Origin of the sequence: Mycobacterium shigaense (assembly GCF_002356315.1) — a bacterium.
Taxonomy (GTDB): domain Bacteria; phylum Actinomycetota; class Actinomycetes; order Mycobacteriales; family Mycobacteriaceae; genus Mycobacterium; species Mycobacterium shigaense.
The window spans coordinates 4251035-5158403 of record NZ_AP018164.1; the positions used below are offsets into that span (position 1 = coordinate 4251035).

Below are 907369 nucleotides of genomic sequence, written 5' to 3' on the forward strand. Positions count from 1 at the left end.
GGGAATCGGGGTTCCGGCGCTCGCCGGGCGTATCCGCGTACGCTTTCGATCGCCCGGTGGAACGGGATTTTACCGAGCCGCATTACGAAAAACATTGATCAATTGCGGCTTTCGCGACATCGCGAAACGACCCGTCCACGAACGAGGGCTTCTCACTGCACTCGGCGGTCGCGCGCACGTCGTGAAGGCCACCGACACACGCCGGGAGCCGGCATCTCGTTGTCCATTAAACCCGTTCGCGTATAGGCAATTTAGAGATCGAGTTATTGGCGCCAAATCGCAGACAATCTAACGGCTATATATTCCAACATTTTTGGCTCCGATGCCACGTCAATCGAGCTGATGTAACACACCTGAAACGGACATAAACGACAGCTGGGATAAAGAACCTCGGACGGGCTCAGATTTGAGAACCCTATGAACCCGGTGACAGCTCGGTGTGCCCTCTGCAAGAATGTAGGAAGATGACAGCAATGGGTTACGCAGGCAGCGAGCGGCCGCGTCAGGCAATTCTGGGGCAGCTGCCCCGAATAAACCGCGCCGACGGCTCACCGATCCGAGTTTTGCTGGTCGACGACGAGCCCGCTCTCACCAACTTGGTGAAGATGGCGCTGCACTACGAGGGCTGGGTTGTCGAGGTCGCACACAACGGGCGCGAGGCGATCGCCAAATTCGACAGCGTCAACCCCGACGTGTTGGTGCTCGACATCATGCTCCCCGACGTCGACGGCCTGCGCATTCTGCACCGCATCCGCGAGTCGGACGCCTATACGCCCACGCTGTTCCTGACCGCCCGGGATTCGGTCATGGACCGCGTCACCGGGCTCACCGCGGGCGCCGATGACTACATGACCAAGCCATTCAGCCTCGAAGAACTGGTCGCCAGGCTGCGCGGATTGTTGCGCCGCTCCAGCCAACTGACCCCGCCGGCCGCCGAGGCTCTCAAGGTCGGCGACCTGCGCGTCGACACCGCCAGCCGCGAGGTCAGTCGCGGCGGAGCCCTAATCGCGTTGTCCGCGACCGAATTCGAACTGCTTCGCTTCTTGATGCGCAATCCCAGGCGGGCGCTGAGCCGCACCGAAATCCTGGATCGGGTGTGGAACTACGATTTCGCCGGGCGCACCAGCATCGTCGATCTCTACATCTCCTACCTGAGGAAGAAGATCGACTCCGGCCGGGAACCGATGATCCACACGGTCCGCGGTATCGGATACATGCTGCGACCGCCGGAATGACCGGCGAGCGCAACATCCCGCGGGGGTTCCCCCGGTCGTTGCGCGGCCAACTGCTGGTGGGCGTATTGGCCGTCGTCACAGTGGTTTTGGTGGCGGTCGGTATCGTCTCGGTGCTCAGCCTGCGCGGCTACGTCAACACCATGAACGACGCCGAGGTCGCGAAATCCTTAGACGCGTTCAGCAATGCCTACGCCAGATACCGCAGTGGCGACCAGAATTCGGCGCGCGATGGCAATCCGCCGGTGGCGCAGGCCTTGTTGGGCTTCACCGAACAAACGCCGGGCAACCTCATCGCCGTCCTGCACGACGGCGATGTCATCGGTTCGGCGGTGTTCTCCGAGGACGAGGTCCGCCCCGCCCCACCCGATGTCGTGCGGGCCATCCAGGCACAGACCTGGATTGACAGCCCACCGCACAGCGAGAAGCTGGGCAGCCTCGGCTCCTACCGAGTCGACTGCCTGATCGAAGGACGCGAAACCCTGGTCGTCGCGGTGCCGCTGAGCCTCGCCGACCGGATCATCGCGCGCAATAATCTCACCACCACAGCGCTTGTCGCGGCCGCGTTGGTGGTCACCGCCGGGCTCACCGTCTGGGTCGTCGGCTACACCCTTCGCCCCCTGCGTCGGGTGGCAGCCACTGCCGCGGAGGTCGCCGCGATGCCGCTCGCCGGTGACGAGCACCGAATCGGCGTGCGGGTACCGCCGCAGGACACCGATCCGAACAACGAGGTCGGAATCGTCGGTCACACGCTGAATCGGTTGCTGGACAACGTCGATAGCGCACTGGCCCATCGGGTCGACTCCGACCTGCGCATGCGGCAATTCCTCACCGATGCCAGCCACGAGCTGCGAACCCCGCTGGCGGCGATTCAGGGCTACGCCGAACTGACTCGGCAGGACAGTTCGGCGCTGCCGCCGACTACCGAGTACGCGTTGGCTCGCATCGAATCCGAGGCCCGCCGCATGGCCCTGCTCGTCGACGAGCTGCTGCTGCTTTCGCGCCTGGGCGAAGGCGAAGATCTGCAGAACGAAGATGTCGACGTGGCGGATCTGGTCACCAATGCGGTGAACGACGTGGCGGTCGCGGCGCCGTCCCACCGGTGGGTCAAAGACCTGCCCGACGAACCGGTGTGGGTGCGCGGGGATCACGCCCGGCTACACCAGCTGGTCAGCAATCTGCTCAACAACGCCCAGTTGCACACGCCGCCCGGTGTCACGGTGACCACGACCATCAGCTGCCACGCCCGCGGTCCGCAGGGCCCCTACGCAGAACTCACCGTTGCCGACGACGGGCCCGGCATCGACACCCAGCTGCTCCCCCGGTTGTTCGAACGGTTCGTCCGCGCGGACACCTCGCGCACCAACGGTTCGGGGATCGGACTCGGCCTGGCCATCGTGAGCTCAATCGTCAAGGCCCACCACGGGTGGGTGACGGCCGAATCCGTGCCCGGCCGAACGGTATTCCGGGTACGGCTGCCGTTACTCGACGGCGTGGACGGCGCCGGCTCGACGAGTTGAACGCCGAATATCGACAGCCGGTTCCACGACGCCGGGTGCTGCCCCCGCGCTGCGGTTTTCGCACCGCTATGGCCGTCGAAAGGGCCGCCGGGGCCGGCACTCACGCAAGGTGCCGGCATTGTCGAACACACAGGCGTTAAAGACTCGTAAAGGTGCACCGCGACGCCGTTAGGAAAGTGTCAACCAATGGCCCTTGCGGGGCCGTTCCCATTAATTTCAAGCTGACCTTGCCTCCGAAGACTGCATTGTGGCTGACTTCGATGAGGGCTTTTCGTATGCGCGCGCGGAACGGAGACAAGATGGGCGTGTTGATATTCGTCCTGCTGACGGTGGCGGTGTTCGCCGTGCTCGGCCTGTTGCAGAGGTTGGTCGAGCGGCTGTGAGTTACGAAAACATCGTCGGCTTGGCGCTTTCCGTCATCCTTGCGCTGTTCCTCGGCTGCGCCCTGCTGTTCCCGGAAAGGTTCTAGTGAGCACAACTACTACGGGAATCATCTTCCTGGTCGTCCTGATCGCGGCCCTGGTGGTCGTCCATGTGCCGTTGGGCGACTACATGTATCGCGTCTACGCGTCGGACAAGGACTCGTACGTCGAACGCGTGATCTACCGGCTGATCGGTGTCGATTCACGCTCGGAGCAGACCTGGCCCGCATACGCCCGAAGCGTGCTGGCGTTCTCATCGATCAGCATCCTCTTTGTGTTCTTCTTCCAACTCGTGCAGGGCAAGTTGCCGTTACACCTGCACGATCCAGCCACGAAAATAACGCCGGGACTGGCGTGGAACACCGCGGTCAGCTTCGTCACGAACACCAACTGGCAGGCCTATTCCGGAGAATCGACGCAGGGCCACCTGGTGCAGATGGCCGGGTTGGCGGTGCAGAACTTCGTCTCGGCCGCCGTCGGCATCGCCGTAGCGATCGCACTGGTGCGGGGGTTCGCCCGCACGCGCACCGGCGATCTGGGGAACTTCTGGGTCGACCTGGTGCGCGGCACCCTGCGCATCTTGCTGCCGATTGCGGCGATCGCAGCGATCGTGCTGATCGCCGGCGGGGAAATTCAGAACTTCCATCTGAACGATCAGGTCGTCAACACCCTGGGCGGCGCCCAGCAGACGATCACCGGCGGTCCGGTCGCCAGCCAGGAAGCCATCAAGGAACTCGGCACCAACGGCGGCGGGTTCTACAACGCGAACTCCGCGCACCCGTTCGAGAACCCCACGGCCTGGACGAACTGGTTCGAGATCTTCCTGCTCCTGGTGATCAGCTTCTCGCTGCCCCGCACCTTCGGCCGCATGGTGGGCAGCACGAAGCAGGGCTTCGCGATCGCGTCGGTCATGGCGTCGCTGTACGCGGTCAGCGTGACGTTCATGATGTGGTTTCAGTTGCAGCACCACGGCACGGTGCCGACCTCGATCGGTGCGGCGGCCGAAGGCGTGGAACAGCGGTTCGGCATCGCCGACTCGGCGGTGTTCGCGAGCTCGACGACGCTGACCTCCACGGGTGCCGTGGACTCGTTCCACGACTCCTACACCAGCCTCGGCGGCATGATCACGTTGTTCGACATGCAGCTCGGTGAGGTCGCCCCCGGCGGCACCGGCTCCGGCCTGTACGGCATGCTCATCCTCGCGGTGATCACCGTCTTCATCGCCGGCCTGATGGTCGGACGCACCCCGGAATATCTGGGCAAGAAGATCAACCCTCGCGAAATCAAGCTCGCCGCAAGCTATTTCCTGGTCACACCGCTGATCGTGTTGACCGGCACGGCGATTGCGATGGCGCTGCCGGGTGAGCGCGCCGGCATGGCCAACACCGGGCCGCACGGGCTGTCGGAGGTGTTGTACGCATTCACCTCAGCGGCGAACAACAACGGGTCGGCGTTCGCCGGGCTCAGCGTCAACACCGACTGGTGGAACACCGCCCTGGGGCTGGCCATGGTCTTCGGCAGGTTCCTGCCGATCGTGCTGGTGCTCGCGCTGGCCGGCTCACTGGCCAAGCAGGGGATGACACCGGCATCGGCGGGCACGTTGCCCACCCACCGGCCGCAATTTGTCGGCATGGTCGCCGGCGTGACCCTGATCCTGGTCGCCCTCACCTTCCTGCCCATGCTGGCGCTCGGACCTCTTGCTGAAGGAATCCACTGATGACCGCGACCGCAATCGACTCGGCTGCCGAGACGCAGCCTGCCGCACCCGCGGACAAGAAACGGGTGCAGGGTGGCCTGCTCGACCCGAAGATGCTGTGGCGTTCGACACCGGACGCGCTGCGCAAACTCGATCCGCGCACCCTCTGGCGCAACCCGGTGATGTTCATCGTCGAAATCGGCGCCGCCTGGAGCACCGTGCTCGCGATCACCAACGAAACGTGGTTCGCATGGCTGACCGTGATCTGGCTGTGGCTTACCGTCGTCTTCGCGAATCTCGCCGAGGCCGTGGCCGAGGGCCGCGGCAAGGCCCAGGCTGAGACGCTGCGGCGGGCCAAGAGTCAGACCATGGCCCGCCGCCTCAAGGACTGGCGGTCCGGCCGGCCGGCGGTCGAGGAGGAGGAGGTCGCGGCACCGCTGCTGCAACAGGGCGACATCGTGGTGGTCGAGGCCGGGCAGGTGATACCGGGTGACGGCGACGTGGTGGAAGGCATTGCGTCGGTGGATGAATCGGCGATCACCGGAGAGTCGGCACCGGTGATCCGGGAGTCCGGCGGCGACCGGTCGGCAGTCACCGGCGGCACCACCGTGCTCAGCGACCGGATCGTCGTGCAGATCACCCAGAAGCCCGGGGAAAGCTTCATCGACCGGATGATCGCGCTCGTGGAGGGCGCCAATCGGCAGAAGACGCCCAACGAGATCGCGCTGAACATCCTGCTGGCCGCGTTGACGATCATCTTCGTCTTCGCCGTCGCCACCCTGCAGCCGCTGGCGATCTACTCGAAAACGAACAACCCCGGCGTCCCAAACACCCAGGCGCTCGACATGAATGGTGTCACCGGAATCGTCATGGTGTCACTGCTGGTGTGCCTGATCCCGACGACGATCGGCGCGCTGCTGTCGGCCATCGGCATCGCCGGCATGGACCGCCTGGTGCAACGCAACGTGCTCGCTATGTCGGGCCGCGCGGTCGAAGCCGCGGGCGACGTGAACACCCTGCTGCTGGACAAGACGGGCACCATCACCCTGGGCAACCGGCAGGCCTCCGCCTTCGTCCCACTCGACGGAATCACCGATGAGCAACTGGCCGATGCCGCACAGTTGTCCAGCCTCGCCGACGAAACACCTGAGGGACGCTCGATTGTCGTCTACGCCAAGGAACATTTCGGGCTACGCGCCCGCACGCCCGGCGAACTCGCGCATGCGCAATGGGTGGCCTTCTCTGCCACCACGCGAATGTCGGGCGTCGACCTGGGCGGGCACCAGTTGCGCAAAGGCGCGGCCAGCTCGGTCGCGGAATGGGTACGCGCCCAGGGCGGTGACGTTCCCCACCAGCTCGGTGAGATCGTCGACGGCATCTCCGCCGGCGGCGGCACCCCCCTGGTCGTCGGGGAAAGCCGCGACGGTACAGCGGCGGTGGTTGGGGTCATCCACCTGAAGGACGTCGTCAAGCAAGGCATGCGGGACCGCTTCGACGAGATGCGCAAGATGGGTATTCGGACCGTGATGATCACCGGCGATAACCCGTTGACCGCCAAGGCGATTGCCGACGAGGCTGGTGTGGACGACTTCCTCGCCGAGGCCACGCCCGAGGACAAGCTCGCGCTGATCAAGCGCGAGCAGGAAGGCGGCAAGCTCGTCGCCATGACCGGCGACGGCACCAACGACGCGCCCGCCCTGGCGCAGGCCGACGTGGGCGTGGCCATGAACACCGGCACGTCGGCGGCCAAAGAGGCCGGCAACATGGTCGACCTGGACTCCGACCCCACGAAGCTGATCGAGATCGTCGAGATCGGTAAGCAGCTGCTGATCACGCGTGGAGCGCTGACGACGTTCTCGATCGCCAACGACATCGCGAAGTACTTCGCGATCATCCCGGCCATGTTCGTCGCACTGTTTCCCGGGCTGGACATGATCAACATCATGCGGCTGCACAGCCCGCAGTCGGCGATCCTGTCCGCGGTGATCTTCAATGCGGTCGTCATCGTGGCGCTGATCCCGCTCTCGCTGCGCGGCGTGCGCTACACGCCGAGCAGCGCCTCGAAGTTGTTGAGCCGCAACCTCTACATCTATGGGCTCGGCGGCATCATCGCCCCGTTCATCGGGATCAAGCTGATCGACCTGGTTATCCAATTCGTCCCCGGGATGTCCTGACATGAAATTCGCGAATTTCTTCCGCGTGCACTGGGCCGCCTTCCGCGCGCTGTTGGTGCTCACCGTGATCACCGGCCTTGCCTACCCGCTGTTCATCTGGCTGGTCGCACAGCTACCGGGACTGCACGACAAGGCCGAAGGATCGATTCTCACCGCCAACGGCAAACCGGTCGGCAGCAAACTGATCGGCCAGCTGTTCACCGACTCCGCCGGCAACCCACTGCCGCAGTACTTCCAGAGCCGGCCCTCGGCGGCGGGCAACGGGTACGACCCGACGTCGTCGGGCGCAAGCAACCTCGGGCCGGAAAGCATCGTCGACACACCGGCCGACCCGGCGCTCCTGACGGCCGGAAAGTCCGCCTCCGATGCCGGCTTCAAGCCGAGCCTGCTGACGCAGGTGTGCACCCGCAGCGCCGCCGTGGGCCAGCTGGAGGGGGTGGACGGTTCGCGCCCGTTCTGCACGGGTGGCGGTGTGGCCGCGGTACTTTCGGTGATCGGTCCCCGCGACGCGCGCGGAAACGTCGTCCACCCGACCAAGGTGGTCAGCGTCAACGAGCCCTGCCAGTCGATCCAGATGCCGTTCCTCGCCACCTATGAGGGTGTCCGGGTCGAGTGCGCCCGGTACGGCGAGGACTCCTCGATCGGCCAGATCGTGCCCATCCGCGGGGCGGCGCCCGCCAACCCCGTCGTGCCCGCCGACGCGGTCACCGCCAGCGGCAGCGGCCTCGACCCGGACATCTCGCCGGCCTACGCCGACCTCCAAATCGCCCGGGTGGCCAAGGCGCGCCACGTGAGCCCCGATCAGATACGGGCAGTCGTCGCGCGGTATCGCAGCGGCCGGGATCTTGGGTTTCTCGGCGAGCCCACGGTCAACGTGCTGCAGCTCAACCTGCAACTCAACCGGCAATATCCGGCATCGAGCTAAAGCCCTAGGGGGATGATGGTTGACGTGAGTGTCTCCGACCACCGTCCCAAGCGTGGGGAACTCCGCATCTACCTCGGCGCGGCGCCGGGTGTCGGCAAAACGTACGCGATGCTGGGCGAAGCGCACCGGCGCCTGGAACGCGGCACCGACCTGGTGGCCGCCGTGGTCGAGACGCACGGCCGCCTGAAGACCGCCGAGATGATCGAAGGCATCGAGATCATCCCGCCCCGATACATCGAATATCGCGGTGGCCGCTTCCCGGAACTCGACGTGCCCGCCGTGCTGGCGCGGCATCCGCAGGTGGTCCTGGTCGACGAACTCGCGCACACCAACACTCCGGGCAGCAAAAACGAAAAGCGATGGCAGGACGTCGAAGAGCTGCTCGACGCCGGCATCACGGTGATCTCCACCGTCAACGTCCAGCACCTGGAGAGCCTGAACGACGTCGTCGCCCAGATCACCGGAATCGAGCAGAAGGAGACGATCCCAGATTCGATCGTGCGCGAAGCGGCTCAGGTCGAACTCATCGATATCACCCCGGAGGCGCTGCGCCGCAGGCTTTCTCACGGTAACGTCTACGCGCCGGAGCGGATCGATGCCGCGCTGTCCAATTACTTTCGTCGCGGAAACCTCACGGCTCTCCGGGAATTGGCACTATTGTGGCTGGCCGACCAGGTGGATACCGCGCTGGCAAAGTACCGTGCCGAGAACAAGATCACCGAGATATGGGAGGCGCGCGAGCGAGTGGTCGTAGCCGTCACGGGCGGCCCGGAATCGGAGACGTTGGTGCGGCGCGCATCGCGGATCGCGTCGAAGTCCAGCGCCGAGCTGATGGTCGTGCACGTCATACGCGGCGACGGGCTGGCCGGGCTCTCCGAACGCAGGATGGCCAAGATTCGCGAGCTGGCCATTAGCCTCGACGCCTCGGTGCACACCGTTGTCGGCGACGACGTGCCTACGGCGCTACTGGACTTCGCCCGCGAGATGAATGCCACCCAACTCGTGATCGGCACCTCGCGGCGTTCCCGGTGGGCGCGAATCTTCGAGGAGGGTATCGGCTCGACCATCGTGCAGCGGTCCGGCAAGATCGACGTGCACATCGTCACCCACGAGGAATCCAAGCGCGGCTTCCACATCGGGTCGCTCGCCTCGCGCGAGCGGCGGGTCACGTCGTGGCTGGCTGCCTTCATTGTGCCGTCGGTGATTTGCGCGGTGACGGTCAAGCTGCTGGACCGGTACCTGGACACCGGCGGCGAGAGCGCACTGTTCTTCGTGGGAGTGCTGCTGGTCGGATTGTTCGGAGGCATTGCGCCGGCCGCACTTTCGGCCGTGCTGTCGGGGCTGCTGCTGAACTACTACCTGATCGCCCCGCGACACAGCTTTACCATCGCCGAACCCAACAGTGCCATCACCGAACTGGTGTTGCTGCTGGTCGCGGTCGCCGTGGCGGTGCTGGTCGACTTCGCCGCCAAACGGACCCGGGAAGCCCGGCGCGCCTCCCAGGAAGCCGAGCTGCTGACGCTGTTCGCCGGATCGGTGCTGCGCGGTGCAGACCTCGAAACGCTGCTGGAACGGGTCCGCGAGACCTACTCGCAGCGCGCTGTCAGCATGCTGCGAGAACAATCCGACGACCATGACAAGAACGGATACATCGTCGCCAGCGTGGGCAGGGATCCGTGCGTGACCGTTGATTCCGCCGACACCGCAATCGAAGTCGGTGACGACGAATTCTGGATGCTGATGGCCGGCAAGAAGCTCTCCGCGCGTGACCGCCGCGTGCTGACCGCGGTGGCCAAGCAGGCCGCGGGCCTGATCAGGCAGCGCGAACTCGTCGACGAGGCCAGCCGGACGGAGGCGATCGTACGGGCCGATGAACTGCGCAGATCGCTGCTGGCGGCGGTCAGTCACGACCTGCGCACGCCGCTGGCGGCGGCCAAGGTCGCGGTATCCAGCCTGCGCGCCGAAGACGTCGCCTTCTCCGCCGAGGACACCGCTGATTTGCTGGCCACCATCGAGGAATCCATCGACCAGCTGACCGCCCTGGTCGGGAACCTGCTCGATTCCTCGCGGCTGGCGGCCGGCGCGGTCCGCCCGGATCTGCGCCGGGTGTACTTGGAGGAAACGGTGCAACGCGCACTGGTGAGCATCGGCAAGGGCGCCACCGGCTTCTACCGCTCAGCGATCGACCGCGTCAAGGTCGACGTCGGCGACGCCGTCGTGATGGCCGACGGCGGGCTGCTCGAGCGGGTGCTCGCCAACCTGATCGACAACGCCCTGCGGTATGCGCCCAACTCCATGGTTCGGGTCAACGCCGGGCAAGTCGGCGATCGCGTGCTGATCAACGTGATCGACGAGGGTCCCGGAATCCCGCACGGCGCCGAGGATGAGATATTCGAGCCCTTCCAGCGGCTGGGCGATCACGACAACACCACCGGGGTGGGGCTGGGCATGTCGGTGGCCCGCGGCTTCGTCGAGGCCATGGGTGGCACGATCGCGGCCAGTGACACCCCGGGTGGAGGGCTGACCATCGTGGTGGATCTGGCCGCGCCGCAACAGGATACGAAATGACGCGCCAATGACTCGCGTCCTGGTGATCGACGACGAGCCGCACATCCTGCGCGCGTTACGCATCAACCTGTCCGTGCGCGGCTACGAGGTCGTCACCGCGTCGACCGGTGCCGGCGCGCTGCGCGCCGCCGCCGAGCACAAGCCCGACGTGGTGATTCTCGATCTCGGCCTGCCCGACATCTCCGGCATCGAGGTCCTGGGCGGGCTGCGCGGCTGGCTCTCGGCGCCGGTCATCGTGTTGTCGGCGCGCTCCGATTCGTCCGACAAGGTCGAGGCGTTGGACGCCGGCGCCGACGACTATGTCACGAAACCCTTTGGGATGGACGAGTTTCTGGCCCGGCTGCGCGCCGCGGTGCGGCGCAACGCCGCCGCATCGGAAACCGACCAGCCGATCGTCGAAACCGACGCGTTCACCGTCGACCTGGCCGCCAAGAAGGTGACCAAGGACGGCGCGGAGATCCACCTGACTCCCACCGAGTGGGGCATGCTCGAGGTGCTGGTCCGCAATCGCGGCAAGCTGGTTGGCCGCGAGGAACTCCTCAAAGAGGTGTGGGGGCCGGCATACGCCACCGAAACACATTATCTGCGCGTGTATCTGGCGCAGCTGCGGCGCAAGCTCGAAGATGATCCGTCGCACCCCAAGCACCTGCTGACCGAATCAGGCATGGGCTACCGCTTCGAGGCGTGAACCGCGCGGCGGGGCCGCTCTGCGAGGGCAAAAGTGTGTCGCGTCTGCCGGCCGCCCGCGGAGTGGATGTGACTACCCGGCGAGGGACAGCACGATGCCGTCCAGGATGTCGTGCTCGCTGACGGTCAGTTCGTCGATGCCCGCGCGGGCGCGCAGCTCGCGCGCCAGCTCCTCGACCACGATCGCGCCGCCACCGATCACGTCGACCCGGCCCTCATGCATCGGTGGCAGCGCGGCCCGCTGCGCGCGGGTCATGCCGATCAACTGCTCGCACACCGCCAGCAGGTCGTTGTCGGCCACCCGCGAAAGATGAAGGGCCGCAGCATCATAGGTGGTCATGCGGTGTGCCAGCGCGGACAGCGTCGTCATCGTGCCCGCCAACCCCACCCAGGTCCGGGCCTGGTCGACGGGCACGGCCGCCAGCGCGGCGTCGAGGCGCTCGCGCACCACCTCACGGGCCGCGGCGATTTCCGCGGCGGTCGGCGGATCCGAGTGCAGGCAGCGCTCGGTCAGCCGGACGCAGCCGATGTCCGCCGAATAGGCGGCCACCACCCCGTCGCCGGTCGGGCCGCCGCCGAGCACGATCTCGGTCGACCCCCCGCCTAAATCGACGACGACGAAAGGACCTCTGGCCCTATCTAATTCGCCTACCGCTCCGCGGAACGACAGCGTGGCCTCCTCGTCGCCGGTGATCACCTCGGCAACCGCGCCGGGGACCGCCGCGCCCAGCACCTCGGCCGTCATCGCGAAAAAGAAATCGCGATTGGCGGCGTCGCGGGTCGCCGAGGTGGCCACCATCCGCAGCCGCTCGACGCCGTGCGCCTTCAGCAAGACGGCGTAGTCGGACAACGCGACCCGGGTCCGGGCGATCGCATCGAGCGCGAACTCGCCGGTGGCATCGACGCCCTGCCCCAGCCGCACGATTCGCATCTCGCGGTGGACGTCGCGCAGCTGCCCGTCCCGTACGTCGGCGATCAGCAACCGAATCGAGTTGGTACCACAGTCAATTGCGGCCAGCCGGCTCACCAGCGTCCGGCTTCCAGGATCGGCGCCATCGCCGGCTCGGCGGCCAGCAGTGCCAGCGCCTCGTCGCCGAACGGATTCACCCCGGGCCCCTTGGCCAGCGAATGCGCGATCAGCACGTGCAGGCACTTGACCCGATCCGGCATGCCGCCGCCGGAGAACGTGGTCCCCAGCGGCTCGATCGCGTCCCGCTCGGCCAGGTACGACTCGTGCGCCTGCCGATAGGCCGCGGCCACCTTCGCGTCCTGCTGCAGCCGCTCGGTCATGTCGCGCATCAGTCCCGTCGTCTCGAGCCTGCTCGCGGCCGCGGTCAAGGCCGGATGCGTCAGGTAGTACAGCGTCGGAAAGGGCGTGCCGTCAGGAAGTTTCGGCGCGGTCTTGATCACGCCGGGTTCCCCGTTGGGGCACCGGTATGCGATCTCGAGCACGCCCCGCGGCTCCCGTCCCAGCTGGCGCTCCACCGCGTCCAGGTCGGCACGATCAACCACCGGGACCGGTGGGATTCAGTGCGGGCGACGGCGGCTGGTCGGCGGGCGCGGGTGCCGGTGGCGCCGGCGGCAGGTGCGGCGCGTCGGCGATGGTGTGCCACAGCGAGGTGTACCACGGATTGTTGCTGGCCGGCTTCGGCGTCTCGCCGCCCGGCTGCGCCGACCCCGGCGCCCCCGGCGGAAGCTGAACCTGGAACGGAATGTCGCCGGGTTTGACGAATCCCAAGCGCTCGCGGGCCTGTGCCGCGATGTAGGCGGGGTCGGCGAGCTTGACCTTCTTCTGTTCGAGATCGGCGATCTGGCGGCGCAGCGCGGCCTCGGTCGCATCGAGCTGAGCCATCTCGGTACGCTGCGCGAAGTACGTGCGCACCGGCCCGGCGATGGTCAACGTCAGCACGCAGATCACCGCGGCCAGCACCGCCGCGCGCCGCGCGGTGAAGCCCAGCCGTTGGTCGGCCCGCTGCTCCGCGGACTCGGCGATCTGCCGTTTAATGGGTTCGACGACATGCTCGGCCACCGACCGCGTCGTGCTACGGCCGGCATTCGTCGCGGTCTGCACCGGCCTGGAGCTCTTGGCAGGTCGGCCACGCCGACCGGAATCGCCGGCCTTCCCCGGACGCGATGCCGGGGAGCGGCGCTTCGGGTCCGGCTTGCCGGGCAAGCTATTTGGCCTCCGGCGAGTAGCGCGGGAACGCCAGGTCACCGGCGTAGCGGGCCGCGTCGCCGAGCGCCTCCTCGATCCGCAGCAGCTGGTTGTATTTCGCGACGCGCTCGCTGCGGGCCGGCGCGCCGGTCTTGATCTGCCCGCTGCCGACGGCGACCGCCAGGTCGGCGATCGTGGTGTCTTCGGTCTCACCGCTGCGGTGGCTCATCATCGTGCGGTACCCGCTGTGGTGGGCCAGCGCGACGGCGTCGAGCGTCTCGGTGAGCGTGCCGATTTGGTTCACCTTGACCAGCAGCGCGTTGCCGGCGCCGCGTTCGATGCCGTCCTCCAGACGCTCCGGATTGGTGACGAACAGGTCGTCACCGACGATCTGGACGCGATCACCGATGGCCGACGTCAGCGCCACCCACCCGTCCCAGTCGTCCTCGGACAGCGGGTCCTCGATGGAAACCAGCGGGTAGGTGTCGAGCAGCCCGGCGTAGAACTCGGACATCTGCTCGGCGCTGCGGGTCTCCTTCTCGAAGCTGTAACCCGTTCCCTCGGTGAAGAATTCGGTCGCAGCCACATCGAGCGCCAGGGCCACATCCGTGCCCGTCTTGAAGCCCGTCGCCTCGATCGCCGACAGGATCAGATCCAGCGCCGCCTTGGTGCCCGCGACGTCGGGCGCGAACCCGCCCTCGTCGCCCAGCCCGGTGCTCAGCCCTTGCTTCTTGAGCACCGACTTCAGCGAGTGGTAGACCTCGGCGCCCCAGCGCAGCGCCTCCCGGAAGCTCGGCGCACCGATCGGCGCGACCATGAACTCCTGGACGTCCACCCCGGTGTCGGCATGGGCGCCGCCGTTGAGGATGTTCATCATCGGCACCGGCAGGATGTGCGCGTTGGGCCCGCCGAGGTAGCGGAACAGCGGCAGCTCCGCCGAATCGGCGGCGGCCTTGGCCACGGCCAGCGAGACGCCGAGGATGGCGTTTGCGCCGAGCCGGGACTTGTCCGGGGTGCCGTCGAGATCCACCAGCGCCTGATCGACCAGCCGCTGGTCGTCGGCATTGAGGCCGATCACGGCCGGGCCGATCTCGTCGAGCACCGCCTCCACGGCCTTCTGCACGCCCTTGCCGCCGTAGCGCGCCCCACCGTCGCGCAGCTCGACGGCCTCGTGCTCCCCGGTCGAGGCGCCCGACGGCACCGCCGCGCGGGCAAACGTTGCGTCGCTCAGGGCGATCTCGACCTCAACGGTCGGGTTGCCGCGGGAATCGAGTATCTCGCGGGCCCCGACCTGCTCGATAATCGGCACTAGGTTCTCTCCTTGACTCGTCGCTGGTGACAGCCCCGACCGCAATCAGCGTAAGGCTGGTTCAGCGATTCATCCTGCTACAGCGGGCGACCCGCCGCATAGGCGGTCGCCCAGTCCCGGACCGCCCGCGCGTAAACGCCGGAGTTGTTGTAGGCGCGCAGCGCGGTGATCCAACCGCGGGGTGTCGCGAGATCCTTTCCGCGCCAGCACAAGTACCCGGCCGCGGCGAGCGCGGCATCGTCGATGTTGTCCGGACTGACGTGGCCGTCGTTGTGCGCGTCGACACCGTAGAGCCGCCACGTCTCCGGAATGAACTGCATCGGTCCCATCGCACGCGTCACGACGGGTTCGCCATCGGAGTCGTCGGCCGCGGTGTCGACGATGCGCAAATTGCCGCTGGTGCCGTCCAGGCGAACACCCCGGATGGGCGGGCTCACATCCCCGTTGGGCGCCAGCGTCGCGCCCCGGTAGGTGCCGTGGTGGCTTTCGACCTGACCGATGCCGGCCAGCGTGGTCCAGGCGATATGGCACTTCGGGTTCTCGACTTCGGCGACGCGGGCGGCATAGGCGTAGGCCTCGAGGGCGATCACCGGGATTTCCAGGACCGCGGAGCGCTGTAGGGCCCAGTCCCGCAACTGGTCCGCGGGCCGCCCGCTGGCGTGCGTGTTGACCGCGGGCACCGGGTCCCCCGCGGGGGGCGGCACGCCGTCGGGAATGAACAGGCTGAGTTGCCAGGTGCAGCTGGAGGCCATCAGCATCGCGGTCGCGCCGATCACGGCGGCCGCGCGCAACCAGCGCCTCGGCGACACCACGCTCCCCTTCATGTCCCCTGAACCAACCGTCACCATGTCCATCGTCCCATGAGTTTTCGGACTCTCCGGTCCCTTCCCGGCCCGAGGCAGCATTTCGTGGCACAGCTTGAATTCACCGTGAATTAGCTAACCGCGACCTTGGCTAGCAAAGCCCGAACCACGCCGAAACTTGAATACCCGATATCACCGACCACATCGTCGCGCGGCGGGCGCCGCGAAGAGCAAATAATCAACCCGGTCGCTGGTCGGCGGCCTCGGGCTCGTCGCCCGGTCGCTGGTCGGCGGCCTCGAGCTCGAAGTGCGGAGCCTCGGGCTCGTCGCCCGGTCGCTGGTCGGCGGCCTCGAGCTCGAAGTGCGGAGCCTTTTCGGCCTCTTCGGCCTCTTCGGTTACGGGTTGCCCGGATGGCCAGTGCCCCCGCCATTCATCCTCGGTGATCTCGCCCAGCGGGGCGACGTCGAATTCTTCCGGCACGCCGTAGCCGCGGCGGCTGGCGGCGATCGACTTCTCGACCCAGTGGAACGTGTCGACGAACTCGAGAGTCGCGGTGCGCAGCGCGCCTTCCGCATCGATGTCCGCGCGCACCGAGATCGCGGTGATCTCGGGCGGGATCAGGTCGGCGGGCAGCCCGGCCTTGGCGGCCCGTTCGATCACCTTCTGCGCCAAGGCCAACGCCGGCTGGCCGGTGTGCACGTCGTCCATCACCGACTTTCGCGATTTCTCGGCGGCCTTGCGCTCTTCCCACTGAGCCAACTGGTCCTCGAGCGAAATCGACTCGCCGGCAAGAACTCCCGGCACGCGATTGCCGAGCTTTCGCATCAGCGTGTCGGCAACCTCGTCTATGCCGAAGGGAAACTGCGGTGCGTCTTCGGCGATGCGGGCGTGAAAGAGCACCTGCAGCAGTACATCGCCGAGCTCCTCGCGCAGCTGATCGGCGTTGCCGCTGCGCACCGCGTCCAGCAGTTCATAGGTCTCCTCGAGCAGGAATCTGCGCAGCGAGTCGTGAGTTTGTTCGCTTTCCCACGGGCCGGCAGTGCGCAGCTTGTCCATCATCGCGACGGCGTCGACCAGTCGTTCGCCGCGCGGCGTCTCAGGCGCCGAGATCAACCGGGCCCCGGCTGCCAGCCGCGCGATCACGGCGGGATGGTCAGGATCCGACGACAGCAGCACCGGCGCCGCCGGGCGCTCGGGGTCGCCGGTGTCGACCGGCCGCGCCAACGGCAACGACCACGGCACCGCGACGGGCATCTCCTCGGTGTACTGCACCTCGCCAAGGAGGTGCTCGATGGCCTCGACGGGCACTAGCGAAGGACGGCGGGGATCGAACAAGACGACAATCACGTGCGCCGTTCCTCCTCATCACTTCGTTCTGCATCGTCACCGGCGCAGATCATCGCGCCCGTCGCTCCTCCCTCGTCCCTGCAGGTGACGAACTCGTTATACCAAGTTCTTGCTGTGGTTTCCCTTGCAGCGCCGTCACCAGATTCGCCACCATCTGGACCAGCTCGAAGTCACGCAGGCGGGGCGCGCCGACACCGCCGGCCCGCGGGATGGGCACCTGCACCGTGGACGTGGTCGCGCGATAGTTCGCGGCCGGATACATCCGCTTGAGCCGCACCTGCGCGGAGTCCGGCAGGGCGATCGGCGCCAGCCGCACGGTGGACGCCGAGGGCGCCGACACCTCGGTGATGCCGGCGTCACGGCACAGCAGCCGCAGCCGCGCCACCGCCACCAGCCGCTGCGCGGGTTCGGGCAGCGTCCCGTAGCGGTCGGTGAGCTCCTCGACCACGGCCTCGACGGCGGCATCGTCGGCCGCGGCCGCCAGCCGCCGGTACGCCTCTAGCCGCAGCCGGTCACTGGCGATGTAGTCCGGCGGCAGATGGGCGTCCACCGGCAGGTCGATGCGCACATCCTTAGGCTCCTCGGGGGTGGTCACCGTCTTACCATCGGCGGCCGCCCGATATGCCTCGACGGCCTCGCCCACCAAGCGCACGTACAGGTCGAAACCCACCCCGGCGACGTGGCCGGACTGTTCGACACCCAGCACGTTGCCGGCGCCGCGGATCTCGAGGTCCTTCATGGCCACCGCCATGCCGGCGCCCAGCTCGTTGTTCTGGGCGATGGTCGCCAACCGGTCGTAGGCCGTCTCGGTCAACGGCGTGTTCGGCGGGTAGAGGAAGTAGGCGTAACCGCGCTCGCGGCTGCGCCCGACCCTTCCCCGCAGCTGGTGCAGCTGCGAGAGCCCGAAGGTGTCGGCACGCTCGACGATCAGGGTGTTGGCGTTGGAGATGTCCAGCCCGGTCTCGACGATCGTGGTGCACACCAGGATGTCGTACTCGCGGTTCCAGAACCCCTGCACGGTGCGTTCCAGCCGTTCCTCGGGCATCTGCCCATGCGCCACGACGACGCGGGCCTCCGGCACCAGCTCCCGGATCCGGGCCGCCGCCCGGTCGATCGAGCTGACCCGGTTGTGCACGTAGAAGGCCTGGCCGTCGCGCAGCAGCTCGCGCCGCAGTGCGGCGGCGATCTGCTTGTCGTCGTGCGGCCCGACGTAGGTCAGCACGGGGTAGCGCTCCTCGGGCGGCGTCAGGATCGTGGACATCTCGCGGATGCCGGCCAGGCTCATCTCCAGCGTGCGCGGGATGGGCGTCGCGCTCATCGTCAGCACGTCGACGTGGGTGCGCAGCGACTTGATGTGCTCCTTGTGCTCGACGCCGAACCGCTGCTCCTCGTCGACGACGACCAGGCCGAGGTCCTTCCACCGCACGCCCGTCTGCAGCAGCCGGTGCGTGCCGATCACGACGTCGACCGAACCGTCGGCCAGGCCGTCGATCACGGCGCGCGACTCAGCCGGGTCGGTGAACCGAGACAGGCCCTTGACGGCGACCGGAAATCCGGTCATCCGGTCGGTGAAGGTCTGCAGATGCTGGTCGGCCAGCAGCGTGGTGGGCACCAGCACCGCGACCTGCTTACCATCCTGGACGGCCTTGAACGCCGCGCGCACCGCGATCTCGGTCTTGCCGTAGCCGACGTCGCCGCAGATCACCCGGTCCATCGGGATCGGCTTTTCCATGTCCGACTTGACCTCGGTGATCGCGGTCAGCTGGTCGACGGTCTCGGTGTAGCCGAACGCGTCCTCCATCTCGGCCTGCCACGGCGTGTCCGGGGCGAACGCGTGGCCGGGACTAGCCTGCCGTTTGGCGTACAGCGCCACCAACTCGCCGGCGATCTCGCGGACCGCGCGGCGGGCCTTCGTCTTGGTGTTGGTCCAGTCGCTGCCTCCCAACTTGCTCAGCGCGGGGGCCTGGCCGCCGACATACCGGGACAGTTGGTCCAGCGAATCCATGGGGACGTACAGCTTGTCGGTGTTTTGGCCGCCGCTGCCCCTTTTTGCCGACGAGTATTCGAGCACCAGATACTCGCGCCGGGCGCCGCCTACGGTTCGTTCCGTCATCTCCACGAATCGCCCGATGCCGTGCTGATCGTGCACCACCAGGTCGCCGGCGGTCAACGCCAGCGGGTCGACGGTGTTGCGCCGCTTGGCCGCGAGCCGCTTGCCCTCCGGGGAGGTCGCCCGGTTGCCGGTCAGGTCGGTCTCGGTGATGACCACCAGGTTGGCGCCCGGTATGACGACGCCGTCGTGCAGCGGTCCCTTGAGCACCCCGACTATCCCTTTTTGCAACCGCCCTTGGCCTGCCGCGCCGGACTCCAGCATGGCGGCCGGGGTGTCGGACTCGGCCAGGCGCTCGACCACGCGGTGGGCCGTGCCGGCTCCGGGCGCGACGATCGCGGCGTGCCCGCCGGTGGCGACGTGGGCGCGCAGCATGGCGAAGATGCCGTCGATGTCGTGCTGGTGCCCGCGGGCCGACGGCGCCGCGCGCACTTCCAGCTCGAAGGCCGACTCATCGGACAGCTGACTCAGGGTCCACCAGGGATGGCCGGCGGCGGTGGCCGCGGCCTGCACGTCGTCGAGTTCCGCGAAACCCGACCCGCTGAGCTGCTCGACGTCGACCGGAGCTTCAGCGCCCATCGCCGCGACCGACCACGACGCCTCGAGGAACTCGCGACCCGTCTTGATCAGGTCGGCGGCCCGGGTGCGGATCTTCTCCGGGTCACACAGCAGCACCGGCGTGCCGTCGGCCAGCTGATCGGTCAGCAGCGCCTGGTCGCCCGGCCGCAGCACCGGGAGCAGCGCCTCCATGCCGTCGACCGGGATGCCCTCGGCCAGCTTGGCCAGCATGTCGGAGACGCTGCCGGTGATAGCGGGCTCCCCCGCCCGATGCCGCACGGCCAACTCGGCCGCCCGCGCCCGCACGTCCTCGGTCAGCAGCAGCTCGCGGCAGGCCACCGCGACCAGCGTGTCGACCTCGATCTCGGGGATGGACCGCTGATCGGCGACGGAGAACATCCGCATCTCGCTGACCTCGTCGCCCCAGAACTCGATGCGGACCGGGTGCTCGGCGGTCGGCGGGAAGACGTCGAGAATGCCGCCGCGCACGGCGAATTCGCCGCGCCGCCCGACCATGTCGACACGGGTGTAGGCCAGCTCGACCAGCCGCGCGACGACGACCTCGAAGTCGACCTCGGCGCCGACGCTCAGCGTCACCGGCTCCAGCAGGCCGAGCCGCGGCGTCATCGGCTGCAGCAGCGAGCGTGCGGCGGTGACCACGAGCCGCAGCGGCGGGCCCAGCCGCGCGTCGTCGGGGTGAGCCAGCCGGCGCAACACCATCAGGCGGGTGCCGACGGTGTCCACCCCCGGCGACAGGCGTTCGTGCGGCAGCGTCTCCCACGACGGGAAGGCCGCGACCGCATCCCCGAAGACACCGCGCAGCTCGGCGCTCAGATCGTCGGCCTCCCGGCCGGTCGCGGTGACGACCAGCAACGGGCCCTGCCCCACCAAGGCGCTGGCGACGAACAGGCGGGCGCTGGCCGGGCCGACCAGGTGCAGCTCCGCGGGCCGGGCGGCCGCCGTCGCGGTGAGTTTCTGGAAGGTCGGCGCCGTCAGCGCCAAGTCGACGAGCCCCGCGATCGGGGTTTGTGGAAGAGCTGGCCCCGGTGCGGTCATGATGCCACCCATTCTAGGTGCGCCCAAGGGCGTCAATATTGACCGCGGGCCCGTCAAAGTGTCGTAAGGATCACGTCATTCGCCGCCGGCAGGGTGCACCGTGAAGCCATGACATTGCTTGACCTGCTCCCGTCCATGGGCCGGGTGACGACCGGGCGGCTGGATCCCGCGATCTGGCCTGTCACTACGCAATCCGACGAGGAGGGGCGCCTGTACGTCGGCGGCGTGGCGCTGACGGACATCGCCGACGAGTTCCATACCCCCACCTATGTCGTCGACGAAACCGACTTCCGGCGGCGCGCCCGTCGCTACCGCAAGACGTTGCGCGGCGTCGAGGTGGTCTATGCCGGAAAGTCGCTGCTGACGACGGCGGTGGCGCGCTGGGCGAGCGAGGAGGGACTGGGCATCGACGTCTGCTCGTCCGGTGAGCTGGCCGTCGCCCTGGCCGGCGGCGTGCGGCCCGCGCGCATCGTCATGCACGGCAACGCGAAGTCGCCCGAGGAGCTGCGTGAGGCGCTGCGGGTCGGAGTCGGGCGCGTCGTCGTGGATTCCTGCATCGAGATCGCCTACCTCGCGGGCCTGGCGCGGCAGCGCCAGGCGGTGTTGATCCGGGTGACACCCGACATCGACATTCACGGGCACCGCGCGATCACCACCGGAATCAGCGACCAGAAATTCGGCCTCACGCTGCACGGCGACCGCGCCGAAGTCGCGGTCCAGCGGGTGCTGGCGCATCCGATCCTGGACCTGGTCGGGCTGCACTGTCATATCGGCTCGCAGGTCACCGACGCCGCCCTGTACGGCGAGGCCATCCGCCGGATAATCGCGGCCATGGCCGACATCCGGGCCCGGCACGGCGTGATCCTGACCGAGCTAAACCTCGGCGGCGGCCACGCGATCCCCTACGTTCCCGGCGATCGTGAGCTGGACCTCGACGAGCTGGCCCGGGTCATCGAGGATGCGCTGGACGAGGCCTGCGCGGCCGAGCACTTCCCGCGGCCGGCGATTGTGATCGAACCGGGCCGCGCGATCAGCGGCCGGGCCGGCGTCACGCTGTATCGGGTGTGCTCTATCAAGGCGCAACCGGGTGGCCGGACCTTCGTCGCGGTAGACGGCGGCATGAGCGACAACCCGCGGGTGTCGCTGTATGGCGCGCAATACAGCGTCGCGCTGGCGAACCGGCACCCGCTGGGCCTCAAACAGCGCGTCACGATCGCCGGCCGGCACTGCGAGGCGGGCGACGAGATCGCCCGCGACATCGAGCTGCCCGCCGACCTGCATCCCGGCGACCTGCTGGCCGTCGCGTGCACCGGCGCCTACCACCACAGCATGGCGTCGAACTACAACATGGTCTGCCGGCCGCCGGTGGTGGCGGTCCGGCATTGCCGGGCCCGCGAGCTGGTCCGCCGCGAAACCATCGCCGACGTGCTGGCTCGCGACCGCGGTTAGTTGGCCGCGCCCGGGCACATTTGTCGCCGAGCGTAAGCCCACTGCGAAACCGCCTGCCGAATATCGCAGTGCGCTTACGCTCGCTGTCGCGGGAGCCCGCGCTATTCGTCCTGCAACCGCGGATCTGCTTCCAGGTGGGTCAGGCCGTTCCACATCAGGTTGACCAGGTGGGCGGCGACCACCTCTTTCTTCGGCTCCCGGGTGTCCAGCCACCACTGCGCCGTCATCGACACCGAACCCACCAGCGCCTGCGCGTACAGCGGCGCCAGGTCCGGGTCCAGGCCGCGGCGGGCGAAATCGCCGGCCAGGATGGAGGCGACCTGGTTGACGGCGTCATTGAGCAGGCTGGAATAGGTGCCGGAGCTGATCGAGGCCGGCGAGTCGCGGATCATGATCCGGAAGCCGTCGGTGCGCTCTTCGACGTAGGTGAGCAGCGCCAGGGCGACCCGCTCAACGCGCACCCGGGATCGGTTGTTGGTCAGCGACGAGGTGATCCCGTCCAGCAGCGCCGACATCTCGCGGTCGACGACCACGGCGTACAGGCCCTCCTTGCCGCCGAAATGCTCGTAGACGACGGGCTTGGACACGTTGGCCCGCTGAGCGATCTCCTCGATGGAGGTGCCGTCGTAGCCACGTTCGGCGAACAGCGAGCGCGCGATGCCGATCAGCTGGTGCCGGCGCTCGCTGCCCGTCATCCGCGCGCGCGGTGGGCGCACCTCTTTCTCCGGGGCTGCCACGCATTCAGCGTATCGGTTTGAGCAGGTGAAGTTGCCCGACATTCCCTGGCCCGCCAGCCGCGTTCCTGACCGTCTAAAGTCTTGTTGGCGCGGTCGGTGATCCGCCGCAACCCGCCGGGTAGGCAGTCCGTCGTGGTGTAATCGGCAGCACCTCTGATTTTGGTTCAGATAGTTCAGGTTCGAGTCCTGGCGACGGAGCTTTCAGGTTTTTGCCCCTACCCCACGTGAAATGACACTCTTGACCACGTGCCGGCGCGTCTGCCGCCCGCCTAATCTGGGACATGGCAAGAGGAGAGTTGATGTCGTCTCGTGGTGACACCGCGGTCCTGGTTCTCGCTGCCGGGCCCGGCACCCGGATGCGGTCGGACACCCCGAAGGTCCTGCACACCATCGCCGGGCGCAGCATGTTGGCCCACTCGCTGCACGCGGTCAACAAGGTGGCCCCGCAGCAGCTGATCGTCGTGCTCGGCCACGCCCACGAGCAGATCACGCCGGTCATCGGCCAGCTCGTCGACGACCTCGGTCGCCCGATCGTGGTGGCGCTGCAGGACCGGCCGCGCGGCACCGGCCACGCGACACTGTGCGGCCTGGGCGCGCTGCCGGACGACTACGCCGGCACCGTCATCGTCACCTCGGGCGACACCCCGCTGCTGGACTCCGACACCCTGGCCGACCTGCTCGCGACGCACACCGCCGCGGCGGCGGCCGCGACGGTGCTGACCACCACGCTCGACGATCCGGCCGGCTACGGCCGCATCGTGCGGTCCGCGGACGGCCCCCAGCAAGGCCAGGTGCTGGCGATCGTCGAGCACGCCGACGCGACGCCCGAGCAGCGCGGGATCCGCGAGGTCAACGCCGGCGTCTACGCATTCGACGTCGCCGCCCTGCGCTCGGCGCTGAGCCAGCTGAGTTCGAACAACGCCCAGCAGGAGCTGTACCTCACCGACGTCGTCGGCATCCTGCGCGGCGACAGCCTGGCCGTGCACGCCCGCCACGTCCACGACAGCGCGCTGGTGGCCGGGGTGAACAACCGCGTCCAGCTGGCTCAGGTCGGCGCCGAGCTCAACCGCCGCATCGTCGCCGCCCACCAGCTGGCCGGGGTCACCGTGATCGATCCGGCCAGCACCTGGATCGACGTCGAGGTGACGATCGGCCGCGACACCGTCATCCACCCGGGCACCCAGCTGCTCGGCCGCACCCGGATCGGCGGGCACTGCGTGGTCGGCCCGGACAGCACCCTGACCGACGTAGTCGTCAGCGACCGCGCGTCCGTGGTCCGCACGCACGGCGAGGCCTCCTCGATCGGCAGCGGCGCCACGGTCGGCCCGTACACCTACCTGAGGCCCGGAACCGAGCTGGGCGCCGACGGCAAGCTCGGCACGTTCGTCGAAGTCAAGAACTCCACCATCGGCACCGGCACCAAGGTGCCGCACCTGACCTACGTCGGCGACGCCGACATCGGCGAGCACAGCAACATCGGCGCGTCCAGCGTGTTCGTCAACTACGACGGCGTCACCAAGCGCCGCACCACCATCGGCTCGCACGTGCGCACCGGGTCGGACACGATGTTCGTCGCGCCGGTCACGGTCGGCGACGGCGCCTACACGGGTGCGGGCACCGTGCTGCGCGACGACGTGCCGCCGGGCGCGTTGGCGGTATCGGCGGGCCCGCAACGCAATATCGAGGACTGGGTGCAGCGCAAGCGGCCGGGCAGCGCCGCGGCCGAGGCGGCCGAAAAGGCCGCCGAGCGGGCCACCCAGCAGGCCCCGACGGCGCGATCCGAATAGACACCGTGAGTTCGCTGTCTGGAAACCCGCCGATACTTCCGTACCATTCGCTACGTACGATGGGCATCTCAATTTTCATTCTCGACCCCGATACGGCGAGGGCAGCACGGTGAGCCACGACTGGTCCGACAATCGAAAAAATCTGATGCTGTTCTCTGGGCGGGCACACCCCGAGCTAGCCGAACAGGTAGCCAAAGAGCTCGACGTGCACGTCACCGCGCAGACGGCGCGGGAATTCGCCAACGGCGAGATCTTCGTACGGTTCCACGAATCGGTGCGCGGCTGCGACGCCTTCGTCCTGCAGTCGGCCCCGATGCCGGTGAACAACTGGCTGATGGAACAGCTGATCATGATCGACGCGCTGAAGCGGGGTAGCGCCAAGCGGATCACGGCGGTGATGCCGTTCTACCCGTATGCCCGTCAGGACAAGAAGCATCGCGGCCGCGAGCCCATCTCGGCGCGCCTGGTCGCCGACCTGCTCAAGACCGCGGGCGCCGACCGGATCGTGACCGTCGACCTGCACACCGATCAGATCCAGGGCTTCTTCGACGGCCCCGTCGACCACATGCGCGGACAGACCCTGCTGACCACCTATATCAAGGACAACTATCCGGACGGCAACATGGTCGTGGTCTCCCCCGACTCGGGCCGCGTGCGCATCGCCGAGAAGTGGGCCGACTCGCTGGGCGGTGTTCCGCTGGCCTTCATCCACAAGACCCGCGACCCGAAGGTGCCCAACCAGGTGGTGTCCAACCGCGTCGTCGGCGAGGTCGAGGGCCGCACCTGCGTGCTGATCGACGACATGATCGACACCGGTGGCACCATCGCCGGCGCGGTGAACCTACTGCGCGAGGATGGCGCCAGGGACGTGATCATCGCCGCGACCCACGGCGTGCTGTCCGACCCGGCCGCCGAGCGGCTGGCCGCATGCGGCGCCCGCGAGGTGATCGTCACCAACACGCTGCCGATCGGCGACGAGAAGCGCTTCCCCCAACTCACGGTGTTGTCAATCGCGCCGCTACTGGCCAGCACCATTCGTGCGGTTTTCGAAAACGGCTCAGTCACCGGGCTTTTCGACGGGGACGCGTAGATGGTTTCTGGTTCCGGTGACGTCGTCATCTACCACAACCCCAAGTGCAGTACCTCCCGCAAGACGCTGGAGTTGTTGCGGGACAACGGTTTAGAACCGACCGTGGTGCAATACCTGAAGACGCCGCCGTCGCGTGACGAGCTGGTGATCATGGTCCGCGACGCGGGCATCGACGTGCGGACCGCGGTGCGCAAGCGTGAGGCGCTGTACACCGAGCTCGATCTCGCCGACGCCAGCGATGACGCGCTCCTTGACGCGATGGCCGAGCATCCCATCCTGATCGAGCGTCCGTTCGTCGTTACGCCCAAGGGCACCCGCCTGGCCCGGCCGATCGACGCGGTCCGCGAGATTCTGTGAGACCCGTCGCGACCGCCGTCGCGACGGCCGCGCTGCTGGCGTCGATGGTAGCCTGCGGGCCCAAAGCTCCTGACTACACCTCGGTTTGGACGACGAGTTCGTCGCCCACGACGACAACGGACAAACCCGTCCCGCTGTCGCAGTATCTGGACAGCATCGGCGTGACCGGAAAGCAGGTGGCACCGGGCGATCTGCCCGATCTGACGGTGTCCATACCGACCCCGCCTGGCTGGGCGCCGTTCACCGATCCCCACGTCGCACCGCAGACGGTGATACTGGCCAAGGACAAGAAGTACCCGACCGCGCGCCTGGTGGTGTTCGCGCTCAACGGAGACTTCGACCCGGCGCAGGTCATCAAGCGCGGCAACGACGATGCCCAATTGTTCGGGAACTTCAAGCAATTGGACGCCTCGCTGGCGCCCTACAACGGGTTTCCGTCATCGATGATCCAGGGCAGCTACGACAGCGATGAGGGCACGCGGTTGCACAGCTGGAACCGGATCGTGCTGCCCACCGGGTCGCCGCCCGGCAAGCAGCGCTACTTCGTGCAGCTGACCATCACCAGCCTGGCCAGCCAGGCGGCCGCGCAGGCGAGCGATGTGGACATGATCATCCGCGGGTTCGTCGTCGCCGCAAAGTAACTGATGCGGCCCCGCGATTCGGATGTCGTCCGGCTGAGACCGGTCCATACCTGAGCACGACCTCCCCGCAGGAGTGCAAGGCGCGGTAGTGAACGACCTACAGGTCCAGTGAGTGCCGCACGCATGCCTGGTGGACTTCGCGGATGCCGGGGGCGTGACCTACGCATTGGTCCCCGTTCCGGAAGACAACCTCGAGGTCGTCTGGCGGGCCAGATAGCTTGTGACGCCGGCAGCCGCGTGCCGGGCCCGTGCGTGTGCCACTGGAGTTCGACCCCGGGTAGTGGAGCACACTGGGGCCATGACTGACTGGACCGCCGCGCAGCTGCCGTCGTTCGCCGGGCGCACCGTGATCATCACCGGCGCCAACAGCGGGCTGGGCGAGATCACGGCCCGCGAGCTCGCGGCCACGGGCGCCACCATCATCATGGCCGTCCGCAACACCCAGAAGGGCCACCTGGCCGCGCGGAACATGCGCGGCCAGGTCGAGGTGCGCGAGCTCGACCTGCAGAACCTGTCGTCGGTCCGCGAATTCGCCGATGGGGTCGACAGGGCGGACATCCTGATCAACAACGCCGGCGTCATGGGCGTGACCTACGCGGAGACGATCGACGGCTTCGAGAGCCAGATCGGCACCAACCACCTCGGGCATTTCGTGCTGACCAATCTGCTGCTGCCCAAGCTCGCCGACCGCGTGGTGACCGTGTCGTCGATGGCGCATTGGGCCGGCCGCATCAGCCTTGATGACCTCAACTGGAAGAAACGGCGATACCGGCCGTGGCTGGCCTACGCCCAGTCCAAGCTGGCCAACCTGCTGTTCACCAGCGAACTGCAGCGCCGCCTGCAGGCGGCGGGGTCGCCGCTGCGCGCGGTCGCGGCCCACCCCGGCTACTCACACACCAACCTGCAGGGGGCCACCGGCCGGCAGCTCAGCGACACGCTGATGTCGGCCGCCACCAGCGTGTTCGCGACCAATGCCGACTTCGGCGCCCGGCAAACCCTGTACGCGGCCTCCCGGGACATCCCGGGCGACACCTTCGTCGGCCCGCGCTTCGGGAGCTTCGGCCGTACCCAGGCCGTCGGCCGCAGCAAGGCGGCCCACGACGCGGCCACCGCGACCGCGCTCTGGCAGCTCTCCGAGCAGCTCACCAAGACCACATTTCCGCTCTAGCGTCACGTCCGCAGCACCGGCTCCCGCTCGGGAGACCCGGCTGGCAACGCCGACGTGCACCAAACGCGCGATTTCCGCTGCGCAGCTCCGATGCGCTAACCTGGCCGGGCGTCACGGCGAGGGTGGCCGGCGGATCAGCCGACACCGTTATCGACGGAGACCGACACATTGTCGCGATCCTGGCCGTGCCACGAACTACCAGCACAGGAGCGACACGATGGCCAAGCCGGCAGTCAATCAACTCAAGGTCGGGGTGCGAACCGAGACCGGTAAAGGCGCGTCCCGGCGCGCCCGCCGCGAGGGCAAGGTTCCGGCCGTCCTCTACGGTCACGGCGCCGACCCCCAGCACCTGGAATTGCCGGCACACGACTACGCGGCCGTGTTGCGGCACTCCGGCACCAACGCCGTGCTGACGCTGGACATCGCCGGCAAGGAGCAGCTGGCCCTGACCAAGGCACTCGACATTCACCCGATCCGCCGCACCATCCAGCATGCCGACCTGGTGATCGTGCGTCGCGGCGAGAAAGTCGTCGTCGAGGTCAACGTCGTGGTCGAGGGCGAGGCCGGACCCGACACCCTGGTCACCCAGGACGCCTCCACGATCGAGATCGAGGCCGAGGCGCTGTCGATCCCGGAGCACCTGACCTTGTCCGTCGAGGGCGCCGAGCCGGGAACCCAGTTCACCGCCGGCCAGATCCCGCTGCCCGCGGGCGTCAACCTGATCTCCGACCCCGAGTTGCTGGTGGTCAACGTGGTGAACGCCCCGACCGCGCAGGACCTCGAGGAAGAGGGCGCCGGCACCGAGGGCGAGGCACCGGAGGCGGAAACGGCCGGCGAAGAGGGCGGCGAAGCCGAAGCCGCCGCGTCCGAGTAGACGGCTCGCGACGTGGCCGAACCCCTTTTGGTGGTCGGCCTGGGCAACCCCGGAGACAACTACGCCCGCACCCGGCACAATGTCGGGTTCATGGTGGCCGATCTGCTTGCCGGCCGGCTGGGTTCAAAATTCAAGGCGCACAAGCGTTCCGGTGCCGAGATCGCCAGCGGCAGGCTGGCCGGACATTCGGTGGTGTTGGCCAAGCCGCGCTGCTACATGAACGAGTCCGGCCGCCAGATCGGGCCGCTGGCCAAGTTCTACTCCGTCGCACCCGCCGACGTGATCGTCATCCATGACGACCTCGACCTCGAGTTCGGTCGCGTCCGGCTCAAGATCGGCGGCGGCGAAGGCGGCCACAACGGTCTGCGCTCGGTGGCAGCCGCGTTGAGCACCAAGGACTTTCAGCGGGTGCGCATCGGGATCGGCCGGCCGCCGGGACGTAAAGACCCCGCGGCCTTCGTGCTGGAGAACTTCAGCGCCGCCGAGCGCGCGGAAATCCCGACGATCTGCGAACAGGCCGCCGACGCCACCGAATTGCTCATCGAGCTGGGCTTAGAACCCGCGCAGAACCGGGTCCACACCTGGTAGGCGCTTGCGGTAGGTCGACGGCGTCTCGCCGCAGAACTGGGTGAACGCTCGGGTGAACGCGCTCAGGCTGTCGAAGCCGACCGCGGTGGCGGCCTGCTGCACCGATTGGCCGGGGGCGGCCAGCAGGGCCATCGCCCGCAGCATGCGCGCATGCAGAAGATAGGTGCGCCAAGATATTCCGATTGCCTCGTCGAACTGGCGACGCAACGTGCGCTCCGACACCGCGACGGCGCGACTGACCTCCGCTGCGGTCACCGACGCCAGGTGTGCCTTGGTGTAGGTCATCGCGGCGGACACGATCGGATTGGTCGACGTCGGCAGGCTCAGCGGCGCCTCGTGATCTAGAGCTTCGACAACCAGGTGGCCGAGCGTTTGGAAGAAACCATCGGAGACCGGGTCACTTTCGGCCCGGCCGATCGGCCAGCGCAGCGCGTAGATCATCATCTGGCGGATCAGCGGCGACACGGCCAGGATGCGCGCCCGGCTGTCCTGAATATCGACGTCCGGAAGCAGCGCGGGATCGAACATCACGGCGACGCTGCGCACGGCGGGCGTCATCGTGGCCTGATGTTCCAGCCCGACCGGGATCCAGGCGGCCTGCTGCGGCGGCAGCAAGTAGTGGGCGGCGGCGGTCTCGACCTCGACCACGCCGCCGAGCGCGTACTGGATCTGGTGCAGATCGTGCGAGTGCCAGCCTGTAACAAGGCGCGCCAGCCGATCTCCCTCGTAGAGATAGCTGCCGCCGCGCGCCCGCCCACCGCGACGCAGTTCGACCCGGCCGATGTTGCCCACGCTGGCCGATCCAGACAAATTTCTGGCCGAAGATGCGGAGACGGTCACGAGTGTCCAGGGTACAAGTTGAAGCATGGATACCGACGACCTGATCCTGGTGAGCATCGACGACCACGTCGTGGAGCCGCCGGACATGTTCCTGCGCCACGTACCCGCCAGATACAAGGACGAGGCGCCGATCGTCGTCACCGACGCGCACGGCGTCGACCAGTGGATGTATCAGGGCAGGCCGCAGGGCGTCAGCGGCCTCAACGCGGTGGTGTCCTGGCCGGCCGAGGAGTGGGGCCGCGACCCCGCCGGCTTCGCCGAGATGCGCCCGGGCGTCTACGACGTCCACGAACGCGTCCGCGACATGAACCGCAACGGCATCCTGGCGTCGATGTGCTTCCCGACATTCACCGGCTTTTCGGCCCGCCACCTCAACATGACGCGCGAGGACGTCACCCTGGTGATGGTGTCGGCCTACAACGACTGGCACATCGACGAGTGGGCCGGCAGCTACCCGGATCGGTTCATCCCGATCGCGATCCTGCCGACCTGGACCCCCGAGGGAATGTGCGCGGAGATCCGCCGCGTCGCCGCCAAGGGCTGTCGCGCGGTCACCATGCCCGAACTGCCCCACCTCGAAGGCCTGCCCAGTTACCACGACGACGATTACTGGGGCCCCGTCTTCCGGACGCTGTCCGAACAGAACGTGGTGATGTGCCTGCACATCGGCACCGGGTTCGGGGCGATCAGCATGGCTCCCGACGCGCCGATCGACAACCTGATCATCCTGGCCACCCAGGTCTCGGCGATGTGCGCGCAAGACCTGCTGTGGGGCCCGGCGATGCGCAACTACCCCGACCTGAAGTTCGCCTTCTCCGAGGGTGGCATCGGCTGGATCCCGTTCTACCTCGATCGCAGCGACCGCCACTACACCAACCAGAAGTGGCTGCGCCGTGACTTCGGCTCTCAACTACCGTCCGACGTGTTCCGCGAGCACTCGCTGGCCTGCTACGTCACCGACAAGACCTCGCTCAAACTGCGGCACGAGATCGGCATCGACATCATCGCCTGGGAATGCGACTACCCGCACTCCGACTGCTTCTGGCCCGACGCCCCCGAGCAGGTGCTGGCCGAGCTGAACGCGGCGGGCGCCGACGACGCGGATATCGACAAGATCACCTGGCGCAACGCCTGCAACTTCTTCACCTGGGATCCGTTCGCCCGCATCCCGCGCGAGCAGGCGAACGTCAAGGCGCTGCGGGCCAAGGGAGCCGACGTCGACGTGTCGATCCGCCCCCGCAAGGAGTGGGCGCGGCGCTACGAACAGAAGCAGCTGGCTACTACGTAACCAGGGTGACGGAGTTCGCCCGGCGCAGCTTGCCCGACGGTGTCTTCGGGATGGTTCCCGGGCCGAGCACGACGACGTTGCGCGGACGGACATCGACCTCGCTGACGACCTCGTGTGCCACCTGGTGCTCGATGCGGCGCACCTCGGCGGGATCCTCGAAGGCGTTCGACTCGACGGCGACGGCGAAGGTCTCCCGCGAGTGCCCCGCGTCGAGCCGGACGGCGACGGCGCAGCCGGGCCGCACGCCCTTGACGCGGCCGGCGGCCCGCTCGATGTCGGTCGGGTAGATGTTGCGGCCGGCCATGATGATGACGTCCTTGACCCGGCCGCACACCACGATGTGGCCCTCCTCGGTCAGGTAGCCGAGGTCGCCGGTGTCGTACCAGCCGTGCTCGTCCTGGGCCGGCAGGAAGCCACCCATCGTGAGGTAGCCCGGCGTCAGCGACTCGCCGCGCAGCTCGATCACACCGACGGCCCGCGGCGGCAGCACGGTGCCGTCGTCGTCGATGATGCGGGCCTCCAGGTCCTTGAGCAGCGGGCCGAGCGTGGCCAGCCGGCGGGTGTTGCCCTTGTTGGCCGGCACGGCCCGGCGCAGCGCGGCCAGCAGATCGGCGTCGACCTCGTCGACGACCAAACCGGCGTTGCACTCCGAAAAGGACACGGCCAGCGTGGTTTCCGCCATGCCGTAGGCCGGCAGGATCGCCGAGGGCCGCAGGCCGAACGGCTTGCCCGCGTCCAGCAGATCCTCGACGTCGGCGGGTTCGACGGGCTCGGCGCCCGACAGCGCGAAGCGCAGCGTGGACAGGTCGAAGTCACCGGGCTTGGCCTGGCGGCGCAACCGCTTGGCCAGCAGCGCATAGGCGAAGTTGGGCGCCGCGGTCATCGTGCCCCGGTACTTGTCGATGAGCTTGGCCCACAGCAGGGTGTCCCGCAGGAAGTCCATCGGCGTGACCTTGACCAGCTCGGCGCCGAAGTACATCGGGATGGTCAGGAAGCCGACCATGCCCATGTCGTGGAAGCAGGGCAGCCAGCTGACCATGACGTCTTTGTTGATGTCGTACTCGGCGCCGATGAACATGGCCTCGGCGTTGGAGTGGATGTTGCGGTGCGTGATCTGGACGGCCTTGGGCGAACCGGTCGAGCCGGACGTCAGCTGCATCAGCGCCAGGTCGTCCTCGCCGACCTCGATGGGGTCGATCGGATCCGCCGCCAACAGGTCGGCGACGGTGAGGACCTTGATGTTCTTTTCCTCGAGGACCGGGATGGCCGCCAGGAAGGGCTCGGACACGATGACGGACTTGGCCTCGATCATGCCGATGACGGTCATCGTGTCCTCGGCCCACACGGCAAGGTCGGTGCGCGGCGTGGGCTGGTGCAGCATCGTCAGGCTGGCGCCGCGCATCCACAGGCCCTGCGCCGTCGGGGCGATCTCGACCGGGAAGCCGGCCAGCACGCCGACGGCGTCGCCGAGGCCGATGCCCGCGGCGGCCAACCCGCCGGCGATGCGGCGCGCGCGCTCATGGACCTCGCCCCAGGTGTGGCGGACGGGCTCGTGGGGTTCACCTGTCACCATGCCCGTCGTCGCGGTGCGGGCGTTGTGGAACATCTTGTCGGTAAACCTGCTCACCAAACCCTCCTCGGTTCCGGCGGTTGCCCCAAGGCTAGAAAACTCATGTTCCGCCCGCTGGGCGGCGGTGTGTAGCAGGCGCGCGAGCACAGTTGGGGAGCGATTAGGTCTCGAAACAAAGCCCGCCGGGCGACGGGGCCCCCACAGACTGGCCGTCCGCCGGGACGCCGGGCGGACGACATATCCCCATGCTGCTCAACACCGATAGTCACCGCGAGATATCTTAAGCTCCTCTTAAGTGACTGCCAAACTCTTGCGCGTGTTGAGTCCGACGTCACACTCCGTTCAGGACCCGATCATGCCGGGGTCATGGGCGCCGGGACGACGCGGGCGCCGGGCACCGGACCCGTGGCGACGCGCACCGTGCGGCAGACATCCGCGCCGGACAGCTGGGTGCCGACGTCGAGCGCCGACGCCTCCGTCGGACACAGGAAGGCACACGTCGGGCCGGAGCCGGACACCACGCCCGCCAGCGCGCCGGCGTCCACACCCGCGCGCAGGGTACGCCGCAGCGCCGGGTCCAGGCTCAGCGCGGCGGCCTGCAATTCGTTGCCCAGCAGCGGCGCCAGCTGCTCCGGGTCGCCCGCGGCGAGGGCGGCCAGCACCGGCCCGGGCTCGGCCAGCCGGGGCGGATCTCCGGCGTCCCGGAGCCGGTCCAGCTCGGCGAACACCGACGGCGTCAGCAGACCACTGTCGGCGAACGCCAACACCCAGTGAAAGGTGTTGCGGGACAACACGGTTGCCAGCTCCTCGCCGCGGCCGGTGCCCAGCGCGGTGCCGCCGTGCAACGCGAACGGCACGTCGCTGCCCAGCTGAGCGGCAAGTGCACGCAGATCGCGGCGGGGCAGGTTGAGCTCCCACAGCGAGTTCATCGCCACCAGCACCGCCGCCGCGTCGGCGCTGCCGCCCGCCATCCCGCCGGCCACCGGAATCGACTTGTCGATCATGATCGACACGTCCGGCGCCCGGCCCACGTGCTCGGCGAACAACTCGGCGGCTTTCCAGGCGAGGTTGCGCTCGTCGGTCGGCAGCTGGTCGGCGCCCTCGCCGACCAGCTCGAGCGACAGCACGTCGGCGTTGCGCACCGTCACCTCGTCGAGCAGCGAAACGGCGTGGAAAACCGTGGTCAGCTCGTGATAGCCGTCCTCACGGCGATCGCCGACGGCCAGATAGAGGTTGACCTTCCCGGGGACCCGGACCGTGACCGACCCGGTGGGCACCCATTGCGCAGCCGTGTTGCCCTCAGTCGCAGACACCGCAGCAGACTATCGCTGCGCGGCGCGCACGACACGCACCGCCGCCGTCCTCAGTTCGCGGAGGCCGCGGTGGCGCTGGAGCCCGGCCCGGTCGGGGCGCCGCTGCCGCCCTGCTCCCGGCAGCGCTGCAGCAGGCGCACGAAATCGTCGATCGACAGCGTCTCGCCCCGGCGGGCCGGATCGATGCTGGCGGCCAGCAACCGGCTCGCCGACTCGTTGCCCGAACCCGCCCACTGCAGGAAGGCGTTGCGAGAAGTCTTGCGGCGCTGGGCAAATGCGATGTCGATCAGTTCGAAGACCTGTCGGCGGAACACTTCGTCGGTCGGCCACGGTGATGTCGCGTACCGGTCGATGCGGACCAGACCGGAATAGACGCGCGGAATCGGCCAGAACACCGTCGGTGACACCGTGCCGCACCGGCGCACCCGCCCGAAGAAGCGCACCTTGACGCTGGGCACGCCGTACTCCTTGCCGCCCGGCTCGGCGGCCAGCCGCTCGGCGACCTCGGCCTGCACCATCACGGTCACGACCCGAATGGACGGGAATTCCGCCAGCAGGTGCAGCAGCGCCGGGACGGCGACGTTGTAGGGCAGGTTGGCGACCACGGCGGTGGGCTCGGCGGGAACATCGGGGCGTCTCAGCGTCACGACGTCGTGCTCGCACACCGTCAGCCGGTGGGCAGCGCCGGGAGCATGCTCGGCGACGGTCTGCGGCAGCCGCGCGGCCAGCACCGGATCGATTTCGACGGCGGTGACGGTGGCGCCGCGGTCGAGCAGCGCCAGCGTCAGCGACCCGAGACCGGGACCAACCTCGAGAACGTGATCGCAGCGGCCGACCCCGGAGGCAGCCACCACCCGTCGCACCGTGTTCGCGTCGTGAACGAAGTTCTGGCCGAGCGATTTTCGGGGCCGCAAATCAAGTTCTTTGGCCAGCCGCCTGATCTCGGTGCGCCCGAGGAGCCGGACGGTCAGCGCGCACCAGCTCTTCCGCTGCACACTGGCCACGCTCCCCAACCCTGACGCTCCCGGGTCACCTCGGCGACGGTGATCTGCTCCTCGCGGCTGGCAAGGTCGGCGCGCGGAGCGAACCGCAGCCCGCCGTTACGCTCCCACGTGCCCTGATCGAACTGCACGCCGCCGTAGTAGCCGTTACCGGTGTTGATCGCCCAGTTCCCGCCGGCCTCGCAGCCCGCGATGGCGTCCCAGATCGATCCGTCGGTGACCGGGGGCACCTCGGTGCCGGGTTTGGTGCCCACCCGGACCACCGATTCGCGGGCCGGCGTGATCACGACGTTGGCGACGGGCAGGCGGCCCGTCTCGACGCCGTTGACCAGCGCGACCGCGTAGGTCACGTCCTGGGTGCCCGGGGCACCGGCGTCCTCGACGACTTGGCGGCTCATGTTCATGTCGGGATCCTCGACCCGGCGGGCGTTGGGCGGCAGCGGAACTCGTTCGGTGACTCGCTCGATGCGGTTACGCGTCACCTGGATCTGCATGCCGTCGACGATGGGCGAGGTCGCGCTGGGCACCACCGTGTCACTTTCCTGCAGCGGCACGCCCGCGGCGTTCAGCAGCCCGGCGACATTGGGCGCCGGCAGGTGCACGGTGCGCACCGCGCCGCCGTCGTTGATCTGGACCGTCTTGGCGCTCACGACCGGCAGCGCCATGCCGGCCAGCGGCACTCGGCTGCCGCGCGAGGCCGCCGCGGGGGCGGTGTCGGTCATCGCGAGCTGGGCCAGCGCCTCGTCCACGGTCGAGGCCGTCGTCCACACCTGCTTGGTGTCCTGGCCGTCGAGCGAGATCTGCAGCGGCCGGCTGCGGCGCAGCACGATCTTGTCGGCATCGTGGACCTGCACGTCGCCCGCGGGGTACAAGTCGTCACGGCCGTCGACGACGTAGCCGTTCTCCTGGACGATGTCGATGACCCGGGACTTCATAGTGGTCACACGCATCGCGATGCCGTCGACGGTCAGCGTGACGCTCTTGGACACCGAGACGGCGAAGCCGCCGGCGAAAGCGAGTACCACAAGCAGCCCGGATACCACGAGCCGCAACATTGGTGATGGGGTCTGGTGCAGCTTGTTCAGTACAGTCAATTCCCGTTTACTCCGCGCTCAGTAACCACTTCAACGACCCGTTCAGCAGCAATGCAATAAACCAACGATTCGATCACAAGACGGTAACGAACCGGTCAAGCGTGGGCAACTCCGGCACGGAGGTGTCGCACAAATCACGCGGTCGCCGCGGCCAGTCCGTACACGCGCCGCGCGTTTCCGGCGGTGATTTCTGCGAGTTCCGCGGCCGGACGACCGACGAGTTCCGCGATCGCCCGCACAGTATAGGGAAGGCAGTACGGCTCGTTGGGCGCGCCGCGGTAAGGATGCGGTGTCAAAAAGGGCGCGTCGGTCTCCACCAGCAGCTGCCCGGGCGGGATCAACGGCACCGCCTCGCGTAGTGCGTGGGCGTTGCGAAAGCTCACCGTCCCGGACAGGCTGAGCAACCAGCCGGCGTCCACGCAGGCGCGCGCCATCGCGCTGTCCGACGAGAAGCAGTGGAAGATCACGACGTCGGGGGCACCCTCGGCGCGCAGCACGTCGAGCACCTCGGCGTCGGCCTCGCGGTTGTGGATCATCAGCGGCTTGCCGCTGCGCTTGGCCAGCTCGATGTGCCACGCGAAGGCCTCGCGCTGCACGCCGGGGGCGGCGCAGCCGTCCAGCTGCCCGGGCCAGTACAGGTCCATCCCGGTCTCACCGACGGCCACCACGCGGGGATGGCCGACCAGCCGTTCGATCTCCGCCCGAGCCGCGTCGTCGAGGGCGTCCGTGCGCGTGGGGTGCAGGGCCACCGCGGCGTACACGCGCGAGTCCCAGTCGGCGGCCCGGGTCACCCAGCGCGCCGAGTCCAGGTCGTCGGCGATGGTGACGACCGCGCCCACTCCGACCGCCGCCGCGCGGTCCAGGATCGCCGTCACGCCGTCGGCGTCCTTGGCGCCGCAAGCGTCGAGGTGTGTGTGGGCATCGATCAGGGGCGCCAACGGCTCCGGGGTGGGCGGGGCTTCTCGTTTACCGGGTCGGCTGGAGCTCACGCGCACACAATAGGGTGAATCCCGATGAGGCCCTACTACGTCACCACCGCGATCACGTACCCCAACGCCGCGCCACACCTCGGGCACGCGTACGAGTACATCGCCACCGACGCCATCGCCCGCTTCAAGCGGCTCGACGGTTTCGACGTGCGATTCCTGACGGGAACCGACGAGCACGGCCTCAAGATGGCTCAGGCCGCCGAGGCCGAGGGGCTGCCCACCGCCGAACTGGCGCGGCGCAATTCCGACGTGTTCCAACGGTTGCAGGAGAAGCTGAACATCTCCTTCGACCGGTTCATCCGCACTACCGACGCCGACCACCACGAGGCGTCCAAGGAAATCTGGCGACGCATGGAGGCCGCCGGCGACATCTACCTCGATTCGTATTCGGGGTGGTACTCCGTGCGCGACGAGCGGTTCTTCGTCGAAGCCGAGACGGCGCTCGTCGACGGCGCCCGCGTCGCCGTCGAAACCGGGACGCCGGTGACCTGGACCGAGGAGCAGACGTATTTCTTCCGGCTGTCGGCCTACGCCGACAAGTTGCTGGCGCACTACGACGCCAACCCCGGGTTCATCGCCCCCGAGGTGCGGCGCAACGAGGTGGTCAGCTTCGTCTCCGGCGGCCTGCGCGACCTGTCCATCTCGCGCACGTCGTTCGACTGGGGCGTGCCGGTGCCCGGGCATCCCGATCACGTCATGTATGTCTGGGTGGACGCGCTGACCAACTACCTGACCGGGGTCGGCTACCCCGACACCGAGTCGGAGTCGTTCCGCCGCTACTGGCCCGCCGATCTGCACATGATCGGCAAGGACATCATCCGGTTCCACACCGTGTACTGGCCGGCGTTTTTGATGTCGGCCGGAATCGACCTTCCACGAAGGGTTTTCGCGCACGGCTTCCTGCTCAACCGCGGCGAGAAGATGAGCAAGTCGGTGGGCAACATCGTCGCGCCCGAGGCTCTGGTCGACACCTACGGCCTGGATCAGGTGCGTTACTTCCTGCTGCGCGAGGTGCCGTTCGGGCAGGACGGCAGCTACAACGACGACGCGATCGTCAACCGGATCAACACCGACCTGGCCAACGAGTTGGGAAACCTGGCGCAGCGGTCGTTGTCGATGATCGCCAAGAACCTCGACGGCGTGGTGCCCGAACCCGGCGAGTTCACCGCCGCAGACACCGAGCTATTGCAGACGGCCGACGCCTTGCTGCCGCGGGTGCGCGCGAGCTTCGACGACCAGGCGATGCATCTTGCGCTGGAAGTAATCTGGCTGATGCTGGGCGAGGCCAACCGGTACTTTTCGGCACAGCAGCCGTGGGTGCTGCGCAAGAGCGACGCCGAGGCGGACCAGGTGCGGTTCCGCACCGTCCTCTACGTCACCTGCGAGGCCGTGCGCATCGCGGCGCTGCTGGTCCAACCGGTGATGCCCGAATCGGCCGCCAAGCTGCTCGGCTTGCTCGGCCAGACCGAGGGGCAACGGGATTTCGCCGCGATCGGCGCCCGGCTGACCCCGGGGACGGTGCTGCCGCCGCCGTCCGGGGTGTTCCCCCGCTACCAACCTGCCCCGGAGGGCGCGTGAGCATACGCGCGAATGACCGGTGGTCGTTCGGTGGTGTGCAGGAGATGTGTCCGGCATAAGCCTCTGCCATAGGACATAATCGGCTCGTGGAAAGACGACGCAGTCGGCAACAGAGCCAGGCGCCGATGACGACCTTGAAACAGCTTCCGGCGCTGGTCGTGCTGGAGCGCATCCCGGTGCCGGTGTTGGCGATCGGGCATGACGGTAGCATCCTTTTCACCAACACCGCGTTCGCCGAAATGGTGGGCTACGAGCCGGACGAGGTGCTGGCGCTGCGATTCGAGGAGCTCTTCCATCACCAGACCGAGGTCACGGATTCGCTGCTGTCGGTCGTCCACGCCCTGGCTAACATGGTCGTCGAGTTGGCGCACAAGGACGGCTCGGTGGTGCGGGCGCTGATGAGCCGCTCCGCGGTGATGCGGGCCGATGACCAGTTCGCGCTCGCCGCCTTCCAGGATCTGACCGAGGACCTCTGGGAAGAAGAGCGCTAGCTAGTTCTAGTCCCTGCGCCGCAGTCGCAGTAGGCGCCGGCTGCGGAACAGGATCACTCCCCCGCCGACGACGGCCACGGCAAGCCACGCGGCACCGAACCACCAGAGCCAGCCGTTGTCCGAGTGCGTTCCCGCCGCGGCGGCCTGCGGACCACCCAGCACCGGCGCGTGGTCGACGGTGACCGGGTCTTGTCCGGGCGCGGCCACCACGGCGACCCCCCTGAGCCGCGGCCAGTGCTTGTTGTCACTGTTAAGCCACCGCAGCAGCTCGTCGAGCTGGATGGATGCACCGTTGGAGGTCGCAACCAGCAGCGACCGGCCCTTGTTGAAAACCGTTTGGAGAGAGGCGAAATGCATCGCCGGATCCAGGTTGAGCTTGGTGGGCTTCCCCCCGGAGGTGACGGCGTTGATCGTGATCGGCCCGGTGGACCCGGCGGACACCGGGAGCACCACGTCGCCGTGATTCCAACCGTCCGCGGAGATCAGGATCGCCGGATTCGACGAGTCGATCGCCTGCTGCACGGTCGTCACGGTGGTGTCGATCGGGATCGGGCTGATGCGCTGCAGTCCCACCATGATCTGGATGGCGCGCCACGTGTCGCCGAACGAGTGTGGCTCGATGCCCACCTGCACCTTGGGCATCAGCGCCTGCGGCACCGATTGCATGCCGTCCGGCACCGGGGGCGCCGCGGGGCTGCTCTCAATCGTGGTGTCGCCGTTGATCTTCAGCGTGAGCATCTGGTTACCGGGTCCCGCGGTGTAGAAGTCGCCGCAGTGTCCGAGGTTCGCCGCGACGTCGAGCATCACGTCCACGTTGGTGTAGCGCTGCAGCAACCGATCCGGGACGTCGACCCAGCGGTCGATGTTGCCCTGGCCGTCGGTCGGCCAGTGGTCGATGGTCTCCTCGCCGATCAACACCTCGAGCTGGCCACCGACGTTGGGTGGCGTCGGGGTGTAAGACCCCTGCAGATGCACGCGCACCGCATGGATGGACCGGCCGAACCGGGTCTGGTCCACACCGATTGAGACCCGCGGTTGCAGCGACGTGGCGTTGGCGAACGGCAGCCCCAGGTCACGGATCGGGGCGGTGCCGCCCGGGAAGTGCACAGTGGGCTTCAGCGACTCCGCCGAAGCCTTGGGCGCAAGGGCCAACTCCGACAGGTCGCTGAACAACACGGCGATGTCGGTCTCGTCGGATCGATTGAGGGGCCCCGAAATCAACAGCCAGGGTGCGCTCGGCGAACCTTGCAGGATGAGCCCGCTGTCCGGCCCCTCCTTGATGACGATCTGACGTTCCAGCGGCCCCGACGGTGTGGGCGGCGACGCCTGCCCCTCGGGCAGCGGCACTACCGCTATCTCAGGAACCTGCCTGCCGTAGTGCTCGGCGGCGGAAGTGGCCAGCTGAATCGCCGTGTCGGACTCCGCCGACGACGGTGCGGGCGGCACGAAGATCGTCAGCTTCCTCAGCACGCGCGGCATGAAGTGGGCCACCGTGGTCGGCGCCTGCTCCACGCCGGTGTAGGTGACCGTGCCGTTGATCAGGCGCAGCGGGCTCCACGGGTACAGACACATGCCCTCTTGCGGCGCGAGGTAGGCACGCAGCGTCACCGTCAGCCAGTTGTCGGTCACTTCCGCCCCGGCCAGCGGGATGACGATGGGTGCCTGGTCGGTCGTGGGCAGGTTCAGCCTCGCGAGGGTGCGCTGGTCCTGGCTGACGGTCAGTGTCCCCGAGCGCAGGTTGATCGGCAGTTCGACGGTCGCGTTGACGGCGCTCGGCACCAGCCCGTGCAGGACGGGCACGGTCAATTGCTGTGAGCTCGTCAGGCCCCAGAACTCCAGGTTGGGGCTCGCCCCGATATCGGGCAACGACAAGGTCGTCGAGTCGGTGGTGGTACCGGGATCGGAAGGCGCGGCCGATGTCGGCGGCGCGCTCAGCGTCACGAAGGCGACCACAGCAGCCAGCGCAATAACTCTGCTCACATACTTCCGGTACATCACCGCATCAGTATGCATTCTTTCGGTACGTGACTGGAAATGCGCCCCGCGGGCGTCCGGGCGCGGCGCCAGTGGCACGGTTATCCGCTCTCCGGCGGCGGCGGGGGGGCGGTGCGCGCGACGTCCGGGCGGGTATGGCGCATCGCCTCGCGAGCGAGGAATTGGCGCAGATACGACAGCGAGTCCTCCGCGGCGATGCCCGGCAGCAACAGCTCCCAGAGCTGGCTCAACCGCCTCGTCAGGTCCGCGATGGACTCTCTGTTGACGTCACGCCGGGAGATCGTGTTGGTCAGCAGCCGCGCCCCGAACATGGTCCCGACGATCGACCGGCTTACCAGTTCGGGGTCCACATCGTTGCGTAGGTCGCCCTCGGCGCTCGCCCTCTTGGCCTCGGCGGTCATCTCCACCACCCAGCTCGTGTAGAAGCGCGACGACGAATCGTTGAAGCCGCCCAACGCGCCGGCCAGTTGCTCGGCCGCAGCCGCCACCCGGTCCGTCGTCAGGACGTTGAGCACCGCAAACGTGCCATGGATCATGTTCTCGAAGGCCGGCGACGCCGATCCGCACACGTTGCGAAAGGCAACCAGCAGGGTTTCCCTGCCCTCGTCGATGATCGCCGACGCCAGCGGTTCCTTGGCGTCGAAGTGGTGGTACAGGGCCCCTTTGGTCATGCCCGTGCGCTCCACGATCGCGTTCCAGCCAGCCGCCGCGTATCCCACCTCACCGAAGACGTCGATGGCGGCATCGAGGATCTTTCGCCGGGTTACCTCGGACCGAACCTGGCGAGCCATCGCCCTTGTACCTCCCCGTCGGCGCCGACCCCGCTTTCGACGTCTCCATACTTACTGGTCAGGACGACGAGCGTAACAACACTTTGCCCTGCCGGGTCAATCCGACGCCGAGGGTGTCGACGCGGAGCCGATCGCTCGCGCCGTGCGCCGGCGGATGAATTGGCGGAAATAATCGGCCCGGTCGGGCTGCAGGATTCCGCTCAGGAGCAGGACCCAGCTGGTCTCCAGATCGCGCAGAAACCGCTCCGGGCTGTTGAGGTCGCTGGTCTGCCGCAGGCCCATGTACACCGACACGACAAGGCGTCCGACGTCCTGCGGCGAGCAGTCTTCGGTCACATCACCCTCGGCGATGGCCTCCTGCACGGCCGTGGCGAGGACGTCGATCCAGCCACCCAGCAGCTTTTCGTGCAGGGCTTCCACCCGCCCGACCGCTTCGACCAGGTGCATTCCCGCCCTGGTCAGGTCCTCGTTGAGGTCCATGACGGCGACCACGAAGGCCGAATCGATCAAGGTTTCCAAGCCGGACAGCCTTCGCGCCCGCAGGTCCTGGAAGGCGGCGTTGCTCATGGCAATCTGTTCGTCGATGATCGCCATGGCCAGCGCGTGCTTTGAGCGGAAGTGGAAGTACATCGCGCCCTTGGTGAGTTCGGCCTGGGCAAGGATGTCGTCCAGGCCGACGTCGTGGTAGGCGCGACGAGCAAACTGCTGGGCCGCGGCAAACAGGATATGCCTGCGCGTGGTATCCGCTCGTCCGCCGGTCGGGGGATTTTTCATCGGGTCTTGAAGGCCCTTTTCCCTAGCTTTGGGTGGTGGCGACAAGGCATCGCTTCTTCTGCATTCGCCGTGCTCACAGCCGGCGGCAGCGGGCCGGATGCGCCCGGCCTGGGCTGCGGTTCCCAGCGCACCAGTGCATCCACTGAGACTACTGCGTCGACGCCCTTCTGACGTGTAACGGGTGTCGACTTGTGGTATCGGCGCAGCTAGATCGGGACCCTCCGGGGCGAGCGGGGGTCGCTTTGCAACCCGACTCAGGAAAATACTTTTTGGTAGGCATTTCTGCGCGGCTCCATACAAAAGGTATGTATGATAGGCGAATGCAAGAATTGGAGTATCGTGCGCCTGCCGCCGCCGCACGAGCGGGGGACTGGCGCTGATGGATTTCGGTGCGCTCCCTCCAGAGATCAACTCCACCAGGATGTACGCGGGCCCGGGCCCGGGGTCGCTGATGGCGGCCGCGGTGGCCTGGAGCGACCTGGCCGCCGAGCTGCAAACCGTCGCCGCCTCCTACCGTTCCACCATCGCGGGTCTGGTGGCCGGGCGCTGGCTGGGCCCCACATCCCTGACCATGGCCAGCGCCTTCGGTCCGTACGCGGCGTGGATGACGGGGCTCGCCGGCCGGGCCGCCGAGACTGCCGGCCAAGCCCAGCTCGCCGTCGAGATCTACGAGGCGGCCTTCGTGGCGACCGTGCCGCCGTCGGCGGTCTTCGCCAACCGCACGCTGCTGGCGAACCTGGTTGCCACCAACTTTCTCGGCCAGAACTCCGTGGCGATCGCGGCCTGCGAGGCCGAATACGCCGAGATGTGGGCGCAGGACGCCGCGGCGATGTACGCCTACGCCGCCGGATCCGCCGAGGCCACCCAGATGACCGGCTACACCGACGCGCCGCAGGTCGCCAACCCAAACGGCGCCGCGGAGCAGGTCGACGCCGTCGCGAAGTCCACCGGTGTCTCGGGCATCCAGAAGGCGGCGCTGCAAAACATCACCCAGCAGGTCCCCAGCACGCTGCTGAACATGTCGAACGGGGGCAGCACCACCGTCGCGTCGGCCGCCGCGTCCACCACCGACTCGACGACCTCGAGCTTGGTCAGCAGCCTGGCGTCGAGTGTGCCCAGTTCCATTCCCAGCTACCTGATGGCGGCGGGCACCCCGCTGTACGGCATGTCCTCCATCCTCGGCATGGCCCAGACCGGGCAGGGCCTTATGAGCGCCGCGGCCAACGCAGCCAACGGCGCCGCCTCGGCCGCGGGTTCGGCCGCGTCGGGGGCGGTATCGGGCGCCGGTGCGCTCGGACGGATCGGGACGGGCATTTTCGGCAGCCTCGGCAGCGCGGCCTCGCTGGGCCCGATCTCGGTGCCGGCGGGCTGGACCAGCGTGATCCCGGCCGCCAACGCGGCCGCTGCCGCACTGCCGCACGCCACCCTGGCGAGCGCGACGATGCCGCCGAGCATGATGGGCGGCCTGCCGATGACCGGCTCGACCACCCGGCCGCTGTCCACCCCCCGGTACGGAATCGTCCCGACCGTCATGTCCCGCCCGCTCGCCGCCGGATACGTCTAAGGCCGCACATGACCGGAACACGGCTGGCCGCCCGAATCCAGGTGCCTCAGGTCGGGCACCTGCTGCACGGTGTGCAGTCGGTGCGCACCCTCCTCGTCATTTCCGCGGCCGGTATGTGGCCCGCCCAGCCCGGCACCTGCTCGACGGCCGGGGTCCAGAATCCCTGTTCTGCAAGGAGTCGCCAGTGAAATACACGGCCACCAAGATCGCCGGGGTGACGATCATCGACCTCGAGCCGCAGCGCGATCACCGCGGCTTTACCGCACGGTCCTTCTGCGCCCGCGAATTCGCGGACCACGGACTGATTTTCGACGTCACCCAGACGACCAACATCTTCAGCTACACCCGGGGCACCGTGCGCGGCCTGCACCGTCAGATACCTCCTTACGCCGAGGCCAAGCTCGTGCGCTGCACCCGCGGCGCCATCGCCGCGGTGACGGTGGACGTCCGCCCCGAATCCCAGACCTTCGGCGACCACCTGATGGTCGAGCTCAACCCCGACAACCACCGGGCGCTGTTCCTGCCGCCGTACGTCGCACACGGCTTCCAGACCCTGACCGACGAAACCGAGGTCTGCTACCAGATCAGCGGTCAGTACATGCCGGCGTTCGAGCAGGGATTCCGCTGGAACGACCCGGAATTCGGGATCGTGTGGCCACTGCCGGTCACCGTCATGTCCGAGGAGGATGCGGGGCTGCCTTCCCAGACGCCCGAGCTCGCCGCGGTCGAGAGTGCGGCGTCATGATGACCGGCGTCGCGTCAGTGCGGATCGAGCGGGTCCATGGCCGGCGATGACGCGAACCCGCGCCAGGAGACCGGCCGATGAGCGCACCGACATGTCCAGCGCCGTCGGGGCATTCGTCGCGCCCTGAGCGGCGACCACACCAGCAGAAGCCGGCCGACGTGATCCTCTTCCCCCACGAAGAAGGCAATGGTTCGCCGATAGCCGCGCCGGTGCCCACACCCGGTGGCGCAGTTCGGCGTTGGCAGTACCAATACTCGCAGCGGCTGCGCCTGAGCGACACGGTGATCGTCGTCGCATCGGTGCTGCTGGCTCAGTACGTCCGCTTCGGCGAAATCGCGAACACGTCGGGCTACTCCGACCCGGTGATGACGCTGTTCTCCTGCCTGTTCGCGGCGCTGTGGTTGTCCGCCCTGGCCGTATTCCAAACGCGCTCAACGCGAATCATCGGGTCGGGCATCGACGAATACCGCCGCATCGGCAGCGCGACGTTTTGGACCTTCGGGATCATCGCGATGGGAACGCTACTCGCCAAGGTCGACCTGGCCCGCGGTTACCTGGCGATCGCCCTGCCCGTCGGCACGCTCGGACTGATCGGGAGCCGCCACCTGTGGCGGCAGCACATCGCCCGCAAACGCGGCCGTGGTGATTGCCAGACAAAGGTTTTGGCCATCGGGGACCATGAGGCGGTTTCCCACCTCGCGCACGAGCTGGCCCGCGCTCCGATGGCCGGCTGCGTCGTGGTCGGCGTCTGCATTCCCGGCTACGGGCCGCCTCGCGGCAACGTCCTGAAGATCGGCGGCCGCGAAGTCCCGATCCTTGGTGACGAAACCTACGTCTCCGCCGGGATCGGCAGCTGCGGTGCGGACACCGTGGCCGTGGCGCAGACGGATCACTTTGGGATGCACGGTCTTCGCGAGCTGATGTGGCAGCTGGAAAAGATGGACGTCGACCTGGTGGTCTCTCCCGGGGTGATGGACATGACACAGGCCCGGTTGACGCTGCGCCTGACCGCCGGCCTGCCCCTGCTGCACGTCGAGAAACCGCAATACGAAGGGACGCAACGCTTCCAGAAGCATCTCTTCGACTTCTGCTTCTCGCTGGCGGCCCTGATCGCGACATCGCCGATCCTCATCGTGTCCGCCCTGGCGGTGAAGCTGACCAGCAGGGGCCCGGTCTTCTACCCGTCCGAGCGAATCGGCATCGACGGAAAACCGTTCACAATGCTCAAGTTCCGCACGATGACCGACGGTGCCGACAGGCAGCTCGACAACCTGTTGGCGATGAACGAATGCGTCGGCGGGATGCTGTTCAAGATGCGCGAAGACCCCCGCGTCACCGCCGTCGGCAAGATACTTCGCAGATTCAGCATCGACGAGCTGCCGCAGTTCGTCAACGTGCTCAAGGGCGACATGAGCGTCGTCGGGCCGCGGCCGCCGCTGCGGCGGGAGGTCGACAACTACGAGGTCGACGTCAAGCGGCGCCTGCTGGTGAAGCCGGGCGTCAGCGGGCTCTGGCAAGTCAGCGGTCGCTCGGACCTGTCCTGGGACGAGTCGGTCCGATTGGATCTGTCCTATGTCGACAACTGGTCGATGGCGGGAGATCTCGTGATCATTGCCAAGACGGTGAAAGCGGTTTTGACGAGCCACGGCGCATACTAGTTCCCGTGAGCCATGACTGAGCCGACGGCACCCGGTGCCGTGGTGCCCTCGGTGCCGCTTTCCCGGATGGCTCATGCCTTCTCGATCCAGTTGATCTGCCGGGCCGCCGGCATGCTGGCATCGGTGTTCTCGGTGGCGATGAGCGCGCGATATCTCGGCCCGGGGCCCTACGGCCAGCTCACCATGGCGGTGGCGTTCATCGGCATGTGGAGCAGCTTCGCCGACCTCGGTGTTGCGACCGTGATCGTGCGCCGCGTGACCTCCGGCCGCGGCGATCTCGAACGGTTGGTGCGCGTCAACAGCGGTATGGCCCTGATCTACTGCGTCCCGCTCGCGGCACTGGCCGCCGGGTCCGGGTTGCTCGTCTATCACGACTTCGACGTCCGGGTGATGCTCGTGGTGCTGTCCGGCGGCCTGCTGCTGCAGACCATGATTACGCGCTTCGAGCCGGTGTTCTTGACCACCGTCCGTTTCTCCGCGGTCGCCATCTCCGACGTCACCGCCCGGGTGGCCACCCTGGGCATGGTCGCCTGCCTGGTGTCGGCGCACGCGGGCGTCATCTGGTTCGCGGTAGCCCAGCTCATCCCGCCCGCGGTCCAGCTGCTGATCCAGGGCGCCGCGGCGATGCGGCACATCTCGGTGCGGCCGGTCTTCGCGCTGCGCGAGTCCGCCGATCTGTTGCGGGAAACCCTGCCGCTCATCGGATTCCTCGTGGTGGGCATCCTGTACACGCGCGCCGACGGGGTGATCCTGTCCCTGCTCAGCACGCACTCCGAGGTCGGCGTCTACGGGTTGGCCCTGACGATCGCGTTCAACACCATCGTGGTGTCGCTGGTCTTCCTCAAGGCGACGCTGTCGACGGGCACCGAGCTCTACGCGCGAGACGTCGCCGCGTTCGCCGCCTTCCTGCGCCGCAGTGTGGAACTGATGTATTTCGCGGCGGTGCCGGTCGCGGTGATCGGTGTGCTACTGGCGGGCCCACTGATCGCGCTCTTCGGCGACCGGGCCTTCGTCGCCCGCGGGACGCCGACCCTGGCCCTGTTGTTCGTTGCCGCCGCCCTGCGCTTCGTCGGCGGGACCCTGGGCCAGGGCCTGGTCGCCAGCCATCACCAACAGGTGTTGCTGTGGTTGACGGTCGCCACCCTGGTCGTCAACGTCGGGCTCAACGTCGCCCTCGCGGGCCGGTTGGGCGCCGTCGGACCCGGCATCGCGCTGGTGTGCACGGAATTTTTCAACATGCTGTTCAGCAGCTGGTGGCTGCACCGCCGGTGCGGATACCGTACGCCGGTGGTGTTCTTGCTGCGGGTGCTGATCCCGACGGGCGCGAGTGTCGCAGCGACACTGCTGCTCTGGGGTCAGCACGTCGTCTTGATTCTGCTGGCCGCCGCCGTGGCCTACCTGGCCACCAGCGCGGCGGTCGGCCCGCTCAAGTGGTCCTCGTTGGCGTCGTTGCGACGCAGCCAGCTGGCGTGATCGGCGAAGCCGCGTGAATTCTCCTCGGGTGCTTTGGCTTTCGCCGTGGACGCGGCCGGCCGTGCGGGTGCAGTCCGAAGCGCTGATACGCCACGGCGCCGACGTACTGCTGGTGACCTCCGACCGCCACCCCGAGTCGGACGCGGCGCGTGACTACGAATTGGTGCTCGAGCCGCGGTTTCTCACCGCTTCGACCTGGCCCCCGACGCTCCAGGCGTTTCGCCGGGTACGCCAGTTCCGCCCGGACGTCGTGATCGTCGAACAGGTCCGCGACCCGCGCTGGATGGCGCTCGCCGGACGGAAGCCGCGCATTCAGGTCATCCACGACGACGCGCCGCACGACCCAGCCGAAGCGCTGCCCTCGTTCGAACTGGCGGTGCTCGACCGGTGGGGCGCCCGCTCGGCGGCCACCATTGCCTATTGCGACTATGTCGCCAACGCCGTGGCGGCGCGCCGGGACGTGGCCGGCACGCCGGTGCATGTCGTCCCGCTCGCCAGCGACCTGGATCTGAATCGCGTCCCACCGTTCGTGGCCGCCGAAGGGCGCCACGACTTCGTGATGTTCGGCCGGCTCAACCCGTACAAGAACGCCGAGGTGGTGCTCGAGGCGTGGCGTCGACACGTCGCCGGCGGCGGCTGGCGCGGCGACAACCTGATCCTGATCGGCGACGGGACGCTGGACCCCGCGAGCCTGCCCGAGCACACGCAATGGCGTCGCGGCGGATACCGCTATTCCGATGTCGTCGCGACGCTGGCCGCAGCCAAAGGCTCGATCGCCCACTATCGTCGGGCAACTCAAAGCGGCGTGCAGGTGCTGTCCATGCACCTCGGTGTCATGCCGATCATCTCGACCGAGGGCGGGCCGCCCCAATACCAGCCGCCGGACTGCCCGCCGATCGGCGTCGACGACGTGGCCGGCCTGGCCGCCGCCTTCGACATGCTGGCCGATCCGGCCGCGGCGGCCAGTCAGGGGGCCACCGCGTCGCGCCACTACGAGCTGCACTGCGCCGTCGACCTTGTCGCGGAACGCTTCCTGGACGTCATCGCCGAGGTGCTGGCTCGTCGACGCTGACGACCACGCGTGAAAGGACATATGCATGGGCAACTATCTGGTCACCGGCGGGTGCGGCTTCATCGGCTCGGCCGTTGTCAACTCGTTGCTCGACCGCGGCGAGAACGTCTTTGTCTTCGACGACCTTTCGCTCGGCACAGATCGATGGCGAAACGCCGACCGCAAACCGACGTTGCTGGCCCGGGACATCCTCGACGCCGATGCCTGCGATCAGGTCTTCCGCGATGTCAAGCCGCAGACCGTCATTCACCTGGCGGCGCAGCATTTCGTGCCGTGGTGCCAGGAGCACATCTACGAGGCGTACACCCTGAACGTCACCGGCACTCTCAACATCCTGGAGTATTCGCGGCGTTACGGGGTGCAGGACGTGTTTTTCGCGTCCACCGGTGACGTCTACCCGCCGAACTTCGTGCCCAACAAGGAAGTTGATCCGACCGGGCCCGTATACGTGTATGGCCACACCAAGTTCCTGGCCGAACAGATGTGCATGCGCTACTTCGAGTCGCAGGACTGCTTTCGTACGTTGCTGATCGGCCGGTTGTTCAACGCCGCGGGTCCGCGGGAAACCAATCCGCATCTGCTGGCCGAGGTCACCCGCCAGATCGCACAGGAGGGCAAGCGCGAGGTCGAGGTTGGCAACCTCTGGCCGCTGCGCGACTACGTCGACGTCGACTCCATGGGCTCGGTCATCATCGACGCCGTGTCGAAAGTGGAAGGGCTGGAAATACTCAACATCGGGTCCGGCACAGCGGTCGAGGTTCGCGAGGCACTGAACATCCTCGCGTCGGTGCTGCCGTTTCAGGTCGACTTCACGTCCGTGCCCGAGCGTCAACGTCCCAACGACCGGCCGTTCCTGTGCCCGGACACCCAACGGCTGCGCCGCACGATCGGTCGCGCGGCCGACCCGTTCAACGAAGACACGGCTCGCAAGATCTTCGCCGAGTACCCCGCCATCAAGCTCTAAACGACGATGGTGCAAGCGGATTCGGCGCGCCCGCTGCGGGTTGCCCTGGTGAGCGACTACCCCACCGACGGGGATATGGGTCCCGACAACGGGGTGCAGTCGGTGACCCACAACCTGGCCCAGGCGCTCGCAGTCCGTCCGGACATCGAGTGCCACGTCATCGCCGCAATGAACCACGCGACGACGACCTACCGGCAGGTCGGGGCCCTGCAGGTGCACTACGTCAAGCGCCTCAACCTGCCGCGGCTGATCACCCTACGCGCCCACGACGTGCCGCGACTCATCTCGGTAATCCGTTCGATCAACCCCGATGTCGTGCACGGGCAGGGCCAGGATCGCCACGCACTCGGCGCGCTGGGCAGCGGCTTCCCCACCGTCATCACGCCGCACGGCGTGCTCTTCATCGAAAGCCTTCTGCTGCAGAAGAATCGGTTCGACATCGTCGGGGCCGCCAAGAAGCGCGGCGTGATCAACATGGAACGGGAGGTGTTTCGGCGCTCCCACGACATGATCATCATCTCGCGTTACCTGCCCCGAACCTACGGGCCGATGCTGACCGCGCGCACCCACTTCATCGAAAACCCGATCAACGAGGAATACTTCCGGATTCCCCGCGCACCCGAACCGGGACGGATGCTGTTCATCGGATCCGTCGTGCCGCGCAAGTGCGTGCACGACCTCGTCCGCGCGATCGGCCAGGTCCTCAACACGCGCGCCGCTGCCGACGAACCGTGGCAGGCGAGCGCGCAGTTCCGCATCGCCGGCCCCCTCGTGGACCCGGCCAGCGAACTCGAGATCCACAGGGCGATCGACGAATACGGCTTACGGGAGCAGGTGCACATTCTCGGGCCCATCAGCCACGAACAGTTGTTGGACGAGTATGCGCGCGCACAGGTCCTGCTGATGGGCTCGCGCGAGGAGACCACGCCCCAGGTGATCGCGCAGGCCATGGCGTGCGGCCTGCCGGTGATCGCCTCTCGGGTCGGCGGCATTCCGGACATGGTCTCCGACGGCCGCACGGCGCTGCTGTTCGACCACGGCGACCTGACGACGTGCGCCGCGCATATCCGGCGGATGCTCGGCGACGACGTCCTTCGCGCGCGCATCGAGGATGCCGTGCGCGAGCAGGCCCAGCGACGATTCAACCCCGATTCGGTTGCCGAGCAGACGATCTCGGTGTACCGCGACGTTATCGCGCGGAGTCGAGAGCCTTGAAATACTCGATCGTGAGCGCGGCCCCTCGATCGAACGACACCACCGGTCGCCACCCGAGCCTGGACCCGGCGAGGGTGATGTCCGGCTTGCGCTTCCTCGGGTCGTCCTCCGGCAGCGGGTTGAACACGACGGGAGATGGCGACCCGGTCATATCCTTGATCATGCGTGCGGTCTCCAGTACGGTCAGCTCTGCCAGGCCACCGAGATTGACGGGACCGGTGAACGAGGAATCGCTTTTCGCCATCTTCACCAGCCCGTCGATCAAATCCTCGACATAGCAGAAGGTTCGGGTCTGGCTGCCGTCCCCGAAAACGGTGATCGGCTGGCCGCGCAGCGCCTGCACGATGAACTGCGAGACGATCCGTCCGTCGTCGGGGTCCATTCGGGGACCGTACGTGTTGAAGATGCGGACGACCTTGATGCGGGCGCCGAAGGCGCGTGCATACTCGAGCATCAGCGTCTCGGCGACCCGCTTGCCCTCGTCGTAGCAGGCCCGCGGGCCGAAGCAGTTGACGTTGCCCCAGTAGCCCTCGTCCTGCGGATGGATGGTGGGGTCGCCGTAGATCTCGCTGGTGGAGGCCTGCAGCACGACGGCGTTCTTCGCGAGCGCCAGCTCGAGCAGATGCCTGGTGCCGAGGTAGTTGGTGTCGAGGGTGAACACGGGATCGCGCTGGAAGGCGAAAGGCGAACCGGGACAGGCCAAGTTGAAGATGAAGTCGAGCGGGCCCGGCACCTCCGCCGCCTCGAGCGGCAGCGTCACGTCGTGGTCGAAGAAGCTGAAGCCCGGATCCCGCACCAGGTGGGCGAGGTTTTCGCGCCGGCCGGTGTAGAAGTTGTCGACGCCGATCACCTCGACGCGATCACGGCGCAGCCGATCGCACAGGTGGGACCCGAGGAAGCCGGCGGCGCCGGCAACGAGGGCTCTCAATTACGTGTTCTCCTTAGTGTCGGCCCATGCCGTAGTAGTCAAACCCCTCGTTCCGCAAGCGCTTTGGATCATAGATGTTGCGGCCGTCGAAGACGACGTGGCCGCGCATCGCCGATTTGACACGTTGCCAGGACGGCCGGTGGAACTGCTTCCACTCGGTGATCAGCACTAGCGCGTCGGCGCCCTCGATGGCCTCGTACATGTTCGGCGCGTATTCGATCGCATCCCCCAGTGCCTCCTTGGCTCGCACGCTGGCCTCCGGGTCGAACGCCCGCACCGTAGCACCGAGGTCGAGCAGCCGCCGCACAATGACCAGGGAGGCGGCCTCGCGCATGTCGTCGGTCTGCGGCTTGAAGCTGAGCCCCCACACCCCGATCCGCAGGCCCGTCAGGTCGCCCGCGGGCTGCCCGTCCCCGAAATGGGCGACGATCTTGGCGACCAGGGTCGCCTTCTGCTCGGTGTTAACCTGGTCGACGGCGCGCAGCAGGCGCATGTCAGCCCCCAGACCGGCGGCGGTATGTATCAGGGCCTGAACGTCTTTCGGCAGGCAGGAACCGCCGTACCCCACACCGGGAAACAGGAATTCGTAGCCGATACGCCGGTCGGCCCCGATGGCTTCCCGCACCGCCCCGATATCCGCCCCGGCCTTCTCACACAGGTTGGAGATCTCGTTGATGAACGAAATCTTCGTCGCAAGAAAGCAGTTGGCCGCGTACTTGGCCATCTCGGCGCTCTTGACGTCCATGACGATCAGCGGATGGAAGGTACGCAGATACGGCTCGTACAACTCCCGCATGATGTCCACCGCGCGCTTGGAATCGCTGCCGACTATCACGCGGTCCGGCTTCATGAAGTCGGTGACCGCGGTGCCTTCCTTGAGGAACTCGGGATTGGACACGACGTCGAACTCGTGCGAGGTCTTGCCGCGGATGATCTCGCGCACTTGGCCGGCGGTGCCGACGGGGACGGTCGACTTGTCGACGATCACCTTGTAGCGGTCCAGGTGCGTCCCGATATCGCTCGCCGCGGCGTGCACGTAGGACAGGTCGGCCTCACCACCGTCGCTCATCGGTGTGGCGACGGCGATGAAGATCACGTCGCCGTGTTCGATACCCCGCCGGAGGTCGGTCGTGAAGTCGATGGACCCGTTTTCCCGGTTCCTGGCGATCAATTCGGCCAGGCCGGGTTCGTAAATCGGAACCCCGCCAGCCAGCAGCTCGTCCACTTTCGCTCGGTCGATATCGACGCAAACGACGTCATTGCCGCTATCCGCCAGGCAGGCGCCCGTGACGAGGCCGACGTAACCACAGCCGATTACCGAAATCTTCAAGACGACACCCTCGCTTCCCGACGATCGCCCAATAGTCTCGCAAGCGAGCGGTCCGCGCGCGCATTTTCAGCCAGCTTCGTAACCGGTCGCATTACGTTATTTCCGCGACCCTGCGGGTGCGATATCGTTCCGCATCGGCAGCTGTCCGGCGAGCACGTGAGACATCCGGAAAACGGGAAACTTTGGCTGAATGGGATTTTGACGACGATCCAGGTCCGATAGGGTGTTGGGCGTGCCTGAAGCGGATGCCGAGCGCGATCGGACGCCATTTGCGCCGACCCAAGGGCGACAAAAGCTGGGTCACCGCATCGGTGCCACGATAAAGACGAAATTGCGGCTATCACTGATGAAGGCCGGCCGCCGGGTAACGTCTAATCGGCTGGCCAATCTGCGCTCGGTTCTCAGCTACCTCGAGATCGGCCATTGGCTGGCACACGACTTTTCGTATCTGACGGTGGACGTCGTTCCCGACGATTTCGCGGTGTTCGACCTGGCGCGGTCGAAGGTCACCGGCCAACGGCCCCTGTACCTCGAATTCGGCGTGTTCGAAGGCCGTTCGATGCGCTGGTGGTCGCAGCACCTCCCGCACCCCGACGGCAGGCTGATCGGCTTCGACAGCTTCGAAGGCCTGCCACAGGACTGGCGGCCCGGCCACGCGGCGGGTCACTTCGACGTCGGCGGCCAACCACCGAAAATCGACGACCCCCGCGTCTCGTTCGTCGTCGGCTGGTTCGACGAGAGCCTGCAGACCTTCGAGGTCCCCGAGCACGACCAGCTGATCATCAACGTTGACTGCGACGTGTACTCCAGTGCCGCCACGGTGCTGAGTTGGGCCGAGCCGCATCTCAAAGCGGGCACGCTGATTTACTTCGACGAGTTTCCCGACCGCGATCACGAGATGCGCGCCTTCCAGGAACTCATGAGCCGTTCGCCACGGGAGTTTCGGCCGCTGGCCACCGCACGCGGTCACCACTGGCTGTTCGAAGTCGTCAAGTGACGCCGGTCTGGTTTCCGGCGGGTCACAATGCAAAGGGCGGCAGGTCATTTCAATTGACCGGGCGTCGATGACCGGGCGTCGATCAGCCGATCGGCAAGCCGCACGCCCAGGGCGATACCGAGCAGCGTGGGGTTGGCCTGACTCGACGTCGGCAGCACAGAGGTGCTGGCGACATACAGGCCGCGCACGCCGTGCACCTGAAGCTGCGGGTCCACGACGCCGCCGTCCGCGGTCGCGGACATGCGAGTGGTCCCGGCCTGATGAAAGCCGGCATAACCCTGCATGAAACCGTGGACCGAACCTATGACATCGCCGGCGAGCCATTCCACGTACCCGGCACCGTGGCGGCGGAGGTGTTCGTCGATGAGATCGATGGCCGTGCGCACACTCTCGTAGTCGGCGTCCGAAAAGTACATGTGGGTGCGTAGCTTTCGCATCCCGAGGCTATCGCGCTCTTCGGTCAGCTCGACCCGGCTCTCCCAGTGCGGAAGGTGCTCGCCGTGATAGTGCAGTAGATAGCGATTGCCCGACCCCTTCACGAAAAAGCCCGGCGCCTTGCGGCCCTTGCGCAAAAACCGGGCATAGGAGAACCGGACCGCGAAGCGGATCGATCCGAACAGGTCCCGGACGATGTTGCGCAGATGCGCGGCGATCCGCGGCGGGCCCGCGGTCTTGGTGTGAGCCTCGCGAATGGCCGCCGCGAGCAGGAAACGTCCCAGCGGAGAGATCAAGGTCAGGTAGACGCCCGACAGGATCCCGCTCCCGTGCGCGGGATCGCTGATCGGCGGATTCACCATCCAGACAGCCGCATTCGGCATCTCCAGGTCGCGTTGCAACTGCGGACTGAACGTGAAGCGGCGGCGGATATAGACGCCCTCGCGGTCACGCTCGTGTTCGTAGATGACGTCGTCGGTGGTGAAGTGCACGCGTGCAACCCGGCCCTCGACGTGGGACATGTACCAGTGCCCCAGGTGGCCGCCGGCGTTGCCCAGCCCGTCGCGATGATGGCGATCCGAGGCGAGCAGCAGCCGGGTCGCCTCCAACCCGCCGGTCGCCAGAACGTAGTCCGTCGCGACGATGCTGCCCTGCCGCCCCTCGAGCGTCTTCACGATGAGGTGGTCCACGGCATCACCGGCTTCGGTGGTCACGACCTCGGTGCAGGTGAGGCCAATCCACACGGTCAGCCGCGGGGTGTTGCGCAGCGCGTCCCGGTACTCGCGCCCGAAACGCGTTGGCAGGGACCAACGTTCCAGATCTGTGGTGCGCACCTGCTCATCGGGCAGCCCCGCGACCATGTCCCGCTGCGCCACCTCCGGGACGTCCCGCGCGTTGAATACCGCGTGGCCGCAACCCGCCCAATCGCAGGCCCGCTGCAGATAGGGCTCGACATCCTCGTACCGGATCGGCCAGGGTGACTGCGCGCTGATGGGCCGGTCCTCGAAATCGATGGCGTCGAATTTGACACAACGGCCGCCCCACAGCGCCGAGGTCCCGCCCACCTGCCGACGGACCATCAGCTCACTGCGCGAATGAAAGTAGTCGTCCTGCCGCGAATCGAACGACGCCAGGTCCTGCGCGCCGCGATCCGCACGCTCCAAACCGCTTTCGATGAGCGCCACTTCCACGCCCGCCTCCGCGAGCTGCAACGCGATGGCGATGCCGATCGGGCCGGCCCCGACAACCACGACATCGGTCCGGATCGTCGTGTTCGGGGCGAACTGCGCCGGCCGGCGAATCACGGGGGGCCCCGTCGGAACTGCTCGACGAGGGCGAGAAACCTGGTGCGGGTCTCCTCGTCCGGCGGCGCGGAGACGGCGCCCGCCGCGTCGGCGACACGGCGCGGGTCGGTGCTGCTGTACAGAATCGCGCGACAGCCCGTCCCGGTGGCCGAAGACGCCAGGATCAGCCTCGGCAGCATGCCGGGTGCCAGCGGGTCGGCCTGCAGTGTGTCGCACCAGTGTCCGGCCAGCCGCGCATCCGCGCGCAACGCGGCGCACAGGGTGGTGTACGACCGGTTGAATACGCCGAATCCGAGATCGGCCGGGCGCGGCGGAGGATCTAGCAGGTCGCCGCGAACCTGGCTCACGCCCCGGGGTGCGAACGCGGCGGCGAAATCGACCTCGAGCCCTTCGTCCTGGGACACGCCCCAGGCACGAATCTTGCCCTGCCGGCGGGCCCGCTCGAAGAACTCGCCGAGTTCCTCGGTTGCGACGATGTCCGCGGGCCTCGGGCCGTGGACGAACAGGATGTCGACGTAGTCGACACCCAGCGCCGCGAGGCTCTCGTCCAGGCTGCGTGCCGCGCGGGCCGCGTCGTACAACCGCGTGGTCTGGTCCGGTTCCTGGCGCCGCTTGACGGCGCGCCGCAACGCCGGCGTCTTGCGCAGCACCGCGCGCGCCGGAGCCTGGAAGCGGCCGAGCCGCCGGGCCGCGCCCCCGACCTCGATGCCGAACTTGGTGGCCACTGTCACCGAGTCGCGATTCACGGTGCGCAAGAACGCCCCCAGTTCGGCCTCGGCCATCCCGAGCCCGTACATCCGCGCGGTGTCGAAGTGGGTGATGCCGTGGTCGACCGCGCTGCCCAGCACGGCCATCCGCTCCCTGCGGAACGGCGACTGCATCAAACCCCCGCACCCGAAACCGACGGCGCTGATCTGCACCCCCGGCTCCCGAAGCTCAATTCGTTCCAACACCGAGGCTCTCGTAGATCCTGCGCAGCTCTGCGCCGATGACTTCCGGGCTGCGGGTCGCCGCGATGTGCGCCTGCCCCTTCAGACCGTCCCGCTCGGCCAGTTCCGGGTCGCGCAGGTAGCGGGCGATTGCCGCCGCCAGGGCCGGCGGATCATCAACGGGGACAAGCATTTTCGGGTCGGGCACGATGCCCGGCGTGCCGGAGACGGGGGTTGCCACGACCGGTCGCGCGCCGGCGAGGGCCTCGGTCACGATCAGCGGCATCGCCTCGGCGCGGGAGGGCAGAACGACCACCCGGGCGGTGCGAATCAATCCGGGGATGGCGTCCGGGTGCACCGCGGGCTCCACCGAGAAGCGCTCTAGCGGTGGCGGGGTGTAGTCGTCGATCGGGCCGACAACCCGGCACTCCCCTTCGATGCCCTCGTCCAGCAGCAGTTGCCAAGCCGCGGCAAGGGTGTCGACACCCTTACGCAGGCCGATGGTGCCGGCGAACAGCGCGACGGGTGGCGTCCTGCCGGCCGCGGGCGCATCCCAGTCGATCGGGGCCGGGTTCACCGAGATGGTGCTGGGCACACCAGGCGCCAACTGCCCAACGCTGGCCCGCGCCTCGTCCGAGAAGACGATCAGGTGGTCCGCGCGGCGCAGCGTGGCTCCGATGAAGCGGCGGTGCTGCAGGACTTCCCTGGCGACGTCGGCGCCCTGCAGGGTCGCAACGATCCGCAGGCCCCGCGCCTTGGCCAGTCGAATCAGCGTGCCCTCACGCAGCCACGCTCCGCCATCCGAGATGTGGAAGTGCACGATAGTCGTGCGCGGTACCCGGGCAAGCGCGGCCCCCGCGCGCGCGGTCAGAACGAAATTCTTCGCGTGATGCCGCCCGTCCCAGGTGGACAGGACGCGGATCTCGTCCGCGCCCATCTTGTGGTCGCGGATCACCCGGATCACGGTCTGCGTCCCGCCGAAGCTGTACACGTCGGGCCCGACGTGTACAACGCTGATCATCGGCGTCCCCAGAACGGATTTACCACGGCGTCAAGGTACATCGGCAGACTCCCGGATGGTGGGATTATCAATGGGAAGCGGACGCGCCGACCAACGTCGGCCCGGCACCGACCTCGACCGGGTCCGCGTCCCGGGCGGTCTCGCGCAGGCCCGCGAACGCCATGGTCGATCCGAGGGCCAAGCCGAGCGCCAGGGAGTCCGACGGCATTTCCGGCAGCGGCCACACGGCGGATATCGCCAGCAGGCCCATGCTGACCGCCGCGCTGATCTTCGCCGCCGGCGTGCGCCGGCGCAGCGCCCGGATCAGCGGCACGAGGGCGAACACGGCGAACGCAGCCATGCCGACCGCCCCGCCTTTGGCCACCCACCACAGATAGAAATTGTGGGAGTAGGCCGGGTAGAACGTCGTGGCGAACTCGTCGGTCCCGTTCGGCGCCTGGTACTTATAGCCCAGGCCGTGGCCGAATACTGGCGCCTTGGCGATCGTGGCGTTCAACAGTGCGTCTTCCCGCAGCCTTTCCAGCGCCGATTCGTCCACGGCGAGCGCCTTGGACGACACCCCGCCGAGCACCCGCTGGTTGAATGCGCTGAATTGATCGGCAAGCCATATCCCGGCCGCAGAATTCTTGAGCAGGAACAACGAACCCGGAATCGTCACTGCCACGAGCACGCCGCTGACCACACCGACGACGGCGGTGTGGCGCAGCGTCTTCCAGCTCGGGCTGGCGAGCAGGGCGACGGCGGCGGCCACGCCCATCGAGATCAGCGTGTTGCGGGAGAAGGACAGCAGCGAAATGACCAGCGCGGGCGGGCCCAGCGTCAGAAACAACGAGGACCTGTGCACACCGACGATCGCGGCGGCCACCAGTGCGCTCAGCACGGCGGTCGCCGGCGTCTGGGTGAGCAGGATGATGCGCAGGGCGTGGTCGGCGCCGGAAACCCCGGTGAGGCTCTCGGCCCGGCCGGCCAGCCGGATGGCGTGCAACGAGCTCACGATAGCCATCCCCGCGGAAAACCACAGAATCGCGATCGTGACGTAGATCGTCCATCGGATGTGTCCGCCGTAGACGATGACCAGTCCGAGGATGAAGCCGACGGGGATCTCGAGCAGCGTGATCGATTCACGCAGCACGACCAATGCCTCACTGCCGGTCTCGAATCCGGCCGCGGTCGAGACCGCCACCACGAAGGCGAACATCGCGGGCAACAGATAGTCGACGAACCGAAGGCGGACCTTCGGCAACAGGTAGCAGATCGCCAGGATCGCCGCCACGAGGTAGGCGTAGATCACCGCCGGGCCGATGACCTTGCCGACGTGCAGGCCTTGGGGCAGCGCCGCGAAGGCGCCGATCAGCGCGACGGCGATCATCAGCTCCGGTTTGACCCAGTAGACGACCAGGCAGAACGTCGCGGCGATCAGCAGCGTTCCTTCGGTGGTCAGACGCACCGACAGCACGCCGTACACGAAGCAAACGAACATGAACGCCGACAGCAGAGCCGCGTTGACCGCCAGGCGGTGGCGACTCTGCAAGTAAGGGATCACGCCGGCCCGCTGACCTTTGCCCGGTACGCCTTGGCCGCCGCCCGGCTGTGAATGGCGGGCCGCGCCTCGGTCAGGACGGTGCCGACGATATGGGCGCCGGCCGCGCGCAGCGTGGTCAACGCGTCGTTGAGTTCGTCGATGGTGGTCCGACCGGCCCGCACCACCAGCAGCGTGGCTTGCACGGCGCCGGCCAACAGGGCGGCGTCGGCGGTCGCCAGCACGGGCGGGCCGTCGACGACGACCCTGGCGAACCGCGACGACAAGTCCACCAGGACGTTGTCGATCACTTCGGGCGCGAACACGCTGACCGACGACGTCTCCCGGCGGGCCGACCGGGACGCGAGGATGAACAGCCGAGCTATCGGCGACGGCTTCACGACCTCGGCGGCGCTGCGCGGGTAGGCCAGCGCGCTGGCCAGGCCCTCGCCCGACTCGACGTTCAGCAAACCGGCGATGACGGGCCGGCGGGTGTCGCCCTCGATGACCAGGACGTCCTCGCCGAGTTCGGCGAACGCCCGCGCCAGGTTCAGCACGGTAGTCGTGGTCCCTTCGCCGCCGAACGGCGCCACCACCAGCACCCGGCGGCCCTCGGGGCCCATCGCCCGGCGCAGCCGGGCGCGCAGGTCGCGGACCGCGTCGTCGAAGATGACGTCGGTGCCGAACCGTGCCACGCCGCCCCGCTTGCCGGGCAACTCACCCAACGTCGGCACGCCCGAAAGCTGTTCAAGCTTCTCGCGGCTGCGCACGGTGCGATCGGTGGTCTCGCGCACCAGCGCCACCGACACGGCGAGCAGCAGACCGGCGACGAGCCCCATCGCCATGTTGCGCACCGGCGCCGGGCTGTAAGCATGCTCGGGCACCCGCGGCGGCTCGATCACCCGGGCCCGCGCCACCGGCACCGGTTTGCCGTTGAACTGTTGCACGCCGGGCACTTCGGTCTGGCCCGGCGGCAGGGGCGGCGTCGTTTCGGTCTCCGTCGGGGGCGCGCCGGGCGCCGTCGTTCCCGGCGGCCCCGGCCGGGAGCTCATCGCCAGTGTCGGGACGATCGCGACGAACTGGTCAGCCATCGCTCCCGCCAGCGCTGCGGCCCGGCGCGGCTCGGTGTCTTTGACGGTGATCGTGAACAGCATCGACTTCGCGGTGTATTTCACCGCGGTGTTGGCCACCAGGTCGTCGACGGTGAGCGGGACCTGAAGCTGGCTGATCGCTTTCTCCGCCACGGTCCGTCCGCCGGCGATCTGGGCGTAGGAGGACAACCGCTCCTGCGCGGTGAGCGTGCCGTTGTACAGCTCGGTCAGGTCGGTGGCGCCGGAGAACGAGATGAGGACGGTGGCCGAGGACTGGTAGTGCTTGGTCTGCAGGGCGGTAATGGCTGCGGCGCCGATCGTGCACATCAGTAGCGCGGTCATCGCCAGCTTCCAGTGCGCGAGCAGAATCCGGACAAAGGTACGGAAATCCATCGCTTACCAACCCTCCTGGAGGCTGCAGCCGCCAATAGCATCCACAAGGTCTCCTTAGCGGGCGCAGCACAAACTCATTGCACATTATGCAGCATCCCCAAGCAGCGTCATGCAGCGTCATCCGAACGTCAATGGTGCCGCCCGGCGAGCGACCCGAGTCCGCGCCGCGCCGCTGCGCTGGCTGGCATTCTCAGGGCGCGGGAGACAGCAACACCTCGCGGGGGATGTCGAGCGTCGCGATCGGATAACCCCCGGAAGCGTCGCGTCCGTCGCGGGCCAAGTGCATCGGCGGGTAGTCCACCACGTGCGACGCGCCCGGCTTGTGCTGCTGCCACTCCACCGCGGCCTGCAGCGTGTAGTGCCCCGGCGCCAACCCCGTCATGTCGACCGACACGGATTCGCTGGCCGACACCGGCACCGCCTGGTCGCGCGAACCGCTGGGATCGTCATGGACCAGGGCCTTGAGATTGACGGTCGCCGGCATCGTCTTGACCACCGCCCCCGAAAAATCCACCAACCTATAGACGGGGACCCATTTCTCGGTCGCGGCCGCCGAGCCGTAGTTGGTCCAGACCGCCGAAATAGTGGCCACCTTGTCCTTCAGGGTTTGCGATCCCGCCCGCGACTCGACCGAATACCGGTAGCCCGCGGCGACGTTGGACTGCGCCCAGATCTGGTAGAGCGCCGGGTCCATCGGGACGGGCGAATTCGTGTCCTCGAAGTCGCAATTCGACGTCATCGACACGTGGTACTTGACGACGTCGTGCAGGCCCTTTTCGTAGTAGGCCCGTCGATCGGCCCCCTTGGGCAACATGCACCACTCGGTGAGCACCGGCGCGGTGGCCAGCCGGTCCTTCAGCTGGGCGACGACCGGATCCTTGGTCAGCACGTAGTGCGAACCCTCCAGCTCGGCCCAGCCGGGCATCGGCGCAATCACGCCGATGCAGTCCGAGCGGATACCCACCGGCGCGGCCGACTTCTTGGTGGTGTCGTCGGAAAGCATCTGCCGCACGATTTCCGGGTTCAGGGTCGTCGTGATCAGCTGCGTGCGGGGAAAGGCGTTGACGTTCGCCGCGACTAGCTGCCGGATGGAATCGATCGTGATGCTCTGATCGCGAAACTGGCTGTAGTACCCCAGTTTCGCCATGCTTTCGTCCGGGGAAGGCCCGGCCGCGTTCAGGTTGTCCCGCAGATAGGCGATGTGGTTCTCGCTGAAGTCCCCGTAGCCGGAGAACTCGAAGACGCTGAGCCGCTCGTCGCCGTCATAGCGGCGGCCGAGCGCGGCGAGCAACTCCCCGAAACGACTGAGGTACATCGGGTCGTTCCAGTTCGGTACCACCTGAGTCACGCCGGGAGTCCACCAGTACCGTTCCGGCCCCTGGTAGCTGGTGGTCGCCGGCCGCACCCAGTCGGGCACCCCGATGTTCGTGTTGTTCGGGAAGACGGTGTCGCAGCACGAGCTGTAGGCCGTCACGCGAAGGGTCATGCGCATGTTGCGCGCGGCCAGTTTGTTCAGCGCCTCATCGATCAGGCTGAAGTCGAACTTGCGATCGTCGGGCGTATCGGGCGGCAGCGTGCTGGGGTCGACGGGCTGCAACTGCCGCCAGGACAGTCGCAAGCTGGCGTCGTACGAGGCGGGCCATGGCGGGTACCGATGCTGCGCGGGATTGACCTGAGGGAACAGCGGGAGCAACAGGTCCTCGTATTGGCCGCGCAGCGGATTGGGCACTTCCTGCAGGGTCAGGGGGATGGCCGGACTGACGATCGCGATCAGAGGTTCGGAAGTGCCGTGCGCGCCGCAGCCGGTAACGAGGAACGTCGCGCACAGCGCGACGGCCAGCATTTTCTTCTTAATTGTCTGCACCCTGATTTCTCGTCAGACCGCGCCCGCCGACAGTGTCGGGCGGTCGGCTAGGAACGGCAACGGCATCCAGCGCGCGGCGAGCAGCGCCTCCATTGCGTTGCCCGGGACGGGTTTGGACAACAAGAACCCTTGCGCCCGGTGGCACCCGTGCTGCATCAAAGTCTGTGCGGCGGCCGGCGTCTCGACGCCTTCGGCGACCAGTTGCAGACCGAACGCCTCGGCCAGGCCGATGATGGCCCGAACGATCGCCAAGTCGCCGGCGTTGGTGCCCAGGTCACGAACGAACCCGGCGTCGATCTTCAGGATGTCCACCGGCAGCGACTTCAAATGCGACAACACCGCGTAGCCACTACCGAAGTCGTCGATGGCGATCTGGACGCCGACCTCTTTGAGCTCGTGCAGCGTTTTCCGGGTGGTTTGGATATCGTTCACCACCGCCCGCTCGGTGATCTCCAGGCATAGCGACGAGCCCTCCAGACCGAACTCCTCGATGGTGTCGGCGACGCTGCGCACGAAGCCGCGCGTGATCAGCTGCACCGGCGACACGTTGATCCGCAGCACGGCGCCCTGCCCGACACCGTTGACGCGCCACCGGCCGAATTCCGCGCAGGCGCTGCGCATCACCCACTGGCCCAGCTCGCCGGCCAGATTGGTCGATTCGGCGATCCCGATGAACGAATCGGGCAGCAGCAGCCCCCAGACCGGATGGCGCCAGCGCACCAGCGCCTCGGCGGCGACGATCGCCCCGGTCCACAGATCGACCTCGGGCAGGTAGTGCAGCAGCAGCGCTTCGCTGTCGATATCGCCCTGCAGATGCAATTCGATGTCGTTGCGGAACGCGCTCTTGAGCGACATGTCGTCGGTGGACACCGCGACCTGGTTGCCGCCGGCGCGCTTGGCCGTCAAGACGGCCTCGTCCGCCCGGCGCAGCAGGTCGGTGCTGTTGTCGCGCCCCGGCGTGCCGGTGGCCAGGCCGATGCTGACACTGCGGGTGATCATGTGCCCGCCGATGGCCAGCCGCTCGCGCAGCATCGCCCCCAGCCGGCGGGCGAACGCCTCCGCCGTCGCCGCCGACATAGGCTGGTTGGGCACCACGACGAACTCGTCGCCGCCCAGGCGGGCGATCATGCTCTGGCCGGCGCAGGCCCGGATGCGCTGGGCGAAGACGCGGATGAACCAGTCGCCGGCGGTGTGCCCGAGGTAGTCGTTGATCGGCTTGAGCCGGTCCAGGTCGAGGAACAGCACGGCCACCGGACCCGGGCTCGACGGGGCGAGCCGCTCGGACAGGTGCGCAATCAGCGCCCGACGGTTGCACAGGCCGGTCAGGTCGTCGTGCTCGGCGAGGTACCGGAGCTTTTCCTCGGCCGCGATCCGGGCCCGCAGCTGCGCCATCAGGGCGGCGACGACCTCGAGCGTGTTGATCTCGTCCGGTCTCCACTTGCGACCGCCGAACTTGACAAAGCCCAGCACGCCGGTGCTCTCGCCCAGCGACACCAGCGGTGCCGCGGCCACCGACGGCGCGAGGTGCTGCTTGGCGGCGCCGGGCCAGCGCCACCACGGGCGGCCGGGCTGATCCGGCCCGACCACCACCGGTTTCCGGCTCTGTTCACACTGGGTGAGCACCGGGTCGGCGCTGGTGAAGTGGACAACGCCCAAGGGGTCCGGATCGGGGACGTCGGTGCGCGGCGGCCATTCGGCGACCAACACCCACGCCCGGATGTCGTTGTCGTGGCGGCGTAGGAAACCGGCGTCCGCACCGAACGTCTCAACGAGCTCCGCAAGTACCTTTTCGCTCACCTGGGTGGCCGTGGACGCCGTGGCCTCCATCAGCTGAGTCGCGACGGAGGTGACGACCAAGTCCAGGCTGCGTGGCATGGCGTCCTCCGATATTGGCACGTGTCCCATCGGGGCATCAGCGCCGAACTAGCCCGCGGGGACGGTTTCACAGCGACGCTTTTCGACCGCGCGCCGCTGCGCACCGAAAGCCCCGCTAGTTACGCGTTATTCGACAGAGTGTATTCGGACCCCGGCAGGTCAGGGATGTATTTGTCGAGAAACCCGCGGGTCGGTGTGTCATTGGCGGTCGGCCGTCGCCGGGCCGTCGCGCGGGATGTCAAGCGTCGCAATCGGGTACAACCCCGACGCGTCGCGGCCGTCGCGGGCCAGCGCCATCGGCGGATAGTTCACGACATGCGAGGCGTCCGGCTTGTGTTGTTGCCAATCCACGAACGCGCGCAGGGTGTAATGCCCCGGCGCCAATCCGGTCAGGTCGACGTGAGCGGACTCGGTGCAGGTTGCCGCGACCGGCTCCTCGCGCGACGGGCTGGAGTCGTCGTGGGTCAGCGTGTCGAGTTTGCACGTCGCCGGCACGGTGCGGATCGCGGTCCCCGAGAAGTCCACCAGCTTGTAGCCGGCGACCCATTTCTCCGTCGCGGCGGCCGAGCCGTAGTTGGTCCACGCCACCGAGATCGACGCCACCTTGCCCTGGATGGATTGCGATCCCGGCTGCGCCTCGACCGAATACCGATAGCCCGCGGTCGCGTTGACTTGGCCCCACAGCGCATAGGCCCGACGGTCCATCGCCGACGTTGCATCCCGGTCCGGAAAGTTGGTGCTCGACGTCATCGAGACGTGATACCTGATGACGTCGTGCAGCCCCTTCTCGTAATACGAGCGCGGGTCGGCGCCATCGGGCAACCGGCACCATTGGCTGATCACCAGCGCCGAGGTCATCCGCTGCTTGATCGCGTTGACGACCGCGTCGTTGGTCTGCACGTATCGGGAATCGTTGGATTCCGCCCACGCGGGCAACGGCGACTGGGCGCCAAGGCAATCCGAGCGGATTCCCACCGGCGCCGAGAGCTTCTTCGTGACGTCGTCGGCGAGCAACTCGCGCACGATTTCCGGATTCTGCGGCGTCACCACCAACTGCGTGCGGGGAAACGCGTCGACGTTCGCCGCCACCAGCCGGCGAATGGATCCGGCGGTGATGCTCTGATCACCGAACTGGCGGTAGCCCGAGAACTCGAAAACGCCCAGCCGCTCGTCGCCGTCGTAGCGCCGGCCCAGCGCAGCCAGTAGCTTCCCGAACGCCTCCAGGTATCTGGGGTCGTTCCAGTTCGGCACCACCTGCGTCACCCCGCTGTTCGCGGGCCCGGGATAGGCGGTGGCCGCCGAGCGCATCCAATCGGGGATGCCGATGTTCGTGTTGTTCACAGCGCCGGTGTCGCAGCAGGAGTTGTAGGCGTAGACCCGCAGGATAAGCCGCATGTTGCGGCTGGCCAGCTTCGTCAGCGCATCGTCGATCGCGCTGAAGTCGAACTTGCGGCCGTCGGGAGCGTCGGGCGGCAGCGTGCCCGGATCGACGGGCTGCAACTGCCGCCACGAGACGGCGACGCTGGCGTCGTAGGAGGCGGGCCACGGCGGGTACGCCTGCTGGGCGGGATTCCCCTGCGGGAACAGCGGGACCAGCAGATCCTCGTATTGGCCCCGCAGCGGGTTGGCGATCTCCTGGGCGGTCGGCGACATGGCCGGGCTGACCATCGCGTTCAGCGGTCCGGGGTCGTGGTGGTCGGCGCAGCCAACGACGGACAACGCCGTGCAGGCGGCAGTGAGCAGCGCGAACTGTTTGGGTGTTCCGACCATCGTGACCAACCTAGATCCCGTCGAGCGGGGACGCCGTGCGGGCTCCGTGCACGCCATGCGACCGCGACCGCATCGATTACGCTGGTGGCTCTACAAATCACGCAGAGGACCACGAGATGCCCGTCGCGGGATCGGCCAAGCGCTGGCTCGCGCCTGCGGTCAAGGTCATTGCGCCGCGCCGGTTCTGGCAGCGGAAGTATCGCATGCTGCACGAGCTCGGGCAGTCCCGCCCGGACCTGCAACTGGCGGTGTCGATGTGCGATCCGGACCGGGTTTCGGTGGACATCGGCGCGGACGTCGGCCAGTTCACGATCGCGATGTTGTCGGCGTCGCGATCGGTGATCGCCTTCGAACCGCGGCCAGCCCAGGCCCGGAAGTTGGCCACGATGTTCGGCGCGGTCGGCGCCGCGGTCCGGATCGAACCGGTGGCACTGTCGGACAAGCCGGGGGTGACGGCCATGCGGGTCGTCGAGTCCGAGCCGGGCCGCAGCACCATCGACACCGGTAACGCCCTTTCCGACGTCAGCGGCGGGGACGTGCAGACTATCGACGTCCCGGTCAAGCGCCTCGACGATCTGGGGCTCGACGACATCGGCCTGATCAAGATCGACGTCGAGGGCCACGAACTGGCCGTGCTGCACGGCGCGGTGGACACCATCGCGCGCAACCGCCCGGCGATTCTGGTGGAGGCCGAGGAACGCCATCACCCCGGCGCGGTCGGCGAGCTCGCTCGGCTGCTGGCCGAGCTCGGCTACGCCGGCTACTTCGATCTCGACGACGAGCGGCGGCCCATCGCGGAATTCGACCCGGCTCAGCACCAGGACCCGGCCAACGCCGGCCGCCGCGAGGACGACTGGGTCGCCCGGGGCGTCTACGTCAACAACTTCGCGTTCTTTCCGCACGGCGACTGAGCCAACGGCGGATTGCGTGAGCCGGCTCACATTTCGGCGGTGAACTGTCACGCTGGGACGAGCTGCGGTGTCTCCAGGTCACGAATCCCGTGAGAAGAGGAGACAGCAATGACCGACCCAACCGACCCAAGAACCCACGTCGTGATCGTCGGCGGCGGGTACGCCGGAACCCTGGCCGCCAATCGTCTGCGCCGGCGGCCGGACGTGGACATCACGCTGGTGAACGCGCGTCCGGTGTTCGTCGAGCGCATCCGCCTGCATCAGTTGGTCGCCGACACCGGCGCGGCGACGGCCGACTACGACACGCTGCTGGGTGACGGGATCCGGCTGATCGTCGACACCGCCGCGGCCATCGAGGCCGCCGACCGCCGGGTGCTGCTGGCCTCGGGCGCCGTCCTGGACTACGACTATCTGATCTATGCCGTAGGCAGCACGGGCGCGACACCCGCGACACCCGGTGCCGGCGAATTCGCGCATTCGATCTGCGACCTGGAAAGCGCGCAGCGGCTGCGCCACGCGCTGGCCGACCTGCCGCTGAACGCACCGATCACCGTGGTCGGCGGCGGACTGACGGGCATCGAAACGGCGTCCGAGCTGGCCGAGCAGGGCCGCCCGGTGACGCTGGTGTGCGGCGGCACGCTCGGCACGACGCTGAGCAGGCGCGGCCGGCGGTCGGTGGCCAAACAACTGCGCCAACTCGAGGTCGACATCCTGGTATCGGCCACGGTGAGCGAGGTCCGCTGGGACGGCGTGATCCTCGGCGACGGCGCGGTGCTGCCCAGCGCGGCGACGGTGTGGACGGCCGGATTCACCGTGCCGGACCTGGCCGCCCGCAGCGGCCTGCGCACCGACGCCACGGGCCGGCTGCTCACCGACGAGACGTTGACCAGTGTCGACCACGACCGCATTGTCGCCGCCGGTGATGCGGCCGCGCCGTCGGGCCGGCCGCTGCGGATGAGCTGCCAGGCCGCCGAGCCGTTGGGGGCCCAGGCCGCCAACACCGTGCTCGCCCGGATCGCCGGAGACACTCCCGCGGCGCTCAGCCAGGCGTTCGTCGGGCAGTGCATCAGCCTGGGCCGCAGGCACGGCACCGTGCAGTTCGCGCGCACCGACGACACCCCGGTGAACCTGGCCCTGGGCGGCCGGACCACCGCAGCCATCAAGGAAGCGATCTGCAAGGGCACGCTGTCGGCCATCCGGCGCGAGGCCGCCAAGCCCGGCTCGTATTTCTGGCTCAAGGGCGGCAACCGCCTGCAGCAACTGGCGGTTGCTCAGCAAACCGCACTACGTTGAAAGGCGAACACGCCGAACGGTTTACGTTGCTGCGGCCCCTGCTGTTCACCATCGCCTACGAGATTCTCGGCTCGGCGACCGACGCCGACGATGTGTTGCAGGACAGCTATCTGCGTTGGGCGGCCGTCGAGTTGGCGGCGGTCAACGACACCAAGTCCTATCTGGCCCAGCTCGTCACCCGCCAATCGCTCAACGCGTTGCGGGCCGGGGCGCGGCGGCGCGAGGAATATGTGGGGCCGTGGCTGCCCGAGCCGTTGCTGCTCGACGACCAGGATCCGTCGGCGGATGTTGTTCTCGCGGAGTCGGTTTCGATGGCCATGCTGGTGTTGCTGGAGACGCTGAGTCCCGACGAGCGGGCGGTGTTCGTGCTGCACGAGGTGTTCGGGTTCGACTACGGCGAGATCGCCGAGGCGGTGGGCAGGACGGCGCCGACCGTGCGGCAGGTGGCGCACCGGGCCCGCGAGCACGTGCGGGCGCGGCGCAAGCGGTTCGACGCGAAAGACCCGCGGCGTAACGCGGAGATCACCGCGCAGTTCCTGGCCACCGCGGCCAGCGGCGACGTGCACGCGCTGATGGCGATGCTCGCGCCCGAAGCGACCTGGACGGCCGACAGCGGCGGCAAGGTCTCCGCGGCCCGGCGGCCGGTGGTCGGCGCTGAGCGGGTCGCCCGGGCGATCGCCGGGCTGATGCGCCGGGCCGCGGCCGAGGCCACGCTGCGCGTGGAGATGGTGACCTGCAACAGTGCCCCGGCGGTGTTGCTGTATCTCGGCGACCACCTCGAGGGCGTGATCACGCTGGAGATCGCCGGCGAGAAGATCACCAACTTCTACGTGATGCGCAACCCGGACAAGCTGGCGGCCCTGGCCACCGCCCGCGATATCAGCCGGGGCTGACCGACGAGGTGCGAAGGCTGACCGTTCTGTCAAGCTAGGGCGGTGCGAATCGAACGGCTCGGCCACCTGGGCGAGGCACCCCGGGTGCTGCGCGCCGTGGGTGACGCCACCGGCCGGCTCGACCTGCCGGCGCCGGCCGCGCTGACCGGCGACTGGTTCGATTCGCTGGCGGTGATCGCACCGAGCGTGGCGGCGCGGCCGGTGGCGGCGGCCGACGCGTTCGCGGTCGAATTGGGCGGGGCGGCGACCGACCGCGGCGGGGTGGGCGGCGGCTGGGTCGGCTACCTGTCCTACCCCGATGCCGCCGCCGACGGGCGCGGGCCCCGGATCCCCGAGGCCGCGGGCGGCTGGACCGACTGCGTGCTGCGCCGCGACCGCGCCGGGCAGTGGTGGTACGAAAGCCTTTCGGGTGCGCCGATGCCGGGCTGGCTGTCGGCCGCGCTGGCCGCGGCGCCGGCGCCGACACGCGGCTGCCAGATCGACTGGGACGCGGCCGATCGCGACGCCCACCGCCACGGTGTGCTGGCCTGCCTGGACGCGATCGGTGCCGGCGAGGTCTACCAGGCGTGCGTGTGCACGCAGTTCAGCGGGACGGTCACCGGGGATCCGCTGGACTTCTTCATCGACGGCGTCGCGCGGACCTCGCCGGCGCGGGCGGCCTATGTCGCCGGCCGGTGGGGCGCGGTGGCGTCGCTGTCTCCGGAGCTGTTCCTGCGGCGCCGCGGCGCGGTCGTCACGTCGAGCCCGATCAAGGGCACCTTGCCGCTGGACGCCTGGCCCGCCGCGCTGCGGGCGTCGCCGAAAGAAGTGGCCGAGAACATCATGATCGTCGACCTGGTCCGCAACGACCTGGGGCGGGTGGCGGTCACCGGCACCGTCACCGTCCCCGAGCTCCTGATGGTGCGGCGCGCCCCGGGGGTGTGGCACCTGGTGTCGACGGTCTCGGCGCAGGTGCGACCGGAGCTGCCGACGTCGGCGCTGCTGGACGCCGCGTTCCCGCCCGCCTCGGTCACAGGTACGCCCAAACACCGTGCACGTCAATTGATTTCGCAGTGGGAACAAGCGCGCCGCGGAATATATTGCGGCACGGTCGGTTTCGCGTCGCCGGTGGCCGGATGCGAACTCAATGTCGCGATCCGCACCGTCGAGTTCGACGGGCAGGGACACGCGGTGCTCGGCGTGGGCGGCGGGATCACCGCCGATTCCGATCCCGACGCCGAGTGGGCGGAGTGCCTGCACAAGGCGGCTCCGGTGATCGGGATCCCGGTTCAGCCGCGCCGGGACCGCAGCACCGCGTCGTAGAGCTGGCGCGACCGCACGGGCGGATGCGCCGCGGCCACCTCGCCGCAGGCGTCCTTGACGCGCAACCCCTCGGCGACCAGGCCCTCGACTTCGGCGACCAGCGACGGCAGGTCGGCGCGCGGGGTCGCGCCGCCCAGCACGACGGTGACCTCGCCGAGCACGCCGCCGGCCGCCCACGCCGCGAGCTCGGCGAGCGATCCGCGCACCACCTCCTCGTGCACCTTCGTCAGCTCCCGGCAGACCGCCGCCGGGCGCTCGCCGCCGAGCTCCTCGACGGCGTCGCGCAGGCATGCCGCCAGCCGCCGCGGCGATTCGAAGAACACGCAGGTGCGTCGCTCGTCGGCCAGGGTAGCCAGCCAGGTTCGGCGGGCCGCGCCCTTGCGCGGGGCGAACCCGTCGAAGCAGAACCGCTCCGACGGCAGACCCGACACCGCCAGCGCGGTGGTCACCGCCGACGGCCCGGGCAGGCACTGCACCGGCAGGCCCGCGTCGACGCACGCCCCGACCAACCGGTAGCCCGGGTCGCTGATCAGCGGCATACCGGCGTCGCTGACCACCAACACCGTCGCCCCCGCCCTGATCTCGTCGACCAGCCCGGGCACCCGGGCGGCCTCCACCTGGTCGAACATGCTGACCACCCGGCCGGAAATCGCCACACCCAGCGCCGTGGCCAGCGTCCGGACCCGCCGGGTGTCCTCCGCGGCCACCACGTCGGCGTCGCGCAGCGCGTTGATCAGCCGCGGCGAAGCATCCGACGGCTGGCCCAACGGGGTCGCACCGAGCAACAGGCGCCCATCGGTCATCTGCGCCACTCCTCTTGGTTGCTGCGCTTCGCATCGTCGGCGGCGCGGGTCATGGCGGACAGCCTACGATCGACACCAATGTCTGCCCCGCCCAGCGAAACGTCGATCGCCGCCCCGGAGCGGGTCGTCCCCATCGTCAGCCCCGGCCCGCTGCTCCCGATCGCCGATTTCGGGCCCACCGATCGGCTGCGCGGCTGGGTGGTCACCGGCATCGTCGCCCTGCTCGCGACGATCACCCGGTTCATCAACCTGGGCACCCCGACCGACGCCGGCACTCCGATCTTCGACGAGAAGCACTACGCGCCCCAGGCCTGGCAGGTGCTGAACAACCACGGCGTCGAGGACAACCCCGGGTTCGGCCTAGTGGTGCACCCGCCGGTCGGCAAGCAGCTCATCGCGATCGGCGAGGCGCTGCTCGGCTACAACGGGGTGGGCTGGCGGTTCACCGGCGCGCTGCTCGGCGTGGTCATGGTGGTGCTGGTAATGCGGACCGTGCGCCGGATCAGCCGCTCGACGCTGGTCGGGGCCATCGCCGGCGTACTGCTCATCTGCGACGGCGTCAGCTTCGTCGCGGCGCGCACTGCGCTGCTCGACGGTCTGCTGACGTTCTTCGTCGTCGCGGCGTTCGGCGCGCTGATCGTCGACCGCGACGACGTCCGCCGACGCATGCACGTCGCGCTGCTGGAGGGCCGCAGCGCCGAGACGGTGTGGGGGCCGCGGCTCGGCGTGCGCTGGTGGCGGTTCGGGGCCGGCGTGCTGCTCGGATTGGCTTGCGGGACAAAGTGGTCCGGCCTGTACTTCGTGGTGTTCTTCGGCCTGATGTCGTTGGCGTTCGACATCGCCGCGCGGCGGCAGTACCAGGTGCCGCGGCCCTGGGTCGGGACGTGGCGACGCGACCTGCTGCCCACCGCGTACGCGCTGGGCGTCCTTCCGGTCGCGGTGTACCTGGCCAGCTACGCGCCGTGGTTCGCCTCCGAGACCGCGATCGGCCGCCACGAGGTCGGCGTGACGATCGGCCCGCACAGCGATTGGCCGTTTCCCGATGCGGTCCGCTCGCTGTGGCATTACAGCGCCAAGGCACTGGAATTCCATGCGGGACTGACCAATGCGGCCGGCAACTACCACCCGTGGGAATCCAAACCGTGGAGCTGGCCGATGTCGTTGCGGCCGGTGCTCTACGCCATCGACCAGCAGAACGTCGGCGGGTGCGGCGCGCAATCGTGCGTCAAGGCCGAGATGCTGGTCGGCACGCCGGCCATGTGGTGGCTGGCCGTGCCGGTCCTGCTCTACGCCCTGTGGCGGTCGGTCGTTCGGCGGGACTGGCGCTACGCCGTTGCCCTGGTCGGTTACTGCGCCGGGTGGCTGCCCTGGTTCGCCGACATCGACCGGCAGATGTACTTCTTCTACGCGGCGACGATGGCGCCATTCCTGGTGATGGCCATCGCGCTGATCTGTGGCGACATCCTCTATCGCCAAGTAGGCACCCAGAGCCGGGAACGCCGGACGCTGGGACTCATCGTGGTGAGCTGTTACGCCGCCTTGGTGGTGACGAACTTCGCGTGGCTGTTCCCGGTGCTCACCGGCCTGCCCATCTCGCAGCAGACGTGGAACATGGAGATCTGGCTGCCCAGCTGGCGCTAGTTTCTTTGCGCGAGAGTGCAACCAGCGACGGCCTTACTCGGGAAACGTGTTGCCAGTTGCACTTTCGCGGCGCTTTACAGCGCGTCGCGGGCGACCGGGCAGGACATGCACCGGGGCCCGCCGCGGCCGGTGCCCAACTCCGAGCCGGCGATCGTCAGCACCTCGATGCCCGCCTCCTGCAGGCGCGTGTTGGTCTGCGCGTTGCGTTCGTAGGCGACGACGACGCCGGGCGCCAGCGCCAGCGTGTTGTTGCCGTCGTCCCACTGTTCACGTTCGGCGATGACGGGATCCAATCCGGTGTCGATGTGGCGCAGCTTGTCGATCCCCGTTGCCTTGGCGGCGGCTTCCAAAAACGGCGTTTCTTCGCCGATGGACACGCCGTCGGGCGAGCGCTGGATGGTGAAGGCCGTGAGCTTTTCGACGATGTTGGCGTACATCACCACCGTGTCGGTGTCCACCATCGTGCACACCGTGTCCAGGTGCATCTGCGCGCGGCGCTGGGCGATCGGGACGGCCAGCACGGTATGCGCCAGATCGTCGTCGAACAGGCTGCGCGCCAACGCTTCCGCCCCGGCCGGGGTGGTCCGTTCGCCGACGCCTACCGCGACCACACCCGGGGCGAGCAGCAGCACGTCGCCGCCCTCGACGGGGGCGGTGCGCGATTCGTAGGCGCGGCGCACCCCGGTGAACCGCGGGTGGTGCGCGTAGATCAGGTCGGTCAGCGACGCCTCGCGCATGCGCGCCCGCAGCGCCAGCGACGGGATCACCACCCGCGGCCCGATCCAGATCGACGAGTCGCGGGTGAACACAAGATTCGGCAGCGGGTCGATGACGAAGTCCCCGCCGTGGTGCATCCGCAGCACCAGCGACACCGCGGTCCGGGTGTCGGCGGGCAGCTCGTTGAACGTCATGCCGGCCATCAGGATGTGGGCCAGCTTCGCGGGGTCCAGGCCGCGCAAGTAGGCGGACAGCTCCTGGGCCAGCGGCACGCCGAGCCGGCGGGCGTCGACGGCCGCGGCGACCCCCTGCATCCGGGCGGCTCCGCTGTGCTGCAGCGCCTCGGTCAGCAGGTCGGACAGCAGCAGCACTTCCACCCCGCGCGAGCGCAGCAGCTCGGCGAACTGGTCGTGCTCCTCCTGCGCGCGCGCGACCCACGGCAGCCCGTCGAAGAGCAGCTGGTCGTTGTTGCGCGGATTGAGTCGCCGCAGTTCGGCACCGGGCCGGTGCAGGATCGCGACCCGAAGCGCTCCTACCTCGGAATTGGTGCTCAGCTCGATACCACCCACGCCTAAACGGTAGCCGCGCCGACGGTGAGCGTCGCGTCGCGGCCGAGGCGCGCTGGTCGCCCGGCGAGTCCCGATTCTTCGAACGAATGTGCGATAGACTGCGCGGCGTGGGGACCCGGATATCAGGGGTACAGGGCTCGCTGTTCGAACACACCGAGCGCAGGCAGCTCGGCGACGGCGCATTCATCGAGATCCGCGCCGGCTGGCTGGCCGGCGATCCGACGATCGAGGACGACCTGCTCGAGGCGCTGCTGACGACCGTGCCGTGGCGCAACGAACGCCGCCAGATGTATGACCGGGTGGTCGACGTGCCGCGGTTGGTGAGCTTCCACGACCTCGCGGTCGAAGACCCGCCGCACCCCGCGCTGGGCCGGCTGCGGCGGCGGCTCAACGACATCTATGCCGGCGAGCTCGGCGAGCCCTTCACCACCGTCGGGTTGTGCTGCTACCGCGACGGCTCCGACAGCGTGGCCTGGCACGGCGACACCATCGGCCGCAGCAGTGCGGAGGACACCATGGTGGCGATCGTCAGCCTGGGCGCCACCCGCACCTTCGCGATGCGCCGGCGCGACCCGAATCGCCGGGGTCCGTCGTTGCGCCTGCCGCAGGCGCACGGCGATCTGCTCGTGATGGGCGGGTCGTGCCAGCGCACCTGGGAGCACGCGGTCCCCAAGACGGCGTTTCGCAGGGGCCCGCGCGTGAGCATTCAGTTCCGGCCGCGCGACGTGCGCTAGCCGCGGATCGCGGCGACCGCCTTGACGAGCAGGTCGCGGGCACGGTCGGTGTCGACCTTGGCGGGCGGTTGGTTGGGCACGACGAGCGGGTTGGCGATGACGATCACCTGATAGTCGCCGAATTGTGCCGAATAGTCGTACAGCTGACCGGTGAGCGGGCCGCCCGCGGCCGCCGTCTGCAACACGCGGTGTACGCCCAGCGTCTGTGCGCCGTCCACGTGCGGCGCGTCTACCACCTCGAAGCCGCCCCGTATCCCCGCCCCGGAGAACCGCACCTTCGTGCAGTCCTTCCCCGGGTCGTTGACCGGCAGCGGCTTGGAGGTCTCCAGCGCGATCACGACATAGCGGACACCGTTGCCCTCCGCGGACACCGCCGTCATGTTGCCCTGCAAGTCCGGCGGCATGTCCGGCCCCGCCGCCACCTTCGCGCAGTTGGGCGGATCGAAGGCCAGCCCGTCGGGCAGCTTGCGGGAGGCCAGCAGCTTGGGATCGATCGCCCGTTCGCTGATGTCGGCGACCTTGTAGTCGGGCCCGAAGCTGGATTTCACTGCGACGATCTTGGTGATGTCGGCGTTGGTCGAGGCGGTCTGGGTGCCCGACGAACAGCCGGCGAGTATGCCCGCCGACGCGACAGCGAGCGCCACCTTCAACACCGGGGCTAATCTACCCAACCCGGACGGTTCAGCCGCGCAACGTGGACACCGTTTTGACGAGCAGATCGGCCGCGAATTGCGGGGGCAGGGCCGGCTGCGCGGAGCCGGGGTCGGTGGTCAGCGTGGTAAATGCGTAATAGTTGCCCAGGTATGCCACGAAAGTATAGGTGCGCGAATCAATTTCGGTTCCGGACTCGACCGAGGATTTCACGTCGGTGACCATGCCGACGGTGTCGGCGCCGTCGACGTGCGGGGGGTCGGTGAGGTGCACGGTAATCGTGGTGCGCTCGGCCGTCGTGCTCCACTGGCCGCACGCGGCGACGATGTTGCGGTCGAGGTCGACGGGCCCGGACAACGAGACGACGATCGCGTCGATGACGCCGCCCGAACCCGAGCCGGACACGCCCTGTGCGGATTGGTCACGATCGTTGCCCGGGTCGGCGAGCGCGGCGCACTGCTGCGGTGTGACCGATGCATCGGCGTCGCGGCTCCAGATCATCCGGGGCGACGCCCCGTTCGGGACGCCGGTCGTGATTTCGTAGTCGGGCGGCATGTCGCGCACGACTCGCTTGATGTTGGCGGGGTTGACGACGGTGGCATGCACCGACGTCGTCGGCCGCGGCGGCACGTGCGCCGGCGCGTGACCGCACGCGGTGGCCAACACCGCCAGCAGTGCGCCAATCCAGCACGGGCGCCTGCGGAGTCGTATCACGAGTCGCCGGGTCAGCCGAGGGCCTCGACGACCTGGCGGGCCACGCGTGTGATCTCGTCGGCCAGCTCGCGCTTGATGCCCAGGTCGCGCCGCCGCGGTACGTCGATCACCGTCGTGATCACCCCGACGTCTTCGCGCTCCCACACCGCGCCGTAGTGATCCAGGATGGCGCGCATCGGGACGTTGTCGGAAAGCATTCGCGCGGAGAACTTTTCGATGCCGTTGACCTCGGCAGCGATGGCCAGCGCGCCAATCAAGAAGCTCCCGACCCCCCGGCCCTGGTAGGCGTCGGCAACCGTGAACGCGATTTCGGCGACGGTCGGGTCGGTCTCGTCGCGGACGAAGCGGGCGTCGGCCATCGGGTCGATGCCGTCGGTCATCACCCAGACGAAGTGGTCGACGTAGTCGACCTCGGACAGGTACTGCATCAGCGCGGGGCTGGGCAGGCGCGCCGTCATGAAGCGCCGGTACAGCGTCTCACTGGAGAAAAGGATGTGGCCGTGCACCGCCCGCTGGTCGTCGCCGGGCAGGACCGGGCGCAACAACAGCAGCGTCCCGTCACGCACCCGCACCGGGATGGGCGTGGTGAATGCGGCGAGGCGCTGACGCACCGTGCGCACCAGGCGCGGCATCACCCCGGGGATGTGCACCAGCAGCGTAAACGCGTCGTTGTCGCCGACCCAACCGGTCAGCGGTCCGGCGGTGGTGACGGTGGCGATCCGTGGAACGTCGCGCAGCAGTGCGATCTCGCCGATGATCTCCCCGGCGAGCGCCTGCCCGACGGACACGACGCCGTCGGCGTCGGCATGTTGGATCTCGGCGGTGCCTGACGAGATCAGCAGGAACGACACGGCCCGCTCACCTTGCCGCATCAACACCTGGCCGGGAGCGGCGCGCAGCGGCTGGAGGCGGGTTGCCAACGGCAGCAAGTCCTCGATGGGGCATCCCTTGAAGATGTCCATCGCGGCGAGTTCTTCCGCCCGCCCCGCGATCAACTCGGCCAACCCGCCGCCCTGTGCTCGTCCCATCCGCGACGGGCGCGCGGCCCATCTCGCGGTCGGTCCGACTCAGGTTATGGCGTTTGACGACGGCGCAGCAACAATGTCGCAGGTTCCGTGGAAATATCGGGGCCGATCCGGTGAGAATCCAAGGCATGCGGCCAACCAGGATCCGGGTGGGTGATCTCTGTTTCGATGCGGTGACCGAGGGCGAGGTCGTCGAGGGCGTGCGCAAGGCCTGGGCGGCCGGCGAAGGCGGATCGATCATCCCAGTTAACGTCGACGTGGCCCTGGCGGCGAGCCGCGACATCGCGCTGGCCGATCTGGTGTCCCGGGGGTCGTTTGTGGTGGCCGACGGGATGCCCCTGGTGTGGGCGGCGCGGCTCAGGGGCGAGGCGCTGCCGGAGCGGGTCGCCGGCTCGTCGCTGATCTTGCCGTTGAGCGCGGCGGCCGCCGCCGACGGCAAGTCGGTCTACATCCTCGGCGGCGCCGCCGGGATACCGGATCGCGCGGCCGCGGCCCTGGCCGCACAGTTCGCCACGCTGCGGGTCGCGGGCACCCTGTCACCGGAGTTCGGGTTCGACGACACGCGGGGCGGGACGCGGCAGGCGGTCGCAGCCGTCGCCGCAGCGGCGCCCGATCTGGTCTTCGTCGGCTTGGGCTTTCCCCGCCAGGAGCGGCTCATCGAACTGCTGCGCCGGGAGCTGCCCGGCGCCTGGTGCCTGGCGTGTGGCGGCGGCATCGCGATGACCGCCGGAGCGGTGCGCCGGGCGCCCGGACTGATGCAACGGCTCGGATTAGAATGGCTGCACCGGCTGCTGCTCGAGCCGCGGCGGCTGGCTGGCCGCTACCTGCGCGACGATCTCCCGTTTGCGCTCGCCCTGGTGATTCGCTCAGTCGTGCAACGGTTTACGCGACGCTAGGCACGATCAGCCGCACGGCCGCCGCCAAGTCGGCGGCCACGATGTCCGCGTCGGGTGCCCCCGCGCCACCGGGTCCGAGCAGGATGGTCGCGGCACCGGCCGCTCGGCCCGCCTGCACGTCGGCCCGGCTGTCGCCGATCATGACCGACTCGGACAGTTCCAGGCCGTGGTCTTGGGCCGCGCGTAACAGCATGCCGGCCATGGGTTTCCGGCAGTCGCAGCTGCCCGCCGCATGCGGGCAGTGGTAAGCCGCGTCGAGCCAGGCGCCTTCGGCGGCCAATAATTCCTCGAGCCGCTTCTGCACTGCGGCAAAGCGCGCCGGATCGGCCGACGGTGTCGACAGCCAGCGCTGGTTGGTCACCAGGATCGTGCGCACGCCGGCCGCATTGAGGGCGGCCATCGCCTTGGCCGCGCCGGGTAACAGCACCAATTCCTCAGGCGTTCGGATGTATTCGCCCTCGGGGGCTTTGACGTTGATCGTCCCGTCCCGGTCCAAAAAGACCGTGCGGATGGTGGTCAGGTCCATCCTCAGGAGGGGCGCGCGAACAGGGCAGCCTCGACCATCTCACAGATGGTGTGGCCCAGGTGCAGGCATGCCTCCTGAATCCGTCCGGTGTCCTCGCTGGGCACCCGGATGCAGATCTCGGCCACCTCGGCGACCTTGCCGCCGCCGGCGCCGGTGAGCGTCACGGTCGTCATCCCCGCCTGGCCCGCGGCCTCGAGCGCGCGAACGACATTGGGTGAATTACCCGACGTGGTGAGGCCGACCACGACGTCTCCCGGGCGCCCGGCGGCGAGCACCTGGCGGGCGAACACCTCGTCGTAGGAGTAGTCGTTGCCGATCGCGGTTATTGCCGCGGTGGCGTCGGGCAGGCTGATCGCGGACAGCCCCGGGCGGTCAAAAGCGAAGCGGCCCATCAGTTCGGCGGCCAGATGCCCCGCATCCTGTGCGGACCCACCGTTGCCGAAGAAGATCACCTTCCCGTCGGCGCGCAGCGCGCGGATCATCACGCGCGCCACTGCCACGGTCTGCTCGGCGAAGTCGCCCGACTGCATCTGTTGCTTGACGGCGATCGTGTCGGCCAGCCTGGCCTGGACCGTATCCACGCTCGGCGCGACGACGTCCGAGCGGCTCATGCCTGCCATGTGGTCAATCCCTTGCTCTCGAAAGCGAATTCGGTGATCGCGGCACCGGCGCCCTCGAGGGCTTCGATGAGGCGATGCTTCTTGGTGAAGTCGCAGAACAGCAGGATGTAGCCACCACCGCCGGCGCCGGTGATCTTGCCGCCGAGCGCGCCGGTGCGCAGGGCCAGGTCGTAGAGCTCGTCGATGCGCTCGTTGGTGATGTAGGGCGACATGCGCTTCTTCTGGGTCCACGCCTCGCCGAGCAGGGCGCCGAAATCGTTCAGCTTGCCCGTCAGCAGCGCGGCCTTCATGGCCACCGCCAGCTCCTTCTGCGCCCGCAGCCCGGCCAGCGTGTCGTCGGCACCCGTTGTCGCGCGGCGGGTTTGGTCCTCGATCACGCGCGCGGAGTCCCGCGTGATGCCCGTGTAGCACAGCAGCAGGCTGAGCTCGAGCTCGAAGGCGATCTCGTCGCGGATACGCAGCGGATTGACGATCACCCGGTCGGTGAACTCGATGAAATTGAACCCGCCGAACGTCGCCGCGTACATGTCCTGCAGGCCGCCGGCGATGCCGAGGTCCTCGCGTTCGATGGCGCACGCCAGCCGCGCCGTCTCGTACTCCCCCATCGGCGCGCGGTAGTGCTCGGCGAGCAGGCCGGTGAGCGCCACCATCATCGTCGACGAGGAACCCAGCCCGGAGCCGGGCGGCGCGCTCGACCGCAGCACCAGGTCGTAGCCGTCCGTACCCTCCCGGCCGAACCGCCGCACGGCGGCCTTGATCAGGTCGAGACTGCCGTCGTACAGAATCTCGCTGTCGAGCGTCATCTCGTGGGTGGTCTTGAAGTCCACCGACTCGATGCTCACCCGGCGATCGGTCCGCGGGGTCAGCGATCCATAGGCGTAGCGGTCGATGGTCGCCGACAGGACGCAGCCGCCTTCGAGTTCCGGGAAGGGCGCGACGTCGGTGCCGCCTCCCGCGAATGAGATCCGCAGCGGTGCGCGTGCGCGGATTCGGGGCCTGACCATGGGGGCCAACACTAACAGGCTCACCAGCAGTTTTGTCGGTTTTCGGCCGACTCGACAGAGCTTACGCGTACTGGTTTGCCGGGGCGGGAACGGGCGTGACGGTGACGGCCCGCAGCGTCGGGATCGACGGCGTATGGGGTTGCCGCTCGGCGGGAGTCACGATGCCCTCCACCCGCAGCCAGGTGTTGTCGGTGAACTTGAACGGACTGTGGCCGGCGGTGTCGCGCAGGTGGATGCGGGCCAGTTGGGCGTCGGCGGCACAACAGATGATGACGATGCGGCCGAGATCCATGCCGCCGGGCTCGTTGAGCGCGAACCCGGTGACGGTGATCGTCCGGTTGTTCAGCGATCCCGCGCTGTCGTTGGCCGCGCGCATCAGCACCTCGGGCAGCGAAACTTCGGGGACCGGTCCGGGCGGCAGCGGTGGAAACGCTTCGCGCAGAATGTCATTGGAAACATTGCTCACCGATCCGGTGGCGGCTTGGGGCCGCAGCGCCGGTGGCGTGACGAAGATCAGCACGACGATGGGCACCACCAGTAACCACACGATGCCGCCGCGGTGGCGGTGTCCGTCGTCGCGGTGTGCGTCTGGTTTCCGCGGGCCGCCGCGGCGGATGTCCCCGATGATCGACACCAGCGCAAGGCTGACCAGCAGCACGGCGGTCAGCGCCAGCCAGGGCAACAGCGACGGCTTGACGTAGCGGGTGAACGCGCCGGTGATCGCAATCAGCCCGACGCTCAGGCCGGTCAGCAACAGCAGCGTGTTCTCGGTCTCGCGGCTCACCGCGGGCCACCCAGCAACAGCACGCCGACCCCGCTCGCCGCCGCGACGGCGACGACGAATGTGGCCGGGGCGAACCGCGCCGCGAACCCCCGCCCGAACATCCCGGACTGCATGGCCAGCAGCTTCACGTCGACGGCCGGGCCCACCACCATGAACACCAGCCGCGGGACGAGCGGGACCATCGTCAGGCTGGAGGCCACGAATGCGTCGGCCTCCGAGCACACCGCCAGCACCACCGCCAACGTCGCCATCACGAGGACGCCGACGATCAGGTGCGCGCCGACGTGTTCGAACACCTTGGGCGGCACCAGCACGTGCAATGCGGCGGCCGCGGCGGCGCCGACGACCAAATACGCTGCCGCCTGCAGAAAGTCGTGCCTGGCGACCTCGCAGAACACCGCCGCCTTCGATCGCTCGCCGGGGCCGTGCGAGTCGTGCGGCGGCAGCCGGCGCGTGATCCATTCGGGGCGACCCCACCGCGACCACAGCCAGCCCATCACCACCGCGGTCAGCAGCGAAGCGCCCACCCGGGCGATGACCATCTTCGGCTGAGCGGGGAAGGCGACGGCCGTCGCGACCACCACGACCGGGTTGATCGCGGGAGCGGCCAGCATGAACGTCAACGCCGCCGCGCCCACCGCGCCGCCGTCGCCGAACAACCGCCGCGCCACCGGCACCGAGCCGCACTCGCAGCCAGGCAGCGCCGCACCCGCGACGCCCGCGGCCAGCACCGCCGCCGGGGCGCGCCGCGGCAGCCAACGCACCAGCCGCTCGGGCGGCACGAACACCGCGATCAGGCCACTGACCACCACGCCGAGTCCCAGAAAGGGCAGCGCCTGGACGAACACGCCGCAGAACACGGTCCCGGCGGTGGCCAGCGTGTCGTTGCGGGTCACCACGCCGCGCAACCAGGTCCCGGCCAGCGCAAACGTCACCAAACCGACGACCAGGATCTCCATCGATCCCACGCGCAGCCCGCGCGCGGCGGCGCCGTCGTTTGCAGTCACCCGGCCATTGTGCCCGCCGCGGCTGGGTGCACTCGGCTAGGCGCGCTTGCGGATTGCGCCGGACAACTCGGTGAGCCGTCGTGTTTCATCGGCGGTGAGCGCGACGTTCATCGCCCCCGCGGCCTCGGCGGCGTGGTGCGGCTTGGATGCGCCCGGGATCGCGATGACCGTATCGCCGTAGTTCGTGATCAGCCAGGCCAGTGCCACCTGCCCGACCGTCGCCTGGTGCGCGGCGGCGATCTCGCGCATCGCGTCGATCAGCGGTGTGGTGCGGTCGAGATTGTTGGCGGTGAAGCCGTGCACCGTTCGGCGCAGCCGAGGCATGGCCGCGACGAGATCGCGGTTGTCGTGGAACTTGCCGGTCAGCATCCCGCTGCGCAGCGGCGAGTAGGCGATCAGGCTGATGCCCAGGCCCCGGGCCGTGTCCAGGATGCCGTTGAACTCCACTGTTCTGTTCAGCAGGTTGATCTGAACCTGGTTGGACACCAACGGGATTCCGTGCTGGGCCAGTAATGCATGGGCGGAGGCCATCTGCTTCGCCGTGAAATTGCTGACGCCGACCGAACGAATCTTGCCGGCTTGCGCCAGCTGTGCCATCGCCTCGAGTTGCTTCGGCACCGGCGAAAGGCCGCCGAAACCGAAGTGGATCTGATGCAGATCGATGGGAAACGGTTCCAGCGCCGCGATCCGGTCGCCGATGGTGCGCCCGACGCTGGCCGCCGTTCGCCCGATCGGACGCCACTTGGTGGCCACCACCGCCTGCCCGGGCGCGACGCCGGCGTGGACCAGTCCGGACGCCAGGCGTCGCTCCGATTCGCCGCGCCCGTACAGCTCGGCGGTGTCGAACAGCGTGATGCCGCCGTCCAGCGCGGTCTTGACGATGACGTCGGCTTCCTGCTGCGACATCGGCGAGAAGAATCCGGACAGGATTCCCGACGCCGAAAACTGCATGCAGCCCAGGCCGATGGGCGAGACGTGGATGCCGGTGCGCCCGAGCTCACGGGTACTCATTAAGCGATGACATTACAACGCCCGAGTCGGGTCATGACCCTTTGGGAAACTCGGTAACAAAGTCGCAGGAATGGCATCGAATGCGTGAATTTCGTCGCGGTCGTCCCAAGTAGAAGCCTTGACCGTACCCGACACCGAGGCCGGCCAGCGTCTGTAACTGGCTGACTGTCTCCACGGCTTCGGCCACTGTGTTGGCGTGCAGCTCGGTCGCCAGCGTGTTCAGCGCGGAGACAAGTGCGCGTTTGGCAGGATCGCCGTCGATGCCGATGGTCAACTCTCCGTCGATCTTGATGATGTCTGGACGTAGCCGCAGCAGTTGGGTGAAGCTGGCATAGCCTGCTCCGGCATCGTCGACTGCCAGGCCTATGCCGCGATCTCGCAACCATGTCAGACCCGCGGCGAGGTCATCGGGGAAAGGCTCATGCTCGGTGATTTCGACGATCATCGCCCGGTCCTGGGTTATCAGCAATTCATGAATCGCGGGGTCCAGCGCGGCGCTCGGACTGAGGTTGACCGCGACGGGACCCTCACTCGGGATTCGGCGAGCAGCACTGAGAATGGTGCACAACGCCAAATGTTCTAACTCGAGACCCCGGCCCAGGTGCCGGGCGGCGCTGAACCACTGCGTTGGGGTCAATTCGGACGGAGGAAAACGCGTCAACCCTTCGTACGCGACCGTCCCACCACTTTCCAGGTGCACGATGGGCTGGAAGACGGCGCTGACGGCTTCCGGCTGCGCCAGCAGTGCGTCCAGTCGATCGTTCAGCCCTTTGGCCTTTACTGCTTCGGGCAACATCACCGAGGTAGCGAAGTGTGCCGTGATGGCGTGCTGCCCCGACTCGTCGCCGCCGGCGATGACGTAGGTCAACGCAGAAACGAACTCTCCGATCTCGAGCATCAGGTCGACATCGGTGATATCGAATGCATTGGGGGCCCTGGCAACCATCAGCAGGGAGCCGATCGGGTCCTCGTTGTGCATCAGCGGAATGAGCACCCACGACCGAGTGTCCCAGTGCCGATTCGCGGCACGGACAGCCGAGGACAGTCGCGGGTCTGTCTGCGCGTCATCGATCAGCTTCGGTCGCTTCTCCCGTGCAGCGAGGCCCTGCAAGCTGCTGAGCTGCGGCACCTGGAAACCCGGCGCAGCCGCAAGCACACCGTACCCAGCAACCGTCACGTACGTCTTGTCGGAGGCATGAAGTAACGTAACCGCCGCTCCATCGGCGTTGGGCATTAGCGTACAGGTCTGCTCAGCAATGCGGCTCATCAACGAGACTGGATCCGTCAGCGCAGTAAGCGCCTGAACCAACCTCTCCACTTCGCCCGCCTCAAGCACGACAATCTGGGAAATTCTCAATGCAGGATACGCTACGCCGGTGACTACTAACGCGCGGGTTAGCAGCATTTCTCATTACCCTCTGAGAAGCTGCATCGTAATAGCGCCAGGGCCTTCTGAAAATACTCGCCAATCCGGCGTGAGGGCCTCCATATATCCGGCTCAACGCCGCCTGTTTCGATTCGTAAGTGCGAAGGCTACGGAAGCCATTTGTTGAGTCATCAAATGGGCTCGCGATTCGTGCGACGATCTCACGGCTGGATATAGGCGACCATTTCGTCGGGGCGGTCGAGCTCTGCTGAGAAAGACGCTTCATCATGGTCTCCGAGCTGTGTTGCCGGCAAGTACCCGCCTGCGGCGGCGGGTGCGACCGACGCAGGACCCTAGCTGGTGGCGGGTTGCACACGGTCGTCGAAATCCGTACTGCGAGAAAGGGCGTCCCATCTCCGAATATCTTCATCGACGGCAGCCCTGGCCTCGCCGATCAGCCGGAGGGCATCCGAACCCAGCACCAGATGCCCTGGCGGATCGGCCATGTCGATGATCTCCAGCACAACGTCATCATCGATCGCTTGCTAAAGAATCGCCCGAATGCTGTTGTGGTGCACATCTAGAACAGAGCGTTCTCGATCTTCGGCCACCACACCCCGAGGACGGAAAATATCCAATGTCGAGCGTTCTGGTTTCCGACGTAAGTGGACATCATTGGCGGTCGCGAGCATCTCATCGCGCCATTTCGTCAGCATCGCCGCACGGGCACGGGGGCGATCGCCGCAGTCACGCAACCACTTTCGGCCGCCCTGCCCAGCCTCCCAATCCAGAACCTTCTGCTCGTGACCCCCTACACGTCGCTGTTGCGCACTTGTACTTGTATTTGACGACGAAGGGGGCAGGCTCCAACGGAGCCAATGATGAGCCGAACAGATCCGGTGCCGAAGCCTTCGCGATTTTCGCGTGCTCCGGACTTGCTCCACCGCTGCCCGTCCTTCTAAAACTGACGGACATCGTTGACAGTCCGGGTCTCTGAGCACTAGGAGACCTGCATGAGCGAACCGCTACTGCCACGCGAGGTCCGTCGCCGATTGGCGATTATCCGCCACGCCGAAGAAGTGACCGGCAACGTGGCTATGACGTGCCGCTATTACGGGATCAGCCGGCCGGTCTACTACCGATGGCTAAGGCGCTACCAGGAGCAGAGCATTGACGGGCTGCGTGATCTCTCGCGACGACCGCATCACAGCCCCAACGCCACCCATGTCGATGTCGTCGGCAAGATCCTCTACCTGAGGCAGAATTACCATTTCGGACCCGCCAAGATCGCGATGTATTTCAAGCGATACCACGACGTGGAGGTGTCCCAATCCGGCGTCTGGCGCATCCTCAAGAGCCTCGACCTCAATCGCCTACCGGCCTCCCAGCGCTACAAACGACTCGACAAACGATGGACACGCTACGAAAAGCAGCTGCCCGGACATCAAGTCCAAATCGACGTCAAATTCGTTGAGCCACTGAAGAACGCCGCCCCGCCCGCCGTCGGCCGGCGCACCAAGCACTACCAGTTCACCGCAATCGACGACTGCACCCGACTACGCGTGCTGCGCATCTACCTACGTTGCGATCAGAAAACCGCAATCCAGTTCGTCGACTACATGCTCGAGCGACTGCCCTTCCCGGTGCAGATCATCCAGACAGACAACGGCGCCGAATTCCAATCAGCCTTCCACTACCACGTCCTCAACAAAGGCGTCGGCCACCGTTACATCAAGCCGCGAACCCCGCGCCTGAACGGCAAAGTGGAGCGATCCCACCGCATCGATGCTGAAGAGTTCTACGCCCTCCTGGACGGCGTCGTCGTTGACGACGCCACACCCTACGAACGACTACGCCAGAAAACCCAGACCCCGGCCGTAACCGATGAACGTCAGTCACAAACTAAGTGGAGCTAAGGGGAATCGAACCCCTGACCTACTCGATGCGAACGAGTCGCGCTACCAACTGCGCCATAGCCCCTGATCGCTAGCAGGCTACCAGTTCCGGCGCCGGACCATTACGCGCTACTGGCCCACGGCCCGCGGCAGTTCCCTGGACCAGCCGAAGTGCTGCTGCGGCATCGCGTAGTCCAGGTGCTCGAAGATGGGGTCCTCGTCGTCGATCTCCAGGACCACCGCGCCGGGGCGCCGCAGGCGCGACGGCACCACGTCGTACTGGCGGTCGCGCGCGTTCTCCACGCCGAGCCGCGCGCGTGCCATCCGCTGCGCCCGGCGGCGGCGAATCTTTTCCTCGATCCGCGTCTGCCGGCGCAGGTAACCGAGGTAGATGAGGGTCACGAAAGTGGCGCCGCCGCAGGCCCACCAGGCGCTCGGGCTGATCTCGAAGGCGGCGGTCGCCGTCCCGACCAAAATGACGGCCAGCACCATCAGCACGCGCTTACGCGCGGCGTACTTCTTGGCATCGATGGCGGCGGCGTGCGTGGTGTCGAAGCGTCGCCTCCGGGACCGAGCCGCGACGAAGGCATTCGTGTTGACGTCGTCGTCCTGCTCGGCCTCGGGCTCCAGACCGGACGAGTCCTCGACGTACTCGTAGCGGTCGGCCAGGTCGGCCAGGTCGGCGTCCTCGTCGGCGCCGTCGTGCTCGTCCTCGGCGGCCTCGTCGACTTCGTCCATCACCGGCTCGGGCACCACGCCGCTGACCCCGGCCGGCAGGGCCGCGGAATCCTCGACGACGTCCACGTCGAGGTAGTCGGGCTCGGTCGTTTCTGCCACGGCAATCCGCATCACCACCGCGTGCGCGGGCTGCTCTACGGTGTCGGGCTCGTGGTCAACGTCGTCTTCAGAGTCGTCCTGGGCTTCGTCCAGCTCATCGTCGGCTGAGTCTTCCTCGGGCCGCCAGTCCGGATCGCTGCGATGGCCCGAGGCCGGCCCGGTGCGCTTGAGCAGGCGCGCATTGGCGCCTCCGTTGAGCACTCGGCTGGCCAGGGCGACATCGCTGGTGCGCCGGACCGCGTCGCGTTTGCTGATCAGCATCGGCACCAGCACGAACAGCCAGAGCACCACGAGCGAGATCCACAACAATGACTGCGGGATGCTGGGCATGATGACCTGCTCCTTCTGGCCTGGATCCCTGCGAGGCCGATGGTTGACCTGCGTGGCCGGGACCTGTGACCAGCGCAATTACACACCTGTAATTTGCCTCAATCAAGCATCACACGCCACATATGTCACGTTAGCCACATATTTATTGCGATTTCCCCACGGCGGCGGGTTGGAGCAGGCGGTTACCCGTCAGACCCAGCTGGCGTGCCCGGTCCGCACCAGCGTCGATGCGACCGACCCGTACACCTCCTCGACGGTGATGGCCATCAGCAGGTGGTCGCGCCACGCCCGGTCGACCTCGAGGTAGCGGCGCAGCAGGCCCTCCTCGCGAAACCCGACCTTGCCCAATACCGCACGGCTAGCGGCGTTTTCCGGGCGCACGGTCGCCTCCACCCGATGCAGGCGCACCGGCCCGAAGCAGTGGTCGAGCCCGAGCGCCAACGCGCCGGTCGCCACGCCGCCGCCGGTCGCCGAGCTGGGCACCCAGTAGCCGATCCACGCCGAGCGCAGCGCCCCGTGGGTGACGTTGCCGATGGTCAACTGCCCGCAATAGCACCCGTCGAGTTCGATCACGTAGGGCAGCATGCGGCCGCTGCGCGCCTCGGCCCGCAACCCCGAACACAACGCCGGCCAGGCCGCCGGCGTGTGCCGCACCGTCCAGTCGCCCTCGGAGCTGGGCTCCCACGGCTCGAGGTGCGCGCGGTCGGCCAACCGGGTGCGGCTCCACTGCGCGCCGTCACGCATCCGCACGGGCCGCAGCCGGATCACTCCCGCCGAAACCCGCAGCGGCCCAACACTCATGGGCCAGCCGGGATGCCGGGCGCTGGTGCGCAGGAAATTCACCGGAGTGCGCAGCCGTGTCGCTCAGCCGCGCTGAGCCAGGAAGGCGACGTCGACGATCTCACCGGTACGAATCTGCTCCGCCCCGGTGGGAACCACAACCAGGCAATTGGCCTCGGCAAGGGTCGCCAGCAGATGCGACGACGCCCCGGGTGCCCCGCCGAGCGCCTGCACCAGGTACTCGCCGGTGTCCTGATCACGCATCAGCTGGCCGCGCAGGTAGCCCTTGCGCCCGGCCACCGACGTGATGGGCGAGAGCGTGCGGGCCTGCACGATGCGCCGCAGCGGCTGGCGCTTGCCCAGCGACAGCCGGATCAGCGGCCGGACCATCACCTCGAAGACCACCAGCGCGCTGACCGGATTCGAGGGCAGCAGGAAGGTCGGCACGCCGTCGCGCCCCAGCTGCCCGAAGCCCTGGACCGATCCGGGATGCATCGCGACCCGGACCACTTCCAGCTCGCCGAGCCCGGAGAGCACGCCGCGGACCGCCTCGGCGGCCGCGCCCCCGACGCCGCCGGCGATCACCAGGACCTCGGCACGGTTGATCTGCCCTTCGACGATCTCGCCCAGCTCTTGCGGGTTGTTGGACACGATGCCGATACGGTTGACTTCCGCTCCGGCGTCACGGGCCGCCGCGGCCAGCGCGTAGGAGTTGACGTCGTAGACCTGCCCGTTGCCGGGGGTGCGCGAAATGTCCACCAGTTCACCGCCGATGACCATGATCGACACGCGGGGCCGCGGATGCACCAACACCCGTTCCCGGCCGACCGCCGCAAGCAGGCCCACCTGCGCGGCACCGATGATCGTGCCCGCCCGCACCGCGACGTCGCCCGGCTGCACGTCGTCCCCGGCGCGCCGCACGTAGGCGCCCGACGGCGCCCCGCGCAGGATCCGCACCTTGGACGTGCCGCCGTCGGTCCACTTCAGCGGCAACACCGCGTCGGCCAGCGTGGGCAACGGGGCCCCGGTCTGCACCCGTGCGGCCTGCCGGGGCTGCAGCCGGCTGGGCGTGCGCGCACCGGCCTCGATCGTTCCCATCACCGGCAGGACTAGCCCGTCCGGGGCATCCTCGTCGACAATCGGCTCTCCGGCCTCGTCGTAGACGGGCTCGCCGCTGACCTCGCCGACACCCAGCACGTCGACACTGCGCACGGCGTAACCATCGATCGCCGCCTGGTCGAACCCGGGCAGCGGCCGTTCGGTCACGACTTCTTCGGCGCACATCAAGCCTTGCGCCTCGGCTATGGCCACCCTGATCGGCCGCGGCGCTACCGCGGCGGCCGTTATCCGGGCTTGTTGCTCCTCCACCGAACGCACAACCGCGCCTTCCTGCCTCGAACACTCGCCGCGCGGAGCCCGGCTACTGCTCGGTCAGGCCCAATCGCGCCACCAACCATCGCCGCAAATCCGGGCCATAGTCGTCACGATCCAATGCAAAGTCAACCGCAGCCTTGAGGTAGCCGCCGGGATTTCCCAAGTCGTGTCGAGATCCGTGATGCACGACGACATGCACCGGGTGGCCCTCGTCGATCAGCAGCGCGATCGCGTCGGTCAGCTGAACCTCACCGCCGGCGCCGCGCTCGATGCGCCGCAGCGCGTCGAAGACGGCTCGGTCGAGCACGTAGCGGCCCGCCGCAGCATAGATCGACGGCGCGTCTTCAGCCTTCGGCTTTTCGACCATGCCCTTGACCTTCAGCACGTCGGAGTCGCCGCCGGGAACCGGGTCGACGTCGAAAACGCCGTAGGCGCTGATCTCTTCGGGCGCGACCTCGATGGCGCACAGCACCGTGCCGCCGTGCTCGGCGCGCACCTTCGCCATCGTCTCGAGCACGCCCGTCGGCAGCACCAGGTCGTCGGGCAGCAGCACCATGACGGCGTCCTCGTCGGGCGTCAGGGTGGACTCCACGCAACCGATGGCGTGGCCCAGCCCGAGCGGCTCGGCCTGCACCACCGACTCGACCTTGATCAGGGCCGGGGCGCGGCGCACCTTGGCCAGCATGGCGTGCTTGCCGCGGGCTTCGAGCGTGCCCTCCAGCACCAGGTCCTGGACGAAGTGGGCGACGACGCCGTCCTTGCCCTCGGAGGTGATGATCACCAGGCGCTCGGCACCAGCCGCAGCGGCCTCCGCGGCGACCAGCTCGATACCGGGCGTGTCGACGACGGGCAGCAGCTCCTTGGGCACGGTCTTGGTCGCTGGCAGGAAACGGGTGCCCAGACCGGCCGCAGGCACGATCGCCGTGTAGGGGATCGGTATGTCTTCTGGTCGTGACATCGTTCACACCATATCGCTCATAGGGTTTGCCGACGGTGTATGGCAGGCCGAATACCCATGCTGTCATCGTTGACGCATGGCAATCGCGACCAAGGCCGCGTTGCGGGAACAGCTGCTCGCCGCCCGCAGCGGCGTTGCCGACGCGGTCCGGGCCGCCGAGGCCCGCATGCTCGGCGACCACTTGGAGCGCGCCGTGAGCAGCGGCAGCACCGTGTGCGCCTACGTACCGGTGGGCAGCGAGCCCGGGTCCATCGAAATCCTGGACCTGTTGCTGCGCCGCGCCGGACGCGTGCTGCTGCCGGTTGCGCGCACCACGCCGGACGACGTCCCGATGCGGCTGCGCTGGAGCCCGTACCGGCCGGGCGAGCTCGTCCGCGGCCGGTATGGCCTGCTCGAGCCGCCCGAACCCTGGCTGCCGGAGTCCGCGCTGGTCGAAGCCGAGTTGGTCGTGGTGCCGGCGCTCGCGGTCGACCGCCGCGGGGTGCGGCTGGGCCGCGGCGGCGGCTTCTACGACCGCTCGCTGGACGGCAGAAGCCCGTCCGCGCGCCTGGTCGCGATGGTGCGCGACGACGAGCTGGTCGACGAGCTGCCCGCTGACCCGCACGATGTGCCGATGACGCACGTGCTGACCCCGCGGCGTGGGATGATCGCCCTGCCGCCGGGGGAATGAGACCGCTTCCCCGCTCGTTTTAGCACTCGGGCACGGTAGAGTGCTAACAAGACTTATCTCACGGAGGTTTTTCGTGCCGACCTACAGCTACGCGTGCACTGAATGCGACAACCGCTTCGATGTCGTGCAGTCCTTCACCGACGACGCCCTGACCACCTGCGAGAAGTGCTCGGGCCGGTTGCGCAAGCTCTTCAATTCCGTCGGCGTCGTGTTCAAGGGCAGCGGCTTCTACCGCACCGACAGCCGCGAGTCGGGCAAGAAATCCAGTGCCACCAACGGCTCCGCCAGCAAGGATTCGGGCTCCAGCGAGAAGTCGGGCTCCGGCGAGAGTTCGAGTTCGAGCGACAAGTCCGCGTCGAGCGAGAAGTCGAGCAGCAGCTCCACCGCGTCCGCCGCGGCCACCTCGAGCTAGCGGGTTATCCACACCCACATCCCTGACCGCCGTCCCCGGCGGCGTTCGCCGCCTACCGTAGCGCCGTGCGTGAACCATCACTGAATCCGACGCTACTCAACCGGGCATCGACACTGCTGCGCCCGGATTGGACCCGCACCGTGTTGGCCCGCCGCGTAGCCGCGGGAGCGCTGGTGCTGCTGGCCGCGGGCGCAGTGCTGCGGTCGAATCCCGACGGAGATCGCGCCGACGTCGTGGTGGCCACGCGCGACCTCACCCCTGGCGCCGCCCTGTCCCCGGACGATGTGCATCTCGAAAAGCGTTTGACGGCAACACTTCCCGACGGATCTCGGGACGACCTGGCCGCCGTTGTCGGCTCAACGCTCACTGGCCCGGCGCGTCGCGGCGAGGTGTTGACCGATGTGCGGCTGCTGAACAGCCGGTTGGCCGACGCCGCGATCGGATCGAAGGCGGGGCCCGGCGCGCGGATCGTGCCGCTGCACCTGGTCGACGGTGCGCTGATCGACCTGGTCCGGGTCGGCGACGTCGTCGACGTGCTGGCCGCGCCGAACACCGAGGCGGATCCCGGCAAGGCACCCGTCGGCAAGGTGGTGGCGACCGACGCCGTCATTGTCCTCGTGTCGGCCAAGCAAAAAGTGCAGGCCGCCGACGGTGACCGCGTAGTCTTGGTTGCGCTGTCGGCTCGCGTGGCGAACACGGTGGCGGGCTCGGTGTTGGGTCAGCGAGTATCCCTCACCCTGCACTGAGTTCCCGGCCGCTGTTCTCGACGAGGGATGCAGCAAACTCTCGCCGACCCAGAAAGGACATTCGGATGCTCAAGGGATTCAAAGAGTTTCTTTCCCGCGGCAATATCGTCGATCTGTCCGTCGCGGTGGTCATCGGTACCGCCTTCACCGCGTTGGTCACCAAATTCACCGACAGCATCATCACTCCGCTGATCAATCGGATCGGCGTCAACGAGAAGTCCGATGTCGGGATCTTGAAGATCGGCATCGGCGGCGGCCAGACGATCGACCTGAACATCCTGGTGTCGGCGGCCGTCAACTTCATCCTCGTCGCGGCGGTGGTGTACTTCCTGGTCGTGCTGCCCTACAGCAGGCTGCGCAAGCAGGGTGAGGTCGAGCAGGCCGACGACGCTCAGGTCGTCCTGCTCACCGAGATCCGTGACCTACTGGCGCAAACCAACGGTGAAACCCCCGGCCGGCACGGCGTGGTGGCCACCACGCCCCCGCCGGCGCACGGGCCGCGCGCGGACGCGTAACGACCCGTCGGATCAGATCTCGAGGCTGGACAACTGCCCGATGATTTGCGCCGCAAGCGGATTCAGCGTCGCCATGCCGTCGCGCACCGCGTAGCGGGAACCGGCGAGGTTGACCACCAGCGTGCTGCCGGACACCCCGGCCAGCCCGCGGGACAACCCGGCGTCGACGATCCCCGCGGATAGCCCGGAGGCGCGAATGGCCTCGGCGATGCCGAGAATCTCGCGATCCAGGATTTCGACGGTCGCCTCCGGCGTGACATCACGCGGCGTGACGCCGGTACCGCCGACCGACACCACCAGGTCCACGCCACCGATCACCGCCGTGTTCAGCGCGTTGCGGATCTCGACCTCGTCGGCGGAGACCGCCACCACACCGTCGACGACGAACCCCGCCTCGGTGAGCAGCTCGGTGACCAACGGGCCGCTGTGGTCCTCGTCCCCGTGCGCGGTGCGGTCGTCGACCACCACGACTAGAGCCCGGCCGACGACTAGTTCCACACCCGTTTCCATGGGTGCAACCGTATATCCGAGTTCTGACAGTGGCTCGTTGAGAGCCTCGTTGAGAGGTTCGTTGACTCTCATCACTGATCCGCCTTACCCAGGGTGACCTGCACGGTGCGGCTGCCGCCCCCGGGATCGACGTAGGTCAACGACACCTTGTCGCCGGGAGCCTTGGACCGCACGGCGGCCACCAACGCGTCGGCGCTGTTGATCGGGCGGTCGTCGACCTTGGTGACGACGACGTTTTTGGGCACGCCGGCGCCCGCGGCCGCGCCGCCCTGGATGACGTCGACGACCTTGGCCCCCGGGGTGCTCTTGTCACTGGTGACCTGCACGCCCAGCGAGGCGTGCGACGCCTTGCCGCTGCTGATCAGTTCGTCGGCGATGCGCTTGGCCTGGTCGACCGGAATCGCGAAACCCAAACCGATGGAACCGCTCTGGGCGTCGGGCGAGTCCGCGCCCAACGTGGCGATCGCCGAGTTGATGCCCACCAGCTGCCCGCTCATGTTGACCAGCGCGCCCCCGGAGTTACCCGGGTTGATCGCGGCGTCGGTCTGAATCGCGTCCAGCACCGTGTTCTGGTTGCCCGACTCACCCGTGGTGGACACCGGCCGGTTCAGTGCGCTGATGATGCCGGTGGTCACCGTGCCGGACAAGCCCAGCGGCGATCCGATCGCCACCACCGGCTGGCCGACCTTGAGGTCCGACGAGGAGCCCAGGGAGATGGGGTTCAGGCCGTTGACGCCCTGCACCTTGATCACCGCGATGTCGCTGGTGGGGTCGGCGCCGACCACGGTGAAGGGCGCGGTCCGGCCGTCGGAGAAGGTCACCGTCGTTTTCGGTGCCGGGCCGCCGGGGCCGCCCTGCCCACCCGGTCCGCCCGGAGCACCGCCGGGGCCACCCGGCGGCGGAGCTTTCTGCGGGGCGGCGGCGGCGATGACGTGGTTGTTGGTCAGAATCAGCCCGTCTGCCGACAGCACGACCCCGGAGCCCTCTTCGGAGGCGCGGCCGATGTCGGTCTCCAGCATGACGACGCTGGGCACCACCTTGGACGCGACCTGCTCGACGCTGCCCGGGGGCATGTTGGCCGCCGGGACGCTGGGAGCGGCGCCGATCACCCGGCCACCGCTGCCGCTGCCGACGTGCGTACCCAGCTCGACTACCGTGGCCGCAGCGCCGCCGATACCGGCCGAAACCACCGCGATCGCTACCGCGCCCGCCACCAATAATCCTGCGCGAGAACGCTTTTCGGGTGCGGGCGGAGGGAAGAGCGGGACGGGGCCGCTGCCGCCGGGAATCGGGCCCGCGCCGGTAGCGCCGGGGATCGGACCCGCGCCGGTGCCCCCGGCGACGGGGCCGGTGGCGCCGAACGGCTCGTAGGGCCGCCGGTACTGATTCGCCCGCGCCGACTGCGTCGGTTGCTGGGATGGCTGATAGCGCCAGTCGAATGGCTGGTTGTATGGCTGTTGGCCCTGCGAGTAGGCGGGCGGCGCAGGCTGGTTAGGCGCACTGCGGTATCCCGGCTGCTGCGGCGGTGGCGAATACCTCGGGTCATTCGTCATGTCGCTAAGTCGCTCTTCCTCTACTTCGGTACTTCACATGGTGTCGGCTCGACTCGGCTCGAACCAACAGTAACTGCAACTACCTTGCGCGCGCGGACTGAGAGTCCACTGAGATAACGTTCGCCGATTCCCGAGAGTTCGCCGCGTTGCCGGTCGTGGGTACGACGGCGGTCTTGTCTTCGTCGGTCGCCGGGTAGGCGGGAGCCGGAATCAGCCGGCCGGGGAGCAACACATAGATCGACGTTCCGGGGGGCTGACCGCCCGAAACGGTGTCTTCGACGCGAAGCAGCCCGCCGTGCTTGAGCACGACCTGCTTGACGATCGCCAACCCCAGGCCCGATCCGGGCAGGGCCCGCGCGGTAGTGGAGCGGTAAAACCGCTCGAACACCAGCCCGCGCTCGTGCGGCGGAATGCCAGGTCCCTGGTCCGAGACCACCAGCTCGGCGTGCGACGGGTCGAGCTGCCGCAGCCTGACCCCGACGTGGCCGCCCGGCGGGCTCCACTTGGCCGCGTTGTCCATCAGGTTGAGGACCGCGCGGGACAACCCGGCCGCATCGCCGTAGACCTGCCACCCGATCACGTCCAGATCAAAATGAATGTCGTTGCGCCGCCGCCTGACTCGCTCCAACGTCCGGTCGATCACCTCGGACATGTCGACCTGCTCGTGCACCACCGTGCCGGCGTCGTCGCGGCTGAGGTCGACCAGATCACCCACCAGAGTGGACAATTCCTCGATCTGCGCCAGCACGTCGGCGCGCAGGCCCACCATCTCCTGCTCGGGCAGCCGCGGCGCCCCCGGTTCCATCGACGCCATCAACAGTTCGACGTTGGTCCGCAACGAGGTCAGCGGGGTGCGCAGTTCGTGCCCGGCGTCGGTGACCAGCCGCGCCTGCCGTTCCCGGGATTCGGCCAGCGCCCGCAGCATCAGATTGAAAGCCTCAGTGAGCCTTGCTAATTCGTCACTACCGAACACCGGAATGGGCCGCAGGTCATCGGTGCGCGCAACCCGTTCGGCCGCTTCGGTCAACCGCGCGACGGGTCGCAGCCCGGCGCGGGTGACCATGCCGCCGGCCACCGCGGCGACGGCAACGCCGATGCCGCCGACGAACAGCAGCACCCAGCGCAGTTTGGTCATCACCGCTTCGGTCGGCTTCAGACTCTTGGAGATCAAAAGTGAGCTGCCGTTGGGCAGATGGATGGCAAGGATGCGTTGATCCCCGGCGGTGCGCCGCGACATGAACAGATCGCCGTGGATGACCGCCTTCTCGGGCGGACCGACCGGCAATGTCTGACCGTGCTGTTGGGCGGTGTAGATCGAGTGCCCCGGATTCACCAGCATCGCGTTGACGTCGGAATACGCGGTGCCCTCGATGGCCTTGCCGGGGTCGGCGGCCAGCGAGCCGCTGGCGATCAGCAGCTGCGCCCGGCTCTGCAGTTGGTTGTCGATGTCGCTGTACAGCGCGGCGGAAATCACCGCGTAGACGGCGAACGCCATCAGCACCACGACCATGGCCACCATCGACATCGCCAGCAGCATCACCCGCCACCGCAGCGACAACGAGCTCGGGGCTCGCAGCGGTGCGCGCCGGCGTCGTTGGAACCGGATCATCAAGGAGGCGTCTCCCGCAAGACGTATCCGACGCCGCGCACGGTGTGGATCAGCCGCGGCTCGCCGTCGGCCTCGGTCTTGCGCCGCAAGTATCCGACGTACACCTCGAGCGCGTTGCCGGAGGTGGGAAAGTCGAAGCCCCACACCTCTTCGAGGATGCGGCTGCGCGTGAGCACCCGCCGCGGGTTGGCGATCAGCATCTCGAGCAACGAGAATTCGGTGCGGGTCAAGCTGATTCGGCGTTCGCCGCGGGTGACCTCACGGGTCACCGGGTCCAGCGTCAGGTCGGAGAACTTCATCGCGACCGATTCGGCGTCGTCGTCGGGCTTGGTGCGCCGCAGCAGGGCCCGCATCCGGGCCAGCAGCTCTTCGAGGGCGAACGGCTTCGGCAGGTAGTCGTCGGCGCCGGCGTCCAGGCCGGCGACCCGCTCGGAGACCGAATCGCGCGCCGTCAGCACCAGGATCGGCAGGTCGTCGCCGGTGCTGCGGAGCTGACGACACACCTCGAGTCCGTCCAGCCGCGGCATCATCACATCCAGGACGAGCGCGTCGGGCCGATCGCTGGCCACCTTTTCGAGCGCCTCGACCCCGTCGTGGGCCAGCTCGACTGAATAGCCATTGAACGAAAGCGACCGGCGGAGCGACTCGCGCACCGCGCGATCGTCGTCGACGACAAGTATTCGCACGGCCACTAGTTTCGTCCTAGGGCCTGAGAGCGGCCTGAGAGGCGCGCCGGTGGTGCAGCGATCTGGTCATATCCGTCAACAGCAGGGGGGTCGACGCGGTGCGGGTGCCCGCCGGAACCGACCCACCGCCACCGCGATGCAAAGCGGCCCCAAGGGGCTCGCGCCGTTAGCGCTTGTCCAGATCGATCAGCCCCAGCCGAGCCGCCTTGAGTAGCCGCCGGGGCACTTTGTGCTTCTGGCCTGCCACGTTCACGCCGACGAGCTCGGTCTTGGTGGCCTTCCACTGCGCACGGCGGCTTCGGGTGTTCGAGCGCGACATCCTGCGCTTGGGTGTGGCCATGGTCGGGCCTAACTCCTTGGTGTGGGGCTTCGGTGGTGGTCGCTCTGTACCAAACGGCGACGATTGCCCTTAAGAATAGTCGCTGGCCTGCCGCCGACCAAAACGGCCTGCGCGGCTATGCCAGCGGCGCCGGGGCGGGCATTCTTGACGTGACACCGGCGGTACCCGCTAACCTACCGGGTGGTTGGTTGGTCGAGCACCGGTAATTCCCGAATGGAGGGCGTCGATGGCCTCTGCCTCTGGGCGGTCCGGTGCTGTCCGGATCGCGAATTGCTCGGGTTTCTACGGCGACCGGCTGTCGGCGATGCGCGAGATGCTCACCGGCGGCGAGGTGGACTACCTCACCGGCGATTACCTGGCCGAGCTCACCATGCTCATCCTGGGCCGGGACAAGATGAAGCATCCCGAGCGCGGCTACGCCAAGACCTTTTTGACTCAGCTCGAGGACTGCCTGGGCGAGGCCCGCGACCGTGGGGTGCGCATCGTCGCTAACGCCGGGGGCCTCAACCCAGCCGGGCTGGCCGCCGCGATCCGCGCGCTGACCGAGCGGCTGGGTATCCACGCTGGCATCGCTCACGTGGAGGGCGACGACCTGCAGCCCCGCGCGGCGGAGCTCGGGCTGGGCGCGCCGCTGACGGCCAACGCCTACCTGGGCGCCTGGGGCATCGTCGACTGCCTGAACGCCGGGGCCGACGTCGTCGTCACCGGGCGGGTCACCGACGCGTCGGTGATCGTCGGGGCGGCAGCCGCGCACTTCGGCTGGGGCCGCACCGACTACGACGAGCTCGCCGGGGCGGTGGTCGCCGGTCACGTCATCGAATGCGGCGTGCAGGCCACCGGCGGCAACTATGCGTTCTTCACGGAAGTGCCCGACCTGTCCTACGCGGGCTTCCCGCTGGCCGAGGTGTACGCCGACGGCTCGTCGGTGATCACCAAACACCCCGGCACCGGCGGGCTAGTCAGTGTCGACACCGTCACCGCGCAGCTGCTCTACGAGATCACCGGCGCCCGCTACGCCAACCCGGACGTCACGGCGCGGATGGACACCATCGAGCTGTCGCCCGACGGCCCGGACCGGGTGCGCATCGGTGGAGTGGTCGGCGAACCGCCGCCGCCCACGCTGAAGGTGTCGCTCAACAGCATCGGCGGCTTCCGCAATGCGATGACGTTCGTGCTGACCGGCCTGGATATCGAGGCCAAGGCCGAGCTGGTGCGCCGCCAACTCGAAGCGGGACTCACCGTCAAGCCTGCCGAGCTGGAATGGACACTGGCCCGCACCGATCATGCCGACGCCGACACCGAGGAAGGGGCAAGCGCACTGCTGCGCTGCGTGGTCCGCGACCCCGATCCGGCCAACGTCGGTCGCCAATTCTCCTCGGCTGCAGTCGAATTGGCGTTGGCCAGTTATCCGGGCTTTCATGTGACGGCCCCGCCAGGCGAGGGTCAGGTCTACGGCGTGTTCACCGCGGGCTACGTCGACGCCACCACGGTGCGGCACGTCGCCGTGCACGTCGACGGCACCCGGGTCGACATCGCTTGCGCCACCGATACATTGGCGTTGCAGCCCGCCACCGACCCGTCGTTGCCGCAACCGCTGCCAGACGGGCCGACCCGGCGTGCACCACTGGGCTCCATCGCCGGCGCCCGCAGCGGCGACAAGGGCGGGTCGGCCAACATCGGGGTGTGGGTCCGCACCGAGGACCAATGGCGTTGGCTGGCCAACACAGTGACCGTCGACCTGCTCAAGGAGCTGCTGCCGGAGGCGGCGGAGCTGGAAGTCACCCGCCACGTGCTGCCCAATCTGCGCGCGGTGAACTTCGTCATCGAGGGCATCCTCGGCCAGGGCGTCGCCTACCAAGCGCGGTTCGATCCCCAGGCGAAGGGGTTGGGCGAGTGGCTGCGCAGCCGGTACGTCGACATCCCGGAAAGCCTGTTATGAGTATCTGGACCACCCCCGAGCGCGATCAGCTGCGAAAGACGGTGCGCTCGTTCACCGAACGCGAGATCCTGCCCCACGCCGCCGAGTGGGAACGCAGCGGCACCCTGCCGCGCGAGCTGCACCGGCGCGCCGGGGCGGCCGGACTGCTGGGCGCGGGCCTGCCCGAAGCAGCCGGGGGCGGCGGCGGGGACGGCGCCGACTCGGTCATCATCTGCGAGGAGTTCCACCAGGCCGGCGCCCCGGGCGGCGTCTTCGCGTCGCTGTTCACCTGCGGCATCGCGGTGCCCCACATGATCGGCTCCGGCGATCAGCGGCTGATCGAGAAGTTCGTTCGGCCGACGCTGGCCGGCGAGCTGATCGGATCGCTGGCCATCACCGAGCCCGGCGGCGGCTCGGATGTCGGGCATCTGCGGACGTCCGCGGTGCGGGACGGCGACCAGTACGTGCTCAACGGCGCCAAGACCTACATCACCTCCGGGGTGCGCGCCGACTACGTCGTGACCGCCGCACGCACGGGCGGCCCTGGCGCCGCTGGAGTTTCGCTGATCGTCGTCGAGAAGGGCACGCCGGGCTTCGAGGTCAGCCGCAAGCTCGACAAGATGGGCTGGCGCTCCTCGGACACCGCCGAGTTGTCCTACACCGACGTGCGGGTGCCGGCGGCAAACCTGATCGGCGCCGAGAACAGCGGCTTCTTCCAGATCGCTCAGGCATTCGTCTCGGAACGCATCGGCCTTGCCGCGCAGGCATATTCGAGCGCACAACGCTGTCTGGACATCACCGCCCAGTGGTGCCGCGACCGGGATACCTTCGGCCGCCCGCTGATCTCGCGCCAGTCGGTGCAGAACACACTGTCCGAGATGGCCCGCCGCATCGACGTGGCCCGCGTCTATTCGCGGCACGTGGTCGAGCGCCAGATCGCCGGCGAGACCAACCTGATCGCCGAGGTGTGCTTCGCCAAGAACACCGCGGTGGAAGCCGGCGAATGGGTTGCTAACCAGGCCGTTCAGCTGTTCGGCGGCCTGGGTTACATGTCCGAATCCGAAGTCGAACGCCAATACCGGGACATGAGGATCCTCGGCATCGGCGGCGGAACCACCGAAATCCTCACCGCGCTGGCCGCCAAGACCCTGGGGTATCAATCATGATTTCACCGCCTACTTTTCATCGTTCCGTCACCCGCACGCCGGAGCTACCCCATCGTCGGCGGTGGCTGTGACCGTGTTGAAGTCCACGCTCGACCCGCACGCCGCCACCTACCTCGACGCGGCTGAGGCGACGACGACCAAGCTCGAGGAGATCGGCGCCGAGTTCGCCAACGCTTTGGCGGGCGGCGGCCCCAAATACGTTGAGCGCCACCACGCCCGCGGCAAGCTCACCGCCCGCGAGCGCATCGAGCTGCTGGTCGACCAGGACTCCCCGTTCTTGGAGCTGAGCCCGCTGGCCGCGTGGGGCAGCGCCTTCACGGTGGGTGCCAGCACGGTCGCCGGTATCGGTGTGGTCGAAGGCGTGGAATGCCTGATCGTCGCCAACGACCCCACGGTCAAGGGCGGCACGAGCAATCCGTGGACGCTGAAGAAGATCCTGCGGGCCAACCAGATCGCCTTCGAGAACCGGCTTCCGGTGATCTCGCTGGTGGAATCCGGCGGCGCCGATCTGCCCACCCAGAAGGAGATCTTCGTCCCCGGCGGCCGGATGTTCCGCGACCTGACCCGGCTTTCGGCCGCGGGTATTCCGACGATCGCGCTGGTGTTCGGCAACTCCACGGCCGGCGGCGCCTACATCCCCGGCATGTCCGACCACGTAGTGATGATCAAGGAGCGGTCCAAGGTGTTTCTGGCCGGTCCCCCGCTGGTCAAGATGGCCACCGGCGAGGAGTCCGACGACGAATCGCTGGGCGGCGCCGAAATGCATTCCCGCATATCGGGCTTGGGTGACTACTTCGCACTCGACGAGCACGACGCCATCCGGATCGGGCGGCGCATCGTCGCCCGCCTCAACTGGGTCAAGCGGGGCCCCGCGCCGGGCCCGGTCGTCGAACCGGCCTTCGATCCCAACGAGCTCATCGGCATCGTCCCGGCGGACCTGCGCATCCCGTTCGATCCGCGTGAGGTGATCGCGCGCATCGTCGACGGCTCCGAATTCGACGAATTCAAGCCGATGTATGGCTCTTCACTGGTCACCGGCTGGGCCCGGCTGCACGGCTACCCGTTGGGCATCCTGGCCAACCACCGCGGCGTGCTGTTCAGCGAGGAATCCCAGAAAGCCACTCAATTCATCCAGCTGGCCAACCGCTACGACACCCCACTGTTGTTCCTGCACAACACCACCGGATACATGGTGGGCAAGGACTACGAGGAGGGCGGCATGATCAAGCACGGATCGATGATGATCAACGCCGTCTCCAACTCCACCGTTCCGCACATCTCGCTGCTCATCGGCGCGTCCTACGGCGCGGGCCACTACGGCATGTGCGGACGGGCCTACGACCCCCGGTTCCTGTTCGCCTGGCCCAGCGCGAAATCCGCGGTGATGGGCGGCGCACAGCTGGCCGGGGTGCTGTCCATCGTGAGCCGCGCAGCGGCCGAGGCTCGCGGCCAGCAGATCGACGAGGACGCCGACGCCGCGATGCGGGCCGCCGTCGAGGGCCAGATCGAGGCCGAGTCGCTGCCGCTGGTGTTGTCCGGGATGCTCTACGACGACGGGGTCATCGACCCGCGCGACACCCGCACCGTGTTGGGAATATGTCTGTCTGCCATCGCGAATGGCCCGATCAAGGGGACGTCGAACTTCGGCGTCTTCCGGATGTGAGCCCCATGGTTACTCGAGTGCTGGTCGCCAACCGCGGCGAGATCGCCCGGCGCGTGTTCGCCACCTGTCGCCGGCTCGGCCTGGGTACCGTCGCCGTCTACACCGACCCGGATGCCGCGGCGCCCCACGTCGCCGAGGCCGATGCGCGGGTCCGCCTGCCGAACACCAACGACTACCTGAACGCCGAGGCCCTCATCGCGGCGGCCCGCGCTGCCGGCGCCGACGCGGTGCACCCGGGCTATGGATTCCTCTCGGAGAACGCCGAATTCGCCGCCGCGGTGCAGGATGCGGGCCTGATCTGGGTGGGCCCACCCATCGACGCGGTGCGGGCGATGGGTTCCAAGATCGAATCCAAAAAGCTGATGTCGGCCGCCGGCGTACCGGTCCTCGAGGAGCTCGACCCCGAGACGGTCACCCAGGCTCAGCTGCCGGTACTGGTCAAGGCCTCTGCAGGGGGTGGCGGTCGCGGAATGCGGGTGGTACACGAATTATCTTCTCTACCAGATGAAGTGGCCGCGGCGCGCCGCGAGGCGCAGTCCGCGTTCGGCGATCCGACGGTGTTCTGCGAGCGCTACCTGCCGACCGGGCATCACATCGAAGTGCAGGTGCTCGCCGACTCCCACGGCACCGTCTGGGCGGTCGGGGAGCGGGAATGTTCGATCCAGCGCCGCCATCAGAAGATCATCGAAGAGGCACCGGCCCCGCTGGTCGAACGAACACCGGGCATGCGGGCCAAGCTGTTCGACGCGGCCCGCCTGGCCGCGGGCGCCATCGGCTACGCCGGCGCGGGCACGGTGGAGTTCCTCGCCGACCCAGATTCTCAAGACGGCGAGTTCTACTTTCTCGAGATGAACACCCGGCTGCAGGTCGAGCATCCCGTCACCGAGGAGACCACCGGCTTGGACTTGGTTGAACTCCAGCTCGCCGTCGCCGACGGCGAGCGCCTCGATCCCGAACCGCCCGGCGCCCAAGGGTATTCGATCGAGGCGCGGCTCTACGCCGAAGACCCCGCGCGCGGCTGGCAGCCGCAGGCCGGCCAGGTGCACACCATCGAGGTGCCGGGCGTCCGCGCGCGGTTCGACTCGCTGGGTCAACGGACCGGCATCAGGCTGGATTCCGGCATCGTCGACGGCTCGGTGGTGTCAATCCACTACGACCCGATGCTCGCCAAGGTCATCTCCTACGCGCCCACGCGGCGGCAGGCGGCGCTGGTGCTGGCCGACGCGCTGGCCCGCGCCCGGCTACACGGACTGCGCACCAACCGCGAGCTGTTGGTGAACGTGCTGCGGCACCCGGCTTTCCTCGACGGCGCCACCGATACCGCCTTCTTCGACACCCACGATCTGGCGGTGCTGTCCGCTCCGCTGGCCGGTGCCACGACGATTCGCACCTCGGCCGTGGCGGCCGCGCTGGCCGACGCCGCGCACAACCGCGCGACCGCCACGGTGCTGGGCGCAACGCCCAGTGGTTGGCGAAACCTTGCCTCGGGCTATCAGGTGAAGACCTACTCCGATGACGACGGCACCGAACACCGTATCGAGTACCGTTTCACCAGAACAGGTTTGGAGTTCGCCGGGGGCGAGACCGCGCAACTGGTCACGTCGTCGCCGGACCATGTGGTGCTGGCCGACGGCAATGGGGTCGCCACCAGCTTCTCGGTCGCCCGCTACGGTCAAGACATCTACGTCGATTCCGCGCGCGGGCCCGTACACCTCACCGCCCTGCCCCGGTTCCCCGAGCCGGGTTCGGCCGTGGAAAAGGGCTCCCTCGTCGCACCCATGCCAGGCAACGTCATCCGGCTCGGAGCCGCGGTAGGCGACACGGTCACCGCCGGACAGCCGCTGATCTGGCTGGAGGCAATGAAGATGGAACACACTCTCACCGCGCCGGCCGACGGGGTGCTCGCCGAGCTCAACGTCGCCACCGGCCAGCAAGTCGAAGTCGGCGCCGTCCTGGCGCGCGTGGACGCGCCAGAAAACAAAGGAGATTCGTAAATGACCGATACCAGCTTCATCGAAAGCGAGGAGCGCCAGGCGCTGCGCAAGTCGGTGTCCGCGTGGGCGTCCAACTACGGCAGCGAGTACTACCTGCGGAAGGCCCGGGCGCAGCAGCACACCGACGAATTGTGGTCGGAGGCAGGCAAGCTCGGCTTCCTGGGGGTGAACCTTCCCGAGGAATACGGCGGTGGCGGAGCCGGCATGTACGAGCTGTCCCTGGTGATGGAGGAGATGGCCGCCGCAGGCAGCGCGCTGCTGCTGATGGTGGTGTCGCCCGCGATCAACGGCACCATCATCAGCAAGTTCGGCACCGAGGAGCAGAAGAAACGCTGGATTCCCGGCATCGCCGACGGCACCTTGACGATGGCCTTCGCGATCACCGAGCCCGACGCCGGCTCCAACTCGCACAAGATCACCACCACGGCACGCCGCGACGGCAGCGACTGGATCCTCAAGGGCCAGAAGGTTTATATCTCCGGCATCGACCAGGCCCAAGCCGTGCTGGTGGTGGCCCGCAGCGAAGAGGCCAAGACCGGCAAGCTGCGCCCGGCCCTGTTCGTGGTGCCCACCGATGCACCCGGATTCACCTATACGCCAATCGAAATGGAGCTGATCAGCCCGGAGCGGCAGTTCCAGGTCTTTCTGGACGACGTCCGGCTGCCGGCCGATGCGCTGGTCGGATCCGAGGACGCCGCGATCGCGCAGCTGTTCGCGGGCCTAAATCCCGAGCGGATCATGGGTGCGGCCAGCTCCGTCGGGATGGGACGGTTCGCGCTGGGCAAGGCCGCCGACTACGTCAAGACCCGCCAGGTATGGGGCACACCGATCGGCTCGCACCAGGGCCTGTCACATCCGTTGGCGCAGTGCCACATCGAGGTCCAGCTCGCCAAGCTGATGATGCAGAAGGCCGCCACGCTGTACGACGCCGGCGACGACGGGGGCGCGGCCGAGGCCGCCAACATGGCGAAATACGCTGCAGCCGAAGCGGCTACCCGCTCGGTCGACCAGGCCGTGCAGTCGCTGGGCGGCAACGGGCTGACCAAGGAGTACGGCGTCGCCGCCATGCTCGCCTCGGCCCGGCTCGGGCGGATCGCCCCCGTCAGCCGCGAGATGGTGCTGAACTTCGTCGCGCAGACATCCCTTGGCCTGCCCCGAAGCTACTGAGGACGTACCGATGGACACCGTCGTCGAATATTCGGTCGACGGGCACGTTGCCCGGCTCACCCTGAACTCGCCGCATAACCGCAACGCGCTGTCGACCGCTCTGGTCGATCAACTGCAGCGGGGACTCCGCGACGCCGCCGCGGACCCGCGGGTGCGGGTGATCGTGCTGGGCCACACCGGCGGCACCTTCTGCGCCGGCGCGGACCTCAGCGAGGCCGGTGGGGGCAGCGCCCGTGGCGAGCGCGGCGCGGCCGGCCAAGGCGGGTCACCACCATCGCCATCCGACGCGGCCGCCGCGCGGGCCCGGGAAATGGCCGCGCTGATGCGGGCCATCGTCGCCTCGCCGCTGCCGGTGATCGGTGCCATCGACGGACATGTGCGCGCCGGCGGGTTCGGGTTGGTCGGCGCCTGCGACATCGTGGTGGCCGGCCCGCGCAGCACCTTCGCGCTGACCGAGGCCCGCATCGGCGTCGCCCCGGCGATCATCTCGCTGACGCTGCTGCCGAAGCTGTCGGCGCGCGCCGCGGCGCGTTACTACCTGACCGGGGAGACGTTCGATGCGGCCCGGGCCGCCGAGATCGGGCTGGTCAGCCTCGCCGCCGACGACGTGGACGCGGCGGTGGCGAAGCTGGTGGCCGACGTGGGCAAGGGTTCGCCGCAGGGCCTGGCCGCGTCCAAGGCGCTGACCACCGCGGGCGTCCTGGCGGGCTTCGACCGCGACGCCGCGCGGCTCGCCGCCGAGTCGGCTCGGCTGTTCGTGTCCGACGAGGCCCGCGAGGGCATGCTGGCATTCCTGCAGAAACGCCCGCCGAGCTGGGCGAATTCGCCAGATGTCTAACAATGCGGCGAGAGGGCTCGCTTCCGAGGTTGCAGTTTAGCCAACCCTATTGCAGCAACCCCGCTACGTCGTACTCTCGTGGGTGATGAGCAACTCGGCCCACAACGACGCGAGGCAAACACGCGGCGATTCGTCGCGCGCGGCCGACACCGATCGCATACAGATCGCGCAGCTGCTGGCCTACGCGGCCGAGCAGGGCCGGTTGCAGCTCAACGACTACGAAGACCGCCTGACCAGGGCGTATGCCGCCACGACCTACGAGGAGCTGGAGGACCTGCGGGCCGACCTGCCGGGTTCGGCGGTGAGCCCCCGCCGGGGCGGCAAGCCCAATCCGGCGCCCTCGACGCTGCTGCTGGCACTGATGAGCGGATTCGAGCGGCGCGGCCGATGGAACATCCCGAAGAAGCTCACCACGTTCACCTTCTGGGGCAGCGGGGTGCTGGATCTGCGCTACGCCGACTTCACCTCGACCGAGGTCGACATCCACGCGGTGTCGATCATGAGCGCGCAGACCATTTTGCTGCCGCCCGAAGTCAACGTCGAAATCCGGGGGCACGGCGTGATGGGCAATTTCGACAACAACATCGTCAGCGACGGCACCCCCGGAGCGCCGACCGTGAAGATCCGCGGCTTCTCCCTGTGGGGCGGAGTGGGCATCAAACGCAAGGCCCGCAGACCACGCTCATAGCGCCGAACCGGCTGGTCATGCCACCTAGGTGACTGGCCGATGCGTTGCGTTTCATGCCATACTCGCGACGGGGTGGCGGATCTACGAAAGCAAGGCAGTCATGGCCGAGGAATTGCGGGCGAATCCCGACGTGCTCAGCCACGTGGGGAATGAGCTCGCCAATCATGGGGAGACATTGCTGGCGCTCCAACAGTCGTGCCACGGTGCGGCCGAGGGCGCGCAATCGGGATGGGTCGGTTCATCGGCGGGCGCGCTGTCGGGATTGCTCGATCGGTGGGCGACGGCCAGCACCACGCACATGGGTCGCTTCGGCGACCATTCCTGCGGCATGCACTTCGCCGCCGTCGAGTTCACCGAGATGGAGCGGCGCAACAGCACGGCAGTGGGCAAGGTAGGTGAAGCTGCCAACGGTGCGACTCAGCTATGACGTTGACTCTGGCTGACATCGAACACTGGGATCCGGGGGCGATCAGGGCGGTCTTCGACGCCGCGATCAAGCGCTCGCACGGGACCCGCACCGCGTCGGCGTCGCTGACCGAGACGATGCGACTGCTGGATTTCGGCGGGGATGCCGCCGAGGCCGCGCACGCGTCGACCAACAAGACCACCCAACTTCTGGACACCCACGCCGACGCCTGCGACGCCGTCGCGAAGGCCGCCGAAAAATCGGCCGACGAGGTCGCGGCGATCCGCCAACGGCTGCAGGCCATCAAAGACGATGCGCGCACGCATCACCTGAACCTCAACGAGACGACCGGGGTCGCCCTGCCACCCTCGGATCTGGCGTCCTACTCCGAGGCCGATCAGCGGGCCATCATCGACGCCGCCGTCCGGCTGAACGCAAACATCAAGGCGCTCTTGGCCGATGCCGAGGTCGCCGACGAGGATTTGGCGGCGGCGATTCGCGGCGCCGACGGCGACCTGTCCCCCGACCAGGTCAACACCCAGCTCGGTCACCAGCCCCCGAACATGCCGCAGGTGCCACCGCAGGGCACCGACCCCGATCAGGTCAAGAAGTGGTGGCATTCACTCACCCCGGGGCAGCAGGACGGGGCCAAGGAGTGGTTCCCCGATTCGGTGCGCAACCTCGACGGCGTCCCGGTCGATGTCCGCGACGAGCTGAACAGGCCGGTGCTGCAAAGCGAATTGAACAGGCTCAAGCAGGGCTGGTTGGACGCAAACGGGGTGTGGCACACCGATCCCGAGAAGCTGGCCGACCTGCAGGCGCTCCAAGACACCCTCAACGCCCACCCCAACACCAGCCTGATCGAGCTGGACACCACCAGCAATCTGCGAAAAGTGTTGGCGGCGGTCGGGATTGGCGATGTAGACAACGCCGATCGGGTCGGTGTCACCGTGGGCGGCCTCAACACGCGCGTCAGCTCCAGCCTCGACGCCATGGTCCGCGAAGGCGAAACCCAACGCGCCAAGGCCAGCGAGTTGCGGCTGAAGGCCGGGGTGGCGAATCCGGACGCGGTGGCCTCGATTGCCTGGCTGGGCTACGACGCGCCGGACAACCCGGTCGACGTCGCGATGGACGGGCTCGCCCAAAAAGGCGCCGGACCGCTGAACAGCTTCTACAAGGGGCTGGCGGCCACCACAAATGTGTCCGAGCAACACATCACGGCGTTCGGCCACTCGTACGGTTCGCTGGTCACCAGCCTCGCGCTGCAACAGGGGGCGCCGGTCAGCGACGTCGTGCTGTACGGTTCGCCGGGCACCGAGCTCAGCAACATCTCGCAGCTGCACGTCGCGCCCGGGCACGCCTTCTACGAGGTCGGCCTCAATGATGGTGTGTCAGATGCCATCCCGGAATTCGGCGCCTTCGGACCTCCCCCGCAGGACGTGCCGGGTTTCACCGAGCTGTCGACGCAGACCGGTTGGGCGCCGGGCAGCATCGCGGGCGACGGCCAATTGCACGAACGCGCCTACGGGCACTCCGAATACGCGCGCGACGGCAGCAACGGCGAGCTTCGGATGAGCGGTTACAACCTGGCCGCGGTCCTGGCCGGACTACCCGAAGACGCCGTCAAACCGCCGCCGCCGCTGATCCCGCCGGGTCAGGGGCCGATCGTCATTCCGGGGCCATAACCATGCGGTGCAAAGGTTTTCGTTGGTTTGCAGCCGCCTTGGTCATCGCCATGGCGGCGTCGGGATGCGCCAAACCCACTACGTTCGATCCACACGCCAATCCGGGCCGCGCCGAGCTGGATCGGCTGCAGAAGATGGTCAACGATCGGTCCGACCTGGAAATCGTCGAGCAACAACTGACTGGCCTGGATGCGACGATCCGGGCCACTATCGCCAAATACTCACCGGCGACGACGTTTACGACGACGCCGATGAGCAACGCCACCAACGGCTGCAACGACCCGTTCAACCGGTCCATCGGACGCCAGGTGGGAAGCGATCGCTTCGAGGGCCGGCCGGCGCCGTCTCCCGGACAGTGGCTGCAGATCACCAGCGAGCTGGCGCCGGTGTTCTCGGCGGCGGGCTTCCACTCGAACGGCATGGTGGTGGGACAACCGCCACCGCCGTTGGGCGGCGACGATGACTCCCAGATCCGCGACGACGGCGCTCTGATCCATCTGGGCACGAATCCTCTTGTCCTGTACGACTACAACACCGGCTGCCATTTGCCGGCGGCCTGGCGCACCGCGCCCCCACCGCTGGACATGCGGCCGTCCAACGACCCGGATATCCACTACCCGTACCTCTACGGGCCGCCGGGCGGCCGAAACGTCGACGCTCAATGAGGCGTCAGTGCAATATCGCGTCGGCGGTGACGTAGACGAACCCGAGGGCCAGCAAACCGGCGAACGGCCAGCCGAACACGACCTTGCCCCGAGAGCTGGTGCGGAACATCGCGATCAGGGTCAGCACCAGCACTGCACCGACGCCGGCCCACACGACGATCATCGCGGGCCACACGTGGTAGCTCGCGTCGCACGCCGCGTCATGACAGCCGTCGGTGGCCATCCCGAAGAACAGAGACAGCCAGATCTCCAGCAGCCCGACGACGACCAGCCCGAGGTAGAGGAGGTAGCCGAGGACGTTCCACGCACCCGTCCCCCTGGATGTCGCCGCCATGCACTCTCCCCCAACTAGCGTCGGCGTCGGGACCGCAGATAGTCGCCCACCACGGCCGCGCCCAGCCCGTCGAGATCGGGCACCACGACACGACCCTCGACACGGCGCGCGACCTGGTCGATGAACCGGGCCAGGCCCGGGTCGCTGCCCAGCCGGAAGATGGTGATCTGCGCTCCCAGCCGCGCCATGTCGTCGAACCCGCGCACGGTGTGCGCGATGGTCCGCGGGTGCGGCGGGTAGTCGAAGAACACGGCCGAGCCGTCGCCGTCGAAATCCTCCAGATGCGCAGTCGGCTCACCGTCGGTCACCACCAGAACAACCGGTTGGGCGTTGGGATGCCGACGCAGGTGGCGCCCGGCCAGCGCCAGCGCGTGGTGCAGGTTGGTGCCCTGCTCGTAGACCCCCTCCAGTCCCGTCAGCTCGGCGGCCGTCACCGTTCGCGCGTAGCGGCCAAAGGCGATGATTTGCAAGGCATCCGACCGGAACCGGGTGCACACCAGATGGTTGAGTGCGAGCGCCGTTTGTTTCATCGGCAGCCAGCGGTTCTCCATCACCATCGAAAACGAGGTGTCCACCAACAGCGCCACGGCCGCCTGAGTGCGCGTCTCGGTCTCGGAAACCTCCACGTCGTCGACGGTGATCCGCACCCCATCGTCCCGGCCGTCCAGCGTCGCGGTTCCCGCCTGACGCAGCACGGCATTGGTCAAGGTGCGGGAGATGTTCCACGGCTCGGTGTCCCCGAACTGCCACGGCCGCGTCGCGCCGGTCAGCTCGCCGGCGGCTCCCGCGCGGCGCAGCTCACGGTCCCCGCGCCGACTGGAAAGTTGTTGCGCCACATCGCGTAGCGCCGTCTCACCCAGCCGGCGCATGGCCTTGGGCGAGAGCCGCCACTGGCCGTCGGAACCCCGGTCCAGGAAACCCTGGTTGACCAGAGCCCGCTCCAGTTCGGCCAGCATGCGCGCGTCCACGGCGGCCTCGTCGCCGAGCTGGCGGGCCAGGGCGTCGAGATCGACGTCGTCCATAGTCGCGCCCGGATAGCTTTGCGAGAGTTGGTCGGCTAGCTGCTCGAGTTCGGCGATGTCGGACAGCGCCTGGGTGCCCTCGCCGATCCCGAACGGGTTGTCGCCGGAGAACTGCTCGGACCCCATCCAATCCTCACCCGGCCGGGCGGCCTGCAGGTTAGCATCGAGGCGGTTCAACGCGTTCATCAGCGATGGAGAACCAAAAGCCTGCTGCGCCAGGGCATCCAGCTCGGCCCGCTGGTCCGGGCTGAGGCTGTTGCGGAACCGCTGGGCGGCGGCGGCGCGCTTGGCCAGTGAGTCCATCAGCTCGTCGACGTTGCGCGGGTTCTCCGGGAAGAATTCGCCGTGCTTGGCCATGAAGTCGTCGAAGTCTTGCTGGGTGTCCTCGCCGCGGTTGTGCTTGTCGAGCAGCTCGTTGAGGTCGTCCAGCATGTCGTTGACCCGCTGGCGGTCCTCGTCCGTGGCTCCAGCCAGCGCCTCCTTCATGCCGGCGAAGCGCTGGTCGAGCATCTCGCGGCCCAGCAGATCCTTGATCTGCTCGTACTTTTCGCGGGCGTCGCCGCTGCGCCAGTTGTATTCGGACAGCTCCTGGACCGCCTTGGCCGGCGACGACGGCAGCGCATCGAGCTGCAGTTCGCCGAAGCGGGCATCGTCGTCGAGCGCGCGTGCCAGTTCCTTGCGCTCGGCCAGCACCGCCTCGTCGAGGAGCTTCTTGATCTCCTGCAGCGTGCCGTCTAAGTTGTTACGGCGCAATAACTCTCGCCTTTTCTTGTTCGCTTCGGCAGCCAGCCGGTCGGCGCCCGGCATGTTCTTGGTGCCCCGCCGCAGCAGCTCGGATAGGGCGCGGCGCGGCGACGTGCCAGCCATGACGTCCTGTCCGATCTGTTCGAGCGCCTCACGCAGGTCCACTGGCGGCGCCAGCGGGTCGGGCCCGCCGGTATACGCCGAGTACCGCGAGGAGTGCCCCTGCGAAAAAGGCTTAGCCATAGACGGTTTGGCCCTCCCCGGATACCTTGTCGACGCGCTTGGCCAGATACAGCGCCTCCAGCGCCAGCTCCAGCGCGGCGGCCCGCTCTCCCTCGGATTCGGCGCCGAGCTTGGCGGCGATCTGCTCGACGACCGGCAGCCCGGGAACCGCGGCCAGCACGTCCTTGGCCGACACCCACTCGCCCGTCGTCACCGCCGCGCCGCCCTCGACCGCGGCCACCAACGAACCGACGTCGAGGCCGCCGAGTACCCGGGATGCGGTATCGGCCGTCGCGCGGCGCAACAGGTGCTCGAGGACGGCCTGTTCGCGGCCTTCCTCCCCGGATTCGAACTCCAGCTTGCCGCGCAACACGTCGATCACCGTGCCCAGGTCCACAATTCGGGCCACGGGGTCGGTCTCGCCGAGCACCGCGCCGCGATGCCGGGCGGAGGCGGCCACGGTCTCGGCCGCCGCGATCGCGAACCGCGCCGAGACCCCGGAGCGCTGGTCGACCGAGTTGGACTCGCGCAGGTACCGGGCGAACCGGGCGATCACCTGCATCAGGTAATCGGGCACCTGCGCGGTCAGGTGCGCCTCCTGGGTGATGACGCCGACCTCAGCGTCGAGCTCCAGCGGGTAGTGGGTGCGAATCTCCGCGCCGAACCGGTCCTTGAGCGGGGTGATGATGCGACCACGATTGGTGTAGTCCTCGGGGTTGGCGCTGGCGACCACCAGGACGTCCAGCGGCAACCGCAGCGTGTAGCCGCGCACCTGGATGTCGCGCTCCTCCATCACGTTGAGCATGGACACCTGGATGCGCTCGGCGAGGTCGGGCAGCTCGTTGACGGCGACGATGCCGCGGTGGGCCCGCGGGATCAGCCCGTAGGCGATGGTCTCCGGGTCCCCCAGGCTGCGGCCCTCGGCCACCTTGATCGGGTCGATGTCACCGACCAGGTCCGCGACACTGGTGTCGGGCGTGGCCAGCTTCTCGGTGTAGCGCTCGCTGCGGTGGCGCCACTCGACGGGCAGGTCGTCTTGCTGTTGCGCGGCCCGCCGGATCGATTCCGGCGTGATCGGCGAGTAGGGGTGCTCACCGAGCTCGGCGCCCGCGATTACGGGCGTCCACTCGTCGAGCAACCCGGTCAACGCGCGCAGCAACCGGGTTTTGCCCTGGCCGCGTTCGCCGAGCAGGACGAAGTCATGCCCGGCGATGAGCGCGCGCTCCAGCTGCGGCAACACGGTGTCGTCGAATCCCAGGATGCCCGGCCAAACCGCTGCGTTATCCCGTCCATCGGACAAAGCGGTCAGCAGATTTTCGCGGATTTCCTGCTTGACTCCACGTTCACGGTGACCCGCGGCACGAAGTTCGCCAACGGTACGGGGCAGGTTGCTCGGAGATGGCACCACTCCACGCTACGCGTTACGCCGAAACCTCACCCGCGCAACGGTCAATGAGCGAAGTGACGGGCCCCGGTGAGGTACACGGTGACGCCGGCGCTGGCCGCGGCCGCGGTCACCTCGTCATCACGCACCGAGCCCCCGGGGTGCACGATCGCCTTGACTCCGGCGGCGGTCAGCGTCTCGAGCCCGTCCGGGAACGGGAAGAACGCATCGGAGGCCGCCACCGCGCCCCGCACCCGGTCACCGCCGCGCGCATTCCCTCTTTCAACGGCCAGGCGCGCGGCGTCGACGCGGTTGACCTGGCCCATCCCGACGCCGATGGTGGCGCCGCCGCCCGCGATCACGATGGCGTTCGACTTGACCGCTCGGCAGGTGCGCCAGGCGAAGACCAAATCACTCAAGGTTTCGGGGTCGGCCGGCGTCCCGGTCGCCAGCGTCCAGTTCGCCGGGTTGTCGCCGTGCGCGTCGAGCTGGTCGCGCTGCTGGATCAGCAGTCCGCCGCTGACCGGCCGCAGCTCGTTGCCGCCGGCCAGTGGCTCGGACGCCACCAGCACCCGGATGTTCTTCTTGCGCGTCAGCGCCTCGAGGGCGTCCGGCGCATACGCCGGCGCCACAATCACCTCGGTGAAGATGGTGCTCACGTATTCGGCCATCTCCAGGCTGACCTCGGTGTTGGTGGCGATGACCCCGCCGAAGGCGCTAAGCGGATCGCACTCGTGTGCCTTGCGATGCGCGTCCGCGACCGACACCGACGAGATCGCGATGCCACACGGGTTGGCGTGCTTGATGATCGCCACGCAGATCTCTTCGTGGTCGAAGGCCGCCCGCCAGGCCGCGTCGGCGTCGGTGAAGTTGTTGTAGGACATCTCTTTTCCGTGCAGCTGCTCGGCCTGCGCCAAACCCGGCCACGCGCCCGGGTCGGTGTACAGCGCGGCCTGCTGGTGGGGATTCTCGCCGTAACGCAGCGTCGCCGAGCGTCGCCAGCTGAGGCCGAACCACCGCGGGAACACCGTCGGCGGGTGCTCGGGCGCCAGTGTCGTCTCCATCCAGCTCGCCACGGCGATGTCGTAGTCGGCGGTGTGCTGAAAAGCCAGCGCCGCCAGCTTCTTGCGTTCGGAGAGGGTGAAGCCGCCGCCGCGCACCGCGGCGAGCACGCCGTCGTATCCGAGCGGGTCGGTCACCACCGCGACGCTGGGATGGTTTTTCGCCGCGGCGCGAACCATCGACGGCCCGCCGATGTCGATCTGCTCGACGCACTCGTCGATACTGGCGCCGGACTCCACGGTCTGGCTGAACGGATACAAGTTGACGACGACCAGCTCGAAGGCGGCGATGCCGAGCTGCCCGAGCGCGCTGGCGTGCTCGGGCTTGCGCAGATCGGCGAGCAGGCCGGCATGCACGCGCGGGTGCAGCGTCTTGACCCGCCCGTCGAGCACCTCGGGAAAGCCGGTCAGCTCCTCCACCGGTGTCACCGAAATCCCTTTGTCGGCAATGGTCTTCGCCGTCGACCCGGTCGAGACGATTTCGACGCCCGCCGCGCTCAGCCCCTGGGCGAGTTCGATGAGCCCGGTCTTGTCGTAGACGCTAATCAGCGCGCGGCGAATCGCCCTTCTTGACTCCTCGCTCATGCTCGGCTCATCCTATGGTCGCCTTTCGTCCGGTCCAGGTCACGCCGCGGGTGGCGATCCCGGCTACCACATCCACCAGCAGCCGCCGTTCGACGACCTTGATGCGTTCGTGCAGTGTCTGTTCGTCGTCGCCGTCGAGCACCGCGATGGGCTCTTGGGCCAATATCGGCCCGGTGTCCATTCCGGCGTCGACCAGGTGCACCGTGCAGCCGGTGACCTTCACACCGTAATCCAACGCCTCGGGCACGGCATGCGCACCCGCGAATGCCGGCAGCAGCGCCGGGTGGGTATTGAGGGTACGTCCGCAGAAACGTGAAAGAAATTGCGGCCCAAGAATTTTCATGAACCCTGCCGATACGATCAAATCGGGCGAGTGCGCGGCGGTGGCCGCGGTGATGGCGGCGTCCCAGGCGTCGCGGCTGGGATGATCACCGAGCCGGACGGTGAACGTCGGCAGCGCCGCAGCCGCGGCGACCTCGTTGGCCCGGCAATCGCGATCGGTGCCGACCGCGACCACGCGGGCCGGGTAGTCGTCGACGGCGGCGGCCAGCAGTGAGCTCAGCAGCGACCCGGTGCCCGATGCCAGCACCACCAGCCGCGCCGGTGCACTCGGGGGCACGCGCAGCGGTTCGACCACAGCGCGAGCCTACTAACGACACGGCACGCCCGACGACAAGGCTGGCCGCTAACCCTCGGGATGGCGCCCGCCCGGGCCGGGCTCCGGCTCCGGGGGCGTCGTCAAGGACGCGGCGGATTGGTCCTCGTCGCCGGGCACCGCATCGTCCTCGGCGGGGACATCCGGCTCGATGAGGTCCTCGGGATCGGCGAGATCGTACGGCTCGGGCACCTTTTCGGGGTCGGCAATGAGCTCGGACTCGGCGAAGAGCTCCGGCTCGGTGAAGAAGTCCGCCGGCTGCTCCGCCGACATCTCGGCCACGGGCGCGGGTTTGGGCCTGGGCCGCCGGGGGCCTCCGAGTTTGATGGGCCGGATTCCGCCTGTCATCACCACCGTGATCCAGCCGATGACGGCGAACCAGAAGAAGACGCCGACGAGCAACGCGCCCTGGTCCACTCCGACATCGCCGAAGTTGCCGAGCCGCCCGCCGGCGCCGTACCCGAGCAGCGACATTGCCAGGGCCCCGATGGCCGACGCGGCCAGCAGCTTGCCCATCGCCGGAAGCAGGGGCAGCGGACGCCGAGCGCACTGCTGCCCGACCGCGACACCGGACGCGGCGCCGACGATGAGCAGCGCCACCCAGACGGGGCCCAGCGGCGGGGCGGGCACCGCGGCCAGGATCGGCAGCGACGGGATGTCCCCGCCGAACACCGTGAACGAGCTGAAGGTCGCGAAGCCCAGATGCGCGCTGGACCCCACCGCGACCGCCGACGTGCCCACGATGACGTTGGGCGCATACAGGATGGACAGCACCGAGAGGCTGAACTGGCCGAAGATCGATTCGGTGATGCCGTAGAGGTCTTGCATCGTCGACCAGTGCACGACCAGCGATGCCGCGGTGACCAGCCCGGAGAGCCCGACCAGCGCCAGCACGCCCGCGGTCGCGGCGCGCAGGGAATCGCCGAGCCAGTTCGGCAGGGGTGAGGCCAGCAGCGTCCGCCGGCCCACCGTGGACCACACGCCGATCGCCGCCCCGACGGCGTGCACCACCAGCACGCTGGCGAATGCGCGCAGAGCGCCGGGCGTCTCCAGCTCGGTGAGCACCGAGGACGCGTCGTGAATCACGGCCAGCGCGATCGCGGCCAACAGCAGCGGGCCGCCCAGGGCCGAGGCGACAACCCATCGGATCACCAGCCACGACGAATGCAGCGAGGTGGCACGCGCCGTGCTGCGCGCGGTCCCCCACACCATCAACAGCACCGGCAGCAGGGGCAGCACGCCCAATTCGTGGCCACCGATCGAGATCGGCACCCGATGGACGGCGAGCCAGATGCTGGCGATGGCGCCCAATGCGCCGGTCATGTCGCTGTTGGCGATCAGCAGCTGCAGCAGTGTGACGGCGGCGACGATGACCAGCGCCATCACGGATGGTCCGAACGCAACCCTGACCAGGTCACGCGCCTGGCGGGCGCCCGCCGCGCGGTTGTCGTCCACCCGAGTCACTCTGGGCGCACCTGCCCGACTAGGCGCGAGAACCCACGGTTAGGACGGAGCCGGCCCGGGCGGGGACTGCTGCTCTCCGGTCTGGTTCGAGTAGCTGGCCGTCGCCGAGCCGCCCTCGGATCCGCTGCCCTCGACCGAGGGCGGCGGGCTGAAGCTGGGGAAGCCGGTCGGCGGGGTGGACGGTCCCTGCTGGCCCCCCGAGTGCGGCCCGGCGGGCTGGGCGCCGAAACCGCCGGTCGTCGGAATCGCGCTCTGCGTCGGACCCTGGTTCGAGTAGCCGCCGTACTGCGACCCGTACCCGGACGCCTGCGGGCCGCCGTGTTGCTGCTGCGGACCGGGCTGACCGTAGTAGCCCGGCTGGCCCCCGTACTGCTGGCCGTATTGGCCGTACTGGCCGTACTGCGCGTAGGGGTCGTACTTGGGTCGCGGGGTCGGGGCGGTGATCACGCCCGCGTCGAGCAGGAGCACGACGACCGCGGCGACGGCCTGCAGCACGCTGGCCGCGACCAGGGGCCAGATCGCCCAGCCCAGCGCGAAACCGGCCGGGGTGTTGATGATCTCCGAGATCGCCAGCAGCGCGCCCAGGACGGCGACGGCCGCGACGATCCCGGCGTAGTTCTTCGCCTTGGGCAGCAGGCTCAGCCCGGCGAGTAGCGCGGCCAGCACGGCGACCAGGACCGCGGTGCCTGCATCGCCGGCGCGTCCACCCGACGCCGCACCCAGGTCGGCGCCCAGGGTGAATGTCGGACCGAAGTTCAGCAGGTACACCGCCAGGCCCAGCACCACGACCGCGATGTTCAGGTACACCGGTAGCTTGCTCGGACCGTCGTCGGTCTTGGCGAACGACGGCGTGGCGCCGGGGTAGGACCCGCCGGGCTGCGTTGGCGGATATCCGGGACTACCGGGCGAGTAGGTCATGACTCCTCCTGTTGCTTCCAGCGTCTTCAAGTCCTCATCGGGTGCCACGCCACCTGCTTGCAGTGCCACGCTGGGCGCCCGGGCGCCCGTTCATCGAGGCCGAGCCCTGCCCGCGCTTGCATACGACGCGATTGCTCAACCACGCTAGCGCACGTTTGACCGGCCGTGCCGGAGCGACCGGCGGCGCCCTGCGGCCCGCGCCGCTCGGCGGGTTGGATATCAGCTGGCGACACCGGCTTGCCGCGCGCAGGTAGAACACGTTCTAATTCAGTCCATGGATTACGGGCTTGTGCTTTTCACCAGTGACCGCGGCATCTCCCCGGCAGCAGCGGCCAAGCTTGCCGACGAGCACGGCTTCACTACCTTCTACGTGCCGGAACACACTCATATCCCTGTCAAGCGCGAGGCGGCTCACCCGACGACGGGCGACGAAACGCTGCCCGACGACCGCTACATGCGGACGCTAGACCCGTGGGTGAGTCTGGGCGCGGCATGCGCGGTCACGTCGCGGGTGCGGCTGTCCACCGCGGTGGCGCTGCCGGTCGAGCACGACCCGATCACGCTGGCGAAAAGCATCGCAACCCTGGACCACTTATCGGGCGGCCGGGTCAGCCTCGGCGTCGGGTTCGGCTGGAACACCGACGAACTCGCCGACCACGGTGTGCCGGCCGGGCGGCGCCGCACCTGCCTGCGCGAGTACCTCGAGGCCATGCGGGCGCTGTGGACACAGGAGGAAGCCTCCTACGACGGCGAGTTCGTCAACTTCGGCCCCAGCTGGGCCTGGCCCAAGCCGGTGCAGCCGCACATCCCGGTGCTGGTGGGTGCGGCCGGCAACGAAAAGAACTTCAAGTGGATCGCCCGCAGCGCCGACGGCTGGATCACCACGCCGCGCGACTTCAACATCGACGAGCCGGTGAAGCTGCTGCAGGACATCTGGGCGGCCGCCGGGCGTGACGGCGCCCCGCAAATCGTGGCCCTGGACTTCAAACCGGTGCCCGAGAAGCTGGCGCACTGGTCCGAGCTCGGGGTGACCGAGGTGCTGTTCGGCCTGCCGGACAAACCCGAAGACGAGGTCGCCGCCTACGTAGCGAGGCTGGCCGGCAAGCTCGCCGCGCTGGTCTGACGCCGCGAGCCCGACCGGGGCGCTATCCCAGGGATGCCCGGTTGCCGTTCTCGGTCGACCACACGAAGATCTCCGCACCGAGCGGATCGCCGTCGGACATCAATGCGACGAGATCGTCGTCGTCGGTGGTGGCCATGAATCGCGCGTTGTCCGCGGTGAGCCGTCCGACGATGATGCCGGTGCGGGTAGGCCAGTCGCAACGCACGGAATACGTCTCGATGCGCGCCGCCCCGCCGGGCGTCTTCGTCACCTCGACCTTCGGCAGCGCGTTGACCTGCTTATTCAACTCCGCGCAGTTGTCGGTGCGCCAGTCCACCGGCGTGGTCGAGTAGATACCGACCGAATACTTGCTCATGATCCCGCCGTTGGCGCCCACGAGGCCGAACTGCCCTGGCCTGTCGCGCATTTGGGTGACCGTCTCGGCGATGCCGTGCAGCGAGTAGCTGTTGCCGGGGCCGCCGAAGTACGGCAGTCCGCCGGTCAGGGTCAGGCCGCGCGGGTCGTCGCCCTCGATGCCCAGGGCCTCGCAGATAACGAACACCGGGAACGGAAAGCAGCTGTACAGGTCGAAGGTTGCGATGTCGTCGACACCGATTCCGGCCACTCGCAACGCTTCTCGGGCCGCATGGACCGCCGCCGGGCTGGCGCCGAGGTCGCCGCGATCGAGCATCGCCTGCTCCACCATGTCCGAGTGGCCATGTAGGAACACCCACTTATCCTCGGGCACACCGAATTTGGTCGCCGCCTCGACTGACATCAGCACCGCCGCCGCGCCCTGGTTGACCTGATCGCGGGCGACGAGCAGGCGCGGATACGGGTCACAGATCATCCGGTTGTCGTCGGTGACGGTGATGATCTCGTCGACCGACCGTTCGACCGGTGACGACGAAAACGGGTTTTTGGCAGCCACTTTCGACATGGGGGCGAACAGTTCGGCCATCTCTCGCCGATAGTCGGCCACGCTGCGCCCAAGGCGGGCGCGCCGCGCGTTCTCCAAAAGCCCGTACTGCACGGGCGCCCCGGTCAAACCGTGCTGAATCGTGTATTCGTCGATGTAGCTGAAGATCTGGTGGCCGCGATCCTCCAGTTGCCCCTCGACGTGTTCGGTGAAGTCGGGCTTGTCATCACGGTTGGCGAAGTAGCGAGCCGTCGACCCCGGCTCCGAACCCATGATCAGCACAACGTCGGCGTCGCCCGCCACGATCGTGTTGCCCGCCTCGGTGACCAGTTTCTGCGGCCCCTGCCCGCCGACGGGCTCCAGGACCACGCGGGCCGGGTCGCCGCCTAGCCGGTTCAGCACCGACCGCGGATAGTTGTTCGACTTGCCGAGCGCCGCCGGCATCGGGCCGGAGATCTCGAATTGACGCAGCCCGAAGACGGTGTCGACGGCCCCGGCAACACCGTGGGCGCCGATGTCGGCCAGAGCCGCTCGCGCGGCCTCCGTCGCGAGGTCGACCGCCGACATGCCCCGGTAGTCGGGGTCGTCGAAGCGCTCGGTGAACTGGCCGACGCCGACGAGCACCGGGGTGCGCGGATGCACCGGCATGACAAACCTCCTGGCAACTGTTAGTTCGTCAGGCTAACCGATGGCTGGGATCGAAACGAAACCGCGGCCAGCTCGCGAACTCTTGGTGAATCGCGATCTGACCGCGGTCTCGGCAGAGAGCTAGAGGCTCTGCAGGATCTCCCGCGCGAGCGCCGCCGTCTCCGACGGGGTCTTGCCGACCTTGACGCCCGCGGCCTCCAGCGCTTCTTTCTTGGCCGCCGCGGTGCCCGACGAGCCGGATACGATGGCACCGGCGTGGCCCATCGTCTTGCCTTCCGGCGCAGTGAATCCCGCGACATAGCCGACGACCGGCTTGGAGACATTGGCCTTGATGTAGTCGGCCGCACGCTCCTCGGCGTCGCCGCCGATCTCACCGATCATCACGATGATCTTGGTCTCGGGGTCCTTCTCGAAGGCCTCGATGGCGTCGATGTGGGTGGTGCCGATCACCGGGTCACCGCCGATGCCGATCGATGTCGAGAAGCCGAAATCGCGCAGCTCGTACATCATCTGGTAGGTCAGGGTGCCCGACTTGGACACCAGCCCGACGGGACCGGAGCCGCTGATGTTCGCGGGCGTGATGCCGGCCAGCGCGACACCCGGGGTGATGATGCCGGGGCAGTTCGGCCCGATGATCCGCGTCTTCTGCCCTTTGTCGACGTTGTAAGCCCACGCATATGCGCTGTCCTGCACCGGAATTCCCTCGGTGATGACCACCAGCAGCGGGATCTCGGCGTCGATGGCCTCGATGATCGCGTCCTTGGCGAATTTCGGCGGCACGAAGACGACCGACACGTTGGCGTCGGTCTCCTTGATCGCCTCGGCAACGGTGCCGAAGACGGGAAGTTCGACGTCCTTGCCTTGCGCATCCACATGCGACACAGTGGTTCCCGCCTTGCGGGCGTTCACCCCGCCGACCACCGGAGTGCCGGCCTTGAGCATCAGCGCGGTGTGCTTGGTGCCCTCACCGCCGGTGATGCCCTGGACGATGACCTTGGAGTCCTGGTTCAGGAAAATCGACATTGATTGGCTCCCTTACTTGTTCGCCAGCTCGGCGGCTTTGTCGGCGCCGGCGTCCATGGTCTCGGCCTGGATCACCAGCGGGTGGTTGGCTTTGGCGAGGATGGCGCGACCCTCGTCGACGTTGTTGCCGTCCAGGCGCACCACAAGCGGCTTGTTGGCCCCGTCGCCGAGCATGTTCAGCGCGGTCACGATTCCGTTGGCGACGGCGTCGCAGGAGGTGATGCCGCCGAACACGTTGACGAACACGCTCTTGACCTGCGTGTCGTTCAGGATGACGTCCAGGCCCGCGGCCATCACCTCGGCCGACGCACCGCCGCCGATGTCGAGGAAGTTGGCCGGCTTGACCCCGCCGTGCTTCTCGCCCGCGTAGGCGACTACGTCGAGCGTGGACATCACCAGGCCCGCGCCGTTGCCGATGATGCCGACCGAGCCGTCCAGTTTGACGTAGTTGAGGTCGTGCTCCTTGGCCTTGAGCTCTAGCGGGTCGGTGGCGTCGCGGTCCTCGAACTCGGCGTGGCCGGGCTGCCGGAAGTCGGCGTTGGCGTCGAGGGTGACCTTGCCGTCCAGCGCCAGGATCTGACCTGGGTCGTCCTCACCGCGGGAGGGAGTGCGCACCAACGGGTTCACCTCCACCAGGGTGGCGTCCTCGGCGACGAATAGCTCCCACAGCTTCTGAATGGTGTTCGCCGCGGCGTCGAGCACCTCGGCAGGCAGGTGGCCCTGCTCGGCGATGGAACGCGCCGTCGCCAGGTCGACGCCCTTGACAGCGTTCACCGGAACTTTGGCCAGCCGCTCGGGCTTGGTGGCGGCGACCTCTTCGATCTCCATGCCGCCCTCGACCGAGCACATCGCCAGGTAGGTGCGGTTGGCGCGATCGAGCAGGAAGGAGATGTAGTACTCCTCGGCGATGTCGCTGGCCTCGGCGACCAACAGCTTCTTGACGATGTGACCCTTGATGTCCAGGCCGAGGATGTTCTTGGCGTGCTCGTACGCGTCGTCGGGGGTGGCGGCGTATTTCACGCCGCCGGCCTTGCCGCGGCCGCCGACCTTGACCTGCGCCTTGACCATCACCGGCGCGCCGACCTCGGTCGCGATCTCCTTGGCGCCCTCGGGCGTGTCCGTCACCCGGCCGGGGGTGGTGGGCACGTTGTGCTTGACGAACAATTCTTTGGCTTGATACTCGAAAAGGTCCATGAACTCACTGTCTTCGTCGGCTTGCAAGTAGGCCTATCGGCGGGCGGCACCGGATCCGGCAACACGCACGGTTGGACTTTATCCACACAAGGTTTCGGCGCCACCGTCGCATCCGGTTGTTGTGGCACACTTCACGACGACGCCGCGGGGTGGCGGGCGTGATCCAGTTCACAAAAGTGTTTGAATCGCGTCCCGAGGTTGCCAGCCCGAAGCGTTTCCCGTTAACGTCCAAGGGTCCAGATAACGTTATGGTCACGATACGAGGACAAATCAGCTTGTCGCAGCACCGTCTTGGTCGTTCACCTGTCCTAGCCGGGACACATCGCGCGCAGCGCGAGCGGCGGGTCACAGTGCACCCCAACGACATCACCGAGATTCTGCCGCTCGACGGGTTCGACCTCGATGATCTGGACTTCGCCGACGACGGTATCGACCACGACGACCTCGACTTCAGCAACGACTCCAATTTCGACAACGCCGCGCAGGTACTGCTGGCTCCGGAACTCGACGACCTGGACGAGATCGACAACCTGGCCCCGTTGCGGCTCGCTGCCCCCGCCGCCCATCACGACGTGCTGGCCCGGGCGATCGTCGAGCTCGACACCGACCCGCTGTCCGGTGACCGCCACGTCGCCGACGTCGTCGGTGTGCCGCGCCGCGGCGGACAGCACCGCAAGCAACCGACCAGTGCCGCCCGCGGGCGCGTCCTGATCTCGGCGATGGCCGCCGGTGCGGCCGCCGCGGCCGCGCACACCGCGACCAGCCAGGCCGAGACGACGCAGACGACCGCGACGGTGCTGACGGCGAACGCGTCGTCGCTCACCGGCTCCGCGGGCGGCGACACCACCCGCGGTGCCCAGGTGATTGCGGTGCAGCCCGCGGCCAACGTCGCCGTGCACAACGAGGAACTCGCCAGGGGCCTGGCGTTCGCCAACGACCGCGCCCAGCGCGAGGCGCGGCTGCAGCAGCCGCTGTACGTCATGCCCACGCGCGGGATCTTCACCTCGAACTTCGGCTACCGCTGGGGCGTGCTGCACGCCGGCATCGACCTCGCCAATTCGATCGGCACGCCGATCCTCGCCGTGTCCGACGGCGTGGTCATCGACGCCGGACCGATGGCCGGCTACGGAATGTGGGTCAAGCTGCGGCACGCCGACGGCACGGTCACGCTGTACGGCCACATCAACACGGCCCTGGTCAGCGTCGGTCAGCGGGTGATGGCAGGCGACCAGATCGCGACCATGGGCAACCGCGGCAACTCCACCGGCCCGCACTTGCACTTCGAGGTGCTGCAGGGCGGCACCGAACGCATCGACCCCGTGCCGTGGCTGGCCAAACGAGGAATTAACGTCGGCAATTACGCTGGTTGAGGTGACCGCGCCGAACGACCCCCGACCTGCTGCTGAGCCGCCCTCCGAATCACGGACACGAATCATTCGCCGTGCGCCGACCGGACCGATCCCCACCATCCCGACGTCGCCGACCACGCAGATTCCGCGCCAGACGCCGCCCGGGGAGGCCACGCGCGCGGCACCTTCGATCAGCATTCCCGCGCCCACCGACGAACCCCCGTCGACGACGGCGGTCGCCGCCTGCGCGGTCAGCATCATCAGCGGTTGGGCCACGTCGGTGGTCGCCACCGACCTGATCGCCGGCTGGTGGCGAACCGATCGCCTGTTCTGCATCGCGGTCGCGTTTCTCGCCCTGGTGTTCGCGTCAACCACCATCTCGGGGGTCATCATGCTTCTGCAGCGGCGCCCGTTGGGGCGCTACCTCATCGCGGCCGGCGCGGTCGTCGCGGTGCTCACCTACGGTGGCGTGTTCATCGCGGGCGCGCATGTCGCGTGGATCGTGTACACGCTGTGGGTGCTGCCGGTCGCCAGCGTGGTGCTGGCATTCTTCCCGCAGATCAAAACCCTGATCGGCGGCGGCGGCCGCTAGAGCTTGCTCAGCGGAGCGTGGTTGTGCATCAGCTTGACCCGCCCCGAACTGCCGAAGTCGATCAACGACATCGCCGATTCGCCGACACCGGAGACTTCCTCGACCCGGCCCAGCCCGTACTTGTCGTGCGTCACCCGATCGCCGGGTTGCAAAACCACCAGCGGCCGTTTGCCCACCCCGGAGCGGGTCGGCGCGACGCGCGGCGTGCCGAACCGCCCGGCGCCGCTGACCGGCGCACTGAACGACGGCGCGGGCGCGGTGCGCCGCCAGTCGATAAGTTCCTGCGGAATCTCTTGCAGGAAGCGCGATTCCGGGTTGAGCATCGGTTGCCCCCAGGATGACCGCACGATCGCCCTGGTCAGGTAGAGCCGCTGGCGGGCCCGGGTGATGCCGACATAGGCCAGCCGCCGCTCCTCGGACAGCTCGGTGGGATCGTCGAGGGCCCGCATGTGCGGGAACATCCCGTCCTCCCAGCCGGTGACGAACACCACCGGGAACTCCAGCCCCTTGGCGGTGTGCAAGGTCATCAGCGTGACCACACCGGCGGTGTTGTCGGGAATCTCGTCGGTGTCGGCCACCAGCGACACGCGCTCCAGAAAGGCCGCCAGCACACCGGTATCCGGCACATCCTCGTCGAGACCGTCTTCCGACGCCTCGCCCAACGCGGCAGCGTTGGCCTGATCGATGCTGAATTCGTGTGCGAAGCTGACGAGTTCGTTGAGGTTGTCCAGTCGGGCCAGTTCCTGCGGATCGGTGGAGGCCTCTAGTTCCGCACGGTAGCCGGTGCGCTCGAGCACCGACTCGACCAGATCGTCGAGGTCGTCGTCGAGGCGGCCGCGCAGCTCGTCGAGCAGCGCGACGAATCCCGAAATCGCTTTCTCCGCGCGGGTATTCAGCATCGGCACCTTGCCTTCGGCAGCGGCGACGAGCGCGTCGGCAAAGCTGGCGCCGGTGTTCTCGGCGTACACCGCGACGCAGGCCTCGGCCCGATCGCCGATACCCCGGCGCGGCGTGTTGAGGATGCGCCGCATGCTGACCGCGTCACCGGGGTTGTCCAGCACGCGCAGGTAGGCGACGATGTCGCGGATCTCCTTGCGCTCGTAAAAGCGAACCCCCCCAACGACTTTGTACGGTATGCCGGCGCGGATGAAGACCTCCTCCAACGACCGCGACGAGTTGTTGGTGCGGTAGAACACGGCCACGTCGTTGTAGGTGATCTCGCCTTGCTCGGCGAGCGCGTCGATCTCCTGGGCGACGAACCTGGCCTCGTCGTGCTCGTTGTCGGCGACGTAGCCAACGATCAACTCGCCCTCGCCGGCGTCGGTCCACAGGCGCTTCTCGCGGCGGCCGGAGTTGCGGGCGATCACCGAGTTGGCCGCCGACAGAATGTTCTGCGTAGACCGGTAATTCTGTTCCAGCAGAATCGTTGTCGCGTCCGGGTAGTCGCGTTCGAAGTCCTCGATATTGCGGATGGTGGCGCCGCGGAAGGCGTAGATCGACTGGTCGGCATCGCCGACCACACACAGTTCGGCCGGCGGCACGGCATCGGCCGACGGGCCAGAATTCTCGGCGGAACCGGGCTGATTCGGCGGTCCCAGCTTGGCGTCGCCTCCGACCAGTTCGCGAACCAGCACGTACTGGGCGTGGTTGGTGTCCTGATACTCGTCGACCAAGACGTGCCGGAACCGCCGCCGGTAGTACTGGGCGATCTGCGGGAAGCCCTGCAACACCGCCACGGTTTCGCCGATGAGGTCGTCGAAGTCCAGCGCGTTGGCCGCCCGCAACCGCCGCTGGTATTCGGCGTACACGCTTGCCACCGTGTGGGCCAGATCGTCGGATTCGTCGGACAGATTGGCCAGGGCCTGATCGGGGTCGACCAATTCGTTTTTCAGGTTGGAGATGGCGTTGGCCAGCAGGCGCGGCGAGTAGCGCTTGATATCCAGTCCCATGTCGCGGCCGATCATCTGCAGCAGGCGGCGCGAATCGTCGGCGTCATAGATCGAGAAATTGGAATTGAGGCCTTTGATCAGCGAAGCCTGGTTGCGCAGAATGCGCACACAGGTGGAGTGAAACGTCGACACCCACATCGCGCGGGCGCGATTGCCGACCAGCCGCACCACCCGTTCGCGCATTTCGGCGGCGGCCTTGTTGGTGAAGGTGATGGCCAGAATCTGGCCCACCCCCACGCCGCGCGCGGCAATCAGATAGGCGATGCGCCGGGTCAAGACCGCGGTCTTGCCCGAGCCGGCCCCGGCCACGATCAGCAGCGGCGGTCCTTCGTGCACCACCGCCTGGCGCTGCTGCGGGTTCAGTCCGTCGAGCAGCTGCTCGGCCTCGGACGCGGGCTTGGCATCGGTTGCGTGCACAGTCATGTCCGTCCAAATTTACCGCCGACCACCGACGTGGGGCGCCCAGGCCGCGCCGCGCGGTTCGGCGCCGCCTTTTCAAACCACGCACCCACCGGGGACTATTGAAAGGTGAGGTCAGCACGCCCGCATACCGTTTTTGCGCCAACACGGCCATTAATGGCACACTCGATCGGTGCTCAGCCTGCAGCCCGGTCGGCAGTCCCCGGACCACGAGTGGTCCGGGGAATGGATAATCCGATTTTCCTATGGGTATCCCCTAGCGGTGCCCGTGGTCTGACTGCTCGCGCAGAGCCCCGTGGTCCGCTTCCGGATTCGGGGCTCGTCTCTTTTTGTGAGGCTCGATAACGGATGAGACCAGAACCCCCACATGATGAGAACGCGGAGTCAGCGGAAATGAACATCGAAATGATCGATACCGAACAACCAGCGAACATCGACAACCTGCGCAAAGAAATCGATCGGCTGGACGCCGAGATCCTTGCCGCGGTGAAACGGCGTGCGGAAGTGTCCCAGGCGATCGGCAAAGCCCGAATGGCCACCGGCGGCACCCGGTTGGTGCACAGCCGGGAGATGCAGGTCATCGAGCGCTACAGCGAGCTCGGCCCCGAGGGCAAGGACCTGGCCATGCTGTTGTTGCGATTGGGCAGGGGCCGGCTCGGCCATTAAATCTCCGCGCCATCAGAAGGTTTTCGCCGGCGAATAGCGTGCTGTTGGGTGCGTTTCACCCCGCGCGCCAGCGCTGGCTGGTTCCCGCGGAACCGCACTAGGGTCGAACCATGACCCGCGTCGGCGACGATGCAGTGGGGCACCCCCGGCCGCGCAGCGGCGAGGAGGACCAAGCGATGAGGAGGAGCCGCGCCAATGACCGCAGTGCACACCATCCCCGACATCACCGCGACCCCGGCGTGGGACGCCCTGCGCAAGCATCACGAGCAGATCGGTGCCGTCCACCTTCGCCAGTTCTTCGACGACGACCCGGATCGCGGGCGCGAACTGACCCTCGAGGTCGGCGATCTCTACATCGACTACAGCAAGCACCGCGTCACGCGCGAGACGCTGCGCCTGCTGATCGAGCTGGCGCGGGCGGCCCACCTCGAAGAGCGCCGCGACCAGATGTTCTCCGGCGCGCACATCAACACCTCCGAGGACCGCGCCGTGCTGCACACCGCGCTGCGCCTGCCCCGCGACGCCGAGTTGACCGTCGACGGCCAAAACGTCGTGGCCGATGTGCACCAGGTGCTGGACGCGATGGGCGACTTCACCGACCGGCTCCGCAACGGCGAATGGACCGGTGCCACCGGCGAACGCATCAAGACCGTCGTCAACATCGGCATCGGCGGTTCGGACCTGGGACCGGCGATGGTCTACCAGGCGCTGCGCCACTACGCCGATGCGGGCATCTCGGCGCGCTTCGTCTCCAACGTCGACCCCGCCGACCTGGTCGCCAAGCTGGCCGGCTTAGACCCTGCTTCAACACTTTTCATCGTCGCCTCGAAGACGTTCTCCACCCTGGAGACGCTGACGAACGCGACCGCGGCCCGCCGCTGGCTGACCGAGGCGCTCGGCGACGCCGCAGTGTCCAAGCACTTCGTCGCGGTCTCGACCAACAAGCGCCTGGTCGACGAGTTCGGCATCAACACCGACAACATGTTCGGCTTCTGGGACTGGGTCGGCGGCCGCTACTCGGTCGACTCGGCGATCGGCCTGTCGGTGATGGCGGTCATCGGCCGGGAGGCCTTCGCAGACTTCCTGTCCGGGTTCCACCTCGTCGACGAACACTTCAAGACCGCCCCGCTGGAGGCCAATGCGCCGGCCCTGCTCGGCTTGATCGGGCTGTGGTACTCCAACTTCCTGAACGCCCAATCCCGGGTCGTACTCCCGTATTCCAACGACCTGGCCCGCTTCGCGGCGTACCTGCAGCAGCTGACCATGGAATCCAACGGCAAGTCGACGCACGCCGACGGCACACCCGTCACCACCGACACCGGTGAAATCTATTGGGGCGAACCGGGAACCAACGGTCAACACGCCTTCTACCAGTTGATCCATCAGGGCACTCGGCTGATACCGGCCGACTTCATCGGCTTCAGCCAGCCCACCGACGACCTGCCGACCGCCGACGGCACCGGCAGCATGCACGACTTGCTGATGAGCAACTTCTTCGCCCAGACCCAGGTGCTGGCCTTCGGGAAGACGGCGGAAGAAATCGCCGCCGAGGGCACCCCGGCGGACGTGGTGCCGCACAAGGTGATGCCCGGCAACCGCCCCTCGACGTCGATCCTGGCCAACCGGCTCACCCCGTCGGTGGTCGGCCAGCTGATCGCGCTCTACGAACATCAGGTCTTCACCGAGGGCGTCATCTGGGGCATCGACTCGTTCGACCAGTGGGGCGTGGAGCTGGGCAAGACGCAGGCCAAGGCGCTGCTCCCGGTGATCACCGGCGACGAGTCCCCGCCGGCGCAGTCCGACAGCTCGACCGATGCGCTGGTGCGTCGCTATCGCACCGGGCGCGGACGGGTGAGTTGAGTTAGCTGCGCAGCGCCAATCCGGACCCGAGCCCGCGGACGAAGGCGCGCAGGCGTTCCTGCGTCGCGGTCTGCGGATTGCTGAGATGCAGCTGCAGTAGCTCGCGGCCGGCGGCGTGCAGGACCCGGGCCGTGTATTCCGGCTCGTGCAGCTCGGGATCGTGACGCAGCAGTTCACGGACGAAGAAGGCCAGCACGACAGCCTGGGATTGGGCGAGCCGGGCATACAACTCCGGCGGGGCGCCCTGGGGCGGGAACAGGAACAGCCGCCAGGTCGCCGGATGGGCGTCGACGGCGGCCAACACGCCGTCGAACGCGACCGCGAGGGTCTGGTCGGCGGCTTCGTTGGATCGGGCATCCAAGCCGGAGATCGCGTCGGCGAACTGCGCGCCGGCCCGCGCCGCCTCCCGGTCGATCAGCGCGACGAACAGGCCCGCCGGGTCGCCGAACAGCTGATAGATCAGGGAGCGGTTGATGCCCGCCTGCCGCGCGATGCGGTTCGGGGTGGCCGCGTGGAAACCCTCGGCGTCGACGATCGCGTGCGTGACGTCCAGGATCTGCTCACGCCGCCCCTCGGCGGTCATGCGCCGCCTGTGGCTGTCCACCGTGGTCACGCTTGACAGCATAACTAACAGCTTGTGAGTATTACTCACGAAGCGTCAGTTAGCCGGAGGTTGTGATGGTCGCGTACTACCCCGAACTCGCGCAGCGCGTCCGAAGCCAGCGCGATTTGCAGCCCGACCTCTACGGGGACTTCGACTTCGACCAGCGACCGGATCGCCTGGCCACCGAGCCCAACGTCGAGACCGCCCTGCCTCCCTGGGCCGGCGACCGCGCCCCGATCCTGGCGGACGACCGGGTGATGGAATTGATCAGCACGGCCACCCTGCTCGGCGACGTTGTCGCGGATCCCTATGCGGCCCTGATGAATACGCACAGCCTCACCCAGCTGATCGACATGCTCAAGACGGCTTGTCGCAAGGGCATCGACGCGGTGCCCGACGCGCCTCCCGAACTCGCCTCCTTCATCGCCGCCATGGAGGACACCCCGGAATGGATCGACTTCGACCTGGTGCGCGAGGGCGCTCGACAGGAGCGCATTCCCGCGGCGCTGCTGGCCCCCTTCATCACCCGTGGGGCGTTCATCGCCACGTTCACCAACAGCTACGCCGCGCTGCCGATGGCCCTGACCGGCGCACTCTCGGGCAAGCGGGCCGCCCGGCGGGTCAACGAGACGGCCAGCTTCTTCGCCGTCACCACGCTGCCGGGCGCGCTGGACCGCTACGGCCCCGGGTTCGAGGCCGCCGCGATGGTCCGGCTGATGCACTCGATGGTCCGCTACAACGCCCTGAAGAAATCCGGTAAATGGGACACAGCCATCTACGGCATGCCGGTGCCGCAGGTCGACCAGATGCCTGCCGGGATGATCGGTCAGTACCTGTTGGCCCGCAAGGCTCGTCAGGAGGGCCGGACGCAGTTCACCGCCGAAGAGCGCGCAGTCGTCGAATTCGCCCGCTACCGCTGCTTTCTGCTGGGCCTGCCCGAGGAACTGTTGCCCGCCGAACCCGCCGACATCATTCACGTCATGCACGCGCGGTCGGCGTTGCTGCGCCACGGCTTCGACAGCATCTGCCAGGAGCTAGTGCGCGGCACGATGGCGGCCTATCTGCGCCCCGGCACCTCGCTGTTCGAGCGCTGCGCCGACGCGGTCGAGAAGAGCTTCAGCAAGTTCACCTTCGTGCGCACCTTCTGCGGCGGCAACGGCGACGTCGCCGAGGCCATGGGCGTCTCACTCGGGCCGACGGATCTGGTGCGCATCGCCCTGACCGCACCGCTCATCCTCGGACGGTTCGACGTCGTGAGCCGCGCCAGCCGCATCCCCGTGCTGCAAGACATTACCGACGCCTACGTCATCAGGCTGCTCAAGGTCCGCCTGGCAACTTATGGCAAACCCGAATTCACCACGGATGCAAGGCATTACACGCCAGTCCCGCACTGAGGTCCGCGAGCAGGCTGGTGTTCGGACCGGAAAGGTCGCCCGGCCTGCGCAGCTCCGCGATTTGCCACCGAGACGTCAGGCTCGCGGCCTTGGATTGCCCCCGGGTAGCAGAGTGCTGCGGGCTACCACCAAGCGGCCGGCTTCGACAGCCATCGAGTAAATACGTTGGCCAACGTCCAGGAGACCTGTCGCAAGATAAGTCCGGAAACGCCTACTAAAAAGCTCATTTCACGGGACACCCCTGCTGTACGGGGCCCCCGGTGCTGGATGTGATCCATTACCATATGGACCGCGCTCGCCGTGTTAATCGAGAGATTCTCGAACTTTCGGAGTTCGTCGCGCCAGATGTGGTCAGCCTGGTAAACGACATCGAAAGCGAAGGCTATTTTCGGGCATTCGAGTTTGTCCACCCGCTGATCAAGGCAAACCAACTCAATAACTCCGACATATCGTTTCTGGCTCGACACATCTTCGACTATCTATTGCTCGCTGACCGACTGGGACACCTACCGCCGCGACTTCCTGCCCCCGCCGTCACCGCGACCCGCCACTTGATCGCAGGGACAACGCGCGACAGCGACGAAGTTCCGCTACGAATCTTCTCGACACCTGAGGACGAGGTAAACAGCCAGGATGCCTAACGGGCGGCGCCGAGTCGACTCGTGACCGGTTTCTCGGACGGCGACTGTGTACCTGACGCCGCGGAGCCGTCGCCCGGTTCACCCACGGCGCGCGTCAGGCGAAGGGTTTGGTCAGCGACGGCGGCAGCACCCGCATCAGCTGCACCAGCGGAGCCCACGGCCACCGCGGCACCACGGCCCGGCCAGGCTCACGCTCGATGGCACCGACCAGCGCCTTGACGCCAGTTTCGTTGTCCACCATCAGCATTGTGCTCGCCGACTTCGCAGTCATCTCAGACTCGATGTAGCCCGGCTCGATCACCGTGATCTTGATCGGGCCCTTGACGTACTCGGCGCGCAACGACTCGCCGAGCGACGTCAACCCCGCCTTGCTCGCGCAGTAGGCGGCCTTGACGCCGGGGACCCCGGTGTTGCCGAGCACCGACGAGATCAGCACCAGGTGCCCGGCTCCGCTCTTGTGGAACATCTCCAACGCGGTCTCGATCTGCACCAGCGCAGACACCAGGTTGGTCTCGATGGTCGCCTTGTTGGCCCACAGCTTGCCGGAGCCCAGCTTGGCGCCCTTGCCGATGCCGGCGTTGACGATGACGCGGTCGATGCCGCCGAGTGCGTCGCCAAGCTCGGCGAACACCTTTTGCACCTGCTCGTGGTCGTTCACGTCCAGCGCGGCGACCGCGACCTTTACATCCGGATACCGTTGCGCCAGTTCGGCTTTCAACTCGTCGAGCCGGTCGGTCCGCCGGGCACACAGCGCCAGGTCGCGTCCCTTGGCGGCGAACTCCCGCGCCATCCCGGCCCCCAGGCCTGAGCTTGCGCCGGTGATGAGGATCTGCTGGCGAGTCATCCGGGCAGCATATCGACAGGTCTCAAGTCTCGTCCGGTCGGCCGGGACATCTGCCCCACGCGGAGTAGACGGGGGAGCTAACGCACCGACTCGACGTTCGACCGACTATTTGAGCAGCCGGGACATGCGCCGGTCGGCGAGTGTCTTGCCGCCCGTCTGACAGGTCGGGCAGTACTGAAATGACTTGTCCGCGAACGAGACTTCCCGGACGGTGTCCCCGCACACCGGGCACGGCAACCCCGTGCGGGCGTGCACCCGCAGCCCGGAGCGCTTCTCGCCTTTCAGCGTCGCGGCGCCCTGGCCGACCGACCGGTTCACCGCATCGGTCAGCACGGACATCATCGCCTCGTGCAGCGTGGTGAGCTGGTCGCTGGTCAGCTTCCCGGCCGTCGCGAACGGCGAAAGCCGGGCGACGTGCAGGATCTCGTCGCTGTAGGCGTTGCCGATGCCCGCGATCACCTTCTGGTCGGTGATGACGTTCTTGATCCGGCCGCTGTTGCCCGCCAGCACCGCGGCGAGGTCGTCGACGGTCACATCGAGCGCATCCGGGCCGAGCGCGGCGATGCCCGGCACCTTGTCCGGGTCGTCGACCAGCCACACCGCCAGCCGCTTCTGCGTCCCGGCCTCGGTCAGGTCAAAGCCCGGCGCGCTGCCCGGAGTCCCCAGGTGCACGCGCAGCGCGATGGGCCCCTTACCCGGCCGCAGCGGGGCCGCGGCCAGCTTGTCCGACCAGCGCAACCAGCCGGCGCGCGACAGGTGGGCAATCAGCAGCCACTGCCCGGCCTGCAGTCCCAGATACTTGCCCCACCGGTTGGCACCCGAAACGGTCAGGCCGCTCAGCGCGCTGATCGGCGGGTCGAACGTTTTGAGCACCGACAGGGCGGCGACGTCGACGCGGCCGATCGGCAAACCGAGGGCGCGGCGTCGCAGATGATCGACCAGTGCTTCGATCTCGGGTAGTTCGGGCACTCGTCCAGTCTGCCGATGAGCTCAGACAGCCCGCAATAAATAGGTATCCATGATCCAGCCGTGCCGGGCGCGGGCCTGCGACCGCAGCGCGGCGATGCGCTCACCCACCCCGCCGACGGTGCCGGCCACCAGCAACTCGTCCGCAGTCCCCAGGTAGGCGCCCCACCAGATCCGGGTGTCCGGGGGGCAGGCCGCGAACGAGCAGTCGGCGTCGAGCATCACCACCGCCGAACCGGACAAGCCGTGGGAGCGCAGCTGCCGGCCGGTGGTGATCAGCACGGGTTCGCCGACGTCGTTGAGCGGGATGCGGTGTCGCGCCGTCAACGCCTGGATCGCGGTGATGCCCGGGATGACGTCGAAGGTGAAGTCGACCTCGGCCGCAACCGCGTCGAGGATCCGCAGCGTGCTGTCGTACAGCGACGGATCGCCCCAGGCCAGAAAGGCCCCCACGCCGTCGGGACCCAGATCGGCAGCGATCGCGGTGGCCCAGATCCGGGTGCGCGCGGCATGCCAGTCGGCGACCGCATCGCGGTAGTCACCAGCGGGCGACCGTTTCGGGTCGGGAAGTTCGACGAACCGGTAGCCGGGCTCGCGGATGAACCGCGCGCAGATTTGCCGCCGCAATTCCACCAGGTCGCTCTTCTGTTCTCCTTTGTCCATCGCGAAGAACACCTGGGTGGCGTTGAGTGCCTCGATGGCCTGGACCGTCACGTAATCGGGGTCGCCCGCGCCGATCCCGATGACGTGAATGTGCCGACTCACCGCTGCCTCCTGCTCCCTGTTGCCCATCAGATTGCCGAATCGTCGCCCCGAACCTCTAGTCGGGACCATAAGTACCCAGTACCATGGGTACCGTCTGAAGCACCCCACCGAAGGGAAGCCAGCAATGACTACTGCGGTGAAGCCGGGCGGGCCGAGCCGGGAGGAATTCTCCGACCGGCTGCTCAAGGGCTCGGTGAAGAAGTCCTACGAGCCCATCGTGGACATCGACTGGGACGCCCCACTGGACCCGGATAAGTTCTATCTGCCGCCGCGGCTGGTCTCGCTGTACGGCACCGCGATGTGGGACGAGATGACCCGCGAGCAACAAATCGAGCTCTCGCGACAGGAACTGGTCAACACCTTGTCGGCCGGCATCTGGTTCGAGAACATGCTCAACCAGTCGCTGCTGCGGACCATCCTGCACGAGGATCCCACCAGCTCGTCGACGCATTACAAGCTGACGGAGCTGGGCGACGAAACCCGGCACATGGTGATGTTCGGCAAGGCCATCGAGCGCATCGGCGCCAAGCCCGTCCAGCCACGCCGGCTGCACCGCTACATCATCAATGCGCTTCCCCTGGCGTTCCAGCGCGGCTCGATGCTGTGGGTGGCGGCCCTGATCGGCGAGGAGATCTTCGACTCGCTGCAGCGGCAGATGATGGACGATGCGGAGTTGCAGCCAATCATCCAGCGGCTCATGCGGATTCACGTCACCGAAGAGGCACGCCACATCCAGTTCGCGCGCGACGGGGCGCGCAAACGGGTCGCCGAAATGCCCCGCGTCAACCGTTGGTTCATGGCCAACATCAACGGGCTGGGCGGCTACTTCTTCCGCTATCTGTTCAGCAATCCGATTCCGTACGCGCGAACGGGTCTGGATCCGAAGCGGGCGCGGGCGACTGCACGCAACAGCCCCCATCGCTACGAGATGCAAAAGGCCGGATTCGCCCCGCTCGCAGCGTTTTTGAGCGAGGTGGGTTTGCTCGGCCCGATCGCCCGCCGCGGTTGGAAGCGCTCCAAGTTTCTGTGACGCAGACATCGATCTGCCCGCGCGACGTCGTCGTCATCGGCGCGGGCAGCGCGGCCCAGTCCGCGTTGGCCGAGTTGCGGGCGGCGGAAATCACCGACGTCCTAGCGGTCGACGGCGCGTCGCACGCGGTATTCGACGACGACACCCTCCGCTGGGAGGTGCAGACCGGCACCGAGACCGTCCGGGCCCGCGTGGTCATCGACGCATCCGGAGCCCTGCTGGTGCCGTGGATACCCGAGTTCGCCGGGCGCGGCGAATTCCGGGGAGCGTCGTTCCCCGCGGCCCATTGGGACCCCGGTTTCGATCCGGCCGGCAAGCACGTCGCGGTCATCGGCACGGACTCGACCGCGGGCCACTACCTCGAGCAGTTGACCGCTTCGGCTGCCTCCGTCACCGTCTTCGCGCATGCACCGCGCCGGCTCATCACCGAACTGCACTTGCCGACAACGCGCGTCAAGCGCTGGCTGGCCCGCCACACCCGGCGAAACCAGCCCGACCAGGCACCCGCACGGGTGCGATCGGCGATCACCGCGATCACCGCCTCGGGCGTGCGCACCGCCGACGGCGCCGAGCACCGCGCCGACGCCATCATCTACGGGACCGGATTCACCGTCCCGGATGAGATCGCCGGCGCGGCTCTGGTCGGCACCGCGGGAGTGACGATCGGGGAGGCCTGGGACGACGGCGTCGAGCCGTTCCTCGGAGTCGCCGCGCACGGCTTCCCGAACTACTTCTGGGTCACCGGACCCGACCGCGCCGCCCAGGCTCGTTATGTCGCCCGCTGTGTCGGGCTGCTGAATGCCAGCGGCGCCACCCGCATCGAGGTGCGGCGCAGCAGTCAGCAGGTGTTCAACGAGCGCGCTCACCTCACTCCGGCCCCGCCATTCCGGGTGGACTCGGCCTTCGAGTTCTCGCCTGCCGTCACCGCGGGTAGGCAAACCTACGATGGCGAGGCGACGCTGACGATCGCCGGCACAGTGCACCCGGTACGCGTCCGGCTCAGTGGCCGCCTGGACCCGATCGACGGCCGTTACCACTGGCAGGGAATGGCTTTTAGCTCACCAGCCCATCCGTTGCCGGGTGAGGTGCTCCAGCAGGCGCGCACGGCCACGCTGACAGTGGGTGAGCGCACGGCGCCCGCGCGCATCGTCGAGCAAACGCCGTGGGGTACCCACTCGATCGCCGGGGTGGGGGCCCCGCCCTACGCAATGAGCGAACACTGAGCCAAACGACGCACTGCGCGGCTTATCCTGCAAAGGGCGTGACACCCGTTAAATGGGGTAGTCTCACTAGGCTGATTTCAATCAATATTGGAAGTGGCCACACGTGTGAGGAGATCGTCGCGTGCTGGCGCACACGACACGATAGATGAGAACAGCATGGTCGGGGTGGCAGCGGTCACGCAGGCGCAATGTCGGAGCGGGTACCGCGCGCCCTCGGCGGCCCCTGGTCGATGGCGTGACAACGCACTGTGCGATTCCTTGCGGAATCGTGACGTACCGCCGCGTTTCGACCACGTTAGGATGCGGGATGCCCCACCACGGCACAGAGGACACAGGTAGCCACCTACCAGCGGGTCGAGCGCCGCGAGCAGCGAGGATAGATGCCAGAACGGAAAGGACCGCCTGCGGTGAGTGCGCTAGCTGAGTCGCCGGGCTCACTAGCCGTCGAAACCCGGACCGATGAGTCGGTCGCGATCCTGACCGTCGGGGGTGTGCTCGACGCCAGCAATTCCGCGGCGCTGCGCGACAGCATCCGTAGAGCCGCCCTCGATCAGCCGTCCGCCGTCATCATCGACGTCACCGGGCTGCGGGTGCCCGCGCAATCCGCGTTGTCCGCCTTCATCAGCGCCTACTTTCAGCTCGGCATTCAGGCCACCGCGCCGATCGTGCTGGTGTGCGGTCAGCGCGCCACCCGCGACGCCCTAACCCGTGCCGAAGTCACCCGCTTCATGCCGGTCTATGCGACCGAGAAAAGCGCGCGCAAGGCGCTCGAGAAGCTCAGCCGTCGCACCCTGCAGCGCGCCGACGCGCAACTGCCCGCAAACCTGACCAGTCTGCGCGAGTCGCGCCGACTGGTGCGCGAGTGGCTCACCGAGTGGTCGCGGCCCACCTTCATTCCGGTCGCACTGGTGGTGGTCAACGTCTTCGTCGAGAACGTGCTGGAGCACACGGGAAGCATCCCGGCGATGCGGATCGAGACCGACGGCGCGACCGCGACCATCGCGGTGTCCGACGAGAGCACCGCCCCGGCCCAGCAGCTCCCGTCGCCGGCGCAGGGCATCGACGTCTCCGGCCTGGCGATCGTCGACGCGCTGTCCCGCGCGTGGGGCAGCACTCCCACCTCGTCGGGCAAGACGGTGTGGGCGGTCATCGGCCCCGAGAACCAGCTCTAGTCCCCACCGCGCTCCCGCTCTGCGGGACCCCGCCGTGAGGCAAACTAGAACACGTTCTAGTGTCGGGTAACGGTCCTCCCAAGGAAGGCAGATGACGTGCGGTTCACCTACGCAGAGGCAATGACGGACTTCCGTTTCTACGTCCCGCTGGCCAAGGCGGCCGAGGCCGCCGGCTACCACGCCATGACGATTGCCGACAGCATCGCCTACCCCTTCGAATCCGACTCGAAGTACCCGTACACGCCCGACGGCAACCGGGAGTTCCTGGACGGCAAGCAGTTCATCGAAACCTTCGTGCTGACATCGGCATTGGGCGCGGTCACGACGAAGCTGCACTTCAACTTCTTTGTCCTGAAACTGCCCATCCGGCCGCCGGCCCTGGTGGCCAAGCAGATCGGCTCGCTGGCCGCGTTGACCGACAACCGGGTCGGTTTCGGTGTCGGCACCAGCCCGTGGCCCGAGGACTACGAGCTGCTGGGCGTCCCGTTCGCCAAGCGCGGCAAGCGGATGGACGAATGTATCGAGATCATCCAGGGCCTGACCAGTGGTGAGTACTTCGAATTCCACGGCGAGTTCTACGACATCCCCAAGACCAAAATGACGCCCGCGCCCACCAAGCCGATCCCGATCCTGATCGGCGGCCACGCCGACGCGGCACTCAAGCGCGCCGCTCGACTGGACGGCTGGATGCACGGCGGCGGCGATCCGGAGGAACTCGACCGACTGATCGCGAAACTCAAGCAGTACCGCGAAGAGGCGGGCAAGACCGGACCGTTCGAGATCCACGTCATCTCGGTTGACGGTTTCACCGTGGACGGCGTAAAGCGACTCGAGGACAAGGGCGTCACCGACGTCATCGTCGGCTTCCGCATCCCCTACATCATGGGCACCGACACCGAGCCGCTGGACGACAAGATCCGCAACCTGGAGGTGTTCGCCGAGAACGTGATCGCGAAGGTTTAGCGCGGGTCGCCGCATGGCCGAAGCTGGGTGCTGCGGACCGCGGCCATCGGGTGCAGCGCGTCACAGCGGATCCCATTGCGGCGCACGCTTTTCCATGTGCGCCTTGGCGGCTTCGACCGGGTTGTTTGTGAAGCCGCTCAGGATCTGGGTGCGATTCTCGATCTCGATGGCGTGCCGCAGACTGGGCGCGTCCAGCGCCGCGTTCAGACCAATCTTGGTCTGCCACACGCCGTATGCGTTGTTCTCGGCGATCTCGCGGGCTTTGCGCAGCGCGGCGGGCAGCAACTGGTCGGCCGGCACCACCTCGTGCACCAGCTTGATGCGGTGAGCCTCCTCGGCATCGATGATGCGACCGGTCAACATCAGTTCGCGTGCCACTCCGGCGCCGACGATCTTGGGCAGCAGGTAGCTGGTGCCCATGTCCATCGACGAAAAGCCGGCTTTGATGAAGGCCGAACCGAACCGGACGTGCTCGGAGGCGACCCGGATGTCACTGACCAGCGTGAACGCCAGCCCGCCGCCGACGGCGACGCCATTCACGGCGGCGATCACCGGGATGTCGAGCTCGTAGATGCGGGTGAACAGGTTGGCCAGCCGGACCTGGGCATCGTAGTTGACCTTGAAGGCCGGGGTCGACGGGCTTGCGGGCTCGGTCCAGGCTTCGCCGGTGCCGCTCAGGTCGGCGCCGGCGCAGAATCCGCGCCCGGCCCCGGTCAGGATCGCGACCCGGAAGGCACCCGTGCCGAGGGCGGCGGCGGCATTCTCCATGCCGTCGATCAGCGACCCGTCGATGGCGTTCAGGCGTTGTGGCCGGTTCAGGGTGATACAAGCGATGTTGTCTTCGAGGGTTTCCAGTTCCACTGCAGGCATACTCCGAACCGTAGGCGACGTGAATTTGCCGACGGGGCATACCGTGGATTCGACTCGAGACGAAGGAGAAAGCATGGCACGAAGCGAGGGCGACACCTGGGATGCGGCCAGCAGCGTGGGAGCGACCGCCACGATGGTCGCCGCGGCACGCGCCGCCGCCACCCGGCGTCCGCAGCCGGTCATCAGCGACCCGTTCGCCGAGCCGCTGGTGCGCGCGGTCGGGATCGACGTGTTCAACCGGCTCGCCGCCGGTGAACTCGACTTCGACGCCGAGGACGACGGGGCGGGCTTCCCACGGATGACCGACACGTTCGCCGCCCGCGCCCGGTTTTACGACGACTACTTCGCGCAAGCCACCGCCGCGGGCGTGCGGCAGGTGGTCATCGTCGCCTCGGGACTGGACAGCCGCGCCTACCGGCTGTCCTGGCCGGCGGGCACGACGGTCTACGAGATCGACCAGCCGGAGGTGATCGAGTTCAAGACGTCGACGCTGTCGAAACTCGGGGCGACGCCCACGGCCGAATACCGCCCCGTGGGCATCGACCTCCGCGAGGACTGGCCCGCCGCGCTCACCGCGGCCGGGTTCAACGCCGCGGCGCCGACGGCATGGTTGGCCGAGGGGGTGCTGATCGGGTGGCTGCCGCCGGAGGCCGAAGTCCGACTGCTGGACAACGTGATTGGGCTCAGCACCGCTGGCAGCCAGTTCGCCGCCGACTATGGATCGGTCGCCGGAACGACGCCCGCCGCGCAGGAGCAGGCCGCGCGGCTGGCCGAGCTGTGGCGCCGGCACGGGCTGGACTTGGACGTCGCTAATCTGGCCTACCCCGGTGAGCACACCGACGTCGCGGCGCACCTGCAGGACCGCGGCTGGGACGTCATCAGGTTCCGTCTCGCCGACCTCTTCGTCGCGGCGGGCCTGCCGGAATTGCAGGCGGCCGCGCAGCAGCAGATCCCGGCGGCCACCATCGGCTTCGCCACCGCGGTGCTGAAGTAACTGTGATCAGCCGTCAGCTGCGTTTGGCCAACCAGTCGGCCTGCATCACCAGCAGCGCCAGGACTTCCAGCTGCGGGGTGTCGGGGTCGAGTTCGCGGTAACGCTGGTAGACGTTGACGACGACGCGTTCGGCGTCCAGCCAGCCGGCGTACTCGCCGAGGTCGATGGTGTCGGCGGCCTCGGCCCAGGACAGGCCCTTGCGGTAGGCGGCCTCGGTCTGCTCGGCGACGTGCGCGAGATAACCACGGACGGCACGGATTCCGTCCGGATCGGTGACCGGGCCGTGGCCGGGCACGACGATCGGCGCGTCCAGCGCGATCATCGCGTCGCAGGCCGCGACCCAGTTGGCGATCGGGCCCGCCCACACGATCGGCGTGCAGCCGATGAAGAGCAGGTCGCCGCCGAACAACACCCCGGCATCGGGCACGTGCACGACGGAGTCCGCGGCGGTGTGGGCCGGACCCAGGTTGAAGAACTCGACGCGCCGGCCACCGACGTCGATCGTGAGGTCGCGGTCGAAGGTGTGGTCGGCGTTGCGCACATCGATTCCGCTGAAATCGAAGGGCCCGAACCGTTCTCGCGCGTACGGCGTCGCGACAGGGCCGAGGTCGCCGGTCTGCGTCATGGCCAGCAGCTCGGGCGGCATGCCGTGCGCGATCTCCTCGGCGGTGTCCTTGGCCGCGATGATCCGCACCGAGGCATCGAGCAGCTGGTTGCCGTGCGTGTGGTCGCCGTTGGAGTGGGTGATCAGCGCATCGGTGATGGGCGCGGTTGAGGTGAACGGCCGCATGGCGCTGAGCATTTCGCGGGTCAGCGCCAGGTCGAACAACGTGTCGACGAGCAGCGAGGCGCCGTCTCCGGACACCAGCCCGGCGTTGCTCCAGCCGTAGCCACCGTCGGGCAGCGTCCACGCCCACACCTTGTCGGCGACCTCGTGCAGCCCGCGGGTGTAGGGGACTCGGGCCGCGGCCCGGTTAACGCGCCCCGGCACGGGCGCCTTCGCCGGGTTGGGCCGGGCGGGCAACGGATGCGGCGGCCCGCTGGCGCGTACGGTCTGGCGCGTCTCCCCGAGGCCCTGCACCCGTAGCGTGACGACGTCACCGTCGTGCAGCCAGCCCGGGAAGGATTCCAGGTCGGTCAGGCTGAGGTGTTCGACGAGCGTGCAGGTGGGCACCGTGCCCGAGCCGACGACGTCGCCGGGGCGCAACGTCACCCCGCGCGAGGCGTAGGAGATTACTTCGCCGAAGCTCCAGTCCATCTGGTCGGTTGAGCCCGAACCGATTTCGGTGTCGTTGACCAGGGCGCTCACCGGCAGGCTCAGCGTCCCGGGACGTGCTGGGTGCCGGTAGGGTTCCAGTTCGTCGGGCGTCACCAGGTAAGGCCCCAAGGTGACGCCGCTGTCCTTGCCCTTGGCCTGCCCGATCCCCAGTTGGCTCTCCAGCTGCTGCAGGTCGCGCGCGGACCAGTCGTTGAAGATCATGTAGCCGACGATGGCCCGCTCGGCCTCGTCGACGGTCAGGTCCTTTCCGCCGGTCCCGATGACCGCGGCGATCTCCAATTCGAAGTCCTGCCAAGCACTTCCGGGTGCGATGGGGGCGTCGTCGTACGGTCCGAGAACCGTTGCCGGGCAGGCGAAGTAGAAAGCGGGGATGCGATACCAGGTGTCGGCGAGCTCGCGACCGCCGCCCAGGGCCGCCTGACAGTTGCGCATGTGGTCCAGGAAGCACAGGAAGTCGCGGATCGACGGCGGGTTCGGGATGGGCGCCATCAAAGTCACGTCGCCCACCGGCACGGTGGCGGCGGATCGCAGCGCCTCCTCGCCGGCCTGCCGCAGACCGTCGGCGCCGCGACCGACCAGGTCCAGCAGCGTCACACCCGGTGCCACAGCGTGGATCTCGTCGCCGGAAAGCACACCGGTCCGTGGCCCGTCGGCATCGCGGTAGGTCACCCATCTCATTCGCGTACCACCTCACTTGGTTTCTTGTCCGGCCTCAGCCCGCGCCAACTCGATTGGCGCAGCCGGTTATCCGGGGTCCATTCGCTGTAGCGCACCTCGCCGACGAGAACCGGCTCGACATAGGTCACGCCGCGGGCCTCGATCCTGGGAAGCGGCGGATCGAACGGCGACTGGTCGGTGTGCAGCGGCGCCATCGTCTTCTTCAGGTGGGCCAGGTCGCGCTCGGTGAAGCCGGTTCCGACCCGACCGGCGAATTGCAGGCCGCCGACGCCGGGGATACCCATGAGCAGGGAGCCGATCCCGCTGGTGCGGCCGCCCTCCCCAGCCTTCCAGCCGCCGATGACGATTTCCTGGGTGCTCCAGTGCTTGTCCTTGAGCCAGGACGCCGATCGCCGGCCCGGCTGGTAGGTGGAATCGCGCCGCTTGGCGACCACGCCTTCCCAGCCTCGCACGCTGGAGTAGTCCAGCGCCTGCGCCCCATCGCCGGGCAGCAGGTCGGGGACGATCAATTTAGCGCTGCTGGCCAGGGTTTCGAGCAGCTTGCGCCGGTCTTGATACTTGGCCCGAAGCAATGACCGGCCGTCCAGGTAAAGCAGATCGAATGCCCAGTACTCGACGCGGGTGGCGCGGTTGCGGTTCTGCATCGCGTTGAAGCTGGGCACCCCGGCTGCGTTGAGCGCGACAACCTCGCCATCGAGCACCATGTGATGGTCGGTGAGATCGTCTGCGATCGAGCCCAATTGGGGATAATCACGCGTGACGTCGCGCCCGCTGCGCGACCGCAGCCGCACGGTGCCGCGATCGGCGTCGACCAGCATCCGGTAGCCGTCTCACTTGCCCTCGAATGCCCACTGGCTTGCCTTGAGTCGCATCACCGAACCTTCCGACGCCAGCATGGGATACAGCTCGTCGAACCGGAAAACCTTCTGGTCCTTCATCCGGTGCGCCAGCCACTGGTCGCCGTTGGTTTGAATCAGCGCGTAACGCCCTGAGATTCGGCTACCGTGCAGGTTGACGATGACTTCACCTTTTTCGGCGGAGTCATTGAACTTCTCGGCCTCGTAGGTGCCGGCGTCCCAGATGACCACCCTGCCTGCACCGTACTCACCTTTCGGGATGTTGCCCTCGAAGCTGCCGTATTCCAGCGGGTGGTCCTCGGTGTGCACCGCGAGATGGTTTACCGAGGTGGTCCCGGGCAGATTCTTCGGGACCGCCCACGACACCAGCACGCCGTCGCGTTCCAGCCGGAAGTCGTAGTGCAGCCGGCGGGCATGGTGTTCCTGGATTACGAAGGTATTGCCATGGCCGGCAGCGGGTTTCGCTGGCTTTGTTGAAGGTACCGGCTCGGGCGTCTTCGAAGCGTCGCGCATGCTGCGGTACTTGGTCAGCCGATCCGGGACGGCCGTTTGATCATTCAAGGCGTCCAGCGGCGCCAGTAGATCGCCGTCGCGCGCCACCCGGGCCAGCACCTCGTCGTAGCGCAGCTGAGTCAAGCCGGGGTCGTCGAGCTCCTCCCAGGTGCGCGGGGCCGCGACCGTGGGGTATTCGCGGCCCCGCAACGAGTACGGTGCGATGGTGGTCTTCGAGCCGTTGTTCTGGCTCCAGTCCAGGAAGATCTTGCCGTCCCGCAGACTCTTCGTCATGGTCGACGTGACCAGCTTGGGCATGGTCTTTTCCAGTTGCTGGGCAACACGTTTGGCCAGCACCGAGGCACCGCGGCTGCTCACCGGCTCGTCCAGCGGCGTGTAAAGATGCAGCCCTTTGCTTCCGCTGGTGAGCGGGAAGGTGGCCAGCCCGATGTCGGCGATCAGGTCGCGCACGGCGCGGGCCACCGTGGCCAGTTGCGCCATCGTCACGCCCTCCCCGGGGTCCAGGTCGAACACCAATCGAGTGGCCGGACCGGGCTTGAGTTCTTCGGCGTTGCTTCGCGTCCACTCGGCAACGAATCGCCATTGCGGTACGTGCACTTCCAGCGCCGCCTGTTGCGCGATCCACGCCAACCCGTCGACGCTGTCGATGATCGGATATGTCGTCGTCCCGGAGCGGCGGTGGGCAACACTGGCCCGCGGCAACCAGTCCGGAGCCGATGAGGCCAGCTGCTTTTCGAAAAACGACGGCTGCTCAACGCCATTCGGCCAACGCTTACGGGTGGCCGGACGTCCGGCGATGTGCGGCAGCATCGCCTCCGCAATACTGGTGTAGTAGTCGAAGACGTCGGACTTAGTGGTGCCGGTTACAGGGTAAAGCACCTTCTCGGGGTTCGTCAGCCTCACCCGGGGCGCCATGGATGTCAACCTACGCGTCTGGATCCACCAAATCGCTCTGACCACGCAATAACCGGTCGTGCCTTCGAATTGTTGTGTGACATGACCCACGGAAGGCATTAGACCGGCACTGACCGGGGCACAGGAACACAATGTTTGACGCAATCCCATCCCCGTGGCGTCCAAAAAACAGCGTCCCCCTGACCGACGCGACACTGGGCCTGCATTCGCAGCGAGTCGATGTGCCCACCTACGACAGATCCGCGCTGCGGCGCGGCGTGGTGCACATCGGTGCGGGCAACTTTCACCGCGCACATCAGGCCGTCTACTTCGACGACCTGGCCCGTTCGGGCATCTCCGATCGCTGGGGTGTCACCGGCGTGAGTCTGCACTCCCCGGACGTCAGGGACCTGCTGTCGGCACAAGACGGGCTGTACACCGTGGTGCAGCGTGGCCAGGACCGTCAAACCGCGCGCGTGGTCGGCTCGATCGGCTCCGTGCATTACGCACCCAACGATGGCGCGGCGGTCCGCGCGGCCCTGACGGATCCCCACACCCGCATCGTCAGCCTGACCATCACCTGCAACGGATACTTTCTCAATCCCGTCACCGACGAATTCGACGCCGACCATCCCGACGTGCGTGCCGACCTCGTCGCGTCCAACGGCTACGCCACCGCGTGGGGATACCTGGCCGAAGCCCTCGACTACCGCCGCCGCGCCGGCATCGCGCCGTTCACGGTGCTCTCCTGCGACAACGTTTCCGGCGACACCCAGCCGGCGAGAAGGGCCCTGGTGTCGTTCGCCGCGTGCAAGGCCCCCGGGCTGGCCCGCTGGATCGACACCCATGTCGCGTTCCCGTCGACCATGGTCGACCGCATCACCCCGCAGACCTCGAAGTCGGAGCGCGAGTTCGTCGAGCAGACGTTCGGCGTCGCCGACAAATGGCCGGTCGTGACCGAGCCGTATCGCCAATGGGTGATCGAGGATTCGTTCAGCAACGGGCGGCCACCGCTGGACATCGTCGGTGCCGAGTTCGTCACCGATGTGAGCGACCACAAGCTGATCAAGACCCGGCTGCTCAACGGAACGCATATCGCGCTGGCGTGCCTAGCCATCCCGGCCGGTTTCCAGCGCACCGACGAGGCCATGCGGGACAGCGTCATCTTCGACTACGTCGAGCGACTGCTGCGCGACGAGATTCAGCCGCTGCTGCCCGCCGTCCCCGGAATGAACACCCCCGAGTACCGGCGCAGCCTGCTCGACCGGCTCAGCAACCCCCGAATGAGCGATCAGTTGCCGCGGCTGGCGCGACGGGGAACCAGCAAGATCGCGTCGTTCGTGCTGCCCTCCCTGCAGGAGGCGATCGCGCAGGACAGACCGCACACGCTGCTTATGCTGGCCGTCGCCGGCTGGGCCCGGTACATGCGCGGCCACGACCTGCGGGGGCGAAGGCTTCGACTTGAAGACTCGCAGGCCATCCCGGTGGCTCGGTTGGCCAACATGGCAACCAGCAACCCCGATCCGTTGCTCGGCCACGAGATGTTCGCCGAGGTGCGCGGGGTGCCCGGTTTCGCCCAGCGCCTGGGCGAGATGATTGCCAGCATCGACGGGCGCGGCGTGCTGCCCACGCTGCGTGCCGCGATGCGCAACGACGAGCGAGAGTTGGTGGCGCGATGAATTCCCCCCTACATTTCGTGCACCCGTTCGACCCGGCGCCGATCACCACCCTGCTCTGCGACGCCGACGACAACCTGTTCGCCTCCGAGCGGCCCGCGTTCGAGGCGTCGACCGAGGTGATCAATCGGCTGCTGGCCCGGTTCGGCGTGACCGCTCCGCTCAGCCCCGAGGAATTACGCAAGCGGGCGGTCGGGAAAAACTTCCGCACCACGGCGCTTGACCTGTCGGTGCAGTGCGAAGTGCTGCTGGACGAGACGCTGGCGCGGGGTCGGCCCGGCGCGGTGGTCGCCTCGGCCGGCGATCTGGCGAGCGGCAACGCGTTGTCCGCCGGCGAACTCGAGCAGTGGGTACGCGAAGAGCGCGAACGGGTGACCGCTCATCTAGGCGTCACGCTGACACCCGACCCGCTGGTGCTCGAACCGCTGCGGGACCTCGCACCGCATTATGCGCTGGCGGCCGTCAGCTCCAGCGCCACCAAGCGGCTGCGTGCCTGCTTCGCGGCCACCGGCCTGGACGCGCTGCTGCCGGAGGAGGTGACCTTCAGTGCGGAGGATTCGCTGCCCGAGCCGACGAGCAAACCCGACCCGGCGGTGTACCTGCATGCCGGGCAAGTACTCGGCGTCGCGGCAGAACAGGGATTGGCCATCGAAGACTCCGTGGCCGGGGTGACCTCCGCGGTCGCGGCCGGTTACGCCACCGTCGGCAATCTGATGTTCGTGCTCCCTAACGAACGGGATTGCCGCCGTGCAGAATTGATTGAGGCCGGCGCCGTCGCGATCACCGACTCGTGGCGCGCACTCGCCGACGTCTTGCTTTCGTCGGCCGTGCCGACCGGAGGTTCCCGGGCCCGGTAGCGACCCGGGCCGTGACCCGAGGAGGAGGTGGCCAATGACGGCCAACGCGATCACTTTGAACAATGCGTCGCTCTCCACATTGCCCATCGAGGCGCCGACATACGACCGCCGCAGCGTCCGCGTCGGCATCGCGCACATCGGTGCCGGCCACTTCCATCGGGCGCACCAGGCGGCGTACCTGAATCTGCTCCTGCAGCAGGGCCTGGCCCACGAGTGGGGCATCTGCGGGGTGGGCGTGATGCCCGCCGACTGGACCATGCGCGACGTCCTCAACGATCAGGACGGGCTCTACACGCTGATCCTGGAAAACCCCGACGGCACCCGGGACGCACAGGTGATCGGCTCGATCGTCGATTACCGTTACGCGCCCGACGATCCCGAGTCGGCGCTACAGGTGCTGGCCGCGCCGTCGACCCGGATCATTTCGCTGACCATCACCGAGGGCGGCTATCGCGATCCCGAGGGGCCGGCGTTCGCGTTGATTACCCAGGCCCTCGCGCGGCGGTGCGATCGGGGGATCCCCGCGCCGACGATCGTCTCCTGCGACAACATCGAGAACAACGGTGAGGTCGCCAGGCGCACCGTGCTGGCAAGCGCCGAACGCATCGATCCGCAGTTGGCCGAGTGGGTGGCCGAGCACGCCCGGTTCCCCAGCTCGATGGTCGACCGCATCACTCCGGCAACGACTTTGGAGATGGCCGCGGAGGTGCGGCGTGACTTCGGCGTCAACGACCGGTGGCCAGTGGTCGCCGAGCCGTTCAGCGCCTGGGTCATCGAAGACGATTTCGCCGACGGCCGGCCGCCGCTGGAGAAGGCGGGCGCGCTGCTGGTCGACGACGTCCGCCCGTACGAGCTGATGAAGCTGCGGATGCTGAACGCGGGGCACCAGTGCCTGGCCTACTTCGCCCATCTCTGCGGCTTCGAGTTCGTCCACGAGGCGGCACAGGATCCGTTGTTCGCCAAGTTCTTGCTCTCCTACTTCGACACCGAGGCGGTCCCGACCCTGCCGTCGGTGCCGGGCATCGACCTGCACAAGTATGGCCGCACGCTGGTCGAGCGGTTCGCCAACCCGGCCGTGCGCGATACCGTCGCGCGGCTCTGCGCCTATTCGTCGGACCGCATCCCGAAATGGCTGTTTCCGGTCATCTGCGACAACCTGGCCGGCGGCGGGCCGGTGCAGTTGGCGGCCGCGGCGGTGGCCAGCTGGGCTCGCTACGCCGAGGGCGTCGACGAATGGGGCGAGCCGTACGAGGTGCTGGATCAGCTGGCGGACTCGCTGGTGCCGATCGCCCGGTCGCACCACGAGAGCCCCACCGCGTTCATCGAGGTCACTGCGGTGTTCTGCGATCTGGCCCACCAGCCCCGTTTCGTCGACGCGTACCGCTGGGCGCTGGATTCGTTGCACAGCAAGGGCGCTCGCGCGACCCTGGCGGCCTTGGTGCAATGAGCCGCGGGCTGGTGATCGGCGAGTCGCTGATCGACGTCGTCGACGGCGACGAACATGTCGGCGGCAGTCCGCTCAACATCGCGGCGGGACTGGCCCGGCTCGACCGCGAGATCGATTTCCTGACCTACATCGGGGACGACGAGGCCGGCCGGCGCATCGTGCAGTACGTGAAAAGCGCCGGGGCACAGCTCGTCCCGGGCAGCATCGCGGCTGAGCGGACGCCGACCGCGGCGGCAACGATCGCCGAGGACGGGTCGGCCAGCTACACCTTCGACCTGGACTGGCGGCTGTCCGGCACACCGGAAGTGGCGCCGCCGCTGTTCGTGCACACCGGGTCCATCGCCGCGGTGCGCGAGCCGGGATGCCTGGCCGTCGCGGCGCTGCTGGATGCCTACCGGACGTCGGCCACGGTCACGCTCGACCCCAATGTGCGCCCGTCGCTGATTGCCGACCGGGATGTGGCCCTCGCCCGCATCGAGCACCTCGTGGAGCGCAGCGACATCGTCAAGGTCAGCGACGAGGACCTGCGCTGGATCGACCCCGAACACGAGCCGGAACACACGGCGCGCACCTGGCTGGCCCTGGGCCCGGCGATCGTCGCGGTGACGATGGGCGATCGGGGTTCGCTGGCGTTCTGCGCGGCCGGCGAGGTGCGGGTGGCCGCCAGGCAGGTCCGGGTGGTAGACACCGTCGGTGCCGGTGACGCCTTCATGGTCGGACTGCTCGACGCCCTGTGGGAGATGAACCTGCTGGGCCGCGACCGGCGGGCCGCCCTCGCCCGGACCGAGCCCGAAGCGCTTACCGTCGCCCTCGAGGCGGCGAGCCTGGCCTCGGCGCTGACCGTGGCCAAAGCCGGTGCCGATCTGCCCGATCGAGCGGCCCTGCGGGCCCAATCAGCTTTAGCCCCTGGCACTTTCACGTCGTCTTGCGGCGACGCAACGTGACATCGACGGTAGTTGACGGCAGTTGACGGCGTGCGTCGGCAGGCACCGGGAGGTATGGGCAAGTTCCGTGGCGAAACTCGCCGTCGCCGCGACGCTGCAGGAGAGCTGTCGCGCCACGCGCCCGTGGGCCGGACAATCCCAGGTCGTGGCCTTGCCGAGCTGTTTTTGGTGCCCGTGGTGCGGGCATACTGATCCCATGCGCTCCATCTGGAAGGGTTCGATCGCTTTCGGGCTCGTCAACGTCCCGGTCAAGGTGTACAGCGCTACCGAAGACCACGACATCAAGTTCCATCAGGTGCACGCCAAGGACAACGGTCGCATCCGGTACCAGCGCGTGTGCGAACTCGACGGCGAGGTCGTCGAATACCGCGACATCGCCCGCGCCTTCGAGTCCGACGACGGGCAGATGGTGGTGATCACCGACGACGACATCGCCACCTTGCCCGAGGAGCGCTCCCGCGAAATCGAAGTGCTCGAGTTCGTTCCCGCCACCGAGGTCGACCCGATGCTGTTCGATCGCAGCTACTTCCTGGAGCCCGACTCCAAGTCGTCGAAATCGTATGTGCTGCTGGCTAAGACGCTCGCCGAGACCGACCGGATGGCGATCGTTCATTTCACACTGCGAAATAAAACCCGACTGGCGGCGTTGCGGGTAAAGGACTTTGGCAAGCGCGACGTGATGGTGATTCACACCTTGTTGTGGCCCGACGAGATTCGCGACCCCGACTTCCCGGTGCTGGATAAGGAAGTCGAGATCAAACCCGCCGAGCTCAAGATGGCCGGCCAGGTGGTCGAGTCGATGGCGGAGGACTTCAAGCCGGACCGTTATCATGATGACTACCAGGAGCAGCTGCATGAGCTGGTCCAAGCCAAACTCGAAGGCGGCGAAGCGTTTACGGCCGAGCAGAAGCCGAAGGAACTCGACGAGACCGAGGATGTCTCCGATCTGCTCGCCAAGCTAGAGGCCAGCGTGAAGGCCCGCTCCGGCGGCGGCAAAGCACCGACGAAGAGGGCGGCCGCGAAAAAGGCACCCGCCAAGAACACCCCCGCGAAGCAGACTTCCGCGAATTCCGGCGCCAAGAAAACCCCGGCGAAGAAATCGCCGGCCAAAGCCGCGTCGAAATCCTAACCGCTCACGCCCGCAGGTACCGGCGCGACCTGGTGGGCCGTCTGATCACGAGCCGGATCGCCCCGACGGACAGATAGATCACGGCCACCATGATGATCAAGGTCAGCGCCGCGCCCCACACCCGCTGGAAGCCGGCGTGCTGCGGGTTGGTGAGTTCGGTGTAGATCAGCAGCGGCAGCGACGCCATATTGCCGTGCAACATGTCCAGGTTGATGGAGCGGGTGTATCCGACCAGCACCAGGACGGGCGCGGTTTCGCCGATGACGCGGGCCACCGACAGCAGCACCCCGGCAGCAATCCCCGGCGCCGCCATCGGCATGACGATGCGCATGATGGTCTTCGATTTGGAGACGCCCAATGCGTAACTGGCTTCCCGCAATTCGTCGGGCACCAGCCTGAGCATCTCCTCGGCGGAGCGCACCACCACCGGCAACATCAGCAAGACCAACGCCAGCGACACCGCAAAGCCGCACTGCTGGAATCCCAGGGTGGCGATCCACAGGCTGAAAACGAACAGCGCGGCCACTATCGAGGGCACCCCGGCAAGCACGTCAACCATGAAGGTGGTCACCCGCGCCAGTCGACCGGAACCGTATTCGGCGAGGTAAATGGCGGTCATCAGGCCCAGCGGCACCGCCATGATCGCGGCGGCACCGGCCTGGCTCAGCGTGCCGTAGAGGGCGTGGTACACGCCGCCCGCGAACTCCTCGGGCAGGACGCCGCGCAGCGAGTGGGTCCACCACCCCGACCGGGTCACGCCGTACCAGCCCCGGGCGATCACGACCGACAGCACCCACACCAGCGGCACCAGCGCGATGACGAACGCCCCGAAGAAGAAGGCCGTGGCGACGGTGTTCGTGATCCGCCGCCGGATTGCGACGGGCTCGAATACTGCCACCTTGACCGGCTTTTCCAGCGTGTCGAGAGTCATCCGTTGACCTTCCCGCCGGCGACGGACCGAGCGGCCACGTTGACGATGAACGTCAACACGAACAGCGCAAGCCCCGCGGCGATGTAAGCCCCAGTCGGCAGTGCCTCGCTGAATTCGGATGCGGCAGAAGCGATTTTGGAAGCGAACGTGTAGCCACCGTCGAACAGCGACCAGTTCCCGGGGTGGGCCGACGCGCGCAGGATGATGAGCACCGCCACGGTTTCTCCCAGGGCGCGACCCAATCCCAGCATCGATGCCGCGATGACCCCGCTGCGACCGAACGGCAGCACGGTCATCCGCACCACCTCCCACTTGGTGGCGCCCAGCGCCAGCGCCGCCTCGATCTGCATGCGCGGGGTCTGCCGGAACACTTCGCGCGACACCGAGGTGATGATCGGCAGGATCATCGCCGACAGCACGACACTGGCGGTGAAGATGGTGCCCCCGCCGACCAGGGAAACGTCGCCCTGCTTGAACAGAAACAACCAGCCCAGGTTGCGATTCAGGAACTCCGCGACCGGCTTCAGAGTGGGGGCCAGCACGAAGATGCCCCACAGCCCGAAGACGATCGACGGCACCGCGGCCAGCAGGTCGACCATCGCACCGAACGGGCGGGACAGCCGAGCCGGCGCGTACTGAGTGAGGAACACCGCGATCCCGATCGCGATCGGGACGGCCAACACCAGCGCGGACAACGAACTGAGCACCGTCACCATGAACAGGTCACGGATGCCGAACGCCAAGTGCAGCGGATCGGTCGTGTCGAACTGGGCACTGGTGAAGAAGTTCACCCTGTCCGCGCTCAGGGACGGAACCGCACGGACCACCAGGAACAGCGCGATCAGCACCACCGCGACGACGACCGACAAACCGGCGGCCGACGCGACGGCGTGGAATACCCGGTCAGGCCGCCCCAGAGCGCGGACGTGCGCCGTCTTGAGGGTCTGAACTCGCGCAGCCTCATCCACCGGTGCGGCCGCTGAACTACGTGTCATGACTTCCTGGGCTTAGCTGATGGCGTTGACCGCCGCCGACAACCTGGTCTTGAACGAGTCTGGGATAGGAATATATCCGTTGTCCGCCAATCCGTTCTGACCGGCACCGATGGTGCTCTGCAGGAACGCCTTCACGGCCGTACCAACTTGGCCGTCAGGATATTTCGAGCACACCACCTCGTAAGTTGCCAGCACGATCGGATAAGAGCCGGGCTGCGACGGCTTGTAGAACGAGACCGTGTCGAGCACCAGGTCGTTGCCCTCTCCCTTGATCGCGGCCCCGGCGATCGTCTTGCCGACCGAGTCGCTGCTGATCGCGACCGCATCCTGGCCCGCCGACGTGACGATCTTGGCCATGTTCAGATGCTGCGCCTGGGCGAACGACCACTCGTTGTAGGTGATCGAACCGTCGGTCGCCTTGACGGCCGCCGAGGTGCCGTCGTTGCCCTTCGCACCCTCACCGACGCCGCCCTTGAAGGTCTTCCCGGCGCCCTTGCCCCACAGGTTGTCGGAGGCGGAGTCGAGGTATTTCTGGAAGTTGTCCGTGGTGCCGGATTCGTCGCTGCGGAAGACGACGTGCACCGGCTCGCTCGGCAGATTCGTGCCGGGGTTCAGCGCCTGGATCGCCGGATCGTTCCACGTCGTGATGCCGCCGTTGAAGATCTTGGCCAGCGTGGCACCGTCCAGATTCAACGACGTCACCGTGTTGATGTTGTAGGTGACCGCGATCGGCCCGAACACCGTCGGCAGGTTCCACGCCGGGGCGCCGCCGCAGCGCTGCTGGGCGGCCGAGGCCTCATCTTGACTCAGCGGAGAATCCGAGCCACCGAAATCCGTTTGTTTGCCGTTGAATTCGCGAATGCCCGCGCCCGAGCCGTTGGGTGTGTAGTTCAACGTCTGGTCAGGGCAGGCCTGCTCGAAAGCCTTGACGAAGCGCGTCATCGCGTTCGCCTGCGCTGTCGACCCGCTGGCCTTCAGCGTCTTCTTCCCCCCACAGGCAACCTTGCCGGATGGGGCAGCCGTCGATGCACTTCCGCCGCTGGCGTTGTTGTTGTCGCTACCGCACCCCGACAGCAGAAACGCTCCCGCGGCCACCACACCGACCAACCCGCCAAACCGGTTGACTCTCAATTCGCTTCCTCACGTCGTTGAATGACCGCTGGGGCCCGTGGCCGCGGTCTGCAACCCCAACCGTCGTATCCGAGCCCGCGCAGCGGCAGTAGGAATGGGTAAACGTTCGGCAAATTTGTGCCGACTGCCGTCAACCGACGAGGTGGCGCCCCCCTATCGGATTCACACCCGAAGCCGAATTCGGAATATACCCAATCGGGAGCGTTCCACGCTGGCCAGCACCGATGGCGTTTGGCACACCGCCCTTGCCATACCGGAGCCGTGTGCCAAACTAGAACCTGTTTCAGAAATGCCGCCAACGGAGAACGGTGGGGCTGCTACCGTTTCGGCCGACAGCTCAACGAAGAGAGGCCGCAATGATCCTTGACAGGTTCCGTCTCGACGACAAAGTCGCCGTTATCACCGGTGCGGGCCGCGGCCTCGGCGCGGCCATCGCGGTGGCGTTCGCCGAAGCGGGTGCCGACGTGCTCATCGCCTCTCGCACGGAATCTGAACTAGAGGCCGTCGCCGAACAGGTCCGAGCGGCGAGCCGCAAGGCCCACATCGTCGTCGCGGACCTGGCCCACCCGGAGGCCACCGCGGAGCTGGCGGGGCGGGCCGTCGAGGCGTTCGGCAAGCTCGACATCGTCGTCAACAACGTCGGCGGGACCATGCCCAACACGCTGCTGACCACATCGACCAAGGACCTCAAGGACGCATTCACCTTCAACGTCGTGACCGCGCACGCGCTCACCATCGCGGCGGTGCCGCTGATACTCGAGCACTCCGGCGGCGGCAGCATCATCAACATCACCTCCACGATGGGCCGGCTGGCCGGGCGCGGTTTTGCCGCCTACGCGACCGCCAAGGCCGCGTTGGCCCACTACACCCGGTCGGCGGCGCTGGACCTGTGCCCGCGCATCCGCGTCAACGCCATCGCGCCCGGGTCGATCCTGACCTCGGCGCTGGACGTGGTGGCCTCCAATGACGAACTGCGCCAGCCTATGGAGAAGGTCACTCCTCTACGTCGACTCGGCGATCCCATCGATATCGCCGCCGCCGCAGTGTATTTGGCATCCCCGGCCGGCGACTTCCTCACCGGCAAGACACTCGAGGTCGACGGCGGGCTGACCTTCCCCAACCTCGACATCCCTGTCCCGGACCTGTGATCCCCCACGCCTAAGGAGCCAGCCATGCCCATCCCCGTCGTCCAACTGGGCACCGGCAACGTCGGCGTCCACGCGCTGCGGGCGCTCATCACCAACCCGGAGTTCGAGCTTCGCGGCGTCTGGGTGTCGTCGGACGCCAAGGCCGGTAAGGACGCGGCAGAGCTTGCCGGACTTGCGGATTCGACGGGCGTGCTCGCCAGTACCGATCTGGACGCCGTGCTCACCACCGGACCGCAGTGTGCGGTGTACAACGCACTGGCCGACAATCGGCTGCCCGAGGCCCTGGAAGACTACCGTCGCGTGCTGGCGGCTGGCATCAATGTCGTGGGCAGCGGTCCGGTCTTCCTGCAGTACCCATGGCAAGTCATTCCGGACGAGCTAATCAAGCCGATCGAAGATGCTGCGCAAGAAGGTAATTCGAGCGTGTATGTCAACGGTATCGATCCGGGCTTCGCCAACGACCTGCTGCCGCTGGCGCTGGCCGGTACGTGTCAGAGCATCCAGCAGATCCGCTGCATGGAGATCGTCGACTACGCCACCTATGACAGCGCCGCGGTGATGTTCGACGTCATGGGATTCGGTAAGCCGATCGACGAACTACCGATGCTGCTCCAGCCAGGCGTGCTCAGCCTGGCATGGGGATCGGTGATCCGGCAGATGGCGGCGGGCCTGGGCATCGAGCTCGACGACGTCGCCCAGACCTACGTTCGCGTGCCCGCGCCCGAGGATTTCGAGATCGCCTCGGGGCACATCGCCAAGGGCACCGCGGCAGCGCTGCGATTCGAGGTGTTCGGATTGGTCAACGGCGATCCCGTTGTCGTCCTAGAGCACGTCACCCGGTTGCGCGACGACCTGTGCCCGGATTGGCCGCAGCCCGCCCAGGAGGGCGGCTCCTACCGCATCGAGATCAAGGGTGAGCCGTCCTACGCCATGGATGTCTGCCTGGGCAGCCCGAACGGCGATCACAACCACGCCGGACTGGTCGCCACCGCGATGCGGGTGGTCAACGCGATCCCCGCGGTCGTGGCCGCCGCCCCCGGCATTGTGACAACGCTGGATCTGCCGCTGATCCCGGGCCGGGGACTCTACGTCCCCGGGTGATCGGCGGCACGGCACACAAATCTCACCCGGTAGCATCGGCGCCGCGTAGCCGCAGCCGAAGCGCCGGCACGGAGCAGCCCGGAGTTCTCTGCCACGCATAGTATCGGTTACCCTAACTTTTTTATTCGGCAGTTCGGATTGAGGTCGGCACGTTGGCGCAGGGCACCGAGGCCTCGCTCAAGGCGAGCTGGTACCTGCTCGGGCCCGCGTTCGTGGCGGCGATCGCCTACGTCGATCCCGGAAACGTCGCGGCCAACGTCAGTGCCGGCGCGCAGTACGGCTACCTGCTGCTGTGGGTCATCGTGGTGGCCAACATGCTGGCGGGACTGGTGCAGTACCTCTCGGCCAAGCTCGGGCTGGTGACCGGCCGATCGCTGCCATCGGCGGTCGGCAAGCAGATGAATCGTCGGCTGCGGCTTGCCTTTTGGGTGCAGGCCGAATTGGTCGCCGTCGCGACCGATGCCGCCGAAGTCATCGGCGGCGCCATTGCCCTGCACATCTTGTTCGGCCTGCCGCTGCTGCTCGGCGGGGTCATCACCGGCGTCGTGTCGCTACTCCTGCTGGCGATCCAGGACCGGCGCGGCCAGATCATCTTCGAGCGCGTCATCACCGGCCTGCTCGCTGTCATCGCCGTCGGCTTCGCGGCGAGCTTCTTCGTCGCAACGCCGCCGCCCGACGCCGTGCTCGGCGGCCTGGTACCGCGCTTCCAGGGCACCGAGAGCGTGCTGCTGGCCGCCGCCATCCTGGGCGCCACGGTGATGCCGCATGCGGTGTACATGCATTCCGGCCTGGTCCTCGACCGGCACGGACATCCCGAGGAGGGACGCCGCCGGCGCCGACTGCTCCGCGTCACGCGGGTGGACGTCGTGCTGGCGATGGCCGTGGCCGGCACGGTGAACGCCGCGATGCTGCTGATCGCCGCGATCAACTTGCAGAACCGCGACGTGGCCGCGTCGATCGAGGGCGCCTACACCGCCATTCACGCCACGCTAGGTTCGACGATCGCGGTGCTATTCGCGATCGGATTGCTCGCGTCGGGCCTGGCGTCGTCGTCGGTGGGCGCCTACGCCGGCGCCATGATCATGCAGGGGCTGCTGCACCGGCGGGTCCCGATGGTGGTGCGCCGGCTGATCACGCTGTGTCCGGCGCTGGCGATCGTGGCCCTCGGCTTCGACCCCACCCGGGCGTTGGTGCTCTCGCAGGTGGTGTTGTCGTTCGGAATCCCGTTCGCGGTGCTGCCGCTGGTGATGCTCACCAGCAACCGCAAGCTGATGGGCAACGACACCAACCACCCCGCCGTCACGGCTCTCGGCTGGGCCGTCGCGCTGCTGGTGAGCGTGCTCAACGTCGTGCTGATCTATCTCACCGTGAAAGGGATGTAGCCCTGCGGCGGGTCTGCGGTTGCCTCGATACCAAAATCGCATAGTCTGACTAAATGTTTATTCGCCGGAGAGTAGGCCGCTGAATGCGGACTCGCCGGCATCCCTACTTCGCATACGGGTCGAACCTGTGCGTCCAGCAGATGGCGCTCCGTTGTCCGGACGCCGCAGACCCCCGGCCGGCGATCCTGTCCGATCACGATTGGCTGATCAACGAACGCGGCGTCGCAACCGTCGAGCCCCAGGCCGGCAACGAGGTGCACGGTGTCGTCTGGCAAGTGTCCGACCACGATCTGGCCACTCTGGACAGCGCCGAGGGCGTACCGGTGCGCTACCGGCGTGCCCGGCTGACCGTGCGCACCGAGGACGGGCCGGCGCCGGCCTGGGTCTACATCGACCACCGGGTGACGCCGGGCCCGCCCCGGCCCGGCTACCTGCCGAAGATCATCAACGGCGCCATCCACCACGGGCTTCCGCATCGCTGGGTCGAGTACCTGCGCCGCTGGGATCCCGCGAACTGGCCGCGCCCCGCGGCGGCGCGCACGGCGTCAACACCTGCGCCACAATCGTTTTCGGAGCTGCTGGCCGAACCTGGAGTGGTCGAGGCCAGCAGGCTGCGCTCGCGTTTCGGCTTTCTCGCGATTCACGGCGGCGGCCTGGAACAGCTGACTGACGTGATCGCCGAGCGCGCCGCGGAGGCCGCAGGCGCGTCGGTGTATACCGTGCGCCATCCAGATCGCTATCCGCATCATCTGTCGTCAATGCTGTTCAGCCCCAACGAGTCCGAACGGCTCGCCACCTTCCTCGACCACGTCGACGTGGCCGTTTCGCTACACGGTTACGGTCGCATCGGGCGCAGCACACAGCTGCTGGCTGGCGGGCGCAACCGCGTGCTTGCCGACCACCTGGCCCGGCACATTCGGGTGAACGGCTATCAGGTCGTCACCGACCTCGCCGAAATTCCCCGCGAGTTGCGGGGGCTACATCCGGACAACCCCGTCAACCTGGTGCGTAACGGGGGGACACAGCTGGAGCTGCCGGTTCGCGTCAGGGGCCTTAGCCCGCGCAGCCCGTTGCCGGGCGCTGACGGCTTGTCGCCGGTCACCACTGCCCTGGTTGAGGGCCTGGCGGCGGCTCGTGCCTGGTAAGTGTTCTTGAGACTATTGATTGGAGGACATTGGTGACCAAGGATTTTCGCTTCGGTGTGAGCATGCGCTGGGTCAAATCGCGCGAGGCGTTCGTCGAGAAGGTGCAACGGGCCGAGGATCTCGGATTCGACATTCTTTGTGTGCCAGACCATCTCGGTGCGGCGTCGCCGACCGCCGCGCTGACCGCCGCGGCGATGGTCACCACCAGGCTCAAGCTGAGCATCTACGTGCTCAACGCCGCCTTCTACAAGCCGGCGCTGCTCAGCCGCGACCTCGGCGACCTCGATAAGCTCAGTGCGGGCCGCCTCGAGATCGGGCTCGGAACCGGTTACGTCAAGGAGGAATTCGACGCCGCCGAGCTGCCCTACCCCAGCGCCGGCGCCCGAGTGGACAACCTCAAGCACATGACGACCTACCTGGCGGAGCATCACCCGAAGACGCCGATCCTGATCGCCGGCAACGGCGATCGCGTGCTGACCATCGCCGCGCAGCATGCGCACATCATCGGGCTGACCGGGTCGAGAGTGAAGGAGGACGCCGACGACCCGCTGACCGAACGCGTCGAGTTCGTCCGCAAAGCGGCCGGCGACCGGTTCGGCTCGCTGGAGCTGAACCTGGCGATCACCGCGATGCCGGCCGAAGGCGAGACGCTGCCCGACCTGAAGATGACCCGCCAGTACGCACCGGGCCTGTCCGACGAAGAGCTGCTGGAGCAGACGTCGGTACTCAGCGGAACCCCGAGCCAGATGGCCGACCGGCTGAGGTTCTACCGCGAAAAGTACGGCGTCAGGTCCGTCACGGTGCAGGACAACCACCTCGCGAATTTCGCGAAGGTGATCGCCGAGCTGAACTGACCGCTCGACGCCCGTGACCTGAGGCCGGGGCATTTCCCGGTAAGCTCAGCGCGTCCGCCCTCGTAGCTCAGGGGATAGAGCACGGCTCTCCTAAAGCCGGTGTCGCAGGTTCGAATCCTGCCGGGGGCACATTATCATCCCAGCTCAGAGCCCATTCTTCGGACGGCTAGACAACGTCGTGCATTCTTCGTGCATTTTTGCTGGCGCTGAAGTATGGGCAGGATGTGCGCACGGCGATACGCCCGGGCATCGGCGCGAGCGCCAGAAACTACCGCGGGTTCGGCTGCTGCTGCGGCTGCGGCGCTCTCCGGTCCTCCGGGGGCCGTAGCCGCGCCGTGGCGATCCGTGGCCGCTGCGGCGGGTACTGCTTGGTCTGCCCGCCCGAGCGGAGCACTGATTCGTCCCTCTGCACCGGCCCTGGACTGTTCGTGATGGTGATGGGAGCTATCTCGGTCATAGCTGCTCTCCTGGGTTTAGTGCTGGATCGTAGTAGTGCTTGCGTTTTATCCACTTGAAGCCCTCGTGGGGGCTGATCGACGCTAGGGGCTGCGGCATAGGCGGCTTGCTAGGGAGGGAACGCGCCTACCTCGGCTCCTGCATGGTGAGACACTAATTACCCCGGACCCGCGCATGTAGAAGGGTACCCGAATGACCGAACGCAAACGGCTCACTGACGCTGAATACGCCGCCCTCGCAGACGATTACGAGCGCAACCCGATTACCCCTAACGAAGTTCTCGGCGTCTGGATAAACCCCTCCGCGCTAGCGCGGCCCCAGTCGTCAGGCGGCGAAGACTGAGCGCAGCCCTGATTCGACCTCATCGTGCTTCAAGCGACTTACCGCCCGGAATCAGATTCGCCGGGCCTGCGATCTTCACGTTCCGTAAGCTCACCTAGCTCGGCTGCACGAGCCTCAGTGAGTCGCTCACCCTCGTAATAGATTTCACGCTCGTCGAGGTCAGCATCCTCAATCGTGGCGTCGTCACCGATGACGTAGTCGGCCGGATTCTTGTTGTTGCTCATCGCCCAGGATCAGCCCTGACTCTCCCCAGATCCAATGCCGTGGCCCGCGAGCCAGAGCCCGTAGTCGGTGTCGAACCACTCGATTGAACCGGGGCGCGCATCGGTCTCGGGGTAAGGATTCTGATCTTCGCTTTCCCCGCGGTGAGCGGCTTCGCGGCCAAGGCAGAAAGCAAAGTCACCGGGATCGTCGTCGAAGTCCTCATCGTCGAAATCATCGCCGTCGTCATCGTCGTCCTCATCGATGAAGACGATGTTGTGACCTGCCAGGCTCTTTGGGAGTTTCCGCCGCGGGTGGTCGGGTTGATCGGGTGTCACCAAATGACCACTTCGGCGTTGTCGCCGCCGTAGCAACGCGTTGAGACCTTCGTCGACCCATCACTGAAATAGGCCGTACATCTGCCCACGCAAGTCATGTCGTAGCTCCTTCGGATCGAACGGGGTTATAAGTTGCCCCCGTGGTAGACGTTAGGCGGTTGGGCTGGGACGGCAATCTTGTCTGGGCAGTAGACGCGGGAGGCAGCGACTTTCACCTGGTAGAGCTGTCTGGGCATGACACCCTGGCCGAATAGGGCTGGCCCCGAGGGCAATACCGCACCGCCACCGCAGAATTCGTGGGCGTAGGCGATCAAGGTGTCGTCTTGGCCACCGATGCCATTTGAATGCACCAAGTTGAGGAACTGTTGATCTGGCGTGTCGGCGTGCGCAGCCGGTGCGACCGAGCCAATCGCGGCCGCTGCTGCGATGAGCGATTTAAGGCGGAGTCTGATCCTTTCGTCATCCTCCGTACTGCGGGCAGTAGACAGCTACCGCCGAATTCACAACTGTCGCTGCGTTGCCGACAGTCAACGTATGGTTGGACGCCACTATGTCGGCCTCAATGGCGCCTTTGGTTCGGCCATCGGCGAGTGATGCGCAGATTTCGTGGGCGCCGTGCAGCGCCAGGCCGACATCGCTGATCGCGACGCCGCCTGCGTTCAGGGCTGCGAGGTACCGCTGGTCAAGTTCGGCTCCTGACGGAGGGGCTGGCATAGGGAGCACGTTCACCGTGGGGTTTTTAATGATCCCCGGCGGGTCGGAACACTGCACCGCAAGGAATCCGGGATTGTCGAGGCGGCGCGTCGCCGCCGCTTTCGCCGCGTCGGAATCAGGTCCCGAGCCGCTGGACCACCTCGTGGGATCGGCCCGGTCGAGGGCGTAGGCGACACAGCCGTGGAACATGCCTGCGTTGATCAGCAGACAGTCGTCATTGCCGGAGGACTGTCTGCAGTGGTTCAAGGCGATTTGGTTGGCTTGTTCCTGGGTGCCGGAAATTCCGAACCCCCCAGCCCCGTTGTGTGCCTGCGGGGAGAGGGCCATTGCGACGAACTCGTCGTCATTTGGGTCTTTCGCTGTCGGTGGTGCGGATGTTGCTGGAATGGGTGGAAGCGCGGCAGCAGATGGTGCGATATTCGGGGCTGCGAGTGGCGTTGTCGCGGGTGCCGAGGCCAAGCTAAATACGTACTGCAGCATCGGCTCAGTAGATGCCGGTCCATCAGACGGCGCGATGGTGAGACTCGTCGGCCGAATTCGGTAGACGGTCCCGTCCGCCGGGTTCGTGATGTCGAAGCCTTGCGAGGAGCGCACCGCGTTTGGGAGTTCGATGCTCGCGCCGTCGCTGAGTCGGACGCCGCGATAGTAGAAGTTTCCGGGCTGGATCTCGCAGACGACCACCACGGAGTGTGTGGTGCGCGCCATGACAGCTGGCCGGTTTCCCGGCTCGCAGCGGGCACCGGGGTAAGCGATCCAACCACGGTCATCAGTTCCTGGCGGTTGGGATGCCCCCGCGGGCGTCGGAGTGGTTGTGACAATTGTCGGAATGGCGTGATTTTCGCGCTGCGCGATGTTGTCGCGGTGCTGGCGCCAGATAAGGAGGGTAGAAGCCGCCGCCGCCGTACACACCATGACGACCGCGGCGGCGATGGCGGCAGTCCTGCGCCACGATGGTGGCTCGAAATCGGTGCCGTCGTCGAGCGACCACGCATACTCCTGAGCTGCCTGCGTCACAGGCGGCACGAGCTCGGTCTCGTCGCTCGGGCCTTTGCCAGCGGTGGTGGGTGCGCTCTCGTCGTCGGAAGTCACGCGACAGCCATTTACTGCGGCGGCGGTGGCGGTGGCGGGGGGACGGCCCCACCACATCCACCGACAGGTGCTGGCGCCGGGACCGCTCCGCCGGGCACAACACACTGAAGGCCCGGCGAGACAAGCCCGTACGGGTGGCCGATCATCGGCGCGCCGTACTGAATCGCATGCCAGTAGGAGCCATCGGGGAAGGGGACACCATCGCAGTACGCGAGGGATATCTGTGATCCCATGCCGCCGCCGGGGCAGTAGCCGGCCTGCATGTTGGGCATATGCGGATCAGGTGCAGGGTCTGCGTGAGCCGGAGTGGCCATAAACATGGACGCCGCGGTGAGGCATGCGGCGGTGATTGCGTTGCGCATGGTCGAATCCTTTCGGGTGGTGGCCCCCGGCGACGCACGTATTTTGCGTCGGGCGTCCGACAAGCGGGCCAAAATCGACAAGAATTAAGTTTGGAATGGAGTGAGGGGGACTTTGGCGATTCCGTTTCCCGCTCTCAGTCCAGGTCTTCTCTGGTGATCTCTACGGCCTCGGCGATGCCGTTCTCGACCCGCTGCTGCCACGCCACCCGGCGCCCGGACGGCGCAGACGGATCAGGCATCGTTACGAAAAACGTGTCGGCAGCCGGGATCTGGTGCAATTGCGGGTCGCCTGTGAACGTCTTAACTTCACCTCGGACCTTGACGGTGATTCTGCGTCGAGCAGCGGTCGCTCCCTCGATATTCGGGTCGACGTCGGTCATGGTGATCTCCTTCAATCTCGTTGGGTTGGTGGGTGCTTCGTGCTCACTGCAATGTCATCAGGCGGCGGAACCGTCAACCAGAAAGCGCGCACCACAACTAGAGGGGGTGCCTACACCACCTAGAGAGGCCGGCATTGCACCGTTCGTGCCTCCCGCCTGTGTTTTTAGGTGTTTGCCTAAAAACCCGGACCTGCCGGATTCATCGAATGACGCGGAGCGAGGGCCTCCCGGCCAGCAAAGGTGCCGGAACGGCCTCGCCACTGAGATCGATGACATCGATGACGGCGCGCAGCAGAGGCGCTGACCATTCCTCCATCGGGTGCTCGTCTAGGCGATCAAGCAGCCGCCAGCGCAGCGCCTCGACATCCCCGCCGCCCATCAGCGGACAACCCGGAGTTCGGGACGGTCGGTGACTTCGGTACCGTCAAGGCCGTTTTCGACTACGTGGTCACCCACGGCGATCATCGCGGACAGCAGAGTGGGTGACCACGACCGGACGGGGTGCGCCTCCACGCGGCGCAGCAATTCCGACCGGAGACGCACGGTCTCCCGCTCACGAATCTGCGCTGGCGTCATGCAACACCGCCGCAACGGTCCACCTCGGCGGCCGCATCAAGCAACGCCGCTGCCAGCTCCCGCGCCTGCCCGGCAGTCATCGGGCCGTCCAGCGTCGTCTGGTTGCAGAAGTACAAGGCGACCCCGGCGTGGCCGGAGTGCCCATCCGCATACTGCGTGCCGATGCATTCCACCTCAAAGAACGAGTTCCACGGATCGTCGTCGGGGGAATCGATCAAGCGTTTCGGACCGCCAAAGCAGCGGGTTGCGCCATCCCATTCATCGACCCAGCGTGCCGGGGCACATCAGGGGCGGAGTCTGTCGGTGTCGCGGAGTTCATGGCTGTTTTAGACCCTTTCGCGAGAGGTTATTTGGATCTCGTATTTATAGCATAGCTATAACCCATCGGCAACGAAGTCCTCGAAGATTCTTCTAGCGGCGCTATACTTCGTGGACCATGGACCACCTAGCCCTGATCAGACGCGCCATCAAGCGCCGCGAGCGGCATCGCGCGGACGACGACGCCGAAATACGGCGTCTCGTCTGCGAAGGATTCGAGCAGGGCATTCCTGGCCGGGAACTCGCCGAGGCCGCGGGGGTATCAGTGCCCCGGATTTATCAGATCCGTGACGGCCGCCGCTGAGCATCCGTCAGATATCTTTTGGGGCGTCATCGGCTCATACCCCCGGGGCTGTCGTGACCGGCGATTTGCGGTCGACGTTTATTCGCTCAATATGACAGAGAATTGGGCCGAATCTGCGAGAACCAAACAGGAACCGTTCTGCCGAAAACGGTTGCGATGCAAGCAACGCGGGAACTACCGGGAATAGGTTAGAAACCACAACCCCTAAAGCCGGTGTCGCAGGTTCGAATCCTGCCGGGGGCACATTATCATTGTATGACCTCGGTTGATGCTTGACATTTTGTCTTCGGGTGATGCCTGACAGTGTTTCGGCTGATGGTTGACAGTGTTTCGGCTGATCCTTGACACGGCCGGCGTCGTGTCCGCAGCTACGTTTCCTCTGCAGTTACGGCACCCTGACTGCACACACACCGTCCGCGAGACCGGCCGCGGACGGCAAGCGCGGATCCCTAGCCGATGGCTGACGAAATCGCTTGACCGTCAGCGTAGTCCATCGGCGGCCCGCCGCCCTGACCAGCACAGCCGCCCGCCACGGTGATGGCCAGTACCCTGCCGCCCCGAATGGTCCCGATGATCACCACCGGGTCATTGACGGTGAAATACGTTGTAGCAGGAACAGAGTGACCACCAGCGTGGGTGATGAATGTGGTGCTCGGGGTGGTGAGATAGGTCTGGGTGTATCCGTTGGCGCTGCGCGCGGTCACAGACCCGTCGCCGACAGCGATCACGGCGCCTTCCTGACTCACCGGTTGGGAGGCGGGCATCGGCTCCTGGCTCGCCGCCACCGTGCGCTTGGTGGGCTGAACTCCATAGGTCACCAGCGCGATCAACGCGGCCGCGCACAACCCTGACCGGCACAGCAGATCGCAGGCGCCCGTCACGCCGGACATCCGGCGCCCCTCAACGCAATCGGTCGACGGTTCCCACATGCGGTGTTTGGCGCTCATGAGTGCCCCCCAAGTGGCTTCGCGCCAAGCGGCCTCGGCGCTCACCAGTCAAGTTGTTGGGGGAAAGTTACCCGCAGTGCAACGCGCGTAAACGGGCACCCTCTGATCGCTCAGCAGTGCGGTGCCCAGCACCTCTGGGTCGGGCAATGTGTGTGATGCGCCAGGCCCACCATGGTGCCGACGTCCCCGACGCTGACGCCCCTCGGGTCCAGATTCGCGTGGACATCCGGGGCAATCTGGTCATACGTCCAGCCCCACCCGAGGTCGTCGCAGATGAGTTGCGCCATCCCGATCACGGCGGCGTCTTAGCTCCGGTGGCCAGTTCAGTCCGGCGGCACGCAACTGAGCCAGGTATCCGTCATTGACGGGATCGGCCGCCGCGATCCCCGTGCCGCCAACCAGAGCGAGACCGGCCAGCGCGGGCGTGATCAGCCAGGCTGCCCAACGACGTGCGGCCATCTCGCTCTTGAGACCAGACATGAGCATTCCGTTTCTGCCAGCCCCCGTGGCAAAAACCTACGTCGACAAGCCTGACCTCGGCAATGGTGTTCGCGCACCATTCATTTGGCAAAGGCGCGGCTACGGCAGCACCGTGTGCATCAGCATCACGTCGTACGCCGACCACAGCGAGAGATTGAAGTACAAGTCCCGTCCCGACGACCACGGGTGGATCATCGGCGCGTAGATGCCCCCGGGCATCTGGAACGACGAGACCAGCGGCTGCTCAGGGCTCCACGGCCCCTCCGGCGACGGCGCGGTCCGGGCGACCACGTCGTTGGAGCCACCGTCGGTGTAGAGCACCAGGTACTGCTTGAGGTAGTTGTTGTACTGGGCCGACATCTCCCCCACCGGACCCGGGAAGACCGGTGTCGCCGCCCCGGGGTTGTTCGGGACCCAATGCCCGCCGTTGTCGCCGTTCCAGTACTGATATTTCGTCAGGTCCGGCAAGGCGTTCGGGGGGACCCGCGACAGGAACGCCGCACCGCTACGACCCGACGGTGTCCCGAAGTTGTAGAGGTACCCGTCGTTCCCCTTCATGAACGCACCCATTTGGAAGTTTTCGTTGCCCGGGGTGAAGCCCATGCCCGGGACGGCGTCGCCCGACGCGGTGCGCATGCTGCCGGGGAAGATTCCCCAGCTCTGCCCGTTGTCGTTGGACCGCGCGATCGCCGAGTAGTTCGTCGTCCACTCGCCGTCGCGACCCCACTGGCGAATGGACATGTAGTTCATGTACTGGGTTCGGCCGATCGAAATAGCCGCGGTGGGAATGATTCCCGTCTCGTGCCCGGCCTTGTGAATGGAGTTCACCACCTGCTTGGACAGACCGTTGTTCCAGACCGGTGAGCCCGAGTAGTTGTTATTCGGCATGCCGTCCGCGATATGGATTCCGCTGTTCAGATCGTGATCGTTGCTGCGGAACAGAACGTTGTAGCGCCACTCCTGGCCGCGGACCTTGCAGTAGCCGAAGGTGTCACCGAACGCCATGAGTGTCTGGCGGTTGGCCGGATCGCCGTTGTCCCAGGCGATTCCGAGGTCCGTCCCGGAGATCCCGAAACGCTGCAGGGTTTTGTTCGGGCCATTCGGGCCAGTCACCCAGTCGACGAGCGACGTCGGTGCTCCCGCGATGGAAGCGGGCGGCGGGCCCGCCGGCGGAGGCGGCTGCGGCGCGGGCTGCGGGGGCACGGGTGCGGCGTTGGGATGCATCGGCGTGGCATTCGGAACCTGCGGGACGCCCGGCGCGGGCGGGCTTGGCTGCGGCGGCACCACGCCCGCTTGGGGAACCATCGGCGCGGCGTACCGCTGGCCCGGTGTGGTCGGCTTGAGCAACGACGAGATCAGCGGGCCCAGCTTGGGCAGCGGCGCCGAGTCATTGGCACGAGAGGGCCTGCGGCCCGTAGGAGGTTGGACCACCGGCTGCGGGGCGGGTATCGCCTGCCGCGGGGGCGGTTCCACGTTTGCTTCTGGCGCGCCGCAGGGTGTGGCGGATGCGTCGGGCGCCGGGCCTAGTGCTACGACGCAAGCGACGGCGGCCATCGTCGCCACCGATAGCGAAGCGCCTCGAAAAATCGCCGGCAAAGTCACACCTTTCCAAGGGGCAAGACGTCATTGACGTTTGCGGTGGGCTCATGTGACGATAGTGATTACTGAGGCTGCTGTGACCCCCGATCTGCCAATAGGTATGTATCCGTAACCGTGTCGCAACCGGCGTTTCGGGCCACCGGCCAGCTGGTCTGCTATTAGCCTCCGTCCGGTCTAGGGAGTCTCGTCCCACCTTCCGTACCACATCTTCGCGGCCGCCGCCGCCGTCGTCCGGCGTTCGCTGCTGCGATCTTGTCCATGCAGGTAATGGTGCTATCATCCGGACAGCGATCCGTATTCCGGTCCACATTTGAACCGCATTACGGATCGCGTATCGGGAATCACGCACACCTTTAAGGACCTGAGATGACAAACCTCCGACGATTCACCCTGTTAGCCATCAGCGGTATCGGCATCGCGACGGCACTGTGGGCCGGTTCCACCCCGACGACCGTACTGAGGGCGGATTCCACTACTACGTCGCCCACGCCGCCGACCACGCTCACCCCGATCGCACCGCCGTCATCCGCGCCGCCGGCCCCGTCCGCCCCGCCGGCTCCGCCGCTCCCGTAGCGGGCGACGCGGCGCCCGGGTGTCCGCACACCCTGCGCCAGCTCGTCGGGCCGGGTACGCTGCCATCCGCCAGCGTCAAGGCTGCGAGGTGGGCAGTGCGCCAAGGAGGGCGACCGATGAGTGCGGGCAATGGCGTGCAGCCCAACGATTCCGGGACCAGTTACCTGCGCCGTGTGGTCGCCGCGTCCATGGCCGGCACCGTCGTCGAATGGTACGAATTCTTCCTCTACGGCACCGCGGCCACGCTGGTGTTCGGCAAGGTCTTCTTCGCAAAAGGCGGCAACGACCTCGACGCCATCCTCGCCGCCTTCGTGACCTACGCCGTCGGCTTTGCGGCCCGCCCGGTCGGCGGCATCGTGTTCGGCCAGCTCGGCGATCGATACGGCCGCAAGAAGTTGTTGCAGCTCAGCCTGCTGCTGGTGGGTGCCTCCACCTTCCTGATGGGCTGCCTGCCGACCTTCGCACAGATCGGCTACTGGGCCCCCGCACTGCTGGTGACGCTCCGGTTCATCCAGGGTTTCGCGGTCGGGGGCGAATGGGGCGGCGCCGTGCTGCTCGTCGCCGAGCACAGCCCCGACCGCAGCCGCGGCTTCTGGGCGAGCTGGCTGCAGGCCGGGGTGCCCGCCGGGAACATGCTGGCCACCGCGGTGCTACTGATTCTCACAACGACCCTGTCGGATGCGGCGTTTCTGAGCTGGGGTTGGCGCGTGGGCTTTTGGCTGTCCGCGATCGTCGTGCTGATCGGCTATTACATCCGCACCAAGGTCACCGACGCGCCGATCTTCCTCGAGGTGCAGCGACAAGCGCAGTATTCCAAAAGTGCTCGTGCCGGTGTGCTGGAAGTGTTAAAACGTTATCCGCGTGGGGTTTTCACCGCCATGGGACTACGGGTGGGCGAGAACATCATGTATTACCTGGTGGTCACCTTCTCCATCACATACCTGAAGGTGCACGTCCATGCCAACACCAGGGCCATATTATGGTGGTTACTGGTAGCTCACGCCGTGCATTTCGTCGTCATTCCCCTCTTCGGCCATCTGAGCGACCGATTCGGCAGGCGCCCAGTCTATTTCGTCGGCGCCGTCGCTACGGGCCTATGGGGATTTTTCGCCTTCCCGATGATGGACAGCGGACGCAACGCGATCATTCTGTCCGCGATCGTCATCGGACTGGTGTTTCACGGCCTGATGTATGCGGTTCAGCCCGCGACCCTGGCAGAGATGTTTCCCACCCGGATGCGGTACTCGGGGGTTTCGCTGGGGTACCAGGTCACCTCGATCGCGGCCGGGTCGCTGGCACCCATCATCGCCGTTCGACTGCTCGAGACGTACAAATCCGCGGTGCCCATCGCCTGGTATCTTGCCGGCGCCGCGGCGGTCAGCGCCGTGGCCGCGCTGGCCGCCCGCGAGACCAAGGGCATCGACCTGGCTGACATCGACCTCGCCGACTCGGCCCCGCCGGGGTCCGGATCGACCGCACGCGTCCAGGAAGCCGTATAGAGCTCAGACCGGGCGGCGCAGCGACCCCGAAGCAAATCGTCATGTTTGTGTCGCGCTGGGGATGGTAATGCCCCAACAGGGTGGGCGCGTCGGCCGGCCTACGCGCCCATCTAGGTCCCGTCGGTTCAGCCCGAGAGCCGACGGGTCCGCCATTTCTGGGGTCGTCCAGGAGTAGCGTGCGCTTATGGCTGACCCCACAAGCGTCTGGATTCTGGGCGGCTACCAGAGTGACTTTGCCCGCAACCTCGCCAGGGAGAACCGCGACTTCGCCGCGTTGACCGGCGAAGTGGTGGACGCGACCCTCGCCTCGGCGCGGGTCGATGCCGCCGACATCGGGGTCGTGCACGTCGCCAATGCCTTCGGTGAAATGTTTGCCGGGCAGGGCCACCTCGGGGCCATGCCGGCCACCGTGTGCGACGGCCTGTGGGACACCCCGGCTTCCCGGCACGAAGCCGCGTGCGCCTCCGGCAGCGTGGCCGCGCTGTCGGCGATAGCCGACCTGCGCTCCGGCGCGTACGCCGCCGCGCTGGTGGTGGGGATCGAGCTGGAGAAGACCGTGCCGGGCGACGTGGCCGCGCAGCATCTCGGTGCGGCCGCGTGGACCGGACACGAGGGAGCCGACGCGCGCTACGTGTGGCCGTCGATGTTCAGCGAAGTCGCCGACGAGTACGACCGGCGCTACGGGCTGGACGACGAGCACCTGCGTGCCATAGCACAACTGAACTTCGCCAACGCGCGTCGCAACCCGAACGCGCAGACGCGGGGTTGGACGGTGCCCGACCCGATCACCGACGACGACACCACCAACCCGGTCACCGAGGGCAGGTTGCGCCGGTTCGACTGCAGCCAAATGACCGATGGCGGTGCGGGATTGGTGCTCGTCAACGCCGATTACCTGCGGGACCACCCGACAGCGCGCCCGATCGGGCGCATCGACGGCTGGGGACATCGCACCGTCGGTCTGGGCCTGCGCCAGAAACTGGACCGGGCGGCCGACGGCCCGTACGTGCTTCCACACGTGCGGGCCGCCGTCCTCGATGCGCTGCGCCGCGCGCGGCTGACCCTCGACGACGTCGACGGATTCGAGGTGCACGACTGCTTCACCCCTAGCGAATACTTGGCCATCGACCACCTGGGGTTGACCGGTCCCGGCGAATCGTGGAAGGCCATCGAGAACGGCGAAATAGAAATCGGCGGCCGGCTCCCGATCAATCCGAGCGGAGGATTGATCGGCGGCGGGCATCCAGTCGGGGCGTCCGGCGTGCGCATGCTGTTCGATGCGGCCAAGCAGGTCAGCGACGCGGCCGGCGACTACCAGGTCGAAAACGCAACGGCGTTCGGCACCTTGAACTTTGGCGGCAGCACAGCCACCACGGTCAGTTTCCTCGTCAGCGCAGTCGAAGGGGCGTAACCATGGATGTCGAGATCGTCGGCAAATTTCTGTCCACCCTGCCCGAGGACGACGACCACCCCTATCGCACCGGCCCGTGGCGACCCCAAACCACCGAATGGGACGCCGATGACCTGACCGCCGTCGAGGGCGAGATCCCGCGCGATCTGGACGGCGTCTACCTGCGCAACACCGAAAACCCGCTGCATCCCGCGTTCAAGACCTACCATCCGTTCGACGGTGACGGCATGGTGCACGTGGTGGGTTTCCGGGACGGAAAGGCGTTCTACCGCAACCGTTTTATTCGCACCGACGGCTTCATCGCCGAGAACGACGCGGGCGAACCGCTGTGGCCGGGCCTGGCCGAGCCGGTGCAACTGGCCAAGCGCGAAGATGGCTGGGGCGCCCGCACCCGGATGAAGGACGCCTCGAGCACCGACGTCATCGTGCACCGCGGTATCGCCTTGACCAGCTTCTACCAGTGTGGGGATCTTTATCGGGTGGACCCGTATTCGGCCGAGACACTCGGCAAGGAGACCTGGAACGAGCGTTTCCCGGTCGATTGGGGCGTGTCCGCACACCCGAAGGTGGATACCAGAACCGGCGAGCTGTTGTTCTTCAACTACAGCAAGCAGGATCCCTTCATGCATTACGGCGTCGTCGACCAGCACAACGATCTGGTCCATTACGTTGACATCCCGCTGCCGGGACCACGGCTCCCCCACGACATGGCGTTCACCGAAAACTACGCGATACTCAACGATTTCCCGCTGTTCTGGGATCCGCGACTGCTCGAGCACGACGTACACCTGCCGCGTTTCTACCCGGACATTCCGTCCCGCTTCGCGGTGATCCCGCGCCGCGGCTCGCCCGACGACATTCGATGGTTCGAGGCGGACCCGACCTTCGTGCTGCACTTCACCAACGCCTATGAGGACGGCGACGAGATCGTGCTCGACGGGTTCTTCGAAGGCGATCCGCAGCCGCTCGACGCCGGGGGAACCAAGTGGGACAAGCTTTTTCGTTTTCTGGCCCTCGACCGACTGCAAACCAGGCTGCACCGCTGGCGCTTGAACCTGGTCACCGGCGCCGTCATCGAAGAACGCCTGTCTGACTCCATCACCGAGTTCGGCACCATCAACCCCGATTACGCGGCCGGGAGCTATCGCTATGCCTATGCCGCCACCGGCAAGCCCGGTTGGTTCCTGTTCGACGGGCTGGTCAAACATGACCTGCACAGCGGAGGCCAGGAGGCGATCTCGTTCGGCGACGGGGTCTACGGCAGCGAGACCGCGATGGCGCCGCGCGTCGGGAGCACCGGCGAGGACGACGGCTACCTGGTGACGCTGACCACCGACATGAACGCCGACGCCTCATACTGCGTGATCCTCGACGCGGCCCGGTTGTCGGACGGTCCGGTATGCAAACTCCAACTGCCGGAACGCGTCTCGAGCGGTACCCATTCGACGTGGGCGCCGGGAGCGCAGTTGCGGCGCTGGGCGAGCGCTGATTCCGCGCCGAGCGCCGTCGCGCTATGACCGGAAAGCCGCGCCGCACCACGCACTGGCCCGCCGAGCTGGCGTCAATCGGGGCGATCCGCTTCGCCCGTCGCTCGGCGAACTTCGTGGAAACGGTGCGGTTCTACCGCGAGCTTGTCGGGCTGCCGCTGTATGAGACCTTCGCCGGCAGCTACGGCAGCAACGGCGCGATCTTCGGTCTGCCCAGCTCGCCCCTGACGATGGAAGTCGTGGAGGCCGTCGACGCCGTCGCGGTCGACCACCACGAGCAACTGTGCCTGTACTTCCCGGACAAACCGGCGCAGCAGGCCGCCGTCGCGCGCCTGGACCGGGCGGGGCACCGGCCCGCCGAGCAGCATCCGTACTGGGCGGCCACGGGTGCGGTCACCTACCGCGACCCCGACGGTCGGGAAGTCGTCTTCGCGCCCTTCGTGTTCGGCGTCAACGAACCCACCGGCGGCTCGACGTCGGGCGAGCACGAGTTCCCGTCCGGCTGAGCCTCACCGACGACGGCGACCCGCGGCGACCGCCGCGATCACCGACGCGATCGAACACACCACCGCGCCCAGGGCGGCCACGCCGCCGACATACAGGCCGTACTGGGCCGACACCGGCGGGTTGACGTTGAGCTTGTAGTACCACACCACCAGCGCGACGATAAGCAACGAAATAGCAAGGGATGCAACCGAAGCCGTCTTCACCGACAGGCCGCGAGCCACCATCGCGCCGACCACCAGCAGTGTCGAGGACAACAGCACGATGAGTTGGCCCGCACCGAACCCCGGCGGGAGCTCCAGATTGCCGTGCCGTCCGCCGATGGCGTTGGCCCAGCCGCCGCCACCCACCGCCGTCGTCAGCCACGGCATCCAGGTGCTGCCCGCGAGGATGAGGGCGAACAACGCCACCAGCCATCCGGTGCGCAGGCGGCGGATCATGCTAGCGAGGTTAACCGGGCGCCCGACGGCGCGCCGCGTGCCACGCTAGGCAGCCGATCAGCGCCGCGCGCCGCGGTCGCCATTCATGCCGGGATCGGGAGAGGTGAACACCGTCACGAACTGCTCCAGTGACTGATTGATGTCGCCCTTCAGCGCGGCCGCGACGATCATGCCGATCGGCCCGAACAGCGCCGGGCCGCCGAGGTGCACGTCGAAGCTGACCACAGAGCCGTCTTCCTTCTGCTTGACCTTGGCCATCAGCTTGACCTTGACCCCGCCCACACCGTCGCCGTTGAGCGTCATCGCCTCCGGCGGCTTGTAGTGCACGATCGTCCACTTGATCCGGTTGAGCATGCCCTTGACCTCGACGATCGATTCGATCACCGTGCCCTTCTCCAGCACGTCGGGCAATTTGCTGCGCCACACGCGGTGGATGCTCAGCCAGTCCTTGTAGCGGGACAGGTCAGAGGCATGCTGCCACGCCTGGTGGGGCGGCAGCGGTACGTCGATGGATCCGGAGAGTTTGGCCATGCGCTCAGTTGTGGTCGTCGTCCTTGGCCGCCGCCTCGGCGGCTTTCTTGGCTTGTTCCTGCACCTGGTGAATGGTGTCGGAGTACTTGCCCTGCGTCTTGTCGTCGACGAACTCGCCCGCCTTGTCGATCGCCGTCCCCACCTTGTCGGCATTCTGCGCCAGCAAGTCCTTCGCTTTGTCCAGCAATCCCATGCGTCGTCCTTCCCCTGGGCTCCCGAGCCGCTTTCGCTGGTAAACCTTAACTGCCGACAGCCCCAAGCGGTCCTGCAGGTAGCACCGCTGTGCCGGTCTGCAACGCAGCGGGCCGACATTCGTTTCGCGCTTCGTCGGCCAGATTCGCTTCAGTTCGCCTCCGGGGTCGGCTGCCGCCACCACCGGGGCGGCACGCCGAGCATTCTGGCCCGGATCCACCAGGTGGCCTCGACCGCCGCGGCGGCCAGTACCCCGATCGCCATCGCGGTGGACGTCTCCTCCTGGTTCGACGGATCGAGCAAGAATTTCTGCTGCGCCCAGGGGATGCTGAAGATCGCCACATAGGCCAGACCGCAGGCCGCCACCAGCGCCACCCGCCACCACTGGTAGGGACGGGCCGCCACCGCAAGCACCCAGACGGCGGCGACCAGCAGGGTGATCAGCGCCGCAGTCGACGCCTGGTCCTGCTGTTGGATGGTGGCGTGGCGGCCGTGGTAGGCCACCAGGTAGGAGGCGAAAGTCGCTGCGCCAACGATGGTCCCGGACGGCAGCGCGGCGGTCAGCACCCGCCGGACGAAGCGGGGATGGGCGCGCTCGTTATTGGGCGCCAGCGACAGGATGAACGATGGGATGCCGATAGTGAACCACGCCGCGATGGTGACGTGGATCGGCTGGAACGGATACAACAACGCGTCCGCCCCCAGGAATTTGGACGCCAGGCACTCGATGCCCACGAAGAAGGCGAGCAGCACCGAGTACACGGTCTTGGTCAAGAACAGATTGGCGACGCGCTCGATGTTGCCGATCACCCGGCGGCCCTCGCCGACGACATAGGGAAGCGTGGCGAACCTATTGTCCAGCAACACAATCTGTGCCACCGCACGCGATGCCGGGCTGCCCGCACCCATCGCGACACCGATGTCGGCATCTTTGAGAGCCAGCACGTCGTTGACGCCGTCCCCGGTCATCGCCACCGTGTGTCCGCGCGACTGCAGGGCATGCACGATGGCGCGCTTCTGGTCGGGCCGCACCCGACCGAAGGTGGCGTGGGTGTCCAGTGCGTCGGCCAGTTCGGTGGGGTCGGTGGGCAGTTGGCGGGCATCCATCGCCTCGCCGTACAGACCGAGCTTGGCCGCGACCGCGCCGACCGACACCGCGTTGTCGCCGGAGATCACCTTGACCGAGACCTGTTGGGCGCCGAAGTATTCGATGGTGTCTCGGGCATCGGGTCGCACCCGTTGCTCGAGCACCACCAGCGCGACCGGCGCGACGCGACCCGGTGCGCCGGGGTCGTCGACGGCGACGTCGGAGGCGCCCAGCATCAGCACCCGCAGTCCCTGCGCCCCGATCCGTTCGGCCCGCGCCGCCGCGTCCGTGGCCGGGTCGAGGAGCACGTCCGGAGCGCCGATCACCCAGTTGCCGTGACCGCGGTAGGACACCCCGCTCCACTTGGTCGCCGACTTGAAAGGTGCAGTCGCCGTGGCAATCCAGTCCGGCGGTTGGCCATAAGCCTCAGCGATCGCGCGCATGCTGGCATTAGGCCGGGCGTCGGCCGCGGCCAGTGCGCCTAGCACATCGGCGACGGACTCCGGCTCTCGGCCACCGAGTTCGTCGACCTTAGCCACGCGCATGCCGCTTTCGGTGAGCGTGCCGGTCTTGTCGGCGCACACCACGTCGACCCGCGCCAGCCCCTCGATTGCCGGCAATTCCTTTACCAGGCAGCGCCGTTGGCCGAGCCTGATGACGCCCACCGCGAACGCCAACGACGTCATCAGCACCAGCCCTTCAGGCACCATCGGCACCAGCGCGCCGACCATGCGAAGCACCGCCGGCCGCCAACCTGTGTGTGTGGTGAATAGCTGCGTGTAGATCGTCAGCAGCCCGGCCGGTATCAGCAGGTAGGTCACGATCTGCAGAATCCGGTTGATGCCGTTGCGCAATTCGGAATTCACCAGCGTGAACTTGCTGGCCTCCTCGGTCAGCCTGGCGGCGTAAGACCGCGGACCGACCTCGGTGGCGCGGTAGGCGCCGCTGCCGGCGACGACGAAGCTGCCCGACATCACCGCGTCTCCGGTCCGTTTGTCGACCGGGTCCGCCTCGCCGGTCAGCAGGGATTCGTCGACCTCCAGGTTGTCCTGCTCCACGATCACCCCGTCGACGACGATCTGGTCGCCTGGGCCGAGCTCGATGATGTCGTCGAGCACGACCTCGGTGGCCGGCAGCGCCCGAGTCCCGGATTCGCGGCGCACCACGGGCTTTGCCTGCCCGATGATGTTCAGCTTGTCCAGCGTTTGTTTGGCCCGGATCTCCTGGATCATGCCGATGCAGCTGTTGGCGACGATGAGCAGTCCGAACAGCCCGTTGATCACCGACCCGGTGGCGAGCACGATCAGCAGCAGCACACCCAGGATCGCGTTGATCCGGGTGAACACGTTGGCCCGAACGATGTCCGCGACGCTGCGGGCGGCGCGTTGCGGCACGGCGTTGCTCTTACCCTGGGCTACCCGTTCTGCCACCGCGGCATCGGTGAGCCCGGCGTTCATCGGGTGAACGTCCCCAGCTTGTCGGAGTCGTAGTACTCGAGGTTGAGCGTGTTCGGCGCGAAGACGGCCTTGGAAATCGTTCCGGGCGGAGCGTTTTCGTCAGTTATCGAGAAGGTGAAGGTGTCCGCATCCCAGTGCGTCAGGGTGAACAGCTGATTCTTCGGCCCCAGCGCGAGCCGAAGCTGACCGTTGTCTTGCGTCACCACCGCCGGCCCCCAGTAATCACTGGCGTATACGCCCAAGTATTCGGTCAGCGGCCGGGGCAGCGCGGGGTTGGCGGGAGCCTGCTTGCCGACGAGCGAGCCCTCCGGGTTGTTCATCCAGCCGAGCGCATGGTTGTACAGGCTCGGCCAGTTCTCCCGGATCTGGCCGTACTGAACCAGATCCATGAACTGGGCGGTCAACGCCTCCGGAATGCCGTAGGGCGCACCGTTGGTCAGCGCGATGATGCCGACGTCTGCCGACGGCATCACGACGAAGTTGGTCGCCGCGCCCGACGAGAAACCGCCCGAGTGGCTGTATACGGTCCGCCCGGACGAACTCACCGAAGAGTTGAACCCGTAGCCGTAGAAGCCCGCCCGCGCCTTGGGAGACGCCGCGGGCACCGAGACGGTCTGTGGCGTGAGCGCGGATGACAACGCCTCCGGCGCGACGAGGCGTTGCCCGTCGTAGGTTCCGTTGCCCATCAGCAGCGTCAGCCAGCGCGCCATGTCGTTGACCGATGAGCTCACCCCGCCGGCGGGCGTCTGCGCGTCGGGATCGCGCTGAAAGCGTGGCTCCCATTTGTCGCCAACCTTGACGTGCAGGACGGCACGGTTGGGCCGGGCCAGAAAATCGGCGTACTTCGAACTCGTCGACGACATCCCCAGCGGGCGGTACAGCACCTCGTCGGACAGATCCTCCCAGGACTTACCCGCCGCGGTGGCCACGGCCTCGGCCGCGGCGGTCAATCCGAAATTGGTGTAGGCGTAGCTGCTCCGGAAGGGTGCCAACGGCAGATACTTCAGCCGTTCCAGCACTTGGCGGCGGTCGTAACCCAGGTCCTCGAGTTTGTCGCCGGCGTGATCCGGCAGCCCGGAGCGATGGGAGTACAGGTCGGCGACGGTCACGTGGCCGGTGACGTAGGGATCCGACAGCGCAAACCACGGCAATTTGGTGGTTAGCGTTGTGTCCCAGGCGACCACGTTGTCGGTGACTTCGCGCGCGACGACTGTGGCGCCCACCGACTTCGACACCGAAGCCAGCTGGAACACGGTGTTGGCGTCGACCGTGTTGTCCCGGCCGCTGCCCTTACTCTCGTCCTTGACGCCGAAGCCCTTGGCGTACAACGTCTTTCCACCGCGCACCACGGCTACGGCCACGCCCGGGACGCCGGTGCTTCTCATCAGGTCGCCGACCAGGCCGTCGAGCTTGGCGACCGCGTCATCGATGCGGCCGGGCGGGACGTCCAGACCCGACACCTCGTTGGGCGGGGCGTCGGACAAGGCGGACGCCGGACTCGACGCCGGTTTGCCGGCCCCGCATCCGGTCAGCGCCAGCAACACCGTCAAGCCAGCGGTCGCCGCCGTACGCCTCGTCATGCCCGCAGACTCTACGGCGGCCGGTCAGAGCCGCCACCACGGGTTGAATCGTGGCGGCGTGCAGGGATCGATCCGCTCACCGGGCGCCGGTACGGCCACGGTGACTTCGGCGTCGTCGGCGGACGCGAGCAGCCGCTCGACGGGCTCGGCCCACGGGTGCGGCGCCAACCGGAAGGTGGCCCAGTGCACGGGCATCAGCAATCCCGAGCCCGACGCCGTCAGGTCGAGATGAGCCTGCACCGCGTCCTCGGGATTCATGTGGATGTCGGGCCAGGCCCGGTGGTAGGCGCCGATGGGCAGCAGCGTCACGTCGAAGGGACCGTGGTCGGCGCCGATCTGCGCGAAGCTCTTGGTGTAGCCGGTGTCGCCGCCGAAATACACCCGGCGGGTGGGGCCGACGATGCCCCAGGACGCCCACAGCGTGGTGTTGCGGTCCAGGAAGCGCCCCGAAAAGTGCCGCGCCGGAAGGCAAATCAGGCTGAGCTCGCCCACGTTGCCGCTCTCGTGCCAGTCGAGTTCGACGATGCGGTGCTCGGGGATGCCCCACGAGCGCAGGTGTGCGCCCACACCCAGCGGCACGAAGAACGGGGCGCGCTGAGTGCGGGCCAGCGCGAGAACGGTGTCGATGTCGAGGTGGTCGTAGTGGTCGTGGCTGATCACCACGGCGTCGACGGCAGGCAGCGCGTCAAGCTCCATCGGCGGCGGATGCAGCCGCTCCGGCCCGACCACGTCCGACGGCGAGCACCGGTCGCTCCACACGGGGTCGGTGAGCACCAGGTAGCCGTCGACCTCGAGCAGCGCCGTGGAGTGTCCGAGCCAGGTGACCGCCAGCCGACTGATGTCGCCGTCGAACTTCCCCGGCGAGCCCAACGGGATGGGCGCACCCGGCCGGGTTTTCCCGCGTGCCCCCACGAACTCCCGGGCGATCATCGCCAGCTGCTGGCGGTCCGGATTGGCCGTCGAGGCCGGATCGAGGTTGACGAAGACGCCGTCGCGGTAGTTCGGGGAGCACTCGGTCACCGACCGCACCGCGCTCGGATCGGCACCGAGCGCCTCGGGTGTGCCGTGCAGCGCGCGCAACAGCCACCCCCCGGCGGCAAGCGTCACGCTGCCCGCGGTCACTCGCAGCGCTGTGCGCAGCATGGCGATCAGGCCCCCTGGAACCTCGGCGGCCGCTTCTCGACCCGCGCGACCTGCGCTTCGATGACGTCCTGGCTACCCCAGGCCCTATCGAAGAGTTCCTTGTGCACCGGCCAGGCCTCCTCGATGGAGCCGTCGTCATTGAGCACCCGCTTGGCGTGCTGAATCGCCAGCGGCGCCAGCTCCGCGATCTCGGCGGCCCACGCCTGCGCATCGTCCAGTGTCCCAAGGCGATTGGCCATCCCGGTCTGCAGCGCAATGTCTGCACTCAGCTTCTCGGCGGCCAGCAGCATCGCCCGGGCCCGCCCGTGCCCGACCAGTGAGGACAGCCGGCGAATGCTCCAGTTATCAAGAGCCAGGCCGTATTTGGAGGTCGGGAACTGGAAAAACGCGTCCGGCGCCACGACCCGCAGATCGCATTGCATGGCCAGCTGCAGGCCCGCGCCGATCGCGGGCCCGTTGATGGCGCCGATCACCGGAATGGGCGCGGCGTCCAGCACCTTGTGCAGCTCGATCAGCCGGTCGGGGTAGTCGGCCGCGAAAGCATCGCCGGACAAGTCCGCGCCGGCGCAGAACACCGTGCCCTGGCCGGTCAGCACGATCACGCGGGTGGATCCGTCGCCGGCCTTCGACACGGCTTCCCGCAGCTCGTCGACCAGTTGTGAGTTCAAGGCGTTGCGGCGCTCGGGGCGCTGCAATTCGATGGTCATAACGGCTTCGACCTGGGTGACACCGATCATGGGCGCCAGCCTATATAGCCTCGAGTCGTGAGTGGCATCACGACCGACCAACTCCGGGCCGCGGTGCTCGACGAGGGCTCTTTCGTCAGCTGGGACAGCGCGCCGCTGGCGGTCGCGGCTGACGAGGCCTACGCACGAGAGCTGGCCGACGCCCGCGCGGCCAGCGGCCGCGACGAAGCGGTGCTGACCGGTGAGGGACGCCTGTTCGGGCGCCGGGTGGCGGTCGTGGTGTGCGAGTTCCGCTTCCTGGGCGGCTCGATCGGGGTGGCGGCCGCCGAACGGATCACCGCGACCGTGCAGCGCGCCACCGCCGAGCGGCTGCCCCTGCTGGCTTCGCCGAGTTCCGGCGGCACCCGCATGCAAGAGGGCACTGTCGCGTTCCTGCAGATGGTCAAAATCGCCGCGGCCGTCCGGCTGCACAAGGAGGCGCACCTGCCCTACCTCGTCTACCTGCGCAACCCGACCACGGGCGGGGTGTTCGCCTCATGGGGCTCACTGGGCCATGTCACGGTCGCCGAACCCGGCGCGCTGATCGGGTTTCTCGGGCCGCGGGTGTACGAACTGCTCTACGGCGAACCGTTTCCGCCGGGCGTGCAGACCGCGGAGAACCTGCAGCGGTACGGGGTGATCGATGGCGTCGTCCCGCTCGACGAGCTGCGCCGGACGGCCGATCGTGCGCTGCGGGTCATCGCCGATGCCGCCGAGCCGCTGCCCGCGCCGCAGCGACCCGAACCGATTCCCGATGTTCCCGCCTGGGATTCGGTGGTGGCGTCGCGGCGGCCGGACCGGCCTGGCGTCGGGCATCTGCTGCGGCACGGGGCCACCGACCGGGTATTGCTGTCCGGCACCGGACACGGCGAGGCGGCGACGACCCTGCTGGCACTGGCCCGATTCGCCGGCCAGCCGGCGGTGGTGTTAGGTCAGCAGCGGCTGACCGGCGGCCTCGTCGGGCCCGCGTCGCTGCGGGAGGCCCGCCGCGGCATGGCGCTGGCCGCCGAGCTGCGGCTGCCGCTGGTGCTGGTCATCGACACCGCCGGCCCCGCGCTGTCGGCCGAAGCCGAGCAGGGCGGGCTGGCCGGCCAGATCGCCCAGTGCCTGGCCGAGCTGGTGACGCTGGATACCCCGACGGTGTCGGTGTTGCTCGGCCAGGGCAGCGGCGGCCCGGCGCTGGCGATGGTGCCCGCCGACCGGGTGCTGGCCGCGCTGCACGGCTGGCTGGCGCCGCTGCCGCCCGAGGGCGCCAGCGCTATCGTGTTCCGTGACACCGATCACGCCCCCGAACTGGCTGCGGCCCAAGGCATTCGGTCGGCCGACCTGCTGCGGTCCGGGGTTGTCGACGCCATCGTCGGGGAGCATCCCGACGCCGCCGACGAGCCCGTCGAATTCTCCCAGCGCCTGGCGGGGGCCATTGCCGCGGAAGTCCATGCGCTGCGGCAGATTCCCGACGCCGAGCGCCGCGCGGCGCGGTTGCAGCGCTACCGCCGCATCGGATTGCCCTGAGCCGCTTGGGTTATCCGGGCGGCGTCTGGTGCATCACAGGTCAACCATCCCGCGCAGGGCCGGGTGTTCGGCAGGCCGGTGCCGCAACCAGTCGAGCCCCTGCGCCGGGCTGTTCTCGGCGATCGTGGGATCTGTCATCGCGTCAGCCGCACGATGTGGTCCGCGATCTCGGCGGCACTATCTTCAGGAAAGAAATGCCGACCGGGCACTGGCGTGGGTCGGTCGACTCCGGCGAAACGCGCGGCGATCAAGCCGTATTTGCCGATTTTGAGAAGGGGATCGTCGACACCCCAGAGCACCTGAACCGGGTACGGGGCATTGGACAAGGCCTGAGCGTAGAAATCGGTCTTGACCCGAGTGGTCTCGAATCCGCGCATGATCTTCCGAAACGCCTGCGCGCCATCCGATCCGAGAAGCAACGACTGATGGACCGCGATCTCGTCATCGGTGATGCGCGTCTGCGGCGACAGACCAGTCAGGCGCATCAGCTTGCGGAACACCGGTCCACGGCCGGCATTGAGCCATACCCAATCGAGCACCGGCCAGGCGAATGGCCGCATCGGCCACGGCTTACGAAACGTGTGGACCTCGACCATCGTGTTGAGGATCGTGAGGGAGGCGACTCGTTCCGGCACCCGGGCGGCGACCTCCAAACCCACCGGCCCTCCGATATCGTGGACTACGAGATGGAATCTCTGGATATCCAACGCGTCGAGGGTCTTTCGCAGATGTTTGCCTAGTCCGGTCCACGAGTAGTCGAGATCGACCGGACGCGCGGACAATCCGAGGCCGGGGAAGTCCGGTGCGACGCCGCGCAGGCCGCGGGCCGACAACTCGGGCAGCAATTTACGCCATAGGTAACTCGATACGGGAACGCCGTGGACACAGACCACGGGAACTTCCCCGGCACCTTCGTCGCGAACGAACGTCCGGACGCCGTCGACATCGACGAAGTGACCCGCGCTGCGGTGTGCTTCGAGAAGTGCTTCGAACTCGCTGGCCACAGCTGTCCTTTCGCCCGTTCGCGCTCCGGGTCTATCTTGGACCGATCAATTCAAGATAACAGCATCGGTGTTAGCATGAAACCCCGTCAGCAGAATTTCCGAAGGACCCATGGCCGACATCAAGCATTTCGACGTCGACGCTGCGCTCGACGCCATTGTTTCGCAATTTTGGCGAAACGGCTTGGCCGCGACTGGGATTCAAGACATCGTTACAGCGACCGGCCTCAATCGATCGAGCCTTTACGGCGCCTTTGGAAACAAGCAGAGCATGTACGTGCATGCACTACGTCGCTACATCGACACCTGGGCCGAACCCGTGCATCGGCATCTCACTGAAAGCGGGCGTGGGGTGCCGGCGATCATCGATCTGTTTGACGCCCTGATTCAACTGCGGTGCAGCGGAACCTTCGCCGGCTGGGGATGCATGATCACAAACGCGCACGCCGGCATCGAAAGCGCTGAGCCCGAGATCCGGTCGCTGCTGAACCGGCACCACGAGCAGCTGCGGGGCGCCCTCGGCGCGGCCCTGCACGCAGGGCTTGACGAGGGGCAACTGTCCGGCGTCACCGACGTCGATGCGGCCGCCGGTGTGCTGGCCGCTTTGGTTTACGCAATCAATCTGCGGTCTCGTTCGGGCACCGACGCGCCAGCGCTGCGACGCGCGGTGGCCAGCACTTTCGCCTCGCACGGATATGCAGTCGGCGAGATACCCGACCAAGCCGCAACCGCATGACGACCCGGTGCCCGACCCAAGCTGCGAATGTCCGCGCGCGGCAGCAAAATTCGAAGATGGCACTGCCAATAGCCATCGCTGGTCGCGGCAAAGCCTCGATAGGATAACCATTTAGCCACCACAGGACTCCCCTATGACGCGTCTTCGGCCACGATCAGGCAAAATGGGCGGCATGGACATTGGTGCCGGCTCACCTCGCGTCTTGGTCGTCGACGACGACTCCGACGTGCTTGCCTCGCTGGAACGCGGCCTACGGCTGTCCGGCTTCGAGGTCTCGACCGCTGTCGACGGAGCCGAGGCGTTGCGCAGCGCCACCGAGACCCGGCCCGACGCAATCGTGCTCGATATCAACATGCCGGTGCTGGACGGCGTCAGCGTCGTCACCGCGCTGCGCGCCATGGACAACGACGTGCCGGTCTGCGTGCTGTCCGCCCGGAGTTCGGTCGACGACCGCGTGGCCGGCCTGGAAGCCGGCGCCGACGACTACCTGGTCAAACCCTTCGTGCTGGCCGAACTCGTCGCCCGGGTCAAGGCGCTGCTGCGTCGCCGCGGTGCCACCGCGACCTCGTCTTCGGAGACGATCACCGTCGGCCCGCTGGAAGTCGACATTCCCGGTCGGCGTGCTCGCGTCAACGGCGTCGACGTCGACCTGACCAAGCGCGAGTTCGACCTGCTGGCCGTGCTGGCCGAGCACAAGACCGCGGTGCTGTCCCGCGCGCAGCTGCTCGAGCTGGTGTGGGGTTACGACTTCGCCGCCGACACCAACGTCGTCGACGTCTTCATCGGATACCTGCGCCGCAAGTTGGAAGCCAACGGCGGTCCCAGGCTGCTGCACACCGTTCGCGGAGTCGGGTTCGTACTGCGAATGCAGTAGCCCGCCATGAAATTCCTGTCGCGGATTCTCGCCCGTACGCCCTCGCTGCGAACCCGGGTGGTGCTCGCGACAGCCCTCGGCGCCGCGATCCCGGTGCTCATCGTGGGCGCGGTCGTGTGGGTCGGCATCACCAACGACCGCAAGGAGCGGCTGGACCGCCGCCTCGACGAGGCCGCCGGCTTCGCGATCCCGTTCCTGCCGCGCGGCCTGGACGAGATCCCCAACTCACCGAACGACCGCGACGCCATCCTGACGATCCGGCGCGGCAACCTGGTGAAGTCGAACTCCGACGTCACGCTGCCCAAGCTCGCGGTCGACTACGGCGACACCTACGTCGACGGCGTGCGCTATCGGGTGCGAACGGTGGAGATCCCTGGCCCCGAGCCGACCTCGCTCGCCGTGGGGGCGACGTACGACGCCACTAAGGCCGAGACCAATAATTTGCACCGCCGGGTATTGCTGATCTGCGGATTCGCCATCTTCGCGTCGACGGTGTTCGCGTGGCTGCTCGCGTCGTTCGCGATACGCCCCTTCAAACAGCTCGCCCAGCAGACCCGGTCGATCGATGCGGGCGACGAGACGCCGCGGGTGGAGGTGCACGGCGCCACCGAGGCCGTGGAGATCGCCGAGGCCATGCGCGGCATGCTGCAGCGCATCTGGGACGAGCAGAACCGGACCAAGGAAGCGCTCGCCTCGGCCCGCGACTTCGCCGCCGTCTCCTCCCATGAGCTGCGCACCCCGCTGACCGCGATGCGCACCAACCTCGAGGTGCTCTCCACCCTGGATCTCCCCGATGAGCAGCGCAAAGAGGTGCTGGGCGACGTCATCCGAACCCAGTCCCGGATCGAGGCGACGCTCTCCGCGCTCGAGCGGCTGGCCCAGGGCGAGCTGTCGACGTTCGAGGATCACGTGCCGGTCGACATCACCGAACTGCTCGACCGCGCCGCACACGACGCCACCCGGGTCTACCCCGACGTCGACGTCTCCCTGGTTCCGTCGCCGACCTGCATCATCGTCGGGTTGCCGGCGGGGCTGCGCCTGGCCGTCGACAACGCGATCGCCAACGCCGTCAAGCACGGCGGCGCCACCCGGGTCCAGCTGTCGGCGAACAGCTCGCGCGCCGGCGTGGAAATCGCCGTCGACGACGACGGCACCGGTGTGCCCGAAACCGAACGCCAGGTCGTTTTCGATCGGTTCTCCCGCGGCTCGACCGCCTCGCATTCGGGTTCGGGACTGGGACTGGCGCTGGTGGCGCAGCAGGCCCACCTGCACGGCGGGACGGCCTCGCTACACGACAGCCCGCTGGGCGGCGCCCGCTTGCTGCTGCGCCTGCCCGCCCCGAGCTGACGCGGTCAGTACCTGGGCCGCTGCCGCCACGGCGTGAAATGCGCTCGCGCGGCGGATTCCTCGTCGATGAACCAGACCTGGGCGACGGTCGCGTCGTAAACGGGGTCGTCGGGCGTGTAGCAGAGCTTGGTATCCATGCGGCCCTTGACCATCCACCCGGGCGGGCCGCTGCCATCCGTCCCGGGGTTCGCCGAGCCCGGCCCGTAGGGCGCGACCGGCGAGACCCTAATCCGGATCGTCGAGAATTCTTGTCCGGCAGGGATTTTCGTCGTCAGTGGGTCGGTGGCGACCTTGGTGGTCGGTGGGTCGGCGACGATCCTGGTCGTCGACGGCTCCGGCGTCGCCGCTGCCGATCCCGGCGGTCGGCGGCGGCCGGGGCGAACCAGCAACGCGAGCGTCAGTACGAAGCCCATTGCGAACGACAGGCCGAACAACCACCAGTGCGGGTGATTCATCGTTGCCCGCGCACCTTGCCCAGGGCGGCGGCGATCAGCCAGGCGGCCGCCGAGCCGGTCACGAAAGCCAGCAGGTACCACAGCCACTGGATCACGAAATCCATGGCAAGCTCCTAGCCGACCCCGGGACCCGAGGCGGCAGGAGGCGAAGCCGGCCCGCCAACGGCAAGCCCGTCAATCACATTCAGATGCGACCAGGTGTGCCTGACGTCGCGCTCGATGGTGTTCTTCTGGTCCTGCGAGACGGCCGTCCCGGTCAGGGTGATGGTGTCTGCGCCGACCGCGAAATCGAAGTCGGTGATCGACGCGCTGTCCTTGAAAAGCGATCCGGCGTGCGAGAAATCGAGCGCGTCGACAGCGGGATGGAGCTTGATCTGATCGATGATGTCGATGCCCGCGGGCAGCGCCCCCCGCAGCGTCTTAAGCAGGATCGCCTTGGCGGAATCGTCGGGGACCTCCCCGGTCAACGTCATGTCGTTGCGCTGCGCACAATCGACATGGGCGCCAGGTTGAGCTTCGGTGCGCCCCGCTTGCCCGGGGGCCCCACCGTCGCCAGCGCGCCAGCGGACGCGTTGCCCGACCGGCCGGGCGCCAAGGCCGCGTGTCCGATCACGGCGATCAACAACGGAATGACCAGCAGGCCGATCAGCCAGACAAGACCGGGCCGGCGCTGACCGGATCGCGCCCGTGAACCCACCGGTGTCCCCTCGCCAAATCATTGCCGCGGCTCGTCGGACCCGCCTGCGACATGCAGCCTACCGAGTGAGCACTCGCAGGACGGCCCGCGTCCGGCACACTGGAGCGATGGCCGATGGCAGCAATCCAGGCGACACCGAAACCCTGGCACAGATCCGCGACCTGGTCGCCGAGGAGAAAGCCCTGCGGGCGCAGCTGCAGCGGCACGACATCAGCGAATCCGAGGAACACGACCGCCTGCGCTGCGTCGAGATCGAACTCGATCAATGCTGGGACCTGCTGCGGCAGCGTCGCGCGCTGCGCGAAACCGGCGGTGACCCCGGTGCGGCCTCGGTGCGTCCGCCTGGCCAGGTCGAGGGCTACCTCGGGTAGAAGACCGCCACCGCCATGGCCGTAGACGGCGCACGGGATTTCGATGTCGTCGTGGTCGGCGGCGGCCACAACGGTTTGGTCGCGGCCGGCTACCTGGCCCGGGCGGGCCTTCGGGTGCAGGTGCTCGAGCGGCTCGGGCACGTCGGCGGGGCCGCGGTCTCGGCACACGCCTTCGACGGCGTCGGAGTGCGGCTGTCGCGGTATTCCTACCTGGTCAGTCTGCTGCCGCCGCGGATCGTCGCCGACCTGGGTGCCGAAGTGCGATTGGCCCGGCGGCGGTTCTCGTCGTACACCCCGCAACCGGCGACATGCGGGCGCAGTGGGTTGCTGGTCGGGTCGCGGGATTCGTTCGCTCGGATCGGGGCCGCCGACGACGAGCCCGCCTTCGACGCGTTCTACCGGCGCTGCCAACTCGTCACCGAACGGCTGTGGCCGACATTGCTCGAACCGCTGCGCACCCGGGAACACGCCCGGCACCACGTGCTCGCGGCGGGCGACCCCGAGGCCGCGTCCGCCTGGCGGGCGATGATCGACGAGCCGATCGGGCACGCCATCTCCGCCGCGGTGCGCGACGACCTGGTCCGCGGGGTGATCGCCACTGACGCGCTGATCGGCACCTTCGCCCAGCTCGACGACGCGTCACTGCGGCAGAACATCTGCTTTCTCTATCACCTGGTCGGCGGGGACTGGGATGTTCCGATCGGCGGGATGGGCGCGGTGACCGCAGCGCTGGCCGCCGCGGCCGGCCGGTACGGTACCGAAATCATCACCGGCGCAGAGGTTTACGCGGTCGATCCGGACGGGCGGGTGGACTATCGGTGCGACGACGACGAGCGCGTGAGCCGGGGCCGGTTCGTGCTGGCGGGCGTGACCCCGGCGGCGCTGGCCGAACTGCTCGGCGAGCAGCCGGCGGCGGTGGCCCCCGGGGCGCAGGTCAAGGTGAACATGGTGCTGCGGCGGCTGCCGCGGTTGCGCGACGACCGGGTGACTCCCGAGCAGGCGTTCGCCGGGACGTTTCACGTCAATGAAGGCTGGAGCCAACTGGATTCGGCGTATTTTCAAGCGGCGGCCGGGCGGCTTCCCGACCCGCTGCCGTGTGAGGCCTACTGCCATTCGCTGGCCGATCCCAGCATCCTGTCGGCCGAGCTGCGCGACGCGGGGGTGCAGACGATGACGGTGTTCGGGTTGCACACCCCGCACTCGCTGGTCGAGGGAACCGACCCCGACGTCGTCCGCGACCGGCTGACGGAGTCGGTACTGGAGTCACTGAATTCCGTTCTGGCCGAACCGGTTCAAGACGTATTGCTGCCCGACGCAAGCGGCCGGCCGTGTGTCGAGACCACGACGACGCTGGACCTACAACGCGCCCTCGGCATGACCGCGGGCAACATCTTCCACGGCGCGCTGTCCTGGCCGTTCGTCGAGGACGGCGCCGCGCTGGACACACCGGCCAGGCAATGGGGTGTGGACACCGCGCACGAACGAATCATGGTGTGCGGCTCGGGCGCTCGCCGCGGCGGCGCCGTGTCGGGCATCGGAGGCCACAACGCCGCGATGGCAGTGCTGGCCTCGCTGGGCTAGCGCCCGTCGATGCCCACGTAGTCGCGCTCGGTGTAACCGGTGTAGATCTGACGCGGACGGCCGATCTTGCTGTCGCTGTCGTCGTGCATCTCACGCCAGTGCGCGATCCAGCCGGGCAGCCGGCCCAACGCGAACAACACGGTGAACATCCGGGTCGGGAAGCCCAGCGCCCGGTAGATCAGGCCGGTGTAGAAGTCGACGTTCGGGTAGAGCTTGCGCTCGATGAAGTAGTCGTCGGTCAGCGCCGCCTCTTCGAGTTCCTTGGCGATGTCCAGCAGGTCGTCGTCGCCGCCGAGCTTGGCCAGGATCTTGTCGGCCTGTTCCTTGACGATGCGGGCGCGCGGGTCGTAGTTCTTGTAGACGCGGTGGCCGAACCCCATCAACTTGACGCCGGCCTCGCGGTTCTTCACCTTGCGGACGAACTCGCTGACGTCGTCGTCGCTCGCGCGGATCTGCTCGAGCATCTCGAGCACCGCCTGGTTGGCGCCGCCGTGCAGCGGGCCCCACAGCGCGTTGATACCGCCGGAGATCGAGGTGAACAGGTTTGCTTGCGACGACCCCACCAGCCGCACCGTCGACGTCGAACAGTTCTGCTCGTGGTCGGCGTGCAGAATCAGCAGCATGTCCAGCGCCCGTACCACCTCGGGGTCGGGGTCATAAGGCTCGGCGGGCAGTCCGAACGTCATCCGCAGGAAGTTCTCCACCAGCGACAGCGAGTTGTCGGGGTACAGGAACGGCTGACCGATCGACTTCTTGTAAGCGTAGGCGGCGATGGTGGGCAGCTTTGCCAGCAGCCGGATCGTCGACAGCTCGACCTGCTCGCTGTCGGCCGGGTCCAGCGAGTCCGGGTAGTACGCCGAGAGCGCGTTGACCGTGCTGGACAGCACCGGCATCGGGTGGGCATTGCGCGGGAAACCGTCGAAGAACCGCTTGAGGTCCTCGTGCAGCATCGTGTGCAGCTGGATCCGCTTGGTGAAGTCGGCCAGCTGTTCGGTGCTGGGCAGCTCGCCGTAGATCAGCAGGTAGCTGACCTCGATGAACGTTGACTTCTCGGCGAGCTGGTCGATCGGTATGCCGCGGTACCGCAGGATGCCGGCGTCGCCGTCGATGTAGGTGATGGAGCTCTTGCACGCGGCCGTGTTGACGAAGCCATTGTCGAACGTGGTGAGGCCCGTCTTGGCCAACAGGGAGCCCAGCGCAACGCCGTCGTTTCCTTCGGTGGCGCGCACGATGTTCAGGTCGATATCGCCACCCGGGTACTCGAGTTTGGCGGTGTCGTCGGTGTCGGCCACGAGAACCCCTTTGCGCTCTGGCTGATATGGCTGGCCCGCACGAAGTGCGTACTGCTGAAGGTAGTCGTTATTGCGACAGCGCGCCCGCCCGGGGGCCGGGTCCGCAGTGAGTGTGTCCGCGGTTATGGCGGGCATCACACTCTATGGCCAGTCGTCTTCGGTTCGTCATTCGCGCTACCTGCCCTTCAAGGCGCCCGCGTCAATGGCTTTACTCGATCTTGAACAGGCATTGAATTGCCCCACCGACGATTGCTGACATGAGTAGTGTTCCATCGGTGGAACTGGGGGTTTTGGGGCCTCTAGAGGTTCGCCAGGACGGTGCGACCGTTGCTATCCCGGGCGCGAAACCGCGCGCCATCCTCACGATGCTCGGACTACGCAACGGCTCGGTCGTGTCGGCCGACACCCTGATTGCTTTGCTCTGGGGCGACGATCCGCCGCGCACCGCCGCCAAGGCCCTGCAGACCCACATCTCCTCACTGCGCCGCGCCCTGGGCGGTCCCACTCAAGGCGTGGTGGTGACGCAGGGCTCGGGCTGGGCCCTCGAAGGCCCCGAGGTCGATGCGACGCGCTACAAACTGGCGGCCAAGGCGGGCCGCGACGCCGCTGCCGCGGGCGACACCAGCCAAGCGGTGGCCCGCTTCGAGGAGGCGCTCGCGCTGTGGCGCGGGATCCCCGAATTGCCCGAGGGTCGCCGGGGAACGTCGGAAAAGACGCGATGGATCGAGGGCTATGCCGCGTTGGTGGAGGACCGCGCCGACGCGCTGCTCGCCACCGGCCGGGCCGCCGAGCTCATCGGCGAACTCGAGGGCGCGGTGGGCGACGCCCCGCTACGCGAGCGGCGCTGGGCCCAGCTGATGCTCGCCCTTTACCGCGCCGGGCGGCAGGGCGAGGCCCTCGGCGCGTTTCAGCGGGCGCGGGCGTTGCTCGCCGAAGAACTGGGCGTCGATCCCGGCCCGGATCTGCGCCGGCTCGAGGCCGCGATCGTGGCTCAGGATGCCAAGCTGGAAACCCCGGCGGCGCAACATGTTCCGGCCGTGACTCGCGCCGTGACCTTCTTGCTCACCGACATCGAGGGGTCGACGGCGGCGTGGGAGGCAGACGCCGGCGCCATGGCGGTTGCGCTGGCACGCCACGACGAACTCGTCGAACAGGTCGTCACGTCACGCGGCGGACGGCTGATCAAGACGCGCGGTGAGGGCGATGCCACGTTTTCGGTCTTCGACCGTCCGTCGGCGGCGGCCATCGCGGCCATCGACCTGCAGGAAGCGATTTCCGGCGAGCCGTGGGCGCTGCGCGAGCCGATGCGTGTCCGGGTCGCCCTGCACACCGGGGAGGTCGAGTTCCGCGACGGCGACTACTTCGGACGCGCGGTCAACCGCGCGGCTCGATTGCGGTCGCTGGCGTCGGGAGGGCAGATCCTGTGCTCGGGTGCGACGGCCGAACTTGTCATGGACTCCCTGCCCGATGACGTGGTCCTCGCCGATTTGGGGACGCGTGAGTTGCGCAACCTGGCGCGCCCGGAGCGCGTTTTCGAGCTTCGGCTGCAAGACGCCGTCGACATTCCCCTGCCGGGTGCAACCGAGGCGCCGTTGGAGCGCCCGGCCCTGCCGGCAGTGCTGGCCGGTCCCGGGCCGTTCGTCGGGCGGGTGCGGGAGCTGGCCCAACTGTTTTCCGCCTGGCAGACCGCGCTCGCCGGTGCGACGAACGCGGCGCTGATCGCGGGCGAGCCGGGTGTCGGCAAGACGCGGTTGGCCGGCGAATGGTCCCAACAGGCGTACGACCAGGGCGCGCTGGTGATTTACGGGCGTTGCGACGAGGACCTCGGAGCCCCGTATCAGCCATTCGCCGAGGCGCTGCGTTCGTTGGTGCCGTGCCTCGGCGCCGGCAAGCTACGCGGGCTGCGCGGCATTGAGGCTCTCCTGACTTTGGTGCCGGGCCTGACCGATGTCCTGCCGGATCTGCCCGCACCCACCCGCGCCGATCCCGACACCGAGCGTTACGCGCTGTTCGACGCGGTCGTCGCGGTGTTGGGAGTCGCCTCCCGCAGCGCACCGGTCGTGTTGATCCTCGACGACCTGCATTGGGCGGCCAAGCCGACCCTGCTGCTGCTGCGGCATCTGCTGCGCTTTGGCGACCAGGCCCGCGTCCAGATCCTCGGCACCTACCGCAGCACCGACCTCGACCGCTCCCACCCCCTGGCCGCAATGCTCGCCGACCTGCACCGTGACGGCACCGCCAGCCGCATCCAGCTCAGCGGCCTGAACGAGGACGACGTCAGCACCTACCTCGCCGAGGCCGGCTACCAGGACGAAGAGCTGGCCCGAGCACTCGCGTCGGTCACCGGTGGCAATCCCTTCTTCCTGATTGAGGCGCTGCGCCACGTCGACGAGAGCGGCGGGCAATGGGATCCGAGCACCTTGCCGCAAGGGGTTCGCGAAGCGGTGAGCCGCCGCCTGTCGCGGCTGCCGGCCGAGACCAACAAGGCCCTCGCGGCGGCCGCGGTCGTCGGCGCCCGGTTCGCCTTGGACCTGGTCGAGCATGTGGTCGGCGAGGATCTCGTCGATGCGTTCGACGAGGCATGCAAGGCGGGCATCGTCATCGAAGAGCCCGGCGGCCGGTATCGGTTCAACCACGCCCTGGTCCGTCAATCGCTGCTCGCCGAGCTGCCGTCGGTGCGGCGCATGCGGTTGCACCAGCGCATCGCCGCGACGCTGGAAGAGCAACCCGGCGCCCAAGACGAGCAGGACGAGCTGCTCGCCGAACTGGCGCACCATTACTTCGAATGCGCGTGGGCGGGAAACGCGGCCAAGGCCGTCGAGTACTGCCGCCGCGCTGCCGACCAGGCGATGGCCCGGCTGGCCTACGAAGGTGCCGCCGATCTGTACGACCGGGCCCTGCACGCGCTCGATGAGATTGACGAGGAGCTGCCCGACCGCGACGAGCAGGTAGCCGCGCTTTTAATCGCCCGCTGCGAGGCCCTGCTGGCCGCCGGGGATGTTTCGTCGGCGGCGGGTGCCGTGTCGCAATTGCAGGACGCGACGGGGGGTTCCGAACGCCTGGCTGCATGGGCAGCGTGTTTCGACGCCCAGCTGTCGATGCTGATCCATCCCGACCGGCTCGATGAGGCCGAGGTCGCGGTGAGCGCGGCCGCCGCGAAATTGGCTGAACTGGGCGACACGGCTGGAGAAGCCAAGGCGCACACCGTCCGTGCCGGCTGCCTGGCCCGCCTCGGCAGAATCGGCGACTGCGAAATCGCTTTGGACAATGCGCTGACCGCGGCGCGGCGTGCGCGCGAACACCGCCGGGTCAACGCGGTGTTGGCGAATGCGCCGCTCGCGGCGCTGTGGGGACCCAACCCGGTTCCGCGCGCGGGCGGGCGCTGCCTTGATGTGGTGCGACTGCTGCGCATCACGACTGACTCGCCGGCTGTCGAAGCGACGTCGACACGATGCCAGGCCGTGCTAGAGGCGTTCCGCGGACGTGGCGCCGCCGCCCGGCGGATGGTCGACTCGGCCCGGCGCACGGTCACCGAACTCGGCCTGCGCCATGCCCTTTTCGAGGTCGAGCAGTTCGCCGGGATCGTCGAGCTGGTAGTGGATGATCCGGCCGCGGCCGAGCCGCATCTTCGGCTGGCGTACAACGGGTTTCGTCGCATGGGTCTGGACGCCGATACCGCCGAGACCGCCGCGTTGTTAGGCCGCACTTGTCTTGCGCTCGGCCGCGAAGGCGAGGCCGACGAATTATGCACGGAGAGTGAACGTCTCGCCGGGAATGCGCTGAAGCCGTCGATCGCCTGGCGCAATCTTCGGGCGCTGCTGCTGTCGCGCAGCGATGCTCACGCCGAGGCGCGCCGAGTCGCCGAGGCTGCCGTCAATCGCGCCGAGCGTACCGACGCTCTGGTGGATCACGGCGACGCATGTCTCTGTCTGACAACCGTTTTGGCCGCCGCCGGCGACGCCGAGGCGTCCCGAGTCGCCGCCCAAAGAGCGGTCGCGCTGTACGAGCAAAAAGGCGCGGCGGCACTTGCCGAGAGGGCGAGCCGGATCGTCGGCTCCGCCGACGTGCGCCAACGCGCCCACCTCGAAGCCGAGCCCGTCGAACCGACCAACTCGTGCGCGCAAGCAGGCAGCCGGCTGGTCGATGCGGTCAATCGCGAGGCCTGGGACGAGGTGCCGCGGATCATCGCCGCATCGGTCTCCGTCGAAAGTCGCCGGAGAATCGTGGGCTTTCCACGGGTGGACGTGCCGGCGAATCAGTGGCCTGAGGACATGAAGATTTATCTAGAGACGGGCTTGGTGCGCTACCACCAAACGGCTATCGCCGTGCGTGGTGACCATTTCGCGCTCGTCCGGCTGCAGCTAGGCACTGCGGATCTGAGTTCTGGTGCGCCGCAAGACGAAGAGCTCCAGGTAGCTGCCCTCGACGATGAGGGTCGCGTCGCGCTGCAAGTGAAGTTCGACGTCGAAGACCTCGACGCCGCGATCGCCGAACTCGACGCGCGGTACGCCGCCACAATGCTCACGGAGCCGGACAACGCGTGCGCGCGATTGATCCGACGCCTGTCGACTGCCGTTCACGAAGGGGAATGGGACGAGCTCGAGGAGATCGGCGGACCCCATCACGTCGAAAGTCGACGAAAGGTCGTCGGCTTCACGCGGACCGATCTTGCCACCGTCGACCTGAAACGCATGGTCGAAAACGGCGGACTGCGATTCCACATGACAATCATCGCCGTGCGCGGCGAGCGCTTGGCACTCAGTCGAACAGAAATTGGCACGGACGACCGCAGCCCCGGCGCGCCGTACGACGAGATGCTTCAACTGATCGGCCTCGGCGAAGACGGTCAAATTGCCCTCGAGGTGTTTTTCGATGTCGAAGATATCGAGGCCGCGACCGCCGAACTCGACGCGTTGCACGCCCAGTTTGAGCAAGAGCGCCCTCAATCGCTCGAGAACGCCGCGAGTCGCGCCGATGCTCGGTTCAACATGCTCTTCGCGGAAAGACGCTGGGATGAGTTCGGCGAGCTGCTCACCGACGATATCCGGGTCGTGGACCGACGGCGTGGACTGAGCCGGGAAGGTAACGACCGCGCCACCGAGCTTGCGGAGTTGCAGACGATCGCCGATCTCGGCACCTGGAACATGACGTCAGACGTCCTCGCGATTCGCGCAGAGCGTCTCGCCCTCGTTCGTACGCTTTACTCGGGCTCAAGCAAACGACCCGAAGCATGTCCCACCGAGGTACTCCGCATCGTGGAAATCGACGCCAACGCGCGGATCGTGGCGTACGTCGCGTTCGACCTCGACGACTTCGACGCAGCGATTGCCGAGCTCGACACCCGCTACCTCGCCGGCGAAGCCGCCGACTGCGCACACACGTGGTCACTCATCACGGCAGCCTACTCCGCAATCAACAGGCATGAACTAGCCGAATTGACGCCGGACTGGGTCAACATCGACCACCGCCGCGGAGCATCATTCGCGAAAGGCGACATGGTCGCCTACCTCCATGAGATTTTCGACGATACGCCGGACATGACTGTCTACGTCGAAGCAGTGCACCGCCTGAACAACCGCGGGGCCGCCATTACAGAAAGGGCGCGTGGTACATCGCAACAGGGTTTCCGAGCCGAATGGCGAGAAATCGCGATTGCCATGTTCGACGGCGATCTGCTGAGTCGTTACGAGATGTTTGACGAGGCCGACCTTGAGGCCGCGCTCGCGAAGTTCGACCAACTCAGCCGCCCGGCGCGGCGACTGGAAAACGCGGCAACCCGGGTATACAAGCACTTCCGGTCGTTCTTCGATGCCCGCGACTGGGAGGCGATGGCCCAGATCTACGCAGAGGACCATCTCCATGACGATCGCCGTCGGATAACGGGCGGGGGGATCAGGCGCGGCCGGAATGCCTCTGTCGAAAACATGCGAGTGGTAGCTGATCTCGTTGACAAAATGGCGGTTGAGGTCATTGCGATCCGTGGAGAGCGCCTCGCGCTCGTTCGGGTCCGCTATTGGGGCACCGACAAGCAGCCGCAGGCGTTCCTGCTCGAGATGCTCTGCATCGTCGAGACCAATCGTGACGACCGCGGTTCGGCGTTCGTTGCATTCGACCCCGACGAATTCGGGGCCGCCATCGCCGAACTCGACGCGCGCTACCTCGCCGGCGAAGCCGCTGACTACGCGCATACGTGGTCGGCAATCATGCAGGTTCAAGCCGCATACAACCGAGGCGAAATTCCCCCGATGACCGACGACTGCGTGAACGTTGATCATCGGCGCAGTAGAGCGTTCAACCCCGGCGACGTGGTTCCTTTTCTCCGCGCAACCTGGGACGTCGCAACGGGTGTCAAGGGGTATATCGAGGCCGTACACCAGCTGGACAATCTTGGAGTGGTCGTCACAGAGGTGGTGACCGGTACTTCAAATGACGGCTTCGACTTCGAGTTGCGCGAAGTCGCCATCTTTCTATTCGAAGGCCAACTGGGCTGCCGGTTCGAACTCTTCGACGAGGAAGACATCGACGTCGCGCTCGCAAAATTTGAGCAACTCACCCGCCCGGCGCCGCGGCGGGAAAACGCGGCAAGCCAACTGGCCGAAAGGCGAGATTACGACGACGGACGATCTCGTTGACATTGACCACCGACGGATTGCGATCGCCTCGGGCGACCTGACGCATGCCTCAGTGCCGGGCTCGCCGAGGCCACACCTACCAGCACCTACATGGAGACCGTTCATCGGTTGACTATTTCTGGGGCCGTCATCACCCACGCGTCCACCACGACCTCAGACGACTTCGACGCCGAATGGCCCATACCGATGTCCTCACGGTCGCAGGAGATCTGCTCAGCGAGGTGTTTGGCGAGGGCGGACTTCGACGCCGCGCTGGCGAGGTTCGACCAACCCACCAGCGGGTAAGAACGGGTCGTGATGCCCAATTCCTTCGACGAGTTACGCGGCCGCATGGCTCGAACCCACAGACGACGGCTTGAGAAGTCCATCGGGCAGAGTCTGACCCCTAGCGGCATACCCGCGATGCAGCGCTTCACCGCCGACTGGAGCGCCGAGAACGCCTGACTACGGCTGCAGACGTTCGACGTCGCCGCCGACCACCCGAATCCGGTTGTGCACGCGGTTTTCCCGGCCCTGCCAAAACTCCACTACCTCGGCGGCGATGAGGTAGCCGCCCCAGCCCGGCGGCACCGGGACGCTCTCGAAATCGGCAAAGCGCGCGGTCACCTCGGTCAGCTGCTCGAGCAGCGCCTTGCGCGACGCGACGGGCTGCGATTGGCGCGACGCCCAGGCGCCCAGTTGCGAACCGCGCGGCCGTTTGGCCCAGTAATCGGCGGTGACCTGCGGATCCACCTTGGTGACCGGGCCGCGGATGTGGACCTGCCGGCCCAGCTGGAACCAGGGAAACGTCGCCGACGCGTACGGGTTCTCGGCCAACTCGAGGCCCTTGGCGGACTCATAGTTGGTGAAAAAGGAGATTCCGCTCTCATCGGCGCCCTTGCATAACACCGACCGGCTCGCCGGCCGGCCGGCGGCGACAGTTGCCAGCACCATGGCGTTGGGCTCGGCCAGACCGAACCGTTCGGCGTCGTCGATCCACTTACGGAACAGGGCAAGCCAGCCATCGGCCAGCCAGTCCGCGTCGAGGTCGGGGCTGCCGTCACGCTCGACGGACCCGTACTCAGTGCGCATCCGCTGCAGGTGGGCAGCGTCTGTATTCGGGTCTGATCCTGCCATCGCGCCAACGCTACCGGCCGTTGCTACCAGCCGGTAGCAATGCCCCAGACCCGGGGTGCAAGAATTTTCGTATGAGTGTGGTCCCGGAAAATTTCGTCCCCGGCCTCGAGGGTGTAGTGGCCTTCACCACCGAGATCGCCGAGCCCGACAAAGACGGCGGCGCGCTGCGCTACCGCGGTGTCGATATCCAAGACCTGGTGGATCAGCAGGTCACCTTCGGTGACGTCTGGGCCCTGCTGGTCGACGGCAAGTTCGGCCACGGGCTGCCACCCGCCGAGCCGTTCCCCCTGCCGATCCACACCGGCGACGTTCGCGTCGACGTGCAGGCGGGCCTGGCGATGCTGGCGCCCATCTGGGGATACAAGCCGCTGCTCGACACCGACGAAGCCACCGCCCGCGACCAGCTGGCCCGCGCGTCGGTCATGGCCCTGTCCTACGTGGCGCAGTCCGCACGCGGCATATACCAGCCGGCCGTTCCGCAACGCGTCATCGACGAATGCCAGACGGTCACAGCACGTTTCATGACTCGCTGGCAAGGCGAGCCCGACCCGCGGCACGTCGAGGCCATCGATGCGTACTGGGTGTCGGCCGCCGAGCACGGCATGAACGCCTCGACCTTCACCGCGCGGGTGATCGCCTCCACCGGCGCGGACGTGGCCGCATCGCTGTCCGGGGCGATCGGCGCGATGAGCGGACCGCTGCACGGCGGCGCCCCCGCCCGCGTGTTGCCGATGCTCGAGGAGGTCGAACGCACCGGCGACGCGCGTGGTCTGGTCAAGAAGATCCTGGACAGCGGCGACAAGCTGATGGGCTTCGGCCATCGCGTCTACCGCGCCGAGGACCCGCGGGCCCGAGTACTGCGCGCGACCTCGGAGCGGCTGGGGGCGCCCCGCCACGATGTCGCGGTCGCCCTGGAGCAGGCGGCCCTCGCCGAACTGCGCGAGCGCCGGCCGGACCGGGCGATCGAGACCAATGTCGAGTTCTGGGCCGCGGTCATCCTCGACTTCGCCCAGGTGCCCGCCCACATGATGCCGGCGATGTTCACCTGCGGGCGCACCGCCGGCTGGTGTGCCCACATCCTCGAGCAGAAGCGGCTCGGCAAGCTGGTGCGCCCGTCGGCCATCTACGTGGGGCCGGGGCCCCGCAGCCCGGAATCCGTCGAAGGCTGGGACCGGGTTCTCACTCACGCTTAACCTTTTTGTCGGTGCCCGGGGATTGAATGGTTTCCGCCGCGATGAGTTTGCGTCGCGGATGCAGTCAATAACCGTGAGCCAGTCTTCGCCGGCTGGCCGCGGACACCGACAGCAAGGAGACCATCATGGCCATCAACATCGAACCTGCCGTTTCTCCCCACCTCGTGGTTGACGACGCCGCCGCGGCGATCGACTTCTACGTCAAGGCTTTTGGAGCCGAGGAGATCGGCCGGGTGCCGCGCCCGGACGGCAAACTGGTGCACGCCGCGGTGCGCATCAACGGCGCCACGGTGATGCTCAACGATGACTTTCCGGAGGTCTGCGGCGGCAAGTCCATGACACCCACCTCGCTGGGCGGCACACCGGTGACGATCCACCTGACCGTCGCCGACGTCGACGCCAAGTTCCAGCAGGCGTTGGACGCGGGCGCGACCGTGGTCGTTCCACTGGAAGATCAGTTCTGGGGCGACCGCTACGGCGTGGTCGAGGACCCGTTCGGCCACCGCTGGTCGCTGGGCGAGCCCGTGCGCGAGGTCAGCCCGCAGGAGATCCAGGCGGCAATGTCGGGCGGCTAGCCGAGCAGGCGCGCCAGCAGCCGGCGTCGCGGCGCCGGCTGCGCGGTCGCGGCGGCCGCGAGCATGTCGGCGACGTCGGTGAACTTGTTGCGCGGGCGTCCGTCGTTGCTGCCGCGCGCGATCTCCGCGGCGTCGATGGCCGCCCAGCCCGCCGAATCCACGACGTCGGGCTGGCGGGCGTGCACCAATTCGTCCAGCGCCTCGCGCTGGCCAATCGGGTCGGTCAGCTTGCCGGCATTGAAATCGGCCACCAGGGCGTGCACCGTCTGCAACGAGCAGGACTTGTTGGTGCCGATGAACCCGGTGGGACCGCGCTTGATCCACCCGGCGACGTAGGCGCCGGGAACCGGCCGGCCCGAGGCGGGATCGATGACGCGGCCGTTTTCGTTCGGCACCAGGGCGGCCGACTCGTCGAACGGAAGGTCGCGGATCTGCTTGCCGCGGTAGCCGATCGACGTCAACACCAAACCAGCGTCGATCCGGCACATGTCCTCGGTGCCGGTGAGTTGGAATTCCACTCCGGTGACGCGCTGCTCACCGAGCACTCGTCGCGGAGTGCGTTGATAGGCCAGCCGGATGCGTGGGCGGTCGATACCCGGCCCGGAACTGTCGCCGAGTTCGCGCAGAATCTGCAGTTTGGTTCTGGTCGACGGGTCGAGCTCGGCCGAGAGGTCGGCTTCGACGAGCTTGAAATCCCCGGGATCGAGCACCACCGCGGATGTCTCGGTGAGCCCGATCAATTCGGGCAGGGTGAACGCGGAGTGGGCGGGCCCGCGCCGCGCGGCGATCACCACTTCGCGGATCGCCGAACGGCGCAACACTGCGAGTGCGTGGTCCGCGATGTCGGTGCGAGCCAGTGCGTCGGGATCGGCGGTGAGCACCCGCGCGACATCCAGGGCGACGTTGCCGTTGCCGATGATCACCGCGCGCTCGTGGCCGAGATCGACTGGGAGATCGCTGAAGTCGGGGTGGCCGTTGATCCACGCGACCAACTCGGTGGCGGTTCCGGTGCCGGGCAGACCCATGCCGTCGATGTCCAGCCTGCGGTCGTCGTGGGCACCGACCGCGTAGAGCACCGCGTGATGGTGAGCCAACAGATCGGCGTGGCTGACATCCTTGCCGACCTCGACGTTGAGATAGAAGCGAAAGTGACGATGGCGAATGACCCGGTCGAAGAACCGGGTCACCCTCTTGGTTTTCTGGTGGTCGGGTGCCACGCCCGCGCGCACCAATCCATAAGGTGTGGGCAGCTTTTCGAAAACGTTAACCCGTACTCCATGCTGGGTGAGTAGTTCGTCGGCGGCATACATCGCCGCCGGACCCGACCCAACGATGGCTACGGTCAGCGGCCGGCGGCGGACATGCACCTCGGCGGCCGGGAGCACGGGCGCCAGTTTCGACGTCGGCGGAAGCTTCTCGTGCGCCGGTCGCTCGGGATAGAACGAGGCGTTGATTTCGACGAACGGCAGCTGCTTGGGGTCCAGGCGGCTATCTGGCGCGATCGCGCCGACGGGGCAGGCGCTGACGCATGCGCCGCAGTCCACGCAGGCGACCGGATCGATGTAGAGCATTTCCGTCGTCGCGAAGCCCGGCTCGTCCGGCGAGGGGTGGATGCAGTTCACCGGGCAGGCGAAAACGCAGGACCCGTCGTTACAGCACGACTGGGTAATAACGTGCGGCATAAAAGAACTCGCGTGAACCTAGGCGGCCGGCACGGCGGCCAGGTGCTGGCGCTGCGGCTCGCTGCGGTAGCGCGACGGCTTGCCGTTGATCTTGCAGATCCGCCACATCAGCCGAGCCGACCGGTTGTCCATCAGCCCGGTGTCGTAGGCCAGCATCCGCACATCACCGAACATGTCGCTGAGCCACTTGCGCGACTCCGGAGAGCGGAAGAATAGCTCTTTCTTGACCGAGCGCGGGATGTCGAACTCCTGCCAGAACTGCTTGGGCGGCACCACAATTGCCCGACACAGCATCTTCATGGTGAGCGGCAGGTACAGGGCGGTCCAGAACCGTTGCCTCCTGGTCAGCTCCGGCAACCGACGGCGCAGGAACTCATGGGCGAACGAGATGTGCCGCGCTTCCTCGGCGACGTGAATCGCCATCACTCGCTCCATGATGGGGTGCAACGACTTGCCTTCGCGCAGAACGTTTTTCTGCGTGTGGTCGATCGGCTCCTCGCCGGCGAGCACTCCGATGAAGAACGCCACCGGGAGTGGCCCGGCCACCAGGGGAACCAGCGGCGAGAGCCACTTGAGCCGCCGCGGCATGCCCGGGACGTCCGCGCCGATGCGGTTGACCATTTCCTGGAACATCATGGTGTGGTTGCACTCTTCGACCGATTCGTGCAGGCAATACCGGTATTCCGGGGATCCGTTCGGCACCCAGAACGTGTAGTTCATCAGGCCGCGGATCAGGATCGACTCGAAATGCAGACCGACCTTGGCCACATTCGCCTGCCGCCACATGCCGATGTTGATCTTGCGTTCGTCGGACTGGGCCTGATACCAGGGATGACGGCCCAGCGGGTCGGTCTGCGGCAGGATCCACCGGGGATCGTTGTCGGTGACGGCGAACTCCGGTGACTCCCAGTCGATGTCGGTGTAGGGGTTGAAGTTTCGCCGCACCGACCCCTCGGACAGTGTGGCGAGCATGTTCACGTACTCGGCGTCGTCGCGCACCTCCATATTGCGCCGCCACCGGCGTACCAATCGCGTCCTGGCCATAATCCAAGCCTCCCCAACGAGGTTTACATCTGGACGTGCTGTGTCTAGACGGTACCGCAGGTACCGGGAATTATCCAGGACCGCAATTGCGCTGTGGGCTGACCAGTGGTCAGGTCTTCGGTGTGCCCCGCATCACACCGAACGAAACCCCGCGGGCGAGGCAACCAGGCGTTATGGCGCGCGGCCGGCACCGCAAGACGGACCGCGGCGTCGGCGCCTCAGGAGCGCTCACTACCCTGATGGGCATGGCTGACCAGCTCCAGATTCCCGCTGACCTCAAACCCCGCGACGGCCGCTTCGGGTGCGGTCCGTCCAAGGTTCGACCCGAGCAATTGCAGGCGCTGACCACCACGGCCGCCGCTCTGTTCGGCACCTCGCACCGCCAGGCGCCGGTCAAGAACTTGGTGGGCCGAGTGCGCAAGGGCGTCGCGGAGCTTTTCTCCGTGCCGGACGGCTACGAGGTCATCCTCGGCAACGGCGGCGCGACGGCATTCTGGGATGCGGCCGCGTTCGGCCTGATCGACAGGCGTTCGCTACACCTGTCGTTCGGCGAGTTCAGCTCGAAGTTCGCGTCCTGCGTCGCCAAGAACCCCTTCGTCGGGGATCCGATCATCATCAAGGCCGACGCCGGGACGGCCCCCGAACCCCAGTCCGACCCGTCGGTCGACGCGGTCGGCTGGGCGCACAACGAGACGTCGACCGGGGTCGCGGTGCCGGTGTCCCGCCCGGCCGGCGACGCGCTCGTTCTCATCGACGCGACCTCCGGCGCCGGTGGCCTGCCCGTCGACATCCGCGACACCGATGCCTACTACTTCTCGCCCCAGAAGAACTTCGCCAGCGACGGCGGCCTTTGGCTGGCCATTCTGAGCCCCGCGGCGCTGGCCCGGGTCGAGGCCATAGCCGCCTCCGGGCGCTGGGTCCCCGACTTCCTGTCGCTGCCGATCGCGGTCGAGAACAGCCTGAAGGACCAGACGTACAACACGCCCGCGATCGGCACACTGGCGCTGATGGCCGAGCAGATCGACTGGTTGTTGAGCAACGGCGGCCTGGACTGGGCGGTCAAGCGCACGGCCGATTCTTCGCAGCGGCTGTACTCCTGGGCCGAAGAGCGGGCCTACACGACGCCGTTTGTCACCGACCCCGCGCTGCGCTCGCAGGTGGTGGGCACGATCGACTTCGTCGACGACGTCGACGCCGCGGCGGTCGCCAAGGTGCTGCGGGCCAACGGCATCGTCGACACCGAGCCGTACCGCAAACTCGGCCGCAACCAGTTGCGCATCGCGATGTTCCCGGCGGTCGAACCCGACGACGTCAGCGCGTTGACGCAGTGCGTCGACTGGGTCGTCGAACGGCTGTAGTTCGGCGACGACGCGGCCCGCAACGGGCGGCCGAGAAGCCAGACAAATTCACTGCCGTCGCGCCGCCATCCGCGCGCACGCCGCCCAGCGTGTCAGCACAGGTAATGGGCATGCGCTGGACTAAAGTGCGGACAGTGCCGGGTCGTCGCTGACCTGCACAAAGCCTGCGAGGAGAGGCCATGCGGGAACTCAAAATTGTTGGGCTCGACGCTGACAGCAAATACGTCATCTGCGAGGGTGATGAACCCGCGGAACAGTTCAAGCTGGCGGCCGACGACCGACTGCGCGGCCTGCTGCGGGGCGAGCCCGCCCCGCCCGAGCAGCCGCATCTCGACATCGAAGTCACCAACATGCTGAGCCCCAAAGAGATTCAGGCAAAGATCCGCGCCGGCGCGTCGGTCGAGCAGGTCGCCACCTCGTCGGGCTCCGACATCGCGCGGGTCCGCCGGTTCGCCCACCCGGTGTTGCTGGAGCGCTTCCGCGCCGCCGAGCTGGCAACCGCCGCGCACCCCCAGCTGGCCGACGGCCCCGCGGTGATGACGCTGCTGGAAACGGTAAGTGCGGCCATGGTAGCCCGCGGTCTGCGCACCGACGGCCTGAGCTGGGACGCCTGGCGCACCGAGGACGGCCGCTGGACCGTCCAGCTGGCCTGGAAGGTCGGCCGGTCCGACAACCTGGCACACTTCTGCTTCACTCCCGGCGCCCACGGCGGCATCGTCACCGCGATCGACGACGGTGCCAGCGAGCTCATCGACCCGAGCTTCGAACGACCGCTGCGGCCGGTCGCGCGGGTGGCCCACGTCGACTTCGACGAAGCCCCCAAGCCGGCGTCGCCGGTCGTTCCCTCGTCGGCCGCTGCCAAACCGGAGGATCCGGAGCCCCGCGAGCAGCCCGTGCACAGCCGGCGCGGCAAGCCGGTCATCCCCGCCTGGGAGGATGTGCTGCTGGGAGTCCGCTCGGGCGGGCAGCGCTGAGCGCTGGCCCGCGGCGCTACAGCGCCAGGGCCAGCAACGCCAGCCACGCGCCCGCCACACCGACTCCGGCACCGAGCACGAACCAGCGCAGCACCGGCGTGCGCCGCCATCCCCACAGCGTCGGCGCCAGTCCCCCGGCGGCGACGGCGTTGAGCCCGACGGCCAGCAGCGGATGCACCTGGATCAGTCCCAGGCTGAGCACGACGATCGCCGCCCCAACGACGGCGGCCACGAATCCGGCGACGGTCAGGCCCGTCGCCCACGGCGCGGCCGGGCGGCTCGGGCCGAGTCTGCCGCTCATGAGCCGAGCCTAGCCCGCTCGTAGAACGCCAGAGCGGCCGCTGTCGCGACGTTCAACGAGTCGGTCCCGCGCGACATCGGGATGCGTACCCGCAGGTCGCTCAGCCGCAGGGTGGCCGCTGTCAGGCCGGGTCCCTCGGCGCCGACCAACACGGCGATGCGGTGGTCACCGACGGCCGCCATCGCCTCCGGCAACGCGTGCGCGTCGCCCCGCGGGGTCATCGCCAACAATCGAAATCCGTGCTCCCTCAACATCTCCAGATCACCGGGCCAATCGCGGGCCCGCGCGAACGGCACCAACAGCGCGTGGCCCATCGACACTCGGACGGCGCGGCGGTAGAGCGGATCGGCGCATCCGCTGCCGAACACCACTCCGTCGACGCCGAGCCCCGCCGCATTGCGAAAGATCGATCCCAGATTCTCGTGGTCGTTGACGCCCTCGAGCACGGCCAGCGTCCGGGCACCATCGAGGAGCGCCGCGACGCCGGTGTCGGGCACCCGCCGCGCCGCGGCCAGCACGCCGCGGTTGAGGTGGAAGCCGACGACTCGAGCCATCACATCGGCGGAGGTTCGATAGAACGGCGCCTGGTGGCCGGCCAGGTCGTTCCTGAGCTCGTCGAGCCGACGCTCGGTACCGAGCAGGGCGTGCGGGCTGAACCGGGACGCCAGCATGCGCTGCACGACCAGCACGCCTTCGGCGATCACCAACCCCTTGCCGGTCGGCAGGTCGGGGCGACGGTCGATGCTGTTGAGGTCGCGGAAATCGTCGAGCCGCGGATCGTCGGGATCGGTGACGTCCTGAATGTCGAGGGCGTCGCTCACGGGCTTTCGTCGACCAGGGCCAGCATCAAGTCGGCGGCCTCGCGCAGGACGGCACGCTTGTCGGCGTCCAGCGTCGCGAGCCGTTCGGCCAACCACTCCTGGCGGGCGCGCCGGGCCGCTTTGACCAATTCGGCGCCCGACTCCGACACCGACACCAACACCTGGCGGCCGTCCACGGGATGCGGGGCGCGATCCACCAGGCCCTCGTCGGCCAGCGACGCGATCACCCGGGTCATCGACGGGGGTCGCACGCGTTCGCGAATCGCCAGCGCACCCGGCGTCATCGGGCCCTCGTTGGACAGCGTCGCCAACGCCGACAGCTGCGAAAGCGACACGGGCGACGAAGGATTGCGGAAGCGTAATTGGCGGGACAGCCGCATGACGGCCAACGACAAATCGCTCGCCAGCCGCGCATCGCTGTCAGGCATGGCGCGAGGTTACATCGGAACCCGCGAAATCGACATCAGAAACGGCGAAGCGCGGACGTCGAACCAGCCGGCTCGGGTGCCGGGTTAGATTGGTCGCGATGAGCGCCGAACCTGGCCACGGCCCCGAGCCGCCGCCCCTGCCGCCGGCGCTGCTACGCCCGTGGCCGTTCATCGTGAGCGGAGCGTTGGGCTGGTTGGCCGTCGCGGTCGCCGCCTTTCTCGTACCGGCGTTGGAGAGTTGGCGTCCCGTGGCCCTGGCCGGGCTGGGCACCGGAGTCATCGGCACCGGCATCTTCTTGTTGCAGCTCGCCCAGGCTCGCCGTGGTGTCCGCGGCGCTCAGTCCGGCCTCGAGACGTTCATCAACCGCGAATAGCATTCATCAACCTCAACGTCGGAGGAGCCATGGTAGCGCCGCTACTACAAGCGCAGGTCGATATCGATGCGCCACCCGCGAAGGTCTGGGCGCTGATTTCGGATTTGCGGCGGATGCCGCAGTGGAGCCCGCAGTGTCGCTGGATGCGATCCTTCGGCCCGCTGCGCCCAGGCACCCGTACCCTGAACCTCAACCGCCGCAATCGACTTTTCTGGACCACCACGTCGACGGTCGTCGAAGTCGTCCCCGAGCAGAAACTGGCGTTCCGCGTCAACACCAACAACACGATCTGGAGCTATGAGCTGGAGCCCCGGAGCCACGGCACCCGGGTGATAGAGAGCCGGCACGCCGAGAACGGCGTCAGCGCCGTATCCAGCCTGTCCATCAACGCGCTGATGGGTGGCACCTCGAAATTCGAGCGCGAACTGGTCGACGGCATGACCGTATCGCTGGCGAACATCAAAGCCGCCGCCGAAAAGAGCTAGTCGGGCGGATCCGTTGGCGGTTCAGTTGATTCGGCTGACGGCTCCGCCGATTCGGCGACGGGTTCCGCCGCTTCCGCCGATTCGGCGACGGGTTCCGCCGCTTCCGCCGAGGCCTCCGGCCCCGGGGACGTCTCAGCCGGGGGTTCCGGTGCTTCGGCGGTAGCCTCGGGTGTCGCGGCCGGAGTCTCCACGATGTCGAGGACGCCGTCGTCGTACGGGTGGTACGCCGGTGAGCCGCTGCCCGCGGGAGCGGGGGTGTCGGAGTGGGCGCCGCAGCCGTACTGCTTGTCGACGACGTGCCCGTCGGCGGACATCTCGTTGCCGCACACGCCGAACAAGGCGCCCAGCGATCCCGACAGCGGCAGGAAGAACCCGCAGTCGCGGCACACGCGCTTGGTGGACCGCGCCATCGTCGAACTCGGACCGTAGTCACCCGTGTGCCAACGCTCGGCGGCCTCGGCCCGGCCCCAGGCGCCCATCACCCAGCGCCGACCCAGGCCGATCTCGCCGGCCGTCTCGTCGACCTGCGGGTCGCCGCTGGAGGTGTATCCGGGAACCAGCCGCGGGTCGTCGGCCGCCGGGGCCAGCAAATCTCCGGGACTCAGGTCGCCCGGCCGGACCCGTTGCTCCCAGGGCACCCACTGCGGCGCCAGCAGCGCCGTCGGCCCCGGAACCAGCACTACCTCGCTGATCGTGGCGTGATCGGCGCCAGGGTAGGCCGCCACCACGACCGCCCACTGCCAGCCCTGATAGCCCGGCAGATGGGCCAGGAATCGGTGCGTGGCGGCGTCCGGATCCTCGTAGCTGACGCCCAAGTAGTCGCCGACGGCGTCCGCGCCGCTGAACTCCTCGACGGCGGCCCTGGCCGCGTCAACGGCGCCCGTGAGCACCGCCGCCAACCCTTCCGGCCACTCGGCCACGGTTGCCACGGCGGATTCGTCGTCGGGTCCGGTCACACTTTTCCCTTCCTGCATTGCGTCTCCAATACTAGGTTGGCGAGCCACGCCCTGTTGCCCCACGCCATACGACAGAATTGATTCGTGTCTGGACGGCGGCGTAATGATCCGGGCCGTGTGGCCCGCAACCCGGACCGCCGGACCCGTGGCGGGTCGGGCAACCAGCATCCCGGCATGGCCAATTACCCCGCCGACGGCGAGGACCATCGGCGCTCGCGCCGCCCGCCTGCGCCGCCCAGCGCCAACCGGTACCTCCCCCCGCTCGGGGGCCGGCAGAAACCGCCGGAACGCGACGAGCCGCCGCCGCGTCGCCCGCCGTCCGGCGAACGGATCACCGTCACCCGCGCCGCCGCGCTGCGCAGCCGCGAGATGGGCTCGCGGATGTACTGGATGGTCCAGCGGGCCGCGACCGCCGACGGCGCCGACAAGTCCGGCCTCACCGCGCTGACATGGCCCGTGGTCGCGAACTCCGCGGTCGACTCGGCGATGGCCGTCGCATTGGCGAACACGTTGTTCTTCGCTGCGGCCAGCGGCGAGAGCAAGTCCAAGGTTGCGCTGTACTTGCTGATCACCATCGCGCCGTTCGCGGTGATCGCGCCGCTCATCGGGCCCGCGCTGGATCGCCTGCAGCACGGCCGTCGAGTAGCGCTGGCCTTGTCGTTCGGGTTGCGCACCGCGCTGGCGGTGTTGCTGATCATGAACTACGACGGCGCCAGCGGCAGTTTCCCGTCGTGGGTGCTCTATCCGTGCGCGCTGGCGATGATGGTGTTCTCGAAGTCGTTCAGCGTGCTGCGCAGCGCGGTGACACCGCGCGTCATGCCGCCGACCATCGACCTGGTGCGAGTCAATGCCCGACTGACCATGTTCGGTCTGCTCGGCGGCACCATCGTCGGCGGTGCAATCGCGGGCGGTGTCGAGTTCGCCGGCACCCACCTGTTCAAGCTGCCCGGCGCGTTGTTCGTGGTCGTGGCGGCGACGGTGGCCGGCGCGCTGCTGTCGATGCGGATTCCGCGCTGGGTCGAGGTGACCGCCGGTGAAGTCCCGGCCACGCTGAGCTATCGCCAGGACAGCGAGCCGCTGCACCGAAGTTGGCACAGCGAAGTCAAGAGGGTCGGCGGGACATTGCGACAACCGTTGGGCCGCAACATCATCACCTCGCTGTGGGGAAACTGCACCATCAAGGTGATGGTCGGCTTCCTGTTCCTGTATCCGGCTTTCGTCGCCAAGGCGCATCGCGCCGACGGCTGGGCCCAGCTCGCGATGCTGGGCATCATCGGCGCCGCGGCCGGGATCGGGAACTTCGTCGGCAACTTCACCAGCGCGCGGCTCAAACTCGGCAGGCCCTCGGTCCTCGTGGTGCGCTGCACAGTGGCGGTGTGCGCGGTCGCGTTGGCGGCGTCGGTGGCGGGCACCCTGGCGGCGGCCGCGATCGCCACCCTGATCACGTCGGGGGCCAGCGCGATCGCGAAGGCCTCGCTGGACGCGTCGCTGCAGGACGACCTGCCCGAGGAATCGCGGGCGTCGGCGTTCGGGCGTTCGGAGTCGACGCTGCAGCTGGCCTGGGTACTGGGCGGTGCCGTGGGCGTGTTGGTGTACACCGAGCTGTGGGTCGGTTTCACCGCGATCACTTCCGTCCTGATTCTCGGGTTGGCGCAGACCATCGTGAGTTTCCGTGGTAACTCGCTGATTCCGGGCCTGGGCGGTAACCGGCCGGTGATGGTCGAACAGGAAGGGGCCCGCCGCGACGCCGGGCGGCCCACAGCGGTGCCGAAGTGAGGCGCAGCACCGCGGTACTGCTCGCCGTCGTCGTAGCGGTGCTCGCGGCCGGAGTCGGGGTCGGCACGTGGTTGCTGGTGCGCCCGCGCGCTCCGCAGCAGGTGCAGATCAGCGCCTATTCGCACGGCCACCTGACCCGGGTCGGGCCCTACCTCTACTGCAATGTGCTCAACCTCGACGATTGCCAGCAGCCACAGGCCCAGGGCGAGCTGCCGGTGAAGGAGAAATACCCGGTGCAACTCTCGGTGCCCGAAGCGATTTCGCGTGCGCCGTGGCGGCTCCTGCAGGTGTACGAGGACCCCGCCAATACCGCCACCACCATGTTCCGTCCCGGCACCCGGCTCGCGGTCACCATTCCGTGCGTCGATCCACAGCGTGGTCGGCTGACTGGAATCGTGGTGCAGCTGCTGACGCTGGTGGTCGACCCCTCGGGCGAACTCCGCGAGGCCCCACACGCGGAATGGTCTGTGCGCCTTACTTATTAGCTTTCGTCGCCGAAGGTCGACTTGTCGGAGCGACGCTCGGCGTTAGACAAGAGGTGGCACCTGCTCGCCGTCCACCGGCGGCCCCGGCGGCGTGCCATCACCGAAAGGATTGCCGCCCAATGCTTCCCGACCATGTGGAGCGAGCCAGCCCTCCAGCTCAGGGCCTTTGGGCACGATGCGGGTCGGGTTGATGTCGGCGTGCACGATGTAGTAGTGCTGCTTGATCTGCACGAAATCGACGGTGTCGCCGAAACCAGGCGTCTGGAACAGATCACGGGCGTAGGCCCACAACACCGGCAGCTCGCTCAACTTGGTTCGATTGCATTTGAAATGGCCGTGATACACGGGGTCGAAGCGCGCCAGCGTCGTGAACAGCCGAACGTCGGCCTCGGTGATGTTGTCGCCCAACAGGTATCGCTGATTGGCTAGGCGATCGCCGACCCAGTCCAGCGCGGTGAACAGCCGGTCGTAGGCGGCCTCGTAGGCCTCCTGGGAACCGGCAAAGCCACACCGGTACACGCCGTTGTTGATCTCGGTGTAGACCCGCTTGTTCACCTCGTCGATCTCGGGACGTAGCTCCTCAGGGTAGAGCAGCGGCGCACCCTCGCGGTGGTAGGCGGTCCATTCCGTCGACAAGTCGAGGGTCATTTGCGCGAAGTCGTTGGTGACCACCGCCCCGGTCGGGACGTCGACGATCGCGGGCACGGTGATGCCCTTGGGGTAGTCGGCGAAGCGTTTGAAGTAGGCGTCCTGCAGCCGGGGAATCTTCAAAACCGGATCGACGCCGCCGGAATCGAGGTCGAACGTCCAGCTGCGCTCGTCATGCGTCGGGCCGCAAAACCCAATGGAGAGAACGTCTTCCAGGCCCAACAAGCGCCGGACGATGATCGCGCGGTTGGCCCATGGGCAAGCCCTGGCGACGATGAGCCGGTACCGGCCGGGCTCTACCGGGTAGCCGTCGCGACCGTCTGCGGTGATGCGGGTGCTGATGTAGTTGGCGTCGCGGGTAAATTCGCCCGCCGAGGCAACGTAGGTGGCCATGGCCTCGATTCTGCCCTCACGCGGGCAGCCCGAGGGACGCGGCCGCCATGAGGAAGCGCCAGGCCGATGACGCGGTCCGCCGGGTCAGGCGTCGAGCTCCCGGGCCACCGCCTTGACGACCTCGGAAACCCGACGGGCCACTTTGCGGTCGGGATAGCGGCCCTTGCGCAGCTCGGGTTGCACCGCGCTCTCCAGCAGCGTGATCATGTCCTCGACCATGCCGTGCAGCTCGTCGGGGCTGTGCTTGTGCTCGACCGGTGTCTCGCGGCGCGTCTTGGCGAGGGTGGGCGGCGGATCGATCAGCTTGAGGCTTAGTGCCTGCGGACCGCGCCGCCCGGAAGCCAAGCCGAATTCCACCTTCTGCCCCGTCTTGAGCCCCTCGACGCCCTCGGGCAACGCGGACGAGCGGACATAGACGTCTTCGCCGTCCTCCTGTGACAGGAAGCCAAACCCCTTGTCGGCGTCGTACCACTTAACCTTGCCGGTCGGCACTGGTCTCACCTGCTTGTCTGACGGATACCAAGGATGGGCAACACAAGACGCGTCCCGACTGTGCAGGACGCGATGCGGATTCAGATCCTACTCGGGTCATTGGCCGCCGAGCACCCCCGGTTTCCGGGTTACTCGCTAGGCTGGCAATACCACTGGAGGAGAAATGCGCCTGATCCTGAACATAATCTGGCTCCTATTCGGCGGCCTCTGGATGGCCCTCGGATACGCGGCCGCGGCGCTGCTCAGTTTTCTGCTCATCGTCACGATCCCGTTCGGCTTCGCGGCGCTGCGCATCGCGTCGTACGCGTTGTGGCCGTTCGGCCGGACCGTCATCGACAAACCGACGGCGGGCACCGGCGCCCTCATCGGAAACGTCCTGTGGATTCTCCTGTTCGGGATCTGGCTCGCGCTCGGACATCTCATGAGCGCGGCGGCAATGGCGATCACCATCGTCGGCATTCCGCTGGCGTTGGCGCACCTCAAATTGATTCCGGTATCGCTCATGCCGCTGGGCAAGCAAATCGTTCCGGTCGGGTCGGCGCCGCGACTGGCACGGGCGGCCGCATGACGCTGACCGCCCTCGGTGTTCCGACGATGCCCGGCCGGGGCTCGGCGCCCGACGCCGCGGACGCGCCCGCCGAGGGCCCGCTGCTGGACAGTTTCGGCAGGGCCGCCACCGATCTGCGCGTCTCGCTGACCGATCGGTGCAACCTGCGCTGCAGTTACTGCATGCCGGCCGACGGCCTGGACTGGCTGCCCGGCGAACAGCTCCTGCGGCCCGACGAGCTGGTCAGGCTGCTGCACATCGCGGTGGCCCGGCTGGGCGTCACCAGCGTGCGCTTTACCGGCGGTGAGCCGCTGCTGGCCCACCACCTCGAGGAGGTGGTGGCCGCCGCGGCCGCGCTACACCCACGCCCCGAGATCTCGCTGACCACCAACGGCGTGGGGTTGGCCCGCCGGGCAACCGCTTTGGCCGACGCCGGCCTCGACCGCGTCAACGTTTCGCTCGACAGCGTGAATCGCGCCCACTTCGCCGCGATCACCCGCCGGGACCGGCTCGCCGACGTCGTGGCCGGCCTGGCCGCCGCGAAACGGGCCGGCCTGACACCGGTCAAAGTCAACGCCGTGCTCGACCCGGGCACCGGCCGCGACGACGTCGTCGCGCTGTTGCGGTTCTGCCTCGAGCACGGCTACCAGTTGCGGGTCATCGAGCAGATGCCGCTGGACGCGGGGCATCTGTGGCAGCGTGACGCCGCGCTCAGTGCCGATGACGTCCTGACGGCCTTACGACCGCACTTCCGCCTGCGGCCCGACCCCGCCCCGCGCGGCTCGGCGCCCGCCGAGCTGTGGCTGGTCGACGCGGCCACGGACACACCAGCCGGAAAGTTCGGTCTGGTGGCGTCGGTGTCGCACGCCTTCTGTTCGACCTGCGACCGCACCCGGCTGACCGCCGACGGCCAGATTCGCAGCTGCCTGTTCTCCGCGGAAGAGACCGACCTGCGCGCCCTGCTCCGCGGCGGCGCCTCTGACGGCGCGATCGAGACTGCGTGGCGCGCCGCGATGTGGGGCAAGCCGGCCGGCCACGGCATCAACGACCCCAGCTTCATCCAGCCGGCCCGGCCGATGAGCGCGATCGGTGGCTGAACATTCCGTCCACCCCGACGGCATCCCGGTGACGATCCGCTACTTCGCCGCCGCGCGCGCGGCCGCCGGAGCCGAATCGGAGACGGTGATCCTGCGCCCCGGCACCACGGTGGCCGAGTTGGTTGACCGGCTCGCCGTTGCGGGTACCCGACTTGCAACCGTGTTGAGCCGATGCTCTTACCTCTGCGACGGTGTCGCGGTGCGCGACGAGACCGAAGTGTTGCGGTCGGGTAACACGATCGATGTGTTACCGCCCTTCGCCGGCGGTTGATTTTGTGAGATGGGTCACGTAACGGATTGATAACGGCGCGGACACGGCGCGATCTCGGACTGCATGACCTGCGCAACTTCAGGCGCTCCTGCGGCTTTCAAAAGTGTCCGTGGGGGAAACGCCGAGTTTCGTAGAAAGTGACGCGGTCCACAGAACCCGCTACCGTCTCGGGAGGCTCGCCAAGCTAACCGAGTGGCGTTCCTCCCCGGCCCGTCGCGCCGAGCTCCATCCAATGGGCGGGGGACACCGAACGTGGATGGAGGCGGGGGACCCACCGGTCCACCGTGATCGGACCGGAGTCGCGTGCGACTCCTTGGGGTGAAGCCGACGTCGGCTCAGTGCGGAGCGACGTCGGCCGGGAGGCCTCTCCCCCCGAACCCGACAGCTGACCTCGCAGGCGCGTTGAAGAGAGGAAACCTTTCGGCGCGTATGAGCGGACGTCACCGTAAGCCCACGACATCCAACATCAGCGTCGCCAAGATCGCCTTTATCGGGGCGGTTCTTGGTGGCGGCAGCATTGCGATGGCTGCCCAGGCAGCCGCGGCCACCGATAGCGAATGGGATCAGGTAGCCCGTTGCGAGTCCGGCGGCAACTGGGGAATCAACACCGGCAACGGCTATTACGGCGGCGTGCAGTTCAACGCCGGCACGTGGGCCTCGCACGGCGGCGGCGAGTACGCCCCGTCGGCGCATCTGGCCACCAAAGAACAACAGATTGCCGTCGCAGAGCGGGTTCTCGCGACCCAGGGTCGCGGCGCCTGGCCGGTGTGCGGTGGTGCGCTGTCGGGCCCGACCCCGCGCGAGGTACTTCCCGCGCCCGCTGGTCTGGATGTGCCCGGCCTCAACGGCGACCCAGCCCCGTTGGCGCCGCCCCCCGCGGAGGCGCCTCCCCCGCCGCCGGCTGACCCGCCAGCGCCGGTACAGCTGGCCTCCTTCGATCAGCCCGCGGAGCTCCCGCCGGCGGCCCCGGCCGACGCACCGCCGCCGGCGGACGCAGTGCCGCCGGCACCGCCGATCGATCTGCCTCCCGCGGACGTTCCGCCGCCCGCGCCCGACGCACCGCCGACCCCCGCACCTGATGCGCCGCTGCCCGCGACCAAGGTCGGCTACACGCAGAACGTGTTGGACGCGATACGCGGTCAGAACATCAACGGCAACGACGCGCTGGACGCGTTGGCGCTGTCGGCTCCCGTCAGCTGACGCGCTGACCCCGGCCGGGTTCGGCGCTAGGCCGATCCCACCCACTCCTCGGTGCCGTCGTCGAAGAACTGGTGTTTCCAGACGGGCAGCCGGTCCTTGATGGTGTCGACCAGCTGCGCACAGGTGGCGAAGGCGGACTGTCGATGGTCGGCGGCAACCGCGGCCACCAGCGCGGCCTCACCAATGTGCAGCGTGCCGATCCGGTGACTGGCCGCCACGGCGCGCACGCCGCAGGACGCGGCGGCGACTTCACCGACCACCTCGGCAAGGACGTCCGCCGCCGCGGGGTGCGCGGAATACTCCAGCCGCACCACCCGCCGTCCGCCGTCGTGGTCGCGAATCATCCCCACGAATCCGACGATGGCACCAGCCGATTGGTGTCCCACCAATTCCTCATGCTCGGCCAGATCGATCGGCTGCTCGGTCACCGCGGCGCGGACGACGAGCGTCATCGCTCGTGATCTTTACCAGCAAGTTGGTCGAGGGCGTGATCGAGCACATCGGCGAGCACCCCGAGCCCGTCGCGGACGCCGCCGGGTGAGCCGGGCAGGTTGACGATCAGCGTCCGGCCGGCCACCCCGCACACACCGCGCGACAGCACCGACGTCGGCACCTTGGGCAAACCGGACTGACGAATCGCGTCGGCGAGACCGGGAATCAGGTAATCGACCACCGCGACGGTCTGGTCCGCGGTGGTGTCGGTGGGTGAGATACCGGTTCCGCCGGAGGTGACGATGAGGTCGACCTCGTCGTCGAGCGCGTCGCTCAGCGCCTCCCCGACCGGATTCCCGTCGGCAACGACCTTCGGCTCGTTGATTGAAAACCCTTGTTGCTCAAGCCATTCGGCTATGATTGGACCACATTCGTCGGTGTATACACCGTCCGACGCGCGGGTCGAGGCGATTATGATTCGTGCGGATCTAGCGCTCATCACCGTGCCCAATGTCCGGTTTTGCCGCCCTCCTTGCGGAGCACGCGGATGTCATCGATACGCGCGGCCGGGTCAACCGCCTTGATCATGTCGTAGAGCGTAAGGCCGGCCACGCTGACGGCGGTCAGCGCCTCCATCTCCACCCCCGTGCGATCCGTGCTGCGCACCGTCGCCACGATCTCGATATCCGTGTCGCCGATCGTGAAATCGACGTCGACCCCGGTGAGCGCGAGCTGATGGCACAACGGGATCAGCTCGCTGGTCCGTTTGGCCGCCAGGATGCCGGCCACCCGTGCCGTGGCCAGAGCGTCGCCCTTGGGTAGCCCGCCGCTCGAGATCAACGCGACGACTTCGGGCGAAGTCCGCAGCGCACCCGCGGCGACGGCGGTCCGTTTGGTCGCGCCCTTCTCGGTGACGTCGACCATGTGGGCGGCACCGCGCTCGTCCAGGTGCGACAAGGTGCCCGGGCGGGGCGCGCCCGGCTCCCACGTCGTGGGAGAGCTGGATGCCCTGGGCCGAGCCATCCCGGCGCTACCGATTGACGACGGTGACCGGGTGCAGGTACGGCAGGTCGTCGGTGGGTAGCGGGAACACCAGGTCGCCGAACGGAGACAAGGCGCCCGTCCGATCGCTTACGAGTTCGCTCACCGCGTGGTCATCGGGGTCCGTCGCCGGCCAGCCATTGTCGACGTACCTGGTTTTGCCCTCGTTGCTGTCAGCCACGCTATCCATTCTGACAGGTCACGCCCACGCACGTGGCGCGAGTTCGGTTGCGCAACCCGTCCGGCCAGGTCGGTGTGGCGGTCTCGCCGCCGACTCGGGGACCGCCGGCTGCTTTACGCTGGTCAGCGATGACCGACAACACCCCGGATATCCCGCTGGGGTCCTGGCTTGCCGACTTGCCCGACGAGCGGCTGATCCGACTGCTGGAACTCCGGCCGGACCTTGCCCAGCCCCCGCCCGGCAACATCGCCGCGCTGGCCGCGCGCGCCCAGGCCCGGCAGTCGGTAAAGGCTGCCACCGACGAACTCGACTTCTTGCGGCTGGCGGTGCTCGACGCGCTGCTGGTCCTGCAGGCCGACACCGCGCCGGTGCCGACCACGAAACTGCTGGCCCTCATCGACGACCGCGCCCCGCAGTCCGATGTCCTCGACGCGCTGGATGACCTTGGACAACGGGCGCTGGTGTGGGGCGGGGTCGCCGCCCGGGTGGCCCCCGACGCCGGCACCGCGTTGCCGTGGCATCCGGGGCAGGTCACGATCGAGGACTCGTCGCGCACCGGTGCACAGATCGCCGAACTGATCGACGGCCTCGCCCAGCCGCAGCGCGGCGTGCTGGACAAGCTGCTCGAGGGGTCCCCCGTGGGACGTACCCGCGACGCTGCCCCGGGCGCGCCGGCCGACCGGCCAGTCCCTCATCTGTTGGCCCTCGGGCTGCTGAGACGCCTCGACGCCGAGACGGTCATCCTGCCCCGCCACGTCAGCCAGGTGCTGCGCGGCGAACGGCCCGGCCCGATGACGCTGACGGCGCCCGATCCGATCGTGTCGACTACCACGCCCAAGGATGCCGATGCGGCCGCCGCCGGGGCCGTCATCGACCTGTTGCGCGAGGTCGACGTGCTCCTCGAAATCCTGGGCGCCGCACCGGTTCCCGAACTTCGCAGTGGCGGCATGGGGGTCCGCGAAGTCAAGCGGCTCGCCAAGGCGATCGGCCTGGACGAGCCGCGGCTGGGCCTGGTCCTCGAGGTCACGGCCGCGGCCGGGCTGATCGCGAGCGGGATACCGGACCCCGAGCCCGACAGCGGCCCCAATACCGATGGCCCCTACTGGGCGCCGACGGTGGCCGCCGACCGGTTCACCACGCTGTCGGCCGCGGAGCGCTGGCTCCTGCTCGCCACCACCTGGCTCGACTTGCCCGGCCGCCCCTCCCTCATCGGCAGCCGCGGTCCGGACGGCAAACCTTATGGTGCGCTGTCGGATTCGCTGTACTCGACGGCCGCCCCCCTGGATCGGCGGCTGCTGATGGGCATGCTCGCCGAGTTGCCACCAGGGGCCGGCGTCGACGCCACCACGGCGTCGGCGGCGCTGATCTGGCGTCGTCCACGCTGGGCCAGGCGGCTGCAACCCGAACCCCTTGCCGATCTGCTCGCCGAAGGCCACGCACTGGGCCTGATCGGCCGCGGGGCGATCAGCACCGCGGGCCGGGCGGTGCTGGACGACACCGGCGACCCGTCGGCGGCCGTCGACGCGATGAGCCGGGCGCTGCCCAAACCGATCGACCACTTCCTGATGCAGGCGGACCTGACGGTCGTGGTACCGGGGCCGCTGCAGCGCGAGCTCGCCGAGGAGCTGGCTACGGTTGCCACCGTCGAATCGGCCGGCGCGGCCATGGTGTATCGCATCAGTGAACAGTCCATCCGGCACGCGCTCGACATCGGCAAGACTCGCGACTGGATGCACGCATTCTTCGTCAACCACTCTAAAACGCCAGTGCCGCAAGGTCTTACATATCTCATCGACGACGTGGCGCGCCGGCATGGCCAGCTTCGGATCGGCGTTGCCGCATCGTTCGTGCGCTGCGAAGACCCGGCCCTGCTGGCCCAGGCCGTCGCGGCCGCCGAGGATCTGCAGCTGCGCGCGCTGGCGCCTACCGTGGCCGTGTCCCCCGCGCCCATTGCCGATGTGCTCGGCGCGCTGCGCAGCGCAGGCTTCGCGCCGGCGGCCGAGGATGCCTCCGGCGCCATCGTCGATGTCCGGCCGCTTGGCGCGCGGGTAGCCACACCGCAGCAGCGTCGCCCTTACCGGCCCACGCCGCGACCCAGCAGCGACACCCTCAACGCGGTCGTCTCGGTGCTGCGGAAGGTGACCGCGGCCCCGTTCGGCAACAACCGCGTCGACCCCGCCGTCACGATGTCGCTGCTGCAGCGGGCCGCCAGGGATCAAGAGACGCTGCTGATCGGCTATCTGGACCCCGCCGGAGTGGCCACCCAGCGGATGGTGTCGCCGATCACCATCAAAGGGGGGCAGCTGGTGGCCTTCGATTCGGCCTCCGCCCGGCTGCGCGACTTTGCCATCCACCGCATCACGTCGGTGGTGTCGGCCCACGAACGATAATGGATGGTTATGTGCGCCGATGACGATGCAGTGCGCGGGGACGAGGAAAGGAGTGGCGCTAGATGTCTGACGGACCGTTGATTGTGCAATCCGACAAAACGGTGCTGCTCGAGGTGGACCACGAACTGGCGGGCGCGGCGCGTTCCGCCATCGCACCGTTCGCCGAGCTGGAACGCGCACCTGAACACGTGCACACCTACCGCATCACGCCGCTGGCGCTGTGGAATGCGCGCGCGGCCGGCCACGACGCCGAGCAGGTCGTCGACGCGCTGGTCAGCTTCTCCCGCTACGCGGTGCCGCAACCGCTGCTGGTCGACATCGTCGACACGATGGCCCGCTACGGCCGGCTGCAACTGGTCAAAAGCCCGGCGCACGGCCTGACCCTGGTGAGCCTTGATCGTGCGGTGCTCGAGGAGGTGCTGCGCAACAAGAAGATCGCACCGATGCTAGGCGCCCGGATCGACGACGACACCGTTATCGTGCACGGCAGTGAGCGCGGCCGGGTCAAGCAGATGCTACTCAAGATCGGTTGGCCCGCAGAGGATCTCGCCGGTTACGTCGACGGCGAGGCGCATCCGATCAGCCTGGAGCCCAACGGTTGGGAGCTCCGCGATTACCAGCGGCTGGCCACCGACTCGTTCTGGGCCGGTGGCTCCGGGGTGGTGGTGCTTCCGTGTGGTGCCGGCAAGACGTTGGTAGGCGCGGCCGCGATGGCGAAAGCCAGTGCGACGACGCTGATCTTGGTCACCAACATCGTCGCCGCCCGGCAATGGAAACGCGAACTCATCGCGCGCACCTCGCTGACCGAAGAGGAGATCGGCGAATACTCCGGTGAACGCAAGGAGATTCGACCCGTCACCATCTCGACCTACCAGATGATCACCCGCCGCAGTAAGGGCGAATACACGCATCTGGAACTCTTCGACAGCCGCGACTGGGGGCTGATCGTCTACGACGAGGTGCACCTGCTGCCGGCGCCGGTGTTCCGGATGACCGCCGACTTGCAGTCCAAGCGGCGGCTCGGCCTGACCGCTACGCTGATCCGCGAAGACGGCCGCGAGGGAGACGTGTTCTCGCTGATCGGCCCGAAGCGATACGACGCGCCGTGGAAGGACATCGAGGCGCAGGGCTGGATCGCCCCGGCGGAGTGCGTCGAAGTTCGGGTCACAATGACCGACAACGAGCGGATGATCTACGCCACCTCCGAACCCGAAGAGCGCTACAAGCTGTGCTCGACGGTGCACACCAAAATCGCTGTGGTCAAGTCGATTCTGGCCAAGCATCCCGACGAGCAGACCCTGGTGATCGGCGCCTATCTCGACCAGCTCGACGAGCTCGGCGCCGAGCTGAATGCTCCGGTGATCCAGGGCTCTACCAAGACCAAGGAACGAGAGGCATTGTTCGACGCCTTCCGCACCGGCGAGATAACGACGCTGGTGGTGTCCAAGGTCGCCAACTTCTCCATCGACTTGCCGGAAGCCTCAGTGGCGGTTCAGGTTTCGGGTACCTTCGGCTCGCGTCAGGAGGAGGCGCAACGGCTCGGCCGATTGCTGCGGCCCAAGGCCGACGGCGGTGGCGCCGTCTTCTATTCCGTGGTGGCCCGCGACAGCCTGGACGCCGAATACGCCGCGCACCGGCAACGCTTTCTGGCCGAACAGGGCTATGGCTACGTCATCCGCGACGCCGACGACCTCCTGGGACCGGCGATCTAGGGAGCGAAGCGATACTTCGGCGCCGGCTACGTTTGCGACCCCGGCAAATCTGTATTACAGTTTGACAGATGCAGGATCAGCCGGCCGCCATACCAGTGCCCATTCTGCGGACGACGTCGGCGACTGCGGTACGAGACGAGCTGGTCACGCTGATTCGGTCGGGGCACTTCGCGGTGGGAAATCGGCTGCCGGGGGAGATCGCCTTGGCTCGGTCGTTCGGCGTGTCTCGTCCGGTGCTCCGCGAAGCCCTCGGCGGGCTGCGTGCGGCAGGAATGATCGAGAGCCGTTCTGGGGCAGGGACATTCGTTACCAGTGCGACCGGCACCGACGCAGGGTTGTCCCTACTTGGTAGGACAACCTCAACCGAGTTCTTTGAGGTGCGATCGATGCTGGAAGTCCCAGGCGCCGGCCTGGCGGCAGAGCGCAGGAGCACTATGCAGCTAGATCAGCTGCTCGAATTAGCGGCAACCAACAACGAGGACGCCGACATCGTGACGTGGGTGCGCAACGACCTCCGATTTCACACAGCGATCGCCGAGATGACCGGGAATTCACTGCACGTGCGATTGATCAGTCAGCTTCGCGAGCTTCAGTTCGAGCAGACAGTCAAGACAGCCAGACGGCTGGGCGGGCTGGGCGCGCCTATCGCTGAGCACGGGGCGATCGTTGACGCGATCGCCGCGGCGGACGCCGAAGGGGCCAAGACGGCAATGGCCGCACATTTACGCGCGATCCAAGAACGCGCTCAAATCGCCCAAGCATACGGAGAACCATGATGTCTGCGCTGCCCACCCACGGCCGCTTCGAGTACTCGGCAATAGTTGATCGGCCGGACTTCTGCTGGCCGGACGGCAAACGCCTGGCCGTATATGTGGCCGTTAATGTAGAACACTTCTCGTACAACCAGGATGGGTTAGGTTTGTCTTACTCGCCCGGACTCGATCACCCCAATACCTACAACTGGGCGTGGCGGGAGTACGGGAACAGAGTAGGCGGCTTCCGAATCGCAGATCTTCTCGACCAGTATGGAATTGCACCGGCCGTGCTCCTGAACACCGACGCCTACGAGCATGCTCCAGCACTAATGGACCGATTCCGCGGACAAGGGGCCGAATTTGTTGCGCATGGCCGCACGAACTCAATCCATCCAAACGGGCTAGATGAAGATGCCGAAAGAGCCATCATCGATGAAACCTATGCAAAGATCACACATTACGAGGAGCGCCCACCCCAAGGGTGGATGAGTCCCGGCGCCAATCCGAGCGCAATCACCGAGGATCTCTTGGCCGAGCGTGGGTTTCGATACACGTTGGATTGGCCGATGGACGACCAACCAGTTTGGCTCAACACCCGTACCGGCCCACTTCTCAGCGTTCCTTACCCTCACGAAGTCAACGACGTACCGATGGTCGTCCTGCATCATGGCAGCGCGGACAGATTTGCCGATATGGTCGTCGCATCATTCGACGAGATGCGGCAACAATCCTTGAAACAGCCTCTTGTACTTGGCATCTCGATACATACTTTCATCGTCGGCCAGCCGTTCCGATTGCACTACTTCCGACGGGCATTGGAACATATACAGCGCCAACGAGAATCCGTGTGGTTCACCACACCCGGCGGAATCGCCGATTACTACCGCACCCACGTCTGTCCGCCTCCGGATGCGGCGCGTTGATGAGTGACTACGACGCATCAGGATCCGCCAGCATCCGCCCGATCCTGCAAGAGCATGGTGTGATCGTCGATGACTCTGAAGCTGCCCGAATTAGCTCGACAATCCGATCCGTTCGCTCAACCGTGAATTCGATGATCAAAGACGAAACAGCCCTGCTGGAGATCGGGCAGTTCCGGCAACTTCTCAGACGTGAGGCGAGTGCATGAGCCGACAACCATTGACTGCCGTCGAAATCAGCGCCGGCCTGCGCTCCCGAACCCTAAACGCCACCGAGGTGGTCGAGTCTGCGATAGAAGCCAGCCAGCTAGCACAGCTGTCGACGAACTGTTTCGTTAGCCTCGACGAGCGAGGAGCGCGTCAAGTGGCAGCGCGGATAGATCACGTCATGAAAACGCCTACCCCGCAACCATTACCGCTAGCCGGCGTCCCCTATGCGTATAAGGACATGTTCACGCGTAACGGACAACCAGCCGGGCTAGGAGTGAGCCGTTCATCGCTACGAACCGCAGACGATGACACACCATGCCTCGACCAGCTCGATAGTGCAGGCGCAATCACGCTGGGCCGGCTCAACCTCGACCCCTACGGTTACTTGGCGACGGGCCTCAACACCCACCACGGCCACGTGCGCAATCCTTTCGACCCACTTCGCATTGCCGGTGGATCATCGAGCGGGTCGGCCGCAGTCGTCGCAAGCGGTGCGGTACCCATCGCGATCGGAAGCGACACCGGGGGGTCAGTCAGAATTCCCGCCGCTCTGTGTGGCGTGGTCGGTTTCAAACCCACATTTGGGCGCATATCGCGGCGGGGTGCAATCTCGTTGTCTCAGTCCCAAGACACCATCGGCATCATCACTCGGACGGTGCAGGATGTAGCCCTCGCGCTAGCGGTGATGGCCGATCACGATCCGGCAGACCCGGCATCCATCAAATGCCGACCAATCCAGCCGCTGGGACAAATAGATACCAACCTGCACAACACGAGAATCGGCATCGACTCTGCCTACCTGCGTGATAAGTCAAGCCCAGACATAGTCACCAACATCGAAGCGTCCTGGGAGCTCTTGGAAACCATGGGTGCACAACTCGTCGAAGTGGATCTAAGCCCGCTTCGAGACTATGACCGAGCCGGATCACTACTGACCTGGTGTGAAGCAGCAGCGGTACACGGGGACCATTTCGGTAATGCCGCCAACGACTATCCCGCGGCAGTACGATCGCGGCTGCATCACGCGTTCGTCACCAGCAGCGCGGATCACGTGCGGGCCTTGTGCGCCCAGGGTGCTTCGCTTGCACGGTTCCTCGACACAGTCTTTGACGAATGTGATGTCCTCGCAACCAATACGACCTCGGACACCGCTCCTACCATCGCCGCCGCGACCGAAGATGCCGCGCAGACGACGGCACGTCTGCTGCGCACTACACGCCCGTTTAGTTTCCTCGGCCTCCCGGCCATCACTGTCCCAGCGGGCACCGATGCCGATGGCTTGCCCGTAGGGCTTCAACTTGCCGGAAGACCATTTGCCGACCAAACAGTCCTCACCGTGGCAGCCGCCTTCCAAAAGTGTGCGACCTCAATTTTTCCCACCCCCGCCCCTGTACTAGAAAGCACCCAATGACTCCCTCCGTCACCACCCCGAATCCCATCCGCGTCGGAATCGTAGGGCTCGGACCTGTCGGCAGCGTCGTGGCTCGAGCTCTCGACAAAGGCATCCCCGGCTACCGTCTATCCGCGATCAGCGCCCGGCGCACCAACCTCGCTGAAGACTTCTCCCGAACGCTTACCTCAGCAGTCCCCGTCGTGGATGCCGACCAGATCGAACCCTGCTCTGACCTCGTGATCGAATGCGCGCCGGCACCCCTGTTCACCACGATCGCCACACCAACTATCGAGGCAGGAAAACATCTTGTCGTCCTGAGTTCTAGTGCACTGCTCGAACATTGGAACCTGGTTGAGCGCGCTCACCAAACCGAGGCCGTTATCAGCGTGCCCTCTGGAGCGATCGCGGGATTGGACGCAGTCCAGGCGGCAGCTCGTGGCACCATCTTCGAAATCACGATGACCACGCGCAAACCGATCGCAAGCTTGATCGGCGCCCCCTACCTGCGCGGTCGCGACGACGAGCTGCGCTCATTGCGTGAACCGGTGCTGCTTTTCGAGGGAAACGCTCGCCAAGCGGCCACCGGCTTCCCGGCCAATCTCAATGTCGCCGTGGCGCTTTCCCTCGCCGGGATCGGACCGGACAAGACCACCTTGCGCGTGTGGGCCGACCCTACAGTTGACCGCAATACCCATATCGTGGACATGCGCTCGGATTCCGCTGATCTACACATCCGCATTGCAAACATCCCCACCGAGAACCCCAAAACAGGCCGGATCACCGCGCAAAGCGTGGTAGCCCACCTCGCTAAAACAGCGGCCACGCTGCGCCTGGCAACCTAGTCCTCCGATTATTGAAGGCATATTATGGATTTCGGAATAACCGATAAGGTCGCCCTTGTCACCGGTGCCGGAGGCGGACTCGGCGGAGCCATCGCATTGGCGCTGGCGCGTGAAGGTGTCCGCGTACTCGGCGCCGACCGCAACGCTGAATCTCTTACCGCAGTTTCGGAGTCGATAAGCGATGAGAAGCTTGACTTCACTCCGATAGTCGTTGACTTCACTGACGCTACAAGCTTGTCCGAGATGCTCGCTGACCTGCCGCATCGGTACGGCGATGTAGACATTCTGGTCAACAACACCGGCGGTCCTCCGCCGATAGCGGCCACCGAGATCGCCAGCACCGACTGGAACACCTGGTTCAATGCTCTGATCATCCCGGTCGTTACCACCACCGCCTCCGTACTACCTGCGATGCGGCGCCGCCGGTGGGGCCGCATCATCACCAGCACATCGTCAGGAATCACGTGCCCAATTCCCAACCTCGCACTATCGAACTCCTTGCGCGCATCCCTGGCAGCGTGGTCAAAGACTCTTGCCGCAGAGATTGGTCGCGACGGCGTCACCAGCAATATTGTTGTCCCGGGTCGTATCGCTACTGGCCGAATCACCGCGCTTGACGAAGCCAAAGCAGCCCGTGACGGCACCACGGTCGAACACGTCGCCGCGGCAAGTACCGCCGCCATTCCCCTCGGTCGTTATGGGAATCCCGCCGAATATGGTGCCGTCGTGGCCTTTTTGGCCAGCGTTCGCGCCTCTTACATCACAGGATCCATCATCCGCGTCGACGGTGGACTCATTCCCAGTATCTGACCGACCATTCCCGAATCATGGAAGGACCTACTCATCGATGAACACCACCGCTGAACAACGCGAAACCATCCGAACACGGTTCTTGGCAATCGATACGTCGAACGTGGGTGATGTCCTCGACGAATTCGGTTACCACGACCAAGGTCTCGACCCCGCGCTAGGCGCGCTAGCCGGAGACTCTCTTGCCGGATGGGCATTCACCATTTCCGGTGCGATGTTGCCCTACACAGGCGATGGCGACCCCACCAAAATGGCGGCATGCGCCGACATATCCCCGGGTGACATCTCCGTATGGTCGGGAGCAGGCGTTGGTATCTGCTACTTCGGAGAACTCATTGCCCTCGGCATGGCAGAACGCGGTGCTGTCGGAGCAATCGTCGACGGAGGCGTACGTGATCTCAAATGGCTACGCAAACACGACTTTCCCGTGTTTGGTCGCTACCGATCGCCCATTCAATCCATCCGACGATGGAAAGTCACCCACTACAACCAACCCGTCTACCTGCCCGGGGCAACCACCCATCACGTCACCGTGAACCCTGGTGACTTCATTCACGCTGACGCCGACGGCGCCTTAGTCATCCCGGCAGAGCTGATCGACCGCGTACTTGTGCGCGCCGAGGAGCTCACCAGAACCGAAGTGCTTGTGCGGCAAGCAATCTCCGAAGGCTCCTCTCTGCAGGAGTGCCTCGCCAGATTCGGACATGTTTGATGCATCGCGAGTCCGGCCTTAAAGCATTGTGGCGTCTCATAATCGGTCACCCCGACTAACCAGCATCGGTAGGAGTTGCCCCAAAGCGGCGTACTGCCGATCGCAACAATGGCGATCGCCCACGCCTCGGCCCACCTCGCTCACGTAGTACCAGTCACATCGCCAGCAGACCGTCAGCGCCCGACGGTCAGAACCTCAAACGGATTACAACCATGATCCCCTCAAAACCGGCAATCCTCCTCCTACACGGGCTCACCGGAAACCCCGGGATATTCGGTGAGCTGCCCGAACACCTATCGCGGCTCGGCTACCTTTGCTCAACACCAACACTGCCCGGTCACGGCACGGTCCTTGACGATATGTACGGCACCACGTGGGACGACTGGCTCGCTAAAGCTCAAAGTGCTGCATCAGAGGCGCTTGACAGATCAAAATCTCTGGTTGTGATCGGCCTCTCGCTGGGCGCCACTCTCGCTCTAACACTTGCCACGCCGTTGCAAGAACACATCCTCGGCCTCGTACTGATCAACCCACTCATTTGCCCCGCACCAGATTTAAAACAGCAGCTTCGAGAGGCGGCTGCCGAGGGCGAGACGCTGCTTGCGCCTTTCGGCGGAGATATCAAGGATCCCCACGTTTCTGCCACGGACTACGGTGCCGTTCCCATTGAGTCCTTCCTCTCAGCGCTCGACGCTGTCGACGAAGTTCAGCCCTCACTATCCGCGATCAAGATCCCCACTCTCATCCTGGCAAGCCGCAACGACGACGTTCTCGACGCGACTGCTGCAGCAGAACATCTTTCCGCAACGATGCCGGACACGTCGGCCGTCCTTCTCGACAAAGGAGGGCATCTCGCGCCGATCGACTATGACAAGGACGAAGTAGCCTCTGCCATAAGCACTTTTATTCGCGGACTGATATAGCAGCGCATAGCCGTCTGTTGTTGCGGCTTTCAAGGACAGCAGTCCGGCCTCCTAGTCCGAATCCTGCTTGCTGCCGACTAGTCCAGTGAACGAACCGCAGAATTCAATTGCCGTCGCTGCGAGTTCGCAGCCAAATTTCGTAACTGTATAGACCTTCGCACAAGACGTGTTCCGATGGGACAGCTGGAATTGAGAAGCGTTCTTGTAAAAGTAGATTCACAATGAGAGTATGAAAGATGTTATCTTGCAACACAATTCATAAGCAGCATTAATCGGCAGGGGCAAAGGGGTCTGCTGCACGAATAGGTGACACCTGAGATGGCTTGCCCAGCGTGGGCAGGCTGGGAGGATGTCACCATGGCACGGCCCTATCCCCGCGAGTTCCGCGACGACGTGGTGCGCGTGGCCCGCAACCGCGACGACGGTGTGACGCTTGAGCAGATCGCCGCCGATTTCGGGGTGCATCCGATCACGTTGTCGAAGTGGCTGCGCCAGGCCGATGTGGACGATGGCTCCAAGCCCGGCAGGACCACCACCGATTCGGTAGAGCTACGAGAGGCGCGTCGGCGGATCAAGCTGCTCGAGCAGGAGAACGAGGTACTACGCCGGGCCGCGGCGTATCTGTCGCAGTCCAACCTGCCGGGAAAAGGCTCTACCCGCTCGTGAAAGAGCTCGCCGCCAACGGGATTCCCGTGGCGGTGACGTGCCGGGTCCTCAAGCTCGCCCGCCAGCCCTATTACCGCTGGCTGGCTGATCCGGTCACCGACGCCGAATACGTTGCGGCGCATCGGGCCAACGCCTTATTCGACGCCCACCACGATGACCCGGAGTTCGGCTACCGTTTCCTGGTCGAAGAGGCCCGAGATGCCGGCCAACCGATGGCCGAGCGCACCGCGTGGCGGATCTGCGCCGACAACGGCTGGTGGAGTGCGTTCGGCAAGCGCAGGCGGGGCAAGAACGGAAAGGTCGGGCCGCCAGTACACGATGATCTGGTCGGCCGAGACTTCACCGCTGAGGCACCAAATCAATTGTGGCTGGCGGATATTACTGAACATCGCACCGCCGAAGGCAAACTCTACCTGTGTGCGATCAAGGACGTGTTCTCCAACCGCATTGTCGGCTACAGCATCGACTCGCGAATGAAATCACGACTGGCCACCCAAGCCCTGGCCAGCGCCATAGCCCGTCGCGGTGACGTCGCCGGCTGCGTGGTCCACAGCGACCGCGGCAGTCAATTTCGCAGCCGACGATTCGTCCACGCCCTGGGCCGCTGCGACATGGTCGGTTCCATGGGCCGCGTCGGCGCGGCCGGCGACAACGCCGCCATGGAGAGCTTCTTCAGCCTGTTGCAGAAGAACGTTTTGGACCGCCGCCGCTGGGACACCCGAGAACAGCTCCGCATCGCCATCGTCACCTGGATCGAACGCACCTACCACCGGCGACGGCGACAACTCGCTCTCGGCCGGTTGACCCCCGTCGAGTTCGAAGCAATCATGACCACACCGGCCAATCAGGCCGCGTGACCGAAACTGTCACCTATCGGTGCAGCAGACCCAAGGGCATTGGTACCAATGATGTTATGAATAACGCTCCCACACAGCGTTTCGTCCACGCCGCCGACGCGCCCGACAACACGCGCATCAACATCGGCAATTTCTAGCAGGCGGTGCGAATCGGTCACATTGTTTGCATCGGGGGCACCCTCTCCACCAATCAGCACGAGCAACGTGTCGTCGACGAGAGCCCCGAAGCGGCAATCCGACAAGCTTTCCGCAACCTTGAGGCGATTTGCCTCGAGGCTGGTGCCAGCCTCAAGGACATCGTCATGCTCACTGCCATGCTGACAGACTTGAGCGACCTCCGAACCCTCAACGCGGTACAAGCCGAGTTCTTCGCGGCGACGTTTCCGGCGTGGTCGACGTACCAGGTAGCAGCGCTCCTGCACGGCCGCATTGAACTCGTCGCCGTTGCCTACATCGGCTCCTGTCTGGACAACTAACGACCCAAATCGACACCGATGATTTCGAGAACCGCTGAACAGCAGGATTATTCGATCTCTTCGCTGAACACCGGCGGGACTCCCCGGCCGAGCAGGGCTACGGCTACATCATCCGCGACGCGGATGACCTTCTGGGCACGGCGATTTAGAGCGACAGGATCGTCGCCGACGCGGTGCCGGGAGCACCGTACACTTGCGCCAGGCCGACCCGCGGGTTGCCGGGCACCTGACGCTCGCCCGCCTCGCCGCGCAGCTGACGCACCAGCTCGTGCATCTGCCGCAACCCCGAGGCGCCGATCGGCTCGCCGTTGGCGATCAGCCCGCCGTCGGTGTTCACCGGCATCGAGCCGTGAATCTCGGTGGCGCCGTCGGCCAGCAGCTTCTCCTGCTCACCGTCGGCGCACAGACCCGTCTCGGCCATGTGGATGACCTCGTTGCCGGCGTCGGTGTCCTGCAGCTGGGCAATATCGACGTCCTCGGGCCCGATGCCCGCGGCTTCGTAGGCCGCCTTGGATGCGTACACCGTCGGCGAGACGTCTTCATCTACCGGGGCGAACGTGGCATGCACCTCATACGCGCCGAAGGTCCGGGTGCGAATCTCGCAGGCGCGCACATACACCGGTTTGTCGGTGTACTTGTGCGCGATGTCGGCACGACACATGATGACGGCCGCGGCACCCTCGTCGGGTGCGCAGAACATGTACTGGGTCAGCGGGTAGTTGAGCACGGTGGAGTTGAGGATCTCTTCGACCGAGATCTCCTTGCGCCGGAAGGCATTCGGGTTCAGTGCGCCATTGCGAAAATTCTTGTTGGCCACCCGCGCCAGCGTCTCCTGGGAGATGTTGTGGTCGTGCAGGTACTTGTTGGCCTTCATCCCGAAGAACTTGGTGGTGACGAACTGCCCGTTCTGCGCGTACCACTGCGGCAGCGCCAGCTTGGCGGGGTCGTCGGTGAACGCCCCGCGGGGATGCTTGTCCAGGCCGATCGCGATGCCAATGTCGTACTTGCCCAACCGGATCGTGTCGGCCGTCTGCGCAATGGCGCTGGCCGCGGTCGCGCAGGCGTTGAAGACGTTGGTGAAGGTGATGCCCGTCAGTCCGACCAGGCGGGTCACCGCATCCGGGTTGGACACTTCGTGGCTGCCGCCGAAGCCGAACTGGATGTCTTTCCACTGCACACCGGCATCGGTCAACGCCGCGTCAATGGCCTCGGCGCCCATCTCCATCGCGGTCTTATCGAACCGGCCGAAGGGATGCAGGCCCGCGCCGATGATGGCAACGTCGTTCGTCATCTCAGGCTCCTCTATCGGATGGATGGTGGCGACCCGCTTCACCCGGCATCGCCGTGCTCGCGATCGCCGCTAGACCGGCCGGAAAGCGAAGGTGATGATCTCGTTGCCGTCCGCGTCGGTGGTGAACGGCACCATGGTGAGCTCGACCTTTTGGCCGAACTGCAGCTTGGCCGGGTCGTTCTCGGTCAACCGGCCCTCGACGCGGACCACATCACCGAGCTGTACCAGTCCCACGCCGAACGGGACGAAGTCCTTGCCGGTGGGGCCAGCGTAGGGGGCCCCGGGTGGGAAACCCTGGGTGGTCCACGCGACCAGCGTTCCGCGGCGCGGCAGCGTCACGTCGCTCATCTTCGCGTCGCTGCAGCGCGGGCAGCGCTGCTGCACCGGGAAGACCGTGGCGTTGCAGTCGCCGCATCGGCTGCCGATGAGCTGCGGGTCGGCGGCGGGCCAGGTCGAGATCTCGGGAGCGAGTGCCTTCTGCATCGAGGGGGTCCTCCGTCGGCCGGTCACAGAACAGAACTCACTGAACCGCATAACAGACTTCCGAAAAGTGGAAACCGCATTCTCATTCCGCGCTTGGGGCATCTCGGGGCGAATGCGGCGCAGCTTCCCTTCAGCCGGAGCCAAACCCTTCAGCCCGTCGCCCAGCCGTCCTACGGTCACCACGGACAACACCGGTGTCGACCCCTTCGCGTCCGCCCGTCCAACCCGAGGTCGTTGAGAGCAATGGTGAACAGTTCCCCCGAGGTCGTCGCGGGGTCCGCGCCGACGCCCGAGGCCGGCAACCTTTGGAAGCAGCACCAATGGAGCATCATCCGGATTTTGTCGCCGGTGGTCCTGCTGGTGGCGTGGCAGGTTCTCAGCGCAACCGGTCTCATACCGCAGGACGTGTTGCCGGCACCGCAGTTGATCTTCGACGCCGGGCTACAACTACTGCGCGACGGCAAGCTCGGCGAGGCCCTGGAGGTATCGGGGGTGCGTGTGCTCGAAGGCCTGTTGTTGGGCGGGCTGGTCGGGGTCGCTTTGGGGATCGCCGTCGGATTGTCCCGCTGGATCGAGGCCACGGCCGACCCGCCCTTGCAAATGGTGCGCGCGCTGCCTCACCTCGGGCTGATTCCGTTGTTCATCTTGTGGTTCGGAATCGGTGAGCTGCCAAAGGTTTTGCTCGTTGCGCTTGGCGTCAGCTTCCCGTTGTACCTGAATACCTTCTCGGCGATCCGGCAGGTCGACCCGAAGTTATTGGAAACCGCTGATGTGCTTGGGTTTTCGCTGTGGCAGCGGCTGCGTATCATTATACTGCCCAGCGCGGCGCCCCAGGTGCTGGTCGGTCTGCGCCAGTCGCTGGCGATCGCGTGGCTGACGCTGATCGTCGCCGAGCAGATTAACGCCGACAAGGGAATTGGGTTTCTGATCAACAACGCGCGTGACTTCCTGCGTATCGACATCATCATCTTCTGCTTGGTTGTCTATGCGCTGCTGGGCATTACGACCGACGCCATCGTCCGAGCACTCGAACATCGAGCCTTGAGGTATCGCGCATGACCGTCACAGACGATCGGCAGACCGCCGTCGTCGGCAACCTGAGCCACGTCGACAAGTGGTACCGCAACCGAAAGGTTCTCGACGACATCTCGCTGGAGATCCGCACTCGCGAGATCGTCGCGCTGGTCGGTCGCAGCGGCGGGGGTAAATCGACCGTCCTGCGCGTGCTGGCGGGGCTGGCGCCCGACCATGGCGGTATCCGCGAGGTCGCCGGCGCACCCGCGGTCGCCTTTCAGGAGCCGCGGCTGTTTCCGTGGCGTGACGTGCTCACCAACGTTCGGTACGGCCTCAACCGCGCGCAGTTGTCCAGCAAGGCGGCATTGGACCGTTCCACGGAGGCGCTGGCCGAGATCGGCCTCGCCGACCATGCCGGGGCGTGGCCGCTGACGCTGTCCGGCGGTCAGGCGCAGCGGGTGTCGTTGGCGCGCGCGCTGGTCGCCGAACCGCAGCTGTTGCTGCTCGACGAACCGTTCGGGGCGCTCGACGCGCTGACCCGACTGTCGATGCGTGCGCTGCTGCTCCAGCTGTGGCGCCGGCACGGGTTCGGGGTACTGCTGGTCACGCACGACGTCGAAGAGGCCACCGCGCTCGCCGACCGGGTGCTGGTGCTCGAGGCCGGCCGGATCGCCCATACCGTTGCGATCGAGAACCCGCGTCCCGCCGCCGGCGAGCACATCGCCGAGCACGAGCATTACCGCGAAGAACTGTTGCTCAAGTTGGGCGTTCGAGTTTGACCGCGATGTTGCGGATCACCCTTCGGGTCGTCGTGGTGGTGCTCGCAGCGACCGCATCCGGCTGCGTGTCCCGATCGGTGGGGCCGCAGTTGATAGCGGTGCCGGCACCCATCCCGTCGGCCGAACTCTCCGATGTCACCCTGCAGGTCGGTGACCAAAAGGGCGGAACCGAGGCGCTGCTGCGCGCCGCCAATGCCCTTGACGGCCTGCCTTACCGAATTGTCTTCTCCACCTTCACCTCTGGGCCCCCGCAGATCGAGGCTCTGACCGCCGACAAGATCGATTTCGCGATTACCGGCAACACACCGCCGGTGTTCGGTGCGGCGGCCAACTCGAAAATCAGGGTGGTCGCGGCGTGGGACGGCGCGACTGCGGGCGAGCAGATCCTGGTGCGCGCCGATTCGTCGATCGCCTCGGCTCGCGATTTGCGGGGCAAGACGATCCTGGTGGCCAAGGGCAGCGCCGCGCATGCCAATGTGCTCGAACACCTCGCCGACGCCGGGCTGAAGCCGAAAGACGTCAAGCTGGTCTTCCTGCAGCCCGCCGACGCGTTCTCGGCGTTCGCCAACGGGCAAGGCGACGCGTGGGTCATCTGGGAGCCCTACACGTCACAGGCCACCACCAAACTGAAGGTGCGCAGTATCGCGACCGCCGAGAATGGCTACTGGTTCGGCAGCGCGTCCATCAATGCGTTGACCGATGCGAAACGCAACTCGGCGTTGGCCGATCTGCTGGTGCGCTACGAGCGGGCGGCGCAATGGGCGCGGGAGAACCCGTCGGAATGGGCCAAGAGATACGCCAAGGCGGTGGGCCTGGACCTCAAGGTTGCCGAACTCGCCCAGAGCCACGTGCTGCGGCTACCCATCCCCCTCGACGACAAGGTGGTCGCTGCAGAGCAGCGGCTCGCCGATTTGTTCGCCGCCGCCGACCAGATCCCGGAGGCGCCTGACTTCGCCAAGTGGGTCGACCGTAGGTTCAACAACGTGCTCGCGGTGAGCAGCACGAAATGACGACGCGAGGAGACGGTTATGGCAGTCACGGTGCTACTCGAACTGAAATTCAAGCCCGACGCGGTGTCCGCGGCGCAAGACCTGATGCGCCAGACGCTGAAAACCACCCGGGCGTTCGAGGGGAATCTGCAAACGGACGTGTGGGTCGACGAGGACGACGAAGCGCACTGGATCATCTACGAGGTGTGGGACACGGTCGAGCACGACGAGGCCTACCGCGCGTTTCGGGCCGGCGAGGGCAAGGTGACCGAACTGCCGCCGCTGCTGGCCGCGCCGCCGGCGAAAACGCGCTACCGCACCAGCGACGTCTAGCTCAGGGCGGGAATCACTTCCCGTTCGAATAGTTCGATGCCGGACCGGTCGTAGGCCGCCTCGGGGAAGTAGCAGATCGCGTAATCGCAACCCAGGTCGCGGACCTTCGCGATGCGCTCGATGACCTGTTCCGGCGTGCCCGTGGCCCCCTCGGAACCGCCGGAGAGCATCGCGTCGGCCGCCGCCTCGGGGACGTAGCGGACCATCCGCTCACGGATCCTGCGCTGCCGGTCTTTGACCTCGGCGTCGGAGGTTCCGATGATCGCGCTGAAGTTGGCCGAGCGCACGATGGCGTCGAAGTCGGTTCCCACCTCGCGGCAGTGCTCGGCCAGCACCTGCGACTTGTGCTTGAAAGCCTCGAGTTCTGGGGTGAAGTTCGTGTACTGCGCGTACTGCGCGGCGATGCGCAACGTCACCTTCTCGCCGCCGCCGGCGATCCAGAACGGAATACCGCCGTCCTGCAACGGCTTCGGTTCGACGATCGCGCCGTCGACCTGATAGTGCTTGCCGTCCAAGCTGACCTTGCCGTCGCGCCAGGCGTCCTGCATGATCTGCACGCCCTCTTCCAGCCGGGCCAGCCGCACGCCCGCCGATGGGAAACCGTACCCGTAGGCACGCCATTCGTGTTCGTACCAGCCACCGCCGATCCCCATCTGGATGCGGCCACCGGAGATGATGTCCGCGGTGGCGGCGACCTTGGCGAGGTAGACGGGATTGCGGTAACTCATCGCCGTGCACATCTGGCCGAGCTTGATCCGCGACGTGGTCGCCGCGTACGCCGCCATCAGCGACCACGCCTCGTGCGTGGCCTCGCCTGTCGGCATCGGCACGGTGTGGAAGTGGTCATAGACCCACAGCGAATCCCACGCGCCGTTGTCGGCATAGGTGGCCAGGTCTCGCATCACCGCCCAGTGCTTTTCGGGTTCGATGTCCACCAGATCCATCCGCCAGCCCTGCGGAATGAAGAGACCAAAGCGCATAGCTACGGACTTTAGACCGCACCGCCCGCCGCGGATATACGGATAAGCTCACAGCGCATCGCTAAGATGCACCCAGCCCATTCCTGGTGGCGAGACCGTCAATGGGAGGCATGACCAACACCCCCTCCCCCCTCTCGCACGACGCCCCTATTGCCGACGCCCGCCGTCGGCAGATCCGCGCGATACAACTGCTGTTCGCCGGGGCCGCGGCCGCGGCGACGCTGGCCCTCTTCGGCGCCGCCCAGCCGGGCGGCAGCACCGCGTCCCTCGCCGCGGGCTCACCCCACGTAAGCACCATCGGCGGCGGGACCGGCGGTGGCGTCCGCGCCGTCAACGACGACGACGTCTTCAACCCGAGCTCCGGCGACATCTTCACGCAGAACGCCCAGGACCAGAGCACCGCGAGCGGCGCCGGTACGTAATCCCTGCCACGCAGGGTGATTGGTTTTCGCTAGCCCCCTACCGGCCACGGGCGGTCACGCATCAGTGCCGCCCGTGGCTTCATACCTCAACACCGGGGTACTTCGGTTTCCGCTACCGGCATCGCGAGGACTGATGCTAAGTTAGGGTGACCTAACTTAGCGGAGGTCGACATGCGGATCCTCATCTCGGGTGCGAGCATCTCGGGCCCGGTGCTGGCGTATTGGCTGACCCGCCGCGGATTCGCCGTCACGGTCATCGAGCGAGCGCCGGAACTTCGCAAAACCGGCGGCCATGCCGTCGACCTGTTTCGGCCCGCCATGGAGATCTCGGAAAAGATGGGCGTGCTCAGCCGCATCGAGGCGCTCGCGACCGGAACGACCGAGCTGCGGTTGCATCGCGACGGGATTCACCGGCCCGCCCGGATAGATCTGACCAAGGTGTATGGCGCGTCATCGGACCGCCACGTCGAGATCATGCGCGACGATCTCAGCGAGGTCTACTACGACGCGGGCCGCGACCACGTCGAGTACGTGTTCGGGGACTCGATCACGGCTATCTCGCCGGACGGCGACGTGACGTTCGAGCACGCCGCGCAGCGCAGCTTCGACGTCGTGATCGGCGCCGACGGTCTGCACTCCAACGTTCGCCGACTGGTATTCGGCAAGGACGCCGGACGCACCCGGTTCCTCGGCGGCTACTTGGCGGTCGAGTCGGTGCCGAAATCTCTCGCGCGCGAAGGACAGATGGACGTGCACCTGGCGGCCGGCCGCCTGGCCGGCATCTACACCGCGCAACACCTCGATGACGCACGCGCACTGTTCATGTTCCGCCGCCGCGAAGAACTGCAATACGACCACCGGGATGTCTTGCGGCAGAAGGACCTGTTGCGCGCGAGCTTCGCCGGGATGGATCCGGAGGTGGACGGTTGGCTCGAGGAGCTGGACCGTGCGCCGACGTTTTACTTCGACTCGATCATCCAGCTGGAGCTGGACACCTGGTCGCGCGGGCGGGTCGCGTTGGTCGGCGACGCCGGGTATTGCCCGGGACCGGCAGTTGGCGGCAGCACCAGCATCGCGGTGCTGGGTGCCTACATCCTTGCCGGTGAATTGGCCGAAGCCAAGAGCGATTACGCGCACGCGTTCGCGACTTACGAACAGCAGATGGCCGATGCCGTGCGCCGCAGCAGAGCCTTCGCGCGGGCCGCGGCGAAAACCATCGTGCCGGGCTCACGGGCCGGAGTGTGGGCGTTGACCCGCGCCGCGCAACTGATCACGGCGCTCCCGGCCGGCGTCACCAGGGCGATCGCCAAGCTCAACACAAACGGTGCCCGGCTGTACGACTCGATGCAGTACCACCAGTACGCCGAAATCGACGTTTGACAGAATGGCCGGTAGGGACCCCCGGACGAATCAGACGACGCCGCAGCGGAATTGGACGAGCTCGGGTTCAAGGCCCGGTGGATTCCGGATGTCGGCGGGCCGGTGCTCGACCCGGTGGGCACCTGCTCGCCGCGACCAACCGCACGGTGATCGCCACGGGCATCCTCAACCTCTGGATGCACGCGCCCGGTGATGTCGCCGAAAGTATGCCACGCTGACCGCCGAGCACGGTGACCGATTCCGCTGGGGATCGGCGTCAGCCACGCGCCGCTGATCGATGCCGGCGAGCCAGGGCGCTACCGCAAACCGCGCTGTAGCGATTTAGGCATACCGTTGGGGCATGGCCTCCAAGCACACACTCTTTCGGATTTTCTACCGCATCGGCTTCACCCCGTGGGACGGTCATCCGATCGCAAGACGGCTGCAGGATTTGGTCGAGGGGACCAATGGCACGCCCGCGCTAACGGTCGGGTCGGCCCTCGATCTCGGCTGCGGCACCGGGGACTCGTCGATTTACCTTGCGCAACACGGCTGGAAGGTCACCGGTGTTGACTTCGTAGCCCAAGCTCTCGACAGGGCCCGCGCCAAAGCCGCCGACCTGCCGGTCGACTTCGTCGGGGCCGACGTCACCCGACTGAGTCAGGCCGGCATCGGCACCGGTTTCGGCCTGATCGTCGACAACGGCTGCCTGCACAATATGAGCGACGGCGATCGGGATGCCTACGTTCGCGAGGTCAGCGCGGTGGCCGCGCCCGACGCGCGCCTGTTCATCGTCGCGTTCCGCCCCGGCGGCAGGTTCGGCGTCCGGGGCGTCGAGCCCGCCGAGATGGAGACACGCTTCGCATCCGGCTGGACGCTGCTGTCGGCCGGCGACGAGGCGGACCTCGACGAAGCGCGGCGCAGACGGGGAGGCGCGCGAGAGGAGACCGCGGCGCGGTACTACCTATATCAGCGGCGCCATTAGAAGCGGCTACGTCAAGCTCATACCGCGCGCGCCTCTCGCCGCACGTTGAGCATCGTCAAGGGTCCACTCAGCACCGGGATGAGCGCGCCGACCCTGGTCCGCGACGCCAGGTCGCGGCCGAGCAGCGCGGTGACGGCTACCGCAAGGTAGATCGCGCCGTGCACCGGCCCCAGGACGCTAGTGATGCGGTGATCGTGCACCGTTGCGAGATTTCCGAAAAGGACCACGACGCTGAGGAGTTCGAGCGCCGAGAGGACGGCGAGCGTCCGCAGTAACGGCGTCATGCGTAGCGCGATCCAGGCCGTACGACCATCAACACCACCACGGCCGCCCACAGCAGATTGAAGATTCCGGTCATCATGCGCAGGCCGCCCAACGCCCCGGCGTCCGGGTGCGCCAGCACATCGCGTTGTCGCGGCGAGATCTGAAGGGCCAGCAGGCCACCCGCGAACGCGGTGAGCACCATCGCAACGATGATCCAGACCTCGGTCGCCCGACCCTGGACGACGGCGAGCATGAGACCGACGATGGGAACCACGAGCGCCAGCGTTCCGTAGACGCGGGTGATGCGGTGCAGCAGCCGGGCGGTCCCCATGTCCGGCTCCGCCAGTTGACCGCCCGCCGGCCCGTTCGGCGCCGGCGCGTATCGGGGAAACAGGCTGGTAGCCACGGCAACCGGGCCCACAAATAAGATGCCGGCCAGGACGTGGACGGAGAGCAATAGCGGCTTCACACCTTCAGCTTAACTGAAGGTTGCCTGTCCCGATATAACCCGGTCCACGTATCCGCGCAATGCGTCGGTGAGGTCGGGATGCTGGGCGGTGAATTCCGCGTCAAGCCGCGCCACGACCTCGGCCGCTCGGGCCAGGAGCGACTCACCCTCGGCCGTCACCGACAGCTGCGACGCGGATCCCGCATGCGCAGTCCTGTCATCGACAAGTCCCGCATCGACGAATGCGGCCACCGCGGTGTGTGCGCTTTGCACCGTGATACGCGACCGCCTCGCCAGCTCACTGAACGAGATGCCCGGAGTTACCCGGATATGCCCCAGCAGCCCGTACTTCCGGGTCGTCAAACCGAGCGGTTTGAGAGCCTCGGCAAAGGCCGCATCCCAGACCCGGCCAATCGTAAGCAGCGCGACGGTCGGGCTGAACGGAGGCGGCTGCGGCATGGAGGCAGGCTACCGCCGCCGCGTCCGGTAGCGTGAACAGACGCAGAATCGCGCGGGAGGGGCTCGCATGATGCGATTCTGCGGCTGCTCGCGAATTACCAACTAGCCCAGCGACTTCGGCGGCAGGAAGCGGTCGCCGTACTTGGCGGCCAGTTCCTTGGCCCGGGCCACGAAGGCCTCCTTGCCCGTACCGCCGGCACCGGAGTAGCCGACGATAAACTGCGCGCTACCGCCGGTGTAGGGCGGGTACCCGATGCCCATGATCGAGCCGATGTTCGCGTCGGCCGTCGACGTTAGCACGCCCTCGTCAAGGCACTTCTGGGTCTCCAGCGCCTCGGCGAACAGCATCCGATCGATCATGTCCTGCAACGGAATTTCCGCGCTGCCCGACTTGAACGTCTCTCGCAAGCCCGGCCACAGCCGGGTGCGCTTGCCATCCTCGTACTCGTAGAAGCCGGCGCCCTTCAACCGCGACGGGCGGCCGAGCTCGATCATCTTCTCAACGACGGCCTCCGCGGGGTGCGGCTCGTAGCTGCCGCCGGCGTCCTCGACGCCCTTGCGGGTGGCGGTGGCGATCTTGTGCATCAGCTCCAGGTTGAGCTCGTCGGACAGCTGTAGCGGCGGCGCCGGGTAACCGGCCTGCGAACCGGCGTGCTCGATACTCGCGGGCTCAACGCCCTCACCGAGCATCGCCAGCGCCTCGTTCACGAACGTGCCGATGACGCGGCTGGTGAAGAAGCCGCGGCTGTCGTTGACGACGATCGGGGTCTTGCCGATGGCCAGCGTGTAGTCGAAAACGCGGGCCAGCGCCTCATCGGAAGTCTTTTCACCCCTGATGATTTCGACAAGCGGCATCTTGTCGACCGGCGAGAAGAAGTGGATCCCGATGAAGTCCTCCTGGCGCTTCACGCCGGTCGCCAGACCGGTGATCGGCAGCGTCGAGGTGTTCGACCCGAGCAGCGCGTTGGGCTCGACGATGTCCTCGATCTCCTGAAACACCTTGTGCTTGAGGTCCTGGTTCTCGAAGACCGCCTCGATCACGAAGTCGACGCCCTTGAAGGCCTCCGGGTCGGCGGCCGGCGTGATGCGGTCCAGCAGCGCCTTGCTCTTCTCCTCGGTGGTCTTGCCCCGCTGAAGTGCCTTGGCCTCAAGCTTTTCCGAGTAGCCCTTGCCCTTTTCTGCGGCCTCGAGGCTGACGTCCTTGAGCACCACGTCGAAGCCGGCCTTCGCCGACACGTAGGCGATGCCGGCGCCCATCATGCCCGCACCCAGCACACCGATCTTGTTGATCTTGACCGGTTCGATGCCGTCGGGCCGCGAGCCTCCGCCGTTGATGTGCTGCAGGTCGAAGAAGAACGCCTGGATCATGTTCTTGGCGACCTGGCCGGTGACCAGCTGGGTGAAGTAGCGGCTCTCGATGCGGCTGGCCGTGTCGAAGTCGACCTGCGCGCCTTCGACGGCCGCGTCCAGGATGGCCCGCGGCGCCGGCATCGGCGCACCCTTGAGCTGCTTTTTCAGCAGCGCCGGGAACGACGGCAGGATGCCGGCCAGCGCGGGGCTGGACGGGGTGCCGCCGGGCATCTTGTAACCCTTTTTGTCCCAAGGCTGTTCGTGCGAGTCGGGGTTGGACTTGATCCACGCCTTGGCGGCGGGGACGAGTTCCCCGATCGAGCCGACGAGCTCGTCGACCAGGCCGATCTCCTTGGCCTTGGCGGGCTTGAAGCGGGTGCCCTGCGACAGGATGTTCATGAAGGCGTTCTGGATGCCGAACATCCGCACGGTGCGGGTCACGCCGCCGCCGCCGGGCAGCAGGCCCAGCGTGACCTCGGGCAGCCCGAGCTGGCTTCCCTTCACGTCGGCCGCAATGCGGTGGTGGCAGGCCAGCGCGATCTCCAGACCGCCGCCCAGCGCGGCGCCGTTGATGGCCGCCACGACCGGCTTGCCCAGCGTCTCCAGGGCGCGCAGGTCACGCTTGACCGATTCGACGGTGTCGAATGCCTCGCCGGCGTTCTCCGGGCCCAGGTTGATCATTGCCTTGAGGTCACCGCCGGCGAAGAAGGTCTTCTTCGCGCTGGTGATGACGACACCGGTGATCGAATCCTTCTCCGCGGCAAGGCGTTCGACCGCGTTGTGCATCGAGGAGCTGTAGTGCTCGTTCATCACGTTCGCCGACCCGGTCGGGTCGTCCAACGTCAGGGTGACGATGCCGTCTGCATCCTTGTCCCACTGAATGGTGTTCTCTGGCATGGTCTTAAACCCTCTCGATGATGGTCGCGACACCCATGCCGCCACCGATACACAGCGTGATCAGGGCGCGGCGCGCGTTGCGGCGCTCGAGTTCGTCGACCATGGTTCCGGTGATCATGGCGCCGGTGGCGCCCAGCGGGTGGCCCATCGCGATGGCGCCACCGTTGACGTTGAGCTTCTCGTCGGGAATGTTGAGGTCCTTCTGGAACTTCAGCACCACCGACGCGAACGCCTCGTTCAGCTCGAACAGGTCGATGTCGTCGACCGTCAGGCCAGCGCGGTCCAGCACCTTGCGCGTGGCCGGAGTCGGGCCCGTGAGCATGATGACAGGGTCCGCGCCGCTGGTCGCGGTCGCGACGATGCGGGCGCGCGGCGTCAGGCCCTGCGACTTGCCCGCGGCCTCCGAACCGACCAGCACCAGGGCGGCGCCGTCGACGATTCCCGAGCTGTTGCCGCCGGTGTGGACGTGGTTGATCTTCTCGACGTAGTGGTACTTCTGCAGCGCCACGTCGTCGAAGCCGCCCATCTCGCCGATCCCGTCGAACGCGGTCTTCAGCTTCGCGAGGCCCTCCAGCGTGGTGTCGGGGCGCATGTGCTCGTCGTGGTCAAGGATCACCAGGCCGTTCTGATCGCGCACCGGCACGACCGACTTGGCGAAGTAGCCACCCGACCACGCCTCGGCCGCCTTCTGCTGGCTGCGCAGCGCGTAGGCGTCGACGTCATCGCGGGAGAAGCCCTCGATGGTCGCGATCAGGTCGGCGCCGATGCCCTGCGGGACGAAGCCGAGCCGATAGTTGGTCTCGGGGTCGGTCGCCCACGCGCCGCCGTCGGAACCCATCGGAACGCGGCTCATCGACTCGACACCGCCGGCCAGCACCAGGTCGTCCCAACCGGAGCGCACCTTCTGCGCCGCGGTGTTGACGGCCTCCAGGCCGGAGGCGCAGAAACGGTTCAGTTGCACGCCGCCGGTGGTCTCCGGCAGGCCCGCCACCAGAGCAGCGGTCCGGGCGATATCGCCGCCCTGGTCGCCGACCGGAGACACCACGCCCAGGATCAGGTCGCTGATCAGGTTCTCGTCGAGGTCGGGGTTGCGCCGGCGCAGCTCGTCGACCAGGCCAACCACCAGGTTGACCGGCTTGACCTCGTTGAGCGAACCGTTGCGCTGCTTGCCGCGTGGTGTGCGGATGGCCTCATAAATGAAGGCTTCTTCGGACATGTCGATTTCCTGTTCACAAAATGGGTTTCGGATCCGTGTACCAGCACCCTAACAGGGGGTCCCGGCCAACCTGTTGGTTGGGCAGGTCGGCGCAGCTCAGGCGGCCGATCGTGACACTGCAGTCACGGTCGGCCTCGAGCGTGACGGTGCAGTCACGCTCGAGGCCGGAAGTTAAGCTCTACGGCCATGACGGTCTCGCGACTGCGGCCCTATGCGACCACGGTGTTCGCCGAGATGTCGGCATTAGCGGCCCGGATCGGCGCGGTGAACCTCGGCCAGGGGTTCCCCGACGAGGACGGGCCCCCGGCAATGCTCAAGGTCGCGCAAGACGCCATCGCCGATGGCGTCAATCAGTACCCGCCCGGGATCGGCATCGCCCCGCTGCGCCAGGCCGTCGCGGCCCAGCGGAAGCGGTATTACGGGGTCGAGTACGACCCCGACACCGAGGTGCTGGTGACGGTCGGCGCCACCGAGGCGATCGCGGCCGCGGTGATCGGGTTGGTCGAGCCCGGCTCGGAGGTGCTGCTGATCGAGCCGTTCTACGACTCCTACTCCCCGGTCGTCGCGATGGCCGGGTCGCGCCGGGCCGCCGTGCCGCTGGTGGCGGATGGGCGTGGTTTCGCGCTGGATACCGACGCGCTGCGACGCGCGGTGACGCCCGCGACGCGGGCCCTGATCGTCAACTCCCCGCACAACCCGACCGGTGCGGTGCTGAGTGCCACCGAGCTGGCGGCCATCGCGGAGATCGCGATCGACGCCGACCTGTTGGTGATCACCGATGAGGTGTACGAACACCTCGTCTTCGACGGCCACCGGCACCTGCCCCTGGCTGGGTTCGACGGCATGGCCGAGCGCACCATCACCATTTCCAGTGCGGCGAAGATGTTCAACTGCACCGGCTGGAAGATCGGATGGGCTTGCGGCCCGGCACAACTCATCACCGGAGTGCGCGCCGCCAAGCAGTATCTGAGTTACGTCGGCGGGGCGCCGTTCCAGCCCGCGGTCGCCCTCGCGCTGGACACCGAGGACGGCTGGGTGGCCGAGCTGCGAGATTCATTGCAGGCCAGGCGCGATCGGCTGGCTGCGGGCCTGACCGACATCGGCTTCGCGGTGCACGAGAGCAGGGGCAGCTACTTTCTGTGCGCCGACCCGCGGCCCCTCGGGTACGACGACAGCACCGAGTTCTGCGCGGCCATCCCCGAGAAGGTCGGCGTCGCCGCCATCCCCATGTCCGCTTTCTGCGATCCGCTAGCCCCACATGCCGATATGTGGAATCACTTGGTGCGCTTCACTTTCTGCAAGCGTGACGACACCCTGGACGAGGCGATCCGGCGACTGTCCGCCCTCAAAGGCGGGGCGGCGTAGGACCCTCGTCCCCCATCACGCGCGTCCGCAGGCCTTCCAGCGCAGCGGAGAGGATTTTGTTGCCCGCCGAGCGCACCCAGAATCCGGGCAGCGGCACCCTGAGTTCTACCGTGAGGCTGAATCGCACCCGGGTCTTGTCGTCGCCCTCCCGCTCCAGGTTGTATTCGCCGTGCTGGGCGTGTTGTTGGGCCGTCTTCTGCGCATCCCAGACCATCCAGTCGGGGCCCCAGTGGTATTCGACTACTTCGGTGTCGGCGATGCCGCTCACCCGGATCGTCATTCGCACGTGATGTGGCAGACCGTCGGGGTATCGGTCGACGACCTCGACCCGCTTGTGCAGCGGAGACCAGGAGGGCACCGCGTCCATGTCGGCGAGCGCCCCCATGATCACTTCGGGGGGCGCCCCAATGACGATCTCAGACGATGCGCGTATGGCCATCGACTACCAAATTAGCGCTTGCGCCGACGCGACGAACCGAAAAACGGTGATTACGTTGCCCTGTCCGAATCGCCGCGAGCCGCGACGAGGGCGCGCAGCCCGTTCATCGACTTGTCGAGAACATTCTCGGCCGCCCGCCGGACGACGAAACTGGGAATCGGCCCCGCCGGTTCCACGGTGATGTCGAACCGCACGCGGGTCTTGTCCACGCCGGCGGGTTTGAGGTTGTACTCAACATGTTGGCCGTGCTGCTGGGCGGTACCTTTGGCGTCGTATACGACCCAGTCGGGACCCCAGTGATATTCCACGATCTCTTTGTCGACGAGCCCGAAGATCTTGATGGTGGCCTTCACGTGGTGCGGGCGGCCGTCGGGATAGCGGTCGAGTACTTCGACCTTTTTATGCAGGGGCGACCAGCTTTCCAGCACGCTGACATCCTCGAGCGCCCCCATGACCACGTCTAGCGGGGCGTCAACGACGAATTCGCGTGAAGCCTTGACAGCCACTGAGTTCAACCTAGCAACGGCATCCGGTCTGCGGAGCGTGTTGGGTTAATTTTTCTGGCTACCAGCCGATTTCGCTGATCGCTGTGGTGGCGGCCGGTGGGGGTCCGACGGGCCCGGGCGGTGTCCGGGAAAAGCGCGGCGCGGGGGCGGCCTGCTCGACGCCGTGAGCGGTGATCACCGTCGAGCGGGCGTTCAGATGGTCGCTTTCGGCGGCCTCGCTCCAGGTCAGCACCGGGGTGACGCACGCGTCGGTGCCGGCGAAAACCCTCGTCCATTCGTCACGGGTCCGGCTGGCGAAGCGCCGCACGAAGATGTCGTACATCTGTCGATACGAACCGATGTCCAGCTGACCGGGTACCTCATCGGGTGACAGGCTGAGCCCGCGCAACAACGCCGCGAAGAACTGCGGCTCGATGGCGCCGACGGCCATGTACTTGCCGTCGGCGGTCTCATAGCACCGATAGAACGGGGCACCGCCGTCGAGCATGAAGGATTCCCGCTTCTCGCGCAGGGTGCCAATCCCCTTCATGGTCCATATCATTTGGCACAGCACGCTCACCCCGTCGACCATCGCCGCGTCCACGACCTGTCCCTTGCCCGACCTCTCCCGCTCGTAGAGCGCGGCGACGATGCCCAGCAGCGCCAGCATCGACCCCCCGCCGAAATCGGCGACCAGATTCAGCGGCGGCAGCGGCGGTCGGTCGGCATAGCCGAGCGCCCCCAATGCGCCTGTCTGTGACAGGTAGTTGATGTCGTGGCCGGCCGTCGAGGACAGCGGACCGTCTTGTCCCCATCCGGTGATGCGCGCGAAGATCAGCCGCGGGTTGACCGCCGCGCAGTCGTCGGGCCCGATGCCGAGCCGCTCGCAGGTGCCGGGCCGGAAGCAGTCGAGCAACACGTCGGCCTTGGCTGCAAGCCCCAGCAATTCCGCGGGCGCAGACTTGACGTCGAGATCGACGATGCGCTTGCCGCGGTGCAATAAGTCGCGGTCTTCGGCTGGCATCGGCACGCCCGTCCGGTGGCGACCCGCTTCGCCCGACTTCCCCGCGCTCGCGGTCGCCACGCCCCCGGGGCGGCGCACCCGCACGACGTCGGCCCCGAGGTCGGAAAGCACCATTCCCGCGTGCGGTCCTGGACCGATGCCACCGAGCTCGATGACCCTGATGCCGGCCAGGGGTCCGGTCACGGCGTTCTACTTACCCTTCTTCAGCTGCAGCACCCGCTTGCGCAGGCCCTCGGTCCCGGTGTCGATCGTTCCCCTAATGGCGCGCTTCAAGACGAAGCCGGGCAGCGGCACCACGGGGTCGACGCTGAGCTGGAATTTGACCAGGGTGGCATCACCGTCGGGTACCAACGTGTACGACGCGTCCTGGGAACGCTGTTGGCCGGAGCTGATCAGCGTCCAGCTGACCTCGTTGTCACCCCAGCTGTACTCGATCACTTGCTCGTCGGTGATTCCGGCGGCTTTGACTTTCATCTTGACCTTGGTGGGTCGCCCAATGGCGTCCCTGTCGAGGATCTCAGCGCTCTGGTGCGCCGAGGACCATTCGGTCACGGATTCGAGATCGGCGATCACGGCGAGGATCTCTTCCGGGCTGGCTTCGATGACAATGTCGCGGGCTTCTTTGATCGCCATGGCCGCACCATAGCGAAACGACGTCGCACCGGCGGCGAATTCGACCGAGCGTACCGTCGTGCTTGTGACTGATCCCGCTACAGACCTCGACGACGCTGCCTACACCGTCGGTGACTACTTGTTGGACCGCCTCGCCGAACTCGGCGTCTCCGAGATCTTCGGCGTCCCCGGCGACTACAACCTGGCATTTCTCGACCACATCGTCGCCCATCGCGCCATTCGCTGGGTCGGCTGCGCCAACGAACTCAACGCCGGATACGCTGCCGACGGTTACGGGCGCTTGCGCGGAATGTCGGCTCTGGTAACCACATTCGGTGTGGGTGAGCTCTCGGCGGCCAATGCGATCGCGGGGGGATATGCCGAGCACGTGCCCGTCGTGCACATCGTCGGCGGCCCCTCCAAGGACGCCCAAGGCACCCGACGGGCGCTGCACCACTCCCTTGGCGACGGCGACTTCGAGCACTTTTTCCGCATCAGCCGCGAAATCACCTGTGCACAAGCAAATCTCATGCCCGCGACGGCGCGCCGAGAGATCGACCGGGTGCTGTCGGAGGTGCGCGAGCAGAAGCGACCCGGATATCTGCTGCTGTCCACCGACGTCGCGCGCTTTCCCACCGAGCCCCCGGAAGCTCCGTTGCCGCGCTACACCGGCGGGACCAGTCCCCGCGCCCTGTCGATGTTCGTCGATGCGGCCACCCAGCTCATCGCCGATAGCCAGCTGACCGTGCTGGCCGACCTGCTGGTCCACCGGCTGCAGGCGGTCAAAGAGCTCGAGGCGCTGCTGGCCGCCGACGTGGTGCCGTACGCGACGTTGATGTGGGGCAAGAGCCTGCTCGACGAGAGCTCGCCCAATTATCTGGGGATCTACGCGGGCGCGGCCAGCGCCCCGCAGGTGCGTTCCGCGGTGGAAGACGCGCCAGTGCTGGTCACCGCCGGGGTGGTCTTCACCGATATGGTCAGCGGCTTCTTCAGCCAGCGAATCGACACCGCCCGCACCATCGACATCGCGCAATACCAGAGCAGCGTGGGCGGCCACGTGTTCGCTCCGCTGGAAATGGGCGCGGCCCTCGACGCGCTGGCCGAGATCCTCACCCGACGCAAGATCACGTCACCGCCGGTGCCGGCCTCGCCCACGCCGACGCGCCCGGCCAGCAGCGCAACGCCCGAGCGCAACCGGCCCCTGACCCAACAGATGCTGTGGGACCGACTGTGTGACGCGCTCACCCCGGGGAACGTGGTGCTCGCCGATCAAGGCACGTCCTTCTACGGAATGGCCGACCACCGGCTGCCGCAAGGAGTCACCTTCATCGGTCAACCTCTCTGGGGCTCAATCGGTTACACGCTGCCCGCGGCCGTCGGCGCCGGCGTGGCACACCGCGACCGCCGGACGGTGTTGCTCATCGGTGACGGCGCGGCGCAACTGACCATCCAGGAGCTCGGCACCTTCTCCCGCGAGGGGCTGTCGCCCGTGATCGTGGTGGTCAACAACGACGGCTACACCGTCGAACGCGCGATCCACGGCCCGCAAGCGCCGTACAACGACATCGTCGGCTGGAGCTGGACCGACATTCCCCACGCGATCGGCGTCGCCGATCACCTGGCGTTCCGAGCCGAGAACTACGGCGAACTCGACGACGCGCTCACCGCCGCCGCCCAGCAGCAAGACCGCATGGTCTTCGTCGAAGCGGTGCTGCCGCGGCTCGAAATACCCCCGCTGCTAGGCAAACTCGTCCAGCCCTTGGCACCGAAGGAGACGGCGCCCTAGCCGGGACGCGCTGCACAACCGGGGTCCGATGAGCGCAGTATCGACTGAACGGTGCGGCGGCGGCGCCCGCAGTCAGCGCCCGCTTCCGCAGGCTTGGGCGACGCCCTTGGTCGTCGACGCCCCGGCCGCGACACACTCGGACACGGTTCGGCTGGTGATCCCGTTACACAGACACACGAACACCGAGTAGTCCGCTCACTCACTCCTCGATGCGCATGGTGTCGTGCAGCTGGCCGACGAACAGCGGCGGGTAGGCGCCGGCCCCCGCCCGAGACATCCATTGGGCCGCGGCATCGGGGTGCTCGATCCACTCGCGCGCGCTGCGTTCGTCGGCGAACTCCTGCAGGATCAGCACCTCGTGGTCATCGTCGAAAGCCTGGAAAATCCACGTCTTTCGGATGCCTGCCGCGGTGAACCTGTCCACCGCCGAGCCGACCTCGGCGATCAGGATCGCCACGTTGTCGACCGATGCGATGGCGGCGACCACGACGCCGGGCGCCGACGGATCCGACTGCGGCGCTGAGACGAACCTGTTGATGATCTCCCCGGCGAAAACCGCCGGGATGTCCTCGATACCGGCCTCGTCGAACCAGTCGAAGAAGACGCGTGAGCGGAGCAGCTCCACGATCGGCTCGCGGCTGTGGACCCCGATCATCACCAGCACGCGGCCGTAGTCGTGGTTCGAGGTGTAGACCAGGACGTGGTGCGCTCCGATTTCGGAGAGCGCTGCCTTGTTGCGCTCGAGGAAGGGCCACACCCGCGTCGGATCGGGGACCCGGTAGTCCGACGCGATCACCATCGAATGGATGTCGTTCGCCCCCGCGCTGTCAGTCATGGCGCCCTAGACGGGAGTGAACTCCGAAATGAGCCATTTCCCATCGACTTTCGTCAACCTGACCAGAACGCTGCTGTTCTGGAACGCCGGCTCCGGCCGATCTTTGCTCTGCGTGCTTTCGTTGACGAAAAGGAGCACGTCTGCGAAATCGGGATGAAGCTCCGAGAGCGCGGACCGAAGGACTATCGCGTTTTGCTTGACCGACTTCTGTTTGGCGGCTGGCGCGACGATCTGATCGGTGAACTGCGAGTAGTACTTCAGGAAGTTGCCGGTCAAGCGAGATTTCGCGGAGGCGACGTCGCGATCGATGGTTTCAGGCGAATACGACAGGATCGCCACGGCTCCGTCGCTGGCGGCCGAGAGCACCGTCTTTGCGGCCGCGGCGTCGGTGTCGCGATCCGGCAGGTACACGAAATAGAACAGGCCGCCGAGCAACCCCAGGGACGCCACGACCAGCAATGCCAGCACGCCGGCCAGGATCTTGCCGGGTGGCCGCCGTTTCAGGGCGGCGACGAAGCGCTTGCGCCGACCGGGCGTGGCAGCGGGTTCCGCTGTGCCCTCGGCCTTTTCGGCGCCAAGGGTCTCCTCGACCGCTGCCGTCTCCTGGACCGATGCTTTATCCGCGGTCACGGCACAAATTCCAATTTGGATATCTTCAGCTGGCCGCGGTCACGGGTGACGGTCAAGACGAACCGGTAGTTACGCGGCTCCTGCTTGGCGCCGGCGGCATTGGTGACCTCTTGTGTGGAAGCAACCAGCACCACCGCCGAATCGGCCGTCAATGTGTCCCAGTCCACCGCGGCGGCCTGGACCGAACCCTGCGAGATCACCTTCATCTGCTCCACCGTCTTGACATAGTCGTCAGCGGTCTTGGTGAAGTCGTCTTTGAACGAGCCGGTGGAGTTCTCGAGGATGCGCTGGACCCCCTCTTTGGCCTCGTTGAAGTTCAGTGAGGTCAGCGTCACGACACCCTGCTTCGCCGCGGCGATAAACTCGGCGGCGCGCTGACGCTGACGCTCCGCATCGCGATGCTCCTTGATCATGTAGAGGCTGGCCGCCAGCGCGGCGACCGTCACGAGGACGGCCAGGCTCGCCGCGAGCGTGGACCATCTCGGCCGGCGCAGGCGGCGCCAACGTCGTGCCGGCTTCTCGTCAACGGCGGCCACAGTCTCGGCGGGGGTCTGAACCGCAACCTCTTGAGCTTCGTCGCTTTGCGGCTCGTCGGCGCCCCGGGTTTCTTCCGACTCCGTCGCGGCGGTGTCGGGCTCCTCGACATCCACCACGTCCGCTGCGTCGTGCGCTGCCGTGGGCGACTCTTCTTCCCCGTCGACTTCTTCTTTTTTGGCTTCGGCGACCTGGGCCTGGCGCCTCAGCTGAATGGCGCGAGCACGCGCACGGGCGGCGGCAGCGAGCGCCTCGGCCTCCGCGGCCTCCGCTTCCGTCTGGTCGGCCAGCGCCCGAATATCGTCGGCAGTGCTTGGGATTTCGGCGTCGGTCATAGCGGCCGGTTTCGCGTCAGCGGCATTCGGGAGAGCGCCACCACTCACCGCTCACCAGCCCGAGAACGAGGCTGCTCGTGACTCAATGCCAAACTCCTCTACCGCTTGCCTCATCGGCAAGTTCGCTTCCAGCCGCGGGGCTGGCGACGCCGTTGGGCCACCCTACTCGGCAAACGCAATACCGCGCGAGCATCCGGGCCGATTCTCAGCTGCCCACCGACCAGGAGAACCACGCTATCACTCCGTACCGCCGGTACCGCAGACCTCGGCGCATCGCGCCGCGAGAAATGCGGCGCGAGCTGTGGACATGGGGTTCTCGCAACGAACATATGGGGCGGCTAACACAGCAAATCCTTGACCACCTTGCCCGTGGCGTTGAGTGGAAGGGCGTCGAGGAACTGCACTGAGCGAGGCACCTTGAAGCCCGCCATGCGGCCTCGGCACCAGTCGATCAACGCGCGGTCATCGAGATCGCCGATGCGAACGACAAAGGCCTTGCCCACCTGCCCCAGCCGTTCGTCCGGGACACCGATCACCGCCACCTGCGCGACCGCCGGGTGCTCCATCAAGAAGCCCTCGATCTCGGCCGGATACGCGTTGAACCCGCCCACGATAAACATGTCCTTCTTGCGCCCGACGATGCGCAGCCGCCTTCGTGGTGATCGCGAGCCTGGTGCAGCCGGGCGCCCCGGGTCACCACCATCGGCCCCGTCGGTGAAGGTCCCCAGGTCTCCTGTATGCAGCCAGCCGTCACGGTCGATCGCTTGCGCGGTGGCCTCGGGGTCGTCCAAATACCCCTTCATGACGCCGTAGCCGCGGACCAGCACCTCGCCATCGTCGGCGATGCGCACCTCGACCCCCTCGCACGGCACGCCCGCGGTGGTGGCCACCTCCTCGACCGAATCACCGGGCAGCGACAACGTGACGTTGCCGGCTTCGGAGAGCCCGTAACCGGTCATCAAGGTCTCGAACGGCAATTCGTCATGGATGCGGCGCACCAGTTCGACGGGAATGTCGGCGGCACCCGTCACGCCCGCCCGTAGCGTCGACAGCTTGGCCTTGTCCCCGACCGACAGCAACGAATGGTACAGCATGGGAGGCCCGGGAAGCATCGTGATACGTTCGCTTTCAATGAGATCCACGACCGTTTCGACGTCGAACACGGCGACGGGCAGCATGGTCGCTCCACGCAGGAAGGACGCGACCAGTCCCGCCTTCAGCCCGAACGTGTGGAAGTACGGGTTGATCTGCAAGTAGCGGTCGCCCTCTTGCAGATCCGCGAGTGTGGCCCATTCCTCGTACATGCGCAGCGTTTGCTGATGATGCATCATCGCGCCCTTCGGGCGACCGGTGGTGCCCGACGTGAAGATAATGTCCGACGTGTCGGTGCCGTCCACCGCGCGCTCGGATGGCGAACCGCTGGAAAGGAATTCGGACTTCAGATCGATGACCGGTATACCGGCGGGGGCGGTGTAGTCCTGGTCCAGAAAGCCCTTCTGTACCAGGACGGCCTTCGCTCCGCTGCGGGCGATGACGTCGCCCGCTTCTTCGGTCTTGAACCGGGTGTTCACCGGCACCAGCACGCCGCCCGCGGTGAGCAACCCGAAGGCGGCGATGATCCACTCGGCGGAATTCGGTGCCCAGATGGCGACCCGCTCGCCCCTGGCAATCCCGAGGTTCACGAAAGCCCCCGCCGCACAACGTATTCGTTCGACGACTTGCACGAAGGTCAAGCGCAGCGGACCGTCGACAACTGCTTCCGCGTCGCCGAACCGGTCCGCCGCGCTCAAGACCATCTCGGGGATGGTCTGCCATGCCGGAATTGGCCGGTCTGTCACACCGTGACGAGTCGACCGAGGTTGCCGCCCATGATCTTTGCCTGGTCGTCGGTGGACAGGTGCGATAGTGCGTTGACGTAGAACGTCGGCTCCGCCAGCCCCTCCGGGTGCGGCCAGTCCGAGCCGTACAGGACTTGGTCCACACCGACAAGGTTGATCAGATCGTCGATGCCGTCCTCGAAGAACGGGCTGACGTGGATCCGGTTCTTGACCGTCTCGACCGGGTCGCTCGGGAAGACCTCCGGGGCCTTCCGGAAGACTTCGGCCAGACCGTCCAGCAGCGGGGTCATCCACTTCGAGCCGGCCTCGACGATCGCCACCTTCAGCTTCGGGTGGCGATAGAGCGCACCGTGGATTACCCACGAGCCCACCGCATCCTGGATCGGCCGCCACTCGTTGAGGATGCCCATCGCATTGGTTTGGAACGGCAGCATTTCCTGCTCGGCGCCATCCCACTCCGAGGTGTAGCGCGAGTAGCCGCTGTCGCTGGAGTGCATGCCGACCAGTACGTCGTGCTCGACGACCCGCTCCCAGAACGGGTCGAACTCGGGCAGCGCGAATGACCGCGGACCACGGAATCCGGGGACCGGTGCCGGACGGATCAGGATGCAGCGGGCACCGCGCTTGACCGCCCACTCCAGTTCCTCGATCGCCTTCTCGACGATCGGGAGGGTGATGACCGGGGTGGTGAAGATGCGGTTCTGATAGTTGAAGCCCCAGACTTCGTCGAGCCACTCATTCAGCGCGTGGACCAAGACGTGGATGGCGAGCGGGTCGTCGCGCAGCCGCTCCTCGAGCAGGCTGGCCAGCGTCGGGAACATCAGGGTGCGGTCCAGACCCAGCTCGTTCATCTTCTCCAGGCGCGGACCGGGCTCGAAGAACGCCGGGATCGCGCGCATCGGCTCACCGAACAGCTCGCGCTTGGTCTTCCCGTCCGGGTTGCCGTATTTGAAGTACTCCTCCCAGGCGCCCGGCCGGGCGACGACCTCGAAGGTCGGGTTGGGAATGTAGTTGCTGATGTGGCCGCGGATGGCAATCTTGGTTCGCCCGTTGACCTGCACGTACTGGACGTAATCCTTGTATGCCCTGGGCAGGAACTTGGTCAGTGCCTCCGGCGGCTCGTAGAGGTGGTTGTCCGCGTCAAAGATAGGAAACGGGACGTCTTCCCGGTGCGACAACTGGCCCATGAGATCCTCCTTCGCGCTTTATGAGAATACTATTCTCTTGGCGACCATCACCGCAACACGCCCCCGGCGCCAAGCGGAGTGCCCTGGTCAGCAGTTGGCAATGATCTTGAAGGTCGCCGACGCCGCCTCGTTCGGCTTGTCGGTGTTGAATCCGTTCGCGGTGCCGGTGATGGTGAATTTGTTCCCGCTGAAGCTCATGTTGGCGTCACCGCCGTCGTTTTTCGAGTACATGCCGGTGAACCCGCCCAGGTTCTGGATCCGGACGGACATCGTGGTGAGCGGCTCTTGCCGCTCGTCGATGGCGACCGTGGCTTTGGCGAAATCACCGCCGATCGCGATCGTCCGGTACCACTCCTGTTGCCAACATTTCACGACATGGTTACCGGTGTCGGTGCCGTTGATCGTCACCTGCGCCGTGCTGGCAAGCTGGGACTGCGGTTTCGCCGTGCAGGCACCGAGGCCGGCCACAACAAGCGCCGCGATCGCGGCTATGATTCGGTTCTGCACTGGACCGCCTCCATCTCGGTGACGAAAGTCTTGGGCCTGCAGCGATGATGCTATTCTCCGCGCGAGAGAATGCCAATATCGGTGCTCGTTCAGGGAGGCTAGGCGCATGTTGGACATGGAGTTCGACGACGGGCTGGCGGTCCTGACGATCGACCGCCCGCACGCGCGCAACGCCATCTCGCTCGAGACCATGGGACACCTGGAAAACGCGCTCGACGCGTCGGCCGACGCGCGCGCCCTGGTGATCACCGGTTCCGGTGACCGCGCGTTCGTCTCGGGCGGCGACCTCAAGGAACTCAGCGCGCTGCGGACCATCGAGGATGCCGAGGCGATGGCGAGGCGGATGCGCAACATCTGCGATCGGCTCGCGTCCTTCCCGGTTCCGGTGATCGCCGCCATGAACGGCCACGCCTTCGGCGGCGGCGCCGAGTTCGCGGTGGCTGCCGACATCCGGGTGGCGGCCGACGACATCAAGATCGCCTTCAATCAGGTCGAGCTGGAGATCATGCCGGCCTGGGGTGGCGCCGAACGGCTCGCCGCCCTGGTCGGCAAGGGCAGGGCGCTGCTGTTGGCCGGCACCGGAACTCCCGTCGAGGTTGCCGAAGCCCAACGAATTGGGTTGGTCGATGTGGTGCTGCCGCGGGCATCGTTCGACGAAGGATGGCGATCGATCGCGACCAAACTCGCCCGGCATCCGGCAAACGAGATAAAGCGAATAATCCGCGGAGTTTCTGCTGACGAAGCGATAGCATCCTTTGCACGGCTGTGGGTTGCGGAGGCACATTGGCAGGCCGCCGATCGGGTGATGAACCGCACCACCAAACCGCGTCCGGCCGCCGGAGGAGCGATATGAGCGCAGGCGCAAAGACGGTGCTGGCCGCGGGCGCAGCATCGCTACTGGCCGGAGCGGGACTAATGACGGGCACCTCTCCCGCGCACGCCGACCCCGTGTGGCACCAGGTCGTGTACGTCGTCTCGGCCAAGGTCCCGACCTACGTCGACATCTTCTATCAGGATCAGGATCCGACGCTGTTCTCCGACTACAGCCACAACCCGTACTCGTTCTCCCCGCAGGTGCACGCCGACATCACCCCGGACAAGCCGTGGGTTCAACCGGTAAACCTGCTCAACCCGGATCAGTGGGCGATGGTCACGGCCACAACCGGTCGGGCACCGGAGACACCCGGCGGCATTCAGTGCAACCTCTCGGTGGACGGCAAGGTCGTGGTGTCCAAGCTCGGCCCCAAAGGCGCGCTCTGCTCGCTGCGCACCTGGTGAACCACCCAGGTCGACGGCACGCCCTCGATCGGCTGCGGTTCGCCTTCCAGGCGACGCAGTTGATCCTCGACTAATTGCACGGTTTCCGCGTGACCGGCGGAGATCCCGACCGCCTGTTCGAGCACCAGAAATCGCGACAGGCTTGACATGAGCACGGTGACCACCACCGGGGGCATCTCTTCTCGAGCCACCCCGTATCGCAACAGGGCAGCCGTGACTGCTTCCTGCTCATGCTTGCGGAAACGCTCTGCGTAATAAGCGATTTCGGCTCGCATCTCTTTGCGGTGGTTGGCCAGCGCCATGAATTCCATCGAAATGCGGGTGAACGCGGGATCGGTGCCGAATCGCCACAGTGCCCACAGCGGCTGCGGGGACTTCATCAGCCGCGCGTGCACCGCGAGTGCTTCCTCGCCGCGGCGACGGAAGACCTCGAGGAACAGCTCCTCCATGGTGCGGAAGTAATAGTGCACCAGTTGCGGTTTCAGGCCCGCCTTGTTCGCGAGGCGGCGTGAGGTGACGGCGGCGTAGCCCTCTTCGAGCATCAGCTTCTCGGCCGCGTCGAGCAGCAGGACACGGTTTTTCGCGTCTGGCGCCCCGATCCTGCGGGCCGAAGTCATTGCTTGCTCCGTACTCTCGGCATATCCGTTCCGACCACACGGATCGTAGCGCGGCCCGGCCGAGCGGCCTTGACCACGCCATTACCGCCATGCTAAGCAGTTGCTCAGCAGATTTTCGAAATCGGGTCGGCGTCATGCCGCCGCACATCACCGATCACCGCAGCCCAGGGAGACGCACATCCGATGAGCGACTACGAGTCGATCGACTTTTTGACCGATCCGTCTTTGATCCCCGACCCGCACCCCTACTTCGACTATTTGCGCAGTCAGAACCCGGTATTGCGGCTGCCTCATCACGGAGTCGTCGCGGTTACCGGTTACGCGGAGGCCACCGAGATCTACAAGGACCCGGAGACGTTCTCCAACATCGTCGCGCTCGGTGGCCCGTTCCCGCCGCTGCCGTTCACGCCCGAGGGCGGCGACATCCGGTCCCTGATCGGCGAGCACCGCAGCTACTTTCCGATGTACGAGCACATGGTCACGATGGACCCCCCGGACCATACGAAGGCCCGCTCGGTGCTGGCTAAACTGCTGACCCCGAGCCGACTGAAGCAGAACGAGGAGTTCATGTGGAGCCTGGCTGACCGTCAGCTCGACGAGTTCCTGCACCACGGCGAGTGCGAATTCATCGCCGAATACTCCAAGCCGTTCGCCACGTTGGTGATCGCAGACCTGCTCGGCGTCCCGGAGGACGACCACAAGGAGTTCCGCAAGGTTCTGGGCGCCGATCGCCCGGAGACGCGCGTCGGTGCCCTGGACCACGAGTCGGTGGGCATCAACCCGCTGGAGTGGCTCGACGACAAGTTCTGCCACTACATCGAGGATCGCCGCCGCGAACCGCGTGGCGACGTGCTGACCTACCTCGCGGAAGCGAAGTATCCGGACGGATCGACGCCGCCGGTGATCGAGGTGGTGCGCTCGGCGACGTTCCTTTTCGCCGCCGGCCAGGAAACGACGGCCAAGTTGTTGAGCGCCGCGCTGCAAGCGCTGGGCGACCGGCCGGACGTCCAGGAGCAAGTTCGCGCGGATCGCAGCCTGATTCCCGGATTCATCGAGGAGTCACTGCGCATGGAGAGCCCGGTGAAGAGCGACTCACGACTGGTCGTCAAGGACGCCAACATCGGTGGCGTCGATCTGCCGGCGGGCACGGTGGTGATGATCCTCCCGGGTGCGGCCAATCGCGACCCGCGCCGGTTCGAGAACCCGCATGAATTTGACGTGCGCCGCAAGAACGTTCGTGAGCACATGGCCTTCGCCCGTGGCGTGCACTCCTGCCCGGGCGGCCCGCTCGCGCGGGTGGAGGGGCGGGTCTCGATCGAGCGCATCCTCGACCGGATGCCACGCATCGAGATCAACGAAGCCCACCACGGGCCGGCCGCCGACCGTCGGTATACCTACGAGCCCACGTACATCCTGCGGGGCCTGAGCGAACTACACCTGACGTTCGCGACCGCGGATGCGGTCGCACCTGTGGCGTAACGCTTCTCGGTCACGAGCACTACCGCACCTGCAGGCCAACGAAGTAGCAACCGAGCAGGGCGACGCCAATCAGCACCACCCACGCGTCGGTGAGGCGGCACAGCAGGACCGGGGCGCTGCGCACCTCCATGAATTCCCGAAAGATGATGCGCACCTTGACAAGTGCGATTACGACGACGCCTGAAGTTACCGCCGCGCTGGATTTCAGCGATCCGTCGACGGAGTGGTCTATCCAAAGATAGCCCAGCGTCAGCGTCGCCAGGATCAACCAGACGTACAGCAGCCTCTTGTTGAATCTCACCGCTCACCGCACCACGTAGAGCAACGCAAAGATCAGCACCCAGAGGAAATCGACGGTATGCCAATACGTTGCGCCGGTCTCGATGACTTCCTGAGAGTTCTGAGATTTTGGTGCCGGCCTGCGGAGTTGATAGAGGATGACACCGAGGACCACAAACCCGATCAGCAGGTGAACGAAGTGGATCCCGGTGAGGAAGTAGTAGTACATGAAGAAGTCGTTGCCGTCCAATCCGTTTCCGGCGCGCACCAACCGGACCCACTCAAACACCTTGAAGAACAGGAACAGTACGGCGAACGCGGCGGTGATCAAGACATCGTGCAGGGCCGCGCGGTAGGCACCGGCGCGGGCGGACTGGACGCATCGCGCCACCGACCACGAGCTCAACAGCAAGACGAGGGTGTTGAGGACTCCGACGCGCAGGTCGAGTTGGACCTGCGCGTGCAGGAAAGACTCGGGATTGCGCCCGCGGGAGAACAGGTAGAAGCCGAAATACGCTGTGAATACCAGGGTCTCGAACAACACGAAGACCCACATGTCGGGTTGGCCCGGCACCGCCCTGACGCGTGGGCCCTTCTCTGCGACGTGGGTCACTGGGCGATCTTCTTCTTGCGCGGCAGGTCGGGCAGCGGCCCGGTGCCGAAGTCTTCGCGGCGGATCATGGCGAACAGCATGACGATGAAAGTGACTTGATAGATGCCGAATACGACCATGTCCAGCCACCAGGCGATCTCGCCATCCCACGCGAACACCCCGCGGCGGAAAATCCAGCAGGGCGCCACGACCACTTCGGTCAGCGCATTGCACAGGTTGAGATAGCCGAACCACTTGGGGAACACGCGATTCTTGTCCAGCAGGATCGCGGCCATCCAGATCAACGAGCCGATCAGGAACACCCCCATGGTTCCGTCGAACGACAGAAAAGCGAAATCGTAAAGCCAACCGATCGATTCGGGGTCGCGGTCCGGCCGCAACGTGCCGACGATCAGCGCGATGTTGAGCAGCAACATCCCTGGAACCGCGCTGAGCGAATAGATGACCAGATACGAGTAGGCGAACACGCGGCTGACCGACATCCGCCGCATCGAATACGCGATGAGGGCATTGTTGACCGCGATCATGCCGCTGATGGCAAAGATGACACCGAAGCCGACGGGTATGCCGAGGTGACGTTCGGAGAACCAGTGCACCTGTGTCGCGAGGTCCCAGGTGGGCTCCGGCGGCGGCTGCACTTGCGCGACGATGAAGAACATCGGGAAGAACAAGCTGTAGAAGACCATGAGCGTCCCCCACGCCAACCACAGCTCTCGCTTGGGTCCGCGCGTCAGGTGCCAACCGATTCGACGGTGCAGTGGTCCCGCGGGCGGGGTGGCTGGGCGGGTCGGCGTCGTGACGACCGCACTCATGCGGTGACCAGTTCGCCTGGGCGCCGGTGGTTCTCGGCACGCTCACGGTAGACGGCTTGTCCCAACACAACGCCCATCACGACGATCCAGACCGCGATGGCGACGTTCTTCACCCAGAACGACAGGAAGCCGTCCCAGGCCAGCGGGCCGGTCAAGGTCACGCCGACGAACGCGGCGGGCACCAGCGCGGCCGCCACAACAAGGTTGAAGTAGCCCACCCAACGGTTGAATACCGGCCTTGGCTGATCGTCGAAAAAGACTGCCAGCGCCAGGATTACACACTGCCCGATCAGAAACTGCACCACAATGGTGAAGGTGACCCAACCGAGGTCGTTGAGCAGTTGAGTCAATCCCGCGCTGCGCTCCGGGCGAAAGGCGGCAAGCAGCCAGCAGACGTTCGCCACCAGGAACAGCGTCGGACCGCCCGCCGCGCAGCCCAGCATCGCGTAGGAGAAGATCGGCGTCCGGTGTGCCATGCGGCGGATCTGAAGGACGATCAGCGCGAGGATCGGGACCAGGCACACGCCGAACCAATTGAATACGATCATGCTGGAACGGATCTGGGGAATATGCGCGGGATCCCGATAGAACGCCGCAACCTGGTCGGCCGACATCGTCGGCGACATCGGCGGGTTGAAGCCGGGGAATAGCAAGAAGCAGGCGCCCCAGAGGATCAGGGCTGCGGGCAGCGTCCACAACAGGATCAGTTCGCCGTCGGTTCGTCTGCGCACACCGCCCGGCCCTGCATCGCGATCGACACGGTCGGACATCTTTGCTCCTTCGCTGCGCCGGGCTGGCTACACGGTTAGTCGCGAAGCTAGCCGTTCGGCTAGCTTCGGTCAATAGGCGTCGTCTACGCTCTTCGTGTGGGAACAGCACGCAAGGGCGTCAACGGTTGGGAGTTGGGCAACGTCCAGCACAGCGCCGCCAGGACGCGCGTGCTCGATGCCGCGCTGGACCTGTTCGCCGAGCACGGAGTCAGCGGCACGTCGCTGCAGATGATCGCGGACGCGGTCGGAATCACGAAAGCAGCTGTCTACCACCAATTCCGGACCAAAGATCAGATTGTGATCGCGGTGACCGAGCGCGAACTGGGCCGCCTCGGCCCAGCGCTCGTCGAGGCCGAGGCGCACGGCAACGGACCGCAAGCCCGCGATGCGTTGTTGGTGCGGACGGTCGAGATGGCGGTTCGGGACCGCCGGCTGGTACGCACGCTGCAATACGATCCCGTCGTCATTCGACTGCTGGCCGAGCATGAACCGTTCCAACGTTTCATGGATCGCCTCTATCGCGTGCTGCTGGGCGATGCTGGTCTCGACGGCCGCATCGAGGCGGCCATGTTCTCCGGTGCGATCAGCACCGCCGTCATGCATCCGTTGGTCGCCGACATCGATGACGAGGTCCTGCTCGACCGGCTGATCGACTTGAGCCGGCGCCTGCTGCGCCTGCATCAGGAATCGGCCAACTAGGCGGGATTCGTCGCGTGCTCAGGTACCGTTCTCCCATGAGCACATTCGGGCGCTTCACTGCCGCAGCGCTGATGGTCGGCACCGGATTCGGATTGGCGAGTGTGGGCACCGCAACCAACGCTCGCGCCGACGATCCCCCGTGGCCGTTCGTGGGGTATTACTGGTGCCCGCCCAATCCGTGGGACCCGGCCTGGGGGCCCAATTGGGACCCGAACACCTGCCACGACGCGCACCATCGGCCCGTGGACGGCACGATCCACAGCAACGATTACTGGGGACCCAGCCCGTTCCAGGACTGGCCGGAGATTCCGAACACCCGGCCGTAGGCCGGACGCGGCTCAGGTGTCGCCGCGCTCCCAAACCTGTACGCCGTCATGCGCATTGCAGACGAGGAACAGCCCGTCCGGAGCCTGGGCGACGTAGTACGTCGGGTAATCGACACACGACGAACCCTCGTCCTTGACGCCGACCATCGGGGGCGACCTAAACCACCGGGGCTCATACCTTCTCGGCGATCCACAGAACATCAGTCGCCCCGGCTGCGTGGCGAACGAGACGTTGTAGTCCGCGGTTCCGAATACGTAGTAGGTGCTGTTGTCACAAGGTGCGCCGAGCACGCGATGCGGGATGATTCCCGGTGTGCAGAAGGAGTCGTCGCAGCTGGGCGGTCCGGCGGCAGCAGGCGCCGCGGCGAACAAGCCGAGGCCCAGCATTACTGCCACCGACGCCACAATGAATCGCACGAGAATACTTTGCCACGCTGGAAACGAAATTGGGAGCGGAATTCTGCCTTTCTGAGAAGAGCCGCGCGGGGTGCCGCTACCGAAGGCGCTGTGGCCCCCTCTGCCAGTGATAATGTGGCTCTCCGATGGTGCGGACGAGGAGGTGATCCATGCCGCCACGCGAGCTCCCAGCTGAGACGCTCGACGTCGATAACCATGGGGCAGGGCGCGACTCGGGCCCGGCGTCCGCTTCGGCCGCCGACGAGGGTGAGCTCGCCCGGGCGGAGGCCCGGGCCGAGGCTGCGCGCGCCCGCGCAACACAGCTGCGCCAACTGGCCGAGGCGGCGTCCGGCGATCACGGTGACGCACGAGCGGACGACACAGCAGACGCGGAAGCCGTAGCGGCGGGATCGGCCGTCGAATCAGCGCCCAAGCAGCGGAGGCGAAGGCTGTCCCGTCCGGGCGGCAAGGCCGCGATCGTCTTAGCCGCGATCGGCTGTGTCGTCGCCTCCCTGGCCGCCAGCGCCGGTTTGCTGTGGCATCACCGGGAGGTGCTGCAGCAGAGGCAACGCACCGCGGCATTCGCCGCAGAGGCACGCCACGCGATCCAGACGATGCTGTCGATCAACGCTGACACGGCGCGGGCCGACGTGCAACGTTTCGTTGACGAGACAACCGGTGAATTCAAGGCCGGGATATTGCTGTCTGCCGAGGATTTCGTGAAGGCGGTCGAGGAATCGAAGGCCAGCACCAAGGGCACGGTTCAGGCCGTCGCCGTGCAAACCATGACCAACGAGTCGGCGAGCGTCCTGGTCGCCGCCAAAAGCGAGCTCACCAAGCCCGGTCCCGCTAAGCCCGAATCGAAGAACCTGCGGGTCGTCGTCGACGTGCGGCGAGACGGCGGCCAGCTCAAAGTCTCCAGAGTCGAGTTCGTTCCGTGATCGCTGAGGATGAGGTGGCGCAGCAGCCGGCACCCCGGCCCGCCAGCCGCGTCAAACGCGCAGGACGCTTGTTGCGCCGAGGCGTGACGCACTGGCGACCGATTCTGCTGACGCTACTGCTGATAGCCACGACAGGATTTGCTGCCGGTTATTCCTACGTCGTGTTCCGGCCGGATCTGCAAACCGACGCCACCGCGCGACATCAGGTCATCGCGGCGGCCAGCGACGGGGCGGTGGCGCTGCTGTCCTATTCACCCGAGACCCTCACCCAGGATTTCGACAACGCCAAATCCCGGATCGCCGATAGCTATCTGCCCTACTACCAACGGTTCGCCGAGAAAGTGGTGGGCATTTCGGCACTGCGCGGCCAAGTCACGACAAGAGCCTGGATTGTCAAAGCGGCCGTATCGGAAATGCGCCCGAATTCCGCCGTCGTCCTCGCATTCGTGAGGCTGAAGACCATGAGCAAGGACAAACCCGATCCGGTGGTGACGTCGAGCAGCCTCAAGGTGGCGCTCACGAGGGTTAATGATTCATGGCTTATCGAGAATTTCGAGACGATGGGCGCGAGTACGGGTGCGGGTGCGCCTTGATCGAAACCATTCCGTAATGGGCCGCGACGGTGTTAGTCTGTGAATTCGAGTTCGCTTGAGAATGGCGGCATTTAGCACGCCGAGGAGCACGAGATGCGTTCCATGAACGTGGCGGTGAGCGCAACACTGGCGGCCGCCGGTATAGCGGGGGCCGTGAGTCTGGCGCCGGCGGCGCGGGCGTACAACCCCGCCATCAACGGCACGTATACCGCGACCGTGGTCGGGCAATGGGCGAGATCTCGGCAGGTGTATCACCAGGAAGCGAACGTGCGCAGCACCTGGAAGATCAACACGTCGTGCACCAGTGCCTACGATTGCACCGGCACGGTCGTCAGCGATCAGGGTTGGAGCGCGCCGGTGCGGATGTTCGACGGCCTCACCTGGTACCTCAGACGCGACATCCCGAACTGGGAGACCTGCGACGACGGCACCTCTTACACCGCGACGGACTACATCATGTTCCACCCCGCGGACCCGGTAACGGGGGTAAACGTGTTGGGATCACCCGTTTTTCGCGGAGACGAACGCACCATCGGCCCGTCCGGGGCGTGCGGCACCAACCTCCCGCTGGATATCGAGCAGCCGCTGCGGCTCGACCAGATCAGCTGACATTCACTTCCCAGCACCAAAAGCGTCGGGGCTCAGATGGCGAACATGTCCTTCCACGTCTTGGGCGCCTTCTTCGTGACAAGGTCCGACTGACGGAAGACGTGACCGTCGGGGGTGACGTAGGTCCCGGTGCGCGGGTCGTATTGGGCGATGGCCACCGACGGTCCAGGCCGGGACGCGTTGCCCCCGAACGCACTCGGGGTAATTGACTGCCCAACCGGCGCGCTGCCCGGCGGACCCGCTGGTAGTGGCAACGGGGCATCGGCCGGCTGTGGCGTGTCAGCCACTGGAGCCGCGGGCGGCGGCGAGTCGGCCGGTGGCGCCGCGGGCTGCGGGGCAAAGGGGAACATTGCCGGCGGGACCGACGGTGTGTTGCCCCGCGGCAACTCGGCCGGCGAGGACGGAACGTCAAGCGGCGCAATCGGAGAGACTTCGCCCATCGTCTGCGCGGGGAGCGCGGGTCCAACCGGTACCGCCGGCGGAGGCGGCGCTCCCGGTCCGCGCGGGACCGCTCCCGGCGGCATCGGCGTTCCCTCCACCGGGCCGAAGATCCTCTCCCGGTTCCAGTTCATCCGGTCGTCCGGCGGGATGCCCTGCGCAATGAGGTTCGGGTCCAGCGGGTAGGTACCGAAGATGTGCTGGCGCATGGCGAGCGGCTCGAATGGCTTGTCGCTCTCGCAGATCTCGACGGTCGGCGCGCGCTTTCCGGGCCGCTCCTGGCATGGGTAATTACGTGCACCGCGCACCCCGATGGGCGAGTCCTGCGGCAGTTTGCAGTACAGCCCGTCGGGTGTGTCGACGGTTCGAGTGTCGGCCGGCGAACGCCATTGACTCGGCGGCAGGAAGCCCACGGTGCACGCCGGCGGGTCGCTGATGTCGAGATTGAATGCGCCGGTGGGTAATCCGGCGATCGTCTTGGTGGGGAGGAAAGACTGGATCGCCGCGGTGAAGGGCGGCAACAACACCAGTACCTGTTCGAGGGATGCGTGGTACGCCACGCCGATCTGACCAATGGTGGCGAGGTTGCCGAGCAGCACCGGCAGCGTCGGTTTGATCTGATTCAGCAGTTGCGACGCTTCGTCGAACGCCGCGGGCCCTTTCCGCAGCAAGTTGCGGAACTGCGGATCGTCTTTGGCGGTTTCGCCGGTAATACCGTCGAGACTGCGTGCCCACGTTCGGATCGAGTCGGCGGTCTGGGCTTGCGCATTCAGGAAGGGTCCGGTGTCCTCGGTCAGGGTTTGCGTGCGGTCGGAGATGCCGTTGAAATCGTGGGAGAGTTGCGCCGAGGAGTCGAAGAACGACTGGAAATCGTAACCAGCACCGTTGAATCCCTTGTACGTCTCATCGAGCAGCGTGCTGAGCTTGTCTTTCGGAATGCTCTTGATCAAGGCGTTACTCTGATCGAGGACGGGACCGATCGGCTGCGGAAGCGTTGCCTGATTCACCGAGATCACGGACCCGTCGTGCAGGTACGGCGCCGAGTCGGTTTTCGGTCGCAGGTCTACGTAGTACTCACCCACCGCAGAGATGCTGAGTACCTCGGCCTTGAGGTCCGCCGGGATGTTGGGTGAAGTATCAAGACGCATAACGGCTTTCGCGCCGGTAGGAGTCAGCGCTATGTCGGTAACCCTGCCGATCTGCACGCCGCGGTAGGTCACGTTGGAGAACCGGTAGAGGCCCCCCGTGGCAGGCAGCTCGAGCGTGACCGTCATCTTGCCGATGCCCAGCAACGTCGGCACCTGCATATACCACACGACCATGACGATCAGGCCGATGACTCCCACGAGCGAGAAGATCGCCAATTGGACACGGACAAAGCGGGTCAGCATCAGTGCCCTCCTACATCCGTCGCAGTCGGGCCGGCGGCACCCTGATCGGGCGGCGGTCCCGGCAGCGGGGCGGCTTGCGGAGGCCCCGGCAGGTACTGCGCCGGCAGCGGCCCGGGCAGATTCTGCGCGGCCGGAGGCGGACCGGGCAGCGGGGGTGCATCCGCCGACTGCCCATTGAGCAGCGCTGTCAGCGGGACCGGTGGGGCTCCCACGGGCGCCTCATTGGGCGGCGGCATCCCAGGCTGCCAAGGTCGGGGATCCGGCCCACGCAGCGGCTCTCCGACCGGGCCAGGGCCGGTGAGCGCTCCGGGCGCCCCGGGCGGGGCGCCGTACCTGAATTGCAGGTAGGGCGGGTCGCCGGGCTTCGGAGGTATCTCTGCACCCAGCCGTCCCCAGTGGGTGCCCAGCAGGATGCTCTTACGCAGGCCGGCGTTGGTCAGGTCGATGACGAAGTATCCGTTGACGTAGTCGCCGCGGATGAACCGATCGATGAAGCCCTGGGTGAACGGGAACGTGGGCGCGTAGGCAAGCGCGGCATCGAGATCCGGGCCGATGTCGGCCAGCGCACCGATCGCCGGCGCCACGTTTTGCAGGTTCTTGACCAAGTCATCCCCGGCGTCGTTGACCAGCCTAGTAGCGGTGTCACTGAACGTCCCCAGCTTGTGCAGCGCTTCGGTGATGCGCGGCCGCTCCTTGGTGAGCACCTCCAGTGCCGGCGGAATCTTGTGCAGCGCTTGTGTTATCACGTCGCGCTGAGCGGCAAAAGTTCCGCTGAGCCGGTTCAGGGCCTGGATGGACGCCACCAGATTGTCGCGCTGCTGATCGAGCGTGCCGATAAATCTATCGAGGTGGCTGAGTAGCTCGCGCAGTTCGCCGGCGTGCCCGGACAGGGCCCCGTTGAAGTTGTGGATGATGTCGCCGAATTGGCCCAGCCCACCGGCGTTGAGGATCACCGACAGGGAGGAGAGCGTCTGCTCGGTCGACGGATACGTTGACGTGCGGCTCAGTGGGATGGTGGCGCCAGGCTGCAGACGCCCCTTTCCGGGTTCCCCGAGCGGGGGTTCCAGCTCGAGGTGCATGGATCCCAGCAGGCTGGTCTGACCGACACGGGCGACCACGTTCGCCGGTACCGAAGTCCCGGGATTGAGGGAGATATCCAGGTTCGCGTGCCAATTCTGCACGGTCATCTTGCTGATGCTGCCTACGATGACATCGTCGATCATTACCGGCGAATTCGCTTCCAGCTGGCCAACATTAGCGATCTCGACGTGATAGACGTTGGCACCCGAGCCACGTCCGGTCGCGCCGGGCAACGGCAGCGAGTTCAAGCCGCTGAAGGAACATCCGGTCAAGGTCAACATCAGGCAGCCGCCGATGCCGAGCATCCGACGAATCGCGACACACGCGCTCATGGTTGCTGACCTCCGCCGGGGAGCAGCATGTCCTGAACGTTCTCCGGAGCCGGAGCCGAAGGCGGAGTTACCGGCACGCTGGGCGGCGGCGGCTCGGGCATCGCAGCTCCCGGAATCCGGCCCAGTGGCACGGATCCCGGCGGGCCTACCGGGTCACCCGGCAGCCCGGTGTACGCGGAGATCGAGGGCGGCAACTCGGGTGCAACCGGCTTGGGCCCTTCCCCGCCCGGCTTCAGCCGATCTTCGGTGTAGATCACGTTTTTCGGGTCGAAGGCCGGGGCCAAGAAGGGGTTGATCGGAATCGGGATGAAATTGAAGTTGAAGTAGAACAACGGGTTGAACACCTTCAACGCCGGGCTCAGATACAAGCCACACAACTTACCGCTCTCCACCGAGGTGGCGTTCTCCAGCGCCCCGACTTGCGTGCAAAGGGCGTAGGTGGGATTGGTGAAGTTCTGGAATCCCACCCCACCGCGGATGTTCCCTACGTCGGGGTCGTAGTCGTTGTAAGCGTTGGCGATCGCGTTGGGAGCAACGTGCAGAACGTTTTTCAGGGCCATCTTGTTGTCGACGAGGATCTGGGTCACGTCGGCCAACTTCTGCAGCTGCTCGGAAGTGGCATCCCGACTGCCCTCGATGAAACGCTGCACTTCACCGACCGCACCCGACAGATCCGTCAGAGCCGCGTCCAGGTCGGACTTGTTGTCGTCGAGCACACTGGTGAGGGTCGCCAATCGGTTGTCGAACTGCACGATCTGAGTGTTGCTGTCCCGCAGAGCCGAGATGAACGTCTGCAAATTCTTGACGATGTCGACGAGGCTGCCGCTGCCGTTGGCAAAGATTCGCGTCACCGCCGACAGTTGAGAAAGTGTCTGCCTGAGCCTTTCACCGTTGTCGCCACCCAGCGCGTCGGCGGCGCTGTCGATGAAGCGGGCCACCGATGGGGTTGACACTTTGCTGCTGGGTCCCAATTCGGTTGCCAAACGCATCAACTGGGTCTTTACCTGGTCCCATTCCACCGGTACCGCCGTCCGGTCAATCGGTATCACCGCGCCGTCGCGCATGGTGGGACCGCTGGACCGATACGGCGGGGTGAGCTGCACATAGCGCGCGGCCACCAGGTTCTGGGCCACGATCACCGCCTTGGCATCGGCCGGGATGGACACGCCATGATCGACGTGCATCACCAACTTGGCGCGGGTGCCCTCCGGCTGAATCGAGTCAATGGTGCCGACCTTCAACCCGGACACCCGCACATCGTCACCCGGATAGATCGCGGTAGCGGTCGGGAAGTAGGCGGTGATCGTCGTCGTGTGGAAGAAGGTGTTGCGCACGGCGATTCCCGCGCCGACGATCAGCAGGAAGGCCAACACAATCGCCAGCCCGACCTTGAGCGTGCTACGCGGAATCGCCTGAAGCCGGTTCACCGTGACCCTCCCGGGATCATATTGAAGGGGAAGGGGAAGAACGCCCGCGGGCCGGCATTGTCCGGCGGTGAGCCCGGCCGCCCGTAGGCACGGAAGCCGAAGCTGTAGTCGAACAACCACTGGAAGAACTGCATGAAGAAGATGTTTGGAATGAGCGGGTTGTAGTAGAACCCGCTCGATACGGTTTCACCGGACGTGATGGAGAACTTCGCCAGTCCCGGAAGCGCTTTGGCGATGTTGTCCCGGTTCTTTTGCAGCACCGCCAGCACCTTGTTTACCTTTTCGAGGGAGGGTGCCAGCTTCGATTCGTTGTCGTGCACCAAGCCGGTCAGCTGCTTGGACACGACCGACGTGCTTTCCAGGAGGCGCACGATCGCCTGCCGGCGCGCGACCAGCGTCGACACCAGGTCGTTGGCGTTGAGGATCAGCGTGTTGAGCTGATCGCTGCGCTGCGACAAGACGCCGGTCACATCGGCGGCGCCCTTGAGCAACTCGCTCAGTGACTTGTTGCGCGAATTCAGGGTTTGGGACAGGCGCGCCACCCCGTCGAACGTGGGACCCAATTGCGGCGCAATCTCATTCAGCGTCGACGACAACGTGTCGAGAGACTGGTTCAGCGCACCGGTGTCGGTCCCCTCGATATCACTCGAGAGATTCTCCACGGCCTCGGACAGCGAATAGGGCGACGAGGTACGCGACACCGGGATAACGCTCATCGGACGTAAGGTGTTGTTGCCCGCCGATTCCAGGGTGAGTATTCGTTGCCCCAGCAGCGAACCCGTCCTGATGTGTGCGGTGCTGGCGGACCCGAGCTGTACGTTGCCCTTGACGGTGAACGTCACCACGACATCGCCACGGTCCAACGACATTCCCGATACGGTGCCGACCTTGATGCCCGAAACCGTGACCTCGTTGCCGGTCGCGAGACCGCCGGCATCGGCAAACACCGCCTGATAGCGCACCGTGGTGGCCCGCTGCAGCAGTTGATCAGGATTCAGTCCAACCGCGATGATCAGGATGATGAGGACGGCGCCGATGAATCCCGATTTGATCAGCTGAGCGCCACGGTACCTATTCATCGGGGTCCTTTGGCTCCGCGCACCGTCCGGTGGTCTGGTGCGCGATACCCACCTGCACCGTGCGGTACTGCAAATCAGACACCCAAAGCTCCAGCCCGCACAGGTAATACGGGAACCAGGCTCCGTAGGAGCCCAGCCGCTGCAGTTTCTTGTAGTTGTGCGGCAGCTTCTGCAAAGAGATGTCGATGAGGTCGGGGTCCTTCGCCAGCAACGGCGCCATGCGATCCAACTGGTCGACAGTGTTGGCCAACGGCTTGCGGGCGCGGCTGAGCAGGCTCGCGAGCGAGGCGGTGCCATTGTCGAGGGAGGTGATGGCGGTGCCGATCGTGTCGCGGTCGTTGGACAAGCCGCTGATCAGTTTCTCCAATCGATCGATGGCGTCGGAGAATTTACCGCTCTCTTTGTCCACGGTGCCCACGACGATGTTGAGGTTGTCGATGAGCTCCTGCACCGTTTGGCCGTTGTCGGCGATCGCGTTGGAAAACGAGGTCGTCTTCGCGAAGAGCGAATTCAGTGTTCCGCCCTCGCCCTGGAATACCTGAATCAGCGCGGCACTGAGTTCGTTGACGTCGTGCGGATTCAGGCCCTGCGTAACGGGTTTGAGTCCGCCGAGCAACAAGTCGAGGTCGAGCGCGGGGGCGGTGCGTTCGAGCGGGATCTCCGAACCCGCGGGCAGCACCTTGGTGGATCCGGGGCCGTCGACGAGTTCGAGGTAGCGGTCCCCGACGAGGTTCAGGTAGCGGATCATGGCCCGGGTGCCGGTGGTGAGTACCACGCTGCGGTCGGCGTCGAATTTCACCAGCACCTTCTTGTCCGGACGCAACGAGATGCTCTTGACCGTGCCCACACGAACGCCGGCGACCCGGACGGTCTGTCCCTCCTTGAGCCGCGAAACATCGTTGAACAGCGCCGAATACCCGGTGGTCGAGCCGGTCGTGTACTGACCGAAGATGAAGAACAAGGACACCGTCAGCAGCGTCATCACCAGGCCGAAGGTCCCGAATTTGATGATCATCCCGCGCGAGCCCGTCATCCGGGTTGTCCGATCTGCGTGACGTTGCGGGGCGGCCCGTCGATCGGACCGTACAGCAGCTGCTTGAGCGCGTCGGAGTTCCACATCAGCTGCGGGTTGCCGTATTCCTGCGGGTTGGCACCGACGTCGGCAATCACGAACTCCGGCGCCTTGCGGTACGGCACGTCGGGAAGGTTCTCGCAGTGCGGGCCGCCGGTCGCCGCGACCTTGGGTAGGTTGCTGGGGTAGCGGTAGCGCTCGGTGCCGAAGCCGAGGAAGACCTGTGCGTAGATCATCGGTTCGGTGTTGTTCGGGACGTGCAGGTTCTCCAGTGACCCGGCGAGGCCGCACCACAGCACCTTGTGGTATTCGTTCAGCAGGTTGGTGGTGGGCACCAGCTTGTGCAGGACGTCGCCCAGCACTTCGCGATTGGTGCCGATCACGTCGTTGCCCGTATTGGCCAGGCCAATTGAGCTGAGCAGGAACGTGTCCAGGTTCTGTTGCTCCTCGACGAGGGTCTTGCTGATGGTGATCGTGTTGTCGATCGTCGACAGCAAATGTGGCGCCGAGTCGGCGTAGGCGTTGCTCACGACCGGCAGCGCCTCGAGGTCGTGGCTCAGCGCGGGCAGGCTCGGTTCCTGTTTGGCCAGAAAAGCATTGAAGTCGGAGATCGTCTGGCCGATCTTGTGGCCCCGGCCGTTCACCGCGGAGGCGATCGCGCCGAGCGTCTCGTTGAGCTTGGCCGGATCGATCGATGACAACAGGTTCTGCAATTGCTGGAAGACCGTGTTGATTTCGACGGTGACGTCCTTGTTCTGCAGCACCGCACCGGGCTGCAGATGTTTTGGCGACGGGTCGGCTGGCGGTATCAGGTCGACGAATTTGGCACCGAACACCGACGTCGATGCGATGTCGACGAGGACGTTGGCCGGGATGAGAGGCATTTGGGACGGCTGCATTTCGAGGTTCAGGACCGCTTGGCCGTTGGGCCGCACATCAATCGAGCCCACCCTGCCGACCTCGACGCCGCGCATCTTCACTTTGGCATCCGGATTCATCACCAAACCGGCGCGGGGTGAAACGACAGTCACCGGCACGGTTTTCGTGAAATTTCCCTGGAACAGGGCCAGCGCCACGGCGACGATGATGCCGACGATGACGATGGTCGCCAATCCGGCCAGCGGACGCGCATACGATTGCGCCCCGAAGTGGCGGCCGGGTGATGCCGCGACCGGTCTAGCCGAGCTATCCGCTTCAGAGCGGTCGATGGGACCGGGCCCGAAGTTGCGCGTCACTTTCCTTTCACCACCCTTCTCTAGCCGGAGAGGTTGAAGTTGCCGTTGGAACCGTAGATAGCCAGCGAGACCAGCAGGATCACCGACACCACCACGATCAGCGACGTCCGCACCGCGTTACCCGTCGCGACGCCTACACCGGCCGGTCCGCCCGAGGCGAAATAGCCGTAGAACGTATGGATCAACAAGATCGTCAGCGCCATCGCGACGGCCTGCAGGAACGACCAGAACAAATCAATGGGGTTCAAGAACGTCGTGAAGTAGTGGTTGTACAAACCACCGGACTGGCCGAACAGGACCGTCGTGATGAACTGGCTGGCCATAAAGGACAGCACCACCGCGATGCTGTACAACGGCGTAATCGCCAGCATGCCGGCCACGATCCTGGTGCTGACCAGATACGAAATCGGGCGGATCGCCATGGATTCCAGCGCATCGATTTCTTCGTTGATCCGCATCGCGCCCAGCTGCGCCGTCACCCCGGCGCCGAAGGTCGCGGCCAAGCCAATTCCCGCAACGATCGGCGCGGCGATTCGCACATTGATGAAGGCGGCCAGAAACCCGGTCAACGCCTCGATGCCGATATTGCCCAGCGAGCTGTATCCCTGCACGGCGAGCGTGCCACCGGCGGCCAGCGTCATGAACCCGACGATGGCCAGCGTCCCACCGATCATCGCCAGCGTGCCCGCGCCCATGCTGATTTCGGCAACCAGACGAATGATTTCCCGCCGGTAATGCGTCACGGCGAAAGGGATTCCGGCAAGCGCCTTGCCGTAGAACAGCGTGTGATCGCCGATTCGGCTCAGGGTGCCGACCGGCTTGGAAATCTGCCGCGATAGCCGCGGGTAAACGGCTCTTAGCTGTGCCACGGCGGGTCCTTGCACCTCCCTCGAGCTACTGCTTGGACGAAAATCGGATGCCAATGGCGGTGACGACCACATTGACGACCAGTAGAGACATGAACGCGAACACCACGGTCTCGTTGACCGCGTTGCCAACCGCCTTAGCGCCGCCACCGGACACCGTCAGGCCGCGATAGCACGCGACCAGCCCGGCGATCAGTCCGAAAAGCGCTGCCTTCACACACGAAATGACCACCTCGGGCACACCGGTCAGCAGGGTGATGCCTGCGGCGAATGCACCGGGGTTCACGTCCTGGACGAACACCGAGAAGACGTAACCGCCCACGATGCCGATGATCACCACCAGGCTGTTCAGCAGCAGCGCCACCAGGCCCGCAGCCAGCATGCGCGGCGTCACGAGACGCTGAATCGGGTTGATACCCAACACTTCCATCGCGTCGATTTCTTCGCGGATCGTCCGCGAACCCAGGTCCGCGCACATCGCCGTCGCACCGGAACCGGCCACGATCAAGACCGTCACCAACGGCCCGACCTGGGTGACCGCGCCGAACGCCGCTCCCGCGCCCGACAGGTCGGCAGCACCCAGCTCCCGGAGCAGGATGTTGAGGGTGAAGCTGACCAAGACGGTGAAGGGGATCGCCACCAACAGCGTCGGCACGATCGCGACCCGCGCCACGAACCACGACTGCTCCAGGAATTCGCGGCCCTGAAACGGCCGGCGAAACAGGAACTTCACCGCGTCGGCCGACATGGCGAACAAACCGCCAACCGCCTCCATCGGTTTGGAGCCACGCCCGAACGAGATGCCGGGCGACCAGCGGTCAGCCCCCTCACTCGCCATGGGCTTCCGATCCTCTCACCGTTACGAGACTGGCAGTCTTGTTCTGGCGTACCGGCCGCGGTAAATTCGGTTGAGCACAAACGTCGAAATGTCCACCGAGCAGCCGCATCCCGCCATCGGTCGCCGGTGGGACAGCCGCTACCAACCTCACGCCAATCCTCCGATCCGTCGCGTGAGAAAGCGTCGGGCAATTGTGACTCATGCCACGTCCATGCGGGGCGAAAAACGCATAACCGTTATTGAACGCGGAAACATATCAGGGCGGTCCCGTTCTCAGGTGACGGCGCCGGCCGTCTTGAGTTCGATGATGCGATCCCAATCCAAGCCCAGTTCCAGCAGGATCTCGTCGGTCTGCTCGGCGAATCCTGGTGCGGGTCCGGTATGCGGCGGCGCCACGTCGAATTGGACCGGATTGGAGACGAGTTCGAGTTCGCCTGCCCGCACTACGTATTCGTTGGCCCTGATCTGCGCGTCGTCGGCCGCCTGCAACGTGTCCTGCACTGGCGCCCACGGGCCGGCCAACGTGGCAAAGCGATCGCTCCACTCGGCTAGCGTGCGGGTCGCGATCACCTTGGTCAAGATCTCCACCGCTGCCGATGTGTTGGCGGTGATCTGCTCGATGGTCGCGAAGCGCGGGTCGTCGGCAAACTCCGGGAGGTCGACGTGCCGGCAAACGTCCGCCCAGAACTTGGTCGGCTGCATCATCACGAAGGAGATGTACCGGCCATCCGACGTCGTGTACAGCCCAACCAACGGGTTGTTGGGCGCACCATGCACACCCGGCGGGGGGGCCTCGAGCCGTTGGTTCAGGTGCTTGGTCAACGCGACGGTGTGGCCCATCGACCACAGTCCGCTGCCCAGCAGCGACACGTCGACGACGGATGGCTCGCCGGTGCGCTCGCGCTTGAGCAACGCCGCCGCGATGCCTCCGGCGAGGTTGGTTCCCGAGATGGTGTCGCCGTAGGCCGGTCCGGGCGGCGCGATCATGCCCGGCATTCCCATCGGGGTGATGGTGGCCGCGGTGCCCGCCCGGCACCAGAAGGCGGTCATGTCGTAGCCGCCCTTGGTTGCTTCTTCACCACGCGGCCCCAGCGCGCTGCCGCGCGCGTAGATGATCGACGGGTTCACCGTGCGGATGTCGTCCACGTCGATGCCGAACTTTTGCCGGGCGCCGGGCAGGAAGCTGGTAAGGAATACATCGGACCGGCGGGTCAAGTCGTAGAGCACCTCCTTGCCCTCGGGCACCGACATGTCCAGGCCGATGCTGCGCTTGCCGCGGTTGGCGTGCTCGATGTTGGGGTTGGGGTCGCCCTCGACGCGCAGCATGCCGGTCTGCCGCAGCCCACGCTGCGGGTCTCCGGTCACCGCGTGCTCGACCTTGATCACGTCGGCACCCCATTCGCGCAACACGGCGCCAGCCGACGGGACGAACCCGTACATGGCGACCTCCAGCACGCGAATGCCTTCCATTGGCCTCATGCGTCACCTCCTACGACTGTGACGGCGAAGGTCTTCCGTGTCGGGAAGTCGGACGCGGTATCCGAGGTGATCGACACCGTGTCCAGCGCTGGCATAATTTCTCCCTGGAGTGTGATGTCGATCACAACTGACACGCCGGGGTGGCGGCAGTCACGAAAATTTCATTCTCTTCACGGGCGAATCTTACATTCGTCCATCGAGAATTCAAGAAAGTCTCAGGATGACGGCGTGCTGATGGTCGGCTGTGCAACTGCTCAGATTCCTCTTCTTATTGCAGCTCGTGGCAGGCCAGATGGGGTTTTGCGGCAATGTTGCACGCCGCTTCGCCGTGAGAGTAGGGTTCTCATAATTGCAAGGGAGATTCTTTGTGACAGAGACGGCCACAATTGCCGCAGGGACTTGGACATGAAGACCGCAGTGGTCACCGGCGGTGGCTCGGGCATCGGCCTGGCCGTGGCGAACCGGCTGCGCGCCGACGGTCTGGACGTTGCCACGATTGACCTGCGCCCCTCAGACGGGCCCGCCACCGACCTCTCCTTCACCGCGGACGTCACCGACCGGCCGCAAGTGGACACCGCGCTCTCGGCGATCCGCTCCCAACTGGGCCCGGTGAGCGTCCTGGTCAATGCCGCGGGATTGGACGGGTTCAAGCGCTTCGCCAACATCAGCTTCGAAGATTGGCTGCGAGTCATCGACGTCAATCTGCATGGCGTCTTTCACACGACTCAGGCGGTGCTGCCCGACATGGTCGAGGCCGGGTGGGGACGGATCGTCAACATCTCGTCATCGAGCACGCATTCCGGCGCTCCCTATATGTCGCACTACGTCGCGGCCAAGTCGGCGGTGAACGGGCTCACCAAGTCGTTGGCTCTCGAATACGGGCCCAGTGGGATCACCGTCAACGCCGTCCCGCCCGGCTTCATCGACACCCCGATGCTGCGCAGCGCCGAGCAACGGGGTGTCCTCGGCGACATCGACGAGACCATCGCCCGCACGCCGGTGCGCCGGATCGGCAAGCCCGAAGACATCGCGGCCGCGTGCGCGTTCCTGGTGTCCGAAGAGGCCGGCTACATCACCGGCCAGATCTTGGGCGTTAACGGCGGCCGGAACACCTGAGCGACGCCGCCGCCGGAATTACCGTGACGAAGCCACACCGCAGCCCCAGAAGGAGACGTCGTGAAGGTCTGGGTTGATCCAGAACGCTGTCAGGGGCACACCCTGTGCGCGATGATCGCGCCGGATTCGTTCCAACTCAGCGACATTGACGGCAGCTCGTCGGCGGTCAACGAGGTGGTTCCCGCCGACCAGGAAGACCAGGTTCGCGAGGCGGCGCATTCCTGCCCGGAGCAGGCGATCAAGATCACCGACGGAACGTGAAGGGAGACAACACGTTGAGTGTCGACGACGGCGTGAGCGACAGCGACCACAAGCCGCTGTACCACTTCGACCGGAATGCCCCGGAGTATCGGTCGAAGTTCGAGCAGATCACCGAGGAGATGCACGCCAGGTGCCCGATGGCGTGGACGGAGACCTACGGCGGGCATTGGGTCGCGGCCGGCAGTAACGAGGTGTTCGAGCTCGCCCGCTGCCCCGCCGTCTCCAACGACCACGACATCAACAACGAACGCCGCGGCTACAAGGGCATCTCCATCCCGACGGCCAGCCGCGTCGCGGCGGTGCGCGGCGGCATCCTCGAGATGGACGAGCCCGACCATCGCATCTACCGAAACGTGCTGAATCCGTATCTTTCGCCCGCTGCGGTCAGGCGCTGGGAGCCGTTCATCCACGACATCACGCGCGCCTGCCTTGACGAGAAGATCGAAGGCGGCAGTATCGACTTCGTCGACGACCTGGCGAACGTGGTGCCCGCCGTGCTGACGCTGGCGATGCTCGGCATTCCCCTGAAGAAGTGGGCCCTCTACAGCGAACCCGTGCACGCGGCCGTCTACACCCCCGAACACTCCCCCGACATCGAGCGGGTCACCGCGATGCACCGCGAGATGGGGCTCGACATGGTCAACAACATGCTCGAGGTCCGCGAGAATCCGCGGCCGGGAATCATCAACGGCCTGTTGCAGATGCGCATCGACGGCGAGCCGGCGCCGGACCTGGAAATTCTCGGAAACCTCGGCCTGGTCATCGGTGGCGGCTTCGACACCACCACGGCACTGACCGCCCACGCACTGGAATGGCTCTCGGAGCATCCCGACGAGCGCGAGCGGCTGTCCAAGGAACGTGACAGCCTGCTCGACCCGGCGACCGAGGAGTTCCTGCGCTACTTCACCCCCGCGCCCGGCGACGGCCGCACCTTCTCCGACGATGTCGAGCTAGACGGCCACCACTTCAAAGAGGGTGAGCGGCTCTGGATCTCGTGGGCGATGGCCAATCGCGATCCCGCGCTGTTCGCCGAGCCGGACACGGTCGTGCTCGACCGTAAAGGCAACCGGCACTTCAGCTTCGGTCTCGGCTTACACCGATGCAAGGGATCCAATGTGGCGCGCACCGTGTTCAAGTCCATGGTGACGGCGGTCCTCGACCGGATGCCGGACTACCGTTGCGATCTTGAAGGCACAGTCCACTACGAGACCATCGGCGTCATCCAGGGCATGCGCAACCTGCCGGCCACCTTTACCCCCGGAACCAAGATCGGCGCCGGCCTCGACGAAACGCTCGAGAAGTTGCAACGCATCTGTGATGAGCAACAACTCGCCCTGCCGGTCACCGAGCGCACCGAAGTCGCGGTCATCGACTGACTTTCGCCGTCGAACGTCGGATCGTCGTGGCTCCCGTGACAACCCCACGTTCGCGAAGGGACGGGTCTAGCCGCGCGGTAGGCCAAGCACGCGCTGGGCGATGATGTTGCGCTGAATTTCCGATGTGCCGCCGGCGATAGTGCCGGAAAAGCTTCGGGCATAACGCTCGAACCAGCTGGCGAAATAGTGGTCGAGGTTCATGTGCGCGTACGGCCCCGTCTGCCCCGGGTGGGTGAGCCCGTCGGCCCCGGCGGCGGTGAACGCCAGATCCATTCCGCGCAACTCCGCTTCCGAGCCGAGCAGCTTCAGTACCGAGATTGCGGCCACGTCGTCCTCGCCGCGAGCGGCGCGGGCCAGCGCCGCCGAGCCCAGCAGACGCAGCGCCTGTTGGTCCATGATCGTCGAGGCATACGCGTCGCGCTCGACCTCGGTGCCGGGACGGAAGTCGGCGATCATGTTCTCGAGGCGGTCGGCGAAGCCCAGCCACATCATGGTGCGTTCGTGGCCCAGCGAGCCGTTGGCCACCGACCAGCCCTGGTTGAGTTCGCCGACCAGATTCTCCACGGGCACCCGCACATCGGTGAAAAACACCTCGTTGAAGTCCAAGTCGTCGATCGAGCACACCGACGCAAATGGCCGGCGCACGACGCCCGGGGTGTCGGTGTGGATCACCAAGACGCTGATTCCCTTGTGTTTGGGCGCATCTGGATCCGTCCGCACGAAGGTCAGCAGGACATCCGCGTCGTGCGCGCCGGAGGTCCACACCTTCTGCCCATTGACCACGAAGTGGTCCCCGTCGAACACCGCGCGGGTGCGCAGCGACGCCAGGTCGGAACCGGCGCTGGGCTCGCTCATCCCCAGCGACGCGGTGATCTCGGCGCGCAGGATGGGCACCGCCCAGCGTTTCTTCTGCTCATCGCTACCGAACGACAATAGCGATGCCCCAACGATATTCACACCCTGCGGGTTGAAGCTGTGATAGATCCGACGGCGGCTGAGCTCCTGCAGGTAGACGAACTGCTGCAACACCGTCGCGTTGCGCCCACCGAACTCCGGAGGCTGGCTGGGCAGCAGCCAGCCGTTGTCGAACAGCAGGCGCTGCCAGCGGCGGGCCCAGTCCGGCATGTGCGAAACCGACTTTGGGCGCTGAAGGGTTTCGCTTGCGGGAGGCAGATTTTCGTCGAGGAATGCGGCGAACTCCGCCCGGAACGCCTCGACGTCGGCATCAAAAGTCAGCTGCACGGTATTCCTCTGCGATCCGCGCGCGATGCTCTGCCGCACCACCTAACAGGAGTTCACCCGCCTTGGCCCGCTTGAGCGCGAATTGCAGGTCGTTCTCCCACGTGAAGCCCATCGCGCCGTGCAGCTGCAGGCCATGCTTGAACACCAGCGATTGGCATTCTCCCGCAGACGCTTTGGCCATCGCGGCCGCCAGCCGGCGGCGGGGATCGTCGGCGGCAATCGTCAGCGCGGCGAAGTAGGCGAGCGCGCGGGCACGCTCCACCGCGACGTGCATGTCGGCGGCCTTGTGCTGGACGGCCTGGAACGAGCCGATTGCCACGCCGAATTGCTGGCGGCTTTTCACGTGCTCCAGCACGAGATCGAGGATGCGCTGGCAGGCGCCGACCATCGAGATCGCCATACCCGTCAGGGCCACGTGGTGCGCCCGCTCGGCGTCGACCGTCACCCGCTCGGTGTCGGGCACCCGCACCTCAGCGAAGGACAAGTCGGCAACGTGCAGCACCGGGTCGAACACCGACGAGCGCCGGGCCGACACCTGGCTGGAGGCGACAAGAAACACTCCGGCATCGGTCACCACCGCCAACCGGTCCGCGCGATCGCCGTCCAGCACGTGGCGCGCGGTGCCGTCGCGCACCCAACCGTCGGCATCGCGGTGCGCAACCACGCCATGGTGGACCGCGGTGCCCGACTCGTGCGGATCGAAGTGGTCGGCGGCCAACGGCGCGAACTGACTCATCGTCGCCAGAAACGGCGTGGGATCGGTTGCGCGGCCTAGCTCTTCGAGCACGATCGCCAGCTCCACCGCGCTCTCCGGATCGCTCAGCTCGGTCCAGCCCTGGTCTACATACGACTTCCACAGCGGGCTCGGATCGACACCCTCTTCGGCCACGCTGCGCACCAACGAGGCGGGGCACTGCTTCGCGACGGCGTCACGCACCGTGCTCTGCCACAGTCGCTGATCAGCATCGAACTCCAACAGCATCGGGGCCGCCTCCTGTCGTCAACGCCATGGTGAGAATATCATTCTCACTCCCGGAAGTAGTAATCTCGGTTTCCGCGTATGACGTATCGATCGGCCATCGCCCGGCCTCATGATCAGGGCGCGGTTTGCCTGCGCCCGGTGCCGCTCTGTCAGCGGCGGCGTCGGGGTATCTCGACGAAGTCAGGCCCCTCGGCGTGCGGGTCGAGGTGGCCGAGACGATCGGCCGGCTTTGGGAGGCCGCAGCGCGCGACCAGGGCGCGGACTCGGACTTCAGGACGGTGATCAGACCTTTCGAGAATGCCGCCGGCGTCACTGTGGGCCAGGCGAATTCACCGTCGTCGGCCTAAAAGACCGCGTACCACATCGCGACGTATTGGCACAGGGCCGCGACCGCGGTGCAGGCGTGGAACAGTTCGTGGTAGCCGAATGTCTGCGGCCACGGGTCGGGCCGGCGCAGGCCGTAGACCACCGCACCGATGCTGTACAACGCTCCACCGACCGCCAACAGCACCGTCGCGGCCACCCCGGCGTTGTGCAGGATCAGCGGGGTGTACCAGATCGCCACCCAACCCAGCAGCAGGTAGAGCGCAACCCCGAGCCACCGCGGTGCCGACGGCCAAAACAGCGTCAGCAAGATTCCGGCCACCGCACCACCCCACACGATCGACAGCACCACGTGTCCCGTCGTGCGCGGCATGTCAAGCCTGGCGAACGGTGTATAACTGCCGGCGATGAACACGAAGATCATCGAGTGGTCCAGCCGCCGCATCCACTTTCGGGCGATCGGCGACTCCCAGTGGACGCGGTGGTAGATGGCGCTCACACCGAACATCGCCACTATCGCCAGGGTGTAGGTCAAAGTCGAGTGGCCGGCCCGCTTCGACGCAAGCGACCACGACACCACCACCAGGGCCGAACCCGCGAAGAAAGCTGCGATCGCGCAGTAGAAGTGGATCCAACCTCGCAACCGCGGCCGGGTCAGGATGTTCGCGGGTTCCTCGGCACGCGGGGCCTCGCGCACCGTGTCGGTCCGAGAGACCGTTTTGGATTGTTTGCTCATTATCCCCTCCCTCGCCACTGTGTTGCTGCCAGGCCTATCCCCCGAGGCGAGCTGCTCTTCAGATTGTCCCGCCGCACCTTGGCTGACGGCTGTGCCGCAGCTATGAATCGGCTTTGCCGCACGCCGATGTGCTGGGCAAATCACCGAATGTCGTTGTGTGGAAGCAACTTCGCGGCTGCCGCGGCTCAGCCTCCACGTCGATCACGGTGGGCCAATCCGGCTGCGGAGAGATCTCGACGACGTCCTCGTCCGGCTGACCAAAGCCGCTGACCAGCAACGCATGACAGTTGTCGGCGCCGTCCCGATGACGCGCGTAGACGTAGTTGCCCGAGATGCGCCGGTCGATGTGGGCGGGCGCCACATACAGCGCCGCGTTCTCCAGCCAGCCCAGCGCGGAGTCGCCGAGAAGGACCGGCATCTCACCGGGCAGGCCGGCGAGCACCCGGCGCAGCTGCTCAACATCCATCGGCTAGCCAACCCCTTTCGTACCTAACGATTCACAACGACCTGGGAGAGCCAGGCTAGGAAAGAATCGCTGAGAATCCACTGAGAAGGTCTGTGAGCTGCCTTGTTCTCAGGCGATGTCAAGCCGCGATCGTCGCGTTGCTGGCGCTTTCGCTGGCCGGCGCGATATTGGTCGCAATCCTCTACCGATCACTGCTGGACGCTGTCGATGATGCCACCGAGGCCCGAGTGCGCAGCATCGTCGAAGAACTCCACTCCGAACCTCCCGGAAGGCTCGACAGCGCCCTGCTGGCCACGGACCAACACGTGGTTGCGGTACAAGTAATCGCACCCGATGGCAAGGTGATCAGCCGGTCCGGGCTCGCCTCGAACAATGCGTTGATCCCCGTTGCGCAGTTCGACGGCAACTTGCGCCGCGGCATTCCCGACGACGAAGTGCCCACTGACAATATGCGGATCAGCGGTCAACGGGTCGGCACTCCGACCGGCCAGTACACGGTGCTGGTCGGCGGGGGCAGCGAGGCGGTCGAGGCGACCGCACGAACCGTCGCACTGCTCTTCGCTTGCGGCGCACCGCTAATAATCGCGGTAGCAGCAGCCGCAAGCTACTGGCTGGTCCGCCGATCGTTGCAATCCGTCGACGCAATCCGCAGCAGGGTTGCCGACATCTCGGCTTCGGACTTGGCCGAACGGGTTCCCGTCCCGACCAGCCGAGACGAGATTTCGGCCCTGGCGGTCACCATGAACGAAATGCTGGCGCGTATCGAAGCCAGCCACCGCATGCAAAAGCGCTTCGTCAGCGACGCGTCTCATGAACTGCGCGGCCCGCTGGCCACCATCATCTCGGGACTGGAAGTCGCTGAGGCCCATCCGGAACTACTCGACGCGGAGCTGGCGGTCGGCACCCTACTTCCCGAGGCGCATCGGATGCGCGCGTTGATCGAGGACCTGCTCCTGCTGGCCCGCGCCTATGAACAACGCCTGGTGTTGCGCAACGAGCCGATCCTGCTCGGCGATCTCGCCGAGGTCGAGGCCACTCGCGCGCAGCGTGAGACCGGATGCGAGATCTACACCGACATCTCTTCGGCACGCCTGATCGGTGACCCGTCCGCGATGGGACGGGTAATCCGTAACCTCGTGGAAAATGCTGTCCGCCATGCGAAATCCCGTATCGACGTCCGGGTGAGCAGCCGAGGCGGCGCTGCGGTGCTCACCGTCAGCGACGACGGCCCGGGCATCGCCCCGGCCGATCGAGGCCGGGTGTTCGAACGGTTCGTGCGACTGGACGAAGCTCGCGCCCGCAGCGGCGGCGGCACCGGCCTGGGCTTGGCGATCGTCGCCGAGGTCGTGGCCGCGCACGGTGGCAGGGTTACGATCGACGACCGGCCCGGCGGTGGAACCGCGATGACCGTAACGCTGCCGCAGCCGGCGAATCGCAAGGCCAGTGGAGCGAGCTGAGCAACGTATCCAGCGCACGGGTTTCGGCTGCCGGGTCAGGATGGGCCGCCCGCAGGGCGGTCAGCGCGGGGTTGGTTTGCCGGTCAAGGACGGTCCGGGCTTTTCCGTCCATCGAGCGTAGGCTGGGTTCGGCTTCTTCCCAAGCGATTTCGAGATCTTCGATGCGGTCGCGGGTGCAGCTTTGAACGTCTCCCTGCACCTCGGCCAGCATGCCTTTGGCGATGGCCCGGAACTTCGCGATATCGACGGTCGGAAAGGGGTGCAACGGCATCGCTAAGATGGGCTTTCACTCAGCCGCTCAAGCGGTAGCCGACTCCGCGAAGGGTCTCAATGGTGTTGGTGTCAAAGGGAATATCGATCTTACGACGCAGGTAACCCATGTATACCTCGACGACGTTGTCGGGACCCTGATGGTGGGCATTCCCAAACGTTTTGCAAGATCTCGGCTTTCGTCACGACAACGTCCTTTTTGCGCATCAGGAACTCCAACAACCCGTACTCACGGGGGGTCAGCGAGATCGGAGCGGAGCCACGTTGCACCGTGTGTCGCGCGGGATCAAGCGACAGCGTTCCCGCCGTCATCACGACGGGCCGCTCCGGAGCGCCGCGCCGCACCAGGGCGCGCAGGCGGGCCACCAGCACCCGGAACGAAAACGGTTTCGTCAGATAGTCATCCGCGCCGAGATCGAACGCATCGGTCTCGTCATACTCACCATCCTTCGCGGTGAGCATCAGCACAGGTGTCCAAACATCTCGCGCCCGCATGCGGCGCAGCACCTCATATCCGCTGTGCCCCGGCAACATGATGTCGAGAATCACCACGTCGAAGCTGTTCTCGATCGCCTCGTGCAAGCCTTCGATGCCCGTGCCGACGGGCACCACGACAAAACCCTCGGCCTTCAGCCCCATGGACAACGTCGCCGACAGGCGCGCCTCGTCCTCGACCAGCAAGACCCTCATATCGGTACGCTACGTCGCACGCCGGGCGCGCGAAAGGCAGGACGGGGTCATGCGTTTGGCTCCACCGCGTCGCCGACGGACTGCCGATCGGGGTCGACGTGTCCCGGATGGCGTTCAGGGCGTTGCGGCAAGGCGATGAGCAGCACGACGATCACCGCGGCCAGGGCGGCCGAGGCCAGCGGGCGACTCAGGGCCAGGCCGCCGTCGGCGACGGGCTTGTCCAGGAAGTCGCCCACCGTCGCGCCGAGCGGCCGGGTCAGGATGAATGCCACCCAAAACAGGGCGACACGGGAGATGCCGGTCCAGTAGTACAGCGCCACGACAGCCAGCAGTGCCGCGCCGAACACCAGCGCGCCGCGCTCGTAGCCAAATCCCCTCGTGTCGGCGAGCCAATCGCCCAGCGCGGTGCCGAGCGTCTGGGAGAACGTGATGGTTGCCCAGTAGAACGCCTCCACCCTGGGCGTCAAGACCGTGCTGACCGAGACCGATCCCTGTGACCATCGCCAAAGCCCCAGGGTCACCAACAGACAGGCCAGCAAGAGCAGCGATCCGCCCGTGTAGCCGATGCCGAGCGACCGGTCGGCGAAATCGGCCAGTACCGTGCCGAACGTCGTCGAGGCGACAATCGTCGCCCAGTACAGAACCGCGTGGAAACGCTTGGCGAAGATCTGCGCGGCAACCAGCGTCACCAACGTGAAGCCGAAGATCGCCACTCCGGCGGCGTAACCCCAATCGAGGGTCATCGTGACGGTATCGCCGCCGGTCTCGCCGAGCGTCGTGGCGAACACCTTGATCACCCAGAAGCCGAGGGTGACGGCCGGCACCTTGGTCAGCGCCCGTTTCGTCGCGTCGTGCATCGGGGTGACCCTCCGGTCGTGTTCGCATGGACAGGCGACCACATGCTGACGTAGCCGCGCTGAGAAATCGCTGAGACCGGCCTTTCGGTGACAGTTTCCGAAGAACTGTAAAGCCGACCCGCGCTGGGTGTCCAAGCCGCCAGGCCATTCGAAGCAACCTCGCCGCGGCAGCTGTCTGTCCCCAAAGAACCCGGAGAATGATATTATCCGGATTGAGAACGACAATTGCTTCGCCAATGGTAATACCGGCCCCCAACAGGGAAGATAGCTAACCGAGATGCTTACCGGAAACCCACCGAACGACGGCCGAAAAGAATGTTAGATTATCTATATTATGATCAGGTTTGGCTCACCTTGGCTACCGGAACCGTAGGGTGGCCGTCGTGATCCAGCACGTTGACGGGACACGCACGCCGCTGATCGACGCGAGCGTGCACATCTTCTTCCCGTCGAGCAAAGCTTTGCGGAAAGTGTTGCGCGAGCCGTTCAAGAGCCGCGGCTTCCCGGATTACGAGATGGACTGGTACGGCGCTCCCGGCGGGGAGTACGCGCCCAACACCGAGGGCCCCGACGGCCAGTATCCCGGCTCGGATCCGGGATACGTTGCCCACGAACTGTTCACGAAGCGGGGAGTCGACGTCGCGGTCCTGCACCCGATGGGGCGGGGCATCATGCCGGACCGGCACCTGGGCAGCGCCCTGCACGCCGCGCACAACGAGATGCTGGTGTCGGACTGGCTGGAGTCCGCCGAATTCGGCGACAAGTTCCGCGGGACCATCCGGGTGAATCCCGATGACATCCCCGGTGCGTTGCGCGAGATCGAGAAATGGGGCTCGCACCCTCGCGTGGTGCAGATCGGCGTGCCGCTGCAATCCCGCGAGCTTTTCGGCAAGCCACAGTTCTGGCCGATCTGGGAGGCCGCGGTCGACGCGGGCCTACCGGTCGCGGTGCACATCGAAGTGGGCAACGGGATCATGTTCCCGCCCACTCCGTCGGGTAACACTCGCACCTACGAGCAGTACGTCAGCTTCATGGCGCTGAACTACATCTACCACCTGATGAACATGATCGCCGAGGGCGTGTTCGAGCGATTCGCCAGCCTGAAATTCGTCTGGGCCGACGGCGCGGCGGACCTGGTGACACCGTTCATCTGGCGGATGGACACGTTCGGCCGGCCGCACCTCGAGCAGACGCCATGGGCGCCGCGCATCCCCAGCGATTACCTGCCCGGGCACGTCTATTTCGTCCAGGGCAGCCTCGACGGACCCGGCGACGTCGAATTCGCCGGCGAATGGTTCGGCTTCACCGGCAAGGAAGACATGGTGATGTTCGGATCCAGCTACCCGCATTGGCAATTCGGTGACGCCACGAAGTTGCCCAGGGCACTGTCCGCCGAACAGCGCGACAAGTTGTGCTGGCGCAACGCAGCGCAGCTGTACGGCATAGACATTCCCGCCGGGGTGGGCGCACAGTAGGAGACAAGACGTGACACTGAGGAGCTTCAGATGACGTTGACCCATTCGCAGGAGCGGGTTCCCGCCACAGAGCGCATAGCCGTCCGGTGCGTCGACTCGGATGTCCACCCGGCGCCCAAGCGCGGCGAGCTGGTCCCGTACATCCCCGAGCCCTGGCGCAGCAAGTACTTCCTCAACCGCCACGTGGGTGAGCTGATCTACTACGACGCCCCCGATTACGCCCACTCCTACGCGATGCGCGTGGACACCTTCCCCGCCAACGGCGAGTTCCCCTGCAGCGACCCAGATCTCGCGTTCCGCCAGCTGATCATGGAGGCCGGCTCCGACATCGCGATCCTGGAGCCGGCCGCCTACCCGGCGCGCCTGCCCGAGGCGCAGCACGCGATGTCGTACGCGCTGAACGACTGGCAGGCCAATCACTGGCTGGACAGCCATAACAACTGGCACGAGCGTTGGCGTGGTTCGATTTGCCTCGCCATCGAACAGCCGGAAGAGGCCGTGCACGAGATCGAGCGCTGGGCCGGGCATCCCTTCATGGCGCAGATCCTGATCAAGGCAGAGCCGAAGCCGTCCTGGGGCCATCCCAAGTACGACCCGATCTGGGCGGCGGCCACCAAGCACGACATCACCGTCAGCTGCCACCTGTCGCGCAGCCAGTACGACGAGCTACCGATCCCGCCGGTGGGATTCCCCAGCTATAACCACGACTTCATGGTCACCTACTCGCTGCTGGCCGCCAATCAGGTGATGAGCCTGATCTTCGACGGCGTCTTCGACCGCTTCCCGACGCTGCGCATCGTTTTCGTCGAACACGCCTTCACCTGGATCCTGCCGCTGATGTGGCGCATGGACGCCATCTACGAAGCGCGCAAGTCTTACGTCGACATCAAGCGCAAGCCGTCGGAGTACGTCAAGGACCACATCAAGTTCACCACCCAGCCGCTGGACTACCCCGAAGACAAGACCGAGCTGACCCGCGCCCTGGAATGGATGGAATGCGAAAAGATCCTGCTGTTCTCCTCCGACTACCCGCACTGGACGTTCGACGATCCGCGCTGGTTGGTCAAGCACCTCCCCAAGTACGCCAGGGACGCGGTGATGTACAAGAACGGCATCGCGACCTATCACCTGCCCGAGACCGTTCCGGTTCTCGAGGGCCAAGTCCGGGTGCTCTGAGTTGACGGAAGAAACCAAACGGCCCGAGCCCCGACTCGCCCAGGGCCGCGAGCATGTCGTCGCCACGGTGGACGAAATCCCGCCGGGCAAGCACAAGCTGGTACCGATCGGGCGCCACGGCGTGGGTGTGTACAACGTCAACGGCTCCTTCTATGCCATCGCGAATTACTGTCCCCACCAAGGGGGACCGCTGTGCTCGGGACGGGCCCGGGGACGCACGATCGTCGATGAGACCGCTCCGGGTGACTCGGTCATGGTGCGCGACCTGGAATACATCTATTGCCCTTGGCACCAATGGGGTTTCGAGTTGGCCACCGGAACCACCGCGGTCAAGCCCGAATGGAGCATCCGCACCTATCCGGTGCGCGTCGTCGGCAACGACGTGCTGGTCCAGGCCTAGATATAGGAGAGTCGCGTGCCTTCAATCGAGATCAACGGGGGAAACGTTGTCTACGAAATCCTGGGTGGATCAGGTGATCTCATTGCGCTGACCCCGGGCGGACGGTTCAGCAAAGAGATCGAGGGCCTGCGTCCGCTGGCCGACGCCCTGGCCGCGGGCGGCTACCGGGTCCTGTTGTGGGACCGGCCCAACTGCGGCGCCTCCGACGTCCAGTTCTACGGCCCGAGTGAGTCGCACATGCGGGCCGAGACGCTGCACAAGCTGGTGACAGGCCTCGGTTTCGAGCGCTGCATCCTGGCCGGGGGTTCCGGCGGCGCAAGGGATTCCATGCTGACCACGATGCTCTACCCGGAGATGGTCACCAAACTCGTCGTGTGGAACATCGTCGGCGGCATCTACGGCACCTTCGTGCTCGGCTCCTTCTACATCATCCCCAGCATCCTCGCGGTGCGCGGCACCGGCATGGACGGCGTGGTGAAGGTGCAGGAGTGGCGCGACCGCATCGAGGAGAACCCGAACAACAAGCAGCGCTTCCTCGACTTCGACTCCGACGAGTTCCTCAAGGTGATGCTGCGCTGGCTCAACGCGTTCGTCTCCAAGCCCGGGCAGACCATCCCGGGTGTCGAGGACGAGATGTTCGACCGAATCAAGCTGCCCACGTTGATCATTCGCGGCGGCGAGAACGACATGGATCACCCCAAGCGGACCTCGCTCGAGGTCAGTTGCTTGATCAAGGGATCGAAGCTCATCGACCCGCCGTGGCCTGAGGATGCCTGGGAGCGCGCCTCCGAGGACCGCGCGGCCGGCCGGGTCAAGCATTTCAACATGTTCGACACCTGGGTGCAAGCGGCGCCCGCGATCCTCGAATTCCTGGACTCGTGATGGAGCTACACGGCGCGAATGTGAACCTCGCAGTTGAGCGACGCCTCCAGCGCCGTGCGTATCCGGCTTTCCGGAATGCGGTCGAGGTCGGACTCCCGCAGTGTCACGTGAACGATGTCGAAGCCTTCGTTACCGGGGGTGCGCTGGATATCACCGGCGAGGCCGAATGCGGACAGCACGCCGTGCGCGTCGTCGTCGGTTCCCCGGCTGACAAACGTGATAACGCCCGGAACCGGCGTGCCGTTGAACACTTTGGCGCACAATCCGATTGCAGCGTCCTTGGCCGTGTCGTCGTCTGCGGCCGCAATCAGCACTTCGACTTCGCGACGGCTCACCGGCATGGACGCAAGGTCGTTCTCGACCACGCCGGCGCCGCCGGCGGCCGCGAGCTCGAGGAGCGCCGCCATGCCGTCGCGTAGTTGCGCGGACGTCAGCACCCCGTCCGGGTCGACGTTGACACGCACCACCGCAGTTCGCATGGGCGCAAGCCTAACCAAGACGATGGCAGGCCAGCTTTGAACACCACACAGTCCACCCCCATCATCACCGGAACCGTGCCCGGGTGCACACCGCGGCTGCTGACGGCGCAGTCCGGCCGGGAAGATCTGGCTTCCTACCGGCAAAGTGGCGGCTACGTCCCGCTCGCCGACCCCGACGCATTGCTGAGCGAAGTGGAAGCGGGCGGCCTAGTCGGTCGGGGTGGCGCCGCCTTTCCGCTCGCGGTGAAGCTGCGAACCGTGCGCGACAACGGGCGACTGACGGCCGAGACTGGTGGCACCGTCGTCGTCGCGAACGGCGAAGAGGGAGAACCGGCTTCGGTCAAGGACCGCTGGTTGTTGCGCAACCGCCCGCACTTGATTCTGGACGGTCTGCGGCTGGCCGCAGCGATCGTCGGCGCCGACCGGGCCTACGTCTACGTGTCCGACTCGGAATCGGCCCACAGCGCCGAAACCGCACTCGGCGAACTTAATTCGGAAAACCTGGGCGTCCAGGTCGAGCTGCTGTCGGTGCAGCCGGGGTATGTCGCCGGCGAGGAGACGGCCGCGGTTCGCATGATCAACGAGGGTTTGGCCAAGCCTACGGACAAGCCCCCGCGGCCGTTCGAGGCGGGCGTCGACGACCGGCCCACCCTGGTCAGCAACGTCGAGACGTTGGCCAATCTGCCTTATCTGCAGTGTTACGGCGGGGCAGCGTTTCGTTCCGCGGGCACGTCGCTGTCCACGGGCACGTTCCTCGCCACCATCACCGGCGCGGGCCGGGCGCCGGTGCTATACGAGCTCCCCCACGGCTTGCGGTTCACCGAACTGCTTGCCCTGCACGGGATTTTGCCCGACCAGGTCCGCGGCGCGCTGATGGGCGGTTACTTTGCCGGACTGCTCAACCGCCGCGTGCTGGAATCCAGCCTGGATCACGAGACGATGCGGCGCCTGGGCAGCGGCCTGGGCTGCGGCGCAATATCGGTGATCACCGACGACTGCCCGGTCGCTGTCGCGGCATCGGTGCTGGCCTACTTCGACCGCGAGAATGCCGGGCAATGCGGGTCGTGCTTCAACGGGACCGCGGCGATGGCCGCCGCCGCCGAGGCGTTGCGCGACGGCGGCGCGACGAAAGAAGATGTCGACCGATTGCGCCGCTGGTCGGTGCTGCTGCGCGGACGCGGCGCCTGCGCGACACTGGACGCCGCCACCAACGTGGCAGCCAGCCTGCTCGATCAGTTCCCGGGCGAAGTCGCCGCGCATCTCGACAGCAGTTGCCAGGACTGCGCTCGCGGCGCATACCGTGCCAACCGGCCATACGAGGCGGAAGCTGTGAGGAGAGCATGAAAATCCGCTTGGATCGCACCGTGTGCGACGGCTTCGGTGTCTGCGCCAAATACGCGCCCGGGTACTTCTCGCTCGACGACTGGGGCTATGCGTCTCTCATCGCAGACGGCACGGTGGCCGAGGCCGATCGCGACGCGGTCATGCGCGCACTGATGGACTGCCCGGTGCACGCCATCACCGAGATCGGCGAACACAAAGCCAGCGTCTCTCAGCTGCCACTTGCCGACACAGACGATCCGGCGGAACACCTCAAAACCGAAGAGAACGAAGCGGAATGGGGTTTCACGCGCTGACCTGTGTTTTGGCGCTGCTAGAGGCATTGACTCACGCCAACCACGGCCGGGATGTTCCCTATGGGAGGCCAGTAGGTCGTGCCTGCTAGAAGTGATAACGTAATTCTCCGATTCGCATAACGGGCCTACCATGCGGGCCGCGCGACTCCCGGAGGTGACGTGTCAGCAGCACCGGGCCGCCCATTGCCCCTGGTCACGCAGGAGAACGAGTTTTTCTGGACCTCGGGTGCCGACGGCAGGCTGCGACTGCAGGAATGTCAATCCTGCGCGTCCCTGATTCATCCGCCCGCGCCGGTATGCCGCTACTGCCGCTCCCGTGACGTCGGTGTTCGGGCGGTCTCCGGCCGGGCGACGGTCGCCGGGTTCACCATCAACGAGCGGTTCAGCCTGCCCGGCCTGGCGGCGCCCTACGTGATCGCACAGGTGGCCATTGCCGAGGACCCCCGCGTGCGACTGACCACCAACATCGTCGACTGCGACCCTGAAGCGCTGGAGCTCGGCCAGCAGGTCGAGGTCGCCTTCAAGCAGGTCGAGGACGTGTGGTTTCCGCTGTTTCGGCCCGTCCCGGATGCCGAGCCCGGTGAGCTGCCGGTCGACGAGATCGCGCCGGAGCGGTTCGGCGAATACGTGCGACCGATGCTGACGGCCGAGAAATTCGAAGACAAGGTCGCGCTGACCGGGATCGGCATGTCACCGATCGGTCGCCGGCTGATGGCACACCCGCTGTCGCTGACCGTCCAGGCGTGCGAGGCGGCCATCGCCGACGCCGGCCTGACGTACGCGGACATCGACGGCCTGTCGACCTACCCCGGCCCGCTCAACATCGCGGGCATGGGCGAAGGCGGGGTCACCGCGCTGGAGGCCGCGCTGGGCATCCGGCCGGCGTGGCACAACGGCACCATGGAGACCTTCGGCCCCGGCGGCTCGGTGATCGCCGCGATGCTGGCGATCGCCTGCGGGCTGGCGCGGCACGTGTTGTGCTTCCGCACGGTGTGGGAGGCCACCCACGGCGAGCTGATGAAGCAGGGCAAGATAGCCCCGTCAATGGGCCGGATGTCGGGCTGGCAGATGCCGTTCGGCGCGACGTCGGCGGCACACACCCTGGCGATGAACGCGCAGCGCCACTTCCACCGCTACGGCACCACCAGGGAAACACTGGGCTGGATTGCGTTGAACCAGCGCGCCAACGCCGAACTCAACCCGACGGCCATCTACCGCACCCCGATGACGATGGACGACTATCTCAACGCGCGGCCCATCACCACGCCATTCGGGTTGTACGACTGTGACGTGCCGTGCGACGGGGCGATCGCCGTCATCGTCTCCGCCGTCGACGCCGCCCGCGATATGCCGAAACCGCCAGTCTTCGTGGAGGCCGTCGGAACGCAGATCGTCGAGCGACTCGATTGGGACCAAAGCACGTTGACGCACGAGCCACAGGTCCTGGGTCAGGCGGCACATGTGTGGACGCGAACCTCGCTGCGGCCCAGCGACGTCGATGTTGCCGAGTTGTACGACGGGTTTTCCTTCAACTGCCTGTGCTGGATCGAGGCGCTGGGTTTCTGCGGGATCGGCGAGGCCAAGGACTTCCTGGACGGCGGCAAGAACATCGCGCGCGACGGACAATTACCGCTCAACACCCACGGCGGCCAACTCTCGCACGGCCGCACCCACGGCATGGGACTGCTGCACGAGGCGGTAACACAGCTGCGCGGCGAGGCCGGTGACCGCCAGGTCGCAGGCGCCCGTGTCGGTGTGGTCAGCAGCGGCGGCCTGACGCCCAGCGGCGTGCTCCTGTTGCGGGCCCTTCAATGAACAAGCGTGAGCAAGCATGAGCAGCCCGGCGCCCCGTCCTCGCCTGGTGATCGTCGACGAGGTACCGATGTCCGCGTTGGTCGCCGAAGCCGACGATCCCAAGGCCGTGATCGTGGCCATCCACGGCGGCGGCACTACCGCAATGTATTTCGACTGCCCGGGCCATCCGTCATATTCCCTGGCACGCACGGGCGCAGCGGCCGGATTCACCGTGGTGGCCCTGGATCGGCCCGGCTACGGCAGCTCGGCGCCGTATCCCGAGGCGATGGCCTCCGGCGAGCAACGCGTCAACCTGGCTTACGGGGCGATCGACCGCATCCTCGACGAACGTCCGCGCGGCGCCGGCGTATTCGTGTGGGGTCACTCCGGCGGCTGCGAACTGACGATGCGGATGGCTGTCGATAGGCGCGGCTCAGAACTGCTCGGCATCGAGCTGGCCGGCACCGGCCGGCACTACCACCCCGCGGCGAAACAGATACTGAAAACGGCTACCCGTGAACGCCGCCCGTCGGGCATGCGGGATCTGCTGTGGAGCCCGGCGGAGCTGTATCCGCCCGAGGTTCTCGGCGGCGTAACGGTTTCCCCGTCCGCGCCGGCCTACGAGGACCAGATGGTGTCCGACTGGGCGCGACAGACGTTCCCGGAGCTGGCACCCGCGGTGAGCATCCCTGTGCACTTCAGCATCGCCGAGCACGAAAAGGTTTGGCAGGCCGACGATGCGGCGGTAGCCGAAATCACCGCCCTGTTCTCCGCGGCGCCACGGTTCGTCGTGCATCGACAATCCGACGCCGGGCACAACATCAGCCTCGGTCACACCGCCCCGGACTATCACGCGAAAGTTCTTGCTTTCGTGCAGGAATGCACAGACGGGCCTGGGGCGGACGCCGAAGCCGATTTGGAGGCTGGTTGATGCGGGTCGGGTTCATCGGACTGGGCAGTCAGGGCGGGCCCATGGCCAGGCGGATCATCGAGGGCGGCTTCACGACGGCGCTGTGGGCACGCCGGCCGGCATCGCTCGAGCCGTTCGCCGACACCGCGGCCAAGATCGTCGAATCACCGGCCGAACTCGCCGCATCCAGCGATCTGATCTGCCTGTGTGTCGTCGGCGAGGCCGACATCGAGGAGGTCCTCAACGGTGAGCAGGGGCTGCTGGCGGGGCTGACGCCGGGCAGTGTGATCGCGGTGCACAGCACGGTGCATCCCAACACCTGCAAATCGCTCGCGAAAAGGCTTACCGGCAAGGATGTTTCAATCATCGACGCGCCGGTGAGCGGCGGCGGCCCCGCGGCCGCCGAAGGCCGCCTGATGGTCATGGTGGGCGGCGACGCCGACGTCGTCGAGCACTGCCGGCCCGTGTTCGACACCTACGCCGACCCGGTAGTCCATCTCGGCGAGCTGGGTTCGGGGCAGACCACCAAGTTGATCAACAACCTGCTCTTCACCGCAAATCTGGGCACCGCAGTCACCGCCCTGTCCCTGGCGAAGTCCCTGGGCGTCTCCCCAGAACGGCTCACCGAGGTCGTCTCCCGTAGTAGCGGAAACAGCTTCGCGCTCAAGGTCGTTGGTGGCGAAGCGAGCCTGGACCGGCTGGCAGGGCTGGCCGGAACACTGCTGCAGAAGGACGTCCGCCTGGTCGTCGACCTGGCCGAGCACGCCGCCGCCAGCGCGGGCGCGGTGCTCGACGCGGCCGATGCCGCACTGGCCCTGATGGATCACCCGAGGTGAGGGTCGGATTCATCGGCGCGGGACGGATGGGCCGCCCGATGGTGGCCCGCCTCGTCGCCGGGGGACACGACGTCACCGCCCTGGGCCGCACCGTCGGCCAGCGGCGCGACCTCGAGCGGCTGGGCGTCCACGCGGTCGGTGAACTCGCCGATGCGGTCGCCCGCGCCGACGTCGTGACTCTCTGTGTGTTCACCGACGAACAGGTGCGGGAGATCTGCCTGGAGAGCGCCCTGCTGACGGTCATGCCAGCCGGCTCCACGCTGGTGGTTCACACGACCACCACCCCGACCACCATCGAGGCCATCTCGGCCCGTGCCGGTCGTGTCGCCGTCATCGACGCCCCGGTCAGCGGCGGCCCGCACGACGTCGCGAGGGGCACGCTCACCCTGTTCGTCGGTGGCTCCGGCGACGCCGTGGGACGGCTGCTGCCGCTGTTGAGCTGCTATGCCGATCCGATCCTGCAGGTGGGGCCGAGCGGCGCCGGGCAGAAGGTGAAGCTGGTCAACAACGCGTTGTTCGCCGGTCAGCTCGGGCTGCTCGCGGAATCCGTCCGGCTGGGCGAGCAACTGGGTGTCCCGCAAGAGACCGTGCTCGCCGCCCTGGCGCACGGCAGCGCCGCCAGCCGGGCACTGGATATCGTCGCCGCGCGGGGTTCCGTCGCTTCGTTTATCGAGGTAGCAGGTGAATTCGTGGGTAAGGACGTCGCCGTCGTCCGGGAGATCACCGAAAAGCTCGGCGGCGATCTCGGCGTGCTCGGCGATGTCATCGAAGTAGTCGGCGGCGGCGGCGGAAAGTTCTGACATGACGCCATTTCGGTCCTTTTCGGTTGGCCAGGAAAGCGCTACCGTTAGCGTTACAGTCAGGCATTCGATCGTAACGGTTCCAGCCCGCCCCAACCCTCGCCGCTGAGGAGGATGTCAGTGACCAAGCCGAAGGTCGTCTTCGATCCGTACTCCGAGGAGTACTACAACAACCCCTTCGACATCTATCGACGAATGCGCGAGGACGCCCCGCTGTATTACGACGAGAAAGAGGACTTCTACGCGCTGACGCGCCATGAGGACGTGGCGGCGGCCTTCAAGGACTTCGAGACGTATTCGTCGGCGCGCGGTTGTGACCTGGCGATGGTGCGCAGGGGCGTCTCCCCCGAGCAGCGCTCGATCATCTTCATGGACCCGCCGGATCACCGGCACATGCGCAGCCTGCTCAACAAGGCGTTCACCCCGCGCGCCGTGCAATCCCAGCGGGAAACGATCATCGAGGTCATCGACAAGTACCTGGGCGCCATCGACTCCGACCGGTTCGACGTCGTGCAGGACTTCTCCGGGCCGTTCCCGGTGGAGGTCATCACCCGGATGGCCGGGGTCCCAGAGGAATACCGCCAGCAGGTGCGCCACTGGATCGACACCAGCCTGCACCACGAGCCCGGGCAGATCGAGGTTAGCGAGGCCGGCATGCAGGCCAACATCGAGACCGCGATGTACTACTTCGGCCTCGTCCAGGAGCGGCGCGCCAACCCGCAGGACGACATGATCAGCCGGCTGATCGCGGCCGAGATCCCCGGCGAGAATGGCGAGCTGCGCAAGCTCGACGACATCGAGATCTGCGGTTTCGCAACGCTTCTGGGTGGCGCGGGCGCCGAGACCGTCACCAAGCTGATGGGCAACGCGGCGGTGATCTTCGCCCGTCACCCAGACCAGTGGCAGAAGCTGCGGGAGGACCGGGACAAGATCCCGGGGGCCGTCGAAGAGCTACTACGCTACGAGGGCCCCGTGCAGTACAACGTCCGCTACACGTTGAAGGAGGCGCACGTCAGCGGCGGCGTGATTCCGCCCTTCAAGCCGGTGTTCCTCTGCGGAGCCGCGGCCAACCGCGACCCGGAGGCCTTCACCGACGCCGACACGTTCGACATCGAGCGCGACCAGACCGAGGCGCAGCACCTCGGCCTGGGGTACGGAATTCACAGCTGCCTCGGCGCGGCGCTGGCCCGGCTGGAAAGCAGGATCGCGCTGGAGCGGCTGCTGGACTTCATGCCGCGCTACGAGGTGGATTGGGCCGGCTGCAAGCGGGTGAACATGCAAAACGTGGCGGGCTGGAAGAACGTACCCGTCCGGGTTCTTCGGTGAAGGGGTCGCGATGACGAGGAAGATCGAGGTCGACTGGGACCTCTGCGAGAGCAACGGCGTCTGCATGGGCATCAACCCCGACATCTTCGAGCTCGGCGATGACGACATGCTCACCGTGCATCAGGAAGAGGTCACCCCGGAAAACGAGGCGGACGTGCGCGAGGCCGTCCGGCAGTGCCCGAGGCAGGCGATCGCGATCGTGGGAGAGTAGCGCTTTAGAATCCGGAGAGGATGACCGCGTTGCAGTCGGCGGCCGCCTGGCGCAGTTTCGCCGCCTTCTGGTAGCCCTCGGATTCGTACCACGCCCGCGCGGCGTCGACCGATTCGAATTCCAGCACGACGGTCTGGTCGCCGTGCCACGTGCCTTCGATGACCTTCGGCGCGGTGTCCACCGCGAGAATGGTGGCTCCGCTCATCGCCGAACCGGCGGCCCGGGCGTAAGCCTTCATGCCCTCCGGATCCTTGATTGCCTCGGTGAGGATGACGTAGCCTTTTGGCCCGTTAGCCACTCGAATCTCCTTGCCTCGATGAGGATCTGATCAGTTCTCGGCTTCGGCCTCGGCGATGGCCTGCTCTGGGCAGCACTGGATGGCTTCCCGGGTGGCCGCCTCGAATTCCGTTGGGACATCGGAATCTATCGACACCGCGTAGCCGTCGCCGGTGAGGCTGAACACGTCCGGGCACAACGTGAGGCACATCCCGTGGCCGCGACAGCGTTGGTCGTCCACCCACACCCTCATGCCAGCGTGAATTCCAAGTGCAATTCGGTCAGCCCGCGCAGGATGTACGTCGGAACATATTGGTAGCGCCGGTCATTCGCGGGGCCGTGAACGTCCTCGTTGATCCTGATGTCGGTGGTGCGGTCCAACAGGCGCTCGATCGCCACCCGGGTTTCGGCTCGCGCCAGCGGCGCGCCGGGACAACTGTGGATGCCCCGACCGAACGAGATGTGCTGGCGGGCGTTCTTGCGGGCCGGGTCGAACGTGGCGGGATCTTCGAACCGGCGCGGATCACGGTTGGCGGCGGCCTGCACGATCATCACGGTGGTGCCGGCGGGCAGGTCCACGCCACCGACGTTGACGGGCCGCCGGTTGATCCGGAAATCGCCCTTGACCGGGCTCTCGTGGCGCAGCGACTCCTCGATGAAGTTGGGCAGCAGGCTGCGGTCCTTGCGCAGCTGCGCCTGGATGTCTGGGCGCTCCCCCAAGATCTGCAGCGCGGCGCCGAGCAGTCGCACGGTGGTCTCCTGGCCGGCGGAGAAGACGTTGGCGGCAACGCGCGCGACGTCTTCGACCTCCGGTGTCGAGCCGTCCGGGAAGGTGGCGGTGGCCAGGCCGGTCAGCACGTCGTCGCGACGGCTCTGACGGCGGGCGCGAACGTAGTCGGAAAACAGGCCGTAGAGGAATTCCAGCGGGCTATGCGACAGAGACCCCTTGGTGCCGCCGACGCCGCCGCCCGCATGCTCGGCGATGCCCCTGACGAACTTGTCGCGATCCTCCATTGGCACGCCCAGCAGATCGGCGATGACCAACAGCGTGAAGGGGCCGGAGAAGCCCTTGATCCATTCGCCGTGCCCGGGCGCCAAGAATTCGTCGAGCGCCTGATCGGCAAGTGCCCACATGGCGTCCTCGTTCTCCTTGAGGCGCTTGGGGGTGATCAGCCGCATCATCAAAGAGCGGTGATTGGTGTGGGTCGGCGGGTCCAGGGTGGGCAGCTGGTCGCTGAACGGCAGCTCATTGCGGTGTTGTTCGATCAGCTCGGTAATGTCACTGTTTCCCAGGCCCTCGAGGCTCACTGGGAAGCCCGGGAACGGTCCGGTCACCGAGATGCACGACGACCAGGTTTCGGTGTCGTTCAGCACGGCACAGGCCTCGTCCCAGCCCGTCACCATCGTGACCCCGTGATGGTCTTCCCGGGCCACCGGGCACTGCTCCCGCAACGACTCGTAGTACGGGTACGGGTCGGCGATGAGCTCGGTGCCCCGGAAGAAGTCCATGTTGGAGAAGTCGTTCGCCATCATGCTCCGTTCGAATCTCAGCAGTGAGAATGAGCCTCTCAGAGATGAGTATTACATTTCCACACGGCGTGAGCGGCGTCAACGACAGCCGCCCCGTCGTGGTTCGTCAGAACAACTAACTGGCGGGAACCAGGTCCGCGGCGACGGACGGCCACGCGAGCAGTCCGCTGCGGAAGGTCTCGATAAGACCGATCGATCCGATCGGTGCGCTGCCGTCGGTAGACGCGGCGGCCAGCGCCCGGCCCTTGAAGACCTGCGCGGCCGAGCTCAGCCGGTGTTGCACAAGGCCGACGCTGTCGTCGAGCTCGGCCGGCCAGGTCTCGCCCCACAGCGTGACCTCGGTGGCACCTTGATCGAGCGCGCGCAAAACGCCTCGGCGCACTTGCGAATCACAGTCGAACAAGTCCGCCGCGGCGGCCAGAGCCTGTGGACGCGGACGGATGTCGACCGACGCCAGGGCGAGTTCCAGCCCCAGGGCCTTGACGCCGAGGATCTGCAGCGGCCGCTCGTCGGCGTCGTCGCCGGGGTCGCTGAGCAGCACGGTGACATCCCAACCGGCCATCGCGCGGTCGAAGAGCCAGCCCCCGGCGCAGCGCACCACGTCGGCGACGCTCGAAGCGACGACGTCGAGCCGGTACCTCATGTCGTGGTCTGGGGCTGGCTGGTCGGCGCGAAGTCCCGCGCCAGTGTCTCGGCGTACTGCTTGAACACCTCGGTCAGCGGTATCGAAGGATCGAGTAACCATAGGGTTTCCATTCCATGTATGAAGGCGAGAATTTCCACCGCCTTGACCGCGGGGTCTATGTCGGCGCGATAAGCGCCGTCGGTCTGGCCGCGCCGGATGGCGGCGGCGACGATCTCGGTCGCGGCCTGCTGCCGGGCCAGCATGCGATCGTGCAACGGCGCGTCGGGAAGGATGCTCTCGACCAGCAGCACGGTGAATGTGCTCAGCAGCTCGGGAGCCCGGTTGAAGCGTTCGGCGACCTGCGAGATCTGGCTCAGTAGATCGCCGCCGCGGTCGGCGTGCGCCTCGTCGTCGAGATCGCGCGCGTCAAGCACCGCGTGCAGCAGCTGTTCCTTGGACTCGAAGTGATGCAGGAGCCCCGCAGGGGTGACGCCGGCTTCCCCGGCGATCTGGGCCAGCGTCGTCGCCCGCCAGCCGTTGCGTGCCAGGAGGCGCTGCGCCACCTCGAGGATCCGCTGCTTGCGGTCCTCACCTTTGGCGAGAAGCGTGTCGTAACGCCGTGCGTCGGGCACCGGACTCCTTTGACCGATTGACGGGCCGAAACAACCTAGTGAACACACAGTAGGTTAGTTTCTCGCCTGTGACAAGGGTCACCGGCGACTTGTCGGTGCGGCTCAGGCCAGGCCAGTACGGCGGTCCGCTAGGTAAGGAGCTCGACCAGCGTGGCGTTGGCCGTGCCGCCGCCTTCGCACATGGTCTGCAGCCCGTACCGGATGCCGTTGTCGCGCATGTGGTTCACCAACCGGGTCATCAGCACCGCCCCGGAGGCGCCCAGCGGGTGCCCCAGCGCGATCGCGCCGCCGAGTGGATTGACCCGTCGCGGGTCGGCACCGGTCTCGGCGAGCCAGGCCATCGGGACCGGCGCGAAGGCCTCGTTCACCTCGAACGCGCCGACTTCGGACAGCGCGACGCCGGCCTTGGTGAGCACCTTTTCCGTCGCCGGAATGGGTCCGGTGAGCATGAGCACCGGGTCGGCTCCGGTGACAGCGCCGGCGCGATAACGCACGAGCGGCGTCAGCCCGAGTTGCACCGCCATTTCCGACGTGGTCACCAGCAGCGCGGCCGCGCCGTCGGAGATCTGCGAGGAGTTGCCCGCATGGATCACGCCATCGTCGACGAACGCCGGCTTGAGCGATGCCAGTTTCTCGACGCTGGTCCCCCGTCGCACTCCCTCGTCGACGTTGACGACGGTGCCGTCCTCGACGAACACGGGGACGATCTGGTCGGTGAATGCGCCGGCGTCCAGCGCGGCGGCGGCGCGCTCGTGCGACTGCGCGGAATACTCGTCGACCTGGGTACGCGAGAAGCCCCACTTCTTGGCGATCATCTCCGCCGAGATGCCCTGATTGAAGGAGAAGTCGTCGTAGCGGCCAAGCACTTTGGGGCCGTACGGCATCCCGGATGCCCTGGCCGAGCCCAGCGGAACGCGGCTCATGACCTCCACGCCGCCGGCCACGACGACATCCTGCTGAGCCGACATCACCGCCTGCACCGCAAAGTCGAGAGCCTGCTGGCTGGAACCGCAGGCTCGATTGACCGTCGTGCCCGGAATGGCCTCGGGCCAGCCGGCGGCCAGGACGGCATAGCGCCCGATGTTGCTCGACTGGTCGCCCACCTGGGACACGCACCCCCAGACCACGTCATCGACGATCTCCGGTCCGACTCCGGCGCGCTCCAGCAGTTCGTTGAGCACGACCGCGGACAGGTCGGCGGCATGCATGCCGGACAGCCCGCCGTTTCGCTTCCCGACCGCCGTGCGCACCGCTTCGACGATGACTGTCTCGCGCATATCCCTACTCCGATCGCTCCTCGTCAGATCTTGACAGCGCCCAGCTGCCAGTAAACTACAGACCGCGCTTCGAAAAGATCTGCGAGAAAGTCGATTCCGGCGTCGCAACGACAAGGTCGCAACCCAGGGCCAGGTTCCATCCGGCACCGACCGCAACGCCGCTGACTTTGGCGACCGTAGGGATCGGGAGTTCGTGCAGGGCCAGCGCGACGTCGGTCAGCCGCTGCAGCTTGTGTTTCGGGTGAACATCGTCGGGAACCGAGATGTCGGCGCCGGAACAGAAGCTCCCGCCGGCACCGGTGATCACCAGCGCGCGCACGGCGCGGTCACGACCGGCCTCGTCGAGAGCGTGGCGCAGCGCCACCCATAGCTCCGGGTTGATGGCGTTTTTGCGACGCGGACGATTGAGCGTCAACGTACGCACCCCGCCGCTGTCCTCCGACAGCAGGACAAGGTCGTCTCGTCCTGCCAAGGCGCTCAATAGCTCCTCGGCAATTTCAGCACGTTGGACCCCAGGAAATTGAGAATCATCTCCTGGCTGACCGGTGCGATTTTCATCAGCCGGGCCTCACGGAAGTAGCGGGTGATGTGGTACTCCTCCGCGTAACCCATGCCGCCGTGAGTTTGCATCGCCCGGTCGGCGGCCGCGAAGCCGGCGTCAGCGCACAGGTACTTTGCCGTATTCGCTTCGCGCCCACAAGGTTTGCCGTTGTCATACAGCCATGTCGCCTTGCGCAACATCAGTTCGGCGGCGTCGAGGCGCGCCAGCGAGTCCGCGAGCGGGAACTGCAGTCCCTGGTTCATGCCGATGGGCCGGCCGAAGACCTCGCGCTCGTTGCCGTATTTCACCGCCTTGTCCAGCGCCACCCGGCCGATGCCCAGTGCCTCGGCCGCGATCAGCATGCGTTCAGGGTTGAGGCCATCCAGGATGTACTGAAATCCCTTGCCCTCCTCCCCGACTCGGTCCTCAAGCGGAACCTCGAGGTTGTCGATGAACAACTCGTTGGAGCTCACGGCGTTGCGGCCCATCTTGCGGATGGGACGGATGTCGATACGGCTGCGATCGAGGTCGGTGAGAAACAGCGTCATGCCGTCGGTCTTCTTCGTGACTTCGTCGTAGCTCTGGGTCCGTGTCAGCAACAGGATCTTGGAGGATTCCATCGCCTTGGAGATCCACACCTTGCGGCCATTGACCACGTAGCGGTCCCCGTCGCGCTTGGCGAACGTCGTGATGCGGGAAGTATCAAGTCCGGCACCGGGTTCGGTTACGCCGAAGCAGACGTGCACTTCACCCGTCGCCACCGAGGGCAGCGTACGCGCCTTCAGGTCGTCGGAGCCGTGCACGACCACCGGCTGCATCCCGAAGATGGACAGGTGGATCGAGCTGGCCGCGTTCATCGCGCCGCCGGACTTGGCGACCTCCTCGAGCAGGATGGTGGCTTCGGTGATACCGAGACCATGGCCGCCGTATTCGGTCGGGATCGTCATTCCCAGCCAGCCGCCGTCGGCTATCGCCTGGTAGAATTCGGAAGGGAATTCGTGCGCCTGGTCTTTTTCCATCCAGTACTGGTCGTCGAACTTGCCCGCCAGCTCCGCGACCGACCTGCGGATCACCTGCTGGTCATCGGTCAGCTCGAAATTCATTCCATCGCCGGGCACGGCGCCTCCTTATCAGCGCGAGCAGTCGCAGAATCGCACGATCGTCACCCTAACAATGCGATTCTGCGTCTGCTTGCCGGGCCCTGCCTAATTGGCGGGTCAATCCTTGTTGCCGGAAAGGGCTTTGGCGTTGGCCGCGAAGTCCGCAAAGGACGAGCCGCCCCGGCTGTCCTTTGCGTGGCCCTGCGCCTTGATAGACACGTCGTGCCCGTCGGCGGCCTCGCGCAGCGCACCGACCGTAGCCTGTTCGCGTGAAATGTGGGTGAACGGGTCGAACGAGTACCAGCGCATCGCGTTCTGGTAGGTCATCTTGTTGATCTCGTCGTCGGGGACGTTGTTGAGGGACAACACATCCCACAGCTCCTCGGGCGCGCCCGGCCACATTGAGTCGCTGTGCGGGTAGTCGGCCTCCCAGCAGATGTTGTCGATGCCGATCATGTTGCGCAGCGCTACGCCGACCTTGTCGCTGATGAAGCAGGTCAGGAAGTGGTCGCGGAAGACCTCACTGGGCAGCTTGCCCTTGAAGTCCTGGTGCGTCCAGGCGGAGTGCATCTCGTAGGTCCGGTCGGCGCGTTCCAAAAAGTAGGGGATCCAGCCGGTTCCGCCCTCGGAGAGCGCGACCTTGAGGTCCGGGAACTCCTTGATGGGACGCGACCACAACAGGTCCGCGGCGGCCTGCACGATGTTCATCGGCTGCAGCGTGATCATCACGTCCATCGGGGCGTCCGGCGCGGTGATGGCCAACCGCCCCGAGGAGCCAATGTGCACGTTCATCACGGTGTCGTTCTCCACCAACGCCTTCCACAGCGGATTCCAGTACTCGTCGTGGAAGCTGGGATAGCCCATTGCGGCCGGGTTTTCGGTGAAGGTCAGCGCGTGCACGCCCTTCTTCGACACCCGGCGCACCTCGGCGGCGCACGCCTCGGCATCCCAGATCACCGGGATCGCCATCGGAATGAATCGCGCGGGGTAGGCGCCACACCATTCGTCGATGTGCCAGTCGTTGTAAGCCTGCACCAGCGCGATCGAGAAGTCGTGGTCGTCGGTGGCGAACAGCCGCCCGGCAAACCCCGGGAACGACGGAAAGCAGATGGAGGCCAGGATGCCGCCGGCGTTCATGTCCTTGATCCGCTCGTCCACGTCGTAGCAACCCCGCCGGATCTCGTCGAGCCCCGTCGGCTCGATGCCGTACTCCTCCTTCGGCCGGCCGGCGACGGCGTTGAGTGCGACGTTGGGAATGACGGTGTCACGGAACTTCCACATGTCCGAGCCGTCGGCGTTGTGCACCAGGCGCGGCGCATCGTCTTGGTACTTCTTCGGCAGATGGTTCTTGAACATGTCCGGCGGTTCGACTGTGTGATCGTCGACGCTGATCAGCATCATGTCTTCTTTGTTCATGACGTTCCCTCTCCATCGAGTCCACTGAGCAGTCTGCCCCCATAACGTCGGCTTGCCAACGTCGGCCGTCTACCGTTGAAAACTATCTTCTCGTAATGCGAGAATCAACATCCCCATCGCTTCGGGAAGCGTTCCGGGTCGCCCCTCGCCGCCACGGATAACCTCCTCACGTGCGACGACGACGCGGCCGGGAGCGCGAGCGCCGCAGTCGCATCAAACTTCGAAACAAAAATTTGGTGCTCAACGCCGATTGGGCCGCACCGGGAGCTGCCTGCGACCGGCCACCCGCCGCACGAAGGCCGCTCATGCCGGGTCCGGGCCCCGGTGCCATTGACCGGAGGAGCGAATCGTGCAAGTCTGTTGGTTGTAAATGAGAATACAATTCTCATTCGCCGAGAGGAATACCTCAATGCGCTTGTCGCCGCTGCCCGCCGACCAGTGGGACGAGGCCACCCAGCAGGCGCTTTCGGCGATGCGAGACGCGGCCACCAACAACGCACTTTCCACCCTCGCCCGCCACCCGGCGCTGGCCAAGGCGTTCCTCCGGTTCAACGTCCACCTGCTGATGTCGTCCACGCTGCCGCCGCGCATCCGCGAGCTGGCGATCCTGCGGGTGGCGCATCGCCGGGAAAGCGCCTACGAATGGTCGCACCACGTCAGAATGGCCAAGGCCGAGGGAATCACCGACGAGCAGATCGCGGCGCTCCAGCGTGGCGAGGCGCTCGACGAATTCGACCGCGCGGTGACCACCGCCGTCGACGAACTCGACGAAAAGTCGCAGCTGTCAGACCAGACCTGGTCGGCACTCGGCGAGCGCCTGAGCGATCAGCAGCGGATGGACTTTGTCTTCACCGTCGGCTGTTACACCACGCTGGCCATGGCCTTCAACACTTTTGGCATTCAGCTCGAGCACGACTAGACGCATCAGAGAGGTTGAACTCGTGGCTCACTTCCCCAAGCCAGCTGCCGGCAGCTGGACAGAGAACTACCCCGACTTGGGCACCGATCCGGTTGATTACACCGACTCGATCGACCCCGCGTTCTTCGAGGCCGAGCGTGAGGCGGTCTTCAAGAGGACCTGGCTCAACGTCGGCCGGGTCGAGCGATTACCCAAGACCGGCAGCTACTTCACTCGAGAACTACCCTCGGCCGGCAATGGCACCTCGGTCATCCTCACCAAGACCAAGGACGGGATCGTCAAGGCGTATCACAACGTCTGCCGGCACCGCGGAAACAAGTTGGTGTGGAACGACTTTCCCAACGAGGAAACCTCAGGCACCTGCCGGCAGTTCACCTGCAAGTACCACGCCTGGCGCTACAGCCTCGACGGCGACCTGACCTTCGTCCAACAGGAAGACGAGTTCTTCAATCTCGACAAAAGCAACTTCGGCCTGGCCCCGGTCCGTTGCGAGGTCTGGGAAGGCTTCATCTTCATCAACTTCGACGACAACGCCGCGCCACTCATCGACTACCTCGGGCCGCTCGCCAAGAGCATCGAGGGCTACCCCTTCGGCGAGATGACCGAGACTTACTCCTATCGGGCCGAGGTCGGCAGCAACTGGAAGTTGTTCATCGACGCGTTCGTCGAGTTCTACCACGCGCCGATCCTGCACCAGGGGCAGTACACCAAGGAAGAAGCCGCCAAGATCCAGAAGTACGGCTACGAGGCGCTGCACTACGAAGTGGCCGGCCCGCACAGCCTGCAGTCGACCTGGGGTGGCCAGGCACCGCCAGCGGACATGAGCATGGTCAAGCCGCTGGACCAGGTGTTGCGCAGCGGGCTGTTCGGCCCATGGGACAAGCCGGAAATCATCCAGAACCTGGAACTGCCGCCGGGCGTCAACGTGAAGCGGGTGCCGCAGTGGGGCATCGACTCGTGGCTGTTCTACCCGAACTTCATGCTGCTGATCTGGGAGCCGGGCTGGTACCTGACCTACCACTACTGGCCGACCGCGGTGGACAAGCACATCTTCGAGTCGACGCTGTACTTCGTGCCGCCGCGCAACGCGCGGGAACGGCTGGCCCAGGAGTTAGCCGCGGTGACATTCAAGGAGTACGCGCTGCAGGACGCGAACACCCTGGAAGCGACCCAGACCATGATCGGCACCCGGGCGGTCAAGGAGTTCCTGCTGTGCGACCAGGAAGTCCTGATCCGCCATCTGCACCACACGACCGGCAACTACGTCAAGGAGTACCAGCGCAATGGCAAAGTTACCGTCTGAATTCGCCGAATTGGAGCCGTTTGTGGAGTGGGACCTGGCCACCGAGCCCGAGCGCTACGCCAAGCGGCTGGCTTCGACGATGCCCGAGATGCAGGCGTTCTACGACGTCGCGTTTCCGAAGCTGAACGACGTGATCGCGTACTGCGACAAGTTTCCGCTGGACGACCTGCCCGACGACGCGAAGAGCCTGATGCACATGATGCAATCGTTGGTGATGGTGTCGTTCCCGATCGAGGCATGGAAGCAGCCCCGCGTCCCCGACAGCGGAGCGGCGTGGGTCGAAGTGATCAGCGAACCGGTGATCTAGCCGGTGCCAACGCTCAAGGCCGCCGGGCTGCTCGACGTCGACGCCGGTGAGATCCTTCGCCCCGGCATCCTGAAGGTCGAAGCCGACCGGATCGCCGGCGTGGGGGGCTCGGGCCCGGAAGACGCGGTCATCGACCTGGGCGAGGCGATCCTGCTGCCCGGCCTGATGGACATGGAGGTCAACCTCCTGATGGGCGGCCGCGGCGAGACGCCGGGACTGTCTCAGGTGCAGGACGACCCGCCGACTCGGGTGCTGCGTGCGGTCGGCAACGCACGGCGCACACTGCGCGCCGGGTTCACCACCGTGCGCAACCTGGGCCTGTTCGTCAAGACCGGCGGCTACCTGCTCGACGTTGCCCTGGCCAAAGCCATCGACGCGGGATGGATCGAGGGCCCCCGCATCGTCCCGGCGGGTCACGCCATCACGCCCACCGGGGGACACCTCGACCCGACGATGTTCGCGGCCTTCATGCCGGGCGCGCTTGAGCTCACGGTCGAAGAGGGCATCGCCAACGGCGTCGACGAGATCCGCAAGGCCGTGCGTTACCAGATCAAACACGGGGCCCAGCTGATCAAGGTGTGCGTGTCCGGCGGCGTTATGTCACTAACCGGTGAGGCCGGCGCACAACACTATTCGGACGAGGAGCTGCGGGCGATCGTCGACGAGGCGCACCGGCGCGGGCTGCGCGTCGCCGCGCACACCCACGGCGCAGAAGCGGTCAAGCATGCGGTCGCGTGCGGTATCGACTGCATCGAGCACGGCTTCCTGATGGACGACGAGGCCATCCAGATGCTGGTCGACAACGATCGGTTCCTGGTGACCACCCGCGGGCTCGCCCAAGCGATGGACGTATCTCGCGCTCCAAAGGAGTTGCAGGACAAGGCAGCCGAGATGTTTCCCAAAGCCGAAACCTCGATCAAGGCCGCCTACGAGGCCGGGGTGAAGATCGCGGTTGGCACCGACGCGCCCGCGATACCGCACGGCCGCAACGCCGACGAGCTGGTCACCCTGGTCGAGTGGGGGATGCCGCCGCTGGCGGTGTTGCGAGCGGCCACCGTCGTTGCCGCCGATCTGATCAACTCGACGGACCGGGGCCGGCTGGCGCCGGGCCAGCTCGCCGATATCATCGCGGTACCGGGAAACCCGTTGGACGACATCACCGTTACCCGTAACGTCAGCTTTGTCATGAAAGGCGGCAAGGTCTATGTCAACGCCCGATCAGTCTGAGAGCGGCCCATCCAGAACGGACGATCTGGTCGAGATCCAGCAGCTGCTCGCCCGCTACGCGGTCACCATCACCCAAGAGGACATCGAGGGACTCATCGGCGTGTTCACCCCCGACGGGACCTACAGCGCCTTCGGTTCCACCTACCGGCTGGACCGGTTCCCCGAGCTGGTAGCCGCGGCGCCAAAGGGGTTGTTCCTCACCGGAACTGCCTTGATCGGCGACCTCGAAGGCGACTCCGCGAGCGGCACCCAGCCGTTGTGCTTCATCGACGGGTCGACCCACGACATGCGGATCGGCTACTACCGCGACACCTACTCGCGGACCGCGGACGGCTGGCGGCTGAAGACCCGAGCCATGACGTTCATTCGCCGCAACGGCGTGCACGACTCCGGGCGCCCGCACGCGATCGGTCGCCCCGCACCGTGAACGTCGAGGAGTTCCGGACCGATCTGCGCGCGTGGCTCGATGAACACGACCTGACCCCCGGACCCGACGACTCGCTGCAGTCGCACATGCGGCAATTCCTCCGGGTGAGCCGCGCGCTCTACGACGCCGATTGGATGCGGTACGGCTGGCCCGTCGAGGTCGGTGGCCTGGGCGGACCCGCCCTGCTGCGCGCGATCGTCGGCGAAGAGGTGGTCGGCCGCCGCCTGGCCGAGCCCGGCCCGTATTCGATGCTCGAGGTGCTCGCTCCCACGATGATCGACTACGCGCCGACCGAACTCGCCGCCGAGATGGTGCCGCGATTGCTGCGCGGCGAAGAGCAGTGGTGCCAAGGCTTTTCCGAGCCCGGGTCCGGCAGCGACCTGGCGTCGTTGACCACCCGCGCGGTGCGGGACGGCGACAACTGGATCGTCAACGGGCAGAAGGTGTGGACCAGCTTCGCGCAGTTCTCCACCCGTTGCATCCTGCTCACCCGCACCGGGCCCGGCCAACCAAACCATGAGGGCATCACCGCGTTCTTCGTCGACCTGGACACTCCCGGCATCACCATCCGGCCGCTGCGCACGATGCACGGCGTCGACGAGTTCTGCGAGGTGTACTACGACGACGTGGTGGTCCCGTCGAGCCGCATGCTCGGCAAGCCCGGCGACGGCTGGAAACTCGCGATGGACCTGCTGCCCTTCGAGCGCTCCACCTGCTTCTGGCAGCGCATCGCCTACCTGTACTCGCGATTCGATGAGCTCATCGCCGAGGTGTCCGGCGGCAGCAGACATGGAGGCTACGACGAATATGATTTGGGTGCAGCGTATCTCGCGTTGCACACGCTACGTTGCCGGTCCCGCGCCACCCAGTACCGGCTGCGCGACGGAGCACGGCTGGGCCCCGACACCTCGATCGACAAGGTGCTGCTGGCCTCCGCCGAACAGCGCCTCTACGACACCGTGCGCGACCTGATGCCAGGAGACCTCGAGCTCGACGAGACACCGTGGCGTTCGGAGTACCTGTATTCGCGCGCATCGACCATCTACGGCGGGACCGCCGAGATTCAGCGCAACATCATCGCCCGCTGGCTGCTCGACCTCGGGAAGGAGTGATCGTGGACCCGGGCTCGGACTCCGAAGAGCTGCAGCTGCTGGCGGAGTCGATACGCACCGCGATGACCGCGGCTTCCGGCGCCAAGCTCGACGCCGCCTTGACCAAGCTCGGCTGGCACGACATGCTGAGCGAAATCCCCCAGTTGGCACTCCCTCTGGTGTTTCGACTGCTCGGTGAAACGGGCGCGCACGCGCCGGTGCTCAACGACGTGGTTTTGCGCGCGGCAGGGAAGGCGCCGGGCGGTGTCACCCCGCTTCCGTTCGCGGGGGACTCCTGGGTGCAGTGGAAGCGGGAAGACATTCCGAGTTCGGCAATCGACGGTGAGTTACCTATACACCCTGTCGCAGAAGGCGATTCACTCACGCAAGCCGGGCTGGCAGCCGGGCGGCGGGCGGTGGGCTGGTGGCTCGTCGGCAGCAGCCGGGCGATGCTCACGCTGGCGCGCCAACACGCTCTGGATCGCGTCCAATTCGGCCGTCACATCAGTTCTTTCCAAGCGATTCGGCATCGGCTGGCCGAGACACTGGTTGCCATCGAGGGCGCCGAGGCGACCCTCGTGACCGCCGCCGAGGTGTCCGAGGACCCCGGCGGCCTCGCCAGCCTACTGGCGAAGGCGGCCGCCGGCCAGGCGGCGTTGACCACCGCGAAGCACTGCCAGCAGGTGCTCGGCGGCATCGGCTTCACCGCCGAACACATGCTGCATCGTCACGTCAAGCGGGCCCTGGTGCTGGACAGCTTGCTCGGCAGCGCGCGAGAACTAACCCTCGAAGCGGGTAAAGTGCTGCGGGCCAAGGGATCCGCGCCCCGGCTGGCGCAGCTCTAGCTCAACGATTGCCGAATCCGATATGGCTTCGGATCAGGGGCAGGTCCGCGGTGGTGGCAAAGCCGAGGGGGCGGCGCAGACGGCGGACACGGCGTTGAGGACCTGCATTCCGGTGGCCACGCTGGCCGAGCGGACGTGTTCTTCCATGCTTGCGGCGCGGGTTAAACTGGCCAGGGCGAAGAAGTGCGTGCGCATCGACGGGTCGCCTTCGATGGTCAGCGTCCAGCCGTCCCTGGGTCTCGGCCAATGCTTTGGGTATTCGCCACCGACCGTCCACAGCGTTTCGATCTCGATGAGAGGCTGGCCGGCACGCCGTCCGGACCAGATCCATCGTTGCCCCGCGGTGGTTCCGGCGCTCGAAGATCTGATGATCGGCCTCGGCCGCGACCGCGTCCACCGAGACGGCGACCTCGTCGATGTCCGCGTTGAGCGCATCGGCGAGGAACCACACCTGCTCGGCGAAGATTCCGCTGTTGAACTCCAGAAATTCGGTGCCGGTGCGGCTGATCGATTCGACCGGTTGCCCAAAAGCCATGTTGTCGAACGTGATCGACGTGCTCTCATACACCGACCAGTCGGCGCGCTCCTGCACCGTGATCTTGTCGATGGTCCGGCTCATCCCCGACAACGCCAAAGGCAAGACACCGGAAAGGTTTCCGGGATTCAAGCCGCTGCCGTGCACGGTGGTGCCGCCGGCCTGGCAAGCCCGCATGAGACGGTCGCGATCGGCCGGCGCGATGCGCCGCGGATGGAACAGGAAGGCCGTCGTCACGGCGTTCTTGCCGCTGGCGAGGATGGCGCACACGTCGTCGATGCTGGTGTTGCGGGGCGTGTAGAGCACGCAATCGGCATCCAGCGCCAGGATCGCGTCCGAATCGCTGGGCGCCGTCACGCCGATGGGGGCACCGACCGACCAGTGCGCCGATGTCGGCGCCGTCCTTTGCCGACGAGTAGACGCGGGCGCCGACGATCTCGAGGTCGGGCCGGTGGTCGATGATCGTCGTGACCATTTCTCGGCCCACCGTGCCGATGCCCCACGGAATGACCCGGATCATTGCGGCGTCGTCGTTCGCACAGCACACTCCAGCTGGTTAGCGGCTAGGTTGGCACCCAGCAACCTACACCTAGGATCAGCAGGCATGAGCCGTCCCGACGCACCGAAGAACCAGATCGGCGTAGCCTCGTTGATCCTGGGCGCGGCCTCATTGCTGACCTGCTGGTTGATGATCGGTGTGCCGCTGGGTGTCGCGGCCGTGGTTACCGGCGACATCGGCCGCGGGCGCGCCAACCGGGGCGAGGCGACCAACGGCCGGGTCGCGGTCGCCGGCATCCTGTTGGGGATCGTGGCGATCGCCGCCGGGCTGGCCGCGGTCGGTTACTACGCCTGGGTGGACTCCAAGGACCCGGGCTGGTTTCAACGATGCGTGGACGATCCCGCGACGAATAACTGCTAGTTGCGCGGCAGGCCGAGTATGCGTGCGGCGATGATATTGCGCTGGATCTCCGACGTGCCGCCGGCAATGGTGGCCGCGAAGGTACGCACGTAGCGGTCGAACCAACCGCCGTAGTGGCTGTCCAGATTCAGGGGAGCGAACGGGGCGGTGACCGCGCGCAGCACAAGCCCTTCGGGCCCTTGGGCGTTCAGGGCGTCTTCGCAGGCGCGCTGCATGGCTTCCGAGCCGAGCAGTTTGAGCACCGACTGTGCGGGCACGTCTTCCTCCCCGCGGGCGGCCTTGGCCAACGAGGCCGACCCCAGCAAGCGCATCGCATAACGATCCATCACCAGCGTGGCGTACCGGTCGCGCTGCAGCGGTCCGGATGGGCGCGACTCGACGCACAGCGCCTGCAACATGTCGGCGTAATCCAGCCACAGCATGGCGCGTTCGTGGCCGAGGGATCCGGTCGCCACGCGCCATCCCTCGTTGAGGTCGCCGATCAGGTTCTCGGCGGGTACCCGCGCGTCGGTGAAGAAAACCTCGTTGAAGTCGACGTCTTCGTTGTCGGACACCGACGCGAACGGACGCCGCACCACGCCCGGGGTGTCGGTGGGAATGATTAAGGCGCTGATGCCCTTGTGTTTTGCCGCCGCCGGGTCGGTGCGCACGAACGTCAGCAACACATCGGCGTCATGAGCGCCCGACGTCCACACCTTCTGCCCGTTGACCACGAAGTGGTCACCGTCCAGCACCGCCCGCGTCTTCAGGGAGGCCAGATCCGACCCGGCGCCGGGTTCGCTCATGCCCAGCGATGCGGTGATCTCGGCGCGCAGGATCGGGATGGCCCAACGCTGCTTTTGCTCTGGCGTCCCAAACGACAGCACCGAGGCAGCGATGATGCCCACGCCCTGCGGATTGAAGCTTTGATAGACCCGCCGCCGCGACAGCTCTTCCATGTACACGTATTGCTGCAGCAGGGTGGCGTTGCGGCCGCCGAACTCCGGTGGATTTCCGGGCAGGAGCCAGCCGTTGTCGAAGAGCAATCGCTGCCAGCGGCGCGCCCACCCAGGTACGTCGGAACTCGATTTCGGTCGCTTCAGCACCTCTCCCGAGCCGAAGAGCTGCGGCAGATGGCTGTCCAGAAAAGCCACGAACTCGGCGCGGAATGCCTCGACGTCGGCATCAAAGGTCAGCTGCACAGCACTCCCCGGGTTCCTTGGCCGCCGGCGGTTCAGGCTTTCCACCCAGGCCGTGGTTCACTCTTGCGATGGGCCTTCCATACACACGTGTAAGAGAATAGTATTCTCGCAGTACGAAAGTTACAATCTCCGACACTACGGCCGCGAGGGGGTCGAGCGCACCGATGGCACGGCGTTCTCCGGTAGAGTCCAACCATGTTCTCCCGTCGCGGCAGTCGTCCGAGTCGGCCGTGACCAGCGCAAGCGAAGAGCCGGCCTGGAAGCAACGCGCCGTCGAACGGTCCATCAAGACCGCGAAACTGCGCGCCGCGCAACGCGTTCAGCGTTTCCTGGACGCCGCGCAGGCGATCATCATCGAAAAGGGCAGCACGGACTTCACCGTGCAAGAGGTAGTGGATCGCTCCCGCCAGTCGCTGCGCAGCTTCTACCTGCAATTCGACGGCAAGCACGAGCTGCTGCTGGCGCTCTTCGAGGACGCGCTGAGCCGGTCGGCCGACCAGATCCGTGCCGCCACCGAAAGCCACTCCGATCCGCTCGAGCGGCTCAAGGTGGCCGTCGAGTTGCTCTACGAGTCGTCCCGCCCGGATCCCACCGCTAAGCGGCCCCTGTTCACCGACTTTGCCCCGCGCCTGCTGGTCACGCACCCTGTCGAGGTTAAGGTCGCACACGCGCCGCTGCTGGCGTTGCTGACTGAGCTCATGGAGGCAGCGAGTGACGCCGGCAAGTTGCGGCCCGACCTCAATCCCCGCCGCATCGCGGCCATGACGATGCAGACAGTGATGTTCATCGCCCAGTCCAGCGGCGGCTCCGATGACGCGACCGTTCACCCCATCGACGCCGACGAGGTCTGGGACTTCTGCTCACGCGGATTCGCCCGCTAGCGCACCCCCGAGTCGCAACACCGCACTGACCAAATAGCGCACCCGAGTTGCGTTCTGAGAATCAAATTCTCTAATATCTAGAACCATAAATAGCCAAAATGATTCTGCCGTTGACACCTATTGGCGACTGACGACAGAGTTCACGATGCGGCACGATTCGCGGTCCCGGCAGATTGCGGCGGGCGCAATTCCTGGCCCTCCCCGACTGCCACCGTTCGGGGCTGGGAATCGATGCTGGCCCGGCTCCGCTGAGTGCCGAAGAGATTCAAGTCAGGAGTTGAGGTAGCCATGGCTGGACGTGTTGAAGGCAAGGTCGCTTTCGTCACCGGTGCGGCGCGCGGTCAGGGCCGTGCCCACGCGGTGCGGTTGGCCCAGGAGGGCGCCGACATCATCGCAGTCGACATCTGCAAGAAGATCGACACCGTGGATCTGATCGCCGCCTCCACGCCGGAGGATCTGGCCGAGACCGCGGACCTGGTGAAGGGACACGACCGTCGGATCTACACCGCCGAGGTCGATGTCCGCGACTACGACGCGCTCAAGTCCGCCGTCGACACCGGCGTCGAGCAGCTCGGCAAGCTCGACATCATCGTCGCCAACGCGGGCATCGGCAACGGTGGACAGACACTGGACAAGACCAGCGAAGCCGACTGGACCGCCATGATCGACATCAACCTGGCCGGTGTGTGGAAGACCGTGAAAGCCGGTGTGCCGCATATCCTCGCGGGCGGCAACGGCGGCTCGATCATCCTCACCAGCTCGGTCGGCGGCCTCAAGGCCTACCCGCACACCGGTCACTACGTTGCCGCCAAGCACGGCGTGGTCGGCTTGATGCGCACCTTTGCCGTCGAGCTCGGCGCGCAGAACGTCCGCGTCAACTCCGTGCACCCGACCAACGTCAACACCCCGCTGTTCATGAACGAGGGCACGATGAAGCTGTTCCGGCCCGATCTGGAGAACCCGGGCCCCGATGACATGAAGGTCGTCGGCCAGCTGATGCACACCCTGCCGATCGGCTGGGTCGAGCCCGAGGACATCGCCAACGCGGTGCTTTTCCTGGCATCCGACGAGGCGCGGTACATCACCGGCGTCACGCTGCCCATCGACGGCGGCAGCTGCCTGAAGTAGCCGTCAGAAGGGACTGCTGTTGTCCTGCCACTCAGACTCTTTGGGCCGCGGCCCGTAGCGGCGGGCGTAGTCCTCGTGCATCCGGGCATTTTTCTGGCGGTTGATCGCGTCGACCAGCTTCGGGTCCAGCCCGTGAACGGCCAACCGATGCCGACGCCAAACCTTGTTCAGCGCAAAGTTAATCACCAACGCCCACGCGTATAGCGGCACGGTCATCTCGGTGTGCACGTAGAGCGAGGCCGGCAGCAACCAGAACGGGGCCAGGACCAGCAAAGGCGGTATCGCCCAGCGGAGCATGTGCCGGCGGATGGCCCCCTCGCCGGCCAGATCGCGCGCGACCCAGCTGCGCATCGAGTCGGGCAGGCGCCGGCCGTAGGCATAGCCAAAGCGCTGCCAGAGGTTGGGATTCGCGTCGGTCATGATGGCTCCTTGAGTGATGTCAGGATTGTAGAGCGCCGGCTGCCACGGCGGCAGCGTTGATCCGGGTGAGCACGCGATGCAGGTTCTCCAGTTCGGCCAACTCGACGCCCAGCCCGGCCACCACAGCGGGCGGAATCGCAAGTGCGCGCTTACGCAACGCAATCCCGCGTTCGGTCAGCGTGACATCGGTTGCACGCTCGTCGACGGCATTCTTGGCGCGCGTGATCAGACCCAACGCCTCCAGGCGCTTGAGCATCGGCGAGACCGTGGCCGAATCCAGCTGCAAAGTCACGGCGATCTGTTTGACCGACAGCGGCGATTGGTCCGCGCCCGGCGTCTTACGGTGATACCACAGCGTGAGCATCACCAGATACTGCGGATGCGTCAGGCCGAGCGGCTCCAACAGCGGTCGATACACCGCCAAGACCGCGCGGTTTGTGGTGGCCAGCGCGAAGCACACCTGGTGCTCGAGGGCGAGCGGATCGACCTCGCGCGCAGACGGCTTGGCCACACACACATAGTGCCCTAATAGTTAGTGCCCTACCTACATGATGCCCCTCACACCGTGGCCGCCGGGAGTAATACGCTCGGAATCCATGGACGGATTCGAGGGTCGCGGGGCGGTCATCACGGGTGGAGCGAGCGGCATCGGGTTGGCCACCGCCGCCGAATTCGCCCGCCGCGGCGCCCGCCTGGTGCTGGCCGACGTCGACAAGTCAGCGCTGGAGCAGGCCGTCGCACACTTGACCGCCCAGGGATTCGACGCGCATGGCGTGGAGTGCGACGTCCGGCACGTCGAGCAGATGGTTCACCTCGCGGACGAGTCGGTCCGCCTGCTGGGTCAGGTTGATGTCGTGTTCAGCAACGCCGGCATCGTGGTCGGGGGCCCGCTCGTGGCGATGACCCACGAGGACTGGCGCTGGGTGATCGACATCGATTTGTGGGGCTCTATTCACGCCGTCGAGGCGTTCGTCCCAAGGCTCATCGAGCAGGGCACCGGCGGGCATATCGCGTTCACCGCGTCCTTTGCCGGGCTGGTGCCCAACGCCGGGCTCGGTGCGTATGGCGTTGCCAAGTACGGCGTCGTCGGGCTCGCCGAGACGCTGGCCCGCGAGGTCAAGGACCAGGGCATCGGCGTCTCGGTGCTCTGCCCGATGGTCATCGAAACCAAACTGGTCGCCAACTCCGAACGCATCCGGGGCGCCGATGACGGGCTCGCGTCAGCCCCCGATCTGATAAGCGGGTTCGGGCAACTGCCGCCCACGCAGGACGACACCGTCACGGTCGACGGCGTCGCGCGGCTCACCGCGGACGCGATTCTGGCGAACCGGTTGTACGTGCTGCCGCACGGGGCCGCCCGGACGTCGATCCAGCGCAGGTTCGAGCGCATTGACCGCACGTTCGACGATCAGATCGCCGAGGGGTGGTCGCACTAACCGGGTGTCGCGCTCAGGTCGCCGGGTACATCGTCGGGGCCCGGCCGATGATGCCATCGGATTCCAGGACGGCGATCTCGGTTGCCGTCAGGCCCAACTCGGCCAGCAGCTCGTGGTTGTGTTGCCCGAGCAGCGGCGCGGGCCGCGTGTGAATCGCTCCCGGCTCGGCCGAAAACCTCAGCGGCACGGTGCTGAGCCTGGCCGGGCCGTTGACCGGATGATCGACGATTTCGAAGAAGCCGCGGAAGGTCAACTGCTCCAATTCCGTTTGACGATGCGGCTGCATGACCTTGGCGACGGGCACATCCGCATCCCAGAGCACGGCAACGATGTCGTCGCCGCTGCGGTCTGCACACCAGGCGGCTAGCTGCTCGTCGATGAGATCGTGGTTCTCACGCCGGCCCGCCATCCCGGTCAGCGCGGGATCGGTTGCCCAGGAAGGCTTTCCGACCACCCTGCACAGGCTCTTCCACTGTTCGTCGGTCTGCACTGCGACGGCAACCCAGTTGTCGGGTCTGCCGAACTCGTCGAAGCCCGCGCAGCGGTAGAGATTCTGCGGCGCCGCCGTGGGCCCGCGGTTGCCCGCACGATCCAGCAGCGCACCGTAGGCCGAGTACTCGATGACCTGCTCCGCCGCGATGTTCAGTGTCGCGTCGATCATCGCCGCTTCGACGAACACTCCCTCGCCAGTGCGGCGGCGGTGCTCAAGCGCCAGCAGCAGAGCATTGAGCGCATGCAAACCCGCGTTGGGGTCGCCGATCGAATACGGCTCGTACGGGGTGCGGTCCGGGTAGCCGGTCATCCAGCTCACACCGGCCGCGGACTCGATGGCATAGGCGAAGGCCGGATTGTCGCGCCACGGCCCATCCAGGCCGAAGCCGGGCATCCGCAGCATGATGGCGTCCGGTTTGATCGCTTGGACCGCAGCGAAATCCAGGCCGATCTGGTCCAGCACCCGGGGCGTGAAGTTCTCCGCGATCACGTCGCAGGTTGCGATGAGCCGGTGTAACAGTTCCCGGCCCAGCGGCTGCTGCAGGTCCAGCGTCAGCCCCTTCTTGTTGGTGTTCAGCGCCGCGAAGATCGGCGAGCGCTCCCACCATTGCGTCTCGGTGATCGGCACGCCGGCGATCAGCCGCGTCCCGTCGGGCCGGCGCGCGGATTCCACATGAATGACCTCGGCACCGAGCAATGCCAGAAAATGGGTGGCGCACGGGCCGGCCCAGAATGCCGTCATGTCGAGCACCCGAAGTCCACTCAGGGGCAACGGGTTTGGCAACGCCCTGGGTGCGGGCCGGGGAATCAGATCCGCGGCCCGGTAGGCCGCGGTGTGTGCGCCCAGCCGCGGCGCGGGCTGCGGTTCGCGAAGCCGCGCGGGCCGCATCCGATAGGGAAGCCCCGGCTGGTCGAAACGGCCGCCCGGTGCGCGCACAAACGAGCTGCGCTCGACGAAGTGGTCCATGGATGTCACGTTGGCGCCGTTGCCAACTGGAGCGTTGGGAATTCGGAATGCCGATGCGAGTTCACGTATGTCGTCGACGGTGTTGCTTTCGACCCAGGCATAGATTTCGTCCGCGTGCAGGGTTGCCTGCTCGGTGATCGTCAGCGGCGAATCCTCGTCGATCCACTCCGGATGACCGACCATCGCGCAGAGGTCGAACCACTGCTGGGCGGTCCCGCAACCGACATCCACCAGGCCGTCCTTGGCCCGAGCCACACCCGGCACGGTGACGCGTCGCATGTCTCGCCATGGCCGCCCGAGCATCTCGAAGTAGGTGACGGGGTAATAGGTCAGGCCGAGGATCTGCGTTTCCAGCATCGACAGGTCTAGGAGTTGCCCTGCACCGGACGCGATTTGGCTGTGCCGTGCCGTTAGCATCGCGACACTCGCGTACACCCCGGCCAAATACTCTCCGGCCTGGCCGCCGACGAACACCGGCGCGCGGTCCTGCTGACCACGCCCGAGCCCGACAATTCCCCCCGACCATGCCTGCAACGTGAATTCCGTTGCGGCACGGTCGCGCCAGGGGCCCTCGAGCCCGAACGGTGTGATCGCGGTGACGACGAGATGCGGATAGCACCGCAGAATATCGCGGGGCGCCAAGCCCGGGTGGTCGGCCAAGGCCGAACCGGAAGACCACACCGCCGCGTCGGCCGACGCCAGCAACCGGTCGACCAGGTCGACGTCGTCGGGGTTGCCGGGATCGGCGACCACACTGCGTTTGGAACTCGCCAGGAAGCTGAACAGGGCGCCGTCACTGCCGGGTTCCAGCGCCGCACCGGAGGCCGACCAGGATCGCAGTGAATCGCCTTCGGGGGGCTCGACTTTGACGACGTCCGCGCCGCCATCGGCCAGGAGCTTGGTGCAGTAAGCACCCGCGATCCCGGTGGACAGGTCGACCACCGTGTAGCCGGCCAGGGGCGGCTCAGCCGAGGCTTGTGCCACTAGCTTTTTCTCTTCCCCTCGGCGCCCTTCTTGGATCGCCGTCGGCTTCGGCATACGACCGTCAGGCATGCCAGAACGGGCTCGAGGTCAGCATTTCGGGACCGTCCGCGGTGATCAGCACCGCCTCTCGCCCGAATACCGCGCCGACACCCTGTTCCCAGACATAGCCCGTCACGGCGAGCACCATGCCGGGCTTCAGCTGTTCCTCCGCCGCGGTCACGGGTAAGTGCTTCGACACGACGGGGGGGTCGAAGCCCATGCCGAGCCCGCGGGCCACCGGCATCGGTGGTGCCGGCTCACCCGCAGCCTCGTAGGCGGCCAGCAATTCCGTGGCCCCGAAACCCGGCTGGCACGAGGAAATCAGCTTGGCCCACAGGAGTTCCCAGCGCTGATACAGCGCCGGGGCGCCGCCGGGCGCCTGCCCCTTGCCGGCGGGCCAGGTCCGTCCTACCTCACCGATGTAGCCACCGGCCAGCACGCCGGCCGAGAAGGCCACCAGGTCGCCCTCCTGAATCCGGCCGTCACCGCTGGCGCGCCGCCACGGATGCTCGCGCGACGTCACCCACGCGACATCCTGGTTCGACGGGGTGCTCACGCCGCCGGCCGCCGAGGCCTCCAACAACACGCCGGCCAGGGCTTGCTCGCTGACCCCGGCTCGCAATTCGGACACCGCGGCGGCGAGCGACGATTCGGCCACCGCGATCGACTCTCGCAACGCGGCGACTTCCTCGGGCGTCTTGATGCGCCGGGCCGCACGCATCGCGAGCTCGCCGTCGACCAGCTCGGCGTTGGGAAACGCGGTCGGCAGCAGCTGCGCGAATACAGGTGACAGCGCGTCGGTTCCGACGCGGCGGGCGGTGGCGGCGCCGTCGATGCGGCCCAATGCCGCAATGGTGTTCGCCGGATTCCACGAGATGCCGTAAAGGTTCTCGTGCGGGATGTCCTCGGGAACACCCTCGTCCCAGGTGCTAAGCAGATGCACGGCGCCGGTCGCACGAACCAGCACGCAGGTCGGGCCGAACGGACGGGTGCCCGCGACCCACACTTGCGGCGTGCCCGTGACGTAACGGACGTTGGCCTGCCGACCCAGGACCAGCACATCGAGATCGTGCGCCGCCATCTGTTCCAGCGCTCGCTGCCTGCGCCCCAAGCGCAGGGTGCGCTCGTCGGGCAGAACCTCAGTTGCCATAAGGTTTATAGGGATAGTCGGTCAATCGGATCGAGCCCTCCTCGGTAATCACCAGGACCTCTTCGCTGCGGTAGCCGCCGGTGCCGTCCTCCCACACCACCGGCTCCAGCACCAGCACCATCCCGGACTGAAGAACAAATTTCTCGTCGAATTCCTGCCCGAGATCTGTTCCGATCATCGGCATCTCGGCCGCGTTCACGCCGATTCCGTGCCCCAGGTAGAAGTGGGGCAACCACGGCTTGGCACCGCCGTTGGTCTGGGTCGCTGCCCTGCCCAGATCCGCGGCGGTGGCGCCAGCCTTGGCGGCATTCAGGACGGCGGTCATGATCTCGAACCACTTGTCGAACTGCGCCTGCTGGCGCGGCGACGGGTCCCGGCCCACCAGCCAGGTGCGCCCGAAGTCGGAGCAGTAACCGTGATAGGTGATGCTGACATCGGTCCACAACACGTCACCTTCGACGAGCTCACGCTCGGTGCTCAGCAACGGCAGCGCCAGGTCGCCGTGCGTGGTCCACACGCCCTCAGCCTTGCTCGGTGGCATCACCTGCCAGATCGGCTCGAGCATGCTCGCCGTGGCGCCCAGTTCGAAGGCCTGGCGCAAGAAGCTTGCCGACAAATCGATCTGACGGATCCCGGGCGCCAGGCGCTTCTGGACTTCGACCATTGCCTCGTCGGTGATCCGGATGGCCTCGCGGATACAGGACAATTCATCCTGCGTCTTGACCGCCTTGGCCGCACTGACGATCGCGGCGGCATCGACCGTGGTTCCGTTGGGGAACAACACCTTTCGGGCACGGGACATGGCGCCCGTAAGCTCGTCCACGGCCACCACCGCTGCAGCCGGAATCAGATCGTCCAGTGCCCGCGCGAAATCGCTTACACCCTCGTCGAATTCGAGATATACCGGCCCGTGCAGGTGGTCGGCGGGCAGGTCCGTCTCCTGCGCCGCGCCTTCCCGGAACGGCAGGAACAGGTGCGGCCAGGCGTCGCCGGCGAGCACCACGGCCACCGGACGCTCGACGTAGGACAGTCCGGCGTCGCCCAGCGGCCAACTCGCGCCGGTCGCATAGACCACCGCGTTGTTGCCCAGCAGGATCATCGCGTCGACTCCGCGGTCTGCCATCGCCGACCGCAGCCGAGCGCCGGTCTCGCGCCGCAGCCGGGCCAGGTCCGGTGTTTCGGGAATCACCAGTCCGCTGCCGATGCCCACTTGCGCGAGGGTTGTCACTGCAGGCCCAAGAATTTCGTCACGTTGTCGCTGACGATCGCCTTCGCCTTGTGTGGCCCGACTGCGTCGACGACGGCTTTCAGCGACTTCTCCGAGTACCCGTAGGTGCTTTCGTTGTGCGGGTAGTCGCTGGACCACATGACCTTGTCGACCCCGATCTCGTCGATCAGTCGTAGGCCGAGCGGATCGACCATGAACGACGCGCTCATGTGGGTGTCCCAGTAGTAGCGCGGTTCGTGCTCGAGGGCCCGGTTGAACATGTGCTGATACGACCCCATCAAATGATCGGCATCCTGCAAAGCCCAAGGAAGCCAAGCGATCCCGCCTTCGAACCAGCCGATTCGCAGGCCGGGATGGTGATCGAGAATTCCGGTGAACAGGTACTTGGCGAATTGCTCGCGGAAGCCGTCGATGTTGATCATCATGCCGACCACCACGCTGTTGAACTCGCACGGGGTTTTCGGCGGGGTTTCGCCGATGTGATGCGTGATCGGAAGCCCGGCGGCCTCGATCTCGTCCCAGACCGGCCTCATCGCGGTGCTGCCGTAGTCGATGATGTTGCCGTCGTCATCCTTGCCCGGGTTGAGCGGCAACAGGAACGTCTTGATTCCCAACGATTTCAGCTCGGCCAGCGTCGTGCGGGCCCCCTGCGGATCCCACCAGTTGATCAGGCCGGCGCCGTAGAGGTGACCGCCTGCCCGCTCCTGCAGCTCGGCGATGTATTCGTTGTAGATGCGAAAAGCCAGCTCCCGCAGTTGCTTGTCGGGGTAGTGGAAGAGCGCCAGGATCGCGTTGGGGAAGACCAGTTCCTTCTCAACACCGTCCTCACGCAGCTCTTGGATGCGGGCCTCGATGTTGGTGCTCGCCGCCCCGGGTAGGTCGTCGTATTGCATCAGCACCGCGCTGAAGTCGCCCGGCAGGAACGACTGGCCCTTGCGCCCGACTTGGTAGGCGCCGTCCTCGTACCAGATCCGCGGCGCCTTGTCCTTCAATTCATCCGGGAAGCGCTCGTAGAAGATGTCGTCGGCTAGCGAGATGTGGTTGTCCGCGGAGAAGACCACGGTCCCCGCGGGCAGGCCCACATCGCTGTCCGCGGCGTGGCCGCGGCGATTCTTCGGGGCGCCGTAGCCGCCCGGCGGGTAGAGCGAAGCGGTGGTTGTCGACGTTGACATTGTTGACCCTCCATTCGGACCGGGATATGCGGATTGATCTCGGGCTGCTCAATCCATTTCGACTACCAGGTGACCGGCAATTCGTAGACGCCGTAGGCGAGCCGGTCGTGTTTGAACGGAACGTCCTCGACCGGCACGGCCAGAGCCATCGTCGGGATGCGGCGGAACAACGTCTGGAAGACGATCTGCAACTCGGCGCGCGCGAGCTGCTGGCCCACGCACTGATGCCGGCCGTAGCCGAACGCGACATTGCGGTCGGCCCCCGACCGGTGCAGGTAGAGCCGATCAGGCTCGGTGAAGGCGCCCGCATCCCAGTTCGCCGGTGCCAGGTCGATGATGATGCCCTCGTTCGCGCGGATGGTCTCTCCGGCGATGTGAATGTCCTCCAAGGCAACTCGGCGCTGACCGTTCTGGATGATGCTGAGGTAGCGCAGCAACTCCTCGACCGCATTGGCCAGAATCTTGGGATCTTCGGCCTCGCGGATGACGGCTTCCTGGTCCGGATTCAGCAGCAGTGCGAGGACGCCGAGCCCGATCATGTTCGCGGTCGTTTCGTGCCCGGCGATCAGCAGTCCGGTGCCCAGTTGCGCGGCTTCTTTCACGCTGAGCTCGCCGGACTTGACGCGTTCGGCGAGATCGGAAACCGCGTCTTCGGCCGGGTTTTCCATCTTGGCTTCGACGAGCTGAGCCAGGTACTTGTGCAGGCTCATCGCGCCCTTCATCGTGTCCTCGGCGGCGGCGTAGCGCGCGAGGCCGACGTTGGCGTGGTGCTGGAACATCTCGGCGTCCTCGTAGGGAACCCCGAGCAACTGGCTGATCACCAGGGAAGGGACCGGAAGTGCAATGGAGGCAACGATATCCGCGGGCTGGGGTCCCGCCAGCATCCTGTCGATGTGGTCGTCGGTAAGCTGCTGAATCGTGGGCCGCAGGTTTTCCACCCGGCGGAAGGTGAACGGCTTGGACAGCATTCGCCGGAACCGGGTGTGCTCCTCTCCGTCGGAGGTGAACACCGATCGGGGGCGCTTGTGCACGGTGGACAGCATGCCTTCGTTCCAGTGCGGGAAGCCGCCCACCCGGTCGTCGACGCTGACCCGCGAATCCGAAAAGAGTTCGCGCACTTGCTCGTAGCCGGTGATAAGCCACGGTGTGCTGCCGTCCCAGATCCGGACCCGGGACAACGGCCGCTCGGCGGCCAAAGCCATCACGTCGGGAGGTGGTGCGAACGGGCAGCGGGCGTCCCTGGCCATCGGGTATTCCGGAATCTCGGCCTCGGTCGCGGTGTCCGCGAGTGTCTCCGACATAGTCACTCCTCGATGTGGATGGCCTGGGCCGGGCACGCCGCGACGGCCTGGCGGGCGCCTTCGCTCTGCTCCGGTGCTGGGCGGTCGTTGAGCAGGACGACGACACCGTCCTCGTCGCGCTGGTCGAAGAGCTCGGGCGCGTTCATCACGCAATTGCCCGCCGATGCGCAACTGGCCTGGTCGACTGTCACTTTCATTGACACGCTCTTCACTCGTGCGGCGTTACGGGTGCCAGCCAAAGACCCACGATCGCATCGATCAAGCTGAAAGCGGCGGCCCGCCAAGAGGGTTGGGCCATCGAGGTTCCCGCGGCGAGCGCTCGCTCACGGTCAGCGCAGGTGTGCATCAGCAAGTTGCGGGCCATGATGTTGCGCTCGAAATGCACATCGACCGGCAGGTTGGGCAGGCAGCGGTTGATGCCGTCGACAACCTGAACGAGCGACGGCGAGCTGAGCGCGCCCTTGACGACGATGTTGTAGTAGGCCGGATCGGTCATGGCCTGCGCGGCGAATCGCGCGTACCAGGTGGGGTTGCCCAGGTCAGCCAGGTGGTCGGTGAGTGGGCGCACCAGGCAGGCCACCCAGGCTCGCAATTCGCCCTGTTCGCCCGAGGCCAGCAGGTCGGCCACCATCCGCTCGCGCAACTCTTCGACGGGTCCGCGGTGCTTTTCCTCGATGGCGCGCACCAGGTCGGCCTTGGTACCGAAGTGGTAGCCCACCGCGGCATTGTTGCCTTGCCCGGCGGCCTCGCTGACCTGCCGGTTGGACACCGCGAACATGCCGTGCTCGGCATACAGCCGCTCGGCCGCCACCAGGATCGCTTCTTGGGTGGAGCTGGCTCGCTCGGTCCGAACCGTCCTGGCCGTCGTCATTGGGCTAGTGAACCTCGTCCGATCCTATTAAGTCAAGCGCTTGATTTAATACTGTCCGGCCTGTCGCTCGGTCTCGAGCGTGACGCTGCAGTCACGGTCGGGGCCGAGGGTGACCGCATCGTCACGCTCGCGCGCTCAGGCCTCGCGCTTCCGGGGGGCGGACCACCTTGCCGGTCGAGGTCCCGCCGTCCACGGGGAGCACGGTGCCGGTGACGTAGAGCGACCGGTCGCCCGCGAAATACAGCGCCGCCTGCGCGACGTCGTCGGGCGTGCCCTCCCGCTTCAGCGGACGGTCGTCGCGCATGCCCTGGCGGATCCGCGCCTCGAAGCGCTCCAACTCCGCCGGATCCACGTCGACCGCCGACGACGCCAGGATCGGGGTTGGTATGCTGCCCGGCGCGATCGCGTTAACCCGAATATCGTAGTGCGCCAGTTCAATTGCCGCTGACTTGGTGAACTGGATGACGGCTGCCTTTGAGGCGCGGTAGATCATCACCCCGCCGCCGGCCTGAATCCCGCCGATCGAAGACAGGTTGATGATCGACCCGTCGCCGTGTTCGGCCATGTGGCGCGCGGCATCCCGGGTGCCGGCCATCACGCCAAGGAGGTTGACCGCCATGATCCGGTGGAAGTCGGCCAGGTCGTCGTCGAGCAACCGGCGCAGGGGGCTCGAGACTCCGGCGTTGTTCACCATCACGTGCAGGTCGCCGAATTTCTCGACGGTGGTGGTCACCAACGAGCCGACCTGCTCGGGATCCGAGACGTCGGTGCGCACGAACCAGGCCTCGGCGCCGAGCGCGGCGGCCAGTTCGGCTCCCTTGTCGGCCTCGACGTCGGCGATGACGACCCGGGCCCCTTCGCCCACAAACCGTTCCACGATGCCGCGCCCGATGCCCGAGGCTCCGCCCGTGACGATGGCGACCCTGCCATTCAGTTCGTTGACCACGCGACGAGTTAATCGGTGCCGCGGGCGTTAAGTCAAGCAGTTGATTTAAGTGCCTCGCATAGCAAGCCGCGGGGGTTCCGGCCGACCGGCAAAGCCGCCATGCTGGGCTGCGGCGAATCATCTCCGAACTGGTAGGGGGCACTCATGAAGGTTCTGGTCGTCGGAGGCAGCGGGCTCATCGGGAAGCAGGTCGTCGCTCAACTCAGGGAGTTGGGGCACGAGGCGGTGCCCGCCTCCCCGAGCACGGGCGTCAACACCGTCATCGGCGAAGGCGTTGCCGAGGCCGTTGCCGGTGTCCACACGGTGGTGGACGTGTCGAACTCGCCGTCCTGGGCCGACGACGACGTGCTGAACTTCTTCACCACCTCGACTCGCAATCTTCTCGAGGCGGGGCGGGCCGTTGGGGTGCAGCACCACGTCGCGCTGTCGATAGTGGGGGCCGACCGGGCGACCGAAAGTGGCTACCTGCGCGCCAAAGTCGCCCAGGAGAAGGTGATCGTAGAATACGGCTCGCCGTACACCATCGTCCGGGCCACTCAGTTCTTCGAATTCGTTGACGGCATTGCCGATTCGCTGACCGACGGCGACGAGGTTCACGCGCCGAGTGCGGCCTTTCAGCCGATCGCCGCAGCAGATGTCGCCACCGCCGTCACCCGGGCGGCGACCGGCGATCCGGTCAACGGGGTGATCAACATCGCGGGACCCGACAAACATGGCATGGACGACTTCATCCGGGCCCGGTTCGCGACGACCGGCGATACGCGGGAGGTGGTGACCGATCCCGAGGCGCGCTATTACGGTGCGAAGCTCGACGACCGCAGCATCGTTCCGGTCGACGGCGAGGCGGTGGACATCTACCCCACCAGCTTCGGCGACTGGATCACAGCGCACTAGCCGGACGACCGGTGGCCGCGTTCGACGGTTGTGCCTTGGCGGGCCGCCGAGCACGGTATAACTCCCTGGGGACGAATTGACCGACGACAAGGAGCGATCAATGCCGGTGCCACCCACCCGCGGGGTCCCCTTCGACACGGCACAGCTGACCCGCCGCGGCTTCATCGCCGCGGGCATCGCCGGCGGCTTGACGCTGGCGAGCTGCAGTAGCTCCAAGCCGTCGGTGCCCACTCCCGCCGCGCAGATGAACGCGGCAATCGCCGCGGCCGAGGCGGCCCGCCCGCACAGCGGGCGCACGGTGACCGCCAGTCTGACCCCGCAGGTCACGGAGGTCGACCTGGGCGGCCCCATCGCCCGCACGCTGGCGTTCGGCAACACGATCCCCGGGCCGGTGATCCGGGCCAACGTCGGTGACGAACTCGTCATCGCGGTGTCGAACAAGCTCGATCATCCGGCGTCGGTGCACTGGCACGGCATCGCATTGCGCAATGACATGGACGGCGCGGAGCCGGCCACCCCGGACATCGGTGCCGGGCAAGACTTCACCTACAAGTTCTCCGCCCCTAATCCCGGAACCTATTGGGCCCATCCGCATACCGGGCTCGACGCTGACACTGGCCTTTACCTGCCGGTCATCATCGACGATCCGACCGAGGGCAATTACGACGCCGAATGGATTGTCGTCCTAGACGATTGGACCGACGGCATCGGGAAGTCCCCGCAACAGCTCTACGAGGAGCTGGTCAGCCCGAACAAGTCGGGCATTCCTACGCCGGCCGCGACGCCGACGACATCCCCGAGCAGCCCGACGACCTCGGCCACGTCCACCACGCCGACTTCGACGACGTCCACGACGTCGACAAGCCCGACCAGCGGCAGTAGTTCGGCGGCGACCCCGACGCCGCCCGAGACCGGGCGCGTGGGCACCAGCGACCTCCTCGGCGGCGACGCCGGCGACATCGCCTACCCCTACTACTTGATCAATGGCCGAATTCCGGCCGCGCCCACCACCTTCAACGCCAAGCCCGGCCAGCGAATCCGGATCCGCTTCATCAACACCGGGTCGGACACCGCGTTTCGGGTGGCGCTGGCCGGCCATTCGATGACAGTCACGCACACCGACGGTTTCCCGGTGGTCCCCCAGCAGGTCGACGCCCTGCTCATCGGCATGGCCGAACGCTACGACGTCACGGTGACCGCGGCCGACGGCGTCTTCCCGCTGGTCGCCTTGGCCGAGGGGAAGAACGCGCTGGCACGGGCTCTGCTAGCGACCGGAAAGGGCAGCGCTCCCGACCCGCAATTTCAACCGCCCGAACTCACCAGACGCGTCGGCACCATCGAAATGTTCACTGCCACAACACCAGTCAATCTCGGCCGCCCCGAGCCCAACCTGGATCTACCGGTCGTCCTGGGCGGCAACATGCAGCAATACAATTGGATGATCAACGGCGAGCCCTACAGCAAGACCAATCCGCTGCAGGTGCGCCAGGGGCAGCGCCCCACCATCACGTTCGACAACACCACGATGATGTATCACCCAATTCATCTGCACGGGCACACGTTTCAATTGATCAAGTCCGACGGCACGCCCGGCGCCCGCAAGGACACCGTGATCGTGCTGCCCAAGCAGAGGCTGATCGCAGTCTTGGTCGCCGACAATCCCGGGCAGTGGCCGATGCACTGCCACAACACCTACCACCAAGTCGCGGGAATGATGACCCGGCTGGACTACGTCTTCTGAGACACCGTCGCCAGAAAGTCCAGCAGCAACTCGTTGACTGACGACGCCTGCTCGATCTGCGGGCAGTGCCCGGCCTTGTCGATCACCGTCGAGCGAGCACCGTCGATCTGCTTGGCGATCTCGGCGGCCCAGCCCGACGGAAGCAGCTTGTCCTGTCCCCCTTCGACGACGAGCGTCGGCACACCGATGCGTTCGTACGCGCGGGTACTCGACGGCGTCGCGGAGGGCTTGGCGCCGGGCCGGCGGAACCGGGCGGCGGCCACGGCTTCCCACGCCCCGGGCGCAGTACTGGACTCGTAACGGCGCCCCACGTAATCGTCGTCGGCGGCGAAGCCGGCGTCGTAGAACAACGCCGCGACGATGCGCCGCATCGCCGGCAGCGACGCGTCGTAGTTCTGCAGCGCTTCGAAATACTCGTTCTGCTGGATTTTTCCGCCCCCGCAGATGATGCCCAGGCTGCGGATCGGCAGCACTGGCGTCTCCGACGTGGCATCGCTGAGCAGGTTGATGGCGCCCATCGAGTTGCCGATGAAATGCGCGGAGCTGACGCCGACTGCCTCGCAGAAGCTCGCCACGTGGCGAATCCGCATACCGCGACCGTCGACGAAATCGATGACCTTCGCGGACTGCCCGAAACCCAGCTGGTCGGGCGCCAGCACCCGGTACCGGGCGGCCAGCGCATCGATGTTGCGTTCCCAGCCGAGCTCGGCGCTGCCGCCGAACTCACCGCCGTGCAGCAGCACGACCGGTTCTCCGTCGCCGGCCTCGAGGTAGCTGGTCGTCAGGCCGTCGACCAGCGTCGTCTTGCGCTGCGTCATTTGATCGCGATCGGGTTGACCGGGGAACCGACGGCCCCAACGACTCTCAGGGGCGGCGCGACAAGCTGGAACTCGTAGACGCCGTCGGCGGCACAGTCGTCCGCGAGCCTCTTGAGGTCCCAGTACTCGCCGAACATCATTCCCATGTCGCGCAAGCACAGTAGGTGCAGGGGAAACGTGACCCCGGCGATCCCGGACACCAGATCCTCGACCTGAAGATTGTCCGCCGCCACGGCGGCGATCTCGTGGTCGTGCAGCCATGAGGCGCACCGCCAGTCCAGGCCGGAATAGCCCTCAGTCTTGTTGCCGGTCATGAGAAACCTTGTCCACCAACCGGTTCGAATCAGCAGGATGTCGCCCCGACCGATCGTGACCCGCTGAGCGCGCACCACGTCGTCCAGTTCCTCCGGGGTGATCGGGTTGCCCGCTTCGACGAACACGTCGGCGCCCCGGTGCCGAACCAGGTCCAGCAGCACACCGCGCGAGGTGATGCCCTTACCGTCGACCTTGTCGATGCCACACCGGTAGGCGCCCATGCTGGTCACCGAATTCGCCGGGAAGCCATTGTAGAGCTGGTCTTCGTAGTAGACGTGCGACAGCGCGTCCCACTGACTGGCTGCCTGCAGCGGCATGATGATGAGGTCGTCGTTGAACCGGAACGGATTGTCGGCCGTCATGTAACCGCTGAGCTGCTTGGCCAGCGGATTGCTCGCCCAGTCCGGCCCGTACCGGGCGAGCGTGTTGGCGTCGCCGCCGTCAACGGTCATGACGTGGATCGGGTTGTGCCGAAACTCGAAGGCGCCCTGCGGTCCTGACGCCCCGAATTCCACGCCGAGCGGAAACACCCTGCCGTGCTTGACCAGACTCGCGGCCTCGGTGACCTTTTCGGCGGTGATGAAGTTCAGCGTGCCCAGCTCGTCGTCGTCTCCCCATCGCCCCCAGTTGGAGACGTCACGCGCGGCCCGCCGGAAATCAGTCATGTCGGCCATGGGCTCGTCCTTCCTCGAGTTCACGGGCGATCGCGGCACCCACGTTTCCGCCGTCGACCCAGAGGATCTGCCCCGTGATGTAGCTGGCTGCACGACTATTCAAGAAGAGCAACACGGCGGCCTGCTCGGCGGGTTCGGAAACCCGGCCCAGCGGCTTGGGAATGTCGTCGAGAAAGGCCTGCCCATAGGCGGTCCGCAGCTGATCGAGGATCGGGGTTTCGGTGACCCCGGGTCCGGAGCAGTTGATGCGGATTCCCCTGGTGCCCAAAGTGATAGCGCTGCGCATGGTGTAGAAGATGATCGCTTCCTTGGACAGCTGATACCCGTTGCCCAACTCTTCGGGATGGGCGTGACACCAGTCGATGCCCTCGTGCATCGTCGTGGTGTCCAGCAGCGGCGCCACCACTTCGGCATGCTCCCGGTAGCCGGCAGCCGCGAGCGAGGACACGCTCACGATGGATGATCCCACGACCATTTTCGGAGCCAGCGCCTCGGTGAGATGACGCAGGCCCAGAAAGTTGATCGTGGCGACCAGCGTCGGGTTGCCGATCCCGGATGAGACGCCGGCGACGTTGAAGAGCGCACCGACGGGGCCGTCGATGGACGCTACGGCGCCGTCGATCGACTCCGGGTCGGCGAGGTCGACCTCATGAAACTCGTTGACCGGAAACGACGGCCGCCGCTTGTCCAGCCCGATGACCTGCGCCCCGAGTTCGGCGAGCTGGCGCACCACGTGTTCGCCGATGCCCGACGCGCACCCGGTGACCACGGCACGGCACCCGTCGTATCGCCACAGCTCGTCGACGTCTCCCACGGCTCAGTCCCCTCCCGGGATCACTTGCCGCGCTCCTCCTTTGCGCGCCTCGCCGCCTGGACACGGCCCTCGTTGATCTCCGCCATTGCCTCGGGGATCTCGCTGGCGGTGAACTTGTCACGACCGGTCGGCAGGCCACCGAAGGCGTAGGTTTCGTCGAACAGCGGGGCGGTGGACTTCGCCCGGCGCGCCTCCACCTTCTCGATGACCGGCTCCAGGCGCTTGGCCTTCTCGGCCACCGCCTTCTGGTCGCGTTCGATGAACTCGGGCAGCACCTCTTTGCCCATCAGCTCGATGGATTCCATGGTGCCCTCGTGGCTGCGTGGGTTGAGCAGCAGGATGATCTCGTCGACGCCGCTCGCTTCGTAGCCGCGCAGGAATTCGCGCACGGTGTCCGGGGAGCCGATTGCGCCGCGGCCCGGGCCGTAGGCCAGCGTCGGATCCTTCTCGACCTCTTCGAGGTAGCGCTGCCACACTCCGGTTCGGCCGGGGACATGCATCCCGGTCAGGTAGTAGTGCATGATGCCGAATGAGAAGAATCCGCCGCCCTGCCCGAGGCGTTTCAGCGCCTCCTCCTCGGTCTTGGCGACCATCATCGACAGGTCCCCACCGATGGCCAGGATGTTCGGGTTCATCTGCGGCGTGATCGGCACGCCGTTCGCCTCGAGCTCCTGGTAGTAGCCATTGACCCGCTCGGTCAGCGGCCCCGGCCCAGTGTAGGCGAAACTCAGTGCACCGATGCACTTTTGGGCGGCCATCTGCACGCTGGCCGGCCGCGTGCAGGCGACCCAGACCGGCGGATGCGGCTTCTGCAGCGGCTTGGGGATGACGTTGCGCGGCGGCATCTGGATCTGCTCGCCCTTGAAGCCCGTGAACGGCTCCTCGATCATGCAGCGGATCGCCACCTCGAGGGACTCCTCCCACTGCGCGCGCTTGTCGGCGGGATCGACGTCGAATCCGCCGAGTTCACCGACAGACGATCCCTCCCCGGTGCCGAACTCGACACGGCCATTGGAGAGCAGGTCGATGGTGGCGACGCGTTCGGCCACCCGCGCGGGGTGATTGACCGCGGGCAGCAGGTGCATGATGCCGAAGCCCAATCGGATGTTCTTGGTGCGCTGGCTCGCGGCGGCCAGGAAGATCTCCGGGGCGGTGGAGTGACAGTACTCCTCGAGGAAATGATGCTCGGTCAGCCAGACGGTCGAGAACCCGGCCTTGTCGGCGGCTTCCACCTCGTCCAAGCAGTCCTGCAACATGACGTGTTCGTCATCCGGCGCCCAGGGACGCGGCAGGGCGAACTCGTAGAACAGTGATACTTTCATTGCTACCTCCTAGGAGAATTTGTCGGCTGGGTGGCTCGTTGTCTGGCAATGTGTTTGGCGGCGACAAAGCCGAAGGTCATGGCCGGGCCGATGGTCGCCCCCGCCCCTGCATAGCTGCGGCCCATCACCGCAGCGGAGGCGTTGCCCACCGCGTACAGTCCCGGTACCGCCGTGCCGTCCGGCCGAAGCACCCGGGCGTGTTCGTCGGTAACGAGGCCCCCCGACGTGCCCAGGTCGCCGAGCACGATCCGGAATGCGTAGTACGGCGGGTTGCCCAACGGATACAGGTTCGGGTTCGGCAGGGTCGGATCGCCGTAGTAATTGTCATAGACGCTGTCGCCCCGGTTGAAATCATCGTCGTGACCCTTGCTCGCCAGTTCGTTGAAGCGATCCGCTGTTTCGCGAAGCTGGTGCGCGGGCACGCCGATCTTGGTCGCCATCTCGTCCCAATTCATCGCCGATTTGACCACACCCGACTCCAGCCAGGCCTTCGGCACTTTGCGACCGGTGGGCACGGGTGCCCCCGGAATTTTGGGGATCGGCAGATGCCCGCCGACCACGTAGCGATTCCACGAACGGTGATCGGTGATCAGCCAGCACGGGATGTGGGTGACCCCGGACTTCTGGCCGTCGATCATGGCGTGGCCGACATCCATGTACGGGGCCGCCTCGTTGATGAAGCGCTTGCCCTCGCCGTTGACAATGAATTGTGCCGGCATCATGCGCTCGTTAAGCATGAATTGCATTCGGCCGTCCGGCCATTGGATCGCCGGGAACCACCATGCCTCGTCGAGCAGGTCGGTAGCGGCGCCGACCTTTTGGCCCGCCCGGATCCCGTCGCCCATGGAAGCGGGGTTGCCGAAGCTCCAGTCCTGATCCACGACGGGCAGGTGCTCCTTGCGCCAGGCCAGGTCGTGGTCGAAGCCGCCAGTGGCCAGGATGACGCCGGCGCGCGCGGCGATCCGCTGTTCGGCGCCGTGTCGCTCGACCACTGCTCCGGTCACCGATCCGTCGCCGTCGGTGAGCAATTCGGTCATCGGCGAGTCGAGCCACAGCGGTATGTTGCGCTCGCGCAGTGCCAAGCGCAGCCGCGCGACGAGCGACTGCCCAATCGCGGCCATCCGCTCGTTGAACACTCTGGCCCGGACCATGCGCGTTACCAGCTTCAGCAGGACGCCCTTGCCGGCCCACGACTGCCTGATTCGGTAGAACTGGCGTAACTCTTTGGGCCCCAGCCAGATTCCCCGGGGCGCGAGCGCCAGCGGTTGCAGCAGCCGCTGCTCGTCGTCGCCCAGCTTGCGCAGGTCGATGGGCGGCACGTTGATCGTGCTGCCGAGTCCGGAGCCGCCGGGCAGCTCCGGGTAGTAGTCGGCGTAGCCCGGTTTCCAGACGAATTCGAGCCAAGTCGACTGTCCTTCGAGGAATTCGAGCATCTTGGGCGCCGCCTCGACGTACTGGCGGATGCGCGCCTCGCTCACCAGGCCGTCGGTGATGTTGAGCAGGTATTCGACGACACCTTCGGGGTCCGGGCTGTAGCCCTCCAGGCGCTGCGACGGCGCCCCGGGCACCCAGATGCCCCCACCGGACAGCGCGGTGGATCCGCCGTAGTGCGACGACTTCTCGATCACCACGACGTCCAGTCCCGACGCGGCGGCGGTCAGCGCGGCCGCCATTCCCCCGCCGCCGGAGCCGACGACCAGCACGTCGACCAGCTGATCGTGGCCGTCGATGTTCGCGGCGGTCATGTCGACGTCGCCGTTCTGATGGCGAAGCCGGCGATGAGCTCGGCGGCCTCCCGGTAATAGCGCAGCACCGTCTGGTAGGCCCCTGCCGTCCGCAGCGCCGCGAAAGCGGCTACCCACGTTCGGATTTCGTGCGCGGAGCTGCCGCCCTCGTACCGGATGAACGAGTTCGACCACCGGTCGAACTCGTCGAGCCGTCCCGCGTCGACCGTTTCGAGGAAGCGGTGGTCCCACGCCGGGTTGAGCGGCTGTAGGTCACTTTCACCGCCGGCGAAGCTTCGAGCCGCCTCCATCACGGCGCTCTGCCGAGCCTGCCTCTGCTGGGGCGTCATGGGGCGGCCGTGCACGATCCGGTCCAGGGCGCCCGGCGGCGCGGTCGCCAGGGTCGGCACCGGAGGACTGTGCGACAAGCCGCCGGATCCCAACACCAGCACCCGCTTATCGAGGGTGGCCAGATAGGTGCCGACCGCGGTACCCAATGCCCGGACCCGGCGCATGGGCCCCAACGGCGCGGCGACCGCATTGATGAAGACGGGTATCACCGACCGCGCGGTCGCCTCCCCGAACAACTTCTCCAGCGGCTGAACGGTGCCGTGGTCCACGTCCATGCTGGCCGACACCGCGACGTCGACGCCCGCGTCGAGGACCGCCTCGGCACACTGTTCCGCGAGATCCGACGGGACATCCAGCGGCCCGGAATACGTACCGTAATCCCCAACCCCGTTGGCGTTCAGACCGATACAGAACGGCGGCATCGCCTTGTAGAAGAACCCGTTGTAGTGGTCCGGGGAGAAGATGACGACGAGTTCGGGGGCGTAGTCGCAGACGAAGTCACGCGCCTGGGCGATGGCGCCCTCGATGTCGTCAAGCAGGTCCCGCGACGGCCCCGGAAGATTCAGGAGCGGGCTGTGGGACATACAGCACAGAGCCATTGCCACTGTCGACATCACCCCCTCCCGGCTTGAGAGCCAGCGCATCGATCAGCGACGCGCTCAGGTCGGGTGCGAGCTGAGCAATACAGGCACCCGCGATGCAGCGATCGGGACGCAGGAACACCACCGATTCCTGGTGGACGTCGAACCAGCCTTTCAATCCGCCGACACGATCACCGACGACGACGATGTCCGGATCGTCATGCGCGGCCCAGTGCAGCTGGGTCGACGGACGCAGCGCAACGAAGCGCGCCCCCAATGCTTTCCAGTTCGCGAAGGCCTCGTCGCCGAGTATCTTGCGCGGGTTGTTGTTCCAGCACAACACCGCGAACCATGGGCCCAGCACGTCGTCGAGCAGGACGTCCTGTCGTGTCCGGGTGTCGACCTTCGGCTGGATGAACAGGGTGCCCACCGGCGAATCGGCGTTGCGCGGCTCGGCGTGCACGACGGCCCCCTGCTCGTAGCGGGGCATCGGCTTGAACCGCATCTCGAGCACATACCGCTTGAGCGACGGCACAATTGACGCCGAGCGCACCAAGAGGTCGCGCGCCGAGGCGACCCGACGATTGGTCGGTGAGATGACACGACCCACCATCGTGGACAGGTCGATCATCGCCCGGGCGTGCTTGCGGCGCTCCACATCGTAGGTGGCCAGCAACGCCTCGTCGGCCAAGCCGCGCACCACCGCGGCAAGCTTCCAGCCGAGATTGGCGGCGTCCCGGATTCCGCTGTTGTAGCCCTGCCCCTGCCAGACCGGCATCAGGTGCGCCGCGTCGCCGGCCAGCAGCAGCCGGCCGCGCCGGAATGCGCCGGCGATCCGGGAGTGGTGAGTGTAGACGCGGCGCCGGATCACGTCGACCCGGTCGGGGTGCGGCACCATGCGCGCCAGCATCCGGGTCAGGAAGGCGGGGTCCTCGGCCTGCTCGTCGGATTCGTCGGCGTGAATCATGAACTCGAAGCGGCGAATCCCGTGCGCAATCGAGATCGAGGCGTACGGGCGTTCGGGGTCGGCGCCCACCTCGCTGTTCGGGTGGCCCAGCGGGTCGTTGGCAATGTCGACAACCAGCCAGCGTGTCGAGGATGTGGTGCCGTCGAAGGAGACACCCATCGTCCGGCGGGTCATGCTGCGACCACCGTCGCAGCCCACCACGTAGCGCGCCCGGACCGTGGCGTCCTCGCCGTCACCGGCGAGGGTGACGGCGACCGCGTCGGCCGCTTCCGCACAGGCCGTCATGGGGCTGGCCCACCGCACCTCGACGTGGCCGAATCTGCGCAAACCGGACAGCAATTCGGCGTCGACGAGCGGCTGGACGAATCCGTTGCGCTTGGGCCAGCCGAATCGCGCGTCGGGAGGGGCCATTTCGGCCAGAATGCGGCGCTTGCCGTCGACGAAGCGCAGGATCTGGTTGGGCACGGTGTGCGGTAGCACGCGCTCGACCAGGCCGATCGACTGGAAGGTGCGCAGCGACTCGTCGTCGAGGCCCACCCCTCGGGGGTAGTCGATCAACGTGTCCCGTTCCTCGACCACCAACGTGCGGACACCCTGCAGCCCGAGGGTATTGGCCAGGGTCAAGCCGACCGGCCCCGCGCCGACGATGACGACATCGACGTCGACCCGGTGGGCCAGATCCCCGTCGCTGCCCATCAACGCCCTAGCAGGAAATCGAGATGCAGGCGGTTGAAGTTCTTGGCGTCCTCGTACTGCGGCCAATGTCCGCAGCCCGGCATCACCTCGAACCTCGCGTTGGGAATCATCGACGCCATCCGGCGCCCCTCGGTGGCATCGGCGGTGGGATCGTCACTGGTCCACAGCACCAACGTCGGCGCGACGATCGAGCCGTATTCGGCCGGGCCTAAAATGTTGCGGGCCCGGATCTCGGGATCCTGCAACGCCATGATGTCGCTCATCGCGGAGACGAAACCCGGTTGGCGATATACCCGTTGGCGGCTGGCGACCAGGTCGTCGTAGCCCTTGGACTTGTCGGCCATCAACCATTTGATCCGCGCCTGAACCGTTTCCCAGGTCGGGTCCTCGGCCGCCGCCATCGACAGCGTGATGATCCGCTGCATCACGACGGGATCGGCCTGGGACCCGCCCGCCGTGTTAAGCACAAGGCGCTCAACCACATCCGGGTGATCGACCGCGGTGCGGGCGGCCACCCAGCCGCCGAGTGATTCGCCGCTGAGGTAGGCGCGGTTGACCCCGATGGTCCGTAACACTGCCATCAAGTGCTCGACATAGTGGCCGACCTCGAGCGGGTGGCCCGGCTTGTCGGTGTACCCGTGGCCCAGCATGTCGATCGACCAGGTCCAGAAGTGCTCGGCGTGCGCCGCCAAATTGCGGACGTAGGCCTCGGCGTGGCCGCCCGACCCGTGCAGCAGCACCAGCACCGGATTGCCGGGATCGCCGGCTCGCAGGTAGCGGGTCCTGAGGCCGCCGGCGCTGAGATAGCCCTGCTCAAAGGCGATGCCCTGAAGATCGCTCCAGATGCTCTCGAACTCGGCCACGGTTCCTCTCTGCCTGCCTCTGGTGGAAATCCTGTTCTCGCTCTAGACTAACGTGATGTGCGAATATCGCACATAAATGTGCGGTATATAAAGAGCTTTGCTCTCGCGTGGAGGTATGTCAAGGCTGTGACGGGTTCGGGCACCGGCTCGCAGACGCTGGCCAGGGGTATCACCGCGTTACAAATGGTGGCGGATTCCCCGGTCGGGCTCACCGTCCAACTGCTCGCCGAACAGATCGGGGTGCACCGCACGATCGCCTATCGGCTGCTGTCGACGCTGTCCGAATTCGGGTTGGTGGCCAAGGGCGAGGACGGGCGGTACCGGCCGGCGGCCGGTTTGGCCGTGCTCGGTGCCTCGTTCGATCGCAATGTGCGTCAACTGAGTCTGCCCACGCTGCGAGCGTTGGCAGACGAGCTGGGCACCACGGTGTCCTTGCTCGTCGCCGAGGGCGATCAACAGGTGGCGGTCGCGGTGATCGTGCCGAGTCATGTCGCCTACCAACTGTCGTTCCATGAGGGCAGCCGCTATGCGCTGGACCGCGGCGCCGCCGGAATCGCGTTGCTGGCGAGCATGCCGCCGCGCGCGAGCGAGCGCGGCCTGGTCACGCGTGCTCGCGAGCGCGGGTGGGTCACGACATACGGCGAGATCGAACCGAATACGTACGGGCTGGCTGTCCCGGTGCATCGCCCGGCGCCCTCCCCGCCGACCTGTATCAACCTCATCTCCCATCGAGAAGACGTCGTGATGCGCGGAAAGGACGCGGTGATAACTGCCGCAAAGCAGTTGTCCGAACTACTGAGCTGAAGGGATAGCCTTCCATGCCTTGGGATTCCGAAGTCGACGTCGTCGTGCTGGGCAGTGGCGGGGCCGGACTGACCGCCGCGCTGTCGGCGGTGACCGCCGGCGCCTCGGTCGAGGTGTACGAGAAGGCCCCGACGGTCGGCGGCACTACCGCGGTGTCCGGTGGAGTGGTGTGGATACCCGCCCATACCCGTTCTCCTGACCGCGAATTGACGGAGGACGATGCGCTGCGGTACCTACGCGCGCAGTCCCTCGGTCAGATGGACGACGCCTTGGTCGAGACGTTCGTGCGGACCGGCCCGGCGATGCTCGAATTCGTGGAGGCACACAGCGGCCTGCGGTTCGACGTTGCCACCGGGTTCCCGGATTACCGGCCGGAGCTGCCGGGCGGACAGCCGACCGGGGGTCGCTCGCTGAGGGCGGGTCCGTTCGACCTGAACCAGATCGGCGAGTGGGGCAAACGCATCACGTCGTTTCCCGCCGATTGGTCCAACGTCGGTATCGATGCCGAGACGAGGGCGCGCCTGCACGTGCTGGTCGAAGAGGGCAGCGATTTGTGCGTCGCTGGCACCGCATTGATCGCGGGTCTGCTCAAGGGATTACTCGACACCGGGGTCACACCGCACACCAACGCGCGTGCCGAGGAACTCGTCGCCGAGGACGGACAAATCACTGGCGTCCGGATCACGTTGAGCGACAAGCACATCAATGTTCGGGCACGCCGCGGCGTCATCCTGGGAGTGGGCGGCTTCGAGTGGGATGCGGGGCTGGTACAAGCGTTCTTGCGGGGCCCTATGCATGGTGCGGTATCACCGCCGAACAACACCGGCGACGGCCTTCGCATGGCGATGGCCCACGGTGCGGACCTGGCCAACATGGGCGAGGCGTGGTGGGTTCCGATCGTGCAGATCCCTGGCGACACCATCGAAGGCAACCAACGCAGCCGCAGCGTGCGACTGGAGCGCACGCGTCCGCGCAGCATCATCGTCAACCAGGCCGGGCACCGATTCGTCAACGAAGCCTGCGACTACAACTCGATGGCCGGCGCATTCCACTACCTGGATCCTCGCGGCGGATACGTCAACGACCGCGGCTGGATGGTCTTCGATTCAGTTCACCTGCAGCGCTATGGATTTCTGGGCATAGCGCCGGGAGAACCGGTTCCGGACTGGTTCTGCGAATCCGCTGATCTCGCCGAGCTGGGCGCCAAGACGGGTATCGACGCCGCGGGCCTGACCTGCACGATCGAAGAGTGGAACCGCCACGTCGCTCGGGATGCGGATCCCGACTTCGGCCGCGGTTCCAGTGCGTACGACGGCTACTGGGGCGACGACACCGCCACGACGGCCGCCGGAAAGACCTTGGGGCCCATCGACACCGCACCGTATTACGCGGTACCGGTGAGCATCGGCGCGATGGGCACCAAGGGCGGACCGCGCACCGATCACGACGGCCGGGTGCAGCATGTCAGCGGTGAGCCGATCCCGGGCCTTTTCGCCGCGGGTAACACGATGGCCGGCGCGACTGGACGCGCCTACGGCGGCGCCGGCGGGACCCTGGGCCCGGCAATGGTTTTCGGGTACCGCGCGGGTTATGCGGCCGCGGCCGGCAAGTCCGTCGACCTCAAGTAGGGCGCTCGGTCTTCAACGGGATCTCCACGCAGATGTGGGAGCCGACCGGCGCATCGAGGAACAGAAACATCCCGCCGGCGGCTTCCACCCGGGTCCGATGCGATTCCAGTCCGATGTGGCCCTCGCCCAGACGACGGGCCATGGTCTCGCTGTCGAATCCCACCCCGTCGTCGGTCACGTTCAGAACACATTTACGGTCAGTGATCCCGAGCGTGACCGATGCGTGCTGGGCCTTGGAGTGGTGCACGATGTTGGACAGCAGTTCGCGCACCACGCCGAAGACGATCCGGTCGATCTCGTTGCGCATCGCATAGTCGATGTCGGTGAAGACTTCGATGCCCGAACGACGCTGCGTGTAAGAGGCCAATTCCTGTACCGCGGCGCCCAATCCGGCCTGCTCCAGCACGGCGGGATGCAATTCGAAAGTGGCCTGCCGCAAGTTCTGTGAGGCGGTCTGCAGGCCGGCGAGTGCGCGCGCGACGCGTTCATCGCCGGGGAACGCGGCCTTGAGCTCGACGACCTCCTGCCGCACCGCCAGCACATCCTGCAGCGGTCCGTCGTGGATGGATTCCGAAATGCGGCGCTGCAGCGCGTCTGACGCGGTCATCGTCTGGGCAAGCAGTTCCTCCCGCAGGGCGCTCAGGCCGGCGATCGCCCGCGTGTGCCGCTCCTCGATGCGCACCGCCATGTAGGCCGTGCCGCACAGACAGGCGTAGAGCGCGAACCGGAACAGGCATTCGGAAAGCCCGAATTCGTCCTGCATCAACGGATCTTCCAGCACCGCGATCAGGAAGCCGACCATCGAGCAGGCCAACACCACCGCCGCCCGTCGTGACGAGACGTCCAGTCCGATGAAGATGGGCAGCATCATCATGATCAGCAACGGGTCGATGGCGTCGGTGGACAGCACCTGGAAGACCGTCAACGTCACCACGTCGATGACGGTGAAGGCAAAGGGCTCCAGTCGGCCGATCCCGACCAAGCGCCCCCTGCCGAGCCAATCGAACGGCGAAAACGCCCGTGCCAAAGCGCAGAGCGCGACCACCGCGTACAGGGTGATCAAGTCGATTTGCTCGGGCCATTCAGATCGACGGGTTCCGATGATCATCGCGGCGACCATGAGCCCCACCACGCCGACGCGAATCACGGACGCGATTCGATACGAGCGGAGCTGATGCCCCCGGCGCGCTCGCTGCAGTTCCGCGTCGCCAATCTCCGTCACCCGATCACCGTACTCACCGGTAGCGGCTATCCCGCGGCAACCTGGGGAAAAGCGATTCAGCAAGTCGCCAACTCCCGACTTCAAGTTAGCCCTGGACCGCTAAGCTGTCCGCCATGGCTGGCGCAGCAACGCCCGAGAACGTGCGCGTGGTTGTCGGCGACGATCACCCGCTTTTCCGCGAAGGCGTGGTGCGTGCGCTGTCGTCGAGCGGCTCGGTGACGGTCGTCGGCGAGGCGGACGACGGCGCCGCGGCCCTGGAGTTGATCAAGGAGCACCGGCCCGACGTCGCACTGCTCGACTTCCGGATGCCCGTCATGGACGGCGCCGCAGTCGCGGCGGCGGTGCGCAGCCAGGAGTTGCCGACCCGAGTGCTGATGCTTTCGGCGCACGACGAGTCGGCCATCGTGTATCAGGCGCTGCAGGCGGGCGCGGCCGGCTTCCTGCTGAAGGACTCCACCCGCGCCGAAATCGTCAAGGCGGTGCTCGATGTCGCGCAGGGCCATGACGTCGTCGCGCCCGCGCTGGTCGGCGGTCTGACCGCCGAGATCCGCCAGCGCGCAGCACCAAGCGCCCCCGTGCTCAGTGCACGGGAGCGCGAGGTGCTCAATCTGATAGCGCGCGGTCAAAGCATCCCTGCGATTGCCAGCGAGTTATTCGTTGCGCCGTCGACGGTGAAGACCCATGTCCAGCGGCTGTACGAAAAGCTCGGGGTCAGCGATCGCGCGGCGGCCGTTGCCGAGGCAATGCGCCAGGGCCTGCTCAACTAGCGGCCGGCCAGGCCTCGGGCTGGCGCACCGACTCCGGTGCCTGACCGACCAGCGTGGCCTTGGCGAAGGCCTCGGCCTCGGCCACCAGGTAGCGCGCGCGGCGCTCCACTTCGTAGAGGTGGCTGCCACTGACGCCGGCGTCGATCAACTGCTGCCGGGCGAAGACCAAGGGATCGACCTTGTCGACGTCGTTGGTGCGGTTGGTGATGGTCCGGATGAGAGTGGGGCCTTGGTCGGCGCTGGCACGCTGCAACGCTTCGGCGACCACGTCCCGCACCGCTTCGACGTCGTTGCCGTCGATCGACAGGACGGGCATCCCGATGCGCTCGTGCAGGACTCTGTCCGTCCACGTGATACGCGCCAGGCGGGTGTTCTCGACGACGAACACCACCGGGAGCCGCCACAGGACGGCCGCGTTGACGACTTCGGCGAAGTCGGCGGAGTCCACCTCGTGCTCGCCGATGACGCAGACCGTCACCCGGCCTTCCTCGTGCAGCCAGTTCGCGTAAGCCTGGCCCACGGCGCGCAGCGCCGACCGCTGCAAAGCGCTTGCGGAGAACCACAATTCACCGCTGCCCTTGGCCTCGCGCGGAGTCTCTTCGAAACCGCAATCCAGATCGGCGCCGATCATCTCGGCGATGCTGGGGCCGAGGGGAAGGCCAAGGGCGATCTCGTTGGCCTGCACGATGTGGGGAATGGTGGTGGTGAGGGCATCGCCGGATCGCATCGCGGCGGTGGTGCCGATAGCCACGGCCTCCTGGCCGAACGCGGCCTGCACCGGGTCTTCGATCAGACCGTCGATGCGCAGGTCCTGCAACGCCATGTCGACCAGTCGTAAGACCCACATACGCCGATACAGCTCCAACTGGTCGCTCATGACTTCCGCCGACCGCTCAGTTGTGCAAGTCATCTGACCGCTCCTCACTTCTCGCTTCTCGCCGATCGTGTCCGCTATGGACACCACCAAAAGGTATGACGAATTAGCTGGACACAACTCCGCCGATCGGCCCGCAAAAGTGATGAATGTCGGTGTCCCCCGATCGGGGGACAACCGGGGCCGCCGATTTACCGGTGTTTTGATCAATCCCGCTGTTCAGCGGGGGATGAGAGCAGACGTTCGGCGGCCATATAGGGGCTGTCTCTGCCGTCCACCACCGCCTCAGCCAACCTGTCGAGGTCGGGTCGGGTCCGCAGCGTCGTTTGCGCGATCGACAAGATCTGCGCCCGCGCGCGGGCCAGCCGGCGGGTGCGGCTGTCGATGCGGTGGTGGTCGTCGATGGCGGCCAGCAGGTCCGCCACGCCCTCCCCGCGGGCAGCGATCAGGCTGACGATGGGGGCCGCCGTTTCGGCCCGCAGGTCCCGCACCGTCTGTTCAGCCCCGTCGCGATCGGCCTTGTTCACCGCGACGATGTCGGCGACCTCCAGCACGCCCGCCTTGGCGGCCTGCACGGCGTCGCCGGCTCCGGGGTTGAGGATGACGACGGTCGGATCGGCGACTGCGGCGATCTCGACCTCGGACTGCCCCACGCCGACGGTTTCCAGCAGGACAATGTTGTAACCGATGGCACCTAGCAGGCTGATGGCCGCGGGCACCGCGGCGGCCAGACCGCCGAGATGTCCCCGGCTCGCCACCGAGCGGATCAGCACGTCGGAATCGTTGATGTGGGCGGCCATCCGAATCCGGTCGCCCAGCAGTGCGCCACCGCTGAATGGTGACGACGGATCCACGGCGAGCACGGCCACCCGGTTGCCTTGCTCCCGGTAGGCGCCGACGAGCACCGCGATCGTCGTCGACTTGCCCGCGCCCGGGGGTCCGGTGATGCCGACGACCCGGGCGGGGGCGGCCTCGATGCCGGCCAACACCTCGTCGCGCCGCTCGCCCTCGACGAGACTGAGCAGCCGGCCCGCCGCACGCTGAGATCCGTCGCGCGCCGCCGCGATCAGGTCCGCGATGCTGCTGGACACTACGGGGCCGGGACTTCGGGCACAGGTCTTCTCCAGTTCGGCGTGCTGCGGCACCTGAGAGCGAACCACACAAGAGAACACTATTCTCTCAAGCCGAGAGTACGAGTCGCAAGGAAGTGGCCCGGCTCTGAACGGCGAGAAGGCGCAGATTCGCGTATAACGGCACCCAATTGTGTGCTCACCGATCGGTCAGGAGGCACGGCTAACCATGGCTCAGCTGGAGGGGACCATCGCGGTCCCGGGCGGAAATGTCTGGTTCAAGCGGGTCGGCGGCGGCCCGGGTCGTCCCCTACTTGCGGTGCATGGCGGTCCGGGATTGCCGCACAACTACATTCGTTCGCTGGAGCGGCTGGCCGACGAGCGCGAGGTGATCTTTTGGGATCAGCTGGGTTGCGGTAACTCCGAACGCCCGTCGAACCCGGCGCTGTGGACGATGCGGCGCTCGGTGGCCGAAATGGATTCGGTGGTAAGGGAACTGGGGCTGAACCGCTTTCATATCTTCGGCAACTCATGGGGCGGGATGCTCGCACAACAGTATGTGCTCGACACGGCGGCCGAAGCGTCGAGCTTGATCATCTCCAACAGCATCGCCTCGATACCGGAGTTCTCGAAGATTGTGGCGCGCTTGAAGTCTGAGCTGGACACGGCGACCCAATCGGCCATCGACCGCCACGAGGCCGCGGGCACCACGTACTCCGCCGAATATCAGGCCGCGATCCGCACCTGGAACGAGACCTACCTTTGCCGGGTGCGCCCGTGGCCGGCGGAGCTCGAGGACGCATTCAGGCGCATGGGGCCGGAGATCTTCGAAACGATGTTCGGGCCGAGCGACTTTCACATCGTCGGTACGATCAGCGACTGGGACGTCTTCGACCGGTTGGGCGATATCGCGGTGCCGACTCTGGTCGTTGCGGGCAGGTTCGACGAATGCACACCCGAACACATGTGGGACATGCACCAGCGCATCGCCGGTTCACGGTTCGAGTTGTTCGAGTCAAGCGCGCACATGCCCTTCATCGAGGAGCCACAGCGCTTCGACGACGTGGTCCGCGATTTTTTGCGCGCCCACGACGACGTCAGCGCTGGCAGGCGGCCAGGGTGACGGACGCCACAGCAATACCGCTGTGTGAAACGATTGCCACGCCGACTCCACCGGGTACGAGTCACGTGTTCGTTCGTCAACTCACGAAGGGGGTTGCACTATGAGTGACCGCGACAATGGACTCGTGGAAGGCATCAAGGGCGTCATCGAGGACGCGATCGGCAAGACCAAGGAAATCGCCGGCATTCTGTTCAACCACGAGGGTCTCCGCAAGGAAGGCCGTGCCCAGCAGGACAAGGCCAAGGCGCAGCGCGACGTGGCCAAGAAAGAGGCCCAGGCCGAGGCGGCGCGTGGCGCCGAGAAGACGGCCGAGGCTCGCGAAAAGGCCGCTGCGAAGAGCTAATTCATGCAGGGCGAGAGCTGAGCCGCGCGACCGCGGCTCAGTTCTTGGCTGAATTGAACTTGGCGACGTTGGCCCGGAAGTCCTCGGTCAAAAACGACTGGCTCTCGGCCGACAGGGCGTAATCCAGGCTGGCCAACACCGCCCGCTCGAGGTGAATGTTGAGCACCCGTTTGGTGCTCTCGACGGCTTGCTGCGGGAGCTTCATGATCTTTTCGGCCGCGGCGATCGCCTCTGCCACGGGATCGGCCGCCACGTGATTGGCCAGGCCGAGTTCCACGGCGCGCTGTGCCTTGATGCGGGTTCCGGTCAGCGCGTACTCCTTGGCCAGCAGCAGGCTGATGTGCAGCGGCCAGGTCAGCGGGCCGCCGTCGGCGGCCACCAGGCCGACCTGCACGTGCGGGTCGGCAAGGTAGGCGTCCTCGGCGATGTAGACGAGGCCGCTGAGTGCTACCAGGCTGCAACCGAGCCCGACGGCGGGGCCGTTGACCGCCGCCACCACGGGAATCCGGCACCGCGCCATGCCCAGGACGATCTCACGCCCGTCGCGAATGGTCTTGGCGCGCAGCTCCGCGTCGTTCGAGAGCTCCTCGAGATAGCCGAAATCGCCGCCCGCCGAGAATGCCCGGCCGGCGCCGGTGAGCACCGCCGCGCGGGCGGTGGGATCGTCGGTCAACCGCTGCCATATCCGCGCCAGCCCCGAATGCAGGTCGTCGTTGACCGAGTTGAGCGAGTCCGGCCGATTCAGCGTGATGACGCGCAGTCCGCCCTCGGCTCGGACGTGGATTTCGTCAGGCATGTCGTACACGTCAGACTCCTTTGATGGTCGTGACCCGCTGCACCGGGGCCTCGCCCGCGTTGGCGATCACTCCTACAATCCCAAGATTCGTGCAGCGATGATGTTTTTCTGGATCTGCGAGGTGCCGCCCATGACGCTTTGCGCGCGGCTGTACAGGTAAGCGCTGAACATTTCCGGATCGCGGGTCCCGGTGACCGCCAATGCGGCGTGCCCGACGGATTGCTCGACCCAGGTCATCAGCAGCTTGTCCAGCGACCCTTCCGAGCCGTGTGACACCCCGTCCAACTGCTCGGACAGCCGCCGCCGCACGTGGTGTGTCAGCATGTCCGACTGCACCGCGGCCCAGGCCAGCTCCTCAGGAACCGGGCCTTTGCGATCGTTCCAGTTCGACAGAAGTTCTCGAACCAGCTTGCCGTATCGGGCGGCATAGCCGAGCGTGGATGGCTCGCGTTCGTGCCCGACGACGGTCATCGCCACCGCCCAGCCGTCACCGGGGGCACCGACCATCCGGTCGGCCGGTACCGTGGCACCGTCGAAGAACACCTGGCCGAATTCGTTGGTCACCCCATTGATCATCTGCAGCGGGTGTTGTTGCACGCCAGGCTGTTTCATGTCCAGAATGAACGCCGAAAGACCGCGGTGACGCTTGGCCTCGGGGTCGGTGCGCGCCAGCAACAGGCACCGGTCGGCAACGTCGGAGTGGCTCGTCCAGATCTTGTGCCCGTTCACCACATAGCTGTCGCCTTCGAGGCGCGCGGTGGTGGTCAGCGACGCCAGATCCGAGCCGGCGCCCGGTTCGGAGAAGCCCTGGCACCAGCGCTCGGTTCCGTCGATGATGCCGGGCAGGAAGCGCCTCCGGAGCTCGTCGTTGCCGTGCTGACCGATGCCGTAGACCAGATAGCCGACGCTGGGGCGCGGCGGGGCGCCGGCGCGCACCAGCTCCTCGTCGACGATGACGTCGTAGACCGGAGCCAGCTCTTTTCCACCCCACTCGCGCGGCCAGGACAGTCCGAAGAAACCGTTCTTGTACAGGGCGCGGTGCCAGTCCACCATGCGCAGCCAATACTCGTCGCCAGATCCGGAAAATTCCTTGGCATGCACCGAAAGCCAGCCGCGCAGCCGCTTCCGGAAGGCCGCCCCGTCGGGGGAGTCACGAAAGTCCAAGATCGATCTCCTTCAACGCGACCGGCCACAACTCGGTCGATGTCAGGGCCCTGCGCAGATACACGTGCGCTACGCAGTCCCAAGTGTTGCCGATGCCGCCGTGCACCTGAATTGCCTTCTCGCACACGGTCCGGGCGGCACGCGCGCAGTAGACCTTGGCGATTTGGGCGGCGCGGATCGCCTCGGTGACGGGCAACTCATCGACCGCCCACGCGGCGTGCCGCAGCACACTGATCGAACCCTCGATCAGCGCGAGGCTCTCGGCCAGCAGGTGTGCGACGGCCTGATACGAACCGATCGACTTGCCGTACTGCTCGCGGATCTTCGCGTAGTCGCAGGCTACGGCGTGCGCACCGCGGGCGACCCCGACCAGGTCCGCCGTGGTGGCCACCAGCGCGAGCGCATGCCATTGGGCCGCAACATCTTCCGACAACTCGCCGAGATCGGTAGGCGATCCCGCGACTTGCGCCTCGACACGGGTCAGATCGGCGCCGCCGCCAACCGCGCCCAGGCCCACGGTCACGACCTTGGTTCCGGAAAGCAGCAGGGCCCGCTGATAGCCGCGGGCGTCGATCGCGCGGTCACCGACCGCGATGGTCGCCCCCTGCGCGTCCGCACCGATCCGGCGGGCCAAGTCGTCGGCCAGGACGGGGCCCAGAAATGGCGCGTCGAGAAGCCGGCGCCCGAATTCCTCGGCGACGATTGCCACTTCGACACCCGACGCCTGGTCGGAACGCAGCGACCGCCAGCCCGTCGCGTCGATCTGCCTGTCCAGGCGGCTGATTCGGCCGGCGTCATCCAAATCCTGGACGACTGCGGGGCCAAGGTCGTCGCCCAGCTTGGCGGCCGCGTCCCGTAATTGCTGTTGTTCAGCTGTTAGTCGTACATCCATAGCGCTCCTTCAAGACTCGCCGCAGCACCTTGCCCGAAGGCAGGCGCGGAATTTCGGGCAAGAACACGATCCGGCTCAGCTGCTTGTAGGACGCCAGCCTCTCGTCGACGCGAGCGGTGAGGTCGGCGGCGACCGCCTCCTCGTCCTGGGGAGAGCAGGTGGCGACCGCGGCGACGACCGCTTCGCCGTTGATCCCGTCCGGAACCCCGAACACCGCACAGTCTTTCACGGCCGGGTGGCCGTGCAGCACCGTCTCGATCTCGGCCGGGGCGACCTGGAAGCCGCGCACTTTGATCATTTCCTTCAGGCGGTCGGTGATCCGTAGCCAGCCGTCGGTGTCCAGCCAGCCGACATCACCGGTCCGGTACCAGTCGTCGCGGACCACCTCGGCGGTCGCCGCGGGCGGCAGGTACCCAGCCATCAACGACTTGGACCGCGCCTGGATCTCGCCGACCTCCCCCGGGCCGGCGGGTTCACCACTGAGCAGCGAAACCACCCGCAGGTCCACGCCCGGTACCGCGCGCCCGACCGAGTCGAGCCGGGGAGCGTCGAGTGGATTGCACGTGACGACGGGCAATTCCGTTGTGCCGTAAGCGGGAACCCACCCGGCTCCGGTTCGCTTGGTCACGGTTTCGGCGACGCTGGCGCTCACCGGTGTGGCGCCCCACATGATGTACCGCAGCGAGGACAGGTCATAGGACTCCAGGTCGGGGTGCGAGGCCATGGCCAGCGCGATGGGAGCGACGGCCATTTCGATTGTGATCCGGTCAGTTTCGATGTGATGCAGCATTCGGTCGATGTCGAACCGGGGATGCAGCCGCATCCACGCACCGGTCCGTAACACCGTGAGGATATTGAGCAGGCCCAGGATGTGCGACGGCGGCGTCACGACCTGGATGCGGTCGCGCCGAGTGAGTCGTAGCGCGTCGCGCCAGTGTCGCACGGCCTCGTCCAGCGCGGCGTGCGTGTGCCGCACGGCCTTAGGCAGGCCGGTGGTGCCGGAACTGAACACCAGCACCGCGTCGGCTCGGGGCGGCAGCAACCTCGCCGCGGGCTGCGCGGCGGTGATCGGCTCGTCCAGGTGCAGCATCGGCATCAAGCCAGCCAGGACGGGGTGGTCGCCGACGGCGTGCGACGGTTGGGTGAGGCCCAGCGCATGGTCGACCTCGTCACGTTTCCAGGCTGGACTGATCAGGACTACCGTGGCGCCCAGCCGCCAGATCCCCAGCAGGGCGGCGACGAACTCGGGTCGGTTGGATGCCATGACGGCGACCCGCTGATCTGCGGCGAGGCCGGACTTGGCCAGCGTCGCGGCCAGGCCGTCGGCCAGCGCGTCGAGCTGCGGCAGACTGAACTGCCGTTCCTCGAACGCGAGCACGGCCGGCTCGGTCACGTCCTGTCCTTCCCTGGCAGGCTCGGCTGACCCGACATCCGCGCAGTCTTGAGAAGATCCTATCGATTAGTGAGAATAATATTCTCTAGAGTGAAGAATGCAAGTACGTACAGTGACCCCGTGGGACAGGCAACATTCCCGGATGCGGCCACTACCGCGACTACCGAGGAGACCGCACGGGTGGCAGATCCCACGACCGGCGCCCTGAACGAAGCCAAGGCAGGCAAGGTGACCATCTACCTGGAGCGCAAGAAGGTGGAGGTGCCGCTAGTTCCCGGCGAGACGCTGTTGGAAACCGCGCGCCGGGCCGGCTTGGACCCGCCATTCAACTGCGAGGCCGGCAACTGCGGCACCTGCATGGCCCACCTCGAAGAGGGCCACGCGAACATGCGAATCAACGATGCTCTGGACGACGACGAGGTGGCCGACGGCTACATTCTGACGTGCCAGGGTGTACCGGATACGGGTTCGATCACGGTGCGCTACGAATAGTCACAGAGAGGTGGCGGCAATGGCCAAGGGCATCATTCTGGTCGAGAGTTATCCCAGTTCACCCGAGCGCGAGCAGGAGTACAACACCTGGTATGACGAGGTCCACCTGAGCGAGCTCGTCGCGCTCGACGGCTTCGTCTCCGCACGACGGCTGCGCCCGGTGGACGGCATCGGCCCCTACGTCGCGATTTACGAGATCGAGGGCGACGACCTGAAGGCCGTCCTGGACAACATGATCGCCAGCGCCGGCCAGCTCACCATGTCCGACGCATTGCAGTTGAATCCGGCGCCCATCCCGCGGCTACTCGAGACCACCATCGAGGCCTGACCAGTGCGGTTCTACTCGGGCAGGTCGGGCGGCGGGCGGTACTCCGGTCGGTAATCGGAGATCTGAATCGGGCTGCCGACCAGGCGGAAATTACCTGCGGTGACAACCATTTCCGGGGTTGCGTCCAGCGCCTCGGGCAGTGTCCGCACCGCCGCCGCCGGGACTCCGAGCGGGCGCAGCCGGCGTTCCCACGACGCCGCGGTGTCGGTCGCCAGCATCGCGGTGACCACGGCGAGCACCTCGTCGCGGCGGGACACCCGCTCCGCCATGGTCTCGAAGCCGCCGATACCCGCCTCGTCGGCGAACGATTTCCAGAAGCCGTCGTGCGTGATGAACAGCGCCAGATATCCATCGGAAGTCGGAAATAGCTGCGCCGGAACGTAATACGAGTGAGCACCGTACGGCCGCCGTTGCGGCACGACACCATTGTTCAGGTACGCCGACGCGTGATAGTTCAGCTGCGAGAGCATGACGTCGCGCAGCGACACATCCACCTGACCGCCCGTGCCGGAGATGATCTTGGCCAAAAGACCCAGCGCCGCCGACAATCCGGTGGAGTTGTCGGCCGACGAGTACCCGGGCAACGTCGGCGGGCCGGCCGGATCGCCGGTCAACGCGGCAATGCCGTAACCGGCCTGCACGACATAGTCGAAGGCTGGATGGTCACCGCCATGCAGACCGAAGCCGGTGATCGCCACGCAGACGATGCGTTCGTTGTGTTGGCGCAACTGCTCGTAGGTCAGCCCCAGCCGGCGGATGGCCGACGGCTTCAGGTTGACCAGCAACGCCTGCGAGTCTGCCACCAGCTCGGCCAACCGCCGTTGCCCCGCATCGGAATTCAGGTCGAGGCAGATGCTGGACTTGTTGCGGTTGAGGCTGGCGAAGTAGCTTGGCCCGACGCTGCGGGAGATCTCGCCACCGCGCGGCTCGATCTTGATGACCTCGGCGCCGAGGTCGGCGAGCAGCATCGTGGCGTACGGACCGGCCAGCATCGTGCCGACTTCGAGGATCCGTATGCCCGCCAGCGGCCCGGCGTTGACGCCAGTCACCGCAATTCCGTGGCGAGCGAGGCGATCATCTCCCGGGTTTGGCGTTTGGATGCGACCAGCTCGTCGCGGTCGTCGCCGATGGGCAGTAGCCGCACCGACAAATCGGTGACGCCGGCGTCGGCGAACGAACGCATCCGCGTCAGGATCGTCTCCTCGTCGCCGGCCGCGCACAGATCGCCGACATCGCGGGCGTCTCCGCGGTCGAGCAGGCGCTGGTAGTTGGGCGACACCTCCGCCTCGCCCAGGATGCGGTTGGCCCGCTCCTTGGCCTCATCGATTCGCGAAGGCGCACAAAGGCACACCGGAATGCCCGCGACGATCCGCGGGGCGGGGCGCCCGGCGCCCGCGGCCGCCTTGGTGATCTTCGGGGCGATGTGATCGCCGATCGCGCGCTCGTCGGCCATCCACAACACGGTGCCGTCGGCGAGTTCGCCGGCGATCTGCAACATCACCGGGCCCAGCGCGGCCACCAGCACCGGCATCGGGGTGTCGGCGCCGATCGCCGTCGGGTTGTGCACCGTGAACGAATCGTTTTCGACGTCAACCGGTCCCGGCCCGGCGATGGCGGCATCGAGCACCTGCAGGTAGTCGCGGGTGTAGGCGGCCGGCTTCTCGTATGGCAGACCGAGCATGTCCCGGATGATCCAGTGGTGTGACGGGCCAACGCCCAGCGCCAGTCGTCCGGCCGCCACCGCGTGCGTCGAGAGCGCTTGGCGGGCAAGCGCAATCGGGTGCTGGGTCTGCAGCGGCACCACCGCGGTGCCCAGCTCGATGCGCGAGCTGTGCACGGCCATCAGCGACACCATGGTCAGGCAGTCGAAGTCGTTGGGCACCTGCGGCATCCATGCAGTGTACAGGCCCGCCGATTCGGCCCACTCGATATCGGAGACGAGCTTGGCCACCTTGCGGGCCATATCGCCGCGCTCGGCGCCGATCATTACTCCGACGCGCACGGTTCCTCCAAGGCGGCTTCCTTCGGTTCACTTTCCGCCGTCCCGGTCAGCGTGCGAATCTCACGCACCAGCGTCTCCAGCGGTGTGCCCGTCGGGAATACGGCCGCGGCACCGGCGGACAGCAGTTTGGGTACGTCGACGTGCGGGATGGTCCCGCCCACAACGACGGCGATGTCGGCCGCATCGGCGGCCCGCAGCGCTTCGATGGTGCGCATGGTCAGCGCCAGGTGGGCCCCGGACAAGATGCTCAGGCCGACGACGGCGACGTCCTCCTGGACCGCGATGGACGCGATGTCTTCGATGCGCTGCCGGATGCCGGTGTAAATGACCTCGAAGCCGGCGTCACGCAGAGTACGGGCAACGATCTTGGCGCCGCGGTCGTGCCCGTCGAGTCCGGGCTTGGCCACGAGAATACGAGCGGTCATCAGAACACCACCGGTTGCTGGAACTCGCCCCACACCGCTTTGAGCGCGGAGACCGTTTCGCCGACCGTGCAGTACGCATTGGCACAGTCGATCAGCTTGTGCATCAGATTATCGGATCCCTCGGCCGACTGCGACAGCGCCGCAAGTGCGGATCTGACTGCGGCCGAATCCCTTTCGGACTTCACCTGGGACAGCCGCTTGAGCTGCAGGTCGCGGCCCTCGGCGTCGAGCTCATAGGTGACGACATCATGTTCGGGCTCGTCGGTCACGAATCGGTTGACCCCGACGACCGGGCGGGTGCCGGCTTCGACGTCCTGATGCATCTTGAAGGCCTCGTCGGCGATCAGACCCTGCAGGTACCCGTCCTCGATGGCGTGGGCCATACCGCCGTGCAGATCGAGGTCGGACATGATCTCGATGATGCGTTCCTCGGTGGCATCGGTCAACGCCTCGACGAAGTAGGAGCCACCCAGCGGGTCGGCAATGCTGGCCACCCCGGTCTCGTGCGCCAGAATCTGCTGGGTGCGCAACGCCAGCGTGGTGCTTTCCTCCGTGGGCAGGGCGAACGGCTCGTCCCAGGCGGCGGTGAACATAGACTGGACACCGCCCAGCACCGCGGCCATCGCCTCGTAAGCCACCCGGACGATGTTGTTGTGGGCCTGCGGCGCGTACAGCGACGCCCCGCCACACACGCAGCCGAAGCGGAACATCGCCGCCTTGTCTGTCGTCGCGCCGTAGCGCTCCTTCACGATGGTCGCCCAACGCCGCCGTCCCGCGCGGTATTTGGCGATCTCCTCGAAGAAATCGCCGTGGGTGTAGAAGAAGAACGAGATCTGCGGCGCGAACTGGTCGATGGTCATGCGGCCGCGCTCCACCACGGTGTCGCAGTAGGTGACGCCGTCGGCCAGGGTGAATGCCATCTCCTGCACCGCGTTGGCCCCGGCGTCGCGAAAATGGGCCCCCGCCACCGAGATGGCGTTGAATCTCGGGACCTCGGCCGCACAGAACTCGATGGTGTCGGCGATCAGCCGCAGCGACGGCTCCGGCGGCCAGATCCAGGTGCCGCGCGACGCGTACTCCTTGAGGATGTCGTTCTGGATGGTCCCGGTGAGCTTGGCCCGCGGTATCCCCTTTTTCTCGGCCGCGGCCACATAGAACGCCAGCAGGATCGCCGCCGTGCCGTTGATCGTCATGCTGGTGCTCAGCTTGTCCAGCGGAATGCCGTCGAACAAAATCTCGAAGTCGGCCAACGTGTCGACCGCGACGCCGACGCGGCCGACTTCCTCGCCGAACTCGGGGTCGTCGGAGTCGTAACCGCACTGGGTGGGTAGGTCGAGGGCGACCGAGAGCCCCGTCCCACCCTGCTGCAGCAGGTAGCGGTAGCGACGGTTGGATTCCTCGGCGGTGCCGAAGCCGGAGTACTGCCGGAAGGTCCAAAGCTTGCCGCGATAGCCGGACGCGAAGTTGCCGCGGGTGAAGGGAAACTCCCCCGGCGGTGCGGGTTCCGCGCGTACGTCCCCCGGCCCGTATACAGGCTGCAGCGGGATACCAGACGGAGTGTGGGCCGTATTTTCCATTACTGAATAACGTACTTGCAAAAAAAGAGAATGCCAATACCATGCGGCTGACCTGGCCACGGAGACGAATGGTTGGCAAAGATCTCGCCGCTCGCGGCGGCCGAGTCCGGTGCCAACGTGGTGCTCTTGGCCAAGACCGCCACCCGCATCCCGGCCTGCCCGGAAGGCGCCCAATCCGGTTCTGTTCCTGCATTGAGCGCTAAGCTGCTCGGGCGCGGGGCCTGCGAATTCAAGTCCCGTAACGGAGGTCGAGATGCCCGTGTCCAGGCCATCAGCAGCCGATATCGGAGCGGCCGCCTGGCATTTCGGCTTTCACCTCGATCCCGACGAGCGGTCCGGCTACCTGGCATCGGTTGAGCACACGCTGAGGTCCTACGACGTGGTCGACGAGCTCTACGACCGGCTCGCGCGTCCGGAAGTTCCCGAACGCGCCTATCGGTTCCCGGAGCCGGCCGACAACCCGTTGGGCGCCTGGTACGTCACCACCGCGATCTCATCCGGCTCCGAGGGCCCCTTGTCGGGCCGCCGCGTGGCGATCAAGGACAACATCGCGGTCGCTGGCGTTCCGATGATGAACGGCTCGCGTGCGGTCGAAGGGTTCGTCCCCGGCCGCGACGCGACGGTCGTCGAGCGGCTTCTTGCCGCCGGGGCCACCGTCGCCGGCAAAAGCGTCTGCGAGGACATGTGCTGCTCGGGCTCCAGCTTCACCTCCGCGTCCGGCCCGGTGCGCAATCCGTGGGACACCGATCGCGAGGCGGGCGGATCGTCCAGTGGTAGCGCGGTGTTGGTGGCCGCCGGCGAGGTCGAGCTGGCCCTCGGCGGCGACCAGGGCGGATCGATCCGGATCCCCGCGTCGCTGTGCGGCATCGTCGGGCACAAGCCGACCCACGGGCTGGTCCCGTACACCGGCGCGTTCCCCATCGAGCGGACGATCGACCACCTCGGCCCCATGACGCGCACGGTCGCCGACGCCGCGCTGCTGCTCACGGTCCTCGCCGGTCCCGACGGCCGAGACCCGCGCCAGCCCGGGGAGATCGCTCCGGTCGACTACCGGGCCGCCCTCACCGGCGACGTGGCCGGGCTTCGCGTCGGCCTGCTCACCGAGGGCTTCGGCCAGCAGGGTTCGCTGCCCGCAGCCGACGAGCTCGTCCGCTCGGCCGCACATCGGTTCGCCGAAATCGGCTGCGCTGTGGGGGAAATCAGCGTGCCCTGGCATCACGACGCGCTGCACGTCTTCACCGTCATTATCACCGACGGGGCGGCCCACCAAATGCTGGACGGCAACGGATACGGACTCGGCGCCGAGGGACTTTACGACCCGGAACTCATGGCGCACTTCGCAAGCCGGCGGAACGCCCGGCCCGATCAATTCGCCAGCACCGTCAAGGCATCGGCGCTGTGTGGAAATTACGGCCTGCGCGCGCTCGGCGGCGCCTCCTATGCCAAGGCGCGCAATCTGCTGCCGCAGGTGCGCGCGGCCTACGACGCCGCGCTGACCCAATACGACGTGTTGGCGATGCCCACCGTGCCGGGCCCGGCCGGCGTTCTCCCGCAGGGCAGCCCGCAAGACCTCGCGCTGCTCGGGCCGGCCCTCGGCAAAGCGCGCAACACCGCCCCGATGGACATCACGGGTCATCCGGCCATCTCGGTGCCGGCCGGCCTGGTCGACGGCCTGCCCGTCGGAATGATGTTGGTGGGCAAGCGGTTCGACGATGCGACCGTGCTCAGGCTTGCCGACGCCTTCGAATCGCTCTGCGGCGGTTTTGCGCGGCCCGGTTAGCTCAAGCGCGACAGATGATTTCGCCATGCGGCAGCGCAATCCAGCCGTCCGGAGCGGCGGCCCATCGCAGCCACGCCGCGGAAATTTCCTCGAGCTGCGCGGCGGTAGCCAGCCCCAGCCGCACCATGTCGCCGGCGACGGTGGAGTGCAGAATTCGATCGGCCCACATGCCACCCCACCAGTCGCGGTCCGCGGGTGTTGCGTAGCACCAGAGGCTGCCGGTCGGCGTGACGTCGTCGAACCCTGCCGCCAGGGCCCAGGAAAGCAGCCGCCGGCCCGCGTCGGGCTCACCGCCGTTGGCGCGAGCGGCCTGCCGGTAGCTGTCGCGCCAAAAATCCAACGCCGGAAGCTCGGGGAACCAGACGAAACCCGCGTAGTCGGCGTCGCGCACCGCGACAATGCCACCCGGTCGGCACACCCGCCGCATCTCCCGCAACGCCTGTACCGGGTCGGCAACGTGCTGCAGCACCTGGTGGGCGTGGACGACATCGAAGGTGGCGTCGGGGAATTGGAGCCGGTGCACATCGGCGGTCGCGAAGGAAACGTTGGTCGCACCGCGCCGCGCGGCCTCGGCGCGGGCGACGTCGATGACGTCGACGACTTGGTCGACGGCCGTCACCGGGCCGGGCGCGACCCTGGCGGCGAGGTCCGCGGTGATCGTTCCCGGGCCGCATCCGATGTCGAGCATCGACAGCCCCGGATGCAGATGAGACAGCAGATAGGCCGCGGAGTCTTCCGCGGTGCGCTGTTGGTGGCTGCGCAGCACCGACTCGTGATGCCCATGGGTGTACTTGACTGAAGGCTCGCTCATCAGCCAAGTCTACCGCGTGCGCCATATTATGAAACAGCCATCCCACAATATGAGAACTAGTCGACAGGAACGCTGAGAATCGGTCGATCGACGCCGGCGCCGGGTCCGTCGAAATGCCACCATTCCCCCGAGTACACGGTTAATCCGCCGTAGTTCATCGCACCGCGCAGCCGAGCCCGGTTCGCCTGCGCGTCGGGGCTGACGCCTTGCGTGGCGAATGCCGTTGCGCGCGGAGAGAAATCGTCGAAATCGGTGCCCATATCGGCCAGGCACAGACCGTTCACCTGCCGTTCCGGTGGGCATTGCTGTTGCACCGCAGTGAATGTCACGTCGACCGACCGCCCGGACTCATGACTGTGCGCATACTGGCCCGGGCGTGCCACCCAGGCCGGGTTCGGGACGACGTCGAACATCCTCACCTGAATGTCGTGGGGGCGATAACAGTCCCAGAACACCAGAACGTGACCCTGCGGACGCAGCGCTGTTGCGGCCGTGGCGAGGCCCGATGCCATGGATTGATGCACCAGGCATCGCGCGTCGGACGGATACAACTGGGTATGGGTGAAGTTGTTCGTCGTCGCATAGCGCAGGTCGATGATCGCGTCGGGTACCACTGTTCGGACGTCGACGAATCCGGCCGCGCGGGCCGCGTCGCCGACCGGTGGGACGTCGGGGCCTGCCTGCGCGGTCGCGCTCGGCCCGGCCAGGCCGAGCGCCAGCGCGAGAATAAGGAATCGTCTGTTCGGGTGCATCGGCCCATTGTCGCCGCACTTGCCCGCGTTTGAGAACCGCGCCGATCAGCGGCCTCGCACCCCGCTGTCGACGACCTTGACTCGCTTGTGCGGATAGCGGCGTTCTGCATGGGCTTTGGCCGCCGAGTCCGGCAGCACGTACAGCGTTTCCTTCTTGTCCTGCAACGGTTTTAGCACCAGATCCATGAACCACTTGCGGTCCTCGAGGTACGGCTCGATCACGTCCTCGCCGGCAGGACACACCGCCAGGCAGTAGGCTGCCTTGTAGTTGGGCTTGAATGACAGGCTCTGCCACATCGACGCGTTCTCGGAATCGGTCACGCGCGAACGGAAGTCGGCCGCATCGGCGCTGTCGGCGACCGTCTGCACCCAATCGGTGAACCCGCCCATGAACTCGCGGTAGTTGTGCACCGAACACGCCTGCCAGTCGAATTCACCGTTCTTGCCGATCGCACCAACCGGGCAGGCCGCTACGCAGAGCTTGCATTCCAGGCACGGGCTGTAGTCCAGCGGCTGCCCATAGCTGCTGATCGGCGCGTCGACCAGGATGGTGCCGAGCAGGATGAAATTTCCGAACTTCGGGTGAATCACGTTGCGGTGTATGCCCATTACGCCCAGGCCGGCGGCGACGGCAACGGGCTTGTGCGCCACAACCCAGATGCGCCCGGGGAAGTTGTCCATCTCCATCGGGAAGGTCGCCGAAGGGTTCAGCACCCGGTGGCCGGCGTCCTGCAGCTGGCGCACGATGCGGTGGGCCGCCTCGTTGAGCACCTCGCCGCTGCGGTGGAACTCCTGGTTGGCGACGCTGCGCGCGGTCGAGCGCACATTGTCGCGGTTCATCTTCACCACCAGCGAGATGTAGCTCTTGGCCCCGGGCAGCGCAGCCTGGACGTGCTCGACCTCGGAGGCCAGGTCGGCGTTGTCGACACTGGCGAACGCGACGTCGTCGGCGCCGGCGGCCAGGCATAGGTCGCGCAGCCAGGCGGCATCGAGCACCCCCGGTTTGCGCGAGACACGCGACCGCACCTTGCGCACCGTAGGGTGTTCGGCCAGTCGTGCAGGCAGCTTGTCAACCATGCTGGATATAGTACACAATACTCAGACCCCCGGTTGCACTTCCGCGCCGCGTGAGCTGGACTGAACAACCCGGCGACGTGTGATTTGCCTAACTGCGCGACGGTTTAGAGCCGAAATCGTTCCCTAAATTTGCTACGTTCTCAGCGGCATCGCTGAGAGAAATCTGCGTAGGGAAATCAATGCGAAAATCCACCGCGCTATTGTTCGTCGGCGCGATTATCCTTGCGGCAGCGGTATTCTGGGACGCGACCGGTGTGGCTGAAAGGGAATCCAGCGTGGGGGCGGAGCTGGTTCCGCTGACGCCGAAGTTTCGGGCATGCGCGTTCACCTTTGTGTCAAATGGGGCGACGAACGGCAAAGGCAGCGGCTAGACCCCCGTCAGCCGGGCGGCGCCCAACAAGGTCGTCGCGCAAATGCAGTTGATCGCCGCCGGCGTGACATCAGTCGACGGCGGGACTTGGAAGAATGCGGTCGACCGACTCGGGCAGCCACCAGTTCCATTGGCCGAGGAGGCGCATCAGCGCAGGGACCAGGACGAGGCGTACGAGTGCGGCGTCGATGGCGATCGCGACCGCTAATCCGAAGCCCAGTTCCTTCATCTCGAGAACATCACTGGCGATGAAGCTGGCGAACACGCACACCATGATGGTTGCGGCGGCGGTGATCGGTCGTGCCGTGTGAGCGATCCCGAGGGTAACTGCTTGAGTGTTGTCGCCGCTGCGCAGCCATTCTTCGCGCACCCGGCGTATCAGAAACACCTGATAGTCCATGGACAGGCCGAATACGACAGCGAAGATCGTCACCGGCATATAGACCTGCAGGTAGCCGACACTGGTGAAGTTCAGCATCCAGGACCACCATCCCCATTGGAAGACGGCGACGGTGAGGCCGACAGCGGCCGCAGTCGTCAACAGGTTCATCACCACGGCCTTGAGGGCCAGTGCGATGCTGCGAAACACAATGAGCAGGAACACAAATGAGGCGCCCAGTACCAAGGCCAGCACGGCAGGTGTGTCCGCACGGGTGACGTGGCCCAGGTCTATGAACTTCGCGGTAGCCCCGCCTACCAGAATCTGGACCTCACCGCCGCGGCTCAGCGCATCGGCCTCGCCGCGGATGCGCTCAACAAGCGCAGTCGTGGCGGGCGAATCGATTGGCGCCTCGGGCACCGCGGTGATCAACAGGTAGCCTCCGGACCGATCCACGTCGACGCCGGCGGCGCCCGGGTCGGCTCGCAGTGCACTGATCAGTTGGGTCGTTTTTTGCAGACCGGGCTCGTCGATAGGCTGGTTGGCCGGTCCGCTGGCGAAGATCTGGACTGGCGCGATGGCCCCCGGCCCGAACGACCGCGACAGCGCAGCACTGGCCTGCCCGGAGGGCGTGTCACGCAGTGCGGCCATGCCCAGATCCAGACCATGGCGAAGCCCGCCTAGCGGCCAGGCGGCCAGAAGCAACACCACAAGCGCGACCGTGCCCGCTGCGACAGGGTGTTTCATGACCCCCCGGGCCCACCGCACCCAGCCGCTGTCGTGGGCGAGATCGTCGATGCGAGCATCGGCGGGCTGCCATCGGTCGGGGAGGCTAGCTCGGTTGACCCGCGGGCCCAGTGCGGCCAACAGCGCCGGCAGCACGGTCAGCGCACTGAGCAGGGTGCAGGCCACCGCTGACCCGATGGCGATGGCGAGCTCACGATAAATAGGGGCGCCGATGACAAACAGTGAACACATCGAAACGGCAACCACCGTGCCGGCGATCACGATGGTGCGCCCCGATGTGGCCACGGCCGTGCCCACCGCCTGTTCGGTCGCCTCGCGCGGTGATACACCCCTGCGTAGCTGGACCGCCAATTGTTCGCGAAACCGCGTGACAACGAACAGCGAGTAGTCGATGGCGATGCCGGTACCGATCATCGTCACGCTCGACATGATGAACGAATCGAAAGAGACCGCCAGCGCAGCAACCGCGAGCACCCCGAACGTGATCAGCAGCGACGTGAGCGTGACCACGAGGGGCACAACGGCGGCCACGACCGCGCCGAGCGCGACGACCAAGACGATGAGTGCAAGCAGCACGCCCAGCAGCTCACCGCGCATCGCACCACGTTCCTCGACACTGATCTCGTCGTTGAAAATCGGCGACAGTCCCGTCACCTGCGCCTGCACCGGGCCGTTGCCAGCGGCGCCGGCCACCGTGCTTTGTAGTCGCGCGGCCGTAGCGGCTCGCTGCGCCGGGTCACCCGTGAGGCCTACCAAGGCGTAGCCGACCCGGCCGTCAGACGAAATCTGTTGTGCTGCAGCTGCATCGAATGGGCCGGTGACACCCGACACACCCGCGCAGCTACCTGCTGCGGTCACCACCCGATCGACGACGTCGCGCATTGCCGCCAGGTTGTGGCGTGGCGCCTGGAAGACAATGACATCTTGCTCGGCGCCGTGCGCGGGGAAGTGCTGCCCGATCAACGCGCCCACCCGGGCCGAGGCGCTGCCATCGGCCTCCCAGTCCAGCCCCGTCAGCTGCGCCCGCAGGGAGGGATAGGCGGCCGCCCCGGCAATCGCGGCAAGCAGTCCTGCCAACAGGACAATGCGTCGTCCGCGCGCCACCAGGACCGCCCATCGAAACAAGACAGACGGTGTTGAGTCAACTGGCAAACTCACTGCGCTGCGCCGTTCTCGAGGTCGACCGAGCTCATCGTCAGGCGGCAAACAACCCGTGCTGTTTCATTTCAGTGATGCTCGCCGAAAATGCTTGCGCTATATCGGCGATGTCCTGCTCACTGTGAGCCGCATTGAGCAGGATGGTGTGCAGTTCCGGCAGGTATACACCCTGCCGGCGCATGTAGTACGCGAGGGCGATGCTGGCTTTGACATTGGATCCGGATAGCTTGTCGCGCACAAGTTTTCCCTTAGCGTAGTCGAATCCGATTGAAAAGATCGAATGTTCCGCCTTGACGTCGCAGGGAATATCGAGCTTTGCCGCCGCCGTTTTCATCGCGTCTTTGAGGGCTCGGGTGTGCTCGTCGAGTTGGACGTAGATGCCCGGGTTCTCCAGAAGTTCCTGCAGCACCGCCAGACCGGCGGCGGCGGTGACCGAATTGCCGCTCAGGGTTCCACCGACGAACGCGCGGGTATCGACATCGAGGAACGGGTCGCCGCTCGTCGCGGCGATCTCGACGATTTCGCGCTTTCCCACCACGGCGCCGCAGGCCAGGCCGCCCCCGATGATTTTGCCCAGGCAAGTGAGGTCAGGCCGTACGTCGACGATGTGTTGCACCCCGCCGTAACAGACCCGAAAGCCGGTGACGACTTCATCGAAGATGAGCACTACCCCGGACCGGTCGCAGACCTTTCGCAGTTCGGTCAGGAAGTCCGGGTCGTAGGCGACCAGGGCGGACGGCATCGGTTCGACGATGACGGCGGCGACATCGTGTGCGGTTTGGGCCAGTCGGGTCAGCGAGGCGGAATCACCGTATTGCAGGACGACGGTGTCATCGACAACGAGTTGTTGGGCCCCTGCGGAATTCGCCACCGGGGCGGGTTCCGTGTGGCTGCCGCTGTAGCGGAACCAGGAGCTGACGAGGCCCAGGTCGGAAAAACCGTGGTAGTGGCCTTCGAATTTGGTGATACGCTGCCGGCCGGTGTAGGCGCGCGCGATGCGGATGGCCATCTGGACGGCCTCGGTGCCGGAGTTGGAAAAGATCACGCGGGTGTCGGCACCAAACGCCGAACCGATCGTCTCGGCGAGCTCGATCTCAGCGCGGTTGCCCAGTGAGTTCACCGCACCGGCCGCGGCCGCATCGGCGATGGCGCTGACGACGCGCTTCGGCGCGTATCCCAGGATGTGCGGTCCGTATCCCGACGACAAGTCGATGTACGTGTTGCCGTCGATGTCGGTAATGCGGGCCCCTTCAGCGCGTTCCACGATGAGCGGATAGGCGCTGGGCAATGCGAAGCGATCCAAGTGTGTCGGCGCCAACAGCGCGCGACCGGGATCGTCTTTGATCCGCATCGACTTCTTGACGCGGTTGCCGATTTCGATGTCGAAGTGCTCGCGTAATTCCTCGCTCATGTAAGGCGAGAAGCGGTCGGTGAATCGGCGCCCGTTCTTCCAGATATCGATCTCAGGGTCAAGTCGGCTGATGAATCCCTCACCGGTCAGAAAGCCGAGCGCCAGCAACGAAAAGACTGTGGTGACGCGTGCACCATAGCTGCGCAGCAGCCGGGTGCCGTCGTCGAAGAAGCCGACGGTAGACCAGCTGGTGGTCTCGGATTCGAAGTGATGCCGCAGGATGTCGGCCAACTGGCCTTCGTACTCTGCGCGAGCGGACCCAAGGCGGCCTGGATCGGCAACGAACGCCCGGGTGAACCGATCCACTGCCAAATCCCACTGTTTGCGGATGCACGCGTAGAAGAAAGAGCCGAGGTTCCATTTGTCGTCCTCGCTCAAGACACCGATGAGTCCGAAGTCGAGAACAATGATCGCGCCGTCGTCGCTGAACATCACGTTTCCCGGGTGCGGATCGACATGGAAGTATCCGTGCAGGAAAGCCATCGTGTAGAACACGTCCTGCATGCGTCGGGCCAGATCCGCTCGTCCAGTACCGATTTCAGCGAACCGTTCACCGGAGAGCGCCTCGACGAACTCCATGACGAGCACCCGGGGACGGCATAGGTCGTGGTGTGCCTGCGGTACGCGCAACAGGGGATGCGCACGGAAATTGTCGGCCACCGTCTGCTGGCGCTGGGCTTCACCCAACATGTCGCACTGGTCGGTAAGCGCCGGGCGTAACTCAGCGAAGTGCGCTGGTCCGTCCAGGGCCCGGAGTGGCGGTATCAGGCGGTAGCCGACGGCAAGAAGCAGTGAGACCACCGCGCAGCTTGCATTGATCCGTTCGGCTACGCCGGCTTTGACGACCTTGACGGCGACGAGGCGACCATCTCGGCGCAGCGCCCGGTGCACCTGGGCGACTGAGCCCACCGCGATTGGTTGCGGATCGAACGAGGCGAAGACCTGATCGACGGGTTTTCCGTAGGCCTTGCGCAGTGTCCGGGCGAGCTGGGCGCCAGACATCGGCGGCAGCCCGGAGAAGAATGACCGGAATTCGGCGCTGGCCTCACGGGTAAGCAGCCCCGTCTGCGTGCCGAGGATCTGCCCCGCCTTGATATAGAGCGGTCCCATTCGCAGCAGGAAGCGCCGCAGGAGCACCGCTCGCCGGACATCGCTGCGGCGACTGCGGGGTTTACCGAGGTATTCCAGTGCGAGCACAGACGTCCACAAGAGCAGCCGCGCGGCTTCGGCGAGGCTGTATGCAAGACGCGTAATCCGGGCTGAGGTGGCTGCGGTGTGTGCTGTCATCGTGAGTCCGCGGACGGGACGGGAGACCGGCGCCGGTAGAGGCTGGTGGCCGCCACCGGGCCCGCCCCCGCGGCCAGGAAAAGCAGATCGCGCGATGGCACGCCGTCCGCCGCAACCGGCGAATAGGCAGCGATCAACGCCGCGGAATGGGGATCGCGACCGGTCCCGGCCGGCGCCGCGTGAACGTCCGCGACGTCGAGTTCCTCGGCGACGCGCTGTGCAAATCCCGGGAATGGCTGAGCGATCACCAAGCCGAAGCCGTCTGGCGATGCCTGCTCGCGGATCAGACACGTTCGTGCCAGGGTGACGCTCAGCTTCACCAACTCGTCCTCGTCGAGGCGGGCGTGGTTGAACGAGATCGTCTCCCGGCCGTGTCGACCCATCGCGGCCAGGTCGACGTAGCCGTGCGGAACGGGTTGGGCGTTCCCGGCGCCCGACCAGATGCGGCCGAAGCCAATGGGCGCGCTGGTGTATCGGAGCAGCGCGGCGGCGCCGACCTGCGCGTAGGGGAATTGGCGGGTGGTGCCGACAGCCGGGTGTCCGTCTCCTCCGACAACGAGGCAGCGCCCCTGCTTCCCGGGCAGCAGCGCGGCCACCGTCTGCACGGCGGTGAGAAATCCGCAGGGTCCGTTCAGCAGGTCAAATGACAACACCGGCGGACGGCCCGAGGCATAGCGCAGCCCCAGGCCCAGACGGCGTTGGATGATGGCGGCCAGTGCGGGCTCGACGATATTGCGCTCGCGGTATACGCCAACATTAATGAGCGTGCACACGTCGTCGGATTGCCCCAAACATGCACGCCCGGCAGCCACGAGCCGGTCAATACCGCCGTCGTCCTCGGTGCTCTTCCCCGAGATGTGAGCATTCTCGATTACTACGCCCATCGTCACACGCCTACTTCCGTCAACGTTGCAGAAATAGCTCCCATGACGATCCCCGATGCCGAGGGGACGATGAGAACTTTTGATCCTCGCGGAAGTGAACCGCGACGTAGGTGCTCGTGCAGAACGACAAAATGAGAGGTCGATGCCGTATTTCCGAAGGACTCAAGAGTTGTCAAACTCACCGGCTGCGGTACCGCAAATTCACGCGCCATCAGGCCGTTGATGAAATCCAGCGCAGGTCCGCCAAACTGATGATGCACGATGAAGTCGAAGCCCTCAGCCTCGAATGTGGATCCCCGCTGGGCCAATACATCACGAAGTCGTGAAATCGCGTGCAGATAGCGGTCTTCGTTCTGCATTGCGCGATTGTCCGAGTACATGGCGATACCCTGACTCTTATCGCTGGGCATTCCTATGCAAAGCTCGGCACCGTCGGCCCAGGTCAGCATGTCGACGAAGTGAATACCATCGTCCGCGGTGCCCGCGTCGTCCAGAAGAACGGCCGCGCCGGCATCACCGACCGTGAGGGACGCAAATTGCGGATCGTAGCTGGTCGATATCTCGGAGATGGCGGTCTCTGCAATTGGTGTTATCTGCTCGCCGCTCACGACCAGCCCTCGGCGCACCGCACCGGTGGCGATCATGCGATCGAGTATGAGCAATCCCGTGGTCATTCCCGCGCAGGCGTTGGCGACATCAAAATGCGTCGCCTGCTCGGCTTCGATTGCATTGCGAATGAAGAGCGATAGGCCCGGTTCGAAGCAAAATTTGGTGCCGGCCGTGGTGCGAGTTATCGAGGTCGAAATGACAACGTCGAGGTCGTCGGCGCTGTAACGCGAATTGCTCAAACAACGCTTTGCCGCTGAAATCGCCATGCTGGCCGAGTCTTCGAATAGTGTCTCCGAGCGTGCGTGGACCCGCCGCTCGCGAATACCGGTAATCCGTTCCACATCGAAGCGAAATTCCGGTTGAATACGATCCACCAGCGAGCTGGTTCTCACCGCTTCGGCGGGAAGGTGTACCCCAATTGCCTCGATACGAGACTGTGTCATTTAACTTCCACTAAAAAGCGACGCCGCAGCACCACTGCGCTGCGCACGACTGACTAATCGGCAACCGTCTCTCTAGAGCAGAGACGCGCGAAGGCTCGATCTACGGAAGATCACCCAATTGTTCGGCCCTATGCGGCCAGGCGGTGCGCGCACGAGAACAGAGATGTACTACAACACATGTGAGTCCTCGGTGACATTTAGCGCTCCCAGTGCAGCGTGGCCAGCCCCCTGGCGAGATCATAGATGCGCCTTTGCCGTCCCGCTGCCCGTATCCGGGCAATAGTGAGCTGCATCACAATCGCCAGATGGCGGCTTAGTTGCGTGCGCCGCAAATGGACGCCACCCGATAGCGGCGACTCTCTTCTTTAGAGAACCATGCCGGTGCGGCGAACCACTCGCCGCAGGCAACGAGTCGCGCAAAGCGGCGAGCCGGCCCGGGTCCCCACCACCGACGGCTCGACTCGTCGCACCACCGTGTCGAATTCGCATAGGCAACATGTGAGCACCCGCCAAATCGGATCGCCGGTGGCCCGCCGTTTCGGCCTCCCGCCCTGAACCGGTCTGACTACGGACTGGGGCGTTCTCTTGTTGTCCTACAGTCGCCTTGGCGTCGAGTCCGGGAACCTCAGATATGACAGATTGGGCCGCGCATGCCGCATATCGCGAACGGCGCCGGGGCGACCGTGTGAGTTGGATTTCAACATATAGCGCCATGTGATCTGTATAACTGTCAGCCCTTTTCGATCTGATCCATGACGCACATTTGGTAGTTTCGCCACGAAATTTGTGGCCGAATCCTGCGTCAGGAAACGAATGCGAAGAATTTTCGCGCTGTTCCTTGTTCACGCCAACATGCTTGTGATGGCGGCGTTGTCGGGCGGGACGGGCGCTGCAGCTGCTGATGCCAGCTCCACCGGCTCGCGTGTCCCGTTGACGCCAAAGTATCGGGCATGCGACTTCACCTGGGCCACAAATGTGCCGACAAATGGCACCGGCACGGGCTCGACCGTCATCAGCAAGGCGGAGCCCAACAAGGTCACCGCGCAGGTGCAAGTACTCGCCGCGGAACCCCGGACACACTACGACGTCAGATTGATCCAGTCGCCCCGGCCCTCAGTAGGCTGCGCGGCCGGCGATGCCGGAGTCACCGCCGCGGGTATCGATACCGACGGCAGTGGTGCAGGCTCGGTGACGCTGGAAGGCACTATCTCTGCCAATACGACGGGCGTGTGGGTGTTCGTCGACCGCCCATCGCCGCACTCGCAGAGGCCGATTGACTTCTATACCTCGGAAATCATCGCGCCGATCTAGCCGAAATCCCGATTGGGACAATGATTCCGGGTGGCTTCTGAGCCGTGGTTGCGCGCTGAAGTCATGCATGCATAGCAAACGTGGTGGCCAGGGGCGGGATCGAACCGCCGACCTTCCGCTTTTCAGGCGGACGCTCGTACCGACTGAGCTACCTGGCCGGAAGGCAGCGTGTGCCTCGCCGTGTTGGCGACCCTGACGGGACTCGAACCCGCGACCTCCGCCGTGACAGGGCGGCGCGCTAACCAACTGCGCCACAGGGCCTTGCTCTACCACTCTGCTCCGCGCGTAGCGCGATGCGTACCCCCAACGGGATTCGAACCCGTGCTACCGCCGTGAAAGGGCGGCGTCCTAGGCCACTAGACGATGGGGGCCAAAGTCCAACTACCGTTGGGAGCCACGCCAGCTTAGGTCACCGCAGGCCTAATCCTCAAACGAGGGGCGGTCGGGGTGCGTTTCTCACCCAGTATCCTGGATCACCGCGGCCCCTATAGCTCAGTTGGTAGAGCTACGGACTTTTAATCCGCAGGTCCTAGGTTCGAGTCCTAGTGGGGGCACCAAAGCAATGTATTACCTCGGGCGACGCCGGCCCGGTCGCACTACTCGACACGGGTTTAGCGGCAAGACAGCTTGGCTATGCTTCGCGGGGTGACTGTCGATGCGCCGGAGCCGTCGGCCCCCATAGCCCTGGTGACGATGGAGATTCGCCACCCGGCAACGGATTCTCTCGACGAGGCATCGCACACCGAACTCAAGCACCGCCTCGCCGATCACCTGCCGATCGAACGCCAGGCCCAAGAGGCCGCGTGGGGTCCCGGCGGCAGCCCGTCGCCCACGGCCGAACGCTTCGTCCGGTTCGTCAACCGGGATAACACGATTGCCGCCTCGATTAGGACCCAGGCGGTCATCGTCGAAACGACCGCATACACCAGTTTCGAGGCCCTGGCGGACGCGGCGATGCACGTCGTGGACGCCCGAGCCGAGATTTCCTCGATCGTCGGGGTGGAACGCATCGGCCTGCGCTACGTCCTGGAAATCCGGGTGCCCACGGGCGAGGACGGTCGCATCGAGTGGGCCAACTGGATCGCCGAGCCGCTGCTCGGGCCGCATCGCATCGCGCCCGGCGGTTTGAGCCTGACGGAGTGGCAGGGCGCCGCGGTCTTCCGCGAGGCGCAGCCGGGCAAGTCGTTGATCGTGCGGTACGGGCCGGGACTCGGTCAGGCACTTGATCCCAACTACCACTTGCGCCGCACCCTGCCGGTCGACCCCGGACCGTTCTTCCTCGTCGACATCGACAGCTTTTGGACGCCGTCCGCGTCCATTCCCGAGTTCGATCGGGACTCCGCCCGCGCGACTTTTCACAATCTCTACGAGCCGGCGCGCACCGCCTTCGACGAGTTGCTCACCGGCCGCGCGAGGGACGAATTGCTGCGCTCTTAGCGGGGGGCGCGTCCCTGACCATGCCGATGCGCTTTCAGCCCGAAGACGCCGCGTCGGAGGTCTACCGGCTTGGAACGAGCGCAATGGCGCGGAGCGCAAGTCGACGGCGATTCCGGCCGGGTGACGTTTGGACTATTATCTGCGTATGCACGCAGATAATGCCGATGGCCGACTGCCCGACGACCAGGTCAGTCTGGTTGTTGAAGTCTTCCGGATGCTGGCAGACGCCACCCGCGTGCAGGTGTTGTGGTCGCTGGCACGCCGCGAGATGTCGGTCAACGAACTTGCAGAGCACGTGGGCAAGCCAGCACCGTCGGTTTCCCAACATCTGGCGAAGCTGCGGATGGCGCGCCTGGTACGCACCCGCCGGGACGGAACCACCATCTTCTACAGCCTGGAGAACGACCACGTCCGCCAGCTCGTCATCGACGCTGTCTTCAATGCCGAGCACGCTGGCCCGGGGGTGCCCGGGCATCACCGCGACGAGGGTGGTTTGAAGGCAGTCGCCGCATCATCCTCGGCCCGGCGGACGAGCAGGCCGAGTCACACGTGAAATAACTACGCTGACAATGTATTCGGATTGGAGTTGATCATGACAGAGCCACACACTCACGCTGGGCCACACGCGCACGAACACCAGCATGGCGAGGTCGCGCACGCTCACGCTCACACTAGGCACGATCACGACCACCTCACGCACGAGCACGCCCACACCCACCAAGACGGAACCGAGCACGTCCATCAGCACGTGCACGAATCCGGCCTCGAGGAAGCGCACGATCACTCCCACAGTTAGCAAACCCGCCTTCGCGGCGGCCACCGCGCGATCAGACCTCGGGGCAGTAGTGCATCGGGTTGTCGCGCTCGTCGAGGGGCGGCAGGTTCCGCGCGGGGGTGTGCACCAGCGGCGCATCGGCCGGGATGCGTCCGGCGACGCGGTCCAGGCCGGCCCTCGCCCGCGGATGCTTGCGGAATCGGGTTGGCACACAAGCGAATACGAGTCGTACGGCGTCGCCGAACCGACGGTGCAGCCATTCGTCGCGCCGCGACCACTGGTAGCCCATCAGGTCACGCACCGGCTGGTCGTAGAGACCGACGGTGAACCAGACGAAGAAGGGGGCCAGCAGCCTGCGCTGCGCCGCCCACATCCAATCCGGCAGCCACCGCGCGTAGGGCGGTTTGGGCAGTTCGGTCAGATCGAGGACAGCGCGTGCGGCCCAATTGTCTTCTAATACGTTGCGGCACATTTGGTCCCAGTAGACCTGAAAGTCCTCCCAGGAGGCCGGCACCGGCCGCATGCTCATGCCGTACATGCGATACCAATCGATGTGCTCGTCGAACAGCTGGCGCTTCTGCGCCTCGGTCAGGCCGCCGCAAAAGCGTTCCGCGACGATAATGGTGCCGACAAAAAAGGTGGCGTGCGCCCAATAGAAGACGTCGGGGTTCAGTGCGTGGTAGCGGCGGCCTTGTTCGTCTACCCCCTTGATGTCCACGTGATAGTCACGCACCTCAGCGCCGGTGGTGGGGGCGCGGTCCCCGTCGAACACGACACCGCCGATCGGATACAACGAGCGCAGCAGGCGCGGCCAGCGCTCCCGGAAGAAGGTCGAGTGGTCGGCGACGGCGGCACCCAGTTGCGGGTGCATGTTCTGCATGGAGCCCGCCCACGGGCCCTGCAACATGCCGCGCCAGTCCCCGAAGTAACGCCACGTCAGCGACTCCGGCCCGAGCGGTTTCGGCGGGGCGTCGTAGCCCAGCGGCGACACCGGACAACCGCTGGCGAGTTCCTCGGCCCCGGCCGCACCCGCCGCCTGCGCGGTGGTAGCTGCGTCGCTACTGGCTCCGGCGCTGGTCAGCGGGCAGACTGCGGACGTATGTTGGGTCACGGTCGTACCCCCCGGTCGATACGCTGATTCTGACTACGTGCGTTGTCATTTCCAAGCTTAGGAGCGATGTGCCGTCCGGTCAACGACGGGGCCGTTGGTCCGGTGTCCCGCTGGAGAGTCGCTACGCCCTGCGCCGCGACAATCTGATCGCCGCGGGTGTACAGCTGCTGGGCGCCGAGAAGGGGCCCGCGTTGACCGTCCGTGCCGTCTGCCGCAAGGCCGCGCTGACCGAACGCTACTTCTACGAGAGCTTCTCCGATCGTGACGAATTCGTGCGCGCGGTCTACGACCACGTCTGCACGCGCGCGATGGAAACGCTGACGTCGGCCGACACCCCCCGCGAAGCCGTCGAGCAGTTCGTCGAGCTGATGGTCGACGACCCCGTGCGCGGCCGCGTGCTGCTGCTCGCGCCGGCGGTCGAGCCGGTCCTGACGCAGTCGGGCGCGGCGTGGATGCCGACCTTCATCGACCTGCTGCAGCGCAAGCTGTCCCGGATCGGCGATCCCGTGCTGCAGAAGATGATCGCCACCAGCCTGGTCGGCGGCTTGTCCAGTTTGTTCACCGCGTATCTGAACCGGCAGCTCGGGGCGACCCGCACGCAGTTCATCGATTACTGCGTCAACATGCTGTTCACCACGGCCGCGCCGTATGTGCCGGCCACCGAGGCCGAGTCCGATTAGTTATCGCGCCGTGCCGGGTGGAAACTTGCTGCTACTGGGGTACACAGATATATTGACTGCTACCAATAGACACAGATAACTGGGGGTTGTCATGTCCGGCACGCTGACCGACCTACAGCTGCTGCACGACCTTGAACCGGTGGTGGAGAAGTACCTCAACCGACACCTGAGTATGCACAAGCCCTGGAACCCGCACGACTACATTCCGTGGTCCGACGGCAAGAACTTCTACGCGCTCGGCGGCCAGGACTGGGATCCCGAGCAGAGCAAACTCTCCGATCTCGCCCAGGTGGCGATGGTCCAGAACCTGATGACCGAGGACAATCTGCCCTCCTATCACCGCGAGATCGCGATGAACTTCGGCCTGGACGGCGCGTGGGGTACCTGGGTCAACCGGTGGACCGCCGAGGAGAACCGGCACGGCATCGCGCTGCGCGACTACCTGGTGGTGACCCGCGCGGTCGACCCGGTCGAGCTGGAGAAGCTGCGTATCGAGGTGGTCAACCGCGGCTTCAGCCCGGGCCAGAACCACCAGGTGCGGGCCGACCTGTTCGCCGAGAGCCTGTTCGATTCCGTCATCTACGTGACGTTCCAGGAGCTGGCGACCCGGATCTCGCACCGCAATACGGGCAAGGCGTGCAACGAAGCCGTCGCTGATCAGTTGCTGGGCAAGATCTCGGCCGACGAGAACCTGCACATGATCTTCTACCGCGACGTGAGCGAGGCCGGGTTCGAGATCTCACCCGACCAGGCGATGAGGTCGCTGCACAAGGTGCTGCGCAACTTCCAGATGCCCGGTTACCAAGTGCCGGACTTCCGGCGCAAGGCCGTCTTCATCGCCGTCGGCGGCGTGTACGACCCTCGCATCCACCTCGACGACGTGGTCATGCCGGTGCTGAAGAAATGGCGCATCTTTGAGCGCGAGGACTTCACCGGCGAGGCCGCCGCGATGCGCGACGACCTCGCGCTGCTGATCGAGGAACTCGAGCAGGCCTGCGACAAGTTCGAGGTCTCCAAGCAGCGCCAGCTCGACCGCGAGGCCCGCACCGGCAAGAAGGTCACCGCCGTCGAACTCCACCGAACCGCCGGCACGCTGACCATGAGCGGGCGGTAACCCGGCGGTGCGCATCGGACCCATCGCGCTCGCCAGCCCGGTGGTGCTGGCACCGATGGCCGGCGTGACCAACGTCGCGTTCCGGACCCTGTGTCGCGAACTGGAACAGTCGAAGGTCGGCACGGTCAGCGGGCTCTACGTCTGCGAGATGGTGACGGCGCGCGCACTCGTCGAGCGCCACCCCGTCACCATGCACATGACGACGTTCTCCCCGCAGGAGACGCCGCGCTCGCTGCAGCTCTACACCATCGACCCGGCCACCACGTACGCGGCCGCCAGGATGATCGCGGACGAGGGCCTGGCCGACCACATCGACATGAACTTCGGTTGCCCGGTGCCCAAGGTCACCAAGCGCGGCGGTGGCGCGGCGCTGCCGTTCAAGCGGCGGCTTTTCGGCCAGATCGTCGCCGCGGCCGTGCGCGGCACTGGCGGCACCGACATTCCGGTGACCGTCAAATTCCGCGTCGGTATCGACGACGACCACCACACCCACCTCGACGCCGGCCGCATCGCCGAATCCGAAGGCGCGGCGGCGGTCGCCCTGCACGCCAGGACCGCGGCCCAGCGCTACTCCGGCACCGCCGATTGGGAACAGATCGCGCGGCTCAAACAGCAGGTGCGAACCATTCCCGTACTCGGCAACGGCGACATCTATGAGGCCAACGACGCGCTGACCATGATGGCCACCACCGGCTGCGACGGCGTCGTCATTGGCCGGGGCTGCCTGGGCCGGCCGTGGCTGTTCGCCGAGCTGTCGGCCGCCTTCACCGGAAGCCCGCCGCCGGACCCGCCGAACCTCGGCGAGGTCGCCGACATCATCCGCCGGCACGGCGAGCTGCTTGCCGCGCATTTCGGCGAGGACAAAGGCATGCGCGATATTCGTAAGCATGTCGCGTGGTACCTGCACGGCTTTCCCGCCGGCTCGGAGCTGCGCCGGGCCCTGGCGCTGGTCAAGACGCTCGGCGAACTCGACTGCCTGTTGCGCGAACTGGACGGCAGCATCCCGTTCCCGGACGCGGCGACCGGTCCGCGCGGCCGGCAGGGTTCGCCCGCGCGGGTGGCGCTCCCGGACGGCTGGCTGACCGACCCCGACGACTGCACGGTTCCGGCCGGAGCCGACGTCATGCACTCGGGCGGCTGAGCCCCACTTCGAAATCGCGTCCACGCCGATTAGTCAGTACGATGTGGACCTTGCTGGATTGCGCTCAGGTGGCGGTTCGGTCTATCCCGCTGCACGAGGGCTACTGACAACGCGCACACCCAGGGAGCGCGGGTCGCACCACCTGCTAGCGGCAGCGCCGCCGCGACGCGATGCCGAGACAACCGACGTCCGCAATTGAGCTTCGGAGGCGTAGGACATGAGGGAGCGCGACACTGACGCCACTTCCGGCCGTCAGCGCGCGTCGCGCACCGCTTCGGACCCCCTGACCGCGTCGACGCAGAGCGCGGCGCCGTGGGAGCGGTTTGAACCAGCCTTCGACGACAACCTGCACCGGTGGCAGCCGGAGCCGCCTGCCCAGACGTACCCGGAAGACCCGGAACCGCCCGCCGCCGAGCCCGTCGGGCATCCGGCACGCGACACCGAACGGGCGGGGTCTCATGCCAGCGGCGGACTCAGCGTCGCCGATCTGATCGCCAAGGTCGGCGCGCAAACCGGTGCGCAACGCACGCATCATCATCTGGATCGGGACCCCGAGCCCGCCCCGCCCCCACCCCTCGAACTGCAAGACGCCCAGGTCATCGAGACCCCCGCGTACTCGCTGGAAGTCTTCTCGGAGCTGCCCGTCCTGGAGACCACCAACTACCCGGGCGTCGACGAGCCCGAACCGGATCAAGACACCGACCCGAAAGCCGGTTCGCGACTTGAGAAGTCGCGGCGAATCCGCATGAAGCAACCCCTGCCGGACGCGGCGACGGACCGCAGGTCTTGCCGGCGGCCGGTGCTGCTGGCCGGTCGCTCGCTGGCAGCGGCAACCGCGGTGCTGGCCCTGGTATTCACCGGCGGCGCTTGGCAGTGGAGTTCGTCAAAGAACGCACGGCTCAACGTCATCAGCGCGCTGGATCCAAACTCGAGCGACATCCGCGACCCCAACGGGCAGTACGGAGACGAAGACTTCTTGATCGTCGGCGTCGACTCGCGCGCCGGGGACAACGCCAACATGGGTGCCGGCGATACCGACGACGCCGACGGTGCGCGGTCGGACACCGTGATGCTGGTGAACATCCCGGCGAACCGCAAACGGGTGGTCGCCGTGTCCTTCCCGCGCGACCTGGCGATCACCCCCATGCAATGCGAAGCGTGGAACCCAACCACCGGGAAGTACGGACCCCCCTACGACGAGAAGACGAAGACGTGGGGTTCCAAGATGGTCTACACCGAGACCAAATTGAACTCGGCGTACGCCTTTGGCGGTCCGAAATGCCTGGTGAAGGAAATCCAGAAGCTCTCCGGATTGAGCATCAACCGCTTCGTCGCCGTCGATTTCTCCGGCTTCGCGAAGGTGGTCGACGCGCTCGGCGGCGTCGAGGTGTGCAGCAGGACGCCGCTGCACGACTACGAGCTCGGTACGGTCCTGTCCCGTTCGGGTCGCCAGGTCGTCGACGGAACGACGGCGCTGAACTACGTCCGGGCCCGGCAGGTGTCCACGGAGAACAACGGTGACTACGGCCGCATCAAACGCCAGCAGTTGTTCCTGTCGTCGCTGCTGCGTTCGCTCATCTCCGATGACACCCTGACCGACCTCGGCAAGCTCAACAACGTCGTCAACATCATCGCCGGCAACACCTACGTCGACAACGTCAAGACCAAGGATCTGGTCGAGCTCGGCCGGTCGCTGCAAGGCACGGCGGCCGGGCACTTCACCTTTGTGACCGTGCCGACCGGCGTGACCGACCAGAACGGCGACGAGCCGCCGCGGACGTCCGACATGCGCGCCCTGTTCGACGCCATTATCAACGACGATCCGCTGCCGATGGAAAACGACCACAACGCGCAGGCCTTGGACACTCCCCGATCCGGCACGCCCACCACCAAGAAGTCAGCACCGCCCAGCGCCGCTCCCGAGGCTCAGCACCAGCAGGTGACCACCGCGTCACCCGAGGACATCACCGTGCGCGTCTCCAACGCGACCAGCCAGAGCGGTCTTGCCACGACGGTGACCGGTCAGCTCAAGCAGAACGGCTTCAACGTGATGTCCCCGGATGACTACTCCAGTCAGGTGAATGCCACCACGGTGCTCTTCTCAGCCGGCAACGAGCAGGCGGCCGCGACGGTGGCCTCGACGTTCGCCAGTCCGAAACTCGAACGCGTCTCGGGTTACGGGCAAGTCGTCCAGGTCGTACTGGGCCCCGACTTCAAATCGGTCAGCGCTCCCCCGCCCACCGGCTCGTCGGTCAACGTCCAGATAGACCGCAACCCGGGCAACGCGTCGCCCAAACTGCCCGAGGACCTGACGGTGACCAACGCGGCCGATACCACCTGCGAATAAGCATGTTTCATTCCAGTCGGCCACACTTTTCCCGCACCGAGAAGTAGGCTGGCGGCATGCGGACCGCCTACCATGAGCAGCTCGCGGATCTGTCCGAGAAGCTTGGCGAGATGTGCGGGTTAGCCGGTGTTGCGATGGAACGCGCCACCCAAGCACTGCTGCAGGCCGACCTTGTGCTGGCCGAGCAGGTGATCTCCGGTCACGCGGAGATCGCCGCCTTGAGCACCCGCGCCGAGGAGAGTGCGTTCGTACTGCTGGCCTTGCAGGCGCCGGTCGCCGGTGACCTGCGGTCCATCGTGAGCGCCATCCAGATGGTCGCCGACATCGACCGGATGGGTGCACTGGCCCTGCATGTCGCCAAGATCGCCCGGCGCCGTCACCCGCAGCACGCGCTGCCCGAGGAAGTCAACGGATATTTCGCCGAGATGGGTAGAGTGGCAGTCGAATTGGGCAACAGCGCGCAAGAGGTGTTGCTGTCCCGCGACCCCGAGAAGGCCGCGCGGATCCGCGAAGAAGACGACGCCATGGACGACCTGCATCGGCACCTGTTCTCAGTGCTGATGGACCGGGAATGGCGGCATGGCGTGGCGGCGGCGGTCGACGTCACGCTGTTGGGGAGGTTCTACGAGCGCTTCGCCGACCACGCCGTCGAAGTGGCGCGGCGCGTCATCTTCCAGGCGACCGGCAGGTTTCCCGAGGACGAGGCATCACAGCCCTCCTATTGAGCGACGTCGGCCACTAGCCGAAGCGGCCCGAGATGTAGTCCTCGGTGGCCTTCTCGGCGGGGTTGGAGAAGATCTTCTCGGTGTCATCGATCTCGACGAGCCGGCCGGGCTTGCCCGCCGCTTCCAGGTTGAAGAACGCGGTGTAATCGCTGACCCGGGCGGCCTGCTGCATGTTGTGGGTGACGATGACGATCGTGTAATCCTGCTTCAACTCGCCGATCAGTTCCTCGATCGCCATCGTCGAAATCGGGTCCAGCGCCGAGCACGGCTCGTCCATCAGCAACACGTCGGGCTGCACGGCGATCGCCCGCGCGATGCACAACCGCTGCTGCTGCCCGCCCGACAAACCACCGCCGGGCTTGGTCAGACGGTCCTTGACCTCGTCCCACAGGTTCGCCCCGCGCAGTGAGTATTCGACGGTATCGTCGAGCAGTTTGCGGTTTCGCACACCCTGCAGCTTCAGGCCGGCCACCACGTTATCGCGAATGGACATGGCGGGGAACGGGTTCGGCCGCTGAAACACCATGCCGATGGCGCGACGCACGCCGACGGGATCGACGCCGGGACCGTAGATGTTCTCGTCGTCGAGCAGCACGGTGCCATCGACCCGGGCGCCCGCAATGACCTCGTGCATCCGGTTCAAGGTGCGCAACACCGTCGTCTTACCGCACCCGGACGCGCCGATGAACGCGGTGACGCTGCGGGGCAGAATCGACAGAGTCACATCGGCGACGGCGTGAAACGGTCCGTAGTAGATGTTGACGTCTTTCATGTCTAAGCGCTTGGCCACTGGTATTCCTTGCCTATGGACTCTTCGGGGCAAAAAACATCGAGACCACCCTGGCCCCGATATTGATGACGGCAATGATCGCTATCAGTGTGAGCGCTGCGCCCCATAATCGCTCGGTGGGAACCGGATTGACGCCGGCACCGGCCGACGTCTGGTCGTACATCATTCCCGGCAGCGTCCCCATGAACCCGCGGAAAATATTCAGATTGATCGCCTGGGAATAGCCGACCAGGATCAGCAGCGGCGCCGTCTCGCCCAGCACCCTGGCCACCGCCAACAGGATCCCCGTGACTATGCCCGACAATCCGGTCGGAATCACCACTCTGGCAATGGTTTTCCACTTCGGCACGCCCAGGGCGTAGCTGGCTTCGCGCAGATCCGCCGGAACGATCCGCAACATCTCTTCGGTGGCCCGCACGATGACCGGCAGCATCAGCAACACCAGCGCCAGCGACGCGGCAAGCTGCGAACGGGGAAAGCCGAGGGTCGCCACGAACAGTGCGTAGATGAACAGCGCCGCCACGATCGCAGGCACACCACTGAGGATGTCCACCATGAACGACGTCAGCCTGGCCAGCGGGCTTCCGCCGCCGTACTCGACCAGGTACACCGCGATCAGCAGGCCGATCGGCACGGAGATCGCGGCGCACACCACGCCCTGCAGCAGCGTGCCGAGGATCGCGTGGTAGGCACCACCGCCGCTCACGAAGGCCGTCATCCCCGCTTGCGAATGCGTCCACCACGCCGAGGTCGCGATCGCCCGGAAGCCCCTGACGGCGACCGAGCACAACACCCAGAGCAACGGCGCCAAGGCGATCAGCAGCGACAGCGAAACAAGGACCGTCGCAACATTATTCGCCACGCGTCGACGCGGGCTGAGCGTGGACAGCTTCCTGGCCTTGAGTGGCCGGTCGAAGATAGTGGTCATCGAGCGCCTCGCGGTGTTCGGGCCACGGCCGCCCGGGCCACGGCGTCGGCCGCAAACGTCAGGGCGAAGAGCACCAGGCCCGCGGCTATGTACGCGCCGGCCTTGTATTCGTTGTTGAATTCCCATGCAGCAGAGGCGATCTTGGTCGCAAAGGTCGAACCACCGTCGAATAGTGACCAGCCGAACGGTGTTTGGGTGCCACGAAGGATGAGCAGCAAGGCCACTGTCTCGCCCAGCGCACGTCCCAGACCGAGCACCGCACCGCTGAAGTAGCCCGACCGCCCGAACGGCAGCACCGTGGTCTTGACCACCTCCCAGCGAGTCGCGCCGAGTGCGAGCGCGGCCTCGATCTCGTCGTGGGGGGTCTTGACGAACACTTCGCGGGCGACCGCGGCGATGATCGGCAGGATCATCACCGCCAAAACGACTCCGCCGGTGAAGATTGTGCCGCCGCCGGCCACCGACGCGTTGCCGGTGGCGAACAGAAAGCACCAGCCCATCCAGTGGTTCAGCCAGACCGCCACGGGTCGCAATTGCGGTGCCAGCACATGCAGGCCCCAGATCCCGTAGATGATCGAGGGCACGGCGGCCAGCAGGTCGACGGTGTATGCCAACGGCGCGGCGAGCCGGCGCGGCGCGTACTGGGTGAGAAAGATGGCGACGCCCAACGCAACGGGCATCGCCAGGATCAAGGCGAACAGGGATACGCACACCGTCACCTGCAACAGGTCGGAGATCCCGAAGTGCATCGACGACGGGTCGGTGGTGATCCACTTACCGCCGTAGGTGAAGAAGTTCTCCCGGTTGTGCCGCAACGCCGGAATCGCGCGAATCAGCAGGAATCCGCCGATCGCGACGACGAGCACGACGATCAGGGCACCCGAGGCCTCGGCCATCCGGCGGACGATCCCGTCGCCCCAGTGGGACCCCGCATCGTCCCATGACGTGCTGCGCGTCACCGCCGACTCGGCGGATGGCGCGGAGACGACCGCGCCCGATCCTGAGTGGGCTGGGTTTGGCGTTGTCACTGTGATCCCGTCACGGCTGGTTCTGCTATTGCTCCTGGAACCCGAGGGTCTACTGCATCGCGTTGATGGCGGTGATCAGTCGCCCTTTGACCTTATCCGGCAATGGCACGTAGCCGTCCGATGAGAGACCGCTCTGCCCGTTGTTGGCGGCCAGCGTCAGAAACGACTTGATGGCCTGGGCGGTCTGCAGGTCGTAGCCCTTCGAGCAGACGATCTCGTAAGTGGCCAGCATCAACGGGTAAATCCCGGGCTGCTGTGCGGCGTGCATCGAGTTCATGTCCAGCACCAAGTCGTTGCCGCTGACCACGAAAGCGGCCAAGTCGACCGCCTTGGCGGCGGTCTCGTTGGTCAGCGGTACCACTCCGTTGCCGGTGTCGAGCTGGGCGTACGGAATGCCCGCCTGGTCGGCCAGGCCCTTCTCGACATAGCCGATGGCGCCGCGAACGGACCGCACGGCCTGGACGACGCCCGCCGACTTCGCCGCGCCTTCGCCGACGCCACCCTGAAATTCGGTCCCGACGCCTTTGGTCCAGCTCTCCGGCGCCGCGACCGTCAGGAACTTCTGCACGTTGTCGGTGGTGCCCGACGAGTCGACCCGGTAGATCGGCATGACCGCGGTGTCGGGCAGGGCCAGGCCCGGGTTGAGCGCCACCAGAATCGGATCGTTCCACGACGCGATCCGGCCGGTGAAGATCTTGGCCAGGGCGTTACCGCTGAGTGTGAGCGTCCGCAGACCCGGCAGGTTGTAGACCAACGCGATCGACCCGAACACCAGCGGCAGGTCCCAGGCAGGCTGCCCATTGCAGCGTCTGGCGGCCGGCCCGATCTGATCCGCGGTCAGCGGCGAATCCGATCCGGCGAAGTCGACATGACCGGCGATGAATTGCTCGCGGCCGGCGCCCGACCCGGTCGGGTTGTACGAAAGCGCTTTCCCCGGGCAGTACTGGGCCCACACGTGGCTGAACAGGGCCATGGCGTTCTGCTGGGCGGTGGACCCTTCCGACGACAAATGGTTTTTGCCGGTGCAGGCCACCGTGCCGGCCGCCCCCGACATGATTGCCGCCGAGGCGCCGTGCCGATTGTCGTCGCTACCGCAGGCGGTTAGCCCGCCGCTGACGAGCACCGTCGCCGACACCCCCGCCGCGAGCGTCCTGCCCACCCTGCCGAGCTTCACCTATCTCGCTTTCTGACGAATCCTCGACCACTGTGGCCGCCGCCGACCATCGCCCGTGCGGCGTTGCCGAGTCACCGCGAAACTATGCGTTGATCGCGGCCGACAAGAGTGCCTAGCCGGTGAATGTGCGGTGAATAATCGGGACTCGCGTGCACTGCTGCCTGCGTCTTCTCCTCAACCGGTGGGCGCGGCCGCAGCATAGGCGGTGTCGACGCTGTAGGTCGCGAAGCCGAGTCGCTGGTAGGTGCGGACCGCGGCGACGTTGTCCGACTCCACGTACAGCAGCACCCTCGGTTCGGCGCCGCCTGCTGTCGTGTCGGCCAGCCGCCGGGCCAACGATTCGACACCGACGGCCGTCAACGCTTTGCCCAGGCCACGGCCCTGCATCGACGGATCGACGCCGACGACGTAGACCTCGCCGAGAGCCGGCTGATCGAGGTGCACCTTGGTCCAATGGAAGCCCAGCAGTTTGCCGGGCTGGTCGCTGGCCGCGTCGCCGAACGCCAGGAACAGCCCCGCCGGGTCGAACCACGGTTCGCTGCGCCGCTCGGCCAGGTCGGCCTCGGTCCACCCGCCCTGCTCGGGGTGACCGACGAATGCGGCGTTGTTGACCCGCAACAGTTCGGCGTCGTCGTCGGTGCCCGCGTAGGTCCGGATCAGCACTCCGGGCCCGGGGTTGCCGGCGTCGGGCACATCGCGCAGCGACCGTCGCATCTGGACGAGCTCACGTACCGTGACCAGGCCCAGTGCGGACGCCGTCGCCTGAGCCGGCGGCAAGGTGCCATGCGCCCAGAATCGGTTGCGCCCGGACGTCCTGGCCAGCGCCGCGCGCGCCATCGCCGCCCCGACCCCGCGCCGTCGCGCATGCGGATGCACCACGAGCTCAGCCATCCCCGCCTCCTCGTCACGCGGCCGGGTGAGATTGAGGTAGCCGAGCACGGCATTGTCGGCGGAGGTAACCAGCAGATGATCGGTGCGTTCGTGACCGAGCTCTCGCAGCACCTGTTCGCCGACGGGTGCTACCCCATCGAATTCGGTTGCGGCCGTAATGAGTTCGCGCACTGCCCGCTGTTCGTCGGCGCCCAGCGCGCCGCGCCAGTCGGGCGAGGTCACTGAGTGTGCAACGGGTCGACCAAGGGGTCTTGCAGGCTCTCTGAGTCGGACTCGGCATCGTCGTTGTCCGACGCGGGGATCGGTGCCCGTCCGCGCGCAGGCCGGACGGCTTTGTAACCGACATTGCGCACCGTGCCGATCAACGCTTCGTACTCCGGGCCGAGCTTCGCCCGCAGCCGCCGTACGTGCACATCGACCGTGCGCGTTCCGCCGAAGAAGTCATACCCCCACACCTCGTGCAGCAGTTGGGCCCGGGTGAAGACCCGGCCGGCGTGCTGGGCGAGATACTTCAGCAGCTCGAATTCCTTGTAGGTGAGGTCAAGCGGGCGACCCCGCAGCCGCGCCGTGTAGGTGCCCTCGTCGATCACCAGCTCGCCGAGGCTGACCTTGCCCGCGCTCTCCTGGTCGGCCAGGCCGCCGCGGCGGCCGACGACCAGCCGGATCCTGGCGTCGATCTCCGCGGGCCCGGTGCTGGGCAGCAGGATTTCGTCCAATCCCCAGTCGGCGCTGATCGCCACCAGCCCGCCCTCGCTGACGATCGCGACGACCGGGACGGACCGGCCCGCCGTGCTCAGCAGGCGGCACAACCCGCGAGCCGACGACAGGTCGGTGCGCGCGTCAACCAGGACTGCGTCGGCGGTTCCGGCCTCCAGCAACGAGGCGGGCTCGGCCGGCGCCGTACGCACGGTGTGCGGAAGCAGCGACAACGATGGCAGGACCGGGTCGGGATGCAGCTCCGAGGTCAGCAGTAACAGCTCCAACAAGCCCCTCCAACTCGTGGGGACAGGCACTCCCATTTCGTCAGGAAATATGGCGTTAGTGGCCAGGTCATCTAACGATAACGTGCGACCTGGTGTTTGGCCTGGCGATAAGCCGCTTCCGCGCGGAGTGTGACGAAGCGCTCCCGCAGCGTCTGCGGCGTGGCCAGCCCGCCTCCGGCCACGCGGGTGGACAGACAGGCCACAATATGCGGATGCGCAAAGTGCTGATCAGCATGATCGCAGCGGTTGCCACCGTCGCGGTGATCGTCATCGGCGCCGTCGGCGTCGACTACGGAGCCAGCATTTACGCCGAATACCGGCTGTCGTCCACCGTGCGCAAGGTGGCGGATCTGGGGTCGGACCCCTTCGTGGCCATCGTTGCCTTCCCCTTCCTTCCGCAGGCGATGCGCGGCCACTACAACCAGGTAGAGATCAAGGCCAACGCCGTCGACCACACGATGGTGGGCAAGGCAACCCTGGAAGCCACGATGTACTCCGTCGACCTTACGTATGCATCCTGGCTGATCAGGCCCGACGCCAGGCTGCCGGTGGGCAAGCTGGAGAGCCGCATCATCATCGACTCGACGCACCTGGCTCGGTATATAGGGATCACCGACCTGATGGTCGAGGCCCCGGCCAAGGAGACGAACACCGCCACCGGCGGCGTGACCGCGTCGGGCATCTCCGACAGCCACGGCCTGGTGTTCAGCGGCACGCCGCACGTGGCCGGTTTCGACCGCCGGGTCAGCATCTCGGTGGACCTTTCCATCGCACCAGAGGACCCGGAGACGCTGGTGTTCACCCCGACCGGTGTCCTCACCGGGCCCGACACAGCCAACCAAACCGTCCCGGATGACAAGCGCGACGCGGTGCTGCACGCGTTCAGCGCCCGGCTGCCCAATCAGCGGCTGCCGTTCGGGCTGGCGCCGCACACCGTGGGCGCGCGCGGGTCGGACGTCATCATCGAAGGCATCGCGACGGGAGTAACTATCACCCTCGAGGAGTTCAAACAGTCATGACACGCGCCGGCGACGATACAAATAGATCCGATGAAGTGGGGGCACCTCCCGCTTGCGGGGGAGAGTGGCGCACATGACTACTGTGCTCGTCGCGATCGTGGCGGCGTTTGCGCTGGCGGCCGCCGTCGGCTGGTTGCTGACCAGGCGGTCGGGAAGCGTGCGAGAGGTTGCCGCGGAGGCCGGGGACAGCGCCGGCGCGGATGCCACCGACTTGGGCTTGTCGACCTCCGGGCCGACCATCGTGCATTTCAGCGCACCGTGGTGCGGACCCTGCGACCGGGTGCGCCGGGTGGTCGATCAGGTCTGCGGAGACATGGGCGCGGTGGCCCATGTCGAGATCGACATCGACGCCAATCCGGCCGCCGCCCGACGCTTTTCGGTGCTGTCACTGCCTACGACGCTGATCTTCGATGTCGACGGACGGCAGCGCTACCGGGCATCGGGCATTCCCAAGGCGGTCGATCTACGGTCGGCGCTCGAGCCTCTATTGGCCTGACCACCGTGTGTTTGGGTAAGCTAGCCAGCGTGTCAACCCGCCTGGAGCCCACGCTCACCACGCGACGCGCAGTCGATCTGTGCCGTATCGCGGGCGGTTGTTGTCGCTGTTGTTGTATCTGCTGAGTCGCCGCGCCACTTTCGCGTAGCACTCCGAGCAGCCCGGCCCCCTGACCGTGGCATGCCCCTCCAGCAGTTTGTTCAGCGCATTCAAGGAGTAATTCGTGTCAACCAGTAACCCCACCGCCGCCATCGATCGGGTGGACGTCCGCGGCCCCCGGTTCGCCGCCTGGGTGACCACCGCAGTGCTGCTGATCGCGCTGATCGTCTCGGCGGTGAGCCCGGCGGCGGCCGCGATAATCCTGGCCGTGCAGGCCGTGATCTTCGCGATCGGCGCCTTGGGCGGCCCGCGCCGCCACCCCTATGGCAAAATCTTTGCGAGCCTGGTCGCGCCCCGGCTGGGACCGGTCACAGAACGCGAACCCGTACCACCGTTGAAGTTCGCCCAGCTGGTCGGATTCATCTTTGCGGTCGCCGCCACCGCCGGATTTGCCCTTCAAGTACCCTTGCTGGGCGTCATTGCCGCCGCGTTCGCACTGGTAGCAGCATTTTTGAATGCGGCTTTCGGGATCTGCCTGGGCTGCCAGCTCTACCCGCTGGTCGCCCGCTTCCGCCACGTCCCGGCTTAACGCACCACCTCACAAGCAATCGAAAGGATCTCCCATGGCACGCTCCGACGTCCTGGTCTCAGCTGACTGGGCCGAGAGCAATCTTGACGCCGCGAACGTCGTCTTCGTCGAAGTCGACGAGGACACCAGCGCCTACGACGACGGACACATCGCCGGTGCCGTGCGGCTGGACTGGCGCACCGATTTGCAAGACCCGATCAAGCGCGACTTCGTCGACGCCCAGCAGTTCTCCAAACTGCTCAGCGAGCGCGGCATCGCCAACGACGACACCGTGATCCTCTACGGCGGCAACAACAACTGGTTCGCCGCCTACGCCTACTGGTACTTCAAGCTGTACGGACACCAGAGCGTCAAGCTACTCGACGGTGGCCGCAAGAAATGGGAACTCGACGGGCGCCCGTTGTCCAAGGACGCCGTCAGCCGGCCCCCGACTTCGTATTCCGCTGCCCCGCCAGACAATTCGATCCGCGCGTTCCGGGACGAGGTCATTGCGGCCATCAACACCAAGAACCTTGTGGACGTCCGCTCGCCCGACGAATTCTCGGGCAAGATTCTGGCGCCCGCGCATCTGCCGCAGGAGCAAAGCCAGCGGCCCGGGCACATTCCGGGAGCGATAAACGTGCCGTGGAGCAAGGCCGCCAATGACGACGGCACCTTCAGATCCGACGAAGAACTGGCCAAGTTGTACACCGACGCCGGCTTGGATGGCACCAAGGAAACTATTGCCTACTGTCGGATCGGGGAACGTTCTTCGCACACCTGGTTTGTGCTGCGGGAATTACTCGGGCACCGGAGTGTCAAGAACTACGACGGCAGTTGGACGGAATACGGCTCCCTGGTGGGCGCCCCGATCGAGTTGGGAAGCTGATATGTGCTCTGCACCGAAGCAAGGACTGACGTTGCCCGCCAGCGTCGACCTCGAAAAGGAGACGGTGGTTACGGGCCGCGTCGTGGACCACGATGGACAAGCCGTCGGGGGTGCCTTCGTCCGGCTGCTGGATTCGTCCGGTGAGTTCACGGCCGAGGTCGTCGCGTCGGCCACCGGCGAGTTCCGCTTCTTCGCCGCGCCCGGATCCTGGACCCTGCGGGCCTTGTCCAAGGCTGGAAACGGCGACGCCGTGGTGAGCCCGTCGGGTGCGGGCATCCACGAGGTGGACATTAAGATCGGCTGACGTGTGCGCCAGACCGGGATGTCCCGGAGTGCGCTCCGCGCAAGCCGAATAGACTTGTCGGCGTGGTGCTCTTCTTCGAGATCATGCTGGTCGTGTCCGTCGTGATCATCTCGTGGTTTGCGCTGTACACGCTGTACCGGCTCATCACCGACGAGTCGTGAGTTCCGAGGACAGCGCTGACACACCGGCCGGGCCCGCGGGCGCTGGCGACCGCGCCGTGGCCGCCGCTGCAGAGCGCGCCAAGGTGACGGCGGCGCGCAACATCCCGGGTTTCGACGACCTGCCGCTGCCCGCCGACACCGCGAACCTGCGCGAGGGCGCCGACCTGAACGATGCGCTGCTCGCGTTACTGCCCCTGGTGGGGGTGTGGCGCGGCGAAGGCGAAGGCCGCGGACCGGACGGCGACTACCGGTTCGGCCAGCAGATCGTGGTCTCCCACGACGGCGGCGACTACCTGAATTGGGAAGCCCGCTCCTGGAATCTCGACGAGACGGGCGGCTATCGGGAGCCCGGCCTGCGTGAGACAGGCTTTTGGCGATTCGTCCGCGATCCCGACGACCCGACCGAGTCCCAGGCGATCGAGCTGTTGCTGGCCCACTCCTCCGGGTACATCGAATTGTTCTACGGACGTCCGCGTAACCAATCCTCGTGGGAGCTGGTCACCGATGCCCTGGCCCGCAGCCGCTCAGGCGTGCTGGTCGGGGGTGCCAAACGCCTGTACGGCATCGTCGAGGGCGGCGACCTCGCCTACGTCGAGGAGCGGGTGGACGCCGACGGCGGATTGGTGCCGCATTTGTCGGCGCGGCTGTCCCGATTCGTCGGATAGCGACGCGCGCGTTTCGCCGGCCGCTAACCCGCGACGCGCACCGCTCATGCTTTGCCTTCGGCCGACCTTTCGCGTGTACTGTTCGACGTCCGAGCAGCCGGTATTCCAGAAAGGGAGGTCGGCGGATGCGTGAAAAGAAGCCGCCCCCGCCCGCATTGCGCTGGGCCGTGACCGCGGCCGGCCTGTTGCTCATCGCTTATCTCGCCGTCATCGCGCTGCGCCCCTCGATCCTGGACGCGCTGCCGCCGGCGGTGCGCTGGTTCGGCAAGCCGGGATCCATGCCAACGCTGATGATCGTGGTGGTCGTCCTGGTATGGGCGTCGGTGCTGACCTTCCGATCGGGCAACAGCCGGCGGTTGGTCGGTGTTTCGTTCAGCCTGATCGCAGCTCTCGTCCCCATGACGGCGGTGCTGGGACTCAGCGCGTATTGGGGGTGCCACGACGCGAACCACCCCGCGTTTTTCACGCCGATGATGGCGACGGCCAGCTTGGTCAAAGGCGGCACGGGCGATTTCTCCGTCGGCGGGCGAACCTGCCCGAACCCCACACCGGTCGGCCTGGAACTGGCGCGGATCGCGGCGCTGTCGGCGATATTCACCGGGCTGGGCGGTGTCGTCGTCGGCGCCTTCCGGTCCCAAGTCGACCGGCTGCGTGCCAACATCGCCGAGTCCGTCACCGCCATCGTCGGGGTCGACGCCGACACCGAGTCGATGGTCAGCGGGGTGGCACGGACGTTGGAACGGCGCAGCACGCTGGTCCTGCTCACCGGCGCCAGCGACGACCGTGCGCAACGGGCTCGCCGACAGGGCGCGCGGGTGGTCTTGGTGGACTTGAACACCCCCGAGACCCTGGTGTCACTTCGCTTGTGGCGCCGCCTTTCTCGGCTCTACCTGATGGCGCCAGACCCGGCAGTCAACCTGTTGTGGCTGGACCTGATCAGCAAACGGCTCGCCGAGGTCGCCCACAAGCAGCGGCTACCCCTCATCGTGCGGATGGACGACCCGTGGCTGGCCCAAGCGTGGCGGGCCCAGCAATTCGGCGGATCGGACACCCGATGGGCGGCCGACGTGGTCGGGAAATACGAGGTGACCGCCCGTAGGCTCCTCGACAGCATCCTCACGACGAGCCGAACGAATCGGGTATTCGTATGCGGCACTTCGCAATTGACCTTGGCCTTGTGCGCGGATCTGACCCAGCGCGCCCTGGAACGCGACTTCTACACCCCGCCCGACGCGGTGCCACTGCCCGCGCTCACGTTGGTCGAAAGGGACGCCGAAGACTACCTGCGGGATCACGAGTTCCACCGCCAGCAGGCCGGATTCATGTCGGAGGGCCCGAACATCGACGCGGTAGCCGAGGCGCCGACGATCCCGACCTTGCTTAAGCTGGTCGCCGACGCCGACCCGTCGACGAGCGCGGTGATATTCGTCGACGCCCACGCCGCGACACCCGCCGCCCGGCTGGCCGCCCGCTTTCCCGAGATGCCCATCTACGCCTCGGATCTCAACACCAGCCTCGACGACGACTCGATCCAGGTCGTCGGCCGAATGCAGTCCTACTCGCTGGTGCTCGACACCCGCGAAGGTCAGGTCCAGGACGCGTGGGAGCGCGCGGCGCGGCTTATCCACGAGCGCTACGTCTCCACCATCGACCCGAGTTGGACACGGGGGCCCGCATCGGTGCCGTGGGCCGACCTCAGCGAGTTCTACCGCGGATCCAACCGGCGCCAGGTGCGCAACGCCCTATGGATGGTCGAGCAGATCGCGGGTCACACGTGGAATACCTGGGGCAGGCCGCCCAAACAACTGTCCGGCAGCGAGATGTCGAGACTGACGCCCCTGGAACAGCTCGCGCTGATGGGATTCGACGAGCACTCCTCGATGAGCATGGCCCGAGCCGAGCACGAGGACTGGTGCCGCTACTACCGGCGCAACGGCTGGAAACACGGTACGCCCCGCGACGATTCGCGCAAGATCCACGACAAGCTGGTCGACTGGTCCGTGGTGGAAAGCGACCCGGAGCTGCTCAACGCCGCGGTCCGCAGCCTCGCCGCCACCCTATGGAGCTTGCGCCAGCTGGGGTTTCGGTCGCGGCCGATCTGGCAGTCGTTCACCAGGATCGGCACGGTGGCCGCCGAGCAACGCAGCGCCCCGTGGACCTGGACGTCGGATTCCGGGCACACCATGCGCGCCGACGCCGGCGACTGGGCGGTGACCGAGGACGGCAAAACCTGGTCCGTCCGCGACGACATCTTTCGCGACACCTACGAGCCCGCGGGCGCGGGGGTCTGGCAGCGAAAGGGACGCGTACAAGCTCGCCCGGCTTACCCGGGCGAAACCGTCTCCACGCTCGAGGGGGAGGCGACCGCAGCCGAGGGCGACTGGATCGTGCGCGGAACCACCGGCGAGCAATGGCCGGTTCCCGGTGACGAATTCGCGCGCCGCTATGCCGAACTACAGTCGGCCGCAGAAGCCGACGTGCACGACGGCGACGCCCGGTGAGCGTTGGCGTCCGACCGAACCCGGCAACAACCAAAATTTGCGCATCCCCGGGTGCCCCGACACTGATACGGTATCGACGCATGTGCAAAAAGGGGCTCGCGCCTGCAGGCTTTCGCCACGTCCGTTCACTCTGCGTCCAGCTTTAGGAGACTGTGATGGCGCTGTTCATCAGCTACTCGAGCCAAGACAGGACGACGGTCGACGCACTGACGACCGCCCTGCGCCGCGGCCAGCAGCAGGTGTGGTTCGACCAGGAACTCGGCGGCGGCGACTCCTGGTGGAACAAGATTTTGGAGCAGATCCGCGCTTGTGACGTCTTCATCGTCGCGCTGTCGAACAACTGGCTGCAGTCCAAGCCCAGCCAGTCCGAGTTGCGCTACGCCAAGGCGCTGAACCGGCCGATCCTGCCCGTGCGGATCGGTGACGTCGATAGCATGCGGGTGAATCCCCTTGCCGCGTTGCAGATCATCGATTACCGCGAACCCAGCATCGACGCCGGCATCCAGTTGGTCACCGCGGTGCATCAGCTCCGTAGCAAGCCCGCGCCGCTGCCGGACCCGCTGCCCGAAGAGCCGCCGGTGCCGTTCGGCTACATCACCCGGCTGGGCAACCAGATGGCCGAAAAGGAACTCAGCCCCCAGCAGCAGCTGCAGCTGTTGGTCGAGTTACGGTCCGGCCTCGACGAGGACGGCGACGACCCCAGCGCCCGCGGCGACATCGCCCAGCTGCTGCGGATGCTGCGGCTGCGGCACGACGTCACCTACCGCACCCGAAGCGAGATCGACAACGTCCTCGCCGAGATCGAGGCCAAGGACAATCCGTCCGGCGCAGCCGCAGCAGCAGGCGCCAAGACGCAAGCGACGACGACGCCCGCGGCCACCGCTACCGCCACCGCCACGACCGAGACCACCGCTCCTGCCGCACCCGCCGCCGGTGCGGTCACCGGCGGCGGGTCCAACAAGCGGCTGATCCTCATCGGCGGCGCGGCATTGGCCGTCATCGCGGTGATCGCGATCGTCGTCGTGCTGACCACGCAGGGTGGCAAGACCAAGCCGGCCCCGAAGGCCACTCCCAATTCGACTTCGGCCGTGAATTCGGCGCCGGGCGCGGTTGCCCAGACCCCGCCGGACTCCGCCACCTCGGCCAAGCTGGACTCTTATCTGCTCACGCCGGCCGATGTCGGCGCCGTGGTGGGCGACCCCAATCTCGTCGTCTCGGAGAAGACCTCGGTGCTGCGTAACTCCCGGGGAACGCTATCCAACCCGGATTGCAAGGGAGCATACGAACCCCTCGAAGAGTCGGTCTACAGCGGGGCGGCCGGCTTCACGGCGGCGAGCGGTCAGGCCGTGCGCACGCCCGGCGAAAAGCAGACCCACCGGGTCTTCGAGTCCGTTGCGGCATTCTCGTCACCCGACGCGGCCGAGGCATTCGTGCGGGCGTCGGCGGACAAGTGGAAAGCATGCACCGGGCAATCGGTCACGGTGACATTCAACGGCAAGACGTCGGGATGGACGTTCGGTGAGGTGACCGGCACCGTGCCGAAGATCTTCCAGCAGCGGACGCAGGCAGACGGCGCGCGGTTTTGTCATCACGCGCTGCACGCGACGAACAACATCGTCGTCGATCTCCTGCTGTGCGGCCCGGACGCCGAAACTGGCCAGGCCGGCAAGATCGCCGAGCAGATTGCAAAGAAAGTGGACGACTAACCCCCCATACATGGAACGACCCCCGAGCCAATCTCCCAGTTGGACAGACCGGGAAGCTCGGGGGCCGGGTGGCTACGGGGAATTCGCCAGCGCGCGTTGATCGCTAGCTCTTCCGAGCCAATGCAGCTAGCGCGTAGCCACCTCACATGTCCATGAAGCTAGCAATTTCGCGGACCACCTCCCTTCCTGTGTACGGCCGACCGTACCCGCCAATGCGCGAGCCGACAACAGAATTCAGCGCCTAGCGATCGCTGACGATCGCGGCATCGATCAGTTCGGTGAATTCGGTGGCGATCGGAGATCGGGACAGTCGACAGCCGTCGAGCGTGTGCACGCGGGCGGCCAACGTCATGCTAGAGACCAGCCAAATCCCTTGGGCAGCATGCAAATCCGGCACCCGTAGCGCCCGGTAGTCACAGTCGTAACCCTTGGCCCGGGCCACTTCGAACAAGGCCTGCTGCGTCGTGCCGCGCAGGATCGGATACCACGGCGGCGGTGTCAAAAGACACAGGTTGCCGGCGCCGGCTTCGTCATCCGTGGCGATCACCACCGTCGAGCGCGGCCCCTCCAAGATCAGGCCGTCCGAGCTGACGAAGATGACGTCACCGGCGCCCTGGCGGGCGGCGTGGCGCAGGGCGGCCATGTTGACCGCGTACGACAGCGTTTTGGCGCCGGCCAGCAGCCACGGCATCGCATCGGCGCCCTTGGCGGGCAGCCCGCGGTCCAGGGTCACCGCGGCCAGCCCGTCGCGCCGCACCGCGGCGACCCGTTCGGGGACGGGGTTGACCGTCACGTAGGCGGTCGGCGCCGAACCGCCTTCGCGGCCCCGGCTGTAGACCAGGCGCAGCGCGCCCTCGTCCGCGGTGCCCGCGGCCCACTCCCCCGCGGCCAGGGCGATCGCGCGCCGCCACGCTGCAAGGTCGGGTTCGGGGAGGTCCATCAGCTTGGCCGACTGGCCCAGGCGCTGCAGATGCGGCCCGACCAGGCAGGCGGCGCCGTCGCGGACCAGCAGCGTCTCGAAGGCGCCGTCGCCGCGCACCGCGGCGAGGTCGTCGGCGTGCAGCAGCGGGGTATTCGGCGGCTGAATCTCGCCGTCGAGCGTGACGATCACACTCCGCGGGCCGGCCATGGAGACAGAGCCTAGCCGGGGCGATCCGTAGAGTTGAGATGTGGCTACCGCAGTACCCGCACCCGATTCGGGACCCGACGCCGGCGCGATCTGGCACTACGGCGATCCGCTGGGCGAGCAGCGGGCGGCCCAGACCGATTCGGTGTTCGTGGACCGCTCACACCGCGCGGTGCTCACGCTGACCGGAAGGGACCGGCAGAGTTGGCTGCACAGCATCTCCAGCCAACACGTCAGCGACCTGGTCGACGGTGCCAGCACACAGAACCTGAGCCTCGACGGACAGGGCCGGGTGGAGGATCACTGGATTCAGACCGAGCTGGGCGGGCTGACCTACCTCGACACCGAGCCGTGGCGCGGTGAGCCGCTGCTGAGCTATCTGAGCAAGATGGTGTTCTGGTCCGACGTCACGCCGGCCGCCGCAGACATGGCGGTGTGGTCGCTGCTGGGCCCGCGGCTGAACGATCGAGCGGTGCTCGACGCGCTCGGCCTGGACGCGCTGCCCGACGAGTCGTTCGCGGTCCCGCCACCGGGAGGCGGCTTTGTGCGCCGCATGCCCGGCTTCCCGCCCGGGCACATCGAATTGGACCTCGTCGTACCGCGCGGCGAGTCGGCCGACTGGCAGCGGCGGTTGACGCAGGCGGGGGTGCGGCCAGCCGGGGTGTGGGCCTACGAGGCCCACCGGGTCGCGGCGGTGCGCCCCCGGCTCGGAGTAGACACCGACGAACGCACCATCCCGCACGAGGTGGGCTGGATCGGCGGTCCTGGCGTCGGCGCCGTCCACCTCGACAAGGGTTGCTACCGGGGCCAAGAAACCGTCGCCCGGGTGCACAACCTCGGCAAGCCGCCCCGGATGCTGGTGCTGTTGCACCTCGACGGTTCCGTGGACCGCCCCGAAACGGGCGATGCGGTGCGCGCCGGCGGGCGCGCCGTCGGGCGCCTCGGAACCGTCGCCGAGCACGTCGATCTCGGGCCGGTGGCCCTGGCACTGCTGAAGCGCGGGCTGCCCGCCGACACCGAATTGACGACGGGCGCCGAGGACGCGGTGTCGGCCGCGATCGACGCCGACACGTTGCCGGGGACCGACGAGATCGGCGCCGGCCGGCTCGCCGTTGAACGGTTGCGCGGCGGTACGAGATAATCGCAAGGGAGTCCGCCACAGCGGGCAGGGGCCTCCGACGTGTATCGGCAAGGCACGGTAAACTGTCCGAAGGACAATAACGACACCAAGAGATCGGAGCCGCCTACTCGTTAGGCCGCTCCGTTATTGCGCGAGGGGGTTCCCCCATGGGCCGCGGCCGGGCTAAGGCAAAGCAGACCAAGGTTGCTCGAGAACTCAAATACAGCTCACCGCAGACCGACTTCCAGTCGCTGCAACGCGAGCTGTCGGGGACCGGTGCCGGCGATTCCGACGAGCTGGACAACAACGGTGCCGACGACTCGTGGGGGGACGAGGACGAATGGCGCCGCCGCTAGGCTTTTTGTTCAGGTCGTGCCGGCCCTCATCGCGCCGGCCCGGGATCGGGCCCGACTAGCCCGACTCACTCAAAACCTGGGATGCCGCCCGACGAGCTTTGCTCGCGGGCGTTCTTTTCCGCCCTTGCACACGGTTCCCAATACCCAACAGTCGAGATGCCGGGCCGTCAATATTGCCAGGGCCCGGTCGGTGTCCTCGGGCGCGACGATGGCAACCATCCCGACGCCCATGTTGAACGTCTTTTCCATCTCTTCGCGTTCGACCCGGCCCCGCTGCGCGATCATGGCGAACACGGGTGCCGGCGTCCAGGTGCCGCGGTCGACCTCGGCGACCAGCCCGTGCGGGATTACGCGTTGCAGGTTGCCCGCCAGTCCGCCGCCCGTCACGTGGCAGAACGTGCGGACGTGGGTCTCGGCGGCCAGGGCCAGGCAGTCCTTGGCATAGATCAGGGTGGGCTCCAGCAGTTCCTCACCCAGCGTGCGACCGAACTCCTCGACGTGACCCGACAGGTTCATCCGGTCGATCTCCAGCAGCACCGTGCGCGCCAGCGAGTACCCGTTGGAATGCAGCCCGGACGAGCCCAGCGCGATGATCACGTCACCGGGTTTGACGCGGTCGGGCCCCAGCACGTCGTCGGCCTCGACCACGCCGACCCCGGTCGCCGAGATGTCGTAGTGGTCGGGCTCCATCAGCCCGGGATGTTCGGCGGTCTCGCCGCCGAGTAGCGCGCAGCCCGCCCGCACACAGCCCTCGGCGATGCCGCTGACGATGGCGCTGAGCCGTTCCGGCACGGTCCGGCCGACGGCGATGTAGTCCTGCAGGAACAGCGGCTCGGCGCCACACACCACGAGGTCGTCAACCACCATGGCGACCAGGTCCAGGCCGACGGTGTCGTGCTTGTCCATCGCTTGGGCGACAGCCAGTTTGGTGCCTACACCGTCGGTCGACGCCGCCAGCAGTGGCTCGCGGTAACCGCCGCGCAAAGCGAACAGCCCGGCGAAGCCGCCCAGGCCGCCGCGCACCTCAGGTCGGGTGGCCCTGCTGGCCAGCGGTTTGAACAAGTCGACGGCACGCTCACCGGCTTCAATGTCCACCCCGGCCGACGCGTAGGTGACGCCCTCGCTGCCCGGGTCTCGTCCGTCGCTCTTTCCGGGATCCGTCATCGCGATAAAGGCTACCGGTCGATCACGGCCGGTAGCAGCCGACTTCGAAGTACTAAGGCCGAATTTCCGTCAGCCCACCGACGGGAACCTCGTCGGGGGCCAGATCGCCCATGCCCGCACCGCGTGCGGCATTGGTCAGCATGTGCTCGATGACGTTCTTGCCCAGCACCGTCTCGTTGGGCAGCTCGATCGGGTAGTTGCCGTCGAAGCAGGCGGTGCAAAGGCGCGACGCCGGCTGCTCGGAAGCCGCGACCATGCCACGCAGCGAGATGTAGCCCAGCGTGTCGGCGCCGATGGCGTGCCGGACGGCCTCGAGCATCTCCTCTTCGTCCTCGACGGCGTTGGCGATCAGCTCGGCCGGCGACGGAAAGTCGATGCCGTAGAAGCAGGGCCACTTCACCGGCGGTGACGCAATGCGCACGTGCACCTCAACGGCGCCGGCCTCGCGCAGCATCCGCAGCAGCGCGCGTTGGGTGTTGCCCCGCACGATCGAGTCGTCGACGACGATGAGCCGCTTGCCGCGGATCACCTCTTTGAGCGGGTTGAGCTTCAGCCGGATGCCCAGCTGCCGGATGGTCTGCGACGGCTGGATGAACGTGCGCCCGACGTAGGCGTTCTTCATCAGGCCCTGGCCGTAGGGCACACCGGACTCCTGGGCGTATCCGACCGCGGCCGGTGTGCCCGATTCGGGCACACCGATGACCAGGTCGGCGTCCACGGGGCATTCGCGAGCCAGCCGGCGACCGATGTCCACCCGGGCGGCGTGCACGGACCGGCCACCGATCGTGCTGTCCGGCCGCGCCAGGTAGACGTACTCGAACACGCAACCCTTCGGTGTGGGGTTGGCAAACCGCGTGGAGCGCACCCCGTCCGCGTCGATCGCCAGCAGTTCGCCCGGCTCGATGTCCCGGACGAACGAGGCACCGACGATGTCGAGTGCGGCCGTCTCGGACGCCACCACCCAGCCACGGTCCAACCGGCCCAGCGACAAGGGGCGCACCCCGTGCGGGTCGCGGCAGGCATACAGCGTGTTCTCGTCCATGAAGGTCAGGCAGAAGGCGCCGCGCACCGTCGGCAACAATTCCAGCGCCGCCTGTTCCAGGGTGGCATCGGCCGCGCCGTGCGCGAGGAGCGCGCCCAAGATGTCGGAGTCCGTCGTCGCCGGGGCCGGGGCGCGCTTGGCGATCAGTCCGGCGTCGCGTGCCCGAGAGGCAAGCTCGGCGGCGTTCACCAGGTTCCCGTTGTGCCCTAACGCAACTCCGGTGCCGGCGGCGGTGTTACGGAACACCGGCTGGGCGTTCTCCCAGGTGGTGTCGCCCGTGGTGGAGTAACGGCAATGCCCAATGGCGACGTGGCCCTGCATCGCCGCCAGGGTCTGCTCGTCGAACACCTGACTGACCAGGCCGAGGTCCTTGAAGACCAGCACCTGGGAGCCATCGGCGACGGCGATGCCGGCGGCTTCCTGGCCGCGGTGCTGCAACGCGTACAAGCCGTAGTAGGTGAGTTTGGCGACGTCCTCGCCCGGGGCCCATACCCCGAATACGCCGCATTCTTCACGGGGTGCGCTGAAATCCTGTTCGGGCTCTTGGACGGTCACAGTGGGCGGCTCCCTAGCGAGGGGTAGTGACGCCTCGGAGTTTACGGGCACGTAAGCGCGACGGACCAATCTGTTGGGCGTGTTGACTCCCGAAATTTTCGGCGTGTCACCCTAAACCTGCAGTTCAGAATTATATTTCGCCGACATCGAACAACGGCAGCCAGTGGTCAATTTCACCCGCTCGCGAGCCCGACAGCGTTAGCAAACCGTTCGTCTTGGCGTCGGCCGGCGTCAACATCCCGGTGGCGAGCAGCAACCAGGTCCGCGGATCGGTCTCGACGACATTGGGTGGTGTGCCGCGGGTGTGCCGCGGCCCGGCGATGCATTGCACCGCCGCGAAGGGCGGAATGCGGACCTCGACGCCGGCGCCGGGCGCCAGCGCGGCCAGGGTGCGCGCGGTGAGCCGAACGGCGGTCGCCAGGGCGGTCCGGTCCGGGGCCGGGCGGGATTCGTCGCGCAACCAGTCCACGACGGCCAGGACGACCTGCCGGGTCTTGGCCGGATCGGCTCTCTCGCGGGCGGCCATACCCTAGGGTCTCAGAATCATGAGGCCTCCCCGCAACGACCACTGCGCTGCGCGGAGGCCTGCAGACCGCGCCGCGGTCGCGGCGCGCCGGCTCCTGGCTTCCGCAATGACCGGGGCCATGCTGTTGGTGGCCGGCTGCGGCGACTCCGGCGACTATTCAGAGGGCGACACCTCGGATGCTCACTGCCGCACCGTGGCCGCCGATCCGGGGTGGTACGGCGACAATCGCGACCGCATCAACGCGATGATCGGCAAGCTGGGCAGCTGCGGGAAACTGGGGTCGACGGCCGACGGCGCGCCCCTGGCACTGTTCGACTTCGACAACACCGTCGTGAGGAACGCCATCAGCGACATGACCCTGTTCTGGATGATGCGCAACTCCAAGGTGCGTCAACCGGCCAGCGGGGATTGGAGCACCACCAACCCTTATCTGACGCCGCCGGCGGCGGCGGCCTTGGCGGCCGCATGCGGCGGGCTCGCGGCTCCAGGTCAGCCGTTGCCCACCGGATCCGACACCGGCTGCGCCGACGAGCTGATGTCGGTGTATGCCAACCGCCAAACACGTTCGGGCACAACGGCGTTCACTGGCTATAACCACCGCCGTATCGACCCCGGCGCCGTCTTGGCGGCGCAACTACTGGCCGGCTGGACCGACGCCGAGGTGACCGGCTTCGTCGAAGCGGCCCGCAAGGAGAGCCTCGACGCAGCCGAAGGCGCCGAGCAACAGATCGGCAGTGTCCGCCGCGCCGCGTGGGTGCGCTACTACGCACAGATGCGAGACCTCATCGCCACGATGCAGGACAACGGATTCGATGTACGGATCATCTCCGCGTCCCCGGAGCCGGTGCTGCGGGTCTGGGCGGCCGAGCTGGGTATCTCCGAGGATCGCGCGATGGGCACTCGCACCGAACACGACGGTGACGTCCTGACGGCGCGTCTGGCTCAGTGCGGCGGAGAGCCCTCCGTGCCGTACAACGAGGGCAAGCGTTGCCGGGTCAACGAGCAGGTATTCGGCATCCAGGGTCCGGCGTCGTTCGATCAACTGCCCGAGAAACTCCGGCAGGTGTTCGCGGCCGGCGACTCCGACGGCGATGTCACGTTCATTTCAGATGCGACCGCGCTGCGCCTGGTGATCAACCGCAACCAGATCGAGGTCATGTGCCGCGCCTACGCGGATCTCGACGGGCGCTGGCTGGTCAATCCGATGTTCATCAAGCCGCTGGGCATCAGCCCGCCGTACCCGTGTGCGACACAGGGATTCGACCAGCCCAACGGCGACCAAGTACCGCTGGCGCGACCGGACGGCGGCGTCGTGCCCGACCAGCTCGACCGCGTGCACTCCTAGCCGAAAACACCTGCTCTACAGGGAAATTCAGCTCACAGCCGGAACATTTCGCGAGACATCGCGGCATCCTCGACGAATTCCTCGCGCCGGTGGTAGTGGGGTCGGGTGGGCGTTCGTCTGGGCCGAGATGTTGCGACCGCGGCCCAGACGGTCACGACGGTGTTGGCGATGACGCGCGCGATACGTCTCCCGCCGGTGGGGGGCGCCGATGGGATCGCCGGAATTCGTCCGGGGATGGCCCATTCCGGGATCGAGGGCACACCGACGCCGGCCGTCAGGTCAGCCATCGGAGGATCCCGCGAACACGGCCCGCCGGCCGGCTAGGCGTTGCTGCGCATACTCGCGCCCTTTGTCGACGTCGCGAAGCACAGTGGCAGCGATGTCGGCGAGCCGAACGGCCCGTCCGCCCGCACCCCAATTGCCTTCGGGGATCTCGTTGCCGATAACCCAGATCCGCAGGGGGTCTTGGTCGTAACGCCCTGCCTCAGCCGCCAGGATTGCGTCGGTGATGGCGGCGAAGGCGCTGGCAGCCCGCACGTCATCGAGCTGCCCTTGCGGAACCGAGGCGATCACCTTGTAGTGCGGGGCCGACGGTACGTCGCCGGCGTGCAGCATGGCCGCCGGCCGATGCAGCCAGACCTTGGCCAGCGACCGCGCGACGGGGTCGGACGGATCGGCTCCCTCGTGTTCGATCAGGATCTCGGCGAGCCGCCGCAGCAATTGGCGTTCCGCCTCGGCGGGCAACGCCTGTTCGGGGATGTAGACGTCGAGCATGGGCATCGGGCTGTGCCTTCCCGGTCAGGGGCGGGCCTGGCGCATCCACCCTGGGTTGCCTAACACAACGCAGGCTAGCTGGAGCTGGGTTGCAATGTCAAACCCTGATAGGCTGATCGTTATGTCCGAGCTGCGCGATCGCTACATCGCCGATAACTGCTCGATCAAGCGCGCGCTCGATGTCGTGGGCGAGAAGTGGACCCTGCTGGTGATGCGGGAGGCGTTTTACGGCGCACGCCGTTTCGATCAGTTCCAAGCGCGCATCGGATGCGCACGCAACATCCTCAGCGAACGTCTGACGAAGCTGACCGAGGCCGGCATACTCGAGCGAGTGCCCTACCGCGAGCCCGGACAACGGGAGCGGCACGAATACCGGCTCAGCACAAAGGGATTGGATCTCATCACGGTGGTCATCGCCCTGATGCAATGGGGGAACCGCTGGGAGGCTGGCCCGGAGGGCCCACCCGTCGAGGTGTTACACCGCGACTGCGGCCACCCGGTCGAAGCCATCGTGCGGTGCGCGCACGACGACACCATCCTGGGCGCACAGGAACTGCGACCCGTACCGGGACCCGGCGCTCACCGGGCACCGGACGCCTAGACGCCGGAACCCCCTCAGCCGAAGAGCCGGGGCAACACCGCTTCGGACATCGCACGCAATTCGGCCAGTGGCACGGTGAACAACCCCTGGAATTCCACCGCGTCGGAGTCGCGATCGGCGACCCCGATGCGCACGGCGGGTAGCCCGCGCGCTTCGCACATCGAGCGGAACCGGCTCTCCTCAGTGCGCGGCACCGCCACCAGCACCCGGCCGGCGGACTCGGAGAACAGCGCCACGAACGGATCGGCACCGTCGGGAAGCACGATGCGACAACCACTTTCACCCGCCAACGCCGCTTCCACGATGGCCTGGGCCAGCCCGCCCTCGGACAGGTCGTGAGCCGCGGACACCAACCCGTCGCGGGACGCCGAGCTCAACACCTCGGCCAACAGCTTCTCGCGCGCCAAGTCGACGATCGGCGGCAAACCGCCCAAGTGGTCGGCGGTCACCTGCGCCCAGACGGAACCATCGAACTCGTCGCGGGTGTCGCCCAGCAAGATCAGGGTCTCCCCCGGCTCGCTGCCTAGGGCAGTAGGAAGACGTCGGCTCACATCATCCAAGACGCCGAGGACGCCGACCACCGGTGTCGGCAGGATCGCCGTGGATCCGGTTTGGTTGTAGAAGCTGACGTTGCCGCCGGTGACCGGAATCCCCAGGGCCACGCAGCCATCGGCCAGGCCTCGGACCGCCTGGGAGAATTGCCACATCACGCCGGGGTCTTCCGGCGAGCCGAAATTCAGGCAGTTGGTCACCGCGACCGGGGTGGCCCCGGTGACGGCGACATTGCGGTACGCCTCGGCCAGCGCCAGCTGGGCGCCAGCGTAGGGATCCAGCAGCGTGTAGCGTCCCGAGGCGTCGGTCGACAGGGCGATGCCGCGGCCGGTGGACTCGTCGATGCGCAGCACACCGCCGTCGGCGTGCTCGGCGAGCACGGTGTTGCCCCGCACGTAGCGGTCGTACTGCTCGGTGATGAACGCGCGGCTGCACAGGTGCGGACTGCCAAGTAGCGCAAGCAGAGTCGCGCGCAGCTGTTCACCGGTGGCCGGGCGAGGCAAGCCGGCCGAGGTGTCGGCGTTCAAGGCGTCCTGGGTGTCGGGACGCGCCAGCGGCCGCTGGTAGACCGGGCCCTGGTGAGCCACCGTGCGGGGCGGTACGTCGACCACCGTCTCGCCATGCCAGGTGATGCGCAGCCGATCGCCGTCGGTGACCTCGCCGATCACCGTCGCCAACACCTCCCACTTGCGGCACACGGCCAGGAACGCCTCGACGTTCTCGGGCGCGACGACGGCGCACATGCGCTCCTGCGATTCGCTGGACAGGATCTCGGCGGGCGTCATGTTGGCGGCGCGCTGCGGAACGGTCTCCAGCTCGACCCGCATGCCGCCGTCGCCGGCCGAGGCGAGTTCTGATGTCGCACAGGATAATCCGGCGCCACCCAGATCCTGGATGCCGATCACCAGACCCGCCGCGTACAGCTCGAGGCAGCACTCGATTAGCACCTTCTCGGCGAAGGGGTCGCCCACTTGCACCGAGGGCAGTTTCTTTCTGTTCTTGTTGCCGCTGCCCCCGCCCTCGTCGCCGCCAAAAGTTTCCGACGCCAGCACTGACACGCCGCCGATGCCGTCGAGGCCGGTGCGCGCACCGAACAGGATGATCTTGTTGCCGGTACCCGAGGCGAATGCCAGGTGCAGGTCCTCCTTGCGCAACACCCCAACGCACAGCGCGTTCACCAAGGGGTTGCCCGCATACGAGGCGTCGAAGATGGTCTCGCCGCCGATGTTGGGCAGGCCCAGCGAGTTGCCGTAGCCGCCGATGCCCCGGACGACGCCGTCGAGCACGCGCCGGGTGTCGGGCGCGTCGGCTGCGCCGAACCGCAGCTGATCCATCACCGCGACCGGTCGCGCACCCATGGCCATGATGTCGCGCACGATGCCGCCCACTCCGGTAGCCGCGCCCTGGTACGGCTCTACGTAGGACGGGTGGTTGTGCGATTCCACCTTGAAGGTCACGGCCCAGCCGTCGCCGATATCGACGACGCCGGCGTTCTCGCCGATACCGGCCAGCATGCGGGCGCGCATCTCGTCGGTCGTGGTCTCGCCGAAGTAGCGCAGATGCACCTTGGACGACTTGTACGAGCAGTGCTCGCTCCACATCACCGAGTACATCGCCAGCTCGGTGTCAGTGGGTCGGCGGCCCAGGATCTCTCGAATTCGCTGGTACTCGTCCTCTTTGAGACCCAGCTCACGAAACGGTTGCGGCTGATCGGGGGTGGCGGCCGCGTGTTCGACGGTGTCGGCCACGTGGGTGCGGGCGCCGGTTCCGGAGACAGTCACGCACACAGTGTAAAGAGCTACCCGCCGCGCAGCAGGCGGGCGCTTTCGGCGTCGGCCGGATGGAACAATGCGACCGCCAATTCGGCGAGCGTGACGTCGAGCGGAGTCCCGAAGGTCGTCAACGTCGTGAACATCGACAGGCGTCGTCCGCCGTCCGCGTCGAGCACGAACGGAACGAGCAGCGACGACCCGCTCTACCTCGACGAGCGCTGAGCCGGCTAGGCGATCTCGGCCAGCGCCGAGGCGGCGTCGAGGTCGGCGTAGGCGAACGAATACCGTTGTGCCAGTGCGACAGAGACGTCGGTGCGTTGCCACTCACCGGCGCTGGCCGTCACCAACCACAGCGTCAACCCGTGTGCCACCGACGCCCGGTAACGCAGCCAGATCTCGTCGGCCCCGGGCAGCTCGTCGGCCGGCAGCCCCAGCGAGTCGCGGTACTCCGCAAGGAGGTCACGCTCGCTGGAGCGCCGGTCCTCGACGGTCAGTGCGCCCTGCAGGAATTAGCCGAGATCCAGCGACCAGTTGCCGCGCCGCGGCACCTGCCAGTCCAGGAAGCCGACCTCACCGCTGGGCAGCAGATCCTCCATCACCAGAACGAAGTCGTAGTCGGCCTCGTCGATCAGGGCGGTGTAGACGGCCGGGTGTTCCAGCGGCAGCTCCACCCCTCAGGTGAACAGCCGCGGTTCGTGGAACATGCCGCTGGTCAACCGGATCAGGGCCTTGTGCGCGGGGTCGGCGGCTTTGACGAAGACCGTCGCCGGGCCCGCGCCACCGGAATAGGTGACCCCCAACCGGGCGCGTCGGTTGGTGCCGTCGTCGCGAAGCTCAACGCCTACCGTCTCGACCTGCACGCCGGGGAAATCCGCGGCCAGCGCCGCCGACATCCATTCCGGGGTGATGTCATCCCAGGTTTTGGGCACCGTCAACGAGGTAGCGCTCAACGATGAGCCCCATCCCAGAATCGACACGTATCGTTTCCTAACGATAGTCACCATGACGTTAGCCCACTCCGACGCCGCACCGCCAGGGCCAACCGAACGGGTGGGGCGGCCGCGTGACGCCCGGTTGCATCACGCAATCCTCGACGCCACCCGGGAACTTCTCACCGCCGGCAGCTACGCCGACCTGTCGATGGAAAGCGTCGCGGCCCACGCGGGGGTGGGGAAAAAGACGCTCTACCGGCGCTGGCCCTCGAAGGCGCCGATGGTCGCCGAGGCGGTGCTGGAGGCGTACGGCGGATCGGGGTCGTTTCCGGTCGCCCAGACCGGCGACATCCGCGCGGACCTGCGCTCTTGGCTGAACGAGCACGCCGAGTTTCTGGCCGAGCCGGCCAACGCCGCGTTGGTGCGGGCTCTAGTCGCGGCGGCCGTCGCCCGGCCGGGCGACGGCGAGGATCTCTATGAGCAGTTGAGCGCGCCGCAGCTGGCCGGGTTGACGACCAGACTCCGCCGGGCGGTCGAGGACAGAGAGCTCCGTGCCGGCGCGGACGTCGATGCCGTCGCGCACGCGTTGGTCGGCGCCCTGCTCTTCCACGCGCTCACCAGTAGCGGTGCAGGCCCCGGACTCAACGGACTTGTCGACGCGCTGCTCGACGGGGTGACGGGTTACTGAGGAAGCACGCAGAACACATTGCCCTCGGGGTCGGCCAGCACCACCCAGCGGAAATCATCGCCGAAGCTGTGCCGCCCCACCTCGACGGCCCCGGCCGCTGTCAGCCGCGACACTTCGTCCTCCACGTCGGACGTACCGAAATCGAGGTGCACGCGGTTTTTCCCGGGAGTGGGATCTGGCACCTTCTGGAATCCGAGCTGGAGCCCTTCCGACAAGGTAACCACCATGAATTCACCCGCGAGCAAGTCATGCGTCGTGCCGTCGAAATGCTCGGCCCACCACCCGGCTAACGTCGCGGGGTCACTGCAGTCGATCGTGATCATCTCCACGTTGAGCGCCATACCGCCGACCCTATGCCGCGGGCGAGAAAAACGCTTGCAGTGCAGCGGAATAGGCGACCACATCGTTAGCACCCATCAGTTCCCGCGCAGAATGCATCGCCAGCTGCGCGGCGCCGACGTCGACGGTGGGAATGCCGGTCCGGGCCGAGGCCAGCGGGCCGATCGTCGACCCGCACGGCAGGTCGGCGCGATGCTCGTAGCGCTGCAGCCCGACTCCGGCCTGCTCGCATGCCAACGCGAACGCCGCCGCCGTACGACTGTCGGTGGCGTAGCGCAAGTTGGGATGCACCTTGAGCACCGGCCCGGCGTTGACGGCGATCGGATGCCCCGGCTCATGCCGCTCGGGATAGTTGGGATGGGTGGCGTGCGCCATGTCGGCCGAGGCGAGCAGCGAGACCGGCAGTCGCCGCAAGTAGTCCTCCCGGCTGCCGCCGCCGGCCAGCACGATGCGCTCCAGCACGGTGCTCAGCAGGTTCGACTGCGCCCCGTGATCCGACGACGAGCCAACCTCCTCGTGATCGAAAAGCACTACGACGGGCACGAAATCGCGTGGCTGGGTGGCCAGCAACGCCTCGATGCCCGCATAGCAACTGGCCTGGTTGTCCAACCGCGGGGCACTCACCAGGCTGGTGTCGGCGCCGATCACCGACGACGGTGTCAGATCGTGCGTCATGAGGTCGGCGGCCAGTACGTGGGCCGGCGCCACCCCGGCCCGCTCGGCGACGTAGCCGACGAAGGAGCGCGGTCGGTCGCCTGGTGCGGCCGAGCCCCACACCGCGTTGACATGCCGCTGCGGATCCAGCGTCAGCGATTTGCGGTCCTCGGCCAGGTGAATGGCCAGCTGCGGCACCCGCAGGATCGGGTCATCGATCCGGACGAGCCGATGGTCGACCCCGCCGCCTCGATCATTCGAGCGCACCGACAACCTGCCGCTGATGCCCAGGTCGCGGTCCAGCCAGGAGTTCAGCCAGGCTCCCCCGTAGGGCTCCAGCGCGACCACCTGCCACCTCCCGACCACCCGGTCGGGATGCTGTTTGACGCGCAGATTAGGGCTGTCGGTGTGTGCCCCGACAATCCGGAACTGGCCGCCGGATTCGGCGTTGTTCCAGGCGACCAGCGAGCCGGCGCGCACGGTGAAGTAGCGGCCCGGTTGACCGGGCCACGGTTCGGCTTCGCGAAGCTCGGCGTATCCCGAGGCGAGCAGTCGGCGGGCCACCGTTGCGCAGACGTGGAACGGCGACGGGGAGGCGTCGATGAATTCGCAGAGGCCTGCGGCACTGGCCGACATGTCCACCATCATCGCTGCCCCCGTCCGCGCAGTTCACGCTGGGCCTTGATGCGCGGCTCCTTGCTAAGGTCGCCCATGTGCCTTCGGTACAGCCGCAACCCGTGCTCGCGCCGTTGACGCCTGCCGCCATCTTTCTGGTAGCCACCATCGACGACGGCGGCGAAGCGGACGTGCACGACGCGCTGCCGGGCATATCTGGGTTGGTGCGGGCGATCGGCTTCCGGGACCCCACCAAGCGTCTGTCGGTGATCGCCTCGATCGGATCGGCCGCGTGGGACCGGTTGTTCGACGGGCCCCGGCCCGCCGAGTTGCATCCGTTCGTCGAGCTGACCGGCCCACGACACACCGCGCCGGCCACGCCCGGCGACCTTCTCTTCCACATCCGGGCCGAGACGTTGGACGTGTGTTTCGAGTTGGCCGGCCGCATTCTGAAGTCGATGGCCGGCGCGGTCACGGTGGTCGACGAGGTGCACGGCTTCAAGTTCTTCGACAATCGCGACCTGCTGGGCTTTGTCGACGGCACCGAAAACCCGGACGGCCCGATCGCCGTGAGCGTCACGGAGATCGGGGACGAAGACCCCGATTTCGCCGGCTCCTGCTACGTCCATGTGCAGAAGTACCTGCACGACATGCAGTCATGGGAATCCCTGTCCGTCACCGAGCAGGAGCAAGTGATCGGCCGCACCAAGCTCGACGACATCGAACTCGACGACGACGTGAAGCCGGCCAACTCGCACATCGCGCTCAACGTGATCGAGGACGACGACGGCACCGAGCTCAAGATCGTGCGGCACAACATGCCGTTCGGTGAGCTCGGCAAGGACGAGTACGGCACTTACTTCATCGGCTACTCGCGCACGCCGGCGGTCACCGAACAAATGCTGAAAAACATGTTTCTGGGCGATCCGCCGGGCAACACCGACCGGGTGCTGGACTTCTCCACCGCGGTCACCGGCGGCCTGTTCTTCTCGCCCACCGTCGATTTCCTCGACGACCCCCCGCCGTTGCCCGCGCCACCGGCGACCGGGCACCCGGCGGCGGCCACGTCTGCAGACGGCTCACTTTCGATCGGCAGCCTGAAAGGAACCACCTCATGACGAACAACCTCTATCGCAATCTGGCTCCGGTCACCGACGTCGCTTGGGGCGAAATCGAATTGGAGGCGACGCGGACGTTCAAGCGTCATATCGCGGGGCGCCGGGTTGTCGACGTCAGCGACCCCGGCGGACCGGTGACCGCCGCCGTGAGCACCGGCCGCCTGCGCGACGTCGAGGCACCCACCGGCGGTGTGGTTGCCCACCTGCGGGACAGTAAACCCCTTGTGCGGCTGCGGGTTCCGTTTACCCTATCGCGCGCCGAAATCGACAACGTCGAGCGCGGCGCGCAGGACGCCGACTGGGATCCGGTCAAGGAGGCCGCCAAGAAACTTGCGTTCGTCGAGGACCGGGCTATCTTCGAGGGTTACGCCGCTGCCTCGATCGAGGGTATCCGCTCCGCCAGCTCCAACAAGTCGCTGACGCTGCCGTCGGATCCCCGCGAAATTCCCGACGTCGTCACTCAGGCGATTTCCGAACTGCGACTGGCCGGCGTCGACGGGCCTTACTCGGTGCTGCTGTCCGCCGACGTCTACACCAAGGTCAGCGAGACCACCGAGCACGGATATCCGATCCTCGAACACATCGACCGGCTGGTACCCGGGGACATCATCTGGGCGCCGGCCATCGACGGCGCGTTCGTGCTGACCACCCGGGGCGGCGATTTCGATCTGCAGCTGGGAACCGATGTGTCGATCGGGTACACCAGCCACGACGCGGACAGCGTCCAGTTGTATCTGCAGGAGACGCTGACATTCCTGTGCTACACCGCGGAGGCCGCCGTCCCACTGACGCCGTAGCGGAACAAACGTCGACCGACCAGTACTGCACGCGACTGGCGGCCAGCGCGCGATCGCCGCTTAGCGCTACAGATCCAACACCAGGTCGCTGGCCGGGGCCGCAGCACAGATCAACACCGTGCGCTGGTCGGGCGCCTCCAGCGGCGCTTGCACATACGTGGCGCTACCGGCCACCACTCCGGTCTCGCATACGTGACAGACGCCGCTGCGGCAGGAGAACCGGGTCGGGACGTCGCAGGCCTCCGCCAGCTCGAGGATCGAGGGGTAGCCGGCCGACCAGTTGACGCTGAGCCCGCTGCGCGCAAACGTGATTGATGGCCCGGTACCCGACATCCCGGCGGGCGGGTGCGGCGCTCTGCGGGGCGCACCGTCGACGATGCCCGGGTTGACCGGCGGCAGCGCACCGAACAACTCACTGTGGATGTTTGCGGCGTCGAGCCCGCATCCGATGAGCGCTTCGCGCATGTCGTTCATGAATTGTGTTGGGCCACAAAGGTATGCGATGGCATCGGGCGGCAACCCCAGCGCCGCGACGGCCGGCTGGCCCAGGCGTCCCTGGGTCTGCGTGAAAAACGTCAGCTGCCGGGCGCGCGGCAGCGACTCGACCAGGCTGGTGACTTCGTCTGCAAAAGCTTGGGTTTCGGGATTTCGCGTGGTGTGCAGCCACCAGATTTCGCGGGTGCTGCGCGCGGTCGACAGCGCGTGCAACATCGCCAGGACGGGGGTGATGCCGATTCCCGCCGAGAGCAATACCACCGGGTCGGCACCGGCGGTCAGATAGAAATCGCCCCGCGGCGCGGCAGCCTCGATGACCGATCCGGGTGCGGCGTGCTCATGCAGCCATCGGCTCACCAGTCCGTGATCTTCCCGCTTGACACTGATGCGGTACTCGCCCGCGCCGGGGTCGCCGGACAGCGAGTAGCTGCGCAGCGGCGGCGGCTGTGCGGCACCGGTTATCCGCACGGTCAGATACTGACCGGCCGGCACCGGCGGCAACGCGCTGCAGTCGTCGGCGTGCAGATCGATCGACATCACCTGAGGGCTGTCCCGACGTATCGCGGTAACCCGCAGCGGGCGGAATCCCGCCCACCCGGGTTCATGACGTGGCGCAGTTGCGGACGCGGCGCTGATCTGCTCGTCCAGCATGTCGTTGAATGACTGTTGCCAGCCCGGGCTGAGCGCGGGAACGTCGATGACCTTGCGGAGTTGTCCGATGTCACGGTCGGGCAGATAGAGCAGCGCGTCGACGTCGGCGACGCTGAGCCCATGACGTCCGCGGCGGGTTCGCACGATGTCGTCGCCAGCACGCACGTGACCTTCGGTGACGACGCGAAAATAGAAGCCCGGACGGTGCTGGGCCACAAGTAGATTGGGCATCTCGGGCTCGTTGAGCCGAAGACCGACCCGAAAGCAGGTGACCCGCGGTTGAGTCACCTCGAATTCGGCCTCGCCGATGCGGTAACGGTCGCCGATGCAGACTTCGCTATCGGCGAGCCCGGTGATGGTGAAGTTCTCGCCGAAGTGGCCCGGGACCAGGTCGCCGCGGTTGAGGTAGTTGCTCCAGAAGTCGTACGACTCGGTCTGGTACACCATGACGGCGCGTTGTTCGCCGCCGTGGCCGCCCAGATCGCCTTGGCCGTCCCCGTCGATGTTGAGCCGGCGCACCATCACCGGTCCCTCGACGGGTGTCTTCCAGATGCCGGTGTAGACGGTCTTGTCGTGCCAGTGCACGTTCTTGGGCATGCCCACGTTGACCGAAACAAGCCTGCCCACAGCGCCTCCTCGGTTTGCCCGAGCCTCGCGCAAAGCCTACGTCAGCGGTTCTCCGCCGTCGACCTTGAGCGTCATGCCGGTCATGAATGTGTTGGTCATGGCGAACAACACGGCACCGGCCACGTCGTCGGGGGTTCCGATGCGCCCGACGGGGTTGCCGGCGGCGACGTGCCGGAAGTAGTCACGCTTGCCGTCCATGCCGAGCGCGTCCCAGGCGCCGGTGTCGATCACCCCGGGCGAGATCGCGTTGACCCTGATCGGAGCGAGCTCCACAGCAAGCCAGCGAGCGAGGAAGTCGACCGCTCCGTTGGTGATGCCCACCCCCAGATACCCGACGTTGTGCTTGAACGCATGGACCCCGGCGAACAAGACGAACGATCCGCCCGGATTGACTTGGGCAACATAGGCTTTCGCTAACATCGTAGGCCCGATGACCTTGGTGTCGAAAGACAGCTGAAGGTTGGAACGGTCCAGGTCGGCCAGGTTGCCGCGCGCGCGTGCCGAGGCCGTCGACACCAGGTGATCGACGGCGCCCGTTCGCTCGACGAGCGCGGCGATCGACGCATCGTCGGTCAAGTCGACCACCTCCGCGTCGATGCCGGTCTCGGAGTAAGCGTCGGCGAGTTTGCCCCGGTCCCGTCCCGCCGCGATGACATGCGCGCCCTCCGCGTGCGCCAGCAAAGCAACCGCACGCGCGATTCCGCTGCCACGGCCGACGACCAAAACGGTCTTGTCCTGCAACGTGTTCCCCATCCGCACTCCCTCCGGGACAAAATGGGATGTACAGCCCATAATATGGGCGGGTAGGCCGGCGGTCAACTCGTACAGAGCTGTTGCGGGATTTCGAGTTTGGTGCATACTGGGTTGCACATCCCAAATTGGGCACGATCCGAGACGGTGCAGGAGGCATCTCATGCCGGTTGTTCATCACCGCTACGCGACCGTAGACGGTCATCGGCTGTTCTACCGTGAAGCCGGCGATCCGGCGGCTCCCGCCGTTGTCCTGCTGCACGGCTTTCCGACGAGTTCGTTCATGTTCCGGAATCTGATCCCGGCGCTTGCCGACCGCTACCACGTGATCGCACCCGACCACCTCGGGTTCGGCCTGTCCGACGCGCCGTCCGTCGAGGAGTTCGACTACACATTCGACGCGCTGACCGACCTGACGGCGGGCCTGCTGCGCGGGCTCGCCGCCGACCGGTACGCAATCTACGTCCAGGACTACGGCGCCCCGATCGGATGGCGGCTGGCGCTGCGCGATCCGTCGGCCATCACGGCGATCATCAGCCAGAACGGCAATGCCTACGACGCCGGATTCGTGGAGAGCTTCTGGAAGATCGTCGAGGAATACCAACGGGAGCAGACTCCCGACACCGAGGCGCCGATGCGCAACTTCCTGACGCTGGATGCCACCCGCTGGCAGTACGTCACCGGCGTACCGGACGAGACGCTGGTCGACCCCGACGCCTGGCATCACGACTACGCCCTGCTGTCCCGCCCCGGCAACGACCTGGTGCAGCTGAAACTGTTCCGTGACTACGCCACCAACGCGCCGATGTACCCGCGGGTGCACGAGTACTTGCGCGCCAGCCAGGTGCCGCTGCTGGCGGTCTGGGGCCGCGGGGACGAGATCTTCGGGCCGGCCGGGGCTGAGGCGTTCGCCGACGACCTGCCTGACGCCGAGATCCATCTGCTCGAGGGCGGACACTTCCTGCTGGAGTCCGCGCTCGACGAGGTCGCCGGGCTGATTCGCACGTTCCTCGGGGAACGCGTGTCCACCTGACCGCGACCCGCGGACGGCACGGCCGGCAATGGGCTGGATATCCCATATTCGGCGGTGTTCGCGGGTTAGCCTGACGCGATGGCCCATCCCGATGTTCACGACGAACAACGGTTGACCGCCAAGGGGCGCGCCACCCGCGACAGGATCGTGCAGGCGGCCGCCGAACTGATCGTCACCCAGGGGCTGTCGGCCGCGAACATGGAGAATGTCCGTAAAGCCGCATCGGTCAGCGGCTCTCAGCTCGCCCACTACTTCGCCGACAAGGGCGCCCTGATTCGCGCGGTCGTCCGGCGCCAGATCGGCGTGGTGCTGGACTTCCATCGCCAGCCCAAGCTCGGCGAGCTGGATTCGTTCGATGACTTCGAGCGGTGGATCGATCTCAACCTGCGCTACCTCAGGCGCATCGGAACCTCCGGCGGCACAACGACTTACCATGCCCTGGCCGCACAGTTGGCGAAGTCCGACGAGGCAACGCGGCGCTCCTTGGGCGACGGCTACTGGCAGTGGGTCGAGTTGCTCGAAGCGGCGATTCGGCGAATGAAAGACAGCGGCGTACTACAGGCTGCGGCGGACCCACGACGTCTGGCGTTGGTCATCGTCACCGCCCACCAGGGCGGCGCGACCCTGGCCTTCACCTATCGGGCCGAATGGCCACACGCGGATGCCACCCGATTCGGTGTCAACTATCTACGGATGTTCGCCGCCGATCCCGCCGAACGGATGCCGCGCCCCGCGCGCCGGCCCCGCCGCGGCCGCGGCACGGCGCCGTGAGCGACAGCAACACAGCGCGGTTCACCAGCAAAGGTCTGGCGACACGGGCACGCATCATCGAGGTCGCCGCCCGACTGATGTTCCGGCGCGGCGTGGCCAACACCAGCATCGACGAGGTACGCAAGACCGCCGGCGTCGGCGGGTCGCAGATCGCGCACTACTTCCGGGACAAGCGCGAGCTGACCCGCCAGGTCATCGCCACCCGCAGCGGCGATGTCGTCGCGTTCCACACCCAGCCACAGCTCCGCGCGCTGGACAGCATCGAAGCGCTGCAGGCCTGGGCCGACGCGTGCGTCGCCGACGTCGACACCGTCTACCGGGTGGGCGGCTGCGTATACGGTTCGCTGGCCGGCGAATTGATCGATTCCGACGAAGAGGTTCGTGACGATCTGGCCGACGGGTACGACCGGTGGCTTGAGCTGTTCCGGGCGGGTCTCACAACGATGCGCCAGCACGGGGAGCTGCGGCCCGATGCCGATCCGCGACACCTCGCGGTGTCGCTGGTCGTCGCGCACCAGGGCGGAGCGATGATCACCCACACCACCGGCGACGCCGAGCCGCTACGGGTCGCCGTCAATGCCGCCGTCGAGTACGTGCGATCCTTTGGACCCCAGCCCGAATCGGGCAAGCGCCGGCCGCGTTCGGCTCGACGCCAACCCAAGTCCTAGGGTGGGCTCGGCTGGACAACTTTGGGCTGCGTCGCCCATAATAATGGGCTATACAACCCAGTTATGTCCGCTCTGGGATCGAGTCCGCTTCGATCTCCCGGTTGGCACCGACGATTCGAACAGAGGCAACGCCATGAGTCAGGCCGGGAATACCACTGCCGCACTGCCCACCCACCCGGCCGTGGTCCGCGAACAGGCCGGCGGGGAGACGATGCGCGCGATCATCCTGACGGGGTTCGGCGGGCTCGACCGCCTGGTCTATACCGACCTACCCAAGCCGCTGCCCAAGACCGGCGAAGTGGTGATCCAGGTCAAAGGCTTCGGCATCAACCACGCCGAGCTACACATGCGCCGGGGCGAGTGGGCCGAAGCCGCCGAGGTCAGCGGCATCGAATGCGTGGGCCTGGTCGACTCGTGCCCCGGCGGCGAGTTTCCGGTGGGCGCTACCGTCGCGGCCCTGATGGGCGGCCTGGGCCGGACGATCAACGGCAGCTATGCCGAATACACCCGGGTGCGCACCGCGAACGTCGCGCTGATCGAATCCGACTTACCCTGGTCAGGTTTGGCCGCGCTGCCGGAGACCTACGCGACCGCGTGGACCTGCCTGTTTCGCAACCTCGATCTGACGGCCGGGCAGACACTGGTGATCCGCGGTGCGACGTCGGCACTGGGTCAGGCCGCACTCAAGATGTCCGTCGCCGTGGGCGCGGACGTCATCGCCACGGCGCGCAGCGAGAGCCGCTTTCCCATGTTGGAGGCACTGGGCGCGTCGCGCGCTGAATTGGAACGGCCCGACCTCGCCGCCCATATCACCGAGGCCAAGCGGATCGACGCCGTCCTCGATCTCGTCGGCAACAGCACCATCCTCGATTCGCTGGACATGCTGGGTCGGGGAGGCAGCGCCTGCCTGGCGGGCTGGCTGGGCGGGCTTGCCCCGATCGGTGACTTCAACCCGTTGGCACGCATGCCCAGTGGCGTGAGCTTCAGCTTCTTCGCCAGTCCGCACTTCGGAAACCCCGGTTTCGAAGTTTCCGACGTACCGTTGAGCGACATCGCGCAGCAGGTAGCCGACGGCAAGCTCGACGCCAAGCCGGCCCGGGTTTTCTCCTTCGACCAGATTCGCGAGGCCCACCAGGCCGCGGAGGACGGCGCCGGCGGCAAGGTCGTCGTCGTGATGGACTGACGGCGCAGTCAAGCTGACTTCGCCGAGAGGGGGCGCTCGATGAACACCGCAAAGCCGTCGGTCCTGGTGTTCGACGTCAACGAAACGCTGATCGATATCGATTCCATCGCACCGCTTTTCGGGGAGCTGTTCGACGACGAGCGGGTATTGCGCGAGTGGTTCGGTCAGCTGATCATGTATTCGATGACGATCACGCTCGCCGGACGGTACGTGAGTTTCTTCGAGCTGGGTCAAGGCGTGCTGCGCATGCTGGGCGCGATCCATCAGACGCCCGTCACCGACGACGACCTCGCCCGTCTGCACACGCTGCTCCGTACCATGCCGGCGCATCCCGATGCTGTTCCCGGGCTAACCGCCTTGCGCGACGGGGGCTTCCGGCTGGCGACGCTGACGAATTCGCCGCACCGGCCGAGTGTGCCGACACCGCTCGAAAATGCCGGATTGGCAAGATTTTTCGAGCGTCAGCTCAGTGTCGAATCCGTCCGCGCCTTCAAGCCGTCGCCGGTGGTCTATCAGCACGCCTGTCGCGAGCTCGGCGTGGCGCCCGCCGACTGCATGATGGTGGCCGCCCACGCATGGGACACCCTGGGTGCGCAAAGTGCGGGATTCGGTGGCGCGCAGATCACCCGGCCTGGCAATCCGCCGCTTCCGGTCGACGGTCTGCCGCGGCCGCACCTGGTGGTGAATGACCTCCGTGAGCTCGCCGAGCGGCTCACCGGAAGGAGCTGACGACCGTGGCAGAAACCAACGAATTCGACGTTGTGGTTCTCGGCGCGAGGCCGATCGGACTGCACGCCGCCGTCGGGCTGACCGCCCGGCAAGCCGCCGCCGCGGGCCACCGCGCTCGCGGCGTCGATGTCGAGATCGGCGATGTCGTCCTGGGAGCTCTATGCCGACAGATATACCGGTCGGGCACGTATGGTGGTCGACGAGGACAGGCACTATATACTCGATACTCGGCGTGACTTTGGTCGGACCGGCTGCCACGGAGATGCCGCACTCGGCCATCGCCGTCGCCGGGCGGGTGCCCGTCGCTCGGCCGTGACACGCGGTTCCGTACTCCCCGACGGTCAGCGAGCTGTGGCTGAGACTTTCTGGGGCGTAACGGGACTCTGCTGATTGAACGACTTTCGAAGGAGTGCAGGTGGCGACCACAGACGGGTTTCACCCGGATTTCGAAGACGCACAGCAGCAGCTGGCGGCGAACAACCGCGTTCATCACATCAAGGCGTCGGACATCAGTTCGGATACGGCGCAATCCGACGGACTCCGCCGCTTTGCGGCCCTGTCCGGTCGATCGGTCGGCGCGGAGAAGCTGTGGATGGGCGAGACCCACGCCTCGCCCCAGAGCGCGTCGGCCAACCATCACCATGGCGAGTCCGAGACCGCGATCTACGTGCGCAGCGGCAACCCCGAGTTCGTCTTTCACGACGGAGTCCAAGAGGTCCGCATCGCAACGAAGCCTGGCGACTACGTGTTCATCCCGCCATATCTGCCGCACCGCGAGGAAAACCCCGACCCGGACAACGACGCGGAAGTGGTCATCGCGCGCAGCACCCAGGAGGCCATCGTGGTCAACCTGCCGGCGCTACATCCCCTCAAAGACGCTCAATAGACGGCGATCTCGACCAGATTGCCGTCGACGTCCCGGCAGTAGTGCGAGGTCATCGGCCCCAGCGCGCCGGCCCTGGTCACGGGCCCCGCGGTGACTTCGACGCCGCAGGCGGCCAGGTGAGCGCGCACTTCCTCGGGCGACGAATCGGTGATGAAACACAGGTCCTCGGAGCCGGCGGCCTCGACGGCCCCGGTGACCCACTCAGGGTCGTCGGCCAGCGCGCCGACGGGGCGCAGGTTGATCTTCTGGTTGCCAAAGCGCAGCGCGGTCCTGCCGGTGGGGCCGAACGATTCCCTTCGCATGCCCAGCACCCGCTCGTACCACGCCGCCGTGGCCCCAACGTCGTTGCAGTTCAACACGATATGGTCAACGCGGTCTACCGTGAATCCCACGATTGCCCCTCCTGACTCACGCCGAGTTGCAGCAACACAGCGGTCACGACATCGTCAGCAGCGCGCTCGTCGAACGCGCGGTGCCCGAAAATCATTCGGTACCAGAGTAACCCGAATACTTGGTCGACGACGGCGTCGGTAACGTCGGGCGACGAAAGCTGTCCGCGGGCCCGCGCTTGTTCAAGAATTTGCGTCAGCGCGTCGCGCCGTGCGGCGGCAAAAGCCGACAATCGCCCCATCGTGGCGGCGTCGGCCAGCGCTTCTCGCAGCACCCCCAGCAGCAGGCTGCGGTTGGCCGGCGCCGCTGCGAAGGTCGATCGCAGGAACAGCCGCAAGTCGTTACGCAGATCACCGGTGTCGGGGGCGGGCGCCACCTCGTCGGCCCGCTGGATCATCGCGTCAAGCAACACCGCGCTTTTGGAAGGCCACCATCGATAGATGGTCTGTCTACCCACTCCCGCCCGCGCCGCGATCGCCGCCACGCTGATCGGCGCGCCCCCCTCAACCGCCAGCAGTTCGGCGGCCGCGCGCAGAATGGCATGCTCGGCCGCGTCGTTGCGGCGGCTGCCGGTGTGCGGCCGTGTCGTCACAGGCTGAAGGCTAGTGCTTTAATTTGACGAGACCAATAGTCTCGACAATGCTAGGTGGTATGCGAACAGATATATCCGCCCCCGACCGCAAAAGGCGGCGGGTGAGCTTCTTCCATCGGCATATCGCGAACCCGATCACCCGACGTCTACCGACCCAGGTACTGCTGGAGACCACCGGCCGTATCAGCGGGCGCCCGCGCCGCACCCCGATCGGCGGGCGGCTCGATGGCACGGCCTTCTGGTTGGTCTCCGACCACGGTGGCACGTCCGACTACATCCAAAATATCCAGGCGAACAGCCGGGTGCGAGTTCGTATCCGGGGGCGTTGGCGCACCGGAACCGCGCACCCGCTGCCTGACGATGATGCGCTAGCGCGGCTGGCAACCCTGCCTCGTTTCAACAGCTCACTGGTGCGAGCGTTAGGCACCGACTTGCTGACGGTGCGCATCGATTTGGACCCGGTGCCATAGCTCGAGCGGATTCCGTTGCCGGACAATGTCTTCGCCAGAGTATTGTTGGACATTATCCGGTGACCGCGGCGTTATAAACTCAGCCGATTCTCAACAGATTCTTCGGCGTCGTCTAGTTCGGCTCCTAGGATTCGCAAAGGCCGAAGCCTCACCATTTGTTTCATGACGACTGAGGCGTTGTCCGCAGACATGATCGAACGTTACCTGTGCACCCGCGGCAGCCGCTACTTCCGCGGCCAGCACAACGGCGAATTCTTCTACGTCGCCAACACCCGTCCGAGGCGGCTGCATGTGCACCTCGGGATCTCGCGCTGGCACCACGACGAGTTCACTATTCAAGTCACCCCCGGCTGCTTCTTCCCCGCCGCCGACAGCGCCGAGCTGGCCGAGCTGGCCGACAGCTGGAATCGCCACAACCGCGACCTCGTGGTGACCGTCCGCAGGTCCTCGGACCCGAAGCGGATCGGCGTCCTCGCGCGCAGCACGCGGCGGGTCCGGGGGCAGGTCGACTTCGATGAATTCGCGACGTTCGTCGACCACGGCATCGCGGCGGCGATCGAGTTCTTCGCCGAGCTGGCCCCGATCTCGGAAATGCCGCCCACGGCGCCACCCATGGTGCTCGACGCGGGCTGAGAACGCGGGTCGCACCGGGCCGTTGGGGCCATTTCGGCAATTCTTACGGAATTATGAAGTGCCGCAGGTGTTTCCGTTCACACTGCGAGCACAGCGTCGAGCGCCGAATAAAACAGCCCCAGCCCGTCATCGGACGGTCCCGTCAACGCGTCGATGGCGTGCTCGGGATGCGGCATCAGCCCGACGACACGGCCGTTGGCCGAACTGATGCCGGCGATGTTGCGCAGCGAGCCGTTGATGTTGTCGTGGTAGCGAAACACCACCCGACCCTCGCCTTCCAGTTCGTCGAGCACATTCTCGGGCGCCACGTAGCGGCCTTCGCCGGACTTCAGCGGAACCAGCAGCTTCGCGTCGCTGTCGAAACGCGACGTCCACGCCGTCGAGGTTGACGTCACCCGCAACCAAACGTCGCGGCAGACGAAGTGCAGGCCGGCATTGCGGGTCAGCACTCCGGGCAGCATCCTGGTCTCACACAGCACCTGAAAACCGTTGCAAATTCCCAGCACCGGCATGCCGCGCCCCGCCGCGTGCACCACCTCGGACATCACCGGGGCGAACCTGGCGATCGCCCCTGCTCGCAGGTAGTCGCCGTAGGAAAAGCCACCCGGCACCACGACGGCGTCGACGCGCTTGAGGTCGGCGTCGGCGTGCCACAGGCTGACGGCCTCGGCACCGACGCGACGCACCGCGCGCGCGGCGTCCACGTCGTCGAGGGTGCCGGGAAAGGTGATGACACCGATGCGTGCCGTCACAGCAGTTCCCGGGTGATCGACCAATCCTCGATCACCGTGTTCGCCAACAACGATTCGGCGATCTCGGCCAGCGCGGCATCGTCGACGGAGTCGTCCACCTCGAGTTCAAATCTCTTGCCTTGGCGAACATCTGAGATGCCGGGATGACCGAGCCGGCCGAGCGCGCCGACAATCGCCTGACCCTGCGGGTCGAGAATCTCCGCCTTGGGCATCACACTCACGATCACCCGTGCCACCGTCGTCTCCTCCTCACGTCCGCCCCGAACGACAACTCTACCGGCGAGCGGCACGGCCGGCGGCTCACGGACACGAGGCGATGTAGGCCTCGCACAGGGGCGTGGTCATCGAGTCCAGCACCTGATTGTCCGCCATCGAGGGCCAGGGCACCTGCGGCGGCGCTTGAGACCACAGGGTGAGCTCGCTGACCGTGCTGCTGGCGACATGCGCGATCAGGTAGCTGTGCATGACGACAGGGCCGCTGATCACCGCGGCCATCCGGCTCGGTTCGTCGACGGTGACCGACGGCGACTGCAGCGGTGCGCCCTGCTGGCAGCCACGCAGTGCCGCGACCGCATTGGTGAACACCGAGGCCGCGATCGGGCCGCCGCGAGCCGTGTCGCCGCGCCAGTGCAGGACCTGCGCCTGCAACTGCCATTGGCCGTCCGGGTGAGCGACGGTGGCGCGGGCGACCACGGCCCCGGCGCGGGGGTCCTGCGGCGCCGCCCGCGCGCCGCACAGCTCCTCGAAGCGGAACCGCAGCCCGTTCGCGGCCCCGGTCAGCGGCACCGCCAGACCCGCCAGCGCGGGCCAGTTGTAGACCGGATTCAGCGGCACCGCGCGCTGACCGATCCAGGCGGTGTTGGGAATCTGATTACATACGGGCGGGCAGGCCTCGGGCTCCGCGGGCGCCGGCACCACCACGACAAACGCCCACACGAGGCTCCCGGCGACCAGCATTGTGGCCAGAGCTATGCGCACCGCCACCACCCCCGTGGGGGCACAATCGTTGACATGCAACTGACGCATTTCGGGCATTCCTGCTTACTTGCCGAGTTCGACCACACTAACGTGCTGTTCGACCCTGGTACCTTCGCGCACGGTTTCGAGGGAATCACCGGTCTGTCGGCCATCTTGATCACCCATCAGCATCCCGACCACGTCGATATGTCCCGGTTACCCGCGCTGCTCGAGGGCAATCCGGATGCCGCGCTTTACGCCGATCCGCAGACCGCAGCCCAGCTTGGCACACCGTGCCAGGCGGTGCACGTCGGCGACGAGCTGCAGGTCGGGGAGCTGACGGTGCGGGGGGTCGGCGGCCGCCACGCCGTGATCCATCCGGAAATCCCTGTGATAGATAACATTTCGTATCTAGTGGGCGATGCGGACCACCGCGCCAGGCTTATGCATCCCGGTGACGCGCTGTTCGTTCCCGACGAGCCGGTCGACGTGTTGGCTGCTCCCACCGCGGCCCCGTGGATGAAGATCGCCGAGGCCGTCGATTATCTGCGTGCGGTCGCCCCGACGCGCGCGGTGCCCATCCACCAGGGAGTCGTCGTCCCGGAGGCAAGGGGCATCTACTACAGCCGGTTCACCGAGATGACCAGCGTCGACTACCAGGTGCTGCCCGAAGAGAGCGGAGTCACCTTCTAAGCCTCGGAGTTCGACGGCGCGTCAGGCGATGTCGTCGGCCGCCCCGCGACCGGCGGCCCGGCCGGAAAAGATGCAGCCACCCAGGAAAGTGCCCTCCAGGGCGCGGTAGCCGTGCACACCGCCGCCGCCGAATCCGGCCACCTCGCCGGCCGCGTACAGGCCGGTGATCGGGGTGCCGCCGGCCTTGAGCGCCCGGCCGGCCAGGTCGGTTTCGATGCCGCCCAACGTCTTTCGGGTCAAGATGTGCAGCTTCACCGCGATCAGCGGCCCGGCATTGGGGTCGGTGAGCCGGTGCGGGGCGACCACCCGGCCCAACCGGTCGCCGAGGTAGGTGCGCGCCGCGCGAATCGCGGTGATCTGGCCATCCTTGCTGAACTTGTTGGCCACCTCACGATCGCGCGCGGTCACCTCGGATTCCACGGTGGCGTAGTCCAGGGGCTGGACACCGGGCAGCGTGTTCATCGCGCTCACCAGTTCGCGCAGCGAATCGGCGGTGACGAAATCGACCCCGCGGTCGATGAACGCCTGCACCGGTCCCGGCGGCCCGGAACTGGCCCGGTTGCGGACCAGCTCGCGCACGCTCCGGCCGGTCAGATCGGGATTCTGCTCCTGTCCGGAAAGGGCGAACTCCTTCTCAATGATCTTGCGGTTCAACACAAACCAGGTATAGTCGAATCCCGATTTGCTGATGTACTCCAACGTGCCCAGCGTGTCGAAGCCGGGGTACAGCGGAATCGGCAGCCGCTTGCCGGACGCGTCCAGCCAGAGCGATGACGGCCCCGGAATGATGCGGATGCCGTGCAGCGGCCAGATCGGGTCGTAGTTGGTGATGCCCTCGGTGTAGTGCCACATCCGGTCGGGGTTGATCACCCTCGCGCCGGCCTGCTGCGAGATCGCGATCATCCGACCGTCGACGTGGGCGGGCACCCCGCTCAGCAGCTGCTCGGGGACGCGGCCCATTCGCTTGGGCCAGTTCTTGCGCACTAGCTCGTGATTGCCGCCGATACCGCCGCTGGTAACGATCACGGCAGACGCACGAAATTCGAACTGCGCCAATTCTTTTCGCGACGATGGCACGCCACGCGCTTCGGTCGATGGCACCAGCACGCTACCCCGCACCCCGGTCACCGCGCCGCCTTCAACGATCAACTCGTCGACCCGGTGCCGGTGCGCGAAGCGGACCGCCGTGCGGTCGCGAAGCTGGCGCGCGAAGACGTCGACAAGCGCCGGCCCGGTGCCCCAGGTGATGTGGAACCGGGGCACCGAGTTGCCGTGGCCCAGCGCGTCATACCCGCCGCGCTCGGCCCAGCCCACCAGGGGAAAGATCTTCAGCCCCCGGTCGCGCAGCCAGCTGCGCTTCTCCCCCGCGGCGAAATCGACATACGCGTGCGCCCACTGCCGCGGCCAGTAGTCCTCTTCGCGGTCGAAACCGGCTGTCCCCAGCCAGTCCTGCAACGCGAGCTCGTGGCTGTCGCGGATGCCGAGACGACGCTGCTCGGGGCTGTCGACGAAAAACAGACCCCCGAACGACCAGAACGCCTGGCCGCCCAAATTGGCGCTGTTTTCCTGATCGAGGATGAGCACCCGCAGGCCGCGGTCCACCAACTCACACGCGGCTACCAGGCCCGACAGCCCCGCTCCGACCACAATCACGTCCGCGACGAACCCCGCAGCCGAAGAATCGCTCATGCCGCAACCCTAGTTGCCCGAGCTGGGAAACTAATCAGACGGCTCAGTCAGGCGGCGTCGAGGACGGCCTTGTCCGACCGCCACCGGTACACCGTCGGCGTGCAACCGTGCATCGAGGCGAGATCGACGGCATCCAGCATCGCCTGCAACGGCCCGGGCTTGCGGAGCTGACGCGCAGCGACGGCCACCCGCACGATGCCACCGCGGCGGGCGATCCGCTCGGCGGACAGCACCACCATGCGGCACCACCACGGCTCGGTCAGGAAGCCCTCCCCGATGCCCAATACGCGTGTGCGATCCGTGGTGTGCCGGACCAGGTCGGTGATCCCGTGCAGGTCGGCGAGCAGCCGAAAACCGTTGCCCGGCAACGTCTTGACCACGCCGGGCGATACCGCCCAGCCCGGCGCGGCGAACAGCCGGGTACGCAGTCCGAGGTGCTCGAGCACCCGGTCCGCGGCCATCAGCCGCAGGTTGGCCTCGTGTGCGCGCAGCATGGCGAACTCGCCGCGCCGCTTCTTGGTGGCCGCATCGTCGTAACCGTGCAGCACGATCGCGTCGCCACCGGCCCGACGCTGGGCCAGCCAGTCGACGGTGTGCGGGTCGCGGTCGAGCCGATAGTCGCCTGCCAGCCGCGGGGCCACCAGCAGCGACACCGGGACCTTGCGGGCGTCCATCTGTGCGCAGAACGCCTCGACGTCGGCCAGGGTGCGCTCGCCAATCCCTGAGACGGAGACGATCAATTTTCCAGACACATCCGCAGTTTGACGAGTTCAGATGTCGAAACGGTGAAGTACACGCAGACTGCAGGCATATATCGGGCCGGCTGCGGCACCGCTCACAGCCCCGTCGGCGGCTCGATTGCCGGACTCGCGCAACACCGTTGGGCGACGGGTCGCCCGGCGCGCCGCCAGCAAACGACGACCGACGCCCGGGCGGGAAATCAATTCGATATGCTAAGCAACGCCATGGAGAAGGCCCACTCCGCAGCGGCCGACGCACCGCTGTCCGCCATCCCCGCCCGGCCGCCGGGCGCGGGTGCGAGTGCGGGTGGCTACCCCGACAAGCTGGATGCCGCGCTGCTGCGTATCTCTGGCGTCTGCATCCTGGCCACGATCATGGCGATCCTCGACGTCACCGTCGTGAGCGTCGCGCAACGAACATTCATAGCCGAGTTCGGTTCCACCCAGGCCGTCGTCGCGTGGACGATGACCGGCTACACGCTCGCGCTGGCAACGGTCATTCCGCTGACCGGTTGGGCGGCCGACCGCTTCGGCACCAAACGGCTGTTCGTGGGCTCGGTCGTCGCGTTCCTGCTGGGCTCGCTGCTGTGCGCTCTGGCCACAACTATCTTGCAACTCATAGTGTTTCGCGTCATCCAGGGTGTGGGCGGCGGCATGCTGCTGCCGCTGGGTTTCATGATCTTGACCCGCGAGGCGGGGCCCCTGCGGCTCGGCCGCCTGATGTCCATCCTGAGCATCCCCATGCTGCTCGCCCCGATCGCCGGTCCGATCCTGGGCGGTTGGCTCATCGACACGTCCAGCTGGAAGTGGATCTTCCTGATCAACCTGCCGATCGGCATTCTCACGATCGTGCTGGCGGCGGTCGTGTTTCCCCGGGATCACCCGGCGCGATCTGAAACGTTCGACGTCGTCGGCGCGCTGTTGCTGTCGCCCGGGCTGGCGACGTTCCTGTTCGCGGTGTCGTCCGTTCCCCGCTGCGGGACGGTGGCGGATCGCCGCGTCCTGATACCGGCGGCGATCGGGCTGGTGCTGATCGCCGCGTTCGTGGTGCACGCCCTACGCCGCGCCGATCACCCGCTGATCGACTTGCGGTTGTTCGCCAACCCGGTGATCACGCACGCCAACGTGACGATGGTGATCTTCGCGGGCAGCTTTTTCGGCGCCGGCCTGCTGCTGCCGAGCTATTTCCAACAGGTGTGGCAATACACGCCGATGCAAGCCGGCGTGCACCTGATCCCCCAGGGACTCGGCGCCATGCTGACCATGCGGCTGACCGGGCCGCTGGTGGACCGGCAGGGACCCGGCAAGATCGTGCTAGTCGGTATCGGTTTGATCGTCGCCGGCCTGGGCACCTTCGCCTTCGGTGTGGCCAGGCAGGTTCACTACCAGCCCACGATGCTGATCGCGCTGGCGGTCACGGGGCTGGGGATGGGGTGCACCATGATGCCGCTGTCGGTCGCGTCGGTGCAGGCGCTGTCGCCCGAACACATCGCCCGCGGCACCACGCTGATGAGCGTCAGCCATCAGGTGGGCGGGTCGGTCGGGACGGCGATGATGTCGATGGTGCTGACCAACCAGTTCAATCGAAGCGAAAACATCGTCGCGGCAAACAAACTCGCGGTGCTGCAACAGAAGGCCGCCGCGGGCGTGCCGGTCGACCCGTCCGCCGTGCCGCGGCAGCCGCTGGCCCCGGGCTTCGCGGCCGATCTGCTCCACGACCTGTCCCACGCGTACACAACCGTATTCGTCATCGCGATGGTGCTGGTGGCGGCGACGGTCATCCCCGCGTGGTTCCTGCCGAAGAAGCCGGCGATGCTAACGCCCGACATCATCGCGGTCGGGCGACCGGATGCCTAGTCCTTGCCGCCGCCACGGCGGTCGCCACCGGCGGCCGCCAGCAACCAGGCGTATTGGAATGCCGTTTCCTCCCATGACCGGTAGCGACCGCTGACGCCACCGTGGCCCGCCGCCATCTGGGTCTTGAGCAACACCGGGCTGCCGTCACCGTTGGCATGCCGCAACGCGGCCACCCATTTGGCCGGCTCCACATAGTAGACCCTGGTGTCATTGAGTGACGTCATCGCCAGGATGGCGGGATACCGCCTGGCCTCGACGTTTTCATAGGGGGAATACGATTTCATGTATTCATAAACAGCGCTGTCGTGCAACGGGTCTCCCCATTCGTCCCACTCGGTGACGGTCAGCGGCAGCGAGGGATCCAGGATGCTGGTCAACGGGTCGACGAAGGGCACCTGCGCCAGTATTCCGGCGAACAACTCCGGGGCCAGGTTGGCCACCGCGCCCATCAGCAATCCGCCTGCGCTGCCACCCAACGCCACCAGCTGTTGCGGGCGGGTCACTCCAGCATCAACCAAATGCCTTGCGGCCGCGACGAAATCGGTGAAGGTGTTCTTCTTCTCCAGCAGCTTGCCGTGCTCGTACCACAGCCGGCCCATCTCGCCGCCGCCGCGGACGTGGGCGATCACGAACACCATGCCCCGGTCCAGCAGCGACAGCCGTGCGATGGAAAATGCCGGGTCGGTGCAGCTTTCATAGGCACCGTATCCGTAGAGCAGTGTGGGCGCCGGGAATTCGACATCAGCGCGATGAACGATCGACACGGGTATCCGGGTGCCGTCATCGGCGAGCGCCCAGTCGCGTCGCTCGACGTAGTCGTCGTGCCGGTAGTCGCCGAGTACCGGCTGCTCGCGCAGCAAGGTGCGCTCGCCGGTGCGCAGGTCGATGTCGTAGACCCGCAGCGGCGTGACCAGCGATCCCGCCCTGATCCGCAGCTTCGGCGACACCCAGTTCGGATTGCCGCCCAAGCCCGAGGACATCAAGTCGGAGTCGAATGCGATCTCCTCGGGCTCGCCGTACTCGCCGTCGGAACCGATGGGCCACAGCTGGATTCGCGGCAACGCTGCCCGCCGATAGCTGATCACCAGATGGTCGGCGAAGGCGTCGGCTCCCTCGAGGCGAACGTCGTCGCGGTGCGCGATCAAGGTGCGCTGCTGCGTCGGGTCGGTGACGGGGGCCTCGGCCAGCGTGAAATTCACCGCGTCGTCGTTGTGCAGGATCAGGAAGCGATCCTGTCCCCCGACCACCGCGTGCTCCACCGAATACTCGACGCCGTCTCGGCGCGGCAGCACCACGGTGAACTCCGCGTTCGGGTCGGCGGCATCGGCGTAGCGCACTTCCGAGGTGATGGACGATCCCGAGGCGATGAGCACGTAGGCCTCGCTGCGGGTGAGCCCCGCGTCGAGCCAGAATCGTTCGTCGGCTTCGTGATACACCAACTCCGGGGGGTCGCCGGACCCCAGCCGGTACCGCCACACCTTGTCGGGTCGGTGCGCGGCGTCCAGCGTCAGGTAGTAGACGGTCCGGTTGTCCGCGGCCCAGGTCACGCCGGCGGAGATGTCGGCGATCTCGTCGGCGAGCTGTTCGCCGGTGCGTAAGTCCTTGAACCGCAGGGTGTACCGTTCGTCGCCGACGGTGTCGACCGAATATGCGAGCAGGTTGGCGTCTCGGCTCACCGAGGCGGCCCCCAAGGCGAAGAAGTCGTGGCCCTCTGCCTCGGCGTTCGAGTCCAGCAGAACCTGTTCGCCGGGTATATCGGTGTTCTCGTCGAGGAAGGGCGGATCCCAGTCGTCGGGATCGGCGACCGGACAACGGCATTGGACGCGGTACTGCTGCCCCTCGAAGGTGCGGGAATAGTACCACCAGTCGCCTTGGCGGGTCGGCACGGACAGATCGGTCTCTTTGGTGCGAGCCTTGATCTCACCGAAGATCTGCTTGCGCAGCGGTTCCAGGTGTGCCGTTGTCTGGTCGACGTAGTCGTTCTCCGCCTCCAGATAGGCGATGACTTCCGGGTTTTCCTTGTCGCGCAGCCATTCGTAGGGGTCGATGAAGACGTCGCCGTGGTGCTCGCGGCGAGCGTCGACGCGCTTGGCGACGGGCGGCACCGGGGGGCGGGCGATCGGCTCCGTCATGCGCCCGGACCGATCCAGTCGTCGAATTTCAAGCCGGAGATCCGTTCGTAGGCATTGATATAGCGGTCGCGGGTGGCCTCGACAATGTCGGGCGGCAGCGGCGGCGGCGGTTGCGAGCCGTGGCGGTCCCAGCCCGATTCCGGGCTGATGAGCCAGTTGCGCACGAACTGTTTGTCGAAGCTGGTCTGGACCACACCGGCTCGGTAATCCGCGGCGGGCCAGTATCGCGAGGAGTCCGGCGTGAAGATCTCGTCGGCCAGTACCAGGTCGCCGTTGGCGTCGGTGCCGAACTCGAACTTGGTGTCGGCGATGATGATTCCCTTCGTGAGGGCATGATCGGCGGCTTGCACGTATGTCTGCAACGTGCGGTCGCGCAGCTGGTTGGCGCGCACGGCGCCCACCAATTCGATCACCCGCGGAAACGAGATGTTTTCGTCGTGGTCGCCCAGCGCGGCTTTCGTCGCCGGAGTGAACAGCGGCGTGGCGAACCTGCTGGCCTCTACCAGGCCCGGCGGCAGCGCAATCCCGCAGACCTTGCCGGTCGCCTGATAGTCGAGCAACCCCGAACCGGTCAGGTAGCCGCGGGCCACGCACTCCACCGGAAACATCTCCAGCCGGCGCACCACCAGGGCGCGCCCGAGCACCTCGTCGGGAATGCGGGGATCGTCGGGCGGCCCGGCCAGATGGTTGGGGGCCTCGACGAGGCCGAAGAAGAACACGCTCATCGCGGTCAGGATGCGGCCCTTGTCCGGGATGACGCTGTCCAAGACGTAGTCGAACGCGGAGATCCGGTCGGAGGCGACCAGCAGCAGGTGGCCGTCGTCGACGCGGTAGAGCTCGCGGACCTTCCCGCTGGCCAGATGCTGGTAGTCGGACAGTGCAGGACGCATCGGGTCAGCCTAACGGGCACCGCGGCGACACTTGGCTGCGAGCTGTGCTGATATCGACGTTATGACGCGGTTCTTGCCCTACTCCACCAGACCCCTTCGCCTGTTGGGCCAACTGATCAGCGACGTCACCATTTCGCTGTGGACGGTGATCTGGGTATTCGTCGGCCTCGCCGTGCACGACGCGATCTCGACCATCGCCGATGCGGGCCACCAACTGGAAAGCGGCTCAAAGGGCATAGCCGGCAGCCTGGCGTCAGCGGGTCACGGCGCCCAGCACATTCCGTTGGTCGGCGACGCGGTGAGCACACCGCTGGTCGCCGCGGGTGACGCGGCCGCCGACCTCGCCGACGCGGGCCACAGCCTGGGCACTACGGCCGGCTGGCTCGCGGTCCTGCTTGCGCTGGCCGTCGCCTCGCCACCGATTCTTGCGGTCACCATGCCCTGGCTGTTTCTGCGGTTGCGTTTCTTGCGGCGCAAATGGACGGTGACCGCCCTGGCCGCGACCCCGGCGGGTCAACAACTCCTGGCGCTGCGTGCGCTGGCCAACCGATCGCCGGGCAGGTTGGCCGCGGTCAGCCCCGATCCGGTCGGCGCCTGGCGTCACGAGGATCCGGTCGCCATCCGCGCCCTGGCGGCGCTGGAGCTGCGCGCTGCCGGTATCAAACTTCGCGCGGGTTGACGACCGCCCGCCCGGCGGCCGGGAGCCTCACCGTTCCTCGAGCAGTTCCACGACGAGATGACGGATGCCCGTATGCCGATTGCTGCGAGTCCATTCGACCGGCTGCGCAACCCGCACCGCGCCGAACCGCGCCAGCAGCTCCTCGAAGAGAACCCGCAGTTCCAGCCGAGCCAGATTCGCGCCAAGGCAATAGTGCACACCCTGACCGAAGCCCAAGTGGGGGTTGGGTTTACGCGCGATGTTGAACTCATCGGCGCGGTCGAAGGCGGCGTCATCGCGGTTCGCCGAGCCCTCCCACACCTGGACCTTCTGGCCGGCCTCGATCTGCCGGCCGCCGAGTATCAGGTCGCGGGTGGCGGTGCGGCGCTTCGACGGCGACGGCGAGGTCCACCGCACCATCTCCTCGACCGCGCTCGGCAGCATGTCGCGGTCGGCACGCAGCGCGCGCAATTGCTCGGGGTGTTCGGCCAGCGCCAGCAGGCCGCCCGCCACGGCGTTGCGGGTGGTCTCCGCACCGGCGCTGAACAGCAGGCTGAAAAACAGATACACCTCGAGATCGGACGGGACCGGGCCATTCAATTCGTCGACGGTGGCGTTGGCGACGACCGACAACATGTCGTCCGTCGGCTCGGCGCGCTTGGACGCGATCAGCTGCTGGCCGTAGTCGTACATCCGCGATCCGGCCGCTGCGTCTCTTTCGGAGGCAGACAGCTGCGAAAGCGAGGCCTTGCGCGAGCCGCCGAAGTCGAACTGCGGCTCGATGGCCTCGAACAGCCAATGCCGTTCGGACTCAGGCACTCCCAGCAGGATGCAGATCATCTGCATGGGCAATTCGGCGGCGATGTCGACCAGGAAGTCGAAGGGCTCGCCGGGCTTGACCGCATCCAGCAGCCGGCGCGCCCGGCCCCGCAGGTCGTCCTCGACGCGGCGGATCATCCGCGGCGTCAGCCCGGAGCTGACCAGCCGGCGAATCTGCGAATGCCTCGGGTCGTCCATCATGTTGAGCACCTGGCCGGCGATGGACAGGTCCTGCAACAGCGTCCCGCCATACGGCCGTTGGCCGCCGGTGACCGAGGAATAGCCCACCGGATCCTTCAGCACGGCAAGCGTTTCGGCGTAGGTAGCCACCGACCAGAAGCCCTCGCCGTCCGGGGTGTTGTCGGTCGGCGCGTGCCAGTACACCGGCGCCTCGCGACGGTGTACGGCGAACAGCTCGTGAGGAAACCCGTTGGCGAAGTTGTCGAGATCGGTGAGGTCGATCTCCGCAAGCGCGCCGGCGAGCGTCACAGGATCGCTCCTGGGGTGTACTTGGCCGCGTCCGGGTAGCGGCTCACCAACTCGTCGACCGCCGCGGCCACCTCGTCCACCTGATCGCCGGCGGCACCGATGAACGCCTGCTTGTCGGCCAGCGCGGCGTCCAGCGCAGCCCGATCCAACGGTAGCCGTTCGTCGCCGGCCAACCGATCCAACAGGTCCGGCTCGGCGCCTTGTTCGCGCATCGCGAGCGCCGTCGCGACCGCGTGTTCGCGGATCACGTGGTGCGCGGCTTCGCGGCCCATGCCGGCGCGCACGGCGGCGATCAACACCTTGGTCGTTGCCAGGAACGGCAGGTAGCGGTCGAGTTCGCGCTGTACCACCGCGGGATAGGCGCCGAACTCGTCGAGCACGGTCAGAAACGTCTCGATCTGACCGTCGACGGCAAAGAAGCCGTCCGGCAAGGCGACTCGGCGCACCACCGAGCAGAACACGTCGCCCTCGTTCCACTGTGCACCGGCGAGTTCGGCGGCCATCGACGCGTAGCCGCGCAGCACGACCTGCAATCCGTTGACCCGTTCGCAACTGCGAGTGTTCATCTTGTGCGGCATCGCCGACGAGCCGACCTGTCCCGGCGCGAATCCCTCGGTGACCAGTTCGTGGCCGGCCATCAACCGGATGGTGTGCGCCATCGACGACGGCCCGGCGCCCAGCTGCACCAGCGCGGAGATGACGTCGTGATCCAGCGATCGCGGGTACACCTGCCCGACGCTGGTCAAAACCGTTGCAAATCCGAGGAATTCGGCTATGCGCCGCTCGAGTTCGGCAAGCTTCGTCGCGTCGCCGTCCAGCAGGTCCAGCATGTCCTGCGCGGTGCCCATCGGTCCCTTGATGCCGCGCAGCGGGTAGCGGTCGATCAGCTCGCGGAGCCGCGTCAACGCGACCAGCGCCTCCTGGGCCGCCGAGGCGAACCGCTTGCCCAACGTGGTGGCCTGTGCGGCCACGTTGTGACTGCGGCCCGCCATCACCAGATCGCGGTAGGTCGTCGCCCGCTCGGCAAGCCGCGCCGCCACCGCGACCCCGTGCGAGAAGACCAATTCCAGCGACCGCCGGATCTGCAGCTGCTCCACGTTCTCGGTGAGGTCCCGACTGGTCATCCCCTTGTGCACGTGCTCGTGGCCGGCCAGGGCGTTGAATTCCTCGATACGGGCCTTGACGTCGTGGCGCAGCACGCGTTCGCGATTCGCGATCGAGGCCAAATCCACGTCCTCGAGCACTCGCTCGTAGTCGGCGATCGCTTCGGGCGGCACCGCGACACCCAGCTCCGCTTGTGCCCGGAGCACCGCCAGCCACAGCCGCCGCTCCGCGACGACCTTGGCCTCCGGCGACCAGATCGCGACCATCTCGGGGCTGGCGTAGCGGGCGGCCAGCACGTTCGGAATGCTCACAAACACACAGCTTACGGTCGGCGACCTGCCAGTGGACACTGCCGGCTTGGCCGGCACCCGGTTTGCCCGCCTCCGAGCGACAACTCGCCGTGTCCGTCACCAGGGCCGCCCGCAACGCCACGCATTGTCGCTCGCAGGCGAGCACCACCGACATCCCTTGCCGCAGACACGGATGTGGCGCCGGGGTTGGTGCCGGGTCGTACCCTGTGCGGATGTACTTCGCCGGAGTCGACCTGGCCTGGGCGGGCCGAAATCCGACCGGCGTCGCAGTCGTCGACTCCGGGGGCCGTCTGGTGACCGTCGGCGCCGTCCGCCACGACACCGACATCCTGGCCGCGCTGCGGCCGTTCGTGCGAGGCGATTGCGTGGTCGGATTCGACGCTCCGCTGGTGGTGACCAACCCCACCGGACAGCGCCCCGCCGAGACCGCACTCAACCGAGACTTCCGCAGGTTCGAAGCGGGCACCCATCCGTGCAACACCGGTAAGCCGGAATTCGCGGACGGTCCGCGCGCGGGGCGGCTGGCCGAGGCTCTGGACCTCGACATCGACCCGCGGTCTTCGATTGCGCGGCGCGCGATCGAGGTCTACCCGCACGCGGCCACCGTCGCGCTGTTCCGGCTGCAGCGGACCCTGAAATACAAGGCGAAACCCGGCCGCAGCCTCGAGCAGCTCAGATCACAGCTGTTGTTGCTGATGGACGGCATCGAAAAACTCGGGCGCGCCGCCGTCCCGCTGCGTGTCGCGGACAACGCCGACTGGAACGAGCTGCACCGACAGGTCGTCGCCGCAGGACGGAAAAGCGAACTGCGCCGCGCCGAGGACCCGATCGACGCCGTGGTGTGCGCCTATGTGGCGCTGTACGCACAGCGCCGCCCGGCCGACATCACGATTTACGGCGACCCCGCGACAGGCCATATCGTGACTCCGTCGCTGCCCGCGGACCTGGTCAGCCCGCGGCCGGATTAAATCCGGACGGGTCGCTCGTCGATGGGTGCCAGCACCTCGACGAGGTCGACCATCGTGGTGAGCGCGGCCGCGCGCGGGTCGCGGCCCTCGACCAGGGCGGACACCACGGAACCGTCGACAGCGCAGATCAGCGTGCAGACCAATTCGACATGCACGTTCCGGCCCGATCGTTCGAGGGCGTCGGCCACGGCCTCGGCACGCTGACGCAGGCTGCGGCGCATGGTGTCGCGCAGCGCGGGCAGGCGGGTGCAGGCGATGTGCCGTTCGTACCGCGAGGTCAGCTGCTCGGCGAGTCCAGGACCGTCGATATCGCCCACCAGCAAATCGACCAGCAACTCGGCGGTGGCCTCGGGTCCGCGGCGGCGGCGCGACAACGCGGCGACCCGCGACCGCAGCTGGGCCACCTCGATCATCCCGATATGTTCGACCGCCTTGGCGATCAAGTCATCGAGAGACGAGAAGTAATACGTCGTGGAGGCCAGCGGCAAACCGGCCCGGCGCGCGACCGCTCGATGGCGCACCGCCTCGAATCCGCCTTCCTCCAGCAGCTCAGCGGCGGCGCTCACCAGGGCGTAGCGTCGACGTTCTCCTTTCGGAGTGGCGGCTGCAGTCACGCCTGAACATAGTGCCAGTGAAAATGGTACTGCATTGCCATTTCGGCCAAACGGCCATGGCATGATGGCCCGCATGCCCGACTTCAGCCGCCGCGCCGTGCTCGGTCTCGGCGCCGGAGTCGTTGTCGGAGCGGCCGGTGGATTTGCGCTGGAAGACCTGCTCAGATCCCAGAAAACGCGGGCCATCCCGGTCTCGACCGCCAGCACCCAGGTTCGGTTGGCGCCGCCCGCGCCGCTGGAGCCGGCCCCCCCGGGCGATCCGGCGCCCACCATGACAACCGGGTCCTTCGTGTCGGCGGCCCGCGGCGGGATACCGACGAATTGGGCGATCGCGCGACCGCCCGGCCAGACCAAGGCACTGCGCCCGGTGATCGCCCTGCACGGCAAGGGCAGCGACGCCGCCACCGTCATGGCCGGCGGTGTCGAGCAGGGCCTCGCGCAGGCCGTCAACGCCGGGCTACCGCCGTTTGCGGTGGTCGCCGTCGACGGCGGCGGCAGCTACTGGCATAAGCGGGCGTCCGGCGAGGACAGCGGGGCCATGGTGCTGGATGAGCTGATCCCGATGCTGGGCGGCCAGCGTCTGGACACCTCGCGGGTGGCGTTCCTGGGCTGGTCGATGGGCGGCTACGGCGCGCTGCTGCTCGGGGGCCGGCTGGGACCCGCGCGCACCGCGGCCATCTGCGCGGTGAGCCCGGCGTTGTGGACGTCGTCCGAGGCGGCCGCACCCGGCGCCTTCGACGGCCCCGACGACTTCGCGGCGAATTCGGTGTTCGGAATGCCGGCGCTGGCCTCCATTCCGATCCGGATCGACTGCGGCGACAGCGACCCGTTCTACGGCGCCACCAAGCAGTTCATCGCCCAATTGCCGAACCCGCCCGCGGGCGGCTTCTCCCCCGGCGGCCACAACGGGGAATTCTGGAGCTCGCAGCTGCCGGCGGAGCTGACCTGGATGGCGCCGTTGCTGACGGCCTGAGCCCTGGCGTTACGCTCGCGGACGTGAGCGCGTCGTTCGATTGGACCTTTCCCTATGCCTGGCCGCGCAAGCCCATCCTGGCGGCCAACGCCGTATGCACGTCTGCACCGCTGGCCGCTCAAGCCGGCCTGCGGATGCTTGCCGAGGGCGGCAGCGCCGTCGACGCGGCCGTGGCCACCGCGATCACGCTGACGCTGGTGGAACCGGTGTCCAACGGCATCGGCTCGGACGCGTTCGCGATCGTCTGGGACGGCCGGGAACTACACGGCCTCAACGCCTCCGGCCGATCGCCCGCGGCGTGGACGCCCGAGTACTTCGGCAACAGGCCGATTCCCGTGGCGGGCTGGAATTCGGTGACCGTGCCCGGGGCCGTCTCGGCGTGGGTCGAGTTGCACGCTAAGTTCGGAAGGCTCCCTTTCGGGCGACTGTTCGAACCCGCGATCTCCTACGGCCGCAACGGCTTTCTGGTCTCGCCGACGGTCGCCGCGCAATGGGCGGCTCAGGTGCCGATGTTCGAATCCCAGCCGGGCTTCGCCGAGGCGTTTCTGCCCGCTGGACGGTCACCGAAGGCCGGCGAGTTGTTCCGGCTTCCGGACCATGCGGCGACGCTGGAGCGCATCGCCACGACGAACGGCGAGGCGTTCTACCGCGGCGACCTCGCGGAAAAACTCGAGGCGCACTCCAGCGCCAACGGCGGCGTGCTGCGTACCGACGACCTCGCGGCGCATCGCGCCGATTGGGTGGGCACTATCAGCTCCAGCTACCGCGGTTACACGGTCCACGAGATACCACCCAACGGCCAGGGCATCGTGGCGCTGATCGCGCTCGGCATCCTCCAGCACTTCGAAATGTCTTCGCTGCCAGTCGATTCCGCGGCCAGCGTGCATCTGCAGATCGAGGCGCTCAAGCTGGCTTTCGCCGACGCGCAGGCGTACGTCGCCGACACCGATCACATGCCGGTGCGCCCCCAAGACCTGCTGGACGACGAGTACCTGCGGCAGCGGGCCGCCCTGATCGACCGCGACCAGGCGAGGCCGGCATCGGCGGGCACCCCGAAGGGCGGCACGGTGTACCTCACCGCTGCCGATGCCTCGGGGGTGATGGTGTCGATGATCCAGTCCAACTACCTGGGATTCGGCTCCGGCGTGGTGGTGCCGGGCACCGGTATCTCGCTACACAACCGCGGGGCGGGTTTCGTTGCAGATCGCGGACATCCGAATCAGGTCGGTCCGAACAAGCGGCCGTACCAGACGATCATCCCGGGCTTCGTCACCAGGGACGGCGCACCGGTGATGAGCTTCGGGGTGATGGGCGGTCCGATGCAGCCCCAGGGCCACGTGCAGGTGATGGTCCGCATCGCCGACTACGGGCAAAACCCGCAGGCGGCCTGCGACGGTCCGCGGTTTCGCTGGGTGCAGGGCATGCAGGTCAGCTGCGAGGCCGGCTTCCCGCCGTCGACACTAGACGACTTGCGGCAGCGCGGGCACGACCTGTTGACGGTCGACGACTACGACGCGTTCGGCAGCTGCCAGGCGATCTGGCGCCTCGACGACGGCTATCTCGCGGCGAGCGACCCGCGCCGCGACGGCCAGGCCGTGGGATTTTGAGGGCGTCCTAGACGCTGACCTTGCCCTCTGCCGCGGCGAGACCGATGTCCCCGCGGAAATGGCTGCCGGGCAACCGAATTGCGCTCATGATCTGGTAGGCCTGGTCGCGTGCCGCGGACAGGTCCGCACCGGTGCCGACTACCGCCAGCACCCGTCCGCCCGACGAGACGATCGCGCCATCGTCGCGGCGGGCCGTGCCCGCGTGCAGCACCCCGTCGGCCTCGCATCCGGTGATGACATCGCCGACCCGGGGACGTCCGGGATAGTTCTCGGCGGCCAGCACCACCGTCACCGCAGCGCCGTCGCGCCAGCGCAGCTCGCCGAAGTCGGCCAATGTACCGGTGCTGGCGGCATACAGTAGCTGGCCCAGCGGCGAGTCCAGCAGGGCGAGCACGGCCTGCGTCTCAGGATCGCCGAAGCGGCAGTTGAATTCGACCACCGCCGGGCCCTTCGCGGTGATGGCGAGCCCGACGTACAACAGGCCGGAGAATGGGCTGCCCCGCTTGACCAGTTCGGCCGCAACAGGTTCCACGATTCCGCTGACGATGTCGTGCAGCACGCCTTCTGGCAGCCAGGGCAGCGGCGCATAGGCCCCCATGCCGCCGGTGTTCAGGCCGGTGTCACCCTCGCCGACGCGCTTGAAGTCCTGGGCGGGCAACAGTGGCACGACGGTCTCGCCGTCCACCACGCAGAACAGCGACACTTCCGGGCCATCCAGAAACGACTCCAGCAGCACCGGGTGTCCGTCGTCGAGCAGACCGGCCGCGTGCGCACGCGCCGCGTCTCGATCCGCCGTCACCACCACACCCTTGCCCGCCGCCAGGCCGTCGTCTTTGACCACCCAGGCGGGGTCGCCGGCCGGCGGCCCGAACCGGTCGAGTGCGGCGTCCAACTTGGCTGGGCTGTCGACGATTTCGCTGCGGGCGGTCCGCACGCCCGCCGCATCCATGACGGCCTTGGCGAAGGCCTTGGAACCTTCGATGCGCGCGGCATCCTTGCTGGGACCGAAGCATGCTATTCCCGCGGCGCGCACGGCATCGGCCACACCGAGCACCAGCGGCACCTCGGGTCCGATGACCACCAAGTCCGCCCCGACCTCGCGGGCCAGCGCGACGACCTCGTCGCCGGAGGTGAGTTCCACGGCGTGCTGCTCGGCGATCCGCGCGGTGCCGGCGTTGCCGGGGGCGATGGCCAGTCCGGTGACCCGGGGATCTCTCCGCAAAGCCAGCAGCAGGGCATGTTCACGACCACCCGAACCGATCACCAGAACCCGCACGACACGTCACTCTAGCGGGCCGATCGATCAGGCACCGGCCTAGTCGCCGGCCTTCCCGGAGTGCATCTTCAGCGCACCCTCGACGTTGGCCTTCTTGTCCTCCTCGGCGCCTTTGGCCGCGGCCTTCCTGCGCTTGGTCACGACCGCATCGACCGCGCCATTGAGTGCCGAACCCAGCGGGAACCCGAGATAGTGCGTGAGGAAGACGGCCATCTCCTTCAGCTCGGTCTCGCTGAGTTCGCCGTTAAGCAGGGCGGCGTTGATCTGAATCTCGGCCAGGTCGCGGTTTCCGATCGCGGTCACCGCCGTCAGCGTCATGAGGCGCTTGTCGCGCATCGACAGACCCGACCGCGTCCAGATGGAGCCGAACAGGTGGTCGACGGTCAGATCGAAGTACGCGTCGCCCTCGATGTTGGGCATCTCCCAGCCGTAGACCTCGTTCATCTTCTCGAGGCCCTTGCGGCGCAGCTCGTCCATTTATGCCTCTTTCCATGTGTGCGGCACCCCGAGGCCGGCCGCCAGCCCCTCATACGCTAGCCGGGCCAGCGGCAGGTCGACCGAGACGGCTTCGCCAAGGGCCAGTGCCAGGCTCAGATCCTTCTCCCCCAGGCCGCGGGTGTGCACGAAGGAGCCATACAGAAAGTTTTCCGGCTCAAGATCTTTCATATCCTCGCGCACCATGATCGCGCCCGGGCCGCCGGTGAGCGCGTCGGTGTGGCGCACCACCCGGCCCAGCGCCTGCAAATCCAGCCCAGCCGCCTCCGCCAGCTTCATCGCTTCGCAGGCCGCCACGAAGCCCGTGAATGTCAACATGTTGCGAGCCAGCTTCATTCGCGTCCCGGCACCCGGCTCGCCGGCATGGACCACCATCCCCGCCCAGTGTTTGAAGGCCGGCTTGATCTTCTCGTAGACCTCGCGCTCGGCGCCCACCATGGTGGCGAGCTTGCCCTCCGCCGCGGCGGCCGCCCCGCCGCTCACGGGCGCGTCGACGATATGGATGCCTTGCGGTTTGAGCTGGGCGGCCAACTCGATCGCGGTGGTATCACTGATCGTCGAGTGGATCGCGATGACGGTGCCCGGCTTGGCGTGGGCCGCCAACTCGCCGACGACCTCGCGCACCTGGGCGTCGTTGAGCACCGTGATATGGACGATGTCGGCGGTGGCGATGTCGGCGACGCTGTCGGCGATGCGGGCACCCTTCTCGACCAGCGGAGTCATCGCCTCGGTACGGATGTCGTAAACCGTTACCCCGCCTGGCCATTCGGTCATCTTCGTGGCCATCGGCGCGCCCATGTTACCCAGGCCGATGTAACCCAGCGTCAACTGTTCAGTCATGACCGGAAGATCTGCCCGCCGTCGACATTGAAGATCTGCCCGGTGATCCAGGACGCCTCATCGGAGAGCAGGAACAGGCACATACCGACCAGGTCCTCGGGCTGCCCCATGCGCGACAACGGAATTCCCTTGACGATGTCGGCGACCATCTCCTGCGGCGTCGTGGACCGGTTGGCCTCGGTGTCGATCGGGCCCGGCGCGATGGCGTTGATGCGGATATTTTGGCCGCCGAGTTCGGTGGCCAGCTGCTGGGTGAGTCCGTTGATGCCGACCTTGGCCAGCCCGTAAAAGTTCGAATACAGCCATGCCGCGGTCGAGGATTGATTGACGATCGCGCCGCCGCCACGCTTGGCCATCTTCTTATAGACCGCACGGGTGCACCACAGTGCGCCGTCGAGGTTCACACTCATGAACTTCTTGTAATACTCGGGATCGACGGTGATCAAGAAGTCCAGCTTCATGCCGCCGAAGATCGCCGCGTTGTTGACCAGGTAGTCGATGCCGCCGAACTCCGCCAGTGTGCGGTCGGCCATCTCCTTGGCGGACAACGGGTCCGACACGTCGACGGGCAGAGCCAGCGCGGTACCGCCCTCGCCGTTGATGCCGTCGGCCACCTTCTCGGCGCCCTGCAGGTTGATATCGGCGACGACGACCGCGGCACCCTCGCGGGCCAGCGCTTCGGCGTACGCCTGACCGATACCGCCGCCGGCGCCGGTGACGATGCCCACCTTGTTCTCGAATCTCATGTGTTCAGCTCCTCTGGTTAGACCGCTGTCGCAATGGTTTTGGTCTCGAGGTACTCCTCGAAACCGGCCAGGCCCATCTCGCGACCGTTTCCGGACTGCTTGTAACCGCCGAACGGCGCGTCGGCCGAATACCACACGCCGCCGTTGACATTGATGGTTCCGGCGCGGACCCGCGCGGCCGCCCGGGCCGCCCTGTCCGGGTCGGTGCTGAACACGGTGCCCGACAACCCGTATGGCGAGTCGTTGGCGATGCGGATCGCGTCGTCGTCGCCGTCGTGCGGAATGACCGTCAGTACCGGGCCGAAGATCTCCTCGCGCGCGACGCGGGCGTCGTTGCCCAGCCCGGCAATCAGGGTGGGCTCGATGAAGAAACCGACCTCGCGGTCGGCGGGCCGGCCGCCACCGCACGCGAACGTCCCGCCCTCGGCGATCGCCGAGTCCAGGTAGCCCTGGATCCGATCGCGCTGACGCGCCGAAATCACCGGGCCGCAGATGGTTCCGGGGTCGGTGGGGTCGCCGGCCTTGATGCCGCCCATCGTCGCGGCCGCGATGGACACCGCTTCGTCGTACTTCGCCCGCGGCACCACCAACCGGGTGGTGATCGCGCACCCCTGCCCTGCGTGCATGCAGACCGAGAACCCGGCCACGCCCACCGCCCCGGCCAAGTCGGCGTCGTCGAGGACGATGAATGCCGACTTGCCGCCCAGCTCCAGGAAGACACGCTTGATGGTCACGGCGCCGTCGGCCATCACGGCGCGGCCGGTGGCGGTCGACCCGGTGAACGAAACCATGTCCACCCGAGGGTCTTTCGACAACAACGCGCCCACGCTGTGGTCGCTGGACGTGACGATGTTGATGACGCCGGGGGGAAAGTCGGTGTGCTCGGCGATGAGCTCGCCCAGCACGGCCGCACACCACGGGGTGTCGGGGGCCGGCTTCAACACGACGGTGTTGCCCGCGGCCAGCGCGGGGCCGATCTTGGCGAGGTTGATCTGGTGGGGAAAGTTCCACGGGGTGATGGCGCCGACGACACCAACGGCCTCGCGAGCGATGGTACGCCGCGTCGGTATCCCCATCGGCGATGCCTGGCCGAGATCCTGGTTGTACGCATACGATTCGGCGGTGTCGGCCGCGAATGCCAAGTCGTTCACGGGAACTTCGAGCTGGGCGATCGTCGTGAGCATCCGCGGCGCGCCCACTTCGGCAATCGTCAGGTCGCGCAGTTCTTCGAGGTGCTGCTGCATCGCCTCGCGCAGCTGGCGCACGCACCGCACCCGCAGTTCGGTGTTGCGCGACCAGTCCGTCTCGTCGAAGGCGCGGCGCGCGGCTTCGATGGCACGGTCCATGTCGCCGGCGTCGGCGTCGGCCGCAACGCCCAGCACTTCCTCGGTGGCCGGGTTGATCGTCGGGAAGGTGCCGGCGCTGCCCGTCGATACCTTGCCGTCGATGAAGAGTCCGCTGACGCCGTCGGCCAATAAGGCCATCTCCCGCTCCTGTCTGTGCGTGATGAATCCAAGGGGGCGAATCCCGCGGATCAAGAGCCCGTCCGTCCGGTGGACAGTTGTCCGATATAGCCCCACCGCACGATAGCCTTCGGGTCGTCGGCGGTGCAAGAGCCTATCTCTGCTGTCAACCGGAACGCCCGGAAAACACCTTATTAATCCGCATATTGTTGGGTCGCGCTTGCTTCGCTTCCCCCTCATCCGATAGCTTGGACATGTGTCCAGCGATGCCCTGGCTACGGTCGCAGCCCAGATTGAGCAACCGACGGGTCAGGCGCCACGCAACCGCCGTCAGGAGGAGACCTTCCGCAAGGTGCTCGCCGCCGGCATCGAAACGTTGCGGGAGAAGTCGTACGGCGACCTGACGGTGCGCGCGGTGGCCGCCCGCGCGAAGGTCGCCCCGGCCACGGCCTACACCTACTTCTCGTCGAAGAACCACTTGATCGCCGAGGTCTACCTCGACCTGGTCCGGCAGGTCCCCTTCTTCACCGACGTCAACGACCCCATGCCGGTGCGGGTGGACAAGGTGCTGCGCCACCTGGCCCTCGTCGTCGCCGACGAACCGGAGGTCGGGGCGGCGTGCACTATTGCATTGCTCGGCGGCGGCACCGACCCCGCGGTCGGTTCCGTGCGCGACCGGATCGGCGCGGAGATCCACCGCCGCATCGCGACCGCCATCGGCCCCGGTGCCGATCCCAGCACGGTGTCCGCGCTCGAGATGACGTTCTTCGGCGCCCTGGTGCAGGCCGGCAGCGGCCAGTTCACGTATCACCAGATCGCCGACCGGCTGGCCTACGTAGTGAGTCTGATCCTGCCCGGCGCCGGCGAGACAAACCAGGAGACAACAACTCGATGACCCTGCATGTTGGAGACCACGAATTGGTCCTCGATCCCTACGACTACGACTTCCACGAGGATCCGTATCCGTACTACAAGCGGCTGCGCGACGAGGCCCCGCTGTACCGCAACGAGAAGCTGGGCTTTTGGGCCCTGTCTCGGCATGCCGACGTGCATCGGGGCTTCCGCAACAGCACGACGCTTTCCAACAAGTACGGCGTTTCGCTGGATCCGGCCTCGCGCGGACCGCACGCCTCCAAGACGATGAGCTTTCTCGCCATGGACGATCCCGCACACCTGCGGCTACGCACACTGGTGTCAAAAGGCTTCACGCCCAGGAGGATTCGCGAACTCGAACCGCGCGTCACCGAGATCGCCCGCCAACATCTCGACACGATGCTGGCGAAGGCCCAGGACGGGACGGTCGACTACGTCGACGAGTTCGCCGGCAAGCTGCCCATGGACGTCATCTCCGAACTCATGGGGGTGCCGGAGCCGGACCGGGCCCAGGTGCGCGCCTGGGCGGACGCCGTCATGCACCGCGACGAGGGCGTCACCGACGTGCCGGCTTCGGCGGTCGAGGCGTCGATCAACCTGATCGTCTATTACCAGGAGATGGTGGCCGAGCGGCGCACGGAGCTGACCGACGACCTGACCTCGGCGCTGCTGGAGGCCGAGATCGACGGCGACCGGCTGACCGAAGACGAAATCATCGGCTTCATGTTCCTGATGGTCATCGCCGGCAACGAGACCACCACCAAACTCCTTGCCAATGCCGCATTTTGGGGCCACAAGAACCCCGACCAGCTCGCCTCGGTGTACGCCGACCTCGAGCTGGTACCGGCGTGGGTGGAGGAGACCCTGCGCTACGACACCTCCAGCCAGATCCTGGCGCGCACCGTCGCCGGCGAGCTGACGCTCTACGACACCACGATTCCCGATGGCGACATCCTGTTGCTGTTGCCCGGGTCCGGACACCGTGACGAACGGGCCTTCGACAACCCGGACGACTACGTGATTGGACGCGAAATCGGACCTAAGCTGCTGAGTTTCGGTAGCGGCGCGCACTTCTGCCTGGGTGCCCACCTGGCCCGGATGGAGGCGCGCGTGGCGCTGACCGAGTTGTTCAAGCGAATCCGCGGATATCAAGTGGACGAGGCCAACGCCGTCCGCGTCCACTCGAGCAATGTCCGCGGATTCGCTCATCTACCGATTACCGTGGAGACCCGCTGATGCCTCGCTTTGCCCCCCTGCCCGAACGCCGGCCGGCCATCGTGGCCGGCGCCTCCTCCGGGATCGGAGAGGCTACCGCCATCGAGCTTGCCGCGCATGGCTTTCCGGTCGCCCTCGGCGCCCGACGAGTCGAAAAGCTCAACGACATCGTCGGCAAGATCAACGCCGAAGGCGGCGAAGCAGTCGGCTTCCATCTGGACGTCACCGATCCCAACTCGGTGAAATCCTTTGTCGCGCAGTCGGTCGATGCCCTAGGCGAGATCGAGGTACTGGTGGCCGGCGCCGGCGATACCTACTTCGGCAAGCTCGCCGAGATCACCACCGACGAGTTCGAGTCGCAGCTGCAGATCCACCTCGTCGGCGCCAACCGGCTGGCCGCAGCGGTGCTGCCCGGCATGCTCGAACGGCAGCGCGGCGACCTCATCTTCGTGGGATCCGATGTGGCGCTGCGCCAGCGACCGCACATGGGCGCCTACGGCGCCGCCAAGGCGGCACTCCTCGCGATGGTCACCAACTTCCAGATGGAGCTCGAGGGCACCGGCGTGCGGGCCTCGATCGTGCACCCCGGTCCGACGAAGACATCGATGGGCTGGAGCCTTCCGGCCGAAAAGATCGGTCCGGCGCTTCAGGACTGGGCCAAGTGGGGCCAGGCCCGCCACGACTACTTCCTGCGTGCGGCGGACCTGGGACGCGCCATCACGTTCGTCGCCGAGACGCCCCGCGGCGGCTTCATCGCAAGCATGGAGCTTCAGCCCGAAGCCCCGTTGGCCGACAACCGAGACCGCCAGAAGCTGGCGCTCGGCGAAGAAGGGATGCCAGGACAGTGACTGCTTCGCGATACGACGATGCGGCGCGAGGAACGCGCGCCGAGGAGGAGTGAGCACATGACCACCGCGATCGTGCCGCGGGTTTCCGGCGGCGAGGAAGAGCATGGCCACCTGGAGGAATTTCGCACCGACCCGATCGGTTTGATGAAGCGCGTCCGCGAGGAATGCGGCGACGTCGGGTGGTTCCAGCTGGCCGACAAGCACGTGATCCTGTTGTCTGGCGCCAACGCCAACGAATTCTTCTTCCGATCCGCCGATGAGGATCTGGACCAGGCTGAGGCCTACCCGTTCATGACGCCGATCTTCGGCAAGGGCGTGGTGTTCGACGCGAGCCCCGAACGGCGTGCCGAAATGCTGCACAACACCGCGCTGCGGGGTGAGCACATGAAGGGCCACGCCGCGACCATCGAGAACGAAGTCAGGAGGATGATCGCCGACTGGGGCGACGAGGGCGAGATCGAACTGCTCGACTTCTTCGCCGAGCTGACCATCTACACCTCGACGGCGTGCCTGATCGGGGTGAAGTTCCGCAACCAGCTCGACCATCGCTTCGCCGAGTACTACCACCTGTTGGAGCGAGGAACCGACCCGCTGTGCTACGTCGATGCCTACCTGGACATCGAGAGCTTCCGGATCCGGGATCAGGCCCGGGTGGGCCTGGTCGAACTGGTGCAAGGCGTGATGAATCAGCGAATCGCCAACCCGCCCAAGGACAAGAGCGACCGCGACATGCTCGACGTCCTGGTGTCGATCAAAGACGAAGAGGGAAATCCCCGCTTTTCCGCCGACGAGATCACCGGGATGTTCATCTCGCTGATGTTCGCCGGCCACCACACCAGCTCGGGTACCTCGTCGTGGACGCTGATCGAGCTCATCCGCCATCCGGACGTCTACGCCGAGGTGGCCAAGGAGCTCGACGACCTCTACGCCGACGGGCAGGAGGTGAGTTTCCATGCGCTGCGTCAGATTCCGAAGTTGGACAACGTGGTCAAGGAGACGCTGCGCCTGCACCCGCCGCTGATCATCCTGATGCGGGTGGCCCAGGGAGAATTCGAGGTGGAGGGCTTCCCGATTCACAAGGGCGATTTCGTCGCCGCCTCCCCGGCGATCAGCAACCGCATCCCCGAGGACTTTCCCGACCCCGACGAATTCGAGCCGGATCGCTACAACAAGCCCGAGCAGGCCGACGTCGTCAATCGGTGGACGTGGATCCCGTTCGGCGCGGGCCGGCATCGCTGCGTGGGTGCCGCCTTCGCCCAGATGCAGATCAAGGCGATCTTCTCTGTTCTGTTGCGGGAGTATGAGTTCGAGATGGCGCAGCCGGCCAACAGTTACCACAACGACCACTCCAAGATGGTCGTGCAGCTGGCCCGCCCCGCGAAGGTTCGCTACCGCAAGCGCCAGAAGTAGACAATCACATGGGGTTTCGTATCGAAGTGGATCTGGATTTGTGTCAGGGCCACGCCATGTGCGAACTGGAGGCGCCAGAATACTTCCGGGTGCCCAAGCGGGGCAAGGTCGAAATTCTCGACCCCGAACCACCCGAAGACGCCCGCGAAGAAGTCGAGCGCGCGGTCGATATGTGCCCAACGCAAGCACTTTTCATCAAAGAGAAAGACTGAGGACCGATGAATTCACAGGCGTCACACTCCCGCGAAGATCTCGAGGCCTGGGTCGACCGCTGGTTGCAGGCCAACAAGGACTGCGAAAAGGCCGGTGACTGGCGGCCGCTCGCCGACTTCTACACCCAGGACGCCACCTACGGCTGGAACATCGGTCCGGAGGAGGACGTGATGTGCGTGGGCGTCGACGAGATCCGCGACGTCGCGCTTGGCCTGGAGATGGAGGGCCTGGAGAACTGGGTGTACGAGTACCAGAAGGTACTCATCGACGAGAAGCAGGGCGAGATCGTCGGCTTCTGGAAGCAGATCGTCAACAAGGCCGACGGCACCCAGGACGAAATCTACGGCATCGGCGGCAGCTGGTTCCGCCTCAATGGCGACCAGCAGATCGAGTGGCAGCGCGACTTCTTCGACTTCGGTCACGTCGCGCACATGTTCGGCAAACTGATCGAGTCCGGCGACCTATCCGCCGGCATGCAGAAGCGCATCGAGCGCAGCCTGGCCGGCGAGAAGCTGCCCGGCTACTACCCCCTCGGACAGGCTCCGGTACCCATCTGGTGATCTCCCGACCGGTTGATGGTGCCCCCCTGTTTACAGCCCGGTGACGCAGGTCATAATGGTCTGCGAATGAGAACACGTTCTAACTTGCTGTCCGGCACCGGCCGGCCCCTTTCACCGACACTCGGGTCAGGGCATGCTGATGGAGGTCCTTCATGAAAACAAAAGGCGCGCTGATCTGGGAATTCAACCAGCCGTGGTCCATCGAGGAAATCGAGATCGGCGACCCGCAGGCGCACGAGGTCAAGATCCAGATGGAAGCGGCCGGGATGTGCCATTCGGATCACCATCTAGTTACCGGCGGCATCCCGATGGCGGGCTTCCCGGTGCTCGGCGGCCACGAGGGCGCGGGCGTCGTCACCGAGGTCGGGCCGGGCGTGGAGGACATTGCCCCGGGCGATCACGTGGTGCTGTCGTTCATCCCGTCCTGTGGGCAGTGTCCGACGTGTCAGGCCGGCCTGCGCAACCTGTGCGACCTGGGGGCCGGGCTGCTCGGCGGCGAAGCGGTGTCCGACGGCACCTTCCGCATCCAGGCCCGGGGCCAGAACGTCTTTCCCATGACCCTGCTGGGCACCTTCTCGCCCTACATGGTCGTGCACCGCGCCTCGGTGGTGAAGATCGACCCGTCCGTGCCCTTTGAGGTGGCCGCCCTCGTCGGTTGCGGCGTCACCACGGGCTACGGCTCGGCGGTGCGCACTGCTGACATCCGCCCGGGGCAAGACGTCGCCATCGTCGGCGTCGGCGGCGTCGGCATGGCGGCCCTGCAGGGTGCCGTCAACGCCGGTGCGCGCTACATCTTCGCGATCGACCCGGTCGAATGGAAGCGCGACCAAGCGCTGAAGTTCGGCGCCACGCACGTCTACCCCGACATCAACGCCGCACTGGCCGGCATCGCCGAGGTCACGTGGGGGCTGATGGCGCACAAGGTCGTCGTCACCGTCGGCGAGCTGCACGGTGCGGACATCGACAACTACCTGAACATCACCCAGAAGGGTGGCACCTGCGTGCTGACCGCCATCGGCAGCCTGCTGGACACCAACGTCAACCTGAACCTGGCGATGCTGACCCTGATGCAGAAGAACCTGCAGGGCACCATCTTCGGTGGCGGTAACCCGCAGTACGACATCCCGCAGCTACTGTCGATGTACAAGGCCGGCAAGCTCAACCTGGACGACATGATCACCCGCCAGTACAAACTGGAGCAGATCAACGACGGCTACCAGGACATGCTGGACGGCAAGAACATTCGAGGCGTCATCCGGTTCACCGACGCCGACCGGTAAGCCGGCCGGTCCTTAGTGACCACTTTTCCGCACCTACTGGCGCCGGGACGAATCGGTGCCATGACGGTGTGCAACCGGGTCGTCATGTCTCCGATGGAGACGATGTACGGCACGGCCGACGGACTGCCGTCGCAGCGCACCCGTGACTACTTCGCCGCCCGCGCGAAGGGTGGGGTTGGGCTGATCACGTTGGGCGCCACCGGCGTCGACCATCAGCACCCGGAGACCCCCGGCGGCCTGCATCTGGCTACAGACGCCGCGGTCGACGCCCACCGTGCCCTTGTGGAGGTGGTGCACGAGCACGGCGCGAAGATTCAACCGCAGATCGTGCACGCGGGGCCGGATGGGTTGGGACCCGAGATGTTCGGCGTCGCCTCGGTGGGTCCCTCGGTGATCCCGTCGTATCTCACCGGCCGGCCGTCCAGCGAGATCAGCAAACAGCAGCTGACCGGGGTGTTCGACTTGTTCAAGGCCGCGGTTCGGCGCGCCGCCGAGGCCGGCTACGACGGGATCGAGCTGCACGCCGCGCACGGCTACATGCTGCTGGGTTCTTTTCTTGCCCCGCAACGCAATCGGCGCACCGACGAATACCGGGGCGACTCGGCTCATGGGCGGGTGCAGGTGGTGCTCGAGGCGCTGTCGGCCATCCGGTCCGAGATTGGTGACGCGCTGCCCATCACCTTGCGTATCTCCGGCTACGAACGCGTGGCCGGTGGCCGCCCGATCTACGAAACCGCCCGCATGGCACCCGAATTGGTGGCCGCGGGCGTGGACGCGTTCCACGTCAGCGGCGGCGTGATCGACCGGCTGGTGACCGGCATGGTCAACAGCGCCGACGACGGTGACGCACTCAATGTCGGCGCCGCCGCCGCGGTCAAGCAAGTGGTCGACGTGCCGGTCATCGTGGTCGGGCGCATCCACGATCCCGAGCGAGCCGAACGCATCCTCGCCGAGGGACGCGCCGACTTCATCGCCATGGGTCGGCCGCTGCTGGCCGACCCGGAGCTGCCGCGCAAAATTCAAACCGGCCAGGCACATCGCGTCCGCAGCTGCATCTCCTGCGAAAACTGCATCGACGCGATGGAACAACGCTTCTCGGTCGACTGCGCCGTCAATCCCCGCACCGGCAAGGAGCGCGAACTGTCGGCGCACCGGGCGCCTCGCGCCAAGCGGGTGGTGGTGATCGGCGGCGGCCCGGCCGGCCTGGAGGCCGCCCGGGTGGCGGCCAATCGCGGTCACGACGTCACCCTGTTCGAGCGTGCCCAGCAACTGGGCGGCGCATTGCGCTGGGCCGCGGTGCTGCATCCCGAAAATCAGCCCTTCCTGCGCTACCTGCGCGACGAGATCAAGCTCAGTGGAACAAAGGTTGTTCTGGGCCAAGCTATTTCGGTCGGCGACGTGGTCGCGAACGCCCCCGACGCCGTCGTGGTGGCCACCGGCGGACACGTCGCGGTCCCGGCAATCGAAGGCTCCGATCTTCCGCACGTGCACACCGGGCCGGGGTTGCGTGAACTGCTGGGCGGCCAAGCCGGAGCGGCCAACCCGGCCTGGCAGCGGCTGGGCGCCTCGCTGCTGGGCGGCTGGCGCCAGCGCCTGGTCCAGCCCGCGGCGGTCCGGCTCGCCACCCGCGCATGGATGCCGCTCGGCCGCCGCGTCGTCATCATCGGCGGCGATCTGGTCGCCCTCGAGCTCGCCGAGTTTCTGGCGAGCCGCGACCGGCTGGTGTCGATCCTCGAGGCGGGCAAGGACATCGCCCCGGAGGTCGGCAACAAACGCAAGACCGAACATATGAATCGCCTCGACCGCCTCGGCGTCGCCGTCCACGTCCGGGCCGCCGTCGAACGCATCACCGCAAAGGCGCTGATGTTCACCCCGGCAGGCGGTGCCACACGACAGTTGCCCGCCGACAGCGTCGTGGTGGCCGGCACCGTCGAGCCCGACACCACGCTGTTCGACGCACTGGTCGCGGCCATGCCCGACACCCAAGTGCACGCCGCCGGCGACTGCAGCGGTCTCGGCCTGATCCGCAAAGCCACCGAGGAGGGCGCACGCGCCGCATGCGCCATTTGAGAAGACAGGAGAAACAACGATGACCCAAACCACCCAATCCCCGGCACTGACCGCGTCGCAGTCGTCCTGGCGTTGCGCCCAAGGCAAGGACCGGGAGGGTTGGCTCGCGCTGATGACCGACGATGTCGTCATCGAGGATCCGATCGGCAAGTCCGTCACCAACCCCGACGGCACCGGGGTGCGCGGCAAGGAAGCGGTCGGCGCCTTCTTCGACAACAACATCGCGCAGAACCAGCTGACGATCACCTGCGAGGAGACATTCCCGTCGAGTTCGCCCGACGAGATCGCTCATATTCTGGTGCTGCAAAGCAAGTTTGAGGGCGGCATGACCAGCAAGGTGCGCGGCGTGTTCACCTACAAGGTCAACGACGCCGGGCTGATCACCAACATGCGTGGCTACTGGAACCTCGACGTCATGGAATTCGGCCAAGAGTAGCCCGCCGATCCGGTCCACCTATGCTGGGACCATGGCGTCGATCTTCACCAAGATCATCAACCGTGAACTACCCGGCCGCTTCGTGTACGAGGACGACGACGTCGTCGCGTTCCTCACGATCGAACCGATGACGCAGGGCCACACGCTGGTGGTCCCGCGCGCGGAAATCGATCAGTGGCAGAGCGTCGAGTCGGGCGCGTTCGCGCGCGTGATGGGGGTCAGCCAGTTGATCGGCAGGGCCGTAACCAAGGCGTTTCGCGCCGAGCGTGCCGGCCTGATCATCGCGGGGCTGGAGGTTCCCCACTTCCACGTCCACGTGTTCCCCACCCGCAGCCTCAGCGACTTCGGCTTCGCCAACGTCGACCGCAATCCGTCACCGGAATCCCTGGACGCGGCGCAGGCCAAGATCAAGGCAGCGCTCGAGCAATTGGGTTAGCCCACCTGGGCGGGCACTTCGCTGATCCGCGGCAGCGTGACCCGGAAGCAACAGCCCTCGCCCGGCGCGGTTTTGACGCTGACAGCACCACCGTGCGCGTGCACCAGCGAGTCGACGATGGACAGTCCCAGTCCGGTGCCACCGCTGGCCCGGGCGCGCGACGAGTCGGTGCGATAGAACCGCTCGAAGATCCGCGACGCATCCTGCTGGGTCATGCCGGGCCCGCGGTCGGCCACCTCGATCACCGCGTCGTCGCCCTCGGTGCCGACCCGAACGATGACGTCGGCGCTGGTCGGGGTGTGCTGCAGCGCGTTGGCCACCAGGTTGCTGAGCACCTGGCGGATCCGCGGCTCGTCGCCCAGCACCTCCGGGGTGCCGGGGCCGTCGAGGACTTCCATGTAGACCCTGCGCTGGGGATCGATGGCCTGCGCGTCGTGCACGGCGTCGCTGGCCAGCGCGAGCAGGTCCACCCGATGGTGTTCCAGCGGCCGCTGCACATCCAGCCGTGCCAGCAGCAGCAGATCGTCGACGAGCAGGCCCATCCGGCTGGCTTCGCTTTCGATCCGCGAGAGCAGCATCGCGACATCGCGCGCGGCGCCCTGGCGATACAGCTCGGCGAAGCCGCGAATAGTGGTCAGCGGCGTGCGCAACTCGTGGCTCGCGTCGGTGATGAACCGCCGCATGCGCTCCTCGGAGCCGCGGGCCTTTTCGGCCGAGGACTCCGAGGACGCCATCGCTCGCTGGATCTGCGTGAGCATTCCGTTGAGCGCCAACGAAAGTCGGCCCACCTCAGTGCGGGGATCGCGCTCGGGGACTCGGCGATCGAGCTGGCCAGAGGCGATCGCCGCGGCGGTCTGCTCGACCTCGGCCAGCGGCCTGAGGCTGCGCTGCACCACCGCGAAGCCGGCGAGGCCGACCACGACCAGCACCGCCACCCCGATGCCGACCTGCAGCCACACCAGCGAGCGCACGGTGTGCTCCAGATCAGACAGGTCGATCGCCACTGTGATCAGGCCGTGCGGGCCGCGTACCGACACCGCGCGCCACTGGATCTCGGACCCGTTGACCGACGGCAGCGTCACGGGGTTGGGGCCCACGTCGTTGTCGGCGGGCAGCGCGGGTTCGGCATTGCGGTCGTTGATGGCGGTGAACGGAGTGCCATCGATGCCGATGCCTCGCACGTAGAACTTCGAGGGCGGACGCCCGGGATCGGGACCCTCGTACGGCGGCGGGGATTGCTTCCGGGGAGCCTGCGCCCAGCTCTTGGACGCATCGAGCAGCGTCTGGTCGATGCGGCTGATCAGGCTGTGCCGCAGGATCGAGGTGACCATGACGCCCGAGGCAGCCAGGCCGCACGCCACCAGAACCAGGGTCGCGGCGACCAAACCCACCCGCAGTGGCAGTCCTCGTCGGGGCTGATTCGGCATCCTTCTATCTTCGCTCTAGGTCTGCGCGGTCTTAGCGCGGCTCCCGCAACACATAACCCACGCCTCGCAGGGTGTGCAGTAGCCGCTTCTCGCCGGTGTCGATCTTGCGGCGCAGATACGACACGTAGGACTCGACGACGTTCACATCGCCGCCGAAGTCGTAGCGCCAGACGTGGTCGAGGATCTTCGGCTTGCTCAACACCGTGCCCGCGTTGATGACGAAGTAACGCAGCAAGGTGAATTCGGTGGGAGACAACGACACCGGCTCGCCGGCCTTCCACACTTCGTGGGTTTCTTCGTCGAGTTCGATGTCGGCGAACGTCAGGCGGGCGTTGCGCGGTTCGGCACCGCCCTTGCCGGCGCGGCGCAGGATGACCCGCAGCCGGGCGACGACCTCCTCCAGGCTGAACGGCTTCGTCACGTAGTCGTCGCCGCCGAGGGTGAGGCCTGCGATCTTGTCCTGCAGGGAGTCGCGGGCGGTCAGGAACAACGCCGGGGCGTCGATGCCGTCGGCCCGCAGCCGCCGCAGCACCCCGAAGCCGTCCATGCCGGGCATCATGACGTCCAGGATCACCGCGTCGGGCCGGGCCTCCCGGGCCCGGTCGAGGGCTTGCGCACCGTTGGTGGCCGTCGCTACCTCGAACCCCTGGAACTTGAGACTCACCGAAAGCAGTTCGACGATGTTGGCCTCGTCGTCGACCACGAGAACGCGTGCTTCGGGCTGGTTTTCGGTTGGGATAGCCGCCGTCATGTCGCCCCTTCCTTGAACGTTGCCTCCACGAGGATTGTGTAGTTGCTGTGAGGCAGTTGTAAACCGTCTGCAAGTATTCTGCCAGAAACCATTGTGTCCGCTATGATCCGCCTGGGTTTCGCGGCGGCGCGTCGTGCATAAACTCGGGACTATGAATCTCGCCAAAAGCGTGATGGCAGCTGCGACCGCCCCGGCGCGCGTCGGGCTGGCCGCCGCGGAGGCGAGCCTTAACCTCGCCGGCGCGGCGGTCGGGGTGGCGAAGAGGTCGTTGGGCGACGCCTCAGACGCCGGGACGAACGCCGTAACCTCCATGCTGGGCATCGACGACGCGATCGTGCGCGCCAATCGGATCGCCCGGCTACTCGACGACGATGCGCCGCTTGGGCGCGCCGTGGCGCCCGACGGTCCGATCGACCGCCTGTTGCGGCCCGGCGGGGTTGTCGACCTGCTGACCTCGGAGGGCGGGCTGCTCGACCGGCTCACCGCCGAGGGCGGCGGCCTGCATCGCGCGCTGCAGCCCGGGGGGTTGGCCGATCAGCTGCTGGCCGAGCAGGGGTTGATCGACCGGGTGTTGTCCGAGGACGGCCTGGCCGAGCGGCTGCTCGCCGAGGGCGGGCTGATCGACAAGCTGACCGCCAAGCACGGCCCGCTGGATCAGCTCGCCGACGTCGCCGACACCCTGGCCCGGCTGACACCGGGGATGGAAGCGCTGGAGCCGGCCATCGCCACCCTGCAGGACGCGGTGATGGCGCTGACGCTGGTGGTCAACCCGCTGAGCAACATCGCCGACCGTATCCCGCTGCCCGGCCGCCGCCGCTCGCCGTCCCGGTCGCGGCCGGTGCCGTCGCAGCGCATCATCGAAAGCGACGAGTAACCGGATAGGCTGGCACCCGATTTAGCACGCCTCCTTAGCTCAGTGGTAGAGCACTCGCCTTGTAAGCGAGCGGTCGTCAGTTCAATCCTGACAGGGGGCTCACATTTTCCGTCCCCGTCGGTGCTGGTAGAGGCGTTCTCGCCATCGAACAATCGTGCGGCTGCGACGTTCTTGCCCACAGTTTGCCCACACTCTCTGCAACAGATGAGAGATCTGAGTCGAACAAATCGGCGTATACGTCGAGGGTCATCGCGGTGCTGGCGTGACCCAACATCCGTTGCACCACCTTCGGATTCGCCCCGGCGCTGATCGCGAGCGACGCCGCCGTGTGCCGCAGGGCGTAAGCCGTGACGCGGGGAAACGTGGGATCGGCCTTGCGGCACCGCGCGACCGCGCCGGATAGCCAGGAGTCCTTTGACGCGGGCGGCCCCATGTAGCGGCCGGAAGACGTCGGCCAGAACAGATCGTCGCGGCCCTTTCCCCGGGCGACCTCCCCGAGTGCTTCGATTACGAACTCAGGCAAGACCACAGCCCGGTTCTCATTCGACTTCAGGGTTCCGACGACGATCTCCTTGCCTTCGGCTACGCGTTGCTCTCCATCGCGGAAAGTCTGGCGTCGGGTCAGCCTTCTCGCTCGAAGCAGTCTGGTGAACTCCGTTGCGCGAACGAGCAATGTGCCATGTATCGAGAGCCCGGGCCGCAGGTTCCTGGGGGCGACCACGACATACTCACACTGGCCGAGGTGGCCATTTGGGTCTGCTGCACGAATAGGTGGCACCTGAGATGGCTTGCCCAGCGTGGGCAGGCTGGAAGGATGTCACCATGGCACGGCCCTATCCCCGCGAGTTCCGCGACGACGTGGTGCGCGTGGCCGGCAACCGCGACGACGGTGTGACGCTTGAGCAGATCGCCGCCGATTTCGGGGTGCATCCGATCACGTTGTCGAAGTGGCTGCGCCAGGCCGATGTGGACGATGGCTCCAAGCCCGGCAGGGCCACCACCGATTCGGTAGAGCTACGAGAGGCGCGTCGGCGGATCAAGCTGCTCGAGCAGGAGAACGAGGTACTACGCCGGGCCGCGGCGTATCTGTCGCAGTCCGACCTGCCGGGAAAAGGCTCTACCCGCTCGTGAAAGAGCTCGCCGCCAACGGGATTCCCGTGGCGGTGACGTGCCGGGTCCTCAAGCTCGCCCGCCAGCCCTATTACCGCTGGCTGGCTGATCCGGTCACCGACGCCGAATACGTTGCGGCGCATCGGGCCAACGCCTTATTCGACGCCCACCACGATGACCCGGAGTTCGGCTACCGTTTCCTGGTCGAAGAGGCCCGAGATGCCGGCCAACCGATGGCCGAGCGCACCGCGTGGCGGATCTGCGCCGACAACGGCTGGTGGAGTGCGTTCGGCAAGCGCAGGCGGGGCAAGAACGGAAAGGTCGGGCTGCCAGTACACGATGATCTGGTCGGCCGAGACTTCACCGCTGAGGCACCAAATCAATTGTGGCTGGCGGATATTACTGAACATCGCACCGCCGAAGGCAAACTCTACCTGTGTGCGATCAAGGACGTGTTCTCCAACCGCATTGTCGGCTACAGCATCGACTCGCGAATGAAATCACGACTGGCCACCCAAGCCCTGGCCAGCGCCATAGCCCGTCGCGGTGACGTCGCCGGCTGCGTGGTCCACAGCGACCGCGGCAGTCAATTTCGCAGCCGACGATTCGTCCACGCCCTGGGCCGCTGCGACATGGTCGGTTCCATGGGCCGCGTCGGCGCGGCCGGCGACAACGCCGCCATGGAGAGCTTCTTCAGCCTGTTGCAGAAGAACGTTTTGGACCGCCGCCGCTGGGACACCCGAGAACAGCTCCGCATCGCCATCGTCACCTGGATCGAACGCACCTACCACCGGCGACGGCGACAACTCGCTCTCGGCCGGTTGACCCCCGTCGAGTTCGAAGCAATCATGACCACACCGGCCAATCAGGCCGCGTGACCGAAACTGTCACCTATCGGTGCAGCAGACCCCTCTGACATCACCGGCACAGCCGGTAATTCTGCGTACTTGCGCACAATTTCGATAAGCCCAGCGACGTTGCAGAAGACATTCCCCGATGACGCCCTTTCCCTCCCGTCCATTTGACAGTCGTCGGTGGCGGAGTGTCGTTCAGCCTGAAGCGAACAATGCGATAGGGCTACTCAGTCAAACCGCCGCGCGAACCAAGTCGGACAAGGAATCCGCTTGCAATCAACGATCGGACCAATTCGATCTGCTGCTGGGCGTCTAGGCCGGGTAGGTCGCAAACCCGAAAGGGTTCAACGCTTTTCGACATGAACCGCAAAGCGGCTTCGTGGCCGGCGCCTGCGCCTACCGATGAATTCGCGAACTGCAGCGAAACGGCGCCGTCAACACGCCGCACCCGCGCATAGAGCGGCTGGTATTTCCGCACGAGTGTTTGTCCGTCGATTCCGAAGTGTGAAATCGGGTTGACGGGTGGGCATTTGCCGCGGCGGACCAGATCATCCTCGAATGCGTCGAGTACTTCGGCGATGGCCTTCGGGTCCCCCGCGGCTTGAAAACCTTCACGCACCAGATCTCCCAGGACGGCAGTTATGTCCGCGTCGTAGAAGTATCCCGGCGGCAGTCGGGCGTTTAAACGATCGTCGCTGAAGCTGTGCGAATGGAGCGCGCCGATGGCGAGCATAAGCAGGGTGGGCGGCTCGATTGCGACAGTCAGATGCATCGATGGCTCCGAGGTGGTCTCGGCCGCGTGATACCTTCCGCGCGGGAGGTAAAGCACGTCGCCGGCGTCCAGGCGCAAGTCTGTAGGCGGTAAGAGGTCTTCGATAGCAACCACTTTGTATTTGTTGCGCTGGATCTCGCGCGGCGGTACCACGACACGGTCGTACAAATGCCACTCCTTGAATCCCAAGACCTGCAGAACCAACACGTCGTGCGAGTCGTAGTGGGGAGGGAGTCCCTGGGACGCGGGCGGGGTGATGTAGACATTGACCTTTACGGGAAAATTCAGCTCGACCTCGATCGAGTGCGACAGCGACGCAATCGCGCGCACGTGGCGCCCCACGCCGTCCAGCACGATCGTGTAGCCGTTGGCAAAGTCGTTGCGAACGCCGTCAACATCGAGGCTGCCGTCGATGAGTCGATAGCAATCGGGACCCACCTTTACGTCACGTCCCCGGACAAGGCGCACCCCCGACGGCTCGTGGCGATATGATTCCAAAAGCTCTTCAATCGCCGATGAGCCCGGCAAGAGACCATCGAAGTAGCCCACGCAGGAACGCCTAACGTGGTGCTGCGTTACTCCCCATATTTCGTCGAGAAATGTTTTCACTGTGAGGGGTTGAAGCAACCAGGCTAGTGACGGCTCGATGATCAACCTCCCAACGTCGGAAATGCGGCACTACCAGCATCCCAGTTCGAGGAGCAGTTTGCATGCTCGACAACCTGCGCGGCTCACCACATATGGGCCGCTCGCTGTAATCACCTACCGTCACGCGTTGCGTTCCTTTGAGGTGAGCCCTTCGTAGTGGTCCAGTCGTTGTAGGACTCTGTTGCCCGGTCTGCGGGCAGGGAAGAATCGACAACGACATGGCATCGAATAAGCGCCGGCGGCACACCCCGGATCAGATCATCCGCAAGCTCGCCGAAGGCAATAAGGCCCTGGGGGCGGGCCAGGAACTGGCCGAGGTATGCCGACATCTGGAGATCGCAGAGTCGACATGGCATCGCTGGTTGGCCCAGTACGGCGGCATGAAAGCCAACGAGGCCAAACGGCTCAAGGAACTTGAAGCCGAGAACGCCCGGCTCAAGAAGCTGGTCGCCAACCAGGCCCTCGACATCGACATGCTCAAGGAGATCTCGGCGGGAAACTTCTAACCCCGAACCGCAAGCGCAGAGCCGTCGCGGCGCTGCGTGAGCGGTTCGGGGTATCTGAGCGCCGTGCGTGCACGGTGGTGGATCTGTACCGCTCCACGATGCGCCTGCAGCCGCCCCCGATGAGCACCGAGGAGGCCCAATTGCGGGTTTGGCTGCGCCGGTTCGCCATCGATCGGCCGCGCTGGGGCTGGAGACGCGCGGCCACGACGGCGCGCCGCGCCGGGCTGGAGGGTCAACAACAAGCGCATCCGCCGGTTGTGGCGCGAGGAGGGCCTGCGGGTCCCGCAGCGCCGCCGTAAGAAGCGGCTCACCGGCATCGGCGTTGCCGTGGGTGCGATGTCACCGATTCGCCCGAATGTTATCTGGGCGATGGATTTTCAGTTTGACACCACCGCCGACGGCCGCACCATCAAGATGCTCAACGTCATCGACGAGTTCACCCGCGAAGCCCTTGCTATCAAGGTTGCACGCTCAATCGACGCCGACGGTGTCGTCGCTGTGCTGGATCGCTTGTCCCTGACCCGCGGGGTGCCGCACTATGTGCGCTTCGACAACGGACCCGAATTCGTTGCACGCGCCGTGGCCGATTGGTGCCGATTCAATAGTGCTGGTTCGCTTTTCATCGATCCGGGCTCGCCCTGGCAGAACGCCTGGATAGAATCGTTCAACGGTCGACTCCGTGACGAACTGCTCAACTCGTGGCGCTTCGACTCGCTGCTCGAAGCCCGCGTGATCATCGAAGACTGGCGCCGCGACTACAACGCTCACCGGCCTCACTCCGCCCACGGCGAACTCACGCCCGCAGAGTTCGCTTCACAGTGGATCACGATCCGCCAATCCCAAGCCGTATAGCGCCTGATCGTCCAGCGGTTCCTCGTATTCAGCCGTCGTTTTCGATCATGTCTCGCAGAAGGGCTTCTATCGTGCCTGCGTTGTCACGAGCTGCGGCTGACATCATGGCGTCGTGGGCGGAGTCGTGAGCCGTTTCTGGCGGTATAACGAGCAGGACGAGTTTGGGGCCGTTGGTTCCGATGACCTGGACCGTGTCGACTGGCTGGCCGCTGTATCCGCCGAGCTGGACCGCTCTGCCGCCGAGCTGAACCTGGTTCGGTGTTTTCGCCCAGTCACCCAAGTTGTAGATGACTCGTTCGATCGGTCCGAGCCGGATCGTGAGGACCGCCAGCAGATTGGAGAGTTCCTCGGCGAGGATGTCGCTGTGCGGCCACCAGGCTCCGTCAACGTAACCCGTGGAAGGGGCCTTGGGTTTAAGGCGCAAGCGCGGCCTGGGGTGCGGCGTTGTTCGCGGTGACCCACATTGGCGCGCATACGTCGCAGTCATAGCGGATTGTGGTGTAGTAGCTCGACGATGGTTGACGCATCATCAAGGCGCGCGGCGGACATCATCGCGTGGTGCGCGCTGGCTGGATCGGTTTCACTGGGCACCACCAGCAGGTAAACCTTGCTGCGGTTGAGGCCGATGACTTCGATGGTGTCGATGGGTTGTCGGGTATATCCGCCGAGTCGTACTACCACGCCACCCGTCGAGAACTTCGGTGGTGTTTTTGTCCATTCGCTGAGGTTGTAGATAACCCGTTCGATGGTGCCGAGTCTTACCGAAAGCACGGCTAACAGATCGGGAAGTTCGGTCACCAGGTCATTGCTGTGGGGCCACCAGGCTCCATCGACGTAACCGGTGACAGGGGCCTTGGGCTTGAGACGAAGCCGCGGCGTAGCGTGCGGACCTGAGCGGGTTGAGCCTCGATCTTGTAATAGCGTCATGCGACGCTCCTGTCTTGGCCGCGAATCGACCAAACAATTCAAATCAGCGACGACTCAATTCAAACGATTGGGTGCGAAATATCGCTGATAACCACGACACTACACCCAATTTTTCGAATCGTTGCCGCTCCCGAGCTTTTGGTCCACCCAGAAGCCAAGAGCCCTCACACGACGAACCGCACCTCCAGCCGAGCCCGGTGTACTGTCAGCACAGGACCCGTCCGCAGCGCGCTCGTGGTTGCGTTTCTTATCGATGCTGCACACTCACCCGGTCGGCCTCAACGCTTAGGAATCGCCGATGGCCTCAGGACAGTTCAAGCGCGAGGTAGGCGCAGAACTCGAAGTCACGATCATCGAGCCCACCACGCTGGAATTCCAGATCGCGGTCGCACCGCACCCGAAAACCCGGTTCTCCGAACACTTGTCGTTCAAGTTAGATGGAAAGCCGATACATCCGGTCGAGATCAGTGGCACGCACGGCAACCGCATCCACAAATTGGCCGCCCCGGCCGGCCAGTTGACCGTCGATTATGCCGCGACGATCGACGGTCGTACTGACCCGGCGCCGGTGACCGAGCACGACCTGTCAATGTATCTACGCCCGAGTCGCTACGCGGAGGCCGACAAGTTATACGGCTTTGCTGCAACCGAATTCGGCAGTTATGTTGATTCGACAACGCTGTTGGAGCGTGTGTCGCTGTGGGTCGGCACCCGGCTGAATTATGTGCCCGGCTCCAGTGATCCCATCGATGGCGCGGTGGAAACGCTACTCGCCGGCGCCGGGGTCTGCCGTGATTTTGCGCATCTAGTGGTGGCGCTCCTTCGAGCGGTCAAAGTGCCTGCCCGAGCGGTGTCGGTGTACGCGCCGGGTTTGTACCCCATGGATTTTCATGCCGTCGCTGAGGCATTTGTCGACGGGCGGTGGCAAGTTGTTGACGGAACGTTGCTGGCCCCCCGTCAAGCACTAGTGCGCATTGCCACCGGCCGAGACGCCGCCGACATTGCCTTTTTGGACAACCATCGCGGCGCGATCGCCCTCAACAAAATAGCGGTAACAGCGATCGTCGATGGTGACCTTCCCGTCGACTCGATCGACCAGCTGGTCTCAATCGGCTAAACAGCCACGCCCAACACCGGAGCGGCAGCTATCAACACCGACCAGCCCACTCCGCCCACAGCGACCTCACCCAACAGTTCGCTCTACAGTGGACCACGACCCACCAACCCCAAGCCGCACAGCGACTGTACCACCAAGTGGGTCCCCCTCACCTTCGGCGAGATCGCGGATCGGCAGCATGGAGGGTGAGAAAATAGCGCCAACGGTGAGCGGCACGAAAGCCAGTGTCCCCGCGGCCCCGATCGCGATGGACAACAGCGGTGTCGCGCTGCCCACATACAATGTGCTCGCGAAGAGCGCGCCGCCGCTGGTGAACACGAAGGTGGTGGCGAGCACCGACAGGTTCGACCACGTGGCAAACGACGGACGAGAGCGTGGCAGCTCGTCACCGACTCGCGTGTCCCCGGCAACTGCCTTTCGTGCCGGTCGTAGCGCACCTTCCGGGACATTGTGCATACCCATCAATTGGACCGCGATTCCCACCGCTGCTCCCATCACACCGAACTGCAGTAGTCGTGAGCTGTTCGCCCCGCTGAGCGCGCCCACGACAATCAGCAGTAGCGCGACTCCCACAGCGCCACTGATCGGTGTTCTGACGGACATTTGACGGCCCCACACGTACGTGTCATTCAGCGCCGCCGCCCGATCGACGCCGCGTCCCGCTGCCCATTGCTCGACTAGGTGATTTCTGCCTTGGCCGGGAAGAACCATCAGATATGCCATCGTCGCGACAGCAGCAACCGTGATGGCAGCGGCCTCGAGAAACCGATGCGGCCCGCCGACGGCGACGACCATGAGCGACCAAAAGAGATAAGGCGGCAACATCGCTGCGAAAGACAGAACCATGATGGCCCACGAGTACCTCGGGCCATACCGATCCCACGCCCACTGCCAGATGCGGTCCATGCAGTGGAGGCTAGACCCGTCGACCCCCTCGCCGTTAGGTTCGAGCACTTACATCAGGCGATTGCGCTCGATCCGGACTTGCCCTGCTGAACAGCGGTGACACCAACGTGTGTCTCGGAATAGACCCGAATCACTGGTGGCCGGGAAGGCCGTCGATGACGCCCTGGATACCCTTCAGGTCCCCTTGGAAGTCGTGCAGTTTCCCTTCGATGGCCTTCTCGTCGGAAAAAGTGTTCTGGTAGGCCTGCTGCAGGCCGCTCCCGATGGACGGTTGCGACTGAGGGCAATACGAGACGATGGCACCCGCAATGACGTTGGTGCTTTGACTGGCGTCCCATATCGTCGACCCCTGAACGAACTTGAGCGCATCCTCGAAGTTGGGTTGGCGCGCCAGGAAGTCACACACCGCGTGCCCCTGGGACGTCACGTAGTCCTGGCTGGGCACCGGCACGCCCTCGTTCTTCAACGTCTCGACGAGCGCCGCGTCGACGATGTTGATCCGCGGAATGGGTCCGATCGGCGACATGGGCTTGGCCGGCGCGGCGGACGGCGGGGCATCCTTGGACTGCGCGTCCGCCGACTGTGACGCTGAATCGTGTTGGCGCAACGCGAACACCACGACCACCGCGGCGAAGACGGCCACCAGCGACATTGGCAGCGCCGCCAGCAGGCACCAGCGGCGCAGCGCACTCGAACGCCGGCGCGCCTTGGGGCGGGTTTGGGTGCTGCGCGTCCATGCTTCGGGAACGAAGTCCATGTCAGCAGATGTCACCGCGTTGGTGTGAAACGCACCCGCGCTGTGGGCCAGGAGCTCGTCGAGCAGCTGATCGGTTTCGTGGGACGACGGCTGACGGCCCTGCTTGCGCATGGATTGGCGCCGAAGCGCGGCGCGCCGCAACTCCGAGTCGATGGTCTCGCGGTCGCGCATATCGACCAGTTTGCGAGTGTTGCGACATTGTGACAAGTCCAGGCAACCCCGCACCCCCGCGCTCAGAACACCCCGAGTTCGCGGAGTTTGTCTCCGTAGGCGTTGACGTCGGCCGCGAACAATTGCGGTTGTTCGAATGCGGCGAAGTGTCCGCCGCGGTCCTGTACGGCGTGATGCACCAGGTTGTAACGGCGTTCGGCCCACACGCGAGGCGTTTGCAGCAACTCGAAGGGATACACCGCGTAGCCGGTCGGGACATCGACCCGGCCGTGCCATTCGCTCAGCGCCGAGTTGCCGGCGCGGTCGGCCTCGCAATACAACCGCGCAGCCGACGTCGCCGTGCCGGTAAGCCAGTACATCATCAGGTTGTCGATCAGGCGATCGGTTCGGATGGGCATGCCCTCGCGGATGTCGCACCAGGCGTGGAACTTCTCCAGGATCCAGCCGGCCAGGCCCAACGGGGAATCGTCGAGTCCGAAGCCTAACGAGTGCGGACGGGTGGACTGGATCTGCAAGTAGGCCGTCCCATCGGCGAGGCGGTCGGCGGACGAGACGATCGCGGCGAGTTCGCCTTCCGTCACCCCTGTCATCGCGTCGGCGCCGTCACCGGCGAAGGGGGCGAACAGCATGTTGGTGTGGATGGCCGCCACGCGTGGCGCGTAGTGCTCCCCGAGGTGGCGGACGACGATCGCGCCCCAGTCGCCGCCCTGGGCGAGATAGCGGTCGTAGCCGAGCTGGGACATCACGTCGTCGACAGCGGCGGCGACCTTGGCGACATCGACGCCCCGCTGCGTCGTCGGACCCGAGAAGCCGTAGCCGGGCATCGAGACCACGACGGCGTGGAAGCGTTCCCGCAGCGCCGGAAGCACGTCGAGGAACTCGACGATAGACCCCGGCCATCCGTGCACCAGCACGAGCGGGATCGCATCGGCGTCGCCGGAGCGGGCGTGCAGCAGGTGGACTCGCTGTCCGGCCGCGGTCGTGATCTGCGAGCCCCACCCGTTCAGCTCGGATTCGGTTGCCCGCCAATCATATCCGGCGCGCCAGCGCTCGACGATCGTCCGCAGGAAGGCCTGCTCGGTTCCGTAGTCCCACCCGCTGTCAGCCAGCTCGGCCGGCCAACGCGCATTGTCCAGGCGCCTGCGCAGCTCGTCGAGGGCGGAATCGGGCACGGCTATCGGGAATGACTCCGGTGCCGTCATCGCAGACCCCGCCCTGCCGCCGCCGGCCGCAGTTCGTAATCAGCCGGATCCGGGCGCCTCGTCCAGCGCCAGTAGTCGAAGATGCGGAACCCGTACAACGTAGGCAACCCGCCCGCGGCGTTCTTGTAGTAGCTGCTGGTGACGGCAGGGTGGCTATACACCATTGTTTTCAGCCGCTCCTGGCTTCGCCGGTTGTAGTCGTCGCACACCTGCACCCGCGGCATGGCCGAACCGTAGCCGCCGGCCACCACCATGTCGATGCACCCCATGATGTAGCGCATCTGACACTCCGAGTTGTAGATGATGCTGGCACCGTTGACCGCATTGGTGCCCGGACCGTACATGCAGAAGAAATTCGGGAATCCCGGCACCGTGACGCCCAGATAGGCGTACGCCGAATCCCCCCATGCCGCATTGAGGTCCACGCCGTCGAGCCCGCGCACGTTGATCGGGCCAAGTTGATGGTTGACGTCGAAACCGGTGGCCCACACCAACACGTCGGCGCGGCGGTGCAGTCCGTCGATGGTGGTGACCCCGTCGGGGGTGATTTCCGCGATGCCGTCGGTGATCAGCTCGACGTCCGGCCGCTGCAGCGTGGTGAGCCAGGTCCCGTTGTCTTGCAACGTCCGCTTGCCCATCGGTGGGTAGTTCGGCGTGACCTTCGCCAACAGCTCCTCGTCGGTGCAGAAGACCCGCATCCATGCGATAAACATCTCGCGTATTGCGTGATTCGACTCGCTACAGGACAGGCCGCCGTTGTCCCATTCGGGGTCGATCCGCACCTGCTCGTCGAGCGCGTCGGCGATCGGCCACCACGACACGAACCGCAGCCAGCGTCCGTAGTACGGCAGATGGCGGATCGCCCACCTGGCCCCGTCGGGAATGACGTCGTGGTAAATCGGGTTGGGCGCCATCCACTGCGCGGTGCGCTGGTAGACGTCGACCTTCCGTGTGATGTCCGCGATGGCGGGCACCAGTTGGAACCCGCTGGCGCCCGCGCCGATGACGGCAACCCGCTTGCCCGTCAGGTCGACGTCAGCGCGCCAATCCGCGGTGTGGAACGACGGACCACGAAAGACATTGGCGCCCTCGATATCTGGGATCACTGAGTTGCTGAACTGCCCCACGGCGCAGATCAGGGCACGCGCCGTCAGGGTCTCGGCGCTGCCGTCGGAGCCTTGAATCGTCACCCGCCAAGTCGCCGATTCTTCGTCCCAGGTCGCGCCGGTTACCTGGGTATCGAACCGCACGTGGGCCACGATGTGGTGCTTAGCGGCGACGTCCTGCAGGTACCGCAGAATCTCGGGTTGCTCGGAGTAGTAGTGCGTCCAGTGATCGGTCGGTTCGAACGAGTAGGCGTAGTACTGATTGGCGATGTCGACGCGGCAACCCGGGTAGCGGTTGGCCAACCAGGTCCCGCCCACCGCGGACTGTTTCTCCACGATCGTGAACGGCACACCGGCCCGCTTGAGCTTGATCCCGGCCAGCAGGCCGGCCTCGCCGCAGCCGATGACGACGACCGGAAAGTCGTGGCGCTGCTCCGGAGTCGACGCCAGCACCGGTCCGTCCTCGTCGGCATCGCTGAGCCGCAAGTCCGCGGCGACGTAGTCAACAAACTCCTCGGTTACCGTCCCCGCCGACATCACGCCTAACATCACCCGCATCTGCTCGGCGTCTGGAACGAACGGCGGCGGGCAGCCGCGATCCCGGTAATCGCGGATCACCTCGAACGCGCGGTCACGCACCTTCTGCTTGTCCGGCTCGCTCATGGCGCCCTGCAGGTCCATCGCGATGAGCAAGTACGGCCCGGGCAGCTCGTCCAGCAGACCCATGTCACCGGTCATGTGCACCATCGACATCAACAAGGCCGGGACGCTCGCCTCCGCGACGGCGGCCCGAATGACGTCGTCGGGATCGTCGAACGGAAGGCCGAGCAGCGCCGTCCTACCCCGCGCGGTCGAATTTCCCAGCGCCGAGCAATCCATGGGCTCACCATACAGAAGGTGTGCCACGTATGGTCCAAAACTACTATGCGGCGTGCCCATTCACATCAAGCCCGCGTCAGGGCATACATCTGCTGGATTACGTATTGCCGCAGCGGGACCGGGCGGCGGCTACAGGCCGGCGTTGTCCTCCGCGCTGCGGCCCCGGCGGCCCATGAACCAGAAGATGACGATGAGCGCGACGGCCAAGCTTCCGTAGCCCAGCACCGACGGCCACCAGGGTTTGGGCGGCGGGGCGGGCTGGGCGGCCAAATCCTGACGGGTGGCCAGCGCCACCAGATAGCTGCCCCGGTCGGTGGGCCCGTAGCCGGGGAGCGGCTGGGCCTTGGTCACCTTGATCTGCGTGGAGCCGGCGGGATCGTTGATCTGACCCCACGCCAAGGTGGAGTCGTCGAGCAGGAAGGTGTCCTGACTGCCCGGGGGCTGATGCTCGTCGCGACCCACGACCTCCACCTGGCCGACTTGCACGGTCTGGTTATCGGCGGGCACGGAGATCAGTACGTCCGGGTACACCGCCGGGGGAACCGGCAGTTTGTAGTCTGGCGGCGGTTTGCCCTCCCCCGCGCCCAGCGGGACCGAGGCCCCGCCGAAGAAACTGCCCGCCGCCAGGTGGCTCTCGCCGACCGCGGTGAACGGGAACAGGCCCGGGGCCGCGCCGTCGAAGACGATCCGGCCACCCGACGGCACGAAAACCTCCCGGTAGGCGCCATCGTAGAAATAGCGGAAGGACATCGCCTCGTCGAGCGGGTTGAACAGCGTTGGGCGGCCGTAGTCGTCGTACTCGATGTAGTCCCAATGCCGCGGGCGAGCCACCGCCTGGCCACCCACCTTGACGATGTCGATGTTGCCGCTGTGGGCGTCGACGACGTTTTGCACTCGCTGGCCGAAGTCGTAGACCTGCATCGGCGGCGGCGGCGGGCTCGCCGGGTTGATCCGCGTCGCCGGTGCGCCCCTGGCGGCCGCGACCGCCGGCGGCGGCGCATCCATACCCTTCGGCGGGGGCACCAACGCCGCGACGCGGGGTGAGCCGGCACCCGGCGGGCTGATCGTCGGGGTCTGCGGGCCGACCGAGGTCGGGGGCGCCGGAGTGGTCGGAACGACCGTCGGGAGTGGTTCCGGCGGGAGGTTCACGGGTTCCGGAATCTGCACCGGCGCCGGGCTCTGAGTTTGGGCGGGGCGCGGTGCCGGCGCCGAGTCGCAGACGTTCGCCGTGTGATACGCCGACACATAGAAACGGCAGTGCTGGCAGGAGACGGGGTTCGACCCGGGGCCGGCACACGGAGCCGCCTCAGCCACGCCGGGCGTCAGGGCTACCACCGCCGTCAGCGGTGCGAAAGCCACGACGACTGCCGCCGCCAACCCGAGTGCTTTCACCGTGTGACCTCTCTCAGAACCGCGCCGCTGCGGGATCTGGCCACCACCGAAACCGGTGCGTGCAGGTAGCGACGGTTTTGCCGTTACCTTAAACTTCGCCATTACCCAAGACGCCGTTACCTAATTCCCCGATCCGATCTGCTGCGGCCCATGCCGCCGGAATCTCCGAAGCCGCCGGACCCTTAGTTCGGCCCCCAAGTCTGTATCAGCCTACCCGGCAGCGTCGCGACGTCTATCGAACAGCACTTTTGCCGCGGTTGACTAGGCCAGAATGCGCAATCCCCAGCGGTCCAACAGCGGCTGCACGAGCACGAAATATGTCGTGTTGTCGTCGCTCGTGAGCGAGCCCATCAAGATGCCGACCGCGCTGACGGTACCGTCGTCGTTCTTCACGAAGCCCGCGCTGCCGCTGTCTCCATTGAGGGCGTACACGCTGGCTTCGACGACCTCGCCGTCGATGTTCTTGATGGCGCCGCACGTCTCCCCGGTTATCGCGCCGAGCTTGCAGAACGGGGTGCCCGGTTGAATCTGGGCGGCGCCCCACACGTCCCGGACTCGCCTGCCGCCGACATCGCCGACCGGCCTGCCGACGCCGCGGTCAAGCCGGATGGCGGCGGCGTCCTTGCGGTCACCCTCCTCCTCGCTGGCGCTGATCTTTCCGAGCGGAACGTTCTCCTCGTATTTCCACAGCGAATCCCGGTGGCTGTCGCAGTGTCCGCTGGTCAACATGTAGTAACCACCGTCGTTGCCGGTGGCCGCGAAACCGGCTGTGCACTTGAGGATTTCATCGCTCACCTGAATGCCCGGTGCGGGTGGCGCCGCGGCCGCCGCCGTCGCCGGATGCGCCAGTGCGGCCATCACCAGGGCAACGGTCAGCCCTGTTCTCTGCGACCAACGAACGGTCACACCGCCCTCCTCGGCCCCGGACACGACGCGCAAAAGACTAGCCCGCGGACGCCCCGGCCGCCTAGCGGCAATCAAAATGGCCCACCGGCAACACCTTTGGTGCGCTCAACAGCCGCATCGTCAGCGGTCTCCAGGACACGGCGGGGTTACCCTGTCCCGGTGAGCAGCAAGCAGGTGCCCGGCGGCGTGGTGCACACGGTGCCGACGGACCTACGCCAGGCCCTGCTGACCAACGCCACCGCGCTGGACGCCTGGAACGACATCACGCCGTTAGCGCGTAACGAGTTCATCTGCTGGGTCGAGAACGCCAAGCAGGACAAGACGCGGGAGCGCCGCATCCGCCGCACCCAGGAGGAACTCGAGGAAGGCAAGCGCCGGCCCTGCTGCTGGCCGGGATGCAAGCACCGCGAACGGACCGGCAAGTGAAACGCGGCGCGGTGCTGGCCGTCGGCACGATGATCGGGCTCGCGCTCGCCACCCAGTCGACTGCAACCGCCGCCCCGCCGCCGCTGGGGGCGCAGCCCGCGCTGGCCGCGGATCCGGCGCAGCTGGCCGACGACCTCGTCGCCGACGAGCGCGCGCTGCGCGACCCGGCAACGCCGGAGCCGGCGCTGGTCGCGGCGGCGCACCGCGAGCAGGCGGCCTACCGCGCCATCGGTCGGCACCCCGAATGGGACGGGACCATCCGGCCGAGAATCCCGGCGGCGTTGGCCGGTGTCTACGACGGCAATGTCGACGCCCGCCGGCAGCTGCAGGCGATGGCGAACGTGCGGGACACGTTGCCCGCGTGGCGAATCGACCCGCCCGCCCCCGCCGACGAGCTGATGGGCGACTACCACGCGGCGGAGGCCGAGTCCGGCGTCGCGTGGAACTATCTAGCCGCGATCAACCTGGTCGAGACGCGGTTCGGCAGCATCCGCGGCGCGAGCACGGCGGGGGCGCAAGGTCCGATGCAGTTCTTGCCGTCGACGTTCGCCTCCTACGGAAACGGCGGCGACGTTAATGTCCCCCGCGACAGCATCATGGCGGCGGGCCGCTACCTTGCCGCCAACGGCTTCGCCAACGACCACGATCACGCCCTCTACCAGTACAACCACGCCCACCAATACGTCCAGGCCGTCGACGACTACGCGGCGCTGATCGCTGCCGATCCCGCCGCGTTCGCGACGTTCTACCGCTGGGACGTGTACTTCGTCACGACCGCCGGGGATGTGTTGCTGCCCATCGGATATGCCGCGGAATCACCGGTTCCGGTCGGCGACTACCTCGCAAGCCACCCGCAGTAACCCGCCACGGCTACCGCCTGCGCGACAGGAATGCCCGCATGTGACGTTGCGGCTCCCCCGTCAGGAACGCCAGGCCGAACTGTTCGACGCTGTCCTCGATCGCGTCGTGCGTCGTCATGTCGAACCACGTGTTGAGTAGCCGCTTTTGCTGGCGGACCGCATGCGGACCGTATCCGGCGAGCTTGGCGGCGAGCTCGGCAATGCGCGCGTCGAGCCCGTCGGCGGCCACCACCTGGTGCACCAGGCCCCACGTGTAAGCCGTTGCGGCGTCGATGGTTTCGCCGGTCAACAGCATCCAGCCCGCGTGTGAGGCGCCGATCAAGACCGGCAGCAACGCCGCGTGGATCACCGACGGGATTCCGACCGCGACTTCCGGCATCCCGAATTTGGCGCCGGCTTCGGCGATACGCAGATCACAACACATCGCGACCTCCAGACCGCCGCCGAGGCACCAGCCCGCGAGCCGGGCGATGACCGGAACGGGGCATTCGCGGACCGCTTCGCAAAAGGCCGCGAGCCGGCGGATGAACGCCTCACCGCCGATTCGGTCGAGCGTGACCATCTCGTTGATGTCGGCGCCGCCGATGAACGCCTGCTCCCCCGCCCCGCGCAGGACGACGACGCGCACGTCGTCGTCTTGGCCGATCGCGTGAAATGCCACGGTCAGTTCCGCGATGGCGCCGGAGCCGATGATGTTCAGCGATTTGGAGTTGATCACCTCGATCGTGGCGACGCCGCCCTCGCGACCGACCCTGACGAACCGCTTCTCCATCGTGTTCATGCGCTCATCCTGGCCCGGGTCCGCACAGCGTGAAAGCCGCCCCGACGAATGCCAGGGCGGCTCTCACGAAGGGTTGATCAATACAGCGGAACCCAGACACCGAAGAACCAGTAGCCCCAACCGCCGTACTGCCAGTTGAAGACCGGGACCACCGTGAAGGTGTCGTAGTTGAACGGGCCGAAGTCGGCACGGGCGACGGCCACGTCACGCGGCGGCCCATCCCACGGGCGGTTCCACCCTCCCGGAGGCGGCGGACCGTCCCAACCCCCTGGAGGCGGCGGGCCTTCCCAGTTGGGCGGCGGGCGGTGCGGCGGCGGACCGTCGTTCCAGCCCCAGCCGCGCTCCCGCGGCGGTGGCGGCGCGCCGCGCCCCGGGACGGCGAAGTTGACCCGGACGTCCCCGGCGGGACCGCCGATTTGCGCGCTCGCGCTGACCAAGTCGTTGCGCGGCGGCACGTAAGGCGGATGCGGCCGCTGGGTGCTCGGCGGGTTGAGGGCCGGGCGCTCCTCGGGCCGGGACGGCTGGTTATTAGGGCCGCCGCGGACCGGCGCCGTCGTCTGCGCGCTCGGGGCAGTGCTCTGGTTGCCGGGTTGCGTCGTTTCGGTCCGCGGCTGCTCGCTGGGGTGCGACCACGACGGCTGGGTGCTCTGCGTACCCGGCTGCGTGGATTGAGTCCCCGGCGGTTGGGTGGACTGGGTAGCCGGCGGTTGGCTGGACTGCGTCACCGGCGGCTGGGTGGACTGCGTCACCGGCGGCTGGGTGGACTGAGTAGCCGGCGGCTGGGTCGTTTGCGGGGCCTGCGGCCCGTGAGTCTGCGGCGGGTTCTGCGGGGCCGGCGCGCCGCCGCCCCCGCCGGGGCCACCGCTGTGGCAGTTGGGGCACGGCGGTGGCGGGTCTTGCGGGGCACCGTTGGCCAGCACCGGGTTCAGTGTCATTGCGGATATGCCAAGACCGGCCGCGACCGCGGCCGCGCTGACGACACGTTTCATAGACAAAGTTGTGTCCCTTCTACGATCGCCTGCGCTACGGGCAGGTCACGTCCAATTCGAATGGCTTAGTCACCGTCTGCGGCTGCTGGGGATTGCTCAGATCGGTTCCCGTTGCGGTGCCCTTGATCGCGTAGTACTTGCCGCTGACGGCGGCTCCCGCGTTGCTGGCCTGGTTAGGAGCGTTGTCGGAGAAACCGAGCGCGACGCCGTTGACGTTGCCCAGACCGACCGAGTGGACGATGGGTGGGTTGTCGGTGCCGAGCACCGCGCCGATGCCTGCCGTCGCGTCGCCGACGCCGATCGTGATGACGCCGTTCGCCGTGTTGCAGGTGATCACGCCGCTGATGTTCTGGTTCTGGCCGTCGACGGTCAGCTGGGGACCGGCCGGTGCCGCCGCGCTCGACGAGGCGCCCGAGGACGCGCCCGAGTTGGACTTGTTGCTCGAACAGCCGGCGCAAGCCGCGACCACCATGGCCACGCCGGCTACGCCGACCACGATCTAACGTTTCACAACTGCTCTCCTTTGCGTCACTGGTGCCGATACATCGCATCGCCTGGACGACACGCGCGGACCCTGCTCGCTCAACGCGAGCCCGCTGTTCTGGACATCGCGTCGCCGAATACCCAGATGTAACGTCGGCGAAACGGTCGTTCGCTCAGTCACGGCAGGAGCCGCAAACCCCACTTGACGAGCAGCGGGGACACCGGCACGAAGTACGACGTGTTGTCGTCTCCGTTCGGGGATCCCGTCAAGATGCCGACCGCGCCGACGGTTCCATCGAGATTCTTGACGAAGCCGGGACTGCCACTGTCGCCGTCGAGGCTGAAGACGCTGGCTTCGACCACGCCGTCGTCGTGGACGCTCGTGACGACGCCGCATGTCTCACCGGTCACGGCACCCAGTTTGCAGAACGGCATGCCGACTTTGATGTCGTCGGAGGCGTACACGCCGTAGACCGGCCTGCCACCGATATCAGCCGCGGGCACACCGATACTCGGGTCCAGGCGGATGATCGCGGCGTCGATGTTGCCGCCCTCATTCTCGCTGGCGGTGATCGTGCCCAACGGAACGCCCTGCGCGTAGGTCCAGGCCGAGCCGTCGCGCGGGTCGCAGTGCCCACTGGTAATGAAGTAGTAGCTGCCGTCGTCGCCGCGGGCCGCGAAACTTGCTGTGCACTTCATGTTTTCGTCCTGCACCCGCATGCCCGGCGCGGGCCTGGGGGCCGCCGCGTCTGCCACCGCGGTGTTCGCGAACACGGCCATGAACGTCGCCGCGGCGCAAAGAAGCCCCCACCCTCGCAACCGCGGTCTGGCCACGCACTCTCCTCTGTTCAAGACGGCCTGCATAGTACCAATCCGGATGAACCCGCCGCCTGACGAAGAGTGGTGGAGGCGGAAAAGGTTCTCGCCCGAAGCCGTTGGCAAGACCGGCATTACGAATGCGCGAGAATGCTTTATTGCCACCGGCGCTTATTTGCTGGCGAGTGCATGCCACACCAGATCGGCGACTGCCTCGTAGTACTCCCGGTTGATGACCGCGTCGGAGTACAGGGCCCGCACGTTCAGAGGCGCCATCACGAGCTGGACCGCCACCAGGGCGTTCACGCCGCCGCGCACCTCGCCGCGCTTCTTCGCCCGATCCACCACCCCGCGGACGATCGAATAACGCGCCCGCCAGAACATCATTCGAGTTTCTTCGTCGTGATATCCAGCACGATCTATCACCAACGACCGCAGCAAAGTCCGGCCGACATCGCTGTTGGCCCGTTCGACCACTATTCGCGCCAATGCCAACAGATCTCCGCGCAACGAGCCGGTGTCGGTGGCCGAAGCCAGCTCCTCCATGTCGGCCAGCGCGGCATCGACGATGAGCTGTTGGCGATTGCTCCAATACTGGTAGATCAGTGCGGGATCGAGGCGGTGGCGCTCAGCCATGGCCTCGACGCTGAATCGCTCGACACCCCAACGCACCAACTCGTCGAGCACCGCGGGCATGACGCGCGCCCGGATGTCGGCGGGAACAGCGACCACGTGTTCATCGGGCGGCTGAGACTGCTCCATCGCCTGTCTCTCTCGTCTGACCTGGGATCCAAACCAGATTATCCAGCGTCGACGTGGCGGCCCAGGAAGTCCAGGACCGCATCGGCGAACACATCGTTGCGATCGCCGGCGACCATGTGACCAGCGCCCCGGACGTCGCTGAATTCGACCTGCGGGAAACGGGCCAGGAATTCGTCGGCGCGCTCCTGGCTCACCAGGTCGCTGACCTGGCCCCGAATCAGCAGCATGGGAACGCCGCCGCGCAGGATCGCCTCGACGGCCGCATGCATGCGGTCCGCGTCGGTGACTTCGAATGGCGGAAAGGCCGCGGCGCCGCTGATGAATTGCGGATCCCAATGCCAGTACCAACGGTCACCGCGGCGGCGCAGGTTGGTGGTCAGGCCGTCAAGGTCCGTGGGTCGGGGGCGGTGTGGGTTGTATTCGGCGATCGCGTCCGCGACTTCCTCGAGAGAGCCGAAACCCGACTCCACCCGATCAGACATGAAGTTGTGAATGCGATTCGCCCCAGATTGCTCCATATTCGGCACGATGTCGACCAGAACGATCGCGCTGGCGATGCCCGGCGAAAGTTCCCCCGCCAACAGCATCGAGGTGAACCCGCCCAGGGAAGCGCCGACCAGAACCGGCTGCGGAGGCAGACCGCGCAGCACTTCGGCGACGTCGGCAGCGAAGCTGACGACGCGATAGTCACCCTCGTTCGACCAGTCGGATTCGCCGTGCCCGCGCAGGTCGATCGTGACGGCCTGCCAGCCACGTTTGGCAACCGCGGCGGCCGCCCGACCCCACGAACGCCGCGTCTGCCCGCCGCCGTGCAAGAAGACGACCGCGCGGGCGCCCGGGTCACCTTGGCGGTCGGAGACAATGCGCACACCGCCCAGCCCGGGAGTCGAGAACTGTTCGGGTGCCGTCGTCATTAGTAGATGGTAGGGCGTGCCGAAAATCGGCCTGCGCACGGAGCATTGCTGGGGGGCTCGCGCGCTGCTAGGTGGTTGTCGACATCACGCACCGCCGCTGCGCGGCAAGCGACCGGAGCGCACAGATATCACGTGTTCGTCTGTGTGCCATGATATTTCGCGTTCTGGTGGGCATACACTCGCCCCTGCAGCGCCGGAGGCACCATCCCGAGGGCGTTCGGGCTGCCGCGTGGCCCAGTCCTATTCGCCCCTAGTTGCCGCGAAAGACCTTGCTGATGCGGCCGACAATGCGGCCCACGAGACTCGGTTCGCGCTCAGAGTCTTTCATCTTGTCCAGCGCCTGCTCTCCCTCGGCGGCGTAGTCTTTCAGTGTCTCGTCGCCTTCTTCGGCGCGCATGTGTTACCTCCGTTTGAACTGGCGGCTGCGGATCGGACACCCCGGTCTTCGGCCGTCAACATCAACATCGCCTACCCGCCGGTCCGGTGGGTTCAAACGAGCAGCGATCAGGTCACCGGGTCCTTGTGGGCCTTGATCGGCGCGCTGCTGGGTGGCAGCTTGAGCAGATTTCCGCGCAGGCTGCCCCGGGCGGTGCGGATGGCCACCAGCAGCCAGGTGAACAGCAGACCGGCGTAGGCCGCTGTCGCGGCGACCGCGAACGCCGGCAGATGCGTGTGCACCGCAAGTTGCGAGGTGCCTGTGACGAAGGTGCCGACCGGGAACGTCAGGCTCCACCAGGTCAAGGCGAACGGCATTCCGCGCCGCAAGGTGCGCACCGTGAGCGCGGTGGCCAGCGCAATCCACAGCACGGCGAAGCCCCACAGCGGCACACCGAACAGAATCGCAAACGTATTCATGGCATCGGCCACGTCGGGTTCGACGGCCCGGCCGGCGGCGGCGCCGAGAAGCCCTGCAGCCGTGATGGATTGGCCAAGCGGGCCGAGCACGATCCACAGTGTAGGCACCCGCGCAGTGCCCGAGGTGCCGTACAAGACCAGTCGGCTCCAGATCATCGCGATGATGTTCAACGAGGCCACCAACGACAAGCCGAACATCGCATAGCAGCCGTAGAGCATGGTCTGGCGAGCGGTGTGCCCCGCGATATGCGGCAGCAACAACGCGCCCGTCGCGGCCGCCACCATGGGCGGGACCACCGGCATCAGCCAGCCACCGAATGCGGCGTCGGGTTCGACCTCGTGCTGGGTGAACATCAGAAACGGAATGCTGACCGCGGTGAACAGTCCGCCGAGCGTGCCGGCAGTCCACAGCAGCCAATCCACATCCACGGCAACACGCTCACCGATCAGATCCCGGCCGACCAGCACCGCGCCCGCACCGACGGTCATCAGCGCCATCGGCGCAGCCCCGTAGAAGTGGGCCATCTGCGGGTTGCGGGCATGACCGCGCGCCACCGTCGGATGGCGCAGCCAGTGGCCGCCCACCACGACGATCAGCAGCACCAGCAAGACGGCGGCGACTACCCAGGCGATCTCAGCAAAAACACGCAGGCCCGACACATGAACCGGCAGCGCGGCCCCGGCCGTGGCGACAATTCCCGTGCCCATGACCGAGGCGAACCAGTTGGGCCCGATATTGCCCAACACCTCGATGCGCTGGTGCGACGACGACAGGTCGTCAGCGCTTGCATTAGCCATCGTTGAGAAACCCTACTTCCCCAGAATCGCTTGATGTTCCGCATACACTGCAACCCGTGCCCCAGATCCAGCAAGCGCGCCGGACCCTGAACAAGGTCCACGCCGTGCTCGCGATCGTCCTCCTCGTGGGTCTTGCGGTGCTCGCGATTCCGATCAAGGCACGATGCGGCGCGCCGGGGCTGTCGTGCGCGTCCGCGTTGGACACCCGCGGCTACGTGCACTACTACTACGAGATCGAACCGCTCGGCATCTTCCTCGCGGAGATCGTGACTAGGTCGAACATCGAAATCTTCTATCGCTCGGGCGAGGACCTGGAAAAGGTCCGATAGCCGTTCCCCAGGAGGAACTATGCGCATCGGCATCGGGACAGGGCTGGCCGTGACGGTACTGCTGGCATCGGCCGCGCCCGTCGACCGGGTGGCACCGGTCAATGCGTGGCGCAGCATCTGCGGCTCAAACACGTTGTGCGCCAACGACCCGCCGCCGGAAGCCGGGGACCAGGCGACCGCCGAGCAAAAGATCATCGACGGCTACAACGCCAAGCAGGTCAGGTGCACACCGACCATGCCGCCCAACCCGCGGTCCGTCACCTGGGACCCACCTGGCTTCGCGCCCAACATCGGAGGCACCGGCGTGATTCACGACGCCAACCCGCAGCTGGGCGGTCAGTACGAGGCCGGCTACGTGAACGGCCGCTGGCACATCGAGTACCTATTCTGCTGAGCGACGGGCATGAAGCCTTTTGGCCCCAAACATGTTTGGCTAGCCGTGGCAGATCTGCATCGCGTAGCCAGACGACGAGACGGTCAACGCGGGGCTGACCAACTCTTGTTCGATCCCGAACTTGGTCAGGTCGAGCACCATCTCGACAGCATCGGGCTGGGTTAGGGCCGCGCTCGTGCCCTTGCCCGACCGGATATCGGCGCCGCCCGGCTGGCGCACGTTGCGGATGGCCAAGTCGTTGCCGCCCTGCTGGTGGGTCAGGGCGGCGAAGGGTAATCCGTTGTTGGCGAGGCTGTAGACCAGCTGGTCGCCCGGCGCCAGCGGCTCGACGAAGTGGACGGTCAGCGCCAGGACGTTGCCCCGAGGATGAGCGACGTCGACGGAGGCCACCGTCAGCGACGGCGGCGGGGCCGGCCCGGACTGCACCTGGCAGACGAGTCGGCTCGGCAGTCGCGACCAGTCGTCGCGAGCGGGCCGCACCCAGTTGTAGAAGCTGACCACCACCACGGCCAGCAACAGGGCGATGGGGATGACCAGCCGCGCGCCCGGCGGGATCCGCGCCCAACAGCCGCGCAATCCGTGGTCTCCGCCCGGTGACGAATGGGGCTCGATCTCGTCAACCACATGCACCTCCCGAAACTTCGCCGGGATTCTCCCGGACCGCAAGCTCGGCGCATCGTAGCGAGAATGTGCTGGTAGCGGAAAGATCGCTGCCGCGGTGCTCGAATGGGTGGGCCCGTGAGCCGGCCCACACCGCCCAGCGAAAGCCCTGTTCGCGGGCCGCCGCGATTGGAGCCTTCTCAGCTGGCTACCGCATACTTGACCTCATGCTTTCCGCCGCATCGCCGCAAACCGCCGTAGCGGTATCCGGTGATGCACGGGTAACAGGTCGGGGTATCTGATGGCAGGCTCTGGCGGTTCGCGTCATCGGCATCGAGCTGTTCGTCAGCCGTCACCGCTCCGCAAAGCACTGACGCGCGGCCTCGCGACCATCGTGTCGCTGGGCGCGGTGCTGATGACCGGGGCGGGCTACTACGTCGCCCACGGGGCGCTCGGCGGCATCACCGTGTCGGGTGCCCTGACGGCGGAGGATCCGCGATCCAGCGGCAACGAGATGAACATCTTGCTGATCGGCCTGGATTCCCGCAAAGACCAGGACGGCAACGACCTGCCCAACTCGATCCTGAAGCAGCTGCACGCGGGCGATTCCGACGACGGCGGCTACAACACCAACACGCTGATACTGGTGCACGTGGGCGCCGACGAGAAGGTCGTCGCGTTCTCGATCCCCCGCGACGACTGGGTGGCGTGGAACGGTGTCCCCGGCTACAACCACATCAAGATCAAGGAGGCCTACGGGCTCACCAAGCAGTACGTCGCGCAGAAGCTGGCCAACCAGGGCATCAGCAGCCAGAAGGAACTCGAGACGAAGGGACGCGAGGCGGCGCGGGCGGCGACGCTGAAGGCGGTGCGAACCCTGACCGGCGTGCCGATCGACTACTTCGCCGAGATCAACCTGGCCGGTTTTTACGACCTGGCCCAGTCCCTGGGCGGGGTGAACGTTTGCCTGAACCACGAGGTGTACGACTCGTATTCGGGCGCCGATTTTCCCGCCGGCCCACAGCGGTTGAACGCGTCACAGGCGCTGGCGTTCGTCCGCCAGCGCCACGGCCTGGACAACGGTGACCTGGACCGTACCCATCGACAGCAGGCATTCATCTCGTCGGTGATGCGCGAGCTGCAGGATGCCGGCACCTTCACCAACTTGGACAAGCTCAAGAGCCTGATGGCGGTTGCGCGCAAGGACGTGGTGCTGTCCTCCGGCTGGAACGACGACCTGATCCGTCGGCTGGGTGCGCTGGCCGGCGCGACGGGAACCGGCCAGGTCGAGTTCCGCACGCTGCCGGTGGTGCGCTACGACACCATCGACGAACAGGACGTCAACATCATCGACCCGGCCGCGATCAAGGCCGAAGTCGCCGCGGCGATCGGCGGCGATCCGTCGACCACCCGAACCCCCACCACCGCCGCCAAACCCAGCCCGGACACCGTCGTCGACGTGATCAATTCCGGCAGCACCAGCGGGCTTGCCTCCGAGGTGTCTCACGCTCTGAAGAAGTCCGGCTACACCGCCGGGCAGGTCCGCGACCGCGACTCCGGGGAGCCGACCAACTCCGAGATCCGCTACGGCGCCGGCGCCGGCGCCGATGCCCGCAATCTGGCGACCCTGCTGGGCATGCAGGCGCCCAGCCAGCCAGACCCCGACATCAAGCCGGGCCATATCCAGCTCACGGTCGACACCAATTTCACGATGCCGCCCCAGGATGAGACCGCGGACGACAGCTCGTCCACCACCACGACGACGTCGACCAAGTCGAACAGCAAGTGGGCTGACGGCTACGGCACCCCGACCTACCCGACCCCCGACCAGGGCAAGCCCATCGACGGCGGCGGGGTGCCCTGCGTCAATTAGCTGCGATCACCGCCGGGCGCCGCGAGCCGCCGCGATCGAACTAGGCGTGCGTGCCGCCGTCCATGCGGATTTCCGTGCCCGTGATCCACGCTCCATCGTCGGACACCAGCATGGCGATCACCCCGGCCACCGCGTCGGGCTCGGCCATGCCCGCGCCGCTCGATTCCGTCGTCGTCGGCAGAATCGGCATCAGGCGGGGAAACAGCGACCAGTCCGCGTCTGTCGGGAGGTATCCGCCAGTGGCATCGGTGATCCCGGACTTGATGCTGCCAGGCGCCACACACGCCGCGCGCAGACCCTCCTTCGCATATTCCAGCGCCAAGGAATGGGTGAACGCCTGGATGCCGCCCTTGCTCGCGGCGTAGGCCGCCATATATGGATGGGCGAACGACGCCGAGGTGGAGCTGAAATTCACGATCGCGCTGCGCGAATTCGCCAGCAGCGCCGGCAGCGCTTCCCGGACGACCAGAAAGGTGCCAGTCAGGTTCACGCCGATGATCTGATTCCACTGCTCGAGGGTGGTCTGGTGGGTGTGCCAGGCACGCAGGATGCCGGCCGCGTTGACAAGCGAATCCAGGCCGCCGAGCTTCTCGACGGCCCAGCACACACCATCGATCACCGAATCCTCGTTACCGACATCCATCGGCACGGTGGTCAGCCGGTCCGCATCCGTCCCCGAGCGGGTCCGAGTGGTGTCCAGGCCGTCGGTGGCGACGTCGGCGGCCACGACGGTCGCGCCCTCGCCGAGCAGCCGCAGCGCGGTTGCCTGACCGATGCCCGACGCGGCGCCCGTGACCAGGATTCGTTTACCGTGAAGTCTTTTCATCCTCTTCTCCCGGCTCAGACGACCCCGCGCAGCGCTTCCTCGCCAAACATCTGCACCATCATCGAGGAGTAGTCCGGGCCGCGGCGCAAGATGTGGCCGCCGTCGACGTTGATGCACTGTCCGGTGATCCAGTTGGCCGCGTCGCTGAGCAGGAACAGTGCCAGATTCGCGACGTCCTCGACCTCACCCACCCGTGGCAGCGGCGTGCACACGGCATAGTCCGCACTGATCTCCGGTGACTGAATCACGCTTGCGTCAACGAGATCGGTGCGAATCAGGCCCGGGCGGACACTGTTGACGCGCACCCAGGACTCCCCGAGCTCGTCGGCCGCCAGCATCATCATGTGGTCGATCGCCGACTTGGTCACGCCGTACGGACCGAACCATCGGTGGGTGTTGCTGGCCGCGATCGACGAGATCCCGACGAACGAGCCGCCACCGCCGCGCACCAATTCGCGGCAGACGTGCTTGAGCACGTACATGGTGCCGTTGACGTTGAGGTCGACCGTGTTTCGCCACGCCTCCGAGTCGGTGTGGGTGATCGGCCCGACGGTCAACGAGCCACCCGCGCAGTGCACGGCGCCGTTCAACCGGCTGTGCCAGGCCGTCGCGGCGTCGACCGCACGGGACACCTCGTCCTCGTTGGTGACGTCAGTGGGTTCGTAGCGGATCGCGCCGCCCTTGGCGGCCAGCGGCTCGATTTCCTCGACGGCGCCCGCCAACCGGTCCGGGTTGCGGCCGACGATCATGACCGAAGCCCCGGCCGCCACGAGGCCGGCGGCTATGCCCTTGCCGATTCCACTGCCGCCGCCGGTGATCAGATACGTCCGGTCTTCGAAAGATAGCTGCACGCGAGGCCCTCTCAAACTGGAACAAGTTCTAGCTATAGAAGCATGTGCCCTCGGGCCGAATATCGCTACCCCCGGTCTCGTTAGGCCCCTCCTCCGCGTGGTGCTAGGGGGTGTCGCGGCGCGCCAGCTTGGTCGGCTTCGCGTTCCGCCAGTCCTCGACGTGCGGCGGCTGACCGACCGGCCAACGGTTCTCGTTGAACGCCGCCCAGTGGGCGTGACCCAACAAGTGGACATGGAACGCGTGACGCAACGCCTCGGTGTATCCCATCGCGTCCGAGGCGGCGTTGACCGAATCCTTGATGAGCAATGACGCCATCGTGGGCCGCTCGGCGATCCGCCGCGCGAATTCCAGTGTCTTTTCCGCCAATTCGTCGACAGCGAAGACCTTGGATACCATGCCCAGCCGGTAGGCCTCGTCAGCATCGATCGAATCACCGGTCAGCAGCAGCTCTTTGGCCTTACGGGGGCCGAATTCCCAAGGGTGCGCATAATATTCGACGCCAGGCATGCCCAGACGGACCGCTACCACGTCGCTGAACTTCGCGTTGTCGGCCGCGACGATCAGATCGCAGGCCCAGATCAACATCAGGCCTGCCGAAATCGCGTTGCCCTGCACCTGAGCGATCGTGATCTTGCGCAGATCGCGCCAGCGGCAAGTGTTCTCGAAGAAGAAGTGCCATTCCTGGTGGTACAGCTTTTCCATAATCGGCTCGTACGTCGCGCCGCGCGAGCGGAAGCTCGGGTGCTGTCCCGGTCCGGGCGCCCGCTCCGCCAGGGCCTGTTCGGAGCCCAGGTCGTGGCCGGCGGAGAAGTTTCTGCCGCGCGCCGCCAGGATCACCACACGCACGGTGTCGTCGGCCTCGGCCCGCCCGAATGCCTCATCGAGCTGGACCAGCAGCCCGCGGCTCTGTGCGTTGTGAGCCTCGGGCCGGTTGAGCCAGATCCGTGCGATGCGGCCCTCGTCGAGGGTTTCGTAGGCCACCAACTCCGGGGAGTGGGCATTGGCGTTGGCCGCCTCGGCGCCGGCTTGGTCAGAGACTGTCATTCCGCCTACCTCGTTGTCAGGCTTGCTGCGTATCGGTTTACACATTACGACCAGCGCGTAACGACTGCAGCGGAGGGTTGGTCATCGGTCCGGCGCGGACCGCGTCTTACTGCTGGTCGAGTGCGGCAGCCAAAAGGGCCGCGGCGGATTTGATGAGGCCCAGCGAGCGGCTCAGTTCCGCGTTTTCTTTCTTCAGCTGCTCGATCTGATCGGACGGGTCGGCAGGTACCGTCACCGCGGCATTGTCGATTGCGCTCCTGCGCGTCCGCTCGTGGACGGTCTCGGTGACGGTGTTGCCGAGGGTGTCGGTGACCGCCCGGATCGCCATGCGCTCTATGTCGTGGCGCCCGTGCACCGAAGCAACCCGCGTCTGCTCGAGGTGCGCCGCACCGTTGACGGCGACGGGCGTCGGCACCGCCCGCAGTTGCTGCGGGTAAGGCCGCGTCACCTGCTTGGTCGTGGTCTCCCGACCCAGTTCGGCCGTTTGGAGCTGTTCTAGCAGCTGCTGCAGTTTGATCTCCTGCTCGCGCAGCTCTGCTTCCTGCTGGGTCAGCTCGGCGCCCCGCTCGGCAAGCTGGACTTCCTGTCGCTCGAAGTCGGTCTCATGCTCGCGAAGCTCGTTCTCCCACCGGGCGAGCTCAGCCTGCCGCTGGCGAACCTCGACTTCGCGCTGGGCGAGCTGAGCCTCCTCCTGGGCGAGATGGGCTTGGTGTTGCGCGAATTGCGCTTCCCGCTGCGCAACCTGAGCCTCCCGGTAGCGAATTTGGGCTACCTGCTGGGGAAGCGGTGTCGCGCGCTGGGCGAGCTGGCTCTCTTGGTGGGCAAGCTGGGCTTGGTGCTTTCGCGTCTGGGCTTCGCGCTTACGTAACTCGGACTCGCGCTGCTGCAGGGCGGCCTCCCGCTGAGCAAGCTCGGCTTCCCGCTTTTTCAACCCGCCGTCGCGGTTGCGCAGTTCGGCGTTGCGGTGGCGCAGTTCGGCGTCTTCCTCGATGTGCCGAATCAGTTCTTGCTCGACGAGATCGATGAAAAGATCGACTTCTTGCTCGTTATAGCCGCGCTTACCAACACGCGCCCTGGAGAACGCGACATTATGAACATCGGCTGGGGTAAGAGCCATGTTCTTCTCCCGAAGTCTTGGCGGCAGCGCAACGTCAAAATATGGGTCGCTGCGGCTTCAGGATAATGCCTTTCTCGCGGTGGCATCCTGCTTTGCCTTTGAACAACTGCCGTCCGCCAATAGACCGGCTGGTGCGGAGCTTCGGAGACTCGCGCCGGCGGCGCATAACGGGCGCGCGCGGTGTGTCTTCGCACGTCGAAACGGTGACGGCGGCGTTGCGCTCGGACTCGATGAACGTGCTCGGCGGCGGCCGGGACCGGGTCCGGCACGCCACCGGCGAGGCGCCGCGAATATTCGCCGAAGGGCCTCGCGGAAATCGTGGCATTGCGTCGGGCGGCTGGCTCGGGATTTCCACCGCAGGAGCCCACGAGCACGTATCTCCATGAGATGATCGCCGGGTAATCGGGAAATTCAACAGGCCATTATTGTCATTTTGTTAACATATGCGGACATTTACATGAACGGCCCACAGCACGTGGGTTTCGAAAGGATTTTCAGGATGGGTCACCGGCCCCCATCGGCGGACCGCGCGAGATCCGTGCGAGCGAACGACCCGCTTCGCCTAGAGTTATGTGATGCCTACGAAATCTGATCCTGCCGAAATCGGCGATGTAGAGCCGGTGGCCGACAGCACCGCAAGCCAGGCCAGGCGGGTCGTCGCGGCGTACGCCGAAGATGCCGACGAGTGCCGCGTCTTCCTGTCCATGCTCGGTATTGGGCCGGCAAAGCTCGACACCTAAATGGCTCCCAAAGGGGGCCATGATTCGACGGCCCCGCAGTTCGGGGATTCCGACTTCGTCGTCGTCGCCAACCGGTTGCCGGTCGACCTCGAGCGGCAACCGGATGGCAGCACCACCTGGAAACGCAGCCCCGGGGGGCTCGTCACAGCTCTGGAACCGCTATTGCGCCGCCGCAGCGGGGCCTGGGTGGGCTGGCCCGGCATCACCAATGACGAGGTCGACGTGGGTGACGACCCCATCGAGCAGGACGAGCTACAGCTTCACCCGGTGGGCCTGTCGACCGACGATGTCGCCGAGTACTACGAGGGATTCTCCAACGCCACCCTGTGGCCGCTATACCACGACGTCATCGTCAAGCCCGCCTACCACCGCGAGTGGTGGGAGCGCTACGTCGACGTCAACGGTCGCTTCGCCGAGGCCACCTCACGCGCCGCCGCAGAGGGCGCCACGGTGTGGGTGCAGGATTACCAGCTGCAGCTGGTCCCGAAGATGCTGCGCGAGCTGCGTCCCGACGTGACCATCGGCTTCTTCCTGCACATCCCCTTCCCGCCAGTAGAGCTTTTCATGCAGATGCCGTGGCGCACCGAGATCATCCAGGGCCTGCTCGGCGCCGATTTGGTCGGATTCCACCTGGCCGGGGGCGCCCAGAACTTTCTGATCCTGTCCCGGCGGCTGATCGGCGCCAATACGTCGCGGGGAGCCGTCGGCGTACGCACCCGCTTCGGTGAAGTAGAGCTCAATGACCGGACGGTTCGGGTGGGCGCCTTCCCCATCTCCATCGATTCCGGCGCGCTCGACCAGGCGGCCCGCGACCGCAACGTCAGGCGCCGGGCGCGCGAGATCCGGGCAGAGCTGGGTAACCCGCGCAAGATCATGCTCGGCGTCGACCGGCTCGACTACACCAAGGGCATCGACGTCCGGCTCAGGGCCTTCTCCGAGCTGCTCGCCGAGGGCCGGGCCAAGCGAGACGACACCGTGTTGATCCAGCTGGCTACCCCGAGCCGCGAACGCGTGGACTCCTACCGGCTGTTGCGCAATGACATCGAGCGTCAGGTTGGCCACATCAACGGCGAATACGCCGAGGTCGGTCATCCGGTGGTGCATTACATCCACCGCCCGGTGCCCCGCGGCGAACTCATCGCCTTTTTCGTCGCAGCCGACGTCATGCTGGTCACACCGCTGCGGGACGGGATGAACCTGGTCGCCAAGGAGTACGTCGCGTGCCGCAGCGATCTCGGCGGTGCATTGGTGCTCTCCGAATTCACCGGCGCCGCAGCCGAATTACGTCAGGCCTACCTGGTCAATCCGCACGATCTGGAGGGGGTCAAGGACGTGATCGAGGCGGCGCTCAACCAGTCGGACGAAGAGGGGCGCCGGCGAATGCGGTCGCTGCGCCGCCAGGTTCTCGCCCACGACGTGGACCGCTGGGCACGGTCGTTTCTCGATGCGTTGTCCGGGGCGCGTCCGCCCGGCGCGAAGTAAGTCATGACCGCCCATGGTGTCAGCGGCAAAACGCTGTGATACTCGATGGATCGGTGAAGGGAGCGCACGGTGAATCTCCGTCGCGGGCTGGCCGCTGCGGCCGGCGTCTGTTCGGTTGTCGCGCTGGGGATCGCGCTCGAATCGGGTAATCCGGCGCGCGCGCTCGGGCCGCCCGCGGATGGCAACTACTCATACAACGAGGCGGGCGTGTCGGGGGTTACCTGGATCGTCACCGCTCTGTGTGACCAGCCGTCCGGAACCCGCAACATGAACGACTATTCCGACCCGATCGTTTTCGCGATGAACTGCGCGCTGAACGTGGTGAGCTTCACCGACGAGAAGATCTCCGCCGCGGACAAGCTGCAGAACTTCAGCGGCCGAGCCCGAATGTCGAGCATGCTGTGGAGTTTCAAGATAGACAAGCCCGACGGTGTCTCATGCCCGGGCGGCGGCACGGCCCCCACCACCGAAAGCTGGGCGTTCAGCGACGAAACGATGAGCGGCACTCACACCGTCATGCACGGCGCGGTGTGTGGCCTGGAGCCGGCGATGAAGAAGCAGCCGTTCTCGTTGGCCATGATCGGGCCGCCGCCTAGCCCCATCCAGCGTTATCCCATGCAGTGCAACAACATTGCGATCTGCTACTGAGCCGACTCAGATAGGCGTGATGTAGGCGATCAGCCACTTGTCGCCGATTCGTTTGAAGTCGACTCGCAGCCGGCTGCCGTCATACAGCGGTTGCCGTGTTTTGTCGGTGACGGTCCGGTTCATGTACACCATCACCGACGCCGAATTCCGCTTGGCCGACATCACTCCGACGCCGACGACATTGGCCTGGACGACGACCTCGCGCTTCTTGGCCTCCGGGATGATCTGCGCGTTGGCGCTCTTCTGGAACTCCTGGCGATAGTCGGGCGTCAACAGCGGATAGGCCTGGGCGAGACTGCGTTCCACCGTCTGATAGTCGTAGGCGAAGACCTCGGGCACTTCCTTGGCAGCCAATCCCGGCAGCACGGCCCGTGTCGCCTGTTCGCCACGAGCCTGCACCCGGTCCCAATAGAACCAGCCGGTGGCCGCTGACAATCCGACGATGCCGGCAACCACAAGGTAGCCCGTGACGGCGATCAGCCACCGCCGCCATCGCATCAGTTGCCCCCGTCGGGATACTTCAGGTCGTACCCGGTCATCCGGCCCTGCTCGTCCTCGTGCACGATTACCCGCAATCGGTACGGCATGGATGGCTTGTGGACTCCGTCGATATCGGCCACCGTGACGCGCACCGACACGAGCACCGAGGCGTTGTCCGTAACCGTGTCAATGCCTTCCAGGGCCGCGCCGTTGATCACGGCTTCGGATGTCGCGTTGGTGGAACGGAACAAGGCCTTCAGGTTTTCGATGTTGTTGTTGGCGCCGAGCATGCCGCGCAGGGGGCCGCTGGTGCCGTTGAAGAACCGGTTTACGCTGTCGTCGACGTTGTCCTGCTTGTAGCTGAACATGTTGACCACCGTCTGCGTGGCGGTGTCGACGAAGCGCTGATCGCGCGCTTGCGCCGCTTGGGCGTGCCGATGCTGGATGACCAGAACCGTCAGGCAACCGGACAGCGCACCAATTGCCAACAGAGCCGCGGCAACCGAGATCCACCCGACCAGGGCGCGGTGCGGCCGTCGCCGCGGTGGCGGCTTGACGGTCTTGAGGGTCTTGACACGTTTCGGCGCATCCTTTCGCGGCTCGGGCGGCGCGTCGAGCTGAACCGTCCCGGCCGGGTCGGCCTCGCCCTTCGCCGGACCCGCCGGCCGCGACGCCCGCCGACGAACCCGTTGCGTTTGTGATGTCACTACATCGGCCTCGGATCAAGCATGAGGTCCACCCAATTCTCGGCGCCGGATACGCCGCTCGCGCCGGGCGCGAAGATACCAGTGCCACCTGCGGGGTCCCTGAACGCCCCGCTGTTCTGGTCATAGGTGGCGTAGGCCGGTCCGCTGGCCTGCGGTGGCGCGGCAGGGCCCGGCGGCGGCCCCCACGGCTTCTCCGGTCCCGGACCCGCCGGCGGTGGATTGATGCCGACCGGCGGCGCCGGCGGCGGCAGCCACTTCGGATACGGGAGCTGGGGCGGCACCGGCGGAACGCCCGGCGGCATCCACGATGGGTTGCCCGGCGGCGGCGGTCGGTCGTTGGGGGGCGGCGGGTCGTAGGCCGGCTGATGGTTCGGCAGCGGCCCGGGCCCGGGCACCACACCCGGAGGGGGCGGGCCCGCGATCGGCGTACCCGGATCCGGCTCGGCTTCCGGCGGAATATAGGGAAACTTGTTGGGCGGCAGCGTATTCAGCCCGTTGGTTTCCGGCGTGTTGTATGGGACGGGCGGACCCCGCCACGGGTTGCGGCCGATCGGAACGTAACCCTTCGGGTCACGACACAGCTGAATCGTCGGTGCCCGCTTACCGGGGAACTCCTGGCAGGGATAGTTGCGCGCACCACGCACGGTGCTGGGGTCGTTCTGGGCAACCTTACAATACAAGTCTTTCGGGAGCTCACGCACCGTTTCGTCGGCCGGGGTGCGCATCATCGGCGGGGGCAGGAAGCCGACGGCGCACGGCGGCGGATCGTTGAGGTCGAGCTTGAAGTCCAGCTTGCCGCCCTCGTCGAGCGGCGGGCCGCCCGCCATCGTGATGATCGCGGCGAACAACGCCGGCAGCACCACCAGAAGCTGCTCGATCGACTTGTGATAGATCACCCCGACCCGGCCCAGGTTGGCCAGGCTAGCGGCCAGTGCCGGGAACGACGGGCGGATGCCGGAGAATGCGGTGCTGGCCTCATCGGCCGCGTCCGGGGCGGTTTGCAGCGTCGAACGCAACTGCGGGTCGGCCTGGCGCACCTCGGAAGTGAACCGCGCCAACCCATCCGACAGCGACTTGATATCCGCGCCGGAGCGGATCTGGGCTTGCAGGAACGGACCGGCCTGGTCGATGAGCTGCGAGACCTGCGGGTAGTTCGCGTTGGCCTCGTCGACCAACAGCCGGGCCGACTCGATCAGCCTGGCGAGCTCGGGTCCCGAACCGTTGGCAGCCTGGAAGGTTTCGTGTAGCAACTCACGCAACCGGGTGTCGCCCAGGCTATTGACCAACGTCTCCGCACGCTTCAACAGGTCGGCGACGTCCTGCCCGATCCGGGTGTTGGCCCGCTCGATTCGAGATCCGTTGTGCAGCTTGGTCGATGCCGGACTGCCGGGCGGCACCAGGTCGATGTACTGCTCACCGACCGCGGACACGCTCTTGACGGTGGCGGTAACATTCGACGGGATCGGCGTGCCGCTGTTCAGCCGCATCTCGGCGGTGACACCGCTGGGATTCAGCCCCACCGACTCCACCCTGCCGACCGCGACGCCGCGGTAGGTCACGTTCGCGTTCTTGTACAGACCACCGCCCGCGACGAAATCGGCACTCACACCGTAGGTTCCGATGCCGAATGTGGCGGGCAGCCGCAGGTAGAAGATCGCCATGATGGTCAGCGTGAGAACGGTGATCACGGCGAAGATCCACAGCTGGATTCTGGTGAGTTTGTCGATCATCCGCGCCGCCCCTACTGCCCTTGAGAACCCGAAGCCGTACCGGGCGGAATCTTGAACGGGTCGGCCGCCTGTCCGGACAGGTTGGCCATCTCACCGGTCAAGAAGTCGGGCGGGTTGAGGATCTCACTCATGTGCATCATGTTCGGGTCGAGCGCATACGACGTCGTGAAGAACGTCTCACCGAGTCGCCGCAGGGTGAGGTCGAAGGTGGTGAACACGTTGAGATAGTCGCCGCGCACGGCCTGCTTGATGCCGTAGTTGGGGAACGGGAACGTCAGCAGAATCTGCAGTGAGGTGACGAAAACCTTCCGGTTGTCGTTGAGCGACTTGACAACCGGATACAGGTCTTTGAGGTCCGCGGCAAAGTCGGACTTGGTTTTCGACAGCACGTTTGACGTCACCAACGCCAATTTCTTCAGGCTGGCGAACGCGTCGACGATGTGGTCACGGTTCTTGTTGAGGACGCGAATCGCTTCGGGCAGGCTGTCCAGCGCCTTACCCAGGTTGTCCTTGTCACGCGCCAGGGTGGAGGAGAACCGGCTGAGCCCATCGATGGCGCCGATGATGTCGTCGACCTGGCGGTTGAGCCCGGACGTCAATTCCTCCAACCGCGGCAGCAAGCCGACGAACTGGTCTTGCCGGCCCGCGACGGCCTGATAAGCCTCGTCGGTAATCTCTTGCAGCGCGCCGAGATTGCCCTTGTTCACCACGACACCGAGAGCAGAAAACACCTCTTCGGTGGTGGGGAAGCGACTTGTGCTGGATTCCGAGATCTTCGACCCCTCAACGAGCCTGCCGGTCGCCGGCTTGCCTTTTGGTGCGGCCAGATCGATGTGCAGTGATCCCAGCAAAGAGGTCTGCGCGACCGCGGCGGTCGCGTTGGCCGGTAGCACCACATTCCCGTCCAGCGCCAACTTCACTGCGGCGTAGAAGGATCCGTCTGACCGCTGCTCGGCCTGGATACCGGAGACACTGCCGACGGTGACATCGTCGACCATCACCGGCGAGTTCTGCGGCAGCGTCGCGACGTCGGCCATATCGACCGTGATCGTGAACGCGCCACCGCCGTGACCGCGTGTTCCGGGCATCGCGAGCGAATTCAGCCCGTTGAACTGACATCCGGCCAGCAGAATCCCACCCAGCGCTAAAGCACTGCAGCGCATCCAGATTCGGCTCATCCGCCACCGCCCTGACCGTTTTGCAACCCGGCGGACGGCCCGGGCGGCGGGCCTGGCAGCGGACCGAAGTCCGAGCCCGGACCAGGCGCAGGAGCGGCCGGCGGCCCCGGCGCCGGTCCACCCTGAGGGGCGGTCGGTACCAACAGGGCCTGCAGGTCGGCGGGGTTCTGGGCGGGGTGCGCCGGACCACTGTTGGCCGGTATCCAGGTCAGCTGCGGAACCGGCGTCTGCGCCTTGGCCTGCGTCTCCGGGGTGTCGTAGATGATCTGGCCCTTGTACGCCGTGATCGTGTTGAGCGGGTGGAACATGATCGGCGGGTAGTTCACCGCCAGCCGGCGCAGCACCGGCCCCAACCGCTCGCGGCACAGCTCGGCACGCCGGTAGTAATCGGGTGCCCTCGAGCCGCCTGCGGTTTCGAAGGAACCTCCACAGATGAACTGCACCGGGTTGGCGAATTCGGGGATCGACAGCAGGCCGTTCAGCGTGCCCTGCGCGGGGTCATAGATGTTGTAGAAGTTCGCGATACCGGGCCCCGCGACGTGCAACACCTGCTCGATGTTGTCGCTCTGGTCACTCAAGGTCTTGGCGAAATCGTTGAGCTGATTGACCGTGTCGATCAGGGTCGTGTTGTTCTCGTGCAGGAAGCCGCGGATGTCCGAGAGCGCCGTGTTGAGCGTGCCCAGCGTCTTGTCCAGGTGGCGCGAGCTGTCGGCGAGGACCTGCGATACCGACGCGACGCTGCCGGCAAACTGCACGATCTGCTCATTGCTCGCCGAGAGCGCGTTGACCAGAACCTGCAGGTTCTTGACCGTACCGAAAATGTCGCTGCGTGAATCTCCCAGTCGGCCCGCGACTTGCGACAGCTCGCGCAACGCGTTGTGGAAAGACTCGCCCTTACCGTCGAAGGTGTCCGCGGCCTGGTTGATCGCGGCGCCCAACGGTCCCTGCATCGAGCCGGTCGTCGGCCCGAGCGAGGCAGCCAGCTGGGTGAGCGATTCCTTCACCTCGTCCCATTCCACCGGTACGGCAGTGCGGGACAGCTCGATGCTGCCGCCCGCAGGCAGCACGTCCCCGCCGGTGTATACCGGTGTGAGCTGAATGAACCGCGCCGCCACCAGGTTTGGCGACATGATGACGGCCTTGGCGTCCTTGGGGATCTTCACGTCGCTGGACACCGACATGGTGATCTTCACATCGGATGGCCGCGGCTCGATCGAGTCGATCGTGCCGACCGGAACGCCGATGACGCGGACCTGATCTCCGGGGTAGAGCCCTACAGCAGAAGCGAAATAGCCGACGATCTTTCGGCTGTTGGCTTGTGAGGACAGCACATAAACGCCCCCCACCAGCACCGCGACCAGCGCGATGACGGTGACGAAGCGCAGCCCCCGGCTGCCCGCAATCCGTTGTCTCATGGCGACTTCGGTCGGATGACCCAGCGTTCCTGGATCAACCCCTTGAGGTAGTCGGAGAGGCTGGCCGGCAGCTTGCCCGGCTGATAGAAGAAGTCGAACATGGCGGCCAGCAGCGGCGCCGGGATGACACCGTAGACGTTGACGTTGAAGCCGGGTCCGGAACCGACGACCTCGCCCAGCTCGGTCGCGTAGGTGGGCAACCGTTTGAGCGCCTCGGTGATGTAGTCGCGGCGCTCATTGAGGTTGCTCAGCACGTCGTTGAGCTTGCTCAACGCGGGGCCGAACTCCTTGCGGTTGTCGGCGACGAACCCCGAAATCTGTTGTGAGACGCCGTCGATGCCGGAGATCAATTGTGACAACGCGGCGCGCCGCTCGTCGAGCGCGGCGAACAGATCGTTGCCGTCGTCGACCAGCTTGTTCACCTGGTCGGCGCGCTGGGACAGCACCGACGTCACCGATTTGGCATGAGCCAGCAGGCTTTGCAGCGCCTCGTCGCGGCGGTCCAGCGTGCGCGACAGCGAGGTCACCCCGTCCAGCGCACCCCGTAACTGCGGCGTCGCGTCGTGCAGGGTGTTGGTCAGGACGCTCAGCGCGTGCTCGAATTGCGGCTTGTCGAGGTCGTTCGCGTTCTGGCCCAGGTCCTCGAGCGCGCCGGCCAGGGTGTAGGGGGTGGTGGTCCGGCTCAACGGAATGGAGGTCGCCTTGCCGCTGCCGGCCGGTGTGACCGAAATGGACCGCTCGCCAAGGATGGTGTCGGTCCGGATCGCGGCCAACGATTGGTCGCCCACCGTGACGTGCCGATCCGCCGAGAACGTGACCTTGGCGCTGCCTCCGGCCAGACCGACGGATTGCACCTTGCCGACCTTGAAGCCGGAGACGTAGACGGCGTTGCCGGGCGAGATGCCGCCGGCGTCGGTGAAATAAGCGTCGTAGGTCTTTCCCTGCGGGTAGAACGGCAGGTTGGCGTAGCCGAAGGCGATGAGCACGACGCAGATCACCAGCACCACGCCGAATACCCCGGTACGCAATGGATCGCGTTCGCGCTTTGCACTACTTGACAAAAGCGCACCTTCCCACGCTGGGATCGACCTGGCCACCGAGGGGCAGCAGGATGTCGCTGCCGGCCGGCCCGTTGATCTTGATGGTCACGGAGCAGAAGTAGATGTTGAAGAACGATCCGTAGGCCCCGAGCGCAGACAGCCGCAGATAGTCCTCGCCCAGCTGCTCGACGTCGTTGTCGACCTCGGCCTTGCGGCTGTCGATCTCGGTGGCCAGCGGCCGAGTGTTTTCCAGGATGCCCTGCAGCGGCCGGCGCGAATTCTTCAGCAACTCAGTCAGATCCGCCGTGGTCGACGCCAGCGGCGGGATGGCTCCCGCGATCGAGTCCTTGTTCTTGGCCAGGCCGGTGATCAGCTGCTGCAGCTGGTCGACGCTCGCCGAGAACTTCGCGCCCTTCTCGTCGATGGTGCCCAGCACCGTGTTGAGGTTGTTGATCACGTCACCGATCAGCTGATCGCGCTGGCCCAGCGTCGTCGAGAAAGCGCTGGTGTCCGCGAGCACGTTCGACAATGCGCCGCCCTGGCCTTGGAGCAACTCGATGACCGCGCTGCTGATCGTGTTGACCTTGTTGGCGTCCAAGCCCTTGAGCACCGGTCGCAGCCCGCCCAGCAACGCATCCAGATCCAGTGCGGGCTGGGTGTGTTGGGCGTTGATTGTCCCGCCGGGCCCCAGCTTACGCAGCTCGCCCGGGCCGGAGGTGATCTCCAGGAACCGGTCGCCCACCAGGTTCTCGTAGCGGATCACCGCGCGCGTCGAGGAGTACAGCGTGTACCGGTCGTCGATTCCGAACTCGACGTCCACGGTGTTGTCCGGGTTGAGCTTGATGCCGTTCACCGCACCAACCGGCACACCGGAAATGCGGACCTTCTGACCAGCCTTCAGCCTGGACGCGTCGATAAACGTTGCGTGGTAGGTGTTTTCAGAGCCGAACCGGAAGTCCCCGAAGACCACTACCAGGCCGGCGGCCACCAACAGCATCGCCACAGTGAAGATGCTTACCTTGATCATCATCGACCGGTGCGACGGAATTTCCGAGCCGGCCATCAGAAGTCGTCCCGTTCCGCGAAGGCGCCGTGGAACAGGAACTGCAACGTCGAGGGGGCATCGAACTGCAGCTCGGTGAACGGCTCATACGGGATGTTGGCGTTATCGGTGACCAGGAACGGCGCCCGGTACCACGAACCGCCGTTCTGCTTGTTCGGGATGTCCGGCAGCCCCCGGCAGTTCGGCCCGCCGGAGGCATTGACGATCGGCAGTGACTCCGGGTAGGTGTAGGCCGGCGCGCCCAGGACGAAGCTCGACGACGTAAACAGACCGGCCTTGCGAACACCGAGAACTGGTCCGAACTCCTTGAGTCCGCGATCGAACCCCTTGAACAGGCAACCGAATTCGGGCGAGTAGTCTCCGGCTACTTTCAGCGGGGCCCGCAGCCGGTTGATGGCGTCGATCAGGTTTTGCTCCGCCGGTTCCAGCGTCTCGTGGGCGTTGTTGGCCAGGCCGATCGTGGACAGCAACGTGTCGTTAAGATTCTTCTGCTGATCGACAACGGTCTTGTCGATGGCGGGCAGGTTGTCGAAGATCGTGTTGAGGTCCGGGGCCGCGTCGGCGTAGATGTTGGTCACGACCGCGGTCTTGCGGAAGTCCTCCTGCAGCGCGCCGAGCTTCGGATTAACCTGCTGTGTCAGGGTATTCAGGCCGCCGAGCAGCGCGCCGAAGTCGTCGCCGTGACCACGCAGGCCCTCGGCGAACGCGCTCAGCGTCCCATTCAGTTCAACTGGGTCGACTTTGTGCAGCAGGTCGATGAGCGACTGGAACAAGGTATTGACTTCCAGCTGCACCGCCGAGGCGCTCACGTGCGCGTCCGGACGCAGCGGCGTCGGCGACGGCGCCTGCGGCGGAACGAATTCCACCGACTTCGCGCCGAAAATGGTGTTGCCCGCGATGTGCACCGTCGCGTTGGACGGAATGTAGTGCATGTCGTCGCTGTTGATCGCCAGCGTCAGGCGGGCCTGATCGGCCGCGTAGCTGATGTCGGTGACCTTGCCGATCTGGATGCCCCGGTACTTGACCTTGGCGCCGGTGTCCATCACCAGCCCGGCCCGCGGCGCCGCGACGGTCACGGTGTCGGTCGACGCGAACGCCGCCGTGTAGGAGAGATAAGTCAGGACGCAGAACGCCACCAGCAGGCTGGCCAGCACCGCTGCTGCCAGCCGGACGTGTGAGCGTCGCGCGTCTGTCTCTGCCATGTTCCTTTTAAGCGGGTCTCTTATCCAGAGAGGTTGAAGTTACCGGACGCGCCGTAAACCGCCAACGAGATGAACAAAGTGATGACGACCACGACGATCAGCGAGGTCCGCACCGCCTGTCCGACCGCGATACCCACGCCGACCGGCCCCCCGCTGGCGTTGTATCCGTAATAGGTGTGGACCAGCATCACCGCGATCGACATGACGATGGCCTGCAAGAACGACCACAGCAGGTCCGACGGGATCAGGAAGGTATTGAAGTAGTGGTCGTACAGACCCGCTGACTGCCCGTTGATGAACACCGTCGTGAAGCGGGCGGCGAAAAACGCGGCCAGCACGGACAGCGAATACAGCGGAATGATGGCGACGAGTCCGGCGATCAGCCGGGTGGACACCAGGTAGGACACCGAGTGCACTGCCATGCACTCCACGGCGTCGATTTCCTCGGACACCCGCATGGCCCCCAACTGCGCGGTGGCACCCGCGCCGATGGTCGCGGCCAGCGCGATACCGGCAATCACCGGTGCGACGACACGGACGTTGAGGAACGCCGACAGGAAGCCTGTCAGCGCCTCGATACCGATGTTGCCCAAAGACGAATAGCCCTGCACCGCAATGACACCGCCGGACGCCAGCGTCAGGAACGCCGCAACGCCGACCGTGCCGCCGATCATGACGAGCGCCCCGGCGCCCAGCGTCATCTCGGCGACGAGCCGGATGGTCTCCTTGCGGTATCGGGTCAACGCGTTGGGGACGTACCGAACGGTCTGGCCGTAGAACAGCGCCTGCTCACCGAAGTCGTCGACCGGACCTTGCAGTCGCGACGCCAAATTGCGGAAACGGTAGGTGAGGTCATAGCTCATCGCCGGCTCGCCCCGCTCATCACTTGGCCGAGATCCGTACGCCGATGGCCGTCATCACGACGTTGATGACGAACAGACAGATGAAGGCGTAGACGACGGTTTCGTTGACCGCGTTACCGACGCCCTTGGGGCCACCTTTGACGGTCAGGCCGCGGTAGCACCCGACCAGCCCGGCCATCACGCCGAACAACAACGCCTTAACTTCGGCGAGCAGCAACTCGCGCAGCCCGGTCAACACGGTCAGCCCGTTGATGAACGCGCCCGGATTGACGCCCTGGAGGAACACCGAGAACACGTAGCCGCCCGACAAACCGATCGCGCACACCAGGCCGTTGAGTAGTAGTGCGACGACGGTCGAGGCCAACACCCGGGGCACGACCAGCCGGTGGATCGGGTCGATGCCGAGGACCCGCATCGCGTCGATCTCTTCGCGGATGGTGCGCGCGCCCAGGTCGGCGCAGATCGCGGTGGCGCCGGCGCCGGCCACCACGAGCACGGTCACCACCGGGCCCAGCTGGGTGATGGTGCCGAATGCCGTTCCGGCGCCGGACAAGTCGGCCGCGCCGATTTCTCGCAGCAGGATGTTGAGCGTAAAGGCCACCAGAACCGTGAAGGGGATCGACACCAACAGCGTCGGGACCAACGACACGCGCGCGATCATCCAGGTCTGATCCAGAAACTCGCGGTATTGAAACGGCCGTCGCAACGAGGCGCGGCCGGTATCGATCATCATCTCAAAAAACCCGCCGACAGCACGGGCGGGCACCGCGAGCTGTTCGATCAAACCGGTACCCCCTTTGCTGTTCACGGCGAAGTCTGTGCGTCGCCTTGGTACGGTCCTCGTTCGCACTCGGCGCGCTGTGAGCCGGCTCATATTAACTCAGAAGAAGTTCACCGTGTCAATGAACAGGAATTCCGTAGCCAAAGCGTTAATTTGTCGAGGTCAACGCAGTTAACGTATTTCCAATCTGACACACGTTCTACTAGCTGATCTCCCCGTCGGGAACTGGCTTGGAGCGGCTATTGTTCCATGAGTCCGACCGCAGAAAAGCCCTTCTCCGGGTCGCGGCCAGCAAAGTAGTCTTCTAGTGCACCGCTGAGTTGCGCCGGATCCCACGCGGGGCCTTCCGCGACGAACCTGTGCTCGGCGACCGGCGCCGAAACCAGCGTAACCTGCGGGCCGTAGACGATGAACACCTGCCCGTTGACCCGTGCCGCCGCCGGGGACGACAGGAATTGCACCAGGCTCACCACATGGTCGGGCGAGAGTGGGTCGACGCCGCCCTCCTCGACGTCGGGTGTCGTACCGAACACGTCTGCCGTCATCGCGGTGCGGGCCCGCGGGCAGATCGCATTGGCGCAAACGCCGTAGCGTCCCAGCGCGCGGGCGGCCGTCGAGGTCAGCGAAATGATGCCGGCCTTGGCCGCGCCGTAATTGGCCTGGCCAACCGGGCCCACCAGGCCGGCCTCCGACGCGGTGTTGACAATCCGGCCGAAGACCGAGCCGCCGGCGTCTTTCGCCTTGTTGCGCCAATAGGTCGCCGCGTTGCGGGTGAGCAGGAAGTGACCGCGCAGGTGCACGGCGATGACCTGGTCCCATTCCTCGTCGGTCATGTTGAACAACATCCGGTCCCGGGTGATGCCGGCGTTGTTCACCACGACGGCCAGGCCACCCAGCCCGTCCGCGGCGGCAACCAGCTCGTCGGCGGTGGAGCGCTCGCTGATGTCGCCGGCCACCGCAACGGCTTTGGAGCCCGCCGCGCTGATTTCGTCGATGACGTCCGAGGCATCCAGTGCGGCCTTGATGTCGTTGACGACGACGGTGGCGCCCAGCCGGGCCAGGCCGACGGCCTCGGCGCGTCCCAGTCCCGCGGCCGCACCGGTCACCACCGCGACCTTTCCGGATAGGTCGGTCGCGTTCGTGCTGCTAGTCAATTTATGAATACCTCTAGTTGTCGGGTCCGCCGCCGCTAGTCTTCGCGCGTCAGGGCGGCACGCGGGCACTCGGCGATCGCCTGCTCGACCAGATCTTCCTGATCGGGCGGAATGGGATCGGTCTTCACGACGGCATAGTCCTCATCGTCCAGGTCGAAGATATCCGGCGCGATTCCCAAGCAAACCGCGTTCCCTTCGCACCGGTCACGATCCACGATCACCCGCACGGCACCCTCCTTGATGCTGGCCCACTCTGGCCCTGTGTCCTTCGACTGGGTAGCTCCACCATAGGGCCCCGCTACGTCTGAGGAAACGGTCGCTGGATTCCCAGACTAGAACGTGTTACAACCGGGAAGGCGAACGGGTAGCCGTTGGTCGAGTTACAGCGTGCCACGTTAACCAAAGGACGGCTGGAATGCGCATCAGTTACACCCCTGAACAGGAGGAGCTGCGTCGCGAGCTGCGGTCGTACTTCACCACACTCATGACCCCCGAGCGTCGCGAGGCACTGACCTCGACGCAGGGCGAGGTCGGGACCGGCACCGCGTATCGCGACACCGTCGCGCAGATGGGCAAGGACGGCTGGCTGACCCTGAACTGGCCCAAGGAGTACGGCGGCCAGGACCGCTCCCCGATGGACTCGCTGATCTTCACCGACGAAGCGGCCATCGCGGGCGTGCCGGTACCGTTCCTGACGATCAACAGCGTGGCACCGACGATCATGGCGTTCGGGACAGAGGAGCAGAAGACATTCTTCCTGCCCAAGATCGCCGCCGGCGAACTGCACTTCTCGATCGGCTACTCGGAACCCGGTGCCGGTACCGACCTGGCCAACCTGCGCACCACCGCGGTACGCGACGGCGACGACTACGTGATCAACGGCCAGAAGATGTGGACCAGCCTGATCGCCTACGCCGACTGGGTGTGGCTGGCAGTGCGCACCAACCCCGATGCCAAGAAGCACCGCGGCATTTCGATGCTGACCGTACCGACGACGGCCGAGGGTTTCTCCTGGACACCGGTGCACACCATGGCCGGCGTGGACACCAGCGCTACCTATTACTCCGACGTGCGAGTGCCGGTCAGCAACCTGATCGGCGAGGAAAACGGTGGCTGGAAGCTGGTGACCAATCAGCTCAATCACGAGCGGGTCGCCCTGGTCTCACCGCAACCGATCTTCCTGGCCCTGCGCGAGGTTCGCGAGTGGGCGCAGAACACCAAGGACTCCGGCGGGGCCCGGCTGATCGACTCGGAGTGGGTACAGCTGAACCTGGCCCGGGTGCACGCCAAGGCCGAAGTGCTCAAGCTGATCAACTGGGAGTTGGCGTCAGCGTCCAGCGAAGCGCTGAACCCGGCGGACGCGTCGGCGGCCAAGGTGTTCGGCACCGAGCTGGCCACCGAGGCCTACCGGCTACTGATGGAAGTGCTGGGCACGGCCGCGACGGTGCGCCAGGATTCGCCGGGCGCGTTGCTGCGCGGCCGGGTCGAGCGGATGCACCGGGCCTGCCTGATCCTGACGTTCGGCGGCGGCACAAACGAGGTGCAGCGTGACATCATCGGCATGGTCGCGCTCGGCCTGCCCCGAAACCGCTAACTACCGCTGAGCATCGATAAGGACGACTTCCATGGATTTCACGACAACAGAAGCGGCGAACGACCTCGGTGGCCTGGTCGACACGATCGTGGACTCGGTGTGCACGCCCGAGCATCAGCGCGAACTCGACTCACTCGAGCAACGGTTCGACCGCCAGCTGTGGCAGAAGCTGGTCGAGGCCGACATCCTCACCAGCGCTTCGGCGTCCGCGCTGGGCGGTGACGGTTTCGGCGCGCTCGAGCAGATCGCTATCTTGGTTGCGCTGGGCCACCAACTGGCCGCCGTGCCGTATCTGGAGTCGGTGATGCTCGGCGCCGGGGTGCTGGCCCGGTTCGGCTCCGAGGACCTACAACAGGGCTGGGGCGTGCCGGCCGTCAAGGGCGAGAAGATCTTGACGGTCGCGCTGGACGGCGAGATGGGCGAAGGACCGGTGCAGGCCGCTCGCGGTGGTGACGGCTACCGGCTGACGGGGACCCGCACCCAGGTCGGCTTCGGCACCGTGGCTAACGCCTTCGTCGTCCCGGCTGAAACCGATTCCGGCACGGCGGTTTTCCTGGTTGCTGCCGATGATCCCGGAGTCAAGGTGACCCCACTGCTGACCACCGGCCTGGGCAGCGTCGCACACCTGACACTGGACGGCGTCACGGTGGATGAGGCGCGGCGCGTCGGCGGCAGCGAGGTCGTGACATGGCTGACCACGCTGGGGACTCTGGGCCGCAGCGCGTATCAGCTCGGAGTGCTCGACCGCGGGCTGCGGATGACGGCCGAATACGCCCGCGAGCGTGAACAATTCGACCGCCCGATCGGCAGCTTCCAGGCGGTGTCGCAGCGGCTGGCCGACGGCTACATCGACGTCAAGGGGCTGCGGTTGACGCTGACTCAAGCCGCCTGGAAGGTCTCGGAAGACATTCCCGCGGAGATCGATGTGGCCAGCGCGGCGTTCTGGGCCGCGGACGCGGGACACCGCGTGGCGCACACCATCGTGCATGTGCACGGCGGCGTCGGCGTCGACACCGATCACCCGGCGCACCGCTACTTCCTGGCCGCCAAAGAAGCGGAGTTCGCGCTCGGGGGCGCCACCGGACAGCTGCGCCGCATCGGCCGTGAGCTGGCGGAAACGCCTGCCTGACACGCCCGACGACGATGCGGTTCGGGTAGCGAACCGAGGAGGAGTAGGGCTCCGTTGGATACTTCGACTGACCCGACCGTCACCGACCTGCTGGTACCGCTGGCCAACATCGAGGACCGGGGCGTCTACTTCGAAGACTCGTTCACCAGCTGGCGCAACCACGTCCAGCTTGCCGCCGCCCTGGCGGCAACGCTGCGCGCGCGGATGGACCCGGGCAAGCCGCCGCACGTCGGCGTGCTGCTGGAAAACACGCCGTTCTTTTCGGCGATGCTGGTGGCAGCGGGGATGTCCGGCATCGTGCCGGTGGGCCTCAACCCGGTGCGGCGAGGCGAGGCGCTCAGCCGTGACATCCGACGCGCCGACTGTCAGCTGGTGTTGGCGGACTCGAATTCCGCTGCGGCGCTGGACGGTATCGAGCATGTCAACGTCGACACCGCCGAGTGGGCCACGGAAGTCGCCGCACATCACAGCGCCGAGGTCGTCTTCGCATCACCCGCACCCGCGGACCTCTTCATGCTGCTCTTCACGTCGGGAACCAGCGGTGACCCCAAGGCGGTGATGGTCAGCCACGGCAAGGTCGCATCCGCCGGCCGGCGGATGCTGGAGCGCTTCGGACTCGGCCGCGACGACGTCTGCTATGTGTCGATGCCGTTGTTCCATTCCAATGCGGTGCTGGTCGGCTGGTCGGTCGCCGTGGCATCTCAGGGATCAATGGCGTTGCGGCGCAGGTTTTCTGCCTCTGGGTTTCTGCCGGATGTGCGCCGCTACGGCGCTACCTACGCCAACTACGTGGGTAAGCCGCTGTCCTACGTGCTCGCCACGCCGGAGCAACCCGACGATGCGGACAACCCGTTGCGCGCGGTATACGGCAATGAGGGCGTGCCACGCGATATCGAGCGATTCGGCCGGCGGTTCGGCTGCAGCGTCCAGGATGGGTTCGGCTCCACCGAGCTCGGCGTGGCCATCGCACGCACGCCGGACACACCCGACGGCGCTCTGGGGCCGCTGCCCGACGGAGTCGACATCATCGACCCGGACACCGGCCAACCCTGCCCACCGGGCGTCGCCGGCGAACTGGTGAACACGACCGGGGCCGGGGCGTTCGAGGGCTACTACAACGACGAGGCCGCCATGGCCGAGCGGATGCGCGGCGGGGTGTACCACAGTGGCGACCTTGCCTACCGCGACGAGGCGGGCTACGCGTATTTTGCTGGGCGCCTGGGCGATTGGATGAGGGTAGACGGGGAAAACCTGGGTGCCGCCCCGATCGAACGGGTGTTGCTGCGCCATCCCGGCGTGACCGAGGTGGCGGTGTATCCGGTGCCGGACGCGATAGTCGGCGACCAGGTGATGGCCGCGGTGGTGCTCAGGGCCGGCACCGAATTCGACGCCGACCAGTTCCGGGCGTTTCTGGCCGAGCAGCCCGACCTGGGACCCAAGCAATGGCCGTCCTACGTCCGAGTCAGCGCGGAGTTGCCGCGCACCATGACGTTCAAGGTGTTGAAGCGACAGCTGTCGGCCGAGGGCGTCGACTGCGACGAACCCGTCTGGCCGATTCAGCGTTGATCCCATGACCTCCCGGCCCCTTGAGGTTGCCCTCGAAGCGAGCTTCGAGCAGCTGTCCGCGTCGGTGCCCGCCGAGGTCGGTATCGCGATCGTCCGGCCCGACCGCGCCTTTTCACTGGGGCGGTGGTGCTCCGGTGTTGCCTGGTCAACGATCAAGGTGCCGTTGACGATCGCGGCCTTGCGCATCGATTGGCCGCGCGCCAAAGACCTTGCCGTCAAGACGATCACAGAATCTGACAACCCGGCGTCCGAGCAATTATGGGCCGGACTGGGCGATCCGTCGGACGCGGCGCGGATAGTGCAGGGCGTCATTGCCGAGGCCGGCGATGACGCCACAGTGGTCGAATCGCGGCGGCTTCGCCGTGGCTACACCGCATTCGGCCAAACCCAGTGGACCCTGGAGCGACAGGCCCGCTTCGCGGCGGAGCTGCCGACGATTCCCGGCGCGACCGAGGTCGTCGACCTGATGGGCAACCTCACCGCCGAGCACCGATGGGGCCTGGCCGCCAAAGGCTTTGCCGCCAAAGGCGGTTGGGGACCGGGCGTCGACAACGGCTACCTGGTTCGGCAGTTCGGCATCGTGGAAACGCAGTCGGGGCAGTGGGGTGTCGCGTTGGCGGCCCAGGCCGAAGGGTTGGAAGCCGGCGTCGACGTGCTCAACGCGTTGGCCGATTGGATCGTCAGCCGGGTGCCCGGGTTAGCCCGTTATTGACGGCACGACCGCGTCGATCAGATGCGGCCCGGGCTCGGCGAACGCTGCGCGCAGGGCCTCGGCGAATTCCTCGGCGGTGCTGACACGACGAGCCGGCACCCCCATGCCCTCGCTGATCTTGACGAAATCTATTGTGGGTCGAGATAAGTCGAGCAGGTCCAGGGCCTTGGGACCGGGCGCCGATCCGGCGCCCACGCGCTGCAACTCGATCCGCAGGATGTCGTAGGCGCTGTTGTCGTAGATCACGGTGGTCACGTCGAGCTTTTCCCGCGCCTGAGTCCACAGGCCCGAAATCGTGTACATCGCCGACCCATCGGATTCCAGGCAGAGCACCGGGCGATCGGGAGCGGCGACCGCGGCGCCCGCCGCGGTCGGGATGCCATAGCCGATCGCTCCGCCCGTCAGGGTCAGCCAGTCATGGGCCGGCGCGCCGGCGGTGGCCTGCGGGAGCAGCAGACCCGAGGTGTTCGCCTCGTCGACGACGATCGCCCGTTCCGGCAGCAGCGCCCCGATCACGTCGGCGGCCGACACGGAGGTCAGGGCGCCGGTGGGCAACTGGGGGCGCGACGGGGCCGCCACCGGCGCGGTGGTGCCGGGCGCCAGCTCGTCGGCCAGCGTCGTCAGGGCGTCGGCTGCGCCGCTATGCCCGGCGAGCACATGCACGTCGCAGCCGGCCGGCACCAGGTCGCTGGGCGTATTGGGGTACGCGAAGAAGGACACCGGGGATTTGGCGCCGGCCAGCACGAGGTGCTTGGCACCGTCCAGCTGGCCCGCGGCGGCCTCGGCGAAATATGCCAGCCGGTCGACGGCGGGGACGCCGGCGCCGCGCTCGAGCCGCGTGGGGAAGGTCTCGCAGAGCAACCGGGCGCCGGTCGCCGCCGCGATCCGCGCGGCGGCGACGAGGCCGGGAGCGCGGGTCGCGTCGCCGCCCACCATGATCACCGTCGGCTCCCCCGAGCGCAGCACCTCGGCCACCTCGGGCGCCAGCAGCGGGTCGGCCACCGGCGGCTGCGCGGGCGCCGGTGCGGCGGGAACCGCGCCCTCCGACCATGAAACGTCCGCGGGCAGGATCAGCGTCGAGATGTAAGGACCGGCCTTGCACGCGGCGATCGCCTCGGCCGCGTCGATCGCCACATCTGCCGCCGTCGCGGTGCGGCGCACCCAGCCCGAGACGCTGCCGGCCAGCGCGTCGATATCGGATTCCAGTGGGGCGTCGTACTTTTTGTGATAGGTCGCGTGGTCGCCGACGACGACCACCATCGGGACATGGGCCCGGCGCGCGTTGTGCAGGTTGGCCAAGCCGTTGCCCAATCCGGGGCCCAGGTGTAGCAGCACCGCCGCGGGCCGGCCGGCCATGCGGGCATACCCGTCGGCCGCGCCGGTCGCTACTCCTTCGAAAAGGGTTAGCACGCCGCGCATTTGGGCGACGGTGTCGAGTGCGGCCACGAAGTGCATCTCCGAGGTACCCGGGTTGGCGAAGCACACGTCGACGCCGGCCTCGACCAGGGTACTGATCAGGGACTGAGCACCGTTCACTTGACTGCCTCCAGTCTGAAGACGCGTTTGGCGTTGTCGTGCAGAAAATCCCGGCGGGCTCTATCGGTCAGCCCGAGATCGTCCAGCCCCGCCAGGGCCTGTTGGTGGGCGATCATCGGGTAATTCGTGCCGAACAAGACCTTCCGTTGGCCCGTAGCAGTCTTCATGAACCGGACGAGCTCCTCCGGCAACCGCTTGATCGTGTAGGCCGAGGTGTCGATGTAGACATTCTCATGTTTGCGGGCGACAGCCACCATTTCTTCGGTCCAGGGGTAGCCGACGTGTCCGCAGACGATCACCAACTCGGGAAAGTCGAGGGCGACCTGGTCGACGTAGGGAATCGGGCGCCCGGTCTCCGACGGCCGCAGCGGGCCGGTGTGGCCGACCTGGGTGCAGAAGGGCACCGCCGACTCCACGCACTCGGCGAACAACGGATAGTAGCGCCGGTCGGTGGGCGGCGCGCCCCACAGCCACGGCACCACCCGCAGGCCGGCGAAGCCGCCGGCGAGACGCCGCCTCAGTTCGCGGACCGCCTCCATCGGGCGGTCCAGATCCACGGTCGCCAGCCCGGCGAACCGGTTCGGGTGCAACCGAATCCAATCCGCGACCTCATCATTGGAGATCAGGTCCTGGCCGTTCGGCCCGCGCCACGCACACAGCACGCCGAGGTCGACGCCCGCCGCGTCCATCGAGGCGACGGTCACGTCAATCGGGATGTCGGCGTCCGGCATCGCCCCACCCGTCCATCGCCGCAGCGATGCCAGCATGTCGCTGCGCAGGAACCGCGCAGTCGGGTGCTGCATCCACACGTCGATCGTCATCGCGATTCGACCTTAGCCCGGCCCGCCGACGATGCGCGCCGCGGAGCGGCGCGAGGAGGAGGCGGGCAATCCAGGCCCGGCCCGCCGACGATGCGCGCCGCGGAGCGGCGCGAGAAGGAGGCGGGCAACCCAGGCCCGGACCTGGGTTGGGGTCAGGCGGCGAGCGCGGCGCGGGCCGCGGCAGCGGTCTGCCCCGCGTACCCCGGGCCGAACAACACAACGTGCGCCAGCAGGGGGAAGAGCTGGTGCAGGCCGATGCGGTTGCGCCACCCGGCGTTCAGCGGGCGCACCCGCTGGTAGCCCTCGAGGATGGCGTCGTAATGCGGGCAATCGAACAGCGCGAGCATCGCCAGGTCGGTTTCCCGGTGACCGGCGTGCGCGGCCGGGTCGATCAGCACCACGCCGCCGGCGGTCCACATCACGTTGCCGCGCCACAGATCCCCATGCAGCCGCGCCGGATCGTCGTCATCGTCGAAGTCACCCGCTCGGCAGCGCGCCACCACCGAGTCGACGGCGCGACGAGTCGACGCATCGAGCCGCGCCGCCGCGAGCTCGGCCATCGGCACCAGTCGCTCCTGAGCGTAGAACTCGCCCCAGCTGTGATGCCGCCGCAGCGACATCGGCAACGGCTGCGACAGCGGCCCGAAAAATCCCGGCCCGTCCCAGCCGTCGGGCCCGGCGCCAAACGCCGCCGCCCCCGCGTCGTGCGTGACGGCCAGCCGGCCGCCGAACGCGTGGCCCGCCTCGCGACTCGGCGCCACCGATTGCAGCCGCTGCAACGTCAGACTGGTCGCCTCGAACGAGATGACCCGGGCGCAGGCCACGCCGCCGTCGACCGCCGAGAGCCAGCGCAGCCCGGCGGCCTCGCAGGCGAAGAAGCCATCGGGCGCGCCGTGGTGACGTTTGACGAAATCGGCCATGCCGGGTCCCACTCTAGTCGCGCCGCCGGGGGCGTCCCGGTCCGGCGGATCTGAGTAGTTGTACGGATTTCACGGATCGCGATCTGCCACATGATGATTGACATGAGTCTTCCGAACAACACATCCAAGAACACACCCGCCTTCTTCGTTCAGGCCGCCGTCGCCTTCGGCGTGAGCTTCGTCAGCGCACTCGGCGGAATTTATTTCCTGCCTCTCGATCCTTGGCAGCGGCTGTTCCTGGGAATCACCGTCCTGTTTCTCGTCTCCAGTGCGTTCACGCTGGCGAAGGTGATCCGCGATCAGCAGGAAGCCGCCACCGTACGCGTCCGACTGGACGAGGCCCGGGTGGAGAAGCTGCTCGCCGAGTACGACCCCTTCTCGGCAGCCGCCTGATCCGACGCGGGCGGTGAATCACGCCCGCCCGTCAACCGACCTATGCTGAGCCCGATGGCGTCTCACGGTCCCGACCCGACTGTGCCGCTGTGGCGTGCGGCGCAGGCGTTCCGTTTGGTGAGCTGCGTTTACGCCTTGGGCTTTCAGATCGCCGTCAACCCGGATCTGCGTCGACCGATGTTGGGCTGGGTGTTGTTCGCGGTGCTGATCGCCTGGAGTGCGGCGTGCGCGATCGCCTACTTGCGGGGGTTCGGCCGAAGGCCCGCGTGGGTGATTGCCGAAGTTGTGGTCGCCGTGCTGCTGATGGCGTCCAACACCATCGTCGCCTCCCCGCAATGGGCGAGCGACAATCAGACCTGGCCGACGACGCTGTGGGCCAGTAACCCCACCATTTCGGCCGCCATCCAGCTCGGCCCGATCGGCGGAACGCTGACCGGTTTGGTCGTCATGATCACCAACTTCGCCGTCAAGAACTACTTCGCGCTCAACCTCGGGCACAACGCGACGATCATCATCGAGGTGGCGATCGGCGCGGCGATCGGCATGGCCGCGCAGACCGCGCGTCGCTCCCACGACGAACTGCAACGCGCGGCCCAGCTTGCCGCCGCCACGGCAGAGCGTGAGCGGCTGTCGCGCGAGGTGCATGACGGCGCCATCCAGGTGCTCGCTTTGGTCGCTCGGCGTGGCCGCGAAATCGGCGGAGCCACAGCAGAACTCGCAGATCTCGCGAGCGAGCAAGAACGCGCGCTGCGACGGTGGGTCACCTCGGCGAACATCGACCAAGATCAGGACCGGGTGACGATCGATTTCCGCTCGCTGTTGCGCCGCAGGGAAGCCGACCGCGTGTCGGTCAGCCTGCCGGGAACTCCGGTACCGCTTGCGCATTCGGCCGCTATAGAGCTCGACGCCGCGGTCGGCAACGCCTTGGACAATGTGCGCGCGCATGCCGGCGCCGCTGCCCGCGCATTCGTGCTGTTGGAGGACCTGGGCGATGCGGTCACGGTCTGCGTTCGCGACGACGGCGTGGGCATCGCCGACGGTCGGCTGGACGAGGCCGCCCGACAGGGACGCCTTGGCATTTCTAGGTCGATTGTGGGGCGGTTGGCCTCGCTGGGCGGTACCGCCCGGCTGCACACCGGGACGGGGGAAGGAACGGAGTGGGAGCTGTGCGTGCCGCGCGAAGGTGGACGCCATGGCTGACTCCGCGACGACGGTGATGGTCGTCGACGATCACCCGATCTGGCGCGACGCGGTGGCCCGCGACCTGGCCGAGGGCGGCTTCAGCATTGTCGCCACCGCCGACGGCGTGGCCGCCGCGCGGCGCCGGGCGGCGGCGGTCAGGCCCGACGTGGTGGTGATGGACATGCGGCTGGCCGATGGCGACGGCGTGCGGGCGACGGCTGAGGTTCTCGCGGTATCGCCGTCCTCGCGAGTGCTGGTGCTGTCGGCGTCCGACGAGCGCGACGACGTGCTCGAGGCCGTCAAGGCCGGGGCCACGGGGTATCTGGTCAAGAGCGCGTCGGCGGCCGAACTGGCGGAGGCCGTTTCGGCCACCGCGGCCGGGCGGGCCGTGTTCACTCCGAGTCTGGCCGGTTTGGTGCTGGGCGAATACCGCCGCATCGCCCAGAGCAAGGACTCGGGATCGAAGCATCCCAGCCTGACCGAGCGCGAGACCGAGGTATTGCGTCACGTCGCAAAAGGGCTGTCCGCCAAGCAGATTGCCGAGAGATTGTCGTTGAGCCATCGCACCGTCGAAAATCATGTCCAGGCGACGTTTCGCAAGCTCCAGGTGGCCAACCGAGTCGAGTTGACGCGCTACGCGATTGAGCACGGACTCGACGACGAGGCCGACTAGGCTCACCGCGAGCCGGCCAGCGCCCGCGCGGACACCAGAGCCGACACCACCACGCCGACGCAGACCAAGCCGTCATCCTTGAGGCCCCACTTCACCAGGGCAAGCGTCGCCGCCCCGGCGACGCACAGCAGCACACCGACGACCGCGCCCCGGCGCGCCGAGGTGACGGCGCCGACGCCGTCCCAGCCGGCCAGCGGGTTGTTTTCCAGCGGTCGCAGCGCGACGAACAAGACCGGCACCGCGAAGACCATGACGAGCAGCTGCGCGATGCTGAGGTCCAGAAAATCGGGCTGACCCGGGTAACGCGGGTGCCCGAGATAGTCGAACACCAGGTGCAGGGCCAGCAGCGCGGGCATGTGCCAGAGGTACAAGGTCATGGCCCCGGAGTTGCCGACCGCGGCCCACCACCACACCCGCGGCCGCTGCGCCCAGCGGGCGATGGCCGGCGCGGCAAGGATCGCCAACGCGCTCAACATGATTGCGTGCCCGGCCAGCAACAGCGACGGCGGGCTGGTGTTGGACAGGTGGCGGTCTCCGGTGCCGACCATGCTCAATTCGTAAGGACCCCAACGCACCAACGCAACGTCGACGACGAACAGCGTCACGGCGGTGATGAGCGCGGTGCGCGCAGTGAGGAGTTGCCGACGGTAGGCGACGCCGAACATCGCGGGGATGAGCCATACCGCGAGGTTCAGGTAGCCCAGCGGCGCCGCGGCGTGCCAGTGCAGCCGCGCGGCGTCAACGACCGCGATGGCCCCATAGACGGCGAGTACGCCGACGGCCAGGCGACCCGGCGTGGTGATCCGGGAAAGGGCCGGCATCGCGGCGAGCACCAGCACGTAGGCTCCCAAAAACCACAGCAGCTGAACGCTGACACCCGCGACGGGCTCGTAGATATGTTGCGGCAGAAGCGGATACAGCGCGGTCAACCCGAATGCCCAGAACGCAAGGTAGTAGAACACCGGGCGGAAGAGCCGCGTGCAGCGGTTCATCAACCAGCCGCCCCAGTTGGCGCCCGGGCGCCAGGATGACACACAGGCCGCGGCGCCCGCGAAGAAGAACAGCGGCATGATCTGCAGGAGCCAGGTCATGGCCCGGAAAATAGGGGAGACGGTGAGCAGATTTTCCCAGACGAGCACATGATTGCGGATGATGCTGATCGCCATCACCGTGTGACCGGTGACGACGCCGACGAGAGAAACGATGCGAATGACGTCGATGGCGCGGTCGCGATCAGCCGGAGTACTGGTGGCCAGTTCGGCCGGGCTGGGAATATCGATGCGGGTTGTCATGCACTCAGCATCGCCGAGCGGTGGGAGCGAATGCCCGCGCATTTCTACGCATCAAGCATGCGTAGTACTACTCAAGTTGCGTCAGGCCGAGACGTGCGCCGCATGCACGTCGTCGGCGGGCCGCGCCTCGGTCTGTTCCTTTGCCCAGCGGTAGTCGGGCTTGCCCGCCGGTGACCGCTTCACCTCGTCGACGAGCCAAAGGCTGCGCGGCACTTTGTATCCCGCGATCTCGGAGCGTACGAAGCGGTCCAACTCTGAGAGCGCCGGTCGGGTCCCCGGCCGTGCCTGCACCACCGCGGCAACGTGCTGGCCGTAGCGGGGGTCGGGCACGCCGACGACCAACGCGTCGAAGACGTCGGGGTGGCCCTTGAGGGCGGCCTCGACCTCCTCGGGGTAGATCTTCTCGCCGCCGCTGTTGATCGACACCGACCCGCGGCCGAGCATCGTGACGGTGCCGTCCTGCTCGACCGTTGCGTAGTCACCGGGGATCGCGTAGCGGACGCCATTGATGGTCTTGAAGGTTTCGGCGGTCTTCTTCTCGTCCTTGTAGTAGCCGACCGGGATGTTGCCCTTCTTGGCGATGAAGCCGCGCACGCCAGAGCCCGGCTGAACCTCGTTGCCGTCGTCGTCGAGAACGACGGTGCGGTGGTCGATCGTCACCCGGGGGCCGCCGCTGTGCGGCGCGTCCTTGGCGACCACGCTGGTGCCGCCGAACCCGGTCTCCGAGGACCCGATCGAGTCGGTGATGACCCGGTTGGGCAGCAGCTCGAGGAACTTCTCCTTGATGCTCGGCGAGAACAGCGCCGCGGTGGAGGCGAGCAGGAACAGCGACGACAGGTCGTACTCGTTCCCCGCCTCCTGGTGCGCCAGCAAGGCGTCGAGCAGTGGCCGCGCCATCGCGTCGCCGGTGAAGAACAGCAGGTTCACCTTGTGTTTGTGAATCGTCCGCCACACCTCGTCGGCATTGAATTCCGGTGCGAGAACAGTGGTTTGACCCGAGAAGATGGACATCCACGTGGCCGACTGGGTGGCGCCGTGGATCATCGGCGGGATCGGGTGGCGGACCATCGGCGGGTTGGCCGCCGCGCCCTTGGCCAGGTCGTACTCGTCGGAGATGAATTCACCCGTGGCGAAGTCGGTTCCGCCGAACAACACCCGGTAGATGTCCTCGTGGCGCCACATCACGCCCTTGGGAAAGCCCGTGGTGCCACCGGTGTACAGCAGGTAGATGTCGTCGGCGCTGCGCTCGCCGAAGTCGCGCTCCGGGGAGCTGTTGGCGATGGCGGAGTAGAACTCGACACCGCCGTAGCGCTGGTAGTCATTGTCGCTGCCGTCCTCGACGACCAGGATGGTCTTGACGTTCGGGGTGTCGGGCAGCACGTTGGCGACGCGGTCGGAGTACTGGCGCTCGTGGACCAGCGCCACCATGTCGGAGTTGTCGAACAGGTAGCGCAGTTCGCCCTCGACGTAGCGGTAGTTGACGTTGACCAGAATGGCGCCGGCCTTGACGATGCCCAGCATCGCTATCACGATCTCGATGCGGTTGCGGCAGTAGAGTCCGACCTTGTCGTCCTTCTTGACACCCTGCTCCAGCAGGTAGTGCGCCAGGCGGTTGGCCTTCTCCTCCAGTTGCGCGTAGGTCAGCTGCTCATCGCCGCAGATGAGGGCGACACGGTCGGGCACAGCGTCGATAGCGTGCTCTGCGAGGTCGGCAATATTCAGGGCCACGGCCACCAAACTAGAACGTGTTACATTTCTTGACAAGCTCATCCCCAATGTCGAGTGAGAGGCGGTACCCGTGGCCGAGGCGTCAGCAAACGAGCAAGCCGGCCCCGACGCGCTAGTCGAGCAGCGCGGCCACACCCTGATCGTCACCCTGAACCGGCCTCACCGGCGCAACGCTCTGAGCACGGAAATGATGGAAATCATGGTCCAGGCCTGGGACCGCGTCGACAACGATCCCGACATCCGGGTCTGCATTCTGACCGGGGCGGGTGGCTACTTCTGCGCGGGCATGGACCTCAAGACAGCAACCCAGAAGCCCCCGGGCGATTCTTTCAAGGACGGCAGCTACGACCCGTCGCGCATCGATGCGCTGCTCAAGGGCCGCCGGCTGAAAAAGCCGCTGATCGCCGCCGTCGAGGGCCCGGCCATCGCGGGCGGCACCGAGATCCTGCAGGGCACCGACATCCGGGTGGCCGGCGAGAGCGCCAAGTTCGGCATCTCCGAGGCCAAGTGGAGCCTGTATCCGATGGGCGGGTCCGCCGTGCGGCTGGTGCGCCAGATTCCCTACACCGTGGCTTGCGACCTGCTGCTCACCGGACGCCACATCACCGCCGCCGAGGCCAAGGACATAGGCCTGATCGGCCACGTCGTGCCCGACGGTCAGGCGCTGACCAAAGCACTGGAAATCGCAGAGGTGATCGAGAACAACGGGCCCCTGGCCGTACAGGCGATCCTCAAGACGATCCGCGAGACCGAAGGAATGCACGAGGAGGAAGCCTTCAAGCCCGACACCGCCAACGGCATTCCGGTGTTCCTCTCCCAGGACTCCAAGGAAGGGCCGCGGGCGTTCGCCGAAAAGCGCAAGCCCCACTTCCAGAACAAGTAATCCCCTTCGCGCCGAACGCGTAATCCCTGCGAATTTTCGGCCGATTTCTCGCGCTGAGTGCACGCTCGGTGTGCGCCTCAATGCCCGTGTCAGTGCCACGGGCGACACTCCCCCACCATGGGACCATTCATTGGAAGTGAGGCCGTTGCATCCGGCAGCGTGACACCGCACGCGCTGCGCAGCCGTTTCGTCGCCATCCACCCCGCCGTCTATCTGCCGGCCGGCACCGAGCTCACCGCTCGGCTCCGCGCCCACGCCGCATGACTATGGTCGCGGCGCCGCGGCATCGTGGCCGGAAACTGCGCGGCCGCACTGCAAGGCGCCAAGTGGGTTGACGATCGCGCATCCGCGGAGTTGCTCTACGACTATCGCCGCCCGCCAAGTGGCATCAGTACGTGGTCGGATCTGGTCGCTGAGGACGAGATGACACTCATCGCCGGCACTACGGTAACGAGGCCGGCGCGGACCGCGCTCGACCTCGCATGCCGCTATCCCGTCGTCAAGGCGGTCGCGGCCATCGACGCACTCGCTCGCGCAACCGATCTCGAGGTGCTTAAGGTCGAGTTGCTGGGCGAGCGTTACCGAGGACGCCGCGGCATCAGGCGTGCCCGCCTCGCGTTATCCCTTGTCGACTCCGGAGCCGAATCACCCCGCGAGAGCTGGCTGCGGCTGCTGCTCATCGACGCCGGTCATCCGCGGCCGCGGACTCAAGTCCCCGTTTACGGCCAATACGGCGAACCGGTGGCGATGCTCGACATGGGCTGGGAGGACGTCAAAGTCGCCTTAGAGCACGAGGGCGATCATCACCGCACCGATCGACGACAATTCAACCGGGACATCGCCCGCTACGAAGCGCTGGCCGACCTCGACTGGATCGTCGTCCGCGTCACCGCGGAGGACACACGGGGCGGCATCCTGGCTCGGTTGGCCTCAGCCTGGGCCCGCCGAACGTGCACTCAGCGCGGCAGATCCGCGTGAATCTCGCAGTCAGTACACGCTCGGCGCAGCGGGTTAGTTGATTGGCGCGGTCGGGGTGAACGCCACCGGCATCTTCTCGAGGCCGGACACGAAGTTCGCCGGCCGCAGCGGCAGCGCGACGTCGCCCAGGGCCAGCCGCATGTCCGGCAGGCGTTGCAGCAACCGCGTCTGCATGATCGACAACTCCAAGCGGGCGAGCTGATTGCCCAGACAGAAGTGCGTACCGAAACCGAACGCGAGGTGGTTGTTCGGGTAGCGCTCGATGTTGAAGCTCTCCGGCTCGTCGAAGACCTTCTCGTCGAAGTTCGCCGACTCGAACAGCAGGATCATCTTCTCGCCCGCGTGCAACTGCGTGCCGTGGAAGTCGGTGTCGGCGGTGATCGTGCGCGCCATGTTCTTCACCGGCGCGGTCCAGCGCAGCATCTCTTCAATTGCGTTGGGTAGCAAGCTCAGATCGCTCACCAGGCGCTGGTGCTGGTGGGGGTGCAGCAGCAGCTGACGGGTTCCGCCGGACAGCGTGTGGCGGGTGGTCTCGTCGCCGCCGATCAGCAGCAGCAGCACCTCGGTGACGATCTGGTGGTCCTCTAGGCGCGCCCCTTCGACCTCCGCGTGCACGAGAACGCTGACCAGGTCGTCGGTCGCCTGCTTTTTGCGTTCCTCGATCATGCTCATCATGTACTGGCTGTAGGTGGCGAAGGCCTCCATCGTCACCTGGACGTCCGCCTCGGCGGCGGTGCTGCTCAGGGAGCTGACCAGGTCGTCGGACCACTTGAGGAACATCGCGCGTTCCTCGGGGCGCACGCCGAGCATGTCGCCGATGACCGCCATCGGGAGCGGGGCGGCCAGGTCCCAGACGAAGTCGCACTCGCCGCGCTCGCACACCGCGTCGATCAGCGTGTCGCACAGCGAGGTGATCGAGGCCTCGAGGTTCTTCACCCGCTTGCGGGTGAACCCGTAATTGACGAGCTTGCGGCGCAACAGATGTTGCGGATCGTCCATCTCGATCATCATCTCGACGCCCGGCTGGTCAGGCCGGATGCCGCCGGCGTTGGAGAACAGCTCCGGGTTGCGCTCGGCGTCGATGACGGACTGATACGTCGAGGCCGCGGCCAGCCCGTTGCGGTCTCGGAAGACCGGCTCGTTCTCGCGCATCCACTTGTAGACGGGCCGGGAATCGCCTGCGTAGAAGGCGCCGTCGGTCAGGTCGACGTCGGGTTTGGTCTGCAGATCGGGAAGGGTCATGAGATCTCCTGGGCGTCGCCGAATGTCATCTGTACCTGGTCAGCCGAGCTGGAAACCATCGCACGCTTCGGCAGGCCCAGCGACGCAAGCTCTCTGGCGAAAGCGTGGTCGCCCAGCCGGACGCGGACCCCGCCGAGCCGCGTCCGCACCCCGTCCAGCGTGTGCTCGAAGGCGGTCTCGCGGGTGATGCCGTCGCGGTGGGAATAGCTGCGCTGCGCTTGGTGGCGCGGCGTCAGCCGAATCGGTAGGCCGCGCCGGAAGTCCATGCTGATCACCAGTTGCCCGTCTATCGCGCAGTCGAACCCGAACTCGCGGCCCTCGCGAATCGTGAAGTCCGCCATGAGTTTCGGGTAGCCCCAGATTTTGGTTCCGGCCTCCAGCGTGAAGGCCTGGTCGACGGGCAGGTGGTGGATGAAGGCGCCGGCCGAACCCAGGGCGCGTGGACCGGTGGCCGTCGAACCGGGCGGGTTGACCATGATGCTGGTGCCGAATTCGTAGTACTGGCCGAGGTCGCCGTCGATGTAGTGCATCAGCATCAAGACCGCGATCGCGCGGCCGGGCAGGTACCGGCAGACCTGCAAGCCGCTGTAGTCGATCAGGTGCTGGGCGACGTCGGCGTCCACCGAGAACATCGCCATGTGCTGGTTCGCCTGACGGATCCGCACCGGCATGGTGAGAACGGCCCCCGCGATGGTGTGCTGCGACACGGTCATCCGGTCAATCTAGAACGCGTTCTAGACAAGTGGCAAGAACCGTCTAGACAAGGGTGGCGAGCTCGCGGACCTGCTCGGTGTTGCGGCCAGACACCACCATCATGGTGACGCCGGCGGCCTCCCATGCCTTGATCTGCTTACGGACGTAGTCGAGATCGCCGACGATCGCGGCGTCGTCGATGACCTCATCGGGGATGATCTCGGCCGCCTTGTCCTTCTGGTTGCTGCGGAACAACTTGGTGACGTCGTCGACCACTTCGGAGTAACCCATCCGGCGGTAGACGTCGGCGTGGAAGTTGGTGTCCTCGGCGCCCATCCCGCCCATGTACAGCGCGATGTAGGGCTTCATGGCAGCGAACGCGGCGGGACGGTCCTCGGTGATGACGATGTTGGCCGTCGCGCAGATCTCGAAATCATCGCGGCTGCGCCGCGCGCCGGGGCGGGCGAAACCCTCGTCGAGCCACTCGTTGTAGGTGTCGGCCATCCGCGGCGTGTAGAAAATGGGCAGCCAGCCGTCGCAGAGCTCGGCGGCCAGCGCGACGTTCTTGGGGCCCTCGGCGCCCAGCATGATCGGGATGTCGGCGCGCAGCGGATGCGTGATCGGCTTGAGCGGCTTGCCCAATCCCGTCGTACCCTCGCCCGTCAGCGGCAGCGGGTAGTGCGGGCCGTCGCTGGTCACCGGCTTCTCACGCGCCCACACCTGCCGCAGGACGTCGATGTATTCGCGGGTCCGGGCCAGCGGCTTGGGGAACCTCTGGCCGTACCAGCCCTCCACCACCTGGGGCCCGGACACCCCGAGGCCGAGGATGTGCCGGCCGCCCGACAGGTGATCCAGCGTCAGCGCGGCCATCGCGCACGCGGTCGGAGTGCGCGCGGACAGCTGCACGACCGACGTGCCCAGCCGCACCCGCTGCGTCGACGAACCCAGCCAGGCCAGCGGTGTGTAGGCATCCGATCCCCACGCCTCGGCGGTGAATACGGCGTCGAATCCGGTTGCCTCGGCCGCGGCGACAAGCTCCGCGTGGTTCTCCGGCGGCTGAGCGCCCCAGTATCCGAGTTGCAAACCCAGCTTCATTTCTCCGCCTTTCCCGGCCAGAACGGACCCGACCACAACCCGATATTGAAACGGTTCTTAGAACCTGTTCTACTCGATGTCGTGACAGCCACTTCGAGCGGCCCGACCACTATCGATCACTCTGAGCCGCCTCTCTCAGCGCCGTTAACCCTGGCGTTCGACTACACCCGTTCAGTCGGTCCCACGCTGGGCAAGTTCTTCACCGCCCTGCGTGAGCGCCGCGTCCTGGGGGTGCGCGGATCGGATGGCCGGGTGCATGTGCCACCCGCGGAATACGACCCGGTTACCTACGAACCGCTGGGCGAGATGGTACCGGTGTCGGCGGTCGGCACCGTCGTTTCCTGGACCTGGCAGCCCGAGCCGTTGGGCGGCGAGCCGCTCGACCGGCCGTTCGCGTGGGCGCTGATCAAGCTCGACGACGCCGACACTCCGCTGATCCACGTCGTCGACGCCGGCGAACCCGACAAGATCAAGACCGGCGCGCGGGTGCATGTGCACTGGGCCGACGAGACGATCGGAGCCATCACCGACATCGCGTATTTCGCACTCGGCGAGGACGCCGAGCCCGAGGGTCCGCCAAGCGACCAGGACCCCGTCACGATGATCGTCACCCCGGTCTCGCTGACGATCCAGCACACCGCCTCGCATGAAGAGAGCGCCTATTTGCGGGCCATCGCCGAAGGCAAGCTGCTGGGCGCCAAGACGGGCAAGACCGGCAAGGTCTACTTCCCGCCGCATGGCGCCGACCCGGCCACCGGCCAGCCGACGACCGAATTCGTCGAATTGCCCGACAAGGGCACGGTGACGACGTTCGCGATCATCAACATCCCATTCCAGGGGCAGCGCATCAAGCCGCCCTATGTGGCGGCCTACGTGCTGCTCGACGGCGCCGACATCCCGTTCCTGCATCTTGTCGCCGACATCGACGCGCACGAGGTGCGGATGGGCATGCGCGTGGAAGCCGTGTGGAAACCCCGCGAGGAGTGGGGTTTTGGCATCGACAACATCGAGTACTTCCGGCCGACCGGTGAGCCGGACGCCGAGTACGACACCTACCGCCACCACCTGTAAAGGCCTATCTGCACATGAGCGAACGCAATGTTGCGGTCGTCGGCTTTGCCCACGCCCCGCATGTCCGCCACACCGACGGCACCACCAACGGCGTCGAGATGTTGATCCCGTGCTTTGGCCAGCTGTACGAGGAGCTGGGCATCTCCAGGACCGACATCGGCTTCTGGTGTTCAGGATCCTCCGATTACCTTGCCGGACGTGCATTTTCGTTTATTTCGGCAATCGACTCGATCGGGGCCGTTCCGCCGATCAACGAGTCGCACGTCGAAATGGACGCCGCCTGGGCGCTTTACGAGGCCTACATCAAGATCCTGACCGGTGAGGTCGACACCGCGCTGGTCTACGGCTTCGGCAAGTCGTCGGCCGGCATCCTGCGGCAGGTGCTGTCGCGCCAGACCGACCCGTACACCGTCGCGCCGCTGTGGCCGGACTCGGTGTCGCTGGCCGGCCTGCAAGCCCGCATCGGGCTGGACAGCGGCAAGTGGTCGGTCCAGCAGATGGCCCAGGTCGCCCTCGACTCGTTCGCCCAGTCCGGGCGCAACGACTCGGTGAAGCCGGCCAAGAGCATCGACGAACTGCTGGAACGGCCGTTCTTCGCCGATCCGCTGCGCCGCCACGACATCGCACCGATCACCGACGGGGCGGCCGCGATCGTGCTCGCTGCCGACGACCGGGCTCGCGAGTTGCGCGAAAACCCAGCCTGGATAACCGGAATCGAGCACCGCATCGAAACCCCCGTGCTCGGCGCGCGTGACCTCACCGTGTCGTCGTCGACCGCGGCTTCGGCCAAGGCGGCCACCGGCGGCAGCACCGGAGGCATCGAGGTGGCCGAGATTCACGCGCCCTTCAGCCACCAGCACCTGATCCTCGCGGAGGCGATCGGGCTTCCGGGGTCGACGAAGGTGAATCCGTCCGGCGGTGCGCTGGCGGCCAACCCAATGTTCGTCGCCGGTTTGGAGCGGATCGGGCTGGCGTCACAACACATCTGGAACGGGTCAGCGCAGCGGGTACTCGCGCATGCCACCAGCGGGCCTGCGCTGCAACAGAACCTGGTCGCGGTCCTGGAAGGGAAGAACTGATGGCCGGCGCGGGAGCACACCTTGCCGCGGTACTGGGTACCGGGCAGACCAAGTACGTAGCCAAGCGCAAGGACGTTTCGATGAACGGCCTGGTGCGCGAGGCGATCGACCGCGCACTGGAGGATTCCGGTAGCACGTTCGACGACATCGATGCGGTCGTAGTCGGCAAGGCACCGGACTTCTTCGAGGGCGTCATGATGCCTGAGCTGTTCATGGCCGACGCCATGGGCGCCACCGGTAAGCCGCTGATCCGGGTGCACACCGCGGGTTCGGTCGGCGGTTCCACCGCGGTGGTGGCGGCCAGCCTGGTCCAGTCCGGCAAGTACCGCCGCGTGCTGGCGATGGCGTGGGAGAAGCAGTCGGAATCAAATGCCATGTGGGCGTTGTCGATTCCGATCCCGTTCATCAAGCCCGTCGGCGCGGGCGCCGGCGGCTATTTCGCCCCGCACGTGCGGTCCTACATCCGTCGCTCGGGCGCACCATTGAACATCGGCGCCATCGTCGCGGTCAAGGACCGGCTCAACGGGGCCCGCAATCCGCTGGCTCACCTGCACCAGCCGGACATCACCGTGGAAAAGGTGATGGAGTCACCCATGCTGTGGGACCCGATCCGCTACGACGAAACATGCCCGTCGTCCGACGGCGCGGCCGCAGTCGTGATCGGCAACGAGGAGATCGCCGATGCTCTAGTGGCGCAAGGACATCCGGTGGCGTGGATACACGCGACGGCGCTGCGCACCGAGCCGTTGCAATTCTCGGGTCGCGACCAGGTCAGCCCACAGGCCGGGCGCGACGCGGCCGCGGCGCTGTGGAAGGCCGCCGGCATCACGAGCCCGATCGACGAGATCGACGCGGCCGAGATCTACGTGCCATTCTCCTGGTTCGAACCAATGTGGTTGGAAAACCTAGGGTTTGCTCCCGAAGGCGAGGGCTGGAAGCTCACCGAAGCCGGCGAAACCAAGATCGGCGGACGGCTCCCGGTGAACCCCTCCGGTGGCGTGCTGTCGTCGAACCCGATCGGCGCTTCGGGCCTGATCCGCTTCGCGGAGTCGGCCATCCAGGTGATGGGCAAGGGTGGCGACCACCAGGTGCCTAACGCGCGAAAAGCCTTGGGGCACGCCTACGGCGGCGGCTCGCAGTACTACTCCATGTGGGTGGTCGGCGCCGACAAACCGGAAAAGGTGAACGCGTGACCACCCGTCTCGCGCACGAGGCCGGCCAGCGCTCCCGGGCGGCGGTCATCGCAAGGGACAAGGAGGCGTGGCTGGCGGTGTTCGCCGACGACGCTATCGTCGAGAACCCCATCGGGCCGTCGCCCTTCGACCCGGAGGGCAGAGGGCACCGCGGCCGCGACGCGATCTCGGCGTTCTGGGACAAGGCCATCGCCCCCACCACGAAGATCGAATTCTTCTTCCGCGACACCTACGAATGCGGCAACGAGGAAGCCAACGTCGGGCACATCCTCATCACGACGGGCGAGTATCAGACCACAGCCGAAGGCGTGTTCATCTACAAGGCCGATGACGAGGGCCAGATGCTCGCCCTGCGCGCGTATTGGGAAGTCGACCGCGCCTTGGCGAACACGGTGAAGGTCTAAAGCGGCTCCAGACCGACCAGGTGCCGCTGCGCCAGGTCGCGGTAGGCCTGCGGGTTCACGTTGACCCACATCTCGGCGCCCGTGCCGGCGATCGGGCCCTTGATCTGCGCCGGCGCCCCGACCACCAGGACTCCGGCCGGGATCTGGGTGCCGGCCGTCACCAGCGAGTGCGCGGCGACGAGGCTGCGCGCGCCGATCACCGCGCCATCGAGCACGGTGGCGTGGTTGGCGACCAACGCCTCGGGCCCGACGTGCACTCCGTGGATGACGCACATGTGGGCCACCGTGGCGCCCGGACCGATGTCGACGGGGATACCGGGCGGGGCATGCAGCACCGACCCGTCCTGGACGTTGGCGCCTTCGCGCACGACGATCGGCCCATAGTCGCCGCGCAGCACGGCGTTGAACCACACCGACGCGCCCGCCTCCACGGTGACGTCGCCGATCAGCGTCGCGGTCGGGGCCACGAACGCGGTCGGATCGATCCGCGGCGCGCGGCCCTCGAAAGCAAACAGTGGCATCGTCTAGATATACCGCAGCGTGAAGCACCCCCAGGACAACGCAGCTAGACCTGCTGTCGTTGCGCGGCCCCGCCCCAAAACTGTAACGTGTTCTAGTTAGAGGCTAGTTATTGGAGGTAATAGGTTGAGTACCGACACCAAAGCGGTCGGCATCCGGGAGATCGATCCCGGCGCCTTGCCGACCAGGTACGCCCGGGGCTGGCACTGCCTGGGCGTCGCGAAGGGCTTCCAGGACGGCAAGCCGCATTCGATCGAGGCGTTCGGGACCAAGTTGGTGGTTTTCGCCGACTCACAAGGCGACGTCAAGGTGCTCGACGGTTACTGCCGCCACATGGGCGGTGACCTGTCCATGGGCACCGTCAAGGGCGACGAGGTCGCCTGCCCGTTCCACGACTGGCGCTGGGGCGGCGACGGTCGCTGCAAGCTGGTGCCCTACGCCAAGCGCACACCCAAGACAGCCCGCACCCGGTCGTGGACCACCGACATCCGCGGCGGTCTGCTGTTCGTCTGGCACGACCACGAGAACAACCCGCCGGATCCTGCCGTGCGCATTCCCGATATCCCGCAGGCGCACAGTGACGAATGGACCGAGTGGCGGTGGAACAGCATCCTCATCGAGGGGTCGAACTGCCGCGACATCATCGACAACGTCACCGACATGGCGCACTTCTTCTACATCCACTTCGGGTTGCCGACGTACTTCAAGAACGTCTTCGAGGGCCACGTTGCCTCGCAGTACCTGCACAACGTCGGCCGGCCCGATGTGAACGACCTGGGCACCTCCTACGGCGAGGCGCACCTGGATTCCGAAGCGTCCTACTTCGGTCCGTCGTTCATGATCAACTGGCTGCACAACAGCTACGGCGGTTACAAGGCCGAATCGATTCTGATCAACTGCCACTACCCGGTGACCCAGAACTCGTTTGTGCTGCAATGGGGCGTGATCGTCGAAAAGCCCAAGGGCATGGACGAGAAGATGACCGACAAACTGTCCAGGGTTTTCACCGAGGGCGTCAGCAAGGGCTTTCTGCAGGACGTCGAGATCTGGAGGCACAAGACCCGCATCGACAACCCGTTGCTGGTCGAGGAGGACGGCGCCGTGTACCAACTGCGCCGCTGGTATCAGCAGTTCTACGTCGACGTCGCCGACGTCGAGCCGGAGATGGTGGAGCGCTTCGAGATCGAGGTGGACACCACCCGCGCCAATGAGTACTGGAACGCCGAGGTCGAAGAGAATCTGAAGGCCAAGGATTCCGAATCCGAAGATGCCGAACCGGTTTCCGGCGACGTCCCGGCTGAACAACACTCGTAGTCATGCCCGACGATCGGCCGGACGTTCCCGACGTCGATCGGCTCGCCCGCTCGATGCTGGCGCTGCATGGTGATCATCACGATCACGATGAGCCGCCCGCACCCAACGGCGGCTCCGGAATGTGGTCGAAGTCAAGGGATTTCAGCAACGATCCGCAGCGCGCCGCGGCGGTGGCCGAAGCCAGCCGCGCCGACCGCGAACGCTACCTGACGTCGGGGCTACTCCCGGTGGATTGCCGGTTCTGCCACGCCACGGTGACCGTGCGGAGGCTCGGCCCGGGACACACTGCGGTGCAATGGAATACCGACGCCTGGCAGCGCTGCGCGCACTTCACCGAGGTCCGTGAGGCGGGCGGGGACACCGCGCGCGTCAAGTCCTGCCCGCGCCTGTCCGACAGCATCGAACATGCGGTCGCGGAGGGCTATCTGGAGCGTCCGGAAGACGGCTGACCCGCCGCTCACAGCCCGGCGAATCGCTCCTTGACCTCTTCCGCGGTGAGTCCGTAGTCGGCCAGCGAATACTTGTGCTTCGGGGCCCGGGCGCCAGTCTGACTCTCGGCGTGGCTGTCCTCCATGGCCTTTCGCGCCTCATCGGTCAACGTCATGCCGAAATGCCGGTACACGTTGGCGACCGTTCCCAGCGGATCGTCGATCAGGTCGCGATAATCGACGTCATAGAACTGATCCGGATCGTACTTGGCGCGTGCGGTGTTGAACTGCTGCAGGCCGCGCGACCAGGTTTCCATTGCGTCGGCACCGATCTCGGCGCCCGAGAAGATAGTCGACCACCCCTCGGCGGTGTGCTGCGCCAGCGAACACATCGACGCCATGATCGTCTCGACCGGCCGATGGGTCTGGATCACCAACGCGTCGGGGTAGGTTGCCATCAAGGCGTCCAGGGCGAACAGGTGGCTGGGATTCTTGAGCACCCAACGCTTTTCGGCATCGTTGAGCCCGATCAGCTGCAGGTTGCGCCGGTGCCGCTGATAGGACGGCGTCCAGTCCTGCTGAGAGAGCCACTTCGAGTACGTCGGCAGATGCGACAGCGTCTCATACGACACCGAATGCAGCGACTGCCGCAGCAGCTGCCAGCACTCCTCCAGCTCGTAGGCGGCCATGAAATGCAGCCCGGTGTACTCCGGGTTCTCCGCGTGCGCCTTGTCGAACTGCGCGTTCAGCTGGCTGTACCACGGATTCGAGTCCCAGGTGTCGCGCGGCGGCCGCGGCTGCGGGAACTCGGCCAGCCACAGGTGCAGGCCCTGATGGACCGGGTCCGCGCCCAGCAGGCGGTGCAGGATCGTGGTGCCGGTGCGCGGCAGCCCGGTGACGAAAATCGGCCGCTCGATCGCGACGTCGGCGTGCTGCGGGTATTGCTTCCAGGCAGACTCGGAGAACAGCCTGGCGACCAGCGCGCCGCGCAAAAAGAACCGATTCATCTTGCTGCCCAACGGAGTCAGGCCCGCGTCGCGCCGGTAGGACTCCAGCAGCACCCCCAGCGCCTCGCGGTAGTTGTCGTCGTCGACGCCGAAGTCGTCGAGCCCGACCAGCTTGGTGGCCGATGCGTGCAAGTCCTCGACGGTTCCGACGTCTGTGCGCTGCGCCATTAGGTGTGGTACTCCCCGCAGTTGACGTCCAGGGTCTGCCCGGTGATACCACTGGACAGGTCGCTGGCCATGAAGAGAATCGCCGAGGCCACCTCGTCCTCGGTGGGCAACCGCTTCAGGTCGGAGCCGGCCGCGGTGGCCGCGTAGATCTGCTCGGCTGTGGTGCCGTACTTACCGGCCTGATGGTTGAAGTAGCCCTGCAGCGTCTCGCCCCAGATATACCCCGGAGCAACGGAATTGACCCGGATACCTTGCTCTCCCAGTTCGGTGGCCAGCGAATGCGACATGGACAGCAGCGCAGATTTGGCCATCTTGTAGGCGCCGTACTTCGCCTGCGAGTGCCTCAGCACCATGGAGTTGACGTTGACAATGGAGCCCTTTACGGCGGCCAGCGCCGGCGTGAAGCCCTGGATTAGCCGCAGCGCGCCGAGCGCACTGAGTTCGATCGCATCGCGGATATGCTGAAAGCTGGTTCCCGAGAAAGGTTTCAACGACGGCACCCGGAAGGCGTTGTTGATCAGCACGTCGACCTTGCCGTAGGCCTCCAGCGTCGCATCGACGAGGTTGCTCACCTGGTCGTCTTCGGTGATGTCGGTGCGCACCGTCGTCGCGCGGCCGCCGAGGTCGGCAATCTGCTTAGCGACGTCGTCGAGACGCTCCGGGGTGCGGGCGGCCAGCACCAGGTCGGCACCCTCTCGCGTGCATCGGTGGGCCAGCGTCGTGCCGAGACCGGGGCCGACGCCGCTGATCACCACTACCTTGCCGTCGAGCAACTTCGTCATCCCAGCATCCTTGCCTGAATTTGTTTGTGACGCAGCGCAATTCGGGCGCGCCAGTCGTCATCGGAGATTTTGTTGTGTTCGAAGTAGGGCAACGTGGCCGCTACCTTGTCGATGTCGACGAGCTCGGCGGTCGGACCATCGGCCTCGCTGAGCTCACGCGACACCCGTTGCCAACGGAACTGCAGGAACCCGCGCCGATGACCGAGTGTCTCGACCCAGTTGGTCACTCCCGGGCTCTGGTCGGCAACCACTATGCGCACCTTGCCGTCGGGATCCGCTTGCGCCTGAGTGTTGTTCAGCGAGGTCTGGTGGTTGATGTAGTCCAACGAGATGTACCACAGGCTGCCCAACTGGAAGCCGAGATAGGGCGCGTCAGAAACCGGGATGGTGATCACCAACGCTTGATCCGACCGCAGGTCGAAGTGCCCGACCGACGAGTACTGCGTGGCCAGCCCGCCCGGGGTCAGCCGCGGCGCCGTCAGCGTGTTGACCGGAAGGTCGAGATAGAACCACTGCGGGAATTGCAGCCAGGTTTTCACCCGCTGAACAAGCTGCTTCCCCGCTGTGGCGTAACGCTTTTCGATGAGCGCGCGTGTCAACGGCGGCGGCGCGGTGCCCGCGGTGTCGGTTCGCGCGATCGCCAGCGTGCCGCGCTGCGCCGCCCAGTCACCGTAGACCTCGCGGATCACCAACTGCCCGGGACTGGCCGGCGTCACCCGCCACTCGAAGCTGCCGTCGGGCGCGATCTCGAGTTCCCGGTCGTCGAACGCGGCCTGACTGACCGGCACGAAGTCGTCGGTGTACTCGCCGCCGAGCAGCTGGAAGCTCAGGTCGGTGGTGGTGCCGCGCCGGCCGGTGACGACGTACTCGCGGTTGGCGTGCACGCGAGTACCGAAGTACAGGGTGTCGGGGTTGTCCAGGCCCATCTTGGTGAACGGGCCGGTACCCGACTGCAGGAAGGGATGATCGCGGTCGTAGTCGACGGCCAAGTGGATGCAGCCCGAGATGCAGCCGGCTAAGTACTGCAGTCCTTCGAGCAGGTCGGCTTCGGTCTCGATGAACGGCGCGGTGGCCACCAATTGCTCGGCCTCGGCGATGGCGGCGGTGAGAGGATCAGAGAACACGCCTAGACGCTAGAACGTGTTCTACTTTTTCGTCAATGGCGAACGTTCCCGCGCGTCGTCCGCGGCGTTTACCAACGAGGCCCGCTCGCTAAGGCGCGCACTGCTGCGACAGGTCGATCAGATGCTGCCGCACATCGGGATGCCGATTCAGGTAATCGATGGCGTTGGGCCCGTCGCCCTCCGCCTGGGACCTGGCCTGCAGCTGCTGATGCAGGTCAGGGTGCCGCTGTAGGTATGTGTTAACGGAGTCCCCGACGGTCTTATTGCAGGGCGCCGCGCTCGCCACGGGCAGCGCGATCACCGTCGCGGCGGTCGCGGCGAGTAACCCCCCGGCGAGCAGGCCGTACAGGCCGCGAAGGCGGACGTCGCCTGTAGTGGATGTGCTCATACGCGCCACGCTACCCACGTAGTGTTTGTGGGGGCTGTGGTTGGGGTCAGTGTGCTTGTGCTGGGCTGTTTTCCTGCTCGTGTTTGATTTCCAGTGCGATGTCGATGAGCTGGTCTTCTTGGCCGCCGATCAACTTGCGCTGCCCGGCCCGGTGCAGCAGCTCATGAGCCGGCACACCGTAGCGCTGACCCTGGCGAACCGCATGCTTGAGGAAGCTCGAGTACACCCCGGAGTAACCCATGATGAGCGCGTTGCGGTCGAGCACACACTCAGCGGGCATGGCCGGGCGCACCACATCTTCGGCGGCATCGGCGATATCGAAGAAATCAATACCAGTCTTAACACCGATCTTGTCGAACACCCCGATCAAAGCCTCGACCGGCGCGTTACCCGCACCCGCCCCAAAACGGCGCACGCTGCCATCGATCTGCTTGGCACCCGCACGCACCGCCTCCACCGAATTGGCCACCCCCAACCCGAGGTTCTCATGCCCGTGGAACCCCACCTGCGCGTCCTCACCAAGCTCGGCCACCAACGCCGACACCCGATCAGCCACCCCGTCCAGCACCAAGGCCCCGGCCGAATCCACGACATACACACACTGGCAACCAGCATCAGCCATGATCCGGGCCTGAGCAGCCAGCTTCTCCGGGGCAATGGTGTGCGCCATCATCAAAAACCCGACAGTCTCCAAACCCAGCTCACGGGCCAACCCGAAATGCTGAATCGACACATCAGCCTCGGTGCAATGCGTCGCGATCCGACAAATCGACCCGCCGTTGTCCTGCGCCTCTTTGATATCTTCCTTAGTGCCCACGCCGGGCAACATCAAAAAAGCGATCTTGGCGTCTTTCGCCGTCTGCGCAGCCAGCTTGATCAACTCCTGCTCAGGAGTCTTAGAAAAACCGTAGTTGAACGACGACCCGCCCAACCCGTCACCATGAGTCACCTCGATCACCGGCACCCCCGCCGCATCCAACGCCGCCACGATCGCAGCCACCTCGTCGGCGCTGAACTGGTGACGCTTGTGATGGCTGCCATCACGCAACGACGTATCGGTCATCCGCACATCCCACACCGGGTCAAAGAAAATGCCGTCGATACTCATGCCTGCGCTCCCGGCGCCGTTGCCGACAAGGACTCTTTGGCGATCTCCTCGCCCACCTTGGTCGCCGCCGCGGTCATGATGTCCAGATTGCCGGCATACGGCGGCAAGTAATCCCCGGCGCCCTCCACCTCGACGAACGTCGTCACCACATGGTGACCACCATTAACCACCGACGGCTCATCGAACTGCGGCTCATTAAGCAACCGATACCCCGGCACATAACTCTGCACCTCAGCGACCACCTCCTTGATCGATCGCGTAATCGCGTCGCGGTCAGCATCCTCGGGAATCGCGCAAAAGATGGTGTCACGCATAATCATCGGCGGATCAGCCGGATTCAAAATAATGATCGCCTTACCGCGCCTAGCCCCACCGATGGTCTCCACACCCTTACTCGTCGTCTTGGTGAACTCATCGATATTGGCCCGCGTACCCGGACCCGCCGACACCGACGACACCGACGCCACGATCTCGGCATACGCCACCTCAACGGTCCTCGATACCGCGTAGACGATCGGGATCGTCGCCTGCCCACCGCAGGTGATCATATTGACATTGGGCGCATCCAAATGCTGACGCAGATTCGCCGGCGGAATCACCGCCGGACCCACCGCCGCCGGCGTCAAATCAATCGCCCGAATCCCCGCAGCCTCATACCTCGGCGCGGCATCCCGATGCACATAAGCACTCGTCGCCTCAAAAACCAGATCAGGCTTCTCGGACTGGGCCAACAACCACTCCACACCCTCATGCGTGGTCTCCAAACCCAACCTGCGCGCCCGCGCCAACCCCTCACTGGCTGGATCAATCCCCACCATCCAGCGCGGCTCCAACCACTCCGACCGCAACAACTTATACAACAGATCGGTACTAATATTCCCCGACCCGACAATAGCCACACTCGCCCTAGACGACACCATGCTCCTTTTTCGAAGCGTTAAATCAACTGATTCAAAAATAATCCGAGCCTATTCGAAGGACAACCGAACTGAACCGAGGCCTGCGAATTCGGCAACGAACTCATCGCCGGGGCGTGCATCTATCGCTCGGGTGCACGATCCGGGAAGAACGACGTCGCCTTTTCGCAGGCGGACGCCGAAGCTCTCCACCTTGCGGGCCAACCAGGCGACTGCGGTCACGGGATTGCCCAGCACCGCGTCGCTGCGGCCCTCGGCAATCACCTCACCATTGCGGGTCAGCACGGCGTCGATCGCCTTCACGTCGACGTCGGCCGGCGATACCCGCGCCTCACCCAACACGAATCCCGCCGAGGAGGCGTTGTCGGCGATGGTGTCGCACAGAGCGATCTTCCAGTCGGTGATCCTGGTGTCGATCAACTCGATGGACGGGACCAGCGCCTCGGTGGCCGCCAGCACGTCGTCCTCGGTGCAGCCGGACCCCGGCAGGTCCTCGGCCAAGATGAAACCCACCTCGACCTCCACCCGCGGGTACAGGTAGCGCTTCGTCTGCACCGGTACGTCCTCGAAGACCTGCATCTCGTCGAGCAGATGGCCGTAGTCCGGCTCGTCGACTCCCATCATCTGCTGCATCGCCTTGCTGGACAGGCCGACTTTGTGGCCCAGCACGCGGGCGCCCTCGGCGACCCGCTGGCGAATGTTGATCAGTTGGATCTCGTAGGCGTCGACGACGTCGATATCCGGATGAGCAGAGGTGAGCGGAGCCATCGGCTCACGGCTCCGTTCGGCCTGCGCCAACTCGGCTGCCAGCTCGTCGCGAGTCGCAACACTGAGCATTTACCGAAGTCCCCTCGTCCTTTTGACCGGGCCAGTAGCGCCCAGCCCGGGCAATTCTATAACGTGTTCTACATGACAGCGCAGGAGTATGACGTCGTCGTGGTCGGAAGCGGCGGAGCCGGGATGGTTGCTGCCCTTACCGCCGCGCACCGAGGCCTATCGACATTAGTCATAGAGAAGGCTCCGCATTTCGGCGGCTCCACTGCGCGGTCGGGCGGCGGCGTCTGGATTCCAAACAACGAGGTGCTCAAGCGCGACCGCGTGCGCGACACCGCCGAAGCGGCCCGCACATATCTGCACACGATCGTCGGCGACGTCGTCCCGCCGGAGCGCATCGACACCTACCTCGACCGCGGTCCAGAGATGCTGTCGTTCGTGCTTCGGAATACTCCGCTGAAGATGTGCTGGGTGCCGCGCTACTCCGACTACTACCCCGAGGCGCCGGGCGGTCGCGCGGCCGGTCGCTCAATCGAGCCCAAGCCGTTCAACGCCCGCAAGCTCGGTCAAGACGAAGCCGGACTCGAACCCGCGTATGGCAAGGTGCCACTGAACGTGGTTGTGATGCAGCAGGACTACGTGCGACTGAACATGCTGAAGCGGCACCCGCGGGGAGTGTTGCGCAGCCTGAAGGTCGGCGCCCGCACCATGTGGGCGAAGGCGACGGGTAAGAACCTCGTCGGCATGGGCCGGGCGCTGATCGGCCCGCTGCGCATCGGGTTACAGCAGGCTGGCGTTCCGGTCCAGCTGAACACTGCTTTGACAGATCTATACGTCGAAGACGGCGTAGTGTGCGGCGTGTACGTGCAGGACACTGGTGCGGCGGAACCGGCTGAGCCGCAACTGATCCGCGCGCGGCGCGGCGTGATACTGGCATCGGGCGGCTTCGAGCACAACGAGCAGATGCGGGTGAAGTATCAGCGCGCGCCCATCACCACCGAATGGACCGTCGGGGCCAAGGCCAACACGGGCGACGGTATCGTCGCGGGCGAAAAGCTAGGTGCCGCACTGGATTTGATGGAAGACGCCTGGTGGGGGCCGACGGTGCCGCTGGTCGGCGCGCCATGGTTCGCGCTATCGGAGCGCAACTCGCCGGGTTCGATCATCGTCAACATGTCCGGCAAGCGGTTCATGAACGAATCGATGCCCTACGTCGAAGCCTGCCATCACATGTACGGCGGCGAGTACGGTCAGGGACCCGGTCCGGGCGAGAACATACCCGCCTGGCTGGTGTTCGACCAGCAGTACCGCGACCGTTACATCTTCGCGGGATTACAGCCGGGACAACGCATCCCGCGCAAGTGGCTGGAATCCGGCGTCATCATCAAGGCGGACACCCTCGAGGAGCTTGCCACGCAAGCCGGCCTGCCCGTCGCGGAGTTCACCGCGACGGTGGCGCGATTCAACGGCTTTGCCCGCTCCGGCGTCGACGAGGACTACCACCGCGGCGAGAGCGCGTACGACAAGTACTACGGCGATCCCACCAACAAGCCCAATCCGAACCTCGGCGAGCTGGCGCACGCACCGTATTATGCCGCCAAGATGGTGCCCGGCGACCTCGGCACCAAGGGCGGCATCCGTACCGACGTGCACGGCCGGGCGCTGCGTGACGACGGCAGCATCATCGACGGCCTCTACGCCGCGGGTAACGTCAGCGCCCCGGTGATGGGACACACCTACCCCGGGCCGGGCGGCACCATCGGCCCGGCGATGACCTTCGGATACCTCGCCGCACTGCATATCGCAGGAGACAAGTGACATGCCGATCGACGTAGCAGTCGCCCTGGCCGCTGAGCTGGAACCGATCGAATTCTCTTGGTCGAGCAGCGATATCCAGCTCTACCACCTCGGACTGGGCGCCGGCGTGGACCCGCTGGACCCCCGCGAGTTGCGCTACCTGGTCGACGACACCCCGCAGGTCCTACCGACGTTCGGCAACGTCGCAGCGTCGTTTCACATGACCAAGCCGCCCACGGTGCAGTTTCCCGGCATCGACATCGAGCTCAGCAAGGTGCTGCACGCCAGCGAGCGCATCGAGGTGCCCGGGCCGCTGCCCCCGTCGGGTTCGGCCACGGCCGTCACACGGTTCACCGACATCTGGGACAAGGGCAAGGCCGCGGTGATTTGGAGCGAGACGACGGCCAGCGCGCCCGACGGCACGGTGCTGTGGACGCAGCGTCGGTCCATCTTCGCCCGCGGCGAGGGCGGCTTCGGCGGGAACCGTGGGCCTTCGTCTTCGGACGGGGCGCCGGTGCGCGCGCCCGACGTCGAGCTCGACGTGCCGATCCTGCCGCAGCAGGCACTGCTGTATCGCCTGTGTGGCGACCGCAATCCACTGCATTCCGATCCCGAATTCGCCGCTGCCGCAGGCTTTCCGAAGCCGATCCTGCATGGTCTGTGCACCTACGGCATGACCTGCAAGGCCATCACCGACGCGCTCCTGGATGGCGATGCCCGGGCGGTGGCCGCGTACGGCGCTCGGTTCGCGGGTGTCGCGTATCCCGGGGAGACGTTGCGCGTCAACGTCTGGAAAGAAGACGGCCGTTTCGTGGCCGGCGTGGTCGCGCCGTCGCGCGACAACGCCGTGGTGCTGTCCGGTGTCGAGCTGGTGCCAGCCTAGCCGTCTGCGCCTCCGCGGCGGCGGCGAACGTGACGCTACAGTCACGGTCGAACTCCGGCGTGACTGCATCGTCACACTCGGCGGGCGCGGGCCGCTCGGACTCGGCGAACAATGTCGGCCGGCCGATCGCCGGAGAGGACCCGGATCACGATCCAGCCCCTCTGTTGCAGCCTCTCCAATCGCCTGACATCCCAACCGAATTGGGAGCGATCGTTGCGGTGGTGGTCTCCGTCGTACTCGACGGCGACTTTGACGTCCTCCCAGCCCATATCCAGATACGCAAATGCGTTGCCGAATTCGTCGCGTACCGGAATTTGCGTTTGCGGCCGTGGCAGATGTCCTTGCATCAGAACGAGACGCAACCAGGTCTCTTTCGGTGACTGTGCGCCCGGGTCGACGAGGTCCAGCGATAGACGGGCACGCTGCAGGCCCCGACGTCCCCGGTATCGCGCCGTCAGCAGGTCAACGTCGGCCATCTTGAGGTCGGTCGCACGGGCCAGAGCATCGATTCCGGCCACCGCTGTCGTAGTCGGAAACCAGCAGGCTAGATCAACCGCCGTGCGAGCGGCGGTGGTCACCGGAACGCCGTCCAGCAGCTCATATTCATCACCATCAATCCGGTCGCCCCAGATCTGCAGACCCGGGAGCGAATGCCGGTTGTCGTGAATGAGATCAATTGGCCGCGCCGTGTCGACCCACTTACTGCCACGCACTGCTGCAGCTGAAAATCCGGCGATGACTCCACGGCGTCGAGACCAGAGCCATGCGGCTCGGGCCCGCAGCGCAGGAGTCAGCTCTATACCTTCGCCGACGTAGACATCCCTGAACACCCGCGTGAAGTGGCGCCTCAGCTGGCTGTGCGACACGGTGCCCGCCGCCACTGCCTCACTGCCTATGAATGGTTCCCCCATGGCGGCAGTGTGCCAGCGACCACCGACGCCGCCTCGAACGTGACGCTGCAGTCACGTTCGGGCTGCTGCGTGACTGCAGCGTCACGCTCGGCACTGCGGAACCAGAAGAGCGTCAGCCCAGGATCAATCCCGACGTGGGCACGCCGGTCCCGGCAGTGACGACCACGTGCTCGACGTCGGGCACGGGGTTGACGGAGGTGCCCCGCAACTGCCGCACCCCCTCGGCGATTCCGTTCATCCCGTGGATGTATGCCTCGCCGAGCTGGCCGCCGTGCGTGTTGATCGGTAGCCGGCCGCCCACCTCGACAGCACCGTCGGCGATGAAGTCCTTAGCCTCGCCGCGGCCGCAGAATCCCAACTCCTCCAACTGAATCAGCGTAAAGGGGGTGAAGTGGTCGTAGAGGATCGCGGTCTGGATGTCGGCCGGCTTGAGACCGGACTGCTGCCAGAGCTGCTGACCGACCACGCCCATCTCCGGCAGACCGAGTTCGGCTCGGTAGTAGCTGACCATCGTGTACTGGTCGGGACTGGCACCCTGCGCCGCTCCTTCGATGACTGCCGGCCGCTGCTTGAGGTCCCGCGCACGCTCCACCGACGTCACCACGAGGGCTACCGCGCCGTCGGTCTCCTGACAGCAATCCAGCAGCCGCAGCGGTTCGGCGATCCACCGCGAATTCTGATGGTCCTCAATGGTTATCGGCTTCTCGTAGAAGTACGCCTTCGGGTTCTTGGCGGCGTGCTTGCGGTCCGCGACCGAGATGGCGCCGAAATCGCGGCTCGTCGCGCCCGACCAGTGCATATACCGCTGGGCGATCATCGCGACCTGGGCGGCCGGTGTCGACAGCCCGTGCGGATAGGAGAACGAATTATCCGCCGCCGTCGAATCCGCTTGAACGCCTGCATTTCCCACCAGTCGGGTCTGCACCTGACCAAAGCGCTGGCCGGAACGTTCGTTGAACGCTCGGTAGGCCACCACGACGTCCGCCAGTCCGGTTGCGACGGCCGCCGCGGCATGTGCGACGGTCCCGCACGCCGCACCCCCGCCGTAACCGGTCTGGGCGAAGAACCTCAGGTCGCCGATGCCGGTCGCCCGCGCCACCGCGGTCTCGTTGTTGGAGTCCATCGTGAAGGTCGTCAGCCCGTCGACGTCCGACGGCGAAAGTCCCGCGTCGTCGAGCGCATCGAGAACGGCCTCCGCCGCCAGCCGCAGCTCGCTTCGGCCGGAGTTCTTCGAAAAGTCGGTAGCGCCAATACCGACGATGGCGGCCCTACCCGACAGCATCAAGCATCCCCAATCGTGAGCGTGGCGGTCGCGATGACGTGGTCGCCAAGACTGTTGCGGCCGAACACCTTCACCGTGATCAAACCGTCCTCCACCGCCGTCACCTCACCGGAGAAAGTGATCGTGTCGTAGGCGTACCACGGCACGCCCAGCCGCAGCCCGATCGACTTGATCAACGCCGTCGGCCCCGCCCAGTCGGTCAGGAAGCGCTGCACCAGCCCGGTGTCGGTGAGGATGTTGACGAAGATGTCCTTGGATCCCTTGGCCTGCGCCAGATCCCGGTCGTGGTGCACGTCCTGGAAGTCGCGGGTGGCGATGGCCGTGGAGATGATGAAGGTCGGGGTGCCTTCGATCTTGAGCTCGGGCAGCGTTGTGCCCACTTCGATGGCGGGCGCGCTCATGCTTGGGGCTCCCAAGCGTAGAGGGTCCATTCGGGTCCGGACTCGCCGGCGGGAAAGTCGATAAAGGTTGCGCGGACGGGCATTCCGATCTTCACCGCAGCGGGGTCCACCCCCCGCAGCTCGCCCAGCATGCGGACGCCCTCTTCGAGTTCCACCAGCGCGATGACGAAAGGCAGCGTGCGCCCGGGCACCTTGGGCGCGTGATGCACCACAAAGCTGTACACCGTGCCCGCCCCACCGGCCACCACGTAGTCGATCGGCTGCTCTTTGTCCTGCCACACCGCCGGCACCGGTGGGTGCTGCAGGCTGCCGTCGGGACGCCGCTGGATGCGCAACTCGTGCGCCGCCACACCCTCCCAGAAGAAGGCGGTGTCGCGCGACACCGCGGGGCGCATCATGGCGTCGGCATCCAGATCCTCCGGCACCGAAGACGGGTCCGCTTGCGCCTCGCGCGGCTTGAATTTGAGTATCCGCCATGCCATCTCGGCGACATCCTCGTCACCCACGCGCCATGTGATGTGCTGATTGATGAACCAACCCTCACCGAGCGCCGTCTGCTTGGGGCCGACGACGTCACGCATTTCGGAGTGCACGGTCACCCGCTCGCCGGGCCGTAGATACCGGTGGTAGGTCTGCTCGCAGTTGGTGGCGACCACACCGACGTAGCCGGCGCCGTCGAACAACTCCATGATAGGGCCCATGGGATCGTCGGTCGGGCGTTCCCCGCCCAGGCCGAACATCGTCCACACCTGAATCATGGCCGGCGGCGCGACGATTCCGGGATGGCCGGCCGCCCGGGCCGCGGCCTCGTCCACATAGATCGGGTTGCGGTCGCCGAGCGCCTCGACCCAGTTGTTGACGATCGGCTGGTTTACCGGATCGCGGCCCACGCGGGGCGCGGCTACGACGGTGGACGTGATCTCGGCGACGGCCTTCTTGATGCGGTCCGCGTCCGTCATCGAGGCACCCGCGGCACGTTGAGGCCGGCCGCAGCGATCATCTCGCGCATCACTTCGTTCACGCCTCCACCGAAGGTGATCACCAGATTGCGCTTGGTCTGCGAGTCGAGCCAGTCGAGCAGCTCGGCGGTGTCCGACTCGGCCGGGTTGCCGTATTTGCCGACGATCTCTTCGGCCAGTCGACCGATACGCTGAATGCTCTCGGTTCCAAAGACTTTCGTCGACGCGGCATCCGCGACGTTGATATCCTCGCCGGCGGCGGCCACCTGCCAGTTGAGCAGCTCGTTGATACGCCACATCGAGTAGATCTCGCCGAGTGCGCGCTTGACGTCCTCGTGGTCGATCGGCGTGACCCCGTTTCCGCCCGGCTTGGACGCCCAAGCATGCAGCCGGTCGTAGATGCCGGCGGTCCGGCCCGCCGGACCCAGCATCACCCGCTCGTTGTTGAGTTGCGTGGTGATCAGCCGCCAGCCGCCGTTCTCCTCGCCGACAAGCATGTCGGCCGGGACGCGAACGTCGTTGTAGTAGGTCGCATTGGTGTGGTGGGCGCCATCGGAGAGGATGACCGGTGTCCAGGAGAAGCCGGGATCCTTGGTGTCGACGATCAGGATCGAAATACCCTTGTGCTTCACGGCTTCCGGGTCGGTGCGGCAGGCCAGCCAGATGTAATCGGCGTCGTGGCCTCCGGTGGTCCACATCTTCTGGCCGTTGACGATGTACTCGTCGCCCTGACGCACGGCCGACGTCCGCAGCGATGCCAGGTCGGTACCCGCCTCGGGTTCGCTGTAGCCGATCGCGAAGTGCACCTCACCGGCAAGGATCGCAGGCAGGAACTTCTTCTTCTGCAACTCGCTGCCGAACTGCTGCAGGGTCGGGCCCACCGTCTGCAGCGTCACCGCGGGCAACGGTACGTCGGCGCGATGCGCCTCGTTGACGAAGATGGACTGTTCGATCGGGCCGAAGCCCAAGCCGCCGAACTCCTTTGGCCAGCCGACGCCGAGCTTGCCGTCCTGGCCCATCCGCCGGATCACCGCGCGGTAGGCCTCGTTGTGGCGGTCGGACTCCATCGCCTTCGCCTCTTCGGGCGTGATCAGATTCGAGAAGTATTCGCGGAGCTCCGCCTGCAGCTGCCGCTGCTCGGGAGTCAGGTCTATGAACATTGCGCTCCCACCAGATCGAGGCGATGAGAAGGTCCGCCCAGCAGGCGGGACAGGTCTTTGATCGTGGAGTAGTACCGGTGCATCGGATAGGTGATGTCCATGCCCATGCCGCCGTGCAAATGGTGGCAGGTCTGCATCACCGGCGGGGCCTGCGACGCGATCCAATACCCGAGCACATCGAGATCGCCGTCGGCGTCGCGGCCTTCGGATAGCCGCCACACCACCGACTTCGCCGCCAAATCGATGGTGCGCGACGCGATGTAGACCTGGGCCAGCTGCGCGGCCACCGTCTGGAAGGTCGACAGCGGCTTGCCGAACTGCTTGCGCCCGGCCACGTAGTCGGCCGTCAGCCGCAGCGCCCCGGCCACCAGCCCGTCGGTGAAGGCACCGATCGCCGCCAGCGCCAGGTCGTTGACGCGACGCACCGTGGCGCGGGCGAGCACGTCGGTGTCGGGAACCGCGACCGCTGCGAACGTCACCGTGTATTCGTCGGAACCGTTCGATGTCGGCGTGCGAACCAGCTCCACGCCGTCGGCCTTTGGCGATACGACGACGACCGCGCTGTCTGCGGTCACGACGATCCAATCCGCTTGTTCGGCATACGGCACAGCGACTTTGGTGCCCGACAACCGCCCGCCGGCGAACGTGGTGGCGGGCCGGTCGGGCAGCGCCGAGCCGGGCTCGTTGAGCGCCGCGGTCAGCACCCCGCCCTCGGCGACACCGGCCAGGAACCGATCTTGCTGTTCGTCGGAGGCAAGATCGACCAGCGGCACCACACCGAAGCCCAGCGTGGCCAACGCCGGCGTGATGGCACCGCGGCGGCCGACCTCGGTCAGCACCGTGGCGACCTCGGCCAGGCCCACACCGTCACCGCCGAGGCGTTCGGGCACCGCAAGCGCCGTCACGCCCCCGCTGACCAAAGCGTCCCAGCCCAAATCCCTTTCGAGTACCGACGTGGCCACGTCGGCGACGGCTTGCTGCGTCGCAGTGAGATCGAAGTCCATCAGGACCTCACCGCGCTCTTCCCCGTGTAGTCCACCTGCCAGTGCTTGATGCCGTTGAGCCACCCGGACCGCAGCCGCTCGGGCTCGCCGATCGGTTTGAGGTCCGGCATATGATCGGCGACCGCGTTGAAGATCAGATTGATGGTCATGCGGGCCAGGTTCGCCCCGATGCAGTAGTGCGCACCGGTGCCGCCGAAGCCCACGTGCGGATTCGGGTCGCGCAGGATGTTGAAGGAGTGCGGGTCGTCGAAGACCTCTTCGTCGAAGTTGGCCGACCGGTAGGACATGACGGCCCGCTGCCCTTTCTTGATCAGCACACCACCCAGCTCGACGTCTTCGCTGGCGGTGCGCTGGAACGCCGATACCGGCGTGGCCCAACGGATGATCTCGTCAGCCGTGGTCGACGGCCGCTCCTTCTTGAACAGCTCCCACTGATCCGGGTTGTTCGCCATCGCGATCATGCCGTGGGTGATCGAGTTGCGCGTGGTCTCGTTGCCCGCCACCGCGAGCATGACGACGAAGAAACCGAACTCGTCGTCGGAGAGCTTCTCGCCGTCGATGTCGGCCTGGACGAGCGTGGTGACGATGTCGTCGGTGGGGTTCTCGGTGCGCTCGACCGCCATCGCCATCGCGTAGGCGATCAGTTCCATCGACGACTGCGCGGGATCGACCGTCGCGTACTCGGGGTCGGTGCCCCCGGTCATCTCGTTGGACCAACGGAAGAGCTTGTCGCGGTCCTCCTGCGGCACACCGAGCAAGCCGGCGATGGCCTGCAGGGGCAGCTCGCATGACACTTGCTCGACGAAGTCGCCGCTACCCTCCGCGGCCGCGGTCTTCGCGATGTTCTCGGCGCGCTGGGCCAGTTCGGCCTCCAGGCGCCCGATGGCCCGGGGCGTGAACCCGCGGGAAATGATCTTGCGCAGCCGGGTGTGGTGCGGTGCGTCCATGTTCAGCATGACGCTGCGCTGCAGCTCGACCTGCTCCCGCTTCATCTCCGGCGGCCACGTCGGGATGGCGCCGTTTTGCCAGCTGGAGAAGATGTCGCTGCGGCGGGAGATCTCTTTGACGTCTGCGTGCTTGGTGACGATCCAGTAGCCGTTGTCCTCGAAGCCACCCGAACCGCCGGGGATATCGACCCAGTGGATGGGCTCCGCCTTGCGTAGCTCGGCGAGCTCCGTGACGGGCAGCCCGGCGAGGTTGACATCGGGGTCAAGGAAGTCGAAGTCTACGGGAATGTTGGGGGGTGCCATGTAGGTGCGCTCCTCAATTGCAACGTGTTCTAGTGCCAGTAAAACACGCCTCCTGCGCAGATAAAAGGCAGGTCATCATCCTCGCTTGTCAGAGTAATGAAACGTGTTCTAGCCTGACGGAATGGGTAACCCTGTCATCGTTGAAGCCACACGTAGCCCTATCGGTAAGCGGAACGGGTGGCTGTCCGGTCTGCATGCCACCGAGTTACTGGGGGCCACGCAGAAGGCTCTTGTGGAGAAGGCCGGCATCTCGTCTGATTTCCAAGCCGGCGACGTCGAGCAGATCATCGGCGGCTGCGTCACGCAGTTCGGCGAACAGTCCAACAACATCACCCGCGTCAGCTGGCTGGTCGCCGGGTTGCCTGACCACGTCGGCGCCGCGACCGTCGACTGCCAGTGCGGAAGCGCGCAGCAGGCCAATGGTCTGGTCGCGGGTTTGATCGCCGCGGGTGCCATCGACATCGGCATTGCATGCGGCATCGAGGCGATGAGCCGGGTCGGCTTGGGGGCGAACGCCGGCCCCGACCGCGGGATCCTGCGGCCGGCGTCCTGGGACATCGATCTGCCGGATCAGTTCACCGCCGCCGAGCGCATCGCCAAGCGCCGAGGCATCACCCGCGAAGACATCGACCAGTTCGGTTTCGACTCGCAGCGTAAAGCGCAGCAGGCCTGGGCCGAGGGCCGGTTCGACCGCGAGATCAGCGGCATCGAGGCGCCCGTGCTCGATGAGAACAAGCAGCCGACCAGCGACCGGCACGTCGTCACCAAGGACCAGGGCCTGCGCGAGACCACACTGGAGGGCCTGGCCTCGCTGAAGCCGGTGATCGAGGGCGGGATCCACACGGCCGGCACGTCGTCGCAGATCTCCGACGGCGCGGCGGCCGTGCTGTGGATGGACGAGGACAAGGCCAAGGCGCTCGGCCTGAAGCCGCGGGCCCGCATCATCAGCCAGGCGCTCATCGGCGCCGAGCCCTACTACCACCTGGACGGCCCCGTGCAGTCGACCGCCAAGGTGCTGGAAAAGGCCGGCATGAAGATGGGCGACATCGACATCACCGAGATCAACGAGGCCTTCGCCTCAGTGGTGCTGTCCTGGGCGCGGGTGCACAACCCGGACATGGACAAGGTCAACGTCAACGGCGGCGCGATCGCGCTGGGCCACCCCGTGGGCAGTACCGGCAGCCGCCTGATCACCACCGCGCTGCACGAGCTGGAACGCACCGACCAGACCACCGCGCTGATCACCATGTGTGCGGGCGGCGCGTTGTCCACCGGCACCATCATCGAACGCATCTAACTCCTCGGTGCTCGTCTCCGAGGAGAGCCGCATAGCGGCCGCGCAGGCATACATCGATGCGCTGGTCAGCCACGACGGCGATGCCGTTCCGTTCGCGGCCCGGTGCACCCGCATCGAGCAGGGAATCAAGAACGGGTTCTCCGGAAATCATTTGCGGCGCAGCCTCAATCGCGGGCCACAGTACCGGTTGCTCGCCGACACAACACCACCGGATTTCTCCATCGCGGGCGACGATGTGCGTGCCGTTTACGACGTGCTCACCAAGGCCGCGTTCGGTGGCCGTCGAGTCGCCGCCCGAGTCGACGAAACGTTCGTGATCCCCGCCGAAAGTTCAAGCGGGCGAGCCGAAATCCACCACATCAGGGTTCGCTTTTCACCGTTCATTCAGCGCTAGGAGCCAACGAATGCCGAAATCGAAGCCGCGTGCTTTGAACTCGCCGTGGGTCAACTTCTTCATCAAGTGGATGGCCAAGGGCAACACCTGGATTTACCAGCGCAGCAACGGAAAACTCGGCGGCGTGTTCGGCAACGCGCCGGTCGCACTACTCACCACCACGGGCCGCAAGACCGGCGAGCCGCGGGTGAGCCCGCTGCTGTACCTGCGTGAGGGCAATCGCGTCATCCTGGTCGCCTCGCGGGGCGGCAGCGACAAGCACCCGCTGTGGTACCTCAACCTGAAGGCCAATCCCAAAGTGTCCGTTCAGATCAAGGACGAGGTGCTGCAGTTGCAGGCGCGCGACGCCACCGAGGCGGAGCGCAGCGAGTACTGGCCCAAACTGGTGGCCATGTATCCGACGTTCGAGGACTACAAGTCCTGGACGGACCGCGTGATCCCGATCGTGATCTGCGACCCCTAACGCATTACTTCGCCCGGGCCGGAACTCACCGCGGACAAGATGCCTGCTCCGCTCCGCGTAACCGGATTGTCGCCGTCGCCGCCGATTCCGTGCGGGGAAGCGCGCCGCCGCTCCGGTCTCGGTAAACCGCAGCACGTGAAACCTTGACTGATTATATCGTCGCATGTGACGATTTCGTCAGAATGGGGGGTTTGGCCACGCCATGGGCAGCACGCTGTGAGGAGAACCGATGCGTCGCAGACCGGCCGATGTCCCCGCATACAAGCCGGACATCTACTCCACCGCTGCAATAATCGACCCGTACCCGCACTACCAGCGCCTGCGGAAGCTAGGGCCGGTGGTCTGGCTGTCCAAACAGAAGGCGTACGCGCTGCCCCGCTACGCCGAGTGCAAGGCAGTGTTGCGGGACGACAAGACGTTCTTGTCGGGCAGGGGTGTGTCGCTGAATCCGATCGCCAACCGCTTGTCCCGCGGCACGACGCTCAACAGCGACGACGGCGAACACGATCAGCGACGCAAGCTCGTCGCGCACCGGCTCTTACCGCGCGCGTTGCGGGCGATCAGCGACAGCGTGGACGCCACCGCCGCCGCCGTCGTCGTTGCGGCGCTGAACAAGGGTGAGGTCGACGGCGTGACCGACCTCGCCGCCGCCCTGCCGCTGGCCGTGGTACCCGATCTCATCGGTTGGCCCAAAAACCATCGCGATCACCTGATCGAATGGGGCGGAGCGACTTTCGACCTGCTCGGTCCACTTAATCGGCGAGCGATCCGATCGACGCCTCAAGCGTTGAAGATGCTGCGCTTCGCGCACCGCGTCGTTCGCCAACGCGCCGTCCTCGACGGCAGCATGGCACACGAGCTCCTCATCGCCGCCGACGAAGGCAAGCTGTCACACAGCGAATGTCCCCCGCTGATGGTCGACTACCTCGCGCCGTCGATCGACACCACCATGAGCGCCATCTCGAACGCGTTGTACTTGTTCGCCAGCCATCCCGAGCAATGGCAGCTCCTGAAGGAGGAGCCGGACCTGATGGCGAACTCCATCAACGAGGTCGTCCGCTACGAGCCGCCACTGCGTGCGTTTGCGCGTTTGGTGGGCCGGCAGACCGAAATCGCCGGTGTCCCAATCCTTGCCGGGGACCGCGTTGTGGTGATGTACGCCTCAGCCAACCGAGATGAACACGAGTGGGTGCAGCCGGAGGTCTTCGACATCCGCCGGGACGCCGGCCGTCAGATCGGATTCGGGCAAGGTGCACACGCCTGCGCCGGCCAAGGTCTGGCGCGCCTGGAAACGGCGGCCATGTTGCACGCACTGATCGATCGTGTCGACCGTATCGAAGTCGCGGGGACACCGACGTGGGCGATCAACAACATCATCCACCGCCACCAAACCCTGCCACTCAAGCTGATTCCCGCATAAGACTCGCGTGGATGCGCTCGCGTGCGACCCGGCCTTGTACACCTTGCGCCGAACGTGCTCTGGTGGCGAGGATTCGGCGAAAATCCTTCCACCAGTACATGTTCGGCGAAGCGGCTAGGCCCCGTATACCGGGACCGGAGGCCGCGCCTTGGCCAACAGGTCGGCGACGACGGGACCCAACTCGGCGGGATCCCACCGGGCGCCCTTGTCGATCTGCGGCCCGTGCGCCCAACCCTCGGCGATGCGGATCTTGCCGCCTTCGACCTCGAAGACCTTCCCAGTCACGTCGCGGGACTGCTCACTGCCCAGCCAAACCACCAGTGGTGAAACGTTTTCCGGAGCCATCGCGTCGAAGTCCTGGTCCTGCGTCGCCATCATCTCGGCGAAGACGGTCTCGGTCATCCGGGTCCGGGCCGACGGGGCGATGGCGTTGACGGTGACGCCGTAGCGGCCCGTCTCGGCCGCGGCGACCAGCGTCAGGGCCGCGATGCCGGCCTTGGCGGCACTGTAGTTGCCCTGCCCGACGCTGCCCTGTAGCCCGGCGCCGGAGCTGGTGTTGATGATCCTGGCGTCAACGGCTTTGCCCTCTTTGGACAGCCCGCGCCAGTACGACGCGGCGTGGCGCATCGTCGCGAAATGACCTTTGAGGTGTACGGCGATGACGGCGTCGAACTCCTCCTCGCTGGTGTTGGCCAGCATCCGGTCGCGCACGATACCGGCGTTGTTCACCAGTACATCCAGACCACCAAAGGTGTCGACGGCGGTCTGGACCAGCGCTGCCGCTTGATTCCAATCCGCGACGTTGGATCCGTTGGCGACGGCTTCGCCACCGGCGGCCGTTATTTCGTCGACCACGCCCTGGGCGGCGCTGCCGCCGCCCGCCGGGGAACCGTCGAGACCCACACCGATGTCGTTGACGACGACGCGTGCACCTTCGGCCGCGAACGCCAGCGCGTGCGCGCGGCCGATACCGCCGCCCGCTCCGGTCACGATGACGACCCGGCCGTCAACCACTCCCATAGCTGTTGTCTCCTTTACTTGACCGCGCTGGCGGTCGTCGTGGACAGATAGTGCGGCGGTTCGCCGCCGCCGTGCACCTCGAGGGAGGCGCCGCTGATGTAGGCGGCCGCGTCCGAAGCCAAAAATGCTGCGGCCCAACCGACATCCTCGGGCTTGGCCAGCCGGCCCAACGGCACGTTCTTGGAGATCGCGGCGATCGAGTCCGCGTCGCCGTAGAACAAGTCGGCCTGTTCGGTCTCGACCATGCCGACGACGCAGGAGTTCACCCGCACCTTCGGCCCCCATTCCACGGCCAGGGTCTGGGTGAGACTTTCCAGGCCAGCCTTGGCCGCACCATATGCCCCCGTGCCGGGTGACGGTCGCCGGCCGGACAGGCTGCAGATGTTGACAATCGACCCGCCGTTGGGCTGAACCTGCATTTTCTCGTTGGCGAATTGCGAAACCAACAGCGCACCAATGAGATTAAGCTCGATGATCTTACGGTTGAACTTTGGACTGGATTCGGCGGTCAGCACATACGGCGATCCGCCGGCGTTGTTGACCACCACGTCGAGCCGACCGTGCCGGTCGGTGATCTCGTTGATCAACTGCTGGACGGCGACCTCGTCACGGACGTCGCAGGAGTGAAACTCATACGGCAATCCGTCGACGGCGCGGCGGGCACAGGTGACCACCGTGCCGCCCTGCGCGGCGAAGACCGAACTGATCCCGGCACCCACGCCGCGAACGCCGCCGGTGACCAAAACCACGCGCCCGGCCAGTCCGAAATTGATGGCTCCGGCAGAAAGGGGGCCTGCTTCGGCGCGAGTCACTGTGCTAGCGTACCAAGCAAGTGCTTGCTTAGGTAGTCGGCCTCAATTTCACGAGGAAGTGCCAATTGACCATTACATCCACCAGCACAGAGCCGGGCATAGTCGCGGTCACCGTCGACTATCCGCCCGTGAATGCCATTCCGTCGCGCGGCTGGTTCGAGCTCGCGGACACGATCACGGCCGCCGGCAACGATCCCGCAACGCACGTGGTGATCCTGCGCGCCGAGGGCCGGGGCTTCAATGCCGGCGTCGACATCAAGGAGATGCAGCGCACCGAGGGCTTCACCGCGCTCATCGACGCCAACCGCGGCTGCTTCGCGGCCTTCCGCGCCGTCTACGAGTGCGCGGTCCCAGTCGTCACGGCGGTCAACGGATTTTGCGTGGGCGGCGGCATCGGCCTGGTCGGCAACTCCGACGTCATCGTGGCTTCCGACGACGCCACCTTCGGTCTGCCGGAGGTGGAGCGCGGCGCGCTCGGCGCGGCGACGCACCTGTCGCGGTTGGTCCCCCAGCACCTGATGCGACGGCTGTTCTTCACCGCGGCCACCGTGGACGCCACCACCTTGCACCACTTCGGCTCGGTGCACGAGGTCGTCCCCCGCGGCGAGCTCGACGAGGCCGCGTTGCGGGTGGCCCGTGACATCGCCGCCAAGGACACCCGGGTCATCCGCGCCGCCAAGGAGGCGCTGAACCTGATCGACGTGCAGCGGGTCAACTCGAGTTACCGCATGGAACAAGGGTTTACGTTCGAGCTGAACCTCGCCGGCGTTGCCGACGAACACCGCGACGCGTTCGCCGGCACGAAGAAGGGTGAGAAGTCTTGAGCGACAAAAGGATCACGCTCGAGGAGGCTGTCGCCCAAGTCCGCAGCGGTATGACCGTCGGCATCGGCGGCTGGGGGTCGCGGCGCAAGCCGATGGCGTTCGTGCGCGCGCTGTTGCGCACCGACGTCACCGACCTGACCGTCGTGACCTATGGCGGCCCCGACCTCGGGCTGCTCTGCTCGGCGGGCAAGGTGAAGCGGGTCTACTACGGGTTCGTCTCGCTGGATTCGCCGCCCTTCTACGATCCGTGGTTCGCCAAGGCGCGCACCACCGGATCGATCGAGGCCCGCGAGATGGACGAGGGCATGCTGCGTTGCGGGTTGCAGGCCGCCGCACAGCGACTGTCCTTCTTGCCGATCCGGGCCGGGCTGGGCAGTTCGGTGCCGGACTTCTGGGAGGGCGAACTGGCCACCGTCACCAGCCCCTACCCGGCACCGGGCGGTGGTCACGAGACGCTGATCGCCATGCCGGCGCTGAACCTGGACGCCGCCTTCGTACACCTAAATCTCGGTGACAGCCAAGGCAATGCCGCATACACCGGTATCGATCCCTATTTCGACGACCTGTTCCTGATGGCCGCCGAGAAGCGCTTTCTTTCCGTCGAGCGGGTGGTGTCGACCGAAGACTTGGTCAAGGCCGTGCCGCCGCAGGCGTTGCTGGTGAATCGGATGATGGTCGACGGTGTGGTGGAAGCGCCCAATGGCGCCCACTTCACCACCGCGGCACCGGATTACGGGCGTGACGAGAAGTTCCAGCGACACTACGCCGAGGCCGCCTCGACAGCAGAGGGCTGGCAGCAGTTCGTCGCGACCTACCTGTCCGGCGACGAAGCCGAATACCAAGCGGCCGTCCGCAAGTTCGCAGAGGAGGCGGCCAAGTGACCGAGAGCACCCGAGCGGAGGTCTGCGCGGTCGCCTGCGCCGAATTGTTCCGGGACGCGGGCGAGATCATGGTCAGCCCGATGGCGAACATGGTCTCCGTCGGCGCGCGGCTGGCCCGGCTGACGTTCGCCCCGGACATCCTGCTGACGGACGGCGAGGCGCAGTTGCTCGCGGACACGCCGGCGCTGGGCAAGACCGGCCCGGTCGAAGGCTGGATGCCGTTCGGCCGGGTCTTCGAGACGCTGGCCTGGGGACGGCGGCACGTGGTGATGGGCGCCAATCAGGTTGACCGCTATGGCAACCAGAATCTATCGGCGTTCGGTCCGCTGCAGCACCCCACCCGGCAGATGTTCGGCGTGCGGGGCGCGCCCGGCAACGCGATCAACCACGCGACCAGCTACTGGGTCGGCAACCACTCCAAGCGGGTGTTCTGCGACCAGGTCGACATCGTCTGCGGCATCGGCACCGACAAGGTGGACAGGGACAATCCGGCGTTCCGGTTCGCGAACGTCTACCGGGTGGTCTCCAACCTCGGCGTGTTCGACTTCGAGGGCCCCGGCGGCACCATGCGGGCCCTGAGTTTGCATCCCGGCGTCACGGCCGACGACGTCCGCGAAGCGACGTCGTTCGAGATCAATGGCCTCGACTCCGCCGAGGAATCCCGGCTACCGACCGACGACGAGCTGCGCTTGATCCGCGAGGTCATCGATCCGAAAGCGCTGCGCGACCGAGAGATACGATCATGATCATTCCGCCTTCTCCTCATCGCTGCGCTCTGCATCGTCGGCGGTGGCTGTGAAGCTGCGTACGCCGCTGACCGAGCTGGTCGGTGTCGAGCACCCGGTCGTGCAGACCGGGATGGGCTGGGTGGCCGGGGCGCGGCTGGTGGCGGCCACGGCCAACGCCGGCGGGCTGGGCATCCTGGCGTCGGCCACCATGACCCTGGACGAGTTGGCGACGGCGATCGGCAAGGTGAAGGCCGCCACCGACAAACCCTTCGGGGTCAACATGCGCGCCGACGCCGCCGACGCCGGCGACCGGGTCGAGCTGATGATCCGCGAGGGCGTGAAGGTGGCGTCGTTCGCGCTGGCCCCGAAGCAGGAGCTGATCGCCCGGCTGAAAGAGGCGGGCTGCGTGGTCATTCCGTCGATCGGAGCCGCCAAGCACGCGCGCAAGGTCGCGAGCTGGGGCGCCGACGCGATGATCGTGCAGGGCGGCGAGGGCGGCGGCCACACCGGCCCCGTCGCCACGACGCTGCTGCTGCCGTCGGTGCTGGACGCGGTCAAGGGCACCGGCATCCCGGTGATCGCGGCGGGCGGCTTCTTCGACGGACGCGGGCTGGCCGCGGCGTTGTCCTACGGCGCGGCCGGTGTCGCGATGGGCACCCGCTTCCTGCTCACCTCGGATTCGACCGTGCCCGATTCGGTCAAGAGACGCTATCTGGAGTCAGCGCTCGACGGCACCGTCGTCACTACCCGCGTCGACGGTATGCCGCACCGGGTGCTGCGCACCGAGCTGGTCGAGAAGCTGGAAAGCAGTTCGCCTATCAGGGGTCTCACCGCGGCGGTGCGCAATGCGGCAAAGTTCAAGCAGATGTCGCAGATGACCTGGCGGTCGATGATCTCCGACGGCCTGGCGATGCGGCACGGCAAGGAGCTGACCTGGTCGCAGGTGGTGATGGCGGCCAACACGCCGATGTTGCTGAAAGCCGGCCTGGTCGAAGGCAATACGGAGGCCGGGGTACTGGCCTCCGGGCAGGTGGCCGGCATCCTCGAGGATCTGCCCTCGTGCGCGGAGCTGATCGAGTCGATCGTGCGCGACGCGATCGAGCACCTGCGGGCGGCGTCAGCGCTGGTGGTGGACTAACACGAATACCCGCACCGTCGTCAGACGGCAGCGGTGTCGGCGCCATCGGTAACGGCGAATTGAAGGCGGCGCGTATCTCCGGTGGAGGAGCCTGCCACAGGGGCCGGTCGGCGAGACCAGCGATGTGATCAAGGATGTCGTCGAGCATTCGGTAGGGGAAGCGTAGCGGCCGGCGGTTGACGAGACAGCTGCGGGCCGAAAACGAGTGGACAGCGGCGTGCAGGTACGGACATTCGATCGCTGTCAGCGAATAGGTGTTGGCCGCGACTGGGCAGTGATAAGTCGTAGGGTCATGAGCGCAGCCACCACGGAGCCCGTGGCCGTGCCATCGGCGGCTTGCGCAGACCCCAACATCACCAAGCTGGGACAGTTCAGCGTCATCCTTCTGGGCATCAACTCGATCCTCGGCGCAGGAATCTTCCTCACTCCTGGCGCCGTGGTCAAGATCGCCGGGCCGCTGGCGCCCGTGGCCTACGTCGTCGCGGCGTTGTTCGCCGGAGTGCTGGCCATGGTGTTCGCAACCGCTGCCCGCTACGTCAAAACCAACGGCGCGTCCTACGCTTACACCACCGCCGCATTCGGCCAGAAACTAGGGATCTACGCCGGGGTCACGCACGCCGTTGCCGCCTCGATCGCCTGGGGAATCCTCTCGTCCTTCTTCGTCTCGACCCTGCTCGTTGTGATTTTCCCGCACACCGGGTGGGCCGAAGGTACCGCGGTGATATCTGTCAAGACGCTGGGGTTTCTCATCTGCATCGCGGTGCTGCTGCTGATCAACACGTTCGGAAACCGGTTGATCGCTTGGGCTAACGCCATTTCCACAATCGGCAAGGTTTCGGCGCTTACCCTCTTCATCGTTGGCGGCCTATGGATCATCGTCACCGAGCACCTCAATAACTACCGTTCCTCGAGCGCCCAAGATGTTTATCAGCCGGAATCGTATGCGCCGTTCGGTGCGGTGGACTTGGGACAAAACGCCGTGACAACGCTGGTTCTTGCCACCATCGCCGCCCTGTACGCCTTCACCGGGTTCGAGTCGATCGCTAATGCCGCCGAGGAAATGAAGGATCCGGAACGCACCCTTCCGCGCGCGATTCCGGTGGCTATCGCGACGGTGGCGGTCGCCTACACACTGGCGGTCGTGGTGGGCATGACGTTGGGTGCGGGCGAGATCGCTCATTCCCAACAGATCGTGAAACTTCCGGCGGCGATCGGCGATGACGTCTTCCGAACGATCATCACCATCGGCGCACTGGTGTCGATGTTCGGCATAAACCTAGCCGGCTCGGCTGTCAGCGAAGAACCGCTTCGGCGTGCCCACCGTCGCGTTCGGCCTGACAGCGACACTGGCCATCGCATTTCCGCTCGCCCTGCATTTCGCATGATGTCCATCTCACGGGCCTGGCAGTGATCGCGCGATTCGTGCAGTTCGTCACCGTTCCAATCGCCGTACTCGCTTTAGCCTCAAGCCGTCTACCGCGATTCGCTCATGTCCGCCGGAACACGTTGACCGACAAGGTCATTCCGGTACTGGCATTGATAATTACCGTGCTGCTCGCGGTGTCATTCGATTACCGGACGCTCCTGCTGGACCATGGGGGCGGGCCCAACTACTTCTCGATCGCCCTGCTGGTCGTTGCGTTCGTCATTGTGCCCGGCGGGGCCTACTGGCATTACCACCGGGGACTCGCCCGCGGATCCACCGAGCATGCGTAGTCGTACGCGTCGTGGGGTCTGCCGACGTTCGGGCACTCACGCTCGGTGAAAAGAATTACAGCCGTTCGATGATCGTGACGTTGGCCGTGCCGCCGCCCTCGCACATCGTCTGCAGACCGTAGCGACCGCCGATGCGCTCGAGCTCGTTGAGCATCGTCGTGAACAGCTTGGCGCCGGTGGCGCCCAGCGGGTGGCCCAGGGCGATCGCGCCGCCGTTGGGGTTGACCCTCTCGGGGTCGGCCTTGATCTCCTTGAGCCAGGAGATGACGACGGGGGCGAACGCCTCGTTGATCTCCACGGTGTCGATCTCATCGATCGACAGGCCGGTCTTCTCCAGCGCGTAGCGGGTGGCGGGGATGGGCCCGGTGAGCATGAACACCGGGTCGGCGGCGCGGGCGCTGATGTGGTGAATGCGGGCCCGCGGCGTCAGGTTGTGGTCCTTGACAGCCTGCTCGGAGGCCAGCAGCACTGCGCTGGCGCCGTCGGAGATCTGGCTGGCCATCGCCGCGGTCAGCCGGCCGCCGTCGACCAGCGTCTTGAGGCCGGCCATCTTCTCCAGCGACGACTCACGCGGACCCTCGTCGACGCGGAACGGCCCGGATTCGGTTTCCACGGTGATGATTTCGTTGTCGAAGTGGCCGCCGCGAATCGCCGCGAATGCGCGCTCGTGACTGGCCAGCGCGTAGCGCTCCATCTCCTCGCGCGAGATGTTCCACTTCTCGGCGATCAACTCCGAGCCGCGGAACTGCGAGATCTCCTGGTCGCCGTAGCGGTGCAGCCACTGTTTGGATTCGTTGGTGGGCGAGGTGAAACCGAACTGCTCGCCCACCGTCATCGCCGACGAAATGGGGATCCAACTCATGTTCTGCATGCCGCCAGCCACGATGACGTCGGCCGTTCCGGACAGGATCGCCTGTGCACCAAAGGAAATCGCCTGCTGACTGGAGCCACACTGCCGGTCCACCGTGACACCGGGGACCTCTTCGGGGTAGCCCGCGGCCAACCACGACAGGCGGGCGACGTTACCCGCCTGTCCCCCAATGGCATCCACGCAACCGGCGATCACGTCTTCGACAGCGGCGGGATCGATGTCGACCCGGTCGAGCAGCCCGCGCCACGCATAAGCACCGAGGTCGACCGGATGGATCCCGGCCAGTGCTCCATTGCGTTTGCCAACCGCGGTACGCACAGCGTCAACGACATACGCCTCAGCCATCTTCAGACTCCTTCTTTGGTAATTCCGCCAAGCACGATGGCGAGGTATTGCTCACCGACCTGCTTCGCGGTGAGCGGGCCGCCGGGTCGATACCAGCGCACCGACACCCAGGTGGTGTCGCGGATGAACCGGTAGACAAGGTCGACGTCGAGGTCGGGCCGGAAGCAGCCATCGTCGACGCCCTGATTCAGCAACTCGACCCACATCTTGCGTTGTTGCCGATTCATATCCTCGATGTAGGAGAACCGCGGTTGGGAGAGCAGTCGCTGGGCCTCGTCCTGGTAGATGACGACCTGCGCGTGCCGATCCTCGATCGCCTCGAACGAGGCCATGAACAGCCCCTTGAGTCGCTCCAGCGGATTGGACTCGCTGTCGATGATCTCGTTGTAGCGGGCGAAGAGCCAGTCGAGGAAACCGCGCAGCAGCTCGTCGACCATCTCCTCTTTGGACGCGAAGTGGTGGTACAGGCTGCCGGACAGAATGCCAGCGCCGTCGGCGATGTCGCGCACGGTGGTGGCGCGCAACCCGCGCTCGGCGAACATCGACGCGGCGAGCTCGAGCAGCTCGTCTCGTCGGCTGTTGGCCTGACCGGTCACTCGATCCACCCGATCAGAGTATCAACCAAGCGCTTGCTTGGCCAGTGGAGATCACGGGTGCTGGCTGGAGACCGAGATCACTTCGCCGGTGAGGTAGCTGGAGTACTCGCTGGCCAAGAATGCGATGGTGGCCGCGACTTCCCACGGCTCGGCGGCTCGCCCGAACGCCTCGCCCGCCGACAGCCGGTCCAGCAATTCGGACGACGACGTCTTCTCCAGGAACTTGTGGCGGGCGATGCTCGGCGAGACCGCGTTGATGCGCACCCCGTACTCTGCGGCTTCTATTGCGCTGCAACGGGTCAACGCCATCACGCCGGCCTTGGCGGCAGCATAGTGCGACTGCGAGTGCTGGGCTCGCCAGCCCAGCACGCTGGCATTGTTGACGATGACCCCGCCGTGTGGTGCCGCGCGGAAGTAGCGCAGCGCCGCACGGGTGGCACGCAACACCGACGTCAGCGTCACATTCACGACGCGGTCCCACTCCTCGTCGGTCATGTCGACGACGGGGGTCTGGCCACCGAGTCCGGCGTTGTTGATCAGCACGTCCAGCCGGCCCATCCGGGCGGTGGTCGAATCGATCAGCGCGTCGACCTGGGCGGTCGCGGTCACGTCGCACAGCACTGATTCGACGCGGCCGAGGCCCAGCGCGGCCAGTTCCACGGCGGTCTCCCCTAGCCGTCGTTCGTGATGGTCGGAGATCACCACGTCGGCTCCTTCGACCAGTGCCCGACGCGCTGTCGCCGCGCCGATGCCGGTGCCGGCGGCCGCGGTGACGACTACCACCTTGCCCTGCAGAAGTCCATGTCCGGCAATCTCTTTCGGAGCCTTGGACAGACTCATCCCTTCACCTCTCGAGGTAAGCCGAGCACCCGCTCGGCGATGATGTTGCGCTGGATCTCGTTGGACCCGCCGTAGATGGTGTCGGCGCGGGTGAACAGAAACAGGCGTTGCCACTCGTCGAACTCGCCGTCGGGCAGTGTCAGTCCCGGCTTGCCGATGACGTCCATCGCCAACTCACCCAGAGCGCGATGCCAGTTGGCCCACAACAACTTCGACACGTTGTCCTGTCCGGGCTGCTCGACGTCCATGGTGGCCAGGGCGTAGCTGCGCATGGCCCGCAGGCCAGTCCAGGCCCGGGTCAACCGCTCCCGGATGAACGGATCGTCGGCGGCGCCGGTGCGCTGCGCGACCTCGGCCAGGTTGGAAAGCTCACGGGCGTAACGGATCTGCTGCCCGAGCGTCGACACCCCGCGCTCGAACGTGAGCGTTCCCATAGCGACTCGCCAGCCGTCGCCGGGCTCGCCGACCACCAGGTGAGCCTCCGTGCGGGCATCGTCGAAGAAGACCTCGTTGAATTCCGAGTCGCCGGTCAGCTGGATGATCGGGCGGATCTCCACGCCCGGCTGATCCAGCGGGACCAGCAGATATGACAGCCCGGCGTGCCGCTTGGAGCCCTTTTCGGTGCGCGCAACCACAAAGCACCACTGCGCCCAGTGCGCCAGCGACGTCCACACCTTCTGGCCATTGATCACCCATTGGTCGCCGTCGAGTTCGGCCGTGGTCGCCACGTTGGCCAGGTCGCTGCCGGCGCCCGGCTCCGAGTATCCCTGGCTCCACAGCTCGGTGACGTCGAGGATGCGCGGTAGGAACCGCTGCTGCTGTTCGGGCGTCCCGAACGCGATCAGCGTCGGGCCCAGCAGCTCCTCGCCGAAGTGGTTGACCTTGTCCGGCGCGTTGGCCCGGGCGTACTCCTCGTAGAAGGCCACCCGGTGCGCCGTGGACAGGCCGCGACCGCCGTGCTCAACCGGCCACCCCAGGCAGGTCAGTCCGGCCTTGGCGAGATGCTGGTTCCATGCGCGGCGTTCTTCGAATGCCTCGTGTTCGCGACCGGGCCCGCCGAGGCCCTTCAGAGCTGCGTATTCACCGACCAGATTGTCGGCGAGCCAACTGCGGACCTCCGCCCGGAACTCCTCGACGTCCTGCATGCCCTGTAGGCTAACCTACCAAGCACTTGCTTTGTAGCTCGGTGACGATGCGCGCCGCTGCAGGCGGCGTGAGGAGGAATCGAGCAATCAAGCTGGGCCCGGCCGACGATGCGCGCCGCGCAGCGGCGTGAGAAGGAGGCGGGCAATCAGATGGGCTCGGCCGACGATGCGCGCCGCGCAGCGGCGTGAGAAGGAGGCGGGCAATCAGATGGAGGAATGTCGCCGATGACCAACGATCCGCGCACCGTGCCGGCGGCGCTGGATCGTCTCGCGCTCCAACTGCCCGACCACGACGCCCTGCTGACCGGCGATCGCTCCTTCACCGCGGCCACGCTGCGCGACGAGGTGCACCGCGCGGCGGCCGCGCTGATCGCGCTCGGCGTCCGAGCCGGCGACCGGGTCGCCATCTGGTCGCCCAACACCTGGCACTGGGTCGTGGCCTGCCTGGCGATCCACCACGCCGGGGCCGCGATGGTCCCGCTGAACACCCGCTACACGGCATCCGAGGCCGGCGACATCCTGGCGCGCACCGCTGCGCCCGTGCTGTTCGCGATGGGTCAGTTCCTCGGCCACGACCGCGTCGCGGACCTCGACCGCACCGCGCTGCCGGCGCTGCGGCACATCGTGCGGATACCGATCGAGGCCGACGATCCGGTACGAGGCACCTGGGACGAGTTCATCGCCCGCGGCACCCATCTCGATGCGGTGGAGGCCCGCGCCGCGGCGGTCTCGCCCGACGACCTCAGCGACATCCTGTTCACCTCCGGCACCACCGGTCGTAGCAAGGGAGTGCTCTGCGCGCACCGGCAATCGCTGGCAGCGTCGGCGTCCTGGGCTGCCAACGGCAAGATCAGCAGCGACGACCGCTACTTGTGCATCAACCCGTTCTTCCACAACTTCGGTTACAAGGCGGGCATTCTTGCCTGCCTGCAGACCGGCGCGACGCTGATTCCGCACCTGACGTTCGACCCGCTGCGCACGCTGCAGGCCATCGAGGAGCATCGAATCACCGTATTACCCGGGCCGCCAACGATTTACCAGATGCTGCTCGACCATCCGGCGCGCCGTGACTACGACCTGAGCTCGCTGCGCTTCGCGGTGACGGGCGCGGCGACCGTGCCGGTGGTGTTGGTGGAGCGAATGCAATCCGAGCTCGACATCGACATCGTGCTGACCGCCTACGGCCTGACCGAGGCCAACGGCATGGGCACGTCGTGTCGCGCCGACGACGACGCGGTGACGGTCGCAACCACCTGCGGGCGACCGTTCGCGGATTTCGAATTGCGTATCGAGTCAAGTGCTCCCGGGGAATCGGGCGAAGTGCTGCTGCGCGGGCCGAACGTGATGCTGGGCTACCTGGACGACCCCGCCGCAACGGCCGCGGCCATCGACGCCGACGGCTGGCTGCACACCGGCGACATCGGATGGGTCGACGAGGCCGGCAATCTGCGCATCACCGACCGGCTCAAGGACATGTACATCTGCGGCGGCTTCAACGTCTACCCGGCCGAGATCGAGCAGGTACTCGCGCGCCTGGACGGGGTAGCAGACGCCGCCGTGATCGGGGTCCCCGACGAACGACTCGGCGAGGTGGGCCGCGCCTTCGTGGTGCTGCTGCCCGGCGCGACCCTCGACGAGCAGTCGGTGATCGCCTACACCCGTGAACATCTGGCGAACTTCAAGGCACCGCGCTCGGTGCGGTTCGTCGACGAGTTGCCGCGCAATGCGGGCGGCAAGGTGCTCAAACCACAATTGCGAGAGTTGGCCTGAATTGGATCTGGAACTGGACGAAGAAACACTGGCATTTGCAGCCGAGGTGCGGGACTTCCTGTCGGCCAACGCCGAGTCGATCCCGACGAAGTCCTACGACAATGCGGAAGGCTTTGCGCAGCACAGGCATTGGGACCGGGTGCTGTTCGACGCCGGACTCTCGGTGATCACCTGGCCGAAGAAGTACGGCGGTCGTGACGCCCCGCTGCTGCATTGGGTGGTGTTCGAAGAGGAGTACTTCCGCGCCGGGGCCCCGGGCCGGGCCAGCGCCAACGGCACCTCGATGCTGGGGCCCACGCTGTTCGCGCACGGCACCGCCGAACAGCGCGACCGGATTCTGCCGAAAATGGCCAGCGGCGAACAGATCTGGGCCCAAGCATGGTCGGAGCCGGAATCCGGCAGCGACCTGGCGTCGCTGCGGTCCACCGCCACCCAGACCAACGGCGGCTGGCTGCTCAACGGCCAGAAGATCTGGAGTTCGCGGGCGCCGTTCGCCGAAATGGCGTTCGGGCTGTTCCGATCCGACCCATCGGCCGAGCGGCACAACGGGCTGACGTACTTCATGTTCGACCTGAAAGCCGCGGGCATCACGGTGCGGCCCATCGTCCAGCTGGGCGGCGACACCGGGTTCGGCGAGATCTTCCTCGACGACGTCTTCGTGCCCGACCAGGACGTTATCGGCACGCCGAACGACGGCTGGCGGGCGGCCATGAGCACGTCGAGCAACGAACGCGGCATGTCGCTGCGCAGCCCGGCACGCTTTCTGGCGGCCGCCGAGCGGCTGGGGGCGCTATGGAAGGACAACGGCTCGCCGGTCGAGTTTGCCGACCGGGTCGCCGACGCCTGGATCAAGGCGCAGGCCTACCGGCTGCATACCCTCGCCACCGTGACACGGCTGGCCGCCGGCGGTGAGCTGGGCGCCGAGTCGTCGGTGACCAAGGTGTTCTGGTCCGACCTCGACGTGGCGATCCATCAGACAGCGCTGGACATCCGCGGCGCCGACGGCGAGCTCGCCGGGCCGTGGACCGAGGGCCTGCTGTTCGCGTTGGGGGGCCCGATCTACGCGGGTACCAACGAGATTCAGCGAAATATCATCTCCGAGCGGCTGCTGGGTCTGCCGCGCGAAAAGGCCGGGAGCAAGAAATGAAGTTTGCACTCGACGAACAACAGCGCGACTTCGCCGCCAGCATCGACGCGGCACTGGGTGCGGCGGACCTGCCGACCACGATCCGCGCGTGGGCCGACGGCGACATCGCGTCCGGCCGCAAGGTGTGGGAACAGCTGGCCAACCTCGGCGTCCCCGCGCTGGCCGTGCCGGAGAAATTCGACGGCATCGACGCCGAACCGGTGGACCTGGTGGTCGCGCTCGAACGCCTCGGCCGCTGGTGCGTGCCCGGCCCGGTTGCCGAATCGATCGCGGTCGCTCCGGTTTTGCTCGCCGACGACGAGCGCAGTGCGCAGCTGGCCTCCGGTGAGCTGATCGTCACCGTCGCACAGCCGCCCGACGCACCGCGTGCGGTTGACGCCGAGGCGGCCGGCCTGGTGTTGCTGGCCACCGATGGCGGCGTCAGCGAAGCGACCGCCGGCGAATGCTTCCGTTCCGTCGACCCCAGCCGCCGGCTCTACGACGTGACGGCAACCGGTGCCGCTTGGCCCGCGGATACCAAGCGCGCCTACGAGTTCGGCGCACTGGCCACCGCCGCGCAGCTGATCGGCGCCGCGGAGGCGCTGCTGCACGATTCCGTCGAGTACGCCAAGCAACGCACTCAGTTCGGCCGGGCCATCGGCTCGTACCAGGCCATCAAGCACAAGCTGGCCGACGTGCATATCGCGATCGAACTGGCCCGCCCGCTGGTGTACGGCGCCGCGCTGTCGCTCCAACCGCGCGACGTCAGCGCGGCCAAGGCGGCGGCGTCCGAAGCCGGGCTACTCGCGGCCCGTTCGTCGTTGCAAACCCACGGTGCCATCGGTTTTACCCAGGAACATGATTTGTCCCTCACGCTGCTCCGGGTGCAAGCGTTGCGTTCGGCCTGGGGTACGCCGGAGGGCCATCGACGCAGAGTGCTGGAGGCCCTATGACGTGCGCCGGCGAGGGAACGCAGCCAGCACGCAGCGATGAAGCGGAGTGGCGCAAATGACTGAAGAGCGCGAGCTGCTGCGCGACACCGTCGCCGCCCTGGTCGCCAAGCACGCCGGCCCGGCGGCAGTGCGCTCGGCGATGGAGTCCGACAAGGGCTACGACGAGTCGCTGTGGCAGCTGCTGTGCGAACAGGTCGGCGCCGCGGCGTTGGTGATCCCCGAGGAGTTGGGCGGCGCCGGTGGCGAACTTGCCGATGCCGCAACGGTTTTGCAAGAACTGGGTCGCGCCCTGGTGCCCTCCCCGCTGCTGGGCACCACGCTGGCCGAGCTGGCGCTGCTGGCCGCCGGCGAGCCGGACGCCGAGACGCTGGAGGCCCTGGCCGAGGGCGGATCGATCGGGGCGCTGGTGCTCGACGCCGACTATGTGGTCAACGGTGATATCGCCGACGTGGTCATCGCCGCGACCGACGGTCGGCTGAGCAGGTGGACCCGCTTCACCGCCGAGCCGGTCGTCACCATGGACCCCACCCGCCGGTTGGCCCGCGTGCGGTCCGAGGACGGCGTGGCGTTGGGACGCGACCCGGGCCTGGCCGACATCGCGGCAATCCTGTTGGCAGCAGAGCAGATCGGCGCCGCCGAGCGCTGCCTGGAGCTCACCGTCGAGTACGCGAAGAGCCGCGTGCAGTTCGGCCGCCCGATCGGCAGCTTCCAGGCCCTCAAACACCGGATGGCCGACCTTTATGTCGCGGTCTCCGCGGCGCGGGCCGTGGTCGCCGATGCGTGCGACGACCCCACACCGGCCAGCGCGGCAACCGCGCGGCTGGCCGCCACCGAGGCGCTGTGTAATGTGGCCGGCGAGGGCATCCAGCTGCACGGCGGCATTGCGATCACCTGGGAACACGATATGCACCTGTACTTCAAACGCGCACACGGCAGTGCACACCTGTTGGGATCCACGCGAGAACTGTTGCGCCAACTCGAATCTGAGGTGCTCCAGACGCCGTGAACGGCTCCGTCGCACTACGTGCCGGCATCCCGCCCTTCCATGTGATGGACGTCTGGCTGGCGGCCGCGGAGCGCCAGCGCAGTCACGGCGACCTGGTGAACCTCTCGGCGGGTCAGCCCAGTGTGGGGGCACCCGAGCCGGTGCGTGCGGCGGCGGCCGCGGCCCTGCAGACCAATCAGCTGGGCTACACCGTGGCGTTGGGCGTTCCCGAACTGCGTGCCGCGATCGCGGCCAACTACCAACGGCTGCACGGCATCGACGTCGAGGCCGATGCCGTGGTGATCACCACTGGTTCGTCCGGCGGGTTTCTGCTCGCGTTCCTGGCGTGCTTCGACGTCGGTGATCGGGTGGCGCTGGCCAGCCCCGGCTATCCGTGTTATCGAAACATCTTGTCGGCGTTGGGTTGTGAGGTGGTCGAACTGCCGTGCGGCCCGAACACCCGCTTCCAGCCTACCGCACAGATGCTGGCCGAACTCGACCCGCCGGTGCGCGGCGTGATCGTCGCGAGCCCGGCCAACCCCACCGGGACGGTAATACCGGCGGCGGAGCTGGCGGCCATCGCGGCGTGGTGTGACGGCGCCGGAGTGCGGCTGATCAGCGACGAGGTTTACCACGGCCTGGTCTACGAGGGCGCGCCGCCGACCAGCTGCGCCTGGCAGACATCGCGAAACGCAGTGGTGGTCAACAGCTTTTCGAAGTATTACGCCATGACCGGCTGGCGGTTGGGCTGGTTGCTGGTGCCGGCGGAGCTGCGCCGGGCCGTGGACTGCCTGACGGGTAATTTCACCATCTGCCCGCCGGTACTGTCGCAAATCGCGGCGGTAGCGGCGTTTACGCCGCAGGCCACGGCCGAGGCCGACGGCAATCTGCACCACTACGCGGTCAACCGATCGCTGCTGCTCGACGGGCTGCGCCGCATCGGCGTGGACCGGCTGGCACCGACCGACGGCGCCTTCTACGTCTACGCCGACGTTTCGCAGTTCACGGACGACTCGATGGCCTTCTGCTCGAAGTTGTTGGCCGACACCGGTGTTGCGATCGCTCCTGGCGTCGATTTCGACATCACGCAGGGCAACAGGTTCGTCCGGTTGTCGTTCGCCGGACCGACCGGCGACATCGAAGAGGCTGTGCGCCGCATCGGACCGTGGCTGTCGGTCAGCGGTTGAACTTCCCCGCAAGGTATTCGGCCCGGCAGGCGTTGCGGGCGAGTTTGCCGCTCGTGGTGCGCGGGATGGTGCCGGCGGCCACCAGCCGCAGGTCGGCCAACCGGACCTGGTGATTGCGCGAGATCGCCGCCCGCACGGCGTCGGCGACCACTGCCGGCTCGGTACGGCCCGCGCCCGCCGCACGTTCGGCGACGACGACTAGCTGCTCGCCCGAGCCCGACTCCGACGACCCGAGCGCGTCCGCCGGGACGGAGAACGCCGCGACATAGCCGGTGCGGATGGCCGGTGAGGCGTTGCTCACCGTCGTCTCGACGTCGAACGGGTAGTGGTTGCGCCCGTCGATGATGATCAGATCCTTGCTCCGGCCCGTTAGGTACAACTCGCCGTCCAGGTACACCCCGAGATCACCGGTCGCCAACCAAAATCCGTTGTCGGCCACGCCCTCGGCGTGGCTGCCCTTGTCGAGCCGGGACTGCAGCTTGTTGCCGAACACCCGTCTCGTCTCGTCCTCGCGGCCGAAGTAGCCGCGGCCGATGTTGACGCCATGCAGCCAGATTTCGCCGACGGTGCCGTCGGGCACCTCGGCGCCGTCGGGGTCGGTGATCACCAGCCATTGGTCCGGGATCGGCTGCCCGCACGACACCTGGGACACCGCATCCGGGTCGTCGGGCGCGACGATCACCGCGCGGCCGGCGGCGAGCTGCTCGCGGTGCATGAAGACCTCGCCGGCTGCCGCGTCCAGGGAAATGCTGGCCACCGAGAGTGTCGCCTCCGCCATCCCGTAGGAGGGCTTGACCGCGTTGGCCGGCAGACCGTAGGGCGCGAACGCATTGGTGAACTTCTGAATCGCCGACATCGTGACCGGCTCGGACCCGTTGAGGATGCAAACGACGTTGCTGAGGTTGAGGGTCTCGCCCGCCGGTGGCAACCCGCGCTCCGAGGTCAGCTCGAAGGCAAAGTTCGGCGCGGCCGCAAAGGTGCGGCCGTAGGCGGACTCGATGCCCAGTTGTTTGATCCACCGATAGGGCCGGCGCAGGAATGCCATCGGGTCCATCAGCGTGACGTGGGCCCCGAAGAACGCGGTGAACATGATCATCATCAGGCCCATGTCGTGATACAGCGGCAGCCAGCTCACGGTGCGGACGTCGACGTCCAGCCCGCCGGTCAGGACCATTTGCATCGCGTTGGTGTAGACGGACCGATGGGTGATCTCCACCCCGGCCGGCAAACGCGTCGAGCCCGACGTGTACTGCAGGTAGGCGATGTCATCGGTGTCGACGGACGCCCCGATGAACATCGATCCGAGCGTGTCCGGAAGCGCGTCCACCGCGATCATTCGCGGCCGCTCGGCCGGCGCCAGCGTCCGCAGGAACGTCCGAACCGACTCGGCGGCGGCAGTCGTCGTCAACACGGCAGCCGGCCGGGCGTCGGCCAGCACCGCGGCCAGCCGCTCAGCGTGGCCCGACATGGCCGGCGCGAACAGCGGAACGGCGATGTTGCCCGCGTAGACGGAGCCGAAGAACGCCGCCACATAATCGAGTCCCTGGGGCGCCAGGATCGCCACGCGCTCCCCGGGCTGGGTGACTTGCTGCAGGCGAGCGCCGATAGCACAGACCCGTACCCACAGCTCGTTCCAGCTCAGGACCACCGGCCGGCCGTCGGGTTCGTGCGAGTAGTCCAGGAAACGGTAGGCCGGGTGGTCGCCGTGTTCGGCGCGATGCCGGTCGAAATACGAGGTCAGCGTCAGGCCCTCGGGTACCTCGATCGTTCTGCCAGCGGGGGTGTTGGGGTCGGCGTCGCCCGAGGTGGGCGCATAGTTGTTCAGCCAGTGATCCCGAGTCACGGTAGGACAGGCTAGTAGACGTGTTCGTTATTTACCTATCCGTTCCCCTATGACCGGGATCACTGTCAGGAGAATGTCACCGATTTGCGATGAAATGGTTGCCTACGTCTACCCGCGTAAACCCGCCCTGACCCGGTCGTTTCCGCACGCGCCTCGGGTGTGCGCGCCGTCGGAATTGAAGCGGGTTGGGATTGCACTGGTTATTGGCGTCGGTAATGCCGTCGATGCGGGATTCCAGTCGGCCGCGTTCGCCGACATCGTCGATGTTGATCCCGAATCGGTCGTGCAATTGCTCGACGACGGCCGCGGCATCGGGGAGCAGGATCTTTTCGGAGCCGCCCTGGCGGTGGATGGTGAGTTCACGGCCGGCCAGGTTGTACCGGCCGTCGTCAGTGACCAGCGCGACCATCAGGCCGGTGACGAAATGCGACGAGGGGTGCGTCGAGACGAACCAGCTGCCCGTCTTCAGATCGATATCCGGGTGGGTTCGCGTGGTGAACTCGTAGAGCGGCTGCCACTCCCCGGCGATCTGGGCCAGTAACACCAACCCGTCGCCGCGGTCGTCCAAGCGGTACGGCTCGTGCGTGGTCTGCTGGACATTGCCCGTTTCGAAGCGAATGAGCGAGGTCAGAGTCTAGCCGCCGAAGCCGACGTCGACGAGATAGGGCCCCTGGGAGCCGGGGAACGTCACCGCCAACACCGTGTGGGTCTGGGCGAGCAGCGGCGCGCCGGGTGGCGCCATCCAGATCACACGGCCGGCCAACCGCCGCACCCGAAAGCCGATCTCGGTCAGCGCGTAACCCAGCAGCCCGTTCTGCTCGTAGCAGTAGCCGCCGCGGCGCCGGTATACCAGCTTGTCGTCAGGGCCTCTGGACTCAGGTCGTCGACCGGCACGCCCAGCAGCGGATCCAGGTTCTCGAACGGGATGGTGCGGGTGTGAGCGGTCATGAGATCCTGCAGCACTTCGAGCGTCGGCCGGGCAACGCCACCATAGTTGATGCGCTCGAAGTACCCGTTGCAGTCCAGTGTCATAGACCCATTCTGGCCCGGAGGTTAACCCGCAGGAAACCCCTGGCGTCAGAACATCTTTGGCGTAGATCCGACATCGGCGATGATCTTCGCCCGCAGCGCGCGGCGAGGCTTGTTTGGTTAGGCTCCAGTCGCGAGTAGCTCTTACGCACGAAGTCGGGGGCCACGTGACCGAAGCACCCAACACCAAGGATCCGGCGTCTGCGCTCATCGAACTCGCCGCGGAGCTCGCCGCCGCCGGATTCGAGAACGCGCGCCAGGTAGGTAGGGGTGGCGCCGGGGTCGTCTTCCGCTGTTTCGAAACCGCGCTGGGCCGCAATGTCGCGATCAAGGTGCTGCCGTCGCATTTCGACGACGAGAGCAGGGAGCGTTTCCTGCGCGAGGGCTACGCGATGGGCGGCCTGTCCGGGCATCCGAACATTCTCAACATCTTGCGGGTCGGGATCACCCCCAGTGGCCGGCCATACATCGTAATGCCTTACTGCGCAGAGGATTCCCTGGCCGTCCGACTGCGTCGCGAAGGGCCGATCCCCTGGCCGGAGGCCATGCGCATCGGCGTGAAGCTCTGCGGCGCCCTGGAAACCGCCCATCGGACAGGCATTTTGCATCGCGACATCAAACCCGCCAACGTGCTCGTCAGCGATTATAGCGAACCGCAACTGGCCGATTTCGGGATCGCACGCATTCAGGGCGGCTACGAGACGACAAGCGGGTTCTTCTCCGGCACAATCGACTACACGCCGCGGAGACGTTGGCGGGCAATCCCGCGACGGTGGCCTCCGACATCTATTCACTGGGCGCCACTGTCTACACGCTGATCGCCGGGAGCGCCGCCTACGAGCGTCAGACGAGCGAAGACCTCGTCGCCCAATACCTGCGCATCAGCACCACCCCGATTCCCGACCTGCGTCCCCTCGGGATCCCCGACGCGGTGTGCTCGGCGGTCGAAGCCGCGATGTTGCTTGATCCCGCGGAGCGGCCCATGTCGGCGGCCGAGTTGGGCCGCGAGTTTCAGGCCGCACAGCGCAGCAACGGCTTACAGCCCGACGCGATGGCGATCACCGACTCCGGTCGTCATTCGGTGCGCGCGGCGGCCGCGGAGATCTCGCAATTGGCCGGGCTCACCGCGGGCGGGCCCGGTGCGGGGGAAGCACCGTCGACGGCTCCCGACACCCGCGTTCGCCATCCCGCCCCGGCGCCGACAACTTCGGCGCCGTCGGAATCCGCCATTCAGCGCGAGTTTTCGGAGGCGGCCAGCGTGCTGCGCGCCATCCACGACGAAGTGCAATCAGACGACGCGGAACCGGATGCCGAGCCGTCGGCGACGCCGACCAGCGCGCCCGCCGGCCCTCCCGGCGTGAAGCCGCCGCTGCGGGCGCGGGCCACCGCGTGGTTCGGCCAGCCGGGAAGAAAGCGCGTCCGCATCGGGTTGCCGGCCGGGTCGGCGGTGCTGGTCGCCGCCCTCGTCGCCGGCATCGTCGTCGTCACGCTTCCGCCGACCACGGCCAAGCATCCGACCACCGTGGGCGCTGCACAACCGGCGCCGGCGGCCACCCAATGGCGGCCGATCACCGAGGCCCGCGTCGCGCGCTACGCCGTGGCTTCCGCCAAAGTCGACGGCACCATCTGGCTATTCGGCGGGATCCGCAGCGACGGCACCGTCACGGCCCGGGACGAGGGCTACGACCCAGCCGTCGACGAGTGGAAGCGCAGCGACGATCTGCCGGTGGCGGTTTCGCACGCGATGGCGGTCACCTGGCAGGGCAACGCGGTTGTGCTCGGCGGATGGATGAGTGAGGGCGGTAAAAACGTTGCAGCAGATCAGGTTTGGCGGGTCGTCAACGGGCACTGGTGGAGCTGCCGCACCTGTTGCAGCCCCGAGCGGCGGCTGCGGCCGCGGTGCTGGGAGACCGCATCGTCGTCACGGGCGGCGTCGACGCCAACGGCGCGCTGCTGAACACCACCGAGGTGTTCGACGGCAACTCCTGGACGCCCGGCGCGCCGATACCGACTCCTCGGCAGATGCTGGCCGCGGCGTCGGACGGAAAGCTCGTGTATGCGGTCGGCGGAACCAACGGGAGCGACCTTCCGACGGTCGAGGCCTACGACCCAGCGGCCAAGACGTGGATGTCGTTGCCCGCCCTGCCAAAAGCGCGCAGTGACCTCGGCGCGACGATCGCCGACGGCCGTCTGGTGATACTCGGGGGCGTGTCGTCGGGGCAGGTCCTCAAGAGCGCGTCAACCTACGATCTGATGACCAAGACCTGGACGGGGTTGCCGGACATGGCGACCGCGCGACACGGCATGGCGGTGGCCGTGGTGCAGCAGTCGGTCTACGCGATCGGCGGGTCGACAACCGTCGACGACATTGACGTCGTGACCTCGGCCGAGGTGCTCAAGCTGCCGTCGCGCCGGACCCAGCCGGCGTCGCAATGGCGCTCGCTGCCCGATGCCCCTGCCCCGCGGCTGATGATGGCGTCGGCCGTTCTCCAGGACAAGATCTGGATCCTGGGCGAACTGCAAGACGGCGCCGCGCTCAACACGGTTGAGAGTTACGAGCCGCGGGCCGGTGTCTGGCAACCGGGCCCCGCGCTGCCGATGCCGCTGCACCACGCGGCCGCGGCCACCTACCGGGGCGAGGTGGTCGTCCTCGGCGGCACAAGCGACAACATCGCCGACGGATCCAACAAGGTGTTCGCGTTGCGCGGTGCCAACTGGGTGGAGTTGCCCAGCCTCGGCCACGCCCGCGCGGCCCCGGCCGCCGCGGTGGTCGGCGACAAGCTCGTGGTCGTCGGCGGGCAGAACGCCAAGCAGCTCGTCCCGCAGACCGAGGTCTTCGACGGGACTTCGTGGCAGGATGCCGCCGACATGCCCACGCCGCGCGAGCACCTCACCGCGGTGTCCGACGGCAGCTACGTCTACGCCATCGGGGGCAGATCGCTTTCCTCCGACCGGAACTCGGCAGCCCTCGAACGATTCGACCCGGCGTCGGGGGCGTGGGCCACGCTAGTCAGCATGCCGACTCCGCGCGGCAGCTACGGCGCCGCTTACATCGACGGCCGGATCGTGGCGCTCGGTGGCGAAGAACCGGCGACGGTGCTGAACGTGGCCGAGATGTACGACATCGCGGCCGGGAAATGGAGCACGCTGCCGCCGATGCCGACGCCGCGGCACGGTGCGGTGGTGGCAACCGTCGGCAACACGGTGTACTGCATCGGCGGCGCCAACCGGCCGACGCACGAGGGTCCCGTAGCGACGGTCGAAGCCCTCGACTTCAGCTAGTGCGGCCGGTCAGCAGGGGTCGGCGGCGTCGGCCATTGATTCCGGCAATCCGGCCATGTGCTGTGGCATACTCCGCGCTTGTTTGATATACGTCTAATACGGGGAATTCCTAGTGTGGACTTGTGCCGGTGGCCCGACCCCTCAGCGGGCCACCGGGCACTACCCAGTCGCTTTGCCGCGAGACCCATACGCAGGCGGCAGGTTCCCCGGTTGTTTTATCGCTGTCGAATACGGGGACTCCGAGTGGATACGGCCGCAGCGCAACCACTTGGACACGGGAGCCCCACATGAGCACCAGCACTTGGATTGTCATCACGGTAGTGGCAGCAGTTCTGTTGATCGTCGCCGTGGTCACGGCGATCTACCGGACCCGAAGCCGGCGGCACCGCCAGGCAGAGGAAATTCGCGAGCAGGCGAGGTTGGAGTCGGCCAACGTCGACCGCAGGGAGGCGCTGGCTCACGAGACGGCCGCCAGAGCCCGTGCCGCACAGGCCGAGGCCGAGGTCAAGGCTGCCGAGGCTGCCAGGCTGCAGGAGCGCGCCGCGGAGCATCAAAGCGAGGCCTCGGCCTCGCGCGAGCAACTTCAACAGCGCTGGGACCATGCCGACAAGATCGACCCGAAGAGCGGGAAACAACGTCGTGACGGCACCGACACCGACGAGATCACCGACGACACGGTGTGGAGTCGCGAACACGCCGACCCCGCGACCCACCCGGAGGACGTTCGGCACTGACCGCGTCGGCGCACGGACGCCGCGCTAGAGCCAGGTGTCCTGCGTCGTGGTGGTGAGAAAGGCCTCCAGGTCGTCGCGCCACTGGGCCGGTGTGGTCTTGTCCGGCTCGATGCCGGTGTATTCGCCACGGTAGAACAGCAACGGCCGCGGCTTGATCTTCGGGGCCTCCGACAGCGACTCGACCGCGCCGAACACCACGAAGTGATCGCCGCCGTCGTGCACGGATGCCACCGTGCAGTCGATGTGGGCGAGCGATCCATCGATAATGGGCGAACCGAGTTCGGATGCGTGCCAATCGATTCCGGCAAACTTGTCCGGCTCCTTGGAACCGAAGCGGGCCGAGACCTGCTTCTGGCTTTCGGTGAGCATGTTGACGCAGAACCGGCCGCTGGACTCGATGGCCTTCCAGGACCGCGACACCTTGGTCGGGCAGAACAGCACCAGCGGTGGGTCGAGCGACAGTGCCGCGAACGACTGGCAGGCGAAGCCGACCGGCACGCCGTCGTGCACGGTGGTGATGATGGTGATGCCGGTGCAGAACTGCCCCAGCACCGTGCGGAACGCGCGCGGGTCGATGGGGGCGGCAGTCATGGTCGGCCCCGAAATCAGGCTTTGAAGCCGACGCTGAAGTCGTGGCCCCACAGGCTGACCGCCGTGCTCTCCCGGGCGATCCAGTCGTCGTCTTCCACTTGCCTTCCCTCACAACCGAATTCGACATCGAATCCACCGGGTGTTTTTATGTAGAAGGACAGCATGAGGTCGTTGACGTGACGGCCCAGCGTCGCAGACATGGGCACCTTCTTGCGTAGCGCCCGGTCCAGGCACAGCCCGACGTCGTCGGCTTGCTCGACCTCGACCATCAGGTGCACGATGCCGCTAGGCGTCTGGCCGGGCATGAAGGCGAGGCTGTGGTGGCGCGGGTTGCAGCCCAGGAACCGCAGCCAGGCCGGCGGACCGTCGGCGGGCCGGCCGACCAGCTCCGGCGGTAGCCGCATCGAGTCACGTAACTTGAAGTCCAGCACATCCCGGTAGAAGTGCAGCGTCTCTGCGTCGTCGCGAGTGGTCAGCACCACGTGTCCCAGGCCCTGCTCGGAGGTGACGAACTTGTGCCCGTACGGGCTGACGACCCGGCGGTGCTCGAGGGCCGCGCCGTGGAAGACCTCCAGGCAGTTTCCGGAAGGGTCGGAGAACCGGATCATCTCGTCGACGCGGCGATCGGCCAGTTCGGCCGCAGTGGCCTCCTTGTAGGGCGTGCCCTCGATGTCGAGCCGGTTGCGGATCTCTTGCAGGCCAGCGGCGTTCGCGCATTCCCAGCCCGCTTCGATGAGCCGGTCCTGCTCGCCGGGGACGATCACCAGCCGGGCCGGGAAATCGTCCATCCGCAGGTATAGCGCACCTTCGGTGCCGCCTTTGCCCTCGATCATGCCAAGGACCTTCAGGCCGAATTCGCGCCAGGCCGCCATGTCGGTGGCCTCGATGCGCAGGTAGCCCAGCGAGCGAATGCTCATCGTGCACCTCCCAGGAAATCGATGGTGAGCTTGTTGAACTCGTCGAACTTCTCCACCTGCGCCCAGTGCCCGCACTGCCCGAAGACGTGCAACTGCGCACGCGGGATGGTCTTCAACGCGACGAGTGCGCCGTCCAGCGGGTTGACCCGGTCCTCGCGGCCCCAGATCAGCAGCACCGGCTGGCGCAGCCGGTGCACCTCGCGCCACATCATGCCGAGCTCGAAATCGGCTCCGGCAAAAGACATTCCCATTGCCCGCGTCGCGGTCAGCGATTCGGGCGTGCTCGCCAACTCGAAACGCTGCTCGATCAACTCGGGCGTGATGAGCTTCTGATCGTAGACCATGACGCGCAGAAACGCCTCGAGGTTCTCGCGCGTGGGCTCCGCCGAGAACTTGCCCAGCCGCTTGACGCCCTCGGTCGGATCGGGGGCGAACAGGTTGACGCTCACCCCGCCGGGTCCCATCAGCACCAGTCGGCCTGCCTTGTCCGGGTAGTCGAGCGCGAACCGCACCGCGGTGCCCCCGCCCAGCGAATTGCCCACCAGCGGAACGCGTCCCAGGCCCAGCTGATCGAAAAGACCCGCCAGCGCACGGGCCGCGTAGTGGTTGAACTGCCCGTGTTCGGCGCGCTTGTCGGAGTGGCCGTAGCCGGGCTGATCGACCGCCAGCACGTGAAACCGCTCCGCCAGCACCGGGATGTTGCGCGAGAAGTTCGTCCAGCTCGCCGCGCCCGGACCGCCGCCGTGCAACAGCACGACCGTCTGCTCGTTGCCTACCCCAGCCTCGTGATAGTGCAGCTTGAGCGGCCCGTCCACCTCCACCTCCGCGAAGCGCGAGGTGGACTCGAATGTCAGTTCCTCGGTCTTGGAATCGGTTGCCGCCATCGGCTAGACCATGGTGTCGCCGGGCGGCAGCCCGAACTCGTTGTTCCCGAAGATCTGGTAGGCCCGCTCGGGGTCGTTGGCCGCGTGCACCCGCCCGGCGTGCGCGTCGCGCCAGAACCGTTGCACCGGTTGATCATTGCCCAGCGCCGTGGCGCCGGACGCCTCGAACAACCGGTCGATCGAGGCGATCGCGCGACCGGTGGCGCGAACCTGGTCGCGCCGTGCCCGGGCGCGCAGTTCGAACGGGATCTCCTTGCCGGCCGCCAGCAGCGCGTACTCGTCGGCGACGTTGCCGCTCAGCTGGCGCCACGCGGCGTCGATGTCGCTGGCCGCCTCGGCGATGCGGACCTTGGCAAACGGGTCGTCCTTGGCCTTTTCCCCGGCGAACGCGGCGCGCACCCGCTTGCCCTGGTGCTCGACGTGGGCGTCGTAGGCGCCGTAGGCCATCCCGACGATAGGCGCCGAGATTGTGGTGGGATGCATTGTGCCCCAAGGCATCTTGTAGACCGGTGCGGTGTTGGTCTGGTAGCCGCCCGCGGTGCCGTCGTTCATCGCTTTGTAGGACAGGAACCGGTGCCGCGGCACGAAGACGTCCTTGACGACGACGGTGTTGCTGCCGGTGCCCTTCAGCCCGACCACGTGCCACACGTCGTCGATGCGGTAATCGCTGATGGGAATGAGGAAGCTGCCGAAGTCGACGGGGCGACCGTCCTTGATGACGGGCCCGCCGAGGAACGCCCACGTGGCGTGGTCGCATCCGGACGACCAGTTCCACGAACCGTTGACCAGGTAGCCGCCGTCGACGGCCTCGCCGGCACCCATCGGGGCGTACGACGACGAGACGCGGGTCCTGGGGTCCTCGCCCCAGACGTCTTCCTGGGCCTGCTGGTCGAACAGCGCCAGGTGCCAGTTGTGCACCCCGATGATGGAGCTCACCCAACCGGTCGAACCGCACGCGCTGGCGATCCGGCGCACCGCCTCGTAGAACAGCGCTGGGTCGCACTGCAGGCCGCCCCATTGCGCGGGCTGCAGCAGGGTGAAGAACCCGACCTCGTCGAGCTGCTGGACGGTCTCGTCGGGTAGCCGGCGCAGATCCTCGGTCAGCTGGGCGCGCTCGGCAATCTGCGGCAGCAGATCATCGATCCCAGCCAACACCGACTGCGCGTCACGCTGTTGAATGGACGTCACTTACCTTTGCCTCCTGGACTGCGGACTTAACACTGAGACTAGAACACGTTCCGATTTGTGTCGAGCAGGGTATGCCTGCGGCTGGTAGCGGTACGAATCGGGTTTTCTATAACATGTTCTAGTTGTGACGAAAGGAGGGGCCGGTCTTGACGGATGCGATTCCCGACGAACCGCTCGGCGACCACGTCCTTGAACTGCAGATCGCCGAGGTCGTCGACGAGACCGACGACGCGCGGTCCCTGGTGTTCGCGGTGCCGGACGCCGCCGGCGACCCCGACATCCCGCCCGAACGGCTGCGTTACGCGCCCGGCCAGTTCCTGACGTTGCGCATCCCCAGCGACCGCACCGGCTCGGTGGCGCGTTGCTACTCCCTGTGCAGCTCGCCGTTCACCGACGACGCACTGACCGTCACCGTCAAACGCACCGCCGACGGCTACGCGTCGAACTGGCTGTGCGACCACGCCCAGGCGGGCATGCGGATCCACGTGCTGGCCCCCTCGGGGACCTTCGTGCCCAAGACGCTCGACGACGACTTCCTGCTGCTGGCCGCCGGCAGCGGGATCACCCCCGTGCTGTCGATCTGCAAGTCGGCGCTCGCCGAAGGCAGCGGGCAGGTGACGCTGGTCTACGCCAACCGCGACGAGCGCTCGGTGATCTTCGCCGACGCGCTGCGCGAGTTGTCGGCGAAATACCCCGACCGGCTGACCGTGGTGCACTGGCTGGAGTCGGTGCAAGGACTGCCGGGGGCGACCGCGCTGGCGAAGCTGGCCGCGCCGTTCACCGATCGGCATGCCTTCATCTGCGGCCCCGGGCCGTTCATGGATGCCAGCCGCCAGGCCCTTGAGACGCTCAAAGTGCCTGCGGCGCAAATACATATCGAGGTGTTCAAATCGCTGGACTCCGATCCGTTCGCCGCGATCACGATCGAGGACACCGCCGAGGGCGACGAGCCACCGGCGACCGCGATCGTCGAGCTGGACGGCGAAACCCACACCATCTCCTGGCCGCGCAACGCCAAGCTGCTCGACGTCTTGCTCGCCAAGGGCCTCGATGCGCCGTTCTCCTGCCGCGAGGGTCACTGCGGCGCGTGTGCCTGCACCCTACGCAAAGGCAAGGTCAACATGGAGGTCAACGACGTCCTCGAGCAGGAGGATCTCGACGACGGCCTGATTTTGGCCTGTCAATCTCACCCGGAATCTGATTCGGTAGAAGTCACCTACGACGATTAGTCGCGGAGTTAAGTTCGAACCCGAGGTCTGCTCGGTGCGCGGGTAACGGTAAGGGGAGCCAGATGAAGCGGCTAGCCGCGGGGTTTGCGGTCGTCGGACCGCTGCTGATGGTGTCGCCGGTGCCGACCGGCACGGCGGCCAGCAACACCGCGACCACCCTGTTCCCGCTGGACGGCCCCAACCAGCTCGAGACGCATGTGACCCTCAACTGCTTCCAGAGCGACGGCCACTGCGACTTCACCGCGGGCGCCGACCTGCGCACGCCCGACGGTGTGACCGGCTTCCCGCCCGGCCTGTGGGCGCGCCAGACGACCGAGATCCGGTCGTCGGACCGGATGGCCTACCTGGACGCACACGCCGACGGCCAGTACGAGCGGGTCATGAAATCGATGGGCAAAGACGAGATCACCACGATCTACCTGGGCGAGGGCCCGCCCGACAAGTACCAGACGACCGGCCGCATCGACTCCACCAGCTGGCAGACGGGGCAGCCCAAGACCGACAGCAACGTCATCACCTGCGCCCACATTCAGGTGGTTTACTCCGGCGTCAACGTCACCTCGCCGAGCACCTGCGCGATCACGACGTTCTCCTAGGGGCGCGAGCCGGCAAATCCGCAGGCAAAGTGCGGGTAAAGGCCTGCGGGATTACCGGCTCGGCGGGACGATGGTGGTTCCATCGGGTCGCCGGCCCGCGGCGACACCTAGGGTTGTGGCCCCGTTGGGGCGTCCACACCGGGGTAGATCGGCTGGCACCAACGCTGCGTTCGTAACGCGTCATTGATCCGCTCGCGACCGCTCGCTGCCGATGAACACCATCTGCATGCGCACATAGTGGCATCAGTGGCCGACACGCCGCCGAGACTGTTGATCCGCAAACTAAGTACGAGTAGAGGTCTGCAGATTTACCGGGTCGACATGTTGCTAGCGGGGCAGGCCGAGGAGCCGCTCGGCGGCAACCGTGAGCAGGATCTGCTCGGTGCCGCCGGCGATCGTGAGGCAGCGGGTGTTGAGGAAGTCGAAGACAGCCCGGTCGCCGTCCGCCCGGCGGTCGACGAGCCCACCCCCCTCGGCCACGTCCATCGTGAATTCGGCCAGCGCCTGCCGGTAGCGGACACCGATCAGCTTGCGCACGCTGGATTGCGCGCCGGGGTCCTGCCCGCCGACGGCGAGCTGGGCGATGCGCTGGTCGAGCAGCGCGCCCGTCTGCGCCAGGACGATCAGGCGGGCGAGGCGGTCCTGCTCGGCGACATCGAGATCCCTTGCCGCGAGCAGCGTCAGCAGCTCCTCCATCGGGTTGCCCAGCGCGGTCCCGTTGGCCATCGCGACGCGTTCGTTGGCCAGCGTGGTCCGCGCCAGCCGCCAGCCGTCGTTGACCGTGCCGACCACCATCTCGTCGGGCACAAACACGTTGTCCAGAAAGACCTCGTTGAACAGCGAGTCGCCGGTGATCTCCCGCAGGGGTCGAATCTCGATGCCGGGGGACTTCATGTCGACCAGGAAGTAGGTGATGCCTTTGTGTTTCGGGGCGTCGGGATCGGTGCGCGCCAGGCACACCCCCCAGCGAGCCTTGTGCGCCGCGGACGTCCATACCTTCTGTCCGGTCAGCAGCCAGCCGCCTTGCGAGTCGTCTCGCGCCGCCTTGGTGCGCAGCGACGCCAGGTCTGACCCGGCCCCCGGCTCGGAAAACAGTTGGCACCAAAGGAATTCGCCGCGCAGCGTGCCCGGCACGAACTGCTCGATCTGTTCGGGGGTGCCGTGCTCGAGGATGGTCGGCGCCGCCCACCAGCCGATGACCAGGTCCGGTCGTTCGACGCCGGCCGCGGCCAGCTCCTGATCGATCAGCAGCTGCTCGGCCGGGGAGGCGGCGCGCCCGTACGGCTTCGGCCAGTGCGGCGCCTGCAGGCCCGCCTCGGCAAGTGCGATCTGCCGCTTTTCGACTGGCAGCGCGGCGATCTCGGCGACGGCCGCGGCAATCTCGGCGCGCTGGCTCTCGACCTCGGTGAGATCGACGCTAAGGCGGCGTCGCACGCCGTCCTGCGTGAGCGCCGTGATGCGGCGCAACCAGCGCTCGGCGCCGCCCAGGTACCTGCCGATGGAGTGCGCCCGGCGCAGGTACAGATGCGCGTCGTGCTCCCAGGTGCAGCCGATGCCGCCGAGGACCTGGATGCAGTCCTTGACGTTGGCCTTCGCCGCGGTGATGCCGACGCCGGCGGCCAGCGCGGCGGCGATGGAGAACTGGTCGGCATCGCCGGAATCGCCCGCGGCGCGGGCGGCGTCGGCCGCGGCCACCTCGGACTGCTCGGCGCGGCACAGCATCTCCGCGCACAGGTGTTTGATGGCCTGGAAGCTGCCGATCGGCCTCCCGAATTGCTCACGCACCTTGGCGTAGGCGACCGCGGTGTCCAACGACCATCGGGTCACGCCCGCCGCCTCGGCGGCCAGCACCGTCGCGGCCAGTTCCTCGACCCGCCGCCCTGGCGCCCCGATCACGGTCGCCGGCGCCGACGTCAGGACCACCCGGGCCAGCGGCCGGGAGAAGTCGGCGGCCCGCAACGGCTCGACCTGGACGCCGTCGCTCCCGGCGTCGACCAGCACCCACTGCCCGCCGGCGGGCAGCAGCAGCACGGCGCCGTCCGTGGCGCCCAGCACGAAATCGAGGGTGCCTGACGCCGAGCCGCCGTCGAACTGCACGTCACCTTCGAGCGCGAGCCCGGCGAACCGCTCGCCGGATGCGAGCGCGGCCAACAATTCGGGATCGTCGACCACCAGGGTGGCCAGCGCCGTGGTGGCGATCGGCCCCGGGACCAGCGCCTTGGCGGCCTCCTCCACCATCGCGCATAGATCGCCGATGCTGCCGCCGGCGCCACCGGCGTCCTCGGGCACGGCGACGCCGAAGATTCCCAGGTCGGCGAAACGGGCGAAGACCGGCCGCCAGGCGTCGGTCTCACCGGACTCCCAGCCCTGCTCGACCTCGCGAATCGCCGAGGTACCACCAGGCCCCGAGTTCGTGTTGCGGGCCCAGTCGCGCACCAACTCGCGTGCCGCAAACTGTTCGTCGGTGACGGTCGCTACCACCTGAAGCCCTCCGGGTCGGTGAATACATCGTGACGATAAGGGGCGCTATTGCGCACTAGAACGTGTTCTAATAGTGCCAGCGGTTGACCGTCAAGTCGAATGTCGTTGCAGCAGGACAGGTCGTTGTCTTGGCCGGACGGAGGTGGGAAATTCACGCTCGGCTTGGTTATCGTTTGCGGACGGACCGCCCGGAAAAGGAGCAACGCGCCAGATGTCGACAGCGAACACCAACTCCGGCCGCGCTTCTGACTCGCAGCCTCGTGAGGTCCTGAACGTGGCGGTTTTGGCCGAGTCCGAACTCGGCTCGGAGGCTCAACGGGAGCGCCGCAAGCGCATCCTGGACGCCACCATGGCCATCGCCTCCAAGGGCGGCTACGAGGCGGTTCAGATGCGTGCGGTGGCCGATCGGGCCGACGTCGCGGTAGGGACGCTGTACCGCTACTTCCCGTCGAAGGTGCACCTGCTGGTGTCGGCGCTGGGTCGGGAATTCAGCCGCATCGACGCCAAAACGGACCGCTCCCCGGTAGCCGGCGGCACACCGTTCCAGCGGCTGAACTTCATGGTCGGCAAACTCAATCGCGCGATGCAGCGCAACCCGCTACTGACCGAGGCGATGACTCGCGCCTACGTGTTCGCCGACGCGTCGGCGGCCAGCGAGGTCGACCAGGTCGAAAAGCTCATCGATTCGATGTTCGCGCGCGCCATGAGCGACGGCGAACCGACCGAGGACCAGTACCACATCGCCCGGGTGATCTCGGACGTCTGGTTGTCGAACCTGCTGGCGTGGCTCACCCGGCGGGCGTCGGCCACCGACGTGAGCAAGCGGCTGGACCTGGCGGTGCGGCTGCTGATCGGCGACCAGAATTCCTAGCTAGCCGGGCGGCCCCGCGGTGCGCCCCCGGATCAATTCGGTTTCCAGCAGTTCGACGACCGGTAGCCCCGACCGGGGCGGCTGCAACAGCAGCTCGCCCGCCCGCTGCCCCTTGCGCAGGCTGGGCTGCGCGACGGTGGTCAAGCCGCGGCTGATGGCCTCCGGCACACCGTCGAAACCGGTGACGCTCATCTGGCCGGGCACGTAAATGCCATGTGCGCGAAGGTAATCCATCGCAGACAACGCGAGGATGTCCGCCGTGCACATCAGGGCGGTGATGCGCGGATTCGCCTGTAGCGCCACCTTGGCGGCCTCGCCACCGGACTCGGGTAGGTGCTCGTAGCTTTCCACCACGGTCAGCGAATCGGGATCCACACCGGCGGCCGTCATCGCGTCCCACACGCCGACGATGCGTTCGCGCTGGACGTCGAACTTCAGCGACCGCAGCCGATCGGCGTCCGCCAGGGCTTGGCGGCGATCCCGGCCCAGCCGCATGGTCAGCAACCCGATTTCGCGATGGCCCAGACCCAGGACGTAGTCGGCCAACGCGCGCATCGCGGCCCGGTCGTCGATCCCGACGCGCGACACCCCCGCGAGCCCTTTCGGCTGGTCGACCACCACGACGGGCAGGCGCCGCTGCAGCACCGCCTGCAGGTAGGGGTCGTCGTCGCAGACCGAATACACCACGAAGCCGTCGACTCCGGCGCCCAGGACCGCGGCGCTGCCGTCCTCCAGGCTCCGGCTGGGCCCCACGGCGACCAGCAGCAGCCCCTGCCCCAGCTCTTCGCAGGACTGCGCCACTCCCGCGACGAAATCCCGCGCCGCCGGGTCGCTGAAGAAGTAGGTCAGCGGTTCGGCCATCACCAAGCCCACCGCGCCGGCCTTGCGGGTGCGCAACGATCGCGCGACGGGATCCGGTCCGGGGTAGCCCAGTCGCTTGGCCGTCGCAAGGATCCGCTCGCGCAGGTCGTGCGAGAGCTGATCGGGGCGATTGAAGGCGTTGGAGATGGTGGTGCGCGAAACCTTGAGCTCGGCTGCCAGCGACGCCAAGGTTGCGTGCCGTCGCGATATGGGGCTCACGTTCGGTGACGCTACCGCGCCGCCGGGCGCACGCCCTACCAGGCGACTTCCTAATGGAAACGATTTTCATTAGTATCGAGATGACGCTGGACTCGCGCAGCATCGAATCGCACCGGCGAATTACCGAAATGGGACACGATGGCACTTGTCAGGGTGACGCGTTGGCTGTCGATCGTCGCCATCGGCGCGACCGCGCTGACGGGCTGCGGGGGCTCGGGCACTTCGGACTCGGGAGCGCACGCGGGCGCCATCACCGTCGTGGCATCCACCGACGTGTGGGGCAGCGTTGTCCATGCCGTCGCCGGCGACCACGCGACCGTCAAGTCCATCCTGTCCGGCGGCACCGTCGATCCGCACACCTACCAGGCCACCCCGTCCGACGCCGCCGCCCTCGGCGAGGCGTCGCTGGTCGTCTACAACGGCGGCGGCTACGACGGCTGGGTCGAGGACGTGCTGGCCCGCAATTCCAAGATCAAGCCCATCGACGCCTTCTCATTCCTGCCCAACGCCGGCGACGAACACGCCCCCAACGAGCACGTCTTCTATAACGTGGCTGTCGCGAAGTCGGTGGCCACCGCCGTCGGCGACCGGCTCGCGACGATCGACCCGGCCAACGCCGCGGACTATCGGGCCAATGCCGTCGCATTCGGCCGCGGTGCCGACGCCATCGCGGACACCGAGCGTTCGATCGACACCACCTTTGCGCACACCTCGGTGGTCTCGACCGAACCGGTCGCGTTCTACCTGCTGCAGGCCACGGGCCTGGCGGATCGGACCCCGGCCGCGTTCTCCAAGGCCAACGAGAACGGGACCGACCCCTCGCCCGCCGACATGGCATTCGTCCTCGACCTCATCGATCAACGACGGGTCGCGGCGGTGCTGATCAATCCCCAGACGTCCACCCCGGCGATCAACAACCTGCGGGACTCGGCCAAGCGCGCCGGGGTGGGGGTGACCAACGTGGCCGAGACCCTGACCGCCGGCACCGACTACCTGACCTGGCAACGCAATACGGTCAACGGCCTGCTCGACGCGTTGCGGTCCAGCCAGGGCAATGTCCGTCATTGACACCCCAGTCGAGACGCTCGATCGCCAGCCACCGGCCGTCTCGCTCACCGGCGCCCGGCTGGCGTTCGGTGATCGGGTGCTTTGGGACCACCTCGACCTGTCGGTCTCGCGCGGGGAGTTCATCGCGGTGCTCGGACCCAACGGCACCGGCAAGACCTCACTGCTCAGGGTGCTGCTCGGACAGCTGCCGCTCAGCGCCGGCGCCGCGCTGGTCAACGACCGGGAGGTCACCGCAGGCGGCGGGCATATCGGCTATGTGCCGCAACACCGCCCGATCGACCGCGAGGTGATGCTGCGTGGGAGCGACCTGGTTCGGCTGGGCGTCGACGGACACCGCTGGGGGTGCCTGCCGCTGCGCTCAGCCGGCCGGCACCGCCGCCGCGAGGCCGTACAGCGCGCCCTGCAGCAGGTCAACGGCGAGCAGCTGGCCGACGTCCGGGTCGGCGTGATGTCGGGCGGAGAGCTGCAACGGGTGCGCGTCGCCCAGGCGCTGGCCAGCGACCCCATGCTGCTGTTGTGCGACGAACCGCTGTTGGCGTTGGACCCCGCCAACGCCAAACTCGTTGCCGCACTGATCAATCGGCGTCGGCGTGAGGCGAACACCACGGTCATCCTGGTCACCCACGAGATCAACACGATCCTGCCGTACGTGGACCGGGTGCTGTACCTGGTCGACGGCCGCTTCCGGATCGGCACCGTCGAGCAGGTGATGACGACCGAGACGCTGTCGATGCTCTACCGGGCCGACATCCAGGTGGTGCAGGTCAACGATCGCTACGTCGTCGTCGGCGAGGACAGCGGGCACCCGCTATGAACTCGCAGCTCGACGCCATCCTGCACAATCTGTTCGCCTTCGACGTCACCGCGCATCTGCTCGGCCACGACTTCGTCCGGCAGGCGCTCGCGGCCGGCGCCCTGCTGGGGCTCGTCGCGGGGTTGATCGGGCCGTTCATCGTGATGCGCCAGATGTCGTTCGCCGTGCACGGCTCCAGCGAATTGTCGCTGACCGGCGCTGCATTCGCGCTGCTGGTCGGGTTCGACGTCGGCTGGGGCGCGCTGATCGGCAGCGCGCTGGCGGCCGCGCTGTTCGGCATCCTCGGGCAGCGAGTCCGGGAGCGCGACTCGGTCACCGGCGTGGTGCTCGCGTTCGGCCTGGGTCTGGCGGTGCTGTTCATCTACCTCTACCCGGGCCGCACGTCGACCAGTTTCGCGTTGCTGACCGGCCAGATCGTCGGGGTGGGCTACTCCGGGCTGGCGATGCTCGGGCTGGTGTGCCTGCTGGTCGTCGCCGTCCTGTTGGTCTGCTACCGCCCGCTGCTGTTCGCCACCGTCGATGCCGAGGTCGCCGCCGCCCGCGGCGTTCCGGTGCGCGCCCTCGGCGTCGTGTTCGCCGCGCTGGTGGGCGTGGTCGCCGCGCAGGCCGTGCAGATCGTCGGGGCGCTGCTGGTGATGTCGCTGCTGATCACACCGGCGGCCGCGGCGACCCGGGTGGTGAACGCGCCGGCGGCGGCGATCGTGGCGTCGGTGATCTTCGCCGAGGTTGCCGCGGTCGGAGGAATCGTGTTGTCGCTGGCGCCCGGCGTTCCGGTGTCGGTTTTCGTCGCGACGATCTCGTTTCTGATCTACCTGGGCTGCTGGGCGCTGGGACGGCGTCGGGCGGTGAGCACCTAGCTCATAAGCTGGGCGGGTGGCCGATATCGATCTCAACGCCGACTTGGGCGAGAGCTACGGCGTCTGGCGCCTCGGCGACGACGACGCCATGCTCGAGATCATCACCAGTGCCAGCGTCGCGTGCGGCTTTCACGCGGGCGATCCCGCCGGCCTGTTGCGAGTCTGCCGCTCGGCCGCCGAACACGGGGTGCGCATCGGCGCCCAAGTCAGCTATCCCGACCTGGCCGGTTTCGGCAGGCGCTTCATCGACGTCGCGCCCGACGACCTGGTCGCCGACGTCGTCTATCAGATCGGTGCATTGCGGGCGATCTCGCATGCGGCCGGCTCTACGGTTTCCTACGTCAAACCCCATGGGGCGCTGTACAACACGCTCGTCACCAACCGCGAGCAAGCCGCCGCGGTGGCCGAGGCGGTACGGCTGGTGGACACCGCCCTGCCGGTGGTGGGCATGACGGGCTCGGTGTTCTTCGAGGAGGCCGCCGGACGCGGCCTGCGCACGGTGGCCGAGGCATTCGCCGATCGCGCCTACCAGCCGGACGGTCGGCTGGTGTCGCGGCGCGAACCCGGTGCGGTGCTGCACGACCCGGGGCAGATCGCCGCGCGCGTGGTGACGATGGTGAGTGCGGGACAGGTCACCGCAATCGACGGCACCCTGATCGATGTCAGCGTGGAATCGGTGTGCGTGCACGGTGATTCGCCGAACGCGGTGCAGATCGCGGCCGCGGTACGCGATCAGATCAGCGCCGCCGGCATCGAGCTCAGGCCGTTTCACTGATGCGCCTGCGACTCGGCCGGCCCGACATCGCCCGCTACGCGGACCGGTTCGACGTGCCCGGCGCCGAGACCGGGCCGCCCTCGGTGACGTGGCTGGGCGTGGCAACCCTGCTGATCGACGACGGTTCGTCCGCGCTGATGACCGACGGCTACTTCTCCCGCCCGAGCCTGGCCCGGATCGCGGCCGGGAAGCTCACGCCGTCGGCGGCGCGGGTCGACGGCTGCCTGGCGCGTGCGAAGGTGTCGCGCCTGGCCGCCGTCATCCCCGTGCACACACATGTCGACCACGTGATGGATTCGGCACTGGTGGCCGACCGTACTGGCGCACAACTAGTCGGTGGCGAGTCGGCCGCCAATGTCGGGCGTGGATACGGGCTGCCCGAAGACCGCCTGGTGGTGGCGCGATCAGGTGAGCCAATCGAGTTGGGCGCCTACGACGTAACGCTGGTCGAGTCACACCACTGCCCACCCGACCGCTTCCCCGGCGTGATCGGCGCGCCGCTGACACCGCCGGTGCCGGTGTCGGCCTACCGTTGCGGGGAACCGTGGTCGACGCTGATTCACCACCGGCCGTCGGGCCGGCGGCTGCTGATCCAGGGCAGCGCCGGTTTCGTCTCCGGCGCGTTGCGCGGCCGGCACGCCGATGCCGTCTACCTGTCCGTCGGACAGCTGGGCCTGCAATCGCGCGCCTATCTGGACGAGTACTGGAGCGAGACCGTGCGCGCGGTGGGGGCGAGCCGGGTGATCGTCATTCACTGGGACGACTTCTTCCGCCCGCTGTCAAAGCCGTTGCGGGCCTTGCCGTATGCCGTCGACGACCTGGACGTGTCCATCCGCGTCCTCGATGAGCTGGCCGCCGCCGACGATATCAGGCTGCACTTTCCGACATTGTGGCAGCGCGAAAACCCTTGGAAGTGAAGCGGTTCAAACCTTGATACTGACCGTCGCGCTGCTGCTGCTTGCCGTCGTGCTCGCCTTTGCCATCGCCCGGCCACGGGGCCTGCCGGAGGCGCTGGCCGCGGTCCCGGCCGCGCTCATCCTGATCGCGATGGGCGCAATCACCCTGCACCAGGCCGCGAAACAGGTCGTCGAACTGTGCGGTGTCGTCGGGTTTTTGGGCGCGGTGCTGGTGCTGGCCAAGTTGTGCGACGACGAGGGACTGTTCGAGGCCGCCGGGGCGGTGATCGCGCGGGTCCCCGGCGGGTCGCACGGCCTGCTGCGGCAGGTGTTCGTCATCGCCGCCACGATCACGGCGGTCCTGAGCCTCGACGCCACCGTGGTGCTACTGACTCCGGTGGTGTTGGCGGCCGTGCGGCGATTGCGAACGCCGGTGCGGCCCTACGCCTATGCCACGGCTCACCTGGCCAACGGCGCGTCGCTGTTGCTGCCGGTGTCGAACCTGACCAACCTGCTGGCCTTTCACACGGCAGGAGTTTCCTTCACCAAGTTCACACTGGCGATGGCGCTGCCGTGGCTGGCCACGGTCGCCGCGCTGTATGTGGTCTTCCGGTGGTTCTTCGCCGGCGAGCTGCGGGTGGTCCCCGACCCCGAGGAGCTCGGGCCGCCGCCGCGACCGCCGGTCTTCGTTCTGGTGGTCGTGGGGCTGACGCTCGTGGGCTTCACGTTCTGCCAATCGATCGGGGTCGCACCGGCCTGGGTGGCGGCGGCCGGTGCGACGGTGCTGGGAGTGCGCAGCCTGAGCCGCGGACACACCTCGGTGCTGGAGATCGCACGCTCGATGCAGCTGTCGTTTCTGGTGTTCGTGCTGGCGCTGGGCGTGGTGGTGCAGGCGGTCACGCTGAACGGCATGGACAGGGCGATGTCTGCGGTGCTGCCGACCGGGTCGAGCCTGCCTGCGTTGCTCGGGATCGCGGCGGTGGCAGCCCTGCTGGCCAACGTCGTCAACAACCTGCCCGCCACGCTGGTCTTGCTGCCCCTGGTCGCACCCGGCGGTCCGGTGGCGATTCTGGCGGTGCTGATCGGAGTCAACATCGGACCCAACCTCACTTACGTGGGCTCCCTGTCGAACCTGCTGTGGCGGCGGGTGCTGCGTCAGCACGACGTCGAGGCCGGCGTCGGCGAGTACACCCGGCTCGGCTTGTGCACCGTGCCGGCGGCATTGGTGGTGGCCGTCGTCGCGCTCTGGGGGTCCGCGCGGTTGCTCGGCCTCTAGGGGCCGGAGCGGATGATTGACGCGAGTTCCTCGCGCGACTGCGCCCCCACCCGCTGGCAGGCCCGATACACGTGACCCTCCACGGTGCGCACCGACATCACCAGTTTCTCGGCGATCTCCCGGTTGGACAGGCCGGCCACCACGAGCTCGACGACGTCGCGCTGGCGACCCGACAACTTCAGGCCCGTCGGCGTGTGCAGCGCCGGGGTGTGCAAGCCGCCGCATTCGTCGGCCAGCTCCCTGGCCAATGCCGCCGCGTAGAGCCCGCGGCGATGGTGCTGGCCCTCGTCGAAGACGACGCAGGCCTGCGCCGCGGCGTCGGCGGCCGCGACCCGATCACCGATCCGGCGGTAGGCCGCCGAGGCCGCCAACAACCCTTCACCGTCCCGGGCCGAGAGCGCTTCCGCATGCGATGCGACGGCGTCGGCCAGTGGCAGCGACAACAGGCCGGCCAGCTCCCGGGCCCGCGCGGCCCGCGCGACATCGCCCCACTGCGCCGCCGCCTGGATGCAGGCCAGCTCGTGCGTGGGCTGGCCGCGTTCGCGGGCAAGCCGCGCCGCCTCCCCCACGCCGGCCACGGCCTCGCCCAGCCGGCCGCCGGCCGCCATCGCCCACCCTTCGGCCAGCGACAGGGCGGTGTGCATGAACAGAAAGTCGGCGGGCACACAGGATCGGGCGCCGACAACCGCCTCGCCGGCCTCGCCGGCATGCCCGAGCTTGGCGTGCGCCTCGGCCAGCGCGAAGTAGCTCGCTGGCCGCAAACCCGTTGTGATGGAGTGCATTTCCACTCCCGCCACCGACTCGTGCACCAGCCGGGCCGCCTCGGCGACGGCACCGCGGGCCAGCTCGGCGTTGCCCGACAGCAGGGCCAGGTTGGCATAGGCCAAGCCCGGAATGTCGCGGGACGCGTCGGCCAGTTGCGTTGCCGTGCTGACGAATTCGTCGATCCGCCCGGTCAGTCGGCAGGCACGCCCGTAGACGGCACCGAACCAGAATCGCAGGTGCGACGCCTGGAAGGAGGTCGTGGCGCGCCGCAACACCTGCTCGGCCACGCCGGGAAGCTCGTCGACCTGGCCTAGCGCCCCCATCGCCATGATCAGCGCCAGCGACGCCATCATGGTGTGGAAGCCGGGCAGCTCGGGGCGGCTCAGCGCGGCACGGGCGTTTTCGGATGCGAGTCCGCAGCGTGCCGCGACCGCATCCAGGCAGGCCTGCACGGCCAACCGTTCCGCCCGCTGCGCCGGGGTCTCCGGCCCGGCGGCGAGACGGTTCAGGATTCCCGCCGCCTCCTTGGGGTCGAAGAGATTCCACATCAGGTTGGCCGCCCGCACGGTCGCCCAGTGATGACCGTCGGGCAGGTCGCAATCGGCCATCGCGCGCAGCGCCGCCTCGGCCGGTTCGCCGCGCCCCAGCAGCGCGAGGTTCATGGCGCGCACCCCCGCCGCCTCCGGCGCGCCGGCTTGCGCCGCCGCGGTGGCGAACCGGTCGGCAAGATCCAGGTCCAGCAGCGTCATCGCGTGCCGCGCCGCTTCCAGGTACAGCCCGGGGTCGGGGTCGAGATCGGATTCCAGGCGCAGCAGCGCGCGGCGCACGGTGGCCTGCATGTCGGTGTCGCCGTCGTCACCTAGCCGCGTCGCCAGCCGACCCCGGATCTCCGACAGGTACAGCTCGCCGGCGCTCGCGCGGCGCAGCTCACCGAACAGCGGATGGGCCAGCCGGGCCGTCAGCCCGGCGCCGGTGCGTTCGACGTTCACCAGGCCCATCCGCTCGGCAGCAGCCAGGTCGCCGCGACGCGCCAGATCGCACAGCACCTCCACGGCCAGCGGCTCACACTGCGACAACGTGTCGATCACCATCGCCAGCTGCGGGCTGAGCCGGCCCATCTGACGGCTCACCGTGTCGGACAGGCTTGCGGAGACCGCGACGTCGCCGTCCCACATCCAGACGCCGGCCGTTTTGCGCATCCGCCCGGCGGCCACCTGATCGGCCAGCAGCTGCCGCAGGAAGAGGGCGTTGCCGCCGGTCAACTTCTGAAACCGGGTCGCGCTGCGCGCGTCGACCGGGCCGTCCAGCTTGCTCTCGATGATCTCGCGGGTCGCGGCAGCCGAAAGTGGTTGAAGGTCAATCCTTTCCAGCAGTCCATCTTTCCACAACGCCGTGATCGCATCCGGTTCGTCACTGCCGGTGCGCAGAGTCACGACCAGCCGCACCCCACCGCACTGCGCGAGCTGGTGCACGACCAGCGCGGACAGGCCGTCCAGCAGGTGCGCATCGTCGACCCCGACCAACACCCTGCGCTGATGTTGCTGTGCGACAAAGGAATTGATGACGCGCCGCACGTCGTTCAGCGGATCTGACTGTGCCTTGTTCAAGGCTTCGGTCATCGCCCCGAGGAACGCCCCCAGCGGCAACGCCTGCGCGGAACCGGTGCCGACGATCCATTTGGTCCGCTCCCCCGACTCCTCGGCGCGGCGCAGGACCTCCTGGGCGAGCCAGGTCTTGCCCACACCGGCGGCCCCGGCGATCACCACGCCGGCGTGGTTGCGGCCCACATTGAGGGCGCGGCGAATGATCCCCAATTCGCTCTCTCGCCCGGCCAGCGGCTCGGCGCCGATCACTCGGTGACTATATCCAGGCGCGGGCGTTGCCCGGGAGGCTTTGTCTCCCGTTTCGGCGACGAGTTGTGTACTAGTCCCGCAGCAATCGCGTAGTCCACTACGCTGTCGGCCCTCGTTTCGGCCCATGAGCATGGTTTTTGTCGGATACGCGCGCAGCACGGGCGGTGGGCTATGGCAAAGATCGGTAATCACGCACTGGTATTGGGAGCGAGCATGGCCGGTCTGTTGGCCGCGCGTTCGCTCAGCGAGTTCTACGACATGGTCACGGTGGTGGAGCGCGATCCGCTGCCCGACATTCGGCCCGAATCCGCCGCCGCCCGCCGGGGTGTGCCGCAGGGCCGGCACCTGCATGGTCTGCTGCCGCGCGGCGCCCAGGTGATCGAGCAATTGTTCCCCGGCATCCTCGACCAGCTGGTCGTCGGCGGCGCGCATCGCTTCGACGGCCGGGATCTCTCGCAGGCCTACTACCACCTGGGCGGGCACCTGATGGTGCGCTCCGGCGGCGCCCCCTCGTGCGCCATGTACTTGGCCACCCGGCCTTTCCTCGAGGAACACGTCCGCGCGCGGTTGCGCCGCATCGGCAACATCACGCTGATCGACGACCACGACATCGTCGACCTGACCACGACACAAGACCGGCACCGGGTCACCGGCGCCCGGGTGGTCAACCGTCGCACCCGCGACGACGTCACGCTGAGTGCGGACCTGGTGCTCGATGCCACCGGCCGCAGTGCCCGCACCCCGGCGTGGCTGGATGCCCTGGGCTACGAGCGACCGGCCGAAGACCAGGTCCCGGTGCACCTGACGTATGTGAGTCAAGCCCTGCGCATGGACCCGGACGCGCTGCATGAATTGGGCTTCCTCGTCGGGGCGGTGCCGGGCCGGCCGCGCGGGCTGGGCATGCTGCGGTCGGAGAACGACACGTGGATGTTCACCGTTTACGGCATCGCAGGTCATAGGCCGCACCCCGACCTGATATCGATGTGCGAGTTCGTCGAGGACTGTGCACCGGCCCACCTGCTGGCAGCGGTCCGCGCCGCGGAACCTATCGGGGAGCCCACCCGGCACAGCCAGCCGTCCAGTCGGTGGCGCCGCTACGACAGGATACGACGCTTCCCCGAGGGCCTGCTGGTCATCGGCGACGCGATCTGCAGCTTCAACCCGATCTACGGCCAGGGCATGACGGTGGCCGGGCTGGAGGCCCTGGCACTGCGCAACTGCTTAGCCAGCGGCACAGTCGATTTGGCACGGCGATTCTTCCAGGCCGCCGCGGTGCCGATCCGCCAGGCGTGGGAGTTGTCGGCCAACCCCGACCTGTGCCTGCCTGAAATCGAGGGCACGCCGCCATTGCTCACCCGACTGTTGAACGGGTACATCGATCGCGTCCTCACCGCGAGCGAATACGACCCGGCCGCGGTCGAGCGGTTCGTCAGGGTGACCGCGCTGATCGATCCTGCCAGCCGGCTGCTGCGCCCGGGCATAATGTGGCGCGCCGCGCTGGCCAACCGTCGCCGACCACGACGCGACCCCGGTCAGGCCGGACGCGCGGCAGGCGGCAGCGGCATCCCGAGCGCGGACAGCACGCTGCGCAGCAAGGTGGGGTAGTCGGTGATGATGCCGTCGACGCCGTAACCGATCTGCTCGCGCATCGCGTCGGCATCGTTGACAGTCCACGGAATCACCTTGAGCCCCAACGCATGTGCGCGGTCGACGTACGGCTTTCCGGTGACGAGCTGATATCGGGGTGAGACGATGTCGGCACCCGCCAGCAGGGCGCCGATCAGCGGATCGCCGATGACGGCGGCGTCTTGACCGGCCAGCCACGGCGAACCGGGTGCCCACGTCTCCTCGTTGTACAGCGCCACCAACGGGATCGACGGCTCAGCGCGGCGGACCATCGGCAGGGTCCGCCAGTCGAAGCTCTGAATCTCCACCCGGTCGACCTTGCCCGCCGCCCGGACCGCGGCCAGTATCACGTCGACGAACTCCTGTGGCGCGGCCGACCTGCCGGGCCGGTCGGCTTCCACTTTGGTTTCGATGTTGTAGCGAACGGCAAAGTGATAGGAATCGGCGAGCGCGAACACCTCGGTCAAGGTGGCTATCTTGTTGCCCCGCACCACTTCCGCGTGCGGGAATTGGGCGAGCCGGCGACCGCAGTCGAGCGTGCGGAGCTGTGCCCACGTGAGCTCGTGCACCAGCTTGCCGACGTAGGGATACTGCGGGTCACCGGCGAACACGGGAGCGGTGTCGGAGCATTTCTCCGGATCGATGGTGGGGTCGTGCCACACCAGAGGTTGCCCGTCCACGGTGAGCACAATGTCGAGTTCCAGTGTGGTGACGCCCAGTTCGATCGCCTTGGCGAAGGCGCGCAGCGACTCCTCGGTCGCCTCCCCGCGCCCGCCGCGGTGGGCCTGCAGGTCGAATCCGCCGTCTTGCGCCCCCGCCAGCGGCAGCGGAAGAATCGCCACGGCCGCGACCGCGGCGCCCAGCCGCGCGAGCCGCCCGGCCAATCCGCTAATGCCTGCGCTGCCGGGCGATCTCGGCAAGCACCACCCCGGCTGCCACCGAGGCGTTGAGTGATTCGGTGTCACCGGCCATCGGGATCGACACTACCTGTTCGCAGTTCTGCCGCACCAACCGTGAGAGGCCCTTGCCTTCGGAACCGACGACGACGACCATCGAGTCGGTGCCGTCCAGGTCGTCGAGCACGGTGTGACCGCCGGCGTCGAGGCCGACGACGCGCACCCCGCGTTCGGCCCAATCCTTCAGTGTCCTAGTGAGATTGGTGGCACGCGCGACCGGGAGACGGGCCGCCGCACCGGCGCTGGTGCGCCATGCCACCGCGGTGACCGAGGCCGAACGGCGTTGCGGTATCAGCACGCCGTGTCCGCCGAAGGCCGCGACCGAACGCACGATCGCGCCGAGGTTGCGGGGGTCGGAGATGTTGTCCAGCGCCACCAGCAGCGCCGGCGGCGACTGCAACGCGGTGGCGAGCAGGTCGTCGGGGTGGGCGTAGTTGTACGGCGGCACCTGCAATGCGATGCCCTGGTGCAGATGATTGGCGGTCATCCGGTCCAGATCGAGGCGCGGCACCTCCAGGATCGCGATGCCCAAATCAGCTGCCCGGCCGACGGATTCGGTGAGGCGCTCGTCGGCCTCGGTGCCGAGCGCGACGTAGAGGGCCGTCGCCGGAACGCCGGCGCGCAGGCATTCCAGCACCGGGTTGCGCCCCAGGACCGTCTCGGTGTCGTCGGTGCGCTTGGCCGGCCGGCGCTGCTGCGACTGCGCGCGCTTGGCCGCGGGATGGTTGGGCCGCAGATGGGCGGGCGGCGTGGGGCCACGACCCTCCAGGCCGCGACGCCGCTGACCGCCCGAGCCAACGGTGGGCCCCTTCTTGCTGCCGGATTTGCGGATCGCACCCTGGCGCCGCGAGTTACCGGCCACTACTTGTCGTCACCGGTCTGCAGCTCCCACTGCGGACCGTCGGCGGTATCGGTGACCTCGATACCGGCTTCCTTCAACCGATCTCGGATCTGGTCGGCCAGCGCCCAGTCGCGCTGCTCACGTGCCTTCTGCCGGCTCTCCAGTTCGGCCTGCACCAGCACGTCGACGGCCGCGAGCGCGGCGGAGGTTTCGTCGCGCGTCTCCCAGCGCTCGTGGAGCGGGTCGCAACCCAGGATGCCCATCATCGCCCGGATCGCGCCGGCGTTGGCCAGCGCGCCCGCATGGTCACCGGCGTCGAGCGCGCGATTGCCTTCGGCACGGGCATGATGGATCTCGGCCAGCGCGATCGGGACGGCGAGGTCGTCGTCGAGCGCCGCGCCGAATCGCGGCGTCCACTGACCCGGCACCACGGTGCCGACCCGGGTGCGGACCCGATGCAGGAATTCCTCAACCCCCACATAGGCTTTGACGGCGTCCTGCAGCGCGGTCTCGGAGAACTCCAGCATCGAGCGGTAATGCGCGCTGCCCAGGTAGTAGCGCAACTCGGCGGGCCGAACCCGTTGCAACATCGCGGGTATGGACAAGACGTTGCCCAGCGACTTGCTCATCTTCTCCCCGCCCAGCGTCACCCAGCCGTTGTGCAGCCAGTAACGAGCGAAGCCGTCGCCGGCCGCCTTGCTCTGCGCGATCTCATTCTCGTGGTGTGGGAATACCAAATCCATTCCGCCACAATGGATATCGAATTCGGCGCCGAGATAGGTGCGGGCCATCGCCGAGCATTCCAGATGCCAGCCGGGGCGTCCGCGGCCCCACGGCGTCGGCCACGAGGGCTCGCCGGGTTTCGCGCCCTTCCACAAGGTGAAGTCGCGCTGGTCGCGCTTGCCGGCGGCCACGCCCTCGCCCTGGTGAACGTCGTCGATCTTGTGCCCGGACAGCTGCCCGTAATCGGGATAGCTGAGGACGTCGAAGTAGACGTCGCCGCCAGAGGCGTAGGCGTGCCCGGTTTCGATCAACCGATCCATTAATTCGATCATCTGGGTGATGTGGCCGGTGGCGCGGGGCTCGACCGATGGCGGCAACACGTCCAGGGCGTCGTAGGCGGCGGTGAACGCACGCTCGTAGGTGGCCGCCCATTCCCACCAGGGCCGGCAGGCCGCGGCGGCCTTGGTCAGAATCTTGTCGTCGATGTCTGTGACGTTGCGGACGAACGCGACGTCGTAACCACGCGCGGTCAGCCAGCGGCGCAGGATGTCGAATGCCACCCCGCTGCGCACGTGCCCGATGTGCGGCTGCCCCTGCACGGTTGCGCCACACAGGTAGATGGAGACGTGCCCCTCGCGCAGCGGGACGAAATCACGCACGGCCCCGGTCGCCGTGTCGTGGAGCCGCAAGTCGGGGCGTTCGGTCACGACGTGCCAGCTTACCTGCTGGTTCCGATTCGCCGGCCGCCGAGCGGCTCTATCCCGCAGGGACCACCAGCGCGGTCGCGACGGCGGCCAGCCCCTCGCCGCGTCCGGTCAGTCCGAGCCCGTCGGTCGTCGTCGCAGAAACCGATACCGGCGCGGCCAGCAGGTCCGACAGCACCCGCTGTGCCTCGGTACGCCGCGGGCCGATCTTGGGCCGGTTGCCGATCACCTGCACGGCGGCGTTTCCGATCCGGTAGCCGTGCTGCGACGTCAGATCGCGGACGTAGCGCAGCATGTCGGCACCGCTCACGTCCTTCCAGCGCGGATCATCGACCCCGAACACCGCGCCGATGTCGCCCAGCCCCGCGGCCGACAACACCGCGTCGCACAGGGCGTGGGCGGCGACGTCGCCGTCGGAGTGCCCGGCGCAGCCGTCGGCGTCGGCGAACAGCAGGCCGACCAGCCAGCACGGGCGGCCGGGCTCGATCGGGTGCACATCGGTGCCCAGACCGACCCGCGGCAACTCGGTCACCGGCGCACTATCGCTTGAGCCAGCAGCAGGTCGAGCCGGGTGGTGATCTTGAACGCCAGCGGGTCGCCGTCGACCACCTGAACCTGGCCGCCGACATGTTCGACGAGGGACGCGTCGTCGGTGAACCCGCCGCCCGCCGCGGCACGCTGATACGCGCGCAACAGCAACTCGGTGCCGAACCCCTGCGGGGTTTGCACCGCGCGCAGACCGGCCCGTTCTGGCGTGCCCAGGACGGCGCCGTTGGCATCCACGGCCTTGATGGTGTCAGACAGCGGCAACGCGGGCACGACAGCGCCGTGACCGGCCCGCAACGCCTCGACCACCCGCACGATCAGCCCGGGTGGCGTCAGCGCCCGGGCTGCGTCGTGTACCAGCACGAACTCCGGTCCGCCGGACAGCGCGGCCAAGGCCAGCCGCACGGATTCGGTGCGGCCGGCACCGCCCGCGACGACGGTCGCCCGGTCTGTCAGAATCTGCTTGGCCTGGCCCAGGCGGTCGGCGGGAACGGCGACCACGACGTGGTCGACCACACCCGACTCGAGCAGACCCGCGACGGCACGCTCGAGCAGGGTGCGTCCGTCGAGTTCGCAGAATGCTTTCGGAATACCGGCAGCCAGCCGTTCCCCCGACCCAGCGGCCGGGACGACTGCAGCTACCGTGCGCACGGCCGCTTCAGGCTCAGGTCCTTCAGGAAGCGGCGGCCAGAACCTCGTCGAGAATGGTTTCCGCCTTGGCGTCGTCGGTGCTCTCCGCCAACGCCAGCTCGCCGACCAGAATCTGCCGCGCCTTGGCCAGCATGCGCTTCTCACCTGCCGACAGGCCGCGCTCCTGGTCGCGACGCCACAGGTCGCGCACTACCTCTGCCACCTTGTTCACGTCACCGGAAGCCAGCTTTTCGAGGTTGGCCTTGTACCGGCGTGACCAGTTGGTCGGCTCTTCGGTGTGGGGGGCACGCAACACCTGGAAAACCTTGTCGAGGCCTTCCTGGCCGACGACGTCGCGGACGCCGACGTACTCGGCGTTGTCGGCGGGGACTCGAACGGTCAGGTCACCCTGGGCGACTTTCAAGACGAGATACTCTTTTTGCTCCCCTTTGATGGTGCGGGTTTCGATTGCCTCGACTAACGCAGCACCGTGATGTGGATAGACAACGGTATCGCCGACCTTGAAGATCATCTGATTCGAGCCCCTTTCGTTACTTCAGTCTAACACGGCAGCCCAACACGCGCGTAGCAACGTTGCAGGTCAGGGGCACAACACACGCGGATTAGGGGTTGACAGACAGAGCAAGACGTGCAACAGCACACGCTACGCCTGCCCGTGTTCGGCCAGTTCACGCCCCCTCTGACGGCCCTGTTGCGGGTGCTGACCGCCGGTGTTGCTCCCTGCGCTACCGCTGACAAGACGTTGCTACTACTGTGCATAGTTGCGCGGTTTAGCCGTTGAATCGCGCCGCGACTTGCCGTTATCCGACCCCTGACCGACTCCGCAGGAGGCATTGAGTGAACCGCATCAGGACGGGCCTGCCGATCCGCCTATCCGCCCGGCTCGCCCTCGCCGGCCTGGCTGCCCTGGTCTGCGTGGTGGTCAGCGGTTGCGGCACCGGGCAGATTTCCCAGACGGCGGTCCAGGAGCCGGCGATCAACGGCAACCGCATCACGATCAACAACGTGGCGCTGCGCGACATCCGCATCCAGGCCAGGCAGACCAACGACTTCATCCAGCCCGGCCGGTCGGTGGAGCTGGTGCTGGTCGCGGTGAACCAGTCGCCGGACGTGGCGGACCGCCTAGTCGGCATCACCAGTGACATCGGTCAGGTGACCGTCAGCGGCGATGGCCGCCTGCCCGCCGACGGCATGCTGTTCATCGGTAAGCCGGAGGGTCAGAACGTGGCGCCGGGCCCGATGGACTCCAGCTCCGTCGCCAAGGCCACCGTCAACCTGGTCAAGCCGATCTCGAACGGGCTGACCTATAACTTCACCTTCACCTTCGAGAAGGCCGGCCAGGGCACCGTCTCGGTGCCTATTTCGGCGGGATTGGCGGCGCGGGAGGGCTGACGGCCCAGCCCGCCTCCCGGGGTTTTGTCGGCCCCGCCCGATACCGTCATGGCGTGGCAACCGCGCGCTCGCAATACCGGTGTTCGGCGTGCCGCCATGCCACCGCCAAATGGGTCGGCCGCTGCCAGGAATGCGGCACCTGGGGCACGGTCGACGAGATAGCCGTACTCAGCGCGGTCGGCACCGGCCGCCGCCCGCCGAGTTCGGCGTCGCGACCCGTGCCGATCAGCTCCATCGAGCCGAACGTCAGCCGGCACCGCCCGACCGGCGTCGCTGAACTCGACCGGGTGCTCGGCGGCGGCGTGGTGCCGGGCTCCGTGACGCTGCTGGCGGGCGATCCCGGCGTGGGCAAGTCGACCCTGCTGCTCGACGTCGCCCACCGCTGGGCGCAGTCCGGCCAGCGCGCGCTGTACATCTCCGGCGAGGAGGCCACCGGCCAGGTCAGGTTGCGCGCCGACCGGATGGGCTGCGGCAGCGACGAGCTCTACCTGGCCGCCGAATCCGACGTGCACACGGTGCTCGACCACATCGAGACGGTCAAGCCGTCGCTGGTCATCGTCGACTCGGTGCAGACAATGTCGACCAGCGAGGCCGACGGCGTCGCCGGCGGGGTCACCCAGGTGCGCGCGGTCACGGCCGCGCTGACCGCGGTCGCGAAGGCCAACGGCGTCGCGCTGATCCTGGTCGGCCACGTCACCAAGGACGGCGCCATCGCCGGACCGCGCTCGCTCGAGCACCTGGTCGACGTGGTGCTGCATTTCGAGGGCGATCGCAGTGGCGCGCTGCGCATGGTCCGCGGGATCAAGAACCGCTTCGGCGGCGCGGATGAAGTCGGCTGTTTCTCGTTGCACGACAACGGCATCGAGGGCGTCACGGACCCGTCGAGCTTGTTCCTGGACCAGCGTCCGACGCCGGTACCCGGAACCGCGATCACGGTGTCGCTGGACGGAAAGCGGCCGCTGATCGGTGAGGTCCAGGCCCTGCTGGCCACGCCGACCGGCGGATCGCCGCGCCGCGCCGTCAGCGGGATCGACCACTCTCGCGCCGCGATGATCACCGCTGTGCTCGAAAAGCACTGCAAACTGAAAATCGCCGTGAACGATATCTACCTGTCCACCGTGGGCGGCATGCGATTGACCGACCCGTCCGCGGACCTCGCGGTCGCGATCGCGCTCGCCTCCGCGTACGCCGACCTGCCGCTGCCCACCACCGCGGTGATCGTCGGCGAGGTCGGCCTGGCGGGCGACCTGCGGCGCGTCACCGGCATGGAACGGCGGCTGGGCGAGGCCGCGCGCCAGGGATTCGGCGTCGCGCTCATCCCGGACGGCGACGATCCTCGGCGCGAAATAGTGCCGAACGGGATGCAAGCGCTGCGCGCGCCGACCATCGTCGCGGCGCTGCATCACTTGAAAGACATCGCCCGCCACCACCACCGGCTGGACGCATGCCGCCGTCGGGCCGCACAATGACACGCTGTGAGTCGTCCGACCCTGCGTGAGACCGTCGCCCGCCTGGCACCCGGTACCGGGCTGCGGGACGGACTCGAGCGAATCCTGCGCGGCCGCACCGGGGCGCTCATCGTGCTCGGCAACGACGAGAACGTCGAGGCCATCTGCGACGGCGGCTTCGCCCTCGACGTGCGCTACGCGCCGACCCGGCTGCGCGAGCTGGCGAAGATGGACGGCGCCGTGGTGCTGTCCACCGACGGCAACCGCATCGTTCGGGCCAACGTCCAACTGGTTCCCGACCCGTCCATCCCGACCGACGAATCGGGCACGCGCCATCGCTCGGCGGAACGCGCCGCGATCCAGACTGGCTACCCGGTGATCTCGGTCAGCCACTCGATGAACATCGTCACCGTCTACGTGGATGGGGAGCGCCACGTGGTGGCCGATTCGGCGACGATCCTGTCGCGGGCCAACCAGGCCATCGCGACCCTGGAGCGCTACAAGACCCGCCTCGACGAGGTCAGCCGGCAGCTGTCCCGGGCCGAGATCGAGGACTTCGTGACGCTGCGCGACGTGATGACGGTGGTCCAGCGGTTAGAGCTGGTTCGGCGCATCGGGCTGGGTATCGATTACGACTGCATCGAGCTCGGGACCGACGGGCGCCAATTGCGGCTCCAGCTCGAGGAATTGATGGGCGGCAACGAGATCGCCAGTGAGCTGATCGTGCGCGACTATCACGCCAGCCCGGAACCGCTGTCGGAAGGGCAAGTCATCGCCATGCTTGACGAGCTGGACGCGCTGTCGGACACCGAGCTGCTCGATTTCACCGTGCTGGCAAAGGTTTTCGGATACCCGACGACCCCCGAGGCACAGGATTCGGCACTCAGCCCGCGTGGCTACCGCGCGATGGCCGGCATTCCCCGGCTGCAGTTCGCCCACGTGGACCTGCTGGTCCGCTCATTCGGGACGCTGCAGGGCCTGCTGGCGGCGAGCGCCAACGATTTGCAATCGGTCGACGGCATCGGCGCGATGTGGGCTCGCCACGTGCGGGAAGGGTTGTCGCAGCTGGCGGAGTCGACGATCACCGACTCCCCGAGCTGACGCGCCGTCAGCCCCCGGGAACCGGCGCCCCCGCCGGCGGAGCCTCCGGGGGCGGCACCATCGCCGGCTGCCCGGGCACCGGACCCGGCGGCGGTGGCGGCTGGTTCAGGATGAACGGGACCGCGAGCGAACGCAGGTTGCCCAGCTGCACGACGAGGTTGTACGTGCCGGGGCCGATGGCCGGCCGCGGCAGCGGGCAGTGGGGGGCCGAGCCCATGCCGGTCCACGTCACCGCGGTCGTCACCTGCTCGCCCGGCGTGAAGGTCTTGACCAGGGTCTCGTTGGACGGCGCGCAGTCCAGGTTCGACCACAGTCGCTTGTTGTCCAACGAGTAGACGTAGGCGGCCAGCACCGCGGCACCGACATCGCGCTTGCAGGCCACCAGGCCGATGTTGGTGACGACCATCGTGAATTTCGGCTGGTCGCCGATGAAATACTGCGGCGCGTTGGTCAGGCCCTTGACGGCCAGCGTCGAATCGGGGCAGTCATCGCCCTCCTTGAGCACCGGTGGCGGCATCACGGCGGCCGTCGGTGTAGGGGACTCGAGATTCTGCCCCTGCGGCGGTACCGGGGTCACGCCTTCCTGCCCGGGCGGCGGCGCCTGCGGAGGCGGCGGCGATCCCGGCTTGTTCTGCGCGGAGTTCGCCTTGTCGGTGTTGGCGGGCTTCGCACCCGAATTGCTGCCGATGAAGGCGATGATCGTGGCGACCACGATGCCGATCACGACGACCGCGATGCCGATGGCCAAGCCTCTACGCCGCCAATAAATCTCCGTGGGTAGCGGGCCACGCGGTTCCAGATCCAGCACGATCACACCGTAAGGCCAGGTCACGCCGATTAGGCCGATCCGGTCCGGCGTGTCGCAAGGTTAGCTGGCAGACCGCCGTGTTAGTGGCGACTCGGACGGCCCCGGTTACTCGCCGATGTCGCCGATGTGGTCGACCAGCGCGGCCCGCCCGTCGGCCAGGTGGTAGACGATCCCGGCGAGGGCCACGGAGCCCGCCGACACCCGCTCCGCGATGGCCGAGGAACGCGACACCAGCTGCGCCAACGTCTCCTTGACGTGCCGCTCCTCGAACTCGTCGACGCGGCTGAGGCCGTCACGTTTGCCCAGCAGGATCGTCGGCGCCACGCGTTCCACCACGTCCCGGATGAACCCGGCGGGCACCGCACCGTCGTCGACCGCGGCGATGGCGGCCTTGACCGCGCCGCAGCTGTTGTGGCCGAGGACCACGATCAGCGGCACATTGAGCACGACGACCGCGTATTCGATCGATCCGAGCACGGCCGTGTCGATCGCCTGCCCCGCGGTGCGGACCACGAACACGTCACCGAGACCCTGATCGAAAAGAAGTTCGGCAGCCACCCGGCTGTCCGCACAGCCGAAGATGACGGCGGTCGGGTCCTGGCCAGCGGCCAGGCTGGCGCGGTGGTCGATGCTCTGGCTGGGGTGCGCGGGCCGGCCGGCGACGAACCGCTCGTTACCCTCTTTGAGTGCTTTCCATGCGGTTATCGGATTGGTGTTGGGCATGGCACACATTCTGGCGTGCCCCGGGCGCCGATGCCTAGTCGTGGGCAAATCCCGGCGAGTGAACTTCTGGGTTGGTACGAGCACGCGCGCCGCGATCTGCCGTGGCGCGAACCGGGCGTCAGCGCGTGGCAGATCCTGGTCAGCGAGTTCATGCTGCAGCAGACGCCGGTGGCGCGCGTGCTGCCGATCTGGATCGACTGGGTGGCGCGCTGGCCCACGCCCTCGGCCACCGCGGCGGCCAGCGCCGCCGATGTGCTGCGCGCCTGGGGCAAGCTCGGGTATCCGCGACGGGCCAAGCGCCTGCACGAGTGCGCCGTCGTGATCGCGCGCGATCACGACGATGTCGTTCCCGACGACGTCGAAACCCTGTTGGGGCTACCGGGTATCGGCAGCTACACGGCGCGGGCCGTGGCGTGTTTCGCCTACCGCCAGACGGTTCCAGTGGTCGACACCAACGTGCGCCGGGTGGTGGCCCGCGCCGTGCGCGGCCTAGCCGACGCCGGCGCGCCGTCGACAACGCGCGATCATGCCGACGTTGCCGCTTTGCTGCCGGAAGACGCTACGGCGCCGGTCTTTTCGGCGGCACTGATGGAGCTGGGAGCCACCGTGTGTACGGCCCGAGGGCCGCGGTGCGGGTTGTGTCCGCTGGGCTCGTGCGCATGGCGGAACGCCGGCTATCCCGCCGCGCAGGGGTCTGCGCGACGGGTGCAGACGTATGCCGGCACCGATCGCCAGGTCCGTGGACGTCTGCTGGATGTGTTGCGCGCCAACGCCTCCCCGGTGACCCGGGCCGAGCTCGACGTGGCGTGGCTGACCGATACCGCGCAGCGCGACCGGGCGTTGTATTCGTTGCTCGCCGACGGACTGGTCACCCAAACGGCCGATGGGCGGTTCGGGCTAGCCGGCGAGGAATAGCTCGAGCGCCTCACGGTATACCTGCGGCGCCTCGTCATGGATCAGATGGCCGGCGTTCGGCACTGCCAAATATGTTGTCAGTGAACGTCTTTCAGCCATCGTGCGCATCTGACCCGGTGGAGTGACCGAATTGCCGGCCTCGAGCAGCAGCGCCGGTGCCCGCACCGCCGACCACTGCGACCAGTAGTCGCGGGTGCCCCATTCGGCGGCGATCTCAATCCAGCGCGCGGTGTGCCCGTGCAACCGCCACCCGGTGTCGGTGCGGTCGAAGGCCTCCAGGAAATACCGCCCGGCAACGGGTCCGAATTCACCGAATACCTGCTCTGCTGAGGAGAATTCGACCGGCAGCGCACGCAACCACGGCTCCCACGGGCCGGTGGTGCGGCCGCGGAAATCCGGCGCCATGTCCTCGACGACCAGGGCCGAAACCAGATCGGGGCGCGCCGCGGCCAAACACCACGAGTGCAGGCCCCCCATCGAATGCCCGACCAGCCGCACCGGCGACCCCAGCGCGCCGACCGCGTCACCGAGATCGGTCACGAACCGTTCGGTGCTGATCGGATGCGGATGGTCGACGTCGCGACCGCGGTGCCACGGCGCGTCGTAGGTGTAGACCGTGCCCAGCCTCGTCAGCCACGGAAGTTGACGCGACCAGGTGCTGCCCCGCCCCATCAGGCCGTGCACCAGCACCAACGGCTCACCTTCGCCGCCGCGGCAGGTGAGCAAATCGCCGGTCATCCCTCCATCTTGCGTGGCAAACCCGAGGGCGGGGTGAGGTGGGGGCGCGGTAGCCTAACAGGCATGCCGCCAGTGGTGAAGATCAACGCAATTGAAGTACCCGCCGACGCTGGCCCGGAACTGGAGAAGCGGTTCGCCCACCGCGCGCACGCGGTCGACAATCAACCGGGCTTCCTCGGCTTTCAGCTGCTGCGTCCGGTCAAAGGTGAGAACCGGTACTTCGTGGTGACACACTGGGAGTCCGATGAAGCGTTCCAGGCCTGGGCAAGCGGGCCCGCCGTCGAAGCCCATGCCGGCCAGCGTGCCAACCCCGTCGCGACCGGTGCGTCGCTGCTGGAATTCGAGGTGGTCATGGACGTCACCGGGAAAAAGCCCTCTGCGTAGCCCACACCCGGCGCGGCTGCTGGCCGTCACCACCGCAGCGGCATTGGTCGCGGCCCTGGCACCGGGCTGCGCGCCCTCCCCGTCGTCGCTGGCCAACGCCGCGAATCCGGCCCGGCAGATCGACACCCGGACGCCGCCGGGCCTGCGCGCTCAGCAGACCATGGACATGCTGAACTCGGACTGGCCCATCGGCCCGGTCGGGGTCCGCACCCTGGCCGCTCCCGACAAGGTCGACCCGGTGGAAACCATCATGGAGGCGTTGTGGTGGGATCGCCCCTTCGCCCTCGACAGCGTGGACATCAGCGCCAGCGCGGCCACACTGCACCTCACCTCGTCCTACGGCGCGCGCCAAGACATCCGGATTCACACCGACGACGATGGCAGGGTCGATCGGTTCGATCTCGAGACGCTGCCGCCGACCGTAGCTTCATGGCACGACGTGGACGGGGTGCTGAGCAAGACCGGTGCCCGGTATTCCTACCAGGTCGCCAAGGTCGACAGCGGCCGATGCGACCCGGTGCAAGGCACCAATACCGGCGAATCCCTGCCGCTGGCGTCGATTTTCAAGCTGTACGTGCTGCACGCGCTGGCGGGCGCGGTGCGCAACCACACGGTGTCCTGGGACGACCAGCTGACGGTCACTGAGAAGAGCAAAGCCGTGGGCTCGTCGGGCCTGGGATTGCCTGTCGGAGCACAGGTTTCGGTTCGCACCGCTGCCGAGAAGATGATCGCCACCAGTGACAACATGGCCACCGACCTGCTGATCGAACGGATGGGCACGCACGCCATCTCCGAAGCCTTGGCGACGGCCGGCCATCACGACCCGGCCAGCATGACGCCCTTCCCCACGATGTACGAGTTGTTCTCCATCGGCTGGGGGCAACCGGATCTGCGCAGCCAGTGGCAGCACGCGGACCCGCAAGCCCGGGCCCGGCTGCTCGCCCAGGCGAATTCCACTCCATACCAACCCGACCCGACCCGCGCGCACAGCCCGGCGTCGGCCTACGGCGCCGAGTGGTACGGCAGCGCCCAAGACATCTGCCGAGTCCATGCGACGCTGCAGGCCGACGCGGTCGGTGAGGCCGCACCGGTCCGGCAGATCCTGTCCGCGGTGTCGGGTATCCAGCTGGACCGGAATGTGTGGCCCTACATCGGCGCGAAAGCCGGTGGCCTGCCCGGAGATTTGACCTTCAGCTGGTATGCGGTCGACAAGACACAACAGCCGTGGGTGGTCAGCTTCCAGCTCAACTGGCCGCGAGATCACGGGCCGAAGGTGACCGGCTGGATGCTGCAGGTAGCCAAGCAGGTCTTCGGGCTGATCGCGCCGCAGTAGCCCTCAAAGCCTCAGCGTCCAAGCGTTTCCGCGGCGGTGCATCCCGACCGAGCCGACCGGCTTGACGTCGACGCGCCAGAACGATGCCGGCGCGGACTTCAGGGCAACCACGATCGCCGCGCGGATCACCGCCGGGTGCGTGACGGCGACGGTCCGTAACCCGTTGCCCGCCAAGGACTCCAGCCAGCCCTCGACCCGTTCGATGAGGCCGGTCACCGACTCACCGCCGTGCGGCGCAGCAGCGGGCTCGGTCAGCCACTGCCGCAGGTCGGCCGGCGCGACGGCGTCCAGCGCCTGCCCGCGCCACCGCCCGCAGTCGAGGTCGGCCAATCGGGGCTCCGTAGCGGCTTGCAGGCCAAGCAGCTGCGCGGTCTGGCGAGCCCGGCGCTCCGGAGCCGTGAGCTGACGGGTGTGGGCGGCAACCTCCGGGCGCGCGGCCGCTTCAGCCTGCCGCCGCCCCGTGTCGTTCAGCGGTTCGTCGACGGGAAATCGCCCGGTCGCCATCGCGTCGGTCATGGCGTGCGACAGCAGCGTCAGCCGGACGACGTCGGTCACGCCGCGATGCTCGATGCCCGTCCGCTCACGGCCTTGCCCTCGATCAGCCGCTCGGCAAGCGGCGCGAAGACCAGGCCGATGGTCACCCACAGCACCAGTTGCGTTGCCAGCGAGAGCAACCGGAATTCGTAGAGGACGTCGGCGGGGAAGCCCGGATAGCTGATCGCACCCGAGGCGTCGCGCAGTGGTTGCGGCGTCTCGTCCACCGTCGGGAGCAGCACCATCACGAGTGCGGCCATCACCACGTAGCCACCCGCGGCGAGCAGCCGGCCGTTCCACGCACCGAACCGGTTGGTGAGCCGTCGGGCCAGCGACACGGCCGCGACCGCCAGCAACACCGAAACTCCAACCATCACCAGGTACCATCCGGTGCGTTCAGCGATCGTGTCGGACTGACCGACGGCCGGCGGATTCGGCGGATACTTCACGAACGGAACCAGGTAAACCGCGACGAACGCCCCCGCGGCGAGCGACGCCGAAAGCGGCCGCGGGGCAACGTTTCCGGCGCGGCCGTAAGCGACCACGAACGCCACCGCGAACAGCGCGCCCATGGCGAGACCGAAGATCAAGACACCGAAGCCCAGCCCGGCACCCGACTGCACGCCGCGGCTGAACAGCTCGGCGCCGTGCTCGTGCAGGCCCTGGGCCTGCTCGGCCTCGGTCCGGCCGTCCTCGAAGGCGATCGCGCGGCCGATGACCGGCTCGGCGCAGAGGCGGGAGAAGACGAAGGCCAGCACCGCGCCAACGGCGCCGGCCAGCAGCCCGCGTGCGATCAGACGCTTTTCCACGCTGGACGGGTCAGTGGCAGGGGAAGCCGAGCAGATGCCGTGCGTCGTGCACGAACTCGTGCACGTGGGTGTCGCTGCCGAACACCGACACCGCGCCCTGGTCCACGCCGACGAAGTAGATCGCCAGCAATGCCAAAAAGGCAGTCGCCGCCAGCCACAGCGCGGCGCTGGTCGCCGATAGATCTATCGCGCGCGTAGGGGTTGTCTTGGAACCGGCCACAGGATTGGACACCATCGACTCCTTCTGGGATTTCGCGTCCCGCTGGTGGTGTTGGCGACGAGTTGCGGGTCTGACTATGGACAGTGGCGCGACCGTTCTGGAGTTTCACCAGATTCCGTTACCCGTCTATCAACATGGGTCAGTCTAAACCGTCGACCCGAATGAAGATCAATCGATTACCGCTGCGGTGGTTCCCGCCGTAGCCGAGCTCCGATCTCGGCGACGTCGAACCGCATCGCAATGATCGCGTGCACACGCGTTGGATCTCCCAGCCCGGAAGATCGTTGGTGGTCACGATCAGCACAAACGAGCCCCTCTTCTAGAGCACAGCACAAGCGGGCGGTAGCCCCGGCAGAGACTACCGCCCGCTTGTGGCGACCCGCTTCACCCGGCTACGCCGCGCTCACGATCGCCACGCCGCCCGCTTGTGGCGACCCGCTTGACCCGGCTACGCCGCACTCACGACCGCCACGCCGCCCGTTTCCGCTGATCGCTATTGCGGATCTGCGCTGTGCGCCCCGGCCTTCGCCAAATCCGGCTCCGACGGTGGCTTGCGGGCTCCGGTGAAGGTGAACACCGCTTCCTCGCCGGTCCCCTCGCCGTCCCAGTTGTCGACGTCGACCGTGACGACCTGTCCCGGACCGACCTCCTCGAAGAGGATCTTCTCCGACAGCTGGTCCTCGATCTCGCGCTGGATGGTGCGCCGCAGCGGGCGGGCGCCCAGCACCGGGTCGAAGCCGCGCTTGGCCAGCAGAGACTTGGCTTTGTCGGTGAGCTCCAACGCCATGTCCTTGTTCTTCAGCTGGGTGGCGACCCGGGTGATCATGAGGTCGACCATCTGGATGATCTCCTCACGAGTCAACTGGTGGAAGACGATGATGTCGTCGATGCGGTTGAGGAACTCCGGGCGGAAGTGCTTCTTCAGCTCGTCGTTGACCTTCTGCTTCATCCGCTCGTAGTCGTTCGCCCCGCCACCCTGGGTGAAGCCCAGGCCGACCGGCTTGGAGATGTCCGAGGTGCCCAGGTTGGACGTAAAGATCAGCACGGTGTTCTTGAAGTCGACCGTGCGACCCTGACCGTCGGTGAGCCGACCGTCCTCGAGGACCTGCAACAGGCTGTTGTAGATCTCCTGGTGCGCCTTCTCGATCTCGTCGAACAGCACGACGCTGAACGGCTTGCGCCGCACCTTCTCGGTGAGCTGACCGCCCTCCTCGTAGCCGACGTATCCGGGCGGGGCGCCGAACAGCCGCGACGCGGTGAACCGGTCGTGGAACTCACCCATGTCGATCTGGATGAGCGCGTCGTCGTCGCCGAACAGGAAGTTGGCCAGCGCCTTGGACAGCTCGGTCTTACCGACACCGGACGGGCCGGCGAAGATGAACGAGCCCGATGGGCGCTTGGGGTCCTTCAACCCGGCACGCGTGCGGCGGATCGCCTTGGAGACCGCCTTGACGGCATCCACCTGGCCGATGATCCGCTTGTGCAGCTCATCCTCCATGCGCAGCAGCCGCGTGGTCTCGGCCTCGGTGAGCTTGAACACCGGGATGCCGGTCCAGTTGCCCAGCACCTCGGCGATCTGTTCGTCGTCGACCTCGGCCACAACATCCAAATCGCCTGAACGCCATTGCTTTTCGCGCTCGGCACGCTGGGCGACGAGTTGCTTCTCGCGGTCGCGCAGGCTGGCGGCCTTCTCGAAGTCCTGGGCGTCGATCGCCGATTCCTTCTCCCGGCGCGCCTCGGCGATCTTCTCGTCGAACTCGCGGAGGTCGGGCGGCGCGGTCATGCGGCGGATGCGCATCCGCGCCCCGGCCTCATCGATCAGGTCGATCGCCTTGTCCGGCAGGAACCGGTCGTTGATGTAGCGATCGGCCAGGGTGGCCGCGGCCACCAGCGCCGAGTCGGTGATCGAGACGCGGTGGTGCGCCTCGTACCGGTCGCGCAGACCCTTGAGGATCTCAATGGTGTGCTCCACCGTCGGCTCGCCGACCTGCACCGGCTGGAAGCGGCGCTCCAGCGCGGCGTCCTTCTCGATGTACTTGCGGTACTCGTCGAGCGTGGTGGCGCCGATGGTCTGCAGCTCGCCGCGGGCCAGCTTGGGCTTCAGGATGCTCGCGGCGTCGATCGCGCCCTCGGCGGCACCCGCCCCGACCAGCGTGTGCAGCTCGTCGATGAACAGGATGATGTCGCCGCGGGTGTTGATCTCCTTGAGGACCTTCTTCAACCGCTCCTCGAAGTCACCGCGGTAGCGGCTGCCCGCGACCAGCGACCCCAGGTCCAGGGTGTAGAGCTGCTTGTCTTTCAGCGTCTCGGGGACCTGGCCGTGCACGATGGCCTGCGCCAGGCCCTCGACGACGGCGGTCTTGCCGACGCCGGGCTCGCCGATCAGCACCGGGTTGTTCTTGGTGCGCCGGCTCAGCACCTGCATCACCCGCTCGATTTCCTTCTCGCGGCCGATGACCGGGTCCAGCTTGCCTTCCATCGCGGCGGCGGTCAGGTTGCGGCCGAACTGGTCGAGTACCAACGAGGTGGACGGGCTGCCGGACTCGCCGCCACGGCCACCCGTGCCTGCTTCCGCGGCCTCCTTGCCCTGGTAGCCGCTCAGCAGCTGGATCACCTGCTGGCGCACCCGGGTCAGCTCGGCGCCGAGCTTGACGAGCACCTGGGCGGCAACGCCCTCGCCCTCCCGAATCAGCCCCAGCAGGATGTGCTCGGTGCCGATGTAGTTGTGGCCGAGCTGGAGCGCCTCGCGCAGGCTCAGCTCGAGGACCTTCTTGGCGCGCGGGGTGAACGGGATGTGCCCCGACGGGGCCTGCTGGCCCTGGCCGATGATCTCCTCGACCTGGCTGCGAACGCCCTCCAGCGAGATCCCGAGCGATTCCAGCGACTTCGCCGCGACGCCTTCGCCTTCGTGAATCAGACCCAGCAGGATGTGCTCGGTCCCGATGTAGTTGTGGTTGAGCATCCGGGCCTCTTCTTGCGCCAGGACGACCACCCTGCGGGCACGGTCGGTAAATCTTTCGAACATCGGTGGTTACCTGCTCTCCCTCACCATCGGTACGACCCTCTTAGCGGTTCCCGCCGGCCCCGAAGGGCCGGAACTGCGTACCTGGTGTCCACTGTAATGGTCGGCCCGCCGGGCTTCCTACCTCGCGGTGCCTTGCCGTCGGGCCCTGCGAAGCCTGTCCCCGCCTATCTTCGGATCTCCCTCCGACGTCGGGGCCGCAATTGATCAAACGGGGCGAACCGTCAAATCGTTTCCGCAAGCCGCCGGCAATTGTTTCGCCACCAGCGAAAGCGACAAAGAACCGGCGCCCAGGCCTAATGACTGACCCGGGCGCCGGTTTGCCGTCTGGTCAGGTTGCCGCGTGGAATGCGTCGATGACGTCGGCCGGGATGCGGCCGCGCGTCGACACGTTGTGACCGTTGCGACGAGCCCATTCGCGGATTGCCGCGCTCTGTTCGCGGTCGATGGCGCCGCGACCGCGGCCGGAACCCGAACGCCCACGACGACGCCCTCCGACACGACGTCCGGCCGCCACCCACTGCTTGAGATCACCGCGGAGTTTCGCGGCATTCTTAGTCGAAAGGTCAATCTCATACGTCACCCCGTCAAGCCCGAATTCGACAGTTTCGTCGGCGGCACCCGCACCGTCGAAATCATCGACCAAGGTGACGGTGACTTTTTTCGCCATTGGCTTACCCTCGCGTTTCTTCCTGAGCAGTTGCTGAGCAGATTGAACCCACTCCCCGGTTAACAACCTGCCATATGTACGCAGCATACTCAATCTGAGCGCGCGACGTACAGTTCAGCTTTCAGCTCGAGTGCGGCCGAACAATCGGGAACAAAACTGTCTCTCTAATTGAGAGTCCGGTCAAACACATCAACAACCGATCTATACCCATTCCGGTTCCAGTGCATGGCGGCATCCCATACTCGAGCGCAGCAAGAAAGTCTTCGTCGAGCAACATGGCCTCGTCGTCTCCGGCCGCCGCGGCACGCGCCTGCTCGGCGAAACGCTCCCGCTGCACGACCGGATCGTTCAATTCGGAGTACCCAGTCGCCAGTTCCACGCCTTGCACGTAGAGATCCCACTTCTCGGTGACCCCCGGGATACTGCGATGCTGGCGCGTCAAAGGTGTTGTCTCGACTGGGAAATCCTTGACGAAAGTGGGGGCGCTCAAGGTGTTGCCGACGAAGTGCTCCCAGAGTTCCTCGACGAGCTTTCCATGCCCGTAGCCACGGTCGGCGGCTATCTCCGGAATCTTGTCACCGAGCTGATCGATGATGGTCCACAGCCGCTCTACGGAGGTATCGGGGGTGATCTCTTCACCGAGCGCCGCCGACAACGACGGATACATTTGTATCGACGCCCATTCTCCGTCTATGTCGTAGACGCTGCCATCTGGCAACGCGAGTTGTCGGGTTCCGATCGCCTCGTCGGCCACCTCTTGAATAAGCTCTCGGGTGGTGACTGCCGAATCGTCATACGTTCCGTAGGTCTGGTACGTCTCCAACATCGAAAATTCCGGAGAATGCGTCGAATCGGCCCCTTCGTTTCGGAACACGCGATTTAGTTCGAAGACCTTGTCGAATCCCCCGACGATGCACCGCTTGAGGAACAGTTCGGGCGCTATGCGCAGGTAGAGATCGATGTCGAGCGCATTGGAATGGGTGACGAACGGGCGGGCCGCCGCGCCCCCGGCGAGCGTCTGCAACATCGGAGTTTCGACTTCGAGAAACCCGCGCCTTTCCAGCGCGTTGCGTATCGCCCGGACGACGGCGATTCGCTGCCTGGCCACCTCGCGGGCCTGCGGACGGACGATCAAATCGACGTAGCGCTGGCGCACCCGCGACTCTTCGCTCATTTCCTTATGCGCGACCGGCAGCGGACGCAGCGCCTTGGAGGTCATCTGCCAGGAATCGGCCAGCACGGACAATTCGCCGCGCCGTGAGCTGATCACGTTGCCGTGTACGTACACGATGTCGCCGAGGTCGACATCGGTCTTCCATGCGTCCAGCGATTCCTGACCGACTTTGCCCAGGCTGATCATCACCTGCAGGGTGGTGCCGTCGCCGTCCTGCAGCGTCGCAAAGCAGAGTTTTCCGGAGTTGCGCGCGAAGATGACGCGGCCCGCAATGCCGACGACGTCGTCGGTGGCGGTGTCGGTCGGCAGATCGGGATGCGCGGCCCGGACCTCGGCCAGGGTGTGGCTGCGTTCGACGGCCACCGGGTAGGGGTCGTGGCCCTCCGCCAACAGCCGAGCACGCTTGTCCCGGCGGATCCGGAATTGCTCGGGGGCGTCTGAATCGGCGGCACTCACGACCTGCCAGCTTAAATGACGGCGCGGCGTGGTTGCGCCGACGGCGTCGCGGGTCGGCTAGCGCGCCGTCTTCAACCGGCCGCGCTGCACCTCGCGATTGCGGTCGAAGACCAGCCGCAGCCCCAGCAGGGTCAGGTGCTTGTCGTAGTGGTTCTCGGTGTGCAGTTCCGGCAGCAGCAGCGAGGCGTCATGGCCGGTGGTCACGACCACCACGTCGTCGCCGGCAAAACCGTCGATGTCCTCGCGAATGCGATTGATCAGGCCGTCGACCAGACCGGCGAAGCCGAACACCGCGCCGGCCTGCATGCACTCGACGGTGTTCTTGCCCAATACCGAGCGGGGTCGGGCCAATTCGACGTGGAGCAACGCGGCCGAGCGGGCCGCGGCGGCGTCCGAGGAGATCTGCACCCCGGGGGCGATGGCGCCGCCGAGGAACTCGCCCTTGGCCGACACCAGGTCCACGCAGATCGACGAGCCGAAGTCGACGACGATGGCGGGCTTGCCGAACTTGTGAAAAGCCGCCAGGCAGTTGACGATTCGGTCGGCTCCGACCTGCTTCGGATTGTCTACCAGCAACGGGATGCCGGTACGCACCCCGGGTTCGATCAGCACGTGCGGCACCGACGGCCAGTACTGGTCGAGCATGAGGCGCACCTCGTGCAGCACCGAAGGCACGGTGGACAGCGCGGCGGCGCCGGTGAGCCGCTCGGAGTCGTCGCCGATCAGGCCGTCGATGGTCAGTGCCAGTTCGTCCGCCGTGATCTCGGATTCGGTGCGAATCCGCCACTGCTGCACAACCTTTGCCTGCTCCTTACTGCCGGACAGCAGGCCGACGACGGTGTGCGTGGTGCGGACGTCGATCGCCAGCAGCACCGCTACCGAGCCCCCATCCTCGGGTCCAGCAGCTCCGCCGCGTCGTCGGGCACGTGCGCCGGATCGTGTCCCAGGTCGATCGCCTTGTTCTCGGCATCGACGAACACGATCCGCGGCCGGTAGGCGCGCGCCTCGGCCTCCTCCATCGTCCCGTAGGCGATCAGGATGACCAGATCACCCGGGTGGACGAGATGGGCTGCGGCGCCGTTTATTCCGATCACACCGCTGCCCCGCTCACCGGTGATCGCGTAGGTGACGAGCCGGGCGCCGTTGTCGATGTCCACGATGGTCACCTGCTCGCCCTCCAACAGGTCGGCGGCATCCATCAGGTCGGCATCGATGGTCACCGAGCCGACGTAGTGCAGATCGGCCTGCGTGACGGTCGCGCGATGGATCTTCGACCTGAGCATGGTCCGTAACATCAGTTCCTCCAGGGTGATTCATTGGTGTCCGGCCCCACGGGTGCCGGCGTGGCTTGCACTTCGATCGCGATGTTGTCCAACAGTCTGGTGCCGCCCAGCCGGGCAGCGACGAGCAGGCGCCCGGTCCGGCCGGGTTGCAGCGGACCGAGGTCCGCGTCGCGCAGCTCCACGTAGTCGACGCCGATGGCGGGCACGCCGTCGAGCACGGCCCGCGCGGCGTCCAGTGCGGCCGCGGCGCCGTGGTGCGCGGCGTGCGCACCGGCCGTCAGCGCGGCCGAAAGCGTCACGGCCAGTTCGCGTTGCGCGGGGTCCAGGTAGCGGTTGCGCGACGACATCGCCAAACCGTCGGGCTCGCGCACGGTCGGTACGCCGACCACCGCGACCCCGAGGTTCAAGTCGCTGACCATCTGCCGGATCATGATCAGCTGCTGGTAGTCCTTCTCGCCGAAGAACACCCGGTCGGGGCGCACGATCTGCAGCAGCTTAAGCACCACGGTCAGCACACCGGCGAAATGCGTTGGCCGGATGCTTCCTTCGAGCTCGGCGGCCAGCGGGCCGGGCTGCACGGTGGTGCGCAGGCCGTCCGGATACATCTCGGCCGCGGTCGGCGCGAAGACGATTTCGACGCCCTCGCCGCGCAGCAGCGCCACGTCGGCGTCCAGCGTGCGAGGGTAGGCGTCCAGGTCTTCCGCGGCGCCGAATTGCAGCGGATTGACGAAGATCGAGACCGCGACGACGGATCCGGGCACCCGCTTGGCGGCGCGCACCAGCGACAGGTGCCCGTCGTGCAGGGCGCCCATCGTGGGCACCAGCATCACCCGGCGACCGGTGGTCCGCAGCGCGCGGCTGACGTCGGTGACTTCGCGCGGTGCCGAGTACAGGTTGAGTTCGCCGGGCCTGAAGGCCGGCGTGCGGGGCCGTAGCGCGTTCATCGGGCCAGTACCTCGACGACGTCCTGCGGGGCATGGGCGCGCTGCGCGGTGCGCAGGGCGTTCACGCGATAGGCCTGGGCCAGTTCCGGGTCGACGCGGTTCAGCGCGGCCAGGTGCGCCGCGACGGCGGCGGCATCACCGCGCGCGACCGGGCCGGTGAGCGCGGCCTGCCCACGGACCAGGGTGTTCTCCAACGCCGCGCGGGCCAGCGGCCCGATGACGCGTTCGGCGAGGCCGCCCGGCTGCTCGTCGACGAGTTGCTGGCCCAACAGTTCGCTGCCGCGCAGCGCGGCCCGCAGCGCGTCGAGTGCATCGGCGAGCACCGCGACGATGTGGTTGCCGGCGTGGGCCAGCGCGGCGTGATAGAGCAGGCGGGCATCCTCGGCCACACAGAACGGCTCCCCGCCCATCTCGAGCACCAGCGACTGCCCGATGGCGTATCCGACCTCGTCGGCCGCGGTGATCCCGAAGCAGGTGTCCGGCAGGCGGCTGATGTCCTCGTCGGAGCCGGTGAATGTCATCGCCGGATGAATTGCGAGCGGTATGCAGCCGTCCTGGGCCAGCGGTTGCAAGATGCCGACGCCGTTGGCGCCGGACGTGTGCACCACGATGGTGCCGGGGCGCACCGCCGCGGTCGCGGCGAGGCCGGACACCAAGCCGGCCAGTTCGCTGTCGGGAACGGCCAACAGCAGCAGCTCGGCATCGGCCGCCACGTCCGGCGGGGCGGCCACGTGGGTGTCAGGCAGCCGGCGCTGTGCCCGCTGCCGGGACGCATGCGAAATGGCGCTGCACGCCACCACCACGTGATCGGCGCGCTCCAGCGCCACTCCCAGCGCGGTACCTACCCGGCCGGCCGAGATGATTCCCACCTTGAGCCGCGCGGGGCGCAATCCGTCGAGCTGCACCATCGCAGACGACCTCACCTGTGTCTTTCTTCGTTCCGGTCCCATCGCGTGGGTACCGTTCGGTCAGTAGAACTGTAGTCGAAATGCGACCGGCTCCCAATGTGAGGAAGCTCCCAGCTCAGTCCTCGCGGCGGCGGCGCCCGCCGCCGCCGGACGGCTGCACCTGCAGCCGCGCCAGCAATTCGGCGACCGACTGGCCGCCGCTGCGCGAGCTCTCCTCCGAGTCCTCCCACCCATCCGGCGTGGGGTCCGCGCCGCGGTGCCGGGGTGCCGGCTCGGGATGCGGCGGCGGCGCCAGCCGCGGCGGCGGCCCGTCCTCGGATGGCGGCGAGTCGTGCTGCGGCGGCGGCCCGGCGGTCGGTGCGGCGGCGGGAGCTTGCGGCGGGGGCATCGGGGCCCCGTCCGGGACGAAGTTCCGCACGCCGTAGTCGCGGTACTCCGCCGAATGGCGCGAGCGCGAGCGCCGGCCGGGTTCGCCGTAGGGCTGCGCGGGGTTGGCCTCGGCCGGTTCGCTCACCGGCGCGGCCTGGTCCGCGAGTTCCTCGGGTGCGGCATCCCGGTACCGGCGGCGCCGGCCCGACGAAGGCGGCGGCGTCGGCGAATCATCCCCGGCCCAGTGGCTGCCTGCCGCCCCCGGGGGCAACCACTGCCCGTCGGCGCCGACCGGCCGCCACCCGGGCGCGGCCCGCCCCGGTTCGGCCGTCGGGGACGCGGTAGGCGCCGGCGGCGGGGTGTGGTGGCGCGGCTCGGGCACCGGCTGGGGCGGCATCTGCGCGGCCGCGCGGGGCGGTTCCTGCGGCGGCAGGTACGGCGCTGCCGGCGCGCTCTCATAACGCGCTTGCGGCGTTTCGTACAGGGCCTGCGAGTCGTACTCGTAGCGGGGCCGCTCCCGCGGGCGCGACGGCAGCAGCGGTTCCTCGGGCACGTCGATGATCGCGGACTCGTCGGCGCCGCTCTCGCCGCGGCCGGGCGAGTCGTCCGGGCGAACCGAGGTCACTCGATCGCTCGACACCCAGTCGACCGGGGCGTTGTCGTCGCCGCGGTCCCAGTCGCTGTACGCCCGGGCCGGCGGCGTGTCGGTCTCCATCGCCCCCAGCGCCGGTCGGTGCTCGAGGTCCGTGTCGAACAGGATTTCCAGGCTGGTCCGCAGCGTCGCCAGTTCCGCGCGCAACGCGGCGATGTCGTCGGCGGCCTGCGCCTGCAACTCGGTGGCCAGCTCGCGGCGCAGCTGGGATTCCACGGTCAGCTCGTACTCGCGGCGGGCCGAGATCTCGCGATCCAGCTGCAGGTCGTAGACCATCTTCAGGTCACGCACCCGCGACTGGTCGGCGTCGCTTTGCCGGCGGTACATCACCGACACGAACGCACCGGCGGCGGCGGCCCACAGGGCCAGGATCACAGCGAGCTTGAGAAGTTCCACGCGGTTGGTGAAAACAAGCGCGCAGCTGGCCCCCATGGCGAGGACCAGCAACGTGGTCAAGAGCACCCACCCCGGCCTGCGGCCGCCGCGCCGGACCCGGGCGCCGCGGGACAGAACGGTCATGGCCTGACTGTACCTGTGCGAGGTCACTCCGCGTGTCGCGCCGGTCCGGCGATTCTCACCAGGGTTTATCCGACCGCGACCGGCGGGCTAGGTTTCGGCTCCCTCGCCGCGTTCGGTCGGGTCCGGGGGCGACTTGCAGCAATGCTGCAGCAACAGTGCGGCAACCACCAACGCCAGCGCGCTCACCGCGGCTACGACCGTGCCCGTGGTGTCCTCAGCGGCTGCGCGCAGCCAGGACCGCCGCGGCAGGAAGTACACCAACACGCCCACCCACCAGCCCAGCACCAGCGCCCCCACCCAGGCCGACGCCTTGGCGACCAGCAGGCTGCGCGCCACGGCCAGCGGGTGTAGCCAGCCGGGTGCGGCGCCGATCTCGCCGTCGCTGATCTTGGTGCGGACATGCCGCGCCCACAACGCCTCGGCGATCGCGACCCCCAGCAGCGACAGCCCGGTCCACACCGTGATCGGTGGAAAGAATCGGTACAGCTGGACAACTACCAGGTAGCTCAGGAACGCGACGCCGACCACCGCGCCCGTCAGTTCACGCTTGCGGGTAGGCCCCATCAGCCCGCCTCGAGCGTCAGGGCGGACAGCCGGACACTGTCCCGGTCGGCCGGGTCCAGCTGGGCCAGCAGGCAGGCGACGGGCTGCGGCCCGTCGGCGAGGGTCAGCCGGGCATCCGGGTCGACGGCCAGCCACGGGACCATGACGAACGCCCGCAGGTGCGCGAGCGGGTGCGGCAGGGTGAGATTGTTCTCGCGGGAAATGACCTCGGTCTCGCCATAGCAGACGATCAGGTCGACGTCGAGACTGCGCGGGCCCCAGCGTTCGCCACGAACCCGGCCCGCGGCTTGTTCGAAGCCCTGCGCCCGACGCAGCCACGCCTGCCCGTCGCAGGCCGGGTCCTCGGCTATCAGCACCGCGTTGAGGAAGGGTGCTTGCTCCACGCGTCCCCAGGGATCGGTCTCGTACACCGGCGAAACCGCGCGCACCGCGTCGCCGAGCCCGTCGACGACCGACTGCAGCCGCGCCAGCCGGTCGCCGAGATTGGAACCGATGGAAAGGACGACGCGCGTCATCACACCCCGCTCGCCGGAATGACCGAGCCGCGACCGCCCCGCCGCGACCGCCGGATCACCACCGCCACATCGTCGAACTGATGCGGAATCGGGGCGCGCGGCTTGTGCACCGTCACCTCGACGGCGTGGACGCGGGCGTCGTCCATTACGCCGTCGGCGATCTGGGCGCCGACGGTTTCGATCAGGTTCCGCGGCGGGCCCGCGACGATGTCGGCTGCCCGTTGGGCCAGCGCTGCGTAGTCGTAGGTGTCGGTCAGCTCATCGCTGGCGGCGGCCTCGTCCAGGTCGATCCACACGGTGATATCGATGACGAAGTCCTGCCCCGCGGCCCGCTCGTAGTCGAAAACTCCATGTCGGCCGTGAATGGTCAAGCCGCGCAACTCGATTCGATCAGCCATCGCATCCCGCCCGTTCGCCGTGCGCCCACGCGCCAACAACCTTGAGCGCGTCGACGGAGGCCCGCACGTCGTGCACCCGCACCCCCCACACTCCGGACAGCGCGGCCAGCGCGGAAATCACCGCCGTCGCCGTCTCGCGCCCGTCGGGCGGTCGCGGCGTCCCGTCCGGTGCGCCCAACAACGTACCGAGAAACCGTTTGCGCGAGGCGCCGAGCAGCACCGGGACCCCGGTGCCGACCAATTCCGGCAGCGCGTGCAACAGCGCCCAATTGTGTTGGCCGGTCTTGGCGAATCCGAGCCCGGGATCGATGATCACCTTCGCCGGATCGACGCCGGCGGCAACCGCGTCGTCGACGCCTGCCAGCAGTTCGGCGCGCACCTCGGCGACGACGTCACGGTAGTGCGGGGCCCGGTGGGGTTCGGCGGCGGACACCGACCGCCAGTGCATCAGCACCCAGGGCACGCCGGCTTCGGCCAGCAGCGGCGCCATCGCGGGATCGGCCCGCCCGCCCGAGACGTCGTTGACTATCCGCGCCCCACTGTCCAGTGCCGCCCGCGCCACGTCCGCGTGCATGGTGTCGATGCTGACAGTGATACCTTGTGCAGCAATATCTTTGACGACGGGAACCACGCGCGACGCCTCGGCCTCTGGATCTATGCGCACCGCACCGGGCCGCGTCGACTCCCCACCGACGTCCACGATTGCCGCACCCGCCGCGGCCATTGCCAGGCCATGCGCGACGGCGCTGTCGGCGTCCAGATACCGTCCGCCATCCGAGAACGAGTCATCGGTGACGTTCAGCACGCCCATTACCTGCACCGCGGGCGAACTCACTTACGCAAGATGAGGTCGAGCGCCTCGGCTCGAGAAGCCGCACTGGTTTTGAACTGACCGCGCACCGCCGACGTCGTGGTGACGGCGCCGGGCTTGCGGACCCCGCGCATCGCCAAGCACAGGTGCTCGGCCTCGACCACCACGATGACCCCGCGCGGATCGAGCTTGTTCACCAGCGCATCGGCGATTTGGCTGGTGAGTCGCTCCTGCACCTGCGGCCGCTTGGCGTAGAGGTCCACCAGGCGGGCGATCTTCGACAAGCCGGTGACCCGGCCGTCCCGGCCGGGGATGTAGCCGACATGTGCCACGCCGTGAAACGACACCAGATGGTGCTCGCAGGTGGAGTACAGCGGGATTTCCTTAACGATCACCATCTCGTCGTGGTCCTCGTCGAACATGGTGTTCAGCACGGTGTCGGGGTCGGTGTAGAGCCCGGCGAACATCTCGCGGTAGGCGCGAGCGACGCGAGCCGGCGTGTCGCGCAAGCCATCCCGGTCCGGATCTTCGCCGATCGCGTGCAGCAACTCGCGGATCGCGTCCTCGGCGCGTTGCTGGTCGAACGTGTGTATGCGGCCGACCGGGTTGGGGGTCACCGGCAGCGCCATCGAATCCTCCGTTCGTCAGCTGCGGGCCGGCGGGTTGGACCGGCTCACGTCGTCCTTCGGCTGCTCCGGAGATTTTCCGGCATCCGGGCTGGGCTGGCCCGGCGGGGGGCAAGGCGGATAGGGCGGGACGGCCGGCTGACCCTGACCCGCGTGCGGGCCCTGCGGACCCTGGTGGCCGTGGTTTTGCGGGCCGGGATAGCTGGGCGCCGGCTGCGGCCAATGCGGCTGCTGCTGCGGGGGCGGGTACCACTGACCCGGCTGCGGTTGCTGGGGCGGCCAGCCCGGCGCGTGCCAGCCCGCGGGCGCACCGTAGTCGGGCTGGGTCGGGCGATGCCCTTGGTCATCACCGGCAGGACCACGAGAGCCGTTGCCGCCGTTGGCATTTCGGTCGGCTTCGGCCCGGACGGCCTCGGCCGCCTGGCTGGCCGCCGCGATGGCCGCTTTGAAGGCGGGCTCGGCGACGGGCGGCGGCCACGGCTCGCCGCGTTCGATCGCCAGCTCACCGGGCGTCTTGATCGGCGGCTTGTCCGACGGAATGCGTCCGCCGAAATCGTCGAACACTGTCAGGCGAGGCCGCTTTTCGACGCCGGCGAAGATGCCCTCCAGCTCGGCTCGGTGCAGGGTCTCCTTTTCCAGCAGCTCGCCGGCCAAGGTGTCGAGCACGTCGCGGTACTCGGTGAGGATCTCCCACGCCTCGGTGTGCGCGGCCTCGATGAGCTTGCGGATCTCGTCGTCGATATCGCGGGCGACTTCGTGGGAATAATCGGACTGGGTGCCCATCGACCGGCCCAGGAACGGGTCGCCATGCTCGGTGCCGTATTTGACGGCCCCCAGCTTGGAACTCATGCCGTATTCGGTGACCATCGCGCGCGCGATCTTGGTGGCCTGCTCGATATCGGACACCGCGCCGGTCGTCGGCTCGCGGAACACCAGCTCCTCGGCGGCGCGCCCGCCCATCGCGAACACCAGCTGAGCGACCATCTCCGAGCGGGTCCGTAGGCCCTTGTCCTCCTCGGGCACCGCGACGGCGTGGCCGCCGGTGCGGCCGCGGGCCAGGATCGTCACCTTGTAGACCGGGTCGATGTCCGGCATCGCCCAGGCGGCCAGGGTGTGCCCGCCTTCGTGGTAGGCGGTGATCTTCTTTTCCTGCTCGCTGATGATCCGGCCCTTGCGGCGCGGGCCGCCGATCACCCGGTCGACCGCCTCCTCGAGGGCGGGGCTGGTGATGACGGTGCCGTTCTCCCGCGCGGTCAGCAGGGCCGCCTCATTGATGACGTTGGCCAGGTCGGCGCCGGTCATGCCGACGGTCCGCTTGGCCAGCCCGTCCAGATCGGCCTCCGGGGCGATCGGCTTGCCCTTCGAATGCACGCGCAGCACGGCGCGGCGCCCGGCCAGGTCGGGGTTGGACACCGGGATCTGGCGATCGAAGCGGCCGGGCCGCAGCAGCGCGGGGTCCAGGATGTCGGGCCGGTTGGTCGCGGCGATCAGGATGACCCCGGCGCGGTCACCGAAACCGTCCATCTCGACCAGCAACTGGTTCAGCGTCTGCTCGCGCTCGTCGTGGCCGCCGCCCAGCCCGGCGCCGCGCTGGCGGCCCACCGCGTCGATCTCGTCGACGAAGATGATGCACGGGCTGTTCTGCTTGGCCTGTTCGAAGAGATCACGCACTCGCGAGGCGCCGACACCGACGAACATCTCGACGAAGTCGGACCCCGAGATGGTGAAGAACGGCACCCCGGCCTCGCCGGCCACGGCGCGGGCTAGCAGCGTCTTACCGGTACCGGGCGGCCCGTAGAGCAGCACGCCCTTGGGAATCTTGGCGCCCAGCGCCTGATACCGGCTGGGGTTCTGCAGGAAGTCCTTGATCTCGTAGAGCTCCTCGACCGCCTCGTCGACGCCGGCGACGTCGGCGAAGGTGGTCTTGGGCATGTCCTTGGACAGTTGCTTGGCGCGGGACTTGCCGAAACCGAAGCCCATCCGGGCGCCGCCCTGCATGCGCGAGAACATCACGAACAGCCCCACCAGCAACAGCAGCGGCAGCACGTACACGAGCAGCTCGCCCAGGATGCTGCCCTCGTTGACGACGGTGCTGACCTTCGCGTTCTTCGCATTGAGCGCGTTGAAGAGGTCGACGGCGTAGCCATTGGGGTATTTGGTGATGACCTTGTCGGAGTTGTCGGTGTCGTTGTTGCCCTTCTTGAGGGTCAACCGCAGTTGCTGCTCGCGGTCATCGATCTGCGCGCTCTTGACGTTGTCACCGTTGATCTGCGCCATCGCCACCGAAGTGTCGACAGGCTTGAAGCCTCGGGTGTCGTCGCTGAAATAGAAGAACGACCAGCCCAGCAACAGCACCACGGCGATCGCCGTGACGGTGCGAATCACGTTTTTCCGGTTCATCAATCATCGGCCGTGTCGGCCAGGTCCTTCCCGATACGCGCGGCTGGAAAAGTCCAGGTTACCTCCGTGGCGATCGCCAGCCCCGGCCGAGCCACTACCCCTGACAACGAGCGGCGGTTCCCGGTTTGGTTCCCGGGCGGTCGCGGTTCGGCAAACCACGATCACTCGTAATAGCGGGCTTCGATCACATTGCCGTCCGGATCACGGAAGTAAAACGCCTGCGGCGACCGCCCTCGGGCGCCGAAGCTCTGGCTCAGCCGCGCGCCGGTGTCCACCCCGGCGGCCCGCAGTCGCTGGTCCAGCGCGTCGTACTCGGGCTTCGTCAACGCCAGGCACAGATGGTTGAGGCGATTGCCGGCGCCGCCCTCGGCGACTCGCGCCGTCGTCGCGCTGCCAGCGGCCATGCCCAGCGGCACCAGGTCGATGATCGAGTCGGCGCACACCCGCACGCTCGGGAACGGCGCCTCGCCGGCCTCGAACTCCGTGAGCCGGACCGGCGTGAGCCCGACCACCCGCGAGTAGAAATCCACCGCTGCCCGCGGATCCTTCGTCCACACCACGACGTGGTCTAGCCTCACCCGAGCCATATTTCCAGACCGCCGAACCCGGCACCGGACAACCACCATTCGCAATCGCCCCGAGGCCTTCTCGGCTCGCGGCCGTTGTGATTTGGTGAGTCATGCCCTTGTCGAGTCCCCCCTCCACCGAACGGTTAGTCGACACCAACGGCGTGCGCCTGCGCGTGATCGAGGCCGGCGAGCGCGGCGCCCCCGTCGTGGTCCTGGCCCACGGCTTTCCCGAACTGGCCTACTCCTGGCGTCACCAGATCCCGGTGCTGGCCGGGGCCGGCTACCACGTGCTGGCGCCCGATCAACGCGGCTACGGCGGCTCGTCGCGTCCGGACGCGATCGACGCTTACGACATCCACCACCTGACCGGTGACATCGTCGGGCTGCTCGACGACGTCGGGGCGCAGCGCGCCGTCTGGATCGGGCACGACTGGGGCGCCGCCGTGGTGTGGAACGCCCCGCTGCTGCACCCGGACCGGGTGGCGGCCGTCGCCGCGCTCAGCGTGCCGGTGACGCCACGCCCGCACGTGGCGCCCACGCGGGCGTGGCGAAAGGCGTTCGGCGAGAACTTCTTCTACATCCTGTATTTCCAGGAGCCCGGCGTCGCCGACGCCGAGTTGAACGCCGATCCCGCGCGGGTGATGCGGCGCATGCTGGGCAGTCTGCGATCCGATGGCCAGAACGCGATCGCAAGGATGGCCACGCCGGGTCCGGAGGGTTTCCTCGATCGCCTTGCCGAACCCGACGGGCTACCGGACTGGATCACCCAGGACGAGCTGGACCACTACGTCGCCGAGTTCACCCGCACCGGATTCACCGGCGGCCTGAACTGGTATCGCAACTTCGACCGAAACTGGGAAACCACACCCGAACTCGCGGACGCGAAGATCTCGGTGCCGTGCCTATTCATCGGCGGCACCGCCGACCCGGTGTTGACGTTCACCCGGGCCGACCGCGCGGCACAGGCCATCAGCGGACCGTACCGGCAATTGTTGATCGAGGGCGCCGGGCACTGGCTGCAGCAGGAGCGACCCGACGAGGTGAATGCGGCATTGCTGGACTTCCTCAACGGATTGGACCTGCGATGAAGTTCGGCGTCTTCATCACGCCCTTCCATCCGGTGGGCCAATCCCCGACCGTCGCATTGGAATACGACATGGAACGGGTCGTCGCCCTGGATCGGCTGGGCTTCGACGAAGCCTGGTTCGGCGAACACCACTCGGGCGGTTACGAGTTGATCGCCTGCCCCGAGGTGTTCATCGCGGCGGCCGCCGAGCGGACCAAGCACATCCGGCTGGGTACCGGTGTGGTGTCGCTGCCCTATCACCATCCCCTGATGGTCGCCGATCGCTGGGTGCTGCTGGACCACCTGACGCGCGGCCGGGTCATGTTCGGGACGGGCCCCGGGGCGCTGCCGTCGGACGCCTACATGATGGGCATCGATCCGATCGAGCAGCGCCGGATGATGCAGGAATCCCTGGAGGCGATCCTGGCGCTGTTCCGCGCCGGGCCCACCGAGCGAATCGACTGTCACTCCGACTGGTTCACCCTGCGCGACGCGCAGTTGCACATCCGCCCCTACACCTCGCCGTATCCGGAAATCTCCACGGCGGCAATGATTTCCCCGTCGGGACCTCGGCTGGCCGGTGCGCTGGGCACGTCGTTGCTGTCGCTGTCGATGTCGGTGCCCGGCGGTTTCGCCGCTCTGGAGACCACCTGGGACGTGGTGCGCGAGCAGGCCGCCAAGGCCCACCGGGACGAGCCGGACCGGGCGGACTGGCGGGTGCTGAGCATCATGCATGTCGCCGACACCCGCGAGCAAGCGATCGACGATTGCACCTACGGGCTGCAGGACTTCGCCAACTACTTCGGGGCGGCCGGGTTCGTCCCGCTGGCCAACTCCGTCGACGGCGGGCAGACGGCGCACGAGTTCGTGGAAAGCTATGCGGCCGCGGGCAATTGTTGCATCGGTAACCCCGACGACGCCATCGCTCATATCGAGGACCTACTGGAGCGGTCGGGCGGTTTCGGGACGCTGCTGATCCTCGGCCACGATTGGGCCCCGCCACAAGCGACATTCCATTGCTATGAGTTGTTGGCCCGCAAAGTGATTCCGCATTTCAAGGGGCAGCTGGAGGCCGCGCGGTCGTCGCACGAATGGGCGAAGAGCCATCGTGACCAGTTGATAGGCCGCGCCGGTGAGGCCGTGGTGAAGGCCATCAAGCAACACGTCGGCGAGCAGGAAGGCGGCAGAAACTGATGCGCGCGTCAGTGTTGCGGGACGGCCGGATGGTGTACCGGGACGATCTGCCCGAGCCCGTGCCCGGTCCCGGCCAGGTGCTGGTCGCCGTGAACTCGTGTGGAATCTGCGGATCCGACTTGCATTTCGCGGCGCACGGGTCGCAGGTGCTGACGATGACCGAGCAAGCCGGCGGGGGCGGTGGCATCCAGGTCGACCTGGGCCGGGACATCTTCATGGGTCATGAATTCAGCGCGGAGATCCTCGAGGCCGGGCCGGATACCGAGACCTTCGCACCGGGGACGTTTGTGACTTCGTTGCCGATCCTGCTTTCCACCAATGGTTTTGACCCAATCGTCTACAGCAACAGCACCGTCGGCGGTTACGCCGAGCGGATGCTGCTTTCGGCCCCCATGTTGTTGCGGGTTCCCAACGGGCTGGACCCCGGCATGCCGCGCTGACCGAACCCATGTCGGTGGGGCTGCATGCGGTGAACAAATCGAACATCGAGCGGGGTGAGACGGCGCTGGTGATCGGCTGCGGCCCGATCGGTATCGCGATCATCGCGGCGCTGCGCATGCGCGGCGTGGAAAGCATTGTGGCTGCCGACTTCTCACCGACGAGGCGCGAGCTGGCCACGGCGATGGGCGCGCATCAGGTGCTGGATCCGGCGCAGGGATCGCCGTTCGACTCCGTCAAGGCCAAGGTGGTGTTCGAGGCGGTCGGGGTGCCCGGGATCATCGACGACGTGCTACGCCGGGCACGCTGGGGGACCCGCCTGGTGGTGGCCGGGGTGTGCATGCAACCCGATGCCCTGCACCCGTTCTTCGCCATCGCCAAAGAGATCAGCGTGCAATTCGTGCTGGCGCAAACCCCCGACGAGTTCGCCGATACGCTGCGGGCGCTCGGCGAGGGCGAGCTCGATGTGGCGCCGATGATCACCGCCCAGGTCGGCCTGGACGGGGTCGGCGCGGCCTTTGACGACCTCGCCGACCCCGAGCAGCACTGCAAGATACTCGTCACGCCGTAGGTCGCCTGCGTAGGCGTGGACCTTCTGCCAGCAAGGAGAGCGACGTGTTCGTCTGTGAGACAGTCGATCTGGATTTCGTCAGTACTGCTCCCATCCGGCTGCACGCCGATGTGCGCGTGGCCCGATCACCGAGCGAGGTGTTCGCGGCATTCGCACACGATCCCGCCAACTGGGGTGAGTTCTTCCCCGGCTTCGACCGGACGGGCCGTTACGACACAGCGAGACCGCACGGCGTTGGCTCGCGCTGCACGAAAAGGGTCGCCGGGATCACGGTCACGGAGACCGTCTTGGCATGGGACGAGGGCGCCCGGTTCGCGTTCCGCGTCGACAGCACCGCCGCGCCGGCCTTTCACGCCTGGGCCGAGGACTACCACTTCGACCCCGACGCCACGGGCGGCGCGCTACTGAGAGTCGACATCGGCAGCACGCCGCGGCCTGCGTTCAGACTGGCCGCTCCGATTCTGCCCCGGGCCCTGGCGCTCGTGCTGAGCCGCGCCGGTCGCAACCTCGAGCGGAGCGGTCGGTTCTCCGCGCCATAACCGTTGTCGAAGGATGCGGCTATAATCGAACGCATGTTCGAGTTCGAGTCCGATCCCGCCGCTCTGGTGTCCTTGGTCGAGGCCACGTACCGGCAGGAGTCGATGCTGGTGGCTCGCCGGATGGCGGCGGTGGCGGCTTTGTTGCGGCGTCGGGTCGCCGCGGCCGACCGAGCCGAGGAACGCCGCGATTACGCGGTCGTCGACGGGTTCGAGCAGACGGCGGCGGAAGTGGCCGCGGCGATGAATCTTTCACCGATGGCGGCCGGCTATCTGGTGTCGGACGCCGAGGCGCTGGATACCAGGCTGCCGAAGGTAGCCGCGCTGCTCGCCGAGGGCCGAACCGATTGGCGCACGGTCCGGTTGGTCATCAGCCGGACCGAGCTGATCTCCGACGGGGCGTTGATCGTGAAGGTCGACCGATCACTGGCGAGGCGGCTGGGCAATTGGCACGGCTGGTCGCGGCAGCGGATCATCAACGCCGCCGATGCCGCCGTCCGCGCCGTCGATCCCGATGCCGCCCGGGAGCGCCGGCTGGGGGCGGACGCCGACCCGGCACATCGGGATCAGCGCCCTCGACAACGGGATGGCCGACGTTTACGGCACCGTCGCCGCCGTCGCCGCGAAGGCCTTCGACCAGCGCCTCTCCCAACTCGCCAAGCAGGTGTGCCGGGCCGACCCGCGGACGCTGGACCAGCGCCGTGCCGATGCGTTGCTCTCGCTGGCTCAAGGCCGCGGCCTGGCCTGCAAATGCGGGCAGGCGGGCTGCCCCCGGCGCAAGGGTGCCGGCGACCGGGAGCCCGGCGCGGCGCAGGTGATCATCAACGTGGTCGCCAGCGATCAGACGGTCGCCGGGAACAGCGCGGCGCCCGGCTAACTGGACGGTTTCGGAATCATCGACGCCGAGCAGGTGCGAGAGCTGGCCACCGCCGCTTCCCTGCGCTTTCCTGCTCCGGTGGTAAGTGTTCGCGACGCAGTGCGCCATCAGCCCTCGGCGGCGCTCGAGCGCGCCGTCCGCTGCCGCGACCTCATCTGCCGCTTCCCCGGGTGCAGCCGCCCCGCGACCGTCTGCGACATCGACCACACCATCCCGTTCAATCACGAGAACCCGGCGTCCGGCGGGTTGACGGTGCTAGGAAATCTTAAATGCCGTTGCCGACAACATCATCGACTGAAAACGTTCGGCGGGTGGCAGGATACTCAACTCGCCGACGGCACGGTGGTCTGGACCTCGCCCGCCGGGCAGACATACCGAACCTCGGCGGCGGCCGCCGACCTGCCCGACGATCCGCCCTTCTGAGGACCCAGCGGCGCTAGGGTGCCAGGCATGGCGATCGCACGAAACGCAAACGGGTTCGCTCGCCGGACGATCGCGGTGGCCGCGGCCGGCCTGGCCGTCGCGACGGTGTCGGCGTGCGACAAGCACGAGGCCACGCCGGCCCCGGGCGCGAATCCGCGCCAGGTGACCGTGTTGGGCTCCGGACAGGTACAAGGCGTCCCGGACACGCTGACGGCCGACGTCGGGATCGAATTCACCGCCGCCGACGTCACTGCCGCGATGAACCAGGCCAACGACCGGCAGCAGGCCGTCATCAACGCCCTCGTCGGCGCCGGCCTGGACCGCAAGGACATCAGCACCACCGAGGTCACCCTGACGCCGCAATACAGCGACGCCGGAACCATCACCGGCTACCGCGCCGCCAACGCCATCCGGATCAAGATCCACCCGACGGATACCGCGTCGAAGATGCTGGCGCTCATCGTCGGCACCGGCGGAGACGCCACCCGCATCAGTTCGGTCAGCTACTCCATCGCCGACGACTCGCAGCTGGTCAAGGACGCCCGCGCACGGGCGTTCAACGACGCCAAGAACCGGGCCGACCAGTACGCGCAGCTGTCCGAGCTGCGGCTGGGCAAGGTGCTATCCATCTCGGAGGCCACCGGCGCGACACCGTTCACCGGGGGCCCGCCGGCGCAGCCGAAAGCCATGCCGACCGCGGTCCCGCTGGAACCGGGTCAGCAGACCGTGAGTTTCTCGGTGACGGCGGTGTGGGAGCTCGACTGACCTGAACTACTGGTAGATCCGGGGGTCCAGCGTCCCTATGTAGGACAGGTCGCGGTAACGCTCGTCGTAGTCCAAGCCGTAGCCGACCACGAAGTCGTTGGGAATGTCGAAGCCCACGTAGGAGATCTCGGCGTTGGCGCGCGCCGCGTCGGGCTTGCGCAGCAGCGTGCACACCCGCAGCGAGCGCGGATGGCGGCTCTTGAGGTTGCGCAACAGCCACGACAGGGTGAGGCCGGAGTCGACGACGTCCTCGACGATCAGCACGTCGCGATCGTTGATGTCGCGGTCTAGATCCTTCAGGATCCGCACCACCCCGGACGACGATGTCGAGGATCCGTAGGAGCTGACGGCCATGAATTCGAACTGCGTGGGCACCGGGATCACCCGGGCCAGGTCGGTGACGAACATCACGGCACCCTTGAGCACGGTGATCAGCAGCAGATCCTGCTCGGCCACCTCGCGGTAGTCGTTGCCGATCTGCTCGCCGAGCTCGGCAATGCGCGCCTGGATCTGCTCGGTGGTGAGCAGCACGGACTTGATGTCCCCCGGGTAAAGGTCCGCTGGCTGGGCCGGGGTGATCGCCGCGGGGATCTGGGCCACGCCCACAGAGTGCCACGCCGACGGCCGAAGAACCAACGGCGGGCCCGATTTCGACGGCATTTCTATACCGGCTCGCGATGCATGGCGAGCATGGCATCGCGCCGCGCCGCGACCAACCGCTCGCCACGCAGCGCCGATCCCACCGCCACGCCACCCTGTCCGCGCCACGTGGTGACCAGCGCGTCCACCCCGCGGATCTGCCTGTCGGTCAGCCCCGTCGCCCCGCCGGCCAGCAGCCAGCCGCGAATCACCCGCCGCCGGACCGGGTCCGGCAACCCCGCCAGCACCTGCACCCGCAGCCCGGCCCCGTCGGCCGCCCCGGACAACGCGTCAGCGGCGAGCGCGTCGATCAGGTCGGTGTCCTCGCGCAGCGCGATCGCGGTGCGGGCCAGCGCCTCGGCGACCCCGCCACCCAGCACCTCCTCCAGCAGCGGCAGCACCTCGAGGCGCAGCCGGGTGCGGGTGAACCGAGGGTCGCTGTTGTGCGGGTCCTGCCAGGGCGCCAGACCCAGTTCCCGGCACGCGGCGTGCGTGGTGGCCCGCCGCACCCCGAGCAACGGCCGGCACCACGGCGGATCGTGCGGGCGCATCCCGGCGATCGAACGCGGCCCGGAGCCGCGGCCCAGCCCGAGCAACACCGTCTCGGCCTGGTCGTCCAACGTGTGCGCCAACAGCACCGGCCCGGCCTGGTATGCGCTCAGCGCGGCGTAGCGGGCGGCCCGGGCCGCGGCCTCGGGTCCGCCCTCGTTGCCTACCCGCACGCAAATCACTTGTGCGTCAACGCATCCCAGCGCCATCGCCTGGGCCCGGGCGGTCTCGGCGATCGCGGCCGAATCGGGTTGCAGGCCGTGATCGACGACACACACGGTGGTGGGCCGCAACTGCGCGGCAACGGCGGTCAACGCCAACGAATCCGGGCCGCCGGACAGCGCCACGCACCATTGCCCCGCGGTGGCCAGATGGGTACGGGCGAACGTCTCGACAGCCGCGCGCAGCTGTCCTACAGCACCCTGTCGATCCATCGCTGTGGGTGTTCGATCTCGTCGGGCAGGGGCAGCGTGTCCGGGCTCGACCAGATGGTGTTGAACCGCGCCATTCCGACCCGGCCCACCACGTGGTCGACGAACGCCTTGCCCCGGGTGTACTGGCTGAGCTTGGCGTCCAGGCCGAGCAGCGCGCGCAGCAGCCGCTGCAGCGGCGGCTGCTTGCGGTTGCGGCGTTCGTCGAAGCGGCGGCGGATGGCGGCCACCGACGGCACCACGGCAGGCCCGACCGCGTCCATGACGTGGTCGGCGTGGCCCTCCAGCAGGGTGCCGAGCACCAGCAGCTGATCCAGCGCCTGCCGCTGCGGCTCGGACTGCACGGCGCGCACCACGCCGAGGATCCCCGGCGCGCCGCCCTCGGTGTCGGCAGGGCGCACCCCGCGGTTGCGCACATAGTCGGCGAGCCGGCCGGCCACCTGCCCGATGTCGTCGCCGGCATCCTGGGTGAGCAGCGCCAGCGCCTGCGACATGTATCCGGTGAGCCAGCGGTTGGCGGTGAACTGGACGCGATGCGTCACCTCGTGCAGGCAGACCCACAGCCGGAAGTCGGCGGGCTCGATGTGCAGCTGCCGCTCGACGGCGATGACGTTGGGATACACCAGCAGCAGGCAGCCCTCCCGTTCGGCCGCGAACGGGTCGTACTGGCCGAGGATCCCGGAGGACACGAACGCCAGCACGGCGCCCGTCTGCGCCCCGGTGATCCGGCCGGTGAGAAACCCGCGTGGCTTCTCGGCCCCGTTGGTCATCAGCCGCATCGACTCGGCGGCCGCCGCGACCCACTCGATGCGGTCGATGACGCGGGCCGCCGGGATCTCTCCCTCGGTGATCAGACCCGTCACGTCACGCACCAGCGGTTCGGCCTTCGTGGCCGAACTGGCCAGCTCGGCGATCACCTGGCGGCGGGTGTAGTCGCTGGAAAGGGGCGCCGGCCGGGTCAGCCGCTGGGCGACGGTCGCGGCGAACCGCCAGTCGACGGCGTTACCAATGGTCAGGTCGGTGGAGGCCGTCATGAGCACCCGCACGTCCACAGCCGAGCGGCCAGCGCGTCTACCGCGTTGCGGCCGTTGGGACCGGCGGCGTTGGAGATGAACGCGAACGTCAGCACCCGCCCGGTGCGGTCGGTGACGACGCCGACCAGCGAATTGATGGCGGTCAGCGAGCCCGTCTTGGCGCGCAGCCAGCCGGCCGGGCCCTGGTTGGTCGCCTGGTCGACGAAGCGGTCGGCGAGCGTCCCGCTGCCGCCGGCGATCGGCAGCAGGTCCAGCAGCGGCCGCAGCGCGGGCTGATCCGGCCCCGCCGCCGCCTGCACCGTGCCGTCCAGCGTCATGGCCGTCAGCCGGTCGTCGACCGAGAGGCCGCTGGAATCCTGCAGCGCGGCACCGCCGGTGTCGATGTGCGCGGTGCTCAGCCGATTGGTCACCGCGTCGACCGCGCCGGCGAAGCTGCGCGGCCGGTTGATCGCGGCTGCCACCTCGCGGGCGATGCATTCGGCCAGCACGTTGTCGGAATGCTCCATCATCTCGGACAGTCGCAGCATCAGCGGCCCCGACTGCACGACAGCCAGCTGCCTCGCCCCCGACGGCGCCTGCGCGATCGTCACCGCCCCGGGGTCCAGGCCGAGCGCTTTAGCCAGCTCCCGCCCGGCGTCCAGCGCCGGCGTCCTCGACCGCCGCGAGTCGACGGTGCTCGGCTGGATGCGGCCCGCATCGATCATCGCCGACTCGACCGGCGCGATATCACCGTTGTCGACGTCGGCCGGGTCCCAGCCCTGCGCCAGCGTCGGACCGGTGAACGCCGAGGTGTCCACCTGAACCGCCGTCGGCGTTACGCCGCTGCGGCGGATCTGTTCGACGAGGTCGCTGATGCGCGCCGCGCCCCGGTACCAGGTGTCCACGCCGGGCGGCGCCGCCGACAGTGTCGGATCCCCGGCACCGACCAGCACGACGGGTCCCTGGGCATTCTGGCCGCCCGCCACGACCCGGGTACTGATCCGGGCCTGAGTGTCCAGCGTCAGCAGGGCCGCGGTCGCGGTCAGCACCTTGTTGGTCGACGCCGGCACCAACGGCAGGCCGTCGGCCACCTGCCACAGCTCTTTTCCGGTGAGGGCGTCGGTGACGCGGCCGCCGAGAGTGCCCAGGTTCGGGTCGGCGGCGACCGGCGCCAGGGCGGCGGCCAGCCCGCCGGCGCTGGGCGCCTCGGCGGTGTCGGCGACGGGCACCATACCCGGCTTCACGGTCGGGGGCCGCGGCGGCTGAACCGACGCCCGGGCTCCGCCGGAGCCGGGCCCGCCCGTCGTGAAGAACAGAGCCGCCGCCACCACGGCCGCGACAAACGCCAGCACGGCTAACCCGAAGAACACGTGGGTGGATCTCCGCCGGCGTGTGGAACCCATGAATCTCCTGACTGTTTGATCCCATTCTGCCGAACGATCCGGCCTGTCGACCTCTCGGCTAGGGTGAACCCGCAATGCAACTGATCTAGCCGGGGCAGGCGAGACAGTTTCTTCCTGAAGGAGCGCAAACAGTGCAATTCGACGTGGTCATTGAGATCCCGAAAGGCCAGCGGAACAAGTACGAGGTCGACCACGAGACCGGACGGTTGCGGCTCGACCGCTACCTCTACACGTCGATGGTCTACCCGACCGACTACGGGTTCATCGAGGACACCCTCGGCGAGGACGGCGACCCGCTGGACGCGATGGTGCTGCTGCCCCAGCCGGTGTTCCCCGGGGTCATCGTGGAGGCGCGCCCGGTGGGCATGTTCCGGATGACCGACGAGAAGGGCGGCGACGACAAGGTGCTGTGTGTGCCGGCCGGCGACCACCGGTGGGACCACATTCAGGACATCGGCGAGGTGCCGGCCTTCGAGCTGGACGTCATCAAGCACTTCTTCGTCCACTACAAGGACCTGGAACCGGGCAAGTTCGTCAAGGCCGCCGACTGGGTTGGCCGCGCCGAGGCCGAGGCCGAGATCGAGCGTTCGATCGAGCGGTTCAAAGCCGAAGGGCACTAACGCTGCTGGCTTAACCGCCCGGCGATTTTCGGTGGCATCCTGGCGATGTGACCCCGCTCTTGCATTTCGCGGCGAATTTCTGGTGGCTCATCTTCCCGGCGGGCGGCGCGATCGGCACTGGCATCAGGGCAGTGGCCACCGCCAACGAGCGTCGCGCCGAGCGCCGGATGGAGCGGTACCGCCTCAAGCAACAGACCAAGATCGCGGTGGCCCAAGCCTCCGGTCGCACCCGCGACAACGCGGAGAACACCCGCCGCGAACTCGCGAAACTCGTTGCGGCGCACAGCCGAGCAGACGCCCGCTGGCTCGACTATGAGGTCGACATCGCAAAGTTGCTCGACTTCCCGTTGATGACCGACATGCGCGACCCACTGACCATCGCCTTCCACAAGGCGAAGCGGCACGCGGATCTGCTGCGCCCGGACCGGCCCGAGGACCTGGCCGGGAATCGGGATGGGCAGCTGGCCTACCGCGACGCCGTGCACGAGTACATCAGCGCGTTCGAGATCGCCGAGTCCGAGGCGATTCGCCGGCGGCGCAGCGACTTCTCCGAGGACGAACAGCAGCGGATGGCCCGCGCCCAGAACCTGCTGCACCTGGCGCAGGACGAGGCCGCGACGCGCGAGGAACGGCAGCAGGCCTATGCGCGGGCGACCAGGGAACTCGACGGCCTTGTTGTGCTGCCGCCGCCCGCGCGGGCCAGCATCGAACGACGCATCGCCGGGCAGATCGAGGCGTAAACCTCAGGCGGCCTTGGTGATTCGCCGGTTACGCAACACGCTCCAGGTCAGCGCAGCCCCGATGAATACCACCCCCACCGAGGCGGTGAGGGCTTCGGGGATTTCCAGGTGCGGGTCGATCGAGAGCAGCATGATCACCGACAGCGCGCCGATCGCCCAGTGCGCGCCGTGTTCCAGGTACACGTACCGCTCCAGCGTTTCCTGCTCCACCAGATAGATGGTGATGGAACGGACGAACATCGAGCCCACCACCCCGAGCCCCAGCGCGATGACGATCGGATCCGACGTGATCGCGAAGGCGCCGGTGACCCCGTCGAAGGAGAAGGCGGCGTCGAGCACCTCGAGGTAGATGAACAGCGTCAGGCCGGCCCGGCCGACCGCCAGCGCCGTGCCGCCCGGCGCCGCTTCGAGATCCGGCGGCCGAAACGCCCGACTCAAGCCGTTGACGACCAGGTAGGTCACCAAGCCCAGCAACCCGGCCGTGAGCACCGCCGCACGCTCGTCGCTGGAGTGCGTCAACGTCGTACCGGCAAGCACCAACGCGGCGACGGCCACGGCCACCGCCACCTGGCCGAGACGACCGATACGAGCGAACGGAATCTCAATCCACTTAAGCCACTTGATGTCTCGGTCCTGGACGAGGAAATCCAGGAACAGCATCAACAGGAAGATCCCGCCGAAGGCCGCGATCTGCGGATGCGCCGCCACGAGCAGCTTCTCGTAGCTGGGTGAGCCGTCGGGGTACTCCAGCCCGCCGTGTGCCGGCGGGTTCAGGGCCAGCTCGAACGCGCGGACGGGGCTGACGCCGGCGGTCGCCCAGACCAGCAGCAGCGGAAAGGCGAGTCGCATCCCGAACACCGCGACGAGAATCCCGACGGTCAGGAACATCTGCCGCCAGAACCGGCTCAGCCGCCGCAGGATCGAGGCGTTGATGATGGCGTTGTCGAACGACAGCGACACCTCGAGAACGCCCAACGCCACCAGCAAGAACAACGCGTTGAGGCCGCCATGGGCATATCCGGCCACCAGCGCCAGCGCGGTCACCAAAAGCGACAAGCCGAAGACGCGTAGGGCTGCCATGGGTCCTTCCTGACAGCCGCCCACACTAGCGAAGCTGATTGTCGTCGCAGGTTTGCGGTAGCGGCGCACTTACTATTTTCAAATTGTGGCAACACCTCGGATCGCTCGACGGAAAGTGCCGCTGCGGTGACCGAAGTCGGCGGCGCGGCGTCCCCCCCGGGTGCTCCCGACGTCACGGGCACGCCCCAGGGGCCGGTCACCCGCGCAAGCGTGGCCCGGGTCGGTGCCGCGACCGCTGTCACGGCCGTGTGCGGCTACGCGTTGATCTACTTGGCGGCGCGCGGCCTGGCACCCGGCGGCTTCTCCGTGTTCGGCGTGTTCTGGGGAGCGATCGGCCTGGTGGGCGGCGCCGCCAACGGCCTGCTGCAGGAGACCACCCGCGAGGTCCGCGCCACCCGCTACGTCGAGGTCCGGCCCGGTCCCGGAGAGACGCACACCCATCCCCTGCGGGTCGCCGCCCTGGTCGCCGTGGTCGCCGCCGCCGTCATCGTGGGCAGTTCGCCGCTGTGGAGCGGGCGGGTGTTCGTCGAGGCCCGCTGGTTGTCGGTCGTGCTCCTGGCCGCCGGCCTGGCCGGTTTCTGCCTGCACTCCGGGCTGCTCGGCATGTTGGCCGGCACGGACCGGTGGACACACTATGCGGCGCTGATGGTCACCGACGTGCTGATCCGGCTGGCAGTCGCCGTGGCCGCGTTCGCGCTCGGCTGGGGCCTGGCCGGATTCCTGTGGGCGACGGTGGCGGGCGCGGTGGCGTGGTTCGTGCTGCTGGCCGCCTCGCCGTCGGCCCGCGCCGCGGCCCGCGTCCTGACGCCGGGCAGCCTGACGACGTTCCTGCGCGGCACCGCCCACTCGATGACGGCCGCCGGCGCGAGCGCGATTCTGGTGATGGGCTTTCCGGTGCTGCTCAAACTGACCTCGACCGAACTGGGCGCCCAGGGCGGCGTGATCATCCTGGCCGTGATGCTGACCCGCACGCCGCTGCTGGTTCCGCTGACCGCCATGCAAGGCAACCTGATCGCGCACTTCGTCGACGAACGCGCCAACCGGCTGCGGGCGCTGATCACCCCGGCGGCGATCGTCGTCGCAATCGGCGCCGTCGGGGTGGTCGCGGCCGCACTCGTGGGTCCGTGGCTGCTACGGGTGGCGTTCGGGGCTCAGTACGACGCGAGCGCCACGCTGCTGGCCTGGTTGACGGGCGCCGCGGTGGCGATCGCGCTGCTGACGCTCACCGGGGCCGCCGCCGTCGCGGCCGCGCTGCACCGCGCCTATTCGCTGGGCTGGGTCGGCGCGACCGCGGCGGCGGGCCTGTTGCTCATGCTGCCGCTGCAGCTGGAGATCCGCACCGTGCTCGGCCTGCTGTGCGGCCCGCTGGTGGGCATCGGCGTGCACCTGCTGGCGCTGGCGCGCGTCGGGCGCCCCGGCGGGTGATCCTGGCTAACCTGTGAGCATCGAAAGAGATCACTCGGGCGTCTGGATCGTCATTCCGGCCTTCAACGAAGCCGCGGTCATCGGCGAGGTCGTCGCCGATGTGCGCGCGGTCTTTCCCAACGTCGTGTGTGTCGACGACGGCAGCACCGACGGCACCGGCGAGATCGCCCACCGGGCCGGGGCACACCTGGTGCGCCATCCGGTCAACCTGGGTCAGGGCGCGGCGATCCAGACCGGCGTCGAATACGCCCGCCGCCAGCCCGGCGCGCAGATCTTCGCCACGTTCGACGCCGACGGGCAGCACCGCGTCAAGGATCTGGCCGCGATGGTCGAGCGGGTGCGCGCCGGCGGCGTCGACATCGTCATCGGGACCCGGTTCGCCAACCCGGGCGGCGACCGGCCGCCATTTCTGAAGGCACTGGTGTTGCGCACGGCCGCGCGCTTGAGCCGGCGCGGCCGGCGACTGGGCCTGACCGATACCAACAACGGCCTGCGGGTGTTCAACAAGAAGGTCGCCGACGGGCTGGACATCACCATGAGCGGCATGAGCCACGCTAACGAATTCATCTTGCTGATCGCCGAAAATCATTGGCGCGTAGCCGAAGAGCCCGTTGAGGTGCTCTACACCGAATACTCGAAGTCGAAGGGTCAGCCCCTGCTCAACGGGGTCAACATCATCTTCGACGGGTTCCTGCGAGGGAGGCTTCCGAGATGAACTGGATTCAGGTGCTGCTGATCGGGTCGATCGTCGCGCTGCTGGTGTACCTGTTGCGCTCGCGCCGAAGCTCGCGGTCGAAAGCCTGGGTCAAGGTCGGCTACGTGCTCTTCGTGCTGGCCGGTATCTACGCCGTGCTGCGGCCCGACGACACCACCGTGGTCGCGCACTGGTTCGGGGTGCGCCGCGGCACCGACCTGATGCTCTACGCACTGATCATGGCCTTCAGTTTCACGACGCTGAGCACCTACCTGCGGTTCAAGGACCTGGAGCTGCGCTACGCGCGGCTGGCCCGCGCCGTCGCCCTCGAGGGCGCCCAGGCGCCCGAGTAGCGCTACGAGCCCTGGATTGACCGGAAGTACTCGACGGTGCGGCGCACCCCTTCGTCCAGCGCCACCTTGGGCTCCCAGCCCAAAACCGCTGCGGCTGAGCTGATGTCAAGGCAGGACCGTTTGAGGTCACCCAGCCGCGGCGGGTGAAATTCCGGGTCGTCGGGTCCGCCGACGGCCGCGGCCACGGCCGAATGCAGTTGCCGGTCCGAGGTTTCGATGCCGGTGCCGACGTTGAAACGCTGCCCGCCACCCGCGTCGCCGGAGGCTTTGACGAAGGCGTCGACCACGTCGTCGACGAACACGTAGTCGCGGGTGTTGCTGCCGTCGCCGAACACCTTGGTCGTCGTGCCCGACAACAGCCCCTGGGCAAAGATCGCCACCACCCCCGCCTCGCCGTGCGGATCCTGGCGTGGCCCATACACATTCGCCGGCGCGATGTGTGAGCAGTCCAGATCATAGAGATGCCGGAAGGTGTTCAGGTAGATCTCCCCGGCCACCTTGCCCGCGGCATACGGCGACCACGGATCGCATGCCACCGACTCGGGAGTCGGGTACTGCGGCGGCGTGCCGTAGATGGACCCGCCCGACGAAGTGTGCACGATCTTGCGCACACCCGTGCGCCGCGCGGCCTCGGCCAGCCGCACCGTGCCGACCACGTTGACCGAGGCGTCGAATTGCGGGTTGGCCACCGACTTCCGCACATCGATCTGGGCCGCCAGGTGAAACACCACCTCGGGCCGATGCTCGCCGAGGATGGCCTCGAGGTCCGAGGTCACGATGTCGGCCTCGACGAAGACGTGTGCGGGATTGTCGGCCAGATGCTCGATGTTGGTCGCCCGGCCGGTCGCGAAGTTGTCGAGTCCGACCACGGTGTGACCGTCGGCCAGTAGGCGGTCGACTAGCGTCGACCCGATGAATCCGGCTGCCCCGGTGACCAGTGCGCGCACCGGCCCACCATACCTAGCGGCCATGGCAGCCGTGCTGGTCGTGGTGCAGCTGGCGGTCCGGGCGGTGCTCGCCTTCCGCGGCTATTTCTACTGGGACGACCTGATTCTCGTCGGAAAGGCCGGCACCCAGGGCCTGCTGTCGCCGTCGTACTTGTTCGACGACCACGACGGCCACGTGATGCCGGCCGCCTTTCTGGTTGCCGGGGCGATCACCCGGTTGGCGCCGCTGAATTGGACCGGTCCCGCGATCAGCCTGGTGGTGCTGCAGCTGCTGGCCTCGCTGACGCTGTTGCGCGCGCTGCACGTGATCCTGGGCTGGCGGCCCGTGTTGCTGATCCCGCTGACGTTCGTGCTGTTCACGCCGCTGGCGGTGCCGGGGTTTGCGTGGTGGGCGGCCGCGCTGAACTCGCTGCCGATGCTGGCGGCGCTGTCGTGGGTGAGCGCCGACGCGATCCTGCTGGTCCGCACCGGCGACCGGCGCTACGCGGCGACGGGCGTGGGCGTCTACTTCGGTGGGCTGCTGTTCTTCGAGAAGGCCGCGGTGATTCCGTTCGTGGCGTTCGGGGTGGCCGCCCTGCTGTGTCACGTCCGGGGGGAGCGGTCGGCGCTGCGGACCGTGTGGCGGGCCGGGCGCCCGCTGTGGATCGGCTCGCTGCTGATCACCGCGGCCTGGATCGCGGTCTATCTCGTCGTGGTCAACCACGGCCGCTGGAGCTTCGACCTGGCGATGACGTGGGATCTGCTCTCGCGCTCGATCACTCACGGCATCGTTCCCGGGCTGGCCGGCGGGCCGTGGCACTGGGACCGCTGGGCACCGTCATCGCCGTGGGCCACGCCGCCGCCGGCGGTGATGATCCTGGGCTGGGTGGTGCTGGCGGGGGTGCTGGCGCTGTCGCTGATCCGCAAGGAACGCATCGGCGCGGTGTGGCTGACCGCGGCCGCATACACCGCGGCATGCCAGGTGCCGATCTATCTGCTGCGGTCGTCGCGGTTCACCGCGCTGGAACTGGCGCAGACCCTGCGGTACCTCCCGGACCTGGTGGTGGTGCTGGCGCTGTTGGCCGCCGTGGCGCTGTGCGCCCCGAACCGCTCGCCGGGTGCGGGCTGGCTGGATGCCTCGCGCCGGCGCGCGGTCGTGACGACGGGTTTGGCGGTGTTGTTCGTGGCCAGCAGCCTGTACTCGACGAAGACTTTTCTGACCAGCTGGCGCGACAACCCGGCACAGCCCTACCTGCAGCACGCCCGAGCGAGTTTAGCTGCTGCACAAGCGAATTCTGCTGCCGCGCTGCTGGACCAGGAGGTCGATCCGCTGGTGTTGCAACGGGTGGCCTACCCGGAAAACCTCGCCAGCCACATGTTCGCCCTGCTACACGACCGCCCCGAATTTGAGCCCGCGACAACGCAATTGCGCATGTTTGACAGCTCGGGCCGGCTGGTCCCCGCGCGCGTGACGTGGGTGCGCACCATCGCGCCGGGACCGACGCCGCAGTGCGGCTACTTCGTCCAGCCGGACAAGCCGGCCCACCTGCTGCTGGATGGACCGTTGCTGCCCGCCGACTGGACGGTGGAGTTCAACTATCTGGCCAACAGCGACGGCTCGATGACGGTGTCGCTGTCCGAGGGGCCGCAGGTGAAGGTCCCGGTGCATCCGGGGCTCAACCGGGTCTTCGCCCGGGTGCCGGGCGCCGGCGACGGAATCACGGTGCGCGCCAACACCACCGCGCTGTCGTTGTGCATTGCGTCGGGGCCGGTCGGCTTTCTCGCGCCGGCCTAGCCGTCCGCCGCGGGCGGGGCGTATCCCGGGAAATATCTGGCCAGCATGAACCCCGGCAACACATACTGTGGAAACGCTCGCGAGATGTTGTCGTGGTGGACGAGGTGCAGCGCCAAACCTTCGACGTCGGCGGCGTACCGCGTCCGGAGCCCCGCCTTGACGATGTCGTCGACGAACTGCTCATCCTCGCCGTGATTCTGGTTGGGAAAGCGGACGATGTCGGCGACGTTGCGCCGCCACGCGGAGGCGAATCCGTAGCCGTTGACGTGCGGGCGCACCGACGCCGGGTCCATGCCCGCGGTGGACACGGGCACGAACTTGTCGTGCGGCGAGACCACGAAATGCATGGGCGACAGCGCATCCGTTTCCCAGTAGCAGAATTTCGCGTGGACCTCGCTGTAGAGAAACCATCCGCTCAGGGTGAGGTAATCGTCGTCGCCGAGCAGCGCCAGCATCCGCTCGACGTAGTGAGGCGCGTAATAGTCGTCGTCGTCGAAGCGCATCACGACGTCGCCGCACGCCACGTCCATCAGGGCGTTGAGCTTGGCGCCGATCGACATCTGGTGGCCCGACCGGTGAAAGTAGTGAATGCCCGCGTTTCGGTATTCCTCGGCCGCCAGCGATTCGTCGGGTTCGGGGCTGTCGTCGAGAATCATCAATTGCAATTCGCCGGTGAACGTCTGCGCTTCGAAATGGCCGATCATTCGGCGCAGTTGCGGACCGCGCTGATAGGTCGGACAAATAACGCTGACGCTCGTCATCGCGGTGAGAATACAACCGATCACATGGAGCCGCCTGGGGGAATCGAACCCCCGACCTATTCATTACGAGTGAATCGCTCTACCGACTGAGCTAAGGCGGCACACCCGCGCGCCGGGCGGCACGAGTCTACGGCAGGCGGGCGCGCGTACCCAACTTCAGCCCCGCAGCTGCTGGCCGATGGTCGCGACCATGGCGTCGACGGCGAACTTGGGCTTGACGTTGACCGCCAGCGCTTCGCGGCACGCCAACACCGCCTCGATGCAGCGCAACAACCGCGGCGGGGCGGCATGCGCGGCCAGGGCGGCCACCGGCTCGGCCATGTCCGGGTGGTTGGCCTGCACGGCCCCGGCGTCGGACGAGACCATCAGCGCGTCGCGGAAGTAGGTCGCCAGGTCGATCAGCGCGCGGTCCAGCGCATCCCGCGACGCCCGCGTCTGCCGGGACTTCTGCCGCCGCTCGAGGTCCTTGATCGCGCCCGCGGCGCCCCGCATGGCGCCCGCGGTGCCCTTGCCCGTCCCGCCGGCCCCCAGGGCTGTTCGCAACTCCTCGGTCTCGGCCTCGGCCCGGTCGGCGGTCAACACGACGGCCTCGGTCTCGGCCGCGGCCACCAGCTCCTCGGCGGCGGCGTAGGCACGCGACGGCGTCGCGGCGTCGCGGACCAAGCCCAGGGCGCGCTCCCGGCGCCGGCGCGCCTCCGGGTCGGTGGCCAGCCGGCGCGCCCGCCCGACATGCCCGCCGCTGACTGACGCCGCCCACTGCGCCGTGTCGGCGGCCAGACCATCGCTGTCGACCAACACGCGGGCGATCGCCTCGGTCGGCGGGGTCACCAGCGCGACATGCCGGCAGCGGGATCGCAGCGTGACGGCGATGTCCTCGGGGTCCACCGACGGTGCGCACAGCAGAAACACCGTCGACGGTGGCGGCTCCTCGACGACCTTCAGCAGGGCGTTGGCGGCGCCCTCGGTCAGCCGGTCGGCGTCCTCGACCACCACGATCTGCCAGTGCCCGGTGGTCGGTCGGCGCGAGGCGATCTGCACGATGGAGCGCATCTCGTCCACCCCGATCGACAGGCCCTCGGGAATCACCCGCCGGACGTCGGCATGCGTGCCGGCCATCGTCGTCGTGCAGGCCCGGCAGGTCCCGCAGCCCGGGCCGCCGTCACCTATATCCGCACTGCATTGCAGCGCTGCCGCGAAGCACAGGGCCGCGACCGACCGCCCGGAACCCGGCGGGCCGGTGATCAGCCAGGCATGTGTCATAGTCCCGGGCTCCGTCGCGCTGTGAACAGGATCACGGCGTGCGGCGCGGGCCGCGCTGAGCAGCTCGGCCTCCACGGCTTCCTGGCCTACCAGCCGCGTAAACACTCCGGACATCACCGGCAACAGTAATGACACCGGCCGACGGCTACCGGATGGCTACCGTTTCGCGACAATTCCGTGACCTTTTCCGGCGTTTTGCCAGGTGCTGCCGACTTGCCGAGGGAATTAGAGGTTTCCGACAAGTCCCCCCCGACCGATACGGTGGGCAGGTGGCTACCGGGGCAGCACTGCCCGGGCGAATCAACGCATTCGTCCGGTGGGTGGTGCGCACCCCATGGCCGCTGTTCACGCTGAGCACGCTGCAGGCCGACATCATCGGCGCCCTCTTCGTGCTAGGGTTCCTGCGCTACGGCCTGCCGCCCCAGGACCGTATTCAACTGCAAGACCTGCCGCTCCTCAACTTGACCGTCTTCGCTGGTTCGCTGGTCATCGTGTCGCTCGTCAGGTTGGTGGTCGACCTCAGGTTGCTGGTGCCGGTGTTCCGCTGGCAGCGCCGCGACAACATGCTCGCCGAAACCGATCCGGCCGCCACCGAGCTGGCCCGCAGCCGCGCGTTGCGCATGCCCTTCTACCGGACGCTGAGCAGCGTGGTGTCCTGGTGCATCGGCGGGGTGGTGTTCGTGCTGGCCACCTGGACGGTGGCCAAGTACGCGGCGCCCATCGTCACGGTCGCCACCGCGCTGGGGGCCGCCGCGACCGCGATCATCGGCTACCTGCAATCCGAGCGGGTGCTGCGCCCGGTCGCGGTCGCCGCGCTGCGCAGCGGTATGCCGGACAACGTCAAGGCGCCCGGCGTCATCCTGCGCCAGCTGTTGACCTGGACGCTGTCCACCGCGGTGCCGGTGCTGGCGATCGTGCTGGCGGTGGTGGCGGACAAGGCTTCGCTGCTGCACGCTACCCCGGAGCGGCTGTTCACGCCGATCCTGCTGCTGGCCCTGGCGGCGCTGGCGATCGGTTTCGTCAGCACGCTGCTGGTGGCCATGTCGATCGCCGACCCCCTGCGCCAGCTGCGCTGGGCGCTGTCGGAGGTCCAGCGCGGTAACTACAACGCGCACATGCAGATCTACGACGCCAGTGAGCTCGGCCTGCTGCAGGCCGGGTTCAACGACATGGTCCGCGACCTATCCGAGCGGCAGCGGCTGCGCGACCTGTTCGGCCGCTACGTCGGCGAGGACGTGGCCCGCCGGGCGCTGGAGCGCGGCACCGAGCTCGGCGGCCAGGAGCGCGACGTCGCGGTGTTGTTCGTGGACCTGGTCGGTTCCACCCAGCTGGCCGCGACCCGCCCGCCGGCCGAGGTCGTCCACCTGCTCAACGAGTTCTTCCGGGTGGTCGTGGACACCGTTGGCAAGCACGGCGGTTTCGTCAACAAATTCCAGGGCGACGCGGCGCTGGCGATCTTCGGCGCCCCCATCGAGCACCCGGACGCCCCGGGTGGGGCGCTGGCGGCCGCCCGCGAGCTGCACGACGCGCTGCTTCCGGTGATCGGTTCGGCGGAGTTCGGCATCGGGGTGTCGTCCGGCCGGGCGATCGCCGGCCACATCGGCGCGCAGGCCCGCTTCGAGTACACGGTGATCGGCGACCCGGTCAACGAGGCGGCCCGGCTCACCGAGCTGGCCAAGCTGGAATCCGGCCACGTGCTCGCCTCGGCGATCGCGGTCAGCGGCGCGTTGGACGCCGAGGCATTGTGCTGGGACGTCGGCGAAGTGGTCGAGCTGCGCGGTCGCCGCGCCCCCACCCAGCTGGCCCGGCCGCTGAAGCTGGCGGGCAGCGTGAACCGACGGGCCACCAGGGCGGCCGCCATAGAGCCGTCCTCGGAGTCGATCGGCCCGGGCTACTAGACAGCCGACGAGCTAATTGCGCTTGGCGGCCTTTTTGGCGGCCCCTGTTTTGGCCCCTGTTTTGGCCACAGCCTTGCGAGTCGTCTTGCGGGCCGGGCGTTTCGCCGGACCGCGGGCGCGTCGATCCGCCAGCAGCTCGGAAGCGCGCGCGTCGGTGATCGACATCACGTCGTCGCCTTTGCGCAGGCTCGCGTTCGTTTCGCCGTCGGTGACGTAGGGCCCAAATCGCCCATCCTTGACCACCATTGGCTTGCCCGACACCGGATCGGTACCCAACTCGCGCAGCGGGGGAGCCGAAGCACTTTGCCGCCCAGAGCGTTTCGGTTGGGCGTAGATCTGCAGCGCCTCGTCGAGCGTGATAGTGAACAGCTGCTCTTCACTGGTCAGCGATCGAGAGTCGGTGCCGCGCTTCAGGTATGGGCCATAGCGGCCGTTCTGCGCGGTGATTTCATCACCCGATGCCGGGTCCACACCGACAACGCGGGGCAGCGACAACAGCTTCAGCGCATCCTCGAGCGTGACGGTCTGCAGGTCCATCGTGCGCAGCAGGGACCCCGTTCGGGGCTTGGGGCCGGTGGGCTTCTTACCCTTCTTGGCCGGCGCCGCGTCACCGTCATCGTCGGGCTTGGGCAGGACCTCGGTCACGTACGGCCCGTAACGTCCGTCCTTGGCGACGATTTCGTGACCGGTCTGCGGATCGACGCCCAGCGAGCGCCCCTCCTGCGGGGTGGCGAACAGCTCCTCGGCCACCTCGAGAGTGAGCTCGTCTGGAGTCAGCGAGTCGTTGAGGTTGGCACGCTGCGGCTTCGGCTCACCGTCCTCACCGGTGATCGTGCGCTCCAGGTAGGGCCCGTTCTTGCCCACCCGCACGTAGATGGTGCGGCCCTCGGCATCGTCAAAGAGCTTGATGGAGTTGACTTCTCGTGCGTCAATGCCCTCGAGGTTGACGCCGACCAGTTTCTTGAGGCCGCCGGCGCGGGCCACCGAGTCCTGCACGCCGTGGTCGCCACCGAAGTAGAAGTTGTTGAGCCAGTTGGTGCGTCGCTCGTTGCCCGACGCGATGGCGTCGAGCTCGTCCTCCATTGCCGCGGTGAAGTCGTAGTCGACCAGGCGGCCGAAATGCTGTTCCAGCAAACCGGTTACGGCGAATGCGACCCACGAGGGAACCAGGGCGCTGCCCTTCTTGTGCACATAGCCGCGGTCCTGAATTGTCTTGATGATCGACGAGTACGTCGACGGGCGCCCGATGCCCAGCTCTTCGAGAGCCTTCACCAGCGACGCCTCAGTGTAGCGCGCCGGCGGGTTGGTGGCGTGGCCGTCGGGCGTGAGTTCCAGGGCGTCCAGCCGCTGGCCCTCGGTGAGCCGGGGCAGGCGGCGCTCGGCGTCGTCGGCCTCGCCGCCGGCGAGCTCGTCCACGGTCTCGACGTAGGCCTTCAGGAAGCCGGCGAAGGTGATGGTGCGGCCGCTGGCCGAGAAGACGACCGGCCTTTCCCCGGCGGGACCACCCGCAGTCCCGTTGATCCGCAGGCTCAGCGTGGTCCCGCGGGCGTCGGCCATCTGCGAGGCCACCGTGCGCTGCCAGATCAGCTCGTAGAGCCGGAATTCGTCGCCGTCGAGCTCGCGGCGCACCGCGTCCGGGGTGGCGAACGTCTCACCGGCCGGCCGGATCGCCTCGTGGGCCTCCTGCGCGTTCTTGACCTTGCGGGTGTACTGCCGCGGCGACGGGGAGACGTACTCCTCGCCGTAGAGCTGCCGGGCCTGCGTGCGAGCGGCGTCGATCGCCGAGGCGGACAACGTCGTCGAGTCGGTACGCATATAGGTGATGTAGCCGTTTTCGTACAGGCGCTGGGCGATGCTCATCGTCCGCTCCGAGGAGAACCGCAGCTTGCGGCCGGCCTCCTGCTGCAGCGTGGACGTCATGAACGGCGCGTAGGGCCGCCGCGTGTACGGCTTTTCCTCCACCGAGGACACCGACAGCTGGGTGCCACGCAGGCCGGCGGCCAGCGATGTCGCGTCGGCCTCGTCCAGCACGATCACTTCCGCGCCGGCCTCCCCGCCCCGGTTACGCAGCACGCCCAGCGAGTCGAAGTCGCGCCCGCTGGCCACGCGCAGGCCGTCGACGCCCGTCAGCCGGGCGGTGAAGGTGGGCGGCGCGGCGGCCGCGTCGGACACGCTGGCGTCCAGCTGGGCGATGATGTCCCAGTAGGACGCGCTGCGGAAGGCCATGCGGTCGCGTTCGCGCTGCACGATGATGCGGGTGGCCACGGACTGGACCCGGCCCGCCGACAGCCGGGGCGCGACCTTCTTCCACAGCACGGGGCTGACCTCGTAGCCGTACAGCCGGTCCAGGATGCGCCGGGTTTCCTGGGCGTCGACCAAGTCGATGTCCAGGTCACGGGGGTTTTCGGCGGCCTCCAGGATGGCCGGCTCGGTGATCTCGTGGAACACCATCCGCTTGACCGGGATGCGCGGCTTGAGGGTCTCCATCAGGTGCCAGGCGATGGCCTCGCCCTCGCGGTCACCATCCGTGGCCAGGTAGAGCTCGTCGACGTCCTTGAGCAGTCCCTTGAGCTCGGTGACCGTGCTCTTCTTCTCCGGGCTGATGATGTAGAGCGGTTCGAAGTCGGCGTCGACGTTGACCCCGAGCCGCGCCCAGGGTTCGGACTTGAACTTCGCGGGCACGTCGGCAGCGGCGCGCGGCAGGTCGCGGATGTGGCCGCGCGAGGATTCGACGATGTACCTGGAGCCCAGGTAACCGGCCAGTTTGCGCGCCTTGGTCGGCGACTCGACAATCACAAGTCGCCGCGGGCTGCCATTTCCGCCGCTATCGCGGTCTAAATTCGGGTCAGCCAACTGCGCTTACGCTCCATCTCTTATCCCGGCCCCACACGAGACCGCCCCGAAGGAAGAATGACAGGCGGTCATCCGAAATTCCGGCGAAATTCAGACACGCCGGCGTTCCTTCCCCTTCGGGCACCTGACAATTTCGCACCCCCGGGTAGGCCTGCGCAAACCGACTCACTGAAGACGCAGGTAATAGACCCGCGCGGATGCCGGCCTACAGCCGCGGCCACAGCGGCAACGCGTCGGCGTCGCCGGGAGGTTCCCCTACGTTCTCTACCAGGCGCGATAGCCGGCGGCGGCCGGTGATCCGCAGGGCCGGCCGGCCGCCGCGAGTACCGATCAGCGTGGGCGCAATCCCTACCCGCATCAGCGCGGACGCCAGCGGCGAGTGGGTGTCGGGTGCGTGTGGATCCAGCCCCAGCAGATAGTGATCGCCCTCGGGGCTGCCGGCCGCCAGCGTCCACGCGCGCAGCTCGCGCGGCCCGGGCAGCCAGCGCGGCGGCACCGTCTTGACCGCTCCGCGGGTCCACTCCGTGGCGATCGTGCTCAACGAGCGGTCGACCGCCGTACGTACCAGGGGCGTGCCCTCCTCGGTGCGGCTGATCTCGGGCACCACGCCGGCCTCCCGGATCATCTCGGCCAGCCCCGCAGCCCGCCAAAGCTGGTCCACCACGACGGAAAGCCGGGCGCCCGCATCCGGCGAGCCAACCGTCACGACCTGACCCGATGCCGCCAGCACCCCGCACAGATCGGCGACCGCGGGCGGCACCGACTCCGCTGTGAAGAAGGAAAGCTGGCTCACCTCACCGACAGTAAGCCAGGTCGTCATTCCCCGCCTTCAGGCGTCCGGCGCGGCGCCGCAACCCGGCCGGCGGTCGACGAAGATTGCGGGCGCGTCAATTCCACCGCATATGAAAACCCCCCGCCTGGACCCGCGAGGCGGGGCGAGACGGGGGGATTCGTGGGGAATCTGCTCGATTTAGACCGAGCGGACTCCGGTGGCCTGGGGGCCCTTAGGGCTGTGGCCGATCTCGAACTCGACCTTCTGATTTTCTTCAAGGGTGCGGAAGCCCGAACCCTGGATCTCCGTGTAGTGGACAAAAACATCTGCGGAACCATCTTCGGGGGCGATGAAGCCGAACCCCTTCTCCGCGTTGAACCACTTCACAGTTCCCTGTGGCATTTCTCGATCTTTCCTTTTCTTCAGGTTGCGGGGCGCCGCCTTTCGATGCCCCGGGCCGACTACGACCGCCATACCTCGCAGAGTCGCCGGAACTTCACCCGACCGATAACCTCGCAGGAACCGCGGCCGCAACGTTGTTCCTGCGAAGTTTTGACACGAACACAGAAGCTGCGACCGCCATCAGTCAACCATGTTCATCGCGTCGGCGACAGACTTCGATGCTCGGCGGATTCTTGGAGGGTGTGACGTGGGCAGTTTCGGCAGCGACCTGCTGGCCGTCGCGCTCGCCGGTACCGCCTCGGACGAGCGCCCGCTGCGCCACGTCGCCGAGCTGCCCGCCCGCACCGGCAGGCCGCACCGGTGGCCGCACTGGGTCGATCCCGAGGTCGTTCGCGCCTTTGCCGAACGCGGCATCAGTGACCCGTGGTCACATCAGGCGCGGGCCGCGGAACTCGCCCACGCCGGGCGTCACGTGGTGGTGAGCACCGGCACCGCGTCGGGTAAATCCCTTGCCTACCAACTCCCCGTCCTCAACGCGCTCGCGACCGATCCCCGCGCGCGGGTGCTCTACCTGTCGCCGACGAAAGCGCTCGGCCACGACCAGTTGCGGGCCGCACACGCGTTGACGGCGGCCATCCCGCGGCTTGCCGCCCCGGGTTTCGCCGTGACACCCACCGCCTACGACGGCGACTCTCCCACCGAGATTCGCCGCTTCGCCCGGGAGCGCTCCCGGTGGTTGTTCTCCAATCCCGACATGATCCACTTGTCGATATTGCGCAATCACGCCCGGTGGGCCGCGTTGCTGCGCGGGCTGCGGTTCCTCGTCGTCGACGAATGTCATTACTACCGAGGCGTTTTCGGCTCCAACGTGGCGATGGTGCTGCGCCGCCTGCTGCGGCTGTGCGCACGCTATTCGGCCACTCCGACGGTGATCTTCGCCAGCGCTACGACGGACTCGCCGGGCACGACGGCGTCCGAACTCATCGGGCTCCCGGTCGAAGAGGTCGTCGACGACGGTTCACCGCAGGGTGCGCGCACCGTGGCGCTGTGGGAGCCCGCGCTGCGGGCCGACCTCACCGGCGAGAACGGTGCCCCGGTGCGCCGCTCCGCCGGAGCGGAGGCTGCCCGGGTGATGGCGGACCTGATCGCCGAGGGCGCCCAGACGCTGACGTTCGTCCGTTCCCGGCGCGCCGCCGAGTTGACGGCGCTGGGAGCCCAAGCGCGCCTGGACGACATCGCCCCGGAGCTGTCGTCGAAGGTGGCGTCGTACCGAGCCGGTTATCTCGCCGAGGACCGCAGCGCGCTGGAACGCGACCTGGCCGAGGGCCGGCTGCGCGGTCTGGCCACCACCAACGCACTGGAGCTCGGTGTCGACATCGCCGGGCTGGATGCGGTGGTGCTGGCCGGTTTTCCCGGCACCGTCGCGTCGTTCTGGCAGCAGGCCGGCCGGTCGGGCCGGCGGGGTCAGGGCGCGCTGGTCGTGCTGATCGCCCGCGACGACCCCCTGGACACCTACCTGGTGCACAACCCGGCGGCGTTGCTGGACAAGCCGGTCGAGCGCGTCGTCATCGACCCCGGCAATCCGTATCTCCTTGGCCCTCAATTGCTTTGTGCTGCGACCGAATTACCGCTCGATATCACCGAGGTCCGGGCGCTGAACGCGACAGAGGTGGCCGACGGCCTGGTCGACGACGGGCTGCTGCGCCGGCGTGGCGACAGGTACTTCCCCGCCCCCGGACTGGAACCGCATGGCGCGGTGGACATCCGGGGCTCGCTGGGCAGTCAGATCGTCATCGTGGAGGACGACACCGGGCGGCTGCTGGGCAGCACCGGACTGGGACAGGCCCCCGCATCGGTGCACCCGGGGGCGGTGTATCTGCACCAGGGCGACACCTACGTCGTCGACTCGCTGGATCTCGAGGAGCAGATCGCGTTCGTGCACGCCGAGGATCCCGGGTATGCGACGTTCGCCCGCGAGATCACCGACATCGCACTGACCGGGACGGGCGAGCGTGTGACATACGGGCCGGTGACCCTGGGCCTGGTGCCGGTGACGGTCACCCACCAGGTGGTGGGATACCTGCGCCGGCTGCTCTCCGGCGAGGTGATCGACTTCATCGAGCTGCAGATGCCTGCACACAGCCTGTCCACGATGGCGGTCATGTACACGATCACACCGGAGGCGTTGCAGGACAACGGGATTGACCTAGAACAGATTCCGGGTTCGTTGCACGCCGCCGAGCACGCGGCCATCGGACTGCTGCCGCTGGTGGCCAGCTGCGACCGCGGCGACATCGGCGGCATGTCCACCGCGATCGGCCCCGATCCGCACGGCCTGCCGAGTGTCTTTGTCTACGACGGCTATCCGGGCGGCGCCGGGTTCGCCGAGCGCGGATTCAACAAGGCTCGCACCTGGCTGAGCGCGACGGCCGCGGCCATCGAGGCCTGCGAGTGTCCCCGGGGCTGCCCGTCGTGTGTGCAGTCGCCGAAGTGTGGCAACGGCAACGACCCTCTGGACAAGGCGGGTGCCGTGCGGGTGCTTCGACTGGTCCTCGAGGAACTGCCGTAGCCGGCGCCGGGGCAATCCGGCGGACGGCGACCGACCCCTCGACGGTCGACCTCCACGGATCTGCCTCGCTGAAGAAATCCCAGCAAAGGAGTCGCATCACGCAGGCGAACGGCCGGACAACACGGGCCCGTTCGCAAACCCCGACTAGGCAGGCGCAGCAAAGCTACCAAGGCCGCGACGGCCTTGGCAAACGCATCGGCGGCGCGGCCCGCGATCAACCATGCCGCGCGCCGCCCTAAAATCGATCGCATGGCCCACGACTGGTTGCTCGTGGAGACACTGGGGAGTGAGCCCGCGGTGGTCGCGCAGGGGCGACAACTCAAGAACTTGGTGCCCATCACCACATTCCTGCGCCGCAGCCCCCATCTCGCCGCGGTCCGGACAGCGATCGCCGAGTCGGTGCAGACCGGCCAGAGCCTGACCAGCATCACGCCCAAGCACGACCGCGTCATCCGCACCGAGCCGGTGATGATGTCCGACGGGCGCCTGCACGGCGTGCACGTGTGGACCGGCCCACCTCACGAGGAGCCGCCCGAGCGGCCGACGCCGGGCCCGCTGAAGTGGGATCTGACGCTGGGCGTGGCCACCGACACCCGGGAGTCCCTGCTCAACAGCGGCAAGAACCCCGAAGTCGAGGTCACCTTCGGCAGGGCCTTCGCCGAAGACCTGCCCAACCGCGAGCTGAATCCGAACGAGACCAAGGTGCTGGCCATGGCCGTGCGCGCCGAGCCGGGTCTGACCCTTTGCAGCACTTGGGATCTCACCGATTGGCAAGGAAATCCCATTCGCATCGGTTTTGTGGGCCGCAGCGCGCTGGAGCCCGGGCCGCAGGGGCGCGATCACCTGGTCGCGCGGGCGATGAACTGGCGGGCGGAGGCCAAGGGCCCGGTGGTCTCCACCGACGACCTGGCACAGCGAATTCTGCACGGGCTCCGCGAGGCCGGCGTGCATCGGGCGCTCGTGGACCTGAAGAACTGGACGCTGCTGAAATGGCTTGACGAGCCCTGCACCTTCTACGACTGGCGCGGCGCGCACGCCGACCGGCCCAAGGTTCATCCCGAGGACGAGCGCCTGCTGTCGTCGATGACCGACGAGTTCGATAGGGGGCCGACCAGCCGCATCCTGCGGATGCGCGGCCACGACGTCGACTGGGTCCCGGTGCACGTCACGGTCAATCGGGTGGAACTCGAACCGGACACGTACGCCGGGCTGGTGTCGCTGCGCCTGCCCAGCGACGAGGAACTCGCCGCCGCGGGCTTGCCGGACAACGCGGACTAGGCCGTATCGACCGGGCCCGCCCGCGCGGCGGCGCGTGCCGTGCCGACGATCATCACGTTCACCTCGGCGGTGACAATGATATCCAAGACATCGAGATCGTCCACCCGGCATTGCATACCGTCGACATGCATCTCCCGCGTCACCGCGCTCGCACGAGCGCAGGCCGCTGCGGCACCGGCGGGCAGGCGCGCCGCGGCGGCCAGCGCGGCAAGGTCGGCGGCCGCCTGGGCCCGATGCCGGGCCACCACCGCCGACCCGACGTAAGCGCCGGCGCCGGTGACCCACAGCAACACGGCGACCATCGCGGCCGCGACGACAGTCGCCGAGCCGCGGTCACCCCGGTGGCTCCGCCGCCGAGACCGCGCGAGCGCTAATGTCCAAGGTGGGCAGCAGGTTTGAGCGCGCCACGACGGTCGCGACCAGGAAATCCCCGTCGCGGTGCACCTGCACCCGCGCCCCGCTCGGCGCCACCCGGCGCGCGGCGTCGACCGCCGCGCGTTCGTCCCCGCGCGCGGCCAACCGGGCGGCCTCCCGGGCGGCGTCCACGCAGCGGACTTGCATCGACACCGCCGTAACCCCGGCCAGGCACAACACCAGCACCACGACGAGCGCGGCGATCCCCAGCGCCGCCTCCACCGTGCTCCCCCCGGCACAGTCGGCTAGACCTTGGTGTTGAGCGCGCGACCGATGATGTTGGTCAACGCCGACACGATGGAGTCGCCGGTGACGACGGTGTAGAGAATCGCGCCGAACGCGGCCGCCGCAATGGTGCCGATGGCGTATTCGACCGTGGACATGCCCGACTCGTCGGTCGCCAGGATCGCCATCCGCATCGCGAATTCGCGAAACATGTTGATCACCACTAGGTCCTCTCTCTTGTAATGACTTCACAACAGACCCGACTGCAGGACTTGGCCGGCCAGCCCGGCCACCACCGGCACAATGCCCAGGCAGACGAACGCCGGCAGAAAGCACAACCCGAGCGGGCCGGCGATCAGCACCCCGGCCCGCTCGGCGGCCGCGGTGGCCGCGTGCGCCGCGTCCCGGCGAGACTGGTCGGCCAGTTCGGCGACGCCGGCGGCCAGCGTCGCACCCGACGACGCCGAGCGCCGCGCAAGCCGCAGCAGCGCGTCGGTATGCACGTCGACGCTCAGCTCGGGCGAAATCGACCACGCGGTAAGGGGATCGGCGCCGAGCGCCAGCAGATCGGCTGCCCGGCGTAGCACCCGGCCCAGCTGCGGCGGCGCCGCGGCGGCGGTCGCGGCCGCAGCGCTCGACACCGCCATACCCGCGGTCAGGCACACCGCCAGCACATCGAGGGTGGACGCGACGGCCAGCGGGTCGCCACCGCGCGCCGACCGTGCCTGCGGGCGTTGCTCCGCCGGCAATCGGGCTCGGGCCCGCACCATCGAGGGCCCGGGCCCGATCCATAACGCGACGGCCAGCAGCACCGCCGCCGTGCTCATGTTCCGGCTCCTGCCCGCTCGGTGATCCGGTCCGACCACAACAATCCCGCACATGCCAGCGTCGTGCCGCCCAGCAGCAGCCAGCCACCCGCCTGCCCGCTCAGCAGGAAGCTCAGCGGCCGGGCCCCGATGAGCTGCCCGAGCAGCACGCCCAGCACCGGCAGACCGGCCAGGATGGCCGCGGTGGCCCGCGCCCCGGCCATGCCCGATACCACGCGCGCCGAGAATCGTTGCCGCTCGGCGATATCGCGCTGCGCGGCGCGCATCAGCGTGGCGATCGCCAGCCCGTGGCCGCTGGCCAGCTGCCAGCACACCGCGAGGCGGTCCCAATGCGCGGGCAGCGCCGAGGAGTGTGCGGCCGACCGCAGCCCGGCCGTGACGTCCGCGCCCAGTTCGGCGCGGGCCGCCACGGCGCGCAACGACTTCCCCACGCCGCCATTGGTTTCACCGGCGGCGACCTCGAGGGCACGAACCGGGTGCGCGCCCACGCGAAGCTCCCCGACCAGCACGTCGAGGGCGGCCTCGAGGCTGCGGCCCTCGTCGCCGGCGCGCCGCATCCGGCGACGGCGACGGTAGCGTGAATAGACGGTCGCCACGACCGCGACGAGGGCCAGCGCCGTCGGCAAGGACAGCAGCACGACGGCGACCAGCGCGACACCCGCCGTCAGCCAGACGCTCCCTCGCCGGCCGACCTCTCGTCTCCGGCGATGCGGACCAGCTGCGGCTAGCCGACGCCGCGGCGACACCGGAAAGATCAAGAGCGCCAACGTCAATGCCAACGCACCGCCGATCGCTGCGGTCATGCGGACATCCGGTCTTGCAGCAGCCGTTCCAGCTCAGCCGCAGCGTCGGTCATCCCCCGGTCCACGTGCCACGCCGTGACGGCCCGCACGTGCCCGTCGATTCGGCGCAGCACCGCGATCTCAGCCAGCCGGCGCCGACCTTCCCGGCCCCGGCCGACATGCAGCAGCACCTGGACGGCCGCGGCAAGTTGACTGTGCAATGCGGCCCGATCCAGACCCCCGAGGGCACCGAGCGCCTCCAGTCGGGCGGGCACCTCCCCCGGACTGTTGGCATGCACCGTGCCCGCGCCGCCGTCGTGGCCGGTGTTCAGCGCGGTCAGCAGATCGACGACCTCCGCGCCCCGCACCTCGCCGACGACGATGCGGTCGGGCCGCATTCGCAGCGCCTGCCGGACGAGTTGGCGCACGGGAACCTCGCCCACGCCTTCGACATTCGCGCACCGGGCGACCAGCTTGACCAGATGCGGGTGCGGTGGTGCCAGTTCGGCCGCGTCCTCGACGCACACGATGCGCTCGCCGGGCGACACCGCACCCAGCATCGCCGCCAACAACGTCGTCTTGCCGGCGCCGGTTCCGCCGGACACCAGGAAGGCCAGCCGGGCGGCGATGATGTCATGCACCAGGGCGGCGGCCCGGGGTGCGATCGCGCCCGCCGCGGTGAGGCCCGCGAGATCCTGGGAAGCGGGGCGCAGCACCCGCAACGACAAGCAGGTGCCTTCGGCCGCCACCGGCGGCAGCACCGCGTGCAACCGCACGGCGAACCCGCCGGCGCCGATCCCGGTCAGCTGGCCGTCCACCCAGGGTTGCGCGTCATCGAGGCGCCGGCCGGCTGCCAACGCCAACCGCTGCGCCAGCCGCCGCACCGCCGCCTCGTCGGCAAATCGGATCTGGCTGCGCCGCAACCCGTTCCCGTCGTCAACCCAGACCGCGTCGGGGGCGGTCACCAGGACGTCGGTGGTACCGTCCGCGCACAGTAACGGTTCGAGGATGCCGACCCCGGTCAGCTCGGTCTGCAGCACCCGGAGATTCGCGAGGACCTCGGTATCGCCGAGCATCCCGCCGGACTCCGCCCGAATGGCGGCGGCCACCACATTCGGCCGCAGAGAAGAGCCCAGCGGTGCGGACTCGGCGGCCAACCGCTCGCGCACCCGTTCGATCAACGACTCGCTCACGCCGCCTTGCCCTTCTGCGCGGACCCCGCGCGGGGCAGCACGGCCAGCACCTGGCCGGCCGCCACGGCGAGCGGCGAGCGCCGTCGCACCCGCAGACCGCCCCGGTCGAGCTGCTCGGCAAGTCGTGGCTGCGGCCGCATCGACGCCAGCAGGGGAAGGCCCGTGAGGTCGGCGACCTCGGCCGCCCGCAATCCGCCCGGGGACGGTCCGCGGACGACCAGTCCGAGGTTGGGATTGATCGCGGCCAGCACCGGGGCCATCGCCGCACCCGCCGCACACGCCCGGACGTCGCACGGGCTGACCACGACCAACAAGTCGGCGCAATCCATTGCGGATTGGGCGGCATCGGTCAGGCGGCGGGGCAGGTCGCACACCACGGTCACGCCCCCGCGGCGGCCGGCATCGACGACGGCGTCGACCGGCCCGGCAGCCAACTCGTAACCGCGCCGGGTGCCGGACAGGAAGCTGACCCCCCGGTGCCGCGGCAGTGCGTCGCGCACGGCGGTCCAGACCAGACGGCCGCTCTGCAGCGCCAAGTCGGGCCAGCGCAGACCCGGCGCGGACTCGCTGCCGACCAGCAAATCGATACCACCGCCCCAGGAGTCGAGGTCGACCAGCAGCGCATCAGCGGCGCCCAGCGCCAGGGCGACCGCGAACACCGACGCGCCGGCGCCACCGCGGCCACCGATCACGGCGACGACACGGCCGCGCGGTCCGTCGTCGCCCGCCGATTCCGCCGCTTCGGCGAGCCCCCGCACCAATCCGTCTTCCTGCAGGGGCAACTGCAGCACGTGCTGCGCGCCCGCCGCGATGGCCGCCGTCCAGGTCGCCGTCGCGGGCTCGGCGAGGGTGAGCACCGTGACATGCGCACGCCGGGGCAGCCCCGCTCGGGCGCAACGATCGGCGGCCGCGGAGTCGAGCACCACCGCCGCGGCTGCGGACCACGTCTTCCTGCTCACCGCCCCGGCGCCGGCATGAACCACCCGCAGGCCGACGGCCGCGGCCACGCGGTCCAGTTCGTCGCGCAGCTGCGGGTCGGTCAACACCGCCAAGACGCCGGGATCGCCCGTCGCGCGGGTGCGGGTGCTGCTGGTCACCACCCCACGGTGCGGGCCGTGACCTTGGGACACCAGTCCCAAAAGCGGATCTGTGGACAGCCGCTCAGGTGTGCGCAACGGCGCCGGCCCGGCGAAAATTCGAAGCGCCGCGACCGGGCTCCCGCAACGCACGGAGGGCGGCGAACACGGCTGCGAAGCCTGCGAATCTGCGGAGAAAAAGACCCCAGAAAAGGGACGACCCCCGCCAGGGGGGGAGGAGGCGGAGGTCGTCGTGTATCAGCCCCGGGGGGTCGGGCTGATACACCCTCGGCTCAGGCCGAGTAATGCTTACTATACACACGACAGTGGGAGGTGACGCAAGTTTCAGTTTTATTGAAAAATCACTTTGAGCCGCAAAAACACCGTAGATAACGCCCGCCGCAGCCGTCTGAGCGGTCGTTTTGGGGGCGACATCCCGGCCTCGTCGCCCTGCCGACCTATGCTAGATCGGTGACCGTCTTCGACTCGGCCGCGCGGCAGCAAGCTTCGCCGGCCGCTGGTTCCAATGCCCGCACCGCGGCCTTTTTCGACCTGGACAAGACGATCATCGCCAAGTCCAGCACCCTTGCCTTCAGCAAACCGTTCTTCAACGAGGGATTGCTGAATCGGCGCGCCGTGCTCAAGTCGAGCTATGCCCAATTCATCTTTCTGCTCTCCGGTGCCGATCATGACCAGATGGACCGGATGCGAACCCACATGACCAACATGTGCACCGGTTGGGACGTCGCCCAGGTGAAGTCGATCGTCAACGAAACGCTGCACGACATCGTGACGCCGCTGGTGTTCGCCGAGGCCGCTGATCTCATCGCCGCGCACAAATTGTGCGGCCGCGACGTCGTGGTGGTCTCGGCATCCGGCGAAGAGATCGTGGCGCCGATCGCGCGGGCGCTCGGCGCCACGCACGCGATGGCGACCCGCATGGTCGTCGAGGAAGGAAAGTACACCGGAGAAGTCGCGTTCTATTGCTACGGCGAGGGCAAGGTCCAAGCGATCCGCGAACTGGCAACGCGCGAGGGTTATCCACTCGAGCACTGTTATGCCTACTCCGACTCGATCACCGACCTGCCGATGCTCGAGGCGGTCGGCCACCCCAGCGTGGTCAACCCGGACCGGGGCCTGCGACGGGAGGCGACCGACCGCGGCTGGCCGGTGCTGAGCTTCTCCCGGCCGGTGTCGCTGCGGGACCGTATCCCTGCCCCGTCGGGCGCCGCGATCGCCACGACCGCCGCGGTGGGCGTCAGCGCGCTGGCGGCGGGCGCGGTGACCTATTCGTTGCTGCGCCGGTTCACGTTCTGATCCAATCCCGCTGGCAGCAAACAACTTAAGCGCGATTGCGACGCCGGTTCGCAAAATTCGCAGATTTGGGCCTTGCTGCGCTAAGGCTCCAGGAGTACAAATGAAACCACGGCAGCCCGGTTAGGCCTAGGTCGATCCGGAAGAGAAGGGTCGGTCTCCCGAACCGGGCACCCAGCACGGTACCCGGCACCCACGCGGAGTCACAGCCGCGAAGATGGCAGAGGTGTTGCGGGCCTGCGTAATTGCGAAGATCAAATGGTGTCGACGGCTCTTTGGGTGGAGCTGCAGCCGGAAGGTCGCAAGATCGCCGAGGCCAACCCACGCAGCCCACAGTTGCACGCTTGGTAACCGAGTTCCGTGCTAGCGGGCGGCGGACCGAAGAAATTCGGGACGCCGCCCGCTCTACACGTTTCAGCCGCCGCTCTTACTTGTTGCGCCGGCTAATTATTCTGTTGTGCCGGCTAATTATTCGACTGGGCCGCGGCGATCGACAAGGCCTCCTGTGCCCCCTCCTGCATCGCCCGGCAGCACAGCACCAGCCAGGCCGCCAGGCCCTTCGGCGTGCCATCGGCGAATCCGGCCGCGGCGGCGCGGTAGTCCGCCGGTTTGCGCATCCAGCTCACCTCGGGAACCCCCAGCCCGTGCGGATCCAGCCCGCCGGCGATCGTCACCAACCGCGACACGCCGCGCGCCACCACGCCGTCGGCGCTGCCAAACGGCTTGAGCGTCAGCAGTTCTCCGTGCGCGACAGCGGCAACCACCGGCGCCGGTGCGGCCGTACGGCCGGTGACCAGTTGGGCGAGCAGCTCCAGCCGCGGCCCCAGCTGCGCATCGGCGCGGGGACGTCCCAGGCGATCGTCGCCGACCTGGTCGGCCGCCGCCAGCATGTGCAACCGGGCCAGCGCCTGCAACGGCGCCCGTTGCCAAATGCCGACCAGGGCACCTCCGCCGCCCTCCAGCGCCTGGGAAACCCGCAGTGCCCCGCCGAACACCGGATCGCTCACCGGGTCCGCCAGGTCTTCGAGCCGCGCCGGGCCGCCGTCGAGCACCGAGGAAGCCCGCGCCGCCCGCCACGCGGCCTCGGCCGCCGACGCCGGCCAGCCCCGCAGATTCGCCCGGTGCCGATGCGCCCGGCCGAGGGCCTCGCGGGCCGCATCGCTTGCCGCGGCGACACCGGGCAACTCGAGCAGCGGAGCCAGGGGGTCACCAGTCACAGGTTGCCAACCTAATCGACGGTCGCGACCCGCCGCGCCCGACTCCGCCGCGCTTGCGATCGCTCCTATCGGGGCGGCGCAGGCGCACCGGGAATGGCCTCCAGCAACTGGCGGGTGTACTCGTGCCCGGGCCGGGCGAACAGGTCCTCGGTGCCGGCCTGCTCGACGACCCGACCGGCCCGCATCACCAGAACCTCGTCCGCGATCTGCCGGATCACCGCCAGGTCGTGGCTGATGAACAGGTAGGTCAGCCCCAGCTCGGTCTGCAACTCGGCCAGCAGGTCCAGGATCTGCGCCTGCACCAGGACGTCGAGCGCCGACACCGCCTCGTCGCAGACCAGCACCTCCGGCCGCAGTGCCAGCGCCCGTGCGATGGCGACGCGTTGCCGTTGACCGCCCGACAGCTCGCGGGGCAGCCGGCCCAGCACCGACGCCGGCAATGCGACCTGATCCACTAGCTCGCGCACCGCCCGCTCACGGTGCCTGCGATCGCCGACTCGATGGATCCGCAGCGGTTCCTCGACGGCCCGGAACACCGAGTACATCGGGTCCAGGCTGCTGTAGGGATTCTGGAAGACCGGCTGCACCCGGCGCCGAAACGCCATCGCCTGATCGGCGTCCATTGCCGCGACATCCTGGGTGCCGTCGAAAAGCACTGTGCCCGAAGAGGGTCGGAGCAGGCCGAGCACCATGCGCGCGACCGTCGATTTACCCGAGCCCGACTCCCCCACGATCGCCAAAGTGCTGGCCCGGTGCAGCCGGAACGACACGGCGTCGACGGCGCGAAACTCCGTACGCCGCCACGGCGTGGCACCTGGCTCGGAGTAGACCTTGGTCAGCTGGGTGGCGACGAGGATATCGTCCCGGGCGGCCGCGGGTCCGCGAGTCCGCGGCGCGGCCAGCGACGGGGCGGCCGCCACCAGCTTGCGGGTGTATTCGTGCTGCGGCTCCCGCAGGATCGACTGCGCCGCACCCGCTTCCACCACCGCCCCGCGATGCACAACCACCACGGACTCGGCGCGTTCGGCGGCCAGCGCCAAATCGTGGGTGATCAGCAGCAGCGCGATCCCCCTCTCCTCGGTGAGCCGCTGCAGGTGGTCGAGCACCTGGCGCTGCACGGTCACGTCCAACGCCGAGGTCGGCTCGTCGGCGATCAGCAACTGCGGACACCCGGCCAGCCCGATCGCGATCAGCGCGCGTTGACACATGCCGCCGGACAGCTGGTGCGGGTACTTCCCGGCCTGCTTGGCTGGATCGGGCATCCCCGCCTCGGCGAGCAGTTCCACCGCCCGTCGACGCGCCGAGCGGCCGGCGGTGTTGGCGCGCAGCGCTTCGCGGACTTGAAAGCCGACCTTCCAGACCGGGTTGAGGTTGGTCATCGGGTCCTGTGGCACGTACCCGATGCGGCGCCCCCGGATCGACCGCAGTACGCGTCGATCGGCCTTCCGGCCCGCCGAGGCGAGATCGAGCCCGTCAAAGATGATGCGCCCGGCGGTGATTCGGCCGCCGGGCGGTAACAGGCCGAGGATGGCGGCGGCCGTGGTGGATTTCCCGGATCCCGACTCGCCGACGATGGCGACCGTCTGACCGCGCCGGACGCTCAGCTCCACACCGCGAACCGCGGGGGCCTGGTCGCCGAAGGTGACCTCGAGCCCTTCGACCGAGAGCAGGGGCGGCGGTGCGTTCATGCCCGCCGCGCCCGGGATGCCGGATCCAGGGCGTCGCGCAACGCGTCGCCCATCATCATGAAGGCCAGCACTGTGATCGCCAGCGCGCCGGCGGGGTAGAACAAGATCGGCGAGCCGGCTCGCAACCGCGTCTGCGCGAGGTTGATGTCGCCACCCCAGGACACCACCGTGGGCGGCAACCCCACCCCGAGGTAGGACAGCGTGGCCTCGGTGACGATGAACGCGCCCAGCGCGATGGTGGCGATCGCTATCACCGGCCCCAGGGCGTTGGGCAACGCGTGCCGCAGCAGGATCTGAAAGCGGCTCAGGCCCAATGCTTTAGCGGCAAGTACATAGTCGCTGGCTCGCACCTCGAGCACTGCGCCGCGCGCAATCCTGGCGATCTGCGGCCAGCCGAACAGGGCCAGGACGGCGATCACCGTCCACACGGTGCGGTGGCGGGTAACCTGCATGAGCACGATGACGGCCAACAGCAGCGGGATTCCGAAGAACACATCGGTGACGCGCGAGACGAGCGCATCAAGCCACCCACCGTAGAAGCCGGCCAGCGCTCCCAGCGTGCCGCCGACGAGGAACACCGCCAAGGTGGCGCCCAACCCGACGGTCACCGAGGCCCGTGCGCCGTAAATGGTGCGTGCGTAGATGTCGTGCCCCTGCAGGTCGGTGCCGAACCAGTGCGCCGCCGACGGGCTCAGCATGCTCTGGCCGGGGTCGGCATAGCTCGGATCGGCCCCGGTGAACAACGCCGGGAACAGCGCCACGACAACGACGAGGAGGATCAGCGCGGCGGCGATGACGAACTTCGGGCGCCGGTGCAGCTTGCGCCAGGCCTCGCCCCAGAAGCCGGAGTGTTCAGCCATATCGGATCCGCGGGTCCAGGGCGGCATAGAGCAGGTCGACCATCAGGTTGGCGATCAGATAGATCATCACGAGCACCGTCACGATCGAGACCACCGTCGGCGCCTCCTGCCGGGTGACGGCCTGGTACAGCACGCCGCCGACGCCGTGGATGTTGAAGATGCCCTCGGTCACAATGGCTCCGCCCATCAGCGCGCCGAGATCGGCGCCGAGGAACGTCACCACCGGGATCAACGAGTTACGCAGAATGTGCACGCAGACAACCCGCGGGCGGGACAGGCCCTTCGCGGTGGCGGTGCGGACGTAGTCGGCGTGCGAGTTGGCGGCCACCGCCGATCGGGTCAACCGCACCACGTAGGCGAACGAGATAGCACCCAACACCGCGCCGGGCAGCAACAGCCGCGCGAAGCTCGCCCGCTCACCCACGGTGACCGGCGCGATGCCCAGCCGGATGCCGAATACGAACTGCGCCAGGAAACCGAGCACGAATATCGGGATCGCGATGATGAGCAGACCGGTGATCAACACCGTCGCATCGAATAGGCCGCCCGCACGCAGCCCGGCGATCACCCCGAATCCGATGCCCAGCACCGCCTCCACCGCCAGCGCGATCAGCGACATGCGTAACGTCACCGGAAAGGCTTGTGCCAGAACGTCTCTGACCGGCAGACCGGAATACGCCCGGCCCAGGTCGCCATGCAGAACTCCACCCAGATAGCGCAGGTACTGCACCAGGAACGGATCGTCCAGGTGGTAGCGGGCCCGCAACTGCGCGGCCACCGCCGCCGTCAGCGGACGGTCGCCGGCCATCGCCGCCAGCGGATCGCCCGGCAGCAGGAACACCATCGCGTAGATCAGCAGGGTGGCGCCCAGGAAGATGGGCACCATGCCGGCGGCCCGGCGCGCGATATACCAACCCATTTCAGGCCTTGGCGATGTTCTCGTAGTCGGGCATGCCGTTCCAGGTGACGTGCACGTTGCTCACGTGCGTGGACCATCCGACCACACTGATGTAGTACCACAGCGGCACGGCCGGCATGTCGTGCAACAGGATTCGCTGGGCGACGTTGACCAACAGATCTGCCTCGTGCAGGTCGGGCGCAGCCTCGGCCGTCGCCAACGCCGCGTCGAACTCCGGGTTGGAGTAGCCGACGTCGTTGGAGCCGGCCCCGGTGGCATATAGCGGCGCGAGGAATTCGATCATCGACGGGTAGTCGCCAATCCAGCCGGCGCGGAAGGCGGTGTCGATGGTGCGGCTGGTGATCTGTGTCCGAAAGCCGGCGAAGGTCGGTTGCGGCGCGCCCACCGCATCGATGCCCAGCACGTTCTTGATGCTGTTGGCCACGGCGTCCACCCACTCCTGGTGACCGCTGTCGGCGTTGTAGGCGATTGCGTAGCGCCCGCGCCACGGCGCGATCACGTTGGCCTGCGCCCACAATTGCCTGGCCCGATCGGGATTGAAATTTAATGCCTCATTGCCCGGAATGTGCGGATCGAAGCCGGGCAGCGACGATGCCGTGAAATCTATTGCTGGACTCCGGGTTTCGTTGAATATCTGCTTGCAGATCTGCGGACGGTTGATGGCGGCGGACAACGCCAACCGGCGGAGCCGGCCCTCCTCGCCCCCGAAATGCGGCAGCCGCAGCGGCGTGTCGAGCGACTGGCTGACCGCGACCGGCCCGCTGGCCGCGTTGTCGCCGAGGTCACGCTTGTAGATCGTCAGTGCGCTCGACGGAATGGTGTCCAGCACATCGAGATTGCCGGACAGCAGATCGGCGTAGGCAGTGTCCAGGTTGGCGTAGAACTCGAACCGTAAGCCCTTGTTGTGCGGTTTGCGGTTGCCGTGATAGCCGGGGTTGGGTTTCAGGTCGATCTTGACATTATGTTCCCAGGCCGGCGCGTCGGGACCGTCGGCCAGCTGATAGGGACCGTTGCCGACCGGGTTGCGACCGAACGCCGCCATATCGCGAAATGCGTTGGCCGGCATGGGATAGAATGCGGTGTGGCCCAGGCGCAGAGCGAAGTCGACGGTGGGTGCTCGCAGGCGCACGGTGAACTCGAGGTCGTTGACGACACGTAGCCCGGACATGGTGGTCCGCGTCGGGGCGGGTCCGGCGACGTCGTCGAAGCCGTCAATCGGGCTGAAGAAGTCTTGCTGCAGTTGGGCATTGGTGCTCAGCGCTCCGTAGTTCCACGCGTCGACGAACGAGTGAGCCGTGACCGCCGAACCGTCGGTGAACGTCCAGCCCGGTTTGAGGACGATCCGGTAGTTGACGTTGTCGGTGGTCTGCACCGACTGCGCGACCTCCGGTGCCGGCTTGCCGGCGGCGTCGTAGGACACCAGGCCGGCGAACAACCGGTCGAGGATCCGGCCGCCCAGGCTGTCGTTGGTGCCGGTGGGAATCAACGGGTTGGGCGGCTCGCCGCCGTTGACCACCACCACGTCGGGGCTGAGCATCCCGCCGCCACACCCGGCCAGCGCCGGCACCGCGAGCACGACGGCGGCCAGCGATGCGCGCGCGGCCCGCATCCAACGCATGACAGCGACCTTAGGGCCTGCGCGCGCACCGACCGCGCAGGGCCGCTGCGCGGCGCGGGTGAAGTGCGCCGGCAGGCGGCTGCGACCTAGGATTTCGCCATGGGGGTTACGGTTCTCGCTGCGGGCGATGCCGGTTACGTGGCCGGCGAGTTGGCCTTCGACTTCGGCGTTCCACTGATCGGGTTGGTCTGCCTGATCATCGGTGTGTGGGGTCGCGCACGCAACCGTCGCCAACCGCGGCTGGCCTACCCACCGCCGGGACCGCCGCCGTGGGGGTACCCGGGCGCCGGATACCCGGGGCCCGGGTACCCGCCTCGGCCGTACCCCGGGTATCCGCCCTATCCGCCACCGCCGCGCCCTACTGGCAATTCGGGCACCGCGCTCATCATCATCGGGGCGGTGTTGCTGACGTTCGGAATCGTCGGCAACGTCGTCCGAGTAGCCGGGGACATGGCCGGCAAGTCGCTCCGCGGCGCGACGGACACCTCGATACAGGTGGGCGAGTGCATCACCCAAAAGGACTATGCCGCACAGTTGTTCAGCTCACGGCCGGCAAACGACTGCGGCAACCCGGCAAACGTCGATGAACTCGCGTACAAAGGCGGTGCTTCGGCGACGTGCCCGGACGGCAAGCGCGAGCACTCCACCTATGACCACTATTCCGACGGCTCCACCATCCTGTGTTTTTCGCTCAACCTCAAACAGGGCCAGTGCTACAGGTTGGAGGGCGACATCCAAAGTCCGCGAGTGCGCCTGGCCGACTGCAATGACGTCGCGCCCGGGCTGATCAAAGTCGTCCAGCGCATCGACGGGAGCACGGACAAGACGCGGTGCCCGGCGGAGACCAGCGGGGGCAGCTATCCCACTCCCCCGGTCGTTTACTGCTTGGCGAAGGTCAGCCCCTAGCTATTGCACGACGGTGATGGGGTGCACCTGCAGTGTGCAGGCGTCGATGTCGGCGGGCACGGTCAACACCACGTTGGTGTCGGGCGGATTGACGCGCAGCTCGGTGTAGGTGGGGCACGGGTTACCGCCGGCGTCGGTCGCCATGCCCTCCACGACGGCCTGCCCCTGCGACGAAATCGACAGGGTGACCACCGGCGGGGATTCGACGCCATTCGGCAATCCCCCCAGGTAGCCGCGCAGCGAGGGCTTGGCCTGAATATCCGGCCCGCCTGCCCCGGATTGAACGACGGGATAACCGGCGAGCGTGCACGGGTCCGCGCCGCCGGCGAGGCTGAACGTGAGCGTCACTGCCCGGTGCCCCACCGCCGCCTGCGTCGGCGATGCGCTGACGGCGACCTGCTCGCCCCGGCACGGCGTGGCCTGGTCGCCCGTCTCAATCGGCATGGCCCGGGCATGCGGTCCGAACATCGAGCCGACGGCGGCGTAACTCGTTGCGACAGCGGCAAAGCTGAGGAGCAGTCGGCGGGGCCCCGGCCCCTGACGTACCGGCACATCGGCAGTATGCGCCACGGCCGCATAATTTGGAGCCGGATTGCGACGCATGGGCGAAGCGGTCAGGGCTAGGCTCACAGACGGTTGACGAGCGAGAACACCCGTCAAGCGGCAGAGCCTCGACCTAGGAGAGAAGCCAGTGACCGCCACCCACACCGAAGGCCCGTCGTCCCATCCAGCCTCGTATCCGCCTCCCGCGGACTTCGCCGAGCACGCCAACGCCCGCGAGGACGTCTACAGCGAAGCCGAGCGGGATTGGCTGGCCTTCTGGGCCAAGCAGGCCAATCGCCTGTCCTGGGCGACGCCGTTCACCGAGGTGCTGGACTGGTCGGAGGCGCCCTTCGCGAAGTGGTTCGCGGACGGCAAGCTCAACGTCGCCTACAACTGCGTCGATCGCCACGTCGAGGCCGGCCTCGGGGACCGAGTCGCCATTCACTGGGAGGGCGAACCCGGCGACAGCCGCGACCTGACCTACTCCGATCTGCAGGTCGAGGTGTCCAAGGCGGCCAACGCGCTGACCGAGCTCGGTCTGGTGGCCGGCGACCGCGCCGCCATCTATCTGCCGCTGATCCCGGAAGCCGTGATCGCGATGCTGGCCTGCGCGCGGCTGGGCGTCATGCATAGCGTCGTCTTCGCCGGCTTCACCGCCAAGGCGCTGCGCGCCCGCATCGCCGACGCCCAGGCCAAGGTGCTGATCACCGCCGACGGCCAGTTCCGGCGCGGTAAGCCCGCGCCCCTGAAGGACGGGGCCGACGAGGCAGTGGCGCCGGGACCCGACGGCCCCAGCCCGGTCGAGAAGGTTCTGGTGGTACGCCGCACCGGAATTGATGTGTCGTGGGACGACGACCGGGACGTCTGGTGGCATGAGGCCGTGGATCCCGCCTCGCCCGAGCACACCCCGCAGCCCTTCGACGCGGAGCAGCCGTTGTTCCTGCTGTACACCTCGGGCACCACCGGCAAGCCCAAGGGCATCGTGCACACCAGTGGCGGTTACCTGACCCAATGCTCCTACACCGCGCACACCGTCTTCGACTACAAGCCGGACAGCGACGTGTTCTGGTGCACCGCCGACATCGGCTGGGTCACCGGCCATACCTACGGCGTCTACGGCCCGCTGTCCAACGGGATCACCGAGGTCCTCTACGAGGGCACGCCCGACTCGCCCACCCAGCACCGGCATTTCGAGATCATCGAAAAGCATGGCGTGACAATCTATTACACCGCGCCCACCCTGATCCGGACGTTCATGAAGTGGGGCCGGGAGATCCCCGACGCCCACGATCTGTCCAGCCTGCGGCTGCTGGGCTCGGTCGGTGAGCCGATCAATCCGGAGGCGTGGCGCTGGTACCGCAACGTGATCGGCGCCGACCGACTCCCGATCATCGACACCTGGTGGCAGACCGAGACCGGATCGGCGATGATCTCGCCGCTGCCCGGGGTTGCCGCCGCCAAACCGGGTTCGGCGATGCGACCACTGCCTGGCATCTCGGCCAAGATCGTCGATGACCACGGCGACGAACTGGTGCCGGGCATCCACAAGGGTGAGCACGTCAGCGGCTATCTGGTTCTGGACCGACCCTGGCCGTCGATGCTGCGCGGCATCTGGGGTGATCCGGAGCGATACGTCGAGACCTACTGGTCCCGGTTCGCCGAGCAGGGCTGGTATTTCGCCGGCGACAGTGCCTACTACGACCGCGACGGCGCCATCTGGGTGGTGGGCCGCATCGACGACGTGATGAACGTGTCCGGTCACCGGCTCTCCAGCGCCGAGCTGGAGTCGGCGCTGGTCGGCCATTACGGGGTGGCCGAGGCCGCGGTGGTTGCGAAGAGCGACGAGACCACGGGCCAAGCCGTCTGCGCGTTCGTCGTCCTATGCGCCGACTACGAGGTGCACGACGGGGTCGTCGACGAGCTGCGCGCCGAGGTGGCGCGCGAGATTTCCCCCATCGCCAAGCCGCGTGAGATCCACGTGGTTCCGGAGCTACCCAAGACGCGCAGCGGCAAGATCATGCGCCGGCTGCTGCGCGACATCGCCGAAAAGCGGGACTTGGGTGACACCTCGACGCTGCTGGATCCCGGGGTGTTCGACGCGATTCGGACCGCGAGATAGCTCAGACCGGTATCGGGACGAATCCCGCACCGGGCCGGTGCTTGGCGTTGATGTCGGCCAGGACCGCGTTGAACGACATCACCACCGCCGGAGTGTGCAGCGGAATGTACTTGATGATGCAGGTCGGCAGGTTGTCGCTGAACGCGCCGTGGATCATCCCGACCAGCAGATTGTCGACCGTCACCGGTCCCCCGGAGTCGCCGGGACGGCCACACACCTGCATGACGATGGTTCCCGGGTCCTGGCCGGGCCCCCAGGTGACCCCGCACGAGTTGCCCGTGGTGCGGCCCTGCTTGCAGGCGATCTGGCCGAACACCGGTTCGGGACCGACGCCGTTGATCACGAAGCCGTTGTAGTTGGCCACCGGCGCCACCTTGGCGGGATCGAATTTGATCACCGCGTAGTCGAGTGCGTCGTTGCCGGCGACCATGACGCCCAGGACACCTCGACCTTCGGCGGCCTCGGCGGCGACCTGCGCGCCCGGCCCGCCGCAGTGCGCGGAGGTGAATCCGATCAGCTCGCCCGCGGCATCGCCGCCGATGGTCGTCAGCGTGCACATCGTGTCCCCGTTGATGACGATGCCGGCCCCGCCGCCCATCGGGATCCGGTCGTCGGCAACGGCCCTGCCCGGGATGCCGTGCAGGACCAACAGCACGGCCACGAACCAGCGATGCGCCTTCCGCAAAGCGAAACTCCTGTCCGCTGGCCGAATGTCGAGGCAGCTGCGCCAGTCTAGATGATCATCGGAGCCGGTCCCGTGCTGTGCAAACGGGGTCGCCGGTGAAACGGCTGGCCTCGTCTGGCACCGCGGCGCATGGCAACATGAACCGCGACGACAGCGAACCGAGAGGACCGTCTGTGAGCAAGCCCGACCGCACCAACGGTGTGCCCAGCACGCTGACCACGATTCCGTTGACCGACCCGCACGCCGGGGCCGCCGAGCCGTCGATCGGTGATCTGATCAAGGACGCGACCACCCAGGCGTCCACCCTGGTGCGCGCCGAGGTCGAGCTGGCCCGCGCCGAGATCGTCCGCGACATCAAGAAGGGGCTCACCGGCAGCGTGTTCTTCATCGCGGCTCTGGTGGTGCTGTTCTACTCCACCTTCTTTTTCTTCTTCTTCCTCGCCGAGCTACTGGACAACTGGCTGTGGCGCTGGGTGGCCTTCCTGATCGTGTTCGCGATCATGGTCGTCGTGGGGGCGGTGCTGGGGCTGCTGGGCTATCTGAAGGTCCGCCGGATCCGGGGACCACGCGACACCATCGAGTCGGTCAAGGAGACCCGCACCGCGCTCACCCCGGGCCACGACAAGGCCGCGCCTGCCAAGCTCCCCGCGCCGCACGGCAGGCACGAGAAGCCCGACAGCGGCCCCGACGCTCCCGCCGCAGACCCCTCGGGGTGGTAGATGTCGGCGCCCGATCCGTCGGCGATCCGCATCGACGGGCCGTGGCGGCATCTGGACGTGCACGCCAACGGTATCCGCTTCCATGTCGTCGAGGCGCTGCCGGCTGACCACGACGCCACCACCCCGGCCACGTCGCGGCCCCTGGTCATCCTGCTGCACGGGTTCGGGTCCTTCTGGTGGTCCTGGCGTCATCAGCTGCGCGGTCTGACCGGTGCGCGTGTGGTCGCGGTCGACCTGCGTGGCTACGGCGGTAGTGACAAGCCGCCCCGCGGTTACGACGCTTGGACTATGGCCGGTGATGCCGCCGGACTCATTCGCGCACTTGGTCATTCGTCCGCGACCCTAGTCGGTCACGCCGACGGCGGCTTGGCTTGCTGGACCGCGGCGCTGCTGCACTCTCGGCTGGTGCGCGGCATCGCGCTGGTCAGCTCACCGCACCCGGCCGCGCTGCGCCGCTCCGCGCTGACCCGCCGCGACCAGGGTTACGCGCTGTTGTCGACCCTGCTGCGCTATCAGCTGCCACTGTGGCCCGAACGCGTGCTGACCCGCGACAACGCGGCCGAGATCGAGCGCCTGGTCAGCAGCCGAAGCTGTGCTAAATGGGTTGCTTCCGAAGACTTTTCGCAGACCGTCGGCTACCTGCGGACCGCAATTCAGATCCCCGGCGCCGCGCACAGTGCGCTGGAGTATCAGCGCTGGGCAGTGCGCAGCCAACTGCGGGCCGAAGGCCATCGGTACATCAAATCGATGGCACAGCAGCTCGGTATGCCACTGCTGCACCTGCGCGGCGACGCGGATCCCTATGTGCTGGCCGACCCGGTCGACCACAGCCAGCGCTACGCGCCCCAGGGGCGGTACCTATCCATCGCCGGTGCAGGACATTTCAGCCATGAAGAGGCGCCCGACGAGGTGAACAAGCACCTGATGCGGTTCCTCGAACAGGTGCACGGGCCGCGGGTCAGCTGACGCAGACGCCCGTCGCCACCTGTTGCGTGTCACCGATTCTGGAGAGCTGACCGGCCACCTCGTCGGCGGTCAACACGAAACCGGTGTCGGGGTCGTCCACGGCAGCGCCGAAGACCACGCCAAGCACATGACCGCTCATGTCGATCAGCGGACCACCCGAATTGCCCTGCTCCACATTGGCTCTGATGGTGTACACGTCGCGGGTGACCGGTGTCGGATCCCGGTAGATATCGGGACCGCTGAGCTTGATGGCCTCGCGGATGCGGGCCGGGGTCGCGGTGAAATTGCCGCCGCCCGGGTAGCCAAGCACCACGACGTTGGCACCGGTCTTCGCCTCGTTCTCGGCGAAGGCCAGCGGCTGCGGCGGCAGGTTCGGCACGGACAGGATCGCGATGTCGACAGACGGGTCGTAGGACACCACCGTCGCGTCCAGCGGGCTGCCGCTGGCGTAGATCTGCACGCTGCTGGACCCGGCCACCACATGCGCGTTGGTCATCACCCGATCGGGCGCGATCACAAACCCGCTGCCCTCCAACACTTTCTGGCAGCTGGGAGCGACGCTGCGCACCTTGACGACGCTGGGGGCGACGGAGGTGACGACGGGATTGTTGGCCAGGGCCGGATCCGGTGAGGCGACCGGGATCACCGGGGTGCGGCTGAAGGGTTCCAGCACCGCGGGCAGTCCGGAGGTGTTCAGCAGCGCCGAGAGTCGCTTGGGCACCGTCTTGAGCCACGGCGGGGCCACCTCGTTGACCCGGGCCAGCACCCGCGAACCCCGCACTGCCGCAGCAAGTTCGGGCTGATCCTTGGACTGGGTCAGCGGTGTGGCGAGCAGCCACGCCGCGGTCAGCACCACGACCAGCTGAACGCCCACGCCGATCACCGAGTCGACCGTGCGGATGACGCGGCTGTGGATCGCGCCGCGCACGGCCCGTCCCAGCACCACGCCGGCGACCTCGCCGACGACGACGAGCGCCAGGATCAAAAACAGCGCGGTGAACAGCTTGGCGCGCGGGGCGGCGATGTGGCTCACGATGTGCGGCGCCAGCAGCACGCCCGCGATCGCGCCGAGCAGCACCCCGACAAACGAGAACAGCGAACCCATTGCGCCCGAGCGCCAACCGGAGATGGCCGCGATGAAGGCGACGGCCAGCACCGCCACGTCCAGCCACTGCGACGGCGTCATCGAATTCATCGCGCGCCGCCGTGATCGCCGACCAGCTGCATGGCCTCGTCCAGCTCACGCAGGTCGTCGGTGTCCCAGGGCTGCGCCCAGCCCGCGACGTCGAGAACGGCCGAGATCACCTGGCCAGTGAATCCCCACACCAGCATCTGATTCAGCAGGAACGCCGGGCCGGCCCAGCGATGGCCGAGATCGCCGCGATACACCATCAGCCGATTGTCCGGATTGACGAAGGCGCGCACGGGAACCCGCGAGACGATCGCCGTCTCGGCCTCGTTGACGACGGACACCGGCCCGGGATCGGGCGAATACGCCAGCACCGGGACGACCTCGAACTGCGACGGCGCGATGAAGGTTCGCTCCATGGTGACCAGGGGATGCAGCCGGTCGACGTCGATTCCGGTCTCTTCGTTGGCTTCCCGCAGCGCGGTGGCGACGGGCCCGTCGTCGCCCGGGTCGGCTGCCCCGCCGGGGAACGCCGCCTGGCCCGCGTGGTGCCGTAGCGACGACGCACGCACGGTGAGCAGCAGGTCGGCCTCGTCGGGAACGCCGCCGCCGGCCGGTCCGGACTCCGGGCCCGAAAACAACACCAGCACAGCGGCCTCACGCTGGTTGCCGGCAGGCGAGGAGGCCGTGGTCCTGGCCGCGGTCACCATCTCCCACACGTCCGGCGGCAGCCGGCGGCGCAGCGCTTCGGGGATCTGTCCGACGTTGTCCACCAGCGGGCGCAGCCAGGACGGGCAGTCGTCTGTCAGAGGAACCCGCGCGCGGGTGGGGGTCCCTCCCGCGTGCGGGGACGTACCCCCAGCACTCACCGGCGCCTCCTTGTCGGCTTCACCTGACCAGCCTGTCCCGGGCCGCCGAGCTCGCTCAAAAGTCATGTCCGACCGCCGCCGCGATCTCGTCGGCAGTCGCGAAATCCCGCAGCAGCGTCTGCGCAACGCTACCGTCCGACCGCAGCACCACCGTCGCGGGCACCACATTTACGACCCGCAATGCGGCCGCGATCGAGCGCCGACCGTCCTGCAGGGTGGGCAGCCGAACTCCCAGCTCGGCCAGCCGCAGCAACGCTGCCGTCTCGTTCTCGTCTTGGTGCACCGTCACCACCACGACGTCGGAACCGACCCGCCGCTGATACTCCGCCATCGCGGGCAGTTCGGCTGCGCACGGCGCGCACCAATAGGCCCACAGATTCAGCACCACGCGCCGCCCGGCCAGCGCGCGCGCCACGTCGACGGTCGATCCGTCGGCGGCGCATTCGGCACTGACCCCGCGCAGCGCCGCGGGCCCGGCATCGGTCCGGGCGGCCGGGCACGGCGCCAGGTTCGCGCGGGCCCGCGCTCCGGCAAGCGCGGCGGGGGTGTCGGCGTCGCGGTGTTCCCGGTCGGCCGTTGGCCGCGAGCCGTCGGCCGGCTGACCGCTGTCGCGCAATTGGATCGCCAGCGCCGCGATCAGCGCTGCCACCACCGCCAGGATCGCGACAGTCCACCGGGTTCTGGAAGTCACCCTCGGCGGCCCAGCGTTACAGCCCGACCAAAGCGAGTAGGTGCTCGGCTTCGGGTCCCTGCACCAGCGGCGCGGCCAGCAGCGGATCGGTGGGTCCCAGGCCGTACGACGGGCAGTCCTTGGCCAGCAGGCAGACCCCGCACGCGGGCTTGCGGGAGTGACACACCCGGCGTCCGTGGAAGATGACCCGGTGGCTGAGCAGGGTCCATTCCTTGCGCTCGATCAGCTCGCCAACCGCGTGTTCCACCTTGACCGGGTCCTCTTCGGTCGTCCATCCCCACCTGCGAACCAGTCGCCCAAAGTGGGTGTCGACGGTGATTCCGGGGACACCGAAGGCGTTGCCCAAGATGACGTTCGCGGTCTTGCGGCCCACCCCGGGCAGCGTCACGAGATCGGTCATGCCCGCGGGCACCTCGCCGTCGAACCGTTCGACCAGGGCTTGTCCCAGCCCGATGAGCGAGGCCGCCTTGTTACGAAAGAAGCCGGTGGGACGGATGAGTTCTTCCAGTTCGGACCGATCCGCCTGCGCGTAATCCACCGCCGACCGATATCGCGCGAACAGCGCCGGCGTCGTCAGGTTCACCCGCTTGTCGGTGCTCTGCGCCGACAAAATGGTGGCGACCGTCAGCTCCAGCGGGGTGGTGAAATCCAGCTCGCAGTGGGCGTCCGGAAAAGCCTGCGCGAGTACGCGATTCATCCGGCGCGCCCGGCGCACCAAACCGACGCGAGTTTCTTTGGAGAAACGCCGGGCAATCGCGGGATCGGGCGTGGTCGACGTTGTTTTCGAGCGTCCAGACGCCTTTGCCGCTGTCACCTACGACAGAGTACTGATTTCGTGATCTGGCTGAGACCCGGTGTTGATCGAAGACCATGTTTACTCTCCTTGTGTCATGGTTGCTGGTGGCCTGCATCCCAGGGCTGCTCATGCTGGCGGCGCTCGGCCTGGGCAGGCTCGAAACCGAGCTCGCCCGTGAGTCGGTCACGGCTGCGGATGTCGACGAGTTTCTCGAGCACGCGCAGGCTGTCGATGTGCGCACACTGGCCCGAGAGGGCATCACGGAAGCGCTGGAATACCTGCATCAACGCGAGGCGCAGCAGCTCGCCGCCGCCGCGGTGTCCAGGGCGCTGACGGGGCGCCATCACGCCGAGTCGATGTTTGCCATCGACTTGACCGACCCCTACACGGGCAGATTAATGCCGGCGCGAATACACGCGCATTCGTCCGCCAAACGGCAATATGGGGCGACTAGACACGTCAATCGTGTGTAGCGTTGGCACGTTGGACAAGATTGGCTTGCCTCTATACTCAACAACGGCTCAGGGGTTGGCCCGCCATATCACATCATTGGAAAGCTGAAGGGGCAACGTGGACGAGATCCTGGCCAGGGCCGGAATCTTCCAGGGGGTTGAACCCGGCGCAGTCGCAGCACTGACCAAGCAGCTACAACCCGTCGATTTCCCCCGGGGGCACACCGTTTTCGCGGAAGGGGAGCCGGGCGACCGGCTGTACATCATTGTTTCGGGCAAGGTGAAAATCGGTCGGCGCTCACCCGATGGCCGGGAGAACCTGCTGACGATCATGGGCCCGTCGGACATGTTCGGTGAGCTGTCGATCTTCGATCCGGGCCCGCGGACATCCAGTGCCACCACCATCACCGAGGTGCGGGCGGTGTCGATGGACCGCGACGCGCTGCGGGCGTGGATCGCAGATCGTCCCGAGATCGCCGAGCAGTTGCTCCGAGTGCTCGCCCGGCGGCTGCGGCGGACCAACAACAACTTGGCGGACCTCATCTTCACCGACGTGCCCGGCCGGGTGGCCAAGCAGCTGCTACAGCTCGCCCAGCGCTTCGGCACCCAGGAGGGGGGCGCCATGCGCGTCACCCATGACCTGACCCAGGAGGAAATCGCCCAGCTGGTGGGCGCCTCACGGGAAACGGTGAACAAGGCGCTGGCCGATTTCGCCCATCGCGGCTGGATCCGTCTGGAGGGCAAGAGCGTCCTGATCTCGGACTCCGAGCGGCTGGCTCGCCGGGCGCGGTAGCCCTTCGCTGCGAGGCCAATCAGCCGCGCAGGAAGTCCAATTGCACTTGGACCGACCATTCGGCCGCATCCCAGAGCTTCTCGTCGACGTCGACGTAGACGTGTTCGACGATCTGGCGGGCGCTGACCTCCTCGCCCAACTCCCGCAGCGCGCCACGCACCTGCTCCAGCCGCTCGTGCCGGTGCACGAGATAACCTTGCGCGACGCTCTGCAGATCGGCGAGGTCCGGTCCGTGTCCCGGCAACACGGCCCGGCGGCCCAGGCCGCGCAGCCGCCGCAGGGATTCCAGGTAGGCCGGCAGGCTGCCGTCCTCCTTGTCGAGGACGGCAGTGCCGCGCCCCAGCACCGTGTCCGCGGTCAGCACAGCGTCGTCGAGCAGAAACGACAGCGAATCCGCGGTGTGGCCGGGCGTCGCCATCACCTTGATCTTCAACCCGGCGGCGTCGATCACCTCGCCGTCGACCAGGTGGCCGCCGAGGCCGCGCAGAAAACCACTGCCGGCCGAGCGCACGGTCGCCCCGGTGAGCTCGACCAGCTTGTCGATGCCATCGGTGTGGTCGCTGTGCCGGTGGCTGATCAGCACCAACACGATGCGGCCGAGCGCGGCAACCCGGGCGATGTGTTCGTCGTCCTCCGGCCCCGGATCGACGATCACCAGCTCGTCGCTGCGCGGGCCGCGCAGCACCCAGGTGTTGGTGCCCTCCAGGGTCAGCAACCCCGGATTGTCAGCCAGCAGGACCGAGGCCGTGTCGGTTACCGCCCGCAACCTGCCGTATGCGGGATGGCTCGGCGACTCGGCGGCTTCGGTCACGGACGTCAGCCGATCTCCACGATCAGCTCGACCTCCACCGGAGCGTCCAGTGGCAGTTCGGCAACCCCGACGGCCGAGCGGGCGTGGCTACCGGCATCGCCGAACACCTCGGCGAGCAGGTCAGAGGCACCGTTGATGACGCCCGGCTGCCCGGTGAATCCGGGTGCCGAGGCGACGAATCCGACGACCTTGACCACCTGCGTCACCGAGTCGATGCCGACCAGCGAATGCACTGCCGCCAACGCGTTCAGCGCGCACAGGCGCGCCAGCGCCTTGCCATCCTCGGGGCTGACCTCGGCGCCGACCTTGCCGGTGCCCGCCAGCTTGCCGCTCTGCATCGGCAGCTGCCCCGCCGTGTAGACCAGGTTGCCGGTGCGCTGTGCCGGCAGATACGAGGCGAGTGGCGGAACCACGTCGGGAAGTTGGACACCGAGCTGGGCAAGCCGCTCTGACGCGGTCATGAGTCCGTCCTCTTACTTGGGGCGCTTGAGGTAGGCCACGTGTTGTTCGCCGGTGGGCCCGGGCAGCACCGCGACCAGTTCCCAGCCGTCCTCGCCCCACTGGTCGAGGATCTGCTTGGTGGCATGCGTCAGCAGGGGGACCGTGGCGTACTCCCACGCGGTCGGTTGGCTCATACCGCGAGCTTATCGGGCCCGGTGGCCACCCGAAGGCCTCGGGCTAGCATGCGGAGGTGGCAAACACATCGAGCGGCGGCAGCCTGGTCGGCTGGCCCGCACGCCTGTCGAAGGCCCGACTGCATTTCGTCAGTGGCAAAGGCGGCACCGGTAAGTCGACGATCGCGGCCGCGCTGGCGCTGACCCTGGCCGCCGGCGGACGCAAGGTCCTTCTCGTGGAAGTCGAGGGCCGCCAGGGGATTGCGCAACTGTTCGACGTTCCGCCGCTGCCTTACGAAGAGGTCAAGATCGCGACGGCCGAGCGAGGCGGCCAGGTCAATGCGCTGGCTATCGACATCGAGGCCGCGTTTCTGGAATACCTCGACATGTTCTACAACCTCGGTATCGCCGGGCGCGCGATGCGCCGCATCGGCGCGGTCGAGTTCGCCACGACGATAGCCCCCGGCCTGCGCGACGTGTTGCTCACCGGCAAGATCAAAGAAGCGGTGGTGCGGGTCGACAAGAACAGGCTTCCGGTCTACGACGCGGTGGTCGTCGACTCCCCACCGACGGGCCGCATCTCGCGCTTCCTGGACACCACGAAGGCGGTGTCCGACTTGGCCAAGGGTGGGCCGGTGCACTCGCAGGCCGACGGCGTGGTGAAGTTGCTGCACTCCGACCAGACCGCCATCCACCTGGTGACGTTGTTGGAGACGCTGCCGGTGCAGGAAACCATGGAAGCCATCGAGGAACTCTCCGAGCTGGAGCTGCCGATCGGCAGCGTGATCGTCAATCGCAACATCCCGTCGTACCTGGAGCCCGGCGACCTGGCGAAGGCCGCCGAGGGCGATGTCGACGCAGACTCGGTGCGGGCCGGGTTGAAGATGGCCGGCATCGAGCTCGACGACACCGATTTCGCCGGGTTGCTCACCGAGACCATCCAGCACGCGACGCGAATCGCCGCCCGCGCCGAGACCGCCCAACAACTCGACGCGCTGCGGGTGCCGCGACTTGAGCTGCCCGCCATCTCCGACGGCGTCGATCTGGGCAGCCTCTACGAACTTTCGGAATCGCTTGCGCAGCAAGGAGTTCGATGAGCACAAAGCCCAAAACCCTTGACATGGCCACAATCTTGGCCGATACAGCCAACCGGGTTGTGGTGTGTTGCGGTGCCGGCGGCGTCGGTAAGACCACCACCGCGGCCGCGATGGCGCTGCGCGCAGCCGAATATGGCCGCACGGTCTGCGTTTTGACGATCGACCCGGCCAAGCGATTGGCTCAGGCGCTGGGAGTCAACGACCTCGGCAACACCCCACAGCGGGTCCCGCTGGCGCCCGAGGTGCCCGGCGAGTTGCACGCCATGATGCTCGACATGCGCCGCACCTTCGACGAGATGGTGATGCAGTACTCCGGCGCGGATCGGGCCGAAGCGCTGCTGAACAACCAATTCTACCAAACCGTCGCCACGTCGCTAGCCGGCACTCAGGAGTACATGGCGATGGAGAAACTCGGCCAATTGCTGAGCCAGGACCGCTGGGACCTCATCGTGGTGGACACCCCTCCGTCGCGCAATGCGCTGGACTTCCTGGATGCGCCAAAACGGTTGGGCAGCTTCATGGACAGCCGGCTGTGGCGGCTCCTGCTGGCACCAGGCCGTGGCATCGGTCGGTTAGTCACCGGCGCAATGGGTTTGGCGATGAAGGCACTGTCAACCATCATGGGTTCCCAATTGCTCAGCGACATCGGATCTTTCGTGCAGTCATTGGAAGCAACCTTCGGCGGCTGGCGCGAGAAGGCCGATCGCACCTATTCGCTGCTGAAGCGGCGCGGCACTCAATTCGTGGTGGTGTCGGCGGCCGAACCCGACGCCCTGCGCGAGGCCTCCTTCTTCGTCGACCGGCTGTCGCAGGAGAGCATGCCGCTGGCGGGGCTCATCCTGAACCGCACGCACCCCATGTTGTGCGCGCTGCCCGTCGAGCGGGCAATTGACGGAAGCGAAACTTTAGATGCTGGACCGGATTCCGACGCCGCCTCGCTCGCCGCAGCGGTGCTGCAGATTCACGCCGACCGCGCCCAGACCGCCAAGCGCGAGGTCCGGCTGCTATCGCGATTCACCGGGGCCAACCCGAATGTGCCGATCATCGGCGTACCGTCGCTACCCTTCGACGTCTCCGACCTGGACGCCTTGCGGGCGCTGGCCGACCAGATCACGCCGGTCGTCGATGCGCCCCTCGCGGGCGACTGAGCGCAGTCCAGTTAGTTCCGCCGGCGACAACCGCGACCTGCGAAAAGGCCTCTGAGCAGCTACTCAGCCGCTCGTTGTGGGCTTCGCGATGCCGCGGATCAGGGTGCAGAAAGGAAAAATTCCCGGGTAACGTATCGGCACCTGGGCGCGAAACCTCCTGCAGTACAACACAGTCGGGCTCTGGACGCCTTATTGGACACCACTATGATTGGCGCCGGCCGATGCCGTCTGTAACAGATTCGTAATGACGAACGGCGCCTGCCCTGGACCCTCAGGCGCGCGAAGGATCTACCGCCAAATGGCGATAGACCCGGTCGCAAGTGAGGCTAGCTGACTCCGCGGTTGCGGCGCTTGTCGAAGAAGTCGGACCACGACACGACCTCGGGATGTTGCTTGAGCAATGCCCTGCGCTGGCGTTCGGTCATGCCTCCCCAGACACCGAACTCCACCTTGTTGTCCAGCGCGTCTGCGCCGCATTCCTGCATTACAGGGCAGTGACGGCAGATAACCGCCGCCTTACGTTGTGCAGCGCCCCGCACGAATAGTTCGTCGGGATCCGCGGTCCGACACAGCGCCTGGGACACCCAGGCGATGCGTTCTTCCGCGTCCACACTGCGGAGCACCCCCTGTGCTGCCGAAATGTTCGTTCGACGCGCCGTCGATCGTGTTCCTGACACGAGTTGTTCCCTTTCCTCCCGGTCGCGGATGGCGACCGTCCTCCTGGGGTCCACACCCCGGCTGCGATCCACGCCACACTGTGCAGATCCGTGTTACCTGAATCTCACCGTCTGTATAAGTTAGGTGGTCAAATAGCAATTGCGCAACAGTCTCATAACGCTTTTTTTGGGACGGCCGTGCCGTCTCGTCTCAAATCTTAAGCCGAGAACTACCCCTGCTGACACACAAATTGGTGGGTGATCGGTGAAACGGGCCGAAACACCCCCACTAACCACGACAAACTGCCTGTTCAAGACGTGAATCACATTGGATCATCGCGCGATGAAATTCCCCTAAGAACTCGATGCCACGGCCGGCCCCGCGGGGGCCGCTACTGTAGTACGCATGTCAGACCGCCCGCCGGCAGCCCTCACGGTTCTCAAGCTGGCCGGATGCTGTCTGCTGGCCGGTGTCGTCGCGACGGCGCTGATGTTCCCCCTCGCGGGCGGCCTGGGGCTGATCTCGAACCGGGCCTCGGAGGTCGTCGCCAACGGGTCGGCTCAACTGCTCGAGGCACAGGTGCCCGCCGTGTCGACGATGGTCGACGCGAAGGGCAACGTCATCGCGTGGCTCTACGAGCAGCGCCGCTTCGAGGTGCCCAGCGACAAGATCGCCAACACGATGAAGTTGGCGATCGTCTCGATCGAGGACAAAAGGTTCGCCTATCACAACGGGGTGGACTGGAAGGGCACGCTGACGGGATTGGCGGGCTACGCGTCCGGCGACGTAGACACCCGCGGTGGCTCGACGATCGAGCAACAGTACGTGAAGAACTACCAACTATTGGTCACGGCCAAGACCGACGCCGAGAAGCGCGCGGCCGTGGAGACTACCCCGGCACGCAAGCTGCGTGAGATCAGGATGGCGCTGACGCTGGACAAGACGTTCAGCAAGCCGGAGATCCTGACCCGATACCTGAACCTGGTGTCGTTCGGCAACGGGTCGTTCGGGGTGCAAGACGCCGCGCAGACGTACTTCGGCATCAACGCCTCCGACCTGAACTGGCAGCAGGCGGCGCTGCTGGCCGGCATGGTGCAGTCGACCAGCGCGCTCAACCCTTACACCAACCCCGACGGTGCGCTGGCCCGGCGCAACCTGGTCCTGGACACGATGATCGACAATCTGCCGCAGGAGGCCGACGCCCTGCGCGCCGCCAAGACCACGCCGCTGGGCATCCTGCCGCAACCCAACGAGTTGCCGCGCGGCTGCATCGCGGCGGGCGATCGCGCCTTCTTCTGTGACTACGTCCAGGCCTACCTGTCCCGCGCCGGGATCAGCAAGGAACAGGTGTCCCGCGGCGGCTACCTGATCCGCACGACGCTGGACCCCGACGTGCAGAACCCGGTCAAGGCGGCCATCGACAAGTTCGCCAGCCCGAGCCTGCCCGGCATCTCCAGCGTGATGAGCGTGATCAAGCCCGGCAAGGATTCGCACAAGGTGATGGCGATGGCCAGCAACCGCACCTACGGGCTGGACATGGATGCCGGTCAAACGATGCGACCGCAACCGTTCTCGCTCGTCGGCGACGGCGCGGGGTCGGTGTTCAAGATCTTCACCACGGCGGCCGCCCTGGACATGGGCATGGGCATCAACGCGACGCTCGAGGTGCCGCCGCGCTTCCAGTCCAAGGGCCTGGGATCGGGCGGGGCCAAGGGCTGCCCCAAAGACACCTGGTGCGTGGTCAACGCCGGTAACTACCGGGGTTCGATGAACGTGACGGACGCGCTGGCCACCTCGCCCAACACCGCGTTCGCCAAGCTGATCTCACAGGTCGGCGTGACGCGGACCGTCGACATGGCGGTCAAGCTGGGGCTGCGGTCCTACGCCGACCCGGGCACCGCGCGCGACTACAACCCGGACAGCAACGAGAGCCTGGCCGACTTCGTCAAGCGGCAGAACCTCGGTTCGTTCACGCTGGGTCCCATCGAGGTGAACGCGCTGGAGCTGTCGAATGTCGCGGCCACGCTCGCCTCCGGTGGCACCTGGTGCCCGCCCAACCCGATCGACAAGCTGGTCGACCGCAACGGCAACGAGGTCGCGGTGACGACCGAGACCTGCGATCAGGTCGTGCCCGAGGGGCTGGCCAACACGCTGGCCAACGCGATGAGCAAGGACGCCACCGCAGGCGGCACCGCCTCGGGCTCCGCCGGCGCCGCGGGCTGGGACCTGCCGGTGTCCGGTAAGACGGGCACCACCGAGGCCCACCGCTCCTCCGGATTCGTCGGCTTCACCAAGTACTACGCGGCCGCCAACTACATCTACGACGACTCGACCACCCCGACGGACCTGTGCTCGTCGCCGCTGCGGCACTGCGGCGAGGGCGACCTGTACGGCGGTAACGAGCCGGCGCGCACCTGGTTCACCGCGATGAAGCCGATCGCCACCTCATTCGGGCCCGTGCAGCTGCCCCCGACCGACCCCCGCTACGTGGACGGGTCGCCGGCCGGGCGGGTGCCCAGCGTCGCCGGCCTGGATCTGGACGCGGCGCGCGCCCGACTCAAGCAGGCAGGCTTCCAGGTCGCCGACCAACCGAACGGGGTGAACAGCACCGCCAAGGCCGGCGAGGTGGTCGGGACGATACCCAGCGGGCAAACGATTCCGGGCTCCATCATCACGATCCAGACCAGCAACGGCATTCCGCCGGCACCGCCGCCACCGCCGGAGGGCGCGCCGGTGCCGGTCGGATCGCAGGTCGTCGAAATTCCGGGCCTGCCGCCGATCACCATCCCGCTGCTGGCTCCGCCGCCACCGCCGCCGTAACAACGCGCCCGAGAGTGGGTCCTTCAGTCCTCCACCGGCAGTAGGCTGCAGGCATGGCTGATGTTCTGCCCACTCTCCTGCGCACCGGGGCCGTGGCACTCGGCTCGACCGTCGCGGGCATCGGTTATGCCGCGGTCGTCGAGCGCAACGCGTTCATCCTCCGCGAGATCACGATGCCCGTATTGACGCCGGGATCCACGCCGCTGCGGGTGCTGCATATCAGCGATCTGCACATGCTGCCGAACCAACGCCGCAAACAAGCCTGGGTGCGCGAGCTCGCCAGCTGGGAACCCGACCTGGTCGTCAACACCGGCGACAACCTGGCTCACCCCAAGGCGGTGCCGGCGGTCGTGCAGACGCTGGGCGATCTGCTATCGCGTCCCGGGGTGTTCGTCTTCGGCAGCAACGACTACTTCGGTCCGCGGCTGAAGAACCCGATGAACTACCTGACCGACCCGTCGCATCGCGTCCGCGGCGAGCCGCTGCCCTGGCAGGACCTGCGCGCGGCGTTCACCGAGCGCGGCTGGCTGGACCTCACCCACACGCGCCGCGAATTCGAGGTGGCCGGCCTGCACATCGCCGCGGCGGGCGTGGACGACCCCCACATCGACCGGGACCGCTACGACGCGATCGCCGGGCCCGCCAACGCGGCGGCGAATCTGCGGCTGGGCCTGACACATTCGCCGGAGCCGCGGGTTCTGGACCGCTTCGCCGCCGACGGGTATCAGCTCGTGATGGCGGGCCACACGCACGGCGGGCAGCTGTGTGTGCCGTTCTACGGCGCCCTGGTGACCAACTGCGGCCTGGACCGCACCCGGGCCAAGGGACCGTCGCGCTGGGGCGCCAACATGCAACTGCACGTCTCGGCCGGGCTCGGCACCTCGCCGTTCGCGCCGGTGCGCTTCTGCTGCCGCCCCGAGGCGACGCTGCTGACCCTGATCGCCGCCCCCATGGGCGGGCGGGATTCGACCAGCGATCGGGACCGTACCCAGCCAGCGGCTTCGCTGCGTTGAGCGACCGGACGCGCATCGCGGTCCGCAGCCCGGCACGTAGCTGGGGCGACAACGCCGTTCGGCTGATCGAGGCCGACGCCCGGCGCAGCGCCGACACACATCTGTTGCGCTATCCCCTGCCCGCGGCGTGGGGCGGCGACGTGGATGTCGCGCTGTACCTCAAGGACGAGACGACGCACATCACCGGCAGCCTCAAACACCGGCTGGCCCGCTCGCTGTTCCTGTATGCGCTGTGCAACGGGTGGATCGGCGAGAACACGACGATCGTCGAGGCGTCCTCCGGTTCGACGGCCATCTCCGAGGCCTACTTCGCGTCGTTGCTGGGTCTGCCGTTCATCGCGGTGATGACGAAGAGCACCAGCTCGTCGAAGGTGGCGCTGATCGAATCACACGGCGGCCGTTGCCATTTCGTCGAAAATTCGAGCCAGGTGTACGCCGAGGCGCAGCGGCTGGCGGACCAGACCGACGGTCATTACCTGGACCAGTTCACCAATGCCGAACGCGCCACCGACTGGCGGGGCAACAACAACATCGCCGAGTCGATCTTCACCCAGATGCACGACGAGCAGCACCCGATCCCGGAGTGGATCGTGGTCGGGGCGGGCACCGGCGGAACCAGCGCGACGATCGGCCGCTACATCCGTTACCGGCGGCATGCGACCCGGCTGTGCGTGGTGGACCCGGAGAATTCGGCGTTCTTCCCCTCATACGCGCAGGGCCGCGACGACATCGTCATGACGGCGTCGTCGCGGATCGAGGGCATCGGCCGGCCGCGGGTGGAGCCGTCGTTTCTGCCCGGTGTGGTCGATCGCATGGTGTCGGTGCCCGACGCGGCGTCGATCGCCGCCGCGCGCCATGTCAGCGCCGTGCTGGGCCGGCGGGTGGGACCGTCGACGGGGACCAACCTGTGGGGCGCCTTCGGGCTGCTGTCCGAGCTGGTGGCGGCCGGGCGCGGCGGTTCGGTGGTGACGCTGCTCGCCGACAGCGGCGACCGCTATGCCGACACGTACTTCGACGACGAGTGGGTCGCCGGCCAGGGGCTCGATCTCGCCGGCCCTGCGCAGGCGCTGGTCGAATTCGAGCGGAACTGCGCCTGGGCCTAGTCATTGGCCAGCGGTTTGGCACCGCCGTGGGCCGGTGCGATACGCTGTCGTGGCTTCAGGCGGGGTGTGGCGCAGCTTGGTAGCGCGCTTCGTTCGGGACGAAGAGGCCGTGGGTTCGAATCCCGCCACCCCGACCAGTTTTTCCACTGGCGTCCGCCGGGTCGCTAGACCTCCGCTGGCGACCGGCGCGTCGGTGTCTTTGAGCGCCCCCTCTGCCGGGAATCGTCGACGGCATAGCCTGGCAGCGTGCTTGATAGACGCGAGTTGCTCAAGTGGGGCGGGCTGGCAGCGTTGGCGGCCGCCGGCGGCGCGACCGCCGGTTGTTCAACGACGCGTGCCACCGTCCCCGCCGAACGGCAAGCCCGACTACACCCTGCGAATCGGTTCTGCCGCTGTCGAATTGGCCCCGGGCCGCAACGTCACCACGACGGTCTACAACAGTCAGTTCCCCGGTCCGTTGGTGCGGTTGACAGAGGGGCAGCGGACCTGGGTGGACGTCTACAACGACACCGACGTGCCTGAACAACTGCACTGGCACGGTCAACAGCTGGGCACCGACGTCGACGGCGCGGCCGAAGAGGGCACGCCCTACATCCCTCCACACGGCATGCGCCGCATCACTTTTGTGCCCGGCCCGCCCGGCTTCCGCTTCTATCACACCCACGTGGTGCCGCGCGACAACTTGTCCCGCGGCCAGTACACCGGCCTCGTCGGCCCCGTCTATGTCGCGCCCAAGCATGACCTCGGCGGCTATGACCAAGAATTCTTCCTGACCCTCAAGGAGTTTGAGCCCACCTTCACTCGCGGCGGCGATATGCCTAACGACTTCCTGGCCGGTGCGCCGGACGCCGAACTCAAGGAAAAGGGTGAGGCCGCCATGGCGTCGTCGCTCGGCCGCGGCGATCCGCACGGCAACGAGGTCAGCTACGGGGCGTTCGCCGTCAACGGCCGCATGCTGGGCCACGGCGAGCCCCTGCGGGTCCGGGCCGGCCAGCGCGTGCTCCTGCATGTTCTCAACGGCAGCGCGACGGAATCGCGCAGCCTGGCCCTGCCCGGCCACACCTTCACCGTCATCGCGTTGGACGGCAATCCGGTGCCGAATCCCTCGCAGGTCCCGGTGCTGTGGCTCGGCGCGGCCGAACGGATCTCCGCGCTCGTCACGATGAACTTTCCGGGGGTCTGGGTCCTCGGCGATCTCTCCGACGACGACCGCGGACGCGGAATGGGCGCCGTCGTGGAATACGCCGGGCGCACCGGCGGACCGCAATGGTCGGCACCCCCGCCGTTCAAGTGGGATTATCGGATCTTTGCGACGGTCAATCCGCTAGCGACCGCGCCGCCCGATCGGACGATCGAGATGCTGATCGAGAAGCGTAACGCCGCGGACAACGGCTTCAACGTCTGGACGCTCAACGGCACGGCGTTCTCCATGGACGCCAACAAGCCTGTGCTGGATCTGCAACTCGGCAACCGCTACCGGCTGCGATTCCACAACGCCAGCGACGACCTGCATCCAATGCACCTGCACCGCAACACCTTTGAAATCACCCGATTCGCCGGGGCCGCAACCGCGGGCGTGCGCAAAGACGTCGCGATGCTCGGCGGCTACCAGACCATGGAGGTCGATTTCGTCGCCGACCAGCCCGGCCTGTCCCTGCTGCACTGCCATCAGCAGATTCACATGGACTACGGGCTCATGGTGCTGCTCAACTCCGCCTGATCGCCGGAGAGCCTGCGCGAATTCCTCCACGTCAACAGCATTCGCATCGCGATGCCCGAACCCACGCGGGCGCGGCGATCGTCGGGTCGCTGGGGCGACGGCCCCCGGTTAGACTTTGCTGGCATGGTGGCGGTTCGAGCGGTCTCCGGCGACGGGGACCCTGATCGGTTGCGCGGTGGCGTCGCCGAATTCCCCGTCCATCCGACGCTGTCGCAGATCGCGCAGCGGCAGAATCAGATCGACGCGTGGGACGCATTGCGCGTCGGCGGCTACCGCTTCGCGAAACCCGGCACCATCATCAGCTTTCTGCTCACGGCCGCGATGGTGGTTCTGGTGGTCACGCCGGTCCCGCCGAATTGGCCGTGGGACATCCCGCTGTGCATCGTGTCTATCTTCTCGGCCGTCGTGATGGTGGTGTGCGGCCTGTTATGGCTCGACAGGCCGTCCGCCGGGCCGCGCCCCGAGTTGCTGGAGATCGTGCCGTTCACCCGCGCGGAAAACCTGCAGTTGATGCGCGCCCAGCCCGCCGAGCCCTACTGCGCGACCTGCGTCTGCCCGGGATGCGGCGACGAATCCACCCATCTGCTGCGCAAACCCAGCGACGGCGAGCCGGACTGGGCGACCGTCACCCGACGCTGCCGCATCTGTCAGAGGGAGTGGGCGCAGGCTTGAATTGTGTTCACGCGCCGATGCTTCCGTTAAAAATAACCCGGTTACTTCCTGGAACTCGTTGCACGGCAACATGTTCGGACACCGCCTCAGGCGCACCGCTCCGGCTGGGCGTCGCAGAGCGGCGTCACGCCGCGGAAACGATACCGGTGTGTCGCCACCCAGCGATAGACGGCGTCTTGCAGCCCACCGACGGCCGGGAGGCGATAGAACCACAACGGCAATCGCGTGCCCAGGGCCGCGGAAAGAGCCGCATTCATCGCATGGGCGCCGGCGAAGATCTCGCCGGATGAGTCGAGCCACCACGCCGATTCGGTGAACCGGTCGTCGGTGACACCCAGCACCCGGGCGATCTCCGGCGTCTGGAACGGTTCGATGCGCAGTCTGCCGCGCCGATCCCACCGTGCCAGCCGGTTGACCACGCGGGTGCACATGCCGCATCGGCCGTCGAACGCCAGAGTGCCGCGCATGAACTCGATGCTAGCCACCCCGCCCGTTCCCCGCAGGCGGCCTGGTTACGCGCAGTCGGCGCAGACCGGAAGCCCCGACCCGGACGCCCGCATCCGGTTGCGATGCTGCACCAGGAAGCAACTCGAGCAGGTGAACTCGTCGGTGCGCTGCGGAATGACCGTCACCGAGAGTTCCTCACCCGACAAATCCACGTCGGGCGGCTCGAAAAAGAGCACGTCGCTGGCGTCCTCGTCGACGACCCCCCTGGCCGGACCGCTGGGTGCCAGCTCGCGGAGGGTGGAAGAGTCCGACATCTCGGGTTCGGGCGCACGGCGTGCGTCGTAGTCGGTTGCAGTCGCCATAAGTTGTCCCTCCTGCCAGGTCACGGGCTGACGCACTTGCCTGTACTCGCCCGTGGGTCACTCGATACCCCGTCCGGGCATCAACCACACTGATAAATCGTTAAAAAATTGCGCGCTCGAAAAATTCGGGTCATCCCGGGCGGCTTTCCCGTGTCGGCCCACACCTGGCCGGGTATGCCGCAGCGATGAATGCTCCCGCCGTCTTGTTCGACGTCGACGGAACCCTCGTCGACTCCACCTATCTACACGTGTACGCGTGGCAGCGCGCCTTTGCCGACGAAGACGTGCCGGTCGCGGCCTGGAAGCTGCACCGCTGCATCGGCATGGACGGCGCCAAGCTGGTGCGCACGCTGTCCCGCGACGCCCCGGCCGACGTGCAAGACCGGCTCAGCGATGCCCACAGCCGGTACTACCGCGACGTGCTGCCGCTGCTGGCGCCCCTGCCCGGGGCCCGCGCCCTGCTGCGTGACGTCGCCGACTTCGGGCTGCAGGTGGTGCTGGCCAGTTCGGCCCCGGAGGACGAATTGGACATCCTGCGCAGGGTACTCGATTGCGACGACGTCATCGCGGCGACCACGTCGTCGCGTGACGTCGACACCGCAAAGCCCGAGCCCGGCATCGTGGAAGTCGCGCTGGATCGCGCGGGGGTGGTCGCCGATAAGGCCGTGTTCGTCGGCGACGCCGTGTGGGACGCGCACGCCGCGAAGGCGGCCGGCGTCGCGTGCATCGGGCTGTTGAGCGGGGGCATCGCCGAGGCGGAGCTCAAGGCGGCGGGCGCATCCCCGGTCTTTTCCGACCCGCAGGACCTGCTCGACCAACTGGACTTCACGCCGATCGTCGGACTGGCGGCCAGCCCCTGACCTACGGTCAGTCAGCCCGGGCGCCGCGCAACGCCCTCGGCACGATCAGCCAGAACACGGTGAACAGCACCAGCGCGCAACCACCCGCGACCAGCCCCGCGGTGCGTCCGGACACCGCGGCGAACACGATGATCGTCACCCCGCTCAGCGCGAAACCCAGCATTGTCAGCCCGGCAAACGCGCAGCGGTGCGCGGCGGAGACCAGCACCTGTAGCAGATGGCGCCGGAACAGCATCCGGTGCATCGCCACGGGCGCGATCAGCAGGACCGTCGCGGCGACCGAGCATCCCACCGTCGCGAGATACGCCATCCGCATCGGGACGGCCAGAACGTCGAACCGCTGCTGGAACGGCAGGGTCAACAGGAACCCGGTGAGCAGCTGCACCCCGGTCTGCACGACGCGAAGCTCCTGCAGCAGGCTGTTCCAATTGCGGTCCAGCCGTTCGATTTCAGTCTCGCCGCGTTCGCTGCGGTCCCACTGCTGGTCGTGTTCCGGATGATCAACATCCATGATCGTGATCCTTGCACCGGGCGCGCGCACCGACGGTGCGGGTGCTAACGGTTGAGCTTGCCGTCCCGCACCGCGGTCAACGCGTCGTCCAAAGTCGGGTACAGCGGGAACGTCTTGTCTAGACCCGTCAGGTGAATCGGGCGCCGGGTCGCCGGTCCGCGGGCCACCACCCCGAAATCGGCGGTGCCGAGCTTCTCGTAGGTGGCCGCGAGGATCTTCAGCCCGACCGACCCGAGGAACTCCACCGCCGACAGATCGATGACCAGTGCCGTCGGACCCTCCGCTACCACCGCACCGATGGCTTGTTCCAGGGCGGGAGCGGTGACCAAATCGATTTCACCGCTGACGCTGACTACGGACACCCCGTCGTGGTCCGCAACCAACGTGGTAATCGAATCAGGAGCTGACAATGGCGATCCTTCGTCCGGGCCTTACGTGTGGTGCAAGCCTAACCTGCCTTGCGAACTGCGAGAAGAAGAAGACCTCTACACCTGCCCCGCGCCAATTCAGGCTAGTCTCCCCATAGAACGTGCGCACTGCGACGCGGCACTCGGGAGGCCAGATGTCAGATTCGCCGTCAGACTTCAGCACCGGCACCGCCACGCAGACGGCCAGCATTTCCAGTGAAGGCCTGCTGCCCCAGCTGGTGCAGCACTTGCGGCAGAATCGCACCGTCCTGCGCGAGGAATGGGCGCGCAGAATCACCGAAGCCGAATTACTCACGGCGATGACGCCGGAGGAGCTGTTCTCCGAGGCGACCGCCGTCTATGACAACTATGTAGAGGTACTCGAGACAGGTTCCGTCGAGGCCCTGCAGGCCTATGCGCGCGACCTGTCGGAACGCATCATCCCGCGGGGCGTCGAGACGGACGAGGTGCTGGGCATCGTGCTGTTGTTGCGCGACGTGCTGGCGCGCTCGTTATTCGAGAAATATCAGACCGACTTCGAAATGCTCAACCGCGTTCTGGACGCCTACGAGCCGGCGGCCAACCGCATCGCCAACACCGTGGGCGTGTCCTTCGTGCAGGAACGCGAGCGCATCATCCGCCAGCAGCAGGAGGCCATCCGCGAGCTGTCGACGCCCGTGCTGCAGGTCCGCGAGCAGCTGCTGATTCTGCCGATCATCGGCGTGTTGGACAGCCAGCGCGCCCGCCAGGTCACCGAACAACTACTGCGGGCCATCCGCGCGAATCGCGCGAAGGTGGTCGTCATCGACATCACCGGTGTGCCCACCATCGACTCGACGGTGGCCAACCACCTGGTGCAGACCGTGGACGCATCGGGGTTGATGGGCGCGAGCGTGATCATCACCGGCCTGTCCTCCGAGATCGCTTTGACACTAGTCACCATCGGGCTGGACCTGTCGAAGATGAACGCCGTCGGTGACCTGCAGGGTGGTATCGAAGAGGCCGAACGCCTGTTGGGTTACGAAGTCACCCGCACCGGCGAGCAGACCGGGTGAGCACGACCAGCGCAGGCGCCGCATGCCAGTACCCATCCTGAAACAGGGCGCGATTCTCATCGCCACGGTGCAGGCCGCCCTCTCCGACTCCGACACCGAACGCCTGCGCGAAGACCTGATGGAGCAAGTCAGCAGATTCCGCGCGCAGGGCATCGTGGTCGACGTCACGGCCATCGACGTGATGGATTCCTTCGCGGCCCGCTCGCTGCGCACGATCGCGCACATGACCCGATTACGCGGCGCCGACACGGTGATCGTCGGCTTGCAGCCAGAGGTCGCCTTCGCCATGGTCCAGCTGGGCCTGGCGTTCGACGACATGAACACCGCGCTTGACCTCGAAGAAGGACTTGCCCTCCTGAATCGCCAACGCGGACTGGGCAAATCAACGATCGGGCGCGACGGTGGCGTGTGACATCGTCGTCGCTATCAACAATTCCGACGACATCGTCGAAGCCCGCAAGGCCGGACATCAGCTGGCGCTGAGCCTCGGGTTCTCGCTGACCGATGTCACGATGATCGCCACGGCGATCTCCGAGATCGCCCGAAACATCACCAGTTATGCCGGCCGCGGCGCGGTGCGGGTCGAGGTGGCCGAACGCGAGGGGCGAAAGGCTTTGGTGGTTCGCGCCGAAGACGACGGCCCGGGCATCGCCGACATCGAGCGGGCGATGGAGGACGGCTATTCGACTGGTCGCGGGTTGGGCATGGGTCTGCCGGGTGCGCGACGGTTGATGGACCGGTTGGTCGTGGAATCCTCGCTCGGCCACGGCACGGTCATCGAGATGTGGAAATGGGTTCCGGCCCGTGCCTGACCGTGCATGACAACGGCCGACTGGGGCCGATCGAATGGGCGACCGCCGGTCGTCCGCTCCCGGGCGAGCACGCCTCCGGCGACCAGCCGATGGCGATCGCGATCGATGACGACTCGGCGTTGTTCGCGGTGTTCGACGGACTCGGCCACGGGCCGGCCGCGGCGGCCGCCGCGATGCGTGCCGTCGAGGCGTTGCAACGGGCCCCGGGCGAGCGGGTCGAAGTCCTGGTCCAGCTCTGCCATCGGGTGCTGTCGGGAACCCGCGGGGTCGCCATGACGCTGGCGCGGGTGGATTTCACGAGCAGCACGCTGACCTGGACCGGGGTCGGAAATGTGAGCGCGAACCTGGTCGCCAAGGATGCGACGGGCATCCACATCCGGTCCAGCGCGCGCCTAGCCGCAGGCATCGTCGGCTACCGGATACCGGAAATCCGCCCGGCACAAGTCGTTTCGATGCGAGCCGGCGACCTGATCGTCATCGCCACCGACGGCATCGACGACGACCACCTCGACCACATCGATTTCGCCAGCCCGGCTACCGCCATCGCCGAAGTCATGCTGGCCAAACACGCCAAGGAATCCGACGATGCCCTGGTGCTCGCCGCGCGTCATCGGGGGACTTCGACATGACCGGCACCGAAGACTTCCATGCGCAATACATCGCCGCGCTGACGTCCTACGTCGCGGCCCGTAACGACGACAGCCTGTCGATCGCCCACGAGCTCGGTCGGCGCGCCCTGCAAGAGCAGATCAGCATGCTCGACATCATCGAGCAACACGTTCGGCTGGTCCTCGAGCTCTCGAAGGACATCCAGGTCGACGCACCGATCGCGCTGGAATTCCTGTTGCAGACGCTGGCCCCACTGGACGTCGCGACCCGCGGATTCCTCGACGGGACCAGGCGTTACGCCGAACAACGGGCGCGCGCCGAGGGCCTGGCCGACCGGGACAAATTCCGCACCGCCCTGGTGAATTCGTTGCAGGAAGGCTTCTTCGTCGCCGATCACGAGGGCTCGGTCGTGGAGATGAACAAGGCCTTCATCGACATCCTCGGCTATCCCGACGAGGGGCTACCGTACCGCTGGCCGCACCCGTGGCTGGTCGACAAAAAGACCGCGCGCCAACAACAATCCCGGGTCCGCACCAATGGCAGCGCCGAATACGAGACGCCGATTCGGCATCGCGACGGCCATCTCGCGTGGGTGACGGTCACTATCAACGCGGTCAAGGAAACCGGCAGCGACCGCGCCGTCTACGTCGGTACCATCCGCGATATCACCGCCGAACGAGCCTTCGCCGCAAGGGAATCCGCGGTACTACGGCTGGCCACCGCGGTCGCGGTGGCCAAGAGCGTGGCCGAGCTGCTGTCGATCACGCTGGACGAGTGTCGAACCGCGATCGACGTGCGGCGGGTGGTCGCCGTGTCATGGCCCAGCGGCGACGGCGAACCGACCGTCCAGGTTGCGGGCGAGCCCGCCGTATCGAACTGGCGCGAACTCGATCCGTGGTTGCGCCACACCTTCTCCGATGCCCGCCACCAGCTGCCGCTGACGGCCAAGACCGTTGATCGACCCGAAAACCCCGGCAAAGCACAGGGATTGGTCGCGGTGCTCTCCGGCGCCGGCGACCTAGCATTGTGGCTGGAGTTGCAGGCGCCGCGCTGGATCAGCTCCGAGGACCGGCTGCTGGTCACGGTGCTGATCGGTCACCTGAGTCTGGCGATGCAGCACGTCCGTCAGTTCGAAAGCGCCCGAGAGACATCGCTGACCTTGCAGCGCGCGATGCTGCCGCCCGCGGCGCCCCCGACCGGGTTCGCGGTGCGCTACGAACCCGCCGTCCCGCCGCTGGAGATCGGCGGCGATTGGTATGACGTGCTGCCCATCGGCGATCAGCGAATCGGGATCGTGGTCGGCGACTGCGTCGGCCGCGGCCTGCCGGCCGCCGCCATCATGGGGCAGCTGCGCAGCTCGGCCCGGGCGCTGTTGATCAACGGGGCCGAGCCCGCACGATTGCTCGAACAGCTCGACTCGGCCGCCTCGCTGATTCCAAACGCCTACTGCACCACCGTATTTCTGGCAGTACTTGACACCGAATCCGGGCTGCTGCACTACAGCAATGCCGGCCACATGCCCGCGATGCTCGTCCGCCCCGAATCCGGCACGTCATTGCTCAACGACGCCCGGTCGGTGCCGCTGGCGGTCCGGCGCGAGCACCCTCGCCCCCAGGCCTCCCTGCTGCTGCCGTTCGGCTCGACGTTGATGCTGTTCACCGACGGCCTGGTCGAGCGCAAACACGAATCGATCGACGACGGGATCGACCGCGCCGCAGCCGCTTTGGTGGAGACCATGAGGCTGCCCCTGGGCAGCGTCGCCGAGGCCGTCCTTCGCGAGCTGGCCCCGGCGGCGGGATACGACGACGACGTAGCGATGGTGATCTACCGGCGCGAGGGCGCACCTCTCCGAATCGAAAGCGAAGCCGCCGCGGAGGAATTGGCAGATATCCGGCACCGGCTGAGCGACTGGCTGCGCGACCTCGACGTCCCGGACACGCTGATCGAGGACATCGTGCTGGTGGTCAACGAGGCGTGCACCAACTGTGTCGAACACGCCTATCGCGGGCACGAGTCCGGGACGATGGTGCTCGAGGTCGAAGCCTTCGACGCCGAGATTGCGGCTCGCATCACCGATTCGGGTTCGTGGAAGCAACCCAAGGCGAACCCCGGCAACAGCGGGCGGGGCCTGGTACTGATGCAAATCCTCAGCGACACGCTGGAGATCGACAGCGCCGCGACCGGCACCACGGTAGATATCATCTTCCGCCGGTCGACACCGGCCGAGCGCGACGACCGCTAGGGCCGCAGAAGTGTCCGCGATACCGTTTGCCAGCAGCCCCGGTGTGGTATGTGAACAGACGTGACGCGAGCATCGACCATGGTTGAACCGGCCCTACCGGCGGCGCACGGGCCACTGTCGACGGCCGTGCAGCATGCCCTGACCGGACCGCCGTCGCACGACCAGCTCACCCAGGTCAGCGCGTCAGTGCGCGATTCGGACCCCTACGGCCTGGACCTGCACCTGGCCTTGTGCATGTGCTACGAGCTGCACTATCGGGGTTTCGCGGGCGTGGACCCCACCTGGGAGTGGAATCCCGACCTGCTGCACCTGCGCGCCGAGCTGGAGCGGGCATTCCTGACCGGTGTGCGCCGGGACGTCGGCCCCATCGAACCCGGCCGCAGCGCGGCCGAGGAGATGGCGGCGCTGTCGATCGAGCCCGTCAACGGCACCGGGCCGTCGTATCACCTGCGTGACACCGGAACCTGGCAGCAGATGCGCGAGTATCTCGTGCACCGATCGGTCTATCACCTCAAAGAGGGCGATCCACACGCCTGGGCCATCCCCCGGCTGACGGGTGGCGCCAAGGCCGCGTTCGTGGCGATCGAATTCGACGAGTACGGTGCAGGCGTTGGACCGCGGGTGCATCAGCAGCTGTTCGCCGATCTGCTCGCCGCGGCCGATCTGGATCCGACGTATCTCGGCTACCTCGATGCCGTGCCCGCCGAGGCGCTTGCGGTGGTGAACCTGATGTCGATGTTCGGCCTGCACCGCCGGCTGCGCGGCGCGGCGATCGGGCACTTCGCGGCGACGGAGATTACCTCGCCGCCCGGCTCACGGCGGATGGTCCAGGCGCTCGACCGCATGGGCGCGCCGCTGCCCTGCATCGCGTTCTACGGCGAGCACGTCGAGGCCGATGCGGTGCATGAGCAGGTGGTGCGCCTCGACGTCGTCGGCGATCTCGTCGCCCGCGAACCGCAGCTGGAGCATGACGTCGTCTTCGGTATCCGCGCGAACGCCGTCGTCGAAAGCCGGCTGGCGGACACGATCATGTCCTGCTGGACGCAGGGCGAATCGTCGTTGCGGCTGCTGTTCAGTTAGCCTCCGGCACAAAATCTTTGATGCTGCGACAGCGCCGGTGGCTGGTGTCGCACAGCGGATACTGCTTGCTGCGTGAACAGCTGCAGATGGCGACCATGAATCGGTCGGATTCGACCACCTGACCGTCGGGCATTTCGATGCGCACGGGACCCGACACCAGGACCGGACCCTTGGGTATCACGCGCACCCGGGTCGCGGTCACGGCTTGTCCGCCCGGATGACCACCAGCTCCTCTTCGCGGCAGCCGCGGCGCAGCAGGCCGGCCTCCTCGAGCCATTCGGCCCGGGCCGACAGCACGGGCCCGAATGGAATCCAGTGCGAGGCAACGACTTCAGCGTCCATGCCGGTGGATCGTAACGTGTCGAGTGAACGTTGGGTACCGGCGAGGGCCGACTGCACCAACAGCAGAGACCCGCCGTCGCACAGCAGCTTTGACACCGACGCACACAGCGGATCCAGCACCAGCCGGCCATCGGGACCGGCGTTCCACGCCCACGACGGTCCGGTACCCGACGGCAGCACCTCACCCTCGGCCTGGGTGGGCACGTAGGGCGGATTGGACACGACGACGTCGAACGGGTCGCAGTCCAGCGCTTCCATCCACGAGCCCTCACGCACGTCGACTTCGACTCCGGCAACCGCGACGTTGACCCGCGAGCAACGCACCGCGTGCGCGCAGATGTCGAACGCGGTGACGTCGGCACACCCCATTTCGGCCGCCGCGATCGCGACGAAACCGCTGCCGGTACACAGATCGAGCACCCGCCGGTGCGGGAGCAGCCCGCTGCTTTGCATCGACTCGACAAGCAGTCGCGAGTCGTCTTGGGGCTGATATACGCTGCAATCAGCCGCAAATCCGACCGGGGCGGGGTACGCGATGGTCAACGGTGAGCCTTCCAACATATTGCCGCGGCGTTCACGGCACATCGTGGATAGTGCCCACAATGCAGTGCCCCAAACGAAGCCGCGATTCGCGAAAGTCAGCCCGCGGCGGCGTGCGCGAATTGCGCGATGATCGTCGAGCAAAACGCGGGCAAGTCCGACGGCGAACGACTCGAAATCAGATTGCCGTCCACGACGACTTCCTCATCAACGACATTCGCGCCCGCATTGCGCAGGTCGGTGCGAATGCTCGGATACGACGTCAGCGTACGACCGGTCGCCACACCCGCCTCCACCAGCGTCCACGGCCCGTGGCAGATCGCCGCGACCGGCTTCCCGGACTGGACGAATTCGCGAACAAACGAGACGGCCGACTCGTCGGCGCGCAGCTTGTCCGGATTAACCGTGCCGCCGGGCAGCACCAGCCCGTCGAACTCGCCGACCGACGCATCCGCGACCGCTCGATCGACCCTGAACTCGCCCGCCGGTTCCAGATCGTGATCCCGCGCCTGGATCTCGCCGGGCCGCAACGAAAGAATCTCCGTCTGGGCACCGGCTCCCTCCAGGGCCGCCCGCGGCTGTTCGAGTTCAACCTTCTCCACACCATCGGCGGCCAAGATGGCGATTCGCTTGCCTTGCAATTCTTTTGACATCGTCTTCTCCCTTATATCGATCCGTTGCGGACAGTGCGCACTGCCACATACAAGTCCAAAGCACCGTTCCCGACAGCGCCGCGACGGCGATGGCGCCGCGTCGGCGGCGCCCCTTCCGCTTCACGCCAAACGACGGATCAAGCCGACGCTTCCCGCAATGCCTTCAGCAATGGGGCCGCGGCCTCGGAAAGAAATAGGTCCTGCGTGTCGCCGCCGATCTGGATCAACGCCACGTCAGTGAAGCCGGCCTCCCAGTACGGGCGGACCGCGTCGACGATCGCGCCCAGGTCGGGCCCGCACGGAATGCTCGCCGCGACATCTTCCGGCCGGACGAATTGCGTCGCACCCGCAAAGCCGGCCGGCGTCGGCAGGTCCGCATTGACCGACCACCCCCCGCCGAACCACCGGAACTGGTCGTGCGCGCGGGCGATCGCGGTGTCGCGGTCAGGGTCCCAGCACACCGGCACCTGGCCGACCACCCGTCCGCCTTCGGCGCCGTTAGCGGCCTGCCGAGCGCCGTGCCAGGCGTCGACCAATTCCCGGTCCGGTTGCACCGCGATCAGGTGGTCGGTGAGCTTGGCGAACTTCTCGACGCTGTTCGCCCCGCTCATCGCGACGCCGATGCCCACCGGCACGTCCGGCAGGTCCCACAGGGGCGCGGAGTCGACCTGGAAGTAGTCGCCACGCCAGTTCACCAGCCGGCCGCCGAACAGTTCGTGGATGATCTTGATGGCCTCGCGCAGCATGTCCTGGCGCTGCCCGACCGTCGGCCAACCCCTGCCGACGACGTGTTCGTTGAGGTTTTCGCCGCTGCCCAGCCCGAGCGTGAACCGCCCGTCGGCGAGGATCTGCACGGTGGCGGCCTGTTGGGCGACGACGGCCGGGTGATAGCGCATGGTCGGGCAGGTGACATACGTGTAGAGGTCCACCTGCTCGGTGGCGTGTGCCACGGCACCCAGTACCGCCCAGGCGTTGGGTGCATGGCCTTGCGACGTCAGCCACGGGGAGAAATGGTCGCTGCAGACCTCGAAGTCGAATCCACACGCTTCAGCCGAAACCGCGTACTGGACAAGGTCTTTGGGCCCGCTCTGCTCGGTCATCAGGGTGTAGCCGAACTTGGTCATACGCAGTCGATTACCCCGGTGCCACCCGCACAAACCCGATCGTCAGAGGCGCTCTTTGACCGCCGCCGACAGCCGCGCGCCGTCGGCCTTGCCGGCCGCGATCGCGGTCGCGGCCTTCATGACCTGGCCCATCTGCTTGACCCCGGGGCGTTCCCCGATCGCCTCGGCAACCTGGGCGATGGCGGTGTCGACGACGTCGGCCAGCTCGGCCTCGGTCAGCGGCGTGGGCAAGTATTCGTCGATGACGCGGGCCTCGGCGTGCTCGGTGGCGGCCAGCTCGCCGCGGCCGTTCTGGGTGTAGATCTCGGCCGACTCGGCCCGCTTGCGGGCCTCTCTGGCCAGCACCTTGAGAACTTCCTCGTCGGAGAGCTCCCTGGCTTGCTTGCCCGAGACCTCCTCGGTCTGGATCGCGGCCAACAGCATGCGTAGGGTGGCCGTCCGCAACTTATCCTGGGCCTTCATTGCCTCGGTCAGGTCCGCCCTGATCCGGGATTTGAGTTCCGCCATGCTCAAGACGCTACGCGTACCGGCATTCGGAGAGACTGTGCAGGCCAGCGGGGCGGGACGCGAGACTGTCCAAGATTGTGAAATGACCCCGCCGCCGACAGGATGGAAGCCATGACGAACGACGACGGCTGCCGGACATGGTGAGCGCACAGCCGCCTGGCTATCCGGTTGGTCCGCCGCCCTATGGACCGCCACCCGGCTACGGCTACGGCCATGGCTATGGCCCCCCTGCCTACCGCCCGCCACCCGGCTACGGCCCGCCACCCGGCTACGGCCCGCCACCCGGGTATGGTCCGGGGCCGGGCCCGTCGGCGCTCAAACCCGGGATCATCCCGCTGCGGCCGCTGACCCTGAGCGAGATCTTCAACGGCGCCGTCGGCTACATCCGCACCAATCCGAAGGCGACGCTGGGCCTGACGGTGCTGGTCGTGGTGGCCATGCAGGTCATTACGCTGGCCGCCACCGCCGGACCGCTGGCCGCGTACGGCCGGATGGCCAGCGAACAGCCGGACCGGCCGAACTTCGGCGTCCTGGGCGGGTATTTGGCGTCGGTGTCCGGCAGCATGCTGGTCACCTGGCTGGGCAGCATGCTGCTGTCCGGCATGCTCACCGTCATCGTCGGGCGCGCGGTCTTCGGTTCGTCGATCACCATCGGCGAGACCTGGGCCAAGATTCGCGGGCGGCTGCTCCCCCTGCTCGGCCTGGCGTTCCTGGAAGCGGCGGTGCTGGCGGCCCTGGTCGGGCTGGTGGTGGTGCTCATCGCCGTGCTCGCAGCGGTCGCGGGCGGCGTCGCGGCGGTGCTGCTGGGTATCCCGCTGACGCTCGCCGTGCTCGTGTTGGCGGTCTACCTCTACACCGTGGTGCTGTTCGCACCGGTGCTGATCGTGCTGGAACGGCTCCCCGTCATCGAGGCGGTAACCCGGTCCTTCTCGCTGGTGCGCCACGGCTTCTGGCGGGTGCTGGGCATCCGGGTACTGACCCATATCGTGGCCGCCGTCATCTCGGCCGCCGTCGCCGCGCCGTTCAGCATCGTCAGCCAGGTGATGATGATCGGGGAGGCATCGACCGCAATGCTGCTCGCCGGCACCACGATCGCCGCCATCGGTGGGGCGATCGGACAGATCATCACGGCGCCGTTCAACGCCGGCGTCATCGTGCTGCTCTACACCGACCGCCGGATGCGTGCCGAGGCATTCGACCTCGTGCTGCAGAGCGGCGCCGCCGGCGGCCCCAGCGCCGACTCGTCGACCGACAACCTCTGGCTTACCCGGCCTTTCGCAGGCTGAGCGAGGATTAACTGACAGTGCCCTCTATCGACATCGACCGCGATGCCGCGCACCAGGCCGCACAAACCGAGCTCGACAAGCCGATCTATTCCAAAGCCTCCGCGTGGCAACAGTTCATGGACTGGATCAACGAACTGGTGTACCGGCTGCTGCAGCAGACTTCGACGATCCCCGGCGGCTGGTTCACCGCAACGGTGTTGCTGATCCTGCTCGTCATCGCGGTGATCGTCGCCGTCCGCATCGCCCGGCGGACCATGCGCACCCGGCGCGGCGGCGCGGACTACCTGCTGTTCGAGGCCGCCGAACTCACCGCGGCGCAGCATCGCGCGATCGCCGAAAACTCTGCCGCCGAGACAAATTGGGCCGCTGCCATCCGGCACCGACTGCGGGCGGTGGCTCGTCAACTCGAAGAGACGGGCGTGCTCGAACCGCTACCGGGGCGCACCGCCAACGAGCTCGCCACCGCCGCCGGCGCGGTGCTGCCCCACCTGGCCTCCGAGTTGTCCAGGGCTGCAACGACGTTCAACGACGTCACCTACGGCCAACAGCCCGGGACCCAGGCCGCCTACCAGATGATCGTCGACCTGGACGATCACCTGCGCTCGCGCATCCCGGGCACTGCGTCGGCCGCCGGGCAGCCCGTCGCCGTCGATTCCTGGGCACAGGTCCGATGACGGTCACCGATGCGGGGCGACCGCAAGCCGCGGGCGCCACGGGGCGATGGCGGTCCTGGACCTGGGTCGTGCTGGCCCTGCTGGTGCTCGCGGCCGTCGCCGCGATCGGCACCTACCTGACCGCGCCGCGGGCGGGCGGGCGAATGGACCCCGCTGCTACCGATCCCGATGGCGCCCACGCACTGACGGCCCTGTTGCACGACGGCGGCGTCGAAATAGTGGTCGCCGACACCATCGCCGACGTCGAACGGGCCGCACGCCCCGACACGCTGATCCTGATGGCGCAGAGCCAGTACCTGACCGACGACAGCCTGCTGGACCGCCTGGCGAGAGCCCCCGGCGACCTACTGCTGGTCGAACCGACCGTGCGAGCCCGTGCGGCACTGCTGCCGGGCGTGCGCATCTCGCCATCCAGCGATTTCGACATCAACCCGAATTGCACTCTGCGCGAAGCCACTCGAGCCGGATCGGTACGTTTCGGCCCGAGTGACAGCTACCAGACCGGCAAGGATCGAACCGTCACCACATGTTACGACGGCGTGCTGATCCGGTATCGGGACGGCGGGCGCACGATCACGGCGGTGGGCAACACGAACTTCATGACCAACGGCGGCCTGGTGCAGGCCGGCAACGCCGCACTGGCGATGAACCTCGCGGGCGATCGACCCCGCCTCATCTGGTATGCACCTCATCGCGTCGAAGGCGAAAGGTCTTCCACCGCATCGCTTTCAGATCTGATTCCGGACAACGTGATATGGGTGGTCTGGCAGCTCTGGCTGGTCGTGCTACTCGTGGCCGTGTGGAAGGGCCGCCGGCCCGGGCCTCTGGTCGCCGAGCCGCTGCCCGTCGTGGTTCGTGCGTCGGAAACAGTGGAGGGCCGCGGCCGGCTGTACCGATCTCGCCGGGCCCGCGACCGCGCGGCCCAGGCGCTGCGCACCGCGACGATGCACCGCCTGCTGCCCCGCCTCGGCCTGGGCGCCCAGGCGCCGGCGCAGGCAGTGGTGGCGACCGTGGCCCAGCGCAGCGGAACCGATGCGGGATCGGTTTCCTACCAGCTGTTCGGCCCGCCCCCGGCCACCGACCACGACTTGCTCCAACTCGCCCGCGCGCTCGACGAAATCGAAAGGCAGGTCGCCCACTCGTGACTCACCCGTCTGCGGACTCCACCCCCACCGCTGAATCGGCGCGCGACGCCCTGCTGGCATTGCGCGGCGAACTCGCCAAGGCCGTCGTCGGGCAGGAAGGCGTCGTCAGCGGCTTGGTGATCGCGCTGCTGTGCCGCGGCCACGTGCTGTTGGAAGGTGTTCCGGGAGTGGCGAAGACGCTGCTGATCCGCGCGCTGGCGGCCGCCCTGCAACTGGAATTCAAGCGGGTGCAGTTCACCCCCGACCTGATGCCCGGCGACGTCACGGGCTCGCTGGTGTACGACACGCGCAGCGCCGTGTTCACCTTCCGGGCCGGCCCGGTGTTCACCAATCTGCTGCTGGCCGACGAGATCAACCGCACCCCACCGAAAACACAGGCCGCGCTGCTCGAGGCGATGGAGGAGCGTCAGGTCACCGTCGACGGCGAACCCCGGCCGCTGCCCGACCCGTTCATCGTCGCCGCGACGCAGAACCCGATCGAATACGAAGGCACCTACCAGTTGCCCGAGGCCCAGCTGGACCGCTTCCTGCTGAAGCTGAATGTGACGCTGCCGTCCCGTGATTCGGAGATCGCCATCCTCGGCCGCCACGCGCACGGCTTCGATCCCCGCGATCTGTCCGACATCCAGCCGGTGGCCGGGGCCGCCGAGCTGGCCGCGGGTCGCCAAGCCGTGCAACAGGTTCTGGTCGGCGACGAGGTGCTCGGCTACATCGTCGACATCGTCGGCGCCACCCGCTCGTCGCCCGCACTGCAACTGGGTGTGTCGCCCCGGGGCGCGACAGCCCTGCTGGGCACCGCCCGGTCCTGGGCATGGCTGTCCGGCCGCAACTACGTCACCCCCGACGACGTCAAGGCCATGGCGCGCCCGACGCTGCGGCACCGGGTGATGCTGCGTCCCGAGGCCGAGCTGGAGGGTGCCACGCCGGACGGCGTGCTGGACGGAATCCTGGCGTCGGTTCCGGTGCCCCGCTAGTGATCCTCACCGGCCGCACCGGCCTGCTGGCGCTGATCTGCGTCCTTCCGATCGCGCTCTCCCCATGGCCGGCAAGGGCTTTCGTGATGCTGTTGCTTGCGCTGACGGCGGTGCTGGCGATCGACATCGCGCTCGCGGCCAGCCCGCGCAGGCTGAGCTACACCCGCTCGCCGGACACCTCCGTTCGGCTCGGCCAGCAGGTGGGCGCCACTCTGCTGGTCCACAACGACGGGCGGCGAGGCTTTCGCGGCCAGATCCGCGACGCCTGGCCGCCCAGCGCGCGCGCCGAACCGCGCATCCACCCGGTCCGCATTGCCGCCGGGCAGCGGCAGCAGGTCCAGACACAGCTGCGCCCGGTTCGACGCGGCGATCAGCGGGCGGCGGTGGTCACGGCCCGCTCGATCGGCCCGCTCGGACTGGCCGGGCGACAGAGTTCGCAGTCCGTGCCCGGGCAGCTGCGGGTGCTGCCGCCGTTTTTGTCCCGCAAGCATTTGCCGTCGCGGCTGGCCAAACTGCGCGAGATCGACGGGCTGTTGCCGACGCTGATCCGGGGGCAGGGTACCGAATTCGACTCGCTGCGCGAATATGTCGTCGGTGACGACGTGCGCTCCATCGATTGGCGGGCCACCGCGCGGCGCGCCGACGTCATGGTGCGTACGTGGCGGCCCGAACGCGACCGGCGCGTGGTGATCGTGCTCGACACCGGGCGCATGGCGGCCGGACGGGTGGGGGTCGATCCGACCGCCGCCGATCCCGCGGGGTGGCCCCGCCTGGACTGGTCGATGGACGCCGCACTGCTGCTGGCCGCGCTCGCGTCGCGGGCCGGCGACCACGTCGACTTCCTCGCCCACGACCGGGTGAGCCGGGCCGGCGTGTTCGGCGCCTCCCGCACCGAGCTGCTTGCGCAGCTGGTCGAGGCGATGGCACCGCTGCAGCCGACGCTGGTCGAATCGGATTGGCGGACAATGGTTGCCGCCATCGCCCGGCGCACCCGGCGACGGTCGCTGGTGGTGCTGCTGACCGACCTCAACGCGACCGCCCTCGACGAGGGACTGCTGCCGGTGCTGCCGCAGTTATCGTCCAGGCACCACGTGATGCTCGCCGCGGTCGCCGATCCGCGGGTAGACCAGATGGCTGCGGGCCGGTCGGATGCGGCCGCGGTCTATGACGCCGCCGCCGCCGAGCGGTCCCGCAACGACCGCAGCGCGATCGCGACCCGGCTGCGCCGCAGCGGGGTGGAAGTCGTCGATGCCCCGCCCTCCGAGCTCGCACCGGCGCTGGCCGATCGTTATCTGGCGATGAAAGCGACTGGGCGGCTGTAACTTTCCGGGCAACTGGAGCTTAATGCGTCGGGACGACGTCGGGCGCGTCCTCGATGTCGCCGGTCTCCCCCACCTTGGCGGCGCGGCGGCCAAAGTAGACGATGTAGGACAGGAATGCCGCCTCGGCGACGATGCCGATGCCGACCCGGGCGAACGTCGGCAACGACGACGGTGTCACCAGCGCTTCGATCAGGCCCGAGATCAGCAGCACGCCCACGAGTCCCACCGCGACCGACACCACAGCCCGGCCCTGCTCGGCAAGTACCTGGCCGCGGGGGCGGTCTCCGGGAGAGATCACCGACCAACCCAGCCGCATCCCCGCCGCGGCGGCCAGGAACACCGCCGTCAGCTCGAGCAACCCGTGCGGAAGCAGCAGTCCCAGCAGCAGGCCGCCCTTGCCGGCCGGAAACATCAGGCCCGCGATCACCCCGACGTTGGCGGCGTTCTGGAACAACACGAACGGGATCGGCAGGCCGAGCAGCACAGCGAGCGCGATGCATTGAGCGGCCACCCACGAGTTGTTCACCCAAACCTGCAGCGCGAACGCCGCGGCCGGGTGTTCGCTGTAGTACGACGAGACGTCATGATTGATCAATTGATCGATGTCACTTGGTGTTCCGATGGCGGACTGGACCTCCGGGTTGCCGGCCACCCAGAACGCGATCACCACCACGACGGCGAAGAAGGCCACCGCGGAGCCCAACCACCAGCGCCATGCCCGGTAGGCGACCACCGGAAACGACACCGTCCAGAACCGGACGAACGCACTGGTGACCGGTGCGTGGGCGCCCGTCACCGCGGAGCGGGCGCGCGCGATCAGGCTCGAGAGCCGGCCGATCATCACCGAGTCCGACCCGATCGTGCTGGCCGAGCGCAGCGTCGACAGGTGGGTGGACACCCGCTGATAAAGCTCGACGAGTTCGTCTATCTCGGCACCGGTCAGCGACCTGCGCTTCTTGACCAACTGCTCCAGCCGGTCCCAGGTCCCGCGATGGGCCAGCACGAATGCGTCGACGTCCACCCTGGGCAGCCTAATCGCAGATGCGAGGTAGCTGGACGCCACCGACGGGACCCGGCCAACCTGTACCGTTCGGTGTTATGTCGGAGGTGGTGACCGGGGACGCCGTGGTGCTCGATGTGCAGATCGCCCAGTTGCCGGTGCGGGCGGTGAGCGCCCTGATCGACATCACGGTGATCTTCTTCTGCTACGTCCTCGGGCTGCTGCTGTGGGCGGCGACGCTGACGCAATTCGACGAGGCGCTGAGCGCGGCCGTGCTGATCGTCTTCACCGTGCTGGTGATCATCGGGTATCCCCTGATATTCGAGACCGCCACGCGGGGACGCTCGGTGGGCAAGATGGTGATGGGCCTGCGGGTGGTCGCCGACGACGGTGGCCCAGAACGCTTCCGGCAGGCCCTGTTTCGCGCGCTGGCCGCGGTGGTCGAGATCTGGATGTTCCTGGGCAGCCCCGCGGTCATCAGCAGCATCCTGTCGCCGAGGGCCAAACGCATCGGCGACATCTTCGCCGGCACCATCGTCGTGAGCGAACGCACGCCGCGGCCGGCGCCGCCGCCGATGATGCCGCCGTCGCTGGCCTGGTGGGCGTCTTCGCTGCAACTGTCGGGCCTGGATGCCGGCCAGGCCGAAGTTGCACGCCAATTCCTCTCCCGAGCAGCACAACTCGATCGCCGGCTGCGCCAGCAGATGGCCTACCGCATCGCTGGCGACGTGGTGTCCCGGATCGCCCCACCGCCCCCGCCCGGTGCGCCGCCGGAACTGGTGCTGGCGGCCGTGCTCGCCGAGCGGCACCGCCGGGAGCTGGCGCGGCTACGTCCACCGATGCCGCCGCAGGGGCCCACTCCTTGGCCTCCGCCCGCCGCATGGCCGGGCCAACAAGCGACGCAGGCGTCGCCGTGGCCGCCGCAGAATCCGGAAGGTTTTGCGCCGCCACATTAATCGATCGTGAGTTACCCGGTGACACTTGCCGCCATCAAGGCGACGTCAGCTATCAACAGCGCCCACCCGCACAGTGGCACCACCACGCCCTTACGGCGCTTCGCCGTGAAAAACGAGATGACGATGATTACGAAAGCCACCAGCGGCGCGCCGTAAAACGCGATACCGAAGTCGATTCCCCCGCGGCCAAGGTTGGGACAATTTCCGCCGGTGCAGCCGTCGGTGCTCATCACCGCGCCGAGCGCGAACAGCATCACGATCGCAGCGGCCGGCATGGTCGACAACGCCAGACCCCAGTTGACCCACGGCCAGGTCTGCGCGTTCCGGTCGGTCTCGCTGCGCGCCGGGTCCGTCGTGTGGGGGTGGCTTTCGAACGTCACGTTGGACTTGTCAGCGTTCATCTCGTTCCCTGTACCCGTCGCCTCAAAGTGGAAAACGGGCCACGTTGATGCAGCTCAGGGTGCTTTTCGCGGGACTGTCGCCTGACCCATCCGAAATAACACGTTGCATCACGTTAGTTTTCGATATATCGTGATATTCCGAAGCGCCCATCCCGGGGCGCTACCCCCCTAAAACGTGAGGACTACAAACATGAGCAACCCATTCACTCCCCCCGACGGCCCCTTCGCCGCACGGCCCGGATTTGGCTTCGGCCCCGGCCCTGCCGCCCAACGGCGTGCGCTGCACGACGCCAAGCGGCATGCCCGTCGGGAATTCCGCGAGCACCTGCGCGACCACGGCCGTGACGAGGGCTTCGGACCGAGTTTCGGACCCGGCTTCGGTCCGGGTTTCGGTCCGGGTTTCGGTCCGGGCTTCGGTTTCGGCCCCGGCGGCCGGCGGCGCGGCGGAGGCCGGCGCGGCGGGCACAACCGTGGACGGCGCGGAGACGTGCGTGCGGCGATCTTGACGCTGCTGGCCGAGCAGCCGATGCACGGTTACGAGATGATTCAGCAGATCGCCGAGCGCAGCAACGGAATCTGGCGGCCCAGCCCCGGCTCGGTCTACCCGACCCTGCAGTTGCTGACCGATGAAGGCCTGATCTCGGCGACCGAAACCGACGGCAGCAAGAAGCTTTTCGAGCTGACCGAGGAGGGTCGCGCGGCCGCCGAGAAGATCGAAACCCCGCCGTGGGACGAGATCGCCGAAGGCGTAGACCCCGGGCAGCTGAACCTGCGCGCGGCCGTCGGCCAATTGTTCGGGGCGGTCGGGCAATCCGCCCACGCCGCCACCCCCGAGCAACAGCAGCGCATCGTCGACATCGTCAACAACGCGCGGCGCGAGATCTACGGCATCCTCGGCGAGGACTGATCACGAGCGGAACGCCCGCCGGCACGGCTGCCGGCGGGCGTTCTCGCGTGCTACGACACGTCGACCCAGTCGAGCGTTCGCTGCACCGCCTTGCGCCAGCCCGCATATCCCGCGGCGCGCTGCTCGTCGCCCCACTGTGGCGTCCACCGCTTGTCCTCCTGCCAGTTCGCCCGCAGGTCGGACGGGTCGGCCCAGAATCCGACCGCCAGCCCGGCCGCATAGGCCGCACCCAGCGCGGTGGTCTCGGCGACCACCGGCCGTACCACGTCCACCCCCAGCACGTCGGCCTGAATCTGCATGCACAGCTCGTTGTTGGTGATGCCGCCATCGACCTTCAAAACCTCAAGGTGCACACCGGAATCCGCGGCCATCGCATCCACCACGTCGCGGCTCTGGTAGCAGATCGCCTCCAGCGTCGCGCGGGCCAGATGTGCGTTGGTGTTGAACCGCGACAACCCCACGATCGCGCCGCGGGCGTCGGATCGCCAATATGGGGCGAACAGGCCGGAGAACGCGGGGACGAAGTACACCCCGCCGTTGTCCTCGACTTGGCTTGCCAGCCACTCGCTTTGCGCGGCACCGCTGATGATGCCCAGCTGATCGCGCAGCCATTGCACCGCCGAGCCGGTCACCGCGATCGAACCCTCGAGGGCGTAGACGGGTTTGGCATCGCCGAACTGATAGCAGACGGTGGTCAGCAGCCCGTTCTGTGACCGCACGATCGACTCGCCGGTGTTGAGCAGCAGGAAATTGCCGGTGCCGTAGGTATTTTTCGCCTGTCCCGCGGACAGACACACCTGCCCGACCATCGCCGCATGCTGATCGCCGAGGACCCCGGTGATGGGCACTTCGCCGCCCAGCGGCCCGCTGCCCTCGGTGAGGCCGTAAGGCTGCCGCGGCGACGACGACGCGATCGCCGGCAACATCTGGCGCGGAATGGAGAAGAAGGACAGCAGCTCGTCGTCCCAGTCGAGCGTCTCGAGGTCCATCAACATCGTGCGGCTGGCGTTGGTGACGTCGGTGACGTGCACGCCGCCCCGCGCCCCGCCAGTCAGATTCCACAACACCCAGCTGTCGGCGGTGCCGAACAGGGCGTCACCGCTTTCGGCCGCCTCGCGCACCCCGTCGACGTTTTCCAGAATCCACTGCAGCTTCCCGCCGGCGAAATAGGTGGCCGGCGGCAGGCCCGCCTTGCGACGGATCACGTCGCCGCGGCCATCCCGCTCCAGCGCCGACGCGATGCGGTCGGTGCGGGTGTCCTGCCAGACGATGGCATTGCAGTACGGCCGTCCGCTGCGCCGGTTCCACACCAGCGTGGTCTCGCGCTGATTGGTAATACCCAGGGCCGCAATATCTTTCGTCGAAAAATTGACCGAGTTCAGCACCGACATCAGCACCGAGGAGGTGCGTTCCCAGATCTCGATCGGGTTGTGCTCGACCCAGCCGGCGCGGGGCATGATCTGCTCGTGCTCGAGCTGGTGACGAGCGACCTCAGCGCCGTCGTGATCAAAAATCATGCAGCGCGTGCTGGTAGTGCCCTGGTCGATGGCGGCAATGAATTCTCCGGACGAGGCCAATGGTTGCTCCTGGGTAGTGAGCTGTGACACTTCACCGTCCATGATGGTCTACCCGACCACCGCGTCTGCGGGAGGGCGGCTACGCCAGTCGGACCGTCACCCTTGCGTAACCGCCGGTAAACCTGTTGCATCGGCGTTGTGGGCGAAGAGGTCAAGCGCACCACGTATGACCGTGAACATCGGCGGGAATACCGGCGCAAGGTGCAGCTGAGTCTGAACGTCTTCGAGACGTTGCTGGCCCAGGCACGGTTCGACTCCGATCGGCCGCTCACCGGCATGGAGATCGAATGCAACCTCGTCGACGCCGACTACCAGCCCGCCATGTCCAACAGATATGTGCTGGATGCCATCGCGGATCCGGCCTATCAGACCGAATTAGGCGCCTACAACATCGAATTCAATGTGCCGCCCCGGCCGCTGCCCGGACATACCGGGCTGGATCTGGAAGCTGAGGTGCGAGCCAGCCTCAACGACGCCGAGGTCAAGGCGAGCGCGGGCGGGGCACACATCGTGATGATCGGCATCCTGCCCACTTTGATGCCCGAACATTTCAACTCCGACTGGATGAGCGAATCGGTCAGATACGCCGCGCTCAACGACTCGATCTTCAATGCCCGCGGCGAGGACATCCCGATCCAGATCTCCGGTCCGGAACCGCTGAGCTGGCAGGCCACCTCGATCGCGCCCGAATCAGCTTGCACAAGCATGCAATTGCACTTGCAGCTGGCGCCCGACGATTTCGCGCCCAGCTGGAATGCGGCCCAGGTGATCGCCGGCCCGCAGCTGGCGCTGGGCGCCAACTCGCCCTACTTCTTCGGTCACGAGCTGTGGGCCGAGACGCGGATCGAGGTGTTCGCGCAGTCCACCGACACCCGGCCCGAGGAGCTGCAGACGCAGGGTGTGCGGCCGCGGGTATGGTTCGGCGAGCGCTGGATCAACTCCGTCCTGGACCTGTTCGAAGAGAACATCCGCTACTTTCCCTCGCTGCTGCCCGAGTTGTCCGACGAGGATCCGGTCGCCGAGCTGGCCGCCGGTCGCATCCCGCACCTCGCCGAGTTGCGCCTGCACAACGGCACCGTGTACCGCTGGAATCGGCCGGTTTACGACGTTTTCGACGGCCGTCCCCATCTGCGGCTGGAGAACCGGGTGCTGCCTGCCGGGCCGACCGTCGTCGACATGCTGGCCAACTCAGCGTTCCACTACGGCATGCTGCGGACTCTGTCCGCCGCCGAATACCCGCTGTGGGCCAAGATGAGTTTCGCTGCGGCACAGGCGAATTTCCTCGAGGCGGCGCGCAACGGCATGGATGCCCGGTTGCACTGGCCGGGCCTGGGCGACGTGCCGGCGGCCGAGTTGGTGCTCGACACCTTGCTGCCGATGGCGCATGAGGGGTTGCGCAGTTGGGGTGTGGACGCCGAAGTACGCGACCGGTTTCTCGGCGTCATCGAGGGCCGCGCCAAGGCCGGTCGCAACGGGGCCGGCTGGCAGGTGGCGACGGTGCACGCGCTGCAGGACGGCGGCATGACGCGGTCCGCCGCGCTGGCCGAGATGCTGCGCAGGTACTGCGAACACATGCATTCCAACGAACCGGTGCATACCTGGCCGACCTAGTCCGTTCGAGTTTCCGCTAGGCGGCGGTCGCGACCGTCGCGGCGATCAACGCCTCGGCGAACGTCTCCAGGTCGGCGGCGGTGGTGTCGACGTGCGGCGAGATCCGCAGCAGCGGCCCGGTCAGCTCCAGGGGCGCGCGCTGCACCCCGGCGTAGGTGGTCAGGATCCGTCGTTCGGCGAGCAGCCAGGCTCGCACCGCCTGCGGGTCGGCGCCGTCGACCGGCGCCAGCGTGGTGATCGCGCTGGGCTCCTCGACCTCCTCAATCACCGCCCAGCCGGGCACGTCTGCCAGCACGGCGCGGCCGATGCTGCCCAGCTCGGCCAGCCGGGCGCCGACTGCCTCGGGTCCGTACGCCAGATACTCGCCCAGCGCCACCGAAAACCCCACGCGCGCAGCGATGTTGGCCTCGCCGAACTCAAGCTGCTGAGCCAGCGTCGATGTCGGCGCCCACTCCGGGGCGGCGAGCCGCGGTGACAACCGCTCCATCAGCTCGCCCCGGACGGCGAGTACACCCACGCCGCGCGGCCCGGCGATCCACTTGCGCGAGGTGGCATACGTGACGTCGGCGCCCGCGGCGCAGTCCACGTGGCCCAGCGCCTGAGCGGCGTCGACGACCATCGGCACACCCAGCTCGCCGCAGAGCCGGGCCAGCATCGCCACCGGCTGCACGACGCCGCTGTGACTGGCGACAGCCGTCAGGTGCACGAGGTCGGGAGGGTGGGCCGCCAAGGCAAACGCCGCGTCGTCGAGGGCCACCCGGCCGTCGCCGAGGGTCGGCAGCAGTTGGCGGTCGAATCCGTGCGCCATCAGCACGGCCAGGTTGGGCCCGTATTCGCCGGGCAGGCAGGCCACGGTGCGACCGTCGGCCGGCCAGCTGCCGAGCAGCAGGTCCAGCGCGTTCAGGGCGCCGGTGGTGTACACCACTTCGGCGTCGGGCATTCCGCTGAGCATGGCGAATGCGGCGCGCCCGGCCTCGAGCGTGGGTGCGGCGGCCTCGGCCGCGACGTAACCACCGACCTCGGCCTCGTGGCGCGCGTGCTGGGCGGCGGCGTCGATGACGGCCCGGCTCTGGCGCGAACACGCCGCACTGTCCAGGTGCAGCCCGGCCACCGGCGGGCGGGCCTGCCGCCATCGGTCGGCCAGCGACCCGCCGTCGCTCACTTGACTGCCAACGACAACCCGAAATCGCCCGCGGCATCGGTCCACCACTGAACGCGACGCAAACCCGCCCCGGCCAATTCGGCGCCCACCCCGCCCGTGTAGAACTTGCTCGACACCTCGGTCAGCATTTCCTCGCCGGCGGCGAAGTCGACGGTCAGGTCGAGGGCACCGACGCGCACCCGCTGCGGCCGATCGGTCCGCAGCCACATCTCGATGCGTTCCTCGTCGGCATTCCAGCGCGCTACATGCCGGAAGGCGTCGACGTCGAAATCGGCGTCGAGTTCCCGGTTGACCACCGCGAGCACATTGAGATTGAACCGGGCGGTCACTCCGGCCGCGTCGTCGTATGCGCGCAGCAGCCGACCGGTGTCCTTGACCAGGTCGGTGCCCAAGAGCAGGGTGTCGTCAGGCTGCATCACGTCGGCCAACGATTTGAGGAATTCGGCGCGCGGACCGGGGGTGAGATTGCCGATCGTCGACCCGAGGAACACGAACAGCCGACGGCCCCCGCTTGGGATCTCACCCAGGTGCTTCTCGAAATCGCCACAAACAGCCTCGATTTCGATCCCGGGATATTCGTGCTGGATGGCCGCTCCGGCGGCCGACAGCATGGTCTCGTCGACGTCGAACGGGACGAACCGGCGCAGCGATCCGCGGGTGTGCAGCGAATCCAGCAGCAGACGAGTCTTCTCCGAGGTGCCGCTGCCGAGTTCGACCAAGGTGTCGGCCCGGCTCGCCGCTGCGATTTCGCCCGCGCGGGCACGCAGGATCTCCGCCTCGGCCCGCGTCGGGTAGTACTCCGGCAAGCGAGTGATCTGGTCGAACAACTCACTGCCGATCGAATCGTAGAACCACTTGGGCGGCAACGACTTCGGCGTGCTCTGCAGACCGTCGAACGCGTCACGGCGCAGTGCGAGGTACGCCGAGTCGGCGGCGAGATGGTTGGACAACGTCAGTGTCATCGAGATCCTTTCGGCCCGTCCAGCGGGGTCATCGTTACGCCTTGAGCTGTCACTTCGACAAGGTGGTGATCCGGCACGTCCTCCCATTCGGAGTCGTTGTCGTAAGGTTCGCTGGCCAGCACCACTCCATCGGCACGACGCAGGATGGACAAGGTGTCGCCCCATGTGGTGGCAAGCAGGCGAGAACCGTCGGCGGCCAGGATATTCAGTCGCGCACGTGGATCCGCGGCGCCGGTCCGGGTAACCGTGTCAGCCAGCTCCTCGAGCCCACGCTCGAAGACGAGTGCCGCCAATATCGCACTGTCGCAGACGGATTCGGCTTTCGATGACATCGTCAGTACGGCGCGGTCGACAACGCCGTTGTGCGACAACAGCCATTGCCCGTCGGTGAACGGGGCGGTGGCGCTGGTGTCGATAGGCATGCCGACGGTCGCCGAACGGACGGCCGCGACCACGCAGTGGCTGCGCAGCGCCGGGGCGACCGATTCGAACGAGGTGTCACCCCACAGCGGCGCGGGGCTGCGCCAGCGCCGCGGCACCTCACCCCCCGACGAGCGATCGAAAAAGCCGACACCCCAGCCGTCGGCGTTCATCAGGCCGTGTTTCTGCCGACGCGGGGCATACGACTGCTCCCGCAGCCCGAACGGCGGCTCCAGCGTCAGCGAGGCAACGCTGACGTCGGCGCCCAACCACCCGAGGTGACGGCACATCAGGTGGTGTCCCCCGCGTCGGCGACGTCCCAGGCCAACCGGACACCGGAGAAGATCTGACGTCGAATCGGGTGATCCCAGTTGCGGAAGCTGGGCCGCAGGATGGCCGACTCCACGGCCCAGGATCCGCCGCGCAGCACCCGGTAGTCGCCGTCGAAGAACGGCTGCGAGTAACGCTCGTAGATCATCGGAACGAACCCCGGCCAGGGACGCAGCGGCGAGCTGGTCCACTCCCAGACGTCACCCAGCAGCTGCTCGACCCCGTACGCCGAGGCGCCGGCGGGGTAGGCGCCCACGGGCGCGGGACGCAGTGCGGTGCCACCCAGGTTGACGAGATCGCCCGACGGGTCCTGCGCACCCCACGGGTAGCGACGGCGGGTGTTGGTCGCCGGATCCCAGGCGCAGGCCTTCTCCCACTCGATCTCGGTGGGCAGCCGGGCACCGACCCACGCCGCGTACGCCTCGGCCTCGAAATAGCAGACGTGCTGCACGGGTTCATCGTCGGGAATGTCCTCGACGTAGCCGAACCGGGTGCGGGTGCGCGCGTCAGAACCCCAGAACTGCGGGGCGGACAGGCCCGCGCTCAGTCGGTGCTCCCAGCCGCGCGTGGACCACCAGCGCGCCTGGGTGTAGCCGCCGTCGGCGATGAACTGCTGCCACTCCCCGTTGGTGACCGGCACCCGGCCGATGCGGAACGCCGGCACGTCGACGACGTGGGCGGGACGCTCGTTGTCCAAGGAGTACGGCTCCTCGGCGGCGTCCACGCCCAGCACGAACGGGCCCGCAGGCACCAGCACCGAGCTGCCCGCCACGTCCGGCCGCCCGGCGGGCAACTCGCCCGGGTCATGCAACAGCGCGGCCCCGGTGCGCAGGTTCAACGCCTGCAACATGGTCTCGTCGTGCTGATTTTCGTGACTGACCACCATGCCGTACGCGAACGCCGCGCGGTCACCGGCGGGATCGGCGGGCAGCGCATCGAGGGCGTCCAGCGCGGCGGACCGCACTGTGCGGCAATAGGATCGGGCCTCGGCCGGGGACAGCAATGGCAGGTCGGCGCGGCTGGCGCGGGAGTGCACGAACGCGTCGTAGAGGCCTTCGACCGACGGCGGCAGGATCCCGGGCCGGTTCGGGTCGCCGCCGCGCAGCAGCCAGAACTCTTCCTGCTGGCCGATGTGCGCCAGGTCCCACACCAGTGGGCTCATCAACGGGTCGTATTGCCGGCGCAATTCGGCGTCGTCGAAATCGACCAGGCTCAGCGTGCGTGTGCGCGCCCGCTCCAGATCAGCTGCGAGTCTTTCCCGTGCAGTCACAGGCCCCCTTGGGCCAGCTGCGAAACCGTCGTCGCGATGCCGCGATCGACCACCTGATCGGAGAAGTCGTCGCCCGGACAGCGGCCTTGCGCGACGTTGTCGGCCAACCGCTGCATCGGCTCGGTCAGCTCGGCCGGCGCACGCTCGGCGGCGATGGCCACACACCGGTTGGCCGCCGCACACAGCCGCCGATCGCGCAGCCCCAGCCGGGCCGCCGTATCCCAGGCGGTGGCCACCGGCTCGACGGCCTCGGCGGCCAGGTCGGCGGCGGCGGGGTCGTCGAGCAGGGCAACCAACGTAAACACCACCGCGGGCCACAGGGAATCGGGCACGCTGTCGAGATAGCGGATCTCCAGCCATTGGCGGGGCCGCACCGGCGGGAACAGCGTGGTCAGGTGGTATTCCAGGTCGGCGATGGTGGGGCGGCGGTCGCCCAGCAGGACGCGGCCGTCGGCCCAATCGGCGAACGGCACCCAGTGCGTCACCGGCACCGCCTCCGGGTTGTTCACCAGCATCACCGGCGCCTTGAGCGCATAGCGGGCCCAGTCGGTGCCCGGGTCGTCGCCGCTGACGCTCAGCACCGGTCCGCAGCGCGCCGAGTCCATCGCTCCCCACACCCGCTGGCGGGTCGACACCCAGCCGGTGAATTCGCCGCGCAGCATCGGGGAGTTGGCGGTGAGCGCGATCATGGTGGGTCCCAGGGCGTGCGCCAGCCGCACCCGGGCAGCCCAGCCGGACTGCGGCCCGGCATCTATATTGACCTGCACCGAGGCGGTCGACGTCATCATCGCGGCGCCCGCCTCACCGGAGCGGCTGGCGGCGAAGAATTCCTCCATGGCGCGATACCGCGCGCCGGGGTTCACCCGCGTGGGTGAGCGCAGCGGATCTGCGCCCAAAAAGACCAGTCCCAGGCCAACATTCGCGAACGTCTTTCTCAGCACGGCCTGATCGGTGTGCATCGCGCCGATGGCCGCGATGATGCCGTTCTCCGGCGGACCGGACAGCTCGACGGCGCCGCCGGGTTCGACGGTGACCGCGCTGGCGCACGGCAGCGGCGGCAACACCTCGAGGACTTCGGTGATCTCGCCCCAACTCGGCCGGCGATCCGGATCGGTGGGATCGAAACAGTGCGCCTCGACCTCCAGGCCGACGCGGCCGAGTGGACCGTCGACCAGGCAACCGTCCGCGATGTATTGCGCGGCGGCCGAAGAATCGGCTAATTCGGCGTCGATTGGCCGGGCGGTATCCAGCTGCGAGGCCGCGGCGGTGATAGCGGCGAGCGTCATATCACGATCCCTCCGGACCCGACCACGCCCGAACGCATTCGGGCCGGGCGCCATACTGGGCGGCTATCGGAACGATAGCCGCCCTCACTTCATCATGCAGATCGCCCCGACATATTCCCGTTCCCGCAATTTCTGGCGACGCAGCAGTCACGGAGACCCATATCTGCCCGCGCTATTGGCCTAACGCGTTCTGCATCGCTCCGGCCAGCACGTTGACCGCGGGGCCCGCGTTGCCGGATTGGCAGACCTTGGCTTGTAGCAGCACGTTCTCCCGCAGCCGAGTTTGATTGAAGCAGCGCCGATCGGTGCCCGCTTCCTGCTTGGTCCAGTTCTCGTCGGTGGCGGTCGCGGGCCCGCCGGCAAACGACCACACCTGCGTTTGCCCGTTGTCCAGGTGCATCGCCGTGGTCTGGCCGGGGCAACCCACCGTCCGGTCCACCACGCGGTGGAAGGCCCGGGCCGCGGCGTCGGGCGTGGCAAACACCCCGACCGCCTGCTTGACGAAGTGGGTCTGGTCGCTCGGCGAGGTTTGGGTGGTGGCGCCGTTGAACGAAGCCAGGTCGGGGTCGTTGTACACCTCTGGCAGGCCGATGTCGGCCCAGTCGTTGCAGTCGGCGAGGTCGACGAAATACCCCTGGACCGGTTCGGTGAACACCGTCTCGAAGCCCATCGGGCCACCGACGATGTTGCCGACCGACCCCTTGCCCAGGACCGCATAGGACACCGCCCCGGGATCCGAGGGATGCGCGGCGGCAGCGGGAGTCGCCAACGCGGCGCCGGCGGCCACGCCGGCCGCCACCACCGCGACGGAGATCCGCATCGTCGGAACCAAGGGCCCGGCTAGACCTTGACCGAGACGTCCACGTCGATGTTGCCGCGGGTGGCCTTGGAATACGGGCACACCTCGTGAGCGGCCTCCACCAGATCGCTCGCGACGCTTTGGTCCAGGCCCGGCAGGTAACCGACGATCGTGGCGGTGAGGCCGAACCCCCCGTCGGAGGAGTCCTTCCCGATCCCGATCTGCACGGTAACGTCCGTGGCGTCGTCGAGTTTGACCTTCGCCTTGCCGGCCACCAGCCGCAGCGCGGACAGGAAGCAGCCGGCGTACCCCGCCGAGAACAGTTGCTCGGGGTTGGTGCCCTCACCGCTGCCGCCCAACTCCTTCGGCGGCCGGGTGTCGAGGTCGATGCGGCCGTCGTCGGACCTCACGTGGCCGTCGCGACCGCCCCCGGTTGCCGTGGATTGCGTGGTGTAAACGACATCAATCGTCATGAGTCTCGATCATGCCAGGGCGGCTGCGTCCTAGCGAACACGCATTTCACTGCCCCAGGTTTGCCCGCACGCCCTCCTCGACCTGCTTCCCGAGATCGGGGTCGACGTTGCGCCAGTACTCGAACACCCGCGACAGCACCGGCTCCTTGACGCCCTTGGATACATGTCCAATGATGTTGTGCGCCAATCGTTCTCGTGCCTCGTCGTCGAGCACGTCGCGGACCATCGTACCGGCCTGACCGAAGTCGTCGTCCTCGGCGCGCAACGTGTAGGCCGCGCGGATCATCTCGCCGTCCGCCTGCCAACGCACCTCGGCGGCGCGCGCCGGGTCGGCCTGCGGACCGCCGTAAGAGTTGGGGGCGTAGACCGGATCCGAGACGTTGGTCATCCGCATCGCGCCGTCTTTGGAGTAGCTGTTCACCTCGACCTTTGGCGTGTTGACCGGAATCTGCCGATAGTTGGTCCCCAGCCGCGCGCGATGCGCATCGGAGTACGAGAAGCCGCGCGCCAGCAGCATCTTGTCGGGGCTCAAGCCGGTACCGGGCACGGTGTTGTTGGGCTCGAACGCGGCCTGCTCGATCTCCGTGTGGTAGTCGGTGACGTTGCGGTTCAGGGTCATCTTGCCGACGTCGATCAGCGGGTAATCGCCGTGCGGCCACACCTTGGTCAGGTCGAAGGGGTTGAACCGGTATGTCTTGGCCTCCTCAAACGGCATGATCTGCATCTTCAGCGTCCAGCTGGGGTGATCGCCGCGCTCGATCGCCTCGTATAGATCCCGCTGGTGGTAGTCACCGTCCTCGCCGGCCAGTTGGTCGGCGTCCTCTTGAGTCAGGAACTCGATGCCCTGATCGGTGATGAAGTGGTACTTCACCCAGAAGATCTCGCCTCCGGCGTTGATCCAGCTGTAGGTGTGGCTGCTGTAGCCGTTCATGTTTCGCCAGGTCTTCGGGATGCCCCGATCACCCATCAACCAGGTGACCTGATGGGCCGACTCCGGCGACAGGCTCCAGAAGTCCCACTGCATGTTGTGGTCGCGCAAGTTCGTTGCCTGCATCCGCTTTTGAGATCGGATGAAGTGCTGGAACTTCAGCGGGTCACGCATGAAGAAGACCGGTGTGTTGTTGCCGACCAGATCGAAGTTGCCCTCGGTCGTGTAGAACTTCAGCGCGAAGCCGCGCGGGTCGCGCCAGGTGTCCGGGCTGCCGCGCTCGCCGGCCACCGTGGAGAACCGGGCCAGCATCTCGGTGTTGGTGCCGGGCTGGAATACCGCGGCCCGGGTGTAGTTGCTGACATCGTTGGTCACCTCGAACTGGCCGAAGGCGCCTCCGCCCTTGGCATGCGGCTGACGCTCGGGGATGCGTTCCCGGTTGAACTGCGCCATCTGCTCGATGAGGTAGTGGTCCTGCAGCAGGATCGGACCGTCGGGTCCGATCGTCAGCGACTTGTCGTCGCTGGGTGCCGCGATACCGGCGTCGTTGGTGGTGAATCGTTCCGTCATGTGGCCATCTCCTCGTCGCCTGGGCTGACCTTACGTATACCGAGGGCAGTGCGACGAGTACCCACGGAGTTTCAAGCCGAACCGGCGTCAACGCGTTTCGGCCACCCAAAGCAAGGGCCGGCGCCCCGTCTACGGGGCGCCGGCCGGCGATGCCGCGTGCGAGCTACGAACGTGGCGCCGGGCTCGCAGGCGTGCTCGACGGCGACGGGCCGGGACCGAACGGGCCGCCGGGACCGAACGGGCCGATGAACACCGGCCCGCCCTGACCGCCCGGGCCGAACGCCGGCGGATAGCCGGGGCCGCCGGGGCCGAAGCCGGGGCCGGGCCCGGACCAGGGCCCGGGGCCGCCAGGACCCCCGTATTGCCACGGTCCCGGGCCGCCCGGGCCGCCGGGGCCGAACATGCCCGGATGATGCTTGTGGCAGTAGTGGTAGTGCCCGAAGAGCACGGCTCCGGAGAAGAACACCACCGACAGGATGAACACGATGCCGGCGACGATGACCACCCACGCGGCGGCCAGATACAGCTTGGGCGGCTTGAGGCGCTCGGGCTGCGCGGGAGGTCCCGCCTGCACCGGCGGCCGCACCGGTGGCGCTGGTGGCGGTGGCGGTGGCGCTGGTGGCGGTGGCGGTGGCGGTGGCGGTGGGACGACGCCGGCGGGCGCCGGCTCGGTCGAGGGTTCTGGTGTATCACTCATGCCTTGCATACTGCCCGTGTCGGGCGCGTCGTAACAGGTCGCGTGTGACAAAGTTGCTGTGAATTAACCGAATTGGGTTCTAAGAACAGCGCGGCACGCAATGCCGGTAGCCCGGCGCTCCCCCGAGCGCCGGGCTACTTGCTGTCGAATTGATGGCCCCCGGGGTCCTCCTATCGCCCCGTGAGCATCTGAACGGGTTGGCGGCTTTCCCGCACCGGCACTACGGCGTGTGCGAGGGAGCAACCGATGACGGGATCTGGCCGGGACCGGGGACACCGGGACCGGCCGAGCCGCCCTGCAGCGCACCCTGCGGAGCCGGCGGCGGCCCGAACGGACCACCCGGGCCGCCCATCCGGTGATGCCATCCCGCTGCCGCGTGGTGTTTGTGGTAGCGGTGATGGCCGCCGTGGTGCCCCAGCGCCAAGCCGGCGAAGAAGATCACGGAGACGATGAAGACGACGCCGGCGACGATGGCAACCCATGCCGCGGCCAGGAAGACCCTGGGGGTCTTGTAGACGGGTGACGCGGGCTCGACGGCCGGCGCCGGGGCGGTGGCGGTCGCAGACCGCGCAGTTGGGGTTTCAGATGTTTCACTCATGAGACACATGATGCGGCGGTCAACAGTAGTGGCCGCTATGCGCCGCTTATGTAGCAGCTGTGAGCTGAAAACCACGTCCCACCTGGCGAAACCACTACCCGGACCAGGCAAGTCGGCCCGCAGGTCGGTCGGCGCTAAATGATCGAGTGCCGGCCGACAAGTCCATGTCGGCCGGCACTGAGCGCGATGCGTCTAGTCGCGGATCTCGAACGGGACGCGGATGGCTCCGTTACCGTGTGCCTGGTGCCGCACCGGGGGCGGCGGGGGAACAGGAGCCGGCTGGCCCTGCAGATCATCGCCGGGAACGCCGGGCGCAACCGGCTCGGCCAACGTTGCACTCTTCATTTCCAGCTCAGCGCCGACCCCTGCGGCCAAACCAACCAAAACGGCACCAGCAGCCAGAGCAAGCCTGAACTTCGCGACGTTGGATGACAATTTCTCTCCGTAAAGCTAGTTGGATTACGTTGCTCCGCAGCATGGTCCCGAAGTATTCCGAATTTGCTATGCCACTATTGCGCGGAAGTAAAAGAGTTCTCGCATAGTTGCGTTTATTTCGCTGAAGTTAAGAACTTCTCCTCGGCTAGATTGCGGCGAAGTAAACAACTCCTCTCACGCTCGGTTGCGGCACGCGGGCGTGACCGCGCCTAGAACGCGTGACTTGTTGTGCGCCAACATCTTTCGGCAATCGACCCGCTCGATTGGCGGCAAGGCGCCGCCCACTGCCTGTACTACAACAAGTCATTGATAAAGCGGCGCGGGTTTCTCGCCGCTACGGCTTGAATGGGTTCACCGCGAACTGGATTACCCGGTACGGCGCGGACACCCGCGCGCGGGTATCCCATTGACTGACGAAGATGCGTAGTTCGTCGAGCGTCGAACCGGGCGAGATGTATCCGCCGTACGGCTGCGCCAGCCGGTTGTCGGTCGGGGGCGGCAGGCTTTCCGCCGGCTCGGGCCACTCGTCGTGCTGCACGACCGTGGTCACCGGCGCGGTGCCCAGGGAGGTGGGGTCGTCGGCCACCCGGACTTCCATGTTGCCGGTGCTGGCGTTGAAATAGGACAGGACCGTCTTGCCGTCGATCTGCCGCACGCACATCTCGCCGACCTGGTCGGGCCACAGCGGCGTCGGCCGCTTGTTCCAGCCGCCGTCGGGCCCGGCCGCCCAGCCCTGCCAGCGGGACCGATCGGTAAAGCTCTGGGGCGTGGCCCGGTACAGCACCACGGGTTGGCTGCGAGTGAAGCTATTGGCCACGATGTAGACCCATCCGGTCTGCGAATCGGGCGTGGGAATCGGGTCGTAGTAGCCGCTGATCTGCGTTTGCGAGCCGCCCTGATAGGCCGCCTCCCGCTTGGACCCGGACACCGTCTGCCAGCCGGCGTGCGCCGGCTCGGCCGCCACCAGCCGCGAGGTCTGCGGCTTCAGGTCCTTGGTCGTGGTGACCATCATGTAGTTGCGGCGGTTGATCTCGACCACCCCAGCGGGTAGCTGCGAATCCCCTGCCGGTGTCGGATCGGCCAGCAGCGGCCTGGTGATTCCGGTGACGCCGGTGTAGCGCACCCCGTCGGGGTCGTCGATGGACGCCGTGTCGACATGCAGCGCGACCGGCGAATACCAGCCGCCGAATCCGACGCCCTGGCCGGCGAAGCTATCGCCGCACACCTGCAGCAGTTCGGTTGGGAATTCAAGAAATTCGCACAGATCGGTTGCGCCGATGCCGTAATCCTTTGTGGTGGTCCCGGTTCCGGCCGTCGGTCCGAGCCGCATCACCTGCCCCGGCGCCAGTGGCTGCAGGATCGGCTGCGGGGCCGGCGCAGGCGGGTCTGCATGTGCGATCCAAACAGGCTGCAGCACAAGCAAACATGTCACGGACACGATTGAAGTTGAGCACCGCATCATCAGCCGGCCGCGCGCGGGACTCACCCGCGGATCACAATGCCGAGTGCAGTTCCGAGGCCAGCAGTTCGGCAATCTGGATGGTGTTCAGGGCGGCCCCCTTGCGCAGGTTGTCTCCCGACACGAACAGGGCCAGGCCCCGGCCATCCGCGACGCCCTCGTCGTACCGGATCCGGCCGACCAGCGACTCGTCGACGCCGGCGGCCGCCAACGGCGTCGGCACGTCGACCAGCTTCACCCCCGGTGCGCCGGCGAGCAGTTCGCGGGCGCGCCCGGGCGAGAGCGGGCGCGCGAACTCGGCGTTGATCGACAGCGAGTGCCCGGTGAAGACCGGGACCCGCACGCAGGTTCCGCTCACCAGCAGCTCGGGGATCCCGAGGATCTTGCGGCTCTCGTAGCGCAGCTTCTGGTCCTCGTCGGTTTCGCCGGATCCGTCGTCCACCAGCGAGCCGGCCAGCGGCAGCACATTGAAGGCGATGGGCGCGACGTAGGTCTTCGGTGCCGGGAACTGCAGCGCCCTGCCGTCGTGCACCAACTGCTCGGCGTCGTCGATCACCGCGCGCGCCTGCGTGGCCAGCTCTTCGACGCCGGCCAACCCGCTGCCGGACACGGCCTGATAGCTCGAGACCACCAGACGCCGCAGTTGGGCCTCGTCGTGCAGCGGTTTCAGCACCGGCATCGCGGCCATCGTGGTGCAGTTCGGGTTGGCGATGATGCCCTTCGGCCGGCTGCCGGCGTCGCGGGTGAAGTTGACCTCCGACACCACCAGCGGCACGTCCGGGTCCTTGCGCCAGGCCGAGGAGTTGTCGATCACGGTCACGCCCGCCGCGGCGAACCGCGGGGCCTGCACCAGCGACATCGTCTTGCCGGCCGAGAACACTGCGATGTCCAGGCCGGTCGGGTCCGCCGTCGCGGCGTCCTCGACCTCGATCTCCTGCCCGCGGAATCCCAGCTTGCGGCCCTGCGACCGGGCAGACGCGAAGAATCGCACGGACGTCGCGGGAAAGTCGCGTTCCTCGAGCAGGTTGCGCATCACCTGGCCAACCTGGCCGGTGGCTCCAACTACCCCGATGGCAACCATCTAACGACCCGTCCCCGCATATACCGTGGCGGTCTCCTCGCCGCCCAGCCCGAACGCCTCGTGCAACGCCAGGACGGCCTTGTCCAATTCAGTGTCGCGGCACAGCACCGAGATGCGGATCTCCGACGTGGACATCAGCTCGATGTTGACGCCGACCCTGGCCAGCGCCTCGCAGAAGGTCGCCGTGACGCCCGGATGGCTGCGCATCCCCGCGCCGACCAGCGACACCTTGCCGATGTGGTCGTCGTAGAGCAGCTGGGTGAAGCCGATCTCCTCCTTGAGGGCGTCCAGCTTGGCCACCGCGTTGGGTCCGACATCACGCGAGCAGGTGAACGTGATGTCGGTCTTGCCGTCCTCGACCTTGGAGACGTTCTGTATCACCATGTCGATGTTCACGTCGGCGTCGGCGACGGCCCGGAACACGCTGGCCGCATAGCCGGGGATGTCGGGCAGCCCGACGATGGTCACCTTGGCCTCGCTGCGATCGTGCGCGACGCCGGTCAGAATGGGGTCTTCCATGGGTACGTCCTTGATCGATCCGACGACGACGGTGCCCAGTTTGTCCGAGTACGAGGACCGGACGTGCACGGGCAGGTTGTAACGGCGGGCATATTCGACGCAGCGCAGCATCAAGACTTTTGCGCCGCAGGCCGCCATCTCGAGCATTTCCTCGAAGGTCACGGTGTTCAGCTTGCGGGCGTTGGGCACGATTCGCGGGTCCGCGCTGAAGATCCCGTCGACGTCGGTATAGATCTCGCAGACGTCGGCGCCTAACGCGGCGGCCAGGGCGACGGCCGTGGTGTCCGAGCCGCCGCGGCCCAGTGTGGTGACGTCGCGAGTGTCCTGGCTCACGCCCTGAAAGCCCGCGACCAGCACGACATCGCCTTCGTCGAGAGCGGACTGCAGCCGCGTCGGCGTGACGTCGATGATCTTCGCGTTGCCGTGTGTGCTGGTCGTGATGACGCCGGCCTGCGAGCCGGTGAACGAGCGGGCGTGTGCGCCGAGCGACTCGACCGCCATGGCCACCAGGGCGTTGGAGATGCGCTCACCTGCCGTCAGCAGCATGTCGAGCTCGCGGGCCGGTGGGACGGGGCAGACCTGCTGAGCGAGGTCGAGCAGGTCGTCGGTGGTGTCGCCCATCGCCGAGACCACCACTACGACGTCGTTGCCCTGCTTCTTCGTCTCGACGATGCGTTCGGCGACGCGGCGGATGCGTTCGGCGTCGGCCACCGAAGATCCGCCGTACTTCTGTACGACCAGCGCCACTGTTCCCTGTCTGCCCTTCTGCGCCTTACAGATGCCCTTTTTCGGGCCCTGCCCAGCAGGTTCCACCCCCGGAGTTAAGTCCACAACAGAATACTGGGCACGCGCCGGGAGTATGTTGCCGGACCGCCGTGGCATCATAGAACATACGTTCGAGTCTGTGTGGGCCTGCCGACCGACGCCGGAGTCGGCGGCGTTGATCGACCAGATCTGTGCGACGGCTCGTGCGGAGAATCGGGCGGCGGCCGCGCAGCTGGTAGCGATCGGGGAGCTGTTCGGGTACCGATTTTCGCGCTGTGCGGACAATGAAGAGTGGGCGATCGACACCGTGGTGGCGGTCGCGGCCGAGGTGGGTGCGGCCTTGCGCATCAGCCAGGGACAAGGGCTGATCCGGGTGCATCTCGCCCGAGCGCTGCGTGAGCGACTACCGATGGTGGGCGTGGTCTTCGCCGCCGGAGAGATCGACTACCGGGCATTTCAGACGATCGTGTCGCGTACGGATCTAGTTCTCGATCCCGACGTGCTCGCGGCGGTGGACGCAGCACTGGCGCTCGAGGTGCCGCGCTGGCCATCGCTCAGCCACGGCCGGTTGGGCGCTGAGGTGGACAAGGTCGTGGGCCGCCTGGACGCGGATGCGGTGCGCCGACGGTCCGAGCGCACCCGTGATCGGGAGATCTGGATCGGGACCAACAAAGACGGGCTGTCCGAGATCAATGGCAGCCTATGCACCCCCGCCGCCCACGCGCTGGACACTCGGCTGACCGCGTTGGCGGGCACGGTGTGCGAGCACGATCCGCGCACCCGCGACCAGCGGCGCGCCGACGCCCTGGGAGCGCTTGCCGCCGGGGCGGATCGGTTGGGCTGTCGCTGCGGACGCGACGACTGCGCGGCGGGCAAGCGGCCATCCGCCGGCCCGGTCACGATTCATGTGATCGCCGAGCAACCCACCATCGACGGCACTGGCTGCGCGCCTGGGTGCGAAGTGGGTGCCGATGGGCTGATCACCGCGGAGATGGTGGCCGAGCTGGCAAAGTCGGCCAAACTGATGCCCCTCCAGCATCCGGGTGACTCCGCACCCGAGCCGGGCCACGTGCCCAGCAGGATGCTGGCAAGTTTCGTGCGCTGCCGCGATCTGACGTGCCGCTGGCCCGGCTGCGACACACCGGCGGTGGCCTGCGATGTAGACCATACGATTCCCAACTCCCAGGGCCGGCCCGCCCATGCCGCCAACCTCAAGTGCTACTGCCGGCCGCATCATCTGCTCAAGACCTTCTGGGGCTGGCGGGAGCAAATGCCCGACGGCACGCTGATCCTCACCTCCCCCGCAGGACATACGTATGTCACGACTCCCGGCAGCGCCTTGCTCTTCCCCAGCCTGTGCCGTTCTGTCGGTGGACCGGCCGCGCCCGAAGCCGAGTCGCCACCGGAGGATTGCGGCGAACGCACCGCGATGATGCCGAGGCGCCGCCGCACCCGCGCCCGAGCCCGAGCCCGAGCGCAGCGGATCGCCACCGAACGCCGAGCCAACCACGCCGCCCGCTTCAGCGACGCCGGGCCCGCCCCGCCCAGCGTCGACGACGGTTCGGCGCCCTTCTAGCCACGTTTTGGCGATGAGACCGATCGCGGTAGAGTGCTGGGCGTGCAGCGGGTGCTCCTCCTCGGACGCCGCGACGGGGTCTGAGCCAGACCGGCCTCCCGTCGCGGGAGTTCGTAATGCGCCGGTCTGAGGTCCCTTCTGACATCCCCCGGAGCAACTACCGTGAACAACTTTTCCGAATCTGATAGCCCCGACACCTACACCGAGTCTTTCAGGGCGCGAACCATCGTCACCCCCGCCGGCCCGCCCGGTCCCGGCCAGGCCGTGTGGAACCCCCAGCGCGCCTCCGCGATGCCGGTCAGCCGGTACCGGCCCTTCGCCGAGGAGGTAGAGCCGATTCGGCTGGCCGACCGCAGTTGGCCCGACCGCATCATCGATCGCGCGCCGATGTGGTGCGCCGTGGACCTGCGGGACGGCAACCAGGCGCTGATCGACCCGATGAGCCCGGCCCGCAAGCGCCGGATGTTCGACCTGCTGGTGCGCATGGGATACAAGGAGGTCGAGGTCGGTTTCCCGGCGGCCAGCCAGACCGACTTCGACTTCGTCCGCGAGATCATCACCGACGCCGCCATACCCGACGACGTGACCATCCAGGTGCTGACCCAGTGCCGCCCGGAGCTGATCGAGCGCACCTTCGAGGCGTGCGAGGGCGCGGCGCGGGTGATCGTGCACTTCTACAACTCGACGTCAATTCTGCAGCGGCGCGTGGTTTTTCGCGCGGACCGGGCCGCCGTGCAGGCCATCGCCGTCGACGGTGCTCGCAAGTGCGTCGAGCAGGCCGCCAAGTACCCCGGCACTCAGTGGCGCTTTGAGTATTCGCCGGAGTCCTACACCGGGACCGAGCTGGAATACGCCAAGCAGGTGTGTGACGCGGTCGGCGAGATCATCGCGCCGACGCCGCAGAACCCGATCATCTTCAACCTGCCCGCCACCGTCGAGATGGCAACCCCGAACGTCTACGCCGACTCGATCGAGTGGATGAGCCGCAACCTGGCCAACCGGGAATCGGTCATCCTGAGCCTGCATCCGCACAACGACCGCGGAACCGCCGTCGCCGCAGCGGAATTGGGCTACCAGGCGGGCGCGGACCGCATCGAGGGCTGCCTGTTCGGCAATGGCGAACGCACCGGCAACGTGTGCCTGGTGACGCTAGGCCTGAACCTGTTCTCCCGCGGCGTGGACCCGCAGATCGACTTCTCCAACATCGACGAGATCCGGCGCACGGTGGAGTACTGCAACCAACTGCCGGTGCACGAGCGGCACCCCTACGGCGGGGACCTGGTCTACACCGCGTTCTCCGGCAGCCACCAGGACGCGATCAACAAGGGCCTGGACCAGATGAAGATCGACGCCGACGCCGCCAACACCGACGTCGACGACCTGTTGTGGCAGGTGCCGTACCTGCCGATCGACCCGCGCGACGTGGGACGCACCTACGAGGCGGTGATTCGGGTCAACTCGCAGTCCGGCAAGGGCGGCGTGGCCTACATCATGAAGGCCGACCACGGTCTGGTGCTGCCGCGGCGGCTGCAGATCGAGTTCTCGCAGGTGATCCAGAAGATCACCGACGGCGAGGGTGGCGAGGTTTCGCCGAAGGAGATGTGGGACGCCTTCTACGAGGAGTACCTGGCCCCGATCCTGCCGCTGGAACGGATCCGGCAGCGGGTCAACGCCTCCGAGGAGGACGGCGGCAACACCTCCGTCGTCGCGACCGTGAAGATCAACGACGCCGAGCACGAGATCAGCGGCTCCGGCAACGGCCCGCTCGCGGCGTTCGTTCACGCACTGGCCGACGTCGGCTTCGACGTCGCCGTTCTGGATTACTCCGAGCACGCGATGAGCGCCGGCGACGACGCCCAGGCCGCCGCCTATGTGGAGGCGTCGGTAGGCGGCCGCACGGTGTGGGGGGTGGGGATCGCGCCGTCGATCACCACCGCGTCGCTGCGGGCCGTGGTGTCGGCGGTCAACCGGGCGTCCCGCTAAGGCTCAGGGTCGGCTCGCGCGGCCGTTACGCCGAGCCGATGCCCAACGCCGCACGGCGGTGCGCGGCGGCCTCGGGAAATAGGGGATCAGGTGCCGCGTCCGTTCCGTGTCTTCGTTGAAATCGTGCAGTCGGGCGGTGAGTAGATCCGTCATCAGCAGATGGCCCTTGTCGGCGCCCTCCGGCGATAACACGCGCAGCGGCCTGCCCTCTGATTCGGCGAAAACGTTCGCGGCGTGCCGCAACGTGGCCTGGGCGCTTATGGTGCCGGCTGCCGGCGTGGGCGACGGTCCGGGATGGACTACCTCGGCGACCAGGAATGCCTCCAGCGGATCGGTCGTGTAGTCCCGGGTCAGGTGCATACCGCTGCGCGCGATCTTCTCGGTGAGCACCGAACGCGCCAGGAGTAACACGGATATGACGTAGGCGGTGACCGTCGCGACGATCACCGGAAGCATCGCGGGCCACGCGCGAGTGAGTTCGAGGGTGAACATGATGGCGGTCAGCGGGGCCCGCATGATGCCGCAAACCACGGCGGCCAGCCCCAGCATTGCCCAAAACCCGGGAAACACATGTGGAAACCAGTGCCCGACGAAGGCGCCGAGCGCACTGCCGATCATGAACACGGGGGCGAATACACCGCCCGACGTTCCCGAGCCGAGTGACAGCGCCCAGATCGCGGTCTTCACCATGAGAATGCCGACTATCAGCGAGAGGCCGGCATGCCCGGAGAGCAGCAAACCGATCACGTTGTACCCGACGCCGAGGGCGCGCGGCTCGACCAACCCGCCGACGCCGATGATGAGACCACCGATCGCCGGCCACCACATCCAATGGATGGGCAGACGCGGGAAAGCGCGCTCGGCCCATTAGACCAGATGCGTCGCGCCGATCGCCAGCGTCGCGCCGGCGATACCGACCATGACCGCCAAAGCATCTGTGGGCCAATGTATTTCGGCGCTCCAGGTGGTGACAGGAAATATCGGTGCATGACCCAGGATCAACAGCCGAACCACCGTGGCCACGGCTACCGAGCCGGCGACCGGGACCAGGCTGCGCGGCCGGAATTCGAACAGCAGCAACTCGACCGCCAGCAAGATGGATGCCAACGGAGCGTTAAAGGTGGCCGCAATGCCCCCGGCGGCGCCGGAGGCGAGCAGGATCTTTCGCTCGTCCGCCGTCAGATGCAAGAACTGGGCGACGACCGAGCCCATCGCGCCGCCGGCCATGACGATCGGGCCCTCGGCACCGAACGGGCCGCCGGTGCCGATACTGATGGCCGCTGAGATCGGTTTCAGGACAGCAACTTTGGGTTCGACGCGGCTGCTACCGGTGAGGATAACCTCGATCGTCTCGGGCATACCGTGGCCGCGAACCTGATCCGACCCGTACCGGGCCATCAGGCCGATCACCAGACCGCCGGCAACCGGCGCACCCAGTATCAGCCACCATGGGTGCTGGTTAGCGGCCGGCGACACTAGGGCATCCGAAACTCGTTGATAGAAAACAAGGTTGGTGACCAATCCGATCAGCTGCAGCAGGCACCACGCCACCCCCGCCGATAGTGCGCCGATGAACAGCGCGATACTGGTGATCAGCAACACCCGCCGATCGACGGTGAAGTCCGCCAACGGTCCACTCACTTAACGTTTGTCCTCACTGCTGCGCTGGATGATGCCGCCACGCGGTCGCCGCTTGAGATCCGTCCCCCAGAACGCCAGGCGCAGGACGCTTTTGCGCTCCGCCATGGCCCGCTGATGATAACTATCAGCCTCGGGGCAATGCCTGGGGAGTTGCCGGGCGCCAGCTGAGAGGTTGCTGGAATTACCCGACAAGCACGCCGAGAGTCAGAACAGCACGAGCTGGTCGTCGGCCGTCGTGGCGTCGACGAACTCCTGGATGCTGGTGCCGCCGACGACGGCTCCGACGCCGTCCATGAACTGCGCGTCGGAGACCACCGGCACCCCCAGCTGCTGGGCTTGAAAACCCTTGCCCTGGCCGGGGGGATCGTCGTTGCAGACCACCAGCGAGGTCTCCCGGTCGACGACATCGGTGTACGCCAGCCCGGCGTGCAGGATCCGCTCGACCATTTCCTCGTGGGTGCGCCGCACCTCGGCGGCCAGCGCCACGCGCATGCCCTGGACCAACGGCCGGCCGCGAACATACGGGCCCGGATTGAGATAGGGGCAGGGCATCCGGGAAGCCAGCGCCTTCAACGGCCGCAGCTCGTCGTGGGTCACTCGGCCGTTGGGCCAGCTGCGCCGCGTGACGGGACGTACCGGCAGCCAGATGTCGTGTTCGCGGGCCCGCCCGAGCGCAGCACCGAGCACGCGGGTCAACACCATCGCGTCGTCGAAGGCGTCATGCGGCCGTTCCTGAGTGACGCCCCAGTGTGCGGCGAGGGTCTCCAGCCGCAGGTTGTCGATGCCCAGATCGAGCCGGCGGGCCAGCTCGACCGTGCACATCACGGTGTCCACGGGCAGGGCGGCGCCGGTGAGCTCGGCCTCCGCGGCGAGGAACGCGTAGTCGAACGCGACGTTGTGCGCCACCAGCGTGCGGCCGCGCAGCACGTCGACCACGTCGCCGACGATGTCGCCGAACTGCGGCTGGTCCTCGAGCATCGCCGCGGTCAGGCCGTGCACGTGGGTGGGGCCGGGATCCACGCCCGGGTTCAGCAGGCTGACGACGGACTGCTCGACGTTGCCACCGGCGTCCAGGCCGAGCACCGCGATGCTGATGATGCGCGCCTGACCTGGGCGAAAGCCCGAGGTCTCGACGTCGATGACGGCCCAACCCCCGTCCGGATCGCTGACCGGGCGGCCCCAGGGCGCCGATGTTGTGGGGCTCATGAACGACAGAATGGCACGCCGGGCCGACATCGCCCGGTCGTTGCGCAGCCGTGTCGTCGGTTAAAACCGGATCGCCCTTAAACTGCGCGGGTGGTAACCACCCGGGCACGTCTGGCGCTGGCCGCGGGAGCGAGCGCGCGGTGGGCATCCCGGGTCACCGGGCGCGGTGCCGGGGCCATGATCGGCGGCCTGGTCGCGATGACGCTGGATCGCTCGATCCTGCGTCAACTCGCGGCGGGCCGGCGCACGGTCGTCGTCACCGGGACCAACGGCAAGTCGACGACCACCCGGATGACCGCGGCCGCCCTGGCCACGCTCGGTCCGGTGGCCACCAACGCCGAGGGCGCCAACATGGACGCCGGCCTGGTCGCCGCGCTGGCCGCCGACCGCACGGCCCGGCTGGCTGCCCTCGAAGTCGACGAGATGCACGTGCCGCACGTGTCCGACGCCGTGGACCCCAGCGTCATCGTGCTGCTCAACCTGTCGCGCGACCAGCTGGACCGCGTCGGCGAGATCAACGTCATCGAACGCACGCTGCGGACGGGCCTGGCCCGGCACCCGGCCGCGGTCGTCGTGGCCAACTGCGACGACGTGCTGATGACCTCGGCCGCCTACGACAGCCCAAACGTCGTATGGGTGGCCGCGGGCGGCGCGTGGTCGAACGACTCGGTCAGCTGCCCGCGCAGCGGCGAGGTCATTGTCCGCGAGAAGGGCCACTGGTATTCGACCGGCGCCGACTTCAAGCGGCCCAGCCCGCACTGGTGGTTCGACCCGGAAGACGGGGGCACGCTGTACGGGCCCGAGGGGCTGGCCGTGCCGATGCACCTGGCGCTGCCCGGCGCGGTGAACCGCGGCAACGCCGCCCAGGCCGTGGCGGCCGCCGTCGCGCTGGGCGCCGACCCCGTCAAAGCCGTCGCGGCCGTCAGCCGAGTCGACGAGGTCGCCGGGCGGTACCGCACGGTGCGGGTCGGCCGGCATGAGGCGCGGATGCTGCTGGCCAAGAACCCCGCCGGCTGGCAGGAAGCGCTGTCGATGGTGAACAAGCACGCCGCGGGCGTGGTCATCGCGGTCAACGGACGGGTGCCCGACGGCGAGGACCTGTCCTGGCTGTGGGACGTGCGCTTCGAGCAGGTAGGGGAGGCCTTCCAGGGCCAAGTCGTCGCCGCCGGCGAACGCGGCACCGACCTGGCGGTCCGGCTCGGCTACGCGGGCGTCGAGCACACGCTGGTGCACGACACGTTGGCCGCCATCGCCTCCTGCCCGCCCGGACCGGTCGAGGTCGTCGCGAACTACACCGCGTTCCTGCGGCTGCAGCGGGAGTTGACGCGCCATGGCTGACTCCGTCGTGCGGGTCGGGCTGGTGTTGCCCGACGTGATGGGCACCTACGGCGACGGCGGCAACGCCGTGGTGTTGCGCCAACGGCTGCGGCTGCGGGGCATCGACGCCGAAATCGTCGAGATCACGCTGGACGATCCGGTGCCGGAGTCCCTGGACCTCTACACGCTGGGCGGCGCGGAGGACTACGCCCAGCGGCTGGCCACCCGGCACCTGATCAGGCATCCCGGCCTGCAGCGCGCGGCGGACCGGGGCGCACCCGTGCTGGCGATCTGTGCGGCCATCCAGGTGCTGGGTCACTGGTATGAAACCTCGTCGGGGGAACGGGTCGACGGCGTGGGCATGCTCGACGTGACGACCTGTCCGCAAGACAGACGCACGATCGGCGAGGTGGTGAGCACGCCGCTGCTGGCCGGCTTGAGCCAGCAACTCACCGGCTTCGAAAACCACCGCGGCGGCACCGTGCTGGGTGCCGCCGCAGCGCCGCTGGGAGCGGTCGTCAAGGGCGCGGGCAACCGCGCCGGCGACGGCTACGACGGTGTGGTCGCGGGCAGCGTGGTCGCCACCTACATGCACGGGCCGTGTCTGGCCCGCAATCCGGAGCTGGCCGACCTGCTGCTGAGCAAGGTGGTCGGCGAGCTGTCCCCGCTGCAACTGCCCGAGGTGGAGTTGCTGCGCACCGAACGACTGGCGGCCCGCTAGCACCGCACCGGCTAGCTGCGCAGCAAGCTTCTTCCAAGGATTCCTAGAGGGCCGCTGGCCAGCCTTTTCTCGCCGCTTGACGGCTAGAGAAAGGGACCCCTTGATGACGCAACTCGCCCCCTGCCATGCCACCACCGCGCGCTTCGGTGTGCTCGCCGCCATGGCGAGCGCGGCCGTCGCCGCCGCGGCCGCCACGGCGGTGGCGATCGGATCGGCCGGCACGACCGAGGCCGCGCCCGGGCCTGCCGCCCAGCAGGCCGAGCCCGGTATGCACGGCGACCCGGTCGCCGCCGGCCGCTTCTGGCACTACCAGCAGCAGACCTTCGACTGCGGCGAGATGGCGGTCGCGGACGTGATCGGGGAGATCACCGGCCGCTCGCCGACCGAGGACGAGATCACCGGCGCGGCCGCGAACATCCCGAGTGTGGCCCACCCTGGACCGATCTACAACGGCGGGAAGACCAGCAACCGCGACCTGCCGGTGCTCCTGGCCCACTACGGCGTCGCGGCCGACATCAACCATCCGGGCACCGACGCGCTGATACAACGACTGGACGACGGCCGCAAGGTGATCGTCGGGGTCAACGACAAGGTGCTGTGGAACACCCGCGGCAACCGCACGCAAGAGAACCATTTCGTGGTCATCACCGGCATCGACACCACCACCAACACGGTGCACATGAACGACAGCGGCATTGCCGCCGGCCGCGACGAGCAGGTCTCCATCGCCACCTTCGAAAAGGCGTGGGCGGCCAGCGACAACTTCGCCGTCGTCACCCGGTGACGGATCGATCAGACCATGGCCCGGCGGCCGGTGAGCGCGCGGCCCAGCGTCAATTCGTCGGCGAACTCCAGGTCGCCGCCCATCGGCAGCCCGGACGCGATGCGCGTCACGGTGAGGCCGGGGATGTCGCGCAGCATCCGCACCAGGTAGGTGGCCGTCGCCTCGCCCTCGGTGTTCGGGTCGGTGGCGATGATCACCTCCGTGATGTCGACGTCGTCGACGCGTTCACCGATGCGGCTCAGCAGTTCCCGGATCCGCAGTTGCTCGGGGCCGACACCGGAAAGCGGGTCTAGCGCGCCGCCCAGAACGTGGTAGCGGCCGCGGAACTCACGGGTCCGCTCCACCGCCTGGACGTCCTTCGGCTCCTCGACGACGCACACCTGCGAACCGTCGCGGCGCGGGTCGGCGCAGATCCGGCAGCGCTCGTCGTCGGAGACGTTGCCGCACACCGCGCAGAACCGCACGCCGTCGCGGACTTTGGCCAGCACCGCGGTGAGCCGGTCGATGTCCGGCGGTTCGACCGACAGCAGATGGAAAGCGATGCGCTGCGCGCTCTTTGGTCCGATGCCCGGCAGCTTGCCGAGCTCGTCGATCAGATCCTGGACCGGTCCCTCGAACATGGGAGAGGTCTACAGCCCCGCCGGCGGCGCCGAAGGCGGCGGAGCGGACGGCGGGGCGGTCAGACCGCCGGCCAGCGCGCCCAATCGCTCCTGCGCCAGCTGAGTGACTTGGGCTGAGGCATTGGCCATCGCGCCGACGATCAGGTCCTGCAGGGTCTCGACGTCCGCCGGGTCGACGACCTTGGGGTCGATGTTCACCGCGACCAGTTCGCCGCTGCCCTTGACGACGACCTTGACCAGACCGCCGCCCGCCTCGCCGTGTATCTCGGCGTTGGCGAGCTGGTGCTGGGCCTCCATGAGCTTCTGCTGCATCTGCTGCGCCTGGGCGAGCAGCGCCGACATGTCGCCTCCGGGTTGCATGACAGTCCCCTCGCGTCTTGGTCTCGACTTGGTTTCGCCTGTGGATGTCGGGCGATTCAAAACACCCAGCGTAGACCGCGCGAGGTTACCTTTGCGCCGTGGACCTTCCAGTGCGCACACGTGTCGGAATCAGAACCCTGCTCGGCGTCGTGATCGCCGCCGCGACAGTCATCATCCCGACGGCGACCCAGACCGCGTGGGGAGCCCCCTCCAACATCGCCGGCATGGTCGTTGTCATCGACCCCGGCCACAACGGCTCCAACGACGCGTCCATCGGTCGCCAGGTCCCGACCGGCCGCGGCGGCACCAAGGACTGCCAGACCAGCGGCACCGCGACCAACAGCGGTTACATGGAGCACACCTTCACCTGGGACACCGCGCTGCGGCTGCGCGCTGAGCTCAACGCGCTCGGCGTGCGGACCGCGCTGGCGCGCAACGACGACACCGGGCTCGGACCGTGCGTCGACGCCCGCGCCGCCATGGAAAACTCATTGCACCCCAACGCGATCGTGAGCATTCACGCCGACGGCGGACCCCCGTCGGGGCGAGGCTTCCACGTCAACTACTCGGCGCCGCCGCTCAATCAGGCGCAGGCCGGGCCTTCGGTGCAGTTCGCCCGGATCATGCGCGACCAGATGCAGGCCTCGGGCATCCCGCCGGCGACCTACATCGGTCAGAACGGCTTGTACGGGCGCTCGGATCTGGCCGGCCTGAACCTGGCGCAGTACCCGTCGATCCTGGTCGAGTGCGGCAACATGAAGAACCCGGTCGACTCGGCGCTGATGGAGTCGCCCGAGGGCCGGCAGAAATACGCCGACGCGCTCACCCGCGGCGTCGCCGGCTTCCTGGCCAGCCAGGCGCAGGCGCGCTAGCCGGACTTGCCCGCCTCTCCCCCGCAAGCAGGAGGTGCCCCCACCTCGGGCCGCCGCGCGGCCCGCATCATCACCGAGCGCTAGCCTTCCAGCTCGCTCTTCAGGTTGGCCAGAACCGCACCCTGAATCTTCCTCAGACCCAGTGGCGCAAAGGTCTTTTCGAAGAATCCCTTGACGCCGCCGGCGCCCGTCCAGGTCGTTTTCACGGTGACGCTGGATCCCGGACCGGCCGGCGCGACCGTCCAGTTGGTGATCATCGACGAGTTCGCGTCCTTCTCGATGACCGAGTGGCCCGCGACGTCGACGTTGACCTGCACGTCGCGCACCCGCGACTTGGTGGCCTGCAACTTCCACTTGGCGACGGTGCCTGCGCCCTGCCCGCCTTCGAGTACCTGGTACTCGCTGTACTGGGGAGACAAGATCTTCGGGCGAACCGTCTGATAGTCTGCCACCGCCGCGAGCGTTGCCGCGGGCTCGACATTGATCAAGATCGTACTTGCCGCGCTCACCTGGCCCATCAGGGCAACTCCTCTTGTGTGATGCCGCCCGCACGCTGGTGCACGGGCCGTGCCCGAAGACTAGGGTATATGTGGTGCCTATCCCTGGATCTGCACTCTCTACCCACAGGGCGGGCGTTGACCGGTTGATGGCCAGTTATCGGTCCATCCCGGCGACGTCCGTTGTTCGGCTGGCCAAACCCACGTCAAATCTGTTCCGTGCCCGCACCAAAAGCGAGTCGAAGGGGTTGGACACCTCGGGCTTGACGGAGGTACTCAGCGTCGATCCCGATGCTCGCACCGCCGATGTGGCCGGCATGTGCACCTACGAAACCCTGGTAGCGGCAACCCTTCCCTACGGACTTTCGCCCCTGGTGGTACCGCAATTGAAGACCATCACGCTGGGCGGTGCGGTCAGCGGCCTGGGCATCGAGTCGGCATCGTTTCGCAATGGCTTGCCTCACGAATCGGTGCTCGATATGGATATCCTCACCGGCGCCGGCGAATTGCTCACCGCGTCACGAACCCAGCACGCCGACTTGTTTCGCACCTTTCCCAATTCGTATGGAACGCTTGGGTATTCGACTCGGCTGCGTATCGAGCTAGAGCCCGTGGCGCCGTTTGTGGCGTTGCGCCACCTCCGATTCAGCTCGTTGCCCGACATGATCGCGGCGGCCGAGCGCATCATTGACACCGGCGGGCACCGCGGCACTCCCGTCGACTACCTCGACGGCGTGGTGTTCGGCGCCGACGAAAGCTACCTGTGCATCGGCAGGCGGACCACCACCCCCGGGCCGGTCAGCGACTACACCGGAAAGAACATCTATTACCGGTCGATCCAGCACGACATCGCCGGCATGGAAAGCGGCAAAGACGACCGCCTGACCATTCACGACTACCTCTGGCGCTGGGACACCGATTGGTTCTGGTGCTCACGCGCATTCGGCGTGCAGAACCCGCGGCTGCGGCGCTGGTGGCCACGCCGCTACCGGCGCAGCAGCGTCTACTCGAGGCTCGTGGCCGCCGACCGGCAGTTCGGCGTGTCCGACCGGATCGAGGCCCGCAGTGTTCGTTCACCGGCCCAGTCCCCCAGAGAGCGGGTGGTCCAGGACATCGAGGTGCCGATCAGGCGCGCCGTCGATTTCTTGGAGTGGTTCCTGGGCAACGTCCCGATCACGCCGATCTGGTTGTGCCCGTTGCGAATTCGCGATCATGACGGCTGGCCGCTGTATCCCATCAGGCTCGACCAGACCTACGTCAACGTGGGCTTTTGGTCCTCGGTGCCCGCCGGAGCCGTCGCGGGCGCCGCCAACCGGGCGATCGAGGCAAAAGTCAGTGAGCTCGAGGGGCACAAGTCGCTGTACTCCGACTCCTTCTACACCCGCGATGAGTTTGACGAGCTCTACGGCGGGGAGGCCTACAACACGGTCAAGAAGTCCTACGACCCCGATTCTCGGCTGCTCGATCTCTACGCGAAGGCGGTGCAACGGCGATGACGACGACCAAGGAGCCCCACCGTGCGCCCCACTCTTCCCGGGGCAAACTCAGCATGGCCGAGGTGCTGGCCATCTTCACCGCAAGCGGGCAGCATCGGCTGAAGTTCACCGCCTACGACGGCAGCACCGCCGGCAGCGCGGATTCCGCGCTGGGCCTCGAACTGCGCACGCCGCGTGGTGCCACCTACCTGGCGACGGCCCCCGGCGAGCTCGGCATCGCCCGCGCCTACATATCGGGCGACCTGCAAGCGTGCGGCGTGCATCCCGGCGATCCCTACGAGCTACTCAAGACGCTGACCGACCGCGTCCAGTTCAAGCGGCCGTCGGCGCGGGACCTGGCCAGCGCGGTCCGCGCGATCGGCGTCGAGCACTTGGTGCCGATCGCCCCGCCGCCGCTGGAGACACCGCCGCGCTGGCGCCGGATGGCCGATGGCCTGCTGCACAGCAAGACTCGGGACGCCGAGGCGATCCATCACCACTACGACGTGTCGAACACGTTCTACGAGTGGGTGCTCGGCCCGTCGATGACCTATACCTGCGCGGTCTATCCGCACGCCGACGCGACACTCGAGGAAGCCCAGGAGAACAAGTACCGGCTGGTCTTCGACAAGCTCCGGCTGCAACCGGGCGACCGGTTACTCGATGTCGGCTGCGGCTGGGGCGGCATGGTGCGCTACGCCGCCCGCCGCGGGGTGCGGGTCATCGGCGCGACGCTGTCGGCCGAGCAGGCCAGCTGGGCGCGCAAGGCCATCGCCGATGAGGGCCTGGGCGACCTGGCCGAGGTGCGCCACTCCGACTACCGCGACGTGCCCGAGACCGGCTTCGACGCCGTTTCCTCCATCGGGCTCACCGAGCACATCGGCGTCCGAAACTACCCGTCCTACTTCGGCTTTCTGAAGTCGAGGCTGCGCACTGGCGGCCTGCTGCTCAACCATTGCATCACCCGGCACGAAAATCGGCAGAATCCCATCGGCGGCGGCTTCACCGACCGCTATGTGTTCCCCGACGGGGAGCTGACCGGCTCGGGACGCATCATCACCGACGCGCAGGACGCGGGTTTCGAGGTGCTGCACACCGAGAACTTCCGGCACCACTACGCGATGACGCTGCGCGACTGGTGCGCCAATCTCGTCGAGCACTGGGACGAGGCGGTCGACGAGGTCGGCCTGCAGATCGCCAAGGTATGGGGACTGTACATGGCGGCATCACGAGTTGCCTTCGAGCAGAACAACCTTCAGCTACATCACGTGCTGGCCGCCAACGGCGGCGCCCGGGGTGACGACAGCCTGCCGCTGCGGCCCTGGTGGAACCCCTAGGTGTCCCTGGACATGACGTTGGTAGCAGGCGTGTCGGCTTGATGTGAGGAGAACCCCCGGGTGGGGTGTGGCTTGTCTAAGGCCCACATCCGCTCGGAGGTTCTCGTGTCCCACCGTAATGCCCGCACCACGTTTCATGGCCGACTGCTCATGGTGCAGCGGTATCACCAGGGCTGGCCCAAGGCCCATATCGCCGCGGCGATGGGGGTATCACGCAAGTGCGTGCATACCTGGATCAGGCGCTTTGAGATCGACGGGCAGGCGGGCCTGGTTGACCGTTCCTGCCGGCCGCACACGATGCCCACCCGCACGCCACAGGGTTTGGAGAACCAGATCGTGGCCTGGCGACGCCGGCATCGCTGCGGCCCGGAGGAGATCGGGATCAAGCTGGGGGTGTCCACCCGCACCGTCTCGCGGGTGTTGCGCCGCCGCAGTGTGTCCTATCTGCGCGACTGCGATCCGATAACCGGCGTACCGATCCGAGCATCCAAAGCCAGCGCGGTGCGCTACGAACGGGAACGTCCCGGTGAGCTGGTGCACGTCGATGTCAAGAAGCTCGGCAGGATCCCCGACGGCGGTGGCTGGCGTGCCCACGGACGCAGCGAGGAGGTTCGCGGCCGCGGGATCGGCTATGACTATGTGCATTCCATGGTCGATGACCACTCCCGGCTGGCGTACTCCGAGATCTTGCTCGATGAGAAAGGGCCTACCTGTGCCGGCTTCCTTAGCCGTGGTGCGGCCTACTTCGCCGCTTGCGGGATCACCCGCATCGAGCAGGTCATCACCGACAACCACCTCAGCTACCGCCGCTCAACGGCCTTCGCCGAGGCGGTCGAGCAGTTAGGGGCCAGCCAACTTTTCATCAAGCCGCACTGCCCCTGGCAGAATGGCAAAGCCGAAAGATACAACCGCACTCTGCAATCCGAGTGGGCCTGTCGGCGGGTCTTTGTGTCCGACGCCGCCAGGGCTCAGGCCCTTGCGCCATGGCTCACTGTCTACAACACTCAACGCCGTCACAGCTCACTCGGCGGCTATCCGCCCATCAGCCGACTGTGACCAACGTGATGTCTCGGTACACCTAGGGCGTGGCTAGCCGCCGTCGATCCGGCGGGCGCCGAGTTCGTTCTGCAGCAGTTCGAGCGCGACCTCCTCGGGGTCGCGCCGCGGGGTCGACGGGTCGGTCTCTCCGGCCTCGGCGAGCATGTGCTCCTCTTCGTCGCGCTGCGACGAATCTGCTTCGGGGACGGCAGGTTCCGCCTGAGTCGGTGCTGGGTTCGCGGCGGCCTGAGCTGCCGGTGCCGCCACCGCGGGCGCCGGCGAGCCGGTTTCGCAGCGTACCCGCCAATTCACTCCCAGCGCATCTTTGAGCGCTTCGGCGATGACATCGGCGTTGCGCTGCTCGGACAGCCGCTTGGCCAGCGGCGCCGATTCGTGCGTCAGCACCAGCGTGTCGTCGTCCACGGCCCGCACCGTCGCGCCCGCCAGCATCACCTCGGTGGTGCGGCTGCGCTGGCGCACCTTGTCGCGGACCGCCGGCCACATGGTGCGCACCGCGGCGGCGTTGAGTTCGCCGGGCGCAGAAGCGGATTCGGCGGCCTGGGGCGGGGCCGATGCGGCCGCGGGCGCTGGGGCCGGCACGGGCACGGGTTCGGGCGGTGCCGGCGCTGCGGCCTTCGGTTCGGGCGCCGGCTCTGGCCGGGCCGCGCGCTTGGCGGACGCCCGTGTGAATCGGGGTGCCTCGGCCGGCGCGAGCTGCGTTGTCCGGGAATGGGTTTCGGAGACCGGAATCGACATGTCCAGCCGGGTCTCGATCCGCTCGACACGTTGCAGCAACGCCGCCTCGGTGTCGCTGGCCGAGGGTAACAGCAGTCGCGCACAGACGACTTCGAGCAGCAGCCGTGGTGCCGTCGCGCCGCGCATCTCCCCCAAACCCGCCTGCACCACCTCGGCGTAGCGCGTCAGGGTCGCCGTGCCGATCCGGGTCGCCTGATCGCGCATCCGCTCCAGCACGTCCTCCGGCGCGTCGACCACGCCGCGGCTCACCGCGTCCGGAACCGCTTGCAGCAGAATCAGATCGCGGAACCGCTCGAGCAGGTCGGTGGCGAACCGCCGCGGATCGTGGCCCGCGTCGATCACCGATTCGACCGCTCCGAACAAGGCCGCGGCGTCCGCGGCGCCGAGAGCGTCCACGGCGTCGTCGATCAACGCGATGTCGGTGGCGCCCAACAGGCCCAGCGCCCGCTGATAGGTCACATGGGCGCCCTCGGCACCCGCCACCAACTGGTCCAGCACCGAGAGGGTGTCACGCGGTGAGCCGCCGCCCGCGCGGATCACCAGCGGGTAGACCGCGTCGTCGACCACGACGTTCTCCTGCTCGCAGATCCGGCCGATCAGCGCCCGCATGGTCTTCGGCGGCAGCAGCCGGAACGGGTAGTGATGCGTCCGCGACCGAATCGTCGGCAGCACCTTCTCCGGTTCGGTGGTGGCGAAGATGAAGATGAGGTGCTCGGGCGGCTCCTCCACGATCTTGAGCAGCGCGTTGAATCCGGCTGTCGTCACCATGTGGGCCTCGTCGACGATGAACACCCGGTAGCGCGACTGCGCGGGCGCATAGAAGGCACGGTCGCGCAGCTCGCGGGTGTCGTCCACACCGCCGTGGCTGGCGGCGTCGAGCTCCACGACGTCGATGCTGCCGGGTGCGTTGGGCGCCAGCGCCACGCAGGAATCGCACACCCCGCAGGGGGCGGCCGTCGGGCCCTGCGCGCAGTTCAGCGAGCGGGCCAGGATGCGCGCCGACGAGGTCTTTCCGCAGCCGCGGGGCCCGGAAAACAGGTAGGCGTGGTTGATTCGGCCCGCTTCCAGGGCAATGGACAGCGGCTCGGTGACGTGCTCCTGCCCCACCACCTCGGCGAAGGTTGCCGGTCGGTATTTGCGGTAGAGGGCCACGATCAGCAGGCTACCGGCGCCGCCCGACGACGACGCGGGCGCCGTGGGGCCCGCTGAGAAGCCGGACCGGAGGCACGGTGACTAAGCCCGGGCAGGCATCCGGTGTGCATCGAGGGCGTTCGGTGTGCCTGAGCGGCTTGAAGTGTGCGCGTGGGGCGGGATTTGGCCAGATCCCCCCGCCGCAGAGGCACACGCGGCGCCGTCAGCGCACGCTCAATACCCTCAGCGCACCATCGAAGCCGTCAGTTCACGCTGGGCGCCGGGGCGCCGATCCGCGCCTCCGAGGCCGCCAGCAGCGCGCAGGTCGCCAGGCCGTCGACCGCGTCGCGCAGGTCCGGCAGCGACGGGAAGGTCGGCGCGATCCGGATGTTCTTGTCCTCCGGATCCTTGCGGTACGGGAACGACGCACCCGCCTCGGTGACCGCGATGCCGGCGCCCTTGGCCAGGGCGACCGTCCGCTTGGCCGTCCCGGGCAGCACGTCGAGGCTGATGAAATAGCCCCCCTTGGGGTCGGTCCACGAGGCGATCTTGGATTCGCTGAGCCGCTGATCCAGGATTTCCAGCGCCAGCGCGAACTTCGGCGCCAGGATCTGCTGGTGACGCAGCATGTGCAGGCGCACCCCGTCGGCATCGCCGAAGAAGCGGAGGTGCCGCAGCTGGTTGATCTTGTCCGGGCCGATCGACTTCTTCCCGGCGTACTGCAGGTACCAGGCGATGTTGCCCAGCGATCCGCCCAGGAAGCTGACGCCGGCACCCGCATAGGTGATCTTCGAGGTGGACGCGAAGACGTAGGGCCGGTTGGGGTTGCCGGCCGTGGCGGCCAGCCCGAGCACGTCGATCTGAGGAAGGAAATCGTGCGTGAGGGTGTGCACGGCGTAGGCGTTGTCCCAGAACAGCCGGAAGTCGGGCGCCGCCGTTCGCATCTGGACGAGCCGGCGCACCGTCTCCCAGGAGTAGGTGACCCCGGTGGGGTTGCCGAACACCGGCACCACCCACATGCCCTTGATCGCGGGGTCGACGGCCACCAGCTCCTCGATCAGGTCGACGTCCGGGCCTTCCTCGTGCATCGGGATCGGGATCATCTCGACGCCCATGGTCTCGGTGATCGCGAAGTGCCGGTCGTAGCCGGGGACGGGGCACAGAAACTTGACGCCGGGCTCGTCCTTCCAGGGCCGCTGCGAGTCCACCCCGCCGTAGAGCATCGAGAAGGCGACGTGGTCGTGCATCAGCTCGAGACTGGAGTTGTTCCCGGCGATCAGGTTCGGCACCGGGATGCCGAGCAGCTCGGAGAAGATGGCGCGCAGCTCGGGCAATCCGTGCAGGCCCCCGTAGTTGCGGGTGTCGGTGCCCTCGCCGTCGCGATAGTCGTCGCCGGGCAGACTCAACAGCTGGTTGGACAGGTCCAGTTGCTCGGCGGAGGGTTTGCCGCGGGTCAGATCCAGCGCCAGCTTCTTGGCCTGCAGCTCTGCGTAGTCCTGCTGGTGGCGAGCGTGCAGCGCTGCCAGATCGTCGGGGCTGAGGGAATCGAACGCCACCATCTTGGTTGGGGGCCCTTTCACTGTCGGACGCCGCAGGGACGAGTGCTACCGGGTCCCCTACACAGGGGACCCCGCGCACCCGACAGAGCCCATTGACCCTTGCTGCCTTCCGGCCCTGGGGGAGTTCACAGGATAGACGCCGCGCGGGGTCCTTCGGCGAGTCTAATGCCTGGCTCGGGGTGGCCCGCCGCGGCCGTGGGACGACCGCTCTCGGCCAGCGGCTACCATTGCCACGGAGGATTCGCCTAGTGGCCTATGGCGCTCGCCTGGAACGCGGGTTGGGTTAATAGCCCTCGCGGGTTCAAATCCCGCATCCTCCGCAGATCGGTCGCACCGGCTCGACAAGCGCGACCAATGCTTGGATTCGGCTTGAGCTGCCCTTAGGCTGGCGTGGGCTCGGCCGCTGGCAAACAAAGGAGAGGTATGGGGCGCAGGATCGCCATCCTGTGGCATGCGTCGTTTGCCGTCGCTGCCGGCGTCCTCTACTTCTTTTTCGTGGTGCCCCGCTGGCCTGAGCTGATGGGCGACACCTCGCATGGGCTGGGGACGACGCTGCGCATCGTGACGGGTGCGCTGATCGCCTTGGCCGCGCTGCCGGTGGTGTTCACCCTGCTGCGCACGCGCAAGCCGGAGCTGGGCACGCCGCAGCTGGCCCTGTCCATGCGAGTCCGGTCGATCGTGGCTCACGTACTGGCCGGGCTGCTGATCATCGGCACCGCAATCAGCGAGATCTGGCTCAGCCTGGACAGCGCCGGGCAGTATCTGTTCGCGATCTACACCGCCGCGGCCGCGATCGGCCTGCTCGGGTTCTTCGCGTTCTACCTGTCGTTCGCCGCCGAGCTGCCGCCGCCCCCGCCGAAGCCGATCAAGGCGAAGAAGCCCAAACGGCGCCGGCTGCGCCGTAAGAAGGGCGACGTGGCGGACGCCGAGGAAGCCACCGACGCCGACGAGGCGGAAACTGACGAAGCAGAGGACACCGGAGCCGACGACGCCGAAGAGACCGTCACCGCGGAAGAAGCCGGCAAAGAAACCGAAACAGCGGAAGAACCCGCGGAAGAGTCAGTTGAGCCCACCGCCAAAGCTGTCGAAGCCGTCAAAGCCGAGAAGCCGTCGACCGACGTGCCGTCAGACGAGGCCGACGACGACAGCGAGGAACCCCGCAGCGGACTGCAAAACCGCCGTCCGGAGGGCAAGGGCACGCACCGCATGCGGCGCCGGCGCACCCGCGGTGGCGTTGCGCTCAACGAGTGACCAGCCGCCGCGGCGCCGAGTGCTCAGTCGCGGCGTCGAAGACTCTCCACATAGGCGGCCAGGCGCTGCTGCGTCTCGTCCGAACCCCACAGCTGGCGGACGCCGGCATCGATAGCGCCACCCTGCCGGATCCTCTCCACGGCCGGGCCGCGTAGCTGAGCTTTCGTATCGCGATAGGCCTCGACCGGGAGTTCGCCCAGTTCTGCGGCCTCCGCGACCGCCGCCTCGACCACATCCTCGGCGACGACGCGGTGGGCCAGCCCGCGGGTGGTGGCGTCGGCTCCCTTATAGGTGCGGGCGCCGAGCAGCACTTCCTCGGCGCGATCCCCGCAGGCATAACGCATTACTTCCAGCGCGGCGACCGGGAAGGAGACGCCGACGCGAACCTCGGCCGCGCCGATCCCCGCTTCGGGAGCGATCAGGCGGCGATCGCAGGCACATGCCAGCACACACCCGCCGGCGATCGCGGCACCGTTGATGGCGGCCACCGTCGGCCACGGAAAGCCGAACAACGCGTCGAACGTGTTGGACAGCGCCGGAACCAATCGATCGGTGTAATCGCTACCTCCCTCGACAACGCGGTTGAGGTCGACCCCGGCGGAAAACACCCGGCCCGCACCGGTGATGACCAGCGGACCGTTGCCCGAATCCTGCAACTCACGAAAGGTTCGGGTCAGCTCGTCGAGCACTTCCACATCGAGCGCATTGACACGCCCCGCGGACAGGGTCAACACCCGCACCGAACCGACAGTTTGGATCTCCATCACAAGGACACTCAAGCACTCAGCGGCCGAGCTACTGCTGGTGGGTCAGTCTGGCGAGGATCACCGGAATGTCGGTGTTCTCGTCGGTGTGATAGCTCGCGCAGGCCCGGTGGTAGCCCGTCGGCGATCTGCAACGGAACACCCGTCACGATGTCGCCGCGCACCGACAGAATGGGCGTCGACAGGCGCGATATCGCCGGTTGGCGGACGCCGGCTTCAGGCACTGGGGCTCGGGCGAATCGGTTAAGTGCTTGATGCCCGCGCGTGTATCGCGTTGAGGTAGTTGTAAACCGTATAGCGGGTGACATCCAGTGCGGCCGCTGCTGTCTCGGCAGATTGTTTGACCAGAAAATAGCCCTGCTGGTCGAGTTCGGCGACAACCTCCATCTTGTGTTCCTTGCGCATCTCGGCAACGGGCACGCCAACGTTGGCGATCGCCGCATCGATGAGCCGTGCCGACAGCTCCTCCACGCTGTGCGGAAAATGTTCACTGACTGGGTCGCTGAGCACAGTTTGGACAAATGGTGTGGAGGTTCGAAGAGGGATCGACACGGCTTCGCCGTCCGCGTCGGCTGGTATTAAGCCGTCGAGTGCGCCGCGGAGATGCTCCCAGGCCGTGACGTCGGTATTGATGCAGAGTGCAGCGGCGGGCTCGTCGTCGCGAGCGGTGAACATGATCGTGCTGGAGCGCAGCACTCGTCCGTCGGGCAGCACGGACCGATACGCGATCTGGTGGCGGAGGTCTCCGGTGGCGACACTGCGCAGCAGTTTGTCCGTCGGTGGGTCTCCTGGCCGCCGCCCGGTGATGTCACCGGCAATCGCGCGCACCGTGTTGGGGATTCGCCGCAGGTCGTGCAGGACCACCTCGGTGGGCTGCGGATAACTGCCCTGCAGTGCATCGACCATTTGCTCGAGCATCAGGTTGATCGTCTCGGCGTTGAGGATGCGCAAGGCGGCCACCAGCTGACCAGCCTCCTTCTTCAACATGCGGTCGATTTTAGCCGTCCGGAGCGTGGACACTCCACAACTATTTGTGTAATCTTTGGCGAGGGGCGGGGTCAGTTCAACACAATGTTGAAATAATTTGGTGTCGTCCGTCCCCTGATCCAACTGATGAGGACGCCGGATATGCCAAGTGAAGTCGCTGCCGCATCGGTCGTTGAAGGTAACGCTCCCCACCTTCGCCGCGGCCTCGCCAACCGACATATCCAACTGATCGCGATCGGTGGTGCGGTTGGCACCGGCCTGTTCATGGGATCAGGCCGCACGATTTCTCTCGCTGGTCCGGCGGTGCTACTGGTGTATGGCGTTGTCGGGTTTTTCGTGTTCTTCGTACTGCGGGCGATGGGCGAACTTCTGTTGTCCAACCTGAACTACAAGTCTTTCGTCGACTTCACTTCCGACCTGTTGGGCTCCGGCGCCGGATTCTTTATGGGCTGGTCGTACTGGTTCGCCTGGATCGTCACCGGCATCGCGGAGGTCGTTGCCATCACCGGCTACTCGCAGTATTGGTGGCCCGAGCTGCCCGCGTGGCTACCCCCCCTTCTTACCGTGACGCTGATCCTCTTGCTGAACTTGTTCAACGTCCGCAGCTTCGGCGAGATCGAATTCTGGTTCGCGTTGATAAAAGTCGCGGCGATCCTCTGTCTGATTGCCGTCGGAGCAATTTTGGTGAGCACCGGCTTCGTCAGCTCCGACGGTACCCGCGCTGCACTGGCGAACCTGTGGAATGACGGCGGGTTCTTCGCCACCGGCGCGATGGGCATGGTCGGCGGCTTTCAGATCGCATTCTTCGCCTTCGTCGGTGTCGAACTGCTGGGCACCGCGGTCGCAGAGACCGCTGATCCCCGTCGCACCTTGCCGCGTGCCATCAACGCCGTGCCGGTGCGGATAGTCATCTTCTACATCGGAGCGCTTCTGGCGATCCTGTGTGTCATCCCGTGGCGACATATTGCGCCTGGACAGTCGCCATTCGTGATGATGTTTTCGCTAGCCGGGCTTGCTGCGGCGGCTTCGATCATCAACTTCGTCGTCATCACTTCGGCATCCTCGGCAGCTAATTCTGGGTTCTTCTCGACCGGCCGCATACTGTACGGCCTCGCCCACGCGGGCAGCGCGCCTTCGGGATTTCGCTGGCTCAACCGCGGCGGGGTGCCTGTACCCGCGCTACTTTTGAGCGCCGCCTTGATGCTCATATCCATCCCACTGCTCTACGCCGGCGGCTCGGTGATCAAAGCCTTCACGCTCATCACGACAGTGTCATCGCTGCTCTTCATGTTCGTATGGGCGATGATCGTTGTCAGTTACCTCTCGTACCGTCGCCGCCGCGCACAGCGTCACGCCGAGTCGATTTACAAGATGCCCGGCGGTGTACCGATGTGCTGGGCGATCCTCGGCTTCTTCGTGTTTGTGATCTGGTCCCTGACAACCAAACCAGGTACTGCGACCGCGCTGGCGTGGTTTCCCCTTTGGTTTGTCGTGCTGGCGATCGGGTGGCTTGCGGTCCGCCGGCGCCCAGATCGCGCAGGACAGTACGCCGATTCCAGGCAGAGATGGACCAGCCAACCAACTAGTCAGGAGCACCAATGATGGCAAGCATTCCCGAGGAGATCGATACACCTGCCGTGGTCATCGATTACGACTCGCTGGAGCGCAACATCGCGCGGATGAGCACAGCTATCACCGAACGCGGGATCGGGCTGCGTCCGCACGTGAAGACGCACAAGATGCCCCAGATCGCGCAGTTGCAACTAGATGCGGGCGCAACGGGCCTCACCGTCGCGACCATCGGTGAAGCGGAGGTATTCCTCGACCATGGCGCCGACGACATCTTTATCGCCTACCCACTGTGGATCGATCCGCGCCAAGCCGACCGCCTGCGCCGGCTGAGCAGGCGGGCCCGCATCGCGATCGGGGTCGATTCGCCGCAGGCCGCGATGAACATTGCTGCGAAGTTAGGAAACGACCGTGCGGCAATCGATGTGCTCGTCGAAGTCGATAGCGGGCAACACCGTAGCGGCGTAGCACCGCAGCGGGCGGGCGAAGTCGCCAGCACCGCCGTTGAGGCCGGCCTGCACATCACCGGCGTGTTTACCTTCCCAGGGCACAGCTACGTCCCCGGAAAAGCCGCCGAAGCCGCCGTGCAGGAGCAATACGCCCTCAATCAGGCCACCAATGCGCTTGCTGCAGAAGGTATTACGGTCACTTGCCGAAGCGGCGGGTCCACCCCCACGGCATTCCTAACCGCCGCCGACGGTGCCACCGAAGTTCGCCCGGGCGTCTATGTTTTCGGCGATGCACAACAGCTCGAGCTGGAACGATGCCGATGGGAAGACATCTCGCTGACGGTTGCCGCAACGGTGGTGAGTCGGAACGACACTGCCGATAGCCCGCGCCGGGTCATCTTAGATTCGGGCAGCAAGATCCTCGGCAGCGATCGCCCAGCATGGACCAGCGGCTTCGGCCGCCTCATCGACCACCCGACCGCCAGGATCACGGCACTCTCCGAGCACCACGCCACCGTAGTGTGGCCCGATGAGGCGCAGTTACCACCCATCGGCACACGTCTACGCGTGATCCCCAACCACGTCTGCTCGGTGATTAACCTCGTCGACGAGGTCACCATCGTGCGCGACGACACCGTCATCGACCGATGGCGAGTCGCTGCCCGCGGCAAGAATGGTTAATCAAATCCCCTCACCTGAAAGGCTTTTGATGCCCGACATCACCTCGGCTCATCCCGGCGTGGAACGCCGACTCACCGAACGGGGTCTGACTCTGCCACAGGTCGCCGCCCCGACCGCGGCTTACCTACCCGCTGTCACCGACGGTACCCACGTGTATACCTCCGGACAACTTCCGCTCGTCGACGGTGCACTCAAACTCATCGGAAAGGTCGGCTCCGACGTCGCACCCGACCAGGCGCGTGCATGCGCGCTCATCTGTGCGCTTAACGCGCTCGCCGCGATCCGTGCCGAAATCGGCGACTTGGACCGCATCACTCGGATTGTCAAAGTGACCGGGTTTGTCGCATCCGATCCCAGTTTCACTGGGCAACCCCAGGTCGTCAACGGTGCATCCGAGCTTCTCGGCTGGTGCTTCGGCCCCGTAGGCGCACACGCCCGTTCAGCCATCGGCGTCGCCGCGCTACCGCTCGACTCCCCCGTCGAGATCGAGATCACGGCAACGTTCAACTAGACCGACACCAAGTGTCGGTCTAGTTCCCGAGACGAAGCCCGGCTGGACCCAAAAATTGGGATCGGTAGCGACACCGGCGTTCTGTACTTGCTCCAATGACGACGCCAACAGGGCGACGCATGAAGGAAGGAACGGCAAGTGAAACGTCTTCTCGTGGGCGCAATCGGAACCCTCGGCGTGGCGGCGGCCGTGGTGGGCTGCTCGAGCGGCGGCCACACCGCCAGCCCGGCGTCGAGCACAGCCCCCAGCGTCGCCTCCGGGAGCGGCGGGGCCCAGGTCAAGGTCGGCGGCGCCGACCTGGCCGGAGTCAACCCTGCTTCGGTGACGTGCGTGAAGCAGGGCGGCAAGATCGACATCGGTAGCGGCTCCACCGGCGGTGCCCAGCAGGCGCTGGCCGTCGTGATGACCGACGAAGCGACCCCACAGGTCGAATCGTTGGCGCTGGTGGTGGACGGCAACGCGCTGTCGGTCGCCAACAACATGGGCGCCAAGGTCGGGTCGGCCAACGTGGCGGTCGACGGCAAGACCTACACCATCACCGGTCAGGCGCAGGGTGCCGACCTGAAGAACCCGATGGCCGGGATGATCACCAAGGACTTCAGCATCAAGGTGACGTGCGGCTAATCGGCAACAACCCGGGGGGCGGACGTGACTCACTCACACGTCCGCCGCACCGGCCCGTCCGGACTTATGATGCAGCCGTGTCGATCTCCGGCGAATTGGAGCGAGCCCGCCGCCTGGCGCTGGTCGCCGACGAAACCGGCGCCCACGACCTCCTGCTGTCCCTAGTACCGGCGATCGAGGCCGAAGACCGCGACGAGCAGATCCTGGAAGTCTTCGCGCAGCTGGGCGATATCTACCTGGCGCGGGGCGCGAATGACGCAGTGCACGAATGTATCCGGCGCATCTGCGACTGCCTGGCGATCTACTCCGGAATCATGGCCGGCACCATGCCGGAAGCCGCCAGTCAGGCCTCGATGCCCGCAGCCGACATCGCCCACATGATCCGTCGCTTTTCGCGTCGAGCGCAGTTCCTGCAGACCGGCGTGGCCGCCGCGCAGGGCGACCACGAAGGCGCCGAGGCGGCACTGTCCGAGCTGAGCCGGGCCGACGACGCGTTCCCGGAGCTGGACGACGAGCACGCCCGCCTGATCGTCCACGCGCAGGTCCTGTGCGCGACGGCGCTGTGCGACGACGACCTGCACGTCCGGTCGGCCCCGTTGTGGGAGCACGTGCTCGATGCGATCGACCGCCTGGGCGACACCGAGTTCGACGACCAGCTGCGGGTGGCCGCGTCCACCGCGTACGGCAGGTTCTGCGTGGAGACGGGACGGCTGACCGAGGCCGAGCCCTGGTTGCGTCGCGCCGGGGCCAGGGCGCGGGCCCGGGGATGGGAATTAGCGTACGCCAGAACACAATTGGAACTGGCGGCCGCGCGCTGGCTGGTCAGCGACCACGCGGGCACCGAGCAGCTAGTCTCCGAGGCCTTCCCCGTCATCGCGAGATACCAGCGAGCCCACGACGTCGCCCGGTGCTGGCTGTACCTGGGGCTCACTCGGTTAGCAGTTGGCGAACTCAAGGCCGCCGACGAGTCCTGGGAGCACGCCGAACGGCACTGGCGCGAGCTGGGAAAGCCATTGTATCTGCACAGAATCTTGTTGCAGCGCAGCTGGATAGCGATCTTCTGGAGCAAGTTTGCCGAAGCCGTAGAGCTGATCGCCCAGGCCCGGGAGCTGCTCGACTCGTCGCCCCGCAACAGTTGGCTGCAGTACGCCCAACTCGACAATCACCTCGGCACCGTGTGGCGCGCGGATGCGTTGGCGGACCTAGGTTTCGACAGCTCGGGCGATCCCGACGAACCGCTGGAAGAAACCGAGGCCCGGCAGGCCGAGGGGCTCGGCGTCCTGCGCGGCGAGGTCGGCACACCCGAGTACTTTCGCGCGATGACCAAACTCGAACAGGCCGCGGAGCTCAAGGTGCCGGCCGCGCTGGCCGTCGACTCGGTACGTTTCTCGATCGCCGACGCCGACACCCGAGCCCGCTGGGCGACCAGCATTTCGGCCCCCATCCTGGCCGGCGCGTTCGCGGTCGCGTACGAGTGGGAGAACACTCAGCTGATCAGTGAGCTCGTCGAATACCAGAGCGCGCGTGGAACTTTCGACACCGATCCGCGGCGGTCCGTGATCGGCGAATGGGCATCGGCGGCCACCACCGCCGTGCTCGTCGACACCGACCCGGAACCGGCGCTGGCCGCCGCCGGTCCGCCCGCGGGTGCCGGCCGATCGCTGCATCGGCTCGGCCCGTTGCCGCCGCTACAGATGCAACCCGACAGCCCGCCGATCATGAGTCACTATCGCGCGCTGGCGCTGCAGCGCTACGGCCGCGACGTCACCGCCGCCGAGCCCGCCTGGTCGACCTGGCCATGAGCGACCGGCTCACCCTTGTCCTGCGTTACGCCGACCTCGGGATCGCCACCTACGGCAGCCTGCGGATCGTCGGGCAGCCGTCACGGACCGTCACCTGGGTGGTGGAGGAGCCGCTGCTGCTGGCCGCCACCGAAGAGCTGACCGACGCCATCCCCGAACCGCATGGCAGCGAGAGCCGCCGCGACGCCATCGAAAGAGCTTTGGCCACCGGGGCGTTCGCGAACATCGACACCGAGCTCACCGTCGCATACATCCTGGGTGTGCTGCTGATCTCGACTCAGGGCTGGCAGCTATTGACGGAGTGCGTGGCCTCGCCGCGCGCCGCGCTGTTCGTGGCTCCCAGCGCGCGGCTGGCCGCCGTCCCGTGGGGGCTGCTGGCGGTGCCGAAATCGGGCCCGAGCAAAGAGGAATTGGTGCGGGCCCGTCAGGACGCCATCACCACCAGCGGGCGAGTGGCCGCCCGGATCCCGTGGCAGCTGACAAATATCAGCGATCACACCGACGGCCATCGACTGATGGAATTGGTCGACGTGCTGATGGCGGTTCCGGCCAATATCGTGCACGCACCGCGCACCCCGGCGCGATGGGATACTCGCCAGGACGGTCCGCCGCTCTTGGTCCTCGACTCGCGCGTGCCGGGACAACGCCCAGACTCCTCGCTTGGGTCGGTGCTCGGCAGGCCTGCGGCCGACACGCAACTGGCACAACACTTTGCCGAGCTGATGAGCCGCCGGGCGGTGCTTCCTGCAGTCGACGAGGCGGTCGAACTGTTCCGCCGTCAGGATGCCGACCGCGGCTGGCTGGCAGAAATGCTGTCGCAGACCCCCAGCAGGCTGCTCTACGTCGGGCATGCGAGTTCTGCTGACGCACAGCACGATCACGCCGCCCAAGCCGACCGCGCGGCCCTGCACCTGGCCTGTACCGCCGCGGCCTCCGGCGACGCCGACACCATCGGTGACCATCGTCCGCTTACCGCGTCCGACCTGATGTCGATGCGGCTGCCGATGCCGCCGCGGGTGGCCCTGCTGGCCTGCGGATCGGGCGGCGACTATCGATTCGACGAGGCGACCGGTCTGGTCGCGGCGATGATTCTGGGCGGTGCACAGTTGGTCACCGCCACGCTGTGGTCGCTGCCCACCACGACCGCCTACCGCCAATTCGCCGCGGGAGCAGGCGACGCGGCCGATCCGATGGCTGAGGTGGTCGTCGCCGTCGACCTCGCGCACGAAGCCGACGACGCGGGGTGCGCGGTCAATCGATGGCAACGCGAACAGATGCGGCGCTGGCGAGACGGAGACCGCACCGCCAACCCGCTGTACTGGGCCGCGCTGGTCACGTTCGCGGTCGACGGCGCACGGTAGCGCTCAGACCGCGGCCAGCCACGACGCGTGCACGGCCAGCACGTCATCGGGCAGCGAAAGCTTCTCGCGGGCAGCGGGATCGAACGCGACCAGAACAACCAGGCCGGGCCGCAACACCGACGCGTCCACACCGTCTTCACCGCGCGCCAATCTGCCGATGAACGTCTCTCCCGACACGGCGACCACCTCGACGAATATCTGCCGCTCACCGGCGACCTCGCGGACCGTGCCGATGCCGACGGTACGAGCGGGATCACCACGCCGCCAAAACGCCAACCGCCGGGCGTTGGGCAGGACTGTCATCCACTTCTTCATGGGTCCAGGGTCTGCGTGCCGGACGGCTACCGAACCCAACTTTTTGGCTGCCGGTATTTTCGGAAAGCCCCTATCCTGTGCTGATGAGTGCGGACTCGCAGCTGGCCACCGCCGTGGCCGCAGGCCATCCACGCCGGTCGGTGATCGACCAGGCGTGGCGGGCAATCGGGCTCGGCGTAGAAGTGCTCAGCAGCGACGGTGGTGGACCCCTGACCCGCACCGTCAAACGCATCATCGACCCGTTGGTGCTGCGACTGCGGTCGAACCCGCAGTATTCGGCCCCGGTGGTCAGCCCCGACACCGCCGCGGCCATGCACGAAATGATCGTGAGCAGCGCCTCCGAATTACGTTCCGCCGCGGCATGGTTCGAGGTTCTCAAGCTCGAGCGCCGCAGGCAGCGGATCCGTTCCGGAAACGCCCAGGAGCTCTACTTTCCGGTGTGTTACGAGCTGGCCGTCACCAAAGGCGCACCGGCACCGGAAGATCGGGATACCGCGGCCACCGTACTGCGCGAGATTCACCAGGGCCGCGACCGCACCGCGATCGAGGTCTTGCACCAGCACGTGGCCGGCCCCGACGTCGTGGCCACGCTGACCGATCAGCTCGAACGCAGTTGGCGTGACGTAAGGCCGGGCCAGACCGCGACCGATCCGTTTCTGGCCGAGCTCGCGACCGTGCTCGGGCCCGCGCACAGCCACCGCGCGGCGACGGCCCGCCAGCGGGTCTGGTCGGCGATGATCAGCGACAACACCCCGTACAACCTGGGCGCGCTGGTGCGAGTCGAATCGGCCGAGCTGCCCTGGTCGATCGTCAAGCTGGGTTTGAGTTCGGTTGCGCCGCAACGCCCCCCGCATATCGCCGGCGGCGCAGACGGCGATCGCCCGCTCGATCGCAGCGTGGTGGACCGGGTGCGCGCGACCCTGCGCCGCGCCCTGGACCGCGACGCCTTGCCCGACATCCCGTTGCTCTGCGAGGAAGAGGTCGACCGCGCCTGCGCTCCATGGGGGCTGCTGGCGGAGGACAAACAGGCGACGCTGGTCGCCGGCATCGAGGTGGCCGTCGAGCTGGCGCCGCTGGACCGGTCGGTCGCCAGCCGCTACGCCTTGGCGGCGCGGATCCAGGCGCGGCTGCGCAAGGAGGCATACGTCCTGCACGCCCGGCGCTACCTCGCCGAGGGCGGCCCGATCCACCCGCGCCAGCAGCAGGTCGTCGACGACCTCGCGGCCTACCCGCAGCCGTACCTGAGCCGGCTGTGGGCGCGGCTGCACGGGCGCGACGTCTGGCAGGAGCCCTGCGACGACGTCGACGACATGCGTTCCCTGCTGGAAGGGGTCGCGCGCTCGGTCAGCCTCGACCACCGCCAGCGCATCAAGTCCATGCTCGAACTGCAGGTGGCCGGATGAAATTGGTTGCCGACGCCGGCCTTTGGACGGTCGGGCCAGCCAGCGCCCACACGCCGCTGGCCGCGGTGCTGGAAGTCAGTGGTGCCGTGCTGTCCTGGACGATCGACGATCCACCCGGCGAAGGGCGAGCCCAGATCACCTTCACCGATCTGTCGCGCGCGGACTGGCTGTGGCGGGTGTTCGGTGAGGCCGGGCACGTCGCGCTGGCCGGCGCCGCGGACGCGGCGGACGGCGCGACCAGCGTCGAGCTGACCGGAGTCGACATCGTGCCGGGTTCGGTCGAGCCGCTGCGTCGGCTGGCCGTCGGGCATTGGCTGCGGCGCTGGTGGCCGGCGAGTCAGCGGGAGGGCATCGCAAGCCTGGACCGCGCGCTGCTCGACGTCGAGGTCGCGCTGCTGACCGCCGACGCGCAGGACTTCTTCGCCGACGACACGCTGGATTCGGACGTCACCGGGCTGCTGACGCCGCATGCGACGGCGCTGTTCGCTTATGTCCGCAGCGACGACGGGCGGATCGCGAACTTGGTGCGCGCGGGCGCCGAGCTGGCCGACGAGGTCGGTGTCGACAAAGATCCGTGGGCAGAACTCATTGCGGCCCTTGATGATTCGAGCGCGTTGTCGATACCGAGCGGGCGCCGCGACGACTACGCCCTGGCCGCGGGCGCCGACGCGGGCCCTCGCGGCTCGTCGATCGCCCGGGGCGTCGCATCCATCAACTGGACCGCGGTTCCGCCGGCCATCTTCGACGCGGGCGAGAACACCGTCGACTGGACCGTCGAGGCGTCCGGGGCATTGGTGCGCGCGGCGATTATCGGGCCCGACCTGCCCTCCGGGATCGCGGTGCGATTGCGGTCCGGAGCGATCAGCGGGGCCGGGGTTCTGGACGGCGAGGGCCGCGCGGCGCTTCCCCTGGTCGACGCCGAGCAACAGCCGATCACCGAGTCGGCAGCCTGGGATCACGACTGGGCGGCGACCGCGGTGACCGTCGGAGCCGACACGACCGAGAGCCGCGAGACCCGCGACCGGATCCGCCGCTGGGCGCACAGCAGGCTGGACCAGCCGCCGGCCGACGCGTTTCTGGCCGAGATTTTGGCTTCGGAGTCCGCCTATTAAGCGTGCGAACAATTCCCTATGCTGAGCGAGTGCCAAACACCTATCGCGTCGTGCAGTGGAACACCGGAAACGTCGGAAAGAGCTCGCTGAAATCGATCGTCGGCAACCCCACCCTGGAACTGGTCGGGTGCTACGCCTGGTCACCGGAGAAGGCCGGGCGCGACGCCGGCGAGCTCGCCGGGATCCCGCCGCTCGGGATCACGGCCACCAACGACATCGACGAGCTACTGGCGCTCAAGCCCGACTGCGTGGTCTACAACCCGATGTGGATCAGCGTCGACGAACTGGTGCGCATCCTGTCCGCCGGCGTCAACATCGTGACCACGGCGTCGTTCATCACCGGGCACAACCTCAGCGATGGCCGCGACCGGCTGCTGGAGGCCGCCGAGAAAGGCCGCGCGACGATCTTCGGGTCCGGCGTCAGCCCGGGCTTCGCCGAACTGCTGGCCATCGTGTCGGCCATGGTCTGCAACCGGATCGACAAGGTCACCGTCAACGAGGCCGCCGACACCACCTTCTACGACTCGCCGGAGACCGAGAAGCCGGTCGGCTTCGGCCAGCCGATCGACCACCCCGACCTGCAGGCCATGGCCGCCAAGGGCACGGCCATCTTCGGCGAGGCCGTCCGGCTGGTGGGCGACGCGCTGGGTGTCGAGCTCGACGAGGTGAAGTGTGTCGCCGAGTTCGCCCAGACCACCGAGGACCTCGTGATGGCGTCCTGGACCATCCCCGCCGGGCACGTTGCGGGCACCTACATCAGCTGGCAGGGCATCGTCGGCAGCAAACCCCTCATCGACCTGAACGTCCGGTGGAAGAAGGGTCAGACGCTCGACCCCGACTGGCAGATCGAGCAGGACGGCTGGGTCATCCAGATCGACGGGCAACCGACGGTCACGACCAAGGTCGGCTTCCTGCCGCCGCCGTATTTCGAGGCCACGACGCTTGAGGAGTTCATGGACCTCGGCCACATCATGACGGCGGTCCCGGCCATCAACGCGATCCCCGCCGTCGTCGCCGCGGCGCCGGGCATCGCCACCTACGCCGATCTTCCGCTGACCCTGCCCCGGGGCTTCGCGAAGACGAGCTAGGACTACTAGCTCTTGCTGGCCTTCTTGGTGTCTTCGTTCATGTCCGGGCAGAACGACAACACCGCGGTGGCGGCGATCACGCCGGCCTGCTGAGGGGTGTAGCCAGAGTTCTGGATCTTCTGCACGGCCGGTTGCGGGTCACCGTTGTCGTGGTGCAGGTCGTGGCAGAGCGCGGTACCGATCTGAACGATCTGGAGCGGGTCTTTGTAGGGCACGTTGTATTGCGACAGAGTCGCAAGATAGGCGGAGGTGCTGTCCGGAGCAGCGCTCGCGACCGCCGGGGCGGGCAACAGGAGCGCGGACAGGGCGAGGGCTGCTGTCGATATCACTGTGAGGCGGCTCATGTCAGTTCCCATACCCGGTCTGCTGCGGCCGGGACCTGAACAGTCCGTTAACGCGCGGCTCACCACAGCGCGCTGTGGTTGACCAACGCATCGGCGACCAGACCGACGCCGAACACCAGGAACAGCAGCCGAACTGAGAGCGGGCCGTAGCGGGTGAGGGCGCGCATGATGCCGCGCTGGATGCGTGCGGCGCGCACCGTTTGCCGCATCGAGAGACCCAGGATCAGCAGCGACGGCGATAGCGCTACCGCCCAGTAGCCGACGATCATCAACGGCCAGATCGGCGGGCGCGGATGCAGCGCGGCCAGCATCGCCAGGGCCGTCAGATACGGCACATCGGTCGGCGCCTGCCCGGTGCCCACCGCCAGCCCGAGCAGGCCGAGCAGCCATGGACGGTCCCGCATCGCGGCCATCGCCCAGCCGGGCGCGGACGACTGTGCCGTCAACGGGAAGAACGCCAGGCCGACCAGGGCCGCGCCGAGGATCAGTTCGCCCCGGAACCGGATGGCCGGTGTGACGTGAAAATCGACGAGGTGAGTCAAGAAGGTCAGCCCGAGCACCGTGCCCAGGCCAAAGGCGGTCGTCACGGCGAACACCCCGGCGATGAAGCTCAGGGCGCCCGGCACCGGTGACCGGCGACTGAGCCGGCTGCTGAAGATGACGGCCGAGACGACGCCGGCATTCAACACATTCAGGGAGTCCAGCAGCGCGAGGCCGGCCAGCGCCAGCAGCAGTGGTCCCACGCGCCTGGCCTACGATGCGAGCCCGACGGCGATCATCCCAGCAGGTTAACCACCCGCCGCCGCGGCCGCACCGGAGGCGCGCACCAGTCGTTGGTCGGGGTAGCCGCCTGTTGCCATCAGGCGACGTTGTCGGGATCCTCCCGACCGTCGTCACCCGGCGTTTGATCGGGCGGCGCCTGCTTCAGGAACTTCCTGAGCCGCAGCAGCTGGTTGGTGACCATCCCGATGCCCAGCAGCATCAGCACCACAACGATCCCCACCACGATTGCGGTGCCCACGCAACCCATGGTGACAGATCCACGCCCACCCGAGGCCCACGCCGGTGTTTCGGATTCGCCCGTCCGGGGGTAGCCCCAGCTGGACCGCATTCGAGGCTAGGAGAGGGAGCGCAGCGCATGAGCACCGAAGACAAGATCAAGAACAAGATCGAGGACCTCGGCGGACAGGCGAAGGAAGCCGTCGGCAGGGTGACCGGGGACCACGACACGAAGAACGAGGGCCGCGCGGACCAGGCCAAGTCCAGCCTGAAGGATGCCGGCGAGAAGGTGAAGGACGCCTTCAAGAAGTAGACGTCCGTTCAGACCAGCAGGTTTACTCAAGATAGCGGTAAACCTGCTGGTCTTTCGGCCGCCTTGGAACGTTAGGAAGAGATGAGCGTCTGCATATTGATTGCACAACGGATCGGCCGCGCGGCAGCGGCTGTCGGAGCGGGAGCGGTGCTGGCCGCCGCGGCCGGGCTGAGCGCACCGGCGCCCCCGGCCCACGCCGACTGCCCCGATGTCGATGTGGTGTTCGCCCGCGGCACCAGTGAACCGCCCGGTGTTGGCGGCATCGGTTCGGGCTTCGTCGACGCCCTGCGCGGCGACCTCGGTGGACGGACGCTCGCGGTGTATCCGGTGAACTATCCGGCCAGCAGCGACTTCGGCAGCCCCACCTTCCCGGCGACATTCATCGACGGGATTCGCGACGCCAGCTCGCACATCGAGTCGATGGCGGCCAGCTGCCCCAAGACCCGGGAGGTGCTGGGCGGTTTCTCGCAGGGCGCGGCGGTGGCGGGCTTCGTCACGTCATCGGCTGTCCCGAAGGGCGTTTCCGCCGACTCAGTCCCCGCCCCTATGCCGCCCGACGTCGCCAACCACGTCGCCGCCGTCGTCCTCTTCGGCACACCGTCGAATCAGTTCCTTGAGCATTACGGCGCGCCAGACATCGCCATCGGACCGCTGTATCAGCCCAAGACGCTGCAGTTGTGTGCCCCGGGCGATCCGATTTGCGGCGGCGGCAGCGACGGCGCGGCCCACGCTTCGTATGTCGTGAACGGCATGGCGGGACAGGGCGCGAGCTACGTCGTCAGCCACCTGTAGCAGGCTCGCCCCGCCGCCGCTGCGACGCGCCGCCATTGCAAGAATCGCCCTATGCGCGTTCTGATCACGGGTGGGACAGGATTCGTCGGCGGGTGGACCGCCAAGGCCATTTCCGACGCGGGGCATTCGGTGCGTTTCCTGGTGCGCAACCCCGATCGGCTGCACACGTCGGTCGCCCAGCTGGGGGTCGACGTGTCGGACGTCGCGGTGGGCGACATCACTGATCGCGTCTCGGTCCGGGAGGCGATGCAGGGTTGCGACGCCGTCGTGCACGGCGCCGCGCTGGTCGCAACCGACCCGCGCCAGACCAACGAGATGCTGACGACGAACATGCAGGGCGCGCAGAATGTGCTCGGGCAGGCCGTCGAGCTGGGCCTGGACCCGATCGTGCACGTGTCGAGCTTCACCGCGCTGTTTCACCCCCACCTGGAGATCCTGACGGCGGATCTGCCGGTGGTCGGCGGGGCGGACGGCTACGGAACGTCCAAGGCGCAGGTCGACATCTACGCCCGCGGGCTGCAGGACGCCGGCGCGCCGGTCAACATCACCTATCCCGGCATGGTCCTCGGGCCGCCCGTCGGCAACCAATACGGTGAGGCCGGCCAGGGGGTGCGGTCGCTGTTAGACCTGCACTTCGTTCCGGGTCGCGGAGCGGCCTGGCTGATCGTGGACGCCCGCGACGTGGCCGCGCTGCACGCGGCGCTGCTGGAACCCGGGCGCGGACCGCGGCGCTACATGGCCGGCGGTCACCGCGTCCCCGTCACCGAGTTGGCGAGCATGTTCGGCGAGTTGGGGAACACGACGATGGTTCCCGTGCCGGTTCCTGACACCCTGATCCGGGCCGCGGGAGCCGTTCTCGACCTTGCCACTCCGTATCTGCCGTTCAGCACGCCGTTCACCGCGGCCGGGATGCAGTACTACACCCAGATGCCGGCGTCCGACGATTCGCCGAGCGAGCGCGACCTCGGCGTCGTCTATCGGGATCCCTATGAAACGGTGGCCGACACCATCGAGGCGCTGCGCGCCGGCGGCTAGCGCCTCGATGGTGTCGTCAGGTGCCCGGTTTGATCTCCAGGCCGACGTGCACCTTGTCGATGCCGCCGCGCACGATCGAGTGCACGTAGAACCACGGCGCGTGATACCAGTACCGCTTGAGCACCGCGTTGTAGACGCGCCGCGTCTCGGACCTGGGCAGCACCCGGGCGATGCCCTCGACCTCGTCGCTCTTCTTCTTGCCCAACGACCCGCTCTTGGCGATCGTCACCCTGGGCGTGTTGTTGATCCGCTTCGTCTTCCACGACCCGTCGTCGGTGATCACCAGGAGCGTGTCGCCGTCGGGGACTCCCCAGATGGCGGTCGGCTTCGGGCGGCCGTCTTTGGTGAACGTCGTCAACAGCAGGTACTTCGACTTGATGACGTCGGAGAAACTGGCAGCCACGATTTCTCGCCTTCTCGTCCGATGGGTCGGTATGGCACAGCATGTGCCCCGAGCGGCAGGATGGCAAACGTCGGCGGACGCGATCCCCTCGTTATCCGGATAGTCTGATGCGCGCAGCAAACACGGCCGAAAGGGGCAACCGTGGGCGATTTTCGTGTGGGTGTGATGGACCCGATTATTGCGTCCCGGCCGTCGGCCGAGGTGTTCACCCGGGCCGATTACTTCAGCGCGGTCGCCAGGGGCGTGGACTCGTTCTGGGTTCCCGACCACCTCAACCAGTTGTTCCCGCGCTCGTTGTGGAAGCAAAAGTATTGCGGTGCAACGAGAATCATGCCGACCATCGACGCCGCAATGGAACCCTGGACCATGCTCGGGCACCTCTCCGGTCGCCACCGGCTCGGCCGGCTACGCCTTGGCGTCGGAGTGACCGACACCGGCCGCCGCAATCCCGCCGTCACCGCGCAGGCGGCCGCGACGCTGCACCTGCTCACCCGCGGGCGGGCGATCTTGGGCATCGGCCCCGGTGAACGCGAGGGCAACGAGCCCTACGGCGTTGACTGGTCCAAACCGGTCGCGCGTTTCGAGGAGGCGATGGCCACCATTCGCGCGCTGTGGAACTCGGGTGGCGAGCTGGTCAACCGGGACTCGCCGTTCTTTCCGCTGCGCGATGCCCTGTTCGATCTGCCGCCCTATCGGGGGAACTGGCCCGAGATCTGGATCGCGGCCCACGGGCCCCGGATGCTGCGCGCCGCCGGGCGCTACGCCGACGCCTACTATCCCGCCTTCGCGCACCGGCCGGTGGACTACAAGCAGCGACTGGATGCCGTCCGGTCCGCCGCCTCGGACGCCGGCCGCGACCCCATGGCTATCCTCCCGGCGATCCAGCTGTTCGTCGTCACCGGCCGCACCCACGAGGACGTCGACGAGGCGCTCGACTCCAGAATGGTCCGGGCCTTCGGCCTGAACTCGCCCGACGAGGTCTTCGGCCGCCACGGTTTGCAACATCCACTGGGAGCGGGCTTTTCGGGCGCGCAGGACATCCTGCCCTCCGGCATAGACGAACAGGCCGCCTTGTCCCACACGGCCGCCATCCCGCCGGAGGTGATCAGGGACTCGGCGCTGTGCGGCACCCCCGATGAAGTCGTCGACCAGGTCGCGCAGTGGCGGGACAACGGAGTCCGCTACGCCGTGCTGGCCAATCTGAGCATGTTGCAGCGCAGCCTGCGCAAGGGGCTTGCGTCGGCGCAGGCGTTCGGCCGGATCGTGCAAGGGGTCAAGAAGTTGTGATCAGTGCCCGGCGGCAACCGAAATCGATTGACTCACCGTGTAACTGTCGATGCCCTCGGGCCCGAGTTCACGACCGTAGCCGCTGTTCTTGACACCCCCGAAGGGCGCCGCCGGATCCATGATGTAGCCCTCGTTGACCCCGAAGGTACCGGACCGTACCCGGGCCGCGACGCCGTAGCCGCGCTCGACGTCGGCGGTGAACACCGAACCGGCCAAACCGTACTCGGAATCGTTGGCGATCCGGATCGCCTCGTCTTCGTCGCGGTAGGAGATGACGGTCAGCACCGGGCCGAAGATCTCCTCACGGGCGATCCGCATGTCGTTGCTTGCCTCGCTGAACAGCGTCGGCCTTACGTACCAACCGGTTTCGAGGCCGTCGGGCATGTCCGCACCACCGATCACCAGGCGGGCTCCCTCGCTTTCGCCCGATTCGATGTAGCCGCGTACACGCTCTTGTTGGCGCTGTGCCACCAGCGGACCGATCTGGGTGTCAGGGTCCGCCGGGTCGCCCACCGTCATCGCCTGCATCCCGGCCGCCAGCGCGTCGACGAATTCGTCCTTGCGTGACTCGGGCACGAGGATGCGGCTGAGCGCGTTGCACACCTGTCCGCTGTTGGCCAGGCTGGCCATCTGGATCCCGGTGGCCGTCGCCGCGGGGTCGGCGTCGTCGAGCACGACCGCCGCGGACTTGCCGCCCAATTCGAGGCTCACCTGCCTGAGTCCGTCGGCGCACGCGCGGGCGACCTGGCGTCCGGCCGCGGTGGAGCCGGTGAACGACACTTTGTCCACACCGCCGTGGCTGACCAGAAGTTCGCCGACCTGGCGGCCGCCGGGCACCACGTTGAGCACACCGGGAGGTAGATCGGCCGCGGCGACCAGCTCGGCCAGCAACTGCGCGTCGAGCACCGACTCCGGCGCGGGCTTGAGTACCACCGAACATCCCGCCAGCAGCGCCGGCACCACCTTGGTCACGGTGAGGAACTGCGGCATGTTCCACGGGACGATCGCGGCGACGACTCCCACCGGCCGCTTGGCGATCCGAATGTTGTTGCCGTACAATCCCAGTCGCTCTTGGGACCACTGGTAATCGGCCGCCAGGCCGCAAAAAACCGAGATCATGGTCAACGGCAGGCGCACCTGCGCCATTTTGGCGAAGCTGATCGGAGCCCCGATCTCCGCGGAGATCAGCTCGGCCATCTCGGCCCGGCGCTCCTGATAGATCGCGGCCAGCCGGCCCAGCGCCTCGACGCGTTCGGCCGGCCGCATGCGCGGCCACGGCCCGGTATCGAAGGCGGCCCGGGCGGCCCCGATAGCCCGATTCACATCCATGGGTCCCGCGCACGCGGCGCGGCCGATCACCGCTTCGCTGTGCGGCGACACCACCACGATGACCGACTCGGATTGCGGTGCCGCCCACTTGCCGTCGATGAAGAGTTCGTCTCTCTCGTACATGTTCCCCCGCTAGGTGTTTCGACCGCCGTTGACGCCGAGGATCTGGCCGGTGATGTAGCCGGCCTCGTCGGAGACGAAGAAGGCACACGCGGCCGCGATGTCCTCGGGCCGGCCGACCCGCCGGACCGGCGTGCGCGCGATGTGCTCCACCACGGTGCCGCCGAGCAGGTGGCGCCGCTCGGCGCTGCGCAGCATCGGGGTGTCGACGAATCCCGGCGGTACGGCGTTGACGGTGATGCCGCTCGGGCCGTATTCGAGAGCCAGCGACTTGGTCAGCCCGTTGACGGCCGACTTGGCTGCCACGTAGTGGGCCATGAACGGCTGCCCGGAGTGGGTGCTCGACGACGAGATGTTGACGATGCGTCCCCACCCCGCCTCCACCATGTCGGGCAGCACCGCCTGAGTGGTGTGGAAGACGCCGTGCAGGTCGACGTTGATCACCCTGGTCCAATCGGCAAACGACATGTCCAGGAACTTCTTGAAGCCTTCCACCCCGGCCGCGTTGACCAGCACCAGAATCGGGCCGAGCGCCTCGCGGATCGCCGAGACGGCGGCGTCCACCTGCGCGCGGTCGGTGACGTCAGCAAGGTAGCCGAATTCGTCGTCGGTGGGGGAACGATCGATGACGGCCACCCGGAGTCCGTCGCGGCGCAATCGTTCGGCGACGGCGCGGCCGATTCCCGATGCACCACCGGTCACCACAGCCGTCTTGGCAACCAAACCCGCACCCACCTTCCTGAGCGATCGCCCAGCGATTTGGGCTTCCCATGCCTATCACCCCGCCCGGACGACGGTCAAGTAACGGACCTTGAATATCGAACGCCGCGCTATCTAGGGTCGAAAACCTCGGCTAATCAACGCTTTTCCTGTCCGACCACTGCTCGGGCACGCCGAACCCGCCGCGTGATAGGACCACAGTGTGACGGCATCCGGACGACCCAAGGCGCGTGACTCGACGACGCGCGACTTGCTGGTGGCCGCCACGAGCCAGATCATGCTCGAGGAGGGCTACGCGGCGGCCACGTCGCGCCTCCGGCGCGCTGGACGACGTCACGACGTACACCTTGCCCGACGACCCGTTTACCGCCATCCTGCGCGGCGGCGGTCCGCGCGCCGGCATCATCACCCCCGAGCAGGTCGCTGCGGAGGTCGCCGACGCCGCCGAAAAGCCACAACTACCACTGCGTATCCCGATCGGAGACACCGCGCGGGCGCTGTTGGCCGCTCGCCACGCCGCCCCGGATAACGTCCCCTTCACCCCGGCGGGTCTCGAATAAGTGCGACGGACGCGGCGCGCTGTGACCTGCGCAAAATCTGTGAAGATTTGCCGCCTGTGTGTGAAGGCTTCGTTAAAAGCGCTGTTGCATGCGGGTTCGGCCCGCATTGTGGAGGCATGACGCTGTTCGGACGTGGTTACCGAGCAGTCAGATGGGGAATATGCGTTTCGGGCGCACCCGTTGGCTCTGTTAGTTGCGGACGTGAAGGTGAGAGTGCGGTGTTGAGCGTTGAAAACCGTTGGGCGAGAGCCGTTGCCCGCGTGCTGTCGCACGCGGCTTCGCTTCGCGTGACGGCGCTTTACGCGGTGGCACTCGTCACTGTCGCGATCACCCTGTCGCAATTCGGTTCGGCCACACGCGAAGTCGTCGTGAGCCAAATGAGCACCAACCTGCACAACTTGTCGCATGGGCGCCTGAGCACGCTCGTTGGTAGCGCCTTCGTCAGCGACGGCGACAACATCGCCGCGTGGCTGCCCGGTCTGGTCTGCCTGCTGGCGCTGGGCGAACTCATCTGGCGCGGACGGGGTTTGCTTCTCGCCTTCGCGGTGGGCCACGTGGGTGCGACTCTGCTCGTCGCGATCTGGCTGACCTTCGCCGTGCAAGCCGGCTGGCTGCCCACCTCCATCGCGCACGCGACGGACGTGGGCGTGAGTTATGGCGCGGTGAGTGTGCTTGGCGCGTTGACCGCGTCGATCCCGTCGCGCTGGCGCGCCATGTGGGCGGGCTGGTGGCTCGGCGTTGCGGTGACGGCGGCGCTGAGCATGGACTTCACCACCATCGGTCACGTGCTGGCGCTGCTGCTCGGCATCGGTTTGTCCTTCCGGCTGCCGTCCCTGGCGCGCTGGACGCCCCTGCACAGCGGGCTGTTCCTGGTCGCCGTCGCATTCGTGTACTTCGTGCTGTGCGGGCCCACGGTCGAGGCGGTCGCCGGCGGACTGACCGGAACCCTGTTCGGCTTCCTGGCGAGCCCGAACCTGCGCCCGTTCGCCAAGAGCCGGGTTCCGCTGCAGCAACCGGAGGTTGTGGCCCAGCCCTGTTAGGCCTGCGGCGGCGGCCAGTTCAGGATCTGCCGTGCGGTGCGCCCCAGAATCCACGCCTTCTCTTCGTCGGACAGTGAGGGGGAATCACGAATGCTGAATAGGGTCTCTGCCCAATTCGCACGGTGCCGCGTCATCGTGTAATCGCTGGCCCACATCACGCGGTTGGCCCCGAAAGCATCGACCGCGCCGCGTAATTTCGGCTCGAGATCGGCAAACGGGTGCGGCTCCGTGGAAAGAAAGGACGCGGCGTGCGCCCATTTGTAGGCGACGTTGGGATAGCGGGCCAGCTTCAAAGCCTCGTCAATCGAGCCCTGGCCGGGCGGCGCGTCGAATGCCACACCGCAATGGTCCACCACGAACTGGACACCCGGAAAACGTTCGACGTAAGGCGTCAAATACGGAACCCGGCCCGGGCACGTGACGAATACGGGCAGGTTGTGCGATTGGGCGGCCCACAGGAGCCGGTCGTGCTCGCCGCGCTCGAATACCGCTCCCTCGGCGGGCGTGAAGACCGTCGCGCGGAGTGCCTTGAATCCGGGGGCGGCGGTCAGCGTCTCGATCCACGACTCGAGGCCGGGGTCCGTCGGGTCCACTCGCATCAGGAAGGCGAACCGGTCCGGGTGTTGCAACGCGGCCGCCTCGGCGTTGGGTCCTACGTTGCGAAAGGAGCCATTGCACAAGCGGTACCCCGGGCGCAGGGTGCCGTCTTCGTTGGCGCTTTCGAATTCGTCGAACACCGCCGCCTGGATGCCCAACGCGTCCATGATCGCCAGCGCGACATCGGTGCCCAGCATGTTCGCGTGCACCTGCGCGTCGATAATGTCCATCGTTACTCCTGGCCGCCGACGCCGTGGTCTCGCTATTGATCCAACAGCGCGTAAGAATTTGCGGAGGCGCATTCGGTAATCCCGGCGAGCGCCTCCGAAACCGCGATGTCAGAATTGGCGAAGCGGGGGCCGCAGTACCGGGAAGTTGACGGATGCCTCTTAGCCTCGCACGCCACCTCGGCAGTCGCGCCACCCGTCGACCGCGATTGAGCGCCGATGCCGGCAGCGGCTTTTACAGCGCGCATCAGACCCGGTTGCTGCGGATCTACTTGGCCGCGACGACGTTCCTTTACCTGTACGGCGTGGTGTTCAGTGTGTTGCTCCACCCGGGGTCGCGGGCCAACCACCTCGGCGGCATCGTCGCGATCGGCCTCGGCCTGGGGGCGCTGGCCTGGTTGGCCGTCCAGCCTGGCCGGACCGCGCCCGCGACAGCCGCCGCCATGGCGGCTACACCTGTGGTGATGGCCTTCCACGTCGCCATCACCGCCGAGTTCGCCTGCCTGATCGCGCCGATGTTCTTGGCGATGTATCTGCGGGCGTTCTACCCGCCGCGCCTCGGCGTGGCTCTGGTGATCGTGCTCACCGTGGCGTCGGTGGTCGCCCTCGCGGTCGCGCCGTTTCACAAGCTGTACATCGACTACCTGATCTTCACGATCGCGATCGTCGGGGCCGCCGAGGCGTTCGGCGTCCTGATGCAGGCCTTGGTTGGTGCGGCCTGCACTGACCCGCTGACCGGCGTGCTGAACCGAGCGGGGTGGGAGATCGCGACGACCAACCTGCTGGCGCGGGCCCGCTCCAGCGCGCTGACCCTCACTGTCATCGCGCTCGATATCGACCACTTCAAGAAGATCAATGACTCCGCGGGGCACCTCGCCGGCGATCAACACCTGGTCAGCCGCGCCGAGTCCTGGCGCACCATGGCACCCCGCGACGCCGTGTTGGCCAGGCTCGGTGGTGACGAGTTCGCCGTGTGCCTGGCGGAGCCCGCGGGGGCTGCACCGAGGGCGGTGGATCGGTTCGTCGCGGACATACGGGCGTACACGCCAGGGACCAGCATCGGCGTCGCGTCCGCGAGCGGGGCGGACGCCGAGATCGCCGCGCTGCTTGCGGCCGCCGACTCCGATCTGTATGCCGCCAAGTAATACCGGGCTCACTCGTGACGGCCGGCCCGCCCGTCACGTGTTCTTGTCGGTGTCCCGGCTCGGCTGCACCCGCTTGGGTTCGCCCGGCATCTTCGGATAGTTCGGCGGGTAGGGCATATCACCCAGGCCGCGCGCTTCGTCCGCCTCGACCATCTCCAGCAGCGGACTGATCGACTGGGCAACCGAATTCATTGCCGCCCAAGGATCTTCGCGGGACTGCACCAGATCGGGCACGGTCGCCATCGTGTACTCGTCGGGCTCGGCACCGGCGAGTTCGGCCCACGTCAGCGGCATCGACACCGTCGCAATCGGGGTGCGCCGCACCGAATACGGCGACGCCATGGTGCGGTCGCGCGCGTTCTGGTTGAAGTCGATGAAGATGCGCTCGCCACGCTGCTCCTTCCACCACGACGTGGTCACCGCCTCCGGGGCGCGCCGCTCCACCTCCCGCGCCAGCGCGATGCCGGCCCGGCGCACCTGAATGAAATCCCAGTCGGTGGCGATGCGCAGGAAGACATGGATGCCGCGGCCGCCGGAGGTTTTCGGGTAGCCGACCAAGCCGAGTTCGTCGAGCAATGGCCGCAGCACGTCGACGGCGAGCGTACGGGCCTGCTCGAAGCCGACGCCGGGTTGCGGATCCAGGTCGATACGAAGCTCGTCGGGGTGCTCGGTATCGGGGCAGCGCACCTGCCAGGGATGCAGCGTGACCGTGCCCATCTGCGCGGCCCATACGATCGCCGCCGGATGGGTCACCCGCAACGCGTCCGCGGTCCGGCCCGACGGAAAGGTCACCCGGCAGGTTTCCAGATAGTCGGGATGATGCTGTGGCACCCGCTTCTGGTAGATCTCCTCGCCGTCGATCCCGTCCGGAAACCGCTGCAAGTGGGTGGGCCGGTCCCGCAGCGCGTCCAGCATCGGGCCGCACGCCACGGCCCGGTAGTACTCGATCAGTCGTCCCTTGGTGCCCTGCGATCCCAGCTCAGGGAAGTAGACCTTGTCCGGATTGGTGACACGCACCGCGATGCCGTCGACGTCGACCTCTACCGCTGCAGCAGCCATAGGAGAAATTCCAGCACAATCGGGCTATGGACCTACCCGTCATGCCGCCGGTTTCGCCGATGTTGGCCAAGTCGGTCAAGACGATCCCGCCGGATGCGTCCTATGAGCCGAAGTGGGACGGGTTCCGGTCGATCTGCTTCCGGGACGGCGACGATGTCGAGCTGGGCAGCCGCAACGAAAAGCCGATGACCCGCTACTTTCCCGAGCTGGTCGCGGCGGTGCAGGCCGAGCTGCCGCGGCGGTGCGTGATCGACGGCGAGATCGTGATCGCCACCGACCACGGCCTGGATTTCGAGGCGCTGCAGCAGCGCATCCACCCGGCCGCGTCGCGAGTGCGCACGCTCGCCGAACACACGCCGGCGGCGTTCATCGTGTTCGACCTGCTGGCCCTGGGCGACGACGACTACACCCGGCGGCCGTTCACCGAGCGCCGCGCCGCCCTGGTCGACGCCCTGGCCGACTCGGGACCGTCGATACACCTCACCCCGGCCACCACGGATCTCGAACTGGCGCAGCTGTGGTTCTCCGAGTTCGAGGGCGCCGGGCTCGACGGCGTCGTCGCCAAGCCGCTGACTATCACCTACCAGCCGGACAAGCGAATCATGTTCAAGATCAAGCACGAACGCACCGCCGACTGTGTGGTAGCCGGGTACCGCGTGCACAAGTCCGGCGGTGACGCCATAGGGTCGCTGCTGCTCGGGCTGTACCAGGACGACGGTCAGCTCGCCTCGGTCGGCGTCATCGGCGCCTTCCCGATGGCCGAACGCCGGCGACTGTTCACCGAATTGCAGCCGCTGGTCTCCGATTTCGACGACCATCCGTGGAATTGGGCCGCGCATCAGGCCGGCGAGCGCACCCCGCGCAAGAACGAATACTCGCGGTGGAACGCAGGCAAGGATCTGTCGTTCGTCCCGCTGCGACCCGAGCGGGTGGTCGAGGTCCGCTACGACCACATGGAGGGCCGGCGGTTCCGCCACACCGCGCAATTCAACCGGTGGCGCCCGGACCGCAACCCGCGCTCATGCACCTACGAGCAACTCGAGCAGCCGCTGACTTTCAGTTTGGGCGACATCGTGCCCGGCCTGGGCTAGTTTCAGGGACACCGTTGCATGCAAAGGAGCCACCGGAATGACCGATCCCCTCGCCCCGCTCGCCGGCAAGGTCGCCTACGTCACCGGGGCCGCCCGGGGACAGGGTCGCTCGCATTGCATCCGGCTGGCCCGGGCCGGCGCCGACATCGTCGCGATCGATGCCTGCGCGCCGGTCGCCGAGAGCAACGGCTATCCCCCGGCCGAGCCCCAAGACCTTGCCGAGACCGTCAACCTCGTCGAAGGTGAGGGCCGCAAGATGCTCGCCGCGGAGATCGACGTCCGCGACCTGGCCGGCCAGCAGCGGATCGTAGCGAACGCGATCGAGCAGTTCGGTCGCCTCGACATCGTCGTGGCCAACGCCGGCGTCCTCAATTGGGGCCGGGTGTGGGAGATTTCGGCCCAACAGTGGCAGGAGACCCTCGACACCAACCTGACCGGGCTATGGAACACCATGAAGGCCGCCGTCCCCGCGATGATCGCCGCCGGTAACGGGGGGTCCATCATCAACATCAGCTCGGCAGCCGGAATCAAGGCCGTCCCGGGCTGTGGCCACTACTGCGCCACCAAGTTCGGCGTCGTCGGCCTCACCAACTCGCTGGCCGTCGAGCTCGGCGAGTACGGCATCCGGGTCAACTCCGTACACCCGTACGGCACCGACACCCCGATGGGCAACGACTTGTCGATGTACCAGGTCTTCCAGGACCATCCGACCTACATCTACAGCTTCTCACCGGGCGCGCTGCCCACCGAGTCGCTGGCCGCCCCCGACCTGATCTCCGACATCGTGGTGTGGCTGGCCAGCGATGCGTCGTCGTTGCTCACCGCCGCCCAAATCCCGGCCGACAAAGGCTATTTGAAGATCTAGATCGCGACCGTCAGGGCCGACAAGCCGCGCAAGGTGACGTTGGGCTTGTATACGGGTTCGCTGTCCAGCCGCGCGTTAGGGAAACGCGCCGTCAATGCCGACAGCGCCGCGCCGGCCTCCAACCGCGCCAGCGGCGCGCCCAGGCAATAGTGCGCACCACGACCAAAGCCCAAGTGCCGAAACGTTTCCCGATCGGGATCGAAGGCGTCGGGTCGGGTGAACTCGGCCGGGTCGCGATGTGCCGCCGCCAGCAGCAGCATGATCATGTCCCCGGCGGGCACCTCGACACCTCCAATCACCATGTCGTGCAGCGCGATTCGGCCCACCATCTGCACCGGCGGGTCGTACCGCAGGGTCTCCTCGATGACGGCGGCGGCCCGGTTGGCATCGGCACCCAGCGCCGCCCACTGCGACGGCTGGCGCAGCATCGCCAGGACGGCGTTACCGATCAGGTTGACCGTAGTTTCGTGACCGGCGACCAGCAACAGCACGCAGGTCGAAACGATCTCCTCCTCGGTCAGCTGATCGCCGGACTCCTCCACGGCGATTAGCCGCGACATCAGGTCGTCACCGGGCCGCGAGCGTCGCCGCTCGATGAGGCCGTGCAGGTAATTCCGCAGCCACGTTCCGGCGTCGAGGCGCTCCTGCAGACCGTCGGAGGGCGAGCCCGTGAAGGTGACAAACGGATCCAGGGCCTGCGCGAGCAGTCCCGATGCGTGACTGAATTGTGGCTCGTCTTCGAGTGGCACCCCGAGCAGCCGGCAGATGACCGCTACCGGCAGCGGATACGCGAAATCGTCGACCACGTCGAACCGGCCATTTTCGGCGATGCGGTCGAGCAGTCCGGCCACCAGCCCGGTGATATCGGGCCCCAGCGCGCTCACCACTTTGGGTGCGAACGCCTTGCCGGCCAGCTTGCGCAGCCGCGTGTGATCGGGGGGATCGAGGAACAGAAACCCCGGCGGCACTTGCGGGGGCGGCGGGGCACCGGCCTCGGCGAGTTCCCGCAGCTGCGCCTTGACCTGCTCTTGAGCGCGCGTCGATTTCATCCGGTCGCTGCTCGACGACGGATGGCGCAGGACCTCGTCGCAGTCTCGATAGGCCGAAAAGACGGCGAGATGCGCATCGGGCAGCAGCAGCGGTCCGCGGTCACGAAACTGCGCTGCCAGCGGGTACGGGTCGGCCCGGTTAGCGGAGTCCAGGAAATGCAGCAACAAGCCTTGTGCTTCGGCCTGCTCGGCGGGCGCAGTCGTCATGCCCCCATTGTGCCTGTGCTGCCGGCCCGGCTCACGAGCCCTCCGTGTAGTCCGCCAACTCCGGGAGCGCCATCAATCGGTCGAGAAACGCGCGTTGCCCCTTCAGCAGCTTGGCGCGGGCTTGCGCCACCGGCAGCCAGGCGACGCGATCGACTTCGGGGAACTCCCGCAGTCGGCCCGAGCCTCTCGGCCACTCCAGCTCGAAGGTGTTGCTGCGCGCCTCGGCGATGTCGAGGTCACCCGCGACGGCGAAGACGGTGACCACCTTGCCGCTGGGTTGCCTCAGCGCAGCGATCTCGGTGCGCGCCCCGTCCGGCACCGGCAGCCCGAGCTCCTCGAAAAACTCTCGTTGGGCGGCCGCCCAGACGTCGTCGCCGTCGGAGTACTCGCCTTTCGGAATCGACCAGACCCCGTCGTCCTTGCGCGCCCAGAACGGGCCGCCCGGGTGGGCGATGAGGACTTCGACGACGCCGCCGCGGGCCCGGTACAGCAGCACACCGGCGCTGAGCTTGGGCATCGATTCCTCAGACTCCGGCGGCGCGTTCGAGGTCCTTGAGCGAGGTCTCCAGGTGCACCAGCAGCTTTTGCAGATGCGGCACGCTGCGCCGGCAGCCGACCAGCCCGAAATCCACCATTCCGGCGTTGCTGACCAGGGTGATGTTCAGGGCCTGGCCGTCCAGGATCGCCGACAGCGGGTAACTGCCGTCTAGCCGGGCGCCGCCGTAATACATCTGCTGTTGGGGTCCCGGCACGTTGGAGATGACCAAGTTGAAGGGCGGCGAGGTGGACGACACCCAGCCCGGCACCGTGGCCAAGGCCACCGCACTCATGTTCATCGCCGACAGCGCGAGCGCTTGGATTCGGGGCAGTTGGGAAAAAACCGTCTTGTTCTTGTACACCGACTCGCTGACGATCTCCAGCCGCTTGCCGGGATCTTCGACGTCGGTGGCGAGATTGCACAGGATGGCACCCACGAGGTTGCCCCCCGCGTCCGCCTCGTCTTCCCGCCGCAGGCTCACCGGGACCATCGCGAGCAGCGGTGCCTCCGGCAGCGCATCGTGCTCCAGCAGGTAATAGCGCAGAGCGCCCGAACACATCGCCAGGACAACGTCATTGAGGGTCACCCCCGCGGCGCGCTTGAAGTTCTTGATGCGTTCCACCGACCAGGACTGCGCCGCACAGCGACGCGCGCCACCGATCTTGACGTTCAACATGGTGCACGGGGCCCCGAACGGCAGCGTGAGTTGCTGCTCGAACAGCGCCGCACGCGCCAGTGAAATCGTCGACGGGGCAAGTGCAGCAACGGATCCCGCGATGCGCAGCAGCGCACCCCACCGAGACGACGGCGCGGACTGCCGACGGGGTTTGGGCAGGGTCCAGGGCGCGCGGATCTCGGTGTCGTCGGGATCGGTCGACAGCGCGCGCTGCAACAGCTTCAAGGCCGAGACGCCGTCGATGAGCGCGTGGTGCATCTTCGTGTAGACCGCGAACCGACCGTCTTTCAAGCCCTCGATGATGTGGGCCTCCCACAGCGGACGGTGGCGATCGAGCAGGCTGCTGTGCCTGCGCGAAGTAATCTCCAGCAGCTCGCGCACTCGCCCGGGCGACGGCAGCGCCGAGCGCCGGACGTGATAATCGATGTCGATGTCGATGTCCTTGTCGTAGGTCCAACCCAGGTTCGCGATGGGGCCGACCAACGTCGCGGGATGCTTGAGAAACGTGGGCTGCAGATCCCGCTGAGCGATCAACCGGTCGTACAGATCCCGGACGAAACCCGGGCCGGCACCCGGCGGGATCTGGTAGAGCTGCAGGCCACCGACATGCATCGGGTGCTCGCGTGATTCGCCCAGCAGAAAGACCGCATCAGTCGGGCTCATCAGTGCCATTCGTCAATTAGACCCCGTGGTCGGCCCGTTTGGCCAAGATCGTCGTTCCGCCTCTCGAGCCGATCGCCAACTGCCGATCGCCATGGGACCATGGGTGGGTGACGACGACGGTGTCGTGGGACGTGGTGGGCGTTGACAAGCCGGAAGGCGTCAACGTGATCATCGGCCAGGCTCACTTCATCAAGACCGTCGAAGACCTGCACGAGGCCCTCGCCGGGGTGAGCGCGACGTTGCGGTTCGGCCTGGCGTTCTGTGAGGCATCCGGACCGCGGTTGGTTCGCCACTCCGGCAACGATCCCGAGCTGATCGAACTCGCGACCAACACCGCGCGCGCAATCGCGGCTGGGCACAGTTTCGTGATCTTCCTGCGGGAGGGTTTCCCCGTCAACGTGCTGAATCCCGTCAAGGCAGTGCCCGAAGTCTGCGGAATCTACTGCGCCACAGCGAATCCGGTCGATGTCATTGTCGCGGTGACCCCGCGTGGCCGCGGCATCGTGGGAGTGGTCGACGGGCAGACGCCGGTCGGCGTGGAGACCGACCGGGACGTGTCGGAGCGCCACGACCTATTGCGTGCCATCGGTTACAAGCTCTGACTGTCGGCGGGCACCGTCAGTTCCAGATGTCAATTCGACCCATTCCGGCGCGATCCGCAAAGATCCGGCGGTACCTTCGCGCACAACGGCTGATCGCCGAAAACGGCTGTTGCACGGCACGGGAGGCTTCCTGGCATGGACAAATTCACGCCGTCGATCGACTGGAGCAACGAGTTGCTTCCGTCGTTGCGATGGATCGCCGAAACCTGGGCGATCAGCGCGGTCTGCCTGCTCCTCTTCGGTGTCGCGGCCGCCCGGTTCACCGTGTGGGGAGCCCAGTTCTGGCGCATCACCGGCGCGTACTTCACCGGCCGACGCAGCGTCGGGGTCTGGGCGTTGTTCGGCGTGCTGCTGCTGTCGGTGATGATCGCGGTGCGGATCAACGTGCTGCTCAGCTATTACAGCAACGACCTGTACTCCGCGCTGCAGACCGCGTTCCAGGGCGCCGGCGCGGGAAACGTAGCGGTGCGGGACTCCGGCATTCACGGCTTCTGGATGGCCATCTGGATCTTCTGCGTCCTCGCGACGCTGCACGTGATCCGGGCCATGGCGGATTTGTATCTGACGCAACGCTTCGTCATCGCCTGGCGGATCTGGCTCACCGACCGGCTCACGGCCGACTGGCTCGACGAGCGGGCCTACTACCGAAGCCGGTTCATCGACGCGACCATCGACAACCCGGACCAACGCATCCAGCAGGACGTCGACATTTTCACCGCCGGGTCCGGCGGCGGCGGGAATCATCCGTCCAACGGCTCCACCAGCAAGCTCCTCTTCGGCGCCGTGGACTCTGTGGTCACGGTCGTGTCCTTCGGGGTAATTCTGTGGCAGCTGTCCGGCACGGTGCACCTGCTCGGGATCTCCATACCCAAGGCGCTGTTCTGGGCGGCGCTCGTCCATGTCCTGATCGCGACGATCGTCGCCTTCTGGATCGGCCATCCGCTGACCCGGTTCAGCTTCCGCAACGAAATGCGCAATGCCGCCTTCCGATACGCCTTGGTGCGCCTGCGCGACGCCGCCGAGGCGGTCGGCTTCTACCGCGGCGAGCGGGCCGAACGCAACGAGCTGTCGACCCGGTTCGACGCAGCGATCGCCAACTACCGCGGTTACGTGCGGCGCACCATCGGCTTCCTCGGCTGGAATGTCACGGTGACACAGGTGATCAACCCGCTGCCGTTCATCGTGCAGGCGCCGCGGCTGTTCGCAGGCACCATCAAGTTCGGTGGCGTGATGCAGTCGGCCAAGGCGTTCGCCCACATCGAAACCTCGCTGTCGTTTTTCCGCAACGCCTACGACCGGTTTGCCAGCTACCGTGCCTCTATCATCCGCCTGCACGGGCTGGTCGAAGCCAACGCCCAGGCGCGCGAATTGCCCTCGCTGACAATGGCCTCCAGCGTCGACGGTTCGGTCGAGTTCGCCGATGTCGAGGTCCGCACCCCGGCCGGCGCCCAACTGATCGAGCCGCTCGATCTGCGGCTGGTCCCCGGCGACGCCCTGGTCATCACCGGAAAGTCGGGCAGCGGTAAGACGACGCTGCTGCGGACGATGGCGCAGCTATGGCCGTACGCCTCGGGCACCCTGCGCCGCCCCGACGGGGACAACCAGGTGATGTTCCTGTCGCAGTTGCCCTATGTCCCGCTGGGTAATCTGCGCGCAGTGGTGTCTTACCCGGCCGCGGCCGGTGACATCGCCGACGACACCCTGCGGGACGTGTTGACGCGGGTCGCTTTGCCCAGCCTGGTGGCCCGCCTCGATGAAGTCCAGGACTGGGCCAAGGTGCTGTCGCCCGGGGAGCAGCAACGCATCGCGTTCGCCCGCGTGCTCGCCGTCAGACCCAAGGCGGTGTTCCTCGACGAGGCCACGTCGGCCGTCGACGAAGCGCTGGAGTTCTTGCTGTACAACCTGTTACGCACCGAGCTCCCGGAGTGCATCGTCATCAGCGTCAGCCACCGCACCACCATCGAGCAACACCATCATCAGGAGCTGGCGTTGCTCGGCGGTGGGCCTTGGCACCTCAGGGACATTCCCGAGCAGGTGCCGGCACCCTAGTTCACTGCGGCGCGCAGCTCGTGCCGGCCTGGGCAGTCGAGTGGCTAGAGCAGATCGGTGATGGTCTTCAGGCCCGCGTCGTAGAGGACGCCGGGCAGCATGCCGCCGTCGCATTCGACGGTTGTGCCGTTGACGAAATCCGCCTCCCCGCCCGCGAGGAACACGCAGACGCGGCCTACCTCCGCGGGCTCCCCCGCGCGCCGCAACGGCACTGCGGCGAAATACTTTTCGCCGGTCGGGTCGTCCTTGGGCAGGACGAACGACCGGAAGTTCTCCGTCATCGTCGGGCCCAGCGCCACACAGTTGACCCGAACCTTCGGCCCCCACTCCTCGGCCAGCGACCGGGTGAGGTGGTTCAGTCCGCTCTTGGCGGCGCCGTAGGAGACCAGCGTCGGCGAGCCCGCCGGGTGCCCGGCCCCGCTGGAGATGTTGATGACGCAGCCGGTGCCGTCCTGGGTCGACATCTGCCGGTACGCGCGAATGGCGAACCAGAGCGGGCTGATCAGGTTCATCTGCACCGCGAAGGCATGGAACAGCGCGGTCCGCTCGAATTCGTCGTCGCTGGGCGGCGCGCCCTGAATGCGTTGCACGAGTCGGGGAATGGACTCCGCGTGCGGCGCCGGAACGGTGCCGCCGGCGTTGTTCACCAAGATGTCGAGCCGGCCATGGGTGGCCACGACATCGGCGACGAAGGAGTCGATCGACCGGATGTCCCCTTGGTCGCAGACCTGTTGCGAGGCACGCGCTGCCCACTCCGGCTCGATGCCGGGGATGGTGTCCAGCGGCGCGCGCGAGCAGCCGATGACCGTGGCGCCCGCGCGCAGCAGTTCGTGGGCGATACCGACACCCACGCCGCGACTGGTTCCGGTGACGATCGCGACCATCCCGTCGAGCACGCCCATCTATAGACCCTCCAGCCGGTAGTTGACAGTCACTGCCATGGGGTCATACCGTGCCATCCAGTCGGCGGTGTGTAAAGGGCAATCCGGGAGGTCCTCGGTGGGTAGCAAGCTTCGTGTCATCCAGTGGGCCACCGGAGGCGTCGGCAAGGCCGCGATCGCATGCGTGCTCAACCATCCGCAGCTCGAGCTGGTCGGGTGCTGGGTACACAGCGCGAGCAAGAACGGCCTCGACGTCGGACGGATCATCGGCACAGCAGCCCTCGGGGTAACCGCCACCTCGAGCATCGACGAGATCCTCGCGCTGGACGCCGACTGCGTGATGTACAGCCCCCTGATACCCAACGACGACGAGGTCATCGCGATCCTGCGGTCAGGAAAGAACGTGGTCACCCCGGTCGGCTGGGTCTATCCCGATCCGGCCAACACCCGGCACCGGGCTGTCGCCGACGCCGCGACGGAAAGCGGTGTGACACTGCATGGTTCGGGCATTCACCCCGGCGGCATCACGGAGCGCTTCCCGCTGATGCTGTCCTCGCTCTCGTCGGCGATAACCCACATCCGCGCCGAGGAGTTCTCCGACATCCGCACCTACAACGCCCCGGATGTGGTGCGCCACATCATGGGGTTCGGCGGCACCCCCGAAGAGGCCGTGCAGGGCCCGATGGCCGGCCTGCTCGAGGCCGGCTTCAAGCAGTCGGTGCGGATGATCGCCGACCACATAGGTTTTCGCATCGATCCCAACATCAGAACTATCCAGGACGTCGCCGTGGCGACCGCCGACATCGACTACGAGCCCTTCCCGATCACCACGGGCACGGTGGCCGCGCGCCGGTTCCGCTGGCAGGCCCTGGTCGACGGCGAGCCGGTCATCACCGCCGCCGTCAACTGGCTGATGGGCGAGGAAAACCTGGACCCGCCATGGAGTTTCGAGGATCGTGGCGAGCGCTTCGAGGTCGAGATCACTGGCGACCCCGACGTGCGGCTCACCTTCAAGGGCCTGCAACCGGAGACGATCGCCGAGGGGCTGATCAAGAACCCGGGCGTGGTGGTCACCGCCAACCACTGCATCAACGCCATCCCCGACGTCTGCGCCGCCGACCCGGGCATCAAGACCTATCTGGACCTGCCGTTGTTCGCCGGCCGCCCGGCCCCGAACCTGGCGGCGCAGACACCATGACCAACGGCAGGGTCCTCGGCGACGTCGCGTTCTGCCATCTCGTCGTCGGGGTCACCGACATGGATCGCGCGCTGAGGTTTTACCGCGACGCACTCGGCATGGAGATCGTCTTCGAAAGCCTCATCTCCGGTGAGTCTTTCGACGCGGTGTTGCACGCGGCCCGTAAGCAGGAAGGCCGCGTGGTCGGTGGATTGCTGGGCGGGCTGATGGTCGAGCTGCTGTCCCTGGGTGCCAGGCCTTCCGGAAGCGGTCCCACACGCCCCGCCCTCACCGGGATTCACAACGTGGCGCTGTCGGTGACCGACCTCGACGACACTCACCGCCGCATCGTGGCCGCGGGCTACACACCCGAACAGGCGCCCTTCGAGATCGGCGGCGTCCGAATGTTTTTCGTCAAGGATCCCGACGGCACCCCCGTCGAGTTCATCGAACTGCCGGCCGGCGCGCGCAGCACCTACGAGATGCACCGCGGCGTGCGGCTGCAGATGGGACCTGTCAAGTGACCTACTCACACCCCCATTCGATGAGCGGTCATGTAGCGATCGTCACCGGCGCCGCCCAAGGCGTCGGCAAGGGTGTCGCCATCGCGCTGCTCGAACGGGGCGCCTCGGTGCTGCTGGTCGACATCCAAGACGAGAAGCTGGTCGCGACGACACGCGAGCTGCAGGCGCTCGGGCCGGCCGAGCAGCTGGTCGCCGACCTGCGCGACCCGGACAGCGCGCAACGGATCGCGGCCGCGGCGGTGGACACCTTCGGCGCGGTGCACGGCCTGGTGAACAACGCGATTGCCACCAATGAGCCCAAGGCATTCGTGAACATCACCCTCGAGGACTTCGCGCTGGGCCACGACGTCGGCCCCCGCGCGACCTTCCTGCTCATGCAGGCCGTGCACCCGCTGATGGTGCAGGCCGGCGGCGGGGCGATCGTCAACCTCGGCTCGGGGACGGGCACCGGTGGCGAGCCCAAGTGGGGTGGGTATGCCGCCGCCAAGGAGGGTGTCCGGGGCCTGTCCAAGGTGGCGGCGCTGGAATGGGGGCGCGACAACATCCGCGTCAACGTCATCTGCCCCTTCGCCGAGTCCGACGGCGTCAAGTTCTGGAAGTCGTTCGCGCCCAAGGAGTATGAGAAGGCGGTCGGACGGATTCCGATGAAGCGCATCGGTGACGTCCACACCGACGTGGGCGCGCTGGTGGCGTTTCTGCTCGGCAGCGACGCGACGTTCATCACCGGTCAGACCATTCACGTCGACGGCGGGATCGGCTGCTTCCGGTGAATGCCGACGGCGATTCGCTCCGCGATCGACAGCGCGCACAGATCCGCGCCGACATCCGGCGCGCCGCGTTCCGGCTGTTCGTCGAACGCGGCTACGACGCCGTCACCACCGAGGAGATCGCCACTGCCGCGGGCGTTTCCCCGCGCACCTTCTTCCGGCACGTGCCGACCAAGGAAGAACTGCTGCTGGCCCCCGTACGCCACGGCGGTGCCGCCATCGTGAACCTGCTCGAAAAGCGGCCGGCCTCCGAATCACCCGACGTCGCGCTGATCAACGCCATCGTGACGCGGACCCGGTCGTTCGACCGAGCGGATTGCGAGGAGTGGCGCGCGGCCCTGCTGGTGGCACCCGGGCTGCTGGACAAGGCGACGATCCACACCCCGGCTGACAAGGAACGCGCGGTGAAGCTGATCGCCGCGCGCATGGGCACCAATCCCGATACCGACATGCGCCCCGGGCTGTTGATCCAACTTGCGTTCGGTGCGGCCGATTTCGCGTTCCAGCGATGGGTGCGCCGCTCGACCAATCGTCAGCCCCTGGACCGGTACGTCACCGAGGCCCTGGAGGCCGTCAAGAGCCCCTACTGGACATAGGGTCCACCACGCTCTGGCCGGGCCACTGGCGAACTGATTCGATATCTGCTTATATAGACAGATGTCGAATCAAACTCGGGTCGATTGTCGCCCCGGCCTGGGAGTGGCCGCGCTGGACGATGCGCAAGCCGCGACGTTGGCGACGATGTTCAAAGCGCTCGGCGACCCGGTGCGCCTGCGGTTGCTAAGCCAGATCGCCAGCCACCCGGGCGGCGAAGCCTGTGTTTGTGAGATCTCGACGACGTTGGATGTTTCCCAGCCGACGATTTCCCACCATCTCAAACTGTTGCGCTCAGCCGGCCTGATCGACTGCGAGCGGCGCGGCACCTGGGTGTACTACTGGGTGATTCCCTCGACATTGCAACACCTTTCGTCGGCCCTGAAGATTGACGACGTGGTCGTCACGACGACGGGATGTTGCCCGTGACGCGGCCCGGGGCGGTCGCCGACCTCTCGACTCTGGACCGGTTGCTGCCGTTGTGGATCGGCGCGGCCATGGCCGCGGGTCTGCTGCTCGGCCGGACGGTACCGGCTCTTGGATCGCTGCTGAGCGCTGTCGAAGTCGACGGCATTTCGCTGCCGATCGCGCTCGGTCTGTTGGTGATGATGTACCCGGTGCTGGCCAAGGTTCGTTACGACCGGCTCGGCGAGATCACTGGCGATCGCAAGCTCATCGCGTCCTCGCTGGCGCTCAACTGGCTGGTCGGCCCAGCAGTAATGTTCACCCTGGCGTGGTTGCTACTCACCGATCTTCCGGAGTACCGCACCGGTCTGATCATCGTGGGGTTGGCTCGCTGCATCGCGATGGTCATCATTTGGAACGACTTGGCCTGCGGGGACCGCGAGGCCGCCGTCGTCCTGGTCGCTCTCAATTCCGTCTTCCAGGTCGTGATGTTTGCCGTCCTGGGCTGGTTCTATTTGTCGGTGTTGCCCGGTTGGCTTGGCCTGCCGCAAACCGGCATCGAGGTCTCCCCTGGCAACCTCGCCAAATCGGTGCTCGTCTTTCTCGGTATTCCGCTGCTGGCCGCGTACATGTCGCGCCGACTGGACAAGCGGGCCATGGGCCGCCAATGGTATGAGGCCGTGTTCGTCCCCCGCATCGGACCGTGGGCGCTGTACGGGTTGCTGTTCACCATCGTCATCCTGTTCGCGTTACAGGGCCGCGAAATCACCTCTCGGCCCTGGGATGTCGATCGCATCGCATTCCCCCTCCTGTGCTACTTCGCGATCATATGGGCCGGCGGATACGCCCTTGGAGCGGCGCTGCGCCTGGGCTACGCCCGCACCACCACATTGGCATTCACCGCGGCAGGCAATAACTTCGAGCTGGCCATCGCCGTGGCCATCGGCACCTACGGCGTCGCGTCCGGGCAAGCATTGGCCGGCGTGGTCGGGCCGCTCATCGAAGTCCCCGTCCTGGTCGGGCTGGTCTACGTCTCGCTGGCACTTCGGGACCGGCTCTTCAGTTCTCCGGCCGCCTCGGATTCGCCAGAAACGGCCGCCCATGGCTGACCATCCGAGTGTCTTGTTCGTTTGTGTGCACAACGCCGGCCGCTCCCAGATGGCCGCCGCGCTCCTGATGCATCTGGCCGGCGACCGCATCGAAGTCCGTTCAGCGGGAACCGAACCCGCGGACCACCTCAATCCCGCCGTAATCGCGGCGATGTCCGAAATCGGGATCGACATCACCACCGAGGTGCCCGAGCTTCTCACCGGCGAGGCGGTGCAGTCGAGTGATGTCGTGATCACCATGGGTTGCGGGGACACCTGCCCCTATTTTCCGGGCACGTCCTATCGGGATTGGAAGCTGGCGGATCCTGCCGGTCAACCGCTGGAGACCGTGCGCGCGATCCGCGACGACATCGTCCGCCGTGTCGAGGGCTTGCTCACCGAACTGTCACCCGCTCCCAAAGCCAAGCAAGGACCCGCAGAAAGGATTCACCATGTCGCGTGTCCAGTTAGCCCTCAACGTCAATGACCTCGAAGAGGCAATCACGTTCTATTCCAAGCTTTTTGGAGTCGCACCGGCCAAGGTCAAGCCCGGCTACGCCAACTTCGCCGTCGCGCAGCCCCCGCTGAAGCTCGTGCTAATCGAGAACCCGGGTCACGGCGGCACGCTCAACCACCTGGGCGTCGAAGTCGCCGACAGCGAAACCGTGCACACCGAGGTCGATCGGCTTGTCGCCGAAGGTCTGTTGACCGACGAAGAGATCAACACCACCTGCTGTTTCGCCACGCAGGACAAGGTGTGGGTCACCGGACCCGGTAGCGAACGGTGGGAGGTCTACACCGTGCTAGCCGACTCGGACACCTTCGGTCCCCGCGGGGGCGATCCCGAGCCATCCTGCCAGCCGGTGAAGTCGGATTCCGAAGTCGCCTAATCGTCGAGACATCCGCTAGGTGAGCGCTTTGAGGAATTCCTCGGCCAACGGGCCGGCCGAAGCGGGGTTCTGCCCCGTGTAAAGGTTGCGGTCCACCACCGTAAACGGCTTCCACACCTCACCCTTGACGTAGTCGACGCCCAACTTGATCAGTTCGTCCTCGGCCGTGAACGGCGCGTGCTCCCGCAGGCCGACGCCATCCTCTTCCTCGTTGGTGAAGGCCGAGACCCGGTAGCCGACGAAGGGTGACGTCCCGTCGCGGCGGGTGGCCAGTATGGCGACCGGCGCGTGGCAGACGATCGCCAGTGGCTTGCCTGACGCGAGGGCGGCGATCAGTAGCCGGCCGGAGTCGGCGTCGCGCCACAGGTCTTCCATCGGCCCGTGGCCGCCCGGGTAGTACACGGCGTCGTAATCGTCCAGGCGCGCGACCCCGAGCTGGATCGGCCGGCGCAGCTCTTCGGCCGAGCGCAGGATGCCTTCCAGCTTCTCGGCGATCTCGGCACTGCCGGCCATCGACGGACGCAGGCTCATCACGTCCACGTACGGCACGGTGCCGCCGGGTGTCGCCACCACCACCTGATGACCGGCCGCGGTGGCCGCCTCGTAGGGGGCTGCGAACTCCTCGGCCCAATACCCGGTCGGGTGCCGGGTGCCGTCCGTCAGCGTCCAGTAGCTCGCGCCGCTGACGACGAAGAGGATCTTGGCCATACGACGAGCCTAGCCGCTCCCGTCGATCAGGGCGGCGCGCGTCGGCCCGTAGCTCAGTCGCCTCCGAAAGTGTCTTGTTGGCAAGCTATTCGCGGCAGATCGCGCGATAGGCGTGCAGCACCAAGGCCAACGAGCTGTCGGACATGGCCAGCCATTTACCGTCGACGGCGCGGAAGTTGTTGCGCGGTGCCGGGATATCGGCCTGGTCGAGCACCAGCCCGATTGGCCCTAGCTCGCCCTTCAGGCGGTCGGAATATCGCCGGGACCGGGAGACGGTACGATCCCGGCATGCCGTTGGCAAGCGGTGAGACGGTGGACGAATCGAAGCCGAGCCGACGCGGGCGCTCCCGAGTTGCAGTCGGGGCGGCGCTGGCGGCACTGATCCTCACGGCGTCCGGTGTCGTCGCGCACTGGGGCCGACCGACCGAGGGCCCGGCCGGGGCGGCCTCGGTTCCGATCACCACATTCCCCACGGGCAGCGCCGTCGCGCCACCCGCCGTCCTGCTCGACGGCACCTACCGCTTCGCCTACGACTACGAGAAGCAGACGATCAACGGCACCCCCGTTGTCGTGCACACCAGCGACAACACGTCGTGGTGGGCATTTCGTTCGGCATGCGGAGCAACGGGATGCGTCGCCACCGGGACTCAGCTGGAAACCAAAAATCCCCAGCTGGCGCGCACGCCCGCGCAAACTGCCGTTTACCGATTTGTCAACGGCCAGTGGCAATCCGCGCCCGCGCGGCGCCAGCTCTCCGAGCAACGCTGCCTCGACGCAAGCGGACGCGTGGCGGCCGGCACGAACACCGTGATGCTGACCTGGTCATTGCAGCCACAACCCGACGGGGTGCTGCGCGGCACGAAAACCGGGACCGCCGTGACCAACGAATGCGGGTTTCAAGGGGAGGTGGCGATAGCACCCCTCGTGGTCACGCGCAACGGCGACGTGCCGGCCGGCGTCGCCGTCGCGGACCCAGCGGCGACCACGCCGTCGACAGATGCCGGCACCCGGCACGTCCCCGGCCCGGTCCTGGAGGGGACCTATCGCCTGGATTTCGATCTGCAGAACCAGACGGTCGACGGCCAACAAACCAGCCTGGGCGCTCCCGTCTCCGAGTGGTGGGCCTTTCGTTCCGTGTGCACGCCAACGGGTTGCGCCGCCGTCGGATCGCAGTTGGCAGATTCGAACCAGCAGGAGGCCACCGAAACCACGAGCGTCGTTCGTTTCACCGAAGGTCAGTGGCGAGGTACGCCGACCCTGCAGTCGCGAATGGACTGTGAGACGGCCGGCAAGCAGGGCCAGGAGGACGAGACCCGTCTGTGGACCTGGGATCCGCAGACCGACGGCACTCTTCGGGGCATCCAGATCGCCACCGTTCTCAGCAACGAGTGCGGTAGCCAGGGGCGCGTGTACCGGACCCCGTTCGTCGCGACACGTCTCGGCCTTGTGGCCACGAGCGTTATCGTGGCCGATCCTGCCCTGTTCGTGGCCGCCACCCACTGAGCTGAGGATCGCCGAATCGGACCCGAGATTGCCGCCACGGCTGTTGTATTGGACGGATCGCAGCCCTGACGGCAATCTCGGCGCAACGGCCCAAGCCCTAGCCGCCACCGCCCGCGGCGCCACCGCCGCCGGCCCCACCAGCACCGGCTCCGCCATCCGGCACGTTGGCACCGGATCCACCGCTGCCGTAACCACCGCCGGGGACGGGTGCCCCGGGCGGCGGGGCCGGCACTGGGCTGGACGACGTGGGTGTGGGCGGTGCCGCCGGTGTGTCGGCCGCAGCGATACCCGCGCCACCGAACGCGCCCGCTAGCACGATCGCGGCCGCGCCGCCGAACAGCGCGGCTGCCCTTCTCATCGCTGACTTCATGCGCTCCCCTTTTCTCCATCGGAAATCCGACCCCTGTGCCCGTACCCGGTATCCGGGTGGCCAATCAGCGGTGGGGAATTCGGTGCCCGGGGAGGCGGTCAGGCCAGCGCAGGCATGACGACGTCGGTGAGCAATTGCACCGATTTCCACGCCTCGTCGATCGGCATGCCGCCGACCAGCGGATGCATCACCAGGGGGCCGTAGTTGTGGGACTCACGGACCTCGGCGATCAGCTGCTCGGGCGTCAAAAACCGATACCTGCCCGAGGCCTTGACTTCTTCCAGCGTCCGGACACCGGGCAGGTGCATCAACGAGCGTTGGTCGGTGGACCACTCGCCGTAGGTGACCGCTTCCCAGAGGATGTGCTCCCCGAGTTCTGCCCACGCCTGGTTTGGATCCTCGTGCAGATAAATCATTCCGCGATTAACCGGCCCGGGCATCAGGATCAGCGGCTTGAGGCCGGCCTCGGCGCACAGCTGGCGGTAATAGTCGGCAATGTCGGGCAGGTGATCGGCGAGGCTGAGCGGCAGGCCGAATCGCGCCGCCCGGCGCGCGGTGGCGCGCGCTCCGCCGCCGACATAGAGCGGCGGGTGCGGCCGCGTCCACGTGCCGGCACAGATTCCGCCATCGGTGTCCGCGCCCGACCACACCGACAGCATCCGCCCGACCAAGTCGTCCATCAGATTTCCACGCCGATCGAAATCCACGCCCAGCGAGTCGTATTCGACGGTGCGATATCCCAGCCCCACCGTGGTGTGCAGCCGGCCGCGGCTCATGTTGTCGACCAGCGCGATGTCCTCGGCGAGCCGCACCGGATTCCACAACGGCCCGAGTGCGCAGTCCACGCTGGCGATCATGGTCGAGGTACGCGCGAGGACCATCGCCGCGGCCATGATCGGGTTGCAACTCCAGCCGTGTCCGGTGGCGTGATGCTCGTCGACGCTGACGGACGTGATACCGCGCGATTCACCCCACTGCGCCAGCTCCAGGGCAGCCGACAGCAGGGCACTCTGGGTGCGCGGGTTACCTTGCGGCGAAGCAAAATTGAAACGCAGCACTGTCAGCAGCACGTCAGGCTCCGTCGGACTCGGGCGCGGCCATGGACTCGACCAACGCGGCGAAATCGGGGAACAGCGCGCGGTCGACAATTTCGATGCGGGTGCCGCATGCGTCGACGAAGTATGCGAACATTCCGAATTCCGACCCCGGTATTTCTCCGGTCATTTCGAAGCCGAAACCGCTGGCTTCCAACGTGCGCGCAGCCTCGACGAGGTTATCGGTGAAGTAGCCGACATGATGGACCGAATTGCCCGGGGCGGCCGTCCATGGTGTTCCCGGAACCTCCTGCACCAGTTCGAGGTGCGGGCTTTGCACCGAGTAAACGATCGTCGACGTCAGCTCGCGTACCCCCTCCGTGGTGCGGAACGGCAACCTATAGCTGAGCGGGGTGATCCACCGGTAACCGGCCAGGGTGCTCAGGCGGACCATGGCGGCATCGAGGTCCGGCACGACGATGCCGGTGTGGTAGAAGTCCCTGGGGTCTAACGCGACTGCCACGGTCGGTTCCTAACGCTATGAATTCTTTGCGATCTGCCTTGTTAGCCAAGCTCTTTCCCAGAAGTTTGTGGTGTCTTCCAGGAGACTCTCGTGCGCCTCCCTCAGCACCTCACGCGCCGTGGGGTGGTCCGGATGTTCGGCGGACACGATTTCGGCGAGGTGGACGGCGTGCACGGGGCGTCCCGCGGCGAGGTGTGCGCGGGCGCGGTCGACGAGCGCATCGGCGCCGGCGAGCTCGACGAGGTCCGCGCCGACGGCGTCGAAGCCGATCGGGTAGAGCTCGGTTGTCGACCGGTGGTGGAACCACCCCGAGTAGTTCTCCCAGATCGCGCGGACATCCCAGGCGACCTTCCCATAGCCTTGGCCCACTTCGTATTCCGCGGGCAATGCAATCTCGCGCATCAGCGTCTGGACGTCTTTGCCTGCGTTCATCCCGGCGACGGTCCGGTCGTGGATGTAGTGCAGCGCGTCGCGCAGCCTGGTCAGCTCGGCATCGATGACGTCGGCACCCGCGACCGGCGCGAAGTGGCCGGTGACCAACAGGTCGGGCCGCAGGTTGCGCACCCGCTCGACCGACGCGGCTGCAGTCAGAGCGTCGCGGTAACGATCGCCGCGCATCGTCACCAGGTTGGGGATGTGCCCGAATATCGGGCCGAAGGTGTTTCCGCACAGGCAGATTCGTTCTTCAGGCAGCCAGACCACCAAAGAGTCGGTGGTCTCGCCGCCCGGCACGGAAATCAGCTCCAGTCGCCGGCCGCCAACCTCGAGGGTGAGGGTGTCCTCGAAATCCAGATCAACGGTCGGGACGCTCTGGGCCGGAAGCTTTTTGGTACCCAGGCGGCGCTGAATGGCTTGGATGCCGGTGGCCAACGTGTCGCTGAAGGCGAAGGCGCTGCGGCTGGCCCGGTACGGCAGCAGGCGTTCGTTGTCATCGCGCCACGTGGTCCAGTTCGCTTGTGCGACAACTGTGGTATCAGGATCGCGCACGCTGTCCAGGCCGCCGACGTGGTCCACATGGCCCTGAGTGAAGATGATGTAGCGGACCGGCGAGGAGTCGACGGCGTCGAAGTTGGCGCGGTGCACCGGGCCCTCGAAGCCCATGCCGGTGTTGACGATCACCCGGCCGTCCGCGGTGGTGAGCAGGTAGGCGTTCGACAGCCCCGGCGAACACCACAGCCCGGGAGCGACCTGTTCGGCCTGCTCGGCGGACGCCGGGCGCAAGGCGTCGGCGCCCGGCCGGCTGCGATACACCGGTTCGACCATCGCGGGTGTCTCCTTCATTCGGGGCTGACGTCGAATCTGTCGAAATAGAAGCCGAATCGCCCCCGCAGCTCGTCGGCCGAGATTCCGAAATGCCGTTCCAGGCCGTAGCGGATCCGCCCGTGCTTGCCGCGCGGATTGTCATCCAGGTATTGCTGGAACCGCCGTCGCACCTTCGGGGTCAGCTCGATGCCGCCGCGCTGGTAAAGCCCTTCCAGCAGCGGCATCTCGTTGCCGTTGAGATGCTGGAAGCTGATGTCGATGCTGCGTTCGGCCGGCACGATGTCACGGTCACGAACACATGCGCTGAGCAGTCGGTGGACCCGGTCACTCCAGTAGTCCAGCAGCCAGGCCGGGTCAATGCTGTTCCGGCGCAGCCGATCTGAGTAAGCCATCATCGTGATCGCCGACTGGATCACCGCGACGGGATCGCGGTGCGTGAAGGCAACGGTCGCATCCGGAAACGTCGCCATCAACGGGCCGAGTTGCTCACAATGTTGTGGGCTCTTGAGCACCCACGTCCGCGGCCCGCGCAGAAATGTCAGCGCCTGCAGCACCTTCTTGAGATAGGCGTAATGACGATACTGGTCGAGCTTCAGGTAGTAGTCACGCCAATCCGGCACTTGCGCATGCCATTCCAGAACGTAGGAGGCCAGATCGAGATCGAGCAGCTCGACCTCCTCCTCGATCGCTTCGGGGAACCGGTCGTGCATGGCCGCGACCACCGGGGCGCTGGCCATCAGGGCGTCGTGTTCGGCCCTGGCGCGCGCGTAGCGCGGATCGACCCCGAAGCTGTCGGGCCCCTGGCCGCGGGCGGGTATCGGATCCTGGCTCTCCCAATACGGCAACGCGCGCCGGCGGGGATCGGCAGCAATGAGGTTCACCAGATGCGTGGTACCCGATCGCGGCATCCCGACGACGATGAAGGGCTTTTCGATCGGGATCGACTGGATCTCGGGATAGCGTTTGAGGAGCTGGGTGAGCGACAACCGGTTGCGCAGTAACCGAACTACCCGTTGGCGCAGGGTTGAGCGGGTGAGCTCGCGAAGGCTCGTGTCGGATTCGATCGCGGCCACGTGCGCGGTCAGCCGGTCCCCGAAGCCATCGGCGTCATCTAGATCGGAGCCCACCCCGGCCTGGTCAACGGCTTCGGCAAACATCCGGTCGATGTTCAGGTCGACGCGCTTGGCCTCGGTGAATTCCAGGACCTGACGCTGGATGTCGGTCAGCGTGGGCGAGGTCAGATCGTCGAAGTCGATGTCCGCGATGTCGGGGCCGGCAGAGCTCATGCGACCGCCTCCTCGACCAGGTGCCGACTATTCGACGTATCACAGTAACGCCAGCGTTTCCACGGGCGTACGCCAACCGGCGCCCGCTCTACAGGTTCGCCAAATCGTCTGGGACGTCGACCTTGTGTTCAAGCAGCACATCCAGCGGCACGACCTCGAGCGTGCTTTCGTGCGTGGAGGCCAACACCACCGGGGCGGCGTACCCGTCCTCATGAGCGCGCAGCCAGTTCAGCGCGGTCACGCACCAGCGATCACCCGGGAGCAGGCCGGGAAACCGGTACTCCGGGACCGGGGTCGACAGATCATTGCCGATCGAGCGCTGGTGCTCCAGAAAGTCGGCGGTCATCACGGCGCAGATGGTGTGCCGACCGCGGTCCTCGGGCCCGGTCGAGCAGCAACCGTCGCGGTAGAAACCGGTGAGCGGCTCGGTGCCGCAAGGCTGCAGCGGCCCACCTAGCACGTTGCGATCAGCCACCCGCTCAGTATCCCGCCGTTCGGGCCGCGCTGAGAAGAGGTCGCATTCGCCGCCGGATGTTGGCGAAGCCTGCGTACTTCGAGCGACATATACAGTGGGCCGGGTGTCGACGCCCAATCCGCCGGAATACCCGCCCGGCCCACCGCCGGAGGGGTGGCAGCCGTACGGTTATGGTCCGCAACCGGGCCCTCAATTCCCGCCGCCGTCGAGCTACCCACCTCCATCGGGCTATCGGCACCAGCCGGGCCATTCGGCGCCGCAGCCCTACCCCGGATTTCAACCCTACGGCGGTCATCCGGGATACGCGGTCGATCCCTACGCGCCGTTCGGACGGGATCTCGCCACGGGCCTTCCCCTTTCGGATAAGTCGGCCACCACCGCCGGCCTGCTGCAGCTGTTCTTCGGCTCGTTCGGCATCGGACGCTTCTACATCGAGTCCACGCAAATCGCCGCCGCGCAGCTGGGCCTGGGGCTGCTCGGCATCGTCTTCAGCGTGTTCTGTCTCCTCGGCGTGCCGGTGCTGCTCGGCAGCATCATCTGGGGCGTAGTCGACGCGATCATGATGTTGACCGGCAACGTCAAGGACGATGAGGGCCGCAAGCTGCGTTAGCCTCCGCGCCCAAGAACCGTTGTGTCACGGCGAGATAACGATTTCAAAACATCGATCCAACGCGTGTCAATCAGCCGCTCCAGCCGCAGCAGACGGGAAAATTGGTGGCATTTGATACAACGACGTACGGCACTGAAATCACCGTTGCTGCTGGCAGCGGGCATGGCACTGGCCCACACGCCTCGCGCGTCGGCCGTCGCGGATCGATGGACACCCGAGCGCGCCAACGCCTGGTATCAGTCGCAGGGCTGGCTGGTCGGTGCGAACTACGTTCCCTCGACCGCGATCAACCAGTTCGAGATGTTCCAGGCGGGAACCTACGACCCCCAGCGCATCGACAGCGAGCTGAACCTGGCGCGGTCGCACGGGTTCAATACCATGCGGGTCTTCCTGCACGACCAACTGTGGGCCACGGATCGCCAGGGCTTCCAGGCACGCCTGGGTCAGTTTGTGGGAATCGCGGCGCGCCATCGCATCAAACCGCTTTTCGTCTTCTTCGACTCCTGTTGGGACCCGGTGCCGAAGGCCGGACCGCAGCACCCTCCGGTACCGGGTGTGCACAACTCCGGCTGGGTGCAGAGCCCGGGCGCCGAACGCCTCGGTGATCCCCGCTACGCCGCCGTCATGCAGGACTATGTCACCGGGGTGTTGACTCAGTTCCGCAATGACGACCGGGTGTTGGGATGGGATCTGTGGAACGAACCCGATAATCCCGCCAAGGAATACCGCAAGGTCGAACGCGCGGACAAGCTGCAGCACGTAGCGGAGCTGCTGCCGCAGGTGTTCCGCTGGGCGCGCGCTGTCGATCCCGCTCAGCCGCTGACCAGCGGTGTCTGGCAAGGTGCGTGGGCGGACCGGGGCAGCCGCAGCGCGATCAGCTCGATTCAGCTCGACAACGCCGACGTGATCACGTTTCACAATTACGGCAAGCCGGCCGAGTTCGAGTCCAAGATCGGTGAGCTGGCGCCGATGGGCCGGCCGATCATCTGCACCGAATACATGGCTCGCCCGCAGGGCAGCACCATCGAGTCGGTTCTCCCAATTGCCAAGCGGCATAACGTCGGAGCCATCAACTGGGGATTCGTTGCCGGGAAGACCCAGACTTATATCCCGTGGGATTCGTGGGATCACCCGTACACCACGCCGCCGAAACTGTGGTTCCACGACCTGGTGCTGCCCGACGGAAAGCCGTACCGGGACAGCGAGTTGCAGACGCTTCGGGGGCTCGCCGGCGCCGTTAGCTGACCCTATGCGGCCCTCGGACCACGCACGTCAGGTGCGAGGGCGACCCCGGAACGTAGCGGCGTGACGCGGGCCAACTCGGTGACGTCGTGTTCGGCGGGATGCTCGATGTTGCGGTGGACGTACCAGATCGCGGCGATGGCGACGCCCGCCGCGCCCAGGGCCAGAACAACGGCGATGTCGCCGAGGGCCAGCAGAATGACGATTCCGGCGAGAATCCAGACGGCCTCGCCGATTGGGTAGCGCCCCTTGGGATTTTGCAACATGTCGGCCTCACTCAACAATCCATTCGCCGTTAAAGTCGGCGCATACGGCTGCAACGCGTGAGCGACACGAAAGCTGCCCGTCTGCCCAGACCGGTGACCCATTTCACTACCGGCCCGCACACACCGCCCTGCGGTTACTCCGGATAGTCGCCGATTTCCAGATCCTCGAGCAGGCTCGGATGGGTGGGCGCCCAGTCGAATCGCTGGCGCGTCAGCGCGCTGGACGACGGCTGATCGGCGGCGAAGATGGCGCCGAGCGGTCCGAAGTCTTCGGCGGGAGCGGAGGCGACAGGCACGCCGAGGCGGCGGCCGATCACCTCGGCGATCGCTCGCATCGGGTCGCCCTCGTCACCCACTGCGTGCAGTACCGAGCCGGGCGGTGCCTCTTCGAGAGCGATGCGGAACAACGCGGCGGCATCCTCGCGATGGACGGCGAGCCACCGCTGTGTGCCGTCGCCGACGTAGGCCGACACACCGCTGCGTCGCGCGGCCTGGATCAGGAGACTGGCAAAACCGTATCGCCCGCCTGCGTCATGCACCGACCGCGGTAGCCGTACCACCGACGATCGGACGCCGCGCTCGGCCAGGTCGACGACGAACTGACCGGTGCGGCCGCGGCCGGCCACGGGGCCCTCGGTCATGAACGGATCGGTCTCGGTACTCGGTCGGCCGGGCGCCGCCGGGGTGCCGTTCGCCAGAACGAGAGGTTTACCCGTCTCGACGAGCGCTTCGCCGATCGCGGCGACCGCGCGGGCTTCGTCGCCGACGGCGTCCCCTGTGCTGTTGAAGTCCTGGGGCAACGTGAAGTCGTGGGAGAACGCGAGGTAGGCGACACCGTCGGCATCGATCGCCTTTTGCAGCACGTCGAGGTCGGCGACGTCGCCGCGCAACGGCTCTGCGCCGAGGCGGCTGATCCTCGCGGCCGAGGACTCGGATCGGGCCAGTCCCACGACGTGATGACCAGCCGCGATGAGGTGTGTGACGACGGCCGACCCGATTCCACCGCTGGCACCGGTGACGAATATGCGCATGAATGACTTCCTTCGGTGATGCGGATGGCTCGCTGGCAACCCGACGCGCGCGAACGCTTGGTCGCGGCGGCGCTGGAGTTGTTCAACGAACGCGGATACGACGAGACGACGGTCGCGCAGATCGCCGAGCGGGCGGGCCTCACGAAGAGCACCTTCCTTCGGCACTTCCCCGACAAACGCGACGTGCTGGCGGCGGGCCAGGATGCCCTCGCGCGGCTGATGCGCGAGGGCATCGCCGCGGCGCCAGCCGACGCGACCCCACTGGACACCGTGTGCTCCGGTCTGAAGTCAGCCGCGGCGGCGTTCACGCCGGATAAACGGGAGTTCGCGCCAAGGTTGCAAGCGATGGTCGCGACCAGTGCCGAGCTACAGGAGCGCTACGCACTCAAACAGATCGGACTTGCCCTCGCAATGGCCGAGGCGCTGCAAACCCGGGGCATACCGGGCCCGACGGCCGCGTTGGCCGCCGAGCTCGGGGCGCTGGCGTTCAAGACCGCCTATGCCCGCTGGATAGAACCGGACGAAACCCGGAACCTGGGCACCCTCGCGTGCGAGGCGCTACGTGAATTACACAGCGCCGCAGCCAATCTTGGCTGACTCAGTGCTCCATGAGACCGGGCAGAGGTTCCGCCTCGGTCAGCCAATCGCGACCCGCCCTGGCGCGCCGTCGCTGGTGCTCAACATCAACTTCACCGGCGAGGTTCCCAAAGTCTACTTCGCATATCGTCCACCCTGCCGCCGCGCCACCCGGTGTTGTCGGACGTTTTAGCGCTGCAGCGGATGTTGGGCCACCAGAGCGCGAAGGTCACGCTCGATACCTACAGCGACTTGTTTGACGACGATCTCTATGTCGTCGCCACGAAGCTGGATGACCGGTATTCGCCTGAGGTTGCGGCCAAACTGTGGCCATAAGCCATTCAGGCGCAACCTTAGGAAACCTGGAAATGCGTCTCTTCCTGCGATTTCTCGCCGAGAGCTTTGGCGGTGGCGGAGGGATTTGAACCCTCGGACGGTTTTAGCCGTCACACGCTTTCGAGGCGTGCTCCTTAGGCCGCTCGGACACACCACCGCCGAGCAGCTTACAGAAGGAACCGCCTCTCACCCCAATCGCTGGCGCGCGAAGAACGCCTCCAGCGGCGCAGCGCACTCCCGCGCGAGCACGCCGCCGCGCACCTGCGGGCGGTGATTGAGCCGGCGGTCACGCACCACATCCCACAGCGAACCGACCGCACCCGTCTTGGGCTCCCAGGCGCCGAACACCAGCCGCGCGACGCGCGCCAGCACCAACGCGCCCGCGCACATCGTGCACGGCTCGACGGTGACCGCCAGGGTCGTGCCTTCCAGCCGCCACCCGTCACCGAGCACGGCGGCGGCGGTGCGTATCGCCAGGATCTCCGCGTGCGCGGTCGGATCACCAAGGGCCTCACGGGCATTAACGGCCCGGGCGAGTTCGGTTCCGTCCGGCCCCAAGATCACCGCACCGATCGGCACGTCCCGGGAACCCGCGGTCATCGCGGTCGACAGTGCGGCACGGATCAGATCCTCGTCGGTGGTGCTCACCGACCCAGTCTGACGGCGGCGACCCGCTTCGCCCAGCTGGGTCATTCGCGGCGACCCGCGGCGCCCGGCGCGGCCGCGCTTGCGATCGCCACGGCCGCGCTCGCGATCACCGACCCAAGCGGTCGATCACCGCCGACAGCTGATCGGCGAAGCCCATCTCGCGGGCGATGCGGCCCAGCTGCTCGTCGGCATACAGGTCGGTCTCGTCGAGAATGACGCCCAGCACCGCCTCGGGCAGGCCGATGTCGGACAGCAATCCGAGGTCACCCTCCTCGAACGGCTCGGACTCCTCGAGGTCTTCGGGATCGATGTCGGCGTCCAAGTTATCCAGGACCTCGGCGGCGATGTCGTAGTCGAGCGCCGCGGTGGCATCGGAGAGCAGCAACCGGGTCCCCGACGGCGCGGGACGCACGATGACGAAGAATTCGTCGTCGACATCGAGCAGCCCGAAGACCGCTCCCGCGCTGCGCAGTTCACGCAATTCCGTCTCGGCGGCGCTCAGACTGGTCAGCGCCTTGGGTCCCATGACGGAACAGCGCCACTGGCCCTCTTCCCTGACGACGGCGACACCAAAGCCGTCCGGCGCGTCCGCGGCCGGGCCCTGCGCTGAGGCCCGTTGTGATCCCATGGGCGCCTACGCTAGTCGCCGACCAGGCCGCTTGACCAGATAAGGCCCACTCGGCGCGCCACCTGAGAGCAGCGCTTCGGGCGAACTGTGCCAACCTTGCACTGTGGCTTGGACAGCGACCAGAACACCGGTATGCGTGCTCGGTCTGGGGCTCATCGGCGGCTCGATCATGCGGGCGGCGGCCGCCGCGGGGCGGGAAGTGTTCGGCTACAACCGGTCCGTCGAGGGCGCCCAGGGGGCCGTCGCCGACGGATTCGACGCCACCACCGACCTCACCCACACGCTGACCCGCGCCGCCCGTACCGGCGCGCTGATCGTGCTGGCCGTGCCGATGCCGGCGTTGCCGAGCATGCTCGCCCACATCAGCGAATTGGCCCCCCAATGCCCCCTGACCGACGTCACCAGCGTCAAAACCGCGGTGCTCGACGAGGTCAAGGCGGCCGGCCTGCAGGACCGCTTCGTCGGCGGTCACCCGATGACCGGCACGGAAAACTCGGGCTGGTCCGCCGGGCACGCCGGGTTGTTCACGATGGCCCCGTGGGTGGTCAGCGTCGATGACCACGTCGACCCGGTGGTCTGGTGGATGGTGATGACGTTGGCGCTGGACTGCGGCTCGGTGGTGGTGCCGGCCCGCTCCGACGAGCACGACGCGGCGGCCGCCGCGATATCCCATCTCCCGCACCTGCTCGCCGAGGCGCTGGCGGTGACGGCCGCCGAGGTGCCACTGGCCTTCGCGCTGGCCGCTGGCTCCTTCCGCGACGGCACCCGCGTGGCCGGCAGCGCCCCGGACCTGGTCCGGGCCATGTGCGAAGCGAACTCCGCGCAGCTGCTGCCGGCCGTCGACCGCATGATCGACCTGCTGAGCCGCGCCCGCGACTCGCTGGACTGGGACAACTCAGTTGCCGAGCTGGTCGAGGCGGGTCACGCCGCCCACACGCGCTACGACCGCTTTCCGCGCTCCGACATCTTTCCCGTCGTCATCGGCGCCGAGAAGTGGCGCGAGGAGCTGGCCGCCGCGGGCCGGGCGGGCGGGGTGATCAGATCCGCTCTGCCAATCCGGGATAGTCCACGATGAAGCCGTCGGCGTCGGCCGTCACGGTGGTGTCGGCGACGGGTGAGCGCAGCTTGATGCCGTCGAGACTACCCGTGCTGGTGTAGTTCACGATCGCCGCGGAAACGGTCATGTCGGGAACGTGCACGTAGACCATCGGCAGCGCGATCGAGTCGGCCTGATGCTGCAAGTCGAGGCGGCGGATGGGCAGCGCGTTGAAAAACGGGCTGAACACCACGTCGACGTCGAGCGCGCCGTTGAATCCTTCGCGCCGTTCCCCATGGTGATCGCTGATCAACCACATGTTTTCCTCGTCACGGGAGATGGCGAGCTGGCGTTCGCGCTCGGCCAAGGTGACGGTCAGCCCGAACCTCTTGGTGGCCCCGCTCTCGTCGGTCTGCACCTCGTAGAAGGCGCCGAAGGCGGGGTTGGCGGCGGTGGCCGCCGCCACAATGCGGCCATTGGCTCGAATTCGCTTGCCGGACAAATAAACTCGCACCGATTCCATACGGGACACATCCGGTGCGCGCCATGTCAACATCGCCGGCCAAGCGGGCTGGGTCGGATCGGTAGGGGCGTTCACACTCCTACCGTAAGACGTGTCCGCTGACGGGGGCAGCTTTGTCGCCAAGTGGGGCCGGTTTCACGTGGTCACGCCGCCGCGACCTGCGCAGCCGCCCGGTGCCCGGCACGGACAGCCACACCGCGAACGCCAGCAGGGCGTCGAGCGCCAGCGCCAGGGCCGCCACCATCAGCGCACCGACCAGGGCGAGCTGGAATTCGCGCATCTTGATCCCGTCGATCAGGTATCGGCCCAGCCCGCCCAGGCTGGCATAGGCGGCCACCGTTGCGGTGGCGACCACCTGCAACGTCGCGTTGCGCAGCCCGCCCAGGATCAGCGGCAGCGCGTTGGGCACCTCGACGCGCAGCAGGACCTGGGCCTCGGTCATGCCCATCGCGCGGGCGGCGTCGACCACCGTGGGCTCGACGCTGGCGATGCCCGCGTAGGTGCCGGCCAGCAGCGACGGCACGCCCAGCAGCGTCAGTGCCACCAGCGGCGGGCCTATGCCCAGCCCGAACAGCAACACCCCGAGCAGTAGCACACCCAGCGTCGGCAGGGCACGCAGACCGTTGATCGTGCCCACCACCAGCAGCGTGCCGCGGCCGGTGTGCCCGATCAGCATGCCGAGCGGGACGGCGATCAGGGCGGACGCGCCGACTGCCAGCGCGGTGTATTCCAGGTGTTCGATGGTGCGCGCGGCGAGCCCGACCGGGCCGGTCCAGTTGTCGGCGGTCAGCAGGTAGGACACCGCCTGCCCGACGAAGTTCATCGCGCACCCCCCACGACCGGGGCCGGCACCAATCGCCGCCGGCCCGCCCTGCGGGTGGCACGCTCCCAGGGCGTGGCCAGCCGCCCGACGACGAGGATCGACACGTCCAGGACGACGGCAAGCACCAGCAACACGATGATGCCAGCGACGATCTGGTCGCTCTTGTTGGCTTGGTATCCCATGGTGAACCACGAGCCGAGCCCCCCGATGCCGATCACCGAGCCCACCGCCACCATCGCGATGTTCGTCACCACGACGACGCGCAGGCCGGCGACCATGACCGGAATCGACAGCGGCAGTTCGACTTTCAGCTTTCGCTTGATCGTCGGGTAACCCACCGCGGTCGCCGCGTCCCGCACCTGCGCGGGAACGACGTCCAGCGCCTCGAGGATAGCCCGCACCAACAACGCGGTGGTATAGGCCGTCAGCGCGACGATGACGTTGACCTCGTCGAGGATGCGCGTCCCGATGATCGTCGGCAGGGCCACGAACAACGCCAGCGACGGGATGGTGAACACGACGCTGGCGGCCGCCGTCGTCAACCGCCGGGGAATCGGTGCGCGTTGCACCAGCATGCCCAGCGGCACCGCGACCGCGAGCCCGATCAGCACCGGCACCAACGCAAGCCGCAGATGCACGACCGTCAACCGCCCGGCGTCGCCCAGATGAGTCAGCAGATAGTGCATGTTCAGACCCGGCGCTGCGCTTCCACCGCGGCCAGGACGTCGGTGGCCAGCACGCCGCCGACGACCCTGCCGTCGCGGTCGACCGCGACGCCGACGAACGACGGAGAGGACAACGCCGCGTCGAGTGCCTGGCTGAGGTTGCCGCCCGGGCGGAGCTGCGAACCCACCGCGCTGAGGCAGTCCCGCAACGGCGTGCCCGCACGATGACGTCGCACCCCGTCGGCGTCGATCCAACCCACCGGCCCGCCGCCGTCGTCGACCACCAGCGTCCAGCCGTCCGCGGCGCACGTGGCCGAACCATCGGCCAACGCGCCCAGGACAATTCGATCGAGGTCGTGCAACGGCAACCCGGCCGCCTCGATGAGTTGCAGCCAGCGGTAGCCGCGGCCGAGCCCGATGAACCGGGCCACGAACTCGTTGGCGGGACACGAGAGCAGTTCCGCGGGCGCGTCGTATTGCTGCAGCACGCCGCCGCGGCCGAACACCGCCACCCGGTCGGCGAGTTTGAGGGCCTCGTCGATGTCGTGGGTGACGAACACGATCGTCTTGTGCAATTCGCCTTGCAGGCGCAGTATTTCGTTTTGCAGCTCGTGCCGGACCACGGGGTCGATGGCCGAAAACGGCTCGTCCATCAGCAAGATCGGCGGATCGGCGGCCAGGGCGCGGGCCACGCCGACGCGCTGTTGTTCGCCGCCGGACAGCTGCGCGGGAAATCGGTTGGCCAGCTTGGCGTCCAGGCCCACACGCTCGAGCACCGCGTAGGCGGCCTTGCGAGCCGCCCGCCGCGGCTGCCCCTTGAGCACCGGCACGGTCGCGACGTTGTCGATCACCCGCTGATGCGGCATCAGTCCGGCATTCTGCATGACGTAACCGATTCCGAGGCGAAGCTGGACCGCATCGACCGTCGACACGTCGGCGCCGGCCACCGTGATGGTGCCCGACGTCGGCTCGACCATGCGGTTGATCATCCGCAGCGCGGTGCTCTTGCCACTGCCCGACGAGCCGACGAACACGGTCAACTTGCCGTCGGGGACCTCGAGGCTGAGGTCGTCGACGGCGGTGTTGCCGCCGGGGAAGACCTTGCTGACCCGACAGAAGCTGATCATTGCGCCAGCGGCCGATCGAAGCCGTTGTCGCGCAACCAGTTCCGCGCGACCTGGCCGGGGTCTTTGCCCGAGTTGCCCGCCACCTCGGCGTTGAGCGCCGCGACGCCCGCGGAGGTCAGCTTCGCCGATACCGCGTCCAGCACATCCTTGAGGCGGTCAGACTTCTTCTGCGAATTCACCAGCGGCACAATGTTGCCGGCCAGGAAGTTGTGCTCGGGGTCCTCGAGTACCACCAGGTGGTTCTGCGGGACGGCCGGTGACGTGCTGAAGATGTTGGCGGCGTTGACCCTTCTTTCGACCAGCGCGCGCACGGTCACGGCCCCGCCGCCGTCTTCGATCGCAACGAAATTGCCCGGGCCGATGGTCAGCCCGTACTTCTGCTTCAGGCCGGGCAGCCCCGAGGGTCGGGCCTGGAAGTCCGACGGTGCCCCGAGCCTGACGTCCGGCGAGTGCGCTGCCAGGTCGCCGATGGTCTTCAGGTGCCAGGCCGCAGCGGTTTCGCCGGTGACGGTGATGGTGTCGGTGTCGGAAGCCGGCGAGGGCGTCAGAATGGACAGGTCGCCGGGCAGGCGCTGGTAGAGCTCCAATTCGACGGCGTCGAGCATGGTTGCGCTCGATTTGGGCTCGAAGTATTGCAAGAGGTTGCCGATGTATTCCGGCACCAAGTCCACGGAATGATCCTTCAACGCGGGGATGTATGTCTCGCGGCTGCCGATGCCCATGCGCCGCCCGACATCAAACCCGTTCACCTGCAATGCCTGTGCGTAGATCTCGGCCAGGATCTGGGATTCCGGGAAGTCGCCGGAGCCAACCACGATCGATCTCATGCTGCGGACCTGCGGCCCCAGCGGATCGGAATTGCTGCAGGACGCAAGCACACTGATCGTTGCCAAGCCCACCGCCGCGGCGACGATCGCGCGGTGCACGCGCCGCGGCATCCTCATACCCGCAGACCCTAACCGCCGCGACACCTGAACACCGCACCATTGCGCAGGCAGGACGGGGTTCGTGGCGTTGTTAGTTTCATTCTCTGGCGGATGGGGACAAGATGACACTATGAGCAGCAACTCCCCTGCCTCGCCCACGCCGCCTCCCCCCGTCGGCCCGACGCACAAAGAACCGGCTATCGGGTTCACCCGCGCCGGCGCGTTATGGTCGGCGTTGATCGCGGGCTTCCTGATCCTGATCGTGTTACTGATCTTCATTACCCAGAACACGACCTCGGCATCGTTTCAGTTTCTGGTCTGGCGCTGGAGCCTGCCGCTGGGCGTGGCAATCCTGCTGGCGACGGTCGTCGGCGGGCTGTTGACGGTGGCGGTCGGCACCGCGCGCATCATTCAACTGCGCCGGGCCGCTAAAAAACACCATGCGGCGGCGGCCGCGACGGCCACCGACATCGGGCTTACCGGGACCGATCTAGCCGGGTAGCTTCGCCAGCTCGCCGAGGCCGCGCGAGATCAGCGGCGCGACGACCTCGGGCGTGTGCTCGGACTCCTTGCCGCTGGCCTGATCCGACATTCGCCGGCGGAAGTCGATGCCCGCGGCGATGATGGCCAGCTTGAAGTACGCCAGCGCCATGTAGAACTCCCAGTGCTCCAGCGGCAGCCCCGCGGCCAGCGAGTACCGGTCCGCCAGCTCGTCGGCCGTCGGCAGCAGCGGCGAAGTCCAGGCGGCTTGCGCGTTGACGATCAGGTCCAACGCGGGGTCTCGGTACACGCACATCAGGGCGGCGTCGGACAGCGGGTCGCCCAGCGTCGACAGTTCCCAGTCCACGACCGCGCGCACCCGAGTCGGATCGTCGGCGTCCAGGATCGTGTTGTCGATCCGGTAGTCGCCATGCACGATCGACGTCCGGCTCTGTTCTGGAATCGCTTGCTGCAGACCGGAATGCAGCCGCTCGACGTCGGCGTCCCGATGGTCGTCGGGTAGTCGCACCAGCTGCCATTGCGAACCCCACCGGCGCACCTGGCGTTCCAGGTAGCCGCTGGGCTTGCCGAAGTCGCCCAGCCCGACCTCCTGCGGGTCGACGCGGTGCAGGTCGACGAGCACCCGCACCAACGAGTCGGCGCATTTGTCGATGACGGTGTGGTTGAACGCTTCGATTTGCGCGCGGCGGCGCACCACCTGGCCGGCAACGAATTCGACGACCTGAAACGGTGCGCCGAGCACCGACTCGTCCTCGCACAGGGCGATCGCGCGGGCCACCGGAACGGCCGTGTCCTGCAGGGCCGCCGCCACCCGGTACTCGCGGGACATGTCGTGCGCCGACGGCGTCAGGCCGTGCAGCGGCGGGCGCCGCACCAGCCAGTTGGTCTTGTCGTCGTAGACCCGGAACGTCAGATTGGAGCGGCCACCGGAGATGAAGTCCCCGCGCAACTCGCCGTCGCGCTCGATTCCGAGCGAACGCAGATACCGGTCCAGGGCGGGCAGGTCCAGCCCGTCGAGTCGATCAGCCGAAGTCACCGAACTTGTCTACCATCGCTGGTTGCGCGGTAACAGGTCCCACACGTGTTCGACACCATTGACCCCCGCAACCGTCGCCTGACCCGAGCGGGAATACAGCAGGCGGGTCACCGACGCGTAGTCCACCGGGAACGACAGCAGCCGCTTCGTCCCCAGAATCTGGTGCAGGAGCAGGTTGATCACGCCGCCGTGGCTGAACACCGCGACGGTGTCCTCGGGATCGGCCGTGGCGACGAGATCGTCGATCGCCGCCTGCACCCGCGCCCGGAAGGCGTCCTCGTCGACGGCACTGGGCAGGTGGCCCTGCGCCATGCGCTCCCATTCCTGCGGGTTCTCCGCACGGATCTGCTCGACCGGGATGTAGGCGGGCAGGTCGCGGTCGTATTCGGCGAACCGGTCGTCGACCTCGACGGCCAGTGCGCAGGCCGCGGCGACCGGCTGCGCGGTTTGAATCGCGCGGCGCTGCGGGCTGCTGACCACCCGGGAGATCGGGAACCGGGCCAGCGCCTCGGGCAGCCGCGCGATCTGGGCGATCCCCTCTTCCGAGAGATCCGGATCGGAACCCTGGCCGTGCTCGCTGCGCAGCGGCAGCGCGTGGCGGACCAGCAGCACTTGCATGTTTCTCCCTGTTGTCGGGTGTCCAGTGGCGTCGACGCGCGCGATTGGCAGTTTCTCATCGCGGGCTGCCGCGGCGCACGGCCGTCTCCTAATCTGCAAGGGAGCCTCGATATCAGGGAGGGCAGATGAGCCAGCCGAGCGTGGATTGGGACGCCGCCTACCGGCACGAAGCGCCGCCGCCGTGGAGCATCGGCCAGCCTCAACCGGAGCTGGCGGCCCTTTTTGATCACGTCCGTAGCGATGTGCTGGACTCGGGCTGCGGCCATGCCGCGCTGGCCCTGGCACTCGCGGAGCGTGGGCACACCGTCGTCGGCCTGGACGCCAGCCCGACCGCGATCGACGCCGCGACCGCGGAAGCCGCCGAACGAGGGCTGACGACGCTGACGTTCGCGCGGGCCGACGTCACCGACTTCGGTGGCTACCCAACCGGTTCCGAAAGCCGCTTCGCCACGATCCTGGACAGCGGCCTGTTGCACGCACTGCCGCCCGAGCGGCGCCAGGACTACCTGCAGTCGATCTTTCGGGCCGCCGCCCCGGGTGCGGGCCTGTACATCCTGGCCTTCGCGGCGGGCGCGCTAGGCCACGACGGGCCGCGCGGCTTCACTGAACCCGAGTTGCGCCAAGCTGTTTCGACGCTGTGGCGGGTCGACGACCTGCGTCCCGCCCGGGTCTACGGCAACGCAGCCGCGCTCGGTCCCGACAGCGCCGACGTCGAGCGCGACAACCACGGACACTTCCTGGCGCCCGGGTTCCTGCTCAGCGCGCACAAGCCGGAGTAGCGCGCGCCATGTACCGGGGCAACGGGCCGCGACCGGACGCGGCGCCAAAGAGAACCCTCACCATTCTCGCGTGCATCGGCTGCGCGATCGTTGCCGTGGGATTGGCCTTTCTGGCGGCGATGGATCTTTACCTGACCGGCTTTCCGGACTCTCACCCCACCGACTACGACAGGGCGGCGCGCGCGCCCAAGCGGATCCTCATGTGGTTGGAGTGGGGTTTGGTCGTCGTTTTTCTGGGCTTGGCTTTTACGCCGGTGCGTTCGCGGACGCGCGTCATCGCATCGGTGCTCGGTTTGGTCGTTTTGGTACTGGTCGCGGCGGCGCAGTGGATCGGCATCCCGTGGTATTTCCTGACCCATCTCCGTCTCGACAACGGAATCGGCGGCTAACGGGACGCTCCATTGCGTGCGGAGAATGCTATTCTCCGCACTGAGAGCGGGGTGTGCGGACGATGGCGACTGCTGGTGAAACCCAATTCGACCAGGGCATTCTTGGTCGGTGGCTGGATGCGAATGACGCTCCGGGAAGCGGCGAGGAACCGGCACTGCAGCAACTCAAGGGCGGTTCGCAGAACACGCTTTATCTGATCGAACGCGGTCCCGAGCGCATGGTGCTGCGGATGCCCGGCGCCCGCGCCGACGCCGCGCGCATCGACGGCTTGCTGCGCGAAATCCGGTTGGTGCGGGCGCTGTCGGACACCGACGTGCCGCACGCCGAGCTCATCGCCGCCGACGACACCGGCACCGTGCTGGGGTTGCCCTGCTACGTGATGCGGGCGATCGACGGGTGGAGCCCGATGGACGGCGGCTGGCAGGCACCGTTTGACACCGATCTGCAGGCGCGCCGCGGGCTGGCGTTCGAACTCGTCGACGGCGCCGCCAAGCTGGGCCGCGTCGATTGGCGCGGCCAGGGTCTCGACGGTTTCGGACGCCCGGACGGATTCCACGAACGACAGGTCGATCGCTGGCTGGCCTTTCTCGCCGCCTATAAGGTGCGCGAACTTCCCGGCCTGGACGACGCCGCCGAGTGGCTGCGCCGCAACCGGCCGGCGCACTACACGCCGGGCATCATGCACGGCGACTACCAGTTCGCCAACGTGATGTTCGCGCACGGCGGTCCGGCCCGGCTGGCCGCGATCGTGGACTGGGAGATGACCACGGTCGGCGATCCGCTGCTGGACCTCGCCTGGGCACTGCTGGGCTACGACGGCGAAAACCCGAGCGACGACGGCTTCTATCTGGACATGAAGGGCATGCCGACACGCAGCGAATTGCTGCGGCACTACGAGAAGGTCAGCGGGCTGTGCACCGAGAACATCGACTACTACCTGGTATTGGCTAACTGGAAACTCGGCATCGTGCTGGAAAAGACCTACGCGGCCGGGGTGCGCACCGGCAAGGTCGACCCGACAATCCAGGACGCCTTCGGGGCGATGATCCCCCGGTTGATCGCGACGGCCGCCGAGCTGGCGCGGTCGCTGCCCGCCGGTCCGATGGGAGCGTGCTGAAATGGGCTACGCCGAACAGCTTTTCGACCTCACCGACCGGGTCATCCTGATCACCGGCGGCAGCCGCGGGCTGGGCCGCGAGATGGCGTTCGCCGCCGCCCATTGCGGCGCCGACGTGGTGATCGCCAGCCGCAACCTGGACAACTGCGTGTCCACCGCCAAGGAGATCGAAGCCGAGACCGGACGTTCTGCCCTGCCGTATCAGGTGCACGTGGGCCGCTGGGATCAGCTCGACGGCTTGGTCGACGCGACCTACGAGCGGTTCGGCAAAATCGACACCCTGATCAACAACGCCGGCATGTCGCCGCTGTACGACAAGCTGAGCGACGTCACCGAAAAGCTGTTCGACGCCGTGGTGAACCTGAACCTCAAGGGGCCCTTCCGGTTATCGGCGCTGGTGGGCGAACGGATGGTGGCCGCCGGTCGCGGCTCCATCATCAACGTGAGCTCGACCGGGTCGCTGCGCCCGAACGGCGGCATCATTCCCTACGCTGCCGCCAAGGCCGGGCTCAACGCCATGACCGAGGGCCTCGCGCAGGCGTTCGGGCCGACCGTACGGGTCAACACGCTGATGGCCGGGCCCTACCTGACCGATGTCAGCAAGGCATGGAACCTCGACGACAGCGGCGACAACTTCCCGCACCTTTCTTTGAAGCGTGCCGGGGATCCGCGTGAAATCGTCGGAGCCGCTGTATTTCTGGCGTCCGACGCATCTAGTTTCACTACCGGTTCGATCCTGCGTTCCGACGGCGGGATTCCTTAGCAGGCAGGGGCATTGGAATGAGTTGGGACTTCTCCACCGAGCCGGAGTTCGAAAAGAAGCTGGACTGGATCCGTGAGTTCGTCCGCGAGGAAGTCGAACCGCTGGAGGCGCTCTTCCCGGGCTGCGAGTTTCTGCCGCTGAACGACGAGCGCCGTCGGATCGTCGATCCGCTCAAGCAGCGGGTCCGCGACAATCGCTTGTGGGCACCGCATTTGGGGCCGGAACTCGGCGGCCAGGGCTTCGGTGCGGTCAAGCTGACGTTGATCAACGAAATCCTGGGCCGCAGCCCGTGGGCGCCGATCGTGTTCGGGACGCAGGCGCCCGACACCGGCAACGCGGAGATCATCGCCCGGTTCGGCACCCGGGAGCAGAAGGACCGCTACCTGGCCGGGTTACTGTCCGGTGAGATCTTTTCCTGCTTCTCGATGACCGAACCGCAGGGCGGCGCCGACCCGCGCGTCTTCACCACCCGCGCGGTCCGCGACGGCTCGGGAAATGGGGACTGGGTCATCACCGGGCGAAAGTACTTCTCCTCCAATGCTTCCGTCGCCTCCTTCTTCATCGTCGTCGCGATCACCGACCCCGACGTCCCCGTGCACACCGGCGCATCGACGTTCCTGATCCCGGCCGGCACCGAGGGGCTGGTCCTGGAAGCCAACCACCACCTGGTCGGAGCCGACCCGCACGAGCCGGGGCATGCCCTGGTGCACTACAACGACGTGCGGGTGCCGTCGGACGCGCTGCTCGGGGAGCCGGGGCAGGGATTTCTGATCCTGCAGACCCGACTCGCCGGCGGTCGCCTGCATCACGCGATGCGGTCGATCGGCATGGCGCAGCGCGCGGTCGACATGATGTCCCGGCGCGCGAAAAGCCGCTTCACGCAAGGCAGCCCGCTAGCCGACAAGCAGCTGGTGCAGGAATTCGTCGCCGACTCGTACACGGAGTTGATCCCGTTTCGGCTGACCGTGCTGCACGCCGCGTGGCTGATCGACAACGGCGACGAGCGGGCGGCTCGAGCCGAGATCGCCGCGTGCAAGATCCTGGCATCGCAGGTCCTGAAATCCATTGCGCTGCGCGCGATCCAGGTGCATGGCGCGCTCGGGCTCACCGACCAGCTGCCGCTGGTCAACGTGCTACTCGGCGGCATCGCGCTCGGCTTGGCCGACGGGCCTACCGAGGCGCACAAGGTCAACCTAGCCCGGATGCTGCTCAAGGGTTACGCCGCCGAAGATGGTGACTGGCCCAGCGAGATGCTGGACGTCCGGCGCGCGGCCGTCCACGCCAAATACGGTGAGCTCGTTGAGCAATAGGGTCGCCGCCGCCGTCGAACGCGCGCTCGACGACCGACAACGGGAGGCCACCGAGGAGGTGGAGCGCATCCTGGCGGCGGCGGTGCGGGTGATGGAGCGCGTCGCTCCCGAGCCGCCCCGGGTCAGTGACATCGTCGCCGAGGCCGGCTCGTCGAACAAGGCGTTCTACCGCTACTTCGCCGGCAAGGACGAGCTGATCCTCGCGGTGATGGAACGCGGCGTGGCGATCGTCGTGTCCTACTTGCAGCATCAGATGGCCAAGGAATCGACACCGCAAGACAAGATCGCCCGCTGGATCGAGGGCACCCTGGCCCAGGTCGCCGAGCCCGACCTGATCCGCAAGAGCCGCGCCGCGGCAGGTCAGATGTCGACCGGCACCAGCTGGGGCGCGGTCGACCAGGAGATGATGCGGCCGCTGCGGGATCTGCTGGTCGAACCCGTTGCGGCGCTGGGCAGTAGCGATGTGGATCGCGACGTCGGGGCGGTATTCTGCTGCACGGCCGCGACGATGCGCCGCTTCATGGGTTCGGCGGCCCGGCCGGGCCCCGACGACATCGCACACGTGGTCCGGTTCTGTCTCAACGGGCTAGGGTTCAATTGATGCGCGCAGCTGTCTGTCACGCCTACGGCACGCCCGAGGATCTGGTCATCGCGGACGTCGATCCCCCGGTTCCCGCGCCCGGCCAGCTGCTGGTGCGGGTGCACGCGGCGGCCGTCAACTTTCCCGACGTGCTGTTCATCGCCGGCAAGTATCAGGTGAAGATCCCGCCGCCGTTCATACCCGGCAACGAGATCGCCGGCGAGGTCATCGCCGCCGGTGCGGGGGCGCGGTTCAGCCCCGGGCAGCGGGTGGCCGGCACGACCTTCGGGGCGTTCGCCGAGCAGGCGCTGCTGGACGCGAGCCAGGCGCAGCCGGTGCCCGGCGACGCGGACTATGCGTCGGCCGCGGCTTTCGGCGTCACCTACCGCACCGCGTATTACGCGCTGCGCTCGACTGCCGCCGTGGCTGAGGGTGATTGGGTGGTGGTGCTGGGCGCGGCGGGGGGTGTGGGGCTGGCCGCCGTCGACCTGGCGGTGGCGATGAAGGCCCGGGTGCTGGCCGCGGCGTCGAGCCCGGAGAAACTCGAACTCTGCCGGCGGCGCGGTGCCGAGGCCACCGTCGACTACGACCGGGAAGACCTGAAAATCCGCATCCGGGAACTGACGGGCGATCGCGCGCGGGTGGTCTTGGACCCCGTCGGTGGCCCGTACGCGGAACCGGCGCTGCGCGGCCTGGCCCGCGGCGGCACCTTCGTCACCCTGGGCTACGCGGCGGGCACTATCCCGAAGATCCCGCTCAACCTCGTGATGCTGAAAGATCTTCGCGTGCGGGGCATGGAGATCCGGACGTTCGCGGGCGACTACCCCGACGAGGCCGTCCGCGACGACGACGAACTGGCCCAGCTGTTCGCGGCCGGCACCGTCCGGCCCTACATCGGGGCGCGGTTCCCGTTGGCGGAAACCGCGGCGGCGCTGCGGTATGTGGCCGACCGCAAGGTGCTGGGCAAGGTCGTGATCGACGTCGCCTGACGCGGCTTTCGCCGGGATTGCCTAGGGCGTCACGATGTTGAATTCCGGGTTCGGGCGGTCCAGCGCACCGATCAGCGACTGCAGTGCCGACTCGTCGCCGGACAGCTCGATCCCGGGTGAGGTGAAGTCTCCGAACGACGCCTGCAGCAGCCGAATCTTGTTGGCCAGCTTGACCGTAAGGTTTGCCGTGGCGTAGTGGGGCGGGCTCTCACGGTAGACCAGCACACCGTTGCGCAGCGTGAGCCGGTAGTTCGCGCCCGAATCTTCGAACGAGAAGTCGAAGGCCAGGTCGAGGTCCCAGCTGCGCGGTCCGTTGACAGCGATCGCGAGACTGTCGAAGATCTGCTCCGGCGACAGCTGAGAAATGATGGTCGTCGACGTGACCTGGCCCGCGGTGCCGAAGTTGCCCTCGCGCAGTTCGGTGGCCCCACTCATGAAGAAGTTTCGCCACGTCGCGTTTTCGGCGCCGTAGGCGAGCTGTTCCAAAGTGTCGGCGTAGAGCGCGCGGGCCGCGGCGTGCTCGCTGTCGGTGAATATCGCGTGGTCCAGAAGCGTTGCCGCCCAGCGAAAATCCCCGGAGTCGAAAGCCTTCTGGGCAAGCTCGACGACCCGGTCGATGCCGCCCATCGCGTCGACGTAGCGGGGCGCGAGCGCCTCCGGGGGATGCGGCCACAGCCGGCCCGGGTTGCCATCGAACCAGCCCATGTATCGCTGGTAGACGGCCTTGACGTTGTGACTGACCGATCCGTAATAGCCGCGGGCGTGCCAGGCCTGGTCCAGAGCCGGCGGCATCTGGAACATTTCGGCGATTTCCACACCGGTATAGCCCTGGTTGAGCAGGCGCAGCGTCTGGTCGTGCAGGTAGGCGTACAGGTCCCGTTGCAGTCCAAGGAATTCGGCGATGCCCTCGCTTCCCCACGTGGGCCAGTGATGGGAGGCGAAGACGACGTCGGTGTGCTGGGCGAAGCGGTCGATGGCCTCGGTGAGATAGCCCGACCAGGCATGCGGATCACGCACCAGGGCGCCGCGCAGGGTCAGCAGGTTGTGCAGGTTGTGTGTCGCGTTCTCGGCCATGCACAGCGCGCGGAATCGCGGAAAATAGAAATGCATTTCGGCGGGTGCCTCGGTTCCGGGCGCCATCTGGAATTCGATCTCCACACCGTCGATGGTGTGCTTTTCGCCGGTCGCCCGGATGTCGATGGTCGGGACGATGATGGCCACCTCGCCGTTGGAGGTAGCCTGGCCGAGCCCGCAGCCCACCTGGCCCCGAGGTCCGCGCTCCAGCATGCTGCCGTACATGTAGGTCGCGCGACGCAGCATCGCGGGACCGGCGTAGACGTTCTCCTGCACCGCGTGCGCGGTGAAGCCTTCCGGCGCAAGGACGGCCACCTTGCCGGCGTCCACGTCGGCCTGCGAGGTGACGCCAAGCACGCCGCCGAAATGGTCGACGTGGCTGTGCGTGTAGATCACCGCAACGACGGGACGGTCACCGCCGCGGTGGGCGCGGTAGAGGTCGAGCGCGGCGGCCGCAACCTCGGTGGAGACCAACGGGTCGATGACGATGATGCCGGTGTCGCCCTCGACGAAGCTGATGTTGGAAATGTCGAAGCCGCGCACCTGATAGATGCCGGGCACCACCTCGAACAGACCCTGCTTGGCGTTCAGGATCGATTGCCGCCACAGGCTGGGATGCACCGACGTCGGCGCCTGGCCGTCGAGGAAGGAGTAGGAGTCGTTGTCCCACACCACCCGGCCGTCGGCGGCCTTGATGACGCAGGGTGACAGCGCCGCGATGAATCCGCGGTCCGCGTTGTCGAAGTCGGTGGTGTCGTGGAACGGCAGACGATGGTCACCATGTGCCGACTCGATCGCCGCGGTGGGGGGTTTGTGATTCACGGCAATACAGTGCCATTAACACGCCCCCGATCGAAACGTTCCGCCGAATTCTGTCAAGTGACCAACGAACGCAGAATCAGTTGCTCCGGGCTCTGGATCTTCGGTCTAGTTAACCCGCATACTGCCCAACAGGCCCTTCATGCTCGGAGGACCGCTACATCGGCAAAGGAGCACAGGTGAAGCGAGAACTGACGATCGCCGCGGCGGCGGCGGCTATTTTGGCCGTGAGTATTTCCGGCTGTTCGGACAAGAAGTCGAATTCGACCGGTAGCAGCAGTCCGGCCACCACGAGCGCGGCGGCGGCCGGGGGCGGCACCAAGGTGATCATCGACGGCAAGGACCAGAACGTCTCCGGTTCGGTTGTCTGCACGACCGCAGGCGGCAACGTCAACATCGCGATCGGCGGGGCGGCCACAGGCATCGCTGCCGTCCTCACCGACGCCAACCCGCCCAAGGTGACGTCCGTGGGGCTGGGCAATGTCAATGGCGTGACGCTCGCGTATGCCGCGGCCGGCGGCGGGGGCAACGCCTCGGCCACCAAGGACGGCAACAGCTACAAGATCACCGGAACGGCCACCGGTGTGGACATGGCCAACCCTTTGCAGCCGGTGAACAAGCCGTTCGAAATCGACGTGAACTGCCCTTAGCCGACTGATCCACGGGGTTCCGCGGGCGGTTGCCACCCGTTGAGTGGCAACCGCACCGTGAACTCCGTGCGGCCCGGCGAACTGGCCACCGCGATAGTCCCGTGGTGCGCCTTGACGACCGCCGACGCGATCGCCAGCCCCAGCCCCGTGCTGCCACCCTTGCGGGAACGCGAGGTGTCACCACGGGCGAACCGCTCGAAGACCTCCGACACCAGCGCGGGCGGAATGCCAGGCCCGTTATCGATCACCTGCAGCACGCTCTCGGTCGGTTCGGCGCTGAGCCGGGTCGTCACGACCGTCCCTGCGCCGGTGTGGATCCGGGCGTTGGCAAGCAGATTGGTCAACACCTGATGTAGCCGCGCCGCGTCGCCGGTGATCAGCACCGGCTCCTCGGGCAGGTCAAGCTCCCACTGATGATCCGGCCCGGCAACGTGCGCGTCGCTGACGGCGTCGACCGCGAGCCGGGACAGGTCGACCGGTTCGCGTTCCAGCGGCCGCCCGGAATCCAGGCGTGCCAGCAGCAGCAGGTCCTCGACAAGTCGCGTGATCCGCTCCGTCTCGGAGGCCACCCGGCTCATCGCGTGCGCCACCGCCTCGCGGTCGTCGCCCATGCGCTGGGTAAGTTCGGTGTAGCCGCGGATCGCCGCCAGCGGCGTGCGCAGTTCGTGACTCGCGTCGGCGACGAACTGGCGCACCCGCGTCTCGCTGGCCTGCCGCGCCTCCAGCGCGGCGGCGACGTGGTCCAGCATCCGGTTGAGCGCCGACCCGAGTTGGCCGACCTCGGTCGACGGATTTGCGTCGGCCTCCGGGACCCGCACCGGCAGTTCGACTTCGCCGCGGGACAGCGGCAGGCCCGCGACCTTGCGCGCGGTCGCGGCGACGCGACGCAGCGGAGCCAGTGCCCGCTTGGTGATCAGCGTCCCGGCGATCGTCGCGGCGGCCAGCGCGACGGCCGTCACGATCCCGAAAATCACCAGCATCCGCACCAACGTGGCGTCGATGTCGCCCATCGACAGACCCGCCACGATCACGTCGCCACCGCGCCGACTGGGGGCGGCCTCCACGCGGTAGCGGCCCAGGCCGTCGAGATCGACGGTCGTCGGCTTGCGGCTGGCCGAGATAGCCGCAAGCTGAGACTGCGCCTTGTCGCTCAATGCGGACCGGGCGCCGCTGCTGGTGAGGTAGCCGGCGTCGACGGTCTTACCGTCGCTGACGACCGCTGCCACCATGCCCGCGGGCTGGCCGGGAGCATCGAGAAATCGTGGCCCGGGCCCCGGGTGCGGGTAAAAGTTGTGCTCGTGATGCCATCCCGCACGATTGGGTTCGGGATACATCAGCGCCGAGCGGTAGGAGGCCGCGCCGAGCTGGGTGTCGAGCTGTTTGACCAAATGGTGGTTGAGCGCGAGTTCGGTGGCCGCGGCGATCCCGATGCACACCAGGGCGAGCACGACGAGCTGCCCGGCCAACAGGCGCGACCGAAGCGACCAGACCCGCCGTCCCTTAGCGGGCGGGCTTGAGGACATAGCCCGCCCCGCGCAACGTGTGGATCATGGGCTCGCGACCGCTGTCGATCTTTTTGCGGAGGTAGGAAATGTAGAGTTCGACGATGTTGGATCGGCCGCCGAAGTCATAGCTCCACACCCGGTCGAGGATCTGGGCCTTGCTCAGCACCCGCTTGGAGTTGCGCATCATGAACCGCAGCAGCTCGAATTCGGTGGAGGTCAACGCAATTGGCTCGCCGGCGCGGGTCACCTCGTGGCTGTCCTCGTCGAGCACCAGGTCCCCGACGACGAGCTGCGCGCCGCTGTCGACCGTCGTCACGCCGGTGCGCCGCAACAGCGCCCGCAACCGCAGCACCACTTCTTCGATGCTGAACGGCTTGGTGACGTAGTCGTCGCCGCCGGCCGTCAAGCCGGCGATGCGGTCTTCCACGGCGTCTTTGGCCGTCAACAACAGCACGGGCAGTTGCGGATTCTCCTCGCGGAGTTTGTGTAAGACGTCGAGGCCGCTCATATCCGGGAGCATCACGTCGAGCACCACGACGTCGGGCCGCTGCGCGCGGGCAGAGGCGATTGCCGACGATCCGTCCCCGGCGGTCGCGATGTTCCACCCCTCATAGCGCAATGCCATCGAGACCATCTCGGCCAGCACGGATTCGTCATCGACCACGAGTACATTGATCGGGTTACCGTCCGCACGGCACATGACAACTCGCTCTACGGAGGTTCGGGGCGGCGTCGTCACACCTTCCAGTATCCGCGCGTCACTGGGCCGACGCTATGGCATACCTATGCGTGTCCTGTGAAGAAGGTCCCGCGGCTGCCGGGCAGTCGCGGGACCTTCTTCTTGACGTTGGTGCAGTTAGTACCAGTACCGCCTGCCCCCGACCGGACGGCCCACCGAACCGAGAATCCACAGGATCGCCCCGATGACCAGCAGGACGATACCGATCGTCCACAGGATCGGAATGTGGAAGATGTATCCGAGGATGAGCAAGACAACGCCTAAGACGACCATGACGCCTTCCTTTGCATGAGATTTTCTAGGTCACTGGGCATCGAACTGGGCTGCGGTACATGGCAATCCTTGACTTTGGGGTTGACCCCGCCGTAGTTCAAGGGACCTGCGACCACGGTCAGCGCGATGTTTCCGGCTGTGACGCAATCAGTTTGCCCAGTTTTGAAGTAGTCGCGTTGCCACGCCGCGAACACTCCGATGAGCAGCCACACCAAGACGATCGCGCCAATTATTCCGCGACCACGCATCGTGACCTCCGTTGTATTCGAGAACAAACATTCCCGTGCGCTAGCGATACCCATTGCACTCGTGTCTAAACCTGACGACAGCTGAGGTCGCGACGGCCATCAGGCGTTATTGATCGAGGAGTTTGGCCAGTAACGCGGTCAACCGCTTCCGTTCGCCCGGGTTCAACCGATCGGTCATCGGCGCCAGCAGTTCGCCGATGTCGGAAACGATGCGAGTTTCCATTTTCCGCGCCTCGGCGGTGAGGCTGACGCGCACCGAACGGCCGTCGACGGCATCGGTAGTTTTGCGTACCAGCCCGCGCTGAACCGCGCGGTCGATGAGACCGCTGACGGTCGAGCGCTCCAGGCCGAGGTACGCGGCGAGTTCGGCCATCGCGGGTTCTCGATCGCGCAGGATCCCGAGCATCCGCAGTTGCGTCAGTGACAGATCCTGTTCAGCGGCAACGCGACTCAGCGCCGCGATCACCGTGAACGACGTCTGTATTAGACCATCCCTGAGGTCGTCGACCATTCCCATGCCGGAAATCATAACTTGCAATAGTTGGTAATACGATCTATTTCAGTTCGTGTTACCAACTAAATCCCGGACCTTAGGGGCCGCCATGTACGCCGCCGTCGTCACCAGCTTCGACAGCCCGCCCGGCTATCGGCAGATTCCTACCCCGACGCCGCGGACCGGCGACGAGGTGCTCGTCGACGTCGTCGCATCCGGCCTGCACCGCCGGGTGCGGTCACAGGCCGACGGGTCCCACTACACCAGCACGGGCGAGCTTCCGCTGGTCCCGGGCATCGACGGGGTGGGACGCGCCCCCGATGGCACGCTGCGCTACTTCGTGCTTCCCGACACGACGATGGGGGCGATGGCCGAACAGACCGTGATCGACGCGCGCCGCAGCGTCGTGCTCCCCGACGACGCCGACCCCGTACTGGTGGCCGCGGCCATGAATCCGTTGATGTCGTCGTGGATCGCCCTGCGCCGACGTATCGTCTTCGAACCAGGCCAGACGGCGCTGATCCTGGGTGCCACGGGAAGCTCGGGGCGGATGGCCGTACAGGTGGCCAAGCGCCTGGGCGCCGGACAGGTCATCGGTGCTGGGCGCGACGCGCGGCGGCTGGCTGCCCTCGCCGACCTGGGAGCCGACATCACGGTCAGGATCGACACCGCGGCTGCGATAAGGGAACTCGCGTACACGGCGCGCGACGTCGACGTCGTAATCGACTACCTGTGGGGCCCGATCACGGCCGAGTTGATGGCCGGCATCGCCGGCAACCGGTCCGACCGCGGCAGGCCGCTCGCCTGGATCGAGATCGGCTCGGTGGCGGGTGCGACGGCCGAAATCCCTTCCGCCGCCTTGAGAGCCGTGCGACTGCAGATCGTCGGCAGCGGGCAAGGATCCGTTTCCACCCGCGACATCCTGGCCGAACTTCCGGGCCTGGCCACCAAAATCAGCGGCGGTGACTTTCGGCTCGACACCCGCGCCGTGCCGCTGGCCGATGTCGGAACCGCGTGGAACGAAACCGAATCCGACCGGCGGATCGTCTTCACCCCCGGCGCGCCGAAATGAACTGGGTGGGCGGCATCGCGTCCTCGGCACCTTCGGGGATGGTGCGGTGGTAGCGGGCCATCAACTCCGGGAAGCTCACCGATAACACGTCCCAGCCGCGCTCACGCAACCAGCTGTCCACCGGTGTGCGCTTCTCCGGGTACCACAGATCATCGAAATCCGTGATCTCGGCGTCGATCAGCTCGGCGGCCGTCGCGCGGATACGCTGGTTGTCCTCGCGCTGCCGCCGCACCTTCTCGGGGTCGCTGAATCCCTCGCCGGGAACATTGGACGCCAGCCAGCTGCCCGGCGCACTGAGCGAGACGATGCGCTCGAACAACAGGTCCTGGGCTTGTGCCGGCAGATAGCGCACCAGCCCCTCAGCAGACCAAGCACTCGGCGCCGACGCCTCAAATCCAGCTTCTTGCAACGCCTTTGGCCAATCCTGGCGCAGGTCCACCGCGATGTTGACCAGCCGCGCGGCCGGGCTCGCGCCGTGCCCGCGCAGCGTCGTGCCCTTGAAGTCGAGCACCTTCGGCTGGTCCAGCTCGTAGACCACCGTGCCGTCCGGCCACGGCAGGCGCCAACTGCGAGAATCCAGACCCGACGCGAGGATCACCACCTGCCGCACGCCTGCGTCGGCCGCGCCGAGGAAAAACTCGTCGAAAAACGCCGTGCGGGTGGCCATGAAGTCGACCATCAGCTGGAGCCGGTCCTGCACCTCCGGCTCCGCCTCGATCAGCTTGGCCTTCACGGCGGGATCGGCATAGACGCTCCACATCCCGTGGCCGGCGGCATTGAGGAACACCCGGGCGAACGGGTCGTTGATGAGCGGGTTCTCGCTCTCGGTCTCCGCGGCTCGGGCGGCGGCAACCCCGAGCGCGGTGGCACCCACGCTTTGAGTGATGTCCCAGGAATCGTCGTCGGTGCGCGGCATCGCTACTTCCCTCCCAGCCTGATAGTCGGTTGCGTTCACTAGTCTTCCAGGCCGCGCCGGCGCGGGGAGCCGGCGGAGGCCAACCCAAGCCCATTCCCAGACGCCCCACAGGTTGCACCGGACCACGATGTAGGTTCACACCACGTGGAGCAGGTCGAGTTAGCAGCCGTCGCGGATTGGATGTCTCGGCAGGGGCTGGGTGCGGGACCGCTGGAGGACATCTCCGGCGTCACCGGTGGCACGCAGAACGTGATGCTGCGGTTCACCCGGTCCGGTCGCCCCTACGTGCTGCGACGCGGGCCGCGGCACCTGCGGCCCCGCAGCAACAGCGTGATGTTGCGCGAGACGAAAGTCCTAGCGGCACTTGCCGGTTCGGATGTCCCGCACCCGCACCTGATCGCCGTCTGCGACGACACCAGCGTGCTCGGCGACGCCGTGTTCTATCTGATGGACCCGGTCGACGGGTTCAACGCCGGCGAGGGGCTGCTGCCGCTGCACGCGGGCGACGCCCGCGTGCGCCACGGGATGGGCCTCTCGATGGCCGACGCGCTGGCCAGGCTGGGTGCCATCGACCACGTCGCGGTGGGCCTGGCCGACTTCGGCAAGCCCGAGGGCTTCCTCGAACGCCAGGTCCCGCGCTGGCTGTCCGAGCTGGACTCCTACAACGACTACGACGGCTACCCCGGGCCGCAGATCCCGGGGATCCAGAAGGTGGCGGCCTGGCTGGAACACCACCGCCCGGCGGCCTGGAGCCCGGGCATCATGCACGGCGACTACCACGCGGCCAACGTGATGTTCTCGCGCACCGGGCCTGATGTCGTCGCGATCGTCGACTGGGAGATGTGCACGATCGGCGACCCGCTGCTGGATCTCGGCTGGCTGCTGGCCACCTGGCGCCAGCCGGACGGGACCTCGGTGTTCAGCCACGCCCTCGGCGGGCAGGAGGGGTTGGCCAGCACCGACGAGCTCTTCGAGCGTTATGCGGCCAACACCACTCGCGACCTGACGCACATCAACTGGTACACGGTGCTGGCCTGTTTCAAGCTGGGCATCGTGATCGAGGGGACGCTGGCCCGCGCGTGCGCCGGCAAGGCCGAGCAGGAGGTCGGCGACCAACTTCACGCGGCCACGGTGCACCTGTTCGAGCGAGCGTTGTGCATGATCGACGCCGTATAACGCCGAATTCTCAACTGCCCGAGGGCACTTCGGCGAAGCCCGGCTCACCCGCGTCCACCACGGAGTTGTACCGGTAGCGCGTCACCAGACGCTCGTTGATCTCGTGGATCGCCGCTTCGGGCAGCGCGGTCACGTCGAAGTTCTCGCGAATGCGCGCCGGGTTGACGGATCCGGTGAGAACAGCACTGCCGCGCTGAATTCCCCAAGCCAACAGCACTTGTGCGGGCGTCTTTCCGAATCGCTGCGCCAGCGACACCACCAGCGGGTCGTCGAGCAAGCGTGGCTCGAGCGCGTGCCCGAGCGACGCGAACGCCAGCAGGGTGATGTCGTGCTCGGTCAGATATTCGTGCAGTTCCCATTGCGGGTGATACGGGTGTGACTCGACCTCGACGACCGCCGGCTTGATTCGCGCGCCGTTCACCACCCGGCGGGTACCGGCCACATCGATATCGGACAGGCCGATCGCCCTCGCAAGTCCCTCGTCGACAAGGCTTTCCATTGCTGTCCAGGTCTCCTCCAGCGTGACCCCGTCGTCGTAGATGACGGCGCCGTGGGCGTCGCGCGGGTCCTGGTCGTCGCCGGGGGCGAACGCGAACGGCGTGTGCACCAGATACAGATCGACCGCTTCCAGCCCTAGCCTGCCCAGGCTGGCCTGCAGCGCGGGCCGGACCCGCTCGGGCCGGTGGTTGTTGTTCCACAGCTTCGTCGTCACGAAAAGGTCCTCGCGCCGCATCGTGCCGTCGGTGAACAGCTCTTTGAGCGCGGCACCGACCTCTGCTTCGTTGCGGTACCGCTCCGCGGTATCGAGGTGCCGGAACCCCGCCTCGACGGCGGCCCGGACCGCGTCTCGCGTCTTGGTGTTGTCGGAAAGCGACGTCCCGAATCCGAGGGCCGGCATCCGACCGCCGCCATGGTTCAGGGCGATCCTGCGCTGATTCGGGCTGATGATCTCGATCATGGTGGCCGTCCTCATCTCGGTTGTCTGAACTATAAATGACCAGTCGTCTATCTAACAAACGTCGCTGCATGGCATTCCTGGCGATACGACGTTCAGCGCAGCAGGGCCGGGACGGTGACGGCTTCGAACCGGTCGTAGGGTGCTCGGCTGCGAGTCACCTTTCCGCGCAGTGCCGCACCCTCCCACGCCTCGATCAACAGCGCGGCAAGATCGGCGGGCTCGAGGTCGTCCCGGATGCCGTCGCGGCCACCCTGGCCGGCGCGCACGCATGCCGTCAGCGCCTCGTTCCAGCCATCCAGAATGCCGACGAGTTCGATGCGCACGGGTTCACTGGTGCCCCCGAGTTCGAGCGACAAATTGCCGATCAGGCAACCGAGCAAGAAATCGCCGGCCTCGTGGTCGTCCGCGAGCGCGTGAAAGAAGCGGGTGATCCGGTCGCTCGCCGCGTCGTCCTCGCCGAGGATCGGCAGGAGCCGGTCCCGGATGTCGGTCCAGTAGTGCTCGAGGATCGCCGCGCCGAACGCCTCTTTACTGGGGAAATATGCGTAGAACGATCCTTTCGGCACGCCGGCCGCGTCGGTGATGTCTTTCACTCCGCTGGCGGCGAAACCGTGCGCGTGCACCAGGCGCAGACCGGCATCCAGCAGGCGGCGGCGTACCTCGGGATTGGGTGGGCGCGGCATGGAACCGATAGTAGTCGACTGGTCACTTATATTGACGCCGGCACCGACGCACTAGCATCACGGTCGTGCCGCCGCATCCAGAGAACCCCGATTTCTACTCCGAGCACACTCAGCCCGCGAACTACGGCGATGGCTACCACGATGCCGATCCGCCCGAACCCGAGACGCCGTGGTAGCGACGGCCGGTGGCACTGCTCGTCGCCGGCGGGGCCGGAGCGGGACTGCTCGCTCTCGTAGTGGCCGGTGTATACGTGCTGCTGGCCAAGCCGGCTCAGGGCCCGGCGCCAGCGCCGACCACCACCTCTACCCCGACCACCACGACCACCACGACCACCACCGCGGCGGAGTCCCCGCGAGACCACCCGCCCACCGGCGGTGGCGGCGGGGCGCCGCCACCCGAAACGGTCACCGAGACGGCCCTGTCGCCGAGCACCAGCACCAGCACCAGCACCAGCACCAGCACGAGCACGAGCACGAGCACCGACACTCCGACGACGACGGTCCCGACGACCACCACCGCGCCGAGCACGGAAACCAGCACGGTGACTCAGACCGTGACGGTGCCGCCGCGCCGGCCGTTCCAGCCCCGCCCATAGCCATCGGCCAACCCCAGGACCCGGGTAAGGTCGAAGCCGTGGCAGCGGCGTCGGAAAACAACCCGGAACCCAAGGGCCTGGTCGAATCGATCGGGCGCGGGTTGGCCCGCCTTCGCGAGACACGCCTGGATCTTCAGACCACGCCCCTGCGCGAGATGCGCCTGGAGGTTCAGATCGTGTTCTTCGCGATCAAGACGCCGTTCGGCGACGGCACGACCTTTCGGATCCCCGCCCTGCTGATGCTGCGGCGAGCGGGGTCCTCGGCCTTCGGACCACTCGACGGCGGCCCGGTACAGGACGACAACTAGCAGGCGCCGCCGCGAGAGGCGCTGCTACGAGCAGCCGCTGACCGAAATCCGCCTGCCCACGTTCGCGCACACATGCACGTTCGGCGCCGGCGGAAAGTCCCCCGGCAGCGGCGCGTAGTCACCCGGCGGTGGCGCATAGGTGTTAACCGTGTCGGCAATGTTGGTGCACCCGCTCACGGATATGCGCCTGCCCACACTCGCGCAGACGTCGGCGTTGGCCACGCCCGAGGGCTGCACCACCGCACATACCTCGGGGATCGACGTCAGCGCCAACACGGTTATCCCCGCGGCAGTCCAAGACCGCACCCACAGTTTCATCGCGATCTCCTCCTCTAAGGCGCCGAGGCGCCCTGTCCCAACGGGGTCCAGTGGCAACGGTCCCTGATCTCGGTCAGCGGCTGACGGATGCCCTCGAGGTCGGCTTGCTCTTGCGGGTTGGCGTTGAAGTAATTCTGCACGTCGTCGCGGAGCTGATCTTTGGGCCGATCTTGCAGGCCGGTGTAAAAGTCGTTCACGTCCGGGTGGGTGTACAGGTAGGTAGTGAGTGCCGTCGCAACGCCGGCCGCAACCCCCGCCACATCGGCGGCAGTACAGTTCGGCGGCCGCGGCGGCGGATCTGCCGCCGCGGTCCCCGCGGAGGCGCCCAGCAGCGCGCCGGCAATCGCACCAGCGCCGACCACCCCGACTGCCGCCCAGCGCCGAGCTTCTGAAAAGAACATGACGTGGCTCCTTCATTCCGTACTCAACCCGGCGACACGTCATGGCGGCCGCCCGGTTCAAACCTCAGCCAAAAACTAGCCGTATTTCTGCTCTGCGTTGGATTAATGCGAAAAGCACCTTTTCATCCCGCAGGACCCATGCAGGCTGCGTTAGATTGCGGCCTATGGCAGGAAGTTGGGGCTCTGTACTCACCGGGCTCATCCCGCTCGGGCTTGTCATTGCCCTCTCGCCGATCACGGTCATCCCTGCGGTGTTGGTCTTGCAGGCGCCGCGCCCGCGGCCGGCCGCCCTTGCGTTCCTCGCAGGCTGGCTGCTGGGTCTGGCCGGGCTCACGGCGGTGTGCGTCGCGGCCTCCGGCCTGCTCGGCGGCCTCCACAAGTCGCCGCCGACGTGGGCATCCTGGCTGCGAGTGGTCCTCGGGTCGGCGCTCATCGTGTATGGCATCCATCAATGGCTGACACGGCACAGCCATTCCGAGTCGCCCTCGTGGATGCGGCCGTTCGCGACGATCACCCCGCTGCGGTCGGTGATCACCGCCGCGACGCTGGTGGTCATCCGACCCGATGTTCTGCTCGTTTGCATTCCGGCCGGATTGGCGATCGGCGGCGCCGGCCTGCGCGCGACCGGGGACTGGCTAGCGGCGGCATTCTTCGTCGCCGTCGCCGCGTCGACGGTGGCCGCCCCGATATTGGCTTACGTGGCCGCGGGTCACCGCCTCGACGACGCGATGGGCCGGCTCAAGGACTGGATGGAGAGAAACAACGCCGCTTTGACGGCGGCAATCCTCGTCGTGATCGGCTTGATGGTGCTCTACAACGGAATTCACGACCTGTAACCCGCTGCTGACTTTCGCCGGAGCAGAGCGCGCCCGAAGGGATTCGAACCCCTAACCTTCTGATCCGTAGTCAGATGCTCTATCCGTTGAGCTACGGGCGCCTTGTTCTTCACTTGTGTGTCCCCGAAAGGACTCAGCGGAGGCGAGAGGATTTGAACCTCCGGTCCCCTTTGAGGGGGACAACTCATTAGCAGTGAGCCCCATTCGGCCGCTCTGGCACGCCTCCCTTGGACTTCCTGAGGGTACCGGACGCTTGGCAGGCATCCCGGAACCGCCGGAGGCATAGCGTACACAGCGACGGCATATGCTGTCGAAGTGACTGCCCGCCTACGGCCGGAGCTGGCCGGGCTACCAGTTTACGTCCCCGGTAAGACGATGCCCGGCGCGATCAAACTGGCCAGCAACGAGACGGTGTTCGGTCCGCTGCCCAGTGTCCGGGCGGCCATCGAGCGCGCCACCGACGTCGTCAACCGCTACCCCGACAACGGCTGCGTGCACCTCAAGGAGGCACTGGCCAAACACGTCGGTTCGGGTTTCGGCCCCGAGAATATCGCGGTCGGGTGCGGCTCGGTAAGCCTGTGTCAGCAGCTGGTCCAGATCACCTCCTCGGTGGGCGACGAGGTGATCTTCGGGTGGCGCAGCTTCGAGCTGTACCCGCCCCTGACCCAGGTCTCCGGCGCGGCCGCGATCAAGGTGCCGCTGGCCGAGCACACCTTCGACCTGGACGCGATGCTCGCATCGGTCAGCGAACGCACCCGGCTGATCTTCGTCTGCAATCCCAACAACCCGACGTCGACCGTCGTCGACCCGGCCGCGTTGGAACGCTTCGTCCAGGCGGTTCCGCCTCACATCCTGATCGCCCTCGACGAGGCCTATGTCGAGTACATCCGCGACGGCAAGGCACCCGACAGTCTGGGCTTGGTACAAGAGCACGGCAATGTGGTTGTGCTGCGGACATTTTCGAAGGCATACGGGCTGGCCGGCCTGCGCATCGGGTACGCGATCGCCAACCCCGCGCTGATCAGGGCGCTGGATCAGGTCTACGTACCGTTCACCGTGTCCAGCCTGGCACAGGCCGCCGCCATCGCGTCGGTGGATGCCGCCGACGAACTGCTGGCGCGCACCGATGCCGTTGTGGCCGAACGTGTCCGGGTCAGCGACCAGCTGCGTGCAGCCGGGTTCGAATTACCCGCCGCACAGGCCAACTTCGTCTGGCTGCCGTTGGGACCCCGCACACCGGATTTCGTCGCCGCGGCCGCCGATGCTGGACTTGTGGTTCGCCCGTATGGCACCGACGGCGCGCGGGTCAGCATCGGGGCACCGGACGAAAACGACGCCCTGCTGGAATTCGCGCGTAGCTGGATCGTGAGGAGTAGCGAATGAGCCTGGCCCGCAAGCAGTTTGCCGAGTTCAAGGAACGCGACAGCATTGCCGATGCCGAGCTCGACGAGTTCTGGGCGACCCTTGCGCCCGCGACGATCGACGGCATGCTCGGCGAATGGAAGGGCGGGGACTTCCCGACCGGACATCGAGCCACTGGCTTGATGAAAGAGCTTGGCTGGTTCGGCAAGAACTTCAAGAGTGCGCGCGACGCGCAGCCGCTGGTGTGCCTCGACGGCGACGGCAACAAATACTCCAACGTGGAGTACATGAACGGTGCGGCCAGCCTGTGGCTGGAGGAGTTCCGCGGCGAGGTCACCGCGACGATGGTCTACGACGGCAGGCCCGTGCACGACCACTTCAAGAAGATCGACGACGACGCCGTGATGGGCATCATGAACGGCAAGGGCGTGCGGGATAACGGCCGCTACTACTACTTCTACCTCGAGCGGGTGTAGGGCCCTTTCCGCGCCCCGCTTAGCGGGACGGGTTGCGGCCGGTGAAGGCGACAAGCTGATCCAGGGCGCCGGCGCCGGCGGGGACGTCTACTGGGTCGTCGAACCCGGCGCCCGCGCGGAACTCTGGCTTGATGATGTCCTGGGCTAGCCCGAGCACGTACTCGGACAGCGAGTCCGGGGCTTCGATATCGCGGCCGACGGCCTGTGCGTAATCCCAAGCGTGCACCAGCATTTCGAGCGAGAGCACGCCACACGCGCGCTTGGCGGGCATCTCGGACTTGCCGAACGGCACCCTGCCGTCCAGGCCGCGGCGGTGCCAGGCATCCAGGGCCGGCCGGGCGGCGGTGATGACCTGAGCCTCCACCGAATCGTCCGGATCGCGCTCCGGCAGCTCGGCACCGACCATGCCGCCGATGGCCGTGATCGAGTTCAGCAGGTGCTCCGTCAGGGCGGCCACGTCGAACTGCGTGCACGGCGTCTGACGGGACCTGTCGTCGTTGGCGATGGTGTGCAGCACCTGCTGCAGCACCCCAAGCGAGTCCTCGGCGCTGTGCAGCTCGTCGCTCGGCGGGGAATCTGGTCCGGGTCGCAAATCTGGGGGCATATCAGCCACGCTACGGTCTCGGTTATGGGCGCAACATACGAATCCGTCACCGTCGAGATCAAAGACCACGTCGCGCAGGTGACGCTGATCGGACCGGGCAAGGGCAACGCGATGGGGCCCGCGTTCTGGGCGGAGCTGCCCGAGCTGTTCCCGGCGCTGGACGCGGACCGCGACGTGCGCGCCATCGTCATCACCGGGTCGGGCAAGAACTTCAGCTACGGCCTGGACCTGCCCGCGATGGGCGGCACGTTCGCGCCGCTGCTGGCCGACGGAGCGCTGGCCCGCCCGCGCACAGATTTCCACACCGAACTCCGGCGCATGCAGGGTGCGATCAGCGCCGTCGCCGACTGCCGGACGCCGACCATCGCCTCGGTGCATGGCTGGTGCATCGGCGGCGGCGTCGACCTGATCTCGGCGGTCGACATCCGCTATGCCAGCGCCGACGCCAAGTTCTCGGTACGTGAGGTCAAGCTGGCCATCGTCGCCGACGTCGGCAGCCTGGCCCGGCTGCCGCTGATCCTCAACGACGGCCACCTGCGTGAGCTGGCGTTGACGGGCAAGGACATCGACGCCGCCCGCGCCGAGAAGATCGGGCTGGTCAACGACGTGTATGACGACCCGGACGCCACGCTGGCCGCCGCCCACGCGACCGCCGCCGAGATCGCGGCCAACCCACCACTGGCTGTGTACGGCGTCAAGGACGTCCTCGACCAGCAGCGCATCGCGGCGGTGTCGGAGAGCCTGCGCTACGTCGCCGCCTGGAACTCGGCCTTCCTGCCGTCCAAAGATCTGACCGAGGGCATCCAGGCGACGTTCGCCAAGCGTCCGCCGCAGTTCACCGGCGAGTAATCCCCCGGCACGTACCCTCGCGGTGGTGACGATGACGACGCCCCTGAGCACGCCCGACGGCAGCATCCGCGTCCCGGCCGACCTGGACGCGGTGACGGCGATCGGAGACGAAGACCACTCCGAGATCGACGCCGCCGCCGTCGAACGGATCTGGCAGGCAGCCCGCAACTGGTACCGCGGCGGGATGCATCCGGCGATCCAGTTGTGCCTGCGCCACCACGGCCGCGTGGTGCTCAACCGCGCGATCGGCCACGGCTGGGGCAACGCGCCGACCGACCCGCCCGACGCCGAGAAGATTCCCGTCACGACGGACACCCCGTTCTGCGTGTACTCGGCGGCCAAGGGCATCGCCGCGACGGTTGTGCACATGCTCGTCGAGCGCAGTGTCTTCTCGCTCGACGACCGCGTCTGCGACTACATCCCCACCTTCACCAGTTACGGCAAGGATCGGATCACCATCCGGCACGTGATGACCCACAGCGCGGGGCTGCCCTTCCCGACCGGCCCCAGGCCGGACGTCAAGCGCGCCGACGACCACGAGTACGCCCAGCAGATGCTGTCCGGGTTGCGGCCGCTGTACCGGCCGGGCCTGGTGCACCTCTACCACGCGCTGACGTGGGGGCCGCTGATGCGCGAGATCGTCTACGCGGCGGCGGGCAAGGACATCCGCGAGATCCTGGCGACCGAGTTTCTCGAACCGCTCGACTTCCGCTGGACCAATTTCGGCGTCGCCCCGCAGGACCTCCCCCTGGTGGCGCCGAGCCACGCCACCGGCCGGCCCCTGCCGCCGGTCATCGCGCGGGCGTTTCGCAAGGCAATCGGCGGCACCACGCACGAGGTCATCCCGTACACCAACGGCCGGTTGTTCCTCACCACCGTCATCCCGTCGTCGAACACCGTGTCGACCGCCAACGAGATGTCGCGATTCGCCGAAATCTGGTGTCGTGGTGGAGAACTCGATGGCGTGCGGCTGCTGCAGCCGGAGACGTTGCGCGCCGCGACGAAGGAGTGCCGACGGCTGCGACCGGATTTCTCGATGGGGCTGATGCCGGCCCGCTGGGGCACCGGGTTCATTCTTGGGACCGAGCGGTTCGGTCCGTTCGGGCGCCATGCGCCGGCAGCCTTCGGCCACCTCGGCTTGGTCAACATCGCCATCTGGGCCGACCCGGCCCGTGGCCTGTCCGCCGGCCTGATCAGCAGCGGCAAACCCGGCCGGGATCCACACCCGCGACGGCACACCGCCCTGATGGACACGATCGCCGCCGAGATCCCGACGGGTTAGGGACGCCGTGGACGGGAACACTTCCGCCATGGCCAATTACCGAGTTCTCAACCCGCAGGGCGAGGTCGTCACGACCAAGGACATCGAAAGCGCCCAGGATGCGCACGCGTGGTTCGTCGACAGCAAGGCCGACAACAGCGAGCTCGGCTGGCGAATGGAAGTCGAGAACGACGGCCAGTGGTCGTTCTTCGACGACAGCGAAGGAGACCGCGCCTGACCGCTGACTACTCTGCCTGGCGGCGGCGCCTGAGCGCCGCCACCGCGACCCGGCTGGCAACCGGGGGACTCAGCAAGCGACTCGGTGCATCCATCAGCCCGGCCACCCGCGCCAGTCGTTGCGCAACCAGCGCATCCGAGCGGGCTGCGGCCTGCACGCGTTTGACGTAGTGGTTGACCATTCGGATCGGCACCGGGCGGGGACCGCAGATCTCGGGCAGGCTGAGATCCCCGCCGGTGGCCAACTGCCACGCGTCGCCGATCGGCTTGGCGGTCGCGCGGAAATAGCGGCGCTGCAGCTGATCTACCCCGTGCCGCAGGCACTGTTGCAGGCACTGCGCCTCGAGTGCCGCGACCGTCATGCCCTGGGCGTAAATGGGATTGAAGCTGCACATCGCATCGCCGATGACCAGCAGTCCCCGCGGCCACCGCTGCATCTTGTCGTAGCGACGCCATCGGGTTGCCGGCATGCGGTACTGCGCTGCCTCCCCGACCACCTCACCGGCACGGACGGCTTCGACGATGTGTGGCGGGGTGAATTCCTTGATGAAGCCGACCATTTCATCGAATCCGGTGGGTGCCTCCTGCCCGGCCATCGCGCTGGCCGTGAACATCCACACGCCGTTCTCGTTGTGGAATAGGCCCATCCCGGTGCTGCGGCCGGGCACCGGGCCGATGAAGACGGCCAGCTCGTCGATGGCCCCGTCAGGCAGGCGCAGCGGCAGGCTCGAATAGATCAGCCGCACATCCAGGGTGTCCTCTGCCGGACGCTGATAGCCCAGGGATTGCAGGAACGCGGGCGTGCGTCCGCCGCGGCCCATGGCGTCGACGACCAGGTCGGCCTCGACGATCTCGTCGTCGCCGTCACCGCGACCCCGGATGACGACACCCGAGACCCGGTTTCCGGTCGCCGCCAGTTCGACGACGTCGTGGCCGTCGCGGACCTCGATGCTGTCGACGCTGCGAACGTGTTGTCGCACATGGCTTTCCAAGAGAGGCCTGCTGGGCAGCACGAAGCGGAAGTCGTCGAAACGGCCCGACGGGGGCAACGGGTGCCCACCTGCGCTGAAGTAGACCTTCGACAGGTCGCCGTCGAAATATGGTGCGCCGGCGTCCAGCAGACCATCGACAAAGCCCGGAAACAGCCCCTCGATGATCGACGAGCCGCGGCCCCACATCAGGTGCACGTGCCGGCCCTGCGGCACACCGCGACGACGGTGTCGAAGAACTCGGCGAGCACCCGCGCGGTCAGCAATCCGGCCATACTGGCCCCCAGCACCACGGCACGCTCAGTGCGCATCGGCCACCATCCTTTGCCGGCCGCAGATTCACCTCGCGCGGCTTCGACCAAAGTATGGTTGAGGCCGACCGACCGCGAATGCGTAGTGGCCTACTTCATTGCCAGAATTCGCGCGCGGGCGCCGAGCGTCGCGGCAAACTCACAGTGGCGGTGGCGGAGGGATTTGAACCCCCGGACGGTTTTCGCCGTCTCTCGCTTTCAAGGCGAGTGCATTAGGCCGCTCTGCCACGCCACCGCTGATAAGGGTAACGGTGCTAGTACCGTGGCCCGCATGCGCGCCATCGTCGCCGAATCCCCCGATCGACTCGTCTGGCAAGTGGTACCCGACGTCGCGGCCGGCCCGGGCGAGGTCCTCATCGAGGTCGCCGCGGCCGGCGTCAACCGGGCCGACGTGTTGCAGGCCGCCGGCAAGTATCCGCCGCCGCCCGGGGCCAGCGAGATCATCGGCATGGAGGTGTCCGGCGTCGTCGCCGAGGTCGGCGAAGGTGTATTGAAATGGTCTGCGGGACAACACGTTTGCGCATTGCTCGCCGGTGGCGGATATGCCGAACGCGTCGCGGTCCCGGCCGGCCAGGTGCTGCCGGTGCCGGCCGGCGTCGACCCCGTCGACGCCGCCGGGCTACCCGAGGTGGCGTGCACCGTCTGGTCCAACGTGGTGCTGGCCGCGCACCTGCACGAGGGTCAGCTGCTGCTGATGCACGGTGGGGCCAGCGGCATCGGGACCCACGCGATCCAGGTCGCCCGCGCGCTGGGCGCCCGGGTGGCGGTCACCGCCGGGTCGGCGGCCAAGCTGAACGTCTGCCGCGAGCTGGGGGCCGAGATCACGATCAACTATCACGACGAGGACTTCGTCGCGCGACTGCGGGACGAAACCGGCGGCGCCGACGTGATCTTCGACATAATGGGCGCCTCCTACCTGGACCGCAACATCGACGCCCTGGCCAACGACGGGCAGCTGGTCATCATCGGCATGCAGGGCGGCGTGAAGGCCGAGCTCAACATCGCCAAGCTCATGGTCAAGCGCGCGCGGGTGATCGGCACCACGCTCCGGGCCCGGCCGGTGAGCGGTCCCAACAGCAAGACCGAGATCGTGCAGTCGGTGATCGACTCGGTGTGGCCGATGATCGCCGACGGCCGCGTGCGCCCCATCATCGGCGCCCGCATGCCCATTCAGCAGGCGGGCGAGGCGCACCAGAAGCTGGTGGCGGGCGAAGTGCACGGGAAGATCGTGCTGACGGTGTAGCTGCCGGAGCCGCCGGCGTGCCCGCCCGCTCGCGGGCGTAACGGGGTTGCGAATTCTGGCCTGGATTTCGCCGTGGGCTTACGCTCGCGGATCGCGAAGGCGGGGCAAGCGGCGAAAGTCAGCCCAGCGATGCCAGCGCCCGCACCAGCTGATCGACTTCGGCAGTCGTCGAATAGTGCGCGAGCCCGACGGTCACGGCGCCGCCGACATCGTTGACGCCCAGCACCTCCAGCGCCCGCGACGTGTCATTGCAGACCGCCAGAATTCCGTTGTCCGCCAACCGCTGCACGACCCGTTCGGCGGGAACGCCGTTCAGGGCGAAGCTCACCACCGGGATGCGCGCCTCGGGACGGCCGATCAGCATCATCAGGGGCAGCGACCGCAACGAGGACATCAGGTAGTCGAAGACCCGGTTCAGATACAGGCCGGCCGACTGCATCGACATCGACAGGCGTTCGCGTCGGGTGCCGCGCGCGGACTCGTCGAGAGCGGCGAGGTATTCGATGCTGGCCACCACGCCGCCCAGCAGACCGAACTGATGCGCGCCGATCTCCAGGCGCGCCGTTCCGTGCGCGTTCGGATCGGTCGAGACCGCGCTGAAGGAGTTGATCAGCGCCGGGTCGCGGAACACGACGGCGCCGATGGGCGGACCGCCCCAGCCCAAAACGTTCACCGCGACGACGTCGGCCTCGGTCTCCTTGACGTCGAGCAGCCGGTACGGCGCGGCCGCGGAGTGGTCGACCACGACCAGGCCGCCGACCTCGTGGACCAGCTTGGTCATCGCCCGCAGGTCGGTGACGGTGCCCAACGTTGCGGACGCCGAGGCCACGGCGACCAGCCGGGTCGACTTGCCGACCAGACCCTCCCACTGCCACGTGGGTAGCTCGCCGGTCTCGATGTCGATCTCGGCCCACTTCACCTTGGCGCCATAGCGGTGCGCCGCGCGCAGCCACGGCGCGATGTTCGCCTCGTCGTCCAGGCGGCTGACGATCACCTCGTAACCCAGCCCGGCGCGCGAGGACGACGCCTCGGCCAGCGACGACAACAGCACCGCGCGGTCGGCACCGAGCACCACGCCCGCCGGGTCGGCGTTGAGCAGGTCCGCCACCGCCGCCCGCGCCGCGTCGAGCACCGCCGCGCTGCGCTGCGCCGACGGATGCGCCCCCGCGACGGTGGAGCCGGACCTGCGGAAGGCTGTCGACACAGTGGTCGCGACGGAATCCGGGATCAGCATCCCGGCCGGTGCATCGAAGTGCACCCACCCGTCACCCAGCGACGGATGCAGTCCGCGCACCCGGGCGACGTCATAAGCCATGCCAGCCACCTTAAAGCTCCCGCAATACCGCGAAAATTGTGACGGTAACGGGTGCCTTGAAAGGGCCAAGCCGTCCCAGCCAGACGGTGGCTCCCCCGAGCACGGTCACCCGGCCAGCCATACTAGTCGAGTGGGGCTGTGGATCGGAACGCTCGTCGCGCTGTTTCTACTGATCGCCCCGGGGACTATCGTCGCTCGTATCGCTCAGCTGTCGTGGCCGGTCGCCGTCGCCGTCGGCCCGGCGCTGACCTACGGCGTGGTGGCCCTGGCGATCATTCCTTTTGGTGCCGTGGGCATTCCCTGGAACGGGTGGACCGCGCTGGCCGCGCTGATCGCGGTGTGCGTGGTGGCGACGGGTCTGCAGCTGCTGCTCGCCCGCTACCGCGACACCGCGGCCGAGGCGCGAGGCATCGCCGGTTTACCGGCGCTGGCGGTGGGTGCCGGTGTCGCGCTGGGGGCACTGCTGATCATGTGGGCGGCCTACCGCGGGCTGGCCGCGCACTGGCAGACCGTGCCCAGCACCTGGGACGCGGTCTGGCACGCCAACGAGGTGCGGTTCATCCTCGATACCGGACAGGCGTCGTCGACTCACATGGGCGAGCTCCGCAATGTCGAGACCCACCAGCCGCTGTATTACCCGTCGGTGTTTCATGCCCTGACCGCCGTCTACTGCCAGCTGACCGGGGCGGCGCCCACCACGGGCTACACGGTGAGTTCGGTGGCGGCCTCGGTCTGGCTCTTTCCGACGAGCGCGGCGATGCTCACCTGGCATCTGCTGCGCCCCGTGACGACCCTGTGGCGCAGCGCGGGGGCGACGGCCACCGCGGCGGCGCTGTCGGCGTCGTTCACATCGGTGCCGTACGTCGAATTCGGCGTCGCCGCGATGCCCAACCTCGCGGCCTACGGCGTCGCGATCCCGACGTTCGTCCTGATCGCCTCGACGTTGCGGCATCGCGACCGCATCCCGGTGGCCACGCTGGCCCTCGTCGGTGTGTTGTCGGTGCACCTGACCGGCGGTTTCATCGTTCTGCTGTTCCTGCTGGCGTGGTGGCTGCTGGACGTGTTGTGGCACCCGGTGCGCGGCCGGGCGGCGGACGCGCTGACCCTGGCCGCGGTGACGGCGCCGACGGGGCTGATCCTGGCGCCGCAGTTCCTCGGGGTGCTGCGGCAGGCCGACATCATCGCCGGGCACGCCTTCCCCAGCTTCAAGAGCGTCAAGCAGGGCGTGATCGACGCGCTACTGCTGCACACCCGCCACCTCAATGACTTCCCGACCCAATACGGCCTGCTGGTGCTCGTCTACACCGGCATGGCGATCCTGTTGTACAAGCGGATCTGGTGGCCGCCGGCCGTTTGGCTGGTGCTGACCATTGCGACCATCTACTCGGGGGCACCGTTTCACAACCTGGCCGGCGCCGCCATCGAGAAGCTCAGCACGTTCTTCTACAACGATCCGCGCCGGTTGAGCGCGGTAGTCACGATGGTGGTCACGCCGATGGCGGCGGTCGCGTTGTTCGCGGCGGTCCTGCTGGCCGTAGCGCTGGCCAGGCGGCTGGTGGACCGGTTCCAGAAGTTGCCGCCGCGCGTCTGGGTCTCGACGACGGCAGTGCTGCTGGTGCTGAGCACGGTGTTCATCGCGCGGCACTACTTCTATCGCCACCTGGTGCTGTTCGGGGACAAGTACGACTCGGTGATCATCGACCAGCGCGACCTGATGGCCATGGCCTATCTCTCGAAGCTGCCCGGCGCGCATGACACCGTGATCGGCAACGCGAACACCGACGGCACTGCGTGGATGTATGCGGTGGCCGACCTGCACCCGTTGTGGACGCATTACGACTACCCGCAGCAAACCGGTCCGGGGCCGCAGCGCTACATCATCTGGGCCTTCGCCCGCCGCGGCGAGTCCGATCCGAGGGTGGTCGAGGCGATCAAGGCGCTCAATATCCGGTACATCTATACAAGCTCGCCCACTGTTCGCGGGTTCGCTGTCCCCGACGGACTAGTCTCGCTGGAGAAATCGAAGTCGTGGGCACTGATCTACGACAACGGCGGCGCAAAAATCTACGAATGGCGCGGAAACGCTGCAGCGCCACGCCCCTAGAGGTATTTAGAGGACGGTGACTCAATTGAGTATCGGCAATAACGGCCCAGACGAGGACGGCGTCGAGATCATCGGCGGCGTCGATCCGCGGATCATGGCGCTGCGCGACGGGGCGGATGACGACGAGGACTCCGACGAGCCCTCGCTGACCGACCTAGTCGAGCAACCCGCCAAGGTGATGCGCATCGGCACCATGATCAAGCAACTCCTCGAGGAGGTGCGGGCCGCGCCGTTGGACGAGGCCAGCCGCAAGCGGCTGCGCGAGATCCACGCCACCAGCATCCGGGAGCTCGAGGACGGTCTGGCGCCCGAGCTGCGCGAGGAGCTGGATCGCCTCACCCTGCCGTTCGAGGAGGACTCCGAGCCCTCGGACGCCGAGCTGCGCATCGCCCAGGCCCAGCTGGTCGGCTGGCTGGAGGGGCTCTTCCACGGCATCCAGACCGCGCTGTTCGCCCAGCAGATGGCCGCCCGCGCGCAGCTCGAGCGGATGCGCCAGGGCGCCCTGCCCCCGGGCATCGGCCGACCGGGTCACGGCTCGGGCACCGGGCAATACCTGTAAGACAGCAGCTCACGGTGCCCGACCCCTCCCCTCACATCGAGACCCGCGACGCCTGGGTGGAATTCCCGATCTTCGACGCCAAGTCACGCTCGCTGAAGAAGGCCTTCCTCGGCAAGGCCGGCGGCACGATCGGCCGCAACAACTCCAACGTCGTCGTCGTCGAGGCGTTGCGCGACATCACCATGTCGCTCGAACTGGGCGACCGGGTGGGACTCGTCGGCCACAACGGCGCCGGGAAATCGACTCTGCTACGCCTACTTTCGGGCATCTACGAGCCCACCCGCGGTTGGGCGAAGGTCACCGGCCGGGTTGCCCCGGTCTTCGATCTCGGCGTCGGCATGGATCCCGAGATCTCCGGCTACGAGAACATCATCATCCGCGGCCTGTTCTTGGGGCAGACCCGAAAGCAGATGCTGGCCAAGGTGGACGAGATCGCGGAGTTCACCGAGCTCGGCGATTACCTGTCGATGCCGTTGCGCACGTATTCCACCGGCATGCGGGTGCGGCTGGCGATGGGCGTGGTCACCAGCATCGACCCCGAGATCCTGTTGCTCGACGAGGGCATCGGCGCGGTGGACGCCGACTTCCTGAAGAAGGCTCAGTCGCGGCTGCAGGGACTGGTCGAGCGTTCCGGAATCCTGGTGTTCGCCAGCCACTCCAACGAATTTCTGGCGCGGTTGTGCAAGACGGCGATGTGGATCGACCACGGAGTCATCCGGATGACGGGCGGCATCGAGGACGTGGTGCGCGCCTACGAGGGCGAGGACGCCGCCCGGCACGTCCGGGAGGTGCTGGAAGAAACGCAAGCAGCCAATAATCCGCTCGCACAACAAGCTTCCGGGGATGAGTGAGTTCGTCGTCGCCGTCGTGGTGACGCACCGGCGCCCCGACGAGCTGGCGAAGTCGCTGGATGTATTGAGCACCCAGACCAGGTTGCCCGATCACCTGATCGTGGTCGACAACGATGGTGGAGCGGACAGTAGGGTGCGCGATCTTGTCGCGGCCCAGCCAATTCCGACAACCTACTTGGATTCGCGCCGAAATCTCGGCGGCGCAGGCGGTTTCGCGCTCGGCATGCTGCATGCCCTGGCACAAGGCGCCGACTGGGTGTGGTTGGCCGACGACGACGGACGCCCGCAGGACACCCGGGTGCTGGCGACGCTGCTTGGTTGCGCCAAGAAGCATGGCCTGGCCGAAGTCTCGCCGATGGTGTGTAACCTCGACGACCCCGAGCGGCTGGCGTTCCCGCTGCGGCGCGGGCTAGTATGGCGCAGGCGCGCAAGCGAATTGCGCACCGAGCCGGGGCAGGACCTACTGCCCGGCATCGCCTCGCTGTTCAATGGCGCGCTGTTTCGTGCCTCGACCCTCGACGCGGTCGGCGTCCCAGACCTGCGGCTGTTCCTGCGCGGCGACGAGGTGGAGGTGCATCGCCGCCTGGTGCGCTCGGGCCTGGCGTTCGGCACCTGCCTGGACGCGGTGTACCTGCATCCCTGCGGCTCCGAGGAATTCCGGCCGATCCTGGGCGGCCGCATGCACACCCAGTATCCCGACAACCCCACCAAGCGGTTCTACACCTACCGCAACCGCGGCTATCTGCAGTCGCAGCCCGGTCTGCGCAAGCTGGTGGTCCAGGAGTGGGTCCGGTTCGGCTGGTTCTTCTTGATCACCCGACGGGATCCGCGCGGTCTGGTGGAATGGATTCGGTTGCGCCGCTTAGGGCGTCGTGAGCAGTTCGGCAAGCCGGAAGGACCGGCGTCATGACACGCGCCGACGCCGATGCAAAGCGCAGCGATGAGAAGGGGTGGCGCGCATGACATTCGTGGATGCGGCGGCGCAGTCGCGGACCATGACCCGTGCCCGCAACGATCTCGTCGACGGATTCCGTCGCCGCGAGCTGTGGCTGCACCTGGGCTGGCAGGACATCAAGCAGCGATATCGCCGTTCGGTGCTGGGGCCGTTCTGGATCACGATCGCGACGGGTACGACCGCCATCGCGATGGGTGGCCTGTACTCCAAGCTGTTTCATCTCGACCTGGCCGTGCACCTGCCCTACGTCACGCTCGGGCTGATCGTCTGGAACCTGATCAACGCCGCGATACTCGAGGGCGCGGACGTGTTCGTCGCCAACGAGGGCCTGATCAAACAACTTCCGACGCCGCTGAGCGTGCACGTCTATCGGCTGGTGTGGCGGCAGATGATCTTGTTCGCGCACAACATCGTCATCTGCGTCGTCGTCGCGATCATCTTTCCCAAACCGTGGTCGTGGGCGGACCTGTCGGTGATCCCGGCGCTGGGCCTGATCGTGCTCAATTGCATTTGGGTGTCATTGTGTTTCGGCATCCTGGCGACCCGTTACCGCGACATCGGTCCGCTGCTGTTCTCCATCGTGCAGTTGTTGTTCTTCATGACGCCGATCATCTGGAACGACGACACGCTGCGCCAGCAGGGGGCCGGGCGCTGGTCGAGCATCGTCGAGCTCAACCCGCTGCTGCACTATCTCGACATCGTGCGGGCGCCGCTGCTGGGTGCCCACCAGGAGCTGCGGCACTGGGCGGTGGTCGTGGTGCTCACCCTCGTCGGCTGGTTGCTGGCCGCGGTCGCGATGCGACAGTACCGCGCCCGGGTTCCCTACTGGGTCTAGCGCCGCGCGGCGCCCCGGGCGGCGGTGCCCTACACTGCGGCGCAGCGGGGGATTTCGCGGATCAAGGTGGCAGCCGGCCGGCATGAGTGAGATCAAACGCATCGTCGCCGGCCTCGTACTCTCGCTGTCGAGTGCGGTCCTGCTCGTGATCATGTGGCCGTCGTTCGGAAACCTTTGGTGGCTCGCGTTCGTCGCGTTCGTCCCGATGTATGCGGCCCAGTACCGGGTGCTGCCCCGGCGCTGGAGTGCACTGCCCGTGGCGGTGGCTTTCACGGGTTACTACCTGGCGCTGCTCTTGCACATCGCTTCCGCGCTGTCGGTGGTCGTCATCGTCGCCGGCGCACTGGCGTTCGGGCTCGTCGGCCTGGTCATCGGGCTGTTTCTCCGGCCCTTTGCCGAGCGGACCCGTTATCGCTGGTTCGTCCTGCAGCTAGGGCTGCTCTGGGTGGCGATCGATCTGCTTGTCCAGAACAACGAGATCGACGGCACCTATCTGTGGCTCGCCTACCGGTTGGCCGACCTCCCGCAGGCCGTGCAGCCCGTCAGCATCGTCGGGGCGCCGGCGCTGAGCTTGCTGCTGCACGTCATCAACGCGACGGTGGCGCTCGTGGTCCTCTCCCTGCTGGACCGTCGCTGGCCACAGTGGGCCGACGTTGGTATGCCCCGACGCGCGCTGACGTGGTCGGTGGCCGTCCCGGTTGTCGTGACAGTCATCTGGGCGGGCACCAGCCTGGTGATCTTCCACGACGTGTCGGACCGCATGGGGCCCAAGGTTCGGGTGGCCGCCGTGCAGCCCGGCCTCGAGAACGCCTTCCCGGGAACGCTCGTCTCCGCCGGCGACCTGTCGCGCGGTCGCAGCCGAAACGACCGCATCGAGGACCAGATCGCACAACTCAGCGAGATGACGCGGACGGCCGCGGCGCAGGGCGCGAAGGTGGTGGTCTGGCCCGAGGAGACGCTCGACTACGACCCGCGGGTGAGCCACCGGGAGTGGATCCCGGCCCTCGTGCACCAGACCGGCGTGTATCTGGCGATGGGGTTCACGCCCGACGCCGCCAACGACGCCGCGCCCAACACCGCCCTGCTGTGGAGTCCGGCCGGTGCGGTCGTCGCCGTCTACTACAAGACCATGCGGGTAATCACCGCCGGAGAAGCCTTCACGCCGGGGAACGTCTACCCGGCGGTGAACACGCCCCACGGTGTGGTGGGCATGATCATCTGCTTCGACATGGACTTTCCGAACGGTCCGACCCGGCGCACCGTGCGCAACGGCGCTCAGCTGGTGCTTTCGCCCAGCCTCGACCTGCCTTCCAAAGTCGATATCCGCAGATCCATGGCGGTGTTCCGGGCGGTCGAGAACCGGGTCGCGGTCGTCAAGGCCGACGTGGCCTGGGACTCGATGCTGGTGGCGCCGAACGGGCAGGTACTCACCAGCACCGCGGTCCACGACGAGCGCGGTGGCCGGGCACTGCTGGTCGCCGACATCCCGCTGGGCCCTCGCGGCGCCCCGTTCACCCGATACGGGGGTGCGCCTTTCCAGTGGCTCGAATACGCGGCGACGGTCGTCATGCTGGGCGTCGTGGTCGTGTCCTGGCGCCGCGACCGCGCGGCGCGGTCGCCCGCCTAGTGGGGTGCGTCGGTGACAACCATTTCGTCGTCGCCCAGGGCCCACGCCTTCGAGAAGACGTCGACGGGCACCGTCTTGTCGGCGCCGTCGGCGGCCCCGCTGTCGTTGAGGTGCACCGTTGCGTTGAGGGCATCGACCCCGGTCGCGACGACCGCGTGGTTGGCGCCGGGGTCCTTGGGGTCGACCGGCTGTCCCCAGATGAGTTCGGCGTTCACCGCGACGATCACCTTGCGGCCGGCGCCCAGGGCGTGCTTGAGCGCGGCCATGCCGGTCGGCACACCCGAGGACCCGTCGCTGCGGTCGGTCACCTTGGCGGCCACGCCGTAGTGCGACAGCAGCAGCGGAATGTCGTTGTAGCTGGTGCCCTGACCGGTGTTTGGGTCGTCCTTGTCCACGGGCAGCGTGTAGATCGAGCCCGGGTGCGTCTGGCTGGGCGTCCGCTGGGCCAGCGCGATGATCTCCTGCTCCGACACTCGGCGCCCGGTCTCCTCTCCCACCACGTCGGCGGTGGCCATCAGGACGCAGTCGTCGTAGGTCTGCGGTTGCCAGTACGCGGCGGCCGCGGCCGGATTCCCGTACATCCCGCCGGTGGTGGTGTCGTCGGCGTGCGCCGGGCCCGTCGCGAGGCCGAGTATCAGAGCGGCAGCGAAGGCCGCGACACCGGCGGAACGGGCGATGTTGCGGACCACGGCGCGGACGTCAGCGGTGATCATCACAGGCTCCTTTGCTCGGCTGCGCCTCGCGATCCAGGCGGGTGAGCAAAGTTCCACCAACGGCCTCCACGGATCCTTGGAGCCACGAGCGACCTGCGCCCATGCGATCCACGGCAAAGGGGACGAAACTCGACGCCGGACCGCACGGATGGGGGAGTATGCGATCGTGAGCGACGCCTCGGCAATCGGTTGTGTGGGGAGGCTGCTGGTGGCAACCCGCGGTGATCGCGGCACAGGCGAGGTGTTGGTGACCGTGCGGGGGTCGAAGGAGACCTTCCTGGCCTGGTCGGACGAACCATTACCGAAGGGCAGCAAGGTTTTGGTGGTCGGGGTCCGCGGTCCGCGGACGGTGGTCGTCGAGCCGTGGAAGAACCTTACAGCAGCTGAAATTGCGATGCAGATCTAGCGAAAAGGCAAGGAGTTCAACAATGCTCGGTTATAGGGTGCCTGCGCCGGACGAAGCGATGCTTGTCTCCGGCGCCCGGGCCAAGGGCGACGCCCCGTTCCGTGTGGTGACCGGCCACGGCGCGTTCATCATGCCGTTCTTCCGCAAGGTCCGATTCCTGACGCTGGCCATGTGTGAGGCGGAGGTCGCCGAAAAGTGCGTCACCCAGCAGGGCATCACGCTGAACGTCCGCGCCGTGATCGCATTCAAGGTCGGCAACGACACCGACAGCATCATCAGCGCCGCCCAACGGTTTCTGTCCGAACAGGACCAGATGTCGGTGCTGACCGGACGGATCTTCGCGGGCCACCTGCGCTCGATCATCGGCTCGATGACCGTCGAGCAGATCATCCGGGAGCGCCAGAAGCTGGCGACCGAGGTGCTCGACGGCTCCAAGGAAGAGATGGCCCGCATCGGCCTGACCGTCGACGCGCTGCAGATCCAGTCCATCGACGACGACGGCCTGGGCTATATCAACGCGATGTCGGCGCCGCACAACGCGGCCATCCAGCAGCAGGCGCAGATCGCCCAGGCGCAAGCCAACCAGGCGGCCGCCGAGGCCGAGCAGGAGTCCCAGCGCAAGCAGGCCGAATTCGCCCGCGAGACCGCGATCGTCAAGGCGCAGTACAAGGCCGAGGTCGACAAGGCCCAGGCCGAGGCCGCCCAGGCGGGCCCGCTGGCCGAGGCCGAAGCACAGCGTGAGGTGCTGCAGATGCGCACCGAGTTGGCCCAGCGTGCCGCCGAACTGCGCCAGCAGGAACTGGTCGCCGAGGTGGTCAAGCCTGCCGAGGCCGAGGCCGAACGCGTCCGGATCATGGCGGTGGCCGACGCCGAGAAGATGAAGATCCTGGCCGAGGCGGCGGCCTCGCACAACCGCGTCGCGCTGGACAAGGCGCTGATCGACCAGCTGCCGCAGATCGTGGAGAAGGCCGCGATCGGCCTGTCGAACTCCAACCTCACCGTGCTCAACGGCGCCGAAGGCCTCGGCCAGGTGGCCGCGGGTCTGGTGTCACAGGGCGTGGCGATCTTCGACGCGCTGCGCGGCGAGGTCATCGACTACGAGGACGATGCGACGTTCACCGGAACGGCGGGAACCGATTCGGCGTCGGGCTGAACAGCGGGCAACAGGGGGAACGCATAAAAATGCTGCCGCATCACCTGGCGGTTCAGCGGGTCAGAAAACTGTATGCGCTGTTTGCGGCGTATGAATGAATAATTGGCGAAACCTACTGGCCGCATGCGAAAGGTCGACGACGTGCGTAAGAAAGCCCAATCAGTGGCGGATGCCGCGCGCGAGAGCCTGGCGGCGGAGCTGGATCGGCTGCGCCAGCGGCGCGAACAACTGGAACTCGAGGTCAGAAACGACCGCGGCATGACGGGTGATCACGGCGACGCGGCCGAGGCCATCCAGCGTGCCGAGGAGCTGGTCGGCCTGGCCGACCGGATCAACGAGCTGGACCGCCGGTTGCGCACCGGGCCGTCGGCCTCCGAAGACTCCGCGGTCCTCCCCGGCGGCACCGAGGTCAAGCTCAAGTTTTCCGACGGCGAGGTCGTCACCATGCACGTCATCTCCATCGTCGAGGAGACGCCCGTCGGGCGCGAGGCCGAGACGTTGACGGCGCACAGCCCGCTGGCGCTGGCCCTGGTCGGCCACAAGGCGGGCGACACGGTGACCTACACGACGCCGCAGGGTGAAAATCAGGTCGAGTTGATCTCGGTGAAGTTGCCCAAGTAAGCGCGCCGCCCTGTCCCGTTAGACTCTCCGCGATGTTTCCGCCAGAGCCCGGGATCGCCGCGCCGGCCCCGCAGTTGAGCCTGACCACGCAGGTCACCCGCTTCGTGCTCACCGGCGGGCTGGCCGCCGTCGTCGACTTCGGCCTGTACGCCGCGCTCTACCAAGGGCTCGACCTGCAGGTCGACCTGTCCAAGGCCATCAGCTTCATCGTCGGAACCGTCACGGCCTACCTGATCAACCGCCGCTGGACCTTTCAGGCCGCACCGAGCACGGCGCGGTTCGTCGCAGTCATGATTCTCTACGCCATCACCTTCGCGGTGCAGGTCGGCCTCAACCACTTATGCCTGGTGTTGATGCACTACCGGGGCCCGGCGATGCTCGTCGCGTTCGTGATCGCGCAGGGCACCGCGACGGTCATCAACTTCATCGTCCAGCGAGCCGTTATCTTCCGCATCCGCTGACCGACCTGGCTCGAGTTGGATCGGCCCACTCCGCACGGGGCGCAAGCGTCCCGCATCGTCGTCGGGCCAGGCGGTAGCCTCTTTGACGATGTTGTGCACCGATTTCCCGACCACCACGACCCGGCTGATGGGCTTTGGCCGCACCGCGCCGTCCGTGGCCCAGGTGCTGTCGACCCCCGACCCCGAGCTGATCGCCAAGGCGGTAGCCCAGGTCGCCGACTCGGGCGGACGAGGACTCATCGCCCGCGGACTGGGCCGCTCCTACGGCGACAACGCCCAAAACGGCGGCGGGCTGGTCATCGACATGACCGCGTTGCACCGCATTCACTCGATTGACGCCGACACCCAGCTGGTCGATGTCGACGCCGGCGTCAGCCTGGATCAGCTGATGCGGGCCGCCCTGCCGTTCGGACTGTGGGTACCGGTGCTGCCGGGCACCCGCCAGGTCACCATCGGCGGCGCCATCGCCTGCGACATCCACGGCAAGAACCACCACAGCGCCGGCAGCTTCGGCAACCACGTGCGGTCGATGGACCTACTCATGGCCGACGGCACCCTCCGCACGCTCACTCCAGACGGCGATGACGCCGAACTCTTCTGGGCCACCGTCGGGGGCAACGGCCTGACGGGAATCGTCCTGCGCGCCACGATCGCGATGACACCGACGGAGACGGCGTACTTCATCGCCGACGGTATTGCCACCAAGGACCTCGACGAGACGGTCGCCGTGCACGTCGACGGCAGCGAAGCCAACTACACCTATTCCAGCGCCTGGTTCGACCTGATCAACCCGCCGCCGAAACTCGGTCGGGCCTCAGTCAGCAGGGGCAGCCTGGCGAGGCTGGATCAGCTGCCGAAAAAGCTTGCCGAAAATCCGCTGAAATTCGACGCGCCACAGCTACTGACGGTGCCCAACATCTTTCCCATCAGCGCCATGAACAAGTTGTCGTTCATGGCGATCGGTGAGGTGTATTACCGATTGGGCGGAACCTATACCGGGAAGATCCAGAATCTGTCGCAGTTCTACCACATGCTCGATCTGGTCAGTGGCTGGAATAATGCCTACGGCCCAATGGGCTTCGCCCAACACCAATTCTTGGTTCCACCGGATGCGATGGAGGAATTCAAGGCCATCATCCGCTGGATCCAGACAACCGGCCACTATTCGGCGCTGAACGTCTTCAAGCTGTTCGGGCCGGGCAATCGCGCGCCGCTCAGTTTCCCCATGGCCGGGTGGAACGTAGCGATGGATTTCCCAAACAAGCCCGGAATCAACGAGTTCCTCAACGAACTCGACCGTTGGGTGCTGGAGTTCGGCGGGCGAGTCTACACCGCGAAGGATTCCCGGGTGAATGCCGAAACCTTCCACGCCATGTATCCGCGCATCGACGAGTGGATTGCGGTGCGCCGCAAGGTGGATCCGACAGGGGTCTTCGCCTCCGACATGGCCCGACGTTTGGAGCTGCTGTAAATGGTGCGCCAATGGTGCTAGACGCCGTGGGAAACCCGCAGACCATCCTGCTACTCGGCGGCACGTCCGAGATCGGGCTGGCCATCTGCGGGCGCTACCTGCAAAACGCACGGGCGCGAATCATCTTGGCCGCCATGCCCGATGACCCGGGCCGCAATGCCGCCGTCGCACAGATGCAGACCGCCGGGGCCCGTTCGGTCGAGCTGATCGATTTCGAGGCCACCGACCCCGAGAGCCACCCGAAGACGATCGAGGCGGCGTTCGCCAACGGCGACGTCGACGTCGCCATCGTGGCGTTCGGCATCCTCGGGGATGCCGAGGAGCTGTGGCAGAACCAGCGCAAAGCCGTGCTGGCCGCCGAAATCAATTACACTGCAGCGGTCTCGGTGGGCGTGCTGCTCGGCGAGAAGATGCGCGCCCAGGGCTTCGGCCAGATCATCGCGATGAGCTCGGCGGCCGGCGAACGGGTGCGACGCTCGAACTTCGTCTACGGGTCCACCAAGGCCGGGCTGGACGGTTTCTACCTTGGACTCGGAGAGGCGTTGCGCGAGTTCGGTGTTCGTGTCCTGGTCATCCGGCCGGGCCAGGTCCGCACCCGGATGAGCGCGCATGTCAAGGAAGCGCCGCTGACCGTCGACAAGGAGTATGTCGCCAACCTCGCCGTGACCGCGTCGGCAAAAGGTAAGGAATTGGTTTGGGCGCCAGGAGTATTCAAGTACGTGATGATGGTGTTGCGGCACATCCCGCGCCCCATCTTCCGCAAGCTGCCCATCTGAGCATGCGCAACGCGCTGGCCACCGTCGGCCAGATGGCACTAGGCCTGGCGGTGGCCGTCGTCGTCTCGGTGGTGTCGCTGGCCGCGGTCTCGCGCGTGCAGTGGCCGGCCTTCCCGTCGTCGAACCAGCTGCACGCGCTGACCACCGTCGGCCAGGTCGGCTGCCTGGCCGGACTGTTGGCGGTCGGCTGGCTGTGGCGGCGCGGCGGCCGCTACCCCCGGCTGGCGGCCCAGCTGGGGGGGCTGGTGTTCGTCTCCGCGTTTTCCGTCGTGACGCTCGGCATGCCGCTGGGCGCCACCAAGCTCTACCTGTTCGGCATCTCGGTCGATCAGCAGTTCCGCACCGAATATCTGACCCGGTTCGCCGACAGCCCCGCGCTGCACGACATGACCTACCTCGGCTTGCCGCCGTTCTATCCCCCGGGCTGGTTTTGGATCGGCGGCCGTGTTGCCGCGCTGACCGGGTCGCCGGCCTGGGAGGTCTACAAGCCGTGGGCCATCACGTCGATCACGATCGCGATCACCGTCGCGCTGGTGCTGTGGTGGCGGATGATCCGCTTCGAGTACGCGCTGACCGTCACGACCGCGACGGCGGCCGTGACGCTGGCCTACAGCTCGCCGGAGCCGTACTCGGCGATGGTCACGATGCTGTTGCCGCCGGTGCTGGTGCTGGCGTGGTCGGGCTTGCGGGCAAGCGACCGGTCCCCGAACGCCCAGCGTGACGACACAGTCACGGTGGAGGCCGAGCGTGACGACAGCGTCACGCTCAAGGCGAGAAACGGGTGGGCCGCGGTCGTCGGCGCCGGGCTGTTCCTCGGCTTCACCGCCAACTGGTACACGCTGCTGTTCGGCTTCACCGCGTTCACTTTTGCGCTGATGGCGCTGGTTCTGATCGTGTCCCGGTGGCGGGGCGGCGGCGTCCGGGCGGCGCTCGACCCGCTGAGACGCCTGGCCGTCATCGGCGTCATCGCCGCGGCCAGCTGGGCGCCCACCTTCCTGCCCTTCGTGGTCAGGACGCTGCACAACCCGGTCAGCAACTCCGGCAGTGCGCTGCACTACCTGCCCGCCGACGGCGCCGAGCTGACCTTCCCCATGCTGCAGTTCTCGCTGCTGGGCGCGGTCTGTCTGGTGGGCACGCTGTGGCTGGTGATCCGGGCCCGCGTCTCGGTGCGGGCCGCGGGCCTGGCGATCGGCGTGCTGGCCGTCTACTTGTGGTCGCTGCTGTCGATGCTGACCACGCTGGCGCGCACCACGCTGCTGTCGTTCCGCCTGCAGCCGACGCTATCGGTGCTGCTGGTCGCCGCCGGGGTGTTCGGCTTCGTCGAGGCCACCGCCGCCCTCAAGCCGCGCAGCCGCGCGATCGCCCCGGTCGCCGGCGCCATCGGCCTGGCCGCCGCGATCGCCTTCAGCCAGGACATCCCCGACGTGCTGCGGCCCGACCTCACCATCGCCTACACCGATACCGACGGTCACGGCCAGCGCGGCGACCGGCGGCCGGCGGGCTCGGAACAGTACTACTCCGTCATCGACGACACCATCCGGCGCGTCACGGGCAAGCAGCCCGACCAGACCGTCGTGCTCACCGCCGACTACAGCTTCCTGTCCTACTACCCCTACTGGGGCTTTCAGGGACTGACGTCGCACTACGCGAACCCGCTGGCGCAGTTCGACCTGCGGGCCACCCAGATCAAGAAGTGGTCCAAGCTCAAGACGGCCGACGAACTCCTCCGCGCGCTGGACGCCTCGCCCTGGCCGCCGCCGACCGTCTTCCTGATGCGCCACGGCGCAGGAGGCAACTACACGCTGCGGCTGGCCGAGGACGTCTACCCCAACCAGCCCAACGTCCGCCGCTACACCGTGGATCTGCGCGCGGCCCTGTTCGAGGACCCGCACTTCGTGGTCCGCACCATCGGCCCGTTTGTTCTGGCAATCCGCACGCCGGGGGCGTGACGCGATGGCGACCGACACCTCGGACGCTTCGCTGGCCGGCTTGGCCGAAGAACTACCATCTACCTCCGTGAGCGACACGGGATCAAACCACCGAATCGCTCGACTCGTCGCCAGCATCGCCGGCCTACTCGGAGCCCTGCTGGCGATCGCCACCCCGGTGCTGCCGGTGGAGCAGACCACCGCCGAGCTCAACTGGCCGCAGAACGGCACCTTCGCCAGCGTCGACGCCCCGCTGATCGGATACGTGGCGACCGACCTGAACATCACCGTCCCGTGCGCGGCCGCGGCCGGGCTGCAGCCGTCCGGCAAGACCGTGCTGCTGTCGACGGTGCCCAAGCAGGCCCCCAAGGCCGTCGACCGCGGCCTGTTGATCCAGCGCGCCAACGACGACCTGGTGCTGGTGGTGCGCAACGTGCCCGTGGTTTCGGCGCCGCTGAGCCAGGTGCTCAGCGGCGCCTGCCAGCGGCTGACCTTCACCGCGCACGCCGAGAAAGTGACCGCCGAATTCGTCGGGCTGACGCAGGGACCCAACGCCGAACACCCCGGCTCGCCCCTGCGCGGTGAGAAAAGCGGCTACGACTTCCGGCCGCAGATCGTCGGCGTCTACACCGACCTGAGCGGACCGGCGCCGCCGGGTCTGAGCTTCTCGGCGACCATCGACACCCGCTACAGCAGTCACCCCACCCCGCTGAAGATGGCCGCGATGATCCTCGGGGTGGTGCTGACCGCCGTCGCGCTCCTGGCGCTGCACATCCTGGACACCGCCGACGGCACCCGGCACCGGCGCTTCCTGCCGTCGCGCTGGTGGTCCATCGGCGGCCTGGACGCCCTGGTCCTGGCCGTGCTGGTGTGGTGGCATTTCGTCGGCGCCAACACCTCCGACGACGGCTACATCCTGACCATGGCCCGGGTGTCCGAGCACGCCGGCTACATGGCCAACTACTACCGCTGGTTCGGCACGCCCGAGGCGCCGTTCGGCTGGTACTACGACCTGCTCGCCATGTGGGCGCATGTCAGCACCACCAGCGACTGGATGCGGCTGCCTACCCTGGTGATGGCGGTGACGTGCTGGTGGGTGATCAGCCGCGAGGTCATCCCCCGGCTGGGCCACGCCGTCAAGATCAGCAAGGCCGCGGCGTGGACCGCGGCAGGCATGTTCCTCGCGACCTGGTTGCCGCTCGACAACGGCCTGCGGCCCGAACCGATCATCGCGCTGGGCATCCTGCTGACGTGGTGCTCGGTGGAACGCGCGGTGGCCACCAGCCGGCTGCTGCCCGTCGCGATCGCCTGCATCGTCGGCGCGCTGACGCTGTTCTCCGGCCCGACGGGTATCGCGTCGATCGGCGCGCTGCTGGTGGCGATCGGGCCGCTACGCACGATCCTGCATCGCCGGTCCCGGCAGTTCGGCGCGCTGCCGCTGCTGGCGCCGCTGGCGGCGGCCGGCACTGTCACCATCATCCTGATCTTCCGCGACCAGACCCTGGCTGGCGAGTTGCAGGCGACCGCGCTGAAGCGCGCCGTGGGGCCCAGCCTCAGCTGGTTCGACGAACATATCCGCTACGAGCGGCTGTTCATGGCCAGCCCCGACGGGTCGGTCGCGCGGCGTTTCGCGGTGCTGGCGGTGCTGCTCGCGCTGGGCATCACGGTGGCAATGTCGTTGCGCAAGGGGCGAATTCCGGGCACCGCGGGCGGCCCGAGCCGCCGCATCGTCGGCATCACCATCATCTCGTTCGTGGCGATCATGTTCACCCCCACCAAGTGGACCCATCACTTCGGCGTCTTCGCCGGCCTGGCCGGCTCGCTGGGGGCGCTGGCCGCGGTCGCGGTGACGTCGGCGGCGATGCGGTCGCGACGCAACCGGACCGTGTTCGCCGCCGTGGTGCTGTTCTTGGCGGCCTTGTCGTTCGCCAGCGTCAACGGCTGGTGGTACGTCTCCAATTTCGGTGTGCCGTGGTCGAATTCGTTCCCCGCGTGGCATTACGCGTTTGCCACCGCGCTGCTGGGGCTGACGGTGGTGGTACTGCTGCTCGCGGCATGGTTCCATTTCGTCTCCCCGGACAACGGCAGCCCCAAAACCCGGCGCGGCGCGCAGGTGTCCGGAATCGCGCAGTCCCCGTTGGCAATCGCGGCGTGGGCGCTGGTGACCTTCGAGGTGATATCGCTGACCCTGGCGATGACCGGCCAGTACCCGGCCTGGTCGGTGGGCCGATCCAACCTGCAGGCTGTTGCTGGTTTCAAGGCCGGACGGACCTGCGGCCTGGCCGAGGACGTGCTGGTGGAGCAGGACCCCAACCCCGGCATGCTGAGCCCGGTGACAGGCTCGCCGGGTGAGGCGCTGGGCGCCGGGCTCTCGGAAGGGTTCACGCCCAACGGCGTTCCCTCCGACGTCAGCGCCGACCCGGTGATGGAACGCCCCGGCGACCGCACCTTCGTCAACGACAGCAACGCGATCACCGGCGGGCAGGCCGGCAACGAGGGCGGCACCAGCGCCGCGCCCGGCATCAACGGCTCGCACACCCAGCTGCCCTACAACCTCGATCCGGCCCGCACGCCGGTGCTGGGCAGCTGGCGCTCCGGCATCCAGGTGACCGCCCGGCTGCGGTCGGGCTGGTACCGGCTGCCGCCGCGCGACCAGGCGGGACCGCTGCTGGTGGTGAGCGCGGCGGGCCGCTTCGATCCCCGCGAGGTCCAGCTGCAGTGGGCGACCGACGCCGGAGCGGCCGGCGGACACCCGGACGGTTCCTTCCAGTTCTTCGACGTCGGAGCCTCGCCGGCCTGGCGCAATCTGCGGCTGCCGTTGTCAGCGATCCCGCAGGCCGCCACGCAGGTGCGGCTGATCGCCGACGACGAGGACCTGGCGCCGCAACACTGGATCGCGGTGACGCCGCCGCGCATTCCACACCTGCGCACCCTGCAGGACGTGGTGGGCTCGCAGGACCCGGTGTTCCTGGATTGGCTGGTCGGCCTGGCCTTCCCGTGCCAGCGGCCGTTCGGCCATCAAAACGGCGTGGACGAGACGCCGAAGTGGCGCATCCTGCCGGATCGCTTTGGCGCCGAGGCCAACTCGCCGGTGATGGACAACAACGGCGGCGGCCCCCTGGGCGTCACCGAGCTGCTGGTGAAGGCGACGACCGTCGCGAGCTACCTGAAGGACGACTGGTCCCGCGACTGGGGCAGCCTGCAGCGGCTGGCGCCCTACTACCCCGACGCGCAGCCCGCCCGCCTGCAGCTGGGCACGGCGACGCGCAGCGGCCTGTGGAACCCAGCGCCGTTAAGGCAATAAACGTCAAGCACTTTGGCGACGACACCGCCCCGCTCCCGGACGATGAGGGATTCGAATCCGGAAGCGGGGCGGCAGCGGTGAGTATTACGGGATCAGCGCGCGCAGGGGATGCGACAGAGCCCAGGCCGGGTCGATGACGTTGGCCGCGTAGTGCCGGAACGGGTGCAGCGGGCCGCTCCACGGAACGTACGGGTCCGCGGAGGCGACGGCCGGCAGTAGCGAGCCGGCGACCGACAGGCCGATGGTGGCCAACCCGACACCGGCCGCGATGCGCAGCTTGGACACCTTCTGCGGCTTCGCGGCTGCCCGAGTTTCGTTTTCGATGTTGTCATTCATGGCGTAATTTCCTTACCTTGCCCGTAGGTATCCCAAGCCGGGGGACGTGCCAACTGAGGGAATCCCCGGCTGGGGCCGGTCGCGCTGGCCGACGCCTCTAGCCTGACGTAGGCCGCTTGTCAGACGGTCGAGAAATTCTTGCGAAATTCTTGCGTTTGCCCAATCGTGTTCAGCGTGAGCAGATCTCGAACCGGAACTCGTGGCCGCCGATGCGGATGCGGTCGCCGTCGGCCAATACCGCGGTGGGGCGAATTCGCCGCCGTTGCACCTTGACGCCGTTGGTCGACCGTAGGTCGGTGATCACGAAAGACGTTCCGGTATCAGCGATTACAGCGTGGTGACGGCTCACCTCGGCGTCGTCGAGGACGATGTCGTTGTCGTCGAGCCGCCCGATGCGGGTAGTCGCGCCGTTGAGCCGATACAGACGCCCGACCTCGTCGCGCAGCCGGGCGATTATGGATTCGCCGGCCGCCGGGACCCCGAGCGAACCCGACTCGAGCCCCGCGGCGCTTTGCTCCCGCGTGGTCGGCGCGACCGGCCGGGTCCGCCGGGGCGTCACCGGCTCCTGGCGCAGGATCCGCTCATGCAGTGCGCTCACCGTCGGTCCGGGGTCGATGCCCAGCCCGTCGGCCAGCTCCGTTTTCAGCCGCCGATAGGCGCGCAGGGCGTCCGATTGGCGCTCGGTGACGTAGTAGGCCGTGATCAGCTGCGCCCACAGCGGTTCGTGATGCGGATACCGGGAGACCAGCACCTCCAGCTCGCTGATCACCGCGCCCGGGCGGTCACAGGCGATCTCGGCCTCGGCCCGGGCGGTGTGGGCCGCCAGCCGCTCCTCCAAGAGCGCGTTGGCGTAGGCGTCGACGAAGGAGAAGCCGCGCAGGTCATCCAGCACCGGCCCGCGCCATTCGCCCAGCGCGGCCGACAATCGGCTGCTGGCCTCCTCGAACCGGCCCGCCGCCGCGGCCTGCAATCCGGCGGCCTTCTCGGCGATGAACCGGCCGACGTCGCACTGGGCGTCGGCGACGTTGAGCTGATATCCCGGCGGCGCGCTGGCCAGGACCGCGCTCGGATCAACCCCGGCGTCGCGCAGCAACCGGCGCAGCGTCGAGACATAGGACTGGATACTGGTCCGCGCCGCCGGCACCGGATCGCCGTCCCACACCGCGTCGATCAACGCCTCCACCGACACCGGCCGGTTGCGCCGCATCAACAGCATCGCCAGCACCGCCCGCTGCTTCGCCGCGCCCAGCGGCACCCCGGCCCCGTCGGCGGTCATCAGTAGCGACCCCAGCACGCCAAAGCCCAGACCTGGGGTCTTCATAGCGGTGGCCAGCCTCCCGGGGGTGCTCGCGGCCGCGTTGCGGGCCTTCGACGAGGGCACCGCACCCTATTTTGGACGCCAAAGATGGGAGCCGCCTGCAATGACAGGCCGCCGGGACGCTCAGAATGCCGGCAACGCGCCCTCGGCGACGATCGCATTCAAGGCGGTCACCAGCTGCTCGAGTTTGACGGCCTGCGCGCTGGACCGCTTGGTGCACACCCAGTCGAGAAGACTGACGACGCCCCCCTCGGGCCGGCTCTCCATCGATGCGCTCACCGCTGGCCTCCGCTCGTCGCGCACGGCGCGCAAAAGGATTGCGCTGCTTTGAGGGAGTTTTCGCGCCCGGACGAAAAACGTTACGAGACGCCGAGGTCGCGAGCCGACGGCCCCGCGTCCGAAGCGCGCTCAGCCCCGTCGCTTACCATCGAACCCCGTGCCCCACGACGGAAGCGAGCGATCGCAGCGGTTGCCGCGGATGGTCGCCCTCGTCGCGGGAAGCGTGGGCCTGCTGCTCTGCATCCTCGTTCCGCTGCTGCCCGTGCGGCAGACCACGGCCACCGTGCTGTGGCCGCAGGGCACCGTGGACGGCCACGTCAGCCAGATCACCGCTCCGCTGGTGTCTGGGGCGCCGCGGGCGCTGGACATCTCCGTTCCGTGCCCGGCGATCGCCACCCTGCCGGCCAGCGGCGGCCTGGTCGTCTCCACGCTGCCGACCGGCGGCGTGGACCCGGGCAAGAACGGGCTGTTCGTCCGCGCCGACAAGGACGTCGTCGTCGTCGCATTCCGGGACACCGTGGCCACCGTGGCGCAGCGCTCGGCGATCGCCGCCGGCGGCTGCAGCGTGCTGCACGTCTGGGCCGGCGCGGGCGCGGTGGGCGCGGACTTCGTCGGCATACCGGGGGCCTCCGGCGTGCTGCCCGCCGAGAAGAAGCCGCAGGTCGGCGGGATCTTCACCGACCTGAAGGTGCCCACGCAGCCGGGCCTGTCGGCCCGCGTCGACGTCGACACCCGATTCATCCTGGCGCCCACCACGCTGAAGAAGCTGGGGATGACCATCGGCGTGCTGTCGGTGCTGGTCGCGATCTTGGCGCTGGCGGTGCTGGATCGGCATAGCCGCGGCGCCACCCTGGTCGACTGGCGCTCTCCGGTCGGCTGGCTGTCCCGGTATCGCCCTCGGCACGGCCGCGGCCGGTGGCGGATCAGCGCGACGACCTTGATCACCGACGCGCTGGTGATCGGCACCCTGCTGCTGTGGCACGTCATCGGCGCCACCTCGTCGGACGACGGGTACAACATGACGATCGCCCGGGTCGCGCCGAAGGCCGGTTATGTCGCCAACTACTACCGCTACTTCGGGACCACCGAAGCGCCGTTCGACTGGTACTTCGCGGTGCTGGCCAAGCTGGCGGGCGTGAGCACCGCCGGGGTGTGGATGCGGCTGCCGGCCCTGCTGGCCGGGATCGGCTGCTGGCTGATCATCAGCCACTGCATGCTGCGGCGCCTGGGCCCCGGCAAGGGCGGCCTGGCCGTCAACCGGGTGGCGATCTTCACCGCCGGTGCGGTGTTCCTGGCGGCCTGGCTGCCCTTCAACAACGGCCTGCGGCCCGAGCCGCTGATCGCGCTCGGCGTGCTGATCACCTGGGTGCTGGTGGAACGCTCGATCGCACTGGCGCGACTGGCCCCGGCCGCGATCGCCATCGTGGTGGCGATGCTGACGGTGACGCTGGCGCCCCAGGGGTTGATCGCCGTCGGCGCGCTGCTGACCGGCGCCCGAGCCATCGCCGCCACGATCCGGCGCCGGCGGCAGACCGACGGGTTGTTGGCGCCGCTGACCGTCCTGGCAGCGTCGTTGTCGCTGATCCTCGTGGTGGTGTTCCGCAGCCAAACCCTGGCGACGGTCGCCGAATCGTCCCGGATCAAGTACAAGGTGGGCCCGACGATCGCGTGGTACCAGGACTTCCTGCGGTACTACTTCCTCACGGTCGAATCCAACGCCGACGGGTCCATGACCCGCCGGTTCGCCGTGCTGGTGCTGTTGCTCTGCCTGTTCGGCGTCCTGGTGGCGCTGCTGCGACGCGGGCGGCTGCAGGGGCTGGCCAGCGGCCCGGTATGGCGGCTGATCGGCACCACCGCCATCGGCCTGCTGCTGTTGCACTTCACCCCGACGAAGTGGGCCGTGCAGTTCGGCGCGTTCGCGGGCCTGGCCGGCGCGCTCGGCGCGGTCACCGCATTCGCCTACGCCCGCATCGGGCTGCACAGCCGCCGCAACCTGACGCTGTATGTGACCGCGCTGCTGTTCGTGCTGGCGTGGGCGACGTCGGGCGTCAACGGGTGGTTCTACGTCGGCAACTACGGCGTGCCGTGGTACGACATCGAGCCCGTCGTCGCCAGCCACCCGGTGACGTCGATGTTCCTGGCGCTGTCGATCGCGACCGGTCTGCTGGGCGCCTGGCAGCACTTCCGGATGGACTACTCGGGGCACACCGAGGTCACCGACAGCCGGCGCAACCGCGTCCTGGCCTCCACCCCGCTGCTGGTGGTCGCGACGATCATGGTGCTCGGCGAGGTCGGCTCCCTGGCCAAGGGCGCGGTGTTCCGCTACCCGCTCTACACCACCGCCAAGGCGAACCTGGCCGCGCTGAGCTCCGGGCTGTCGCCGGCCAGCTGCGCGATGGCCGACGACGTGCTGGCCGAGCCCGACCCCAATGCCGGCCTGCTGCAGCCGGTGCCGGGGCAAAGCTTCGGCCCCGACGGTCCGCTCGGCGGGATCAATCCGGTCGGGTTCAAACCCGACGGGGTGGGCATGGACCTGAGGTCCTACCCGGTGGTGACCAAACCCGGCGTGGTGAACTCCGACGCGTCGCCCAACAAGCCCAACGCCTCCATGACCGACTCCGCGGGCACGGCCGGCGGCAAGGGCCCGGTCGGGGTGAACGGCTCGACGATCGCGCTGCCGTTCGGCCTCGACCCGGCCCGGACCCCGGTGATGGGCAGTTACGGCGAGAATTCGCTGGCGGCCACCGCCACCTCGTCCTGGTACCAACTGCCGCCCCGGACGCCGGACCACCCGCTCGTCGTGGTCTCGGCGGCAGGCGCGATCTGGTCGTACAAGGAGGACGGCACCTTCACCTACGGGCAGTCGCTGAAGCTGCAGTGGGGCCACCGCGACGTGGACCGGCCCGACGGGGCCACCCAGCCGCTCGGGGAGGTGCAGCCCATCGACATCGGTCCGGAGCCGGCGTGGCGCAACCTGCGGTTCCCGCTGACCTGGGCGCCACCGGAGGCCAATGTGGCACGCATCGTCGCCTACGACCCGAACCTCAGTGACGATCAGTGGTTCGCGTTCACGCCGCCGCGCGTGCCGGTGCTGCAGACGCTGCAACAGGTGCTGGGTTCGCAGACGCCTGTGCTGATGGACATCGCGACCGCCGCGAACTTCCCGTGCCAGCGGCCGTTCGCCGAACACCTTGGGGTTGCGGAACTTCCGAGGTATCGCATCCTGCCCGACCACAAGCAGACGGCGGCGTCGTCGAACGGGTGGGAGGCCAGCGAGACCGGCGGGCCGTTCCTGTTCACGCAGACGATGTTGCGGACGTCGACGATCTCGACCTACCTGCGCGGCGACTGGTATCGCGATTGGGGATCCGTCGAGCAGTATTACCCATTGGTGCCGAGTGACCAGGCGCCCAATGCCGTCATCGAACAGGGTGTGATGACCGTGTACGGCTGGAGCCGGCAGGGACCGATTCGGGCACTGCCGTGAGCGTCATCGGCCAAGAACAACCGGCCGCCGCCCGCGCCCGCGACGACGTGCGCGTCACCCGGTGGGTCGCCACGGTCGCCGGGCTGATCGGCTTCGTCTTGTCCGTGGCGACCCCCCTGCTGCCGGTGGTGCAGACGACCGCGCTGCTGAACTGGCCGCAGAACGGCCAGCTGAACAGCGTTACCGCGCCACTCATTTCGTTGAGCCCCGTCGACGTGACGGCCAGCGTGCCGTGCGCGGCGGTGCGCGGTCTGCCGGCCGACGGCGGGGTCGTGCTGAGCACGGCGCCCAAGAAGGGCAAGGATGCCGCGCTGAACGCCTTGTTCGTCGTGGCGAGCAGCAAACGCGTCGACGTCACCGACCGCAACGTGGTGATCGCGAGCGTGTCGCGCGAGCAGGCGGACTCCGCGCAGTGCCAGCACATCGACATAACCTCCACGCGGGCAGGCACTTTCGCCACCTTCGTCGGCCTGACCGACCCGGCGGGCAAGCCGCTCGGCGGCGGTTTCGCCGACCCCAACCTGCGGCCGCAGATCGTCGGGGTCTTCACCGACCTGACCGGGCCGACGCCGCCGGGGCTGAAATTCTCGGCCACCATCGACACCCGGTTCTCCACCACGCCAACCACATTGAAGCTGCTGGCGATGGTGGGCGCCATCGCGTCCACCATCGCCTCACTGGTCGCGTTGTGGCGACTGGACCAGCTCGACGGCCGCCGGATGCACCGCTGGATCCCGACGCGCTGGAAGAAGTTCACCCTCACCGACGCCACCGTGATTTTCGGGTTCGTGCTGTGGCATGTGATCGGTGCGAACTCCTCCGACGACGGCTACATCCTGGGCATGGCCCGTGTCGCCGACCGCGCCGGCTACATGTCGAACTACTTCCGCTGGTTCGGCGGCCCGGAGGACCCGTTCGGCTGGTACTACAACCTGTTGGCGCTGATGACCCACGTCAGCGACGCCAGCCTGTGGATCCGGCTGCCCGATCTGGTTGCCGGGCTGCTGTGCTGGCTGCTGCTGTCACGCGAGGTGCTTCCCCGGCTCGGGCCGGGTGTCACGGGCAGCAGGGCGGCCAACTGGGCCGCGGGCCTGGTGTTGCTGACCGCCTGGATGCCGTTCAACAACGGTCTGCGGCCCGAGGGCATCATCGCGCTCGGTTCGCTGGTCACCTATGTGCTCATCGAGCGGTCCATGCGGTACAGCCGGCTGACTCCGGCGGCGTTGGCGGTGGTGACCGCGGCCTTCACCCTGGGCGTACAACCCACCGGGCTGATCGCGGTGGCCGCACTGATCGCCGGTGGCCGACCGATCCTGCGGATCCTGGTCAAGCGGCATCGCCTGGTCGGAACGTGGCCGCTGGTGGCCCCGATGCTGGCCGCCGGTTTCGTCATCCTCACCGTGGTGTTCGCCGACCAGACACTGTCAACGGTGTTGGAAGCCACCAGGATTCGCACCGATATCGGACCGAGCCAGGCCTGGTACACCGAGAACCTGCGCTACTACTACCTGATCCTGCCGACGGTCGACGGCTCGCTGTCGCGCCGGTTCGGCTTTTTGATCACCGCGCTGTGCCTGTTCACCGCGGTGTTCATCATGTTGCGCCGCACGCGAGTTCCGGGCGTCGCCCGCGGACCGGCGTGGCGGCTGATGGGCGTCATCTTCGGCACCATGTTCTTCCTGATGTTCACTCCCACCAAGTGGGTGCATCACTTCGGGCTGTTCGCCGCGGTGGGCGCGGCGATGGCCGCGCTGACGACGGTGCTGGTATCGCCGAAGGTACTCGGCTGGTCCCGCAACCGGATGGCGTTCCTGGCGGCGGTGTTGTTCGTGCTGGCGCTGTGCTTCGCCACCACCAACGGTTGGTGGTACGTGTCCAGCTACGGCGTGCCGTTCAACAGCTCGATGCCGAAGATCGGCGGAATCACCATCAGCGCAATCTTTTTCGCGCTCTTCGCGATTGTTGCCGGCTACGCCGCCTATCTGCATTTCGCGTCGCGCGACCACGGCGAGGGCCGGCTCGCGCGGGCACTCACGGCGGCGCCAGTCCCGGTCGCGGCCGGATTCATGGCACTGGTGTTCATCGGGTCGATGGTGGCCGGAATCGTGCGCCAGTACCCCACCTACTCCAACGCCTGGGACAACCTGCGCGAGTTCAGCGGAGGCTGCGGCCTGGCCGACGACGTGCTCGTCGAGCCGGACAGCAACGCCGGGTTCATGCCGCCCCTACTGGGCAACCCGGGTCCGTGGAGCCCCTTGGGCCCGCTGGGCGGCGTCAACCCAACAGGCTTCAGCCCCAACGGTATTCCGGACCGGACCCTGGCCGAAGCGGTCCGGGAGACGGCGGTGCCCCAGCCCGGCACCGACTACGACTGGTACGGCCCGACGAAGCTGACCACGCCGGGCATCAACGGCTCGCTGCTGCCGCTGCCCTATGGTCTCGACCCCAACCGGGTCCCGGTGGCGGGCAGCTACACGACCGGTCCGCAGCAACAGAGCAGGCTGACCTCCGCGTGGTATCAGCTGCCGAAGCCCGACGCGGGGCATCCCCTGGTGGTAGTGACGGCTGCGGGCACCATCGCCGGCAACAGCATCCTGCACCACCACACCAGCGGGCAGACCGTCGAACTGGAATACGGGCGGCCCGGTCCCGGCGACGCGGTGCTGCCGGCCGGCCGCATCGTGCCCTACGACCTGTACGGGGAGCAGCCCAAGGTGTGGCGGAACCTGCGCTACCCGCGCTCGCAGATTCCCGCCGACGCGGTCGCGGTACGGGTGGTCGCCGAGGACCTGTCCCTGACGGCGGACGACTGGATCGCGGTGACCCCGCCGCGGGTACCGGAGCTGCGGTCGCTGCAGGAGTACGTCGGCTCCAAACAGCCGGTCCTGATGGACTGGGCGGTCGGCCTGGCATTCCCGTGCCAGCAGCCGATGCTGCACGTCAATGGCGTCACCGACATCCCGAACTTTCGCATCACCCCCGACTACAACGCCAAGAAGCAGGACACCGACACCTGGCAGGACGGCGTCAACGGCGGCCTGCTCGGCATCACCGACCTGTTGCTACGGGCCCACGTGATGTCGACCTATCTGTCGCATGACTGGGGCCGCGACTGGGGGTCGCTACGTAAATTCGAGACGATCGCCGATGCGCGGCCGGCCGAACTCGACCTGGGCACCGCGACCCGCACCGGCTGGTGGTCACCGGGGCAGATCCGCATCAAGCCTTAATTGTCGGTGCGCTCATTGCGCAATCCGATTCGGCGGAATTCCGCAATTCGGCGGCCATCGAATAGCCGCTTTTATTGACGCTGAAGTAATTCCTCGCGACCGGTTTATTTCGGGCGAATACCGGTCAATACCTAACTGGCTGTGATGCGGCTTACACACGGCGCAGGAAGGTCATCCCATGCACACCTTGGCACGCGCGGGCGCATGCGGCGCGGCGCTCACCGCGGCGATGATCCCGGCGATCAACTGCGAAATCCCCAGAGCAGCGGCCGAATCCAGCACCGTCGTCGTGCTGGACAGCGACCTGCGGCGCTGCGATTTCAGCCTGGTCAGCACGGACCCCGGAGTGCCGCGGACCGGCCTGGGCACCGGTACGGCGATCATCCGTCGCTCCGGTTCGACCGCCAGTGCCGAGGTGCATCTGTCCGACGGCCCCGACCCCGGCACCCACTTCGACGTCGGCCTGATCCAGGTGCCCCGCCCGGCGGCGGCGACCTGCGGACCCGGCGACCCGGGCACTGTGTTCGGCAGGCTCGACCTCGACGGGGCCGGCAACGGAACGGTGACCGTCACCGAGGGCATCGGGCCGGGCACGACCGGCGTTTGGGTGATCGTCGAGCGCGGCAACCCGCACTCGCAAAATCCGGCCGAGTTCTACACCTCCGAATTCGTGGCCCCGGTCTGAATCCAGGGACTTCGGTCCCTATTGCCCCGCTTGAGCCGAATGGTCTGATCAGGGAAGTCTGACAGCACGGTATTCGACGGAGGCACGACTATGAATGCTTCGGTATTACCCGAGGCCACTACCCGCGCGTTCGCACGCGTGCTCGGCCCTTTCCTCGTGATCGTCGATATCACGGCCGTGGCCCGTGCCTCGGACATGCGGCCCGTCGTTTCCGACTTCGAGGCCAGTTCGCTGTGGTCCTGGGTAGCGGGCGCCTTTGCCCTGATCTGCGGCCTCATCGTCGTCGCCGGCCATCAACACTGGCGAGGCACCGCGGCGATCATCGTTTCCGCGCTCGGTTGGCTCATCACGCTGCGTGGCCTGCTCCTGCTGGCATTCCCCAAGGTCTTCGCCTCGGCGGCCAGCAGCATGCTCGCCGCGCAGGGGTGGTGGGTCGCAATTTGTATCGCATTCGCCCTGATCGGACTGTATCTGAGCTACGTCGGTTGGCTCCCCGCGTCCGGTCGGCCGGCACCGCACCGGACCGCGGCGACTCCGGACCTGCCGCGCGCCGCGTAAGCACGCCACGGCATCGACATGACGGCAGCCAGCGAGGCCGGACAGCACACCCCGCGCCGACGAGAGGCAACCCTCGACGTCAAGACCGGGGCGCTGCCCGCTCAGTCACATCCCCGGGTCGACGGCGTGTTCGACACATCGATTGCTGTCGCGCAAGCGGCGGTGGACGAAATGGGAACTCTGGCTGCCGGGTCCGCCGTGCTGGTGGTGAAGCGGGGCCCCAACGCCGGATCTCAGTTCCGGTTGGATAAGCCCATCGTTTCGGCGGGCCGCCATCCCGCCAGCGATATCTTTCTCGACGACATCACCGTCAGCCGCAGGCACGCCGAATTCCGAAGGGAGCAAGGCAAATTCCAGGTGGTCGACCTCGGCAGCCTGAACAACACCTACGTCAACCGTGAACCCGTCGATGCGGCGACGCTGGCCGACGGCGACGAGATTCAAATCGGCAACTTCCGCTTAGGATTCTTCACCGGCTCGGCAGCGGAGCGGGCATGACCACCGGGTCCGGCGGGCAGGGCGTTGCACCCGTCGCGGGCGTGGGCTCCCCGGACCAGACCATCGCCAAGGGGAGTCTGTTGCATCGGATCGACGCCGCCACCACGGCCGAACTCCTCGAGCAGTTGAATCCGACCCAATTCGCGTCCAAGCGGCAGATTTTCGCCCAGGGTGATCCCGGTGACCGGGTCTACATCATCGTTTCGGGCACGGTCAAGATCAGTCTGCGCGGCCCCGGCGGACGCACGAATCTTCGCGCCATTCTGGGGCCATCGGACATCTTCGGCGAGCTGGCGGTGTTCGATCCCGGCCCGCGCAGCTGCACCGCCACCGCGATCACCGACGTTCGCGTGCTGTGGTTGGACCGCGCGGCGCTGCGAGGCTGGATGATGCGCCGGCCGGTGATCGCAGAACAGTTGCTGCAGGTGCTGGCCGGGCGGCTACGCACCACGGAGGACGAGTGGGTCGAACTCGTCTCTTGCGATGTCGCCAGCCGCGTTGCCAGACAGTTGCTTTCGCTGGCAGGGCGATTCGGTGTCCGCGAGGGCGCCGCCCTGCGGCTGACACATGAGCTCACCCAAGACGAGTTGGCGCAACTTGTCGGAGCCGACCGAGCGTCGGTCAACAAGGCGCTTCGCGATTTCACCACCCGCGGGTGGATCAGCGTTGACGACAAGAGCATCCTGATAGTCGACCCGGGCGCGCTGGCCAGCCAGCCCGGCACCGGCGACCGGCCAGGTACCCCGCCGCGGCGCCGGCGGCGCGCCCTGCGCGCCACCGCATGAGTGCCTTCACGCAGAGTCGCAGGTGTAATACCGTCGCGTCATGACCGACTATGACGCGGAGGCCGTGGACCGATTGCCCTTCTGCACCACGGAAAAGGCGCAGCGCTACCGGACCGACAACTATCGCGGCGCGGTGGGCCTCAATTGGTACAGCAGCGATCCCACCCTGCAGTTCACCATGGCCTACTATTTGCGGCCCGACGAATTAGCGGTCGTGGAGCCACATTTGGCGAGCATCGGCGCGCTGATGGGCGGCCCGGTCGCGCGCTGGGCCGACGAGGCCGACCGCAACCCGCCACGCCTGGAGCGCTACGACCGGTGGGGACACGACATCAGCCAGGTCGTCATGCCCCCGTCCTTCACGCAGTCCAAGAGCGCCATCCTGGAGGCTCAGCAGGCGCTGCGCGCCGACGCGCGGGCGGCGAAAGTGAGCTCGGGGCTGGCGTTGTTCGCGTCGAACTATCTACTCGATCAGGCCGACATCGGGATGGGCTGCGCGCTTGGCACCGGCGGCGGCATGGTCCAGTCGCTGGTAGCCGCGTACGCGCCCGCCGATGTGCGCGAGCACGTGCTGGCCAAGTTCGACTCCGGCGAATGGGCCGGCGAGACGGCGCAGCTGCTGACCGAACGCACCGGCGGCTCCGACCTGGGAGCACTCGAGACGACCGCAACCCGCGCCGGGGACGCATGGCTGCTGAACGGCTTCAAGTGGTTCGCGTCGAACTGCGCCGGGGAGGCATTTGTCGTTCTCGCCAAACCCGAAGGCGCCTCGGACTCTTCGCGCGGCGTCGCTAATTTCCTGGTGCTGCGCACCCGCCGCGACGGCTCGCGCAACGGGGTGCGGGTGCGCCGGCTCAAGGACAAGCTCGGCACCCGATCGGTCGCCTCCGGGGAGGTCGAGTTCGTCGACGCCGAGGCGTTTCTGCTGTCCGGCGCGCCGAGCGGCCCCGACGCCCAAAGCGGGCCGTCCGACGGCAAGGGGCTGGGCCGGATGATGGAGCTGACCAACGCCGCCCGCCTGGGGATCGCCTTGTTCGCCCTCGGCAACGCGCGGCGCGCGCTGGTCGAGTCGCTGTGTTACGCGCGGCAACGGCACGCGTTCGGCGGGGCACTGGTCGACAAGCCGCTGATGCGCCGCAAGCTGGCCGAGCTGATCGTCGACGTGGAGGCGGCGCAGGCAATGGTTTTCGACGGCACCGGCGCCGCCAACCACCGCCAGCCGCGGAGCCTGCGGCAGCGCATCGCCGTGCCGGTCACCAAGCTGCGAGTCTGCCGGCTGGGCATCACCGCCGCGTCGGACGCCATCGAGATCCATGGCGGCAACGGCTACATCGAAACCTGGCCGGTAGCAAGGCTTTTGCGCGACGCGCAGGTCAACACGATCTGGGAAGGGCCAGACAACATCCTGTGCCTGGACGTGCGGCGCGGCATCGAGAAAACCCGGGCGCACGAGATACTGCTGGCGCGGATGCACGACGCGGTGTCGGTGTCAGACGACACCGGGGATGGCGGGCAGACCACCGCGCTGGTGGCCCGCCGCATCGAGGGCTTGGACGCCGCGATCACGGCCTGGACGAAACTCGACGGAGCCGTCGCCGAGGCCCGGTTGTTTCCGTTGGCGCAATTCATGGGCGACGTCTACGCGGGCGCATTGCTGACCGAGCAGGCCGCCTGGGAGCGCGCCGAGCGCGGGGGTCAGCGCAAGGCGCTCGTCGCGCGCCTCTACGCGCAGCGCCACCTCGCCGAGCGTGGGCCGCTGCGCGGCATCGACGCCGACTCCGACGAGGCACTGGACCGATTCGATGAGCTGGTGGACGGGGCGCTGGTGCCCTAGGTTCTGGCGGACCCAAGCAGCTCGGCCGTGGCCTCCCACAGCCGTACTTCACGAAGACGATCGTTTGCGAATGGTTTGACCACGCGCGGTGATCAACACGCTGCCTGATGCGATCGAATTCATGGTTGCAGTCTCGGCCCGACGCCGACGGTCAGGGAGTCGTCGGGTTTTCGTAGGACTGTCCGTGCCAAGGACAAGGCGTTTCTCTCGCGGCTCGCGTCATGCACAGTAAAGAGCTGGATTCGTGGGAGTTCGGGCGTACGGTCCGGCACTGGCGCGACCGCGTGGCACCCGCGGCGGCCGGCGTGCCGGTTGGCCGGCGCCGGCGCCCCGCCGGGCTGCGTCGCGAAGAGCTTGCCGCACTGGCCGGTATCTCCGTGGACTACCTGACCCGACTCGAACAGGGCCGGGCCACCTGACCGTCGGTACAGGCCGTGGAGGCGCTCACCCGCGCGTTGCGGGTCGCCGACGGAGAGCGTGAGCTGTCGTTCCGACTGGCCGGGCACACCACCCCGGACTCGACGTCGTCTCGTCGCGCATCACGCCGAGCGTGCAACGCCTGCTTGATCGACACGCGCACACGCCCGTCGCGGTATTCGACGCCAGCTGGACACTGCTCGTTGCCAACGCCCCCTACGACGCGCTGATGGGACCAACCACGTCCTGGCGCGGAAACGCGCGAAACAGCCTGTGGCGCAACCTCGTCAGCCCGGGCACGCACGCCGTGCACACCCCCGACGAGCACGCGGCGTTTGAGGCTGGGCTCGTTGCGGACCTGCGCCTCACGGCCGCCAGGTATCCCGCCGATCAGCGGCTGAAACAGCTGATCGGTGACCTTTCCGCGCACAGCTCGCGGTTTGTCGAGCTTTGGAAGTCTTGGCGTCGCGCAGCCACGCCAGGACTTCGGGCGCCGCAAGCTGACGATCATCCCGTCGTCGGCCGCCTCACGCTGGACTGCGACACCCTCATCGTCGCTGCCGACGACATTCGCATCATGATCTACACCGCCGAACCCGATACCGACGACGCCGAGCGCCTCGCTCTCGCAATCATTCTGGGCACTCAGGCGCTGACGTCCCCGTGAGCTTGGCGCTTTGGTCAAGCGCTCGTATCGCATTCGTCTTAGAGTGATGCCGGGTGTCGTCCAGAGAAAGGCAACACGACGATGACCGATGAGCTGACGCCGCATTTCGAGGACGTGCAGGCGCACTACGACCTCTCCGACGACTTCTTCCGCCTGTTCCTCGACCCCACCCAGATGTACACGTGCGCCTACTGGCTAGGCGGCGAGGACATGACCCTAGAACAGGCGCAGATCGCCAAGATCGACCTGTCGCTGAGCAAGCTGGGCTTGCAGCCGGGCATGACGCTGCTGGACCTCGGCTGCGGCTGGGGCGCGGCGATGATGCGGGCCATCGAGAAATATGACGTCAACGTCGTCGGCATCACGCTGTCCAAGAACCAGGTCGCCCACGTCGAGCAGCTGTTCGCCGCCTCGGACAGCCCACGGTCCAAGCGGGTGCTGCTGGAGGGCTGGGAGCGGTTTCACGACCCGGTGGACCGGATCGTCGCGATCGGCCCGTTCGAACACGTCGGCTACGACCGCTACGACGCCTTCTTCGAACGAACGTACGAGCTGTTGCCGAAGGGCGGCACGATGCTGCTGCACACGATCACCGTCCTGTCGGAGAAGGAGATCATCGAGTCCGGCTTGCCGCTCACTCCCGCGATCGTCGAATTCAGCGACTTCATGAAAACCGAGATCTTCCCCGGCGGCTACCTGCCGACCATCGACATGGTGCAGCAGTTCTCGGCGAAGGCCGGGTTCAAGCTGAAGCGCCGCCAATCGCTGCAGCGGCATTACGCCAAGACGCTGGACGTGTGGGCCGCGGGCCTGCAGGCGCACAAGGCCGAGGCCATCGAGATCCAGTCCGAAAAGATCTACGACATGTACATGAAGTACCTGACCGGTTGCGCGAACCTCTTCCGCAAGGGCTACACCGACCTCAACCAGTTCACCCTGCGGAAGTAGTGCCCGTCTAGACGGGGATCAGCCCGTGCTTGCGCGCCACGCGGAACCATAACTGCTTGTCGCGCAACAACTTCAGCGACTTACGGATCAGCAGCCGAGTTTCGTGCGGGTCGATGACCGCGTCGATGAACCCGCGCTCGGCGGCGGTCCACGGGATCGCCATGTTCAGGTTGTAGCCCTCGATGAAGTCCTTCTTGATCTGCTGCGCCTCGGGCGTCGTCGGATCCGGGAACCGCTTCATTAACAGCTGGGCCGCGCCCTCGGCGCCGATTACCGCGATGCGCGCGGTCGGCCAGGCGAAGTTGAAGTCCGCCGTCAACTGCCGCGATCCCATCACGGCGTAGGCGCCGCCGTAGGACTTGCGGATGGTGATCGTCACCTTGGGCACATCGGCTTCGACCACCGCGTACAGGAATCGCCCGCCGCGCTTGATGATGCCGTTGCGCTCCTGCTCGGCCCCGGGCAGGAACCCCGGGGTATCCACCACGAACACCAGCGGGATCTCGAAGGCATCGCAGAACCGGATGAAGCGGGCGGCCTTGTCGGAGGCCTCGTTGTCGATCGACCCGGCCAAGTACATGGGCTGGTTGGCCACCACGCCGACCGGGCGCCCGTCGACCCGGGCGTACCCGGTGATGATGGCCGGTCCGTGCTGCGCGGCGACCTCGAGGAAGTCGCCATCGTCGAAGATGCGCAACAGGATCTCGTGCATGTCGTAGGCCGCGTTGTCGGAGTCCGGCACGATCGCGTCGAGCTCCAGATCGGTCGGCGTGATCTCCGGCTCCAGCCCCGGATTGATGATCGGCGGGGCGGCGAAGCAGCTGGACGGCAGGAAGGACAGGAAGTCCCGCACGTACTGGAACGCCTCGGCCTCGGAGTCCACCACCTGATGGATGTTGCCGTAGCGGGCCTGCGCGTCGGAGCCACCGAGCTCGTCGAGGGTGACGTCCTCACCCGTGACCTCCCGGATCACGTCGGGTCCGGTGACGAAGAAGTAGCCCTGGTCGCGCACCGAGACGAGCAGATCGTCCTGGATCGGCGAATACACCGCTCCCCCAGCGCATTTGCCGAAGATCAGGGAGATCTGCGGCACCAGCCCGGACAGCGCCTCGTGGCGGCGGCCCAGCTCGGCGTACCACGCCAGCGAGGTGACCGCGTCCTGGATGCGGGCACCGCCCGAGTCCTGGATGCCGATGATGGGGCACCCGACCATCGCGCACCACTCCATCAGCCGTGCGACCTTGCGGCCGAACATCTCGCCGACAGTGCCCTGGAAGACGGTCTGGTCGTGCGAGAACACCCCGACCGGGCGGCCGTCGATCAAGGCGTGGCCGGTGATGCACCCGTCGCCGTAGAGCGCGTTGGGGTCGTTCGGGGTTTTGGCCAGCGCCCCGACCTCGAGGAAGGTGCCCGGATCGACCAGCGCGTGGACGCGGGACCGGGCGCTGGGGATGCCCTTCGCGTCGCGCTTAGCGGCCGCTTTCTCGCCGCCGGGCTCCTTGGCGAGTTCCAGGCGAGCGCGGAGCTCGGCCAGCTTCTCGGCGGTGCTGTGAACAACGGGTGCTTGCCCAGAAGCCGGCACGGTATCCGTCACTACTTGCCTACCTACCTTGTCTCGAGCTCGTCCGACTGCGCTCCGCCTCCACCTTATTGAGCGCCTCAGTCATGTGTGCACCCACCTTGGCGATAATGGGCTCGTCGATGGCCTGGATGTGCTCGCCGCCGATCGGCACGATCTCGAGATCGGCGACGAACTCGCCCCAACCGCCATCGGGTTGCCGGGTGGCGTAGCGCGGCTCGAATTCGATGACGTCGTTGTGGTAGCGATCGGCCATGTAGAGGGTGACGTGCCCGTCGTACGGCTCGATCTGTACGGTCTCCAAAGCCCGGTTGTCCAGGTAGGACGTGCGTTGGTGTTCGATGATGCCGCCCGGGACCTGCACGCCGCTCTGCTTGACGATGTCCAGTACGAACTTCACCTGCCCCTCGTCGTCGAGTTCCTCGAGCTGCTCGTACGGGATGGCCGGTATCTCGACGTTGAAGTTTCGCTCCGCGAACCGGGCGTAGCGGTCCCAGCGCTTGCGGGTCTCTTCCTTGGTTTGCGGGATCTCCTCGCCGGCCCGCACGGTGTCGATCATGCCGACGAACGCCACCTCCGCGCCCAGCTGCTTGAGCCCGATCGCGCAGGCGTAGGCCAACGCGCCGCCGAGCGACCACCCGGCCAGGACGAACGGCTTGTCGCCGTTGATCTCCAACAGCTTGGGCACGTACTGCGCGGCCCGCTCCTGCACGGTACCCTCGACGCGTTCTAAGCCGTACATCGGCGTGTCCGGCGGCAACCGCTTCAGCAGCGGTTCGTACACCACCGTCGAGCCGCCCGCGGCATGGAACACGAAAACCGGTATCTGCGAATCGTTTTGCGGCGCCCTGATGGTCCGGACGAACCCGTCGAGCTCACCGGCTTCGAGATACTGGCGCACCTTGTCGCCCAGCTCCTCAATGGTTTTCGAGGTCAGCACGTCCTCGGTGGTGATCGGCCCCTCGGCACGCTCGGACAGTCGCTGGGCCATCTTGGCGGCGGTCTGCTCGTCCAGCTTGGGCAGCGGGTTGAAGATGCCACCCGCGGACTTGCCCGTGACGATCGCCCAGGTCGCGAAGGTGACCCGTTCGGCGGCGTCACGCGGCGGGACGTCGGAATTGAGCGCCTTGGCGACCGCCTCCTGGCTCAGCGCCTGAGCCACGCCTTTCTGACTGGCCGCCGGATTCGGTGTGCCGTTGACCGGCGCGCCCGCCGGGCCGGCCGGGTTGGTCGGCGGCGGCGGTATCGGGGAGTCCGAGGCCGGCGGCGGGGCCGCCTGAATGCCGGGCTCCGCCTGCGGATCCGGCGCCGAGGCCGGCGTCGCGCCGGACAGCAGCGCGGCCTGCTCCCGCGCGATCTCGTCGGCCGTCTGCGTCTGCTGGTGTTCGGCCAACTCCTGGACCTCGTCGCGATGCTCGATCGCGTACTCGATCAGCTTCTCGACGTTGTACAGGTTGGCGTCGCGCACGGCCGTCAACTGGATTGGCGGCAGGTCGAAGTCGTACTCCACGCGGTTCTTGATCCGCACGGCCATCAACGAGTCCAGGCCCAACTCGATCAGCGGAACCTCCCACGGCAGGTCCTCGGGCTCGTAGCCCATGGCCGCGGACACGATCAGGCCCAGCCGCTCGGCGATGGTCTCGCCGGAATCCGGCGACCACCGGTCCATGCCGGCCGGCATGTACCGGGTGGTCAGGCTGTCCGACAACGTTTCGGCGTCGTCGTCGCCGGGCAGGGCTTCCGCGACAGGCGCGCCGGCGGCATCAGGCGTCTTGGCCGCGATCGCCGTGCCGGCACCGACTTGGGCATAAGGGGCCGGCAGCACCGAAGCGGACCCGCCCTTGGCCACCAGCGCGTCATAGACGAGCGTGAACGAGTCATCGATGCGGGCATGCACCTGAACCGACGCGCCGCCGGGGTGCCGCGTCAACGTCGTCACCAACCGGGCGCCCAGGCCCGGCACCGCCCGCTGCTCCGAGGCGGTGAGCTGCGCGTCGGGCAGCACCGTCGTCGCGGCGGACCGCACCAGCGCGGCCAGGTCGGTCTTCTCCCGGGGCGCGTACTCCCACACATGCCGGCCGTCCGGCAGCGCGACGTGGTTGCCCGGCATCAGGATCGAACTGTCGCCGGAGAAGTGGGCGTCCAGCCAGTGTTCCCTGCGCTTGAACCGTGTCGGCGGGATGTGGGCATAGTCTTGCGGTCCGTGGGCGCGGCTGAACATGGTCCGGATGTCCAGGTCGTGGCCGAACACGTAGAGCTGCGCCAGCGTTGACGTGATCGACTCGACCTCGTCCTGCTTGCGCGCCAGGGTCGGGATCAGCTGGGCGTCATGCAGTCCGGCATCCGCGGTGGTCAGGCCCACCTGCATCAGCGCCACCGGATTGGGGGCGAGCTCCACGAACGTCGTATGCCCGCTGTCGACCGCGTTGCGGATCCCGTGGGTGAAGTACACGCTGTGGCGCAGGCCCTTTTTCCAGTACTCCACGTCGTGGATCGGCTCGCTGCCCGGTTTGATGTAACTACCCTCGTGCACCGTCGAGAAGATGCCGGCGGTGGGGCTCATCGGCTTGATGCCCTGCAGTTCGGCGGTGAGCTCGCCGAGCAGCGGATCCATCTGCTGGGTGTGGCTGGCACCCTTGGTCTGGAACTTGCGGGCGAATTTTCCCTCCGCCTCGCAGCGGGCGATGATCGCGTCGACCTGTTCGGGCGGGCCGCCGATGACCGTCTGGGTCGGGGCGGCGTAGACGCACACCTCCAGGTCGGGGAAGTCGGCGAACACGGTCTTGATCTCGTCGGCGGAGTACTCCACCAACGCCATCAGCCGGATGTATTCGCCGAACAGCATCGCCTCGCCCTCGCCCATCAGGTGCGAGCGGGAGCAGATCGCGCGAGTGGCGTCGCGCAGCGACAGGCCCCCCGCGAAGTAGGCCGACGCGGCCTCGCCCAACGACTGACCCACTACCGCGGCGGGCTTGGCGCCGTGATGCTTGAGCAGCTCGCCCAGCGCGATCTGGATCGCGAAGATGGTGACCTGAGTGGTCTCGATGCCGTAGTCCTGCGAGTCGTCCAGGATCAGCTCGAGCACCGAGTAGCCCAGCTCGTCCTGAACCAGGGCGTCGACCTTTTCGATCCACTCGGCGAACACCGGGTTGCGCAGATACAGGCTCTTGCCCATCTTGCGATGTTGCGCACCGAATCCGGCGAGCACCCACACCGGGCCGTTGGCCACCGGTCCGTCGACGCTGAACACGTTCGGCCGCTGCTTGCCCTCGGCCACCGCACGCAGGCCCTTGATGGCCTCCTCGTGGTCGTGCGCCAGCACCACCGCGCGGGAGCGGCCGTGGTTGCGCCGCGACAGCGACCGCCCGATCGACTCCAGCGAAGACGCCTGCCCCTCGGGGCTTTCCATCCAGTCCGCCAGCTCGGCCGCGGCGGCCTTCTTGCGCGACGTCAGGAATGCCGACACCGCGAGCGGGATCAGCGGCGTGGTGGGCTCGGATTCCTCCTGTGCCGCAAGCTCTTCCAGCGCGGCCGCCTTGAGCTCCAGCGCCTCTTCGGTGATGCCCGGCAGGTCGGGCTGGGCCTCTTCGAACACGAACTCGTCGGTGATGATGTTGCCGAAGTCGTCGAACCGCAGCGAGTGCGATTCACCCGCGGGCGCCTCGGCGGGGTCCGCGGCCGCGGCGCCCGGCGCGATGACCCGTGCCTCGGACTCGGTTGGGCGCTCGTAGTAGTCGCGCGGCAACACCTCGCGCAGCACCAGGTGCGCGTTGGCCCCGCCAAAGCCGAAGCTCGACACCCCCGCCACGGCGTAGCCGCCGTAGCGGGGCCAATCCGTCGCGGTGTCAACGAATTTCAGGTGCATCGCGTCGAAGTCGATGTACGGGCTGGGCCCGGCGAAGTTGATCGACGGCGGCACCTTGTTGTACTGCAGCGCCAGCACCACTTTGGCCATGCTGGCGATGCCGGCCGCCGACTCCAGGTGGCCGATGTTGGTCTTGATCGCGCCCAACAGGGCCGGCCGATCGGCCGGGCGGCCCCGGCCGACCACCCGACCCAGCGCCTCCGCCTCGATCGGGTCACCGAGGATGGTGCCGGTGCCGTGCGCCTCGATGTAGTCGACGTTGCGCGGGTCGATCCCGGCGTCCTTGTAGGCCCGGCGCAGCACCTCGGCCTGCGCGTCCTGGTTCGGCGCGATCAGGCCATTGGACCGGCCGTCATGGTTGATCGCACTGCCGGCGATGACGGCCAGAATCTGGTCGCCGTCGCGGCGGGCGTCGTCGACCCGCTTGAGCACCACCATGCCGGCGCCCTCGGAGCGGGTGTAGCCGTCGGCGTCGGCGGAGAAGGACTTGATCCGACCGTCGGGCGCCAGCACCGCGCCGATCTCGTCGAAACCGAGGGTCACCGCAGGGGTGATCAGCGCGTTGACACCACCGGCGACGGCCACGTCACACTCACCGTTGCGCAGTGCCTGCACGGCCTGATGCGTCGCCACCAGCGAGCTCGAGCAGGCGGTGTCGACGGCGACCGAGGGGCCGCGGAAGTCGTAGAAGTACGACACCCGGTTGGCGATGATCGCGTGGGAGTTACCGGTGATCGCGTAGGGGTGCGCGAGGGTCGGGTCCGAGATGGCCAGGAAGCCGTAGTCGGCGTTGGTGAAGCCGACGTACACGCCGACCGCCTCGCCGCGCAGGCTGGACGCCGGGATCCGGGCGTGTTCGAGCGCCTCCCAGGTCAGCTCCAGCGCCATCCGCTGCTGCGGGTCGATGTTGTCGGCCTCGGTCTTGGCGACCGCGAAGAACTCCGAGTCGAAGCCCTTGATGTCCTTCAGGTAGCCGCCGCGGGTGCGGGCTTTCGCGATGCGCTCGGCCAGCCGGGGCTCTTCGAGGAACTCCGACCAACGCCCCTCGGGTAGGTCGGTGATCGCGTCGCGGCCCTCCATCAGCGCCTGCCACGTCTCGTCCGGGCTGTTCATGTCGCCGGGCAGCCGGGTGGACAACCCGACGATCGCGATGTCGACGCGCTCGACGGGGCCGGGGCGCGTCCAGTCCGCGCCGTCGACGCCGTCGTCGGGCAGCTCCGGCTCACCTTCGATGATGCGGGTCGCCAGCGATTCGATGGTGGGGTGCTGGAACGCCACCGCGACCGACAGCGTGACACCGGTCATGTCCTCGATGTCGGCGGCCATCGCCACGGCATCGCGCGACGACAGGCCCAGCTCCACCATCGGGACCGACTCGTCGATCGCGTCGGGCGCCTGCCCGACCGCGCGGCCCACCCAGTTGCGCAGCCATTGCCGCATCTCGGGGACCGTCATCTCGGTCTTCTTGGCGGGCGCGTCCCCGTCCGGTCCACCGACGGGCGCGTTCTCGGAGTCGTCCGGCAGGTCAAATTCGATGTCAGACATGGTTCCTGAATTCAGTCAGTGGAGTTGGCGAAAGCGGTCGGGGAGCCGATGCCGCTGCGCAGGGTGCCGTCGAGGTAGGCGGTGCGGCAGGCGCGGTGCCCGATCTTGCCGCTGGAGGTGCGGGGAATCGTCCCCGACTGCACCAGCAGCAGGTCACGCACGGTGACCCCATGCCGGACGGCGATGGCCGCCCGAATGTCGTCGGCGATGGGCTGGTAGTCGAGCTTGTGCGAGCCGGCCGCGCGCTCAGCCACGATCACCAGCTGCTCGGAGGTGTCGTCCGGGTCGAACTTCAGCCCCGTGTGCGGGTTGTCGAACACTTCCTTCGGCAGCTCGTTGGCCGGGACCGAGAAGGCCGCGACGTACCCGGTGCGCAGCGCCTTGCTGGCCTCCTGCGCCGAGTACTCGAGGTCCTGCGGGTAATGGTTGCGGCCGTCGATGATGACCAGGTCCTTGATGCGGCCGGCTATATAGAGGTGACCGTTGAAGTAGGTGCCGTAGTCGCCGGTGCGCACCCACAACCCGTCGTCGGCGGCGCCTTCGGCATGCGACCCTCTGACGCGCGACTTGAGGATGTTGCGGAAGACGTGGTTGGTCTCTTCCTCCTTGCCCCAGTAGCCGGTGCCCAGGTTCTTGCCGTGCAGCCAGATCTCGCCGATCTGACCGTCGGGCAGCTCGCTGGCCGTGTCGGGGTCGACGATGACGGCCCACTCGTCGACGCCGATCTTGCCCGCGGAGACCTGCGCGACCGCCTTCGGCGAGTCGGCGGCGACCTCGACGAAGCGTTGGTTGTTCAGCTCGTCGCGGTCGACGTGGATGACCGTCGGCGTCTCGTGCGGCGGAGTGGTCGACACGAAGAGCGTCGCCTCGGCCAGGCCGTAAGACGGCTTTATCGCCGTCTCCGGCAGGCCGTAGGGCGCGAACGCCTCGTAGAACTTGCGCATCGAGGCCGGGGAGACCGGCTCGCTGCCGTTCAGGATCCCCTTGACGTTGCTCAGGTCCAGGGGCGGCTCGTCGTCGCGCGGCAGGCCGCGCACCGCGGCGTGCTCGAAGGCGAAGTTCGGCGCGGCCGAGAAGACGCCGCCGGTGTCGTCGGGTTTGCGCGCCAGTTCGCGAATCCACCGGCCGGGCCGCCGGACGAACGCGGCCGGGGTCATGAAGGTGAAGCTGTGGCCGAGTACCGGGGATAGCAGCGCCGTGATCAGGCCCATGTCATGGAACAGCGGCAGCCAGGACAGCCCGCGGTCGCCGTCGGTGCCTTCCAGAGCTTCAAGCACCTGCAGCACGTTGGTGGGCAGGTTCAGGTGCGAGATCTGCACGCCGGTCGGGGTCCGGGTGGAGCCCGACGTGTACTGCAGGTACGCGATCGTGTTCTCGTCGGCGTCCGGCACTACCCAGGTGGCGGCGACCTCGTCGGGCACCGCGTCTACGGCGACGACGCGCGGCCGTTCCTTGGCCGCGCGGGCCCGGATGAACTTGCGGACACCCTCGGCGGACTCGGTGGTGGTCAGGATCGTCGACGGTGTGCAGTCGTCCAGCACCGCATGTAGGCGGCCGATGTGGCCCGGCTCGGCAGGGTCGAACAAGGGCACCGCGATGCGGCCGGCGTACAGCGCGCCAAAGAACGCAATGAGGTAGTTAAGGTTCTGCGGGCACAGGATGGCGATGCGGTCACCGGGCTGGGTGACCTGCTGCAGTCGGGCGCCCACGGCGCGGTTTCGGGTGCTGAAGTCCGACCAGACGATGTCGCGGTACACGCCGTCGCGTTCGGTGGAGTAGTCGATGAACCGATAGGCGAGCTTGCTGCCGCGCACCTTCGCCCACTTCTCAACGTGCTTGACCAGGTTCGTGTTGTCCGGGAACTTGATCTTTCCATTCACGATGAACGGGTTGTGGTACGCCATTGCAGCCCTCTCCTGTTACGACGCTCGCCGGTCGGCTACGCCGACCGTGCTGGTGTCGGCTTCGCCGACGGTCTTCCCGCGCACGGTCCGGCCCGGCACGCTGGGTGCGGGCCGGGCAACCTCCACCCGATCGGGACAAACCACCAAACTCTTATGCTCTTAGTTTTTTCTTAATGTTAAGGGCCGGTGCCCAGCAGACCAAATCACAAGGTACCGCTGATTTCCCCGGCTCCAGCCTTCCTGACCCCTGTGTCCCGCCGCCTTGCTGGTGGCGGCGGATCACCCGTGTTTGGGATGCGGTGCATTTTCGATCAGCCCCCGCGCCCAGTTCAACGCCCAGTCGGTCGCCGGGGCGCCGTCCAAGCTCCAGCATTGGGTCGTGGCATACAGCGCGTGCACCGGCTGCGCCGCGCCTCCCGCCAGCGTATTCAGGGTGTTCGGCAGGTTTACCAGGCTGAACGCTTCCTGCGGGGCTGCACAGATCAGGTCGCCCGGGGCGCAGATTTCGTTGGTCCTGGCGTTGAGGTCGCCGAACCCGCCGGGGCGCGGGCCGGTCATCGTCAGTCCGAGCCCGGCCAGGACGGGAACCTCGTGCAGGGTGACCTCGGCGCCCTCGCCCGGCGGGTTCGGGCCGATGTCGTTGCCCACGCCCTCCTGCCGCCGACCGTCGGCGATCAACGTCACACCGAGCACCAGGTCGTCGTCGACGGGACCGCGCCCGTTGCCGACGTCGCTGGCGATGTCGCCCGCGATCACCGCGCCCTGAGAAAAACCCAGTAGCAGATAGGTGGTCAGCGGGCACTTGTTATTCATGTCCGTCATCGCCGCGACGGCGGCCCTGGTGCCCTCGGCCCGGCTGTCGTTGTAGGACATCTGCTTGACGCCGCCGAGCGGATTGTTGAACTGCGCGGTGTAGGGAACCGTGTAGGTCTGCACGCGTGACGACGGGAACTGCTGGCCTATCGCCAGAGTGTCCTTGTGCAGCAGCGCATTCGGGAACTGGGTGGGGTTGAGCGGGTCGTCCTGCGGTGCGGACTCCCAGGTGCCGGGGATGACGATCATCTGCACGTCGGGGCAGGACGCGTCCTGCGACGCGGGCCGCGGCTTGTGCGGGTGGGTCGCCGACGCCGACGGCGGCAGGATGCTCGACGGCACCGCGCTGGGCGGCGCCTCGGTGCTGCGCAACATGGTCACCACCGCCACGATCACCAGCAGCACGACACCGGCCATGGACAGGGCCGCGGCCCAAGCAACCACCCTGCGGCGCTTGTTGCGGGCTTTCGCCGTCCTGGTGCCTTTGCTGGCTCGTGGCGTGGGCATATTCTCCTGCTAGCAGAGTTCGGTGGGTCGCAGCTCGATCACGCGGAGTGATGCCCCCTGCTGCACTTCACTACACGGTACCGGCTCGGCGGATGGCGCCGTCCGCCCTGCTAGCGGTGTCGCGGGGTCAGCGGATGGCGCCGACGATGTCGCCGGACATGGCGCCCAGCTGACCCGACCACGAGCCCCAACCGTTGTCGCCGCCGCCGGGGAAGTCGAAGTGGCCGTTGTGGCCGCCGACGCTGCGGTACTGCTGATAGAACTCCCGGGAGCTGCCCATCGCCGAGCCGGCCTGGCCGATCATCGCGGCGTCGTCACCGCCCATGTTGGTCGGGCTCCAGACCCACACCCGGGTGTTGTTCTGCGCCAGCAGCGACGCGTGCACGTAGGGGTCGTGCCACTTCCAGCGGCCCAGCTGCGGCGCGCCCCACATGCCGTTGCCGTCGATGCCGGCGAACTGCTGCAGACCCGCCAGGATCGCGCCGTTGTAGTTGGTGCTCGACGGGTACAGGAAGCCCGACAGCGAGCCGGCGAAACCGAACCGGTCGGGATGGAAGGCGGCCAGCGCGAACGCACCGTAGCCGCCCTGGGAGGCGCCGACCGCGGCGTGCCCGCCGGGTGCCAGGCCCTTGTTGGCGGCCAGCCAGTCGGGCAGCTCGCTGGACAAGAAGGTGTCCCACTGTTTGCTGCCGTCCTGTTCCCAGTTGGTGTACATGCTCCAGGCGCCGCCGGCCGGGGCCACCACCGAGATGCCCTTGCCGCCCAGGGTGCTCATCGCGTTGCCGGCGGTGACCCAGTTGCTCACGTCCGGCGCCGCGTTGAAGGCGTCCAGCAGATACACGGCATGCGGCCCGCCGCCCAGAAACGCCACCGGGATCGAGCGTCCCATGGCGCCCGAGGGCACCATCAGCGTCTCGTACCCCGCCGCCCTGGCCTTGCCGGCGGTTCCCGCGCCGAGCGCGACACCGCCCACCCCGACAGACAGCACGGCAACGCAGAGCACCCGCACCAGCGTCGACAGACTCCGCACACCCCTCATGTCCACCTCCATGGTCTGATCGCTGGAAGAACAGTAACCAGCGCCGCCACGGGGCAGATCCGCAGGGTAGTGAAATAGGCCACACTCGGGCCCCCAACCGCCACCGGCGGCGACCCTGAGGGATCGCCGCCGGTGGCGGTCATGCTTTCGCCGCGGGCTTAGGTGCCCTGGGCCGCCGGAGCGGCAGCGGCGGCGGTGGCGGGCCCGGCGCCCGGCGTGGCGCCCAGCGCCGACTGCAGGTCAGGCTTCATCGCCTGCAGCTGCGAGCCCCAGTAAGGCCAGTCGTGCGTGCCGTTGGCGTCGAAGTTCCACACCGCGTTATGGCCACCGGCCGCGTTGTAGGCCTGCTGGAACTTCAGGTTGGAAGTCCGCACGAAGCCCTCGAGGAACTTGGCGGGCAGGTTGTCCCCACCGAGGTCGGACGGCTTGCCGTTACCGCAGTACACCCAGATGCGGGTGTTGTTGGAGACCAGCCTGGCCACCTGCAGCGACGGGTCGTTACGCTGCCAGGCCGGGTCCTCCTTGGGGCCCCACATGTCGGCGGCCTTGTAGCCGCCGGCGTCACCCATGGCCAGGCCGATTAGCGACGGACCCATGCCCTGCGACGGGTCCAGCAGCGCCGACAGCGAGCCGGAGTAGGGGAACTGGTCGGGGTGGTAGGCGGCCAGGATCAGCGCCGACGAGCCGGCCATCGACAGACCGACCGCCGCGCCGCCGGTCGGCTTGACCTGCTTGTTGGCCGACAGGTACTGCGGCAGCTCGCTGGTCAGGAAGGTTTCCCACTTGTAGGTGGTGCAGCCGGCCTTGCCGCAGGCGGGCTTGTACCAGTCCGAATAGAAGCTGGACTGCCCACCGACGGGCATGACGACCGCGATGCCCGACTGGTTGTACCACTCGAAGGCGGGGGTGTTGATGTCCCAGCCGTTGAAGTCGTCCTGGGCACGCATGCCGTCGAGCAGGTACAGGGCGGGCGCGTTGGGGCCGCCGCTCTGGAACTGGATCTTGATGTCGCGACCCATGGCGGCCGACGGGACCTGCAGGTACTCGACCGGCAGACCCGGGCGCGAGAACGCCCCTGCGGTCGCCGGGCCCCCCACGACGCCGATCAGACCCGAAAGCAGAGCCGCGCCAACGGCTCCAACCAAGAGTCGGCGTGGCGTGCGTGCCACGGCGCCGCGAAACCTGTCAACAAGCGTCATTCTTTGCTTCCTCATCCTTTCGGCGCACCCTTCAAGAAAGTGCGTCGTCGATTTAGGTCAAACTGCATGCGATCTCCGTGCAGCAGCGCCCGTGTAGTCAACCACACGATCGGTCGTCCGCTCACATCGAGGAGACCGCGCAAAGCTCCAATCCGCTCTCCTACCCAATGGGTTTCATTTCAAACCTCAGTGTGAAGAATCGTGTTTCCGCATGTGCGTGGGTGTCATCGGCACTGATGGGCACCGAAATGTGAGGTTTCTGTCAATGTTTGGTCACGGGCGCCGCAACGCGGTGAGCGATCCGCCGGAGAATTTCCCATGCAACCTCACTCACGCGGAGGCGGCGGACTCGGTTCGGGTACCGGCAGCCCGCACCGAACGAGATCGTAGAGCGGCACGCGGTCGATGCGATAGCCGGTGAATTCGAAGGAGTGCAAGAAGTTTGAGACGAACCGGTGGATCGTCATCGGGGCACGTACCGAGGACAGCATCGCCTTGGTCTCCGGACATTGCAGCGCCGCCACCGCCTGGGCGATCCAATTGACGTCCAAATAGCCTGGTACACCTGGATAGACCTTCACCCAGGGACCGTCGGCAATCACCCAGTCCGGGAACAAATTCTTGTCATGCCCGATGCGGCCGTGCTGGAGGCGTTCGGTGTGTTGGGCGAGCGGATTGGCCAAACCGATCTGGTCGATCACCCGCACGTCGAGACCGACATTCATGCCCAGCATCCCCAGATTGGTGAAAAACACTGCATGCTGCGGCTTTTGGGGTGGGCCGCCCGGGGCGGGCTGCGCCATCGGCACCAGGTCCCACTGCGTGTAGTTGCCCGACGGCAACAGCAGGGCCCCCTCCGGGGTGTTGTCCAGCGCGGTCAGGACCGCGGCCATCCGGGGGTAATCGAGGTAGTCGGCGGCGGTCAGCGGGTGGGCGTGGCCGGTGGCCTGTGAGTAGAAGCGCCGCTCGTCGACGATCCCGGAGTAGCTGACGTGGGTGGCGTCGTCGCCCATCCCCGGCGAGTTCGCCGCCCACAGCGACCAGCCCGCGATCCCCAACCAGAGCACGCCGGCGGCCGCAGACAGCAGAGCACCCGACTCGCGCTGGAAATCCTTGACGTCGGGCAACACCACCGGGATCACCGCCACCGGAGCCAGCAAACAGAACACCGGCGCCAGCAACACCCGGGCGTGCATGAAGTCGCCGCCCTGGCGGGTCCAGTACAGCGCCTGCAGCAGCCCGCTGACCAGGACGAAGGCCACCGCCCCCGGCGGGCTCTGCACCGCGCGGGCGAACCGCCCGTAGTTGGGTGCCTCGGCCGGGCGCAGGAAAGACGGCCGCCGGCGCGTTGCCATCACCAGCAATCCCAGCGGCACCAACAGCACCACCGGGGCCCACAACGCGTAGGGCGCGTTGAAATTCGCGAGATACACCATGCCCTGCGACCATTTGTCCCCCGCGGCATCCTTGGCCAGGGCGGTGCCGGGAACGAGCAGTCCGTAGTAGCCCATCCGGAAGATCTGGTAAGCGACCGGCAGGAAGCCCCCCGCCGCCACGATCAGCGCGCGGCGGCGCAAGGTCCGGGCCGCGATCAGCATCATGATCAGCGCCAGCCCGCCCATCACCGCCAACTCCGGCCGGACCAGCACGGAAACCCCCGCGACGAAGGCCAGCGCGCCGGTGAACACGTCGTTGTCCGGACGGTTGCGCAGCGGCTGCGACCAACGGACCATCAGCCACCACAACAACCCCAGATAGGCCAGCGTCAACCCGCTCTCCAGCCCCGACGTGGCGAAGTCGCGCGCCGGGGGCAGGGCGATGTACACCAGCGCCCCGGCGGGCAACATGATCGCCTTGCGCCCGCGCAGGCTGGGCGCGTACAGGCGGCCGGCGCCCAGCATCAGCAGCGCCACCCCCAGCAGCGACAGCACCAGCGCCAGCACCAGCGCCACGTACTCGAGGCGCAACGGCCCGCCGATCCAGCTGCCGAGATACATCAGGTAGGTCCACGCCGTGGAGGTGTTGGCCTCGACCCGCTCGCCCTGATTGAAGACCGGACCGTTGCCCGCCAACAGGTTTCGCACCGTGCGCAACACGATCAGTCCGTCGTCGGCGATCCACCGGCGTTGCCAGGCGCCCCAACCGAACAGCACGACGACCAACGCCACGCTGATCCCCAGGGTGATCCGCACCACCCGGTCGTAGGGGAACGGCCGGCCGGGCCGCCGGACCATCGGCCGGCGGCGCAGCATCTCGCACTTGATGGCCTCCAGACCAAGGCTAGCCGAAGGCAATGGCCGCACCAATGGTCGCGATCCACGCCAGCGCTAGCAGCTGCAAAACCCGGTCACGCAATGCGATGTCTTCCGGCTCGCCGGCCATACCGCCGTCGACGTCGACCGCATAACGCAGTATCGCAATGGTGAACGGGACCATCGACACGGCAAACCAGGATCCCGAATGGCGGTCGCGTTCGAAGGCCCACAGCCCGTAGCACAGCACCACCGCGGTGGCCGACATCGTCCATACAAAGCGCAGGTAGGTGCTGGTGTAGCTCTCCAGCGACTTGCGGATTGCGGCGCCGGTACGCTCGGCCAGCTGCAGCTCGGCGTACCGCTTGCCCGCCGTCATGAATAGCGATCCAAACGCCGCGGTCAGCAAGAACCACTGGGATAAGGGGATGTTGGTGGCCACGCCTCCGGCGATGGCCCGGATCAGATACGCCGACGATACGATGCAGATGTCCAGCACCGCTTGATGTTTGAGACCGAAGCAGTAGGCCAGCTGCATAGCGATGTAGACCGCCATCACCACCGCCAGGTTCGGGGTCAGCCACCAGGCAATAGCCAGCGATGCGACACCTAGCACCGCCGCCAGGCAGTAGGCCAGCCACTCCGGCACCACGCCCGCCGCGATCGGCCGGAACCTCTTGGTGGGATGGTTGCGGTCGGCCTCGACGTCGCGCACGTCGTTGACCAGGTATATCGACGAAGCACCAAGGCTGAACGCCACAAACGCCACAGAGACCTGAGTCAGCATCGCGGAATAGTCGTAGCGGATCGGCCCGCCCAGGGCGGCCAGCGGCGCGGCGAGCACCAGGACGTTCTTCACCCATTGGCGTGGCCTCATCGCCTTGACCACTCCGGTGATCAAGTTCGCCGGCGGTTGCCCGGTCGCCACGTCGTCACTCATTTCGGTCACACCTATCTGGACTTCCTATCGAGCCAGAGTGCAAGGCGGGCGACCCCGGCGCCGAGCGCCACGCCGAAGACGACGTCACTGGGATAGTGAACCCCCAGCACCAGTCGCGACAACGCCATCGGCGGAACCAGCACCGGCGCCAGCGGTACCCCGATGGCGCGGCCCATCAGGACCGCCGCCGCGGTGGTGGACGTGGCGTGGGCGGACGGGAAGCTCAGCGCACTCGGCGTGCCGACGTGGACGGCCACGGCCCGGTCGTGCGGGCGCTTGCGTCGCACCACCCGCTTGACCCCGACCGCGGCAGCGTGCGCAGCGAAGGTGCCGGCCGCGGCCAGCAGCCACTGGTGGCGGCGGCGCTCCATCAGCAGCGCCCCGAGCAGTTCGACGATGACCCAGCCGACGCTGTGCTCCCCGAAGTGCGACAGTCCGCGCGCCGTCGACAGCACGCCCGGGCGGCTGGCCAGCGCCGACTGCACGGCGATCAGCGCGGCCACCTCGCCGCGCGGCGCCGCCGGTTCAGGCATGCCGGGACTCTGCGGCCGTTGGGAGCACCGTCTCCCACTTCTGCTTACTGGACAGCACCGGCAGCGCGTCCCGGTACACCCGGCGCATCTCGCCGAACCGGGTCAGCAGCTGGCGCTGCCGGCGCAGCGATTCCAGCAGCAGCGTGAACATCTTGCGCCGGTCGCGCTGCCGGTAGACCACGCCGCACCCGTCGGCGGTCGTCACGGTGACACCGTCGACCGTGCACAGCCGGAACCACCGCGCGTCCTGCGTCGGCACGTTGAACTCCGGGCGCTGGTGGGTCTCCGGGTCGGGGGCGGTGAGGTTGTGCAGGATCCCGCGGGCCAGCCGGTAGCTGATGGACACGGGGTTCACCGGCGGCTTCATCGCCTTGCTCTGGTACGAGGGGGCCGGCAACTCGGCGGCGGCCGGCAGGACGACGGCGTCCGGGTAGTCCCTGCGCAGCTGGTGCACCTCCGGCAGCCCCGACTCCAGGATCGAGAAGATGTGCTCGGGCCCGGCAAGGAAGTCATCGATGGCCCTGTTCTGAATCGCGACCGTCGAATATTCAAGGCAGGCAAGGTGTTTCAGCGTGGCCTTGAGGTGGCTGCGAACCAGGCCGCGGATCTCGCCGTCCCAGTGCGTGGCCGCGACCACCAACCGGTTGCGCAGGTGGAAGTAGGCCTGCCAGTCGATGGCGTCGTCCTTGTCGCTCCAGGCCATGTGCCAGATCGCCGCGCCGGGCAGCGTCACCGTCGGGTAGCCGTGCTCGCCGGCGCGCAGGCCGTATTCGGCGTCGTCCCACTTGATGAACAGCGGCAGCGGCTGGCCCAGCTCCTCGGCGACCTGCCGCGGGATCATGCACGTCCACCAGCCGTTGAAGTCGACGTCGATGCGCCGATGCAGCAGCGCGCTGCGATCGTTCTTGTCGCTCAACGGGAATTCGGCGAAATCGTGGTCGTACTCGGCGTGCGGCGCGGCGGTCCACATGAAGTTCGACTGGTCGACGACCTCGCCCATGATGTGCAGGTGCGAGGGCTCCTGCAGGTTGAGCATCTGGCCGCCGACGAGCATCGGGGTCTTGGCGAAGCGGTTCATCGCCAGCACCCGCAGGATCGAGTCCGGCTCGATGCGGATGTCGTCGTCCATGAACAGGATCTGTTGGCAGTCGGTGTTTTTCAGCGCCTCGTACATCACCCGGCTGTAGCCGCCGGAGCCGCCGAGGTTGGGCTGATCGTGGATCGACAGCCGGTTGCCCAGGCCCGCGGCCGCCGCCGCGAAGTCCGGATGATCGCGCACCTTGCGGGTGCCCTGGTCCGGCACGATGACAGCACCGATTACCTTGTCCACCAACGGATCCGCGGTGAGGTCGAACAGCGCGTTGACGCAGTCGGCGGGGCGGTTGAACGTCGGGATGCCGACGGCGATGTTGGCCGTGCCCGGCGCGGGCTCGGTGGCATACCAGCCGCCGCTGACCAGGCCGACCGCGGTGTCGGTGGTGACGTCGAACCAGATCCAGCCGCCGTCCTCGAACGACTTGAGCGGCACCTCGATCTCGACGACGGCCGGCTGCTCGTCGGTGCCGACGAATTGGCGGCCCTCGACCGAGATCCGCACCCCGGTGGCCTTGGTCCGGTACAGGTCGACGCGCCCCGTTCCGGTCAGCTCGACCCGCAGCACCACCGACTTGCAGATGGACCAGCGTCGCCAGTAGCTCGCCGGGAAGGCGTTGAAGTAGGTCGCGAACGACACCTCGGACTCTTTGCCGATCTCCAGCGAGGTGCGGCTGGTCGCGTGGGCACGCCGGGCGTTGGTCGTCGACTCCTGCAGGTACAGCTTGCGCACGTCGAGCGGCTCGCCCGGCCGCGGCAGGATGATTCGGGACAGCAGGCTCACGGCAACCATCGGTGCCACTCCTCCTCGTCGCTGCGCTCGGCGTCGTCGTTGGCGCGGGTCATCGGGAAGTCCCCTGCTCGACCAGAGCGACGCCGTCGCGCAGGTGTGGAACCAGGGTGTTGTCGTACATGTTCAGCGCGCTCGCAATGGCCATGTGCATATCCAGGTATTGGTAGGTCCCCAGCCGCCCACCGAAAAGCACCTTCGAAGAAGCCGTCTCGGACTTCGCCCGCGCTCGGTAGGCCGCCAACAGGGCACGGTCTGCTTCGGTGTTGATCGGATAGTAGGGCTCGTCGTCGTCCTCGGCGAACCGGGAGTACTCCCGCATGATCACCGTCTTGTCGGTCGGGTAGTCGCGCTCGGTGTGGAAATGGCGGAACTCGTGGATACGGGTGTACGGCACGTCGGGATCGTTATAGTTCATCACCGGCGTGCCCTGGAAATCTCCGATGGGCAGCACTTCGGTTTCGAAGTCCAGTGTGCGCCAGCCGAGCCGGCCCTCGGCGTAGTCGAAGTAGCGATCGATCGGACCGGTGTAGACGACCGGGGCGTCGGGGCTGGCCGCGCGCAGCTGGTCGCGGACCTCGAACCAGTCGGTGTCAGTGCGGACCTCGATGCGGTCGTCGGCGGCCATGTTTTCCAGCCACGCGGTGTAGCCGTGCAGCGGCAGACCCTCGTAGGTGTCGCTGAAGTACCGGTTGTCGAAGGTGTAGCGCACCGGCAGCCGGGTGATGTTGGCCGCCGGCAGCTCCTTGGGATCGGTCTGCCACTGCTTGGCGGTGTAGCCCTTGACGAACGCCTCGTAGAGGGGGCGGCCGATCAGCGAGATGGCTTTCTCCTCGAGGTTCTGCGCGTCCGCCGTGTCGATCTCTGCGGCCTGCTCGGCGATGAGCTGGCGCGCCTCGTCGGGCGTGAAGTACCGGCCGAAGAACTGCGACACCAGGCCCAGGCCCATGGGGAACTGGTAGGCCTGCCCGTTGTGCATCGCGAACACGCGGTGCCGGTAGTCGGTGAAGTCGGTGAACTGGCGCACGTAGTCCCACACCCGCTTGTTCGAGGTGTGGAACAGGTGGGCGCCGTACTTGTGGACCTCGATCCCGGTCTGCGGCTCGGCTTCCGAATAGGCGTTGCCACCGAGGTGCGGGCGGCGCTCCACGACGAGCGCGCGCTTTCCGAGTTGGGTGGCCACGCGTTCGGCGATGGTCAAGCCGAAGAATCCAGAGCCGACGACGAGTAGGTCAAAGCGATCGGTCATCGGTTGCTTAGGGTATCCGACGGCGCGGGCGGCCCCCATTTGGCGAGGCTGCGGGCTCGCGGTTCGGGCACGTGAAGGTTCGTTTGCGGCAGTTCGAATCCCACGTAACGCGCAGGGTCGCAATTGCCTCACGATTCAATATCGCCACTCTAGTAACAGCTTCCTCACTCGTACCATCGACTCAGTGGACCTCACCGGAACGGACCGGTGGGGCACACGGACAAACACACATATTGAGGAGACTTCCGTGCCGAACCGACGCCGTCGCAAGCTCTCCACAGCCATGAGCGCGGTTGCCGCCCTGGCAGTGGCTAGTCCTTGCGCTTACTTCCTGGTTTACGAATCGACATCGGCCCCCAAGGCGCCCGAGCACCACGAGTTCAAGCAGGCCGCGGTCATGACCGACCTGCCCAACGAACTGATGGGCGCGCTTTCGCAGGGCCTGTCGCAGTTCGGGATCAACCTCCCGCCCGTGCCCGCCCTGAGCGGCGCCACCGGGGGCACCGGGCTGACCAGCCCGGGCCTGACCAGTCCTGGGCTGACCAGCCCGGGCCTGACCAGTCCTGGGCTCACGAGTCCCGGCCTGGGCACCACCCCGGCGCTGGGCACCCCTGGGCTCACCAGCCCGGGGCTGGGCACGCCGGGGCTGACCAGCCCGGCCCTGTCCAACCCGGGTCTGCCCGGTACGCCGGGCACGCCCGTGACTCCCGGCCTCACTTCGCCCAACGCGATGCCGACGGTGCCGGGTGCCGGGCTCAACCCGGCGCTGTCCAACCCGGGCCTGACCAGCCCGGCCGGCCTCAACCCCGGCGGCACTGGGTTCGCGCCCAGCGAGGTGCCCATCAGCGCCGATCCGGGCGCCGACGGCACCTACCCGATCCTGGGTGACCCGTCGACGCTGGGCGGCGGCTCGCCGATCGGTACCGGTGGCGGTTCTGGCAGCGGCAGCGGCGGGCTCGTCAACGACGTGATGCAGGCCGCCAACCAGCTGGGCGCCGGGCAGGCCATCGACCTGCTCAAGGGCCTGGTGATGCCGGCGATCACGCAGGCGCGCAACGGCGCGGCCCTGCCAGGTGCCGCCGGTGCCCTGCCCGGTGCCGCCGGCGCTCTGCCGGGCGCGGCTGGCGCCCTCCCGGGCGCGGCGGCGGCGCTGCCGCCCGCCCTGCCTCCCGTCTAAAGCTTCGGGGGTCCCGTCACCAGACGGCACCGCAGAGTCTCGTTCTCTGCGGTGCCGTCGAACATTTTCCGACGACATTTGTCACGGAAATAACGTGTCACCTCATATGCACCATAAGAAACACACGTAACATCAGCTGGTGTCGTCCCGTTCCCGTGCACCGACGATGTTGCTGACCGCGATCGCGGCGACCGTCGTGCTGGTCTCGGCGGTGGCGAATCTGACCCGCGACCGCGAGGCCCGCCACCCGGCGGCGAACAGCGGCACCCAGCTCGCCGAGCAGCCGCTGGTCGGGCTGGGGGCCGGTGTCACGGTCCGCGAGATCAGCCAGAACACTCCGTTCTCGTTGGTCGCGGTCACCGGCGACCTGGCCGGCACCTCCACCCGGGTCCGCGCCAAACACTCGGACGGCTCCTGGGGCCCGTGGTATCAGACCGAGTACGAGACCGCCGCACCCGACGCCCGCTCGGGCGGCCAGCCGCTGACCGCGACCGCGACCGGGCCGACCGAGGGGCCACGCAGCACCGATCCGGTGTTCGTCGGCACCACCACGACCGTGCAGATCGCGATCACCCGCCCTCTCGACGCCGCCCCGACGCCCGACGTGCAGCGCTCGCCCGCGGAGAGCGCCGGTTTGGGCTACAAACCGGCCTCCCGGGAACAGCCCTTCGGACAGAACATCTCCGCGGTCCTCATCTCCCCGCCGCAAGCCCCGGTCGAAACGCACTGGACGCCGCCGTCGGGAGTATTGATGCCCGGCCAGCCGCCGGCGATCATCAGCCGAGCCGAATGGGGCGCCGACGAGTCGCTACGCTGCGGTACCCCGCAGTACGACAACGGGATTCGCGCCGCCGTCGTCCACCACACCGCGGGCAGCAATGACTATTCCCCGCTGGAATCCGCGGGCATCGTCAAGGCGATCTACACCTACCACAGCAAGACGCTGGGCTGGTGCGACATCGCCTACAACGCCCTGGTCGACAAGTACGGCCAGGTCTTCGAGGGCAGTGCGGGCGGCCTCACCAAGCCGGTCGAGGGCTTCCACACCGGCGGATTCAACCACAACACCTGGGGCGTGGCGATGATCGGCAACTTCGACGACGTCCCGCCGACCCCGATCCAGCTGCGCATGCTGGGCCGGCTGCTGGGCTGGCGCCTCGGCATGGACGGCGTCGATCCCAAGGGCACGGTCGCATTGGAGTCTGCGGGCAGCCACTACACGACGTTCCCGGCCGGCGCCGTCGCGACGCTGCCCACCATCTTCACCCACCGCGACGTCGGCAACACCGACTGTCCGGGCAACGCCGCCTACGCGTTGATGGACGAAGTACGGGACATCGCATCCCATGTCAACGACCCGCCCGAGGAGTTGATCAACGCGCTCAAGGGCGGGGCGATCTACGAGCACTGGGAGGCGATGGGCGGCATGAACAGTGTTCTGGGGTCCCCGACTTCGCCCGAAGACAGCACCGAGGGCGACGGCCGCTACGCCACCTTCGCCAAGGGCGCCATGTACTGGTCACCGTTGACGGGGCCGCAGCCGGTCACCGGCGCGATCTACGACGCGTGGGCGTCGCAGAGCTACGAACGCGGGCCGCTCGGGCTGCCGACCAGCGCCGAAATCCAAGAGCCGTTGCAGATCACCCAGAACTTCCAGCACGGGACGCTGAACTACAACCGGCTCACCGGCGACGTCAGCGAGGTCGTCGACGGGATCACGACGCCGCTATCGACGGAGTCGCAGACCGGGCCGACGGTGCCGCCCGAACACTTCTCGCTACCGACGCACCCGGCCGCCGCCTAGTTGCGGCCCCACCAACGTTCCAGCACCCGCGCCACCCCGTCGTCGCTGTTGGGCGCAGTCACCTCGTCGGCGGCGGCGAGGACGTCGGGGTGAGCATTGCCCATCGCCACGCCCAGGCCAGCCCACAACAGCATCGGCATGTCGTTGGGCATGTCGCCGAAGGCCACCACCTCGCCGCTGGAGATCCCCAGCGGCTTGGCGACCTCCTCGACGCCGGTGGCCTTGCTGATGCCCAGCGGCACGACCTCCACCAGACCGTTGTTGGTGGAATACGTGATATCGCCTTCCATGCCAACGTGTTTGGCCAACTCGGCGGCCATGTCCGCGCTGCGGGCACCGGCCTTGCGGATCAGCAGCTTGATCGCCGGCGCGCTGAGCAGATCGGCGATCGACACCTCGGTGTTGTCCGGGTTCAGCCACGCGTGCTCGTAGCCCGGCGAACTGACGAACTGCGGAGTCGCCGTGTCGTGGGCGCGCTCGCCGATGCGCTCGACGGCCAGCCCCGCACCCGGGATGACGCGGGACGCGATCTCGGCCAGTTCGCCCAGGGTGTCGACGGGTAGGGTGCGCGCCGACACCACCCGGTCGGTCGCGGGGTCGTAGATGACGGCACCGTTGGCACACACCGCGATCGGGGTGAAGCCGAGCTCTTCCACCACGGGACGTATCCAGCGGGGCGGGCGGCCGGTCGCCACGACGAACTGCGCGCCGGCCTCGACGGCGGCCCGCACGGCGGCGCGAGTGCGCGGAGTGATGGTTTCGTCCTCGTCGAACAGGGTGCCGTCGACGTCGCAGGCGACGAGCGCCGGGATTCTGGAATTGGTCACTGAGCCGTCACTCGCCGGCGATCCGCCTTCGTTGTGCTGTCGATGATCAGTGCAGGCCGCTCTGGTTCTCGCCCGGCCGCGTCACGCCGTCGGTGCCGTACTTCTGGATGCGTTCCTGCAACTCGGCCAACCGGATCGCCCGAGAGTCCTCCTGGGTGGGTGCACTACCGCCCAGCCGGCGCGGCACCCAGTGCTCGCCCTCCGGGTGCGGGTACTCCTCCTGCACCCGGTAGAGCATTGCCCGCATGGCGTTGCGCAGCGCGGCGTTGAGACGCTCCGGGTCGCCCTGGGGCAGCAGCGGCCGGCCGGCGGCCACCGTGATCGGGACCTTGTTGCGGAACACCTTCTTCGGGTGATCCTTCGGCCAGATCCGGTGCGCACCCCAGACGATGATCGGCACGATCGGCACCTGCGCCTCCAGCGCCATCCGCGCCGCGCCGGTCTTGAATTCCCGAAGTTCGAAGCTGCGGCTGATGGTGGCCTCCGGGTGCATCCCGATGAGCTCTCCCTCGCGCATCCGCTGCACACCCACCGCCAGCGCGTCATGCCCGTTGCGGCGGTCCACCGGGATCAGCCGGGCGTGCTTGATGACGTAGTTGACCGCCTTCACCTCGGCCATCTCGGCCTTGATCATGAAGTACATCCGCCGGCCCCGTTCCCGGGCGGCCAGGATCGTCGGCAGCCAGTCCAGGTAGCTGGTGTGGTTCTGGGCCAGCAACGCACCGCCGCGGGCGGGGATGTTCTCCAGGCCGTGGTAGGTGAACTTGGTTCCCTGCATGGCCACAACCGGCGGGACGACCAACTCGCCGAACCGGTAGAACGCCTCTGCCATGTCTTCATCCTTCCCCTTCTGCCCGGCCTACGACTGACGAGGCACGCGAGCGGCGGCCTTCGCCGCCGCCTCATCGGCCTCGATCTGCGCCGCCTCGGCCAACGTCGGTGCACCGCCCCCCAGCCGCCGCGGCACCCAGTACGCCCCCGGCGGGTGCGGGTAGCGGTCCTGCGCCTGGTAAAGCAGCGCTGTCATCGATTCGCGCAGCACGCGGTCGGTACCCACCAGATCCTCGGCGGCCCGCACCGGCGCGCCGACCTGGACCGTGATCGGCACCTTGTGGCGCCCGAGCTTTCGCGGATGGTCCTTGGTCCAGATCCGCTGGGCACCCCAGACAATCACCGGGACGATCGGGACGCCGGCTTCGGTGGCCATGCGCGCGGCCCCCGTCTTGAATTCCTTGAGCTCGAAGCTGCGGCTGATGGTGGCCTCCGGATAGACGCCGACCAGCTCGCCCTCGCGGAGCCGCTGCACGGCTACCGCATAGGCGCCCGCGCCGGCGTTGCGGTCCACCGGAATGGTGCGGGTGCGCTTGATCAGGAAGTTGACCACCTTCACCTGCTGCATCTCGGCCTTGATCATGAACCGCAGCCGGCGGCCCCGGCGGTGCACAGCCAGCGCCGCCGGGAGCCAGTCGACGTAACTGGTGTGGTTGATGGTGATCACCGCGCCGCCGCGCCCGGGGATGTTCTCCTCGCCGCGGTAGGTGACCCGGGTACCGGTGGCCACGAGCGCCAGCTGGGCGAGGATCTCGCACGTCCGGAAGGTCGGTTCCACCATCGGCTGCTACTCCGGCGCCCCAGGGGCTTCGGCGCGGCGGGCCGCGCGGGCGGCGGCCTCCTCGGCGTCCATCCGGGCGGCCTCGGCCAGCGACGGCGCCCCGCCGCCCAGCCGGTGCGGCACCCAGAACTCTCCGGCTGGGTGCGGGCCGTACTGCTCCTGCGCCCGTTCCAGCAGATGCTGCATCCGCGAGCGGAGCAGACCTTTGAGCTCCCCCACCCCCAGCGTCGGTTCGATCGGCTCGCCGACGAGGACCGTGATCGGCACCTTGGGCCGCAGCAACTTCTTCGGGTGGCCCTTGGTCCAGATCCGCTGCGCGCCCCACACGATGTGTGGAACGATCGGCACCCCGGCCTCCACCGCCATCCGGGCGGCCCCGCTCTTGCATTCCTTGATTTCGAAGCTGCGGCTGATGGTCGCCTCCGGATACACCCCGACCAGCTCCCCGTCCTTGAGGTTGCGAACGGCGGCCTCGTACGACGCGGCCCCGTCCTGCCGATCAACCGGGATGTGATGCAGGCTGCGCATGATCGGACCGGTGATCTTGTCGTCGAAGACCTCTTGTTTGGCCATAAACCGGACCTTGCGACCGAGACCCTGCTGGTAGGCGGGCAGACCCGCGAAGGTGAAGTCGAGGTAGCCGGTATGGTTGATCGCGATGACGGCGCCGCCGCTGGCCGGGAGATTCTCGACACCAGTGACGGTGATCTTCAGCCCCTGCACACGCCAGATAAAGCGTGCAAGCTGAATGACAGTCCCGTAAACCGGTTCCACAGCTTGTCAGCCTAGTGCGCCTGACTGTGAGCCGCCTGCAGTAGTGAAACGAGAAACCGTGACGTTCCCGTCGTCGCCGCCGCCGGTGCCCCCGGTGGTTGACCGGGTGGCCGGCGGTCGGCCGGTGCGCGCGGTGTGGACCAACGAACTGGGCGGGGTGACGTTTCGGCTGGGTGCTGGCGGTCCCGAACGGGAGTTCATCAAGGTGGCGGACGGCAGCGACTTCACCGCCGAGGCCGAGCGCCTGCGCTGGGCGGCCCCCTTCGTCTCCGTGCCGCGGGTGCTGGGTTGCGGGCTCGACGCGGACTGCGCGTGGCTGCACACCGCCGCGCTGCCGGGCCTGTCCGCGGTACATCCGCGCTGGCTGGCGGCACCGGAGGTGGCGGTGCGCGCGATCGGTGCGGGGCTGCGGGCGCTGCACGACCGGCTGCCGGTGCGGTCCTGCCCGTTCGACTGGTCGGTGGCCGGCCGGGTGGCCCGGCTGTCAGCACCCGCCCGGGCCCGCCTGGGTGAGCCGCCGCCGATCGAGCGGCTGGTGGTCTGCCACGGCGACGCGTGCGCGCCCAACACGCTGATCGGCGATGACGGCCGGTGTTGCGGGCATGTCGACCTCGGCGACCTCGGCGTCGCCGACCGGTGGGCCGACCTGGCGGTGGCGACGCTCTCGCTGGGCTGGAACTACCCAGGCCGCGGGTGGGAGGCGGAGTTTTTCGCCGCCTACGGGGTGCGACCCGACCCGGCGCGCATCGACTACTACCGGCGGCTGTGGCAGGCCTCGGATCCGCCATCAGCCGAGCCGGCGGCGGGCGCCGCACGCTAAGCTGGGGCCAATCCCCACACTCCCCGGAGAGGTATTTGTGCAGGTCACGAGCGTCGGCCACGCCGGATTTCTGATCCAGACCCATGCGGGCAGCATCCTGTGCGATCCCTGGGTCAACCCGGCCTATTTCGCGTCCTGGTTCCCGTTCCCGGACAACAGCACCCTGGACTGGGCAGCCCTGGGCGAGTGCGACTACCTGTACGTCTCGCACCTGCACAAGGATCACTTCGACGCCAAGCTGCTGAGCGCGCACGTCAACAAGGACGCGACCGTGCTGCTGCCCGACTTCCCGGTGCCCGATCTCCGAAACGCGCTGCAGGAGCTGGGCTTTTATCGGTTCTTCGAGACCACCGACTCGGTCAAGCATCGGGTCGGCGGGCCGCGCGGCGACCTCGACGTCATGGTCGTCGCGCTGCGGGCACCCGCGGACGGACCGATCGGCGATTCCGCGCTCGTCGTATCCGACGGCACCACCTCGGTGTTCAACATGAACGACGCCCGGCCGGTCGAGCTGGACATGCTCGAATCGGAGTTCGGGCACATCGACGTGCACCTGCTGCAGTACTCCGGCGCGATCTGGTACCCGATGGTCTACGACATGCCGGCGCGCGCTAAGGAATCGTTCGGCACCCAGAAACGGCAACGCGGAATGGACCGGGCCCGCCAGTACATCGCCCAGGTCGGCGCGACCTGGGTGGTGCCGTCGGCCGGGCCGCCGTGTTTCCTTGACCCCGCGCTGCGCGACCTCAACGACGACCACGGCGATCCGGCCAACATCTTCCCCGACCAGCTGGTATTCCTGGACCAGATGCGCCGCCACGGGCAGGACGGCGGGCTGCTGATGATTCCCGGCTCGGCCGCGGATTTCACCGGCACGACGCTGACTTCGCTGACGCACCCGCTGCCCACCGACCAGGTCGAGGCAATCTTCACCACCGGCAAGGCCGCCTACATCGCCGACTACGCCGAGCGGATGGCGCCGGTCCTGGCCGCGGAGAAGGCGAGCTGGGCGCCGGCGGCCGGGGAGCCGCTGCTCGAGCCCCTGCGCGCACTGTTCGAGCCGATCATGTTGCAGAGCAACGAGATCTGCGACGGCATCGGCTATCCCGTCGAACTGGTGATCGGTCCCGAGACCGTCGTCCTGGACTTCCCCAAGCGAGTCGTGCGTGAACGCATTCCCGACGAGAAGGTCCGCTACGGGTTCGCGATCGCGCCCGAACTGGTCCGCACCGTGCTGCGTGATCGCGAACCGGACTGGGTCAACACCATCTTCTTGTCCACCCGCTTCCGGGCGTGGCGGGTCGGCGGCTACAACGAATACCTGTACACCTTCTTCAAGTGCCTGACCGACGAGCGGATCGCCTACGCCGACGGCTGGTTCGCCGAGACGCACGACGACTCCGCGACCATCACGATGGACGGCTGGGAAATGCAGCGCCGCTGCCCCCACCTGAAGGCCGACCTCTCGAAATTCGGCGTGGTGGAAGGGAACACGCTGACCTGCAATCTGCACGGTTGGCAATGGCGACTCGACGACGGCCGCTGCCTCACCACGCGGGGGCACCAGCTGCGGAGCTCGCGGCAATGACCGGCGCTCAGTCGTATGACGACGGCCTGGTCCAGCTGGACCGAACGGCAATCACGTTGCGCCGCTATCACTTTCCATCCGGCACATCGAAGATCGTGGCGCTGAACGTGATTCGCGGATACAAGGCCGAGCCGCTGGGTCTGCTCAGTCAGCGATTCCAGCTGTGGGGCAGCTCGGATCTGCGCCGCTGGCTGCCGCTGGACATGCATCGGCCGGTGCGGTCGACGCTGGTCACCCTCGACCTCCCGCGGCACCGGCTGCGCCCGGCCTTCACACCCGCGCAGCCCGAGGAGTTCCTCGCGCTGCTCGATGAGTTGCTCAGTCAGCGGGTTTAGCGGTCAGCGACCCAGGTCGTCGAGCGCCTGCCGGGCCGCGTTGTAGCCGGGGATGAAGGTGATGCCCGGCCCGCCGTGGCATCCCGCGCTGCCCAGATACAAGCCCTCGATCGGAATGGGCTGACCGAGAAAGCCTTTCGGCCCCGGCCGGTTGGGCCCGATCTGGTTCGCGTTCAGCAGTCCGTGGCAGTAGTCGCCGCCCGGGGCCCCGAACATCACTCCCATGTGCTTGGGCGTGAACGTCGTATGCCGGATGATGCTGCCTTCGAAATTCGGCGCGAGCCTGGTGATCTTGTCGATCACCCGCTGTCCCATCTCGACCTTCGCCTGCCCGTAGTCAACGTCACCCTCGATCGGGAAGAACAGCGCGAAGGCCGACGCGGCGTGCTTGCCCTCGGGCGCCAGATCCGGGTCGTTCTGCGACGGGATCTGCAACACGACCGAGGGGTCGGCGGGCACGATGCCGCGGCGGGCGTCCTCCCACTGCTGCTGGACCTCCTCCGGCGTGCAGAACAAGCCGATCGAGGCCTGCATGGCCGGATCGTTCAGCACCTCGTAGGGAGCGGAGAAGTTCGGGGCTTCGTTGAGCGCGAAGTGCATCTGCAGGTAGCTGCCGCGGTGGTCGATGCGTGCATAGCGCTCCCGGATGTCGGCAGGCAGGAAGGCCGGGTCGACCAGCTCGTTGAGGGTGACGTCCGGCGCGATGCCCGAGACAACGATCGGGGCGTTCAGCGTCTCCCCCGACTCGGTGCGCACCCCGGTCACCCGGCCGTCGTCGACCAAGATGTCGGTCACCTTGGTGCGCAGCCGAACTTCGCCGCCGGCGCTCGTGAGTACCTCGCTCAGATGCTCGGTGAGCGCGCCGATGCCGCCGCGCAGCTTCTTCATCTGCATGGTGTCGCCGTCGGGAACGCCCAGCCCGAAGGCGAGCGCCGCCGCGCTTCCCGGCGTGGACGGCCCGCGGTAGAGCGTGTTGACAGCCAGCACGGTCATCGAGCCGCGGATCGCACCGAACTTCTCCCGGTCCGGCAGGTAGCGGTCTAGCACATCGGTGACCGAGCCGAACAACATGTCGTCGATCGCCGAGCGCTCGAATTCGTTTGTCGCACAGGCATACATCTCGTCGATACTCTTGGGCGGGAGGCCGGCTTCGAACCGGCCGAGCGCCCGAGTCGGTGCCTGCGCCCACCCCATCAGGCCCGCCATGCCGTTGACGGCCTCCGCGCCGTGCACCTCGTTGAGGTGGGTGAACAGCTTGATGGGGTCGCTGTACTGGATCAGCGGGTCGTCGCCGACTCCGCGCACCGCCACCGACATCACGTCCAGGTCGATGGTCGGCATGGTGTCCAGGCCCAGCGCGGTGACCACCTCGGACGATGTCGGGAACAGCACCGAGCCGGCGATCTCGAACTGGTACCCGTCGAAAAGCTCGACGGTGGAAGCCATCCCGCCGGCGTAGAGCTTGGGGTCTACGCACAAGGTGCGCAGCCCCGCCTTCTGCAGCAGCACCGCCGCGGTCAGCCCGTTGTGCCCGGCACCGATAACTATCGCGTCAAAATCCGTCATGTCCTGACCTCCAGGATGGAGGCTTGCATGGACGCAAAGTTTTGTCAATTATGACGAAACTGCGGTGACCCAGGTGCCGGAGATGCCGTCGCGCAGTGACTCGAGCGCCACGTGCGTGATGCGGGCCAGCTCGCCGAGCGACCGCTCCTCGCCGACCATCCAGGCCTCCATCGCGCCGAACACCGCCGCGGCGATGCAGCGGGCGGTCACCGTGATCCGCAGCCGCACATCCGGCGCCCGACCGTCGGCCGCGCTGCGTCGCCGCAGCTGCTCCTCGATGGCGTCGGCGAGGTCGGCCTGGACGTCCCGGATGTGACGGACGATGCGGCCCTGGTCGAGGTCGCCACCCCGCAGCGCGGCGATCTTCGTCACGGCCTCAACGTCATAGGGGAAGGCGAAAACGGCTGACTGCACCGAATCGATCACCGGCTCGTCGACGGGTCTGGCGTCCAGCGCCGCGCGAAACCAGTGCAGCCCGGTGTAGTCGGCGAACAGCAATTCGTGTTTGGAGCTGAAATGCCGATAGAAGGTGCGCAGCGAGACGCCGGCGTCGGCCGCGATCTGCTCGGCGGAGGTGTCCTCGACACCCTGGGCCAAAAAACGCACCACGGCGGCCTGGCGTAGCGCTTCGCGCGTGCGCTCGCTGCGCGCCGTCTGAGCGGGCCGGACCATGGCAGTAAGGTATCAAGAAACTTTTTGACAATATTGACAAAACTTTCCGCCAGGGGTGAGACTGCGCGAATGGTCTCGCTTCTCACGCATGCGGTACTCGGCCTGGCGGTCATCATCTGGATCGTCAGGTCGAACTCGACTGTCTTCGCCCGGCCCGCCGCTGGCCCGCTCTTCTCGACGATGGAGATCGTGTACTACGTCGTCGGCATCGCCTCGGTCGCGCTCGGCTGGTACTTCAACATCACCTACGTGCAGGAGTACTCGCACGGATCCACCAACCCGCTGTGGGGAGAGCACGGCAGCTGGGCCGAATACATCAGGCTGATGTTCACCAACCCGGCCGCCAGCTCGGCCAGCCAGGACTACACGATCGCGAATGTCGTTCTGCTGCCGATATTTACGATCGTCGACGGCTACCGGCGGGGCTTCAAGCACCCGTGGCTGTACTTCGTGTCCAGCCTGTTCACCAGTTTCGCGTTCGCGTTCGCCTTCTACTTCGCGACGATGGAACGGCAGCGCCGGCACGACCAGTCCCGCCAGACCGTGAACGCCTAGGGTTCGAGCACCTCGGTGCCGACGAACGGCACCAGCGCGGCGGGCACCCGCACGCTGCCGTCGGGCTGCTGGTGGTTCTCCAGGATCGAGACGAGCCACCGGGTGGTGCCCAGCGTGCCGTTGAGCGTCGCGGCGATCTGCGGCTTGCCGTTCTCGTCGCGGTAGCGGGTGGCCAGCCGCCGCGCCTGAAACGTCGTGCAGTTCGACGTCGAGGTCAGCTCGCGGTAGGTCTGCTGGGTCGGCACCCAGGCCTCGCAGTCGAATTTGCGGGCGGCCGACGAGCCGAGATCGCCCGCGGCCACGTCGATCACGCGGTAGGGCACCTCGATGTGCGCCAGCATCTCCCGCTGCCAGCCCAGCAGCCGCTGGTGTTCGGCCTCGGCCTCGTCGGGCGTGCAGTAGACGAAGCCCTCCACCTTGTCGAACTGGTGCACCCGGATGATTCCGCGGGTGTCCTTGCCGTAGCTGCCGGCCTCGCGGCGGAAGCACGACGACCAGCCCGCGTAGCGCAGCGGGCCGCCGGCCAGGTCCAGGATCTCGTCGGAGTGATACCCGGCCAGCGGCACCTCCGAGGTGCCGACCAGGTAGAGGTCGTCGGCCTCGACCCGGTAGATCTCGTCGGCGTGGGCACCGAGGAATCCGGTGCCGGCCATTACCTCGGGCCGCACCAGTACGGGCGGGATCATCGGGGTGAAGCCGTTGTCGACGGCCAGCCGCAGCGCCAGCTGCAGCAGACCGAGCTGCAGCAGCGCGCCCTGGCCGGTGAGGAAGTAGAACCGCGACCCGGAAACCTTGGCGCCGCGCGCCATGTCGATCAGGCCGAGCGATTCGCCGAGTTCCAGGTGGTCCTTCGGGTGGTCGATCGCCGGGGGCTCGCCGACGACCTCGAGGACCGCGAAGTCGTCCTCCCCGCCGGCCGGCACCCCGTCGATGATGACGTTCGAGATGGCCAGGTGCGCCGCCGTGAATGCGGCCTCGGCGGCGGCCTGCTCCGCCTCGGATTCCTTGACCTGCTCGGCCAGCTCCTTGGCGTGCGCCAGTCTGGCGGGACGCTCCTCGGGGGTGGCCGCGCCGACACTCTTGCTGACGGACTTCTGCTCCGCCCGCAGCCCGTCGGCTTTGGCGATCGCCGTCCGGCGCGCGGCATCCGCCGTCAGCAGCGCCTCCACCAGCGCCGGGTCCTCGCCGCGGCTGACTTGGGAACGCCGCACTGCGTCGGGGTCCTCGCGCAGCAACTTCAAGTCGATCACGGCCGCAAGACTACTTTTCGCCCCGCGCCCGGGTTGCGGTGCACCCGGTTCCACTCACCCCAGGACTCACTTCTGCAACTATTGTCACATTGACTTAGCCGCTCCTGTCAGAATGGAGCCGATGTCGGACACCCTGGAAACCGAAGCCTCTTCGGCGACACCGCCCGTCTCCGCCGCGGCGGCACGGTCAGCGGCCGGTTTCGCTTGGCCGAACACGTTGCAGGCGGCGGCCACCCGGCGGGCATTGCTGCTCACCGCGCTGGGCGGCCTGCTGATCGCCGGCCTGGTCACCGCGATACCGGTCGACAGCAACGGGGGCCGGCTGGCCGGCTACATGAACAGCGCCCCGGTGCCCAGCACCGGGGCCAAGAGCGACGCCGCCTTCAACCGCGCCACCACCGGCGACTGCCTGATGTGGCCCGATGTCACGCCGGAGGCGGCCCGCATCGTCAGCTGCACCGACGACCACAAGTTCGAGGTCGCCGAATCCATCGACATGCGCACCTTCCCGGGAGCCGAATACGGGCCCACCGCGCCGCCGCCGTCGCCCGCCCGCATTCAGCAGATCAGCCAGGAGCAGTGCGAGGCCGCGGTGCATCGCTACCTGGGCGCCAAGTTCGACCCCAACAGCAAGTTCACCGTCAGCATGCTGTGGGCGGGCGACCGCGCGTGGCGCCAATCCGGCGAGCGGCGCATGCTGTGCGGCCTGCAGCTACCTGGCTCGAACAACTCGCAGGCCACCTTCAAGGGCAAGGTCGCCGACGTCGACCAGTCAAAGGTGTGGCCGGCCGGCACCTGCCTGGGCATCGACCCGTCCACCAACCAGCCCGTCGACGTTCCGGTCGACTGCGCGGCTCCGCACGCTATGGAGGTCACCGGCACGGTCGACCTGGCCGAGAAGTTCACCGCCGCCCTGCCCGCCGAGCCGGATCAGGACGGCTTCATCAAGGACTCCTGCACCAAGATGACCGACGCCTACCTGGCCCCGATCAAGTTGCGCAGCACCACGCTGACGCTGATCTACCCCACCCTCCCGCTGTCCAGCTGGTCGGCCGGCAGCCGTGAGGTCGCCTGCAGCATCGGCGCGACGCTCGGCAACGGCGGCTGGGCGACGCTGGTCAACAGCGCCAAGGGCAAGCTGCTGATCAACGGTCAGCAGCCGGTGCCCCCGCCCGACATCCCCGAGGAGCGGCTGACCATGCCGCCGATCCCGGTGCAACTGCCCCCCCAGCCGCCGGCCAGCCAGTCCAGCGGCCCGCCGGAGATGCCCCCGGGCAACCAGCACCTGCCGCAGCAACAGCCGGTCGTCACTCTGCCGCGCTCACCGGCCTCGCAAGCGCCGGCCACCCAGGCCCCGCCGCCGGCCGACAACGGACAGCCCGGTTCCGGCCCGCCGCTGGACTCGCCCGCGGCGCCCGCGCCGGGCGAAACCGCACCGCAGGCGCCCGACGCGCCCGCGCCGGGAGGCTAGCCGGGTGGCCGTGCGGATGGAGCCGCAGCGATTCGACGAACTGGTCGCCGACGCGCTGGATCTGATTCCGCCGCAGCTGGCGGCCGCGATGGACAACATCGTCATCCTCGTCGACGACCGCCATCCGGATGATCCCGAACTGCTCGGGTTGTACGAGGGCGTGGCGCTGACCGAGCGCGACTCCGATTACGGCGGATCGCTGCCGGACGCGATCACGATCTATCGCGAGGCGCTGCTGGACGTCTGCGACACCGACGACGACGTGGTCGACGAGGTGGCGATCACGGTGATCCACGAGATCGCCCACCATTTCGGCATCGACGACGACCGCCTGGAGGAGCTGGGCTGGGCCTGAGAACCCGGTCCCGCCCGGGCGCGGCGTCCCGAATTCGTCGCCGCCCGGTGCTATGAACGGCTCATGAGCGCAGACTGCCGCGACTGCCGGGCAGGCCTAGATCACTGCCACGGCACCATCATTCATCACGCATTGCACCGATCGGAGTGCACCGAGGCGGACTGTGACAGCCCGGAGTTGAGGCCGCACGCCTTCGTCATCGACTGCGAGGCCGTCGGCTGCACCTGCACCCAATCGCTCGCGCTGGCGGTCTGAAGGCCCGCTAGCCCATCGGGTCGCTGCCGGATCGCACAGCGTCGACGACCGGGGTCGCTTCAGCTCTGCCGGCTTCCGGGTAGAACGGCGGCGTGAGGCTGCCCCACCGCAGGCAACTCCAGCGCCCGTCGGTGATCGGTGCCAGCACCACGGACTCGGCGTTGCTCAGGTGGTTGTCCAGGGCGAATGTCGCATCCACTCCGGCCAGCACCGCCGAGGCTAGCCGGATCGCCGCGCCGTGGCTGATGACGACGATGTCGCCGTGCCAGTCGTGGTCGTCCAGGTACCGCATCCGCAGCTCGGTGAGCACCGGCACGTAACGGCCCAGCAGTTCGCTGCCGGTCTCGCCGCCGGGTAGCGGCACGTCCAGCTCGCCGTGGTGCCATCTCTCGTAGATGGCGTTGAACTCCGCGATCGCTTCGTCGTCGTTGCGGTTTTCCAGCCTGCCGACCTGAACCTCGTGAATGTTCGACAGCTGCTGCGCGGCCACGTCGACCGCGCCGCCGATCACCTCGGCGGTCTGCGCGGCCCGCCTGGCCACCGAGTGCGCGAGCAGGCTGGGCCGCCCGGTGGCACGCGCGAACGTCAGGGCCTGATCGCGGCCCAGAGGCGTCAGGTCCGCGCCCGGCGGGCGGGTGTCCAGCCTGCGCTCGACATTGCCGTAGGACTGGCCGTGCCGGACCAACACCAGACGACCGCTCATCGCGCGGCCCCCCCGAACGCGTCGCCGTCCGCCGGTTTCCCGTCGCGCACCCGCTGCAGCCAGCGGGCCGCCTCGTCCGCGGGTGCCGCGGTTGCCGCCCCCGCTCCGCCCGTCGGCCACGAACCCAGGTATCGCACATCCCCACAACGGCGGTGCAGCGCCTTAAGTGCCTCGGCGACGGCGAAGTCGTCGATGTGGCCGACGCAGTCCGCGAAGAACAGGTAGGTGCCGAGCTCGGTGCGCGTCGGCCGGGATTCGATGCGGGTCAGGTCGATGCCGCGGATCCCGAATTCGGCGAGCGCGGTGACCAACGCGCCGGGCGCGTTGTCGATGCGCAGCACGACCGACGTGCGGTCGGCTCCCGTCCGACCCGGCGGCGGGCCCGGCCGTCCGACCAGGATGAAGCGAGTACGGGCGGTGGGTTCGTCGACGACCCCCTTAGCCAGGGCGGCCAGCTCCCAACGTGTCGCCGCCAGCGGCGATGTCACGGCGGCATCGGCCTGGCCCTCCGCCACCTGCCGGGCAGCGTCGGCGTTGGAGTACGCGGGCACCAGTTCGGCTCCGGGCAGATGAGCCGCGATCCATTGCCGCACCTGGGCCGCGGCCACCGGGAAGGCCGCCAGCCTCTGCACGTCGGCGGCGCTGCGCCCGGGCTTGACGACGATGCTGAACGCCACGTCCAACGTCGTCTCGGCGAAAATCTGCACCGGCGACCCGATCGCCAGGCTGTCCAGCGTGGGCATCACCGACCCGTCGATCGAGTTCTCGATCGGCACGCACGCATAATCGGCCGCGCCGGCGCGGACGGCCTCGAGCGCCGCCGGCGTGCTGTCGACGGGCACCCGCCGCACCGCATCCGCATCGTGGTCGGGAACCAACCCGGCGGCCGTCATCTGCAGCAGAGCCGCGTCGGTGAACGTCCCTTCGGGACCGAGGTACGTGATGCGGGCCACGCCCTCAACCCTAACGGCGCCCGCTCGGATCAGGCCTTGCAGCGTCCCGCGATCTGAGTTAACTTAGGCTTGCCTAACCATAAAGGAGGACGATGTTACCGCTGACCAGCGCCGCGCCGACGACCGCCGAACGCATCCGCAGCGCCTGTCTGCGGGCAGGCGGCGCGCTACTGGCCGTCGGGGACGAGGACCCGGTGGCCGCGCCGGTACACCACCTGTTGGACGACGGAGCGTTCGCGGTGACCGTGCCCTTCGAGCGCGGCGGCGCGGCGGGTTGCCTGGTCGACGGAGCGCAGGCGCTGCTCGAGCTGACCGACTATGCGCCGCTGCCGCTGCGCGAGCCCGTGCGTTCACTGGTGTGGGTGCGCGGCCGCCTGCATCAGGTCCCGCCTACCGCGATCCCGGCGACGCTGGATCTGATCGCCAGCGAGTGCCCGAACCCGGCATTGCTGCAGGTCAACGCACCACACTCGGTGCCGAGCAGCCCGCGGGACACCCGCTACGCCCTGCTGCGGCTGGCCATCGATTCGATCGTGGTGACCGACGCGACCGGCGCCGAGGCCGTCGGGGTGCGCGACCTGCTCGCGGCCCGGCCCGACCCGTTCTGCGAGGTCGAGTCGAGCCTGCTGTGGCACCTGGACAACGCTCACGCCGACGTGGTCGCGCGGCTGGTCTCCCGGCTGCCCGCCCAACTGCGCCGCGGACGGGTCCGGCCGCTAGGCCTTGACCGGTACGGCCTGCGGTTCCGCGTCGAGGGCGACGAGGGCGATCACGACATTCGGCTGCCGTTCCACAAGCCGGTGGACGACATGACGGGCCTGAGTCAGGCGATCCGGGTGCTGATGGGCTGCCCCTTCATCAACGGTCTGCGCGCGCGGCGCTGAGCACCGCCTTCGCGTTGCCCTCCGGCCCCGCCGAGGTCAACACCGCGTTCGCGCTGGACGGCGCATCGCTGTTGGTCCAGACGGTCGAGCTGGCCACCGGTTTACGCCTGGACCATTGCGCCGAAATCGGCTTCGGCGGGTTCGCGGCTGTGGTGGACGCCCTCGGCGGGGTGACCGCGTGCCCGACCACCGCGTGCCCGACCACCGCGGTCGACGACCCGCTGGCCGGCGTCGATCTGCCGGCCGGATGCCAGCGGCTGGGCGGCCGCGACGCGCTCGGCTACGTCAGGAGCCGGGACACCCCTCGCGCCGACCTCGACCGGATGGTCAACCAACGGCAGTTCGTGTCGGCGCTGCTGCATCGTGCCGGCAGCCCGGGGGTACGGCTGAATCCCTGGCGCTGGTACTCCGTGCCGCGTGCGGCGGCCGGCGCGGTGACCGTTGACCAGAGTGCCCACGCGTGGAACCTGGCGCAGCTCGGCTGGGCGCTGCACGGGCCGACCACCACGCTAACGGTGCCGATCGGTGCGTTCGCCGGCAGCGACGCGGGCTCGGTGGTGGTGTGGGACGACGAGGCGGCGGGCAAGATGTTCACCGCGCTGGGGTCCGACGCCCCGGTACCGACCAGTCTCGGCGGGCAGCAGTAGCAACGGACTAGCCGCGGCCGTCGATCGTGCGAGCGTTGTGCAGCCACGCGCGGGTGCGGCCCGGATGGTTGGTGGCGATCCACGCCACCCCGACATCGCGGCAGAAGTCGATGTCGTCGTACTCGTCGATGGTCCAGCAGTAGACGGACCGGCCCTGGGCTAGTGCGCGGTCGACCAGTTGCGGATAGTCGCGCAACGCCGCCACCGACGGTCCGACGGCGGTCGCCCCGATGGCGGTGGCGGCACTGCTGGCCAGATACCGCGCGGTCCGGCCGAGCAGCACGGTCGGCAGCAGCGGCGCCGCCCGCCGGATCCGCCAGACCGCGGCCGCCGAAAATGACATCACCACCGCCCGCGAGCGATCGGCGGAGGCCGGCGAGGCGATGCCGAAGCGATGCAGCAGGGCCAGCACCTTGTTTTCGACCAGCGAGCCGTAGCGAACCGGATGCTTGGTCTCGATGAAGATCTTCACCGGTCGCTGCCAGTCCAGGACGAGGGAAAGCAGGGCGTCCAGGGTCAGCAGGCTGGTGTCGCCGTGCGCGCCGTCCGGCCGCCAGCTGCCGTGCCACGCGCCGTAGTCGAGTTCACGCAATTCGGCCAGCGTCATCGTGCTGACCAACCCGGCCCCGCTCGACGTCCGTTCCAGCCGGCGGTCGTGCACGCACACCAGGTGGCCGTCGCGAGTCAGCCGGACGTCGCACTCCACACCGTCGGCGCCCTCTTTGAGTGCGAGATCGTAAGCGGCGAGCGTGTGTTCGGGCCGATCAGCTGAGGCGCCGCGGTGGGCAACGACAAAAGGGTGCCCGCCGAGCACCTCGTCGGCCCACGTCATACCCCTATGCTGCCGGTTCCTGCCCCTCCAGCTCAACCGGACCGGCCGGAGCGGGAGGTGCCGGTTCCTCCGGGCTGACCACGACCCAGCGATGCGCGGGCCGTTCGACCGGCTTGCGGACGAAGGCTTCGAAGACCCGGGCGACCGCGGCCACGGTGACTGCGGCCAGCAGGTATGCGAACACCATCAGGGCGGTGTTGTCAGCGATGCCTTGGGCGTCGGTGGCGAAGCTGGTGATCATGGCGGTGATCGAGGCCAGATAGCTGAACACCCACGCGACCCAGCACTGGATGATCGGTCGCCGCAGTCGCGCGTAGTGCGCCTCCAGTGCCGCCAACTCGATGACAAACACCGGCGCCCAGAGCAGATTGACGAACGGCACCGCGCATCCGGCCCACAGCGCCTGGGCGGAGCGCTGCTCGGGCAGTCCGTGATGCGCGAAGACGGCGGCCCGCCGGGCGACCAGCCACTGGATCATCAGCACACCCGCGGCGATCACCGAGGTAGCCGCCGCGACACTGGCCAGCACCCCGAGCCAATCCGCCACGATGGCCACCCAGGTCGGAAGCAGGGTGGTCCGGTTGATGACCAGCAGCACGTACCGCGCCACATAGACCAGGGCCGCGAAGCTCAGCACCAGCACGCTGACGAACATGGCCAGGCGCGCCGCCGCCGGTGCCGGCCCGGGGCGCGCCGAAACGTCGGCGGCGCCGTCTTGCTGATCGACGCGGTCCACCAGGCCCCAACGCGGGATCACCGCATACCGGGGGGTGGGGCCCAACGGCCGGTGGCCGCGCCGCGCGGGCGGCGGGGCGCCGGGGCGCACCGCTATCCACCGAAAGCCCGGCGGCAGCTGGGGCGGGGTGCGCTGCCAGGCCGGGGGCGCGGCGGCTGGCTGCTGCGTACTCCACCGCGGGTCGGCTGCCGGCGCGTCTGCCAGAGGTGCCAGCAACGCCCCGCGACAGCGTGGGCACCACTCGCGGCGCCGATCGCGCACGTTCCACCGAGTGCCGCATTGGGAGCACACTTGGATCACCGGACCAGCGTAGCCCCGGCTCTCGGACCGGCCATCGGAACACGGCCCGCCGGCTCCGGTTGCGGCGCCCGGGAATTCGCACTCGAACCGCCCGGCGATCTGGCGGACCCGCCCGGCCGGCGAGCGGTCCGCCGATCGCGCACACCGACGACGCGTTTGGGACCTTCCCGGCCATCGGTCGCCAGCTCCAACAATTGACTATGGCTATCCACAGTTTCCACAGGTTTATCCACAATGGGATAACGGGTAAGGGAACCATTAATACTGGGTCTAACGATGAGCCGTGCCGCGTTGTGGATAACGCGCCGGCCAGTTGTCGTCGTCGTGGAAGGCCTGCGCCGGCTACCCAATCGAAATGGTTTGCCGCACTAAGCACCCGACGCCACGTCGGTCCCGTTGGGCGCGCACCGCCCCCGGCTCGGCTGCGCCCACCCCCGACTTCCGACAAATTCGCAGCTCACAGGCCAATTCCTGGGATTATTTTTCAACGTGATCACAACGCGTTATGATCGCCATCACGAAAAGCCGTTGTGACTCACCTCACTGCGGCGCGGTGGACGGCAGGTGAAAGGCGCTTGATGGCGACGCATTCTTTCGGTCCGGGTTCGCAGGCCTCGAACTCGTATTCCGGCTCGCCCGCCTGGAACCAGAGTTACAGCATCGCCGCACTACGTGCCGGCCTCATCGCCCTCGCGCTGCTTGGCGTTCTTGCGCTCATCGTCTTGTCTTGAAATCACCCCGACGGGGTATTCGGTCAAGCGGCGTCCGGCAATCGTTCTTGCGGCACGCGCGATCATGGAGCAGGGTTGATAGCGTCAGGCTGCCGCGTGGCCGACCACGTGCGAACGCTCGTCAGGCGATCACCACCGATCATCGAAGAAAGGAATGCCGTGGCTGAATACACCCTGCCCGATTTGGACTGGGACTACGCAGCGCTGGAACCGCACATTTCCGGGCAGATCAACGAGATCCACCACACCAAGCACCACGCCACCTACGTCAAAGGCCTCAACGACGCGGTGGCCAAGCTGGAGGAAGCCCGGGCCAACGGCGACCACTCCGCGATCTTCCTGAACGAGAAGAACCTGGCCTTCCACCTGGGCGGCCACGTCAACCACAGCATCTGGTGGAAGAACCTGTCGCCGGACGGCGGCGACAAGCCCACCGGCGCCCTGGGCGCCGCGATCGACGAGCAGTTCGGATCGTTCGACAAGTTCCAGGCTCAGTTCAGCGCTGCCGCCAACGGTTTGCAGGGATCGGGTTGGGCGGTGCTGGGTTACGACAGCCTCGGCGACCGGCTGTTGACCTTCCAGCTCTACGACCAGCAGGCCAACGTCCCGCTCGGCATCATTCCGTTGCTCCAGGTCGACATGTGGGAGCACGCCTTCTACCTGCAGTACAAAAACGTCAAGGCGGACTACGTCAAGGCGTTCTGGAATGTCGTCAACTGGCCGGACGTCCAGTCACGATATGAAGCCGCGACGTCGAAAACCAACGGTCTGATTTTCGGCTGACCCCCGACCGGCGAAGGCAGGGGCGCCACGGAATATCCGTGGCGCCCCTGCCTTTTTTGCGCGCCTTTGGCGGGGGCCAAGAATGCCCGCGCCAACCGGCCGTGTCGAGTTGCACCGCACCTAACCCGCAGGCATCCTTAATTATTCGAGCTACCAGCGTGGTTATTTCGAAACTCACGTCACGGGGAGGTCGAGATGGAAGCAGCATCGGGTCGGCCGATCGGGGTTGCCCCCTTTCATTCCCGTGGTGCCCTGAAAGGGTTCGTGATCTCCGGGCGCTGGCCGGATTCCACCAAGGAATGGGCCCAACTGCTCATGGTTGCGGTCCGGGTCGCATCCCTGCCCGGATTGCTTTCCACCACAACGGTATTCGGTGCCCGCGAGGAATTGCCCGACGAACCCGAGCCGGATACCGTCGGCTTGGTGCTCGCCGAAGGCACGGTATTCGGTGAATCCGCCATCCAGCCGGGCTATTTCGCGGAGCGCCAGCCGCCCGCGCTGCTGATGCTGCACCCACCCTCGGAAACCACGCCGTCGTTGCCCGAATGCAACGGCGCGGCATCGGGATGCGTCTTACTACCGGGCTTGCCGTATCTGGGATTAGAGCACCGCGCGGCCTGGGTGGAGGCCGAATCCGACGGTACGATCACCTCGATGGTCAGCCGCGTCGGCGTCGATCCCATCAGCCATCCCGACACCGCGATCCTGGCAATGCTGCTTGCCGCATAAGGACATTCAGTCGAGTCGTCCGCCCCTCGAATCGATGAATACGGGCGACCGAACTTAGCGGCGCTGTTGGCGCCCGTCGGGGCCGCCCGGTAGCCTGAGGCCGTTAGCGAAGGGGAGTAGCCCCCAATCGTCGAGTCGACATACTGGCGCACAGCCCGGCCGGCGAACCGGTCCCGGCGGACCGGTGGGTGAGACCTTCGACCGATGTCCGACGACCGCGCGGTCGGCGGCAACGTGTCGAAAGGTCGTCGCAGATGCCCGACGCGACATTGCTAAGCCTCGGGGTGGTCTTCCTTGCTGAACTCGGCGACAGGTCGCAGCTCGTCACCATGACCTACGCGCTGCGCTACCGATGGTGGGTGGTGCTGACCGGGGTGTCAATCGCGGCGTTTCTGGCGCACGGAGTCTCGGTGTCGGTCGGCCACTTCCTGGGCACCGCACTGCCCGCACGGCCGCTGGCGTTCGTCTCCGCGTTCGCCTTTCTCGCCTTCGCTGTCTGGGCCTGGCGCGAAGGCACCGGCGCCGACGACGTCTCGTCCACCGAAGAACATCGGTTCGCCCTGCTGGCGGTGATCTCGTCTTTCGTCCTGGCCGAGATGAGCGACAAGACGGCGCTGGCCACGCTGATGCTGGCCAGCGGCCACGACTGGGTCGGAGTGTGGATCGGCGCGACGCTGGGCATGGTGTTGGCCGATGGTTTAGCGATCGGAATCGGGGTATTGCTGCACCGTCGCCTGCCGCGCCGGCTGTTGCATGTCTTAGCCGGCCTGCTGTTCGCAGTGTTCGGCCTGTGGATCTTGTTCGACGCCGCTCTCGGCTGGCGGCCGGTGGCTGTGGCCGTCACCTCGGTGCTGGCCGTGGCCGCCGCGGCAGCGGCTTGGGCGCAAACACGGCGCCGACGCCGAACGCCGGCTCCGATCGCCGGGAGGTCGCCGGAAATCGTCTGAGGTGCGCATCGCACCGCATCCGCACTTTCGCCGTACTCGGCAGTGGCCCCAGAGTTGTCTCCGCGGGGCGTTTTCCGGGATCGCGATCCCGCGTCGGCGCGTGACATGGCCTCGGTAGCAAAGACCGCACCTGCATGGTCGCCGGCGTCAAGGGGTTGCGGTGCATCTCCCGATCCTGTCCTCCCGATATCATCGCCGGGCCCCCGCACGGCGCCCGCCGACGTCGGTCCGGCGTGCTTTCTTTCTGCGGATAACCTGTGAGTTTCGCTCACATTATGGACACTCGCGTGATTTAGCTGGACGCTCGTCCAGTGCGGACTCAGCTACCCTTGCCAGGGACACCAGCGAACCCGCTCTAATTTGCACTTGGTCGGGGGCGGATACACTCGGTACCATGATCAGCAAATACACCTAGGTAATAGTTCACTTCTACAGCCAAGTGGAGGTTATATCGATGAGCACGACGTTCGCTGCTCGCCTGAACCGCTTGTTCGACACGGTGTATCCGCCCGGACGCGGGCCGCACACGTCCGCGGAGGTGATCGCGGCGCTCAAGTCCGAGGGCATCACGATGTCGGCTCCCTACTTGTCGCAGCTACGCTCCGGCAACCGCACCAACCCGTCGTCGGCGACCATGGCGGCGCTGGCCAACTTCTTCCGGATCAAGCCGGCGTATTTCACCGACGACGAGTACTACGAAAAGCTCGACAAGGAGCTGGCGTGGCTGGCGGCGGTGCGCGAAGACGGGGTGCGCCGCATCGCGGTGCGGGCCGTCGGATTGTCGCCCCAGGCTCAGCAGGACATCGTGGAGCGCGTCAACGAGCTGCGCCGCGCGGAGCACCTCGACGCCTGAGCCCACGGCGGCCACGGCCCGACCTGTTGGGCTGCTGTCGGCGCATGCCGATTAGGGTTGGCCGCACGGATCCGCACACGCGAGAGCGACAGTCCACGAGATACCGGGAGGCGGCCAGGAATGGGCCTGTTCCGCAAACGAAAGAGCCGCGCGACGCGCCGTGCCGAGGCCCGAGCGATCAGGGCCCGCGCCAAGCTGGAAGCCAAGCTGTCCGCCAAGAACGAGGTGCGCCGGATCAAGGGCGATCGCCGTGCCGCGGAAAAGGCGCTCAAGGCGCAGATCCGATCCCAGCGAGAGACCGACCGCACGGCGCTCAAGGTCGCCGAGGCGGAACTCAAGGCGGCCCGGGAAGGGAAGGTGCTGTCACCCACGCGGATCCGCCGGGTGCTGACGGTGTCGCGCCTGCTGGCGCCCATCCTGACGCCGTTGATCTATCGAGGAGCCACCACTGTTCGCACGCTGATCGATCAGCGTCGCGCCGATCAGCTCGGGATCCCGCTGGCTCAGATCGGCCAATTCTCCGGCCACGGCGCCCACCTGTCGGCCCGCATCGCCGGGGCGGAGAGGTCCTTGCGGCAGGTGCAGGAGCGCAAGCCCAAGGACGCCGAGACCCGGCAGTTTGTGTCGGCGATCTCCGAGCGGCTCGGCGACCTGGCGGCGGCCATCACCGCCGCGGAGAACATGCCCGCCACCCGACGGCGGGACGCGCACGCCGCGATCTCCTCGCAGCTCGACGGCATCGAGGCGGACCTGCTGGCCCGGCTCGGGCTGGCCTGAAAGCCGCCCGCCGACATGCCATTTCAGCCGAACTGGATCTCACGCGTCCTGCTCGCGGTCGTCGCGGCGGGCGTGCTCTACGCCGGCTCGGCCGTGGCCGTCCCGACGGCTTGGGCGCACGTGCACGCCAACAGCGACAACGCCGTGCGTGGCGCGATGGCGATCGTGACGTTCCAGGTGCCCAACGAATCCGACAAGGGCGCCGCGACCACCGGGCTGACGATCACGCTGCCCGACGTCGCATCGGCCCGCACCGAAACCATGCCCGGGTGGACGGCCAAGCTCGACCGGGACGCCGCGTCCGGCACCGTGCACTCGGTGTCCTGGACCGCAGCCCCCGGCGGGGGGATTCCAGCCGACCAGTTCGCGCTGTTCCTGCTCGCGGTGCAACTACCCGACACCGAGACCGTCAGCTTCCCCGCCACCCAGACCTACGCCGACGGCTCGGTCGTGAAGTGGGACCAGCCGCCGCTGCCCGGCGGCGGCGAGCCGGAACACCCGGTGCCGACGCTGACCCTCGCCGCGGGGCCAGCGACGGGCCACGAGCACCACCACGACCACGCCAGCGGGCCGACCGACCACGGCGACCAGGCCGACAACACCGCGCGCCTGCTGGGCGGCGCCGCGCTGATCGTGGCCGCGGCCGTGGGCAGCTGTCTCGTGCTGATCCGCCGCAGGGCATGAGGCGCCTCGCGGCCATCGCGTGGGCGGCCACGCTGCTGGTCGCCGTGGCATTGACCGCGACCCTGGCCGCGCCGGCCGCCGCTGCGCACGCCACCCGGGTGTCGACCGCCCCGGCCGACGACGCGGCGCTGACGACCGGTCCCGACCGGGTGAGTGCGGTGTTCAACGAACGATTGCAGACCACCTTCGCGGCGATGACCGTCGTAGGACCCGACGCCAACGTCTGGTCTACCGGCGAGCCGCGCGTGCAGGGCGCCGTCGTCAGCATCGGCCTGCGCCCACTCGGGCCGGCCGGCACCTACACCGTGAACTATCGGGTGACGTCCGCCGACGGCCACGTGGTCTGCGGGTCCTGGTCGTTTCGCCTGACGGTGGCCGGGACCGGCACGCCCGGACCTCCCGCCGCGACCGCCAATACCGGCGGCGCCATCCCGCTCTGGCCGTTTGTGCTGGGGGCGGTGGCGCTGATGGCCGCGGCCGCGTGGTGGACGCTGCGGCGCCGACCTTGACCGTCTCGGCAGGTGAACCGCCCTGCGGCACCCTGGCATGATGGGGACTCGAGTAACTTTCGTGGGCGCTGACCGTGGCGCTGACCGTGGCGCTGACAAAGGCCGAGACATAGCTGCAAAGGAGCGGCCGCATGGCAGACCCGCAAGATCACCCCGACAGCGAACCCGACGGCGCATCGACGCCACCCGAGCAGGCGCCGCCGGGCAATCAGCAGGTGCCCCCGGAGAAGAGGCCGCCCGCCAAGGCGGCCGCTAAAAAGGCACCCGCTAGAAAGGCACCGGCCAAAAAGGCGGCCGCAAAGAAGGCTCCGGCCAAAAAGGCGGCCGCTAAAAAGGCACCCGCCGAGCACGCGTCCCCGGAGCCACCGAGGCCCCCGGCGCCGCCGGCGGATCTGCAACACCTGCTGGGGTCCAACGGCGAACTTGCCGCCGCGGCCAAAGATGCCGCGGCGCAAGCGAAATCAACCGTTGACGACGCGAACAACCCGGTCGCCCCGATCAACACGCCATCGACGCCCGGCCAATCGGCGCTGCCGCTGGCGTTTGCGCTGGCGCTCAGCCTGCTCGCGCTCCTGCTGATCCGCCAGCTGCGCCGCCGCGGATGAGCGTCGAGTTCACCGCGACGGCCGACCTCGTCGACAGCATCGGGCCCGACGTCCGCAGCTGCGACCTACAGTTCCGCCAGTTCGGCGGGCGCTCGCAATTCGCCGGCCCGATCACCACCGTGCGGTGTTTCCAGGACAACGCGTTGCTGAAATCGATTCTTTCGCAACCGAGTGCGGGCGGAGTGCTGGTGATTGACGGGGACGGTTCGCTGCACAGCGCGCTAGTCGGGGACCTCATCGCCGAATTGGCCCGCTCCAACGGCTGGGCCGGGCTGATCGTCAACGGTGCGGTCCGGGACGCCGCCACCCTGCGCGGCATCGACATCGGCATCAAGGCGCTGGGCACCAATCCACGCAAGAGCACCAAGACGGGCGCGGGTGAACGTGACGTCGAGGTCAGCCTCGGCGGCGTGACGTTCGTCCCCGGCGACACCGCATACAGCGACGACGACGGCATCGTGGTCGTCGCGGCGGCCGGCTAAACCGTCACTGCCGCGGGCTTTTTGGAGAACTTCAAGCCCTCGTCGTCGATCTTGCCGCGCCGGATCAACGGGATGTCCAGCAGGTAGTTCTGGTTCAGCCGCCACGGGGTGCGTGAGCCCTGCTTGGGCAGCTCGTCGAGCGAGCGCAGCACGTAACCCGGAGTGAATTCCATGAACGGGCGCTCTTCGACAGCCGAGCCCGGGTGTTCCACGACGACGGTGTCAAAGTCGTTGGTGTCCATGTAGTTCAGCAACCGGCAGACGTACTCCGACACCAGGTCCGCCTTCAGCGTCCACGACGCGTTGGTGTAACCGATGGTGTAAGCCATGTTGGGTATTCCGGACAACATCATGCCCTTGTAGGCCATGGTCTTGGTCAGGTCCACGGGCTGACCGTCGACCGTGGCGGTCGCCCCACCGAACAGCTGCAGGTTCAGCCCCGTTGCCGTGACGATGATGTCGGCCGGCAGCTCCACGCCCGAGGCGAGCCGGATGCCGTGCGGGGTGAACCGGTCGATGACGTCGGTGACGACCTCGGCCTTGCCGTGACGAATCGCGCGGAACAGGTCGCCGTTGGGCACCAGGCACAGCCGCTCGTCCCACGGGCTGTAGTGCGGGCCGAAGTGCTTTTCCACCTCGTAGCCCTCGGGAAGCTGGCGCTGCACATAGCCCAGCAACGTCCTGCGCATCCGCTGCGGAAGCCTCCGGCAGGCCTGGTAGAGCATCATCTGCTGCAGCACGTTCTTCCAACGCACCGCGGTGTAGGCCGCCTTTTCCGGCAGCCAGCGGTTGAGCCGGTCGGCCAATTTGTCCCTGGCCGGTTGCGAGACGATGTAAGTGGGCGAACGCTGCAGCATCGTGACGTGCTTGGCGCCCGAATTCGCTAGTGCGGGAACCAAAGTCACGGCGGTCGCGCCACTGCCGATGACGACGATGTTCTTGTCGGCGTAGTCGAGGTCCTCCGGCCAGTGCTGCGGATGAATGATCGGTCCCGTGAAATCCTCGGCGCCGAGGAAGGTCGGCGAATAGCCCTGCTCGTAGTTGTAGTAGCCGCTGCACAGGAACAGGAACGAACAGGTGATGCTGTCCGGCGTGCCGTTGTTCTCGATGTGCACCGTCCAGCGGTTGTCCGCGCTGGACCAGTCGGCGTCGATGACCTTGTGGTTGAGCCGGATGTGCTTGTCGATGCCGTGCATCGCGGCCGTGCCCGTGACGTAATCCAGGATCGGCTTGCCGTCGGCGATCGCCTGGCGTTCGGTCCACGGCCGGAACCGGAAACCCAGGGTGTACATGTCGGAGTCCGATCGGATTCCTGGGTAGCGGAACAGGTCCCAGGTGCCGCCCATGGCGGCGCGCTTCTCCAGGATCGCGTAGCTCTTGGTCGGGCAGCGGTCCTGCAGGTGCCAGGCGGCGCTCACGCCGGAGATTCCGGCGCCCACGATCAGGACGTCGAGGTGCTCAGTCATGCGGCCACGCTATCAACGCTGTGTCGAATTCGTCAACGATGTGTCGAAAAAGTCGACCCTGTGTAACGTAGCGGACGTGACTGCAGCCGGTTCGACCCGCACTCCGCGTGGCCGGCGTTCCACCCGGCCGTCTGGCGACGACCGCGAACAGGCCATTTTGTCCACCGCCGAGCGGCTGCTGGCCGAGCGCGGGATCGCTGACATCTCGGTCGACGACCTGGCCCGGGGGGCGGGTATCTCCCGACCGACCTTCTACTTCTATTTCCCGTCCAAAGACGCGGTGCTGCTCACCCTGTTCGAGCGGGTGATCATCGAGGCCGACTCCGCCCTGGAGGACCTGGTCGCCAATCCGCCCGCAGATCCGAAGGCGCTGTGGCGCATCGGAATCAACCTGTTCGTCGAGACGTTCGGGGCGCATCGCGCGGTGTCGCTGGCCGCCGCGGCCGCCCGCACCAACAACGACGTCGCCGAGTTGTGGTCGCGGTTCATGGAGAAGTGGGTCGGCCACATCACCACCGTCATCGAAGCCGAACGTGCCCGGGGCGCCGCCCCGGCCACCCTGCCGGCCCACCACCTGTCGGCCGCGCTCAACCTGCTCAACGAGAAGGTGATGCTGACGACCTTCGCCGCCGAGCGTCCCTCGGTGCCCAACGAGCAAGTGCTCGACACCCTCGTGCATATCTGGGTCGCCAGTATCTACGGCGAGGCCGGCTAACGCGACCCTGTCGGCCAGCTATGCGAACATATGTTCGTGCCCGGCGAGGCGGCCATCCTGCACGCGGATCTGGATTCGTTCTACGCGTCGGTCGAACAGCGCGACGACCCGACGCTGCGCGGCCGGCCGGTGATCGTGGGCGGCGGCGTGGTGCTTGCGGCCAGCTACGAGGCCAAGGCGTATGGCGTGCGCACCGCGATGGGCGGCGCGCAGGCGCGCCGGTTGTGCCCGCACGCCGTGGTGATCCCGCCGCGCATGTCCGCCTACTCCCGGGCCAGCGACGCCGTCTTCGAGGTGTTCCGCGACACCACGCCGATCGTCGAGGCGCTGTCGGTGGACGAGGCCTTCCTCGACGTTGCCGGGCTGCGCCGGGTCTCCGGCACCCCGGTCCAGATCGCCGCGCGGCTGCGCGCGGACGTGCGCGATCGCGTCGGCCTGCCCATCACGGTCGGGATTGCGCGGACGAAATTCCTGGCGAAGGTCGCCAGCCAACAGGCCAAACCGGACGGGCTGTTGCTCGTGCCGCCCGACGCCGAGCTGGCTTTCTTGCATCCGTTGCCGGTCCGCCGCCTGTGGGGTGTCGGGGCAACGACCGCCGAGCGACTGACCGCGCAGGGCATCCACACGGTGGCCGACGTCGCAGAGCTCAGCGAGACCGCGCTGGGCTCGCTGGTCGGTGCGGCGATGGGGCGATGGGGCGCCAACTGTTTGCACTGTCGCGCAACATCGACCGCCGCCGGGTCACCACCGGCAGGCGGCGCCGATCGGTCGGGGCGCAGCGGGCGCTGGGCCGCGCCGGCAATCGGATGTCGCCGACCGAGATCGACGCGGTGGTGGTGAACCTTGTCGACCGCATCACCGGACGCATGCGCGCCGCCGGGCGCACCGGGCGCACCGTGGTGCTGCGGCTGCGGTTCGACGACTTCACGCGGGCCACCCGGTCGCACACTCTGCCGTGGGCGACCTCGTCGACGCAACCCATCCTGAACGCCGCCCGGCAGCTCGTCTCGTCGGCGGCGCCCCTGATCGCGCAGCGCGGTCTGACCCTGGTGGGCTTCGCGGTGGCGGGCATCGATCTTAGCGGCGCCCAGCAGCTGACGCTGCCGTTCGACGGGGAACCGCTCGCGATAGATGCCGCGGTCGATCGGGTGCGTCAGCGCTACGGCAAGTCCGCACTCATCCGCGGGGTGTTGATCGGCCGTGATTCGGGTATAGAGATGCCACACCTTCCCGACTGACGACATCACCCTCGTTACCAATTCGATTCCCGCCCTTGTTAATTCGATTATATGAGGTTGATTTGAGATGTGCCGCGAGCCCGGTGTCCGGACGATCCGCACGTAGGCTTGCCCAGAACCCGATCGTGAAAGTGAGTGAGAAGAGCCCATGCCGCCGCCGGACGACGCCCGCGACAGCGGGCTGCCCCGCGAAAGTCTCCTGCTCGGCTACAGCGCGGTGCTCGCGCTGTCCGCGGGGTTCGTCAACGCGGTGGCCCTGCTGATCTTGGCGTTGCCGGTCGGCAATCTCACCGCCATCACCACCCAACTGGGCATGAACACCGCTAATCCGTGGCTGTACGAAGGGCACGTGCTTGCAGCGATCCTGCTCGGCTTCCTGGCCGGCGCGACCATGGCCGGAGCGGTGCTGGCGCCCACGCGAGCGACCGCAGGCCCGCGCCACGCCATCGTGCTCAGCATCGAGGCGGCACTGCTCGTGCTCGCCGCCGCCGGCGTGGAAGAGACCTTCGTCAAGGCGCAGATCGAAGCCCTCGGAGTCGAGCTGACCGCAGTCCAGGCGATGCTCGCCGCCGCCGCCCTGGGCCTGCAGAATGCGATGACCTCGAGTTTCCGCGGAATGTCGATCCGCACCACGCACTTCACCGGAACCGTCACCGACCTCGGACTGATGCTCGGGCGCGCCCGGCAAGACGGGATCGAGAAGTGGAAGGCCGCGATCCTGGTGACGACGCTGTTGCTGTTCCTCGGCGGCGGCGTCGCCGGGATCGTGTTCGGCTCTCAACTTGGCGGATACTCGCTGTTCATTCCCGCAGCGACGTGCGCCATCGTGGCCGCGGCCAATGTCCTGCACGGCCGCGCTCGCAGCGCCGCCCCTGTTCCCGAGACCGCCGCACCGGCGCGCGTCTGAGCCGTGAGCGTCGGCGCTGTTAGTTCGCCGCCGTCCAGTCCAGCAGCCGGTCGACCGGCCAGGTGTTGACAATCCGGTCGACGGGCACCCCGGCGTCCAGCGCGCGCTGCGCCCCGTAGCCCAGGAAATCCAGCTGACCGGGGGCGTGGGCGTCGGTGTCGATGCTGAACACGCAGCCAATCTCCAGCGCCAGCTTCAGCAGCCGCGTCGGTGGGTCGCGGCGCTCGGGCCGGGAGTTGATCTCCACCGCGGTTCCGTAGTCGCGGCACGCGGTGAACACCGCCTCGGCGTCGAACTTGGATTCGGGCCGGATGCCCCGGTTGCCCGCGACCAGCCGGCCGGTGCAATGGCCGAGCACGTCGGCGTGGCCACCGGACACCGCACGCACCATCCGCCGCGTCATCGCCGCCGCATCCATCGACAGCTTCGAATGCACGCTGGCCACCACCACGTCCAGCCGCTCTAACAGCTCGGGCTCCTGATCCAGGCTGCCGTCCTCGAGGATGTCCACCTCGATGCCGGTGAGGATGCGCATCGGTGCGAACCCGTCGCGCAACCGGTCGATCGCCTCGAGCTGTTTGCACAACCGCTCCGGCGACAGGCCGTTGGCGATCGTCAACCGCGGGGAATGATCGGTCAGCGCGCAATACTCGTGGCCCAATGCGGCCGCGGTCGCCATCATCTCCTCGATCGGGGCCGAACCGTCCGACCAGTTCGAATGCAGATGCAGATCCCCGCGCAGCGCGGTCCGGATCTCGCCGCCACCGAGATTCGTTGCGGCGTCGCGTAATTCGATCAGTGCGTCCGGCTCGCGACCGGCCCAGGCCTGCGCGATGACCTTGGCGGTCTTGGGCCCGATGCCCGGCAGCGTCTGCCAGCTGTTGTCCTGCCCGTGCCGCTCCCGCTCGGCGTCGTCTAAGCCCTCGACGATGTCGGCGGCATTGCGGTACGCCATCACGCGTTTGGGGTCCTGCCGGCTCCGATCCTTGTAATACGCGATCTGTCGCAGCGCGGTCACCGGGTCCATGGCTCCAGTGTTACAGCAGCTGCCCGTAGACGAACCCGGCGAGAATCACACCGAATCCGCCGATCTCGCCGACCATCAGCAGGGTCATGGCCAGCCCGGTGCCCCGCGACGGGTTGTCGAACTGGTTGACGGTGGCGCGCCGCGCACCGTGCCGGATGTAGGTGGCGATTGCCCCGACGAAGAAGAACACGGCGATCATCGCCGCCGTCAGGTTGACCCACGTCGGCCAGACGCTGAATTGGACGAACACCGCGATCAGCAGGGTCGCGAAGGAATACAGCAACGCCGCCCGGTGCGCGATGTCGACATAGGGGTGGGCCCGGTGGTCGTCGGACGCCAGAATCTGCCGGTATTTCCACACCCCGAGAACGAGGGCGAGCAAAAAGATCAGGCCGGCGGACAGCAGGGTGATCTTGGTGTCGATTCCGAGCGCGCTCGTCATGGTCCGGATGAGTATAGTTGCGCTTCATAAAGATCGACTAACGTCGGGCGTATGCGATTCGCGTTCAAAACCTCCCCGCAGAACACCACCTGGGCCGACATGCTCGCGGTATGGCAGGCCGCCGACGACATCGATGTCTACCAGTCCGGCTGGACCTTCGACCACTTCTACCCGATCTTCTCCGACAGCAGCGGGCCCTGCCTGGAGGGCTGGACGACGCTGACCGCGCTGGCGCAGGCCAC

The 907369-nt window shown here is 67.1% G+C and carries 888 protein-coding genes, 15 tRNA genes, 1 other RNA gene, 26 pseudogenes and 1 riboswitch (2 of these 931 cut by a window edge); of the genes and pseudogenes, 439 read left to right on the plus strand and 491 right to left on the minus strand.

Annotated elements, in window-relative coordinates:
- From MSG_RS19785 to MSG_RS19825, 9 genes are all read left to right on the plus strand, one after another.
- Positions 1-98, plus strand: partial view of a hypothetical protein gene (locus MSG_RS19785; protein WP_096442260.1) — the 3' portion only. It extends 127 nt beyond the left edge of the window; the window shows 98 of its 225 coding nt (coding positions 128-225); the start codon falls outside the window, past its left edge; the stop codon is at positions 96-98.
- Positions 99-464: 366 nt separating this feature from the next.
- On the plus strand, positions 465-1235 hold the full coding sequence (locus MSG_RS19790; protein WP_096442262.1) for a response regulator transcription factor: 771 nt from the start codon (positions 465-467) through the stop codon (positions 1233-1235).
- Positions 1232-2752, plus strand: a complete 1521-nt coding sequence (locus MSG_RS19795) for a sensor histidine kinase (RefSeq protein ID WP_096442264.1) — start codon at positions 1232-1234, stop codon at positions 2750-2752. Before MSG_RS19790 ends, MSG_RS19795 begins: the two co-directional genes overlap by 4 nt.
- A gap of 379 nt (positions 2753-3131) precedes the next feature.
- On the plus strand, positions 3132-3221 hold the full coding sequence (gene kdpF, locus MSG_RS25715; protein ID WP_105886900.1) for a K(+)-transporting ATPase subunit F: 90 nt from the start codon (positions 3132-3134) through the stop codon (positions 3219-3221).
- On the plus strand, positions 3221-4891 hold the full coding sequence (gene kdpA, locus MSG_RS19805; RefSeq protein WP_096442268.1) for a potassium-transporting ATPase subunit KdpA: 1671 nt from the start codon (positions 3221-3223) through the stop codon (positions 4889-4891). Before kdpF ends, kdpA begins: the two co-directional genes overlap by 1 nt.
- The gene (kdpB, locus tag MSG_RS19810; protein ID WP_096442270.1) at positions 4891-7044 is read left to right on the plus strand and encodes a potassium-transporting ATPase subunit KdpB; all 2154 of its coding nucleotides are present in this window, start codon (positions 4891-4893) and stop codon (positions 7042-7044) included. Before kdpA ends, kdpB begins: the two co-directional genes overlap by 1 nt.
- A gap of 1 nt (position 7045) precedes the next feature.
- Positions 7046-7969 (plus strand): potassium-transporting ATPase subunit C, encoded by a 924-nt coding sequence (locus tag MSG_RS19815; RefSeq protein ID WP_096442271.1) that lies wholly within the window; start codon positions 7046-7048, stop codon positions 7967-7969.
- Positions 7970-7981: 12 nt separating this feature from the next.
- Positions 7982-10537, plus strand: a complete 2556-nt coding sequence (locus tag MSG_RS19820; RefSeq protein ID WP_096442273.1) for a sensor histidine kinase — start codon at positions 7982-7984, stop codon at positions 10535-10537.
- Positions 10538-10544: 7 nt separating this feature from the next.
- Positions 10545-11225 (plus strand): response regulator, encoded by a 681-nt coding sequence (locus tag MSG_RS19825; RefSeq protein WP_096442275.1) that lies wholly within the window; start codon positions 10545-10547, stop codon positions 11223-11225.
- A 72-nt stretch (positions 11226-11297) separates the two neighbouring features.
- On the opposite strand, the gene MSG_RS19830 is transcribed toward MSG_RS19825, so the two are convergent.
- The 7 genes and pseudogenes from MSG_RS19830 to mfd form a co-directional block, all read right to left on the minus strand.
- Positions 11298-12254, minus strand: coding sequence for a Ppx/GppA phosphatase family protein (locus tag MSG_RS19830; protein WP_181159252.1), 957 nt, complete (start codon positions 12252-12254; stop codon positions 11298-11300).
- The gene (locus MSG_RS19835) at positions 12248-12736 is read right to left on the minus strand and encodes a DUF501 domain-containing protein (RefSeq protein WP_096442279.1); all 489 of its coding nucleotides are present in this window, start codon (positions 12734-12736) and stop codon (positions 12248-12250) included. The genes MSG_RS19830 and MSG_RS19835 overlap by 7 nt, the downstream gene beginning before the upstream one ends.
- Complete coding sequence (locus MSG_RS19840; protein WP_096442281.1) at positions 12729-13397, minus strand: FtsB family cell division protein; 669 nt, start codon at positions 13395-13397, stop codon at positions 12729-12731. Before MSG_RS19840 ends, MSG_RS19835 begins: the two co-directional genes overlap by 8 nt.
- Position 13398: 1 nt before the next feature.
- Positions 13399-14688 (minus strand): phosphopyruvate hydratase, encoded by a 1290-nt coding sequence (gene eno / locus MSG_RS19845; protein ID WP_096442283.1) that lies wholly within the window; start codon positions 14686-14688, stop codon positions 13399-13401.
- Positions 14689-14765: 77 nt separating this feature from the next.
- On the minus strand, positions 14766-15497 hold the full coding sequence (locus tag MSG_RS19850) for a lytic transglycosylase domain-containing protein (protein ID WP_096444687.1): 732 nt from the start codon (positions 15495-15497) through the stop codon (positions 14766-14768).
- A 356-nt stretch (positions 15498-15853) separates the two neighbouring features.
- Positions 15854-16839, minus strand: a pseudogene (locus MSG_RS19855) (nucleoside triphosphate pyrophosphohydrolase); the annotation flags it as partial.
- Between the two features lie 49 nt (positions 16840-16888).
- On the minus strand, positions 16889-20563 hold the full coding sequence (gene mfd, locus MSG_RS19860) for a transcription-repair coupling factor (RefSeq protein ID WP_170063174.1): 3675 nt from the start codon (positions 20561-20563) through the stop codon (positions 16889-16891).
- A gap of 108 nt (positions 20564-20671) precedes the next feature.
- Here mfd and lysA point away from each other — a divergent pair, with 108 nt between their 5' ends.
- Positions 20672-22012: a diaminopimelate decarboxylase gene (gene lysA, locus MSG_RS19865; RefSeq protein ID WP_096442289.1), complete on the plus strand. Its 1341-nt coding sequence runs from the start codon at positions 20672-20674 to the stop codon at positions 22010-22012.
- A gap of 101 nt (positions 22013-22113) precedes the next feature.
- On the opposite strand, the gene MSG_RS19870 is transcribed toward lysA, so the two are convergent.
- On the minus strand, positions 22114-22707 hold the full coding sequence (locus MSG_RS19870) for a TetR/AcrR family transcriptional regulator (RefSeq protein WP_142404549.1): 594 nt from the start codon (positions 22705-22707) through the stop codon (positions 22114-22116).
- 168 nt (positions 22708-22875) lie between these two features.
- On the opposite strand from MSG_RS19870, the gene MSG_RS19875 reads away from it, so the two are divergent.
- The 8 genes from MSG_RS19875 (at position 22876) to pth (ending at position 29254) form a co-directional block, all read left to right on the plus strand.
- Positions 22876-22947 (plus strand) — tRNA-Gln (locus tag MSG_RS19875).
- A gap of 101 nt (positions 22948-23048) precedes the next feature.
- Positions 23049-24536: a bifunctional UDP-N-acetylglucosamine diphosphorylase/glucosamine-1-phosphate N-acetyltransferase GlmU gene (gene glmU / locus MSG_RS19880; RefSeq protein WP_096442293.1), complete on the plus strand. Its 1488-nt coding sequence runs from the start codon at positions 23049-23051 to the stop codon at positions 24534-24536.
- Between the two features lie 109 nt (positions 24537-24645).
- Positions 24646-25626, plus strand: coding sequence for a ribose-phosphate diphosphokinase (locus tag MSG_RS19885; protein WP_096442295.1), 981 nt, complete (start codon positions 24646-24648; stop codon positions 25624-25626).
- Positions 25627-25983 carry an arsenate reductase (glutaredoxin) gene (gene arsC / locus MSG_RS19890; protein ID WP_096442297.1) on the plus strand — a complete coding sequence of 119 codons (357 nt, stop codon included), beginning with the start codon at positions 25627-25629 and terminating at the stop codon, positions 25981-25983.
- A 44-nt stretch (positions 25984-26027) separates the two neighbouring features.
- Positions 26028-26624 carry an LpqN/LpqT family lipoprotein gene (locus tag MSG_RS19895; RefSeq protein ID WP_096444688.1) on the plus strand — a complete coding sequence of 199 codons (597 nt, stop codon included), beginning with the start codon at positions 26028-26030 and terminating at the stop codon, positions 26622-26624.
- Between the two features lie 298 nt (positions 26625-26922).
- Positions 26923-27792, plus strand: coding sequence for an oxidoreductase (locus MSG_RS19900; protein WP_096442299.1), 870 nt, complete (start codon positions 26923-26925; stop codon positions 27790-27792).
- Between the two features lie 217 nt (positions 27793-28009).
- Positions 28010-28666 carry a 50S ribosomal protein L25/general stress protein Ctc gene (locus MSG_RS19905; RefSeq protein WP_096442301.1) on the plus strand — a complete coding sequence of 219 codons (657 nt, stop codon included), beginning with the start codon at positions 28010-28012 and terminating at the stop codon, positions 28664-28666.
- Between the two features lie 12 nt (positions 28667-28678).
- Entirely contained in the window at positions 28679-29254 is a 576-nt protein-coding gene (pth, locus tag MSG_RS19910; protein WP_096442303.1) for an aminoacyl-tRNA hydrolase, read from the plus strand.
- Here the strand turns inward: pth and MSG_RS19915 are convergent.
- Complete coding sequence (locus tag MSG_RS19915) at positions 29219-30094, minus strand: AraC family transcriptional regulator (RefSeq protein ID WP_096442304.1); 876 nt, start codon at positions 30092-30094, stop codon at positions 29219-29221. The genes pth and MSG_RS19915 overlap by 36 nt on opposite strands.
- A 25-nt stretch (positions 30095-30119) precedes the next feature.
- Here MSG_RS19915 and MSG_RS19920 point away from each other — a divergent pair, with 25 nt between their 5' ends.
- The gene (locus MSG_RS19920) at positions 30120-31382 is read left to right on the plus strand and encodes an amidohydrolase family protein (RefSeq protein WP_096442305.1); all 1263 of its coding nucleotides are present in this window, start codon (positions 30120-30122) and stop codon (positions 31380-31382) included.
- Here the strand turns inward: MSG_RS19920 and MSG_RS19925 are convergent.
- The 5 genes from MSG_RS19925 to MSG_RS19945 form a co-directional block, all read right to left on the minus strand.
- Positions 31375-33009, minus strand: coding sequence for a fatty acyl-AMP ligase (locus MSG_RS19925; RefSeq protein ID WP_096444689.1), 1635 nt, complete (start codon positions 33007-33009; stop codon positions 31375-31377). The two genes, MSG_RS19920 and MSG_RS19925, sit on opposite strands and share 8 nt — an antisense overlap.
- A 296-nt stretch (positions 33010-33305) precedes the next feature.
- A complete protein-coding gene (locus tag MSG_RS19930) occupies positions 33306-34265 on the minus strand; it encodes a 4-(cytidine 5'-diphospho)-2-C-methyl-D-erythritol kinase (protein ID WP_181159249.1) in 960 nt (319 codons plus the stop codon).
- A 50-nt stretch (positions 34266-34315) separates the two neighbouring features.
- The gene (gene rsmA / locus MSG_RS19935) at positions 34316-35269 is read right to left on the minus strand and encodes a 16S rRNA (adenine(1518)-N(6)/adenine(1519)-N(6))-dimethyltransferase RsmA (RefSeq protein ID WP_096442308.1); all 954 of its coding nucleotides are present in this window, start codon (positions 35267-35269) and stop codon (positions 34316-34318) included.
- On the minus strand, positions 35233-36360 hold the full coding sequence (locus MSG_RS19940; protein WP_197705004.1) for a resuscitation-promoting factor: 1128 nt from the start codon (positions 36358-36360) through the stop codon (positions 35233-35235). The genes rsmA and MSG_RS19940 overlap by 37 nt, the downstream gene beginning before the upstream one ends.
- 134 nt (positions 36361-36494) lie before the next feature.
- Positions 36495-37355 (minus strand): TatD family hydrolase, encoded by an 861-nt coding sequence (locus tag MSG_RS19945; RefSeq protein WP_096442312.1) that lies wholly within the window; start codon positions 37353-37355, stop codon positions 36495-36497.
- An 18-nt stretch (positions 37356-37373) separates the two neighbouring features.
- Here MSG_RS19945 and metG point away from each other — a divergent pair, with 18 nt between their 5' ends.
- Together metG and MSG_RS19955 are read left to right on the plus strand one after the other, a co-directional pair.
- A complete protein-coding gene (metG, locus tag MSG_RS19950; protein WP_096442314.1) occupies positions 37374-38927 on the plus strand; it encodes a methionine--tRNA ligase in 1554 nt (517 codons plus the stop codon).
- Positions 38928-39052: 125 nt separating this feature from the next.
- Positions 39053-39418 (plus strand): PAS domain S-box protein, encoded by a 366-nt coding sequence (locus tag MSG_RS19955; protein WP_096442316.1) that lies wholly within the window; start codon positions 39053-39055, stop codon positions 39416-39418.
- A 6-nt stretch (positions 39419-39424) separates the two neighbouring features.
- Here the strand turns inward: MSG_RS19955 and MSG_RS19960 are convergent, their stop codons facing one another.
- The 3 genes from MSG_RS19960 to MSG_RS19970 all read right to left on the minus strand — a co-directional run bounded on the left by MSG_RS19960 (position 39425) and on the right by MSG_RS19970 (position 42978).
- Entirely contained in the window at positions 39425-41431 is a 2007-nt protein-coding gene (locus MSG_RS19960; RefSeq protein WP_096442318.1) for a hypothetical protein, read from the minus strand.
- Between the two features lie 62 nt (positions 41432-41493).
- Positions 41494-42204: a TetR/AcrR family transcriptional regulator gene (locus MSG_RS19965; RefSeq protein ID WP_096442320.1), complete on the minus strand. Its 711-nt coding sequence runs from the start codon at positions 42202-42204 to the stop codon at positions 41494-41496.
- 96 nt (positions 42205-42300) lie between these two features.
- The gene (locus MSG_RS19970; RefSeq protein WP_096442322.1) at positions 42301-42978 is read right to left on the minus strand and encodes a TetR/AcrR family transcriptional regulator; all 678 of its coding nucleotides are present in this window, start codon (positions 42976-42978) and stop codon (positions 42301-42303) included.
- A gap of 376 nt (positions 42979-43354) precedes the next feature.
- Here MSG_RS19970 and MSG_RS19975 point away from each other — a divergent pair, with 376 nt between their 5' ends.
- From MSG_RS19975 to MSG_RS20005, 8 genes are all read left to right on the plus strand, one after another.
- The gene (locus MSG_RS19975; RefSeq protein WP_096442324.1) at positions 43355-44542 is read left to right on the plus strand and encodes a PPE family protein; all 1188 of its coding nucleotides are present in this window, start codon (positions 43355-43357) and stop codon (positions 44540-44542) included.
- A gap of 8 nt (positions 44543-44550) precedes the next feature.
- On the plus strand, positions 44551-44730 hold the full coding sequence (locus MSG_RS24965; protein ID WP_142404542.1) for a hypothetical protein: 180 nt from the start codon (positions 44551-44553) through the stop codon (positions 44728-44730).
- A complete protein-coding gene (locus tag MSG_RS19980; protein ID WP_096442326.1) occupies positions 44727-45287 on the plus strand; it encodes a dTDP-4-dehydrorhamnose 3,5-epimerase family protein in 561 nt (186 codons plus the stop codon). Before MSG_RS24965 ends, MSG_RS19980 begins: the two co-directional genes overlap by 4 nt.
- 77 nt (positions 45288-45364) lie before the next feature.
- Complete coding sequence (locus tag MSG_RS19985) at positions 45365-46945, plus strand: sugar transferase (RefSeq protein ID WP_096442328.1); 1581 nt, start codon at positions 45365-45367, stop codon at positions 46943-46945.
- 12 nt (positions 46946-46957) lie between these two features.
- A complete protein-coding gene (locus MSG_RS19990) occupies positions 46958-48418 on the plus strand; it encodes an oligosaccharide flippase family protein (RefSeq protein WP_096442329.1) in 1461 nt (486 codons plus the stop codon).
- A 28-nt stretch (positions 48419-48446) separates the two neighbouring features.
- Positions 48447-49490 carry a glycosyltransferase gene (locus tag MSG_RS19995; RefSeq protein ID WP_096442331.1) on the plus strand — a complete coding sequence of 348 codons (1044 nt, stop codon included), beginning with the start codon at positions 48447-48449 and terminating at the stop codon, positions 49488-49490.
- A 25-nt stretch (positions 49491-49515) separates the two neighbouring features.
- Positions 49516-50454: an NAD-dependent epimerase/dehydratase family protein gene (locus MSG_RS20000; protein ID WP_096442333.1), complete on the plus strand. Its 939-nt coding sequence runs from the start codon at positions 49516-49518 to the stop codon at positions 50452-50454.
- 6 nt (positions 50455-50460) lie between these two features.
- Entirely contained in the window at positions 50461-51669 is a 1209-nt protein-coding gene (locus MSG_RS20005; RefSeq protein ID WP_096442335.1) for a glycosyltransferase family 4 protein, read from the plus strand.
- Here MSG_RS20005 and MSG_RS20010 read toward each other — a convergent pair.
- Both MSG_RS20010 and MSG_RS20015 read right to left on the minus strand, forming a co-directional pair.
- Entirely contained in the window at positions 51644-52597 is a 954-nt protein-coding gene (locus tag MSG_RS20010; protein ID WP_096442337.1) for a UDP-glucuronic acid decarboxylase family protein, read from the minus strand. The genes MSG_RS20005 and MSG_RS20010 overlap by 26 nt on opposite strands.
- A gap of 13 nt (positions 52598-52610) precedes the next feature.
- The gene (locus MSG_RS20015) at positions 52611-53927 is read right to left on the minus strand and encodes a UDP-glucose dehydrogenase family protein (protein ID WP_096442339.1); all 1317 of its coding nucleotides are present in this window, start codon (positions 53925-53927) and stop codon (positions 52611-52613) included.
- A 232-nt stretch (positions 53928-54159) separates the two neighbouring features.
- Here MSG_RS20015 and MSG_RS20020 point away from each other — a divergent pair, with 232 nt between their 5' ends.
- Complete coding sequence (locus MSG_RS20020; RefSeq protein WP_142404543.1) at positions 54160-54924, plus strand: class I SAM-dependent methyltransferase; 765 nt, start codon at positions 54160-54162, stop codon at positions 54922-54924.
- A gap of 44 nt (positions 54925-54968) precedes the next feature.
- Here MSG_RS20020 and MSG_RS20025 read toward each other — a convergent pair whose 3' ends face one another.
- From MSG_RS20025 to MSG_RS20060, 8 genes are all read right to left on the minus strand, one after another.
- Entirely contained in the window at positions 54969-56663 is a 1695-nt protein-coding gene (locus tag MSG_RS20025) for a GMC oxidoreductase (protein ID WP_096442343.1), read from the minus strand.
- The gene (locus MSG_RS20030) at positions 56660-57583 is read right to left on the minus strand and encodes an aldo/keto reductase (protein ID WP_096442345.1); all 924 of its coding nucleotides are present in this window, start codon (positions 57581-57583) and stop codon (positions 56660-56662) included. The genes MSG_RS20025 and MSG_RS20030 overlap by 4 nt, the downstream gene beginning before the upstream one ends.
- A gap of 16 nt (positions 57584-57599) precedes the next feature.
- Entirely contained in the window at positions 57600-58613 is a 1014-nt protein-coding gene (locus MSG_RS20035; protein ID WP_096442347.1) for a glycosyltransferase family 4 protein, read from the minus strand.
- A gap of 67 nt (positions 58614-58680) precedes the next feature.
- Positions 58681-60156: an O-antigen ligase family protein gene (locus tag MSG_RS20040; protein WP_096442349.1), complete on the minus strand. Its 1476-nt coding sequence runs from the start codon at positions 60154-60156 to the stop codon at positions 58681-58683.
- Complete coding sequence (locus MSG_RS20045) at positions 60153-61616, minus strand: polysaccharide biosynthesis tyrosine autokinase (RefSeq protein WP_096442351.1); 1464 nt, start codon at positions 61614-61616, stop codon at positions 60153-60155. The genes MSG_RS20040 and MSG_RS20045 overlap by 4 nt, the downstream gene beginning before the upstream one ends.
- A gap of 190 nt (positions 61617-61806) precedes the next feature.
- Positions 61807-63459: a hypothetical protein gene (locus MSG_RS20050; protein ID WP_181159254.1), complete on the minus strand. Its 1653-nt coding sequence runs from the start codon at positions 63457-63459 to the stop codon at positions 61807-61809.
- 33 nt (positions 63460-63492) lie between these two features.
- Positions 63493-65355, minus strand: coding sequence for a putative bifunctional diguanylate cyclase/phosphodiesterase (locus tag MSG_RS20055; protein ID WP_096442353.1), 1863 nt, complete (start codon positions 65353-65355; stop codon positions 63493-63495).
- A 198-nt stretch (positions 65356-65553) separates the two neighbouring features.
- The gene (locus MSG_RS20060) at positions 65554-67125 is read right to left on the minus strand and encodes a ferrochelatase (RefSeq protein ID WP_373421212.1); all 1572 of its coding nucleotides are present in this window, start codon (positions 67123-67125) and stop codon (positions 65554-65556) included.
- 116 nt (positions 67126-67241) lie between these two features.
- Between MSG_RS20060 and MSG_RS20065 the strand changes: the two genes are divergently transcribed.
- The 4 genes from MSG_RS20065 (at position 67242) to MSG_RS20080 (ending at position 71524) form a co-directional block, all read left to right on the plus strand.
- Positions 67242-68036 carry an FkbM family methyltransferase gene (locus MSG_RS20065; RefSeq protein ID WP_096442355.1) on the plus strand — a complete coding sequence of 265 codons (795 nt, stop codon included), beginning with the start codon at positions 67242-67244 and terminating at the stop codon, positions 68034-68036.
- Between the two features lie 108 nt (positions 68037-68144).
- A complete protein-coding gene (locus MSG_RS20070) occupies positions 68145-69329 on the plus strand; it encodes an NAD(P)/FAD-dependent oxidoreductase (protein WP_096442357.1) in 1185 nt (394 codons plus the stop codon).
- The gene (locus MSG_RS20075; protein WP_096442359.1) at positions 69326-70222 is read left to right on the plus strand and encodes an RNA polymerase sigma-70 factor; all 897 of its coding nucleotides are present in this window, start codon (positions 69326-69328) and stop codon (positions 70220-70222) included. The genes MSG_RS20070 and MSG_RS20075 overlap by 4 nt, the downstream gene beginning before the upstream one ends.
- A 42-nt stretch (positions 70223-70264) precedes the next feature.
- A complete protein-coding gene (locus MSG_RS20080) occupies positions 70265-71524 on the plus strand; it encodes an aminodeoxychorismate synthase component I (RefSeq protein ID WP_096442361.1) in 1260 nt (419 codons plus the stop codon).
- On the opposite strand, the gene rsmI is transcribed toward MSG_RS20080, so the two are convergent.
- A complete protein-coding gene (gene rsmI / locus MSG_RS20085) occupies positions 71491-72327 on the minus strand; it encodes a 16S rRNA (cytidine(1402)-2'-O)-methyltransferase (RefSeq protein ID WP_096444692.1) in 837 nt (278 codons plus the stop codon). The genes MSG_RS20080 and rsmI overlap by 34 nt on opposite strands.
- Positions 72328-72405: 78 nt before the next feature.
- On the opposite strand from rsmI, the gene MSG_RS20090 reads away from it, so the two are divergent.
- Positions 72406-73968 carry a dolichyl-phosphate-mannose--protein mannosyltransferase gene (locus tag MSG_RS20090; protein ID WP_096442363.1) on the plus strand — a complete coding sequence of 521 codons (1563 nt, stop codon included), beginning with the start codon at positions 72406-72408 and terminating at the stop codon, positions 73966-73968.
- Positions 73969-74042: 74 nt separating this feature from the next.
- Here MSG_RS20090 and arcA read toward each other — a convergent pair whose 3' ends face one another.
- Complete coding sequence (gene arcA, locus MSG_RS20095) at positions 74043-75254, minus strand: arginine deiminase (RefSeq protein ID WP_096442365.1); 1212 nt, start codon at positions 75252-75254, stop codon at positions 74043-74045.
- A gap of 107 nt (positions 75255-75361) precedes the next feature.
- Here arcA and MSG_RS20100 point away from each other — a divergent pair, with 107 nt between their 5' ends.
- Entirely contained in the window at positions 75362-75988 is a 627-nt protein-coding gene (locus MSG_RS20100; RefSeq protein ID WP_232011089.1) for an alpha-ketoglutarate-dependent dioxygenase AlkB, read from the plus strand.
- On the opposite strand, the gene MSG_RS20105 is transcribed toward MSG_RS20100, so the two are convergent.
- Genes MSG_RS20105 through MSG_RS20115 form a run of 3 tightly spaced genes read right to left on the minus strand, consistent with a single transcriptional unit; the run spans position 75985 to position 78381 of the window.
- On the minus strand, positions 75985-76641 hold the full coding sequence (locus MSG_RS20105; protein ID WP_096442369.1) for a DUF5642 family protein: 657 nt from the start codon (positions 76639-76641) through the stop codon (positions 75985-75987). The genes MSG_RS20100 and MSG_RS20105 overlap by 4 nt on opposite strands.
- A gap of 28 nt (positions 76642-76669) precedes the next feature.
- The gene (locus MSG_RS20110) at positions 76670-77350 is read right to left on the minus strand and encodes a DUF5642 family protein (protein ID WP_096444693.1); all 681 of its coding nucleotides are present in this window, start codon (positions 77348-77350) and stop codon (positions 76670-76672) included.
- Between the two features lie 14 nt (positions 77351-77364).
- A complete protein-coding gene (locus tag MSG_RS20115) occupies positions 77365-78381 on the minus strand; it encodes a GNAT family N-acetyltransferase (protein ID WP_096442371.1) in 1017 nt (338 codons plus the stop codon).
- Positions 78382-78506: 125 nt separating this feature from the next.
- On the opposite strand from MSG_RS20115, the gene MSG_RS20120 reads away from it, so the two are divergent.
- Positions 78507-79274, plus strand: coding sequence for a WecB/TagA/CpsF family glycosyltransferase (locus MSG_RS20120; protein WP_096442373.1), 768 nt, complete (start codon positions 78507-78509; stop codon positions 79272-79274).
- On the opposite strand, the gene MSG_RS20125 is transcribed toward MSG_RS20120, so the two are convergent.
- From MSG_RS20125 to MSG_RS20160, 8 genes are all read right to left on the minus strand, one after another.
- Complete coding sequence (locus MSG_RS20125; RefSeq protein ID WP_096442375.1) at positions 79261-79800, minus strand: D-glycero-alpha-D-manno-heptose-1,7-bisphosphate 7-phosphatase; 540 nt, start codon at positions 79798-79800, stop codon at positions 79261-79263. The two genes, MSG_RS20120 and MSG_RS20125, sit on opposite strands and share 14 nt — an antisense overlap.
- Positions 79801-79802: 2 nt before the next feature.
- On the minus strand, positions 79803-80420 hold the full coding sequence (locus tag MSG_RS20130; protein ID WP_181159250.1) for a D-sedoheptulose-7-phosphate isomerase: 618 nt from the start codon (positions 80418-80420) through the stop codon (positions 79803-79805).
- A complete protein-coding gene (locus MSG_RS20135; protein WP_096442379.1) occupies positions 80408-81424 on the minus strand; it encodes a GHMP family kinase ATP-binding protein in 1017 nt (338 codons plus the stop codon). The genes MSG_RS20130 and MSG_RS20135 overlap by 13 nt, the downstream gene beginning before the upstream one ends.
- A gap of 61 nt (positions 81425-81485) precedes the next feature.
- The gene (locus tag MSG_RS20140) at positions 81486-82208 is read right to left on the minus strand and encodes a TIGR03943 family putative permease subunit (protein WP_096442381.1); all 723 of its coding nucleotides are present in this window, start codon (positions 82206-82208) and stop codon (positions 81486-81488) included.
- Complete coding sequence (locus MSG_RS20145; RefSeq protein WP_096444694.1) at positions 82205-83167, minus strand: permease; 963 nt, start codon at positions 83165-83167, stop codon at positions 82205-82207. The genes MSG_RS20140 and MSG_RS20145 overlap by 4 nt, the downstream gene beginning before the upstream one ends.
- 84 nt (positions 83168-83251) lie before the next feature.
- Positions 83252-84226 (minus strand): aldo/keto reductase, encoded by a 975-nt coding sequence (locus MSG_RS20150; RefSeq protein WP_096442383.1) that lies wholly within the window; start codon positions 84224-84226, stop codon positions 83252-83254.
- Between the two features lie 31 nt (positions 84227-84257).
- Entirely contained in the window at positions 84258-85583 is a 1326-nt protein-coding gene (locus MSG_RS20155) for a sensor domain-containing phosphodiesterase (RefSeq protein ID WP_162899256.1), read from the minus strand.
- Between the two features lie 362 nt (positions 85584-85945).
- On the minus strand, positions 85946-86116 hold the full coding sequence (locus MSG_RS20160) for a hypothetical protein (protein ID WP_219845616.1): 171 nt from the start codon (positions 86114-86116) through the stop codon (positions 85946-85948).
- Between the two features lie 489 nt (positions 86117-86605).
- On the opposite strand from MSG_RS20160, the gene MSG_RS20170 reads away from it, so the two are divergent.
- Positions 86606-87508, plus strand: coding sequence for a helix-turn-helix domain-containing protein (locus MSG_RS20170; protein ID WP_096442386.1), 903 nt, complete (start codon positions 86606-86608; stop codon positions 87506-87508).
- Here MSG_RS20170 and MSG_RS20175 read toward each other — a convergent pair.
- The 5 genes from MSG_RS20175 to MSG_RS20195 form a co-directional block, all read right to left on the minus strand.
- A tRNA-Ala gene (locus tag MSG_RS20175) sits at positions 87500-87572 on the minus strand. The two genes, MSG_RS20170 and MSG_RS20175, sit on opposite strands and share 9 nt — an antisense overlap.
- 44 nt (positions 87573-87616) lie before the next feature.
- Positions 87617-88654, minus strand: a complete 1038-nt coding sequence (gene sepX / locus MSG_RS20180; RefSeq protein WP_096442388.1) for a divisome protein SepX/GlpR — start codon at positions 88652-88654, stop codon at positions 87617-87619.
- A gap of 189 nt (positions 88655-88843) precedes the next feature.
- Positions 88844-89497 carry a GNAT family N-acetyltransferase gene (locus MSG_RS20185; RefSeq protein WP_181159251.1) on the minus strand — a complete coding sequence of 218 codons (654 nt, stop codon included), beginning with the start codon at positions 89495-89497 and terminating at the stop codon, positions 88844-88846.
- 21 nt (positions 89498-89518) lie between these two features.
- Positions 89519-90811 carry a molybdotransferase-like divisome protein Glp gene (gene glp, locus MSG_RS20190; protein ID WP_096442390.1) on the minus strand — a complete coding sequence of 431 codons (1293 nt, stop codon included), beginning with the start codon at positions 90809-90811 and terminating at the stop codon, positions 89519-89521.
- 43 nt (positions 90812-90854) lie between these two features.
- Positions 90855-91766: a UTP--glucose-1-phosphate uridylyltransferase gene (locus tag MSG_RS20195; RefSeq protein WP_096442392.1), complete on the minus strand. Its 912-nt coding sequence runs from the start codon at positions 91764-91766 to the stop codon at positions 90855-90857.
- A gap of 76 nt (positions 91767-91842) precedes the next feature.
- Here MSG_RS20195 and MSG_RS20200 point away from each other — a divergent pair, with 76 nt between their 5' ends.
- The 4 genes from MSG_RS20200 (at position 91843) to mscL (ending at position 94109) form a co-directional block, all read left to right on the plus strand.
- The gene (locus MSG_RS20200; protein ID WP_096442394.1) at positions 91843-92436 is read left to right on the plus strand and encodes a 5-formyltetrahydrofolate cyclo-ligase; all 594 of its coding nucleotides are present in this window, start codon (positions 91843-91845) and stop codon (positions 92434-92436) included.
- 73 nt (positions 92437-92509) lie between these two features.
- The gene (locus MSG_RS20205) at positions 92510-92848 is read left to right on the plus strand and encodes an FmdB family zinc ribbon protein (RefSeq protein ID WP_096442395.1); all 339 of its coding nucleotides are present in this window, start codon (positions 92510-92512) and stop codon (positions 92846-92848) included.
- Positions 92849-92913: 65 nt separating this feature from the next.
- Positions 92914-93594 carry an SAF domain-containing protein gene (locus tag MSG_RS20210; protein WP_096442397.1) on the plus strand — a complete coding sequence of 227 codons (681 nt, stop codon included), beginning with the start codon at positions 92914-92916 and terminating at the stop codon, positions 93592-93594.
- Between the two features lie 65 nt (positions 93595-93659).
- Positions 93660-94109 carry a large-conductance mechanosensitive channel protein MscL gene (gene mscL / locus MSG_RS20215; RefSeq protein WP_096442399.1) on the plus strand — a complete coding sequence of 150 codons (450 nt, stop codon included), beginning with the start codon at positions 93660-93662 and terminating at the stop codon, positions 94107-94109.
- A gap of 12 nt (positions 94110-94121) precedes the next feature.
- On the opposite strand, the gene MSG_RS20220 is transcribed toward mscL, so the two are convergent.
- The 5 genes from MSG_RS20220 to rpmF all read right to left on the minus strand — a co-directional run bounded on the left by MSG_RS20220 (position 94122) and on the right by rpmF (position 98807).
- Entirely contained in the window at positions 94122-94619 is a 498-nt protein-coding gene (locus MSG_RS20220; RefSeq protein WP_096442401.1) for a MogA/MoaB family molybdenum cofactor biosynthesis protein, read from the minus strand.
- A 71-nt stretch (positions 94620-94690) separates the two neighbouring features.
- Positions 94691-96172: a S1C family serine protease gene (locus MSG_RS20225; protein ID WP_096442403.1), complete on the minus strand. Its 1482-nt coding sequence runs from the start codon at positions 96170-96172 to the stop codon at positions 94691-94693.
- A 79-nt stretch (positions 96173-96251) separates the two neighbouring features.
- Positions 96252-97781 (minus strand): HAMP domain-containing sensor histidine kinase, encoded by a 1530-nt coding sequence (locus tag MSG_RS20235; protein ID WP_096442405.1) that lies wholly within the window; start codon positions 97779-97781, stop codon positions 96252-96254.
- Positions 97781-98467, minus strand: coding sequence for a two-component system response regulator MprA (gene mprA / locus MSG_RS20240; protein WP_096444696.1), 687 nt, complete (start codon positions 98465-98467; stop codon positions 97781-97783). The genes MSG_RS20235 and mprA overlap by 1 nt, the downstream gene beginning before the upstream one ends.
- A gap of 166 nt (positions 98468-98633) precedes the next feature.
- Positions 98634-98807, minus strand: coding sequence for a 50S ribosomal protein L32 (gene rpmF, locus MSG_RS20245; RefSeq protein ID WP_096442407.1), 174 nt, complete (start codon positions 98805-98807; stop codon positions 98634-98636).
- A 226-nt stretch (positions 98808-99033) separates the two neighbouring features.
- On the opposite strand from rpmF, the gene MSG_RS20250 reads away from it, so the two are divergent.
- From MSG_RS20250 to MSG_RS20295, 10 genes are all read left to right on the plus strand, one after another.
- Positions 99034-100746 carry an acyclic terpene utilization AtuA family protein gene (locus tag MSG_RS20250; RefSeq protein WP_096442409.1) on the plus strand — a complete coding sequence of 571 codons (1713 nt, stop codon included), beginning with the start codon at positions 99034-99036 and terminating at the stop codon, positions 100744-100746.
- A complete protein-coding gene (locus MSG_RS20255; RefSeq protein WP_096442411.1) occupies positions 100743-101891 on the plus strand; it encodes an acyl-CoA dehydrogenase family protein in 1149 nt (382 codons plus the stop codon). Before MSG_RS20250 ends, MSG_RS20255 begins: the two co-directional genes overlap by 4 nt.
- Positions 101892-101964: 73 nt before the next feature.
- Entirely contained in the window at positions 101965-103554 is a 1590-nt protein-coding gene (locus tag MSG_RS20260; protein ID WP_096444697.1) for an acyl-CoA carboxylase subunit beta, read from the plus strand.
- A 5-nt stretch (positions 103555-103559) separates the two neighbouring features.
- Entirely contained in the window at positions 103560-105548 is a 1989-nt protein-coding gene (locus MSG_RS20265) for an acetyl/propionyl/methylcrotonyl-CoA carboxylase subunit alpha (protein WP_096442413.1), read from the plus strand.
- On the plus strand, positions 105549-106715 hold the full coding sequence (locus MSG_RS20270) for an acyl-CoA dehydrogenase family protein (RefSeq protein WP_096442415.1): 1167 nt from the start codon (positions 105549-105551) through the stop codon (positions 106713-106715).
- Between the two features lie 10 nt (positions 106716-106725).
- Positions 106726-107553: an enoyl-CoA hydratase family protein gene (locus MSG_RS20275; RefSeq protein WP_096442417.1), complete on the plus strand. Its 828-nt coding sequence runs from the start codon at positions 106726-106728 to the stop codon at positions 107551-107553.
- An 85-nt stretch (positions 107554-107638) separates the two neighbouring features.
- Complete coding sequence (locus tag MSG_RS20280) at positions 107639-108241, plus strand: DUF1707 SHOCT-like domain-containing protein (RefSeq protein WP_096442419.1); 603 nt, start codon at positions 107639-107641, stop codon at positions 108239-108241.
- A 100-nt stretch (positions 108242-108341) separates the two neighbouring features.
- The gene (locus tag MSG_RS20285) at positions 108342-108668 is read left to right on the plus strand and encodes a WXG100 family type VII secretion target (RefSeq protein WP_096442420.1); all 327 of its coding nucleotides are present in this window, start codon (positions 108342-108344) and stop codon (positions 108666-108668) included.
- On the plus strand, positions 108665-110332 hold the full coding sequence (locus MSG_RS20290; protein ID WP_096442421.1) for an alpha/beta hydrolase: 1668 nt from the start codon (positions 108665-108667) through the stop codon (positions 110330-110332). The genes MSG_RS20285 and MSG_RS20290 overlap by 4 nt, the downstream gene beginning before the upstream one ends.
- Before the next feature lie 2 nt (positions 110333-110334).
- Entirely contained in the window at positions 110335-110997 is a 663-nt protein-coding gene (locus MSG_RS20295) for an LppA family lipoprotein (protein WP_096442423.1), read from the plus strand.
- Positions 110998-111001: 4 nt separating this feature from the next.
- Here the strand turns inward: MSG_RS20295 and MSG_RS20300 are convergent, their stop codons facing one another.
- The 7 genes and pseudogenes from MSG_RS20300 to MSG_RS20330 all read right to left on the minus strand — a co-directional run bounded on the left by MSG_RS20300 (position 111002) and on the right by MSG_RS20330 (position 119386).
- Entirely contained in the window at positions 111002-111331 is a 330-nt protein-coding gene (locus MSG_RS20300) for a hypothetical protein (protein WP_096442425.1), read from the minus strand.
- A gap of 14 nt (positions 111332-111345) precedes the next feature.
- Positions 111346-113340, minus strand: a complete 1995-nt coding sequence (locus MSG_RS20305; RefSeq protein ID WP_096442427.1) for a VWA domain-containing protein — start codon at positions 113338-113340, stop codon at positions 111346-111348.
- Complete coding sequence (locus MSG_RS20310; RefSeq protein WP_096442429.1) at positions 113333-114727, minus strand: ATP-binding protein; 1395 nt, start codon at positions 114725-114727, stop codon at positions 113333-113335. Before MSG_RS20310 ends, MSG_RS20305 begins: the two co-directional genes overlap by 8 nt.
- 41 nt (positions 114728-114768) lie before the next feature.
- Complete coding sequence (gene purH / locus MSG_RS20315) at positions 114769-116349, minus strand: bifunctional phosphoribosylaminoimidazolecarboxamide formyltransferase/IMP cyclohydrolase (protein WP_096442431.1); 1581 nt, start codon at positions 116347-116349, stop codon at positions 114769-114771.
- Positions 116350-116356: 7 nt separating this feature from the next.
- The gene (gene purN, locus MSG_RS20320) at positions 116357-116986 is read right to left on the minus strand and encodes a phosphoribosylglycinamide formyltransferase (protein WP_096442433.1); all 630 of its coding nucleotides are present in this window, start codon (positions 116984-116986) and stop codon (positions 116357-116359) included.
- Positions 116987-117262: 276 nt separating this feature from the next.
- Positions 117263-118459 (minus strand): annotated as a pseudogene (locus tag MSG_RS20325) (cell division protein PerM); the annotation flags it as partial.
- 48 nt (positions 118460-118507) lie between these two features.
- On the minus strand, positions 118508-119386 hold the full coding sequence (locus MSG_RS20330; protein ID WP_096442435.1) for a DUF5336 domain-containing protein: 879 nt from the start codon (positions 119384-119386) through the stop codon (positions 118508-118510).
- A gap of 274 nt (positions 119387-119660) precedes the next feature.
- Here MSG_RS20330 and MSG_RS20335 point away from each other — a divergent pair, with 274 nt between their 5' ends.
- Positions 119661-120509 (plus strand): LLM class F420-dependent oxidoreductase, encoded by an 849-nt coding sequence (locus MSG_RS20335; RefSeq protein WP_096442437.1) that lies wholly within the window; start codon positions 119661-119663, stop codon positions 120507-120509.
- Positions 120510-120531: 22 nt separating this feature from the next.
- On the opposite strand, the gene MSG_RS20340 is transcribed toward MSG_RS20335, so the two are convergent.
- The 3 genes from MSG_RS20340 to sucC form a co-directional block, all read right to left on the minus strand.
- Positions 120532-122055, minus strand: a complete 1524-nt coding sequence (locus MSG_RS20340) for an acetyl-CoA acetyltransferase (protein WP_096442439.1) — start codon at positions 122053-122055, stop codon at positions 120532-120534.
- Between the two features lie 120 nt (positions 122056-122175).
- Positions 122176-123078, minus strand: a complete 903-nt coding sequence (sucD, locus tag MSG_RS20345) for a succinate--CoA ligase subunit alpha (protein ID WP_096442441.1) — start codon at positions 123076-123078, stop codon at positions 122176-122178.
- 12 nt (positions 123079-123090) lie between these two features.
- The gene (gene sucC, locus MSG_RS20350) at positions 123091-124272 is read right to left on the minus strand and encodes an ADP-forming succinate--CoA ligase subunit beta (RefSeq protein WP_096444698.1); all 1182 of its coding nucleotides are present in this window, start codon (positions 124270-124272) and stop codon (positions 123091-123093) included.
- Positions 124273-124547: 275 nt separating this feature from the next.
- Between sucC and MSG_RS20355 the strand changes: the two genes are divergently transcribed.
- Both MSG_RS20355 and MSG_RS20360 read left to right on the plus strand, forming a co-directional pair.
- Positions 124548-125642 carry a M23 family metallopeptidase gene (locus tag MSG_RS20355; protein WP_232011092.1) on the plus strand — a complete coding sequence of 365 codons (1095 nt, stop codon included), beginning with the start codon at positions 124548-124550 and terminating at the stop codon, positions 125640-125642.
- A 1-nt stretch (position 125643) separates the two neighbouring features.
- Positions 125644-126213 (plus strand): hypothetical protein, encoded by a 570-nt coding sequence (locus tag MSG_RS20360; protein ID WP_162899257.1) that lies wholly within the window; start codon positions 125644-125646, stop codon positions 126211-126213.
- Here MSG_RS20360 and pcrA read toward each other — a convergent pair.
- Complete coding sequence (gene pcrA, locus MSG_RS20365) at positions 126210-128585, minus strand: DNA helicase PcrA (protein ID WP_096442444.1); 2376 nt, start codon at positions 128583-128585, stop codon at positions 126210-126212. The genes MSG_RS20360 and pcrA overlap by 4 nt on opposite strands.
- Before the next feature lie 345 nt (positions 128586-128930).
- On the opposite strand from pcrA, the gene MSG_RS20370 reads away from it, so the two are divergent.
- A complete protein-coding gene (locus tag MSG_RS20370; RefSeq protein WP_096442445.1) occupies positions 128931-129248 on the plus strand; it encodes a chorismate mutase in 318 nt (105 codons plus the stop codon).
- A gap of 195 nt (positions 129249-129443) precedes the next feature.
- The gene (gene pgi, locus MSG_RS20375; RefSeq protein ID WP_096442446.1) at positions 129444-131108 is read left to right on the plus strand and encodes a glucose-6-phosphate isomerase; all 1665 of its coding nucleotides are present in this window, start codon (positions 129444-129446) and stop codon (positions 131106-131108) included.
- A gap of 1 nt (position 131109) precedes the next feature.
- Here pgi and MSG_RS20380 read toward each other — a convergent pair whose 3' ends face one another.
- Positions 131110-131691 (minus strand): TetR/AcrR family transcriptional regulator, encoded by a 582-nt coding sequence (locus MSG_RS20380; RefSeq protein ID WP_170063200.1) that lies wholly within the window; start codon positions 131689-131691, stop codon positions 131110-131112.
- A gap of 95 nt (positions 131692-131786) precedes the next feature.
- Here MSG_RS20380 and MSG_RS20385 point away from each other — a divergent pair, with 95 nt between their 5' ends.
- Positions 131787-133106: an oxygenase MpaB family protein gene (locus MSG_RS20385; protein WP_096442450.1), complete on the plus strand. Its 1320-nt coding sequence runs from the start codon at positions 131787-131789 to the stop codon at positions 133104-133106.
- A gap of 260 nt (positions 133107-133366) precedes the next feature.
- On the plus strand, positions 133367-133747 hold the full coding sequence (locus tag MSG_RS20390; RefSeq protein WP_142404544.1) for a hypothetical protein: 381 nt from the start codon (positions 133367-133369) through the stop codon (positions 133745-133747).
- Between the two features lie 94 nt (positions 133748-133841).
- Here MSG_RS20390 and MSG_RS20395 read toward each other — a convergent pair whose 3' ends face one another.
- The 4 genes and pseudogenes from MSG_RS20395 to cobF all read right to left on the minus strand — a co-directional run bounded on the left by MSG_RS20395 (position 133842) and on the right by cobF (position 136322).
- Positions 133842-134591 carry an SDR family oxidoreductase gene (locus MSG_RS20395; protein WP_096442454.1) on the minus strand — a complete coding sequence of 250 codons (750 nt, stop codon included), beginning with the start codon at positions 134589-134591 and terminating at the stop codon, positions 133842-133844.
- Between the two features lie 105 nt (positions 134592-134696).
- A complete protein-coding gene (locus tag MSG_RS25720; protein WP_232011314.1) occupies positions 134697-135164 on the minus strand; it encodes a zinc finger domain-containing protein in 468 nt (155 codons plus the stop codon).
- A 153-nt stretch (positions 135165-135317) separates the two neighbouring features.
- Positions 135318-135560 (minus strand): annotated as a pseudogene (locus MSG_RS25725) (DNA-formamidopyrimidine glycosylase family protein); the annotation flags it as partial.
- Between the two features lie 21 nt (positions 135561-135581).
- Positions 135582-136322 carry a precorrin-6A synthase (deacetylating) gene (cobF, locus tag MSG_RS20405; protein ID WP_096444700.1) on the minus strand — a complete coding sequence of 247 codons (741 nt, stop codon included), beginning with the start codon at positions 136320-136322 and terminating at the stop codon, positions 135582-135584.
- Between the two features lie 124 nt (positions 136323-136446).
- Here cobF and MSG_RS20410 point away from each other — a divergent pair, with 124 nt between their 5' ends.
- The 4 genes from MSG_RS20410 to MSG_RS20425 all read left to right on the plus strand — a co-directional run bounded on the left by MSG_RS20410 (position 136447) and on the right by MSG_RS20425 (position 140710).
- Positions 136447-137352, plus strand: a complete 906-nt coding sequence (locus MSG_RS20410; protein ID WP_096442458.1) for an AurF N-oxygenase family protein — start codon at positions 136447-136449, stop codon at positions 137350-137352.
- Positions 137349-138575, plus strand: a complete 1227-nt coding sequence (locus MSG_RS20415; RefSeq protein WP_232011093.1) for a DUF4873 domain-containing protein — start codon at positions 137349-137351, stop codon at positions 138573-138575. Before MSG_RS20410 ends, MSG_RS20415 begins: the two co-directional genes overlap by 4 nt.
- A gap of 380 nt (positions 138576-138955) precedes the next feature.
- Positions 138956-139747 carry an STAS domain-containing protein gene (locus MSG_RS20420; RefSeq protein ID WP_096442462.1) on the plus strand — a complete coding sequence of 264 codons (792 nt, stop codon included), beginning with the start codon at positions 138956-138958 and terminating at the stop codon, positions 139745-139747.
- 96 nt (positions 139748-139843) lie between these two features.
- A complete protein-coding gene (locus MSG_RS20425) occupies positions 139844-140710 on the plus strand; it encodes an LLM class flavin-dependent oxidoreductase (protein ID WP_096442464.1) in 867 nt (288 codons plus the stop codon).
- A gap of 60 nt (positions 140711-140770) precedes the next feature.
- Here MSG_RS20425 and MSG_RS20430 read toward each other — a convergent pair whose 3' ends face one another.
- Positions 140771-141571 carry an enoyl-CoA hydratase/isomerase family protein gene (locus tag MSG_RS20430; protein WP_181159255.1) on the minus strand — a complete coding sequence of 267 codons (801 nt, stop codon included), beginning with the start codon at positions 141569-141571 and terminating at the stop codon, positions 140771-140773.
- Between the two features lie 82 nt (positions 141572-141653).
- Here MSG_RS20430 and MSG_RS20435 point away from each other — a divergent pair, with 82 nt between their 5' ends.
- Positions 141654-142574, plus strand: a complete 921-nt coding sequence (locus MSG_RS20435; protein WP_096442468.1) for an SAM-dependent methyltransferase — start codon at positions 141654-141656, stop codon at positions 142572-142574.
- A 13-nt stretch (positions 142575-142587) separates the two neighbouring features.
- Here the strand turns inward: MSG_RS20435 and MSG_RS20440 are convergent, their stop codons facing one another.
- A complete protein-coding gene (locus MSG_RS20440) occupies positions 142588-144531 on the minus strand; it encodes a fumarylacetoacetate hydrolase family protein (protein ID WP_096442470.1) in 1944 nt (647 codons plus the stop codon).
- Positions 144528-146816 (minus strand): annotated as a pseudogene (locus MSG_RS20445) (ATP-dependent DNA ligase). The gene MSG_RS20440 and the pseudogene MSG_RS20445 overlap by 4 nt, the downstream one beginning before the upstream one ends.
- A 131-nt stretch (positions 146817-146947) precedes the next feature.
- On the opposite strand from MSG_RS20445, the gene MSG_RS20450 reads away from it, so the two are divergent.
- From MSG_RS20450 to ku, 5 genes are all read left to right on the plus strand, one after another.
- Positions 146948-148474: a mannitol dehydrogenase family protein gene (locus tag MSG_RS20450; RefSeq protein WP_096442472.1), complete on the plus strand. Its 1527-nt coding sequence runs from the start codon at positions 146948-146950 to the stop codon at positions 148472-148474.
- Entirely contained in the window at positions 148471-149328 is an 858-nt protein-coding gene (locus tag MSG_RS20455) for an HAD family hydrolase (RefSeq protein ID WP_096442474.1), read from the plus strand. The genes MSG_RS20450 and MSG_RS20455 overlap by 4 nt, the downstream gene beginning before the upstream one ends.
- A gap of 34 nt (positions 149329-149362) precedes the next feature.
- A complete protein-coding gene (locus MSG_RS20460; protein WP_096442476.1) occupies positions 149363-150775 on the plus strand; it encodes a mannitol dehydrogenase family protein in 1413 nt (470 codons plus the stop codon).
- Positions 150772-151719: a carbohydrate kinase family protein gene (locus tag MSG_RS20465; RefSeq protein ID WP_096442478.1), complete on the plus strand. Its 948-nt coding sequence runs from the start codon at positions 150772-150774 to the stop codon at positions 151717-151719. Before MSG_RS20460 ends, MSG_RS20465 begins: the two co-directional genes overlap by 4 nt.
- 196 nt (positions 151720-151915) lie before the next feature.
- Complete coding sequence (gene ku, locus MSG_RS20470; protein WP_096442480.1) at positions 151916-152848, plus strand: non-homologous end joining protein Ku; 933 nt, start codon at positions 151916-151918, stop codon at positions 152846-152848.
- 4 nt (positions 152849-152852) lie between these two features.
- Here the strand turns inward: ku and pstA (MSG_RS20475) are convergent, their stop codons facing one another.
- Genes pstA (MSG_RS20475) through pstS (MSG_RS20485) form a run of 3 tightly spaced genes read right to left on the minus strand, consistent with a single transcriptional unit; the run spans position 152853 to position 155905 of the window.
- The gene (pstA, locus tag MSG_RS20475; protein ID WP_096442482.1) at positions 152853-153779 is read right to left on the minus strand and encodes a phosphate ABC transporter permease PstA; all 927 of its coding nucleotides are present in this window, start codon (positions 153777-153779) and stop codon (positions 152853-152855) included.
- On the minus strand, positions 153776-154774 hold the full coding sequence (pstC, locus tag MSG_RS20480) for a phosphate ABC transporter permease subunit PstC (RefSeq protein WP_096442484.1): 999 nt from the start codon (positions 154772-154774) through the stop codon (positions 153776-153778). Before pstC (MSG_RS20480) ends, pstA (MSG_RS20475) begins: the two co-directional genes overlap by 4 nt.
- Positions 154775-154786: 12 nt before the next feature.
- On the minus strand, positions 154787-155905 hold the full coding sequence (pstS, locus tag MSG_RS20485) for a phosphate ABC transporter substrate-binding protein PstS (protein WP_096442487.1): 1119 nt from the start codon (positions 155903-155905) through the stop codon (positions 154787-154789).
- Positions 155906-156261: 356 nt separating this feature from the next.
- Here pstS (MSG_RS20485) and MSG_RS20490 point away from each other — a divergent pair, with 356 nt between their 5' ends.
- From MSG_RS20490 to MSG_RS20515, 6 genes are all read left to right on the plus strand, one after another.
- A complete protein-coding gene (locus MSG_RS20490; protein WP_096442489.1) occupies positions 156262-157053 on the plus strand; it encodes an SDR family oxidoreductase in 792 nt (263 codons plus the stop codon).
- A gap of 24 nt (positions 157054-157077) precedes the next feature.
- Positions 157078-158154, plus strand: coding sequence for an NAD(P)H-dependent amine dehydrogenase family protein (locus MSG_RS20495; RefSeq protein WP_096442491.1), 1077 nt, complete (start codon positions 157078-157080; stop codon positions 158152-158154).
- A 137-nt stretch (positions 158155-158291) separates the two neighbouring features.
- The gene (locus tag MSG_RS20500; protein ID WP_232011315.1) at positions 158292-159536 is read left to right on the plus strand and encodes an Nramp family divalent metal transporter; all 1245 of its coding nucleotides are present in this window, start codon (positions 158292-158294) and stop codon (positions 159534-159536) included.
- Between the two features lie 83 nt (positions 159537-159619).
- On the plus strand, positions 159620-160681 hold the full coding sequence (locus tag MSG_RS20505; RefSeq protein WP_096442495.1) for a poly-gamma-glutamate hydrolase family protein: 1062 nt from the start codon (positions 159620-159622) through the stop codon (positions 160679-160681).
- Between the two features lie 32 nt (positions 160682-160713).
- Positions 160714-161535, plus strand: coding sequence for an LLM class F420-dependent oxidoreductase (locus MSG_RS20510; protein WP_096442497.1), 822 nt, complete (start codon positions 160714-160716; stop codon positions 161533-161535).
- A 56-nt stretch (positions 161536-161591) separates the two neighbouring features.
- Positions 161592-161664, plus strand: a tRNA-Arg gene (locus MSG_RS20515).
- A 707-nt stretch (positions 161665-162371) separates the two neighbouring features.
- Here MSG_RS20515 and MSG_RS20520 read toward each other — a convergent pair.
- From MSG_RS20520 to MSG_RS25225, 4 genes are all read right to left on the minus strand, one after another.
- Entirely contained in the window at positions 162372-162557 is a 186-nt protein-coding gene (locus MSG_RS20520; protein WP_096442499.1) for a hypothetical protein, read from the minus strand.
- A 9-nt stretch (positions 162558-162566) separates the two neighbouring features.
- A complete protein-coding gene (locus MSG_RS20525) occupies positions 162567-162872 on the minus strand; it encodes a hypothetical protein (RefSeq protein ID WP_096442501.1) in 306 nt (101 codons plus the stop codon).
- Between the two features lie 125 nt (positions 162873-162997).
- Positions 162998-163360, minus strand: a complete 363-nt coding sequence (locus tag MSG_RS26255) for a DUF732 domain-containing protein (RefSeq protein ID WP_096442503.1) — start codon at positions 163358-163360, stop codon at positions 162998-163000.
- Positions 163332-164675 (minus strand): DUF732 domain-containing protein, encoded by a 1344-nt coding sequence (locus MSG_RS25225; protein ID WP_096442505.1) that lies wholly within the window; start codon positions 164673-164675, stop codon positions 163332-163334. The genes MSG_RS26255 and MSG_RS25225 overlap by 29 nt, the downstream gene beginning before the upstream one ends.
- Before the next feature lie 318 nt (positions 164676-164993).
- Between MSG_RS25225 and MSG_RS25945 the strand changes: the two genes are divergently transcribed.
- Entirely contained in the window at positions 164994-165125 is a 132-nt protein-coding gene (locus tag MSG_RS25945; RefSeq protein WP_258173997.1) for a hypothetical protein, read from the plus strand.
- A 46-nt stretch (positions 165126-165171) separates the two neighbouring features.
- On the opposite strand, the gene MSG_RS20545 is transcribed toward MSG_RS25945, so the two are convergent.
- The 3 genes from MSG_RS20545 to MSG_RS20560 form a co-directional block, all read right to left on the minus strand.
- Positions 165172-165417 (minus strand): hypothetical protein, encoded by a 246-nt coding sequence (locus MSG_RS20545; RefSeq protein WP_142404545.1) that lies wholly within the window; start codon positions 165415-165417, stop codon positions 165172-165174.
- 378 nt (positions 165418-165795) lie between these two features.
- On the minus strand, positions 165796-165993 hold the full coding sequence (locus MSG_RS20555) for a hypothetical protein (RefSeq protein WP_096442513.1): 198 nt from the start codon (positions 165991-165993) through the stop codon (positions 165796-165798).
- Positions 165990-166211 (minus strand): hypothetical protein, encoded by a 222-nt coding sequence (locus MSG_RS20560; protein WP_096442515.1) that lies wholly within the window; start codon positions 166209-166211, stop codon positions 165990-165992. Before MSG_RS20560 ends, MSG_RS20555 begins: the two co-directional genes overlap by 4 nt.
- Positions 166212-166429: 218 nt before the next feature.
- Between MSG_RS20560 and MSG_RS20565 the strand changes: the two genes are divergently transcribed.
- Positions 166430-166615 (plus strand): hypothetical protein, encoded by a 186-nt coding sequence (locus MSG_RS20565; protein ID WP_096442517.1) that lies wholly within the window; start codon positions 166430-166432, stop codon positions 166613-166615.
- A 449-nt stretch (positions 166616-167064) separates the two neighbouring features.
- On the opposite strand, the gene MSG_RS20570 is transcribed toward MSG_RS20565, so the two are convergent.
- The 3 genes from MSG_RS20570 to MSG_RS20580 form a co-directional block, all read right to left on the minus strand.
- Positions 167065-167607 carry a hypothetical protein gene (locus MSG_RS20570; protein ID WP_142404546.1) on the minus strand — a complete coding sequence of 181 codons (543 nt, stop codon included), beginning with the start codon at positions 167605-167607 and terminating at the stop codon, positions 167065-167067.
- 65 nt (positions 167608-167672) lie between these two features.
- Positions 167673-167849, minus strand: coding sequence for a DUF732 domain-containing protein (locus tag MSG_RS26260; RefSeq protein ID WP_232011317.1), 177 nt, complete (start codon positions 167847-167849; stop codon positions 167673-167675).
- A 292-nt stretch (positions 167850-168141) separates the two neighbouring features.
- A complete protein-coding gene (locus tag MSG_RS20580; RefSeq protein ID WP_096444701.1) occupies positions 168142-169638 on the minus strand; it encodes a DUF4185 domain-containing protein in 1497 nt (498 codons plus the stop codon).
- 692 nt (positions 169639-170330) lie between these two features.
- Here MSG_RS20580 and MSG_RS20585 point away from each other — a divergent pair.
- The 4 genes from MSG_RS20585 to MSG_RS20600 all read left to right on the plus strand — a co-directional run bounded on the left by MSG_RS20585 (position 170331) and on the right by MSG_RS20600 (position 175117).
- Positions 170331-171713 (plus strand): MFS transporter, encoded by a 1383-nt coding sequence (locus MSG_RS20585; protein WP_096444702.1) that lies wholly within the window; start codon positions 170331-170333, stop codon positions 171711-171713.
- Between the two features lie 184 nt (positions 171714-171897).
- Positions 171898-173124 (plus strand): acetyl-CoA acetyltransferase, encoded by a 1227-nt coding sequence (locus tag MSG_RS20590; protein WP_096442521.1) that lies wholly within the window; start codon positions 171898-171900, stop codon positions 173122-173124.
- 2 nt (positions 173125-173126) lie between these two features.
- A complete protein-coding gene (locus MSG_RS20595) occupies positions 173127-174641 on the plus strand; it encodes a carotenoid oxygenase family protein (RefSeq protein WP_096442523.1) in 1515 nt (504 codons plus the stop codon).
- Positions 174638-175117 (plus strand): VOC family protein, encoded by a 480-nt coding sequence (locus MSG_RS20600; protein WP_096442525.1) that lies wholly within the window; start codon positions 174638-174640, stop codon positions 175115-175117. The genes MSG_RS20595 and MSG_RS20600 overlap by 4 nt, the downstream gene beginning before the upstream one ends.
- A gap of 3 nt (positions 175118-175120) precedes the next feature.
- On the opposite strand, the gene MSG_RS20605 is transcribed toward MSG_RS20600, so the two are convergent.
- From MSG_RS20605 to MSG_RS20635, 7 genes are all read right to left on the minus strand, one after another.
- Positions 175121-175555, minus strand: coding sequence for a hypothetical protein (locus MSG_RS20605; protein WP_096442527.1), 435 nt, complete (start codon positions 175553-175555; stop codon positions 175121-175123).
- Positions 175556-175612: 57 nt separating this feature from the next.
- Positions 175613-176086, minus strand: a complete 474-nt coding sequence (locus MSG_RS20610) for a type II toxin-antitoxin system Rv0910 family toxin (protein WP_096442529.1) — start codon at positions 176084-176086, stop codon at positions 175613-175615.
- Positions 176087-176090: 4 nt separating this feature from the next.
- On the minus strand, positions 176091-176279 hold the full coding sequence (locus tag MSG_RS20615) for an antitoxin (RefSeq protein ID WP_096442531.1): 189 nt from the start codon (positions 176277-176279) through the stop codon (positions 176091-176093).
- 149 nt (positions 176280-176428) lie between these two features.
- The gene (locus MSG_RS20620; protein WP_096442533.1) at positions 176429-178822 is read right to left on the minus strand and encodes a cation-translocating P-type ATPase; all 2394 of its coding nucleotides are present in this window, start codon (positions 178820-178822) and stop codon (positions 176429-176431) included.
- Positions 178819-180402, minus strand: coding sequence for a serine hydrolase (locus MSG_RS20625; protein WP_096442535.1), 1584 nt, complete (start codon positions 180400-180402; stop codon positions 178819-178821). The genes MSG_RS20620 and MSG_RS20625 overlap by 4 nt, the downstream gene beginning before the upstream one ends.
- 24 nt (positions 180403-180426) lie before the next feature.
- Positions 180427-181545, minus strand: coding sequence for an MBL fold metallo-hydrolase (locus MSG_RS20630; protein WP_096442537.1), 1119 nt, complete (start codon positions 181543-181545; stop codon positions 180427-180429).
- A gap of 5 nt (positions 181546-181550) precedes the next feature.
- Complete coding sequence (locus MSG_RS20635; RefSeq protein WP_096442539.1) at positions 181551-182282, minus strand: enoyl-CoA hydratase; 732 nt, start codon at positions 182280-182282, stop codon at positions 181551-181553.
- 27 nt (positions 182283-182309) lie between these two features.
- Here MSG_RS20635 and MSG_RS20640 point away from each other — a divergent pair, with 27 nt between their 5' ends.
- Positions 182310-183782: an acetyl-coenzyme A carboxylase carboxyl transferase subunits beta/alpha gene (locus MSG_RS20640; RefSeq protein ID WP_096442541.1), complete on the plus strand. Its 1473-nt coding sequence runs from the start codon at positions 182310-182312 to the stop codon at positions 183780-183782.
- A gap of 134 nt (positions 183783-183916) precedes the next feature.
- Here the strand turns inward: MSG_RS20640 and MSG_RS20645 are convergent, their stop codons facing one another.
- On the minus strand, positions 183917-184786 hold the full coding sequence (locus tag MSG_RS20645) for an alpha/beta fold hydrolase (RefSeq protein ID WP_096442543.1): 870 nt from the start codon (positions 184784-184786) through the stop codon (positions 183917-183919).
- Between the two features lie 109 nt (positions 184787-184895).
- On the opposite strand from MSG_RS20645, the gene MSG_RS20650 reads away from it, so the two are divergent.
- The 3 genes from MSG_RS20650 (at position 184896) to MSG_RS20660 (ending at position 187740) form a co-directional block, all read left to right on the plus strand.
- Positions 184896-185519: a TetR/AcrR family transcriptional regulator gene (locus MSG_RS20650; RefSeq protein ID WP_096442545.1), complete on the plus strand. Its 624-nt coding sequence runs from the start codon at positions 184896-184898 to the stop codon at positions 185517-185519.
- A 163-nt stretch (positions 185520-185682) separates the two neighbouring features.
- Positions 185683-186393, plus strand: coding sequence for a two-component system response regulator PrrA (gene prrA, locus MSG_RS20655; protein WP_083098101.1), 711 nt, complete (start codon positions 185683-185685; stop codon positions 186391-186393).
- A 6-nt stretch (positions 186394-186399) separates the two neighbouring features.
- On the plus strand, positions 186400-187740 hold the full coding sequence (locus MSG_RS20660; RefSeq protein WP_096442547.1) for a sensor histidine kinase: 1341 nt from the start codon (positions 186400-186402) through the stop codon (positions 187738-187740).
- A gap of 5 nt (positions 187741-187745) precedes the next feature.
- On the opposite strand, the gene arfC is transcribed toward MSG_RS20660, so the two are convergent.
- Genes arfC through MSG_RS25235 form a run of 4 tightly spaced genes read right to left on the minus strand, consistent with a single transcriptional unit; the run spans position 187746 to position 188892 of the window.
- Complete coding sequence (gene arfC / locus MSG_RS20665) at positions 187746-188195, minus strand: channel accessory protein ArfC, sunset domain variant (protein WP_096442549.1); 450 nt, start codon at positions 188193-188195, stop codon at positions 187746-187748.
- Positions 188192-188299, minus strand: coding sequence for a channel accessory protein ArfB (arfB, locus tag MSG_RS26295; RefSeq protein WP_441338210.1), 108 nt, complete (start codon positions 188297-188299; stop codon positions 188192-188194). Before arfB ends, arfC begins: the two co-directional genes overlap by 4 nt.
- A 9-nt stretch (positions 188300-188308) precedes the next feature.
- A complete protein-coding gene (arfA, locus tag MSG_RS25230) occupies positions 188309-188668 on the minus strand; it encodes a channel-forming protein ArfA/OmpATb (RefSeq protein WP_096442551.1) in 360 nt (119 codons plus the stop codon).
- Positions 188665-188892 carry a hypothetical protein gene (locus MSG_RS25235; protein WP_096442553.1) on the minus strand — a complete coding sequence of 76 codons (228 nt, stop codon included), beginning with the start codon at positions 188890-188892 and terminating at the stop codon, positions 188665-188667. Before MSG_RS25235 ends, arfA begins: the two co-directional genes overlap by 4 nt.
- 107 nt (positions 188893-188999) lie before the next feature.
- Here MSG_RS25235 and MSG_RS20680 point away from each other — a divergent pair, with 107 nt between their 5' ends.
- On the plus strand, positions 189000-189263 hold the full coding sequence (locus tag MSG_RS20680) for a DUF2630 family protein (RefSeq protein WP_096442555.1): 264 nt from the start codon (positions 189000-189002) through the stop codon (positions 189261-189263).
- Positions 189264-189278: 15 nt separating this feature from the next.
- Entirely contained in the window at positions 189279-190844 is a 1566-nt protein-coding gene (locus MSG_RS20685; RefSeq protein ID WP_096442556.1) for a phytoene desaturase family protein, read from the plus strand.
- On the opposite strand, the gene MSG_RS20690 is transcribed toward MSG_RS20685, so the two are convergent.
- Positions 190841-192136, minus strand: a complete 1296-nt coding sequence (locus MSG_RS20690; protein WP_096442558.1) for a citrate synthase — start codon at positions 192134-192136, stop codon at positions 190841-190843. The genes MSG_RS20685 and MSG_RS20690 overlap by 4 nt on opposite strands.
- Before the next feature lie 275 nt (positions 192137-192411).
- Between MSG_RS20690 and MSG_RS20695 the strand changes: the two genes are divergently transcribed.
- Positions 192412-198768, plus strand: a complete 6357-nt coding sequence (locus MSG_RS20695; protein ID WP_232011318.1) for a BTAD domain-containing putative transcriptional regulator — start codon at positions 192412-192414, stop codon at positions 198766-198768.
- 101 nt (positions 198769-198869) lie between these two features.
- On the opposite strand, the gene MSG_RS24990 is transcribed toward MSG_RS20695, so the two are convergent.
- Together MSG_RS24990 and pdxH are read right to left on the minus strand one after the other, a co-directional pair.
- On the minus strand, positions 198870-199100 hold the full coding sequence (locus tag MSG_RS24990) for a hypothetical protein (RefSeq protein ID WP_142404547.1): 231 nt from the start codon (positions 199098-199100) through the stop codon (positions 198870-198872).
- 112 nt (positions 199101-199212) lie between these two features.
- Entirely contained in the window at positions 199213-199839 is a 627-nt protein-coding gene (gene pdxH, locus MSG_RS20700) for a pyridoxamine 5'-phosphate oxidase (RefSeq protein WP_105886902.1), read from the minus strand.
- Between the two features lie 116 nt (positions 199840-199955).
- Here pdxH and MSG_RS20705 point away from each other — a divergent pair, with 116 nt between their 5' ends.
- The gene (locus MSG_RS20705; protein ID WP_096442564.1) at positions 199956-201077 is read left to right on the plus strand and encodes a citrate synthase 2; all 1122 of its coding nucleotides are present in this window, start codon (positions 199956-199958) and stop codon (positions 201075-201077) included.
- A 125-nt stretch (positions 201078-201202) separates the two neighbouring features.
- A complete protein-coding gene (locus MSG_RS20710; protein ID WP_096442566.1) occupies positions 201203-201652 on the plus strand; it encodes a VOC family protein in 450 nt (149 codons plus the stop codon).
- On the opposite strand, the gene MSG_RS20715 is transcribed toward MSG_RS20710, so the two are convergent.
- Positions 201649-203334, minus strand: a complete 1686-nt coding sequence (locus MSG_RS20715) for an FAD-dependent oxidoreductase (protein ID WP_096442568.1) — start codon at positions 203332-203334, stop codon at positions 201649-201651. The genes MSG_RS20710 and MSG_RS20715 overlap by 4 nt on opposite strands.
- A gap of 18 nt (positions 203335-203352) precedes the next feature.
- Positions 203353-204378 carry an AurF N-oxygenase family protein gene (locus tag MSG_RS20720; protein WP_096442570.1) on the minus strand — a complete coding sequence of 342 codons (1026 nt, stop codon included), beginning with the start codon at positions 204376-204378 and terminating at the stop codon, positions 203353-203355.
- A 239-nt stretch (positions 204379-204617) separates the two neighbouring features.
- Between MSG_RS20720 and serC the strand changes: the two genes are divergently transcribed.
- Together serC and sepH are read left to right on the plus strand one after the other, a co-directional pair.
- Positions 204618-205736, plus strand: coding sequence for a phosphoserine transaminase (serC, locus tag MSG_RS20725; RefSeq protein ID WP_373421215.1), 1119 nt, complete (start codon positions 204618-204620; stop codon positions 205734-205736).
- Positions 205737-205915: 179 nt separating this feature from the next.
- Complete coding sequence (sepH, locus tag MSG_RS20730) at positions 205916-206710, plus strand: septation protein SepH (protein ID WP_096442572.1); 795 nt, start codon at positions 205916-205918, stop codon at positions 206708-206710.
- A gap of 16 nt (positions 206711-206726) precedes the next feature.
- On the opposite strand, the gene MSG_RS20735 is transcribed toward sepH, so the two are convergent.
- The 3 genes from MSG_RS20735 to MSG_RS20745 are packed head-to-tail and all read right to left on the minus strand — an operon-like array spanning position 206727 to position 208260.
- The gene (locus tag MSG_RS20735; RefSeq protein ID WP_096442574.1) at positions 206727-207011 is read right to left on the minus strand and encodes a DUF2537 domain-containing protein; all 285 of its coding nucleotides are present in this window, start codon (positions 207009-207011) and stop codon (positions 206727-206729) included.
- Entirely contained in the window at positions 207008-207832 is an 825-nt protein-coding gene (locus MSG_RS20740; RefSeq protein WP_096442576.1) for a TrmH family RNA methyltransferase, read from the minus strand. Before MSG_RS20740 ends, MSG_RS20735 begins: the two co-directional genes overlap by 4 nt.
- Positions 207829-208260: an Rv0880 family HTH-type transcriptional regulator gene (locus MSG_RS20745; protein WP_096442578.1), complete on the minus strand. Its 432-nt coding sequence runs from the start codon at positions 208258-208260 to the stop codon at positions 207829-207831. The genes MSG_RS20740 and MSG_RS20745 overlap by 4 nt, the downstream gene beginning before the upstream one ends.
- A gap of 98 nt (positions 208261-208358) precedes the next feature.
- On the opposite strand from MSG_RS20745, the gene MSG_RS20750 reads away from it, so the two are divergent.
- Both MSG_RS20750 and MSG_RS20755 read left to right on the plus strand, forming a co-directional pair.
- Positions 208359-208634 (plus strand): DUF2530 domain-containing protein, encoded by a 276-nt coding sequence (locus MSG_RS20750; RefSeq protein WP_096444704.1) that lies wholly within the window; start codon positions 208359-208361, stop codon positions 208632-208634.
- 29 nt (positions 208635-208663) lie between these two features.
- Complete coding sequence (locus MSG_RS20755; protein ID WP_096442580.1) at positions 208664-209119, plus strand: SRPBCC family protein; 456 nt, start codon at positions 208664-208666, stop codon at positions 209117-209119.
- Between the two features lie 176 nt (positions 209120-209295).
- On the opposite strand, the pseudogene MSG_RS20760 reads toward MSG_RS20755, so the two are convergent.
- Positions 209296-210075: pseudogene (locus tag MSG_RS20760) on the minus strand (DUF3027 domain-containing protein); the annotation flags it as partial.
- Positions 210076-210192: 117 nt separating this feature from the next.
- On the opposite strand from MSG_RS20760, the gene MSG_RS20765 reads away from it, so the two are divergent.
- Complete coding sequence (locus tag MSG_RS20765; protein ID WP_096442585.1) at positions 210193-211851, plus strand: MFS transporter; 1659 nt, start codon at positions 210193-210195, stop codon at positions 211849-211851.
- Positions 211848-212336 (plus strand): DUF2771 domain-containing protein, encoded by a 489-nt coding sequence (locus MSG_RS20770; RefSeq protein ID WP_096442587.1) that lies wholly within the window; start codon positions 211848-211850, stop codon positions 212334-212336. Before MSG_RS20765 ends, MSG_RS20770 begins: the two co-directional genes overlap by 4 nt.
- Before the next feature lie 42 nt (positions 212337-212378).
- On the opposite strand, the gene MSG_RS20775 is transcribed toward MSG_RS20770, so the two are convergent.
- A complete protein-coding gene (locus MSG_RS20775; RefSeq protein ID WP_096442589.1) occupies positions 212379-213377 on the minus strand; it encodes a glutathione S-transferase family protein in 999 nt (332 codons plus the stop codon).
- Positions 213378-213461: 84 nt separating this feature from the next.
- Positions 213462-213869, minus strand: a complete 408-nt coding sequence (locus MSG_RS20780) for a cold-shock protein (protein ID WP_096442591.1) — start codon at positions 213867-213869, stop codon at positions 213462-213464.
- A gap of 163 nt (positions 213870-214032) precedes the next feature.
- Here MSG_RS20780 and MSG_RS20785 point away from each other — a divergent pair, with 163 nt between their 5' ends.
- The 4 genes from MSG_RS20785 to MSG_RS20800 all read left to right on the plus strand — a co-directional run bounded on the left by MSG_RS20785 (position 214033) and on the right by MSG_RS20800 (position 216984).
- The gene (locus MSG_RS20785) at positions 214033-214437 is read left to right on the plus strand and encodes a YccF domain-containing protein (RefSeq protein ID WP_096442593.1); all 405 of its coding nucleotides are present in this window, start codon (positions 214033-214035) and stop codon (positions 214435-214437) included.
- On the plus strand, positions 214434-215513 hold the full coding sequence (gene moaA, locus MSG_RS20790) for a GTP 3',8-cyclase MoaA (RefSeq protein ID WP_096442595.1): 1080 nt from the start codon (positions 214434-214436) through the stop codon (positions 215511-215513). The genes MSG_RS20785 and moaA overlap by 4 nt, the downstream gene beginning before the upstream one ends.
- Positions 215506-215784: a MoaD/ThiS family protein gene (locus MSG_RS20795; RefSeq protein ID WP_096442596.1), complete on the plus strand. Its 279-nt coding sequence runs from the start codon at positions 215506-215508 to the stop codon at positions 215782-215784. Before moaA ends, MSG_RS20795 begins: the two co-directional genes overlap by 8 nt.
- 234 nt (positions 215785-216018) lie before the next feature.
- Positions 216019-216201: riboswitch (cyclic di-AMP (ydaO/yuaA leader) on the plus strand.
- A 12-nt stretch (positions 216202-216213) separates the two neighbouring features.
- Positions 216214-216984, plus strand: coding sequence for a transglycosylase family protein (locus MSG_RS20800; RefSeq protein WP_096442597.1), 771 nt, complete (start codon positions 216214-216216; stop codon positions 216982-216984).
- Between the two features lie 26 nt (positions 216985-217010).
- On the opposite strand, the gene MSG_RS20805 is transcribed toward MSG_RS20800, so the two are convergent.
- The 4 genes from MSG_RS20805 to MSG_RS20820 are packed head-to-tail and all read right to left on the minus strand — an operon-like array spanning position 217011 to position 218647.
- The gene (locus MSG_RS20805) at positions 217011-217436 is read right to left on the minus strand and encodes a molybdenum cofactor biosynthesis protein MoaE (protein ID WP_096442599.1); all 426 of its coding nucleotides are present in this window, start codon (positions 217434-217436) and stop codon (positions 217011-217013) included.
- Complete coding sequence (locus MSG_RS20810; protein WP_096442601.1) at positions 217433-217915, minus strand: MogA/MoaB family molybdenum cofactor biosynthesis protein; 483 nt, start codon at positions 217913-217915, stop codon at positions 217433-217435. Before MSG_RS20810 ends, MSG_RS20805 begins: the two co-directional genes overlap by 4 nt.
- Positions 217915-218439: a cyclic pyranopterin monophosphate synthase MoaC gene (gene moaC, locus MSG_RS20815; protein ID WP_096442603.1), complete on the minus strand. Its 525-nt coding sequence runs from the start codon at positions 218437-218439 to the stop codon at positions 217915-217917. Before moaC ends, MSG_RS20810 begins: the two co-directional genes overlap by 1 nt.
- 7 nt (positions 218440-218446) lie before the next feature.
- Positions 218447-218647, minus strand: a complete 201-nt coding sequence (locus MSG_RS20820) for a hypothetical protein (protein ID WP_096442605.1) — start codon at positions 218645-218647, stop codon at positions 218447-218449.
- A gap of 119 nt (positions 218648-218766) precedes the next feature.
- Between MSG_RS20820 and MSG_RS20825 the strand changes: the two genes are divergently transcribed.
- The 12 genes from MSG_RS20825 (at position 218767) to MSG_RS20875 (ending at position 231304) form a co-directional block, all read left to right on the plus strand.
- Positions 218767-221028: a helicase-associated domain-containing protein gene (locus MSG_RS20825; RefSeq protein WP_096442607.1), complete on the plus strand. Its 2262-nt coding sequence runs from the start codon at positions 218767-218769 to the stop codon at positions 221026-221028.
- A gap of 62 nt (positions 221029-221090) precedes the next feature.
- Positions 221091-222740 (plus strand): DNA repair helicase XPB, encoded by a 1650-nt coding sequence (locus MSG_RS20830; RefSeq protein ID WP_096442609.1) that lies wholly within the window; start codon positions 221091-221093, stop codon positions 222738-222740.
- A 68-nt stretch (positions 222741-222808) separates the two neighbouring features.
- Positions 222809-223516: a FadR/GntR family transcriptional regulator gene (locus tag MSG_RS20835; RefSeq protein WP_096442611.1), complete on the plus strand. Its 708-nt coding sequence runs from the start codon at positions 222809-222811 to the stop codon at positions 223514-223516.
- The gene (locus MSG_RS20840; protein WP_096444705.1) at positions 223516-224418 is read left to right on the plus strand and encodes a polysaccharide deacetylase family protein; all 903 of its coding nucleotides are present in this window, start codon (positions 223516-223518) and stop codon (positions 224416-224418) included. Before MSG_RS20835 ends, MSG_RS20840 begins: the two co-directional genes overlap by 1 nt.
- Positions 224418-224624, plus strand: a complete 207-nt coding sequence (locus tag MSG_RS24995) for a hypothetical protein (protein WP_142404548.1) — start codon at positions 224418-224420, stop codon at positions 224622-224624. Before MSG_RS20840 ends, MSG_RS24995 begins: the two co-directional genes overlap by 1 nt.
- Positions 224621-226036, plus strand: coding sequence for an amidase (locus MSG_RS20845; RefSeq protein WP_096442613.1), 1416 nt, complete (start codon positions 224621-224623; stop codon positions 226034-226036). The genes MSG_RS24995 and MSG_RS20845 overlap by 4 nt, the downstream gene beginning before the upstream one ends.
- Complete coding sequence (locus MSG_RS20850) at positions 226033-226860, plus strand: aspartate dehydrogenase (RefSeq protein ID WP_096442615.1); 828 nt, start codon at positions 226033-226035, stop codon at positions 226858-226860. The genes MSG_RS20845 and MSG_RS20850 overlap by 4 nt, the downstream gene beginning before the upstream one ends.
- Before the next feature lie 24 nt (positions 226861-226884).
- Positions 226885-227670 (plus strand): SDR family oxidoreductase, encoded by a 786-nt coding sequence (locus MSG_RS20855; RefSeq protein ID WP_096442617.1) that lies wholly within the window; start codon positions 226885-226887, stop codon positions 227668-227670.
- 37 nt (positions 227671-227707) lie between these two features.
- A complete protein-coding gene (locus tag MSG_RS20860) occupies positions 227708-228382 on the plus strand; it encodes an RraA family protein (protein ID WP_096442619.1) in 675 nt (224 codons plus the stop codon).
- 212 nt (positions 228383-228594) lie between these two features.
- Positions 228595-229305 carry an alpha/beta hydrolase gene (locus MSG_RS20865; RefSeq protein ID WP_096442621.1) on the plus strand — a complete coding sequence of 237 codons (711 nt, stop codon included), beginning with the start codon at positions 228595-228597 and terminating at the stop codon, positions 229303-229305.
- Positions 229306-229662: 357 nt separating this feature from the next.
- A protein-coding gene (locus tag MSG_RS20870; RefSeq protein ID WP_096440799.1) for an IS3 family transposase occupies positions 229663-230828 on the plus strand; the annotation gives its coding sequence in 2 pieces (ribosomal slippage) (positions 229663-229947 and positions 229950-230828; 1164 coding nt in all).
- Positions 230829-230971: 143 nt separating this feature from the next.
- Positions 230972-231304, plus strand: a complete 333-nt coding sequence (locus MSG_RS20875; protein ID WP_096442623.1) for a RidA family protein — start codon at positions 230972-230974, stop codon at positions 231302-231304.
- Between the two features lie 145 nt (positions 231305-231449).
- On the opposite strand, the gene MSG_RS20880 is transcribed toward MSG_RS20875, so the two are convergent.
- Entirely contained in the window at positions 231450-232595 is a 1146-nt protein-coding gene (locus MSG_RS20880; protein ID WP_096442625.1) for a thiolase family protein, read from the minus strand.
- Positions 232596-232664: 69 nt separating this feature from the next.
- Positions 232665-233078: a Zn-ribbon domain-containing OB-fold protein gene (locus tag MSG_RS20885; RefSeq protein WP_096442627.1), complete on the minus strand. Its 414-nt coding sequence runs from the start codon at positions 233076-233078 to the stop codon at positions 232665-232667.
- A 243-nt stretch (positions 233079-233321) separates the two neighbouring features.
- Between MSG_RS20885 and MSG_RS20890 the strand changes: the two genes are divergently transcribed.
- Genes MSG_RS20890 through MSG_RS20905 form a run of 4 tightly spaced genes read left to right on the plus strand, consistent with a single transcriptional unit; the run spans position 233322 to position 236193 of the window.
- The gene (locus tag MSG_RS20890) at positions 233322-234137 is read left to right on the plus strand and encodes an ABC transporter permease (protein WP_096442629.1); all 816 of its coding nucleotides are present in this window, start codon (positions 233322-233324) and stop codon (positions 234135-234137) included.
- Positions 234134-234871, plus strand: a complete 738-nt coding sequence (locus tag MSG_RS20895; RefSeq protein ID WP_096442631.1) for an ABC transporter ATP-binding protein — start codon at positions 234134-234136, stop codon at positions 234869-234871. The genes MSG_RS20890 and MSG_RS20895 overlap by 4 nt, the downstream gene beginning before the upstream one ends.
- 5 nt (positions 234872-234876) lie before the next feature.
- On the plus strand, positions 234877-235881 hold the full coding sequence (locus tag MSG_RS20900; protein ID WP_096442633.1) for an ABC transporter substrate-binding protein: 1005 nt from the start codon (positions 234877-234879) through the stop codon (positions 235879-235881).
- Between the two features lie 18 nt (positions 235882-235899).
- Positions 235900-236193, plus strand: a complete 294-nt coding sequence (locus tag MSG_RS20905) for a putative quinol monooxygenase (RefSeq protein ID WP_096442635.1) — start codon at positions 235900-235902, stop codon at positions 236191-236193.
- Here MSG_RS20905 and MSG_RS20910 read toward each other — a convergent pair.
- Positions 236190-237173 (minus strand): LLM class F420-dependent oxidoreductase, encoded by a 984-nt coding sequence (locus MSG_RS20910; RefSeq protein WP_096442637.1) that lies wholly within the window; start codon positions 237171-237173, stop codon positions 236190-236192. The genes MSG_RS20905 and MSG_RS20910 overlap by 4 nt on opposite strands.
- Positions 237174-237283: 110 nt before the next feature.
- Between MSG_RS20910 and MSG_RS20915 the strand changes: the two genes are divergently transcribed.
- The 4 genes and pseudogenes from MSG_RS20915 to MSG_RS20930 all read left to right on the plus strand — a co-directional run bounded on the left by MSG_RS20915 (position 237284) and on the right by MSG_RS20930 (position 239939).
- On the plus strand, positions 237284-237595 hold the full coding sequence (locus MSG_RS20915; protein WP_096442639.1) for a hypothetical protein: 312 nt from the start codon (positions 237284-237286) through the stop codon (positions 237593-237595).
- Positions 237596-237766: 171 nt separating this feature from the next.
- Complete coding sequence (locus MSG_RS20920) at positions 237767-238975, plus strand: FAD-dependent monooxygenase (protein WP_096442641.1); 1209 nt, start codon at positions 237767-237769, stop codon at positions 238973-238975.
- Between the two features lie 51 nt (positions 238976-239026).
- Positions 239027-239284, plus strand: a pseudogene (locus MSG_RS20925) (LLM class flavin-dependent oxidoreductase); the annotation flags it as partial.
- 31 nt (positions 239285-239315) lie between these two features.
- On the plus strand, positions 239316-239939 hold the full coding sequence (locus MSG_RS20930; protein WP_096442643.1) for a class I SAM-dependent methyltransferase: 624 nt from the start codon (positions 239316-239318) through the stop codon (positions 239937-239939).
- 17 nt (positions 239940-239956) lie between these two features.
- On the opposite strand, the gene MSG_RS20935 is transcribed toward MSG_RS20930, so the two are convergent.
- The 5 genes from MSG_RS20935 to MSG_RS20955 all read right to left on the minus strand — a co-directional run bounded on the left by MSG_RS20935 (position 239957) and on the right by MSG_RS20955 (position 244573).
- On the minus strand, positions 239957-240223 hold the full coding sequence (locus MSG_RS20935; protein WP_096442645.1) for a hypothetical protein: 267 nt from the start codon (positions 240221-240223) through the stop codon (positions 239957-239959).
- The gene (locus MSG_RS20940) at positions 240220-240672 is read right to left on the minus strand and encodes a hypothetical protein (protein WP_096442647.1); all 453 of its coding nucleotides are present in this window, start codon (positions 240670-240672) and stop codon (positions 240220-240222) included. Before MSG_RS20940 ends, MSG_RS20935 begins: the two co-directional genes overlap by 4 nt.
- Before the next feature lie 9 nt (positions 240673-240681).
- Complete coding sequence (locus tag MSG_RS20945; RefSeq protein ID WP_096442649.1) at positions 240682-241110, minus strand: MarR family winged helix-turn-helix transcriptional regulator; 429 nt, start codon at positions 241108-241110, stop codon at positions 240682-240684.
- Positions 241111-241212: 102 nt separating this feature from the next.
- Complete coding sequence (locus tag MSG_RS20950; RefSeq protein WP_096442651.1) at positions 241213-243357, minus strand: 3-hydroxyacyl-CoA dehydrogenase NAD-binding domain-containing protein; 2145 nt, start codon at positions 243355-243357, stop codon at positions 241213-241215.
- A gap of 4 nt (positions 243358-243361) precedes the next feature.
- Positions 243362-244573, minus strand: coding sequence for an acetyl-CoA C-acetyltransferase (locus MSG_RS20955; protein WP_096442653.1), 1212 nt, complete (start codon positions 244571-244573; stop codon positions 243362-243364).
- Positions 244574-244759: 186 nt separating this feature from the next.
- Here MSG_RS20955 and MSG_RS20960 point away from each other — a divergent pair, with 186 nt between their 5' ends.
- Positions 244760-245938: a pyridoxal phosphate-dependent aminotransferase gene (locus tag MSG_RS20960; RefSeq protein ID WP_096442655.1), complete on the plus strand. Its 1179-nt coding sequence runs from the start codon at positions 244760-244762 to the stop codon at positions 245936-245938.
- On the opposite strand, the gene MSG_RS20965 is transcribed toward MSG_RS20960, so the two are convergent.
- From MSG_RS20965 to MSG_RS20980, 4 genes are read right to left on the minus strand one after another with little or no spacing between them, the layout of a single operon-like run.
- Positions 245919-246377 (minus strand): SRPBCC family protein, encoded by a 459-nt coding sequence (locus tag MSG_RS20965; RefSeq protein ID WP_096442657.1) that lies wholly within the window; start codon positions 246375-246377, stop codon positions 245919-245921. The two genes, MSG_RS20960 and MSG_RS20965, sit on opposite strands and share 20 nt — an antisense overlap.
- A 50-nt stretch (positions 246378-246427) precedes the next feature.
- Positions 246428-246883 (minus strand): SRPBCC family protein, encoded by a 456-nt coding sequence (locus MSG_RS20970; RefSeq protein ID WP_096442659.1) that lies wholly within the window; start codon positions 246881-246883, stop codon positions 246428-246430.
- A 58-nt stretch (positions 246884-246941) separates the two neighbouring features.
- Positions 246942-248069, minus strand: a complete 1128-nt coding sequence (locus MSG_RS20975) for a CaiB/BaiF CoA transferase family protein (protein ID WP_096442661.1) — start codon at positions 248067-248069, stop codon at positions 246942-246944.
- A gap of 6 nt (positions 248070-248075) precedes the next feature.
- Positions 248076-248519: an SRPBCC family protein gene (locus tag MSG_RS20980; RefSeq protein ID WP_096442663.1), complete on the minus strand. Its 444-nt coding sequence runs from the start codon at positions 248517-248519 to the stop codon at positions 248076-248078.
- A 64-nt stretch (positions 248520-248583) separates the two neighbouring features.
- Here MSG_RS20980 and MSG_RS20985 point away from each other — a divergent pair, with 64 nt between their 5' ends.
- Positions 248584-250284 carry an alpha-keto acid decarboxylase family protein gene (locus MSG_RS20985; RefSeq protein ID WP_096442665.1) on the plus strand — a complete coding sequence of 567 codons (1701 nt, stop codon included), beginning with the start codon at positions 248584-248586 and terminating at the stop codon, positions 250282-250284.
- On the opposite strand, the pseudogene MSG_RS20990 reads toward MSG_RS20985, so the two are convergent.
- The 7 genes and pseudogenes from MSG_RS20990 to MSG_RS21020 all read right to left on the minus strand — a co-directional run bounded on the left by MSG_RS20990 (position 250281) and on the right by MSG_RS21020 (position 256150).
- A pseudogene (locus MSG_RS20990) lies at positions 250281-250467 on the minus strand ((2Fe-2S)-binding protein). The gene MSG_RS20985 and the pseudogene MSG_RS20990 overlap by 4 nt on opposite strands.
- Before the next feature lie 16 nt (positions 250468-250483).
- Complete coding sequence (locus tag MSG_RS20995) at positions 250484-251119, minus strand: fatty-acid--CoA ligase (RefSeq protein WP_096442667.1); 636 nt, start codon at positions 251117-251119, stop codon at positions 250484-250486.
- Between the two features lie 6 nt (positions 251120-251125).
- Positions 251126-251749, minus strand: a complete 624-nt coding sequence (locus MSG_RS21000; protein WP_096442669.1) for a twin-arginine translocation pathway signal — start codon at positions 251747-251749, stop codon at positions 251126-251128.
- Entirely contained in the window at positions 251746-252618 is an 873-nt protein-coding gene (locus MSG_RS21005) for a hypothetical protein (RefSeq protein WP_170063175.1), read from the minus strand. The genes MSG_RS21000 and MSG_RS21005 overlap by 4 nt, the downstream gene beginning before the upstream one ends.
- A 338-nt stretch (positions 252619-252956) precedes the next feature.
- Positions 252957-254441, minus strand: coding sequence for a FadD3 family acyl-CoA ligase (locus MSG_RS21010; RefSeq protein ID WP_096444706.1), 1485 nt, complete (start codon positions 254439-254441; stop codon positions 252957-252959).
- A gap of 11 nt (positions 254442-254452) precedes the next feature.
- Positions 254453-255643, minus strand: coding sequence for an amidohydrolase family protein (locus tag MSG_RS21015; RefSeq protein WP_096442673.1), 1191 nt, complete (start codon positions 255641-255643; stop codon positions 254453-254455).
- Between the two features lie 87 nt (positions 255644-255730).
- Positions 255731-256150, minus strand: a complete 420-nt coding sequence (locus MSG_RS21020) for a lipoprotein LpqH (protein ID WP_096442675.1) — start codon at positions 256148-256150, stop codon at positions 255731-255733.
- A 106-nt stretch (positions 256151-256256) separates the two neighbouring features.
- Between MSG_RS21020 and MSG_RS21025 the strand changes: the two genes are divergently transcribed.
- Positions 256257-257003 carry an enoyl-CoA hydratase/isomerase family protein gene (locus tag MSG_RS21025; protein ID WP_096442677.1) on the plus strand — a complete coding sequence of 249 codons (747 nt, stop codon included), beginning with the start codon at positions 256257-256259 and terminating at the stop codon, positions 257001-257003.
- Positions 257004-257065: 62 nt separating this feature from the next.
- Positions 257066-257428 carry a hypothetical protein gene (locus tag MSG_RS21030; RefSeq protein ID WP_373421188.1) on the plus strand — a complete coding sequence of 121 codons (363 nt, stop codon included), beginning with the start codon at positions 257066-257068 and terminating at the stop codon, positions 257426-257428.
- Here the strand turns inward: MSG_RS21030 and MSG_RS21035 are convergent.
- A complete protein-coding gene (locus tag MSG_RS21035) occupies positions 257344-258045 on the minus strand; it encodes a TetR/AcrR family transcriptional regulator (RefSeq protein WP_096442681.1) in 702 nt (233 codons plus the stop codon). The genes MSG_RS21030 and MSG_RS21035 overlap by 85 nt on opposite strands.
- A gap of 183 nt (positions 258046-258228) precedes the next feature.
- Between MSG_RS21035 and MSG_RS21040 the strand changes: the two genes are divergently transcribed.
- The gene (locus MSG_RS21040; protein WP_096442683.1) at positions 258229-259524 is read left to right on the plus strand and encodes a cytochrome P450; all 1296 of its coding nucleotides are present in this window, start codon (positions 258229-258231) and stop codon (positions 259522-259524) included.
- A 19-nt stretch (positions 259525-259543) separates the two neighbouring features.
- Here MSG_RS21040 and MSG_RS21045 read toward each other — a convergent pair whose 3' ends face one another.
- The 4 genes from MSG_RS21045 to MSG_RS21060 are packed head-to-tail and all read right to left on the minus strand — an operon-like array spanning position 259544 to position 261998.
- Entirely contained in the window at positions 259544-259825 is a 282-nt protein-coding gene (locus tag MSG_RS21045; RefSeq protein WP_096442685.1) for a cytochrome C oxidase subunit IV family protein, read from the minus strand.
- Between the two features lie 3 nt (positions 259826-259828).
- Positions 259829-260416, minus strand: a complete 588-nt coding sequence (locus MSG_RS21050; protein WP_096442687.1) for a cytochrome c oxidase subunit 3 family protein — start codon at positions 260414-260416, stop codon at positions 259829-259831.
- Positions 260413-261228, minus strand: coding sequence for a hypothetical protein (locus MSG_RS21055; RefSeq protein WP_096442689.1), 816 nt, complete (start codon positions 261226-261228; stop codon positions 260413-260415). The genes MSG_RS21050 and MSG_RS21055 overlap by 4 nt, the downstream gene beginning before the upstream one ends.
- On the minus strand, positions 261225-261998 hold the full coding sequence (locus MSG_RS21060) for a hypothetical protein (protein WP_096442691.1): 774 nt from the start codon (positions 261996-261998) through the stop codon (positions 261225-261227). The genes MSG_RS21055 and MSG_RS21060 overlap by 4 nt, the downstream gene beginning before the upstream one ends.
- Before the next feature lie 96 nt (positions 261999-262094).
- On the opposite strand from MSG_RS21060, the gene MSG_RS21065 reads away from it, so the two are divergent.
- Both MSG_RS21065 and MSG_RS21070 read left to right on the plus strand, forming a co-directional pair.
- Positions 262095-262697: a TetR/AcrR family transcriptional regulator gene (locus tag MSG_RS21065; protein ID WP_096442693.1), complete on the plus strand. Its 603-nt coding sequence runs from the start codon at positions 262095-262097 to the stop codon at positions 262695-262697.
- A gap of 35 nt (positions 262698-262732) precedes the next feature.
- The gene (locus MSG_RS21070) at positions 262733-263023 is read left to right on the plus strand and encodes a hypothetical protein (RefSeq protein WP_096442695.1); all 291 of its coding nucleotides are present in this window, start codon (positions 262733-262735) and stop codon (positions 263021-263023) included.
- Positions 263024-263035: 12 nt separating this feature from the next.
- Here the strand turns inward: MSG_RS21070 and MSG_RS21075 are convergent, their stop codons facing one another.
- A complete protein-coding gene (locus tag MSG_RS21075) occupies positions 263036-263440 on the minus strand; it encodes a hypothetical protein (protein ID WP_096442697.1) in 405 nt (134 codons plus the stop codon).
- A gap of 149 nt (positions 263441-263589) precedes the next feature.
- Between MSG_RS21075 and MSG_RS21080 the strand changes: the two genes are divergently transcribed.
- The 3 genes from MSG_RS21080 (at position 263590) to MSG_RS21090 (ending at position 265562) form a co-directional block, all read left to right on the plus strand.
- The gene (locus MSG_RS21080) at positions 263590-264360 is read left to right on the plus strand and encodes a hypothetical protein (RefSeq protein ID WP_096442699.1); all 771 of its coding nucleotides are present in this window, start codon (positions 263590-263592) and stop codon (positions 264358-264360) included.
- Positions 264357-264953, plus strand: coding sequence for a twin-arginine translocation pathway signal (locus MSG_RS21085; RefSeq protein WP_232011094.1), 597 nt, complete (start codon positions 264357-264359; stop codon positions 264951-264953). The genes MSG_RS21080 and MSG_RS21085 overlap by 4 nt, the downstream gene beginning before the upstream one ends.
- 93 nt (positions 264954-265046) lie before the next feature.
- The gene (locus tag MSG_RS21090; protein ID WP_096442701.1) at positions 265047-265562 is read left to right on the plus strand and encodes an Rv2253/PknI dimerization domain-containing protein; all 516 of its coding nucleotides are present in this window, start codon (positions 265047-265049) and stop codon (positions 265560-265562) included.
- Between the two features lie 32 nt (positions 265563-265594).
- Here the strand turns inward: MSG_RS21090 and MSG_RS21095 are convergent, their stop codons facing one another.
- The 9 genes from MSG_RS21095 to MSG_RS21135 form a co-directional block, all read right to left on the minus strand.
- A complete protein-coding gene (locus MSG_RS21095; protein WP_096442703.1) occupies positions 265595-267391 on the minus strand; it encodes an MCE family protein in 1797 nt (598 codons plus the stop codon).
- The gene (locus MSG_RS21100) at positions 267391-268803 is read right to left on the minus strand and encodes an MCE family protein (RefSeq protein ID WP_096442705.1); all 1413 of its coding nucleotides are present in this window, start codon (positions 268801-268803) and stop codon (positions 267391-267393) included. The genes MSG_RS21095 and MSG_RS21100 overlap by 1 nt, the downstream gene beginning before the upstream one ends.
- The gene (locus MSG_RS21105) at positions 268800-270230 is read right to left on the minus strand and encodes an MCE family protein (RefSeq protein WP_096442707.1); all 1431 of its coding nucleotides are present in this window, start codon (positions 270228-270230) and stop codon (positions 268800-268802) included. Before MSG_RS21105 ends, MSG_RS21100 begins: the two co-directional genes overlap by 4 nt.
- Positions 270227-271309, minus strand: a complete 1083-nt coding sequence (locus MSG_RS21110) for an MCE family protein (RefSeq protein WP_096442709.1) — start codon at positions 271307-271309, stop codon at positions 270227-270229. Before MSG_RS21110 ends, MSG_RS21105 begins: the two co-directional genes overlap by 4 nt.
- Positions 271302-272342 carry an MCE family protein gene (locus MSG_RS21115; RefSeq protein WP_096442711.1) on the minus strand — a complete coding sequence of 347 codons (1041 nt, stop codon included), beginning with the start codon at positions 272340-272342 and terminating at the stop codon, positions 271302-271304. Before MSG_RS21115 ends, MSG_RS21110 begins: the two co-directional genes overlap by 8 nt.
- Positions 272339-273616: an MCE family protein gene (locus MSG_RS21120; RefSeq protein WP_096442713.1), complete on the minus strand. Its 1278-nt coding sequence runs from the start codon at positions 273614-273616 to the stop codon at positions 272339-272341. The genes MSG_RS21115 and MSG_RS21120 overlap by 4 nt, the downstream gene beginning before the upstream one ends.
- Positions 273617-273636: 20 nt before the next feature.
- Positions 273637-274485, minus strand: a complete 849-nt coding sequence (locus MSG_RS21125) for an ABC transporter permease (protein ID WP_096444708.1) — start codon at positions 274483-274485, stop codon at positions 273637-273639.
- A gap of 25 nt (positions 274486-274510) precedes the next feature.
- Entirely contained in the window at positions 274511-275320 is an 810-nt protein-coding gene (locus MSG_RS21130; RefSeq protein ID WP_096442715.1) for an MlaE family ABC transporter permease, read from the minus strand.
- A 273-nt stretch (positions 275321-275593) separates the two neighbouring features.
- Complete coding sequence (locus MSG_RS21135) at positions 275594-276799, minus strand: CaiB/BaiF CoA transferase family protein (protein WP_096442717.1); 1206 nt, start codon at positions 276797-276799, stop codon at positions 275594-275596.
- Positions 276800-277204: 405 nt separating this feature from the next.
- Between MSG_RS21135 and MSG_RS21140 the strand changes: the two genes are divergently transcribed.
- Genes MSG_RS21140 through MSG_RS21150 form a run of 3 tightly spaced genes read left to right on the plus strand, consistent with a single transcriptional unit; the run spans position 277205 to position 279552 of the window.
- Positions 277205-277915 (plus strand): SDR family NAD(P)-dependent oxidoreductase, encoded by a 711-nt coding sequence (locus tag MSG_RS21140; RefSeq protein ID WP_096442719.1) that lies wholly within the window; start codon positions 277205-277207, stop codon positions 277913-277915.
- 60 nt (positions 277916-277975) lie between these two features.
- Complete coding sequence (locus tag MSG_RS21145; protein WP_096442721.1) at positions 277976-278176, plus strand: ferredoxin; 201 nt, start codon at positions 277976-277978, stop codon at positions 278174-278176.
- Between the two features lie 14 nt (positions 278177-278190).
- Positions 278191-279552, plus strand: coding sequence for a cytochrome P450 (locus MSG_RS21150; protein WP_096444709.1), 1362 nt, complete (start codon positions 278191-278193; stop codon positions 279550-279552).
- A 66-nt stretch (positions 279553-279618) separates the two neighbouring features.
- On the opposite strand, the gene MSG_RS21155 is transcribed toward MSG_RS21150, so the two are convergent.
- Entirely contained in the window at positions 279619-280794 is a 1176-nt protein-coding gene (locus tag MSG_RS21155) for an acyl-CoA dehydrogenase family protein (RefSeq protein ID WP_096442723.1), read from the minus strand.
- Positions 280778-281776, minus strand: a complete 999-nt coding sequence (locus tag MSG_RS21160; RefSeq protein ID WP_096442725.1) for an acyl-CoA dehydrogenase family protein — start codon at positions 281774-281776, stop codon at positions 280778-280780. Before MSG_RS21160 ends, MSG_RS21155 begins: the two co-directional genes overlap by 17 nt.
- 167 nt (positions 281777-281943) lie before the next feature.
- Between MSG_RS21160 and MSG_RS21165 the strand changes: the two are divergent.
- Positions 281944-282123, plus strand: a pseudogene (locus MSG_RS21165) (NAD(P)-dependent oxidoreductase); the annotation flags it as partial.
- Here MSG_RS21165 and trhA read toward each other — a convergent pair.
- A complete protein-coding gene (gene trhA, locus MSG_RS21170) occupies positions 282120-282836 on the minus strand; it encodes a PAQR family membrane homeostasis protein TrhA (protein WP_096442727.1) in 717 nt (238 codons plus the stop codon). The pseudogene MSG_RS21165 and the gene trhA sit on opposite strands and share 4 nt — an antisense overlap.
- Positions 282837-282936: 100 nt before the next feature.
- Complete coding sequence (locus MSG_RS21175) at positions 282937-283302, minus strand: hypothetical protein (protein ID WP_096442729.1); 366 nt, start codon at positions 283300-283302, stop codon at positions 282937-282939.
- Positions 283303-283394: 92 nt separating this feature from the next.
- Between MSG_RS21175 and MSG_RS21180 the strand changes: the two genes are divergently transcribed.
- Complete coding sequence (locus MSG_RS21180; RefSeq protein ID WP_232011096.1) at positions 283395-284759, plus strand: sensor histidine kinase; 1365 nt, start codon at positions 283395-283397, stop codon at positions 284757-284759.
- Positions 284760-285049: 290 nt separating this feature from the next.
- On the opposite strand, the pseudogene MSG_RS21185 reads toward MSG_RS21180, so the two are convergent.
- Both MSG_RS21185 and MSG_RS21190 read right to left on the minus strand, forming a co-directional pair.
- A pseudogene (locus MSG_RS21185) lies at positions 285050-285719 on the minus strand (response regulator transcription factor).
- Positions 285720-285766: 47 nt separating this feature from the next.
- Positions 285767-286576: a COG4705 family protein gene (locus tag MSG_RS21190; RefSeq protein WP_096442733.1), complete on the minus strand. Its 810-nt coding sequence runs from the start codon at positions 286574-286576 to the stop codon at positions 285767-285769.
- 383 nt (positions 286577-286959) lie between these two features.
- Between MSG_RS21190 and MSG_RS21195 the strand changes: the two genes are divergently transcribed.
- Genes MSG_RS21195 through MSG_RS21210 form a run of 4 tightly spaced genes read left to right on the plus strand, consistent with a single transcriptional unit; the run spans position 286960 to position 290509 of the window.
- Positions 286960-288051 carry an amidohydrolase family protein gene (locus MSG_RS21195; RefSeq protein ID WP_096444710.1) on the plus strand — a complete coding sequence of 364 codons (1092 nt, stop codon included), beginning with the start codon at positions 286960-286962 and terminating at the stop codon, positions 288049-288051.
- Positions 288052-288081: 30 nt separating this feature from the next.
- Complete coding sequence (locus MSG_RS21200) at positions 288082-289227, plus strand: amidohydrolase family protein (RefSeq protein ID WP_096442735.1); 1146 nt, start codon at positions 288082-288084, stop codon at positions 289225-289227.
- Position 289228: 1 nt separating this feature from the next.
- Positions 289229-289627: a Rieske (2Fe-2S) protein gene (locus tag MSG_RS21205; protein WP_046181758.1), complete on the plus strand. Its 399-nt coding sequence runs from the start codon at positions 289229-289231 to the stop codon at positions 289625-289627.
- A 15-nt stretch (positions 289628-289642) separates the two neighbouring features.
- Positions 289643-290509, plus strand: coding sequence for an alpha/beta fold hydrolase (locus MSG_RS21210; RefSeq protein ID WP_096442737.1), 867 nt, complete (start codon positions 289643-289645; stop codon positions 290507-290509).
- Positions 290510-290514: 5 nt separating this feature from the next.
- Here the strand turns inward: MSG_RS21210 and MSG_RS21215 are convergent, their stop codons facing one another.
- Positions 290515-290988 carry a hypothetical protein gene (locus tag MSG_RS21215; protein ID WP_096442739.1) on the minus strand — a complete coding sequence of 158 codons (474 nt, stop codon included), beginning with the start codon at positions 290986-290988 and terminating at the stop codon, positions 290515-290517.
- 36 nt (positions 290989-291024) lie between these two features.
- Between MSG_RS21215 and MSG_RS21220 the strand changes: the two genes are divergently transcribed.
- The 8 genes from MSG_RS21220 (at position 291025) to MSG_RS21255 (ending at position 298502) form a co-directional block, all read left to right on the plus strand.
- Positions 291025-292332: an NADH-ubiquinone oxidoreductase-F iron-sulfur binding region domain-containing protein gene (locus MSG_RS21220; RefSeq protein WP_096442741.1), complete on the plus strand. Its 1308-nt coding sequence runs from the start codon at positions 291025-291027 to the stop codon at positions 292330-292332.
- A complete protein-coding gene (locus tag MSG_RS21225) occupies positions 292329-292625 on the plus strand; it encodes a ferredoxin (RefSeq protein WP_096442743.1) in 297 nt (98 codons plus the stop codon). Before MSG_RS21220 ends, MSG_RS21225 begins: the two co-directional genes overlap by 4 nt.
- Positions 292626-292784: 159 nt before the next feature.
- Positions 292785-294440, plus strand: coding sequence for a thiolase C-terminal domain-containing protein (locus MSG_RS21230; RefSeq protein WP_096442745.1), 1656 nt, complete (start codon positions 292785-292787; stop codon positions 294438-294440).
- A gap of 16 nt (positions 294441-294456) precedes the next feature.
- Positions 294457-295350 (plus strand): alpha/beta hydrolase, encoded by an 894-nt coding sequence (locus MSG_RS21235; RefSeq protein WP_096442747.1) that lies wholly within the window; start codon positions 294457-294459, stop codon positions 295348-295350.
- On the plus strand, positions 295350-296165 hold the full coding sequence (locus MSG_RS21240; protein ID WP_096442749.1) for an NAD(P)-dependent oxidoreductase: 816 nt from the start codon (positions 295350-295352) through the stop codon (positions 296163-296165). The genes MSG_RS21235 and MSG_RS21240 overlap by 1 nt, the downstream gene beginning before the upstream one ends.
- Complete coding sequence (locus tag MSG_RS21245) at positions 296162-296965, plus strand: NAD(P)-dependent oxidoreductase (protein WP_096442751.1); 804 nt, start codon at positions 296162-296164, stop codon at positions 296963-296965. Before MSG_RS21240 ends, MSG_RS21245 begins: the two co-directional genes overlap by 4 nt.
- A gap of 120 nt (positions 296966-297085) precedes the next feature.
- Entirely contained in the window at positions 297086-298291 is a 1206-nt protein-coding gene (locus tag MSG_RS21250; RefSeq protein ID WP_096444711.1) for a cytochrome P450, read from the plus strand.
- 10 nt (positions 298292-298301) lie between these two features.
- Entirely contained in the window at positions 298302-298502 is a 201-nt protein-coding gene (locus MSG_RS21255; protein WP_096442753.1) for a ferredoxin, read from the plus strand.
- A 4-nt stretch (positions 298503-298506) separates the two neighbouring features.
- Here the strand turns inward: MSG_RS21255 and MSG_RS21260 are convergent, their stop codons facing one another.
- The 9 genes and pseudogenes from MSG_RS21260 to MSG_RS21300 all read right to left on the minus strand — a co-directional run bounded on the left by MSG_RS21260 (position 298507) and on the right by MSG_RS21300 (position 305899).
- Positions 298507-298800: a DUF1330 domain-containing protein gene (locus MSG_RS21260; RefSeq protein ID WP_096442755.1), complete on the minus strand. Its 294-nt coding sequence runs from the start codon at positions 298798-298800 to the stop codon at positions 298507-298509.
- A gap of 30 nt (positions 298801-298830) precedes the next feature.
- Positions 298831-299031, minus strand: a complete 201-nt coding sequence (locus MSG_RS21265) for a ferredoxin (protein WP_096442757.1) — start codon at positions 299029-299031, stop codon at positions 298831-298833.
- Positions 299028-300308 carry a cytochrome P450 gene (locus tag MSG_RS21270; RefSeq protein ID WP_096444712.1) on the minus strand — a complete coding sequence of 427 codons (1281 nt, stop codon included), beginning with the start codon at positions 300306-300308 and terminating at the stop codon, positions 299028-299030. Before MSG_RS21270 ends, MSG_RS21265 begins: the two co-directional genes overlap by 4 nt.
- A gap of 115 nt (positions 300309-300423) precedes the next feature.
- Complete coding sequence (locus MSG_RS21275; RefSeq protein ID WP_096442759.1) at positions 300424-300951, minus strand: hypothetical protein; 528 nt, start codon at positions 300949-300951, stop codon at positions 300424-300426.
- Positions 300948-301565 carry a TetR/AcrR family transcriptional regulator gene (locus MSG_RS21280; protein WP_096442761.1) on the minus strand — a complete coding sequence of 206 codons (618 nt, stop codon included), beginning with the start codon at positions 301563-301565 and terminating at the stop codon, positions 300948-300950. The genes MSG_RS21275 and MSG_RS21280 overlap by 4 nt, the downstream gene beginning before the upstream one ends.
- A gap of 128 nt (positions 301566-301693) precedes the next feature.
- A complete protein-coding gene (locus MSG_RS21285) occupies positions 301694-302842 on the minus strand; it encodes a thiolase family protein (protein ID WP_096442763.1) in 1149 nt (382 codons plus the stop codon).
- A 58-nt stretch (positions 302843-302900) separates the two neighbouring features.
- A pseudogene (locus MSG_RS21290) lies at positions 302901-303314 on the minus strand (enoyl-CoA hydratase/isomerase family protein); the annotation flags it as partial.
- Between the two features lie 5 nt (positions 303315-303319).
- A complete protein-coding gene (locus tag MSG_RS21295) occupies positions 303320-304486 on the minus strand; it encodes an acyl-CoA dehydrogenase family protein (protein ID WP_096442765.1) in 1167 nt (388 codons plus the stop codon).
- A 114-nt stretch (positions 304487-304600) separates the two neighbouring features.
- Entirely contained in the window at positions 304601-305899 is a 1299-nt protein-coding gene (locus MSG_RS21300; protein ID WP_096442767.1) for an amidohydrolase family protein, read from the minus strand.
- A 409-nt stretch (positions 305900-306308) separates the two neighbouring features.
- Between MSG_RS21300 and MSG_RS21305 the strand changes: the two genes are divergently transcribed.
- The 7 genes from MSG_RS21305 to MSG_RS21335 all read left to right on the plus strand — a co-directional run bounded on the left by MSG_RS21305 (position 306309) and on the right by MSG_RS21335 (position 312018).
- A complete protein-coding gene (locus tag MSG_RS21305; RefSeq protein ID WP_096442769.1) occupies positions 306309-306818 on the plus strand; it encodes a carboxymuconolactone decarboxylase family protein in 510 nt (169 codons plus the stop codon).
- 22 nt (positions 306819-306840) lie between these two features.
- Complete coding sequence (locus tag MSG_RS21310; protein WP_096442770.1) at positions 306841-308121, plus strand: aromatic ring-hydroxylating oxygenase subunit alpha; 1281 nt, start codon at positions 306841-306843, stop codon at positions 308119-308121.
- Positions 308102-308428 carry a hypothetical protein gene (locus tag MSG_RS21315; protein WP_096442772.1) on the plus strand — a complete coding sequence of 109 codons (327 nt, stop codon included), beginning with the start codon at positions 308102-308104 and terminating at the stop codon, positions 308426-308428. The genes MSG_RS21310 and MSG_RS21315 overlap by 20 nt, the downstream gene beginning before the upstream one ends.
- A gap of 3 nt (positions 308429-308431) precedes the next feature.
- The gene (locus MSG_RS21320) at positions 308432-309655 is read left to right on the plus strand and encodes a metal-dependent hydrolase family protein (protein ID WP_096442774.1); all 1224 of its coding nucleotides are present in this window, start codon (positions 308432-308434) and stop codon (positions 309653-309655) included.
- Positions 309633-310082, plus strand: coding sequence for a nuclear transport factor 2 family protein (locus MSG_RS21325; protein WP_096442776.1), 450 nt, complete (start codon positions 309633-309635; stop codon positions 310080-310082). The genes MSG_RS21320 and MSG_RS21325 overlap by 23 nt, the downstream gene beginning before the upstream one ends.
- Positions 310079-311194, plus strand: coding sequence for an acyl-CoA dehydrogenase family protein (locus MSG_RS21330; protein ID WP_096442778.1), 1116 nt, complete (start codon positions 310079-310081; stop codon positions 311192-311194). Before MSG_RS21325 ends, MSG_RS21330 begins: the two co-directional genes overlap by 4 nt.
- A 62-nt stretch (positions 311195-311256) precedes the next feature.
- Positions 311257-312018 (plus strand): acyl-CoA dehydrogenase family protein, encoded by a 762-nt coding sequence (locus MSG_RS21335; protein ID WP_096444713.1) that lies wholly within the window; start codon positions 311257-311259, stop codon positions 312016-312018.
- A gap of 1 nt (position 312019) precedes the next feature.
- On the opposite strand, the pseudogene MSG_RS25735 reads toward MSG_RS21335, so the two are convergent.
- Positions 312020-313073: pseudogene (locus MSG_RS25735) on the minus strand (NAD(P)H-dependent amine dehydrogenase family protein).
- Positions 313074-313157: 84 nt separating this feature from the next.
- Between MSG_RS25735 and MSG_RS21350 the strand changes: the two are divergent.
- Complete coding sequence (locus MSG_RS21350) at positions 313158-313472, plus strand: DUF4190 domain-containing protein (RefSeq protein ID WP_096442780.1); 315 nt, start codon at positions 313158-313160, stop codon at positions 313470-313472.
- On the opposite strand, the gene MSG_RS21355 is transcribed toward MSG_RS21350, so the two are convergent.
- Positions 313469-314653: an acyl-CoA dehydrogenase family protein gene (locus MSG_RS21355; protein ID WP_096442782.1), complete on the minus strand. Its 1185-nt coding sequence runs from the start codon at positions 314651-314653 to the stop codon at positions 313469-313471. The genes MSG_RS21350 and MSG_RS21355 overlap by 4 nt on opposite strands.
- A 230-nt stretch (positions 314654-314883) precedes the next feature.
- Between MSG_RS21355 and MSG_RS21360 the strand changes: the two genes are divergently transcribed.
- Both MSG_RS21360 and MSG_RS21365 read left to right on the plus strand, forming a co-directional pair.
- Positions 314884-315534, plus strand: coding sequence for a TetR/AcrR family transcriptional regulator (locus MSG_RS21360; protein ID WP_096442784.1), 651 nt, complete (start codon positions 314884-314886; stop codon positions 315532-315534).
- Between the two features lie 288 nt (positions 315535-315822).
- Positions 315823-316662: a mycofactocin-coupled SDR family oxidoreductase gene (locus tag MSG_RS21365; RefSeq protein ID WP_096442786.1), complete on the plus strand. Its 840-nt coding sequence runs from the start codon at positions 315823-315825 to the stop codon at positions 316660-316662.
- A gap of 3 nt (positions 316663-316665) precedes the next feature.
- Here MSG_RS21365 and MSG_RS21370 read toward each other — a convergent pair whose 3' ends face one another.
- Together MSG_RS21370 and MSG_RS21375 are read right to left on the minus strand one after the other, a co-directional pair.
- On the minus strand, positions 316666-317082 hold the full coding sequence (locus tag MSG_RS21370; RefSeq protein ID WP_096442788.1) for a DUF5313 domain-containing protein: 417 nt from the start codon (positions 317080-317082) through the stop codon (positions 316666-316668).
- Positions 317083-317101: 19 nt separating this feature from the next.
- Positions 317102-317593: a MarR family winged helix-turn-helix transcriptional regulator gene (locus tag MSG_RS21375; protein WP_096442790.1), complete on the minus strand. Its 492-nt coding sequence runs from the start codon at positions 317591-317593 to the stop codon at positions 317102-317104.
- A gap of 85 nt (positions 317594-317678) precedes the next feature.
- Here MSG_RS21375 and MSG_RS21380 point away from each other — a divergent pair, with 85 nt between their 5' ends.
- Positions 317679-318518, plus strand: a complete 840-nt coding sequence (locus MSG_RS21380) for an SDR family NAD(P)-dependent oxidoreductase (protein ID WP_096442792.1) — start codon at positions 317679-317681, stop codon at positions 318516-318518.
- Between the two features lie 13 nt (positions 318519-318531).
- Here MSG_RS21380 and MSG_RS21385 read toward each other — a convergent pair whose 3' ends face one another.
- The 8 genes from MSG_RS21385 to MSG_RS21420 form a co-directional block, all read right to left on the minus strand.
- The gene (locus MSG_RS21385; RefSeq protein WP_096442794.1) at positions 318532-321015 is read right to left on the minus strand and encodes a CaiB/BaiF CoA transferase family protein; all 2484 of its coding nucleotides are present in this window, start codon (positions 321013-321015) and stop codon (positions 318532-318534) included.
- A 7-nt stretch (positions 321016-321022) separates the two neighbouring features.
- The gene (locus MSG_RS21390; protein WP_096442795.1) at positions 321023-322150 is read right to left on the minus strand and encodes a M24 family metallopeptidase; all 1128 of its coding nucleotides are present in this window, start codon (positions 322148-322150) and stop codon (positions 321023-321025) included.
- Positions 322140-323378 (minus strand): M24 family metallopeptidase, encoded by a 1239-nt coding sequence (locus tag MSG_RS21395; protein ID WP_096442796.1) that lies wholly within the window; start codon positions 323376-323378, stop codon positions 322140-322142. Before MSG_RS21395 ends, MSG_RS21390 begins: the two co-directional genes overlap by 11 nt.
- Complete coding sequence (locus MSG_RS21400) at positions 323375-324439, minus strand: amidohydrolase family protein (protein WP_232011322.1); 1065 nt, start codon at positions 324437-324439, stop codon at positions 323375-323377. The genes MSG_RS21395 and MSG_RS21400 overlap by 4 nt, the downstream gene beginning before the upstream one ends.
- Positions 324440-324612: 173 nt before the next feature.
- Positions 324613-325851 (minus strand): cytochrome P450, encoded by a 1239-nt coding sequence (locus MSG_RS21405; protein WP_096442799.1) that lies wholly within the window; start codon positions 325849-325851, stop codon positions 324613-324615.
- 2 nt (positions 325852-325853) lie between these two features.
- On the minus strand, positions 325854-326048 hold the full coding sequence (locus MSG_RS21410) for a ferredoxin (protein WP_096444714.1): 195 nt from the start codon (positions 326046-326048) through the stop codon (positions 325854-325856).
- A gap of 11 nt (positions 326049-326059) precedes the next feature.
- Positions 326060-326722, minus strand: a complete 663-nt coding sequence (locus tag MSG_RS21415) for a TetR/AcrR family transcriptional regulator (RefSeq protein WP_096442801.1) — start codon at positions 326720-326722, stop codon at positions 326060-326062.
- Positions 326723-326843: 121 nt separating this feature from the next.
- Positions 326844-327668 (minus strand): SDR family NAD(P)-dependent oxidoreductase, encoded by an 825-nt coding sequence (locus MSG_RS21420; RefSeq protein WP_096442803.1) that lies wholly within the window; start codon positions 327666-327668, stop codon positions 326844-326846.
- A 144-nt stretch (positions 327669-327812) separates the two neighbouring features.
- Between MSG_RS21420 and MSG_RS21425 the strand changes: the two genes are divergently transcribed.
- A complete protein-coding gene (locus MSG_RS21425; protein ID WP_096442805.1) occupies positions 327813-328562 on the plus strand; it encodes an SDR family oxidoreductase in 750 nt (249 codons plus the stop codon).
- A 100-nt stretch (positions 328563-328662) separates the two neighbouring features.
- Complete coding sequence (locus tag MSG_RS21430) at positions 328663-330303, plus strand: multicopper oxidase family protein (RefSeq protein WP_096442807.1); 1641 nt, start codon at positions 328663-328665, stop codon at positions 330301-330303.
- Here MSG_RS21430 and MSG_RS21435 read toward each other — a convergent pair.
- Genes MSG_RS21435 through MSG_RS21470 form a run of 8 tightly spaced genes read right to left on the minus strand, consistent with a single transcriptional unit; the run spans position 330291 to position 339428 of the window.
- Positions 330291-331121, minus strand: coding sequence for an alpha/beta fold hydrolase (locus MSG_RS21435; RefSeq protein WP_096442810.1), 831 nt, complete (start codon positions 331119-331121; stop codon positions 330291-330293). The genes MSG_RS21430 and MSG_RS21435 overlap by 13 nt on opposite strands.
- Positions 331118-332110: a cyclase family protein gene (locus MSG_RS21440; protein ID WP_096442812.1), complete on the minus strand. Its 993-nt coding sequence runs from the start codon at positions 332108-332110 to the stop codon at positions 331118-331120. Before MSG_RS21440 ends, MSG_RS21435 begins: the two co-directional genes overlap by 4 nt.
- A complete protein-coding gene (locus tag MSG_RS21445) occupies positions 332094-332924 on the minus strand; it encodes a coniferyl-alcohol dehydrogenase (protein ID WP_096442814.1) in 831 nt (276 codons plus the stop codon). The genes MSG_RS21440 and MSG_RS21445 overlap by 17 nt, the downstream gene beginning before the upstream one ends.
- Positions 332925-332944: 20 nt before the next feature.
- A complete protein-coding gene (locus MSG_RS21450) occupies positions 332945-334246 on the minus strand; it encodes an LLM class flavin-dependent oxidoreductase (protein WP_096442816.1) in 1302 nt (433 codons plus the stop codon).
- A gap of 2 nt (positions 334247-334248) precedes the next feature.
- On the minus strand, positions 334249-335991 hold the full coding sequence (locus MSG_RS21455; RefSeq protein ID WP_096442818.1) for an FAD-binding protein: 1743 nt from the start codon (positions 335989-335991) through the stop codon (positions 334249-334251).
- Positions 335988-336905, minus strand: coding sequence for a 3-carboxyethylcatechol 2,3-dioxygenase (locus MSG_RS21460; protein ID WP_232011097.1), 918 nt, complete (start codon positions 336903-336905; stop codon positions 335988-335990). Before MSG_RS21460 ends, MSG_RS21455 begins: the two co-directional genes overlap by 4 nt.
- Positions 336853-338565 (minus strand): bifunctional 3-(3-hydroxy-phenyl)propionate/3-hydroxycinnamic acid hydroxylase, encoded by a 1713-nt coding sequence (locus tag MSG_RS21465; protein WP_096442822.1) that lies wholly within the window; start codon positions 338563-338565, stop codon positions 336853-336855. The genes MSG_RS21460 and MSG_RS21465 overlap by 53 nt, the downstream gene beginning before the upstream one ends.
- The gene (locus MSG_RS21470; protein WP_096442824.1) at positions 338565-339428 is read right to left on the minus strand and encodes an alpha/beta fold hydrolase; all 864 of its coding nucleotides are present in this window, start codon (positions 339426-339428) and stop codon (positions 338565-338567) included. The genes MSG_RS21465 and MSG_RS21470 overlap by 1 nt, the downstream gene beginning before the upstream one ends.
- Positions 339429-339554: 126 nt before the next feature.
- Between MSG_RS21470 and MSG_RS21475 the strand changes: the two genes are divergently transcribed.
- Positions 339555-340232 (plus strand): IclR family transcriptional regulator, encoded by a 678-nt coding sequence (locus MSG_RS21475; protein WP_096442826.1) that lies wholly within the window; start codon positions 339555-339557, stop codon positions 340230-340232.
- A 14-nt stretch (positions 340233-340246) separates the two neighbouring features.
- Entirely contained in the window at positions 340247-341860 is a 1614-nt protein-coding gene (locus tag MSG_RS21480) for an FAD-dependent oxidoreductase (RefSeq protein ID WP_096442828.1), read from the plus strand.
- Here MSG_RS21480 and MSG_RS21485 read toward each other — a convergent pair.
- Entirely contained in the window at positions 341853-343082 is a 1230-nt protein-coding gene (locus MSG_RS21485; protein ID WP_096442830.1) for a sensor histidine kinase, read from the minus strand. The genes MSG_RS21480 and MSG_RS21485 overlap by 8 nt on opposite strands.
- A 113-nt stretch (positions 343083-343195) precedes the next feature.
- Here MSG_RS21485 and MSG_RS21490 point away from each other — a divergent pair, with 113 nt between their 5' ends.
- On the plus strand, positions 343196-343849 hold the full coding sequence (locus MSG_RS21490; RefSeq protein ID WP_096442832.1) for a response regulator: 654 nt from the start codon (positions 343196-343198) through the stop codon (positions 343847-343849).
- On the opposite strand, the gene MSG_RS21495 is transcribed toward MSG_RS21490, so the two are convergent.
- Together MSG_RS21495 and MSG_RS21500 are read right to left on the minus strand one after the other, a co-directional pair.
- Positions 343842-344759 (minus strand): thiamine pyrophosphate-dependent enzyme, encoded by a 918-nt coding sequence (locus MSG_RS21495; protein ID WP_232011098.1) that lies wholly within the window; start codon positions 344757-344759, stop codon positions 343842-343844. The two genes, MSG_RS21490 and MSG_RS21495, sit on opposite strands and share 8 nt — an antisense overlap.
- Positions 344760-344929: 170 nt before the next feature.
- Positions 344930-345814: an ArgK/MeaB family GTPase gene (locus MSG_RS21500; protein ID WP_096444715.1), complete on the minus strand. Its 885-nt coding sequence runs from the start codon at positions 345812-345814 to the stop codon at positions 344930-344932.
- A 217-nt stretch (positions 345815-346031) separates the two neighbouring features.
- Here MSG_RS21500 and MSG_RS21505 point away from each other — a divergent pair, with 217 nt between their 5' ends.
- Both MSG_RS21505 and mbp1 read left to right on the plus strand, forming a co-directional pair.
- Positions 346032-346916 (plus strand): proline iminopeptidase-family hydrolase, encoded by an 885-nt coding sequence (locus MSG_RS21505; protein WP_096444716.1) that lies wholly within the window; start codon positions 346032-346034, stop codon positions 346914-346916.
- A 100-nt stretch (positions 346917-347016) separates the two neighbouring features.
- Positions 347017-347259 carry a microaggregate-binding protein 1 gene (gene mbp1 / locus MSG_RS21510; protein ID WP_096442836.1) on the plus strand — a complete coding sequence of 81 codons (243 nt, stop codon included), beginning with the start codon at positions 347017-347019 and terminating at the stop codon, positions 347257-347259.
- A 37-nt stretch (positions 347260-347296) separates the two neighbouring features.
- Here mbp1 and MSG_RS21515 read toward each other — a convergent pair whose 3' ends face one another.
- The 4 genes from MSG_RS21515 to MSG_RS21530 form a co-directional block, all read right to left on the minus strand.
- The gene (locus MSG_RS21515) at positions 347297-348064 is read right to left on the minus strand and encodes an enoyl-CoA hydratase/isomerase family protein (protein WP_096442838.1); all 768 of its coding nucleotides are present in this window, start codon (positions 348062-348064) and stop codon (positions 347297-347299) included.
- Positions 348065-348127: 63 nt separating this feature from the next.
- Complete coding sequence (locus tag MSG_RS21520; protein ID WP_096442840.1) at positions 348128-349219, minus strand: acyl-CoA dehydrogenase family protein; 1092 nt, start codon at positions 349217-349219, stop codon at positions 348128-348130.
- The gene (locus tag MSG_RS21525; RefSeq protein ID WP_096442842.1) at positions 349206-350111 is read right to left on the minus strand and encodes an acyl-CoA dehydrogenase family protein; all 906 of its coding nucleotides are present in this window, start codon (positions 350109-350111) and stop codon (positions 349206-349208) included. The genes MSG_RS21520 and MSG_RS21525 overlap by 14 nt, the downstream gene beginning before the upstream one ends.
- Entirely contained in the window at positions 350089-351504 is a 1416-nt protein-coding gene (locus MSG_RS21530; RefSeq protein ID WP_096442844.1) for a class I adenylate-forming enzyme family protein, read from the minus strand. The genes MSG_RS21525 and MSG_RS21530 overlap by 23 nt, the downstream gene beginning before the upstream one ends.
- 120 nt (positions 351505-351624) lie before the next feature.
- On the opposite strand from MSG_RS21530, the gene MSG_RS21535 reads away from it, so the two are divergent.
- Both MSG_RS21535 and MSG_RS21540 read left to right on the plus strand, forming a co-directional pair.
- Positions 351625-351996 (plus strand): 2Fe-2S iron-sulfur cluster-binding protein, encoded by a 372-nt coding sequence (locus MSG_RS21535; RefSeq protein WP_096442846.1) that lies wholly within the window; start codon positions 351625-351627, stop codon positions 351994-351996.
- A gap of 19 nt (positions 351997-352015) precedes the next feature.
- Positions 352016-352324: a DUF4286 family protein gene (locus MSG_RS21540; protein WP_096444717.1), complete on the plus strand. Its 309-nt coding sequence runs from the start codon at positions 352016-352018 to the stop codon at positions 352322-352324.
- A gap of 11 nt (positions 352325-352335) precedes the next feature.
- Here the strand turns inward: MSG_RS21540 and MSG_RS21545 are convergent, their stop codons facing one another.
- Genes MSG_RS21545 through MSG_RS21560 form a run of 4 tightly spaced genes read right to left on the minus strand, consistent with a single transcriptional unit; the run spans position 352336 to position 356328 of the window.
- Positions 352336-353373: a CaiB/BaiF CoA transferase family protein gene (locus MSG_RS21545; protein WP_096442848.1), complete on the minus strand. Its 1038-nt coding sequence runs from the start codon at positions 353371-353373 to the stop codon at positions 352336-352338.
- Entirely contained in the window at positions 353370-354326 is a 957-nt protein-coding gene (locus MSG_RS21550; RefSeq protein WP_096442850.1) for an LLM class F420-dependent oxidoreductase, read from the minus strand. Before MSG_RS21550 ends, MSG_RS21545 begins: the two co-directional genes overlap by 4 nt.
- On the minus strand, positions 354311-354751 hold the full coding sequence (locus MSG_RS21555; RefSeq protein ID WP_096442852.1) for a cobalamin-dependent protein: 441 nt from the start codon (positions 354749-354751) through the stop codon (positions 354311-354313). Before MSG_RS21555 ends, MSG_RS21550 begins: the two co-directional genes overlap by 16 nt.
- Positions 354751-356328, minus strand: coding sequence for a methylmalonyl-CoA mutase family protein (locus MSG_RS21560; RefSeq protein WP_096442854.1), 1578 nt, complete (start codon positions 356326-356328; stop codon positions 354751-354753). Before MSG_RS21560 ends, MSG_RS21555 begins: the two co-directional genes overlap by 1 nt.
- Before the next feature lie 253 nt (positions 356329-356581).
- Between MSG_RS21560 and MSG_RS21565 the strand changes: the two genes are divergently transcribed.
- On the plus strand, positions 356582-358108 hold the full coding sequence (locus MSG_RS21565; RefSeq protein WP_096442856.1) for an amidase: 1527 nt from the start codon (positions 356582-356584) through the stop codon (positions 358106-358108).
- A gap of 1 nt (position 358109) precedes the next feature.
- Here the strand turns inward: MSG_RS21565 and MSG_RS21570 are convergent, their stop codons facing one another.
- The 3 genes from MSG_RS21570 to MSG_RS21580 are packed head-to-tail and all read right to left on the minus strand — an operon-like array spanning position 358110 to position 360748.
- On the minus strand, positions 358110-358919 hold the full coding sequence (locus tag MSG_RS21570; protein ID WP_096442858.1) for a methyltransferase domain-containing protein: 810 nt from the start codon (positions 358917-358919) through the stop codon (positions 358110-358112).
- A gap of 56 nt (positions 358920-358975) precedes the next feature.
- Positions 358976-359671 carry a M15 family metallopeptidase gene (locus tag MSG_RS21575; protein WP_096442860.1) on the minus strand — a complete coding sequence of 232 codons (696 nt, stop codon included), beginning with the start codon at positions 359669-359671 and terminating at the stop codon, positions 358976-358978.
- A 45-nt stretch (positions 359672-359716) separates the two neighbouring features.
- The gene (locus MSG_RS21580; protein WP_096442862.1) at positions 359717-360748 is read right to left on the minus strand and encodes an epoxyqueuosine reductase; all 1032 of its coding nucleotides are present in this window, start codon (positions 360746-360748) and stop codon (positions 359717-359719) included.
- Between the two features lie 179 nt (positions 360749-360927).
- On the opposite strand from MSG_RS21580, the gene MSG_RS25000 reads away from it, so the two are divergent.
- Positions 360928-361119: a hypothetical protein gene (locus MSG_RS25000; protein ID WP_142404505.1), complete on the plus strand. Its 192-nt coding sequence runs from the start codon at positions 360928-360930 to the stop codon at positions 361117-361119.
- A 69-nt stretch (positions 361120-361188) separates the two neighbouring features.
- On the opposite strand, the gene MSG_RS21585 is transcribed toward MSG_RS25000, so the two are convergent.
- The 4 genes from MSG_RS21585 to MSG_RS21600 form a co-directional block, all read right to left on the minus strand.
- Positions 361189-363348, minus strand: coding sequence for an MMPL family transporter (locus tag MSG_RS21585; protein ID WP_170063177.1), 2160 nt, complete (start codon positions 363346-363348; stop codon positions 361189-361191).
- Positions 363349-363439: 91 nt separating this feature from the next.
- Positions 363440-366100: an aminotransferase class III-fold pyridoxal phosphate-dependent enzyme gene (locus MSG_RS21590; RefSeq protein WP_096442866.1), complete on the minus strand. Its 2661-nt coding sequence runs from the start codon at positions 366098-366100 to the stop codon at positions 363440-363442.
- The gene (locus MSG_RS21595; protein ID WP_096442868.1) at positions 366097-366984 is read right to left on the minus strand and encodes a hypothetical protein; all 888 of its coding nucleotides are present in this window, start codon (positions 366982-366984) and stop codon (positions 366097-366099) included. Before MSG_RS21595 ends, MSG_RS21590 begins: the two co-directional genes overlap by 4 nt.
- A gap of 2 nt (positions 366985-366986) precedes the next feature.
- The gene (locus MSG_RS21600; protein WP_096442870.1) at positions 366987-368036 is read right to left on the minus strand and encodes a 3-oxoacyl-ACP synthase III family protein; all 1050 of its coding nucleotides are present in this window, start codon (positions 368034-368036) and stop codon (positions 366987-366989) included.
- Between the two features lie 813 nt (positions 368037-368849).
- Here MSG_RS21600 and MSG_RS21605 point away from each other — a divergent pair.
- The gene (locus tag MSG_RS21605) at positions 368850-369347 is read left to right on the plus strand and encodes a hypothetical protein (RefSeq protein ID WP_142404506.1); all 498 of its coding nucleotides are present in this window, start codon (positions 368850-368852) and stop codon (positions 369345-369347) included.
- An 81-nt stretch (positions 369348-369428) separates the two neighbouring features.
- Here MSG_RS21605 and MSG_RS21610 read toward each other — a convergent pair.
- From MSG_RS21610 to MSG_RS21620, 3 genes are all read right to left on the minus strand, one after another.
- Positions 369429-369505 (minus strand) — tRNA-Phe (locus MSG_RS21610).
- Positions 369506-369531: 26 nt separating this feature from the next.
- A tRNA-Asp gene (locus MSG_RS21615) sits at positions 369532-369608 on the minus strand.
- A 37-nt stretch (positions 369609-369645) separates the two neighbouring features.
- Positions 369646-369718 (minus strand) — tRNA-Glu (locus MSG_RS21620).
- A gap of 110 nt (positions 369719-369828) precedes the next feature.
- Here MSG_RS21620 and MSG_RS21625 point away from each other — a divergent pair.
- From MSG_RS21625 to MSG_RS21635, 3 genes are all read left to right on the plus strand, one after another.
- Positions 369829-369904: transfer RNA gene (locus MSG_RS21625), tRNA-Lys, on the plus strand.
- Between the two features lie 76 nt (positions 369905-369980).
- Complete coding sequence (locus MSG_RS21630; protein ID WP_096442873.1) at positions 369981-370784, plus strand: TIGR04255 family protein; 804 nt, start codon at positions 369981-369983, stop codon at positions 370782-370784.
- A gap of 145 nt (positions 370785-370929) precedes the next feature.
- Positions 370930-371337 (plus strand): ArsR/SmtB family transcription factor, encoded by a 408-nt coding sequence (locus tag MSG_RS21635; protein WP_096444718.1) that lies wholly within the window; start codon positions 370930-370932, stop codon positions 371335-371337.
- On the opposite strand, the gene MSG_RS26265 is transcribed toward MSG_RS21635, so the two are convergent.
- Both MSG_RS26265 and MSG_RS21645 read right to left on the minus strand, forming a co-directional pair.
- Positions 371296-371604 carry a hypothetical protein gene (locus MSG_RS26265; protein ID WP_181159213.1) on the minus strand — a complete coding sequence of 103 codons (309 nt, stop codon included), beginning with the start codon at positions 371602-371604 and terminating at the stop codon, positions 371296-371298. The two genes, MSG_RS21635 and MSG_RS26265, sit on opposite strands and share 42 nt — an antisense overlap.
- A gap of 7 nt (positions 371605-371611) precedes the next feature.
- On the minus strand, positions 371612-372670 hold the full coding sequence (locus tag MSG_RS21645; RefSeq protein WP_096442875.1) for an oxygenase MpaB family protein: 1059 nt from the start codon (positions 372668-372670) through the stop codon (positions 371612-371614).
- Between the two features lie 68 nt (positions 372671-372738).
- Here MSG_RS21645 and MSG_RS21650 point away from each other — a divergent pair, with 68 nt between their 5' ends.
- From MSG_RS21650 to phoU, 5 genes are all read left to right on the plus strand, one after another.
- Entirely contained in the window at positions 372739-373350 is a 612-nt protein-coding gene (locus MSG_RS21650) for a TetR/AcrR family transcriptional regulator (RefSeq protein WP_096442877.1), read from the plus strand.
- Between the two features lie 91 nt (positions 373351-373441).
- Positions 373442-374464 (plus strand): acyl-ACP desaturase, encoded by a 1023-nt coding sequence (locus MSG_RS21655; protein WP_096442879.1) that lies wholly within the window; start codon positions 373442-373444, stop codon positions 374462-374464.
- Positions 374465-374471: 7 nt separating this feature from the next.
- Positions 374472-375605: a tRNA dihydrouridine synthase DusB gene (gene dusB, locus MSG_RS21660; protein ID WP_096442881.1), complete on the plus strand. Its 1134-nt coding sequence runs from the start codon at positions 374472-374474 to the stop codon at positions 375603-375605.
- 217 nt (positions 375606-375822) lie between these two features.
- On the plus strand, positions 375823-377952 hold the full coding sequence (locus tag MSG_RS21665) for an LCP family protein (protein WP_096442883.1): 2130 nt from the start codon (positions 375823-375825) through the stop codon (positions 377950-377952).
- A gap of 56 nt (positions 377953-378008) precedes the next feature.
- Positions 378009-378677 carry a phosphate signaling complex protein PhoU gene (phoU, locus tag MSG_RS21670; protein WP_096442885.1) on the plus strand — a complete coding sequence of 223 codons (669 nt, stop codon included), beginning with the start codon at positions 378009-378011 and terminating at the stop codon, positions 378675-378677.
- Positions 378678-378690: 13 nt separating this feature from the next.
- On the opposite strand, the gene pstB is transcribed toward phoU, so the two are convergent.
- The 6 genes from pstB to MSG_RS21700 all read right to left on the minus strand — a co-directional run bounded on the left by pstB (position 378691) and on the right by MSG_RS21700 (position 384474).
- On the minus strand, positions 378691-379467 hold the full coding sequence (gene pstB, locus MSG_RS21675) for a phosphate ABC transporter ATP-binding protein PstB (RefSeq protein WP_096442887.1): 777 nt from the start codon (positions 379465-379467) through the stop codon (positions 378691-378693).
- A gap of 13 nt (positions 379468-379480) precedes the next feature.
- Positions 379481-380395 carry a phosphate ABC transporter permease PstA gene (gene pstA, locus MSG_RS21680; protein WP_096442889.1) on the minus strand — a complete coding sequence of 305 codons (915 nt, stop codon included), beginning with the start codon at positions 380393-380395 and terminating at the stop codon, positions 379481-379483.
- A complete protein-coding gene (gene pstC, locus MSG_RS21685) occupies positions 380392-381423 on the minus strand; it encodes a phosphate ABC transporter permease subunit PstC (protein WP_373421186.1) in 1032 nt (343 codons plus the stop codon). Before pstC (MSG_RS21685) ends, pstA (MSG_RS21680) begins: the two co-directional genes overlap by 4 nt.
- Positions 381424-381472: 49 nt before the next feature.
- Positions 381473-382597, minus strand: coding sequence for a phosphate ABC transporter substrate-binding protein PstS (gene pstS / locus MSG_RS21690; protein WP_096442893.1), 1125 nt, complete (start codon positions 382595-382597; stop codon positions 381473-381475).
- 174 nt (positions 382598-382771) lie between these two features.
- Positions 382772-383710 carry a mycothiol synthase gene (mshD, locus tag MSG_RS21695; RefSeq protein WP_096442895.1) on the minus strand — a complete coding sequence of 313 codons (939 nt, stop codon included), beginning with the start codon at positions 383708-383710 and terminating at the stop codon, positions 382772-382774.
- Positions 383707-384474 (minus strand): winged helix-turn-helix transcriptional regulator, encoded by a 768-nt coding sequence (locus MSG_RS21700; RefSeq protein ID WP_096442897.1) that lies wholly within the window; start codon positions 384472-384474, stop codon positions 383707-383709. The genes mshD and MSG_RS21700 overlap by 4 nt, the downstream gene beginning before the upstream one ends.
- Before the next feature lie 203 nt (positions 384475-384677).
- Here MSG_RS21700 and lmeA point away from each other — a divergent pair, with 203 nt between their 5' ends.
- From lmeA to MSG_RS21745, 9 genes are all read left to right on the plus strand, one after another.
- Entirely contained in the window at positions 384678-385490 is an 813-nt protein-coding gene (lmeA, locus tag MSG_RS21705; RefSeq protein ID WP_096442899.1) for a mannan chain length control protein LmeA, read from the plus strand.
- Between the two features lie 73 nt (positions 385491-385563).
- The gene (locus MSG_RS21710) at positions 385564-385986 is read left to right on the plus strand and encodes a thioredoxin family protein (protein ID WP_096444720.1); all 423 of its coding nucleotides are present in this window, start codon (positions 385564-385566) and stop codon (positions 385984-385986) included.
- Positions 385987-386015: 29 nt separating this feature from the next.
- A complete protein-coding gene (locus MSG_RS26270; RefSeq protein WP_373421187.1) occupies positions 386016-386111 on the plus strand; it encodes a putative leader peptide in 96 nt (31 codons plus the stop codon).
- A 98-nt stretch (positions 386112-386209) separates the two neighbouring features.
- Positions 386210-386674 carry a DUF4395 domain-containing protein gene (locus MSG_RS21715; RefSeq protein WP_096442901.1) on the plus strand — a complete coding sequence of 155 codons (465 nt, stop codon included), beginning with the start codon at positions 386210-386212 and terminating at the stop codon, positions 386672-386674.
- A gap of 34 nt (positions 386675-386708) precedes the next feature.
- Positions 386709-387542, plus strand: a complete 834-nt coding sequence (locus MSG_RS21720) for a sulfurtransferase (RefSeq protein ID WP_096442903.1) — start codon at positions 386709-386711, stop codon at positions 387540-387542.
- 1 nt (position 387543) lies between these two features.
- The gene (locus MSG_RS21725) at positions 387544-387846 is read left to right on the plus strand and encodes a DUF1416 domain-containing protein (protein WP_096442905.1); all 303 of its coding nucleotides are present in this window, start codon (positions 387544-387546) and stop codon (positions 387844-387846) included.
- 157 nt (positions 387847-388003) lie between these two features.
- The gene (locus tag MSG_RS21735) at positions 388004-388672 is read left to right on the plus strand and encodes a nitrobindin family protein (protein WP_096442909.1); all 669 of its coding nucleotides are present in this window, start codon (positions 388004-388006) and stop codon (positions 388670-388672) included.
- Between the two features lie 125 nt (positions 388673-388797).
- The gene (locus MSG_RS21740; RefSeq protein WP_096442911.1) at positions 388798-391173 is read left to right on the plus strand and encodes a hypothetical protein; all 2376 of its coding nucleotides are present in this window, start codon (positions 388798-388800) and stop codon (positions 391171-391173) included.
- 155 nt (positions 391174-391328) lie between these two features.
- Positions 391329-392879: a sensor domain-containing protein gene (locus MSG_RS21745; RefSeq protein WP_096442913.1), complete on the plus strand. Its 1551-nt coding sequence runs from the start codon at positions 391329-391331 to the stop codon at positions 392877-392879.
- Positions 392880-393120: 241 nt separating this feature from the next.
- Here the strand turns inward: MSG_RS21745 and MSG_RS21750 are convergent, their stop codons facing one another.
- Entirely contained in the window at positions 393121-393990 is an 870-nt protein-coding gene (locus MSG_RS21750; protein WP_096444721.1) for an aminodeoxychorismate lyase, read from the minus strand.
- A 58-nt stretch (positions 393991-394048) separates the two neighbouring features.
- On the opposite strand from MSG_RS21750, the gene ygfZ reads away from it, so the two are divergent.
- Together ygfZ and MSG_RS21760 are read left to right on the plus strand one after the other, a co-directional pair.
- A complete protein-coding gene (ygfZ, locus tag MSG_RS21755) occupies positions 394049-395146 on the plus strand; it encodes a CAF17-like 4Fe-4S cluster assembly/insertion protein YgfZ (protein WP_096442915.1) in 1098 nt (365 codons plus the stop codon).
- Between the two features lie 146 nt (positions 395147-395292).
- The gene (locus MSG_RS21760) at positions 395293-395481 is read left to right on the plus strand and encodes a DUF3073 domain-containing protein (RefSeq protein WP_096442917.1); all 189 of its coding nucleotides are present in this window, start codon (positions 395293-395295) and stop codon (positions 395479-395481) included.
- Between the two features lie 69 nt (positions 395482-395550).
- On the opposite strand, the gene purM is transcribed toward MSG_RS21760, so the two are convergent.
- The 3 genes from purM to MSG_RS21775 all read right to left on the minus strand — a co-directional run bounded on the left by purM (position 395551) and on the right by MSG_RS21775 (position 398768).
- Positions 395551-396645 carry a phosphoribosylformylglycinamidine cyclo-ligase gene (purM, locus tag MSG_RS21765; RefSeq protein WP_096442919.1) on the minus strand — a complete coding sequence of 365 codons (1095 nt, stop codon included), beginning with the start codon at positions 396643-396645 and terminating at the stop codon, positions 395551-395553.
- Positions 396646-396697: 52 nt separating this feature from the next.
- A complete protein-coding gene (gene purF / locus MSG_RS21770; RefSeq protein ID WP_096442921.1) occupies positions 396698-398242 on the minus strand; it encodes an amidophosphoribosyltransferase in 1545 nt (514 codons plus the stop codon).
- Between the two features lie 130 nt (positions 398243-398372).
- Positions 398373-398768 carry a sterol carrier family protein gene (locus MSG_RS21775; protein ID WP_096442923.1) on the minus strand — a complete coding sequence of 132 codons (396 nt, stop codon included), beginning with the start codon at positions 398766-398768 and terminating at the stop codon, positions 398373-398375.
- Between the two features lie 106 nt (positions 398769-398874).
- Here MSG_RS21775 and MSG_RS21780 point away from each other — a divergent pair, with 106 nt between their 5' ends.
- The gene (locus MSG_RS21780; protein ID WP_232011099.1) at positions 398875-400113 is read left to right on the plus strand and encodes an HAD family hydrolase; all 1239 of its coding nucleotides are present in this window, start codon (positions 398875-398877) and stop codon (positions 400111-400113) included.
- Positions 400114-400145: 32 nt separating this feature from the next.
- On the opposite strand, the gene MSG_RS21785 is transcribed toward MSG_RS21780, so the two are convergent.
- Positions 400146-400400: a hypothetical protein gene (locus MSG_RS21785; protein ID WP_096442927.1), complete on the minus strand. Its 255-nt coding sequence runs from the start codon at positions 400398-400400 to the stop codon at positions 400146-400148.
- A complete protein-coding gene (locus MSG_RS21790; protein WP_096442929.1) occupies positions 400393-400893 on the minus strand; it encodes a Tautomerase enzyme in 501 nt (166 codons plus the stop codon). Before MSG_RS21790 ends, MSG_RS21785 begins: the two co-directional genes overlap by 8 nt.
- Before the next feature lie 115 nt (positions 400894-401008).
- On the opposite strand from MSG_RS21790, the gene MSG_RS21795 reads away from it, so the two are divergent.
- The gene (locus MSG_RS21795) at positions 401009-401488 is read left to right on the plus strand and encodes a winged helix-turn-helix transcriptional regulator (protein WP_096442931.1); all 480 of its coding nucleotides are present in this window, start codon (positions 401009-401011) and stop codon (positions 401486-401488) included.
- Positions 401489-401502: 14 nt separating this feature from the next.
- Here the strand turns inward: MSG_RS21795 and purL are convergent, their stop codons facing one another.
- The 3 genes and pseudogenes from purL to MSG_RS21810 all read right to left on the minus strand — a co-directional run bounded on the left by purL (position 401503) and on the right by MSG_RS21810 (position 404762).
- Positions 401503-403788 (minus strand): phosphoribosylformylglycinamidine synthase subunit PurL, encoded by a 2286-nt coding sequence (purL, locus tag MSG_RS21800; protein WP_162899325.1) that lies wholly within the window; start codon positions 403786-403788, stop codon positions 401503-401505.
- A 50-nt stretch (positions 403789-403838) separates the two neighbouring features.
- Positions 403839-403988 (minus strand): hypothetical protein, encoded by a 150-nt coding sequence (locus MSG_RS21805; RefSeq protein WP_197705006.1) that lies wholly within the window; start codon positions 403986-403988, stop codon positions 403839-403841.
- 51 nt (positions 403989-404039) lie between these two features.
- Positions 404040-404762 (minus strand): annotated as a pseudogene (locus tag MSG_RS21810) (hypothetical protein).
- Positions 404763-404814: 52 nt separating this feature from the next.
- On the opposite strand from MSG_RS21810, the gene MSG_RS21815 reads away from it, so the two are divergent.
- Entirely contained in the window at positions 404815-405432 is a 618-nt protein-coding gene (locus MSG_RS21815) for a TetR/AcrR family transcriptional regulator (protein ID WP_096442933.1), read from the plus strand.
- Here MSG_RS21815 and MSG_RS21820 read toward each other — a convergent pair.
- Both MSG_RS21820 and MSG_RS21825 read right to left on the minus strand, forming a co-directional pair.
- Positions 405426-405773, minus strand: a complete 348-nt coding sequence (locus MSG_RS21820) for a VOC family protein (RefSeq protein ID WP_096442935.1) — start codon at positions 405771-405773, stop codon at positions 405426-405428. The genes MSG_RS21815 and MSG_RS21820 overlap by 7 nt on opposite strands.
- 10 nt (positions 405774-405783) lie before the next feature.
- A complete protein-coding gene (locus MSG_RS21825) occupies positions 405784-407061 on the minus strand; it encodes a M18 family aminopeptidase (RefSeq protein WP_162899263.1) in 1278 nt (425 codons plus the stop codon).
- 77 nt (positions 407062-407138) lie between these two features.
- Here MSG_RS21825 and MSG_RS21830 point away from each other — a divergent pair, with 77 nt between their 5' ends.
- Together MSG_RS21830 and MSG_RS21835 are read left to right on the plus strand one after the other, a co-directional pair.
- Entirely contained in the window at positions 407139-408158 is a 1020-nt protein-coding gene (locus MSG_RS21830; protein WP_096442939.1) for a Dyp-type peroxidase, read from the plus strand.
- Positions 408155-408955, plus strand: a complete 801-nt coding sequence (locus MSG_RS21835) for a family 1 encapsulin nanocompartment shell protein (RefSeq protein WP_096442941.1) — start codon at positions 408155-408157, stop codon at positions 408953-408955. The genes MSG_RS21830 and MSG_RS21835 overlap by 4 nt, the downstream gene beginning before the upstream one ends.
- Positions 408956-409021: 66 nt before the next feature.
- Here MSG_RS21835 and MSG_RS21840 read toward each other — a convergent pair whose 3' ends face one another.
- Together MSG_RS21840 and MSG_RS21845 are read right to left on the minus strand one after the other, a co-directional pair.
- Complete coding sequence (locus MSG_RS21840; protein ID WP_096442943.1) at positions 409022-410728, minus strand: MOSC and FAD-binding oxidoreductase domain-containing protein; 1707 nt, start codon at positions 410726-410728, stop codon at positions 409022-409024.
- 36 nt (positions 410729-410764) lie between these two features.
- Positions 410765-411481, minus strand: coding sequence for an SDR family oxidoreductase (locus tag MSG_RS21845; RefSeq protein ID WP_096442945.1), 717 nt, complete (start codon positions 411479-411481; stop codon positions 410765-410767).
- 160 nt (positions 411482-411641) lie between these two features.
- Here MSG_RS21845 and MSG_RS21850 point away from each other — a divergent pair, with 160 nt between their 5' ends.
- The 7 genes and pseudogenes from MSG_RS21850 (at position 411642) to MSG_RS21880 (ending at position 416748) form a co-directional block, all read left to right on the plus strand.
- Positions 411642-412511: an alpha/beta fold hydrolase gene (locus MSG_RS21850; RefSeq protein ID WP_096442947.1), complete on the plus strand. Its 870-nt coding sequence runs from the start codon at positions 411642-411644 to the stop codon at positions 412509-412511.
- Positions 412512-412589: 78 nt separating this feature from the next.
- On the plus strand, positions 412590-413282 hold the full coding sequence (locus tag MSG_RS21855) for a TetR/AcrR family transcriptional regulator (protein WP_096442949.1): 693 nt from the start codon (positions 412590-412592) through the stop codon (positions 413280-413282).
- Positions 413279-413950, plus strand: coding sequence for a TetR/AcrR family transcriptional regulator (locus tag MSG_RS21860; RefSeq protein WP_181159214.1), 672 nt, complete (start codon positions 413279-413281; stop codon positions 413948-413950). The genes MSG_RS21855 and MSG_RS21860 overlap by 4 nt, the downstream gene beginning before the upstream one ends.
- 133 nt (positions 413951-414083) lie before the next feature.
- Entirely contained in the window at positions 414084-415133 is a 1050-nt protein-coding gene (locus MSG_RS21865; RefSeq protein ID WP_162899264.1) for a zinc-binding dehydrogenase, read from the plus strand.
- Between the two features lie 39 nt (positions 415134-415172).
- Positions 415173-415862 (plus strand): haloacid dehalogenase type II, encoded by a 690-nt coding sequence (locus MSG_RS21870; protein ID WP_096442953.1) that lies wholly within the window; start codon positions 415173-415175, stop codon positions 415860-415862.
- Between the two features lie 65 nt (positions 415863-415927).
- A pseudogene (locus MSG_RS25740) lies at positions 415928-416175 on the plus strand (pyridine nucleotide-disulfide oxidoreductase); the annotation flags it as partial.
- A gap of 102 nt (positions 416176-416277) precedes the next feature.
- A complete protein-coding gene (locus MSG_RS21880) occupies positions 416278-416748 on the plus strand; it encodes a cupin domain-containing protein (RefSeq protein WP_096444724.1) in 471 nt (156 codons plus the stop codon).
- On the opposite strand, the gene MSG_RS21885 is transcribed toward MSG_RS21880, so the two are convergent.
- A complete protein-coding gene (locus tag MSG_RS21885; protein ID WP_096442955.1) occupies positions 416742-417140 on the minus strand; it encodes a VOC family protein in 399 nt (132 codons plus the stop codon). The genes MSG_RS21880 and MSG_RS21885 overlap by 7 nt on opposite strands.
- Positions 417125-417730, minus strand: coding sequence for a TetR/AcrR family transcriptional regulator (locus tag MSG_RS21890; protein ID WP_096442957.1), 606 nt, complete (start codon positions 417728-417730; stop codon positions 417125-417127). The genes MSG_RS21885 and MSG_RS21890 overlap by 16 nt, the downstream gene beginning before the upstream one ends.
- A gap of 59 nt (positions 417731-417789) precedes the next feature.
- Between MSG_RS21890 and MSG_RS21895 the strand changes: the two genes are divergently transcribed.
- Both MSG_RS21895 and MSG_RS21900 read left to right on the plus strand, forming a co-directional pair.
- Positions 417790-418200 (plus strand): nitroreductase/quinone reductase family protein, encoded by a 411-nt coding sequence (locus MSG_RS21895; RefSeq protein WP_096442959.1) that lies wholly within the window; start codon positions 417790-417792, stop codon positions 418198-418200.
- A gap of 162 nt (positions 418201-418362) precedes the next feature.
- Positions 418363-418833 carry a YbjN domain-containing protein gene (locus MSG_RS21900; protein WP_096442961.1) on the plus strand — a complete coding sequence of 157 codons (471 nt, stop codon included), beginning with the start codon at positions 418363-418365 and terminating at the stop codon, positions 418831-418833.
- A 77-nt stretch (positions 418834-418910) separates the two neighbouring features.
- Here MSG_RS21900 and purQ read toward each other — a convergent pair whose 3' ends face one another.
- The 3 genes from purQ to MSG_RS21915 all read right to left on the minus strand — a co-directional run bounded on the left by purQ (position 418911) and on the right by MSG_RS21915 (position 420620).
- On the minus strand, positions 418911-419585 hold the full coding sequence (purQ, locus tag MSG_RS21905; protein ID WP_096442963.1) for a phosphoribosylformylglycinamidine synthase subunit PurQ: 675 nt from the start codon (positions 419583-419585) through the stop codon (positions 418911-418913).
- The gene (gene purS, locus MSG_RS21910; protein WP_096442965.1) at positions 419582-419821 is read right to left on the minus strand and encodes a phosphoribosylformylglycinamidine synthase subunit PurS; all 240 of its coding nucleotides are present in this window, start codon (positions 419819-419821) and stop codon (positions 419582-419584) included. The genes purQ and purS overlap by 4 nt, the downstream gene beginning before the upstream one ends.
- Before the next feature lie 64 nt (positions 419822-419885).
- Positions 419886-420620, minus strand: coding sequence for an ATPase (locus tag MSG_RS21915; protein WP_096442967.1), 735 nt, complete (start codon positions 420618-420620; stop codon positions 419886-419888).
- Between MSG_RS21915 and MSG_RS21920 the strand changes: the two genes are divergently transcribed.
- Positions 420597-421235 (plus strand): MBL fold metallo-hydrolase, encoded by a 639-nt coding sequence (locus MSG_RS21920; protein WP_096442969.1) that lies wholly within the window; start codon positions 420597-420599, stop codon positions 421233-421235. The genes MSG_RS21915 and MSG_RS21920 overlap by 24 nt on opposite strands.
- A gap of 21 nt (positions 421236-421256) precedes the next feature.
- On the opposite strand, the gene MSG_RS21925 is transcribed toward MSG_RS21920, so the two are convergent.
- Both MSG_RS21925 and MSG_RS21930 read right to left on the minus strand, forming a co-directional pair.
- On the minus strand, positions 421257-422924 hold the full coding sequence (locus MSG_RS21925) for an FAD-binding dehydrogenase (RefSeq protein WP_096442971.1): 1668 nt from the start codon (positions 422922-422924) through the stop codon (positions 421257-421259).
- 47 nt (positions 422925-422971) lie between these two features.
- Entirely contained in the window at positions 422972-423676 is a 705-nt protein-coding gene (locus MSG_RS21930) for a DUF2334 domain-containing protein (RefSeq protein WP_096442973.1), read from the minus strand.
- Between the two features lie 198 nt (positions 423677-423874).
- Between MSG_RS21930 and MSG_RS21935 the strand changes: the two genes are divergently transcribed.
- Complete coding sequence (locus MSG_RS21935; protein WP_232011100.1) at positions 423875-425521, plus strand: DHA2 family efflux MFS transporter permease subunit; 1647 nt, start codon at positions 423875-423877, stop codon at positions 425519-425521.
- Here the strand turns inward: MSG_RS21935 and MSG_RS21940 are convergent.
- A complete protein-coding gene (locus MSG_RS21940) occupies positions 425518-427653 on the minus strand; it encodes a S9 family peptidase (RefSeq protein WP_096442977.1) in 2136 nt (711 codons plus the stop codon). The two genes, MSG_RS21935 and MSG_RS21940, sit on opposite strands and share 4 nt — an antisense overlap.
- Positions 427650-428543: a phosphoribosylaminoimidazolesuccinocarboxamide synthase gene (locus MSG_RS21945; protein ID WP_096442979.1), complete on the minus strand. Its 894-nt coding sequence runs from the start codon at positions 428541-428543 to the stop codon at positions 427650-427652. The genes MSG_RS21940 and MSG_RS21945 overlap by 4 nt, the downstream gene beginning before the upstream one ends.
- Before the next feature lie 61 nt (positions 428544-428604).
- Here MSG_RS21945 and MSG_RS21950 point away from each other — a divergent pair, with 61 nt between their 5' ends.
- Positions 428605-429222 carry a hypothetical protein gene (locus MSG_RS21950; RefSeq protein ID WP_096442981.1) on the plus strand — a complete coding sequence of 206 codons (618 nt, stop codon included), beginning with the start codon at positions 428605-428607 and terminating at the stop codon, positions 429220-429222.
- 27 nt (positions 429223-429249) lie between these two features.
- On the opposite strand, the gene MSG_RS21955 is transcribed toward MSG_RS21950, so the two are convergent.
- Together MSG_RS21955 and purB are read right to left on the minus strand one after the other, a co-directional pair.
- Positions 429250-430509 (minus strand): cytochrome P450, encoded by a 1260-nt coding sequence (locus MSG_RS21955; protein WP_096442983.1) that lies wholly within the window; start codon positions 430507-430509, stop codon positions 429250-429252.
- Positions 430506-431924, minus strand: coding sequence for an adenylosuccinate lyase (purB, locus tag MSG_RS21960; protein WP_096442985.1), 1419 nt, complete (start codon positions 431922-431924; stop codon positions 430506-430508). The genes MSG_RS21955 and purB overlap by 4 nt, the downstream gene beginning before the upstream one ends.
- A 212-nt stretch (positions 431925-432136) precedes the next feature.
- Here purB and MSG_RS21965 point away from each other — a divergent pair, with 212 nt between their 5' ends.
- Positions 432137-432892, plus strand: coding sequence for a DUF429 domain-containing protein (locus MSG_RS21965; RefSeq protein WP_096442987.1), 756 nt, complete (start codon positions 432137-432139; stop codon positions 432890-432892).
- Here the strand turns inward: MSG_RS21965 and MSG_RS21970 are convergent.
- A complete protein-coding gene (locus MSG_RS21970) occupies positions 432889-433569 on the minus strand; it encodes a TetR/AcrR family transcriptional regulator (RefSeq protein WP_096444725.1) in 681 nt (226 codons plus the stop codon). The two genes, MSG_RS21965 and MSG_RS21970, sit on opposite strands and share 4 nt — an antisense overlap.
- Between MSG_RS21970 and MSG_RS21975 the strand changes: the two genes are divergently transcribed.
- Positions 433568-434479 (plus strand): alpha/beta hydrolase-fold protein, encoded by a 912-nt coding sequence (locus MSG_RS21975; protein WP_096442989.1) that lies wholly within the window; start codon positions 433568-433570, stop codon positions 434477-434479. The genes MSG_RS21970 and MSG_RS21975 overlap by 2 nt on opposite strands.
- 23 nt (positions 434480-434502) lie before the next feature.
- Positions 434503-436086, plus strand: a complete 1584-nt coding sequence (locus MSG_RS21980; RefSeq protein WP_096442991.1) for a gamma-glutamyltransferase family protein — start codon at positions 434503-434505, stop codon at positions 436084-436086.
- A gap of 7 nt (positions 436087-436093) precedes the next feature.
- Here MSG_RS21980 and purD read toward each other — a convergent pair whose 3' ends face one another.
- From purD to MSG_RS22005, 5 genes are read right to left on the minus strand one after another with little or no spacing between them, the layout of a single operon-like run.
- Positions 436094-437362, minus strand: coding sequence for a phosphoribosylamine--glycine ligase (gene purD / locus MSG_RS21985; protein ID WP_096442993.1), 1269 nt, complete (start codon positions 437360-437362; stop codon positions 436094-436096).
- A gap of 39 nt (positions 437363-437401) precedes the next feature.
- Positions 437402-437839, minus strand: coding sequence for a carboxymuconolactone decarboxylase family protein (locus MSG_RS21990; RefSeq protein WP_096442995.1), 438 nt, complete (start codon positions 437837-437839; stop codon positions 437402-437404).
- Entirely contained in the window at positions 437840-438697 is an 858-nt protein-coding gene (locus MSG_RS21995; RefSeq protein WP_096442997.1) for an NAD(P)-dependent oxidoreductase, read from the minus strand.
- A complete protein-coding gene (locus tag MSG_RS22000) occupies positions 438694-439443 on the minus strand; it encodes an SDR family oxidoreductase (RefSeq protein WP_096442999.1) in 750 nt (249 codons plus the stop codon). The genes MSG_RS21995 and MSG_RS22000 overlap by 4 nt, the downstream gene beginning before the upstream one ends.
- Positions 439444-439460: 17 nt before the next feature.
- Complete coding sequence (locus MSG_RS22005) at positions 439461-440927, minus strand: aldehyde dehydrogenase (RefSeq protein WP_096443001.1); 1467 nt, start codon at positions 440925-440927, stop codon at positions 439461-439463.
- A gap of 235 nt (positions 440928-441162) precedes the next feature.
- Here MSG_RS22005 and MSG_RS22010 point away from each other — a divergent pair, with 235 nt between their 5' ends.
- The 10 genes from MSG_RS22010 (at position 441163) to MSG_RS22055 (ending at position 450247) form a co-directional block, all read left to right on the plus strand.
- Positions 441163-441801, plus strand: a complete 639-nt coding sequence (locus tag MSG_RS22010; protein ID WP_096443003.1) for a TetR/AcrR family transcriptional regulator — start codon at positions 441163-441165, stop codon at positions 441799-441801.
- Entirely contained in the window at positions 441798-443015 is a 1218-nt protein-coding gene (locus MSG_RS22015) for a cytochrome P450 (protein WP_096443005.1), read from the plus strand. Before MSG_RS22010 ends, MSG_RS22015 begins: the two co-directional genes overlap by 4 nt.
- Entirely contained in the window at positions 443015-443842 is an 828-nt protein-coding gene (locus MSG_RS22020; RefSeq protein ID WP_096443007.1) for an SDR family oxidoreductase, read from the plus strand. Before MSG_RS22015 ends, MSG_RS22020 begins: the two co-directional genes overlap by 1 nt.
- A gap of 57 nt (positions 443843-443899) precedes the next feature.
- Positions 443900-445252, plus strand: coding sequence for a cytochrome P450 (locus tag MSG_RS22025; protein ID WP_096443009.1), 1353 nt, complete (start codon positions 443900-443902; stop codon positions 445250-445252).
- An 8-nt stretch (positions 445253-445260) separates the two neighbouring features.
- Complete coding sequence (locus tag MSG_RS22030; protein ID WP_096443011.1) at positions 445261-445464, plus strand: ferredoxin; 204 nt, start codon at positions 445261-445263, stop codon at positions 445462-445464.
- 6 nt (positions 445465-445470) lie between these two features.
- A complete protein-coding gene (locus MSG_RS22035) occupies positions 445471-446025 on the plus strand; it encodes a nuclear transport factor 2-like protein (protein ID WP_096443013.1) in 555 nt (184 codons plus the stop codon).
- Between the two features lie 152 nt (positions 446026-446177).
- Positions 446178-447305, plus strand: coding sequence for an NDMA-dependent alcohol dehydrogenase (locus MSG_RS22040; protein ID WP_096443015.1), 1128 nt, complete (start codon positions 446178-446180; stop codon positions 447303-447305).
- 15 nt (positions 447306-447320) lie between these two features.
- The gene (locus MSG_RS22045; protein WP_096443017.1) at positions 447321-449375 is read left to right on the plus strand and encodes an FAD-dependent oxidoreductase; all 2055 of its coding nucleotides are present in this window, start codon (positions 447321-447323) and stop codon (positions 449373-449375) included.
- A 19-nt stretch (positions 449376-449394) separates the two neighbouring features.
- Positions 449395-449811: a ketosteroid isomerase family protein gene (locus tag MSG_RS22050; protein ID WP_096443018.1), complete on the plus strand. Its 417-nt coding sequence runs from the start codon at positions 449395-449397 to the stop codon at positions 449809-449811.
- A gap of 31 nt (positions 449812-449842) precedes the next feature.
- Entirely contained in the window at positions 449843-450247 is a 405-nt protein-coding gene (locus tag MSG_RS22055) for an HIT family protein (protein WP_096443020.1), read from the plus strand.
- Here MSG_RS22055 and MSG_RS22060 read toward each other — a convergent pair.
- Positions 450244-451674: a sensor histidine kinase gene (locus MSG_RS22060; RefSeq protein ID WP_096443022.1), complete on the minus strand. Its 1431-nt coding sequence runs from the start codon at positions 451672-451674 to the stop codon at positions 450244-450246. The two genes, MSG_RS22055 and MSG_RS22060, sit on opposite strands and share 4 nt — an antisense overlap.
- A 31-nt stretch (positions 451675-451705) precedes the next feature.
- Positions 451706-452425, minus strand: coding sequence for a two-component system response regulator PhoP (gene phoP, locus MSG_RS22065; protein WP_096443024.1), 720 nt, complete (start codon positions 452423-452425; stop codon positions 451706-451708).
- A gap of 151 nt (positions 452426-452576) precedes the next feature.
- On the opposite strand from phoP, the gene MSG_RS22070 reads away from it, so the two are divergent.
- Together MSG_RS22070 and MSG_RS22075 are read left to right on the plus strand one after the other, a co-directional pair.
- A complete protein-coding gene (locus tag MSG_RS22070; RefSeq protein WP_096443026.1) occupies positions 452577-453299 on the plus strand; it encodes a hypothetical protein in 723 nt (240 codons plus the stop codon).
- Between the two features lie 28 nt (positions 453300-453327).
- Positions 453328-453399 (plus strand) — tRNA-Thr (locus MSG_RS22075).
- Here MSG_RS22075 and MSG_RS22080 read toward each other — a convergent pair.
- Entirely contained in the window at positions 453376-454020 is a 645-nt protein-coding gene (locus tag MSG_RS22080) for a tyrosine-type recombinase/integrase (RefSeq protein ID WP_232011102.1), read from the minus strand. The genes MSG_RS22075 and MSG_RS22080 overlap by 24 nt on opposite strands.
- A 101-nt stretch (positions 454021-454121) precedes the next feature.
- On the opposite strand from MSG_RS22080, the gene MSG_RS22085 reads away from it, so the two are divergent.
- Positions 454122-455287, plus strand: a protein-coding gene (locus tag MSG_RS22085) for an IS3 family transposase (RefSeq protein WP_096443030.1) whose coding sequence is annotated in 2 segments (ribosomal slippage) — positions 454122-454406 and positions 454409-455287 — 1164 coding nt in all. Because the reading frame shifts where the segments join, the coding sequence is not laid out codon by codon here.
- Between the two features lie 199 nt (positions 455288-455486).
- Here the strand turns inward: MSG_RS22085 and MSG_RS22090 are convergent.
- The gene (locus tag MSG_RS22090) at positions 455487-456689 is read right to left on the minus strand and encodes a cupin domain-containing protein (protein ID WP_096443032.1); all 1203 of its coding nucleotides are present in this window, start codon (positions 456687-456689) and stop codon (positions 455487-455489) included.
- Between the two features lie 212 nt (positions 456690-456901).
- Here MSG_RS22090 and MSG_RS22095 point away from each other — a divergent pair.
- Positions 456902-458041: pseudogene (locus MSG_RS22095) on the plus strand (IS3 family transposase).
- Positions 458042-458069: 28 nt separating this feature from the next.
- Here the strand turns inward: MSG_RS22095 and MSG_RS22100 are convergent.
- Together MSG_RS22100 and MSG_RS22105 are read right to left on the minus strand one after the other, a co-directional pair.
- Positions 458070-458465: a DUF5994 family protein gene (locus MSG_RS22100; RefSeq protein ID WP_232011103.1), complete on the minus strand. Its 396-nt coding sequence runs from the start codon at positions 458463-458465 to the stop codon at positions 458070-458072.
- A 59-nt stretch (positions 458466-458524) separates the two neighbouring features.
- Positions 458525-458968, minus strand: a complete 444-nt coding sequence (locus tag MSG_RS22105; RefSeq protein ID WP_096443036.1) for a DUF5994 family protein — start codon at positions 458966-458968, stop codon at positions 458525-458527.
- Positions 458969-459266: 298 nt separating this feature from the next.
- On the opposite strand from MSG_RS22105, the gene MSG_RS22110 reads away from it, so the two are divergent.
- Positions 459267-460085 (plus strand): transglutaminase-like domain-containing protein, encoded by an 819-nt coding sequence (locus MSG_RS22110; protein WP_096443037.1) that lies wholly within the window; start codon positions 459267-459269, stop codon positions 460083-460085.
- Positions 460086-460151: 66 nt separating this feature from the next.
- Here MSG_RS22110 and MSG_RS22115 read toward each other — a convergent pair whose 3' ends face one another.
- The 6 genes from MSG_RS22115 to MSG_RS22140 form a co-directional block, all read right to left on the minus strand.
- A complete protein-coding gene (locus tag MSG_RS22115) occupies positions 460152-460991 on the minus strand; it encodes a hypothetical protein (RefSeq protein ID WP_096443038.1) in 840 nt (279 codons plus the stop codon).
- A 130-nt stretch (positions 460992-461121) separates the two neighbouring features.
- Complete coding sequence (locus MSG_RS22120) at positions 461122-461919, minus strand: DUF732 domain-containing protein (RefSeq protein ID WP_096443040.1); 798 nt, start codon at positions 461917-461919, stop codon at positions 461122-461124.
- A 62-nt stretch (positions 461920-461981) separates the two neighbouring features.
- Positions 461982-463121 (minus strand): epoxide hydrolase family protein, encoded by a 1140-nt coding sequence (locus MSG_RS22125; RefSeq protein ID WP_096443042.1) that lies wholly within the window; start codon positions 463119-463121, stop codon positions 461982-461984.
- On the minus strand, positions 463118-465106 hold the full coding sequence (locus MSG_RS22130; protein WP_096443044.1) for a flavin-containing monooxygenase: 1989 nt from the start codon (positions 465104-465106) through the stop codon (positions 463118-463120). The genes MSG_RS22125 and MSG_RS22130 overlap by 4 nt, the downstream gene beginning before the upstream one ends.
- A gap of 129 nt (positions 465107-465235) precedes the next feature.
- On the minus strand, positions 465236-466498 hold the full coding sequence (locus MSG_RS22135; RefSeq protein WP_096443046.1) for a hypothetical protein: 1263 nt from the start codon (positions 466496-466498) through the stop codon (positions 465236-465238).
- 261 nt (positions 466499-466759) lie between these two features.
- Positions 466760-467404, minus strand: a complete 645-nt coding sequence (locus MSG_RS22140; protein ID WP_096444726.1) for a S1 family peptidase — start codon at positions 467402-467404, stop codon at positions 466760-466762.
- A 159-nt stretch (positions 467405-467563) separates the two neighbouring features.
- Here MSG_RS22140 and MSG_RS22145 point away from each other — a divergent pair, with 159 nt between their 5' ends.
- Both MSG_RS22145 and MSG_RS22150 read left to right on the plus strand, forming a co-directional pair.
- On the plus strand, positions 467564-467830 hold the full coding sequence (locus tag MSG_RS22145) for a YdeI/OmpD-associated family protein (RefSeq protein ID WP_096443048.1): 267 nt from the start codon (positions 467564-467566) through the stop codon (positions 467828-467830).
- Positions 467831-467859: 29 nt separating this feature from the next.
- A complete protein-coding gene (locus MSG_RS22150; RefSeq protein WP_232011325.1) occupies positions 467860-468690 on the plus strand; it encodes a lytic transglycosylase domain-containing protein in 831 nt (276 codons plus the stop codon).
- Positions 468691-468700: 10 nt separating this feature from the next.
- On the opposite strand, the gene MSG_RS22155 is transcribed toward MSG_RS22150, so the two are convergent.
- The 8 genes from MSG_RS22155 to MSG_RS22185 form a co-directional block, all read right to left on the minus strand.
- Entirely contained in the window at positions 468701-469471 is a 771-nt protein-coding gene (locus tag MSG_RS22155) for an enoyl-CoA hydratase (RefSeq protein WP_096443052.1), read from the minus strand.
- Between the two features lie 77 nt (positions 469472-469548).
- Positions 469549-470460, minus strand: coding sequence for an MAP_0585 family protein (locus MSG_RS25240; RefSeq protein WP_170063178.1), 912 nt, complete (start codon positions 470458-470460; stop codon positions 469549-469551).
- Positions 470461-470494: 34 nt separating this feature from the next.
- On the minus strand, positions 470495-470932 hold the full coding sequence (locus MSG_RS22165) for a lipoprotein LpqH (RefSeq protein WP_170063201.1): 438 nt from the start codon (positions 470930-470932) through the stop codon (positions 470495-470497).
- Positions 470933-471120: 188 nt separating this feature from the next.
- Positions 471121-471807, minus strand: a complete 687-nt coding sequence (locus MSG_RS22170) for a S1 family peptidase (RefSeq protein WP_096443054.1) — start codon at positions 471805-471807, stop codon at positions 471121-471123.
- A gap of 123 nt (positions 471808-471930) precedes the next feature.
- On the minus strand, positions 471931-472521 hold the full coding sequence (locus MSG_RS22175; protein WP_096443055.1) for a TetR-like C-terminal domain-containing protein: 591 nt from the start codon (positions 472519-472521) through the stop codon (positions 471931-471933).
- A gap of 38 nt (positions 472522-472559) precedes the next feature.
- On the minus strand, positions 472560-473435 hold the full coding sequence (locus tag MSG_RS22180; RefSeq protein WP_181159176.1) for an alpha/beta fold hydrolase: 876 nt from the start codon (positions 473433-473435) through the stop codon (positions 472560-472562).
- A 250-nt stretch (positions 473436-473685) separates the two neighbouring features.
- Positions 473686-473832: a hypothetical protein gene (locus MSG_RS25245; RefSeq protein ID WP_162899266.1), complete on the minus strand. Its 147-nt coding sequence runs from the start codon at positions 473830-473832 to the stop codon at positions 473686-473688.
- 107 nt (positions 473833-473939) lie between these two features.
- Complete coding sequence (locus tag MSG_RS22185; RefSeq protein ID WP_096443057.1) at positions 473940-475088, minus strand: TDT family transporter; 1149 nt, start codon at positions 475086-475088, stop codon at positions 473940-473942.
- Positions 475089-475153: 65 nt separating this feature from the next.
- On the opposite strand from MSG_RS22185, the gene MSG_RS22190 reads away from it, so the two are divergent.
- Positions 475154-475417 (plus strand): hypothetical protein, encoded by a 264-nt coding sequence (locus MSG_RS22190; RefSeq protein ID WP_373421170.1) that lies wholly within the window; start codon positions 475154-475156, stop codon positions 475415-475417.
- Positions 475418-475436: 19 nt separating this feature from the next.
- The gene (locus tag MSG_RS22195; RefSeq protein ID WP_096443059.1) at positions 475437-475811 is read left to right on the plus strand and encodes an integrase; all 375 of its coding nucleotides are present in this window, start codon (positions 475437-475439) and stop codon (positions 475809-475811) included.
- Between the two features lie 39 nt (positions 475812-475850).
- On the opposite strand, the gene MSG_RS22200 is transcribed toward MSG_RS22195, so the two are convergent.
- Positions 475851-476435, minus strand: coding sequence for a hypothetical protein (locus tag MSG_RS22200; protein ID WP_096443061.1), 585 nt, complete (start codon positions 476433-476435; stop codon positions 475851-475853).
- Between the two features lie 277 nt (positions 476436-476712).
- Here MSG_RS22200 and MSG_RS22205 point away from each other — a divergent pair, with 277 nt between their 5' ends.
- Positions 476713-478284, plus strand: a complete 1572-nt coding sequence (locus tag MSG_RS22205) for an LCP family protein (RefSeq protein ID WP_096443063.1) — start codon at positions 476713-476715, stop codon at positions 478282-478284.
- A 40-nt stretch (positions 478285-478324) separates the two neighbouring features.
- On the opposite strand, the gene MSG_RS22210 is transcribed toward MSG_RS22205, so the two are convergent.
- From MSG_RS22210 to MSG_RS22225, 4 genes are all read right to left on the minus strand, one after another.
- A complete protein-coding gene (locus MSG_RS22210; protein ID WP_096443065.1) occupies positions 478325-479110 on the minus strand; it encodes an SDR family NAD(P)-dependent oxidoreductase in 786 nt (261 codons plus the stop codon).
- A gap of 14 nt (positions 479111-479124) precedes the next feature.
- The gene (locus tag MSG_RS22215; protein ID WP_096443067.1) at positions 479125-479961 is read right to left on the minus strand and encodes an SDR family oxidoreductase; all 837 of its coding nucleotides are present in this window, start codon (positions 479959-479961) and stop codon (positions 479125-479127) included.
- Positions 479962-480064: 103 nt separating this feature from the next.
- Entirely contained in the window at positions 480065-481006 is a 942-nt protein-coding gene (locus MSG_RS22220) for an enoyl-CoA hydratase (protein WP_096443068.1), read from the minus strand.
- 106 nt (positions 481007-481112) lie between these two features.
- Positions 481113-482123 (minus strand): DivIVA domain-containing protein, encoded by a 1011-nt coding sequence (locus MSG_RS22225; protein ID WP_096443070.1) that lies wholly within the window; start codon positions 482121-482123, stop codon positions 481113-481115.
- 575 nt (positions 482124-482698) lie between these two features.
- Here MSG_RS22225 and MSG_RS22230 point away from each other — a divergent pair.
- The 3 genes from MSG_RS22230 to MSG_RS22240 all read left to right on the plus strand — a co-directional run bounded on the left by MSG_RS22230 (position 482699) and on the right by MSG_RS22240 (position 484993).
- Positions 482699-482863, plus strand: a complete 165-nt coding sequence (locus MSG_RS22230) for a hypothetical protein (protein ID WP_096443072.1) — start codon at positions 482699-482701, stop codon at positions 482861-482863.
- Positions 482864-484345, plus strand: a complete 1482-nt coding sequence (locus MSG_RS22235; protein WP_096443074.1) for an alpha,alpha-trehalose-phosphate synthase (UDP-forming) — start codon at positions 482864-482866, stop codon at positions 484343-484345.
- 69 nt (positions 484346-484414) lie between these two features.
- On the plus strand, positions 484415-484993 hold the full coding sequence (locus MSG_RS22240) for a hypothetical protein (protein WP_096443076.1): 579 nt from the start codon (positions 484415-484417) through the stop codon (positions 484991-484993).
- A gap of 6 nt (positions 484994-484999) precedes the next feature.
- On the opposite strand, the gene MSG_RS22245 is transcribed toward MSG_RS22240, so the two are convergent.
- The 12 genes from MSG_RS22245 to MSG_RS22300 all read right to left on the minus strand — a co-directional run bounded on the left by MSG_RS22245 (position 485000) and on the right by MSG_RS22300 (position 496833).
- Entirely contained in the window at positions 485000-485491 is a 492-nt protein-coding gene (locus MSG_RS22245; RefSeq protein WP_096443078.1) for a mammalian cell entry protein, read from the minus strand.
- Positions 485491-486180, minus strand: a complete 690-nt coding sequence (locus MSG_RS22250) for a mammalian cell entry protein (protein ID WP_096443080.1) — start codon at positions 486178-486180, stop codon at positions 485491-485493. Before MSG_RS22250 ends, MSG_RS22245 begins: the two co-directional genes overlap by 1 nt.
- Entirely contained in the window at positions 486180-487910 is a 1731-nt protein-coding gene (locus MSG_RS22255; RefSeq protein ID WP_096443082.1) for a virulence factor Mce family protein, read from the minus strand. The genes MSG_RS22250 and MSG_RS22255 overlap by 1 nt, the downstream gene beginning before the upstream one ends.
- Before the next feature lie 11 nt (positions 487911-487921).
- Complete coding sequence (locus MSG_RS22260; protein ID WP_096443084.1) at positions 487922-489088, minus strand: virulence factor Mce family protein; 1167 nt, start codon at positions 489086-489088, stop codon at positions 487922-487924.
- Positions 489085-490503 (minus strand): virulence factor Mce family protein, encoded by a 1419-nt coding sequence (locus tag MSG_RS22265; protein WP_096443086.1) that lies wholly within the window; start codon positions 490501-490503, stop codon positions 489085-489087. Before MSG_RS22265 ends, MSG_RS22260 begins: the two co-directional genes overlap by 4 nt.
- Positions 490500-491564 (minus strand): virulence factor Mce family protein, encoded by a 1065-nt coding sequence (locus MSG_RS22270; protein WP_096443088.1) that lies wholly within the window; start codon positions 491562-491564, stop codon positions 490500-490502. Before MSG_RS22270 ends, MSG_RS22265 begins: the two co-directional genes overlap by 4 nt.
- Positions 491554-492606, minus strand: coding sequence for an MCE family protein (locus MSG_RS22275; RefSeq protein ID WP_096443090.1), 1053 nt, complete (start codon positions 492604-492606; stop codon positions 491554-491556). The genes MSG_RS22270 and MSG_RS22275 overlap by 11 nt, the downstream gene beginning before the upstream one ends.
- A complete protein-coding gene (locus MSG_RS22280) occupies positions 492606-493808 on the minus strand; it encodes a virulence factor Mce family protein (protein WP_096443092.1) in 1203 nt (400 codons plus the stop codon). The genes MSG_RS22275 and MSG_RS22280 overlap by 1 nt, the downstream gene beginning before the upstream one ends.
- Positions 493809-493828: 20 nt before the next feature.
- Positions 493829-494671, minus strand: coding sequence for an MlaE family ABC transporter permease (locus MSG_RS22285; RefSeq protein ID WP_096443094.1), 843 nt, complete (start codon positions 494669-494671; stop codon positions 493829-493831).
- A 19-nt stretch (positions 494672-494690) separates the two neighbouring features.
- Positions 494691-495455, minus strand: coding sequence for an MlaE family ABC transporter permease (locus tag MSG_RS22290; protein ID WP_096444730.1), 765 nt, complete (start codon positions 495453-495455; stop codon positions 494691-494693).
- A gap of 236 nt (positions 495456-495691) precedes the next feature.
- A complete protein-coding gene (locus MSG_RS22295; RefSeq protein WP_096443096.1) occupies positions 495692-496606 on the minus strand; it encodes a 3-oxoacyl-ACP reductase in 915 nt (304 codons plus the stop codon).
- 35 nt (positions 496607-496641) lie between these two features.
- The gene (locus tag MSG_RS22300) at positions 496642-496833 is read right to left on the minus strand and encodes a ferredoxin (RefSeq protein WP_096443098.1); all 192 of its coding nucleotides are present in this window, start codon (positions 496831-496833) and stop codon (positions 496642-496644) included.
- Between the two features lie 188 nt (positions 496834-497021).
- Between MSG_RS22300 and MSG_RS22305 the strand changes: the two genes are divergently transcribed.
- Genes MSG_RS22305 through MSG_RS22320 form a run of 4 tightly spaced genes read left to right on the plus strand, consistent with a single transcriptional unit; the run spans position 497022 to position 501607 of the window.
- Positions 497022-498200 (plus strand): acyl-CoA dehydrogenase, encoded by a 1179-nt coding sequence (locus tag MSG_RS22305; protein ID WP_096443100.1) that lies wholly within the window; start codon positions 497022-497024, stop codon positions 498198-498200.
- Between the two features lie 31 nt (positions 498201-498231).
- Positions 498232-499329: an acyl-CoA dehydrogenase family protein gene (locus MSG_RS22310; RefSeq protein WP_096443101.1), complete on the plus strand. Its 1098-nt coding sequence runs from the start codon at positions 498232-498234 to the stop codon at positions 499327-499329.
- A gap of 54 nt (positions 499330-499383) precedes the next feature.
- Complete coding sequence (fadD17, locus tag MSG_RS22315; protein WP_096443102.1) at positions 499384-500895, plus strand: long-chain-fatty-acid--CoA ligase FadD17; 1512 nt, start codon at positions 499384-499386, stop codon at positions 500893-500895.
- Between the two features lie 4 nt (positions 500896-500899).
- A complete protein-coding gene (locus MSG_RS22320; RefSeq protein ID WP_096443104.1) occupies positions 500900-501607 on the plus strand; it encodes a hypothetical protein in 708 nt (235 codons plus the stop codon).
- Here the strand turns inward: MSG_RS22320 and MSG_RS22325 are convergent.
- The 3 genes from MSG_RS22325 to MSG_RS22335 form a co-directional block, all read right to left on the minus strand.
- The gene (locus MSG_RS22325) at positions 501593-503143 is read right to left on the minus strand and encodes an acetolactate synthase large subunit (protein ID WP_096443106.1); all 1551 of its coding nucleotides are present in this window, start codon (positions 503141-503143) and stop codon (positions 501593-501595) included. The genes MSG_RS22320 and MSG_RS22325 overlap by 15 nt on opposite strands.
- Positions 503140-503964, minus strand: coding sequence for an amidohydrolase family protein (locus tag MSG_RS22330; RefSeq protein ID WP_096443108.1), 825 nt, complete (start codon positions 503962-503964; stop codon positions 503140-503142). The genes MSG_RS22325 and MSG_RS22330 overlap by 4 nt, the downstream gene beginning before the upstream one ends.
- 152 nt (positions 503965-504116) lie before the next feature.
- Positions 504117-504884, minus strand: a complete 768-nt coding sequence (locus MSG_RS22335) for a fructosamine kinase family protein (protein ID WP_096443110.1) — start codon at positions 504882-504884, stop codon at positions 504117-504119.
- Positions 504885-504986: 102 nt separating this feature from the next.
- Here MSG_RS22335 and MSG_RS22340 point away from each other — a divergent pair, with 102 nt between their 5' ends.
- Genes MSG_RS22340 through MSG_RS22350 form a run of 3 tightly spaced genes read left to right on the plus strand, consistent with a single transcriptional unit; the run spans position 504987 to position 507132 of the window.
- The gene (locus MSG_RS22340) at positions 504987-505277 is read left to right on the plus strand and encodes a YiaA/YiaB family inner membrane protein (RefSeq protein ID WP_096443112.1); all 291 of its coding nucleotides are present in this window, start codon (positions 504987-504989) and stop codon (positions 505275-505277) included.
- Between the two features lie 42 nt (positions 505278-505319).
- Positions 505320-506477: a MacS family sensor histidine kinase gene (gene macS, locus MSG_RS22345; RefSeq protein WP_096443114.1), complete on the plus strand. Its 1158-nt coding sequence runs from the start codon at positions 505320-505322 to the stop codon at positions 506475-506477.
- The gene (locus MSG_RS22350; protein ID WP_096444731.1) at positions 506470-507132 is read left to right on the plus strand and encodes a response regulator; all 663 of its coding nucleotides are present in this window, start codon (positions 506470-506472) and stop codon (positions 507130-507132) included. The genes macS and MSG_RS22350 overlap by 8 nt, the downstream gene beginning before the upstream one ends.
- 2 nt (positions 507133-507134) lie before the next feature.
- Here MSG_RS22350 and MSG_RS22355 read toward each other — a convergent pair whose 3' ends face one another.
- Positions 507135-508424, minus strand: coding sequence for an acyltransferase family protein (locus MSG_RS22355; protein ID WP_096443116.1), 1290 nt, complete (start codon positions 508422-508424; stop codon positions 507135-507137).
- An 81-nt stretch (positions 508425-508505) separates the two neighbouring features.
- Complete coding sequence (locus MSG_RS22360; RefSeq protein WP_096443118.1) at positions 508506-510158, minus strand: acyl-CoA synthetase; 1653 nt, start codon at positions 510156-510158, stop codon at positions 508506-508508.
- Between the two features lie 64 nt (positions 510159-510222).
- On the opposite strand from MSG_RS22360, the gene MSG_RS22365 reads away from it, so the two are divergent.
- Together MSG_RS22365 and MSG_RS22370 are read left to right on the plus strand one after the other, a co-directional pair.
- Complete coding sequence (locus MSG_RS22365; protein WP_096443120.1) at positions 510223-511035, plus strand: crotonase/enoyl-CoA hydratase family protein; 813 nt, start codon at positions 510223-510225, stop codon at positions 511033-511035.
- A 117-nt stretch (positions 511036-511152) separates the two neighbouring features.
- A pseudogene (locus MSG_RS22370) lies at positions 511153-512013 on the plus strand (hypothetical protein).
- Between the two features lie 33 nt (positions 512014-512046).
- Here MSG_RS22370 and MSG_RS22375 read toward each other — a convergent pair.
- The 3 genes from MSG_RS22375 to MSG_RS22385 are packed head-to-tail and all read right to left on the minus strand — an operon-like array spanning position 512047 to position 515043.
- The gene (locus tag MSG_RS22375) at positions 512047-513240 is read right to left on the minus strand and encodes a cytochrome P450 (protein ID WP_170063202.1); all 1194 of its coding nucleotides are present in this window, start codon (positions 513238-513240) and stop codon (positions 512047-512049) included.
- Positions 513241-513251: 11 nt separating this feature from the next.
- Positions 513252-513968: an acetoacetate decarboxylase family protein gene (locus MSG_RS22380; RefSeq protein WP_096443124.1), complete on the minus strand. Its 717-nt coding sequence runs from the start codon at positions 513966-513968 to the stop codon at positions 513252-513254.
- A 43-nt stretch (positions 513969-514011) separates the two neighbouring features.
- Entirely contained in the window at positions 514012-515043 is a 1032-nt protein-coding gene (locus tag MSG_RS22385; protein ID WP_096443126.1) for an LLM class F420-dependent oxidoreductase, read from the minus strand.
- Positions 515044-515124: 81 nt separating this feature from the next.
- Here MSG_RS22385 and MSG_RS22390 point away from each other — a divergent pair, with 81 nt between their 5' ends.
- From MSG_RS22390 to MSG_RS22405, 4 genes are read left to right on the plus strand one after another with little or no spacing between them, the layout of a single operon-like run.
- Positions 515125-516114 (plus strand): Zn-ribbon domain-containing OB-fold protein, encoded by a 990-nt coding sequence (locus tag MSG_RS22390; RefSeq protein WP_096443128.1) that lies wholly within the window; start codon positions 515125-515127, stop codon positions 516112-516114.
- Between the two features lie 14 nt (positions 516115-516128).
- Positions 516129-517193, plus strand: coding sequence for a thiolase domain-containing protein (locus MSG_RS22395; protein WP_096443130.1), 1065 nt, complete (start codon positions 516129-516131; stop codon positions 517191-517193).
- Positions 517193-518386: a thiolase domain-containing protein gene (locus tag MSG_RS22400; RefSeq protein WP_096443132.1), complete on the plus strand. Its 1194-nt coding sequence runs from the start codon at positions 517193-517195 to the stop codon at positions 518384-518386. Before MSG_RS22395 ends, MSG_RS22400 begins: the two co-directional genes overlap by 1 nt.
- Positions 518383-518790 carry a nuclear transport factor 2 family protein gene (locus tag MSG_RS22405; protein WP_096443133.1) on the plus strand — a complete coding sequence of 136 codons (408 nt, stop codon included), beginning with the start codon at positions 518383-518385 and terminating at the stop codon, positions 518788-518790. Before MSG_RS22400 ends, MSG_RS22405 begins: the two co-directional genes overlap by 4 nt.
- On the opposite strand, the gene MSG_RS22410 is transcribed toward MSG_RS22405, so the two are convergent.
- The gene (locus MSG_RS22410) at positions 518787-519311 is read right to left on the minus strand and encodes a gamma carbonic anhydrase family protein (RefSeq protein WP_096443135.1); all 525 of its coding nucleotides are present in this window, start codon (positions 519309-519311) and stop codon (positions 518787-518789) included. The genes MSG_RS22405 and MSG_RS22410 overlap by 4 nt on opposite strands.
- A gap of 124 nt (positions 519312-519435) precedes the next feature.
- Here MSG_RS22410 and MSG_RS22415 point away from each other — a divergent pair, with 124 nt between their 5' ends.
- Positions 519436-520623: a Rieske 2Fe-2S domain-containing protein gene (locus MSG_RS22415; RefSeq protein WP_096443137.1), complete on the plus strand. Its 1188-nt coding sequence runs from the start codon at positions 519436-519438 to the stop codon at positions 520621-520623.
- Between the two features lie 2 nt (positions 520624-520625).
- Positions 520626-521072, plus strand: coding sequence for a hypothetical protein (locus MSG_RS22420; RefSeq protein ID WP_096443138.1), 447 nt, complete (start codon positions 520626-520628; stop codon positions 521070-521072).
- Between the two features lie 8 nt (positions 521073-521080).
- Here the strand turns inward: MSG_RS22420 and MSG_RS22425 are convergent, their stop codons facing one another.
- From MSG_RS22425 to MSG_RS22455, 7 genes are all read right to left on the minus strand, one after another.
- A complete protein-coding gene (locus MSG_RS22425) occupies positions 521081-522226 on the minus strand; it encodes a sulfotransferase family protein (RefSeq protein WP_096443140.1) in 1146 nt (381 codons plus the stop codon).
- Positions 522226-523008, minus strand: a complete 783-nt coding sequence (locus MSG_RS22430; RefSeq protein ID WP_096443142.1) for an SDR family oxidoreductase — start codon at positions 523006-523008, stop codon at positions 522226-522228. Before MSG_RS22430 ends, MSG_RS22425 begins: the two co-directional genes overlap by 1 nt.
- A complete protein-coding gene (locus MSG_RS22435) occupies positions 523005-524132 on the minus strand; it encodes a hypothetical protein (RefSeq protein ID WP_096443144.1) in 1128 nt (375 codons plus the stop codon). The genes MSG_RS22430 and MSG_RS22435 overlap by 4 nt, the downstream gene beginning before the upstream one ends.
- Positions 524133-524220: 88 nt before the next feature.
- Positions 524221-524520: a hypothetical protein gene (locus MSG_RS22440; RefSeq protein WP_096444732.1), complete on the minus strand. Its 300-nt coding sequence runs from the start codon at positions 524518-524520 to the stop codon at positions 524221-524223.
- Between the two features lie 46 nt (positions 524521-524566).
- Complete coding sequence (gene dmpG / locus MSG_RS22445; RefSeq protein ID WP_096443146.1) at positions 524567-525628, minus strand: 4-hydroxy-2-oxovalerate aldolase; 1062 nt, start codon at positions 525626-525628, stop codon at positions 524567-524569.
- Positions 525625-526545, minus strand: coding sequence for an acetaldehyde dehydrogenase (acetylating) (locus tag MSG_RS22450; protein ID WP_162899329.1), 921 nt, complete (start codon positions 526543-526545; stop codon positions 525625-525627). Before MSG_RS22450 ends, dmpG begins: the two co-directional genes overlap by 4 nt.
- Before the next feature lie 51 nt (positions 526546-526596).
- Positions 526597-527382: a 2-keto-4-pentenoate hydratase gene (locus MSG_RS22455; protein WP_096443150.1), complete on the minus strand. Its 786-nt coding sequence runs from the start codon at positions 527380-527382 to the stop codon at positions 526597-526599.
- Between the two features lie 72 nt (positions 527383-527454).
- Between MSG_RS22455 and kstD the strand changes: the two genes are divergently transcribed.
- Both kstD and MSG_RS22465 read left to right on the plus strand, forming a co-directional pair.
- A complete protein-coding gene (gene kstD, locus MSG_RS22460) occupies positions 527455-529137 on the plus strand; it encodes a 3-oxosteroid 1-dehydrogenase (RefSeq protein WP_096444733.1) in 1683 nt (560 codons plus the stop codon).
- A 1-nt stretch (position 529138) separates the two neighbouring features.
- On the plus strand, positions 529139-529999 hold the full coding sequence (locus tag MSG_RS22465; protein WP_096443151.1) for a MaoC/PaaZ C-terminal domain-containing protein: 861 nt from the start codon (positions 529139-529141) through the stop codon (positions 529997-529999).
- A gap of 71 nt (positions 530000-530070) precedes the next feature.
- On the opposite strand, the gene MSG_RS22470 is transcribed toward MSG_RS22465, so the two are convergent.
- The 7 genes from MSG_RS22470 to MSG_RS22500 form a co-directional block, all read right to left on the minus strand.
- On the minus strand, positions 530071-530910 hold the full coding sequence (locus MSG_RS22470) for a hypothetical protein (protein ID WP_096443153.1): 840 nt from the start codon (positions 530908-530910) through the stop codon (positions 530071-530073).
- Positions 530911-531022: 112 nt separating this feature from the next.
- Positions 531023-532192 carry a lipid-transfer protein gene (locus MSG_RS22475; RefSeq protein WP_096443155.1) on the minus strand — a complete coding sequence of 390 codons (1170 nt, stop codon included), beginning with the start codon at positions 532190-532192 and terminating at the stop codon, positions 531023-531025.
- Positions 532192-532593: a MaoC family dehydratase gene (locus MSG_RS22480; RefSeq protein WP_096443157.1), complete on the minus strand. Its 402-nt coding sequence runs from the start codon at positions 532591-532593 to the stop codon at positions 532192-532194. The genes MSG_RS22475 and MSG_RS22480 overlap by 1 nt, the downstream gene beginning before the upstream one ends.
- On the minus strand, positions 532590-533552 hold the full coding sequence (locus MSG_RS22485; protein WP_096443159.1) for a bifunctional MaoC family dehydratase N-terminal/OB-fold nucleic acid binding domain-containing protein: 963 nt from the start codon (positions 533550-533552) through the stop codon (positions 532590-532592). The genes MSG_RS22480 and MSG_RS22485 overlap by 4 nt, the downstream gene beginning before the upstream one ends.
- Entirely contained in the window at positions 533549-534712 is a 1164-nt protein-coding gene (gene fadE29 / locus MSG_RS22490; RefSeq protein ID WP_096443162.1) for an acyl-CoA dehydrogenase FadE29, read from the minus strand. The genes MSG_RS22485 and fadE29 overlap by 4 nt, the downstream gene beginning before the upstream one ends.
- Positions 534703-535716: an acyl-CoA dehydrogenase family protein gene (locus tag MSG_RS22495; RefSeq protein WP_096443164.1), complete on the minus strand. Its 1014-nt coding sequence runs from the start codon at positions 535714-535716 to the stop codon at positions 534703-534705. The genes fadE29 and MSG_RS22495 overlap by 10 nt, the downstream gene beginning before the upstream one ends.
- Complete coding sequence (locus MSG_RS22500) at positions 535716-536966, minus strand: cytochrome P450 (RefSeq protein ID WP_096443166.1); 1251 nt, start codon at positions 536964-536966, stop codon at positions 535716-535718. The genes MSG_RS22495 and MSG_RS22500 overlap by 1 nt, the downstream gene beginning before the upstream one ends.
- Before the next feature lie 121 nt (positions 536967-537087).
- On the opposite strand from MSG_RS22500, the gene MSG_RS22505 reads away from it, so the two are divergent.
- From MSG_RS22505 to MSG_RS22520, 4 genes are all read left to right on the plus strand, one after another.
- Entirely contained in the window at positions 537088-538263 is a 1176-nt protein-coding gene (locus MSG_RS22505) for a steroid 3-ketoacyl-CoA thiolase (protein ID WP_096443168.1), read from the plus strand.
- Positions 538264-538270: 7 nt separating this feature from the next.
- Positions 538271-538657, plus strand: coding sequence for a hypothetical protein (locus MSG_RS22510; protein WP_096443170.1), 387 nt, complete (start codon positions 538271-538273; stop codon positions 538655-538657).
- A 10-nt stretch (positions 538658-538667) separates the two neighbouring features.
- Complete coding sequence (locus MSG_RS22515; protein ID WP_096443172.1) at positions 538668-539120, plus strand: nitroreductase family deazaflavin-dependent oxidoreductase; 453 nt, start codon at positions 538668-538670, stop codon at positions 539118-539120.
- Between the two features lie 229 nt (positions 539121-539349).
- The gene (locus tag MSG_RS22520) at positions 539350-540540 is read left to right on the plus strand and encodes a cytochrome P450 (protein ID WP_096443173.1); all 1191 of its coding nucleotides are present in this window, start codon (positions 539350-539352) and stop codon (positions 540538-540540) included.
- Between the two features lie 114 nt (positions 540541-540654).
- Here MSG_RS22520 and MSG_RS22525 read toward each other — a convergent pair whose 3' ends face one another.
- Positions 540655-541560 carry an SDR family oxidoreductase gene (locus tag MSG_RS22525; protein WP_096443175.1) on the minus strand — a complete coding sequence of 302 codons (906 nt, stop codon included), beginning with the start codon at positions 541558-541560 and terminating at the stop codon, positions 540655-540657.
- Between the two features lie 14 nt (positions 541561-541574).
- Positions 541575-542372: an SDR family oxidoreductase gene (locus MSG_RS22530; RefSeq protein ID WP_096443177.1), complete on the minus strand. Its 798-nt coding sequence runs from the start codon at positions 542370-542372 to the stop codon at positions 541575-541577.
- Between the two features lie 65 nt (positions 542373-542437).
- Here MSG_RS22530 and echA20 point away from each other — a divergent pair, with 65 nt between their 5' ends.
- The 6 genes from echA20 (at position 542438) to MSG_RS25745 (ending at position 547659) form a co-directional block, all read left to right on the plus strand.
- A complete protein-coding gene (gene echA20, locus MSG_RS22535) occupies positions 542438-543196 on the plus strand; it encodes a (7aS)-7a-methyl-1,5-dioxo-2,3,5,6,7,7a-hexahydro-1H-indene-carboxyl-CoA hydrolase (RefSeq protein ID WP_096443179.1) in 759 nt (252 codons plus the stop codon).
- A complete protein-coding gene (ipdA, locus tag MSG_RS22540; protein WP_096443181.1) occupies positions 543193-544077 on the plus strand; it encodes a cholesterol ring-cleaving hydrolase subunit IpdA in 885 nt (294 codons plus the stop codon). The genes echA20 and ipdA overlap by 4 nt, the downstream gene beginning before the upstream one ends.
- Positions 544074-544823, plus strand: coding sequence for a cholesterol ring-cleaving hydrolase subunit IpdB (gene ipdB / locus MSG_RS22545; protein WP_096443183.1), 750 nt, complete (start codon positions 544074-544076; stop codon positions 544821-544823). The genes ipdA and ipdB overlap by 4 nt, the downstream gene beginning before the upstream one ends.
- Positions 544824-544866: 43 nt before the next feature.
- Positions 544867-545943: a (3aS,4S,5R,7aS)-5-hydroxy-7a-methyl-1-oxo-octahydro-1H-indene-4-carboxyl-CoA dehydrogenase gene (gene ipdC / locus MSG_RS22550; RefSeq protein WP_219845603.1), complete on the plus strand. Its 1077-nt coding sequence runs from the start codon at positions 544867-544869 to the stop codon at positions 545941-545943.
- A 292-nt stretch (positions 545944-546235) separates the two neighbouring features.
- Positions 546236-547354 (plus strand): APC family permease, encoded by a 1119-nt coding sequence (locus tag MSG_RS22555; RefSeq protein WP_232011105.1) that lies wholly within the window; start codon positions 546236-546238, stop codon positions 547352-547354.
- Between the two features lie 95 nt (positions 547355-547449).
- The gene (locus MSG_RS25745) at positions 547450-547659 is read left to right on the plus strand and encodes a hypothetical protein (protein ID WP_232011106.1); all 210 of its coding nucleotides are present in this window, start codon (positions 547450-547452) and stop codon (positions 547657-547659) included.
- 55 nt (positions 547660-547714) lie between these two features.
- Here the strand turns inward: MSG_RS25745 and fadA6 are convergent, their stop codons facing one another.
- Genes fadA6 through ipdE1 form a run of 4 tightly spaced genes read right to left on the minus strand, consistent with a single transcriptional unit; the run spans position 547715 to position 551456 of the window.
- Complete coding sequence (gene fadA6, locus MSG_RS22560; protein ID WP_096443187.1) at positions 547715-548875, minus strand: steroid 3-ketoacyl-CoA thiolase FadA6; 1161 nt, start codon at positions 548873-548875, stop codon at positions 547715-547717.
- Positions 548876-548877: 2 nt separating this feature from the next.
- Complete coding sequence (gene kstR2, locus MSG_RS22565) at positions 548878-549480, minus strand: TetR family transcriptional regulator KstR2 (RefSeq protein ID WP_096443189.1); 603 nt, start codon at positions 549478-549480, stop codon at positions 548878-548880.
- Positions 549481-549522: 42 nt separating this feature from the next.
- Positions 549523-550311, minus strand: coding sequence for a (5R,7aS)-5-hydroxy-7a-methyl-1-oxo-2,3,5,6,7,7a-hexahydro-1H-indene-carboxyl-CoA reductase (ipdF, locus tag MSG_RS22570; RefSeq protein ID WP_096443191.1), 789 nt, complete (start codon positions 550309-550311; stop codon positions 549523-549525).
- Entirely contained in the window at positions 550308-551456 is a 1149-nt protein-coding gene (gene ipdE1 / locus MSG_RS22575; protein ID WP_096443193.1) for an acyl-CoA dehydrogenase IpdE1, read from the minus strand. The genes ipdF and ipdE1 overlap by 4 nt, the downstream gene beginning before the upstream one ends.
- Positions 551457-551681: 225 nt before the next feature.
- Here ipdE1 and fadD3 point away from each other — a divergent pair, with 225 nt between their 5' ends.
- The 5 genes from fadD3 to MSG_RS22600 are packed head-to-tail and all read left to right on the plus strand — an operon-like array spanning position 551682 to position 557477.
- Entirely contained in the window at positions 551682-553226 is a 1545-nt protein-coding gene (gene fadD3, locus MSG_RS22580; RefSeq protein ID WP_096443195.1) for a 3-((3aS,4S,7aS)-7a-methyl-1,5-dioxo-octahydro-1H-inden-4-yl)propanoate--CoA ligase FadD3, read from the plus strand.
- A gap of 1 nt (position 553227) precedes the next feature.
- Complete coding sequence (locus MSG_RS22585) at positions 553228-554373, plus strand: acyl-CoA dehydrogenase family protein (RefSeq protein ID WP_096443197.1); 1146 nt, start codon at positions 553228-553230, stop codon at positions 554371-554373.
- A complete protein-coding gene (locus tag MSG_RS22590) occupies positions 554370-555305 on the plus strand; it encodes an acyl-CoA dehydrogenase family protein (protein WP_096443199.1) in 936 nt (311 codons plus the stop codon). The genes MSG_RS22585 and MSG_RS22590 overlap by 4 nt, the downstream gene beginning before the upstream one ends.
- A 55-nt stretch (positions 555306-555360) precedes the next feature.
- Complete coding sequence (gene ipdE2, locus MSG_RS22595) at positions 555361-556311, plus strand: acyl-CoA dehydrogenase IpdE2 (protein ID WP_096443201.1); 951 nt, start codon at positions 555361-555363, stop codon at positions 556309-556311.
- Positions 556312-556355: 44 nt separating this feature from the next.
- On the plus strand, positions 556356-557477 hold the full coding sequence (locus MSG_RS22600; RefSeq protein WP_373421171.1) for a pyridoxal phosphate-dependent aminotransferase: 1122 nt from the start codon (positions 556356-556358) through the stop codon (positions 557475-557477).
- On the opposite strand, the gene MSG_RS22605 is transcribed toward MSG_RS22600, so the two are convergent.
- Positions 557467-559302 (minus strand): fatty acyl-AMP ligase, encoded by a 1836-nt coding sequence (locus tag MSG_RS22605; protein WP_096444734.1) that lies wholly within the window; start codon positions 559300-559302, stop codon positions 557467-557469. The two genes, MSG_RS22600 and MSG_RS22605, sit on opposite strands and share 11 nt — an antisense overlap.
- A gap of 223 nt (positions 559303-559525) precedes the next feature.
- Positions 559526-560352 (minus strand): annotated as a pseudogene (locus tag MSG_RS22610) (arylamine N-acetyltransferase family protein); the annotation flags it as partial.
- A 164-nt stretch (positions 560353-560516) separates the two neighbouring features.
- Here MSG_RS22610 and MSG_RS22615 point away from each other — a divergent pair.
- Positions 560517-563631 (plus strand): annotated as a pseudogene (locus tag MSG_RS22615) (Kelch repeat-containing protein).
- Between the two features lie 287 nt (positions 563632-563918).
- Complete coding sequence (locus MSG_RS22620) at positions 563919-564365, plus strand: hypothetical protein (protein WP_096443205.1); 447 nt, start codon at positions 563919-563921, stop codon at positions 564363-564365.
- Positions 564366-564389: 24 nt separating this feature from the next.
- Here MSG_RS22620 and hsaB read toward each other — a convergent pair whose 3' ends face one another.
- Genes hsaB through hsaA form a run of 4 tightly spaced genes read right to left on the minus strand, consistent with a single transcriptional unit; the run spans position 564390 to position 567945 of the window.
- Entirely contained in the window at positions 564390-564956 is a 567-nt protein-coding gene (gene hsaB, locus MSG_RS22625) for a 3-hydroxy-9,10-secoandrosta-1,3,5(10)-triene-9,17-dione monooxygenase reductase subunit (protein WP_096443207.1), read from the minus strand.
- Positions 564957-564970: 14 nt separating this feature from the next.
- Positions 564971-565873: an iron-dependent extradiol dioxygenase HsaC gene (gene hsaC, locus MSG_RS22630; RefSeq protein WP_096443209.1), complete on the minus strand. Its 903-nt coding sequence runs from the start codon at positions 565871-565873 to the stop codon at positions 564971-564973.
- The gene (gene hsaD, locus MSG_RS22635; RefSeq protein ID WP_096443211.1) at positions 565870-566757 is read right to left on the minus strand and encodes a 4,5:9,10-diseco-3-hydroxy-5,9,17-trioxoandrosta-1(10),2-diene-4-oate hydrolase; all 888 of its coding nucleotides are present in this window, start codon (positions 566755-566757) and stop codon (positions 565870-565872) included. The genes hsaC and hsaD overlap by 4 nt, the downstream gene beginning before the upstream one ends.
- 3 nt (positions 566758-566760) lie before the next feature.
- The gene (gene hsaA / locus MSG_RS22640; protein ID WP_096443213.1) at positions 566761-567945 is read right to left on the minus strand and encodes a 3-hydroxy-9,10-secoandrosta-1,3,5(10)-triene-9,17-dione monooxygenase oxygenase subunit; all 1185 of its coding nucleotides are present in this window, start codon (positions 567943-567945) and stop codon (positions 566761-566763) included.
- A gap of 146 nt (positions 567946-568091) precedes the next feature.
- Between hsaA and MSG_RS22645 the strand changes: the two genes are divergently transcribed.
- The gene (locus MSG_RS22645) at positions 568092-569174 is read left to right on the plus strand and encodes a ferredoxin--NADP reductase (RefSeq protein ID WP_096443215.1); all 1083 of its coding nucleotides are present in this window, start codon (positions 568092-568094) and stop codon (positions 569172-569174) included.
- Positions 569175-569236: 62 nt separating this feature from the next.
- The gene (locus MSG_RS22650) at positions 569237-569770 is read left to right on the plus strand and encodes a hypothetical protein (protein WP_096443217.1); all 534 of its coding nucleotides are present in this window, start codon (positions 569237-569239) and stop codon (positions 569768-569770) included.
- Positions 569771-570097: 327 nt separating this feature from the next.
- Here the strand turns inward: MSG_RS22650 and MSG_RS22655 are convergent, their stop codons facing one another.
- On the minus strand, positions 570098-572251 hold the full coding sequence (locus MSG_RS22655) for an acyl-CoA dehydrogenase (RefSeq protein ID WP_096443219.1): 2154 nt from the start codon (positions 572249-572251) through the stop codon (positions 570098-570100).
- A 274-nt stretch (positions 572252-572525) separates the two neighbouring features.
- Here MSG_RS22655 and kstR point away from each other — a divergent pair, with 274 nt between their 5' ends.
- Positions 572526-573122 (plus strand): cholesterol catabolism transcriptional regulator KstR, encoded by a 597-nt coding sequence (kstR, locus tag MSG_RS22660; protein ID WP_162899330.1) that lies wholly within the window; start codon positions 572526-572528, stop codon positions 573120-573122.
- Here kstR and MSG_RS22665 read toward each other — a convergent pair whose 3' ends face one another.
- Positions 573123-574202: a LacI family DNA-binding transcriptional regulator gene (locus MSG_RS22665; protein ID WP_096443223.1), complete on the minus strand. Its 1080-nt coding sequence runs from the start codon at positions 574200-574202 to the stop codon at positions 573123-573125. It abuts the gene before it with no gap.
- Between the two features lie 138 nt (positions 574203-574340).
- Between MSG_RS22665 and MSG_RS22670 the strand changes: the two genes are divergently transcribed.
- From MSG_RS22670 to MSG_RS22695, 6 genes are read left to right on the plus strand one after another with little or no spacing between them, the layout of a single operon-like run.
- Positions 574341-575270, plus strand: coding sequence for a metal ABC transporter solute-binding protein, Zn/Mn family (locus MSG_RS22670; protein WP_096443224.1), 930 nt, complete (start codon positions 574341-574343; stop codon positions 575268-575270).
- Positions 575257-576084, plus strand: coding sequence for a metal ABC transporter ATP-binding protein (locus tag MSG_RS22675; protein ID WP_096443226.1), 828 nt, complete (start codon positions 575257-575259; stop codon positions 576082-576084). Before MSG_RS22670 ends, MSG_RS22675 begins: the two co-directional genes overlap by 14 nt.
- Positions 576081-576941 (plus strand): metal ABC transporter permease, encoded by an 861-nt coding sequence (locus tag MSG_RS22680; RefSeq protein WP_096443228.1) that lies wholly within the window; start codon positions 576081-576083, stop codon positions 576939-576941. Before MSG_RS22675 ends, MSG_RS22680 begins: the two co-directional genes overlap by 4 nt.
- 16 nt (positions 576942-576957) lie before the next feature.
- Complete coding sequence (locus tag MSG_RS22685) at positions 576958-577716, plus strand: LamB/YcsF family protein (RefSeq protein WP_096443230.1); 759 nt, start codon at positions 576958-576960, stop codon at positions 577714-577716.
- The gene (locus MSG_RS22690; RefSeq protein ID WP_096443232.1) at positions 577716-578633 is read left to right on the plus strand and encodes an MBL fold metallo-hydrolase; all 918 of its coding nucleotides are present in this window, start codon (positions 577716-577718) and stop codon (positions 578631-578633) included. Before MSG_RS22685 ends, MSG_RS22690 begins: the two co-directional genes overlap by 1 nt.
- Positions 578634-578646: 13 nt before the next feature.
- Positions 578647-579888 carry an SLC13 family permease gene (locus MSG_RS22695; RefSeq protein ID WP_096443234.1) on the plus strand — a complete coding sequence of 414 codons (1242 nt, stop codon included), beginning with the start codon at positions 578647-578649 and terminating at the stop codon, positions 579886-579888.
- On the opposite strand, the gene MSG_RS22700 is transcribed toward MSG_RS22695, so the two are convergent.
- A complete protein-coding gene (locus MSG_RS22700) occupies positions 579885-582506 on the minus strand; it encodes a LuxR C-terminal-related transcriptional regulator (RefSeq protein WP_118915697.1) in 2622 nt (873 codons plus the stop codon). The two genes, MSG_RS22695 and MSG_RS22700, sit on opposite strands and share 4 nt — an antisense overlap.
- Positions 582507-582677: 171 nt before the next feature.
- Between MSG_RS22700 and MSG_RS22705 the strand changes: the two genes are divergently transcribed.
- Entirely contained in the window at positions 582678-584111 is a 1434-nt protein-coding gene (locus MSG_RS22705; protein WP_096443236.1) for an FAD-dependent oxidoreductase, read from the plus strand.
- On the opposite strand, the gene MSG_RS22710 is transcribed toward MSG_RS22705, so the two are convergent.
- From MSG_RS22710 to carD, 6 genes are read right to left on the minus strand one after another with little or no spacing between them, the layout of a single operon-like run.
- Positions 584039-585025 (minus strand): glycerophosphodiester phosphodiesterase, encoded by a 987-nt coding sequence (locus MSG_RS22710; protein WP_096444736.1) that lies wholly within the window; start codon positions 585023-585025, stop codon positions 584039-584041. The genes MSG_RS22705 and MSG_RS22710 overlap by 73 nt on opposite strands.
- The gene (gene rlmB, locus MSG_RS22715; RefSeq protein WP_096443238.1) at positions 585021-585950 is read right to left on the minus strand and encodes a 23S rRNA (guanosine(2251)-2'-O)-methyltransferase RlmB; all 930 of its coding nucleotides are present in this window, start codon (positions 585948-585950) and stop codon (positions 585021-585023) included. The genes MSG_RS22710 and rlmB overlap by 5 nt, the downstream gene beginning before the upstream one ends.
- Entirely contained in the window at positions 585950-587359 is a 1410-nt protein-coding gene (cysS, locus tag MSG_RS22720) for a cysteine--tRNA ligase (protein ID WP_096443240.1), read from the minus strand. The genes rlmB and cysS overlap by 1 nt, the downstream gene beginning before the upstream one ends.
- A gap of 49 nt (positions 587360-587408) precedes the next feature.
- Positions 587409-587888: a 2-C-methyl-D-erythritol 2,4-cyclodiphosphate synthase gene (ispF, locus tag MSG_RS22725; protein WP_096443242.1), complete on the minus strand. Its 480-nt coding sequence runs from the start codon at positions 587886-587888 to the stop codon at positions 587409-587411.
- Positions 587885-588553, minus strand: a complete 669-nt coding sequence (ispD, locus tag MSG_RS22730; protein WP_096443244.1) for a 2-C-methyl-D-erythritol 4-phosphate cytidylyltransferase — start codon at positions 588551-588553, stop codon at positions 587885-587887. Before ispD ends, ispF begins: the two co-directional genes overlap by 4 nt.
- A gap of 22 nt (positions 588554-588575) precedes the next feature.
- On the minus strand, positions 588576-589064 hold the full coding sequence (carD, locus tag MSG_RS22735) for an RNA polymerase-binding transcription factor CarD (RefSeq protein ID WP_007166539.1): 489 nt from the start codon (positions 589062-589064) through the stop codon (positions 588576-588578).
- Between the two features lie 326 nt (positions 589065-589390).
- On the opposite strand from carD, the gene MSG_RS22740 reads away from it, so the two are divergent.
- Genes MSG_RS22740 through disA form a run of 3 tightly spaced genes read left to right on the plus strand, consistent with a single transcriptional unit; the run spans position 589391 to position 592494 of the window.
- On the plus strand, positions 589391-589945 hold the full coding sequence (locus tag MSG_RS22740) for a hypothetical protein (RefSeq protein ID WP_181159177.1): 555 nt from the start codon (positions 589391-589393) through the stop codon (positions 589943-589945).
- Between the two features lie 53 nt (positions 589946-589998).
- Entirely contained in the window at positions 589999-591414 is a 1416-nt protein-coding gene (gene radA / locus MSG_RS22745; RefSeq protein ID WP_096443246.1) for a DNA repair protein RadA, read from the plus strand.
- Between the two features lie 6 nt (positions 591415-591420).
- The gene (gene disA, locus MSG_RS22750; protein WP_096443248.1) at positions 591421-592494 is read left to right on the plus strand and encodes a DNA integrity scanning diadenylate cyclase DisA; all 1074 of its coding nucleotides are present in this window, start codon (positions 591421-591423) and stop codon (positions 592492-592494) included.
- Positions 592495-592501: 7 nt separating this feature from the next.
- Here the strand turns inward: disA and MSG_RS22755 are convergent, their stop codons facing one another.
- Complete coding sequence (locus tag MSG_RS22755; RefSeq protein ID WP_096444738.1) at positions 592502-593302, minus strand: hypothetical protein; 801 nt, start codon at positions 593300-593302, stop codon at positions 592502-592504.
- 105 nt (positions 593303-593407) lie between these two features.
- Positions 593408-594025 carry a carbonic anhydrase gene (locus MSG_RS22760; RefSeq protein ID WP_096443250.1) on the minus strand — a complete coding sequence of 206 codons (618 nt, stop codon included), beginning with the start codon at positions 594023-594025 and terminating at the stop codon, positions 593408-593410.
- A 30-nt stretch (positions 594026-594055) separates the two neighbouring features.
- Here MSG_RS22760 and MSG_RS22765 point away from each other — a divergent pair, with 30 nt between their 5' ends.
- Entirely contained in the window at positions 594056-594940 is an 885-nt protein-coding gene (locus MSG_RS22765; protein WP_096444739.1) for an HhH-GPD family protein, read from the plus strand.
- Here the strand turns inward: MSG_RS22765 and MSG_RS22770 are convergent.
- Positions 594923-595678: an alpha/beta fold hydrolase gene (locus tag MSG_RS22770; protein WP_096443252.1), complete on the minus strand. Its 756-nt coding sequence runs from the start codon at positions 595676-595678 to the stop codon at positions 594923-594925. The two genes, MSG_RS22765 and MSG_RS22770, sit on opposite strands and share 18 nt — an antisense overlap.
- Positions 595679-595741: 63 nt before the next feature.
- Between MSG_RS22770 and mhuD the strand changes: the two genes are divergently transcribed.
- A complete protein-coding gene (gene mhuD, locus MSG_RS22775) occupies positions 595742-596062 on the plus strand; it encodes a mycobilin-forming heme oxygenase MhuD (RefSeq protein WP_096443254.1) in 321 nt (106 codons plus the stop codon).
- On the plus strand, positions 596055-597395 hold the full coding sequence (locus tag MSG_RS22780; protein ID WP_232011328.1) for a Cpe/LpqF family protein: 1341 nt from the start codon (positions 596055-596057) through the stop codon (positions 597393-597395). Before mhuD ends, MSG_RS22780 begins: the two co-directional genes overlap by 8 nt.
- Positions 597396-597398: 3 nt before the next feature.
- Here MSG_RS22780 and MSG_RS22785 read toward each other — a convergent pair whose 3' ends face one another.
- The 18 genes from MSG_RS22785 to MSG_RS22870 all read right to left on the minus strand — a co-directional run bounded on the left by MSG_RS22785 (position 597399) and on the right by MSG_RS22870 (position 614847).
- Positions 597399-597950, minus strand: a complete 552-nt coding sequence (locus MSG_RS22785) for a histidine phosphatase family protein (RefSeq protein ID WP_096443258.1) — start codon at positions 597948-597950, stop codon at positions 597399-597401.
- Entirely contained in the window at positions 597947-598738 is a 792-nt protein-coding gene (locus tag MSG_RS22790) for a CbtA family protein (RefSeq protein WP_096443260.1), read from the minus strand. Before MSG_RS22790 ends, MSG_RS22785 begins: the two co-directional genes overlap by 4 nt.
- Before the next feature lie 10 nt (positions 598739-598748).
- The gene (locus MSG_RS22795; RefSeq protein ID WP_232011108.1) at positions 598749-598970 is read right to left on the minus strand and encodes a CbtB domain-containing protein; all 222 of its coding nucleotides are present in this window, start codon (positions 598968-598970) and stop codon (positions 598749-598751) included.
- A gap of 481 nt (positions 598971-599451) precedes the next feature.
- Positions 599452-601983, minus strand: coding sequence for an ATP-dependent protease ATP-binding subunit ClpC (gene clpC1 / locus MSG_RS22800; RefSeq protein WP_096443264.1), 2532 nt, complete (start codon positions 601981-601983; stop codon positions 599452-599454).
- Positions 601984-602311: 328 nt separating this feature from the next.
- Positions 602312-602650 carry a histone-like nucleoid-structuring protein Lsr2 gene (lsr2, locus tag MSG_RS22805; RefSeq protein ID WP_025736770.1) on the minus strand — a complete coding sequence of 113 codons (339 nt, stop codon included), beginning with the start codon at positions 602648-602650 and terminating at the stop codon, positions 602312-602314.
- 121 nt (positions 602651-602771) lie between these two features.
- The gene (lysS, locus tag MSG_RS22810) at positions 602772-604280 is read right to left on the minus strand and encodes a lysine--tRNA ligase (RefSeq protein ID WP_096443266.1); all 1509 of its coding nucleotides are present in this window, start codon (positions 604278-604280) and stop codon (positions 602772-602774) included.
- Between the two features lie 57 nt (positions 604281-604337).
- Positions 604338-605153: a type III pantothenate kinase gene (locus tag MSG_RS22815; RefSeq protein ID WP_096443268.1), complete on the minus strand. Its 816-nt coding sequence runs from the start codon at positions 605151-605153 to the stop codon at positions 604338-604340.
- 2 nt (positions 605154-605155) lie between these two features.
- A complete protein-coding gene (panD, locus tag MSG_RS22820) occupies positions 605156-605575 on the minus strand; it encodes an aspartate 1-decarboxylase (protein WP_096443270.1) in 420 nt (139 codons plus the stop codon).
- The gene (panC, locus tag MSG_RS22825; protein WP_096443272.1) at positions 605575-606507 is read right to left on the minus strand and encodes a pantoate--beta-alanine ligase; all 933 of its coding nucleotides are present in this window, start codon (positions 606505-606507) and stop codon (positions 605575-605577) included. The genes panD and panC overlap by 1 nt, the downstream gene beginning before the upstream one ends.
- Positions 606504-607415, minus strand: coding sequence for a Rossmann-like and DUF2520 domain-containing protein (locus MSG_RS22830; RefSeq protein WP_096443274.1), 912 nt, complete (start codon positions 607413-607415; stop codon positions 606504-606506). Before MSG_RS22830 ends, panC begins: the two co-directional genes overlap by 4 nt.
- A gap of 115 nt (positions 607416-607530) precedes the next feature.
- Entirely contained in the window at positions 607531-608955 is a 1425-nt protein-coding gene (locus MSG_RS22835) for a DUF6779 domain-containing protein (protein WP_096443276.1), read from the minus strand.
- Between the two features lie 87 nt (positions 608956-609042).
- Positions 609043-609519, minus strand: a complete 477-nt coding sequence (locus tag MSG_RS22840; protein ID WP_096443278.1) for a DUF3180 domain-containing protein — start codon at positions 609517-609519, stop codon at positions 609043-609045.
- Positions 609519-610034: a 2-amino-4-hydroxy-6-hydroxymethyldihydropteridine diphosphokinase gene (folK, locus tag MSG_RS22845; protein WP_096443280.1), complete on the minus strand. Its 516-nt coding sequence runs from the start codon at positions 610032-610034 to the stop codon at positions 609519-609521. Before folK ends, MSG_RS22840 begins: the two co-directional genes overlap by 1 nt.
- Positions 610034-610432: a dihydroneopterin aldolase gene (gene folB, locus MSG_RS22850; protein ID WP_096443282.1), complete on the minus strand. Its 399-nt coding sequence runs from the start codon at positions 610430-610432 to the stop codon at positions 610034-610036. Before folB ends, folK begins: the two co-directional genes overlap by 1 nt.
- A complete protein-coding gene (folP, locus tag MSG_RS22855; RefSeq protein ID WP_170063203.1) occupies positions 610425-611243 on the minus strand; it encodes a dihydropteroate synthase in 819 nt (272 codons plus the stop codon). The genes folB and folP overlap by 8 nt, the downstream gene beginning before the upstream one ends.
- A 20-nt stretch (positions 611244-611263) precedes the next feature.
- Positions 611264-611872 carry a GTP cyclohydrolase I FolE gene (gene folE / locus MSG_RS22860; RefSeq protein ID WP_096443286.1) on the minus strand — a complete coding sequence of 203 codons (609 nt, stop codon included), beginning with the start codon at positions 611870-611872 and terminating at the stop codon, positions 611264-611266.
- 15 nt (positions 611873-611887) lie between these two features.
- On the minus strand, positions 611888-614269 hold the full coding sequence (ftsH, locus tag MSG_RS22865) for an ATP-dependent zinc metalloprotease FtsH (protein WP_105886874.1): 2382 nt from the start codon (positions 614267-614269) through the stop codon (positions 611888-611890).
- 161 nt (positions 614270-614430) lie between these two features.
- On the minus strand, positions 614431-614847 hold the full coding sequence (locus MSG_RS22870) for a VOC family protein (protein WP_096444740.1): 417 nt from the start codon (positions 614845-614847) through the stop codon (positions 614431-614433).
- 107 nt (positions 614848-614954) lie between these two features.
- Between MSG_RS22870 and MSG_RS22875 the strand changes: the two genes are divergently transcribed.
- From MSG_RS22875 to MSG_RS22900, 6 genes and pseudogenes are all read left to right on the plus strand, one after another.
- Positions 614955-615926, plus strand: coding sequence for an alpha/beta fold hydrolase (locus MSG_RS22875; RefSeq protein ID WP_096444741.1), 972 nt, complete (start codon positions 614955-614957; stop codon positions 615924-615926).
- Positions 615923-617098: an LLM class flavin-dependent oxidoreductase gene (locus tag MSG_RS22880; protein WP_373421157.1), complete on the plus strand. Its 1176-nt coding sequence runs from the start codon at positions 615923-615925 to the stop codon at positions 617096-617098. The genes MSG_RS22875 and MSG_RS22880 overlap by 4 nt, the downstream gene beginning before the upstream one ends.
- A pseudogene (locus MSG_RS22885) lies at positions 617098-618107 on the plus strand (zinc-binding dehydrogenase). The gene MSG_RS22880 and the pseudogene MSG_RS22885 overlap by 1 nt, the downstream one beginning before the upstream one ends.
- A 44-nt stretch (positions 618108-618151) precedes the next feature.
- Positions 618152-618646: an SRPBCC family protein gene (locus MSG_RS22890; protein WP_170063179.1), complete on the plus strand. Its 495-nt coding sequence runs from the start codon at positions 618152-618154 to the stop codon at positions 618644-618646.
- Positions 618647-618679: 33 nt separating this feature from the next.
- Positions 618680-619934, plus strand: a pseudogene (locus MSG_RS22895) (HNH endonuclease signature motif containing protein); the annotation flags it as partial.
- Positions 619935-619970: 36 nt separating this feature from the next.
- A complete protein-coding gene (locus MSG_RS22900; RefSeq protein ID WP_096443290.1) occupies positions 619971-620708 on the plus strand; it encodes an SIMPL domain-containing protein in 738 nt (245 codons plus the stop codon).
- Positions 620709-620714: 6 nt separating this feature from the next.
- On the opposite strand, the gene hpt is transcribed toward MSG_RS22900, so the two are convergent.
- Genes hpt through dacB form a run of 4 tightly spaced genes read right to left on the minus strand, consistent with a single transcriptional unit; the run spans position 620715 to position 624743 of the window.
- Positions 620715-621368, minus strand: a complete 654-nt coding sequence (gene hpt / locus MSG_RS22905; RefSeq protein ID WP_096443292.1) for a hypoxanthine phosphoribosyltransferase — start codon at positions 621366-621368, stop codon at positions 620715-620717.
- Positions 621369-621370: 2 nt separating this feature from the next.
- Complete coding sequence (gene tilS / locus MSG_RS22910; RefSeq protein WP_096443294.1) at positions 621371-622330, minus strand: tRNA lysidine(34) synthetase TilS; 960 nt, start codon at positions 622328-622330, stop codon at positions 621371-621373.
- Positions 622309-623361 (minus strand): zinc-dependent metalloprotease, encoded by a 1053-nt coding sequence (locus MSG_RS22915; RefSeq protein WP_096444743.1) that lies wholly within the window; start codon positions 623359-623361, stop codon positions 622309-622311. The genes tilS and MSG_RS22915 overlap by 22 nt, the downstream gene beginning before the upstream one ends.
- Entirely contained in the window at positions 623358-624743 is a 1386-nt protein-coding gene (gene dacB / locus MSG_RS22920; protein WP_096443296.1) for a D-alanyl-D-alanine carboxypeptidase/D-alanyl-D-alanine endopeptidase, read from the minus strand. Before dacB ends, MSG_RS22915 begins: the two co-directional genes overlap by 4 nt.
- Positions 624744-624874: 131 nt before the next feature.
- On the opposite strand from dacB, the gene MSG_RS22925 reads away from it, so the two are divergent.
- On the plus strand, positions 624875-625363 hold the full coding sequence (locus tag MSG_RS22925) for an inorganic diphosphatase (protein WP_096443298.1): 489 nt from the start codon (positions 624875-624877) through the stop codon (positions 625361-625363).
- A gap of 47 nt (positions 625364-625410) precedes the next feature.
- Positions 625411-626103, plus strand: a complete 693-nt coding sequence (locus tag MSG_RS22930) for a hypothetical protein (protein ID WP_096443300.1) — start codon at positions 625411-625413, stop codon at positions 626101-626103.
- A 3-nt stretch (positions 626104-626106) separates the two neighbouring features.
- Here the strand turns inward: MSG_RS22930 and MSG_RS22935 are convergent, their stop codons facing one another.
- Entirely contained in the window at positions 626107-627183 is a 1077-nt protein-coding gene (locus MSG_RS22935; RefSeq protein WP_096443302.1) for a DUF475 domain-containing protein, read from the minus strand.
- 126 nt (positions 627184-627309) lie between these two features.
- Between MSG_RS22935 and MSG_RS22940 the strand changes: the two genes are divergently transcribed.
- From MSG_RS22940 to MSG_RS22950, 3 genes are read left to right on the plus strand one after another with little or no spacing between them, the layout of a single operon-like run.
- Positions 627310-628608: a hypothetical protein gene (locus tag MSG_RS22940; RefSeq protein WP_096443304.1), complete on the plus strand. Its 1299-nt coding sequence runs from the start codon at positions 627310-627312 to the stop codon at positions 628606-628608.
- 13 nt (positions 628609-628621) lie between these two features.
- The gene (locus tag MSG_RS22945; protein ID WP_096443306.1) at positions 628622-629323 is read left to right on the plus strand and encodes a glycosyltransferase family 2 protein; all 702 of its coding nucleotides are present in this window, start codon (positions 628622-628624) and stop codon (positions 629321-629323) included.
- Positions 629320-629655 carry a DUF2304 domain-containing protein gene (locus MSG_RS22950; RefSeq protein WP_096443308.1) on the plus strand — a complete coding sequence of 112 codons (336 nt, stop codon included), beginning with the start codon at positions 629320-629322 and terminating at the stop codon, positions 629653-629655. The genes MSG_RS22945 and MSG_RS22950 overlap by 4 nt, the downstream gene beginning before the upstream one ends.
- A 2-nt stretch (positions 629656-629657) precedes the next feature.
- Here the strand turns inward: MSG_RS22950 and MSG_RS22955 are convergent, their stop codons facing one another.
- Positions 629658-630602 carry a GDP-mannose 4,6-dehydratase gene (locus MSG_RS22955; RefSeq protein WP_162899268.1) on the minus strand — a complete coding sequence of 315 codons (945 nt, stop codon included), beginning with the start codon at positions 630600-630602 and terminating at the stop codon, positions 629658-629660.
- Between the two features lie 22 nt (positions 630603-630624).
- Here MSG_RS22955 and MSG_RS22960 point away from each other — a divergent pair, with 22 nt between their 5' ends.
- On the plus strand, positions 630625-632376 hold the full coding sequence (locus MSG_RS22960; protein WP_096443312.1) for a hypothetical protein: 1752 nt from the start codon (positions 630625-630627) through the stop codon (positions 632374-632376).
- Here MSG_RS22960 and MSG_RS22965 read toward each other — a convergent pair.
- The 3 genes from MSG_RS22965 to MSG_RS22975 all read right to left on the minus strand — a co-directional run bounded on the left by MSG_RS22965 (position 632373) and on the right by MSG_RS22975 (position 634511).
- Positions 632373-633137, minus strand: coding sequence for a glycosyltransferase family 2 protein (locus MSG_RS22965; protein WP_142404480.1), 765 nt, complete (start codon positions 633135-633137; stop codon positions 632373-632375). The genes MSG_RS22960 and MSG_RS22965 overlap by 4 nt on opposite strands.
- A gap of 25 nt (positions 633138-633162) precedes the next feature.
- A tRNA-Thr gene (locus tag MSG_RS22970) sits at positions 633163-633238 on the minus strand.
- 55 nt (positions 633239-633293) lie between these two features.
- On the minus strand, positions 633294-634511 hold the full coding sequence (locus MSG_RS22975; protein ID WP_096444744.1) for a DNA polymerase III subunit delta': 1218 nt from the start codon (positions 634509-634511) through the stop codon (positions 633294-633296).
- Between the two features lie 110 nt (positions 634512-634621).
- Between MSG_RS22975 and MSG_RS22980 the strand changes: the two genes are divergently transcribed.
- Complete coding sequence (locus MSG_RS22980; RefSeq protein ID WP_232011329.1) at positions 634622-636295, plus strand: adenylate/guanylate cyclase domain-containing protein; 1674 nt, start codon at positions 634622-634624, stop codon at positions 636293-636295.
- Positions 636296-636307: 12 nt separating this feature from the next.
- On the opposite strand, the gene topA is transcribed toward MSG_RS22980, so the two are convergent.
- The 3 genes from topA to cspA all read right to left on the minus strand — a co-directional run bounded on the left by topA (position 636308) and on the right by cspA (position 640322).
- Positions 636308-639148 carry a type I DNA topoisomerase gene (gene topA / locus MSG_RS22985; RefSeq protein ID WP_096443316.1) on the minus strand — a complete coding sequence of 947 codons (2841 nt, stop codon included), beginning with the start codon at positions 639146-639148 and terminating at the stop codon, positions 636308-636310.
- A 205-nt stretch (positions 639149-639353) separates the two neighbouring features.
- Entirely contained in the window at positions 639354-639941 is a 588-nt protein-coding gene (locus MSG_RS22990; RefSeq protein WP_096443318.1) for a hypothetical protein, read from the minus strand.
- A gap of 177 nt (positions 639942-640118) precedes the next feature.
- On the minus strand, positions 640119-640322 hold the full coding sequence (gene cspA / locus MSG_RS22995) for a cold shock protein CspA (RefSeq protein WP_007166602.1): 204 nt from the start codon (positions 640320-640322) through the stop codon (positions 640119-640121).
- Between the two features lie 247 nt (positions 640323-640569).
- Here cspA and MSG_RS23000 point away from each other — a divergent pair, with 247 nt between their 5' ends.
- Both MSG_RS23000 and MSG_RS23005 read left to right on the plus strand, forming a co-directional pair.
- Positions 640570-642891 carry a DEAD/DEAH box helicase gene (locus MSG_RS23000; RefSeq protein WP_096443320.1) on the plus strand — a complete coding sequence of 774 codons (2322 nt, stop codon included), beginning with the start codon at positions 640570-640572 and terminating at the stop codon, positions 642889-642891.
- A gap of 249 nt (positions 642892-643140) precedes the next feature.
- Positions 643141-644169, plus strand: a complete 1029-nt coding sequence (locus MSG_RS23005; RefSeq protein ID WP_096443322.1) for a PAS domain-containing protein — start codon at positions 643141-643143, stop codon at positions 644167-644169.
- On the opposite strand, the gene MSG_RS23010 is transcribed toward MSG_RS23005, so the two are convergent.
- The 7 genes and pseudogenes from MSG_RS23010 to ssd all read right to left on the minus strand — a co-directional run bounded on the left by MSG_RS23010 (position 644166) and on the right by ssd (position 648656).
- Positions 644166-644471, minus strand: a complete 306-nt coding sequence (locus tag MSG_RS23010) for an Rv3654c family TadE-like protein (protein ID WP_096443323.1) — start codon at positions 644469-644471, stop codon at positions 644166-644168. The genes MSG_RS23005 and MSG_RS23010 overlap by 4 nt on opposite strands.
- A pseudogene (locus tag MSG_RS23015) lies at positions 644444-644805 on the minus strand (TadE family type IV pilus minor pilin); the annotation flags it as partial. The pseudogene MSG_RS23015 and the gene MSG_RS23010, both read right to left, overlap by 28 nt.
- 23 nt (positions 644806-644828) lie before the next feature.
- Positions 644829-645020, minus strand: a complete 192-nt coding sequence (locus MSG_RS23020) for a DUF4244 domain-containing protein (protein WP_096444746.1) — start codon at positions 645018-645020, stop codon at positions 644829-644831.
- 36 nt (positions 645021-645056) lie between these two features.
- Positions 645057-645635, minus strand: coding sequence for a type II secretion system F family protein (locus MSG_RS23025; protein ID WP_181159180.1), 579 nt, complete (start codon positions 645633-645635; stop codon positions 645057-645059).
- Positions 645632-646438 carry a type II secretion system F family protein gene (locus MSG_RS23030; RefSeq protein ID WP_096443326.1) on the minus strand — a complete coding sequence of 269 codons (807 nt, stop codon included), beginning with the start codon at positions 646436-646438 and terminating at the stop codon, positions 645632-645634. The genes MSG_RS23025 and MSG_RS23030 overlap by 4 nt, the downstream gene beginning before the upstream one ends.
- The gene (locus MSG_RS23035; RefSeq protein ID WP_096443328.1) at positions 646435-647610 is read right to left on the minus strand and encodes a TadA family conjugal transfer-associated ATPase; all 1176 of its coding nucleotides are present in this window, start codon (positions 647608-647610) and stop codon (positions 646435-646437) included. Before MSG_RS23035 ends, MSG_RS23030 begins: the two co-directional genes overlap by 4 nt.
- Positions 647607-648656 (minus strand): septum site-determining protein Ssd, encoded by a 1050-nt coding sequence (ssd, locus tag MSG_RS23040; RefSeq protein ID WP_096444748.1) that lies wholly within the window; start codon positions 648654-648656, stop codon positions 647607-647609. The genes MSG_RS23035 and ssd overlap by 4 nt, the downstream gene beginning before the upstream one ends.
- Before the next feature lie 501 nt (positions 648657-649157).
- Here ssd and MSG_RS23045 point away from each other — a divergent pair.
- Positions 649158-650003 carry an HAD-IB family hydrolase gene (locus tag MSG_RS23045; protein WP_096443330.1) on the plus strand — a complete coding sequence of 282 codons (846 nt, stop codon included), beginning with the start codon at positions 649158-649160 and terminating at the stop codon, positions 650001-650003.
- Positions 650004-650464: 461 nt separating this feature from the next.
- Here MSG_RS23045 and MSG_RS23055 read toward each other — a convergent pair whose 3' ends face one another.
- From MSG_RS23055 to MSG_RS23075, 5 genes are all read right to left on the minus strand, one after another.
- On the minus strand, positions 650465-651217 hold the full coding sequence (locus tag MSG_RS23055) for an oxidoreductase (RefSeq protein WP_096443332.1): 753 nt from the start codon (positions 651215-651217) through the stop codon (positions 650465-650467).
- 65 nt (positions 651218-651282) lie between these two features.
- A complete protein-coding gene (locus MSG_RS23060) occupies positions 651283-652905 on the minus strand; it encodes a dipeptide ABC transporter ATP-binding protein (protein WP_096443334.1) in 1623 nt (540 codons plus the stop codon).
- The gene (locus MSG_RS23065; RefSeq protein WP_096443336.1) at positions 652902-653765 is read right to left on the minus strand and encodes an ABC transporter permease; all 864 of its coding nucleotides are present in this window, start codon (positions 653763-653765) and stop codon (positions 652902-652904) included. The genes MSG_RS23060 and MSG_RS23065 overlap by 4 nt, the downstream gene beginning before the upstream one ends.
- Positions 653758-654684 (minus strand): ABC transporter permease, encoded by a 927-nt coding sequence (locus tag MSG_RS23070; RefSeq protein WP_096443338.1) that lies wholly within the window; start codon positions 654682-654684, stop codon positions 653758-653760. The genes MSG_RS23065 and MSG_RS23070 overlap by 8 nt, the downstream gene beginning before the upstream one ends.
- Position 654685: 1 nt before the next feature.
- A complete protein-coding gene (locus tag MSG_RS23075; protein ID WP_096443340.1) occupies positions 654686-656302 on the minus strand; it encodes a peptide ABC transporter substrate-binding protein in 1617 nt (538 codons plus the stop codon).
- A gap of 99 nt (positions 656303-656401) precedes the next feature.
- Here MSG_RS23075 and MSG_RS25250 point away from each other — a divergent pair, with 99 nt between their 5' ends.
- Entirely contained in the window at positions 656402-657208 is an 807-nt protein-coding gene (locus tag MSG_RS25250) for an LppU/SCO3897 family protein (RefSeq protein WP_162899269.1), read from the plus strand.
- On the opposite strand, the gene MSG_RS23085 is transcribed toward MSG_RS25250, so the two are convergent.
- Entirely contained in the window at positions 657209-657652 is a 444-nt protein-coding gene (locus MSG_RS23085) for a DUF4232 domain-containing protein (protein WP_096444749.1), read from the minus strand.
- A gap of 247 nt (positions 657653-657899) precedes the next feature.
- On the opposite strand from MSG_RS23085, the gene acs reads away from it, so the two are divergent.
- Positions 657900-659870, plus strand: coding sequence for an acetate--CoA ligase (gene acs / locus MSG_RS23090; RefSeq protein ID WP_096443344.1), 1971 nt, complete (start codon positions 657900-657902; stop codon positions 659868-659870).
- 1 nt (position 659871) lies between these two features.
- Here acs and MSG_RS23095 read toward each other — a convergent pair whose 3' ends face one another.
- Positions 659872-660555, minus strand: a complete 684-nt coding sequence (locus MSG_RS23095) for a S1 family peptidase (RefSeq protein WP_181159181.1) — start codon at positions 660553-660555, stop codon at positions 659872-659874.
- 173 nt (positions 660556-660728) lie between these two features.
- Here MSG_RS23095 and MSG_RS23100 point away from each other — a divergent pair, with 173 nt between their 5' ends.
- Together MSG_RS23100 and MSG_RS23105 are read left to right on the plus strand one after the other, a co-directional pair.
- Positions 660729-661274, plus strand: coding sequence for a phage holin family protein (locus MSG_RS23100; protein ID WP_096444751.1), 546 nt, complete (start codon positions 660729-660731; stop codon positions 661272-661274).
- Entirely contained in the window at positions 661275-662240 is a 966-nt protein-coding gene (locus MSG_RS23105; RefSeq protein ID WP_096443346.1) for an alpha/beta fold hydrolase, read from the plus strand.
- On the opposite strand, the gene marP is transcribed toward MSG_RS23105, so the two are convergent.
- Genes marP through nth form a run of 4 tightly spaced genes read right to left on the minus strand, consistent with a single transcriptional unit; the run spans position 662233 to position 665626 of the window.
- Complete coding sequence (gene marP / locus MSG_RS23110; RefSeq protein WP_096444752.1) at positions 662233-663426, minus strand: acid resistance serine protease MarP; 1194 nt, start codon at positions 663424-663426, stop codon at positions 662233-662235. The genes MSG_RS23105 and marP overlap by 8 nt on opposite strands.
- Before the next feature lie 5 nt (positions 663427-663431).
- Positions 663432-664238 carry an NUDIX hydrolase gene (locus MSG_RS23115; protein ID WP_096443348.1) on the minus strand — a complete coding sequence of 269 codons (807 nt, stop codon included), beginning with the start codon at positions 664236-664238 and terminating at the stop codon, positions 663432-663434.
- Between the two features lie 55 nt (positions 664239-664293).
- Complete coding sequence (locus MSG_RS23120; protein WP_096443350.1) at positions 664294-664929, minus strand: TlpA family protein disulfide reductase; 636 nt, start codon at positions 664927-664929, stop codon at positions 664294-664296.
- Positions 664930-664945: 16 nt separating this feature from the next.
- The gene (gene nth / locus MSG_RS23125) at positions 664946-665626 is read right to left on the minus strand and encodes an endonuclease III (protein ID WP_096443352.1); all 681 of its coding nucleotides are present in this window, start codon (positions 665624-665626) and stop codon (positions 664946-664948) included.
- A 173-nt stretch (positions 665627-665799) separates the two neighbouring features.
- Here nth and MSG_RS23130 point away from each other — a divergent pair, with 173 nt between their 5' ends.
- Both MSG_RS23130 and crp read left to right on the plus strand, forming a co-directional pair.
- Positions 665800-666198 carry a hypothetical protein gene (locus tag MSG_RS23130; RefSeq protein ID WP_096443354.1) on the plus strand — a complete coding sequence of 133 codons (399 nt, stop codon included), beginning with the start codon at positions 665800-665802 and terminating at the stop codon, positions 666196-666198.
- A 97-nt stretch (positions 666199-666295) separates the two neighbouring features.
- A complete protein-coding gene (gene crp, locus MSG_RS23135; protein WP_044508824.1) occupies positions 666296-666970 on the plus strand; it encodes a cAMP-activated global transcriptional regulator CRP in 675 nt (224 codons plus the stop codon).
- Between the two features lie 19 nt (positions 666971-666989).
- Here crp and MSG_RS23140 read toward each other — a convergent pair whose 3' ends face one another.
- The 3 genes from MSG_RS23140 to MSG_RS23150 are packed head-to-tail and all read right to left on the minus strand — an operon-like array spanning position 666990 to position 668416.
- Positions 666990-667781 carry an MBL fold metallo-hydrolase gene (locus tag MSG_RS23140; RefSeq protein WP_096443356.1) on the minus strand — a complete coding sequence of 264 codons (792 nt, stop codon included), beginning with the start codon at positions 667779-667781 and terminating at the stop codon, positions 666990-666992.
- A gap of 5 nt (positions 667782-667786) precedes the next feature.
- The gene (locus tag MSG_RS23145) at positions 667787-668242 is read right to left on the minus strand and encodes a RidA family protein (RefSeq protein WP_096443358.1); all 456 of its coding nucleotides are present in this window, start codon (positions 668240-668242) and stop codon (positions 667787-667789) included.
- Positions 668243-668254: 12 nt separating this feature from the next.
- A complete protein-coding gene (locus MSG_RS23150; protein ID WP_096443360.1) occupies positions 668255-668416 on the minus strand; it encodes a DUF4177 domain-containing protein in 162 nt (53 codons plus the stop codon).
- A gap of 56 nt (positions 668417-668472) precedes the next feature.
- Between MSG_RS23150 and MSG_RS23155 the strand changes: the two genes are divergently transcribed.
- Complete coding sequence (locus MSG_RS23155; protein WP_096443362.1) at positions 668473-669492, plus strand: ArsA family ATPase; 1020 nt, start codon at positions 668473-668475, stop codon at positions 669490-669492.
- Positions 669489-670640 carry an ArsA family ATPase gene (locus MSG_RS23160; RefSeq protein WP_096443364.1) on the plus strand — a complete coding sequence of 384 codons (1152 nt, stop codon included), beginning with the start codon at positions 669489-669491 and terminating at the stop codon, positions 670638-670640. Before MSG_RS23155 ends, MSG_RS23160 begins: the two co-directional genes overlap by 4 nt.
- A 326-nt stretch (positions 670641-670966) precedes the next feature.
- On the opposite strand, the gene MSG_RS23165 is transcribed toward MSG_RS23160, so the two are convergent.
- Positions 670967-671317, minus strand: coding sequence for a WhiB family transcriptional regulator (locus tag MSG_RS23165; protein ID WP_096444753.1), 351 nt, complete (start codon positions 671315-671317; stop codon positions 670967-670969).
- A 385-nt stretch (positions 671318-671702) separates the two neighbouring features.
- On the opposite strand from MSG_RS23165, the gene ponA2 reads away from it, so the two are divergent.
- From ponA2 to MSG_RS23195, 6 genes and pseudogenes are all read left to right on the plus strand, one after another.
- Positions 671703-674117 (plus strand): transglycosylase/D,D-transpeptidase PonA2, encoded by a 2415-nt coding sequence (gene ponA2, locus MSG_RS23170; protein WP_096443366.1) that lies wholly within the window; start codon positions 671703-671705, stop codon positions 674115-674117.
- 53 nt (positions 674118-674170) lie between these two features.
- Positions 674171-675130, plus strand: coding sequence for a metallophosphoesterase (locus MSG_RS23175; RefSeq protein WP_096443368.1), 960 nt, complete (start codon positions 674171-674173; stop codon positions 675128-675130).
- Positions 675127-676233: an L-cysteine desulfhydrase Cds1 gene (gene cds1, locus MSG_RS23180; RefSeq protein ID WP_181159182.1), complete on the plus strand. Its 1107-nt coding sequence runs from the start codon at positions 675127-675129 to the stop codon at positions 676231-676233. The genes MSG_RS23175 and cds1 overlap by 4 nt, the downstream gene beginning before the upstream one ends.
- 60 nt (positions 676234-676293) lie before the next feature.
- Positions 676294-676370: transfer RNA gene (locus MSG_RS23185), tRNA-Pro, on the plus strand.
- A 109-nt stretch (positions 676371-676479) separates the two neighbouring features.
- A pseudogene (locus tag MSG_RS23190) lies at positions 676480-677953 on the plus strand (multicopper oxidase family protein).
- 123 nt (positions 677954-678076) lie between these two features.
- On the plus strand, positions 678077-678625 hold the full coding sequence (locus tag MSG_RS23195; RefSeq protein WP_096443370.1) for a hypothetical protein: 549 nt from the start codon (positions 678077-678079) through the stop codon (positions 678623-678625).
- 86 nt (positions 678626-678711) lie between these two features.
- Here MSG_RS23195 and MSG_RS23200 read toward each other — a convergent pair whose 3' ends face one another.
- Together MSG_RS23200 and MSG_RS23205 are read right to left on the minus strand one after the other, a co-directional pair.
- Complete coding sequence (locus tag MSG_RS23200; protein WP_096443372.1) at positions 678712-679092, minus strand: thiol-disulfide oxidoreductase DCC family protein; 381 nt, start codon at positions 679090-679092, stop codon at positions 678712-678714.
- 45 nt (positions 679093-679137) lie between these two features.
- Positions 679138-679434, minus strand: coding sequence for a DUF4193 domain-containing protein (locus MSG_RS23205; RefSeq protein ID WP_096443374.1), 297 nt, complete (start codon positions 679432-679434; stop codon positions 679138-679140).
- A 185-nt stretch (positions 679435-679619) separates the two neighbouring features.
- On the opposite strand from MSG_RS23205, the gene MSG_RS23210 reads away from it, so the two are divergent.
- On the plus strand, positions 679620-680294 hold the full coding sequence (locus tag MSG_RS23210; RefSeq protein ID WP_096443376.1) for an HAD family hydrolase: 675 nt from the start codon (positions 679620-679622) through the stop codon (positions 680292-680294).
- Positions 680295-680301: 7 nt separating this feature from the next.
- Here MSG_RS23210 and MSG_RS23215 read toward each other — a convergent pair whose 3' ends face one another.
- Both MSG_RS23215 and MSG_RS23220 read right to left on the minus strand, forming a co-directional pair.
- A complete protein-coding gene (locus tag MSG_RS23215) occupies positions 680302-680805 on the minus strand; it encodes a DUF6328 family protein (RefSeq protein ID WP_096443378.1) in 504 nt (167 codons plus the stop codon).
- A gap of 44 nt (positions 680806-680849) precedes the next feature.
- A complete protein-coding gene (locus tag MSG_RS23220; protein ID WP_096443380.1) occupies positions 680850-681215 on the minus strand; it encodes an STAS domain-containing protein in 366 nt (121 codons plus the stop codon).
- Between the two features lie 152 nt (positions 681216-681367).
- On the opposite strand from MSG_RS23220, the gene MSG_RS23225 reads away from it, so the two are divergent.
- The 6 genes from MSG_RS23225 to MSG_RS23250 all read left to right on the plus strand — a co-directional run bounded on the left by MSG_RS23225 (position 681368) and on the right by MSG_RS23250 (position 687010).
- Positions 681368-682267: an STAS domain-containing protein gene (locus MSG_RS23225; protein ID WP_096443382.1), complete on the plus strand. Its 900-nt coding sequence runs from the start codon at positions 681368-681370 to the stop codon at positions 682265-682267.
- Between the two features lie 22 nt (positions 682268-682289).
- A complete protein-coding gene (locus tag MSG_RS23230) occupies positions 682290-682679 on the plus strand; it encodes an STAS domain-containing protein (protein WP_096443384.1) in 390 nt (129 codons plus the stop codon).
- Positions 682669-683079, plus strand: a complete 411-nt coding sequence (locus MSG_RS23235; RefSeq protein ID WP_096443386.1) for an anti-sigma regulatory factor — start codon at positions 682669-682671, stop codon at positions 683077-683079. The genes MSG_RS23230 and MSG_RS23235 overlap by 11 nt, the downstream gene beginning before the upstream one ends.
- 2 nt (positions 683080-683081) lie before the next feature.
- Positions 683082-683708, plus strand: coding sequence for a SpoIIE family protein phosphatase (locus MSG_RS23240; RefSeq protein ID WP_096444755.1), 627 nt, complete (start codon positions 683082-683084; stop codon positions 683706-683708).
- Positions 683705-685930 (plus strand): SpoIIE family protein phosphatase, encoded by a 2226-nt coding sequence (locus MSG_RS23245; RefSeq protein WP_096443388.1) that lies wholly within the window; start codon positions 683705-683707, stop codon positions 685928-685930. Before MSG_RS23240 ends, MSG_RS23245 begins: the two co-directional genes overlap by 4 nt.
- Before the next feature lie 78 nt (positions 685931-686008).
- Entirely contained in the window at positions 686009-687010 is a 1002-nt protein-coding gene (locus MSG_RS23250) for an iron-containing redox enzyme family protein (protein ID WP_096443390.1), read from the plus strand.
- On the opposite strand, the gene MSG_RS23255 is transcribed toward MSG_RS23250, so the two are convergent.
- The 5 genes from MSG_RS23255 to MSG_RS23275 form a co-directional block, all read right to left on the minus strand.
- Positions 687003-687212, minus strand: coding sequence for a CDGSH iron-sulfur domain-containing protein (locus MSG_RS23255; RefSeq protein WP_096443392.1), 210 nt, complete (start codon positions 687210-687212; stop codon positions 687003-687005). The two genes, MSG_RS23250 and MSG_RS23255, sit on opposite strands and share 8 nt — an antisense overlap.
- Complete coding sequence (locus MSG_RS23260) at positions 687209-687895, minus strand: HemK2/MTQ2 family protein methyltransferase (RefSeq protein ID WP_373421159.1); 687 nt, start codon at positions 687893-687895, stop codon at positions 687209-687211. The genes MSG_RS23255 and MSG_RS23260 overlap by 4 nt, the downstream gene beginning before the upstream one ends.
- Before the next feature lie 95 nt (positions 687896-687990).
- The gene (locus tag MSG_RS23265; RefSeq protein ID WP_096443394.1) at positions 687991-688545 is read right to left on the minus strand and encodes a type 1 glutamine amidotransferase domain-containing protein; all 555 of its coding nucleotides are present in this window, start codon (positions 688543-688545) and stop codon (positions 687991-687993) included.
- Between the two features lie 137 nt (positions 688546-688682).
- Positions 688683-689669: an LLM class F420-dependent oxidoreductase gene (locus MSG_RS23270; RefSeq protein ID WP_096443396.1), complete on the minus strand. Its 987-nt coding sequence runs from the start codon at positions 689667-689669 to the stop codon at positions 688683-688685.
- A 42-nt stretch (positions 689670-689711) separates the two neighbouring features.
- Positions 689712-690176 carry a GatB/YqeY domain-containing protein gene (locus tag MSG_RS23275; RefSeq protein ID WP_096443398.1) on the minus strand — a complete coding sequence of 155 codons (465 nt, stop codon included), beginning with the start codon at positions 690174-690176 and terminating at the stop codon, positions 689712-689714.
- 137 nt (positions 690177-690313) lie between these two features.
- Between MSG_RS23275 and MSG_RS23280 the strand changes: the two genes are divergently transcribed.
- The 5 genes from MSG_RS23280 to MSG_RS23300 are packed head-to-tail and all read left to right on the plus strand — an operon-like array spanning position 690314 to position 695577.
- Positions 690314-691462 (plus strand): DUF7847 domain-containing protein, encoded by a 1149-nt coding sequence (locus MSG_RS23280; RefSeq protein ID WP_232011110.1) that lies wholly within the window; start codon positions 690314-690316, stop codon positions 691460-691462.
- A 17-nt stretch (positions 691463-691479) separates the two neighbouring features.
- A complete protein-coding gene (locus tag MSG_RS23285; RefSeq protein ID WP_096443400.1) occupies positions 691480-692136 on the plus strand; it encodes a DUF4129 domain-containing protein in 657 nt (218 codons plus the stop codon).
- Positions 692133-693281, plus strand: a complete 1149-nt coding sequence (locus tag MSG_RS23290) for a DUF4350 domain-containing protein (RefSeq protein WP_096443402.1) — start codon at positions 692133-692135, stop codon at positions 693279-693281. Before MSG_RS23285 ends, MSG_RS23290 begins: the two co-directional genes overlap by 4 nt.
- On the plus strand, positions 693278-694255 hold the full coding sequence (locus MSG_RS23295; RefSeq protein ID WP_096443404.1) for an AAA family ATPase: 978 nt from the start codon (positions 693278-693280) through the stop codon (positions 694253-694255). The genes MSG_RS23290 and MSG_RS23295 overlap by 4 nt, the downstream gene beginning before the upstream one ends.
- Positions 694255-695577, plus strand: coding sequence for a DUF58 domain-containing protein (locus MSG_RS23300; protein ID WP_096443406.1), 1323 nt, complete (start codon positions 694255-694257; stop codon positions 695575-695577). The genes MSG_RS23295 and MSG_RS23300 overlap by 1 nt, the downstream gene beginning before the upstream one ends.
- A 19-nt stretch (positions 695578-695596) precedes the next feature.
- Here MSG_RS23300 and MSG_RS23305 read toward each other — a convergent pair whose 3' ends face one another.
- Positions 695597-696598: a stage II sporulation protein M gene (locus MSG_RS23305; RefSeq protein WP_096443408.1), complete on the minus strand. Its 1002-nt coding sequence runs from the start codon at positions 696596-696598 to the stop codon at positions 695597-695599.
- 77 nt (positions 696599-696675) lie between these two features.
- Here MSG_RS23305 and MSG_RS23310 point away from each other — a divergent pair, with 77 nt between their 5' ends.
- Positions 696676-697533 carry an RDD family protein gene (locus tag MSG_RS23310; RefSeq protein ID WP_096443410.1) on the plus strand — a complete coding sequence of 286 codons (858 nt, stop codon included), beginning with the start codon at positions 696676-696678 and terminating at the stop codon, positions 697531-697533.
- 11 nt (positions 697534-697544) lie between these two features.
- Here MSG_RS23310 and MSG_RS23315 read toward each other — a convergent pair whose 3' ends face one another.
- On the minus strand, positions 697545-697934 hold the full coding sequence (locus MSG_RS23315; protein ID WP_096443412.1) for a hypothetical protein: 390 nt from the start codon (positions 697932-697934) through the stop codon (positions 697545-697547).
- A 190-nt stretch (positions 697935-698124) separates the two neighbouring features.
- On the opposite strand from MSG_RS23315, the gene MSG_RS23320 reads away from it, so the two are divergent.
- Positions 698125-698841: a PadR family transcriptional regulator gene (locus MSG_RS23320; RefSeq protein ID WP_096443414.1), complete on the plus strand. Its 717-nt coding sequence runs from the start codon at positions 698125-698127 to the stop codon at positions 698839-698841.
- 50 nt (positions 698842-698891) lie between these two features.
- Here the strand turns inward: MSG_RS23320 and glpK are convergent, their stop codons facing one another.
- Complete coding sequence (gene glpK, locus MSG_RS23325) at positions 698892-700418, minus strand: glycerol kinase GlpK (RefSeq protein WP_096444758.1); 1527 nt, start codon at positions 700416-700418, stop codon at positions 698892-698894.
- 138 nt (positions 700419-700556) lie between these two features.
- On the opposite strand from glpK, the gene MSG_RS23330 reads away from it, so the two are divergent.
- Positions 700557-702029, plus strand: a complete 1473-nt coding sequence (locus MSG_RS23330; protein WP_096443416.1) for a hypothetical protein — start codon at positions 700557-700559, stop codon at positions 702027-702029.
- A gap of 16 nt (positions 702030-702045) precedes the next feature.
- On the opposite strand, the gene egtE is transcribed toward MSG_RS23330, so the two are convergent.
- The 14 genes from egtE to MSG_RS23400 form a co-directional block, all read right to left on the minus strand.
- Entirely contained in the window at positions 702046-703191 is a 1146-nt protein-coding gene (gene egtE, locus MSG_RS23335; protein WP_096443418.1) for an ergothioneine biosynthesis PLP-dependent enzyme EgtE, read from the minus strand.
- Positions 703188-704153: an L-histidine N(alpha)-methyltransferase gene (egtD, locus tag MSG_RS23340; RefSeq protein WP_096443420.1), complete on the minus strand. Its 966-nt coding sequence runs from the start codon at positions 704151-704153 to the stop codon at positions 703188-703190. Before egtD ends, egtE begins: the two co-directional genes overlap by 4 nt.
- Positions 704150-704863, minus strand: coding sequence for an ergothioneine biosynthesis protein EgtC (gene egtC, locus MSG_RS23345; RefSeq protein ID WP_096443422.1), 714 nt, complete (start codon positions 704861-704863; stop codon positions 704150-704152). Before egtC ends, egtD begins: the two co-directional genes overlap by 4 nt.
- Positions 704863-706173, minus strand: a complete 1311-nt coding sequence (gene egtB / locus MSG_RS23350) for an ergothioneine biosynthesis protein EgtB (protein WP_096443424.1) — start codon at positions 706171-706173, stop codon at positions 704863-704865. Before egtB ends, egtC begins: the two co-directional genes overlap by 1 nt.
- Positions 706170-707459 carry an ergothioneine biosynthesis glutamate--cysteine ligase EgtA gene (egtA, locus tag MSG_RS23355; protein ID WP_096443426.1) on the minus strand — a complete coding sequence of 430 codons (1290 nt, stop codon included), beginning with the start codon at positions 707457-707459 and terminating at the stop codon, positions 706170-706172. Before egtA ends, egtB begins: the two co-directional genes overlap by 4 nt.
- Before the next feature lie 172 nt (positions 707460-707631).
- On the minus strand, positions 707632-708279 hold the full coding sequence (locus MSG_RS23360) for a sensor domain-containing protein (RefSeq protein ID WP_096444759.1): 648 nt from the start codon (positions 708277-708279) through the stop codon (positions 707632-707634).
- A gap of 20 nt (positions 708280-708299) precedes the next feature.
- Positions 708300-708731, minus strand: a complete 432-nt coding sequence (locus tag MSG_RS23365; RefSeq protein ID WP_096443428.1) for an organic hydroperoxide resistance protein — start codon at positions 708729-708731, stop codon at positions 708300-708302.
- A 46-nt stretch (positions 708732-708777) separates the two neighbouring features.
- Positions 708778-710229 carry a catalase gene (locus tag MSG_RS23370; protein WP_096443430.1) on the minus strand — a complete coding sequence of 484 codons (1452 nt, stop codon included), beginning with the start codon at positions 710227-710229 and terminating at the stop codon, positions 708778-708780.
- Positions 710230-710392: 163 nt separating this feature from the next.
- Complete coding sequence (locus tag MSG_RS25255) at positions 710393-710926, minus strand: hypothetical protein (RefSeq protein WP_096443432.1); 534 nt, start codon at positions 710924-710926, stop codon at positions 710393-710395.
- A gap of 220 nt (positions 710927-711146) precedes the next feature.
- Positions 711147-711524: a hypothetical protein gene (locus tag MSG_RS23380; protein WP_096443434.1), complete on the minus strand. Its 378-nt coding sequence runs from the start codon at positions 711522-711524 to the stop codon at positions 711147-711149.
- A 192-nt stretch (positions 711525-711716) separates the two neighbouring features.
- The gene (locus MSG_RS25260; RefSeq protein WP_162899273.1) at positions 711717-711869 is read right to left on the minus strand and encodes a hypothetical protein; all 153 of its coding nucleotides are present in this window, start codon (positions 711867-711869) and stop codon (positions 711717-711719) included.
- A gap of 424 nt (positions 711870-712293) precedes the next feature.
- Positions 712294-713421, minus strand: coding sequence for a DUF4185 domain-containing protein (locus MSG_RS23390; RefSeq protein ID WP_096444760.1), 1128 nt, complete (start codon positions 713419-713421; stop codon positions 712294-712296).
- 31 nt (positions 713422-713452) lie between these two features.
- Positions 713453-714499, minus strand: a complete 1047-nt coding sequence (locus tag MSG_RS23395; protein ID WP_096443438.1) for an aspartate-semialdehyde dehydrogenase — start codon at positions 714497-714499, stop codon at positions 713453-713455.
- Entirely contained in the window at positions 714500-715765 is a 1266-nt protein-coding gene (locus MSG_RS23400; protein ID WP_096443440.1) for an aspartate kinase, read from the minus strand.
- Between the two features lie 112 nt (positions 715766-715877).
- Between MSG_RS23400 and MSG_RS23405 the strand changes: the two genes are divergently transcribed.
- Complete coding sequence (locus MSG_RS23405) at positions 715878-717359, plus strand: HNH endonuclease signature motif containing protein (RefSeq protein ID WP_096443442.1); 1482 nt, start codon at positions 715878-715880, stop codon at positions 717357-717359.
- A 162-nt stretch (positions 717360-717521) separates the two neighbouring features.
- A complete protein-coding gene (leuA, locus tag MSG_RS23410; RefSeq protein WP_096443444.1) occupies positions 717522-719342 on the plus strand; it encodes a 2-isopropylmalate synthase in 1821 nt (606 codons plus the stop codon).
- Positions 719343-719345: 3 nt separating this feature from the next.
- On the opposite strand, the pseudogene MSG_RS23415 reads toward leuA, so the two are convergent.
- A pseudogene (locus MSG_RS23415) lies at positions 719346-720740 on the minus strand (chloride channel protein).
- Between the two features lie 447 nt (positions 720741-721187).
- Positions 721188-722189 carry a DEDDh family exonuclease gene (locus tag MSG_RS23420; RefSeq protein WP_096444761.1) on the minus strand — a complete coding sequence of 334 codons (1002 nt, stop codon included), beginning with the start codon at positions 722187-722189 and terminating at the stop codon, positions 721188-721190.
- 90 nt (positions 722190-722279) lie between these two features.
- Here MSG_RS23420 and MSG_RS23425 point away from each other — a divergent pair, with 90 nt between their 5' ends.
- From MSG_RS23425 to MSG_RS23435, 3 genes are all read left to right on the plus strand, one after another.
- Positions 722280-723527, plus strand: a complete 1248-nt coding sequence (locus MSG_RS23425) for a Mur ligase family protein (RefSeq protein WP_096443446.1) — start codon at positions 722280-722282, stop codon at positions 723525-723527.
- Positions 723520-724227, plus strand: a complete 708-nt coding sequence (locus MSG_RS23430) for a type 1 glutamine amidotransferase (protein WP_096443448.1) — start codon at positions 723520-723522, stop codon at positions 724225-724227. Before MSG_RS23425 ends, MSG_RS23430 begins: the two co-directional genes overlap by 8 nt.
- A 103-nt stretch (positions 724228-724330) precedes the next feature.
- Entirely contained in the window at positions 724331-725011 is a 681-nt protein-coding gene (locus tag MSG_RS23435; protein ID WP_232011114.1) for a C39 family peptidase, read from the plus strand.
- Between the two features lie 8 nt (positions 725012-725019).
- Here MSG_RS23435 and recR read toward each other — a convergent pair whose 3' ends face one another.
- Together recR and MSG_RS23445 are read right to left on the minus strand one after the other, a co-directional pair.
- Positions 725020-725631: a recombination mediator RecR gene (gene recR, locus MSG_RS23440; protein WP_096443450.1), complete on the minus strand. Its 612-nt coding sequence runs from the start codon at positions 725629-725631 to the stop codon at positions 725020-725022.
- Between the two features lie 9 nt (positions 725632-725640).
- The gene (locus MSG_RS23445) at positions 725641-725991 is read right to left on the minus strand and encodes a YbaB/EbfC family nucleoid-associated protein (protein WP_096443452.1); all 351 of its coding nucleotides are present in this window, start codon (positions 725989-725991) and stop codon (positions 725641-725643) included.
- A gap of 98 nt (positions 725992-726089) precedes the next feature.
- Here MSG_RS23445 and MSG_RS23450 point away from each other — a divergent pair, with 98 nt between their 5' ends.
- Complete coding sequence (locus MSG_RS23450) at positions 726090-726863, plus strand: Rv3717 family N-acetylmuramoyl-L-alanine amidase (protein WP_096443454.1); 774 nt, start codon at positions 726090-726092, stop codon at positions 726861-726863.
- A gap of 80 nt (positions 726864-726943) precedes the next feature.
- Here the strand turns inward: MSG_RS23450 and MSG_RS23455 are convergent, their stop codons facing one another.
- Complete coding sequence (locus MSG_RS23455; RefSeq protein WP_096443456.1) at positions 726944-727381, minus strand: SRPBCC family protein; 438 nt, start codon at positions 727379-727381, stop codon at positions 726944-726946.
- A 128-nt stretch (positions 727382-727509) separates the two neighbouring features.
- Here MSG_RS23455 and MSG_RS23460 point away from each other — a divergent pair, with 128 nt between their 5' ends.
- From MSG_RS23460 to MSG_RS23470, 3 genes are all read left to right on the plus strand, one after another.
- Positions 727510-728856: an FAD-binding oxidoreductase gene (locus MSG_RS23460; protein ID WP_181159184.1), complete on the plus strand. Its 1347-nt coding sequence runs from the start codon at positions 727510-727512 to the stop codon at positions 728854-728856.
- On the plus strand, positions 728853-730172 hold the full coding sequence (locus tag MSG_RS23465) for a class I SAM-dependent methyltransferase (protein WP_181159185.1): 1320 nt from the start codon (positions 728853-728855) through the stop codon (positions 730170-730172). The genes MSG_RS23460 and MSG_RS23465 overlap by 4 nt, the downstream gene beginning before the upstream one ends.
- Positions 730173-730277: 105 nt before the next feature.
- Entirely contained in the window at positions 730278-731228 is a 951-nt protein-coding gene (locus MSG_RS23470) for an IS481 family transposase (RefSeq protein ID WP_096444763.1), read from the plus strand.
- A gap of 33 nt (positions 731229-731261) precedes the next feature.
- Here the strand turns inward: MSG_RS23470 and MSG_RS23475 are convergent, their stop codons facing one another.
- The 3 genes from MSG_RS23475 to ffs form a co-directional block, all read right to left on the minus strand.
- Entirely contained in the window at positions 731262-733118 is a 1857-nt protein-coding gene (locus MSG_RS23475) for a DNA polymerase III subunits gamma/tau (protein ID WP_096443462.1), read from the minus strand.
- Between the two features lie 242 nt (positions 733119-733360).
- Positions 733361-734653: an aminotransferase class I/II-fold pyridoxal phosphate-dependent enzyme gene (locus MSG_RS23480; RefSeq protein ID WP_096444764.1), complete on the minus strand. Its 1293-nt coding sequence runs from the start codon at positions 734651-734653 to the stop codon at positions 733361-733363.
- Between the two features lie 62 nt (positions 734654-734715).
- Positions 734716-734812, minus strand: an RNA gene (gene ffs, locus MSG_RS23485) — signal recognition particle sRNA small type.
- 78 nt (positions 734813-734890) lie between these two features.
- On the opposite strand from ffs, the gene MSG_RS23490 reads away from it, so the two are divergent.
- Positions 734891-734976: transfer RNA gene (locus MSG_RS23490), tRNA-Ser, on the plus strand.
- 103 nt (positions 734977-735079) lie between these two features.
- Positions 735080-735907, plus strand: a complete 828-nt coding sequence (locus MSG_RS23495) for a hypothetical protein (RefSeq protein ID WP_096443464.1) — start codon at positions 735080-735082, stop codon at positions 735905-735907.
- 23 nt (positions 735908-735930) lie between these two features.
- On the opposite strand, the gene MSG_RS23500 is transcribed toward MSG_RS23495, so the two are convergent.
- Positions 735931-736671 (minus strand): enoyl-CoA hydratase/isomerase family protein, encoded by a 741-nt coding sequence (locus MSG_RS23500; protein WP_096443466.1) that lies wholly within the window; start codon positions 736669-736671, stop codon positions 735931-735933.
- Between the two features lie 243 nt (positions 736672-736914).
- Positions 736915-737658 (minus strand): helix-turn-helix transcriptional regulator, encoded by a 744-nt coding sequence (locus MSG_RS23510; RefSeq protein ID WP_096443468.1) that lies wholly within the window; start codon positions 737656-737658, stop codon positions 736915-736917.
- A gap of 141 nt (positions 737659-737799) precedes the next feature.
- On the opposite strand from MSG_RS23510, the gene MSG_RS23515 reads away from it, so the two are divergent.
- The 6 genes from MSG_RS23515 to MSG_RS23540 all read left to right on the plus strand — a co-directional run bounded on the left by MSG_RS23515 (position 737800) and on the right by MSG_RS23540 (position 744655).
- Complete coding sequence (locus MSG_RS23515) at positions 737800-739260, plus strand: amino acid permease (protein WP_096443470.1); 1461 nt, start codon at positions 737800-737802, stop codon at positions 739258-739260.
- Positions 739260-740357 carry a D-TA family PLP-dependent enzyme gene (locus tag MSG_RS23520; RefSeq protein WP_096443472.1) on the plus strand — a complete coding sequence of 366 codons (1098 nt, stop codon included), beginning with the start codon at positions 739260-739262 and terminating at the stop codon, positions 740355-740357. The genes MSG_RS23515 and MSG_RS23520 overlap by 1 nt, the downstream gene beginning before the upstream one ends.
- Before the next feature lie 28 nt (positions 740358-740385).
- Positions 740386-740868 (plus strand): RidA family protein, encoded by a 483-nt coding sequence (locus MSG_RS23525; protein ID WP_096443474.1) that lies wholly within the window; start codon positions 740386-740388, stop codon positions 740866-740868.
- 138 nt (positions 740869-741006) lie between these two features.
- Positions 741007-741492, plus strand: a complete 486-nt coding sequence (locus tag MSG_RS23530; RefSeq protein ID WP_096443475.1) for a lipoprotein LpqH — start codon at positions 741007-741009, stop codon at positions 741490-741492.
- A 77-nt stretch (positions 741493-741569) separates the two neighbouring features.
- On the plus strand, positions 741570-743294 hold the full coding sequence (locus MSG_RS23535; RefSeq protein ID WP_096443477.1) for a hypothetical protein: 1725 nt from the start codon (positions 741570-741572) through the stop codon (positions 743292-743294).
- Positions 743291-744655 carry a CHAT domain-containing protein gene (locus MSG_RS23540; RefSeq protein ID WP_181159186.1) on the plus strand — a complete coding sequence of 455 codons (1365 nt, stop codon included), beginning with the start codon at positions 743291-743293 and terminating at the stop codon, positions 744653-744655. Before MSG_RS23535 ends, MSG_RS23540 begins: the two co-directional genes overlap by 4 nt.
- 3 nt (positions 744656-744658) lie before the next feature.
- On the opposite strand, the gene MSG_RS23545 is transcribed toward MSG_RS23540, so the two are convergent.
- Positions 744659-745009 carry a hypothetical protein gene (locus MSG_RS23545; protein ID WP_373421161.1) on the minus strand — a complete coding sequence of 117 codons (351 nt, stop codon included), beginning with the start codon at positions 745007-745009 and terminating at the stop codon, positions 744659-744661.
- 44 nt (positions 745010-745053) lie between these two features.
- Here MSG_RS23545 and MSG_RS23550 point away from each other — a divergent pair, with 44 nt between their 5' ends.
- Genes MSG_RS23550 through MSG_RS23560 form a run of 3 tightly spaced genes read left to right on the plus strand, consistent with a single transcriptional unit; the run spans position 745054 to position 748573 of the window.
- Positions 745054-746373: a hypothetical protein gene (locus tag MSG_RS23550; protein ID WP_096444766.1), complete on the plus strand. Its 1320-nt coding sequence runs from the start codon at positions 745054-745056 to the stop codon at positions 746371-746373.
- Entirely contained in the window at positions 746370-747485 is a 1116-nt protein-coding gene (locus tag MSG_RS23555) for a hypothetical protein (protein WP_096443481.1), read from the plus strand. Before MSG_RS23550 ends, MSG_RS23555 begins: the two co-directional genes overlap by 4 nt.
- Positions 747486-747514: 29 nt before the next feature.
- A complete protein-coding gene (locus tag MSG_RS23560) occupies positions 747515-748573 on the plus strand; it encodes an NAD(P)H-dependent amine dehydrogenase family protein (protein ID WP_096443482.1) in 1059 nt (352 codons plus the stop codon).
- 5 nt (positions 748574-748578) lie between these two features.
- On the opposite strand, the gene MSG_RS23565 is transcribed toward MSG_RS23560, so the two are convergent.
- From MSG_RS23565 to MSG_RS25265, 3 genes are all read right to left on the minus strand, one after another.
- On the minus strand, positions 748579-748917 hold the full coding sequence (locus MSG_RS23565) for a DUF732 domain-containing protein (protein ID WP_162899274.1): 339 nt from the start codon (positions 748915-748917) through the stop codon (positions 748579-748581).
- A gap of 59 nt (positions 748918-748976) precedes the next feature.
- Positions 748977-749660, minus strand: a complete 684-nt coding sequence (locus MSG_RS23570; protein WP_096443486.1) for a GAP family protein — start codon at positions 749658-749660, stop codon at positions 748977-748979.
- 116 nt (positions 749661-749776) lie between these two features.
- Positions 749777-749938 (minus strand): hypothetical protein, encoded by a 162-nt coding sequence (locus tag MSG_RS25265; RefSeq protein ID WP_162899115.1) that lies wholly within the window; start codon positions 749936-749938, stop codon positions 749777-749779.
- A 117-nt stretch (positions 749939-750055) separates the two neighbouring features.
- Between MSG_RS25265 and MSG_RS23575 the strand changes: the two genes are divergently transcribed.
- The 3 genes from MSG_RS23575 to MSG_RS23585 all read left to right on the plus strand — a co-directional run bounded on the left by MSG_RS23575 (position 750056) and on the right by MSG_RS23585 (position 752056).
- Positions 750056-750229 carry a CsbD family protein gene (locus MSG_RS23575; RefSeq protein ID WP_096443488.1) on the plus strand — a complete coding sequence of 58 codons (174 nt, stop codon included), beginning with the start codon at positions 750056-750058 and terminating at the stop codon, positions 750227-750229.
- Positions 750230-750310: 81 nt separating this feature from the next.
- Positions 750311-751021, plus strand: a complete 711-nt coding sequence (locus tag MSG_RS23580; protein WP_096443490.1) for a cutinase family protein — start codon at positions 750311-750313, stop codon at positions 751019-751021.
- A gap of 51 nt (positions 751022-751072) precedes the next feature.
- A complete protein-coding gene (locus MSG_RS23585; protein WP_096443492.1) occupies positions 751073-752056 on the plus strand; it encodes an SDR family NAD(P)-dependent oxidoreductase in 984 nt (327 codons plus the stop codon).
- A 16-nt stretch (positions 752057-752072) separates the two neighbouring features.
- Here the strand turns inward: MSG_RS23585 and MSG_RS23590 are convergent, their stop codons facing one another.
- Positions 752073-752459 carry a PPOX class F420-dependent oxidoreductase gene (locus tag MSG_RS23590; RefSeq protein WP_096443494.1) on the minus strand — a complete coding sequence of 129 codons (387 nt, stop codon included), beginning with the start codon at positions 752457-752459 and terminating at the stop codon, positions 752073-752075.
- A 141-nt stretch (positions 752460-752600) separates the two neighbouring features.
- On the opposite strand from MSG_RS23590, the gene MSG_RS23595 reads away from it, so the two are divergent.
- Complete coding sequence (locus MSG_RS23595; RefSeq protein WP_096443496.1) at positions 752601-753746, plus strand: LLM class flavin-dependent oxidoreductase; 1146 nt, start codon at positions 752601-752603, stop codon at positions 753744-753746.
- Here the strand turns inward: MSG_RS23595 and MSG_RS23600 are convergent, their stop codons facing one another.
- The gene (locus MSG_RS23600) at positions 753747-755198 is read right to left on the minus strand and encodes an aldehyde dehydrogenase (RefSeq protein WP_096443498.1); all 1452 of its coding nucleotides are present in this window, start codon (positions 755196-755198) and stop codon (positions 753747-753749) included.
- Positions 755199-755207: 9 nt separating this feature from the next.
- Entirely contained in the window at positions 755208-755918 is a 711-nt protein-coding gene (locus MSG_RS23605) for an SDR family NAD(P)-dependent oxidoreductase (RefSeq protein ID WP_096444767.1), read from the minus strand.
- A 199-nt stretch (positions 755919-756117) separates the two neighbouring features.
- Between MSG_RS23605 and MSG_RS26275 the strand changes: the two are divergent.
- The 3 genes and pseudogenes from MSG_RS26275 to MSG_RS23620 all read left to right on the plus strand — a co-directional run.
- A pseudogene (locus MSG_RS26275) lies at positions 756118-756228 on the plus strand (TetR/AcrR family transcriptional regulator); the annotation flags it as partial.
- 34 nt (positions 756229-756262) lie between these two features.
- Positions 756263-756475: a hypothetical protein gene (locus MSG_RS23615; protein WP_181159187.1), complete on the plus strand. Its 213-nt coding sequence runs from the start codon at positions 756263-756265 to the stop codon at positions 756473-756475.
- 287 nt (positions 756476-756762) lie between these two features.
- A complete protein-coding gene (locus MSG_RS23620) occupies positions 756763-757515 on the plus strand; it encodes a rhomboid-like protein (RefSeq protein WP_142404482.1) in 753 nt (250 codons plus the stop codon).
- On the opposite strand, the gene MSG_RS23625 is transcribed toward MSG_RS23620, so the two are convergent.
- Positions 757512-758342, minus strand: a complete 831-nt coding sequence (locus MSG_RS23625; protein WP_170063180.1) for an amidohydrolase family protein — start codon at positions 758340-758342, stop codon at positions 757512-757514. The two genes, MSG_RS23620 and MSG_RS23625, sit on opposite strands and share 4 nt — an antisense overlap.
- A gap of 152 nt (positions 758343-758494) precedes the next feature.
- Between MSG_RS23625 and MSG_RS23630 the strand changes: the two genes are divergently transcribed.
- Positions 758495-759484 (plus strand): GGDEF domain-containing protein, encoded by a 990-nt coding sequence (locus tag MSG_RS23630; protein WP_096443504.1) that lies wholly within the window; start codon positions 758495-758497, stop codon positions 759482-759484.
- Between the two features lie 33 nt (positions 759485-759517).
- Here the strand turns inward: MSG_RS23630 and ligD are convergent, their stop codons facing one another.
- A complete protein-coding gene (ligD, locus tag MSG_RS23635) occupies positions 759518-760543 on the minus strand; it encodes a non-homologous end-joining DNA ligase (protein ID WP_096443505.1) in 1026 nt (341 codons plus the stop codon).
- A gap of 26 nt (positions 760544-760569) precedes the next feature.
- On the opposite strand from ligD, the gene MSG_RS23640 reads away from it, so the two are divergent.
- Together MSG_RS23640 and MSG_RS23645 are read left to right on the plus strand one after the other, a co-directional pair.
- Positions 760570-761634 (plus strand): ATP-dependent DNA ligase, encoded by a 1065-nt coding sequence (locus tag MSG_RS23640; RefSeq protein ID WP_096443507.1) that lies wholly within the window; start codon positions 760570-760572, stop codon positions 761632-761634.
- A 37-nt stretch (positions 761635-761671) separates the two neighbouring features.
- A complete protein-coding gene (locus MSG_RS23645; RefSeq protein WP_096443509.1) occupies positions 761672-762499 on the plus strand; it encodes a mycofactocin-coupled SDR family oxidoreductase in 828 nt (275 codons plus the stop codon).
- On the opposite strand, the gene MSG_RS23650 is transcribed toward MSG_RS23645, so the two are convergent.
- Genes MSG_RS23650 through MSG_RS23660 form a run of 3 tightly spaced genes read right to left on the minus strand, consistent with a single transcriptional unit; the run spans position 762496 to position 765641 of the window.
- On the minus strand, positions 762496-763755 hold the full coding sequence (locus MSG_RS23650) for a cytochrome P450 (RefSeq protein WP_096443511.1): 1260 nt from the start codon (positions 763753-763755) through the stop codon (positions 762496-762498). The genes MSG_RS23645 and MSG_RS23650 overlap by 4 nt on opposite strands.
- 31 nt (positions 763756-763786) lie before the next feature.
- On the minus strand, positions 763787-764272 hold the full coding sequence (locus MSG_RS23655) for an NUDIX domain-containing protein (protein WP_096443513.1): 486 nt from the start codon (positions 764270-764272) through the stop codon (positions 763787-763789).
- 7 nt (positions 764273-764279) lie between these two features.
- On the minus strand, positions 764280-765641 hold the full coding sequence (locus MSG_RS23660) for a WS/DGAT/MGAT family O-acyltransferase (protein ID WP_096443515.1): 1362 nt from the start codon (positions 765639-765641) through the stop codon (positions 764280-764282).
- A gap of 98 nt (positions 765642-765739) precedes the next feature.
- On the opposite strand from MSG_RS23660, the gene MSG_RS23665 reads away from it, so the two are divergent.
- Both MSG_RS23665 and MSG_RS23670 read left to right on the plus strand, forming a co-directional pair.
- Positions 765740-766234 carry an adenosine-specific kinase gene (locus tag MSG_RS23665; RefSeq protein ID WP_096444768.1) on the plus strand — a complete coding sequence of 165 codons (495 nt, stop codon included), beginning with the start codon at positions 765740-765742 and terminating at the stop codon, positions 766232-766234.
- A gap of 135 nt (positions 766235-766369) precedes the next feature.
- Positions 766370-768283, plus strand: coding sequence for an ABC transporter ATP-binding protein/permease (locus MSG_RS23670; protein WP_096443517.1), 1914 nt, complete (start codon positions 766370-766372; stop codon positions 768281-768283).
- A 44-nt stretch (positions 768284-768327) separates the two neighbouring features.
- Here MSG_RS23670 and MSG_RS23675 read toward each other — a convergent pair whose 3' ends face one another.
- Positions 768328-769185: an SDR family oxidoreductase gene (locus MSG_RS23675; RefSeq protein WP_096443519.1), complete on the minus strand. Its 858-nt coding sequence runs from the start codon at positions 769183-769185 to the stop codon at positions 768328-768330.
- 97 nt (positions 769186-769282) lie between these two features.
- Between MSG_RS23675 and MSG_RS23680 the strand changes: the two genes are divergently transcribed.
- The 7 genes and pseudogenes from MSG_RS23680 to MSG_RS23715 all read left to right on the plus strand — a co-directional run bounded on the left by MSG_RS23680 (position 769283) and on the right by MSG_RS23715 (position 774609).
- The gene (locus MSG_RS23680; RefSeq protein WP_096443521.1) at positions 769283-770362 is read left to right on the plus strand and encodes an NAD(P)H-dependent amine dehydrogenase family protein; all 1080 of its coding nucleotides are present in this window, start codon (positions 769283-769285) and stop codon (positions 770360-770362) included.
- Positions 770359-770865, plus strand: coding sequence for a VOC family protein (locus MSG_RS23685; RefSeq protein ID WP_096443523.1), 507 nt, complete (start codon positions 770359-770361; stop codon positions 770863-770865). Before MSG_RS23680 ends, MSG_RS23685 begins: the two co-directional genes overlap by 4 nt.
- A complete protein-coding gene (locus MSG_RS23690; protein ID WP_096443525.1) occupies positions 770862-771635 on the plus strand; it encodes an SDR family NAD(P)-dependent oxidoreductase in 774 nt (257 codons plus the stop codon). The genes MSG_RS23685 and MSG_RS23690 overlap by 4 nt, the downstream gene beginning before the upstream one ends.
- Entirely contained in the window at positions 771632-772228 is a 597-nt protein-coding gene (locus MSG_RS23695; RefSeq protein ID WP_096443527.1) for a TetR/AcrR family transcriptional regulator, read from the plus strand. Before MSG_RS23690 ends, MSG_RS23695 begins: the two co-directional genes overlap by 4 nt.
- 61 nt (positions 772229-772289) lie before the next feature.
- The gene (locus MSG_RS23700) at positions 772290-772655 is read left to right on the plus strand and encodes an ArsR/SmtB family transcription factor (RefSeq protein ID WP_096443529.1); all 366 of its coding nucleotides are present in this window, start codon (positions 772290-772292) and stop codon (positions 772653-772655) included.
- Positions 772643-774206: pseudogene (arsB, locus tag MSG_RS23705) on the plus strand (ACR3 family arsenite efflux transporter). The gene MSG_RS23700 and the pseudogene arsB overlap by 13 nt, the downstream one beginning before the upstream one ends.
- On the plus strand, positions 774172-774609 hold the full coding sequence (locus tag MSG_RS23715; protein WP_096443533.1) for an ArsI/CadI family heavy metal resistance metalloenzyme: 438 nt from the start codon (positions 774172-774174) through the stop codon (positions 774607-774609). The pseudogene arsB and the gene MSG_RS23715 overlap by 35 nt, the downstream one beginning before the upstream one ends.
- Before the next feature lie 15 nt (positions 774610-774624).
- Here MSG_RS23715 and MSG_RS23720 read toward each other — a convergent pair whose 3' ends face one another.
- Positions 774625-775317 carry a type 1 glutamine amidotransferase domain-containing protein gene (locus MSG_RS23720; RefSeq protein ID WP_096443535.1) on the minus strand — a complete coding sequence of 231 codons (693 nt, stop codon included), beginning with the start codon at positions 775315-775317 and terminating at the stop codon, positions 774625-774627.
- Positions 775318-775402: 85 nt separating this feature from the next.
- On the minus strand, positions 775403-775531 hold the full coding sequence (locus tag MSG_RS25950; protein ID WP_258173948.1) for a hypothetical protein: 129 nt from the start codon (positions 775529-775531) through the stop codon (positions 775403-775405).
- A gap of 74 nt (positions 775532-775605) precedes the next feature.
- Between MSG_RS25950 and MSG_RS23725 the strand changes: the two genes are divergently transcribed.
- The gene (locus tag MSG_RS23725) at positions 775606-776820 is read left to right on the plus strand and encodes an Rv2253/PknI dimerization domain-containing protein (RefSeq protein WP_096443537.1); all 1215 of its coding nucleotides are present in this window, start codon (positions 775606-775608) and stop codon (positions 776818-776820) included.
- 97 nt (positions 776821-776917) lie between these two features.
- Here the strand turns inward: MSG_RS23725 and MSG_RS25380 are convergent, their stop codons facing one another.
- The 6 genes from MSG_RS25380 to MSG_RS23755 all read right to left on the minus strand — a co-directional run bounded on the left by MSG_RS25380 (position 776918) and on the right by MSG_RS23755 (position 781771).
- Positions 776918-777190, minus strand: coding sequence for a hypothetical protein (locus MSG_RS25380; protein WP_181159188.1), 273 nt, complete (start codon positions 777188-777190; stop codon positions 776918-776920).
- A gap of 98 nt (positions 777191-777288) precedes the next feature.
- Positions 777289-778260 carry an LLM class flavin-dependent oxidoreductase gene (locus MSG_RS23735; protein ID WP_096443539.1) on the minus strand — a complete coding sequence of 324 codons (972 nt, stop codon included), beginning with the start codon at positions 778258-778260 and terminating at the stop codon, positions 777289-777291.
- A 1-nt stretch (position 778261) separates the two neighbouring features.
- Positions 778262-778747: a VOC family protein gene (locus tag MSG_RS23740; protein ID WP_096443540.1), complete on the minus strand. Its 486-nt coding sequence runs from the start codon at positions 778745-778747 to the stop codon at positions 778262-778264.
- A 15-nt stretch (positions 778748-778762) separates the two neighbouring features.
- Positions 778763-780010 carry an MBL fold metallo-hydrolase gene (locus MSG_RS23745; RefSeq protein ID WP_096444770.1) on the minus strand — a complete coding sequence of 416 codons (1248 nt, stop codon included), beginning with the start codon at positions 780008-780010 and terminating at the stop codon, positions 778763-778765.
- Between the two features lie 14 nt (positions 780011-780024).
- Positions 780025-781296, minus strand: coding sequence for a sulfotransferase family protein (locus MSG_RS23750; protein ID WP_096443541.1), 1272 nt, complete (start codon positions 781294-781296; stop codon positions 780025-780027).
- Positions 781297-781384: 88 nt separating this feature from the next.
- Complete coding sequence (locus MSG_RS23755; protein ID WP_096443545.1) at positions 781385-781771, minus strand: DUF2237 family protein; 387 nt, start codon at positions 781769-781771, stop codon at positions 781385-781387.
- A gap of 103 nt (positions 781772-781874) precedes the next feature.
- Here MSG_RS23755 and MSG_RS23760 point away from each other — a divergent pair, with 103 nt between their 5' ends.
- Together MSG_RS23760 and MSG_RS23765 are read left to right on the plus strand one after the other, a co-directional pair.
- The gene (locus tag MSG_RS23760; protein ID WP_096444771.1) at positions 781875-782381 is read left to right on the plus strand and encodes a TM2 domain-containing protein; all 507 of its coding nucleotides are present in this window, start codon (positions 781875-781877) and stop codon (positions 782379-782381) included.
- Positions 782382-782495: 114 nt separating this feature from the next.
- Positions 782496-783626 carry a cellulase family glycosylhydrolase gene (locus MSG_RS23765; RefSeq protein WP_096444772.1) on the plus strand — a complete coding sequence of 377 codons (1131 nt, stop codon included), beginning with the start codon at positions 782496-782498 and terminating at the stop codon, positions 783624-783626.
- A gap of 2 nt (positions 783627-783628) precedes the next feature.
- Here MSG_RS23765 and MSG_RS23770 read toward each other — a convergent pair whose 3' ends face one another.
- Both MSG_RS23770 and MSG_RS23775 read right to left on the minus strand, forming a co-directional pair.
- Positions 783629-783889: a hypothetical protein gene (locus MSG_RS23770; protein WP_096443547.1), complete on the minus strand. Its 261-nt coding sequence runs from the start codon at positions 783887-783889 to the stop codon at positions 783629-783631.
- 134 nt (positions 783890-784023) lie between these two features.
- Positions 784024-784920: an SDR family oxidoreductase gene (locus MSG_RS23775; protein ID WP_096443549.1), complete on the minus strand. Its 897-nt coding sequence runs from the start codon at positions 784918-784920 to the stop codon at positions 784024-784026.
- Between the two features lie 24 nt (positions 784921-784944).
- Between MSG_RS23775 and MSG_RS23780 the strand changes: the two genes are divergently transcribed.
- The gene (locus MSG_RS23780) at positions 784945-785517 is read left to right on the plus strand and encodes a TetR/AcrR family transcriptional regulator (RefSeq protein ID WP_096444773.1); all 573 of its coding nucleotides are present in this window, start codon (positions 784945-784947) and stop codon (positions 785515-785517) included.
- Positions 785518-785899: 382 nt separating this feature from the next.
- On the opposite strand, the gene MSG_RS23790 is transcribed toward MSG_RS23780, so the two are convergent.
- From MSG_RS23790 to MSG_RS23800, 3 genes are all read right to left on the minus strand, one after another.
- Positions 785900-785989 (minus strand) — tRNA-Ser (locus MSG_RS23790).
- Positions 785990-786018: 29 nt separating this feature from the next.
- Positions 786019-786525, minus strand: coding sequence for a nucleoside deaminase (locus tag MSG_RS23795; RefSeq protein ID WP_096443551.1), 507 nt, complete (start codon positions 786523-786525; stop codon positions 786019-786021).
- Between the two features lie 61 nt (positions 786526-786586).
- A complete protein-coding gene (locus MSG_RS23800; protein WP_096443553.1) occupies positions 786587-787108 on the minus strand; it encodes a tRNA adenosine deaminase-associated protein in 522 nt (173 codons plus the stop codon).
- A 136-nt stretch (positions 787109-787244) separates the two neighbouring features.
- On the opposite strand from MSG_RS23800, the gene MSG_RS23805 reads away from it, so the two are divergent.
- Entirely contained in the window at positions 787245-788183 is a 939-nt protein-coding gene (locus MSG_RS23805) for a prephenate dehydrogenase (protein WP_232011333.1), read from the plus strand.
- Here MSG_RS23805 and MSG_RS23810 read toward each other — a convergent pair.
- From MSG_RS23810 to MSG_RS23830, 5 genes are read right to left on the minus strand one after another with little or no spacing between them, the layout of a single operon-like run.
- Positions 788146-788742 (minus strand): putative glycolipid-binding domain-containing protein, encoded by a 597-nt coding sequence (locus MSG_RS23810; protein WP_096443557.1) that lies wholly within the window; start codon positions 788740-788742, stop codon positions 788146-788148. The two genes, MSG_RS23805 and MSG_RS23810, sit on opposite strands and share 38 nt — an antisense overlap.
- A 4-nt stretch (positions 788743-788746) precedes the next feature.
- Complete coding sequence (locus MSG_RS23815) at positions 788747-789490, minus strand: ABC transporter permease (protein ID WP_096443559.1); 744 nt, start codon at positions 789488-789490, stop codon at positions 788747-788749.
- Positions 789487-790176, minus strand: a complete 690-nt coding sequence (locus MSG_RS23820) for an ABC transporter permease (RefSeq protein ID WP_096443561.1) — start codon at positions 790174-790176, stop codon at positions 789487-789489. The genes MSG_RS23815 and MSG_RS23820 overlap by 4 nt, the downstream gene beginning before the upstream one ends.
- 2 nt (positions 790177-790178) lie before the next feature.
- The gene (locus MSG_RS23825; protein ID WP_096443563.1) at positions 790179-791282 is read right to left on the minus strand and encodes an ABC transporter ATP-binding protein; all 1104 of its coding nucleotides are present in this window, start codon (positions 791280-791282) and stop codon (positions 790179-790181) included.
- Positions 791279-792226: an ABC transporter substrate-binding protein gene (locus MSG_RS23830; RefSeq protein ID WP_096443565.1), complete on the minus strand. Its 948-nt coding sequence runs from the start codon at positions 792224-792226 to the stop codon at positions 791279-791281. Before MSG_RS23830 ends, MSG_RS23825 begins: the two co-directional genes overlap by 4 nt.
- Before the next feature lie 112 nt (positions 792227-792338).
- On the opposite strand from MSG_RS23830, the gene MSG_RS23835 reads away from it, so the two are divergent.
- A complete protein-coding gene (locus tag MSG_RS23835) occupies positions 792339-792710 on the plus strand; it encodes a LapA family protein (protein WP_096443567.1) in 372 nt (123 codons plus the stop codon).
- Here the strand turns inward: MSG_RS23835 and MSG_RS23840 are convergent.
- Positions 792699-793745, minus strand: a complete 1047-nt coding sequence (locus tag MSG_RS23840) for a phosphotransferase family protein (RefSeq protein WP_096443569.1) — start codon at positions 793743-793745, stop codon at positions 792699-792701. The two genes, MSG_RS23835 and MSG_RS23840, sit on opposite strands and share 12 nt — an antisense overlap.
- Before the next feature lie 9 nt (positions 793746-793754).
- Positions 793755-794363, minus strand: coding sequence for a histidine phosphatase family protein (locus tag MSG_RS23845; RefSeq protein ID WP_096443571.1), 609 nt, complete (start codon positions 794361-794363; stop codon positions 793755-793757).
- A 125-nt stretch (positions 794364-794488) separates the two neighbouring features.
- Between MSG_RS23845 and MSG_RS23850 the strand changes: the two genes are divergently transcribed.
- From MSG_RS23850 to MSG_RS23880, 7 genes are all read left to right on the plus strand, one after another.
- Positions 794489-795142 carry a class I SAM-dependent methyltransferase gene (locus MSG_RS23850; protein WP_096443573.1) on the plus strand — a complete coding sequence of 218 codons (654 nt, stop codon included), beginning with the start codon at positions 794489-794491 and terminating at the stop codon, positions 795140-795142.
- Between the two features lie 95 nt (positions 795143-795237).
- Positions 795238-795531 carry a hypothetical protein gene (locus MSG_RS23855; protein ID WP_232011115.1) on the plus strand — a complete coding sequence of 98 codons (294 nt, stop codon included), beginning with the start codon at positions 795238-795240 and terminating at the stop codon, positions 795529-795531.
- A 62-nt stretch (positions 795532-795593) separates the two neighbouring features.
- Positions 795594-796649 carry a phosphotransferase family protein gene (locus MSG_RS23860; RefSeq protein ID WP_096443575.1) on the plus strand — a complete coding sequence of 352 codons (1056 nt, stop codon included), beginning with the start codon at positions 795594-795596 and terminating at the stop codon, positions 796647-796649.
- A gap of 1 nt (position 796650) precedes the next feature.
- Complete coding sequence (locus tag MSG_RS23865) at positions 796651-797412, plus strand: SDR family NAD(P)-dependent oxidoreductase (protein ID WP_096443577.1); 762 nt, start codon at positions 796651-796653, stop codon at positions 797410-797412.
- 17 nt (positions 797413-797429) lie between these two features.
- Positions 797430-798722: an acyl-CoA dehydrogenase family protein gene (locus MSG_RS23870; RefSeq protein WP_096443579.1), complete on the plus strand. Its 1293-nt coding sequence runs from the start codon at positions 797430-797432 to the stop codon at positions 798720-798722.
- Entirely contained in the window at positions 798703-799323 is a 621-nt protein-coding gene (locus MSG_RS23875; protein WP_181159189.1) for a TetR/AcrR family transcriptional regulator, read from the plus strand. Before MSG_RS23870 ends, MSG_RS23875 begins: the two co-directional genes overlap by 20 nt.
- Positions 799323-800291: an NADPH:quinone oxidoreductase family protein gene (locus MSG_RS23880; RefSeq protein WP_096443581.1), complete on the plus strand. Its 969-nt coding sequence runs from the start codon at positions 799323-799325 to the stop codon at positions 800289-800291. The genes MSG_RS23875 and MSG_RS23880 overlap by 1 nt, the downstream gene beginning before the upstream one ends.
- Positions 800292-800312: 21 nt before the next feature.
- Here MSG_RS23880 and MSG_RS23885 read toward each other — a convergent pair whose 3' ends face one another.
- Positions 800313-802193 (minus strand): alkyl/aryl-sulfatase, encoded by a 1881-nt coding sequence (locus MSG_RS23885; protein WP_096443583.1) that lies wholly within the window; start codon positions 802191-802193, stop codon positions 800313-800315.
- Positions 802194-802363: 170 nt separating this feature from the next.
- On the opposite strand from MSG_RS23885, the gene MSG_RS23890 reads away from it, so the two are divergent.
- Positions 802364-802834 (plus strand): lipoprotein LpqH, encoded by a 471-nt coding sequence (locus MSG_RS23890; protein ID WP_096443585.1) that lies wholly within the window; start codon positions 802364-802366, stop codon positions 802832-802834.
- On the opposite strand, the gene MSG_RS23895 is transcribed toward MSG_RS23890, so the two are convergent.
- The 5 genes from MSG_RS23895 to MSG_RS23915 form a co-directional block, all read right to left on the minus strand.
- On the minus strand, positions 802831-804357 hold the full coding sequence (locus tag MSG_RS23895) for a sensor histidine kinase (RefSeq protein ID WP_197705007.1): 1527 nt from the start codon (positions 804355-804357) through the stop codon (positions 802831-802833). The two genes, MSG_RS23890 and MSG_RS23895, sit on opposite strands and share 4 nt — an antisense overlap.
- Positions 804335-805039 carry a response regulator transcription factor gene (locus MSG_RS23900; RefSeq protein WP_096443587.1) on the minus strand — a complete coding sequence of 235 codons (705 nt, stop codon included), beginning with the start codon at positions 805037-805039 and terminating at the stop codon, positions 804335-804337. Before MSG_RS23900 ends, MSG_RS23895 begins: the two co-directional genes overlap by 23 nt.
- A 156-nt stretch (positions 805040-805195) precedes the next feature.
- Positions 805196-805351, minus strand: coding sequence for a DUF6131 family protein (locus MSG_RS23905; RefSeq protein ID WP_096443589.1), 156 nt, complete (start codon positions 805349-805351; stop codon positions 805196-805198).
- Positions 805339-805599, minus strand: a complete 261-nt coding sequence (locus MSG_RS25755; RefSeq protein WP_096444777.1) for a hypothetical protein — start codon at positions 805597-805599, stop codon at positions 805339-805341. The genes MSG_RS23905 and MSG_RS25755 overlap by 13 nt, the downstream gene beginning before the upstream one ends.
- 106 nt (positions 805600-805705) lie before the next feature.
- Entirely contained in the window at positions 805706-806110 is a 405-nt protein-coding gene (locus tag MSG_RS23915) for a MarR family winged helix-turn-helix transcriptional regulator (protein ID WP_232011116.1), read from the minus strand.
- A gap of 91 nt (positions 806111-806201) precedes the next feature.
- Between MSG_RS23915 and MSG_RS23920 the strand changes: the two genes are divergently transcribed.
- Positions 806202-807164 (plus strand): quinone oxidoreductase family protein, encoded by a 963-nt coding sequence (locus MSG_RS23920; protein ID WP_096443593.1) that lies wholly within the window; start codon positions 806202-806204, stop codon positions 807162-807164.
- Here the strand turns inward: MSG_RS23920 and MSG_RS23925 are convergent.
- Positions 807142-808080 carry a class I SAM-dependent methyltransferase gene (locus MSG_RS23925; RefSeq protein WP_096443595.1) on the minus strand — a complete coding sequence of 313 codons (939 nt, stop codon included), beginning with the start codon at positions 808078-808080 and terminating at the stop codon, positions 807142-807144. The genes MSG_RS23920 and MSG_RS23925 overlap by 23 nt on opposite strands.
- 180 nt (positions 808081-808260) lie before the next feature.
- On the opposite strand from MSG_RS23925, the gene MSG_RS23930 reads away from it, so the two are divergent.
- Positions 808261-809256 (plus strand): phosphotransferase family protein, encoded by a 996-nt coding sequence (locus MSG_RS23930; protein ID WP_096444778.1) that lies wholly within the window; start codon positions 808261-808263, stop codon positions 809254-809256.
- Between the two features lie 10 nt (positions 809257-809266).
- Here MSG_RS23930 and MSG_RS23935 read toward each other — a convergent pair whose 3' ends face one another.
- The 3 genes from MSG_RS23935 to MSG_RS25760 all read right to left on the minus strand — a co-directional run bounded on the left by MSG_RS23935 (position 809267) and on the right by MSG_RS25760 (position 811438).
- Positions 809267-810229 carry an aldo/keto reductase gene (locus tag MSG_RS23935; RefSeq protein ID WP_197705008.1) on the minus strand — a complete coding sequence of 321 codons (963 nt, stop codon included), beginning with the start codon at positions 810227-810229 and terminating at the stop codon, positions 809267-809269.
- 77 nt (positions 810230-810306) lie between these two features.
- Positions 810307-810897 carry a TetR/AcrR family transcriptional regulator gene (locus MSG_RS23940; RefSeq protein ID WP_096443597.1) on the minus strand — a complete coding sequence of 197 codons (591 nt, stop codon included), beginning with the start codon at positions 810895-810897 and terminating at the stop codon, positions 810307-810309.
- Between the two features lie 271 nt (positions 810898-811168).
- Positions 811169-811438, minus strand: a complete 270-nt coding sequence (locus MSG_RS25760) for a hypothetical protein (RefSeq protein ID WP_232011117.1) — start codon at positions 811436-811438, stop codon at positions 811169-811171.
- A gap of 93 nt (positions 811439-811531) precedes the next feature.
- Here MSG_RS25760 and MSG_RS23950 point away from each other — a divergent pair, with 93 nt between their 5' ends.
- Entirely contained in the window at positions 811532-811801 is a 270-nt protein-coding gene (locus tag MSG_RS23950) for a hypothetical protein (protein ID WP_232011118.1), read from the plus strand.
- A 24-nt stretch (positions 811802-811825) separates the two neighbouring features.
- Here MSG_RS23950 and MSG_RS23955 read toward each other — a convergent pair whose 3' ends face one another.
- Both MSG_RS23955 and MSG_RS23960 read right to left on the minus strand, forming a co-directional pair.
- Positions 811826-812107, minus strand: a complete 282-nt coding sequence (locus MSG_RS23955; protein WP_373421172.1) for a hypothetical protein — start codon at positions 812105-812107, stop codon at positions 811826-811828.
- Between the two features lie 26 nt (positions 812108-812133).
- Complete coding sequence (locus MSG_RS23960) at positions 812134-812520, minus strand: heme-binding protein (RefSeq protein WP_096443601.1); 387 nt, start codon at positions 812518-812520, stop codon at positions 812134-812136.
- 164 nt (positions 812521-812684) lie between these two features.
- Between MSG_RS23960 and MSG_RS23965 the strand changes: the two genes are divergently transcribed.
- The gene (locus MSG_RS23965; RefSeq protein WP_096443603.1) at positions 812685-813356 is read left to right on the plus strand and encodes a GAP family protein; all 672 of its coding nucleotides are present in this window, start codon (positions 812685-812687) and stop codon (positions 813354-813356) included.
- 28 nt (positions 813357-813384) lie between these two features.
- Here the strand turns inward: MSG_RS23965 and MSG_RS23970 are convergent.
- Positions 813385-813457, minus strand: a tRNA-Arg gene (locus MSG_RS23970).
- Positions 813458-813493: 36 nt separating this feature from the next.
- Positions 813494-813582, minus strand: a tRNA-Ser gene (locus tag MSG_RS23975).
- A gap of 89 nt (positions 813583-813671) precedes the next feature.
- On the opposite strand from MSG_RS23975, the gene MSG_RS23980 reads away from it, so the two are divergent.
- Together MSG_RS23980 and MSG_RS23985 are read left to right on the plus strand one after the other, a co-directional pair.
- Complete coding sequence (locus MSG_RS23980; RefSeq protein WP_096443605.1) at positions 813672-814739, plus strand: pyridoxal phosphate-dependent aminotransferase; 1068 nt, start codon at positions 813672-813674, stop codon at positions 814737-814739.
- Entirely contained in the window at positions 814736-815194 is a 459-nt protein-coding gene (locus MSG_RS23985; RefSeq protein ID WP_096443607.1) for a DUF4334 domain-containing protein, read from the plus strand. Before MSG_RS23980 ends, MSG_RS23985 begins: the two co-directional genes overlap by 4 nt.
- 19 nt (positions 815195-815213) lie before the next feature.
- Here the strand turns inward: MSG_RS23985 and MSG_RS23990 are convergent, their stop codons facing one another.
- Positions 815214-815798, minus strand: a complete 585-nt coding sequence (locus tag MSG_RS23990) for a TIGR03086 family metal-binding protein (protein ID WP_181159190.1) — start codon at positions 815796-815798, stop codon at positions 815214-815216.
- Positions 815799-815822: 24 nt separating this feature from the next.
- Here MSG_RS23990 and MSG_RS23995 point away from each other — a divergent pair, with 24 nt between their 5' ends.
- Genes MSG_RS23995 through MSG_RS24005 form a run of 3 tightly spaced genes read left to right on the plus strand, consistent with a single transcriptional unit; the run spans position 815823 to position 818146 of the window.
- Positions 815823-816647 (plus strand): crotonase/enoyl-CoA hydratase family protein, encoded by an 825-nt coding sequence (locus MSG_RS23995; protein ID WP_096443610.1) that lies wholly within the window; start codon positions 815823-815825, stop codon positions 816645-816647.
- A gap of 31 nt (positions 816648-816678) precedes the next feature.
- Positions 816679-817929, plus strand: coding sequence for a lipase LipE (gene lipE / locus MSG_RS24000; protein WP_096444781.1), 1251 nt, complete (start codon positions 816679-816681; stop codon positions 817927-817929).
- A gap of 28 nt (positions 817930-817957) precedes the next feature.
- Complete coding sequence (locus MSG_RS24005; RefSeq protein WP_096444782.1) at positions 817958-818146, plus strand: hypothetical protein; 189 nt, start codon at positions 817958-817960, stop codon at positions 818144-818146.
- A gap of 7 nt (positions 818147-818153) precedes the next feature.
- Here the strand turns inward: MSG_RS24005 and MSG_RS24010 are convergent, their stop codons facing one another.
- From MSG_RS24010 to MSG_RS24015, 3 genes are all read right to left on the minus strand, one after another.
- Positions 818154-819350 carry an FAD-dependent monooxygenase gene (locus MSG_RS24010; RefSeq protein ID WP_232011119.1) on the minus strand — a complete coding sequence of 399 codons (1197 nt, stop codon included), beginning with the start codon at positions 819348-819350 and terminating at the stop codon, positions 818154-818156.
- Positions 819323-819445, minus strand: a complete 123-nt coding sequence (locus tag MSG_RS25955; RefSeq protein ID WP_258173950.1) for a hypothetical protein — start codon at positions 819443-819445, stop codon at positions 819323-819325. The genes MSG_RS24010 and MSG_RS25955 overlap by 28 nt, the downstream gene beginning before the upstream one ends.
- Positions 819446-819590: 145 nt before the next feature.
- A tRNA-Ser gene (locus MSG_RS24015) sits at positions 819591-819680 on the minus strand.
- 36 nt (positions 819681-819716) lie between these two features.
- On the opposite strand from MSG_RS24015, the gene MSG_RS24020 reads away from it, so the two are divergent.
- The gene (locus MSG_RS24020) at positions 819717-820688 is read left to right on the plus strand and encodes an NAD(P)H-quinone oxidoreductase (protein WP_096443612.1); all 972 of its coding nucleotides are present in this window, start codon (positions 819717-819719) and stop codon (positions 820686-820688) included.
- Positions 820689-820806: 118 nt separating this feature from the next.
- On the opposite strand, the gene MSG_RS24025 is transcribed toward MSG_RS24020, so the two are convergent.
- A complete protein-coding gene (locus MSG_RS24025) occupies positions 820807-822003 on the minus strand; it encodes a cysteine desulfurase-like protein (protein ID WP_096443614.1) in 1197 nt (398 codons plus the stop codon).
- A gap of 130 nt (positions 822004-822133) precedes the next feature.
- Between MSG_RS24025 and MSG_RS24030 the strand changes: the two genes are divergently transcribed.
- The 6 genes from MSG_RS24030 (at position 822134) to MSG_RS24055 (ending at position 828934) form a co-directional block, all read left to right on the plus strand.
- Positions 822134-824107: a DUF6541 family protein gene (locus tag MSG_RS24030; RefSeq protein ID WP_096443616.1), complete on the plus strand. Its 1974-nt coding sequence runs from the start codon at positions 822134-822136 to the stop codon at positions 824105-824107.
- Positions 824108-824201: 94 nt separating this feature from the next.
- A complete protein-coding gene (locus MSG_RS24035; RefSeq protein ID WP_373421173.1) occupies positions 824202-824666 on the plus strand; it encodes a bacterial proteasome activator family protein in 465 nt (154 codons plus the stop codon).
- Between the two features lie 14 nt (positions 824667-824680).
- Complete coding sequence (gene wzt, locus MSG_RS24040) at positions 824681-825517, plus strand: galactan export ABC transporter ATP-binding subunit Wzt/RfbE (protein ID WP_096443620.1); 837 nt, start codon at positions 824681-824683, stop codon at positions 825515-825517.
- Positions 825510-826427 carry a galactofuranosyltransferase GlfT1 gene (gene glfT1, locus MSG_RS24045; RefSeq protein ID WP_096443621.1) on the plus strand — a complete coding sequence of 306 codons (918 nt, stop codon included), beginning with the start codon at positions 825510-825512 and terminating at the stop codon, positions 826425-826427. Before wzt ends, glfT1 begins: the two co-directional genes overlap by 8 nt.
- A gap of 49 nt (positions 826428-826476) precedes the next feature.
- Positions 826477-827307, plus strand: a complete 831-nt coding sequence (gene wzm / locus MSG_RS24050) for a galactan export ABC transporter permease subunit Wzm/RfbD (protein WP_096443623.1) — start codon at positions 826477-826479, stop codon at positions 827305-827307.
- An 82-nt stretch (positions 827308-827389) separates the two neighbouring features.
- Entirely contained in the window at positions 827390-828934 is a 1545-nt protein-coding gene (locus MSG_RS24055) for a carbon-nitrogen hydrolase family protein (protein ID WP_096443625.1), read from the plus strand.
- Here MSG_RS24055 and MSG_RS24060 read toward each other — a convergent pair.
- Positions 828931-829647 carry a C39 family peptidase gene (locus MSG_RS24060; RefSeq protein ID WP_096443627.1) on the minus strand — a complete coding sequence of 239 codons (717 nt, stop codon included), beginning with the start codon at positions 829645-829647 and terminating at the stop codon, positions 828931-828933. The genes MSG_RS24055 and MSG_RS24060 overlap by 4 nt on opposite strands.
- Between MSG_RS24060 and MSG_RS25765 the strand changes: the two genes are divergently transcribed.
- The 8 genes from MSG_RS25765 (at position 829640) to MSG_RS24100 (ending at position 839767) form a co-directional block, all read left to right on the plus strand.
- Complete coding sequence (locus MSG_RS25765; protein WP_232011120.1) at positions 829640-830053, plus strand: NfeD family protein; 414 nt, start codon at positions 829640-829642, stop codon at positions 830051-830053. The genes MSG_RS24060 and MSG_RS25765 overlap by 8 nt on opposite strands.
- Positions 830054-830075: 22 nt before the next feature.
- Positions 830076-831206 (plus strand): SPFH domain-containing protein, encoded by a 1131-nt coding sequence (locus tag MSG_RS24070; protein WP_096443629.1) that lies wholly within the window; start codon positions 830076-830078, stop codon positions 831204-831206.
- Positions 831207-831329: 123 nt separating this feature from the next.
- On the plus strand, positions 831330-831827 hold the full coding sequence (locus MSG_RS24075) for a GreA/GreB family elongation factor (RefSeq protein ID WP_373421164.1): 498 nt from the start codon (positions 831330-831332) through the stop codon (positions 831825-831827).
- A 32-nt stretch (positions 831828-831859) separates the two neighbouring features.
- Positions 831860-832288 (plus strand): GtrA family protein, encoded by a 429-nt coding sequence (locus MSG_RS24080; RefSeq protein WP_096443631.1) that lies wholly within the window; start codon positions 831860-831862, stop codon positions 832286-832288.
- 88 nt (positions 832289-832376) lie between these two features.
- Positions 832377-833759, plus strand: coding sequence for an FAD-binding oxidoreductase (locus tag MSG_RS24085; RefSeq protein ID WP_096443633.1), 1383 nt, complete (start codon positions 832377-832379; stop codon positions 833757-833759).
- An 11-nt stretch (positions 833760-833770) separates the two neighbouring features.
- Positions 833771-834535: a decaprenylphospho-beta-D-erythro-pentofuranosid-2-ulose 2-reductase gene (locus tag MSG_RS24090; RefSeq protein ID WP_096443635.1), complete on the plus strand. Its 765-nt coding sequence runs from the start codon at positions 833771-833773 to the stop codon at positions 834533-834535.
- A 2-nt stretch (positions 834536-834537) separates the two neighbouring features.
- Positions 834538-836484, plus strand: coding sequence for a galactan 5-O-arabinofuranosyltransferase (locus MSG_RS24095; protein WP_096443637.1), 1947 nt, complete (start codon positions 834538-834540; stop codon positions 836482-836484).
- 4 nt (positions 836485-836488) lie between these two features.
- Positions 836489-839767, plus strand: coding sequence for an arabinosyltransferase domain-containing protein (locus MSG_RS24100; RefSeq protein WP_096443639.1), 3279 nt, complete (start codon positions 836489-836491; stop codon positions 839765-839767).
- 84 nt (positions 839768-839851) lie between these two features.
- Here MSG_RS24100 and MSG_RS24105 read toward each other — a convergent pair whose 3' ends face one another.
- The 3 genes from MSG_RS24105 to MSG_RS25270 form a co-directional block, all read right to left on the minus strand.
- Entirely contained in the window at positions 839852-840103 is a 252-nt protein-coding gene (locus MSG_RS24105; protein WP_096443641.1) for a hypothetical protein, read from the minus strand.
- A gap of 169 nt (positions 840104-840272) precedes the next feature.
- The gene (locus tag MSG_RS24110) at positions 840273-841424 is read right to left on the minus strand and encodes a BTAD domain-containing putative transcriptional regulator (RefSeq protein WP_096443643.1); all 1152 of its coding nucleotides are present in this window, start codon (positions 841422-841424) and stop codon (positions 840273-840275) included.
- 120 nt (positions 841425-841544) lie between these two features.
- Positions 841545-841700 (minus strand): hypothetical protein, encoded by a 156-nt coding sequence (locus tag MSG_RS25270; protein ID WP_162899278.1) that lies wholly within the window; start codon positions 841698-841700, stop codon positions 841545-841547.
- A 157-nt stretch (positions 841701-841857) separates the two neighbouring features.
- Between MSG_RS25270 and MSG_RS24115 the strand changes: the two genes are divergently transcribed.
- The 10 genes from MSG_RS24115 (at position 841858) to MSG_RS24155 (ending at position 854809) form a co-directional block, all read left to right on the plus strand.
- Positions 841858-845187: an arabinosyltransferase domain-containing protein gene (locus tag MSG_RS24115; RefSeq protein ID WP_096443645.1), complete on the plus strand. Its 3330-nt coding sequence runs from the start codon at positions 841858-841860 to the stop codon at positions 845185-845187.
- On the plus strand, positions 845184-848417 hold the full coding sequence (locus tag MSG_RS24120; protein ID WP_096443647.1) for an arabinosyltransferase domain-containing protein: 3234 nt from the start codon (positions 845184-845186) through the stop codon (positions 848415-848417). The genes MSG_RS24115 and MSG_RS24120 overlap by 4 nt, the downstream gene beginning before the upstream one ends.
- A 178-nt stretch (positions 848418-848595) precedes the next feature.
- Positions 848596-849102 (plus strand): hypothetical protein, encoded by a 507-nt coding sequence (locus MSG_RS24125; protein WP_096443649.1) that lies wholly within the window; start codon positions 848596-848598, stop codon positions 849100-849102.
- A 90-nt stretch (positions 849103-849192) separates the two neighbouring features.
- On the plus strand, positions 849193-849660 hold the full coding sequence (locus tag MSG_RS24130; RefSeq protein ID WP_096443651.1) for a hypothetical protein: 468 nt from the start codon (positions 849193-849195) through the stop codon (positions 849658-849660).
- A gap of 18 nt (positions 849661-849678) precedes the next feature.
- Positions 849679-850158, plus strand: coding sequence for an FHA domain-containing protein (locus MSG_RS24135; RefSeq protein WP_269458608.1), 480 nt, complete (start codon positions 849679-849681; stop codon positions 850156-850158).
- Positions 850155-850943, plus strand: a complete 789-nt coding sequence (locus tag MSG_RS24140) for a Crp/Fnr family transcriptional regulator (RefSeq protein WP_096443652.1) — start codon at positions 850155-850157, stop codon at positions 850941-850943. The genes MSG_RS24135 and MSG_RS24140 overlap by 4 nt, the downstream gene beginning before the upstream one ends.
- A 40-nt stretch (positions 850944-850983) precedes the next feature.
- On the plus strand, positions 850984-852777 hold the full coding sequence (locus MSG_RS24145) for an acyl-CoA dehydrogenase family protein (RefSeq protein ID WP_096443653.1): 1794 nt from the start codon (positions 850984-850986) through the stop codon (positions 852775-852777).
- Positions 852778-852998: 221 nt separating this feature from the next.
- Entirely contained in the window at positions 852999-853196 is a 198-nt protein-coding gene (locus MSG_RS25770; protein WP_232011121.1) for a helix-turn-helix domain-containing protein, read from the plus strand.
- A 131-nt stretch (positions 853197-853327) separates the two neighbouring features.
- Positions 853328-853861, plus strand: a complete 534-nt coding sequence (locus MSG_RS25775; RefSeq protein ID WP_232011122.1) for an MmyB family transcriptional regulator — start codon at positions 853328-853330, stop codon at positions 853859-853861.
- An 81-nt stretch (positions 853862-853942) separates the two neighbouring features.
- Positions 853943-854809 carry a cyclopropane mycolic acid synthase family methyltransferase gene (locus MSG_RS24155; RefSeq protein WP_096443655.1) on the plus strand — a complete coding sequence of 289 codons (867 nt, stop codon included), beginning with the start codon at positions 853943-853945 and terminating at the stop codon, positions 854807-854809.
- Between the two features lie 7 nt (positions 854810-854816).
- Here MSG_RS24155 and MSG_RS24160 read toward each other — a convergent pair whose 3' ends face one another.
- The 11 genes from MSG_RS24160 to glf all read right to left on the minus strand — a co-directional run bounded on the left by MSG_RS24160 (position 854817) and on the right by glf (position 874116).
- A complete protein-coding gene (locus MSG_RS24160) occupies positions 854817-856391 on the minus strand; it encodes an acyl-CoA carboxylase subunit beta (protein WP_096444786.1) in 1575 nt (524 codons plus the stop codon).
- Between the two features lie 19 nt (positions 856392-856410).
- Positions 856411-861708 (minus strand): polyketide synthase Pks13, encoded by a 5298-nt coding sequence (gene pks13 / locus MSG_RS24165; protein WP_232011335.1) that lies wholly within the window; start codon positions 861706-861708, stop codon positions 856411-856413.
- Positions 861709-861809: 101 nt separating this feature from the next.
- Complete coding sequence (gene fadD32 / locus MSG_RS24170; RefSeq protein ID WP_096443659.1) at positions 861810-863702, minus strand: long-chain-fatty-acid--AMP ligase FadD32; 1893 nt, start codon at positions 863700-863702, stop codon at positions 861810-861812.
- 279 nt (positions 863703-863981) lie between these two features.
- A complete protein-coding gene (culp6, locus tag MSG_RS24175; protein ID WP_096443661.1) occupies positions 863982-865022 on the minus strand; it encodes a carboxylesterase Culp6 in 1041 nt (346 codons plus the stop codon).
- A gap of 127 nt (positions 865023-865149) precedes the next feature.
- Positions 865150-866061: an esterase family protein gene (locus tag MSG_RS24180; protein ID WP_373421165.1), complete on the minus strand. Its 912-nt coding sequence runs from the start codon at positions 866059-866061 to the stop codon at positions 865150-865152.
- A 158-nt stretch (positions 866062-866219) separates the two neighbouring features.
- Positions 866220-867260, minus strand: coding sequence for an esterase family protein (locus MSG_RS24185; protein ID WP_096443663.1), 1041 nt, complete (start codon positions 867258-867260; stop codon positions 866220-866222).
- A gap of 326 nt (positions 867261-867586) precedes the next feature.
- Complete coding sequence (gene aftB, locus MSG_RS24190; RefSeq protein WP_269458609.1) at positions 867587-869554, minus strand: terminal beta-(1->2)-arabinofuranosyltransferase; 1968 nt, start codon at positions 869552-869554, stop codon at positions 867587-867589.
- The gene (locus MSG_RS24195; protein ID WP_096444788.1) at positions 869541-870452 is read right to left on the minus strand and encodes a decaprenyl-phosphate phosphoribosyltransferase; all 912 of its coding nucleotides are present in this window, start codon (positions 870450-870452) and stop codon (positions 869541-869543) included. The genes aftB and MSG_RS24195 overlap by 14 nt, the downstream gene beginning before the upstream one ends.
- Positions 870453-870463: 11 nt before the next feature.
- Complete coding sequence (locus MSG_RS24200) at positions 870464-870985, minus strand: phosphatase PAP2 family protein (RefSeq protein ID WP_096443667.1); 522 nt, start codon at positions 870983-870985, stop codon at positions 870464-870466.
- Positions 870978-872870, minus strand: coding sequence for a glycosyltransferase (locus tag MSG_RS24205; protein WP_096443669.1), 1893 nt, complete (start codon positions 872868-872870; stop codon positions 870978-870980). The genes MSG_RS24200 and MSG_RS24205 overlap by 8 nt, the downstream gene beginning before the upstream one ends.
- A gap of 49 nt (positions 872871-872919) precedes the next feature.
- Entirely contained in the window at positions 872920-874116 is a 1197-nt protein-coding gene (glf, locus tag MSG_RS24210) for a UDP-galactopyranose mutase (protein WP_096443671.1), read from the minus strand.
- A 247-nt stretch (positions 874117-874363) separates the two neighbouring features.
- On the opposite strand from glf, the gene MSG_RS24215 reads away from it, so the two are divergent.
- Entirely contained in the window at positions 874364-875293 is a 930-nt protein-coding gene (locus MSG_RS24215; protein WP_181159192.1) for a PirG, read from the plus strand.
- A gap of 139 nt (positions 875294-875432) precedes the next feature.
- A complete protein-coding gene (locus MSG_RS24220; RefSeq protein WP_232011123.1) occupies positions 875433-877097 on the plus strand; it encodes an LGFP repeat-containing protein in 1665 nt (554 codons plus the stop codon).
- On the opposite strand, the gene MSG_RS24225 is transcribed toward MSG_RS24220, so the two are convergent.
- The 4 genes from MSG_RS24225 to MSG_RS24240 all read right to left on the minus strand — a co-directional run bounded on the left by MSG_RS24225 (position 877094) and on the right by MSG_RS24240 (position 880310).
- Positions 877094-877909, minus strand: coding sequence for an HAD family hydrolase (locus MSG_RS24225; RefSeq protein WP_096444789.1), 816 nt, complete (start codon positions 877907-877909; stop codon positions 877094-877096). The two genes, MSG_RS24220 and MSG_RS24225, sit on opposite strands and share 4 nt — an antisense overlap.
- Before the next feature lie 61 nt (positions 877910-877970).
- A complete protein-coding gene (locus MSG_RS24230) occupies positions 877971-878756 on the minus strand; it encodes a lysophospholipid acyltransferase family protein (RefSeq protein ID WP_096443677.1) in 786 nt (261 codons plus the stop codon).
- 27 nt (positions 878757-878783) lie between these two features.
- Complete coding sequence (locus MSG_RS24235; protein ID WP_096443679.1) at positions 878784-879536, minus strand: lysophospholipid acyltransferase family protein; 753 nt, start codon at positions 879534-879536, stop codon at positions 878784-878786.
- A 6-nt stretch (positions 879537-879542) separates the two neighbouring features.
- On the minus strand, positions 879543-880310 hold the full coding sequence (locus MSG_RS24240) for a lysophospholipid acyltransferase family protein (RefSeq protein WP_096443681.1): 768 nt from the start codon (positions 880308-880310) through the stop codon (positions 879543-879545).
- 58 nt (positions 880311-880368) lie between these two features.
- On the opposite strand from MSG_RS24240, the gene MSG_RS24245 reads away from it, so the two are divergent.
- Genes MSG_RS24245 through MSG_RS24255 form a run of 3 tightly spaced genes read left to right on the plus strand, consistent with a single transcriptional unit; the run spans position 880369 to position 883053 of the window.
- A complete protein-coding gene (locus MSG_RS24245; protein ID WP_096444790.1) occupies positions 880369-881130 on the plus strand; it encodes a phosphotransferase in 762 nt (253 codons plus the stop codon).
- Between the two features lie 37 nt (positions 881131-881167).
- Positions 881168-882718 carry an MBL fold metallo-hydrolase gene (locus tag MSG_RS24250; RefSeq protein ID WP_096443683.1) on the plus strand — a complete coding sequence of 517 codons (1551 nt, stop codon included), beginning with the start codon at positions 881168-881170 and terminating at the stop codon, positions 882716-882718.
- Positions 882715-883053 carry a hypothetical protein gene (locus tag MSG_RS24255; protein ID WP_096443685.1) on the plus strand — a complete coding sequence of 113 codons (339 nt, stop codon included), beginning with the start codon at positions 882715-882717 and terminating at the stop codon, positions 883051-883053. Before MSG_RS24250 ends, MSG_RS24255 begins: the two co-directional genes overlap by 4 nt.
- A gap of 3 nt (positions 883054-883056) precedes the next feature.
- Here the strand turns inward: MSG_RS24255 and MSG_RS24260 are convergent, their stop codons facing one another.
- Both MSG_RS24260 and MSG_RS24265 read right to left on the minus strand, forming a co-directional pair.
- Entirely contained in the window at positions 883057-884619 is a 1563-nt protein-coding gene (locus tag MSG_RS24260) for a phytoene desaturase family protein (protein ID WP_096443687.1), read from the minus strand.
- 48 nt (positions 884620-884667) lie between these two features.
- Positions 884668-885291: a TetR/AcrR family transcriptional regulator gene (locus MSG_RS24265; protein WP_096443689.1), complete on the minus strand. Its 624-nt coding sequence runs from the start codon at positions 885289-885291 to the stop codon at positions 884668-884670.
- Between the two features lie 69 nt (positions 885292-885360).
- Here MSG_RS24265 and MSG_RS24270 point away from each other — a divergent pair, with 69 nt between their 5' ends.
- The gene (locus tag MSG_RS24270) at positions 885361-885846 is read left to right on the plus strand and encodes a DUF2834 domain-containing protein (protein ID WP_096443691.1); all 486 of its coding nucleotides are present in this window, start codon (positions 885361-885363) and stop codon (positions 885844-885846) included.
- On the opposite strand, the gene serS is transcribed toward MSG_RS24270, so the two are convergent.
- Entirely contained in the window at positions 885843-887096 is a 1254-nt protein-coding gene (gene serS / locus MSG_RS24275; protein ID WP_096443693.1) for a serine--tRNA ligase, read from the minus strand. The genes MSG_RS24270 and serS overlap by 4 nt on opposite strands.
- Positions 887097-887208: 112 nt before the next feature.
- Between serS and MSG_RS24280 the strand changes: the two genes are divergently transcribed.
- From MSG_RS24280 to MSG_RS24290, 3 genes are all read left to right on the plus strand, one after another.
- Complete coding sequence (locus MSG_RS24280) at positions 887209-888567, plus strand: septum formation family protein (protein WP_096443695.1); 1359 nt, start codon at positions 887209-887211, stop codon at positions 888565-888567.
- 4 nt (positions 888568-888571) lie between these two features.
- The gene (locus MSG_RS24285) at positions 888572-888922 is read left to right on the plus strand and encodes a metallopeptidase family protein (protein WP_096443697.1); all 351 of its coding nucleotides are present in this window, start codon (positions 888572-888574) and stop codon (positions 888920-888922) included.
- 63 nt (positions 888923-888985) lie between these two features.
- Positions 888986-889177 (plus strand): hypothetical protein, encoded by a 192-nt coding sequence (locus MSG_RS24290; RefSeq protein WP_096443699.1) that lies wholly within the window; start codon positions 888986-888988, stop codon positions 889175-889177.
- Between the two features lie 7 nt (positions 889178-889184).
- On the opposite strand, the gene MSG_RS24295 is transcribed toward MSG_RS24290, so the two are convergent.
- Together MSG_RS24295 and pheA are read right to left on the minus strand one after the other, a co-directional pair.
- Positions 889185-889880, minus strand: coding sequence for a histidine phosphatase family protein (locus tag MSG_RS24295; protein ID WP_096443701.1), 696 nt, complete (start codon positions 889878-889880; stop codon positions 889185-889187).
- Positions 889877-890833, minus strand: coding sequence for a prephenate dehydratase (gene pheA / locus MSG_RS24300; protein WP_096443703.1), 957 nt, complete (start codon positions 890831-890833; stop codon positions 889877-889879). Before pheA ends, MSG_RS24295 begins: the two co-directional genes overlap by 4 nt.
- A gap of 92 nt (positions 890834-890925) precedes the next feature.
- On the opposite strand from pheA, the gene MSG_RS24305 reads away from it, so the two are divergent.
- Positions 890926-891717, plus strand: a complete 792-nt coding sequence (locus tag MSG_RS24305; protein ID WP_096443705.1) for a DUF2470 domain-containing protein — start codon at positions 890926-890928, stop codon at positions 891715-891717.
- Positions 891718-891755: 38 nt separating this feature from the next.
- A pseudogene (locus MSG_RS24310) lies at positions 891756-892364 on the plus strand (LCP family protein); the annotation flags it as partial.
- A 7-nt stretch (positions 892365-892371) separates the two neighbouring features.
- On the opposite strand, the gene MSG_RS24315 reads toward MSG_RS24310, so the two are convergent.
- Together MSG_RS24315 and MSG_RS24320 are read right to left on the minus strand one after the other, a co-directional pair.
- Positions 892372-893196, minus strand: a complete 825-nt coding sequence (locus tag MSG_RS24315) for a glycerophosphodiester phosphodiesterase (protein ID WP_096443709.1) — start codon at positions 893194-893196, stop codon at positions 892372-892374.
- Between the two features lie 4 nt (positions 893197-893200).
- A complete protein-coding gene (locus MSG_RS24320) occupies positions 893201-894232 on the minus strand; it encodes a DUF4328 domain-containing protein (RefSeq protein ID WP_096443711.1) in 1032 nt (343 codons plus the stop codon).
- A gap of 578 nt (positions 894233-894810) precedes the next feature.
- Here MSG_RS24320 and MSG_RS25275 point away from each other — a divergent pair.
- From MSG_RS25275 to rraA, 10 genes are all read left to right on the plus strand, one after another.
- Positions 894811-894963 (plus strand): hypothetical protein, encoded by a 153-nt coding sequence (locus tag MSG_RS25275; RefSeq protein ID WP_162899279.1) that lies wholly within the window; start codon positions 894811-894813, stop codon positions 894961-894963.
- 159 nt (positions 894964-895122) lie between these two features.
- On the plus strand, positions 895123-895746 hold the full coding sequence (locus tag MSG_RS24330; RefSeq protein WP_096444791.1) for a superoxide dismutase: 624 nt from the start codon (positions 895123-895125) through the stop codon (positions 895744-895746).
- 195 nt (positions 895747-895941) lie between these two features.
- Entirely contained in the window at positions 895942-896475 is a 534-nt protein-coding gene (locus MSG_RS24335; RefSeq protein WP_096443715.1) for a peptidase, read from the plus strand.
- Between the two features lie 254 nt (positions 896476-896729).
- Entirely contained in the window at positions 896730-897422 is a 693-nt protein-coding gene (locus tag MSG_RS24340; RefSeq protein WP_096443717.1) for a TMEM165/GDT1 family protein, read from the plus strand.
- Positions 897423-897876: 454 nt separating this feature from the next.
- Positions 897877-898275 (plus strand): transcriptional regulator, encoded by a 399-nt coding sequence (locus tag MSG_RS24345; protein WP_096443719.1) that lies wholly within the window; start codon positions 897877-897879, stop codon positions 898273-898275.
- 120 nt (positions 898276-898395) lie between these two features.
- On the plus strand, positions 898396-899052 hold the full coding sequence (locus tag MSG_RS24350; RefSeq protein ID WP_096443721.1) for a DUF6474 family protein: 657 nt from the start codon (positions 898396-898398) through the stop codon (positions 899050-899052).
- A 15-nt stretch (positions 899053-899067) separates the two neighbouring features.
- Positions 899068-899736, plus strand: coding sequence for a YcnI family copper-binding membrane protein (locus MSG_RS24355; RefSeq protein WP_096443723.1), 669 nt, complete (start codon positions 899068-899070; stop codon positions 899734-899736).
- Positions 899733-900245 carry a copper resistance CopC family protein gene (locus MSG_RS24360; RefSeq protein ID WP_096443724.1) on the plus strand — a complete coding sequence of 171 codons (513 nt, stop codon included), beginning with the start codon at positions 899733-899735 and terminating at the stop codon, positions 900243-900245. Before MSG_RS24355 ends, MSG_RS24360 begins: the two co-directional genes overlap by 4 nt.
- A 131-nt stretch (positions 900246-900376) precedes the next feature.
- Positions 900377-900850, plus strand: coding sequence for an Rv3852 family protein (locus tag MSG_RS25960; RefSeq protein ID WP_142404483.1), 474 nt, complete (start codon positions 900377-900379; stop codon positions 900848-900850).
- Positions 900847-901332, plus strand: a complete 486-nt coding sequence (gene rraA / locus MSG_RS24370) for a ribonuclease E activity regulator RraA (protein WP_096443728.1) — start codon at positions 900847-900849, stop codon at positions 901330-901332. Before MSG_RS25960 ends, rraA begins: the two co-directional genes overlap by 4 nt.
- Here rraA and MSG_RS24375 read toward each other — a convergent pair.
- Positions 901329-902798, minus strand: coding sequence for a flavin-containing monooxygenase (locus tag MSG_RS24375; protein ID WP_096443730.1), 1470 nt, complete (start codon positions 902796-902798; stop codon positions 901329-901331). The genes rraA and MSG_RS24375 overlap by 4 nt on opposite strands.
- A gap of 76 nt (positions 902799-902874) precedes the next feature.
- Here MSG_RS24375 and MSG_RS24380 point away from each other — a divergent pair, with 76 nt between their 5' ends.
- From MSG_RS24380 to MSG_RS24390, 3 genes and pseudogenes are all read left to right on the plus strand, one after another.
- Entirely contained in the window at positions 902875-903513 is a 639-nt protein-coding gene (locus MSG_RS24380; protein ID WP_096444792.1) for a TetR/AcrR family transcriptional regulator, read from the plus strand.
- A 30-nt stretch (positions 903514-903543) separates the two neighbouring features.
- A pseudogene (dinB, locus tag MSG_RS24385) lies at positions 903544-904751 on the plus strand (DNA polymerase IV).
- A gap of 148 nt (positions 904752-904899) precedes the next feature.
- Positions 904900-905658: a YoaK family protein gene (locus MSG_RS24390; protein WP_096443732.1), complete on the plus strand. Its 759-nt coding sequence runs from the start codon at positions 904900-904902 to the stop codon at positions 905656-905658.
- Positions 905659-905677: 19 nt separating this feature from the next.
- On the opposite strand, the gene MSG_RS24395 is transcribed toward MSG_RS24390, so the two are convergent.
- Together MSG_RS24395 and MSG_RS24400 are read right to left on the minus strand one after the other, a co-directional pair.
- Complete coding sequence (locus MSG_RS24395; protein WP_096443733.1) at positions 905678-906685, minus strand: PHP domain-containing protein; 1008 nt, start codon at positions 906683-906685, stop codon at positions 905678-905680.
- A gap of 10 nt (positions 906686-906695) precedes the next feature.
- Entirely contained in the window at positions 906696-907127 is a 432-nt protein-coding gene (locus MSG_RS24400; RefSeq protein ID WP_096443735.1) for a hypothetical protein, read from the minus strand.
- 51 nt (positions 907128-907178) lie between these two features.
- On the opposite strand from MSG_RS24400, the gene MSG_RS24405 reads away from it, so the two are divergent.
- Positions 907179-907369, plus strand: the start of a protein-coding gene (locus MSG_RS24405) for an LLM class F420-dependent oxidoreductase (protein ID WP_096443737.1). It continues 658 nt past the right edge of the window; the window shows 191 of its 849 coding nt (coding positions 1-191); it begins with the start codon at positions 907179-907181; its stop codon lies beyond the right edge, outside the window.

What these genes read in the sequence shown, in the direction of transcription:
- MSG_RS21665 (WP_096442883.1), top strand. Translation starts at nt 375,823, where the DNA reads ATGAGGGAGCGCGACACTGACGCCACTTCCGGCCGTCAGCGCGCGTCG.
- MSG_RS21240 (WP_096442749.1), top strand. Translation starts at nt 295,350, where the DNA reads ATGCGGGTCGGGTTCATCGGACTGGGCAGTCAGGGCGGGCCCATGGCC.
- MSG_RS20950 (WP_096442651.1), bottom strand. Translation starts at nt 243,357, where the DNA reads ATGCCAGAGAACACCATTCAGTGGGACAAGGATGCAGACGGCATCGTC.
- folE (WP_096443286.1), bottom strand. Translation starts at nt 611,872, where the DNA reads ATGGCGCTGCCGGTGACCCCCAACCCGGTCGGCCGCATACACACGTTC.
- MSG_RS21580 (WP_096442862.1), bottom strand. Translation starts at nt 360,748, where the DNA reads ATGGTTGACAAGCTGCCTGCACGACTGGCCGAACACCCTACGGTGCGC.
- MSG_RS23290 (WP_096443402.1), top strand. Translation starts at nt 692,133, where the DNA reads ATGACGGTCACCGATGCGGGGCGACCGCAAGCCGCGGGCGCCACGGGG.
- MSG_RS20395 (WP_096442454.1), bottom strand. Translation starts at nt 134,591, where the DNA reads ATGACTCGCCAGCAGATCCTCATCACCGGCGCAAGCTCAGGCCTGGGG.
- recR (WP_096443450.1), bottom strand. Translation starts at nt 725,631, where the DNA reads ATGTTCGAGGGACCGGTCCAGGATCTGATCGACGAGCTCGGCAAGCTG.
- MSG_RS22680 (WP_096443228.1), top strand. Translation starts at nt 576,081, where the DNA reads ATGAACTCGCAGCTCGACGCCATCCTGCACAATCTGTTCGCCTTCGAC.
- MSG_RS23205 (WP_096443374.1), bottom strand. Translation starts at nt 679,434, where the DNA reads ATGGCGACTGCAACCGACTACGACGCACGCCGTGCGCCCGAACCCGAG.
- MSG_RS20800 (WP_096442597.1), top strand. Translation starts at nt 216,214, where the DNA reads ATGAGCGGACGTCACCGTAAGCCCACGACATCCAACATCAGCGTCGCC.
- MSG_RS22395 (WP_096443130.1), top strand. Translation starts at nt 516,129, where the DNA reads ATGAGCGAACGCAATGTTGCGGTCGTCGGCTTTGCCCACGCCCCGCAT.
- MSG_RS24395 (WP_096443733.1), bottom strand. Translation starts at nt 906,685, where the DNA reads ATGGACCCGGTGACCGCGCTGCGACAGATCGCGTATTACAAGGATCGG.
- pgi (WP_096442446.1), top strand. Translation starts at nt 129,444, where the DNA reads ATGACCGCAGTGCACACCATCCCCGACATCACCGCGACCCCGGCGTGG.
- MSG_RS21385 (WP_096442794.1), bottom strand. Translation starts at nt 321,015, where the DNA reads ATGCCGAAGCCGACGGCGATCCAAGAAGGGCGCCGAGGGGAAGAGAAA.
- MSG_RS23550 (WP_096444766.1), top strand. Translation starts at nt 745,054, where the DNA reads ATGAGTGCGGACTCGCAGCTGGCCACCGCCGTGGCCGCAGGCCATCCA.
- MSG_RS23795 (WP_096443551.1), bottom strand. Translation starts at nt 786,525, where the DNA reads ATGACCCAGCTGGGCGAAGCGGGTCGCCGCCGTCAGACTGGGTCGGTG.
- MSG_RS24280 (WP_096443695.1), top strand. Translation starts at nt 887,209, where the DNA reads ATGGAGCCGATGTCGGACACCCTGGAAACCGAAGCCTCTTCGGCGACA.
- MSG_RS20420 (WP_096442462.1), top strand. Translation starts at nt 138,956, where the DNA reads ATGCCAGAACGGAAAGGACCGCCTGCGGTGAGTGCGCTAGCTGAGTCG.
- MSG_RS21025 (WP_096442677.1), top strand. Translation starts at nt 256,257, where the DNA reads ATGTTGGACATGGAGTTCGACGACGGGCTGGCGGTCCTGACGATCGAC.
- MSG_RS23445 (WP_096443452.1), bottom strand. Translation starts at nt 725,991, where the DNA reads ATGCAACCCGGAGGCGACATGTCGGCGCTGCTCGCCCAGGCGCAGCAG.
- MSG_RS22260 (WP_096443084.1), bottom strand. Translation starts at nt 489,088, where the DNA reads ATGAGCCGAATCTGGATGCGCTGCAGTGCTTTAGCGCTGGGTGGGATT.
- marP (WP_096444752.1), bottom strand. Translation starts at nt 663,426, where the DNA reads ATGACGCCGTCGCAGTGGCTGGACGTGGCGGTGCTGGCCGTCGCCTTC.
- MSG_RS20285 (WP_096442420.1), top strand. Translation starts at nt 108,342, where the DNA reads ATGGCCGAGGAATTGCGGGCGAATCCCGACGTGCTCAGCCACGTGGGG.
- MSG_RS21575 (WP_096442860.1), bottom strand. Translation starts at nt 359,671, where the DNA reads ATGCACCCGAACAGACGATTCCTTATTCTCGCGCTGGCGCTCGGCCTG.
- MSG_RS23655 (WP_096443513.1), bottom strand. Translation starts at nt 764,272, where the DNA reads ATGCCCAAGCTCAGCGCCGGTGTGCTGCTGTACCGGGCCCGCGGCGGC.
- MSG_RS20845 (WP_096442613.1), top strand. Translation starts at nt 224,621, where the DNA reads ATGAGCCGACAACCATTGACTGCCGTCGAAATCAGCGCCGGCCTGCGC.
- MSG_RS24305 (WP_096443705.1), top strand. Translation starts at nt 890,926, where the DNA reads ATGTTACCGCTGACCAGCGCCGCGCCGACGACCGCCGAACGCATCCGC.
- MSG_RS23860 (WP_096443575.1), top strand. Translation starts at nt 795,594, where the DNA reads ATGGCGACTGCTGGTGAAACCCAATTCGACCAGGGCATTCTTGGTCGG.
- MSG_RS20620 (WP_096442533.1), bottom strand. Translation starts at nt 178,822, where the DNA reads ATGAACGCCGGGCTCACCGATGCCGCGGTGGCAGAACGGGTAGCCCAG.
- ipdE1 (WP_096443193.1), bottom strand. Translation starts at nt 551,456, where the DNA reads ATGCAGGACGTCGAGGAGTTCCGGGCGGAGGTCCGCAGTTGGCTCGCC.
- MSG_RS23600 (WP_096443498.1), bottom strand. Translation starts at nt 755,198, where the DNA reads ATGTACGAGAGAGACGAACTCTTCATCGACGGCAAGTGGGCGGCACCG.
- MSG_RS21895 (WP_096442959.1), top strand. Translation starts at nt 417,790, where the DNA reads ATGCGAACAGATATATCCGCCCCCGACCGCAAAAGGCGGCGGGTGAGC.
- MSG_RS21820 (WP_096442935.1), bottom strand. Translation starts at nt 405,773, where the DNA reads ATGGCGCTCAACGTGGAGATGATCACGATCGACTGCAGTGACCCCGCG.
- MSG_RS22205 (WP_096443063.1), top strand. Translation starts at nt 476,713, where the DNA reads ATGGCAGGCTCTGGCGGTTCGCGTCATCGGCATCGAGCTGTTCGTCAG.
- rsmI (WP_096444692.1), bottom strand. Translation starts at nt 72,327, where the DNA reads ATGACCGATGGGCGCCTGTTGCTCGGTGCGACCCCGTTGGGCCAGCCG.
- MSG_RS23175 (WP_096443368.1), top strand. Translation starts at nt 674,171, where the DNA reads ATGGCTGATGTTCTGCCCACTCTCCTGCGCACCGGGGCCGTGGCACTC.
- MSG_RS23380 (WP_096443434.1), bottom strand. Translation starts at nt 711,524, where the DNA reads ATGAGTGAAACATCTGAAACCCCAACTGCGCGGTCTGCGACCGCCACC.
- MSG_RS22180 (WP_181159176.1), bottom strand. Translation starts at nt 473,435, where the DNA reads ATGACGACGGCACCCGAACAGTTCTCGACTCCCGGGCTGGGCGGTGTG.
- MSG_RS20720 (WP_096442570.1), bottom strand. Translation starts at nt 204,378, where the DNA reads ATGGCCAGGACGCGATTGGTACGCCGGTGGCGGCGCAATATGGAGGTG.
- MSG_RS21760 (WP_096442917.1), top strand. Translation starts at nt 395,293, where the DNA reads ATGGGCCGCGGCCGGGCTAAGGCAAAGCAGACCAAGGTTGCTCGAGAA.
- MSG_RS24005 (WP_096444782.1), top strand. Translation starts at nt 817,958, where the DNA reads ATGGCCAATTACCGAGTTCTCAACCCGCAGGGCGAGGTCGTCACGACC.
- MSG_RS22465 (WP_096443151.1), top strand. Translation starts at nt 529,139, where the DNA reads ATGCCGATCGACGTAGCAGTCGCCCTGGCCGCTGAGCTGGAACCGATC.
- MSG_RS22765 (WP_096444739.1), top strand. Translation starts at nt 594,056, where the DNA reads ATGCCTAGTCGTGGGCAAATCCCGGCGAGTGAACTTCTGGGTTGGTAC.
- MSG_RS20895 (WP_096442631.1), top strand. Translation starts at nt 234,134, where the DNA reads ATGACCGTCACAGACGATCGGCAGACCGCCGTCGTCGGCAACCTGAGC.
- MSG_RS22705 (WP_096443236.1), top strand. Translation starts at nt 582,678, where the DNA reads ATGGCAAAGATCGGTAATCACGCACTGGTATTGGGAGCGAGCATGGCC.
- MSG_RS21590 (WP_096442866.1), bottom strand. Translation starts at nt 366,100, where the DNA reads ATGACAGCACACACCGCAGCCACCTCAGCCCGGATTACGCGTCTTGCA.
- folP (WP_170063203.1), bottom strand. Translation starts at nt 611,243, where the DNA reads ATGGGCGTGCTGAACGTCACCGATGACTCGTTCTCGGATGGCGGACGG.
- MSG_RS22125 (WP_096443042.1), bottom strand. Translation starts at nt 463,121, where the DNA reads ATGACGGCACCGGAGTCATTCCCGATAGCCGTGCCCGATTCCGCCCTC.
- MSG_RS19965 (WP_096442320.1), bottom strand. Translation starts at nt 42,204, where the DNA reads ATGGCTCGCCAGGTTCGGTCCGAGGTAACCCGGCGAAAGATCCTCGAT.
- MSG_RS20005 (WP_096442335.1), top strand. Translation starts at nt 50,461, where the DNA reads ATGGTGCAAGCGGATTCGGCGCGCCCGCTGCGGGTTGCCCTGGTGAGC.
- MSG_RS23210 (WP_096443376.1), top strand. Translation starts at nt 679,620, where the DNA reads ATGAATGCTCCCGCCGTCTTGTTCGACGTCGACGGAACCCTCGTCGAC.
- MSG_RS22330 (WP_096443108.1), bottom strand. Translation starts at nt 503,964, where the DNA reads ATGACGATCGACGTGTGGATGCAGCACCCGACTGCGCGGTTCCTGCGC.
- MSG_RS23850 (WP_096443573.1), top strand. Translation starts at nt 794,489, where the DNA reads ATGAGCCAGCCGAGCGTGGATTGGGACGCCGCCTACCGGCACGAAGCG.
- MSG_RS22070 (WP_096443026.1), top strand. Translation starts at nt 452,577, where the DNA reads ATGAATCTCGCCAAAAGCGTGATGGCAGCTGCGACCGCCCCGGCGCGC.
- MSG_RS21255 (WP_096442753.1), top strand. Translation starts at nt 298,302, where the DNA reads ATGACGAGGAAGATCGAGGTCGACTGGGACCTCTGCGAGAGCAACGGC.
- MSG_RS20135 (WP_096442379.1), bottom strand. Translation starts at nt 81,424, where the DNA reads ATGGTCAGGCCCCGAATCCGCGCACGCGCACCGCTGCGGATCTCATTC.
- MSG_RS20625 (WP_096442535.1), bottom strand. Translation starts at nt 180,402, where the DNA reads ATGACGAGGCGTACGGCGGCGACCGCTGGCTTGACGGTGTTGCTGGCG.
- MSG_RS23215 (WP_096443378.1), bottom strand. Translation starts at nt 680,805, where the DNA reads ATGGATGTTGATCATCCGGAACACGACCAGCAGTGGGACCGCAGCGAA.
- MSG_RS24035 (WP_373421173.1), top strand. Translation starts at nt 824,202, where the DNA reads ATGGCGCTGCGCGACGGGGCGGATGACGACGAGGACTCCGACGAGCCC.
- MSG_RS20435 (WP_096442468.1), top strand. Translation starts at nt 141,654, where the DNA reads ATGGCACGAAGCGAGGGCGACACCTGGGATGCGGCCAGCAGCGTGGGA.
- sepX (WP_096442388.1), bottom strand. Translation starts at nt 88,654, where the DNA reads ATGCCCAGCATCCCGCAGTCATTGTTGTGGATCTCGCTCGTGGTGCTC.
- MSG_RS23555 (WP_096443481.1), top strand. Translation starts at nt 746,370, where the DNA reads ATGAAATTGGTTGCCGACGCCGGCCTTTGGACGGTCGGGCCAGCCAGC.
- MSG_RS21920 (WP_096442969.1), top strand. Translation starts at nt 420,597, where the DNA reads ATGCAACTGACGCATTTCGGGCATTCCTGCTTACTTGCCGAGTTCGAC.
- hpt (WP_096443292.1), bottom strand. Translation starts at nt 621,368, where the DNA reads ATGCCGTCGAAATCGGGCCCGCCGTTGGTTCTTCGGCCGTCGGCGTGG.
- MSG_RS21015 (WP_096442673.1), bottom strand. Translation starts at nt 255,643, where the DNA reads ATGGGCCAGTTGTCGCACCGGGAAGACGTCCCGTTTCCTATCTTTGAC.
- MSG_RS20200 (WP_096442394.1), top strand. Translation starts at nt 91,843, where the DNA reads ATGGCAATCGCGACCAAGGCCGCGTTGCGGGAACAGCTGCTCGCCGCC.
- MSG_RS23585 (WP_096443492.1), top strand. Translation starts at nt 751,073, where the DNA reads ATGCGCGTTCTGATCACGGGTGGGACAGGATTCGTCGGCGGGTGGACC.
- MSG_RS20600 (WP_096442525.1), top strand. Translation starts at nt 174,638, where the DNA reads ATGACCGGAAAGCCGCGCCGCACCACGCACTGGCCCGCCGAGCTGGCG.
- purM (WP_096442919.1), bottom strand. Translation starts at nt 396,645, where the DNA reads ATGACGGATCCCGGAAAGAGCGACGGACGAGACCCGGGCAGCGAGGGC.
- pstA (WP_096442889.1), bottom strand. Translation starts at nt 380,395, where the DNA reads ATGACCACTATCTTCGACCGGCCACTCAAGGCCAGGAAGCTGTCCACG.
- fadA6 (WP_096443187.1), bottom strand. Translation starts at nt 548,875, where the DNA reads ATGGCTGAGGCGTATGTCGTTGACGCTGTGCGTACCGCGGTTGGCAAA.
- MSG_RS20150 (WP_096442383.1), bottom strand. Translation starts at nt 84,226, where the DNA reads ATGAGTACCCGTGAGCTCGGGCGCACCGGCATCCACGTCTCGCCCATC.
- MSG_RS22235 (WP_096443074.1), top strand. Translation starts at nt 482,864, where the DNA reads ATGGCTCCCAAAGGGGGCCATGATTCGACGGCCCCGCAGTTCGGGGAT.
- MSG_RS22055 (WP_096443020.1), top strand. Translation starts at nt 449,843, where the DNA reads ATGGCGTCGATCTTCACCAAGATCATCAACCGTGAACTACCCGGCCGC.
- MSG_RS25955 (WP_258173950.1), bottom strand. Translation starts at nt 819,445, where the DNA reads ATGCGCACTGAGCGTGCCGTGGTGCTGGGGGCCAGTATGGCCGGATTG.
- MSG_RS23745 (WP_096444770.1), bottom strand. Translation starts at nt 780,010, where the DNA reads ATGGTCGAACCGGTGTATCGCAGCCGGCCGGGCGCCGACGCCTTGCGC.
- MSG_RS22410 (WP_096443135.1), bottom strand. Translation starts at nt 519,311, where the DNA reads ATGCCACTGTTTGCTTTCGAGGGCCGCGCGCCGCGGATCGATCCGACC.
- MSG_RS20785 (WP_096442593.1), top strand. Translation starts at nt 214,033, where the DNA reads ATGCGCCTGATCCTGAACATAATCTGGCTCCTATTCGGCGGCCTCTGG.
- MSG_RS21945 (WP_096442979.1), bottom strand. Translation starts at nt 428,543, where the DNA reads ATGCGTCCTGCACTGTCCGACTACCAGCATCTGGCCAGCGGGAAGGTC.
- MSG_RS23720 (WP_096443535.1), bottom strand. Translation starts at nt 775,317, where the DNA reads ATGGCCAAGATCCTCTTCGTCGTCAGCGGCGCGAGCTACTGGACGCTG.
- MSG_RS22515 (WP_096443172.1), top strand. Translation starts at nt 538,668, where the DNA reads ATGCCGAAATCGAAGCCGCGTGCTTTGAACTCGCCGTGGGTCAACTTC.
- MSG_RS20255 (WP_096442411.1), top strand. Translation starts at nt 100,743, where the DNA reads ATGAGTATCTGGACCACCCCCGAGCGCGATCAGCTGCGAAAGACGGTG.
- MSG_RS21605 (WP_142404506.1), top strand. Translation starts at nt 368,850, where the DNA reads ATGCGAAGAATTTTCGCGCTGTTCCTTGTTCACGCCAACATGCTTGTG.
- MSG_RS22385 (WP_096443126.1), bottom strand. Translation starts at nt 515,043, where the DNA reads ATGAAGCTGGGTTTGCAACTCGGATACTGGGGCGCTCAGCCGCCGGAG.
- MSG_RS20220 (WP_096442401.1), bottom strand. Translation starts at nt 94,619, where the DNA reads ATGGAAACGGGTGTGGAACTAGTCGTCGGCCGGGCTCTAGTCGTGGTG.
- MSG_RS24090 (WP_096443635.1), top strand. Translation starts at nt 833,771, where the DNA reads ATGGTGCTAGACGCCGTGGGAAACCCGCAGACCATCCTGCTACTCGGC.
- MSG_RS23660 (WP_096443515.1), bottom strand. Translation starts at nt 765,641, where the DNA reads ATGGCACTGATGAGCCCGACTGATGCGGTCTTTCTGCTGGGCGAATCA.
- MSG_RS21350 (WP_096442780.1), top strand. Translation starts at nt 313,158, where the DNA reads ATGAGCCGTCCCGACGCACCGAAGAACCAGATCGGCGTAGCCTCGTTG.
- MSG_RS21555 (WP_096442852.1), bottom strand. Translation starts at nt 354,751, where the DNA reads ATGACCGCTCGTATTCTCGTGGCCAAGCCCGGACTCGACGGGCACGAC.
- MSG_RS21175 (WP_096442729.1), bottom strand. Translation starts at nt 283,302, where the DNA reads ATGGATGTTGAGCAGCTGCGCCGGGTGCTCGCCGGCCTGCCCGGTGAG.
- MSG_RS22975 (WP_096444744.1), bottom strand. Translation starts at nt 634,511, where the DNA reads ATGTCCGGAGTGTTTACGCGGCTGGTAGGCCAGGAAGCCGTGGAGGCC.
- dmpG (WP_096443146.1), bottom strand. Translation starts at nt 525,628, where the DNA reads ATGAGTATCGACGGCATTTTCTTTGACCCGGTGTGGGATGTGCGGATG.
- MSG_RS20195 (WP_096442392.1), bottom strand. Translation starts at nt 91,766, where the DNA reads ATGTCACGACCAGAAGACATACCGATCCCCTACACGGCGATCGTGCCT.
- MSG_RS23250 (WP_096443390.1), top strand. Translation starts at nt 686,009, where the DNA reads ATGGTTGAACCGGCCCTACCGGCGGCGCACGGGCCACTGTCGACGGCC.
- MSG_RS20170 (WP_096442386.1), top strand. Translation starts at nt 86,606, where the DNA reads ATGAGCGAACCGCTACTGCCACGCGAGGTCCGTCGCCGATTGGCGATT.
- ku (WP_096442480.1), top strand. Translation starts at nt 151,916, where the DNA reads ATGCGCTCCATCTGGAAGGGTTCGATCGCTTTCGGGCTCGTCAACGTC.
- carD (WP_007166539.1), bottom strand. Translation starts at nt 589,064, where the DNA reads ATGATCTTCAAGGTCGGCGATACCGTTGTCTATCCACATCACGGTGCT.
- MSG_RS19895 (WP_096444688.1), top strand. Translation starts at nt 26,028, where the DNA reads ATGGTAGCCTGCGGGCCCAAAGCTCCTGACTACACCTCGGTTTGGACG.
- MSG_RS23630 (WP_096443504.1), top strand. Translation starts at nt 758,495, where the DNA reads ATGCCTCTTAGCCTCGCACGCCACCTCGGCAGTCGCGCCACCCGTCGA.
- MSG_RS21190 (WP_096442733.1), bottom strand. Translation starts at nt 286,576, where the DNA reads ATGCACGACGCGACGAAACGGGCGCTGACCAAGGTGCCGGCCGTCACC.
- MSG_RS24070 (WP_096443629.1), top strand. Translation starts at nt 830,076, where the DNA reads ATGCTCGGTTATAGGGTGCCTGCGCCGGACGAAGCGATGCTTGTCTCC.
- metG (WP_096442314.1), top strand. Translation starts at nt 37,374, where the DNA reads ATGAGGCCCTACTACGTCACCACCGCGATCACGTACCCCAACGCCGCG.
- MSG_RS20305 (WP_096442427.1), bottom strand. Translation starts at nt 113,340, where the DNA reads ATGGCTAAGCCTTTTTCGCAGGGGCACTCCTCGCGGTACTCGGCGTAT.
- MSG_RS23575 (WP_096443488.1), top strand. Translation starts at nt 750,056, where the DNA reads ATGAGCACCGAAGACAAGATCAAGAACAAGATCGAGGACCTCGGCGGA.
- MSG_RS23315 (WP_096443412.1), bottom strand. Translation starts at nt 697,934, where the DNA reads ATGAACGCTGACAAGTCCAACGTGACGTTCGAAAGCCACCCCCACACG.
- MSG_RS20885 (WP_096442627.1), bottom strand. Translation starts at nt 233,078, where the DNA reads ATGCAGAAGGCACTCGCTCCCGAGATCTCGACCTGGCCCGCCGCCGAC.
- MSG_RS23905 (WP_096443589.1), bottom strand. Translation starts at nt 805,351, where the DNA reads ATGGTCGTCTTAGGCGTTGTCTTGCTCATCCTCGGATACATCTTCCAC.
- MSG_RS20055 (WP_096442353.1), bottom strand. Translation starts at nt 65,355, where the DNA reads ATGCCACGCAGCCTGGACTTGGTCGTCACCTCCGTCGCGACTCAGCTG.
- MSG_RS22620 (WP_096443205.1), top strand. Translation starts at nt 563,919, where the DNA reads ATGAGCACCAGCACTTGGATTGTCATCACGGTAGTGGCAGCAGTTCTG.
- MSG_RS22400 (WP_096443132.1), top strand. Translation starts at nt 517,193, where the DNA reads ATGGCCGGCGCGGGAGCACACCTTGCCGCGGTACTGGGTACCGGGCAG.
- MSG_RS20050 (WP_181159254.1), bottom strand. Translation starts at nt 63,459, where the DNA reads ATGCTGGCCGTCGCGCTGTGCGCGACGTTCCTCGTTACCGGCTGCGGC.
- phoU (WP_096442885.1), top strand. Translation starts at nt 378,009, where the DNA reads ATGCGGACCGCCTACCATGAGCAGCTCGCGGATCTGTCCGAGAAGCTT.
- tilS (WP_096443294.1), bottom strand. Translation starts at nt 622,330, where the DNA reads ATGGATCGACAGGGTGCTGTAGGACAGCTGCGCGCGGCTGTCGAGACG.
- MSG_RS24265 (WP_096443689.1), bottom strand. Translation starts at nt 885,291, where the DNA reads ATGGTCCGGCCCGCTCAGACGGCGCGCAGCGAGCGCACGCGCGAAGCG.
- MSG_RS20035 (WP_096442347.1), bottom strand. Translation starts at nt 58,613, where the DNA reads ATGATCAGCGTTGTACACGTCGGGCCCGACGTGTACAGCTTCGGCGGG.
- MSG_RS22880 (WP_373421157.1), top strand. Translation starts at nt 615,923, where the DNA reads ATGAAGTTCGGCGTCTTCATCACGCCCTTCCATCCGGTGGGCCAATCC.
- MSG_RS24195 (WP_096444788.1), bottom strand. Translation starts at nt 870,452, where the DNA reads ATGAGTGACGACGTGGCGACCGGGCAACCGCCGGCGAACTTGATCACC.
- MSG_RS20555 (WP_096442513.1), bottom strand. Translation starts at nt 165,993, where the DNA reads ATGACGCCAGCGCAGATTCGTGAGCGGGAGACCGTGCGTCTCCGGTCG.
- MSG_RS23370 (WP_096443430.1), bottom strand. Translation starts at nt 710,229, where the DNA reads ATGACGGAACGATTCACCACCAACGACGCCGGTATCGCGGCACCCAGC.
- MSG_RS22355 (WP_096443116.1), bottom strand. Translation starts at nt 508,424, where the DNA reads ATGACAACCCGCATCGATATTCCCAGCCCGGCCGAACTGGCCACCAGT.
- ipdF (WP_096443191.1), bottom strand. Translation starts at nt 550,311, where the DNA reads ATGAGTCTGTCCAAGGCTCCGAAAGAGATTGCCGGACATGGACTTCTG.
- hsaD (WP_096443211.1), bottom strand. Translation starts at nt 566,757, where the DNA reads ATGGCGGCAACCGATTCCAAGACCGAGGAACTGACATTCGAGTCCACC.
- MSG_RS22040 (WP_096443015.1), top strand. Translation starts at nt 446,178, where the DNA reads ATGAAAACAAAAGGCGCGCTGATCTGGGAATTCAACCAGCCGTGGTCC.
- MSG_RS23880 (WP_096443581.1), top strand. Translation starts at nt 799,323, where the DNA reads ATGCGCGCAGCTGTCTGTCACGCCTACGGCACGCCCGAGGATCTGGTC.
- MSG_RS23130 (WP_096443354.1), top strand. Translation starts at nt 665,800, where the DNA reads ATGTTTACTCTCCTTGTGTCATGGTTGCTGGTGGCCTGCATCCCAGGG.
- MSG_RS23195 (WP_096443370.1), top strand. Translation starts at nt 678,077, where the DNA reads ATGGTGGCGGTTCGAGCGGTCTCCGGCGACGGGGACCCTGATCGGTTG.
- MSG_RS25260 (WP_162899273.1), bottom strand. Translation starts at nt 711,869, where the DNA reads ATGAAGAGTGCAACGTTGGCCGAGCCGGTTGCGCCCGGCGTTCCCGGC.
- MSG_RS23800 (WP_096443553.1), bottom strand. Translation starts at nt 787,108, where the DNA reads ATGGGATCACAACGGGCCTCAGCGCAGGGCCCGGCCGCGGACGCGCCG.
- MSG_RS20440 (WP_096442470.1), bottom strand. Translation starts at nt 144,531, where the DNA reads ATGAGATGGGTGACCTACCGCGATGCCGACGGGCCACGGACCGGTGTG.
- sucD (WP_096442441.1), bottom strand. Translation starts at nt 123,078, where the DNA reads ATGTCGATTTTCCTGAACCAGGACTCCAAGGTCATCGTCCAGGGCATC.
- cspA (WP_007166602.1), bottom strand. Translation starts at nt 640,322, where the DNA reads ATGCCACAGGGAACTGTGAAGTGGTTCAACGCGGAGAAGGGGTTCGGC.
- pdxH (WP_105886902.1), bottom strand. Translation starts at nt 199,839, where the DNA reads ATGCGCACTGAGTACGGGTCCGTCGAGCGTGACGGCAGCCCCGACCTC.
- MSG_RS22110 (WP_096443037.1), top strand. Translation starts at nt 459,267, where the DNA reads ATGGCCTCAGGACAGTTCAAGCGCGAGGTAGGCGCAGAACTCGAAGTC.
- MSG_RS25380 (WP_181159188.1), bottom strand. Translation starts at nt 777,190, where the DNA reads ATGAAGTCAGCGATGAGAAGGGCAGCCGCGCTGTTCGGCGGCGCGGCC.
- MSG_RS23280 (WP_232011110.1), top strand. Translation starts at nt 690,314, where the DNA reads ATGGTGAGCGCACAGCCGCCTGGCTATCCGGTTGGTCCGCCGCCCTAT.
- MSG_RS22115 (WP_096443038.1), bottom strand. Translation starts at nt 460,991, where the DNA reads ATGGACCGCATCTGGCAGTGGGCGTGGGATCGGTATGGCCCGAGGTAC.
- egtA (WP_096443426.1), bottom strand. Translation starts at nt 707,459, where the DNA reads ATGACGCTCGCCGCTATCACCGCCGCGGCCTCGCAGCTGGATACCGCC.
- MSG_RS23895 (WP_197705007.1), bottom strand. Translation starts at nt 804,357, where the DNA reads ATGTCCTCAAGCCCGCCCGCTAAGGGACGGCGGGTCTGGTCGCTTCGG.
- MSG_RS20280 (WP_096442419.1), top strand. Translation starts at nt 107,639, where the DNA reads ATGAGCAACTCGGCCCACAACGACGCGAGGCAAACACGCGGCGATTCG.
- MSG_RS25250 (WP_162899269.1), top strand. Translation starts at nt 656,402, where the DNA reads ATGGGGGTTACGGTTCTCGCTGCGGGCGATGCCGGTTACGTGGCCGGC.
- MSG_RS23105 (WP_096443346.1), top strand. Translation starts at nt 661,275, where the DNA reads ATGTCGGCGCCCGATCCGTCGGCGATCCGCATCGACGGGCCGTGGCGG.
- fadD32 (WP_096443659.1), bottom strand. Translation starts at nt 863,702, where the DNA reads ATGGCGTACCACAACCCGTTCATCGTGAATGGAAAGATCAAGTTCCCG.
- mfd (WP_170063174.1), bottom strand. Translation starts at nt 20,563, where the DNA reads ATGACCGCACCGGGGCCAGCTCTTCCACAAACCCCGATCGCGGGGCTC.
- MSG_RS21040 (WP_096442683.1), top strand. Translation starts at nt 258,229, where the DNA reads ATGAGCGACTACGAGTCGATCGACTTTTTGACCGATCCGTCTTTGATC.
- MSG_RS19815 (WP_096442271.1), top strand. Translation starts at nt 7,046, where the DNA reads ATGAAATTCGCGAATTTCTTCCGCGTGCACTGGGCCGCCTTCCGCGCG.
- MSG_RS20715 (WP_096442568.1), bottom strand. Translation starts at nt 203,334, where the DNA reads ATGCCGCACGTTATTACCCAGTCGTGCTGTAACGACGGGTCCTGCGTT.
- MSG_RS22590 (WP_096443199.1), top strand. Translation starts at nt 554,370, where the DNA reads ATGAAGTTTGCACTCGACGAACAACAGCGCGACTTCGCCGCCAGCATC.
- MSG_RS22220 (WP_096443068.1), bottom strand. Translation starts at nt 481,006, where the DNA reads ATGACAGTCTCTGACCAAGCCGGCGCCGAGGCGGCCAACGCCAATGCC.
- MSG_RS23065 (WP_096443336.1), bottom strand. Translation starts at nt 653,765, where the DNA reads ATGGCTGAACACTCCGGCTTCTGGGGCGAGGCCTGGCGCAAGCTGCAC.
- pks13 (WP_232011335.1), bottom strand. Translation starts at nt 861,708, where the DNA reads ATGACGGTCCCCGAGATGCGGCAATGGCTGCGCAACTGGGTGGGCCGC.
- MSG_RS24105 (WP_096443641.1), bottom strand. Translation starts at nt 840,103, where the DNA reads ATGAATGACAACATCGAAAACGAAACTCGGGCAGCCGCGAAGCCGCAG.
- MSG_RS22455 (WP_096443150.1), bottom strand. Translation starts at nt 527,382, where the DNA reads ATGCTCAGTGTTGCGACTCGCGACGAGCTGGCAGCCGAGTTGGCGCAG.
- mbp1 (WP_096442836.1), top strand. Translation starts at nt 347,017, where the DNA reads ATGAGTGACCGCGACAATGGACTCGTGGAAGGCATCAAGGGCGTCATC.
- MSG_RS23455 (WP_096443456.1), bottom strand. Translation starts at nt 727,381, where the DNA reads ATGGGCCAGGTGAGCGCGGCAAGTACGATCTTGATCAATGTCGAGCCC.
- MSG_RS21200 (WP_096442735.1), top strand. Translation starts at nt 288,082, where the DNA reads ATGACGTTGACCCATTCGCAGGAGCGGGTTCCCGCCACAGAGCGCATA.
- MSG_RS20145 (WP_096444694.1), bottom strand. Translation starts at nt 83,167, where the DNA reads ATGGAGATCCTGGTCGTCGGTTTGGTGACGTTTGCGCTGGCCGGGACC.
- MSG_RS21850 (WP_096442947.1), top strand. Translation starts at nt 411,642, where the DNA reads ATGCCGGTTGTTCATCACCGCTACGCGACCGTAGACGGTCATCGGCTG.
- MSG_RS19955 (WP_096442316.1), top strand. Translation starts at nt 39,053, where the DNA reads ATGACGACCTTGAAACAGCTTCCGGCGCTGGTCGTGCTGGAGCGCATC.
- ftsH (WP_105886874.1), bottom strand. Translation starts at nt 614,269, where the DNA reads ATGAACCGGAAAAACGTGATTCGCACCGTCACGGCGATCGCCGTGGTG.
- MSG_RS23360 (WP_096444759.1), bottom strand. Translation starts at nt 708,279, where the DNA reads ATGCGGATCTCCGTCGCGGTGGTGGCGGCCGGCGTGGCCGCCGGCGCC.
- MSG_RS20965 (WP_096442657.1), bottom strand. Translation starts at nt 246,377, where the DNA reads ATGGCCATACGCGCATCGTCTGAGATCGTCATTGGGGCGCCCCCCGAA.
- MSG_RS23920 (WP_096443593.1), top strand. Translation starts at nt 806,202, where the DNA reads ATGTACGCCGCCGTCGTCACCAGCTTCGACAGCCCGCCCGGCTATCGG.
- MSG_RS23435 (WP_232011114.1), top strand. Translation starts at nt 724,331, where the DNA reads ATGACGCAACTCGCCCCCTGCCATGCCACCACCGCGCGCTTCGGTGTG.
- pstC (WP_096442484.1), bottom strand. Translation starts at nt 154,774, where the DNA reads ATGACACGTAGTTCAGCGGCCGCACCGGTGGATGAGGCTGCGCGAGTT.
- MSG_RS21430 (WP_096442807.1), top strand. Translation starts at nt 328,663, where the DNA reads ATGCCGGTGCCACCCACCCGCGGGGTCCCCTTCGACACGGCACAGCTG.
- MSG_RS21785 (WP_096442927.1), bottom strand. Translation starts at nt 400,400, where the DNA reads ATGGCTGACCTGACGGCCGGCGTCGGTGTGCCCTCGATCCCGGAATGG.
- MSG_RS20000 (WP_096442333.1), top strand. Translation starts at nt 49,516, where the DNA reads ATGGGCAACTATCTGGTCACCGGCGGGTGCGGCTTCATCGGCTCGGCC.
- MSG_RS21780 (WP_232011099.1), top strand. Translation starts at nt 398,875, where the DNA reads ATGACCGGGGCCATGCTGTTGGTGGCCGGCTGCGGCGACTCCGGCGAC.
- MSG_RS20745 (WP_096442578.1), bottom strand. Translation starts at nt 208,260, where the DNA reads ATGCCTGACAGCGATGCGCGGCTGGCGAGCGATTTGTCGTTGGCCGTC.
- dacB (WP_096443296.1), bottom strand. Translation starts at nt 624,743, where the DNA reads ATGGGTTCCACACGCCGGCGGAGATCCACCCACGTGTTCTTCGGGTTA.
- MSG_RS20125 (WP_096442375.1), bottom strand. Translation starts at nt 79,800, where the DNA reads ATGGACCTGACCACCATCCGCACGGTCTTTTTGGACCGGGACGGGACG.
- MSG_RS24350 (WP_096443721.1), top strand. Translation starts at nt 898,396, where the DNA reads ATGGGCCTGTTCCGCAAACGAAAGAGCCGCGCGACGCGCCGTGCCGAG.
- MSG_RS21825 (WP_162899263.1), bottom strand. Translation starts at nt 407,061, where the DNA reads ATGTCGGCCAGTGCCGCAGGCCTCTGCGAATTCATCGACGCCTCCCCG.
- MSG_RS23825 (WP_096443563.1), bottom strand. Translation starts at nt 791,282, where the DNA reads ATGATCAGCTTCTGTCGGGTCAGCAAGGTCTTCCCCGGCGGCAACACC.
- MSG_RS23070 (WP_096443338.1), bottom strand. Translation starts at nt 654,684, where the DNA reads ATGGGTTGGTATATCGCGCGCCGGGCCGCCGGCATGGTGCCCATCTTC.
- MSG_RS22760 (WP_096443250.1), bottom strand. Translation starts at nt 594,025, where the DNA reads ATGCCCAACACCAATCCGATAACCGCATGGAAAGCACTCAAAGAGGGT.
- MSG_RS24335 (WP_096443715.1), top strand. Translation starts at nt 895,942, where the DNA reads ATGGAAGCAGCATCGGGTCGGCCGATCGGGGTTGCCCCCTTTCATTCC.
- arfA (WP_096442551.1), bottom strand. Translation starts at nt 188,668, where the DNA reads ATGACGTTGACCGGGGAGGTCCCCGACGATTCCGCCAAGGCGATCCTG.
- MSG_RS21215 (WP_096442739.1), bottom strand. Translation starts at nt 290,988, where the DNA reads ATGCGAACTGCGGTGGTGCGTGTCAACGTCGACCCGGACGGGGTGCTG.
- MSG_RS24315 (WP_096443709.1), bottom strand. Translation starts at nt 893,196, where the DNA reads ATGACGTGGGCCGACGAGGTGCTCGGCGGGCACCCTTTTGTCGTTGCC.
- MSG_RS20900 (WP_096442633.1), top strand. Translation starts at nt 234,877, where the DNA reads ATGTTGCGGATCACCCTTCGGGTCGTCGTGGTGGTGCTCGCAGCGACC.
- MSG_RS20505 (WP_096442495.1), top strand. Translation starts at nt 159,620, where the DNA reads ATGCGGACTCGCCGGCATCCCTACTTCGCATACGGGTCGAACCTGTGC.
- MSG_RS21795 (WP_096442931.1), top strand. Translation starts at nt 401,009, where the DNA reads ATGTCCGAGCTGCGCGATCGCTACATCGCCGATAACTGCTCGATCAAG.
- arfC (WP_096442549.1), bottom strand. Translation starts at nt 188,195, where the DNA reads ATGAATCACCCGCACTGGTGGTTGTTCGGCCTGTCGTTCGCAATGGGC.
- MSG_RS20460 (WP_096442476.1), top strand. Translation starts at nt 149,363, where the DNA reads ATGACGGCCAACGCGATCACTTTGAACAATGCGTCGCTCTCCACATTG.
- MSG_RS21130 (WP_096442715.1), bottom strand. Translation starts at nt 275,320, where the DNA reads ATGGCGAGTGAGGGGGCTGACCGCTGGTCGCCCGGCATCTCGTTCGGG.
- MSG_RS21655 (WP_096442879.1), top strand. Translation starts at nt 373,442, where the DNA reads ATGTCCGGCACGCTGACCGACCTACAGCTGCTGCACGACCTTGAACCG.
- MSG_RS21915 (WP_096442967.1), bottom strand. Translation starts at nt 420,620, where the DNA reads ATGCCCGAAATGCGTCAGTTGCATGTCAACGATTGTGCCCCCACGGGG.
- MSG_RS22900 (WP_096443290.1), top strand. Translation starts at nt 619,971, where the DNA reads ATGGCGATCGCACGAAACGCAAACGGGTTCGCTCGCCGGACGATCGCG.
- MSG_RS21080 (WP_096442699.1), top strand. Translation starts at nt 263,590, where the DNA reads ATGCCGCCACGCGAGCTCCCAGCTGAGACGCTCGACGTCGATAACCAT.
- MSG_RS21745 (WP_096442913.1), top strand. Translation starts at nt 391,329, where the DNA reads ATGGCGCTGTTCATCAGCTACTCGAGCCAAGACAGGACGACGGTCGAC.
- MSG_RS23230 (WP_096443384.1), top strand. Translation starts at nt 682,290, where the DNA reads ATGCCAGTACCCATCCTGAAACAGGGCGCGATTCTCATCGCCACGGTG.
- MSG_RS22265 (WP_096443086.1), bottom strand. Translation starts at nt 490,503, where the DNA reads ATGAGACAACGGATTGCGGGCAGCCGGGGGCTGCGCTTCGTCACCGTC.
- MSG_RS22015 (WP_096443005.1), top strand. Translation starts at nt 441,798, where the DNA reads ATGACCCTGCATGTTGGAGACCACGAATTGGTCCTCGATCCCTACGAC.
- wzm (WP_096443623.1), top strand. Translation starts at nt 826,477, where the DNA reads ATGACATTCGTGGATGCGGCGGCGCAGTCGCGGACCATGACCCGTGCC.
- MSG_RS22670 (WP_096443224.1), top strand. Translation starts at nt 574,341, where the DNA reads ATGGCACTTGTCAGGGTGACGCGTTGGCTGTCGATCGTCGCCATCGGC.
- MSG_RS24390 (WP_096443732.1), top strand. Translation starts at nt 904,900, where the DNA reads ATGCCGCCGCCGGACGACGCCCGCGACAGCGGGCTGCCCCGCGAAAGT.
- MSG_RS20545 (WP_142404545.1), bottom strand. Translation starts at nt 165,417, where the DNA reads ATGACCGACGTCGACCCGAATATCGAGGGAGCGACCGCTGCTCGACGC.
- MSG_RS23365 (WP_096443428.1), bottom strand. Translation starts at nt 708,731, where the DNA reads ATGACGATTGATGTCGTTTACACCACGCAATCCACGGCAACCGGGGGC.
- MSG_RS20235 (WP_096442405.1), bottom strand. Translation starts at nt 97,781, where the DNA reads ATGATCCGGTTCCAACGACGCCGGCGCGCACCGCTGCGAGCCCCGAGC.
- MSG_RS22280 (WP_096443092.1), bottom strand. Translation starts at nt 493,808, where the DNA reads ATGGCAGAGACAGACGCGCGACGCTCACACGTCCGGCTGGCAGCAGCG.
- MSG_RS22195 (WP_096443059.1), top strand. Translation starts at nt 475,437, where the DNA reads ATGCGCATCGGCATCGGGACAGGGCTGGCCGTGACGGTACTGCTGGCA.
- MSG_RS21440 (WP_096442812.1), bottom strand. Translation starts at nt 332,110, where the DNA reads ATGGCCGACATGACTGATTTCCGGCGGGCCGCGCGTGACGTCTCCAAC.
- MSG_RS23310 (WP_096443410.1), top strand. Translation starts at nt 696,676, where the DNA reads ATGTCGGAGGTGGTGACCGGGGACGCCGTGGTGCTCGATGTGCAGATC.
- MSG_RS23150 (WP_096443360.1), bottom strand. Translation starts at nt 668,416, where the DNA reads ATGAGCCAACCGACCGCGTGGGAGTACGCCACGGTCCCCCTGCTGACG.
- MSG_RS20635 (WP_096442539.1), bottom strand. Translation starts at nt 182,282, where the DNA reads ATGATCGGTGTCACCCAGGTCGAAGCCGTTATGACCATCGAATTGCAG.
- MSG_RS22350 (WP_096444731.1), top strand. Translation starts at nt 506,470, where the DNA reads ATGGCTGACTCCGCGACGACGGTGATGGTCGTCGACGATCACCCGATC.
- MSG_RS23495 (WP_096443464.1), top strand. Translation starts at nt 735,080, where the DNA reads ATGGGGCGCAGGATCGCCATCCTGTGGCATGCGTCGTTTGCCGTCGCT.
- MSG_RS24345 (WP_096443719.1), top strand. Translation starts at nt 897,877, where the DNA reads ATGAGCACGACGTTCGCTGCTCGCCTGAACCGCTTGTTCGACACGGTG.
- MSG_RS23645 (WP_096443509.1), top strand. Translation starts at nt 761,672, where the DNA reads ATGACCGATCCCCTCGCCCCGCTCGCCGGCAAGGTCGCCTACGTCACC.
- MSG_RS19985 (WP_096442328.1), top strand. Translation starts at nt 45,365, where the DNA reads ATGAGCGCACCGACATGTCCAGCGCCGTCGGGGCATTCGTCGCGCCCT.
- MSG_RS23625 (WP_170063180.1), bottom strand. Translation starts at nt 758,342, where the DNA reads ATGGACATTATCGACGCGCAGGTGCACGCGAACATGCTGGGCACCGAT.
- MSG_RS20270 (WP_096442415.1), top strand. Translation starts at nt 105,549, where the DNA reads ATGACCGATACCAGCTTCATCGAAAGCGAGGAGCGCCAGGCGCTGCGC.
- MSG_RS22500 (WP_096443166.1), bottom strand. Translation starts at nt 536,966, where the DNA reads ATGGCACCCCCCAACATTCCCGTAGACTTCGACTTCCTTGACCCCGAT.
- MSG_RS23990 (WP_181159190.1), bottom strand. Translation starts at nt 815,798, where the DNA reads ATGCCCCCAGATTTGCGACCCGGACCAGATTCCCCGCCGAGCGACGAG.
- MSG_RS20335 (WP_096442437.1), top strand. Translation starts at nt 119,661, where the DNA reads ATGGATTACGGGCTTGTGCTTTTCACCAGTGACCGCGGCATCTCCCCG.
- MSG_RS20915 (WP_096442639.1), top strand. Translation starts at nt 237,284, where the DNA reads ATGACCAACACCCCCTCCCCCCTCTCGCACGACGCCCCTATTGCCGAC.
- MSG_RS20610 (WP_096442529.1), bottom strand. Translation starts at nt 176,086, where the DNA reads ATGGCCAAACTCTCCGGATCCATCGACGTACCGCTGCCGCCCCACCAG.
- MSG_RS21925 (WP_096442971.1), bottom strand. Translation starts at nt 422,924, where the DNA reads ATGAGCGATTCTTCGGCTGCGGGGTTCGTCGCGGACGTGATTGTGGTC.
- rraA (WP_096443728.1), top strand. Translation starts at nt 900,847, where the DNA reads ATGAGCGTCGAGTTCACCGCGACGGCCGACCTCGTCGACAGCATCGGG.
- MSG_RS21970 (WP_096444725.1), bottom strand. Translation starts at nt 433,569, where the DNA reads ATGCCATGGCCGTTTGGCCGAAATGGCAATGCAGTACCATTTTCACTG.
- MSG_RS24135 (WP_269458608.1), top strand. Translation starts at nt 849,679, where the DNA reads ATGACGGCAGCCAGCGAGGCCGGACAGCACACCCCGCGCCGACGAGAG.
- MSG_RS21965 (WP_096442987.1), top strand. Translation starts at nt 432,137, where the DNA reads ATGTACTTCGCCGGAGTCGACCTGGCCTGGGCGGGCCGAAATCCGACC.
- MSG_RS21870 (WP_096442953.1), top strand. Translation starts at nt 415,173, where the DNA reads ATGAACACCGCAAAGCCGTCGGTCCTGGTGTTCGACGTCAACGAAACG.
- MSG_RS21285 (WP_096442763.1), bottom strand. Translation starts at nt 302,842, where the DNA reads ATGCGCGAGACAGTCATCGTCGAAGCGGTGCGCACGGCGGTCGGGAAG.
- MSG_RS22480 (WP_096443157.1), bottom strand. Translation starts at nt 532,593, where the DNA reads ATGAGCGCGCCCGCCATCGAAGTGGGCACAACGCTGCCCGAGCTCAAG.
- lmeA (WP_096442899.1), top strand. Translation starts at nt 384,678, where the DNA reads ATGCGGATGCGCAAAGTGCTGATCAGCATGATCGCAGCGGTTGCCACC.
- MSG_RS24205 (WP_096443669.1), bottom strand. Translation starts at nt 872,870, where the DNA reads ATGGTTGCCGTGAGCCTGCTGTCCCGAATCATCCTGCCGCGGCCGGGC.
- MSG_RS22335 (WP_096443110.1), bottom strand. Translation starts at nt 504,884, where the DNA reads ATGGCCGATTTCGTCAAACGTCACCACGGCGCGCCCGATGGCTTCTTC.
- MSG_RS21100 (WP_096442705.1), bottom strand. Translation starts at nt 268,803, where the DNA reads ATGAGCGCGTGTGTCGCGATTCGTCGGATGCTCGGCATCGGCGGCTGC.
- MSG_RS23835 (WP_096443567.1), top strand. Translation starts at nt 792,339, where the DNA reads ATGAGCAGCAACTCCCCTGCCTCGCCCACGCCGCCTCCCCCCGTCGGC.
- MSG_RS21990 (WP_096442995.1), bottom strand. Translation starts at nt 437,839, where the DNA reads ATGGACGAGCTGCGCCGCAAGGGCCTCGAGAAGATGAACGAGGTCTAC.
- MSG_RS21225 (WP_096442743.1), top strand. Translation starts at nt 292,329, where the DNA reads ATGAAAATCCGCTTGGATCGCACCGTGTGCGACGGCTTCGGTGTCTGC.
- MSG_RS22030 (WP_096443011.1), top strand. Translation starts at nt 445,261, where the DNA reads ATGGGGTTTCGTATCGAAGTGGATCTGGATTTGTGTCAGGGCCACGCC.
- MSG_RS20090 (WP_096442363.1), top strand. Translation starts at nt 72,406, where the DNA reads ATGTCTGCCCCGCCCAGCGAAACGTCGATCGCCGCCCCGGAGCGGGTC.
- MSG_RS21135 (WP_096442717.1), bottom strand. Translation starts at nt 276,799, where the DNA reads ATGAGGCCAATGGAAGGCATTCGCGTGCTGGAGGTCGCCATGTACGGG.
- MSG_RS23500 (WP_096443466.1), bottom strand. Translation starts at nt 736,671, where the DNA reads ATGGAGATCCAAACTGTCGGTTCGGTGCGGGTGTTGACCCTGTCCGCG.
- MSG_RS21300 (WP_096442767.1), bottom strand. Translation starts at nt 305,899, where the DNA reads ATGAACAAAGAAGACATGATGCTGATCAGCGTCGACGATCACACAGTC.
- culp6 (WP_096443661.1), bottom strand. Translation starts at nt 865,022, where the DNA reads ATGCCCACGCCACGAGCCAGCAAAGGCACCAGGACGGCGAAAGCCCGC.
- MSG_RS21455 (WP_096442818.1), bottom strand. Translation starts at nt 335,991, where the DNA reads ATGACCGCCGCGAACATCGACGGCCACGATCAGCTGGTCGACGTGCTG.
- MSG_RS22050 (WP_096443018.1), top strand. Translation starts at nt 449,395, where the DNA reads ATGACCCAAACCACCCAATCCCCGGCACTGACCGCGTCGCAGTCGTCC.
- ligD (WP_096443505.1), bottom strand. Translation starts at nt 760,543, where the DNA reads ATGGCTGCTGCAGCGGTAGAGGTCGACGTCGACGGCATCGCGGTGCGT.
- MSG_RS23675 (WP_096443519.1), bottom strand. Translation starts at nt 769,185, where the DNA reads ATGGGCGTGCTCGACGGGATGGTCGCGATCGTCACCGGAACCAGTCGC.
- MSG_RS20565 (WP_096442517.1), top strand. Translation starts at nt 166,430, where the DNA reads ATGGACCACCTAGCCCTGATCAGACGCGCCATCAAGCGCCGCGAGCGG.
- MSG_RS24230 (WP_096443677.1), bottom strand. Translation starts at nt 878,756, where the DNA reads ATGGCAGAGGCGTTCTACCGGTTCGGCGAGTTGGTCGTCCCGCCGGTT.
- MSG_RS22230 (WP_096443072.1), top strand. Translation starts at nt 482,699, where the DNA reads ATGCCTACGAAATCTGATCCTGCCGAAATCGGCGATGTAGAGCCGGTG.
- lsr2 (WP_025736770.1), bottom strand. Translation starts at nt 602,650, where the DNA reads ATGGCGAAAAAAGTCACCGTCACCTTGGTCGATGATTTCGACGGTGCG.
- MSG_RS20290 (WP_096442421.1), top strand. Translation starts at nt 108,665, where the DNA reads ATGACGTTGACTCTGGCTGACATCGAACACTGGGATCCGGGGGCGATC.
- MSG_RS20295 (WP_096442423.1), top strand. Translation starts at nt 110,335, where the DNA reads ATGCGGTGCAAAGGTTTTCGTTGGTTTGCAGCCGCCTTGGTCATCGCC.
- MSG_RS21005 (WP_170063175.1), bottom strand. Translation starts at nt 252,618, where the DNA reads ATGACCGACGCCGAAATCCCAAGCACTGCCGACGATATTCGGGCGCTG.
- MSG_RS24145 (WP_096443653.1), top strand. Translation starts at nt 850,984, where the DNA reads ATGACCGACTATGACGCGGAGGCCGTGGACCGATTGCCCTTCTGCACC.
- MSG_RS23725 (WP_096443537.1), top strand. Translation starts at nt 775,606, where the DNA reads ATGCCGTTGGCAAGCGGTGAGACGGTGGACGAATCGAAGCCGAGCCGA.
- MSG_RS23940 (WP_096443597.1), bottom strand. Translation starts at nt 810,897, where the DNA reads ATGCCGCGCCCACCCAATCCCGAGGTACGCCGCCGCCTGCTGGATGCC.
- MSG_RS21070 (WP_096442695.1), top strand. Translation starts at nt 262,733, where the DNA reads ATGAGCACATTCGGGCGCTTCACTGCCGCAGCGCTGATGGTCGGCACC.
- MSG_RS21410 (WP_096444714.1), bottom strand. Translation starts at nt 326,048, where the DNA reads ATGAAAGTGACAGTCGACCAGGCCAGTTGCGCATCGGCGGGCAATTGC.
- macS (WP_096443114.1), top strand. Translation starts at nt 505,320, where the DNA reads ATGCTGAGCCCGATGGCGTCTCACGGTCCCGACCCGACTGTGCCGCTG.
- MSG_RS22210 (WP_096443065.1), bottom strand. Translation starts at nt 479,110, where the DNA reads ATGAAAAGACTTCACGGTAAACGAATCCTGGTCACGGGCGCCGCGTCG.
- MSG_RS24080 (WP_096443631.1), top strand. Translation starts at nt 831,860, where the DNA reads ATGTTTCCGCCAGAGCCCGGGATCGCCGCGCCGGCCCCGCAGTTGAGC.
- MSG_RS23060 (WP_096443334.1), bottom strand. Translation starts at nt 652,905, where the DNA reads ATGAACGCACCGCCGCCCCTGCTCTCGGTCGAAGGGCTCGAGGTCACC.
- clpC1 (WP_096443264.1), bottom strand. Translation starts at nt 601,983, where the DNA reads ATGTTCGAAAGATTTACCGACCGTGCCCGCAGGGTGGTCGTCCTGGCG.
- MSG_RS22105 (WP_096443036.1), bottom strand. Translation starts at nt 458,968, where the DNA reads ATGACGCTATTACAAGATCGAGGCTCAACCCGCTCAGGTCCGCACGCT.
- MSG_RS20855 (WP_096442617.1), top strand. Translation starts at nt 226,885, where the DNA reads ATGGATTTCGGAATAACCGATAAGGTCGCCCTTGTCACCGGTGCCGGA.
- MSG_RS23995 (WP_096443610.1), top strand. Translation starts at nt 815,823, where the DNA reads ATGGGCGCAACATACGAATCCGTCACCGTCGAGATCAAAGACCACGTC.
- MSG_RS21405 (WP_096442799.1), bottom strand. Translation starts at nt 325,851, where the DNA reads ATGTCGGAGACACTCGCGGACACCGCGACCGAGGCCGAGATTCCGGAA.
- MSG_RS22960 (WP_096443312.1), top strand. Translation starts at nt 630,625, where the DNA reads ATGGCAGCCGTGCTGGTCGTGGTGCAGCTGGCGGTCCGGGCGGTGCTC.
- MSG_RS20630 (WP_096442537.1), bottom strand. Translation starts at nt 181,545, where the DNA reads ATGCTGCGCACAGCGCTGCGAGTGACCGCGGGCAGCGTGACGCTTGCC.
- MSG_RS19970 (WP_096442322.1), bottom strand. Translation starts at nt 42,978, where the DNA reads ATGAAAAATCCCCCGACCGGCGGACGAGCGGATACCACGCGCAGGCAT.
- MSG_RS20860 (WP_096442619.1), top strand. Translation starts at nt 227,708, where the DNA reads ATGAACACCACCGCTGAACAACGCGAAACCATCCGAACACGGTTCTTG.
- MSG_RS24990 (WP_142404547.1), bottom strand. Translation starts at nt 199,100, where the DNA reads ATGCGGCCGCGTAACTCGTCGAAGGAATTGGGCATCACGACCCGTTCT.
- arsC (WP_096442297.1), top strand. Translation starts at nt 25,627, where the DNA reads ATGGTTTCTGGTTCCGGTGACGTCGTCATCTACCACAACCCCAAGTGC.
- MSG_RS24155 (WP_096443655.1), top strand. Translation starts at nt 853,943, where the DNA reads ATGACCGATGAGCTGACGCCGCATTTCGAGGACGTGCAGGCGCACTAC.
- MSG_RS19795 (WP_096442264.1), top strand. Translation starts at nt 1,232, where the DNA reads ATGACCGGCGAGCGCAACATCCCGCGGGGGTTCCCCCGGTCGTTGCGC.
- MSG_RS21335 (WP_096444713.1), top strand. Translation starts at nt 311,257, where the DNA reads ATGACCGCGGCTTCCGGCGCCAAGCTCGACGCCGCCTTGACCAAGCTC.
- MSG_RS21935 (WP_232011100.1), top strand. Translation starts at nt 423,875, where the DNA reads ATGCTAAGCAACGCCATGGAGAAGGCCCACTCCGCAGCGGCCGACGCA.
- MSG_RS21725 (WP_096442905.1), top strand. Translation starts at nt 387,544, where the DNA reads ATGTGCTCTGCACCGAAGCAAGGACTGACGTTGCCCGCCAGCGTCGAC.
- MSG_RS24965 (WP_142404542.1), top strand. Translation starts at nt 44,551, where the DNA reads ATGACCGGAACACGGCTGGCCGCCCGAATCCAGGTGCCTCAGGTCGGG.
- MSG_RS22000 (WP_096442999.1), bottom strand. Translation starts at nt 439,443, where the DNA reads ATGAGATTCGAGAACAAGGTGGGCATCGTCACCGGCGCCGGCGGCGGT.
- MSG_RS21595 (WP_096442868.1), bottom strand. Translation starts at nt 366,984, where the DNA reads ATGGGCGTAGTAATCGAGAATGCTCACATCTCGGGGAAGAGCACCGAG.
- MSG_RS23815 (WP_096443559.1), bottom strand. Translation starts at nt 789,490, where the DNA reads ATGAACTTCGTCGGGCAGGCGGTGTCCTACCTGCTGACCGCCGACAAC.
- MSG_RS22675 (WP_096443226.1), top strand. Translation starts at nt 575,257, where the DNA reads ATGTCCGTCATTGACACCCCAGTCGAGACGCTCGATCGCCAGCCACCG.
- MSG_RS20130 (WP_181159250.1), bottom strand. Translation starts at nt 80,420, where the DNA reads ATGGCAGGCATGAGCCGCTCGGACGTCGTCGCGCCGAGCGTGGATACG.
- MSG_RS21265 (WP_096442757.1), bottom strand. Translation starts at nt 299,031, where the DNA reads ATGAGGGTGTGGGTGGACGACCAACGCTGTCGCGGCCACGGGATGTGC.
- MSG_RS20060 (WP_373421212.1), bottom strand. Translation starts at nt 67,125, where the DNA reads ATGGTCGGAACACCCAAACAGTTCGCGCTGCTCACTGCCGCCTGCACG.
- MSG_RS22485 (WP_096443159.1), bottom strand. Translation starts at nt 533,552, where the DNA reads ATGACGGACGCGGACCGCATCAAGAAGGCCGTCGCCGAGATCACGTCC.
- MSG_RS23870 (WP_096443579.1), top strand. Translation starts at nt 797,430, where the DNA reads ATGAGTTGGGACTTCTCCACCGAGCCGGAGTTCGAAAAGAAGCTGGAC.
- MSG_RS19870 (WP_142404549.1), bottom strand. Translation starts at nt 22,707, where the DNA reads ATGACGGGCAGCGAGCGCCGGCACCAGCTGATCGGCATCGCGCGCTCG.
- MSG_RS23650 (WP_096443511.1), bottom strand. Translation starts at nt 763,755, where the DNA reads ATGACGACTGCGCCCGCCGAGCAGGCCGAAGCACAAGGCTTGTTGCTG.
- MSG_RS20660 (WP_096442547.1), top strand. Translation starts at nt 186,400, where the DNA reads ATGAAATTCCTGTCGCGGATTCTCGCCCGTACGCCCTCGCTGCGAACC.
- MSG_RS19820 (WP_096442273.1), top strand. Translation starts at nt 7,982, where the DNA reads ATGATGGTTGACGTGAGTGTCTCCGACCACCGTCCCAAGCGTGGGGAA.
- MSG_RS20980 (WP_096442663.1), bottom strand. Translation starts at nt 248,519, where the DNA reads ATGGCGATCAAAGAAGCCCGCGACATTGTCATCGAAGCCAGCCCGGAA.
- MSG_RS24085 (WP_096443633.1), top strand. Translation starts at nt 832,377, where the DNA reads ATGTTGTGCACCGATTTCCCGACCACCACGACCCGGCTGATGGGCTTT.
- MSG_RS23430 (WP_096443448.1), top strand. Translation starts at nt 723,520, where the DNA reads ATGGCTGACTCCGTCGTGCGGGTCGGGCTGGTGTTGCCCGACGTGATG.
- lipE (WP_096444781.1), top strand. Translation starts at nt 816,679, where the DNA reads ATGACGACGCCCCTGAGCACGCCCGACGGCAGCATCCGCGTCCCGGCC.
- MSG_RS20340 (WP_096442439.1), bottom strand. Translation starts at nt 122,055, where the DNA reads ATGCCGGTGCATCCGCGCACCCCGGTGCTCGTCGGCGTCGGCCAGTTC.
- panC (WP_096443272.1), bottom strand. Translation starts at nt 606,507, where the DNA reads ATGAACGCGCTACGGCCCCGCACGCCGGCCTTCAGGCCCGGCGAACTC.
- MSG_RS20520 (WP_096442499.1), bottom strand. Translation starts at nt 162,557, where the DNA reads ATGAGCAACAACAAGAATCCGGCCGACTACGTCATCGGTGACGACGCC.
- MSG_RS20265 (WP_096442413.1), top strand. Translation starts at nt 103,560, where the DNA reads ATGGTTACTCGAGTGCTGGTCGCCAACCGCGGCGAGATCGCCCGGCGC.
- MSG_RS23770 (WP_096443547.1), bottom strand. Translation starts at nt 783,889, where the DNA reads ATGTTGCAAAATCCCAAGGGGCGCTACCCAATCGGCGAGGCCGTCTGG.
- MSG_RS22950 (WP_096443308.1), top strand. Translation starts at nt 629,320, where the DNA reads ATGAACTGGATTCAGGTGCTGCTGATCGGGTCGATCGTCGCGCTGCTG.
- pcrA (WP_096442444.1), bottom strand. Translation starts at nt 128,585, where the DNA reads ATGACTGTGCACGCAACCGATGCCAAGCCCGCGTCCGAGGCCGAGCAG.
- MSG_RS20935 (WP_096442645.1), bottom strand. Translation starts at nt 240,223, where the DNA reads ATGACGCCGTTACTGCGGACGCTCGCCGTCCTCTCGGCGCTCGAACTC.
- MSG_RS21095 (WP_096442703.1), bottom strand. Translation starts at nt 267,391, where the DNA reads ATGCTGACCCGCTTTGTCCGTGTCCAATTGGCGATCTTCTCGCTCGTG.
- kstD (WP_096444733.1), top strand. Translation starts at nt 527,455, where the DNA reads ATGACAGCGCAGGAGTATGACGTCGTCGTGGTCGGAAGCGGCGGAGCC.
- MSG_RS22285 (WP_096443094.1), bottom strand. Translation starts at nt 494,671, where the DNA reads ATGAGCTATGACCTCACCTACCGTTTCCGCAATTTGGCGTCGCGACTG.
- MSG_RS25960 (WP_142404483.1), top strand. Translation starts at nt 900,377, where the DNA reads ATGGCAGACCCGCAAGATCACCCCGACAGCGAACCCGACGGCGCATCG.
- MSG_RS20680 (WP_096442555.1), top strand. Translation starts at nt 189,000, where the DNA reads ATGGCCGATGGCAGCAATCCAGGCGACACCGAAACCCTGGCACAGATC.
- MSG_RS20590 (WP_096442521.1), top strand. Translation starts at nt 171,898, where the DNA reads ATGGCTGACCCCACAAGCGTCTGGATTCTGGGCGGCTACCAGAGTGAC.
- MSG_RS21710 (WP_096444720.1), top strand. Translation starts at nt 385,564, where the DNA reads ATGACTACTGTGCTCGTCGCGATCGTGGCGGCGTTTGCGCTGGCGGCC.
- MSG_RS24290 (WP_096443699.1), top strand. Translation starts at nt 888,986, where the DNA reads ATGAGCGCAGACTGCCGCGACTGCCGGGCAGGCCTAGATCACTGCCAC.
- MSG_RS20650 (WP_096442545.1), top strand. Translation starts at nt 184,896, where the DNA reads ATGGCCGACATCAAGCATTTCGACGTCGACGCTGCGCTCGACGCCATT.
- MSG_RS20045 (WP_096442351.1), bottom strand. Translation starts at nt 61,616, where the DNA reads ATGGATTTCCGTACCTTTGTCCGGATTCTGCTCGCGCACTGGAAGCTG.
- fadD3 (WP_096443195.1), top strand. Translation starts at nt 551,682, where the DNA reads ATGACCAACGATCCGCGCACCGTGCCGGCGGCGCTGGATCGTCTCGCG.
- MSG_RS20380 (WP_170063200.1), bottom strand. Translation starts at nt 131,691, where the DNA reads ATGACCGCCGAGGGGCGGCGTGAGCAGATCCTGGACGTCACGCACGCG.
- MSG_RS21060 (WP_096442691.1), bottom strand. Translation starts at nt 261,998, where the DNA reads ATGTCCGACCGTGTCGATCGCGATGCAGGGCCGGGCGGTGTGCGCAGA.
- MSG_RS23915 (WP_232011116.1), bottom strand. Translation starts at nt 806,110, where the DNA reads ATGGTCGACGACCTCAGGGATGGTCTAATACAGACGTCGTTCACGGTG.
- MSG_RS21415 (WP_096442801.1), bottom strand. Translation starts at nt 326,722, where the DNA reads ATGACGACGGCCAGGACGGTTCGGACCGAGCGAGCCAGCTCCACCCAA.
- MSG_RS23965 (WP_096443603.1), top strand. Translation starts at nt 812,685, where the DNA reads ATGGCAGGAAGTTGGGGCTCTGTACTCACCGGGCTCATCCCGCTCGGG.
- folB (WP_096443282.1), bottom strand. Translation starts at nt 610,432, where the DNA reads ATGGCTGATCGAATCGAGTTGCGCGGCTTGACCATTCACGGCCGACAT.
- MSG_RS23025 (WP_181159180.1), bottom strand. Translation starts at nt 645,635, where the DNA reads ATGAGCACGGCGGCGGTGCTGCTGGCCGTCGCGTTATGGATCGGGCCC.
- MSG_RS24235 (WP_096443679.1), bottom strand. Translation starts at nt 879,536, where the DNA reads ATGGTGGAACCGACCTTCCGGACGTGCGAGATCCTCGCCCAGCTGGCG.
- MSG_RS20115 (WP_096442371.1), bottom strand. Translation starts at nt 78,381, where the DNA reads ATGGGACGAGCACAGGGCGGCGGGTTGGCCGAGTTGATCGCGGGGCGG.
- MSG_RS20930 (WP_096442643.1), top strand. Translation starts at nt 239,316, where the DNA reads ATGGCCTCCAAGCACACACTCTTTCGGATTTTCTACCGCATCGGCTTC.
- MSG_RS21140 (WP_096442719.1), top strand. Translation starts at nt 277,205, where the DNA reads ATGAAGACCGCAGTGGTCACCGGCGGTGGCTCGGGCATCGGCCTGGCC.
- MSG_RS20850 (WP_096442615.1), top strand. Translation starts at nt 226,033, where the DNA reads ATGACTCCCTCCGTCACCACCCCGAATCCCATCCGCGTCGGAATCGTA.
- MSG_RS22175 (WP_096443055.1), bottom strand. Translation starts at nt 472,521, where the DNA reads ATGGAGCAGTCTCAGCCGCCCGATGAACACGTGGTCGCTGTTCCCGCC.
- MSG_RS20835 (WP_096442611.1), top strand. Translation starts at nt 222,809, where the DNA reads ATGCAGGATCAGCCGGCCGCCATACCAGTGCCCATTCTGCGGACGACG.
- MSG_RS22120 (WP_096443040.1), bottom strand. Translation starts at nt 461,919, where the DNA reads ATGCGCGACCGCGAGACCATCGACTCGGAGTTGCGGCGCGCCGCGCTT.
- MSG_RS21480 (WP_096442828.1), top strand. Translation starts at nt 340,247, where the DNA reads ATGCCTTGGGATTCCGAAGTCGACGTCGTCGTGCTGGGCAGTGGCGGG.
- MSG_RS23685 (WP_096443523.1), top strand. Translation starts at nt 770,359, where the DNA reads ATGACCAACGGCAGGGTCCTCGGCGACGTCGCGTTCTGCCATCTCGTC.
- MSG_RS21275 (WP_096442759.1), bottom strand. Translation starts at nt 300,951, where the DNA reads ATGAGGTACCGGCTCGACGTCGTCGCTTCGAGCGTCGCCGACGTGGTG.
- MSG_RS22005 (WP_096443001.1), bottom strand. Translation starts at nt 440,927, where the DNA reads ATGGCCTTATTGGCCGACGGCGTCAGCGGACTCTTCATCGACGGCAAG.
- MSG_RS24200 (WP_096443667.1), bottom strand. Translation starts at nt 870,985, where the DNA reads ATGCCTGAACCGGCGGCGCCGCGCGGCGAGGTGGCCGCGCTGATCGCC.
- MSG_RS21560 (WP_096442854.1), bottom strand. Translation starts at nt 356,328, where the DNA reads ATGGAAAATACGGCCCACACTCCGTCTGGTATCCCGCTGCAGCCTGTA.
- MSG_RS23700 (WP_096443529.1), top strand. Translation starts at nt 772,290, where the DNA reads ATGTCGAATCAAACTCGGGTCGATTGTCGCCCCGGCCTGGGAGTGGCC.
- MSG_RS20605 (WP_096442527.1), bottom strand. Translation starts at nt 175,555, where the DNA reads ATGATCCGCCGCCTGCGCACCGGATGGCTGGTGGCGTTGTTCGCCCTC.
- MSG_RS24400 (WP_096443735.1), bottom strand. Translation starts at nt 907,127, where the DNA reads ATGACGAGCGCGCTCGGAATCGACACCAAGATCACCCTGCTGTCCGCC.
- MSG_RS24255 (WP_096443685.1), top strand. Translation starts at nt 882,715, where the DNA reads ATGACCGGCGCTCAGTCGTATGACGACGGCCTGGTCCAGCTGGACCGA.
- MSG_RS22935 (WP_096443302.1), bottom strand. Translation starts at nt 627,183, where the DNA reads ATGGCAGCCCTACGCGTCTTCGGCTTGTCGCTTTTGGTGACCGCGCTG.
- MSG_RS24025 (WP_096443614.1), bottom strand. Translation starts at nt 822,003, where the DNA reads ATGGCTTATGACGTCGCCCGGGTGCGCGGACTGCATCCGTCGCTGGGT.
- MSG_RS21740 (WP_096442911.1), top strand. Translation starts at nt 388,798, where the DNA reads ATGCGTGAAAAGAAGCCGCCCCCGCCCGCATTGCGCTGGGCCGTGACC.
- MSG_RS20070 (WP_096442357.1), top strand. Translation starts at nt 68,145, where the DNA reads ATGACCGACCCAACCGACCCAAGAACCCACGTCGTGATCGTCGGCGGC.
- MSG_RS22130 (WP_096443044.1), bottom strand. Translation starts at nt 465,106, where the DNA reads ATGGATTGCTCGGCGCTGGGAAATTCGACCGCGCGGGGTAGGACGGCG.
- MSG_RS20905 (WP_096442635.1), top strand. Translation starts at nt 235,900, where the DNA reads ATGGCAGTCACGGTGCTACTCGAACTGAAATTCAAGCCCGACGCGGTG.
- nth (WP_096443352.1), bottom strand. Translation starts at nt 665,626, where the DNA reads ATGAATCGCGTACTCGCGCAGGCTTTTCCGGACGCCCACTGCGAGCTG.
- MSG_RS23225 (WP_096443382.1), top strand. Translation starts at nt 681,368, where the DNA reads ATGTCAGATTCGCCGTCAGACTTCAGCACCGGCACCGCCACGCAGACG.
- serC (WP_373421215.1), top strand. Translation starts at nt 204,618, where the DNA reads ATGGGCATGGCTGACCAGCTCCAGATTCCCGCTGACCTCAAACCCCGC.
- rpmF (WP_096442407.1), bottom strand. Translation starts at nt 98,807, where the DNA reads ATGGCCACACCCAAGCGCAGGATGTCGCGCTCGAACACCCGAAGCCGC.
- MSG_RS20880 (WP_096442625.1), bottom strand. Translation starts at nt 232,595, where the DNA reads ATGACGAACGACGTTGCCATCATCGGCGCGGGCCTGCATCCCTTCGGC.
- MSG_RS23520 (WP_096443472.1), top strand. Translation starts at nt 739,260, where the DNA reads ATGGCAAGCATTCCCGAGGAGATCGATACACCTGCCGTGGTCATCGAT.
- MSG_RS24375 (WP_096443730.1), bottom strand. Translation starts at nt 902,798, where the DNA reads ATGACTGAGCACCTCGACGTCCTGATCGTGGGCGCCGGAATCTCCGGC.
- MSG_RS23775 (WP_096443549.1), bottom strand. Translation starts at nt 784,920, where the DNA reads ATGCGCATATTCGTCACCGGTGCCAGCGGTGGAATCGGGTCGGCCGTC.
- MSG_RS21565 (WP_096442856.1), top strand. Translation starts at nt 356,582, where the DNA reads ATGCCCGTGTCCAGGCCATCAGCAGCCGATATCGGAGCGGCCGCCTGG.
- MSG_RS20685 (WP_096442556.1), top strand. Translation starts at nt 189,279, where the DNA reads ATGGCCGTAGACGGCGCACGGGATTTCGATGTCGTCGTGGTCGGCGGC.
- MSG_RS20705 (WP_096442564.1), top strand. Translation starts at nt 199,956, where the DNA reads ATGAGTGTGGTCCCGGAAAATTTCGTCCCCGGCCTCGAGGGTGTAGTG.
- MSG_RS24360 (WP_096443724.1), top strand. Translation starts at nt 899,733, where the DNA reads ATGAGGCGCCTCGCGGCCATCGCGTGGGCGGCCACGCTGCTGGTCGCC.
- MSG_RS20250 (WP_096442409.1), top strand. Translation starts at nt 99,034, where the DNA reads ATGGCCTCTGCCTCTGGGCGGTCCGGTGCTGTCCGGATCGCGAATTGC.
- MSG_RS22915 (WP_096444743.1), bottom strand. Translation starts at nt 623,361, where the DNA reads ATGACGGCCTCCACCGACCTGACCATTGGTAACGCCGTCGACTGGCGG.
- MSG_RS24100 (WP_096443639.1), top strand. Translation starts at nt 836,489, where the DNA reads ATGGCGACCGACACCTCGGACGCTTCGCTGGCCGGCTTGGCCGAAGAA.
- MSG_RS23935 (WP_197705008.1), bottom strand. Translation starts at nt 810,229, where the DNA reads ATGAGGACGGCCACCATGATCGAGATCATCAGCCCGAATCAGCGCAGG.
- MSG_RS23010 (WP_096443323.1), bottom strand. Translation starts at nt 644,471, where the DNA reads ATGGTCGCCGTGTTGCTGTGGGTCACCGGCGCCGGCGCTTACGTCGGG.
- MSG_RS23565 (WP_162899274.1), bottom strand. Translation starts at nt 748,917, where the DNA reads ATGAGCCGCCTCACAGTGATATCGACAGCAGCCCTCGCCCTGTCCGCG.
- MSG_RS20825 (WP_096442607.1), top strand. Translation starts at nt 218,767, where the DNA reads ATGACCGACAACACCCCGGATATCCCGCTGGGGTCCTGGCTTGCCGAC.
- MSG_RS21315 (WP_096442772.1), top strand. Translation starts at nt 308,102, where the DNA reads ATGGCAAAGTTACCGTCTGAATTCGCCGAATTGGAGCCGTTTGTGGAG.
- MSG_RS20465 (WP_096442478.1), top strand. Translation starts at nt 150,772, where the DNA reads ATGAGCCGCGGGCTGGTGATCGGCGAGTCGCTGATCGACGTCGTCGAC.
- MSG_RS21635 (WP_096444718.1), top strand. Translation starts at nt 370,930, where the DNA reads ATGCACGCAGATAATGCCGATGGCCGACTGCCCGACGACCAGGTCAGT.
- MSG_RS20775 (WP_096442589.1), bottom strand. Translation starts at nt 213,377, where the DNA reads ATGGCCACCTACGTTGCCTCGGCGGGCGAATTTACCCGCGACGCCAAC.
- MSG_RS22305 (WP_096443100.1), top strand. Translation starts at nt 497,022, where the DNA reads ATGCGCATCAGTTACACCCCTGAACAGGAGGAGCTGCGTCGCGAGCTG.
- moaC (WP_096442603.1), bottom strand. Translation starts at nt 218,439, where the DNA reads ATGGCTCGGCCCAGGGCATCCAGCTCTCCCACGACGTGGGAGCCGGGC.
- MSG_RS22245 (WP_096443078.1), bottom strand. Translation starts at nt 485,491, where the DNA reads ATGCGATGGCGGCGGTGGCTGATCGCCGTCACGGGCTACCTTGTGGTT.
- MSG_RS24130 (WP_096443651.1), top strand. Translation starts at nt 849,193, where the DNA reads ATGAATGCTTCGGTATTACCCGAGGCCACTACCCGCGCGTTCGCACGC.
- purH (WP_096442431.1), bottom strand. Translation starts at nt 116,349, where the DNA reads ATGAGCGAGGAGTCAAGAAGGGCGATTCGCCGCGCGCTGATTAGCGTC.
- MSG_RS20840 (WP_096444705.1), top strand. Translation starts at nt 223,516, where the DNA reads ATGTCTGCGCTGCCCACCCACGGCCGCTTCGAGTACTCGGCAATAGTT.
- MSG_RS24355 (WP_096443723.1), top strand. Translation starts at nt 899,068, where the DNA reads ATGCCATTTCAGCCGAACTGGATCTCACGCGTCCTGCTCGCGGTCGTC.
- MSG_RS21270 (WP_096444712.1), bottom strand. Translation starts at nt 300,308, where the DNA reads ATGGCGAACGACTTCTCCAACATGGACTTCTTCCGGGGCACCGAGCTC.
- MSG_RS22770 (WP_096443252.1), bottom strand. Translation starts at nt 595,678, where the DNA reads ATGACCGGCGATTTGCTCACCTGCCGCGGCGGCGAAGGTGAGCCGTTG.
- MSG_RS21775 (WP_096442923.1), bottom strand. Translation starts at nt 398,768, where the DNA reads ATGGCCGCCCGCGAGAGAGCCGATCCGGCCAAGACCCGGCAGGTCGTC.
- MSG_RS20495 (WP_096442491.1), top strand. Translation starts at nt 157,078, where the DNA reads ATGCCCATCCCCGTCGTCCAACTGGGCACCGGCAACGTCGGCGTCCAC.
- hsaB (WP_096443207.1), bottom strand. Translation starts at nt 564,956, where the DNA reads ATGACTGCCGCCCCCATCGACCCGCGCGCGTTCCGCACGGTGCTGGGG.
- MSG_RS23200 (WP_096443372.1), bottom strand. Translation starts at nt 679,092, where the DNA reads ATGCGCGGCACTCTGGCGTTCGACGGCCGATGCGGCATGTGCACCCGC.
- arfB (WP_441338210.1), bottom strand. Translation starts at nt 188,299, where the DNA reads ATGGATTTCGTGATCCAGTGGCTGTGGTACCTGCTGGCTTTCGTGACC.
- MSG_RS21570 (WP_096442858.1), bottom strand. Translation starts at nt 358,919, where the DNA reads ATGAGCGAGCCTTCAGTCAAGTACACCCATGGGCATCACGAGTCGGTG.
- MSG_RS23515 (WP_096443470.1), top strand. Translation starts at nt 737,800, where the DNA reads ATGCCAAGTGAAGTCGCTGCCGCATCGGTCGTTGAAGGTAACGCTCCC.
- MSG_RS22520 (WP_096443173.1), top strand. Translation starts at nt 539,350, where the DNA reads ATGCGTCGCAGACCGGCCGATGTCCCCGCATACAAGCCGGACATCTAC.
- MSG_RS19905 (WP_096442301.1), top strand. Translation starts at nt 28,010, where the DNA reads ATGGCCAAGCCGGCAGTCAATCAACTCAAGGTCGGGGTGCGAACCGAG.
- MSG_RS20410 (WP_096442458.1), top strand. Translation starts at nt 136,447, where the DNA reads ATGACTACTGCGGTGAAGCCGGGCGGGCCGAGCCGGGAGGAATTCTCC.
- MSG_RS22165 (WP_170063201.1), bottom strand. Translation starts at nt 470,932, where the DNA reads ATGGTGGTCGCGGCTTGCGCCGGCTGTTCGAGCAACAAGTCCAACTCG.
- MSG_RS22320 (WP_096443104.1), top strand. Translation starts at nt 500,900, where the DNA reads ATGACCTCCCGGCCCCTTGAGGTTGCCCTCGAAGCGAGCTTCGAGCAG.
- MSG_RS20955 (WP_096442653.1), bottom strand. Translation starts at nt 244,573, where the DNA reads ATGTCCGAAGAAGCCTTCATTTATGAGGCCATCCGCACACCACGCGGC.
- MSG_RS22425 (WP_096443140.1), bottom strand. Translation starts at nt 522,226, where the DNA reads ATGGCGCAGCGCACAGACGTCGGAACCGTCGAGGACTTGCACGCATCG.
- MSG_RS21115 (WP_096442711.1), bottom strand. Translation starts at nt 272,342, where the DNA reads ATGACGGGCTCGCGCGGGATGATCATCAAATTCGGGACCTTCGGCCTG.
- MSG_RS23510 (WP_096443468.1), bottom strand. Translation starts at nt 737,658, where the DNA reads ATGTTGAAGAAGGAGGCTGGTCAGCTGGTGGCCGCCTTGCGCATCCTC.
- MSG_RS22965 (WP_142404480.1), bottom strand. Translation starts at nt 633,137, where the DNA reads ATGACGAGCGTCAGCGTTATTTGTCCGACCTATCAGCGCGGTCCGCAA.
- MSG_RS23820 (WP_096443561.1), bottom strand. Translation starts at nt 790,176, where the DNA reads ATGCACTATCTGCTGACTCATCTGGGCGACGCCGGGCGGTTGACGGTC.
- MSG_RS23750 (WP_096443541.1), bottom strand. Translation starts at nt 781,296, where the DNA reads ATGAGCTCTGCCGGCCCCGACATCGCGGACATCGACTTCGACGATCTG.
- MSG_RS23245 (WP_096443388.1), top strand. Translation starts at nt 683,705, where the DNA reads ATGACCGGCACCGAAGACTTCCATGCGCAATACATCGCCGCGCTGACG.
- MSG_RS24125 (WP_096443649.1), top strand. Translation starts at nt 848,596, where the DNA reads ATGCACACCTTGGCACGCGCGGGCGCATGCGGCGCGGCGCTCACCGCG.
- MSG_RS22380 (WP_096443124.1), bottom strand. Translation starts at nt 513,968, where the DNA reads ATGACCGTGTCGCAGCACACCATCGCGGGGGCCGTTCTCACCATGCCG.
- MSG_RS23320 (WP_096443414.1), top strand. Translation starts at nt 698,125, where the DNA reads ATGAGCAACCCATTCACTCCCCCCGACGGCCCCTTCGCCGCACGGCCC.
- MSG_RS20805 (WP_096442599.1), bottom strand. Translation starts at nt 217,436, where the DNA reads ATGACGCTCGTCGTCCGCGCCGCGGTGACCGAGCAGCCGATCGATCTG.
- MSG_RS24185 (WP_096443663.1), bottom strand. Translation starts at nt 867,260, where the DNA reads ATGACGCTTGTTGACAGGTTTCGCGGCGCCGTGGCACGCACGCCACGC.
- MSG_RS21325 (WP_096442776.1), top strand. Translation starts at nt 309,633, where the DNA reads ATGTCAACGCCCGATCAGTCTGAGAGCGGCCCATCCAGAACGGACGAT.
- MSG_RS21540 (WP_096444717.1), top strand. Translation starts at nt 352,016, where the DNA reads ATGGCCAAGGGCATCATTCTGGTCGAGAGTTATCCCAGTTCACCCGAG.
- ipdE2 (WP_096443201.1), top strand. Translation starts at nt 555,361, where the DNA reads ATGACTGAAGAGCGCGAGCTGCTGCGCGACACCGTCGCCGCCCTGGTC.
- MSG_RS21600 (WP_096442870.1), bottom strand. Translation starts at nt 368,036, where the DNA reads ATGACACAGTCTCGTATCGAGGCAATTGGGGTACACCTTCCCGCCGAA.
- MSG_RS22830 (WP_096443274.1), bottom strand. Translation starts at nt 607,415, where the DNA reads ATGGTGCAGCTCGACGGATTGCGCCCCGCGCGGCTCAAGGTGGGAATC.
- MSG_RS20455 (WP_096442474.1), top strand. Translation starts at nt 148,471, where the DNA reads ATGAATTCCCCCCTACATTTCGTGCACCCGTTCGACCCGGCGCCGATC.
- MSG_RS21160 (WP_096442725.1), bottom strand. Translation starts at nt 281,776, where the DNA reads ATGCTGTTGGAGTTCGATGCTGATCAGCGACTGTGGCAGAGCACGGTG.
- moaA (WP_096442595.1), top strand. Translation starts at nt 214,434, where the DNA reads ATGACGCTGACCGCCCTCGGTGTTCCGACGATGCCCGGCCGGGGCTCG.
- MSG_RS23780 (WP_096444773.1), top strand. Translation starts at nt 784,945, where the DNA reads ATGGCTCGCTGGCAACCCGACGCGCGCGAACGCTTGGTCGCGGCGGCG.
- trhA (WP_096442727.1), bottom strand. Translation starts at nt 282,836, where the DNA reads ATGAGCAAACAATCCAAAACGGTCTCTCGGACCGACACGGTGCGCGAG.
- MSG_RS22185 (WP_096443057.1), bottom strand. Translation starts at nt 475,088, where the DNA reads ATGGCTAATGCAAGCGCTGACGACCTGTCGTCGTCGCACCAGCGCATC.
- MSG_RS26260 (WP_232011317.1), bottom strand. Translation starts at nt 167,849, where the DNA reads ATGGCGCAACTCATCTGCGACGACCTCGGGTGGGGCTGGACGTATGAC.
- MSG_RS20275 (WP_096442417.1), top strand. Translation starts at nt 106,726, where the DNA reads ATGGACACCGTCGTCGAATATTCGGTCGACGGGCACGTTGCCCGGCTC.
- MSG_RS20065 (WP_096442355.1), top strand. Translation starts at nt 67,242, where the DNA reads ATGCCCGTCGCGGGATCGGCCAAGCGCTGGCTCGCGCCTGCGGTCAAG.
- MSG_RS23420 (WP_096444761.1), bottom strand. Translation starts at nt 722,189, where the DNA reads ATGAGCCCCACAACATCGGCGCCCTGGGGCCGCCCGGTCAGCGATCCG.
- MSG_RS23075 (WP_096443340.1), bottom strand. Translation starts at nt 656,302, where the DNA reads ATGCGTTGGATGCGGGCCGCGCGCGCATCGCTGGCCGCCGTCGTGCTC.
- MSG_RS23930 (WP_096444778.1), top strand. Translation starts at nt 808,261, where the DNA reads ATGTCTCGGCAGGGGCTGGGTGCGGGACCGCTGGAGGACATCTCCGGC.
- MSG_RS23960 (WP_096443601.1), bottom strand. Translation starts at nt 812,520, where the DNA reads ATGTTCTTTTCAGAAGCTCGGCGCTGGGCGGCAGTCGGGGTGGTCGGC.
- MSG_RS20890 (WP_096442629.1), top strand. Translation starts at nt 233,322, where the DNA reads ATGGTGAACAGTTCCCCCGAGGTCGTCGCGGGGTCCGCGCCGACGCCC.
- MSG_RS22840 (WP_096443278.1), bottom strand. Translation starts at nt 609,519, where the DNA reads ATGGGGCCTACCCGCAAGCGTGAACTGACGGGCGCGGTGGTCGGCGTC.
- MSG_RS20615 (WP_096442531.1), bottom strand. Translation starts at nt 176,279, where the DNA reads ATGGGATTGCTGGACAAAGCGAAGGACTTGCTGGCGCAGAATGCCGAC.
- MSG_RS22340 (WP_096443112.1), top strand. Translation starts at nt 504,987, where the DNA reads ATGAGTCTTCCGAACAACACATCCAAGAACACACCCGCCTTCTTCGTT.
- prrA (WP_083098101.1), top strand. Translation starts at nt 185,683, where the DNA reads ATGGGCGGCATGGACATTGGTGCCGGCTCACCTCGCGTCTTGGTCGTC.
- MSG_RS22600 (WP_373421171.1), top strand. Translation starts at nt 556,356, where the DNA reads ATGGACGTCTGGCTGGCGGCCGCGGAGCGCCAGCGCAGTCACGGCGAC.
- MSG_RS24075 (WP_373421164.1), top strand. Translation starts at nt 831,330, where the DNA reads ATGCGAAAGGTCGACGACGTGCGTAAGAAAGCCCAATCAGTGGCGGAT.
- MSG_RS21995 (WP_096442997.1), bottom strand. Translation starts at nt 438,697, where the DNA reads ATGACTGAACAGTTGACGCTGGGTTACATCGGCCTGGGTAACATGGGC.
- MSG_RS21950 (WP_096442981.1), top strand. Translation starts at nt 428,605, where the DNA reads ATGACGCGGTTCTTGCCCTACTCCACCAGACCCCTTCGCCTGTTGGGC.
- MSG_RS22475 (WP_096443155.1), bottom strand. Translation starts at nt 532,192, where the DNA reads ATGCTGTCGGGTAGGGCCGCCATCGTCGGTATTGGCGCTACCGACTTT.
- MSG_RS24295 (WP_096443701.1), bottom strand. Translation starts at nt 889,880, where the DNA reads ATGAGCGGTCGTCTGGTGTTGGTCCGGCACGGCCAGTCCTACGGCAAT.
- MSG_RS22170 (WP_096443054.1), bottom strand. Translation starts at nt 471,807, where the DNA reads ATGCAGGCCGTCTTGAACAGAGGAGAGTGCGTGGCCAGACCGCGGTTG.
- folK (WP_096443280.1), bottom strand. Translation starts at nt 610,034, where the DNA reads ATGACGCGCGTCGTCCTTTCCATCGGTTCCAATCTCGGCGACCGGCTG.
- MSG_RS22555 (WP_232011105.1), top strand. Translation starts at nt 546,236, where the DNA reads ATGAGCGCAGCCACCACGGAGCCCGTGGCCGTGCCATCGGCGGCTTGC.
- MSG_RS20330 (WP_096442435.1), bottom strand. Translation starts at nt 119,386, where the DNA reads ATGACCTACTCGCCCGGTAGTCCCGGATATCCGCCAACGCAGCCCGGC.
- MSG_RS22020 (WP_096443007.1), top strand. Translation starts at nt 443,015, where the DNA reads ATGCCTCGCTTTGCCCCCCTGCCCGAACGCCGGCCGGCCATCGTGGCC.
- egtD (WP_096443420.1), bottom strand. Translation starts at nt 704,153, where the DNA reads ATGACACTGACGTTGTCCAACCATCTCGCCGCCGACTCGGCGTACCTC.
- MSG_RS21380 (WP_096442792.1), top strand. Translation starts at nt 317,679, where the DNA reads ATGGACGGATTCGAGGGTCGCGGGGCGGTCATCACGGGTGGAGCGAGC.
- MSG_RS20710 (WP_096442566.1), top strand. Translation starts at nt 201,203, where the DNA reads ATGGCCATCAACATCGAACCTGCCGTTTCTCCCCACCTCGTGGTTGAC.
- hsaC (WP_096443209.1), bottom strand. Translation starts at nt 565,873, where the DNA reads ATGAGCATTCGCTCGCTGGGCTACCTGCGCATCGAGGCCACCGACATG.
- MSG_RS22505 (WP_096443168.1), top strand. Translation starts at nt 537,088, where the DNA reads ATGGGTAACCCTGTCATCGTTGAAGCCACACGTAGCCCTATCGGTAAG.
- MSG_RS19990 (WP_096442329.1), top strand. Translation starts at nt 46,958, where the DNA reads ATGACTGAGCCGACGGCACCCGGTGCCGTGGTGCCCTCGGTGCCGCTT.
- MSG_RS20595 (WP_096442523.1), top strand. Translation starts at nt 173,127, where the DNA reads ATGGATGTCGAGATCGTCGGCAAATTTCTGTCCACCCTGCCCGAGGAC.
- MSG_RS22440 (WP_096444732.1), bottom strand. Translation starts at nt 524,520, where the DNA reads ATGAGCACATCCACTACAGGCGACGTCCGCCTTCGCGGCCTGTACGGC.
- MSG_RS23160 (WP_096443364.1), top strand. Translation starts at nt 669,489, where the DNA reads ATGAGCACAAAGCCCAAAACCCTTGACATGGCCACAATCTTGGCCGAT.
- MSG_RS21525 (WP_096442842.1), bottom strand. Translation starts at nt 350,111, where the DNA reads ATGGATGTACGACTAACAGCTGAACAACAGCAATTACGGGACGCGGCC.
- MSG_RS20820 (WP_096442605.1), bottom strand. Translation starts at nt 218,647, where the DNA reads ATGGATAGCGTGGCTGACAGCAACGAGGGCAAAACCAGGTACGTCGAC.
- panD (WP_096443270.1), bottom strand. Translation starts at nt 605,575, where the DNA reads ATGTTACGGACCATGCTCAGGTCGAAGATCCATCGCGCGACCGTCACG.
- MSG_RS22835 (WP_096443276.1), bottom strand. Translation starts at nt 608,955, where the DNA reads ATGACCGTTCTGTCCCGCGGCGCCCGGGTCCGGCGCGGCGGCCGCAGG.
- MSG_RS23465 (WP_181159185.1), top strand. Translation starts at nt 728,853, where the DNA reads ATGACGACGACCAAGGAGCCCCACCGTGCGCCCCACTCTTCCCGGGGC.
- MSG_RS21435 (WP_096442810.1), bottom strand. Translation starts at nt 331,121, where the DNA reads ATGACGCAGCGCAAGACGACGCTGGTCGACGGCCTGACGACCAGCTAC.
- MSG_RS20810 (WP_096442601.1), bottom strand. Translation starts at nt 217,915, where the DNA reads ATGAGCGCTAGATCCGCACGAATCATAATCGCCTCGACCCGCGCGTCG.
- MSG_RS21495 (WP_232011098.1), bottom strand. Translation starts at nt 344,759, where the DNA reads ATGACTTGCACAACTGAGCGGTCGGCGGAAGTCATGAGCGACCAGTTG.
- MSG_RS20945 (WP_096442649.1), bottom strand. Translation starts at nt 241,110, where the DNA reads ATGCCGCAGCCGCCTCCGTTCAGCCCGACCGTCGCGCTGCTTACGATT.
- MSG_RS20910 (WP_096442637.1), bottom strand. Translation starts at nt 237,173, where the DNA reads ATGCGCTTTGGTCTCTTCATTCCGCAGGGCTGGCGGATGGATCTGGTG.
- MSG_RS20865 (WP_096442621.1), top strand. Translation starts at nt 228,595, where the DNA reads ATGATCCCCTCAAAACCGGCAATCCTCCTCCTACACGGGCTCACCGGA.
- sepH (WP_096442572.1), top strand. Translation starts at nt 205,916, where the DNA reads ATGCGGGAACTCAAAATTGTTGGGCTCGACGCTGACAGCAAATACGTC.
- MSG_RS23830 (WP_096443565.1), bottom strand. Translation starts at nt 792,226, where the DNA reads ATGAGGATGCCGCGGCGCGTGCACCGCGCGATCGTCGCCGCGGCGGTG.
- MSG_RS22430 (WP_096443142.1), bottom strand. Translation starts at nt 523,008, where the DNA reads ATGACGAAGTTGCTCGACGGCAAGGTAGTGGTGATCAGCGGCGTCGGC.
- MSG_RS23900 (WP_096443587.1), bottom strand. Translation starts at nt 805,039, where the DNA reads ATGTGCCGTGCGGACGGTAACCCGATCAATGTACTCGTGGTCGATGAC.
- MSG_RS23145 (WP_096443358.1), bottom strand. Translation starts at nt 668,242, where the DNA reads ATGACCGCGTCAGAGCGGCTTGCCCAGCTCGGTGTCCAACTTCCCGAC.
- MSG_RS24340 (WP_096443717.1), top strand. Translation starts at nt 896,730, where the DNA reads ATGCCCGACGCGACATTGCTAAGCCTCGGGGTGGTCTTCCTTGCTGAA.
- MSG_RS20960 (WP_096442655.1), top strand. Translation starts at nt 244,760, where the DNA reads ATGACGGTCTCGCGACTGCGGCCCTATGCGACCACGGTGTTCGCCGAG.
- MSG_RS24995 (WP_142404548.1), top strand. Translation starts at nt 224,418, where the DNA reads ATGAGTGACTACGACGCATCAGGATCCGCCAGCATCCGCCCGATCCTG.
- phoP (WP_096443024.1), bottom strand. Translation starts at nt 452,425, where the DNA reads ATGACGGCGGCTATCCCAACCGAAAACCAGCCCGAAGCACGCGTTCTC.
- MSG_RS21815 (WP_096442933.1), top strand. Translation starts at nt 404,815, where the DNA reads ATGACGTTAGCCCACTCCGACGCCGCACCGCCAGGGCCAACCGAACGG.
- MSG_RS21425 (WP_096442805.1), top strand. Translation starts at nt 327,813, where the DNA reads ATGAAGGTTCTGGTCGTCGGAGGCAGCGGGCTCATCGGGAAGCAGGTC.
- MSG_RS22255 (WP_096443082.1), bottom strand. Translation starts at nt 487,910, where the DNA reads ATGATCGACAAACTCACCAGAATCCAGCTGTGGATCTTCGCCGTGATC.
- MSG_RS21305 (WP_096442769.1), top strand. Translation starts at nt 306,309, where the DNA reads ATGCGCTTGTCGCCGCTGCCCGCCGACCAGTGGGACGAGGCCACCCAG.
- mscL (WP_096442399.1), top strand. Translation starts at nt 93,660, where the DNA reads ATGCTCAAGGGATTCAAAGAGTTTCTTTCCCGCGGCAATATCGTCGAT.
- MSG_RS22690 (WP_096443232.1), top strand. Translation starts at nt 577,716, where the DNA reads ATGCGCCTGCGACTCGGCCGGCCCGACATCGCCCGCTACGCGGACCGG.
- MSG_RS20490 (WP_096442489.1), top strand. Translation starts at nt 156,262, where the DNA reads ATGATCCTTGACAGGTTCCGTCTCGACGACAAAGTCGCCGTTATCACC.
- MSG_RS21035 (WP_096442681.1), bottom strand. Translation starts at nt 258,045, where the DNA reads ATGACTTCGGCCCGCAGGATCGGGGCGCCAGACGCGAAAAACCGTGTC.
- MSG_RS21235 (WP_096442747.1), top strand. Translation starts at nt 294,457, where the DNA reads ATGAGCAGCCCGGCGCCCCGTCCTCGCCTGGTGATCGTCGACGAGGTA.
- MSG_RS19960 (WP_096442318.1), bottom strand. Translation starts at nt 41,431, where the DNA reads ATGCATACTGATGCGGTGATGTACCGGAAGTATGTGAGCAGAGTTATT.
- MSG_RS25755 (WP_096444777.1), bottom strand. Translation starts at nt 805,599, where the DNA reads ATGCGTGGTCGCGGAATAATTGGCGCGATCGTCTTGGTGTGGCTGCTC.
- MSG_RS23540 (WP_181159186.1), top strand. Translation starts at nt 743,291, where the DNA reads ATGAGCGACCGGCTCACCCTTGTCCTGCGTTACGCCGACCTCGGGATC.
- MSG_RS23270 (WP_096443396.1), bottom strand. Translation starts at nt 689,669, where the DNA reads ATGACCAAGTTCGGCTACACCCTGATGACCGAGCAGAGCGGGCCCAAA.
- MSG_RS25770 (WP_232011121.1), top strand. Translation starts at nt 852,999, where the DNA reads ATGCACAGTAAAGAGCTGGATTCGTGGGAGTTCGGGCGTACGGTCCGG.
- MSG_RS25275 (WP_162899279.1), top strand. Translation starts at nt 894,811, where the DNA reads ATGGCGACGCATTCTTTCGGTCCGGGTTCGCAGGCCTCGAACTCGTAT.
- MSG_RS20450 (WP_096442472.1), top strand. Translation starts at nt 146,948, where the DNA reads ATGTTTGACGCAATCCCATCCCCGTGGCGTCCAAAAAACAGCGTCCCC.
- MSG_RS21865 (WP_162899264.1), top strand. Translation starts at nt 414,084, where the DNA reads ATGAGTCAGGCCGGGAATACCACTGCCGCACTGCCCACCCACCCGGCC.
- MSG_RS23265 (WP_096443394.1), bottom strand. Translation starts at nt 688,545, where the DNA reads ATGTCAAAAGAATTGCAAGGCAAGCGAATCGCCATCTTGGCCGCCGAT.
- MSG_RS21720 (WP_096442903.1), top strand. Translation starts at nt 386,709, where the DNA reads ATGGCACGCTCCGACGTCCTGGTCTCAGCTGACTGGGCCGAGAGCAAT.
- lysA (WP_096442289.1), top strand. Translation starts at nt 20,672, where the DNA reads ATGACATTGCTTGACCTGCTCCCGTCCATGGGCCGGGTGACGACCGGG.
- MSG_RS23845 (WP_096443571.1), bottom strand. Translation starts at nt 794,363, where the DNA reads ATGCAAGTGCTGCTGGTCCGCCACGCGCTGCCGCTGCGCAGCGAGCAC.
- MSG_RS23580 (WP_096443490.1), top strand. Translation starts at nt 750,311, where the DNA reads ATGAGCGTCTGCATATTGATTGCACAACGGATCGGCCGCGCGGCAGCG.
- MSG_RS23525 (WP_096443474.1), top strand. Translation starts at nt 740,386, where the DNA reads ATGCCCGACATCACCTCGGCTCATCCCGGCGTGGAACGCCGACTCACC.
- glfT1 (WP_096443621.1), top strand. Translation starts at nt 825,510, where the DNA reads ATGAGTGAGTTCGTCGTCGCCGTCGTGGTGACGCACCGGCGCCCCGAC.
- MSG_RS22470 (WP_096443153.1), bottom strand. Translation starts at nt 530,910, where the DNA reads ATGGGGGAACCATTCATAGGCAGTGAGGCAGTGGCGGCGGGCACCGTG.
- egtC (WP_096443422.1), bottom strand. Translation starts at nt 704,863, where the DNA reads ATGTGCCGTCACCTCGGGTGGTTGGGCGCCGACGTCAGCGTTGCCTCG.
- MSG_RS19790 (WP_096442262.1), top strand. Translation starts at nt 465, where the DNA reads ATGACAGCAATGGGTTACGCAGGCAGCGAGCGGCCGCGTCAGGCAATT.
- MSG_RS21975 (WP_096442989.1), top strand. Translation starts at nt 433,568, where the DNA reads ATGATGGCCCGCATGCCCGACTTCAGCCGCCGCGCCGTGCTCGGTCTC.
- MSG_RS21295 (WP_096442765.1), bottom strand. Translation starts at nt 304,486, where the DNA reads ATGAATTTCGAGCTGACCGATGACCAGCAGGTGATCCGCAGGTCGGTC.
- MSG_RS21790 (WP_096442929.1), bottom strand. Translation starts at nt 400,893, where the DNA reads ATGCCCATGCTCGACGTCTACATCCCCGAACAGGCGTTGCCCGCCGAG.
- MSG_RS22495 (WP_096443164.1), bottom strand. Translation starts at nt 535,716, where the DNA reads ATGGACTTCGATCTCACTGCGACGCAGCAAGCCGTCGCCGACGTGGCC.
- MSG_RS24140 (WP_096443652.1), top strand. Translation starts at nt 850,155, where the DNA reads ATGACCACCGGGTCCGGCGGGCAGGGCGTTGCACCCGTCGCGGGCGTG.
- MSG_RS23395 (WP_096443438.1), bottom strand. Translation starts at nt 714,499, where the DNA reads ATGGTTGCCATCGGGGTAGTTGGAGCCACCGGCCAGGTTGGCCAGGTG.
- MSG_RS21630 (WP_096442873.1), top strand. Translation starts at nt 369,981, where the DNA reads ATGCTTCGCGGGGTGACTGTCGATGCGCCGGAGCCGTCGGCCCCCATA.
- MSG_RS21835 (WP_096442941.1), top strand. Translation starts at nt 408,155, where the DNA reads ATGACGAACAACCTCTATCGCAATCTGGCTCCGGTCACCGACGTCGCT.
- MSG_RS23925 (WP_096443595.1), bottom strand. Translation starts at nt 808,080, where the DNA reads ATGCCGCGCACCGACGACGATTCCTGGGACATCACTCAAAGCGTGGGT.
- MSG_RS20585 (WP_096444702.1), top strand. Translation starts at nt 170,331, where the DNA reads ATGAGTGCGGGCAATGGCGTGCAGCCCAACGATTCCGGGACCAGTTAC.
- glf (WP_096443671.1), bottom strand. Translation starts at nt 874,116, where the DNA reads ATGACCGATCGCTTTGACCTACTCGTCGTCGGCTCTGGATTCTTCGGC.
- MSG_RS21465 (WP_096442822.1), bottom strand. Translation starts at nt 338,565, where the DNA reads ATGGGCAGCGACGGGGATCTGGCCCACCGGGTCGACGTCGATGTCGTC.
- MSG_RS21390 (WP_096442795.1), bottom strand. Translation starts at nt 322,150, where the DNA reads ATGGCAACTGAGGTTCTGCCCGACGAGCGCACCCTGCGCTTGGGGCGC.
- MSG_RS19825 (WP_096442275.1), top strand. Translation starts at nt 10,545, where the DNA reads ATGACTCGCGTCCTGGTGATCGACGACGAGCCGCACATCCTGCGCGCG.
- MSG_RS21370 (WP_096442788.1), bottom strand. Translation starts at nt 317,082, where the DNA reads ATGACCGACGCGAATCCCAACCTCTGGCAGCGCTTTGGCTATGCCTAC.
- fadE29 (WP_096443162.1), bottom strand. Translation starts at nt 534,712, where the DNA reads ATGTTCATAGACCTGACTCCCGAGCAGCGGCAGCTGCAGGCGGAGCTC.
- MSG_RS20920 (WP_096442641.1), top strand. Translation starts at nt 237,767, where the DNA reads ATGCGGATCCTCATCTCGGGTGCGAGCATCTCGGGCCCGGTGCTGGCG.
- MSG_RS23275 (WP_096443398.1), bottom strand. Translation starts at nt 690,176, where the DNA reads ATGGCGGAACTCAAATCCCGGATCAGGGCGGACCTGACCGAGGCAATG.
- MSG_RS20995 (WP_096442667.1), bottom strand. Translation starts at nt 251,119, where the DNA reads ATGACTGACAGCGCGGGGGCGAACGACATCCATTCGATGGTGATCGCG.
- MSG_RS21090 (WP_096442701.1), top strand. Translation starts at nt 265,047, where the DNA reads ATGCGTTCCATGAACGTGGCGGTGAGCGCAACACTGGCGGCCGCCGGT.
- MSG_RS22035 (WP_096443013.1), top strand. Translation starts at nt 445,471, where the DNA reads ATGAATTCACAGGCGTCACACTCCCGCGAAGATCTCGAGGCCTGGGTC.
- MSG_RS24260 (WP_096443687.1), bottom strand. Translation starts at nt 884,619, where the DNA reads ATGACGGATTTTGACGCGATAGTTATCGGTGCCGGGCACAACGGGCTG.
- MSG_RS24060 (WP_096443627.1), bottom strand. Translation starts at nt 829,647, where the DNA reads ATGATCACCGCTGACGTCCGCGCCGTGGTCCGCAACATCGCCCGTTCC.
- MSG_RS23865 (WP_096443577.1), top strand. Translation starts at nt 796,651, where the DNA reads ATGGGCTACGCCGAACAGCTTTTCGACCTCACCGACCGGGTCATCCTG.
- MSG_RS23670 (WP_096443517.1), top strand. Translation starts at nt 766,370, where the DNA reads ATGGACAAATTCACGCCGTCGATCGACTGGAGCAACGAGTTGCTTCCG.
- MSG_RS21845 (WP_096442945.1), bottom strand. Translation starts at nt 411,481, where the DNA reads ATGGGGAACACGTTGCAGGACAAGACCGTTTTGGTCGTCGGCCGTGGC.
- MSG_RS23985 (WP_096443607.1), top strand. Translation starts at nt 814,736, where the DNA reads ATGAGCCTGGCCCGCAAGCAGTTTGCCGAGTTCAAGGAACGCGACAGC.
- MSG_RS20735 (WP_096442574.1), bottom strand. Translation starts at nt 207,011, where the DNA reads ATGAGCGGCAGACTCGGCCCGAGCCGCCCGGCCGCGCCGTGGGCGACG.
- MSG_RS23030 (WP_096443326.1), bottom strand. Translation starts at nt 646,438, where the DNA reads ATGACCGCAGCGATCGGCGGTGCGTTGGCATTGACGTTGGCGCTCTTG.
- MSG_RS21030 (WP_373421188.1), top strand. Translation starts at nt 257,066, where the DNA reads ATGACGGGCACCTCTCCCGCGCACGCCGACCCCGTGTGGCACCAGGTC.
- MSG_RS20750 (WP_096444704.1), top strand. Translation starts at nt 208,359, where the DNA reads ATGAGCGCCGAACCTGGCCACGGCCCCGAGCCGCCGCCCCTGCCGCCG.
- MSG_RS21490 (WP_096442832.1), top strand. Translation starts at nt 343,196, where the DNA reads ATGGCTGGCGCAGCAACGCCCGAGAACGTGCGCGTGGTTGTCGGCGAC.
- MSG_RS22310 (WP_096443101.1), top strand. Translation starts at nt 498,232, where the DNA reads ATGGATTTCACGACAACAGAAGCGGCGAACGACCTCGGTGGCCTGGTC.
- MSG_RS22225 (WP_096443070.1), bottom strand. Translation starts at nt 482,123, where the DNA reads ATGGCTCTTACCCCAGCCGATGTTCATAATGTCGCGTTCTCCAGGGCG.
- MSG_RS25240 (WP_170063178.1), bottom strand. Translation starts at nt 470,460, where the DNA reads ATGAAACGTGTCGTCAGCGCGGCCGCGGTCGCGGCCGGTCTTGGCATA.
- MSG_RS20755 (WP_096442580.1), top strand. Translation starts at nt 208,664, where the DNA reads ATGGTAGCGCCGCTACTACAAGCGCAGGTCGATATCGATGCGCCACCC.
- MSG_RS23640 (WP_096443507.1), top strand. Translation starts at nt 760,570, where the DNA reads ATGGACCTACCCGTCATGCCGCCGGTTTCGCCGATGTTGGCCAAGTCG.
- MSG_RS22420 (WP_096443138.1), top strand. Translation starts at nt 520,626, where the DNA reads ATGCCCGACGATCGGCCGGACGTTCCCGACGTCGATCGGCTCGCCCGC.
- glmU (WP_096442293.1), top strand. Translation starts at nt 23,049, where the DNA reads ATGTCGTCTCGTGGTGACACCGCGGTCCTGGTTCTCGCTGCCGGGCCC.
- kdpB (WP_096442270.1), top strand. Translation starts at nt 4,891, where the DNA reads ATGACCGCGACCGCAATCGACTCGGCTGCCGAGACGCAGCCTGCCGCA.
- MSG_RS21460 (WP_232011097.1), bottom strand. Translation starts at nt 336,905, where the DNA reads ATGTCCCACAGCCCGCTCCTGAATCTTCCGGGGCCGTCGCGGGACCTG.
- MSG_RS21110 (WP_096442709.1), bottom strand. Translation starts at nt 271,309, where the DNA reads ATGAATAGGTACCGTGGCGCTCAGCTGATCAAATCGGGATTCATCGGC.
- MSG_RS22650 (WP_096443217.1), top strand. Translation starts at nt 569,237, where the DNA reads ATGAAGCGGCTAGCCGCGGGGTTTGCGGTCGTCGGACCGCTGCTGATG.
- MSG_RS25245 (WP_162899266.1), bottom strand. Translation starts at nt 473,832, where the DNA reads ATGCGCGCCGAAGAAGGCGACGAGACACTGAAAGACTACGCCGCCGAG.
- MSG_RS21055 (WP_096442689.1), bottom strand. Translation starts at nt 261,228, where the DNA reads ATGAGTGCGGTCGTCACGACGCCGACCCGCCCAGCCACCCCGCCCGCG.
- MSG_RS19900 (WP_096442299.1), top strand. Translation starts at nt 26,923, where the DNA reads ATGACTGACTGGACCGCCGCGCAGCTGCCGTCGTTCGCCGGGCGCACC.
- MSG_RS21940 (WP_096442977.1), bottom strand. Translation starts at nt 427,653, where the DNA reads ATGACGGAGCCGATCGCCCGCCCCCCGGTGCCGCCCGTCGCCAAGCGC.
- MSG_RS23405 (WP_096443442.1), top strand. Translation starts at nt 715,878, where the DNA reads ATGTTGCCGGACCGCCGTGGCATCATAGAACATACGTTCGAGTCTGTG.
- MSG_RS25945 (WP_258173997.1), top strand. Translation starts at nt 164,994, where the DNA reads ATGGACGCCGCGGTGAGGCATGCGGCGGTGATTGCGTTGCGCATGGTC.
- MSG_RS22150 (WP_232011325.1), top strand. Translation starts at nt 467,860, where the DNA reads ATGATCGGGCTCGCGCTCGCCACCCAGTCGACTGCAACCGCCGCCCCG.
- MSG_RS22275 (WP_096443090.1), bottom strand. Translation starts at nt 492,606, where the DNA reads ATGGCCGGCTCGGAAATTCCGTCGCACCGGTCGATGATGATCAAGGTA.
- MSG_RS24020 (WP_096443612.1), top strand. Translation starts at nt 819,717, where the DNA reads ATGCGCGCCATCGTCGCCGAATCCCCCGATCGACTCGTCTGGCAAGTG.
- MSG_RS22525 (WP_096443175.1), bottom strand. Translation starts at nt 541,560, where the DNA reads ATGGGAGTGGTTGACGGCCGGGTCGTCATCGTGACCGGAGCGGGCGGC.
- MSG_RS22060 (WP_096443022.1), bottom strand. Translation starts at nt 451,674, where the DNA reads ATGCCGAATCAGCCCCGACGAGGACTGCCACTGCGGGTGGGTTTGGTC.
- MSG_RS22025 (WP_096443009.1), top strand. Translation starts at nt 443,900, where the DNA reads ATGACCACCGCGATCGTGCCGCGGGTTTCCGGCGGCGAGGAAGAGCAT.
- MSG_RS19920 (WP_096442305.1), top strand. Translation starts at nt 30,120, where the DNA reads ATGGATACCGACGACCTGATCCTGGTGAGCATCGACGACCACGTCGTG.
- MSG_RS24180 (WP_373421165.1), bottom strand. Translation starts at nt 866,061, where the DNA reads ATGAGGGGTGTGCGGAGTCTGTCGACGCTGGTGCGGGTGCTCTGCGTT.
- MSG_RS25255 (WP_096443432.1), bottom strand. Translation starts at nt 710,926, where the DNA reads ATGAGTGATACACCAGAACCCTCGACCGAGCCGGCGCCCGCCGGCGTC.
- MSG_RS24110 (WP_096443643.1), bottom strand. Translation starts at nt 841,424, where the DNA reads ATGAAGACCCCAGGTCTGGGCTTTGGCGTGCTGGGGTCGCTACTGATG.
- MSG_RS24270 (WP_096443691.1), top strand. Translation starts at nt 885,361, where the DNA reads ATGGTCTCGCTTCTCACGCATGCGGTACTCGGCCTGGCGGTCATCATC.
- MSG_RS23005 (WP_096443322.1), top strand. Translation starts at nt 643,141, where the DNA reads ATGGCCCACGACTGGTTGCTCGTGGAGACACTGGGGAGTGAGCCCGCG.
- MSG_RS23085 (WP_096444749.1), bottom strand. Translation starts at nt 657,652, where the DNA reads ATGCCGATTGAGACGGGCGACCAGGCCACGCCGTGCCGGGGCGAGCAG.
- MSG_RS20830 (WP_096442609.1), top strand. Translation starts at nt 221,091, where the DNA reads ATGTCTGACGGACCGTTGATTGTGCAATCCGACAAAACGGTGCTGCTC.
- pstA (WP_096442482.1), bottom strand. Translation starts at nt 153,779, where the DNA reads ATGACTCTCGACACGCTGGAAAAGCCGGTCAAGGTGGCAGTATTCGAG.
- MSG_RS23020 (WP_096444746.1), bottom strand. Translation starts at nt 645,020, where the DNA reads ATGTTTCGCGAATTCGCGATGCGGATGGCGATCCTGGCGACCGACGAG.
- MSG_RS21365 (WP_096442786.1), top strand. Translation starts at nt 315,823, where the DNA reads ATGGCTGGACGTGTTGAAGGCAAGGTCGCTTTCGTCACCGGTGCGGCG.
- MSG_RS20225 (WP_096442403.1), bottom strand. Translation starts at nt 96,172, where the DNA reads ATGACGAATGACCCGAGGTATTCGCCACCGCCGCAGCAGCCGGGATAC.
- MSG_RS21450 (WP_096442816.1), bottom strand. Translation starts at nt 334,246, where the DNA reads ATGAAAGTATCACTGTTCTACGAGTTCGCCCTGCCGCGTCCCTGGGCG.
- MSG_RS23390 (WP_096444760.1), bottom strand. Translation starts at nt 713,421, where the DNA reads ATGATGCGGTGCTCAACTTCAATCGTGTCCGTGACATGTTTGCTTGTG.
- ponA2 (WP_096443366.1), top strand. Translation starts at nt 671,703, where the DNA reads ATGTCAGACCGCCCGCCGGCAGCCCTCACGGTTCTCAAGCTGGCCGGA.
- MSG_RS21900 (WP_096442961.1), top strand. Translation starts at nt 418,363, where the DNA reads ATGACGACTGAGGCGTTGTCCGCAGACATGATCGAACGTTACCTGTGC.
- MSG_RS20370 (WP_096442445.1), top strand. Translation starts at nt 128,931, where the DNA reads ATGAGACCAGAACCCCCACATGATGAGAACGCGGAGTCAGCGGAAATG.
- MSG_RS20120 (WP_096442373.1), top strand. Translation starts at nt 78,507, where the DNA reads ATGCGGCCAACCAGGATCCGGGTGGGTGATCTCTGTTTCGATGCGGTG.
- MSG_RS20300 (WP_096442425.1), bottom strand. Translation starts at nt 111,331, where the DNA reads ATGGCGGCGACATCCAGGGGGACGGGTGCGTGGAACGTCCTCGGCTAC.
- mhuD (WP_096443254.1), top strand. Translation starts at nt 595,742, where the DNA reads ATGCCGCCAGTGGTGAAGATCAACGCAATTGAAGTACCCGCCGACGCT.
- MSG_RS23460 (WP_181159184.1), top strand. Translation starts at nt 727,510, where the DNA reads ATGGCCAGTTATCGGTCCATCCCGGCGACGTCCGTTGTTCGGCTGGCC.
- MSG_RS24095 (WP_096443637.1), top strand. Translation starts at nt 834,538, where the DNA reads ATGCGCAACGCGCTGGCCACCGTCGGCCAGATGGCACTAGGCCTGGCG.
- sucC (WP_096444698.1), bottom strand. Translation starts at nt 124,272, where the DNA reads ATGGACCTTTTCGAGTATCAAGCCAAAGAATTGTTCGTCAAGCACAAC.
- MSG_RS23715 (WP_096443533.1), top strand. Translation starts at nt 774,172, where the DNA reads ATGTCGCGTGTCCAGTTAGCCCTCAACGTCAATGACCTCGAAGAGGCA.
- MSG_RS24055 (WP_096443625.1), top strand. Translation starts at nt 827,390, where the DNA reads ATGAGTGAGATCAAACGCATCGTCGCCGGCCTCGTACTCTCGCTGTCG.
- MSG_RS22155 (WP_096443052.1), bottom strand. Translation starts at nt 469,471, where the DNA reads ATGAACACGATGGAGAAGCGGTTCGTCAGGGTCGGTCGCGAGGGCGGC.
- MSG_RS20385 (WP_096442450.1), top strand. Translation starts at nt 131,787, where the DNA reads ATGGTCGCGTACTACCCCGAACTCGCGCAGCGCGTCCGAAGCCAGCGC.
- MSG_RS21855 (WP_096442949.1), top strand. Translation starts at nt 412,590, where the DNA reads ATGGCCCATCCCGATGTTCACGACGAACAACGGTTGACCGCCAAGGGG.
- MSG_RS25000 (WP_142404505.1), top strand. Translation starts at nt 360,928, where the DNA reads ATGCGAAAATCCACCGCGCTATTGTTCGTCGGCGCGATTATCCTTGCG.